The following is a 922,746-nucleotide window of genomic DNA, read 5'->3' as shown; positions in this document are numbered from 1 at the left end:
AAAGCCACAAGACGAAACCGCCTAAGAAGCCAGAAGTGAAGATGAGCGTTGTCCAAAACCCGAACGAGATATATCCCAGAGAGAGAACCGTTACTGTAAAAAGAAATGCCAGTATGATAGTTAAAACTGATTTTTTCATTTTGATTTTTAATTTAATTGTTATTGAAATGTAAATCTCTAAATGTTGTTTAATGTGCGTGTGCTTCGCCTTTGTTGTTCATCTTAGCTAAAATGAAAAATGCCCCGTTCACCACTACTTTGCTGTTGACGGGAATTTCTTTCAGTAAAGTAATTTCGCTGTAACCTATATCGGTTGTGCCTTTGCGGATTGGAATTTTCTCAAAAGTTGTTCCTTCTTCATTGGGTTCGGGTTTTTCCTTTTCGCTGTGTTGGTGTCCGCCTTCATCGTGCTTGTGTTCGGTAGTTTCTTTTTCCGAATGATGTTCTTCTTCCTTATGAGCATCGGTAACAATAAAAATGTAGTCCTGCCCTTCGTGGTTTACAATGGCGTTGGTGGGCACTGCATCAACGGTAGCGTTTTCTAAACTTACCAATGCCGTAATGCTCATGCCGTCAATCAATCCCTGCTTGTTTCCTTTCACCATTGCATGAACGGCAACGGCTTTTGTGTTTTGCTCAAAAGTGTTTGAAATAGCAAAAACATCTGCATCGTATTCTTTGCCCGGATTGTTGGTGAGTGTGAAATGGATAGTTTGACCAACTTTAAGTTTGTGCAAATCTTTTTCATACACATATAAATCCAAATGCAGTTGGCTGTTATCAACTATTTCGGCAATGGGGTTGTTGGCATCCACATAGGTGCCGATGTTTACCATTACGTTGCTGATTGCACCGCTGATTGGGCTTGTAATGCTTACAGCCGATTGAATATTATCAGATGAAAGTGTTGTTGCATTGATGCCGATTAACTCCAACTGTTTTTGCAAACTTGCTTTTCGGGCTTGCAATGTTTTTAACTCCGCTTCGGTTGCTTGCAAATTTTTCAATGCTGTGGCGTTGCCCTGCTGCAATTCTTTTTGCCGGGCAAATTCCAGTTGCGCCAACTCCGCTTTGGAAGAAACGCTTAAATATTCTTCCTGTAACGTGATGAATGAATTGTTGGCAATGGTTGCAATTACCTGTCCTTTGCTGACGGTATTGCCTGTTTGCACTAAAATGGATTTGATAACCCCACCCGACAAAGCCGTTGCATTCGCCTTGTTATGGTTAGGCACTTTTAAAATTCCGTTGGCTTTGAGCGAAGCGGTAAGTTGCTTTTTCTCAATACCGCCTAACTCAATTTTTATGGATTTTATCTGTTCGGCTGTTAGCGTGGCTGTATTGGTGTTTTCGTGTTCGTCATGGTGTGCTGTTTCTTCACCATGCGAATGCCCGTCTTTTTCAGAATGAGAATGACAAGACGAAAGCAACATGAAAGTTGCGATTACTGCTATACTGAATTTTATCTTTTTCATTTCTGTGAAATTTTATTTGTTGATTAAGAAATTAATGTTGATGACTGACTGATTGAGTTGGTTAACACTTTGCAGATAATTCAACTGCACATCGGTAGCGGTTTGCAATGCCTGTAAGTATTCTATGTAGCCAATGTCGCCACTTTTGAAACCAAGCGTTGCGGTGCTGATAATTATTTCGGCATTAGGCAAGGCAGTTGATTGGTAGAAATTGTATTGCGACAAATTCTGGTTGTATTGCTGAAAAGCATTTTTCAGTTGGTTTTGTAAAATGAGTTTTCCGTTGTCGGCTTCTGCTTGCAATGCCTGTTGCTTGTAGTTCAGCGATTTTATTCTTGATGCGTTGCTGAAAAAAGTAAGCGGAACACTGATACCTACATTAAAACCTTGAAAGCGTTTGCTACCGTCAAAATTTACATCTGCTCCATTTATGTTTTGCACTCCAATTAACGACTGGTTGAAATAACCCACATTAAAATCGGGCAAGGTAGATGCAGTTTCTAACTTTTTATTTTGTTCTGCAATTATAGCTTGCTGATACAACACTTTCAAAGAAGGATTATTTGCAACAAGCGTGGTGTCAAACGAATTGCTTAACACAAGCGGTTGCAAATTTTCATTTACGCTAATTGTAAAATCTTCGCTTGTATTCATCAGTGTTTTCAGCGAATTGTAAGCGGTTGCAAACTCGGTTTCGTTTTGTTTGAGTAAAAGCAAAAGCTGTCCCCGTTTGGTTTCGGCTGTGGTTTTTTCCAACAGATTTGTTTCACCTGTTTTGTAACGCAAAGCGGCAGCACTTACAAAATCCTTATACAAACTGTCTAACGATTGCAGTTGTTTTTTTGCAGTTTGCAAATACTGTAACTGATAAAACCAGTATTGCACCTGTGCTTTTATTTCGTTGGCTGTGGCTTGCTGTTGCAATTCACTGTTTTGCAATTCGGCTTTATACAAACCTGATTTTGCTGTGTAATAAGTAGGGAAGGGAATACTTTGTGAAACCTGAAATGCCTTGTCCTGATTGATGCTGTTGTATTGCCCAAATTGTAAATTAAAATTTGTTTTAGGTAATTCAAATACCGATTTTTTCAAAGTGGTAGATGATTGCACATTGAGTTGTTGTGATTGGATTTTCAAATTGTTTTTCAGTGCGGTGCTTATTGCATCATCAACAAAAAGTGCTTTTGTTGTTGGCGTTTGAGCATTGGCAACATTGAATGAAAGCAATGCAAAAACTAAAATGCTTACTGCTGAAATGTTGATTTTGCTTTTTCTCTTTCCCGAAAAAATCACATATAACAAAGGCAAAACAAACAGGGTTAAAAAAGTTGCTGTAATCAGTCCGCCTATTACAACGGTTGCCAATGGTTTTTGAACTTCTGCCCCTGCACCGTGCGATAATGCCATTGGTAAAAATCCCAATGATGCAACAGTGGCGGTCATCAGCACGGGTCGCAAACGGATTTTAGTTCCTTCTCTAATTCTTTGCAGAATGTCGGTCATTCCGTCTTTTTCCAATTGGTTGAAAGTTCCAATCAGCACAATGCCATTTAATACGGCTACACCAAACAAGGCAATAAAACCTATACCTGCTGAAATGCTGAAAGGCATATCACGTATGAGCAAAGCGAATACGCCTCCTATGGCACTCATAGGAATTGCGGTATAAATAAGCGTTGCTTGTTTTACTGAACTAAACGTAAAATAGAGTAACATAAAAATGAGTGCCAATGCCACAGGCAAGGCAATCATCAGGCGTTTGGATGCTGCTTGCAGGTTTTCAAATGTGCCTCCGTAGGTATAGTAATATCCTTCGGGCAATTTTACTTTTTCATTCAGTTGTTTTTGAATGTCCTCTACCACACTTTCTACATCCCTGCCTTTGATGTTAAAGCCAACAACTATTCTGCGTTTGCCATCTTCACGGCTAATTTGTGCGGGTCCCAATTCCATTTTTATTTCGGCTACTTGCGAAAGAGGAATTTGTGTTCCGTTGGTTGTAGGAATATACAAGTGGCTTACATCATCAATGTTGTTGCGGTGGGTGCTGTCGAGGCGAACAACCAAATCAAATTTGCGTTCGTTTTCATACACAACTCCTGCACTGCCACCCGCAAATGAAGTAGAAACAATATGGTTAATGTCCTCAATGTTCAAACCATAGTTTGCAATTTGCGAACGGTTGTATTTGATAACGATTTGCGGCAAACCTGCAACCCTTTCAACGCTTGGTTCGGTTGCACCGTCCACACTTTGCACAACTGCATTTACCTTATTGGCGTAGTTTAAAAGTGTGTCTATGTTTTCACCAAATATTTTTACTGCAACATCTTGGCGAATGCCTGTCATCAATTCGTTAAACCTCATTTGAATGGGTTGGTTTTTTTCAAAGAAAACCCCAGGGATTGTATTTAGTTTTTCTTCAAATTCCTCTGCCAATTCATCATAAGAAATCTCTCGTTTCCATTCGCTTTGAGGTTTCAGAATTATCATCATATCCGTTGCTTCGGGTGGCATTGGGTCGGTTGGAACTTCGGCTGCACCCGTTTTTCCAACTACCATTTTCACCTCGTCAAATTCTTTAATCAGCCTTGATGCTTGCATGGATGTTTCTAAACTTTGTGAGAGTGAAGTTCCTTGCGGAAGGATGCAGTGAAAAGCAAAATCGCCTTCCTGTAAAGTGGGTATAAACTCTCCGCCCATTTTTGAAAACAGAAAAACAGAAACAACAAATACTACAACAGTTACACCTACAATTACTTTTTTGAAACGAATGGCTTTTTCTAATAACGGTGCATAGATGCGTTGGAAAAAATTCATCATTTTATCACTAATGGTTTGCTTGTGCGAAATGGTTTTGGATAAAAACATTGCACACATCATCGGAATATAGGTAAGCGATAAAATCAATGCTCCGAAAATGGCGAAACCAACGGTTTGAGCCATCGGGCGGAACATTTTGCCTTCAATGCCAATGAGGGTAAGAATAGGAATGTAAACAATCAGAATAATGATTTCGCCAAAGGCAGCACTGCTACGAATTTTAGAAGCAGATTGAAAAACTTCTTCGTCCATTTCGGTTTGCGATAGCTTGCCGATTGTTTTTCGCAAACCCAAATGGTGCAAGGTAGCTTCTACAATAATTACTGCACCGTCCACAATCAAACCAAAGTCAATTGCACCCAAACTCATCAGATTTGCACTTACTCCGAAAACATTCATCATTCCCAATGCAAACAACATGGATAAAGGAATGGCAGAAGCTACAATCAGCCCTGCCCGAAGATTTCCAAGAAACAGAACCAAAACGAAGATTACAATCAATGCACCTTCAATAAGGTTTTTTTCTACTGTGCTGATAGCACGGTTTACCAAATCTGTTCTGTCTAAGTAGGGTTCAATCACTACATCGGATGGCAATGACTTTTGAATGGTTTGCATTTTGTTTTTGATGCGGCTAACCACATCGGCACTGTTCGCACCTTTCAACATCATTACCACTCCACCAACCGCATCTACTTCACCGTTGTAAGTCATAGCACCATAACGCACAGCACTACCAAAATGCACTTCGGCAACATCTTTAATAAGTATGGGAATGCCGTTGGGATTTGTTTTTACTACTATGTTTTTGATGTCGTCAAACGAGCCAATCAAACCAACCCCACGAATGAAATAGGCGTTTGGTTTTTTGTCAATGTATGCACCGCCTGTATTTTCATTGTTCTTTTCTAATGCGGTAAAGATTTCGGGAATGGTAATTCCCATTGCCACTAATCGGTCGGGGTTTACAGCAACTTCGTATTGTTTAAGTTGTCCGCCAAAGCTGTTTACTTCCGCTATTCCTGCCGTTCCGTAAAGTTGTCGGGCAACAATCCAGTCTTGCATTGTCCGCAAATCCATAGCGGTGTATTTGCTTTCGCTTCCTTTCTTCGGATGAATGATGTATTGATACACTTCGCCCAAACCTGTGCTAACAGGAGCTAATTCGGGTGTGCCAACACCTTTTGGGATTTTGGTTTCGGCTTCTTTTAATCTTTCGTTTATGAGTTGTCGGGCAAAGTAGATGTCCACTTTGTCGTCAAACACAACGGTAATTACCGAAAGTCCGAAACGTGAAATGCTTCGCAACTCTTCCAAGTCGGGAAGGTTGGCAATGCTTTGTTCAATCGGGTAAGTTACCAACTGTTCAACCTCTTGTCCTGCAAGGGTTGGGCAAACCGTAATGATTTGCACTTGGTTGTTGGTAATGTCGGGAACTGCGTCAATAGGCAGTTTTGTCGCACTCCACACTCCCCAAACAATGAGTGCAAGTGTCATCAATCCAATGATGAACTTATTTTTTATGCTGAACGCAATTATTTTGTCTAACATTATTTAATCAGTTTAATGAATGAATACACGACTACTTGCGGTGCGTTAGCACCGTAAGTAATTTTGTTTGTTCTGCGTTAGCAGAACATCATAAATTCATTAACTGATTTTGGGCGGTTGCCAAATGGACAAATACACCTCTGAAACAAAAGAGGCGTTGTAAACAGGAAAGTCCTGTGATGCAATAGGTGTCAGGTTGTATAATGCAGTCGGGTAAAAAATGTTGGTTATAGATTGTCCGCAGCAAGCACACATACAAAAAGGTGAGCAATGCTCTGTATCGCCTTCATGGTCTGAATGGTCGGTGGTGGAAGATTGCTCAACAGTCATATAATTACAGTCGTCTTTGTCGCTGCATGGCATAACTGCCAAAGCCAAAAGGTAGAAACTGAATATGAGTGTAAAGAATTTCACGGAGCAAATGTATGGAAAAAATTGTCGGTATAGAAGAAATTTGTCGGGTGGTTGTGGTGCGGTTGGGCAAAATTAAATGTGGTGTTTTTGTGTCGGCTTGTGGGTGGCAAAACACCTCTTTTAATTTTGCGAAGGGATAGCCAAACGGCTTTGCCGAAAATTGTATTGTCGGTCAGTTTAAAGTGTTCGTTTGATGGTCGCACGGTCGCTGAATAGGGTTGCACATAACGTTTTGCGGCTTGGCGTAGTGGCGGATTTTTAGCACAAAAGTTCAATCGAAGAACTGCACTTGAACCTACCACAAAACTGTCATACGAAGCACTGAACCCGCCATTACGCCAAACCGCTGTTAGGTGCTGGCGTTTTTGTCTTTCGTATATTTTTGTCCTTGTCACGCTGTTGTTTTTTTAGTCTTTTTTTGTTTCTCTTTTGTAAATAAGTCTGCTGTATATTTTTCGTAAAGTTCAAATAAAAATACCATTCTGTTTGCTTCACTTGTAAATGCTTGTGGTCTGTAAGCCAAATCAACTGCTTTGTCCAATTCGTTGTGTGCTTTTACTAATGCAGGTGGCATTGTCAACGGGTCGTAAAGGTCGGCAAGAGAACTGTTAGGAAATTGCAGTCTTGCATCTAATATTTTTTGTGCTGCGGTTTCAATGGCTTTTACTTGTTTCTCGTTTGGGTTGTCTGGGAAAGGGTAGTTGTTATATACCAATTCATTTGAGTAACGATAATCACTTTTAATACGACCACACATATTTTTTACCCAAGCCATATGAATACTTGACATTAAAATTCCAAAATGATACAGTTTTGCATTTGGGATAAATGAGCAACTATTATTTGCAATAGAATTTTTGTCAAAAAAACCAATCGGAATATATTTTCTATTTTCAGAAGAATGAAGAGGAATTAATACATAATCACTTTCAGGTTGTCTATCTTCTCCAAATAATGTTGGGAAAGCTGCAAGTTTTTGAGTGGCTTGTCTTGTGCTTTCGGCTCTTAGTTTTCTAACGTTTTCAACTCGTTCAGTTACAAGTTTTGCTACTTTTAAGTCAGTCGGATTGGCATTTTTAAGCCACAAACACCAACGCTTATGACCATTAAGAAACTCGTGTGCAGAAATAAGTGGTCTAAAAAACTTTTCTGAATTTGGTTCTTTCGCTACAAATTCATTTTTTTCTTCGTCTGTAAATAAGAAGTTACCGCCATCATTTGGCATACTACCAAAAGATATTTCAGGCACATTGCAAATTGGCTTTCTGCGTTTGCCAATGAAAATATCTTTTGCATCAACCAAATACGGATTGATATTTTTTGCTTTCAGTTCGTGGGCTTCTCCTTTAATGTCTTCATATTCAAAAATACTCTTGTTTGCAGTGTCGTAGTTGGCGAAGCCAACTATCACACAATAAACGGCTGCATTTCCTTTGGCTTCGTTGCTCCATTTAAAAGTTCGGTGAGCAAAATGAATTTTGATATTGTATTTATTGAGCATTTGTCCCCAAAGAATACTCGTTTGCTCGCCTTGAACTATTGAATTTGTAGAAACGAATGCCGCCTTAATTTTTGTGTCTTGAATGTATTTGGCTGCTTTTATATACCAACCTGTTACATAGTCTAAAACTCCGCTTCCGTCTGCATTGTCAAATTCTTTTACAATTTGGTCACGCTGATTTTGCTTCATTATTTTAGAACCAATGAAAGGTGGATTTCCAATGATAAAAGAAAGTTCGTTTTTAGAAACTACATTTTCCCAATCGGTTTCTAATGCATCAGCGTGAACAATGTTTGCGGATTTTTTTAATGGTAAACGAATAAAGTATTGTCCAAACTCGCTACTCACCAACATATTCATTTGGTGGTCAATCAGCCACATTGCAACTTCGGCAATTCGGGCAGGAAATTCTTCGTATTCAATTCCGCTAAATTGGTCAACGTTTATCCAAAGAATTTGGCTAACGTCCAAAAATGTTTGTCCCGATTTGTTGAGTGCTTTCAACACTTCAAATTCTAACAAACGTAATTCTCTGTATGTAATTACAAGGAAGTTTCCGCAACCGCAAGCAGGGTCAAGAAATTTGATTGTGCTTAGTTTTTTATGAAATTCGGGAAGTTTGTTTTTGTTGTCTTTTATGCTTTCAAACTCTTTCCAAAGTTCGTCAAGAAAAAGCGGTTTAATGAGTTTTAAAATGTTGGTTTCGCTGGTGTAATGTGCTCCTAAATTTCTGCGTTCTTTCGGGTTCATTACGCTTTGAAACATAGAGCCGAAAATGGCAGGCGAAATTTTGCTCCAATCAATATACGAACAGTCTAAAAGTGCTTGTCGCATTTTGCTGTCGAAACTTGCCGTAGGCAAGATTTCTTCAAACAGTTTTCCGTTTACATACGGAAAGTCTGCAAGTTGTTCGTCAAGGTTTTTAAATCGGTTTTCTTTGGGTGTGTTCAACACTTGAAACAGTTCTTGCAATTTGGCTGCAAGGTCGCTTCCGTCAATGTTGGTGCGTTGTTCAATGTATTCTTGAAATTGTTGTTTGTTGAAAATGGTCGTGTCTTCAGCAAATAAGCAAAACAGAATACGAACCAAGTAAACTTCTAACGGGTGTCCGGTGTAGCCGATTTCTTCCAATCTGTCGTGAAGTTTCCCCATCAACTCGGCTGCTTTAATGTTTGCCGGGTCTTGTTCTTTGTAAACTTTCTTTTGGTAGCCCAATAAGTAACCAAAATGCTGAACGTTGTTTACAAGGTCGTTGAGTTTAAAGTCAACCGTTTTATTTTCATCAAGGTCGTAAAGTCGAAAATTTTCAAAATCCGAAATGAGAATGTATTTGGGAAGTTCGTGTTCTTTTAGTCCGTGAGTGTATTCAATGGCTTGTGAATAGGCTTTGTCAAGGTTTTTGCCCCGACTTTTCATTTCAATTAAGATTGTTCCTTTCCAAAGCAAGTCAATGTAACCGTCTTTGTCGTCCAATTTTTTTACTCTATGCTCAAAAGTCGAAACTCGTTTGCTCGTAATGCCGAACACGTTAAAAAACTCAACTAAAAATGGTTTTGCATCTGCTTCTTCGTTTGAAGTGTCAGCCCATTCTTTTGAGAATTTTAATGCTCGGTCTTTTATTTCGTTCCAACTTAAAGTCATTCTTTTTTCTGTTTGTTATCGGTCGTTTTCTTGTCGGTTGTGTGTCGTCCTACGCTTGCACCTAACATCTGTATAAACGCAACTGTAGTGTTTGTATGTTCAAAACTTGCGTTTATTTCCGCCTTATCCGTAGAGTTTGTTAACTCCCCAAAACGATAAATTGTCATTTTAGAAAGAGCAAACTTTGGTTTTAATATTCTGATAAACAGGACATTCTAAAACACAGACAAAGTTAAACATTGAACATTATATATCCAAACTATCTAACGGACTTTTTATTTGGTCGAAACCTTTGGTGGTTACGTGAGTATATACTTCTGTGGTTTTAGAGCTTTCGTGTCCCAACAATACCTGTATGTAGCGCAAATCTGTCCCGTTTTCCAATAGATGAGTTGCAAAACTATGGCGCAAAGTATGAACGCTTACTTTCTTTTTTATCCCTGCTTTTTTACAAACTTCTTGAAAAAATGTCTGTATGCTTCTTGTCGAATACGGCCCACCTTCTTGCCCTTCAAATAACCACTCTTTGGGTTTGTATTCTTTAAAATAAGATCTCAATAAGTCAAGGGTTTTGATAGAGAGCAATGTATAGCGGTCTTTTTTCCCTTTACCTTGCTCTATTCTGATTTGTTTTCTTTCAGAGTCAATATCTTTAATTTTTAAGTTGATGAGTTCGCTAATTCGCAGTCCTGCCGAATATATTGTCGTCAGGATTGCTTTGTGTTTGAGGTTCTCTGCTGTCTTTAAAATGCATTTAATTTCTTCTGTATTTAACACTGTGGGTAAAGCCTTTTCTTTGTCGGGTCTTTGCAAAAAATAAAACTTGCGTTGCCCTCCAAGCACCCTTTCGTAATAAAATTTAATGGCATTAATTGCCTGATTTTGATAGGAAGCGGATACTTTACGGTCAATGACCAAATATTGACAAAATGCAATGATTTTTTGCTCGTCAATTTTGTCTATTTCAAACGTTGGATAATGGTTGATCAATTCCTCAAAGAGGCTTTTGTAGGTCTTAATGGTTTTTTCGCTATATCGCAACTCTTTAAGTTTTAGTATCATTTTTTCAGGACAAGGGCGATAGTTGGGTATGTCGAATTGTGTTTTTCGGGCAACCTTGTTTGAGTCTGCTTTTTCTTCTTCAAAACTAAAATTCAAGCCTTCGCTTTTTGCAACTTCTTGTATTTGAACCAACAAGTTATCTGTAAATGGTATCGTCCACCACTTATTTTTGCTATCCCAACTCCAAAAAGGCATTTTTTTGATGGCAATAGTGAGCACTTTATTAAAACCAAAGATGAGTTTGAGCCTACCGGTTGATGTTTTGATACATAAAACATCTTTAGCTTCTACTAAATGAACCGTTTCCTTATTTGTTTTAATTTCTATTTCTTTGTGTACTATAATTTTTGAAATTCTGTCTTTAAAATACTCTTTAATGAGTTCTAAGTTGTTCGAATAATTCGGAATTATCCAAACTTTTTGCACTTTGTCCCATTTTGAAAAACGCAAAGCCAAAATAAATTTTGTGTCTAACTCATTTTTAGGGAGTTTTATTATAATTTTTCGTCCGGCTACTTCCACCAAAACGGAGGAAATATAGGGTGAACTCACTTTTTCTTTTTGGCAGATTGCAGAAGCGACTTTCGTTTTTTCTGCCTTTTCAGATTTCTCTATTAGTATTTTTGGAAAGAGCGATTGTAGCTTTTCATATGCTTCTTTGGAATATGGAATGTGCCATGCCCTGTGGGTTTGGCTATATTTTGCTCCTTCTATTTGGCGAAGTAGGGCAATAAATTCTAGATTGTAAGGACAATCTATTTTAATTCTTGGTTCTTCTTTATGAAGAATTTTGCTTGCTTTTATCATAAAACCTGCGTTTATTTCTTTATTGCGAGTGATAAACGCAATAAGTTTAGAAAAAGACAGAAGCCACTGCGTTTTAAAACTATTTTTAGTAAATTTTATATGTTTTGTCAAGGTTGCAGGTTACAAATTGCCTGCAAAGCACAATTTTTTCATATAGTTCTCTCGTAAACTATCAGTATGAAGAGCCAGTGGCTCAGTCTGAACGGGGGCGTTGCTTGTTTCAACTATTTGGAGGGTTGAAAATTGTTGTTTCAGTTGGTTAAAAACTGCTTTTTCGTAAAGTAAATACCAGGATTTATAGGTTTTACTATATTTTAAAGTGCCGCACTCCCGCAATACTGCTTTTGCAGTTGCATTGGGGTAGGTTTTTATGCCTATCTTTTTACCCTCGTTTTTGTATTGAAGCGGAAAAATGGTAAGCAGCATCCTATAAATGTGGGGTAATTTATTATTGGTTCAAATGTACCATATCTGTTTTAATAAACAAACTTATTCTGCTTTTTTTTGTGTATTCTTTTACTTTGATTATTGCATTTTTATATCCCCGATTTGGGTTTATTTTTGAGTAATTGTGCAACAGTTACCTTTGTTTTAAGACATTTCAGTAAAAAGTATTTTCTATTTGACCAACAAAAAGCGGTAAGTTCAGGAGGATTAAAACAAACAAAACAGATTTAATTGACTTTTGAAGGAATAAAATTGACATTCCAGGCATTTTTGAAACAGGTTTTGATCCGTTTCCTGTTTCAATGATCATTATTGAAATAAGAATTGGACTGTTTCTTATTTCATTGGTGGGTTTTGAAATTAGAAACAGGCTGTTTCTTGTTTTGTGGATGATTTTTAAAATAAGAAATGAACCGTTTCTTGTTTCACTTCTTAAAAAGGAAGTTGGAAATGAACCGTTTCTTGTTTCATTTTCTTTTTGGGAAACAAGAAATCAGCCAATTCTTATTCCTTTATTCACTATTAAATTGATTTTGACGGCTACTGTTTCTTAATTTCTTTCTTTTTTCAGTTTCTCCGGGATAAAATTGTTTATATAACTCGAAGAAAAGATAATCGAAGCTATCCGGATTGAGATATAAACCCGTTCAATTGTACTAAACGTTTTGAATAAATAATCCTCCATCATTTTTATACAAAGACAAGCGGGTTTTATGGTTGCTTTGATAGCCGGTTTGATATTTTTGGTTTGTTGATTTCAATTCAACCCCGATAAATCAGCCGTCTAATTTTGTATAAAAATGCAAAATATGGTCTGCCTTCGTGTCATAAGTATGGATGAATTAATGGTTTGATTTCCAATGATTTATCTGTTGCATTTTCCAAAATTTTAGCAACTTTTTGATGCATATCCCGATTCAATATTCACAAATTTGTGGGGTGAATTCTATTAAAAGTTTAAAAACCAAAAGGCTTGTTAGGGTCAATCACAAGAAACAGGTACAAAAAGCAGAAATAACCCGACCCTTATACTTTTGTGAGTAAATTGGGATAGGAGAAACTACAAATCCGAGAAAGCGTGAGTTTCTTAATAATATCTTTAGCTGCGGATTGCCCTCAAAATATCCTGTTTCAGGGCTTCTGCTTCTTCCGGTAAAAAACTGACCTCTACCGAAAGGCAGTAAACAGGCAGGTTGAGTTGTCGCAGTTCTTGTTGAAACGGCAACAGGCGCATGGAATCTTTTTCGGTGGTAATGATGATTTTATTGGGTTCGGTTATTTGGTGGAATTTTTGATTGATCAGTTTCAGATCCTTCGGAGTAAACACATGGTGGTCTTTAAAAACCATAGTTTTAACCTGATTAGCGTTTGAGCGCAAAAAATCGGTCAGGTAACCTGGGTTGGCAATTCCACAGACAAGCAATACCACAAATTCAGGGAGGGTTGATAAGTCTATTTTTTGCGCCTCATCTGTCAATGAGTGCAGATAATTGCCATATTGGAGATATGAAAAATAAAGGCTTTGGTGCTTTTTCGGATTGATTTCTTTGCGAATGTCGGATTTTTCTTTTGGAGATAGACTTTCGGGACATTTCGATACGATGATGATATCAGCCCGCCGGTATCCCGAAAAACATTCGCGGAGTCTGCCCGAAGGAAGTGGCAAATCTCGGGTAAACAAATTTTGGTAATCGGTCAATAATACCGATAGTTTGGGCTTAACTCTCCTGTGCTGAAACGCATCGTCTAATAAAACGACCTCTATTTGGGGTTTTTGCTGCAATAACGCATGGAGGGCGGAAGTCCTGTTTTCGCCGACAGCTACTGTAATTTCGGGGAACTTCATTTTTATCTGCAAGGGTTCGTCGCCTATCAAATCAGCATCTGAATGGCGGTCTGCGGTTAAAAAACCGGTAGTTTTGCGTTTATATCCCCTGCTTAGGGTAGCAAGTCGGAACTGCGGGTGCAGCAATTTGATTAAATATTCAATATGGGGTGTTTTACCGGTTCCGCCCACACTCAAATTGCCTATCGAGATAAGAGGTACCGGAAAAGATTGGGAAGTCAGCCATCCGGAATCATAAAAAAAGTTGCGCAAACCGGTCAGACCGGCATAAATTGCCGTTATGGGCAACAAAATAAATTTTAAGAGGCGTTTAGCTTTTAGTTTCACCCAATTACTGATTTAATTGCGGGGCGATCCGGCTGTAAGTGCGTCCGTCTATCGTAATTTGATTGTCTTTACGGTCAATACTGACTTCGAGATGTTGCGGATGCTGATAGGTGAACGATTCCGATTTTATGTCGTAAAACTCAATCAGCAAAAGGTTTTCCAACTCCTTGACTACTTTGTATTTACCTTTTATTGGCAGAGGCGGTTGGGCGTGAATTTCAAAATCAGTTTCCGAAAAAAGGTAATTGATATGCCAGGGTTCGCGATTGCTGCCAACCCCTTTGTACTGCCAGTTTCCTTTTAAAAATTGTTGGTGCAATAAAAACTGTTTTTCTTTGCCGGGTCCCATCAGATAATAAGCCAAAACGACAATCGTAAACAACACATACATAGAGATTAAAGTATAAAAAGCAGCATCACTCATGCACCGATGAATTTAGAGAGGTAAAAATCACACAAATATATCCATAACTTCAAACCTGACCTTGTTTGTTTGAAATACCTTGTAAGAGTTGGTGATTGAAAAACAAACTATTGCCTGAAAAGTTAATTTGCGTTAAACTTCAGGGGGTGTGGAATAAACCGGTGTTGAATTTCGTCAAAGAAACTGAAAGAAAATTCCTAAATCTAAAACTAAAAGAAAATTCTATGAAGTATTTAAAGTTAATGAGTTGGAAAAGGTTGCTTTTGTTCGCCCTGATTTTTGCAAGTGGGGCAGTATTTGCACAACCGCCCCAAGGAAAATTAAACCCTGAACAACGCGCCCAAAAAATGACAGAGAAAATGACCGAAAGCCTCAAACTAAACGAAAAACAGGCAAATGCGGTCAGCGAAATCAACAATCGCTTTGCAAAACAAGTATCGGAAATTTGGCAAAACAAAGAACTCACTCAACCCGATAAAAAGGCTAAAATGCAGGCTTTGAAAGCTCAAAAAGAAAAAGAATTGCAATCGGCACTTACCAAAGAACAGTTTGACCGGTTCAATCAAATCAAAGCCGAAAACCATAACCGGATGAAAGGTAAGATGAAGGAACATGGCAACAAAAAGATGGCCAATCCTGAAGAACGGGCAAAACATCAGACAGAAAGGTTGCAAAACCACTTGAATCTAAGCCCTCAACAGGCTGAAAAAGCCAATCAGATTAACCTGAAATATGCCAAAGAAGCAGAAGTTCTGCATCAGGAAAGGGAGGCTGCCAGAACAGAAATGCAAAACAAACATCGAACAATGAGGGAAACGCACCGGCAGGAAATCAGAAATATTTTGACAGAAGAACAGAAAAATCTGTACGACCAAAAGAAACAAGAAATGAAAGAGAAACACAAAAACGGCAAACAACCCCGTATGTGGTAGAATTTAAAATGGGTAGAACCGGTTAAAAACTCCGGTTTTTTATCTGAGGATAAACCGGTTTAAAACAAAAACGCTGCAACTCTTGAAATAAAGTGTTGCAGCGTTTTTTTTGGGTAGCCCGTAGGGGAATCGAACCCCTGTTGCAAGAATGAAAATCTTGTGTCCTAACCCCTAGACGAACGGGCCAAGGTTGCTTTTTTTCAAAAGCGGTGCAAAGATATGACCTGTTTTTGTTTTTACAAGCAAATGTTTAAATTTTTGTGAAAATTAAAATAGAATCTTTTCGATTGCGGTCTTTATAACTAAATTTGCACAGATTTTGTTCCTAAAATAATTAAAATTTAAAAATTATGTCCAATTTCAAAATTGCAATAAACGGCTTCGGGCGAATTGGTCGTTTGGTGTTGCGTACCTTTTTGCAGCGTCAAATTCCGGGTGTATCTATCGTTGCTGTCAACGATTTGACCGACAATCCAACCTTAGCGCATTTGTTCAAATATGATACTGCTCATGGTATATTTAATGGTACGGTCAGTGCAGATGACGAATTTATCCATGTAAATGGAATTGCCATTGATGCTTTGGCAGAAAGAGACCCGACTAAACTTCCATGGAAAGACATGGGCGTTGATTTAGTACTTGAATGTACGGGTATTTTCACCGCTAAAGAAAAAGCGACATGGCATCTTGATGCCGGAGCTAAAAAAGTGTTGCTATCTGCACCCAGTAAAGATGATGTAAAAACCATTGTGTTGGGCATTAACGAGCATGATTTAAGCCCCGATGATTTGATTATTTCAAACGCATCCTGTACCACCAATTGCCTTGCACCGATGGTCAAAGTGTTGGACGATAATTTTGGAGTTGTCGAAGGTTTGTTTACCACAGTTCATGCCTATACAGCAGACCAAAACCTTCAGGACGGACCCCATAAAGATCTTCGCCGTGCCCGTGCTGCAGCGTTAAATATAGTTCCGACTTCTACCGGTGCTGCCGATGCCATTGTGAAAGCAATTCCTAAATTGAACGGAAAATTAACGGGAGTTGCCACCCGTGTTCCGGTCATTACCGGTTCGCTGACCGATTTTAATTGTATTCTCGAAAAACAACCTAAGAAAGAAGAGATCAATGAGGCCTTTAGAATTGCCGCTGAAACCAATTTAAAAGGTATTTTGGAATATAGCACAGCTCCTTTGGTTTCGAGCGATATTGTCAGCAACCCGTACTCTTGCATTTTCGATTCCAAACTGACTTACCGGATTGGAAACATGACCAAAATAGTCGGATGGTATGACAATGAAACCGGTTATGCAAACAGGCTTTTAGAACTTGCCATTAAGATGGCGGCACTTAAAAACTAAAAACCTATTTTTTCTTGACCTGTATTTGGTTTAAAAACCGGTTTTTTGCCGGCTATTAAGAACTGTACAATATATATGGTATCAACAACGGTGAAGGTAAAATACCATTGAGGAGTTTTGCTTTCACCGTTTTTTGCGTTCTTGTGATGTTGTTTGATGAACAATTACTGCCTTAACCCCTCGTTTATCCACCAAAACAGCCTATTTAATATCGTATGAAAACAATAGCCGATTATCAGTTCTCCGGTACAAAAACCCTAATGAGGGTAGATTTCAATGTGCCGCTCGATGATGAACTACAAGTAACCGACAATACCCGGATTAAAGGTGCTTTGCCAAGCATCAGAAAAATCTTGTCAGATGGCGGCAGTGTTGTCTTAATGTCGCATTTGGGAAGACCTAAAAACGGGCCGGAACATAAATTTTCCCTGAGTCATGTTGTTTCCGAACTGTCCGGACTTTTGGGCAGTGAGGTCAAAGTTAAATTTGTGGATGATTGTATTGGCAGCAAAGTCAGAGAAGCGGTTGCTGATTTGCAATCCAACGAAGTCTTGTTGCTCGAAAACGTGCGTTTTTATCCCGAAGAGCAAAAAGGGGATGAAAATTTTGCCAAAGCATTGGCAGGATTGGGATGTTCGGTGTATGTAAATGATGCTTTTGGAACTGCTCATCGTCCCGATGCCTCCGTTTTTACCGTTGCACAATTTTTTACCCCCGACAAACGGATGTTTGGATTTTTGATGGCCAAAGAAGTGGCAACTGCCCAAAAAATCATCCATCAACCCGAGCACCCATTTACGGCAATTCTTGGCGGGGCCAAAGTATCGGATAAAATTTTACTCATTGACAATCTGCTGGACAAAGTGGACAACCTGTTGATTGGCGGGGGGATGGCCTATACTTTTCATCAGGCAAGGGGCGGAACGATTGGAAAATCGTTGGTTGAGCCCGACAAAATTGAATTGGCCACCCAGTTATTGAAAAAAGCAGCTTCCAATGGCGTGCAGTTGTTGCTGCCCGAAGATTCTTTAATAGCCGATGCTTTTTCTAACGAGGCGAAAACTCAAATATCTTCCAGCATGGTTATTCCCTCCGACTGGATGGGATTAGATATCGGACCCAAAGCCCGCGAACAGTTTGCAGCGGTTATCAGAAATTCAAAGACAATTTTCTGGAACGGGCCAATGGGCGTTTTTGAGATGGAAACGTTTAGCAATGGTACCCGAAGCATTGCCGAAGCCGTTGCTTATGCTACTCAGCACAACGGGGCATTTTCTTTGATTGGCGGCGGCGATTCAGTAGCAGCCATCAACCAAATGGAACTTCAGGACAAAGTCAGCTATGTTTCTACCGGAGGAGGGGCAATGCTGGAACTGTTGGAAGGGAAAGATTTGCCCGGAATATCGGCGATTGATTAGTATTTCAGATATTGGAATAAAATAGTCTGATTTTTTCCAGACCCGCTTCTGTTATATCCTGATGCCGGATTTCGATTGCTAATCACTTTGCGCTTTTAGGTTGTCGCCATAAACAGATGGGCGAACAAAGTTAAATTTAGTTATTTTTGTAGCTTTGCGACATAGTTTACGTTAAATAACGCATCTGTTATTGTAATTGAAGCGTATCGGCAAATCCGTTACCAATCTATGGTATAAAAAACAAGTATCGTCATGTTAAATATCAGCGACCAGGAAATATTAGAGAAGTTCAGAGTACCGGCCACTAAGGAAGCAGCATTTGGTCTGCTCATGAAAAAATATCAGGAGAAAATCTATTGGATTATCAGACGGATTGTGTTAGACCACGATGATGCAAATGATGTTTGCCAGAATGTATTTGTTAAAGTTTGGAAAAGTTTGGATGCCTTTAAAGAAAACTCACAACTTTATACCTGGCTGTACCGGATTGCGACCAATGAATCAATTACCTTTTTAAATCAAAAAAAGAAACGGGCTTCCATTCAAATCAGTACAGAAGATTACGACCTGACCAAACAATTAGAAGCAGACCCGTTTTTTGAAGGGGATAAACTTCAGATAGAACTTCAAAATGCCATTGCCTCACTGCCCGAGAAGCAACGCGCCGTATTTTTATTGCGCTACTACGATGAAATGAAATACGACGACATGTCTGAAGTGCTCGATACTTCAGTTGGCGCACTCAAAGCTTCTTATCATCACGCGGTTAAGAAAATTGAAAAATATCTTACAAGGCTTTAAACCGTTTCCCGTTCTGCCTATCTAAAGGGGGTTAATTCGGAAAAATTGAGCAATGAACTTCACAAATGCCATATCATCAGAACTGCTAACCTTAGCGCCATTCCTCTCAACCATAGAAAAAGGAAACCCGTTTCGCGTGCCTTATGCCTACTTTAATCAGTTTGCACAAAACACCTTAGACGTTATCCTTGAAAATGAAGAGTTGAGCAAAGAAGCCGCTACCGCGTTAGCACTGAAAAATGGCAAAGCCATGACCATCCCTCAAAACTATTTTGAAACATTGTGGCATGAGGTAATGGCTAAAACTTATGAAGATGATGGAGTAGAACAATTGCCCGAAACAGCATCAGAAATATTCTCAACTCCTGCCGGCTTTTTTGAATCTATGCAGGCCAATGTTTTTGCCGCCATCAAAGATGCCGAGGAAGATGAAGAGTGTAGAAACGAACTGAATTTCCTATCCGGAATTGAAGAAACAGGATTAACCGTTCCGCCAAACTATTTCAGACAATTGCAGTCTGCGGTTATGGAGCGCATTTTAAATCTTGAAGACGAAGAAGAAAATACCGATACTTCCATTATAGATCAGGCAGCTTTACAAAATCCGTTTGCCTTACCCGCAGAATATTTTGAAAATGCCTCCGAAGTTGTTTTATACGCTGTTTCCGAAAAGGAGTATGAATCTGAAATAGTCAACGAAATCGCCGGTAAGCAGGATTTTGAAGTGCCTCATGGTTATTTTGAACAACTGCAAAACAGCGTATTTCAGTCCATAAAATCGGATGAAACCGCAGCAGAACCCGAAAAAGGAAAAACGGTTTCCATGCCTGCCGGGCAAAGACAAACCTCATCCTTTGTCAAATATGCCATGCGCATTGCTGCCATGTTAACCATCTTGTTTGTTGGATGGCAATTGTTAGACCGTCAGGAAACCGGTAATAATGAATTGGCAATGTTAGGCCCAAGCCCTCAGTTGCTAATGAAAATGGAACTGATGATGAAAGAATCGGGATTGACCAGTCAGGACTTGAAATCGTATATCAGCAATAATGCCGAAGAATTTGAAAACATAGAACTGGAAGAACTGGGAATTGATGCCTCCAGTTTGGCTATGAAAAACCAAAATGCAAAAGACATTCTGTTAACCAACGAAGCAATGGATTTGCTCGATATATCAGCCGATGAAATTGAAGACTTTTTAAACGAATAACTCAAATCACTTGATACATTTATGAAAACCTTACTCAGACATAATGCCACGGTTTTGTTCTTTATGGTTTTGTCCATTTGGTGCTTGTCATTACAAGCAAGGGCTCAGGATAACTCTGAAAATCAGGAAAAAATCAAGTCTATGCAGGCTATGTTTTTTAACGAACAGTTGAACCTGACTCCCGAAGAAGCCAAAAATTTCTGGCCTTTGTACTATCAATACAGGGAAGAGATTAAAAGCATCAACCAGAAATTGCGCAACTTAGAATCAGAGAATTTATCTCCCGAACAAAAACTGGCTAAGAAAAACCAGTTAGAAGAGCAAAAACTCGCTATTTCTAAAAAATATCAGGATCAGTTTAAAAAAGTGCTTCCGGTGGCAAAAGTGGCACAAATAGATAAAGTAGAGCGCGATTTTAAGATGTGGTTATTGGAACAATTTAAACAAAGACCTTAATTCGCCGTTATTGATCCCTTTTTACTATAAGCGTTCATAGTTTCGTATATAGCACAGTTTAGAGTGGTGAACACCCCGGTTGTCCTTTTGGGCATCCGGGGTTTTTTATTCGCCAATCTATTGTGTATTATAAAAGGCTTCTTGAGTTGATAGACTTTTTGAAATCGCCAACCTATTCGAAAGTAAGGTTAGTCCTTCGATTTTATCAGAACTACTCCGGATGCTATCATCCAACCCAAACCAACCGGTAAAATAGTAAAGCTCAAAAAGTAAGCGTCAGGAACTAATATGCCATAAATTGCCAATAAGCCCATCAGTCCGGCAAAAAACCCCCAAACCCGAAGCCATGCAGGTATCCAGATGTTATGTCCTGATATTGAAAGGAATAAAGGCGCAAAGCCAATAATTGATAAAGTTGCAATATCGTCTAATCTTGCGCCTATCCAACCAATATTTGTGGCAAATAAAAGGCTGTTTTGAATATTGTCCGATGAAATAGTAATCGCCAGAGACACCATCAAAACAAAGGAAACAATAGCAACAGGAACAGCAGCATTGACAACAACCCTTGCAAGGGTTGCAGGGATGATGTTTTCCCGGCTTAGTTTTGACATCAGTTGAATGGCAACACCCATCAACAACACACCGAGTACCCAAAAACAGGTATTCAGCACCAGGAAAGTCTTGGCTTCGGGAAGTTTGGTTAAATAGTTTTTCATGTCATTGGTTGCCAGTGTTGCCCATAAATCGGTTCCTGTAGATCCCCACAAAACTGCACCAATGATCATGGATAAAGTTCCGGCAATCGCAAACATGCCGGCAGAAGATTTGAAGTTGTTTTTCATTTGTTCCATAGTGTTTTTTTAGGAACAAAGGTAAAGCGCAGATTTTTGCCTGAATTGTACCCATGTAACATGGGTTATAGGATGCCCTTTAAATTAACAGGGAAATTGTCCAATCAGATTTGATTTTTGTTGAAGATACTGACCCGGTGTCATTTCAGCATATTGCCTGAATATTCTGATAAAATGGGAGGAATCATAAAACCCATGATCAAAGGCCAAATGAGTTAAAGATTCGTGCTGAGTGTGAATGGCGTTGACCGAACTGATAAATTGTTGAAGAGAAATGCTGTAAGACGGTGAAAGTCCGAACCAATCTTTGAACAAACGGTAAGTGTGCATTCTCGAATATCCGGTAAAATCTTCCAGTTTAACCGGAGTGCCGATTTTTCGGTAATCAGCCACCTGTTTCAACAATTTCGATATTTTCAACGCTAAATACAACTCCGGGTTTTCGCAAATCAAAGCATACAAATACTGTTCAAGCCATTTTGCCCGTAACTGAAAATCGGAAAATGACCGGATAGCATCCTCTACATACGCTTTATTGTGAAAGATTTCTTCTCCTTTTAATGCCCAGTCTTTTAGCTCGAAACAGGGTATTTTAAATAATGATTTAGCTGCAACCGGTTCCAATCGAACGCCCATCACATGAAACTGTGAATAAGTCATACAAAGCGGTTGTGTATGCAAACCTGAAAGAAAGCAAAAGTTTTCGGTAGGGTTAAAACTTTGGCCTACCTTTTTCCCGCTCAGGTCTTCCATTTTTTCGCCAAGATTGAAAATCAACTCAATATACCCGCTGGGAAGAATTTTCCAACGCTGTGAACTATTGCTTTTTTGCTCCCAAATCATAGAAGCAATTCCTTTGAGTTGTAGCGGGATATAAATGTTTGCCTCCACCAGATTGATTTGATTTTTGTTTAAAGCTAAATATATTTTAGCATTCTCACAAATTTTCAAAGAAGATTTCTAACCAATGCTATTGGAAGGTAAAAAAGGCATATCCTGTTTTATGCCTCACAATGAGCGACAAACATAGTGGAGATGTAGTCAGTTATCAGTTCAGCTTTCTGCCCATCAGAAAAAAAACAGGGTTAAATACTCTCCCCGATAAACAACAAAGTTTTGGTTTCGGGAATTTCAATATGAATCTCCCTCATTTTATACTCACGGTCAAATGGCGCTTTGACTCTTAACCCCTGAACCTTGTCTTTGATGTTGTTCCAAAGTTCGTCAACATGGTCAACTTCGAGGTAAAATTCCATTTGTCCAATATCCTCTCCGGCAGGTAACAAATGAATGGACAGGTTATCCTTCAGATAGATTGCATAACCGGTGGTGTCCATAAAAGTCGAAAATCCCAAAACATTTTTAAAAAACTCGCCGGTTGTTTTAAGGTTATATGATGGAATCATCGGGCTTAAATACAATGCTTTGTACATGCGATGTATGGTTAAAGGTAAGTTACGAAAAAAAGCAACAGCGTTTGGGCTTTAAAGATTATTGGTGGAAGGCAGAGTTTTCGGGGAATCTTCTATTTTAAGAGTTGCGATAAACAAAACCACGACCACCGCACCCGCTAATTTCCAGAACTCTGAAATACCGGATGTTGTATTCAAAGTGTTTAAAAAATTTACCAAAATAAAAAAGCCGGTCATTGAAAAAATCAGTTTCAGAACCTGTTTGACGCTAAATCGGATTTGTTTCATAAACATAGATTGGGTTTGTTAAGTAAATTTTTTTCAGCACAGTTAAATCAAGCTGTAATATATGTTGAAAAGCTTCCAAAGTAAATTACAATATGACTTCTTTTAACCAAAAAAAAGTGTGCAATTCGTAAAAAGTTCAGGCTATCTGTTAAAAATCAGAAACACAATTTGGAATATCAGGAAAGCAAAAATTCCGATAAAACCGCTTTTTAACCAGGATAACTTGTGTACTGTTTTTACGGCAATTGGAAACAGAACAAGGAATGCGATAAAGTAAATGGAATAGGCTATCCAAAGCAGGGTTCTGAAAATTGTCGGTGAATTCATATCAATTTCATGCTGTCGCGCATCAATTACTCCAACCGCACTTAAAAAACTCATAGGAAGGTCGTGTAACAATCCTCCCCACATAGCGATACTGATGCTCAATGCAATGGCAGACAATGTTTGTTCATATTCGCCAACTCCATTAAAAAACCGGGCAAAGACTTGAATAAACGAAGAGGTAACGAACCAACATAATATCATGCTTGGAGCTAACATAAACCGGTTAACAGCATAATAACTTTCTTTAGAAATATTGAGCCATGGTGTAAATACTGAGGGCGCTCCGTTGCCAATGGTCAGAAAAATATACATCAAAGTATAGGCAATAATTGGAATGGAAATATAACCAAATCCAAGCTGAAAGTAATTTTCTTTAGCCAACAACTTATTAAACGATTGCTGGGGTTGAATAATGGTTAATAGATAATCTGACCAAAATGTGCCCATTGTTTTTAGTTCAAAAAGGTGAAACAAGTAGATGGTAACAGAGTTGTGAAGTTTTATTCACTAAAGCTAAAAGGATGCTGTTGTAATCCCTCTGCAAGTTAGTTTAAACAGATTTAGTTCTGTTCCTTTGAGTCGCTATTTAAAAAAGATGATTTAGTTAATCGCTTTGTCCATGAATAATTTCGTTGGGCAATCCAACCTGATTTTTAAGATGTAAATAATTACCTTTGCAAAGCACCCCTGATTTTCAAACAGGAACTAAGTAGAAGCTAAATACGTTATATACTACAAATCAAATCAAAAACATAAATTACAATCATGCGAACATCAAATCCTGTTTTATCTGATAAGGCTTTCCAAAAAGTAGCCAGAACTACTGTTTCACAAAGTGACGGGCAGTTAATGACTGTAAACGGAACCGTTAACAAAAGCCTGATGCTATTGGCCTTGCTGGTATTAACGGCCGCTTTTTCGTGGTCAATGCCATTACCCCAGTTTATCTTGGGCGGAGCAGTTGGCGGGCTTATTGTGGCTTTAATTACCATATTCAAAAAAGAATGGTCGCCTTACACCGCACCTGTCTATGCTATTTTAGAAGGGTTATGTCTTGGCGCTATTTCTGCTCTGTTTGAAGCCGAATTTGCAGGCATTGTCTTTCAGGCTATTTTGTTAACTATTGGTGTATTTGCTACGATGCTGTTTATTTACAAATCAGGATGGATCGAAGTAACCCAAAATTTTAGAATGGGCATTGCAGCAGCAACCGGAGGCATTGCCTTGATTTATATTGCTACGCTGATTTTGGGCTTTTTTGGCATTGATATTCCATACATTCACGAATCCGGATTGATCGGAATCGGATTTAGTATGTTTGTAGTTGTCATTGCTGCGCTAAACTTAGTGTTGGATTTTGACTTTATTGAACAAGGTGCTTCACACAATCTTCCGAAATATATGGAATGGTTTGCTGCGTTTGGGTTGATGGTAACTTTGGTTTGGTTGTATCTCGAAATTTTAAGGCTACTCGCAAAATTGAATAAGCGATAGGATTTTTTAGTGGCAAGTGATGAATGATAAGTTGTGAATGGTGAATGGTCATAGGTGAATTGCTATTGCCTATTGCATTTTGCCTCTTGTTTAATGAAAAAACCCCCTGCATTTCAACTTGCAGGGGGTTTTTGTTTTGAATTTTCTGATTAAGATAAAACCGATTACTCAACAATTAGCTTTCCATGTCCGATGACATTCCCTTCATTAGAACTTAAAGTGTAAAAATAAACACCTTTGCTAAAGCGGCTGATATCTAATTGTACCTTTCCGTTCAGGTTATTCCAGATGCCTGCATTTTGGCCTAACAAATTAGTTAAGGTCAAAGTACAATTATTGAAATTATTGGTAAGGTCAAAGTTAACAGTACCGGTTGTTGGGTTAGGGTAAATTATGATGGAGTTTGCCGCAACTTCGTCAATATCTAAACAGAAATCAACGGTTACCTCTTTGGTTACCACGGCACTGATACCATCAATACCGAGTGCGGTTAGAGAAACCTCGTAAGTTCCGGGTTCGGGGAAAGTATAAATCGGGTCTTCCAATGTACTTACATCTCCTGTTCCAAAATCCCAATCATAAGCAAGAGCGTTGGCACTTGCATTAGAAAAGGCAACGGTCAGGCAGTTTACAGTAAAGTTGTATTCAGCTTGAAGTGGTCCGGGTTGTGCCAAATATTCGATACTTGCAGGAGTAGAAGTGCCTGAAATAGGGTTTAACAACATAGTAACTGAAGCAGCGGGATAACCTTGGTTTTTAGAAATAAACCGGTAGCTGTTGGTGGTTACTGTGGTATCCAAAAAGCTAAGGTCAAAGGGGATTTCTACTCCTAACAAATCGCCAAGAGTAGCAGGGTCAACCGGAATAAATATCCCCGGAAACGGAACTAATCCCAATTCTACACCAACCGTGTTACTTTCGTTATAACGCAATACTTCGAGGTTGTAATCAGGTAATTGTAAAGTTCCGAAAGCATCTACATTGATAACTTTATCAACATTAAAGCGCAGACCAAAATTAAATCCCATCAGGCTGATTTCCATAATATACCCTCCGTCATTTTCAATTACATCGCCAAAATCGGCCGGAGTTAAGTATAAATCGTTAGGTTGGGCATTAATGTCTGTTGGTCCCAAATCAACCAATCCGGGAATGGAAACATTCATGTTAAATCCGTCTATAAGGACTTTTCCCTGTGAGTTTTTGACATAATAGGCAGTAGCCTCCGGTAATCCTCCGCCACCAATGGGTAAAATATCACCCAAAGAAATTCCTAAAATGGAATTAATCGGACCGGTTCTTGCAATTGTTGATTGTGGGAAAGTACCTTCGCTGGGTAATCCGTCAGTGCTTGTAAACACAGCAGAACTATAATTTCCGGGTTCTAAAGAGGTAAAATCCCAAACCTGAGCAGTTGAAGACGCAGCACCCAAATCAATATCAGGAGTATTGGTTACTGCCACATATTTTTGAGTGCCGACTGCGGGCAAATCACTACCTGCTATGTTAACCTGTGCTTGTAAAGGTTCAATTGTAAAAGCAAATAAACATGCAAAAAGAAATAAGTACAAACTTTTCATGATTTAAATATTGTTTTTTCAAATTTAGTATAAAGGTACGATTTTAAGTTGTATCAATAAACAACAAATCTTTTTTTTACAATTCTGTGCAGGAATAGGCTTTAATCCCAACCGAAAAGCGTACTTAGTTCGAGAGATGGTTAAAACCCCGATGAATTGGTTAATTTTGCATCCTGAATTTTATAAAACCATTTATTTCTTAGTTTGCTTATGCTATCCCGAATTGATACTGCTTTAACTCAACTGCTTCCTATTCAATATCCCATTATTATGGCACCTATGTTTTTGGTGTCAAACATAAAGATGACCATTGCAGCAATTAAAAGCGGAATTACCGGAGCTATTCCCGCACTGAACTACAGAACAGATAAAGAGTTTAGAGCAGCTATGCAGGAAATCAGAAATCAGGTCAATGGACCGTTTGGCATTAATCTGATTACCAACAAATCGAACATCAAACTGGAAGAGCAACTTAAAGCCTGCCTCGATTTTCATGTGGATTTTATTATTACCTCCTTAGGCAGTCCTGAAAAGGTAATAAAAGCTTGCAAAAATGAAGGGATGCTGGTGTTTTGTGATGTGATTGATGCTTTTTACGCTAAAAAAGTAGAAGATATGGGTTGTGATGCATTGATTGCAGTGAATGCTGAGGCGGGAGGTCATGCCGGTAAAATTTCTTACAAAGAGTTAATTCCAATGTTGACAACTGTTTCTAAATTGCCTGTAATTTCAGCAGGAGGTGTAGGAACCGGTGCCGGTATTCTCGATAAACTCAGTTTAGGAGCCTGTGGGGTTTCAATGGGCAGCATTTTTATTGCCACCGATGAAGCAGGCGTTTCTCAGGAGTATAAGAATGCGATAGTTCAGTATGGAGCAAAGGATATTGTAACGACAACCAAACTATCGGGAACCCCTTGTACCATCATTAACACCCCTTATGTGCAAAACATCGGCACCAGTCAAAACTGGCTGGAAGCGTTGTTAAATAAGAACCGCACATTAAAAAAGTACGCTAAAATGCTGACTTTTTATAAGGGAATGAAATCACTCGAAAAAGCTGCTTTTAGTGCTACCTATCAAACACTTTGGTGTGCAGGCCCATCAATTGAATACGTACACCAAATTCGACCGGTTCATCAGATAGTTCAGACTTTGGTGGAGGAATACGAAAAGGCTTTACTAAGCCCTCAGACTATTTAAGAAAAGAGAAGGATAGCATCGCAGTAGGAGAGATTAACAAATCTAACCTTTAAATTAGTTGATGTAGAAATGTTCTTTGCTTTGTGCATAAACGGGGAGTATCCATCCTAAACGCAATCCAAAAAGCAAATCGGTTCGTCTTCCTGTTTCAGAGGTTTTGGTGTCAAAGTTAAAACTTCGTTGGTTTTTGGTAAAGGCTTGTACCATTTCAAATGCAACCCAAAAGTTTACCCTCCTGTTTTTGTTCAAATGAATATAACCGATATTTTGTTGAATGGCGGGTCCGTTAGTTAAACGGTCGTACCCTTTTTTGTAATCTCCTTGTAATTGGGGAACAGCCTGGCTTTTTTCATCTATATGGATCTTGTGTTGCATATATCCGACACCTCCTAAAACAAATAAACCCGAACCGGGATTTTTTGCTTTTCCAAACTCAAAAATCTTCCCCATCTTTACCGTTGCTAAATATCCCCTCAAGAAAAAGTTTACATCAGCCGGTAAACCGTCTGTACCTGTAATATATCCATCGGAGTTGATGAGGTTAATAGCTAAAGAATCTTCGGCAATCAAATTGCCAAACAGAAAATATCCATCTACGCCATACAGAAAATTTTTGGTTGTTTTGTGCAGTACATTGCCCCCCACTTTAGAACTCATGCCAAATCGTTTGGCCATATCGCCTGCAGGAAGAATCAATCCATAGTCAATTGTAACCAAGGTAGCAGGAACATTGACTGCCTTTGTACTGCTATTCGCGGGTTGACCGGTTTGTGCAGTCAGAAAATTTGGAGACAACAAACAGGTTATTAAACTAAGGAAGGTAAAGCAGGATTTCATATTTAAAAAGTTCGAGGTGTTTTGAAGCAAATTTAAAACAGATAGGGTCAATCTCAAATTGGTAAAAAGGGTAGCCCTTTAAAAATAAGAGACTAAGATAATGGCTTACTATTTCTTGCATTTGTCCAAACAAAAAGGCGTTGCAACTTGTTTTGCAACGCCTTTTTAATGATTAAATTTTTCAGGACAGAAATCCTGTTCGCAAATTCAATTAATTATAATTGATCACGGGTATTTGAGCCGGTTTTTTAGATTTAAAGGTATAGCCGATTGAGATACTGCCTTCCAATTTTGGATTTGCTCCTTCAACTTTAGAATATGCAGTTACAGTAGGAGTAATACCTGCCCGGAAAAACAAACCACCGTTAGAATTTTGATAGCGGTATCCAATTCTTGTAAAAGCATATAAAGAAGTGTATTCTTGCCCCGATTGATACTGAATGACTTTTGTACCGTTTTCAGTAATTTGGATGGTAGCAGGAGGAGTCTCGTCAAAACCAAAAGCTGCAACTACTCCCATGCCGGTTTCAAAATGATGTTTGTTTTTACCAAACCAAATATTGCCTTCAATAGGAATAATTGGATCAATATCTTTTTCGAAAACAGAAGATGACAATCCCATTCCAATACGGGTGCTAATCTTAAAGTTGTGTCCGGCCAACAAAACCTGATCTATATTAACAGAGTATAAAGTACCATTTCCGCCAACTTCGGCAAAAAATGTATTTTTTTGGATTTCAACAGTTTGAAATATTGTCTCTTCCTGATCGGGGGCAGTGGCAAGGTTTGAATTTTCCTGTGCCTGAATTGATAAGCCTGCCAAAACTAATACTAAAACTACAAAAGCTTTTTTCATGATGAAAAAATTATTTTATGTTGGTTAAATTAAAATTTGCTTTGTGTAGTAATAGGCTATAGGCAGTGTTTTTTTTGGAGTTAAAATTAAAATTTTTCTAACCTTGTTCAATTCGTGCCGCAAAGGTACGTTTTATTTTTAACAAACAAATAAATTTATTGGTTTTTTCTGTGTTTTTAAAAAAATCTACAGGCTTACATTTCTGATACGATATGCTTTTTTAATGTTTTTTCCTAAGAAACTAAAACCTGAATCATTAATTATAGCCTACCTTTGCAGGCTTAACATCATCACTATTATTCAATCCTGTTCAATTTTTTTATGAGTAATACAGATTCAGAGTATATCTATTCCGTGTTTAACAATCAAAGAGAAGCTTCTTACAGGATTGCCCTTACAACAGCAAAAGAAAGAGTTGAGAAACTGAAGCGAGTGGCCAACTATTTAAAAACACAGGTTGCCATATTTCAGGAAGCTATGTATCGTGATTTGCGAAGAGCACCAATAGATACCTTAGCTGAAATGTTGCTGATAAAATCGGAAGCAGATTTTGCAATTCAACATCTTTCTTCCTGGATGAAACCTCAAAAGGTCAAAACGGGATTGATGAGTAAAGGAACCAAACCGTATATTATATACGAGCCAAAGGGAGTTACGCTGATTATTGGTCCTTGGAATGCGCCGCTTGCCTGCAATTTAGTTCCTATGATAGGCAGCATTGCTGCCGGCAATACGGTAATCATCAAACCCTCAGAATTCAGTCCGAATACGACTGCTGTTTTAAAAAAGATGATCACTGATTTGTTCCCTCAGAATGAAGTGGCCTTTTTAGAGGGTGATGTTGAAACCGCAAAGGAATTATTGAAACTACCCTTTGACCATATCTATTTTACCGGAAGTCCTCAGGTAGGAAAATTGGTCATGCAGGCTGCTTCGGTTAATCTTACCCCTGTTACTTTGGAATTGGGTGGTAAGTCTCCGGTAATTGTTGACCAAACAGCCGATTTAGATGGAGCTGCGTTAAAAATTACCTGGGGGAAATGTGCCAATAGTGGGCAGGCTTGTGTTGCTCCTGATTATGTATTGGTAGAGCAAACAATATTTGATGTTTTTGTGGAGAAGGCAAAACAAGCCATTGAAACCATGTACAATCCGGAAGGTAAAGGGATTGAACACTCAGAAGCGATTTGCCGCATCATCAATCAACGACATTTTATGCGGGTAGTTTCATTGCTGAATGATGCTTTGGAAAAAGGGGCTTCCGTCGCTGCAGGAGGAGTATATAATGAAGAGGATCTCTATTTTTCACCCACAATATTAACCGGAGTTACTCACGAGATGCGGGTAATGCAAGAAGAAATATTTGCCCCGATTATGCCTGTAAGTGTTTACACTTCGAAAGAAGATGCTGTAACCAAAATCAGAGAATTGCCTAAACCTTTAGCGTTGTATATTTACAGCAGCAACAGGGCAAACATTGATTATTTTTTAAAACATACATCGGCAGGCAGTACCGTTATAAACCACAATATGATTCAGGCAGGGGTAAATCCTTATTTGCCCTTTGGTGGAATTCAAAACAGTGGAATGGGGCGTAGTGTGGGTAAGGCAACGTTTACAAGTTTTTCAAATCAACGTTCTGTAGTTGAAAATCCAACGGGATGGCTCGACTTTTCAACCATAAGCCTGCCTCCTTATTCAGGCTTATACCGGAAGATGATTAGCTATCTGTTCAATCGTTGATTAAATTTCAACATAAAGCAAACATAAGTTTAAACTATGATAGTTCGACTATGAGTACTAAATCGGTTTTTATTACGGGAGCAGCCACCGGTATCGGTTTGGTTACGGCTAAGAAACTTGATTCAATGGGCTGGGAAGTGTTTGCCGGTGTCTTGCCAAACCAAGATACGGAAACATTGACACAAAACGCATCGGGTCGGTTGAAGGTAGTTAATATAGACATTACCAATGATGGACTAGTCGCCGAAGCTGTTGAATTTGTTCGGCATACTGTAGGAGACAAGGGACTTTACGCTTTGATTAACAATGCAGGGGTAGCCAATATTGCAACCGGGGTATTAGAGGGAGTGTCTTTGGATGAAGTCAAAAGGTTGTTCGAAATCAATGTTTTTGGTACTTTAAGGGTAACTCAGGCTTTTTTGCCATTGTTGCATCAATACGGGAAAGCCCGGATTATCAACCTGTCTTCAGGAGCTGTCAGAGTACCTGTGCCCGGAGCCGGAATTTATATGATGACTAAAAGCGCTATTGAGGCATTTACCAAAACACTTCGAATGGAACTTTTGCCTTTGGGTATTACTGCTACTGCCATTGAACCCGGAGCAGTCAGAACACCGATGACTGACAATGCGGAAGAAAACCTGAAAAATGACTGGGCTAAAATGTCAGACTATATCCGTCAACGCTATGAAGCAGTTATGAAGCCGGCAAGTAAAAACTTAGTGAAACAAATCAAATCTGCCAATGAGCCGGAACTGATAGCCAATGGCATCATTTATGTCCTTACGGTTGCAAAACCAAAGCCCCGATATATGGTAGGAAAGGAGGTGCGATTATTGCCGGCAGTTCAAACATTGTTGACAGAATCGGCATTTGAAAATATCTTACTCAAACAGTTTGGTTTAAAGCGAAAGGTATAGTGAAACGAAAAGCAGGGCTTATTCCCTTTTTGGCAATTTGCAATGGGCATTTTGCAATAGGCAATTTGCAATTAGCAATTTGCAATAGGCAATAGGCAATTTGCAATGGGCAATGGTCAATTTTGCAATAGGCAATTTGCAATGGGCAATGGTCAATTTTGCAATGGGCAATTTGCACTCATAACTCATAACTACTTTCACTGTCCCATTTTCTTCAAAACCACAACTTCCTGATAGGCATTGTTGAGCTTTTCAATCATCGCGTTCCAGTCGGTAAATCTTTTTTGTTTGAGCATGAGGTGGTTGATGTAAACGCGTAGGTTCAAGGCTACGCTTCCGGCATCTTGGGTGTAGTTTGCCGTAAACCCAAACTCCTCGTCTTTAAATTCCATGGCAGTAGGGAGGTAGAAAACTTCGTATCCGTCAGGAATGTTTAGGCGGTAGGTAAAGTCTTCGATGTATTGATACTCTACTTCTTTATCTAATTTGCGCTCTTTGAGGTCTATGGCCGATTGTTGGTATTTCCGGTTGAGGTTCAGATTGACATAGATTTTATCTCCGCTGATGGTTACATAGTCGGGAATTGAAAAATCGTATTGAATGGCAATTTCCGGATTATTGTTGTCATTAAATCCGGTCGAGGTGATGTTTTTACTTTCAAATTTATTGCTGCCTTTTCTCAGGAAATCGTTAAAAAAACGCGCAGATCTTCCTGCTGCATCTGCTTTCAGCTTTTCATATTGGGTAAAAACTTTTTTATACCCATTAAACTTCAAAATACCCGTTCCATTTAAGTTTCGACCTGAAAGTGTGAGGGTAAGGTTTTCAGTTTCCGTGCTGTTTTCCATTAACGATGTCGGAACCACAACAATTTCGTAATGTTCTTTATCAATTCCTATCAATGCTTCTTTGCCTTGAATCATAGAAGTTGGTAAACCGAATGGCTGATATTCACCGGTAGCATCTAAAAAAACATACTCATTATTAACTTTTACTGAAGCAATCATGTGATTATCGGCTATAGGTGTCGGCACTTCATTATAAGTATAGGGTTTGTCTCGTGTACCAATCCATGTGTAATAAGCAGGAACACCGGCCAACTTAAGCATTTGAAACAAAATGCTTGACATGTCTTTACAATCGCCGTATTTTTTTGCATATATATCGTTGGCATCTCGCGGAATAAACCCACCTAATCCATCTTCAAAGGCAATGTATTTGATATTGCTTTGCACCCACTGAAAAATACGTTTTGTTTTTTCATAATCGCTGCCTGCATCTTTTGTCAGAGATTTTACCAATAGTTTCAGCTCTTCACCGGCTTCAGGGTTGATGTTTTCAACCAAAGAATAGTACCAGTTATACAGTCCTGAAACATCTTCCAGGATTTTTACCTCATTTTTTCCCTCATTTACTTTATTGATGTAAATAACTAAATGAGGTTCGTAATAACTACTGCTTGGAGCGTTTTCTTCGGGTTTTAGTCGGCTGATATTTTCTGCAGTCCATGTATAAGTAATCAGATTATTTTCTTCTTTTTTTTCAAAACTAACCATATCTGTGTTTTCTCCCATTAGCTTATAAGCTATTTCAATTTTTTTCGGAAAACTGACGCTAAAAACAGACGATATAACCGGAGCTGAATAGTTTCCAAAATAAAAAGCATCTAAAAGCCGGGGTTCTTTGCTAATCTGCGTATAAGTCAGAAGGGTGGTTGCCCCTTCCTGCAAAGCAGGGAAGCTGAATTTCTTTTCCTTAAAATCGGAATAGAATATACTACCCATCATCACATCTTTGGTTTCCACCTTTTCCACTTTAAACTCCTGCATTTCGTTTTTCTTTCCTTTTTTTACAGGTACAAGCGTTTTTGCCTCAAGGTTGGTAATTTCATCAAACCCACTGAGGAAAATTGATTTTTGAGCATATAGCTGCTGGTCGCTCAGGTAAAGGGTCTTTTCGTTGATTTTGCTCCAAATGTCCCATTCCCCATCACGGTAGTTGATGTTTAAATGTTCTTGTTTTTCAAGCAAAACCTGTTTGCTGTCCGGAAATTTCAGACGGGTGGCTTCCAGAAATGTAAGGTTGTTTTGTGCTTCTGAAATCAGAAAAGCGAATAGCGGAGACATGAAAAGCAAACATAGTCTAAACATGTGGCATGAATTTTAGGGCTTAAATCGGATATTTAACAAAAGCTAAAGATGGAAACGTTTGTAAACAAACGTGATTTTATACAAGATTGTTGTAAAGATTGGTTTTATTACTTGTATATGTAAAATACCATTCCTTATCAAAATAAGGAATTATGGCAATGCAAGAAGCTAATGCTATTAAGGCTAAAATTGGTTACCTGTTGAAAATACTGATTTTTTGTTCGCTCCTTTTAATATTGGAAGTCTGTTCGATAAGTTGTAAGATATAATTACCGGAAACCAGGTTAGCAATATCTATAAGAACAGACGGGGAATTGGGGGCAATTGACATGCGTCTCAACAACTTACCCTCTAAGTTGTAAAGTTCGAGCAAATGTGAGGTTTCCAATGTTTCGGTAAAAACAATCGTAATCTTACCTGAGCCCGGATTTGGGAAAGCACTAAAAATGCTGTTGGGTTTGGAATGTATTGGAAAATCTGATATGCCTACGGCAATGCAATCTGGTTGATGGGTGGTTAAAGTATCTGTACGGGTGGGGTCAATAAACCCAAGCGCATATTCTCCGAATTGCAGATTATTGATTCTAATAGAGCCGCGCCGGTCTGTATTGCTCGCTCCTGCAAGTAATGTTGCCGAAGTAAGTATTTGCCAGTCAACTGCCGATGAAGGCCGGTACAATAACCGAAGGTTGGTTTCAGACCCACTAATCAGATTATGGTCTAAATAACCGCCGTTTGTGCTGCTTGTTCCATTATAGGTAAATTCAGCAGATCCATTGAGCAGCCCTCCTGTATTATAGCCTTCTATAGTCCAGTATCGGTTGGGGTGCAAAATGAGGTTTGTTATCGGGGTTTGAAGCCTGTCGGGCATGACCATATTATTGGTGGCACGAATAAATGTTTGTCCTGCTTGCGCTGCTATATCCAGGGTAACTCCCGCTTCCACAAAATTAACAATACCCGGGGTGTCAATTATCTCATACCGGTCAACAGTTGCATCTGAAAGGCGTTCCTCCAAATCAGCAACAGCAAGTACCGGATAAAAGGGGAGTGAAAACTGCTGTGTACTACAATCACCATTGACCTGCATCGTTACGGTTTGTTGATTGAGCGCATAGTCAAAAAAAGTGATTTCTAAAGGAACTTGTGTGAAGAACTCAGGAGCAGCGTATAAGCGTTGGCGCACAAAAACATTAGTCAGGTAATTAACACCGGTACCATCCACCTGCACTTGCAGGGAGTCTATCGAAAAATGAGGAAAACCGGGCGAAAAAATCCAGTTTTGAAAAAACGGAACAAGGTCTATGCCTGAGCAGGAACTTAAAAAATCACGCAATTCGTTGCTGTTGACATGGGTAAAAGCATGGGTATTGAGGAACTCTTTTGAACAATGAAAAAACAAAGAGTCGCCCATATAAGCTCTTAGCGTATGTACCATATCTCCGCCTTTGCTGTAAACGTGTGAACCATAAGTGGCATCAAAAGGAACACCGGAAACAGGAAGGTATGCTCCGTCGCGTATATTGGCATAAAGCAACACATCGTTGTGAGTAGTTCGGATATCAGTCTTGTATTGTTCTTTGCCATAAATATATTCTGAAAACAGACTTTCATTATAGCTTGCCCACCCTTCGTTGATCCACATATCTGAGGCGGTTTCGCAAGTTACCAGATTTCCCCACCAGTTGTGGGCAAATTCGTGTGCCATCAGAGATTCCCATTGAAGATTTCCATTTACGGCAAATAGGGGATAGGCAATATTGGTGGCATGTTCCATTGCACCTCCGTTAAAAGGAACAACGACATAACCGGCACGGTCAAACCGGTAAGGTCCCCATGCATCTTCAAAGGCTGAAATACAATCGGGCAGATGTATAAATGAGTTTTTCAGGTTGGTCGTATCGCTTGCCCTCGCACCGAGTTGTACCAATATATCGCCGTTGCTACCCGGATGGTTAAAGGAAAGGGTTTGATAATCGCTGACAGCAACCGAAGCGAGGTAAGTTGGGATAGTTTGAGAAAGCTCCCAATGCCAGGTTTTAGTACCTCCGGGGTTGTCTGTAACATTTTCCAGCAAACCTCCGCAAAATGCTTTATGGTTGCCCGCAGTCGTAATATGGCAGGAAAAGGTGGCACGCTCAACAAAATTGTCAAAACAAGGGAACCAAACTCTGCCAAAATTGGGTGGATCTACCCCTATTCCTACACCTAAGTTATAGGCATAGGTTGCTGTGAAATAAAACCCGCCAAAAGAAGCAGTTATGGGGTTGCCATTGTAAAAAACACTGAGTTGAAGGGTATCAAGGGGTGAAACAGGTTCAGGCAGAAAGACGCGCAAAAGGGGGGAAGTATAGTCAAAAGCAATATCTGCATCATCAAGCATAACATTGCTGACATTCATGTTTTGAAGATCCAACAAAACTTGAGTCAGGTCTGAAATTTTAGGAGTAAGGGTAATATTGGCATGTCCATTGATGGCTTGGGCAGCAAAATTAGTTACGGTAAGGTGAATATCGTAATGCAATATGTCTAAAGTATCGCTTCGGCTGTTGGCAGCCTGCATCTTAGCGGTTTCTCCATGCTTAAAGCAAGGAGTATTAGATCTGTGGGAACAAAAATTTGCAGAGGTTGAAAAATTTTGTGCCGTCAGGAATTGGATAGTGTTTATCAGTAAAAAAGCTAATAACAATCGCATAACGTTGTTAAGTGGTTGGTTTAGGAAGGTAAAGTTAAGGATAAAACCGATACCTTGTGAATGGTCAATTGTCAATTTATAATGCAGTCTTTCTTCTTATTCCACCGGCAGTAATTGAGATAGCAAAAAATATCTCGTAGGGATAAAATATTGGTAGCAAAACATCAAAGGAAAACGTTCTATACCTACGGCATTGATGCACGTTGGTTTGGGGGGCTACCTATATATAATGCCTACGGCATTGGGGATCTTCAACAATTTCTTATTGCCGTTATAAATGAGCAAATCCAAACCCTCAAACCCTTATTGCCTTAGTAACAGACCAATTCCAAAGCATCGAGACCTTATTGTCTTATGCTTTTTTTGATAAGGTAATAAGGTTTTTTAGGGAGTGTAATTAATTGGTTACTAAGGGAATAATGTTTTTCCCTCTCGGGCTGCAAATTTCAAACTACCGTATCTAACAGCCTAAAGGGAATAGGAACAGGGAATCCTATTCGCAAGAATACTCCAATTAAAGAAGCTGACAAGTTCTTTAAAGGTATTAATCCGGTATTTTATGATTATAGAAATAAAGCTGTTAATTCCGGCATATACCTTTGTTCCTTTTAAAGTGCTAATACAAAGCGGGCTACCGATGTTTGATGCCTGTCGGCAGTGAAACAAGTATCTTGATACGGCATTTTGTCAAGGAAGCCCTCGCTTTTAGGGAAGGCTTCCATTTTCCCCCGAACCCCAAAAAATCATCGAACTATTGTAGTAATAAATACATGAAAAAATGCAAAAACTCTGAAAACATGATTTACTTTGTAGGGAATATTACCCTAATAAAAAGGTAATAGGAATTTTTGAGCAGCTTCTATCGCACAACAGCACATTTTCAAAAGAATGTATTTCGTTTTCCGAAAAAACATTTGTGCTGATTAGCCCGCCCATCACAAATCTAAAAACCGTTATCGGCAACTTTATGAAACGACAAAGCTACCTGCTAAAAATTGACAATCCCTGTGGACAGGATTGGAATTCAATGACTCAAAACGACATCGGAAAGTTTTGTTCGAATTGCTCAAAGACAGTTGTGGACTTCACCAACTTAACGGACGCTGAAATAATTCAACTCATTGAACAGTCATCGGGTAAACTCTGTGGACGTTTGACAAAGCAACAGTTAAACCGAAGTATTGAAACCGGTCAACCCAAAAATAACTCCCGGCTTTACAAATTGCTTGCGGGACTTATGTTGGTTGGGACAACCGAAAGCGCAATTGCAATAGAAAAACAAGCCTCACAAATTGAAATTGTATCTCCTACTCAAAGCGAAGAGTTATCTAAGGAACCGGTAAATGCAGAAGCAAATCTATTGCCCGACAGCCTAAAAAATGTTGTGCAAGGAATAGTTTATGATGCAGAAACAAAAGACCCTTTCCCATTTGCAAACGTTTGGCTAAAAAACACCCAAATTGGAGCAGTAACAGACTTTGACGGAAAATTCAAATTTGTCATACCTGACAGTTTGATACAAATAAATATGGCGTTAATAATTTCGTATGTTGGTTATGAAAGTTTAGAAATCTTAATAGACAAAGAATACCTGCCAATCACCCAAGAACTTGTAATTAAGCCTGGTCAGTTTTATAATATTGAATTTTTAACTGCAGTGGTAGGAGGTGTAATCGTTATAAGAAAGAAAAAATGGTGGCAATTTTGGAAGTAACACTGCCTTTCGATAGCCTTTATTGTTTAAAGAGGGTGTAAAAGAAACATTTGCGGCAAAAACTCATAACTTCACTCCTATAAGGCAGCATTTTGTACTTGCTTGTTGCTCTGATTGTAAAATCAATTAAAAGCAAAGGCAAGTAATTTTGAGTTTCACAAAAGCCTTTGAAACGACCGAAGGCTTTTGTATTTTTACAGTAATTATCTGGAAATGGCAAAAAAGTTAGTTCGTTTCGATTGGGCGATGAAAAAAATGCTTTGCCACAAGACAAACTTCGATATTTTCGAAGGTTTCCTGTCCGAGTTGTTGAGCGAGGATGTGAAAATCAAGCAAATCCTTGACAGCGAGAGTAATAAGGAAACAGAAGACGACAAACACAATTGGGTGGATATTCTCGTGGAAAACTCAAAGGATGAGTTGGTGATAGTAGAAGTGCAGAACAGCAAGGAATACGACTACTTCCACCGTATGCTGTATGGCACATCCAAGGCAATAACCGAACATATCAAAGAAGGTCAACCCTATGCAGAAGTGAAAAAGGTTATTTCCATCACCATTGCCTATTTTGACTTGGGGCAGGGAGCGGATTACGTTTACCATGGCACGACTGAGTTCAGGGGCTTGCACAAGAACGATATATTGACCCTCGCCGACAAACAGATTGAACTCTATAAAAAGAACTCAATCCATGAAATATATCCCGAATACTGGGTTATCAAAGTCGGCAAGTTCCACAACCGAGTCAAGGACAAATTGGACGAGTGGATATATTTCTTCAAGAACGCCGAAATAAAGAGTGGCTCGACCGCCAAGGGCTTAAAAGAAGTGGCTGAGAGGTTGGATGAAATGAAACTGAATGAAAAAGATGCAAAGGATTATAAAAGGTATTTGAAGCTGTTGCGAGATGTTGCGAGCGACCAGCATACTAAAATGGCGGATGCACAAGATTTAATCAAAAAAGGAGAAGAGAATAAAGAAATTGAGGTTTTATTAGAAATGCACAAGGATAACGTCCCGATAAATATAATTGCTAAGTACTTAAAAATTTCAGAGGAACACGTCTTGAAAATCATTGAAAGCCGGAAGGGTAAATAAATCGCCGTAACTATTTAGGTACAGGGAATCCCAGCATCAGTTATGAGTTATGAGTGAGATTGCCTTCACTCCCCCGCCTCCACATCCAACACAAACGACTTCACCCGCCCATTATACCGCGCTATTTTTTCTTTGTTTTTGCGAATAGTGGCGGATTCTGCGTTCTCTATGCCTCCGAAATAAAACGCCTGTAATAACGCCAGACCGCTGGCAAAACCGGTTATATAATAGCCTTGCCAGATTTGAAAAGCGCCAAAACCTAATAATCCCAATTGCAACCCAAGACTTACCAATCCCTGACCAATATTACCCCCGTAAATTTGCCCGGTTCCGGGTATAAATGTGGATAATGTCCTTGCTTTTTGTGGATTTTTCAGTTTCGGATTTTTTAAAAATGCGTAGTATTCGTCTGACAAAGCAGTTGGTAACGCATGCAATTCCAGAAACTTTTCAAAACTTTGTTTTGCGCTCTCCCATTGCTGCAACTCGTTAAGGACGAGAATTTTTATGAACAAGAAGTCATTTAGCCGGACAGTATCTTTCGCGTTTAGATGTTCAATTTGCAAAAGCTCTCTTTCGGCTTCTTTCATCATTCCGGAAAGATAGGCATTGAGGATGGTTTCATAGACCACTATCCATCTGACTGAATCGGAAAGCAGGAGTACATCTGTGCGTTGAAGGGTGAGAAATGCTTTGGAAAACTGCCCCGTAGCTTTATAAGCAAAAGCTTTTTTTAAAAGAGCTTCATGATAATAGGTTCTGTTTGTATCGGCAGCATAAATAGAACGTTCATAGGCAATAGCTGCTTCTGCATATAGTTCCATTTTAAACAAACTGTCAGCATGTTGTAAATATATTTCTTCCTTGTTTTGCGCTTTAGTTGCCAAACACATTGCGCAAAGGAATATGCAGGTCGAACAAAATGTGATGATCAATCTCATGGTATCGCTCTTGTTGTTTGATTTGTACGCTTAAGGCACTGCCCCAAATATTGCCAATATAAAAAACAGAAAAAAGCCCGGTATAAAAGATACTGAACCCGTTTTTAATACCTCGTTTGTGAATGTTCTCAAATGCCTGAACTCCGAGTAATGCGACCGGAAAAAAGGAAGCTATCCCCTGCTTGGGTTTACCGGCATAAACTTTGCCCAAACCCGGAACAACAGCCGATAACAACCCGGCAACAAATGGAGAACGATGTTTGACTTTCAGCAACTGCCGGTAGGCTTTTTGGAGGTTTTCCTGTTCTTTTTGCAACTGATAATAAGAATAAGAGAAAGATTGGGAATATTGCTCAAACTGATTAAAGTTTCGACTTAACAGGGCGTTACCTGAAAGTTGAAGTGCGCGAAGTTCGAGAAGAAGGCTGTCGTCTTCTAAGTATAAATCATTCAAAACACCGGCTGCCTGGGGATAAAATTCTTTATAGGTCAGTTGATATGCTGCAAAAAAACGGGAAGAATAAAATTTAGAGGAAGCACCGGACACCTGAAGCAGTTGTTCTGTCGAGGGGAGTAGTTGTTTAAGGTTGTATTTTGCCCAGCCGTTCAGATAATGCAACGAATCGGCTTGTGTCTTTGATAATTTCCCAACTGTTACTGTGTCTAATTGTGAAAACACAATAGTAGCTTCTTCATATTCCTGACGGTCGAGCAGATATAGACCAAAATCTGTCTCCTGCCTGAATATTGAGTCTATTGGCGAGTTTTGAGCTTTTACAGAAAAGAGCAATAAACATAAAGCGCATCCGGTTAAAATTTGACCCGATGTCCTGTAAATACCCGACCAAATACTATCTATGCTCATGGTAATGAAGTCGGTATTGCCTTGGTTCGTCTTTAAATCGCAGGGTTTTAGTATCTAAAGTCAGAGGGTTTAAATCTAATGCGCTGATGCGGTTGCAGCGCAAAAGCCGGTCGGCAGTCAGGAAAACCCCTTTAACCAATCCAAATTCAAGGATTGCATGTTTGCTGAAATTGGAACAGGATATTCCATACAAACATTGCCTTCCCAATTGAGAAGATAATACATTTTGATAGAAATACATGCTTCCGGTTAAAGTAAGTGTTAAAGGATTGTATTTGGCCAATACCGATTGGTTTTTCACCTTTAGTGGTTTTTTATTATTGGGGTTAGTAGCCGGGGAATAGGATTGACCGGGTTTTACAATTTGCAACAAAACTAAATCGGTGTTGCGGTTTTGGGCAGTACTCTTTCCGGGAGTAAGAACAGACAAGCAACCTACAAGCAGAACCCAAATAATAACCGGGCGATATATTTTCATGAATCTGGGATAAAAGTTAGCATAAAGCCAATCCTCAAGCTATTTCAATTTGGCGTTTGCAGGAATCTGAAAGTCGAAATAACTTCCTTTTGCCTGCTCATTTACCAGAATATTGGAATAATTGGTGCGGCTCACGATTGAATCGTTGTTTTCAAGGTAATTTATATCAGTTATTGTTGCAGGGAGATTGACATGCTGGATTTTTTGGTAGTTGTAGAAAAACACTTTTCGCAAATATTTACCTCCCCATTCTTTGTAGCCAATAAAAATGGGAATGCTGTTTTCGTGAACTAATTCTACAAAAACCGGTGTATTTCGATCTACGAGCTGAGGTTGCCATTCTGTAACAGTAGCATTGGTCTCAAACCGCGTATTGTATAAAGTAAAACCAAGATTGCGCAACCCCATATCTGTAGTCCGGTTGTTCAGAAAATGCCCAAAATAAGTGATGTCGGTACTGAATGCTTCACTTTGGTTTTGTTCTACTGTATTCTTATTAGGGTCATAAATTTTGTATTCACCCTTGTTATTGGTTACCAACACATATTCACGGGGTTGGGTGAAATGAGTGATTAATTTTCCACCTGAAGTATAGTAAAGTTCTGCCTTGACAGTTGAAGATTTACCACTCCTTACCTGTTTGGTCGTAATATCTGCTTTCAGTTTTTGAATGGGAGGGGTTAGCTTATTGGTAAAAGAAAATAAAGCCAATTGGAAAATCAGAAACAAAACGGACTTTAGGGTGAATTGCATTTTGTAGTTGATCGGGTTAAAATTATTAAGTGTTAACGCTCTTGTTTAAAAAACAGATTATACCATGATTAAGTACAATTGCAGCGTGTCTGAACCTCAAAAAAAGTCAGAAAATTTTTTGACAGAAATGAAAATAAAAATTCATTAAGCACAGAAAGACACAAAACTAACTGCTTGGGTTATACTGAAAGTGGATTACCGGCTTTTATTAAGTCTTCCTTTTCTTTAGGAGCTAAAAACTCGAGGGCTTTATTAACCATGTTTTCTGACCCGATAAAAATAGGGCATCGCTCGTGAAGTTTGGTTGGTACAATATCCAAAATTCGCTGCGTTCCGTCGGTAGCCTTACCGCCGGCTACTTCGGCAATTAGTGCCATCGGGTTACATTCAAACAAAATCCTCAGCTTGCCTCTCGGATGTCCTTTGAGTGCGGGATACATAAAAATTCCCCCTTTGATGAGGTTGCGGTGAAAATCGGCCACCATAGATCCCACATATCTCGAACTATAGGGTCTGTTTGTCGCTTTGTCCGGTTGTTTGCAATATTCTATATAATCGTTCACTCCTTTCGAAAACTTATACTTATTGCTCTCGTTGACGGAATAAATATTGCCGTCTTTTGGCGTTTTGATGTCGGGATGTGAAAGGCAAAATTCGCCGATAGTGGGGTCTAAAGTAAACCCGTTGACCGACTCGCCGGTAGTATAAACAAACATGGTCGAAGAACCATAGATAATATAACCGGCAGCGACCAGTTTGTTTCCGGGCTGTAAAAAATCGGCTTCTGTACAAGGGCCATTCGCAGAAACCCGTTGATAAATTCCAAAGATAGTTCCTATGGAAACATTTACATCAATATTGGATGAGCCGTCTAAAGGGTCAATACAAACCACATACTTTTGCGAACTTTTGGGCTGTTTGGGGAATGGAACAAAATCGTCGTTTTCTTCTGAAGCCACTCCCGCACATTCTCCGTTGTTTTGGAGTGAATACAAAAACTGACGGTTTGCAAATACATCGAGTTTTTTTACCTCTTCGCCTTGTATATTATTTTCGCCGGTTGCACCAAGAATATCCACCAATCCGGCTTTGTTGACATCCCGGTTAATAATCTTGGCCGAAAAACCCATGTCTCTCAACAATCCCGACAACTCTCCGGTTGCCCAGGGATATGCCCGTTGTTCTTCTAAAATAAACCCACCTAACGTGGTTACTTTGTGTTTAATGGTATGGTGTATGGATTGCATAAATAAAAGCAGGGAGATTGTAAGTGAAAAAAATCTGCACCTTAAAGGCACTTAAAGTTTATAGATGATTTGTCCGTTCAAATTCTGTTTTTTTTGCTTTTCGTGTATAGATTATAAAGCCGGAATCACAATAAACTGATAAAATTCTGGCACACACTGTTATAAGCCAAGTCGAAAAAAAAATATTAGAGGTTGTCTAAGTGTTTGTACAAAAGTAGATAAGTTAAATGCAATTACCAAATGCTTTTTTCTTTTCTTTGTCCGGTTCAGTTAACTTGCTCGTTTTTAATTTAGTTTTTAAAGGATTGGGCAATCTGTTCAGGACATTTTGTATAAAATTCACCTTTTAAAAATCTGCTTGAATATGGAAATCACGATTCGAAAAGCTGTAAAATCAGACCTTGCTCAAGCGTACAGGTTGATTTGTGAACTTGCCTTGTTTGAAAAAGCGCCTGATGAAGTAACATTAACTCTGGAACAGTTTGAAAAAGACGGATTTGGAGAAAATCCTTTGTATTTTTTAGAGGTGGCAGAGTTGGTTGTACCAAATGGTGAAAAAGAAATTGCAGGAATGGCGTTGTTTTTTTATAGTTATTCGACCTGGAAAGGAAAAATCCTTTACTTAGATGATGTCATTGTAACCGAAAAACACCGCGGCAAAGGCATAGGGAAGTTGTTGATAGACAAAGTTTTCAAATTTGCAAAAGAGCATGAGGTTAAACAGGTCAGATGGCATGTTTTGGATTGGAATACGCCGGCTATCAACTTTTACCGGCAATTAGGAATGAGCCTTGAACCGGAATGGATTACCTGTAAATATTCCCAAAGTCAGATTGAGCAATATTAGTATAAGGGTTAATTTTTATCCTTGCTTTCTTTTTACCCCACCGGTTAAAATTATCCCCCGTTAAAGCGAAAAAATAGCTTTTTTTGCTGAAAAAATTGACTTTTTAAAAAAGCTTTAAGAAAGATTACGATTATAATTTTGAAGAGTAAAGAAAAAAGAAACGGTTCATTTCTTATTTCATTTTTGGTAAAGTTTGATTTAAAAACAGCTTTTTTGGGGCAAATACCTTAAAATGATCATCAATGCTCGGGTAAGTTTCCATTAAAATTCTGTGCAAATTATTTTGTTAATGTTTTGGATTCCAACTGTAGGGTTATTCCTATTTTACTAAAAGATACTAACCATAAAACCTCCGGAACATCTATATTTCCCGAGTTTGTTGTTCATTGAATAATTGGGATATTGTACTTTTTAGTTATCGGAATATCGGATTATTCCCTGCTAAAAATGAGCATAAATCTAAAAAAATGGTGCAGAATACGTGCTTCAATCATTGAACAACAATCTACGCAACTGAAATCAAGTTTTTAAGTTCAGCGCATAAACTTAATGCAGAGATTTAATCATTTGTCTGCAAAAGATTGATCATTTCTTTTAGATTACGCTGATTTCGCTGATTAAACAACGCATTTTTTATATCGTGTTTTTCCTTCGTGGTCAGATGCAGGCTCATTGCTGCCTTTTGACTTTTGACAGAGGGTTCGTACTCGAAATTGATGACCTGTAGCTTGCCATATAAGGTTTCATCGGTAATCGTAGCCATGTAATCTGCATAGTTGTCCTGAATTTCGTTGGTCATAAAAACCGTTGCCGGCTTCACCACTTTGGCAATCAGACTTTCTGTTAGCGGCTTTACTCCCCTGTCTTTAACATCCGAACGGATAAAAACTACAATGACTTTTCCGACATTTTGGTTAATCCAGTCTTTGAAAACATTCAAGAACCGAAAAGTTGTTTCAAAACCGGTATTATCTCTGAATCCTGCGTCCATCACTTCAACTGAAGGGTTACTTGGCAAGAAGGTGGAAGGTAAAATATAAGGGAAAGTTGCACTCATTCGCATAGCAGAGCTGAGCAACAGGTTATGCCCGTCCTGATCGGCAAAAAATTGTGCACAGTCAATGCCGTCAGCCTCATACGAATCATGGTTAAAGCCATACTTGTTATACGATCGCGTAAGATAAGTTACCGGTTGTGAAGATATAAAGAGTTTTCGCCTATCGGTTACGATGGTGGGAGTTAATACCAACATGGGAATAACTGCATTTTTTTCTGCTTCGTAATAGTCTGAAATCTTCCTGTTATCCATATTGATCACCCCTTTTGTGTTGTAGGACAGTTGTTTTTCAAAAATATATGCCCTGTTTTTGCGGTAAGTATGTCCGGCAGTAGTAAAAGATTGAAATGGGTAAAACAAATCGTTAGTGGCAATTGAAAAGATAAGAGCATTAAGATAATCTTCTGCCATATTGTCTGCAAAAGAAGGGTGGTGTAAAGAAATGCTGCTGTCTTTGGTTTTTTGCAGGTAATGTAATTCGTGTAAATAAGAGCCTGCCAACATTCCGCCCGAAGCTCCTGCTATCAACATAGTACGGTCAAATAAGGTGCTTTGCAAAAGGCTGTCAAGCATTTGAAGAACGGTCATACTCCAAAGAGCAGATCTTAACCCTCCACCGCTCAGATTGAGTAAAATCATATCGGGTTGATGACTTTCCGGGGTTAATGGCATGTTTTTTTCTTTCCACTTTTCAAGTGTAATCAGAGTCTGATCAAAGTCATGTTGAATCCGTGTGGTGTCGGACATTTCTAAAATGGATTCAGAGTTATAGGTTGCCGGCTCACAAGTATAGTTTAAGCCATAGGCCTTTGTGTCGTAATTAAAGATATCATAACGGGTAAAGAAATTCAGGATAATCAGCGCAATCAATAAACCAAGAGTTCTCCAGCTTTGCAGCCAGTAACTAAAAGCACCAAGCAAACCCGTTAGCACCGAAAAAATAAGAAACATACTTGCTGCTGCCGGAATTTGAAAGGCAGGTTTATCCATCAGCAACCCCAACTGCATTAATAAAGCAAGGGCAACCCCCTGTACGATTAACGCATTGCTGTGATTTTGTTGAAAAACTGCCAGCAAACTCTGTCTTGTGTAGTGTTCTGTCAAACGAACCCGTCGGATACTGAGTCTTTGATTGATAAAATAAAGCACCGGCCATTCATTGGGCTTTGCAGCCTTTGTTTGTTTTTTATAACTGCTGCTAATGCTGCTTCGTCGGGTTTGACGACTAAGTGGCTGAGATTTGTTTAACGGTAGTTCCAGCTTTTCTATGCGCTGTATAGCATCCAATATCTTATCAATATTGGTATTCGTCAGGAAAAAATAGACGGAAAATAGCAACAACATGAGTAAACTACCGGTCAAAAATCCTCCAAAATATTCTAAAGTAGCTATCAGAGGTTTGAACTCAAAGGCTTCCTGAAACCGGGCAACAGAAATGAAATAGGTAATTATAAAAGCAATTGGAATGATGCAGTTATTGATACAGAAATGGTAAAAAGGGCTATGTAAGGTTCCCAAAAACGGAAACCTGAAACTGTTGCTCATATAAGCAGCAATGTTCCAGGAAATCAGGAAAAAACCGAAAGCCAAACCTACCCAAAAAAAACCCCAGAAATTTACTTCTCCTAAATATTCGGGGTCCAGAAACAAATAAGCTCCGCCCACTTGTCGCAAAAAGGAATTTGTAACGATGGCAAATAAAAGGAACCAAAAAGAAAGTAAAAGTTTATTCCTTTTAATATGAAGCATCAATAACTGAACAGGGAAGGAATAATATATGCCGTTAAGTATTTTTTGCATTTTATTTAGTTAGTTTCCCTAAAACTGATTTATTAAACCAAATTATTGATGTTCATGTTGGGAGTATTGTCGCCTGATGGTTTAAGATGGACGAACATATTTGGTAAAAAGTTGAAAGGCGGCCATAAAAAAGCGTACCTTTGCGAAAATTTCATTTTAGATAGTTCTTATGCTTTCCCGAAGACACCTGCGAGTTAAAGTCATGCAAATTATTTATGGTTGTGAACAGAAAGAAAATCATGTTTTCGACTCTGCAAAACGCCAACTATTACAGAATATTGATAAAACCCATCACCTATACCATTATTCATTATATTTTTTGCGGGAAGTTGGCAGTTATGTAAAGACCGACAAAATGCGCCGCGAGCAAAAATTCCTGCCTACCGAAGAAGACAAAAACCTGAGTTTGCAACTTTATTACAATCCTTTGATTCAAAAGTTGCAGACCGACTCTGCCTTTACAAATTTTCTAAAAAAGGAAAAGCTCAACCCTCTGTTAGATAATGAAGTGGTTAAAAAACTTTATCAGATATTTAGCAAAGATAGCCGATACCTGCAATATGCACAAATCGCACAGCCTACAACTGCTCAACATGCTTCTATTATCCTCCATTTATTTAATTTTCTGTTCAAAGACGAACTATTTGTTTCACATGTAGAGGAGCATTTCAGCAATTGGGAAGATGACAATATAATTGTTGCCGATACTATCAAAACTTTGATTTATCAATTTGGTAAAAAAGACAATCTCGGGTCCTTACATATTTTTTCCCAACCCGAAGATTGGGAAGAAAAATTAGAATTTAGTCAGGATTTACTTCAGAAAGCTTTGTTGTATGACAAAGAACTAAAAACACTTATCGAACCTCAACTGCAACATTGGGATATTGACCGGTTGACACAAGTTGATATTATCCTGATCAAAATGGCTTTGTGCGAATTTTTATATTTCCCTACTATTCCCACAAAAGTTACTATTAATGAATATATTGAGGTGGCCAAGATGTATAGTACACCCGGTAGCAAAAACTTTATCAACGGAGTACTGGACAAAATAATGAAAACCTTAAAGTCTGAAAACAGGATTCTAAAAACCGGAAGAGGTTTGATTGATTTTGATTAACCAAATTCCTGTCTGTGTTTTTTATAAAAGAATTGCATTGAAGTTAAAATGGCTACTATTCCCGTAAGAGATATTACATAAGCTGAGGAAATAAAGAAACTGAGCCAGCTCAAATCTGCCTGTCCGAAGTTTTTATAAAGTACAACCCCCACACTGCCAAGATAACCAAAAGCATCGGCAACATAAATCATAAATCCTGATGTGCCGCTAAATTTAAATGCAGCAATCAGCCGGTCGAAAAATACACAACCAAACGGGACATAACCTACATATAACCCTAACCCGGTTAATATCATCCATAAAGCCGGATGAACTATTCCGGCTTGGTAAAGCCAAGTGCTGATACCAATCATTATAGCACCACCTAATATCAACCAATGATAGACCATAAGCGCTTTGATATTGCTTTTTATGTACATGGTTGCTCCCAATATTATCAATACAAATATAGCGATTGGTGTTTCTGATGCAGTGAAGATAAAAGGCATGTTTCCGAATCCTAATGCGCCCCAGAGTTCTGCTGCAAAATTGTCTCTGAAATCACGAAAAGCGGTCAGGAGAACATAAAACAAGGTCAGTATTATGAATCCAAAAGCAAAATTTTTGAAAAATCGTTTTCGCTCTGTAGCATCCATAGGCAGTCTTTTAGTGCGAAGTTCCTCATCTTGTTGTGTAGGTGGTGGCAGTTCATTAAGCAAAAAAGTAAATACCACCATCGGGATTAAAAAGATTAAGCCTGTAACAAATGGCATCATAAACTCAGATACCCCCCAATATGTCATCACCATTTTACCTACAGTTTTGACCGCTCCGGATGCAACTATAAAACTGGCACTCAGTCCGGCACCTAATATTTCAGAAAACCGCCTTCCTTCCAGATACGAAAACACAATCCCCCATATCATTCCTAATGGTATTCCGTTTAAAAACAGACATATTATATTATAAGGTACCGGTACAACGGCAAACAGCAACAACGCCAACTCGGCAATACCAATCAGCAGCAATAACAGTTTTGCCCTGCCGTTGCGGCCAAGCTCGGAAATCACTTTTATTCCTGTAAATTTTGAAAAAGTGTATCCAATGACTTGTGCTACTATCAGCCATATTTTGTAATCTACATAAGCAAAACTCAGATTTTCGTAAGTAGCGACCGAAAAAGGTTTGCGAAACGCATACATACAAAAGTAAGTGCCGAAAGCAGCAAAAATGGCATAGCATGCAAATACAAAGTCGTTTTGACGTTGCAGCCATTTTGTAATTGAAAATCGAGTCATAAAATGATGATTATGGCTGCGGGATACTTGACTGACATATAAAATCAGGCTAACAAGATGTTACTTTGAAGGCTTTTCTTCTTCTTCCCATAATTTGGTGAATTCTTTGTAAAACCAGGGGATTGTTTCAATACCTTTATAAAAATTGAACAACCCGAAATGCTCGTTTGGAGAGTGAATGGCATCTGTATCCAATCCAAATCCAAGCAATACGGTTTTTACTTTAAGCGTTTCTTCAAACAAAGCAACAATAGGTATGCTTCCTCCTTCACGGGTTGGAATAGGTGATTTTCCAAAGGTAGTTTCAAGGGCTTTTGCAGCAGCTCTGTAACCAATCGAATCTGTAGGCGTTACAGCAGCCTCGCCACCATGAAGAGGGGTAACTTTAACTTTTACACATGCGGGAGCTATGTTCAGAAAATGATCAGTAAAAAGTTCAGCTATTTTATCCCATTTTTGATTGGGAACCAATCTCATTGATATTTTAGCATAAGCCTTTGATGGCAGCACTGTTTTTGCCCCTTCACCGGTATAACCACCCCAAATCCCATTAACATCTAAGGTCGGACGAATACTAATTCTATCAATGGTTGAATAACCTGCCTCTCCCTGAACATCATTAATTTCTAAATATTTTTTATATTCATCAAGATTAAAAGGACGTTTGTTCATGGCAATTTGTTCTTCATGATTGATGACTACTGCATCGTCATAAAAACCCGGAATTGTGATATGCCGGTTTTCGTCATGCAGTGAAGCAATCATTTGGCATAGAACATTGATAGGATTGCCAACTGCTCCCCCAAAAGTGCCTGAATGTAAATCGCGGTTAGGACCTGTAACTTCTACTTCCATATAAGTCAATCCTCTCAAACCAACAGTGATACTCGGAGTATCGTTGGCAATCATAGAGGTGTCTGAAATGAGAATAACATCGCAGCGAAGTTTACCGGTATTTTCCTTTACAAAAGGAGCCAGGTTTTCAGAACCAACTTCTTCCTCTCCTTCTATCATAAATTTTACATTACAAGGCAAAGTACCGGTTTGCATCATAGCTTCAAATGCCTTTAGGTGCATATACATTTGCCCTTTGTCGTCACAAGCTCCTCTTGCGTAAATTTTTCCGTCTTTAACTACCGGATCAAACGGAGGAGAACTCCATAATTCGAGCGGGTCAGGAGGCTGAACATCGTAATGTCCATAAACTAAAACCGTAGGCAAATCCGGATGTATCATTTTTTCCCCGTAAACAATAGGATTCCCACCGGTTTCACATAACTCAACATGGTCAGCTCCTGCAACTTTTAGTTGATCAGCTACAAATTGTGCGGTTTTAAGAATATCAGGTTTATACTTGCTATCAGCACTAACCGATGGTATTTTTAACAATTCGATTAATTCGGTTAAAAATCGTTCTTTATTTTCCTGACTATACTTCAGTGTATTTTGCATATTTTGGATTTTGGTTTTCTAAAGTCGCAAAATTACAATTTTTACCCTATAATTAATATATGGAATTATCTACACTCAAATCTAGACATATCTTTCAGGTTTTGAACTTATAGTATTAAACTGTTGCCAAATCAATGGCGAATTATTATATTTCTTTAGAGCCATTAAAACGAAGTTGACCAAAATTCAACCTGGGATTTAGTAAATGATTGAATGGGGAAAATCACATTTAACAAAGATTATTTACTGAGTTTTTAAAACTGCAAACAATTAGAAAAAGGGGAGTTTAGCCTGAATTTTAGATTATTAAGGAGGAGCCGTTGATTACATTACTGTCCATAAAATAAAGTAACAGATCTATAAATTCGAAATTGGTTTGATTTTTGGGAGCATATAAATGGCAGCTATTGACGGGTTTTTACCTAACAGTACCTATCTGATAAAGTATAGTTTAGACAGATGTGAAGCAGACAGCGTATTTTTTTTACTTTTTCTTGAAATATATTAAGGAGCATGGTATTTTTACGCCAAAATATCTCTTTGTAAATAGAAAATTATTTATTTGAAAGTTGCCGACAAATATTTTACTAAAAAAATGTTGTGGTTTATTACAAAGTAGCTAATTTTAGGCCAACGTTTGAATTAAATCATATTCAATACGCATTATTTGTCGAATATTTACAGATTTATTTAACAAAGAGAATTAACTTTGTTTAAAACCGCATAATGTTTATACATTGTGCCGTAATTGTAGGAATTTAAAACAGATAGGAAGAAAACAGGAATTAAAATCAACAAAATCAATAAAACTTAAAATCATAGCTATGAAGTTTAAGGCAACTTTAATTAATCGTTTAACCTGGATCGCTTGCATGATATTGGTTTTTGCAAGTACAAATCAGGTAAATGCAGGTGTAGTGAATGTACAGTTTGCTAATCCGGTGGTAAACTGTGTTTCAGGAACCCCAACTACCTTTTGTATTACCTTGCAGGTTCGTGCCCAAACCGGCACCTTTAAAATAGGTAATAGTACCGCGTTTTTTCAATACAATGCCAATGTGATCAACAATCCGGTGAAAACAGCAGGAAGTGATGCACTTTTTAGTACAGGAAGCGGCTATGGTTTTGCCCCACAGTTTTCTTCTTTGGAACAAGGTAATATTGGAGAAGGAAATTTTAATGTACTTTTAGGAGCAGGTGCCGGAACTCCAACAACTGATGTTACAAGTACAGCTTGGACAAATATGGCCCAGTTTTGTTTTACTATCGTAAATAGTGCCGGAACTGCTAACATTTCCTTTAATACTACTTATACCGGTTTTAACGATCAAACAAATAACCCCGCAAATTCTCACACACTTGGAACAAGTAGTCCGTTTAGTGGTGGAGTATCGGCTTGTTCAGTGGTAGGTACTATAGTACAACTTAAAGCTCATTTAGAAGGACCTTATAATACTACTACAGGTATTATGAACAAATCATTAAATACCTCTAATTTGGTTCCCCTGCTTCAACCCTACAACCAAACTCCCTGGAACTATACAGGTACAGAATCTCTCGCTGCAATTCCTACGGATATGGTGGATTGGGTATTGGTTTCTGTTGCTACTTTGAGCGGAACCACCTGGACAATTGTCGAACGAAAAGCAGCCATAGTTTTACAAAACGGAACGGTTACCGATCCTACAGGCGGCAGTACGACGGGCGTAACCTTTAACTCTTTAACTCCGGGAGGCAGCTATTATATTATTGTACGTCACAGAACTCATATTCCGACTGCTTCAAGTTCAACGATTGTTTTGCCTAACGTTTCTCCTTATGATTTTGGTCTTACCAACCAAAGTATTACAATTGGTGCGACAACATACACCCAACAAAAAACAGTTGGAACCGGTGGAACCCAAAAATGGGTAATGCGTACCGGTAATGCCAATGGCGATAACAATGTCAATACGTCTGACCGTAACTCCTGGAACGCCAACAACCCCAGTACTAATGTATATAAAAATCAGGACTTTAACATGGACGGTCAAGTCAATACGGCAGACCGAAACCGATGGAATGCCAATAATCCATATACCGGATTTGTAGTTCCACAACAGTAAAAAGGTTATTCAAAAATCAGATAACTTCATGTTTCTGAAATCTCAGATAAACAATAAAACAACCGACAGTTTTTTGTCTATCCGCAATTAAAAATAAAAAATTTAAATATTATGCAATTAAAAAACTTTACAATTGCCTTGAGTTGCATGGTGCTCGCCTTTTTATTCTCAAATAATGCGTTTGCGCAAAACTTTGGGATTGTAGTCGGCGCTCCTACAGTAGATTGCTCCGGAGGAACACCAACTGTAACATTCACCCTATCGGCAACTTCCACTTCTGCTTATTTAGTAGATAACTGGAATGCCTTTTTGTATTTTAACCAAAATGCAATTACCAACCCGCAAATTACGTTTGCTCCCGGATTTACCGGCAACTATGGTAACGGTGTGGATGTCCTTGTTGGTATTACACAATTTAATGCCTTTTGGAATGGAGCAGCAAACGGACAAACCCAAAGTTTCAGTACCACACCAACACTGTTGGTAACTGTAACATTTGATATTGTTAACAATGCCTTGCCTACCGGGTTATTATTTGAAATTGCTCAAACCTTTGGAACTGACAACAGCTTTAACGAATATTATCTTGCTGATGGTAGTTTGTTTGGAGGTATTACATTGGCTTGTCCGGCAGGGCCATGTTCTATCAACAGTTTGGTTGCCGGTGCTCAAAGCGCATGTGTTCCTGCTTCAAATACTTATACTCAGGTAGTAACTGTTAACTACAGCAACCCGCCTGCAGGTGGAAACTTAATTGTTAATGGTCAAAGCTTTCCTGTTACTTCCAGCCCTCAGGCTGTAATTTTAACAGGTCTGACCGCAAATGGTAATGCAGTTAACGTAACTGCATCCTTCAGCGCAGAACCGGGATGTACTTTAACTACCAACAGTTTGTTTACTGCCCCAGCAAGTTGTGCACCGGTTTGTAATATCAGTGGCATAACTGCAGGTACTCAAACTGCTTGTGTTCCTGCTTCTAATACTTACACACAACAGGTTACAGTAACTTATAGCAACCAGCCTGCAAGTGGTCAGTTAACGGTAAATGGCCAAAACTTTGCCATTACAAGCAGCCCACAAACTGTAACCCTGACCGGTTTGACTGCAAATGGCAACAGTGTCAGTGTAACTGCATCTTTTACAGCTGACCCCGGTTGTACTTTAACTGCCAATGATTTATTTACCGCCCCTGCAAGTTGTGCACCGGTTTGTAATATCAGCAGCATAACTGCAGGAACTCAAACTGCCTGCGATCCTGCAACCAATACTTATACACAACAGGTAACCATTACTTTTAGCAACCCACCTCCGGTAGGGAACTTAGTGGTAAGTGGTCAATCTTTTACTATTGGCACCAGCCCACGCACAGTAACGATAACCGGACTTGCTGCTGACGGAAACCCTGTTAACGTTACAGCCAGTTTTTCGGTGAATCCCGGTTGCGCGCTAACAGTAAATGGTTTGTTTACTGCACCTGCTAACTGTACTCCGGTTTGTAATATTACCGGACTATCTGCAGGAGTTCAAACTGCATGTGTTCCGGCAACCAATACATATACCCAACAGGTTACTGTTCTTTATGTGAACCCACCTGCTTCCGGTCAATTAACTGTTAATGGTCAAAATTTTGCCATCACCGGCAGTCCTCAAACAGTAACCCTTACCGGATTGAACGCAAACGGAGCCGGGGTAAATGTTACCGCCTCTTTTACTGCTAATCCAAGTTGCTCATTGACAAATACGAATGTTTTTGTTGCTCCTGAAAGTTGTGCAATAGTAGATCCATGTTTGGGCGTTATTGTAAATGGTACCGCAACTTATAATTGCACCACTAACTTACAACTCTCATCAACCGGTGGTTCAGGCTCTTATACCTTCACTGCCAACGGCAATCCCGTTAATAATGGCGATGCTTTAGCAAATGGTACCTATACGATTGTTGCAACCGACTCAAACGGTTGTTCAGATTCTACTCCATTCACTTTAGTTGTCAATAGTCTAACCGCATTATCAGTTTCATATAGCTGTGTAAACGGACTAACATTTAATACAACAGGTGGTGTCGGCCCATTCTTATTCACCGCAGATGGAACACCGGTAACTAATGGAAGTTTCTTAATTGATGGCACCTATACCATTAATGGTTCTGATTCCAATGGTTGTGTTGCTACCACTACTCTAAGCGTTGGATGTGACCTGTGTACAGGCGTAGTGATTGATGTGGATGCTTCTTATGACTGCGACCTCGGCTTGGACGTTTTAGTTAATGGTGGCACTTGCGGTGGATGTAGCTTTAACATCACGGCCAATGGTATTGCGGTTACGAGCGGTTCTTTCCTGCCTAATGGTACCTATACAATTGTAGCTACTGATGTAAATGGTTGCACAGGCACACAATCCGGATTAGTAGTTGATTGTATTTCAACCGGTTGTACCGGTGTAGATATTGAGGTAACGGCTACGTATAATTGTGCTACCGGCTTAGTGGTATCTGCCACAGGTGGAGATGGTGAATATACTTTTAATTTAGAAAGTGGTGCTGTTTTGGCAAATGGTTCTTATACTATAGTAGCAACAGACGAAAATGGTTGTACTGGAAGTGTTGGATTAGATGTAGATTGTATTTCTTGTGTTGGAGTTACTATAGATGTTACTGCATCTTATGACTGCAATTCAGGATTATCAGTCAGTGCCTCTGGCGGAACGGGTTCGTTTACTTTTATGACCAATGGATTTTCAGTAGGCAATGGATCTTTCCTTCCCGATGGTGCATACATTATTACAGCTTTTGATGATAATGGTTGTGCAGGTAGTGCAACTATTACTGTATCAAGCATAAATTTAACCGTATCTTACAACTGCCTTACAGGACTTAGCATCAGTGCTACCGGTGGAACAGGCTCTTATAGTTTCTCGACTACCCAAGGTAGCTCAGTAGGTAATGGAACGATTTTAGCAAACGGCTTCTATCAGTTTAATGCTGTTGACGGAAACGGTTGTTCCGGAAACATTGCCGGCTTAACTGTTAACTGTGGTGGTACAGGCGGACCTTGCGATGGAGTTGATTTCCTTGTTGCTGCAACCTACGATTGTGAAAACGGTCTGTCTTTTACTTCTATAGGTAATGGCACTTCTCCTTACACTATTATAGCAGATGGTACAACACCGGTTACTGATGGTTCTTTCTTAGCTGATGGCACCCATACTTTTTCAGTTACAGATGCTAATGGTTGCTCTGGTTCATTCCCGGGTACAGTTACTGTTGATTGCGGCATTACACCCGGCCCATGCGATGGAGTAACTATCAGTGTTTCAGCTACATATAGCTGTGCTACCGGTTTATCAGTAAGTGCAAGTGGCGGAACAGGTCCATATAGCTTCGGGCCTTTAAATGGCACTTTCCTTCCCGAAGGAGTGTATATTATTTCTGCAACCGATGCCAATGGATGTTCAGGCACGACCGTATTAACAGTTGGAAATTGCAATCAAGCACCTGTTGCTAATCCGGATGCAATTGTTGCTTTAGAAGGAACTGCAACTGTAACTATAAATGTACTACCCAATGATAGTGATCCCGATGGCGATCCGATTTCATTAGTAAGTATTGATGGTGTTTCTCCTTCCGGAGCAGGTAGTGTAACAAACTTTACAGCAGGTGGTCAGGTAACATTTGCAATTACCCCCGGATTTACAGGTAATGTTGTCATATCATATACTATTCAGGATTCTAATGGCGCATCTGCTTCATCAACTATTACTGTGACGGTACAAAGTTGTGATGCGAACGCAGGTATCTTAAACAATTCATTTAATTTGTCTTGCGCCGATAGTTTGGGATTAGGAGGTTTTGACATAGCTGCAACAGGGTTTAACAATTCTGCAGGTTATTCGCAAAGCTATTTCATCGTTGATGGTGCCGGTAATATTTTAGCCATTTCTGCATCCGGCGATTTGACAAATATTCCTTCAGGAACTTATTCTGTCTATGCTGTTAACTATGCTGATGCAAGCGCACCAACTTTTGGTGTTGGCACAAATATAGCAGACCTTTTAGCCCAAAGCGGAGATGCTTGTTTTGATGTTTCAACTCCTGCAGAAGCTGTTGTTTTAACCCAGGTTACTTTAGATTGGGAAACATTCTGTGACCCAACTGTGGATGGTGGTTTCTTTGTTAGACTTATTGCAAACGGAGGTTTCCCTGCTTACGCTAATGTCGGTGGATATGGTACAAACTTGCCGCCTTACTTCATACCTTGGGATCCTATTCTTGGAGCAGGTGTATTGGTTTCAGGTCCTTTCCCCAACGGATTACCATGTTTCAAAGTAGATATCGTGAGCGATGGTTTCTTGTGTACTGTCGGAGATATTTTGGTTTGTCCTCCTGAACCTTGTGTAATTGAATGTACACCTGAGGCCGGTGATATGTCAGACGAATTACAACCTGTTTGTGATGGAGCTTCTGCTTCCGTTCTTTCAGTTGGTATAGAAATAGATGTTGAAGAAGTAGGATTTTATGTAGTACATACAGCCCCCGATCTTGGAGATGGCGATGTATTGGCTGTTTTTGCTGTTCCATTCAATGTTACCGATGCAGTTTCTATTGCATTAGCTGATGTTCCGGGAGCAACAACTAACACCGTATATTATGTAAGTGCTATTGTAGGTCAAAATGACTTTGACGGAGATGGACTTCCCGATTTAGGCGACATTTGTACAGATGTTTCTGACAGCACTCCCATCGTATTCTTAAATCCATTATTAGTAGATATTCAACCCATCTGTAATGATGATACACAGGAATACACTTTGGTGATAGCAGTGTCCGGTTCTTATCCCGAATTTGACCCCAGCGCACTTTATACAGTATTTGGCGATTTCAACGGTCAGATTTCAGAGTCTGTATTGGTAGCAGGTTATGCTTCAGGAAGTGAATATTTTATTGGTGTTACAGACGATGCAGGATGTTCTTATACCGAAAACAATTTGGTTACCTGTAAACCTACTCCAATTACCTTGCTCACTTTTGATGGTAAAGTTTTAGCAGAAGGAAATATGCTTAACTGGACAACAGCTACTGAAACTGATAATGATTTCTTTACTCTCAAACGTTCAGTAGATGGGGTTAACTTTAATGCTATTGGTACGGTTAAAGGTGTTGGTAACAGCATTATAGCAAATAGCTATGAATTCTTAGACAAAAATGCACCAAATGGACTTAGCTATTATGTCTTAGAGCAAACCGACTTCGATGGAACAACAACTATTGCTTCAGAAGTAATTACGCTTCGTCGCGATGCTGCTCCTTTTGGATTTGTAGATGTAGCTCCAATTCCAACTGCAAATACTTTGACTGTAAGCTATAACACAAGCCTGGGTGGTGAAGTGAAATTCGTAATCCATGATGTTGCAGGTCGTTTAATTTCAAGCCATATTGTTTTGGCTCAAAATGGGTTGAACAATGTTAGTTTTGATGTTTCAAACTATTCTGCAGGTGTTTACTTTATCACTATCAACAACGGTCTGAACGTTCAAACTACCAGATTCGTAAAAGAATAACAGATTTCATTAGTTAAAATCTGAAAATTAGCCCTGCTTCAATAATTGAAGCAGGGCTTTTTTATATTATCAGGTATAGAACTGGACTCCTGGCAAAATGCATTTGGAAATTCATGAAATGTCAGGAAATTGTAGTATAGTATAATGATTATTGTAAAATATTGACTCTGATAGCAAAAAATAACCTGCCAAGTTGTAAGTTTGCATTTGAATATTTAAAAACTCCTGATTTTGTTTATGTTAATAAATAAACGAATCTATGGAAGGAGATTGGTTTTACAAAATGAATTACTCTGATTTAAAATTAAATTAAGTATTATGCAGTTGAGAAATTTTACATTTTTTCTTTGCTTATTTGCTCTAGTGCTGCTTGGCTCAATCAACGTGAAAGCTCAAAGTTTTAATGTGACAGTAGATAATGTAACATTAAACTGCACTTCTGCGCCTCCACAACTTACTCTAACTCTGTACGCTAATTCTGATGTGGAATATCTTGTGGACAATTGGAATTTGTTTTTGTATTTTAATTCACTTGCATTGTCGAACCTTCAGGTAACAATTGCACCAGGATTTAGCGGTAACTATGGAAACGGAGTACAAGTATTAGACGGAATAACCCAGTTTAATGCCTTTTGGAATGGAGCCGCCAATTCGCAAACCGAATCTTTTAGTAATCTTCCCAACGAGTTGGCAACCCTGACTTTTGATGTTTTGGATGGTAATTTGCCTTCTGGATTATTGTTTGAAGCAACTCAAACATTTGGTTCTGATAATAATTTTCAGGAATTTTATACTTCTAATCCGGATATTTTTGGAGGAATTTCTTTGCTTTGTGCCGTTCCGGTATGCCAAATTACAGACTTACAAACGGGAGTTCAAGGAATTTGTAACCCGAACACCAATACATACACTCAGGAGATTGTTGTAACATATCAGGACAGTCCGGCAAGCGGGCAGTTATCAGTTAACGGTCAGGTTTTTGATATTACTGCAAGTCCGCAAACTGTAACTTTGACCGGTTTAAATGCTGATGGAGCTTTGGTCAGTGTGAATGCCTTTTTTACTGATGATAACGCTTGTTCATTATCATCTTCAGATTTATTTACCGCACCTGCTAACTGCATAGTAGTACCGGTTTGTGCTATTACAAGTATTACAGCCGGTGCTCAAAGTACATGTGACCCTATAACAAACACCTACTCTCAGGAAATAACCGTTACTTATGAAAATGCACCTCTTGGAGGCAGCTTAATGATTAATGGTCAATCCTTTGCAATTACAGGAAGCCCCCAAACAGAAACACTAAACGGTTTGGTTGCTGATGGTGGAAATGTAACAGTGATGGCTGCTTTTACCGATGACACAGCTTGTAATAGTGTAGTAAATGACCTTTTTACAGCTCCAGCTAATTGTGAGGTGATTCCTTTTTGTGCTATTACCAGTTTAACAGCCGGTGCTCAAAGTACATGTGATCCTATTACAAACACCTACTCTCAGGAAATAACCGTTACTTATGAAAATGCACCTCTTGGAGGCAACTTAATGATTAATGGTCAATCATTTGCAATTACAGGAAGCCCTCAAACAGAAACACTTAATGGTTTGGTTGCTGATGGAGGAAATGTAACAGTTATGGCTGCTTTTACCGATGACACGGCTTGTAATAGTGTAGTAAATGACCTATTTACAGCACCGGCAAATTGCGAAGTTGTATTGAATTGTGCAATTACAGATATTACAGCCGGTACACAAAGCATTTGCGATCCATTAACTAACACTTATACTCAGGAAATTACGGTTTCTTATACAGATGCCCCCAATACCGGAGATTTAGTAGTAAATGGACAATCTTTTGCTGTTACAGGAAGTCCGCAAACAGTAACGTTAAACGGATTAACTGCTGATGGCTTGATGGTAAGTGTTACAGCATCATTTTCTGACGATGCAGGTTGTAATTTTGCAGTGGATGATTTATTTACAGCACCGGCAAATTGCGAAGTTGTATTGAATTGTGCAATTACAGATATTACAGCCGGTACACAAAGCGCTTGTGATCCATTAACCAATACCTATACTCAAGAAATAACGATTACATACGAAGATGCCCCTGCTTCCGGTGATTTAATGGTAAATGGCCAGGCTTATGCTATTGCTACAAGTCCCCAAACCGTTATACTTACCAATTTAATAGCCGACGGTGCAACTTTTAGTGTATCGGTATTCTTTTCAGATAATGTGGGATGTGCAATAGTTGCCGATGATTTCATAACTGCACCTGAAAGTTGTGCTTTGCCCGACCCCTGCGAAGGAGTTGTTATTGAAGTTGCTTCAGCATATACTTGTTTGACCGGATTGTTTGTTTCCTCATCCGGAGGTGTTGAGCCTTATTCATTTACAGCTAACGGTACCCCTGTTGAAAATGATGATATACTAACTAACGGAACTTACACAATTGTTGCCACTGATGCAAACGGTTGTTCCAATGCGGTAGATAATGTTTTAACAGTGAATAACCTGACCACACTTTTGGTTGACTATAATTGTGAATCGGGAATTCTTTTAAATACAGTTGATGGAGTAGCACCATTTTCATTTAGCTTAAATGGTGATCCGATTTCGGATGGAGAATTGTTGGATGATGGCACATATTTAATTGAAGCTTCTGATGATAATGGTTGTAATGCAAGCTTAGTATTGGTAGTATCATGTGCTTGTGCTCCTGATGCAGGAAATATGTCAACGTTATTGCAAACTGTTTGTGATGGTAATTTAGCCTCTGCGCTATCTGAAGGATTGATAGTAGATACTGATAGTGGTGAGTTTGGTGTTTATTTAGTTCATACAACTGCCGACGTTAATGATGGAGGTATAATTGGTGTATTTGCAACCCCATCTGATCCTGCCGAATCCATCACGTTTGCTGCTTCTGACTTGAACGGAGCAGTTAATAATACCTTATATTATATTACTACTGTTGTAGGTAGGACTGATGAGGATAGTGATGGAATTCCTGATCTTGGTGATGCCTGTACAGATATTTCAGAAAGTCAGCCTGTTGTGTTTTTAGACCCACTTATTGTGGACATTCAACCAATATGCGATCCGTTCACTTTTGAATATACGTTGACGATTTCAGCAAGTGGTGGATATCCTGCTTTTGACAATGGTGCTTTATATACTGTTTTCGGAGATATGGATGACCAATTTTCCTCAACAATTCAATCGGCACCTTACCCCTCAGATGCTGCTTATCTAATAGGTGTAAGCGATGGTGGTGGTTGTGCTTACAGTGAAAGCAGAATAATTGATTGTAACCCAACTCCTGTTTCGATGCTCCGTTTTGATGGCATTGTTTTGCCACAAGGAAACCTTCTTTCATGGACAACAGCCACTGAAACTAATAACGATTACTTTACCTTAACCCGTTCGGCAGATGGCATTAATTTTACCACTGTCGGGATAGTTAAAGGTGCAGGAACTGTGAGCACTTCACGTAGTTATGAACTTCTTGATAAAAATGCACCCTCAGGTATCAGCTATTACAGACTTGTTCAAACTGATTTTGACGGTACAACTTCACTTGCTTCCGGAATAATTGTTTTGCAACGCAATGTGGCAAATTTAGGTTTTGTAGAAGTATCGCCAATTCCGGCATTTAATCTGTTGAATATTACTTTTAACACAGGATTGTCTGGTGAAGTCGAATTTGCGATTTATGATTTAACAGGCCGTAAAATAGAAGCACTCAGCAAAATAGCTCAACAAGGGGTAAACAATTTAAGCATTGATGTGAAAAATTATGCTTCCGGAATTTATTTCCTGTCAATGAATAACGGACTTGATGTTCAAACCATCCGGTTTGTCAAAGAATAAGAGTTAAATTTACTCTTAAAACCCCCGTTTGGTAACCCCAAACGGGGGTTTTCTTTGTTCGCCAGCCAATTATTTTGAGTTTTTAAATATTTTTGTTTGAACATCGAAATATTTTTAAAATAGCTTCGTTTAATATTAAAACTTAAACATGCCACTGATTTTCAGAACATCCGGGCTATTTGTTACATTCCTCTTACTTGTTTTATTATTCGAATCGTGTAAGCACGAACCTATTTTGCCAGATGAAAATCCATTAGATACAATTACAAACCCTATAGATACCACTACATTGCCACCACCGGATACTACCGATATCAACGATAACCCTTGTTTGCCAAATGTAATCTATTTTGAAAGAGACGTACTTCCAATTTTATTATCAAATTGTGCAAAATCAGGTTGTCATGATGCTTCTTCACATCAAGATGGTGTCATATTAGATAGCTATATAAATGTTATGAATACTGCTGATGTTGAACCTAATGATTTAGACGGAAGCGATATTTATGAAGTTATAACTGAAGACGATCCTGACAAAATTATGCCCCGGCCTCCGAATTCGCCGTTAAGCAGTGCTCAAATTTCCATTATTGGACAATGGATCTCACAAGGAGCTCAAAATTTAACTTGTGATGAAACAAATGGATGTAATACAGAGAACGTAAGTTTTAGTGCAACTGTTTTTCCCATCATTCAGAACTACTGTATGGGATGTCATAGTGGAAGCAGCCCGCAGGGAGGACAATTATTAACGAATTATGCTCAAATATCGGCAACTGCAAATTCAGGTAAATTAATAGGAGTTCTGAACGGTACAAGTTATACTCCAATGCCATATTTACAACCACCACTGAATGCCTGTTTTATTGATAAAATTGAAGCCTGGGTAAACTCAGGTTCTCCTAACAATTAAAAAGAAAATTGTTATAAAAAAATTAGATGCAGAAATGTCTGACATTGAGTCTATCAGTTTTTTTTCATCCATTACTATTGAATGTTAAACCTAATGTCAGTTTATTTATCTAATTGAGAGGGAATTGTATATGGTTAGGCGAGTTTAAACAATTTTTAATACTGATTTTTAACATTTCAAGTTAAATTCAAAACACCTAAGAATGTCAGTCTGATTTCATCTTGTTAGGATTAGTGAATAATAAGCAATATTGTAATCATGGTTTAGTGTAACTTACAGCGCTTCAATTAATTAACAGTTTAAGTCTGATATTTTAACCGTATAGCCACCATTTCAAGTTCTTAAAGTTCAACCTGTGCTAAACTGAAACAACATGTATCGAAAACTTTTTTTTCCTTTTATCATATTGTTTATACTTGCATTTCATGCAGCTTGTTATTATGACAATGAAGAAGAACTTTATCCGGATAACGGGCAACCCAATAACTGCGATACCATAACTGTAACATATTCGGGCACTATTCTCCCTTTACTGCAATCGAAATGTTATGTATGCCATAGTTCTGCGGCAGCTTTAGGCGGAATTATTTTGGAGGATTATGCAAATGCAAGACAATATTCGCTGAATGGTAAAATGTACGGTGCAGTCAGCCATAGTACAGGATTTTCACCAATGCCTCAAGGTGGGGCAAAATTACCTGTTTGCGACATTGCGGCAATTAAAAAATGGACCGATGATGGTGCGCCCAACAACTAAAATTTGATTGTTTTTTTTTACTAACCAACAATTATCATTTATGAAAACGAAAGCCTTATTCGTATTGTTGATTGTAGCAGCTTTAGGTGGCTACATTGGATGGAATATGTACAACAAACCTGTATCCCAGACAACAGATTTGAAAACAGATTTACAAGTAGATGCTCAGGCATTATTTGCCGAATTTGAGCAAGATGAAAATGCGGCAAACCAAAAATACAACGACAAAGCCATTGAAGTAAGTGGAGTTATAACCGGAATTGAAGCGCAAGACGGTAAAACAACAGTTGCCCTTAAAGGGGGAGATATGGGTGGTGTTAGTTGTGAAATGCAGGATGCTTCGGGAACCGAAAACCTTAAACCGGGAGATGCCGTAGTTATTAAGGGTGTTTGTACCGGGGTTTTAATGGATGTAGTTTTAGTCCGTTGTGTACTTAAAAAATAATAAATCCAATAGTTTATAGCAATTCTAAACAACTTTTATTTCTAAACAAATTTGAACTTATGAAAAATCAAGTAATTCTCGTTGCATTCTTATTAGTGTCAAGTGCTTCAATTTTTGCTCAAAGCAAATATTTTACCAAGAACGGGCACATTGATTTTTTCTCATCCACTCCGGTTGAGGATATTTCTGCGGTTAATGATAAAGTAACCAGCATATTGGATATTGAAACTGGAAAATTGGATTTTGCCGTTCTAATCAAGGCATTTGAATTTGAAAAAGCCTTGATGCAAGAACATTTCAACGAAAACTATATGGAGTCTGATCAATATCCCAAGTCAACTTTTAAAGGTCAGATTGATAATATCGCTGATGTAAATTTCAGCAATGATGGTTCTTATTCTGTAACTGTTTCGGGCGACTTAACCATTCATGGTGTAACAAAACCGGTATCAACTAGGGGAACTATTGATATTGTTGCCGGAAAAATTGCTGCCAATTCAAAATTTACCGTAGCAGTGGCTGATTATAATATCGAAATCCCAAAACTGGTCAAAGACAATATCGCAAAAAACATTGACATTACGGTTGCTATAAAATATCAACCCTATAATCAATAAATCAGCCGATTTTTTTTTAAAACGGGTATGCAGAGCCTACAATTCAGTGTAACTTCGCATACCCGTTTTTGTGTTTTTAGATATTCAAACAAGTTCCTATGAAAGTTTTGCGATTTGCTGCAGCAGTTATATTTCTACTTTTTACACAATTTCATGCAGTTGCTCAGGACGATTTGCTCGACTTATTGTCGGATGATGAAGAACCTGTAACTGAATATGTCAAAGCCAGTTTTAAAACCAATAAAGTAATCAATTCTCATTCACTCGAAAATACAGCCGCAGGAGTATTGGATGTAAAGATTTCCCACCGATTTGGGTATCTGAACAGCGGCTGGGAGAATTTTTTTGGAATAGACAATGCTACTGTAAGACTTGGGGTAGATTATGGGATTACCGATTGGCTGGCAACAGGTTTTGGGCGCAGTAGTTTTGAAAAAATTTACGATGGGTTTATTAAGGCAAAACTATTGAGACAAAGTACCGGCAAACGCAAAATGCCGATTAGTGCTATTTATGTAGGAACTATGGCAGTTAAAACTTTAGAATGGAGCAATCCGGAAAGAAAAAACTATTTCACCTCTCGCTTATTTTTTACACACCAGGTCATTGTAGGCCGCAAATTCTCGGAGGGCTTTTCACTACAAATCATGCCTACTTTGGTACATAGAAACCTGGTTGCTACTAAGGATGAAAAAAATGATGTATTTTCAATTGGCGTTGCTGCTCGTCAAAAACTTACCAAACGGGTTGCGATCAATGCGGAATACTATTATGTATTACCAAATCAGGTACAAGAAGACATAAAAAATTCTTTGTCTGTTGGAATTGACATAGAAACCGGAGGGCATGTATTTCAACTGCATTTTACCAATTCCAATGCAATGGTTGAAAAAGGGTTTATTGCCGAAACAACAGGCGACTTTTTTAAAGGAGACATCCATTTTGGATTTAACATTTCAAGGGTATTTACCCTATATAAGCCTAAACAAAAATCGAAATAGACGAATTACCTCTTTCTTATAGGTTGATACTCAATGTGTTTTAGCGGTTCGACTTTCTTCTAAGTTTCCAATTGCTGTTTTTTGCCGTTGTTTGTCCGGAATTCAGGCTATTTTCAGGATGTTTGTTTTTTGTTTGGTGATTAGCCTCTAATAATTTGGTTGCTATGATGGCAGCAAACAGCGCCTCTTTTTCATTGGTTTGAGGATTAAGAAATTCAGGTTTAAAATACCTGCTGACAAAATTTGTATCAAAATTGCCGGAAACAAAGGCTTCATGGTTCATTACAAACTTTCCGAAAGAAAGTGTATTTTCAATCCCAATAATTTGGTAGCCTTGAATTGCACGTTTCATCTTTTCTATTGCTTCAGTACGATTTGACGCATGAACCGTAAGCTTGGCAATCATAGGGTCATAATAAATCGGAATAGCCATTCCCTGTTCAAATCCATCGTCCACCCGAATACCCGGACCTTGTGGTGGTATATAGGTTTGTAAAGCACCAATATCGGGCAGAAAGTTATTGACCGGATCTTCAGCATAAACTCTTAGTTCGATTGCGTGCCCGTTTATTTTCAGGTCTTCCTGACTAAAACTTAATGGCTCGCCTCTTGCTATTTTAACCTGTTCTTTTACCAAATCAATACCAGTTATCATTTCCGTAACCGGATGTTCAACCTGAAGGCGGGTGTTCATTTCCAGAAAATAATAATTCATTTGATCATCCACCAAAAACTCAACGGTACCGGCACCAATGTAATTACAGGAACGGGCAACATTAACTGCGCTGATACCCATTCGAGCCCTTAGTTCAGGGGTCATTATTGCAGATGGCGCTTCTTCGATCACTTTTTGATGTCGCCGCTGAATGGAACATTCACGTTCAAATAAATAAACAATATTGCCATGGGTATCGCCCAATACCTGGACTTCAATATGTCGGGGAGAGGTTACAAACTTTTCAATAAACACAGAACCATCTCCAAATGCTGCCAATGCTTCACTGACCGCTCTTTGCATTTGTTCTTCCAATTCCTCCTGATTTTGAACTACCCGCATCCCTTTTCCACCACCACCTGCTGCCGCTTTGATTAAAATAGGGAAGCCGGTTATTTCTGCAATTTTATGAGCTTCGGCAATATCGGTTATCGCCGTATCTGCTCCCGGAACCATCGGGATTTTATACTTAGAGGCGGCTGCTTTTGCAGCCAGTTTGTTGCCCATCATATCTATTGCCTGTGGAGTAGGGCCGATAAAAATAATTCCTGCATCGGTAACAGCCTGAGCAAATGTTGCATTTTCAGACAAAAAACCATACCCCGGATGAATACCGTCTACTCCTAATTTTTTGGCAACTTCAATAATGGTATGACCTTTTAGGTAAGATTGGTTGGAAGGAGGCGGCCCAATACAAACAGATTCGTCTGCGTATCTGACATGAGGGGCATAACGGTCTGCTTCAGAATATACGGCAACGGTTCTTATGTCCATTTCTTTCAATGACCGCATAATGCGCAAGGCAATCTCGCCTCTGTTTGCAACCAACACTTTCTTCATAACCTGTTAATAGTTGTTTAGCTTGCAAAGATGATGCAATTAATTGACAAAGTGAAACCATGTTAATTAAACGATGTTTAATATAAAGGGTCAAATCAACAGGTGAAGTATTTAACACCATTAAAAACAAATTTTATGAGAACCGGTCTTGTTGTAGTTTTAACCATTTTCCTGCTTTCCTGCTTAAATATTAAAGCACAGGAGTCTGTTTTGCATCTGCAAATGCACGATAAATCTCCTTTTAGCTTAGTGCTGAACGATGTGCATTTTAAAGACATTCGCACTTCATATACCATTAGAAATGTGCCGCCCGGCGTACATTTGTTGAAAATAGTAAAGCCCCGGGCTAACCGGAAAACAGGGCGCATCATTTTTGCCGATTATATCAGGATACCCGAAGGTAAAGAAATTTTTGCTTATCTTGATTCTGACAAAATCTTCCGGGTACATGATGCAAAAGATTTATATGCAGAGCGAAAATCTTCACAGCGTCCGGATGATCCCTATATTTCTGACAATCGCAATCAGACTATTACCCCTGAAAACAAACAGCCTTCAAACCAAACAAAAGTTGAAACTGAAACCTCAGCAAATACACCGGCACCCGGAATGAACAGTGCGGTGTTTAACCAACTTAAATCAGAGGTTAAGGAGCAATCTTATGATGACACCCGCCTCAGCATGTCAAAAAATGCGATTTCAGGTGAAAATAAAATCAATTGTGCTCAGTTGGGAGAATTGATAGATGTTTTTAGTTTTGAAGCAGGAAAACTGGAGCTGACAAAATACGCTTATCCCTATTTGACGGATAAAGACTCGTTTACCGGGCTGTTTAATCGCTTTAAATTTGAAAGCAGTAAAGCGGAACTTTCAAAATTAGGCAGTAACAAATAATGGTGTGAGTTAAATATGGTATATGGGTTAAGGGTTTTTTAGATAGAACTCAACGATACTGTGCCATCTCCATCTTTATTGGAAATCATTGTGATTTTGTTTTAACCGAATAAAATTAAGGCAAAAAAAAAGAGCGATGCTGCATAATTATTGCGCATCGCTCTTTTTTTATTTGACCGGTAAATATCCGGACATTTCTTATCTTGTTTTTTTGGTGGTGTCGGGGGTTGAAATTGTTTTTTGGAGTTGAGCAGGTTGTGCTGTTGTTCCTCTTGGTGAACTTTGGTTGGGAACTAAATCCGAGATTTCCATTTCATATAATAAAACGGAGTTTGCCGGAATGGTTCCACGTTGACGATCGCCAAAAGCAAGGGTCGAAGGTATGATAAATGTGCCTTTTCCACCTTTTTTCAACAACGAGATGGCTTCTCTGACACCTTTAGACTGCCTGTTCATAGGCATTTCCTGAATATTACCTTTACTTGATTCGACTTCAGTTCCGTCTAATAATTTAATGCTATATTTCATTTTAGCTATTAAATCATCCTCAGGAGTGATTTCTCCCGAACCTTGCTTTGCAATATTATAGTGAAGACCGGAGGCTGAAGTTTTCATGTTAAGGTTTTTGGCTGCCCTATAATCTTCAATCAATTTTTTGTCGGTTTCATCCTGTGCCATTCTTTGTTCATCCCGCTCTTTGGTGTATTCTTCCTGAGTTTGCACCTTGAGTAAGGTAATGGTGTATTTTAACATATCCCCTTTTTTGGTGAAATTTGGAATTCGGTCACCATAAATGGAATCAACCGGAACAAGCATGGTCGCACTATCACCGGCTACCATTTGGGTTATTCCGTCGTTTAATGCACCTTTGAAAAGGGTTTCCTGAAATTTGAATGAAAGGGGGCGGTTGTTTTTATAAGAAGAAAAGATTACTGAATCTTTTGACGTGGCATATTGCATGTGTAGTGTTACAAAGTCGCCGAGTTTTGCTTTGGTTCCTTCGTTTTTTGTATGAACAATATATTTCATTCCTGATGAGGAAGAAGTATATCCACCCCCTCCCTTACTACATCCAATAACCACAGCCGACAAGATTATAAATGTAAGGACAACGTTTTTCATGAAAAATGTAATTTGAAGCTATGAGAAGAAAATATTCCTGTAAATTCTAAAAAACAGCCTTGACAATTCAAAAAAAGCTGAAAGTACAAGGCTGTTTTTTTAAATATGGTGAATTTTGCTGTAAATTATTTTACTTCCAACAATTCGATATCAAATACTAACACCGAATTAGGGGGAATACTTGGGCCAACTTGCTGAGGTCCGTAAGCCAAACCTGAAGGAATGATAATTTTACCTTTTCCGCCCGGTTTAAACAAAGGAATACCTTCCTGCCATCCTCGAATAACCCCTCTCAAAGGAAATTCAGTCGGTTCACCACGGTCATAAGAAGAATCAAATTTTGTCCCATTTAAAAGGGTGCCGGAATAATGAACTTTTACAGTGCTTTCTAAGGTAGGGTTTTTGCCGCTACCGGGTTTATCAACCACATAATAAATACCGGACTCGGTAGTTTGAGCCTTGAGATTGTTGGTGGCAACAAATTTTTGAATCAATTCAGCATCAATACGGGCTTGTTCCTGTGGGTCAACCGGGGTGGTTTGATGTTTCGGTTGAGGAGGTGTTTGGGTTTGTTGTTGTTGTTCTGTTTTTGCGTCCGTAGTTTCAGTTTCTTTAGTTGAGTTTTGATTGCAAGCGACCCCTAAAAAAAGGATAATGCCAAGCATTAAAAGCATCTTTTTCATTGTGTAAGTAGTTTTTATGTTGATGATTAAATCGGCCGCAAAGGTAATAACAATAACAACGTCAATGAATAACGTCAACATAAATTTATCATGAATCAACCTGTGGATAGGGTTAATTTTTGGTAAAAATAAACTTAGGTGGGTCGAAAAGGCAGAATTCAAATCCGGAAACTGAATGTTACCATGATAACCCATAGATTTGCCGGTCATGGATGTTTTGTTGTTCAATATTTATGATTCTGCTTATAATTTGTGTTGTTTTTGAACTAACAATTAAAGAATTTGCCATAAATCCTGTGTATAAACCGTGAAATAGGTCAAACTACCAAATACCGTACTCCAACCATCCTCGCATTTTTATCCGAGATTTTGCTTTGACATCATTCAGATGATTGATATCTCAACATACTATTCGGTCTTCTGAGTGGGTATAAAAAGAAAGAGGGGGAAAATCTCACGTTCGATATATCTTAATGTTTGATTATCATGGTAGGGATACCTCTCCTCTTTCCGGGTTTAACCCTCACAAAATAGCACTTCTATCTGAAAAAGTACTACTAATGTGTTTCTGGGGCAAACATACGAGGTTGGATATAGAATCCTTATTTTATCGGGTTTTTGGTATTGTTAAGCCGCAAATCGGAAGGCGTAAGAAATTGAAACCTTATGACCTCAGACTGTCTAAAAACTATCCGGCAAAACATATCAATAAAACGATATGTGGCATATAAAATGAACTAAAAAATTCTTTTAATAGTATTAGTTTTCGTAAATTTGTGTATGAATTATATACAAGGTAAAAACAGAGATCAGAGCATTCTCTTTCCTGAAACACTCGAACAAATCATTGATCGGGACAACGAAGTTCGGCTTATAGATTTGTTTGTGGAAAGCATTGACATTTCGGATTTTGATTTCAAGATCAAAACAGGTACTACCGAAGGCAGACCTCCTTATGATCCGAAAGATTTGTTGAAACTTTATATTTACGGCTACTTAAATTCTATTCGCTCATCAAGAGCATTAGAAAAGGAGTGTCGCAGAAACATTGAAGTGATGTGGCTCATGAAAGAATTGACCCCCGACCATAATACTATTTCCAACTTTCGGCGGGATAATGAAAAAGCCATACGCAAAGTATTTAAATTTACGGTATCCGTTGCTAAACAATTTGACCTCATCGGGGGGAAACTCATTGCCGGAGATGGCACCAAACTTCGCGCTCAAAACTCAAGGAAGAATAATTTTAGCGATAAAAAAATAGAGAAACGCCTCGAATACATAGACCGGAAATTAGATGAATACAATACGGCGCTTTCTACTGCCGATGAAGATAACAAACAAATTATACAGAAAGCTATCGACAAACAAAACCGGCAAAAAGATAGTTATCATAAGCTTCTGAAACAATTAGAAGAAACAGGAGAAAGCTAAATATCTACCTCCGACCCCGATAGCCGCCTACTCGTTACCCGAACCGGTGTTACCGAAGTTGGCTACAATGTTCAAACAGTTGCAGATGCCGGGCACAACCTGATTCTGGACTATCAAGTAACCAACCAAACCGACAGTAAAGCGATGGGCGGTATGTTGAAACGAACAAGCGGCATCATAGATATAAAAGGCGTTATCGGTCTTTTCGACAAAGGCTACCATACAGGCTCGGAAATCAAAACGGCGATTGACCTTGGCGTTAACATCATGGTTGCCATTCCCGAACATGCCTCTCATACTCCCGACCCGAATTACGATATAACACATTTTACTTACAACAAAGAAAACGATACTTATGCCTGCCCGCAAAATGAAACGCTGACTACGAATGGAACTTGGTATAGCAAGCAACGGAACAACGGAGCTGCTACTAAAATGAAACACTATCTATCAGAAGCCTGCCTTACCTGCCCGATGCAGGGTAATTGCACCAAGAACCCAAAAGGCAGGCTCGTTGAACGAGCGAATATGCTGAATACATCGAACAAAACAAGGCCAATATCGAAGCCGATAAAGAGACCTGCAAAAGACGGCAATGCATCATAGAGCATCCTTTCGGCACCATCAAACGGCAGTGGGGATTTAACTACATCATGACCAAACGTACTAAAGAAAGAGCAAGCGCCGATGTCGGGCTGATGTTCATTGCCTACAATTTGCGAAGATTGATGAACATTAAAGATAAAAAAGCATTCAAAGAGTTCCTCATGGAACTTTGTTTTGCTTTTCCTTCAAATATGATCTTATCAAACCTCAAAACTTCCAATTTAAGCCTATCTATTTTTGGATTTGCTAAAAATGAACTATTTAACAACGCCGCTTAAATTGCTTCTATTTGCCTCTATTTAATCCCAATTGCCTGATATTTGAGAACTGTAGGTAGTTTTTAGACAGTCTGACCTCAGTAACTACACGGCCGCAGGCAGTTTTAAAAACCTTATTACCTTATTTTTGATTACGTTTTTAAGGTCACCCTTTCAGGGTTCTTTGCCGATTGGTGTTTGTTACAATCATTTCACCTCTTTGAGTTTGTATTTTTGACGGGCTTGCCGACCATTCATCACTCCAAAAGCCCACTCTTTTCTTATAGAACGCCCAATAATTACCCCAATTTAATTCCTGCCTCACATTAGAATAAATGAACTTTTGCACCTCATTTATGGACACAAAGCCGAACGTTTTATTGCTGCTTCTCAAACCCCACCAACCGAGCAACTACAGCTTGGATCTGGAGAAATAGCCCAGGTAGATATCAATGCCGCTGAAGCAAGTACATCGCGGAAGAAGAAAAGATAACCTATACCCGCTAAAAACAACAACATCCCGGTAGGCGTTCCATTCCCAGGCATTTGCCGGTAGAGGAAATCGTTATGTATAGCTTCTTTGGTGCTTGCAAAAAGCAAAACATCAATCTGTTAAAATGGTCAACAGCAGTGCTGAAGGTATTTGCCGGCTATTCCATCAACAAACTCGAAGAACTGCTGCCCGGAAATTTGGAAATAGACAAAGACCCCTAAAATCTAACGCTATTCTTTTCTGACAAAGCCCACCCCTTGCCCCCTATTTGCCAATATGGGGGTAGTAAAGGGGGGGCGGCTATATCTGACAATGTTGGTCGAATGGATACTTCTAAATCCCACATGGTTTTCAAACATTTTTTGCAAATATTTGAGCAACACCGAAAGAACCGGACTAAAAATGGTTGATTGCCGAAAATTCCTTGTAGGAAAAAATAGTTTTCCTCTAAGAAAAAAATATTTTCTTCTATGAAAAATTTGTTTTCCTCTAAGAAAAATTAGTTTTCCTTTAGGAAAAGAGCTTTTCCTCTAAGAAAAATTAGTTTTCCTGTAAGAAAAATCGCAAACCCTCTAAGAAAATTTTTTTTTATTCCAGACAAAATTTTTTTTCCTCCAAGAAAAATTAGTTTTCCTGTAAGAAAAACTTCTAAACCTCTAAGAAAAATAAGTTTTCCTTTAGGAAAAGAGCTTTCCCTTCAAGAAAAATTATTTATCCTCAAGGAAAAAAGTTTTTTCCTCTAAGAAAAAATATTTTTCTTACTTGGAATCTGCACAATTTAAAAGTTAGCAGGGGATTGTTGGCAGTACCTATGAAAAAACCAATGTTGTGGGGGTCAATTTCAGAAGACAAGACCCCCTTTTGTATTTTATTGCCGATTTTTATTGCCATCAGGCAGGTTTGGTTGTTGAAATTGACGGTTCCATCCACCAAATTAAAGAACAGTACCAATACGATGTTGCTCGTACTGCAGAACTGGAACAACTCGGAATTGAAGTCATACGTTTTACAAATGAAGCGGTTATAGCAGATACAAAAGCAGTGTTTGAATCAATAAAACAGACTGTACAAAACCGTTTATTGTTTACCCGTTAACCCACAACTTCCCCTACGAAGCAAGTAAAAAGTCCCCTGCAGGGGATTTAGGGGTAACAAGACTTGCCCATCCAAAAACTAAGCCCTAACTTTGAAGCATCGGTTGGGGTAGAGGCGAATAACTATCAGTATAATGGCAAAGAACTGAACGAGGATTTCGGGTTGCATTGGTCGCATCATGAATACCGATGGTTAGATTTGCAAACAAACAAATGGACAAGTATAGACCCCTTGGCAGATAAAAATAACAGCGTAAGCAGTTACAGTTTTGTACATAACAACCCCATACGTTACCGTGACCCTTATGGATTAGACACATTGCCAACCTTCACAATAACCGCTACAAAAATAAACAAAACTCATTCGGAGCATATATGGTGGCACATGAAACAGGGGAATCAAAGAATGGTAAAAAGTACCAAAGGTAATTACAAACCCATTTTGTTCGGACCTCGAAATACCTCCGGAATAGGTGATTATGCTTACCAAGAGGGTTTAGGCACATTAAGTTATCCAATTATGGCAACGCTATCGGGAGCAGGTTTGGCTATTTTCATGCCTGCTTTGCTAAATTCACCGCCATTATTAGCCAAATCAAATCTAAGCATTTATGCGGTAAAGGCAATTGCAAGCGGTAGTGCGCAAGGAATAATTACAGGGCAAATAGATATACCCGATTTACTTGGTGATACATTCCTGACACCTATTTATAGTGGGTTGTTGGGAGGGTTTGCTGACGCAACTTATTCATTGAAAACAGGTAACATAGAAATCGACTATTTTGGCCCTGGAGGCACAAAATCCGGTTCAAATTTTTTAATTGATTTCGGTTTTAGTACAGGGGTAGGTTTATACCATAGTGCATCTGAAAACATGTTTAAATCCTTTGTTACTACTGAAGCAAAAACTACACCTTTGTTGCTCTATCATCTACCTACTTCGCCAATCATGTCGGGTGTCAATTATGGAGGAGGAGTATTAACAAAATCAGAAAACAAGTAATAATATTATGGAAGTTAAGAAAGTAGTTGGTTGGATAGGGTTAATTTTATTATTAGCATCGCCAATAATATTTGAACTTTACGGTTGGCTAGTATCCTATAAACAGCGATATACAATTGGCTTTTTAATTGACCTAAAAGGTTCAAGAGGGGGTTATCAACCAGTATACAATTACGAAATATTAGGAGAAAAGATTCAAGTGAAGAGTGGTAGTAAAGGGATGATTGATGCAAAAGATAGACACAAGTATATTGGGAAGAGATATTATGTAATGGTTGATGAGGTAAAAAAAAATAGGAGTAGAATTCTATTTGACTATCCTGTACCAGATAGTATTAAAGTAGTACCTCCAAACGGTTGGGACAGCATACCGGGAGTAGGAGAATTAGAAAACCCATTTATTTGGTGGGCTAGTAAATCTCCTCCTATAAAGAAAAAATAAGGAAGTTTCTGCCTAAACAACAACAATTGTTCTCGGTTTGGAATACCTTAACGAAGAAAAAGAAGGCTATTACCACGAAGAAGGGCGCATCAACCTCCTCGAAGGCGGGCGGAAAGAATACACCCTGAAAGACCACTTGGGCAACGGCCGCGTCTATTGCTACCACGACAGTGCCGAAAACGAAGCCAAAACCATACAAGAAGCACATTATTATCCGTTCGGCTTGCCCATCCAAAAACTATCTCCTAACTTTGAAGCACCATTAGGGGTGGAAGCCAACAACTACCAGTACAATGGTAAAGAACTGAACGAGGATTTCGGGTTGCATTGGTCGCATCATGAATACCGATGGTTAGATTTGCAAACAAACAAATGGACAAGTATAGACCCCTTGGCAGATAAAAATAACAGCGTAAGCAGTTACAGTTTTGTACATAACAACCCCATACGTTACCGTGACCCTTATGGATTAGACACATTGCCAACCTTCACAAAAACCGCTACTAAAATAAACAAAACTCATTCGGAGCATATATGGTGGCACATGAAACAGGGGCATCAAAGAATGGTAAAAAGTACCAAAGGTAATTACAAACCCATTTTGTTCGGACCTCGAAATGCCTCCGGAATAGGTGATTATGCTTACCAAGAGGGTTTAGGCACATTAAGTTATCCAATTATGGCAACGCTATCGGGAGCAGGTTTGGCTATTTTCATGCCTGCTTTGCTAAATTCACCGCCATTATTAGCCAAATCAAATCTAAGCATTTATGCGGTAAAGGCAATTGCAAGCGGTGGAGCGCAAGGAATAATTACAGGGCAAATAGATATACCCGATTTGCTTGGTGATACATTTCTCACGCCTTTATATAGTGGGTTGTTGGGAGGTGAAGTGGATTATACTATTTCGCTAGAAACAGGACGAAGAAGATTTCAATACTACGGACCTGGAGGGACAAAATCAGGATCAAGTTTTTTAATAGATTTTGGGTTTAGTGCTGGTACAGGTTTATATGGGAATGCAAGTGAGAGTATGTTTAAATCATTTGCTGCACAAGAAGCAAAGGCAGCACCATTAGCTTTCCCTGTGCTTATCTCACCTGTTTTTTCGGGCATTAACTACTTTGGCAGTAAAACTGCAAATGACCAAAATAAATAGAACTACTATGAAAAATAAAGAAAAACTCGGGTGGGTTGGATTATTTCTACTTATAATGTCCCCACTTTTTTTTGGAATTTTTGTGTGGTTAACTAAGGGTGAAGAGCGTTACACGATTGGAGAAGTAATAGATGTAAGAGGTACTAGGGGTGGGCTAGAACCCATATATAAATATGAGATCAATGGCAAAATAATTAGAATTGGAGGAGGTGCCAATTCAATCATTGAAATAAAAAAGACGCATGAGTATATTGGGAAAAGGTATTACATAATGTTTGATGAAACTAAACCTAAGCATAGTGACATACTTTTAGACTATCCAGTCCCAGATAGTATTCAATCAGCCCCACCCAAAGGATGGGATAGCATTCCAGGAGTAGGACAATTAGAAAACCCCTTTGTTTGGAGTACAGGTAAATCACCACCCATAAAAAAGAAGTAGCCATTATTTCTGTTAGTTACAATCGAAGCAAGTAAAATTCCCTTTTTGGTTTGTCCAGATAGCTCGTGGGGATTTAGGGGTAACAAGGTTTGCCCATTCAAAAACTATCTCCTAATTTTGAAGCACCGGTAGGGGTAGAGACTAACAACTACCAATACAACGGCAAAGAACTGAACGACGATTTCGGTCTGCATTGGTCACATCATGAATACAGATTTTTAGATTTGCAAACAAACAGATGGATGAGCATTGACCCATTAGCAGATAAAAACAACAGCGTAAGCGGATACAGTTTTGTACATAACAACCCCATACGTTACCGCGACCCTTTTGGCTTAGACACCCTACCAAATAATCCTGATGGCATACCTGAGAAAATGTTGGAAGAAGTTGTAATTAAAGCCACCAAAATAAACAATACCCATTCAGAAAATATACGATGGCACATGAAACAGGGGCATCAAAGAATGGTAAAAAGTACCAAAGGTAAATATAAACCCATCTTGTTCGGACCTCGAAATACCACCGGAATAGGTGATTATGCCTATCAAGAGGGGTTAGGTAAGCTAAGTTACCCTATTATGGCAACACTATCGGGGGCAGGCTTGGCGTTATTTGCCCCTGCGATGCCACCATTATTAGAGCAACAATCAATAGGCATTTTATCAACAAAATTCGTGGCAAGTGGCTTAATGCAAGGGTTAGTGAACAACGAGATAGATGCTGTTGATTTGCTTGGTGATACCTTCTTCACTCCTTTTTATAGTGGACTTGCTGGTGGATTGGGAGATTTTGGGTATAACCTTAGCTCTGGTTCTTATTTTGGCAGGCACTTCGGTATTAATGGTACAAAGTCAGGCACAAATTTTCTTTTAGATTTTAGCTTTAGCTTTGGTGTAGGATTAAAGCATACTGCTTCTGAAAGCATGTTTCGTTCTTTTGTGGGTTTAAGTAAAAAAGCCGAAACACCTTTGTACTATTTTTTACTAACATCTCCTTCTATGTCAGGTTTAAACTATGGAGGAAACTTGATAAGCAAACAAACCGTTGAGGAAAATAAATAAAGGCAAAAATGAAATTACAAGATAAAATTGGATTGACAATAATAATTTTGGGACTTATTTTTTTATTAGTAGTTCCTTATTATAATTGGAAAAATGCCGGTTTAATGCGATATACAATTGGTAAATTGTTAAAAATGACAATATCAAGAAATGGCTATCAGCCAACGTATGAGTATATTGTATTAGGCAAAAAATACAATATCGAAAGAGGAGGGTCAAGAAACATATTGCCGGGTACAGAAATAGATAGTATGGCTGGAAAATATTTTTATATTATTTATCGCGCCAATAATCCAAGCTATGCCGAAATTCTCCTTGATTACCCAGTTCCCGATAGCATACAATCAGCCCCGCTCAACGGTTGGGATAGTATTCCCGGAGTTGGTCAGTTAGAAAACCCATTTGTTTGGCATGCTGGCAAATCACCTCCAGTTAAAAAGAAGTAGGCATAATTTTAGTACGATTTCTGTCGAAGCACGAAAAAAGGAGGCTGTCTAAAAAGTCTTTATTTTGCACACATATAATTCAGAAGCAAGTGTATAATAGCTTTATTTAGACACATACACATATTGAAGGTCTATATGTGAGTAGATTCTCGACTTTTTAGACAGCCTCTTTAGGGGTAAAACGGCTTGCCCATCCAAAAACTAAGCCCTAACTTTGAAGAATCGGTTGGGGTAGAGGCGTACAACTATCAATACAATGGCATTGAGTTGGTAGAAGATTTTGGGTTGCAGGTCAATCATGCGGAGTTTCGCACGCTTAACCCGCAAACGGGGCGGTGGTGGCAAATAGACCCGAAGGCGGAGGAGTTTTATGCTTGGTCGCCGTATAATAGTAATTTGGGTAATCCGGTACGGTTTGAAGATAAGAAGGGGGATACACCGGGTGGAGGCACAGAAAAAGAACCACAAAACAAAACCTATACATGGGAAGTCGGTGGGGGGGTTGGTGGTGGATTTGGAGGCAGTTATGAGGTTGTAACAGGTGAAGATGGGAAACCGGTGGGAAGCGGTTGGTCGTTTAGTAAGTTTGCAACAGCATGGAATGGTAAGAGTTATGGTTCTTCCCAAGTGACGAAAAACAGAGTTGCCGGCACTTCTGCCGAAAAAGCAGGTGCAAAAGCTATAGAAGAAGCAGGTTTTACCGTAGCATCAAAACAAACTACAACAAAAGTTGAAGGAGTAAGCAGTAAAAATGATTTGTTAGCCAGAAATACTGAAGGAGATTTAGGCATTGTAGAACAGAAATTGGTTCCCGATATTAGTAAGGTAGATGCAGGTAATGCGCATAAACTGCTAACTCCCAACCAAAAAGCCACCGCCAAAGCAGTGCAACAAGGTAAACCTTTGGAAAATAGAAGCGGGGAAGCCAATGCACCAAAGGGAGCCCGACGAGGAGACAATATTACCCCGCAATTTTATCAAATGCAGGTGATGGATGCCAAGGGATGGAAAATTATTAACGTAGACATACCTCAGTAAATTGAAAGCAAATGAAAAAAAATGAGCTTTATATGTACTTGTATGAAAACCTAACCCCATTTATGGACAGTTGGGGTTATAAGCTGATAAAAAGTCGTTATCAGTACATTCAAAAGTTTAAAAACGGTTTTTTAGCCGTTCATTTTGGCACAGTAAATTATTTTCCAGAATATCAGTTGAATGTGCGTTCAGAAGTACGTATTGACGAGGTGATGGAAATAGTGTCAATGTTTAGCGGTGGGAATATGAAATATGCCAAGGAATGGGTTTGTATGGGTCGGGATATCCATGACCTAAAAAACTCCCCAAACAACAATCCTGATTTTACCGACATCTACACCCCCGAAGACGTTGCCGAGGTTAGCCTGCATATAAAAAGTTACCTTGCCACAGAGGGGTTTGAATTTTTAGAAAACTGTAAAGACCTCATTTTTTTAGACAGCTACTTCAACGACAATATTTTCAATTTGCACCCCTCTATTTTAGAAGATTTGCATGCTTTAAGAGGTGTTACCATAGCCAAATTGTCTGCCCGCCCAGACTATGAAAATTTAATAGTTGACTATGAAAAACTCATTTATAAAGCATATAAAAAACGTCCTGAAAGATATTGGCAACCAATTTCTCAACTGATAGAATATTTAAAAGATGTAGAACCACTTCAGGGTATGACAGAACGTAGGCAGCAAACGTTATAGGTGATTCTCTTCCCACGAAGCAAGCAAAAAGTCCCCTGCAGGGGATTTAGGGGTAACAAGACTTGCCCATCCAAAAACTAAGCCCTAACTTTGAAGCACCGGTAGGGGTAGAGGTGAATAATTATCAGTACAACGGCATCGAGTTGGTAGAAGATTTTGGGTTGCAGGTCAATCATGCCCTGTTTCGCACGCTCGACCCACAAACAGGGAGGTGGTGGCAGATAGACCCTAAACCCACTTATAATATCAGCAATTATGCTGCAATGGCAAACAATCCAATACGGTACAGTGATGTTCTGGGTGATACGATTAGAACACATTTTGGCAATAACTCGCATACCGTCCATGCTTATAACTTATGGATGAGTACTGAGGAAGGAGCGAAATTTGCAAAACAATACAAAGAAGGTGGAAAATATGGACATATTTTAGTAGAGTTTACCGACAATAGAATGTTTGAGAATGGCACAACTCAAATGTACTATGTAGATAAAAGGAATAAATCCACAATGGTAGTGCCATACGGTAAACTTCCAAATGATTTTATCAATGCTGGGAATGGTGAAACTGAAGATGGCTTCATAAAATTTATAGTCAATGTTGATTTTCCTTATAGCCCCACTGGTTATGAAAACTTTGGTACACAATTGGCGAGTTTTGCAATCACGGTACAACACGAATCTCAACATGTCAATATTTTTGTGAAAGACCTTTTAACACAAGGTGTTAGAAACACAAAAGACAATCATCATACCAGAATGAGAAGTGGAAAATTATTTGCTGAACGGGAAAGGATGTTACGACAATTCAAGCCATTTTGGCAAGAAACTTTTGAAAAAAGAAAAAGAGAAAATGGAAAATCTGAAAGAGACTTTATTGATGATATTATAAATGAGTTTAAATAAAATGAAATCAAACGTGGCATTTTTTTTATCATTTCTATGGGTTATTATGCTAACCCAATGCAATCCTTCAAAGGAGGAGATCGGAATATATAGAAAAAATAGAAGTGTAACATACGAAATCTACCATCCAGCTTGGAAGGATACATTTTACTTTGGTACAAAAGACTACGATACGGGCTTCCCTTTAATACATGATTCCCGTAGAAACATTTTGTTTCTGTTTGACAATTACGTCGATATTTATAAAATCAATGGGTTAGATGGTTCTTTGATAGATAAAGTTAATATTGTTGGCAAATACGGTAAATATAGTCCATACGAAAAAAAACAAACTCATATACGCATATCCAGCTTTGTTTTACTATTATGATGAGCTAATCGTTCACTACGACATTTCAGGAGCATTTATTGAAAAGGCATACTATTTTGATTCTTTGAGCAATGAAATTGACAAAAGATATCCCGAAGGTGGATACACGGCAAGTTTTTACATTGACTCCGTTCGGCTTGTACCACCCGATAAAATATGGGTTAGAATGTCTAATGCTATTGATTTAACAGAAGACATGATTTTTAAAGTCAATGCAGAGATGTCAGATACAGTTATTTACTCAACTTATATTGTAAGGTAAGTAAGGTTGGATTTACGCTGCCACCGGCCGTAAACTCCAAAAACGAACATGTGAACGGCGAGTAGGTGGCAGCACCCCCATCAACATATCCGACATAAAACGCCCCGAATTTATAGACACCGTCCGCCACCAAAGCGAGCGCATCAAACACATCAGCACCAACCGCACCCCCTCAGAAAGTACCTTAGACATTATAGACTACTACGCCGCTACCAACATCAAAATACAAACCGCCATACAGCAGGTCTATACCCAAGTAGGCGAGCCTACCGTCCGCACGAACCCGCCCGAAGTAGTGCCTGAAAGAGAAAGTCGCACCATTCGCGACTACGTACTCGGCTTAGAATATCTGAACGAAGAAAAGGAAGGCTACTACCACGAAGAAGGGCGCATCAACCTGCTGGAAGGCGGGCGCATAGAATACACCCTCAAAGACCACTTGGGCAACGGGCGGGTATATTGCTACCACGATGCCGCAGAAAACGAAGCCAAAACCTTGCAGGAGACGCATTATTATCCGTTCGGCTTGCCTATTCAAAAACTTTCTCCTAACTTTGAAGCGGCAGTTGGGGTGGAGGTGAACAACTATCAATACAATGGTATTGAGTTGGTAGAAGATTTTGGGTTGCAGGTCAGTCATGCCCTGTTTCGCACACTTGACCCTCAAACTGGGCGGTGGTGGCAGATAGACCCGAAGGCGGAGGAGTTTTATGCATGGTCGCCGTATAATAGTAATTTGGATAATCCGATATTACTTAACGACCCGAAAGGTGATTGTCCGCTTTGTCCTCTTGTTATTGGGCCTTTGTTGGATTTAGTGTTGATTTGGCTTTTCAAGTTGGCGCAAACATACATGAAGGAGGAGTGGAAAATGCTTTCTCAAGGATTGATGGGACTAGCCTTGCTATGTCAACTGCCGCTGGTGCGTTAGGCGGATTTGCAGCAATGAATATTAAAACTTTAGGCGTAACAGCTACCGAAGTTGTTGCTTTAGGTGTGCCAGCGAATACCGGAATTGGCATGGTAGAAAGTACCACTAAGCAGATTTTATCTGATAATACACTTGATGCTTCTAAAGTAATCAGAGATGGCATTATTTCGGGTGTAACAGGTGGGTATGGTGATTCTGCAAGTCACCTTGCTAAAGAATTTGCAGGCGAAAGCATGGAAAAGTATTGCCATCAATTAGTATCAATGGATCAAGTGAAATAATGGAAAATACATTTCAAAATATAGGAGATAATATGCAGGGCGGTAACTGCGAAAATGGTAATAATGCACCTAAAAACGTAGCTGCATCACCCTATAAAAATCAAGAAAGAAATGTACCACAAATGTTAGAGAACATGCCAAATCAGTAATCAAAGTAAATTCATTTATTTATGGCTAAATTAAGCTATTATTTATTGCTACTCATTGTTGGGATAGGGTTTGTATTAGTAGTTAGAGATACTTATGTTGATATTGCTGTTTATAAAAAAGGGGATATAGTTAAAGCAAAAATAGAAAAGGTTGTTTGCAATAAAAGAAACAGCAACCTTGATTTAAGTTTTATGAACGCAAATCACTTCATTATTGTTCCTTATTCAAATTGCATAAAGGGGAAATATCAGGTCGGAGATTCAATTACCGTAAGAGTGCTTCCTGAATACAGACGAACACAATTTCCGAACTCTAATGCTTTTGGAGTTGGAGCTTTTTTAATTGTAATTGTTTTTATAATGTTAATAACCTGGGTTGTTAAAAGAAAAGCAATAATACTGCAATTATCTGGAAAGGAGAATTAAAAAGCAGTTAGACTTTAGTTTTTGCGATTATTCAACTTGAAACAAATGTTCATTCAGGTAACTTTGCAATAAACACAATTTTCTCATTATTTATACCACCTCAACTTGCCTCGAACTGTTACCTTTGCAGACGGCAAAACCATCACCTGGATTTACGATGCCACCGGCCGCAAACTCCAAAAACGAACCTGCGAACTGCGAAGCGGCACTACCCCCATCGTCATATCCGATGTAAAACGCCCCGACTATATAGACGAACGCCGCCACCAAAGCGAGCGCATCAAACACATCAGCACCAACCGAACCCCGGCAGAAGCCACCTTGGACATTATAGACTACTACGTCGCCACCAACATTAAAATACAAACTGCCATACAGCAAACCTATATACAAACCGGCACCCCACCCATACGCACCAACCCACCGGTGGTAGAACCCGACAGAGAAAGCTGCAACATTCGCGATTATGTACTCGGTTTAGAATATCTGAACGAAGAAAAAGAAGGCTACTACCACGAAGAAGGACGCATCAACCTGCTTGAAGGCGGGCGGGTGGAATACACCCTGAAAGACCACTTGGGCAACGGACGGGTCTTTTGTTACTACGATGCCAACCTGCACCAAGCCAAAACCATACAGGAAGCACATTATTATCCATTCGGCTTACCCATCCAAAAACTAAGCCCTAACTTTGAAGCATCGGTTGGAGTAGAGGCGAACAACTATCAATACAATGGCATTGAGTTAGTAGAAGATTTTGGCTACACGTCAATCATGCGGCTTTTCGAACACTTGACCCACAAATAGGGCGATGGTGGCAGATAGATCCTTTGGCAGAACTTGCTCCCCGGATGGACACCATACAGGTTTGGATTAGATAATCCTTTGTTGTTTAAAGATGACAATGGACTTCTTGAAACATATGGTGTAACCCCTGATGGTGTAATAACTAAAATAGACGACAAAAAGTATTATGACGAAAATGGCAATGAAGTCGATATGTTGGTAGTTGGAGAAAAAGTAAAACTTGATAAAAAAGGAGAAATTAAAAATCAAAAGACTGAAGTTAAAAAAACTGTATTAAAACAGGCAAGTGTTAAATCAGCTAAAGTATCTGTAGGAAATAAGGAGGAGATTACTGAATATACCAATATTGATTTTGGCGGAAATGATGAGGATAGAATAAATTGTTTAAATTTTTAGCAGACAACACAGATGTCGAATGGTCAATTTTCCAAACAGATGAAGGCTACGAAAACTTTAAGAATACTAAAATTTATACATCCCATACTTATGATAGTGAACCTGTTGGTAGTATGCATTTAGAAAGAAATCCATTCGGATTAATTTATCACAAGCATAGTCATCCCAGAACCAATGTGATGTTTGATACTTCAAGGTTAATACCGTCTCAAGAGGATGAAAAATTTGCAGAGAAAATGCGCCAATATGCACCTTTAGCCAAATTCATCCTTTATTTTAATAATAATACCAAACCATATTAAGGCATGATTTTCAAATATAGGTTGTTGTTTTTTATGTCCATGCTTATCCATATAGGCATTATTTCATCTTGCTCAAAACACTTGAAATTGCGTGAGGTTGTGGACGATAATTATCATTTTTATTTGCAAAATATTTTACTAAGTCAAGTAGCAATTTCTGACTCTACAATATTACCAATATTAACTGAAATTGAACATTCACTAAGAAGTATTTGAACAATACGTAAATATAGGCAGAAAATATGCTGTAAATTATAGCGTAATAATAAATAGCTTTTGTAGAAATGATAGTTCTTTCTTTGCTTTTAAAATTATAGGTGGCAGCTTTACTCTTTTTAATGATTCAAATTTTTTAGACAAAAGACTTTTAGAAAAATTTAGAATTATTAAGGGCTTGGATAGACAATTTTTAATTGATACACGCGTTTATAATAATTGCCCTTCAATTGTAAGTTTGTTTTTTGAAGAAGCGAGCAAGATTGATACCTTTAAATTAGAATGGTATAAAAACAACAATAATGACTGGATGATTGATTTTCATCCATATTTTATTGAAATATATTACTTCAATGGTGTAGAATTGAAATTTTTAAAGAGAGAGTTTTCTGAAATAAAATAAATTAAGTATTTTTTGTTGCTAAATTTTGCTGCAGAAAAAAAAAAGCAAAGATTGTAGCATTATTCAAAAACTAACTTTTCAAGTAATACAACCATCTCAACATATGTAGATAGAAAAACCATCACTTAGATTTACGATGCTACCGGCCGTAAACTCCAAAAACGAACCTGTGAACGGCGAATAAGTGATACTACCACAATCGTCATATCTGATGTAAAACGCCCCGAATATATAGACGAACGCCGCCACCAAAGCGAGCGCATCAAACACATCAGCACCAACCGAACCCCAGCAGAAGCCACCTTGGACATTATAGACTACTACGTCGCCACCAACATTAAAATACAAACTGCCATACAGCAAACCTATATACAAACCGGCACCCCACCCATACGCACCAACCCACCGGTGGTAGAACCCGACAGAGAAAGCTGCAACATTCGCGATTATGTACTCGGCTTAGAATATCTGAACGAAGAAATGGAAGGCTATTACCACGAAGAAGGGCGCATCAACCTGCTTGAAGGTGGGCGTGTTGAATACACCCTGAAAGACCACTTGGGCAACGGACGGGTCTATTGCTACCACGATGCCGCCCTGAACCAAGCCAAAACTATACAGGAGGCGCATTATTATCCATTCGGCTTGCCAATACAAAAACTAAGCCCTAACTTTGAAGCATCGGTTGGGGTGGAGGTGAATTTGTATCAGTATAATGGTATTGAGGTAGTAGATGATTTTGGGCTACACGTTAATCATGCGCTATATCGAACCCTTGATCCACAAACAGGGCGATGGTGGCAGATAGACCCGATGGCGGAGAAGTTTTATCCTTGGTCGCCGTATAATAGTAATTTGGATAATCCGGTTCGGTATAATGATCCGAAGGGGGATTGTCCTCCTTGGGTTTGTGGCGCATTAGCTGGAGCAGCAGTTGAATATGGATTTCAAGTTGCTGAGAACTATTATAATGGAAAAAGTGGCTTGGAAATGGTTACACCGCAGTTAGATAAAATTGGAACAGCATTTATTGCCGGTGCTTTAACAGGGGGCTTTAGCACTTTAAACAAAATTAGTAACATATATCTAAAGGTTACCGTAAACCGGATAGCAGATGCTACAGTTGGTACTGGAGAATCTATTGTAAAACAAAACATTGATGTACAAAGTGGTAAAGAGGAAGCGATATCTATCACTGAAGCAGTAATAGATGGGGGTATTTCCGCAGTAACCGGTGGCTGGGGAGAGGGTTCAGAAATGGCGGCAAAAAATTATTTACAAAAAGAGTTTTCAAACACCACCCAAGCAACCATTTCTGGAGCTACAGAATTTCAGGAGAATAGTTATCAAAGAATTGTAACGGCAACTATAAATGAAAATAACACGCCCAAAAATCCATCAACAACTTCGCAACCAACCAACACCTATTCAAATATGCCTGCCACAGGCAATAAAATGGTAAATCCACAACCCATTTCACAACCCGATATTTTTTAGTATATGCTAAGGACCTTATGGAGATTAATTAAAAAATTGGGTTACACATATTTTGTTTTGTTTTTAGTAGCGATGTCTATAATTTCGGGCTACCGGGACTATTGCATATACATGTATGGTGATATTATATATGCCACTATTGTAGATGACCCATACATATCAAAAAAGGATTGTGTAGCATTATTACAGTATCAAGAATTCAAATCAGTACATACATTAGGGCATCGGAATTTATGTGGCAAAGAAAAATTTAAAAAGGGTAATACCTATCCTGTAATGTATTTAAAAGGCATACCAAGATATGTCGAAGTAAGTGCTTCTCGATATTGGTTTGCACTTCCTTTTGCACTATTCTGCATGTACTTTGTTTTCTTCACCATTAAAGAACACATCAAGTTTTTTAGAGAAGAAAAGGAGAAAAAATTAGAAGGGACATAAATATAGTAGCAATTAAGTACAAGTCAGTTAGTGCTTCTCTACACTTAACCATCAACCATGTAGCAGGGAAAAAGTCCCCTTTAGGGGATTTAGGGGTAAAACAGCTTGCCCATCCAAAAACTAAGCCCTAACTTTGAAGCACCATTAGGTGTGGAGGCTAACAACTATCAGTATAATGGTATTGAGGTAGTAGAAGATTTTGGGCTACACGTTAATCATGCTCAGTTTCGAACTCTTGACCCATAAACTGGGCGATGGTGGCAGATAGACCCAAAACCAGTTTATACGAATAGCAACTATACTGCAATGGCAAATAATCCAATACGGTACAGTGATGTTCTGGGTGATACGATTAGAACACATTTTGGCAATAACTCGCATACCGTCCATGCTTATAACTTATGGATGAGTACTGAGGAAGGAGCGAAATTTGCAAAACAATACAAAGAAGGTGGAAAATATGGACATATTTTAGTAGAGTTTACCGACAATAGAATGTATGAGAATGGCACAACTCAAATGTACTATGTAGATAAAAGGAATAAATCCACAATGGTAGTGCCATACGGTAAACTTCCAAATGATTTTATCAATGCTGGGAATGGTGAAACTGAAGACGGCTTCATAAAATATATAGTCAATGTTGATTTTCCTTATAGCCCCACTGGTTATGAAAACTTTGGTACACAATTGGCGAGTTTTGCAATCACGTTCCTACACGAATCTCAACATGTCAATATTTCTGTGAAAGACCTTTTAACACAAGGTGTTAGAAACACAAAAGACCATCATCATACCAGAATGAGAAGTGGAATATTATTTGCTGAACGGGAAAGGATGTTACGACAATTCAAGCTATTTTGGCAAGAAAATTTTGAAAAAAGAAAAAGAGAAAATGGAAAAACTGAAAGAGACTTTATTGATGATATTATAAATAATTTTAACTAAAATGAAATCAATCGTGGCATTTTTTTTATCATTTCTATGGGTTATTATGCTAACCCAATGCAATCCTTCAAAGGAGGAGATCGGAATATATAGAAAAAACAGAAGTGTAACATACGAAATCTACCATCCGGCTTGGAAGGATACATTTTACTTTGGTACAAAAGACTACGATACGGGCTTCCCTTTAATACATGATTCCCGTAGAAACATTTTGTTTCTGTTTGACAATTACGTCGATATTTATAAAATCAATGGGTTAGACGGTTCTTTGATAGATAAAGTTAATATTGTTGGCAAATACGGTAAATATAGTCCATACGAAAAAAACAAACTCATATACGCATATCCAGCTTTGTTTTACTATTATGATGAGCTAATCGTTCACTACGACATTTCAGGAGCATTTATTGAAAAGGCATACTATTTTGATTCTTTGAGCAATGAAATTGACAAAAGATATCCCGGAAGGTGGATACACGGCAAGTTTTTACATTGACTCCGTTCGGCTTGTACCACCCGATAAAATATGGGTTAGAATGTCTAATGCTATTGATTTAACAGAAGACATGATTTTTAAAGTCAATGCAGAGATGTCAGATACAGTTATTTACTCAACTTATATTGTAAGGTAAGTAAGGTTGGATTTACGCTGCCACCGGTAACAAACTCCAAAAACGAACATGTGAACGGCGAGTAGGTGGCAGCACCCCCATCAACATATCCGACATAAAACGCCCTGAATTTATAGACACCGTCCGCCACCAAAGCGAGCGCATCAAACACATCAGCACCAACCGCACCCCCTCAGAAAGTACCTTAGACATTATAGACTACTACGCCGCTACCAACATCAAAATACAAACCGCCATACAGCAGGTCTATACCCAAGTAGGCGAGCCTACCGTCCGCACGAACCCGCCCGAAGTAGTGCCTGAAAGAGAAAGCTGCACCATTCGCGACTACGTACTCGGCTTAGAATATCTGAACGAAGAAAAGGAAGGCTACTACCACGAAGAAGGGCGCATCAACCTGCTGGAAGGCGGGCGCATAGAATACACCCTCAAAGACCACTTGGGCAACGGGCGGGTATATTGCTACCACGATGCCGCAGAAAACGAAGCCAAAACCTTGCAGGAGACGCATTATTATCCGTTCGGCTTGCCTATTCAAAAACTTTCTCCTAACTTTGAAGCGGCAGTTGGGGTGGAGGTGAACAACTATCAATACAATGGTATTGAGTTGGTAGAAGATTTTGGGTTGCAGGTCAGTCATGCCCTGTTTCGCACACTTGACCCTCAAACTGGGCGGTGGTGGCAGATAGACCCGAAGGCGGAGGAGTTTTATGCATGGTCGCCGTATAATAGTAATTTGGATAATCCGATATTACTTAACGACCCGAAAGGTGATTGTCCGCTTTGTCCTCTTGTTATTGGGGCCTTTGTTGGATTTAGTGTTGATTTGGCTTTTCAAGTTGGCGCAAACATACATGAAGGAGGAGTGGAAAATGCTTTCTCAAGGATTGATGGGACTAGCCTTGCTATGTCAACTGCCGCTGGTGCGTTAGGCGGATTTGCAGCAATGAATATTAAAACTTTAGGCGTAACAGCTACCGAAGTTGTTGCTTTAGGTGTGCCAGCGAATACCGGAATTGGCATGGTAGAAAGTACCACTAAGCAGATTTTATCTGATAATACACTTGATGCTTCTAAAGTAATCAGAGATGGCATTATTTCGGGTGTAACAGGTGGGTATGGTGATTCTGCAAGTCACCTTGCTAAAGAATTTGCAGGCGAAAGCATGGAAAAAGTATTGCCATCAATTAGTATCAATGGATCAAGTGAAATAATGGAAAATACATTTCAAAATATAGGAGATAATATGCAGGGCGGTAACTGCGAAAATGGTAATAATGCACCTAAAAACGTAGCTGCATCACCCTATAAAAATCAAGAAAGAAATGTACCACAAATGTTAGAGAACATGCCAAATCAGTAATCAAAGTAAATTCATTTATTTATGGCTAAATTAAGCTATTATTTATTGCTACTCATTGTTGGGATAGGGTTTGTATTAGTAGTTAGAGATACTTATGTTGATATTGCTGTTTATAAAAAGGGGATATAGTTAAAGCAAAAATAGAAAAGGTTGTTTGCAATAAAAGAAACAGCAACCTTGATTTAAGTTTTATGAACGCAAATCACTTCATTATTGTTCCTTATTCAAATTGCATAAAGGGGAAATATCAGGTCGGAGATTCAATTACCGTAAGAGTGCTTCCTGAATACAGACGAACACAATTTCCGAACTCTAATGCTTTTGGAGTTGGAGCTTTTTTAATTGTAATTGTTTTTATAATGTTAATAACCTGGGTTGTTAAAAGAAAAGCAATAATACTGCAATTATCTGGAAAGGAGAATTAAAAAGCAGTTAGACTTTAGTTTTTGCGATTATTCAACTTGAAACAAATGTTCATTCAGGTAACTTTGCAATAAACACAATTTTCTCATTATTTATACCACCTCAACCCGCCCAGAACCGTTACCTTTGCCGACGGCAAAACTATCACCTGGATTTACGATGCCACCGGTCGCAAACTCCAAAAACGCACTTGTGAACTGCGACATGGTAGCACCCCCATCACCATATCCGACATAAAACGCCCCGACTTTATAGACGAACACCGCCATAAAAGCGAGCGCATCAAACACATCAGCACCAACCGAACCCCCGCCGAAACCTCTTTAAACGAAATAGAATATTACACCGCCACCAACATCAAAATACAAACTGCCATACAGCAAGTTTACATACAAACAGGCACCCCTCCCATTCGTACCAACCCGCCCGTAGTAGAGCCGGATAGAGAAAGTTGCAACATTCGTGACTACGTACTCGGTTTGGAATATCTGAACGAAGAAAAGGAAGGCTACTACCACGAAGAAGGACGCATCAACCTGTTAGAAGGCGGGCGGATAGAATACACTCTAAAAGACCACTTGGGCAACGGGCGGGTTTATTGCTACCACGACACCCCCTTAAACCAAGCCAAAACCATACAAGAAGCACATTATTACCCGTTTGGCTTGCCCATCCAAAAACTAAGCCCTAACTTTGAAGCATCGGTTGGGGTAGAGGCGAATAACTATCAGTACAATGGCATTGAGTTGGTAGAAGATTTTGGGTTGCATGTAAATCATGCCCTGTTTCGCACGCTTGACCCTCAAACAGGGCGGTGGTGGCAGATAGACCCTTTGGTGGAAGAGTTTTATGCTTGGTCGCCGTATAATAGTAATTTGGATAATCCTATATGGTATAATGACCCGAAAGGGGATTGCCCGCTTTGTCCGGTTGCCCCGATACTTATTGGTGCAGCAGTTGGTTTCATTGCTGATTTATCTTTTCAAGTAGGAGCAAACATATATGAAGGAGGAGTAGAAAATGCTTTTTCAGATATAAAGGTGAATAGCCTCATTGCATCAACTTCTGCTGGTGCTTTAGGCGGCTTTGCGGTAATGAATATTGCAACTTTAGGCGTTGCTACTTCTGAAGCCATAACATTAGGCGTAGCGGCAAATACAGGAATTGGTATGGTAGAAAGTACTTCTAAACAAATATTATCAACCAATACAGTTGATGGCTCAAAAGTAGTGCGAGATGGCATTATTTCTGGTGGAACAGCTGGTTATGGCGATTCAGCAGGATATCTATTTAAAGAATTTACAAGTGAAAGTGCTGAAAAAGTATTACCATCAATTAGTATCAATGGAGCAAGTGAAATAATGGAAAATACCTTTCAAAATATGGGCGATAGTTATGGGGCACAGAATAAAAGCACAAACTTAAACAATAATTTACGGAGCAACAAAGGTACTAAAGAAAACAATACGACTCAAAAAGTCACTCCATCGCCCTACAAAAACCAAGACAGAAATGTTCCTCAAATGTTAGAGAACATGCCAATTCAATAATTAAAAATTATATTTTATGGCTAAACTAAGTTATTATTTACTACTGTTTATGCTTGGAGGTGGATTTGTATTAGTAGTTAATCTAACATACATTGATATAGCTGTTTATAAAAGTGGAGAGATTGTAAAAGCGAAAATAGAAAAGGTTAATTGTAAACGAAAAAACAGCCATCTTGACCTGAATTATTTAAACAGCAAACATTCTATTTTGGTTCCTTATGAATCTTGTATAAATGGTGTGTACCAAGTAGGTGATTCTATTATGGTAAAAGCACTCCCTGAATACAGACGAACGCAATTTTCCAAATCATATGAATTTGTGTGGGGAATAATAATGTTGATAGTTCTTACTTTTATTATGGTTTATTGGATTGTAGCTAAAAAAGAAGTAGTAAAATATTTATCAGGGAAAAGTAACTTCAAAAGCAGTTAGGCGGGCGGAAAGAATACACCTTAAAAGACCACTTAGGCAACGGGCGGGTCTATTGCTACTACGATGCCGCCGAAAACGAAGCCAAAACCATACAGGAAGCGCATTATTATCCCTTCGGCTTGCCCATCCAAAAACTTTCCCCTAATTTTGAAGCACCGGTTGGGGTGGAAGCCAACAACTACCAGTACAACGGCAAAGAACTGAACGACGATTTTGGCTTGCAATGGATGGATTACGGGGCAAGGTGGTACAATGTGCAAATCGGCAGATGGGGGCAGATAGATCCTTTGGCGGAGAAATTTTATGCTTGGAGCGGGTATAACTATGTTTTGGGAAATCCTGTGAAGTTGATAGACCCAGATGGAAGGGAAGGAGTTGCTGCCATAGATCAAAAAAACAAAACAATTACGATAAAAGCAATTTATTATACACAAACCATTCCATCAAACAATATTGCAAGCACTGCATATACATCTGAACAAGTAACTTCGATGCAAAGTGATATCAATTCGACTTTGAACGGATTAGGTTTATCAGTTTCAGAAGGACAATATGAAGGATTTTCAGTGCAATTTGATTTACAATTTAAAGAAGGTGGGCATTCATTTGAATTGTCATCTAAAGCCATCAATGAACAATTTGAAGGAGTACCAATTGGAAATACTTTTCAAAGAGGCAACGAACAGACCCATCCAAATTTATTTACAGAAAGAGAAAATGGTGGTGTAATTAAAGTTACGGGTGGAGTAACTCAGGATCATAAACTGATACTAATGAATGAAAAGTATGACTCCGAGCGAAACCAAATACATGAAATATTTCACACACTATTTTTTGATAATGATGATGCGAAAAAAGGAATTGGCTCATATTCTCGTAATGACCTTCCTAACCAGAGCGACATAAACAAGTTGATAAATAATAAAGCCCTTCCAAAAATTGATATTGAAAATGAATAAATTTATCTCAATCATTCTTATTCTTTTACTGAACTTTAATTGTAAAGTTCAAAATGTTATAGAAGGTGTTGTTTGCTCCAAAGAAACAGGTGCCCCTTTGGGATTTGTAAATGTAATTGCGAAGTCAAAAACCAAAGTTATTGGAGGGGCAAACACAAACGACAAAGGACAGTTTAAATTTGAATTGCCAACAAGTCACGACAGCCTGATAATTGAAATATCAAAAGTAGGTTATGCTCCTTTTGATACAATATTAAAATTAAAAGGTAGAACTTTAGGAAAAAAAATCAGACTTTTGTTGGGTGGTGTTAATGCTGCTGAACTAATTTTCGATAACACAAATGCAAAAGAAGATATTGAGAACGGCATTATTCAAATTTATCATTTAGGATTGCCCGCATACAGTTCTGAGGAGATGAACAAGATTGCTTCACAATATGGCTTTCAATACAACTTTTTAAATTGTGAAATCAATGAAGCAGTCATTGAGAGTGTCAATCGTTATAATGAAGTAGTTGAAAAATATTTATCAAAAATAAATTCACAAGGTTGGCAAGACAGCCTGTCTAAAAGAATAAAGAATCTTTAAATATGTAGAATCTAAATCGTCATATCAAATGCTAAACATTTCGACTGAATATACGAACACCGCCACCAAAGCGAGCGCATCAAACATGTCAGCACCAACCGCACCCCCGCCGAAACCACTTTAGACATCATAGACTACTACAACGCTACCAACACCAAAATACAAACCGCCATACAGCAACCCTATACCCAAGTAGGCGAGCCTACCGTCCGCACCAACCCGCCTACAGTAGAACCGGACAGGGAAAGTTGCAACATTCGCGACTACGTTCTCGGCTTAGAATATCTGAACAAAGAAAAAGAAGGCTACTACCACGAAGAAGGGCGCATCAACCTGTTAGAAGGCGGGCGGATAGAATACAACTTAAAAGACCACTTGGGCAACGGACGGGTCTTTTGTTACTACGATGCCAACCTGCACCAAGCCAAAACCATACAGGAAGCACATTATTATCCATTCGGCTTACCCATCCAAAAACTAAGCCCTAACTTTGAAGCATCGGTTGGAGTAGAGGCGAACAACTATCAATACAATGGCATTGAGTTAGTAGAAGATTTTGGCCTACACGTCAATCATGCGGCTTTTCGAACACTTGACCCACAAATAGGGCGATGGTGGCAGATAGATCCTTTGGCAGAACTTGCTCCCGGATGGACACCATACAGGTTTGGATTAGATAATCCTTTGTTGTTTAAAGATGACAATGGACTTCTTGAAACATATGGTGTAACCCCTGATGGTGTAATAACTAAAATAGACGACAAAAAGTATTATGACGAAAATGGCAATGAAGTCGATATGTTGGTAGTTGGAGAAAAAGTAAAACTTGATAAAAAAGGAGAAATTAAAAATCAAAAGACTGAAGTTAAAAAAAATGTATTAAAACAGGCAAGTGTTAAATCAGCTAAAGTATCTGTAGGAAATAAGGAGGAGATTACTGAATATACCAATATTGATTTTGGCGGAAATGATGAGGATGCGAATAAATTGTTTAAATTTTTAGCAGACAACACAGATGTCGAATGGTCAATTTTCCAAACAGATGAAGGCTACGAAAACTTTAAGAATACTAAAATTTATACATCCCATACTTATGATAGTGAACCTGTTGGTAGTATGCATTTAGAAAGAAATCCATTCGGATTAATTTATCACAAGCATAGTCATCCCAGAACCAATGTGATGTTTGATACTTCAAGGTTAATACCGTCTCAAGAGGATGAAAAATTTGCAGAGAAAATGCGCCAATATGCACCTTTAGCCAAATTCATCCTTTATTTTAATAATAATACCAAACCATATTAAGGCATGATTTTCAAATATAGGTTGTTGTTTTTATGTCCATGCTTATCCATATAGGCATTATTTCATCTTGCTCAAAACACTTGAAATTGCGTGAGGTTGTGGACGATAATTATCATTTTTATTTGCAAAATATTTTACTAAGTCAAGTAGCAATTTCTGACTCTACAATATTACCAATATTAACTGAAATTGAACATTCACTAGAAGTATTTGAACAATACGTAAATATAGGCAGAAAATATGCTGTAAATTATAGCGTAATAATAAATAGCTTTTGTAGAAATGATAGTTCTTTCTTTGCTTTTAAAATTATAGGTGGCAGCTTTACTCTTTTTAATGATTCAAATTTTTTAGACAAAAGACTTTTAGAAAAATTTAGAATTATTAAGGGCTTGGATAGACAATTTTTAATTGATACACGCGTTTATAATAATTGCCCTTCAATTGTAAGTTTGTTTTTTGAAGAAGCGAGCAAGATTGATACCTTTAAATTAGAATGGTATAAAAACAACAATAATGACTGGATGATTGATTTTCATCCATATTTTATTGAAATATATTACTTCAATGGTGTAGAATTGAAATTTTTAAAGAGAGAGTTTTCTGAAATAAAATAAATTAAGTATTTTTTGTTGCTAAATTTTGCTGCAGAAAAAAAAAGCAAAGATTGTAGCATTATTCAAAAACTAACTTTTCAAGTAATACAACCATCTCAACATATGTAGATAGAAAAACCATCACTTAGATTTACGATGCTACCGGCCGTAAACTCCAAAAACGAACCTGTGAACGGCGAATAAGTGATACTACCACAATCGTCATATCTGATGTAAAACGCCCCGAATATATAGACGAACGCCGCCACCAAAGCGAGCGCATCAAACACATCAGCACCAACCGAACCCCAGCAGAAGCCACCTTGACATTATAGACTACTACGTCGCCACCAACATTAAAATACAAACTGCCATACAGCAAACCTATATACAAACCGGCACCCCACCCATACGCACCAACCCACCGGTGGTAGAACCCGACAGAGAAAGCTGCAAAGATTCGCGATTATGTACTCGGCTTAGAATATCTGAACGAAGAAATGGAAGGCTATTACCACGAAGAAGGGCGCATCAACCTGCTTGAAGGTGGGCGTGTTGAATACACCCTGAAAGACCACTTGGGCAACGGACGGGTCTATTGCTACCACGATGCCGCCCTGAACCAAGCCAAAACTATACAGGAAGCGCATTATTATCCTTTCGGCTTGCCCATCCAAAAACTAAGCCCTAACTTTGAAGCACCGGTTGGGGTGGAAGCCAACAACTACCAATACAATGGCATTGAGTTGGTAGAAGATTTTGGGTTGCAGGTCAATCATGCCCTGTTTCGCACGCTTGACCCTTTTCTACCCCTAAATCCCCTGAAGGGGACTTAAATATGTTTATACTATCAAGTGTTAGTAAATACAGACAATGTTTAGGCAACAATACAATTCATTATTTTATTTACCAACTTCACCAAAATTAAAATCATATACTGAACCCATGGAACCCGAAAACAAACCTGATAACCAATTTGCAAATGCCCCACCATAGTTGTTTCAATATGCAAAAACACTACGTACAAACCCTACTCCTGCAGAAGCGATGCTTTGGCAGTACCTATGCAAAAACCAATGTTGTGGGGTCAAATTCAGAAGACAACACCCCCTTTTATATTTTATCGCCGACTTTTATTGCCATCAGGCAGGTTTGGTTGTTGAAATTGACGGTTCCATCCACCAAATTAAAGAACAGTACCAATACGATGTTGCTCGTACTGCAGAACTGGAACAACTCGGAATTAAAGTCATACGTTTTACGAATGAAGCGGTTATAGCAGATACAAAAGCAGTGTTTGAATCAATAAAACAGACTGTACAAAACCGTTTATTGTTTACCCCTTAACCCACAGCTTCCCCTACGAAGCAAGCAAAAAGTCCCCTGCAGGGGATTTAGGGGTAACAAGGCTTGCCCATCCAAAAACTATCTCCTAACTTTGAAGCATCGGTTGGGGTAGAGGCGAACAATTATCAATATAACGGCATTGAGTTGGTAGAAGATTTTGGGCTGCATGTCAATCATGCACAGTTTCGCTCGCTTTACCTATTCTACTCCTAAATTCTCTGAATGGGGTTTTTATGGTTCGCATATCCATTTTTCATGTGATTTAACGAAACAAGACTAAACTTACTAAATTGTAAACCAACATGAGTACAAAAGGCGTTTTATCAGTACAATAATTTAAATTAGAAAACTTGATATTACCTGGGGTTTTATCTTGCTTACATCGCAACAAAAAATACTCAATCCTTAAACGGCAAAAAGGGTGGGAGAGAGTTCATCGGTATAGAAGGGTAGTTTTTCAATAATTTTATTGACCGTTTCTTCGACCGAAAGGGTTGAAGATCCTCCTGCCGCATTTTTATGCCCACCACCGTTAAAAAATTTTGCTGCAAACTCGTTGACCGGAAAATCACCTTTTGAGCGGAGGGACAAACGTGTTACATCTTTGTCTTCTTTGACCAAAGCGCTAAATCTGACCGAACTAATACTAAGCGGATAGTTTACAATGCCCTCCATGTCTCCGGATTTATACTGAAAAAGCTCCATGTCCTCATTGGTAACTGATATAATTGCAGTACTGAATTCGGGAAAAACTTTTAGTTTTTGGGTGATGCAATACCCCAAAAATCTCAGTCTGTTTTCAGTAAAACTGTCAAAAATTTGTTCATTAATGAATTCGATATCTGCTCCTTGTTCCATTAAAAAAGCGGCAATCTTAAAAGCCTCCGGAGTGATATTGTACTTAAACCTGCCTGTGTCGGCACAAATTCCGGTATATAAACCATCAGCAATAGATTTGCCAATGAAATCTCTCTTGCCCAACAACGAAATGAACCGGTACACAAGCTCGGCGGTAGAGCTTGCCTTGGAATCACAAATTGAGAAATCGGCAGGAAAGTCTGGCAGCAGATGATGATCAATCATCAATTTGACTGCTGCAGAATTGGTCAATAATGTATCCATTCCCTTAGCGCGCGATGCAGTGTTAAAATCCAACACAAATAACAAGTCCGCGCTACTTATCAGATTAGCACCAGCTTCTTCATTTTCCTCAAAATTCAAAACAGCATCTGCTTGGGTCAAAAAAGATAAAAAAGAAGGAGGAGCATTAGGTACGATAACTTTAACCTGATGACCAAAGTTGTTCAAAAAGTGATACATCCCCATTGAAGAACCTATGGCATCGCCATCAGGGCCGGTATGTGTTACGATGACAATATTTTTAGGGGAGTTTAATAAATCATTTATCTGTTGTATTTCGATCATGTCAGTAAGTTAGGATTGATTTATAAAAAGGGATACAACCGGATAAATAAGATAAAGGGTTGTAAAGATGGAGGTTTCAAAGGCAAAGTTCTGATTTTTTAATAAACTCTTAAAAAAAATGAAAAAATATCTGATTAACAGAACGGATTCTTTTATACCTTTGCAGCCCTGTTCGGAGAAAAACTTCCAATTTTTTCTTCAATTAAAAAGTAAAACGAATAAAAAAAGCTGAAATGACGGGCAACAGAACATTTTCAATGATTAAGCCGGATGCAGTTAAAAGCAATCATGCAGGTGCAATTTTAGCACAAATGAATGCTGCAGGATTTCGAATTGTCGCAATGAAATACACGAAGCTAACCAATGAAAAAGCCGGTGAATTTTATGCTGTTCATAAAGAACGCCCTTTTTATGGTGAATTAGTGTCTTTTATGTCTTCAGGACCTATTGTAGCTTTGGTTTTAGAAAAAAACAATGCCGTTGAATCATTCAGAACATTGATAGGAAGTACTGACCCGTCAAAAGCAGAAGCAGGAACTATCAGAAACCTTTATGGTACCAATGTTGGTGAAAATGCAGTACACGGTTCTGATTCAGATGAAAATGCGGTGATTGAATCCAACTTCTTTTTCAGTTCATTAGAGTGTTTTTAAAACACGCTATATATATAATAAGGTATTCGGTGAACATGCTAAGTTAAACCATGAAAACTGAATGTCTGAGGAGATTGAGAATATGTTTGTGCAACTGAGTTTATAGTTTTAAAATGCCAACCAAAATTTTGTATTTTTTTACAAAAAAAGTTGGAATAGCACATTTTAAATGCGTATCTTTGCACTCGCTTTTCTTGAAGGCATCTTTCTTAACTTTTTTTCACTTTTAAGTGGTGAAAACCTGAGAACAGATGCCATTTAATTGGGCGAAAAAAACAGAAACAGAATTTATATACTAAAACGTCGCGAAGGTGTTAGAGCTTTCGCAAAATTGAACGACTTTAAAATTAAGGGTTACACATGCCTACAATACAACAGTTGATTAGAAACGGAAGGGAGCCGATTGTTTCGGTAAGTAAATCCAGAGCTTTGGATAAATGCCCACAAAGAAGGGGTGTTTGTACGAGAGTATATACGACCACTCCTAAAAAGCCGAATTCAGCACTTCGCAAAGTTGCCAAAGTTCGTCTTACCAATCAAATTGAGGTGATTGCATATATTCCCGGCGAAGGACATAATTTGCAGGAACACTCGATTGTCCTTATCCGCGGAGGCAGGGTAAAAGACCTTCCCGGAGTTCGTTATCATATTGTAAGGGGCACCTTAGATACCGGAGGAGTGGACAAAAGAAGACAAGGTCGTTCAAAGTATGGCGCTAAACGTCCTAAAAAAGGAGCAGTTGCAGCAGCACCGGCTAAAGGCGGAAAGAAAAAATAAAACAGGTTTAAGTAAATCCATCAATAAACAGAGATAGAAACGATATGCGCAAGGCAAAACCAAAAAAGAGAATACTTCTGCCGGATCCTAAGTTCAACGATACTCAGGTAACGCGGTTCGTAAATATGATGATGTGGGAAGGCAAAAAAAGTGTCTCTTATAAAATTTTTTACGATGCAGTAGAAATGGCTGAAGGGATGTCTCAGGAAAACGGTTACGAATTGTGGAAGAAAGCATTAAACAATATTATGCCTTCTGTCGAGGTTCGAAGCCGCCGTATAGGTGGAGCAACATTCCAGATTCCCAGCGAAATCAGGCCTGAAAGACGAGTATCTGTAGGTATGAAATGGTTGATTACCTATTCCAGAAAACGCACCGGCAAATCTATGGCTCACAAATTAGCCTCTGAAATTGTCGCTGCATCTAAAAACGAAGGCGCATCTGTTAAAAAGAAAGATGAAACACATCGTATGGCTGAGGCAAACAAAGCTTTTGCGCACTTCAGAGTTTAACAGAAATAATAATAGTTATAAATATTTTTTGATTTTTGACTAACAGATTAGTAAAATGGCACGAGATTTAAGATATACGAGAAACATCGGAATTGCAGCGCATATTGATGCAGGTAAAACGACCACAACGGAAAGAATACTCTATTACACGGGTATTATTCACAAAATGGGAGAAGTGCATGAAGGTGGTGCTACAATGGACTGGATGGAGCAAGAGCAGGAACGCGGTATTACGATTACCTCGGCTGCTACTCGTACAGCATGGAAATTTCAAGATCAGGACTATCAAATCAATATTATTGATACACCCGGCCACGTAGATTTTACTGTTGAAGTAGAGCGATCTTTGCGTGTACTGGATGGGGTGGTTGCTTTGTTTTGCGCCGTTGGTGGTGTTGAACCTCAGTCTGAAACAGTTTGGCGTCAGGCCAACCGATATAATGTACCTAGAATTGGCTTTGTAAACAAAATGGACAGAACCGGAGCAGACTTCCTCGAAGTGGTCAAACAGGTTCGTGAAGTATTGGGTGCTAATCCGATTCCCATTCAAATTCCGATTGGTGCAGAAGAAACTTTCAGAGGGGTGGTTAACCTTATTCGCAACGAAGCCATTATTTGGGATGATGATACCCAGGGAATGACGTATAAAGTAATCCCTATTCCGGAAGACCTCGAAGAGGTGGTTGCCGATTACCGTCAAAAGATGTTGGAAGCTGTTGCTGACTATGATGATGGGATTCTCGAAAAGTTTTTCGATGATCCGGATTCAATTACTGAAGACGAAATCAACAATGCCATTCGCAAGGCGACTATTGATATGTCTATCATTCCAATGATGTGTGGTTCGTCTTTCAAAAACAAAGGTGTTCAGGCTATGTTGGATGGTGTTATCAAGTTTTTGCCTTCGCCATTAGACAAACCTGCTATCGAAGGCATGAACCCTGATACAGACGAACCAACTACCCGCAAAGTTGATGTAAAAGAGCCTTTCGCAGCCTTAGCATTCAAAATTGCAACCGATCCTTATGTGGGTCGTTTGACATTCTTCCGGGTCTATTCCGGACGTTTGGAAGCTGGTGGACAGGTTTTAAATACAAGAACCGGAAAAAAAGACCGTGTTTCCCGAATTTATCAGATGCATGCCAATAAGCAAAATCCGATTGAAGCCGTAGAATGTGGCGATATTGGAGCAGGGGTCGGTTTTAAAGACGTGAAAACAGGAGATACAATTTGCAGCCCTGAGCATCCGATTGTGCTCGAAAGCATGAATTTCCCTGAGCCCGTAATTTCATTGGCAATTGAGCCAAAAACTCAAAAAGATATTGATAAACTTGGGAACGGACTTTCAAAACTTGCTGAAGAAGATCCCACCTTTAAAGTGCGGTATGACGAAGAAACCGGACAGACCGTTATCAGCGGAATGGGTGAATTGCACCTTGAAATCATTGTTGACCGCCTCAGACGCGAATTTAAAGTAGAATGTAATCAGGGCGCACCTCAGGTAAACTATAAAGAAGCGATTACCCGCAGTTATGACCATACAGAAGTGTATAAAAAACAAACCGGTGGTAGAGGTAAATACGCAAAAATATCTTTGGAAGTAATGCCTGCAAAACCGGATGCTGAAACCGGTGAAATTAAACCCGGACTTCAGTTCCTTAACGAAATTGTCGGAGGATCTATTCCTCGTGAGTTTATCCCTTCCGTACAGAAAGGATTTGAACTCGCAATGAAGAACGGACCTTTGGCAGGGTATCAGATGGAATCGCTTTGTGTTCGTTTATATGACGGAGGTTTCCATGCGGTTGACTCTGATGCTTTTTCATTCGAAATGGCGGCGAAACTGGCTTTCAGAACGGCTACTAAGCAAGCCGGAGCACAGATATTGGAGCCAATTATGAAATTAGAAGTAGTAACTCCAGATGAATATACCGGTGATGTGATGGGGGACCTGAACCGTCGTCGTGGTATTATGGAGGGTATTGACATGAAAAACAATGCACAGGTAATCAAAGCTAAAGTTCCGTTGTCGGAAATGTTTGGCTATGTAACTTCGTTGCGTACAATAACATCGGGACGTGCGACTTCGAGTATGGAGTTTTCGCATTTCGCCCCTGCACCGGCATCTATCGCCGAAGAAGTAATTGCAAAGGCTAAAGGTAATGTAAAAGTTGAATTAGAATGACAACACAAAGAATCAGGATTAAGTTGAAATCTTATGACCACAACTTAATAGACAAGTCTTCGGCAAAAATTGTTAAAACCGTGCGTTCTACCGGTGCTGCGGTATCGGGACCAATTCCTCTGCCCACAGAGAAAAAGATATTTACGGTTCTACGATCCCCTCACGTTGATAAGAAAGCGCGTGAGCAGTTTGAGTTGTGTACTTACAAGCGATTGCTTGATATTTACAGTTCAACTCCTAAAACTATTGATGCGCTGATGAAATTAGAATTGCCTAGCGGCGTTGACGTTGAAATTAAAGTGTAAAATACCATGAAAGGTCTGATTGGCAAAAAAATAGGGATGACCAGCTTTTTTGATGATTCAGGAAAGCAGGTTCAATGTACGGTTCTCGAAGTAGGGCCCTGCTATGTTACTCAGGTAAAAACTGTTGAAACAGACGGTTATAATTCTGTGCAACTTGGTTTTGACGATAAAAAAGAGAAAAACACCTCAGCCCCATTAAAGGGACACTTCAAAAAAGCAGGTGTTACTCCGAAGCGTTTGGTAAAAGAATTCAGAAACTTTGATGTTCCGGCCAATTTAGGCGACACATTTGATGTCAGTATGCTCAATGGCGTTAAAAAAATAACTGTTGTTGGCACCTCTAAAGGTAAAGGATTTCAGGGTGTTGTAAAACGACATGGTTTCAGTGGAGTTGGCGGACAGACACATGGTCAGCATAACCGGTTAAGAGCTGCAGGTTCTATTGGTTCAGCTTCATATCCTTCCCGCGTATTCAAGGGAATAAGAATGGCAGGAAGAATGGGATCTGACCGCGTAAAAGTCAATAATTTGAAGCTGGTTAAAATTTTAGAAGATAAAAACTTAGTGTTAGTGGGCGGTGCTGTACCCGGCGCTAAAGGTTCATACATAATCATTGAAGTGAAATAGGACTATATGGTACGCAATATTTTAAATATAAACGGACAAGATACCGGTAGAACGGTCGAATTGCCGGATGAGGTTTTTGGCTTAGAGCCAAACGAGCATGTTATGTACCTTTCGGTAAAACAATATTTGGCAGCTCAACGTCAGGGAACGCACAAAACCAAAGAAAAATGGGAAGTTTCCCGTTCTACCCGCAAAATCAAACGCCAGAAAGGTACCGGAGGTGCTCGAGCAGGAAGTTTAAAAAATCCGATGTTTAAAGGAGGAGGAACAATTTTCGGACCTCGTCCCCGGGACTATAGCTTTAAATTGAATAAAAAGGTTAAATCCTTAGCCAGAAATTCTGCACTGTCAGTTCTTGCACAAGACAATAGAATTGTGATTGTTGAAGACTTTGATTTTGCGCAACCACGGACAAAAGAGTATGTAAAAGTTCTTGATTCTTTAGGGCTTGGCAGTAAAAAAACATTGTTAGTGTTGAACAATGTAGCTAAAAATGTTCACCTGTCTTTGCGCAATATTCCAAACGCCAAGATTGCTACAGCTAAATTACTCAATACTTATTCTATTTTGAATACCAACACATTAATCTTAACCGAAAGTGCGGCTAAGTCATTTACCGGTTCTGAAAATTAACATCCTGATAAAGGGCTAAACTATTTAAGTCATGTCGCGAGATATATTGATTAAACCTTTGGTTACAGAAAAAACGGCAAAACTCACCGACAAACAAAACAAATATTGCTTTGTCGTTGATAAAAAGGCCAACAAAATAGAAATACGTAAAGCAATTGAAGCTATGTATGGAGTTACAGTGGTAGAAGTCAATACCGTCATTTCTCCAACCAGGGTTCGCTCGCGCTTTACCAAAAAAGGGGTCGTTGAAGGAAGAACCAAATCTGTCAAAAAAGCTTTTATCACCCTTGCTTCTTCAGACACAATTGATTTTTACGCTGAAATTTAAGCTACTAAAATAACAAGCTAAAAAATAAGGTTTCAGGATAACCGATAACTATCCTATTTGTACTATGGCAACTAAAAAATTAAATCCCATTACCCCCGGCTCTCGTTTCAGAATAGCCAATACTTTTACCGAGCTGACGGTTGATAAACCGGAAAAAAGTTTGGTAACCGGTATTTCTAAATCGGGAGGAAGAAACAATCAAGGGCGGATGTCGGTAAGACAAAAAGGAGGGGGACACAAAAAACGTTACCGCTTTATTGATTTTAAGCGCGATAAAAACAACGTGCCTGCAAAAGTAAATTCCATCGAATACGATCCGAACAGAAGTGCATTTATTGCCTTGTTGTTTTATGTTGATGGAGAAAAAAGATATATATTGGCTCCCGAAGGTTTAAAAGTTGGGCAAACTGTTGTCTCCGGCGATGGAGCCGATATTTCACCCGATGTTGGAAACTCTCTCAAATTGCGGTACATACCTTTGGGAACTGTTATCCATAATGTTGAGTTAACACCCGGTAGAGGTGGTGTTATGGCAAGAAGTGCCGGAACTTATGCACAATTGGCAGCTAAAGACGGAAGATATGCCATTTTGAAATTGCCTTCAGGCGAAACCCGCATGGTATTGCTTGAATGTGTTGCGACTATAGGAACTGTTTCAAATTCAGACCACAACCTTGAAAGACTTGGTAAAGCCGGCCGCAAAAGATGGCTTGGTATTCGTCCAAGAGTACGGGGAGTTGCCATGAACCCGGTAGATCACCCAATGGGTGGTGGAGAAGGTCGTGCTTCAGGAGGTCACCCCCGCTCACGCACAGGCTTGTATGCCAAAGGGCAAAAAACCAGAAACAGAAACAAACCGTCTTCCAGACTAATTATTAACAATAGAAAGAAAAGTAAATAGTTATGGCTCGCTCCTTAAAAAAAGGACCTTATATTCACCATAAACTGCTCAAAAAAATTGAAGCAGCAAATGTTGGCAAGAAAAAGTCGGTCATTAAGACCTGGTCTCGTGCATCAATGATTATTCCTGATTGCGTAGGTCTGACATTTACCGTACACAATGGAAACAAATTTATCCCTGTGTATGTAACGGAAAATATGGTAGGGCATAAATTGGGTGAGTTTGCCCCGACCCGTAACTTTAAAGGACATGCTGCCAAAAAGAAATAGGCAAATTGTTTAAAATTATTTAAGTAAAAGCGAATAAACTATAGCTGGCACATGGAAACGAATGCAAGTTTGAAAAATTATCCTACCTCTCCCCGGAAGATGAGACTTCTGGCTGATGTGATCAGGGGTAAAAAAGTGGAAGATGCGTTGAAATTGCTTAAATTTTCTAAGCAAGTTGCCTCAAAACCTCTGACACAGTTGTTGCTATCGGCAATTGCTAACCGACAAAACAATTCCGACGCAGGCCTTGAGGAAGGCTCGCTGTATGTAAAACGAATTATGGTTGACAGTGGCCGAATGATAAAAAGATTTCGACCGGCTCCGCATGGTCGTGCACACCGAATTCGCAAACGTTCCAACCATATTACTATCGTTTTGGACGCAGAAACCGTTAAAAATTAATTCAGGCTTAAACCGGCATCTAAGAAATAAACAAATTTATGGGACAGAAAGTAAACCCAATATCACATAGGTTAGGATACATCAGAGGTTGGGATTCCAATTGGTTTTCACCCCCCTCTACTTTTCCGGAAAAACTACGCGAAGACGAGCAAATCAGACAATATCTGAATGCGCGTATCGCTAAAGGCGGTATTGCAAGAATTGTAATCGAGCGCACTCTTAAAAGAGTAACCATTTACATTCACACATCAAGACCGGGTATTATCATTGGAAAAGGTGGTGGAGAGGTTGACCGTGTAAAAGATGAATTAAAAAGGCTGACCAAAAAAGATGTTCAGATAAACATCTCCGAAATCCGGACACCGGATTTAGATGCCAGCATAGTTGCAGAAAATATAGCCAAACAAATTGAGTCCAGGGTCAATTATCGCCGTGCAATTAAAACAGCAACCGGTGCAACTATGAGAGCAGGTGCAGAGGGAATAAAAGTTAGAATTTCCGGTCGTTTAGGTGGTGCAGAGATGGCTCGTAGCGAAGAGATAAAAGACGGCAAAACGCCGCTCCATACTTTTCGTTCAGATATAGATTATGCTTTGAAAGAAGCCCAAACGGTTTATGGTAAAATTGGCATTAAAGTGTGGATTTGCCGGGGAGAAATTTTAGTGAAACGCGATTTAGCTCCTGAACAATCGTCAAAAGACAAAAAACGAGGACCCAGAAGCGGCGGAATGGGAAATAATAATAACAATCGTCGCAAAGGACAGAATAGTTAAGAAGAAATTTATTGTAGTATAATTTTTCAGAGTGCCGGCCTTTAAAGAGAGGCCATTAAAAAGAACAAACGATGTTACAGCCCAAAAGGACAAAATACAGGAAAATGCAGAAGGGCAGAATGAAAGGAGATGCTCACAGAGGCGCTTCTCTTGCTTTCGGCTCTTTCGGATTAAAGTCTTTGGACAGTTATTGGATAACCAACAGACAGATTGAGTCTGCACGGGTAGCGTTGACGCGTTACATGAAAAGAGAGGGAAAGGTATGGATCAGAATTTTTCCTGATAAAACCATTACCAAAAAACCTTTAGAAGTGCGGATGGGTAAAGGTAAAGGTGCGCACGATCAATGGGTGGCAGTTGTAAAAGCCGGCAGAATTATGTTTGAAATCGAAGGTGTGTCCTTGGAAATAGCTCAGGAAGCTTTGCGTTTGGCTTCTCAAAAGCTTCCCATCAAGACCAAATTTATTGTTAGAAGAGATTTTCAGGAATAATAACTTTTTGTAGAAGTCATGGCGAAAAAAGTAAAAATCAATTTTAAAGATCTTTCCACCGACGAACTATTGGATAAGGAAAGAGAAGAAGTAATGCGGTTGCAAAAACTCCGGTTTAACCATGCCGTATCTCCTATTGAAAACACCAACGTGCTGTTGAAGCTCAGAAGAGATATTGCCCGCATTAAAACCGAGTTACGCGCCAGAGAAATTAAAAACCAAGCGTAACGCATAGCATATCATAAAAGTAAAATCTGCATAAGATGACAATGACAGAAAGGAATTTGCGAAAGCAGCGTACAGGTGTGGTAGCCAGCAATAAAATGCAAAAAACCATTACCGTTTTGGTAGAAAGGAAGGTAAAACATCCTATCTATGGAAAATTTATTAAAAAGAGTAAAAAATATGCCGCACACGACGAGAAAAACGAGTGTAACATTGGAGATGTAGTGCGCATTATGGAGACCCGTCCGCTAAGTAAAACCAAAAGCTGGCGATTAGTGGAAATTATTGAAAGAGCAAAATAATAAGTGCCATGATTCAACAAGAAAGCCGACTCAGAGTAGCAGACAATAGCGGTGCCAAAGAGGTGCTATGTATTAGGGTTTTAGGAGGAACAAGAAAACGATATGCTTCTTTGGGAGATGAAATTGTCGTTAGTGTAAAAGACGCACTTCCATCTGGAAACGTTAAAGCAGGAATTGTTTCCAAAGCAGTTGTTATCAGAACTAAGAAGCAGGTTCGTCGCAAAGATGGAAGCTATATCAGGTTTGATGATAACGCGGTTGTTTTGTTAAACAATGCCGGTGATTTGCGTGGAACACGTATCTTTGGACCTGTTGCCCGTGAATTGCGTGACAGGGGATTTACCAGGATTGCTTCGTTAGCCCCTGAAGTCATTTAAGTAATAGTTGGTGTTTTTATAAAAAGACAGAAATTTTGATCTATGAAAAGTCAAAACAGGCCTAAACTGCAAAAGCGCTTTAAGCCAAAATTTAAAATAAAAAAAGGTGATAACGTCATCGTTATTGCAGGGGACAGCAAAGGAGTTTCCGGTAGAGTGTTGTCTATTGATACTGAGAAAGGGAAGGCTATTGTTGAAGGAGTGAATATGGTGGTTAAACATGCCAAACCTTCTGCAAAACACCCTAATGGTGGAATTATTGAAATGGAAGCCCCCATTACTTTATCTAATCTGATGTTGGTTGACCCAAAATCAGGAAAACCAACCAGAGTTGGGCGAAAAGTTAATGAAGGGAAAATTATCCGTTACGCTAAAAAAAGTGGGGAGGAACTAAACTAATGACTTACACACCAAGACTTAAAGAAACATATAGAAAAACTGTTGTCAGCAAATTAAAAGAACAGTTTAATTACACTTCAGTGATGCAAGTACCGAAGCTTTTGAAGATTTGCATCAATCAGGGTGTAGGCGCAGCAGTAGCTGATAAAAAACTGATAGATACAGCTATTAAAGAGCTTACAACAATCGCCGGGCAAAAAGCTGTACCTACCAAAGCGCGTTTGTCAATTTCAAATTTTAAATTGCGCGAGGAAATGCCCATCGGTGTCAGAACGACTCTTAGAGGAGATATTATGTGGGAATTTTTAGACCGTTTGGTTACCATAGCTTTACCGCGGGTTCGCGATTTTCGGGGCATCAATGATAAAAGTTTTGATGGACGTGGAAACTATACTATGGGAGTTACTGAACAAATTATTTTCCCTGAAATAGAAATTGATAAAATCAGCCGAATTTGTGGGTATGACGTAACTTTTGTTACCTCTGCCAAAAGCGATAAAGAAGCGTATGCTTTGCTTTCAGAATTGGGAATGCCATTCAAAAACAAAAAAACCGAACAAGCCGATGTCTAAGATTTCCATTATAGCCAGACAACTTAAACGTGAGCAACTTGTTGCTAAATATGCCGAGAAAAGGGCAAAACTCAAAGCAGAAGGCAACTACGATGAGTTAGACAAACTGCCCCGAAATGCTTCACCTGTTCGCTTGCGAAACAGATGCAGCTTGACAGGACGACCAAGGGCATTTATCCGGCACTTTGGAATTTCACGTTTGAAGTTCAGAGAATTGGCCTCTTATGGTAAAATTCCGGGAGTAAGAAAAGCGAGTTGGTAAATTTATTAAACCTGTTCATTCGCGCTTTGGCGCATTTAATATTCAGTTATCAGATATGTCAGCAGTAACAGACAGCATAGGTGATTTTTTAACGCGTATCCGCAATGCCATTATGGCCCGGCATCGGGTGGTCGAAATTCCGTCTTCTAATTTGAAAAAGAGAATGACAGAGATTTTGTATGAGCAAGGCTATATTCACCGTTATAAGTTTGAAGAAACAGAAAATGGACAAGGCGCTATTAAAATAGCGTTAAAATATGATCCATATACCAAAGAATCTGCCATTACTAAACTCATACGTTTTAGCCGTCCGGGATTAAGACAATATAAAGGTTCGGATGATTTACCAAGGGTGATGAATGGATTAGGAATTGCTATTGTTTCCACTTCCAAAGGAGTAATGACTGATAAGGAAGCTCGTAACCTGAATGTTGGCGGCGAGGTATTGTGTTTTGTTTACTAATTTTTTAAAGTTTACTAGAATGTCTCGTATAGGAAAAATGCCGATTACCCTCCCCAAAGGAGTAGATTTTAAATATGATAAATCGGCAAGTAAAGTGATAGTCAAAGGTCCTAAGGGCGAATTGCATCAGGCAATTGATCCGGATATAGAGATTAAGATGGAAGACGGAGTAGTTACTGTCAATCGCCCAACTAACCAAAAACGCCATCGTGAATTGCACGGGCTTTACCGGTCGTTATTAAACAATATGGTAAGTGGTGTTTCTGAAGGCTTTAAAAAACAATTGGAATTAGTTGGTGTAGGGTATAGGGCAAGCAATAAAGGCCAGGTATTAGAATTGGCATTAGGCTTTTCTCATCCAATTTATTTTGTAGTGCCTCGCGAGATCAAAGTATCTACACTTTCTGAAAAAGGACAAAACCCAACGGTTATTTTGGAAAGCAATGATAAACAGTTGTTAGGCCAAGTTGCCGCCAAAATCCGCGGCTTGCGCAAACCAGAACCTTATAAAGGTAAAGGTGTCCGGTTTACAGGAGAGCTTGTCAGGCGTAAAGCCGGTAAATCTGCCGGTAAAGGTGGAGGTAAAGGTAAAAAATAGTTTCGTTGATTGCTTTTTAAGCATATTTCATATATTAAATTAAAGGTTCCCTGATTATATGGCGTTCAATAAAACACTGAGGAGGCAAAAAATTCGATACAGAATCCGGAAAAAAGTTTCCGGCACATCAGAATTGCCCAGATTATCGGTATTTAGAAGCAATAAGTTCATTTATTGTCAGTTGATTGACGATTTGAATGGCATTACATTAGCTTCATCATCATCTAAAGAGCCGGCTATTTCATCTCAGCAAATGTGCAAGGTGGATTCGTCTAAGTTGGTTGGAAAATTAATTGCAGAGCGCGCATTAGCCGCAGGAATTGAGGGAGTTGTGTTTGATCGCGGAGGCTATTTATATCACGGACGAGTCAAAGCAATCGCTGAAGGCGCTCGTGAAGGCGGGTTAAAATTTTAAAAAACATTGCAAATCATGCAGAACGATAAAAAAATAAAAGCTACCGAAACAACTGAGGTTAAACACAAAGTCGTAGGTATCAACCGCGTAGCTAAAGTAACTAAAGGTGGTAGAACATTCAGTTTTTCTGCTATCGTTGTTGTAGGCGACGGTTCTGGTGTTGTCGGTCAAGGTTTAGGTAAAGCAAGAGAAGTTACAGAAGCGATTGATAAAGGCAAAGACGATGCAACAAAAAGTATGGTGAAGGTGCCAATTAAAAATGGTTCCATTCCTCACCCGCAATTTGCTAAATACGGAGCTGCCAAAGTCATTATTAAACCTGCGGCTAAAGGTACCGGTGTAATTGCCGGTGGAGCTATGCGTGCCGTTTTGGAAAGCGCCGGTGTAACAGACGTAATTGCCAAATCGCTCGGTTCATCCAATCCACATAACGTGGTCAAAGCAACTATTAGAGCGCTAACATTGTTGCGGAGTCCAATTGAAGTTGCTAAACGCCGCTCGTTGTCTGTTGAAAAAGTATTTAACGGTTAATTGTAGCGATTGAAAGCTATATACATAAAAAAACCTTTACAATGACCAAACTAAAAATAACCCAAAAGAAAAGTGTAATTGACCAAACAAAAAGGCAAAAACGAACGATGATTGCCTTGGGTTTGCGAAAAATAAACCACTCGGTTGAACATACAGCCACACCTCAAATTAAAGGGATGGTTAATAAAGTATTGCATTTAGTAAACGTTGAACAAATAGACTGAAATGATAACACTAAGTAATTTAAAGCCTGCATCTGGCGCAATTCATAAGGAAAAACGAGTTGGAAGAGGGCAAGGATCTGGCCGGGGCGGAACCAGTACTCGTGGTCACAAAGGAGGTCAATCCCGTTCAGGCTATTCGAGAAAACGTGCCTTTGAAGGTGGACAAACGCCTATTCAAATGCGTGTGCCCAAAAGAGGATTCAAAAACGTCAACCGTATTTCTTATACCGTAATAGATTTGGCAAAATTGGAAATGGTTGCTGAAAAGCATGGAATTTCTACAATTGATTATGAGACAATGCGTAAACTTCGCCTCCTTCGTCAGGATGATAAAGTTAAAATTTTAGCCAATGGAGAATTGACTAAAGCCTTAACGGTTCATGCTCACGCTTTTAGCGCAACTGCCCAAAAAGCTATTGAAGATGCCGGGGGAACTGTTAGTATTATTGGGGAAACTGTTAATGTTATAGATTGATTTTAAAAAGTTACTACGGCTGTAACTTTTACAGCAAGGCAGTTAAAACACAAAAGCGAGCATGAAAAATTTAATCAATACACTTCGCAATATCTATAAAATAGAAGATTTGCGCGGGCGCATTTTTCTCACTTTAGCGTTGATTTTTATTTACCGCATTGGTTCTTATGTAGTTTTACCAGGTGTAGATCCTAACGGGTTGAGCGATCTTGCAACTTCCGGAAACTCAGGACTCTTAGGTTTAGTAAATATTTTTGTGGGCGGGTCTTTCGGACGTGCTTCTATCTTTGCTTTAGGCATTATGCCTTACATTTCAGCTTCAATTGCCATGCAATTGCTGACTTTGGCTGTTCCGTATTTTCAGAAATTGCAAAAAGAAGGTGAAAGCGGAAGAAGAAAAATTAACCAAACCACCAGAATTTTAACAATTGCCGTTACCGGATTTCAAGCTATCGGTTACGTCACTTTTTTACATTCAATAGCTGCCAGTGCCATAGTTATCAGTTCATTTTTATTCACACTTTCTACCGTGGTAGTTTTAACTGCAGGAACAATTTTTTGTATGTGGTTAGGTGAAAAAATAACAGACAAAGGTATTGGTAATGGTATTTCCTTGTTGATTTCAGTGGGAATTATGGCAAGGCTGCCTTTTGCTCTTGTTGCAGAATTAGAAGCCAAATTAGCAACCGGTTCGGGCGGAGGATTGGTTTTCTTCGTAATTGAAATGGCGATGTTGGTTGCAATTGTGTTTGGTACTATTATGCTTGTTCAGGGAACAAGGAGAATACCCGTACAATATGCAAAAAGAATAGTCGGTAATCGCCAATATGGTGGAGTTAGGCAATTTATCCCTTTAAAAATTAATGCTGCCGGCGTAATGCCTATCATCTTTGCCCAAGCACTGATGTTTATCCCATCGTTTTTTGCTACATTTTTTCCGGAGTCACAGTTTATGCAAAATCTTCAATCCGGAAACGTTGCAAACTCGTTTTGGTATAACTTCGTCTTCTTCTTCATGATTATCATTTTTACCTATTTTTATACTGCACTTGTCATCAATCCGTCTCAGATGGCAGACGATATGAAGCGCAATAACGGGTTTATACCGGGAGTAAAACCAGGAAGAAAAACCGCAGAATTTATTGATGATATTCTTTCCCGGATTACATTACCGGGATCGATTTTTCTTGCTTTAATTGCCATTTTACCTGCTTTTGCTACCCGTGCAGGCATTAACAGCCAATTTGCAAATTTCTTTGGAGGTACGTCACTTTTAATCTTGGTAGCAGTAATGCTCGATACTTTACAACAAATTGAAAGTCACTTGCTGATGCGTCATTATGACGGGTTATTAAAAGGAAATGCCCGTATAAAAGGAAGACAAGCAGCAGGAGCTTATCAGTAAGCATATTACAAATGTCAGATTTAATCTGCGACCTATAAAGTTTCCCGGTTTAGATAACTTGGGAAACTTTATTGTTCTAATAAAGAAGGAAATTTCAACAGGTTCAATATTCTCCATTATATTAAAACACAGATAATAAATTTTCTGCCTTGTCGAAATCGAAAAAAATATATTACAAAACTGAGGAAGAGATTGAGCTAATCCGACATAGTTGCCTATTAGTTGCTAAAACCCATGCAGAAGTGGCAAAAAAAATTCGACCCGGTATCAAAACTATTTTACTCGATAAAATAGCTGAGGAATATATTTTTGACAATAAAGCAAAACCGGCTTTTAAAGGATATCAAGGCTTTCCGTTTACGCTATGTATATCGGTAAATGAACAGGTGGTTCATGGCTTTCCCGGAAATTATGAATTGCAAAATGGAGATATAGTTTCAATTGATTGTGGTGTTGAAGCAAATGGCTTTTTTGGAGATTCAGCATATACTTATTGTGTGGGAGAAGTTAAGCCCGATGTTTTTCAATTGCTTAAAATAACCAAAGAATCATTATACAAAGGGATTGAACAAGCGATTGAAGGTAACAGATTAGGAGATATTTCCTTTGCAATTCAACAACATAATGAATCAAATGGCTTTTCTGTTGTCAGAGAATTAGTTGGACATGGAATAGGAAGGCAACTTCACGAAGCACCGGAAGTTCCTAATTATGGACGAAGAGGGCAAGGTGTTAAGTTGATTGAAGGATTAGTTTTGGCAATCGAACCAATGGTCAATATGGGTAAACGCAATATCACTCATTTGGACGACGGTTGGACGGTCATTACAAGTGATAAAAAACCATCCGCTCATTTTGAACATACGATTACAATCAGAAAAAAACAGGCAGATATTTTATCTTCGTTTGAACTAATTGAGGAGTGTGTAAAAAATAATGCAGAATTAACGGCACTTAATTAGTAAAAGTAAAATAAAAGTGCGAAATTTGCAGGCGCATTTTGAATATTGATTGATTTTATTGCATATACGTGAGTTTTTCCGGCAAAAGTTGCGAAATACTCTAAAAAAAATTATGGCAAAACAAGATTTAATTAAACAAGACGGAATAGTAACTGAATCACTCGGTAATGCAAAATTCAGAGTGAGATTGGAAAATGGACATGAAATTATAACTCATATTGCTGGTAAAATGCGGATGCACTATATAAGGATTTTACCGGGCGATAAAGTTGCAGTTGAAATGTCACCTTACGATTTGACAAAAGGTAGAATTACCTATCGCTATAAATAAGGTTTAAAACAAAACCAAACCTGAAAATAACATCATCATGAAAGTGAGAGCATCTATTAAGAAGCGGACTGCAGATTGCAAAATTGTGAGAAGAAAAGGCCGCTTATACATTATTAACAAGAAGAATCCTAAATTCAAACAAAGACAAGGATAATTTATGGCACGTATAGCTGGAATTGACTTACCCCGATTTAAGAAAAGCAGTATCGCATTGACTTATATCTACGGAATTGGAAGAAGTAGGGCTAAAGAAATACTTGAAAAATCTGAAATTTCTTTGGATAAAAAGGTCAAAGATTTAAGTGATGACGATATTATCCGATTAAGAGCAGTCATAACCGAATATCAGTTAGAAGGGGAGTTGCGCTCAGAAGTTCAGTTAAGTATTAAACGCTTGATGGATATAGGGTGTTACAGAGGTATTCGCCATCGTAAGGGTTTGCCTCTACGTGGACAACGTACCCGGACAAATGCTCGTACACGCAAAGGCAGAAAGAAAACAGTTGCCGGAAAGAAAAAAGCAACTAAAAAATAGAAGAACACTTTTCTGTTTGGAACTTATTCTGGCAGAATATTTAAGTCAATTCCGTATTGACTCTAAATTAATGTTCGAACGTTTTAGGTTATACAAAATTTCGCAAATAAATTTTTAAGTTACTCTACATAATTTGAGATATGGCAAAGGCGACTAAAAAGAAAATAGTTAAAAAAAGGGTAGTCAAAGTTGAGGCTGACGGGAAGGCATTTATAAAAGCGAGCTTTAACAACCTTTTGATATCATTTACAAATCAATCTGGTCAAGTCATTTCCTGGTCTTCGGCAGGAAAATCCGGTTTCAGAGGGTCTAAGAAAAACACACCTTACGCTGCACAAATTGCTGCTACCGATGCTGCAAAAACAGCGATTGATGCAGGACTTAAAAGAGTGGAGGTTTTTGTAAAAGGTCCGGGCTCTGGAAGAGAAGCCGCTATCAGGTCTATCAGTTCTTCAGGTATTGAAGTAACATTTATCAGAGATGTTACTCCCCTTCCACATAATGGTTGCCGCCCTCCGAAAAGACGTAGAGTGTAGAAATTTCATCATTTTACGCGAAATCAGAAAAAGCAGAATTGAGTTAGTTTTGATTATTAAAATTCCATTCGAAATATATGGCAAGGTATAGAGGACCACAGACAAAGATTGCAAGAAAATTTGGAGAAGCAATTTTCGGATACGATAAAGCTTTTGAAAAACGCAACCATCCACCCGGCCAACACGGGTTGGCAAAAAAACGCAAAGGTGCTACCAAAGAATATGCAATCCAGTTAAGGGAGAAACAAAAAGCAAAATATACTTACGGTTTATTGGAAAGGCAGTTTAGAAAAACATTTGAACATGCCAATCGCAAAGAAGGTGTAACCGGACAAGTTTTGCTTCAATTACTCGAAAGAAGATTGGATAATGTTATTTATCGTCTTGGCTTAAGCCCTTCAAGAAGAGGTGCCCGACAATTAGTTGGTCATGGGCATATTCTGGTAAACGGACAAAGTGTGAACATCCCTTCATTTTGTTTGTCACCGGGTGATAAGATTACTATCCGCCCCAAATCTAAAACTATGCAAAACTTTAGCTCTTTATCCGGGACAACAAATAAATATCCTTGGTTAGATTGGAATGGAAGTACTTTAGAAGGCACCTTTATTGCTATTCCAGAACGTGAACAAATACCCGAGAATATTAATGAACAGTTAATCGTTGAGCTATACTCTAAATAGTTTGTCCGTTTTTTTGTGTTACTACTTGTTTGTTTTAACTCGATTTAATTTCATAAACATCGAATTTTCAAGTTCTAACTATCTATTATTTAGGTTAAAACAGTAAGTACGTATAACCGATTTAGTCAGTTCTGTTCACTTTTTAAATAACGAACCTTATATATGGCACTTCTTGTTTTTCAAAAGCCAGAGAAAATACACGCCCATAAAACTACCGAGTTTGAAGGGTTATTTGAGTTTCGCCCGTTAGAACCGGGTTTCGGTGCAACTATTGGAAACGCACTTAGAAGAGTATTGCTTTCCTCATTAGAAGGGTATGCCATCAATAGTATAAAAATAAGTGGCGTAGATCATGAATTTTCAACCATTGAAGGCATCATCGAAGATGTTCCAGAAATTATCCTTAATCTGAAGCAGATCAGATTTAAAAAAGTCATTAAAGACGAGGACAATAAAGAAGAAAAAATATTTATTTCTATTGGAAATAAAGAAAAATTTATTGCCGGAGATATTGAAAAGCATACAAATACTTTCAAAGTTACTAATCCCGATCTGATTATTTGCAATATGGATACTTCGGTATCACTTGATATTGAATTAACCGTCGGAAAAGGACGTGGATATGTTGCAGCTGACGATAACAAAAAAAGCACAATGGTGCATGGAGAAATCCCAATAGATTCTATCTATACTCCGATAAGAAACGTTCGTTATACAGTTGAGAATACCAGGGTTGAACAAAAAACTGATTTTGAGAAGCTAATTGTTGAAATAAAAACAGACGGCACTGTACACCCTGAAGAAGCAATCAAAGAATCTGCCAGAATATTAATTCAACATCTGATGCTTATATCTGATGAGCATATTACTTTTGACAATATCAAAGACAGTAATGATGATGTGGTGGATGAACATATCTTACACATGCGAAAATTATTAAAAACTCCTTTGGAAGATATTGATTTATCTGTTCGCGCTTACAATTGTTTAAAAGCAGCAAAAATCAACACCTTAGCAGAATTGGTTCATTATGATACCAATTCTTTAATTAAGTTCCGCAATTTTGGTAAGAAATCACTTAACGAAATAGAAGCGGTAATAACTGAAAGGGGACTTTCTTTCGGTATGGACCTATCTAAATACAAACTAGACGAAGAGTAAAATTTTTTTTTCAACTTTTTACTTCCATCCTGAAAAGCATAGTAACAATATTCATGCAAGAAAAAATTGACTAAACTTTAATTAATACAGACGATGAGACACGGCAAAAAAGTAAATCATTTAGGAAGAACATCTGCTCATAGAAAAGCAATGTTATCTAATATGGCTACATCACTCATTAAGCATAAGAGAATTAAAACAACTTTGGCTAAAGCCAAGGCACTTCGGACATATGTTGAACCTTTGTTGACCAAAGCTAAAACAAATGAAACACATTCTCGTCGTGTAGTTTTCAGCTATTTACAAGACAAAGAAGCCGTTGGGATTTTGTTTGACGAAATAGCAGAAAAAATTGCTACTCGCCCCGGAGGATATACCCGTATTTTGAAAACTGATTTCAGATTAGGAGATAATGCCGAAATGTGTATTATTGAACTTGTAGATTATAATGAGCATTTATTGAAAAAACAAGCTGAAGCAAGTGAAGCTGAAGGAGCTAAAAAAAGGCGCACCCGAAGAAGCACAACCAAAGGTAAAAAAGAACAATCTGCAGTTAGTGCAAGTTAATTACTACTACATTAGAACGCGAAGAAATAAATTTAAGAACTACAGCAACATTAAAATTACTTGCATTCACAAATTTTATCTAAATTTGCACCACAAGAAAGAGGGGACCTTAAGTCCCCTCTTTCTTTTACATCAAAAATTAATACCAAAAGGCTTTTTTTCAGAGAACTAAAAATATCTTTCTCTAACATAATAGTTCCGTATAAAAACATTTACGTTGTTAATTGAAAAAATAAATCAGTGGGTAGAAAAGGAATTTGAGCAGTCAAATTGTTTCTTAGTTGATGTTAAAGTTGCCGGACAAAATTCAAAGATTCAAGTTTTAGTGGATTGTGATACTGGTGTTAGTATTGAAATGTGTGCAAAATTGAGCAGGATTTTAGAACATAAACTAGAGTTGGAAAAATTAGTTCCCGAACATTATATACTTGAAGTATCATCACCAGGCATTGGAACCCCCTTTAAAGTCAGAAGGCAATATTTAAAAAGTTTGAACCGTTGTCTTGAATTGACACTACAAAATGGTAAATTAATTGAAGGTGTATTAGTTCAAACTACCGAAACGGGAATTAGGCTTAAAAAGTCAACGGAAAAAAAAGTGAAAGGAAGGCTTATTAAAACAGAAGCTAACAATGATGAGGGAGAAAAAATCATTGAAATCGCTTTTGAAGAAATTAAAACAGCAACAGAAAAAATCATATTTTAGTACTATAAAATAGTAGTATTATGGCTGCAAACTCAGGTTTAGTTATTTCATTTTCGGAGTTTAAAGATCTAAAAAATATAGATCGTCCAACCTTAATGAAGGTGTTAGAAGATGTGTTTAAAACACTGCTAAGGAAAAAATATGGCTCTGATGAAAATTTTGATATAATTGTTAATACTGACAAGGGAGATTTGGAAATCTGGCGCAAACGAATTATTGTTCCGGATGGAGAAGTAAGCGATATTAACAAAGAAATCGTGTATTCAGAAGCCATTAAGATTGAAAGTGATTTTGAAGTTGGAGAAGAAGTTTATGACCAGATAAATATACTTGACTTTGGAAGAAGAGCTATTTTATCGGCCAGGCAAACTTTGATGTCTAGAATTGTGGAATTGCAAAAAGACGATTTATTTAAAAAGTATTCTGAACGTGAAGGAGAAATTGTAAACGGAGAAGTATATCAGGTTTGGAAACGGGAGATTTTAGTGCTTGATGATGAAGAAAATGAATTGATTCTTCCTCAAAACGAAATGATTCCGAGAGAGTTTTATAAAAAAGGAGATTCTATCAAAGCACTCGTTAAAAAGGTGGAATTGAGGAATGGTATTACTCCACGGATAATTTTGTCCCGAACAGCAAATAAATTTTTAGAAAAGCTACTCGAATTGGAAGTACCTGAAATTTTTGACAACGTTATTGTAGTTAAACGTGTTGCCAGAGAGCCAGGAGAAAGAGCAAAAGTTGCAGTTGAATCAAATGACGACAGAATAGATCCGGTAGGTGCATGTGTTGGTATGAAGGGTTCAAGAATTCATGGAATAGTGCGTGAACTTAGAAACGAAAACATTGACATTATTAATTATACAAATAATGTCAGACTTTTTATTCAAAGAGCACTAACACCCGCAAAAGTCGTTTCAATTGAACTTGATGAAGGAGTAAAGCGAGCCTCAGTTTATTTAAAACCTGATCAAGTTTCGTTAGCAATTGGAAAAGGTGGAGTAAATATCAAATTAGCAAGCAAGCTAACCGGATATGAAATAGACGTATATCGTGATACAGAAGAAGAAGAGGAAGAATACGATATCGAATTGGATGAATTTGCCGATGAAATTGATGCATGGATTATTGAAGAGCTGAAAAAAATAGGTTGTGACACAGCTCGCAATGTTCTGGAAATGAGTGTAGAAGATTTAATGCGTCGAGCAGATTTAGAGGAAGAAACTGCCAAAGAAGTTTTAAAAATTTTGAGATCAGAGTTTGAAGAGGATGAATAATTAACAAAGATTCATCTAAAATTTACCGAATAAAAAGGACAAACTTTACGCATTGTTTTGATGAAAAAAATGTGTTATTGATATAGAATAGGAACTTTTTTTAAGTTTAATAAATTACTTAGTGAACTAAATACCGTTTTAAAACGAGTATATGCGTCTAAAAAGTGGTAACTTGCATCAAATTATGCTACTACTTAAATTTATTTTTGATTAGCTCTAGTAAAGTTGCTGCTTTAAGTAGCTTGCTTTTTGATTATTAGTTTAATTTTATTTTTAAAAGAATTTTAGCCTTACATGTCTGAAAACCCAAAGGCAAATTATAGATTAGCAAGAGTAGCCTCTGAAATCAATGTTGGAATTGATATTGTCATTGAGCACCTTAAAAAGAAAAACATTGAGATTGAAAAAAGTCCCAATGCTAAAATAAGCGAAGAGGTGTATCAATTACTGCTCAAAGACTTTAAGTCAGATCTGGCATTGAAAGAGAAAGCTGAACATATTCATCTACGTACATCCAGACCTGATGTTGAACCTGAAATTGAAGAAAAAAAGTTAGTTCATCCTAAAGAAGAAACTAAAGAATTAGTTGTTGAACCCATTAAAGAAACACCTCTGCCTTCTATTATAGAAGTTGTACCAAGTAATAAGGAGGAAAGTAAAGTTGAAACATCAGTTAAAAAGATTGAAAAAACTGAAATTATATCCTCACCTATTGATGAAGTCAAGAAAGATATATCTGTAATTACCAAAGATGAAGATATAACACGAAAAAGTGGGGAAAAAGAAGAAATTCAGGAAATTGCTGCTTTAGTTGAAGCTAAAGAATCCTTACAGACCAAAGATATACAAAAGTCTGAGACCGCGGATTCTGAAATTAGCAAAACAGAAAACAATGGAGATTTCTTACAAAAGGACAGCAAAATTATTAAGCCAGATATTGAAGAGCAAGTTGTAGATAAATCAGTACTTCCGGAAATTCAACCTGAGGAAAAACCAAAAAGCGCAAAAGAGGAGAAGACAAAGAAAACCGAAAAAAAGAAACTTGAAATTGGAAAAAAACAAGATGACGTTCAAGTTTCTGATAGTTTGTCTGAAAAAGGAAAATCAAAAAAAGCACAAAACAAGGAAATTGATTCTAATATTGAAAAGGAACCAATTAATATCCCTTCAGAGTCAGAGGATGAGGATATCATTGATATAGAGTCTAATAAAATTGTGTTATCCGGTCCTAAAGTTGTAGGCAAGATTAATTTAGAAGATTTAAATCATAAGACACGGCCAGAAAAAAAGTTGATTAAATCAAAGAAAGAATCAAAAGAAAATGGCCGTCCTGAGAAAAAAGCTGTAGATACAAAGCCAAAACAAACCGAAAAAGTTGCTAATGAAAACCCTGATTTTTCTAATAAAGAAGACACAGACTCAGCAATAAAACGCAAAAGAAAAAGAATTATAAAGAAAATTGTTGATGGCAAGCTTCAAAAAATAGAATCGCCGACAATAACCAAAAAGGAAAAAGATAAATCTCCGGCAAAAGATCGCCTTAGGCCTAAACCGTTATTGAAAAAGCCTGGGTTAGATAGTGAAGTTTCTGAAAAAGAAATTCAAGAAAAGATCAAAGCTACTATGGCTCGCCTTGGAACAGGTGGGATTAGTAATCAGGCAAAAAATAGCCGTGCAAAACTGAGAAAACTGAAAAAAGAAACGGATGCTCTTAAAAGAGAAGCAGAAGAACTTGAAGAAAGCAAAACCTTACACGTTACAGAATTCATTACTGCTAATGAATTGGCGCAATTGATGGGTATTCAGGTAAATAAAATAATCACCACCTGTTTTAACTTAGGTTTAGTAGTATCAATAAATCAACGTTTAGATGCAGAAGTGATTGAATTGCTTTCTGAAGAATTTGGATATAAAGTTGAGTTTGCAGGAGTATCCGAAGAAGATGAAGTGATTGAAGAAACCGAAGAAATAGAAGAAAATCTTCTTACAAGACCGCCTATTGTTACTATTATGGGACATGTTGATCATGGGAAAACATCGTTGCTTGATTATATTAGAACAGCAAATGTAGTAGCCGGAGAGATGGGGGGTATTACGCAACATATTGGAGCTTACGAAGTAACTACTGAAGATGGGAAACATATCACATTTTTAGACACGCCCGGTCACGAAGCTTTTACAGCAATGAGAGCAAGGGGAGCAAAGGTAACCGATATCGCCGTTATCGTAATAGCTGCGGATGATGATGTTATGCCCCAAACAAAAGAAGCAATCAGTCACGCTCAGGCAGCAAGTGTGCCTATGATATTTGCAATAAACAAAATTGATAAACCCGACTCAAATCCCGAAAGAATAAAAGAGCAATTAGCTCAAATGAATATTTTGGTTGAAGATTGGGGAGGCAAGTATCAATGCCAGGAAATTTCAGCAAAACAGGGGTTAAACGTAGATTTGTTACTTGAAAAGATATTGTTTGAAGCCGAATTACTGGACCTGAAAGCAAATCCCAATCGCAATGCAGTAGGTACAGTTGTCGAGGCTTCGTTAGACAAAGGGCGTGGTTATGTTGCTACAATTCTTGTACAAACCGGAACTCTAAATGTTGGAGATATGGTTTTGGCAGGACAATATTTTGGCAAAGTCAGAGCTATGTTTAATGAAAGAGGCGGAAGAGTTAAAGAAGCCCCACCATCAACTCCTGTGATTGTTTTAGGGTTAAATGGTGCTCCACAAGCCGGCGATAAAATAAGAGTTTTAGACTCTGAGCAAGAGGTCAAAGAAATTGCCTATAAACGACAACAGATTTACCGCGAACAGATCCAACGAACCAATAAGCATATTACTCTTGAAGAAATTGGAAGACGATTGGCATTAGGAAGTTTTAAAGAGCTTAATTTGATTGTAAAAGGAGATGTTGATGGTTCAGTAGAAGCTCTTTGCGATTCGTTGCAAAGGCTTTCAACAGAGGAAATACAGGTTCGAATCATTCATCGTGGTGTAGGGGCTATTACCGAATCTGATGTTTTGTTAGCCAGTGCTTCTGATGCTATTATAGTAGGTTTCCAGGTTCGACCAACAGCAAATGCAAGAAAACAAGCCGATAACGAAAATATTGACATTCGAATGTACTCCATCATTTATACAGCTATCAATGAAATTAAATCGGCGATGGAAGGGCTAATGGAGCCGACTGTTGAAGAGCGATTTGTTTGTAATGTTATCGTTAGGGAAGTGTTTAAAATTACCAAAGTTGGTGTTGTAGCAGGTTGTTATGTAACCGAAGGAAAAATTAATCGCGAAACCAAAATCAGAGTTATTCGAAATAGCATTGTTGTGCATACCGGTGAAATTTCATCCCTAAAAAGATTTAAGGATGACGTTAAAGAAGTGATCCCCGGAATGGAGTGCGGTATTTCAATAAAAAATTACGACAAAATTGAAGTTGGGGATATTATTGAAGGTTATGAAGAAATCCAAGTGAAACGAACCTTGTAAAAGTTTTTAAACACTATCAATGATTAATGGCAATAAGCACAATTAGCTTGTTGCCATTTTTTGTTTACAGTATGGGATAAACACTTATCAAGAACAGGATACTTTTCTGTAACAGAATTAGAATAATGACTACTTTGGAATAATATATCCCCGTATTTATCTTGTAATCAGGTATGTTCGTCTTCGTAAAAAACATGGCAGTTTATTGATTATTCAAAAAAATATTTGTTTTTTTTGAAGAAGAAATCTATTTTTGCGCCTTAATTCTTCAAAATAAAACAAAAAAATATGCCAAACAATCGTTTTAAAGCTATTGAGCGGTCACAAAATCGTGAAATTATTGACATTAAGCTACCTTCTGTTAAAATTTCCGATTATTTTGCATCAAATGTCTTCAATATAGATACCATGCGCAGGTATCTTTCTCACGAAGCATTTGAAAGTATGACGGGTTCAATCACATCAGGGCAGAAAATAGACAGAAATATAGCCGATCAGATTGCCGTTGCTATGAAAGAGTGGGCTATGAGCAAAGGGGCTACTTCATATTGTCATTGGTTTCAACCATTAACGGGTGCCACTGCCGAAAAGCATGATACATTCTTTACACCACTTGATGCCAATAAAGGGATAGAAACCTTTAACGGTGATGCCCTTGTTCAACAAGAGCCTGATGGGTCAAGTTTTCCATCTGGGGGATTAAGAGTAACTTTTGAAGCAAGGGGATATACAGCCTGGGATCCTTCTTCGCCTGCATTTATTATGTCAGTCGGTACTTCAGGTAAAACTTTATGCATCCCGACCATTTTTGTTTCTTTTACCGGTGAATCTTTAGATTACAAAGCTCCTTTGCTCAAATCTCAACATTTTCTTGAAACCGCAGCAGTAGATGTTTGTAACTACTTTGATAGAAATATCACCAAGGTTTACCCCACTTTGGGTTGGGAGCAGGAATATTTTTTAATTGACGAAGCACTTTATTACGCCCGCCCTGATATCGCCACATCCGGCAGAACCTTAATAGGAAGCCCTTCTGTGAAAGGGCAACAACTGGAAGATCATTATTTCGGATCTATTCCGGAAAGAGTTTATGCTTACATGTTAGATTTTGAAACAGAAGCTCACAAACTTGGCATTACAATCAGAACTCGTCATAATGAGGTTGCTCCCGGGCAGTATGAATGTGCGCCTGTTTTTTCAGAAGCTAATATTGCAGTTGATCACAATCAACTCTTAATGGATTTAATGGACAGAGTTGCCAGACGACATAAATTGCGAGTTTTATTTCACGAAAAGCCTTTTGCTGGAGTGAATGGATCTGGCAAACATAATAATTGGTCATTGGCTACAAACACTGGAAAAAACTTGCTGTCTCCCGGTAAAACGCCCAAAAACAACCTTCGGTTTCTGACCTTTTTTATTAATACTATTAAAGCAGTAAATGATAATGCAGATTTATTAAGGGCGGCGATAGCTTCTGCTGGCAATGACCACAGACTTGGAGCTAATGAAGCCCCCCCTGCTATAATTTCAGTTTTTATCGGTACAACCTTAACTAAGGTATTGGATGAACTGGAAGATAAAATCAAAAAGGGCAGTAAAATGGACGAATTTGAAAAATCAGAGCTTAAATTAGATATACATAATAAGATACCTGATTTGATGCTGGACAATACAGATAGGAATCGAACCTCTCCATTTGCCTTTACCGGAAACAAATTTGAGTTCAGAGCTGTGGGTTCTTCCGCAAATTGTGGATTGGCTATGACAATTCTTAATGCAATTGTCGGCAGTCAATTGATTGAGTTTAAAAAAGATGTGGAAGATTTGGTTAAAGAGGGCGAAAAAAGAGATGGTGCAATTTTAAGAGTATTGCGCCGATATGTAACTGACAGTCGCCGCATTTTATTTGAAGGTGATAATTATAGTAAAGAATGGGAAGAAGAAGCTAACAAAAGGGGATTGTCAAATGTGAAAACCACACCACATGCACTTGGATTTTTCAAATCAAAAGCAGCCCATAAAGTACTTGTTGAAACAGGTCTTTACTCCCATAGAGAACTGCACGCACGTTATGATGTATGGCTTGAACAATATCAACGCAAAATTGATATAGAAGCCGGAGTATTAACAGATATGATTTTAAGTCAAGTTATACCTGCTGCGGTAAAGTATCAGCAAATAGTTGCCTCATCAGTACGAGCTTCAATGGATATAGGTTATACTGCTTTGGATTTTCCGCAGGAAATTGGGTTGGTCAAAACATTAGCCAATCATGTTAACAATCTGAAAAAAACGGTTGATACAATGAATGCAGAGCGAAAAACTGCATCTGAGTTGCCAAATGCTGAGGCTAAGGCTGTAGCTTTTTGTGAGAAAGTTAAACCATTCTTTGAAAAAATCAGGGAATCTGCAGATGCTTTGGAAGATATAGTGGATGATGAGTTATGGCCTTTACCAAAGTACAGAGAGTTGTTTTTTATGAAATAAATCTATGGCATTTATTGCATAAAGCCCCATCAATAGATTATTTGTTCTTTTGATGGGGCATTTTTATTTACTGTTTTTTTGTATAATCAACGCAACCTATACAATCTTTCGAGAAACAACTCGCAAGGTTTAGGGTCTGTGCCGTCCATTCTCAACTTGTTTAAATAAATTGCATTTTGAGCTGCCAGAATAGCTTTATCAATATGGCTAAGCGGTAAAGTAATTGTGAACAAGTGAAATGATTGTAATATTCATGGTCAATTTTGATAGACAGTTCGATCCATTCCAATGCCTTGTAAAGCATTTTTTTGTCATTAATGTTGCGAAGAAATTTAACTGCAATTTCATTTAATAGTTTTGGGTCGGATACTGAGAATTTGTCCAGGTATTGAACCACAATCTTTGAATAGGTATCCCAATCTTCAATGCCTTGGTAAAACAAACTTCTCATTTCGAAAAGAAATTCTTCCTTTTCTGGGAGATATGTTTTATAGATAGTTTCTTCGGCTTTACTGAATAAGTAAAGGTCTTTGCTCTTGATTGCATTCAAAACTGTATATTCAATGGCATTTTGAGTTTTTTCGTTGACCTTTTGTCCTCCTTTCATCCTTTTATAATAATGAATATTACTGACAAAGTAATCAATCGCTTTGTTTTCAAGATTTAGTGTGAAGTCATAGATAAAATCAAGGTTGACCTGTTTACTTAAGTTCTTGCTTTCTAAATTTAAATAATAGTTCACAACCTGATTATAGGGTTGGTGTAACTTTAAAAGCAAATAGGCATATTCTCTGACCTTTTCAGGCACCATTGTAGTGTCTTTATTGAAATAAACACTTAGTTCATTCAACCGGTCATTATCTGACTTGAGCTGTTGTGATGGGGGAGAGGTATAACTTGAACTTTGACGGAGTTCTGTATTTGTGTTTATTTGTGGCGATGATTTAGGTTGATTTTTTGGTTTTTCTATTTGAACCGGCGTTTCTGCCTTTTCTTTTCCAAAATGTGGGGTATAGACCCCCTCCTTTTTTTCAGATGTATTTGATTTTTCCGGAATGGCAGGTGTTGTTTTTTTTATATTAGGTTCTGTATAAATCAATTGTTCTTCTTCTTTTGATTCTATTGGCTTAGCAATAATTCCTTTACCCTTGGGACGAGCTAAAACTTCATCTGCTATGGCTTTCATTTCAGCGGTTGTTTTTCCTCCGGTTTCTTTTCTCAATACATTTCCTTCAGAATCAAAATATAGCAATATAGGCAGATACCTATCTGTTAAATCCACACTATAAGATTGCGCCATATCGTAATAATTAAAGTCACCTTCCGAGTAGTTGATTTTAAAACTAACAAAACGTTGGTTGTAAAGTGGAAAAACATGAGGACTGGTAAAAACAGCCGTATCCATGTGTGTGCAATAAAGACAATGTTTGCCGTAAAGCTCAATAAAAATATATTTTCGCTCTTCTTTTGCTTTTTCCAAAACTTCAGCCCATGAACCAACAAAAAATTTAATGCCTACAGTTTGTGACTGTAGGATATGCTGAGATATTAAAAACAAAAGGAGTATAAAAGCACAGAATTGTATGGAGCGCAGCATATAAACCATCTATTATTTTAAGTGAAGCAGGTTTGTGTTTTGGAAAATATCAAAAACCGTGCTAAAGATGGAATTAGCAACTAAGGATAAATATTTTAACAACTCGCGGATCTTGCTTCTGCTTAAAAAAGCAACTCCCAAAAATGGGTTAAAGAGCTTGTCTAACCAAGACCAATACTGTGAGAATTGTAGCAATCTTAGAACTCAGACTATCAAAGGCATCGTTCCAATTCCGGTTTTTGCGGCGTTCTTTTCGTTCTGCTTCAAAACGTTTTCGGTCGGTTATATCTACAAACAAGGTTGCTCCGTTTTCCACTCTTGGGTATCTTTTAATTCCTAAGAAAGATCGGGCTTTGTCAATTCTGCCATTAGGTTGTTGGACATAGGTTCTTGACTTTTTGGCATCTCTTCCAAAGCCGCCACCATAATTATTAATGTAGTACTTAGCCCGTTTCTTTTTCCCCTCAAAAGGTGCGCTGATTTTGAGTACAACACTGTCAACATCAAAATGGCTGATTGCACCCTGAAGAGAAACAATGTTTTTTATCTGAGGGACAAAGATAGAATCGCCATCTGCAAGGATATAGTTGAATTTTGACTTATTGGGCTTGGCAATGGCTTTGTTTATATCAAGCAGTACATAACCAATACTATCCTGAAGCCGGAACAATTTAGCCCCTTCGCTAAAAGCATAAGGGGTGATACCGCCGCTTCTTTCGATGATACTGGTCAAACGCTCTTCTTTGCTCATCAAACTATATTCACCGGGGTAAGTTATTTCTCCATAAATTTTAATAATCTGAGGAGGCTCAAAATCGGGAGATAAGCGGACAAATACATGGTCATACGGCCGCAGAGGATAAGAAGCTGCAACCGTATCAATCGTCAAATCGGGGTTCACTTTTATTCTTTTTACTACAATCCGGTCTTTGGCCGATTGTTTGGTATCTCTGTCAGTATAAGAAATGAGCCGGGAAACTTCTATGCGGTCGGTTGAGGCTTCAGCCCGCATCCCGCCCGCCAGATAAAGCAGGTCTTTTAATGTAAGCCCTTCTGCATATTCGTATTCACCTTCCTGCCTGACTGCTCCAAATATTTTTACCGAAAAATCCTGCCTGAAAGCTTTACGAGAGACGACTTGTATGGTATCAAGGTCTTGAAGGGTGAAATTTTCAGGAGATTTGGGGTCATCTAAAACTTCGCCGAGTTTAAAAGGCAGGATTAACTTGGATTGGTCTTCCTTTAGGCGGATGACATAGGCCCTGCTTAAATCGGCTTCGTCTAATACACCTTCTGTTTTCAGCAATATATCGGATATTTTGTTCCCTGGAATTACTTCGTATTTACCGGGAACTTTAACTGCGCCAACCACCTCAACATAATTGCGTAATCCGCGAGGCAGTCTGTACACAAAAATACTATCTCCATTTATCAGAGGGAAATCTGTATTATTTAATTTCAGGCTGTCAAGGTCTAAGTCAATCAGCACTTCTTTATTTCCCTGATAACGTTTGATATTGACATTTTTAGTGTAAGCATCGGCATTTAATCCACCGGCATAACTAATTACTTTCTGAAGACCTTCTCCGGGTGAAAGTTCGTAATTATAGGGCCGTCTGACTTGCCCTGAAACATTGACAACTGCTCCCATAGGTGGCACTACGATATAATCGTTGTTTTGAAGAAAGTAATCCTGACGGCTGTCGGGGTTTGTGAGATATTCGTAGATGTCAAGTTTTTTAACTGTTTGGCCATTGCGCCTGATAAATATCTCTCTAAGTGATCCTATTTGATTAGGCCCGTTTATTGCAACTAAGGCGTTAAACACAGAAGTATTGGAAGGAAAGCGATAGGTTCCGGGATGAAGGAGCTCTCCAACAAAATTGACACTGATTTTTTGCATGAATGTGATGCTTACTTCAATTTTTGAGGGATCAAATTCATACGTTTTGGCAAACTTGTTTTTTATTATCTCTTTTGCATTAGAAAGGGTCGAGCCTTTGAGATAAACTCGGCCCACCAAAGGCGGATTGATATTTCCTAAACTGTCAATGATAAATTTGCTGTTGTAGTCTATGCTTCCCCACATAGAAATGGTTATTTCATCTCCAATTCCTAACGGGTAATGATCGGGGGGGCGCTCGTTCAGCTCATTGTAAAAAACAACATCGAGCAAGTTTCGTCTGAAAAATTCCTGACCAAAAACAAGGGGTTCCGGAAGTTCAAGTGCTTTTTCAATGAGTGTACGCTTTTGCATTTCTATCAGTTTGATTACATCTTCAATACTGATACTGTCTTTTTTGTTTTTGTTTAGTTTTTCGAATTCACTTCGTTTGACCTCGTCTTTAATCATTTTCAAAGTATCCTGTGCCAGGGTCAATTCCATTAACTCTTCAATGGTTTCTTCCGGAATACCAAGTTTGCGCAGTTCTTCAGGTGTCACCATGATGCGGTTAATCAGAGATGTATCCTCTGCATTTGCACGATTGCGCATTTCTTCATCTTGCTGTTGAATGAATCGGTCTAAATCATATCTGTTATAATAGGAGTCGGGTTTGTTTCTGTTTTTATCATATATGTTTAACGTGCGAACTTGAGCTTGGACGGGTTGTGTAATTTGTAATATCTGAAAAATGATAAAACAATATATCAGGTATTTCATGAATACTAAGTTGAAAGATAACCCTATATGCAGTTGCTGTACCTTCAGAGCATTAAGTTTGGAGTAACGTTGCATTAAACAAACAATATGATTATTTGGAAGTAAAGGGTATTTAAAGAAAATGCTCCCAAAGATAGATAAACATTTTGTCCTGTAATGAGCTTTTTTATTTTAAACTAAAGAGACAAGCATCTTTGTCAGAGACAAGAAAATCATTTATGCAGTAAAATTAGTCTCCAAATATTTAAACATTAAAAGCCGCTATCAAATAAAGATAGCGGCTTTTATTATCGCATCAATTTAATACTATGTTCTTAATACGTCTTAACGGTTAAGCACATAAGATGCAACTATTCCGGCAGCAGCTAAAACTACCACCCTGTAAACTCCGTCAACAAGGGCCATAGTGATGGTAAATCCTTCGGTTGTAGCTAACCAAATTAAATTTAACCCAATACCTGACATTAAACCAACTACTGCGCCAAACATAGCACCGCTTTCTATCTTGCTTCCACCAAAACCAGATTTTGAAAAAAGGTAAGTGAACGCAAATGAGTAAATTATAAGCCCGATAATTAAATAAATCATGTCGGGCTCAGGATTCTGACACGGTACGTTTGCGAAGAAGTCTTTCATTAAAAACCCGTAGAATACGGAATCTACAATAAATACGAAAACCAAAACTGATACAACTGCCAAAAGAAATTTTGTGTTCATAAATGTTGATTTAGAGGTTAGTATTCAAAACTTGCGGGGAATTTAAGAGTATTTTTTCATTTACCCGCCAAAATTTATTAAAAACTAATAAAAGACTCTGAAAAATTGTTCCTTTTTCAACTTTTATGTTAAAGTAGAGGGCGAAATAACCTTGTTATCAGTAATTTCTGCCATAAGGATTACTTCAAGCTAACCAATCTTGTCTTTGGTTTAAAGAACATTGAAAATGATTATTTGAGGATAATATAATAAAAAATGCTCTGCCGGTTTAGGACAGAGCATTAATTTTTTTCTAACAAACACTTAACACTAAGCGACTAACAACAAAGATTTACCAAGGCAAACTCAAATCAGGTTTATTGCTGAAATCGGGTTGCAGAGGGGGATTTGTTTTAAGCTCTTGTATAATTTCTGCAATTGCCCTGTCCAATTGTGGGTCAATACCTTGCGCATAATCTTGGGGGGCAATGTCTATTTCAATATCAGGTTCTGCTCCATAGTTTTCGACTTTCCAACCCACATCTTTGAACCAGAAAGAAAACTCAGGTTGAGTAGTATAGGAGCCATCCACCAATCCGTTTCGAGGCCAGATTCCAATAACTCCTCCCCATGTTCTCATTCCGATAAGTTTGCCAAGTTGAAGCATTTTAAAAGAATGGCTGAAGATATCCCCATCTGACCCGGCTTGTTCGTTGGTAATGGCAACAATTGGGCCGGCCGGAGATGCAGAAGGATAAGGTTCATGTCCTACCCAACGGGTCAGGTCAAAACCAAGGCGTTTTCTGGAAAGTTTTTCGAGTATTAATTGAGAAACATGCCCTCCTCCGTTAAATCTGACATCAACAATTAACCCACCCCGATCGTATTCGGACAAATAATAACGGTGAAATTCACCATAACCATTAGGTCCCATATCAGGTATATGTACATAACCAACTTTGCCTCCGGTTGCTTCGTGAACATATTTCCGGTTGTTTTCAACCCATTCGCGATAGCGAAGCATGGCTTCATTGCCGATGGTTTTAACATTAACATTTCTTCGATTGCTGCCATCATGGTTTGAAACTGTAAGCTGCACTTCACTTGCTATATAGTTTACCAAAAGTTTTTGTGGAGGGTCGTTTTCGCTCAATTGTTGCCCATTAATTGCGAGCAATAACATCCCTTCAGAAATATTGACACCCGGGCGTTTGAGTGGTGGAGGGCTATGCAGATGCCAGGTATCAGCGCTTAAAATCCGCTCAAAACGATAGGCTTGGTGTCTATGGTCATAGCTTAAATCAGCACCTAAAAACCCGACATAATAAGGAGGGTGAGGTCTGTAATCTCCCCCTACTTCATAGGCATGAGAGGTTCCAAGTTCACCGTGAATTTCCCAAATAAGGTCAGAAATTTCGCTTCGTGTGTTTGTCCGATCTACTAATGGGGCATACAGGTCGAACACTTTCTGCCATTGAATATTGCTCATTTCCGGCGACCAGAAAAACTCTTTTTGCAGTCGCCATGCTTCAGCGAACATTTGTTTCCATTCTGCACCCGGCTCAATTGACAATTTAATTCGCGAAAAATCTACCCAACCACTTTTTCGGGTAAATCCATCGCTGTCTTTTGAAGTACAGGTTTCAATATCGGTACTAACCACTCTCAATTGGTTGTTTGACCAATAAGCTAAGGCTTTTCCGTCGGATGAAAGTGTAAAAGAGTTTATGCCGGCAGCAAAAACAGTTTCTTCCAGTTTATCAATGTTATAGGACATTAATTTAGCTTTTGCAGTCGGTTCTGCATAACGTGCACCTTCAACCTGATAGGAAGTATAAAAAATTTTGTTTTTACAAACATCCATCTGCACATAATTGCCCTCTGCAATTGGAACAGCAACAATACGGTCTTCTATTCCTTCAAGGTCTATGATGATTTTCTCCGGTTTTTTTTCTTTTGGCTTTTCAGTTTTTTCTGTTTGTTCAAGGTCAGTGTGGTGATGGTGTATATGGGCTTCTTCGTCTTCGTCAACGCTTTTCGGAACCGGCACAAACGGAGAAGGAACATCTTTGCGAAGGGTAATCAAATAGGGAAGAATACCTTTAGGAAAATTTAAATCGAAATGCAGATTATCATAAACAGGGTTAAAAATTCTGGCTGAAAGAAACAGCAGATATTTACCGCTTGGGTGAAAAACGGGCTCAAAATCGTACAAAACCGGTCGGGTAACTTGATGGGATTGCCCGGTTTCGAAACTAAAGAGTTTGATGGCTGTAGTTTGATGGTTAATTGGAAAAGCGTATGCAATCCAATTGCCATCGGGCGACCAACTGAATGGAAGCCCAAAAGGAGTTCCGGTTTCTGCGCGGTCTATAATGATGTGGTCGCCGGTTTCCAGATTTACCCAAATGAGTTCCTGACGGTGATTGGTAATAACGGCTTCATCTTTACAGCAAGAAACTTTAATGGAATAAGGGATGCCAATGTCGAGATGCTCAAAGTGTTTGGTCTGTTCGTTAGTTTCTACAGAAAATACACAGAGACGATATTGTCCGCTTTGGTCGGTAGCAGCAACAATTCGTTTACCATCTGACAGCCATTGGCTGTGTTTATAACGTGTCATTCCACTTCTGTCACCAAACTGGGAAACGGACCCTTCCCAATTACCAAAAGCAAATATTTTTCCTCTTGTATTGATACAAAGGTGGCTGCCTGCCGGATTTAGTGCATAATTATCGGCAAATTGGGCAGCATTGGCAAACTTCCGGTTGCGTTGTACGCGAGGAGAAAGATAATTAATAGATAGTTTTTTTGCAGAATTTGTACTGAGTGAAAAAAGATAGATATCTCCTCCGGCATGGTAAACTATATGGTTGCCGTCTGTTTGTGCGTTTCTTGCATAAAATCCTTTATGTTGAGTATGTTGAACAAAATCGGAACCATCAGGCTTACAAGAACAGATATTTCCTACGCCACTATTGTCAGCGATAAAATAGACCCTATCATTGATAAACATCGGGCAATTGTAATTGGCAGTTACGGGTTGAAGTTTGGTAAATTCACCTTTACCATCTTTATCAATCCATAAAACTCCTGCTGTTCCGCCCCTGTAACGTTTCCAATAGGAAGAGTCGCGGGTATGTCGCCCCAAAACAACCCCTCCTGTATGGTTAAAACTAATGCTCCGGGCAGGACCGTACTTATTCAGTCTTACCGGAAGATTTCCATGGATATCTACTTCATATAAAGCAGGTGCATGACCGTGTGGTTGACCGTAATTGGTTGCAAATACTATTTTATCTTGGTTCCAACCTGCCATAATGATGCCGCTCCCCAAAAAAGTTAATCTTTTGGCGGTACCTCCGGTAGAAGGCATTACATATATTTCCTGCGGACCTTCGTCAGAGCCAACAAATGCAATATATTGACCGTCCGGTGAAAAACAGGGTTGAGAGATTATTCCTAAATTTGCAGTAAGCCGGTGAGCGGCTCCGCCTTTAATCGAGGTTAACCATAGATCATCTTCTGAAACAAAAACCAGATGGTCCTGATAAACAGAGGGAAATCTGTAATATCCTTGCATTGGGGAGTTCATTTGCGCTACAATTTTTGTGGGGTAAAAAGAAAGAAGCGCAAAGATAGCAAAAAGGACTAAGGACAGAAGAGCAAATAGCCCTTAACTATTGTTTTTTACCGTTAAACTCTTTATCGGTTTGTGTAAATTCCTGTGGACTTATGCCATCATAATCATAAGTTTGTATCAAAAGACTGTCAACGTCGGCTTTAATATGGGCAAAATAAGAATATTGTGTACCTGTGTTGTTAAAATACTGTTGTATATCATTGTATAAAAAGCGATTTGTGCCAATCATAATGCTATCTTCACCTATATACTTCACTTCAATGGTTTCGGAATATGTCGTATCAGAATTTCCATATCCATCTACCGGATCTGCCCAAATTAAATTTAAGTGCGTTTCGCCAACATACAACCCTTCAATATCTGGTTTGGAATCTTCTTTGCAGGCAGAAATACCAACAATTATCGTCAATAGGCACATTGTAAACAAGCTGTATTTTGTCATGACCGGACAGAATTATGAAAGTGAAAAATTGCTTATGGCAAAAGTGAATTAATTTTTGTGGAAATAAGGCATTACTCTTTCAAAGAATCAACCCCATTAATTGAACTTCAGGTCAGTGTTTAGATTTTTTGGGGCAGTCTTTGCAACGTTTGTGTTTCTTGTATTTCTTGCAACATTTCTTTTTTTTGTCACATTCAAAAGGAACAACCAACAGAGAATATTTCTCTTCAAAATCCGAAATATTTAATTTGGCTACATGGATAGTATAGCAACTTTGAGTAAAAGACATCCTTAAATTTCTTAAAGAAAAATTGAAACTCAATAAAGATGCAAAGATACAATAAAGAATAGACAAAGATGAAACGGGATATAAGTAACCGGATAATATTGTGGGGAACTTGTGTCTGACTGATAACATTTCGACCGAATAATTTTGCAGTTATCCGTATTTCCAATCGCAATAAAACCTCTACCTTTACTACCTGACCTATTTAAAAGTTAATATTCTGCAAAACTTCAAAATATGATAAGATGTGCCTGGGTAAAACCCACCGAGCCTTTAGAAATAAATTACCACGATACAGAATGGGGTGTTCCGGTGCACGACGACCGAAAATTGTTTGAGTTTTTGGTCTTAGATGCTTTTCAGGCAGGATTAAGCTGGAACACCATTTTAAAAAAAAGGGAAAACTTCAGAGCGGCCTTCAATAATTTTGAAGCAGAAGTCATCTCACAATATGATGAAGAAAAAGTTGCTGATTTGCTGAATGATGCCGGCATTATTCGTAATAAATTGAAAATCAGAGCGACGATTGCCAACGCCCAACTTTTTCTGAAAATTCAAAAAGAGGAAGGTAGTTTTGACCGTTATATCTGGCAGTTTACCAACCACAAAACTTTGGTCAACCAATGGAAACATCACCGCGAAATCCCGGCAAAAACCATTGAGTCTGATGCTATGAGTAAAGATTTAAACAAACGCGGGTTCAAATTTGTAGGAAGCACTATTTGTTATGCTTTCATGCAGGCTGCAGGAATGGTAAACGACCATACTACCGACTGTTTCCGTTACAATTCATTTGGTTAATTAACAGATGCTCTGTTTTTATTAATTTAGATCTTGAATTTTGGTTTAAATCTTGTTTCATCTACAAATAAAATTGACATTTTATTGAAAATTGAAGTTGGTTTTGAATCAATTCTGGTTTCAAAAATTTAAAAATTTAAAATTTTAAAGTGCAAAATGTCAATTTAAAGGAAGAAAATTACAATTGAAAGGGCTAAAATTATAATTGAAAGGACTAAAACTACAATTTGCCTCTATAAAATGTTAATATTTGGGAGTAAAATTGACTTTTTATAAGAAAAAGAAACAAGAAATGGTTCGTTTCTTATTTCATTTTTGTTTTTGTTTGACTTTTTTCTCCGGTAAAAACGGACTTTAATGGATAAAAAATTTTTCTTTTTTTTAGGCATATAGATTTCAGCCTTATTAAAGTACGATCCTAACTGTACCCCGACCTTTTTGTCAACTCCCCTTTGTTTTGTTTTCACCCTACCCAAAATACTCTTTCAACCGGATTCTAAAGAAAGCTACCGGAACTAAACGAAAGCGCTTTCACCAAAGTTTTTGGGTGATCCGGTAAAAACATTGTTCGTTTTTAGGAATAAGTTGTAAGGCATGATACTTTAGTAAAACCAATCAGATATTATTTGTCCTACATGGGCAATAAATCTTCGGTTTGCACCTGATATTTCAACTGATCCAATACCATTCTGACCGAATCGGCATACATAATAAATGGTTGCCGGTTTTGTTTTGATACCGGCTCTGAGCGGGGTAGTTTTTCTTTGTAAGGATCAACTTGTTTGCCGTTTTTCCAAAACCGGTAACAGAGATGCGGCCCTGTAGCCAATCCGGTACTGCCAACATAACCTATCACTTGTCCTTGACTTACACGCGCCCCTTTTTTAATTCCTTTTGCAAATTTTGACATGTGCAGATATTGGGTCGTGTAAGTATTGTTATGCCTGATTTTTACATACTTCCCATTTCCACGGGTAAAACTGGCTTCAGTAACAGTACCATCCCCAACAGACATAATTGGAGTGCCTTTGGGGGCTGCATAATCAGTACCTAAATGGGGTTTGTGATATTTTAAAACCGGATGAAGCCTTTTTTTACTGTACTTGGATGAAATCCGTGTAAACTTTAAAGGGGATTTCAGAAAAGCCTTTTTTAATGAATTGCCCTCTTCGTTAAAATATTCAGTGTTACCTTTTTGCTCATAAGCAAATGCGTAGAAAGGCTCATTATGATGTTCAAAATAAGCTGCTTTAATTTGTCCGATTGCCAAAGGTTGTCCGTCAACAGAAATTTCTTCATAAATAGCCTTAAACTTATCGCCTTTTTGCAGCTTGAAAAAGTCAATCGTATAAGCAAAAATATCTGCAAGTTCAGTTGCTAAAGAAGGGTTAAGCTGGTTGTTGCTGAGAGTGGCATGTAATGAGCCATAAATTACACCTGAGGCAATTTTCAGGCTTCGTTCTATTTCTTTTTGACAAGTGTAAATATGAGGCATTCCCCTGAAATCAATCACAACATATTTGTGCACGGATTCTTCGTAAATCCAGAATTTAGCGGTTTGTTCTTCATCGCACAATACCCAATATGTTTGATCGGGCCTTATATTTTTATGATTGAAAGTGTTTTTTGAACCGGAAATGGCGGTTTCAATCAGGGGATAAGGCACATTACATCCGGTTAATATTTCACCCAAACGCTCATTTCTTTTAATGATGTCCTGATGAATACTAAACCCGTTTTCAGGGAGTCCGAGATAGTTAAATAAAGCTTTTTCCGGGTTTAATCTGATAAGGGATATATCTTCCGTTTCAGATTCTGTGGGAGGCAGAGGCTCTGTTTCTTCTATTATCTGAAAGGTATCTTCATCATTAAAAAAGGTATCGGAAACAGAACCGGATAATACATCATTTGGGGTAAAAAACTGGAATAATAAGGTTCCTGCTAACATGCCAAATAAAAGCCCCGCTATTGCTAAATACTGCTTCAAAACTTTGACTTAATTTTATTTATCTGATTTCGGGCAGCAAAATAGGACTTTTTTCTAAAATTTACCCCATCAATAAAACACTTAATCGGTTGTATAGCTGATTATTCTAAGATCCGCCTGACTGCCAAATACCTTTTTTCGTAGTTTACTTCTTGTGTAGAACTGATTTTCACACCTCCTGATTTAGCAGATGATGAAGCATGAATAAATGAAATTACACAATCTTTGTTTTCAAGTACAATGCCCACATGTCCGGGAACACGGTTTGTCATATCGGTTCCGGTAAATACGATAATATCACCTTTTGCAGCCTGGCATTTATCAACCGGTTTTCCGGCTTTGATTTGCTCTTTTGAACTTTGGGGAATTATAATACCGTGTTTTTTATAAACATACCCCGTAAAACCGGAACAGTCAAAACCCTTCGGGGTTTTGCCTGCAACAGCATAAGGCGTTCCCATTAAATTTTTGGCAGTTACTATAATACTGTCAATCTTCAGAGAAGATCCGGTTTCTGAATAATCCTTGTTGACCGGTAAAGTCTTGCTATTACGCATCGCACAATTGCCAAACAATAAAACCTGAATAACAAGTACTAACCCAATTCTGGAAGCTAATTTCATGAGGCAGTGATTTGAAAATCAATCTGAAACGGTTGATTTAGCCGATAACTGGCAAATCCAACCAATGTAAGACAATAAGTTAACGCCTTCGATTAATTCATATTGCCTGAGGCTCAAACCATCATGGTTATCTTCACTACCTGTTTAAGCCTAAGCCATCCCTTTCAACATCAAATTCCAGTACATAAATGGAAGGGCATATTTTTTCATTAGCCACATCGCATACTGTTCTTTAGTTTGATCAATAAAAGGGGCAAAAGTAGGCTGAGGATGGTTGTCGTAGTCAAATTCGGCAAGCACCAATTTACCATAGCCCGTAACAATCGGACAAGACGAATAACCATTGTAAGACATGGGGTTAACGATGTTGCCATTTTTGATTAAGCTAAGCAAATTATGAACCAATACAGGTGCTTGTTTTCTAACGGCAGCTCCTGTTTTTGCATTAGGAGTATTCGTGGCATCTCCAATGCCAAAAACGTTGGAAAACTTAGTGCTTTGAAGGCTATGTTTATCTACCTCTATCCAACCGGGCGCATTGGCAAGTGGGCTTTCTTTGATAAATGCAGGCGCACTCATGGGTGGAGTAATATGTATCATCTCATAATGCATGGTTTCCTCTCCAACCGGCTGCCCGTCTTTTAAAATATCATACACCGCTTCGTGTTTTTCTGCTCTGATTTCTTTGAGATTATAGTGAAAATCTGTTTTGATTCCATAACGGGCTATCACCTTATTCAAAGTTTCTGCATAGGATTTGATGCCGAAAATGACACCTCCTGCCGAAGTATAACGCACTTCACTTTTATTTAAAAGATTGTGTTTTCGTAAATAATCTGCTGCCAGATACATGATTTTATGTGGAGCACCGCCACATTTTATCGGAGTATTGGGATTGGTAAACAACATCACTCCGCCTTTAAAATTTTTAATACATTCCCAGGTATAGGGAGCGAGTCTGAATTCATAATTTGAGCATACTCCCTGAGTTCCTAACGACTCTTTCAATCCCTTTATGATATCCCAATCAATTTGAATGCCGGGGCAAAGAACCAGATAATCATAACTCAAAGTATTACCATTCGACAAACTAACGCTATTTGTGTTTGGTTGAAGTTGAGTGGCACTTGCTTTAATCCAGCTTGCCTTTGTGGGAATATAGTCTGCTTCGGGACGTACTGTGTCGTTAATATCGTAAGTTCCTCCTCCAACCAACGTCCATGCAGCCTGATAATAATGATTTTCAGAAGGTTCGACAATTGCAATGTCCAGATTTTTGTTTTTTCTTAATAATTGAGCTGCTACTGTGATGCCGGCAGTGCCTCCTCCGACAATTACAATCTGATGATGTAAGTTAGCCATAAAAATTTTGTAAATTTGGTTTTAAAAGAAAATGGTTCTGATGCCAAAGTTATGACAATTCTTTCATCTTTTCATGTTATTGATACTTTTGTTACTGTGTGCAACCGGTCAAAAGATAACTTCTGAATGGAAGTTAAAGAATTTTATCTAATCAAACTGAAATGCAGGAATTTTGGATGTTTAAGTTATACAGTTCTTGATTGACTTTGAATGATATTTTTTTCAACTTAACTGACCTTCAAAATTTTATGTTTAGGTTTGAATCTAAAAAAAGTAAATTCCGGACTTGCAGATAGCCAATCTGAAAATTAAGTTAGTAAATTTACCCCACACATAAATCGAACAGCCATGTCTGCAACAAACATCTTTGGTTTACTTATCGGGATAGATTTATATCCTCAAAACGCGAGGTTAAACGGCTGTGTTGCCGACAGTTTTGACATGGAGGACTATCTTCGTGCCGCAGTTCCCACTGACAGATTACACCTGATTACGTTGAGAAACCACGAAGCTACCAAAGAAAATATTACTTCTGCTTTTCTTCAACATTTATCAAAGGCCAAAGAAAACGATACAGTTGTTCTGCATTATGCAGGTCATGGATCCCGGGAACAGGCAGATCCTGCTTTTTGGTCTGTTACTCCCGACCGCATGAATGAGGTGCTTGTTCCTGTTGATGCAATCACTCCTGCAATGACTATGAACAATCCCCTTGCTGATAAGGAGTTGAAATGGCTGATCCGGCAGATTTCCAAAAACAATCCACACATTGCAATCATACTGGACTGTTGTAATTCGGGAGACGGTACCAGGCTGATTCATAGTTTCAAAAACCGGTTCACCTCAGCAAAACAAGATAGCATCCGAAGTTTTGAACAATATGTGTTTAAAGATGACATCGAACTGACTCAGGCATTTGAACTTCAACAACCGGTTGAGTTCAAATCGGGCAAACATATTTTGCTTGCTGCCTGCAGAAATAGTCAAACAGCCAAAGAACTCAAAGTCAATGGCAGTCAACGGGGTATTTTTACCCACAGCCTTACAGAAGCCCTGAGAAATAACAATGGTAATATCAGTTACAAAGACCTGATGCGTCTTGCCTCCATCAAAGTATTGAATACCGTACAAGATCAGGTTCCTCAATTAGAGGCTGTTATTGATACCAATCAAAGCAATATGTTGTTTTTAGGTGGTTATACAGCAAAGCGGAACTATTATATCGCAACTAAAAATCCCAATACCGGAGTCTGGGAGTTAGATGCCGGTCAAATCAACGGCATTACTGTTTCAGAGTCTGAACCTACGAGTTTTACCCTGTATAATCAAAACACCGACCTGGATACCGACTTTCCGGATGTAATTACAGAAGCGACTGTGGAGCAACTTGACCTGAACCGGAGTGTGTTAAATATAGCAGACCAAACCCAACTACAGGCAGTTTCCTACAAAGCTCTGCCCAAACACATTCCCCGCCCTAAACTCAAAGTCCGTTTTGAACCCGAAACCCCGATACCTCGACTTTTTTCGGCAATCTCTCTGCTTCGGGCTGTTTTATATACTTCAGGGCACGGTGCAAAACCTTCAGTTTATGTTGAAGAAGTAACCAATAATTCGGAACCCGATTACCGGGTTATCTCATATTTACACAATGGGCAGGGTAAATATAAAATATGTAGTCCGACAGATGACCGCCCGCTTGTAGAACATACGGTGGGATTTGGATGGCGGGAAGCTATGGATTTGGTCAGACAATTAGAGCATATAGCACAATGGGAGCAGATTAACCGTTTGCAAAATGTAGCAAGCAATATTAAAGCAGGCGATGTTGGGTTGGAAATTTTTGTTTCAGAACGAGACAGAACAACAGGAAATTGGTCGGATTTTAAAACGGTTGCAGCAGAAAACGGCATTTTAGACATCCGTTATTACGAATATGAAGAGGAAATAACGGATAGTAACGGGAAAAAAGTAAAACAAAAATTCAGTTCACCCGAAATTAAAATCAAGGTCAATAACAATAGCGATAAAAGCTTTTTTACCTCTTTATATTATCTGGGCTCAGATTTTTCATGCACAAATGAACTGCTCCAAAAGAGGCAAATTGCCCCACAACAAAAAGGAATAGCAGCGTTGGAAGACCAAGCCATCACACCGCAGGTTCCGGCTGAACTTCAAAACCTGGGAATTAGTCAGGATAAATCTGTTCTGAAACTATTGGTCAGCACTGATGATTTTAATGCAGATACTTATAATTTAAAAGGGCTGCAATATGCTCAAAATATGCGGTCGTTGGTTAAAAGTAACAGACAGACACCGGCTAAAGATTGGCAAACCTTTACCATAATCATCAATGCCATTAAATCATTTGACGAAAACGGAAGAGATTTACTGGAAAAAAGCGGCATTAAGGTTACAATGCCGGATGGACTTAATGCAAATTTAACCATATCATCCCATTTACAGCCAGAAAATACCAGAGATTTACATCGTCAGTCACTCCCTCTTATTCCGGATATTTTTTTGGAAGATACAGATACTTCAGAAGTTTTACCTTTAATCAGTACCAGAGGCACTGCTCCGGTTTTGAATGTTGTGGAATTGAATAACGTGCAAAATCCCGAAATTGTAACAGAGAGCAATCCAATTAAAATTTCACTTCCTCATTCGCTCGAAGACGGAGAAACTATCTTGCCATTTGCAAATGACGGTGAATTTTACTATCCCCTTGGTTTTGTAGAAAAAGATTCCGATGGTAATACTACTGTTACGATTGAACGGCTTGTAATAGAAGACCCCTCCAAAACTGAACGTGCTGTTAGAGGTTTGTTTAACACGGCAAAAATAGTTTTTCATAAAATTATCGGGCAAAAGTTGGGCTTTGGATATGAATATCCCAATCTTGCAGTGGTAAGCGTAGATGAAAATGGAAAACTTGAATATGAAAACAACAAACTTGCGGTTGCGGAAAAAGTAAAACAAGCCGGGCGTATTCTGCTCATTATTCACGGGTTTACCGGTGAAACCAGGGCCTTTTTGCAACCCGAACGCAAAAAGCCGGTAAACCCCTTATTATTAAACATACAACAACATTATGATTTGGTTCTTGCTTTCGACTATGACAGCTATAGCACAGGAATCAGACAAACAGCACTTGATTTCAAAAAACGGTTGACGGATGTAGGTTTAGCCGAAGGGCATCAAAAAACACTCCATATCATGGCACATTCCATGGGAGGGTTGGTCAGCAGGTGGATGATAGAAAAAGAGGGGGCATCAGGCATGGTACAACATCTGATGATGCTCGGTACTCCAAACAACGGAAGCCCCTGGCCAAAAATGAAAGACTGGGCTGCCTGGGCAGTTACTATTGGTTTGAGCAAAATCACTTTAGTCGGATGGCCACTTTTAGCTTTAAACTACCTGATGGAGGGTACAAAAAAGGCTGCTTCGTTAGATAAAGTAACAGATGATATGAAACCGGGCTCTGAATTGATTCAATCTTTAGATGGCAGCAATGATCCCGGGGTGCCATATACTATTATTGCCGGAAACACTTCCATTCTGCTGAAAACACAAACGGATGGAGAGGGCAAGGTTAAAAAAATTCTGACGAACCTTGGAATTGACAAAGCGCATTATCAATTACTCACGCAGTTTTTATTTCGGGAGGAAAACGACATTGCAGCAAGTAAAAGTAGTATGACCAATGTTTCAGCCAACAGAAATCCAATTCCGAAATTAGTCATTGCACCTTGCGACCATATCAGTTATTTTACGACCGATGCCGGAAGAATGGTTATCACAAAGGTTTTGGATGAGTTGGGATAACACCCCGAATTTTTGCAGTATGGTTATTTAGTAATTCCAATTGTCTTTGTTAAAGACCTGCAATCAGTTCTTTTTCGTCATCCAAACTAATCCCTGTTTTAGGAATTGGCCAGTTTAACTGCTCATAGTAAGCAGCACTTTCGATAAAAGTATCTATCAAAGGCGTAAAAGTTAGTGGGAAATCGGCAAGCAGGCGGCTGTTATCCATCATTAGAAAACTACCATTGAGCCAAAGTGGAAGGTCAGTCCAAACCTGTACTTTTTCATGGTCTAAATAATCGGTAGAGGCCAAACAAAACTCTGGCTGAGTCTTGACTGCCAAAGCCATCGTTTTTACTAAATCAAACAGGTTGGTCAGAGGATGAGTATTGACATTATATACTTTTCGGTGTTGAGGCAGGTCTATAGCCGAGATAATGATTTTAGCGAGGTCTTTAACATAAGTAAAGGTGTCTTTTGATTCGTAACCACTTTCTGGAAACAAAATACTTTTTGAATTTTTTACCCGATATAACCAATAATAATGCCGATCGAATGGGTCAAAAGGTCCGTAAATTACCGAAGGTCTTAAAATTATAGAATCCAAGCCTTCACATTGCAACAGCGCTTCTTCACAGGCCACTTTGCGCTGTCCGTAAGTGGCCATTGTAGTATCTGTACGCTGTTCCAGGGAACAGGTCAATAGCTCAAAATCTTCCTCTATTAATTTGTTTTCAGAAGCTTCAAGGTTGTAAACCGAAGCAGTCGAAACAAATATATAACGCTTGCATCTGGTTTGTATCTTGGAAGCATATTCCTTTATAGTATTCGGGTAATAGCCCGATATATCAATGACGGCATCCCAGTTTTCATTACAAGTTTGGAGAAGATCGTCCGATTCGCGGTTGCCTTGAATTTTTCTGAGACCTGGAAACAGATTAGCATTGGTTTTTCCTCTGTTGAAAAGAACAACTTCATAGTCCCTCTTTTTTAATAATTCTTCTACTAAAACACGACCGACAAAAGAGGTGCCACCCAGTACCAATATTTTTTTCATGTTAAAATGGTTGTCCGTAATTGCAAAATAGCAATATAAATAAACCTCACCCGATTTAGGGCTACGGACAATTAGTGTATTAAGTCAGCAGAATATTTCAAAAACGGTCTCTTAGTTTAATATTTTAAGTCCGACCAATTTTTTAGTTAAAAGTAATTAGAACTTCCCTTAATCAGGGCGAGTATAAATACTACTAAAAACATCAGGGTAGAAAGACCTGCCATCCACTTGTTTCGGCGTTTAAATCCGATAAATCCCAAAGGCAATGCCAGTATAACTAAGGTCAGTTTTACATGAAACCAGCCATTGACTTTCATCCAGGCACCTCCATAAGTTGTAAGGATATAAATACCCGTAATTAAAAAAACCAAGGAAATTACACCTTCAGTTGCGATGGTTTTTTTCTTGTAATTTTCAAGTGCCCGGGTTTCATCTAAAAAAAGCAATACTGTTTTTGCCAGATAGGAAAGCAAAAATAAAATAACCGTAGCAAGATGCAAATGCTTTACAAAATCGGGGCCAAATGTTCCCATAATTGAATATTTTTTAAGGTTTGCACAAAACTACCAATTTACCTGACACTGCCAACCACACTCAATAAAAAAATGCGACTTTTGCTTTTATTTCTGATTTGTTAGCCGTAAATGATTGAAAATCCTTACATTTTGGCTTCATTATTTTTAAACTGGAAGTATCCGATTTTTATCATCTCATTTTCAAAGCCAATGTCATTATGCTACGTTATATTTTATCTGGTTTAATGTTTTTTCATGCACTTATTCATTTATTAGGTTTTGTCAAGGGATATAAATTGGCCGATATTAGCCAGTTGATGCTCCCTGTTTCAAAGATTGGGGGTACTATATGGATGTTAGCTTTTCTGTTATTGATAAGCTCAACTTTCCTTTTTGTTGGTAAAATTAATGGTTGGTGGTGGTTTGCTTTTTCCGGAGTAATTTTATCTCAGGTGCTTATAATAGGGGCGTGGCAGGATGCCAAATTTGGTTCAATACTCAATTTGATTATTCTGATAGTAGCCATAACAGCTTTTGCAAAAAGCCGGTTTAATAATATGGTTCAAACTGAAATCAATCAAATGTTTCAATCAACACCGGTTTCTGAAGCCGCTATTTTAACTCAGGAGAATATTCAGCATTTGCCTGTACCGGTACAACAATGGCTACAACAATCCGGTGCAATTGGAAAAGAAATCATACACAATGTATGGTTAAAACAGAAAGTATGGATGAAAACAAAGCCGGGCCAAAAAGAATGGATAGAGGCAGAGGCGGATCAATTTTTTACTGTAGCCCGGCCTGCTTTTGTTTGGAAGGTGTCTATGCAAATGATGCCGATGTTGGAAGTGGTCGGCAGAGATAAGTATATGGATGGGAAGGGAAGCATGATTATTAAAGCGCTTGGCTTGATAAATATGGTCAATGCCGCCGATGAAAAAATTGATCAGGGTACTTTACAACGATATTTAGCCGAAATCATTTGGTTCCCTTCGGCTGCGGTAAGTCCATATATTCATTGGGAATCTATTGATTCGGTTTCAGCAAAAGCAACCATGAACTTTGAAGGAATTAGCGGCTCAGGAATTTTCCATTTTAACGGACAAGGACAATTTAAAAAATTTACCACACAAAGATATATGGGTAGCGGAGAAGAAGCTGTTTTGCGTGAATGGGAAATAACGTCTCAAGCCTATCGGGAAATAAATGGTTTTGAAATTCCGGTCAAACTGGAAGTTGTCTGGAAATTAGAGGAGGGCGATTTTAATTGGTTGAACCTTGAAATTATAGATATAAAATACAACCAACAACAAACTCAGTAATCAAAGGCTTCCTGAATGTTGGGAAAGTAAGCTTATTGACGGTTCTCAATTATTAGGCATTGTGGTTTTGCGATATGATTTTAGCTAAGTCTTTTTCGCTGAAAGCAATAACCGGCAAAACCCCCATTCGCTTGCCAAACAACAATTCAGATACTACTTTAGGTATTTCGCTTTTAATTATCGGTATGTCAGGCATATCTGAAGTTGAAGTGCCTATTTTTTTAATTAAAATTAGTCCACATACCGGGGCTTCATCTCTTAGTCTAGTTCCTGCATAAGTTCCTGCAATCCAATCAAAATCATCCAAATGGCGGTTAAAACCAACATAAAGGCAGATCAGTGAAATATGTTCTGGTTTGCTGTTGGGGAGTTCCAAAAATAAAGTAGAGCCTGTCCTCCACACTCGCCCTCTGCCGGATTGGTAGATAGGAGTGCCGTCTGAGTCATAATAGGTCAGTTGCGCTTTACTATGGTGGTTTAAGAAACTAATTACGGCACAATTTACTGATTCATTCCAGTGACTGTAATAATAATAGTAATAATGTGTGAAATTGGTCTGTTCGGGGGCATCTTTTACCATACCCGTATCAAAAGCATAATCATTCTTTTCTGAATCTCTGAAAATTGTAATCTTGTAATATGCCATTAAAATTGCCAGTATATCCGTCAGTTTATGACGGGAAAGCCTTTTCATTCGGTAAAGATCAAACCGGCGAGCTTTGCTTAAACTGGTAACGCCGGTTTCATTTTCAACTGTGCGGGAACTAATATCAAATTCATCTTTCAAAAAATGCAGTAAACGGTCAATCAGTTGAGAGGCTTGTTCAATACTTAGCTGGTCCGGAAGTATTTGTTCCTTCATTGTTAATCACTTTGTTTTTTTCTTAATTATTTCATTGGTAGTATTGATTCTTTCCCCGTTAAAATTTTATCAGATACTGATAAATGCAAAAATAAGAATAGTCTAAGATGGTAAGGTGAAAATATTAGAAATTAAATTTTATTTCTGAAAATTTCAATAGTTTTCAATTAACAGGGATTTATTTTTGCTGGAACTTATTAAAAGAGCTATCCTAATTTTTGAAACTCGTATCTTAAAGTTAGAAATTGCTGTGGGTTAACTTTTTTTTAAGGATCTCAAAAGAGGAGTTTTAGGTTGTATTGTGTCCCCATGCGGTTTACATTAAACAGTGTTAAAAACGTATGACATTATAGGAAATAGTAGAGGTTAATCACCAATGCTGTTTCCTTTTTTTATGTACTCATTTGAACTTAACTTTGAGCTAAACTCGCAGAAGTCGGTGAGAATGTTAGGGAAATTTGATAAAAAAGTAAAAATTTCTAAAAAAAGTCGGACTAATTTTAAATTTTTCACAAGAAATTATGTATTTTCACTATTTTGGAGTTTTCAAAGGACATTAGCCTGAATTGAATGAGATTACCTTATGAAACGTACTCAAATTTGGATAAGTGGTTCCACTTTATATAGGTCAGGTAGATACTTTACATTACACATCATCTTATTTATGACAAACTCCATCAAAACTCACCACTTTGTTTTTATTCCCGGTTCATTCCATGCTGCCTGGTGCTGGTTTAAAATGCAACCCTTATTAAGCAAAAACGGGAATACTTCGGAATCAATTGACTTGCCCGGTCATGGTCATGATACAACACTCCCGGGACAGATTACTTTAGAGCATTATGTTGATGCTGTTTGTAAGTCAATTGAAAAATATGATAGGCCGGTAGTATTAATCGGACATAGCCGTGCGGGTATAGTCATTTCAGAAGTTGCCGAAAAAATTCCCGAAAAAATTGATAAACTGGTTTACCTCTGCGCATTCCTGATACCCAATGGAGAACCCTTGGTTGCGACAGCTTTGACAGACACCGAATCTGCCTTAGTGTCAAACCTGATATTTAACGAACCTGAAGGTTGGCATTTTCCCCGCCTGAGATGTTTAAGGAAATCTTTTATCATGATTGTTCTGACGAAGATGTCGCATTATGCAGTTTCCTGTTGTCCAAAGAGCCTAATATACCGGTTGGTACCCCATTAAGTATTTCTAACGAACGTTACGGGAAAGTGAAAAAAGTGTACATATTCACTTCTGTTGATCGAGCTGTAACCACACGTTTGCAAAAGTTCATGGTGAATAGGATGCCGGTGGATCAAACTTTTGAGTTAAATGCGGCTCATTCTCCGTTTTTATCTCAACCTCACGAACTTGCTGACATTTTACTCGGATTATAGAACATTTGCCAAGCTATCTCAGGAAAGTTGATGAAGTGCTATCTGCCGGTTTCAAAACACTCTAACTTTAAAAAAGAAGTCGGGTTTGCGATACAAATTAATATTCAAAACCCAAAAAACAGAATGTCCCTTTTGATGAAGGCATATTTTGGAGTGATATGTTTTATGAGTTTAGAAAATCAGAACAATAAACTGTACCTTAGCGTTTTATTTATCGAAAATGAGTTATGAAAACCTACTGATGTGGTGCATAACTTAGAAATACTACCATTTTGATTAAAAATATTTTCAAATGAAGAAAAGTCATATAGCTGCGTTATTGGCTATTGGAGTGCTTATAGCTTATATAATTGGAACATCTTCTAATTACAGCACTTATGAGACTTTTGCAACGGCAAATTCAAATGCAGGGAAAGAGTTTCAGGTTGTAGGAATCTTAGCTCCTGATAAAGAGATGCACTATAGCCCCGAAGAGGATGCCAACCGATTTACTTTTTACATGATGGACGAGAACAACGAAACCAGAAAGGTGGTCTATTATGGCGCTAAACCTACTGATTTTGAGCGTTCTGAAAAAATAGTGTTAACGGGCAAAATGCAGGGTGAAGAATTTCACGCCACAAAAATTTTACTCAAATGTCCTTCAAAATATATCGAAGACCAGTTAGATGACAAAGGCTATTATTCTCCACAAGCAGCCGCCACAGTCAACTGATTTTAAACAGTTAAGTCAATATATGGCGGGGGAAATAGCTGCCGGAGTATTCTGCACAATGGCAGTAAAATACGTGAAAAGTTAATTATGGAGAAAGCATTAGATATACAGTATATCGGCGAATGGTTGCTGCCGGGGAACTTAGGGCATTTGTTTACCCTCATCAGTATGGTTGCTGCTTTGCTTGCCGCAATCGGATTTTACAAAGCAGCAAGTACAGAGCGGGTCAATTTGACCGAAAGCAGTTCCTGGCAAAAACTGGCGCGAACTGGATTTATACTCCATGCCTTTTCAGTTGTAGCTATCATTCTTATTTTGTTTTTTCTGATACTCAATCACCGGTTTGAATATAAATATGTGTGGCAACATTCTTCGCGAAGTTTGCCGGTATATTATATGATCTCCTGTTTTTGGGAAGGACAGGAGGGCAGTTTTTTGCTGTGGCAGTTCTGGACTGCTTTTCTGGGACTGATTTTACTCAAATTTGCACGAGGATGGGAAAACAGGGTGATGAGTGTGGTGAGTTTATTGCAGATATTTTTGGCTGCCATGCTAATCGGGATTTACTTTTTTGGCTATAAAATAGGGAGCAGCCCTTTTGTGTTGTTGCGGGATGAAATGAAAGATTCCCCCATTTTTATGCGTGCCAACTACCTTGAGTTTGTTACGGATGGTCGTGGGTTAAATCCGCTTCTTCAAAATTATTGGATGGTCATTCACCCGCCAACCTTGTTTTTGGGCTTTGCTTTAACGGTTATTCCTTTTGCGTATGTATTGGCTGCCCTGTGGAAGCGCAATTTCGACGATTGGGTCAGACCTGCTTTAGTTTGGTCTTTGATAACCGGAGGAGTTTTAGGAGTTGGGATTTTAATGGGTGGGGCTTGGGCTTATGAAGCCTTGAGTTTTGGAGGTTTTTGGGCTTGGGACCCTGTTGAAAATGCATCTTTGGTTCCTTGGATCGTTTTAATAGGAGGGATTCATACTTTGCTTGCCTACAAACATACCGGTCATGCACTAAGGGCAACTTCGACAATGTTAATCTTGTCTTTTTTGCTTATCTTGTACTCAACCTTTCTTACCCGTAGCGGGATTTTAGGCGATTCCTCGGTTCATTCATTTACCGATTTAGGCATGTCGGGACAGTTATTGGTCTTTATGCTTGCTTTTATAATTTTATCTGCCGGCTTATTGGTATATGGTTGGAAGGCAATGCCGGCTCCCGTCAAAGAGGAAGCCACAGACTCACGCGAGTTTTGGATGTTTGTGGGTTCTTTGGTATTGTTGTTGGTTTCTGTCTTGATTACTTTGGACACTTCTTGGCCGGTGGTCAACAAATTGTTTGGAACAAAGATTACAATTACAGAGCCAATCACTCATTACAACCGCTATACTGTGTGGTTTGCCATTGTTGTGTCTTTGCTAAGTGCAATTATTCAGTACCTGAGGTATAAAAAAACCGGCAATTCTACGGCGGTTAAAAAAATTGTAGCTCCAACTTTGGTGGCTTTGGCACTTACCTTGATTATAGGGTTTGCGCTGCAAATCACTCATTTTGCCTATGGATTGCTTTTATTTGCCACTTTGTTTACCATCACTGCAAATGCCAATTATCTGTTTACAGTTTTATCAGGGAAGATAAAAGTGGCAGGTGGTTCTGTTGCACATTTAGGATTTGGAATCCTGTTGTTAGGAGCTTTGATTTCAGCCGGCAAACAGGAAACGATTTCCATCAATACCGCAGGAATTGATTATGGTGAAGCCTTTAACGAAAAAAACAAACGGGAGAATATTCTGCTATACAAAGACCGTCCCATACAAATGGGGCCATATTGGGTAACTTATATCGGTGATTCACTGGTTCCACCAAATACATTATATAAAGTGCGATACGAAAAAAAGGTAAACGAAGAGGACAAACCCAGTGAAGTGTTTACACTATATCCCAATGCTCAGATTAACCCGAATATGGGATTGATAGCAAATCCGGATACCCGCCACTATCTCACCAAAGATATTTTTACTCATGTCAGTTCAGTAGCCGATAAGTCGAAAGATAATGAATCTGAACAACTCAAAGAGATAGAATTAGCGCCGGGAGATACCGCTATTACTTCCGGAAGTTTTGTGGTGCTCAAAAGAATTAATCCAAATCCTGTCGCCATTAACTATGTGCCTGCCGAAGGAGATATTGCTGCCTCTGCTCAGTTGGAGGTAATTGATATGCAGGGTAAGAAATACACAGCCGAACCGATTTACTATATTCGGAATAGTGTTGAAAACAATGTAGTTGCTGAGATAGAGGGGATGAACATGACCATCAAATTTGAAAAAATATTGCCGGATAAAGGAAAAATTAAACTGGCAATCGTTGAACGCAACCGGCCTGTTGATTTTATCATACTCAAGGCAATTATTTTTCCGTATATCAACCTGCTTTGGTTAGGGTGTTTGATTATGACTGTTGGTTTTATTATCAGTGTAGTTCACAGATATCAACAAGGGCGTTCTCAAAAAACAAAACTCGCCACAGGCGGCGTTAACGATATTTCAGGTGGAGGCGCTCTTATACAACCAGTTACTGCAATCAGGGATAAAGAAGGGTAGGGCACTTTATTTGAAAACTTAGCTCTTAATTTAGCCGTATATCATAGAATTATGCCAATTTTACCCAAAATAGCGTAAAAATAATCTACTCATTAGATATTATCGTATAATCGTTTTATCTTGGCACGCTAACAGGTCCTTGCAAAGCATTTCCAAACAATAAGGAGGTTTTTGTAAACTTCTTTGACGATAGCAGAGTGAGACTACTTCAATGATTGAATATTGAAATTATGTCATTGCTTTCTTTAGCATACGATTTAATGCCAGGGTGGTTAAAAAACAGATATGTCCTGACTACCTTGTTATTTCTGATATGGATGTTGTTTTTTGATGGCAATACGTTTCTTTCGCAAATTAAAATGCGAATGGAAATTAAAGAGATGAAAGGCATTCAGGATTTCTACCGAGCCGAAATCCTCAAATCAAACTCCGAGTTGAAAGAACTGCTGACTAACAACGCTACTTTGGAAAAATTTGCCCGGGAACATTATTTGATGAAACGACCGGAAGAAGATGTGTTCATCATCGTTAAAGAATAACACACAGATTTTTTAGTGGATTTATCCAAACTTTCAAGGACAAATGGTTGGCAGCTATTGCTTTTCAGTTGTTTACTAAAGGGTTTAAATAAATTTGGGTTTTAGTATAAATTTGTCAGGCTTCGGAATCTGTTATTCTTCTTTTACCCTCAATAGTTACAAATTTTTCAGGAAAATTTGCTTCAAAAAGTGCAGATCTGAAAAGAAAGTTTTACTTTGCCCTCATTGTTTGAACAACAAATTTAATTGCCTTAAGCAATTCAGGTACTTACAGATTGTAAACTCTTTTTTTTATAACCAACAAAATACAAACTTTTATGAACAACATTCCATTGACGAGAATTGGGCAGATTTTATACACCGTACCCTTTTTTGTGTTCGGGTTATTTCATTTAATGGGGGCTGATGCTATGGCCGGAATGGTACCGATACCCGGAGGAGCGATTTGGATTTACATAACCGGGCTTTCAATGATTGCAGCCGGAGTTAGTATTATACTCAGAAAAAAAACCAGATTGGCTTGCTTGCTGCTGGCTTTGTTATTGCTTATTTATGTATTAAGTATTCACCTTCCCGGTGTAATTGCAGGGGGAGACGGTGCTCAGGCTGCAATGGGAAATTTTTTGAAAGATATTGGCTTAATGGGGGCAGCGTTAGTGATTGCCAATCAATTTGGTAACGACTAAGTTGTTGCACATTTTTACAGACATATTTTAGCTGATTAGGGAACTGTCATTTTAGAGAATGTAACATTTAATAAAATGACAGTTTCCTTTTTTCAGATTTACTGTTCTCAAATCTTGGGAGCTACACCTTAATGATTAGCAAAATAGCCTGACAGTTCGTAGTCAAAGTATTGCAGTGCGTTTTTTACGGGAAGAGGCAATCCACCGCCAAGCGCACATAGCGAACCGAGTTCCAATGTTTCTATCAAATCGTTAAATAAAGCACGGTCAATTTTATAACCTTCCGACTGTGCTTTTTGCAACATTTCTGCGCCCCGCGTAGAGCCTAAACGGCAGGGGAAACATTTTCCACAACTTTCGTGGGCAGTAAACTGGAACAAATGCTGTAAATAGGCAATGATTGGGAATTGCTTGGGGATACAGACAATAGATGCATGGCCGAGAAGGAAGCCATTTTCGGCAAAAGATTCAAAATCAATGGTCAGTTCATCAATTTTCTGAACCGGTACCAATCCTCCTAAAGGGCCGCCAATATGCATGGCTTTAACCTGAGTTTTAAACCCCTGCCCAAGTTCATGAACAACTAAAGATAAGGGCGTACCCATGTCAGTTTCATATAAACCGGGGCGGTTGAAATGACTGTCTAAAGATAGAAGTTTAGTACCGGTAGATTTTCCTCTGCCAATCGCTGCAAATTGTGACCCGCCATGTTCCAAAATGTAAGGAATGCAAGCAAGTGTTTCAACATTGTTAACCACAGTAGGACGATTGAATAACCCTTGTTGTGTTGGATATGGCGGGCGTACCCGAACTTCGGGACGTTGCCCCTCGATGGAAGAAAGGAGGGCTGTTTCTTCACCGCAGATATAAGCTCCTTGTGCTTTGATAATTTTGAAATGAAATGTAAAACCTGAATTTTGGATATTTTCTCCAACTAACTGATGTTCATACAACCAAACTACTGCTTTCTCTATAATGGTGATTGAATGTGGATATTCTGCCCTGATGTACAAAACGCCCCAATCGGCTCCCGTTATATATCCGGCAAGCATCATGCCTAATAATACTTTTTCAGGTTGTTGTTCTAAAAGATACCGGTCTGAATATGCGCCCGGATCTCCTTCGTCAGCATTACAAACGATAAATTTATGATCGCCGGGCGTATTCCTGCAAGATTCCAATTTAAAAGCAATCGGAAAACCGGCACCACCTCTGCCTCTTAAACCCGAAATTTTAAGCTCTTCCAGCAATTCGGAAGGCGGGCGTTGTAAAGCTTTGTTCCAAAGCCGGAAATAGTTGACGATGTCAGTAACAGGTTGAGTAAGAACCGGAGTACCGTAACTTCCGGTATAATATTGATCATCCGGCAACACTTTGCCCTGGACAATCTCAGCAAGATGGTCAATGTCATTACCTGAGTAATTAACACCCTTATAATGAAAAGCACTGTTTTCATGACACCGTCCAAGACAACACATTTCCCCAATTTTCTCTTCAGAAAAGCAGGTCGAGAGTACCTGGGTTACTTTATCCTGAGTTTCGGCGGTTAAACAGGCACTGCCATTGCAGACATATACTTGCTTCTCTTTGTTTTCAGGCTTTAGAAAGTCGTAAAATGTAGTTGCCCCGTACACATTTGCTTTACCCATTAAAAATTCTGCGGCAAGTTTTTCAATATCTTCCTTAGAAGGAGTGCCCTTGCCTTCTGCTGTTTTTGCCAGTATCTCAAACAAATTATGGTCGAGACCCTGCCGGCCTGAAAGAAAGGATAGGTTTTTGGACATGATGCATTAAAATGATGAAATGGGGTTTCAAGATACGATATTTTTAAGAAGCATATTGAAAGGTTGGGATTTTTATTCATCACTTTTAGATGTTCTTAGTATTTGGTTGAAGTAATTATTCAGGAGAATTGCCTTACAAGAATTGGATTCCAATATAACCTGAAAATTATCAGGCATAAGTTAACGCACCTCGGGCAGTTTGATTTTACACGGTATGGAAGCAAAACGGATAGTTTGTTTATTATGCGTTAAGAAAAAATTAAAAATAGAACAAAAATTTGGGTGAACAAAAGGTTAATACAGGTTGACAATAACCTTTTGCAGGGGCACATAAAGTCATAGCAGGTTGACAATAGTTTATTGCAGAGGGTTTTTGATATATTGCAGGGGAACAAAAACATTTTTCAAAGATTCATTTACAATTCGCAGGTACACTTTAAGTTCATGCAGGGGGGAAAAGGCCTTTTGCAAGGGCACATTAAGTTAATGCAGGGGGACAAGAGTTCCTTGCAGGGGGACTTTGAATTAATGCAGAGGCACAAAGTGACATTGCAGGTTGACAACAGTTAATGGCAGAGATTCAAAATTGAAATTTAAAAACCTTAAAGAAAAGAAATAGATAACAGGAGGATGAAAATTAGGATGTGAAAACCTCGTCAGATATTTTAAAAAAAATAGCCTAGAATAAAGCGGTTAAATTGAATGTATTTTAGTATTAACGCAATTTTTTTATTTAATTTGTAATTAAAATTAATTTAAATTCCTATCCAAAAGTATTCACAATATTTGAAGAATCGGGCTTAAATGCTAATTTAAGGTGTATGATTGTACAGCTGCTAAAATGTTATTATTTGTTAAAAAATAATGACAAATTTTTGACAGAAAAGGGGGGTAAAAAAGATAAAAAAATGTAGCTTTACCCCAAAATGTTCTTTATACTTTAAATTTCCGACGTCATATTTAATTTAAATTGGCTACATAGGAGCTTTTTTAATGCAATTCAGACTTAAAGTTTCATAATAAGACGCATTTTTTTTCATTTGTCTTTATTTTTAAAGAAAAGCATAACAACAACCGCCCTTCGTCTTTAAATTTTTAAGAGTAGAAGAACAGACCCTAAGCAAATCAAAAAACTTCGATTGAATTATTAATACTCAAATTCCATTATCTATGTTACCCAACATGCTACCCAACCAAATACGATGGTTTTTAAGCTATCGTTTTCAAGCAAACCAATACCGACATGTAACTTATCAGGCAATAGCCTATATGTTGATAGGGTTAATGATTAATGTATTTTCGTTAAATGCACAGGATGTAACGAATAAGATTACTCCTTTTCCTGCTTCACAATATCAGGATTTTGGTTCAGCAACCGCTATCAGCAGTCAGGTCGCTGTAGTAGGAGCTCCCGGAGATATCGGGAATAAAGGTGCAGTTTATATTTACGATTTAGTGGGGACTAACTGGCAGGTCCGCCCTAAGTTGATGGCTTTGGATGGCAACTCTAACCATTATTTCGGAGCATCAGTTGCTATACATAATGGAGTAATGGTTGTAGGTGCCCCCGGGGTCAGTAATAATACCGGAGCAGCCTATGTATTTATTAAAAGTGGGAGTAACTGGGTTTTTGCACAAAAGCTAATTCCTGCCGGAGGTATTATCGGAGATCAGTTTGGGGCATCGGTAGCGGTTAGTAATGGAATAATTGCTATTGGTGCATATAGTGATAATGCAGTTGGGAATGATGGAGGAGCAGTATATATTTTTACAAGTTCCAACTTGTCGAGTTGGACACAAGTGCAGAAGTTAGTGGCATTTGATGGAATTCTTCAGGATGAGTTTGGGATTAGCGTTAGTTTGGAAAATACCACATTAGCGGTTGGCTCCCGTTACAGTGATGTGCCGGGTACTCCCCCTGTTATGTTTGCCAATGCCGGTGCTGTATATATATATGAACAGGTGATTACCCCGCCGGCAATTACTCCGGCGTTTGTCAATGTTGGTAAGGTAACTGCAGCCGACAGACAAATGAATGATTATTTAGGCAATTCTGTTGCAATCAACAACGGGATGATTATTGCCGGAGCTTACGGGGATGATGATTACGGAATCAATTCAGGCTCTGCTTATATATTCAGTGGAACGAATTTCATCACTCAGACGAAGATCAATTCTTCAGATGCAGCAGCCAATCATAATTTTGGTTGGAGTGTGAGTATCAGTCAAAACACCGCCATAGTCGGAGCGAGATTTAAAAACAGTGCTGCAGGTTCTGCCTATGTTTATACCAAAAGCGGGGCAACCTGGACACAATTTGCCAATATTTTAAATCCCATAGCTCCCGGTGCAGCAACAGGGCAGTTTGGACATGCAGTTGCTATCAATAATAATGCGGCTGTAATTGGAGCATTTAGAGACACTCAAAACGGAACAAATGCAGGGGCGGCCTATTTTTACCAATTCTTAGCACAGCCTTCTGTAGTTACTGCCACCGATGGCGTTTTTGAACAGTTTGTACGCATTTCCTGGGTACCTCATCCCAGTACTTCTGCCTCAAGCTATACCATCTATAAATACAAAAACGGCAATTTGATCAGCACCTTTGCCAATGCCAGTTTGCCTTACGACGATACTGTTGTTGATTTGGATACCTTATATAATTACTGTGTTGTTGCCAACCACCCAACCTGGGGACAATCTCAGCCCTTATGTGATCTGGGGTATAAAGGCACTATTGCTGCCCCTGCAAATTTCACAGCAACAGACGATTTGTATGAAGACCATATTACGCTGATGTGGCAAAACGTGAGCACCCTTAGTGGATTGCCAAACCCGAAATGTATCAACGGCATCATTCAGGACAGCATCATTATTTACAAAAACGGAGGTATCATAGATACTATTCCGGTCTCTACTACTACGTATGAGGATTATGCAGTCTATTCACTGATTCAATACGATTATTGCTTGCGTCAGTTTTATGCGGAGTATGATACAGTATTCAATGTGTTGCAGACAATTTATGATTTTGACACCATTCCCGCTGTTATTACTTCACTAAACGATGCTAACCAACCCTATTTGAGAGTACTGGATACTATCACCGGAAACCCGACTACCTATAATGTAGAAACATTGGATACAATTTGGGCAAATACCACTTATGTTTATGATACGGTGGTTACACGCATAGAAGTGATGTCTTCTAATTCATGTGATGTTGGATCTGCATCCATCCGCAAACCATTGGCGTTTTCGGCAACTTATCCGTTCAACGGCTCAACATTCAATGTAGATTATTACGAAGACCGGACTGCCCTGAGTTGGGTGCGCGATTTAACAAGTATGAATACGGGTTACAGAATATACCGTAACAATGACGTATTGGTAACTATTAATGATCCGACAGTTACAACTTTTAGTGACTATAATGCTGTTTCAAATGAAATCTATGAATATTGCCTTGTTGCCATTATACCGACTATCGGTGAATCTCTCCCGCTATGTGAGTTTGGTGGAAACCGGATCCGTCCACCTGCAACGGTATCAGCCACAGACGGCACATTTGAAAACAAAATAGAGGTGTCATGGACTCTTGAACCCGGTTCTGTTGCTGAAGGCGTGAGGATTTACAGGGGAGATGTGTTGATTGCAGATTTGCCGGTATTTCTTTCTCCACATGTTGACTTTGATGTAGTGGGTTTGGTGGAGTATAATTATTGTATCGAAGCCTATCATGGCAGTTGGGGGACTTCCTTCCTTGCCTGCGATAAAGGCAAGATCAATATTGTGAAGCCGAACTTTACCAGTATCACCAACGGAACGCCCAACCACGAAGACAAGATTGTTTTGAATTGGTCTAATACTTCTGCGGTTGCTACAGGATTCAGGCTGTATCGAGATGGCGGTTTGCTGGCAACAATTACCAATCCCGCAACCTTATCCTATACCGATCAAACAGGAATTGAGTCGCTTCAAAACTATGATTATGAAATCGAATCTTTCAGTCCATTATTGGGCAACTCTGAACGTTCAACCGGAACAGGGATGGCCAAGATTAAATCTCCAACAGGTGTGCAGGCAACTGACGGCACTTATGCCAACAAGGTAACCATTACATGGGCAGATGGTTCGGCTTTGGCCGGCCGGTCGTTCCGGATTTACAGGAATGGATTTTTAATTGCGACCAGACCGTTGGGAACCACTTCTTATGATGATTTTACGGTCAATTCTCAGTCTATATATCAATATTGCGTAGTAACATACAAACCCGGTCTCGGAGAATCTGATCCTAATACTTCTTGTAATGAGGGCAGCACTCAAACTGCAGCACCTACCGGCATCAACATGTCTTCATCAGGCAGGAAACTGATACCAAGTGTGTCGGGTGCATACCAAAGAGCAGGAAGTGCAGTGGATATATCAGGCACTAATGTAGTTATGGGTGCTCCCGGCAACCCTGGTAATACTTTTGTGTTTAAAGTAGAAAGCGGTGAATGGACGGAGGTAGCAGTATTGCCTAAACCGAGTGAAGCTGTAACAACATCTTACACGTTAGGTGCATGGTGTCCCACATGCCCCATCTATAATAGTTCATATACCATTAATTATAGTAATTCACGACATGGTGCAGCTGTTGCAATTGACGGAAGCAGGATAGTGGTTGGAATACCGGATGCAGATTTTCAGGGCACAGCTGTAAATCAGGCATTAAGCTATGATAACGGAGCGGTGATGGTCTATGAATTCAGCACGACAACCAATGAGTGGGTACACGATCATACCAAAAAACCCAGCGACTACCATGGAGTAAATACAAACGGCTACGAACGTTTTGGCACATCGGTTGACTTATTAGGAGACTGGGCAGCCATTGGTTCGCCAGACCGTGCAGGAGGAGGATTTGCTTATCGCTATAATGCCAATACCAACGGGTCATTATCAGCAGCTTTGTCGCCTTATGCAGCCACAAAACAAGGAACTTCGGTTGCTCTGTTTAATGGAGGCAGCAATGTATTATTAGGTGATCCGACAAGTAACAATGGGGGAAGTAATGGAGGTATGGTATGGCAATCGGGCATCAACGGTTGGCTTTGGTCTTCAAATACAGGAGAAAGATTTGGTGCCTCGCTGGCTTTAATTACCGGCACTGAAGCGTTTATTGGTGCGCCATTTAACAATGATGCAGCAACTGAATCCGGAGCGGTATATCTGTTTAATTACAGCAATACCGGCAGCCAAAACAAAATTCAAACGATTAAAGCACCGACTCCAAGCAATTACGATCATTTTGGAAACAGTGTTGCTGTTGTAGGTGACCGGGCAGTGATTGGAGCACCGTTGAATGACAGCAACGGACCTAATGCAGGTGCTGTATTTGTGTACCAAAAAATCAGAAATGTATGGCAGGCAGTTGCTAGATTAGTAGCACCGGATCCCGGTGCGGGGTATGATGAGTTTGGAAGTTCTGTTGCCATGCAAAACAATACTGTTGTAATTGGAGCGCCCGGGGACGACAGTGACTTAACACCAAGCAGTTATGATCATGGTTCGGCCTATATCTTCGTTTTACCGCCTATTACGCTTCTTGCTTCAGACGGAACGTTCTCGAATCGCGTCAAAGTGCAATGGGAGAATACAGGTTATGCTAACGTTGCAGATGGGTTCCGTATTTACCGGGACGATGAGTTGATTACCGAAACCGGCTTGTCAACAAGTATCTATTACGATTATGATGCCTTCCCCGGTCAATTGTCCCGCTATTGTCTGGAAGTATATAGCAATGTCTGGGGCAGTAGTTACCGGGTTTGCGATGAAGGTTTTGTCAAACCCGTTGGGCGTATCAGTGGCGAAGTGAAATCTACACTTCAGGCAGGTGTTCCGGATATTGAAATTCAGGCCAATGGCAACAAACACCAACATGCCTTATATTTCAATGCTTCACAAAGCAACTTTGCCAGCGTAGCGACAGATGTAAACTTGTCTAATTCGGACTTTACCATTGAATATTGGGCAAAACTACCTACAACAGGAAGCGAAAGAGCGGTATTATCATTAGGCACAACCTCTAATAATATTATATCCGGTTTGAATGCCTCTGGTAAGTTTGGATTAAACTTTAACAATACAGCCAATTCATTAGGTGCAGACACGACAACCTGGAACAATGGCTGGAATCACTATGCCATTGCATTCAATAACACAACCAAAATAGCTTTCTTATATAGAAACGGGGTGCTGGTAAAACAAGGAAGCATGCCGGCCGGCTTTAATACCACAGTCTCTGAATTGTATATCGGTTCTTACTTCGGCACAAACAATTTCTTCAACGGAATGATAGACGAAGTTCGTATATGGAACATATTGTTAGATCCTTCGACGATTCTGGAGAATAAAAACCGCTATTTGAGAGGAGACGAAACCGGTTTAGTAGGGTATTATGCCTTTAGTGAAGGTAAAGGAGATAAAACTGCGGACTTTGCTTTAGACAGAGGCGCTCATGCTACTATAAAAGGAGCTTTCTGGACTTATGATACTCCGCCTGTTAAATATGCGGCAACTACGAATGCGGCAGGTTATTATGAAATCAATAACATATTCTTTGGCGAAGAAGCAGAGTTTAACATACGTCCGGTAAAAGAAGGACATGGATTTGCTCCAGAATTCCAAAACAGAACCTTGACAACTTACAACAATTTGGCAAACAATGTGAACTTTACCGACAATACCGTATTCTCTGTAACCGGTGAGGTGGTGTATAATACGCTAAACCAATGTCCGCAAGACAGTGTACAGATTTGGGTGAACGGTCTGTTCTATGGCAACTTTACTGAATTGGACGGTACTTATGCCCTGGCCCTGAATGAACCCGGCACTTATATCATAGAACCGAGAAACGGGGATCATGTATTTAATCCTTCTCAGATTAATCTTGGGTATGTAAGTGATAACATAACAGATATTAACTTTACCAATACAACCTTGCGCACCATCAGCGGTACGGTGAAAGGGGCTTGCAATGCCCTGATTGGAGATGTCAGCCTTCGTGTTACATCCGACCCGCCATGTATGAACTACTTAATTACACCTACTTCAACACCTTATAGCTTTAATCCGGTAAACGGGTACTTCCAGTTTCAGGGTCCCCCGCTGAAATACAATGTAATGGTTGAAACTGTCATGTTTAACGGTCAGAAGAATATTCAGGCAGAGAATTACTTCCTTTCACGAAGTCAGAATACAAATCTGAAAACCGAAGAAGCAGACACTTTGACCTTTGTTTATAACAAACCATTCCAACTCACATTGAGTGATTTGCCGACTACCAAAACCTGTGACGGATTGCATTATCTGATGAAAGTAGATGATCAGCAAGCCATCAGCATTGAGGTTTTCCAAAACTATAACGGTACAATCTGCCCTGCAGACTCAGGTACTTTGTACATCACCGATAATGTGTCTGACTTAGGCAGTATCAGTGTTCCGTTCTACGAAGGCGTTGGGTTCCATACTCTGAAACCGGTATTTCCCGAAACTTCGGCACCTTATTTGAAATCTTTCAGTGTAACTGCAGAGGTTGCAGGCGCATTGACACCTGCCAAACAATTTACAGTTTTGGTAACGGGTCAAAAACCAAGAGAGAGCACGTTTATTACGAAGTTTCCCGAAAAACCCTTCCTCATTCTCCGCGACCCTCCGGGTGACGGCAGTAGCAGTTCATTTGCCGAAGACAGCACGACCTGCAACAGCAACAAGTTTGAATATGAAACGATTAATACGATTGGTGGTCAAGGGCAGTTTACTGCAGGGGTAAAATTCTTTGCCGGATTTGGCTACTATACCGGAGGAGAGGTTGCAGTGATTACTCAATATAACCTCGAATTGGGAATAGCTGCAAATGGATCTACCGAATGGAACAACTGCACGACAGCCTTAAATCAAGACTTTAAAACCGCAGACGGAAACCCTGTATTGATTGGTAAACCCGGAAATCTTTATGCAGGAGCGGGTACAAATATGATTTATGCACTGACAGATATTGTCTTGTACAATAATTGTGAAGTGTTCACCGATAATGGTATTGCAATAGATCCGGTTGAATTTGCAACTACCTTTGTTTATACCCAATGGCATATTGAAAACACACTGACTACACAATATAACGAAATTATAGGTGTGTATGAAGGCGATTCTGTAGCCGCAGCCCTTGCAGGAAATGCAGTATTGGCTAAAGCAAAAGGAGACAGTGCCCAACAATTCAGGAACTCTTTAATTGAATGGCAAAATATTCTTAAATTAGAACAAACTGAAACTACAAAAGCGTTGAACAACAATTTTGTAGCTAATTATTCTTTCAGTGCAGGAGCTGATTTTTCATCTGCTTCAACAATAACTGCAACTACTACCGGTAGTTATGACTTTTTTGCAGTGATCAAATTCGGTATCGCACTCATCGCTAAAGTGGATGTTGGTGGTACCGGTTACGAAGACAATATTTTCTTTAAAACAGAAAATAAGATAGGAGGGGGATCCGGTTTTGAAAATTCAGGCACTACTACCTCTTCCTATACTTTCTCAGACGATGATGTCGGTGACTTCTTCAGCGTAGATGTGGCCAATGATAAAACCTTTGGGGTGCCGGTGTTTAAACTCAAATCGGGAAGAAGTGGTTGTCCTTATGAACCGGGAACTCAAACTCGCTTTTCTTCTGATCTTATTTTGAATGATGCACCTATCAAAGACAACATTCCGCCTGACGAAGCCGCTAACTTCCTGGTAACCCTACAGAATACCAGTCAAAGCAACGAGTTATTTGATTATACCGTGCGTTTGGTAGCAGCAAGTAACCCGGACGGAGCTATAGTAGATATAGCCGGTGAGACACTTTCTGCAGGTATTGATTTTACATTAGCAGGCGGGCAATCATTGCCAATTGTGGTCAGTGTTTATAGAGGACCGATTGCGTATGATTATATGAATTTGCAAATTTTCACCTATGCTTCTTGTGAGATTGAAACCTGGAACGCCGGTGGTAATTTGTGGAATGCCGATACAATGACAATGTCTGTTCGGTTTGTAAATCCCTGCTCAGACATTACGATAGCTTCACCAATAGACAATTGGTTAGTACATGCCAATAGTGGAAATCTTCTGCCGATAACCATAGCCAATTACGATACAACTGCATTAGATGAAGTCCACTTACAGTATAGAAGTAAAATACCCGGCTCGCCTTGGTTGCCGATAACTGCACCAATTACACGAGCTTTCCTTACTACATTTCTGGATGGCTACTATACTCATAACTTTAATGTGGCAGCACTGGACGATGGGGCGTATGAAATCAGAGCGAGAACAATCTGTCAGACTGCGACCGGAACTGCAATAGGTTCATCTGAAAACTTAAGTGGTGTTATTGACCGGTCATTTAACGGTTTATTCGGCACTCCTCAGCCTGCAGACGGAGTACTTGCGCAAGGGGATCAAATTTATGTGGATTTCAGCGAGGTCATAAACTGTCTCATACCAACTGCCTTCAACCCAACACCGGATATTGTTACACCATTCGGCACCATTCCGAAATCCATACATGTGGTCAATATTACTACGGGAGACACCTTGCAATATGGTTCAAACTTTGATTTTACATTGGATTGTGGTGGCAATGCCGGAGTTCGCTTGTTATTTAATATCAAGTCTGAAGTACTGGATCAAATAGAAGGACATTTGTTACAAATAACCGTAACAGATGCACAGGACATTTTCGGAAACCATATAGCAGCACCTGTTTCCTGGAGTTTTGTTGTTCAGCGTCGTCAGGTTTATTGGAATCCACCGACTGTAAACATCACCATGTATCAGGGCACAATACAAGATGTTCCTATACAACTTATCAATGTTGGAGCAGCAACACGGACCTTTACTACATCGGTCAACAATCCGGCAACTTTAAGCCATACAGTACAGGGTAATGCGACAAGTATAGCAGGAACGAGTACTTTGTCGGCTAATATCACGATTAACTCTACACAGTTGCCATTTGGGGTAACTTATCAGGATACTTTAAGAGTAGATGTAAACAGCCTTCTTAATCCAAACACCGTAGAGTTTACTTCATACTGTATTGTCAGGACAACAGTACTGGCAAAACCACCGGTTTGGGTAGTCAATCCGTTCGACTATGAATATAGCATGAACTTAGTCTGCGAATTGGATATGAACCCCAGTCCGTTTATACAGAATGAAATATCTGTTGATATTTTTGACCGTGTAGCAGCATTTGTAGATGGCCAAATCAGAGGAGTTGCTAACATCGAAAAAGTCTTTACCAACAGTGGTTGGAAATATATTGCATTCTTAGACATATACAGCAACAATGCAATCGGGGACATTATAGAGTTCAGGATATGGGATGCTGATCTTGGCTTGCAATATGGAGAGGAAGGTCCTGCACATAAACTCTCTACCGGAGCACAACCACCGGGTGTTTTCTATTCTACAGCAACCTTCACGGACGGTACAGTTGCCGGAACCAATAATAATCCGGTCCGGTTACACGCAAAAGGCAGGGTACAATGTATAGATTTGCATCAGGGATGGAACTGGGTATCGTTTAACATACTGGGCAATAACATGTCGGTCAATAAAGTGCTTGAAGGTTTAGTAAATCCAACTACAGGCGACATTATCAAGTCTCAAGATGGATTTGCCCAATACACGCAAGGTTTAGGTTGGATCGGTTCTTTGCAAACGATTGAAAATGAGAAAGCTTATCTCATTAAAATAGCTGCAACTTCTGATGTTGTTTGTTTGGTAGGAGAACCTGTTGATGCACCTTTGAATGCCATATCACTTACTCCCGGGTGGAATTGGATCGGATACACATCACAAACTGAAGACGAAGTGGTTGATGCTCTTAACAACCTCAACTTTGCACAAAATGACCTGATTCGCAGTCAGGTTGACGGATTTGCCCAATACGATGGAGCAGCTTGGTCAAGTGGAAACCTACAAATGTTAGAACCCGGAAAAGGCTATAAACTATATGTTCAAAATCCCTTCGATCTAACCTATCCCGAGTTTGCACCTCCGGCTTGGTCGGTCAATTCCCGATGTTATCAATATAGTATGACAATTGTTGGGGTATTAAGTGTGAACCTGATAGAGTCTACCGATGTAAACGATATCATCACAGCCACCGTTGAAAATGGTGCAGTAGTTTGTCAGCCTATAAGTGCTACTCAGGGAGTACAAATGGTACAAAATGAAACTTCGGTCAACCGACATTTGGTATATTTGAATGTATATGGTGATGAAACCTCTATTGGTAAACCTATACAATTCGAAATGTATGATGCCAGTGAAGACGAGGTTTATGTGTTAACTGCACCTGAAGACCCGGAAAGCTTAGATACACTTCGTTTCCAACCTGATGCGGTATTGGGTCGGCTTCAAGATCCCTATATCTTCCCATTCTCTACCTGTAATCAGGTGGACATCACTTCAACAACCGATGTTTCATGTGCAGGAAATGATGGATCTGCTACTGTTACAGTCCAAATGGAATGTGGAACAAGAGGCAGACCTTGTGTCAATCCAAGTTTCATCAGCACACCTGCTGATGGCGGCACATCCGACCAGCTCACACCTTATGCCACAGATTGGGAAGACGTTCGCTTCCAGTTCCTATATACAGCCGATGAGTTAAGGGCGGCCGGACTGACCGAAGGCACAATCAGCTATATAGGTTTTAACGTCATACAAAAACTTAGCGTACTGCCCATCAATGGCTTTACTATCAAGTTGCAATGCACCAGTATGGACGCATTGGTACCGGGCACATTTGTACCAAGTGGTACTACTGTTTTTGAAGGCCCTGTTACCACTGTTGCCGGCTGGAATATGCATAAACTGAGATATACTTATGAGTGGGACGGAGTATCGAACATTATTATTGATGTTTGTTATCAACAGACAAATGCCGAGTTTTACAATGATGCCATAGCAGTATCCGAAACTCCGTACTTATCAACCTTAGGCATGTACGATGATGACGGCTTTGGAGGTTGTGATTTAACCCAGGCTTACTACAACTACACAAAACGACCGGATATCCGGTTCGGAATTTGTAATGTTCAATATCAATGGGATGATGCTCTTCTGCAAACTACGCCTGTTGCATCCAACTTAACTCCGGGTACTTATAACTTAGTGGTATCTTTTGGAAATGGATGTGTAATTACGCATACCGTTGATATCAACCTCATTCCGCCATTAACATTGAATATTCCTGCACCTGCAATGCTCAATTGCTTTGGCGATACCAATGGTACGGCAAATGTTATTGCCTCACTTGGTACTCCTCCTTATACCTATTTGTGGAGCAATGGACAAACAGGAACAAATGCTACCGGCTTAAATGCGGGATTACATACGGTTACTGTAACTGATGCCAATAACTGTGATGAAGTAATATCGGTAACAATTACGCAGCCTACCGAGATAGCATTTAACAATATTGTTGTAACAAATGCTCTGTGTAACGGAAGTGCAAATGGTGCAATAGCATTAGTTGCAGGGGGTGGAACACCTCCGTACAGCTATCTGTGGAGCAATGGTCAAACGACTGTTTCTATCAGCAACCTGACAGCAGGAAGTTATACGCTGACCATTACGGATGCAAACAATTGTGCTAAAACTCAGACAATAGCTGTTACTGAACCCAACCCATTACTTGCAGCAAACAACACGGTTAACTTGCTTTGTAACGGAGATGGAAACGGAACAATTGCTTTGACACCACAAGGTGGAACACCACCATACAGTTACTTATGGAATAATGGTCAAACCGGAATTACAGCAACAGGACTAAGCGGTGGAACCTATAGTGTTACAGTAACAGATTCACATAACTGTACATTCGTCTTACCCAATTTAGCTGTTTTAGAACCGGCAGCCATTACTTCAACCAATCTCCAAGTTCCTATACTTTGTAATGGGGATGCTAATGGAAGTATTATTTTAACACCCGCCGGCGGAACTCCTCCATTCAGTTACTTATGGAGCAACGGTCAAACTGGAAATACAGCTACCGGACTTAGTGGAGGAACTCATAGTGTAACTGTAACAGATGCAAACAATTGTGAAGAGGTTTTCAACATTCCGTTTGCCGAACCAACAGTACTAAATGCTTTGAGCACCAATTCAAATCTGTTGTGTTTTGGTGATAACGATGCATCTGCTACTGCAACAGGAGTAGGAGGAACGCCTCCGTACAGCTACTTATGGAGCAATGGACAAACTACAGCTACGGCTACTCAATTGTCTTCCGGCAACTATACCTATACCGTAACTGACGCTAACAACTGTACATTTACAGGAAGTGTGACAGTAACCGAACCGCCTCAGTTCCAGGTATTGTCAAATGGTGAAGTCAACGAAGGTAATAACGGGGTTATTCCTACATTCTACAATGTAGCCACCATCATATTCAATGGAGGAACATTGCCCTACAATTATCAGTGGAACAACATTGGATATGTAACTTATCAGGTAACTTCGCCCGGTGTTATTACAGTAATTTATTCAGAGGGTGCGCAATGGAACCTGACAGTAACAGATGCAAACGGTTGTGGAAGCAGTGAACTGACCTTTACGAGCAATACAACTCCGAATGCCAATGAATTGGTCAATATCTTCGATTATACGATTAGTTCAGACAACGGTAATGGAACAGGTGCTATTCAATTGTTTGTCATTGGAGGTACCGGCCCATATACTTATGAATGGAGTGGTCCTACAGGCTATACCGGACCTACCTCCGGAGTGGGCTTAAGTACAATCACCGGTTTGGTTTCTGGATGGTATATTGTAACGATAACCGATTCAAGTAATCCTTCACAAGGAACTATTGGCTGGTTCTGGGTGCCGTTGCAACAACGTGGACGTGGAAAGATTGCAGAAGATGAATGTAGTATGTTTATCTATCCCAATCCTTTCAAGGAAGAAACGAATATTGAAATGCAATCCGGTAGTAACGGACTTGCCCGATTGGATGTTTACAGTATCAAAGGCGAGTGGATAGGTCAGATATTTAACGGCGAACTGGTCGCTGCAACTCCTGCAACCCTGAAGTTCAATGCAGGATTATTGCCCGACGGGGTGTATATTTGTCGAATGACCATGAACAACGGAACTGTAATCACTGAAAAAATGGTACTGTCGAGATAGTCCATTGTTCATTTGATTAATATTAAAGCCGCTCATTCTCTAAAAAGAATGGGCGGCTTTTTTATTTAAAATTCAAAAAGAAAAAATCTTCTAAAATTGATGGGTACTAACTTATCGGTTTAGACAGTACAAAACATATCAACAGCATAGGATTTTTAAACAAAAAAGCGCCGGACATAGCCCCGACGCTTTTAATTTACAAAAGTTTGCTGTAGGAGAAGGATTCGAACCTTCAAGGAGCGATTAGTTCCAATAGTAACCTTAAAGATAATTATTGGAATTTTTGCCGAACTCTCCACCCCCGAGACAGGAGGGTACGTCTGCCAATTTCGTCACCCTACATTGTTCAACCTAAGATTATTTAAACTTAGTTGTTGATGCAAAGTTAAAGCAACTCCTGATTTTGTGCAAATTTATCAATAAAAATTTATAAAATTTACAGATTGTTTAATAAAATGGGCTTATTTTTGCAATTTATCTAAATAGCCCATAAAAATAAGTTTATGAATTACGAATTTGATAATCAGGAACATTTAAAACTGGACAAGCTTGATTTACAAATCTTATCAATTTTGGTTGAAGATGCTAAAATAGCATATACTAAAATTGGTGAGATGCTTTATGTATCGGCGGGCACAATACATGTACGAGTAAAAAAATGGAACAAATGGGAATTGTCAAAAGCCAACAATTAATTGTTGATCCTGTAAAATTAGGCTTTGATATATCAGCTTTTATTGGAATCTACCTGCAGCAAAGTTCTATGTATGAGGATGTAGTAGCAAAATTAAAGTCTGTCCCTGAAATTGTAGGGTTAAATTATACAACAGGAAATTACAGCATCTTTTTAAAGGTGATATGCCGGGATACAAAACATCTTAAGGATTTATTGCACGACAAAATTCAAAATATCACAGGAATACAAAGAACAGAAACTTTTATTTCACTGGAAGAGAGAATCAACAGACAGGTTAAGCTTTTAGCCGTAGATGAGGAAAAATGAGCCAATAAAGAACAAGGTTCCACTGGCCGAAGTGAAAAATGTTTTACAATAAAAATCGTTACTAAAATTGACAGTTAGAAGACAATATACGTATAGCAAGCAGACTTTTACCTGAATTGGCACAAAAAAAACAGATTTTTGTACGAATTCAAGCAATTTGCTAAACAATATTTCCGTTAGGGTTTAAGAAGCGCAAAAAATCATTAAGGAAAGACGTGATTTATAGAAGTAAAGTTGCAGAGGTTAAAAAAAATTTTTCGATCGACTCAATAAATATAAATGCCTTGTCGTTTAACCATCTGTATGAAATTGATAAAGCTTGTCCCTTTATACTTAATGTTTTTTTTAATCAGTAAATCTGATATACAGGCGCAACAGTTTACTCAGTTTACTCAGTATAATTTAGTAGGATTAGTAAACAATCCTGCATATTGTGGCAGTAATGAAGGTATAAATATAGAAGGAGCATTTAGAGCACAGTGGTTAGGATTAAGCGAACGACCGATAACTCAGACCTTGGGAGTGCATGTGCCAATGCCGGTTTGGAATAGTGGAGTAGGATTGAACATATTAAATGACGCTTTAGGATTAGAACGCAAGACCTCAGTTTATCTGAACTATGCTTATTCAAAAGCAATTGGAAAATCTTCAATAATTTCCGGAGGTATTCAGATAGGATTTATTCAAAAGGGATGGCGAGGTGATAGATTTATTTCACCGGATGGAAATTATGAAAATGGAAGTATTAATCATAACGACAACTTAATACCGGTAGGAACACAAGCTTCCATTGCTCCGGATATAAATTTAGGACTTCTTTTTACAAACAGATTTTTTAGAATAGGATTATCGGTACAACAATTAATAGAGCCTCGAAATACATTCACTTGGGCTGACAATAAAGTATCTGTAAAAAATAATAGAAACTATTTAACCACTATTGCATACGATATTGATTTAAACAGAATATTAAGACTAACTCCTTCGTTGTTAATGAAAACCGACCTGATAAAATACCAGTTAGACCTTGGCGCAATGATAACCTATGACCGGATGTTTCATGGTGGGGTGTCATTCAGGGGATTTGAACAAAAATCTTTCGATGCAGTAGCAATAGCTGCCGGAATAAGTTTAGGTAAAAAATGGTTGATTTCTTATGCTTACGACATTGGAATCTCAAAATTGCGAAGTTTCAATTCGGGATCTCATGAGTTAGTTGTTCATTATAAAATCTTAGATTTTGTGCCAGAAAGTAGAGGTAAAACTATTTACAATCCCAGATTTTTGTAAAAAAAGTGCGATTTACCCTTGAAATTTTCTAAATAAACCTAAAAGTTTGGTTGAAATATTAAAAAGACCTATTTTTACGAGCCGGAAAACAATTATTAACAAAAATAAGTATAAAATAAAACAAAACTTGTCCCATGAAAAAATTAGCATTAATTTGCATTGTCATCACTGCGTTAATGGCTTCGGCAGGCTGCCAAAAATCTGGCACGCAAAGTAATGGCCAATTAGTAGGGGTGCAAGACCGTCCGAAATGGGATCATATAAATCCATTCGGCATGGTTTACATTCCATCAGGTACTTTTCATTCCGGCCCGAGCGATGAAGATGTAAATAACTCGCTCATTCAAAGAACCCGTGCAAAATCAATTCAGGGTTTTTATATGGACGATACTGAAATTACCAATAATGAGTATCGCCAATTCGTACATTATGTACGGGATTCCATGGCCCATACTTTATTAGATCATTTTACCGAAGATGAAGACGGAAATAAAAAACTTGACTGGACATATCCGATTGATTGGTCAGGCACAGGTGACGGACCTGCTTTAGAATCTATGTTTTACACAGGTGGTGATCAGTTTTGGGGAAGAAAAGAATTAAATACCGGTTCGTTGGTGTTTAATTATGAATGGTACGATTGGAAAGCTGCTGCTCGTAAAGACATGCGTGAAAATGCAAGAAGTTCGTTTATCCGCAAAGAAGAAGTAAAAATTTACCCTGATACTTTGGTTTGGATTCATGATTTCTCCTACTCCTACAATGAGCCGATGACCAGAAACTATTTCTGGCACCCATCATTTGATGATTATCCTGCTGTAGGTGTAAGTTGGGTACAAGCAAATGCATTTTGTGCTTGGAGAACAAAAGTGTGGAGAGATTATGCTGCTGAAAACGGAGAAACGATGGGTGAAGAGTTTCGTCTTCCCTTTGAACATGAATGGGAATATGCTGCACGCGGAGGCATGGAAAGTGCTCCATATCCTTGGGGAGGACCTTATGTTCGTAACAGCAAAGGCTGCTTGTTAGCAAACTTTAAACCAGGTCGTGGGAATTATCCTGAAGATGGTGGATTCTATACTGTAAGAGCAGATTCATACCACCCTAATGATTACGGTTTGTACAATATGGCGGGCAACGTATCAGAATGGACTTCTACAGCTTTCTATGAAAATGCTGACGCTTTCGGACATGACATGAATACAGATATCCGATATGATGCAAGCAAAGAAGACACAGAAACCATGAAAAGAAAAGTTATTCGCGGAGGATCTTGGAAAGATATCGCTTATTATATTCAAACAGGTTCCCGTCATTGGGAATATCAGGATACTTCTAAATCCTATGTAGGTTTCCGTTCAACGCTTACTTTCTTGGGACGTTCTATAGACGACAAATATTAATTCTTCCCAATTCGGTATGCCATTGCTTTTTTGTAATGGCATACCGAAAAATCACCTGAAATCACAAAAATTTTTTAAAATTTACTCATTTAAACTAAACTACAAGAAACTATGGCTATTTACGAAAGGAAAGGATTTGCCTACATCAGAAATCTATTCATTGGTTTGGGTGCAGGTTTTATCATCATCGGTGCATTAGGGAAAATCATGCACTACGAATGGGGTAATATCGTACTACCCCTCGCAATGGTTTGGGAAGCATCTATTTTCATTATCCAGGCGCTTATCCCACCTCACCGCGAATATCATTGGGAAAAATTGTATCCCGGTTTAGATGATGTCGCTTCTAAAATCGAACCCCTTACAGCTGAACCAAGTGGTGATGTTACTTCACGCTTAGATAAAGCACTTTCTAAAGCAGGTGTAAACAACGAGTTAATCGGTCGTTTGGGAACACATTTGAATTCTTTAGGAGATAATTTATCAAAAATGTCTGATGTAACCAGTACTGCAAAAGCCACAGGAGACTATGCAAAAAGTGCAGGTGAAGCTGCAGAAGCATTATCAAAAGTAAAAGTAGCTTATGAAAACGCTGCTATCGTAGCAAACGATTTGAAGTCTGCTGCTGACAATACTAAAAAATACCAAGAGCAAGTTCAGGCAGTTTCTAAAAATTTAGCAGCTTTGAATGCTGTTTACGAATTGGAATTGCAAGACACGAACAACCATTTGAAAGCGATGAACAAGTTTTACAGCAATTTGACCAATGCTATTCAAAACCTCAACGATTCTGTAGCCGATACTCAAAAGTACAGAGAACAAATGTCAAATTTGGCTAAAAACCTGGGTACACTTAACAATGTATATGGCAATATGTTGAGCGCAATGGCAATTGGCGCAAAAGGTTAATTTAATTTATAGCAGATATTGCTTAAAACAAAATTTGTTCACTTCTTTTAAATTTAAAGTTAATATATGTCAATTCCAAAGGAACCTCGGCAGCAGATGATTAACATCATGTATTTGGTGTTAACTGCTCTGCTTGCATTAAATGTATCCGCGGAAATTCTTAACGCTTTCAGATTAATACGCAAGGGTATTGATAACTCGAATGTTTCAATTACTCAGAAAGTAAATAATACGATGGCAGCCTTTGCGGCTAAAGTCGAAAAAGAAAAACGCGGAGAAGAATATTTAGCAGCAGCAGAAGAAGCCAGAAAACTTTCGGCTGATTTTAATACCTATGTTTCTGGCTTAGACCAAAAATTGGTGGATGCAATAGGTATTGACCCTGAAAAAGGGGATCTTAAGCGGGCGGATGACCAGGACACTCCTACAAGAATATTTGTTGTAGAAAAAACCGGCGAAGAACTACAAAGTAAAATACTTGAATATCGCAAAAAGTTTTCTGAACTTTTAACTGATCCGGCAGAACAAAAAGTTATTTTAGAAGCGTTGCCTCTTAATGTTGAGGAAGTTCCTGCCAATAGTACCAAGAAAAACTGGTCTGAGTATATGTTTTACCAAATGCCTGCACAGGCTGTTCGAACATTGCTTACCAAATTTCAAAACGATGCTATTTCAAGCGAAGCTATTGTTGTAGATAAATTGTTTGAAAAAGTAGGTGAAACCACCATCTTATTTGATAAGTTTCAACCTGCGGTTATTCCCAACGCTACTTATTTATTACAAGGCGAAAAATTTGAAGCTCAAATATACCTCGCTGCTTCAAGTTCAATGTCCCGACCCTCAATTTCTCTTGGTGGTCGTGCATTGCCCTTAGATGCAAACGGAATGGCAACCTATTCTGAAACAGCAAGTGGTGTGGGTGAACGTTCGATTACCGGTAATATTACCACTAAAGACAGTTATGGAAATACAAAATCTTATCCTTTTACAACAAAATATACAGTAGCTACTCGACCTGACCATGCTCCTGTTGTATCTGCCGATAAAATGAATGTGTTTTATATAGGTGTTGATAACCCTATCACAGCGTCTATTACAGGTATTCGTGACGATCAGATTAATGTTAGTATCAATGGTGGTGGCGGCTCTCTTACCAAAGCAAGTGGCCCCGGACAATACACAGTAAGAGTTACCTCTCCCGGTAAAGCTTCAATCAACTTAAGCGGAAAATCTAAAGACGGATCACCTGTTAACGGATCAAAAGAGTTTCGTGCTAAATACATACCGGACCCCATTCCGGAGTTAGGTGGTAAGGCCGGTGGCGCTTTGAAAACCGGAGAATTAAAAGCTCAGTTGGGTATTGCTGCTGTACTTAAAGATTTTGATTTTGATGCTAAGTTTTCAGTTGAAGGCTTTGAAATTACCCTTGCAGAAAGAGGACAAGACCTTCTTACTTGTAATAACTCCGGCTCAAAGTTCGGTAGTCAATGTCAAGGTCTGATTGATCGTGCAAAAGTTGGAAGTATCTATTACATAGACAATATCAGAGCTAAAGGTCCTGATGGAAGATCTAGAAAACTGCCGACTATTTCTTTTAAAATTATCTAATTCTGTTTAATTGGGCTGCGCCTGAAAACGCAGCCCAATTTACAAAATTTTAATGGTTACGATTTATTTGTTCGATGATTTATAATACTGAAAGGCTTTCTCCGATTATTTAGAAAATACAATAGCTAATAAATACTAAACTACTATCGTCTCCGTTTAATAATCAAATAGCAAATCACAATTAAAACTGGATATTTACCATGAAAAGGTTATTTTGGATAGCAAGTTTTCTTTGCTTCACCCTGTTGTTGACCGTTACCTCCTTTGCACAAACCAAAGAAGGTTATGAAGAAGGTGGTGCTCAGGGAGGTCAACCTCAAGAGTCGCCAAGTTCTGAAACAGAAGGGTCAGTTGTAAGAGATGGTGCTTATGACAAAAACTCAATTAAAGAGAAAAAAATCCTTCAGTATGATCACATTCGCGAAGCAGATGTGTTTTGGGAAAAAAGAGTTTGGAGAGTAATTGACACTCGACAAAAAATGAATCTTCCTTTTGTTTATCCTAAACATCCATTCATTCAGGTGTTGTTAGATATCATCAATCAACATCCCAATGATGCTAAAATTTTTATGGATGACGAATTTAAACAACAAGTATCATTAAAAGAAATCCAAAGCCAATTGGGTTCGGTTGATACTGTACAGGTATTTGATCCTGATAAAGATGAATATATCCAAAAAATTGTAACCAACGACTTCAACTGGATGAATGTTAGTTTGTTCCGATTAAAAGAAGATTGGATATTTGATGAAGAATCTGCTTCAATGGTTGCCCGTATTATGGGTATTGGTCCAATTATGGATGTAATTGACGATAATGGAAATTATCGCGGACAAAAAGCAATGTTTTGGGCATACTACCCCTCTTTCCGCCCATTCTTTATCAACAACGAAGTTTTTAGCCCGACTAATGATGCCATGAAACTTACGTGGGATGACATTTTTGAAATGCGATTGTTTGGAAGTTATATCATGAAAGCCTCAAATATTCAGGACAGAAGAATTCAAGAATATGCTGCAGGTCGTGATGCCCTATTAGAATCAGAAAAAATCAAAAAAGAGATTTTCGAAAAAGAACACAATATGTGGACTTACTAATAACAATTTTTTCTTTTTGACGTTAAAAAGGCTAATCTGGGTAAACCATTTTAGCCTTTTTTGTTTTTATAATTTTGACCTTTTTTTAGTTAGCACATAAATTTCAATTGTTAAATCAATAAAAAACTATTAATGGTTTGAGAGGAGTTCTACTTTAATTTAACGTGAGGTTGGAAATTGGAGCCTTATTTTACAAGGGATTAAGTGATATTAAGCAACAAATTGGATGGTGTTTGTGTAATTATTTTCGTTGGGGATAAAAACAGATGGTTTTTTATCTAAGTGTTGATAGGCAATTAGCGCAGCCATAAAATGTGTAGCAGCGTTTTCCGGTTTGCGATGTCTTGTGTGTTCTAAATTGCAAACTGTTTTCAGAATATCATTTACCGATTCAATCAATGCTCTTTTTTACTGAGAGAGACATCTTTAGGCAAAGCGGGATATTGATTTTTACGGTTCTTCTTTGGTTTTAGGATAAGTTGTAAACCTTGTTTAACAAATTCGTCAAAGAGTTTGGTGTAATAGCCTTTGTCTGCTGCACATTTGCCCTGCAAGTTGCCCAACAGATAGCGCAGCAAGTTGTGGTTATTGTCTGCCACATTTCCAGCAGTAAACGCAAACTTAACAATTTCTCCGAATTGGTTGATGACTAAATGCAACTTCAAGCCAAAGAACCAACCTGTGGAGGTCTTACCTTTGGCAGCGATGTCTTTAAACACCCGATTTTGGCTTTGACGATGTATATGGCATACCGGTAATTTGGTTGCGTCTATGAAGTAACAGCCTGTTTTGAGGGCTTTTTCACATGAACGTAACATCCAAAGCACTAATACCGGCAAGCATTTGTGTATCAATGATAAAAAGTGCTTATAGCCGGGCTTTCGGAAAATAATGGTTAAATTCGCCCAAAATGAGTTGTTCATAGTAGTATTGAAAAGTTTTGTAACCGGATAATTGGTAAAATACAAGAATTGTGGCTATTTCCGATGGACTTAAACCAAGCTTTCGTCCCTGAGGTTTATGACCCAAAATACAGTGTGATTGATTGCAGTTAGTATAGTCAAGCAATAAATCGTCAATCTCTATGTACAACGATACCAGTTTGTTTGTTATAACAAGAAGCATAAAGAATAGAGGGGTTGTTGGTTGGTGATTTTTTTTCCAAACTCAAAATTATATCAACCACAACCTCTTTTTTCTATTCCCCACTATTATTTATCTAAATTTAATTCCAACCTCACGTTAATTTAGTTTCATCACATCAATATTTTTTAACCTTAAAACAATTGGTCTATGAAGCAGACATTAAAGTTCACAGCATTGCAACTTTTGTTGATTTTACAAACCTTTGTCCTAAATGCACAAATTGAGCATTACGACAAAGATACCGTATCCCATCATTCAAATTCTGAAGTAAATAGCGATCAAAATGACCTGTCGCAAATTAGGGATGGAGCTTATGACAGAAATATTTCCAAAGAAAGAAAAGCATTGCCATATCCTCCTCTAAGAGAAGCCGATATTTTTTGGCAAAAAAGAGTTTGGAGGGTAATAGATACCAGGCAAAAAATGAACCAACCGTTTGTTTATCCACCTCAACCTTTTGTACAAATCTTATTAGACATTGTAAAAAAGCATAAAAACGAAGTGCCGCTTTTTATAGATGATGAGTTTACTCAACGTCTGAGTATTGAAGATTTGGAACGCAGGTTAGGCTCAGTGGATACCATTAACGTTTATAATCCGGAAACTGACGATTACGAGATTAGAGTAGTTAAAAATGATTTTAACTGGTCAACTGTCAATCTTTTTAGGATAAAAGAGGATTGGATGTTTGACGAGCAAACCTCAACAATGATTGTTCGGATATTAGGAATAGCTCCAATTAGGGATGTAATTGATGACAATGGAAATTTTAGAGGACAGGAAGCTATGTTTTGGGCATATTATCCTAATTTAAGACAATACCTGGTTAAATATGACATTTTTAACCCGGCAAATAATGCCATGAATCTAAGTTGGGAAGATTTGTTTGAAATGAGAAGATTTTCAAGCTACATCATAAAAGCATCCAATATATTTGATAGACGAATAAGTGATTATGCTTCGGGAAGAGATGCTTTGTTAGAAGCTGAAAATATCAAAAAAGAAATCATGGAGTTTGAACACAATCTTTGGTCATACTAACTATAATATACGTTTTATTTTAGGGGTAGTATTGCATATTAATTTATTTCAGGAGAACACAAATATTCCTATCCAACTTAAAAAAGGTGCTTGTAAAACAAGTCAAAAAAATATTTAAAAATCAAGCAAGTTCAGATTCAGACAAATAGCACATTTTGAATATCCCTCACTTTCAAACTTCAGATAAGTTTTTGCTTAAATGTGGCAAATATTTTGATGAATGAAAAAAGTGAGGGATTACTGTTTCAAACCTAAGAAGTTTAGCTTTAAAAATCACTTAACAAGTTTTAAAACAACGGTTTGATCTGGAGTATGAAACTGTACGAAATAGATACCTTTACTAAATGAGGGGATGTAAACGGGTAATATATTTTGTCCGGTTTGTAGTTTCAAATTTTGTAGCCAGATTTTTTGTCCCTGAATGTTAAATATTTCTAGTTTGCAGTCCTGAATTTGTTTTGGATTAAAAATAAACAGTGAAAATTTATCTTCTATTACCGGATTTGGAAAGAGCTTGACAATTATCTCACCAATCCCTAATTCGTCGGGTGAATAAACCGGAAACTCTGTTCCGGTTACTCGAATATTGTCAATCATTAACCAGTTACCCCCTGCTGTAGTATTTCTAAAAACTAAATGAACACTTTGACCTGCATAAGCTGTCAAGTCAATGGTTTCCGTTCTCCAATCAGTAGCAGATTGAGGTGTAGGTGCTGTTCTTGTACTTAAAGTAGCGCCTGATTTATTAAACAGCTCTTCATAGGGAGGGCTACAAAAAGGGCTCGCAAGAACACTTAATGCATCTGCTTTATCGTCTGTAAAACGATAGCTGACATCAAAACTGAGTTGGGCATCTGAAAAATTTCGCAAATCAATATTCGGTGAAAAGAAATCATCAATAGAACCTTCTACTTCGAAATAGTCGCTGAAATCGTTTTTTACACTCATTACTCCGCCAATTTGACCATCTGAAGAGACTACTTCGAAAATCTGTTGCCAAGGAACAGCATTTGCTTCATCGTATAAACTCCAACCGTTATCGGGATAAGGTGTAGTAAAAGTTTCTGTGTAAGGTGCGGGAATACCGGCTCCAATGGTGATCATTTTTGCCAAAGTGTCTGTTTTTGGATAAGAATCGGGTTGTTCATTGGGCAGATAAGTGAATACTTTCAGAAGATGAAGGCCATTCGGTATTTCCGGTATTCCTAAAAAGATTCCGGATGCCGATTCTCCAACTTGCAAAGAACCCGTCCATTCAGTTACTTCAGACGATACTTGTTCATTAACAGAGTATCCTATTTTTAAAGAGTTGACCTCATTTAATCCGTTGTTTTTAATGCTTATAAAGATGGGAACGTAGTTTGAAAAACAATAACTGCTGAACGGTTCATCTATAGAACTGAGCTTGATATCATTATCGGCGATTGGTTGACAAGCAGTTGAGTTTAAGATAGAAGATCGCATAATATGTACTGCAGCATGAGAACGAGCTGTTTGACCAATGGTGAACATATTAGTACAATCATCACCAGGGTAGTCCATATAATTCATATACATGTCACTTACATTATCACAGGTTGAATGTGGAAAGGTATAACAAGTAAAATTTGCCTGTAATTGGGGAGGAGTATCTTCAACAAAATCATCACTACAAAAAGAACCTTCACTATCATTAAAAGTATGGTAAAGGTTTAGCCAATGACCGACTTCATGGGTCATAGTTCGCCCCAGACCATAAGGAGGATCCGCCAATCCGGGTTTGCCAAAATATTCATAATCACACACAATTCCATCAACCGCAGGATCAGCACCCGGTAAATATGCAAAAGCCAGAACTCCGCTGCTATTATTCAGATTGATAACCCAAACATTCAAATATTCATCGCGGTTCCAGATATTTTTTCCTCCTTTACTGTCAAAATGCATTCTGGTTATAACCTCATAATTTCCGCTGTTATAAGCAAACTGGGTTACATCAGTATAGGTGCGAGTAATTCCGTTTGTAGGATTGCCCTCCGGATCATGGGTAGCCAGACAAAACTCAAACCGCATATCAGAAGCTACAGGTTTAAAATAGTCCGGAGTGTTAATAGTATCAGCATTTAAGCGCCTGAAATCTTCATTTAATACATCCATTTGGCTGTAAATGATAGAATCGGGCAGATTTTCCTCGTCATTATGATAAATAATATGAATAACTGTAGGAATTGTGATAATTTCATTTTCCCAACTTCTGTGATTATTGTTAATATAATCTTGAATTTTACGTTCAGAGTTTTTTCGAAATGCTGAAATTTCGGGGTTTGTTTGTTGGGCCAAACTCATAATCTCATCTGTTCCACAAGGCTCCGGTTGACCAAATACTTCAAAAGTTATTGGACAGAATAAAACCAAAAAAACAATAAGTTGTTTTATCATTGAGTTATTGATGGTTATTAAGTTAGGTATTTGTTGATAAAGGTAGCAATTATCAATCGTTATAGTATAGTTTTCAATTTTAAAGGTTAAATATTGTAGTTTGCCGCAACTTATTATCCAGGAATTCCTACCATGTAATAAAGGGTAAACATAAAAATACTAACTTTGCGGTCGTTTTTTTAATTTTAAGAACAAACAATCTGAAGAGCAAAATTCAGACTAATTTTCTAAACCGGAAGTATAGCTTTTGGGATTTCAAATAGACTTGAGCATAAAACTAAACATTTAAATTTACTGATGCAGCAATTCAAATCTGATGTAGAAGCCATTGACTCAATGGCAGTAACTTATAAAAATCTGAAGCAGGAAGTTGGAAAAGTAATTATAGGACAAGATGACGTAGTAAAAAAGGTATTGCTTTGTATTTTTTGTGATGCACATGCTTTATTAGTAGGTGTGCCTGGTTTGGCAAAAACCCTGTTGGTTAAAACAATAGCTGATGTTCTAAATCTCAGTTTCAAACGCATTCAGTTTACACCTGACCTTATGCCATCCGATATTACAGGAGCTGAAATTTTAGATGAACAACGTCAATTCAGATTTACGCGCGGACCTTTGTTTGCCAATATTTTATTGGCAGATGAAATTAACCGTACCCCTCCCAAAACACAATCGGCATTATTGGAAGCTATGCAGGAAAGATCTATTACAGTTGGTGGGCATCTCCATCAACTCGATTTGCCCTTTTTTGTTTTAGCAACACAAAACCCAATTGAACAAGAAGGTACTTATCCACTGCCTGAAGCACAGTTAGACCGATTTATGCTCAACATTAAGGTAGATTATCCAAGTTTTGAGGAAGAAGTTAATGTGGTGAAAAGCACAACGGCAGTCCGAGATGTAGTTCTAAAAAAGTCGCTTTCTGCTGATGAAATTCGATTTTTCCAACATTTAGTTCGCAAAGTACCTATTGCAGATAATGTGTTACAATATGCTGTAAAGCTTGCCAGTAAGACAAGACCCGGTACTACCCTGGCTACAAAAGAAATTAACGAATACATTTCCTGGGGTGCCGGTCCGCGAGCTTCGCAATTTTTAGTAATCGGAGCAAAAGCCAATGCAGCATTGAACGGAAAATATTCTCCTGATATGGAAGATGTTCAGGCTGTTGCTGAAGATGTTCTTCGCCACCGTTTAGTGAAGAATTATAAAGCGGAGGCAGAAGGAATTGCCATTGAAGATATTATCCGCAGATTGTTATAGAAGCTCAATATTAATCAAAGATATTTAATTGCGTTTTACAGGTTCTTAAGTTAAAACAATTTAAGGTACTTGAAAAATGCAAAGTTGTTATGGCAATAATGAGATAACTTAAAGTTGCAAGCACTTACTTTTTTCAGTCCAATTTCATTCTGAAATCATTTGCAGTCTCACTGATTTTAAAATTGAATGGATAAATGTCAAATTTTTCCATGCAAATGAACGTTTACTATATGTAACGGGTTATTTTATAGTTAGTTGGAAGAATATGGTTTGACTGCTTTTTCAGAAAGGTTGTTAACTTCGCCTAACATCCAAAAATTAAACAAAAAGAATGTTCAAAGACAATTTTGACGACAAACTCAACAGCCAGGATGAGATGCTTGAAATCGTAAGACAATACGAAAATATGCAAAAGAACAGGCAGTCTCATTTTTTTGAACACGAAACATTAGAGGATATAGTTGCTTATTACGAAGAAAACTCAGAATGGGAAAAAGCTTATGATGCAGCTTTATATGCTCTTGAACAATTTCCAAACTCTTCGACATTTCTCTCTAAAAAGGCTCAATTTCTTTTTGAATTTAAGCAATATGATGAAGCTCTTGTGCTGGTAGAAAAAGCCCTTTTTCTTGCGCCAAACGATTTAGATACTCTTATATTACAGGCAGACATTTTAAACTCCAAAGGAGAGTTTAAAAAAACGCTTGAGATTCTTAAAAGGTGTCTGACTTTTGCTGATAAAGAAGAACAGTCAGATATTTATATAGCTGCATCAGATGTCTATGAAGCAAATGGGCACATGGATAAGGCTTACCGATATGCAAAAAAGGCACTTTTTTTAAGTCCAAACAGTGAGATGGCTCAAATTAGATATGACTATTTAGCTATTGAAACTAATCGCTTCAGAGAAAGTATAAAAATACAAAGAAAACTAATCAATGCTGAACCATATTCACATTTGGCATGGTATCATTTAGGTAATGCATGGTTTAGTATGGAGCGATATAAAAAAGCAATTTATGCCTATGAGTATGCTTTTATCATTAATGATGATTTTTCTGCTGCTTACAGAGACAGTGGGGAAGCTTATTTTGAATTGGGCAATTATATCAAGGCGAAAGAGATGTATATAGAGGCTCAAAAAAGAGGTGATAATGATGATGACATTTTCTATTGCATCGGATTATGCGCCCTTCATCTACAGTCATTCGAAGAAAGCACTAACTATTTTAATAAAGCCTTGCAAATTAATCCAAACAATGCAGATGCATATTTTCAGTTAGGGGAGTGCAGCCGCGAAAAAGGCAACTTTGATGAAGCTATAAGATTATACAACAAAGCTTTGAAAATTGATCCTAATTGTGATACCTACTTTTATGCAATAGCTTTGGTTTATGAATTAACTGAAAAATTTGAATTAGCGCTGCTTTATTACTTAGAGGCTATTGATGCAGACAAAGAGGAAACGGCTTATTATATAAAAGCCGCTTCTATGTATTTTCAGCTTGACTTAACAGAAGACAGTATTGAATTGTTAGAGTTTGCAATGAACAAATTTCCTGACCGTCATGAGTTGCTGTATATACTTGCAGCCTCTCTTATTACAATTGGCAGGAAACAAAAAGGGTATGTTTATCTAACACGCGCATTACAATTATATAGCGAAGGAATTGACTTATTCTTTACTGCATTGCCACATCTTAAAGATAACCCCGACATATTGATGCTGATTGAACTAAACCGCATAGGGAAGTAATGGGTTTTCATTTAGCATAGGATTTTAAATAAAAACTCCCGAATTGCTGATTTCGCGATTCGGGAGTTTTTTTTGTCTTTTTTAGTCTTTAGAATAAAGACATTAAATCAATATATATAAATATTACTCTACAGTTACCGATTTGGCTAAATTTCTGGGTTGATCAACATTACAATTGCGCAGCAATGCGATATGATAGGCTAACAATTGTAAAGGCACAACGGAAATCATTGGGGTAAATGGTTCAGAGGTACGTGGTATTTTAATTACAAATTCAGCCAGATTGCTAATCTGAGTATCGTTTTCTGTGGTTATTGCAATAATTCTACCCTTACGTGCTTTTACCTCCATAATATTGGATATTATTTTTTCGTAAGCACTTTCGTTTGTTGCAAGAACGACTACGGGCATTTCTTCATCAATTAGTGCAATTGGTCCATGTTTCATTTCTGCAGCCGGATAGCCTTCAGCATGAATATAGGAGATTTCTTTTAATTTTAAAGCCCCTTCCAATGCAACGGGAAAATTGTATCCACGTCCAAGATACAGAAAATTGCCTGCATGTTGAAACTCATTGGCTATGAACTTAATTTGTGGCTCCAGTTCGAGGGTTTTCTTAATTCTATTCGGAATTTGTTCGAGGTCGGTTAATAATTGACGGTAGCGCGATTCGGAAATAGTGCCTCTTAGGTGGGCAATCCTTAATGCCATAAGTGAAAGAATAGTGAGTTGTGCAGTAAATGCTTTGGTAGAAGCTACTCCGATTTCAGGTCCTGCATGGGTATAAGCACCTGCATGAGTAGTGCGGGCTATTGAGGAACCTACAACATTGCAAATTCCCAGAATAGTTGCCCCTTTTGATTTTGCCAGATCAATGGCAGCCAACGTATCTGCGGTTTCACCTGATTGTGAAATAGCAATGACTATATCACTTTCGTAAATCACCGGATTTCTGTATCTGAACTCTGATGCATATTCTACTTCAACAGGGATACGGGCCAGGTCTTCAATTAAATATTCTCCGACCAAACCGGCATGCCAACTCGTTCCGCAAGCAACAACAATGATTCTTCTTGCACTTCGCAGTTTTTGTTCGTATTCTTTGATACCGCCAAGAAGAATAACACCCAAATCAGCATGAAGCCTGCCTCTCATACTATCGGTTACAGAGTTTGGCTGTTCATGTATTTCTTTGAGCATAAAATGTTCATAACCGCCCTTTTCGAGCATTTCCAAACTCCATTCCAACTCTTCAACAAACGGAGTTTTGATTTGATTTTTGATGGTGCGTATAGCAAGTTCTTTATTCAGGTCAACTACTGCAATTTCTTCATCGTTCAAATAAACCACATTACGGGTATGTTCAATGATTGGCGTAGCATCTGAGGCAATAAAATATTCACCTTCACCAATTCCAATAACTAAAGGACTGCTTTTACGGGCGGCTACCAAACGTTCCGGGTCGTCTTTGGAAATCACTACAATGGCATAAGCTCCAACTACATGCTGAAGTGCTATTCTCACAGCTTCTTCCAAAGGAACTTGTTCGCGTTGTTGAACTTCTTCAATAAAATGTGCCAGAACCTCAGTATCAGTTTCTGATAAAAAAGTATGTCCGCGAGAAATGAGCATTTCTTTTAACACGGCATAGTTTTCAATAATTCCGTTGTGAATTAAAGCCAGCCTGCCATCTCCCGACAAATGAGGGTGTGCATTGACATCATTGGGTTCACCGTGTGTTGCCCAACGGGTATGTCCTATTCCAATAGTGCCGTGTGTATTTTTATCTGCCGCGTGTGATATCAGGTCGCTGACTTTACCTTTGCATTTGTAAATTCGCAAATCGCCGTTAATTAGCGCAACTCCTGCACTGTCATAACCACGGTATTCTAATCTTTGAAGCCCTTTAATCAAAATAGGGAAGGCATCTTTATGGCCTACATATCCTACGATTCCGCACATTTAATTTTGAAATTTTATGGTTGATAAATGGATGATTGCCTGTTAAATTTTTTTAAAAAAGGCAATGCAATATTAACCCTGAACATGACATTTAGGTTGGATTTTAAAGAAGGATGTTGGTTTTTTTGAACTTTTTACCTGCTTCAAATATTTTGCAAGCAATTGACAGATAGTAGCTTTTTAAAAGTCAAAAGTTGCAGAGGATTAAAAAGACTGCTTTAAATAGCCGTTAATTTAACGAAAACTGAGGCGCTACCTGTTCGAAATGGTTGTGAAAAGCTAATTCTGACACAACTGATTTTATATAAGTGTAAATTGGAAATCCGGCAATCAGGTCATAGACTTCTCGACGGTCTTCAGCATTTACAATGACCCATAGTTTAGATCGGTTGGCGGCAAGAGAATAGCTTAATACCTTTCCTTCGGCTAAAAGTTGGTCTATATGAGCGCGTTGATCAGGTATCAGTTCCAGAAAATTTTGGTTGAATGTATCAGGCAGTTGGATATCTATCATGTATAAACTCATAAAAAATGGATTAAAATGAGTAATGAGTGCAAAGTTAGTTATTTTGTCGGTTAACCTGTTTAAGTCTCAGGTTTGTTTTGTTTTATTGAATTTTGATATTGACCTCTTTTCCTTTTTTTTACAAGTGATTTTGGTTATAACGTTGACTGCTAATTCAGAATTGTTTTTGTTCAAAACTAAGCTGAACCGAGTTGGTTAAATTTGTGATTTGTAAAGTATAAATTGGCTGATAATTTTTAAGGGATTGAATTATAGTTTCCCTTTTTTAACATACATGCAGTCTGTTCAATTAGATATAAATTTTGCCGGATAGTTAAAGTTATACCGTTAACAATACAGGAGACCATAGTTTTTATGTCATAGTTGGTAATTACGATGTTTGTCCAGGTTAATTTTTATTTTTATGCCGAAATTCATAAGACCCAAAGAAACTTAGCTGATGATTCATAAATTTAAGTTTCCATTCTCCGGAAAATTGAAAACAACATCTAAACCGTTTTGTTTCTAATATGCTCATGAACAAGATGATTAAAAGCCCATTGAGATACCCCGGAGGAAAAAGCAGAGCAGTTTCTTTAATTGATTCGCTCATTCCCCCATATAAAGAATACAGAGAGCCTTTTGTTGGAGGGGGGTCTGTTTATATTCACCAACAGCAATTGCACCCGGCGGCTAAATTTTGGATTAACGATTTATACCCACCTCTTTTATGTTTTTGGAAACAGTGTAAAGAAAACCCTACTGAGCTGATTGAGGCTATATGGAGATTTAAAACCTTTTTTCCTGAAGGGAAAAAATTGTTTTTCTTCTTAAAGGAGCATTACCATACTTTTACCGAACCGGAAAAAGCAGCAGCTTTTTTTATCTTCAACCGGATTACTTTTTCCGGAACAAGTGACTCGGGAGGTTTTTCTGAAGCCGCTTTTCAAGGCAGATTTACCACTTCTTCTGTTGAAAGGGTGAAGGCACTTGCAATCAGACTTGAAACTGTCAAAATTACCAATTTAGATTACGCAGAAGTTGTAATGCAACAGGGTAATGAAGTATTCTTGTTTTTGGACCCCCCGTATTATTCGGCAGCCAAATCTGCGCTTTATGGTAAAAACGGACATTTACACAAAGATTTTGATCATATCCGGTTCGCAGAAACCATGAAAAAATGTCCCCACCAATGGTTAATTACTTATGATGATTCGGAATATATTTGCAAATTGTTCAGCTTTGCAAAAATCTTCAGTTGGGATCTGACTTATGGGATGAGAAATGTTGCTGCCAATTCTGACAAAACCGGAAAAGAAATATTTATCTCAAACTACCTGACCTCAATGAAACCTGCGAACTATTATAAGAACAATGAGAATCTAACTGAACTGCCAACTCTATAAAATCCTGATTTATTAAAATAATTTGAATTTAACGTAAATTCTTCTTTAAATTTGCCCTCAAATACTTGTGATACTGATATTAGAATTGAGTTTTAATTTCATTTTTGATGAGTGTTTCAAGTAAGACAGATTTACCAAAACCCAGTAAATAAATTGCAAACATTCATATTAATCGGACTTTTTTTCTGCCATTTTTTAGGAGATTTTACCTTCTTGTCAACAACTTCTATGCTAAGTGCCAAGCAAACCGGAAAGCAGGTTTTACCTGTTTTAGCTCATGCCGGAGTTCATGGTTTGCTGATGCTTATTTTCTTGTTTTGTTTTATACCAATTGATACCCTGCTCATTCTGAAACTCATAGGTTTTCAGGTTGTCACACATTTTTTAATAGATATTTCCAAGGGTAGGATGAATGGTTGGTTCCCTATACTAATAGACCCGGCAAACAAGTGGTTTTGGTTGTTATTTGGTTTCGATCAATTTCTTCATGCTTTGGTGATTATCGGGATGTCATATTATGCAGTAGCGTAATTGTTTTAGTTTTTTGTTGCCTTTTTATGAAGTTTGGATATGCTACCAATAGTTTAGGATATAGTTTTGTGTTTTTTAAATAAAATCATACATTCTTTACCCCTTTCCAAGCTTTAACAATCGTTCAAGTCTGTTCTGTTCGTTGGCTTTTAACCATTCATCTTTTGACAGCAATTCATAGGCCAACCAAAAATAGGTTTTTGCTTCCTCAATTTTACCTTGAAGTAGTAAACATTCTGCCAGCTCTTCATAAACATATCCATCAGGGTTTACATTTTTGTCCTCAATTTCTTTTGCTAATTGTTTTTGAATTTGCAGGGCTTCGTCTATTCGATTTAAGGACCTGTTGACCCTTCCGAGACACCATTTTGCAATAAAAATACCTTGCTCGTCCTTGTGTTCAATTCTCCAGGCTAAAGATTTTTCAAACATTACCAATGCTTTGGAATAATCCTGCATGTCATGGTATGTCCAACCGATATTATTATATAAAGGGCCTAACCAACCGGTTGCTTTTCTATTGTTTGATTTTTCAGCCAACTCCATTGCCAATAAATTCCAGGTCAACTGTTCCTGAGGTTTATCTGCTATTCCCAACATGTGAAGGGCATCTATGGCATAGAAATCTTCGTTGTTGATAACTGCTTTTTCAAAAGCTGCTTTAAACAAAGGTATTGCCTTTTCCTGTTCATTATTGGAATTGTAAGTACGTCCACGTTCGAGAAGATATCGAATTTCGGGAACCGGCATTTCCTGTGTGGAAAGCATTTTTTGAACAGAATCCAAAATTAAATGGGCTTCGGTAAATGCGCGTTGCAAACTTTGGGTTCTCGCTAACTGGGTCAGGAGTTCTGCCCGATAAAATTGATTGCCCGATTTTTCGGCATCATGCAATAATTCTTTAAATTTTAGTGCAGTTTCTTTTGGGTTACTATAATCCCAAAGTTTGTCTATCTCAGGAAGGTTTGTTTGAGAGGTTTTATCTTCTTCTTTCATATTCTTGGTATTGATTAGAATGAGGACTATGCAAGATGGAAATCATGCTTTTTGTAGATTTGCCGGTAATTTACAACTTTAGTCCAACTTCTCAGACTGATTGTAAAGTGAGCCTTGTTTGGAGATTTAAATTTTTAAACACTCCTGGAATTTTATTTATGAGTGGAGTTTATGTACACATTCCTTTTTGCAAACAAGCTTGTCATTATTGCAATTTTCATTTTTCAACCTCTTTGCGAAGTAAAAATGAAATGTTGATTGCTTTAAAACAGGAAATTGATTTGCGAAAAGATTATTTAGGCGATACAACGTTGATGAGTATCTATTTCGGAGGAGGCACTCCTTCCTTGTTAGAACCAGATGAGATTAATTCGCTCATTGAGCATCTCTCTGCCTATTTTACAATTTCTCCAGACGCTGAAATTACCCTGGAAGCCAATCCCGATGACCTTACCCCCGAAAAATTAAAAGGACTTCGACAAACGCCTGTGAACAGGTTGAGCATTGGGGTTCAGTCTTTTTCTGATGCCGATTTAAAATTTATGAACCGCGCTCATAATGCTCATGATGCTGTTGCTTGTTTAAAAAATGCCCTCGAGGCCGGATTTTCGAACCTTAGCATTGACCTGATTTATGGTACTCCCACATTGAGCAAAGAACAATGGCAAGCTAACCTATCAACTGTTATTGAGTTAAATATTCCCCATATTTCGGCATATTGTCTGACCGTTGAGCCTAAAACAGCATTACAACATTTTATTGAGATTGGTAAAGTTGCTCCTGTTGACGAACTATTATCGGAGAAACAATTTCAAATCCTGACCCAAACATTGGCAAAATACAACTACCAGCACTACGAGATATCTAATTTCTGTTTGCCCGGATATGTTGCCGGCCATAACAGCAGTTACTGGACCGGCAAACCCTATCTTGGGATTGGACCTTCAGCTCATTCTTTTAACGGAATATCGCGCCAATGGAATGTATCTAACAATGCACAATATCTCAAATCAATTGCGCAAAGCATCATTCCTTTCGAAATAGAAGTGTTGAGTGTGGATGACCGGTTTAATGAATACCTGATGACAACCTTAAGAACTTCCTGGGGTTGTAAGTTTGAGTATATCCTGCTCAATTTTGGCAGGAATTATTTGGAGCACCTAAGAAAGGGAGTTGAAAAATATATCATCAGCGGTAAAATGAGCATAGAAACGGAAACGCTGTATTTATTGCCTCATGCCCGTTTTACCGCCGATGCAGTGATTGCCGATCTGTTTATCTGAAATTTGCGATGTCCGTGCGCATAAAATTTCAGAGCATTGATACTGGTTGCCAAAAACTTAAATACCAAACTATTCTGAAAGAACAGTCATGGTCATTTTTACATCTTTTACCGGGCGATCTCCGGCTTGCGTGGGCACGACAATTATTTTTTCCAACACTTCCAATCCTTCGACTATTTCACCAAACACGGTATATTGAGCATCTAAAAAAGCAGTTCCACCAATGGTTTTATAAGTTTCAATTTGCTGGGGGGTAAGAACAAATCCATTTCGCGTCAATTGTTCAATATCGGCATCGCTGAGTACCTTTCCATGTACTAAATAAAATTGGCTGCCGGAAGATCGTCTTTGAGGATTTCCCTGATCGCCGGTTCTTGCAGCAGAAAGTGCTCCTTTTTTGTGAAACAAATTGGGGTTAATTTCTGCCGGCAGAGTATATCCCGGACTGCCCATGCCCAATTGTTGTCCGGGTTCTGCATTTCTGGAATTTGGGTCGCCTCCTTGAATCATAAAGTCTTTAATGATGCGGTGGAACAACAAATCGTTGTAAAAGCCTTCTTTTACCAATTTCAGAAAATTGTCGCGGTGGTAGGGCGTTTCATTATAGAGTTTAACGATGATATTGCCAAAATCGGTTGTGATTAAAACGCGGGGCTCTTTGACTTTGGTTTCGTTTTGAGCAGTCAAGGTGATAAAGTTTACGGTTAAAAGAAATAGAAAAAACAGGTTTTTGAACATTTTTTATGATTTTCAAAAAGTTAGAGAATAAAAAAAACTGCTTCAATTCAAATTGGAGCAGTTTTATGAATTAACGGACTAAAAAACAAATTTTAGCTGACATGGTTCGATATTATTTCTTGTCTAAAACAAAAAGGTTAATCGTTTCGCCGTTTTCGATAGTTGCTTTTGGGGTTTGCTGACCGTTTGTGATCACTTTAACCACTTTAGAAATATAGTCGTTCAGTTCGCTGGTATTGATAAATCCATCGCCGTTCAGGTCTGCAATGATGGGTTGGCCATTGAAAGTAGTATAGGGTTTTTGGTTAAAACAATTGAGTACGGCTTCGGTAAAGGCACCATTTTCCCATTCTTTGCGTTCCTGCGACATTTGCATACGGCTACTTGAAGCAAAGAAGTAGAGGGCTTTTGACTGCAAGGCATCCTTGAGTTCTCTGACTGCAATATCTGTGCTTTCACTGCCTTTTAGCGCTAATCCGTCATTAACTAAATCAGAACTTCCGGATCCACTATGGCAGGCATCGAATAACTGGACAACTGTGCAATCAAATTGACGGATTTGTTCGGCAAGCCATTTGTTTGAAAGTGCTGAAATAGACAAATAGTCCAACCCTGCATCAGCATCATAAGTTCGGATATAAAAATCTCCCTGTGTGTCAATTTCTCCGTGCGAAGAGATATGCAAAACAAACAAATCGCCTTTAACCGCCATTTTGCGCATACTGTAAATTGCTTTTTTGATGTTTTGCGTGGTGGCATCTTCGTTAATCAGTTTTTCGATAACGATGTTTTTATACAGGCGTTCATATTCGGGCATTTTGCTTTGCAGATAAAACGCATTGGCAAAATCATTGGCATCGGCATCGGCATAGTTAATATTGTATTGGCTTTGCTGATATTTGGCAATTCCTACAGTCAGGATATAGAGGTTTGGTTTTTCGGCCATTTCGCTGCTGTAATACAACACTTTTTTGGTTTCCGAGTTTGTACTGCCGTTGTTGTTCACAGCGCGCAGATAAAATTCATTGAGGCCGGGTTGAAGGTTTATGGTAGTTTCGACCAATACATCGTGATTTTCCGTATCTGATTTGCTGATTTTTTTAATGCTTGTTCCTTTAATACCGGGTTGAAGGTCTTGCAACTGGTTGTTGATGACCAACAGGTAATCTGCTAACTGAGTAGAGGACGATATGAGCGCTTTAACGGTAATTTCAGGCTGTTCAACGGTTGTAACAGCATCCAAAGGAGCTTCTATGGTTATTTGAGGTTTATTGGTAGAGTTAATTATCTGCACTTTTTTGAACGAACCGGCTTCTTCAAACTGTGGTTCGATGATTGTCCAACCCAACGAGCTGATATAACCAAAATTTCCGTTCCATTCAACGGAAGCCAAACCTTCTGAAAAATCGTTCGCCCACTTGTATTCAGGTGCTACAACAAATTCGCCCCGGTTATTGATAAAACCATAACGACCTTCAAAGCGCACTTTTGCCAATCCTTCTGCAAAAGGTTTGGCATCTTCAAACTGAGGCACAATGACAAATGTGCCTGCCGTATTGATATAGCCATAATAGCCGTTAAACCGGACGGCGGCTAATCTTTCCGTAAAATAATCGGCATCTTCAAAAACGGGGTTGATGCCAAAATTGCCGTTAGAGTCAATATATCCGTATTTTCTGTTTTTTGCGACTGCCGCAAGACTTTCTGAAAAATGTCGGGCATCTTCGAATTGCGGAGCAATGGCAAATTGACCTTTGGTGTTCAGGTAACCATATTTTCCGTTGGATCTGACCACTGCCATGCCTTCTGAAATGAAGTTGGAAAGGTCTTCGCTTGGGGGTAATTCAACAAAATTGCCTGACATATCAATATAGCCCCATTGGCCGTTCAGGGAAACCAAAGCTACTCCTTCCGAAAAATCATAGGCATCGTCAAACTGAGGTTCGAGTACATACTCTCCTTTGGAATTGATATATCCAAATTTTCCTCCCAACAAAACCGGTGCAAGTCCATCTGAAAAATCGCCGGCTAATTCGTAATTGTGTTGAGTCAAATAACGTCCTTGTTTATCAATATATCCCCATTGCCCGTTTTGTTTTACCCGTGCAATATTTTCCGAATAATTATAGGCATCGTCAAATTTGGGCTCAATGACATATTTACCATTGCCATTGATAAATCCCCAAAGGCCATTGACTTTCACAGCAGCCAATCCTTCTGTAAATTCATTGGCAAACTCAAATTTCGGGAATACGATAAATTTACCGCTATCGTTGATATATCCCCATTTGCCGTTGTCTTTTACCGGAGCAAGTAGGATGGTTTGCTCATTTTGAGCAACCGAGGTCAGGTAAAATGTGAGCAGGGAGGCTATCAAAATTCGTTTAAACATAGCTTTTGATATAGTTAGTATGTTGTTCATATTGGTTTGGATTAGGAGTTAAATCAGGGTTTTTTAGCAAAATGGTTCATATCAATAATCACCGGAACTATCCGGCTATCTTCTAAATTGGCTTCAAATCCAATTCTTGAACTTTCGTAAATAATTTGAGACCTTTCGGCAATCCTTCCGGTAAAAATGGTTTGCAACCTGTCGTACAAATTCCCTGTTGTTTTGACAAGCTGTTCTTGTAACGATGGCATGTCAATAGGTTCTTTTGAAAACAGAAAACAGTTCAAAGTTCCGGTGCTGTTGTCCAACTGCATACAAAAATCTTCATGTGGCAAAGCCAATGTACCTTTATGGTAAGGAATAATGGCTGATATGCTGTTGGGTTTTGTTTGTTCAGAACCGTACAAACTCATCACCTCCGGCTGAAATGGATATAGCAGATCGAATTGGTTGTTGTCATCAATACTGAAGGCATAAACATTCATGTTTTTCGATCCAAGCGTTAAAAATACCTGAAAACCGGTATAGGGTGCATGGATATTATGCATCGAATATACAGCGCCGTTTTGAGTGGCACGCATCGAGCCAATCACTTCAGAAGTACAGTTCATGTCCATTCCTTCTGCTTGAAGTGCCAGTTCTTTATAGTCAATATTTGCTGCAAAATTGTTTTCAGGAACAATTGTGGGCAGGTCATAAATGACCTGATAGGCTTCTTTGACGTAAATGTTAAAGTCTTCATACCTGACATAAAGAAAGCCGCCGTTTCCCCATTCACTGCCCCATGAATTCATGATTTCAAAAGTTTGGGTTTCGTCGTCATATCCCACCACCAACATGGCATGAATACTGGCCTGACCTTTGTCCCCTTTGTTGGGATTCCAGGTATTGTCTTCGTGCTGAATGTCTTTAAAATTCTCGTATATCTGCATTCCGATAACAACAGGCAGATTATTGGCTATGCTATGACGGACTTTACTGACTTTGGCATTGTCCTGTTTGACAAAGGTGATGCGCTGAAAATCTTTAATGCGGAAATTAACGGCATCTTTAACCTGAGACTCAGAAGGGGTGAAGCTGCAATTTTCGTCAAAAGGATATTGGTTGATTTTTACGTTTCCCACCCTTTTCATTACGTTAAGTGCATCAGAAATATGCACGCCGATATAACAATCATAATCCTGACCTTCGTAGGCAAGTACCTGACGATAGACGAAAGAAGGTGAAAAAGCATTGGTATTGACCACTGATTTTTTCTGTTCGTTGTCCCAACCCTGAGAAACAGCTTCAATAATTGTTCGGGCACCATAAGCAGCAGCCCATCCCACACAGGTTCCGGTTCCTAACTGGTCGCCGGGTATGGGGCAATATTTTTTAAGGTTATGACGATAGGGAATATTATCGTAACTTTTGTTGGTGAGCGGTGTTGCCAAAGGAACTTCGCTGTATTTTACGTCATCTATGACAACGCCTCCCCCAAACCGATCGGGTTGTGCGGCTACATATACCGGCATCAATACTATCAAAACCGGAAGCAACCAATAAAAAACAGGGTTCGGGTATTTGAAGGACATAAATACCATATTTAATTGAATGAAAAGCTAATGTTTTTGTGTTTTATTACACTGCTATGATAAAAAATAGCGGGTAAAACAACACGAAGATACATACATTTGTAATAATTGTACAAATATTTTACCCATTTTAACAAATCCTGCGAACGTTTTAATATGTTTACCGCTATCTGAAAACGCTTTTTAAAACCTTTTCGTTGCTTTTTATGGTAATTTTTTTAAAATAAAATCAGGAACCGGTCTTGTAAACCTTGTTATTTCAAATTTAACCGAAACCAAATTATTATTGTTTTTTAATATGAACTTACTAATCAAAAATATTGCCGGTTTAGTTCAGGTCGAATCAAATCACCCTGCCAAATGGATAGCGGGTTCTGATATGAAAACCTTGCCGGTTTTGAACGATGCTTTTTTATGGATTAAAAACGGGATTATATTCGATTTTGGACTGATGCCCGATTGCCCGGCGGTTGAAGGTGAAACCGGGATTATTGATGCTAAAGGTAAAATGGTTTTTCCTTGTTGGTGCGATTCTCATACACATATTGTATATGCCGGAAGTCGTGAACAGGAATTTGTTTACCGCATTCAGGGCAAAACCTACGAAGAAATAGCTAAACAAGGAGGTGGAATATTAAACTCAGCGTTGAGGCTTCAACATGCTGATGAAGATGAACTGTACGAATCAGCCCTTAACAGATTGAATGAAGTTATCGGGTACGGTACCGGAGCGATAGAAATTAAAAGTGGATACGGACTGAATCTTGACGCAGAAATGAAAATGCTCAGAGTCATTCGCCGTCTGAAAGAAAACAGCCCAGCAACTATAAAAGCTACTTTTTTAGGCGCTCATGCCATCCCTTTGGAATATAAAAACAACCGTCAGGGCTATATTGATGAAATCATAGAAAGAATGTTACCGGCAATTTCCAACGAAGGTTTGGCCGACTATATTGATGTGTTTTGCGATAAAGGTTTTTTTACTGTTTCTGAAACAGCACAGATTTTAAAGGCGGGAAACCGTTATGGACTAAAACCAAAAATCCATGCCAATGAACTGGCCATCAGCGGGGGGGTACAGGTTGGTGTTGAACATCACGCTTTATCCGTTGACCATTTGGAAAGAATGGGTCAAGAGGAAATTGATTGCCTGATGGGAACCAACACCATGCCGACCCTTTTACCCGGCACTGCCTTTTTTCTCAATATCCCCTTCGGCCCGGCCAGAAACATGATAGATGCAGGTCTTCCTGTTGCTTTAGCAACTGACTACAACCCGGGTTCAACGCCTTCCGGCCGAATGTCTTTTGTGTTGTCTTTGGCATGTCTCAAAATGGGTATGTTGCCCGAAGAAGCCATCAACGCAGCAACCATTAACGGAGCTTATGCGATGGAACTTTCCAATACGCATGGCAGCATCTACAGGGGTAAAGTTGCCAACGTGTTTATTACCCAACCCATTCCTTCCATCACATTTGTGCCTTATGCCTATGGAAGCAATGTAGTGGAAACAGTGATTTTGAATGGGAAAGTTGTTTTTTAGTGGATAATGGATAATGTCTTGTGCTTTGCCTTCTTGAAATACATTTGCACAATTTGAATTGAATTTAAACTCCTGTTAGTTTTTATCCTTTTGGGATGTTCCATTAACAGATTTCTATCGGTTAAAGCCAGGCACTTTTCACTTTTAGTTTTTCACTTTTCACTTACCAAAATCTTCCCGCTTGCCACCACCTGTCCCGATAAGGGCAACAACACCCGATAGTAGTAAATGCCCGCCGGAAGATGTGCTACCGAAATCTCCTCAATGCCGTTGTTGCCGGTTAAGGTGGTTTCGGCTACCTGCCTGCCGGTCATGTCGTACAAATACCATCCGGCATTGCCCGAAGAAAGGATACCGGCAGGAATTTGGTAGCGGATGTTGAGATAGGTAGAAGCAGGAACGGGATAGACCATTGCCGATATTTCAGGGCTTGAATTGGAGGTGATGCCGGGTAGTACTTCTACCACTACGGTGCTGTCGCAACCCACATAACTGCATGTATTGCCAAGGCTGTCTATTTTTAAAACCCATGCGGTTTGGGGGCTGCTGTATTGGTAGCCTGCCAGCACATAGCCGCCATCGGGGGTGGGTTGGAGGTCTTTTATGTAGCAAGGATTATCGGAGTCTAATGTAATGGGTTTTGACCATTCAATGGAGCCATTTGCTCTATAGCTTACAATCACAGGTGTCCAGTTACCAAACACATCATAATATACAGAGGCTCCAATTATGCGTTTCCCCGATTGAATAATAGGAAATGTTTGAAGCGATGAAAAGGTGGAATAAGTGCCATGTATTTTCTCCCAAATAGTATTGCCTACGCTATCTATTTTGGCAATATAATTTTTGCTTTGCCACGGGTCATTGGAGTTGTGCCAACAACTCGTCATAATATACTCAATGGGTTCTCCATTTAGATACTCATCATGCGATATCAAAGGGGTTACTAATGCAGCACAATTGCTATAAGCGTTTCCATACTTTTTCGTCCAGAGGGTATCGCCGTTGGCGGCGGTTTTGACCACAAACATATCGTAACCGGTGGTAGTAGAGTAGCCCATTCCGCCAAATATGTAGCCGCCATCCCAAGGGGTGTATTGTACGGTGAAAAAACGGGCATCGTTGCCCATCAGATAGCGTTTGTCCCATTCAAAGTTGCCCTCACTGTCTATTTTGAGAGCGTAGGCTTTTACGGTGTCATTGGTTATAACTCCTTCCATGCCGGCTATCATGTAGCCATCATCAGGAGTTTTTATTATTTGCTTTGGTGTTTGACGGGCTTCTATATTAAATTTTTTATGAAGCATTATTTCGCCATCATAGTTAAATTTAGTCAAACAAATGTCTTGTGTTTTTTTATAAGTTGCCGTTAATATGTTTGGTTCGTGTAAAACTTGTCCCCCCCATTCGATAATTCCCAAATCGGCCAAGTTTTCTATAATTTCGAAGGGTTTTATCCACTCCGTCTCACCCGTCAAATTTAACTTTCGTATGTATAAGACATAGTTTTCGGAAGTAGCATAGCCACCCAAAGTCAAATATCCGTCTTCTATAGGTTGTATCGCCTGTGCCAATATATTCATGGTGTCGCTGGATAAAACCTTGTTAAAATAAACAAACTGGGCAACTTGAGCTTTTGAATGAAAGACACATAGAATCAATATGATGAAAAAGAATTGTTTTTTCATAATGAGGGGTTTAAAAAAAACTAAAGGCGCAGATGAAAACATCCATCTGCGCCTTTAAGAAAAAATGCTACCGCACAATGACTAATTTTACAACGTCTGCTTCCTCAGACAAACGACAGAAATATATACCGGTTGGCAACTTGGCAACATTTACAAGGGTGTTTTGTGCAATATTTTTTTGTATCAGTACTAATCTACCTTGCAAATCAAATATTTCCAGTATTTGGTTGGGTTTGACATATCTGGTAAACATAACAGTAACTTGGTCTTGCGCCGGATTGGGCACTAATTTATAATTCGGAATTTTTACAACATTATTTGCAAGCAAATTAATAGTAGCCCCATGCCTTAAGTAATCAGTACTTTTATAAACAGCCAAAACACTTTGAGCTAAAGCACTGTTTTTAGAAAACTCATTTTCTGCAATATTATTTACCGTTGTCGCAGCTATATTTGCTTTACCACTCCCTTCCAAACCGCCCTCTATAATGGCTTGGTATAGGGCTATAAACTCGGCGTTTTCGGGTGTGTTGGGCAAGTTTTGCAGTTCCTCCAAGGCTTGTTCATAAAGGTGTTCATCTACATAAGTGCCTACTAGGAGGCGTATTGCCCATTCGGTGTCTAAACAGTGTAGCAGTGCAAGCAGGCTATCGCGTTGGTTGGAGCGCAAGAAGTTGTAAATACGTCGTTCTATATCGTTTTCGTTATTGCAATCTGCCATACCTACTTCTTCTATGGGAATACTAACAGTGCAAGTTGAATTCTCGAAGCTCTCTAATGTTGAGCAGAATATAACATCAACATCACCTACAACATAAACAGAAGGAACACTACCGACAAAGGGGTCTGAATATGCGTAGTTGTCAACATTTAGGTACAGTGTAGAGGAACTTTCGTTGTAGATGTGCAAATTCGAGTAGCTTAGAGGAGTATCTACTTCTTCAACATAATGCCAATGGGTGTGATGGGCGAGATCTGAACCATTTGGATCAATCAAATCACATTCTCCTTGCGGAGGCAGAGTAGCATCAGGTGCAGCAAGGTGCCAGTCAATATCACAGTCGTCGTAGGCGTTGCAGTTGGTGTAGAGGCGGTTATTGTTGCCAATAAATTGGGTGGCGGGGTTTAGCCGTCCGTCGAAAAGGTTGTTTAGCACATGCGACACAAAGCCGGTATATTCGGTGTTGTCAAAAACTGCGCCGAATGTAAAGGGGTTGTATTGGGCCTCTGCCGCCAAAAAACTATTGCCTTCTACGGTTAACCCTATGCTGCCGTAGGTTAGCAGCCCGTAGGTATCGTCTGCTTGCGAACTGCCGGGAGGAACGGAAAACGTGTTGTAGGTAACCTTGCTGCCTACCGTTCCGTTTAGGGTAATTTGTTTTTTGGTGGTTTGGAAGTTTTGGTTGGAGATGTTTACGTTTTTCATAACCGTCTGAGTATTATAGACATCTATACCCTTGCTCAGTCCGCTAAACTCAAAGATTTCCGGATTGTCGGGGTCGGTAATGATATGGGTTTCGGTCAGCATGTCGTTTTGAAAGAGGCATAAGAGGAACAAACCTATTATCTGAACCATAACATGCAGGGTTTAATGATGAACAACAGGATAAAAGTAACGTTTTTGTAAAACGAAAACAACGAAATCTGATTTAGTTAAACGGTAAAATTGTTTGGTGCCATGCCTATCGGCATTATCCGGTAGAGACAAGGCATGCCTTGTCTCTACTACCTGCCCACCACCACCTTCCCACTCGCCACCACCTGTCCCGATAAGGGCAACAACACCTGATAGTAGTAAATACCAGCCGGCAAATGTTCTACCGAAATCTCCTCAATGCAGTTGTTGCCGGTTAAGGTGGTTTCGGCTACCTGCCTGCCGGTTATGTCGTACAAATACCATCCGGCATTGCCCGAAGGAAGGATGCCGGATGGTATTTGGTAGCGGATGTTGAGATAGGTAGAAGCAGGAACGGGATAGACCATTGCCGATATTTCAGGGCTTGAATTGGAGGTGATGCCAGGCAGCACTTCTACCACTACCGTGCTGTCGCAACCCACATAACTGCATGTATTGCCAAGGCTGTCTATCTTTAAAACCCATGCAGTTTGGGGGCTGCTGTATTGGTAGCCTGCTAATACATAGCCGCCGTCGGGGGTGGGTTGGAGGTCTTTGAGGTAGCAATCCTTTTGCGGGTCAATAGTAAAAGTTTTTGACCATTCTATCGTTCCATTAGATTTAAAACTGAAAACGACTGCCTCTTTTCGACCATTTGAGTTGGTAAAACCAGTAGCTCCTATTATACCTTTATCACTTTTTACAATTGGAAAAGTTTGAAGCCCCGGCATTGCCTCATAGGTATTGTATTTGTTACTCCAAATAATATTGCCGGTTTCATTTAGTTTGGCTATATAAAAACGCCGGTCAAACATTAAGGAACTTTCTTTCCAACAAGCCGTAAGCACATACTCTATAGGCATACCTGCTTCAAACTCCTCTAAAGTGGTAATAGGTACTACCAATGCTGCACAATCATCATAAATCCCTCCATACCTTTTTGTCCAGAGGGTATCTCCATTGGCGAGGGTTTTAACCACAAACATATCGTAGCCGTTGGTGGTGGAATAGCCCCACCCTCCAATAATATATCCTCCGTCCCAAGGGGTTTGCTGTACGCTGAATGCGCGAGAATCATGGTCCAACATATAGGTTCTTGACCACTCATAATTGCCTTCTGCATCGGTTTTTAACAAAACAAAACGAGCCGTATCTTGTACATACCTATAACCCGCCATAGCAAATCCGTTATCTGAAGTTTGAATAAGAGAACGGGTAAACTGCGAGTACTCATTAGGGTATGATTGATGCCAAATAGTATCGCCATCTGAACTGAACTTAAATAGATGTGGTATAAGCCTGAGTGCAGGTGTGTAAGTGATTTCTGCTATGGTACAAACAAAATTGCCATCAGAAGTGGGTTTCACAAAACTTCCATCTTCTACTACGCCCCACTCAGTTCCTATTACTAAGCTCTTAAACGATAAAGTATCGCCTTGTTCATCAATATTCATGACATATATGGCATAGTTAATGTCCGAATTTTTATAATTTCCTATTACCATGTACCCCCCAGAAACAGGTTGAATAACTTGAGACAGCATATAAGAAGTATCGCCGCCAAATACTTTATTGAAATAAGTGAATTGGGTTTGAGCATCCACTTTAACCGTACATAAACAACCAAGCAGTATGATTACAAGAATTTTCATGTAATTATTTTTTAAATTGGGGTGTTGCCCGAAAGATATCAGGCAACACCTAACTTATAATTATTTACTATTTTACAATAGCTAATTTTTGTACCGATCCTATGCCCTCTAAACGGCAAAAATATATGCCGGTATTTAGTTGACTTATTACTAAATCCATCTCCACACTTGCCCTTGGTACGAATATACTAATTACTTCTCTTCCACTAAAATCAAATACCTGAAAACGACCGTTTTGCTTTAATGGGTGTAAAAATTTACAGACAACATTTGTAGAGGCCGGATTAGGAATAAGGCGGAATATGTTAGTATTCTTTAGGAGTGGTGATAGATTCAACTGAACAGGCTGCCCATGCCTTATGTAATCTTGATTACTATATACTGCCAATACACTTTCAGCCAAAGCACTATGTACCGAATTGCTGTTTGCCGCAATGGCACTAATCGTGCTTAATGCCGCATTAGTTTTTCCACTACCTTCCTGTTCTTCCAATCCTCCCTCAATAATAGCTTGATACAGAGCTATAAACTCTGCATTTTCGGGTGTATTGGGCAGGTTTTGCAGTTCCTCCAAGGCTTGTTCATAAAGGTGTTCATCTACATAAGTGCCTACTAGGAGGCGAATAGCCCATTCGGTATCTAAACAGTGTAGCAGTGGGGACAGGCAAAACGTCCGAACCATGATTTACGGGATTTTGAAGATGAACTCGGTTTATCTGTTTTTCCAACCGAAAGATAGGTAATATTTTTCAATTAAATATCTGCCTTGCAAACCCTGTCGGCGTTGGCAACACCAACAGGGTTGAAAACAAAGCAGTTTCTATCGGTTAAAGCCAGCCACTTTTCACATTTAGTTTTTCACTTTTCACTTACCAAAATCTTCCCGCTTGCCACTGCCTGTCCCGATAAGGGCAACAACACCCGATAGTAGTAAATGCCCGCCGGAAGATGTGCTACCGAAATCTCCTCAATGCCGTTGTTGCCGGTTAAGGTGGTTGAAGCTACCTGCCTGCCGGTTATGTCGTACAAATACCATCCGGCATTGCCCGAAGGAAGGATGCCGGATGGTATTTGGTAGCGGATGTTGAGATAGGTAGAAGCAGGAACGGGATAGACCATTGCTGATATTTCAGGGCTTGAATTGGAGGTGATGCCGGGCATAACTTCTACCACTATCGTGCTGTCGCAACCCACATAACTGCATGTATTTCCAAGGCTGTCTATCTTTAAAACCCAGGCGGTTTGGGGGCTGCTGTATTGGTAGCCTGCCAGCACGTAGCCGCCATCGGGGGTGGGTTGGAGGTCTTTGAGGTAGCAATCCTTTTGCGGGTCAATAGTAAAAGTTTTTGACCATTCTATCGTTCCATTAGATTTAAAACTGAAAACGACTGCCTCTTTTCGACCATTTGAGTTGGTAAAACCAGTAGCTCCTATTATACCTTTATCACTTTTTACAATTGGAAAAGTTTGAAGCCCCGGCATTGCCTCATAGGTATTGTATTTCTTACTCCAAATAATATTGCCGGTTTCATTTAGTTTGGCTATATAAAAACGCCGGTCAAAAATTAAGGAACTTTCTTTCCAACAAGCCGTAAGCACATACTCTATAGACATACCTGTTTCAAACTCTTCTAAAGTAGTAATAGGAACTACCAATGCTGCACAATCATTATATTCTCCTCCATATCTTTTCGTCCAAAGGGTATCGCCATTGGCGAGAGTTTTAACCACAAACATATCGTAGCCGGTGGTGGTGGAGTAGCCCATGCCGCCAAAGATGTAACCACCATCCCAAGGGGTGTGCTGTACGGTGAAAAAACGGGCATCATTGCCCATCAAGTAGCGTTTGTCCCATTCAAAGTTGCCCTCACTGTCTATTTTTAGGGCGTAGGCTTTTACGGTGTCGGCGGTTACTACTAACTCTCTTCCTGCTATAATATAACCGCCGTCATTAGTATGTATTATCTGTTGAGGAGTTTGTTTACCAATTTGACCGAATGTTTGGGTAAAAATCACATTGCCTTCGTAGTTTAATTTTGTCAAACAAATATCATCTCCTTTGCGATATGTTACAGCTAATCCAGTAACTTCTCTTAAAGCCAAAGCCCCCCATTCTATTACACCAAGATTAGCTATACTACCAACTTCACCAATTTCAAACTCTTTAATCCATTTCACCTCACCTATATTGTCAATTAGCTGTACGTAAAATGCTCGATGAGTTGACAATGTATAACTTCCTAAAACATAGTACATTTCTCCTACCGGCTGCACCACTTGTGCCAATATATTTATAGTGTCATTGCCTCCGTATATTTTGTTGAAATAAGTAAACTCTATGTTTTGCCCTTGTAATTCAAGGAAAAGTGTCAAAAAATAGCATATAATTATTGCCTTTTTCATTTTCAGCATGATTAAAAAATGAAAATGCGCAGGTGTTTGTTTTGACCTGCGCATTTGAGAAAAAATGCTACCGCACAACGGCTAATTTTACGACATCCGCCTCATCAGATAAACGGCAGAAATACACGCCGGTTTGCAAATTGGCAATATTTACAAGGGTGTTTTGTGCAACATTTTTTTGTATCAGAACTAATCTGCCTTGCAAATCAAATATTTCCAGTGTTTGGTTGGGTTTGACATATCTGGTAAACATAACAGTAACTTGGTCTTGCGCCGGATTGGGCACTAATTTATAATTCGGAATTTTTACAACATTATTTGCAAGCAAATTAATAGTAGCCCCATGCCTTACGTAATCAGTACTTTTATAAACTGCTAAAACGCTTTGAGCTAAAGCACTGTTTTTAGAAAACTCATTTTCTGCAATATTATTTATCGTTGCCGCAGCTACATCAGATTTACCACTTCCTTCTATACCACCTTGTATTATAGCTTGGTACAAAGCTATAAATTCAGCATTTTCCGGTGTTTCCGGCAAGTTTTGCAGTTCGTGTAATGCTTGTTCAAAAAGACCCTCATCAACATAAGTACCAACCAACAAGCGTATTGCCCATTCAGTGTCTAAACAGTGTAACAACGCAAGCAAGCTATCCTGTCATTATCCCCTATTTATAGTCGCTTTTCATATATGCACGAACAAAGCTAACTTTTTATGAATACCCTTGTATCTTTTATGCTAATTTTTTTAAAATTAATTGAGCTTACTCAAAACAATTCTCTCGTAATGGGTTTAAATAGGCATTTAATAATGACTGTACATTGAATGAAGGAACAAAGTCTTATTTACGTAGAGATTGACTATCGGCAGGTTTTATCCATCCTCATTCGTCAAAAGTTGTTTGTGGGTTGCCTCGAAATATGGAGATAGATGCACCAACTTTTTTCAGACATGTATGTCCCCAAAACATCCGATGTCTGAACGCCCAACCTTTAGATGTAAAAAAATACTGTTTACAAACCTCCTAAAGCAAAAGTGTATAGGAAAATCCAAAAAGTGTATAGGAAAATTGAAAAAGAGGATTGGAAAGGGGAGAAAGTGTCTATTGTTTACACTTTTTAGTGTCAACTTTAGGGGTTTTAGTCAGTTGCTCATTCGGTTTAACGGATAGATTCATACGGGTTATATTGGTTTTGCAATGATTGTAGGTGATGATTGCTGAAATGTTTTTCTGTTCTACTTAGTTTCCTGTTTTAAACCAATCGGAAGATAAAACCTGCTTTGGTACAATATGCTGTATTTTAGGTTTGTTGTAGCGTGGGTAAAAGGGTTGGGTCAAAAATTATTTTCTCAAAAGATGGGTTTAAGATGTAGCACATTTGCAATGTGATGTATTTATGGCTCATGTTTTATGTGCATTAGAGGTATTAAGTAATTGTTTCCGTCATTTGCTTCTATCAGTAAGTTACCCTATCTTTAGACCCTAATAATCACCCTGTTTGTCTTATGAACAACCGCCGTGTTTCGAATGATACCTGGATGAATGGAATTATTGCAGGTATTTCAGCCCCAATCTTGATGTTTGCCATTTTGAAAGGTATAGAATGGTTGTTGATAAAATTTTATATGCCGGACACCTGGAGTGGTTTTACCCTTCGATTTATGTTAATAGTCAGTTTGCTGGCAAATATTCTTCCGGCAAAGGTGTTTGAACGACAAGAGCGCGACTATTCAATGCGGGGAACAATAGGGGTTACTATTTTATTGGCATTAGTGCTCACTTTTTATTATTATTCCCCTTTTAAATAAAACTTTCATTCAACGAATTACCCATCCGTCAGATTTTGAGGGCTCGGGTCATTTCGCGTTTTCCAATTGGCCCCTGAAGCGACTCAACTTTAAACCCCACCTCTTTTAAGGTTCTTTTTACGATGCCTTTGGCACAATAGGTGGTTAAAATTCCTCCCTTTTTTAAGGAATCAAACATTTTGGAAAAAACATCGGCAGTCCATAATTCCGGCTGTGCGGTTGGAGCAAAAGCATCAAAATAAATCAAATGAAATTTGTTTGAAGGGTGATAGGCCTGAATAGTGGTTTCTAATTTTGTAATTGTAAAATGGGATGAAATGCTAACAGCCTGATTCCATTCAGATTGGTGAAGAAGGTTAAAAACCTCAGTTGCCGCTTCTGAATTCAACAGTTCCGGGTAGTTGAGTTGGGAGGCAATTGCTGTTTCAAGCGGAAAAGCCTCAATAGCAGTATAGTTTATGGTTCTTTCCGGATTTTTTTGATGGTTCAGGTAAGTTAATAATGCGTTTAATCCGGTTCCAAACCCTATTTCGAGCAGGTTAAGCGGGTTCTGCCCGGAGCTTACAAAATCAAAACCTGCGCGGATAAAAACATGTTCAGATTCTTGAATTGCGCCATGAACGGAATGGTAATGCTCGTCAAATTCAGATAAATATATAGAATGAGAACCATCAGCAGTGGTTATCAATTGCCTGTTCATATCGTTTATCGTTAATTTCAGAATGATATTTAACAGAAATCGCCCAAAAAAATGTCAATGGAAATAAATTTAATTGATATATTGCCCGTTTTAATTGACTTTTTTGAAGTTTTAATTGCAATTTAAGCCTCTAAAATTGCAATTTAAGCTTCTAAAATTATAATTTAAGCCTCTAAAATTGTAATTTTATTCTTTCCAATCTCTTTTTTGCTTTATAAAATTGAGATTTTCTTTAGGGAAATTTCAATTTTTGCCTTTAAAATTTCAATTTTGGTTTTTAAAATTGCAATTTTAAACAAGGAAATTACAATTTCTAATTTGAAAATTGCAATTTTTATCTTTAAAATGTCAATTTTTACCTTTAAAATTGAAATATTTTTAGCCCTTTTTAGGGAAGTTATTTTTACAATATAGGGTAGGGGGGGGCGAAATATGCATTAGGGGCATTGTTTTTTGATACAACCCCCCTGTGGTTTTTGATTAAAGGGTGCGTTTTTTTTCCAGAGGCTTTGATTTTAATTTAACAAAAGCCATAGTTTCGTATGCAAATACCCCCCCCAATTTTTTATATCAATCATAAGAGTTCAGATAGTTTGATTCCATAGTTCTAATTAATCAGGAAAAAACCGAAAACTAAATTGCTGACACACGAATATTTCATGCGACAAGCTTTGAAGGAAGCAACAAACGCGTTTGAAAATGATGAGGTTCCGGTAGGAGCAGTTGTTGTTTGCCGGAATGTGATAATAGCACGGGCACATAATCAGACTGAGTTGTTGAATGATGTTACAGCTCATGCCGAAATTTTGGCTTTAACTGCTGCCGTCAATCATTTGGGGAGCAAGTATTTAAACGAATGTATTTTGTATGTAACGCTCGAACCCTGTGCAATGTGTGCCGGGGCGATGTATTGGGCACAATTGGATACTTTAGTGTTTGGAGCTTTCGATCTTAAACGGGGATATTCTAAACTTACACCACCTGTTTTGCACCCCAAGACAAAGATAATAAATGGAGTTTTGGATATAGAATGTGCACAGTTATTGACCGGTTTTTTTAAACGCAAACGATAAAAGGTATTTTTTAAGTTATCCTGAACCATAGCTTGATAACCAATGTTGTAAATAAAATCTCAGACAATTAACACTGAGCTGCAAATCAATAATTTTACTTAATCATTAAAATATCTGTTATGCCATTTCAACTACCTGATCTGCCCTATGCTTACGATGCTTTAGAGCCGCATATTGATGCGCGAACCATGGAAATTCACCACAGCAAACACCACGCAGCTTATACTACCAACCTCAATAATGCAATTGCCGGTACTGAGCTGGAAGGTAAAACCATCGAAGAATTATTGCTGGTTGCAGGAAGTAATCCTGCTGTCCGAAATAATGGAGGTGGATTTTGGAATCATAATTTGTTTTGGAAAATCATGTCTCCGGCCGGTGGGGGACAACCCCAAGGCGCATTGGCTGCTGCCATTCAGGCTCAGTTTGGTTCTTTTGATGCATTTAAAGAAGCCTTTTCAAAAGCCGGAGTTACCCGGTTTGGTTCAGGTTGGGCCTGGCTTGGTGTAAAAGAGAACGGATCTCTTTGTGTTTGTTCAAGTCCCAATCAGGATAACCCTTTGATGGATGTGGCTGAAAACAAATGTACCCCTATTTTGGGTATGGATGTTTGGGAACATGCTTACTACTTAAAATACCAAAACCGCCGCCCCGACTACATCAATGCCTTTTTTGAAGTTATCAATTGGGCTGAAGTCAGTGCTGCTTACCATGCAGCAGGTGGAAAATAAGCCCCTGATGTGTGAAACAAAACTCCCTTTTTGAATCTTCGATCAGGGAGTTTTGTATTTAGACCCGTTTTATGGTTATCGCTTTTTCAGGTCTCAAATTCTGTTTTGTATTTGTTTAGAAGTGCGGTTTAATTTTTTATGAAATCAAGTACTTTCATTGTCCATTTATTTGTGGTTTATTCAGCCCGAAACGAAACACAGTTTCAAAGGTTGGTTAAAATCATCAGTTCATTCAGAAGATTGATGATGGATGAAAATGTATCCTTGGTTTTAAATGGCTCTGTTCAGGTTGAACAGTCAGGAGAATTGGAAACAAAAAAAAGAACCGGATTTCAAATAAGAAAAGCCGATATTGTTTTGATGTTAATTGGGGATGAATTTTTACCTGCTTCAACCGCTCATTTGCCGGAAATATTTGACGGTAACAAAGCTGAGGACGTTTTGATCGGCGCAATCACCTTATCAGACCTTGATTTTACTAAATCAAATCTTTACCAAAAGGTCGTTCAAAATTTTACAGTTTTTTTACTCGATAAATTACCCGAACAGGTTTTGCCGTTGCAGTACAACAACTTGTTTGAAAAATCATTTTTAAAACTAATCAGGTTGGCAATCAGAAATCAGAGCGGAAAGCTATTTCAAAACATGTTAAAGGAAGCCAATCAAAAGTTTAAGAACGGGAAATGGGAAATGGCCGGACAACTATATTCACAAATGCTCAAAACGCTTCCTGATTCTGTTTCGGACGATAGGTTTAACGAAATCAATGACAAATTGTTGATTTGCTTTCGCGAACTACATTTCGAACAGTTGGTTAAAAACGGCGAGCGGGCATTTCAACAAAAAGATTATCCCGTGGCAGCAAATTTTTTTGAAAAAGCCCTGCAAATAAAACCTGCCCCTAAAGTTGTCCTATTGCGGGAAAAGAGTTTGGTTACACCGGTTCCCGCATATAAAATTTTGAAACAACAAAATGAAGAGGACTGGTTTTTTGAAAGTCTGCAGGAAGCCGAAAGATTGTTTAAACTGAAAAAATGGAACGCTGCGCTTGAACAGTATGAAGAAGCCGCCGCTGTTTTTCATATAGATTTCGGATACAACATTTCCAATATTTACCGTCAGATGAAAGCCTGTAAAACCGAGTGTTGTTTCGAAGAAGTTTTCAACCTTGGGCGGGAAGCCTATAAAGCCAAAAACCATCATGAAGCTATGAGTTTTTTTGAAGAAGCCTATTCCATCAAACCTGAGGATTCAACTGCCAAAAGGCTGTACGAAAAATCGAAGCGCATTGTTCACCTGAAAAAATTATTGCCGGTCGCTCAGATCCTAAGTATTTCATTGCTTGCACTGCTTCTGATCTATATGCTCGTTTTTTTCACCAACTCTATTTAACGGTTTTTTGCCCATATTTTCACAGAAAGACTTAATTTTACATCGTTGTAACTTTAAAGCAGGATTTTTTAATCTTGTTGGTTTGCAAAATTCAATTTTTCAATAAATCAAATTCACCATGAAACAATTTGCTTTTATCTTGTTCTTTGTTGTAATTTCTGTGTTTACCTCCACGCTGTTTGCACAGGAACGCGGTAAAGACAATTCTACCCCCGGAACTACCACCAAACTGACCGAAAACCCCCAGTTTCAGAGTAAAGTCAATTCCCGGGATGCTCAGCCCGGAAGAGGTGATGGCGCAGAAAAACCCAAAACTCCGGTGGTTCCTTTGACAAAAGGGGAGAAAGAACATGCAATTAGAAATTACCGCATAGATTTCAAAGCCAACCCCATGGCAAATCCGGATCAATTAGTGGCATCCATGTTGTTGTTTAATGCTCAGGACGAGCAAGTAGGGTTGCTTAACTTCTATTCTCCTACTTCAAAAGTGCTTACTACCAAAGAAACTATCAGTGAAAAAGGAATGGTTACACTTTCTTATCCCATTGATTTGATGGATAAGGTCGTTGAGTTTGTAACCCGAACTCCTCAGTCGGTAATTGTTTACAACACTGAAACCAAAACTGCCTATCTTACCATGAGTGTGATACCCACCCGATCGCGTTAAGAAACCAACAAATATTTTTTTAAAAAAACCGGATCTTGCATAATCAATAGGCATAATCCGGTTTTTTTTATGCTATTGAATCAAACTCCGTATTTCTTTCCCGATTTTACATCTTTTCAATACTGTCTAAATATTCCTGTTATGCAACCTGTTCTCACTTTGCTTAATATTGAATGTCTCGAAACCAACGACATTGATCAGGCCGATGAACTGCAATGCCGCATAGTTACAGATGAACTGCATATTGCACAATTTAAACAAATCATGCACTCCGGGCAGCAGTGGACTTTAAACGAAAGTGTAAGGTTCAGCTCAATGGTAAGTATTCAGCTTTGGGAAGAAGGTAAATACAAACCTTTTTATATTGGACAAACCGATATAATCGCAGACAACATCAGGTTAGGCGAGTTTTCCGATGAATTTCATAACGGAGCTGCGCGATATGTTATTCGATATAAAGTAGATTCTCAGGTTCCCGAATCTGATACCAATCCTGAAAATTCAGAAACATCAGTAAATTATAATGAAAGCGGTACCGTTCAGGATTCCTTATTGTCAAACAGTCAATCCAAAAGGGAGATTAGAAATTTTAGTACCGCTCCTTTCGGAACTCCCGTGAAAACGGTACATACCGGTTTTTTACCCGATAAAAACGGATTCCGTTTTGCCAACTATTTTGCAGCAAAACTCCCTTTTGTTTCGAAATTTGATTCTACTTATGGGTTATGTGGGGGGATGGTAAAAGCTGCTGCCGATTTTTTTGAACACAATCTGACTTTACCCGATGTTGCAAATGTTCCGAAACCGGGCTCAGCTTTATACCGGTATTTATTAAAGCGGCAATTTCAGAGTTTTGGAACAGGATATTTCTATTTAGTTAAGTTTTTTAACTGGTGGTTTACAAGAACTACTCCCAAAACTCAGGAACTGACAGCACTGGAATGGAAAAAAATTAAGCCACAATTAGACCAAAAAAGGTTAGTACAGTTTGGAATGGTTTATGTTGACCGGCATGAAGGTAAAATGTGGGAAAACCATCAGGTACTTGCTTATGCCTATGAAGAATATAGCGGTAACTTTTACCGGATTTATATCTATGATCCGAATTATCCAAAACGAAATGATATTTATATATCCGCACAGTTAGTGTCAGTCCCCGATAAACACACAAGCATAGAACGGCTGATTTGCGAAGAGCAGGTACCCGGTTGGATGGTTAAACCCATCAGAGGTTTTTTTGAAATACCGCTAAATTCAAAAAGACCTCCTGCTTTGTAGGACAAACCTGAAGGTTGTTCAGGCAATTTATCATCCGCAATTCAACTTAATTGTTGTCCTGAACAATAAATGTAACCCGTTTTAGAGGACAACAAAAAAAAAACTCCCCCTACATCATGATGATGACAAGGGAGAGCTACATGTACGTATGAAAAAGAGTCAATTTGACAAAAGAATGGGAATGGTATGAGTCAATACATACCGGTTACTTCACCGTATTTTGATTTTTTAAAACAGGGGTCGTTTAAACTGCCAGAAAGAAAATAGCCGATAAAATTCCCATCAAAAGCGCTAAAAGTAGAATGATCATAGTTTTAAGATTTTAAAGTTAGAGTGGTGCGTTTTTTTAAAAATTAACTTTCGTTTAAGAACCTTGTTTTGATTTACTACCATGTAACGCAAGGTACTTGGTAAAAGTTCAATGATCTTCGAATTTTTTCAGTTTTTTTTTGATTTTTTATTATTTGGTTAGGCAGGTAGTCAACATCCAATTTGCGCGGGAACAAATACTAATCGAATCTGATACCCAAAAAGTTACAGGGCACCCCGATAATTCTTGGTTTTTTAAGAATAATTAACGTCTGAAAGACAATCTACTCGCTCAAAAACTAAAAAGTACGAGTTGAAGGAGTGCCCTGATAAAAGTGCGGAAATCCTGGCAACAATAAGTCATTGGGAATTGATGGTAAACAGCGTTAAGATTTGCCAATAATTTTATTGGGTTCATGCCTGCCGGAATTATTCCCGATTAGTTCTGTAAAGGGGATTACCGGTTCAACAGTTCGGATGGTTGAGATTTACCGATTCAGGATAACGCTTTGTGAAATGTCCTGTTTTTCAACAGTCCAAAGCAATTGATTTATACCACTATATTGATGATTCTTCCTTTGAGGTAGATAAATTTACGCACTTCTTTCCCACCAATCCATTCATCGAGTTTTTCATCTCCAAGAACTGCATTTTTAACTTCTTCTTCCATCAAATTTAAGGGCAGAGTGAGTTTATGCCTTAACTTACCATTGACTTGAACCGGATATTCAAAATTATCTTCCCGGATGAATTCGGGATTGTAAACAGGGTACGAGGTAAAATGAATAGATTCGGTATTACCAAGCAATTGCCAAAGTTCATCACAAAGATGAGGTGAAAAGGGAGCCATCAAAACGGCAAGTTCCTGTAAAATCTGCCTGTTGTTGCACTTGAGCGTGTAAAGGTCGTTGACACACTCCATAAACGCACTGACTGCTGTATTGAAAGAAAGCCGTTCGATGTCGTCGTTAACCTTTTTAATGGTTTTGTGTAATGCTTTTAACTCGTCAGCAGTTGGCGGAACATCTGTAAGCTGAGGTTGTTCGTTAACTATATTAAACAATCGCCAGAATTTTCTCAAAAACCTCGAAACGCCCTCAATTCCTTCGGTACTCCAGGGTTTTGCATCGGTCAGCGGGCCTAAAAACATTTCATACATCCGGAAACAGTCTGCACCGTATTTGGCGACCACATCATCGGGGTTGACGACATTGTATTTGGATTTTGACATTTTTTCTATCGCCCAACCACAGATATACTTGTCATTTTCTAGGATAAAATCAGCCTCTGCAAAGTCAGGTCGCCATTGTTTAAACGCTTCAATATCCAATATGTCCCCATTTTCGACAAAATTTACATTGACATGAATAGGGGTTGTTTCGTATTGATCTTTTAATCCTGCCGAAACAAAAGTATTAGTATTGGCAATACGGTAAACAAAATTGGAGCGACCCTGAATCATGCCCTGGTTCACCAATTTCTGAAAAGGTTCCCGGGTACTTACCAATCCAAGGTCGTGCAAAAAGAAATGCCAGACCCGGGCATAAAACAAATGTCCGGTTGCGTGTTCAGCTCCGCCAAGGTAAAAATCCACGTTTTTCCAATATTGTTCTGCTTCCTTTGATACAAACTCGTTGTTGTTATGAGGATCCATATACCTGAGATAATACCAGCTACTGCCTGCATATCCGGGCATGGTATCTGTTTCTCTTTCGCCTTCGGGGCTATTGACCCATTCGGTCAGGTTTGATAAAGGCGACTTTCCGTTTTTGGTAGGTTCATAACTTTTTACTGAAGGCAGTTCAAGCGGCAAATCGTCTTCTGAAAGCGGGAAGGCAATTCCGTTTCGATAAACTATGGGAAAGGGTTCACCCCAGTAACGTTGACGGCTAAATCCGGCATCCCGCATTTTGTAATTGACTTTGGCCTTGCCAAATCCGTTTTGCTCCGCATAGTTTGTGGCTTTTGAAATAGCTTCCTGCCAATCCAACCCGTTGAGCATTCCGGAGTTAATCATATTGCCCTGTTTTACAGAACAGGGGTTGTCTAAGTTCTCGGTGCCCTCAATCACACAAATAACGGGCAGGTTATAGTGATTGGCAAATCTGAAATCCCGATCATCAGAAGAAGGTACCGCCATTACAATTCCGGTTCCGTAGCCTGCAAGTACATAATCGGCCACCCAAACCGGTACTTTTTCACCATTAAAAGGGTTGATGACATAACTTCCGGTAAACTCGCCCGATATCGTTTTTACATCCGCCATTCTCTCCCGTTCAGACCGGTTATTGACAGCCTCCAGGTATTGTTTGACAGCTACTTTTCTGTCGGGAGTTGTTAACTGGTCTAAAAGTTCATGTTCGGGGGCAACAGATAAAAAGGTTACCCCGTAAACCGTGTCAATTCTTGTGGTAAATACGGTCAAAGCCAAATCGGATTGATCTACCTGAAAGCTAAGTTCAGCTCCCAAAGATTTGCCAATCCAGTTTCGCTGTATTTCTTTGGTAGATTCAGACCAGTCAATTTCATCCAATCCAGATAAAAGTCTTTCGGCAAAGGCTGTTGTCCGTAAAAACCATTGTCGCATCGGAACGCGCAAAACAGGATGCCCTCCGCGTTCGGAAACTCCGTCTTTCACCTCATCATTGGCCAGGACAGTGCCTAATTCGGGACACCAGTTTACAATGGCATACGATTGAAAACATAACCTGTAATCCATGAGTATTTTGCTGCGTTCGCTGCTGTCCATATTTGCCCATTCTGCCGCGGTAAACTGTGGGGTATTTTCAGAACAGGCAGCCTCCACATCTTTTGTGCCGCTATCTTCAAAAAGAGTCAACAGTGTAAGGATTCGCTCCGCTCGATTGGTTGCTTTGTTATACCAGCAGTCAAAAAGTTGTAAAAAGATCCATTGAGTCCATTTATAAAACTTTGGATCACAGGTAGAAACCTCCCTGCTCCAGTCGTAGCTAAGTCCGAGCAACTGTAGTTGTTCTTTGAATCTTTGAATATTGCGTTTAGTAGTGATTTCAGGATGTTGCCCGGTAAGAACGGCATATTGTTCTGCCGGAAGGCCAAAAGCATCAAAACCCATGGGGTGCAAAACATAAAAGCCTTTCATGCGTTTAAACCGCGAATATATGTCTGAAGCAATATAACCTAAAGGATGTCCGACATGCAAACCATCACCGGAAGGGTAGGGGAACATGTCTAATACATAATATTTTGGCTTATCAGACTGATTGGAGGTGATATATACTTCATTTTCCTGCCAGTATTGCTGCCATTTTTTTTCTATGTCCGTGAAATTGTAATCCATAACTGAATAAAAACTATTTTGGGGGCAAATATACACATTGTAACATGAATTAGTTTATTCTGTTGATTTGGCAGACTTCTGCCTCATTCTGAACAGTATCTGAAATTATTGAAAAAGGAACTTCTTTCACAAGCAGGATCCAATCTATAAATGCAATTTCGCATAGTTACAAACAGCAATTTTTCGGCTTTGTACTCCGCAGCGCAGTTTCATGGTCAGCACCTAAGTAAAAAACCTGTAAAGTTTTTGATTTTCAAAAAAACAGGGTAAATTTGTAGTAACCGTCAATTCCCGCCGATAAAGCAAAACTGTTATGATAATTGACATGGTTTGCACAGGCTGCCACAGCGAAGGCAACGAAACCGGTGCCTATAAAACGGGGGTACTTAGCGATGTAAACCGCAACCTGTTTCTCGGCTGCACGGGGGAGGGCATCATAAAACTCGAAACCCCCACTCAATGGATAGTGGGCAGTTCGGAACAGACACCCAACTACGACCCCGATGGTGATTGGCGGAACGGAGCATCCATTCTTCAACAAGGGGGTATTTTTCCGTTATACAATCAGGTGGTCAGGTTCAGAAACTCGACCGGCATAGACCCCGACCCGGAAGACGGAGTATGGGGCGGTGCAGGCGTGTTTTTCGAGGCAGGACCAAAGAATCCTGTTAATATCTTCGGATTTGGACATACCAACTCCCGAGAATGGGCTTTGTCGGTAAAAGAATTGCTAAATAAAGATACCGATACTGGAGAAAGCAAATATTATGTATTCAACGAAGCCAATGCTGATGCCGGCAGGGCTTTATCGCTTTCCGGTTTTCTGACCAAAGGTGAGATACCGCCCGGAATGCCCTACTTCTTCAACCCCATCCTGTTGAGCAAAAATGATGAAGAAGGGGAAAAGAAAATCAGAATAACGGTGGGGCCTGGCGCACCTACAGTAGAGTTGGTTCATCATGATGGAAGTGCAGTTACTTATTATGATCCAATTGAAGAAGAAGATGTTTTTTTAAAAAAAATAATTGGCAATGTTGGTGATGTACATTTTAATAGTTTGCCAAAAAGTGAAACCGGTTTAGACAATGTAGCTTGGATATGTACAGAGACATTCAATTTCAACTCCGAAATTCCAGAAGACTCAATTGATGCCGTATGGAAACCTATTTGGTTCATAAACCCATAATAACAATACCATGAAAAAAATTTCAATCTCTTTGTTGGCTGTTCTGATCTGCCCTCAATTTGTATTTTCACAAGGGTGGGTGAGCTATTTCAAATCAAATGCTTCATCCTATTACGATACAAAAGTTTTTGATTTATTCGAAATGGATGACGGGAACTTTTTGAGTTCTGGCAGATATCCGGGCATTGTCATCTTAAATTCTGAAACAGGAGATACGGTATTAACAAGTAATCATGCAGGAGGTCATGGTGTACGGACAACAGACGGAGGGTATATGTTTGGGGTAAAGAAATTAAACCTCAATCTTGAATTAGAATGGGAAATTCCCGAATCAGTTTTATCCTCTCTTTTCTTTGGTATTTGTGAATCCATAAATGGTACCGGCGACAATGTCGTTTATTCTGGTTTAACTTTTCAACTTCTGGGCGATGCTGATATTCCTATGAATTATAATTGTACATGGTCTGTAAACAGTTTCACCGGAACATACTCAAGTTTTCTTAATTATCTAATACTTCCGGTACAAACCCTTGATGACTGGGCAGCAGGTGAAAATAACGACATGGTGCCTTTATTGGACGAAAACGGCTGGATGGTTTTTGCACAATGTAATGATTGCCATTCCTGTTTTATCAAATACACTGGCAGCTCTTTAAGTCAGACCTGTATTGATGAATTTTCTCCAGAAACCCGAAGCATTATTCACGCCAACGAGGGAGACGGCTATATCGTTACCACGGGAAATCGCGTTATAATAAAAGTTGACCTGAACGGCAATATCATTTGGGGTAAAGAGTATCAAACTACTATTCCACCAGTGAATCCATACGAGTATGGTTTTAATAACATCATCAGCACGGGTACAGACGGCTATATTACAGTAGGAAGAACTTATTTATTCGAGAAGCTTTGGGTTGTCAAAACAGACAACAACGGCAACCTGCAATGGCAGTCTGACTATATTGGGATACAAAATTACCAGACAGTAGGTAGAACCATCATGAAAACATCTGATGGGGGTTATCTAGTAGGTGGCGTGGCAGTACACATTACCTCCCCTAATTATGAGGCCTACCCCTTCTTCGTAAAAATGGATTCCACCGGCAATTGCCGTCCGCAGGCAGCTTTTACCCATTCCTTAGACAATTACACCCTGAACATAGAAACCAACACCTCCACAGGTGCCCATGAATATACCTGGCTGTTCGGAAATTCGGATACTGCCCAAACTGCAATGCCCGTTTACACCTATCCCAATCCCGGCACCTACAACCTTTGCCTCGTCGCCACCAACCCCTGCGGAAACGATACCCTTTGCACACTAATTGATGTCGCCACCGGCATACATACACCTAAGTCCAACCTGCCCACTTTGTCGCTTTATCCAAACCCTGTTTCGGCAAACCAAAACTTTTTTTGGCAGGCAGACGGTATTTCACAGGGTGCTGCCTTAGAGTTGCGGGTGTTTAACCTTACCGGCAGTATCCTCTACCTGGAACAACCCAACCAACCATCCGGCATCCTGCCTTCGCATACCTGGCCGCCCGGTCTTTACTTTTTGCAACTCATCACCCCTAACTACCAATCTACCGTCAGATTGGTGGTTTCGGGGGAATGATTTTAAAACTTGTATAAATCCAATTTTTAAGTAAGCCTGATTGCCGTTCAAAACTTTAAAAATGGTAATGATTCAAAAACATTTTCAAAAAAAATAAAAAAATCTTACCAAAAATTTTGTTTTCAAAAATAAAAGGTATATTTGCAGAGTTGTAACATATTACCCTAAATAAATCTGCCTCCTTATGTTTGTTGATATCACCACAATGCCCGGCGCACCCAATACGTCAAACGGCGACTGGCTGCCGGCTTTTTATGAAGCACAATTGTCTCTGAAAAACAACATATATGGGGGGGGGTAATATATATTCCGCCCGGATACTACCATTTCAGCAACACACTTCAGATTTTCGGTGCTCCCATCATCAGAGGGGCAGGTCCTAACAACACCTTTCTGATTGTGAATGCCCCGTTTGCTCCCCACCCCTTTGACAGTAATCTGTTATTGCCGGCAGACGGATTGATTGTTCATGCAAATTATGAAGGTGGTAACTTAGGTACCGGTTTGTTTCTAAACCACCCAACATTGCCCATATCGCCCGACATCAATTTTGTCTTGTCTTCTGGTTTTGATGTTGCCGATTTTTTGGATGCGCCATTCACCACCAATGCCGAACCTACTTTAGAGGATTTCTCTTTGATTTATGCCAACACCTCCCAAAGCTACGAAAACCCATATAATCCCGATTTTGGTTTCGGACACGGAATGATGTTTCATAAGCGGGCAGCAGTCAATAACTGTACAATCAGCGGATTTCCGGGCGATGGCATCAGAGTGGTGGGCACTAATTCCAAAAAAATCTTTTAGAAGGTCAAAGAATATGGGGGTTGTTCTACCAGATTGACGGAATTTTCATTGCCAACCCGCCCGATATTCAACATGAAGAAAATCAACACACCCCCGCCCCCGAAGATCTATTGCCGGTCAACTACATTGATTTCCGGTTTTTAAACTATTTTGAATTAGACCCTATCCCATATATCTCAAAGAACCTGAAAACCGATCTTGACGTTAATTTTTTAAGAACTACCAACAATACTTTACTTCCCGATGGAACCGTATTAGAAAACCTGCAAATTGAAATACTGATCGGGGGAGAGGATTTTGCAGCATTGCTGCTTCCGTTTTTGCAGGTAGATTTCGCAGACCCTCCTCCTGCACCGACTACCGCAGGTTCGGTCGAATTTCATTTGTTTGCAGATACCGCCTCTTTCCCCTACGGAGAAATACCGGTCCGGATAAAAGCTACTTATGATAGCGGCGCTCATGCCGTTTCAGAGGTGTTTTATATTTATGCTTGCGACAATATCCACAATGCCTACCCCAGACATGTTTATACCAATGCCAATGTCAGTCAGATTTACAATACCCGGATTTTCAAATGCAAAAGAAACGGGCTTTATATTGCCGGTATCGATTCCAATGCTTCTACCATAGTGGGGCTGACTACCAACCGAAACAGAGGGATGGGGCATATATGACAACAGTGCATTGGGGAACACCTATATCGGCTGCCACAGCGAAGGCAACGAAACCGGTGCCTATACGGCGGGGGTACTTAGCGATGTAAACCGCAACCTGTTTCTCGGCTGCACGGGGGAGGGCATCGTAAAACTCGAAACTCCCACTCAATGGATAGGGGGCAGTTCGGAACAGACACCCAACTACGACCCCGATGGTGATTGGCGGAACGGGGCATCCATTCTCCAACAAGGGGGTATTTTTCCGTTATACAATCAGGTGGTCAGGTTCAGAAACTCGACCGGCATAGACCCCGACCCGGAAGACGGAGTATGGGGCGGTGCAGGCGTGTTTTTCGAGGCAGGACCAAAAGACCCTGTTGATATCTTCGGATTTGGACATACCAACTCCCGAGAATGGGCTTTGTCGGTAAAAGAATTGCTAAATAAAGTTACCGGTACGGGCAACAGCCCTTATTACGTTTTCTCCGAAAAAAATTCAGATTTAGGCAGGGGTTTATCCTTATCCGGTTTTCTGACAGGTGGTGAGATGCCTCCCGGAATGCCTTATTTTTACAACCCTATAATGTTGAGCAAAAATGACGAAGTTGGGGAAAAGAAAATTAGAGTAACGGTGGGTGAGGGAGAACCCACTTTAGAGGATGTGTATCATGAAGGGTTACCAATCTATGAAACGGGGAATACGCCATTAAAAAAAATAGTCGGTAATGTAGGCGATATTCATTTTAATAGCAATCCTACTATAGATGAAAACCCAGAAACCAATGATAATCTAAGATATGTGGCTTGGATTTGTACAGTGGCATTTCAGTATGACGAGGAATACCCATCCGAATCAGTAAATGCCGTTTGGAAACCTTTTTGGAACATTAACCCTTAACTGAAATGCCATGAAAAAATTAAAATATTATGTATTATCAACTCTTTTCTACTTACAATTTGCCTATGCGCAAAATTGGGTAAATTATTTTAAATCAAACACCACATCTTTTTCCAATGTATCTGTTATTGATTTATTTGAAATGGATGACGGAAACTTTTTGAGTTCTGGCAGGAAACCGGGTATGGTACTTTTAAATTCAGAAACCGGCGATACTCTTTGGACATCTGATATTGCTCAAGGCCATGCCTTACGTACAACTGACGGTGGTTTCATGTTCAATAAAACCAAATTAAATGCAAATTTTGAGATAGAATGGTCTATTACTGAAAGCATATACGGTTTGGGTGGCATTTGGGAAATAATTCAAGGTTCCGGAGATTTAGTTATATATTCAGGCACATCAACAACATTACTGTTGGGAGATGCGTATTATCCGTTTGAATATAATTTTATCTGGTCTTTAAACAGTACTACCGGCTTGTATCCAAATTCAGTTAATTTTCTTGCCCTTCCCGTACAAACTTTTGATGACTGGTCTTCAGGACCTATTATTAACGATATGGTCCCTCTATTAGACGGAAACGGTTGGATGGTTTTTGCACATTGTAATTATTGCGATGGTTGCTTTATTAAGGTTCCTTCTCTTGGTTCTATTAGCCAAAGTTGCGTTAGTTTGTGGGAAGTTGATACCCGAACTATTATCCATGCCAATGAAGGAGACGGTTATATCGTTACCGATGGTTATCGTATTATTGTAAAGGTTGACCTGAATGGCAATCATGTTTGGACCAAGTATTATGAAACCACGGTTCCGCCTGTTGTACCCGGTGTCTATGGTTTTCACGACATCATCAGCACAGGGGCAGAGGACGGGTATATTGCTGTAGGAAGAACCAAAAATAATCAAAATCTTTGGGTAGTCAAAACAGACAACAACGGCAACCTGCAATGGCAGTCTGACCATATCCGTATAAAAAACTACAATACAGTTGGCAAAACCATCATGAAAACATCAGACGGAGGTTATCTTATTGGCGGAGTTGCAACCATAGGCTATCCTCTTTATGAGGCCTACCCCTTCTTCGTAAAAATGGATTCCACAGGCAAATGCAGTCCACAGGCAGCTTTTACCCATTCCTTAAACAATTACACCCTAAACATAGAAAGCAACACTTCGACAGGTGCGCATAACTATACCTGGTTGTTCGGAAATTCGGATACGGCCCAAACCGCCACGCCCGTTTACACCTATCCCAACCCCGGCACCTACAACCTTTGCCTCGTCGCCACCAACCCCTGCGGGAACGATACCCTTTGCACACAAATTGATGTCGCCACCGGCACACATACACCTAAGTCCAACGTTCCCACTTTGTCGCTATATCCAAACCCTGTTTCAGCAAACCAAAACATCTTTTGGCAGGCAGACGGCATTTCTACGGGTGCTGCTTTAGAGTTGCGGGTGTTCAACCTTACCGGCAATATCCTTTACCGGGAACAACCCAACCAACCGTCCGGCATCCTGCCTTCGCATACCTGGCCGCCCGGTCTTTACTTTTTGCAACTCATCACCCCTAACTCCCAAACTACCGTCAGGTTGGTGGTTTCGGGGGAATGATTTAAAAACTTGTATAAATCCAATTTTTAAGTAAGCCTGATTGCCGTTAAAAACTTTAAAAATGGTAATGATTCAAAAACATTTTTTAAAAAAAAATAAAAAAATCTTACCAAAAATTTTGTTTTCAAAAATAAAAGGTATCCTGACTTTGACAGTTAAATGAGATAACCCGTTAATAATCAATGATAATAAGAAATAAGAAACCGCAATTGTAGTGGCAACTTTTTTTCTTAGGCTATTGTTTTTAAGACAATATGCTTACATTTGCGGTATGTTTGTAAAAGCCACTAAATCTAAAAACCATACGTATATTCAGTTAGTGGAATCTTTTCGTGAAGGAAAGACTACCAAGCACAAGGTAATTGCCAACTTTGGTCGCCTTGACCAGTTGCGTGATTCAGGATTCCTACTATCAGTTGGGCAGAAATTGCTGTCATTGAATAACACGCCTTGCATTGGGGCAGAGAATTTGCAGGAAACTGCACGCTTCTGTTATGGTCATTTGGTCTATAAAAAAGTATGGGAGCAACTTGGCATCGGAGAAATTATCAAAAAATGTGCTAAGGGAACAAGGATAAAGTTCGATATAGAAGAGGTGATTTTCTATTGTGTGATTCATCGTCTGTTGAAAAGCAAATCAAAACATCAAGCATTTAAAGATCAGAAATTGTTTTATGGGCAGGAAACATAATTGGGTTGCAAGAAATTTACCGAAGTTTAGATTTTTTGTGTGATAAAAAGCAGGCAATTGAGACACAACTGTTTTACCATAAAAAAGGCGTTTATGCTAAGCCCATCGAAGTTGCTTTTTATGATGTAACGAATTATCACTTTGAGACAAACAGAGCAGATGCTTTACGCGAATTTGGGTTTAGCAAAGCTGGAAAGTTTAATGAAGTACAAGTGGTGATGGGCTTATTTATAGATAGCACAGGCAGACCGATAGGCTACGATCTTTTTCCGGGTAATACTTTTGATGGTCAGACGATGGTAGATGCGCTGAAAATGTTAGAAAAGCAGTTTAATATAAGAAAAGTCATTGTAGTAGCCGACAAAGGTCTCAACTCGAAAGAAAATTTTAATTTAATACGTCAAGCGGGCTATGACTACATTGTTAGTGCCCGCTTAAAATCGATGCCCCAAAAGTTGGTACAAAAGATTTTGGCAACCAATGATATGGAGACAAAGACTGTGTGCGAGGATACGGGTGAAGTAACATTTAGCTGGAAAGTGTTGGATTACGAAACAACCTACAGCGATGCCAATACAAAGAAACAAAAATTGCAAGATAAACTCCTAATTACTTGGAGTGCCAAAAGGGCAGCCAAAGACGCAAGAGACAGGGAAAGACAAATACAAAAAGCAAAAGTCAAATTAGACAACGGAGCGGACTTGCAAAACAAAAAGGGGGCTAACCGATTCCTGAAAATGGCGGAGAGTACCAATACAAAAGCTGCTGAAATAGACCAAGAACGAATAGATGAAGATGCAAAATGGGATGGTTACTACGGCATACAGTATAGTAAAACGGATATGACGAACGAAGAAGTCTTGGCAAACTACCATCAATTATGGAAAATAGAAGAAAGTTTCCGGGTATTGAAGACCACCCTATCCACTCGACCAATTTTTCATTGGACACCCAAAAGGATAAAAAGGACATTTCATGACCTGTTTTTTAGCATTCATGCTCGAACGGACGGTGGAACTAACCCTAAAGTTTGCAAACATCAACTTAAGTCCATGCAGTATTAAAGAAGAACTCAATCAAATGCAATTGTCTGAACTAACAATTGATGATAAAAAGTACTTGCTGAAAGGTGCTGACACAGCATTAACCAACAAAATCCTTTCGGCATTTCGTATCCCTCCGTTCAAAGACTTAGCTCCAGCGAACTAAATAACCCGTTTTGTAGTGGCAACTATGCCATTTTGAGGAAACTTAACTCGCTGATTATCAATGGTTTGTGAAATTTAACTGTCAAAGTCAGGAAAAAAAATAAAAAAATCTTACCAAAAATTTTGTTTTCAAAAATAAAAGGTATATTTGCAGAGTTGTAACATATTACCCTAAATAAATCTGCCTCCTTATGTTTGTTGATATCACCACAATGCCCGGCGCACCCAATACGTCAAACGGCGACTGGCTGCCGGCTTTTTATGAAGCACAATTGTCTCTGAAAAACAACATATATGGGGGGGGGTAATATATATTCCGCCCGGATACTACCATTTCAGCAATACACTTCAGATTTTCGGTGCTCCCATCATCAGAGGGGCAGGTCCTAACAACACCTTTCTGATTGTGAATGCCCCGTTTGCTCCCCACCCCTTTGACAGTAATCTGTTATTGCCGGCAGACGGATTGATTGTTCATGCAAATTATGAAGGTGGTAACTTAGGTACCGGTTTGTTTCTAAACCACCCAACATTGCCCATATCGCCCGACATCAATCTTGACTTGTCTCAAGGCTTTGACGTTGCCGATTTTTTGGATGCGCCATTCACCACCAATGCCGAACCTACTTTAGAGGATTTCTCTTTGATTTATGCCAACACCTCCCAAAGCTACGAAAACCCATATAATCCCGATTTTGGTTTCGGACACGGAATGATGTTTCATAAGCGGGCAGCAGTCAATAACTGTACAATCAGCGGATTTCCGGGCGATGGCATCAGAGTGGTGGGTACTAATTCCAAAAAAATCTTTTTAGAAGGTCAAAGAATATGGGGGTTGTTCTACCAGATTGACGGAATTTTCATTGCCAATCCGCCCGATATTCAACATGAAGAAAATCAACACACCCCCGCCCCCGAAGATCTATTGCCGGTCAACTACATTGATTTCAGGTTTTTAAACTATTTTGAATTAGACCCTATCCCATATATCTCAAAGAACCTGAAAACCGATCTTGATGTTAATTTTTTAAGAACTACCAACAATACTTTACTTTCCGACGAAACCGTATTAGAAAACCTCGAAATTGAAATACTGATCGGGGGAGAGGATTTTGCAGCATTGCTGCTTCCGTTTTTGCAGGTAGATTTCGGAGACCCTCCTCCTGACCCGACTACCGCAGATTCGGTCGAATTTCATCTGTTTGCAGATACCGCCTCTTTCCCCTACGGAGAAATACCGATCCGGATAAAAGCTACTTATGATAGCGGCGCTCATGCCGTTTCAGAGGTGTTTTATATTTATGCTTGCGACAATATCCACAATGCCTACCCCAGACATGTTTATACCAATGCTAATGTCAGTCAGATTTACAATACCCGGATTTTCAAATGCAAAAGAAACGGGCTTTATATTGCCGGTATCGATTCCAATGCTTCTACCATAGTGGGGCTGACTACCAACCGAAACAGAGGATGGGGCATATATGACAACAGTGCATTGGGGAACACCTATATCGGCTGCCACAGCGAAGGCAACGAAACCGGTGCCTATACAACGGGGGTACTTAGCGATGTAAACCGAAACCTGTTTCTCGGCTGCACGGGGGAGGGCATCGTAAAACTCGAAACCCCCACTCAATGGATAGGGGGCAGTTCGGAACAGACACCCAACTACTACCCCGATGGTGATTGGCGGAACGGGGCATCCATTCTTCAACAAGGGGGTATTTTTCCGTTATACAATCAGGTGGTCAGGTTCAGAAACTCGACCGGCATAGACCCCGACCCGGAAGATGGAGTATGGGGCGGTGCAGGCGTGTTTTTCGAGGCAGGACCAAAAGACCCTGTTGATATCTTCGGATTTGGACATACCAACTCCCGAGAATGGGCTTTGTCGGTAAAAGAATTGCTAAATAAAGTTACCGGTACGGGCAACAGCCCCTATTATGTTTTCTCCGAAGCCAATGCTGATGCCGGCAGGGCATTATCCCTTTCCGGTTTTTTTACTGGAAATGAAATACCGCCCGGAATGCCCTACTTTTTCAACCCCATCCTGATGAGCAAAAATGATGAAGAAGGGGAAAAGAAAATTAGAATAACGGTGGGAATTGGTAAACCCCCTTTGGAGGATGTTTATCATGATGGCTTACCTGTTTATACTCCGGGGGTAATTCCACTTACAACAATAAAAAAAATAGTTGGCGATATCGGAGATATTCATTTTAACAGTTCGCCTAAAAATGAATCGGGCTTAGATTACGTAGCTTGGATTTGTACTGAGCCTTTCCAGTTTGATATAGAAAACCCTACTGCATCTATTGAAGCTGTCTGGAAACCATTTTGGCTCATTGCTTTTTAAATCTCAATGCCATGAAAACTATATTAAATTATATACTAGCACTTACGTTTTCTACTCAATACCTGTTCGCACATGGATGGGTGAGTTATTTCCTACCAGAGTATTTTTTAGGTCCCGCTTATACCAGTGTTTTTGATCTCTTTGAGTTAGAAAATGGAAACTATTTATGTACGGGAATGGATCCAGGTATGGTGATGCTAAATTCGGAAACCGGCGACACAATTTCGACAAGCAACATCGTAATGGGACATGCTGTAAGAACAACAGACGGTGGATATTTTATCGGTGTCAGTAAACTCAACAATAACTTTGATATTGAGTGGGTTGCAACAGATGTAAGTTCATATACTTATATTCAAGAAGCCATACTAAGTTCAAATAACAATGTTTATTTCTCCGGCATCTCTTACCTGTTATATGGCGATGCTCCAATTCCTTATGAATACAATTCAATATCGCAAATAAGTTTAATTTCAGAAAGCTTTTCCGAACCAACAATTCTTGCCCTTCCCGTACAAACCCTTGATAACTGGGCAGCAGATGAAAATAACGACATGGTACCTTTGTTGGACGGAAACGGCTGGATGGTTTTTGCGCATTGTAATAATTGTGGTTGCTGTTTTATCAAGGTTACTTATCCCTTTACATTTAGCCAAAATTGCCTCGGTTCTCCTGCTGATACTCGAAGTATTATTCATGCCAACGAGGGAGACGGCTATATCGTTACCATGGGAAATCGTGTTGTAATAAAAGTTGACCTGAATGGCAATATCATTTGGAGTAAGATATATCAAACCACGGTTCCGCCTCCTGTTCCTTATGTCTATGGTTTTCACGACATTATCAGCACAGGGGCAGACGGCTATATTGCTGTCGGAAGAACTAACTATGACGAAAAACTCTGGGTCATCAAAATAGACAACAACGGCAATGAACAATGGCAATCCGACCATATCAGAATAAAAAACTATAGAACTGTCGGAAGAACCGTCATGAAAACTTCGGACGGGGGTTATCTTATTGGCGGTGTTGCTGTTGTATCTTTTGCAGATTATACGGCCTACCCCTTCTTCGTAAAAATGGATTCCACCGGCAATTGCCGGCCGCAGGCAGCTTTTACCCATTCCTTAGACAATTACACCCTGAACATAGAAACCAACACCTCCTCAGGTGCCCATGAATATACCTGGCTGTTCGGAAATTCGGATACTGCCCAAACTGCAATGCCCGTTTACACCTATCCCAATCCCGGAACCTACAACCTTTGCCTCGTTGCCACCAACCCCTGCGGGAACGATACCCTTTGCACACAAATTGATGTCGCCACCGGCACACATACACCTAAGTCCAACGTTCCCACTTTGTCGCTATATCCAAACCCTGTTTCAGCAAACCAAAACATCTTTTGGCAGGCAGACGGCATTTCTTCGGGTGCTTCCTTAGAATTGCGGGTGTTTAACCTTACAGGCAATATCCTCTACCGGGAGCAACCCAACCAACCTTCCGGAATCCTGCCATCGCATACATGGCCGCCCGGGCTTTACTTTCTGCAACTCATCACCCCTAACTACCAATCTACCGTCAGATTGGTGGTTTCGGGGGAATGATTTTAAAACTTGTATAAATCCAATTTTTAAGTAAGCCTGATTGCCGTTCAAAACTTTAAAAATGGTAATGATTCCAACAAGGCTGCCACAAATATAAGATAAGACGGTCGTGTTTTTTCTTCTATATTATAGATATTTAAGCGACATTGACCAAATCTGTTGGCATAAACCCGTCTGCGAATTGAGTATTAAAAATTGAATCGGGCGATTTTCGTACCAATTTAATAACTGTTTTGACCGTAAAACGCGTATTACAGAGTATTTTGAGGTCTAAAATGCTAAAGTTAGGGTTATTGTATTTAACCTGATATTGTGCCTGCAAAATTTTAGCCGTCAAGGTAGCGGTAAAGCATAGATTAACAAAATTGGTCAGATTTTTCGAGGTGTAGTTTTTGAAATCGGATAGTCCGAAAAATTGTTTGGCATCCCGAAAGTCAAACTCAATCTGAAAACGCAAACTATAATAATCTATCATAGTTTGCCAGTCGAGGTTAGGGTCGGTGGTGCAAAATTTAGAGAAGGCTACTTTTTGGGTTTTCAAATTGGTTATTTTTACTATCCCCACATTTAACAGGTTTTTGCTTAAGGATTTGTTGTAACAGGGCAGTTGCCATATCTGAGTAAGGAGACCATTTTCGGTTTTGGTGTCTTTCAGTTCTTGGTTATCAAGGTTGTTCAAATCTACTTTTTCTCCGTATTTTTTGGGTCTTCCCCGATGTTTTGGGGCTACTGGGTCTGAGTAGGCATAGACGAGGGCGGCATTTACAGGCAAACGGGTAATCAGGTGAAGTCCGGTCTTTGTTACCGCAGAGAAATAATCTGCTGAGGCATAAGCACAGTCTGCTACCATATAGGTCAGGTTGATGCCCGGTAAGCACGAAAGCAACTTGTTTAACAAGGCGGTGAATGCCCGAAAGGATGCCGTAGGATTGGGCTGCTTGGGTCGGTTTTTGCTGCCTTGCTTCCTGCCACGAACCAAACATCTGCCTTCGGCACTGCGCTGCTTGCCAGCTAATGCCTTCTTTTTCTGTTCCGCTATCCGCTTCCTGTCCCCCTCTGTCTGTACGACTTGCTCTACCACCATCGGATATGATTTCCGTTTCCCCACAGCTATCAGAGAAGCACAAAAAAAACAAATCCCGAATATGGGGCATTTCTGAATGCTGCTCCAAAACTTCGACAAACCATAGGTCTTGTCCCGACTTTTCCCTTCTACCACTTCGTCTATGGCTATAATATAATTCTCCTCCGGTTGATACACCCACTTCAAAAAACAACTTCATACGAATGCGCTCCCACAGGTAGTCCTCTGACATAAAACGAAACCAAGTGCGAACAGAGTAGTTACTATAGCGGCATAAACTCCGTACACTTACTCCATATCGAATACACATAAAACAGTACAGAAAATCCCTTAATTGTAATATCTTTGCTACTGACAGGATGTCTTTATATAACTCTAAAGGCAGAATGTTGGGAGGCATATACTTTGATTTTGGGTTTGCAATTCGCAAAATTACAAAGATATCGCCTCCCTTCTTTTTTTTAATGTGTGGCAGCCATGTTGGATTCAAAAACATTTTCAAAAAAAATAAAAAAATCTTACCAAAAATTTTGTTTTCAAAAATAAAAGGTATATTTGCAGAGTTGTAACATATTACCCTAAATAAATCTGCCTCCTTATGTTTGTTGATATCACCACAATGCCCGGCGCACCCAATACGTCAAACGGCGACTGGCTGCCGGCTTTTATGAAGCACAATTGTCTCTGAAAAACAACATATATGGGGGGGGGGGTAATATATATTCCGCCTGGATACTACCATTTCAGCAACACACTTCAGATTTTCGGTGCTCCCATCATCAGAGGGGCAGGTCCTAACAACACCTTTCTGATTGTGAATGCCCCGTTTGCTCCCCACCCCTTTGACAGTAATCTGTTATTGCCGGCAGACGGATTGATTGTTCATGCAAATTATGAAGGTGGTAACTTAGGTACCGGTTTGTTTCTAAACCACCCAACATTGCCCATATCGCCCGACATCAATTTTGTCTTGTCTTCCGGTTTTGATGTTGCCGATTTTTTGGATGCGCCATTCACCACCAATGCCGAACCTACTTTAGAGGATTTCTCTTTGATTTATGCCAACACCTCCCAAAGCTACGAAAACCCATATAATCCCGATTTTGGTTTCGGACACGGAATGATGTTTCATAAGCGGGCAGCAGTCAATAACTGTACAATCAGCGGATTTCCGGGCGATGGCATCAGAGTGGTGGGCACTAATTCCAAAAAAATCTTTTTAGAAGGTCAAAGAATATGGGGGTTGTTCTACCAGATTGACGGAATTTTCATTGCCAACCCGCCCGATATTCAACATGAAGAAAATCAACACACCCCGCCCCCGAAGATCTATTGCCGGTCAACTACATTGATTTCCGGTTTTTAAACTATTTTGAATTAGACCCTATCCCATATATCTCAAAGAACCTGAAAACCGATCTTGACGTTAATTTTTTAAGAACTACCAACAATACTTTACTTCCCGATGGAACCGTATTAGAAAACCTGCAAATTGAAATACTGATCGGGGGAGAGGATTTTGCAGCATTGCTGCTTCCGTTTTTGCAGGTAGATTTCGGAGACCCTCCTCCTGACCCGACTACCGCAGGTTCGGTCGAATTTCATCTGTTTGCAGATACCGCCTCTTTCCCCTACGGAGAAATACCGATCCGGATAAAAGCTACTTATGATAGCGGCGCTCATGCCGTTTCAGAGGTGTTTTATATTTATGCTTGCGACAATATCCACAATGCCTACCCCAGACATGTTTATACCAATGCCAATGTCAGTCAGTTTTACAATACCCGGATTTTCAAATGCAAAAGAAACGGGCTTTATATTGCCGGTATCGATTCCAATGCTTCTACCATAGTGGGGCTGACTACCAACCGAAACAGAGGATGGGGCATATATGACAACAGTGCATTGGGGAACACCTATATCGGCTGCCACAGCGAAGGCAACGAAACCGGTGCCTATACGGCGGGGGTACTTAGCGATGTAAACCGCAACCTGTTTCTCGGCTGCACGGGGGAGGGCATCATAAAACTCGAAACCCCCACTCAATGGATAGGGGGCAGTTCGGAACAGACACCCAACTACTACCCCGATGGTGATTGGCGGAACGGGGCATCCATTCTCCAACAAGGGGGTATTTTTCCGTTATACAATCAGGTGGTCAGGTTCAGAAACTCGACCGGCATAGACCCCGACCCGGAAGATGGAGTATGGGGCGGTGCAGGCGTGTTTTTCGAGGCAGGACCAAAAGACCCTGTTGATATCTTCGGATTTGGACATACCAACTCCCGACAATGGGCTTTGTCGGTAAAAGAATTGCTAAATAAAGTTACCGGAACGGGCAACAGCCCCTATTATGTTTTCTCCGAAGCCAATGCTGATGCCGGCAGGGCTTTATCGCTTTCCGGTTTTTTTACTGGAAATGAAATACCGCCCGGAATGCCCTACTTTTTTAACCCCATCCTGTTGAGCAAAAATGATGAAGAAGGGGAAAAGAAAATCAGAGTAACGGTGGGGCCTGGTAAGCCCGTAGAAGAAGATGTACATGTAAATGGGACTGTTTATGGTTCTCCTCCATATTTACAAAAAATTATCGGCAATATAGGCGATATACATTTTAATAGGAGCCCTCTTTATTTAGGTGAAACAGCTAATAACTTAGAACGCGACAATGTAGCATGGATATGTACAGAGGCGTTCATATTCGACCCCGAAACTCCTTCTGCCTCAATAAATGCCGTATGGAAACCTTTTTGGTTCATAAACCCATAATAACAATACCATGAAAAAAATTTCAATCTCTTTGTTGGCTGTTCTGATCTGCCCGCAATTTGTATTTTCACAAGGGTGGGTGAGCTATTTCAAATCAAATGCTTCGTCCTATTACGATACAAAAGTTTTTGATTTATTCGAAATGGATGACGGGAACTTTTTGAGTTCTGGCAGATATCCGGGCATTGTCATCTTAAATTCTGAAACCGGAGATACGCTTTTAACAAGTAATCATGCAGGAGGTCATGGTGTACGGACAACAGACGGAGGGTATATGTTTGGGGTAAAGAAACTAAACCTCAATCTTGAATTAGAATGGGAAATTCCCGAATCAGTTTTGTCCTCTCTTTTCTTTGGTATTTGTGAATCCATAAATGGTACCGGCGACAATGTCGTTTATTCTGGTTTAACTTTTCAACTTCTGGGCGATGCTGATATTCCTATGAATTATAATTGTACATGGTCTGTAAACAGTTTCACCGGAACATACTCAAGTTTTCTTAATTATCTAATACTTCCGGTACAAACCCTTGATGACTGGGCAGCAGGTGAAAATAACGATATAGTTCCTTTATTGGACGGAAACGGCTGGATGGTTTTTGCTCAATGTAATGATTGTCATTCATGCTTTATCAAAGTTCACAACAGTGGCTCAATAAGCCAAACTTGTCTTGGTTATTATCCGGAAACCCGAAGCATTATTCACGCCAACGAGGGAGACGGCTATATCGTTACCACGGGAAATCGCGTTGTAATAAAAGTTGACCTGAACGGCAATATGATTTGGAGTAAAGCGTATCAAACTACTATTCCACCAGTGAATCCATACGAGTATGGTTTTAATAACATCATCAGCACAGGTACGGACGGCTATATTACAGTAGGAAGAACTTATTTATTCGAGAAGCTTTGGGTTGTCAAAACAGACAACAATGGCAACCTGCAATGGCAGTCTGACTATATTGGGATACAAAATTACCAGACAGTAGGTAGAACCATCATGAAAACATCTGATGGGGGTTATCTAGTAGGTGGCGTGGCAGTACACATTACCTCCCCTAATTATGAGGCCTACCCCTTCTTCGTAAAAATGGATTCCACCGGCAATTGCCGTCCGCAGGCAGCTTTTACCCATTCCTTAGACAATTACACCCTGAACATAGAAAGCAACACCTCCACAGGTGCCCATGAATATACCTGGCTGTTCGGAAATTCGGATACTGCCCAAACTGCAATGCCCGTTTACACCTATCCCAATCCCGGAACCTACAACCTTTGCCTCGTCGCCACCAACCCCTGCGGAAACGATACCCTTTGCACACTAATTGATGTCGCCACCGGCATAGATACACCTAAGTCCAACCTGCCCACTTTGTCGCTCTATCCAAATCCTGTTTCGGCAAACCAAAACATATTCTGGCAGGCAGACCGTATTTCATCGGGTGCTGCCTTAGAGTTGCGGGTGTTTAACCTTACCGGCAGTATCCTCTACCGGGAACAACCCAACCAACCGTCCGGAATTCTGCCTTCGCATACCTGGCCGCCCGGTCTTTACTTTTTGCAACTCATCACCCCTAACTCCCAAACTACCATCAGGTTGGTGGTTTCGGGGGAATGATTTTAAAACTTGTTAAACTCAAAGACTAAATAATATGATAAATATAGTTGAATTTGCTCTTAATATTTATCCCATCTATGCCTCGGCAAACAGCAATCCAATTTCAGATCCAGACCATTTATTAGATACCTTAGCAGGAGAACCAACACTTGAAACAGGTGATCATACTTGGGATAGAGTTTTCCAAATCATACTTAATTTAGGAAATACACCTAAACGGATATATTTCCCGGCAAGCTATACATGTACCACTGCTTTAGATCCTGCTCCTGATCCGGCTACCTACACTAAATATCCAATTCTCAATACTTTAAATATTGACCGTCCGGTCATAATCAGCGGAGACGGTGGACGCTCAACCATAATAGAATATGCAAATGAAACCGTACTTAGCCCGGCAATCAGAGTTTTAGCAACCGGTGTAACCATGGAGCACTTTAAAGTAAGAAGAAGTAACACCGGACAAATGGAACACGGAATATTGTTGTCGGAGCCCGCCTCAATTAAACAACTATATGTAGAACTTGCGTTATCTGACGGAATTCACATTGAAGAAACCGCCAATGGATGTCATTTGTATTATGTGAAATTGTATAACAATGCCCGATACGGATTTTTTACGGCGGCCTCTAATGGGGTAAGTATAGCGTTAGATGTCAATGCAAATTTGGAAGGGGCTGTTATAGATCAAAGCAAATCGGGTAACAATTATTATGGATGCCATACCGCAGGAATTGAAAGCGGTCCTCAACCTATTAGTTATCAGGCTAAAAATGGTCTGTTTTTGGGATGTTATGCAGAATTTAATCAGTTGTCGCCTAAAATAGATAAACCGGGAATCTGGATTGGAGCGGAATCGGAAATACCGGTTGGAAGCGGTACGATATGGAAAGACCAGACTTTTTATATACAGGATAAGAACCGGGGCATCCGTTTTGAAAACAGAACGGGCGGAAGTATTGTGGATTTTACCGCAGGTGGGGCATTGAAAGGCATCATATTTGAATTTGGGGCTAACGAAGATTTCCAAACCGGCTTATTTCCTTTTGAAAGATTAGACAATGCAGATCTCGACGAAAGACAAATCTCTACCGTGCGTTCCAGATTTGACCTTTACCGCCAACTCGAAGAGTTGATTGACCAACGCCAACAATTGATAGAACGATTGGAACAAACAAGTGATGAAGAAGAGTTGGCCGAAATTAAAATTTTATTGGGCAATAATCAAAGCCGGAAAAATTCAGTCAATTTTGAGATAAGTACGGTTGAAGAAAGCATTAAAGATATCCCTATCGGCTCGCTTGATGATGTTTTATTCGGGCGATGGCGACTTGAATATACACCCGACCAAGCGGGCGCATACAGCAATTGGTACCGGTTGAGATACTATGCCCAACCAATGCTTAATGACCCTGAAAGCGTATTAGTACCGGCAGAAGTTAGCACAGGTATGGCCTTTTCCAGCACGGTGGCCAATACGACGGATAATGGAAGCGGACATCGTTTATTGGGCTATGTCGCATTTCCAAGAGGATTTTTTATAGGTAGTGGCGTTAACAGAATAAAAATAGGCATATCGGATATTGCCCCTGAAAATCCGACCAAAATTGGCGATATTATATTCAACTCTAATCCTGCTGTGGGTTCTCCGGCAGGGTGGGTATGTGCCGATGTAGGTTCAGGAACTGCCTGGCGTACGTTTGGAATTGTAGAAGAGTAAGTCAGAAAAAAATTAACAATTCAATGATTTTGAAATGTTTAGTTGAAATTTTTTGTGGTTAGTTTTGTGGTTATAAGCTCTGGGTTTGCCCTTGTTTTTTTGACGCTCGCCTGTATAGGCGAAACGCAATTAAATATTACATTGGAACTGCCTTATACCACTTCACTATCTAAAAGAACCCACCCCTAACCTGACACCCCCCTGCCCCTCAAATGGGGAAAGGAGGGGTATTTAAAGACGTATGTCAGTAATTGATGGTTCAAAGTTAAATCATAGTTGGTATTACCATCTAAATTCCTATTTCGCAGAGGCTGTCCACAAAGGCTTTTAGAGAAAAACGCATCTAAATTTAACACTTTTGACAGTTTTTGCAATTCTTGAGCTTGTTTACTGATGATCGGGGCGTAATAAACTCTCTGGCTTTCTTTTCTCTTCACATTTTAGGTTTGTTAAGCGTGATGGTGCAGGGCTGTATGATTTTCTACGTCCCCAACAGCTAAACCGGCAATCTCTAATCTCCAAAACCGGAACAGCCAGAAAAAACGACCGGTTCCCGGTGAGTGCTACCCACTATTACTAATATACCTGGGGGCTAATTCACCCATGAACTCCTTCCTCCGGTTTTCTAAAATCACCTTGTTGAACCCTTTGAAATCAAAGCTCTTTTCAAAACGCTGACGATACGTCTGCTCGCCGTACTTCCCATATCGAGACATCATCAGACAGTTCTACCGTCCACGCACACATAAAAATAAAATTATTAGGTGAACTATAAATTTCAATTTACATTTGCCAATACAGGACTTCTTAGATAATATTGCTCTTGTGATGTTACGATTTTCATAAGGAAAAGCGGGGTTTCGTTTGGGATAAAATCAAAACTATGGCTTTACCTTCCTTTTTATGCAACTTTATCGAACTGTCCTTTCAAATCGTTAAAAAAAAAATGTCTTTACCGGGGTCGGGAAATGAAAAGAATAGAGTATAATTGTCAGTAAAATGTCTAAATTTAACTTTATTTTCAAAAAAATGATTTTTCTTTAAACCAATTCACCTTTTTCAAAAAAATCGAAAGTAAAAAAATCAAGGATTGATTTTGAAATATTAAGTGTAAAGCATATAGACTTAAACAAAAAAACATGCGCTAAAACATTACAGGCAACAGCCAACAACCTCCTTTCTTCACAAAAAAACTTGTGGTTTTATGAAAACTCATGCTTCAGAAATTTTGGTGTATTACAATCCCCAATCTGCTCGTGCACGCAAAGTATTGGCTATTGCCCGAAGCATTACTCCGGCAGTCAGAGAGGTAGAATATCACAAAACACCATTTACTCAAATGATGTGGCATCAATTGTTGGCTATGTTAGAACTTCGACCCAAAGACTTGCTCAACAAATCGGATTCGTATTATCAGGAAAATATTAAAGGTCGCGATTTTGATGCCGAAGGCTGGTTAAATATATTGATCAATAACCCCGATTTGATTAAAGCTCCTATTGCAGTCAGAGGCAATAAGGCTATTTTATGCAACAGTCCTAATGATGTGTTGCAATTACAATAAGGGGAGATTTTGAATAATAAGACTTAATGCAAGACTATTGGCCGGTCGAATTATCATTTTCGAACTTGGTTTATCCTGAATTTTGGTATTTTTCCAAGCCCATTTAAGCAGTTGTTATCAAAATTTTAAAGATTGTATATCAGAGATTTTTTAAACCTAATGGTCTGATTTTTTTTGTCTTATTTCGAAAGTCCAACGTTTTATTAAAAATGGAATCCAAATTCTTACCGCTATTTCCATTAAACATTGTAGCATATCCGGGCGAACAAATCAAGTTACATATTTTTGAACCCCGGTACCGGCAACTCATTACTGAAGCAGTGGTCAAACAAACGACTTTTGGCATTCCCACTCATATCCATAAAAAAGTCGGAAACTTCGGTACTGAAGTGTGGGTTTCATCTGTGTCCAATTATTTCCCTGAAGGCGAAATGGACATTGTGGCAGAGGGGTTGAATGTGTTTGAATTGAAACAATTTAACCCCTTGGTAGAAGGTAAGTTATATTCGGGGGGAGAGGTTGTTTTACCGGATAATCCGGACAACGGGCAAATTATAGACGAACTTAAAATCCAAAACCTGATTGAGCAACTGTATAAAGCCCTGAACATAAAAAAGACATTCGACAACTACAAATCCTACAATATAGCCCATCATATTGGCTTCAGTATGGATCAGGAGTACGCTTTACTGCAGATTTTGAACGAATACGAAAGGCAACAATTTATCTTAGCCCATCTTCAGGAATTAGTGCCAAGAGTAATAGAAATTGAGCGGTTAAAATTAAAGGTGCAAATGAACGGGTATTTTAAAAATTTTAAGCCCTTAGATTTGTAATCACTTCACAATTTACCAAATTCTGATTGGCCGGTTATTGATCTAATTTATAGGAACCATATACTTGTGTGGCATACAACCCGTTTTTATTTTTATTGAATCCAATCGAGGTGCCTACTAATTTGAATTCCTTTCGGATCAGGTTTTCATAGTGTGATTTTGAGGTTACCCAGTTTTTTACCATTCCTTCGGCTGCTTCCTTGTAAGTGGTATATTCAATTGTTGAATTTCTGCCCTGAGTAATGACCATAAACCCCCATAGCTGAAGATTTTCACCAATCATTTCGTAATGACCTCCATAATATGCCACCCGTTTGCCAACAGTTTGTTTTTCGCTGCCGGCGCTTTGCTCGTGCGAAAGTTTGCCACGTCTGGTAACAAAAAGGTTTTGGTCTGATGCTGCTTTTGCCAATAGTTCGTCAGGCTTTAGCGGTCCCAACTTTTTTTTGGCTCTCAATTGATTGATGCCTTCCAACAGCAGTTTGGCAAGTAGTTCTTCGTCAAAATTATCGGGATTGATCATGCTGTTGGCTGTATTGCCGCTTGCTATGGTTTTTGGTTCGTTGGTGGTGATTGGATTCATGAGCGGTTCTTTGTGATTATGCTGCCCGGTACAGGCTATGGCGATAAAAATACTTAAAGAACACAGAAAAAAGTATAACATTTTAATCATGGTTCACGACTTTTGAGAAATGGGCTAAACGCTAAACACAATAAAGAGAATTAACCATTTTTTTATGGGAAATAGTATATTTGCCACAGGATAAATTATGATACTAACAATGCAGCGATGGAAAGTTACATATTAGGGATTGATATTGGCGGTACCGGAGTAAAAGGAGCGGTGGTTGACACAATTACCGGCGAAATGACCACTCCCCGGTTCCGGCTCGATACTCCCAAACCTGCCACTCCTGCTGCCCTGGCTAAGACCGTTTCTGAAGTGGTTGCTAATTTTGAATGGCGGGGAAAAATTGGTTGCGGGTATCCGGGAGTAGTACAGCATGGGGTGGTGTTGACGGCTGCTAATGTAGATAAAAAATGTATAGGGGTCAATTTTGAAGTTTTGATGACCGAAGCCACCCGTTGTCCTGTAACGGTGTTGAACGATGCTGATGCTGCGGGAATGGCAGAAATGCACTTCGGAAATGGCAGAGATATAAAAGGAACAGTAGTGATAGTTACGGTCGGTACCGGAATAGGTACGGCCTTATTTCTGAATGGCGAATTAGTGCCCAATACTGAATTTGGACATATCATATTGGATAACGGTAAAATTGGCGAAAAATATGCGGCCGATGCCGTCAGACAAAGGCAAAGGCTTTCGTGGAAAGACTGGGGCGTTCGTTTCAATCATTACCTCCTTAAATTAGCCTCGCTATTTTACCCCGATTTAATTATCATTGGTGGAGGGGCAAGCAAATCGTTCAACCGTTTTCAAGACCAATTGACCGTTAAAACCAAAGTTTTGCCTGCCGCTCTCCTCAACCGCGCCGGCATTATCGGTGCTGCTATGGCTGCCAACAAAGATTATGGCTTGGGAGTTTAACGCTTTTAGATATATCTGTTAGCAGGAACTATAACGATGCGCACCGGCATATTTTACGGTACTATTTCTTCGACCGATACTGTTCCCAATGTGCCCGAGTTCCATTGAACGGTAATTGAGGATGTTCCCTGACCCTGAATGATATCTCCGCCACTGCTTACCTGCCAATTATAGGTTGCATAGGGCAATGAGGCGACACTATAGGTATATTGGTTATTTCCGGAGCAGACAACCGCCTCTCCTTCAATCAGAATGTTTTCGTTACAACCGAGATAAATGCGGTAGGTTTGCATTTGTTGTTGCCCAAGGTTGGCAGTTAGATTGCCATTGACCAAATCGGCAGGCAAAAGGTCTGTTTCGATATGGGTGGCTCGAGTGGCAGAGTTGGCGGTTCGGGTAAAATCTACTGTGCAAACTGAGGGCGTTGTGGAGAGATTCCATAGACGGGCGATAATTCCGCCATCCTCCACGCCCTCTTCCGAAGGTTTTAGTGTCCAGAGAACAACGTTTGGATCGGAAACCGACAGGTAGGAAAACATGGTTTCGGGAAAGGTTGTTCCTCCGCCGACTATGCCACAGATAAGCGGGTTTTGATGCTCTAAAGCCCATTTCATGGCGGTTGCCTGATTGAAACTGTTGTTGTGGATGTGCAGGGCGAAACGGTTCAGAAACTGTGTATCGCCGTGTTGGTTAAAAATACCGGGTCCCGAACCCGCCATCCGTCCTCCTGCAAGCACATTGATTTGTGAGGAGGTTTCGTCGAGGAAGTTGGTGGTGCTGCTGCCTATTTTCATAAACCCTGCATCGGCATTTGACAAGGTGATGCCTCTTCCGGCAATGCCGACATCGGCAAAATGATTGAGTGTTTGCCAAGCATGTCTTCGGGCGTTCATGGCATAATGCCCTCCCGATGAAGTGTTTTTTACCTTTAGTATTGCTCCCAACTCCTCATGATGAGTGGTTGGGTTGGTCAGGTTAAACGAAAAGGAATAGGTGCGGATATTGTCGCCGAAACTTGCATTGATGGTGTTTTGTAAATCAATGCGGTTGATGTCTTTGTATAAAGTTATCAGGGTGGTATGTTGTATAGGGTTTGTCGAAGTACACATAAACGTTGCTGACACCGCCCCATTGTTGACAAGGGAAAGCGTACCGGTATTGCTGTTGCCAGAACCCAAATCGTTGATATACTTGCTGTTAATAGCCTGACAATATTCTGTGTTTCCATTCAACTTATCCTGTAATGAGGTAATTACCCCGGCATTGGTAACGGTTAAACGGTAGAACTCGTTTTCCATAAGATTACCCGTTACAGTGATTGCATTGGGGAAACTGATGCCTGCACCGGCTTGAACTTCGTAGGTTTTATATCCTATCGAGGGAATGTTTTGAGCTAAAATGCGAAGTTTAGAACTTCCGTTGACCGTTACCATCTGAAAAGGGGTTTCCTGTCCGGTTTGCAAGTCTATAACCTTGATATTGGAAGAGCCGGTATAGTCAAAATCGGCTACATCGGTGCGCGTCCAGTTCAGCGGGTTCAGCACAAAGAAGCGCAGATTGGTTCCTGTTTTTTGAATACGCGAACCAAGTGCAGCTAATGATTGGGCGTATAATTGATTTACATATCCTGCTACATCATCGGCCAATTCGCGCTGCCAGTTTGCGCGTTCGTCATCTCCACAGCATCCGCCCAATCCAAAGTTGTGTTCCCAGTATTGCCCTAAAGCTACCCAACATTTTTCGCGCAATTCATCAACTGCCGGATAGGCAGCGGGGTTTTGTGTGGCAACCAGGGTGGCCATTACCTCGGCACTTCGCAGTTTTTCGACCATTCTCTTCACATTTGCCGTTACCTCTGCCAACGAAGCGCAATCGGTATCCCAATCGTTGCCGTAGGTGACACATTCCGTTGGAAGATTGTTGCCATACAAGCTGTTGAAATGCTCGAAAAAATCGGTTTCGTTGGAAACATATACCTGTTGTGTGGCATTGCTGTTGCTTTGCGCCACAGTTGGAAAAGTGCTGTCGAAGGTGGTAAGGTTATCCCAACCCCTGCCAAAACCTCCGGCTACCCAATAAGGATATTTGACGGTGTTGCATTTATCGGCACAATCGCCGACTGCATTATTGGGATTCCATGCTTCGGCATAACCTCCTAATCCCTGATTGTAATCCAAAGAATACCATTTCATCAAAACGCCGGTACTGTCGGGGCCTTTGTATTGGTAAATTTCATGGGTTCGATTTCCAAGTTCCGGGTAACTAACCGGCGAAGCACATCCACAAACTCCTTTCCACGAATAGTTTGCGCCGGAGCCTGCCCATAAAGAGGCCAATCCCAACGGGTGGGTTTGGTTTTCCATCGAAATGGCAATGTTCAGGTCTAAATTGTATTCCCGTTCTAATTTTCCCTGCCAATACATGCCCCTGATAATGGATTCTGCCGATTGACCGCCATAAGTAGCAACCATCATGTTGAGCGGCACTGTAACATGCCCCGATTGTATTTGGTCAATCAATCGCTGAAACTCGGTTGGGGTTTTGTATTTTTTATAAGTATATACCCAAAAGGCGGCATCGCAGTTGTAGCGGTTTTGGTAGGGAACAGGGTTGGTTGCGGTGGCCTCGTTCAGGTCAAGGTAATAATCCAACACATCCAGAAATGCTTGCTGATAGGTTGCTACATCGGCACTCCACAGATAATCGGTATGATCGTCGTTGGCAATGTAAATATGTTTTTGTTGTGCGGCGATATGGGCAAAACATCCCGAAAACGTCAGGTAAACTAAAAAGGTAAAGACACGCATAGAAAGGGCTTTTATGCTTTGGCAGATTTTTCCTAAATCAAGTAAGAGGAGCGCGAGAAACAAGCTGTAAAAATACATTTAACCGGTGATATTAGGGCTTCTGTTTGATTTGATTTATTGAGGTGGAAAAGTGCTTATTGTTGGCGAGTTCCTTAAAAATGTCAGATTGGTTGAGCGGTTATAACATTTTCTTTTTTAACCACTTCCACCCCACTCGCTATTCAGCACCACCCACCTGCTATTTAGCACCGCCCTCTGTCTGTTTAGCAAAGGGAGTACTATAATTGTTTAAAAATGACTTTATTTAGGTTAATTTGATCGCTGACAGGTCTGTCAGAGCATCCCCAGAATTATTTTCATGCCCCTTCCGATCGGCCAAACCATCCCCAGAATTATTTTCATGCCCCGTATGATTGTATAGACCATCCCCAGCATCGCAGGTATGCCCTGGCAGATCGGCCAGACCGTCCCTAAATTCCAAAATACTCCTGTACAATTGTGCGGAGGTCTGCCGGCACCGGCTTCTTAGTTATTTGTATTTAATGCTACAGTCATTTTACCCACCGAACGACCGGTTAAAGTCTTTAAATTGGGTGGATTATTTTTGACAACCTAATGGTATAACCTAATTACCTTAGTAAAATATATAACAAGTAAACTCACAAACCTTATTACGTTATAAAAATGAAAGCATAAAAAAGGGATGTATGCACTTCGGACAATAAGTTAATAAGGTTTTTTTTGAGTGTGTAATTAGTTGGTTACTAAGGTAATAAGGTGGTGGTGAAAACAAACTACTCGGTTTGTTACCTAAAGGAGGGCAGACTTTTTCAATTATTCTTAACAGCCTAAGTCAACTCTTTAAGTCATCCACAGACATTTAATACCAACTCTGATTTAATTTTGCACCACACATGATTGGTTAAAGTCTTTAAATTGGGTGGGTTCTTTTAGAAAGTGAAGTGATATAACCTTATTACCTTAGTAAAATATATAACAAGTAAACTCACAAACCTTATTACCTTATAAAATGAAAGCATAAAAAAGGGATGTATGCACTTCGAACAATAAGGTAATAAGGTGGTGGTGAAAACAAACTACTCGGTTTGTTACCTAAAGGAGGGCAGACTTTTTCAATTATTCTTAACAGCCTAAGTCAACTCTTTAAGTCATTCACAGACATTTAATACCAACTCCAATTTAATTTTGCACTACGCATGATTGGTTAAAGTCTTTAATTTGGGTGGGTTATTTTTGACTATGTAATGGAATTAGAGCCAAAATCTTTGGGCTGTATTGCCGGTAAATTTTTGACGCACTATTAACAAACAATTGTTGGTAAAACAGTAGCGAATACCCCCGAAAAACAAGACTTTTGCGGCTGTTATACCACTACCACACAATGCCTGATATTTTTTATGGGGATTTTAACGCCTTTTAAAGGGCTTACTCACCGGATTTGGTTGTTGGCTATCGTCAATTTTATCAACCGAAGCGGGGGAATGTTGATGTGTTTTCTGTCGCTTTACATCACCGAATCGCTGAATTACAGCATCCTGTATGCCGGTTATGCCATGTCCATATATGGGGTAGGGGCTATTTTGGGACAACAATTGGGCGGGTATTTTACCGACAAAATAGGCTATCAACGGGTGCAGTTAATTTCGTTGATTGCTACGGGGGGAATGATGTTGTGGTTGATGGAGGTTCGAAATTTCTACCTGCTTTGCTTTGTGCTGTTTTTTCTCAACGCTGCTTCGGAGGCTTTCCGACCTGCAAATACGGTGGCCATCAGTTTTAACAGCGACGATTCCAACCGAACCCGTTCCTTTTCGCTGATGCGCATTGCTTTTAATCTTGCCATTACCTTTGCGCTCACGGTTGGTGGATGGTTGATCACCAAAAGCTGGTCGTATATTTTTGTGGCCGATGCGATGACTTGTTTTGCTTCTGCGTTGGCATTGTTTCTGTTTGTTCCCGAAGTTCATCGCAAGGCGAAGCCCGATAAATCTGCCCCGCCTCCGGAAGCTGTTGTTAAAATCTCGCCTTACAGCGATATGGTTTACATGCGGTTTATTCTGGGTACTTTTTTGGGAGCATTGGTGTTTATGCAAATCATGTGGACGATCCCTCCGTTTTTTAAACAGGTGTATCATTGGGATGAGTTTACCATCGGGCTGGTTTCGGCGGTAAACGGGGCAGTGGTGATGTTGGTAGAAATGCCTTTGGTTCACCGCATCGAGAAAAAACGACCTGCTCTTTGGATTGTCCGATTGGGGGTGGTGGTTTATGGATTGAGTTATTTGATACTGACCCTTCCCACTGCTTTTATGTGGATAGCGGCTATCGGGTTTATGGTCATTATTTCGTTTGGAGAAATATTTGTCATGCCATTCAGCACCACCTGGGCAACCAAACGCTCGCCCAAAGCACAGGAAGGTCAATACATGTCGGTCTATGGAATTGCTTATGCGGCAGCCAATATCTTAGCTCCGCTAATGGGCACACAAATTATTTATTACTTTGGGTTCAGAGCGCTTTGGGGGATAATTGCGGCGATTGCATTTATCGCATATTTTGTTTTTAACGGCATATACCGGCAAAGCATCCAAGACCAATGATTTCGGTGAATAAGTTTTATCTTTGAAAAAAAAATCCGATGGCATCGTTCTCTTTTTCCACACGCTTCCATTTCACTTTGTTGGTGATGGCTTTTTTGGTGATAACCTCCTCATCCCTGTTTGCTCAAAAGGTCATCCGCCCCACTTATTCTTCCAGCGAGGTGCTTCCGCAATGGGTGCAATTGCTTTATTCCGACAATCCCAACGCATGGCAGGTGGATAGCGCATTCACGGCTTATTACCGTACCCATCCTTTCGTAAAAACCTCGCATACACAATATTACAAAAAATGGCGGAGAGCTAACCAACGGTATATCAATGCACAAGGATTTGTGGTCAAGCCCACTCCTGACGAAGCGCTCGCCTATCAGATTGCGCGGCAAAATACCATTGCCTCGCAACATGCGGCAAGAAGTGGCGGAAGCCTTTCGGAATGGACATGTGTTGGCCCTTACGAAACGTTCGAAGTCAGCTATAACGGGGTGCAACGCCCTAAGTCGGAACAAGCCAATGTTTATTGTTTCGATCAGTTTACCGTTAACCCCAACATCCTGTATTGCGGAACGGAAGGGGGGGAGATTTACAAATCGATCAACAAAGGACTCAACTGGACGTGTATGTCGAGAAACTATCCGATGAATGCCCCTACTGCCATAAAAATTCATCCCACCAACCCCGACATCGTGTTTGCAGGTGCCGGCAACCGGATTTTCAGAACCCAAAACGGAGGAGTAAGTTGGGAAGAAGTGTATTCGGCAAGCGGGCTGGATGTGAATGATTTTTCTATCAATCCGGGTAACCCGCTGTTAATTTTAGCCGCTTCATGGAATGGGCTTTACCGCAGCACCAATGGCGGGAATAGCTGGACACCTTTATACACACAGCCTTGTTACGATATTGAGGTGAAGCCCGATAACCCGGCCATTGTGTACCTCCTCAAAGGAAACCCAAGCCAGGATCGTTGCGAGTTTTTTAAATCAACCGATTTCGGGGCTTCTTTTAACATCGTTACCAACGGTTGGTACAACAGCACCGACCCCGACCGCGAAGACGGCGGCGCAAGAATGACCGTTACGCCTGCCGACCCTAACCGCATATATGTTGCCCTTATCGGGCAGGCAAAAAACAATGACAACGGGTTTATCGGAATTTATCGCAGCAACAACGCCGGCGATAGTTGGACACTTCCCAACCCGCCCACCGGAGGGCCTTATACAGCAAGCCATCCCAATTTAGCCAGTTTTCAACCCGATGGCAGCGGATTTCATCAGGGGTTTTACAATTTTGGAATTGCTGCTTCCCATACCAATGCCGACCAACTGCTGCTCGGATTTTTGAGCCTTTGGAAATCAACCGATGGCGCAACCACCTTTCTGCCTCTTGGCGGATATGTCGGCTCGCCCAACAACTATATCCATCCCGATATTCAGGAATTGGAAATTAACGGCACCGATATATGGATAACCTCCGATGGAGGCATCAATTACAGCACCGATTTTGTGGCCAACCACGAAGCGCGCAACAATGGGATTAACAGTTCCGATTTCTGGGGTTTCTCGTCCGGCTGGAACGAGGATATTCTGGTGGGAGGTCGTTATCACAACGGCAATACGGCTTGGTATCAAAACTACCCTTCCGGCAATTTTCTTGGACTTGGCGGCGGTGAAGCACCTACCGGTTATGTAAATCCGGGTCAAAACCGGAACACTTATTTTTCTGACATTGGCGGCAAGCGTATTCCTGTCAGTTTTGATGGGGTTGTCAGCAATATCCCCTTTGGTATTTATCCCAATGAAAGCTATTGGTCGGCCGAATCGGGCGAGGTGGAGTTCGACCCCCGTTGCTATAATACCGTTTTTGTTACCAATCAAAACAAAATCTGGAAATCGGAAGATGGCGGCACTACTTTTACCCTTCTCTATAGTTTTGGAACCAACACAGATGCCCAAGCACTTTATCTCGAAATTTCGCGAAGCAATCCAAATATCATGTATTGCACCCAGCGAAATGCCGACTATTGGAGTGACGGATATTTATGGAAATCGGTGAACGGAGGAAATACATGGACAGCAGTTACCCTGCCTCCGGGCTATGCAAGAAGATTGTTAATTTCTTTGAGTGCAACCAATGCCAACGTACTTTGGCTCGCCTTTCCCGATGGCGCAAACGGGCAAAAAATTTATCGCACCGACAACGGCGGAGGTTCGTGGCAAAATCTGACCACCACTACCCTTAACGATGAATCTATTCAGGCGTTATTGCATCAGGGCGGAACTGATGGAGGCGTATATCTCGGCACCAACCGAAGCGTTTTTTACCGCAACAACAATCTCCCCGACTGGCAATTTTTTGTGGACGGACTTCCTGCCGAAATCGCTTCCAATATATTGCGCCCTTTTTACAAAGACGGTAAAATCAGAATGGGGGCTTACGGAAAAGGGATTTGGGAATGTGAGTTGTACGAACCTTCAGTGCCCGTAGCTCAACCGATGGTGAACAAGCGATTCACCGATTGTCCCGGCGATACCCTTCAGTTTGAGGACTACTCTGTTTTGCACCATGCGGGGGCAAACTGGTATTGGGAATTTCCGGGCGGCAATCCTGTCACTTCGACACTGCGAAACCCAAAGGTGAGTTATCCCATTGGCGGAACATACAGCGTGATACTCACCGTTACCAACCCTTATGGCAGCGATACAAAAATTTTAACCGACCTCATCACCGTGAGCAGCAACACCAACAACCTGCCCGCCGAAACCAATTTTGAAAGCGGAACAGGTGTGATACAGGTAGTTAATCCTGATAATAGTTCCGGCTGGCAACCACATACCGGAACAAACTGTGCCGAAAATGGCAGCACCTCCTACACCGTTCAATGCTACGAATATCCCAATCCGGGACAAATAGACGAGTTGGTATTTCCTATTAATATGGATCTTACAGAAATAGAATCACCTGCTATCACTTTTCGTGTTGCGTATGCCCCCTATATTGACGGCGGTGGGGCATGGATCGATTCGCTCAAAGTGTTGGTATCTAATAATTGCGGAAACAACTTCTACACCCTATTTTCCGATGGCGGTGAAAACCTGAGCACCACCACATCGGGCACCGGCCCCAACAATAAATATGAGTACGATTCCTTTTCTCCGCAAAACTGCAACGAGTGGCGGAACGTCTGTCTCGACCTCAGGCCTTATTCCGGGAATTATGTAACGGTAAAAATCCAATGCCTGAACGGATACGGCAATAATATGTATATTGACAACCTGTCGTTCGACAACAAACCGTTGGTAGCCCCCGTCATAGGAGGGAACAACGCAGGTTGCAACACGCAAACTGCCGTTTACACCGCTCCCGGCGGGGGCAACACCTATCAATGGACAGTAACAAACGGGACTATTCTTAGCGGACAAGGAACCGCCACTATCGAAGTGGAATGGGCTGTAGGGGCAGGCAGTGTGTCGGTGGTGATAGAATAGAGGGGGATTTACAGGGCATAGTGATTTTTTCTTGCGCTGAGCTTTTAAAGCATTAATATGCTTCGAAAAGCAATGCAATTCCCCATAATAATCATTGCAGAAAAACAAAATTTGGTGTTTAGAATAGGGTCAGCAATAAAGTATTGCAGGGGGGCTTTGAGGTAATGCAACTGTGATTTAAAACATTGCGGAGGTTCATTAAAGTAAAGCAGGGGTGCAATAGGCCTTTGTAAAGGTGATTCAAAGAAAAGCAGAGGTGCAATAGGCCTTTGCAAAGGTGCATCAAAGTAATGCAGAGGTGCAATAAGTCAATGCAAAGGCGATTTGACGTGTTGCAGGGGTGCATTAAACCAAAGCAAAGGCGATTCAATGTGTTGTAGGGGTGCAATAAGTCATTGCGGAGGTACTAAAAAGTTTTGTCAGGGTTAAATTCCCCCGAATCCAATTTCTCTATAAAAAATTGAATGATTACAGGTTTATAAAAATTGTCGGATGATTTTCCTACGCCAATATTGAGAAAAACATCTGATATAAAGACTGTACCCCGAAATTTGAAAGACTTGTTCAGCCATGCAGTTGGCATAAATACCCAAACGGCATTTTTGCCCTGCCAATTTTTAAGAGTTTGTTGCCGGTTAATTCTATCTGAATATCAGACCATTAAGTTCAGCTATTCAGTAAAAAGTGATTACCGGTTATTCCCCCGACCTTTAAATTCGTGCAAAATATCCCTGATTCCGGAATCGTAATCTTTGTATATCGTGGCAGTTGAGTCCATAATTTCGGTTAGTCCTTTCACCAAAGTTTCTACCTCACTCTGAAACTCAAACTGAACCCGTTCATTCACCACCGATTTATAGCGGCATAAATAATACATCACCGGAAATTGGTTAATTTCTAACCGCTCTTTATAGGTTAGGTTTTCGAAATGCCGCCAATAGTATATTCCTGAAAATTCGTAAATTTGGTCATCCATATCCTGCCAAAAGGAATCGTTCGACAACAAGTCCGTTTTGCCACAACGGGATTCTAACTCTTTCATCAAATTGCGGTAGTTCTTTAAATACACATCCTTGTTGTCGCCACCTGAACGGCAGGCAGGCAAAATAACAAGCATCAGGAAGATGAATAAACCGGAGTAATATAAAAGTAAACTTCGCATTGTTTTTGTTTAAATAGGCATGAGTACCCAAAAATCAGATATGAAACCTCAGAAACAAAGATATAAAACTAAAACAATCTTCTATAATTTGTTTCAGTATAACCGGTGTTGACTTAAAATCACCGTTCTACTTTCGGCAATTATAGAAAAAACTATTTATTATGCTTACCTTTGCATCCCGAAACCGGATATTACTGCAATTTACACTATAATTATATGCAAAATCAACAGATTCGCAACATTGCCATTATTGCCCACGTTGACCATGGTAAAACAACTTTGGTAGATAAAATCCTGCATCAGTGCAAGTTATTTGCCGAACATCAGAAAACCGGAGAGCTGATTTTGGACAATAATGAATTGGAGCGCGAGCGCGGGATTACCATCTTGGCCAAAAATGTATCCGTGGTTTATAAAGGTATTAAAATCAACATTATTGATACACCGGGGCACGCAGATTTTGGTGGGGAAGTAGAGCGCGTACTAAATATGGCAGACGGCGTTTTGTTGTTGGTAGATGCTTTTGAAGGAGCAATGCCCCAAACCCGGTATGTGCTGCAAAAAGCTTTGGAAAAAGGGCTCAAGCCAATTTTAGTCATCAACAAAGTGGACAAAGAAAACTGCCGCCCTGACGAGGTTCACGAGGAAATTTTCGATCTTATGTTTCATCTCGATGCAACAGAGGAACAACTCAACTTTGCGACCGTATATGGTTCAGCCAAACAAGGATGGATGAGCGATGACTGGCAAAAACCGCCAACAAGTGATGTAACCCATTTGCTGGATGTTTTGATTGAAGAAATTCCTGCGCCTCCTTTGGTGGAAGGTACCGTACAAATGCAGGTTACCAATATAGACTATTCATCTTATATAGGACGAATCGCAGTAGGGCGGGTTGCTCGTGGAACTATACAGGAAAATCAGCCTATTTCGCTGGTTAAACGAGATGGAAAAATAGTTAAATCCAGGGTCAAAGAGGTCTATGCATTTGAAGGGTTGGGAAAAATCAAAACGAACAGTGTGCAATGTGGCGATTTATGTGCCCTGACCGGTATTGAAGGATTTGAAATCGGGGATACGATTGCAGATTTTGAAAATCCGGAAGCATTGCCTGCCATCAGCATTGATGAACCTACAATGAGCATGTTGTTTACCATCAATAATTCCCCGTTTTTTGGCAAAGAGGGGAAATTTGTAACCTCCCGCCACCTTCGCGACAGGTTGTACAAAGAAACTGAAAAAAATCTGGCACTCAGAGTTGAGGAAGCCGGCTCCCCCGATTCTTATACCGTTTATGGACGGGGAGTCTTGCACTTATCCGTTTTAATAGAAACGATGCGCCGTGAGGGGTATGAGTTACAGGTTGGAAAACCAAGGGTCATCATTAAAACCATAGAAGGTCAAAAATGTGAACCTTTTGAAACATTGACCATTGACACCCCTGAAGGTAAAGCCGGTAAAGTGATAGAAATTGTTACTCAAAGGGGAGGAGAACTGGCAATTATGACCCCAAAAAGTGACGTGATGCACCTTGAATTTAATATTCCTTCTCGCGGTTTGATAGGATTGCGCACGATTGTGCTCAACCTTACTGCCGGTGAGGTCATTATGGCTCATCGGTTTACCGGATTTTTGCCATGGAAAGGCGATTTGCCCGGCCGTATCAACGGAACCCTGATCTCAATGGAAACAGGTACGGCAATTGCTTATGCTTTAGACAAACTTCAGGACAGAGGGATATTTTTTGTCGAACCCGGAGACCCTATTTACGAAGGACAGATTGTCGGTGAAAATACCCGTTCATCTGATTTGGCCATTAACCTGACTAAAACCAAGAAACTGACAAACGTAAGGGCATCCGGATCGGACGATAAAGTTAAACTCGCTCCTGCGGTTAAGTTTTCGCTCGAAGAAGCTATGGAGTACATAGAAGAAGATGAATATGTGGAAATTACACCACAAAACATTCGTCTCCGCAAAATATATTTAGACGAAAACGACCGCAAAAGATTGGAAAAGCAGCAAAGTGCTGTGCTGGGGTAGTTTTAATACCAACTATGATTTAATTTTGAACCAGCAAATACTGACAAACGTCTTTAAATTCCCTTACTCGGAGGGGTTAGGGGCAGGTTCTTTAAGATAATGAAGTGGTAAAACCTTATTATATTGGACAGGGCTTACAAATCGTAAGACGGATGATGAGCAATCTGACCCTTTTAATTTCATCTATAAAAGCGGTTAAATTCAGTTGAAAGCCATGATTTTTGCTGCGGGTTTAGGAACCCGTATGCGACCTCTGACAGACCATTTACCCAAAGCTCTAATACCCATTCTTGGCAGACCTTTGTTGGGAATAGTCATTCAACGGCTTATTTCATTCGGGTACAATGAGATTGTGGTGAATGTTCATTACCGCGCACCAATGATTGTTGAGTATTTGAATTCTCAAAACAATTTCGGCATCAAGATCCATATTTCTGATGAAAGCGAAATGTTGCTCGACACAGGGGGCGGGTTGCTAAAGGCAGCCCCTTTATTAGCGGGTAAAGAACCAATTTTAGTTTGCAATGTAGATATATTATCAGATATTGATTTTACGGAGATAAGACAAGCACATTCTTTAAACTCAAAAAAGCCCATAGCAACTTTGGCGGTCAGAAAACGCCCTTCAGAACGCTTTTTTTTATTTAACGAAGAGAACTTGCTTTGTGGATGGCAAAATTCCAAAACCGGTCAGATACGACATGCCAATCCATGTTTCCGGGCTGTTCCATTTGCATTTAGCGGGATTCAGCTCATTGAACCTGTATTCTTTGAAAAAATAGCATTTACCGGAAAATTTTCATTGGTGGATGCTTATTTAGAATTGTCCAAAAAATTTCCGGTTGCTATGTTTGATCATAGCCATACACATTGGGTTGACGTTGGAAAACCGGAATCTATAAAGGAGGCAGAAAAAATCTTACCCTGTTTGTTCGCATAAACCGGCTAAGTTTTTAATGGCAAAACTTCAATGAACTTTTTTACAAAAAATGTTATTATCTTGTTACGCAAATTATAATTGTTAAAATCAAAACCTAATACCTATGTACATCGCAATGTTTGGAATACTAATGTTACTCAGTTTAGCTGCAAGTAGCATGTTGAAATCGCGATTTAACCAGTATTCTAAAATGCCAATTCGATTAAGCGGTAAAGAAGTTGCCGAAAAAATGCTGCGGGATAATGGAATATATGATGTGGAGGTTATTTCCGTTCAAGGCCAGTTAACAGACCACTATAACCCCCAAAACAAAACGGTTAACCTGAGCGAAACAGTGTATAATCAGCATAATGTTGCTGCTGCTGCTGTTGCTGCTCACGAATGTGGACATGCAGTGCAACATGCTACTGCTTATGGTTTTTTGACCATGCGTTCTCAGATGGTACCTCTTGTAAATATCAGTTCAAAACTGTCTCAGTTTATTTTGTTGGGAGGATTGGCCTTGTTTTTTGCCACACAAAATACGATTGTCCTGTTAATCGGGGTCTTGTTACTGGCAGTTACCACTGCTTTTACCCTGATCACCTTGCCCGTTGAATTTGATGCAAGCAACCGCGCCTTAGCCTGGCTCAACACTTCCGGAATTGTAGGTGGGGAAGAGCATGAAAAGGCTAAAAACGCACTTTGGTGGGCAGCTATGACTTATGTAGTTGCAGCTTTAGCCGCTGTTGCCAATCTCTTATATTACGCTTCTTTCTTGTTTCGCAGAGATTAATACCGGTTCAATAAATAAAATTCATCTAACCATTCAGCCGCAGGATAGTTGTTTCTGCGGCTGTTTTGTTTTTTTAAGTACCGGTTTAGGCAGCCGAATACTGTAAATTTTGAAAAACAATTGAAAATAGCAATCTACCAAAAGGGGTTATTCAAAATAATTGCTTCTTATCGGTTTAGGAAGTATAAACCAACATAAGAACGAGGTGCAGAATAATGAGCAGCAAAAAGAACACGAAAAGGGCTACCCGTTTGCGTTCAGCCATACTTGAAAAGTTTATATTAGTTCCAAAGGTAAAAATTTTACTTTTCTATGACAAATATTCCGTAAAATAGAGAAAGTATTTAAAATCGCCCGGATAAACTACTGAATTAGGGAAGAATAAAGCGGCAAAAACCATGCTAAATAGGCTTCAGAATTTGGAAGATATAAAATTAACTGCCCAAAATTCGTTAAAATGAAACAAGTGTAAGTCCGAATGACGTAAATTTGCAACCTTATGAGTAAAGTAAGCATATTCTTTTTTTTAATTCTTTTGACCGGAACAACGCTGTTTGCACAGCGATTCGATGATTTTAAAGCCTTTAGCAGTGGTAAAGGAGCAATTACGGCGGTATGTTATAACCCTTCAGGTACAGCCTTTGCCAGTGGAAACAATCAGGGCATGTTGTTGATTCGAGATGCTGTTACCGGAGACATACTACATATTTTGCGGAATGAAGGGCATACCGGAGAAATCACCCATCTTTCATTCCACCCCGACGGAAGTCATTTAGTAAGTGTTGCAACCGATGGGCTACTTAAAGTCTGGGAATTAAGTTCCAATACTGTCATTCATGAAATCAACGCCCGTACAACCGGAGGCACCGCATTTTATAATTTTGCCTATTTCAGTCCTGACGGCAATGTCATCTTGTATGGAGGTTCAGATGGTACAATCAGTGCTACCCGCCCTTTTATTCCGAACAGTAAACCCGGCGTTATTTTAAACAACAACGGCATCCCATTTACCTGTGCAGATTACGCCGAAACAGGCAATTATTTAGTAGCAGGAAGTAAACAAACTATCAGAGTTGTTGATTTTTTGACTAAAAAAGTGGTTCAGACCATTAATGCCTGCAGTGATGAGGTAATAGATGTTAAATATACGCCCGATAACCTGCATATAGGAAGTCTTTGTAAAAACGGCACTTTTTCGATGTGGGACGCTTCAACCGGACAACTGGTTAAATCTTTTCAGGTTACGACACCCGGGCCAAGCACGGAAATTGACTTTTCGCCGGATGGACAATATTTGGTTACCGGGGATACCAAAAATCATGTAAAGGTTTGGAATATCGCAGGCATGGATATCAATTCAGACCTTACGGGACATCAGGCTTCTGTTCGCAGCGTTCAGTTTGCTCCAAACAGTAAAAATATCATTACCGGAGGAAACGACGATCAGATAAAAATGTGGCAATGGCGAAAGTTAATCCCCAACGAAGAAATACCTGTTCCGCCAACTCCGCCCACACCTCCTCCTGTTCAACCGGTTGAAAAGAAAGAAGAACCGGTTGTCTTAGCTCCACCGGTGAACAAACCTGCTGAACTTGAAAACGTCAAGTTAACCTATACAACCCGCAATATTCCCGATTCTTTGGGCGATCGAAAGGTTGTTCCGGGCAGACGCATGATTGTTGATTCTGAATATCTCGAGTTTTGGGTTTGGGATGAAGAGTATGAAGATGGAGACACAATTTCTCTTTATTTCAACGACCAATGGATTCTTAAAGAGTATCTGCTAACCAAGCGCAAGTTGAAAATTAAAGTAAATATAAACCGCAATGCCGATAATTATCTGATACTTTATGCCCACAATGAAGGTACTCGTCCTCCAAATACGGCAGCCCTGACTATTGTTGACGGGAAAAAAACCAATAAAATCGCTTTGGCTTCAAATATGCGAAAATGCGATGCCATCAATTTTAAGTTTAGAGAACAAAGGTAGCATCGGTAAACATTTGCCGGCCTTGAAAATGCAACGAAAACACAAAGGCCTTCGACTAAGGTTGAAATCTATTATTCCCGGCTCTGCTAAACAGTAGAGTTAACCATTTTAAGTGTTAAAATTTTTCGAATGATTCAGCGCATCGCTTTTTTGATTTGTATAATCGTAATTGCTCTTTTTTCTTATACAGGATGTACAGAGGAAACAGAAACCTATGACCTTAAATATGGTTACGAATACTTTCCTATCGACTCAGGACATTGGGTGATTTATCAGGTCGATTCTATCCTGTACAGCACCTTTCTTTCACAAGGAGTAGATACTATACAATTGCAGATAAAAGAAGTGTTTGCCCAGCCATTTACTGACAACGAGAGCCGACCGGCAATAACAATTGAGCGGTATGCCCGTTACAGCGATACGATTGCCTGGGATAAGATAATTCCTACGGTTTGGTATGCTGTAAAAGACAGTACAAAAGCAGAGCGAAAAGAAGGCGAACTGAGGTTTTTGAATATGGTGTTTCCTGTTCAGGATGGAGTGAAATGGTGGGGCAATTCATATATCAACACCAATCAGGAAACAACGGCAGTATATGCTAACTGGCATTATCAATACGAACAAATGAATACCCAGCATTCCATAAACGGGCTGACATTTGAGAATACGGTAACCGTTTTGCAACACGACTATGAAGATTTGGTTAATAAGGTCTATAGCCGCGAAGTATATGCTGAAGGAGTGGGTATGATTGAAAAAGAACGATGGTTGTTGCAACTTGGCAGCAATGATATTACAAGTCCGCTACCTTGGCCCCAACGGGCACAAAGAGGAAGTTTAGTTAAAATGCGCGTGATTGACTATAAACATTAATCGTTCGTCCTATTTAAGTTGCATTAAAGGCAAGAGCAAATCCTCTATTTTCTTTTTGATATAAGTATTGGTACAGGTATAATTATTGACCATCACGGTAAAGGCCAGCAGTCTGCCCGATTGGGTTTTAATATATCCGCAATATGCACGGGTATTACTCAGATAACCGCTTTTAACACTGAGTTTTGCTGTTTTACTTTTACTATTCATAAAACTCTTCAAAAACCCATCGTCAGAAGCATCACCTGCAACAGGTAAGGATTGGTAAAACTCATTAAAATTGGGAGCACCGGCATAGTTTGAGAGAATTTCTGTCAGTTGTTTTGCAGAAATCGCATTTGAAGGCGACAACCCGCTTCCATCATAAAGAATTGCTTCGTTGAGGTCTATTCCGCGGTTTTGGTAAAACTGCTTAACTGCTTTTATTCCATTCTCAATGGTTCCGGTTCCAAATTGTTTTTTTCCCATTTCGCGCAAAAGTGCTTCTGCAAACAGGTTCACACTGCGTTTGTTGCACCAGTACACTATTTTTTTTATTGGAGGTGATGTACTGATATGGAGCATATATTTTTGTTGGCTTTTATAGTTTTCAAGCTCTGAAAGCTGTCGAACAGTAGCTGCCGGTTCTGTTACCTGAATACCCATTTGTTCCAGCGTTTGTTTCAGGCAGGAGGCTGCATAAAGAGCAGGGTCAGGAACAGCCCCTCTGATAACAAAACTGCTGCGATTTGGAGGAATCGTTCCTCTTACAACAATGGATAGATTAAAGGGGGATCCATAAATATAAGCCTGATCGCCGCTGCCTGCCGCTCCGGCAGTAGTCAGATTGGTTAATTGCAATCCCGGAACTTCGGGTTGTATTTTCAAAATATTAGTAGGACTGCCGGTTTTTCCCGAAGAAAGCACCAAATCGTAACGGTTTTCGTGAAAGTTTAACCCGCTGACCCCGGCTCCATAATAGTTTCCGATATCTTCCCAAATCCAGGTTGTTGGAATCATATCATCCGGGAAATATCCGGCATCTCCAATAACTCTCCCCTCAATTTTTTTTATTCCCAACTGTTGGATGGACTTAACCCATTGTTGCAATACAACATTGTAAGGAGTAGCTATATCTGAACGATTGGTAGCCAAAGTGGGGTCGCCTCCTCCGGTGATGTATAGGTTACCCTTTAATATGCCAATTTCGTCAATTCTGCCGTCGTATTCCAGTTTAGTGGAAAAAGTATGGTCAGGACCTAAAATTGAAAGCGCAGCAGCAGTAGTCATTACTTTTAAGGCAGAAGCCGGTCGCAATAATTTCATGGAATTAAAGGCAGCGATTACCTCTCCGTCTGAAACATTTTTAACATAGTAACTCCAGCTTGCCGGTTGCAAATCCACATCATTGTCCATACTGATTAGGGCATCCTGAACAGCCGGATATTTATTTGGCTTTGGCTGTGCTTTTAAAAGCAGAGCTCCTAAAAAAAGCATTGGAAAAAATACCAAACGGAACATCAATAAATATCTAAACAAGAACTGCATCGCAAAAAACAGTATGGGGGTTTAAGGTTAATATTGTGGGAAAAATATCAAAAATTAATTACAGTTTGTTGTTGGGGAGTAATCTTTCGTCCTTTTAGTACCATATAAGTGCTAATTTCGGGTATGAGATGCGAAATGATTATGATTAGTTGATTTCTTATTTCAGCCAAAAAACGGTTTATAAATGATTTACCCCTGTTTCAGAATAATACAAAGACAGACAACAATGAAATTTGTTCTTTGTGGTCTGAAACTATCAACAAAGTGCGTTTGTCAACCTTACAAGGTTAGATAAATAGCGATCATTTTATTTTTGCTCTTTGTATTATATCTATTGTCTGTATAATTAGTAGTTGCAAAAAAACTATTTTAGCGGGCAGTTTTTCATATTGATGTTTAACCAAATCAACTATGTATCCCACCTATAAATCAATAGGCTTAGTTTTAGCACCTGCATTGTTTTTCGTCTTTTTATTGATTCCTGCACCGATTGACCCAATGGCATGGAAGGTGATAGCCTGTATGGTTTGGATCATGATTTGGTGGTTTACAGAAGCAGTACCCATTCCGGTAACCTCTTTGCTTCCTCTTATTTTGTTCCCTTTATTAGAGATCGGGTCAATGAAAGACGTGGCTGCTCCTTATGCAAACCCAATCGTCTATTTGTTTATGGGAGGTTTTTTTATTGCACTGGCAATGGAAAAAAGCGGACTTCATCGCCGGATAGCCCTAACCATCCTTCACCTGACAGGGTCAACTGCCGATGGCATTATTCTGGGTTTTATTATTGCAACCGGGTTTATCAGCATGTGGGTCAGTAATACGGCTACTACGGTAATGATGTTGCCTATTGCAGCTTCGGTAATCACTGTTATGGAACATAACAGACAAATCAGTTCACAACAGTTTCAAAGATTTTCTCTGTCGTTAATGTTGTCAATTGCTTATGCTGCCAATATAGGAGGGATGGCTACCCTAATCGGAACACCTCCCAATCTTGTTTTTGCCGGATTTATGCAAAAAACTTTTCAAATGCAAATAGGTTTTGTGCAATGGATGATAGTAGGAACACCCATCGCTTTGCTTCTTTTAGTTGTTACATACCTGCTCCTGACCAAATTTTTTTATCCGAACGGTATCGGTAAAATTACTGCCTCGGGTGAATTTATCAATCAACAACTTGAAGAATTGGGGAAAATATCAAAATCAGAAAAAATGGTTACCGCTATATTTCTGATTACCGCCACTTCATGGATTTTAAGACCTCAGTTTGAACAGTTGTTGCAGTTATCAGTTCCCGGTGCTACGCTATCAGATACTACCATTGCTATGATTGGTGGGTTACTCACCTTTGTCGTTCCCCGAAACTTAAAAAAAGGTAAATTTTTGTTGACCTGGGAAGATAGCAAAAAACTGCCCTGGGGCATATTGCTGTTATTTGGGGGCGGGTTAGCCTTAGCTGATTCGATGGAAAAAACGGGGATTGTAGAAATGATAGGTAATATGATTCAGGCAGGCAATTTTTCGACTATCGTTTTAATATTTGTCCTGGTGGCAGCCATTGTTTTTATCAGTGAGTTGATGAGCAATGTAGCGTTGGTAAGCATATTTTTACCGGTAGTTGCCGGTATTGCTGCCGGTGCAGATATTCATGCCTTGTTGCTGACTGTTCCTGTAACATTGGCAGCAAGTGCTGCGTTTATGCTGCCTATGGGAACTCCTCCCAATGCCATCGTGTTTTCGAGCGGACATATAACGATGCCTCAAATGGCCAGAACCGGTTTTGTCCTGAATATAGTTTCAGTCATTGTCAATGCCGCTTTAGGCTATGTTTTAGTGAAATTTGTTTTTGGAGTTTAATTACCATTCAGTTACTTAATGATCAGTAAAAATGGTTATTCAGAAAGTCAAAGTCCGCAATATTACTTCTAATCGAAAGTTACGGATGGCTTCTAAATCTTTTTTTTGCGGTATATTTGTGAGATGAGAGAAAACAAACGTTTTAGTTTCTTTAAAAAAGGTGCTTCAGGGTTGTTGTCGTTTTTAGAGAATAGTTTGGACAAACTGAAAAGCAATCAGGGTGCTTCCCCTCCGTTCGAAATAGTGGCTTACAGGGGATATGGTACATCAGACTACCTTTATTGCAGAGGGCGAATACTCGAAAACAAAGGGATTGTTGCATCTGGAAGGGATAGTCATTGGCGCAACCTTCTCAATTCATATCACAGATTTGAAAGTGATGAAGTACCCAATCAATCTTTACAATTGAGCTATATGGGGCATAAATTTATCCAGACCTCAGACGAAGAAGGTTATTTTAAAATAGATACTCCCTTATCAATTCCTTTTAAGCCCAATAATAGCATTTTTCAGGACATTTTTTTTGAACTGCTGTTTCCGGATGGTATCCGGCCGAAAAAGATAAAGGTAATTAAAGGTCAGATATTAGTTCCCAATAGTATGGCTGAATATGGAGTTATCAGCGACCTGGATGATACTTTGCTAAAGTCAAATGTGGTTTCAAAAATCAAGATGATTTACCTGGCGGTTTTTAAAAATGCTTATACCCGTTTGGCTTTCAGAGGCGCACCGGCTTTATACTGGTCGTTTAGAAAAGGAAGTAGCGGCAGCCAGAAAAACCCGATATTTTATGTTTCCAACAGCCCCTGGAATTTGTATGACCTGATTGATGAGTTTATGGATGTGAATCACATACCAAAGGGCCCGGTATTGTTGAGAGATTTCGGACATGCCAACAACAGTACATTGTCAGAAGCCTATAAAAACCATAAGTACAATGAAACGGTTAAAATTTTAGAAACCTACCCCAACTTACCATTTATTTTGATTGGCGACAGTGGTGAAAAAGATGCCGATATATATTTAGATATTGCAAAAAAGCACCCCGGACGTATTTTATGCATTTACATCAGGGCAGTTAAAGACAAAAAAAGAACAGACAGGGTAAAAAAGCTTATTAAAAGCGAACCTATAGTTCCGGCTTTATTGATTGAAGATAGCCTCGAACTTGCCAAACATGCGGTAAGTATGGGATATATAACCAGACAGTCTATGTACCGCGTTAATCAAAGCCTTTATAATGACCGCAGCAGTGTGGTTGATTATTGGTTGGAAGATGAATAAAGCGATTAAAATTGGTGCCGGCTAAGGCCAACAAGTTTTACGGCTTATATTTGATGTTCAATTGAGGCAGAAATGAAATACAATCAGGTTTTACTACTTTTGCACGCTTTTTAGGCATAAAATTCTTTATGGCCTGTAATTATTAACTTACATAGACTTTATTTGTACAGTATCTCATGTATCAATACAGAAAAACCCTTTACAACAAGTATTATCAAACACAATCCGGCCGGCGAAGCGAAAGGGAAATAAATGATAAATTAAAGCAAGACTCCTGGCATTTTCAACAAGAAATCATCCCGTTGCTTCCAAAAGTTGTTAGTCAACCCAACATCATAGATATTGGCTGTGGATTCGGCTCATTGGTACATGCGCTCCAACAACATGGTTATCAGAAAGTAAGGGGTATTGATTTAAGTCCGGATCAGGTAGCCGAAGCAGAAAAAATTGGCATTAAAGGAGTTGAACAGGCCGATTTAATTGAATATTTAAAAAAACATCCCAACACATTTGATGTCATCATCGGAATTGATATCATCGAGCATTTCAGCAAAGATGAGTTGGTTGAAATTTTGGAAATTATCCAGCTTGGGCTTTGCAGCAAAGGCATTGCTGTTTTCAGAACGCCTAATGCCGATGCCCTTTTCTCTTCTTTATATATGTTTGGAGATTTTACTCATGAAACTATTCTCAACAATTCTTCAGCAGAGCAGCTTTTTCACAGCACCGGATTTTCAAAAGTAACAGTTACCGGCTCGTGTATGAAAATTAAGAATCCTATTAAAGAATTTCTTAGAATTATCTTATGGAAATTAACCGTAGTATTTAGCAAAACATTCATTTTTGCATCCGGTAGGTCTTCAAAAGGGCTGATTTTTTCACCCAATATCATAATATCGGCTCAAAAAAATTAGGGGCGGAATAGGGGAGACTTTAATATTTTCGAATTACCTGTTTTTACCAAGGGGCATTTGCATACCCAATGTCAATCCGATATAACTAAAATTCATCCGGGTTTTGTTGAATTGATAGGGTTCATATAGTCCGGAAGTAGTGTTAAAATCGTTGATCAAATCTTTATCAATCTTGGTTACGGGGTTAAAAAATTGATAGTCAAATTGGAGATAATTGGATTTTCTGACTATTCCAAACCCCAGTGAATAAGACAACCCACCACCTTTCATAACAGTTATTGAATTGCCTGCAAATCCGGGTCTGGGACTGACATAATTGTTGATCCGGTTGTATCTTACAGAAACAGAAGGATAAAAATTCCAGATGCCTTTGTTGCGGTCAAGTAAGTAATAATTGGATTTAGCCCCAAATCCCCACCATATCAAATTGTCCTGAGTATCTATATCGTAATAGTTGTTCAGAAAATTAAGGTGAAAAACAGGAGCAACTGACAATTTATTGTTAGACAAAAGATTGAATGAGAATCCAAGTTCCAGTCCATTACCATATTCAAAAACTTCCCGCAATTCATAACCAACAGAAAAACCGGCCCCTAAACTTGCTTCAAACATCATGAGGGGGAAGTTGCGGGTAGATTCGTTTGGATTGACGGTTGTTTGATTTTGTTCATTCGGCATTGGTTGCCCGGTAGAGTAGTCATATTCTTTATTATCCTGACTAAAAGCAGAGTTAGATTTTACCAAAAAAAGAAGACATAATAAAAGTTTAAACAGGCAGGTACCGAAAACAGGTGTAGTCCATGTAAACCTTTTAAATTGATTTTTTTGATTTTCGGGCTTATTCATTGGCGGGGTTGATTGAACATTAACAGAAATAAGAAAAGGGCGTTTGTTCAAAGCAATACTACAAACAATAAAGGTATAGGTTATAGTTTAGATTACAAAGTAAATCCCTTGTTGTTGTTATTTTTAACATGAAATAAGTTTCAACTGAATCTGTTTTGTGTAAGGCAGTCCGGATAAATTGAATTTTTTATATGATCCAAATTGTATCTAATATAGGTGCTAAAAAGGTTGCTCCTTTTGAACTTTTTTGAAGGTGATTGCTGAAGATTAAACCGATTACCTTCCATTAACTTTCCTCTTAGAAGGATAAAAGTGCTTTCAAGGATGAGTTTGGAGCATATTTAGAAGTGACCAATTTTATCGGTAAAGGTCAAGAACCCATAAAGCAGAAATTTACGTAACTTCAACTGCCTTGTTTAACCTGCTATAAATAACCTATCCTTATTGACTGTTTTTTCAAATTTTTTAAAATTATTTGTATGAAAACGGCACACCCCCCCCTAATAGTTTTATTGTTTTCAGGCATGTTTTTATTTAGTGCTTGCTCTATTACTCAGCAGCATGTGGTAAACTACCAAAACTATTATCGAAATGATGTTAAAACACCTGCGCAACTTAACCCCATTACCCCTGCTTTTACCCCTGTTTTAGAAAACAAAGGCGATTTAGTTATATCCGGTACATATACCACTTCTGGAAGCAATATAGACGACCCCAAAGAGAGTTTTACAGATAACGATGGCATTGCAGAATTTGAAAACATCAACTACGTCAGCGGTTCAATGGCTTATTCGGTAACCGATAAATGGTCGGTTACGGCACAATATTCTGGAGGCAAGGGTCAAAACTCTGTTGAAATTGATGCCATGCAGGCTACTGTTTACGATGTTGATATCTATTGGACCTGGTTTTTGCTGATTCCTCAACATGATTACCTGCCTCCAATAGAATTTGATGCCAATACCGACTTAAATTTAGGCAATTTAGACCAAGTAGAAAGGAGTTATCAGTACCGTAATGCCTCATTGGGAGCAGGTTATAAATTACATACCGGCGATGCAGGAGGAGTTTTTGCAGTATTTGGAGGGGTTGGAATGGGAACATCAAACATCACCGGAACAACTCATGCTAACAACCGCAAGGTGTATTCTGACGATAAAAATGCCGTTCCCGCTACTTATGGCCACCATGAAAACCGCTACATAAGCGCATATTTACAGCCAAGTGCAGGAATAAATCTTAAAAATTGGGTAGAAATTGGAGGAGCAGCAAATTTCATTTTTTTCCACAACCGTTTAAAATCCAATATCCCTTATTTGGAATTGAACTACGATGAGAAACTGAACAACATCATTTGTCAACCCTCGGTCTTTTTAAATATGGGACCAAAAAATGTTAAATTTACTGCACAATACGCTTTAGGTCTTCCGCTCTTAAATTCATCAAAACAACATTTTAATACAGGCTATTTAAGTGCAGGAGTTCAACTGTTTTTACCTACGGTCAATAAACCGGTTACTCCAGAAATCTAAATTAAATATCCGAAAATTAACTTGCCTTTTGTTTTTAAGTCTAAAATTCAGGCTTTTTAATTTATAAATTTAACCCAAAAAACATCATGAGAAACTTAATTTTTTGTTTAGTGTTAAGCATGGTTTTTGCTTATCTACCGCTAACTGCACAAAAAACGATAGTGCCCGATACTTCGCCCTATTTGAGTGCTTTTAAAGTAGCGCCTCTTGGTCCAATGGTAGGGAACTATGGGCTTACTTATGAAAGAGGTGCTGTTTTTAAAGACAATATTTCTTTGGAAATGAATGTCGGCTACCGCACAAGTCCGTTGTTATTCAGAGGATGGATCAGAGATTCAGATACTAAAGTGAACGGGTTTTATGGCAGTGCAGGTCCTAAAATTTATTTTGGGAAACAGGAATTTACTATGGAAGGGATGCGGCGTACTCATCCCATGTTTGGCTGGTATTTCAAACCCGAATTGGGTTTCAGATATACTGTTTTCAGCAATCCTGATAATGACGACGTAACTGCTACTGTGGTAAAACTGCTGTTAAATATTGGCAAGCAGTGGATTAGCGACAAATTTGTATTTGAAATTTATACCGGAATAGGTTATGCCTATAGAAATTACAATAGAACTAACAACTCTTTGTTTGATGATATTTCGGATGATATCAGAGAGAATTTTCCAATAGCTGCTCAATCAGGCATCAGGTTGGGATTATTGACCAGATAATAATCTTTTTTTTAGAACTCCAATCTACAAACGGCGGTGGCGAAATGTACTTTAAGTGCAAATCGCTGCCGTTTTTTTTTGTTAGAAATCACATGAGCGAACACTTTATTCTTTTTCCTGTAAGGGATTTTGTGTTTGCTCTAATTCAGATGAATAATATTTTAACAGAAATATCAATTTCATTTCACTGTATCTTTTTTCCGGAGAAAAACGATTAACAGAGTAAAAATGAAGACATTCAGCAAACCTATTATGAAGTAATAGCTGCCGATATCACTATTGCTCAAACCGAAAATACGGTCTATTGTATTGGGCAGGTCTAACATTTTCAGGGCAGATTTAGCCTGATAGTCCATCAATTCGGGGTCGTCGGCAGTAGGTTGAGGTAAATAAGCCATCACGTCGCCTTGCATCAGTGCAAATCCCTCAGTTCCCCAACGGGCTAAAATAAATGAACTGACAAATTCGGTTAAACTGTTTTTTTCTATGGAGGCAATAATGCCTGCCAACATGATTTGGGGCATTAACACGATGGGAAGTAAAGTCATTGCTTTTTCAGTGGTGTTGACAATTGCAGATAAAAACAAGCCGATGAGGGTTGCCGAAAAAGACAAATACACCATGAACTTTAAATAGGGCATAAACTGCCCGGCAAGGGAAACTTCATTTCCGTCAAACTTTAAGTACAAAATGGCCATAAATACCAAGGCCTGTAATCCGGCAAAGGTAGTCAGGACAATAATTTTAGACAGAACATAGGGCAAAACTTGCAGGTTAAACATGCGCTCCCTTTTGTAAATTGGCAGTTCTCCGACGATTTCTCTGGTCGCATTGCTGGTACCAAACCATACTGCGGCAATGGTGATGAGGAACAATACGGCAATTGTCAGTTCTTTAAAGATAAAGCAGATAAGCAGCGCAATGATTGGTGCTTGCGACAATAGTATTAAGGTATTGGTCCGGTCGTTGGTTTTTATGTTAAAATAGCGAAGGGTGAGCCAAAGAAGCTGTTTTAAAAAAGGATATTTTCTGGTACTCTGTGGCTTTATTGCCGGACGGCGAATTTGAGAAGGCGGATTGTCTCCATACCACTTGTTATACCAAATCTGCCCTTGTTTGGTTGTTTTTAGCAGTGAATACACTTCTATGGTTGTAGTTTTACCGAAATAGGATAAATACTTATCCGTAGTGTCGAAATAGCAAAGATATCCGCCCTTTGACAAAAACAGCACCTTATCGGCATAGTGCAGGTCGTCGGGTTTATGAGTTACCATCAGGATGGTAGTGCCCTGTGCTGCCAGTTGTTTCAAACAGTTCAGGAAATCTTCAATTGTTTCGGGGTCAAGTGGAGAGGTGGGTTCATCTAAAAACAAAAAATTGGGCTCGGTGAGCAATTCCATAGCGATAGAGATGCGCTTGCGTTGTCCGCCGGAGAGTTTACCCACTAAGTTTTGTCTGACATCCGGGGTGTTGATGTTAAGCGATGTCAGAACTTTACTTATTTTTTCTTCTATTTCTGCATCACTGATATCGGTTGCAAATCGAAGTTTGCAGGCATAGTAAAGTGAGTTTTGAACGGTCAGCTCTCTATGCACAATATCTTCCTGCGGAACATATCCAATTTGATATTTGAGGGATTCATAGTGTTCAAAAAAGTTGATGTCATTTAGAAAAACAGTTCCTCCGGTTGCCGGATTTTCACCGTTGATTGCTTTGAGCAAAGTAGATTTGCCGCAACCCGAAGGTCCCATAATGGCAATAAATTCTCCTTTTTTTACTTTTAACGATACCGGAAACAGTCCTACATGACCATTTTCGAAAGTCTTTTCGACATTATCCAATCTAATAGCAAAAGATTCGGGTGCCACTTTATTTCCATCCGACTTCTGATTGGGAGGCAACAGGCTGAATTGCGTATTTCCGATGCTGATGATATCGGTTGCAACAACCACTTTATCTGTACTTTTCTCTCCGTTTATAAAAACCCCGTTTGTCGAAGCGAGATCCTGCACTCTGTATTGCCCGGGTTCTTTGATTGAAATGCGGCAATGTAGCCGGCTCACATTTCCATCGGTCAAAACAATATCGCAATCGTGATTGCGACCAATGGTAATTGTACTTTTCTCTTGTAAAATTTGGTAAAGGTTTATCATATTGTTAGTTAATGTTTTAAGGTCAAGTACAATTAGTTTAAAGGTTAGCAGATAAGTCTGTTTCTTTTACTTGAAGCGGGAGTTTAGTAATTAAAGCAACCCTATTCGTTTTCCAAAGTAAATAGTTTTAAATCTCAAAAGGAAAATTTGCTTCAGATATTAACTTTCAAGGGATTTCCTGTTCAATGTTAAGCGAGCCTAAAGTCCCGTTATCCCATAAAACAGCAATCTGATAGGTGCCTTGTCCTGAAAGAATGGTTCCTCCGGAAATAGTCCAGATATAGCTGCTTCCGGTAATTTCGGGTACAGAATAGGTTTGAGGCACTCCGGCACAAACTGTAGTATTTCCGGAAATAACCGGATTAAATGTACATGGCTGATTGCAAACCACCTGATTGAATAATTCCCAAATATCGTTGTTGTAAAAGTTGGGGATGAATGCACCATCCGGAACATTCCCCATCCGGATCATCACTAAATTCTGACTGGGTACAATATTGATGATTTGTCCGTTTTTACCCATAGCCGAAAACATATCGTCAGGGGCGGCAGTATGCAAAGAGCCGGGAAACACAATCTGAAATCCGGGAAGCATAAAAGAGGATTTACCATTTAACCACCACAAATAACCATAGGACAGGTTGAGACTTTGTGAGCTGTTGACCATCGCATTAAAGTAAGTGGCATCTGTCATAATAGGGGTGGTGTTCCAAGTTCCGTTGTTGAGAACGAGCAGCCCGAAACGTGCCATACTTCTTGCGTTTGTAAAGAGCACGTTGTTGTAATCTAAAGGCAAAAATAATCCGTTCATCCCTATTGGATTGCGCAATCTATTAATGTAGAACTGATTAAGGGTACTTCCGGTAGCATTGGCAATTACTCCATCTAATAATGTGTAAGGTGCATTATGATAAGCCCAACGGGAACCGGCATTTGCCAAATACTGAAGGCAGGAAGGGAGGGTGCAATCGGGATTTGAGACAGCATCATCTAACCCCGAAGTCATGGTAAGTTGATGCAGAATGGTAATTTCAGCCTCCTGAGCCGGTGTGCAACTCGTCCATCCTGTACCCAGATAATCAGAACTTGGATCGTTTATGGAAAGACTGCCGTCCTGATGAGCAAGCCCTACCATGAATGCGGTTAAACTTTTTCCTGCAGAAGCCCAATACCATAGGCTATCTTGCGTAAAAGTGCCAAAATAATGTTCCATCACAATTTTACCATCTTTCAGCACGATAAATGCTTTGGTATTGCTGTCCGATAAAAAATCAACCAATGCCGGGATTTCTTCTTCGCACCAACCCAATGAGGATGGAGTCATCGTTTGCCATGTATTACCAATAGTAGGAGGGAAATAAAGTGGTTGTCCAATCAAATTCATGTTGAACATCAATCCGACTAAATAAACAAAATAACGACACATTGATGTTTGGTTTTACTTTAAGATGTTGGTCAGGTTTTAATAATTCCTTACTTAGTCGAGTTGAGGTGGGGGCTTTTAGCTAAAGTACCGGCAAATAAATTTCAACTCCGGATTAAATATCCGCAAATTTACCAAACCAAGCCGGATATTACCACTTCACTATCTAAAATAACCCACCTCCGAGGAAGGGAACTTAAAGACGATTGTCAGTAATTGATGATTCAAAATTAAATCATAGTTGGTATAAAAGCCCCAATCCCTAAATCTGTCAAAAAAAAAAACGCCTCCCAACTGAATGTTGGCAGACGTTATTAAAGAACATAACCTAAATGTCTGTATTATGTGAACTGGATTTTAATTAGAAACTAATGTCAATTCCCGCAGTAATAAACCTTGGAAGTCCGACTTTTATACCTTGCGGACGGCGGGAAACGATATAACGCTCATCGGTGATGTTTTTTGCGCTAAGATTAATAACGGCGTTTATCTTCGGTATCTGATAGAAAATATTGGCATCAAAAACCCGGTAGGAGTCCAGTTTTCCTGTCCGGCCATCTGCTGAAGGGTTAACAGTATTTAGTTCGTTGGTAAACTGACTGCCGATAAACAAAGCGTTAAATTGTAAACCCAATCCGAAAGGGGCTTCGGCATGAAGGCCGCCCGATAAAATATATTCTGGCGAATAGGGCGTTCTGTTGCCTTTAATGTTGACATTATCTGAGCTGCCGGCAATAAAACGGTCGGCATTATAGGACGCTTCTGTATAAGTAGCATTAGCAAATATCGCCAAGGTATAATCCGGGTTAAACAAAGGGGCAAAATCTATGCGTCCTCCTGCTTCAAACCCTGCATGAAGTGTTTCACCACCATTGACCAAGCCGACCCCTGTGCCTCCTGAAGATTCAGAAACAGGTATAATTTGGTTGTCAAACTGCATGTAAAAAGCGGTCAGTTCATAAGTCAGTATATGGTTCGTTGTGCTGCCTCTGAAACCAAATTCTGAGTTCCAGCTTTTTTCGGCTTCCAATTGATAAGCCTCTCCAACGTTGGAAATTGCATCTTTGATACGCGGAGGGGCAAATCCGCGGTGTACTCCGGCGAACACAGTATGCCCGGGCAGAAAGTTAAAGTTAATGCCTGCGCCTGGAATAAATCCGGTTACCTTGTTTCCCGCTACAATATTAGTATCACGAACTGCCGTAACTCCGTTTATGTTAAAACTGTTTCTCAAAATATTCCTCGTATAGTCGTAGTGTTCAATACGGATACCTGCTGTAAATGTCCATTTTTCGGTCAGATTCGTTTGGTTTTGTACGTAAGCACTGAAAGCATTTCCCCAACGCACTTCATCTTCGACCATATCACCTGCCGAAGCGTCGTATTTTTTCCCGTTTACCCGTTGTTCATAAGCTTTTTCGTACAAGAACCTAACTCCTGTTTGTAATTCATTTGATGTTTGCAGTACATGGTAGTTATAGGTCAAACGCGGCTCAATGCCCAATACTTCAAACTGCCGGTTTCTGTTTCCGGTAGTATTGCGCATATACACCGCGCCTCCCGCCACTTCAGGATCTCCCCAAACAACGCCTGTTTGGTTGCTTGCCGTAGCACTCGAAGAAAAGTCTTGTCTTCTCCAGTTTCGGGTGGTTGTATATCCGAAAGCGGTTGTTTGGAGTTTTAGATGGCTTTTAATCCGGAAATTGTGGGTAAGACTTGCCGAATAACGGCGAATGCCGAGCAAATCATCCGGAGCCATAAGGGTAAAATCCTGCCCACCCTCGTCATACATAGATTGGGTTAATCCGATATAGGTGGAGTTTGAAGTTTCGTCATACATGCCCAATTTAATACCTAATTGGGAACGTTCGCTGAAAACCAAACGCATTTTTGCCGATAAGTCGTTAATTCTGAAAGCAGCATAACCCAATTGGTCGGCTTGTTTGCGCAAATAGTTTACCTGTATGCCCATATTGCCAATCGTTGTTCCATATCCTGCCAATCCGCTGAAAAATCCTTTTTCCCCTCCGGTCAGTTTAACACGGATGGTTTGCTCGTCAGGTGGGTTTGGTGTTTTGTAGTTGATAACTCCACCAATGGTTTGGGGGCCAAACAAAATCTGACCGCTGCCTTTTACAATTTCAATCCCGCTCATACGGTCAATCACCGGTGAATAATACATCTCCGGTTCACCGTAAGGATTTAACGACACCGGCACTCCATCTTCCAAAATTAATACTGTTCGGCTACGGTCGGGGTCTAAACCCCTGATGCCGATGTTTACCCGAAGACCTGCGCCTTCTTCGTCAACCACCTGAATGCCCGGAACTTGTTTTAAAATTTCATTGGCCGACAAAGGTGCTGTTTGGCGCAGCAATGCCGAAGTCAGGGTAGCGGTGCTGCCGGGGATGTTTTTTAATATGCCCCCACGAACACCAATCAACTGAATTTCGGGAAGTTCTGCGGAGATTATGGAATCTTTAACTGCCAAAACTGTATATCCGCTCTTGGTCATCTGTGCAAACAGGTTTGTACAAATTCCCCAATACAATACCAAAAGTAAAATTCTATAAGTACCCATAAGTTAAAAAGATTGAAGAGTAATTTCTGAACAAATAATTTAGACTAAATCTAAATAGCCGCACAAAGGTAAATCTTGGTTTCAATTTTTTTGCTTTTGGAAGAATTATTTTTTAGGTAAATAACGCTGTTTTAGGAGAGGGTAAATGATGACCGATGCCAGAATAACGATAGCGCCAAGGTAAAAACCTCCGTCCATGCGTTCTGATTCGCCAAAGATAAAATAAGCAAACAGGATGCCATAGACAGGTTCTAAGTTGATGGCTAAAGCAACCGTATAGGCCGACAAATGACGGAGTAAATAAACAATACCTACAAAGGCATAAGTGGTACAAACCCAGGCAAGCAACATTAACCATAACCAATCCATGCCCGAAACTTGCCAGATAGTTTGCTGATACCCGCTGCCGGTAAATATGTATAAGTTAATGATTAAGGCACCTGCCGCCATTTCGTAGAGTGAAATCAGGATAAAATCGTGTTTGCGGGTGAGTTGTTTGTTTAACACACCAAACAGACTCGCTAAAAATGCAGAAATAAGCGCTAAGATGATGCCCAACCAATAGTCGAATGCAAAGCGGCTCATGATGTACAACCCTGTAATGATGATGATGCCTAGAAAAATCTCTACTGACCATACTTTTCGCCGTTCGATAAGCGGCTCTAAAAGCGAGGTGAAAAGAGTAACGCTTGCAAAACATCCCAAAGTAACCGCTACATTAGAAACTTTGATGGCCGCAAAAAAAGTTATCCAATGCAAGGCAACCAATGCCCCTACTCCAAAAATAGCGGACATGGTTTTAAAGGGTAAATGCCATGATTTACCAACTACCAACTGAACTCCTACCATCCCTATTGCCGCCAAAAACATCCGATAACCCACCAATTCCACTGCATCTAAACTAATCAGTTTGCCGAGAATGGCGGTAAAACCAAACAGCAAAACAATGAAATGCAGTTGTAGCTGTTCTTTGAACATTTGTTTTTATTGGTTAGTGGTTGGTAATCAGTGGTAAGCCGGAGGATACAAGACAAGAGGCAAGAGGCAATAGGCAAGAGGCAAGAGGCAATAGGCAATAGGCAATAGGCAATGGGCAATAGGCAATAGGCAATAGGCAAGAGGCAATAGGCAATAGGCAATAGGCAATAGGCAATAGGCAATAGGCAAGAGGCAAGAGGCAAGAGGCAACAGGCAATAGGCAATAGGCAATAGGCAAGAGGCAATAGGCAATAGGCAAGAGGCAAGAGGCAAGAGGCAAGAGGCAAGAGGCAACAGGCAACAGGCAATAGGCAATAGGCAATAGGCAAGAGGCAAGAGGCAAGAGGCAACAGGCAATAGGCAATAGGCAATAGGCAAGAGGCAATAGGCAATAGGCAATAGGCAATAGGCAATGGGCAATAGACAATGGTAAAATATTATTTCGGTGCTTTAATCAACAGATAGACACTAATGATGGCAAACAACAGGTTGGGTAGCCAAACGCTTAACAAAGGAGAGAGGTTGCCGTTTGTGGCAAAAGTAGTGGCAAACTGTAGGAGCAGAATATAGGTGCTGCTGATGGCAATTCCTATAAAGAGATGTAAACCTACGCCGCCGCGAACTTTTCTCGAAGAAATGGCAAAGGCTATGATGGTGAGGATAAAGGTGGCAAACGGCACGGCAGTTCTGCGATACCGCTCTACCTGATAAAACTCAATATACGGAGCTCCTTTTACCTTTTCCTCCTCTATAAATACAGACAGTTCGGGGGTGGTCATTGCTTCTTTGAGATTTACTTTTTTCTGAAAATCGGAAGGTTTGAGGTTAAAGGAAGTATCTAAATTCTCACCTGTCCGGATGGTTTCGCGAAGTTCGTTGAAAGAATGGGCTAAGTAATTCCCCAATCTCCATTGCCGTGTACTGTCAATCCATTCTAATGTTTTAGCACTTAATTTATAAGTCAGTTGCTTGTTCCTGATGTTTTCTAAGGTAAAGTTCCGGCCCATTGAGTCGCGGGTGGTAAAGGTTTCGGTATAGATATAGGTATCGGGCGCTATTTGCATGTGGACGTTTCGGTTGCTGGTACCGGTTTTTTTCTTTACATATTTATCTTCAAAGTCAAACCTGATTTTGTTTGCATTTGGCACGAAATAGTGATTGGCATACAACTGAACTCCGACCAAGATAACCGCCGAGATAAAATAGGGCACAAAAAGCAACCGGTAAAAACTGACTCCGCCGGCTAAAATGGCGATGATTTCTGAACGGGAAGCAAGACGGGAAGTAAAAAAAATCGCAGCAATGAATATAAATAAAGGGCTGAGGAAAAAGATGATATAAGGAACAAAATTCAGGTAGTATTTCAGCAGAATACCGCTAAGCGGCGCGCTGTTTTCCAAAAAATCGTCTATCCGTTCCGAAATATCTATGGATACGGCAACGGCTGCAAAGAGGAGAACGGTAAAAACAAAGGCTCCCAGAAACTTAACAATAATATACCGGTCAATGATTTTTAGCAACATGTCTTAATAGATGGGGGTAATTCCTCCGAGGTTAAAGTTTTTGCATGAGTTTGTTTACCATCTCCGATTTCCATGTTGCAAACGTGCCTGCTTGAATTTGCCGTCTTGCTTCGGATGTCAGCCAAAGGTAAAACGACAAATTGTGTATGGATGCAATTTGCATTGCTAAAATTTCCTGAGATACAAACAAATGCCGGAGATAGGCTTTGGTGTGTATCCTGCTTGTCGGAGCCGGACTTTTTTCATCTATGGGGCTGAAATCGTTTTTCCATTTGCTGTTTTTGATGTGGATGATGCCATTTGCGGTAAACAACAATCCATGCCGCGCATTCCGGGTGGGCATTACACAATCGAACATATCCACCCCAAGGGCAATGGCTTCGAGAATGTTTACCGGTGTCCCAACGCCCATCAGATAACGGGGTTTATCTGCCGGCAGTATGCTGCAGACAAGGTCGGTCATTTCATACATGATTTCGGCAGGTTCGCCCACCGCAAGCCCACCTATGGCGTTGCCTTCCCGCTCGTGTGCCGCAATGGTTTCCGCCGATTTTATTCGCAAATCCCTGTAAACACTTCCCTGAACTATGGGGAAAAGGGATTGCGTGTAACCATAGTTTGGGGGAGTGTTGTCGAAACGGTCAATGCACCGCCCCAACCATTGATGGGTTAGATTCAGCGATTTGGAAGCGTAGTTATACTCGCAAGGGTAGGGGGTACATTCGTCAAAGGCCATGATGATGTCTGCGCCAATGCCCCGTTGAATGTCCATCACGCTTTCGGGAGTAAAAAGATGGGACGACCCGTCTATATGGGATTGGAATTTCACCCCTTCCGGCGTGATTTTTCGTTTATGTGCCAAAGAATAGACCTGATACCCGCCGCTATCGGTCAGTATGGGGTTATCCCATCCATTGAACCGGTGTAAACCTCCGGCTTTCTGTAATACCTCCAAGCCCGGGCGCAGGTACAAATGGTAAGTGTTCCCAAGGATGATTTGTGCCTGAACAGGGTCGGATAATTCGTGGATATGTACTGCTTTGACCGTTCCGAGTGTTCCGACCGCCATAAAAACAGGGGTTTCAATTTCCCCGTGACCGGTTTGGAGTGTTCCCGCCCGTGCTTTGCTGTTTGGGTCGGTATTTGTGAGGGTGAACTTCAATGGTTAATTGTTAATTGTTAATGGTTAATGGTTAAAACGCAACTAACCTTATTCCGCAGAAACTTGTTGCAAAGCTACGGCTTAATTTGTTTTAGCCCTGAATATTGGGGGGAGAATTGTGATGTATCAGCATTGTCCGGCAGGGCAGGGGGTGAATCTTGCGGTTCGATACGGTCTATAGCCTGTTGAATGACTTTCCATACCGTTTGTATATGGTGTTTTAAGGTAAAATTTTCTTTCATCCTTTCAGCGGCGGCTATTCCCATACCGGCAGCCAATTGCGGATGTTTGGCAAGTTCAACTATAAAAGCTGCCATTCCCTGAAGATCTCCTTCTTCAACCAAAAGCCCTGTTTCATTGTGTAAAACAACATCGGGAATACCGGCATGTTTGGTAGCAATTACCGGTAATCCCGAAGCACAGGCTTCTAAGATGGCAACCGGTGTGCCTTCGGTATCGTTGGAATGTGTGGTAACGGAATGTTGTACAAAAGCGCGCGCTTGTTGCAGATGCTGCGCAACCTGTTCATGTGTTAAACTTCCGGTAAAAGTAACAGCATCAGAAACCTTTAGGAATTTAGCCAACATTTTACAGGATTCCAACAAATGACCATCCCCAATCATGGTTAGTCGGGCTTCCGGCTGTTGTTCCAACACTTTGGCAAATGCCAATATGAGTAAGTGGGGAGCCTTTGTTTCATCAAACCGCCCTACTGATACAAACAGGGGTGGGTTTTGTGAAGGGTTGCAAGGGGTAAACAGCGTGTCGTCATAACCGCAAGCCGTATGGGTGATTTTTTCCGGCGGACAACCCAAATCCAATAACCTTTGGCGCATGTGTTTTGATACAACAATAATGGCAGCAGCCTCTTTAAATAGCTGCGGATAATTTTTACCATAAGTCTGCATCATATCATCGCGATAGGCATCATATCCGTGAAAATGAACGATTAAAGGTACTCCAGCCTCACGACATACCGGCATCATTTCCACCCCCGAAGGGCCATATTCGGCAAGCACTGCTTTGATGGCATGCTTTTTTAAATATCCAACCAACGTTTTTTGCAAGCGTTTTTTTTCGCTAACTCCTGCAAGCCGCTGAAAAAAATTACCCGTTTGAAAACTACATGCAGTGCCATTTACCCCCTCAGTGCTGTATTGTTGCGGGAGGTAACCGTTAAATAGATAATGTACTTTGGCAGGTAAAAGCCGCACATGATTGTGGATAAAGGTTTCGGAGTATTTATGTTGATTCACCGATACAACAGCAATAGGATACATGAGTGTCTAATTCCGAAGGTTTCTGAATGGGCGGTAATTGATGAGGGAGGTTTATTATAAAGGCCAATGCTACACAATAGTTCGTTAATCATCAGTTAACAATAGTCATCATCTACTTTTACAAAATCGAGATAAAGTTTGAAATCAATTTTCTGTCGAAACATTATTACCTTAGTAACCGAGGACTTTTTGATTAAAAGACCTTATTACTTTATTCCTATGATAATGAGGTAATAATGTTTGGATATTACTTGATGCCATGTTATTACTAAGGTAATAAGGGTTTGATCTATTCTATGAATGACCGTAATTTTGACCCCTCTGATGATGCCGGTGAGTTATCAATAAATCAACCAACCTCTTTGATCGCTTATCTTTGGGAGGTATTGCCGCTTAATTTTTAACGAACTAATGCTACAAAAGTAGTCAAATATCGGGTTGGTTGTTCGTTGGGATAAAGTTCTTGCGTTACCTTAGATTTCTCTAACTTTGCGGTATGAATTATATACTGGCAGAAAATATAACCAAGGTTTACGGCATCAAAGTGCTGTTCGAGCAGATAGATTTCAGCATCAACAAAGGACAAAAAATTGCGCTCATTGCCCGGAACGGTGCCGGAAAATCTTCGCTCATTCGCATCCTGGTTGGGTTGGATTCGTCTGATATGGGCGGAACGGTGCGTTTGCAAAAGGGGGTAAAGCTGGGATATATTGAGCAGGAACCGCAGTTAAATCCTCAAGATACCGTACTCAGTTCCGTGTTTAACTCCGATAATCCGGTCATAGCGGTCATACAACGCTACGAACTTGCACTATTGCGCCACGAGCAACAACCATCTGCCCAAACCCAAAAAGATTTGGAAACCTGCATCGAAGCCATGCAACTGAACGATGCCTGGGACTATGAAACCAAAATCAAACAGATTTTAACCCGCTTTAAAATTACCAAACTCAACCAATCTATCGGCGAAATGTCGGGTGGCGAAAAAAAACGCGTAGCCATGGCCAGTGTGTTGATACAAGAACCTGATCTGGTCATCATGGACGAACCCACCAACCATCTCGACTTAGAAATGATTGAGTGGTTAGAAGAATATCTGCGACAAAGCAACCTTACCCTGTTGTTGGTTACCCACGACCGCTATTTTCTGAACCGCGTTACCAACGAAATCGTGGAACTCGAAGGGGGGAAACTGCAACGATTTAGAGGAAATTACGAGTATTATCTCGAAAAAAAGTCGGAACTGCAAGCCAATCTGAAAGCAGAAACCGAAAAGGCACAAAAGCTGATGCGCAAAGAATTGGAATGGATGCGCACCCAACCTAAAGCAAGAACCACCAAAGCCAAATCGAGGATTGATGCCTTTGACCATATTGAAGAGAAGGCTGCCAAAAAACTAAAAGAAGATGAATTGACCTTCGACGGCATCAATGCCGCAAGAATTGGCAACCGCACCATCGAGCTGTATCATATTGACAAGCGTTTTGGTGAGCAAATTATTTTAGACGATTTTACCTACCTCTTTAAACGCCGCGACCGCGCCGGTATAGTGGGAAAAAACGGCGCAGGAAAAACCACGTTCCTCAATATTCTTGCCGGGTTGGAAAAACCGGATGCCGGCAAACTGCAAATCGGACAGACTTTGGTAATGGGATACTATACTCAGGACGGTTTGCAACTGAAAGAAGACCGGAAGGTAATTGATGTGGTCAGGGATGTGGCAGAGATTTTACCCCTCAAAAAAGGGAAGTTCTATACCGCCGCGCAACTCTTAGACCATTTTATGCTCGGCTACGACATGCACCAAAACTATGTTTCCACCCTTAGCGGTGGCGAGCGCCGACGGCTATACCTGCTGACCATCTTGATGAAAAACCCCAATTTCCTGATCCTCGACGAGCCTACCAACGACCTCGACCTGCTTACCCTCAATTTGCTCGAAGATTTTCTGTTGCAGTTTGAAGGCTGTTTGGTCATCGTTTCGCACGACCGCTATTTTATGGACAAATTAGTGGAACACCTGTTTGTGTTTGAAGGCGAGGGTAAAGTCCGCGATTTCCCCGGCAATTACAGCCGGTACCGCGAGGCGAAAGAAGATGAAGAGCAGGCTGAACGCGAATTGCAAAAACAAAGCAAAGACAAAACACCGGCTGAGGTTAAAACCAACGCTGAAAAACAACCGGAAACAAGCCAAAAACCAAAAACAAAATTGTCGTTTAAAGAGCAGCGCGAGTTTGAACAATTAGAAATTGAGCTGGAACAATTAGAAAACGAAAAAGAACAACTCGGCCAACGCATGAACAACAACGAACAAAGCTCGCACGCAGAACTGATGCAATGGGCAAATCGCCTGAACGAGGTGATACAGACCATAGAAACCAAAACCGATCGGTGGCTGGAGTTGAGCGAGTATGCGTAAGGGGGAAGATTGGATTGAGGGCTTTAAAGTTGCACCTTTCTAATAGATAGAGTATGTTATTTCTCTTGATCTAATTTTTAATGCCCCACATTTGATTCCGTAACTGTTCCTTTGAAATCAAGTTGAGTTGTCCACGATTTATTTGACCTGAGTAACTGTTTGAATAAATCATGTGGTCTTCTATCTCTAATTTAAAGCGACGTTGAGTATTAAAATCTCCTTTAAAAATTGGTGTTGCAAAAATTTGAAACTCGTTTGGTGCAACTGGCACTTCATAATTATAGTTACCACAAAAATTATGAACGAAGTGTTCAATATCTTTCCATTCGCCTTTTTCATTTTTTGCTTGTTGGATAATCTTCATTAGCCCGTTTTCAGTATGAATATTGACAATGTTATTTGATGCGTTAATTAAGAACAGTTTGTAGGCATAAAAATTACCTAAGTATATGGTAATATCAGTCGTATCTACTTGTAATGTTAATTCTTTTGTTGAGCCTAATTCAAAATTTATTGCTCTTGGTTGATTAGACTTGCCGCCATTTTTTCTTAAATAGAAAGGTTTTAACACTTCTAAGGTGTCAAGTTCAAATTTAGACAGGTCAGGCTTTTGGTATTCAAATCCATTTTGCTCTTTCCAGACATATTCTCCGTCGTAATTAATGTAGCCAAATTGAGCATTTTGAACTACAAAGCAAAGCCCATTTTTAAACCCGAAAAAACCATGAGTACCAACAAAGTCAAATTGAGGTTTGATGACCACTTCTCCTTTTTTATTGATAAAACCCCATAAATCGTTTTCTATGAAAGCAGCGTATCCTTCTTTAAAATCATTCACTCCATCAAAAATTAATGGAATTGCCAAATTACCTTTCACATCAATGAAACCACACTTATAGTCACGATTTGTATGACAAACTACCATTGCCATTCCATCTGAAAACTCTGAGTATTTAAAATTTGGATTGTTAAGTTTTATTTTGGGTTGCCCATTTCTGCCAATATAAAAGAAAGTGTCATTTTTTTCGACAAGAGCAAGTCCATCTGAAAAGACATTTCCTCTTACATTTCCATAAAATTCGCAAATAACATTCCCTTCCACATCAATATATCTTAACCTATTACAGGGGCGATTTTGACAATAAATATTTTGGTCTTGTAGATTTCGCTCAGATATTGAAATAATACCCTCACTAATTTCAGAGACATCATAATGGTCCTTATGAGTGTTGTGAACTATCTGCCCATTTTTATCAATGAAACAGACTTCATTATTTACTACAATTTTACATAGTCCGGATTTAAAGTTGCCCCAGACTTCGAAAGAAGTTTCGAAAGCAATATTGCCGTCAGGTCTGATAAAAGTTTTTAGATAATTTTTACCCTTATGTAAACTAACCTTACAAAGCCCATCACTAAAATCTGAAACCTCAAAATATTTCGGCTCTATCACAACTTTACCAGTCATATCTATAAAGCCATAAAGAGAGTCTCTTAGAAAAGCCGCAAGGCCATTAGAAAATTCCCCCACCTCATCAAATTGGCATTTAATGACTGTTTGTCCTTTAGTATTGATAAACCCCCACTTGCCAAATTCTTTAATAGAAAATAGGTCATTTTGTTGATTACGGTCGGTAGTTTGTCCGCAAACAAAAAAAAGAAATAAAATTGAATAATTCAGTAGTTTTTTCATAGTTGTTCGGACGCTAGATTCGGATTGCCAAAATTGTAAGTCTGATAAAAACTAACATCAACTCCTCTGAAAAACATCTTGAAACTTGGCAGCTATTGCACTTTTCATGGTTGTTGTAGTTTTAAAGGTTGGTTAAATGGTGTTTGTTTAAAATCTCTGTCCCATAGGTAAGTCTTACCTTCCCATACAAATCCTCTATCCATAGGTTTGTAATTGCCTTTTGTGAATCTGGTTGCCCACTCGCTATCTTTTACTGGTAGGGTGTAAACAATTCGTTTGTCAGTATCAAATTTTGTCAGCACTCTGGTATCCTTACCGCCTCCTAAACTAACCACAAATATATTCCCATATACTCCAAATGGCATAACCTGCCCTAAGTCCTGTTTAAAGATAGTAGTTAGGGTAGCGGTTTCAACAATCTGAATGCCTACCGGCCAGAAATAATCGCCTGCATAGTCTTCGGCTATACTGCCATAAGCAATACCTAAATACTCTCCATTATCGGTTAGTTGGAGGTTTGCATAGTTGTAGTAATCATGCCATCGCCAGATTATCTCTCCTTTGTTGTTGAGGGCAATAAAGGTGTTTTTATGTGCCGACAGCAGTTCTTCGCCACAGTGGTGTTCTTGACCGGGGCTGCACCAGCCATAAAATTTGACTTTCAACTGCACTATGACAATGTTGGATTTGGCTACAGCCAAACTCAACAAGCGTACCATGCCAAATTTAAAATCTGCCGGTACGGGTGCAGGCGTATTTTGCAAACCAAACAAAGCGACAACTTCTTTTTGCGTTAATTTGCCAAGGTCGTATTGCTCAAATCCACCCTCATCAAAAGGCAAACCTGAAGTGCTGAACTTTGGCAATTGCGGTTTATAATACGGATTGTGTTTTTTAAAACGGAATACCGCGCAGGTGTCTTTGCCGGTTCTATCAACAAAAGCAACCCTGTCTTTCAAAATCACGATTTCATTATCCTCCTCCCTGCTACTGAGTTTGTCGGGAGGGGTGATAATGATGTTTCGGTTGCTGTATTGTGCCATAAGCGTTTGCACACACGGCAGGGCTGCAAGCAAAGCCCATAATAACCCAAGTTTGAGGGATTTTACAAAGTAATAGGTTTTCATAAAAAAGGATTTTTACAATGATAAAATATAAATCTGATGCTTCTTGTCTGTGTAAGGCAAAAAGCAAACTATAATCTGTTGTTAAAACAGTAGTATAAAACAAACGTATGGCACTAAGGAGGGCGCAGGATGGTGTGGCTTACAACTGCCTGTAAGCGAACATATATGGGGGGGGTATATGTGTTTGTTGTGCCATCATTTCAGGAATTGTTTTTTTAATAACCGGAACAATGATACTTATTTTTGTTGATGTTTGTGCCAATATGGGGTAGTTTTTTTATTGGATACCTGCTTCCATGCAAGAGGCTGCTCAATAAAACAACCGCTCGTTCGACTTTTTAGCCTTTTTTTAACACACCTGAACGTAATCTTGGAATTAAAAATCATTATTTTCAAGAGTTAACTGTGTGCTTCAATGTTAACAACTCATCACTCACAACCTTTAATCAATCTTTATCGCCACCCTCGTAATATACTGCTCGCACACATACAGCACATAATAATAAACCCCCTGCGGCAAACCGGAAGGAGGGGAATGGGTCATGCTGTACTGCCCTTCGGCACGGAACTCCTGTTGAATGGGCGAGTCCACTAAAATACCCTGACCATTGAACATGGAAATGCTTACTTGTGCATCATACCCCACCCGATAGGTAAGGGTGGTGCTGCCGCTGAAAACCGTAGGGCTGACACTAAACTCATTGTCGGATAAAACCCCGGCGTTGGGCGGGTAGTATAGATTCACATTGGCAGTATAAACTGTTTCGCAATCGGTCAGGTCGTCTGCTACGGTAACGGTATAGCTTCCGCTGCAAAGGTGATTGCGCAAAGGGCTGTTGCAGGGCAACATCATTTCGCCGGGTGGCGGAATGCAATCGCTCCAATGGTAGGTATAGTTGCCGCTTCCTCCCGAAACGGACAAAGAAATCTGCCCGTTGCACTGGTCGCTGCTGCAGGCGGCAAGGCTGGGTTGGGTGGTGTGGGTAATTTGCAGGTTGCCGTCGTCCATATAAATGCCCGAAACCGTAATCGCGTCTTCAATCAGATAGGTTTGGTTGTTGAACGAAAGGGTGAGGTCGTAAACCCCTTCTCCGAGATGGCCGAGGGTGTGGTCGGCACTTCCGTTCAGGGTAAAGTCGAGGTTGCAGCCGTTGGTCAGGGCCATAACGGTTGCTTCTGCGGGCTGGTAAAGGTTGCCGTCGCAGTCGTAAACGGCGGTTAGCTCCTGCGGATAGTCGAAGCCGGTGGGACAGCAGAGGGTATTGACTAATATATAAGCTAATCCGGTTTCTTGGCACCAAGAAGCTGTAATATCGGAAGCTGAAAGAGTAATTACTTGCAACCCGATTTGTTCTATATCCGGGGTAAAACAGAATGTACCGGATTGCCAATAATAGGCATCGTCATAATTTGGGGCATCCGGATGATTGTAAAACCCCGACTGATAGGTATGTGTGGCATTTTCCACAGAACATACGGCAGGATAGATTCCTGTACTGGTAGCATCTCTAACGTAGTAGTTCAAACATATTTCTTCGCCTGCACAAATATTGATTTGTTCAATCGTTTCCGGTAGAAGAAATACCGGGGTATCGTTTTGACATTCATCATTAACTACGGTGCATTGTATTAAAACCGTATTTGATTGCCCTTGAGATTCTGTAACAACCATTAAAAGTTCACCACCTGTTAATTCATCAAGTACACTATGGCTAGATGTCGAAGTTGTTATTAATTCCCCACCTACAAAAAAGGAATAAGGAGGTGTACCACAATAAAAATTGAGATTAAAACTTGCAAAACCATTCCCCCAACAATCTAAATTATTCGCAGTTATATAGAAGCTTTCAACTTTTTGTCCTGTTACTTCTGTTGAACACCCAACGGCATCTGTGATAGTAATAAAATATGTGTCGCCTATGGGTATGTTTTCAGTATTTAATTGAAAAGTGTTGGTTGCAAAATTAGTTTGTTGCCCTAACATTGAAACTGTAAACGGTTGAACACCATTAAGCATAATAATAGTCAATATATTACAGGCTTCGCCGATAGAACCTACAACCATCCCGTTACCCACACAGCCTGTTTCTGAAACCGTAATAGTTTGGGAGTAGTTATCGATACCGTTTTCGTTAAAAGCTTCACTACCCCATAACGAGAGGGAAACGGTATAAGTGCCGGGGGTATCCCAAGAAACGCTGTAATAGTCCGGATCAGCGTCCACCAAAACGGCTGTTCCGCCATCAAAATTCCACTCTGCCGTTTCGGCACAGGCGGCACACGAGAAATCGTAAACTTGTAAAGTAGCCCCCGCGCAAAGCTGTTCGTTTTCGGAGTTAAACGCATTACCGCAAGAGTTGAATAATCCGACACCGGCATCCAGGATGCAGGGTCCGCTTTCCCCCTCACCCGGAAAACAATTGGAAAGATAGAAAAAATGTGCCCGATCGGTAGTATTGCTAAAAGGTATGCTCCATGAAGAGGAAGTAGCGCCGGTACGATGAGGGAGTTGGGCAGCAGTGTAATCCGGCGGGCTTGAGGGAGGTGGACTTGAGGGGAAACCGGTTAAATAATTAAGCGTTAAATCCTGCCCGGTTATATTGAGGGTATGGTAGTCATTGACAATAAGAGTTTCTAAAAACGATGAAGATATTTCAAACCAAGATGTGTTTTCACTGTAGTCAATAGCTGTATGAATATCTGTTGTGCCTTCTATAGTGAAAGAAATTTCGTCCATGGGTTCTGATGCAATAATTTGGACAGCTAAGTCTTCACCCGAAGTTAATACGGATGTAATTGTAATCCTGTTATATTCTAACCGTCCCGGCGGATTGCCGGAGCCATTATTAAATTCGGCATCCCATTCCCAAACAGCATGATAACGCGGTAATCCGCCCTGTGTAATCAGCACCTCCTTAATGTAAGGTCGGAAGTTGTCAATGACTATAGGGGAAGGGTCGCTGTCAAATAAATCTCCGTTTACGGTGGTGGCGCTTGCAAGCAGGAAGTAGTTGCCGTCGGGATAGCGGGCATCTTCGTTTATGTAGGCGTATTGTATTAAGGCATCAGAATATTCATCGTCTTTATGAATACGCAACTTCAGGTCTGAAAAAAAATAATCGTCGTAGGGGTTAGTATTGTAGGCGTATGAACGCACTCCCGTTCTTGTTGCACTTCCTAATCCTATATCGTCATCATAATGCGCTATATCAACTCTGTTAAAAGGGAAATTAGTAGTTAGGTAGGGGCAGGAGTATTATGTGGAGGAAAACCCGGTGCCGGATATCTGTCGCTATTTGCGTTAACAAAGCGACCTCCTTTGGCAGATTTTACTTTCTAACCAAACCCCTTTCATAAGCACATACTCATTGTTGGTTTGGTAGCTTTTCTTTATCAACAATTGTACCTCATCTATATCCATAGCTGTATCATGCCTATTGGGCGTTGGGTCTGGAACGGGTTCTCCATTAATAGCACAACGTACTTTTATGTGAGAGTATTGGCTGGGTGTATAAACAAGCGATGGAGTGATATTTAGCGCGTACTGTGCAGGCATATAATCTAAAAAATCAAGCGGGTTTTTGAAATTGAAGAAATAATCGCCTGCATTATACAGTGCTTGGTCTCCACCAGGATTAGGCTGATTGGGTATGGTAAAATTATATAGATGCACATGCCCTGCTCCTACAAAACCGCCCGAATTGCCTAATGGCGCAATACTTTGCCCGGCGGTTACTTGGTTGGTAACGGGGTATAAATTTCCATTATACAATACTTGACCGTCATCTCCCATAAAAGTCGAAATAGCATGTACTAAATAGCCAGCCTCATCTTTAAAAATAATTACAGGAAAATCTTGATTTGGAGGATACATATTATGAAATTCAAAATTGCCACAACTGCTACCTGTATCAGTAAAGATATGCCCGTAACCATAAATAATAGCCGGCTGTGTGGGTGTAGCGGGGCTTTGTACTGTTATGTATTTGTAACCCGATACAACTAAATCAGTTATGGTGCCGGTTTGCAATGCCAATAATTCGTAACCCACATCGCCATCGCCTGCTGCCGGGCTAAAATCTAATCCTTTATGCCAACGGCTGCCCGTAGGTCTTCTACCAAAATCATCAGAAACCAAGTTTTCCTGAAAATTACTTGTCGGGCAGGTATAACACGTTTTGTACTGCAAAACAAATTGTGCTAATGTATTTTGCGTTATTGCAAATGCTAATAAAATAAACAGACTGTATTTTGTGTTTTTCATGGTTTAAAAATTTTCTTTGGTGAAAGATTCTTCAAACAAATAGTAAATGCTATCGGGCTTTTTCCAGTCTTTAGGTAAGTTGCCCGATGTTTTAGGGTAAAACTTTATTAAGCTATACCAAAACTTGTTAAAAGTTGGTTTTTGCCCTCTTTCAAAAGATTTGGTATATGCTACTCTTTCGTGCAGCATATAAAAGCTATATGTAGTTTCAGTAGAAACGAATCGACGGTTATTGTATGAGCAGCGACAATAATCCATTTCAAAAATACAACCTTGAACAAATGCAACCTTTTTATCTACAATCAGTTGTTGTTCACCCAAGTCATAAATTTTGTATCCGTCTTCTACGTTTACAAAATCTTCCATAGCATTACCATAAGAGAAAGCTATGTGCCTGCCGGTATTGTCTATTTCTACCCTGTTGCAGTTAGTTCTGTGGCTAATGATTTTTGCTATTACCTCCCCTTTGTTGTTGAGTGCAAGTATGGTTGTTTGAAACAACACATCGCGGTAATCATCGCCTCCCATAGCTGAAAACGGACACTTATTGTGGTCTAATTTTGCAATTAATGTGTATGCAATAGCTACATAATTTTTATCCTTTTCCAGATAACTAAGCTGGTGCAATGGCTCAACCTGAGTTGCCATTAAGCTAAAGCAGCCTTTTTCTTGGACAATTCTTTCTGCTTCGGGAAAATAATTTTGTATTATTTTTTTTGGGTTTTCCTTAGACAGGTCGTAGGTCTTAAAATCTGTCAGATAGTAATACAAGGGTGTTTTGCTTTCCTTGTAAGGCAGATTTTGGTATGGATTATTCTGAGGGTCTTTTAAATTAAAAGAAGCACAAGTATCTCTACTCGATTTACTCACAAAGTGGACCTTGTAAGCGAATGAGGAGGCAGTTTTTCTTCCGCTTTGCGAGGTGTTGTATTCGTACTCATACACTATCTCATTATCTTCCTCTCCCTCGCTGAGTTTTTGGGGTGGGGTGATAATGATGTTTCGGTTGCTGTATTGTGCCATAAGCGTTTGCACACACGGCAGGGCTGCAAGCAAAGCCCATAATAACCCAAGTTTGAGGGATTTTACAAAATAATAGGTTTTCATAAAAAAGGATTTTTACTATGATAAAATATAAATCTGATGCTTCTTGTCTGTGTAAGGCAAAAAGCAAACCATAAACTGTTGTTAAAACAGCGCTATAAACAAACGTATGGCACTAAGGAGGGAGCAGGGCGGTGTGGCTTACAACTGCCTGTAAGCGAACATATATGGGGGGGGTATATGTGTTTGTTGTGCCATCATTATCAGGAATTGTTTTTTGATAACCGGAACAATGATACTTATTTTTGTTGAAGTTTGTGCCAATTGCGGCAGTATTTTGATAAAACAACAAAATCTGTGGCGTTTTTTCCGGTCAAAAGAAACCGCCGGACAGCATGTTTAGACAGGGCTAATCAATCTTTATCGCCACCCTCGTAATATACTGTTCGCACACATACAGAACATAATAATAAACCCCCTGCGGCAAACCGGAAGGAGGGGAATGGGTCATGTTGTACTGCCCTTCGGCACGGAACTCCTGTTGAATGGGCGAGTCCACTAAAATACCCTGACCATTGAACATGGAAATGCTTACTTGTGCATCATACCCCACCCGATAGGTCAGGGTGGTGCTGCCGCTGAATATCGTAGGGCTGACACTAAATTCATTGTCGGACAAAACGCCGGCGTTGGGCGGGTAGTAAAGACTCACGCCGGCAGTATAAACCGTTTGGCAGCCGGTCAGGTCGTCTGCAACGGTAACGGTATAGCTTCCGGTGCAAAGCTGATTGCGCAAAGGGCTGTTGCAAGGCAACATCATTTCGCCGGGTGGTGGAATGCAATCGCTCCAATGGTAGGTATAGTTGCCACTTCCTCCGGCAACGGAGAGGGTAATCTGCCCGTTGCACTGGTCGCTACTACAGGCACCGAGGCTGGGTTGAGCGGTATGGGTAATTTGCAGGTTGCCGTCTTCCAAATAAATGCCTTCGACAGAAATCGCGTCTTCAATCAGATAGGTTTGGTTGTTGAACGACAGGGTGAGGTCATAAACACCTTCTCCGAGATGGCTCAGGGTATGGTTGGAACTTCCGTTCACGGTAAAATCGAGGTTGCAGCCGTTGGTCAGAGCCATAACGGTTGCTTCTGCGGGTTGGTACAGGTCGCCGTTGCAGTCGTAAACTGCTTCCAATTCCTGCGGATAGTCGAAGCCGGTGGGGCAGCAGAGGTTAGTAACAATACAAGCAGCATGCCCTGTTTGTTGGCACCAAACAGCCGTCATGTCTGTTGCCGAAAGGAAAACAAACATGTCGCCCTGTGCCGCATCTGTAGCGGTTGGTGTAAAACAGAAAGTGCCGGATTGCCAATAATAGGCATCATCATAATTTGGGGCAGCCGGATTATGGTGATACCCCGACTGGTAGGCGTGCGTTGCATCGGCTGCCGAACAGGTTACGTTTTCAATAGGACTAAAATCGGTAACATAATATGAGATGCAGACAGATTCTCCCAAACAATAATGAGGATTTTGAGAGAAAGTGGTATCATCAAAATCGGGAGAGACATTTTCACAATCATCAGAAACAGGAATATCATTGCAATAGGCATTTAACACCAACTGCTCACCCGTTACGGTGTTCGTAAGGGTAAGTTGTGCTTGCCCATTGCTTGTCGAATTGTAAACTATTGTAGTTCCCATAGCATCTCCAATGGTTGACTGGTCAAAATTGCCATCTCCATCCCAATCCATCTGAGCAAACCAAGTTACTTCATCTTCAGCACACGAAGTAATATTTATATTGAAATACACGGAAGATGTCGTACTTGTATAATTACATACTATGAGAAGCTCGGCGGATAAGTTGCATCTATAAGTAAATCCAAAGGATTTGTCAAACCCTGATATATAATTCATCCAATTTTCATTGGAATCTTTGTAAGGCAAGGCATTTGTAGCAATACAAGGAGGGGTAGAATTAGCACCCTCATATTCATGCATACTTATCAGGTCATTGCCCGCCAAATCTTGTCCGCTAAATCGCAGCTTATAATCAGTGTTGCTGTCAAACCCCGCTAAATTAAAGGACGATAGTGTAAAAAACCAATTAGTTCCACTACCGGAAACCTGATTGATACCTGAGTAATAGATAATTCCGGTTGGAGCAACAGCACCAGCAAATGCTAAATTACTCATTGGCTCGGAAGTAACGACGGTTAAAAACAGCCCCTGTGTTAAATCTGTTGTTTGTTCGGGTTCAATATTGTTGACAAGGCATAGATGGGTTTGGCTTTCGGTTAGCTCCCAACTTTGGTGGGCTATGATGTAGCCGGTTGCAATATCGTTAATCTGCACCGATTGGATGTAGGGGAGGTGGTTGTCGCAGATGTCGGAATCGGGCAAATCGAGGGAGCAGGCATACAGGTTCATTTTATGAATTTCATCGGTTCCTTGCGGTGCGGTAGTTGGCATCCAAGGTGCTGTGGGAGAAAATCGCTGTGGGAGATCGTTATAATTTAGACAAGGAGGTGTGCCGGTAATCATATTATGCATTGACAACAATTCGTTACCTGCCATATCATGTCCGCTGAAAACAAAGGCTACCTCCCCTCCTGGAAGTTCTAAAGAAGCATCTGTGGTTATAGTGGCTGTCCAAATGGTGGCGTTAGAAGAAGTGACGGCAGACGTAAAGCCAGTACTAAGAAGACCTGCTCCGCTTGGTTTAAAGCCCAAAAAAGAAAAATCGGACAAAGGTTCACTGCTTGTAACTTCAAGCTGAAATGTGTTTCCTGTTTGAACAATTAAACTTTGAGAGGTGGCAGTAACATCTGTCAAGCATAATTTACCATTAACGGGGTTTATTTGCCAGTGTTTATGATATTTAATTGCGCCGCTACTGTTGGTAACTTTTAGCTCTTTAATGTAGGGTTTGGTTATATCGCAGGTTACCGATTCTGCTTGCCACGCATCTATACCCACTGCTCGCCATGCTTCACGCACAGCAAGTACTTCGGCAGAGCAAGTGCCATACAGTTGCCCCGCCACAGTAAGCGTTGCCTTTGCTATGCCAAGATAGTTCTGATTTATTGTATTATTAAGCCCCCATGAATTAGAAATGGTGTTTGTGGTAAAAACTTCAAGCAGTATTTTAGCTGCTTTTTCTGCGCCTATGGCCGGCACATTAAATGCAGTAGCCGAAGGCACATTTCTGCCCGAAATATTATTTGGATAGGGCGCGCTAAAGCCATCATCTACTGTGCCGCTCTGCCCTGATGCTAACAAATAGAACCAATAGCTGAATACGCCAGAATTGGTGTAACGCATCCCGTCGCTTGATGTTGTGGCGGCATTCCAATATTGTCCGCCATAAGTAGTAGGGTTGTTGTATAATTTGGGGGTGTTTAAAGCCCGCAATGTACCCACCGATTCGCCTATATTCCAGTCTAATTGTCTTATGGTACTCTGCACCATAATACCCATAATATCGCAAAAACTTTCTACAAGTGCGCCACCCTCAACTGGTTGGTTATCACATTGCACATTTACCCCTTTTGCATTGATGGCATGGGCATATTCGTGCGCCAGTATATCTAAATCTACCATGGGTGCAGATCCGTTGCCATTGCTCACCCTTATTCGGATTTTATTATCGAATACCAGACTTGTAAGATTGGTAGCGGCATTAAGTTCCCAGCTGTTTAAGAGGCATAACTCAATGAGCGGGTTGCCGGCGGTAAACTGGTTAATGCCGGAGGTGAGCGATAGGTTTACGGTAGTGGGGGCAGCCGGTGGTGCAGAGGTAAAGTAGCAATTTAACGAAGCGGGATTTTGAAAAAAAGAATGAACGCGTTCAATAGCCCAATAGGCAGTACTAAGCATGGATATTTCATTGGGGCAATTGGGGTAATCGAGGCGCAAATTAAGGGCGGTGTATTTGCCATCTTTTTGCACTAATATAGCGTAATTGCCCGGCGGTAATAAACTGCCTGCATTTAACTGCTCTGCCACATCAAAACTGTTGGAGCCTGCCGGAAAGGAAGAATAAACAATTCCGTTAAATTGGGGAGTGGCAATGGGTCCGGTAATCATGACCTCCGCACCTGCGGCATTGCTCATGTTAATCACAATATTGCCGTATTGGTAACAGGTAACGGGTACTAAGGTAGGTGTAACGATAAAGCCATCTTGTGTGCCTATGGCAATTGCCTGTGGATAATTGCAGCCGATTGTATTATGAACAATGTTTACAGTATGTATGCCTGCGCTTAATCCGGTTAGAAGTGTATTGTTGGTTCCCGAAAAAGTGCCACCCATAGTATAATCGTTGACAATACCGCTGGGTGGGGTAAAAGCAATTACCGCCTGCCCGTCGGCAATGCCCCAAGCACTGGGCAACGCACTAAAATTGAGCGAAATGCCCGGAGGCGCATCTGCTCCGTCGTCTGACCACCAATGATAACGCTTCGAATCACTGGTGGCGGTAAAGTCGTCCGGATTGGTATAGGATTCCATGCGATGGGAGGTGTTATCTTGTTTTAAATGATATAGCTTGCAACTTCCAAAATCGCAGGAACTCAGCCAAATTTGTTTTTCATCGGGATATTGCGTAAAATAAGGCAAATCGTTGCCATACCAGAGCGTTACAGGATAATCCGGTTCATCGTCAACGGGGTTGAATGGGGTGGTGATAAACACATCATTATTGGCGCTTCCACTACCTCTTATGGTGCCGGTAATGGCATCTATATATATGTATTGATCGCCTAAATTAATTTTATGGCAGAGGTAAATATAACTGTTTGTACCCGGACGTATGTAATAGGCTAATTTAGTAGCAGGAACTTCTACTCGGGGAACGCGCTTGTAGCATTTAATATAATATTTGGTTGCAGAATCAATGGCTACCTCTGGGCTTACCTGAATATTTTCGGGTTCGCCTTTAGGGTAAAAGTAATTTACTCTCGCCCCTATACTACAACCGGTACTATTTTTATCAATCCCGACGGGACTGTGGCAATCAATTCTAATGCCTTTGTAGTACATCCAATAATGATGGTCACCCTGTATGGCTATCCAGTGTTCTACTGTAAAATCGGGGGGTATGTTAAAAAATTGTTTAAACTCGGGTTTCGTAAAGGCTGTTTCAAAGGTAAAATCGGGTCTAAGTCTGCATTTGTTAGCGCTCGTATCAAAATGATAAATGCAAAAACTAAGCGTATCACCCTTAAAGGGCAATCTTCTAAGCGGATCCATAGTGTAACACTCTTTATTAATAAGTAAAGAATCTAAGGGAACAAGATTTACGGTTGCAGTATTCGTCTTTTCTGATGAATCTTCCTGTTTTTTTGCAAACCAACTACCGCAGCCCGACAATGTGCCGGAGACAATAATCAATACTAAAAACTGTATATGGTTTGATGTTAATAGTGTTTTCATTATAAGTGGTTTTTGTAGTTTATAAATAATTGAAATTTTTGAATAGTAATCGCAATAAAATTAGGGAAGATGTCCTAACTGTAATCAGGCAAATATAAATTGAGGGGGTATTGTGTATTTAATATTGCCCTAACCAAGTTCATTAATGGGCAGAGTAGATGTAATAACCGGCGTAATAATAAACGTGAGGTTGGAAATTGGAGCCTTATTTTACAAGGGATTAAGTGATATTAAGCAACAAATTGGATGGTGTTTGTGTAATTATTTTCGTTGGGGATAAAAACAGATGGTTTTTTATCTAAGTGTTGATAGGCAATTAGCGCAGCCATAAAATGTGTAGCAGCGTTTTCCGGTTTGCGATGTCTTGTGTGTTCTAAATTGCAAACTGTTTTCAGAATATCATTTACCGATTCAATCAATGCTCTTTTTTTACTGAGAGAGACATCTTTAGGCAAAGCGGGATATTGATTTTTACGGTTCTTCTTTGGTTTTAGGATAAGTTGTAAACCTTGTTTAACAAATTCGTCAAAGAGTTTGGTGTAATAGCCTTTGTCTGTCGCACATTTGCCCTGCAAGTTGCCCAACAGATAGCGCAGCAAGTTGTGGTTATTGTCTGCCACATTTCCAGCAGTAAACGCAAACTTAACAATTTCTCCGAATTGGTTGATGACTAAATGCAACTTCAAGCCAAAGAACCAACCTGTGGAGGTCTTACCTTTGGCAGCGATGTCTTTAAACACCCGATTTTGGCTTTGACGATGTATATGGCATACCGGTAATTTGGTTGCGTCTATGAAGTAACAGCCTGTTTTGAGGGCTTTTTCACATGAACGTAACATCCAAAGCACTAATACCGGCAAGCATTTGTGTATCAATGATAAAAAGTGCTTATAGCCGGGTGCTTTCGGAAAATAATGGTTAAATTCGCCCAAAATGAGTTGTTCATAGTAGTATTGAAAAGTTTTGTAACCGGATAATTGGTAAAATACAAGAATTGTGGCTATTTCCGATGGACTTAAACCAAGCTTTCGTCCCTGAGGTTTATGACCCAAAATACAGTGTGATTGATTGCAGTTAGTATAGTCAAGCAATAAATCGTCAATCTCTATGTACAACGATACCAGTTTGTTTGTTATAACAAGAAGCATAAAGAATAGAGGGGTTGTTGGTTGGTGATTTTTTTTCCAAACTCAAAATTATATCAACCACAACCTCTTTTTTCTATTCCCCACTATTATTTATCTAAATTTAATTCCAACCTCACGTTAATAAGTAATTTTGTTGATGTTGTTCAGGTTTCGGAATGTTGTTTTCATAAAAAACAATATCCGGAACTTCTTTTTTGTCAAAAGAAATCCCGGATACAGAATTGAGCAATAATTTACCTTGCTTTAACCTATTTTAATCGCCACCCTCGTAATATACTGCTCGCACACATACAGCACATAATAATAAACCCCCTGCGGCAAACCGGAAGGAGGGGAATGGGTCATGTTGTACTGCCCTTCGGCGCGGAACTCCTGCTGAATGGGCGAGTCCACCAAAATACCTTGACCATTGAACATAGAAATGCTCACCTGCGCATCGTATCCTACCCGATAAGTAAGGGTGGTGCTGCCGCTGAAAACCGTAGGGCTGACACTAAACTCATTGTCGGATAAAACCCCGGCGTTGGGCGGGTAGTATAGATTCACATTGACGGAGTAAACTGATTCGCAACCGGTCAGGTCGTCTGCTACGGTAACGGTGTAGCTTCCGCTGCAAAGGTGATTGCGCAAGGGACTGTTACAAGGCAACATCATTTCGCCGGGCGGCGGAATGCAATCGCTCCAATGGTAAGTATAGTTGCCGCTTCCTTCCGAAACGGACAAAGAAATCTGCCCGTTGCATTGGTCGCTGCTACAGGCGGCAAGGCTGGGTTGGATGGTGTGGGTAATTTGCAGGTTGCCGTCGTCCATATAAATGCCCGAAACCGTAATCGCGTCTTCAATCAGATAGGTTTGGTTGTTGAACGACAGGGTGAGGTCGTAAACGCCTTCTCCGAGATGACCGAGGGTGTGGTTGGCGCTTCCGTTCACGGTAAAGTCGAGGTTGCATCCGTTGGTCAGAGCCGTAACGGTTGCTTCTGCGGGTTGGTAAAGGTCGCCGTTGCAGTCATAAACTGCTTCCAATTCTTGCGGGTAGTCGAAGCCGGTCGGGCAGCAGAGGACATCTACCGTTATATGATGATAACTGTACCAAGGCGTAATTTCATGTCCGTCTATGGCAAGAATGGATATGTGTTGAATACCCGTCTGTGACGGTTGGGGAGTAAAGCATAACAAGCCGCTTCTGATTGGATAATCTAAATTTATATCGCGTTCTTCGATTTCAAAATTTGAAGGATTATCGGCAATCAAAACCGAAACAGGCAAGTACCAATGCGGGTCCGATACGCTATAGGGTATGCATAACTCCACGCCGGGGCATACCGAATAAGAATCGGGAAAACTATTGGAAAATATGGGCGGTGTTTGGGTTGGATTGCCATTTTCATCCACAATTATATCGTTTCCTGCCACCCACGCTCCGTCGCAATTGAAAGTATATACAAATATACAGCCGGCGGGGTCGGTTATTTGCAAGCGAAAATATTCTTCGTCCATTCCCTGCGGTATAAGTGCGCTAATCTGATCTTGCCCCAGAGAATAGGCATCCCAAGTTTGAGTGTGAAAAGGCACGGGATTTTCTAACAAATAAAGATTTTTTGTGTATATTCCCGGTATAGGGTCCGTAGCCGTTAAAAACACACGAGCCCACCAATGGAATATATTTGGCGGCTCAAAAGTACTAAGACAAAAGGAACTTGTAACCAATATCTCTCCATCCGGCATACCGCAACAATCATGCGTACCCGAAAATTCGCCTCCTCCCCCACAATCATTATCAAAATGGACGGTGTAGTTATTCGGCAAATGGGTTATTGTCAAAGTATTTGCCAATATGGGTTCGATTGGTTGGGAATTGCCCGTATCGTTATCGGTAACCCAATAGACCGGATTGTAATCCAAATTGGTTATGGAATATTTAAGCTCGTAATAGTCTTCGACAGGCCGGCAAACTGCATTGGTTTGTAATACCTGCATGGTCACCCCCGGCGGAACTTCCACCTCCCATGTGCCGGTACAATTATCAGTGGTGTTCTCCAATATAAAAGTATAAGTACCGGCGGTAGCTTGTTGCAGGTTTTGTTCCGTACCGATGCTTTGCCCGCCGGCATTGAGCCATGAATAGGTATAAGAACCTGACGGCGAAACAGATACGCTGACCGAACCTTCCGAAGAACCGATACAAGTAGGGGTAATGGTAAAACCGACAGTTATATCTTCCATACCGTTACCCGTACACCCTGTTTCCGAAACCGTTATGGTTTGCGAGTAGGTATCCATACCGTCTTCGTTAAAAGCCTCACTGCCCCATAACGAAAGGGAAACGGTGTAAGTGCCGGGGGTATCCCAAGAAACGAGGTAATAGTCCGGATCAGCGTCAATCAATTCGGCTGTTCCGCCATCAAAATTCCACTCTGCCGTTTCGGCACAGGCGGCACACGAGAAATCGTAAACTTCTAAAGCAGCCCCCGCGCAGAGATTATTGCCGACGGGGTTAAACACGTTGCCGCAAGAATTGAACAATCCGATACCGGCATCCAGGATGCAAGGTCCGCTTTCCCCCTCACCCGGAAAACAATTGGAAAGATAGAAAAAATGTGCCCAATCGGTGGTATTGCTAAAAGGCGTACTCCAAGAAGAGGCACCGGTACGATGAGGGAGTTGGGCAGCGGTGTAATCCGGTGGACTTGAGGGGAAGCCGGTTAAAAAATTAAGCGTTAAATCCTGTCCGGTTATATTGAGAGTATGGTATTCGTTGACTATCAGCGATTCCAAAAAGGAGGATGAAATTTCAAACCACGCAATGGTAGAGTTTTCGGTGTAGTCGAGAGCGGTATGAATTGCTAATGTGCTTCCTACGGTGAAATAAATTTCGTCCATGGGTTCTGACGCAGTAATTTGGACATCCAAGTCTTCGCCCGAAGTTAATACGGACGTAATGGAATACCTATTATATTCTAATCGTCCCGGCGGATTGCCGGTGCCATTATCAAATTCGGCATCCCATTCCCAAACGGCGTGATAACGCGGCAAGCCGCCCTGCGTAATCAACACCTCCTTGATGTAGGGACGGAAGTTGTCGATAACTATGGGAGTAGGGTCGCTGTCGAAAATGTCTCCGTTTACGGTGGTGGCACTTGCAAGCAGGAAGTAATTACCGTCGGGGTAGCGGGAATCTTCGTTTATGTAGGCGTATTGTATTAAGGCATCAGAATATTCATCGTCTTTATGAATACGCAACTTCAGGTCTGAAAAAAAATAATCGTCGTAGGGGTTAGTATTGTAGGCGTATGAACGCACTCCCGTTCTTGTTGCACTTCCTAATCCTATATCGTCATCATAATGCGCTATATCAACTCTGTTAAAAGGGAAATTAGTAGTTAGGGTAGGGGCAGGAGTATTATGTGGAGGAAAACCCGGTGCCGGATATCTGTCGCTATTTGCGTTAACAAAGCGACCTCCTTGGCAGATTTTACTTTCTAACCAAACCCCTTTCATAAGCACATACTCATTGTTGGTTTGGTAGCTTTTCTTTATCAACAATTGTACCTCATCTATATCCATAGCTGTATCATGCCTATTGGGCGTTGGGTCTGGAACGGGTTCTCCATTAATAGCACAACGTACTTTTATATGAGAGAATTGGCTGGGTGTATAAACAAGCGATGGAGTGATATTTAGCGCGTACTGTGCAGGCATATAATCTAAAAAATCAAGCGGGTTTTTGAAATTGAAGAAATAATCGCCTGCATTATACAGTGCTTGGTCTCCACCAGGATTAGGCTGATTGGGTATGGTAAAATTATATAGATGCACATGCCCTGCTCCTACAAAACCGCCCGAATTGCCTAATGGCGCAATACTTTGCCCGGCTATTACTTGGTTGGAAACGGGGTATATGTTGCCCATATACGATACTTGACCTTCTATTCTGGATATTGCATGGACAAAATTATTAGCATTATCTTTAAAAATAATTGCAGGAACGCCAGCATTCGGATCTTGCATATTATGAAACTCAAAATTACCGCAATTGCTACCTGTATCGGTAAAGATGTGCCCGTAACCATAGATAATAGCCGGCTGTGTGGGTGTAGCGGGGCTTTGTACTGTTATGTATTTGTAACCCGATACATCTAAATCAGTTATGATGCCGGTTTGCAATGCCAATAATTCGTAACCCACATCGCCATCGCCTGCTGCCGGGCTAAAATCTAATCCTTTATGCCAACGGCTGCCCGTAGGTCTTCTACCAAAATCATCAGAAACCAAGTTTTCCTGAAAATTACTTGTCGGGCAGGTATAACACGTTTTGTACTGCAAAACAAATTGTGCTAATGTATTTTGCGTTATTGCAAATGCTAATAAAATAAACAGAATGTATTTTGTGTTTTTCATGGTTTAAAATTTTTCTTTGGTAAAAGATTCTTCAAACAAATAGTAAATGCTATCAGGCTTTTTCCAGTCTTTAGGCAAGTTGCCCGAAGTCTTAGGGTAAAACTGTATTAATCTATCCCAAAACTCTTTGAGAGTAGGTGTTTGCCCTCTTTCAAATGATTTTGTATATACCACCCGTTCGGGTAACATATAATAATTATATATGGTTGCCGTAGGAACATATTGATGGTTTGTATAGGAACAGTATAAAAAGTCCCACCTAAAAACACAACCATCAATATGCGGCACCCTATTGTTTACTAGCAAGATTTGTTCGCTTAGGTCATAAATTTTGTAACCGTCTTCTACGTTTACAAAGTCTTCCATTGCACTACCATAAGAGAAAGCTATGTATCTGCCGGTATTATCAATTTCTACTCTGTTGCAATTTGTACGGTTACTGATAATTTTGGCAATGATTTCGCCTTTATTGTTAATTGCAAGTATGGTAGTTTGAAACAACACATCGCGGTAGTCATCTCCTCCCATAGCTGAAAACGGACACTTATCATGGTCCAATTTTGCAATTAATGTGTATGCAATAGCTACATAATTTTTATCCTTTTCCAGATAACTAAGCTGGTGCAATGGCTCAACCTGAGTTGCCATTAAGCTAAAGCAGCCTTTTTCTTGGACAATTCTTTCTGCTTCGGGAAAATAATTTTGTATTATTTTTTTTGGGTTTTCCTTAGACAGGTCGTAGGTCTTAAAATCTGTCAGATAGTAATACAAGGGTGTTTTGCTTTCCTTGTAAGGCAGATTTTGGTATGGATTATTCTGAGGGTCTTTTAAATTAAAAGAAGCACAAGTATCTCTACTCGATTTACTCACAAAGTGGACCTTGTAAGCGAATGAGGAGGCGGTTTTTCTTCCGCTTGGCGAGGTGTTGTATTCGTACTCATACACTATCTCATTATCTTCCTCTCCCTCGCTGAGTTTTTGGGGTGGGGTGATAATGATGTTTCGGTTGCTGTATTGTGCCATAAGCGTTTGCACACACGGCAGGGCTGCAAGCAAAGCCCATAATAACCCAAGTTTGAGGGATTTTACAAAGTAATAGGTTTTCATAGAAAGGATTTTTACAATGATAAAATATAAATCTGATGCTTCCTGTCTGTGTAAGGCAAAAAGCAAACCATAAACTGTTGTTAAAACAGCGGCATAAACAAACGTATGGCACTAAGGAGGGCGCAGGATGGTGTAGCTTACAACTGCCTGTAAGCGAACATATATGGGGGGGGGGTTATATGTGTTTGTTGTGCCATCATTTCAGGAATTGTTTTTTTAATAACCGGAACAATGATACTTATTTTTGTTGATGTTTGTGCCAATATGGGGTAGTTTTTTTATTGGATACCTGCTTCCATGCAAGAGGCTGCTCAATAAAACAACCGCTCGTTCGACTTTTTAGCCTTTTTTTAACACACCTGAACGTAATCTTGGAATTACAGTTCTTTATTTTCAAGGTTTAGCTGCATCCTTCAACATTAACAGCTCATCACTCTCAACCTTCAACCTATTTTTATCGCCACCCTCGTAATATACTGTTCGCACACATACAGCACGTAATAATAAACCCCTTGCGGCAAACCGGAAGGCGGGGAATGGGTCATGTTGTACTGCCCTTTGGCGCGAAACTCCTGCTGAAGGGGCGCATCCACCAAAATGCCCTGACTGCTGAACATGGAAATGCTCACCTGTGCATCATACCCCACCCGATAGGTCAGGGTGGTGCTGCCGCTGAATACCGTAGGGCTGACACTGAACTCATTGTCGGACAAAACGCCGGCGTTGGGTGGATAGTATAGATTCACATTGGCAGTATAAACCGTTTCGCAGCCGGTCAGGTCGTCTGCAACGGTAACGGTGTAGCTTCCGGTACAAAGGTAATTGCGCAAAGGGCTGTTGCAAGGCAACATCATTTCGCCGGGCGGCGGGATGCAATCGCTCCAATGGTAGGTATAGTTGCCACTTCCTCCGGCAACGGATAGGGTAATTTGTCCGTTGCATTGGTCGCTGCTACAGGCGGCAAGGCTGGGTTGAGTGGTGTGGGTAATTTGCAGGTTGCCGTCGTCCATATAAATGCCCGAAACCGTAATCGCGTCTTCAATCAGATAGGTTTGGTTGTTGAACGACAGGGTGAGGTCGTAAACGCCTTCTCCGAGATGGCTCAGGGTATGGTTGGAACTTCCATTCAGGGTAAAGTCGAGGTTGCATCCGTTGGTGAGGGCGGTAACGGTTGCTTCTGCGGGTTGGTAAAGGTCGCCGTTGCAGTCATAAACTGCTTCCAATTCTTGCGGATAGTCGAAGCCGGTGGGGCAGCAGAGGTTGGTAACAATACAAGCAGCATGCCCTATTAGTTGGCACGAAGAAGCCACTAAATCTGTTGCCGAAAGGAAAACAACTATGTCGCCCTGTGCTGCATCCGAGGCGGTCGGTGTAAAACAGAAAGTGCCGGATTGCCAATAATAGGCATCATCATAATTTGGGGCATCGGGATTATGGTGATACCCCGACTGGTAGGTGTGCGTTGCGTCTGCAACCGAACAAGCTACGTTTTCAATAGGATTAAGATCGGTAACATAGTAGGTGATGCAGACAGATTCTCCCAAACAATAATGAGGATTTTGGGAGAAAGTGGAATCATCAAAATCGGGAGGGGCATTTTCACATTCATCGGAAACGGGAATATCATTGCAATAGGCATTCAACACCAACTGCTCACCCGTTATAGTGTTCGTAAAGGTAAGTTGTGCTTGCCCATTGCTTGTCGAATTGTAAAGTATTGAAGTTCCCATATTGACTGAATTGTTTACAAAGCTTTCTTGGTCAAAATTGCCATCTCCATCCCAATCCATCTGAGCTAACCAAGTTACTTCATCTTCAGCACACGAAGTAATATTTATATCGAAATACACGGAAGATGTCGTACTTGTATAATTACATACTATGAGAAGCTCGACGGATAAGTTGCATCTATAAGTAAATCCAAAGGATTTGTCATACCCGGATATATAATTCACCCAATTTTCATTGGTATCTTTGTAAGGCAAGGCATTTGTAGCAATACAAGGAGGGGTAGAATTAGCACCCTCATATTCATGCATACTTATCAGGCCATTGCCCGCCAAATCTTGTCCGCTAAATCGCAGCTTATAATCAGTGTTGCTGTCAAACCCCGCTAAATTAAAGGACGATAATGTAAAAAACCAGTTAGTTCCACTACCGGAAACCTGATTGATACCTGAGTAATAGATAATTCCGGTTGGAGCAACAGCACCTGCAAATGCTAAATTACTCATTGGCTCGGAAGTAACGACGGTTAAAAACAGCCCCTGTGTTAAATCTGTTGTTTGTTCGGGTTCAATATTGTTGACAAGGCATAGATGGGTTTGGCTTTCGGTTAGCTCCCAACTTTGGTGGGCTATGATGTAGCCGGTGGCAATATCGTTAATCTGCACCGATTGGATGTAGGGGAGGTGGTTGTCGCAAATAGCATTTTCGGGTTCAACTTCTGAGCATAAAGTACAAATGATACCCGTCGGCATTGGGCAGTTAACGCCTACCGCTTTCCATGCTGCATATACTTGCTTCAACTGCGAGCTGCAATTGCCCTCGCTATCAGCAGGAAACAGGGCATCGGCAGCTTTTATGGTGGCGGCGCAAAGACCATGGTAGTTTTGGTTTGCAGGGATACTAAGATCAAAACTTTCATCTACAAAAGCGGCTAAGATTATTTTTGCCGCATTTTCCATACCTATTGCCTCTACTGTATAAGAAATGCCATTTACGGTTTGAGAACCGCCGGTTGCCAACAAATAAAACCAATAAGCAAATACGCTTGACCTGATGTATTGAAGACCATATATAGCCTCATCGTCCGGTGTTGGGTTCCAATACTGACCTTCATATATGGCAGGAAAGTGGTTTGTGTTCGGGTTGGCAATATTTCGTTTGGGAAAAGATGTTGGAAACGCATCGCCTATAATCCATATATTCGGGTCAGTAGAAGGTTTACAGGTTGACTCCACAATGCATGCGATTATATCGCTAAACCCTTCATTAATGGCTTCGGCTTCGGAATCCGTTGTGCTTGCAGATACGCTTACTCCATATCGGTTAAGGGCATGTCCGTATTCGTGTGCCATTACATCCAAACTTACAGTAGGATATGTTGCTGAAATTCCTCGGGTTACTTTAAACAGCGTTTTACCGTTGTTTGCCATTTCGGGCCCAACAATGGTATTGGGTATAAATTTTGCGTTATAATTGGCATCGTTAACCAAACCAACACAAATGGGGTGGGGCGAATTGGTTAACTGACAATAACCATCAGTATATACAGTTGCCCCATATTGTATTTGAATACTTGACGGGAACTGCAAATTTATGCCCGTACCTCCATTTATTGCGCTGTTGTCTCCCTTAAATATGTTTTGGGTTCTATCAATAGCCCAATGGGCGGTTTCCAATATCCTGCGTTCTGTTTCGCAGCCTCCGGCCGGATAGTTAATTCGTATATTGAAACCTCCAACCGTGTTGTTGTAGGGATTGAGTACTAATATGGCGTAATTGCCCGGAGGCAGCGGATAATGATCTTCAGTACCGCTAATCGGATCATTAAATTGTTTCAAATCAAATTCGTAGTTATTGTCAGTTATGCCAAAAATAGGAGGAACAACAAATCCGGCAGTATTAAACGGTCCCTTAATCCATATTTGCGGCAGTTGCCCGCCAAAGCTGGCTACATTTGCAACAGATAAATGAATATTGCCTGTATTATTATAGCAATCTGCCGCTTCGGTTACGTTGCCCGTTACGTCAGGGCCGCCTTGCATGCCTAACGCCGCATATTCAGTATATACGCAGCCATTATCATCGGTTAGGGTAAGTTCATAAATGCCCGCAGTCAAGTTGTTTGCAATCTGACCGCTTATTGTTATAGGAATACTGCTGCTAACCAAACCGATGGTTGTAAGTATTTGCGTGCCGGAATAAGTAAAAGTAGTGCTGCCCGACCCCGCCACTATGCCAAAAGTAGCCGCTCCGTCTCCGTTGTCAATTGTGCTTGGCAAAGTTATATTACTAATGTTTATAGCCGGCGAATAATGTTTGTTTTCAATATCTGGTCCGTTTAATGTCCAATCTATAAATGACTGGCGGGGGTTAGCTACCCAACCGTTAAAAAATCCGCTTTGGCAAAAAACTTGCAAATTGTCAGTAGATAACCGATATTCTGTGCATGAACCAAAATTACAAACAGAAACAGGAATAACTGGCATTGGGCTTGTACTGTTATAATAATATAAATAATCAGCAGTATAGTTCTAGGGTACTATGGGGTCGCAGGTAAAATGATCATCTTGCCTGTATTTAATCAATACTTTTCCTGTAACGGCATCTATATATACTTCCCATGAATTTCGTAGCGTTTGCAATTCAGCTCTGTAAACAAGCGGGCTTTCCGGTGTTGCCGAAGCTAAATATATTAATTTGGGTTTTGGATAAGCATAGTGTTTAGATACATCTACTTTATCCGAATTTTTTGTTTCCCATGGGAACATAGCATTTGGTAAATAGTCTTTTGTAAAATCATAAGGATATTCCCTGAGTATAGAATCCATACGAGCCGGAATGTACCCCAACGAATCTAAATATCTGGTGCGATATTCTTCTTTCCTTGTTGGATAATCTTGCGCCAGCATGATTTCTATGGCTTGCTCGGGGCTGATTTTTATATCGGAGGGGTCGGCCAAAGGTATGAATTTTATGCCATTTGCAGTGATTAGCTTGCCATTTCTTTCATGTGCCGAACATGTAAAACGATAATAATGAATGCCTTTGTAATATAGCCAGGTAGATTTTACGGTATAATCGTCTCCCCACCCAAACAAGGCCTTCTTATACTCCGGATTAGTGTATATAGTTTGTGCATTCAAATCGGGGAAATACTTTAGCTTAGTGGTGTCAAAGTAATATCTTATATACCCGCTTGCCCCTCCGGTTACGTCTGTTTCGGTTCTCAAGATTATAGAGTCAAGGGGAATTGCTGCCGTTTTGTTGTTCAGTAGTGTTGCAGGATCTTTTTCTTGTTCTTTTTGCTTGTTGCCTTGTGCGTTCTTATGAGTAAACCAACTGCCGCAGCCCGACAATGTGCCAGCAGCAATACAAAATACTAATAAATAAATGCAGGCCGATGTTGATGGTGTTTTCATTTTTAACTGTGTTTGCGTGAAATTAACAATTAAATTTTTTTGTTTGGCAGCACTAAATTTTTATGCCGGACGCACTGCCTGTTTATGGACGATAAATTCGGTGTAATATTAAGTATTTTAATAGGTATTGTTCCAATCGGGTAGAACATAACTGTGAAACTGCCCTGTTACCGCATTTACAATCCAAGTACCTTTATCCGAACCCACGTAAAACCGGAAAGCATAAAATATTTTATTGTAACTCGGCAATACACCTATGTTCGAAAGTCTAAGCATTGAGGGTAGGACTTTGTTGTACAGACTGTCTGGAATATTGCGCTGTTTCAACACCACTCTTGCTGCCTCTTCCTTACTTATCATGCCCGTTGTGTCTATGTCGAGATTGGGGAAATACGTGCCTACCAAGCGTATTATTTTATCGTTTTTAAAATTCAGCATAACTCGTGAATTTTCAACCGGAATACCTTTGTAGTACTGTTTATATGTATAATTTTCGTCCCATTGTTTGTTCCAAACCATGTTGTCTTTTCGTTCAAATGCAAGGCTATCTTCTTTCCTAAATGGAAACAGTTTGCCTTCTCCAAATAAATCCTGCCATTTAGTGGCTATACAGTTGATATCGCTTGTATCTAAAACATACAAAAAATTGTTAGTCGAAGTGCTTCGGCTTCCCGCCAATAATTTTGGGCATAGGTAAGTTGGTTGATTTTGTACAGTAATCGGCACATCAACAATCATCTTTTGCGCCGATTTACCTTTTTCTTCTGCCTGCCGTTTGGCAAACCAACTGCCGCAGCCCGACAATGTGCCGGCGACAATACACAAAACTAATAAATAAACGCAGGCTGATGTTGATGGTGTTTTCAATTTTACCGGTGTTTGCGTGTAAGAAATGGTTAAAGTTTTTTGTTTGGCGGCACGAAATTTTTATGGCGAATGTCAAAACTGTCCGTTAACAAAAAAAACTTTGTGAAAATAAGTGTTTTTGTTGATGTTTGTTCCAATTGCGGCAGTATTTTGATAGAACAACAAAATCTGTGGCTTTTTTCCGGTCAAAAGAAACCGCCGGACTGCATGTTTAGACAGGGCTAATCAATCTTTATCGCCACCCTCGTAATATACTGTTCGCACACATACAGCACATAATAATAAACCCCCTGCGGCAAACCGGAAGGCGGGGAATGGGTCATGTTGTACTGCCCTTCGGCACGGAACTCCTGTTGAATGGGCGAGTCCACTAAAATACCCTGACCATTGAACATGGAAATGCTTACTTGTGCATCATACCCCACCCGATAGGTAAGGGTGGTGCTGCCGCTAAATATCGTACCGAAGGGAAGGTTGAGGTGGAAAAGCTATGATTTGAAAGGAATGTCATTTACAAAAAGCCCTCTCCCAAAATGGCGAGGGCTTTTTTGTGTTGGGGAGGTAAATAGATTGAAATTTATGTAACCTTTGGCGGTTTAACTGGAATTGGTTTTATTTGTGGGTTGATACACACGGCCGTGTTGATACACACGGCCGTGTGTATCAACTAAGAAGAAATGTTAGAAAAAAATGTTTTTTAATGGATAAATACAGAAATAAATACCGGATACAATCGCACCGAAAACCCAATTGGGATTATTCGGCCGATGGTCTATATTTTCTAACCATTGTAACACAAAACAGGGAATGTAATTTGGGCATTATCGAAAACAACGAAATGATATTATCAGATTTTGGGAAAATCGTGGAACAGGAATGGTTTAAATCATTTGAAATTCGGAATGAATTAATATTGCACCAATTTATTTTAATGCCCAACCATTTACACACCATTATTGAAATTTGCAATGAAAATCGTGATGGTTTGGCGGGGGATGATGTTGATACACACGAAACGGGAAATGAATTGGTAATTGAAACGGGAAATGAATTGACACACGTAGAGACACACGGCCGTGTGTCTCTACCCATCGAATCCATCGAATCCATCGAATCCATCGAATCCATCGAATCCATCGAATCCATCGAATCCATCGAATCCGTACAGACACACGGCCGTGTGTCTCTACCCATCGAACCCCCCGATTTATCATCCATCAAACGCAACCCACCCGTTCGGTTACCCAAATCCATTTCATCATTCATTGCGGGTTTTAAATCTGCCGTAAATACAAAAATTGATGATAATATTGACGAACGTCAATTGAAAATTCCAAAATACAATCGTCATAATCATTTTTTTCAACCCAATTATCACGACCATATCATCAGGAATGATTTGGAATACCACACCATTTCATATTATATTGAAAACAACCCTTTAAATTGGAATAAAGATAAAATGAATGGCTAAGCAAAACCATATCCACCACCAAACATCCCTCAAACATTCAACACCTCAATATTTCCCATGAATCGCCTACTCTTAACTTCTTGCTTATTTCTGTTCAGATTCTTTGCAGTTGATGCACAAACGCTATTGGTCAAACCATATCTTCAGGATGCGGAACCTAATTCTATCTATATTTTATGGGAAACCTCAATTAATACAGAAAGTATTGTGGAGTGGGGGTTAACCGTCGAACTTGGGAATACTACTAACGGAACTGCTCAAACAGGATTGCTGCTCACACAAATACATACCGTTCAACTGACGGGATTGGATGCCAATAAGCGGTATTATTACAGGGTAAAAACCGGTAGCATGGTCAGCGAAATCTACCACTTCATTACCCCGCCCCTTCAAAGCGCCGAACAGTCTTTTAACATCGTATTGATGAGCGATATGCAGCAAGACGGCGGAAACCCCAATAAGTTTTACGAAATCTGTAACGATGGGGTCATAGACTATGTGATTGACCTGAGCAGCAATGATTTGCCTGCCGAAATTGCTTGTTTAATGTTACCGGGTGATTTGGTGGACAACGGACTGGACTACAACCAATGGAAAAACACGTTTTTCAATATGGCCGAAAACCTGCTCAAGTACATCCCTGTTTACCCCGTATTGGGCAATCACGAGGTCAATACCGCTACCTACTTCAAATATTTTCAACTGCCACAAAACGGCACATCCGGTTATGAAGAACACTGGTGGTATAAAGATTACTCTAACGTGCGCATCATCGGCTTGGATTCAAACACCGGTTATCGGATACAAACTCAGTTAGACTGGCTTCAAACAGTGTTGAACGATGCCTGTGCCGATACGGATATTGATTTTGTTTTTGCCCAAATGCACCATCCCCATCATTCCGAACTTTGGCCGGCGGGCAATCTCGATTACACCGGCCAAATCATCTCTATCATGGAAAACTTCTCTACCTCATGCGGCAAACCCAGTGTTCACTTTTACGGGCATACCCATGCCTACTCAAGGGGGCATAGCCAAAACCACAATCATGTGATGGTAAATGTGGCTACTGCCGGAGGGAATATTGATTATTGGGACGAGTTTGCTCAAACAGACTACCCCGAACATGTGGTGAGTCAGGACGATTATGGTTTTGTCTGGGCTTCTGTTCATGCAGGAGATAACCCCCGGTTTGTGCTGAAACGCATCAGTCGGGGCAACGAAAATGCCGTTCTCGATAATGTGCTGCGCGACAGTGTATATATAAAACGCTACAACAATGCGCCAACTCGGCCAGTTGCCTGGTTCCCTGCTCAGGATGACCTCATTTCTCCCGATTGTACGGTGTTGTTTACCGCAAGTGCATACAACGACCCTGACGAAGACTTACAAGGTGCTGCTCAATGGCAGATTGCTACCGATGCCGGGTTTACCAACCTTCAAACCGACCAATGGAGGCAATACAAAAACGAATACCGCAACATAGATACCCAAGCCGGCGATGACCTGCAAAATGAACATATCAACACCCTTCAGCCCAACACTACCTACTACTGGAGGGTTCGCTACCGCGACCGAAGCCTTGCCTGGAGCGAGTGGAGTGAGCCTGTCAGTTTTCAAACCGGCAGTTCCAGCCAATCGCCCAATTTGTTGCTAAATAATGGTGCCGAAATCAGTACGAACAACTGGACGGAAATAGCAGGTTCGTTTGAATCTATCACAAGCGGGCAATGTGCCGGCAACAATGCACATTCCGGCTCCCGTTTGTTTGCCGTTGGTGGTGTTTGTGAAGACAATCCTTATGGGGAGGGCTGGCAGGAGGTGAATGTTAATGAATATGCATCCGCCATAAGTACCGGCAATGCTTTTGTTAAGTTTGGAGGATATTTGAGCGACTACAACGGGACAGATTTCCCACAATTCAGGCTCGACTTTTTGACCGTAGGAGGGGTTGTTATTTCCAGTACCCCTACTTATGGTTCACACTCCGGCACCTGGGAATATTTTAATCAATCGGATACGATTCCTGCAGACTGTGGTAAAATCAGGTTTGTCCTCATGGGCACAAGAGAGGCCGGCAGCGACAACGATTCCTATTTTGATGATATGTTTCTGCAGATTGACCAAAACAATTGCGGTATTCTCTATCCGCCCTGTATCAGCCAACCCACAATTACCTCATCCATCCCCCAGGCCTGCACCTCCGAAACGGTGATTTACACCTGTTCTCCCAACCTTGCAGGAGCAACTTACCAATGGTCTTTGACCGGAGATGGTGTTATTTTATCGGGACAAGGCACTTACCAGATTACCGTTCAATGGAACGAAGGGGGAGCAGGAGCAGTAAGCGTTGTGCAGACCATACCTTAAAATGTAAGTCGGTATGCCCGTCAAAAATACAACCTCGAAGAGGTGAAATCATTGTAACCACTAAGGCATATACCTTTCAATAATCATGGCATGACCATGAGCGCCGGCGGCACAGGCTGCGATTAAGGCACGATGTCCGTTTTCGGCTATCAGGCGGTTGGCGGCGGTGGTGAGTAAACGCGCACCGGTTGCGCCAAAGGGATGCCCGATAGAAAGTGAGCCACCCCACAGGTTCAGTTTATCCATAGGGATAGTACCAACAGCATTGGAAAGACCTAACTTTTGTTGTGCAAACTCATCGGAAGCTAAGCAATTGAGGTTGGCTAACACTTGTCCGGCAAAAGCCTCGTGCAATTCAAATACATCTATGCCGGATAAAGGTAATTTTGCACGTTGAAGCAGTTTGGCAATAGAGTAAGTAGGGCCAAGCAGGAGTTCTTCTTCCAGATCCTGTCCGGTAAAGGTAAAATCGGTAATGACGGCTTTGGGAGTCAATCCAAGTTCTGCGGCTTTTTCTTCGGTAGTCAGTAAAACTGCGGCAGCACCATCGGTCAGAAACGAAGCATTGGCGGCGGTGATGGTTCCAAACTGACGGTCAAAAGCAGGCGCTAATTTAGCGACACCTTCATAAGTAGTTTCCGGTCTGATGCCGTTGTCTTTATTGATTGGCATAAAAGAAGGAGGGATTGCTACGGGGGTCATTTCTGCACCAAGACTTCCGTTTTGAACAGCTTTACCGGCTAACTGATGAGAGCGAACGGCAAATTCGTCCTGTTGTTGCCGGCTGACTCCGTATTTTGCAGCCAAAATCTCACAATCCTGACCCATAGTACGGTTGGTACTAAATTCGGCAATGGCCGGTTTATCGGGCATAAAATCGGTAGGACGCAAAGTCGTGGCAAACTTTACAAAGTCCATCGTACTTTTTAGTTTTTGGGCTTTGAAGAGTTTTTTGCGCATGGTTTTTGAAAAACCGATTGGGGTGTCAGAGGTAGTATCAACCCCTCCGGCAACAACAACCTGAGCATGTCCGGCCATCAGAGCATAAACGCCATCTGCAATAGCTCTGTTTGCCGAAATACAAGCCATAGTTACGGTATGACAGGGGGCAGTATAGGGAATTCCGGCAGTTAGGGCTGCTTCACGCGCAACATTGCTGGTTCTTATATTTGAAATGACCGTTCCCATAATGACAGCATCTACAAGGTTTGGGTCAAGTCCTGTTTTATGCAACAAGCCTTTAATGGCAAACTGTCCAAGTTCATAAGACATCATGTCCATATAATCGGTGCCGGAGCGCAAAAAAGGAGTTCGGCAGCCATCAATCAAAACAATCCGGTTTTTTTTCATTTTTTAAGAGCATTTTTTAGCAATAGCTAATATATTAAGGTTAACAGACGGGCAAAGGTACAAAAAACAGAGGGTTATGTCAGTTTTCTATTTAATTAAGGGTAATTTTGCATCCCGAAGAGACGCACGACCGTGCGTCTCTTATAAATCGCAAATCGTAAAAGAAAATCATGCTCAACAAAACAATCGCTCATTCACTGTTTACCGATTTTGATATTCATCTGTTTCAAGCGGGAAACCATTTCAGATTATACGAAAAAATGGGGGCACACCCTGTTCAGTTAGATGGTACGGATGGAGTTTACTTTGCCGTATGGGCACCGGCAGCACAAAAGGTCGGCGTTGTCGGTAATTTTAACGGTTGGAACGATGCGGAACATCAACTATATGTCAGATGGGACACATCCGGAATTTGGGAAGGTTTTATACCCCATGTAAAAACCGGAGATATTTATAAATACCGGATTTACTCCTACAACTACGATTTATCCTTCGACAAATCAGACCCGTTTGCCTTTTACAGTGAAACGCCCCCTAACACTGCATCCGTTGTGCGTGAACTGAACTTCGAATGGAAAGACCAAGACTGGATGCAAAAACGCCACGAACACAACGCCCTCAACAAACCCTATTCCGTGTATGAGGTACATCTTGCATCGTGGAAACGCAAATCGAAAGAAGAAAGCAGTTCTCTGTCGTATCGGGAAATGGCAGACGAACTGGTAGCCTATGTCAAACAGATGGGCTTTACCCATGTCGAGTTGATGCCGGTCATGGAGCATCCTTATTCCCCTTCATGGGGTTATCAGATAACGGGTTATTTTGCTCCAACTTCCCGTTTTGGAACTCCTCAGGACTTTATGTACTTAGTCGGGCAATTTCACCAAAACAATATCGGGGTAATATTAGATTGGGTGCCCTCTCATTTCCCTACCGATGCCCACGGCTTGGCCAATTTTGACGGTTCTTGTGTTTACGAACATCCCAACCCTCAGTTGGGCTATCATCCCGACTGGTCGAGTTTGATTTTTAATTATGGACGAAACGAAGTCCGCTCTTTTCTGATCAGCAATGCCTTGTTTTGGTTTGATAAATATCATGCCGATGGTTTCAGAATTGATGCCGTAGCCTCCATGCTGTATTTAGATTATTCACGAAACGAAGGCGAGTGGCAGCCCAACCATAAAGGCGGTAATGAAAATCTGGAAGCTGTTCATTTTCTCAAAGTACTCAATGAAGCTATTTATAAACATTACCCAGATGTGCAGACAATTGCCGAAGAATCGACCGCATTTCCTTTGGTATCACGTCCGACTTATTTAGGGGGACTGGGATTTGGAATGAAATGGATGATGGGCTGGATGCACGACACCTTGAAATACTTCAGCATTGACCCCTTTTTCAGGCAGTTTAACCATAACACCATCACGTTCAGCATTATGTATGCCTTTACCGAAAACTTCATGTTGCCCTTTTCACACGATGAAGTGGTACATGGTAAGGGTTCGTTAATCCGGCGGATGCCGGGTGATGAATGGCAAAGGTTTGCCAACCTCAGACTCCTGATGTCTTATATGTTTACCCATCCGGGAGCAAAGTTGCTGTTTATGGGTGGTGAGTTTGGCCAATATAACGAATGGAATTTTGGAGGCAGCCTCGACTGGCACTTGTTAAATTACGACCCACATAAAGGGATTCAACAATTGATTGCCGATTTAAACCAATTATTGCGCAATGAACCTGCCATGTACGAATATAATTTCGATACAAGAGGATTCGACTGGATAGAGGTTGGCGATTACAAAGGCTCTACTTTAGTTTTTATGCGAAAAGGAGAAAATCCGGACAACGATTTAATCATAGCACTGAACTGCACGCCAATGGTTCGCGAAAACTACCGGATTGGCACTAATCTGGACACAGGCGAATGGAAAGAAATTTTTAACACAGACGATCCGAAATATTGGGGAAGCGGAGTGTTAAACACAAAACCGATGCCTGTTGTCAATACCCCCTGGAACTACCGCACCCATTCTTTTACAGCCACCCTTCCACCCCTTGGCATGTCTGTTTTCAAATACGTGGTTCCTAAAAAATCAAAGCCCAAAACAAAACCGAAAGCCGAAGCGGACAAACAACCCGCGAAAAAGACGGAGATTCCTGAAAAAAAACCCGCACCCGCTAAAGCAAAAACTCCTGTCAGAAAAAACCCTCCAAAGAAATAAACGGAATACCGGCTCTTTCAAAATCATAGCTGACAATTAGATTAAACAACCTACTGATTTTAATAATGAGACTTTTTAGAAATTTTCACGCCACACATATTTGCTGTTATTGTTTCCTGTTTCTTGGTTGGGCCTATCCAAATTCCTTTCAAGCTGATTTGTTGGCACAAAAGTCAGGAAATAACAAAGATTTGGAGCTGCTTGTCAGTTGGATGCAAGGCTCCTATAACAGCTATCAGCAATCGCTCTCCGATACAAATTATCTGAACATTGTTTTGGAAATGCACCCTGTGTGGCAACACCGGACAGATGGCAAATGGTTGTATGTTGAACAATCTGTTGCTGAAAATACTTCCCGGCCTTACAGGCAACGCATCTATCAAATTGTTGCGAAAGGTAAAAATAGTTTTGAAAGCAGAATTTACACACTACCACAACCTGAGCGATACGTAGGGCAATGGAGTAATCAAACTTTATTCAATCAGATCAACCCTCAGGTACTTACACAATTAAAAGGTTGTGCTGTAACACTCAAAAAAAACAACCAAACTTTTACGGGACAAACCGGCATAAAATCCTGCCCAAGTGAATTGAAAAGCGCGGCTTATGCCACCTCTAAAGTAACCATCACCGAAAACAGTTTATCGAGCTGGGATCAGGGTTTTGACCAAACCGGAAAACAGGTTTGGGGAGCAGAAAATGGCCCTTACCAATTTATCAAAACACCCAATCAGTTACCTATGAAATATCCCGATGCCCGGGTTGACAATCAGACCGATAATTACTTCGGAACTATTGTTGCCGACCCTTACAGATGGATGGAAGACGAGAACAGTGCCGAAACTCAGCAATGGATAAATCAACAAAACAACCTGACAAATCAATATCTTGAATCAACCGGCTTTCAAAATGTTTTGTCTGAACAATTGACCCGGCTCATTAACTACCCAAAGGTTTCGGCACCACGAAAGCAGGGGGATTATTACTATTTTTTCAAAAACAACGGGCTGCAGAACCATAGTGTTTTTTACCGGCAAAAAGGACTGACGGCCGCTCCTGAAAAATTTCTCGACCCCAATACTTTTTCTGAAGATGGCTCTGTTGCACTGACTACCACCTCTTTTTCGAAAGACTATAAATATATGGTCTATGGCACTTCTTTAGGAGGGTCAGACTGGCAAACATTTCAGGTTTTAGAAGTAGAAAGCGGTAAACCAATGTCCGATACCCTCCATAACATCAAGTTTTCGGGCGCAGCCTGGTATAAAAACGGGTTCTTTTACACCCGTTTTGACCAACCTGAAAAAGGGAAGGAATTGTCGGCAAAAAATGAAGCGGCAAGAGTGTTTTACCACAAAATAGGCACGCCTCAGTCAGAAGATATATTGGTCTATGAAAACAAACAAAATCCGAGATTGAGTTTCTGGGTTTCGGTTACTGAAGACGAACAATTTATTTTGTTGTCTGTATCAAGCGGTTCTTCATCGGGCAATGCATTGTATTACGCATATTCAGAAAAATGGAAATCCGGCTTTTATCCCATCATGAGCAGCACAGACCAGTCTTTGGCGGTGGTTGATAACCTGAATGACAAATTGCTGGTAAAAACTAATTACAAAGCCCCCAATTACCGCCTCGTGTTGATTGACCCCCGAAAACCGGAAGAACAATTCTGGAAAACTGTGTTGGCCGAACAAACGGATGCCGTACTTGACAACGTGTATTCCGCAAACGGAAACCTGTTGGTCGAATATATGAAAGATGTGAACAGTCATCTTAGGATATATACAACCGATGGCGTGTTTTTAAGAGATATCCCCCTTCCGGGAATCGGAATTGCCGGCGGAATTTCTGCCGATAAAAAAGAACCGGTTTGTTTTTACAGTTTCGAATCTTTTCTCTATCCGCCCACAATTTTTAAATACGATTTAACTACTCATCAAAACGAGGTGTTTTACCAACCCGAAATAGATTTCGACTTTAGCGATTTTGAAACAAAGCAGGTGTTTTACCGGTCAAAAGATGGCACTAAAGTTCCGATGTTTATTACTCATAAAAAGGGAATCTCGCTCAACAGTCAGCACCCTTGTCTGCTCTACTCGTATGGCGGATTTAACATTTCCCGCATTCCGGAATTTAAAATCGAAAACCTGCCGTTTTATCAAAGTGGCGGGATTTATGCCGTAGCAAATTTGCGTGGAGGCAGTGAGTATGGTGAAGAATGGCACAAAGCGGGTATGCTGGAGAAAAAGCAAAATGTATTTGACGATTATATCGCCGCAGCAGAGTATTTGATTAAAGAGGGCTATACAAGACCACAGAAATTAGCTGCAACCGGCCGTTCAAATGGGGGGTTGCTGATTGGGGCAGTCATGAATCAAAGGCCGGAACTGTTTGCAGTTGCACTACCGGTTGTCGGGGTAATGGATATGCTTCGTTTTCACAAATTCACCATCGGTTGGGCATGGGTCAGCGAATATGGAAGCAGTGATAACGCCGAACAGTTTAAGTTTTTATATCCCTATTCTCCATATCACAATATCAGACCCGGGCTTCCTTATCCGGCAACTATGGTGATGACTGCTCAAAGAGACGACCGCGTAGTTCCGGCTCATTCCTATAAATATACTGCCCGTCTCCAACATGATAATACGGGAAATCAACCACAGCTAATCAGAATAGAATCTATGTCGGGACATGGAGGCGGAGGGCAAGGTAAAACAGTCAAACAAATTATTGATACTTATACCGATGTCTGGTCGTTTGTTTTTAAACATTTAGGGATGTTCCCGGTAATCCGTTAAACCATTAACTATTAATAATTAACCATTAATAACGATATGCGCTCAGATATTTTTCGAATTCTGTTTTTAACCCTTTTAGTTGTTGCAGGATTGCATCATTTACATGCTCAGGATCCGGCAGTTAAAAAACTGCTCAGTCAGGCAGATAAACTATACAATGCCTACGCCTATCATCAGGCGATACCACTATACCGCGATGTGTTGTTAAAAGACAACCTTGAAGAGGTAAAATTAAAGTTAGCCGTCTGCTATCATTTGACCAAAGATTTTGAAAACGCCGAATATTGGTACAGAAAATCAATGGAGAATCTACCTCCGCACGAGTTTACCCGTAAACTGCATTTTGCACAGGTTCTTCAGACAAACGGCAAATGCGACGAAGCCCGTATATGGTTTATGGAGTACGGCAAACACAACGAAATGGGAAACAAATTGGCAAAGGGTTGTGATATGATTGACAAACTGACCGAACATAATTACGACTTTAACACATGGTTACTGCCTGTTAACTCGGCGCAATCAGACTTTGGACCTGTGATTTACAATGAAGGGATTGTGTTTTGCAGCAACCGGCAACAACTGATGGGCGGCAAAAGCAGCAAAAGCAAAAAAAGTGCAGACAATCTGTATCTTAAACTGTATTTCAGCCAACAGTCAGACAAACAAACCTATCTGCCTCCCCAATATTTGAGAGGAAGTGTGAACAGCCAATACAATGATGGGCCGATAACCTTTTCTGCTTCTGGCGATACAGCTATTTTTACGCGGAACGCACTCTTTCGCGGGCAAAAGGTGAAAAATGCCGAAGGTGCCTTGGTCTTGGGACTTTATACCGCAGTAAAAGACAATAACCAAAAATGGAGCAATATCAACCGGTTTAGATTTAATAACAGTGAAGACCTGAACGACGGAACCCGTACTTATTCTATGACCCATCCTTTTATTGCTCCCGATGGACAAACCCTGTATCTGGTCTCTGATATGGAAGGAGGGTACGGGGGAACTGATATTTATATGTGTGCAAAGATTGATTCTACCTGGAGTCGTCCCATCAACTTAGGTCCCGAAATCAATACAGCAGGAAATGAACTGTTCCCTTACATACATTTCGATGGAAACCTGTTTTTCGCTTCAAACGGACATCCCGGATTGGGAGGATTAGACTTGTTTTATACCCGATATACACGGGGAGGCTGGTTAGCCCCTGTCAATATCGGAGCGCCATTTAATTCGGCTTATGATGACTTCAGCCTTGCTTTGAGTGAAGACAAAAACTGGGGTTATTTTGCCTCAAACAGACCGGGAGGATTTGGAGAAGATGATATTTATTTTTTCGAAAAAGTGCCGGATGATGCTTTTACCGATGCCATGCCCAACACCAAAAAAGTAACCACCGAAGTAGAGCAGCCTATCACGACAAATGCCTTGTTGAACGAAGCATTAGGCATGAATAAAATCAGGTTTAAGCCCGGCGACTGGTATATTGATTCGGCAGCCGACAAAGAGTTGGACAAATTGGTGAACTATCTGAAAGAGTGGATGGAAGTTGGGGTCGAAATCAGTGCATATACCGACTCAAGGGGGAATGATTTTGTCAACCTCGAAATCAGTCAGAAAAGAGCCGCTGCTGTTCGCGAAAATCTGATATTGAAAGGAATTGCTCCCGGAAGAATTACCACAAAGGGATATGGAGAATCAATGCTGCTCAATCATTGTGTCAGCGGTGCGGAATGTCCCGAAGAACTTCATGAACAAAATAACCGCATCGAAATTAAAGCAAACATTATTCAGGGAATTACTAACCTGACCCCCTCTTCAACAACCCCGGCTGAAGAAGAGATGGAGGTATTGAAACCAAGAGGCAAGAAAAACAAAGAGGTTTCCGCTCCGCAAGAGGAAACCCCTGAACTGCTTGAAGCCATCGAAGGCACTACCGGAGTATTGCAATTCAAAGTTTTTATCGGGCCTTTTAAATCTGTGGACAACAACACCTATTACAACTTTGCAGAACTGAACACCCCTATCAACTTAGAATATGTGAACAACGACATGATGATTGTCTTAGGTCCCTATACCACAATTTCGGAAGCTGAAGAATTTGAAAAACAGGCAAAAGGAAAAGGTGCCAAAAAAACCAAACTTGCCGTGTTCAAAGGCAATGAACCCAGCAGCCTGACTATCAAACAACTGAAGAAAATGGGAGTGCAGTGATTTCTGAAATACTTTAATTCCGGTCTAAAATTGTTGATAATATTAATTTGCGTTATCAACCTCACATTTATTTCCTAATACCTGACAGCATTATATCCGATAAGGCTGGCATTGGGAAGATAGAGATTGAAATCGGCAACCGTTACAAACTTATCCAAATTAATATCGGCAGCCAAATATTGATTAACAGAAGACGACTGTTGCGTATAGAGGTTAAAGTCGGACACTGTAATCACTCCATCTGCGTTCAAATCGCCTGCATAGAGGGCAAACTTACCGAATGCAACCTGAATTAGCTGATTAGCTCCTAATGCTTGTGCCGCAGAAGTCGTAAAATCGTAAACAGGGTTGTTGTTGAATACAATAGTACTGCTGCTGATAACGGCAAGATGATTGCGATGGCGGACGACAATATAATAGGGAGTAGTGGTTGTGATTCCGCAAACATACAAACCGGCGGTATGGGTTTCTGCCCAGGTATTGGTTATGTTGCCGTTGTTCCAAATCATGGCTGACATTTGTACGGCAACTGTTTCGGGAGTAGTGCGAAACTCGACCAATACCCAGTCTGTAACATCGGGTGGCAGCGAATTTGGCAACGTTTCGGTGCCGGCATAATTCCAGGGCGATTGGTTAAAAGGTTGGTTGGCGGGAAGCAAACCAAAATCATTCAAATCGGTGCGCATCAATTGGGTATCATAGTTAAAACCACCTTCTAACAATACGGTCAATTGCAGTTTTGCAGGATGTTGTACCTGAACTGAGGAAATAAACTGACAATTTTCTGAATCGGTAACCGTATAAGAATAAGTACCGGGCAACAAACCGGTTTCCAACGAATCGGCTGCTCCGTTTTGCCATAGGTAAACATAAGGAGGAACACCGCCGGAAGGGAGCAATGCGGATTCTCCGTCCGGACAACTGCAACAGGTAGCATCGGTTGTGATTTCATCTACCCATAAAGAGATGGGGTTGGCAATCTGGAATGTATCTCTGACTATACAGCCGTTGGCATCTTCAATAGCAATTGGAAATATTCCGGGGGGTAAATCATCTAATGGAATACTAAAATTGTTGCTAACAGCAAAACAACCGTTAAAACTATACAACGTATAGGGCGGGTCTCCTCCCGAAACTAACAGGTTTAAGGAGGCATCGTCGGCACCGGGGCAGGAGGGGTCGGTTGCGGTTACCTGATCAATCGAAAGCGTATCGCCGTTAAAACAACCGCCCATGTAAACGGTTATAGAATCGACTGCATACCAACAAAGTACCGGATTCCAAACGGTTAGGGTATAAGTGATGGCAGGAATATTTCCATCGGTATCGAAAAACAAAAACTGTGGGATGTTTGGGACTTCCAAGAAGACTTCCGGATACCACTGATACCTTATTCCACTGCTCGGACTTCCGCTACCCGGACAAAAAACCTGCGCCATGGCAGTAGTTCCGCCAAAATGAGGAATATTGACAAAATCGGACAACATCGTGTTAGGACATTGCTGACAACAATCGGTACATCCGGGTTGCTGAACAGTTACATAACAAGTGTTGGTGGGAATAGGCAGGTTGCAATCAAAAATGATTTCTGCCTGATTGGGGATGACGCTGCAAGGGTCTAAAGGCAAGGCCGGCATGATACAGAATTTAACATATCCTTTTGTGTCTTTGTCGGTAAATGTAGTTCCATATCCGGCCTGCTGTGTGCCGGGCAGGTTAATGTCTATAAACTGCCACGTAACAAGCCTGTTAGGGCTTGGAGGCGTTACAGAAACCAGAGCATCAGGATGGCTGCTTTCGACAGGTAGAAACGTAGCGGCATTTAGGAAAACGCTTAAATAATCTCTGATTTGAATGGTTTCGGCAGGCCCGCTACCAAAATTTTGAAATTCAATGGTATAGCACAATGGCTCCGCACTTCCGGGGCATAAAACATCGGGAAATACGGATTTGCGGTTGGGGTCGTGAGATTTAACCGCCGTTTTTAGCAATGAAAAGGTATCAGTCGAACAGGTGCTTTGTATCACCAAATGTGTCAGAATGGTATCAGAAGGATGGACGGTGGTATCAGTAGCCATACTGATAAAAATGTTTCGTTGATGACCTACTGCCAAACTGTCAAAAGTCCAGATGATTTGACCATCGGAAGTAGCAGATAATTCAGATTTGAAAGATTCGGAGTATTTTAAGTTCAATTGGTCAGCGTTGAACAAAAAAATTAGAGAGCCGCTATCCTCAAAAGGACAGGTGTTTTGATAGGTGATGATATAGGTGATAGAATCGCCAGAACGGGGCGATCTGTTGGTCAACAACCTGATATTGCTCCCTTCCAGATTTGCCAGATCATTGTTAGGGCGTTTTGAAACAAAGCCGGTGTTAAAATTGATATTGACAGGTGCAGATGCTCTGTCAATTGCTGAATCATCAATATCATCATCGCTGTAAATACGGGTGCTTTCCATCACTGCCGTATATTGACCGGCTTCGCGGTAGGTATGGATAGGAGATTGCTCGAAACTGAAACCTCCGTCTCCAAACTTCCAAAAGAAAGTGCGCCGGCTTTGTCTTCGGTAATCGTGAGGATTGACAGGCGTGAGAGGAGGTAAATTATCGGCTTCAAATCTCAACAAATTGGAAGAGCCATATAGTTTTGATTGCTGTATTGCAGGGGTTTGCGCCTCTGTTCTTTCAAAGATTACAAAGCAAACAAACAGGAGGTAAAAATATATTTGCTTTTGCATAGTTTATTTTATGGCTAAGGGTAATGGTGGTTTATTTAAACCTGATTCTTTAGTAAATCATATTTGGCAGAAAAGGTGAATAAATTAAGACCAATTTACCGCTTTTTTGTACTTCCTGTAAGCGATTTTGATTTTTTTGTATAGAATTGTTTAAAATCCTGCTTTCTAACTAAAAATTTTGAACTATTGGCTTTCATTGAGGAACAATTCTTAGAGGCTGCTTTTTAAGCAAAACCTCCAACCGAAAACGGCTCATTATCAACCGAAAACGGCTCATTATCAACCGAAAACGGCTCATTATCAACCGAAAACGGCTCATTATCAACCGAAAATAGCTCATTATCAACCGAAAACGGCTCATTATCAACCGAAAACGGGTCATTATCAACTGAAAATGGATCATTTCCACCTGGAAATGGATCATTATCAACTGGAAACGGTTCATTTTCAACCGAAAACGGCTCATTATCAACCGAAAACGGGTCATTATCAACTGGAAACGGTCCAATATCAACTGGAAACGGTCCAATATCAACTGGAAATGGGTCATTATCAACCGAAAATGGATCATTATCAACTGGAAATGGGTCATTATCAACTGGAAATGGGTCATTATCAACTGGAAACGGGTCATTATCAACTGGAAACGGTTCATTATCAACTGGAAACGGTTCATTTCCACCTGGAAACGGGTCATTATCAACTGGAAACGGTTCATTATCAACCGAAAATGGTACATTTCCACCCGGAAAAAGGCCTTTCTAAAGGTATAATCAACTTTATAGTGCCTTAAAGTTTAAGACAAAATCTTAAGGAGTTAGTTAAATAGTTTGACTTTTCGAAGTTTTGAAAAGTACATAACAGGAATGAAAAGGTTTTAAAAAATTTAGTAGTGGTAAAAGACAGCAGTACAATGACTATTAAAAGTTTTCACCAAAATGAAATATAAGACTAAACCTACTAAATTTGCCGACAAAAAAGTTCCTTCCCGTTAATAATGTCAGGCATGTCAAAGTATATTTTAGGGCTGATACTTTTAGTATTTGTGGGGTCGTATTTGTTTTATGCTCCGTGGAAAAACGGACATATTCTTGGTGGAGGCGATAGTTGGGGATATTACGCCTACCTGCCTGCAAAATTTATCTATAACGATTTGGACAGCCTGCATCGCACGGTTGCCAAACGATATGAATATGCGGTCAATCATGGTCCTGCTCCGGATAATCCGTTAGGTGTTCACGAAGCACATCCCGTTGGGGATGGTCGTCAGGTTTTCAAATATACAATGGGAGTCGCCATTCTGCAATTGCCATTTTTTGCCTTAGCACATTTTATTGCACATGTTTTAGGGTATGCTCCTGATGGGTATTCGTTGCCCTATCTGTTTCTGATTTTATTTGCCGGTGCCTGTTATTCTTTTGTAGGGTTGGTGTTTTTGAGAAAAGTGCTGCTTCATTATTTTTCAGATAATATCACCACCGTAGTTTTGCTGACGGTTGCTTTAGGCACTAATCTTTATTATTTTTCGGTATTCAACCCCGGAATGTCCCACGCCTATTTGTTCGCCCTCTATGCAATGTTGCTCTATGCAACGATACGTTTTTACGATGACCCGAAAATAAAATGGGGATTTCTGATAGGGTTATGTTGCGGGTTTATTACCGTTATCCGGCCGGTAGAATTGATTTGTGTGTTGATTCCTGTTTTGTATGGAGTTACCTCCTTAAAACTCTTGCATCAAAGGGTGGGATTTGTGGCCGGAAATTTCCGGCAAGTTGGTGCAGCGGTAATCGGTGCAATATTGGCAGGGCTGCCCCAATTGATTTACTGGAAAGTTCAGACCGGTCATTGGCTGCATTACAGTTATAAAAACGAAACCTTTGATTTTTTACATCCACATCTGAAAGGAGGGTTGATCGGGTTTTCAAATGGTTGGCTAAGCTATACCCCTTTGATGATTTTCGGCGTGATAGGATTTTGGTGGTTATATAAACGCAAAAACCCTTTCAGCACCGGTATTCTGTTGTTTATGCCCATTCATATTTATGTTGCTTATAGCTGGTGGTGTTGGTATTATATCAATGGTTTTGGTTCCCGCCCAATGGTCGAAACTTATGCACTGATGGCCATTCCGATGGGTTATGTTTTTACTTCCCTAAGTTTGTCTTTGGTAAAAAGAGTGGGTTTGACACTTGTTCTGCTTTTCTTCGGATTGCTCAACCTGTTTCAGACCTATCAGTTCAGTTTGGGTGTTCTTTGGACGGAAGTCGCAAATTTTGCATATTACAGAGGTGTTTTTGGAAAGACAGAATTAGAGTATCGCGATTTGGTGATGTTCGATTCCGGCGAATGGCAACCTAAAGATTTAGTGTTTGACCGGACTTTGGTATTTCACAATTTTGAAGACACTACCTTGACTCAGGTAAATGACACAATCGTTTATGACGGAAAGCAGAGTTTTGTTTTGACTAAAGAGATAGAATTTAGCCCCGGAATTGCAGGCACCTTAGACAGCTTACAGTTAAATGGCGGAGAATATGTTAAAGTTTCGGCACAATGTTACAGCAATGAAAGGGTGTTTTCATGGTGGGATATGAGCAGGTTAGTGGTTGAAATGAGAAATGAAACTCCAAAATTTAAAAAATGGAGGGGAGTTCGCATACAAAGCAAACCCGGCAATGACGACTTTTCGCTTTGGGGAGGTAAAGGCAAGGTGTGGGGCGAAGTCAGCATGTTTGTCAAAGTGCCTAATAATGCACCCCGGTCAACCATGTTAAAAGCCTATGCCCTAAACAATAGCAATTTTCCGGTGTACTTAGATAATCTTAAATTAGAAGTTTGGGTAAAAAAGTGAAGCAGCGCAAAAATTGAACTAAAAGACACCAGTTGTATTAATCAACTTTTTTGAGCTTGTCGAAGTTTTGTAACAACTTTGAACAATACTTAGGCTTTTTTTTAGTTTGAGCATCCGACACAAGCAATAACCGATGAAAATTTACACCAAAACCGGAGATGACGGAACTACCATGCTTTTTGGAGGCGGCAGGGTTTCTAAAGCACATATCCGCATCGAAACATACGGAACTGTTGATGAACTCAATTCTTATATTGGGTTGGTGCGGGATGTTTCAGACAAAGAAGAACACCGTGTTTTTTTATCAGAGATTCAAAATACGCTTTTTGTAGTAGGGGCTAATCTGGCAACTAACCCTGACAAAGTAAAAGCGCAACCACCTCCGTTGTATGAAGATGATATAAAAAAAATAGAAGCAGAAATTGACCGTTTAGATTCAGGATTGCCCGCCCTGAAAAATTTTGTGCTGCCCGGCGGACATACTGCTGTTTCTTTTTGTCATATTGCCCGATGTGTTTGCCGCAGAGCGGAAAGAATGGCTGTACTGTTGTCGGGCAGAGAATTTGTTGATGTCATGGTCATTCATTACTTAAACCGGCTTTCCGACTATTTGTTTGTTCTTGGCCGCAAAATTGCTGTTGAAATGAATGTCGAAGAAATAATTTGGAACCCCCGCAAGCCTGGATAACTGCCCTATTGTAATTTTTTTTTCGTCATGCAGACTTACCTCTTGCAATTTACGATAAAACTTCTACTTTTGCGAAAAATTTCAAAATTTTATTAAACTAAACCTTAATCTAATTAGTAAATATGTATTGGACCTTAGAATTAGCCTCTTATTTGGAAGACGCACCCTGGCCTGCAACCAAAGATGAATTGATTGACTTTGCAATCCGTTCGGGCGCACCTATTGAAGTGATTGAAAACCTGCAAGAATTGGAAGACGAAGGGGATTATTACGAAAGTATCGAGGAAATTTGGCCTGATTATCCCACCCGTTCCGACTTCTTCTTTAACGAAGACGAGTATTAGTACTTTGGTTGCTGAGGCTTTGATTTAAGAAGCATTCATGGATGTGCTTTTGAAGATACTTTCTAAGCAAAGGGTATTTTGAATACGGTTAAGATACGGGCAAAGAGTATATTTAAAAATTTAACCGTTTATTTATGGCTGAATGAAACTATGCTACATGCAAGTCATCTTTTGTCTGCTGCTTCTTTTAAGTTCTTACTTCGGATATGCACAACCCGGTACTCAGTTTTATTCCCCCGATAACAGTAACTTTCCAAATCCCGAACGCGGATTTTATCGTTATACCGAAACTTCCGGAGATGATGTTATTCCGCTTACTGTTGAAGAATTAAACGAAATACGGAATACTACCCAACAATCTCTGATATTCCGGTATATCATACTCAACACTTTTACCGGCTCCCCAATCAGCAATAGCTTTTTAACCTCGCTTCATAACGATTTTAATATAATCAGACAGGCAGGTTTTAAAGTAATTCCTCGATTCACCTATATCAACGAGGTGCTTAATACAGATGCCTGGAATAATCCAATTCCACCTTTCGGTGATGCGCCTAAAAGCATCGTGATGCAACATATCGCTCAGTTAAAGCCAATTCTGCAACAACACGCGGATGTGATACTCACTCTTCAAAATGGCTTTTGGGGCATCTGGGGCGAAAACTATTACAGCGATTATTTTGGAGCTGTCAGCAATGCACCTCTGACCCCACAAAATTGGGCTGACAGAAAAGAAGTAACTGATAGCCTCCTCAGTGCTTTACCCACATTCCGGACAGTTTCTTTGCGGTACCCCGAATTGAAAGCCACCTATTATAACCTCAGTTTGCCTGCCGACAGCATTACATTAGTAGAGGCATATAACGAAACAACTTTGAGCCGGCTTGCTGCGCATAACGATTGTTTTTTAGTAGCCTATAACGACTATACTTTTTCCGACACGCTCACCGAAAAGCCTTTTTGGGCAGCCGAAAGCCGTTATCTGGTAATGGGTGGAGAAACCTGCGGAGATACCCCCGAATATACGAATTGTTCCAATACCCTGTCAGAAATGGAACGATTCCACTGGACCTACTGCAACGACTATTATCATCCCGAGGTGATTGTAAGATGGGAAAACGAAAACTGCCTTGAAAACATCAAAAGGAAGTTGGGGTACCGGTTTCAGTTGATCAACTCTGCAATTCCGCAGGTCGTTTCTCATGGTGGAACTCTGTCATTTAACTTTCAAATACAAAACACGGGATTTGCTGCACCGGTCAACCCAAGAATAGTAAAGTTGGTGTTGCGCAACTTAGACGATAACAGCGAATATGCTTTAGACCTGACAGGCATTAACCCCCGGTTTTGGTTTGCCGGCACAGTCCAAACTGTTTTTGCCAACGTTCTTTTACCGGCTAACCTTCCTTGCGGTTCTTACGACCTGTTTCTGCATTTGCCTGATCCTTTAAGTTCATTAAGCAATAACCCTGATTATGCCATTAGATTAGCCAATTTGGGTTTGTGGGAAAGCAATACCGGTTATAACGCATTGCAACAAACTATTCAGGTAGTGCTTCCGGTAAACATCTCAGGTCCGGCAGTTGCTTGCGCCAACCAAACACAACAATATTCTGTCGCCTCAATACCCGGCTCTGTTTACAATTGGACAATAACCGGTGGCATTATTCTTTCCGGTCAAGGGACTTACCAAATAGAGGTGCAATGGCAAACAGGTATCTCCGGCTCGGTTCAGATTTCAGTAGAAAATCCTTAAATCCAGTTTGCTTAAATTCAACTGAATTTTTAAAGTGGTATGTTATTCACTATTTGCCTGCCCAACCTTCGTAAAAATTGGGCAGGAGGAGACTTTAATTTTTTGAATCAGTAAGCAACCTAAACTGATATAAACCAGACCATTTATTGCAGCTTTTTTTGTTGCGTTGATAAACTTAGACATTTACCTCTCTGAAATGGACTTAAGCTATATAAATAGTTCATTGACAGTCATTAGAGTAGGTTTTTTGAATCTCTTCTTAACTGAAGAATCTGAGGTCTAATTCAGGATGTATTCAGCTCAAAAAGAACATAGATTGTCATGGTTTGAAATTCAATCGTTGAACTTATACTATGAAAATTCGCGCAAATCAATTGAAACGTTTTTGTGAGCTGGATAACATTAATTTGCTGGTCCCAAAAAACACACAAGTCATTTCTTCACCTGCTAAAAAGTAAAACATATATTATTCAAAAAAAAAAAAAGACGTTTTAAAATTGTATTTTTGCAGCAAAAATGAAGTTTGGAAAATCATTCAACGATTACCGAGCACCGCTTACCGCTGTTACCCGCGCAGTATAGTTTCAAAGGTTTTTTTGCATGATCGAAAAATAAAAAACGGTAATCAGTATCAATAGTTCGGTAAAATTCTAAGCGGCAATACGCCCTAATTGGTATAGTTTTTTGATTTCGGGTTTATTTTTTTCCACAGATGGGTCTTTGCCATACAAGGAAATTAATCGGTCGAGTAGCAATTCGTTGATATATTGCGTTTTAATGTCTGCCATTGAGAAAGGTCCTCTTTCATTTTTGGGAATGTTGAGCCAGTGAGCTGCTTTGGCCACATTGATTGTAGAAAGGCTTATATTGAAATGAAAATTAAGGGCATCTTTCTGTCTGCTTTGTGAGTGTTCCAACCCCAGGTGGGTCTTGGCATCTCTGAATAGAAACTCTATTTGATAGCGCATTTTGTAACATTGGTAAACGACTAAGCCTTCCATATCCTTATCGGTTGAAAAATAGGCGGCTACTTTGCTTACTGCTCCATTGCGCAGTACATGAACAACGACTAATTTACACCAACGTTTCAAACTGCGCACATGGGCAATGCCTTCATAAACAATTTCATGATCCACCTTTTTGAGTATGGTAAAATGTGCTACATCCAGGTTTCTGAGGTCAATTTTCCCGCCATACTCTTTGCGCCGTCCCCTACCCGGTTTTTGTTCGCCTGTATATGCATAGCGCAGGTAGCTATTGTGTTGTAAGCGACTAACGAAGGTAAAGCCGGCAGCGCAAACCATATCCACAAAAGGTTTTTTGGAGAAAAAGGCATCTGCCGTCAATATTTTGGTCATCTGCTGCAATTCCAACGCCCGACTGCAAAGCAGCTTCGCATACCATATTCGCAAACTTTCCGTCCCTTTTTGCCACTCGGTCTGCCAGGCATGGTAATGCAGTGCTGTCTGGTTTTCTATATCCCCTATCGCTAAGGCACTTAACTCCAAACCCCATTTCACTGAACTGGCACAGCCCGACCAAAAATAGCCCACACCCGGCGTATGCTTCCCGCTTTTGGCAATATGGCTCGGATCAAATATCCACAGCAGGGAGTTGCTACAATTTGAAAGAATTAACTCTCTGTTAAAGGTCTCAAAATCAAAGTCTTTTTCAAAATTCAAGCGGTAGCTTTTTTCGCTATATTTCCCATAACGTGACAGCATCAGGTAATTTATCCGGCTGCGAATACTCAATAATAAAACAACAATGTGTATTATAAATTTCTTTTGGCTCATACCAATATCGCTCATTTTTCGTAATATTGCCACTGTGAAGGTTTCTGCTTTCATAGGTAAAACGGTTTGTTTTTTTTCTGTCAATTAAAAATAATCGTTTTACCTTTCTTTTGTACAATGTAAACACTTTTTTACCGAACTATTGAGTATGAAATCTGTTTTATTTTGGATTATTCTATGCCTGTTCATCATTGCAGAATCGAAACTTTTGGCTAATCCTATATTTACCTTGGGCGGTCACATAAACAATATCGTTTTCTTCGCAAGTTCTTTGGCAATTGCAATGATTGCCATGTTAAATGGGGTGTTGGGGATAACGCGGAATTACCCGAAGTCGGAGATTGGTGAATCAAAACCTAAAACCGATTGGACAACCCTGCTATTCGGTTCATCTGTTATGGCGGCTTTGGTTTTGTTTGCAAAACAGCAATTTTATGTCTATCCTCTTGAACTCGATTTGTCTGATATCTATCCTCAGGTTTTGAATGCCGCAAAACTGTTTTTGCAAGGGGAGTACCCGTATCAGCCGGTTACTTTGTCAAACTATCAGATGAACAACACCTACCTGCCAATGCAATGGCTTCCTTTTTGTGTCAGCGAATTTTTTGGAAAAGATCCAAGGTGGATGCCGATTTTATCTTGGAGTTTCGGGATAATTGCTTTGCTATATACTTTATCAATCCGCTTTTTACAAATCAAACCCAATGTCATCACCATTCTTACCACCTTGTTTTCTGTGAGTTTAGCCGGGTGGATGATCTACAAATTTATTTACCATAATGCTTTGGAGTATTTCATAACCTTAGAGTTGTTGCCGTCTTCCTATTATATATGGTTGTGTATCGGCTTACTATCAGGTTCTGTTTGGATAAGTGGATTGTCTTTGGGGGCTTGCTTGTTGTCGCGTTTTTCCGTTTTGTTTTTTGTTCCGTTTATTGTTTTTTACCTCATTAAAACCGTTGGTTTGCGCAAAGCAACAATTGCTTTTGGCATCACTGCGATTTTTATTTTACTTGTATTTGTTTTGCCGTTTTTAACAAAAGACCCGCAACTGCTTTCAAAAATCATCGGCAATTACGAAAACGGAGCTTTATCCGAATGGAAAGTACAGCAATGGCAAGAAGCCGGAAGCGAACCGCATCAATTGTCAAGAGGAGTGGGTTTGGCTATATATTTCAAAAAATTGTTTGAACCTGATATTTTAAAGGGTATATTATGGTTAAAACGCATCGAAATATCGCTATGTATTCTAAGCATGTTGTTTACAAGTTTAATCTACCATAAGTATGCAAAAACCGAACATGCTTCCAACTGGATATTATTGGGAGGGATGAAGCTCTATTTTGCGTTTTTTTACCACTTTTCACTCATACCCTATCCTTACTTATTCCTGTTGCCCTTGACCATTTCAGTTGTTTTGTTTTTGTATTCGGCCAAAGAGTCCAACTTGTTTTTGTATCCGTTTCCCAAAACAAGGCCCGGATAGTTGTGTTTCATCGAGATATACCCCCCCGTTTCCGATAGAAGGGAACTGTTCTCTGCGTCGTTTTTAAAATTCAGGCGGGTAAATCAATTTCAAGTTTTTACATTTGCGCTCAAATTGAAACAAATCATGCTCTCCATTCCGGAAGAACTGTTAGAGTCTGTAGAAAGAGAAGTGCGCATACATCAGGATTATCTGATCAAAATAGCCCAAATGGTTATCAGTCAAAATATTTCTGAATACCCCATTTTTATATTGCATAAAGAACCCGGAATACAACTCGGACGGCCGGTAATTGAAGCAGAGAGCGCTCAATCAGACTGGAACATTAATGCTTCTTTAATTGAAGAATTAGTAAAAAAAGGACTGATCAGCCCTTCAAAACTGGAAGAGTTTAAGAAAATATACAAAAACCCGCTTACCCACCTTTGTCTGTTTGTTATTTCGGGACAAAGCGATGCAGGATTTGCCTTTTGTCCGTATAGCGACTAAACACTCCTTATCAGACCTCGCTTTTCTTTATAAGAAATAAATTGGTGGGGGTTTCGTTGATAATCAGCAATGAGATCAGTAAGCAGTTTCCTTTTGTATATGAATTTAGGGTTATCGCGAGCAGAACATCGGCATTTTTTTAACATCTGTATCTTATATTTTGTAAAATAGACTACTAAGCGTACAAGATTTAGATATTTTTTTTTGCTTCAACTACTTTTTTATAGCGAAAGAACTATTTTTGTATGGTCAATTACTAAAGTTGGGAACAATTGTTGTATTTTGGCACGACTAAACAGAATTTTTGAATCAATTAAATAGCGCGAATGATGAAGATTTTTACCCGCTTGTTACTTGTTGTAGCTTTGTTTACAACCCTGCGTGCTGTTCAGGCACAAGACATCCACTTTTCGCAGTTTTATTCTGCCCCTTTGTTGCTCAATCCGGCTATGACCGGTAATGTAAGCGAACACTACCGTGTTGCCTTAACCTATCGAAATCAATGGGCATCTATTCCTGCTCCTTATTCTACGGTTGCTGCATCAATTGATGCGTCTTTATTAGGTTGCCAGTTAGGTCAGGATCATGTAGGCGTAGGTTTTGCATTTTATAATGACCGTTCCGGTGATGGCATCTTAAACGATATGAGTGCCATGCTTTCTGCAGCTTATCACAAAGGGCTAACATCTGACAGGCGTTTTATGTTGTCAGCAGGTATTCAGGCTGCGATTAAACAAAAATCTATCAATATCCAAAATCTGTTTTTCGAAAACCAGATTAATTCAAATTTAGTTTTTGATAACACGTTGCCTAATGGCGAACCTTTCCAAAGCAATAAATTCAGTTATTTTGACCTTGCAGGAGGAGCTGTTCTTTCCGGTTCTCCAAACGATAAAGCCAATTTTTATGTTGGTGGTTCTTATTATCACTTTACAAAACCCAAAGAATCTTTCTTAGTCGAAGAAGTTCTCAATGTAGAACCTAATTTATTAGACGGAAGAATGGTGCTTCACGGGGGAGGTAATGTATTTTTGGGCGACCAGTTCAGTCTTTCTCCCAGTGCTTTATATATGAACCAAAGCGCAAGCCGCGAAATCATGTTTGGTACTGCTTTTGGTTTCCATTTTGCACAAGGCAACCGATATCGTCGCAATGACTCTGACAACACATCTATTTATGTAGGAAGCTGGTATAGATGGGAAGATGCCATTGTTTTTATGCTTGGAGTTGACTTTAAAGGATTCCGGTTCGGTTTCTCCTACGACATCAACATCTCTCCGCTTAAACAAGCATCCAATAGCCAGGGAGGTATTGAATTAGCCTTGAGTTTTGCAGGAAGAATGGCAGAATGTAAAAAACGAGCCCCCGTTTACTGTCCGAGATTCTAATCTCAACAGATTGCCTGTCAAAACGACATTCGCGCAACATCACAAAAGCCACGCAAAAATTTTGCGTGGCTTTTTGCTTGTTTTAAACAATCAACATCCCGACCGGCATCCTTGTTTTTTTAGTAATTCTTTTTCATTGTTTGGTAAAACAAAGAAAAAACATGTACCTTTGCAGGCCTTTTATTATTAAACATGTAATTTTTTCAACAATTCCATCTTAACATGCTAAAATCGTACGAATGCGTGCTGATTTTTACCCCTGTCCTGACTAAGGAAGAGGTAGAAAAAGTGGTAGGCGATTATCAGGAGTTGATTAAATCCCAGGGTGGTGAAATCGTACATACCGATTTCTGGGGGATTAAATCACTCGCTTACCCTATTAAGAAAAAAACCACCGGATTTTATTTGGTTATAGAGTATTCCGCTCCGGGAGAATCTACTGCTAAATTAGAGATTTTTTACAAACGCGATGAGCGTATTTTGCGTTTCTTAACTACTCAATTAGACAAATTTGCGGTAGAGTATAACGAAAGAAAACGCAAAGGGCTGATAGGCAAAGGGGTGAAAAACAAAGTAACCGGAAAAAGTGCCAATAAAGCAGAAGAAGATTTTGAAGACTTGGTTATTTCAGATGACTTTCAAAACATGGAGGACTAAACAATGAGCGCAAATAAAGAAATCAGATTCCTTACTGCCCCCAAGTTGGGTCGCAATGTTAAAAAATACTGTCGTTTCAAACGTTCAGGTATCCGTTATATTGACTACAAAAACCCCGATTTTTTGTTGAAATTCATCAACGATCAGGGTAAAATCCTACCTCGCCGTCTTACCGGAAATTCATTAAAATTCCAACGTAGAATTGCACAAGCTGTTAAGCGTGCCCGCCACATAGCTTTGTTGCCTTATGTTGCTGACAATTTAAAATAATAACCAACATGGAAATAATACTCATTCAGGATGTAGCCGGATTGGGAGAACAATACCAAACCGTTAAAGTCAAAGATGGCTACGGGAGAAACTATCTGATACCTCAAAAACTTGGCTTGATTGCCAACCGATCCAACAAAGCAATAATTGCTGAGCGTATTCGTCAATCGCGCTCAAAAGAGGATAAACTGATACAGAGCATTGAAGCTATGGTTGAGCGAATTAAAATGAATCCTATTAAAGTAGGTGCTAAAGTAGGAACAACCGAAAAAATCTTCGGTAGTGTTACTAACGTTCAGCTTGCCGAGGCCATCAAACAACAAACCGGTATCGAAGTTGATCGCCGCAAACTGACGATTGACGAAGATGTCAAAATGTTGGGTTCTTATCAGGCAGTTTTGTACTTCCGCGAAGATCTTAAGTATCTGATTGATTTTGAAGTAGTGGCAGAATAATTTGCCGCCATTCAGCCTGCTTTTAACAAACAACAGCCTTGGTTTACAAGTTATACTACTGTAAATCAAGGCTGTTTGCATTTAGCAAATTCCCAAACAGTCAATATTCATTTTAAACGCATCAGAAAATGAGCATATTACCGGAAAATATCTATCCCATTTTTCATCAATTGGTGCAAAGAGAGGAAAAAGAAAAACTGTTGAATCAAACCGGAGTTGCAGTTTGGCTTACCGGTCTTTCAGGCTCCGGAAAAAGTACAATTGCCAAAGGGTTGGAAGAGTTGTTTTACCGGCAAAATATATTGACAATGGTATTGGATGGCGATAATGTCAGAACAGGAATCAATAAAAACCTTGGATTTTCTGACACAGACCGGCATGAAAATATCAGACGAATTGCAGAGGTTGCCAAATTGTTTGTCCATTGCGGAATTGTTACTATTTGTTCTTTTGTCAGTCCTACATTGGATAACCGGAGCTTGGCCAAAGAAATAATCGGACAATCAGATTTTGTTGAAGTTTATATCAATGCCCCTTTGTCGGTTTGTGAAGCCCGTGATGTGAAAGGGTTGTACAAAAAAGCAAGAGCCGGTCAAATTCCTGATTTTACAGGTATCAGTGCTCCTTTTGAACCTCCTGTAAAACCGGATTTTGAAATATTGACAGATCAAACCACCCCCGAAGAAGCGGTTAGTCAGCTTTTTGATTTCCTGCTTCCAAAAATCAGGGTAAACCAACAATAACCCCCGACATCAATCAGGGTTTGCAAAAGCACAGAACTCTTTTACAGGATAAACCACATGATTACAAATTTTCGTACAACTCTAAGAGTTTTGCGTTGGTCTCCTTACTTTTAATGCTTTGCAACGTATCGTTCGATAAATTAACCAAAGGTGCAATTTTAGAATTTCCGGGGTTTTCATTCATTTTATCGGTGAATACGTCTTTAATATAGGCGATTTGCTGCGTTGCAATTAATTTTATCCACCAGTCTTGTTTTGACAATGCAATGTTTTTAAGGGTTAAAACACCTTTCTGAACAACACTCATAGTTTCCATCCGACTTAAAAAATGCCCGTAAGAATCGATAAAATTGTATAGAACATCACCGGTAGCTTTAGGCAACCAGGTTTCAAAATAGGGTTGGTCGTTTTCATCGCCGGCCTCGGCAAAAACAGAGGCTATTGAGAATGCAAGTTTGGGATTTTCAGTATCGCTCAGTTTATGAGCTTCCGATAAAGCAATCTCCTGATCTAAAACAATTAGATAGTAAAGCACTGATTGAAATATATCTTCATGAGCATTTGTCAGAAATCCTTTGTAAGTGTTGATTAAGTCTTTTTCTTCACCAAAAAATTCCATCAGTTTTTCCAATGCCATGATTTTCAAATCAGTGTTACCGGTACTATTGATCAAATCTACCATTGCATTTTTGAGTTGATGTCCTTGTCCGGAATAAACGGACGGAATAAGAAGATACAAAGCTTCTTGTTGAACCATCCAAAAATCATTTTTTAGAGCATCGGCAAACAATTTCTGTACAACCGGTTCGCTTTGCAAATCATCAAGTTGGTAAAGTGTTTCTATTTGATCCAAATAGTGGTTGCCGTTATAAAACTGATGGATGAATTCATCTGTGTTTTGGTGGGTGTATATTTCACCGAGAATGATACGGTCAGGATCAAAAATTAGATTAACAGGTTTTTGTTTCAGATTAAACTCAAAAACTTGGGTCGTCTGATTTAGCAGGATATTTTTCCGTTCTTTGGTTCCATTTTTGAAAAAAATATCAACATGAGTTGGAATTCTGTAAACAGTAGATTCGGGCTGTTTTTGTAAAACTTCTATCAACAGTTTTCCTGCTAAAGAATCGTATTGATGCGTAATGTCAAGAACAGGATGCCCGTTGGTTAAAAACCATTGATTAAAAAACCAGTTCAGATCTTCACCGGTAACTTCTTCAAAAGCCAGTCTGAGATTGTGGATTTCTACGCTTTGATAAGCATTTTGACGCAAATAGAGGTTAAGTGCAGTAAAAAAAGCTTCATCGCCCACATAATTTCTAAGGATATGTAAAACTCTTCCCCCTTTTTGGTAAGAATGCCGGTCGAACATGTCTTCACTGCTACTATAATAAAAGCGGATTAGGGGTTCTTTTTTTGTAAAAGATTCGTCTAAATAATCTAATAGGTCATTTTGCAGGTGAAGATCGGCTTCTTTTTTACCATACTTAAATTCAAACCAAAGATATTCGCCATAAGTTGCAAATGATTCATTGAGCGGTAAATTTGCCCACGACTCACAGGTTACTAAATCACCAAACCAGTGATGGAAAAGTTCATGTGCAATGATGTCATCACTTTTTCCTTTTTGATGCCCATAATAATACAAATCGTCATAGAACAAGGTTGCTCCGGTATTTTCCATCGCTCCGGCAACAAAGTTATAGACGATTGCCTGTGAGTATTTATCCCAGGGATAAGGGTAGTTGAGTTTGTTGGAAAAGAACTCCAGCATTTCAGGCGTATTTCCAAAAATATTATCGGCAAGGTGTGCATAAAGACTGTCGAGATAATAATTGACCTCAATGTTTCTCCATTTGTCTTTAATCAGAACATATTCGTCAATAGCCATTGCGAAAAGATAGGGGGCATGGGGGGAGGTTTGTTTCCAGTAGTCAGTTCGGGTACCGTCTGGATTATTGGTAGAACTCATCAGTTTCCCGTTTGAAAGCGTTAAGAAGTTTTCAGGAACGGTAATGCTGATTTCCTGTGTCGTTCTTTCGTTGGGGTGGTCAATTGTTGGAAACCAGCATGAAGAGGATTCTGTTTCCCCTTGTGTCCAAATTTGCCTTGGAGTTCCTGATGAATCTTCATGTTCATGACTGATAAAATACAGTCCTTTATTTTGGTAGGTTATTTCCTCATTTTTTTGATCGAGTTCATCCGGCTTTGCAGTATAATGAATGTAGATAATAAAGGTATCAGTTTTGGTATAGGTTTTATCGAGCGCAATTTCTAATTTCATGGAATCATAGTCATATTTCAGGTCTTTGTTGCCCGATTTGGATACAAGAGCAACCTGATGAATATCGAAGCCTTTGGCATCTAAAATCAGGGTATTTGAAGGATAAAAATAGGGCTTAAAGGTCAATGTGGCTTTTCCAAACAAATAATGATTTTCCCAGTCAAAACTGACTTCCAACTTTGTGTGTAACAAGTCGTTAACCCGTTTTGCGGTTTCATGATAAGGAATGGAATCTTTATTGGTTTCTTCATAAGCTTCATTCAAAGGGTTGTACAATCCTTCCCAATCCTGATTTTCAACTGTTTCGATGTTTGTTTCCACCTGTTTTCTGGTTTCTTTGACCATAGCACAGGCATTAATCATAAAAACCGACAATAAGTAAATGATAAAGGGTAAATGTCGTTTCATAAAAAAGTTTTGATTGGGAGAAGGGGTTTGAATGGAGAGATCTTATAGACAAAACAAGTATCCTGATTAGTGTGTAAAGGTAAGAATAAGATTACTTTTCAGTACGGTTGATGATAAACAACAACAGGAGTAAAAATGATGAACAGGTTTGAAAAAATCATGCTTGATGCAGATGATTTGCTCATTTTCTTTCTCTATTTAAGATTTTTCGATAAGTCAGGTTAATTCTGACACCGGTTGCCTTCGATGTTTTAGGCAAAGCATGTTGCCAGAAGTGTTGGGTGGTTCCTTTCATCAGCAATAAAGAACCATGTTGAAGAAAAATTTCTTGTTTGAGTTGTTTTTGCTTGGTGTTGCGGAAAATAAAACGCCTTGCAGCTCCAAAACTGACAGATGCAATGATTGGATTTTTCCCCAACTCAGGTTCATCATCTGAGTGCCAACCCATGGAATCCTGACCATCGCGGTAAAGGTTGAGTAAAACACTGTTAAAGTGACAGATTGGGTTAATCTTCTCTAACTTATGTTTGATATACTTTAACTCAGGTGTAAAGGGTATGGGTTTCATAGTCAGGCCGGAATAGGTATATTCAGTTCCTTCTTCTCCATACCATGCACTGAGTCTCGGTGTCAATACTTTTTTACCAAACAGTTGAATACTTTCCTGCTTCCATTCAATTAGACCCGGTGCCAGCATTTTTATCAATATATCGTCCGCTTCATTTTCTTGAAAAAAATGAGGGTAATAATATATTTCAGAATCAGGCAGGCTGACAACGGACGATTGTAACATAAGTAGTAAAGGTATGGTTTTATTTTTCATTAAATTCTTATGATAACTTTAAAACATAGTCGGGGTTTTTAAAAAAATGCTAATTTTGATTAAAAGTGATTCTAACTTATGAGTAAACTTGCATTTTTATTATTTTTTAATTTAGTGAGTATTAAAGTGATGTTTCCTCAGGCTTCAGTTTTAAACGGTTGGAGTCAGTTTACCCCTTCTGTCGATTCACGTTTAATTTATGTAAGTGCCGATTCGGGAAACGATGCCACTGCAATTATATACTCACCGGATATGCCTGAAATTGGCTCCGACCCTTTTCACCCTGTCGGCTTCATCCTTGCTTTTGAGTCTATTGCTGCTGCTAAAACACAGTTGAGAGCAGGGTTTCCCGATTGGATTTTGTTTAAAAAGGGAGATGTTTGGGTCAATGAGTCATTTGGTACTGTATCTTTATTCGGACGCAATATCAACGAACCTCTCTTAATTGGAAGCTATGGATATGATATACAAAGACCTCAGATTTTAACAGGTAACAATGGGTTGATAGATTTTTTTGGAAGTTCCGCAGCCTTTGTGAGCATGGTTGGTTTATATGCAAAACCGCATACCCGTAGTGGAACAGATGAACCGGTTGGTGTCAATCTCACTAATGCTGCTTTTAATCATTTTTTAATTGAAGATTGTCATTTCGATGCATTCCATACCCAGCTTGTAGCACAAGATCCTGTTTCGGCAGGTGATTTTTCCAGAATAAACTTAAAAGTAAGAAGATCAGTATTTACAGATGCTTATGAAACAGGAGGCGGGGGCGGTGGAATTTTCATCAACCGGGTAGATTCGATTTTATTTGAAGAAAATCTGATTGACCACAATGGATGGAATGAAGAGATTGCAGGTGCGGTAGCTACCGGTTTTAGCCATAACACTTATTTTCAGGTTGGTTGCCGGAATTTAGTTTTTAAACGCAATATAGTTTCGAGAGCTTCTGCGGTTGGTGGCGGACACAGATGCGGCGGTTTTATTTTTGACAACCTTTATTTGTCCAACCCCCGCAATATCCTGATAGGAACTTTTGACGGCACAGCATTAAATTGGCCGACAGAATCAGTGAGTGCTGAAGTTGCTTATAATGTTGTTCTGGATGCAAGAGTAGAGCCTTTTGATCAGGGAAACGGAATTTCGGTGGAAAGAGTAACAGGAGCAATCGTTCACCACAACATAGTTGCACATTTTACGCCGGTATCCGAATACAACCTCGGCATTAGTTTTAACCGCGTACAAGATGTCAGTTTTGAAAACAACATTGTCTATAACTGGGGTAACAATACCCCTTCAGGTATTGCTTATTCATCAGGTATCAATGCAGGAAGTATTTTAGCCGGCAATAATCAGATCATTGCCAACGACATTCAAATGGGAAATCTTAAAGGGTATTGTGTTGTGCAAAACGGATCTTTCGGTAATCTTTCCTTTAGCAATAACCGATATTTCAATACTGTCAGCGCCGGAAACTGGTTTATACCATCAGGTACTTTTACCAATTGGGTTGCACAAAGCGGAGAAATCGGAGCATCAAACGCAGAAGTTGCTTACCCTGACCCTAACCGGAATATTTCAACTTACCTAACTCATATTGGCGAAACAGGTGGGCTCATTGAATTTTTGACCATTTGCCGTCAAATGTCAAAAGATAACTGGAATCCCGATTTTACCGCTTCATCGGTCAACAATTATATCCGGGAAGGTTTTGACCTGAATATCTGTAATTACTATTTTCCCGGCAGTTTAGCAATTTCCGGTCAGCAGGTTGCCTGTAACAGTGATACCTATTTGTACAGTGTGCCATTCATTTATGGAAGCAGTTATGAATGGACAGTTACCGAAGGCACAATTCTGTCAGGACAAGGTACTAATCAGATAATGGTACAATGGAATTCGGCACCATCCGGCAACATTTCGGTTGAACTGGTAATTGATTAACTATGCAGTTAAACTATGCGAACTTTGGCATCGTTTAACAAAGCCGTAAGCTGAATCATCTAAAACAAAACACGCTTCTTATTATTTGTTTTCCGGGCAAAGCATATTTATGCTGATTTTTCATCATTGAACAACGATAGATGCCAATATTTATTTTTCCCAATGTAAATCTACCCTCCGGTCGTAAGAACTGGCTCCGGGCATGGCATTGGCATCCCCAAACCCCTTCAATATAACCTGTGCAGGGTTTACTTTATAGCCGTTAATCAAACGGTCTAAAACTGCATTTGCCCGTTTTTCGGAAAGCTTTTTATTATATTCGGCACTGCCCGTACTATCAGTATATCCGTTGATAGTGATGCGGGCTTCCGGATAACGGCGGATAATATCCACAACCCGTTGCAGTTTAGTCAGTTCGGGGTCGGAAATAACAGCAGAATTTACCTCAAAAAACAGACTGACACTCCCCATTTTATCCACTTCTGTTTTATAGGCGGCTGTTACTTCCGGGCGAGACGATGTAGTGGGTAATGGGACAACAGGTTCAACGGTCTTAACCGGCGGAGGTGTTGGAGGAGCCACTACAGCTTTTGGTTCCGTTATAGGTGGATTATTTGTTACAGGAGTTGGAACAACCGGAGATTTTTGAATGACAGGTTGCTTTTCCAGTTCAAGAACTTTGTTATTGAGCAGATGTAATTGTTTTTGTAAGTCTTCGATCGTTTTTATCAAGCTTTGGTGATTTGTAGAATCTGCAGGAATAGAGTTGGCAGATTGCTGATTTGTTGCCGGAGCAGCTATGATTGTAGTGGCGGGTGGGCGTTGCTCCAAAGAACTAATTCTGGAATTGAGTAAAAACAATTGGTTGTTAATAGCATTAAGTGAACTTTCCCATTGTTGATTAGAACTTTCACCGATAGGTGAAGGCTGTTGAATTATTACCTGTGGCTGAGTAACAGGAGGCATTGCAGTTGCTTGTCTTGATAACGCCAAAGTTTGGGCATTGACAGCATTGGTTAACATTGCAATCTGCATTTTCAGCCCGTCCATCTCTGTTTCAATTTTCAACATTGCCTGATTATCAGGCGATGTTAGGGAGGGTGTTTGTTTGATGTTTTTTTCAGATGGCATCTGAGACACTGCAGGCATATTGGCCAAAGGGGGTACAGTAGCTTGAACAGGAAATCCTGATGGGTTTAATGAGGGTCTTTTGTCGGCAAATTGCCCGGCTTTTAGTCGGTCAATTTCATCTTTTAACTGCTTTAACTCGGCTGTATATTTTGCATCTGTAGCAGTACTGTCTTGTGGCAATGCTTTCTGATCCGAGACGGCTGAAACTATATAAAGATTAGTAACGGATTTTTGAAGAGAGTCCATTTTGTTCAGGATAACATCTTGTTTTGCGATCAGTAAAGTATCCTGAGAGTTTTGGGCATCCGTTAGTGTTTGTTGTAATTGAGAAAACTCTGTTTGTGCTTGTTGTAGTTGAGATTCCAACTGTTGATTGTTGAGCTGTACCTGTTTCAAAGAGTCGAGCAAGGCTTTGGTTTGTCCAATTCCGGAACTGTCATAAGTTGCAGTATATCCTTTTTCTATAACCTTGATAGTGTCATAAACTACAATGGTTTCAGAGCCAACTTTTAGTTCGGTTGGTAATAGTTGAACTGTTTCAGTTCCTGTGTTTTCAACTTGCCGGGCATAAAAAACAGGAGGGAGGAAAGTTTCCTTTTTTTGTCCGAAACTGATGCGAAACGAGGCTGAACTGATTGCATAAATATCATTCAGGTTATTTTCCTTTCCGCGTATTCCGTCATATTGAGGATTGGGTTTTCCTGCAAATGCCTGAGTTTCATTAATGTAAGAGCTCCTGAAAACTGTGCTGCTCACATCATCGAGATAGTCACTGAAGACATACCTGAAATCACTCTGAACATGAAGGCTGAAATGATCCGATAGTCTAAAACGGAGCCCGACACCTGCGTTTAAATGAGGGACAACAGTCGCATAATTGTCTGTTTTTTCAGTACCAATATTGGTGATATCAGTTTCATAAGTGCCATCATTGATTACAGCTTGTGAGTAGTTGTAATAAGAACCATCTTTGTCTTTCAAATCGGCAAAGACCTGAAAGTGAGTTATTCCGGCACCTAAAACTAAATAGGGGGCGAGAAAAACTTTTTTTCCGAGAATTTTATCATTATCTGCTTTAAAGATAAAAGACAGGTTCCCTTCGTTGATTTCGCTTCTGAAATTAAGTGCACGATCATAAAAAGCATCAGATGTTGCTCGATTGCGATCACTTTCTGTTAAAAAACCTTTATTACCACTAAGCTGAATACCAATTCCCGGGGAAATCCTCCGCTCGAGAAAAATGCTATAAGACAAATCGCGGTTCTTGTTAATTTTATAGTGTTGTTTAAAAGCCTTTCCTATGCTGTTGCTGCTCAAGTCGCCATAATAACTCATCACACCAACGCCGGCACCTAAACGCCATCCGTAATCGTCATTTTGAGCTAAAACTTCCGAAGTGAAATGAAGCAAGGAAATCAGAAAAGCCAAAATTATGGTTAGAATATGATTTGAAGTTTTCATGGTTGCCGATTTAAAAGTAAAATAATCTTTGAAAATGGTAATCTCCATTTTGGTTTAATGGCAAAGATGGTTACTTGCTTTTACTTCCCAGTCCCAGCCAAAGATTAACTTCTGCACTTACACCAATGAACGGTCGAACTTTAACATCCTTGATGTCAAATCCAAACTGACTTCGCTTTTGTTCTAAAAAAGTTGCACCCGCATTTATCCGTATAAACTGAAACACCTTATAGCCTAAGCCAGCATAATAAGGTCGGCCAAAAATGGGGCCTGTTACAATGTTTCCGTCTTCATCTTCAAAATTGTTGATAAAAGCGCCTAATGAAAATGAGGCATTGCTCCAGAAAGGCGAGGAAAATGCAGATTTGCCAAATGGAAAAGACATACCGATATACGGCGCACTATCGTAGGACAGGTTGTTTACATCGCCATCAAAATAAACTCCCCCATACCCTGCGTTGATGGAAATAACATTGCGGGTTTTTTCAGTTGGATAATCGTTTACTTGTGTCCAATCATGTAAAACCATCAAATTTGTATTGACATATTGTTCAATTTCTGTGTGTAGGGCGGTTTTAAGTTCGCCAATCATTTTCTCAGAATAAAGTCGTTTGTTTTCGTTTCGCGTATTTTTCTTTTCGGCATTTGCAAAAACGATTGAACCCCTGTTCAGTTTTGTTTTGTTGAGTTGTTCTATTTTTATTTTGATGATGTCTGAAAAGCCCGGAAATTCAAAGTTGATCTTGTTTTCATAAAAAACAGTCCCCTGTTGCACGATATCGTTGAGATCTTTGATGATAGCACCGGCCGGTTTAGCAATACTTAATCTTCGTCTTTCTACCGATATGATGCCATCTACATACGCATCTAAGGTGCTGTTGATGATTTCCCGCAGGTTATTTTTTTCTATATCCGATGCACTGCGATAGTTTTTTATGACCACGTCGTACTGATCTCCTCCCCGCAATTTATAGTTTAGCGGCAAATCAAACTTTTCTCCCGTGTTGCTGAAAGAACGCTTCCAGCTTCCAATGTATAATGGCTTTTTATGTTTGCTTCCGCCTTTATAGATTTCTACTGCAACAAGGTCAATCCCTTGTTCTACCTGTCCGCTGAACATGATATAACTTTCTGCCGGCAGAGGATTTCCCTGGTTAAAATAGCTTTTTTCGTATTCAAAAACAACCATCTCATATTGTGCAAATACAACTTTTGTAGCACAAAAAAACAGAAAGAGGGGAAATAGTTTTTTCATTATACTGGGGTTTTAGATTTCACGATATAAACAAAGGTAAAGAATTTAACCTGTTTTTACCTTGTAATCTTTAAAAAAATCGGTTTTTTTCGTATTTCTTTTATTGGAATAACGTTTGCCCTGACACGAATGTGCTTTAGTCAATAGTTACTCAAATATAATATAGATAAAAAACCGGCGGACCCGATTATTCCCAATTATTCTTTAGGAAACTTAGAATTTTTCTGATAAAAACCCCCAATTGAACCATAACTTCACAATCAATGAAGTCTTTTAAACAAACCTGAAAATTTCATCATTTCAGATAAGTTGGTCAGTTTAATTTTTCCCATCATGACCGCCATTTGAGGATTAGCGCGGCCAAGTTCAATGTCTTCATAATCCCGGTCTTTGGCTGTTAACAGACATTTCGGCACACCGATATGGCCTTCTTGAACTGTACATACCCCTTGCTCGATATTAACGGTAAACTTACCTCCGTTTTCACCGAGAAGTTCAAAATGCACGGTGGTGGTATAATCAGGTTCGACTTTATAGGTTTTTAATCGTTCAGAAAGGGACAATACAATTTCACGGGCTGTTTGAGGATTGCTGCTCATTTTCTTGTTATTTTCGGTTTGATGTTGAATTTGAGTATTTTGCTGTGTTTCAATTTGCTCTGTTACGATGTCGGTTACTTTGTCTGAACTATCTGATTTTTCATCAGACTGTATAGAACCCGTATATACAGGACGGTAGGAAACTTCATCTATCAATATCTTTGAAATAATTTCACGCATAATCTGTGACGTTCCTCCTGCAATAGTCCCTACACGCGCATCTCTATATAATCGGGCAATTGGAAATTCTTCCATGTATCCATATCCGCCGAAGCACTGAAGGCAAACATCTGCGGCCTTTTTTGCCAGTTCACTGGTCAGTAGTTTGAGCATTGAACACTCTTTAACCGCAAACTCTCCCTGATCAAACAACCAGGAAGTGTAATAGGTAAATTGTTTGGCAGCTTCAATTTCGGTGGCAATATCGGCCAGACTATGTCGGATAGCTTGAAACTTATTAATCTTTTTGCCAAAAGCTTCCCGTTCTTCGATGTATTTCAGGGTTAAGTCTAAACCGATGTCTGCTGCCGATATTGAGCCGATTGAGGCAATCAACCGTTCTAACTGAAAACTGTCCATAATATAGTAAAACCCATTCCCTTCCATTCCTACCAGATTTTCGACAGGAACACATACATTGTCAAAAAACAATTCACCGGTATCGGAACTGTTCCAGCCCATCTTTTTTAGTTTTGACGCTGTAAAACCGGGAGTATCTCGATCAACCACAATCAGACTGATACCCGACACTCCTTCGGATAGGTTCGTTTTGCAGGCTACTACTACAAAATCAGAATAAACACCATTGGTGATAAAGGTTTTTGAGCCGTTGATTACATATTGCTCGCCTATTCGTTTGGCAGTAGTTCGAATATTGGCCACATCAGACCCGGCTCCGGGTTCAGAAATTGCAAGTGCTCCGATTTTTTCGCCCGAAATGGCAGGCACCAAATATTTTTGTTTTAAACTCTCACTTCCTGCATTAGCTATATGGGCAGTTGCCATATAAGAATGAACTCCGACAGCAGCACAAAATCCACCCATAAGGCTTCGGCTGAGTTCTTCTGTAAAAATGACAGAGTAAAAAAAACCGGACTCTGCTCCTCCATATTGTTCGGGATAATGTAGCCCTAATAAACCAAGTTCGCCCATTCTTTTCCAGATATATCGGGGGATGGCTTCATTAGCCTCCCATTCCTGAGCATGGGGAGCTACTTCATTTTCAATAAACTGCCGTACACTTTGGCGGAACAAGTCATGTTCTGAGGTAAAATAGGGCGACTTCATTTAGCTGCCGGTTAATTTTGATAAAATAAAATAGTCGGAATTATCATTTTTCCTGACAAAAACTGATTAAGTCAATTGCCTCGGTACTTTTTAAAGCACAAAGATGCGGATTGTTGTCCAAACAAAAAGCAATGCGTGCATTATTTATTTTTAAACCTCAAACTTTTCATACTAAAGCTACTTCCAAATCACCTGAGTATGAAAGGCAAATTTATCAAGACCGGTTTAATCCCGAAAGCTGTTGTTAAAAATAGGGATTAAATGAAAGAAGTGGCTTACCTCATCAGATACATTTTACCGATTCCGTTTTTGAACAAGTCATCTGCATCTTTGCCGAGTTTGTACTGTTCCATTTTTTGATCACCTAAACGGGTAACCACTTTGTAGAGATATAACCCATTGGCAAGTTGGTTGCCATATTGGTCGGTTCCATCCCATGCAAATTCGGTCAGGTTGTTGCCGATGCGAATAGGGCCGAGTTCGTTTTTGGTAATTTCGCGGACTACTTTTCCGGAGATGGTCATGATTTGTATTTTCATAAACTCCGGTATCTCAGAGCCTGAAAGAGTAAATACAAATCTTGTAGAGGTTGTAAAAGGATTTGGGTAGTTAAACACATTTGAAATCATGGGTTTTGTTTCTACCTTAAAACTTGTCCGGTATTGTTTATCGGCTGCAAAGTTATTGCTGCTCCGGTCTTTAGCCCTGACCTGTAACTCGTAAAACCCGCTTTGGGTAAAGGCAGGGCGATACTCTATGGTTGCAGCATTATTACCCGAACCGGCCTGTTCGGCTGTTGCAGGCAAAAAGGTGATTTCGGGGTTATTGAAAAAAACAGGGGTTTCAATATTGGAAAGTTGCCCTGAAACCGGATCGGGATGTTTCAGAAAAAGTTTAAATCCGGTGGTATCGTTCAGGGCTAAGTATTTGTTTTCATCCTTTGCTTTAATGGTGATAAACGGTTTTGCCGAAACCAACTCGCCGTCCACTATATGTCTGCCATCAAAGGTAACATCCAGAACAGGATTGATTTTGTCTTTTATTACGAAGAATGAAAGAATCAGGAGGTTGTTGAATCTGAATTTTTCGGGTTGATCGTTATTAGGATTTAACTCCACAATCAGAATATTGTTCCCACCCAAACCTTCTGTACTTTGATTAAAGGTTATAATTCCGGTTTGGCGCGCAGCAATTGGAGCCTGACGGGAATTGAAAATATGTGATTGGTTATTGTTGTCAATAATGGTAAATCCAACGAGAACACTATCCATATTTGTTCCGCTTGCATTAGTAACGGCAATTTCAAAATGAACAGGTTCGCCTTCGTTCAAGGTATCGCTCAGGAAAATAAAATGCTCCTTTTTATCCAATGCAAGCTCTCCGGCAAGATCGTAGTGAACCCTCCAGTAGTCGAGTTGAGGCATGGTAAATGCCACAGTATCTGAGGTTACCGCTTCTAATTTCAGGAAAGGATAATCTTCGGCGCTGATACTACTGATGTCCAGGTTGTAATCATTTCCGGAATTCATAAGCAGGATAGGTGCTGAACCATTAGACGGAAGCCCGTAAATATTGATGCTGATTGAGTCGGCAGAAGTCAGAGGGTTATCTAAAGGATGTTGTTTCCAATCAAGATTATCCCATTCGATGGAAGGGCCAATCACCGTTGAAGTAATTACCCCTTCAGGATGTTTACCTTCGACCGGAATATCAATTTCAAAAATTTCTGTTGGAATTTCAGGGGATACAAATGTAGGCGTATAAGTTCCACCCGAACCTTTTTTGCCAAAAGCAATAAAGGGTTGGTCTGTGCTAAGTCCGGCAATTTCTGAAATGCCCATATCGGCAAAAAACTGGTAAATATCGTCTTGATATGGATAGATTACATCATCGGGATTGGTTGATCCCAAACCGTGATTCCTGACACTATAAGCCAAAACATAGTAGCCGTCAGGGATTACGTTCTGCATAAAATCCAGCATGAAATCCAATTGTGAGGCAGATCCGGTATGATATTCAAAACCTGTTTTAACACCCGGGGAACATTGTATGTTGCCGTAAGAACCAATTCCGTTACAGTTGGCTTCTGAATTTTGCCTGACGGTAGTCATTGGTTCCAGAATAAGTGCAGGCTTAAAAACTATAAAAGAAAGACCTCCGTTGCAGACCCCTTTTAAGCAGGAGTTCTGAACAAGGGTAGTCGTAAAATTGAGGGTAAAGTCTATATCTGCGTAACTATCGCGTGCGTTTTTTGCGCTGATTACATTTCCTACTCCGGTATATTCAAACTGCCTGTTGTCGGGGTTGATTTTTACCTGATCGAGTTTATCTTGCAAAAACTGATAATAGTGAGATTGATTCCATCCCGAAGCACAACTGTCGGCACGGTAAATAAATGAATTGGTTTGCCAGTTATAAGCATCTCCTGCAGGACTAAGCTGACTTGCACGCCAGTAATACACCTTATCGTGCTGTAAAGGAATGCCGGGTTGCCATTTTATAACACCAGACTCGCTGTTTAGCAGAATTTGAGATAACGGGTTATTGAACAAGTTGGTAGTATCAATTTCCATTTTATACGGCAATGCTGCAAGCATAGGGTATCCGGTTGAAGCAAACAGGGTGGGATTGCTGTTGCAAACAATCGTGAAATTACAGGGAGATATTGGCACTAAAAGATCTGAAAAAATAAAGGCATTTTTTGTAGCAGTATTGTTGTTTTCGCAATCTTCATCAATTTCATTGTTGTAGTCAATATTCACAACAAAGGTATTATCGCCTGTAATACTGCTCGTATCATTAGCTGTTTGAACATACATAACAAGGGTATCCTGAAAAACAGGAGCAAGGAATTTTTTAACAGCAGCGATTTCTGTATTTCCATCCGGATAGGTTCGACTAACCTGAATAGAAAGAGAGTCATGTATTGCTTTCCCAAGGTTTGATACCACCACATTCACCGCAAAGGAATCCAAATTGGCGGTTATCTCAGCCGGGGTAAAAAACACGTCAGATTCCTCAATGATATATTCTGGCTTTTCAAATGATTGGATGACAACTGCCGGGTCGCCTGCTAAGGTGTATTCCTGTACGGTCATTTTAACCCCATCACTTGTCGGATAAACCGCAGATATATCTGTAATTGCCCGTTGCATACAATACCCGACAGGTTCGTTATAATGTGTCAGACTGAAATTCCGGTACAATCTTTCTACAACAATATCCATAAAACTCGGGAAGCCAAAAGAAACAGTTGCCAGGAATCCGATAGCACCAAGTTGATCGGCTAATATATAGTCTTCGGCCATCGTAACAAGCCCGGTAGTTGCGTTTACCGGATCATGAATATTGCCGACAAAGCAGGAACTCGATATCATAAATGGATATTTTCCAACATTGTTATAGTCAGTTGGCGGGCCTAAATCTACATTCCAATATATTCCGGAAGAGTGTCCCAAAAATGAAATTAAGGCTAAACCGTTGTTAATTTTTTCATCAATATCCGGAAATTCGACAATTACCGAAGCGTCTGTTGCACGGGTGTAGGTAAAATCAACTTTACCTCCCATCAGCGTGTCTTCATAGATGGTTTTATATTTGTTGAGGTAGCTTAAAAATGAATTGGCTTCACTCAGATTGTTTCCTCCTGCTATGTGTATAGCTTTTTTTCGCCACAACCTATCTTCTTTGGTACATGGGCTAAAGTCTTCATATTGTATCAACTTGTCCAGATAAGCGGCGACTTCATCCGGTGATTTTGCCGGTATTCTTCCCACACTGATTTGTGTCTGAAATCCGGTTATCCCTCTTCTTGTCAGCATATTATCGGAAGGGTGATGCCCATAACTCGGCACTAAACAATTGTGAAACCAGGACGGATTTAAACCAAACCGATGATAACCGATTGATTTGCCCATAAGCAGCAAGTATTCAGGCGGAGTATTCCAGTGGTCTAATGCATAGTTGATGAAACTGACTATTGCCAGAGGATTTTTTTCTATCCCATAGGAAAACTGTTCATAGAGTTGGTTAATATCAATCACTGTTGCAGCGTAATTTCCCCCCTGAGGGCTGCTGCGGTAAAGCCGGTATCGGTCAATTTGATTGATATCACCCTGCATCAGCGAAGGGTGTGAAATAATCAGGTAATTACCTTCTGAAGCTGAACTTGTAAAATCAACAAAATTTACCGGATTTAATGCAGACACATTAAAAATCCCACAATTTGCAGGATTACAAGCCGGCATATTGCATATAATATCACAAACGGTGCTGGTATTGCTTAAATATAATTTGCGGGTTGGCAGACCACCTGCAACAGCAGGAAGGTAAAACTTATAAACTCCGCCTTCTACAACCGGAATAAATCGGAGCCGGTTGGTCAGGTCATAAAGTACGGGAGCAGTTCCACCGTTGAAATTGGTGATTTCCAGATATTTGTTGGTATTGTTCGTGATGGTGAACAGAAATTTCCGTGAGTTTGAGAAGTCAAAAGTTCTTGGATAGGTAATATTTGCATAAACCACCGAACTTTTATCAGCCACTGCTATATCGGCAACATTGGTGTATTCGATATCTGTTAAAGGATCGGTCAGTTGGCTTACCGGAACATTTAAGTTAAAGGTAAAATTGTCATAACCTTCATAAACAGTATCTACATGAAGATTATTATTCACTTCTATTAAAAGGTGATGGTCGGGAATATTGGTCAGGTCATCTGATTGGCCGATCACTTTAGTAGAAATCTGTGCATTTAAGACAGGATTTGCAGTATATATTTTATCGGTATTGAGTTTATACAAACGCGTCTGCCCTTCAGTAAACAACAATCCGGTGAATCCTTCCCCTTTTCCGAAATCCGCATGATAATTGTTAACCCCACCCAGATTTCTGAACGGGTCTCCTCCGGTAAAAACATTTCGATGCCATCGGTAACTGGTATGCCAGAAATATTCTTCTTTTGGGGGTAATGCGCCACTAACATTGTTAGCAGTGTTTTGAAAGCGGGATACAACTGTGCCGGGATTGACAGAAGTGAGATAATAGACCGCAGTATCGGTAAACAAACTCTGAAAAGGATTTAATTGCCATTGTGGGTTGCTGTAAAGTCTGGTGTCAAAGGAACCGTCGTTTGGAGCACCATAAAATTCTACGTAATCGGTTTCGGTTAAGGTGCCTTCGTTCGACACATAGAGCGGCACTTCCTGACCCATACAAACCATTTTTAACTGCGACCCCACTAATGGCAAGCCATTGGCTTCCAATACCGAATATGGGATGCGGTATAATGATTGATTGACAACTTTTACCTTAAAATGTGGCTTTGAGTAGTCAATCCACTCGTTGTTGTAGGTGGTTGTTTGTGCTTGTAAGAAAATGGTAAAAAAGCTGAAGCACAGAAAAAGAATGTATCTATAAATATGGTTACCGTTCAATCGCATGATAAGAAAAAATTAGAAGCAGTTTAATCAAGAAAAATCAGTCAGTTGTCGTTGTGCTGGTTTTGTTGTGTTTCCCAAAGTCAATCATCAGGGAAATAATATGCGAATAGATGCCATCTGATACTCGGTTTAGCCCTGTAAAAGCGTAGTCTATTCGGACTTCTTTAATTTTTATGCCTAAACCCACATTGGGTTGCAAGCTTGTAAAGGTTTCGCCATTGGTATCATTTCTAAACTCCTGTATATTGTTAATACCACCCCGCAGGAAAATCAGGTTGTTATATTCTAACTCTATACCGGCATGAGGGTCAATACTGACAGGATCGCTTTTTATCAGGGTATTGCGTTTGCCATCAAAAGTTATATCAAAATTCAATTCGGTCAGTAACGATATTTTGCTCTGACCGAAAGGTTGCCTGTAAGCACCTCCCAGAATTAAGCGCTGTCCGGTCAGTTCAACCGAGTTAACCGGGATGACGTTGTCGGTTAGTTCTAATTTTTGTTTTTCTTCCGGGGTAAAGTTAAATCCCCAGGTATTTACTGTCGTAGTGGCATCTTTGAGCATAACGCCTAAAGTAAAGCGATTGTTAATGGAGTACTTTAAGCCAAGATCTAACCCAAACCCCCAGGCAGTTGCAAAACTACCTACGCGGCGATGAATAACTTTTACACTACCGCCAATGCTGATTTTTTTGACTTGTTGGGCATAAGACATTAGCAGGGCATAGTCGGCTGCCGAAAAAGTAGTAATATTGTCATAATTGATATTCCCATCCGGTTCAATAAGAAACAAAGTATTGGGGATATCGTCAACGCCAAATCGGATGGCTGTAAAACCTAAAAAACGTTTCCGGTCATTGATTGGAAAAGCAGCACCGGCATAGTCGTATTTTGCGATGCCGGCAAACCATTCTGCGTGCATTGCCGCCACTTGTGTTCCGGTAAGCTGTGCCAAACCTGAGGGATTCCAAAAACCGGAAGTAACATCACTAACCGATGCGGCTTGTGCGTTACCCATTCCTAATCCCCGTGCACCGACACCTAAAGATAAAAATTCGTTACTGTAGGTGCGAATAGTTTGAGACTGTAATGTATTATGGGAAAAAACGATCAGCAAGAAAGCAGAAAGAAGCAGACTTTTGAAAAAGGTCATAAGAAAATTGAATCTTTTACCAATGAATGAAAATACAACCTATCAGGCAATATTAGTATTTTCGGAAGATGTTAGTTTGAGAATATTGGTTGCGTGGATTTAGTTTTTAATCAGTATTGACCGGTCAGTAAATATAAATTCTTGGTTGTCAATAGTGAAATAAAGGTCAAAATAACGGAATTTTACGCACTTTTAATAATACAGCAACTCAATGGTTCTCAATCTCACTAAAAAACGGGTTTTGTTTATTGTCAATCCCATTGCCGGAATTAGTAAAAAAATAAGGATCCCGGAACTGATTGGAGCACATATTGACACAGGATTGTATGACTATCGAATTGCCTACACTCAGTTTGCCGGTCATGCTGTGTTTTTAGCTCAGGAAGCCGTTGCGGATGGATTTGATATGGTCGTTGCCGTGGGAGGAGATGGGTCCGTCAATGAAGTGGGTTCGCAGTTAGTGAATACATCGGTGGCTTTGGGTATCATTCCTTTAGGTTCAGGAAATGGGTTGGCAACAAAACTGAAAATCCCTCTTCAGCAAATAGAAGCCATAAAATTGCTCAATAAAGGACAAATTTCTGCAATTGATGTGGGTTTAATCAATCAACGATGCTTTTTCAGTTGTGCCGGAATCGGATATTCTGCCAATGTCGCTGCCCGGTTTGCAGGACGAAGAAACAGAGGTGTTGTAGGGTATGCGCTGACAATCGCATCAGGCCTGCCAGCATATCATCCAACTAATTGCCGGTTAGTTTGTAATGACACGACTTATTCTCCTTCGGCTTTTGATATTACCTTCAACAATTCGGGACAATTCGGATACGGGTTGGGATTGACCCCATCTTCAAAGTTAAATGACGGATTGCTGGAATTAACGGTTGTGCGTACTTTCCCCTTATATCTGATACTATGGGTCGTATTTTTATTCCTAATCGGAAGGTTACACAAAAGCCGGCTTTTCCAGGCTATTGAAACCAATCATGCATTTATAAAATGTCCACACGCTGTTCAGGCTCAGATAGACGGTGACCCTGCCATGATTGACCAAAATTTTGAAATCACAGTCCAAAAACAGGCCTTGCAAGTGATGATGCCTTAAGAACTTTATGGTTTATGAAACAGCAGTGTCCATAAAGTTTCTCACGAATAAAATCCTTTGTCCTTTTTTCTGACAATAAGCTCACACAATTATAGATTGTTGCTATAAAATGCCTCCGCTCCAATCAAAAGGAGGGGATATGGGGATTATGCTATAGCCTGTTTTATGGGAGTTTTTGCAAAAACAAGTTTTTTCACAGCCTGACATCAGTCTGTCTAAAAACCGCAAACAAAAATACACTAATATTTTAGGTTTTGGCATACTTACAAGGAACTCCCCGGCGGCAGATGCAATAATCTGTTTGGAAAGAAGCATCAGTGCAGAAAACCCTGTGCGGTTTATTGATGCTTTTGTGGAGCATCTCGATTTGTCTAAATCGGGTTAACCACAAATAATTAAAAGCCCTTAATTTGAAGGTAACGTTTTTTTTAAATTGGGTATTTAGTGGTTTTTGAGTAGTAGTACAACAGTTACGCCTTTTATCAGTAGGTTTTCAGTCTTTCAACCATGTAAACCTTTGTCAATATTAAGTTTTAAAGTCTTTGTCTGTGTCGAGTTGGTCTGTGCGGTTTCGTGTTTTTTTATTTTTAAGAAGGGGAGGAGATTTTCTTTTTTTCAATTTTTCTAAGAGCGGTAAGGTGGAAGCTCTTTTGCAAGTATTGGCCTGAGTTTGGACTCTTGGGGGCTTGCAAATGGGCTTAAACCTCTGCAAGGGTTTTCAATGCTCATGCTGTTGACTCGCTCCGCTTTTTAAGATAAACTCGCTGCTGATTAAATATGCGCCTTCTGTAACTACTATCTCACCTTCTTTTATGCCTGACTCAATTTCAATCCAGTAGTTATTTTCATTGCCTGTTTTTACCATTCGCTGCTCAAAAGTGTTGTCGTGCGCCAACATCCAAATGGTTTGCATTTTTTCTAACAGCAGGGCTGATTTTGGAACTGCCAAAACATCAGAAGATGATTTTTGGGGAATAACAGAAACCAAAGTTCCGGGGATGAGTTTGCCACCCGAATTATTCACCCTTATTTTGAGCAGATAAATTCTTTTACCGTCTTCAATTACCGGATTGCTATAAGCTAATTTTCCCGTGAAAACTACTTTGGGATTGCTTTCGCTGAATACCTGAAAGTATTTATTTTCTGCTAATTTTGAAACTTCATTGGAATAGATTTGCGCTTCTACCCAAACTTGATTGAGCGAAGTGATTTTTAATAGCGGGCTGCCTTCCTCTACATACATTCCTTCGGTTATGCTTACTTCTGTAACATATCCTTCTACGGGCGAAAAAAAAGTTATCAGGGGACTTGTGTTGCCCGATTTTTCTAAATCTGAAATTTGTTCTTCGGTTAAGCCCCAAAGTAGTAATTTATTTTTTGCTGCTTCTGCCAACTCTTTAGTGAGTTGTGTTGTTACACCAAGAGTTTTAGATTTTTCAAATAACGTCAGATATTCTTTTTCATCGGCTTGCAGTTGTTCGCTGTAAATACTGTATAGCGGTATGCCACTTTTGGTATATACTCCTGTATTTTTTACAAACAACTTTTCAATGCGGCCCTTTGCACGACTGCTGATAGTTTTTACTTGTTCTTCATCAATGGCAACTGTTCCTATAATGGTTGATAGGTTTGTGATTGTTCTCAACCTGACGGTATCGGTTTTTATTCCTGCTAATTTTTGTTTGCGTAGGTCAATGGTGATAAAGTTGCCCTGATGCCCTACATGTTCGTTTTCGTTTTTTTCAACTTTGATTAATGACATATTGCAAACAGGGCATGAACCCGGAGTGCTGCTCTTTACGGTTGGGTGCATGGGGCATGTGTAGTAAGTGCCGGATGTTTCCTGATGATTTTCGTGGCTGTTGTTACAACCCGAAACAATAAGAATTGAGAACAAGATGGTTGAAATTAATATTTGCTTCATGTTAATCCTCGCTTAAAAATGTTTCGCTGTCTATCATCAAACCCGCCTCTTTTGCAATTTCCTCTTCAGATGAAAGTCCGCTTGAAATACTTATCATTCCATTATTACTTGTTCCAATAATTATTTTCCGTGCCTGAAAAATTCCGGTGCCGCTTTTTGTGGTATCAGTCTTTACCCACACATACGCATGTAAACCTGTTTTGTAAACTGCTGATGCAGGAACTTGTAAGTTTTTGCTATCAGATAAATAAAACTGTGCGGTAACAAGCGAATTTATTTTCAGCGAATTATTTGAATTGGGCAACGCAATTCTAACTCTTGCAAAACGCTGATTGGCTTCCTCGAAGGTATGTTCTTTCAATACAACCTTGCCTTTCAGTGAAATCGAAAGATTGTTCTCAGCTATTAATTCAACAGTTTGATTTTCGTATATTTGATTTACATATTGATTGGCAACAGATACAATTGCCCAAACTTCCTGTAAATCGTTTACGATGAAAAGTGTTTGTCCTTCGTTGACATATACACCTTCACGAAATTGTGAAATAGACGCAGCAAAGGAATTTTGATTACCTGTGCTTTGCTGCATTCCCATATTGTTCATGGATACAGCATTTTTAGTTTCTGAGTTTTGTTGTGGTAATTGCTCTTCAAAAAATACATAGCCGTTAGCAGGACAGTAAACAGCAATGGTTAAATCCACTGTCCCGTTTTTTTCTAACTGCTCAATTTGATTTTCGGTAATTCCCAGCAAACGAAGTTTCTCTCTTGATTTTTCCAGTAAGTAACTTTCAGCTTTTAATTTCATTAGAAATAAATGTTCCTCCTTAAAAGTGCGTAGCGATGGGCTGTATATGTCCATGATTTTGTCGCCTTGCTTTACATATTGATTGCTGAACTTGATATAAAGTTTTTCAATTCTTCCTCCAAAACGTGCCGCAACAGATTGGTTACGGTTTTGAGCAGGTATGATATACCCCTCTGCTTTTAATTTACTTCCTTTGTTGTTCGCTTGGAGTTTTACAGTTGACTGATTAGACAAAACCTGCTTGTTAGGTGAAATGGTTTGCACCAATTCTTCTTCTACCGGTTCTAATTTCATTTTGCAAATGGGACAATTGCCCGGTTTATCACTTACAATTTCAGGATGCATTGGGCAGGAATAAACTGTATCGCCATGCTGTGAATGTTCGTTTTGGTGCTGATGTTGTTCTTCATCGTTTTTGCAGGAAGATACTATTGAAAAAAGGAACAACAAAGCCATGAAACAGATACTATTTAATTTCTTTCTCGAATTCATATTCGGCTTCTAATTTTAAGATGTTAAACAGTTTGTCATACGCTTCTAATTTTTTCATCAAGAGCATTTCCCAAGCATCGAGCAAGACAAAAAAGTCACCTGTTTTATGCTTGTAAGCAAGCAAGTTGGCTTGCAGGTTGTTTTCATAAGCCGGGATAATATTTTTGGTATAGCTCTGATATTGTGCGCTTTCATAACTGAGCATGGCAAGTTTTTCCGATAACATTCTTTTTGCCATCAGTTCCATTGTTTGCTTTTCCTGTTCCATAGACCGGATTTGAAAGTCAATGGATTTTGTTTCGGAGCGATACATTTTTGAAGCCCAAGGAACAATCGGAAGTGTCAACATTCCCATAACAGACCATTGACTGGGCATTCCGAACATTTGCATGTGCTCAGCACGAACACCGAAATCAGGGCGCACACCTAATTTCATTACATGCTGTTCCAGTTTCATAGATTGTATGTATTTGTTGAGAGCGTTAATGTCACTTCGGTTGGAAATGCTTCCGGTATCTGAAAGACTAACTGAATAATTTTGGGGAGTAATAAGCGTATCAATTTGGAAAGCGGTGTTTACATCGCGCACCATAAGAATATTTAAGCCGATGTTGCTTTCTGAAATGGAGCCGTCAAGCATCAATAACATGTTGTTGAGTTCGGCTAAACGGGCTTTTGCTTTGTAAATGGTTTGCAATTGTGATTGATTGTAGCTGAATTTTTCTTCGGAAGTTGTGATAAGTAGTTTTAATATTTCTTCGCTTTCTTTCAGGATAAGTTGTTTTTTCTCGGCAACAAAACGGTTGTAATAAAGAATTTTTGCTTCGCGTCTTAACTCGTTTTTTGTCCATTCACTTTTTGATTTTTCAATTTCAGCTAATGAGTTGATGTAACTTTTATTTGCATTTAGTTTGCTTGAATTGGGTATCATTTGTTCAAAAGAGAATGTAACACCTGCCTGGTTCATAGGGTCGTTCTTCTCACTTATCATAGACAAGTTGTAAGGGAAACGCATGATGCCTGTGGATAAGGTGGGCGGCATCCAAGATTTTGCACCGTCAGCTTTTGCCTGAATAGATTGAATGTTGTATTGATACTGAATGATGGACGGGTAGTTGGCTTCTACCTGTTGAAGTAATTTGTCTAATGAAATGCGGGTGGTGTCCTGTGCTCGAATTTGGAGCAGGCAGAATGAAAGAATAAGAGTAGTAAGCAGTGAATATTTCATAACTCAGTCTTTTATATCAAGGTATTGCACTTTACCGTGTTTTTTCAATTCGTATTCTTTCACTAACTGATAGACCACTGGCAAAACGATTAAAACGAAAAGGGTAGAGCTAATCAGCCCGAATACAAAAGGAATGGTGATGGGCTTCATTACATCGCTTCCTACTCCTGTTGCCAGAAGAATGGGCAGCAGCCCAATCATGTCAGCCATTACGGTCATGAGTTTTGGGCGGACACGCATTACTGCACCTGAAAAAACTGCCGCCCGTATTTCGTCTTGTGTAAGCGCTGCACTGTTCTTTTTTAATGTACTGTCTCTTATTGCTTCGTTCGTGTAAACGAGCATTAACACGCCTGTTTCTACCGCAATGCCGAATAGTGCGATGAAACCAACGGCAACGGCAACGGAAAAATTCACTTCAAAAAAATACATGGAATACACACCACCGATTAAAGCAATGGGAATACTGGAAAGCACAATGAGCATTTCTTTGGCAGAACGAAAAGTGAAGTAGAGAACGAAGGCAATAATCAAGAGCGTAATGGGAATAATAATTTTCAAACGGTTTTCGGCACGGACTTTACTTTCATATTGTCCGCTCCAGTTGATGTAATAACCTTTGGGTAGTTGATTGAAATCTTCTTCAATCTTCCTTTTGGCATCGCCCACCACGCTGCCCATATCTCTGCCACGCACATTAAACAGAACTGTGCCGCGCAACATGGCGTTTTCGGAACTAATCATGGGCGGACCTTCGGTAATCTCTATTTCGGCAACGGCTGATAGTGGAATAACTCCGTAGTTTGCTGTTTGTATGGGTGTTCGTTTTATTTCGGAAATGTCTTTCCTGAAATCCTGTGCAAAACGCATGGACACGTTGAAACGCTGCCTGCCTTCTACTGTGTTGGTTACAGGCATTCCTCCCAAAGCCATTTCAATAATCATATTTACTTCCTCAACCGAAAGATTATAGCGGGCAATTTCTTCCCGTTTAATTTTTATATCTAAATATTTTCCTCCGGTAAGTTGCTCTACATACAAATCGGTTAATCCTTCAATGCCTTGTAAAGACTTTTCTACCTGACGAGCTATTACATAAATAGTATCTAATTCCTGTCCGTAAATTTTAATACCGATGTCTGTCCGCACTCCGGTAGAAAGCATATTGATGCGGTTAATGATAGGTTGTGTCCATCCGTTTGTAATGCCCGGTATCTGCACTTTCTCATTCAGTTCGGTAATGAGTTTTTCGGTAGTCATGCCTTCGCGCCATTCTGATTTTGGTTTTAATAGAATAATGCTTTCAATCATGCTCATAGGCGCGTTGTCTGTGGCGGTGTAAGCGCGACCTGCTTTGCCTAAGACATTTTCTACTTCAGGAACAGTCATTATTATTTTGTCCTGCACTTGTAAAATTCGCTTGGCTTCGTTATTGGAAACATCAGGTAAAGTAACTGGCATAAACAACAAAGAGCCTTCATCTAAAGGAGGCATAAATTCTGAACCCAATCGCAGCACAAAAGGAATACTGCCTAACACAATGATTATTGCTATTGCAATAGTGGTTTTTTTCCAGCGTTGGCAAAGTTGTAAAACAGGCGTGTAAATTTTTATAAAGAAATTGGAAACAGGATTTCGACTTTCAGGAACAAGTTTGCCTTTCATTACCGATCGCAATAGCATAGGCACAATTAAAAGAGCCACAATGGCAGAGCCAATCATGGTGAAGGTTTTTGTGGACACTAATGGAGAAAACAATTTCTTTTCCTGCCCTTCGAGAAACAGGATGGGCGCGAATGAAATGAGCGTTACCAGAATGGAAAAGAAAACAGCTCTTCCAACAGTGCGCGATGAGCGTTCAATAATTTTGATGCGCTCTTCTTCGCTGAGTTCATTAGTATGTCCTATTCTTAACTTTTCCATCAGTCGGCATTTTGAATTACTTCTTTCACTAAATTTTTGTAGGCATTTTCGGTCATTACAATTCCGGCATCTACCAAATCGCCAATGGCAAGAGCAATTCCGCCCAAAGACATAATATTTAGCGAAATGCCGAACAGCTTGATTAAAATAAAGCCGATGAGGACAGATAAAGGAATTGTAACAATGGCAACAACTGCACTGCGCACATGGAAAAGAAAAAGCAGCACGACTAATGAAACCACTGCAATCTCCTCCCAAAGGGCTTCTTTGAGTGTGGCAATAGCGGCTTCAATCAAATCGCTGCGGTCGTAAGCAACTTTAATTTTTACTCCTGGGGGCAAACCTTTTTCTACATCACCTAAGCGTTCTTTTACGCGGTCAATAACTTCTTTGGCGTTTTCACCATAGCGGGCAACTACCACACCGCCTACTACTTCACCTTCCCCGTTTTCGTCCACAATGCCTAAACGGATGTCGCTGCTCATTTGCACATCAGCCACATCTTTGAGTTTGATAGGAATAGATTTGTAAGAGCCAACGGAAATTTCTTCTATATCCTGAATGTCTTTTATGTATCCCAAACCCCTGATCATGTAACCCATTCGGTTCATTTCGTAAATGCTGCCGCCCACATCGCGGTTGTTCGCTTTAAGCGCGTTGGCAACATCCATAGCCGATACGTCGTAGTAAATGAGTTTGTTAGGATTGATGCTGACCTGATATTGTTTTTGAAATCCTCCAAAGGATGCTACTTCGCTTACGCCCTGCACATTTTGCAAGGCAAATTTTACATACCAGTCCTGCACGGCACGGAGTTCGCCTAAATCATATCCATTGCCTTTAAGGGTGTACCAAAACACATGACCAACCCCTGTTCCATCAGGACCAAGAGTTGGTGTTACGCCCTGAGGTAATGCTTTCTGAGCGAAATTCAGTCGCTCTAATACACGGGTTCTTGCCCAGTAGATTTCTGCATCGTCATTAAAAATGACGAAGATGAAACTCATACCGAACATGGAAGCCGCACGAATATCTTTTACATTGGGGATGCCCTGCAAGTTGGAAACCAACGGGTAAGTTATCTGGTCTTCCATGATTTGCGGGTTGCGCCCCATCCATTCGGTGTAAACAATCACCTGATTTTCGGAAAGGTCGGGAATGGCATCAACCGGTGTATTCATTACTGAAAACACGCCACCCGCTATAATGAGCAAAATGCCCACCCAAACAAAGAAGCGGTTATGTGTTGACCATGAAATTATTTTTTCAATCATGAGTTGCCGGTTAAAATTGATTTTTAGTGATGCTGGTGTGTGCTGTCTTGTCCGTGATGCTCATGGTTTTCCTCCACTTTTTTCAGGTCCATATTACATACAGGACAGGAGCCGGGCTTGTCGTAAGTTTTTCCGCCCTCGCATTTCATAGGGCATTGATACTTTGCGTTGGAGGTTTGTTCGGTGGTAGTGTTTTCTTTTTTGTTTTCAGATGTTTTATTTCCGCAAGAAACGAAGAACATTACTGCTGTGAGTAACAACACTGCGATTGTGATTTGTTTTTTCATTTTCTAATTTGATTTTGATAGTTTATTAATTTTTTACTGCTGTGTAATAACTGTATGTTCCGATGTTAGTATTGATAAAATCCACTTCCGAAACTTGCTGAAAACCCGCATCGGAAATGAATTGAGGCATTAAGCCGTTTACATTGTCGTTGGTAGTTTTGAAACCATCTAATAACTGTACGGCATAAAATGAAAAGCGCATCCACTTATTTTTAGCACCGCCCCAATCGCCAATCAGGAGTTTGCCGTTCGGTTTGAGAACACGATGCAGTTCTATAAGGCAATGCAGTTTTGTTTTTGCATCTAACTGGTGAAAGACCAACGAACTGAAAACTTTATCAAATGAGTTGTCAGTAAAAGGCAGGGTTTTTCCATCGTAAAGATGAAGCGGCACTTCTAAGTTGTGCTTCCGCAATTTGTATTCAGCAATGGATTTTATTTTGGGGTCTATGTCCACACCCTGCACGAATGCTTCGGGTTTTAGTTGCTTTAACAGGATTAGATTTTGTGCAGTGCCAAAACCGAACTCTAAAATGCTTTCGCCTGAAAGCTGATTGACGAAATCAATCAGCTTGCCGCGGATTTTTTTTTCAGGCATGGTGAGTTTAACGGTGAGGTCGTAATACTCACTCAGAAAATTGTAGCCAAGTGCGGGGATGAATTTTTGTTCGGTCATTGGTTCATTTTTCTTTTTAACAGTTGAGCATTAATGGCTACTATGATGGTGCTTGCACTCATCAACACTGCACCAAATGCAGGACTAAGCATAATATTCCATTTGTATAAAACGCCTGCTGCCAGTGGGATTACAATAATATTGTAGCCCACTGCCCACCACAGGTTTTGTATCATTTTGTTGTAAGTGGCTTTTCCAAATAATATCAGATTGGCAATGTCTTTCGGGTCGGAGTTCACCAAAATAATATCTGCTGTTTCTGCCGCCACATCTGTGCCAGAGCCAACAGCAATGCCAACATCCGCCTGAGCTAATGCGGGTGCATCATTTACGCCATCGCCTGTCATGGCAACATATTCTCCTTTTACCTGAAGTTCTTTTACTTTTTCTAATTTATCATGCGGCAATACATTGGCTAAATAGCCATCCATTTTCAATTCTTCGCTTACTTTCTTTGCAACTTTTTCGTTGTCGCCAGTAAGCAATAAATTTTTTATTCCAGCTTTGTTCAATATCTCAATAGCTTCAAGAGAACTATCTCTGATATGGTCAGCGAAAACAAAATATCCTGTAACTTCATTTTCAATCAATAGGTAAACTACAGTGCCTGTTAAATTATCTGCCGAAGAAATTGCCTTAATGTTATGTTCTTTTAAATAATTCGGGCCTACAACTTTTACTTCTTTACCATCTACAATTCCTTCGGAACCTATGCCGGGCAAATAGTTGAATTTTTCTGATTTTGGAATTTCAAGATTTAGTTCATTGGCTTTTCTCAGAATACCTGTGGCGATATAATGTTCCGAATGTTGTTCAATGCCCGAAGCAAGCCGAAGCAGTTCCTTTTCGTCAAAATTAGAGTTCAGGACTTTTATTTCTTGTAATTCATGCGAACCTTTAGTAAGTGTTCCGGTTTTGTCAAAAATGATGGTAGTAATCAGTCGCGCATTTTCAAAAGCCGTTCTGTTGCGAATAAGTAAACCTTTTTGTGCCGAAACTGAAGTTGAAATAGCTACTACCAAAGGCACTGCCAATCCTAAAGCATGAGGACATGAGATAACCATTACAGTAACCATTCTTTCCAATGCAAACACAAACGGATAATCTAACAGCAGCCAAACCGCAAGCGTTATTATGCCACCACCTAAGGCAACGAAGGTTAAGACCTTTGCGGCACGGTCGGCAAAATTTTGTGTTTTGGATTTTACTTTTTGAGCATCCTCTACCAGTTTCACCACCTTATTGAGATAGCTGTCTTTGCCTGTGCTTATTACTTTCACCGTGAGAGAACCATTACTATTTAAAGCACCGCCAATGACTTTGCAGCCTGTTTCTTTTTTTACGGGTTTACTCTCACCAGTAAGCATACTTTCATCCACATAGCTTTCTCCTTCAGTTACAATTCCATCAACCGGAATTTTTTCGCCCGGCTTAATCATTATCATATCTCCGATTTTTAAATGGCTTACCGGCATATCGTGTATTTGACCGTTTACCAAATGATGTGCGGTTGAGGGCATCATTTTAACGAGTAGTTCCAAAGAGCGGGAAGCACCCATCACAGACTTCATTTCAAGGTAATGACCTATGAGCATAATGTCTATCAGGGTTACCATTTCCCAGTAAAAATCCATCCCCTGCAAACCGAAAGTAACAGCCATACTGTAAGCCCATGCAACGGAAATAGCTACACCGATAAGTGTCATCATTCCAATGGCATTTTCTTTTACCTCATCATACAATCCCTTTAGAAAAGGATAGCCGCCATAGATGAAAATAAAAGTGGAGAGGGCAGCCAATACATATTTGTCGCCCGTAAAACTGAATTCAAATCCCAACCACAGTTGTATCATGTGAGACAGGGCGAGCACCGGAACAGACACAACGGAACATACAATAAACCGCTTCCAAAAATCAGAAACATTATGTCCCGCGTGTTTATCATGTTCAGCCGAATGAGAATAGTGCGAATAAGTGCTTGCTACTTGAAGGGTTTCGTGTTGCTGATGCTCTGGCTGATGATGTTTGTGATGTTGTTCCATATTTTAATTATTAACGATGGTTATTCTATATCATTTGTAAAAGCATAATGCCACTCATGGCAATCATCAAAGCATCTTCAATGATGGTAACGGTGCTCATAGGCAAATTGAACACTGCACCCAAGCAAGCGCACTGAATTTTCTTTTTGTTCAACACAGTTTGCAAAACACCAATGATGCTTACCGACATTAAAATGAACGTAGCTGCATTTGTGATAAGCGGATTGAAATTGATAAGGTAAGCAATGCCTAAAACCAATTCGGTAAAAGCATATACATAGCCCCAAGCGGGAATAAGTTTTGCGATTACATCATACATGGCATAGCTTTCGACAAAGCCTGAAAGGTTGAGCAACTTGAAGAATGAAAAAGTAAGAAAGAAGCCCGCCATGAAATGCTGCATCAATTGCATGGGCATAAAATGGTGATTGGTAATTTGAATAAGCAAACTAATGGTGGTAATGTAAGCAAAGATGAGCAGAACGGGCTTGTAGGTTTCAAGCCAACTCTTTACTTGTTCTGCTGTTTCGCTGTGATGTGCTACTGTGATTTTGTAATTGCCCTTTTCACTGATTGCTTTTTGCAGTTCGCTTAAAGCAATGTGTTTACTCATAGTGATGGTGGCAGTTGTTCTTGTTATTTCTGCACTGGTTACATCGGGCAAAGTGAGCAAGGCACTTTTTACTTTGGCTTCACAACTGCCGCAAGTCATTCCCGAAACGTTGTAGGTATGTGTCATCTTTTAAAAATTTTGATGGGACAAAATTAGGATTGAACACGGCAATGAACGTTACAGAATTTTTGAAATTATTTATAAGTTTTACAGTTCTTCAAGCGGCCTGCGCCTTTTCTCTTTCAGTTGTTTGTAATGAGAAGGAGTAAGTCCTGTTACTTTTTTGAATTGTGTGCTTAAATGTGCTACACTGCTGTAATTGAGTTGAAATGCGATTTCGCTTAAACTCATTTCATCATACACCAGCAACTCTTTTACTCTTTCAATTTTTTGTGCAATGAAATATTGCTCTATGGTTGTGCCTTCTACCTGCGTAAATAGGTTTGTGATATAGGAGTAGTCGTGGTTTAACTCCCTGCTTAGGTAATCGGAAAGATTTGTATTGAGTTGGTTGTTTTTGTTCTGCACTAAATCAACAATCAGGTTTTTCACCCGCTCAATGACTACGCTCTTTTTATCATCCAACAATGCAAAGCCGAATTTTTGAAGGGCGGTGTGAATGTCCTGCCGTTGAAAACCTTCTAACTCTTCATTAATATCCACTTCTCCCAAGTCAACCGAAACGGGGTGAAGCCCGAGTTTTTCCAACTCGGACCTCACTACCATTTTACAGCGGGTACACACCATATTTTTGATGTAGAGTTTCATTGTTTTAGTGCAATGCCATTTGGTTTTGTTCCTACCGAGATGGTTTTAGTAACGGCATGAGTAGCTACATCAATAACTGAAACAGTATTTGCGCCCTGATTGGTAACATACGCTGTGCTGCCGTTGGATGTAAAGGCAATTGCATGGGCATCTGCTCCGGTCGCAATGCTACCCACAGAACCCCACGAACCGCTCATGAACGTGTAATACTCCACCTTGCCGTTGGTTGCATCAGATACCCATAGCTCACCATTTGAAGAATTGTAAGCCGCATAGCCGGGCTTGAAACCAAGATTGATAGTTGCTGTAACGCTCATAGATGAAACGGTGATTTCGGAAATGGTCTGGCTTGTTTCATTGTCCACATACATTTTGCCGTTGCTTGCCATCCATGCGCCTACAGGGTCTTGCCCGACTGTGAGTGTTTCGTGTATCATTTTATTGTTCGCATCAATAAGAGTAACCGTGCCGTCCATTGTGTTACAGGCAAAAGCCATTGTGCCGTCTGATGAAAATGTAACTTCTGAAAGCCCCGCGCCTACGTTAATGGTGTTTTTCAAAGTCCAATCTGAAGTATTGTAAACCAACACCTGACTTTGTATAGTGTCCGTTTGCCCAAACCAAAGTTCAGTTCCCGAAGGATTGAAAATTGCATTGTGAGGCATTTTATTCAAAGCAATTTCTTTGTCAATCATCCCTGTAACGGCATCAATGATCTGAACTTTTAAACCCGTAAGTGTGCCGCTATGTCCGCCATGGCCACCACTCAAATCGGTGCTTGTAATGGCTAAGGCTAATTTTGTGTTACCGGGGTTCAGATAGATATGATGCGGATAAGTAGCGCCATTGAGAGAAATTGTTTCTGTAACTGTATTGTCGGAAAGTTTGACTACTGAAATGTTATTGGAGTTGCCGTTCACGATGTAAGCAGCCGGATAGTCAATGTTGAGCATGTCATGGTCATCGCCGTGGTCTTTCATACAGGAAGAAATACTGACTGTAAGAGCAAGAGCAGCTATAGCTGCTGTTGCAAAAATTGATTTTGAGATTTTCATTTTTACTGTTTTTAATTTTTAATAATGAGATAAACTGTCGTGCTGATTAAAGCACAACAAGCCGATACACTATTAGAGTGTCGGCTCAAAAACAAAAACAGTTAATCAAATAAGGAACACGCGATGACGGATGTAAAGCGGGTGCTTCAGGTCATCGGGTGGGTGTGCGCTATGGTCAAACTCTGTAAAGAGAAGCGGAGAGCGATAGTTAAAAGTCAGGTTGGAAGTAAGTGCAGGTTGAAAGTCCGAAATTTTAATTTTTATAAAGTTGCAGAAAACCTGTTGTGTTTTTCGCTGCTCGTCTTCTAACTTGAAGGTGGTGGTTTCGTCTTTGCAGCAGTTTTTTTTCATTTTCTTACTGCCGCAGGGACACTTGTGTTTTGTATCGAAGGGATTAAATGAGACTGAAGTAACCTTGCCCCCGCAATAATGAGTTGATATCGTTACCCCGATAGCGGGTATCAGGTAAAGAAACATTAAGAGTATGACGGCAATTTTTTTCATTCAGTCGCTTTAACGCTTCGCCAAAGATAATATTATTTATGATTGAAAGTTTATGACTCTCAGCAAAAGGTTATTTAAAGCACTGCCCTAAACAAAGCGTTGGCGGTTTAGCTCTTTTGACTTTGCCTCCGGGATGGCTTGTGCATTTGCAGCAAAAGTAAATGTGCCAAATGAGATAAGCAATAGAAATTCAATTTTTTTTGTGCGGTTGGGGTGTTTTAAATTTTTATTGTGCAGGCATGAGTTTTGGTCTGTCTGCCCGAACAGTCCCGATTTTATGTTTCCCGTATGTCGTTGTCCACCTGTCAAAATTTGTTGTTTTTAAGTTTACAGTCAGCCCATCTGTTTAATGGTTGCACTGTCGTCATAGATATTGCCACTAAGTCAGTCTATGAAAAAACCGCAAACAAAAATACACTAATATTTTAGGTTTTGGCATACTTACAAGGAACACCCCGGCAGCAGATGCCAATAATCTGTTTGGAGATCAGCATCGGAACTGATAACCCTGTTCGGTTTATTGATGCTTTTGTGGAGCGTCTCGATTTGTCAAAATTGGGTTAACCACCAATCATCATAAGCCTTTAAATTGAAGGCGCCTTTTTTAAAAATCGGGTAATTAGTGGTTTTTAGAGTAGTAGTGCAACAGTTACCGCTGTTATGGGTTGGTGTTCTGTCTTTCGTTCATTTCACTTTCGTAAAGTTTTTGACAATACTACTGTGTCTTCATAGTCAGGGACAAAGTTGTCAGGCAGATTTTTAGTTTCAATAAAACCTGCTTTTTTATATGCTTTAATTGCGATAATATTTCGTTTTGAGGGTGCTATGTAAATGGTCTCACATTGAAGTTTATAATACAGATATTCGCATAAAGTCTTTATGGCTTCTGTTCCAAACCCTTTGCCGGTGTATTTTCGGTCTGCTAACCAAATGTCAATTTCTGTTGATTTTGTAGTGATGTCTATTTCGTTGTAATTTATCTGTCCGATTGGTTGACCATTATGGATTAAAATAAAGCATTGTCCTTTTAAAGGTTGTGAGCCGTCAAAATAATGGTCTAAATAGTCTTGGTTAAACTCGTCCCAAGTCGGAATAGGATGGTCATAAAAATTTGGTGGACCAAGCATTGCCTTTGTCAAATTGGAATGAGCCAGCCAATTATATACACTTTTCTTGTCGTCCAAAGTTGCAGGCCTAAGTGTTAATAATTTGGTTTTAAATAGTTCCATTTCGATTAAATACAGTTGGTTATGTTTGTCGTCTGTTTCACCTTTACACAACGGCTACTTATTGGCGATGATAGGGCATTTGAAAAACGTGATCTCAACATTCGCACAAATGCCCAATAGAATTACAAATGTTGAGTTTACAACTGTCAGATCCGCTATTGCCAAAATGATGTTAGCGGTTTGTTGTGCCTTTTTCCATTGTTAAGTCGGTTTATAAATATATTCTTCTATTTCTGAGAGTCGTACATTCGCAAAGACTTTGTCAGTGCCGACTTTTTCAAAACCACAGTTTTCTAATACTTTCTGTGAACCAAAATTATCAAACGCAACTCTTCCATAAATTGGTTTGATTGTTTCAATTGTTAGAAATTCTTTTAGTGCTTTTCTCGCTTTACCTTGTCCCCAGTATTTTCTGTCAATCCAATAAGTAATTTCTGCGTCTCCTGCCATTATGAATTTCGCAATAATACCAACAATCAGATTTTAAATAATGATTGTTTGATTATCACAGCAGGGTTCCTTAACAACTTTTGGTATTTGTCCAAATACGCAGATTTGTCTGCGTGGTTATTTATTAGGTATAAAAGCAGCTAAAAGTAGCCACCTTCTTTGTCAATTTGATATTGAAATAAAGTATCCAGGTCTTCAATTACTGTTGGTCTAAGTTTTATGTCAAAGTTGCTGATAGTCATTTTCGTTGTTTTTCAGTCCACGGTTACTTTCCTGTCATTTTTTTAAATTTTTCTATGTCAAGAAACATTATTCCCCAGTTATGTCCGTCTAAATCTTCAATATTTCTAATTTGCATAAATCCTTCATCAATGAATTTTATTGGTTCTGTCCCACCTGCTTTTAAACCTTTCTCCATAATTTCGTTAACTCTATCAAGACTTTCAACTGGAAGTGTAAACGTAGCAATTCTGTTTTTTTTAGGGTCAGCTATGTTTTTCTTCTCTCCTTTTTTTGACATTTCAAGTGTCTGAAGCATAACATAAATTTGGTCTGTCCAAACCATACATTTTTGGTCGTCAAACGTAAAAAGAGGATTAACTGTAAATCCTATTTGTAAGTAAAAGTTCATTGAAGCATCAACGTCTTTTACTGGTAAATTGATAAAAATTTGTTTCATAGTCAGCTAAGTAGGTTTGACTAATCAATAGTCATATTATGGAAACTATATTTTTGTGGTGCTATTTTACAATACCGCTAACGTAAGTCTGATATAAAACCGTTAACAAAAATACACTAATATTTTAGGTTTTGGCATACTTACAAGGAACACCCCGCCGGCAGATGCAAATAATCTGTTTGGAGAACAGTATCGGAACTGAAAACCCTGTGCGGTTTATTGATGCTTTTGTTGAGCGTCTCGATTTGTCAAAATCGGGTTAACCACAAATCATTAAAAGCCTTTAATTTGAAGGTATTGTTTTTTTAATTGGGTATTTAGTGGTTTTTGAGTAGTTGCGGAACAGATACCCGTGTTGTGGGTTTGCAATCCTCATTGCTTAACGATCAACTTTCTGGTTACAGTGCTCCTTCCTGTCTGAAAAGTCAAGAAGTAAACACCATCAAGCAAATTGTCTGTTGAGATTTGTGTTTGATTGTCTGTGATGGAAACACTATCAACAAATTGTCCGAGGTTATTTGTAATTGTAAGTGTTCCTCTTTCAGATGTTGTGAAGGTGATTTTGTGCGAAGTCGGATTAGGATGATAATTTAAGAGTTCTTGCAAGTGTAAGTCGTCAGAGATTAACCATGTTTGACAGTTTAAACTTTTAATAGGAAAGTCAACAAGGTAATCGTCATAGTTGTAACTAGTCAGGCAGTTATTTAAGTAGTAACAATAAGGTGAACCAGAAATAAATCCCAAAACTGTGTTATTTACTACTCTAAGTCTATAGGCATCACACTGAAAGCCCGGTGTTCTATAATCTCCAACTACATCCCAAGCGTTTTCTACTGTGCCAATTTTTGGCAAAGCAAGAATTAATGTGTCACCAATGCCTCCCAAACTAGCGGCACTTGCAAAAGTTAAAGAGTCATTGCACATGTAGTAAGGTCCGCCCAAGTCCCATATCGTTATAGTGTCTCTGTTCTCACTGCCATAAAATACGTTTATTACTTTTAATGAAATTCCATGAGGAAAGGCATCAATTACAACGCAACTTGCAGTCAAGTCGTAACTCGTATGAGTGTAGCAGAATGATTGTCCACCACTACAACTGCAAGCGAAAGAACTATTGAATAGAAATAACAACGATGAAATCAAGATGATGAGTCTCATGATAGTTTTAGTTTATTGTCAGTCATCCTAAAGATAGTTTTAAACAAACAACCTCCACAAATGCATTGCTGTTAACGTCAGTCTGTGAAAAAACCGTTAACAAAAATACAATAATATTTTAAGCTTTGGCATACTTACAAGGAACACCCCGCCGGCAGATGCAAATAATCTGTTTGGAAAGAAGCATCAGGGCAGAAAACCCTGTGTGGTTTATTGATGCTTTTGTGTGGCATCTCGATTTGTAAAAATTGGGATAACCACAAATCATTAAATGCCTTTAATTTGAAGGTATTGTTTTTTTAATTGGGTATTTAGTGGTTTTTGAGTAGTTGCGGAACAGATACCCGTGTTGTGTGCTGCTCTTGTCCATGTGTTTAAAGGCTGAATTGTGTCAAGTGGTGATTGATGTGCCGCCACATGAGCCTTGCCCATTCATTGTTATTGAGTTTTCCAAATGTCGGCTGAATAGGGAATGGTTTTGAATTTTGATGTTCCGAAAAACGATGAATGGCTAAAATCAATTCTTGTTTGTCTCTTTCAAATTCGTTGAGCTGGGAACCCTTCACGCCCTGAATAAACTCAGGAGCAGTTGGTGCCCCTTTTGGCCATGGCAGATACTGTGAAAACAGTTTGTTTACAGGCCACTTTGAAAAAATGCTTGGGTTCAATGGCACAGGTCGGTCTCCTATGGCACAACGCAGTGGGTCGGTCATGTGAACGATAACCTGATGTGCGTTCATTTTACCCCATTTAGGTAAATGATTGGGCGATAAATTTGATAGGCGATTGATTAACTCGTCTTTGTCTTGCTGATTAAATAAATTTTTCATTGCTATTGCAGTTTAAGTTTACTGCAAAATTGAAACAACCGTCCTGGTTATGATGTGCAGAAACGGAATAATTTTACGCCGTGAAAGAATTCTTACGAACCATCATCGGCAAAGTATTGAATACTCTTTTAAAAGCCCTTATAAAAGCAGAAGCATCCTCATAACCGACAAGCAAGGCTATTTCCGATACCTGCATGTGAGTGGTTAATAACAAGTCCATCGCTTTCTCCATTCGTTTTTGCAAAAGATACTGATATACCGGTTTCCCGAAAACTTCTCTGAAACCTTTTTTGAGAACAAACTCATTTGTTCCTGCAAGTCTGGCAAGCTGTTCATGTGTGAAGCATGAAGATAAGTCAGACAGAATCCTTCCCTGAACAAAGTAAATTTTATCAATGTCAGATTTGGTAATAGTAATGTTTGAATAATAATCACAGTGCTCGGTCTCAAGCAAAATGGCAATTAATTCAAGCATTTTGCTTTCCATAAACAGCTTTGAAGAAGTTGTTTGGTCATTAACATTCAACAGTTGACTTACAGCATAATAAGCACGAGGTGTCCATTTGAAATTATTGCAACTACATACGTTCTTATATATCGCTCTCTGAAATTTTTCAGGGAGTGCCTCAATAGCTATGTCAAGGAGAGAAATAAAACGACTTAATTCAATATAAAACGAAGCCATAAGAACATCCCCTTTTGCAGTAAGTTTTTGAACTGTTGGGTTTGGCTGGATAATCATTAAGTTGCATTTGTCGCCACCAAAATTTGCAGGCGGAACACTATCACCTTGTGTAAAGGAAGTTTGTCCGTTAAAAATGAAGTGAAGAGCCGCTTTACGCATATCCGAGTGAAAACTGTGTTCTAATATGACTTTTTCATAAGAGCAGGACTTTGTAAGCGTAATGGAAGCACTACTACCTATCTGAAAGTTTTCATGTCTGACCCGAAGTCCATTACGGTCAATATTTGTATTGTCTCTGAGTTGAATGATCATGATTGGTGTCATTTAGATTAGAACACAACGATGAAGGGATTAAAAAGTAAAAATAAGGGTTAAGAACTACTACTGTTCGTTTTCCTCCAGGATTTGTTACTTGCACAACTGTTTGTTTACCTTTCAAAGTTCTTCTTTTTTCTATTTCTTGCAATTTTTATGTTAGCGGCATGTGCTACAGTTTGCCCGAAGAACATCAGCCCGAAGTCTGCAGAGAAGTTTGTTAGAAGGCTCATTTGATTTCATTTGTGTTAAACTTGTTCTCTTGATAAACTCTTAACAATACATAAATGCAAGCAGCAGAAATTAAAACGATTCCAAGTTGATTATGATATGCAGGATGTTCAGGTGGTTTTATCTTACCCAAAAAAGTTTTAACAATGAAACTACTGATATTAAGTAAAAAAAGAATTATGACAATGTAGAGGGGGTTGTTTAAATTTTTATACTTCCAAAGAATAACTGGAACTAAAACAATAGAAGTGAAAGTAATTATTCCATGTATTGTTCCTCCGATTTCTACTGGTCCATTTAGAGCAAGTGATTCTCCATGACTTATGAAACGAAGAATAACAAACAATAAATGGATTAAGTGATTACAAGTAAATAGGGTTATCAAAATCAGAAAAGATACCTTTAGCTTTTCATTACCATAAATATTTTTAAGTCCGTAAAACCCTACCGTTAATAATATAGAAAGTATAATGAATGATGATACTCTGCCTGCTAAACGGGCGCACTTATCAAAAATAAATTCTGGTTGAATTGCAAAAAAGTTATTCCTATCTAAAGTGCTTGTCCAAGTTGCCCACAAGTAAATTGATAATTCTAAGCAACAAATAAGTGTAATTAAAAGTGGTAATCTTTTCTTCGTCAGCATAAGTAGTTTCAATTTAATTAGAGCTGTTACGAAAATTATTAACTTTTAATTCTTGCAATCAGTTCAGAGTTGTGATGTCGCCAAAGCTTTGTTGTTAACGTCAGTCTGACTATAAACCGTTAACAAAAATACAAGAATATTTTAAGCTTTGGCATACTTACAAGGAACACCCCGCCGGCAGATGCAAATAATCTGTTTGCAGAGCAGTATCGGAACTGAAAAACCTGAGGGGTTTATTGATACTTATTTTGAGTGTCTTAGATTATTCGAAAACTCAGGCAAGTTACAAATCAGCAGAAACTTTTAATTTGAAGGTAACTTTTTTAAAAATCGGGTATTTAGTGGTTTTTGAGTAGTTGTGCAACGGTTGCTTGTGTTGGCAGTATTCATTGTTATTCATCTTTTTTCTTCTTGTCCTTTTTGTTTCGCTTTTCTTGGTCTTTATTGTTTTTGTCAAATATGTCTCTTGGAATTACAGTAAGTTGGTCGGTCTTACAACTCCAAATATTCATATACTTTTCAGAAACTACAATATGCTGTTCCCATTTTGCAAATTTTTCATATAGCATCAGTGTGCAAATGTCTGTGGCTGTCATAAATTCTCCTGTCTCAGGCAAATGGCTGTGCATAGCTCCAACACTTTTATTGTCTTCATCTTCATTTTCATCATAGTAAACTGGAATGATATTTTTATGAAGTTGCTTTTTGACCATTAATTTGTTGTTGTTATCAAAAGTCAGCAAATAGTCGTTGCCAAAAATTACTACGCCATAATTTCGAGGTCCTGTCAAAACATAAACCTTTTTGTCATTACCATTGATTAGTGGAATTAAATTTAGATTGGTGTTCATGTAGGTTTTAAACAAAGTATCAGAGTTAATTTCTGTCAATGCAATTTTTCTAATTTCATATAAGTCATTCTCTGTCTTTGTAAATTCTCTTTCAGTCAAACTTACATTTGCTGTCTTTATGTTGTATGTACTGTCAAACGAAATAGTTCCAATTACTATTGGTTTTTCTGCTTTTGAAAAGAAAATACATATAGCAACCTCTTTGTCTGAATATGAAAAGTAACCACCAATATTTTCTCTGTCTTGATAGTTTTCTAAAAACAAGTCTGTTCCATACCAAGAAGCCATTTCTGATTTATATAAAAGTTTTCCTTCTGCAACAATTGGTTGCGCCTCTTCTGTTGGATTTTTTTGTCCAAATACACTTAAAGTTAAAAGTGTCAATAAAAATGTTAATGCTTTATTCATTGTAGTTTGTCGCTTTATGGTTACTGCCAACACCAGTCTGTGAAAAACCGGTAACAAAAATACAAGAATATTTTAAGCTTTGGCATACTTACAAGGAACAATCTGCCGGTAGATGCAAATAATCTGTTTGGAGAGCAGCATTTGTGCCGATATCCCTTTACGATTTATTGGTGTTTTTGTTGAGAGAATGGAGTTATCGAAAATCTCAGCGTAAGTTATACCAACTATGATTTGATTTTGCACCACACATGATTAGTTAAAGTCTTTAAATTGGGTGGGGTATTTTTGACAACATAATGGTATAACCTTATTACCTTAGTAAAATATATAACAAGTAAACTCACAAACCTTATTACCTTATAAAAATGAAAGCATAAAAAAGGGATGTATGCACTTCGGACAATAAGGTAATAAGGTTTTTTTTGAGTGTGTAATTAGTTGGTTACTAAGGTCATAAGGTGGTGGTGAAAACAAACTACTCGGTTTGTTACCTAAAGGAGGGCAGACTTTTTCAATTATTCTTAACCGCCTAAGTCAACTCTTTAAGTCATCCACAGACATTTAAAACCAACTCTAATTTAATTTTGCACTACGCATGATTGGTTAAAGTCTTTAAATTGGGTGGGTTATTTTTGACTACGTAATGGTATTACAAATCAGCAAAAGCCATTAAATTGAAAGCAACGTATTTTTAAAATCGGGTATTTAGTGGTTTTTGAGTAGTTGTTCAACAATTACCCATGTCATAGCCAGCCCTTCTTCGGTCAATTTGCTTGTCATTTTCAAATTAGTCCTGAACCAAGTGCAAGCGAAATAGTTATCAGCATCACCGCAACTGTTACTTGCAAAAATCTTAGTGTTACTTTCTTTAAAAGTTTGTTGCCGATGTATGCTCCAATGATTGCTGAAAGCGTGGCACAAATAACCAGAGTCAGGTTTTCATCTAAACCCGCTTTTGTAAATCGGGTGGCATAAACGCTTAATCTTGTAAAGTCCACAAAGGTTGATACTACAACAGCAGTTCCAATGAATGCATCTTTTGAAAGTCCCGCTTTGATTAAAAATGCACTCCGCAAAGCACCTTGATTTCCCGAAAGTCCGCCAAAGAAACCGCTCAATGCACCGCCAATGGGTAGCTTATCTTTACCGAATTGCAGTTTCTTGAAATAGGGAATAAGGTCAATGCTTGCGAAAATGATTAATAGAATGGAGATAATAAACTTTACAGGAAACACTTCAAAAGTTTTTCCAAACATTTCGTATGAAAACAATGGCTTTGCATCAGGAATGTTTAAAAGCAACCATGAACCTACTATTGCTGCAATAACGGCAGGAACTCCAAATCGAAACAAAACAGCTTTATCTGCATTTTTCCCTACTAAAATCAATTTGAAAACATTGTTAAAAAAATGCACAATTCCGGTTAATCCAATAGCTAAATCAACGGGAAAGAAAATCATAAAAACAGGAGTCAGAATTGTGCTAAGTCCGAAGCCCGAAAAAAATGTAAGAATGGCAACTATAAACGCTGCTAATGATATGATTATGATCTCCATTTAGTTTTGCGTATGATTAAGTTTATGGTCAACCGACCAATATCCACCGCCTTTAATGAACAGGAAAATACTTCCGAGCAACATTGACCAATCTGTTCTACTTCCGTGCAACATTTCCCAAAAACCTTTATCGGCTAAAACTTCTGCTTTTGTGGTTGCCATGGCAACAAGCATAATGATTATAAGCGGAATACTTGCCAAGCGAGTAAGCATACCAATTAAAATCAATGCTCCGCAAAGGATTTCAAACGTGCCGACAAAACTTCCTAAAAATTCAGGGGACGGCAGACCAATTTTTTCAAATCGTCCTGCTCCTAATGTGTCGGGAAAAAGAAATTTCTGAATGCCTTCAGAAAGAAATACAGCACCAACCATCAAGCGAATGATTATTGTCGTTTTTGAGTTGTCAGTATGAATGATTTTTTTAAACATCTTATTTTCTAATTGGAGATAGTCTTACTGTTGGTATTTGAACATTGAAAAACGACACTTTTTCCAGTACGTGGCAATTGTTACAGTTAATGATCAATGTTTGGAAGCCTTTATTAAAAATAACAGTGTCTTTACTTTGAATGGATTTTTTCATTTCGGGCAAAACATAATTCAAAAAATGCTCTGCCGATTTTGCCCTATTAGGTCTGCGTTCCAATCCGTTTTCAATGGCAATTTTGATTTTCTCTAATTGATAGTCGGCATATTCCCAGTTTTCGTCTTGTCCTGCCCAGTATAATTCCTGGTAACGATACCCTGTTTCCACCATTGCATTATCAAAGCCACGAAATTGTTTTTCTATGGTTTTTATTTTCTCTTGCTCTGTTCCTGTAATCCATTCTCCCTGTGAGGTGTCAGATTTATGGTTGCAAGCAAACAATACCGCAACGGCAACCAAAAGAATTAAATACCTTGTCTGACGCAATAATTTTTTCACGTTGCAAATTTGATACTATACAACGGTTAAAACGTGGTATATTTGAAAAATGTCTGGTATCAGGAGTTTACTCTGAATTGCTGAGGAGTTTGACCTGTCGCTTTTTTGAAATACTTTACAAAATGTGATGCGTCAGAAAAGTCAAGTTCATACGATATTTCGGAAATAGTTTTTGTAGTGTAAATCAACAACCGTTTAGCTTCGCTTAAAATAAATTCTCCCAATACTTCGGCTGCCGATTGATTGGAAACTTTTCTGCAAATCGCATTTAAATTTTGTGAGGAAGTGTTCAACATTCCGGCATAATAAGCAACCTTATTTTTCAAAGTCTCTCCCGAACTTAGCATTTCAGAAAATGAATTGTAAAGGTCTAATTTTGTCGAAGGGGTTTTTAATGTTGGTCTTGCGATTTCCAGTATTTTAGAAAGTAGTGCTTTTAGCAGTCCTTCTGTAATCGTAAATGTGTGTTCTGCAACTATTTTATTTTCTTCCGTCAATAACTCTAAGAGTTTTTCAATCGTTTCATTGTTCTTTACACTTATACAGCTTAGCTTGCTAACCTTTGAAAAAAGTGATTTTAGTTCGCTGTCCAGTGTTTTCTCAATGAATGATTTTTTAATAATTACAACATAACCCTTTGGCTCGTTGGTCAATTCCCAATGATGTACTTGTTCTTTTCTCACAAAAAATAAAACGGGGGGATTTACTTTGTGTTGAAAATTATCTATGAAATGGAAGCCACTTCCTTTTGATAAGTAAATAATTTCAAAATAATTATCGTGCTTGTGCGGTGTCGTTTTTCGGATGTCTTTCTTAAAAGGAGCAGCTTTTATATTCCTGTCCTGTTCAATTTTATTTTTAATCTGAACATTCTCTTTTAGCTGGGTTTCCTTTTTTTTCATCTCTGCAAAGTTATTATTTTTTTGGCGCGGTTTTTTTGAGGGTTGGCTTGTCTTTTCTTCAAAAGTGCGGTGGACAAAAATTAAATCTTTCTTAAGTCAGCCTGCCTGTCGCCCGTTTTTTTGTCAATCATAAAGCTGTTAAATGGTCTGAAGTTAAAATTTTTCTGTCATTGTCAAGAGATAAACAATGCTCCTTCATCAGGAACGTGGCTGGCAAATGCTCCCATTCCTGTAAGTCCTGTTAATGGAAATCCATCTAATCCACCCATTTTAAAAGGGACTGTAAACTCTTGCGTTCGTGCAGGATATTGAATACTGTTCACATCATCACTTCAACTACTGTCGGCAAGCATTACTTGTTTAGGGTCTAAGTCTTATTCGTATTCTACAAAATCTATGATTTTGTTTACACGGTCAATGGTGGTTATTGCTCTTGGATACCATTTGTGAAGAATGGCTAATTTTTCTCATTTCTTCATTTTTGCTGATTACTTTAAAATTACATTAGGATGTTGTTTGTTGATGCAATTGGGTTGGGCAGTTGGTTTTCGTCAAGCATATCTCTCAAATCAATTTCAATGGTGCGACTTAGAGCAGCCATCGGAATATCATTTGCACCGCCTTCAAAAGGGTTTTCGGTTGCTTCACCAACTTTTTCCATTGAAGTAAAAACCCAAGAAACGATAACTGTAAATGGAATGGTTAGCCAAACAAAATGTTCGCCCAATTTTTGAAATTCGTTGAGCATACCGAAAGGCAACATCACAACCATAAGCCACACAAAAAACAAATTAATGCTTGCAAATTGTCGTGGATAGGGGAAGTTCTTAATGCGTTCACATTTGCCTTGATGGTCATATAAATCGGCTAATCTTCTTTCCAATTCTACATATTCATAATGTTCAATTTTTCCTTCGGCTCTTAATTGTTTTATGTGCTTTGATTGTAAAGCAATCAATTGAGTCGCTCGGTTTTTCTTGACAACTATATAATTGTGTTCATCATCTGAAAGGTATTTTTTTAATTCTTCTTCTATCGTGCTCTCCCATTCAGGAACAGAATAAAAATTACGATACTCGATGTTATGTTTCTTGTTTGAGTTTTCCCAAGATTGTGGTTTACGCAATTGAAAACGCAAAGCAGTGAGCCAGGCACAATGTCTGTAAATCAATTGTTCAATTTCTGATTTGTCGGCATTTACAAAATCTTTGCTCATCATACCCCAAGTGCGACTTGTGTTTACAATTGCTCCCCAAATCTGTCTTGCTTCCCAAAGTCGGTTATACGTTTGTGTATTTTTGAAACCAACGATAAAAGCGGCTGCCGTGCCAACTAATGCCACAGGAACCCAAGGAATAGCAATCCATTTCAAATCAAAAACTTGAAATAGAACCGTTGGTATGGTTGCCAAAATAACCAGGACATAAATATCACGTCTTGTCCAAAGTAAGAATTCTGATATTTTGTAATGACTTCCTGTGTGCATATTATTTTGAGTTTGAATGATTGGTGAACTTGCTTATCAAAATACCAATTAAAACAACTGAATAGAATTGACCTGCAATTCCGATTAATGATGCTGCCAATTTGGTGTAGGGGGCATTGGGTGTAATGTCGCCATAACCGATTGTTGTTAAAGTGATAGAGCAATAATAAACCAAGTCTATAAATGTGTGTGCCGGACTACTGTGGTCTATACCTTTAAATGAATTCGTGTCCGTATAAACCCAAATTTGAAAAAGAAAAACAAATATTTCTATCAAAAGAAAAAGACCGCAAGCTGCTGCTGAAATAATGTCTGTGTTTATGTAACCCGGTTTGATTAAAAACTTGAATACTTCTAAAAATATAAACGAGAAGAAAATAACATAGCACACGTTCAGTAAAAACATAAATTCTGGAACACCTTTGAAAAATGGAAGCAGCACCGGAAACGCAATGACAATAATTGCCAATATGTTTTTAACGATGTTTTTTAGTTTTCCTTTTTCAATAAACACACCCACACTTGCCAACCCAAGAAATACCATATTAACAGGCCAAAGTATTTCTGTATAGAATGGGATATCACGTACAACAATACCAATATAAAGGTGTTGGATGAGGGCAATTAGCAACAGCTCATATTTTCTTTTAAGCAAGAAGTTCTTGATGTTCATTTTACTTTCTTCGACCGATTTCCAATCTTGTTTTTTTACCTTATTTGTTAACTGTGAATTTAAAGAATACAATAAATGTTCCCCATTGTCCTGCACAGAAATTGCCAAAAATATTTTTTCCATCATTTTCAACTATGTCAATGGTTAGGAATTTCTCTTTCTTGTTGAATGTGTTGTCAAAGAAGGAATTGAACCCCAAAGTTATACCATCATCAGTAAAAACGTTATCTTAGGTAACATGAGAATTCTAAGCATTAAACTCGTTTGCTTGTAGTGCTTCAATGGCACTTTTTGCGTTTGGGTTTGTAAGTTTTGAAAAGTCCATATTGCTCTCTGTTTTTTTGTCTGAAGAAGTTTCAATTTTGTATTGTGCTGTTTGTTGCAAGCAGTTAATGAAAGCGAACAAGCACAAATAATTGCGAATAATCTTGCCCACACAAAAAAATTGTTTTTAGCGGGAGTTGGAGATAGATGATGATTATATTGAGCAATAGAAAAGGGATGTCTATTGCAGCACCTTTAAGTCTTTGTCTAAAAGATGCAGGCATATAATCATTAAAATTCCTGCTGCCATTGTGAAGTTGCTCCATACAAATGATTTTGGAAACAAAATCAATAGGGCAGCAATCATTGTAATTGCACCATTTATCATAATGGCTGTTTTTGAAAAGTTCCATTTGCTGAACATTGCCAACATTTCGGGTTTTCCTGTAAGCATAGCAAAACTTTGTTTTAGACCCATAAATACTGCTACAAGAATTAAAATTGAGTTGATAATTTTGATTGTCTTAGTGCCTTACGTTTATATCTGTGTCGTTTTTTTAGGGTTGCAAATAACGTAAGCCTATGAAAAAAACGGTAACAAAAATACACTAATATTTTAAGTTTTATCATACTTACAAGGAACACCCCGCCGACAGATGCATGTAATCTGTTTGGAGAGCAGCATCGGAACTGAAAACCCTGTGCGGATTATTGATGCTTTTATTGAGCATCTTGATTTGTCAAATTGGGGTAGCCCACCAATCAGCAGAAGCTTTTAATTTGAAGGTAACAATTTTCTAAAATATCGGGTATTTAGTGGTTTTTGAGTAGTTGTGAAACGGTTGCCGCGGTAAGGTGTCGGCATTCTTTTCTTTCGTATGTTTTCGTCTTTGTCACGCTGTTGATTTTTTAGTCTTTTTTGGTTTCTCTTTTGTAAATAAATCAGCCGTGTACTTTTCATAAAGCTCAAATAAAAACACCATTCTGTTGGCCTCACTTGTAAATGGTTGTGGTCTGTAAGCCAGGTCAACGGCTTTGTCTAACTCGTTATGTGCTTTTATTAAAGATGGAGGCATTGTTAAAGGATCATAAAGGTCGGCAAGGGATGAATTAGGAAATTCTGTTCTTGCATCTAACACTTTCTGTGCGGCTGTTTCAATCGCTTTGATTTGTTTGTCGGTTGGGTTTTCTGGCCAAGGGTAGTTGTTGTAAACAATACTAGAAGAAAATCTAAAATCACTTTTCAATCGTCCGCAAGTATATTTTACCCAAGCAATATGCATAGAAGAACTTAATATCCCAAAATGAAGTAATGTTGCATTTGGTAATGCAGTACAACTATCATTTACAATAAAATCTTTCGAATAAAAACCCAATGGCAAATACTTTCTATTTTCAGATGAAGTTCTTGGTATTAACAGGAAATCACTTTTAGGTTGCCTTGGTTCAGCAAATAAGGTTGGAGTTTTTGCAGTTTCTCTTGTTTGTGCCTTTGTACTTGATGCTCTGTAATTGGCAACACTTTCAATTCTATCTTTTACCAATGGTAAGCTTCTTATTTCTTTAGGGTCGCTATCTTCTAAATATAATACCCATCTGTTTTTCCCATTTATGAATTCATCTCCTGAAAGAATTGCTTTAAATAAATTTTTTGCCTGTGGTTCTTTCTTAATAAATTCATCCTTTTCAATGTCTGTAAAAAGATAAAATCCACCATCAACAATTTTATTTCCATACAACATTTCTGGAACTTTGCAAATAGGCTTAGTTCTCGACAATAAAGCAAAATCTTTACCTTCCACTAAATAAGGATTAATATTTTTAACTCTCATTTCGTGGGGTTTGCCTTTTAGGCCTTCGTATTCATAAATGGTTTTGTAGTTTGTATCGTAAGCAGCGAAACCAATAATTACAACATGCACCGCAGCATTTCCTCTCGCCTCATTATTCCAGCTAAAAGTTCTATGAGCAAAATGAATTTTGATTTTAAAATGGTTAAATAACAAATTCCATAAAATACCAACTTGCTCACCTTGCACTATGGAATTGGTAGAAACAAAAGCAACTTTGGTTTTAGTATTTTGAATAAGTTGAGCCGCTTTTAAATACCATGCAGTTACATAATCTAAAACGCCAGCACCTTTTACTCCAGCAAACACTTTCTCCATATCTGCCTTTTGAGCACTATTTTGGTTTGATTTTCCAATAAACGGCGGATTACCAATGATGTAATCAAAGGTGTTTTTAATGGTTAGTTTTTCTACATAATGGCTTCTCTCATCTATAATAGTAAGGTTCTTGGTTTTGATGTTTACTGTTTGGTATTCAACTGAATGCTCGCTTACAATCACGGTTGTATTGTCTGCTTCAATATCTATGGTTTGTTTTTTTATCAAATCGCCCCATTCTATTTGAAGCGCATTTCCATGAACAATCTTTGCAGCCTTCTTCAAAGGCAAACGAACAAAGTATTGCCCAAACTCATTGCTAATTTGCATATTCATTTGGTGGTCAATTAGCCACATTGCTACTTCGGCAATTCGGGCAGGAAATTCTTCATATTCAATACCGCACATCATATCCACGTCAAGCAAAATAATACTGCTTACGTCCATTACTTGCTGACCCCTTTTATAAGTAGCTCTTAATATCTCTAATTCCAACAATCGCAGTTCTCTGTATGTAATAATAAGGAAGTTCCCGCATCCGCAAGCAGGGTCGAGGAATTTAAGCGTGCTTAGTTTTTTATGAAATTCGGGGAGTTTGTTTTTGTTGCCTTTGATGCTCTCAAATTCTTTCCAAAGTTCGTCCAAGAAAAGCGGTTTGATCAGCTTTAAAATATTGGTTTCGCTGGTGTAATGTGCGCCCAAGTTTCTGCGCTCTTTCGGATTCATGACGCTTTGAAACATAGAGCCAAAAATCGCAGGAGATATTTTGCTCCAATCAATGTAACAGCAGTTTAACAAGGCTTGTCGCATTTTGCTGTCGAAACTTGCTGTGGGCAAGAGTTCTTCAAATAATTTTCCGTTTATGTATGGAAAGTCGGCAAGTTGTTCATCAAGATTTTTAAAACGGTTTTCTTTGGGTGTGTTCAGCACCTGAAAGAGTTCTTGCAGTTTTGCTGCAAGGTCGCTTCCGTCTTCAGCAGTCCGCTGTTCTAAATAGTCTTGAAATTGTTGTTTATTGAAAATGGTGGTGTCTTCGGCAAATAAACAAAACAGAATACGAACCAAGTAAACTTCTAATGGGTGTCCGGTATAGCCGATTTCTTCCAATCTGTCGTGAAGTTTACCCATCAACTCGGCTGCTTTAATGTTTGCAGGGTCTTGTTCTTTGTAAACCTTTTTTTGATAACCTAATAAGTATCCGAAATGCTGAACATTATTTACAAGGTCATTCAACATAAACTCTACGATCTTGTCTTCTTCAAGGTCGTAAAGTCGAAAGTTTTCAAAATCCGAAACAAGAATGTATTTCGGCAATTCGTGCTCTTTTAGTCCGTGGGTATAGTCTTTGGCTTGTTGATAGGCTTTGTCAAGGTTTTTGCCCCGACTTTTCATTTCTATTAAAATCATTCCTTTCCAAAGCAGGTCAATGTAACCGTCTTTGTCGTCCAATTTTTTTACTCTATGTTCAAAAGTCGAAACCCGTTTGCTTGTAATTCCAAACACATTAAAGAACTCAACCAAAAAAGGTTTTGCGTCTGCTTCTTCGTTCAACGTGTCGGCCCATTCTTTTGAGAATTTTAATGCCCGGTCTTTTATTTCGTTCCAACTTAAAGTCATTCTTTTTCCTGTTTGTTATTGATTGTTTTCCTGTCTGTTGTGTGTCTTCCTATGCTTGCACCTAACGGCAGCCTGTGAAAAAACTGCCAACAAATATACAATAATATTCTAAAAAGTAACAAAAAATGCGTAATTTTATGCTATGGCATACTTACAAGGAACACCCCGCCTGCAGATGCAAATAGTCTGTTTGGAGAGCAGCATCAGAGCTGATAACCCGGTTCGGTTTATTGACGCATTTGTTGAACATCTGGATTTATTAAAATTGGGTTTTGACCTAACTACCACAGCATTGCCGATTTTCGCAAAGACAATCCGGATGCGTTGCGCAAAACCTTTAAGTTGTTTTTGCTTTTTTGAAAGATGCCGAATTGGTGAGTGGTGAAACAATTGCTATAGACGGCACAAAGATTAGGGCGAACAACAGCAAAAAAAAATAACTACAACCCGAAGAAGATAGAGCGTCACTTAGCCTACATTTCACGTCAAACGGAGCAATACATAGCAGAATTAGAGCAAAACGACCAAAGCGACCGTCAAGCTGAGATAAAGCAGATACAAGAGAAAATCAATCGCCTGCAAGCCGGCAAGCTGAAATACGAAGCGTTGGCATCCCAAATAGAGAAAACAGGCGCTACACAAGTGAGTACGACTGATACAGATGCCCGTTCCTTGCTCATTCATGGTCAGGTGGTAGAGGTAGCCTATAATATACAAACAGCAGTGGATAGTAAACATAGCCTTGTGGTGGCAACCCATACGATCAACCAAAACGACAGAAATGCCCTTAGTGGCATAGCCACCGAAGCAAAAGAAAACTTACAATTGGAAAACACGACCATTTTAGCCGACAAAGGCTACCACAATGCCCGGCAACTAAGCGAGTGCAAAGAAGCCGGCATCACCACCATCGTTGCCCAACAGGAAACGGTAAACAGCAACGCACACGGCACCACTGAAGCCTACTTGGTCACTCAGTTCACCTACAACCAGGAAACAGACACCTACACTTGTCCGCAAGGCGAAACGCTTTCGACCAAAGGCAGATGGCACAACAAAGCAAGAGATTACACCCCTACAAGTTTAAAAAAAAATAGAACCTCTGCTTGCAAAAACTGCCTGGTAAAACACCTCTGTACCGGCAGGCAAAAAGGGGGTAGGGAAATAGAACGCAGCGAATTTGCCGAAGTAGTAGCCCAAAACAGCGAACGCTATCAAACCCAAAAAGCACAATACCGCAAACGGCAGGAAATCAACGAACATATTTTTGGAACTATCAAACGGCAATGGAACTACTACTACACCAACCTCCGGGGGTTATCAAAAGTAAACGGAGAACACAGTTTGATTTTGTTGGTCTATAACATCAAACGCACTATCAACATACTTGGGATGGAAGAACTATTGATAAAGCTCAAAAATTGGCAGCCCGACTATCCAAAGTAGTCTTGTTTGCTCAAAAAAACGACTTTTATATTGCCTCTCAGCACTCTTTTTCATTTTGAACAAAAGTTGTAACCTCAAAAACATCTCCGCTCCAATCAAAAGTATAGGCTTTGGGGATTATTCTATAGCCAGTTTTTATGAGAGTTTTTGCAAAAAAACAAGTTTTTTCACAGCCTGACGGTTTGCGGCTTGGCGTAATGGCGGATTTTTAGCACAAAAGTTCAATCGAAGAACTGCACTTAAACCTACCACAAAACTGTCATACGAACCACTTCACCCGCCATTGAGCCAAACGCCTATTATGCGGTAGCTTTTCTCTTATGTCTTTATATTTTGTTCTCATTGCTTAGTGAAGGCTTCCAAAATTTTGGGTCCATATTCAATGCCAAATTCAATTAGCTTTTTTATCAATTGCTTCTTTGCTTCAGTTACAATCTCCTTAGCAAGCGATTTGCTAGTCTTGTATAATTTTCCAAAAACCTTTGTAACACTTTTCATTACCTGGCTTTTCGTTGTTGTCGCCAAGTTTTCTTGAATTAATTTAATGTCGTTAAGAAGTTCATTTTTTGTCGTATCGGCTAATTTGTCACCTGAATTTTCAATTGCAGTTGAAAGAGAAAGCAAATATACTTCTACCAAATCTTGTTGGTTTGGGTCAAAAGGTGAAGTATCTGCATCCTCGTCAACAATTTTGAATTCATTATAATAAAATTCGGCGTACTGTTTTACAAAATTGTCATCATGAACACTTGGAGTTTCATGAATATCTCGAATGAGGTTTATCCAATTTTTAAGTTGTCCTCCAAGGTCGTTTATAGTTGTCTGTGTAATTGTTTGTTTTGCACTTGAAGTGCTACCTGGTTTGAATTCGAAAGCATATTTTGATATATCATAGTTGCCAATACGTTTTGAACCATCAATAAAAATTCTAAAGAAGTTCTTAGAGTTGCTGTCCGATTCTACAAAGCAATAATAAGTGTTGTCCTCTCTCTTAAACTGAATAAGGTCAAGGTTTGCTTGTGCAATCGGTTCAATTGTCTTTAGGAGGTCAAGTGGTATGTCTTTCTTAGTAATCATTTTATTCCAATGTCGGTTCTAAAGTGCGCATAAGAAAAATGTTTGCGAAGGGCGGGTTAAATAGCACTTTCCTTGCCCTACGCACAAAGTTTATAGAAAGTACAAAAGCCAAAATTACGCACATTAGCCCGCCTTTTCGCAAACATAATGTTGTGTGATGTTTTTGCTTTTTCATCTTGTTGGCTTTACGTTTACTGCATTCTCTGTCTTTTGGTTCTTTTTTGTGTCAAAACCTTCTTCTAAAAAGAAGGTTACTTTTTGTCCAACTTTTGCAAGTTCGGGCTTTGCTTTGAAACTTCGTAACTGAAAGTAATATGATTTTTTATTTTCAGTTTCAACAAAACCTGCTTTTCCGTTTGGAAGTATAGATTTTATAGTTCCTGTTAATTGCGTTTGGTTGCTAAATTTTAGTTTTTCCCAAAGTTGCTTTAACTCTCTTTCAAAATCTCTCAGATTAACTGTTTTTGTAGTGTCAATTTGAAATTTATTGATAAGGTTTTGCAAATCATTGTCTATTCGCCACTCGTGAGCCTTACGAATTTGATACATAAATTCAACGTGCTTTTTGGCTTCTTCGTTTTGATTATTGCTAATTAAAATTTCAGATATAAGTTTATACAAGTTTAACTTTTTATCCGCATCTCCAAAACTCAAAGCACTATCAATGGCAAATTTTAAGGCTTGCTCGTTGTTGCCTTGCTCAAAATAAATCTCTGCTATTTCCTTATGAATAAACCATTCATTTTTACGTTTTAGCAAAGATTTTAGTTGTTCTAAGGCTGTTTCAGGCTGTCCCAAACCTTTGTAGGACAAGGAAATACGCCTTGCAAACCAAATTTCATTACTGTAATGGAAGTTTTCAAATGTGTCTAATGCTTTTTGACTTAATTCTATACACTCATCAAACAAACCTTTTTCAAGCAATGCCTTTGTACGCCACATAAAATATTGCTCTTTTTTAGGTGCTAACTCCCTTGTTTTTCCTTCGTTATCCTTAAATGAAAACGGTGTATTGTCTAAAATTTCATAATTTAGTTTATTAGTCCATTCCAAAATTTTCTCTGTTGGATAAATGGCTTTGTCGTTTAGATACTCTAAAATTTTGAAAACGGTTTGCGTGTATGGCGAATATTGGTCATCTTGTTTTGATAACTTCAAAATTCCTTCTCCTGCCTTAAAAAATTTAGGCTCATCATTTATTACTTTCAACGCAATTTCTGTGTAGTAAATGCACCACGCATAAACGCCTTTAATATTCTCAAAATCAGGTTTCAGTTTATACACTTCTCTGCAAATTTCTAAGGACTGTTTATAATCCTTTTGCTGTTTTAGACAAAAAGCATACGCCCAACCTTCCCATTCATTACAATTTTCTCGGTGTTCTTCCCAAAGTTGCTTGTAAAGAGGTAAAGCATCAGCATATTTTTTGCCTCTGCGAAATTCGTCTGCCTGTTTTTTTATGGTTTGAATGTCTTGCATTATTTCAAATTTCCAATTAGTGAAATAATTTCATTTAGCAATTCAATGGAAGTGCTTTTTTGTGGTTGAGGAACAAAACGATTAAACTGTTTTTTTCCATTATAGTAAAAATCAATTTCTGCAACAAAACTTCCTTTTTTGAAAGTGTATTTTTGTAGCCATTGATTTTGTTTGATGTCAAAAATGCTAATGTTTTGACTGCCAACTTTTGACAAAATAAAATCGTGGAAATCTTGTAAAAAAGGCTCTGCAAAATCAAATACTTTACTGCTTGGTTCTAACAATACTTCTTCTTGATAGTCAAGTATAATTGTCTTTTTTTCAAGTGTTTGTAGGTTTTGAGAAAGTGAATTTATAAACTCACTTGTTCCAATTGGCTTTTGAATATTACTTATTTTTTGCTGATTATTGTAGTAAATTTTGAAAATACTTTTTTCTGTATCCTTAGAAAAAGTATAATCTTCGCAATATTGGTGGTGTTTTATGCTGTCAATATTTACCCCTTCATCTTTTATCAAATCAAAAACAGCATAAAATATATTTTGCAAAAACGGTTGTTCTTGTGGTAAATCAAAAGATAATTCTGTTTCCAAAACTTCGGGTTTCAGAACTATTAAATCTTGTCTTGGTGTAATATTCTCTATTTTAGGCGGTTTTAGGTTACTGCCAATTTTAAAATGTGGTTCATCAAGGGTATATAAAACTTCTTTTGCTCTTGTAAGTGCTGTGTAAATCCAACGAAAATAGGAAGCATTAAAATAGCCCATTGCAGTTTTGCAATTTACAAAAGCACGTTTCCATTCTCCACCTTGCGACTTGTGGCAAGTTACAGCATAACCAAATTTAATACGCAAAGCATTAAAATACTTGTCTGTTCGCAATGCGTCTTTTAGTTCTTTCGTGCCTGCTTTTAGGAATGGATTACGAATTTTAAAGTCAAGGTATAAAGCCTTTAATTCGTCTGAACTCAAATCACGTTCTTTGGAATACAAAATATTTTCAATGATTTTGCACTCAATATTATAAGGCTTTTCGTCTGTATCTTTGAATTGAATAGTAACATTTCGGAAATGTAAAGGGACTTTTATTTCTACTACGTTTCCTAACTTATTTTTGCGTTTTAGGATGATATTGCGTGTTTCGCTTGTAGGGCTTACTTCTTGTATAAAGCCAAAATCTCCATTCAATAATTCAATTTGGTAATTGTAGTTATTGCTTACCAAAATTATCTTATCGTCTTTTGTAATTGTGCTTTGGTTTGGGAAAAAATGACTTCTCACAAAGTCGTTGTATTCTTTGACTGACGAATTAGAATAGGCAATGATTATAGTTTCGTCATCAATTTGGTTTCCGCAGGCTTGCAAATAAGTTTTTAGTAAATCTTGGTGTTGAACAGGCTTTGTGTCTGCAAAATTGGTTTCAATGTCAATTTGATTGAAAATATTGCTTTTCAAAGAAGCACGAATTTTGGTTGCATTATACAAAATACCGCTATCTTTTTGCTGTCTTACAACTTCTGTTAATTCGTAACTGTTTACGGAAACTTGGCATTTTTCACGCAAATACTGTTCGTTGAGTGCAGGGGAAAAGTTCATATTTACAGGTGGTAACTGTGCGTTATCGCCTATAAAAATGATTTTCTTTTTGTGGTCGTTATTGTCAAAATTGATATATTTTAACAAATCTTTGAGTAAAAAGCCCGAACCAAACCGAAAAAACTCACCTTCCGAATACATATCGGAAAGCATAGAGGCTTCGTCTATGATATAAACCGTATTGGCTTGGTCTTCGTTGTTTTTAAGGTCGTAATAAAATTTAAAGGTTTCAGTGCCGTCTGTGTTTTCGGTTTTGAACTCCTTGATGTCTTTGTTTGAATAAATGGTTTTGTGGATAGTATAAGCCTTTGATTTTGTTCTTTGTGAAATGACTTTTGCAGCACGCCCTGTTGGTGCAGCCAAAACAAAAGGTCTATTAACAGATTTGAGAAAATCCGTTAAACCTTTCATCATAAAAGTTTTTCCTGTACCCGCATAACCTTTCAACAAAAAGCAAGATGTTTTACTTTCTAAAAACTCGTTTAAGTTTTTAAGTAGTTCTTGTTGTCCGTTGGTTAGACTGTAATCCTTAAAAATTTCAAATATCGTCAAGGCTTTAAAGGTTTGGGGTTTTAAAATAGCACACAACATCTGTATAAACGCAACTTTAGTTTAAACAATTCCAAACTTGCGTTTATTTCCGCCTTATCCGTAGAGTTTGTCAACTCCCCAAAACGATAAATTGTCATTTTAGAAAGAGCAAACTTTGGTTTTAAAATTCTGATAAACAGGACATTCTAAAACACAGACAAAGTTAAACATTCAACATTATATATCCAAATTATCTAACAGGCTTTTAATTTGGTTAAACCCTTTGGTGGTTACTTGTGTATAAACCTCTGTGGTTTTAGAACTTTCGTGTTCCAACAATACCTGAATGTAGTGTAAATCTGTCCCGTTTTCCAAGAGATGAGTTACAAAACTGTGGTGCAAAGTATGAACACTTACTTTCTTTTTATCCCTGCTTTTTTGCAAATTTCCTGAAAAAATGCTTGTATGCTTCTTGTCGAATACAGCCCGCCTTCTTGTCCTTCAAACAACCACTCCTTAGGCTTGTATTCCTTAAAATAAGTTCGCAATAGGTCAAGGGTTTTGATAGAGAGCAACGTATAGCGGCCTTTTCTTCCTTTACCCAAGCAGTTGAGTATAAAATATTCAATGCCTGTATAGTCAATTCTCCTGAAATTGTTTAGAAAAGGGGGTTAAATGGTGAAGATGGTCATGGAAAAGCTAAAGATGGTCATGGAAAGGTTAAAGATGGTCATGGAAAAGTTAAAGATGGTCATGGAAAGGTTAAAGATGGTCATGGAAAAGTTAAAGATGGTCATGGAAAGGTAAAGATGGTCATGGAAAGGTTAAAGATGGGCATGGAAAGGTTAAACATGGGCATGGAAAGGTTAAACATGGGCATGGAAAGGTTAAACATGGGCATGGAAAGGTTGAAGATGGGCATGGAAAGGTTGAAGATGGGCATGGAAAGGTTGAAGATGGTCATGGAAAGGTTGAAGATGGTCATGGAAAGGTTGAAGATGGGCATGGAAAGGTCAAAGATGGGCATGGAAAGGTCAAAGATGGGCATGGAAAGGTTAAACATGGTCATGGAAAGGTCAAAGATGGTCATGGAAAGGTTAAACATGGGCATTGTTAGGTTTTTTAAGAGGAAATGCACTAATTGGCTATTTTATAGTGATTTTAATCTTTATAATATTAAGTTCCGTAGGTTTCGTATTCTTTTTCTGTGTCTGTACGGTTTACCGCATAAGGGGGAAGGTTATTCACAAAGACCGCAAAGTTTTGTGTTTTGACGGCAAACTCAATTCCAAAGACTACCATAGGTGTAGAACGTTTGACAGACCTTCTGTGTCTTGTCTATTAAGGATTGTAACAGAATAAATTAAAAATGCCTGCTTGAATACTCATTCAGCAGGCATTTAATGGGGTATATATCAGGGGATACTTCCCTTTTTTTAAGGTGTTGGTGCCGAAATCACAACTTCAGGCAGTGGGTTTTGTGTACAGAGGAATGGGGTAATATCGGTACTTTTTCCTGCAAAAAAGTTTTCGGCATCTATGTCAACAAATGCAGCACCGGTATTATTCATAATACAAATCCGGTCTTCTTCGATACCTGCCGATTCGGGATTTTCGATACCATCATAAATAATATCGGGGATGTCGCCGTTCGGATATTGGATAGTTAGAATAGTTCCAATGTCGTTCAGTTCGGAAGGGTAAGTTGTGGAACGGGTAAATGTATTGTCGTGGATATAAATGTTTTTAACATAAGGCACATAAGCAGGGTCGTCATAGCTGAGGTTGGAATCGAAATATTCCAATACCAGATAACTGACAATTCCTAACCCCATTACATTGTTGTTGGTAATCGTGTTGTTGAAAACCTCCACTTCTTTGGAAGTCATAATCATAATTCCGGTGCCGGGAGGTACATTTCCCACCACATTCCCTTCGGGAGCAAAGTTACGGTAGTTGTTTTCGGTTACTTCATTGTTAAACACACGGCATTGACGACCATTTTTAAGCGTTAGTCCTGGCATATCAAAGACTAAGATCCCGCCTGTATTGTTTCTTGCCGTGTTTTCGTAAACATCTGCAAAGTTGCAGTTTTCAATTTCGATACCTGCCACATTATATTCGACAGTCGAATTTCGGACGATGATATATTCGCTTTGACCTACGTAAATTCCGGCATCTGAAGCGCCTTTAACATAACATTCGTCAATCAGGATATTGGAGCAGGTAACCGGATACAGCCCATAAGCTCCGTTAGACTCATCAGCTTCTCCGTTCCAAAGTGCGCCAACACTTACAAAACTCAGACCATCTGTATCTTTCACTTTAATGCCATCGCCTTTTGTGTCCATAACGGTAAAGCTGAAAAGCAACAACTGTTCGCAATTCGAGATTTTCAACCCTTCTGAACCGCTGACCTGATTTTCAAATGACAGTAAAGTTTTGTTTGCGCCTTCGCCGCGGATGATAATGTTTTTCTTGTCGTCAACCGATAAAGTAGCTGTAAAATTGTAAGTGCCCTCACGAAGGTGAATGATATCTCCATCGTTCATGGTAATAAGTGTTTCCTGCAATTTTGTCTGAACATCGGATGAGGGTTCAAAGTAGTGAATATGATCTTCAGAATCGTCTTTTTTGCAATTGGAAAAAGTTGCAGTGAGTAGTACTGCAAAAATCAGGACAATCAAACGTGGAAATTTGGAAAACATAGTTTATTATTAAAAAGGGTGAGTGAGTAAGCTTATATCGGCTACAAGATAAGCGAAAGTTTGTATTTCATTTTAAAAACAAACCGGCTTTTTTAGGAATTGGCAGTTTGAATTACTTACTGATGTTACATAAAATTATGTTTTTAACTCACTCTTACTCTCCTCCCCGAAACAAACCGGACTTATTTAAATTATGGCAAGGCTATTTTCATTGGGTTTTGTTTAACCTTATTACCGTAGTAATAACATGATAATTAGTAGTGCTGCCAACCTTATTACCTTATTGAAAAACTTGAAATCATCCGCTAAATAAGATACTATGTTAGTTTCAAAGGGAATTGATAAATTTTTTTAGGATTTTTTAAAAAAGTTTTAATTTTGCTGTTGGAAGTTGTGACTATTCGTTTAGGACATAGCTATCCTGTGTAGCAAGAGTTAATTCTCTTGCTACTTTTGTTTTGTATGAACACTTACAATATATACGCTAAATCTGTTTACCCGTTGGTAATTTTAGATAGCGTTATTATTATGCAAACGTATTTGCATTTTTAGAACTTGCACTGTTTTCTTTTTTTACAGGCAATGTGCAAGCTTATTCGATTTGGCAGTAGTAGCTTCTACCCGTTTTTGATGGTAATGACTATCAAAATCTTTTTTGTTTTTTTCCATGGAACACATTAAACAGAGCAGTTTCCTGCTTGCAGCCGTGATGCCTTTCATTTTTATGCCACTCTTGTCAGTTATTCGGTCAAACAAGTCTTTGATAGGCATATTATACCTTACTGCTGATAGTGCCGGCATATAGAGTCTTGCTCTCAAAAAACTATTTCCGTGCTTTGAGATGCGTTGTTTGCCTTTAAAAGTGCCGGACTCTCTTTGTACTATATCAAGTCCTGTGTACTTGGTAACTTGCTTGGCATTGTTAAAATTCTTAAACAAATTAGTTTCAGCCAGCACAATCGTAGCCGTGATGCGCCCAATACCCGGAATGCTGACGGCACGCTTAACTGCCTCTAACAATGGCTTGTGTTTACTAACCAATAGTGCCATTTCTTTTTCTACCGCCTCTATCTGTTTTTGTAGGAGATTGACAGACTCTTGATTTCGTCCAAGCGTTGATTTAGAGGGCATGGAAGACCTTAGCATGGCATGTGTACGATTTTTCACGACTGTTTTATCCGCTATTAACCGACCATGTTCTCTGCAAAGTTGTTTGAGTTCGTACACCTCTGCTGATGGCGGCTCCCAACGGGCTAAGGTCTTCTCAAGCCCATTTTAACAAGTAAGCGGGCATCTATACCATCGGTTTTTGACAATACATTTTCCGATTTTTGTATGCCATCGCTCTACTGGGCAATACAACAGTTACAAAAGCTCCTGACTTGTCCAAATAATAAGCCAGATCCTCATGGTAAATGCCCGTAGCTTCCATCACAAAAACACGGTTAGTACAGTCTGGGTGGGTGAATTTAGTAACATACGCTAACAAGGCTTCATGACCCTGATCATCATTGGCAAAGGTCTTTTCCTCTCCAATATGTACCGTTTCCTCTATAGGCAGTTTGTATCCAATACGAACCGAATGGCTCTTAGAAGATACATCTATGCCAATAACTTCTTTTTGTGGCACTATTCTTTTAGCACCCAAGTTCTCAGTTCCTTTTTTCTTCATCTTATGCAAGATTTAAAGTGAAAAAAATGGGTTAAACTACCTAATACCTCACTCCAACCATCCTCGCATTTCTATCCGAGATTATGCTTTTTCATCCTTTAGATGATCGATATCTCAAAATACTATTCGGTCTTCTGAACAGGTATAAAAAGAAAGAGGGGGGAATTCTTATTTGCGATATATCTTTGTGTTTGATTATCAAGGTAATAATGCCTCTCCTCTTTCCGAGCTTAACCCACACATAATAGCACTTCTATCTTAAAAAGCACTACTTTGCATCTATCGGGCAAACATACGAGGTAATAAGGTTTCTTTCACTTTTAGTTTTTCACTTTTAGTTTTTCACTTTTAGTTTTTCACTTTTTAGTTCTTGCCCGATTATTAAGGTAATAAGGTTGGTCAAACCCTGCGAGTTAAGATTTGCAGGGGTTTGGAATATATCAAAAAAAGAGATTGCCGGAGAGGATATGAAACGACTGCGTAACATCAATTACTTATTTTCCGATACTTGTTTTTTGAGTTCCACGATTTCTTTTTTTAACTCCTCAATCATTACCTGCTGTTCCTGTACGGCTTTTACCAAGGGCACCACAAACTCGGCATACCGCAGTCCATACAGGTCGCGTTCATTTTGGGGTTTGTCCACTCCGCTAAACTCAAACCCTACGGCTTGGGCGGCCTGCTCTACTTCCTGAGCAAGAAAGCCGGTATAGGTGATGGATGCTTTTTGAGCCAGTGCATTTTGGTTTATTAGTTCAGCTTGTTCGTCTTTTTCGCGGGGAGTATAGCCGCTATGCAAAAAACGGTCTAACCCCGTGGCGTTGATTTGGTAGGTTACCGGGCGAAGTTTGAGTATAAAATCCAGTCCACTTACATTGGTTTGCACGTTGGTTTTGTAGCGTTGGTCGGAGTAGGTGGTAAAACTAACCTGCCCTTTAATAGAACTAATTGACGTATTCCCGATATTGACCTGATTGTTGCCGGTGATAGGAGCATTGTAACCTAAGGCAGTGCTGTTGGTAAATCCATCTGCATCAGTTCCCGCCAGATAACCAATCATTGTGCAGTTTGATGCGCCGTTGCTGAGTTCACCGGCTGCATACCCAATTGCAGTGTTTCGGTTGGTTGTAGTATTTTGAGATAAAGCATACCGTCCAACAGCCGTATTGAAATACCCTGTGGTGTTGTCATAAAGAGCATGACTTCCATACGCGGTATTAAAATATCCAGTAGTGTTGGAAAATAGTGCATTACTTCCGGTAGCTGTATTTTCATCACCGATAGTATTGTTAAATAAGGATTTACTTCCTACAGCAGTGTTTTGCGTTGCGTGGTAAGAAATGGTAGCCCCAATCCCATTGTAAAACAATGCACTGTCACCTACAGCTACCAAATTGCTTCTTGTGCTATTATTGTACAAAGCAAGTACGCCAATTGCCACGTTAGAGTAACCTGTTGAATTGAAATATAGAGCACCTCTTCCATTCGCAGTATTAAAGTGTCCTGTAGTGTTGGAATAGAGCGCACTTCTTCCATTTGCGGTATTATATTCTCCTGTAGTGTTGGAATAAAGAGTGTTAAATCCATTTGCAGTATTGCTGATTCCAGTGGTATTTAAAAATAGAGCTTGCATTCCAATCGCCGTATTATAATTTCCTGTGGTGTTGGAAAAAAGAGCACTTCTTCCATTTCCTGTATTATAGTATCCCGTGGTGTTAGTATAGAGCGTATTTTTTCCAGTAGCAGTATTCCCATCACCTATTGTATTGTTAAATAAGGCTTTGCTGCCTATGGCCGTATTATAAGTAGCGTGAAAATTCAAGGTAGCCCCAAACCCATTGTAAAACAATGCACTGTCACCTATAGCTACCAGATTGCTTTGTGTGGTATTATTGTACAAAGTTCGAACACCAATTGCAACATTTGCGTAACCAGTGGTATTGGAATAAAGAGCACTTTTTCCATTACAAGTATTACCGTAACCAGTGGTATTGGAATAAAGAGCAAAATTTCCATTAGCCGCATTGGCAAATCCTGTAGTGTTGGAAGAAAGAGCATAACTACCATTCGCAACATTTGTGATACCTGAGGTGTTGGAATATAGTGCATTGTACCCATAAGCAGTATTGCTGTTTCCAGTAGTATTGTTAGCTAAGGCATTAATACCTGTAGTAGTATTTACATTACCGGTTAAATTATAATTCGTAGGACCTATAGCGAGGTTATTGCTGTTTGTTCTAATAAGGTTTGTGTTATTGCTATACATTGCATAAGGAACGCTTACCAATTGTTGGGTGCCCATATTGATATAAGGTTGCGCGCCGGAACCATCGGGATCTAATTCAATTTGCAGAAATTTATTTTCTCCATCAGGCCACGTAATGGCAGAAAAAGTGCCGGTGTTGGCTGTCCCGGCTCCAATTTGCAGGTTGAATAAACCTAACGAAGTGGTGGTAAGATTGTGTGTTTCCTGATACTGTACCGTTCCTACTGAAGTGCTTTGGTGAATAGAAAGCCGGACTGCAATGTTTTGATTAGCTAAAACCAGCCCCGAAGAATTGCGGGCAACAGCCTGATAATTGATGAGTTGTGGTGCCTGACCATAACCCCGAATGCCTAAGCCAATAAGAAACAAAAAGGCAATAACAAAAGATTGAATTCGCATACTATAAATTTACACATTTAAGAAACAAAATCTGTCAATTAAATGTAGTATTATTTTGAAGTATAGAAATTGACTTCAATCATCTTGTTCAATGATTTTTATCAATACTAATTATGCTAAATATAATACTGACTTATTCTGATTGGCTTATTGGAAATTAAGCTACAAAGCAAATATGCCTGAAGGTTATTTGTTTTGCAACAACAAGGATTTTATTTGCTGTAACTCATTATGCAACTGCGCTATGGTTTTGTTCTGCTGCTCAATCATTTCCTGCTGTTCTTGTACGGCTTTTACCAAGGGCACTACAAACTCGGCATAACGAAGCCCATAGAGGTCGCGTTCGTTTTGTGGTTTGTCCACCCCGCTAAAATCAAATCCTACCGATTGGGCGGCTTGTTCTACTTCCTGAGCAAGGAAACCGGAATAGGTGATGGATGCTTTTTTCGCTAAAGCCTGTTGGTTCATTAATTCACTTTGTTCGTCTTTTTCACGGGGAGTATAGCCGCTATGCAAAAAACGGTCTAACCCCGTGGCGTTGATTTGGTAAGTAACGGGGCGAAGTTTAAGTATAAAATCCAATCCTTTTACATTGATTTGCACGTTGGTTTTGTAGCGTTGGTCGGAGTAGGTGGTAAAGCTGACCTGCCCTTTAATTGAACTAATTGACGTATTCCCGATATTGACCTGATTGTTGCCGGTGATAGGAGCATCGTAGCCTAAGGCAGTGCTGTTGCTAAAATCAATTCCATCCCTTCCTGCTTGAAACCCAATCATTGTGCAGTTTGATACGTTGTTGAGGTATTCACCTGCCTTATACCCAATAGCTGTGTTGTTGCTGGAAGTCGAAATTTCAAATAATGCATATTGTCCAATAGCTGTATTGAAGTTTCCTGTTTCGTTTAAAAAGAGCGCGGCAAATCCATTCGCCGTATTTCTACTTCCTGTAGTGTTGGAAGCTAGCGCACTTTTTCCACATGCGGTATTATGGTATCCTTCGGTGTTGTTCTGGAGCGCATAGTGTCCATTCGCTGTATTATTGTATCCTTCGGTGTTATTCCAGAGCGCATTGTGTCCATTCGCTGTATTATTGTATCCTACGGTGTTGGACCAGAGCGCATTGTGTCCATTCGCTGTATTTTGGTATCCTTCGGTGTTGGCCCAAAGCGCATAGTGTCCATTCGCAGTATTATGGTATCCTGTTGTGTTTGAATAGAGCGCATTGCTTCCTGTGGCAGTATTAGAATCGCCAATGGTGTTGGAGTATAAAGCTTTAGAGCCAAGTGCAGTATTTTTTGTTGCATGTGCCATAGTAGTAGCTCCTGTTCCGTTATTGAACAAAGCACTGTCGCCAACAGCTACCAAATTGCTCCGGGTAGTGTTTTGTTGGAGTGCTCTCACCCCCAGGGCTACATTGGAAAAGCCGGTAGTATTAGAGCGTAGTGCTGCCATACCAATGGCGGTATTACCACTGCCTGATATTGAATTGTATAATGCTTCGGAACCTGTAGCGGTGTTTTTCACCCCAATTGTGTTATACCGAAGCGCAATATCGCCCATAGCGGTATTATCTGCCCCGGTGGTATTACTATACATTGCTTCCCTTCCAAGCGCATTGTTCCAGTTGCCACCCAAAGTACTTAATAAAGCATTGTAACCTACAGAAGTATTGCCTGAACCGATTACTGCAAAACCACTGTTCCCTACTTTGGTAGAAGAACCGTTTACCTTTACCCATTTTGTTTCAGCTCCAAACAGCGCATAAGGTACACTGACCAATTGTTGTGTTCCCATATCAGTATAGGGTTCTACACCTGCACCATCGGGATCTAACTCTATTTGAAGAAATTTGTTTTCTCCATCAGTCCAGGTAATGGCAGAAAAAGTACCGGCATTTATCGTTCCATTGCCGATTTGTACATTAAATAAACCTTGTGCATTGGTGGTAACATTATGCGTTTCCTGATACTGCACCGTTCCCGCAGCAGTACTTTGGTGTATGGAAAGCCGAATCCCAATGTTTTGACTGACCAAAGGCTGCCCAGATGAATTGCGTGCAATCGCCTGATAGTTAATGAGTTGTGGTGATTGGGCAAAAAGAAAATTGCTAAATGCAAATAGAAAAAAACAAGCAGATAGTATGTTGTTAAAATGATTCATGAAAAAGTGTTGTGGTTAAAAAATAAATTTGTTTTGCAAGTTAGCATTTTTATTAGATAACAAGCAAGCTTATCAAATAAATTTATACCACCAGATATTATATGAATTGCTTATTCAGCAAATCAATCAAGCACTTTATTCTATTTTTTCAACAACAAGGATTTGATTTGTTGCAACTCGGCTTTTAATGCATCTACTACTTCAGCCTTTTGTTGGAGTTGTTCAATGGTTTTGCTTTGGGTTTCAATCATTTCCTGCTGTTCCTGTATGGCTTTTACCAAGGGCACTACAAATTGAGAGTAACTAATACTGTAATTATCGCATTTGGAAGAAGGAGGACGGATACCACTAAACGGATAATTGCTGGCTAGGGCTGCTTCAGCTACTTCTTGTGCTATGAAACCTGTTTGAAGAATGGCAGTACCTGGGGTATAATCTTGTTGGGTTAATCTATTTGTTTTAATGCTATCAGGCATATTTTGCATTAAAAACTCATCGAATTTTCGGGTATCGAATTGATATGTTACCGGACGAAGCTTGTTTATAAAGTCTAAACCGACAACATTTTCAGAAATATTAAATTTAAAACGGGCATCGCTGGGTGCCCAAATGCCTGTTTGGCATTCAACCGATGTAACTGCAGCATTACCTATTCGAACTTTGTTGCCGGCATTAACTATGGCATTATATCCTATAGCGGTGGCATTGGTTAAATTGTTGTTTGAAACATCTGCACTATAACCAACGGCGGTATTGCTACTACCGGTAATATTGGTAAATAAAGCTCTCCACCCTAACGCCGTATTGTTGATACCGGAAGTATTTGAATAAAGCGCATCTTTACCGGCTGCGGTGTTATCGGAGCCGTTTTCGTTAAAAAAAAGTGAGGATGCACCTATGGCAGTGTTATCTTCACCTGTTTCATTTCTGTAAAGGGAAGAAAAACCTGTTGCGGTGTTGTTATCGCCTGTAGTATTGCTGAATATTGCCAAAGCTCCTAAACCGGTATTGTTGTCGCCCGATGTATTTAAATAAAGGGTACTTCTTCCAAGGGCAACATTATATGCACCTCCAATATTATTTAAAAGGGCATTACTGCCTTGAGCAGTATTTGAAAATCCGGTTGTGTTTGCAAACATAGCTTTTGAGCCAACGGCTGTATTTGCTGTGGCTTCAAAACTTTCCATTGCACCTATACCATTATTATACAATGCACTATCGCCTATGGCTACTAAATTGCTTTGAGTGGTGTTTGAATTTAAAGCTCTTGTTCCTACCGCTACATTAGAATTGCCGGTGCTATTGGCAGAAAGTGTTCCACTACCAAAAGCTGTATTATAATTACCATTAGTATTACTGTTGAGGGCGTTGCGACCATTGGCAGTATTTGCATTACCGCTTAAGGTATAAGCACTATCACCTACTTTAGTATTATTGCTACCTACCTTTACCCATTTTGTTTCAGCTCCAAACAGCGCATAAGGTACACTGACCAATTGTTGTGTTCCCATATCAGTATAGGGTTCTACACCTGCACCATCAGGATCTAACTCTATTTGAAGAAATTTGTTTTCTCCATCAGTCCAGGTAATGGCAGAAAAAGTACCGGCATTTATCGTTCCATTGCCGATTTGTACATTAAATAAACCTTGTGCATTGGTGGTAACATTATGCGTTTCCTGATACTGCACCGTTCCCGCAGTACTTTGGTGTATGGAAAGCCGAATCCCAATGTTTTGACTGACCAAAGGCTGCCCAGATGAATTGCGTGCAATCGCCTGATAGTTAATGAGTTGTGTTGATTGGGCAAAAAGAAAATTGCTAAATGCAAATAGAATAAAACAAGCAGATAGTATGTTGTTAAAATGATTCATGAAAAAGTGTTGTGGTTAAATAATATATTTGTTTTGCAAGTTAGCATTTTTATTAGATAACAAGCAAGCTTAACAAATAAATTTATACCACCATGTATTATATGAATTGCTTATTCAGTAAATCAATCAAGCACTTTATTCTATTTTTTCAACAACAAGGATTTGATTTGTTGCAACTCGGCTTTTAGAAAAGTATTGTCTTGCTGCAACTGCTCAATGGTTTTGCTTTGGGTTTCAATCATTACCTGCTGTTCCTGTACGGCTTTTACCAAGGGCACCACAAACTCGGCATACCGCAGTCCATACAGGTCGCGTTCATTTTGGGGTTTATCCACTCCGCTAAACTCAAACCCTACGGCTTGGGCGGCCTGCTCTACCTCCTGTGCAAGGAAACCGGAATAGGTGATGGATGCTTTTTGTGCCAGTGCCTGTTGGTTTATTAGTTCAGCTTGTTCGTCTTTTTTTTCGCGGGGGGTATAGCCGCTATGCAAAAAACGGTCTAACCCCGTGGCGTTGATTTGGTAAGTAACGGGGCGAAGTTTAAGTATAAAATCCAATCCTTTTACATTGGTTTGCACGTTGGTTTTGTAGCGTTGGTCGGAGTAGGTGGTAAAGCTGACCTGCCCTTTAATTGAACTAATTGACGTATTCCCGATATTGACCTGATTGTTGCCGGTGATAGGAGCATCGTAGCCTAAGGCAGTGCTGTTGCTAAAATTAATTCCATCCCTTCCTGCTTGAAACCCAATCATTGTGCAGTTTGATGCGTTGTTGCTGTGTTCACCTGCCCTATACCCAATAGCTGTGTTGTTGCTGGAAGTCGAAATTTCAAATAATGCATATTGTCCAATAGCTGTATTGAAGTTTCCTGTTTCGTTATAAAAGAGCGCGGCAAATCCATTCGCCGTATTTGCGGCTCCAGTAGTGTTGGAAGCTAGCGCACTTTTTCCACATGCGGTATTATGGTATCCTTCGGTGTTGGACAAGAGCGCAATGTGTCCATTCGCTGTATTATTGTATCCTTCGGTGTTGAACCAGAGCGCATAGTGTCCATTCGCAGTATTATAGTATCCTGTTGTGTTTGAATAGAGCGCATTGCTTCCATTCGCTGTATTATGGTATCCTGTTGTGTTTGAATAGAGCGCACCACTTCCTGTGGCAGTATTAGAATCGCCAATGGTGTTGGAGTATAAAGCTTTAGAGCCAAGTGCAGTATTTTTTGTTGCATGTGCCATAGTAGTAGCTCCTGTTCCGTTATTGAACAAAGCACTGTCGCCAACAGCTACCAAATTGCTCCGGGTAGTGTTTTGTTGGAGTGCTCTCACCCCCAGGGCTACATTGGAAAAGCCGGTAGTATTAGAGCGTAGTGCTGCCATACCAATGGCGGTATTACCACTGCCTGATATTGAATTGTATAATGCTTCGGAACCTATAGCGGTGTTTTTCACCCCAATTGTGTTATACCGAAGCGCAATATCGCCCATAGCGGTATTATCTGCCCCGGTGGTATTACTATACATTGCTTCCCTTCCAAGCGCATTGTTCCAGTTGCCACCCAAAGTACTTAATAAAGCATTGTAACCTACAGAAGTATTGCCTGAACCGATTACTGCAAAACCACTGTTCCCTACTTTGGTAGAAGAACCGTTTACCTTTACCCATTTTGTTTCAGCTCCAAACAGCGCATAAGGTACACTGACCAATTGTTGTGTTCCCATATCAGTATAGGGTTCTACACCTGCACCATCGGGATCTAACTCTATTTGAAGAAATTTGTTTTCTCCATCAGTCCAGGTAATGGCAGAAAAAGTACCGGCATTTATCGTTCCATTGCCGATTTGTACATTAAATAAACCTTGTGTATTGGTGGTAACATTATGCGTTTCCTGATACTGCACCGTTCCCGCAGCAGTACTTTGGTGTATGGAAAGCCGAATCCCAATGTTTTGACTGACCAAAGGCTGTCCAGATGAATTGCGTGCAATCGCCTGATAGTTAATGAGTTGTGGTGATTGGGCAAAAAGAAAATTGCTAAATGCAAATAGAAAAAAACAAGCAGATAGTATGTTGTTAAAATGATTCATGAAAAAGTGTTGTGGTTAAAAAATAAATTTGTTTTGCAAGTTAGCATTTTTATTAGATAACAAGCAAGCTTATCAAATAAATTTATACCACCAGATATTATATGAATTGCTTATTCAGCAAATCAATCAAGCACTTTATTCTATTTTTTCAACAACAAGGATTTGATTTGTTGCAACTCGGCTTTTAATGCATCTACTACTTCAGCCTTTTGTTGGAGTTGTTCAATGGTTTTGCTTTGGGTTTCAATCATTACCTGCTGTTCCTGTACGGCTTTTACCAAGGGCACTACAAACTCGGCATAGCGCAGTCCATACAGGTCGCGTTCATTTTGGGGTTTGTCCACTCCGCTAAACTCAAACCCTACGGCTTGGGCGGCCTGCTCTACTTCCTGAGCAAGAAAGCCGGTATAGGTGATGGATGCTTTTTGTGCCAGTGCCTGTTGGTTTATTAGTTCAGCTTGTTCGTCTTTTTTTTCGCGGGGGGTATATCCGCTATGCAAAAAACGGTCTAACCCCGTGGCATTGATTTGGTAAGTAACGGGGCGAAGTTTAAGTATAAAATCCAGTCCGCTTACATTGGTTTGAACATTGGTTTTGTAGCGTTGATCGGAGTAGGTGGTAAAGCTGACCTGCCCTTTAATTGAAGTAATTGTCGTATTCCCGATATTGACCTGATTGTTGGCGGTGATCGGAGCATTGTAGCCTAAGGCAATGCTGTTGGTAATATTATTTGCAGACAAACCTGCTTCATAACCAATCATGGTGCAGTTTGATACATTGTCGCTGTAATCGCCTGCTGAAAAACCAATTGCAGTATTATTGCCGGAAATCGTATTTTCATACAATGCCCAACGTCCGATAGCTGTATTATAACTACCTGTGGTGTTGGAATAAAGCGCACTACTTCCATTAGCCGTATTTCTACCTCCTGTTGTGTTGGAATAAAGGGAGTTAAATCCAATAGCAGTATTTAGTTCACCTGTCGTGTTGGAATAGAGGGCATGGCCACCCTGGGCAATATTGTTGCTTCCGGTAGTATTGTAATATAGGGTGTTGAATCCAATAGCAGTATTGTAAGACCCTGTTGTGTTGTTTAATAATGCCTTACTGCCTAACGCAGAGTTTTGTATGGCATGGATTGAAAGTGAAACACCTATCCCATTGTTATACAAAGCACTGTCGCCTATAGCTACCAGAAAATTTCTTGAAGTATTATTAAACAAAGTATAAGCACCAATTGCTACATTACCGCTGCCGGTGGTGTTTGAGAAGAGGGCATTAGAACCATTCGCCGTATTTCTAATCCCTGTGTTGTTATAATAGAGCGTATATAATCCAATGGCAGTGTTATTATTACCTGTAGTATTCGAATATAGGGAAGAGTTTCCAATAGCCGTATTGTTGTTTCCGGTAGTGTTGGAATAAATCGCATTATTACCATTTGCTGTATTGTAATCTCCACTGGAATTGGAATATAGCGCATATCTTCCTGTGGCTGTATTGTTAGTTCCGGAGGAGTTGGAGTAGAGAGCGTGTCCTCCTATAGCTGTATTGCTATAGCCATCTGTATTGAAGTAGAGCGAGTTTATACCAATGGCAGTATTGTTATCTCCGATCGTGTTGGAATACAGCGATCTTCTTCCTGTTGCCGTATTACTGTAGCCTGTAGTATTGTTAAACAATGATTTACTTCCAATAGCAGTGTTATCTGTGGCTTGACTAAGAAAGGTAGTCCCGGTGCCGTTTTTATACAAAGCACTGTCGCCTATGGCTACGAGGTTGCTACGGGTGGTATTGGTGTACAAAGCACGGGCACCAATTGCCACATTAGCATTTCCAGTCGTATTGAAGTAGAGGGCATAATTTCCCATAGCCAGGTTGTTGTTGCCGGAGGTGTTTTTGTTGAGGGCATAACTCCCGTTAGCTGTATTATTGCTTCCGGTTGTATTGGAAGATAGGGTATAGCTGCCTTCAGCAGTGTTATTGCCTCCGGTGGTATTATCGTAAAGGGCATAAGTTCCGATAGCCGTATTAGAATATCCATCTGTATTGTAATAGAGTGCATTGCTGCCAATTGCTGTATTTAAGTACCCGACTGTATTTGAATAAAGTGCATAGCTTCCATTCGCCGAATTTCCATCTCCTGTAGTATTGTTAAACAATGCTTTACTTCCTGTCGCAGTGTTTTGTGTGGCATGATAAGAAAGTGAAGCACCTGTCCCGTTTTTATACAAAGCACTATCACCAATAGCTACTAAGTTGCTTCGGGTGGTATTATTATACAAAGCATTTACACCAACCGCTACATTAGAATTCCCTGTAGTGTTTGAAAATAGCGCATTTCTTCCATGAACTGAGTTATTGTTACCGGTGGTATTACTGTTGAGAACATTAGTGCCTGAAACAATATTGCCTGCCCCTGAAAGACTATAATTTGTTAATCCAATGGCAAGGTTGTCGTTATTTGTCCTGACAAGTCTGGTATTTTGGCTGTAAAAAGCATAAGGAACGCTAACCAATTCCTGGGTGCCTGTATTGGTAAAAGGTTGTGCTCCCGGGCCATCGGGATCGAGTTCTACTTGTAAAAATTTAGGCTGTCCGTCTGTCCAGGTGATGCTGGCAAAGGTGCCGGTGTTGGCTGTTCCGGCTCCAATCTGGAGGTTGAATAAACCTAACGAAGTGGTGGTAAGATTATGCGTTTCCTGATACTGCACCGTTCCCGCAGGGGTGGTTTGATGGATAGAAAGTCGGACTGCAATGTTTTGATTAGCTAAAACCAATCCCGAAGAATTACGGGCTACAGCCTGATAGTTGATGAGTTGTGGTGTTTGGGCAACAACAACCAACCAATTTACTCCGCAAAGTAAAACCAGGATACCTAAAAGTTTAAACTTTTTCATAGTATTTAAATTAAATAATAAAAGGAGGTTTGCTTAACAAAAATACCAATTATATAGCAAGAAAATCTTTCTGGGGTATATATTTTTGTAGCATGTATTGCTTTAATAAATTTAATCAGTAGATTTGAGACTTAAATCTTGCTCTAAGGCTAACAGACGTATAATTTCTGTTTGAATAAAGGGGAATCACGTTCAATTCGTGAGCTGTTGCGCAACTGTAAATGGCTGTTTAAAGCCATAAGCCAGATTACCTTCCTTAGCAGTAAGCCATTTGCTTTCGCATTAAAAGCAACTGTCTGAACAAGCAACAAGGAGTGTCGTCTTACGCGGTAACTTAGTCTTTGGAATTGTTTTGGTCACATTGCTTTTAAAAAGAAAAGATGACCAAAATGAGATTAAGTTTTCGTTTAGCAATTATTCTGTTATATTCCCTGTCGGGGCAAGCGATAAAGGTCTATGCTCAATCAACAGGGCAGGACTCATCCTATATTCTTCCCACAACGCACATTACTTCCTCAAAAATTCGTCAGTCGGTAGCAGGCGGTATCAACAAAGAATGGCATATTGCACAACTGGAAAAATTACCTGCCGGTAATCTCGCAGAATTATTAAACACCGAAGCCGGAACATATATTAAGAGTTACGGACAAGGAAGCTTAGCGACCTCTTCGGTTCGGGGCGGAAGCGCAGGACATACGTTGGTACTTTGGAACGGGCTACCCATTCAAAGTCCGATGCTGGGTCTATTGGATTTAGCATTATTGCCGGTAAATGCAGTTGAAACCATCAACTTTAACCCGGGCGGGAATACGGCAATGTGGGGTAGCGGAGCCATCGGTGGAGTCGTCAATATGGATAACGAAGCCGATTTTTCACAAAAAGTAAGCCTAAAAAGCAGTACAGAGTCCGGCAGTTTCGGGCAGTTTCAGCAACAGTTAAAATTAGGTCTGGGCAATCAGAAACTCCAAAGTGTTACTAAGTTTTCCCACCAACAAGCCAAAAACGATTTTTACTACTTTTTAGCCAATGGCATACCTGAACGCAAACAAACTAATGCCCGATTATCTCAACAATTTCTGGGTCAGGATTTATATTGGAAGATGAATGACCGAAACCAGTTGACCTTGCATTTATGGTGGCAACAATCCGACAGGCAAATCCCCCCTACCAATGTTCAAAACCGCAGCGAAGCCCATCAGGATGACTTGACTACCCGCCTGCTTGTGGAATATAAACACATCGGGAACAAAGGGATCTGGAATGTAAAAACGGCTTTTTTTAAGGAGCATCTCAACTATTTTGATGACCAGATATTATTGGAATCCCGAAACCGGTTCCGCACTTTTTTGGCTGAAATAACCGGACAATGGTTCTGGAATAAACATGAAATGTTAGCCGGAATATTTAACGCTCATACCCGTGCCTGGTCGGCAGGTTATAAAGAAACCATTCCCGTAGAATACAAAACTGCATTATTCGGCTCGTGGAAGTATAAGGGGGAAAAATGGCAATCTCAAGTAAGTTTGCGGCAAGAATTGGTGGATGAACAATTGGTGCCCATCGTTCCTGCTTTTAGGGTTGATTGGTATCTAATCCCAATGTTGACTTTAAAAGGGAAAATCAGCCGCAATTATCGTCTCCCCACCCTTAACGACCGCTTTTGGATTCCGGGCGGAAATCCTGATTTGTTGCCCGAATCAGGATGGAGTCAGGAGTTGACTTTATTACACGAATCAAAAAAGAACAACTTTCAATTCGAGGTTTCCCTGACAGCTTTTAACAGAAATATTGACAATTGGATATTATGGAGTTTAAAGCAGGGGCAAACTTTTTGGTCGGCTAATAATATGACCAAAGTTTGGAGCAGGGGACTGGAACCCCGCCTCTCAGTCAGCTACCGGTTCAAAAATTTAACCTTTCAATGGCGGGGAGGCTATGATTATATCCGTTCCACAAACCAGGTGGCATTGAATAACCCACAAATGGCAGTTGGCGACCAATTGATTTATACGCCTGTTCATCAGGCATCTGGTTCTTTTTCAATTGAGTGGAATCAACTCTATTTAGGTTATCAACACCATTTTACAGGCAAAGCCGAAGGCATTAACGACCCATTAAATTCATTTCAAACCGGCAATGTCCGAGGTCAATACACGTATATTTTTAAGCAATACAAAGGAATAATTTATCTGAACATCAACAATATCTGGGATGCTGATTATCTGGTAATCGAGCGCCGCCCGATGCCCGGCATTCATTTTGAAACGGGTATCCACTTTTTTTTCACACAAAACAAATAATTGATGAAACTCTCATTTACGTGTCTTTTGATGCTTTTTATTGGCTTTTTAAACGCACAGACTGTAGCGGATTTTGAAGAATATAATCTGCTGCCCGAATCTTTTCTAAATGGCGAGGATGGCAGTGGAGGGTTTTCAAGCGGCGATATTTTTCTGCCTAACAATTATACTCAGGAATGGATGACTTGGTCGGGCTGGGCAATATCTAATACTACAGATATAACCACGCCGGGTTTTTTAAACCAATACAGCGCTATTGCCGGAGGTGGATTCGACGGCTCTGCGCATTATGCAGTAACTTATGCCTATGGAAATAATAACATCATTCTACAGGGAGATGCAGCAGGTCAACCTGTTTCGGGGCTGTATATCACCAATAGCACGTATGCTTATTTAAGCATGTTGGATGGTGATGCTATTTCCAAAAAATTTGGAGGAATTACCGGTAATGATCCGGACTATTTTCTTCTTACTATTAAAGCCTATTTTAATGGTAACCTGTCTTCAGATAGTGTAAACTTTTACCTTGCAGATTATCGCTATTCAAATAATAGTCAGGATTATATCATAGATGAATGGACTTGGGTCGGGTTGTCATCTTTGGGAGCGGTAGATAGTTTAACTTTTACATTGACATCAAGCGATGTCGGGCAGTTTGGCATCAATACTCCAACCTACTTTTGCATTGACAATATTATTTCAACTAATCCTAACACCGCCACTTCCACATTAAGCACTCCCGGGTTGTTTGAAATTTGTCCTAATCCTACCACAGAGTTAATACAAATCTCTCATTCGGAAAATGAAATTCTGGATTGCTTGATATTTGACTTCAAAGGAAACCTGATGCACCGCCAAAAGATGAAACAAGGTGGTGGACTTGTTTGTATGCAATCACTTCCATCCGGAAATTATGTCGTCAGGCTGCAAGGAAAGCTGTTTCTTTCTTCACAAGTTGTGGTAAAACACTAATCAGGTCAACTTAAAGTTATTTGCAATCCTGTATATTTTCCTAATGGCCAAAAGATAACAGACGGCTTGAAATTTTTTTCATTTCGACCCTCTGCCTGATGGCTTCATAGATAAAGACAGCAGCCGAAACAGAAACATTGAGGGAGTTTACATGTCCATACATTGGGATAATGGCATGATGGTCGGAGGTTTCCAGCCATTCTTTTGAAAGTCCTTCAGCCTCCGAACCGAAGGCAATGGCGCAAGGCATATCTAACCTTTGTTCATGATATGGTTTGGCTGAGGGCGTAATGGCTGCGGCAATTATGGGCAAGCTATTGGTACGGAAAAACGAAATGGCTTCATCGGTCGTACAAACAGCAACAGGACAGGTAAAAACAGCACCTAAACTTGAGCGAATGACATTGGGGTTAAATACATCAGTTTGGGGATGACAAAGCACTAAAGCATCAACACCTGCTGCGTCAGCAGTTCGGAGTATTGCACCAAGATTACCGGGTTTTTCAACGGCTTCTACAACTACCATCAATGGATTTGCGCTTAAAGTCAGGTTTTGCAGCAAAAGAGGGCGGCTATGACAAAGCGCTATGGCATTGGGCACATATTTGCGATAGGCTATTTTTTCAAAAACGTCCTTAGTTACTTCAACAAATTCTAAATTTTTTGACTGAGACAGAATTTGCCGAAGGTGTTCATGTCCGGTATATTCCGGGCAGTAAATCAAGGTTTGAATAAAATAGTTTGCTTGTTGTGCCAGATTAATTTCGCGAAGCCCCTCAACTGCAAAAAGTCCGGTTTTATCTCGCTCACGGGCAGTTTCGAGCGAAAGTACTTGTTTGATTAAGGGGTTTGACAGGCTGGTAATTTGTTTAATCATAGCGAATGTCCGGTTTTTTGTGCTACAATAACCCAATAATTAAAGATAAGTGATTGCTTGAGGCAGTGGGTTTTGAGAATGGTAAATGGATATTGTCCGATCATTTGTAAATATCCGCTCAAATTATGTTGATGCGGATGAAGAACATCGCCGGGAAACAAACGAAACAAATATTTGAGAAAATTATACCGGTGGGCATCTATACTTAATACCAAATAACCGCCAGTCTTAACCGAATCTGCAAGCCTGTACATTGCCTTTTGAATATCGGCAACATGGTTGATTGCGTTGAGACAAAACACAATGTCATATTCGTTTTTTGCTTGGAGTTGTTCTATTGGAATTGAAAAGAAAGAAACCTGTGGATAATTTAAGGGGTTAAAGTGCGCAATTCCGTGCTGATATTTATCTAATAATGGGTCAATGGCAGTAACCTGATGGTTTGCAAGTATGGTAAAGATACCTGCAGGTCCGCAACCGGCATCCAGAATGTTTGAGTAATTATGAATAGGGAGGACATCCGAAATACAGTTGAGAAAATTTTTCCAGTATTCTCGTTTCCAATTCAGATAATCAGATTCAGGTTTGTCGGACAGGTATTTTTTCCACCATAAGAGTTCGAGAAACTGAGCGAGCCGCCATTTAACAGGGTAGGGGTTGTTCATTATCCTGATTTCCAAATTATAGTAACCGACAACCAAAGGCATCAAAATTTTTCAAAACAACAGATGTCTTTTGTTTTGAAAAAACATCCCGGTGTTTTTAACTAACCCAACTCAATTATTGAGAAGCGCTGCTGTTGCGAAGATATTCTATATAGGCTTTGCGCAATTCTGCTTCATCTGCAGGTTTAATATAGTTCTCCCCCATTTTTGCCAGAATCACGATACCTTCTGCAATTGACCGGCTTTTGAAAAAATAATTATTGGTATTGACTAATCTTTGGACAACGGCGTATTCTGCGCCCTGATGAATCCATTTTTTGCCGTAAAAATATTTATTAGAAATAGCATATACTCCACCGATCAGGGTTTCACCATTGATAATTATATCCTTTATATTGCTGCTGCTCAATAATCTGAAATCAATACCATCGTGGAAATGCACATAAGCAGAAGTGGATTCAATGTATTCATTTCTCAGGTCTAAGGGTTGTAAATACCCTTTGCCGGATATTAATTGGCGGTTTTTCATTACAATGGTCATTTCGTCCCATTTAAGGGCGCGCATCGGGTCTGGATCGTTATACAAGTCCACCAAATAAACGATAACTCTAAAATCCTGTGTTTCGTACCGGTTGGTGTTTTTGGCGGACTCCATAAAATAGGGTCTGTCGGCCATTAGGGTTTCCATATCCGATAATTTGCGGACTAATTTATATCCTAACTCCTTTTTTCCGGCTATAAAAATATAATCCGTCAGATATTCATACTTTTCATTGACCACTCTTGAATTGTCGTATAGTTCAATATTACCCGTTCTGACCTTTCGGTATAAGTCGCGATATTTGTCAATCCAAATAAACTCAGTGGAATCAACTCTGGAGGTAATGCCTTTTTCTGCACCTTCCAAAGTTAACTTTTCGAGCATGGATAAAGCAACCGTTTTCTTGGTTTTAGTGCCGTTTTCGACAAAGGTAAAAAGAGGCACTTCAACAGAACCGGGCTGAGTATATTTAAATTTACCGTGAATGATAAGTCCGCTTTTGAGTATGGCGGTGCCCTGATGATATTGGTATTTTATTTTTGCAGGTTTTACCGTCTTATTTTTGGGTTTCACAACACCTGATACCCCGACATCCGGTACAGGTTGCGCATAACTTAAAACCGGAATTAGTAAAATCAAACAGAGGTAATATAAAATGGAACGCATGGTTCGGAATGTTTTTAAATCAAATCAACGATAACAGCCTGCAAAGTTATTGTTTTTATGCCGTATAATTTGGTTTTTTAAGCCATTTCCCTTGCTGAAAGGACTCAAATCTCGATAATGGCAATAGAAGGAATTGCAAATCTTCGTTGATTTTGGTTCTGATAAGTATGAAATTGTCAAACGACAGTTGTTTGTTTCAAGACAATTTTACTTCCATTCACAAATTGGGGATAAGAAAAAATCCCCTGTAAAACTATAATATGGTTTACAGGGGATTTAAAAAACAGAGTGTTAACAGAATATTAAGCCTTCTTGGCCTGTTCGATTACATTTTCCCATCGTTTAAATTGTATGCCTAATTTATCGGCTTTTTGATAAGTGTCTGATTCTGTAATCAACAATTCAATGAAATTATTTCTCGCTTCTTTCGCCATAGCTTCTCTGTATGAGCCATATACTTCAAGAAAATACCGGTTTATTTCGTCTAATAAAATTTTGAGCAGTTTTTCCCCCTGAATATTCAGATTAGCATCCCCAGGGTTTCCGTCCGGATACCTCAAAATCAAATCGAGGATATTAATGGCTTTTTCGCTTGAAGCGGCAGCATAGTAAATATTTCTTGATTTCTTATAGAAAGTATGCTGTTCGATTTTATCTAAAAATTCTGTTCGGTCAGATTGCATTTGTTCTTTGCTGCGGGACAGGGTTTTGTCAACAATAATCGGGTTATGCAACAAAGCATTACGAAGTGAATGAACATAGCGGTCGGTTGGTGTTTCTCCGATATTGATCATTCTGTTGCCGCCTATATCTGAAAACAACCAGGTAATTTTACCATATTGGTTGATATTTTGAAGATAACCCATCGCCAATCCCCGGATTAAAGTCAGATTAATTTTGTTTTCATCTTCAACTATCTGGCTTTGTCCGATTGGAGAAAGGTATGCCAGTAAATGCCATCTTTTGTCCAAATGAGGAGTTACCGTATTTCCTTGTTGAGTAAGTCTGTTTATTCTCGACTTATAGGCTTTATCATATTCACCGGGTTGTGCACCTTTGTCATCCCCATAATAAAACTTGGGAAACTGCTCAATAATCAACCCGTAAACCGTTCGGTTTCTGATAATTTCATAAGGTGAAAAGGCTTCATCATTCACTAAATCTGTGCCGACAAAAACATCTGCTTTAGCCCCATCGGATAGTTCTTTAATAGAGTCAGGATGTGCTCCCCAGGCATTAATTTCAGTAGAACCGGTACCGGAAGGCACAAAGGGCCGGGCAAGGTTATTTAAAATACTGATACGGTCTTTGATGTACCGGTCTATTTGATCGTCCGGAGTTGCTTGTAACTGTGCTTCTTTTCTCAAAGCTTTAATGCAGTTTAGATTGAGACTGTCTTCTTTGAGCAATTGATTTTTACACCAGATCACCACATCAGTACGGTACATTTCTTCAACCTTTTCGACACTGATTTCACTGATATAATCACCTCGCCGGGTTTTTCCAAATCGGTTATATTGACCTTTATAGATTTCGGCGGCGATTTCAGATGGAAGTTCATCAGCACTGACTCGCATTCGCAGATTTTCCCAGAACAGTTCTTTGTATTTCTGAGTAGCCAAAACGAATTTGACAGTCGGGTCGCTTGAGTTTTCGTGTTTCGTTGCCAATAGGTTTAGTTCATTAGTCAGGCTGGTTCTGGTATCGCGCAGGTTTCTGAAATATTTTTCCCAATCTGCCTCCATTTCCTGAATAGCTTTTTGCAATTCTTTCAACACTAATTCAGTGAGCCGCACTTTGCAAAAATGATTGAGGTTGTTCAGTTGCTTTAAGGATTTATCAACATATTCATTGATAAATTCTTTAAACTGATTGTTGAATACTTTGCCTAAAACTGACTGCTTCATGGCTTTTACAATGCGGTCATCGGCAGTTTCAACATATTCGTCCGTTTCGTCAACATCGTAGATTCTTTTATAATTATCAACAACTTTATCCAAACGGTCATTCACCGGAGTCATTTCCTGTAGTTGTTGGTTCAACAGATAGTCTAAATGGTATAATAAGTGTCGAACTGCAACCGGATGGAGTGGGTCAGTTTGTTTGAGCATCCAGGTATTGAGTTTATATTCATCTCCGCTAACTCGTTGTGGATGATCATAGTCCTGAAGTGTAATTTCGTTGACCAACTGGTTTTTTGTATTATGTACAAATTTCCTGATCTCCTGTTCGTAAAAAGAGAGTGCCTGTTCGAAACCGTTGACTTCGTTTCTGGCGGTGATTTTATCTTTTAAGCGATTTTCATCCAAAACGCATTGCCCCTTGATTTCTTTCAACTTGTCGTTGGAATTGATGGTGGTATCAATTCTTTTCAAGACTGCTTCCAAAAACAACTCTGCTTTAGGACGGCCGATTTCGTTGAATTTATCAATCAGGTGTAAGGAGCGAAAAACCAATTTATAAAAAGGACGTGGGTTATCCTGTTCGGCTAAGGATTTCAAGATTTCTCGGTAACGGTCGCGCAACAGAGGTTTTGGTCTTGAAATTCCGTTTTTGAGGTCTAATTCATATTGCCTGAAGTCGGCATCAAATTGTTCGTCTATTTTGAGCCATTCATTAGATAGGCTGTCCGTGCTCCATCGGAGGGCGCAGTAATAAACAATGTCTTCATAAGGATATTGGAGTGATGAAACGCCGGCTCCGCAATACCGGTTCATTCCCCCTTTTTCAATAACAGAAAGTATCTGATTGTCTTGTTTTGAAAAGCGGTCATTGCTCATAGGGCTGAACAAATCGAGGTAGGTGGACCTTGCAACTTGGTTCAGATAATTTCCAAGATATTTGAGGTTATTTTTCTCTGTATTTTCAAAATCAAACATAAACCCAAAATTATAGGGCAGGTTTCGGGAGGTTATCACATGAGCCAGCCTACCTTCGGAGTCAACCTGATTGGGTTTATATTCCAACTCAATAGCAACGTGTTGTTCGTTGTTTTGTCCGCTTGCATTGCGAGTGATGGCATTTAGTTCTTTTATAGATGCGTACGCATTGGCGCGAATGTTTTCGATTTCATCCCCTTTAATCACATTGGACAACACAAAAACATCGGGCAGAATAAAGGCCCCTCGTATCAGTACGTTTCTGCGTTGAAAATCTATTTCCAACACATCTCTCATGTACATGGCTGTTTGAAGGAAAATGCCAGAACCGGTTCCTCCGACCAACGAGGTAACAATCATAACACGGGCGCTGCTCGAAGCATCAGAGCCTGTTTCACGAAAAATATGGTTAATACTGTTGTGAAGGTTATGCAGTTTATTGTGTCCCATCGCAGCTCTGTAAGCCAGCCGAGAAACGGCACGTATCTGACCGGCTCCGTCAGTAAGGGCTTTTCTGAGAATTTCGCTTTGTTCAAAAGGGAACCAATCTTTAACCGTTTCATCGGTCATTCGCAGGTATTCTTCAACTGTCCAGTTGGTGCTTGTTTGCGTGATATTTTCTTTGTTCAGATGTTTTAGTTTGGCTATATCGTTCACGTTTGTATCAAAAGCATGGACAGCAACAAAATTTCTGCGGTGTGGAGGTATCCAATTGTAAACCTGATCTACAATCTGACAGCCTATCCCTCCTAAGCCGATGAGAATGGTTGGGACGTTACTCATAATAAATGGATTGTTTAATCTTGATATTGATGAACTTAACTATTAGTTGCAATTGATGATAAAGAAGATTTACTCTTAATCAGTAGATATTTGATTAACAGTTAAACGCAAATATAAGGGGTTTTTTGAAAGAACCCATTGAATGATAATTTTTTACTGACTTTAGTTTTTATTTTACCGGTAAACGGTTATAACAGGGGTGTTAATGGTATTACTGATATTGCCCGCACGGTCGGTAATATATACTTCAAACCATACTTGTTCGGTGTCGGTATTGCCAAGTATGAAGAGATTTTTGAGGGGGATACTGAGTTGTCCTTTCACATAAACCTGTGCATCCAAAGGCGCAACGGGAGGCAAATGGTAACCATCCGGTTGTTGGAGGCGGCTGTCTTTAACAAAAACTACAGGCACATCCGGATCAGGCTGACCTATATCGGCATTGCCGTCTTCATAAGCTATGACAATTTCGACGGTTTCTGTGTATTCCTCTACCTGTTCGGGATTTATTTCGACAAAGCTAATCACAGGTGTGAGACTAATATTGATTTCTTCCTCACCACAGCCATAGGTTGTCAAAACTTGTACTGTTAACATCAATACAAGGAGCAGGTATGAAGACAGGTTATATTTACCGTTTTTATTATGGTGTAACATTAGGTGCGCCAATTAGAATCCATGTACGAATTTTTTGAAGATATAGCTCGCGGTTTTCATCCCAATCAGAATCATTGGCATTTGGAGGCATCATTCCGGTTGTGTTAGGGAGAATTTGAGTTAACCGGAAATATAACATTGAGCTGTCCGGTTTGAAAGGAACGACACGTATGGTAGCATTGGTTGCAGATAAGTCTGTCTTAATTGCCGGTTGATTTACTAAGGTGTGATAAGTGCTGTTAATAGTTCGGTAGTCCGGTTCAAAGGTTCCATCATGGCATCCCGAATTTGCACAAGTAGGAAAGAAGACCTTGGCATGTAGCCATGCAAGGGAAGAATCGGGCAACACTACAGTAGTAACTACCTGATTAGTGTCGGGAGGAGCTAAATTGTCAAACGGATTATTTTCAGGTTCTTCTGCATCTTTATCACAGGAAGCAATAACACCTAAAAGCAGGCAACACAATAGTAAACTGTAGAAAGGTTTCATAGACAAATCCCTAAAAATCAATTGGAAAAGTATTTGGAAAATTTACCCGATTAGGTCAAAAAGACTTTGGTAGTCGGCAAAGCCTTCATTAATGACAGATTGCTTGATACCCAGAATTTCGGCAATTGTCAATGGAATCTGAGTATTGCGGGCTGCCGGAATGGGTATATTGCCATTCATGCCGGGGCTTTGAACGAGCAGGTTTTGCGGAACATTAGGCCCAGACAGGGTTATCCATGTTCTGGCAGCGTTCCAGTCCGAATGGTCATAGGCGTACCAGTCATTGTTATCCTTTAAAACATTAGGCTGCTCATTGCGACCACATTCGGGTGCTACAATCATGATGGTATTACCTCCTAACTTGGGGTGATTTTTGATAAAGTTCCACAAATAACCGACTGCATAGTCCTGCCGGTGAAGTGCCTGCAGATAGGAGGTAAAATTGCTATGGCAAGAATCTGCCCCATCTAAATTAAGTGCGAGAATTGTAGGTTCGAAATAATCTAAAATCTCGGTAGCATAGACCAAAGCACTGACATCGCGGTTAATAACGGGTATGTTTTCAGGATTACCTATTTGTCCCGGATTTTCGGGAACATATTGCATGATGGTTTCGAAATCGGCTTCAAACATCTTTTTCATAAATTGTTTGATGTCGTACTTTTCTTCCGGGGTATTGCCCAAACTCTCTAATACGCCTCCGGTTGTAATAAAACTGTTGTTAAGAAAATCGCGCATTTCATACATCCTTCCAAAGTCTTCCGTAGGGTGGTAGTTTTTAGCAGCAGCCAAAAATCTGCGGCCATGCTCGCCAAAAGTGGTGGTCGGGGCAAAAAAATTAGCTCCGAATTTAGCGCCATATTTTGCTTCTAATCCATAATTGAGTAAAGGAACGGAATTTCCGATAGTGTTTCCCACAAACCAAACTTTAGTGGCTTTGCCGTCTGTTTCAGGATTCATAAACCGGCGTACATATTCAAAAATAGTTGGGGTAAGCGGTTTCATTTTCAATCCCTGTTGAGCCAACAGGTTGCCGGTCAACATTTGACTAAGACCAATATAATGGCTTGCGCTTCCGGCGGTTGCTTCTTCAAAAACAGTTCCTGCAGATTGAATAGACTGACTAAGTATGGGTGCTATGGGAGTTTGACCGTTTGCTCCTGTTCCATAAACTATCTTATCAATAGGAGCTTGTCCGTTAAACAGGTTAGGCATTATGTTTCCTGTTAAATCAACTAAATCGGGGTCGAAAGTATAAGGATATTGTGCTTCAAACAAATATTTTTTACCTATCGACTCCTGATGTCTGATCCCACCTGCACACATTACCAACACAACATGCTTGGCTAACTGACTGCCTGTTTGGGCAAACATGCGTCCGGTTGGCAGAATATAGGGGGCAGCAATACTTCCGGCAGCAGCTAAAGCAGCGGTTTTAATAAACTGTCTTCTTTTCATGAGGAGTCAATTTTTTTATGGACTTAAAAGTGCAACATGTTAATTCAAAAATCAATTCTGATAGTGGATAAAACCAAAATGCTTATACGTTAATAATATTGATATTCATTTGAAATAGCAAAGGAAAAGAACACCATTTCTGGGGTGATATTAGTATAGGCATTCAGGTATTGTGTCCACCATTCTAATTCTGCTTCAGTGGGATAGCGCAAATAAAAGCGGTTATAGGTATCTGTAATAAAGGCATTCATGTTACTTCGCATTTCCGAATCAGTAGGTTTAACTACCTGATAACCCTTTTGAAAAGCGTAGGAATCGGGATGGTTGTCATTCATAAAATTGCTCAGTATTTGTTCCTGCGCTACTTCTTTATCTCCGATGGACTGATATACCTGAGATAAACGGTACATATCATTGCTCGACATCGGAATATTGAAAAGGTTGACGTGTAATATGGCAATATATTGTTCCGGAGTTTTGAGTTTGCCTTTTTGAGCGCCGAGATTGGTTGCAGATAATTCTTCAACCTCATACCTGTAAATGTAATCTTTGGTACAGGAAGACGTTAACAGTATAAAGCAGCCAAACAGGAAGGAAAGTAGCGGTTTCATAGAATCGGGTTAACGCAAATTGAAGGATAATTGCAGGTGTTGGTAAAGGTTGAAATTACTTCACGAAATTACCAATACTACAAAGTTAGCAGGCTTTTGTAAAATGTAGCTCATTGAATCGAACTTTTCGTAAAAATGCAAAAAGCAGGCAAATTTTGATGTGCCTGCTTTTTGCATTTTAACCGTTTGATTCTTGTTATTTTAAAACCCTACCTGATTAGACTATATATCGAATGATTAATGATTAGTACGGATAGCTTTCAACACGCTGTGTTTATCTTTGTTTTTTACATGCAAAAGGTAAGTTCCTTTTGGCAGTTCGCTCCAGTCATCAAAACGGATTCGATAGGGCAAATCTGAACGAACTTCTATTTTGTATGATGAGATAAGTTGTCCACTTAGATTAAAAAGTTCCAATTGAATTACTTCGTTAGTCGTAGAATAATAGAATAAGTTCGTAACATTATCGAAAGGATTGGGGTAAAGCATAGGTGATGAGTCAGGAGGCATTTGTAATACCGGATCGTTAGAAACCATTAATATGGCAGTATAGAAATTCGGCAAACCATAGCCCATCAATGAATCAGGAGATTCGGCCTGACTTGCACTCTGTTGAATTGCTTCAATAATTTCCATATTAGTTTTACTTCGGTTGGATTGCCACAGACAGGCAGCTAAACCCGCAATGATAGGTGAAGAATAAGATGTGCCATTTCCTTTTTCGACTATTCCTGCAGGATTGACATAAGCTGTTTTAGTACCCTGAGCAGAAACATTGGGTTTAATTTGCCCGTCAGAACTTGGACCTTTAGAACTAAACCCTGAGTATTGACCTAAAGAATCTACAGCACCTATGGTCAACACACTATCAGCATCTGCCGGTGCTGTAATATATTGCCAGGGTTTATTGCCCTGATTTCCCGCACTGCAAACTACCAACATGCCTTTTGAGGCTGCTATATCTGCTCCTTTTGAAATAACCGCAGTATTGCCATCCATTTGTTCGTAAGAATAGTTCATGGCAGGGTCGTCAAATATGCTGTAACCCAACGAAGTATTCAATACATCAACCCCCACACTGTCTGCAAATTCTGCAGCAGCCACCCAGTTATATTCCTCAATAGAGGTTTCTGTTGGTGCATCTTCGGTACGAAATAGCCAAAACGAGGCTTCAGGGGCAGCTCCGACATAAGTGCCGGGCAGGTTTCCACCGGAAATTGAGAAAACATGGGTTCCATGAGAGCTGTAATTGAATACACTATCGCCCCCCGCAACAAAGTCTTTATGTCCTAAAATTCTGCCGTTTTGAAAATGCGATTCAAACACTTCCATTTGATTTGCATTGGTAAATCCTGCATCCATGATTCCAATCACCATACCTTCACCTTTATAGCCCTGGGTATGTAAATAATCACCGTTCAACATGTGCAACTGGTGAAAAGCTTCTCCATAATATTCATCGCTGCCCGTGATTTGCTCGGTTTCGTTTTTACCCGCCGTAAAACTATTGTTGTATTTGGGAGTGATTTTTGCTCCTTTAGGCATAGTCCTGGCAACTCCTCTCGAATTAATGACAAAAGGCAAAGCCTGAACTGAAAGCAGGGTGGCAGAATCAGGAACGGTAATTACAACACCATTCATCCATTTTGAAGAGTAAAGAACAGTTGCCCCAAGGTCTTTTACTTGCTGAACATAAACCGGATCAACAGGCAGGTCGTTGGCGACCACAGGAATACTGTACATCGTGCGTCGCTCAATGGCTTTTGCAGAAAGAAAAGTTTCAGGCTGACTAATCGAAAAAGGAGTTGAAGATTTATCACTAAAACCAATCCAGAATTTAGTGTATGGCATTTGAGCTTTAACAGATGAAAAACCACTAACAGCAAACACTATCAAAAAGGACATCAATTGTAATCGCATGACGTAAGATTTAACGGACTAAAATATACTTTACCATTAACTCCAAAACCAAAGAATGGTTTTCAGACTTGGCTTCATTCATCAGTTTGCGCCCTTTGACCGGGTCGTGAGCGCCGCCACACTTTCCGTTATAATACATAAATCCGAGAAAAAACTTGGCTTCTGTATCAAATTCCGGGTTGAAGCGGTATTTGTCTAAAATTTTAAAGCTTTCGACGTAGTTATGCAGTTTAAACAAATCCTTTCCAACTTTTATCTCGTTTTTTATAAAATTTGGGTTGCCCTTTACCGGTTCCCGTTTATCGGGCTTGGGCTCTTCAGGAGTTTTAATGATGTCATTAACCCCTTCGAAAAGTTGAGTAGATTTTTCATTGATAAGTTTGGCCACATCTTCGCTGTTGTCCACATTTTTATTCAAATCGGGATTTACAGGAAGAATAGTTGTTTTGGTGCCATCTCCTTGTATTGCTTTTTCTCCTGATTTTTCTTCAGGCAATGTTTGTTTTCCCGACAATATGTCGAGCAAAAACTGGGCACTTGGCGCTCTTTTGGAGGCATGTTTAAGCAAACAAACTTTAATCATAGACCTGTAAGGTTCCGGCACTAATTCGTAATCAATGCTTAAATCCTGAAACAGAATATTGTTTAAAATTTGTTCGTAGGTAATACCTTTGGTTCTGCTGCCAAACGGAAGTTTTCCGGCAAATAGTTCGTAGAGGATAATGCCAAAAGACCAAAGATCTGCGTTCGTGTCAATTTTGCCATTTATACCGTAAACGACAGGTGCAAACTGCTCCGGGGCCATATACTCAACACTTCCCAATAGTTGAGAGGAAGCTCCTCCATCTTCAATGTCTATTTTTTTGCTGATGCCGAAGTCCGCTATTTTAGCGGTAATTACTTCGTTTGCCGAAGAGAGCAGAATATTTTTGGGTTTTAAATCGCGGTGAACGATATTGTGATCATGGAGGTATTGAAGCCCTTTTAATATGCCTTCTATAATGGTATGGGTTGTTTCTTTGCTTCTTCGCTCTTTAAAAAAAGTCCCAATATCGCCGGCATTGGCATATTCGATAATACCTACCTGAATTTGCTCGGTTTCTCCCAATGCATTGACCGATTGAATGATGTCTGCATCGTAATACCTGATAAGGTTGGGATGCACAATATCTTCCATGCGGTTGATTTCATTAATGATATCGTATTTGTCAGATGCAATACCCGAATAGAATTTCAGGGCTACTGTCCTGTTTCGCACCGTATCTTCGGCTCGAAAAACTTTTGAAAAGCCTCCTTTTCCGATAAAATCTTTAGTCGCATCAAATTTATATCTGTCTCTAAACTTCATTTTAATATTGCTTTCGTTTCTGCTGTTTATGTCTGCGATTGCTGAATAACACTGAAGCAGTTTACGTGGATTGGTTTAAACAAATGTCAGAAATAAAAACGTAAAGTTAGGTGATTTCTGTAAATAGTAGTGAATTGAAAAAAAAGTGTCTGCAATCTGATACTTCTATCAACAGCTATTCTTATTTCATTAAGCTGTCAATATTTTTAAATTGCCACTGACAAAAAAGTACCTTAAATGTTAGCTTTAAATAATTCCTTCGCTTTTGAAATAGAGATATAAACATAAGCCGGTCAATAAGATCAACCACAAAGCAAAAGCGTTTTTTATGATTTGCAAGGATTGCTGCGCTCTCTTTTTTGGGTGATTAAGCCATAATCCATAAATCAAAAGACCGGCAAGAGGAGTTAGTATGAGATTTAAAGCAAAAAACAAACATTTAACTGCTATATTAAGTTCGCGTTCCATTAGTGTGTTTATGGAGGGCGTTGGAGGCAAATCTGATTTAACTGCCTTGTTTCCTTGTAAAATATCTATCAACTCTCTGGCAGATGCCGCTCTTTGTCCTGCTTTTTTAACCAAACATCTTCTGACGATTGTGCGGTAGGGTTCTTCGATGGAATCTATTTCATCCGAGACCTCTTTTTTCATGATGTTGAACATGACTTGCTCATGTGTTGCTCCGGTACTTCGCCCGCCAAATGCAAGTTCTCCGGTAAACATTTCGTAAACAATAATGCCGAATGACCATAAATCTACATTAGTTCCAATGTCGCCATTGATGCCGTATTTGTTAGAATCGAACTGTTCAGGAGCCATATATTCCATGGTTCCCAATAGTTTTGACGATTGGTCGCCTAAAGTATTCAGACGTTTGGCTAATCCAAAATCGGCAATTTTTGGAATCCATTCTCCATTATCCTGATGCAGTAAGATGTTTTGGGGTTTGATGTCGCGGTGAACAATTCCTTTATTGTGCAAATAATCCAACCCTTCTAAAATGCCGCTCACGACTTTCCCCAACTGTTCAATGGAAGGAAAAGTTTTTAAAAAATCATTCAGGTCTCCGCTGTTAACATATTCTATCACTCCAATCTGTGCTTTTGCATTTTCATCAAACATCGTTGGAGCATCTAAAATGACAGCATCGTAATAGCGAACTAAGTTGGGGTGTTTAAAGGCCATCACTTTTTTTAGTTCTTCCATGACCCCGTATCGTTCACTGATGTCGCCAAAGTAAAATTTTAAGGCAACTTGCCTTTGCAACAGCATATCGTAGGCTTTATAAACCTTTGAAAATCCACCCTCGCCCAATTTATCTTTGGTTACATCGTATTGATAGCGCTTTCTAAATTCTGCTAAAGTCATTGGGCTTGTTAAAAATCAGTGAGGGTGCAAAGTTAAGATAAAAAAGTGCAGAATTATTCAAAGGATTATTCGGGTTTATATTCAAGGGTTATGGCTTCCGACCCTTCAAAGTCTGAAGAAAGCGTAATCCGCCGGGTTTGTTTACCGTCATTGATAGAAATGGCAGCAGTATTAGGAGGCTGCTCTCCTAAATTGTGGGCAAACAAAACCAAGGTATTGACCCGGTTGATGCCTAATACAAGTTTGATTGTTTTTACCTTGTTTTCCAGAGTATATTCCTCCAATACGGGTTGGCCATTAAAAAATAAGGAGATTATATCGCCATCTTCCCGACGATCGTCCCATATATTGATGGAAACATTGGGCGATTGGACGGTAAAATTAGCTTTAGATATGATTTGCCTGTCGGCAAAGGTTTGAACTGTATCTGCTTCAACAACAGGAGGTTGATCCGGTTCTTCCTGAGGGGGAGATATTTGTGTTTGAGGAGGCTCTTTTTCACCAATTTTCCAAAGGCAGATTGTGCGGTCATAACTGCCGGTGGCTAATTGTTCCGGATGAACAGGGTTAAAAGCAAAGGAGTTTACCTTAGTGCTATGGCCGCTCACTTCTTTAAAGCTGCCGTTTTTCACATCCCAAATCCGAAAAACCGGTCCCAGATTTCCACTGGCCAATTGGTTGTTATCGTCCGAAAAACTTAGATGACTATATCCTTTGTTTCCGGCATCAATCGTTTTAATAAAATTGCCATGTGGATAATCCCAAATCAGTATCAACCCTTTTTCGCACCAGGCTGCCAGATATTTACCATCATTCGAGAAAGCAAGGTCGTTGATATAGTCTGTAATTTTTTGTTCGATAGTACGGACAACTTCATGGGTTTGAAGGTTCAGAAATGATATGGCATACCCGTTAGCAAATGCCATAAACTTGCCGTCTTTTGAAATGCGCCCGATTGTCAGGTCAAAATTGCCTTCAAAAACAGCAACTGTTTCTATGCTCTGACCGGACGTAATACCTCGTCTGATTTTTTTGTTTTTACCGCCAAAGTAAACGTATTGTTCATCTGTGCTGAATTCAACAAAATATGCTTCTTTAAATAAAGCATTCGGCGGAGCATTTTCCCATGTTTTTACCAACTGACCGGTACTTGCCTCCCATAGTTTTATTGTACCATCGTTTGAAGCAGTAGCCATCCATTTTCCGCCCGGGCTAAAGACGAGGTGGTTGATGATGCCATGATGAGCACCGGTGATGATAGTAGGAGGTTCGGCAGTGTTAAAGTTCCAGATAGCAATATCTCCGTTGTGCAGAGCGGCTCCGATTTTTGTACCATCCGGATTAAAACTCAAAAATTCCACCTTGCTGTTCAGGGTAATGCTCTTATCTTTTTCGACAGTCAACTCCTGTCCGGATAACAAGTTGAAGAATGTTCCAAATATGCAAAAGAGCAGGGCAGTGAAACAGTTTTTCATCTGTATTGTAATTGAGGGGTAGCTGCAAAGTTAGTTAAAACTGAGTGTTACGCCCGTAAAAAATAAAAAGTTGCCCTAAAACAGGGCAACTTCAGGCAATATTTATAAGGTTTAGAGTGGCGAAATAATATCGTCGGGCAAATATAGCGGATTGCTATTAAATTGGACTTTGTTATTTGTCTTTATTTTGTAAAATCTGCGCTAAACTTGGTTTATTCTGATGCATAACTGCTCACCGGAGTTTTATCCTCTTAACGGGTTTTTTTCAAACTGCTATAAATGGATGACTTCGCCATAGGCAGCGGCAGCGGCTTCCATAACTGCTTCCGACATAGTGGGGTGGGGGTGAACAGTTTTGATGAGTTCGTGTCCGGTGGTTTCCAGTTTCCGGATGGCTACGATTTCTGCAATCATCTCTGTAACATTAGCGCCTATCATGTGTGCGCCTAAGAGTTCACCATATTTGGCATCAAAAATCAGTTTGACAAAACCCTCACTATGTCCTGCTGCTTTGGCTTTTCCCGAAGCGGTAAAAGGGAATTTCCCGACTTTTATTTCAAACCCTGCTTCTTTGGCTTTTTGCTCTGTCAATCCAACGGAGGCAATTTCGGGCTGACAATAAGTACAGCCGGGCAGGTTGCCATAGTCTAAAGGTTCCGGGTTCAACCCTGCGATGTGTTCAACACAAATGATTCCTTCTGCTGAGGCAACATGTGCCAGTGCAGGGCCTTTGATGATATCACCAATGGCGAAAATGCCTTTCACGTTGGTTTGGTAAAATTCATTCACGGTTACCGTTCCTTTGTCGGTGGCCACGCCAAGCGCTTCAAGCCCTATGTTTTCGATATTGGTGGATAAACCTACGGCAGAAAGCACCACATCACAGGTAATCTGCCGGCTTTCTTTTCCTTTGACGGTCAATGAAACGACACATTTATCGCCTTTTGTATCCACCGAATCGGCTGTGGTCCCGGTCAGTACTTCAATTCCGCTTTTTTTGAACTGACGTTCTAATTCTTTCGAAACTTCTTCGTCTTCGATTGGGGTAAGACGAGGCATAAATTCAACTAAAGTTACTTTAGTTCCAATGCTGTTATAGAAATAGGCAAACTCTACGCCTATAGCACCGGCACCAACTATGAGGATACTTTCGGGTTGTTTGGGCAGGTTCATAGCTTCGCGGTAGCCGATAATTTTTTTACCGTCCTGCGGCAAATTCGAAAGTTGACGGGAACGGGCACCGGTTGCCAGAATCACATTTTTGGCAATATGTTCGGCTTTAGTTCCGTCTGCAGCGGTTACGCTTACTTTGCCGGCAGCTACCAATTTTCCGGTTCCTGAAAGCACGGTGATTTTGTTCTTATTGAACAGAAAGTTAATTCCTTTACTCATGCCTTGGGCAACATCACGGCTTCGGGTAATCATTTTTTTGAAATCGGGAGTTGCACCGGACAATGAGATGCCAAAACTGTCGGCATGTTTGATGTATTCGAATACCTGAGCGCTTTTCAACAAGGCTTTTGTTGGGATACATCCCCAGTTAAGGCATATTCCGCCCAGAGATTCGCGTTCAACTACTGCCACGTTCATTCCCAATTGTGCTGCCCTGATTGCAGCAACATAGCCTCCCGGGCCGCTGCCAATTACAATTAAATCGTAGGTTGCCATTATATTTGGTTTTGTGTGTAAATTACTTGTTAAGGTATTTTTATTGGTTCTGAATTCCCTGCAAAAGTAACCATATTTACCCAATCACCAAGCAATGCAAACCCGATACTTCTTTAATCTGACCGCTTTTTAGGGAAATGTAGATAAATACAGAAGGTAAAAAACCGGCACTTCTGCCTCTTAGCGGTGTCCCAAAAATAGTGCGCAAACTGCTTAGTTACAATCGAAGAAGGATTAATAAGAGCGGTTAATTATGACAGCGCATATTGCAAATTAAATTTGCATGAGGCAGGAGAAAATTGGTTTTGTTGTTGCTATAGTGGGGGATTTCAGAGAACAAAGTTTCAATTTACCACTAATACCTTTATAGAGTAAAGTTTTTGTCGGGCAATATTATTCTTTTTTTAGTTAAAAAGGAAAGGCACAATTATTTTTATTGCAATACAATTGCCATTAAATCTTGCAGAGTTTCATTTTTTTCTCATTTTTTACTCCAACCTGATAACTGCCTTCCCCTTTAACATTTTCTGTTTATGACCAGCCACAAAGTTGCATTCATGAATTGAATCTAAGTATTCTAAAAACCAATTATTTAATATTATGCTTTTTGTATTGTTATATCGTCAATACAAGTTTTTCACTTCAGCAGTTGCAGAACAATGAAGACCTCACCGGAATATGATATCATGTCATTCAGCTTAGAAGAGAGTAACTAATAAGAAATTTACCTTCTTCTCTCCATTTGATCCAGCCAAGTCCTTTTTTATTAAAATCATCATCTAACAGCAGAACATACATCCAATCCTCCCGGACTTTCAGTGGTCGCATAAAACTGTAAGACAGGTTAACTGTTGCTGCATGCTCTAAAGGTTTGATGTAAATTTCTTGATACTCCGGATTAATAAATTCTACACTATTAACACTTAGGAAAAACTCAGGCCAATATTTAAATGTGCCTGCACGTTTGTTGACAAAAGTAGTATGTTGTGTTGATGTATTCACTATTACTTCAAGAAAATCATCTGTAACAGAAACTACTTTAAAGTATAAGATGTCATAATCCAATTTTAAGTGTTCAGGAACTAAATAGGGCGGGGCAGTAGCTATATCAAAACTTCCATGTGAGCCCTCTTTAAAGGTTATACTATCTGTAGGAGTGTGTTCTATCAAAGGCTTTTCCATATTCAAATTACCATAAAAGTAAAGAACTTTGTTTTCAAACATATTAGGCGAAAACATGCCTAATCCCATTAGATTAACAATCGGCCGGTTTTGTTCTGCGAGATAATAAATAGGTATTACTTCAGCAGCCGAGCTAACAAATTGATTAGGTGGTACCATTGTGTGCCTATCTTGCTTTTTTTCATTTGTTCTGTCCCTATATTGTTTATAGAAATATGTCCAAAGTACAGCAATAGAAATTAACAAAACAAAATTGCTTGTGATGATGAATTTACTGTTGGTTTTGTAAGCTAGGAATAATGTAAGGATCAGCCCAATTCCTGCACTTATTACACCATAACTTAATACTATTGCGCCGGCAGCGAGCATTTGCCCTTTACCTGCGTTCACTAAGCCGGCTATCAGTATGCCAACAAAAAAAGAAAAAGTAAGCGACAGAAGATAAAACAGAAAACTATATGGTTTAAGCATACGATTTGCCATAATTAATAGGTCATTATTTTTTCAACAGTTTCTCCTTCTTTTACTGTAATTGAAAATGTATCTGAATTGCCTTTATGAGCACCTAGCGTCACAATTTTTACAGTATATGTACCCGGACTTAAAATAAATTTTTTCGGATTGCTGCTTTTGGATGTATAGGTTCTGGCACCTGCCACATTTTTGCCGGTAGTTTTTTCGAAGAAATTTACTGTAGCATCTATAAGCTCTCCACTTTTAGATTTGACACCAATCATAGCAATGCCACTTTTGAAATCATGCGATACAGAATTTATTGCGTTGCCTTTTATTTCCACATTGTCAACCTCCGTGTATATTTCTATGCCCTCCATATTCAACGCTTGGTAAGTTATTTTATACTTTCCTGCAGGGACTTCCATTTGCTTTGTTTTGCCATAGGTTCTAGTATTGGCAGCTACTTTGCCGGTATTTTTTTCATACATACTAACCATCGCATCCCATGGTTCGCCATTATTTGTTGTGGAAACTTCTAGGGTTCCGCCATCAAAACTTACATCCTGATGTTTGGATTCCCCCTCTTTTATGGTGACTACAATTGTGATAGCCGGGATGTCAGAATGCTCCAATGGTTTTATTTCTGCTTCATAGTCTCCCGGAGGAAGATATACTCTGGCTGTATCCCTGTATGTCCTGGAGCCCATGACTTCTTTTTTGGAAGCCATATTTTTCAATTTAACCCAGGCATCGACCGGTTGACTGTTTTTAATGGCGTACACTGTAAAGTTGGGATCAGGCTTATCTACCGTTTGAACCGTTGCTTCGGTTAGCACATCGCCTAAGCCTGTCGCATCAGTTGCATCGTAGTAGTTGCCTTTGCCTTCTTTTGCAGCACACTTAATTTGATCTTTTTCGCCATCTTTTAATCCAAAGCCTACAATATGCAGTTTAAAATTGATGCCTTCGGCTATTGCATCTGTGACTACTTTACAAATATCGCCATCGCAGGATTCTATTCCATCGGTGATCAATATAATGGTGGCTTTGGTATTGTTGTCTTTAAGAAAATTGATCGCCATGGAAGCACTTCGTGACAAAGGTGTTTTACCAGTCGGGTTAATGCCTTTTACAGCGCTGACAACTTTAGTTTTTGAACTGTTTGATAGATCCACTATAAATTCTATATCATCACAATCGCTCTTTTTTCTGTGGCCATATGCAATCAAGCCGATATTTTGATTTTCGGGTAAATTACCAATCGTAGAAGCTAATACGTCGGAGGCGATTTCTTTTTTTGTTTTCCCATCCATTTGTCCCCACATAGAACCACTGGCATCGTAAATAAACAGAATAGGAGAAGTCTGTTCTTGTGCGTTGGTGCTAACTATAAGAAATAAAAATAAAATAAAAAATAATAACTTTTGCATGACAGTAACTTTAGTTCTTGTTATCAAAATGAAGTAAAACGTGAATGCATTGGTTGTATAGGAATATAATAAATTCCATCTGAATAGTGCCGCTAATTTGTAAAGTTACGAAACTTCCTGAATTTATTGATGTTGGTTGGGGTTTTGTTGCATTGTGGTTTTCCCGAACAACGTCTGTTTCCCTGACTTATGTGCAAGCCAGAGACTTATTTTTATACGTCTTTATGTACCTGATTTGGAAAAGCCCTTTACTTCCTCATGCATATCTCAGTGTCCCATGTCTGTGATGTAGTTGCAAAGTAGGATTTACTCCTTCTGCATTCATCTCTATGTTAGCCGGTGTCAAAACTTTTTTAAAGAAGTTGAACATAGACTGTTGAAAATCAAAAATTGTCAACATCTGGCACAGCGGTAGTCTGCGATTGTGGCATGTCGGGCTTTTGCCAGACTTGAACACATACAATTTGTTGTAGGGTGTATTATCTTTTACTATAACCGAAAATGTAATATCCCGCTTTTTTCCCATTCTTTTTATTTACCTTCCTAACTTCCCAGATATATGATTCATCATTGCATTGCCCAATCATACTTTCTATGTCTTTAATCGTGTAAGTTCTCATGAGAGAAGCCTGACCATCCCAAGCATACACCAAAGGGATAAGTGGAATTATATACGTGAAAATTATTTGAATGTAGGTTAATGGCCTAACTAATGTAGTCATAAATAGGGACATTAACACCAATATAATCAAAGAAATTGGAAGCATGAGACACCATAGGATAAATGGGATATTATTCTCTGCTATTTCATAAATTAAAATCGGTTCTCTATTTTTTTCCGCTGATTTAAGTATTTGTTTGGCAACTTTTGGTTTCATGTGATGGAAGCTTGCAATCATTGTTTTTAGCCCATTTGGTATATTCTCTATCTTTGACGCGTCAACTGAATTACTTAAATAATTCACATTCGGCAAATTCAAATTGTTTATTCTCTCGACCGTATTTTCATTTGGATACTTATCTGATAACAACAACTCAATTGGGTCGTTTTGAGTATTTCTTTTATTAATTTTCTCTATTACATCAATCATTGGGCCTCCTGAGCCAGAGCCTAAATCAACGATTTGGGTAAAGTTTATTTTTTTCTGGCATTCTTCAATTAAGTCGGCTAAAACATCCGATGTTCCGATTAAACGATGAAAAACTTTTATTAGGTTCGTTACCCCTGTTCGGATGTATTTAGGCAACCAACTAAAGTCTTCAAATTCGAACAATTCTACTCTTTTCATTTTTCTTTTTTATGTCCTACAACATTAGTCTGTGAAAAACTCACTCCACAAAAATACACTAATATATTAAGTCGTGATAAAAATCACTTAATTTTATGCTATGGCATACTTACAAGAAATACCCCGCCGGCAGATGCAAGAAATCTGTTTGGAGAGCAGCATCGGAGCTGATAACCCTGTGGGATTTATGGGTGCTTTTATAGATCATCTTGATTTATCAAAATTGGGTGTTGACATACAAACGTTAAAAAGCACACTTTTCAGATGCCTGAATTTGAACACAAAACACCCAATTTTAAAACATAAGCCATTCAAGCAACGATGAATAATCCTGCTTATGCCGGTAAAACTTGTTTTTTGTCAGTATATGCCAAGCCTTATCTGCAAACAACCCTTTTAAAGCTATTTCTGCTCCAAACTGATTGATCAAGACCAATTAGGCAACAAATCAGCTAAAACCATTAATATTAAAAGCAACTTTTTAAATATCGGGTATTTAGTGGTTTTCGAGTAGTTGTGCAACGGGTTACGTTGTTATAGGCTGCCCTTATAGTCCGCTTATTTTATTTTATTGAACATATAACGAGCAATTTTCCATTGTCCACCTACCTTTTGAAGAACAAATAATTCTCTGTTTTCCTCGGGAACTGTTTGTCCGTTTTCGCGAATTAAAGTTGTGCCTTTTGATGTAGTTCTTGCAAAAGCAAAGTCCCCGTTAACCACTATTTCGTCAATGAAAAATTCAATGTTGAGTTGAATTGTTTTGAACACAAACTCGTAAGATGCTTTTACTTGTTCCTGTCCAATTGCCGAGGGTGCATTGGAGGGCATAAATACACCGTCATTAGTGTAGAGTGGTAACACTTTGTTTGCGTCCGACGCATTTAAGGCATCACGGTATAAGAAAAGTAATTTCTCAATTGCTTGTTTTTCGGTTGTCTGTTCCATTTCTGTTCTATTTGTTTTGACTGAATTAGTTTCAGATTGATTTTGGCAGGCTGCTAACGATAACAGAACTATTGCTGATAGAATTAGTTGTTTCATTTTTTAAATTTTAGATTTTGCTTCTGAAATTGTAACTGTTTTACCCAAAGCTCCAAATTGATGCAGGTCGCCAAAAACTTCAATGCGTATGGCATTGCCCAAACCACCAATGTGAAGCGGTTCAAATCCGCTGTCAGTAATCAATTCTTCCACTTTGTTGTTGATGTTGGTGCTGTCCGAAGCATAGAATAATACTTTTCTTTCAGTCTGTGCAAAGGCTTCTCCTGACAATGCCTCCGCTCCTAATGTGCCGAATGCCTTAACTAGTTTTGCGTTTTTAGGAATTAATTCTGAAAGAATTTTCGCAGAAGATTCATTTTCTCCAATAATCTTTTTGAAGCTACCATTTCCGTCAGGTGCAATGGGGTTGGATACATCCACAATTATTTTTCCGTCTAATTCCTTTGCGTAGGTTTTGAAAAAATCTTTCATAGTGTTAAAGTAAAAGGCAGGAATAACAACATCTGCTTCTTTGATGGCATCTGTAGTTGATTTTGCTGTTGCCAAATTACCCAGTTCGTTCGCCAGTTCTTCGGCTTTGCTTTCCTCTCTTGATGCGAGTATTACACTGTGGTTTCCTTTCACCAGATTTGTTGCAATGGCTTTGCCAATGTTGCCAAGCCCGATAATGGCTACTGTTGTTTTTGAAGTTTTCAAATCTTTTGTATTGAGTTTATTTTGCGCCAAAATTGACAATACAAAGATGCGGGGAATGAAAAGCCTGTGCTTATAAGGTTGTTTAAGAAATAGTCTTAATGTAGATTAAGGGTAGCCTATTTGGGAACCCGTTCATTACGAATTTTACTTAGAAACTCGGGGGTAATTCCGAGATATGAAGCAATTTGAGTGTTGGGTAATCGGTTGGCTAAATTGGGGTATTGCTCTAAAAAACTTTCATATCGCTCATAAGCAGAATTGCTGAAAGTTTGAAGCAGCCTGTTTTGAAGTTCAATAAATTTGTCTTCAATAATCACACGGAAATTGCGGTCAAATTTTGGGTAGTTGGTATATAAATACCAAAGGTCTCCTTTGGAAAGTTGCAGTATAGTTGAAGGTTCAATAGCCTCAATATATAGTTTGGATGGTCGTTCCTTATGCAAACTATCAATGTCTGTCAGCCAGTCATCCTCAACTGTAAAAGCAAGGTTGTGTTCCGTTCCGGAGTTGTCCACCCCATAAGTTTTAAAACAACCCTCAACAACATAATTAAAGTGTTTGCAAATGTCGCCCTCCTGTAAAATGTATTGCTTGCGTTTTACTTTGCGTTCTGTCAAACGACTCATTAATGCTTGTTTTTCGTTGTCGTCCAACGGAAGGTATTTGTCAAAATGTTGAATTGCTCTTTCCATTCTCTGTTGTCTGTTTCGGTCTTTTAGGGTTGCCTATAGCGGCAGTTTATGAAAAAACCGGCAACAAAAATACAAGAATATTTTATGCTATGCCATTCTTACAAGGAACACCCTGCCTGCAGATGCAAAAGATTAAAAGCCCAATCAGTTTAAAAAATACAGAACCTCTGCTTGCAAAAACTGTCCGGTAAATCACCTCTGTACCGTAAGGCAAAAAAGGGGTAGGGAAATAGAACGAAGCGAATTTGCCGAAGTAGCAGCACAAAACAGCGAACGCTATCAAACCCTAATAGCAAGATACCGAAAACGGCAGGAAATCAACGAACATAATTTTGGAACTATCAGGCGCAATGGAACTACAATTACATCAACCTTAGGGGGTTAAAAAAAGTAAACGGAGAACATAGTTTGATTTTGTTGGTCTATAATATCAAACGCACCATCAACATACTTGGGATGGAAGAACTATTGATAAAGCTCAAAAATTGGCAGCCTGACTACCCAAAGTAGTCTTGTTTGCAGAAAAAATGGCTTTGATATTGACCTTATGCACCATTTTTTATTTTGGGCAATAGTTGTCATACCAAAAATACATCCCCTTCATTCAAAAGTATGGGCTTTGAGGGTGATGTGCTCTCTTGCTTTTATGGGGATTTTTTCAAAAAACAAGTTTTTTCGCAGTCAGACTGTTTCGGCTTGCCGCAGTGGCATTACTTAGCCGATATGACCGTTGTATGCGTTGTTTCACAAAGGCTTTATTTTTTTCCTGCTATTTTTTTAATTTCCGTTTCTAATTCAGGAAGGTTGTTTTTTATGATTTGCCATACTTCTTCTGCGTCAACTCCAAAATAATCATGTGCTACAATATTTCTGAACCCTTTAATTATTGTCCAGGGAATTTGAGTTTCTTTTTCTTTCAATTCTTGGGACAATCTTCCTACAGCTTCTCCGATTATTACAAAATTCATCAAAACTGCATCAAACGTTTTTTCATCTGCAAAAAAAGCATCTGCATCCCAAATATCTTCAACGAATTTTTCGATTTTCTGGCAACTGTCAACAATTGCCAACAAGTTGCCTTTATCCTTTTCAGACATAAATAGCAGATTGAAGTATTTGGTTTTTGAAATATGGTTTGATATATTTTTCTCTGCACAAATCAACTTCTCTGTCAAACTTTTTTGAAACCATACTTTTTATTTTTGATTTCTTTTCCGACAGGTTTTGGGTATTTGGCTGAAATTCAATGATCAAATCAATATCACTATCTTCTGTCCCTTCATTTCTTGAGAATGACCCGAACAACCCAATCTTGACCAATTGGCATTCAGAAAACAACAGTTCTTTGTTCTCTTTCAGAAAGGATAATATTTCGTCTCTTTTTATCATTAGTTTTTCTTCAAAGATAAGGGTTATATCTCTTTTTCTTGCCTTTGTAAAAAGGCAGTCTGTGAAAAAAACCGGCAACAAATATACACTAATGTTTTAAGTTTTGGCATACTTTCAAGCAACACCCCGACAGCAGATGTAAAAGATTATACCCCCTATGAGTTTAAAAAATGAAGAACCTCTGCTGTAATAACTATTGGATTAAACACATGTGTACCGGAAGACAAAAAGGGGGCAGGGAATAGAACGAAGCGAATTTACCGAAGTAGCAGCACAAAAAAGCGAACGCTATCAAACCCAAAAAGCAAGATACCGAAAACGGCAGGAAATCAACGAACATATTATTGGAACTATCAGGCAGCAATGGAACTACAATTACATCAACCTTAGGGGGTTAAAAAAAGTAAACGGAGAACATTGTTTGATTTTGTTGGTGTATAACATCAAACGCACCATAAATATACCTGGGGTTGAAGAATTGCTATAATTATGGTAAAACAATCAAAGGGGTTTGCCCTTCATACACTAATTCGTTTATTAAAAATCGTCTGAAAAGTTGGTCGGTCAAAAGGCGTGAACCTTTTTGAACAATCAATAATTCATCAAGATTGTTATTAATAATCTTTTTGATGTCGTTAAAAGGATTGTTGCCTTCGTAAATGGCGATAGATGTTTTGTATTTCTCTGAAAACATTTCTTTTAACTCATTTAGGAGCTTTTCTATTCCTGTAGTTTTTTCATTGGGTTTTGCCAAATAGAAAAAGGTAATACTCATATTTTTAGTGTCAATGAAATTCAAAAACTTATTCAATTCCAAAATATTCAAGGGGTGTTTTTCTGTTACTCCCACATAAATTTTATCGTGAGAAAATGTCTTAATTTCTTTGGGCATTGCAACAATAATATTTTTTGTGCTATCAATAATTCGAAGTGCCGTGCTTCCAAGAAATATTTTTTTGAGTAAGCCTGTGCCTTTAATTCCTGTAAAAATTAAATTGTCAAATGGTTCAGATAAAAGTTTTGGTAAGGTAATTTGCAAATTGCTTTCAGAAACATTGAACGAAACTTTAACAGTTGGAGGGATGATTTCTTTAGCTAATTCCTTTAATTTTTGGATGGCATCTTCATTGGTGTGTTGTGTAATCTGCTGTCTGCTTTCGTTGTCGGTGAGTGCAGGAACTAATACAATGGACTGATGAACTAAAAGTATTTCAGCATTTGCCTGTTTGCTCCAATCGCAAGCATACATAATCAAGTTGTTCGAATACTCTGAAAAGTCAATGAGTATAATAAATCGTTTGTTCATTGTTTATGTTTTTGATGGATTGTTTGATTTTTGCAAACATTCATTAACCTTCGTAAAGTCTTCTATGGTGTCAGCAAGAACCATTAAAATGTCTTTTGCTTCAATAATCGTAGAACCACCGGGTCGGATATATTCTCCGTTTCTTTTTATCATTATGATAAATGCAGATTTCGGAAAATTTAAATCCACTATTCTTTTGTTTACTGCGTGAAAATCGGGTAAAATCTCAAACTCCTGTAAAGATGATTTTGGAAGGTCCGAAATGAGTTTATCTATTTCTGAAATAGGTTTTGCTTTTTCAGGCAAAGCCACATTGAGCCATTTTGCAACTATTGATAAAGTCGTTCCTTGAATGAGGACCGAAGTAACTGAAATGAAAAAAACGATATTGAAAATCATATTGGCTTTTTCAATTCCTTCTAAAAGGGGATAAGTAGCAAACACAATTGGAACCGCCCCACGCAAACCTACCCAAGAAATATAAAATCTCCTTCTCAACTTCATTTTAAAAAATACCAAGCTGAGAAAAACACTGACAGGACGAGCAACAATAATCAGGAACAAAGAAATGAGAAGCCCGATGCCCATTAATGGAAAAACTTGTGATGGAAAAACCAGTAACCCCAAGGTTAAGAACAACACAATTTGCATCAACCAAGCCAAACCGTCATACATTTTCAGAATGGTTTTCTTGTGTATTAAGTCTTGATTACCTAAGTAAACTGCACAAATGTATATAGCAAGAAAACCGTTTCCACCCACAAAATCAGTTGCGGAAAACGTAACAAACATTAAAGCAATAACCAACACAGGATAAAGTCCTTCAAAGTCAAGTTTAATATTGTTGATGATAAGTTTGCTTAGTTTCCCAAAAGCAAAACCTGCAATACCGCCCAAAATCATTTGTTTAAAAAACAAGGGAATAACTGAAGCGACACCTTGGTCTTGATTTATAACCAAAGTCAAAAAAGCAATAGTCAACACATACGCCATTGGGTCATTGCTACCGCTTTCTAATTCTAAAGTCGGGCGTAAATTGGTCTTTAAAGCAAGACTTTTTGAACGTAAAATGGAAAATACGGCTGCTGCGTCTGTAGATGAAACAATAGAACCCAATAGCATACTTTCATAAATCGTAAAGTCGGTTACATACCACACAAATGTTCCAAGTGAAAGGGCAGTCAGCAAAACTCCTAATGTGGATAAAACAAGACCTTCTCTTAAAATTGGCTTGACAGAAGTCCAATCGGTGTCAAGACCGCCTGAAAACAAAATGAAATTCAACGAAACAATACCAATAAATTGAGCTATTTGAGGATTGTCAAAATGAATACCGCCAATACCATCAGAGCCTGCCAACATTCCGATTGCCAGAAAGAGTAATAAAGTCGGAACACCAAATTTGTAGGATGTCTTGCCTACAATAATGCTTACAAAAAGTAAAATAGAGCCAACTAACAGTATATTTTCAATTGTTAAATTCATCCTTTTTTATCTCGTATTTCAGTCTGTTCAAAGTTGCCTTTTCTGCCCGGTTAATGTGTCAAAAAGTCCTGTTGTTTTTATTTCTATCGAACCGAAAAAGTTCGTTTGCCCGATGATGTTTTTGGGTCAGTTAGCATTTCAGCCAACATCAGTCTGTGAAAAAACCGGCAACAAATATACACTAATGTTTTAAGTTTTGGCATACTTTCAAGGAACACCCAGCCGACAGATGTAAATAATCTGTTTGTTGAGTAGCATCGGAACAGATAGCCCTGTGCGGTTGATTGATGCTTTTGTAGATCATCTTGATTTGTCAAAATCGGGTTAACAAAAAATCATCAAAAGCCTTTAATTTGAAGGCAACTTTCTAAAATATTGGGTATTTAGCGGTTTTTGAGTAGTTGAGCAACAGTTACCTGTGTTATCGGCAGCTTTTCTATCGTTTGTCATAAAGTGAATTTTTCAAACGTTTGTCCGTTAAATTTATATGCTCCGTTTTCGTGAGTGCCAAGCCAAATGTCGCCCTTGTTGTCTTTGAACAGGCAAAAAACAGGAATGTTTTTATCATCAACTTGAATAGGGTAGTGTGTAATGTTTTCGCCTTCAATGTTCCATACACCGTTTAAGTAAATGGCAATCCATAGGCTGTTATTTTTATCTTTTATGATTGATAAATACTCATTCAAATCACCGTCGTTTTTGCTGTCTAAACAACCAATGCTTTTTATCCGGTTATAAAATTTTGTGCTGTTCTTATCATATTTTGTTGAAGATGGTTTGTTGTAAATGTCATACTTATATTCTGTGTTGAACCAAAAATATCCGTCTTTGTCTTCAATAATTGAACGAACACCATTTGAGGGGCCATAATGAAGTTCGTTCACATCACTTTCAGTAATCCAGTCAAACTTAGAACCATCGTAACGGAAAGCACCTAATGCTGCTGTGCCAAACCAGATATTCCCCTTGCTGTCTTTATAAGTGCAGTAAATAGAATATGGTCGTGAAGAGTTTGGATTTTTCTGAATCCATTCTTCACCAAGTTTATGTTTAGGTAGTTTTAGTTTATGCAGAATAGCTCCATCAAATCTGTAAACAAACTGAGCCTCTGTAAAATTTTTAAACCATATATCGTTTGCTGTTAAACCCCACTTTTCTATATCTCCAATAGTTTCTTGCAAAATTGAAAAATTATATCCGTTGTATTTGATAATCCCTTTACTTGAATTGAAATAGATGTTTCCCTGTTTATCTTCTTTAATCTCTTCAATTCTGTTGGAAGACAAACCGTCTTTCGTGGTAAAATGTATGATTGATTTTCCGTCATACTTATACAGTCCGTCCTGCCAACTGCCAAACCAATAATTGTCTTTCTTATCCTGATAAATAACCATTATGTTATTGCTCAATTCTCTTACTGTGTCTCCTGTTGCAAAAGATTCATTTAGTTTGTCTGAATTGTGTAGATGAGTATTTGTCTGACCTTTACACGATGTCAAAACTGTCAGTAAGCTTATGAAGATAATTAAGTTCAATTTCATTGATTGTCTGAAAGATTGTTGTATCATCATAGAGTTACCGACACCGAACAAAACTAAGAAATTACTTTTAATACCTACACTGAACCCCACCATTACCTAAACATTTTGATGGTAGCTGTAGGGCCTCGTCCGTTCTTCATTCAAAGCTGTCCCGCGTTCAAAGTAATTGCTCCGAATTATTTTCTGTCAGGTTTAAAGTAATAGGATGCAATTTGATTTGCCATCTCCATTTGTCCTGAGTCGAGTTCAGTGTTTATGAACAGAACAACACTTATTTTATCATCAATAAAGCGTGTAAACGCACTTTCAAACCCCAGTATTCTTCCAATGTGTCCAACGCGTCTGTGTTTTTGAAATGGTGTTGTTCCGAACCCAAGACCATAAGGAGCAAATCCCTCTTTGACCTTAACCGAGGTGAACATCAATTCAAGAGTTTCTTTTTTTAACAGCTTCTCAGAATATAAAGCCTCGTCCCACTTGGACATGTCAATAACTGTCGAGATAAGTCCACCGTCTGAAAATTCAACAATAGGATCTTGGGGTAAAAATTGGTTAATCAGTTGATTGTTCTTTTTCTGATAACCGGCAGCTCTGTTTGGGATGATCGCCCTGTAGTCCATCATTCTTGTATCGGTCATCTTCAACGGGTCAAAAATGGTTTCCTTCAAAAACTGTTCGAATGTCTTTCCTGTAACTGACTCGATGAGCATACCTAATACATAATATCCTCTACCGCTATATTCCCATTTTTCACCTGGCGTAAAACTTAGGGGCAAACAAGCTGTTTCATTTATGACATCAGCACGGGTGTAATTATAGTTGTCATATTTTAATTCTACTTTACATGGAGGTGGCCAGTCAACGTTTCCTTTTATTCCGGAAGTGTGACTCAATAGCTGATAGATGGTAGCCACTTTCCAATGCGGTGGAATGTCGGCTACATATTTTCCGATTGTATCGTTCAGGGAAATCATACCTTGTTCCACCAGCATCATGGTTGCCACTGCGACAAAAGTCTTTGTTACAGATGCCATGAGGTAAACTGTACTACTTGATGCCGGGATTTTGTGCTCCAGATTTGCATATCCGAATCCTTTGGAATGAACTGTTTTTCCTTCATACATAACCGCTATTGAAAGACCGGCAATATTCTTTTTTGTCATCTCCAGATTGATAAATGAGTCCACCTTTGCATTAATCTCCGAATACTGTTTAGACTGTCCTGAACACGGCATTGCTATGATAAGAGAAAAAATGATAAAATGTATAATCATGATATGTTTCATAGTACTGCCGGTTTTAATCTTTTCATAGTCCGATCTTTCAATATTCAAGTTGTCTGCGAAGTCGGTCACCTGTCCCCAAGGAAAATCTTTATTAAAAAATTGTCGTCCGCATTTTGGGTGCACAAATTTGCCCGGGACCTATTGCTGCCAATGTCAGCTTGTGAAAAAACTGCCAACAAAAATACAATAATATTCTAAAAAGTAACAAATAAGGCGTAATTTTAAGCTATGGCATACTTACAAGCAACACCCCACCGGCAGATGCAAATAATCTGTTTTGAGAGCAGTATCGTAGCTGATAATACGGTGCGGTTTATGGATGCTTTTTTGAAAGACTGAAGTTGTCGAAAACACAGGGAAAGTTACCACTCAGCAAAAGCCTTTAATTTGTAGGCAAGGTTTTTTTAAATCGGGTATTTAGTTGTTTTTGAGTAGTTGTTCATCAGTTGCCCGTGTTATACACAGGTTTTTTCTTCATTATTCTGTCAGCCTTTCGCGAATAAAGTCTGGTAGTGTCTTTGTTGCTGTTGCTAACTTGTCGTTATTTTCTTTTCTTACTGTTTCGTCTTCTATATAGTAGTTGTAATTTATGAATAGGAAATAAAATAAAAGTCTGTTATAGGTGTCCAATCGGCTGTCAGAAATGATTGAAAGCATTGCATTTTCAATTTCATTTCTATTTTTGGTTTCTGATAATGCACGTCCAACTCGTCCAATGCTACCATAATAATGATTGCTTGCAGGATTTTCAATGCGGAATGATATACCTAAGATAAGGTCAGGAACATTTATGTTTAGTTCTTCAAGTTCTTTAATGTAAGTATTTCTTTGCCCCCAGGCATAACTTCCGTCAGAAACTCTTTCAAACCGGTCATTCATAATATCTAAATGCGATTTTAGAAAAACTTCCCAATTGTATGTTTCTGCTGAAAGTAAAGCAATATGTATGGCGTGTTCTCTTGGACTGCTGTCATGACTACAACTGCCAATTACTCTTGTGCTTCTCATTTCGTCAAGAAGTTGGGCTTTCTTTTTTTCAGATAGTGAAGTCCAATTTTCGGGAAGTCCCACCCAACCGTTTTTTAGGTTATCCTTAAATTTTGTAGTTGTTGTGTCTATTAAACAGTCAGAATACCCAATCATTTGAGAATATTTTTGTGGGATAGAAACTGAACTAAAATTTGTTGGAAAATAAAAGGCTGATATGGATTCTTCGGAATACTCTGTTTTTTCATTGTGTTCAAATAACCATTTGTTGGAGAAGTCTTTTTGATAAAGCGAAATATCTTCTGATGTGATGCTGAAACCATAATCACTTTTTAAGTCAAATTCTTCAAATTCTACAACATCTTGTTTATTGTAGTTTTTGTATTTATGCTTTGTGATTAAAACATTTCTTTCAATAGTTGCTTTCGGATATTTTTTAAGAAAGTCGTCTAAGGGAAGTTGATTTTCCATATCTTTTTTTGCTTCCTTAATGTTTTCTTTTTCCATTTTTACTATGTTTCCAATAGTCTGGCTTTTGGAAAAAAAAACTGTGTTGAAATTACAAGTCTTGAATTTCAAGTTTAGTGAGTCCACGATGTGGCTTAATTTGCCCATCGTCTGTTCGCTATAAATTAAGCCGTTCGGATAAACATTAAATTCTCCGTATTGGCAGTATGCCGAGATTGTGCAGAACAATCCAATTATTAGTGTCGTGATAGTTTTCATTGTCGTTGTCTATTTAAACTTGTGAATAACATTTTTCGGGCTTTGCGTTCGGGCGGATTTCGGAGCAATTCACTGTCAGCCAAGCACAAATGTTGATAGAAGCACTGCACTTGAATGAACCAAGTCACCCCTCATTGAACCAAACGCCTGTTATCGGTTCGTTATTTTCTATCTGTTCCATTTTGGTAATTTTCCGGTTTGGTCAACAAAGTCTTTTAGCATTTCAACTTGTTCTTTCTTTTGGTCGTCTTTGCCATTTGTTACATACCAATAAACGTCAAGTGCATCTGTTTTGTCTTTAATTGTTTGATAAGTCCATCCAATTTTTCTCGGATTTTTGTCGTAGTGAAGTCCGTTTACTATTTCGTTGTAAAGACCACCCGAACTTGAGAAACCGATATAAACTAAATTTATTTTTCCATTTCTTAGTTCAATAACTTTAAAAACACCGTCTTTATCTTTCGGTGCGTTACAAACCTTTACCAAGTCGTCGTCAGGTTTAAAAAAGAAATGGTCGTTGTCTGTATATTTTTTAGGTTCTTGAAACATTGTTTAATTCTTGTTTTGTACTGTAAAGGTTGAAACTTAATAATTCATTTTTGTAGCCCCAAACTTGTCCGTGTTTTGGATTGCCATTTTAAGAAAGTTTGTCCAAGTAAAAAACGTTGTTTTTGTTTGTTCTTAACTTGTCAAAAGTTGTTTGTTTGAGTTGTTCATATTCTTTGTAAAGTCCTTTTGGATGGTCGCCCCATGCAACATTTGTGTTTTTTAGTTTTGAAGTCAAGCCGGAAATCGTGTCTTGGTTTTGTTTGTCAATTATTTTTACTCCTAATGTCCCAAGTTAGTCTGCGTATGTTTCGTCAAAAGGAATAAGATTTACAATGATAACTGTCTCAATTTTTTTAAATTCGGAATACTTTTGTCTGTTTCTGTGAACTTAGTTCGTTACGGTAAAAACCGTTTTGTCTGAAATGTCTTTTGTCGTCCGACTTGGATTTTTCAATACAACCTACAAACTTTCTGTTGCAATTTAGACAAAATCTTCATACTCCTTGCTGTTTCTGTTTCTGAAAAATACTTCGGTAAAGTAAATCGCCAAAATCTGATAATAGCGAAGCGTAACTTTGTTTTGCTTCTGTGCCTCCAGATAAGTGTTGTATGCTTTCAGATACTTTTTTGCCGTATCTAAAATTCTCTCGTCCAAGCCGATTGACGCATCAAAGGCTTCAATTTTTTCCTGTGTGGATTTATCGAATAAATCTATCGTCTCCTTCAGGAAATGCTTGCGTATATGCTGATATAGCTTTAATTCCATTATCCTTATATGATTGCTTTAGGCAGCATGAGTGTAAAGGGTAATGACTTACTGTAATCAAGTTCTTCATATTCTAATCCAATAGCTCTGATATTTCTATAGTAGGTTTGATGTGCCTGATAATACATTTTTTCACTTTGTATAAACCAGGCTTTTTCACCTAACTTCTCTGCCATAAACCATTTTTCAATCAATCTGGCACTTCTTCCATTCCCATCATTCCACGGGTGAATTTTTACAAAAACTAAATGTATCATCGCAGCATAGTAAAAAACCTGTTCTATGGACAAAGGACGGTTAAGCAAAATGGAAATATCTTCAAAAAACTTGCTCATTTCACTTTCTACTATTTGCGGGATGGCCGCTACATACTCTATTCTGCCATCATCCGTAGCCATATACATATTTTGATGACGATATTTTCCTTGCCAACCTTTGGCAACAATATGCTTACTCATTAATTTATGTGCTTCTTTGACGTTACTTTCCGTGAGTCGGTTGTTTTGAGCAAATACATAAGATCCATACAGATCATCTATCTTTTTTGTGTAATCTGGCTCAAAAGCTAAACCGTCTCGTTTGTGTTTGATATAACTGTCCAACTCTATAGCTTCTCCTTCTATTTTACTGCTAAAAACGGATGCAACTGAAGTGTAAAAACTAAAATTCGGGGTTGACAATTCGGCATCTTGTAAAGCATCAAATGCCCTTTGCAAGCCTTTAGGAACTTCTGCAAGGTAGGAATCAAGCAGGCTGTTTGGTATTATCTGTAACTCCATTTGATTACTGATTAAAAATGTCTGCTTGAATAACAGTGAGCCCTAATACCCTTTTGCTCACTTCTAATTGCTTGTCTTTTAGCGTTGCCAATATGTTGAAATCATAATTGACTTCTACTTGTGTGGCTTCGGGGTATTTCTTTGCAATTTCTTTAATGGCTTTGCTGTCATCTTCACCTAGCGCCATATCACGCCAAATAACCAAGTTGTCTGCGGTTTCCACCACTTTGTAATACTTATTGCTAACGGCAGCCTGTGAATAACCGGTAACAAAAGTACAATAATATTTTAAGCTATGGCATACTTACAAGCAACACCCCACCGGCAGATGCAAATAATCTGTTTGAGAGCAGCTTCATAGCTGATAACCGTGTGCGGTTGATTGATGCTTTAGTTGAACATCTTGATTTGTCGAAATCGGGTTAATAACAAATCAACAAAATCCTTTAATTTGAAGGCAACTTTTTTTTTAAAATCGGGTATTTATTGGTTTTTGAGTAGTTGTGAAATAGTTACCCGTGTTGGGGGTTCGGTTGTCTTTTCTGTCAAGCGAGTTTGACAAAGTTGATTTCAAGTTTTACGTTAAAGTTGATTTCTGCTTTCAAAGCCCTGAACACTCTAATAATAGTGTCAATTTTCGCACTGTTAGCACTGCTTTTAAGTTTTGAAATTTGGGCTTTCAGAACTCCTACAAGTCGTCCGAGTTCTTCTTGTGTCAAATTTCTTTCTTGTCTGGCTGCTTTAATCATCTTTCCCAAAACGTCCATACGAAGTTCATATTCGTATTCGTCCCGTTCCTGTGCCCCAACTTTGCCGATATACTTGTCTTTCATCTCGGCAAGGGTGTAAGTCTTTAATTCTTTAGTTGCCAAAGAGTTAATTTTTTGTTTGTTGTTAAAATATTTGTCTCTAAGTCCTACTGCTCGGTCAATTTCGTTTGCCGGAACTTTGACGACTTTCTTTATGAAACCGTGTATCGCTATTACAAAGTTTATTTGTTATCTGTCTTGTTTCAATATGCAAGAAGTCTGATTTGACAGGGGTGGTTAACAGGAACGTGCTATTTGTGGCCGCTTCTATTTCTCTTCTATCTCATTTATTATCGCTACTATTTTTTCTTTTAAATTTGGAATCTCAGAGGTAGCAACCCTCCATACCATTCCAATCGTTACTCCAAAATATTGGTGGATGACAACATCTCTCATCCCCGCAATTTCCCTCCAACGAATATCCGGATATTTATTCCTTGTTTCAGTTGAAATGTTTTTGGCCGCTTCACCAATTATCTCAATCCGCCGAATGACAGCATCTTGTTTTACTGAATTTTCCTCAAACTCTTTTTCTGTTAGGTCTTCAATATATTCTTCTATCTTCTCAATACATTCCAAAATGTCTTCAAGGAAAACCAGTTCGTTCCGTATTTTCTTCTTAGCCATAAATCCTGATTTCTTCTGACATGATGCGATTTTTCAACCTTGGTTTGACCGCTTGGTATTCGACCAAATCCACCTTTCTTCCCAGCAAATCCTCCAGTTCGTATTTTATTCCGACGAATTCCAGCAAACTTATTTTGTTCCCCAGTTCAACCAAAATATCAATATCGCTTTTGGAAGTCGCTTTCCCTTTTGCAATCGAACCGAATATCCCAACCCGTTTTATTTGGTGCCGAATTATAATAGGCATTACTTTATCTTTTAATTCTTCTATTTTCACTTTTTTATTTTTAAAATAGCTACGAATGGTAGTCTGTGAAAAAACCTATCACAAAAATACAAAGATATTTTAAGCCGTAACAAAAAATGCTTAATTTTAAGCTATGGCATACTTACAAGCAAGACCCCACCGGCAGATGTAAATAATCTGTTTGGAGAGCAGCTTCATAGCTGATAACCCTGTGTGGTTGATTGATGCTTTAGTTGAACATCTTGATTTGTCAAAATCGGGTTAATAACAAATCAACAAAATCCTTTAATTTGATGGTAACGTTTTTTTTAAATCGGGTATTTAGTGGTTTTTGAGTAGTTGTGTAATGGTTATCCGTGTTATGCCTTTGTGCATCTTTCATTAAGGTTTTTTGTTAAATTGGATAACCGTTTTTTCTTCACTCTTGTTTTATTACCCAAGGAACCTCTCCATACTTTTGCATATTCTCAAATGCTTTCTTTGCTACCATTTGCAGAAGTTGATTTCTCAAACTTTCCCAAAGTTCTGTCGTGAAATAGCCGATTTTAATTTTTGAACTGTCGGTGTTATTTAAGAAGTCGAATTTTTTCTGGTCTTCGTTTAAGTCAAATGAAAAAATGAGCATATACTCATTGAGAACAAGTTGATACGGATTTTTAATTGAAGGATTAATAAATAATGTGTTACTTGTCTTGTCATTAAAACTGTCTGCGGTAAAAAACAGAAATGGAAGTGTTGGAAATGATTTTGTGAATTGTCCAATGTTATTTAGCAAATCTTGTTGCTTGTCATACTTATATGAGAAAAGTGTTGTCCGAAGAATTTCGGATTCGTCAGTGTTTAACGCAAAATCTTTACAGAGGTCTGTTGCTGAAATATGACAACGCCAAATAATGGAATAAATAAAAAGTCGAAAAATTAGTGGGTGAATTTGTTCACAAACTTTCCAAGTAATACCTCCCTGATTTTGATAAGTGCTGAATTGTTGAATATGTCTAATATCCCAAAGGCGATTGTGTAACCTTGTTGCAATGTATGTTTCTAAAACACAAAAATACTGTTCGCAACTGTCGCAAAGAATAAAATCTTCTTTAGGGGTGTCTTGCGAAAATTCGGGAGCTTTATGTGCTCTGTCTGAACCAATTATATAACCTCTTTTAACCTTATTTTCACCCAAAAGAGATTTGGTCATGAACTTAGGAATAATGTGAGAGTTTTCCTTTGTCGAATTGTTCTGCTGGCAAAGTAAACATATAGAAGTTTCAGTTCTCATTCGGTTAAATATATTTCAATATTATCTTTCACCTCGTCCAAACATTGAAAAAGGAATTGCCAAAATTAAATGTGCTAATGCAATGTATGCGTAAGTGTCATTTTCGCCAAACATTTTGAACATCCAATAGAGTTCACCCAAAACAGGAAGGAATAAAGTTAATATTCCTCCAAAGAAACCGCCTTCAGTAAAGGCGATAATAACAGTCCAAATGTGCGTGATGATTGCTGTAACTGCGAACACACCGTAAAGAGAAACGAAGATTGCTTTCATATTTATTTTTGTTTAAGAGGAAATGATTTTATTACGAATAATGCTCCGCAAATTAGGTCTATTACCATCCATGCGGCTTTGTCATTTAGATAAACAGAAATTAAAGGATTTAAAAGTATTGCAATGATACCAAATGAAATCGTCCAAAAGTTTAATCCGTTTTCAAACTCTGCTACTACCACACTAACTGCACCGATTGTCACCAATATTCTTAAGAAAGTGTAATAACCAATAGGAAGGTCTGCCATTCCTAAAAAGAGTAGTCTTGCACAATGAAGTAATAGTCCTTTACTGATGTCGTCACTTTAATAGTTTCGTTTTTTGCACTCATTTTTGATGTTATCAAAGTTGACATAACATAAGGCATAACGTTTCGCAGATTTGAGATGGGCGGGATTTTTGCCTCCAATGTTGATGCGGAGTGCAAAACTTTCGGCTACCACTAAACTGTCTGCGAAGCACGAAACCCCTCCTATTGCAAATGTGCTGTTACCTGCTGGGCATTTCATTTGTATGGGTTCAAAGTTGATTTGTTAGTAAATACTATCAGACGTTTAGATGCGCGAGTCATGGCAACATATAAATGTTTTGGGCATTCAAATTTATGCGCATTTAATATTGCTACTGTGTCAAATTCCAATCCCTTTGTTAATAAAGTTGTTCCTATGCATCTTCCATAAATTTTCCTTCCAATCCTCCTAGTTTGGTTTCTTTTGTTATTCATAGATTCAAAAACAGATATTTGCTGTAACTCCGCTTCTTCTATAGCTTTGCACAATGTTTTAAATAACTCTTTTCTGTAACATTTAATCTCCGATAGATTTTTTACGTCTCTTAATAATTGAGCGAATTTAAAAAATGAGAATTCCTTTTCGAACGAGTTAATTTGAGTTTCAATAGATGTCAGTTGAGCTTTATCTTCTGGTCTATTTTTCTTTTTTAATCCCTTCTCATTAAACCAATTGTCGACTCCAGTTTTATTGAATATTTTTTTGCACAAAGCAACTAGATTTATGCGGATGTTCTCTTTTGTAATCAAATCGGCTTCCTTAGCCAAAGTATAGAATTCCTTATCATCAATAGATTCCACCAATGTAAATCCATTATTGAATGTTTTAATTATCTTTAATCTAGGGTAAACACTAGTTGAATCTGGATGTAATAAAAGCACACTTTTCTCTTTCAATAGCTTTCTTATTTGTTGACAATAGTTGGTCATTGGGTTATACAAATCCTGTTCAGTGATCAATTTCAATTCTATTGAAGAATATTTAGTTAAATCAACTTCTTTCTTGCCAATAATATCTTCTCTTATGCTTTTCAAATCAGCACCTAACGCAGCATTATTCCCATTCAACCAACGTTGCGGTTTATCTAACTCATATTTTGCGTCAATAAATCCTTTCATTGCTAATGGATCATTCAAATCAACAAGTTGCTCTTCATTAAAGCCAAATATTCCTTGAAGGAAATCACCTAGAATATGAGTTGGGAGTATTTCTGCAAGCGAAAGAACTAAGTTATGTTGGCTAACAATACAATCTTGATATTCATCAACAAACAAACCTTTATAGGTGTTAAAAATAATTTGTCGTATTGGTTTGAGTTTAAAAAGAGTAATCGCCTTTTCAATAATAAATGGGTAATATAATTTACTATCTTCTTGATTTGGCAAATCATTTCCAGTATAAAAGGCTAAGACATACTTTTGTGCAAAACTTGTAATTGTTTCTACTTCAAAAATGGAATTTGGTATTCCTTCCTTTTTAATTTTTTCTTTGATTGAAGCGACACCAGCATGTGTATGAGTCAGAATAAGTTGTTTCTCTTTATTTTCAATATTCTTAAGACATTCCGCAATAGTATGTGTTTTGCCAAAACCTGCTGGAGCTATTAACATACTTTTTTCCTTGGAGATAAATTCAATATAGTTAATCATTGTCTATCCATTTAGATAGTTCTTCAATCTGCATTTCAATTCTTTTCCCTTTGGATTCAGCCAGATATTTGCAACATATTTTTCCGAGAAATTCGCCATGATCTGTTCTTTTAAACCATGATTTTTTCTTTGCAGTATCCCCTAAAACTTGTCTGATTTCTTTTGTATCAGTTTCAATCCAATTGCTAGGTAATTCACCATGTTTTTTGAAACCAGATTTAACACTATCTTCTATTGATTCTTGTAGTTGTGAAATTTGGTAATTAATTAACTCTTTAATTCCATCCCATGGTAGATCAAGAAATATTTGATTTTCTGTTGAGTTGTCGACTTCACAATCAACTACAACAATTCCGCTATTTCTAAGGCCTTCTTTTTGTAGATTGATTTCGGGAACATCAGAATCGCAAAAAAGGCAAACGCCATAACCTGCCTTTAAGAAACCATTTGCATATCCAATTTGAGTCGAGCCATTCCCATTAGCAAAACGAACACCTAAAAATGCAACGTTATTTTTCCCTTTTGAAACCCTATGCTCATTTAAACTCCTGCAGATTCCAATTTCCGTGGGCCCTTCACATATTAAAACACGGTCAGAAAAAAAAGCCTCTGGATTACCTCTCAAGCAAGCTTGAAGGGATGAGTCAAAAGAATAAAGATTTGAGTTATCCTTTTTTACTCTGAATATGTCTTGTGCTGCTAATTCTACTATCACATCCCGTGAATGGGTTGTAATGAATATTTGTCCTTTATTTTGACTTTTTAGAGTTTTTGCTAAATGTTGGGCTCTATCTGGTTCAAGGCCTTGTTCAATTTCGTCAATCAGTAATATGCCTCCTGTTTTTGCAAGTTCGGTCTGTATTGCGATTGAAATTAGCCTTTTTGAACCTTTGCCTTTTTGTCTAAAAGGAACTGTGTTTTCATGCAAACAAATCCTTCCATCTTTTATTGATATGTCTTTGAAATCAATTGTTGTATTTATATCACTGATATCAACACCCAAGGTGGATGCTGAAAGCTTAATTTTCTCCACAACGCTGTCAAGATGACTAAACGCAGTTGAATCTATTTTTTCTTTTGCTTCTCTAAATGCATCAATAATAACATTAGTTTTTTCAGTAGTCGTATCTTCTTCTTTTAGCAATGAGTATAGTGGATTTCCTTTACTCCATGAAAAATGGCGATCAATATAATCAGAAACTAAAAAAACATTAAGGCTAGCCCTATCATTTGCTCTAATTTCTATTGTTTGCTGGGTTTCTCGACCATTTATTACAAACCACTTGGGTTCTAGATTTTTGTCGACTATTAGTTTAATTGTAAGAATAGTCTCATGACTATCTTCAATTTCATCATGAATCAAATCTGTAGCTGTGTCAAGTCCACGAATAAAAAGTCCGAATTTAGACTCTTGAATGAGTGTGTTAGGTAAATCGCATAATGAAACTTCTATCTCAATTGGATTGGTTATATCACCATTGAAAAAATCTGTGTCATAAAAAGTTAAATTCCAGCTAGGTGAAAGAACTGCTGAAATTGCTTCTAGTATTGAAGTTTTACCCGAATCACCGCGACCAATAAGACAAACAAAATCTGTCTTACCAAATACCTGCTCAAAACTTTTTAGTCCTTTGAAATTTGAAATTTTGAGAGTGTGAATTTTTGCCATGTTGTTAGTTCTTTGTGTTGTCTTTGCCTTTCAGGTAACATCTACTTATACGCAAAAACCTGCGCAATTTTTAGTTTTTTACTTTAGCAAATTATCCAAAGGGCTTAGCACCCTTTGGATAGTTCGATTGCATATATGGGTATATCGTTCGGTAGTTTTAGAGCTATTATGCCCCAAAAGTTCCTGAATGAAACGTATATCTGTACCTGCTTTATGTTTTGCTGCTTGAAATATAGCTTGAATACACTTTGTACTATACTGGTCGTCAAACTGCCTTTCAAACAGCCTTTTTAGGTTAGTGTATGAAGTAGCAGGAACATACTCGTTTTTGTACAAAACCGGAAAAATCTGCAAGGACATCCTACTTTGGATTTATTTGTTAGTACAATATTGCAAAATTATACTTTTTAATTTAAATCTGCAATACTTCAAACTTTTAATTTAAACCTTTTTTTACAGGTGTAACATGTATTGTTTACCTTCCTGTTACCACAGTCGGAATACGGAAAAGAATTTAATCTAATGAAGGTTTGCAGCGTTAATCTTGCAAACCCTTCTAACACAGATGAATAAACAAAGGGGGATTCTGCTGTTATAACGCCTGTTTTTTTTCCATACCAAACTTTAAACCACTCTTCAATAACTTTTTATATCCCAAGCTATTTTTCTAATCAGTATGGACACCAATCAGCAAAAGCCTTTTATTGGAAAGCTACGGTTTTTTAAAATCGGGTATATAGTGTTTTTTGAGTAGTTGGGTAACAGTTACCGGTGTTATCGGCTGCCCTTCTGTTCGTCCTTAGAGGGTCAGCCCAATTATTGAATACACTAGGTTCTAGGATATTTAAACATAGTCAGTAAAGTTAAACATTGTCGGATTACTTCGGAACATAAACTGAAAGGGTGTTGCTAATTCTTTTTAAGTCGCAAGTTGCGATGAGTTTATTTTTTTCTGCTTCATCCGATACAGGATAAAATGTGTCAAGCCGCCTATAAGAAACATTGCCTCGTCCTTTTACGGATTTTATTTTTTCACTTGTCCAAATCAAGTAGTCAGTTCCGTTTTGATGAAAGCCGATTTTGTCAATGCCTTTGCCTTGTAACAACTTTGAATTATCAATGTCGTGAAGTATCTCTTTGAGTTGAACGCTAAGTATTCTTGGCTTGAAGTCCTCGTTGTGAAAAGTTTTTCCTGTATTGTATTGCTTCATAATTTGAGCATAGTGTCTGTTCAAAATATGTATCAAACTGTATTCATTGAACTCAATTTGAATTGAATTGATTTCTAAAACCAAGTCCTCAGGTTTTAATGTCTTAAAAATTTCAAGGGCAATGCAGTAAATATATTTTGAGTGCAGAAGAATTGCTCTTTCCTTAAAAATGTAAACGAAAGAACCCTTACACAAATAACCAATAAGAACCTCGGGAAGTTTATATAGGTTTTTCAATTCTTTTCTTGACTCTGTTGAAATTTGTTGGAGCAATTGGTCACTGTGATTTGTCTTTAGAATTATCAATTTCCACTCGTCTGATTTATTATATAGATATTGAAGGTCTGTTTGTGCTTCGTTAGGTTCAACCTTGTAAAATGACATACCTTTTACTTTTTGATACAAGCTTACTCCAGTCAAGTCGTGGAAATAAGTTAAGTAAAGAGATTTGAACTTATAATTGTCGCAACAAGAATAATCCTCCCAAGTACCATCGTCAAGGTGGGAAATCTTTACTGCCATACAAAAGAATTCCTTTTCGTGTTCTGTCAGACTTTCTTGTTTAATAGCTTTCTCTTTAAGAACCTCAAAAATTTTTCGTAACCTGATTTGCTCTTCTACACTATCGTTTTTTAATTGTAGTTCGTCAATTTCAAAAGCCATTATAGTCTCTTTTTTTTTGCAGTCAGTAACAAATTTGCGTTATCGTATTAGGGTTGCACCTAACATCTGTTTAAACGTAACTTTAGTGTAAACAACCCCAAACATGCGTTTATTTCTGCCTTATCCGTAGGGTTTGTCAACTCCCAAAAACAATATAATGTCATTTTCGAAAGAGCAAACTTTGGATTTACCTAACTGATAAATTGGACTTTATATAATGCAAGCAAAGTTAAACATTCAACATTAAATATCCAAACTATCTAACTGATTATTAATTTGGTCAAACCCTTTAGTGGTTAAGTAGGTATAAATTGCTGTGATTTTAGAACTTTCGTGTCCCAATATGACCTGAATGAAGCGCAAATCTGTTCCGTTTTCCAAGAGATGAGGCGCAAACCATTGGCACCAAGTATGAATGTTTACTTTCTTTTATCCCTGCTTTTTTCAATTTTCCTGAAAAAAAGCCATTCCTTAGGCTCGCATTCCTTAAATTAAGTTCGCAACAGGTCAAGGGTTTTGATAGAGAGCAACTTTTAGCGGTCTTTTCTTACTTTACCCAAGCAGTTGAGCATAAAATATTCAATGCCTGTATAGTCATTTCTCCTGAAATTGTTTAAAAAAGAGGGGTAAAAAGTGAAGATGGTCATGGAAAAGTTAAAGATGGTCATGGAAAGGTTAAAGATGGGCATGGATAGGTCAAAGATGAGCATGGAAAGGTCAAAGATGGGCATGGAAAGGTCAAAGATGAGCATGGAAAGGTCAAAGATGGGCATGGAAAGGTTAAAGATGGGCATGGAAGGGTCAAAGATGGTCATGGAAAGGTTAAAGATGGTCATGGAAAGGTCAAAGATGGGCATGGAAAGGTCAAAGGTGGTCATGGAAAGGTCAAAGATGGGCATGGAAAGGTTAAAGATGGGCATTGTTAGTTTTTTTAGGAGGAAATGCCCTAAATGGCTATTTTATAGTGATTTTAATCTTTATAATATTCAGTTCCGAAGGCGGTTCAGCATTTTCTGTTTCCGCACGATTTACCGCATAAAGGGCATAGTAATTCGCAGCGTTTTTTAAAAATCCCCTTTGATTTAGCCTGATTTGTTCTATCCTCACGTTATTTTAAAATTGAATACAGTGTCAAACAGGGTTGGAAAAGCAATTTTAGCCTCGCATTTTAACAGCGTTAAACTGACATTGGCCGGCAGGATAAAACACAAAGTCAAAACAGGGGGCAGTTCGTTATCTATAAAGACATCACAGCTACGCTTCCTTTTTCAGCCTTAGCCTATTTTCTCTTTATAGGGTAAAGAAGAATGACCGGTTTTTAACAAATTCCCTGATCGCGGCATTTTTTCGCGATATGCCCAAAAAAACAGATTATTTTTGCCGGATTGAATGAATTATAGTTTGGTTGAAGCCCCCGGCACCACTTTATTTAAGGTTAAATTATGACTTTTGAAGAAATCAAGCGCGAACTGCGTGCGAAAAATTATCGTCCGGTGTATTTGTTGCAGGGAGAGGAGACGTTTTTTATTGAGCGTTTAATCCGGCTTTTTGAGCACGATGTTCTGAGCGATTCAGAAAAGGAATTTAATCTGATGGTGGTGTATGGAAAAGATACAGATGCCGACAATATTGCGTCTATGTCCCGTCGTTATCCGATGATGTCGCCTTTTCAGGTGGTGATTGTAAAAGAAGCTCAACAGTTGGCAGATATTGAAAAGCTTGAAAAATATGCCAGAAGTCCAATGCCGACTACCTTGTTGGTGTTGGCTTATAAAGGTAAAACCATCAGGAGCAACAGTAAACTGGCAAAAGCTATTCTGCATACCAACGGGGTAATTTTTGAATCCAAAAAATATTACGAGAATCAAATACCGGCATGGATTCAAAAATATATGCAGGCCAACCGGTTTCAAATCAATCCGGAGGCATGTGCCATGTTGGTAGAATATATGGGAAATGATTTGGGGCATATTGCCAACGAATTAGACAAGCTGATGCTTAACCTGCCCCCAAACACGACGGTCAGTCAACAACATATTGCCGATAATATCGGGGTAAATAAAGAGTATAATGTTTTTGAGCTTCAGGATGCCGTTGCAAACCGTCAAACCACCAAAGTTTTCAGAATTGTGGATTATTTTACCGCAAACCCTAAAGCAGGACCTTTGGTGTTGCTGATTGGCAGCCTGTACCGTTTTTTCAGCAAACTCTATGTTTATCACCATGTTCACCGGCAACCGGAAGCGGCGGTGCTGAAAGCTATGGGACTCAACAGTGCCTGGGCATTGAAGGATTTCAAAGCCGCAATTCCCAATTTTCCGGTGGATAAAACCCGGAAAATTTTAGAACTGCTATATACTTATGACCTTAAATCGAAGGGTGTTGATCATGTTGGCGGACAGGATGGGGAATTGATGAAAGAACTCATGATTCAGATTCTTTACGGATAAACCCTGTTCAAAAAATCTTGTAGTTATCCCGATTTCAACTTATACATCCCTCTTCCAAAATCCACTTAAAAGATGACAGAACAAATTGACCTAAATTATCTGCTTGAATTGGTAAAAGAAGCCGGACGGGCGATTATGGAAGTTTATTCCCAAACATTTGAAGTAATTCAAAAATCGGACGATTCACCCTTAACCCTTGCCGATACCCGCTCTAACCAAATTTTGGTAGCAGGATTGATTCAGAAATATCCGCATATACCTGTTATTTCGGAAGAAACAAAGCTCACCGGTTATTCAGACCGAAAGAATTGGGAAACCTATTGGCTGATTGACCCTTTAGACGGCACTAAGGAATTTGTCAAACGCAACGGGGAATTTACCATCAACTTAGCGTTGATCAGTCATCAAACACCCGTTACCGGAATAGTCTATGTTCCGGCACAAGAACTGACTTATTATGCCATCAAAGGGAAGGGGAGTTTTAAACTTGAAAAAGGGAAGCCGCCTGTAAAACTCAAAAGCTCTCCGGCTGAACTTGGGAAACCGGTATTGACTTTTGCCAGCCGTTCACACCGAAATCAGGCAACCGATGATTTTATTCAGGGGCTTGTTAAAAAATATGGTGAAGTTACCGTAATAGGTGCCGGCAGTGCTTTGAAGTTTTGTTTTGTGGCAGAAGGCAAGGCTCATTTTTACCCCCGCTTTTCACCTTGTATGGAATGGGATACCGCTGCCGGTCATATCGTGGCGACAGAATCCGGAGCTACAGTAGTGCAACCCGATGGCAGTCCTTTGATCTACAACAAGGAAAATTTGTTAAGCCCCAGTTTTATTGTCAGTGCCTAACCTGCCAAACCGGTTTCTTCCAAAAAACTGTTTTTAACAGCAATATCTTTTATTTCGTTTGACATATCTATTGAAAGTTGCCGGTAGGCGTGAGCTTCATCGGGTTGGTTGCCGGTTTCATAAGCTGTTCCTAAGGCATCAAAAATATAAGCAAAAGCGGCAGGTTGGGACAAAACAGCTTCTCCGCAAAGCCCGCGTCCCTTTTCGGCATAGTGTTCTGTGTTTTCCTGTTGACCGAGAACTGCATAAGTTTTGGTCAATAACCATAGACCACGCACAAGATTAGTTAAATTATCTGTTTTTTGGCTGTGATAATAAGCAGCATGGGTGCAATGTTTCAGTTCTTCTCTTTGTTCTGAACTCAGGTCTGTATGTTTGAGCAACAGCAATGCTTCAGAAAGGCAAGAATTGGCAAAAAACTCATGGATATTTGGTTGGTTCAACTCGGAACCGAAGTGGTTGGTCATTGCAAAATCTTTATCGTGGGTCAATTGGCCGCAAATTTCACTTTTTTCTGTCAGTAATGCAAGTTACTTTTTCCGGTATTTAAAAATACAGTTTGAAATGCTCCTTAGCTTGTTCTGTTCTAAAAAAAACCAGCCCTAACCGGAAAAGGTCTATGGTCAGTGTTACTTTAGGATGATGTTGAATCTGGTTCCAAACCAAAGTCATATCCTCAGACCAGTAAATATCGTCAAAAATGAAAACCGAACCGGTATGGGCTTTGTCCAGACACCAGTTAAAGTATTGAAGGGTAGGGGCGGCACGATGATTGCCATCAAAAAAAACAAGGTCTAATTGTGAGATTTGGGAGAGTAATTCGGGAATTTTATCTTCAAATCTGCCTGTTATCTGTTGAATGTTGCCGGCTTTCATCAGTTCAAAATTTTTTCCTGCGAGTTTAGCGGTCTGCGGGCATCCTTCAATGGTAAGTATTGTAGCATGATGATTAGCAGATGCCAGATACATCGTGCTGATGCCCAAAGAAGTTCCAAGTTCCAGAATGGTTTTTGGTTGCAGATGATTGACTAACCGGAACAACATTTGCCCTGCTTTTGGTGAAACAGAAGCATTTTTTGCGATTTCCCTGATTTCCCGGAGCTTGCTCATCACCTTCGACCCTGAACCAAAGTCGGTTACTTCAACTACCTTTTCAGAGGACAATAACCGGCTTCTCAGGGTTTCAATTGCTTCAAAGGCATAGAACTGCCTCCGGTCATATATCACCTTTTCGCATAACTCATACACAAAAGGAGAGTGGATATAGTACTTGGTTCGGGCGGTTAATAAATGTTTCAGATATTGCAACACCTGATGCCGTCTGCCTTTCACTTATGCTTGTTTTTTGTCAGTAGAGGAGAATGTCTGCAAGATAGAAAGGATAGCGGTAATTTGCCAAAGTGAATCAAAACAAAAAATCAACCCTTGAGAACCCGTGATTACCGGCAGAGCTATCGTTTCGGTCAGATGAATCGAAATTCCGGAAAATTCAGGCAATGGCTTCCTACAAAATCTTAAGGATGCAGCAATATTTGTACCATTGAAACTATTTCCCATCTGCTTCCAGTACAGGAACTATCAAAGCAGCCACTTTTCACTTTTAGTTTTTCACTTTTCACTTTCAGGCTTTTCACTTTCAGTTTTTCACTTTCAGTTTTTATCTTCGCACTGCTAAAGATAAAGTGTATGATCAGTTTTTGGGAGCGCGAGAGTTTTATCCGTTATGATTTTATAGTTATCGGTAGCGGGATTACCGGTCTTTCTGCTGCAATATCTTATTCCGAAAAGTTTCCTGCTTCGAAAATATTAGTATTGGAAAGAGGTATTTTTCCTACCGGTGCCAGTACCAAGAATGCGGGGTTTGCCTGTATTGGAAGTCCGACCGAACTGATTGCAGACCTTCAAACCATGTCCGAACCGGAGGTGGTAAATTTGGTGAAGCTCAGGTTTGACGGATTAAATCTGTTGCGCAGCCGTTTGGGAGACAAAGCCATAGATTATCAGGCTTTGGGAAGTTACGAGATTTTGAGCGAAAAGGAGTTATATTGTTTAGACAAAATTGACGACCTGAACCGGATGTTGTTTCCTGTTTTACAGAAAAATGCGTTCAGCGTTGCCGGTACAGAAACTGTCAAAAGGTTTGGATTTAACCCCGGGTTTGCCCGTTCGTTGGTCATCAATCATTGTGAAGGTCAGTTAGATACCGGAAAAATGATGAAATCGCTATTGTTACTCGCCCAACAGAAAGGGATAACCATCATCAACGGGGCTGAGGTTGTTGCATTTTTTGACGACCTCTCAGAAACCGGCGGGGGAGTCAGAGTGCTGGTAAATCACAATTTTTTAGATACTACGGTTACCTTCTATGCAAAAAAAATAGCAATATGCACCAATGCCTTTGCCCGACAGTTGATTCCCGATTTGTTGGTTGAACCCGGCAGAGGGCAGGTATTGGTAACAGACCCAATACCCAATCTTCCGTTTCAGGGCATCTTTCATTTTGACTGCGGGTATTTTTATTTCCGCAATTTTAACCAACGAATCATTTTTGGAGGAGGGCGAAACCTGAATTTTGCCGCCGAAACTTCAACAGAAATGAAAACCACTTCTCAGATAATCACCGCCTTAGCGCAAAAACTAAAACAGGACATCCTGCCCGGAATACCATTTTCAATAGACACAACCTGGGCAGGCATTATGGCCTTTGGGCCGGACAAAGTTCCGATTCTAAAAAAGATTAGCCCCAATGTAGCTATCGGGGTCAAACTCAGCGGCATGGGAGTGGCGATCGGAAGTCTTTTAGGAAAACAAATGGTGGACTTGTTTTCCGGTTCAACACTTTGATTTATTAATATGCTAAAAAGTTTACGGTACCTTTGATGATGACAACTGACCTGTTAAGCGACCGGCAATATATGCGGCGTTGTCTTGATTTAGCGGCTTTGGGAATGGGAAAAACAGCACCCAATCCGATGGTAGGTGCTGTTTTGGTCTATGATAACCGGATAATCGGGGAAGGATACCATCAACAATACGGGAAAGCACATGCCGAAGTAAACGCCATTCAATCTGTACCCATCAGCCAACGGCATCTGATGGAGCACTCTACCCTATATGTCAGTTTAGAGCCATGTTCGCATTTCGGAAAAACTCCTCCGTGTACCAATTTGATTATTCAACACAAAATTCCCCGCGTGGTTATTGCCTGCGCTGACCCTTTTCCCAAAGTTTCAGGCAGTGGAATAAAACAGTTGCAGGAGGCAGGTGTACAGGTAACTGTCGGGATATTGGAGGAGGAAGCAAAACATCTGAACCGAAAATTTATGACCTTTCATACCCAACAATCCCCCCGGGTCATTTTGAAATGGGCGCAGACTTCGGATTTGTTTTTTGCCAAAACTTCGGACAGACAAACCTGGATCAGCAATGAGTTTTCTAAAACATTGGTACATAAATGGCGAAGCGAGGAGCAGTCTATAATGGTTGGATATAATACAGCCCTGACCGATAACCCGCAATTGAATGTCCGCAACTGGTTTGGCAGTTCACCCATGCGCATTGTTTTGGACGAACATTTAACTTTGCCCAAACATCTCTGCCTTTTTGACCAAAGTATTCCGACCCTGGTAATTACAGGAAGCAGTCAGCCTGTCCAAACATCATCCGGTAATTTAAGTTTTTTCCAAACCCCGTTTGACGAAACACTCCTGCCGGAAATTATAAGTTATTTATACCGGCATGGGATTCAGTCGCTCATGGTCGAAGGAGGAAAATATCTATTGGACACATTGATTTCTCAAAACCTATGGCATGAAGCCAGGATTTTTACCGCGCCTCAAAGATGGGGAACCGGAATTCCTGCACCCCGGCTGCCTGAATCCGCTGTTCTGCTTGATGATACCATGATACATACAGACCGGTTACAAGTTTGGGAAAATTGAGTTCAGGCTATATGAAAAACCATTAAAGTTCTTCAAATCAAAACTTCCCAAACCGAAGGAAATACCCTGTTTTCCAAACAAATCCGGGATTCGTGTGTTTTCTTTAAAAAAAAATAACAGAATGGGCATGTTGAATAAATTATTTGTAGGTGCTTTTGCTTTGCTTTCCATTGTCGGATGTTCAAAAGCCACAAAACCCGGTAACGCAAGGTCATCGTCGGGCAACTCAACGGACAACGATTTAATGGCACAAAATGGAACCGGATCGGGGATTGCTAAAGTGTCTTTTTACGATTTTAAACTGAACGGAATAGATGGTACGCCGGTAAGTTTTGAAAAATTCAGAGGTAAAAAAGTCTTATTGGTCAACACGGCTTCAAAATGCGGATTAACCCCTCAATACAAGGAGTTGGAAGAACTTAACCAAACTATGGGAGATAAAGTGGTGATTTTAGGATTTCCATCTAATGATTTTATGTGGCAGGAACCGGGAAGCAATGAAGAAATTGCAGCATTTTGCGAAAAAAACTATGGGGTAACCTTTCAAATGTTTGAAAAAATATCAGTGAAAGGAAAAAATCAACATCCCCTGTATCGCTTTTTATCCGACAAATCGTTGAATGGATGGAATGATGAAGTGCCAACGTGGAACTTTAGCAAGTATCTGGTAGATGAGAACGGCAACTTGGTTAAATTTTTCAAGCATAGTGTAACGCCAATGAGCGCAGAAATTGTCCGGGCTATTGAAGAATAAACTATCTTTTCCGCCATGTTTGATATGATGACCTGTTCAGGGTGCTTGTGTGGTTATTCATCCGGTAAGGTGTGATTAGCCTGACCGGCTTAATACAAACACCGGCATCTTTATACCGGATAGGTTTTTTTCCTGTTTTGTGCGTTGGGACACCCAAGTTGGAAATGGGTTAAATTTTGAGGTTGAAGAGGTTGATAATGTCTTCTTGCTGTTGTGTTTTAATGAGCAGTCTTGTATAAGTAGTGTTTGAATAAGGTGTTTGTATTCCTACTTTGTAGATTGTTTTAATAATATCAATTGCTTTTTCAGCAGAGTAGTTTGCTTTTTTTTCAACCAATAATCTTTATAGTTCCTTGTATACTTTGCAAGCAGCAAAGGATATGCAGATGTGGGCTTCTATTCTTCGTTTCAATCTGTGAAATATTGGGCGGATTTGCAAATCGGACTTTGAAATTCTAAACGTTTTTTCTACATGCCATAGTTGGCTGTATTGATAGATTACTTCTTCTTTTGAGAAATCGGTATTCGTAACATACCCCTTTAATCCATCCCACTTCCCATCATCGGCATATTTCTCGTAATTGATTGTAACATTAATGTTTCCGTCCACTTGCAAGTATTTGTTATAGCCACGATTGTTGATATGCTGTTTGCTTAATTTTCCGGACTTGATGGACTTTTCTAACTTTTCCAATCCCCGCTTTCTGTTTTTAGCATCCTTGTGTGCTCTTGCCCTTTTATACCCCACTATTAATCTTTCATTATCTGTCATGGGGATCACAAGACTTTCATGATCTTGTAAGGTCAGGCTTAATATTTGTTCAGTAACTTGGTTATTCATATTCTTGATCCGGGCACCAAGTATATACTGGTATTGGTGTTTTTTTAACAAAGCAATATTGTTTTTAGACAATAACCCCGAGTCTGCCACCACAACCAATTTATCAGCGGTGTATTTGGCTTTAAAGTGATTGACAACAACAAGCAAGGTATCTCCTTCGTATTTATTGCCTTCAAAAATCTCATAATCCAAAGGATATCCATTTTGGCTGACTAATAAACCCAAAACAATCTGTGGGTGTTGATGTTTGCCGTCTTTGCTGAACCCTGTTTTGCGCAAATCATCTTCATTGGATATTTCAAAATAAAGCGTAGTAACGTCATAAAAAACAACAGATAACTTACCCCCTACAAGTGAAAGAGTATGTTGCAGGCTTATGTTTTTAATCAATGCCATTTGATTGGTATGCATCTTGTCCAAATACCTGTATATGCTGTAAACACTACACGACATCCCTTTATATTTGAATAAATAATCGGTCGTTTTGAGCTTGCTGACAGGATATACAATCCTTGTAATAACTAAATGTCTAAACCATTCGTCTTGTATAGCATTAAAGCCAATTTGGTCAAAAATTTTGCCCAACAGTAACTCCGGACCAACCAGACTCATAGAATCTAATGACTGCAAAAAAGTATCTACAAAAGTTAATTCTCTAGACTTATCAAAAGGAATCAAACTCTGACCTCCAACTGTTGCTATAATTTTTTTAGCTTTTGATATTAAGAATTCAACTTCTATTGGATCATCAGAACAGCCAACCGTTTGATACAAAACATACTTTCCCGTAGATTTGGAGATAATTTGTATACTCTTAGAGCCACTTTTGTTCTTTTTACACCTGACAAACATAGCTCCAAAAGTACAAAAACACCGCTAAAAAAACAACGGGACACCCAAATCGCAATCTCAGATCCAACAATAGCAAGGCTTCCAGAGGATTGTTGAGAAGAACCGCACAAAACAGGAGAACGGCAACTTGGTTAAATTTTTCAAGCATAGTGTAACGCCAATGAGCGCAGAAATTGTCCGGGCTATTGAAGAATAAACTATCTTTTCCGCCATGTTTGATATGATGACCTGTTCAGGGTGCTTGTGTGGTTATTCATCCGGTAAGGTGTGATTAGCCTGACCGGCTTAATACAAACACCGGCATCTTTATACCGGACAGGTTTTTTTGAAGGCAACATTACAAAAACCCTGCTAATGGCAGCTTGAAACTTTAACAGGTTTTAAACTATCTGACACGTTTCCGGCGGTTTCGCTCGTAATCCTGAAATATAAACTCGCCCAACTGATCGAGGTTTGAATAAAAAGCCTTGCCCTGATTGACTTCGGTAAACTCCTGCACAAATTTTTGGAGGTAAGTGTCGGAGGCTATCATGAAAGTAGTTACGGGTATGTGTAGTTTGCGGCATTGAGCGGCAAGGTTCAACGTGCGGTTAATGATTTTCTTGTCTAACCCCCAACTGTTTTTATAATACTGCATTCCGATTTTCAGGCAGGTAGGTTTTCCGTCTGTAATCATGAAAATTTGCTTGTTTTTGGTTTTGCGCCGGCGAAGTAAGTCCATCGCCAGCTCTAAACCCGCTACGGTGTTGGTATGATAGGGTCCGACCGTAAGGTAAGGCAAATCTTTGATATTGATTTGCCAGGCATCGTTTCCAAAAACAATAATGTCGAGGGTGTCTTTAGGATATTTGGTGGTGATCAGTTCGGCAAGTGCCATTGCTACCTTTTTGGCAGGGGTAATCCGGTCTTCGCCGTATAGTATCATCGAGTGAGAAATATCAATCATCAGCACCGTTGAGGTTTGGGTTCTGAACAAATTTTCCTGAACCTCTAAATCGTCTTCGGTGAGCGAAAAGTTTTGGATGCCGTTTCTGATTTGTGCGTTTTTGATAGAGTCGGTCATAGAAATCTGGTCGAAACTGTCGCCAAACTGAAACTGCCGTTTTTCGGCGGTTTGTTCATCGCCTAAGCCACTAAAACTGGTGGAATGGTTTCCCCGGTTGCTTTTTTTCAACTTTCCAAAAATTTCATCCAAAGCCCGTCTTCGAATGGTTTGTTCTGATTTGGGAGTTAGTGAAAATCTTCCATCGGCAGGGTTTTCCTGAATATACCCGTTCTTTTTCAGGTCTTCAATAAAATCTGCCATTCCATATTCGTCGTTTGTCAGGTTGTGTTTGCGGTCTAACTGGTGCATCCAGTCTAAAGCTTCTGCCACATCACCGGAGGTGTAATTGAGGAGTTGCAAAAACAAATCGAGCAGGCGTTCAAAATCACTACGCCCGTCTTCTTGAGGTGTATATTTGAAAAAATGGTAACCGCTCATGGCAAGAGATAAGTTTTGTGAAGCACTTCATGACAAAGTTAGCATTAAAAAAACAGAATAGGAAACAATATGTTTTACCCGTTTCTGTCACCTGTCAGGATAAAGTATTGATATTTCAGGGCATTTTCTGAAAAAGTGGAAGCGCATACAACATGAAAAAAAGGGATTCCAATCTGAGAAAGGGTCAGTTGTAAAAATTCCGGATCTTCTTTTCCGTTCAGTTGGTTGATGAAATGTTCCTGCATGAGTAAATAGGCATTGGGCATTCCATTTTCTTTACAATGAGGACATTCGACTTCATCGGCATAAATGAACCCCCTTCGCCTGATAAGGGGAAGTTTAAAATCATGTTCCGGACAATAGAAATAGGTAATCAGGTCATAATCTAACTGGATAGTGGCATCATGGGCTAAGTTTTGTTTCACTGCCTGGAGCAGTTCGCCAACGGTGGTAGTGTCTGAGCGTAATGGTAAATTCACTAACTCACTTTTGTTGATGAGTTCATACATATTGTGAGTGGGGCAGTTGGGATTAGGACTCAGTTTAGTTACGTGCATGTCGTCAATATAGCCCAAAACTGAAATTCTGCAATCTAAGGGGATCGGTGCCTGGTGTAGATATTTGATGGCAATCTGAACCTGAAAACCTGCCATTATCGAAGAAATAGTCGGTGAAGTGGGAATACTCAACGTATCTGTCCGAGACCTCAATTTAAGGCAGGAATAACGTCTCCAGGCCTCGTCCCGCATTTGTCTCGTTACTAAACAATCAAAACAAACTTTGTATGATTCGCCAAACACTTTTACGTCTCCATCCAGTTTCCTCATGCCGGCATCTATAAACAAGACCCCGGCCTGATAGCAATACCGGTTGATGTCAATTCTTGCCTGAACATTATCAACACAGCCAAAAACAACATCCATTTCCATAAAAAAACCGATTCCCAGAGATTCCTGTATGCTCCTGACAATTGGAATTATCTGAATTGCAGGATTAATTTCCCTGATTCTTTGGGCAGCAACCTCTGCCTTACTAAACCCGATATCCGATTCACGAAACAAAACTGTTCGGGTCAGGTTATGGCTTTCAATATGATCCATATCCACTACCCATATATTTCCTACCCCTAATAAAGCCAAGTTTTTCAACACTTCGTTGCCTAAAGCCCCTGCCCCCACCACAAGTACTTTGGCTTTTTGAAGCCTGTTGGTGTCCCATCCCAATTCGCGAATTCTTAAATATCTGTCTGCCATTTAGTATTTCACTATTTTAAGCAAATGGTCATTTTTTATTCCGGACTTTATAATTTTTACCGCATCGTTTGAAAAGTTCAGCGTATAAGGTTGAATACAGTTTTTCAAATCTTCAATGGTGTTTGCAAAATCAGGTTCATAGTAACCATAACCAACCAATCGTCTTTTTTCGATTTGTATGGCCGATTTCTCCCCATTTTTTCGGCCTTCACCGATAATAAAAAAGTTGGGAGCCGGCAGATCCAACGTTTTGATTGCCTGATTGAGTCTTCGGTTATAGTTTTCAGGGGTTTCTAAGCCAATGCAGGCTCCTTTACAAACTTGCAGCGTATAATTTACACATGGTGTTCCTTGAACAGTTGATTTCCCCTCCAAACCACAAAGTTGAGAACAAAGTTGATGTTCGTTTACTAATTTTGCCAATGATTTATAGGCATGATCTTCTTTTTGAAAAGCTAAAACCGGCATTACCTTGCTGTTAACCGGAGCTAAGTTGAGTTTGTAGTAGCCATTAGAATCTAAATTTTTATAAATTCCGAAGGTCAGTTTTTTAGAAGCTGCTTCGCGGTTATAGGCGGGTTTTAATCGCGCTATTTCGGCAAGTTTCATGAGTTCAGCAATCAAATCGCTGCCTGTTTCTTCAAAAGAAATATGCCTTGTGTTCTGAACTAATTTACTTTTTTTACCACGAGGGCTGTTGTTTGGATTTAGATAGTGAATAATACGCCGTTTAATATCTGAACTTTTGTCAATAAAAATTACCTTGCCGTTTTGATCGTGAAAATAAAATACTCCGGTTTCTTCGGGCAAATGATCAATGGTTTCAGGTGGCAAGCCCGGCGGGAGCATTTTATAAAGGTTGGTTTTGTCTAAATCGTGATGGATATGACCGCCTAAATCTGATTGAATAAGCAGTTTAAAAAGTTCGGTAGTTGCAAGTGCATCGCCTGCAGCCCGATGCCTGTTTTCAATAGTTATTCCGAGTTCAGAACATAGCTTTCCCAGACTATAGGAAGTAAAACCGGGAATAATGCGCCTTGCTAATTTAACGGTGCAGAGTTTTCGCCTTTCAAACACATGCCCCAACTTTTTAAATTCCATTCTGACATAAGCATAATCAAAGTCAACATTATGTGCGACAAATACGGCCTCCCGGGTGATTTGGTTCACCCTTTCTGCCAAATCTTCAAAGGCAGGGGCATCAGCTACCATATCGTTGTTGATGCCGGTTAATTTCGTAATAAAAGGCGGAATAAGTATGCCCGGATTGACTAAAGAAGTGAACGAATCTACAATCCGGTTGCCGTCAAAACGGTAAATAGCTATTTCTATGATTCTATCGGTTTTTGCACTGCCTCCGGTAGTTTCAACATCTACTATGGCATATATCGTATTTTCATTCATTTTGGAATAGAATTTCTATGCAGTCTTATCATTTTCCCGACTTAATATCTGAAAATTAAAATTACCCCCTTTTGCGGCAAAACTTACCTTGCCTCCTATGGGATAGGTAAACATAGGTGTAGTATGCCCAAAATCGAGATTGGCGACAACCGGAATCCCCTGAAGTTGTTTTTTGGAGGCAATAATTTTTTCGAGCAAAGGCCGCCTCATACCGCTTGCTTTTTCAAACCGCCCAATCAGCAAGCCTTTTATTCCTTTCGAATCAGGGAGGTGGAGCAAAGATTGCAAGTTGCGGTCAAAGGTAAAAGGATTGGTCTCATGATCATCTTCAATCATTAAAACGGACCCTTCCAAAGAAGGCATAAACTGAGTTCCCTGAAGCAGATTAAGGGTACATAAATTGCCTCCGATACTGATTCCTTCGGCGCTTCCTTCTTTTAAAATCCATGCGCCGTCGTTGGGATAAAACTGACGGTTGATTTGGTCGGCAAACCATGCATCATTGCTCCAAAATCCGGAAGGTTGAACGCTAAAGGGTTCGGTCGAAAACAAACACCGCTGCATATAATCAGCGATATATTCAATGCCTTTTATCATTCCAAAAGTCGAAAAATGGGGGCCGGAATAACCGACTAAACCGGTTTTGGCATAGATGCTGCACGATAAAGCAGTGATATCACTAAAGCCGCAAAGAATTTTGGGGTTTTTGGCAATTAAATCAAAATCGAGGTATTCAAGTAACTGATTGCTGTTAAAACCACCAAGCGTGGTAAACAGCGCCTTTACTCGTTGGTCGGAAAATGCTTCATGCAAATCGTTGACTCTGCTTTCTATGGAGGAGGAGGAAAATTCGTCCACCTCCTTAGCAAATTTAGAAAACGAAACCTTCAGTCCCATTTGTGTCAGTTTTGCAACTGCGGTTTGTATTTGGTCGTATGGAATGGCAGATAAACTGATTGCAGGAGAGACTACCCGGATTTCGTCTCCGGGCATTAGTTTATCCGGATAAACAGGTTGTTTCATAGTTCAGGTTTAAGGCTTGGGTAGGAAAATTTCGCAAAGCATACAACGGACGCTCCCTCCGCCAATGGTTTCGATGATATGGATAGGTATCGGCAGTATTATATCATTATGGCGTTGAAGCGATTTTATCTGACGGAAATCGAGACTGTCATAAGCCTGTTGGGAAAGTACGAGTATGTTTTCTCCGTTTTGATTATGTAATTGAAGCATATTTCCTGCATAATGCTGTAACAATTGCTCGTTAGAAACTTCGATGACTTCGTGACCGGTGTTTTCCAGTTCGTGAATCACTCTTTTCCTTTCGCGGTCATCCGCAATGCTTTGGCTGCCTAAAACTGCAAAACTGTTACCGATACACATCACTACATTCGTATGGTAAATTTCTCCTTTCAAATCATAAGCCGTAAAAAGTACAGCATGTTTGTATTGCATCCTTTGAACCCATTCCATCACTAATTTAGGGTGGGTTCTTTCCGACACGGCAGCATAGGCAACACGGTGAACGCGATCCAACACCAAACTTCCGGTGCCTTCCAGTATTGTCTCCGTAATTTCAGAGTCTTCAAAATGTTCCCTTTTATTGATGTTAAACTGATGGGTATCGCTGAGAAAACGGATAATGTCTTCATTTCTTTCTGCCCGTCTGTTTGCTGTTTTCATGGGATAAGTAGCCACAGTACCATTTTGATGGGTACTGATCCAGTTATTGGGAAAAATTGAATCGGGCGTATGAGGATAGGGGGTATCTTCCCAAACAACGACATTGATTTGATGTTCTTTCAACAATCGTACAAAATTGTCAAATTCTAAAAGGGCTAAATCCTGCACCTGATTGGCACTAAGATTCGATATTGAACTCTGAAAACTATTTGTCAATGCAGTTTGGGGGTTAAAACCAAACCTCACAGGACGAACCATTAGCACAGAATCAGTTGTTTGTTGTCGGTTCATTTTTCTAAAAATTGACGAATGACATAACCTGAAGGCACAAGCCTTTTGAAGGGTTACTAAAAAATGATGATTATTTTTGAGCAAAAGTAGCGAACATGCCCCAATATTTATACCATAACGGCAGCTATTGTCTGTCAGATAGTTTATTGTTTTCCGAAGCTAACCGCTCATTCAGGTATGGGGATAATATTTTTGAAAGCATGGTGATGTTTCACAAAAAAATACCCTTTTTACCACTTCACTGGCAAAGGATGACCCAATCTCTTCAACTGCTGAATATGCAAATGCCGGAAGGAATTTCTCAAAACACCCTGGCCGAAATCTGTCTTCGGTTGTCCGGGTTAAACGGTCAATCATCGTCGGGTAGAATCAGAGTTGTGGTTTATCGTCAAAACGGAGGATTATTTTTACCCGGAACAGATGCCTGTAATGTGGTGGTTACTTTTAATTCTGTTGAAAACTCAGAGTTTTTGTTTAACCAACACGGATTAACAATTGTATTGTATCCAAAACCTTTGGTTGCACCGGTTTGGATCAGCAGCCTTAAAACCGGAAATGCTTTGCCCTATATCATAGCCGCTCAATTTGCCAAATCAATTGGGGCAGATCTTTGCCTGATGCTCAACACAAACAACCAAGTCGCAGAAGCTGATAATGCCAATATATTTTGTGTGCATGAAAACCGCGTATTTACCCCACCGGTTGAAAGCGGGTGTATTGATGGAGTAATGAGGAAAGTAGTCATACAAACTCTGGCAGAATTAAACATGGAAGTAAATGAAGTGCCTGTTACCCGTGAATTTTTAGAACAGGCAGATGAGTTGTTTTTAACCAATGCTACGCAGGGCATCAGGTGGGCAGAACAATTTGAATCCCATCGCTATTCCAATCAGGTTTCTTATAAAATATCGAAGGTCATCAATTCAACTTTGAAAATTTGAATTGGGTTCATAGAATTTAACAGACATTTAACAGTATCATTGCAATTTGAAAGCCTATCTATGGAACTGATACAAAAATTTTTCCCGAAACTGAGTGCGGAACAATTAGATAAATATGCCAGAATGGAAGCATTTTACGGCGATTGGAACAGCAAAATCAACCTCATTTCACGCAAGGACTTTGAGCATTTCTACCTGCATCATGTTTTACATTCTTTGTCTATTGCCAAAGTGATAAAGTTTAAACCCTATACCCATATCATTGACATCGGAACGGGTGGGGGATTTCCGGGAATTCCTTTAGCCATCATGTTTCATCAAACTCAGTTTTATCTCATCGACTCGATAGGTAAAAAAATCAAAGTAGTACAAGCCGCTATTGATGAGTTTGACTTAAAAAATGTGAAAACAGAACAAAAGCGCGCCGAACAGGTTGCCGGCAAAGTTTACGATTTTGCCATCAGCAGGGGAGTAACTAAACTGAAAGAACTTTATTCCTGGAGCAAAAATCTGGTAATACATACCGATGAGCAATACAACACTTTGTATAATGGTCTGTTAGTGCTTAAAGGGGGAGACTTAACACAGGAAATTAAAGAACTGAACCGGAAAGTACAACATTATTATATCGGAGAAATATTTGATGGCATTGACTATTTCAACGAAAAGTATGTAATTTATCTCAGGATGTAATTGTAAGATTTTTGCTCATTCAGGGTGGATTGTTTTTTTGGTTTTGCGCTTGTCAGGAACAGGAACAACCCTTAAATCATTTTCCATATTCAACAACTGTGCGTTATTTTTCAAAATAATCGTACTGGTTTTTTTAGCCCGATGTTCAATTTCAATTCCTTTCCATTTTTGCCCGCATTGATTGGTAATTATACCCCCGTCCACTACTAAAGTTCCACCCGAATATACTTTTATCTTTGCACCTTCCGCCAAATTTACGGTACAATGAAGGGTTAATACTGCGTCAGGATGTATTTCGATATTTCCTGAAAAATCTTTAGCCCCTTTCCAAACAATCGAGTCTCCGGATTTAATATGAATTATTTCCTCAGGATTAAAAGAACACCATACCGGCTTTAACAAACGTCTTTGCAAAGTAGAAGAGGTAGAAGTATTGAGTTGAATTTTACCGATTTGGCAGGGCGACCAGGCGTTTTGAAAAGCATTATAGTCCATCACATTGTTGGAAACTTTGTCGTGTTCCTCCGGGGGCACTTCCGGGAAATTCCAGTGATTGGGGTTCATGGGCGTATCATCGCAACCGTCATTGGCGTTCCAGGTATGCGCTAAGCCGAGTGAATGACCTAATTCATGATTAAACAGTCCTACCCAGTGTTGAGCTGTAAATAAGACCGGATCAGGTCGGTCGCGGTGTAAAACCCGGATATGATGTGCTGCGCCGACCATTTTTGCCCAATCCGGTTTGCCAACACCATTGGAAGTAAATTTATAGGTTGATGACCCAAGACTGTCCGGCGGATGCTCTAAAAAAAATACGTTGATGACTTCCCCTTTGCGGATGCCATAGCGGTGATATTGCTGCCCATAAAACAAGCTGTAAGGGCTTCCTGATTTTCTTTCTTTTTTATTACAGATAAATAAGGAGTCATTATAATGAAAATAAACCCCGTTATCTGAAGGATCATCGGGGTTTCCTTCCAGCACAAACCTGTATTGGGTTGGAAGTACAGGAGTGTTGTTTCCAATTGGCAAAAACATTTGCCGGTTGTTTGACAACACATAGTTAGTATGCCTGATTAACTCTTCAATAAACCGAGTGGCTTCTTCCTTCTTAAGATTTTGAGTGCTGTCTTTACTGTTGATAAAATGTGCATTTAACCGAATATACCGCATGGGAGTATATTCGGGATGCAATGTATCGGGGATATAGTTTTTATAATCATTACAAGGATTTGGTCTTGAAACCGGTTTGGACTTGGCAGGGTCTTCTCTTTCTACGGTAACATGTTGATAGGTTGCAAAGCCTTTGTAATACAAAGAAGAACAAGAACTCCAAAGCATACAAAAGGTTAAGAAAACCGGAATAAAAGGAAGTTGAAACAATTTATGAAGAACTTCATTTTGCATAGATCGCTATTGTGGTTAAGTATCTTTTAAATTTTAAGCTTGTTCTGAATAAAGCCAATAATAAATTTTGAATATTTAAGCCTCTTTTTTGCATTAACCCATTTGTTTGACAAACGCATCAGACAGGAGGGGTGTTTTGCCACAATCTATAAAATTTACCCTTTAATCCGATATTTGCAACAAAGAGTTGTAATTTTGCGAAAATTCAATACTTTCTTTCGAAAACTTTCAATTTATGAAAAAGCTTTTATTTTTAACCGCAATAGTTGGTTTACTTTTTTCTGCCTGTAGTTCAGGTGGAAGTGGCAGTGCTGCAGATTTATCTAAAAAAGTAACCGAAGCCGAAAATGCTTTTGCCAAAAACAGTTCAAAAATCTTAGACCCCAGTCTCGCCAAAACAGCGATTGAAGCCTACGAAGCTTATGCAACTGCACTTCCCAATGACGACAAAACTCCGATGTATTTGTTTAAATCTGCGGAGATGCACCGTTCTATCCGGGAATATGACAAGGCAATTGCTATTTATGATGAAATACAGACGAAATACAAAAATTTTGAAAAAGCCCCCCATAGTTTGTTCTTAACCGCTTTTACTTACGAAAATGATTTAAAAGAACTCGATAAAGCTAAAGCGGCATACGAACTTTTTTTATCAACCTACCCCGAACATGAATTGGCCGATGATGTTCAGTTTTCTCTGGCTAATTTGGGTAAAAGTCCGGATGATATCATTAAAGCCTTTACTTCTAAAAATAATCCAAATACTCCGGCAGATTCTACTGCAAAAAAATAACCCTGTTCTTCTATTTTCATTTAATGCTTTTGTAGAGTTTCGTCTATAATTGTTTGAGAAAGCATATTACATTTATAGGGTTTTCGTAATTTCGTTTCATCGTTTTATTCATCACTAAAATATGAACTAACATGAAACGGAGTTTTATCATTTTTGCTTTGTTGATAGCAGACTTGTGTGTTGCATCTACTGTCTTTGCACAAGTATCCGGAAATGCAAATTATGCACAACAGCAATCATACTGGAATAATCGCTCGGGATATGACCGGGCAAACCAGTTTTCGGAAGCTTCGTTTGTGAATGACAACACCATACTGATAGAAACCAATGCGTTAATGAATCTGAAGGCTGATGCCTATATTGCCATTTTTAATCTTTCTCAATTGGGTGAAACCGCAGCGGCTGCCGATGAACTGCTAAACACGCGGCTCGAAAATATTGCCAAAGGGGTGAAGAACTTGGGCATACCCGAACAAGATATATTTGTGGACATGCTTTCTTTGGTGCCGGTATATGAAATTGAAGTTGAGAAAAAATTGTTCAGTAAAACTTATAACGAAGTTCCCAAAGGGTTTGAAATGCAAAAGAACCTGCACATAAAATATACAGATAGTGGGTTATTAGACAAAATCATCACTATAGCGGCAAAGTACGAAACCTATGATTTGGTTAAAGTAGATTATGTGGTGGAAAACCCTGATTTGGCCTATAAAACACTCCGGGAAGCTTCTATCAGTTTAGTCAATGAGCGGATTTCTGATTTTAAAAAATTGGGAATTGCTTTAGAAGGTGAATATCATATTCTTGCTGAAAATACAGGGGCATTTTTTCCTGCCGATCAATACAGCTCATATCAGGCATTCAGCAGCAATTCTTTTGATGCGATTAAGAAAAAATCAGGTGTGGTACAGGCACAAAAGCCGGTCTCTATGTATTACAAACCATTGCCAAACCGTGATTTTCAGATTGTCATTAATCCTGTAATTGTCGAGCCTGTCGTTCAATATACCTATAGTCTGAAAGTAAAATACCAACTTAAACGCCCCCCTGTAAAAGAAACCTGGCTGATTACTCCAAACGGCGATTTGAAACAGGTTAAAACAGAATGACATTTCTGTTTATTTAGATTTTTAGAACAGAGATAGCAAGGAGTGTCTGTTTTTACGATAATGTTGCTTTGATTTAGGTTTTTATCTATGTTATTTGATGGTTAAGTTCGTAACTTGCGCCAAAAAAAACCAATGAACAATCACTACAAACTCAATTTTAAAAATCACAGAAAAAACAGTTTAACTTTCCTTAAGATTTGGGCAGCGACTTTAGTAATTACATGGTTAATTTTACCGGTCAAATCCCCTGCACAATGTGGTACTTATAGTCAGGTTGTTGCCACAACTCCCGATGTATGTACTTCTGCTTATAATTTGTCTTCGGCTGTCAATCAATGCCGTCAGGTATGTATTGATATGACTCCTGCAACAGGAGGAACACCCGTTCCTCCTTGTGGTTCAGGAGTCTTGACAGATGATATCTGGCTGACTTTTTCCAACCCATATACCAATATCCCCAACTATGATGGTTCTTTGGTGATGGCATGGAAAAACTATCCGGGCTTTCCAAACAACAATCCTACTTTGGCCTTACATGTTGATGTTCAAGGCACCGTTTTTTTTGGTTTTATTCCAGTTGCATTGTCTATTAACTGTAGCGATGGTTATTTGGGTGAAAGTCTGACTTGTTCAGATTATACAGACCCTGATTACGGCGGACAGGTCGTGCTTACTGCAGGCAGCGTTCCGACAAACGACCAAATTGAAGACTTAATAATGAATGCAGACTTAGGTGCTACTGCTGCCACAGTAACAGGGGCACAGTATTGGATGCAGTTAGAAACCTTTAATAATGTTCCGGGTATTATTTGTTTTGAAATCTCTACCTATAAACCCGGCTTCATGTGTGGCGACCCTAACTCCTTAACTTTTCCAAATACCGGAACGTCTCAAACACAAAATGTAAGCGGTTGCCTTTGCGAATCAGCACAAAATAGCGGTTATTATACTTTTGAGAATCTGCCGTGCGGCGGAACTCCCGGAACTTATCCCGGTACAACTGCCTATTATCAGGTTACTTTGCCATACACTTGCAACCAGATTGAAACCCGTTTACTGACCTGGGCCGGAACAGGCAATGTAAATGTCAGTATCTTAAGCGATTTAACCTGTCCGGATGTTGAAATTACGGATGATCAAGGCGCTGTTATTGCGACCGGCCCCGGCATTTTAGTAGAAAGTGCGACTTCACTTGCATCCGGTTGTCTCAATACAACAAACAACAATTCACTGAATACACCATTTACGACCTGCCTGCCTGCCGGCACCTATTGGATTTTAGTCTCCGGTGCTATCAGCAAAAGCAATTACAGCCTTTCAGTAACTGTTAATGATAATACTCCGGTTACAGTTAGGGCAACTGCATTTTTAGAAGGAGCTTATTCAGGTGGGAGCATGACTACCAATTTAAGTACCAATCAACAAATCCCACTGTCTCAACCTTTTAACAACCCGCCCTGGAATTATTTTGGCACAGAGAGCGTGCAAAATTACAATGCACTTCCTGCCAATACGGTTGATTGGGTATTGGTGGAAGTCAGAGATGCAGTTGATAAAACATTTATCATCGAACGAAAAGCTGCCTTTTTACTGAGCAATGGCAATGTAGTGGATGTTAACGGAACTTCAAATGGAGTGAACTTTTATGCACTAACTGCAGGAACCAACTATCATGTATCCATAAAACACCGAAACCATTTAGGTGTCATCACTGCCAATGCTGTTCAATTGCCAAACGCTATAGCAGTCAATTTTACCAATTCAACTATAGCTCAGGCTGCGACTACTCAAATGGCAAATGTGGGGCCGGGTGTTTATGCTCTTCGGGCCGGTGATTTGAATGCAGACGGCATTATTTCTTATTCCGACTTAAATACGTACCTCACCCAATTGCTCGGTTTAAATCCTTACCGGAATGCAGATTGTAACTTGAGCGGAACAGTTTCATTGTCAGATTTTAATCTGACAAGGCCAAATATCGGAACTATTGGTCTTAGCCCAATCCGTCCATAACAGTCTTTTTTTTAAAAAACGCTTTCCTGTCAAACAACGAATAAAGTCAACAAAAAAGGGCATCGCAATTGTTTGCGATGCCCTAATCATTTCAAATCACTACACTCAACTCGGCACTTAGGACGAACATCTAAAATAAGGTCACACATTTTTTTAAAAAAAAGTAACCGGATTTGTTTTTTCACCGAAGAGGAACAAAAAGCAAGATAAACCAACTCACGGTGATTGGGAAAAGGATGCAACCCTTTAACACCCAAATCGGTCTGATTGCCGTAATGACCGAAAATATTGCTTTTACCCCGCCTTTCCTGCACACCATTATACAATTTTATGTTTACCTTTGTCCGCTATAACAAACAAATAGTGTTAGAACTGCTATTTATTAAAAATAATCTTTCATTCAACGACTAACCTCAAGTTGTTAACTGAACTTCAAACAAAATATCCCAACAACGTACTTGTTTTAAATGCCTATGTAAAAAGTATTACACGTTGTTTATTTTTTTACCAAACTCGTAATAGTATTATTTATATGAGAAATTTGATTTGCTTAGTAGTCTTAATGTTTGTCCTGATTACAGGGTTAGCACAATCGGCTTATGCACAAGTAACCACTCCCGGACAATTGGACGGAAGAGTAAATACGGTTTTCACTTCCATTCCTTTTTTGCGCATTAACCCCGACGGAAGAGCCGGAGGAATGGGTGATGTGGGTATTGCTACGGATGCAGATGCCGCTTCGCTCTATCATAATGTATCTAAACTGGCATTTGCACCAAATATGGTAGGAGTTAGCCTGACCTATACTCCATGGCTTCGACAGTTGGTGGACGATATATTTATTGCATACCTGACCGGATATTACAAAATAGATGACCTTCAGGCATTGGGTTTTTCTATGCGCTATTTTTCACTTGGCAATATAAATTTTACCGATATTACAGGCAATGACGCAGGTCAGTACAATCCCAACGAATTTGCTTTCGACCTTGGATATTCGCGAAGACTTTCTGAAAAATTTTCTACCGGAATTACCCTTAAATATGTCAGATCAGACCTTGCAAGAGGTCAGGAAGTCGGTAGTGGAAATATTGTTAAAGCGGCTCAGGCTGTTGCAGCCGACATAGGATTTTACTACAAAACGCCTGTCAATTTTGCACCGGGCGGAAGTACCCTTTCTTTGGGTGCCGCTTTTTCAAATATCGGAAACAAAGTTTCTTATCTGAACGATGATACCCGGGATTTCATACCTATTAACATGGGTATCGGTGCCGGATTAAAAATGCGATTAGATGACCATAACACCATCATGGTTACTGCCGATATCAACAAGTTAATGGTTCCTACCCCTGATACCTTAGACACCAACAACAACTTAGTGCCTGATACTCGCGAAAAACCATTGCTTAGTGGTATGTTCGGTTCTTTTGGAGACGCTCCCGGAGGTGCAAAAGAAGAATTTCAGGAGCTAATGTATTCTATTGGTGCAGAATATTGGTATAACGAGCAATTTGCAGTAAGGGTTGGACATTTTAATGAACATAGATACAAAGGCAACCGCAAATTTTTAACGGTTGGACTTGGCTTGAGATATAGCGTATTTGGTTTTAATTTCTCTTATTTAATTCCGGTCAGCGGTCAGCGCAATCCTTTGGACAACACGCTCCGTTTTTCTTTGACCTTCGACTTTAATGGAAAAGACAAAGAACTGGAAACAGAATAAATATTCTAAAGTTTAGGGTTGTTTAATACTACTTATTCATAAAAAACACCTGACAGAATTGGTTGCAATTTTGCACTATATCTGTCAGGTGTTTTTTTATTTTCCACTCTTTTTGTGCGCTTAAATGAGCACTCTAATACCAACTATGATTTAATTTTAAACCATCAATTACTGACATACTTCTTTAAATTCCCTTCCTTGGAGGGGTTAGGGGTGGGTTTTTTTAGATATTGAAGTGGTATAATTATTCCAAAACAACCGGTTTGCCTTGATAAAAGTCGAGAATTTTTAGTCTGAAATAATATTCATATTTCGCCGATTCCAGATTTAGTTGGGCAACGGTAAGGTTGTTTTTTATATTCAGATATTCCAGCGAAGTAGCAGTTCCTGCATTCATGCGCTTTTCAGTTTGATTGACCGATTGTTCCAATGCTGCAACGTTGGTTTGCGAGGCCTCATAGCGCAAAGCTGCCGAGCGGCCGTTGAGATAAGCCTGCTCAATTTGTTGTCTCAGGGTGTTTCTGGCATTTTCCTGATTGAGTCTTGCATTAGATACGCCAATCCGCGAAAGTTTTATGGAGTTTTTAACCTGATATTGATTAAAAATAGGCACTGAAACATTGATGCCGACAAAACCACCCAAATTGTTCCAAAGTTGCTTGGGGTAGTTGGTTTTCTTTAACGTGTATTCAGGAGTAAGGCTGACAATGGGAGTTCCGGTCAGCGTAAAATAATTGGTCAGGAGGGTATCAAAAGAACTGCCAATAATCAACTCCTCTGCACGGCTTGAATACAGAGAACTCAAATTTGCCGATAAGGTTACGGTGGGATACTTACCACCTTCTGCCACTTTCAGAGTTTGCTCGGCAACCCGCGTTCGAAGCAGCGCACTTTGAAGTTGAGGTTGAGAGCTTAACGCCGCTTCATAGACCTGTTCGGCCGATATTTGTTCGATCGCAGTCAAAGCCAAAGCTGCAATATTTGGCTTTTTCACTTCAAAAGGTTGGTAATAATTGAGGATTTGTGACAGTCCGAGATAAGCAGTGGCAATGGCATTACGGGCATTGACCGTATTTAGCCGGTCGTTGGCAATCTGTGCTTCTATATCTAACAGATTGCCGGCGGGCAGCGCTCCTGCTTTCACAAAACTTTCAGTTTGTTTGTATTGTCGTTGGGTTACCTCGGCCTGTTGTTCCAATATTCGAAATTGTTCCTGAGCAAGCAGTATTTGCAAATAAGCCGATAAAACATTCAGTTCAAGGTTGTTATGCAGGTCTTTTAAATCCCAGTTTGCTGCTTCAAGTTCAAGTTTTCTCTGTTCAATCGTGTTTTTCTGGCGCAAGCCATTAAATAAAACTACGTTACTTCCCACTTGAATTTGAGAGGCTTGAATGGCTTCAGTATTAAAAGTGTTGGTAAAAGGGTCAATACTTCGCCCATAGTTTAACCCATGCGAAAAATTGGCATTGGCATTTGGCAAACGGTTGTATTTACTTTGCTGAAGATTGATTTCGGCCGATTCTGTTTGCAGTTGCAGTTGCATCGCCTGCACATTATGTTGTTGTGCATAATCCGTACATTGTTCAAATGTCCACACCTCGGTCTGAGGATTATTTTGTGCTTGCAGCTCTGTTTTGCAAAAAGCAGATAAGAGCAGCAGTAATAAGATAAATCCGGTTCTCATATTTTATTGCGATTGCTTTTTATTGGTTTGTCGCAGTTATCGGGGTTAACTTTACACTTAGGGCAAATAAAACACGCTGGACTGTTTCACTTTTTAGGTATTAAATCCTTTGGTGGTCTATGGGAATGTAAACAACGGTGCAAATGCTATGACAGACAGGGTAGGGTAGAGGTATCATCAACAAAAAAACGTTATCTTTAACCAAAATCTGCTCATGCCTCAAATTCGAGCTATATTCGACAATATTCAACACCATCTCAGTATAGAAATTCAGGGTGCAAAACAATACATTCGCCTTGCAATGGCCTGGCTTACCGACCAAAACCTATACGAGCAGCTATGCCAAATGGCCAATGCCGGTGCTAAAGTAGAATTGTTACTGCTCAACGACGACATTAACAACAATGCACGAAATATAGACTTGGAGCGGTTGATACAGACAAACAATGCCGAAGTTGTTTTTATGAAACCGGAAGACTACCGGAAAATGCACAACAAGTATTGCATAATTGATACACATACCGTGATTACCGGTTCCTATAACTGGACGTATCAAGCACAACAAAACGATGAAAACATTATCATTATAAGCAATGACCTTGATATTATTGCAGATTATGTGAATAATTTCAACCGGCTGAAACAAAAATACGGAGGTAAAATAAGCGACAAGGCCGATTCAAGTATTTTGTGCAAACGCCTCGAAATGCTGCGCAATGCCCTTGCCTTGTCCGACACAGATGATATTTTGCTGCAACGCAATAAAACCGCACAACTCCTAATAGAAATGCCCTCCGAGTGGCTTAAAATTGAAGAATGTCTGCACCAAAACATGCATCAGGAGGCAGAAACACTCATAGGAAATTGGCTGCAACACCTCATCGCACTTGCCAAGTACCAAGACTACGAATTAGAAGAACTGCAATTTGAACTAAAAACGCTCGAAATGCAGCTAAACGCTTTGCGCGACGAAAAAACCGAATTAGAAGCCCTGATTAAAGCCTTTAACCAACGCTATCAGCTTGAATTGGGCGAACTGATCCTGCAAATCATGGAACTCCAAACCGAACAGGCGGAACAGGCTGCCAAACATGCCCCTGAAAACGAAAAAAAACAACAGGCTTACGAAGACCTGAAAAACCAATTCCGACAGGCGCATCAGGAATATGCGCAGGCGCGGGGAAAAGAAACACCCTACCTAAACCCCGAAGACGAAAACCTGCTGAAAGCACTCTACAAAAAAGCAGTTAAGCTTTGCCATCCCGATACCGTTCAAGATGATGCTTTGAAGGCAAAAGCGCATCATATTTTTGTCGAACTGCAAGCCGCTTACGAAGCCAAAGATATTGAACAGGTCAAAAAGATTTTGGACTATCTCGAAAAAGGCAAACCCTTTACCCCAACCGACAACAGCAAACTCCAAAAAGACCAACTCCGGGCAAGAATAGCCTATCTGAAACAAGCATTGCAAAAACTTATACAAGAAATTGCGGAACTCACAAACTCCGAAACCTATAAAACGATTATACATATCGGCAACGATTGGGATGCCTATTTTGCCAATGCCAAACAACAATTGGAAAACCAATTACATCACCTTAGAAAATCGAAACAAATATGAGTCAACATCCTGTCAATACCGAAATAATTTTTATAGTAGAAGAAACACCCGAAAATGCCTTCACGGCAAGGGCATTAGGGTATGGTATTTATACCGAAGCCGATACCTTACCCGAACTCAGAGAAATGGTGCGCGATGCCGTTTTATGCCATTTTGAGGAAAACAATAAACCGGCTTTGATAAGATTGCACTTTGTTAAACAAGAGCTGATAATAGTATGAAACTGCCTCGTAATGTAAATGGCAAAGAACTTGCACAAGTTCTCGTTGTATTAGGCTATACTGTAACCAGACAAACCGGCAGTCATTTAAGGCTGACTACCCATTTAAACGGACAACATCATATAACTATACCAATGCACAACCCTATAAGCATAGGCACATTATCTAATATTTTAACCGAAATTTCAAATCACCACCAAATGACAAAAAAAGAATTGTTAACATTATTGTTTTAAATGTAATGCACAACTTACTTTTCAGTAATAAAAAGCACTTACATTAAGATTCGCGATTACTCTAAATAAAATTAAATTGCACCATCTTTAAAAAACAAAAAAAACATGAGCCAACATCCTATTGTTCCAACTCCGGGCAACAACCTGACTACCGGGAATAATCTGATTAAAACAGGAAACCAATTGTTGAAAAAAGGAAAATACAATGCAGAAATAAGACGCGACCGGCCTACTGCAATCGTGTTTTTGATTGACCAATCGGGGTCAATGAGTGCCGGTGGATTGCAGTATAGGGGCAGTACTTTAAATAAAGCAACAGCAGTTGCGCGAATTTTAAACCAAACTTTGGAGGAAATAATCAGTAAATCAAAAAAAGATTACGGTTTAGGCAACTACATTGACATTGCCGTTATCGGATACGGACAAAACAGCAAAAGTGCCGATTTTATTTCTAAAAGCATCAATGGTACAGTATGGCTTAGCCTCTCCGAACTTGAACAAAAAGCAATTATCAAGACATTTAAGGTTATTAAGAAAGTTCGTGGCGGGGGTGAAAAAGAACAGGAAGAAACTCAGCATTGGTGGTTTGAAGCGATTGCGGCAAATCAAACCCCCATGTGCGATGCGCTTAAAAAGGCAACCAATTTATTGAAGGAGTGGGTCGGCAAAAATCAAGACAGTTATCCTCCTACGGTTATTAATATTACAGACGGTGCGGCTACAGATGCTACAAACGAAAAGTTGTTAGATGCGGCAAATTCACTGAAAGATTTGTCAACCAATGACGGAAATGTGCTGCTGTTTAACTGCCATATTGAAGATCACGATGGGGATGCTCTCTGTTTTCCGACTACAGAAAGCGATCTACCCGATGATAAATACGCCCAGTTATTATTCCGAATGTCCAGTATTTTGCCGGAGAAATACCAACAGGAAATCAAAAAACAAAGAAGTATTAGTTCAGATATTAACTTTGTCGGAATGAGTTTTAAATCGGGAGTCGGAGAGTTGATAAAAATGATAGACGTAGGTACAATAACCGTACAAAATCAAATTAAACATTCCTGATGTGCGATGTATTTGCCGGTCATAAGATAGTTTGGCAAACTGCGGTAAAACCCCACAATGATATAGCCGATAACGGACAGGAACGCCCCAATGAGGACTACGCCCGTTATAAGCAGTCGTCTGATGGAAACGCTTATATTTTAGGTCTATCTGACGGAGCAGGCGGATATGGGGTTTTTACTTCGGAATGGGCTAAGGCTTTGGTGCAACAGCTACCTGAAAAGCCTTTAATCTCGGCAACAGATATTGACGACTGGCTAAATGGATGGTGGGAAAGCTTTTATAATAAAGCGGAAGGGAACCTTCCGTCGAATGAAACTTTCCTGAAAAATAAATTTTACAATGAAGGGTCTGCCGCTACGCTTTGTGCCTTATGGTTGTTTGAAAACAAAGAGGGCGGCAGCCCATGTTGGAATTATCTATGTGTCGGGGACAGTGTTATTTTTAGGTATAACGTATCAAATGGTCAATTGGAAACACCCAAACATTTTCAAACCCCCGAACAGTGGGAGGCTTTGCCCAACTTGCTGAACTGGGCAAACCAGGAAACAATTGATTTACAAATCTCGGCAGATTCGGGCAGTTTACTGCCGGATGACTGCTGGATATTGGCTTCCGATGCCTTAGCCCAGTGGATTTGGGTGCAGTATTTGCTCTCTGAAGCAAATGAAAAAAACCGAATTTGGCTGGAAAATGCAAGGCAATGCGGCGGCAGATTAGGGAGAATTATTGAAACCGTTTCGCAAACCGAAAGCCGACCGCGATTTTCAGAATGGTTTGGAATATTGATGCAGGCTGCCCGTGACCCCAAAAACTTTGAACGGTTATTGTATGACGCTTACGAGCAAAGATGTTTGTTGCGCGATGATTATACCTTACTTGTATTATACCCTTCAACAATGGTCATAACCAAAAAAACCAACTAAGAAATTCCTTTATGTGCCGAGAACTATGGTTGATATATCCTTTAGACAAGTCATGGTATTTTGTAGAGACAAGGCATTGTATATTTTGTAGAGACAAGGCATGCCTTGTCTCTACAATAAAACCTGTTGCCCCGAAACAAACCATGCGAAACAATTAAAAAGGGTTTTTAAAATATATGCTTTTTCATTCAATGACATTTAATAGCTCCTATGCCTTTTCCTTCAATTTTAGAATACAAACAAGCTGTTATTGCTGCGGGTGATAATTTTAAAGACCTGCTGCCGTTGGAAATGGTAGAAGAAACACCGGGTCAGCCGAAATTCGCATCGGGCAATTTTGCTGTGGTGTTTAAAATGCGAAACCCCGAAACGGACAAATTGTATGCGGTTAAGTGTTTTCACAGAGATTCACCCGACAGACATGAGCGATTGACCGCCATTGCCGGTTATTTGCAAAACAATTCTTCACCTTACTGGGTACACTACCGTTATCTGCCCAACGAATTATGGGTAGATAGCGAGATTGCAGGAGCAGGCGAATACCCCGTGGTCTTTATGGAATGGGCAGAAGGAGTTACTTTGTTTGAAGCAGTGCGGACACATTGCACAGACAATAATACCGGAGCCCTGCAACAACTCAGCGAAAAATTTTCGAGCTTGGCAGTCTGGTTGCTGTCGCAACCCATTGCACACGGCGACCTGAAACACGACAATATATTGGTAACGCCGCAGGGAGAATTGGTCTTGATAGACTACGACGGCATGTATTTGGAAGTGCTTAATAAGTTTGGCCCTTGCGAACTCGGAGGCACCGATTACCAACATCCACTTAGAGGCAACCAACACTATGACCTGCATATTGACGATTTCAGCATTGCCGTTATCAATGTTTCCTTACAGGGATTGGCCATACAACCAGCTTTGTTTGAAAAATACAACATCGGCAACAACCTGATACTGACACGCTCCGACCTCCAAACCCCAACCTCCTCCCCGCTAATCCAAACCCTAAAAACCCTCGACCACCCCACCATAAACGCCCTCCTTCAAAAGCTACAGGAAAGCATCCAAACCAAGACCCTCCGCCTGCCCGGGCTGACCGATATATTGCAACCCCCGGTAACAAAGCTGATACTGCCACCCACCATAGATGAAACCGTAAAACTAATCGCCCTGAAAAGGCAAGAGTTAGCTCGTTTGGAAACCCATCTGATGGATTTGCAGACAAGACCTGTTGACGAAAAAGACACAATTGTAATCAATACAATACTCGAGAACATTTTTGTAAAGCAATCGGGCATCCTCCTCCCCGCCCACATGAAATTCATAAAAGGAGGTACTTTTATGATGGGCGATGTGATGGGGGATAATGAATTTGAAAGGGAAAAACCGGTACATCAGGTAACCCTGTCCGATTTTTATATGAGTGCGTATTGCGTAACATTTGAGGAGTATGATGCTTTTTGCGAAGCCAAAAGAAGAGAGAAGCCGGATGATAAGGGATGGGGAAGGGGGAACAGACCGGTAATCAACGTAGAGTGGTATTTTGCAGTGGAGTATTGCAACTGGTTAAGCCGCCAACACAAGCTAACCCCTGCTTATGACATCAAGGGTAATGTTAATAATCTTGCTTCCAGCACCATTATTCCTATTTGGAACGCCAACGGCTACCGCCTGCCTACCGAGGCAGAATGGGAGTATGCGGCTCGGGAAGGGGGTAAGAAGGTGCGCTTTGGCAATGGGCAAAATATTTTGCGCGCTACCGAAGCCAATTTTGATGCAAGTGCAAGCTATAAAAAACTTTATTCCGAAGTAGGGGAATACCGCGGCAAAACGGTACCGGTAGATAGTTTTAAGCCTAACGCTTTGGGTTTATACAATATGAGCGGAAATGTATGGGAGTGGTGTTGGGATTGGATGGACTCTGACTATTACAAAAAAAGCCATACCTTGAACCCCAAAGGACCGGATAGCGGCTCGTTTCGCGTGTATCGTGGCGGCAGTTGGGACTCCGATCCGCGGCACTGCCGGGTGGCTTACCGCATCAACTACCACCCCGACAACCGCGACGACGACCTTGGCTTCCGCCTGGTTGCGTCCCGCAGTTCTAACGGTTAGCTTTTCCGGTTTTTTCCTTTAAGCTAAGGTTAGGGCATGAGTTTGCCAACGAAAAAAGCAAAGCGGAACGAAGCGGTAGCGAAGTGGAGGGTGCTTTTTTTGATTGGCAAAAGAACAGAAACAGTCATTCCGCCGAAGGCGGAAAAATTTTTTTTCAAAATCACAACATGGCTGCCACACATTAAAAAAAAGAAGGGAGGCGATATCTTTGTAATTTTGCGAATTGCAAACCCAAAATCAAAGTATATGCCTCCCAACATTCTGCCTTTAGAGTTATATAAAGACATCCTGTCAGTAGCAAAGATATTACAATTAAGGGATTTTCTGTACTGTTTTATGTGTATTCGATATGGAGTAAGTGTACGGAGTTTATGCCGCTATAGTAACTACTCTGTTCGCACTTGGTTTCGTTTTTTATGTCAGAGGACTACCTGTGGGAGCGCATTCGTATGAAGTTGTTTTTGAAGTGGGTGTATCAACCGGAGGAGAATTATATTATAGCCATAGACGAAGTGGTAGAAGGGAAAAGTCGGGACAAGACCTATGGTTTGTCGAAGTTTTGGAGCAGCATTCAGAAATGCCCCATATTCGGGATTTGTTTTTTTGTGCTTCTCTGATAGCTGTGGGGAAACGGAAATCATATCCGATGGTGGTAGAGCAAGTCGTACAGACAGAGGGGGACAGGAAGCGGATAGCGGAACAGAAAAAGAAGGCATTAGCTGGCAAGCGGCGCAGTGCCGAAGGCAGATGTTTGGTTCGTGGCAGGAAGCAAGGCAGCAAAAACCGACCCAAGCAGCCCAATCCTACGGCATCCTTTCGGGCATTCACCGCCTTGTTAAACAAGTTGCTTTCGTGCTTACCGGGCATCAACCTGACCTATATGGTAGCAGACTGTGCTTATGCCTCGGCAGATTATTTCTCTGCGGTAACAAAGACCGGACTTCACCTGATTACCCGTTTGCCTGTAAATGCCGCCCTCGTCTATGCCTACTCAGACCCAGTAGCCCCAAAACATCGGGGAAGACCCAAAAATACGGAGAAAAAGTAGATTTGAACAACCTTGATAACCAAGAACTGAAAGACACCAAAACCGAAAATGGTCTCCTTACTCAGATATGGCAACTGCCCTGTTACAACAAATCCTTAAGCAAAAACCTGTTAAATGTGGGGATAGTAAAAATAACCAATTTGAAAACCCAAAAAAGTAGCCTTCTCTAAATTTTGCACCACCGACCCTAACCTCGACTGGCAAACTATGATAGATTATTATAGTTTGCGTTTTCAGATTGAGTTTGACTTTCGGGATGCCAAACAATTTTTCGGACTATCCGATTTCAAAAACTACACCTCGAAAAATCTGACCAATTTTGTTAATCTATGCTTTACCGCTACCTTGACGGCTAAAATTTTGCAGGCACAATATCAGGTTAAATACAATAACCCTAACTTTAGCATTTTAGACCTCAAAATACTCTGTAATACGCGTTTTACGGTCAAAACAGTTATTAAATTGGTACGAAAATCGCCCGATTCAATTTTTAATACTCAATTCGCAGACGGGTTTATGCCAACAGATTTGGTCAATGTCGCTTAAATATCTATAATATAGAAGAAAAAACACGACCGTCTTATCTTATATTTGTGGCAGCCTTGTTGACAAATATAAACAAAAAATTTTGGACTATCTCAGTTCGTTCAAAGTTGTTTTGCCGAAATTAGGTCGAAAAACCCCAAAATCGGGGAGGCCAGTTTGTCCGTCCATGTTTATATCTGTTGAAAAATAGCCGGTAAAAAAACCGATACTGCTTCGCCACAAATTGAAGTCGTGAAATGTTACTGCACCGTCCTGATTAACGTCTCCGCACGAAAGCGCCCAGAAACCATTGCCTTTGTCTGAAAGAATTAAATTGCCATATAGGGTGTTTTGAGGCAGTCTCAAATCACAGGTACTACCTGATGCACAGGCATTGCCATTGGGTAAGGTGATGGGGTTACTGCTCATTGCCGCCAAATGATTGCGATGTTTTACGGCAATAAAATAACTTCCGGTCGGGAGACCGGTAAAAGTTACTCCCGGTGAACCGTCTGCATCTTGCAAAGTACCATTGTTGAGCAATAACGCAGCTTTACGGGCTTCGACTACTGCGGGATTAGCCGGATTTCGGGCTTCAAGCAGCACCCAATCGGCAATATTAGCATTTGGTTGAACAATCATTTCAGTACCGTAGTACAACCAGGGAGCTGAACCAAAAGGCTGAAATTGAGGCAACAGTCCCTGAGATTGAATGTTTGTATTCATTGCTGTTGCTTCGGCGTTGAGGGCACCTTCTAAAAACAGACGCAAATGAACCGTTGGCTGAGGAATAACTTCGGCAATGGTTACAATTTGAAAATAGATGTAATCGCCTGTAGAGTTGCTGTCGTTATTGGCAGCGTTACCCACAGTGTAAAAGGTAATATCCCCTGTTCCTGTTGTGGATGGGGCTATCCAACTAAAGTTAAAGGTATAAGTATCGGTCATGACAGGGGCATTTTTATGGCCGATATGTGTGCTGCTTGCATAAGCCTTGGAATCTATGTTATTGGGAACCCAGGTGCCAACATTTTCATTTGCAGCATTACGGGCAACCATTGAAAACCCCCATCTTTTTTGACCAATATGGCTGAGGGTTACCGACATTTGGTAAGTTTGCCCGGCTATGTATTGATTGTTTCCGGCATTAAATGTTACTAAAATTGATCCGCTTCCTCCGGTGCCTGGACTATGACAACTCAGGCAGGTTTCGGTGGTTCCCGCACCGGTCATGTTTTGTGGTGGTGTTTCTTCGTTTCCGGATACATAATTGCCATTTTTCCAAAATGAAAACAGCAGGAAACAAATCAACAAGATTAATATCTTAGATTTCATGAGTGCAATCAGAATTATCTTTAAACCTATTCAAATCAACTTAAAAGTAGCAAAGTTAAATCAAAAAAGGGCAACTCTTCCTCTAGTTTTATTTGTTCCACAAAAATCAAAGACGGGATAAAGAATTAATATTCCTTTACCCCGTCCGGTTTATTTAAAAAAATCTGATTATTTTTTCAAAATTGCTTTTTGCATAGAGGGAGTGATTAAAATAATCCTTTGAAAGGGAATATTCATCGCTTTCACCTTTTTAAAGTCAGGCAACTACTTCCTTGATCATCGCAAGGATCCACGGCACCAATCCCCATTTGTTGGGTTAATAATGTTTTTTGAGGCGCATCGAGGTGAGTAGTTGATTTGCCGCAGGTTTGACTGCCATCGCTTTTTACACAACAACAACGCCCGTCTGAGCTGATGATTAACATGCCGTTGGTACAGGTAGGACAATATTCTTTTACAAGTATTTTCTCTGTTGATGAAAATTCTTTAACAGTAGTAGCAAATTGTGCTTTTGATTCCTGGGTATTATAGAACAAGCAGGTGAAAAATGCAGCTAAGAAAATTAAGTTTTTCATGTTTGATTATTTGAATTGTTGTGATAAATTTAACCTAAAGAGGATAAGTAGGTAAAGATTTTTTAACTGATTACAATATTACACATTTTGGAGTTAAGAACAATAGTCTTCAGGAAAGTTTAAATCAATTTGAAGTTTTTTTTTGTTTTAAAATAGAGGATAGGTTATTTGACCTACCCTCTGATTGTAACCCCAAAAAACAAAGCCGGATATTCGAATAAAAAACGCTGTTGCCGGCGTTGTAGGCGCTTGCGCCGGGGCATTGACACTGAAATTGCTGCTGCCGGCGTAGGTAAAGTATCCCCTGACTGCATAAATCCATGCTGCGTTTTACCGAATATCCGCCATAGCTGTCGCCATATCCCGAACTGTATGAACTCATATAGGTCAATCGGGTATCTGACAGTAAATCGCGCCATTGTCTGGCAGTTGCCGAGTTAGAACCTCCATTGTTAGAGGTTTGGGTGTGGTTTTTGATTGCCGGTTGAGTGGTGGCAGTGTTTGTATGTACAGGGGCAGTTCCTCTGTTAAAATTAAGAGTAACATCGCTAGTTTGATACGTTGAGGGATCAACGATGGAAATAGTAAAATCCAAACGGCTTCCACGAACGACTGCATGATAAGCGCTGACATCGCCACTGCTTGTTTCCTGTAATAAACCGTAGGATTCGTTGCCCTGAAGGGTGCCTAAAAATTCGGCAGTTTCATTGCCCATAACTATTTGTCCTACGATGCCATCTTCATAAGGCATAATTTGCATGGAAATGTTTTGATTGTTGGCAGTGGTATAATAGGTGCCTTCAAAACTGTTGCTGACCTGAGCATAAGCACTGCCTACGGATAATAGCAAAAAGAACACTGCGAAGAAGAAAGATGCTGTTTTCATTGTTTTGTTTTTTGGGGTAGTTAATTTTTGTTTTTGAAGTTAATTTTTGTGAGTAGTTATTTCCGTCTCACAATACAAAGATACCTCAACCTGTTTGGGTGCTGCAACCAAGTTTTACAAAAACATAGGTTTCTGATAGACCTTTATAGTTGGAAATGCTTTTAAATAAAGGGTTGGAGAGAGTTTGGACTTTATTACAAATGCTTGTAAACTTCGTTATTTTTTTGGAATAAACGGGAAAAATTGTCTTTAAACATATAGTAGCTGATCCGTTAGAGTATTAAAATTCCTTTTTAAATTGAGATTAAAAGTCAACAAGGCTGCCACAAATATAAGATAAGACGGTCGTGTTTTTTCTTCTATATTATAGATATTTAAGCGACATTGACCAAATCTGTTGGCATAAACCCGTCTGCGAATTGAGTATTAAAAATTGAATCGGGCGATTTTCGTACCAATTTAATAACTGTTTTGACCGTAAAACGCGTATTACAGAGTATTTTGAGGTCTAAAATGCTAAAGTTAGGGTTATTGTATTTAACCTGATATTGTGCCTGCAAAATTTTAGCCGTCAAGGTAGCGGTAAAGCATAGATTAACAAAATTGGTCAGATTTTTCGAGGTGTAGTTTTTGAAATCGGATAGTCCGAAAAATTGTTTGGCATCCCGAAAGTCAAACTCAATCTGAAAACGCAAACTATAATAATCTATCATAGTTTGCCAGTCGAGGTTAGGGTCGGTGGTGCAAAATTTAGAGAAGGCTACTTTTTGGGTTTTCAAATTGGTTATTTTTACTATCCCCACATTTAACAGGTTTTTGCTTAAGGATTTGTTGTAACAGGGCAGTTGCCATATCTGAGTAAGGAGACCATTTTCGGTTTTGGTGTCTTTCAGTTCTTGGTTATCAAGGTTGTTCAAATCTACTTTTTCTCCGTATTTTTTGGGTCTTCCCCGATGTTTTGGGGCTACTGGGTCTGAGTAGGCATAGACGAGGGCGGCATTTACAGGCAAACGGGTAATCAGGTGAAGTCCGGTCTTTGTTACCGCAGAGAAATAATCTGCCGAGGCATAAGCACAGTCTGCTACCATATAGGTCAGGTTGATGCCCGGTAAGCACGAAAGCAACTTGTTTAACAAGGCGGTGAATGCCCGAAAGGATGCCGTAGGATTGGGCTGCTTGGGTCGGTTTTTGCTGCCTTGCTTCCTGCCACGAACCAAACATCTGCCTTCGGCACTGCGCGCTTGCCAGCTAATGCCTTCTTTTTCTGTTCCGCTATCCGCTTCCTGTCCCCCTCTGTCTGTACGACTTGCTCTACCACCATCGGATATGATTTCCGTTTCCCCAGCTATCAGAGAAGCACAAAAAAACAAATCCCGAATATGGGGCATTTCTGAATGCTGCTCCAAAACTTCGACAAACCATAGGTCTTGTCCCGACTTTTCCCTTCTACCACTTCGTCTATGGCTATAATATAATTCTCCTCCGGTTGATACACCCACTTCAAAAACAACTTCATACGAATGCGCTCCCACAGGTAGTCCTCTGACATAAAACGAAACCAAGTGCGAACAGAGTAGTTACTATAGCGGCATAAACTCCGTACACTTACTCCATATCGAATACACATAAAACAGTACAGAAAATCCCTTAATTGTAATATCTTTGCTACTGACAGGATGTCTTTATATAACTCTAAAGGCAGAATGTTGGGAGGCATATACTTTGATTTTGGGTTTGCAATTCGCAAAATTACAAAGATATCGCCTCCCTTCTTTTTTTTAATGTGTGGCAGCCATGTTGAAATCACATAAATAAAAATTTTTTGTGCAAATCAAACTCTTCACTATACCCATTACCGCTGTATCTGATTTTAACGAGGAGATAAATGTTTTTTTGCGCAGCAATAAAATCAACTATGATTTAATTTTGAACCATCAATTACTGACAAATGTCTTCAAATTCCCCTCCTTACCCCACTTGAGGGTGCAGGGGGGTATTAGGTTAGGGGTGGGTTCTTTTAGATATTGAATTGGTATAAAATCCGGATGCAAAATTGATTGCAAAACAAATCAGTTGAAGTCTTTTTCTTTAATGCCGGGAATTTTTAAATATAACAATGAAAAACAAAGGAATTATAGCAGCCGGTCATGCAGAAACCGCAAAAGCCGGAGCTGAAATTCTGAATATGGGCGGTAATGCTTATGATTCGGTAGTCGGAGCTTTTATAGCATCATTTGTTTGCGAACCGACCTATATTTCTGCCGGAGGAGGTGGTTTTATGTTGGCCCGGAATTCTTCCGGTAAAGCGGTTCTGTTTGATTTTTTTGCACAAACCCCTTTACAGAAACGCCCTGAAAATGAAATTGATTTCAGAAAAGTAACCCTTCACTTTGGCGACAACACACAGGATTTTCATATTGGAATGGCCTCAATGGTAGTTCCGGGAAATATTGCCGGTATATTTCATATCCATAAACAATTAGGACGGCTTCCTTTTTCAGAAGTTGTTGCCCCGGCTTTGGCTTTGGCAAAAAAAGGAGTTCTTATTTCTCCGTTTTTGCATTACACCATGCAACTGCTTCATCCAATTTTGACAGCCTCCGAAACTGGTAGAAGCATTTTTACCCATTCAGATGGGACTTTGAAAAAAGTGGGTGAGCCAATCTTAATTCCACACCTTGATGATACTTTGTTTGCCCTTTCCAAAGAAGGTGCCCGATTGTTTTATGAAGGTGAAATCGGACAGCAAATTGTTCAGGACTGTCTGTCGAAAGGAGGATATTTAACGACTCAGGACTTTTCTTCTTATCGGGTAATTGAACGAATACCTCTGAAAACAGAATATCGGGGACATACCATATTCACCAATCCGCCTCCTTCTTCGGGCGGATCACTCATCGCTTTTGCTTTGCAGTTGTTGCAAACCCTGAATGTTCAACACAAATTCAAGCCCGGGTCAAATGAATATTTAAGAGTTCTGAGTGATGTCTTTTCGCTCACTAATCTGGCCCGCAAACATGAGTTTGACCCAAACCTTTATCATCCCGAGGTGATTTCAAAACTTTTGAACGAACAGACTATTGCTAAATACGCCGAACCCATCAGCAGCCGTTTGGGAAATACCACACATATCAGCGTTGCTGATAGTGAAGGCAACACCGCAGCCTTGACCCATTCATCCGGTGCCGGCAGCGATTATTTTGTGCCCGGAACCGGAATGATGCTCAACAATATGTTGGGCGAAGCCGACTTAAATCCACACGGTTTTCACCGTTGGCACAATAACCTGCGTTTGTCATCTATGATGTCCCCTACCTTGCTTGTTAGTCAGGAAGGAAATCAAACGATTCTCGGGTCAAGTGGTTCAAGTCGTATCCGGAGTGCTTTGGTTCAGGTTGTGAGTTTGATGCTCGATTTTGGTTTGACATTACAGGAAGCTGTCAATCATCCGAGAATACACTTAGAAGGGCATCAACTTAACATCGAATATGGATTTTTACCGGAAGAAATTTCAAAATTAACTTTAGCAAAGGGGCAACACAAAACAGAATGGCAAAGCCAAAACATGTATTTTGGAGGAGTAAATGCCGTAAGTCGAAACATTCAGGGACATTTTTCGAGTGCTGCCGATGAAAGAAGGAGTGGAGCGGTTGTTCTGATTTAGCGGGTTTTATTTCAGTTTGTACGAAATCTCACCAACACTTATTGATTTTCTAACTTGTTCAAAAGGGTTTTAGCATTTTTTGAGTCGGAATAAAGTTCGGATAAAAGTTCTTCTCTTTGTCGGATATGGTCTATGGAAAAACTTTGCCCAAACAAGATTTCAATTTGACGTGTGAGTTCTTCCGTATTTTTAAAAACATGACAAAGCGAATCCAACCCTGTACCGGCAATCATATCCGTGTTTACCAAACAAAATCTCCCCTGACACAATGCATTGAGCAATTTCAACTTTATGCCGGTGGGTTGTAATGCCGGCAGAACATGAATATGTGCCTGACGCATCAGTTCATTCATTTGCTCATCCGTTGGATTGGGATATAAGCGGCAGTTAGATTGTCGGGCGACTGCTTTTTGAACAAACTCAGGCGGGTTTTTACCGGCAATTATCAATGGATAAGGTAACTTGTTAAACACTTCGCAGACCAAATACATAGCGGTATGACTGTTTTCATTGACCGATAAATTGCCGTGGTACAAAGCAAAATTTCCATTTCCGGTTTGTGAGGTAAACTCCATATTTCCATGAAATACAGGAAGATGCCAGACTTTATTGCCTAAACCGGTTGTCAAATATTCTTTATCTGCAAATGATATTGCGGCTACTGATGTGGCGTGTTGCAAAACTTTTTCATATTGTCTCAACCGGACAGATTCCAACAGAAAAAAGAGTTTTTTAAACGAAATCTTTTCTCTTAGCCCCAAAAATTTATAATAATCTGCTTCAATATTGTGCATCCTCACAAGTTTAAACCGGTCTTTCAAATCCGGATGATTGAGATAGTAACACGAGTGAAGCCCTTCGAACAAAATTGGCGCATGGTTTTGGGTCAAACGTTCTAAAAGCAGTTCGTTTTGACGGGATGAGGTGATATAAGGCAGTGTAACAGGAAGGCGGAGCGCAAATGGTTTTCGGGGATAATAATAGACCTCTTTGCAGATTTCGGACAAAACCGGTGCAGGCTTGCGATGATAAACAAAACAATGCAAATAAATAGTTACCCCAAGTGCCGATAAAGCCTTAATTTTGTGAAACACATCCATCACTCCTCCATAATCCGGCGGATAAGGCACATCAAAACTAATTACGTGCAAATCAGTTGTCATTGCCCAAAGATACTATTTGAAAATCAAATTTTAATTTCATCATTTTTATGACCTCAGAGCAGATAAAACAGAACTACATGAATTATGTGGTCAAACATCCCAATCAATGGCATACCCTGTTCAGATTTGCAAGTACGATGGGTATAGCCTCTGATATGGTTCAGGAACATTTCAGTAATGCCAAAGAAATTGAGCAAAGTATTTGGGCAGATTTTTTTACAGAAACCCTGACACAGTTAAGTGCTGATCCTGAATTGTATGAGGGTTATACTTCCCGGGAAAAAATGCTCTCCTTTTTTTATACTTTGGAAGAAACACTCCAAAAACACCGGCCTTTTATAGAAGCTTCGTTTTCAAAAAGCTGGTTTAACCTCGGAACACCCGATTGCCTGAAACAATTTGAAACCCTGTTTTTGTCATTTGCCAACCAACTCATCACACAAGGCTTGGATACTCAGGAAATAGAATGGCGATCTGTTTTAACCGGCCGTTATGCCGCTTTAATTTGGTTCGAAGTTCCGGCAATGATTAAATTCTGGCTGAATGATACGAGTGAAAACAAGGAACAAACGGATGTTTTGATTGAGAAAGTAGTCAATTTTTCATTTGATGTAATGGGTAGAACTGTGCTCGATTCGGGATTTGATTTGATTAAATTTCTGTTTGTTTCCAAATAAATTGCCATTTTCCGAACAACCCCTTCACTTATTCCTGAAAATAGGTTTAAAATAGCCTGAAATAGCCTATTTTTGCAGCCGTTTTTGGGCTTGAATTAAAAAAGCCAAAAATATTTATTTAAATTACCCAACAAAAATAATATCCTGTAATGCCTTACGTATTTACCTCGGAATCGGTTTCAGAAGGACATCCCGATAAAGTAGCAGACCAGATATCAGATGCCATCTTAGACGAATTTTTGAAACAAGATCCCGAATCAAAAGTAGCCTGTGAAACATTGGTAACCACCGGATTGGTTGTTATAAGTGGCGAGGTGAAAAGCAATTGTTATGTAGATGTTCAAAAAACGGCGAGAGATGTCATCCGCAGAATTGGCTATACAAAATCAGAATATCAGTTTGATGCAGAATCTTGCGGAGTAATCTCTGCCCTTCACGAACAATCTGCCGATATAAACCGTGGGGTTGAACGTCAGCAAGAAGAAGAACAAGGGGCCGGTGATCAGGGTATGATGTTTGGATATGCAACCAACGAGACGGATAATTACATGCCGCTTCCGCTCGAATTGTCGCATTTGCTTTTGCGTGAATTGGCAGATATCCGAAGAGAAGGTAAAGTTATGACTTATCTAAGGCCCGATGCCAAAAGTCAGGTAACTATTCTTTACAATGATGTGCATCAGCCCATTGCTATTGATACCATTGTTGTTTCTACGCAACACGATGATTTCATCAAAACTTACGATGGCCGGCACCAAAGCGATGCAGATATTGCCATGCAAAAATCTATTTATGAAGATGTTTTGATGCACCTCATTCCAAGAGTGAAAGAAAAACTGCCGGAACGACTCCATCATTTGTTTGCCGGTAATATCCGCTATTATATTAACCCGACCGGAAAGTTTGTAATTGGCGGACCTCATGGAGATACAGGACTTACCGGACGCAAAATTATTGTGGACACTTATGGCGGAAAAGGTGCGCATGGTGGCGGAGCTTTTTCGGGTAAAGATGCCTCAAAAGTTGACCGTTCAGCAGCTTATGCTACTCGCCATATTGCTAAAAACATGGTGGCTGCCGGTATCGCCGATCAGGTTTTGGTACAAGTAGCCTATGCCATTGGGGTTGCCGAACCGGTAGGACTATATATCAATACTTACGGAACAGCCAAGGTTAAAGAAAACGGCAGTATTCTGACAGATGCCCAAATATCAGAAAAAGTGAAAGAGGTGTTTGACCTTAGACCCAGTGCAATTATTAAGCATCTTGGTTTGAAAAAGCCTATTTATTCACCAACTTCTGCCTATGGGCACATGGGACGGTTGCCCTCTTCTCACAATGGCCACGAAACTTTTACCTGGGAAAAATTAGACAAAGTCGAAACCTTGAGAAAACTTTTTAACCTTTAATTCATAACCTCCGGGATTTTAACGTCCTTAACAGGTTTTTTTTCTCCGAACTTCTCCAACTACAAACGAACGCTGATTATGGCTAACAATCTGTTAAATGGTAAAAAGGGCATCATTTTTGGCGCATTAGACGAAAAATCCATCGCCTGGAAAATAGCTTTGCGAGCACACGAAGAGGGAGCAAAATTTACGCTGACCAATGCTCCGGTTGCCATGCGTTTAGGGCAAATCAAAGAGTTGGCAACTGTTTGCGGAGCTGAAATTATTCCGGCTGATGCGACTTTGGAAACCGACCTCGAAAATTTGTTTCAACAGTCTATGGATATATTAGGCGGGAAACTCGATTTTGTATTGCACTCTATCGGAATGTCCCCGAATGTTCGGAAAAAAAAGGCCTATACTGATTTGAATTATCAGTTTTATGCCCAAACCATTGATGTCTCGGCAATGTCTTTGCATAAAACTTTGCAAACTGCCTATAAAAAAGACGCTTTGAATGAATGGGCTTCGGTAGTTGCGCTCAGCTATATTGCCGCACAACGAACATTTCCCGACTATAACGACATGTCTGATGCTAAGGCTATGCTTGAATCAATTGCCCGAACCTTTGGTTATTATTATGGCACAAGCAAAAAGGTCAGGGTAAATACAATTTCACAATCACCAACTATTACCACAGCAGGAACAGGCATCAAGGGATTTGACCATTTTTTTGAATATGCCGATAAAATGTCGCCGTTGGGAAATGCACCTGCAGAAGCCTGCGCCGATTATTGTATCACTTTGTTTTCAGACCTTACCCGTTATGTTACGATGCAAAATCTGTTTCACGATGGCGGATTTTCCAGCATGGGCATGAGCCCGGTATTTATGGAATTGTTGGAAAAGAATAGCCCGGAATAAGTAGCCAAAGGATTCTTTTTGAATATCAGGGTTTGGACTTTCTTTCTAATTTGCCCATTCTTTTAGTAAGTATTGGGATTAAATTTAATCATCACAAACCGAAATCTTTATTTTAGCGGTAATTGCCTGAAACTATGTCCAACTACCCAATTTTGCAAAAGACTATTACCAACGGGTATATCTTTTTGCTGGCAATGTTTGGGTTTATGTTGCTTCATCGCATTTTGGGCTATGTAGGGCATTTTGGCTATGACGATATGATATATTGTGAATATGCCCAACAAATTGCTTCCCACACTTTTTCTTTTAACGACGATCATTTCTCTTACAGGACTGCAATCTCAGGTTTAGTTGGATTGAGTTTTTGGTTGTTTGGGGTCAATGATGCAGCAGCATCAACCATGCCGTTGTTGATTACTTTTTTAACCGCTTGGATGGTGTTATCTGCCCATCCCAATCGCTCTGCGATTGCTGTATGTCTTTCGCTCACTTTGTTTTGTCTGAATAACTGGACATTTTTTTATTCGGACAAAGTGATGCCCGATTCTTTGGTGGCTTTTTCAACAATGGGCGCGTTTACTTCGATTTACCGGTTCAGATATATTTCAACAAATACAGGCTTATCCAATGCCGCCGGGCATGCTTTTGTGTTTTGTGCCTTTTTGTTATTCGGTTTTTTAGCCAAAGAGACGATATGGTTTGTTGTTCCTGCATTGGCTTGGGTGTTTTTTTCTGACATATTACACAAAAGAAACGTTGATTTTTGGCTGTTTAGCTTTACGATTGGTGCTATCTTGCTTTTGATTTATTTTGGTTGGATTTGGAAACTTACCGGGCATCCTTTTTCGAGGTTTCACGCCATAGATGGAAACGGTTATTTTATGCCCGAATGTAGTTTTGACCGGTTACCCTGGAAAAACCTGATAGAAAGAATTACTTACAAACAATTCTTTGTATTTGTTTCGGGGGGTATGATCATAGGTATTGCTTTTGCTGTTCCGTCATTTTTCAGGATAAAATTTAAAGCGTTATATACGTTAGCCGATGGTAACGTATATTGGTTAGTTGTATCCGCATTGTTGTTTCTCTCCGGATATTTTTGGACCACCTCTTTCAGGCATTATATGCCGATGTGTCCCGATCCAAGGCATTATCTGTTTTTCATTCCTCCGGCTGCCATCGTTGCAGGAACTGAACTTCAAAGGTTTTTTAAATTTGCCGAAAACAAATGGTTTTGGGTGATTTTACCACTCGTTTTATCGGCAATTACCTTTTTTCAACAGCAATATGGGATTTTAGTGCTGATATATTTGCCGATGACTTTGTTGTTTGGAGGCAGAAGCCTTTTACCTGCCTTTCGTTCACAACAAAAACAATCATTTAACTCCGAAAACAGCAAGCATGAATCCGGTAATAAATCAAAAGGGTTTGTCTATTGGGCTTTTGCTGCAGGGTTTGTATTTATCATGTCCGGATATCAGGTCTATCATATTTACAGTGCTCAAAACAATGCTTATTCGGTTCAAAAACAACTTATCTACGGTTTTTTTAAACCAATGCCTCATCATGCAGTTATCATAACAAACGAAGTTCAAAAAAACTTTGCCCGTTATTATTATGGTTTTCAAACCGGAAAACATACGTTTATTACTTTCAAAGAAGCTAAAACCTATCCATTTAAAGAAGAGGTAGCGACCTATATTTTGTTAAACGGGCATACTCAATGGATGAGTGGAAAGGGTTGGGAGCATTACCCGGATTTTGTAAAACAGCCCCCTGCTTCATTTGAAAAAGTGGAAGAACAAAAAAATATAACAGTATATCTGGTAAAAGACCTGAACATTTTGAAAGAATGGCAACTTTCAAAATAATCTAAAATTTAAAAAAACAGTCTTCCATCCAAAGAGACAGGAAGAATAGTTTCCATGAATTGTAAAATCACAGATTCATGGACTAAGAAAACAAAGTCGGATTTTCATGTTTTATTGTAAACAGGACAGTTTTGGACTTTTTGAGTGTATGAATAAAAGGCAGGGTTTTCAGTTTTTTGACCAGTTCTTTTTCCGTCATATTCAGTTGAGTTGCCTCAAGAATTTGCGCGGAGGTCATTGCTTGTTTCTCCAGCAGACTAACCACTCTGTTCTTCCAGTCAGTATCGGATTGTTTTATTTTATCAGTTTCTTTTGCTGAAGCAAATATTGGCTCTTCAGAAACAGTCTCTAAAAGATTACCTTCCATATCAACCGGTTTAGCACCTTTTTCAATCAAGGTAAGATTGGCGTTTATTTCATCTTCAGCAGGTTTTCGGACAAAAATAATCCGTCCTTTTTTTAAACCATCCAAAACACCGGACCATGTTCCTCCGGAATCAGAAGATTGGGCTACATATATTTTTGAGGCAAGCGCATAAATGATAGGATTTCTGGCCATTGCCAACCCGGAGCTCCAGGCAGATTTTGGATGAAAAACACTTAATACCAAAACATCACCTGTAACAATGCTTTTATAATACTGTTTTATTCCTGAACCAAACGTCATAACTCCCTGAGGCAAGACAATGATACTTTGCCCCTTGTAATGTAAAGCACTGTCTAATGCTTGTTTGTCAACACCTTTTGCAAAACCACTAACCACCACTTCAAATGCTTTGGAAGCGGATTTTGCGATATTATCTGCAAATTTTAAAGAAATTTCTTCCGCATTGCGGCTGCCTACAATAGCGATGCTTTCTTCAAGCAATATTTTTTTATTTCCTTTTATATATAATACAGTTGGAGCTTTGACTTTTAAATTGTTTTTCAGGGTTTTAGAATATTCATCCGAACTGATTGGAATGACCTCAAATCCCTGTGAGAGCAAATCTTCCGCTAAAAAAGCATTATTAGGCAATTCGGTTTTAGCATTTCGAAGGTCTGATATTTCGTTGGCTGATAGTCCAAACTTATCCTGCCATTCATTTTCTGATTGAAAGAAGTCTTCGAGAGTCATTTGGTAGTCGTGTATAATTTTCACGACTAAACGGTTAATTTTTTCTGCTCCCCATTTTGGCAAATGAGCCAGGGTTATCCAATAGGGTATTTCTGTATATTGTTTCATATATCTCCGCCAACTGTTTTTGCTATCACTAAAGGAGTTATGTTAACCGCTCCCAATTTAGATAAATACTTACCGATTTCTTTAATAGTCGCTCCGCTGTCAAAAATATCATCTACCAGTAAAATGCTTTTTCCGACAATTTCAGCAGGATTGTCAAAGGTAAACGAATCTTTTATGTTGTCAGTTTTTAAAAGTCCGGTTTGAAATATCTTTTGGGATTGTGTGATTCTGTTTTTCTTCAAACCGTGCGAGATTTTTATTTTCAAGGAACCGGCTAATTTGACTGCAAAATTCTGAACCAAATCTCCACTAACTGTAGGAGGAACATAAATCACCAAATCAAAATTTTCTTTTCCAAAATTGCGGTAAAATGCTTTGAGAGTTAATCTGAGCAACCAATCCGGGAAATCGCCTCCGTGTTCATATTTGCTGCGATGTATTGCCTGACCAACATTTGAAATCCCAAAATATGAAGCGGCAACACCGTTTACCAATCGGGTGGTTTTATTTTCAACTTCCAGAACAGGAAAATAATTTTCTCTAAAATCTACCAGTTTTTCTTCCCATTCTTTGGTCATTTTGACACTTTTAACCTTGTTGCGACAGTTATCACAAACTCCACAGTTATTTGAGGGAGAATCGCCCAAAAAATTGCACAAGAAATTCATTCTGCAATCTTTTGTATTCAAATAGTTAAGCATTTCATCAAATTCTTTCAATTTTGATGCTCTCAATGATTCAAAGGGTTGGGTGTTTAATATCGGTGCACCAAACACATACTCATATTTTTTGCTTTTATTGTCTATCACTTCTACCACTATTCCTTGTGCTATCAAATCTGCTAATATTACCTGTACTTGTGTTTGTTTCAAATTTGTTTTCTTAATGATGCCATGCAAGCCCAATCTTTCGGACTGTATTACATCCAGTACTTTTTGATACTTTTTGATTTCCGGTCTTCCGCCTTCTATAAAGGATAAAGGCAGAGCGCTATCATCGTTCTTGTTGTAAAACAGGATAATATAGGATGTCAATCCGTCTCTTCCTGCTCTGCCGATTTCCTGGTAATAGTGAATGGGCGATACAGGAATTTGAGTATGTACGACAAATCGAATATCCGGTTTGTCTATTCCCATACCCAAAGCATTAGTGCTCACAACGCATTTATATTTATTATTCATTAAACCGGATTCAATTTCCTTTTTAGTTTCGGTATCAATTCTTGAATTATAATGAACTGCATGAAGGTTCAGGTATTCAAACCATTTGGCGTATATTTCGGTCATCACAATCGTGCCGGTATAAACCACACCGGTACCCGCCATATTTTCTAAGTTTTGGCCAAGCCATACCATTTTTTCATCTTCCGATTCTACGTGTATAACAAAGAGGTTTAGATTAGGTCTCATCAGTTTATCTCTGACAGAAACCATGTTTTTACCAATTTGTGTTTTTATGTCCTCTTCCACTCTTTTAGTAGCTGTGGCGGTTGTAGCTAATACGGGAAAATTGAGCGGAAGCAAATTGACTAAATTGATGATTTTGCGATAAGAAGGTATAAAATCATGCCCCCATGTAGAAATACAATGAGCTTCGTCAACCACAACCATAGCAATATCAAAGTTAGTACTTTTTACAGATTCCAACCAATTGACATTTTCCATCCTTGCCGGATGGATATACAGGAGTTTTAGTTTTCCATTAAGGGCATCTTCTATGGTTTGATTATTTTCCTCTTCAGAATGTTGGTAAGATATATAGTTTGCAGATATTCCCAGTTCTCTGAGCTTAAGCACCTGATCCCTCATCAAGGCAACGAGCGGTGAAAAAATAATGGTAATTCCTTTAAATTGTGTGGCCGGAAATTGAAAGCAGAGCGATTTTCCAAAACCGGTTTTTGCAATCATCAATACTCTTTGCCCTTTTAAGATTTGTTCAATTACCAACCATTGATTATCGTGAAAACCATCGAACTTAAAGATTGTCTTTAATTTTTGTTCTGCTTCTTGTCTGTTCATCATATCTAACCTGTTTTAGCTAATAAAAATACCCATCAGTATATAGCTGCCCGATCAAAGATTTTTCAGTATTTAACTAATATATCGTGAAAATAAGATTAAATTATCGGATAACAATAATTACAGGTACCAATAAACTCATTTGCGACCTAAAAGAAGAAAAAGTGAAATCCGACCCATAAAAAAAGCCTTCCATCCTAATTTAGTAGATGAAAGGCTTAACCCTTATAAACTCAAACAACAAAAATCGTATTCAGACTTAAATAGCTGATATTAGAATAACAAAACCGGTCATCTTCTGTGTTTAGTGGTTCTGTTCCATTCGGGACTGTGATGGGGAAGGAGTTTTAAAATAAGATTGGACAAATCCCTGCCGGTATGATTAAACCTGAACTCCAATTCTTTTAAATACAGATAAGTGTATTCTTCTTTAACTCCATAGAACTTTAGTAATTTTTGTTTAGCATACATAAAAAAGTGAAAAGCAGGGTCATTAGTTCCGGTTAAATATCCTTTAAAAATTTCTTTACCCGTTGATGTATTAGGTATAGGGTTTTTTCCATTAGAACTTTCAGCAGGGATATTTCCCGATTCGACCAAGGGAAGATGAACTGATTCTGTTGTGTTTTTTGAAAAATTGGCAGGTTCTTGTTTTATGAAAACTTTTCCCGAGTTGGTTATCAAAGAAAACATTTGGGCATCTTCGACCGGCGAATAAACTAAGCCATCGTTTTTGTGCCAACCAAACAGGTACTGTTTATCCGATGTATTCATACTCAGGTTTTTTAACTGTAGCATCTGATATTCTAGCAAAGCCTCTCTGATGATTCGAAAATACTTATTTACCGTATTTCTATTCACTTTTAACTTCTTAGCGGTTTCTGTTGCCGTTATTTCTAAGGCAAAACAGCTTATTATCTTCTTTATGTAGTACTTACTTAATCCGTTCATTTTTAAGGTGAAAGTCTTGTTATATAATTAGCTGAATAGTCAAGGCGAACGAAAACACAAAGACAAAATTCTAATTCATTTTGACAATATTATTACATTTGAACCAAAAAATTTGACTTGTTTTCTATTCAAGTTTTTAGTTTTTAAAATCATGCCTTTTTTCAAATAGATGTTAGGCTTTGAAATATAGCTTGTATGCTTGAATTTTACTTAAAAAAACAATTATTGTGCCATGTTTCCGGTAATTAATTCCAATGACATTACCATGACTATTTTAAAAAAAGCAATATGCCACTTTCTTTATTAAAGTATCTGATAAACAGGCATTGCCGACTTTTTTTTAAATTTTAAATTAATCCGAAGCATTTTGCTGTTATTTGAATAACTTTGTTTAGCAGCTTTTCAATTTAGCCGATTATATGGGGCGAAATCATACATTTTTAACTATTCATTATCCCAAATAGAAAATACCGTACCAAAAAAAACAAATCACATTAGTAAGCTTGGTTGGATTTAATACCTTTTAAAATGGGTCGAAGAACTGATCCCGTTTTAAAGGTCAAAAACCATAATTTTTCAGACATCATTGAGTTCACTAAAATAAGGTTTTGGGTATGTTTGTTATTTAAAGAATATTTTTGTAATTTTATGCTTAAATAGTTATTTCATCTATGTTCAAGAAGAATTTAACCCATAATCAATCTCAACTTTTTGGTTTGTCGTTTTACTTAAATAAAGATAAGCAAAAACGGCTTGAAAATAGTAGTGGCGGTCATTTTTATCGGCTTGTTTTTTGCAATATACAAGAGGAAGACTTTTCGGTACTGTATTCGACCAAACATAGTGCGCCCAATGCTCCTATCAATTGCATGATAGCGGCATTATTGTTGATGCAAAAGCATAGCTGGACGTATGCCCAACTCTTTGAACAGATAGACTTTAATTTGGAAACCCGTTTTGCTTTAGGTCTTCAGGATTTAGAGAAGGTTCCTTTCACCGAACCTACGCTGTTCAACTTCAAAAGTCGCCTCAACACTCACCTTGTTAACACAGGAGAAGATCTGATTGGCAAATTGTTCGACCGCTTAACAAACCAACAACTCAAAGAACTGAAACTAAAGACAACGATACAGCGTATGGATAGCCTTCTACTTAACAGCAATATACGCAGTTATAGTCGCATAGAACTCCTTGTGGAGTTGCTTTTGCGCTTTTACAGCATTCTCACTGCCGAAGAACAGGAGCGTTATACTGCTGACTTGTCGGACTATATCGGGAAAAAAAGCAAACGAATATATCCGCCATATCAAACCGGGAGACCAAAACACTCACCTCCAAAAGTTAGGGCAAGTCTATCACTTGCTATACACACAATTGCAGGATATTTATCGGGAACACGAAGTCTTTCAGGTATTTTCCCGCGTGTATGCCGAACACTTTACCCTGCCTGAAACGGATGAAAAACAAGCGTACCTGCGCCTAAGCCCAATGAAGCGCTGAACAGCAAGTGCCTTCAATCGCCCGATGATACAGAAGCCACCTATCGGAAAAAAAGGGGCAAACAATATCAAGGCTATGTGGCGATGGTGACCGAAACCTGCCATCCTGATAATGACCTGCAGTTGATTACCGATGTACACACCGCTACGAATAATACCGATGATACACAACTGCTTCACGAACGGTTGGACAGCATCAAGGAAAAACACCCGACCTGGAACAATTGCACCACGATGGCGGCTTTGGCAGCGAAGACAACGATATTAAACTCAATGAATTGGGTATCACGCCTATTCAAACCGCCATTAAAGGCTGTTGCGCGTCATCCCCCATCACTATTACCCTCCAATCCGATACCAACACGTATAGGGTACAATGTGCCAATTCACAACACCCCCAAGTGATCGCCACTAAACCTTCAAAAAACTATAAAGCTGAATTTGACCTCCATATCTGTAACGATTGCCCCTTCAGAGACACTTGCCCCACCAAGACAAATCGAAAATATGAAAAAGGAGTGGCTATTTACAAGTTTAAACCCGAAGATTACCTGCGACAGCAACGACATAAAAATATACAAACAATACCCAAAGCGCATCGAAAACTCCGCCCTAATGTGGAAGCCACCATGGCGCAAATGAGAAGGGGGGAAAACCGAAACGGAAAATTAAAAGTAAGAGGCTTGATAAACGCCAGTCTCTATAGCATCGCCATGGCTATTGTTATCAATTTTAGTCGTATTGTAAAACATAAAAAACGGATAACCAACTCAATTACCCTCTTTTCAATGCTTCATGCACTATACAGCAGCATAATACGTATAGCCCCTTTCATAACGCATAAAAAACACTACCAGCACAAAGTATCATATATGTGAAATTATAACCTTTAACCCAAAATCTAAAAGTGCTTTTTTTAGCGTACTCATCATTTAATCGTCAATATTAATAACCCTTAATAAACTCCGTCTGCGATGCTTTGCATCAATGACTTTTTTGAAAATAAACAGAGGCTGTTGCGCTTTTAGCACAGGCTTTTTTTAAAACCCTTATACTCAAACAACATGATAAAGGTAAGAACACACCTGAAGCAGTTAGAAAACTGTTGCCTAAAAGGAATTGCAGACTTACAGATTTCAAATTATTCGTTTGCGTTTGTCAGGCATTTTTGTTCCCCTCCTTTGATGAAGTGCATTGTTTTGCTTTTCATTTTCTTAAATACAATTAACTCTTTCTATCTACATGGTAAAGAGTTAAGTTCAACTGTTTTAACCACACCTTTAGCAAATCCGGATTATCTATCTGTTTGTGGGCCTGCCATAGTTGAAATTGAAGTATTGTCAAACGATATGCCCGGTGATTTTCCAATTCAAAGGATTTATCAAATATTCCAAACCACCGGCAATACAGGAACGCTGTCTGTCGCCCCTGATTCACTTTCTGTAATTTATTCACTTCCCGCATCATTTAGCGGGACGGATATTTTTACCTATCAAATTCAGGATGAAGGGGGTATAGTTTCTGCTCCGGCAAATATTGTGATAACCGGCAGTTGTGCGTCAGGAGGTTTTATTTCAGGAACTGCATTTCTCGACACCAATGGAAACGGAGTTCAAAATGCTGGTGAAAATGGTTTGCCCGGTGTTGCAATATCTTTGTATAATGCCGAAACAGGTCTGTTTATTTCTTATGTATTATCAGATGCTGACGGGAACTATCTGTTCAGCAATTTGTCTGATGGACTATACTCCGTTCAGGTTCCGTCATGGGGTGGGGTGGAAGGATTTAGTCTGAGTACTCCCTCTTTTTATACGGTGAGTATTCTTGATGGAAGCAATTTTGTTTTTGCTGACTTTGGCTACATGCCTCAAACGGGCTCGTTGATTGCCAATGATGATTGTACGGAAACAGCAGTTGGAATTTCTGTTACCATCAATGTTTTAGCAAATGACCTGCCTTACCCCGGTGTCCTGAACATTGTATCTGCTACTATTTCTGCCGGCGGAACTTCTTCTAATCTTGTGATTAATTCGGATCAAACCATTACCTATACTCCTCCAACAGGTTTTACCGGTACTGCGCTGATTAGCTATGTCATTTCTCAATCAGGTTCAGGGTTAACCGATAATGCCATAGTTACCGTTCAGGTCGGTTCTGGCAGCGGAAATAACCCACCCAGTTTGCCCGACATATATCTTTGTTCCAACCCAATTCAACCGATTACAATTTGTCTGAACAGTACTGATGCTGACGGCGACCCTATTCTGATTACTCAGGTTAATTCATTATACGATTGTGGTTTAACTGTGTTGAATGATACTTGCCTGCAGTACATTGCATTGCCTGGTTTCTTTGGCGTTGACCAACTTACAATTACGGTATGCGATCAACCGCAAACTAATAATTGCAATGGTAATGCTTCCGGTTCTTTATGTGCTACGGTTACTGCAGTGATTACAGTTCCTTGTCCGGATGCTCAAAATGATTTTGCTGTTACTCAGGTTGACATACCGGTATCTGTAAATGTTTTGGCAAATGATACAGGAGTTCCGCCACTCGTTGTTTCTGTAATCAGTCAGCCTTCCAATGGGATGGCTTCTGTAACCGGTAATAGCGTTATGTACACTCCTGATCCCGGTTTTGTCGGAACCGATACTTTAATTTATCAGATTACAGATCCAAATGGAAATACAGACGCTGCATTGGTTATCATTTATGTGATACCTTTCGGAGAATTGCCGCCAAATGCGGAAAACGATAATTTTCCCTGCCCTTTTACAATTGCAGCTAACGGCACTATTTCACCGGTAGCCGTAGAGTTAAATGTATTGTCTAACGATTCGGACCCTAATTTCAATCTTAGTGGAATAATTGCTTTAGGCAATCCAATCTATGGGGTTGCTACAATTGCTACAGGAGGCGGGAGTATTATTTATATTCCCGGCAGCGCATATTTGTTAGGAAATATTACCGAGGAGTTCTATTATGTGGTTGCTGATGCTACAGGGCTTACAGATACTGCCTATATCAGTTTTAGCTGCAATCTAACTTCTGAAAATACCTGCCTGATTGCACAAAACGATGCCATTACCATACCTGCCGGTACTTCGGCTATGGTGAATATTTTATCAAACGACACTTATTGTGCTACTTGCAACCCTACCCCAAGTGGATGTATTCCTGTGTCCGTAACACCTCAGATAACTACAATAACAATTCCATCTCCACCCGTAAACGGAACTGTAACTATAAACAACAACGGTACAGAAGATACCGGTATCACTTATCTGCCGCCTCCCGGATTTAATGGAGTGGAAACTTTTACCTACACCGTTTGTACAAATGATGGAAATTGTGCTTCAGCTACCGTTACTATAACGGTGTTACCGCCATCTTCGGGCCAGCAAATAATAGCAAATAACGACTTTGCTACAACCCCCGCGAACAATTCAATTGTTGTCAATATTTTGAACAATGATTTGCTGTGTTTACCACCTTTACCTTGTCTGCCTCCTCTTAGTACCGGTCAAATATTGAACATTACTATTCTAAGTTCGCCATCAAATGGTAACGTGATTGTAAACAGCTTTGGAGGGAGCAGCACTTCAGTAACCTATTCACCAAATACGGATTTTAGCGGAACAGATGATTTTCAATATATAGTTTGTAGTCCTGCACAAGCACTTTGCGATACAGCTACTGTAACAATTACTGTAACCGGAACATCGGGTAATAATCCGCCTGTCGCAGAAAATGATTATAATCTGCTTACCATAAATACACCGATAACCCTTCAGGTACTTCAAAACGATTTCGACCCTGATGGCGATGTTATTACAATTACCACAATCACACAACAACCGGCAAACGGAATAGCAGTAGTTATGCCCGGAAGCACAGCAATAGTTTACACGCCGAATCCGGGGTTCATAGGAAACGATACCTTACAATATCAAATAACTGATGGAGCATTAACTGATGTTGCTTATGTATTTTTGTTTGTTGAGGGTACCGGAACTAATGACAATCCTCCGGTAGCGGTGGATGATTTTGCTTCTACTTCAGTAAACACTGCGGTTAATGTTGAAGTGTTGCTAAACGATTTTGATTTAGATGGCGACGTGTTGTCAATTACTGAAATAGTTTTACCGCCCTTGAATGGAACTGCATCTATAAATACAGATGGTACTATAACTTATACCCCAAATCCGGGATTTTCAGGCATTGATACCTTTACTTATGTCATCTCTGACGGGCTTCTGACAGATGCTGCAATCGTTGTTATTTATGTCGAAGGAACACCTGAAAACCTTCCTCCCATAGCGGTAGATGATTTCACTCAAACTTCGGTCAACTTACCCGTAGTCATTCCGGTATTAACCAACGACACCGACCCGAACGGAGATGTTTTAACTGTTGTGGAAATCAGCGATCCGGCAAATGGAACTGTCCTGTTAAACCCTGACGGAACGGTTACCTATACTCCGGACACCGATTTTGTGGGCACCGATACTTTCACCTATATCATTACCGATGGTGAGTTTTTTGACACCGCAATGGTGGTCATCACCATATTACCCGATACAATCAACCTGCCTCCTGTTGCGGCAGATGATGTTGCTGAAACATTGGTCAATTTACCCGTAACTATACCGGTACTTGACAATGATACTGACCCGAACGGAGATGTTTTAACTGTTGTGGAAATCAGCGATCCGGCAAATGGAACGGCCCTGTTAAACCCTGACGGAACGGTTACCTATACTCCGGACACCGATTTTGTGGGCACCGATACTTTTACCTATATCATCACCGATGGTGAGTTTTTCGACACCGCAATGGTGGTCATCACCATTTTGCCCGATACAATCAACCTGCCTCCAGTTGCGGTAGATGATGTTGCTGAAACATTGGTCAATTTACCCGTAACTATACCGGTACTTGACAACGACACCGACCCGAACGGAGATGTATTAACTGTTGTGGAAATCAGCGATCCGGCAAATGGAACGGCCCTGTTAAACCCTGATGGAACGGTTACCTATACTCCGGACACCGATTTTGTGGGCACCGATACTTTTACCTATATCATCACCGATGGTGAGTTTTTCGACACCGCAATGGTGGTCATCACCATTTTGCCCGATACAATCAACTTGCCGCCTGTAGCGGTAGATGATGTTGCTGAAACTTTGGTCAATTTACCCGTAACTATTCCGGTATTAGACAACGACACCGACCCGAACGGAGATGTTTTAACTGTTGTGGAAATCAGCGATCCGGCAAATGGAACTGTCCTGTTAAACCCTGACGGAACAGTTACCTATACTCCGGACACCGATTTTGTGGGTACCGATACTTTCACCTATATCATCACCGATGGTGAGTTTTTCGACACCGCAATGGTGGTCATCACCATTTTGCCCGATACAATCAACTTGCCTCCTGTTGCGGTTGATGATGTTGCTGAAACTTTGGTCAATTTACCCGTAACTATACCGGTACTTGACAACGACACCGACCCGAACGGGGATGTTTTAACTGTTGTGGAAATCAGCGATCCGGCAAATGGAACGGCCCTGTTAAACCCTGACGGAACGGTTACCTATACTCCGGACACCGATTTTACAGGCACAGATACTTTCACCTATATCATCACCGATGGTGTGTTTTTCGACACCGCAATGGTGGTCATCACCATTTTGCCCGATACAATCAACCTGCCGCCTGTTGCGGTAGATGACGTTGCTGAAACATTGGTCAATTTACCCGTAACTATACCGGTACTTGACAATGATACCGACCCGAACGGAGATGTTTTAACTGTTGTGGAAATCAGCGATCCGGCAAATGGAACGGCCCTGTTAAACCCTGACGGAACGGTTACCTATACTCCGGACACCGATTTTGTGGGCACCGATACATTCACCTATATCATCACCGATGGTGAGTTTTTCGACACCGCAATGGTGGTCATCACCATTTTGCCCGATACAATCAACCTGCCGCCTGTTGCTGTAGATGATGTTGCTGAAACATTGGTCAATTTACCCGTAACTATACCGGTACTTGACAATGATACTGACCCTAACGGAGATGTTTTAACTGTTGTGGAAATCAGCGATCCGGCAAATGGAACGGCCCTATTAAACCCTGATGGAACAGTTACCTATACTCCGGACACCGATTTTGTGGGTACCGATACTTTCACCTATATCATCACCGATGGTGAGTTTTTTGACACCGCAATGGTGGTCATCACCATTTTACCCGATACAATCAATTTGCCCCCTGTTGCGGTAGATGATACTTCTCAAACTCCGGTAAATACTCCTGTTACCATTCCGGTATTAGACAATGACTCCGACCCGAATGGCAATGAATTGACAATTGTGGAAGTTACAGATCCTTCAAATGGAACAGTAATTCTGAATGGGGACAGTACTGTTACATACATACCCAATATTAATTTTGAAGGGATTGATACCTTTACCTACATCATTACAAACGGAGAACTGACCGATACTGCGATGGTTATCGTAACCATCGGAGATCCCAACAATGAGCCGCCTATAGCTGTAGATGATGTTGTTTCAACTCCTTTTGAAACCCTGATTGAAATACCGGTTTTAGACAACGATTCCGACCCCAACGGCGATACCTTAACCATCGTAGTTATCAGCGACTTGCCATTGAACGGAACAGTTGAAATCAATACAGATGGCACTATAACCTACACACCAAACCCGGGTTATATTGGAGTAGATGTATTTAGCTATGTCATTACAGACGGCACACAAACCGACACAGCAATAGTAACCATAACGATACTTCCACCCGATTGCAATGTGGCAGATTTGTTTATTCCGAATGGTTTTTCACCAAACGAAGACGGAATCAACGATTTGTTGATTATAGAAAACCTGTCCATTTGCTTTCCCGATAATGAAATTGTAATATTCAATCGTTGGGGAGACGAGGTATTCAGACAAAAAGGTTACGACAATACTAATGCCTGGAATGGTGAATATCAAAACAGCGGAAAAAGAGTTCCGGACGGCACTTATTTTTATGTACTACTTTTAGATGAGGAAGGAAACCAAAAACGCAATGGCTTTATTGAAGTTTTGCGGTAGTTCATTATTTTTTACAATTGAAAAAATAGAGTTTGAATATCAAATCTATAGCTAAGAAATAAACATTCATCAGAACAAAACAGGTCTCCCGAAAACAACAATTTTCTAATACCCTTTTACCAAATAACATCATCAGGATATGAAACATTTAATCTTCACCATCATCAGCATACTTTTCATTTTTACTTTTAGTACCCGAACAACTTTTGCTCAGCAAGATGCCCGTTATAGTATGTATATGTTTAACGGCATGTATGTTAATCCTGCTTATGCTGGAAGCACAGGCAACGCCGGTTTTGCGGCTTTTTACCGTAAGCAATGGGTAAATATTGAAGGTGCGCCCCAAACCATTTCAGTGAGTGGTCAGGGTCCTTTTGGAAAAAGACAACAATATGGTTTGGGAGGGTTTTTGGAATATGATGAAATAGGAGTACATCAACGAATTACAGGCTATGGTGCTTATGCCTACCGGTTTAAGTTGCCGATAGGAGCAGTTGCGTTGGGCATACAGGGAGGTGTTCAATATCTCCGCTCAAATTTTACAGACATCACCCCTGAAGAGGTTATTACCAATCCTGACCCCGTATTTCAGGAAAACAGTTCTGTTATTTTACCCAATTTCGGTTTAGGGATATGGTTTAATACCCCTGCCTTTTTTGCAGGACTTTCGGCACCTCATCTCATTAACAATAAGTTAAACGATGGACAACCCAATATAACCACAGTCGGCCGGCAATACAGGCATTATCTGCTCAATACAGGAGTTGTACTTAAAGCCGGAAAAAGTGTAAAAGTTGTGCCTTCAATTTTGGTGAAGGCAATTCCACAAAACGCCCCTGTTCAGTTTGACACAAACCTTAGTGTCTTTTTGGTGGATATGCTTTGGATAGGCACTTCATTCAGGTTTGAAAACAAATTCACTCCGGAGTCAATCAATGCCATTCTTGGCTTTCAATTTGGCAATGGATTGAGATTAGGATATGCTTATGATTACACTTTAAGCAGCTTAAACAATTTTACCTCCGGTTCTCATGAAGTAACACTCGGTTATGATTTAAGGAAAAAAGTGGACAGATTGATTACACCGCGATATTTTTGACAGATTATTTTTTTATTTGCGTAAAGCCATACAAACAAGTAGTGCTATTTTAAAAGGGCTGTCATAATCAAATTGTTGTTACCATCCATTTTGCAAAACTTTGCCAGAGAGTAGTTTCCGGGAAAAAAATGATTAAGATATTTGGGATTAGCCAAATAACAAAGGCAATCGTGAATGGATTGATGCGAAAACTTTTCTTTTTAAACCTGTCGTACAGGATGAGTGAAACGAAGGTTATTAAAGTAATTAAAACGACTAACTGAATGGCCATGAATATGTCCATGTTTAACCAGGTCATAAAAATTCTACCTAACCCTGGACCACCAATGATAACACCTGTTGCAATCATGTATCGCATGTGAATGGGCGTTTCTCTCTTGTTTAAAACGGCAAGAATATATAGAATTATAAATGGTATAGCGTCTGTCATAGGAGAAAAGATAAATGACAGTGCAAACTTTTCGGTTTGTCCTTCACTGATAAAGCGAAGATACTGGTTGTGATAAGCCAACAACATTGAAACAAATGCAATTGGTGCAAGTAAGTAGGAAGCTTTACCAAGTGTTTTATGAATGTTTACTTTTCTTTTCGCGATTAGTATTGGCTGAACAATTAAAAGTAGGAGCCATGAAGTCAATAAGATTGCGTGGAAATGGTGAATATTTTTCAGCCCGGGAAAATCAGGTGCCAGCGAAAAATACTTTTTGTAAAATCCAATAAAAGTGATTAAGGCAATCGTTCCAAAGAAGTAAACAAGATTTTTGTATCCTTTTTCCATGATAAGAAATAACGGGTTTTCATTTGTTGCAAACTGTTTCAAATTAGCAGAGCCAGTGAAGCAAGACTATTTAAACCATTAGGCACAAATTTACTGGTAGTTACCCGGGATGTCTTTGGAAATTTCCGACAAAACAAAATCAGTAGGAGATTTACCTGTGAAACGTTTAAAATCGTTTGTAAGATGGGCGTGGTCATAATAACCACATTCTATGGCGATATCAAAAATGCTGTTTTTTTCTCTGCGTTGAATTTTTGAACATGCAACATTGAAACGTTCAATATCTATAAATTCTTTGGGAGTTAATCCTATATGTTGTTTAAACTGTCTTTCTAAGCTCCGCTCCGTAATGAAGTGTTTTTTGGTTATCTGTTCAATTTTCAAGCTACCCTGACTTTTAATGATATCTGCAACAATTGGAAGAAGCGACGTTCTGGTTGCTGAAAACCTGTCAAGGTAAAATTGATCAATATATGCAATAAGATTTGTTACATTTTTTTGGACATCGGGAAAATCTTTTTTAGTAAATTCAAAAAACCGGTTAGTGATTTGGCTTAGAGATTCGTATTTATGAAAACAAGAGAAAGCACCGGGCTTGAATTTTATTCCGAAAAGTAAAGCCTTTCCTGAAATGATTTGAACATCAGACTGCATCATCGGGCCTATTATGTAAATAGTATCATTGTCAATTGATCTTTCAAACCGGGTGGATGTTATTTAGCTTCCAAGATTAATCATCAGGGTTATGCCTCCATCGGGCATTAAAGTAATCTGCTCTTTTTCGTGTGTATAACCAGACAAATGCCAGTACATTTCGATGTATGGCTGTAATGCTTTAGCAGGAATGTAAGAATTATAGATCATTCCCTATTCAGATGATTTGAAGTTTACTAATTCAAGGCATTGCTTTTGGCAGTCTGTGAAAAAACTCACCCAACAAAATTACAATATTCTTTTAATGATGGCAGAAAAGCAGAATCTTAAAATATAAGATACCCCAAAAAGATTTTATTGACTTTTTAAGCAATAAAATTGATATCCGAAACATTCCTGAAACAGGAATTGAACCGTTTCTTACTTCATTTAAAGGTTTTGAAACAGGAATTAACCGGTTTCTTACTTCATTTTAAGTTTTTGAAACAGGATTTGAACCGTTTCTTACTTCATTAAGAGATGTTGGAACAGGAAACGGATGGTTTCTTGTTTCGATGATGAATTTCAAAAAAAGAAATGAACCGTTTCTGGTTTCATTTCTAAAAAACTAAGTTGGAAATGCTCCGTTTCTTGTTTCATTTTCCTTTTTTAAAACAAGAAATGAGGTATTTCTTATTCTATTTTTCTACAAACAATAGAAACTAATCCCTTTAGATGCAATTGAATTTATGAACCTGATAATGTGAATTGTGATTAAGTTGTTATTGGTGATAGTTTTTACTTTTTATCCTGTATTAGTGTGAATTAGAGAACCGGTTTTTTCAAAAAAATGGAATAAAACCAAGGTCCTGCCCCCTGTTTTTTAATCATTAGGATGGTTAATTGAATAAAGAAGGTGGTTAAAACAGCGATTTACCCGTTATCATTAGATAAGCTACAACAACATATCGCAGAAATTTACCTAAAAACATGATGAGGGATACTAAATAGACATTGCTTCGAATAAAGCCTAATCCTACGGCTATAAAGTCACCGATTGAGGGTAGCCAGCACAGAAATGCCAGAAAATATCCGTATTTGCTCAGCCGTACATTCCAATCGTCTAACTTCGCCCGGTCAAAACGGAAATATTTTTCCAGCCATTCCCATTTCCCTAAATACCCCAGGTAGTATCCGCTCATTCCTCCTAACCAATTGCCGGTTGATGCTATTAAAACACATGAAACAGGATGATAATTACCCAACAACATCGCTGCAAGTATTGCTTCTGAACTAAACGGAACTACTGTTGCAGCAAGAAAAGAAGCAAAAAACAAGCCGGCATACTCCCAGATATCCGGATAATTGAGTATAAAAGTTACAAAGCACATATATGCAATATAAGTATTAAACAGCGGTACAAAAACAAAAAGCCTCCGCAATTTGCAACAAATACGGAGGCTTTTGTCATTACCCTAAGCCGGGTATTATCTTTTTTTATTTTTTACCTGTTTGTTCGAATAACCAAATCCATACCTGGTTTAAGAACAGATTTTTTGTTCAACCCGTTTAAATCCAGCAAATGTTCAATTGTTACATCGGGAAACTGTTTGGCAATAGACCAAAAAGAATCGCCTTTTTGAACGGTATATGTTTTAGGGTCATTGCTATGTTCAGTAGCTCCATTTAACAAGGAATCATCAGCCACCGAAGAAGCATATTCAGAAGAGCCTTTACTGACAATCAGGATATCTCCTTCCGGTGTAATAATAACCGCTTCTTCTTCCAATACGTTTTGAATGGTATTGGCAGGAGGTGTTTGGATAGCCGTTAACTTCCCGCCTGAAGCAGTAGCTCTTAAAAAGGTTTCTTCATTGGAGTCTTTACTGACTATCAGAATATCTCCTTCGGGAGTAACGATGACCTCTTCTTCACCCGATTCGTTTTTAATCGGATTAATTTGAGGTGTTTGGTTAGCCATTGACATCCTGCCTGATGCAGTAGCTCTTAAAGAGGTTTCTTCATAAGAGCCTTTACTCACAATCAGAATATCTCCTTCGGGAGTAATGATGACTTCTTCTTCTTCCAGTTCGTTTTGGGTAATGGTAGCAGGAGAATCTTTCAAAACATCCGGAGTTCCCAAATCATTGTTTTGCTGCAAATTGTCGTTGAAAATCAAATAGCCTTCCGGAGTAATTGTTACATTGTCCTGATTGAAGGTTATAGTTTCCGGTTGTTTGGCGGTTAAATCCGGTGAATCTGTCGAATTGGATTTAGAAGAAGCTGACGAGTTAGACACCAACTCCGTCTTAATGGAACTTGTCGTTTCCATGGATAATGAAGCCGGAGATTTTAAACCCACTTTTAATTTAGCTCCAATCTTCAGGGAATTATTTTTTAGGTTGTTCCACTTTTTAAGATCGGCCACTTTGCATTTATACTTGTCCGCAATTCCGCTGAGTGTTTCCCCTTTTTTAACGGTATGCCAGACATCAGCACTGTTAAAACCTGCATTGCCCGATGCGGTCTGATTGCGTGAATCTAAGATGATAGATGCACGTTTTTGTTTAAAAGCGTAAATTTCAGTAACCGGCAGACGAAGGCAATATTGGTTTCTTCCATCAGGTAAAAAACGCTTTTTAAGCGCAGGGTTTATAAAAGAGAGTTTCTCGACATCCAAACTCAAAGATTTGGCTATTGAGTTTAGATGAAGGGGACCGTTTACCATGACAGTATCAGAGCCGGGAAACAAATTGCTGTAAGGATGCGGATAAATCCTAAGGGAATGATCCATGTGATAATGCATCCAATAAACACAGGAGATGAAAGCCGGAACATAGTTGCGGGTTTCTTTCGGAAGGTAGTCATACAACAACCAATAATTAGTAATCCCTCCTGAACGACGCACCGCTTCATCCACTTTTCCCGGGCCACAATTATAAGCAGCAATTACGAGCAACCAATCTTCATATTTATTATAAAGGCTTTTTAAATAACGAATGGCAGCATCCGAGGATTTATAAGGGTCAATACGCTCATCAACATAAGAATCAACGTTTAGTTTCAACCCTTTTGCAGTTGCCGGCATAATTTGCCATAAACCTGTAGCACCGGCACGAGATACAGCAGTGGCATTTAAAGCAGATTCTGTTACCGGCAGGTATTTTAATTCTAAGGGTAACCCATATTGTCTGAGGGTTTTTTCAAAAATCGGGAAATAAATATCGCTTAAACTTAGAATTTTTTCAGAGAGAGCGGGTGAGCGGTTAACATACAATTCAATATAAGAACGTACAGTACCATTATACTCAAGTGGGATTGTTGAAGCAATTTTTGCAAGCTTGCTTTCGTAATCGGATAAATTACTGTTGCCGGTAACAGAAACTAAATTACAGGCATTTTCTTCTAATGATGACATGTCATCTAAATAATAAGGATGCGCATGTGCTGATAAGGCGTTCATTAGCAAAATGATGCCAAGAAATTTTTTTAATTTTACCATAAATTTTTAAAGAACTTTTTAAGAACAAATTGCTATTTTTTCGAGATAGCGGCACAAAGGTACGCATTATACCCATTCCGTCACTCATTTTAGAGGCTCCTTGACCTATCGGTCATTATCTCTCGTTTGAATATCCCAACACGTTATATTTATTATTTCTATTTAAATGCCCTGTTTCTATAAGAGTACGTATGTTTTTGAAAGTCTTTGAATTTTTTGAATGAAAAAAAGAAAAATGTGTTAAATTTTGTTTTTTTTCAAAAAATTCGATTGGATTTTGTAAATAAGCAGCCATTTTTGAAACCTTTTTTTAATTATCAGGTCACCAATAATATAGTGAGTTAGTCATTTTTTTAAATCATAGTTGTTTCACTAATCATGTCCATTTCACCCAAAGTTTCGAGATTTATCAACAGGCTCACAAACCCCGTTTTGTTTAAATTTTTCCTGTTATACAAACTTCCATTAGCTTTTGTAGCGAGGCTGAATATTTCATCTTTAACTGTTGAAGAAGCAAAAGTTACAATTCCTTATGGATGGCTTACCCAAAATCCGTTTAAATCCACCTATTTTGCAGCCCTGAGTATGGCAGCAGAAATGTCAACCGGCGTTCTTGGATTAATGGCAATAGAAGAGGCAGCCAAGCCTGTTTCGTTTTTAGTGGTCGGTTTAAACGGTGCGTTTACCAAAAAAGCGACAGACCTAACCATTTTTACCTGCTCAGATGGTTTAAAATTTTTTGATGCGGTTTCAAAAACATTGGAAACAGGGAATGCCGTTGAAGTTGTAGCTGTTTCTGTGGGCACTAACAAAGCAGGAGAGGAGGTAGCGCGTTTTACAATTACCTGGTCGGTAAAAGCAAAAAATCAGACTTCAAAGCATGGAACTTCCTGAAAACAATTTTAACTATACACCTAAGCAAGCCATCAAATTACAAAACGAACTCAGAGGTCAGATAAAAATTTGCTCATTTCCACCGGAAAAAGTGCGTTTAATTGCAGGAGCAGATCTGTCTTTTAATAAATTTTCCGATACCATTTATGCAGGAATTGTGGTGATGACTTTTCCGGTGCTTGAAGTAGTCGAAGAGGCTCATATAATCATGGAGAGCCGGTTCCCTTATATTCCCGGATTGTTGTCATTCAGGGAAATACCGGCAATCGCTGAGGTTTGGAAAAAACTAAAAATCAGACCGGATGTTGTTGTATTAGACGGACATGGAATTGCTCATCCGAGACGGATGGGCATTGCTTCTCATTTTGGATTGTTGGCCGATTGTCCGGCAATTGGATGTGGTAAAACCGTTTTAACAGGACAGTTTAACGAACCTGAAAAAGAAAAAGGCGCTTTTTCTTATATGTACCATAAAGAGGAGATTGTGGGGTCAGCCTTAAGAACCAAAACCGGAGTAAAACCGGTTTTTATATCTGTTGGCAATAAAATTACTTTAGAAGATGCACTGAGTATAATGATTCAATGTTCAAAATCTTACAGAATCCCCGAACCAACCCGTCAGGCGCATTTGCTGGTAAATCGAATCAGAACTGAACATACAATTTCCAAAGCAAAACAATAATGCTTCAATAATGGAAAACCTCCGTTTTTTTACCTACAAAGAAGCACAAGTCGGAATTGCCCGGATAGATCATTATTCCAATTTTTCTTTCGATGACAATCAGAGGTTTGAAAAAATGTTTAAACTGTTTAAACATGACCGGAGAAAAAACGAATGGATAAGTTCGAGAATACTGGCTGAAAAAGTCGCACATAAGAATTTCGACGAAATCGTTTATTCTGCCGAAGGCAAACCCTATTGTTTAGATGGCAGTAAAATCAGTATCAGTCATTCAAGGCATTTTACCGCTGTAATTTGGCATAAAACCTCCGAAGTAGGAATTGATGTGGATGAATTACGTCCTCAGGTGTTTAAAATCAAAGAAAAGTTTTTGTCAGAATCAGAGCAAAAGTTAATATTGACCGGTTTTTCTCTCGAAACACTGACAGCTTTTTGGTGTGCCAAAGAAGCATTGTATAAACTTTATGGGTTAAAACAACTTCAGTTTAATCAGCATATCCAGATTCGAAAAGCACAGTTAGAAGTTGAAAATGGTTGGTTACAGGGGCTTTTAGATACTAAAGTGGAGAAAGGGGATATTGTGTTTAACACACAGGTTGCAATCATGCAAGTCGCAGAATTTATGTTGGCTTATGCAGTTGCTGATTTATCTAAAGGTCAAAATATTGGGTAAAAGGTAATCCTGAGTTTTTTTAAATAAAAAAATACAGGATTGGCACAAAAAAGTCAAATCTTTTTATTTACCTTAGTGGCAAGTTTAGCTTTGTTAAATGAGCACTTCCTACAAGTAACCATTGATTTGACAGACTAATCCGTAATATTTCAGACAAAGTGGTTTAATTAGGGGTTACATTTTGTTTATCTGATTGACTAAATTTTTAATAAAGCCTTCTAAAATAATTAATTGACTTTTTAAACATACTCCCATGAAGCAGATTTTTTCCTTTTTATTTGTATTGATGTTGGTTTGCCAACTATCTTTTGCCGGTGTGGTGGATGTCAGATTTACAGATGCTACCTTGAATGACAATACTTACTGTGTAACCGTTCAGGTCAAAGCACAAGATATAGGATTTGAAATCGGTAGTGCGACTGTGTTTTTCTCATATAATACAGCAGCATTGTCAAATCCCACGGCAACTCCTTTAAGATTTAGTGAAACCGACTTGTGTGCTGTCGGTGGTTCAACTTCCTTCTACCGCAACAGTTTTAATTATCTGGAAACAGGTCCTGTCGGAGAAGGTAATTATGCCATTTTGCTCTTGGCTGCAAATCAAGGTTGTCCGACTATTAACAATACCGAATGGGTGGACGTTGCACAATATTGTTTTGATGTTGTAAATGCTTCTATTCCGGTAAATTTAGAATTCAATACTGTGTACACAGCATTCAACACAGTGGATAACAGTGGCGATCAGCATACTTTGGGCGACTTGAGCAGTGTTTTGTTTTCCGTTTCCACTCCTTCAGTTAATGCACCTGCTGCAGGCATTGTGATTTATCCCAATTATACCCAAAATAAAGTTGTAGTTGAATACAGCCTTGTTAAACAAGACAACGTAAAGATTAGCATTTACGATATGTTGGGACGTGCAGTTTATGCTTCTCAAAAAAATAATGTTGCTGCCGGTAAACACACTTTAGATGTTGATTTGTCAAAATATGGCAACGGTTATTACCTTGTGGAAATTGACAATGGTACTGAAAAAGTTACCGAAAAGATTTTGTTAGTGAAATAATTCACAGCCTTTGGGCATAAAAAAAGGAGGGCACTTTAAAAGTGCCCTCCTTTTTTTATGGATATTCTATTATGCTAACTATCGTTCTTTAAGTACCTTCCCATTAAAAACTTTACAGTGAATTATTTCCTTTTGTTGATTTCGTCTCTTAACCGCGCTGCTTTTTCGTAGTCTTCATTAGATATGGCTTCCTGAAGCAAGTTGTAAAGTTCATCACTAGACCTTCCTGTAATATCAAAAGATTCCTTTTGGGTTGGTGGAAGTTTTTCCTTTTCTCGTTTTTCGTTTGGAACATCGTTTATTGTAATTCCAGCCTGATCGAGAATTGGCTCATAAGTATAAATCGGGCAATTAAACCTGACCGCTAAAGCCAGTGCATCAGAACTTCTCGAATCAATTTCTATAAATTCTCCGGCAAGTTCACAGACCAGTGTTGCATGAAAAATACCTTCCTGCAATTTGCTGATCACGACTTCGCGAAGGTTAATGCCAAAAGCCTTGCAAATATTATGAGTTAAATCGTGCGTTAGCGGACGTTGAGGTGGTTGATTGTCAATGGCCATGGCTATAGATTGCGCTTCAACAATCCCGATGATAATCGGAAGCCGGCGCGAGCTGTTGATTTCGCCCAATATCACGGCATAAGATTGGCTTTGTGCAACACTATGTGATAAAGCAATGATTTCAAGTTCTATCTTTTTCATAAATAAAAGACCACTTTCGTTGAAAGATTCTAATGTCAGGAAAAGGTTGGATTAAAACTCAAAGATACAAATTTTTAACTTTGAAATATCCTGAGACTATATACTCCGTTTCTCAGTTGTTTTGGGCTTTAAATGCTTTTACGGCTTGGGTTAGTTTAGGAATGATTTCAAAAGCATCTCCGACTATGCCGTAATCGGCAGCCTTAAAAAACGGGGCTTCCGGATCTTTGTTAATCACAACAATCACTTTGCTGTTGTTTACGCCCGCCAAATGTTGGATGGCTCCGGAAATTCCGATGGCAATATATAGGTTTGGACGAATCGTTATTCCGGTTTGCCCGACATGCTCGTGATGAGGTCGCCAATGAACATCGGCAACCGGCCTTGAACAAGCTGTTGCAGCTCCAAGTGCCTGCGCAAGTTCTTCAATCATTCCCCAGTTTTCAGGGCCTTTCATTCCACGTCCGGCAGAAACTACTAATTCTGCTTCCGGTAACGGCACGCTGTCAGAAAGCGATTTTATTTCTTTGACCTTGATTTTAACATCTGAAGCCGTTATGCCGCTGTTAAACTGTTCTACGGCAGCCAATCCCTGACCTTTTACAACAGGATATGAGTTGGGATTCAAGGCAATGATTTTAATGGGAGTTAATATGGAATAATTGGCAAAAGCTTTTCCTGAAAACACAGATTTCTTAACCGTAAATGTGTTGCCATTCACGATCGGTAATTCTATTGCACCCGATACCAATCCAGCTTTCAATCGCATAGATAATCTTGGCGCAATGGCTTTTCCATTGCTGTTTTGAGAAATAATGATAGCAGTAGCACCTGTTTGTTCAACGGCTGAAGCTAATGCTTTTGTATGAACCCCTGCATCAAAATGGTCGAACAATGCCTGATTGTCTGATAAAACTTTAGTTACACCATAGTTTCCCAATAAGGTTAAGGCTTCATCAGATACTTGCCCCAATGATAAGGCAATTACCTCATCGGTTTGCAGCATTTCTGCAACTTTTCGGGCATATAAAGCAGTTTCAAACGTACTTTTTTTAATTTTTCCATTTTGATGATTCACATATATTAATACTGACATGATATTAGTTGACTTTGTGATGAAGGATGTTTATAAAATAATTAAGAAAAATAAAATTAAATTACTTTGGCTTGTTCGTGTAGTAATCTGATCAGTTCTTCGGGATGTTCCGGGTCTATTAGTTTTACTTGTGTACGAGCCGGAGGAAGTTCATAAGAAACTATGGAAGTATAGGGACTGAAATCTTTGGGAGGCAGTACTTTTACCGGTTTTGTTCGCGCTGCCATTATACCGCGCATATTGGGAATTCTTTGTTCAGCCATCCCTTTTTGAGCGCTGATGACAAAAGGGACAGCTACTTCTACTTCTTCTATTCCACCTTCAATTTCACGGGTGGCCGATGCTGTAGTTGCATTGATCAACTGAAGGGAGTTAGCTAAAGAAATATAAGGCAGGTTAAGAAGTTCTGCGACCATCCCTCCGATGGCAGAGCCATTGTAATCTATAGTTTCTTTTCCGGTAAATATAATATCGTAATTTTCCGTTTCAGCATGAGCTGCAATCTGTGCCGCCACAAAATGGGCATCGTCAGGAACTGCATCAATGCGAACCGCATTATCGGCACCAATGGCCAATGCTTTTTGAATGACAATGGACTCGTTTTCTTTCGGTCCAACGTTGATGACTGTTACAGAGCCTGTTCCTGTTTGTTCTTTTATTTCTATGGCTCGCACTAAGGCATACCATTCGTCAGTTGGATTCATAATAAATGTAACACCATTGGTGTCGAACGTGGAATTATTGTTTGTAAAAGCAATTTTTGCGGTTGTATCAGGTGTTTTACTGATACAGACTAACATCTTCATAAAGATTTAAAATTTTACTGTGGATAAAAGAGGCGCAAATTTATTTAAAAATCCGATGGCAAACAAGACGATACTTTTCCTTAATTTGAAAAGCACTATCAAGACTTGCCCGAAGTTATTCAATTTGATGGTATAGCTTCAAAACAGTTCAGCCTTTGAAAAGTTGTATCAGCAACATTTTTAGCAATGTCAAAAATTGTACATCAAAAATCCATTTTCTCATTTAATCGGGTTTTATCCAATGAATTTGAGTTTTTTGAAGGCTATGTCAATTTAGTAAAGTGATAAAAGTCATTTTGTTAAAAAGGACAAATCATTTTCAATATTTTTCTGCAGCCGTAATTTTGCGACATATACCATGTTTTTTATTGCCATTTTCTAACTGACAACAATCTGGGGTATGTTTAAATGTAAACGACTAATGGTGGGGCTGGACTTTACTTTGCTGGATAAAACGCTTATTGCTTATACGGGTTATTTAAGCAGATTATTGAGTGCTGAAAAAGTCTATTTCATCAATGTTCAAAAAACATTTGACGTACCCTCGGTTGTTTTGTCTGATTTTCCCGAATTGAAAGCACCACAGGATGAACAATTGCGATATAAAATGAAAGAAGAGGTGGAAGCTCATTTCGGGAACTTAGAACAAACAGAACTGGACTATTTAATTGTAGAAGGCTCTCCGGTTAAGGAAATCAATCATTGGGTACAGTTGAAAAATATAGACTTATTGGTTATTGGCCGTAAAAAAGAGTTGAAAGGAAGGGGAATTTTACCCAACCAATTACTGCGTAGTGTGAATAGTTGTGTTTTATTTGTTCCTGAAGATGTGAGATACCGTTTAACAGAAATCATGACTCTGACAGATTTTTCAGATGCTTCAAAAATAGCCATGGAAGTGGCGGCCTCTTTAGGTTTTGAAAACCCCGATGTTACGGTTCATTGTCAGCATATTTACCAACTTCCTGTTGGGTATTATTTTACCGAAAAAGGGAAGGAAGAAGTTAACAGGGTCATTCGGGCTTACCATGTTATGCAGTACAATCAGTTTATTGAATCAATCTCTTTGGAATCTGTACATGTAAATCCTATTTTTACGCTGGACGAAGATGGTGATTGGTCTAATACGGCATTTCATACTGCCCAAAAAAAAGATGTGGATCTGATTGTGCTTGGTGCAACCGGAAAAACCTATTTTGATCATTTAATTCTGGGTAGTTTTACCGAAAAAATGGTTCAGGTAAATGCTCAGATTCCGATGTTGGTCGTTAAACAACACCAATTGTAATCTCAGAAAAGTTCGGCGTTTTATTTCCTTGCCTTACTTTTATGTCTTTTTATTATGTACAATATCATTGTCCCTATAGATTTTTCTTATGCCGCAGAATGTGCATTGCAATATGCGTACAGGTTAGCCCTGTTCATGAAAACGGCAAAAATTGAATTGTTTCATGCTTATCAGACACCTTTAGTCGAATCGGTGGGCAGTTTTGAAGAATTGGAATTACTTGCAGCATCAGTCAGGGAAGAAAAAATTGTGCAATTAAAAGTCTTTGTGCAAAAAAGTTTCAAACGGATGCATGTCAAAAATCAGGTAGAAATCGAATACATTGCCGCCGAAGGAGAAATAGCAGGACTATTGGCACAATATACCGAGAGCCGGCATTTGATTGTTATGGGAACAGAAGGGCAAAGTCATTCCGAAACATTTACTCATGGAAGTCTGACCTCAGAAGTACTGTTACATGTATCAGTGCCTGTGTTGGTAGTACCGGTTGGAGCTGAGTTTACAAAGCCTAAATCTTTGCTTTTTGCAATTGATTATGAAAACTATGACCGCAGTGCTTTATATTCTTTAGCTTCATTTGCAAATGCTGCGAATGCTTCGGTTACACTTTTACATATTCATCCGGATACAGGCTATTTTGACCATAAAAAAATGACAAACTATCGCAAAACACTTCGCGATATTCTCCCAAACGAAAATATGAAACTGGTTTTTTTGACCGGTGAAAACCTGGAGCAATCTATTTTTAACTATTTGGAAGAAAAAAAAATTAGACTTACCGGTATTACTCAGCAGGAAAGGAACTATATTGAATAATCAATACACAGACAGTTTTAGTCGGCTGATGACCATGAGAACACAGACTCCGCTTTTAATTTTTCATGCCTCAGAAGACTCATCTCTCTCCAATAAACCTTAGCTTTGCAATTCGAACAACAGTTATTACTTTTTATCGGATAAGTTCAAATGAAACAAATATTAGTTCCTACTGATTTTTCTGAAAATGCGTTGAACGCATATACCTATGCTTTGCATATTGCCGACAAGCTCAATATCGGCGTAACCACATTGCATACTTATACGGTTCATTATTTTAATCCTGCCGATACTGACTTGTCTGCGCTTCAGGATATGATAGACAACGAAGTGGATGCTGAATTTGAAGTCTATAAAAAAGCAGCTACAGCTTTTCATCAACATGCCGAAAAAATCGGACTGGGGCATATCAGCATTAATCATTTGCTAAGAAAAGGTTTTGTTTCAGATGAGGTGGAAGATGTAGTCAATAATCAAGGTATAGATTTAGTGGTAATGGGGACCAAAGGCATCAATAGTTTAAAAGATGTTTTATTTGGCAGCAATACCGCAGATGTGGTCAAGCGGGTAAAGTGTCCTGTGTTAACAGTTCCCGCAGCTTGTGTATTTAAAGGAATTACCAAAATTGTGTACGCTACAAATTGTGACGAACACGATGAAAAAATTATTGACAAAGTTTACGGGTTTGCGCAGGCTTTTAATGCACCGCTCAAATGCGTTCATGTTAGCTTTTTGGAAGAAGCCTGGAATAAAGAAAAATTGATTGAATTTGAAAGACTTAGTCAAAAGGCCAAAGAAATGCCTATGCTCGATTTTGAAGTAGTAGAAAGCGAAAGCGTTTTGGATGGACTAAAGGAATATATGACGCAAAACGAGGTTTCAATAGTGGCAATGCATACACATAAAAGAACATTTTTTGAAAAAATATTCCTGTCAAGTTATACCGAACAAATGGCTTATCATTCTCATCTGCCTTTGTTATCTTTTGGTACTGAAACATCACATTAACAAGGAATAGATAGCGCTATACTTGTTTAACAAAGAAAGCCTGTTTTTTTGAACAGGCTTTCTTATTAGGTAAACTACTTGGTTGCCGGTTCAGTTTTTTTATGACCACTAATAATGTATCTCACAGTCAATGCTCCATATCCCGAACGGAACCTGTTTATATTTTTGTAAATTTCATCGAAACTTGAAAGAACAACAATCGTAGGTGCCCAATCCAGACTTAAATTCAAAGGGAAATCGTTGAACGAGTAATCCAACCCTGCGTTTCCGGCAATACCCAGTTCGATATATCTGCCTAATCCGGTTCCATAAATCGTACCGTAAGCATACGAGAAAAATGAAGCTCCACCGCCAAAATACACTTTTAACCGCTCAACTTTGGGAATTGGCAAATGGTGTTGGTAAAAAGCACCTACTGCCAAACCGCCGTTCCAGGTGATGCCTCCAAAAAAATCTACAGCACCTTTCTCAGATAAAAAGGTTTTATAAGACGCAATCAGGCCATAGCCAAGTTTACCGCCAATTGCCGATTTGTAATCCTGAGCTTGTGTATTATTGAAAAAGAACAAGCTAAAAAATAAGGACAAAATCAAAGATGCTTTTTTCATAACTTTAAGTATTAAGGTGAAAAAAATTAAGCAAGCAAATTAAAGAAAAAAAAGTGTTGCCTGTATCTCTTTTGTGAACCCTCAAGGAAATCTCATCAGTTTTTTCGTAAAAACCTTGATTTTTATTTAAGGAGTTTGTTTCAGCTAACCCTCTCAAAATTTATGCGATCAGGTTTTTTATCTGATTAAAACCAGTTTTTTAAGAACAATATTTTGATTGAGAGATTTTAAATGCTTTTTCCCTCCAATACAAGATTTAAGGTAGGATAATTAGATTTTTATGCCGTTAATTTTAGAAAATATTTATTTTTGTGGTCAGAATATACTCAAATACCACACATTACCATGCACACACCCACACAATTACCGGATTGCGAGCATTGTAAAAGCCGCAAAAATTCTTTGTTTCATTTTTGCCATTTAGATGAAATCAGCAGTTTAAGCAAACACAAGACATGTTCTATTTATAAGCGCGGGCAGATAATTTTTCAGGAAGGAGCCAATCCAATTGGGTTGTTTTGTGTTAATTCAGGTAAAATCAAGTTATATAAGTATGCTTCAGATGGAAGGGAGCAAATTGTAAGAATAGCCAAACCCGGCGATTTTTTGGGTTACTCTTCTTTACTCGGAGGAGGACATTATCCCATTTCAGCAGCAGCATTGGAAGATTGTACTGTTTGTTTAGTACCTAAACCACTTATTTTAACTTTATTTAAAGATAATAGCCGTTTTGCTGAAAACTATATCAAGTTATTGTGTGATACAGTTGAAGAGGGGTACTCAAAAATGGCTGAATTGGCATATAAACCAGTTCGGGGAAGATTGGCTGAAGCATTGCTTTTATTACATAATGCTTACAAAGATGATGATGAAAACCCTATGGGCATCATTACCGTTTCACGCGAAGATCTCGCTGCCTTAATAGGAACTGTGAAAGAAACAGTTATACGTATGCTCAAAGAATTTAAAGAAGACGAGTATATTACCACAAGGCGCACTGATATTATCGTAAAAAATATCAATGGACTGATGAAAGTCAGCGAATTGTACGATTAGTATGTGCTTACCTAAATTAAGGCGTAATTTAAATTTTATAAAATCTTTCCTTTCAGGATAAGGTCAGCTATTTTATGTCAGTTCATAACCCGTTTACCTTAATAACGTAAATTTGCTCCGTATTTAAATCACTTTATTCCAAATTTTACTATGCAGCAAAACGATTCCATTGTAGAAAGCAGTCACAAGAGATATGATGATGTAGTCCGGCGACATTTTCCGGGGAAATTGATTTTTTTTGAACAGACCGGCTCATTTAGTTTCAGTCTCAGATGTGAAAACCGGGTAACAATGCTCATTGATGTAGAAACTGATAGCATTATCCGGTTCCGTTATTCAATGGATGGTGAGTTTGACCCTGATTTTTCCTATGCCATCAGCCCTGATTACATTCCTGTTCCCCCCTCTGAATTAAGTTATTTGGAATCTGAAACAGCAATAGAAATCAGAACTGCCAAACTTAGATGTACCATTTCAAAACACCGGCTTTTGTTGCGGATATATGATCTGGAAGGGAATGTTTTGTGTGAAGATGATACTGGGTTTTACCTTCGGGAAAGTATCTTGTTAGGCATAACAGAGGTAAAAGTTACGAAAAAAGCACCATTAGGCAAACAGTTTTTCGGACTTGGCGACAAACCTGTTCTTGATCTCGACCTTAGAGGTAAGGCTTTTGAAAATTGGTGTACCGACACGTTTGGTTATCAAACAGATACAGACCCTATTTACCGCGCTATTCCTTTTTATTATGCGCTTCTGAACAATCGTGCTTACGGGATATTTCTCGATAATACTTATAGAACAAGGTTCAGTTTTGATAGACAAGGCAATGGAATCAGCAGTTTTTCTGCCGCAGGAGGTGATATCAACTATTATTTTATTTACGGACCTGACCTTAATGATGTTGCTGCTCAATATACACTGATGACCGGAACTCCTCAACTGCCACCTCTCTGGGCTTTGGGTTACCACCAATGCCGGTGGAGCTACTATCCCGAAAGTCATGTAAGGCAGGTAACCGAGACTTTTCGCCAAAAACAAATTCCTTGCGATGTAATTTATCTCGATATAGATTATATGGACGGATACAGATGCTTTACATGGGACAACTCCCGTTTCCCAAACCCTAAAGAACTGATTGATGACCTCAAAGAACAGGGCTTTAAGATGGTTGTCATTATTGACCCGGGGATACTGATAGATAAAGAATACGAAGTTTATCAAACCGGAACCAAAGCTGATGTTTGGTGTAAAAGAGAAAACGGAAAATTGATGAGAGCATCTGTTTGGCCACCTGAATGTGTTTTTCCGGATTTTACAGATCCAAAAGTGAGGACTTGGTGGGGAAAACAATACGAAAACTTTTACAATATTCTTGGCATCAGTGGATTTTGGAACGACATGAACGAGCCGGCAATTTTTGAGGTAAAGCGAAAAACTTTCCCCGACCCTGTCAGACATCATTATGATGGACATGGATGCAGCCACCAAAAAGCACATAATATTTATGGAATGCAAATGTCGCGCGCTACCAAAGAAGGGCTGGAGCAACTTCAAAATGAAAAAAGACCTTTTGTAATTACTCGTGCCACCTATTCCGGAGGGCAGCGTTATGCTTCTTGTTGGACGGGCGACAATCATGCTACCTGGGAGCATCTACAGGTTGCCAATCTTCAGTGTCAGCGTATGAGTGTATCCGGTTTTTCATTTGTCGGCTCAGACATTGGTGGTTTTGCCGGTATTTCCAACGGCGAATTGTTTGTCAGATGGCTTCAGCTTGGTGCTTTCCATTTGTTTTACCGAACACATTCAATGGGAGCAAATGCAGACACTTCCGCCTATGAAACAAACCGAAAACCAATTACCGACCGTGAACCCTGGGTTTTTGGCGAACCTTTTACCTCTTATGCCAAAGCAGCTATTGAAATGAGATACAGAATACTGCCTTATTTATACACAGCCTTTTGGCAATATATCAAGAGTGGTATTCCGGTTATAAAACCCCTTAGTTTTTATGACCAGTCGGACCCGACGGCTTGTAAAAGACTCATAGAGTTTGTGGTTGGCGATCATATTTTAGTTCGTCCGGTTATAAAACCCGGTAAAAACACAGCCCGAACTTATTTGCCGGAAGGAAATTGGTATCATTTCTGGACTGACAAACTGTTTGCAGGCAAACAAAAATACAAAGTTGATGCCCCTATTCACCAAATTCCCTTTTTTGTGAAAGAAGGTGCAGTTATTCCTCATTTTCCTGTCATGCAATACACCGGACAAGTGCCGGTTGAAGAACTTACTTTGCATGTGTATTACAAAGGAGGGGTTGAAAACAGCAAATACTATGAAGATGAAGGAGAAAATCTGAGTTATCAGCAAGGTAATTACACGCTACATACCTACAAAACAGAAGGATCAACCAATAGTTTTTCACTTAAACACAGCAAAGAAGGAGGCTACAGCCCATCTTACTCAACTTGTAAAATCATTTTACATGGGCTGCCTTTTACTCCTGCAAAATGTGAGGTTGACGGACAGAAAGTTTCGATTAACAGAGCTGCTTCTGCCGAACGTCCTGTTTATGAAGTTGTTACTCCATCTCATTTCGAACTAATCGAAATTAAGTAAATGATGGCCAAACGATAGCTTTCCATGCCAAAACCGGCAATGATTCCTTTTGCCTTTCCTGCGGTAAAAGAACGATGCCGGTATTCTTCGCGGCTGAAAGTGTTGGAAATATGTACCTCAACAACTGGGGTATTTATAGATGCAACGGCATCAGCCAAAGCAACAGAAGTGTGGGCATATCCACCCGGATTGAACACAATTCCGTCTGCCACATTGCCCATTTCGTGCAATTTATCTATCAAAACACCTTCGTGATTACTTTGAAACAAAGAGATTTTTGCTTCATGGTAAAATTCCTGTTGAAGCGAAGGAATAAAGTTGTCAAACGACATACTTCCGTAAATATCCGGTTCGCGTTTTCCAATTAAATTGAGATTTGGTCCATTGATGATTATAATTTGTTTCATTACCTTGAACTTTTGTGATTGGAAAGCTTAAGTTGGGGTAAATATAAGTTTTTCAATCATTTATGGTGAAATGTTTGGTAATTTTGCATGAGTCATCAGAAAACTAACAATGCAGATAACTGCTGAAATCAAAGGCTTTGAGGCTTATTTGCGCCTTGAAAGGGCTTTTTCAGACAATTCAATTGAAGCATATCTCAGAGATATCGAAAAATTTGCTCAATTCATCAACAGTGAATTTCCTGAAACCATGTTGAGCGAAATCACTTTAACCCATTTTTCAGTCTATTTAAATCACCTTAACTCATTAGATATTGCCAAAAGTTCGCAAGCCAGAAACATTTCTGGGTTAAAGGCTTTTTTTAAATACCTGATTGAGGAGGATATAATTTCACAAAATCCTACAGAACTCCTGGAAGCTCCTAAAAATGACAGAAAAATACCGGAAGTATTGACTATTGATGAAATTGAAGCTATGATTTCAGCAATAGATCTGAGCAGACCTGATGGGATTAGGAATAAAGCTATTATAGAAATCCTTTACGGTTGTGGATTAAGAGTATCTGAGCTTACCGACTTAAAACTGACGAATTATTTCCAATCAGAGGGAATTTTGAGAGTAACAGGTAAAGGGTCTAAAATGAGATTGGTACCGATAAACACCACAGCTATCCATCACTTGAATATATATATCACTCAAGTTCGGAAAATTCAGGAAATTAAAAAAAAATATGAGGATATTATATTTCTGAATAGAAGAGGAAGTGCGCTCAGCAGAGTGTGGGTTTTTAATATTGTTAAAGATTTGGCGAAAAATGCCGGAATAACCAAAAACATCAGTCCACACACTTTTCGACATTCTTTTGCAACCCATTTATATGACGGTGGTGCTGATTTGCGTATAATACAGGAAATGTTAGGGCATGAATCCATTACTACGACAGAAATTTATGCCTCAGTTTCAGGTCAGTATTTAAGAGACACATTAATTCAGTTTCACCCACGTTTTTGATAAAACATCTGCCAATTGTTGTTCGTTATCTGATATCTTTGCCTCTGAAAAAACTTCAACGGAATAAACAAATTTTGAAACTTGAAAAATCTAACTGCCCTTCTGTTTTTTTTAGCCCTGCTTTTAATGCTCGGTTCTTGTGCGTCGCTGAAACATCCCCAATTTAAACAACTGACCAATGTTAAATTCAATTCCTGGAACAAAGGGAAACTCACACTTCGTGCTGATGCCGAGTTTGACAACCCTAACCCATACAAATTTCATCTGACTGCAACCGATATAAACCTGTTGCTCAACGGTAAAAAAGCAGCTCATGTTGAACAGGAAATGAATATCAAATTGCCGGCTTCAAAGCCGTTTACCGTACCTATCAATATCGAAATTTCAACAGACGATTTGACAGCCGATTTTCTGTTAGACGGTGCAATGGCCGTATTAACCAATAAAAAAATTCCAATGCAACTCAATGGAACAGTTACAGTCAAGTTTTTTTTGGTAAAAATGAAGATTCCTGTCAAACACGAGCAACAAATTTCGGTTAAGGATTTGATGTGAAAGTTAATATAAAAATAAATTTCGAAAATCTGTTGTTATGTTGGTATAATTGTATTTTTTTAATTTAATTTGCCTATTGAAATAATTCTTCAACTTTCCACTAATAATCTATTAACTTTATGAAAAGATTTACAGTTGCTTTTATTTTTTGAGTTCACTAAAATAAGGTTTTGGGTATGTTTGTTATTTAAAGAATATTTTTGTAATTTTATGCTTAAATAGTTATTTCATCTATGTTCAAGAAGAATTTAACCCATAATCAATCTCAACTTTTTGGTTTGTCGTTTTACTTAAATAAAGATAAGCAAAAACGGCTTGAAAATAGTAGTGGCGGTCATTTTTATCGGCTTGTTTTTTGCAATATACAAGAGGAAGACTTTTCGGTACTGTATTCGACCAAACATAGTGCGCCCAATGCTCCTATCAATTGCATGATAGCGGCATTATTGTTGATGCAAAAGCATAGCTGGACGTATGCCCAACTCTTTGAACAGATAGACTTTAATTTGGAAACCCGTTTTGCTTTAGGTCTTCAGGATTTAGAGAAGGTTCCTTTCACCGAACCTACGCTGTTCAACTTCAAAAGTCGCCTCAACACTCACCTTGTTAACACAGGAGAAGATCTGATTGGCAAATTGTTCGACCGCTTAACAAACCAACAACTCAAAGAACTGAAACTAAAGACAACGATACAGCGTACGGATAGCCCTCTACTTAACAGCAATATACGCAGTTATAGTCGCATAGAACTCCTTGTGGAGTTGCTTTTGCGCTTTTACAGCATTCTCACTGCCGAAGAACAGGAGCGTTATACTGCTGACTTGTCGGACTATATCGGGAAAAAAGCAAACGAATATATTCGCCATATCAAACCGGGAGACCAAAACACTCACCTCCAAAAGTTAGGGCAAGTCTATCACTTGCTATACACACAATTGCAGGATATTTATCGGGAACACGAAGTCTTTCAGGTATTTTCCCGCGTGTATGCCGAACACTTTACCCTGCCTGAAACGGATGAAAAAACAAGCGTACCTGCGCCTAAGCCCAATGAAGCGCTGAACAGCAAGTGCCTTCAATCGCCCGATGATACAGAAGCCACCTATCGGAAAAAAAGGGCAAACAATATCAAGGCTATGTGGCGATGGTGACCGAAACCTGCCATCCTGATAATGACCTGCAGTTGATTACCGATGTACACACCGCTACGAATAATACCGATGATACACAACTGCTTCACGAACGGTTGGACAGCATCAAGGAAAAAACACCCGACCTGGAACAATTGCACCACGATGGCGGCTTTGGCAGCGAAGACAACGATATTAAGCTCAATGAATTGGGTATCACGCCTATTCAAACCGCCATTAAAGGCTGTTGCGCGTCATCCCCCATCACTATTACCCTCCAATCCGATACCAACACGTATAGGGTACAATGTGCCAATTCACAACACCCCCAAGTGATCGCCACTAAACCTTCAAAAAACTATAAAGCTGAATTTGACCTCCATATCTGTAACGATTGCCCCTTCAGAGACACTTGCCCCACCAAGACAAATCGAAAATATGAAAAAGGAGTGGCTATTTACAAGTTTAAACCCGAAGATTACCTGCGACAGCAACGACATAAAAATATACAAACAATACCCAAAGCGCATCGAAAACTCCGCCCTAATGTGGAAGCCACCATGGCGCAAATGAGAAGGGGGGAAAACCGAAACGGAAAATTAAAAGTAAGAGGCTTGATAAACGCCAGTCTCTATAGCATCGCCATGGCTATTGTTATCAATTTTAGTCGTATTGTAAAACATAAAAAACGGATAACCAACTCAATTACCCTCTTTTCAATGCTGCATGCACTATACAGCAGCATAATACGTATAGCCCCTTTCATAACGCCTATAAAACACTGCCAGCACAAAGTATCATATATGTGAAATTATAACCTTTAACCCAAAATCTAAAAGTGCTTTTTTTAGCTTACTCATAATTTGTATAATGTTGATCTTTTTTTGCCATGTTTTGTTTCTAAATTCTTCCAATATTTCACATTCTATTACTAACCCATCAGATTGAGTTACAAAACAAAACGAAATACTATTGGTTTTCAATTTTAATAATAATTAAACGAACGACATGTTAAAAATTAAATCGTACTTAATGTTTTTGTGCCTTAGCATTGTTGCAATTTTTGTTTCATCATGTGCTAAAATTTACTATAGTCCAGATGCTAAATCTTTAGCTTCTAAACATCAAACAATTGCGTTAGTTCCACCAACTGTTTCAATAGCAGCTAATAAAAAAGTAGATGGAGAAGCTATGAAAGAACAACAAAAGACTGAATCTTTGAATTTTCAAAAAGAAATGCATTCATGGTTGCTCAGGAGAAAAATGCAGGGTAAAATAAATCAAGAAATTTTGGATATAGAAACAACAAATGCAAAGTTAAAAAAATCAGGTTATCCTGAGATACCACTAACTTCAGCAGAGATATGTGAAGTTTTAGGAGTTGATGGGATTCTGACTTCAAATTTTGGTTTATCAAAACCAATGTCTGACGGAGCCGCTGTTGCTGTTGGTATATTGTTTGGAGCTTGGGGAGCAACGAACGAGGCAAGAGTTTCTTTAGGTATTTATGACTGCGACAACAAAAAACTAATTTGGAATTATGATCACAAATATTCTGGTAGTGTCGGAAGTAGTCCAGCTAGGTTAGTAGATCAGTTAATGAGACATGCCAGCAAAAACATGCCATACATTCGTTAATAATTATCCCCTGTGACCATAAAAATGCCCGCCTCCTTATAGAAGCGGGCATTTTAAGTTTAAGAGAATAAATTTACAGTGCACTAAAAGGTATTACTCAGCCACTTGTAAATGTCGTTTCCAAAGGCAAATACCATCAGACAAAGGAGCAGAATCATTCCAAACATTTGTGCTTTTTCGAGTACAGAATCGCTAATTTTTCGACCGGTAATGGTTTCGATAAAAATAAACATCACATGCCCTCCATCGAGTGCCGGTATCGGCAAAATATTCATAAAAGCGAGAACAAACGACAGCAAACCTGTTATTCTCCAAAAACGCTTCCAATCCCATTCACCACCGTAAATTCGGGCAATTGCTATCGGGCTTGCCAGATTTTCTCTTACACTCAGGCGACCCGTAAACATGAGTTTAAAGGCGACCACTTGAGAAGCAATCAAGTCATACCCATCTTTGAAACTGTAATGAAACGCACTTCCCCATGTATAGGGGGTAAAAGTATAAGGCAGCTCTAATTTAGGAACAAAACCAATGCGACCGAGGGAATCGACCTCAGAAACTAAGGTCAGGTTTTGGCCGTTGCGTTCAACTGTTACCTGTACTTGCCCTTTGCTTTTGGGTTTAAGAACTTCACTGATTTGCAAAAATCGGTCAATTTTTACCGAATCAATACTCACAATCCGATCGTCTTTTTGTAATCCTGCTTGCTCAGCCCCGGAACCGGGTTGCAACATTTCGACAAACACTTTTTCATACATCGGACTGACAAAAGGCTGCCGAATTTGTTCGTAAAAATTATCGGGAGTGTTTATTTTAATTTCAGTACCGTTGCGGTCAATTGTCAGTTCACTTCCGAAATATACTTTGGTTGAACTGAGTTCTTTAAATCGCTCAAATGGTTTGCCATTAATCGCAACAATTTTATCACCGGTTTGAATACCGATTTTAGTTGCCGATTCGTGTGCATATACTCCTTCTTTGTTTACTTCGCTTGTTGGCAGGTATTCTTTTTCGTAACGTGCCAGAAACATCGTGAAAATAAAGATACCCGCAATTACATTCATCACTACTCCGCCTATCATGACGATAAAACGCTGCCATGCGGGTTTTGCTCTGAATTCCCAAGGTTCCGGCTCTCCTAAAAGTGCCGATTTATCCTGTGTTTCATCAATCATACCTGATATTTGGACATATCCGCCTAAAGGCAACCAACCGATTCCATATTCAGTTTCTCCTATTTTTTTGCTGTATATTTTTTTGCCCCAGGCATCAAAGAAAATAAAGAATTTGGGAACGCGCATCCCAAAGGCTTTGGCGGCCATAAAGTGCCCTAATTCGTGTACAAATACCAATAATGAAAGCCCCAGAATGAGCTGTAAAACCATGATTAATGTTTCCATCAAGACTATTAAGTGAAAAGTGAAAAACTAAAAGTGAAAAAATATATTTAAGAGTTTGGCACTCTACATTTCAACGGTATGTAAACTTTTCAAGGAGTTAATTAGTTGAGCGCTTGTATCATTCTATGCTTTATTCTAAAAATGGATACTCTTTTTGATGTTCGATCAACTTTTGAGATATACCTTTTTTTTAGAAAAAATGGGCAATACGATTAACATTGCTAACCGAAACAATTTACTATTTCAGGTTCATAATACTAATTGACTTAACCTTTAACTACTACCACTTTCTTTTTTTTGGTAGCTAACAAACCCCAGCCCCCGCTGCCGAGTAAAAAGCCCAAAGCATACCAGATGCCATTATTATTTGGGGCATACATTTCTACATCTTCCCAAAAAATCATACCGACCAATCCGAATGGGGCAATAATACCGTGTAATAATCCGCCAAAAAAACCGTAGGTATGTCCAAACATACAAGGCTCGACCGGTTCAGTTTTGGCGCAACTGCTCATAAACATTGCGAGTAGCAGTAAAAAAGTTACAAATAAAGTTAGGATAAGCGGGCTTTTAGTTTTCATATAATTGAAGTATTAATTGTAAAGGAGGCAGGTAAATCAATTTTTCGACAGGTTAGTTATCAGTTGGTTTAGTTTGTTTTATAAGGCATCAAAGCTTCGGCTATTAACCGGTTATTGCTCAGACGGGGTACTTTGTTTTGTCCGCCGAGCTTTCCAACTGATTTCATATAATCTCTGAATGCACCGTTTTGAAGTGGTATAATCTCCAAAGGACGAAGAATGTTCCCTTTTATCAGGTCTGAATAGTAAACATTCTTTTGCTGTAAGGCTAAATCTACCAGTTCCGCTAATTTCGAAAGCTCTGCCGGTACTTCATCAAACTCCACAAACCACTGATGGCAGGATTTCTCGAATTCATGTTGTCCGATAAAAGGGGCTACTGTAAACTCCGTAATCCGTATTCCCAGTTCATGCGCTACAGATAATAAAGCGTGTTCTACCTCTTCGGCTATAACATGTTCACCAAAGGCAGAGATGTAGTGCTTAACCCTGCCTGTAACGGTCAACAGGGGTGGGTTTAAGGAACTAAACCTGACAGTATCGCCCAAGTTATAACCCCATAATCCGGCATTGCTGTTGATGATTATAGCATAATTTACCCCGGTTTCTACTTCGGCAAGTGAATACCGTTTAGGGTTGGGCGAACTGATTTCACTCAACGGAACAAATTCAAAAAAAATGCCTGAATTGACATTCAGCAGCATCCCGGGCAAATTTGGACGATATTGATAGGCAATGAATCCCTCTGAGGCCGGAAAGGTCTCTACAGTATCTACCATATCACCAATAGTCTGAAACAATTTCGCTTTATAGGGTTCAAAGTTTACCCCCCCATGTACCAAAACACTAAAATTTGGAAATAACTGACGGATGTTTTTACCTGTTTTTTCAATCAGCTTGTCAAAATACATTTGTACCCAAGGCGGAATACCGCTCACCAACCTGATGTCCTGACCTATTGATTCCGCAGCAATTCTATCTACTTTCTCTTCCCAATCTTCTATACAGTTGATTTCGTAAGAGGGCATCTGATTGCTTCGCCACCAGGATGGAATATGATGATTGACAATGCCGGACAACCTTCCGGTAAAAATTCCATTGGTTTTTTCTAAAACCGGACTGCCCGACAGGTAAACAAGTTTCCCATCGGCATATTTAAAGTTACCGCTCTGCCGGCTGTAAAGCATCATCGCATCACGCGCACTGTTAAAATGATTGCTGATCGAATCTTTACTTATTGGGATGTACTTAGTGCCTGAAGTGGTTCCGGAGGTTTTGGCAAAATAAAGGGGTTTGCCCGGCCATAGAACATTTTCTTCTCCGGTATATACCTTTTTAATATAGGGTTGTAATTGCTCATAGTCCCGAACAGGGATTCGTGACTGAAAATCTGTGTAATTTTTTATTTCTGAAAATCCATGTTCCTGACCAAACAGGGTATTTTGGGCTTTTTGAATGAGTTTATTCCGCCAATAGTTTTGGCAATTAATGGCAGTTTGTGCATTTTTTTCTACCATTGAGCTTAACAAAAAAGACAAAGGGGCGGTAAGTGTTGATTTTATTCCCATTTTATAAAAAAGCAGTGTTTAATCCGTTTTTGGTTTAAATCAGAAACTTGTAAATCTGGAATATCAGGACATTCAAGTTATAACCATTGCCCGATATAGGCCATACATAAATCAATGGTGGCTTCAACCCCTTTTTTGTGGGTGCGTTCCATGCCATGTGAAGCGGCAACACCCGGTCCGATGAGTGCAACCCTGAAATCGTTGCCCGCCCTCAATGCAGCCGAACCATCAGAACCATAGAACGGGTAAATATCAATCCGGTAAGGAATGTTTTCTTTGTCGGCTATCTGTACCAATTTTTTGCGGAATTCGTAATCATAAGGGCCGCTGCTGTCTTTGGCACAGATGGAGCAATGCTGTTCGCTGCCCTGACAGCCGGCACCGACTACGCCCATATCAATCACTAATAACTCTTCAATAGTGGCAGCGTATCCTCCGGCACCCCCGTGCCCGACTTCTTCGTAATTTGAAAAAAACAATTCGACCGGGGCTGTCTGTTTCGCTTCCGAAAAACGGCGGGCAATTTCAAACAAAACAAAGCAACCCGCTTTGTTATCCATAAACCGCGATTTGATATATCCCGAAGGCAACTCCTGATAACGGGTATCAAAACTGACAATATCGCCGGTCTGAATACCTAATTGCCGCACCTCATCGGCATTGTTTACCGGTTCATCGAGCCGGATATGCATCGTCTCAATGTTGCGTTTTGAATTTGCAGCTTCGGCATTTACATGGGTTGAAGGATTGTTGAGCAACAAAGTACCTGTAAAAACCCGTTCAGAAAGGGTATAAATTCGACAATATTCACCTTCAAAACTATTTAACAATGGGCCGCCGAGCAAGGATATGCCCAACGTGCCATCCGGGTTGATTCGTGAAACAATAGCCCCAAGTGTATCGGTATGTGCAGCTATCGCAAGTTTTGGAGTTTGTCCCAGGCTACATTTTACCGCTTGTTTGTTGGTTTTTTCAGGTTTCCAACCGTAAGAACTCAACAGATTGAAAATATAATCTCCGGCTTGCTGAGTAAATCCGGTTGGTGAATCAATTTCTACCAATGTTTTTAGCGTGTTGTAAGAAATCATTTGTCGAGCGTTAATACGTTAAAATGAACACACAAAGGTATAAAAAACCTGATTAGGTATTTATAGCAGATATGTTTAATCGGACAAGAACCCAGCCGGTTTGATATTTCGGGTTAAGTTCCTCCGCATAGCGTCAAAGCCACCCTGCATTAGCCTATTGTCCCCCTGCAGCACTATAAATTGCCTCTGCAATAACTGATTGCATCCCTGCAATACATTAAAGTACCTCTGCAATGCCTCAATGTACCGCTGCATAAACCTGATGTGTCCCTACAATGCTTTAAATTGCCTCTGCATTAACTTATTGCACCCCTGCATTGAGTCAGAATCCCTGTGCAATGACCTAATGTCCCCCTGCAACACTTTTAATCGCCTCTGCAATAACTCATTGCGCCCCTGTTTTAACTAATTGTCAACCTTAATTTTTGCGTAAAATCTTGTTTTTTTACAATTTTTGATCCGTAGGTTTTGTCTGTTTTTGATGAAAGGGCAGGAGTAATTTAAATTTTATCCTCGTGAGTGATTGGAGGGGATTTTTAAATATACTATAAATCAAATAGCCCGAGGCTTAACAAATTTATACAGGTTTAAAACTAACAACCGCGATTCGGAACAGCTTTTAGGTTTCACATAAACTGATTGGAATACAGGGCGCTAATATTTATTAAAATTGCAGAGTGTGCAAAATTTTCCAAATTAGATTTGATGGTTATCGAAAAGAAAGGAAAGAGAAGGTGTGGTACTTTTTCGCGAGTTCAAAAATTAACACGTTGGTAATCAATTGATTATACAGTTTCAATTTCGATGGTTCAAGTTCGTAAAATTTAATTCCATAAAACGCGGGTTGTCTGTGCTAAATACAGATTGCCCTTGTAAATAAATATAAACTTGATGAGTTTGAATTTTTTGTCAAAGATTTAGACTTTCACGGAAATGTGCCGTATAAAAATGATATGAATTAAATATTTCATTATCAATGAAAACATAAGGATGCCTGTTTAATACAATTTCTTATATTCATTTTTACGTATAAGATAACGTAATAGGGTAAAAATTGAGGTAATCATTAACTTTTTTAAATTTTGTTTTGCAAATTCAAGGCAAAGATTATTATATTGCAGCGCAGAAAAAATTTCTGAAAGATTCACTACATTTCACTTATTAACACATGCCTAATAAAGGGTATAGTCTTTCATACATACTCAGTATGCCAACCGGTGTACAGTATCATTCACTTTTCATTTTAAAATTAGCCTTGTATTTTACAACATAGTAAAATATGAAGTGCTATGTTAATGCGCTCAACCCTTATTAATAATACACTCAAACAATATTCTAATTTTTAAATCTTGATTTTATATGAAAGAATGTTACTCAATAAATATAGAAAAACAACTAAACAAGGGGTTAAAAGTTGATAAGTTAGGCGGTACTATATTATTAGTACTGACTTTTTTAATTTTCAACTTTATTCCGAGAGAGGTTATGGCGCAATGCTCTTGTTCAGCTTCTGATTATGCCAGTATAAATGTATCGGGCTGGATTGTTGGACAAAGTGGTACTATCACAGGATGCCAATGGGGAGGTGAACGCTCTACTGTTTTCAATACTGTTGCCGGTGCAGTTTATAGAATTTCAACTTGTGGTGCAAGCTATGATACACAGCTTTCTATATATACAACGGGTTGTTCTTACATAGCTTATAATGATGATAATGGGCCTGCCTGTTCAGGTGTTGCTGCATCTGTTCAGTTTACCTCTCCGGGAGGTAATTTGTATTCTGTGATGAATAGATATTTTTGTACTACCCAAAGTACTTGTGTTACAGTATCTATTACTTTGGTGAGTTTGCCTGTAGCTTACAACCCCTGCTCTTCTATACCAAATATCTCCGGATGTGGGGTGAGTGTTAGCGGTTCTAATTCAGCAGCAGCAGGCGCATGGAACTCTTACGGTGGTCCTTTTGGTGTTCCGGGTCAGGAAAAACTATGGACATTTACTCCTCCCACATCGGGTTCACATACTATCAATGTGACTTCATTAAGCGGAGGATATTATATTGACTTTTTCTATAAAACTGCTTCGATTGGCTGTAATGCAACCGGATGGACATATATTGATGATTTTAATACAACAGGAGCATCAGTTTCATTTACACTTACAGCGGGAGTACAATATTATATCATGTTTGATGATGAAGATCAAATTGCAAGTAGTGTTACCTTTAATATTACTTGTCCCGTTTATAATCCTTGTGCTTCCATACCAACATTAGCCTGTGCTACCTCTACTACCGCAACTTTTGCCTCCGGTAGTGGTGCGGGATGGAGCCCAGGGAGTTGTGGTTTCACAACAGGTGGGCAGGAAAAAGTATTTCTTTTCACAGCCACGAATACAGGAACTTATACCCTCAATCAAACTTCTTCATCCGGTTTTGTGGATTACTTTTATAAAGCTACCTCCGGAGGTTGCAGTTCAACAGGGTGGACATGTATTGATGATTTATCTGGTGCTGTTTCAGCATCCTTTTCTTTAACCGGAGGTACTCAATACTATATTTTGGCTGACCCTGAGTTTACTGGAGGCGGGTCTTCAACTTTTAGCATTACATGTCCGGGTCCGCCCTCCAACGATTTGGTATGCAGTGCAACAAGTATTTCTTGCGGTCAGACATTAGCAGGAACAACAGTGTTAGCGACTAACTCAGGCACCGGGGAGAACCAAACCTGTGGAATCTCACAAACTCAACCCGGCGTTTGGTATGTTGTAACGGGTAATGGTCAATATATGACAGCAAGTTTATGTAGCACGGCATGGGACAGTAAAATATCGGTTTATTCAGGTAATTGCAGTTCATTAACCTGTATCGGAGGTGTTGATGACAACGGACCTTCCTGTAGTGGCACAAGTGCTTCTTTTGGTTGGGCATCTACCAATGGGGTTACCTATTACATTAAAGTGCATGGATTTAGTTCAACCAGTGCTTTTAACCTATCTTTATCTTGTGCCGCAATTGCTTATTGTAATCAGGCTCAAGGCACTGCCGGATTTCCTCAAAACTTAACCTGCCAAAATGCAATTTGTGCTTTGGACTCTTATTGTTGTAGTACGCTATGGGATAGTATTTGTGCGACTGCTGCAGCCTCCAATCCGAGTTGTACCAGTTGTGTGAATTTGCCTTTATATCGTGCCACTATTCAATCTATCAATACAGGTGCGGCAAGTTGGTGCGCCGGAGAAACCCGTACCGTACAGGTAACCATTCAAAATACAGGTTCTGCAACCTGGAACAGTGGAGGTCCTACCATTAATGTTGGGGTGAAATGGAATACAAATGGAGGTTTTTGGACAGATTATCATGTTCGTACTTCTACCGGCGTGGTGAGTTACCTCGGAACGACTACTTTAAACTTAACTATTACCGCATCCAATGCCACATCCGGGCCTTCTTATGGCGCACCTTTATCGGTTGGCAGCAACAACCTTTCTTTCGATATAGTTGCCGAAGGAGTATGTTGGTTTGGTTCAAATGGCGGAGGCTGCGGGCCAGGCAACTCGGTTTTAACATCTCCTACTATAACTATCAGTTCACCTCCGGTTGCCAATGCCGGCCCTGATGTATCTATTTGCTCCGGTTCAAGCACTACTCTTAATGGCAGTGCGTCAGGCGCAACTTCGTTTTCTTGGTCTCCAACAACAGGGTTAAGCAACCCAAACATTGCTAATCCGGTAGCTACTCCCACTTCAACAACTACATATACACTAACTGCTTCAAGCGGAAGCAGTGGTCAAATCAGCTACAATCAATCATTTACTCAAGGTGTTGCCCCCACAACTCAGGCAACAGCATGGTGCACATTCCGCAGCCAGTTGCTATCTTCTTACTCTTATAGTAGTGTTACCATAAGAGGGTCAAATAATCCGACAGGAATTACACTAACCGACCCTACAATCGTGTTAAATTTAGCCAATGCTTTGCGTACTTCAACTAATTATTCAGGATCATTTGGTGGAAATACATGGAACGTTACTACAGGCTGCGTTGCCGGGTCATCGCCATGTAGTGGTTCTGTCGGAGTAGTTTTACATGTTAATAATTCGTCTTGTAGCTGTGATGGTGCAAACTCGACTTTTTATACGTTAAGACCCGAAATAAACAATGACGCATGGGGAGGAATAAATACAGCAAATTGCAGCTCTCCATCCCAAACGATGGAAGTTATATTTACCTATGGAGGAGGCGCGTGCTCTTCAACGGATCAGGTTGTTGTAAATGTTGCAACAAGTTTGCCAACAGCTCCCACCTCTATTTCCGGAACCACCTCTGTTTGTCCGGGGAATGCTACTGCACTAACCTCCAATGGTGGCAGTTTGGGTAGTGATGGGCTTGATGTTTGGTACGAGGGTGGATGTGTCAATGAAGCATTTAACCAGGGATGGCTTAATCAACCATACAGTACGCCCAATACTACGGTCAATGGAGTATCAAGTGGAATTTTGACCGTTACTTCTCTCAACAACGACCCTATGATTGATATGGCCGGTTTGGGCTCATTCAATCCTGTAACTTACCGGTATATTCAAATCAGGTATAGGGTAACAGCAGGAACGGCCGGAAATGCGGAGATATTCTTTTATAATGGCTCACACAACTATGCAGTAGGAGGAGAGTCTGCTACGGGAGCACTCATCAGCAATGGGCAATGGCAAATTTTAAATATTGACATGCACAATGATCCACAATACACAACAGGTGGCAACATTGTAGGCTGGCGTTATGATTGGGCTGCAAATACCGGGGTAACAATGGAGATAGACTTTATAACTTTGGCAGACCGCCCCATTATAGGAACCGGCACAACTTTAAACATTACCCCTCCAACCGGCAGTACTGTTTATGCAACTGCTAAAAAAGGAAGTTGCTCTACTACAAGTTGTGCCTCAACAACCGTAACATCAGTCGACTCCACCCTTCCTGCAATATCATGCCCGTCAAATATCAGTGTAAATACTTCTGCCGGAGTTTGTAATACAGTGGTTAATTATACTCCTCCTGTTGGAACAGATAATTGTTCCGGAGCATCTACGACAAGAACTGCAGGTTTAGCCAGCGGGTCAGCATTTCCGGCAGGTACTACAACAGTTACGCATACAGTAACGGCGGCAAATGGACAAACTGCAGCCTGTAGCTTTACAGTAACGGTAACCGATAATCAACTGCCGGCAATTTCTTGCCCAACAAATATCACACAGAATACTGCAAACGGACTTTGCACACAAACCGTCAATTATATTGCCCCAACCGGTACAGATAACTGTCCGGGAGCTTCGACCGCCCTGATTGGCGGGATGAGCAGCGGAAGCAGTTTTCCGTTTGGCGTAACAACTGTTACCTATAGGGTTACTGCAGCTAATGGTTCAACTGCTACTTGTAATTTTACCGTAACGGTAAATGATGGTCAACAACCGACAGTAACCTGTCAAAATTATTCGGTTTCAATTACATCCGGCGGACAGGTAGTCATTCCTCCTTCGGCTGTTTATAGTTCGGGCAGCGATAACTGCGGAACAGTAAATTTGGTATCCGTAGTACCGAATACTTTTACATGTATAAATCATGGTTCCAATTCGGTTACACTTACCGTGAATGACGGGCATGGGAATACCAATACCTGTTCAGCTACTGTAACGGTAAATGCTTTGCCATTGGACATTGCCCCTGTTGTTCAGAGTAGTCCGATTTGCAGCGGTACCGGAACCAATATACAGATTGCCAACTCTCAGTCGGGTGTCAGCTATCAATTGCGGAGTAATTTAGATAACTCACCGGTCGGTTCCCCTGTCATTGGAAATGGTGGAACAATCAATCTTCCAACCGGTAATATCACGATTGGTGTATCTACAGCTACATTCAACTACAATGTGCTGGGAACTCAAACCAATGGGTGCTTTCGACAAATGTCAACTATTGTTTCTGTTCAGGTGATTGCAAATCCTTCCGGTGGAAGTATTGCATCTTCTGCCTTTTGTTCCGGCGAATCGGTGACTTTATTTGTAAATGGTGTGAGCAATGCTTCTTCAAACGAGTATGTATGGACGTTGCCTGCCGGACTGACAGGAAGTTCTTCGTCGAGCAGTATCTCTGTTTCAGGGAATATTGCCGGCAACTATACAGTTACAGTTACACCCCGAAATGTGTCGTTGCCTGCAATTTGTCCCGGTACACCGGTTACAGGGGTAGTAAATGTTAAGCCTAATCCGGAGTTAACCATCACAAACAACACACCCACTATTTGTTCCGGGTTAAATACCAATATTGAGATAACTGCTGATGTGATAGGAACAAGTTTTAACTGGACCCGCAATAATACCGGTAACGTCAGTGGTACAACTGCCGGTACAGGCAGTCCTATCAATGTAACATTGACCAATCTGACGGGCACGCCACAAACTGTTACTTTTGAAATTACTTCAGTTGCAGGTGGATGTCCGGGGGAAATGGAAAGTGTCAACGTTTTAGTCTTGCCTACACCGACATTTACCATCAATAACCTGACTGCCACCCTTTGCAGCGGCGGTACAACTAATATTGGATTAACACCAACCGTAACCGGAACCACCTTTGATTGGGTGGTAATCAGCAACAACGGTGTAACCAATGCAGTTACTTCACAATCCGGAATAACCGGACCAATTGCCATCGTATTGAGCAATTCTAACCCGACCACAAGGACTATTACGCTTCAGATAACTCCTTATGCAAACGGTTGCCCCGGCTTGTCTTCTAATACTTCTGTTCAGGTATTGCCACAATTAAATATTGCAAATTCTGTTACTGCAATCTCACCGGTTTGTGACGGAGAGCCTGCTTTAGTAACCATTGGCACTCCTCAATCTCAGGTTTATTATCAGGCACGCCGTGCTTCAGACAACAGTTTGGTAGCAAGCAGTGCAGTTGGTTCTGGAAGTATCACGATTCCGGGAACCGCTTTGACCTATGCCGGCTCGCCCCATACCTTTAACATTGTGGCGGTCTCGAATATTTTGAGCACTTGTACCGCTGTGTTAAACAATCAAGCGACTATTACAGTGTTAGAAAAACCGGTTCCACCAACAAGCGTAACTGCCAATGGCCAAACTGCTTTAACAATTTGTCCGGATGCAACCGGTAATATCACCCTTTCGGCATCAGGTGGATACCTTCCTTCCGGGGCCACCATAAAATGGTATTCTCCCGTTTGTGGGGCATTAATAGGGAGTGGTAGTCCTTTTATTGTACCTGTACCTTCGGGCACTACAACCTATTATGTAGCCTATGATAATGGAAGTTTTGAATGTTCTACACCCTGTACCGGAGTAACCGTTACCGTTGAAGATATTATTCCCCCTGTTCCGGTTTGCCAACCGGCAACTATTTCCTTAAATTCCGGAGGTACTGCGACATTAAGCGCCGGTCAAATTAACAATGGTTCTACCGATAATTGTGGAATCCAGTCATTGCTTATCAATCAGACGACATTTACCTGTGCCAATATTGGCCCGAATACAATTACCCTGACGGTTACGGATAACAGCAATAATCAGGCAACCTGTTCGGCAACAGTAACAGTTCAGGATTTGATTGCACCGACATTGTCTTGCCCTGCTTCTTTTGCCTTGATAGGTTGTACCGGTATTATGCCCGATTTGACACAAATGCCGTCCATCGTTTTGGCCAATAGCGGTGCTCAGTTTTCAAATACACAAGGACAAAACAATTGGTTTTACGGGAAATATGCTGCCTTTAACACCAATGGCTTTCAACAGTTGCCTAATTGGACAGGGTTTGTATGGAATAATCCCGGAACCATACTCGATTTCCCACAATTGGATGCTAATGGCGGTCATCCTCAAATAGAAAATATGCATTGGGCGGTTCGTCGCTGGATCAGCAATTATTCGGGAACTGCTAATCTTCAGGTTCAGTTTTATGACAGAAATACAAGCTGTGGGGATGGTGCTCATGTCCGTATCTTCCAAAATACCACAGAAGTTTGGCAATATTTTAATATTCCGGGGGGGCTTCAAACATTTAACATACCACTGACCTTAAACGCCGGTGACCGTATTGATTTAGCAATAGATCCAAAATTTGATTCGGGTTGTGACGATACACATCTTACCGGCATTATCTCTGTTCCAAATCCTCTGATTGTTTCAGATAACTGCTCGGTCAGCAGCATTGTTCAGTCTGTAAGCACAGGAACTTCTTTGACCTTTGGTTCAAACCTTGTTAACCTCACAGCAATTGATCCATCAGGCAATCCTTCAGTTTGTACTATTGATGTAACCTTAGAAGATACTACTGATCCTGTGGCTTTATGTCAGGATATTTCTGTGACCTTAGATAATTCAGGACAGGCTACTGTTACGCCTGCAATGGTAAACGATATGAGTTACGACAACTGCGGCATAGCTTCTATGAGTCTTAATTATACAGATTTTGATTGCGACAGTACCGGAGACCAATACCTTACGTTAACAGTTACCGATGTTTATGGTAATAATTCCAATTGTGATGCTATTGTAACCATTCTTGATGAAACTAACCCTGTAGCTTTATGCAGCAACATTACCTTACAACTTGATGCATCGGGCAATGGAAGCATTACCCCGGCAATGATTGACAATAACAGCACAGACAATTGTACCATATCTTATATAGAGTTAGATCAAACAGATTTTACCATCAGCAACGTAGGAAACAATACAGTAACACTTACAGTGTATGACAACGATGGAAATCAGGATGACTGTACTGCAAATGTATTGGTTCAGGATGTTACCCCTCCGGTGGCTGTATGCCAGAATGTTTCTGTCAATTTAAATGCTTCAGGAACTGCTACAATTACCCCTGCGATGGTAAACAACGGAAGCAATGATGCAAGTGGGATTGGCGGATTAGCTTTGAATATTACGGACTTTGACTGCTCGGATGTTACACCGGTTATAGCTGATTTGTTTATTTCAGAGTATATAGAAGGCAGCAGCAACAATAAATGTATCGAAATATATAACGGGACAGGAGTTTCTGTGAACTTAAGCACCTATACACTTAGGGTTTACAGTAACGGTAATCTTTCTCCAACAAATATCAGTTTAACAGGAACAATCGCTCACGGGCAAGTTCATGTTATCTGCAATCCGGGTGCTGGGGCTGCATTTTTAGCTTTGGCCAATCAGACATCGGGAAGCATCAATTTCAACGGAAATGATGCGGTTGCACTGGCAAAAAGCGGAACAAATATTGATATCTTTGGCTCGATCGGCCAAGATCCGGATCCGGTTGCCACTCCAACTACAGGTTGGTCGCAGGGAGGCAACTCCACGGTTAATAAAACTTTGGTGCGAAATGCATCGGTCTTTTCAGGGAATACTTCAAATACTCTCAATTTCCCGGCACTTGCTACTGAATGGACTCAATATCCGCAAGACCATATCTCACAGCTCGATTACCATATAGTGAACGGGGTTAATTTAGTTTCCTTGACAGTTACCGACAACAATGGCAATACCGCAAGTTGTTCGGCTTATGTTACTGTTATAGACAATGTTGCTCCGGTAGCAGTTTGCCAAAATGTAACGGTTCAGTTGGATGCTACGGGCAATGGCAGCACAACAGCAACTGCGGTGAACAATGGCAGTAGTGATGCCTGTGGAGTTCAGTCGTTGTCGTTAAGTCAGACTGCCTTTACCTGTGCTCAAGTTGGTAACAGCAATACAGTAACCTTAACCGTAACAGATGTCAACGGGAATACATCAGCCTGTGTGTCAACGGTAACGGTTGTTGACAGTGTTAATCCTGTGGCTTTGTGTCAGAATGTTACCGTACAGTTAGACGCAACCGGAAACGGCAGTACAACTGCTGCTGCGGTCAACAACGGTAGCAGCGATGCCTGCGGTATTGCGGGGTTATCGTTGAGTCAAACCGATTTTAACTGTACAAATGTTGGCAACAGCAACCCGGTAACTTTAACGGTAACTGATGTTAACAATAATGAATCTACATGTAATACAACTGTAACAGTTGTGGACAACGTACAACCTTTGGCAATCTGTCAGGATGTTACTGTTTATTTATTTGAAACCGGCTTTGGCTTCACAACGGCATCGGATGTAAACAATGGCAGCAGTGATGCCTGCGGTATTCTAAGTATGGAATTAGATGAAACGACATTTACCTGCAATGATATTGGAAACGTGAATACTGTGACGTTAACAGTTACTGATATTAACGGCAATCAGAATACCTGCACTGCCTCCGTATCAGTAGTAGATAATATTTCGCCCATGGCGTTTTGTGTGAGTAATGTGACGGTTTATTTAGATGCTGGTGGTAATGGCAGCACAAATGAGACAGATGTCAATCAAGGCAGCAGTGATGCTTGTGGTATTCAAAGTATTGTTTTAAGTCAGACGGATTTTAACTGCAGTGAAGTAGGCTCTAATATGGAAACATTGTTTGTTACAGATATTAATGGAAATGTTAGCGCATGCAACCTTAATATTGTGGTAGTAGATAATGTTTCTCCGCAAGCACTTTGTAAGAATGTAACAGTTCAGTTAGATGCTACAGGAAACGTCAGCGTTCCAACGATAGCAGTTGACAATGGAAGTGATGATTCCTGTGGAATTCAAACATTGGCTTTAAGCCAATCAGATTTCACCTGCGCACATGTCGGAAGTGGCAACACTGTAACCTTGACGGTTACGGATAATAATGGAAATGCAAATACTTGTACAGCAACGGTAACAGTAGAAGACAATGTTGCTCCGGTGGCGGTATGTCAGAATGTAACGGTACAGTTGGATGCTACGGGCAATGGCAGCACAACAGCAGCAGCGGTGAACGACGGCAGCAGTGATGCCTGTGGAGTTCAGTCGTTGTCGTTAAGTCAAACCGCGTTCACCTGTGCTCAAGTTGGAGACAATATGGTTACACTTACAGTTACAGATGTCAATGGCAATAATAGCGATTGTACAGCAACTGTAACGGTAGAAGACAATGTTGCTCCGGTGGCAGTTTGTCAGGATGTAACGGTACAGTTGGATGCTACGGGCAACGGCAGTACCACAGCAGCAGCGGTGAACAACGGCAGCAGCGATGCCTGTGGAGTTCAGTCGTTGTCGTTAAGTCAAACGGCATTCACCTGTTCCAATGTCGGGCCAAATACGGTTACACTAACCGTAACAGATGTCAATGGCAACAATAGCGATTGTACGGCAACGGTAACAGTAGAAGACAATGTTGCTCCGGTGGCTGTATGTCAAAATGTAACGGTTCAGTTGGATGCTACGGGCAATGGCAGCACAACGGCAGCATTAGTGGATAATGGCAGTAGCGATGCCTGCGGCATTTTTAGTTTGTCATTAAACAATATGGCGTTTACATGTGCAAATGTAGGCAACGGCAACACAGTTACGCTGACAGTAACCGATAACAACGGAAATCAAAACCAATGTACGGCAACTGTCACTGTGGTGGATGGCGTTAATCCGGTGGCGGTATGTCAGGATGTGACGGTTCAGTTGGATGCTACGGGCAATGGCAGCACCACGGCAGCAGCGGTGAACGATGGCAGCAGCGATGCCTGTGGCATTTTTAGTTTGGCATTAAACAATACAGCGTTTACCTGTGCAAACGTAGGCAACGGCAACACAGTTACGCTGACAGTAACCGATAACAACGGAAATCAAAACCAATGTACGGCAACTGTCACTGTGGTGGATGGCGTTAATCCGGTGGCGGTATGTCAGGATGTAACGGTACAGTTGGATGCTACGGGCAATGGCAGCACCACGGCAGCAGCGGTGAACGATGGCAGCAGCGATGCCTGTGGCATTTTTAGTTTGGCATTAAACAATACAGCGTTTACCTGTGCAAACGTAGGCAACGGCAACACAGTTACGCTGACAGTAACCGATAACAACGGAAATCAAAACCAATGTACGGCAACTGTCACTGTGGTGGATGGCGTTAATCCGGTGGCGGTATGTCAGGATGTAACGGTACAGTTGGATGCTACGGGCAATGGCAGCACCACGGCAGCAGCGGTGAACGATGGCAGCAGCGATGCCTGCGGCATTTTTAGTTTGTCATTAAACAATACAGCGTTTACCTGTGCAAATGTAGGCAGCGGCAACACAGTTACGCTGACAGTAACCGATAACAACGGAAATCAAAACCAATGTACGGCAACTGTCACCGTGGTGGATGGCGTTAATCCGGTAGCAGTATGTCAGGATGTGACGGTTCAGTTAGATGCTACGGGCAATGGCAGCACCACAACAGTAGCGGTAAACGATGACAGCAGCGATGCCTGCGGCATTTTTAGTTTGTCATTAAACAATACAGCGTTTACCTGTGCAAATGTAGGCAGCGGCAACACAGTTACGCTGACAGTAACCGATAACAACGGAAATCAAAACCAATGTACGGCAACTGTCACTGTGGTGGATGGCGTTAATCCGGTAGCGGTATGTCAGGATGTGACGGTTCAGTTAGATGCTACGGGCAATGGCAGCACAACGGCAGCATTAGTGGATAATGGCAGTAGCGATGCCTGTGGCATTTTTAGTTTGTCATTAAACAATACAGCGTTTACCTGTGCAAACGTAGGCAACGGCAACACGGTTACGCTGACAGTAACCGATAACAACGGAAATCAAAACCAATGTACGGCAACTGTCACTGTGGTGGATGGGGTTAATCCGGTGGCGGTATGTCAGGATGTGACGGTTCAGTTAGATGCTACGGGCAATGGCAGCACAACAGCAGCATTAGTGGATAATGGCAGTAGCGATGCCTGCGGCATTTTTAGTTTGTCATTAAACAATATGGCGTTTACCTGTGCAAATGTAGGCAACGGCAACACGGTTACGCTGACAGTAACCGATATCAACGGAAATCAAAACCAATGTACAGCTACTGTCACCGTGGTGGATGGGGTTAATCCGGTAGCGGTATGTCAGGATGTGACGGTTCAGTTAGATGCTACGGGCAATGGCAGCACAACGGCAGCATTAGTGGATAATGGCAGTAGCGATGCCTGTGGCATTTTTAGTTTGTCATTAAACAATACAGCGTTTACCTGTGCAAATGTAGGCAACGGCAACACAGTTACGCTGACAGTAACCGATAACAACGGAAATCAAAACCAATGTACGGCAACTGTCACAGTGGTGGATGGAGTTAATCCGGTAGCGGTATGTCAGGATGTGACGGTTCAGTTAGATCCTACGGGCAATGGCAGTACAACGGCCGCATTAGTGGATAATGGCAGTAACGATGCGTGTGGTATATTTTCTCTTCAACTCAATCAAACGGCTTTCACCTGTGCCGATATAGGCACTAACCCGAATGTCGTTACATTAACGGTCTTTGATAACAATGGCAACAGCAGTTCCTGTTCTGCCAATGTAACGGTTGTGGACAATGTACTGCCTGAAACATTATGTCAAAATGTTACAGTTCTGTTAGATGAATATGGCAACGGCAGCACAACAGCAGCTTCCGTTGACAATGGTAGCAATGATGCCTGTGGAATACAGTCTATTGCACTGAGTCAAACGGTGTTCAACTGTGATGATGTAGGCAACAATTTGGTAATTTTAACAGCCACCGACAATAATAACAATATCAACACTTGCTCTGCAACAATCATTGTATTAGACAATGTTCCTTCTGTCGTTATTTGTCAGCACGTAACTGTTCAGTTAGATGTTTCGGGAAATGGCAATACAACAGCAACAGCAGTCAACAATGGCAGCAATGATGCCTGTGGTATTCAGTCTTTAGTATTAGACCAAACTGTTTTCTCTTGTGATGATGTTGGTAGTGGCAACACAGTTATTCTAACTGTAACAGATGTTAACAATAATACCAGCACATGTAGTACTTCGGTTACCGTTTATGACCATATTGCACCTGTTGCAAATTGTCAGAATGCAGTTGTTCAATTAGACAACTCAGGTCAGGCAACGCTGACTGTTGCTCAGGTTGACAATGGAAGTTCCGATGCTTGTGGTATTCAATCACTCAATTTGAGCCAATCAAACTTTACTTGTATTCATTTAGGAGGCAATACGGTAACTTTGACGGTACAGGATGTCAATGGTAATATAAATTCCTGTTCTACAACAGTTACTGTTGTGGACGCGATTAATCCGTTGGCTGTTTGTAAAGATGCAACGATACAATTAGATCCAAATGGATTTGGTACTGTACAGACATTTCAAATAAATAATGGCAGTACAGACAATTGCGGTACGCCTTTATTGTCGGTTGATCCGAACAGCTTTACTTGTGCACAGTTAGGAACTAATACAATTGTATTGACTGCAACTGATGCAGCAGGAAATACAGGGACTTGTTCAGCAAGTGTTATTGTTCAGGAAAATATCCCACCTGTAGCAAACTGCCAAAATCTCACGATTCAATTGGACTCAAATGGTTCGGCAACTATTGCTAACGATGCAGTTAACAATTTAAGTACAGACAATTGCAATGTCAGTTTCAGCACTAATCAAACTTCTTTTACCTGTGTTCATCTTGGCACAAATACGGTTGTTTTAACCGTTTCCGATTCATCGGGCAACAGCACTACCTGTTCAGCAGTTGTTACAGTTCAGGATTTGATTCCTCCATTGGCAGTTTGTCAGAGTGCGACAATACAACTCAATTCAATGGGTTCTGTTGTATTATCACCTGAATTGATCAACAATAACAGCACTGATAATTGTGCAGTTACAACTTCAAGTATCAGTCCTTCAAACTTCACTTGCAGTCATTTGGGCAGCAATACCGTTACGCTAACCGTTGGTGATGCAGGAGGCAATACCGGCACATGTACTGCTTCGGTAACGGTTCAGGATTTAGTTGCGCCTACAGCAGATTGCCAAAACATTACCATTCAATTGAGTTCTTTAGGCACTGCAAGTATCACCGCAACACAGGTAAACAACAACAGCAGTGACAACTGTGCAATAACGAGTATGAGTGTCAGCCCATTGAACTTTAACTGTTCAAATGTCGGCAACAATACGGTCACACTTACTGTCGGGGATTCATCAGGTAATACCGGCACTTGCCAAGCAACAGTTACAGTACAAGATATAACCATCCCTAATGCCTTATGTCAAGGAGTAACAGTGCAGTTAAATTCCGCCGGAACTGCGAGCATCACCGCCGGACAAATTAATAACGGCAGCAATGATGTTTGTGGAATTGCCTCGGCAACTTTAAACAACAGCAATTTTGATTGTGACGATCTGGGTGCAAATCCAGTCATTTTGACGGTTACGGATGTAAACGGTAACGTCGCTGCTTGTTCGGCAACGGTAACGGTTCAGGACCCGATACTTCCCGTAGCAATATGCCAGTCGGTAACAATCAGTTTAAACAGCTTAGGACAAGCAAACCTGTCTGCTTCATCGGTTAATAATGGCAGCAGCGATAACTGCGCAATTGCGGGGATGGGTGTCAGTCAAATTCTGTTTAATTGTTCACATACCGGTTTGAATACGGTTATTTTAACAGTTAACGATGCAAGCGGTAATACTTCAACCTGCTCAGCTGAAATAACAGTGTTGGAAACAATCACTCCGACTGCATTTTGCCAAAATACCACTGTACAATTAAATTCATCAGGAGTTGCAACAGTCTTGCCATCACAAGTAAATAATAACAGTACTGACAACTGTGGGGTATCGGGTTTGAGTGTCAGCCCTGATACTTTCGGCTGTGTCAATATTGGTGCTAACACGGTTACATTAATGGCAACGGACATCCATGGAAATACCGGTACATGCAGTGCTGTAGTTACGGTTCAGGATAATATTGCACCAATTGCAGTTTGTCAGAATATAGAAGTTTCTTTATCAGGGGGCGTGGCAAGTATAACCGGTTCACAATTAGACGGAGGTAGCAGCGACAATTGTTCAATTACAAGCATGACTGTTTTTCCTTTTACTTTTAGTTGTTCACAGGTGGGCAATAATAATGTTACCTTAACCGTAACTGATTCTTCCGGTCTTACATCAACTTGTTCTGCAACCGTCACCGTCGGCCCGATACCTTCGGCAGTAGCAAGCAGCAACAGTCCGGTTTGCATTAATGGGAATATTGAATTACTGGCAACTGGAGGAGTATCTTATCAGTGGAGTGGGCCGGGAGGATTTGCTTCAAGTGAACAAAACCCGATACGTACAGCAGCAACTTCGGCAATGAGTGGTATTTATATTGTAACAGTTACCAATTCTGCGGGATGTAACGTAGCTGTCAGTACGACAGTAACCGTAAATTCTTTGCCTGTACCTACTATTAGCGGTACGTTAAGTTTATGTCAAGGGTCAACAATTAGTCTGAACGCTAACGGAGGCTCGACTTATGAATGGGAAGGCCCGGAAGGATTTACCGGCAGCGGAATGTCTGTCAATATTCCAAACGCTACCCCGCTTATGTCCGGGATTTACTTTGTTACAACAACCAACATTAATGGATGTAGTAGTGTTGGCAGTGCTTCGGTAACTGTACATGCTCCGCCGGTTGCCAATGTAACAGGAACAAGCAGCGTTTGTACCGGAGGTAGTATTGCCTTATCTGCTACCGGCGGTGCTTTGTATAACTGGAGTGGACCAAACGGATTTACAGGTAATGGTTCAAATGTAGCAGTTAGCATTGCCACTCTTGCAGCAAATGGCATTTATAATGTTACGGTAACGAGCAGTGCCGGATGTACCTCAACAGCAAGCCATTCAGTAACGGTTAACCCGCCTCCGGTTGTCAGTGCCGGAAGCAACAGCCCGGTTTGTGTAGGTGCTACCTTAAACCTTAATGCAACAGGAGGAGTAAATTATCTTTGGTCTGGACCTACAGGTTTTAGTTCGACTTTACAAAGTCCAAGCAGAACGCCTGTTGTATCAGGAACTTATCATGTTACGATCACTGATGCTAACGGTTGCAGCAATACAGCAAGTACAACTGTGAATACTTTGGCATTACCCAACCCGATTGTAACCGGAGCTACTAGTTTATGTGAAGGAAGTACTATTTCATTAACTGCAACCGGTGGTATTGGTTTTGAATGGAACGGTCCCAATGGATATACCGGAACAGGGGCAACTATTTCAATCACCAATGCTCCTTCAGCTATGAGTGGTGTTTATATAGTTACGGTTACCAATGCTGCGGGTTGTACTGCTTCAGCAAGCAGAACAGTAACTGTTCATGCACTTCCTCTTGCGACAGCCACAAGCAACAGCCCTGTCTGTTCAGGGTCAGCAATTAACCTTTTTGCAAGCGGAGGGACGAGTTATCTTTGGAACGGACCGGGTGGATACGCATCATCCTCTCAAAACCCGGTACGAAGCGGTGCCACCTCTCTTATGGCAGGTATTTATACTGTAACTGTAACAAGTACAGGAGGCTGTACTGCTTCATCCAGTACCGAAGTGATGGTCAACAGTTGCGGTTCGCCATTAGTCATCACTTCAGTTATCATCACCAAAAATACGAGTATGACAATTCTCGGTAACGGTGCTATCACACTCAATGTTTCTGGTGGTGTGCCTTGTATCGGATCAGCCTATTATACATATTCTTGGTCACCTGCTACCGGTACCATGAATTCTTCCGCTGACAACCATATCTACAGTGGACTGAGTTCCGGCTTTTACACGGTTACTATAACAGATTGTGGTGGTAACAGTATTACACAGACATTCTATGTGGCAAATGGAATTCGTGGATTTAAAACCGCTGAAGAAGGAAGCGAATTTGAAGCATATCCAAATCCAACTAACGGTCAAACGACAATTTCATTTACCACTCCTCTCGAAGAACTGTTGAAGTTATCTGTTTTTGCAGTTGATGGAAAGGAAGTTGAAACCTTGTTTGAGGGTATAGCTTCAGCAAATACGGGCTATTCTTTCTCTTATGATATGGAAGCACTTCCATCAGGGACCTACTATGCTGTGCTTCGAAAGTCTGACGGATCAAGCCTTCAAATCAGACTGATGTTGGTCAGATAGTTTTGCTTAATCCATTCATAATCTGCTGTTTGCAGTAAGCAGTAAGTTATTACAATGGATAAATTTTAATTTTAACACGCAAAAATTAAGCCCCTCTGTTTTGTATTGTACTTCAAGACAGGGGGCATTTTGTTGAAAAACAGATATGTTTGAATAGGTTGACTTGATTTGGAGATATCAATATCAAAAGGGCATTCATAAACAAGACCAATTCGGCAAGTAAATGCATTTCACGGTTTTGGCATTAGAAAACAGTTAGAATTGCGTAGGGTGTAATTTTACATACTCAGTAGTTACTAACATTGATGAGAAGTAAAAATAAAATGAGTGTTGACAATTAGCAATATTTCCTTTTACTTTGCTCTTTGTGTTCATTCAAATATTCTTTTCTCAATATCTTATTCATTTATTGTCCCATTCATTATGCCGATTGACCTAAACACTATTGACCATCTCGCATCATTAGCTAAACTTGAATTTACTGAAGAAGAGAAGTTAGAATTAAAAGCCGATTTGGAAAACATTACTGCTTTCTTTGACAAAATCACGGAATTGAGTACGGACAACCTTGTTCCGTTGGTCTATATGAACGAAGATGTCAATGTGCTGCGCCCTGATGAAATCGAAAAACTGACTACCTGTGAAGAAGCGTTTGCTAATGCTCCTAAGTCTAATTCCGGATTTTTTATTGTACCTAAAGTCATCAAAGGTAGTTAATCTTTTCACCCTCAAAGAGATATGGATAAAGTCATTGATATTCAAAACGTTACCAAGTTTTATGAAATGGGCGATGTAATCATCAAGGCCCTGAATGGGGTAACTATGGACATCGAACGCAACGAATTAGTTGCACTGATGGGACCATCAGGTTCCGGCAAATCAACGTTAATGAATGTGTTGGGATGTTTAGATACGCCTACCTCCGGCATTTATATTCTCAACGGTTCATTGGTATCCGATATGACCGATAATGAATTGGCTGAAATTAGGAACAAAGAGATCGGATTTGTTTTTCAGACTTTTAACCTTTTGCCCAGATTAAGTGCATGGGAAAATGTCGCCCTCCCATTGGTTTATGCAGGGATGAGCCGTAAAAAAAGATATGAAAGGGCAATGGAAGTACTCGAATCGGTTAGTCTTGCCGACCGCAGCGACCATAAACCTAATGAACTATCAGGAGGGCAGCGTCAAAGGGTGGCTATTGCCCGTGCTTTGGTCAATCATCCTTCTATCATCTTGGCTGATGAGCCTACCGGAAATCTCGACACTAAAACTTCAGAAGAAATTTTGCGCATTTTCCACACCATCCATGAAAAGGGGAATACAGTTATCATGGTCACACATGAGGAAGATGTGGCCCGACATGCGCATCGCATTATTCGATTGAGAGACGGTGTTATTGAAACTGATGGAAGGGCTGAAATGAAAGCAGCTTTCGGAGGCTCGGTTTAGGCAAACCGGTATTCTATTCAACAATTTTGCCAAATTTGATTACCGGCAAAGAAAACGACCTGAACAATATAGACCCAAACCGATAACGGGTTATTTTTAGGAAATCTGCTCTTGTAAAAGAAAAAGTGCATCGCTACAGAAACGGCATACCAGGCTATATAGTTTTGTATAGGTATTGTATTATTTTCCCAATACCAAAATCCAAAGCAGATTGCCACAGGTTCTATTAACCAATCCAACAATACCATTAAAAGTGCGGCAATTCCGATTTTTCCCCACAATGGGATAGGAAGTTTGTTGGCTATATTGCTTGTAGAATAAATCAAAATAAGCCAGTTTAGTCCGATTATCCAAGGCGTTTCCAAAACTTTAGGACCTAAAACTGTTCCATAGTGATAATGTCCAAAGATGATTCCTGTTTTTACTCCTGCTATTTCTATGGCTATACCTGCAATAAAAATCCCAACAGCAAAATACCAAAATGGGCGGTTAAATCTGCCATGAAACAAAAATAAAAGGAAAGCAGTAATCAACAAGTTAAAAGGAGTGAGCAATAAAAACCTGTCACGGTAATCACTCAAATTTATTCCAATCAACCCAATAAAATGCAAAAAAACAATTACGGTAATACTTAAGTGCAATCCGTATTGTTTACAAAAGTTCCGAAAAAACGGAGGCTCTGTTTCTGAAATTCCCGGCATAATCTTAGGGATAAACAAAGGTAATCGCCTGCTCAATATCAGGGTTTAGGCTAAGTGCTACCGGACAGGTTCGGGCGGCGTTTTCGAGCAACACCCTGCTATCTTCATCATAAACGGTATGTAATGGCAAATACAAAGTAACCTCTATTTTTGAAATTTTGCGTGGATTAGACTGCATGATTTTATTTACAGTTGCCCGTGTACCATCTATATTGAGCATATTGCGACCTGCAACAATACCCATTATCGTCAGCATACAACTTGCCAATGCAGTTGCTGCCAAATCAGTTGGTGAAAATGCCTGTCCTTTTCCTTGGTTGTCAACAGGAGCATCAGTTATTAAAGTATTTCCCGATTGAAGATGAACAGCCTCTGTTCTCAGTCCGGAAGTATAAATTACTTCACTTGTCATAATTTCGTGGGTTTAGTTGGTTGTTAATACGGTCTGTATTCTATAAAAGTGATAGTCTTGAAATTGTATGATTAACCGATAAACCTAAACCTTGTTCGCAAAACAAGAGAAATATTTCCCCTTATTGAGTGCTTAGGCAATTTTTACCGAAGTCATGCTGAGCGAACCTGCGAGTAATTTATCGTTAAACAAAGATAAAGTTTCGCCCTTTTGTTGCAACCCAAGTGTATAGATTAAGGGCAGATAATGATCGGGCGAGGGGATGGCCAACTGAAGGGCTTTACCCTGTTTTTCGTATTGAATCAAGGGTTGATAGTTGCCGTTCAATAAATATTCGTTAATGGTTGCCCTTGCTTCAATTGCCCAATCATATCCGTAGTTGTCTTTGTCAAAGTTTGCAAAGTCAACTAATCCGAGATTGTGAACGATGTTTCCGCTTCCAATGATGAGAACGCCTTTGTTTCTAAGTGTGTTCAATTGTTTTGCTAAATCAAAATGATATTGTGGAGATTGGGTATAATCAATACTCATTTGCACAACGGGTACATCTGCATTAGGATACAAATGTTTGATGACACTCCATGCCCCGTGATCAAGCCCCCATTTTTCGTCTAATTCTACAAGAACAGGGTTCAAGAGTTCTTTACTTAAATTGGCAAGTTCCGGAAATCCCGGAGCCGGATATTGAACTTCATACAGTGCTTTAGGAAAACCACCAAAGTCATGAATGGTTCTTGGGTGTTGCATAGCAGTTACTTTCGTTCCTTTGGTAAACCAATGTGCTGAAATACACAGAATGGCATTCGGATGGGGTAAGGTTTTTGCTATGTTTCGAAATCCGGCTACAAACTGATTTTCTTCAATGGCATTCATCGGACTTCCATGTCCTAAAAAAAGAACAGGCATCCGCTCAGTGTTCGGAAATTTTTCCGACCATGCTCCAACGTCTTGTAAACATTTCATACTAAACAAGAAAGGTGATAGTCCTAAGATTTTTATAAAAGTATTGCGCTTCATGGCTCGATCGGCAGGTTTAATGTTTAAACATCTAATAGGCATGATTGGTTTAACCGATGCTTTTTTCAAAGACTTTGTATCTTTTATAGACCTCTCCATTCAAAACAATAGCAGCAGCGCGATTCATCATCACATTACTTTCCAAAATCCAGCTCCCTTCACCAAATTCTATTCCCATTTTGCGACTGTTGACTATGATGGCATGATACATAACAGAATCTATACCCCTATTGCGGTATTCGGGCATCACACCCATAATGATGATTCGTATCCATTTGATGTATTTCCGTTGGGTATAGAGCTTTAAAAAATTGAAGGGAAAAAGGGTCCCATTCATTTGTTTGAATATGAAATTGTAGTCGGGTACAGCAAGGATAAATCCAACGGCTTTACCGTCAATTTCGGCAAACAATGCCAAATCGGGAACAGCCAATGGTTCGAGGTCTTTGGCCATATCGTCTATTTCGGCATCGGTCATGGGTACAAAGCCCCAGTTTTTTTCCCAAGCCTTATTGTAAATGGCTTTGATAATTGTTAGTTCCTCCTTAAGCTTTTTCAGGTTGATGGGACGTAGGGTTACTTTGTAGCGTTCGGCTGCAATTTTAGCTACTCGGGTAAACTTTGGATTGTTTTCAACTGTGTTTGTATCCATTTTATAAGCCAACAGAACATGAACGGTTTGGTAACCGCTGTTTTCTATCAGTTGCTCATAATAAGGAGGGTTATAGGTCATCATTAGACGGGGCGAATCGTCAAAACCTTCAGTAAGCAATCCGTATTCATGATTGCTCGACGGGTTGGCAGGTCCATGTGCTACAGTTAACCCTTTTTCAGATAACCATTTTTCAGCTGTTTTCAACAATTCGTCCGCTACTTCCTGGTCATCAATACACTCGAAATAACCAAAATACCCTTTTTTGTTGTGTTGATATTCGTTTGCAAGTTTATTGTGAATGGCAGCGATTCTTCCTACAATCTCTCCGCCTTTGTACGCCAAAAACAATTGCATTTCGGCAAACTTGAAAAAAGGGTCTTTGTCGGGATTTAACCGCTTTTTCATATCCATCATTAATGGAGGCACCCAATAGGGGTCATTTTTGTAGATTTTCCAGGCAAATTTGATGAAATCGTTAACTTCTTTGGTATGAAAAGCAACAGGATAAATGATAACAGACGACATAAAGGGCAGTTAAACGGGTTAAATGGATGCTTCATTGAGTTGGTTGAAGTGATGGACTTTTGTAAACTTTAAGTTAGTTTATTCAGGCAAATTTAAACAGTTATTGATTAGTGCTGCTAAAAAAAATGGAACATTAGTTAAGATGGACTTTCTGTTTTGTTTGCCTTGCGTTTCATGACAATCAACAGTGGCTGCCCTTCAATTTTACATTCTACCCATGAAATAAAATCGAAAAAAGTGAGAGGCAATTGTTCTTTGGGATCTTGTTTAAGAGTTTGAAGGTTAGTTTGTAAATCTTTAAAGACCGAAAGTGTAGCATATCGCCCTGTAATTGAAATGATTTTTTGGAAAAAACGCAGCATAATTTTTTCAAAACGGAACACCTTTTTGTGTTTTTGCAGAAAACGGGTATAATTTCTTAAAAGGCTTTCAATCAATAGAAAATTGCCCATTTCATAGTGGATCAACAAATTGAATATCCGTGTAAAACATTGAATATCTTCCCGTATCTGTCCGCGCTCATTGAACACTTTTTCTAACCAATGATGCGCCAAATTGTATTGCTCTGTTTTAAAATAAAGAATAGCCACATTAAAGCATAGATCAATTCGCCGAATTTTGTTGATGTTGTTTTTAAATCTTTCGAGACCTGCTTCAATTTCGGTAACAAGTGCTAAAGGTTTATCCGTTTCGGCTAATGCTGCATACACCACTAAAAGAGCATTGAAATAGGTTTGAAACACCGAAGATTGCAAAGCAGGTGAACTCAATTTAAGCATCTTCAACTTCTCAATATAGAAAAGGGTTTCCTCATATCGGTGAAGATGATTGAGCAACACCATGATGTTCGACAGATTGTTGATGTATATATCTACATCTTCCGTGAAATAAGTAGGGATGCTTTCTATTAGCAATAGTGCTTCTTGTTTATGTAGCAGACTTGTTTCGTAATCTGCCATATAATAGGCATATATAAACCGGATATTGTGAAAGATAATTTTTGCTTTTTTACTCAATGCCATACCTGCATCCTGAAGTAAGTGATGATCAATGACTGATTTCATTTCGGTTTGTGCCCCCGATTTACGGGTATTGCCCGATAAAACAATATGATAAAACAGGAGGTCGTACAGGTTTTTGTATTCCATATAATTTTGATATAACTGCATAACCTGAGTTCGTTCTGAAATTAAGGGTAACAGGTCTTTTTCAAAATTTCCAATTGCAAACTTTATAATTAATTGTCCCTTTAAAAGGAGTAAATCTGACAACAAATCAAAGGCTTCGTGTTGATATGCCTTTTCTCTAAGGTTTTCCACTATGCGTTCACATTGTTTGTAAAGTTGTTTTCGCTGTAAGAATTTGGCCTGATATAATGTTTCCCATAGGGATTGTTCTACAAAGTTATCTGTCTGACTATGAACCAAAGCCCGAAGAATTTGCCTGTAAAGGTAGTTTTTGGTGTAGGAGAGATGTTTCGTAAAAGGAGCATCTTGATATTGTTCCAAAATCTTTGATTCATTGTAAATAGTTTGCTGTTCTAAGGCATCAAACAATTCTAAATAGTTTTTAGCACCCTCCTGCAAATTGGCATAGAGATTAAAATACCGTTTCTCATTGGTAGTCAACGATTTTATCAAGTCAAATAATTCGTTAGCTTTTTTCATCGGGATACTAAAAAACAAAGAATAATTTCAAATATTTCAAGGGCATTTACTAATCCTTATTTTTATCTTAGCAATAAGATGACCTAAGTCGTAAGCGTAAAAATCAAACATTTTTGAAAGATTTTTTATTCAGATTTTTTGTTTTAAGAGAATGTAAGTCCTTTAGGTGGATGTTTCCGGTTTTACTTCAGGGAATACAAATATAGCAGTTGTAACAAAGAGTAGATATTTCCAGAACATAAAAGTTTGAAACGGGATACTAAAAAAGTATGTAAAGTTGGTTGGTTTTAAGAAAAAGCAGCCGGTAGTTTTGTTTCATTATTCAAACAAATTTTTAAAACCAAAACAAATCAACTTTATGAAAACCTTTATGAAACAGATGTTCTTTATCGCCTTGGTTTCTTTCCTGACTACACCATTCAGCTATGCCCAATTTAATAAAGCATTGAACGAATTTAAAAGTCTTAAAAAAGAAGTGCAAAAAACCGGAAACGAAGTAAAACAAACTACTTCCTCTTCAGCTAAAACCGGCAGTTCGTCAACTGCAGCAAACAAAGAGGCAACCAATGAAAACACTAATTCAGGACGTGAATGGTATATCAATATTGCCATTGGAAGCGGAAAAGAAGGTACGATAGAAAAACCGGCCAAAGAAATTGCGGCTATTGCTTTGCAACTCAAACCTGGTGATGTAATTTATATAGCTGAAGGTATTTACAAAGGCAAAGCCGATATGAGCAGCGATATTATTACCGTTCCTGTCAGCATTATTGGGGGGTACAATCAGGATTTTACGAAACGCGATCCATGGGGAAATCACAAAACTGTGTTGAGCGGAGTTAACGGATATATGAAAAGTGAGACCACTTCCCGATTGTCCTTACAATGTAGCAAATCTCATAAAGACTATAGCGGTCAGGTGTTGATAGATGGATTGATTATTGACAATGGTTCGCGCAATTTTTACCTCGAAGGCTCAAATGAAGGCTATATCAAACGTAAAGCATCACCTCAGCAAGGGTTTAACCCCACACCTGATTCACCGGGTATAGAAGTGGACATGGGCAGCAATGCCAACGTTGTTATCCGTAATTGTGCACTCATGAATATTGCGGCTTCGCAAGGAGTGATAGATGTACAAGTGGGTAAAAATGGCAAAGTTTTGATTGAAAACAACCTGATAGTCAACAATACCGGAGACGGAATAAATGCAAAAACCTCCTGGCAATCGGCTGACGGGCAACCGGAATACAATATCCGAAACAATACTGTATTATTTTGCTCAAAATACGATGAAGCCGCTTCTAATCATGGGGGTAATTCTCTGAAAGTGGATGAGCGCATCGTCCTCATTGCCGAAAACAATGTATTTGCTTTCAATGACTATGGCGGATTGGATAATATTAAGAAATGCAAAAGTATAACTTTGAACAACAACCTGTTTACCGCCAACAAAAAATACGATTACCGCGAATACAATACTCCAATGGCAGTAGCAGACATGGCAGATTATGCTGATTTTGCAACCGGTGAAGGCAATGAAAACAAAACCATCCAGGTGCCGGTCAGTAAAGAATGGTCGGCGATCTATATGAGCCGTGTTGTTCCGGAACGAGAAGAAATTGACAGTCAGGTTACCGTGCAAAATTCGGGAGCAAATGCATGGAGAAGCATGTTGGGCTTGCCATTACAGGGCACTTCTGTCGGTGCGCTCAGTCAGGTTTGGCTAAATCGAATTCAGACAACCGACGCGCTAAAAGCAGGTATGCAAACATATCATGGGAAGGGCTGTGTAAAACCTGAATAAAACACTAAGTTTGTCATTCGGCTATTTTAAACATTTCAGGCAGGTCATTCAGGCTTTTATTTTTGCTGATATTCTGGCAAAGCAATTACTGCGAATGACCTGCTCTTTTCTTTATAAGATAAGTTCACCTTGCTTAATCTCTGATATATGTACCTCCTAAAACTAACCATTTTCCTATCGTTCTTAATTTCATCAGTACTATATCCGACACCTGTTGAAGCTCAAACTCTGAACAGTGATTTTATGCCCTGTATCTGTTCGGGAGCGGGGGGCATAGGCAACAACCGTCTGATGATTGCCACCTCGAATAATGCAATGAACTGGACAAAGATCAATATGGTGTTGAGCGACCGTGCAAGCGTGGCTGATGCCATTGTACTTTCAAACGGCAGGGTATTGGTCTATTTTATGGCAGGCTGTCAGGTTATTGGCGGTAGTACTCAAAATATCAATCAAATCAAAATGGCAATTTCGTTAAACAACGGAGCGACCTGGGCTTATAAAAATGTATCCTTTACCGGACTGCCTGTAGGTGCAAATTTGCCGGTAGATCCCAATTTGACCGTATTGCCCGATGGTAGCATGAATATGTTGGCAATGATGTCGGTATCGGGCGATTTACAAGTGCATACTTTCAGATCAACAGATGGTGGATTTACTTATCAATACGAAGGGCTGGCGTTTTCGGTGAGTGGGCAAACCCTGTTTGACCCCGAAAACTTCAGATTTGACACCGGCAATTGGCAAATTTACACCGGTAACCTAACTCTAAACAATACCCAAAAAGGTATTTCCACCAATGGAATGCCCTTTTTTGACAATCTCGGAACCTTTTGCTCTGCGGTTTCAGCCATTCCTCCAGATTGCTATGTCGTTGCCGATATTACCGAAATAGGAGGCGGAGTGTATAAAATGTATGCTTTTGGCAACGCCGGGGTAACTGGAGACGCTATCGTTTCTTTACATTCCAGCAATGCAGGGACTTCCTGGTTACTGGAAAGCGGGTTGCGGCTTCAGTTATCTGTTCCCTCTTCCCTGGAAAGCGTAAAAGTGGCAACACCAACAGTTGTCCGTACTTCGGCAGGTCAGTTCATGATGGTATATGAAACTATAATCCCCGCTTCTGTTTGTTCTGAGGTTATGACCGCTCTGAATATCACGCCGCTTTCTTTTACCGGTTCCGCAGCCATAAACGATACTGTCAGGTTTTCGGCCAACGGTACTTTTTCAGATGGTGCAATTCGCAATCTGACAAGTTTTGCTCTATGGCAATCGAGCAATCCATTGGTTGCTACAATACTACCCAATGGTGCTGTTAAAGCACTTTCTGCAGGAACAACCCAGATTACCGCAACCCATAACGGTCAAACAAGCAATATTTTTATCCTAAATGTTACCGGTGGGGGTGGAAGCGGGAATGGTCCATGGAATGGTGATTTGGTAATTTGTGAAAGTGCAGACGGAACCAGTTTTAACAACTGCCGGTTGTTTGTCGATTCGGCAGGGGTTGTCAGTGTAATTCAAAAACCAAACGGAGATTTGATTGCGGCTTTTCAGTGGTTTCCTGCCCCTATTGGTTCGCCTTTTTGGGATAAAGTTGCCATTAGCACTTCTTCCGATCATGGAATAAACTGGACGTATCCGGTTGCTGCACAGTTTCCCGATTTGCCATCCAACTACCAACGCCCGTTTGACCCGACTCTTGCTCTGACCGAAAACGGCAATATACGAATGTACTTTTCGTCGAGCGGAAACGGCACCGGCCCGCTCAATGAAACTGTACATACCTATTCAGCTATTTCAACAGACGGAGGATGGACTTATACCTTTGAACCCGGTATCAGGTTTCAATATCCGGGACAACCCTCTATTGATCCCGCAGTGGTCCGACATAACGGGCTTTGGTATTATTCAAGTCCGGCAGGCGCACCTCAGGACGGGGCGCATCGTGCTGTTTCAGAAGATGGATTAAATTTTACCCAACTTGAAGATATCCCTTCTGATACACAGCACAACTGGACAGGAAATCTAATCAGTCTTCCCGGAGAACTTCGTTTTTATGGTAGTGGTGGCACTCTTTGGTGGTCTTCGTCAACCAATGGGGGGGATAGCTGGAACGGATACATTCACACTAATCTTAAAGGAGGAGACCCGGCCGTTGTAAAAACCGGCGAAAATCAATACCTTATTATTTTTACAGGCTTCAGATGCACTTCTCCACCCATTCTCAGCGGAAACAATACTGCTTGTGGCGGCAATACCCAAACCTATTCTGTCAGTCCTTCCACAGGTGCTCAATATTTTTGGTCTGTCAGTGGAGGGAATATAATCAGTGGGCAGGGAACTTCTGAAATTACGGTGTTATGGTATGCAGGGAGTGGGGTAGGGCAGGTCGGTGTTTTACAGATGAATTAAACAGCAAAGAATGTATAACGTTCCTTCAGGTTGTGACATTTTTGTATAGATCAACTCCTTCTGTTTTTCAGAACAGGGAGCGAAAACAACAAAATTCTGCAATCATCTTTATTTGCTGTCTGAATGGTGTACAGGTATCCTGAAAACTCAGGACAGAAAAGCAAATTTTCTACTACCTTTGCGGTCATTTTTTTAGAATAGACAAAAAGTCAGAAAAATTTGAACATGATAAAGGTGTTGAAATTTGGCGGCACATCTGTTGGAACTGCTGCAAGTATTGAAGAAGTTGGTAAAATTGTGAACAAAACAGCTCAGGAGTGCGACAAAGCGATCATTGTGGTTTCTGCTTTAGGAGGTGTTACTGATGCACTGATTGATACGGCACAAAAAGCAAAAGAAGGCGATGAATCCTACCGCGATCAGTTAGACGAGATTTACTACCGGCATCGTAAAACAGCAGAACAACTGTTACAACCTTTGGTGTTCAGCCGTATTCAGCCGTATTTGAAAGAACAAACCCGAAACCTCGAAAACCTGTTATACGGTGTTTCACTGATTAAAGAATTATCTCCCCGGGTATTAGATACAGTGATGAGTTATGGTGAAACTATGTCCTCTTTTATCATTGCCGAATATCTGATTCAATCTTTAGAGGGGAAAAAGGTAAAGCATCTGGATTCAAAACAGCTCATTAAAACCGATAGTGAGTTTGGTTCGGCAGCAGTCAATTTTGAACAGACCAATGCTAATTTAATAGAAGCTACCACAGAGACCCCCTGCATTTATATCATGGGCGGATTTATTGCTTCAAACCGGCATAACGTAGTAACTACTTTAGGACGGGGTGGGTCAGATTATACAGCCGCTATAGTGGGTGCAGCGGTTCATGCAGATGAAATTGAGATATGGACGGATGTGGATGGGGTGATGACCGCCGACCCCAGAAAGGTTAAAAAGGCTTTTTCTTTGACAAGAATGACTTATGAAGAGGCGATGGAAATGTCTCATTTTGGAGCTAAAGTCATACATCCTCCCACCATTCAACCGGCATTAGACCGGAAGATTCCTTTGCGAATCAGAAATACTTTTCATCCGGAATTTGAAGGCACCTTGATCACTGCTCAATCAGTTCCTGATGAGCATCCCGTGAAAGGAATCACTTCTATCGCAGAAATAGCATTAGTCAGTTTGCAGGGCAGCGGATTGATTGGAGTTACAGGAATAGCCGGCCGGTTATTTAGTGCACTGGCAAAACATCGGGTCAATATTATTCTCATTACACAGGCCTCTTCGGAACATTCTATTTCATTTGCCATCAAACCTCAGGATACCGAACGCGCATATCAGTCCATTGCTCAGGAGTTTGCCCTCGAAATGCGCAGCCATTTAGTCGAAGAACCTTTGATTGAAACCGGGCTATCTGTGGTGGCAGTCATTGGCGCAAACATGAGAAATTCCGTTGGAGTTTCAGGGCGAATGTTCAGGGCTTTGGGAATAAATGGAATCAATATAAGGGCTATTGCTCAGGGATCTTCGGAATTAAACATCTCAACTGTTATTCCGAAAACGGATGTCGGTAAAGCACTCAATGCCTTGCATGAGGCATTTTTTCTTTCGGATACAATCTCACTACATTTATTTTTAGTCGGTACCGGTCTGATTGGAGCTACTTTGCTCGAACAGATTCTAAGGCAGAAGGACTATTTGCTGCATCACCAACAGGTAGAAGTAAAACTAATTGGAATAGCCAATTCCCGCAAGATGCTGTTTGACCCGGAAGGAATAGATCTCTCAAAATGGAGAATTCAGATGGAAGCGAGCAGTGAAAACACGGATCTGTCCGGGTTTGTAGCGGGAATGTTGCAACTCAACCTGCCCAACAGCATTTTTGTAGATTGCACGGCCAATCCTCTGCCGGTTACTTATTATCGCCAAATCCTGTCGGCTAATATCTCTGTCGTTACTCCCAACAAAATTGCCAATTCGGGAAGCTATGCTGACTATCTTGATTATCGGCGTTTATCTTTAAAAAGAGGTGGTAAATTCCGATACGAAACGAATGTTGGAGCCGGACTCCCTATCATCTCTACGCTGACCGACCTGCTCAAAAGCGGGGATGAAGTGTTAAAAATTGAGGCGGTCTTATCGGGTTCACTTTCTTTTATCTTTAACAACTTCACCCCTCAGACCTCTTTCAGCAATATTGTAAAACAGGCACAGGAATTAGGTTTTACCGAGCCTGACCCAAGAGACGACCTGAGCGGTAAAGACATGGCAAGAAAGGTGTTGATTTTGTCTCGCGAAATCGGACACGTACTCGAAATTGAGGATATTCTGATTGAAAACATCTTACCCGAACCCTGTATTAAAGCCAAAACGGTAGATGATTTTTATTTAGCGCTCGAACTCAGCAACCCTCAATTTGCAACCATGCAACAAAAGGCAAATGACGAGGGCAAGAGACTGCGTTTTATCGCCATCATTGACAAAGAACAAACAAGCGTTTCTTTGCAGGCAGTATCCGCCGACAACCCTTTTTACCAACTCTCGGGTTCTGACAACATGATTGTTTTTACCACTGCCCGCTATTTATCGCGGCCTTTGGTGGTCAAAGGCCCCGGTGCCGGGGCAGAAGTTACGGCAGCAGGGGTTTTTGCCGAAATCATCAGTCTGGCCAATTATCTGGGGTAAGCTTTAATTATTTGGAATCTGCAAATGCAAGTCCTATCGCTCCACCAAAGTTCGGTTCGACCGCATCGCTCCTGCAATTGCCTCATTCAATCCGTTGGATGACTGCATAATCAATTCAAAATTGGAAGGAAATCCCATAGGCGGGAACTCGCTCAATCTGATCAGGTCCCGGTCTTTGTCTTTGTCCAAAGCTTTGGGGTCGCCTTGAATGACGGCAAATGAGTGGTCAAAAATTCCACTGGCATTTACCGGCACACTGACCAACCTCTGTTTGGTTTGCCTGTTAAAATAGTCAACGCTCCCCAACAACTGCGCTTCTTTTCGGAGGCTTACCTGTGTAACGCGGCAGGAAATGCGCACGTACTTATCTGTTTTGATTTTATTGCCGAGGCTGTCCAATATATAGTTTCCCTTAACATCCTGTGCATAAACCCATCCGTCAACAATTTCCCGCTCGCGGTCAAACTGTTTTTCTCTGTACGATTCCGGGCTGATATTGATAGCTTGCAGATTGACAATAATATCATAGTCATAATCAATATTTGGTGCAGGAGAAAGATGGTAAACCACCCATTCCTTATCTAAAAACCGCGTATCAAAATTGGCCAACTGCCGCTCCAGTTCAGGAGGTAATGGAATGCCCGAAGTGTTTTTGTTTTGTAGCAATACGAAATTTGTACCCATGTATCTGGCGCGGTTCAATTGTTCATCTGCATCCTTATAGTTTGGGTAAAGCCGTTTTACCTCCGTCAGTTGCTGATATGCCTGACGGGCACGCTGTTTGCTTCCTGATTCGAGCATTTTCAATGAAGAAGCATAAAGATATTCTGCTGCTTTTTGTTTGGCTGCAATCATATCATCAGTATAATCCTCAACCGGAAATTTTGCCTGCCTGTTTTCCGATTTTATCTTTAGCGGCAACAAAGGTTTTACTTTGTCTTGTCTCGAAGATAATCTCGAATATATCAGATAGACCTCCGACCAATTGTCGGGTTTCCCTTCTTTTTTCAAAAAAAGTATTCTTTGCAAATCACTCTCATTGGCTTTTGCGTAAGCCTCTTCCAGAATAAGCACTATCTTATCGTTGTCCTTGTCTTTTCTCAGTTTGCTGACCGATTTATTGATGGCAGCAACATAATTACCGGTATGCAGCATTTTTTTGGGTGTATTGCATGACTGTGAAATGATACCGGTTAATAGAATAATTACCAAAAAGTGGAGGTTTTTCAACATATCAAGGTGTTTCAATTTTTGATATAGAGGCAGTATCTCAATGATGGTTTAAAAATAGGAAAAATATTGGTTTATGTGTTCCGAACAATCTATCAGATTGACAAATCGGGTTTGATTGGGTTTCTCTACTAAATGCCGGACAATTTATTTCTAACAATTAGTCTTATTCAGATCTCCGGATTGCGCCTCAAAACTTTTTTTATTTCACTTAAACTGACCTGTTATATTTTTTTGATGACCGGGTTGCACTTGTATGAATAACATTCAACCCGGAGAGATAAATAGTTTGGTTGCCCCTCTGTATCAGCTATTTGATTCTGACCAAATTCTAATAGGTAGTTTGAAAAACAGACACCCAACATAAAAATACCGTCTAACATTCAACCAAAAGCAAAAGTCAAAGATCAAAAAACACTTGCCCGACATCGAAAAACAAACCCAACCTACCCGGTAATAATTAAAAAAAAACAAGATTTTGGGCGAAAAATACCCTTGGCCTAAGTTTAATGCAGGTTGATATATGGTTATTGCAGATGCACATTGCGTCATTGCAGGGGTACTTTGAGTCTTTGCAGAGGCTCATAAGTCCATTGCAGAGGTGTATTAGTCCAATGAAGGGGTATATTGAGTCATTACATGGGCACATTAGGTCTTTGCAGAGGCACACCAAATTATTTCAGATGCAAATAAGCCTATATCAAGGGTACATAGGGTGATTGCAGGGGTACAATGGGTCAATACAGAGGTACTTTGGGATAGTGCAGACGGGCTTTGAGGTTTTGCAGAGGCTAAAAAAAGGAGTTTCAGGATAATACTAACAAATTAGCGTAACAACAGTTTGGATGTTAACACTTGTGCTAAAAGTACGATACTTTCTCGAAAAAAAGTAAGCACTGCACATTTTTTTTTCAATTTGTTGATACAGGTAATCACACAATTCACTATTTTACAGCATCATCATAAAAAAACACATTGGGGAACACAAACAAACTGACAAAACATTCTTTAAACCGCATTTAAACTCCAATTTATGCGTAATGAAAAGAAATCTTTCCCTGTTTCCAGCTTTAAGTACATGGTTGTCTTCGTATCACTTTCCCTATATATATGGGGGGGGGGTAATGTGTTAATGACACAACCTCTGACTGAACTTGATTTTTGCGGGGTGATTGTCAAACAGCCGCTTGGAGGTGGGCAAACGGCCAAATACTTTGATCGTTTCGGCAATGAATATACCGATGACGATTTCCCTTATCCCGGCGACGGTTCCGGTGCATATAAAGAGATTTGCCAAAGCGGTCATTTTGAACTGACGTTTACGGGCGCTTGGACGAGCGACGAAGAAGCCACGATTTGCCGGGTGTTTAAAGATTTGTCGGATACGATAGCAAACCCTGCCCTGGCAACGGTAAAAATATTGGTCGAAAAAGCATCTTTGGACGGCGGAGTTTTGGGTACGGGGTCTCCCGTTTGGGAAGCCGGATGCGGCATGGCAGACAGCCGGATTTTGCAACGGCTAAACAACGTTTTTGCGATATCCCCCCCTGACGGATATTTGGGGATGATGGAGATTCACCAAACCGCCCTTTGGCATACCATAGCAGACGACGACTCGTTACAAATTGATTTAGGCATAGACTCTTTGCATTACGACCTCTATTCGGTTGCCCTGCACGAAGCATTACACATTTTGGGCTTTGCTTCCTTAATTACGACTCAAGGATACTCCCAAAACGGTTTTTACAGTCGATGGGATAAGTTTTTGTTTTCTGTTGTCGATAGTTCCTATCTTATATATTCTTCCCCTATAAGCGGATGTTGCAGTGAGTATGCGTTTAATTCGACTGATTTTAATAATATGCCTGAAGATTTTGAAGAAGGCTGTTCTCTCGAATTAGCATTTCGCAATGATGCCGATATTATATTAGCACCGGTAAATGTAGCTGACTATATTGATTTTTCGAATGATGATTCCACTTTTCTTTTTTTAAATAAATTGTCGCATTTAGACACTGCTTGTATAGCGGCATTGTTTTTAAATCCCGCAAACTATGTGATGCACCCCTATATCAGTACAGGTGAAATGAGGCGTTCCATAACGGATGCCGAATTGGAAATTCTGTGCACGCTCGGCTATCATGTTACAGATACACTGAGTGGGCAAAATTGTGCGCAAGACTGCATGGCAATTACCAATCCCGATACTTACCAAATTTTTCTGCAAGGCACTTCTGCCAATAACCCTCTGGTCATACCGGTTAACGGCGGAAACGGCATTCTAGCAAACGACGTATTGCCGGAAGGAACAACATTAACATTGAGTATTGATACTGGTTGTTTATTTGCCGGCGATCTAAGCATAACTTATACTTCAGATACCATTACAGTTATTGCTTCTTCAACAGGAATATTTCATATTTGTTATACTGTTGAAAGTTGTGACGATATTTGTGTAACCGAAATAGTAACAATTTTCGTAAACAACCATCCCATAGACACCCAATGTTTCGACCCTTCATGCAATTTGGTCTGTTTTGGAGATTTTGAGGAGTTTGTACCTGGTGAGAATAGCTTTTTTATTCAATTTGACGAAAGTTTAGGTGTGGAATATTACGAATTTGAAAATCCTTTTTTAGAGGTAGAAAATAATACCCCTGATATATGGCAATATGATGGAAACAATGGACTCACCTTAATCAGATGTGCCGATGGAATTTGCCATTGGGAAACAGCAAGTATTCCGCTTTCCAATCCTATACCTCCCGATTGCGAGGTAACAATTGGTTTTAATGCGGTAGCATTTCACAAAGGGGTTAATTCTCCTGTTTCATACAATCCTACCTTGCTGATTACGGCTCTAAATGAATATCCCTGCCCTTCTTTCCCTTTTTTCGGGTGTTCGCCAGATACTTTTTCAATTTGTGAAGGGAACATTCTTGCTGCAAACATGACTTCGCCTTCCGATTGCGGCTTGGAATTAGAAGCAATTTATATGGCTTCACCAGATTCAATAATGCCTTCTTTAGATTTCTCAATGTCACCATATTATACTTTTACATGGACAAACAACACAGACGAAGACATGAGCATTTTGTTATTCAGTGTATTTGATTCTGCCGGAGGTATTGGCTCAGAAGGCACATACAATATTTATCTTGACAACCTCTCCGCCACCTTAGACTGCATGAAAAAGGTAACTTTAGAAGCTTACGACATGGACAGCCTTTGTATGGGCACTTTAGTGAATATACCCTATATCCTTTGCCTCGACAGCCTTGAAGCGGGCGATACTGTTAATGTCATCATGCAAACCAATGTAGGCGGCATACCCGGATTGACCGTGGTTCCCGGCTATAGTGATTTTGATTATACCGGAACGGCTTTTGTAATGCTGACCGATTCCATCCCCTGCGATACCGTTATCCTTAGTTTGCAGATTGGGAACTCGTTTACCAACGGGGAGGAAGTGGTTATTACCTCTCAACTCACCAATATTGATGCCGATTCCAACGAGTTGATATGTACTGACAACGAAAGCGAAGGGTTAGAGATAGTTTTAACCGTCTATGATTGCGAACTACCACCCGTTTATTGTTTGGACATGCTCGAGTTCTTCACCGTAACCCCCTCATCACCAAATGTCTATGCACTAAATGAGTACGACACTTCCCGGTTGAGCTACTCTCCATCTTCAACGCAGGTCTGGCAACCGGGTTCACACCCGTTTACTGCAATTACCGGCAGTTCGCCCGACCTGTCGTTCAACGTGGATTTGGTTATCCCTACCAACATTCAACTGACCATCAAAGACATGAACCTGTTTTTTGCCCCCGACAAACGCATACTTGTGAAGCCTCGAGCAATCCTAACCCTCGATAAAACCATTATTGACGGCGTTTGCGATACGATGTGGACAGGCATTCAGGTCGAAGGCCCCGGTATAGATGTTGTTCCGACAGGTTCAAACGCAGGTACGCTTAATGCCACAGGATCTAAAATCAGCAATGCAATAATCGGCGCTGCCAATATGAACCTGTCTTTGCTCAACAACAACGAAATAGCAAACACTGACCCTCCCGATAATCCCTATATAAATATATCCTCAATAGCCTTACCGTCTTTGTTCTCCGGCATTGCCAAAAGTACAGGAGGCGGAAGAATAAACATCCACAACTCAACAATGAATAACTGTTTTCAGGATACCAATGTCAGTTGGAACAAAGACGCGCACTACTATTTTTCCAACAATCAATATGCCCATGACGGAGCTTTATGGTACCCCTTCGATACCTTATCTATTGGTCCTGAAGTAGGAGTAAGCGGCCTTTGGATTGGCCGGTTGGTGGTAGAAAACTCCTCTGTATCGCAACACAAATACGGCGTAAGGGCAAACGAAGCTGACTATGTAAAAGTAAACGACAATGTTTTTATTGAAAACATAATCGGCGTTTCTTCCCGTATTTATAACAGCCCAAATAATACGGGATGCGATATATTGGACAACGAATTTACCGATTGCCGGCTCAATGTGCAGACTGACGGTGGCGAAATTTGCGAAGTAATTGGAAATATTTCCAACGAAAACGGCAACAGCATGGACTTTTATGGCGGACAAACGACAGCCGGATTTTATTTCAGAGGGTCTAACGTATTAGCGCTCAACAACTTTTTACATCGTTCTCATCTCGGCATCATTGCTAATCAGAGTGAAACAAATGGCAGCCTTATAGCCGGAAATTTAGTGAACAACTCTGTAGTTTCGATAGTGTCGGAAGGCAACAACAATGCTGTAAAATTATTTTGCAACCATCTGCTCGATTATCAGGTGTACGGCTTGGACATCCGCCCTTATGGTACATCCAATGGTATTCTTCCGCCACAAGGAAATTGCACACCCCCTGCTCAATCCCCCGCAGCCAATAACTTTATTCCTGCTTCCGGCGCTGTGTCGGATATTAAATTGGCCGGTCCCATCACCGGCGGCTTTGAAGCGGAGGATTTAGATTACCATGATGTTAATGCAACTTCGCGCACTGATGTCGATAACTCTTCAATAGGTGACTATTTGCCGACAGATTGTCCGCCTACCGACTTAGATGTGTACTGTCACGATTTAGGTTATACTCCCTATTCCGATGTAAGCCAATATGTAGGATGGGAGTTTCTGACCGGAGGCGGCGGTGAACCGACCGATGAACAACTATCTATGAGTTTTTTGCTCCTGCTTGCCGACAGCAGTTTTAACGAAGCCATGGATTTGGCAAGGCAACACGATACGCGGCTCGTCGCCAAACACCGCCTTGTTCCTTATTATATAGAGAACGACAGTTTGGTTAAAGCCCAAAATCTGCTCAACCAAATCAGTGCCGGCGATGCAGAAAACACTCGTTTTAAAGAGTTCAACCAACTATTATTAGACTTGCGAAGCGACAACCGAACAATTTTTGATATAACGGCAGAAGAGGAAGAACAACTCATGGAAATAGCCCAAAGCGATACCAAAACCGGCTATAAAGCCCAATCGGTTTTATATGCCGCAAAGGGAATAGAATTTCCGGTAATCCTGCCGGAACTTCCGGGCGGCGGCGGGGAATGGCAAACCACGTTTAAAAATGCGACTGAAAAAGTATCTGCCCTCTATCCCAACCCTGCCCAAAACGGCGCAAGTTTCAGACACCGTTTGAGAAGTGATGAAACCGGTAGTTTACAAATTTTTTCTTTAATGGGCAATGTTGTAGGAACGTACCACTTTAAAGGTGAAGGCGTTCAAGAGATAGACATCAGCCATTTGCAAACGGGACTGTATTTCTGCAATTTTAAAGTCAACGGAGAAACCGTCCGCATGTCCCGACAGTACATCTTCAAGTAATTTTTCCATTACCCGACAAGCCAAGAATACGTGTGTTTTATTCGAAATATGCGTATCCTTGGCTTGTTCAAATCCTTCATTTATGAAAACATTTATAATAGCTGTGCTTATTATGGCATTGCCTGTATTGCCGTATGCCCAATCTTCCAAATATTTCGACAAAGCCTTAAGTTGGGCGGACAACAATAATGCACACAAGATTATGCAAAACGAGAACGGGGGTTATTTTTTAATCTCCACCGATAAAAATAATTTTACTGAACTTTGGAAACCACATTTTGTCGAATTGGACAGTTACGGAAATATAATATCCGTCACAAATGTTGCGCCGGACAGTTTACAAGGGAGGCTTTACGATGCCTTGTTATTCGAAGACGAAGTTATAGGAGTAGGAGCCTTATTCGAAATCACAACCCCGTCTTGGTTAGCAACCCCATGGTTTATGAATATTACTTATCTAAACTCCCAGGAAAATGAATTTGAAAATACGACAATGACAGGTGAATGTGGCGGTAGCAAAGTAGCAATTGCCTGTGAATTGAGTACCAATAATCGGTTGCTTGTCGGGGGGTATCAAAGGATATGTGGGTATGGTCGAATGTTACAGTTCTTAATTATAGACCCGATTTCCAAAGAGGTCCTTTTAGATACGATATACAGCAACCTGTTTGTGCCAGATAAACTTGACTGGATACAAGACATGGCCGCCACGTCCGATGGAGGTGCCTATTTGTTGGCCTCGATAAACATGGGCGGATTAGAAGGCGATATTGCCCTAGTCAAGATAGACTCTCTCGGTAACTGGCAATGGCACCAAATATACGATATCGGCTCAGATTTCTGGGATTCGGAAGACTATGCAAGTTCTATTATATCTACACAAGACGGAGGTTTGATTTTTACGGGTAGAAATTCGCTCTATGTGTCTGAGTTTTACGGTTCAACTTTTAAGTTGGCCTCAGATTTTACGGTTCAGTGGCATTATCAGGAAAGCTTTTTTAGAGGAGCGGCGGTTGAAATTTTTGAATTAACAGATAGTTCTATAGTTTTAGCGGGGTGCGGTAGTTCCACTCAAGCGCCTAATCTTGTACGAGGCGAGATAGTAAAATTGGATAAAAACGGCAATAAACTTTGGCGGCGGACTTACGGGGGCAACAAAAACGATTATTTTTATGGTGCCATCGTCCAAAACCACGACCAAAGCGGCAAAAGCGGCTATGTACTCTGCGGCAGAACGGAAAGCAACCTGCCCCCCGGCAGGGCCGACGCATGGTTGGTGCGCCTCAACTGCATGGGTCTGCTCACCGAGCCGGAAGCCTTGTTTTCGCATACCGTTCTGGCGGGAGCTCCGCCCAATGTCATCACCTTCATCAACCAAAGCCAATACGTCTATCCCGACAGCATTGACGGAGGTTACTATCGCTGGAACTGGGGCGACGGCACTCCTCCTTTTATTTGCGGTCAAGGATATGAGCCCTGCGGAGGCAGTTTGCCCAATCACACCTATCAGACGCCGGGCATCTACACCGTTACCCTTACCGCCATCGTGTGCAACGACACCTCAACCTACACGCAGTACGTATGTGCGGGCAATTACAGTCCGGGGGCGCAGGCGTCGTTCATTCATGAAGACTTCGGAGGGACGGTCTTTTTTGCCAACACGAGCCAAAACGCCCATTTCGACCAAACAGGCATCAGTGTATGGAATTTCGGCGACGGCAGCTTCCCCTCCTACGAAACCCATCCCCATCACACCTACGCCGAAAACGGCAGCTACACCGTCACCCTGACGGTAGTGGTCTGTGCCGACACTTCGGTTTACGCGCATGAGGTGGTCGTGCAGACGGTCAGTTTACCCCCCGACCCCCTAAAGGGGGAGAATTCCATCCTCGTTTACCCTAACCCCGCTCAAAACACGCTGACCTTTGCTCTTACGGAAGGGTCAAAGTCCCCTTCAGGGGATTTAGGGGTAACAGAAGGCGGCAAAGTAGAAATAAAACTCCTTTCCCTCACCGGTCAAACCGTCCTTCAAACAACTTTTGCCGCAGGCGAAACGCATAAAACCGTTTCTGTGGCGCATCTTCCGGCGGGGTTGTACGTTTATGTGGTTGAGAACGGCGGTGTTGTAGTGGCGAGGGGAAAGGTGGCGGTGGTGCGGTAGTGTGTTTAAAAACCTCATAGTTTTGCCAAAACTATGAGGTTTGGCAAATCGTATTGGCAAAAGAAGGCGACAACCGGCACACTTTTTTTGAAAAGGAACTGGCTGATAATGGCAATTCGTACTATTTTAACAGCAAGACATTTCCTTTGGCAATTCGAACCGGATCACCGACATCTTCTGCAAATTGATATTCTAATTTCCAAACGAATAAACCGATTGGCATTGGTTCGTTGATAATACTTCCATTCCATCCTTCGGCAGGATTTGTAGTATCAAAAATTAGTTCCCCCCAACGATTGAAAATTAGAAGCCGGTACTTGCTCAATTCGCAATTGAATATTGGTTTGAAGACATCGTTCACCCCATCGAGATTTGGTGAAAATGTATTCGGAACAGTTGCGCCGCACCGGAATGGAAGGCACTTCTCAAACAATAAAGAAACAGTATCACTTACTGTTCCACAGGCATTACTCGCCTGAACCCAATATTTGCCGCTTTGAGAGACAGTCAGAGTGGGTTCTGTAGAACCGTCTTGCCATAAAAACTCAACATTGGTGATTCCGGTGTTTAGTGTGATGGCTTCACCATTACATAATGTCAAATCAGGTCCTAAGCTGATTATTGGAGCAGATAAAACTGTAACTGTCGCCATGCCCGATGTTATACCCTGACAGTTAGCATCTTCTACGGCAATCAACGTATATAGCCCGCTTTGTGTGGCCGGCAGTTGAAAGTTATTAGAGGTGGCAGTTAAAACCGGCTGAGGTTGTCCGTCAATCGCATAGTTGATTTGCCAGGGCGATTGGCCGGTTAATGTGATGTTCAGAGGCAAGTTGTTTGGTGTTGCATCTAAACAGATTTCACCACCGCTTCCGGTTAAAGTGGCGATGGGATAACAAAGCTGACAATTAAACGCGCCGGTCAGAACGGTTTCACAATGATAAGAGTCTGAAACCTTAATCGTATAAGGCGAACTGTTTAGAATTATATCGCTGGTAAATAAATTGCCTGTTAGTGTTCCTCCAATCCCTTCAACCTGATAAGTGTTGGGGTCGCCTCCTGTGATGTTGAAGGAAATGGTGAACCCTGTTTTGGCAGGGTTACAGTTTCGGTCAAAATTGGTTATTTGTGGTTTTTCCTGAATGACGGTAACGGTTACTGAAGCAGTAAGATTGCATTGACCGGTGGTTGAAGTTACGGTATAAGTAGTGGTTATTTCAGGAGTTGCTATTGGGTTGGGGCAATCGGTACAACTCAATCCGGTGGTTGGTGTCCAAAGGAGTTCACCTGCTTCAAAACCTCCGGTTGTACAACCTAAAGTTGTAGATTGGCCGGCACAAATACAAATATCATTTCCGGCGCAGATACTATTGATACCCGCCGGAATAAAGGCTGCGTTCAAAAACAGCCGCTGCGCCTGTAAAACGGCATTTGCAGTAGAAGCATCAGAAGGGATAGTGGTAAAAGTAAATTCATCACCGCCACAATAATATAAATTACCTCCCGGAGATACTCCGTTTAAATCGCCACCGGTCAGCACAAAGCGGTTAGCACCAATGGGTGTGTTGATGGTGAGGCAGGGATAGGTAAAAGGTCGCCAACTACTGCCTGACGAAAGGCTGTAAGTTCCAACAGTACCGGTAACTAAACCCGGAAAATTGCCCTGAATTTGCATGACCGGTAAATCGTTGGCCAAATAAATATAAGGAGGACTTATGAGATTGTTAACAGGGGTTATTCCTGCGGTAGTCATTAACAAAGTTTGATTTTCTAAACCAATGGCCATGCCAGACTGCGCCCAGAAATTACCACCCCCGGCTATAAAATTGTTCACGGCATCTGCATAAGCAGCAGTAATATTGTCAGCAGGATTTGCTGCCGGTTGAAGGATGAAGGTAAAACATCCGTTGCCTGACAAAAAATCGGTATTGTTGATGATTGAAACAGGAACATGGGCTGCGTTAAAGGCTTGTTCAAATGCCGGAGCATTGCTGTTGTTGCTGATAATTGCAATTTGTGGCGGGTAATATAGGCAATACCGAACATTCATGTTCATCGTATTATTTAAAGTATATACCGCCACATTTTGCCCAAAGCCGGCAATGATATTTTCGATATCGGGTTGATTGTCAGTATTTAGCGGGTTGCAAACTGCTGCATTGATTTGCCCTATATCTATGACAAATGCGCTGCTGATAAAATCATTGCTGACAGGTGCCTGTATCGAGGGAAATAACCTCGTAATGTTCGCGGTAAAATCGGGAGCATCTTTTGGTTTGGCGTTTCTTATGACCCATTTAACAGGCACTTTGTTTTCCAATAAGCGGTAAACTAACCCGTATGCAGCCAAATTGATGGCGGAATAACTGATTCCTCCGGGCAAATCTGAATAAGAGGCAGATTGTTTGGAAAGGTCAAGCGGAATTAAATAAGAACCGGACTGTATTGATTCGAGGTTTTCTGCTACCGGAGGCAATTCCTGTGCCTGACAAACGAAAAAAGTACTAAAAATTGCAATGAAAAATAAACCATACTTAAAAACCCGCGAAAACTGGAAGACAGATGCTGTTTGAGGCATGATGAACAAGTAGTTGAATATGTTACCGGCAGTCACGGTGACGTGTTGAATTCAGCATTTAAAAAGTTGCCCCTTTATATTGACCTGACAAAAGGTTAAGGTGGGTTCGATGTTAAATGCCGGCACAAAGTTACATATCGTTTTCAAGGATGCCATCCTTTATTGAATTAATGTCAGAGCTTGCACATTTTTTTAGATCGCTTTTACTAAGTATTGCCTTTTTGTTCCACTGATATTGTAAATTAGCACTGACCGTTGCATCTTTACACGCAATATTTGGTCCACATTTAAACTTAGTTGATTCATGTACACTGTAATTACCGGAGCCACGAAGGGAATTGGCAAGGCACTGGCTTTCCAGTTTGCCAAAGAGAAGTTTCATCTGGCAGTTTGTGCCAGAAATAAAACAGACCTTCAGCAACTAAAAAATGAATTAATCAGGCAATTTCCGGAAACCGATGTAGTCTATCAGGTGGCCGATATGGGAGTTAAAAACGAAGCTATAGCTTTTGGCGATTTCGTAAATAAACACTGTAAATATGTTGAAGTACTAATCAACAATGCCGGGTTGTATCAAACAAGCCCCATTTTGCGTGAACCGGATGGTTTGATGGAGCAGATGATGGCTGTTAATGTGTACGGTCCTTATCATTTGACCCGTGCAATTTTACCAGACATGATGTCGCGCAAACGGGGGCATATTTTTAACATCTGTTCGGTAGCTGCTATGAAAGCTTTTGACGGATGTACAGCATATACTACTTCTAAACACGCCTTGTACGGTTTGTCGAGAAGTTTGAGGGAAGAACTGAAAACCTTCAATATCAAAGTAACAAGTGTATTGCCGGGTGCTGTTTATACTGCATCGTGGGAAGACACAGAAGTCAATCAACATCGCATCATGGCACCTGAAGATATTGCAAGAATGATTATTGCCAGCTACCAGTTATCGGATTGTACTGTGGTGGAAGACCTTGTATTAAGGCCTATGATGGGGGATTTTTAACCAATTTTGAACCGATAGAAATCAACCAAAATCGAATGAATATTATAGTAACCGGAGCAAGCTCGGGAATTGGTTTTGAGCTGGTAAAAATTTTTTGTCAAAGCCAGCATCGGGTGCTTGCAATTGCCCGAAATGAGGAAAAACTGAATCACTTGCAAAGTTGTTGTGCCGAAGACAGCCTGATTCCGGTAGTTTGTGACATAACTCAACCCGATAATCCGAAACTAAAAACAGCCATTACCTCCTTATCCGGATCTATAGATGTGGTCATCAACAATGCAGGGTTGCTGATTAACAAGCCGTTTATGACTTTAAATGATGAAGACTGGCAGCAAACATTTGAGGTCAATGTGTTTGGTGTGGTGCGTTTTTTACAATTTCTGCACCCGTTTCTTAACAGGAGGAATGCACATATTGTCAATATTGGAAGTATGGGAGGATTTATGGGCAGCTCCAAATTTTCCGGCTTATCAGCATATAGTGCAGCAAAAGGTGCTTTGGCAATTTTGACAGAATGTCTTGCAGAAGAATGGAAACTGGATAATATCAGGGTAAATTGTCTTGCCTTGGGTGCTGTTCAGACCGATATGCTGTCCGCTGCATTTCCCAACTATCAGGCACCGCTTAAAGCAGACGAGATGGCTGAATGGATCGCTTATTTTGCATTAAACGGATACCGGTTTTTTAATGGTAAGATTTTACCGGTGTCTTTAGATACTCCATAAAAAAAAACAAGGGCAACTCGTTAAAGCGGCCCTTGTTCCTTGGTGTTGAATTAACATTAAATATGGTTGAACATTTGCATTTTCCAACGTGCTTCGCGTTGAGCTCTTTCAATTTCCAGTTGCTGGCGTTCTTTGAAAGATAAATTTAACTCCTCGTTATTTTTCAGGTCGAGTGTCCTGTTCTGGTTTTTATTCTGTAGATTTTTCATAAAAAACATTTTAAAGGTCATCAAATCATGGATGAAACCCTTTATCAAATAGGTTTGTTCACCGAAACAGGTTAATAAAAGTTAAAACACCGACTTTTGCTTATTTTTTGGCAGAAATCTGTTTCTTGGGCACCGGATCATACCCATGCCCGCCCCATGGATGGCAACTCGACAAACGTTTGATTCCCAGATAAACGCCTTTGATTACTCCCCATTCTTCAATAGCTTCTAACATATAGGTCGAACAGGATGGAGTGTATCGGCACGAACCACCTAAAAACGGGGAGAAAAATAGTTGATACAAGCGGATGGGGAAGATAAATATTGCTCTGATGATTTTGTTCATGCCATTCTTTTGTGCCGGTTATCCTTATTTTCTGTTGTCTATGTAAAAAAGCAAGATGTAAAATTATCTAATTTCTGCCAGAATCTTGTTTTGTAACTGTGTTATCCTATCCCTGAACTAAAAAAGGGACTTACTATTTAAACGTAAATTAAACCTGTTGTATATTCCATCTTTAAATCTAACTTTGTTATGAATTAGAAGTTACCGGTAAAAATTTGTGTTGGTTTTGTTTAGATTGAAAACCCGGTTTGCGATTCTTAGCTATAAAACAGATACAACTGCCCTAAGTTTTATTTCATATTTCAGTTTGTATTCCATGAAAAATGCACTGAAAAGATTTTTCACTTATTCCAACCGCGACATGCGCGGAATTTTGGTATTGACGGCAGTTTTGATTCTTGTACTTTTTGTGCCTATGTTGCTTAAGTTGTCAGAGGTCAATCAACCAACAGAGTTAAAAACTTTTGAAGAAGAGATTGAATTGTATCGTGTACAAAATTTGAAACAGGAAAGCGAGAATAAGCGCGAAGCTTATTTCCAAAACAATCAAAAAACAATTAGCGAGTCAGAAACTACTGGAGATTTATTCCAGTTTAATCCTAATGAGTTGAACTTTTCAAAAGCCAAAAAACTCGGTTTATCTGACTTTGTAGCAAAAAATATCGAAAAGTATCTGAACAATGGAGGCAGCTTTAAAATGCCGAACGATTTAAAGATAATATATGGTTTGTCCGCTGATGACTTTGAAAGATTAGAACCTTATATGGTGTTTGAAACTTCTGAGGTAAAAACTGCTTACAGAAAAGATTCTTTAACTGATAAACTTAAACCCTTTAATCCGAATACTATTTCGTTGGAGCAGGCTTTAATGATAGGCATACCACCTAAAGTTGCCAATAGTATGATAGGTTACAGAGAAAAAGTAGGAAGCTTTAAACAACCGGAAGATTTTAAGAAACTTTACGGACTGAGTGAAGAAGACTTTCAAAAGATACGTCTTTTTTTAGTGATTGAAACTCCCGAATCAATTTCTGGAAGTTCTGAGAAATCAAAAAAACCTGAACTTATTGAATTTGACCCCAATACTGTTTCCAAAGAACAGGCTATATCTTTTGGTCTTTCACCCAAAGTGGCTCAAACATTAATCAATTACAGAAATAGTGGCGGTAAGTTTAAACAACCAGAGGATTTTAAAAAAATTTATGGGCTGTCAGAATCTGATTTTCTGATGTTGTTGCCTTTTATTGTGATTATGCCCGATAGTTTACCCCAAAAAGCAAATGCTGTCAAGGGCACACAAATTGATTCTTCTCAAAGAAATTATTCTAAGTTTACCGGAAAAATAGACATCAACGACTCTACAATTGAGGATTGGGATAAACTACCCGGAATTGGAACAACTTATGCAACTATGATCACCAAATACCGGAAAAAATTAGGAGGATTTATACATATTAATCAGGTAAAAGAAACTTATGGGTTGCCGGCAGAAACATACGAAGGAATACTTCCACAGTTGGTGAACGAATCCCCTCATTTAATAGAAAAGATCAACCTGAATACAACGGATGAACAAACTTTGATAAAACATCCATATATAAGCAAAGCCGTTGCTCAGTCTATTGTCAATATGCGTTTGAGACATGGCAAATATAAATCAGTGGAAGGGATCAAGAAATCAAAAGTTATTGACCAAACTTTGTTTGACAAAATCTCCCCATACCTAAGTGTTGAATAATCAGGACATCCTGAAAGAACTGTACTACGCGCTTTGGCTGATAAAGCGCATTGGTTTTTATACCATCTATACTTACAAATTACCAAAACACAGTTTCGCTCATTAAAATCAGTGAAATTCCGGCAACAGCTCCCGATACAAACAAAGTCCAGTCACGCTGTGACAATTTCAACAAACGCATAACCACAGAAGCTAAAATCAGGATAATTGCAACGATTAAAATCTGCCCGACTTCCAATCCAATGTTGAAGGCGAGTAGCGGTTTAACAATACTTTGCTCTGTTCCTAACAAAGCGGTAAAATAATTGGAAAAACCTAATCCATGAATAAGTCCAAAAAACACAACCATTAGATAAGTTCCGGTAATTCGAAACATAGTTCCGGTTGATTTTGGTTGATTTAACACATTGTTGATTGAGGTGAGGAAAATAGTAACAGGAATTAGGAATTCTATAATTTCTGAAGGCAGAACGACAATTTTTAGTGCTGCAAGGGCAAGCGTAATACTATGCCCAACAGTAAAAGCGGTTATTAGAATTAACAGATGTTTCCACTCCTTGACGGTGTAAATGGCACAAAGCGCAGTTATAAAAACAATATGGTCGTAAGCTCCCAAATCGGCTATATGTTGCCATCCGAGTTTTAAGTAAAGGGTAAATTCCTGCATGTTGATGTAAAAAATCTTTTAAAAATTGGGTGATAAGTAATTGGTTTGTTGATTTTCTGAAAAATTCTATATTTTTGAAACAGGGATATTTATACAAGTTTAACTAAGTGTGTAAAATTCATCTTTGTTTTGAGTATGCAGGCGTATATAACCGGCTAAAGTCAATTTTACCAGTATCCTTCTTGCTCTGCGTTCTGAAATATTGACCAATCTGGCAAACTGTTTCAGGGTAATCTTTTCTCTTTTTTTGAGATAGTCGAGTAAGCCGGATTCTTTGGAGTCTAATTTTAGGGAAGCAAGATGGCTTTCGTCCTCCTCATGGTTTTTGTATTCATTTTTGATGACTTTTACCACCAATTTTCCCGCAGGCATGGTTTTATTGCCAACCCTGATATAGGCTTGTTCACTTCCGTTTTTAGTCAGCGCTTTATGTGGTTTAAAGCTACTCTCTTCAATATAAACCGCTACAACAACCAAAAAATCTTCGAGATGTTGCCGGATTGAGATTGAAACAGGGGGCACACAATATAGTGTCGCTGCATCATTCAATTTTTTAATTTCCATTTCCGGTTCAACAACGCCAACAATTTCTCCATCATCAGAAATGCCGGACAACAGATACCCGCCTCGTGTATTTGCAAAAGCACAAATAGCTTTGGCCACTTTATAGGGTTCAGAAATCATGACTTTAAACTCCAGTTGGTCGCCTTCTCCTTTTTTAATCCAATCCCTTACTTTGTTGTGATGTTGAATAATCATAGCCGGTAAAACAAGAGTTACACTAAAAACAAGCCCTAAAGTTAAGCTGCTTACTGAATGGAAGTCTGAATTTTACTTAATTTTGCCCAACGTAACTTATAAAAGTAAAGAAAATGGATCATCAGCAGAGCGGATTTGATATTGACCTTGGTAACCAATGTTCACAAAATGCCTTTTCCTGGGCCAAAAAGACCTTTAAAAACCGAACCGGTAAAGTAGGGCAAGTAGTTATGAAGGTGGATGGTGCTTTTTCGAATATGCTCGACTTTCATGGAGTAAAAATCGGAATTACTTCTGATGGAATTGGCACAAAAATAGAATTGTCGGAAAGAACAGGTATTTACGATTCTTTAGGGTACGATTTAGTTGCAATGGTTGCTGACGATTTGATAGCAGGAGGCTTTGTACCGACTAGTATTTCGAATATTTTAGACGTAGATCATCTCAGTTATCCCATCATAGATGAATTGATGAGAGGGCTACACGATGCATCTAATTTTGCAGGGATTGCAGTAACAGGAGGGGAAATCGCTGAATTGGGTAGTCGCATTTCAGGTTGGGGCAACAAGATGCACTTTAACTGGTGCTCTACAGCAATCGGAGTTTTGCATCCCAAACTTAACGAACCGATTGACGGCTCAGCCATTCACGAAGGAGATGCTATTATTACATTGCGCAGCAGGGGATTTAGAAGCAACGGATTTTCAGCCATTCGCAAGATTATGTCCGGACATTTTGGAGATAACTGGCATACTGAAAATTATTCTGAAGAAAAAACATGGGGGGAGGTTTTACTCACACCGTCTTTAATTTTTGCTCCTACAATAACGCGGGCGTTGGACGCAGATATTCACATCAAAGGGATTGCACACATTACCGGTGGAGGTATCGCCGATAATTTCAGGAGGGTATTGAAAGTCAACCAATTAGGTGCTCATTTTCATAATTTATTTCCTCCCCATGATTTTATGACCCAATTGATGCAGCTTGGAAAATTGACCCTTCAACAAGCCTATCTTTACTGGAATATGGGCAATGGAATGTTGGTAGTAGTGCCCAACTCAATGGCAGAAAAATCTCTCGAAGTTTTACAAACAGGAGAATACAAGGCACAAATTGCAGGTCATATTACCTCCAAAAAGCGGATTCTCATTGAAACAAACTCCGAATCTTTGATTACTGCTTTGGAGCATCAATAAAAAAAGGGAAGGACAAAGGTAAAACCCTGCCTTCCCTCCAACCATTTTCTAACCAAATTTAAACCTCAAAATATCTTTAAAATAAAGAACCGGTCATGTAACATAAACGGCCTCATTTTACATGCCAAAAAATTGGACGAATTTAAAAATAAAATGGGGATGAATTAAAATTTTAAAAGTAGCAGTATAATACATTGCGCTTTTTACCACTCTTTAGTGGCAAAGATAGACATACTTTCAAATCTCTGCAAACTTTTATCCTGCATAACGTATTTTTTTTCCAAAAAATTATTAAGACCACACCAACCATTTCATGGAGGTTATCAATATAGTCTGGTTTAAAAAAGATCTCAGACTGTCAGATCATGCGCCACTTTACTATGCCATTAAAGCAGGTCTTCCTATATTGCTCATTTACTGTTTTGAACCTTCTCAAACTAATCATCCAACTTATGGAGAAGTCCACCGTGCTTTTGCTGCCTCATCTCTTGCCGATTTGCAACAGCAGTTAAATCCTTATGGTCACGTTCTTCATATTTCCAATCTTGAATTTACCCGGGTTTTAGAAGTTTTACTTTCTCATTACAAGATTCACTCCGTATTTACACACCATGAAGTAACAATGCTTCATACCCGAAACAGAATTGAAGCAGTTGCTCAAGTCTGTGCAAACAACAATATAACGTTTAACCAACTAACTTCTGACAGTATTTTGTCCAAATCGCTTGTTGAGCCGCAGAACTGGTTGCAACAAAGAAATGCGTGGATCAACAGTGATTTGTTTGCGATCTCTTTAGACAAGATTCAAAAGGCAAATTTGTCTGAAGAAATTATTCAGCAGATATTCCCACTTAATTTAACTGAAAGAAAAAGCAAGGGACGCAAACAGCTTAAATACGAGAATATTCAAATTATTGCCGGCGAAACCAAGGCGCAACAATTACTCAACGATTTCTTGTTGAACAAAGCAAAAGGGGAATATAGGAAAAATCGCAATATTGCATTTAATGCCGGAACCTGGGGAAGCCGTTTATCTGCTTCGCTGGCCTTTGGCAATATCAATATTCGTCAGATTTACCGGCAACTCAAATCATTACAATTTAATGCAGCCGCAAAATTAGACTTAAAAGCCTTTAAAGCACAATTGTTGCTGCGCGATTTTGCCAAACAGGTTTTTGAGATAAATCCTCAACTCGAACATCAAAACCTGAATTATGTCGTCAATGGCATACGACTGAAATGGAATGAAGAGATGTTCGATGCTTTCACTTCTGCAAAGACTGGATTCCCATTAATAGATGCCTCAGTTTTGTGTTTATCAAAAACAGGTTTTATCAGCCATAGTCTCAGAGCTTTACTCATTTCCTTTGTGGCTCATCATCTTTGGTTGGACTGGCGAAAGGCTACCCCCTATTTTGCCGGTCAAATGATTGATTTTGATCCGGGGATTTATTTTTGGAATACTCAAATCATAGCCGGTTGTACCGGATTAACACCACTTAATATTTTGAACCCGATAAAAGAAGCCGGGCGCACGGACAAGAATGGGCTATTCATTAAACAATGGCTGCCCCGGTTTAAATTAGTTCCCGGTGCTTTATGTGGACAACCACAATCGCTAAAACAGTTAGAACAAGAGATGTACCATCTTAGGCTTGGACGCGAATACCCTTTGCCGATTGTAAATATCAACGAAACGGAACTGTTTGCCAAACAACATTTAGAGAAAATTTACCAAAAACCGGTTGCCATTAAAGAAACTGCCGCTATCCTTGAAAGTCTTTTGCCTGTTCCGGCTATCCTGAACAATGGCAAACTCAATCTATCCAGGAATTAGTGTTGCTTTGTCTCAGTCAAACGGATAATAATAGTTTTTTTCGTTCGGCTTGGGAAGAGAATGTGAATATAAAAGTAAAAGCCGTAGCCGTATTATTTTACCGGCTACGGCTTTATGTTTATGGAATGTTTAGGATAAATATTAGTCTATCGAACTGAATTTACCACTGCATTAAATGAATCAGGACTGTTTAGTGCAAGTTCGGCTAAAGTTTTGCGGCTTAATTGCACATTATTGGTGTGAATTAAGTGCATAAATTTGGAATAACTCAAACCGTGAGGTCTTACTGCGGCATTGATACGAACAATCCAAAGACTTCGGAAACGTCGTTTTTTATTTCGGCGATCGCGATAGGCATACAATAACCCTTTTTCAATGGTGTTTTTAGCAACTGTCCATACATTTTTTCTGCGACCGAAGTAGCCTTTGGCTAACTTCAGATAATTTCTTCGTCTTGCTTTTGAAGCGACATGATTGACTGACCTTGGCATCTTTAAAAAAATTTGCTTGTTAAGAAAGAACCTGTCATAGTACCTCTATGCAGGTAATCACACCTTTTGATTCAGGTTGCGATATTTGTTAAATAAAAAAACGTGAATTTTAAGGCAAAAAGAAAAAGTACACAATTTATTAAATCACTAAAAGCAACTTTACTCTTTGTAAATCGCAGGCTTTTACAAACACTGAACGGTTTAGCCTGCGTTTTCTGCTTTTGCTTTTATGTGTTAAAAGGTGGCTTTTCCATGCCTTGTGACGTTTGATGTTTCCGGCGCCGGTTATGGTAAACCGTTTCTTTGCGCTGGAATGAGTTTTCATTTTTGGCATAATTTTTCAATTTTGAAGCGCAAAAGTATGCTTTTTATTTTTTTTAACCAAACAAGTTTCAGATGTTGGTGATAAAAAAATAAATTCTATGTTGATATCGCCCACAAAACAGGAAAAACTGAGGGGTTAGTGCTCCAGTTTTACGATTTTTTGTGAAAAACTAATTTGTTCTCCCTGTCGAATTTGGAGAATATATAGTCCGGTTGGTATGGTTTCAGTAGAAACTACGGTAATTCCTGATGGCAAGTAGTTTAAACTTTTTTGCCAGACAATTTTACCGCTAATATCCATCAATACAATATCTGAATTACCATTCGATTCCTTACTGTTAAAAATATTAATTTCTTTGTCAAAAGGATTGGGAAAGGCTTGAATGGCAAATTCAATGACCGGATTATTGATGCCGGTGGCAAAAGTACTGAAAGTACTGAGGTCTGAAAATCCGGTAGCACCGGAATCGCAATTGCAACTTACCCGGATTTCATACATACTGAGCGGTATCAGATTAACTAACTGTGTGCTGTTATTGGTACTTAAAACCGTTTGCCAGGCAGGTGTTCCGGCAATATGATACTCTATGGTATAGCTTAAACATCCTGAAAGTTCGCTCCATGAGATAGAAGCACCGGTATCGGTAATGTTTTGAATAACTATGCCGTCAGGTATCTGACTAATACAAGAAGACTCTGTATTAAATGAGAAAGCAGTTGAAAAGTTGCTATCTGAATCGCTGCAATGGCATTGTACCTGAAAATTATAGGCTGTGCTTTCGTTCAAACCAGTAAGCAGGTAAATATTATCATCAATGTCGCCGACAGTATTCCAATCCGTACTTCCTGAAATTTGATATTGTAAGGTATAGGTTTCACAGGAAGCCGAACCTGTCCAGTTTAACTGAGCACTATTTTCGGTCAGGTTAGAAACATTCAAACCCGTTGGAACAAAAGGTGCACAAGCACTGCCTGCTTCAATAACCAGACAATAATCTTCAACTTCTCCATAGTCAAACACACCACAAGGTGGCGGTGGCGTATTATCATCCTCAATCCACTTCATGATTACCCGTATTCGGGTGCTGCCGGGTGTAGCACCCGGTGGTATGGTAATATTGCCATTTACAGTTGTTGATGAAGAGGTTTCAGATTCGAAGGCTAACTCCGTTTGTTCGTCAAATATTCCATCCTGATTATAGTCAATCCAGATTTTCCAGTATTCTTCATAATCTCCGTCAGAAAATCCGGGTGTCAATGCTATAGGATAAGTGTTGCCGGCTGTCAGGCTGAAAGGAGTAAGGGCAACATAAAACATATACCCCCCACTTTCACCACTTGTATTTGTAAAAGTATCAATGGTTATGTTTTGAATATGCTCATAACTGTCGTCATCGCTGTTGGCGCTGCAATAAATCATATCAACGCAGTTACCACATCCGGAAGTGGAAAAAGTGGTTATTGCCGAGGAAGCACTCATTGAGCCGCTGCCGCAAAAAGTCGAAATTCTGACCTCGTATGCCGTACAGGGAATCAGTCCTGTAAGGGGTAAACTATTATTGTCGCCAATTCCGGATTCGGCGAGCCAGGTTGAAGATCCAACTGGGCGATATTCAATCAGGTAGGTAATTGCGCCAAAAATGCTTTGCCAGGTTAAAGTTGCACCGGTTGGGTTTATATCGGAAGTAGTAATATTTCCGGGTGGAATACAACAGCCTTGTGTGCTGAAATTATAGGTAAAAGAGAAGGAACTTGACACTGTATCACAAACAGAAGCTATGCTGATTTGATAGTTGGTGCATGGGGTTAATCCATTGATAGTTACTGCATTTGAAGTGGCAGTCGTAACCATCCAATTGACATCTGCCTGTGCCTTGTATTGAACAATGAAATTGCTGATTTCGACAGAGGTGTTCCAGGTAAATGATGCAGAAACATCGGTGATATTGTTGGATGAGAGGGCAAAAGGAGTGGGGCAACCGGTGTCTGCACAATCGTAACTCATCGCCATTTGAAGGCTGTTATAAAGGTTCAGCCTTCCTCCGGTTACAGTGATTCCGTCCAAACTTGCATTTGGGGTAACGCCGTCCATAATGAACTGTTTGACAAGTATAGCAGCCTCTGCAGGGTTGGTATGTGAAAGCATCGCTAACTGGTAACATGGAGCTGAATAAATCAAACCGATTGCACCGGCAACATGAGGCGTTGCACCGGAAGTTCCCCCAAATCCGGCGTAGTTGTTCGTCTTGGCAGTGGTCCAGGTGTCTTCACCATAAGCCCCTAAATCTACATGCATAACACCATATCCTGCCTGATTGACTTTAATATCGTTTCGCCGAAGGTTGGTTACAGCTATTAAATAATCGCTGGGGCAGGCAGTTGGTAAATCGCCGACTTCGTCAATATTGGCATTGAGATTGGCGGTTGCGCCGGCGCTTAAAATGCCCTGCCAACCCATTTCATCATACATCGCACACCAAAGCGGTGCGTCTGAAGGCTGTCCATAGTCAGTACCCCAGGATGAGTTGGTTGCTACGACAAATGCGCCTTGCGCTCCGTTGGTTTCGTTATATAGGGTACGCATTGTAAGGGGATAAGAATATGCAGCAATATTATCTGCTTCGTTACCACTGCCGCCAACCACTATCATTAGTTTCACATCCCAGTTTACCCCTGCAACACCAATGCCGTTGTTTCCTTTTGCGCCGACAATACCGGCTACGGGAGTGCCATGCCAGCCGCCGAAGAATCCTCCGGTAATATCATCATTATTGTTGTCTGCATTCCATCCCCTATAATCGTCAACATAGCCGTTGCCATCATCGTCAACTCCGTTATTTGGTATTTCGGAATAGTTGAACCACCGGTTGCTTTGGTAATCGAGATGGTTCAGGTCTAATCCGTCATCAACAATACAAACAACAATGCTATCACCAAGCACTGTAACTCCACCTGTTGTAATATCCCAGGCAAGATCTGCGTCTAAATCTGCATTTGGAACTCCGCCGTTTGCGCCTGTATTGATGTACTGCCATTGATCTGTAAATTGCGGGTCATTGGGTATCGTTTCCCTGAGTTTGGTCAGGTGATTGTTTTGGATGATATTGACCGCAGGATTTTTAAACATGGCATCGAGCAATTTTTGTTGTGTGATGCGTTTAAAATCAAAACGAAGCAGGTAAATGCGCAAACCCGGAACTAAGGTTTGCTTTACCATCAGTTTTGTTGCTTTTCCTTCAAATGTTTGAAAATCTCTTACTACTCGATCTATACTTTCATCGTTTTTAAGCTGAACTATCAGTTCACCGGGCACATATAATGCCTGTGCCTGAGCGAATTGCAAGTAGAAAGTAAATATGACAATCAGGACTGCTAACTTCTTCATAACGGGAGTTTATAGATGAACGGGTGTTGAAGTTGATATAAATGGTAAAGTTTTTTAAGTAGGGTTTAATAAACACAAAATCTATTTGCCGGATGCCGGTTTTTCTGCTGTACTGAGTTCAGCAGCCTGAACAATTTCCATTTCGCGAATTATTTCGACGAGCGCATATCCGTTGTCCACCTTGGCACTGACTAACCACATATTGTCTTTGTCCGAAAGGTTTTGAATCGGTTGCAACTCATACTTGGCAAATGACCGAAGCAGTGAGTCGATAGATTCTCCCTTTTTCAGCTTAACAATTATTTGCGCACTTGGTTGTTTCTTTTTTGAAGAAGAATCTGAATGATTTCCGGTTTGGCAGGAAGTTGCAACTGAAAAGAAAAACATCAGGAGTATGAGGCAATATACTTTATTGAGTAAAGGCATATCAGGAAGAATATTTCAACAAAGGTAATGAATTTATAAATCGGGACATCCTAAGTTTTAAGTAATGTCTTGTGATTGATAGAAAGCCTGCTTTAACTGCGACCAGTAAAAACTCAAATCTGACCTTTCATTTTCTTTTATTTCACAAGGCGGAAACAAATGTGAGGGCGATTTCCGATGAAGTCTTCCGGGATAGTTTGCCGGGTAATGTCAGTGATTTCAGAGGCTTTTAATGCCTGGCTATCGAGTTTAAACCGCCGGTAATTGTTTGAAAAATAAATGACCCCTTTTTTGCTCATTTTGTTAAAGGTTTGATTGATCAACCATACATGATCGCGCTGAATGTCAAAGATGCCTTTCATCCGTTTGCTGTTTGAAAAAGTAGGCGGATCAATAACCGCTAAAGTGTAAAGCGGATCAGGAGGAGGGGATTGCCGCAACCATTGAAGGACATCATTTTGCAGGTATTGGTGGCTGTTTTGAATAAAACTGTTTAGTCGCATATTGTCTTGTGCCCATTGCAGATAGGTTGCCGACATATCTACGGAAGTAGTTGAAGCAGCACCCCCTGCTGCGGCATAGACGCTAAATGATCCGGTATAAGCAAACAAATTTAGAAAACGGGAGTTTTGCGCCTCAGCAGCCACCATACTTCGGGTAATTCGATGATCTAAAAACAAACCGGCATCTAAATAATCGGTCAGATTAACCATAAACCTAAGTCCGTTTTCTTCCACAATCCGCCGACGATGACGAGTTTCAATTTTTTCATATTGCAAACTTCCCTTTTGTTGTTGTCTGTGTCGGACAAACAAATTTTCGAGCGGTAAACCCAGCGTTTTTGCAACTATTTCTTTGCAGGCTTCTATCCAAACTTCCTGTTCTTCAGCGTTTCTGGGAGTTGTCCGTTCGTATTCTGCAAAATAAATCAGGTCTTCGTACAAGTCAATGCTGAATGGAAATTCGGGAATGTCGCGGTCATAAATGCGGTAACAGGTTATTTGCTCGCGTTTAGCCCATTTTTTCAAATGTTTCAGACGTTTTGAAAGCCTGTTTTCAAACATAATCAATTTCTCCATCAGGGAAGTGGCAATTGGTTGATTTTGTAAAGGTAGGATTTGAATTCCTTATTCAAAGCAAGAATCATCCTTATTTAAAAAAGGGTTAAACAGGGTGGGGCACTGATTACAAATAACCTTTTGCCTGTAAGTTGAAAAGTTCGGCATAAAGGCCGTTATTGCTCAATAATTCTTCGTGTGAGCCTATTTCTTCCATTTTTCCGTTTCGGAGAACCAGAATCCGGTCGGCCATTCTTACCGTAGAAAAACGGTGTGAAATCAAAACGGCGGTTTTTCCTTTGGTTAAATCGGCAAATCTCACAAAGACTTCGTATTCTGCGCGAGCGTCCAAAGCAGCAGTAGGCTCATCTAAAATCAGGAGTTGAGCATTTCGCATATATGCACGGCTAAGTGCGACTTTTTGCCATTCTCCACCGGACAGTTCGATGCCGTTGGCAAACCTTTTTCCGAGCATCTGATGATATTGCATTGGCAAAGCTTCAATCACCTCATCGGCAAGACTTTGATGAGCGGCATGTTTGATTTTGTTTTCATTGCCAATTTCTTCTATTTTCCCGATGGCAATATTGTCTTTAACGGGCATTTGAAAACGAACAAAATCCTGAAATATAACCCCGATTGCGTTTCGGAGTTCGTGAATATCATATTCTTTCAGGTCATAACCATCGAGCAGGATACGACCTTCGGTGGGGTCGTATAAACGGCCAAGCAGTTTAACCAAAGTGGTTTTTCCTGCTCCGTTTTCTCCGACCAAGGCCAGCTTTTCACCGGCTTTGAGGGTAAATGTCAGGTTGCGGTTTGCCCATTTTTTTGCATTCTGATATTTAAATCCGACATTTTCAAACCTAAAGCCTTCTTTAATCGGGTTTGGAAAAGGACGGGGATTTGCAGGCGAAGTGATGTTGGGAAGTATTTCAAAAAAATCAAAAAAATCTTTGAGATACATGGCTTGTTGGGCAATTTGGGAAAAACGGGTGAGAATTCCTTGAAGCAACATGCGCATCCGATTGAATGAGCCGGCTAAAAAGGTGAGATCGCCCACAGAAATCAAGCCTTTTACCGTTTGAGACAAGATGACAACATACGCTGCATAATAACCGGCATCTCCAAGTCCGTTAAAAAAATATCCCCAGGCTGCCCGTTTCATGGCCAATCGCCGGTTGGCTTCATAATACAGGTTGGCCAAATTGCTGAAACGTTCTTTCAGAAAATTGGTCAGCCCGAAAATTTTAATTTCTTTGGCGGTTTCGTCGCTTGCACCTATGAAGCGGAGATAATCTAATTCCCGGCGTTCGGCAGTCCAGTTCATCACTAAAGAATAGCTTCTTTGATTAAAATAGGTTTCGCTCAAAAACACAGGGATGACGGCAACTATCAGCAACAGAATTAACCAGGGATTAAATACCACCAACCCTGCGGCTAAGAAAAACAAAGTAATGATGTCCTGAAACTGATTTAATATATCTGACATGAGCGAAACTCTGCCGATTGTTTGTCTTCTTGCGCGGTCTAACTTGTCATAAAATTCGGCATCTTCAAACTGGGGTAAATCCAATTCTGCGGCATGTTCAATCAGCATCACCGATGTTTTGTTGGCAAACTTATCGCCAAGCATTGAATCTATTAAATTGATTAAACGGTTGACTAAACTTGCTGCCAACACAATTCCAAGTTCGATTCCAACTAACTGCCATAACCGAGTGTGGTCGGCTAAATCCGGAGTTTTTGTTAAAAGGATAACCTCATCTATAATTAGTTTTGCAATATAAAGGGTCAGCAATGGCGTTACCGAAGTTAAGACCCTCAACAGGATATTGATAAGGGTGAATTCTTTGCTCGTTGCCCAAATTAACCTGAAAAACTTTGGCAGAATGGCGAGGGCTTTTATGCTATCAGAAAAAGAAACTTCAAGAGTAGGGGAGTTGCGCCGGGTTGTATTGCTTTTTACTATGCCGAAAAGTTTACTCCAAAATGACATTTGGGTGTGTTAAGATTTTTGAAAAATAGAGTTAAACAGTAAATCACTTCCAGATTGATATTACATTTTCGTAAAACAATATTTTCAGTCAATCTGTTCGGAACCCTTCTTTATTAAAACCTATTTAGCAAATAGGTTGGACTTTATCAATCGCGGAGATTTAATCTTATACAGATACAACAACTGTAAAAAAGAGAACGACATGATAAATACAACTTTTCAGTTTAAAGCCTGTCAATTAGAACCAACAAGAGCGAGACTGAAATGCTGTTATACGGATTGTAAATTCATTTTTAGTCCAATCCAATTGTGCTGTAACCCCCGAAAATTTGGAGTTTTGGCATAAGCCCAATCCCGTAGGCATGTAATTTACATGGAATAAATTCTTTTACAACCTTTGTAATATTCCTAAGGAATGATGATGACGGTTTTTTTTTGTAGCTACCAATATATTATCCCTACGGGATAAGGATAATAAGATTGCTTCAGATCCAAAAAATATCAACTGTCATTATCTTGACCGGGCTATTTTAATATTACAATCCGTATTACTTGAAAACCACACAAACCGGCTCTTTCAGAAATCATAAGATGGTTTAGCTACCGCACCACTGTCACCTTGCCCCGCACCAAAACAGCACCGCCATCCTCAACCACATAAACATACACCCCCTCCGGAAGATGAGCCACCGAAATAGTTTTACTCTTTTCGCCCGCCGCAAGGGTGATTTGCAAAACCAACTGACCCGTGAGGTTGTAGAGTTTTACCCCTAAATCCCCTGTTACCCCCCAGCCCCCTGAAGGGGGAGTTTGGCCTTCTGTAAAGGCAAAGGTTAGGGTGTTTTGGGCGGGGTTGGGATAAACCTGCAACATGCTCTGTAATTCCCCTCCTTGGAGGGGTTGGGGTGGGTTTCCTACCGTTTGCACGACAACATCCTGCGAATACACCGAAGTATCTCCGCAAACGACGAGGGTGAGGGTAACGGTGTAGCTGCCGTTTTCTTCGTAACTGTAAATGGGGTTGGTTTGGTTGGATGGCGGGCTGCCGTCGCCAAAATCCCAAACATAGTAGCCGCCTTGCTCGGTGTAGCTGTTTTGGCTTAGGTTGGTAAAGATGATAGCACCGCCGAAATCTTGATAACTAAATTCTGCCTGCGGATTGGGAGCGAAGCCGAAACAAACGGCTTGGATTTGTGTGGAGGTGTCGTTGCAAACAATGACTTGGAGGGTAACGCCGTAGATGCCCTCTGTCTGGTAGGTGTGAATGAGCGTATCTTGGGTGCAGGGGGCGTAGCCTTGCCCGCAGAGGTAGGGCGGGCTGCCATCGCCCCAGTTCAAAACATAGTAGCCGCCGTCTATGCTGTCGGGGTAGGCGTATTGGCTTTGGTTGGTAAACTGAAAACGGCTTGGTACATCGGGGTCTTGCTCTGTGGTAAATGCAGCTTCCGGCATAGTTAGCAAGCCCATGCAGTTGGTTTTGACCAACCATGCATAAGCATACCCCTCGCTTTCCGACAACATACTGTCTTTTCTGCCTGCCATCATGTACCCGCCGTCCAAAGTGGGCGTAAAATCGTAGGCGTAATCGTGGGCATAGCCTCCAAAACTGTTTATGGGATTGCCGTAATGCCGATACCATAACGGGTTACCATTGGTATCGGTCCGCAACAGATACGTTTCTATTTGCGGACCTGTATCACCTATAGTTCCATAACTACCACAGCTTATATAACCGCCGTCACTTAATTGTATTACACCGGAGTTGGATCCCTGCCCCCGTCGTAAAATACTGCTTTCCCCAAACAAAATTGCCTGCGCTATCGGTTTTTAGTAAATAGGGACGGAATATTTGATTTCCGGCGAGAGCGCTTGCTCCTCCTATAATAAACCCATTATCGGCAGTTTGCTGAAAACTCAAACCCTGATCCATAGATCCGACATCGTGTACTTTGCTCCACTCGGCATTGCCTGTCGAATCGATTTTCATCAGCAATATATTGCCTTGGTCAATTGGAAAATCATTCCAGTTCATATTAACGCTGCCGGTCAGGTAATAGCCGCCATCGGGGGCTGCCATGACATCTCTGAAAGTGCAATGACTATTGAATATTGGATATATTTTTTGCCACTCTTTGCTGCCGTCAGGGCCTAATTTCACTGCATACAGCGTATAGTGCGAATAACCCCCGTTTACTAAATAACCTGCTGCTAAGTAACCTCCGTCGGCAGATCGGGTGATGCGGTAGGCGCGTGAGTCGGATGTTGTTACGCCGTAATTGCTTAAACTCTGCAAATATCCGGCATTATTGACAAAATAACTGCACATGCCACTTTGACTATTTTGTATGTAATCTTCTGCAAGGGTGCCGGCAGTGACGTAATGTCCATAATTGCCTTTAATTATATCTAATATTCCATTTTCTCCTGCACTATCAAAAAGAGTATGCCATAAGACAATTGCATTTTTATCTATTTTAGCTATATATGCCGTAGATTTTAAAGGAGTGTAATAGGTATAGTTTCCTGCTATAACAAAATTTGAGTCAGTTAAAGCGATAATAGTTTGAATCTCATGCAAATCTGCCCACAGGGGTAGTACTTTTTCGTAGTATTTGTTTTGCGAAAATAATCCTGTGCCTATAAGAACGCATAATAGGGGACACAACTTTTTCATGTCAGTAGTTTTTAAGAGAATGAAAAAAGCGTTGCGGAATGTAAAACAATCCGCAACGCTTCATTAAAAACAATTACTTAACCAAAACAAATTTACTATATCGCAACGGCTTTCCGTTTAAAGTAATCTGATAAAAGTAAATACCCTGCGAAAGTCCATGGGTTTGAAAACGCATCAAGCCGTTGCCGGTAAGTTGGCGGGATTGTAATAACATTCCGGAAAAATCGTAGAGGACAAACTCTGCTTGCCGGTTGCCGGAAAGCCGGTAGGTCATACAAACCTCATCGGAGGCGGGGTTGGGATAAACTGTAACTGATGACACATTGCTGTTGCCTTGATTTTTAAAATGTACATTCCAGTTTCCTATACTTTCGGCTATTATGGAAGGAAGTTGAGGCAAGGCAAGTATTATTTCTTCACCGAATGCTGTATATAGAATTACTCGTGCATCCATTGCAGCAAGGGTATTTGTAGCTGCTATTTCTCTTACCAAAGCTTCTTCTTCGGAGGTGATACCGAGGTAAGTTCGGTTGTTTTGAGTATCCATAATTTTTTACAATTTGGTTCGTACAAATATAGTTGTTTTGAAAATTGCCTGTATTTACCAAACCTCATGGTTTTGGCAAAACCATGAGGTTTTAAACACCCTGCCTTTCAGGTTTTTTACTTTTCACTTTTAGTTTTTCACTTTTCACTACCGCACCACCGCCACCTTCCCCCTTGCGACCACCAGACCGCCTTGCTCTGCGGCGTAGAGATACACGCCGGGCGGCAGGGGCGGAGTTTGGAGGGGGGTAAAGATGTCGTAGGGCGGAAGGGGTTGATTAGTGATAGGTCTGCCTTGTATATCGTATAGATGAAGGGTGGCAGCAGGGGTAGAGGGCAGGTTGTAAAATACTGCCAACTCGCCGTAGCCCAACCATGTTACTTTTACGGGAGAAACCGCAACGCTGCTACCTGCCTGCGGCGGCGGGGTATCCATGCCCGTAACCACCGAGTGGACAATGGCGGTATCGGTACAGCCGCCCTCGCCAAAACAACCTATGGCGTTTACTTTCAGCAAGACCGCCTGACCTTTCCAAAAACCGGTTTCGGGGTCGGGGCGGTTGGCATAGCCCGTGGCCACTATATCGCCGTAGGGGTCTTCGGTAACGGCGTATAGCAGCATAAACTGCGCCAGCGACTCCCAATAGATGTACTCCCGCATCCAAATCAACTCGCCCTGCGGACTTAGGCGGAATATCCAGCAGGTCGGATTGCCGGTAAGACTGAAATTGCCCGTGTAGCCACAGCCTATTATGTCGCCGTTGGCGCATACATATAGATCTTGGATATTGCGACCGTAATCATTACTTACAAAAGTGTATTGCCAGTCTATATTGCCATCTGTATCATAGCTTCTTACAAAGTAACTGCCTCTGTTCTCTGTTGCACCCCCTAAGAGATCTGCAACTTGCTACAAAATGACCATTTTGTAGCAGTGCCAAGTGAATAGGTGGAAGTGCTAAACCAACATTATTTATAGCCTGCTCCCAGATGGTGTTACCAATTGTATCTGTTTTTCGGAGGTAGCCGTAGATTTTGTCGGGTTCGTTTTGCGCGCCTATGCCTAATATGTACTCTTGCGTGGGGAGGAGGAGGAGGTCGGCAGGCATACTAAAATTAAAGTCGCCGACATTTTCAAGTTCATAAGAAGCTGTGATTTGTAAACTTGTGTCTAATTTTAACAAAACGCTGTGTGTGTACTGGTTTACAATACCGTAACTTGTCGCCGCTACAATTTTGCCTTGTTCATATATCATAGAAGTTGCTCCATTGCGTAAAGTATCGCCATGATAAAGGGTGTTCAAAAAACAGTTCCGTTTTCATTTAGCTTTCTGAAAGCATCTTGCCAATTAGAACCCGGCAGATAATCATAACTTGAAACTATATACGCATTTGGTATTGGAAGCAATCCCCAACCATGTATGTCGTACGGGAAATTGCTTATCTGACTATCCCAAACTTTCTCGCCTGAAATAGTTGATTTAAACACTCCTATACCCGAATTTGAACCTCCGCCAAAAATAGAACCACACGCTACCACATATCCGTCTGCCTCCGAAATAATTCGGGACCCGTTATCGGAACTGGTTCCGGAGATGCCGATAGTTTTGATGTAGTACTCCTGTGCCGGCAAAGGCGTGAAAGACCAAAACAATATAAATAATATACGTCCGAGGTTTACTACTTTCATATTGAGGGGGTATTTGCTCAGTTAATATAATAATACCTCCCACGGCAACCTTCATATAGCAGGCTGACATGGGAGGCTCAGTGGAGATGTTAGTGTTGGATAACAAATTTGGTATATTCTATACGGATTCCATCAGCGATTAGGCTCAGGAAATATACACCGTTTGGAAGGTGGTGGGTGGACAAGCCCACAGTGTATTCACTGTGGGAAATAACTAATTGCTGAACAATTTTACCTTGTGTGTTAAACAGGTAGAGGTGGTTTGAGATTCGGTAAGGAAAGGCGGTATGCCGATGTTTATATATTGGCTGGCGGGATTGGGCTGCACCCCACAGCCGGTTTGTAGTTTTAAGGTCTTTAATGGTTACTTTCGGGTAGGATATCGGAGTAGTTTTTCGCTACCGGTGGGCATCCACCACTCAAACTGCTCGCCCGTCAGCAGGTTGAGCAGGGCTTGGGCGGCAGGGGCCTGGGTGCCGTAGGCATCGGCTATGCAGTGCAGGGTTTCATATTGCGCTTCGCTTAATTCAAAGCCATTGATTGCCGACAGGCGTAGCAGGTTGATTTGCTGTACGGTTTTGTAGTCTTGCTCATCTTGTGTTTCGGCAGGCAAACTGTTTAAAGGGTTTGGGCATCGGCATAATTGCCATGGCGGGCTTTCTGACCGATTAAACTGCGAAGGGCAAAGGGGGTGTTTTCGGATAGCAGGAAGTTGTAAAGGACAAATAGTATCATTGCTTTATATTTTTTGTGTGAAGATAGAAAAAATGATACGGTTTGTAAAATCTGTTTGGACATTAGTGCTTGCCAGTCACCCCTAAATCCCCTGTTACCCCTAAATCCCCTGAAGGGGACTTTGAAACCCATTGAAAAGTTAGGGTGTTTTGGTACGGTAACGCAGTCTGCGTTTCCAACGCAAACAGCGTTTATAAGCACCCCCTACCGCATCACCGCCACCTTCCCCCTTGCCACTATCATACCCCCTTGCTCTGCGGCGTAGAGATACACGCCGGGCGGCAGGGGCGGAGTTTGGAGGGGGGTAAAGATGTCGTAGGGCGGAAGGGGTTGATTAGTGATAGGTCTGCCTTGTATATCGTATAGATGAAGGGTGGCAGCAGGGGTAGCAGGAAGGTTGTAAAATACTGCCAACTCGCCGTAGCCCAACCATGTTACTTTTACGGGAGAAACAGCAACGCTGCTACCTGCCTGCGGCGGCGGGGTATCCATGCCAGTAACAACCGAGTGGACAATGGCGGTATCGGTACAACCGCCCTCGCCAAAACAACCCATGGCGTTTACTTTCAGCAAGACCGCCTGACCTTTCCAAAAACCGGTTTCGGGGTCGGGGCGGTTGGCATAGCCGGTGGCCACTATATCGCCGTAGGGGTCTTCGGTGACCGCATATAAAGGCATATAATGTCCCAATGCTTCCCAATACACAAACTCCCGGGACCAGAACAACTCGCCTTGCGGACTAAGTCTGAATATCCAACCCGTTAAATATTCGGGATATGCTTCCAAGGTGTAACCGCAGCCTATTATATCTCCGTTGGCACACACATACAGGTCTTGTATGTTTCTAATGTAATCGACACTGGCAAACGTATATTGCCAAAGGCTGTCCCCCTCTGCATTATAGCACCTGACAAAAAAGGATCCCCGGTCTTGTGTTGCTCCTCCAAGTTTTACGCCCCAAGAAACTACAAAGTTGCCGTTTTTAAGGGTTGCCAAGTGCATATTAGCCACACCCATATAAACATTATTAATAGCCTGCTCCCAGATAGTGTTGCCAATGGTATCTGTTTTTCGGAGGTAGCCGTAGATTTTGTTGGGCTCGTTTTGTGCGCCTATGCCTAAGATGTATTCTTGGGTGGGGAGGAGGAGGATGGATTCAGATCCGTTGTTAACATAACCTCCTGCATTTAAGAGCGTATCTTTTTTTAAGATGGCACCCATGCTATCTAATTTGATTAGAAGTGGTTGGTTTTGATATGGCTCTGTCTTGCCAACACTGGTAAAAGCAACTATATTATTTCCAAATATAACACTTGAAGGAGAACGGTTATTTACGCTATCTCCATGTATTACTGTTCTGTAAATCAAGCCGGTTTGCGTAACAAATAAAAATAAATCTTGAAATCCCAGTACCTCTTCCACTTTTCCTCCACTAATCAAATAACTACTGCTTGGCAATCTTATTAAATTTTTGGGACCTGAGTCATATGGGTAATAATTTACTGCATTTCCCCATATCTCTTCTCCCCACAAATTGGTTTTAAAGATGCCAATCCCCCCAATTGCACTAAAAGCCATGGATCCTGTCATTACCACATAACCTGTCTCATCAGCCAGTATATCTAACCCATTATCAGAACTGGTGCCAGTGATGCTAATGGTTTTGATGTAGTAATCCTGTGCATGGAGTTGTAAGCAAGACCAAAACAGGGTAAGTAAGATATAGACAAGGTTTGTTGTTTTCATATTGTGAATAGATTTGCCATTTTAAATAATAATCCTACGGTCGTTTGTACAGTTTTTACTATACAAACGTCCGTAGAGATTGGATAATATTAATGTTGAATAAGCAATTTGGTTTGCGCTACGCGAATACCATCAGCCATAAGATTTAGGATATAAACGCCGTTTGGCAAATCTTGGGTGTGTATGCTGAGTTCGTACTCGCCATAAGCAACAGGTATCTGCTGCACTGCTATCCCTTGGGTATTATACAGGTATAGTTCGGTTTGTTTTTCGGCAAAAAAGAGGGGTATGCTAATGCTTACCTGCTCTTTTGCCGGGTTGGGGCGTACCCATAATCTGTTTTCGGTTTTCAGATTGATGAGCGGTACTTGTGGGTAAGGGGGCGGGGTGGTTTTGCCGGTATATAGTGGTATCTGCCACTCAAACTGTTCGCCCGACAGCAGGTTTAGCAGGGCTTGGGCAGCGGGTGCTTGGGTTTGGTAGCTTTCAGCTATATTGCTCAGGGCTTGGTACTGGGGTTCGCTCAAGCTAAAAGTATCGGTTGCCGTCAGGCGTTGAAGATTGATTTGTTGCACGGTTTTATAGTCCTGCTCATCAGGCGCATCGGCAGGCAGACTGTATAGCAGGGCTTGAGCACCGGTAATATTGCCATAGCGGGCTTTCTGACCGATTAAACTGCGAAGGGCAAAGGGGGTGTTTTCGGAGAGCAGGAAATTGTAAAGGATAAATAGTATCATAGCATTATATTTTTTGTGTGAAGATAGAAAAATAATACTGTTTGAACAAAAGTTAGGAGGCGGATGTCTGCGGGGTAGCAGTCAAAGGCAGGGATAAATCCTTATAGGATTGGCAAACCTATAAGGATTGCCCTTCCGAACATTAAATGAACCCTACCGCAACACCGCCACTTTCCCTCTCGCCACAACCAGACCGCCTTGCTCGGCGGCGTAGAGATAGATGCCCGGCGGGAGGGGCGGAGTTTGGAGGGGGGTAAAGATGTCGTAAGGCGGAAGGGTTTGGGTGGCGATATGCCTGCCCTGTATGTCGTATAAATGTAACTGCGCCGCAGGCGCGGCGGGCAGGTTGTAAAATACTGCCATTTCGCCATAGCCCAACCATGTTACTTTTACGGGAGAAACCGCAACGTCGCTACCTGCCTGTGGCGGCGGGGTATCCATGCCCGTTACTACCGAGTGGACAATGGCGGTATCGGTACAGCCGCCCTCGCCAAAACAACCCATGGCATTTACTTTCAGCAAGACCGCCTGACCTTTCCAAAAACCCGTTTCGGGGTCGGGGCGGTTGGCATAGCCCGTGGCCACTATGTCGCCGTAGGGGTCTTCGGTAACGGCGTATAGCAGCATAAACTGAGCCAGTGACTCCCAATAAACATACTCCCGCATCCAAATCAACTCTCCTTGCGGACTTAGTCGGAATATCCAGCAGGTGGGATTGCCGGTAATATCAAAATTGCCCGTATAGCCGCAGCCTATTATATCGCCGTTGGCGCATACATGCAAGTCTTGAATGTTGCGACCGTAGCCTGCCAAGGTAATAGAAAAAGTATATTGCCAAATACTGTCACCTGCAGCATTGTAACAACGTACAAAAGTTCCATACTCTTGATTAACACTCTCTTCTTGTCCCCATGAAACTACAAAGTTGCCATTTTGAAGCGCAGCTAAATGAAGTGGGGCGGTGATGCTTTTATAATCATTTATTTTTTGCTCCCAAATAGTGTTACCAATTGTATCTGTTTTTCGGAGGTAGCCGTAGATTTTGTTGGGCTCGTTTTGCGCGCCTATACCTAATATGTACTCCTGCGTGGGGAGGAGGAGGAGGTCTGCCGAGCCACATCTCGGAAATCCTTCTATATTTATTATGGTATCCCTTCGATGTACTGTTCCAATGGTATCCATAGTTAACAACAATGTATAATTGTATTGCTCTAACCCAATGCCGGGTGGCGTAATGCTTGTATAAGAAACAATTTGGTTGTCGCGACTAATACTATATGGTGCCCTGTTATCCATAGTATCGCCATGTAAAACATGCCTGTATATTTCACCATTTTTGTTTACAAAAGTAAAAAGATCTTGATAAAGCATACCGCTTTGAACTACTGCTCCGCTTAATAAGTAGTTTTCATTAGGCAGTTGAAGAAGTCCGAGACACCGGGTTCGTATGGCGGGAAATTAAAATAGTTTTGCCATATTTCTACTCCGTCAAAATCAACTTTAAAAAAACCGGTACCTCCAACTGAACCACATAAAACAACATACCCTTCTTCGTCTGCAATTATATCCAAACCATTATCTGAAACAGTATTTTCAACAGAAACGGTCTTTATATAATACTCTTGTGCTTTCAAACTGAAGAGATTAAGAAATATTATTAAGTACAGCGCATTTTTTTTCATACAGGCATTTTTTAAAAAGTTTTTACGATAAGTGTAATTTAATTACGTCTATTGTAAATTGATAAAAATACTAATGCTGTACCATTAGTTTAGTTTGAGCTAAACGCACATTTCCACTCTGCAAAGTTAACATATATAAACCATTAGCCCATTTTTCAGTATCAAGCATAATAACTGTTTGTCCTTTATCAAGAGCTATTTGTTGTAACAACAGACCATTGATATCAAAGACTTGTAAACAGGTATTTTCTTCAAACAAAAAAGCCGGAATAAATACATTTGTTTGAATTTTGATCGGGTTCGGTTGAACCCAAAGTTTGTTAGCTGTTTTGAGGTCGGACAGAGTAACTTTTGGATAGGGAGAAGTACCAACTTTACCGCTTTCAAAATCATCGGGTACAAGAAACTCGCAATACTCTCCAGTTAGTAAGCTTAGCAAAGAACAAGCACTCGGGGACTGGAAACCTTGGGCATCGGCTATGTTGCGCAGGTTTTGGTATTGGGATTCAGATAGACTAAATGCTTCCGTAGTTGCAGATTGAAACTGTAGGTTTATTTGTTGTACGATTTTGTAATCCTGTTCGTCCGATGTATTGGCAGGCAAACTGTTTAACAAGGTTTGTGCTTCTGAATAATTACCATTGCCGCATTTCTGACCGATTAAACAACGAAGAGTATAAGGTGTGTTTTCGGACAGCAGGAAGCTATACAGGTTAGTCGTGTCCTTGTCGTTTAAATACTTTGAAAATAGTTTGTTAAACAAGGTCTCCTTCTTTTGTACTTCGGTGCCGATGCGCATATCCAACCGGTCTCGGTCAGAAATTTTAAGGTAATGCTTAATGGCATACAGCATTTGGTAAACTGTGGTACTTACATGTTGATAAGCAATATTCATCATATCGTTGCTAAGGGGGGCATTAGCCAGCAGGATATTGGCTTTTCGGGTAGGACTGAGAAGGGGATGTTCGGCCACTTCGGCCAGTACCTCATCTGTCAGATAAGGCCCCGCATCCATATATCTTTGGTAGGTTTCTAATGCTTCGGGGCTGTAGTAGAGTTCGTTCAACAGTTCTTCTTTGTTGCCCCCGTCTTTTTGGGTTTCCAAAACAGCAATGCGGAGTTTGAGGCTATCTAAGCAAGCGCGGGTTTTGCATTCTTCATCGGGGGGCAAGATACCTGGAAAGCCATCGCCGTTTAAATCTAAACAACCGTTGTAAGTATAACCTGTTGGTAAGTCGGTAATATTAATCGCACTATAATTATACGCGATAGCGCATCCTGGGAAGGGGGGTGTTTCGCCAGCGAAGCAGTGTGGCACGAGGCGGTTGTTGGCATCGGACGTAAAGATGTTTGGGTCGGTATGGTAGTAGTAAAAGAAAGGGGAGGTGGTTCCGGTGGTGGTAATGCGGGTGGTGGGGTTGCCTTGAGAATCCACAATTTTCTGCAATTTAGTTTGGACAAATATAGTTGTTTTGATAATTGCCGGTATATGTCAAACCTCATAGTTTTGCCAAAACTATGAGGTTTTTAAACAAACTACCGCATCACCGCCACCTTCCCCCTCGCCACTATCATACCCCCTTGCTCGGCGGCGTAGAGATAGATGCCGGGCGGGAGGGGTGGAGTTTGGAGAGGGGTAAAGATGTCGTAGGGCGGAAGGGTTTGGGTGGCGATATGCCTGCCTTGTATGTCGTATAAATGTAACTGCGCCGCAGGGTAGGCGGGCAGGTTGTAAAATACCGCCAACTCTCCATAGCCCAACCATGCTACCTTAACGGGCGGGGGCGAAGCAGCAACACTACCGTTATTAGGAGTTTCCATGCCCGTAACTACCGAGTGGACAATGGCGGTATCGGTACAGCCGCCCTCGCCAAAACAACCCATGGCGTTTACTTTCAGCAAGACCGCCTGACCTTTCCAAAAACCGGTTTCGGGATCGGGGCGGTTGGCGTAGCCCGTGGCCACTATATCGCCGTAGGGGTCTTCGGTAACGGCGTACAGCAGCATAAACTGCGCCAGCGACTCCCAATAAACATACTCCCGCATCCAAATCAACTCACCCTGCGGACTTAAACGGAATATCCAACTTGTGGGGTTGCCCGTTATGTCAAAATTGCCGGTATAGCCGCAGCCTATTATGTCGCCGTTGGCGCATACATGCAGGTCTTGAATGTTGCGACCGTAGCCAATGGCTTCAAAAGTATATTGCCATTGTATCTCTCCCAATGTATTGTAGCTGCGAACAAAATAAGATGCTTTAATACCTGTATCACCTCCAAGTAATTCCATCCAAGAAACTGCAAAGTTTCCATTTTGCATTGAAACTAAGTGCAAAAGCGGAATAGGTGGAGTTGCTTCACTTAGTTTTTGCTCCCAAATAGTGTTACCAATAGTATCGGTTTTTCGGAGGTAGCCGTAGATTTTGTTCGGTTCGTTTTGCGCGCCTATACCTAATATATACTCTTGTGTGGGGAGGAGGAGGAGGTCGGCAGGCATACTAAAATTAAAGTCGCCGACATTTTCAAGTTCATAAGAAGCTGTGATTTGTAAACTTGTGTCTAATTTTAACAAAACGCTGTGTGTGTACTGGTTTACAATACCGTAACTTGTCGCCGCTACAATTTTGCCTTGTTCATATATCATAGAAGCTGCTCCATTGCGTAAAGTATCGCCATGATAAAGGGTGTTCGAAACAGTTCCGTTTTCATTTAGCTTTCTGAAAGCATCTTGCCAATTAGAACCCGGCAGATAATCATAACTTGAAACTATATACGCATTTGGTATTGGAAGCAATCCCCAACCATGTATGTCGTACGGGAAATTGCTTATCTGACTATCCCAAACTTTCTCGCCTGAAATAGTTGATTTAAACACTCCTATACCCGAATTTGAACCTCCGCCAAAAATAGAACCACACGCTACCACATATCCGTCTGCCTCCGAAATAATTCGGGACCCGTTATCGGAACTGGTTCCGGGATGCCGATAGTTTTGATGTAGTACTCCTGTGCCGGCAAAGGCGTGAAAGACCAAAACAATATAAATAATATACGTCCGAGGTTTACTACTTTCATATTGAGGGGTATTTGCTCAGTTAATATAATAATACCTCCCACGGCAACCTTCATATAGCAGGCTGACATGGGAGGCTCAGTGGAGATGTTAGTGTTGGATAACAAATTTGGTATATTCTATACGGATTCCATCAGCGATTAGGCTCAGGAAATATACACCGTTTGGAAGGTGGTGGGTGGACAAGCCCACAGTGTATTCACCGTGGGAAATAACTAATTGCTGAACAATTTTACCTTGTGTGTTAAACAGGTAGAGGGTGGTTTGAGATTCGGTAAGGAAAGGCGGTATGCCGATGTTTATATATTGGCTGGCGGGATTGGGCTGCACCCACAGCCGGTTTGTAGTTTTAAGGTCTTTAATGGTTACTTTCGGGTAGGATATCGGAGTAGTTTTTTCGCTACCGGTGGGCATCCACCACTCAAACTGCTCGCCCGTCAGCAGGTTGAGCAGGGCTTGGGCGGCAGGGGCCTGGGTGCCGTAGGCATCGGCTATGCAGTGCAGGGTTTCATATTGCGCTTCGCTTAATTCAAAGCCATTGATTGCCGACAGGCGTAGCAGGTTGATTTGCTGTACGGTTTTGTAGTCTTGCTCATCTTGTGTTTCGGCAGGCAAACTGTTTAAAAGGGTTTGGGCATCGGCATAATTGCCATGGCGGGCTTTCTGACCGATTAAACTGCGAAGGGCAAAGGGGGTGTTTTCGGATAGCAGGAAGTTGTAAAGGACAAATAGTATCATTGCTTTATGTTTTTTGTGTGAAGATAGAAAAAATGATACGGTTTGTAAAATCTGTTTGGACATAAGTGCTTGCCAGTCACCCCTAAATCCCCTGTTACCCCTAAATCCCCTGAAGGGGACTTTGAAACCCATTGAAAAGTTAGGGTGTTTTGGTACGGTTACGCAGTCTGCGTTTCCAACGCAAACAGCGTTTATAAGCCCACCCTACCGCACCACCGCCGCCTTCCCCCTCGCCACTATCATACCGCCTTGCTCTGCGGCGTAGAGATACACGCCGGGCGGGAGGGGCGGAGTTTGGAGGGGGGTAAAGATGTCGTAGGGCGGAAGGGTTTGGGTGGCGATATGCCTGCCCTGTATGTCGTATAAATGTAACTGCGCCGCAGGCGCGGCGGGCAGGTTGTAAAATACTGCCATTTCGCCATAGCCCAACCAGGCTACCTTAACGGGCGGGGGTGAAGCAGCAACACTACCGTTATTAGGAGTTTCCATGCCCGTAACTACCGAGTGTACTATCGTGGTATCGGTACAGCCGCCCTCGCCAAAACAACCCATGGCGTTTACTTTCAGCAAGACCGCCTGACCTTTCCAAAAACCGGTTTCGGGGTCGGGGCGGTTGGCATAGCCCGTGGCTATGATGTCGCCATAGGGGTCTTCGGTAACGGCGTACAGCAGCATAAACTGCGCCAGCGACTCCCAATAGATATACTCGCGCATCCAAATCAACTCTCCTTGCGGACTTAGGCGGAATATCCAGCAGGTCGGATTGCCGGTAATCTCAAAATTGCCGGTATAGCCGCAGCCTATGATATCGCCATTGGCGCATACATATAGATCTTGGATATTGCGACCGTAATCATTACTTACAAAAGTGTATTGCCAGTCTATATTGCCATCTGTATCATAGCTTCTTACAAAGTAACTGCCTCTGTTCTCTGTTGCACCCCCTAAGAGATCTACCCAACTTGCTACAAAATGACCATTTTGTAGCAGTGCCAAGTGAATAGGTGGAAGTGCTAAACCAACATTATTTATAGCCTGCTCCCAGATGGTGTTACCAATTGTATCTGTTTTTCGGAGGTAGCCGTAGATTTTGTCGGGTTCGTTTTGCGCACCTATGCCTAATATGTACTCTTGCGTGGGAAGGAGGAGGAGGTCTACCGAGCCACATCTCGGAAATCCTTCTATATTTATTATGGTATCCCTTCGATGTACTGTTCCAATGGTATCCATAGTTAACAACAATGTATAATTGTATTGCTCTAACCCAATGCCGGGTGGCGTAATGCTTGTATAAGAAACAATTTGGTTGTCGCGACTAATACTATATGGTGCCCTGTTATCCATAGTATCGCCATGTAAAACATGCCTGTATATTTCACCATTTTTGTTTACAAAAGTAAAAAGATCTTGATAAAGCATACCGCTTTGAACTACTGCTCCGCTTAATAAGTAGTTTTCATTAGGCAGTTGAAGAAGTCCGGTGACACCGGGTTCGTATGGCGGGAAATTAAAATAGTTTTGCCATATTTCTACTCCGTCAAAATCAACTTTAAAAAAACCGGTACCTCCAACTGAACCACATAAAACAACATACCCTTCTTCGTCTGCAATTATATCCAAACCATTATCTGAAACAGTATTTTCAACAGAAACGGTCTTTATATAATACTCTTGTGCTTTCAAACTGAAGAGATTAAGAAATATTATTAAGTACAGCGCATTTGTTTTTCATACAGGCATTTTTTAAAAAGTTTTTACGATAAGTGTAATTTAATTACGTCTATTGTAAATTGATAAAAATACTAATGCTGTACCATTAGTTTAGTTTGAGCTAAACGCACATTTCCACTCTGCAAAGTTAACATATATAAACCATTAGCCCATTTTTCAGTATCAAGCATAATGACTGTTTGTCCTTTATCAAGAGCTATTTGTTGTAACAACAGACCATTGATATCAAAGACTTGTAAACAGGTATTTTCTTCAAACAAAAAAGCCGGAATAAATATATTGGTTTGGCTTTTGATCGGGTTCGGTTGTACCCAAAGTTTGTTAGCTGTTTTGAGGTCTACCAGAGAAACCTTTGGATAGGGCGGAGAACCGGTTTTACCGTTTTCAAAATCATCGGGTACAAGAAACTCGCAATGCTCTCCAGTTAGTAAGCTTAACAAAGCGCAAGCACTCGGGGATTGAAAACTTTGGGCGTCGGCAATGTTGCGCAGGTTTTGGTATTGGGATTCGGATAGACTAAATGCTTCCGTAGTTGCAGATTGAAACTGTAGGTTTATTTGTTGTACAATTTTGTAATCCTGTTCGTCCGATGTATTGGCAGGCAGACTGTTTAACAAGGTTTGGGCTTCTGAATAATTACCATTGCTGCATTTCTGACCGATTAAACAACGAAGGGTATAAGGTGTGTTTTCGGACATCAGGAAACTATACAGGTTTGTTGTGTCCTTGTCGGCTAAATACTTTGAAAATAGTTTGTTAAACAAGCCCTCCTTCTTTTGTACTTCGGTGCCGATGCGCATATCTAACCGGTCGCGGTCAGAAATTTTAAGGTAATGCTTAATGGCATACAGCATTTGGTAAACTGTGGTACTTACGTGCTGATAGGCAATATTCATCATATTGTTGCTAAGGGGTGCATTAGCCAGCAGGATATTGGCTTTTCGTGTAGGGCTGAGGAGGGGATGTTCGGCAACTTCGGTCAGTACCTCATCTGTCAGATAGGGACCTGCGTCCATATATCTTTGGTAAGTTTCTAATGCTTCGGGGCTGTAGTAGAGTTCGTTCAACAGTTCTTCTTTGTTGCCTCCGTCTTTCTGGTTTTCCAATTCGGTAATCAATAGTTTTTGGCTTTCATAGCAGGCTTGAGTTTCACATTCGTCTGGGGGCAGTATTCCGGGATTTCCATCGCCATTTAGATCGAGGCAGCCGAGATAGATAAAAGAGCCAGGTACGGTAGTTTCTATAGCATTGTAATTATATGTTGCTGTACATCCCGTGAAAGGCGGGGTTTCACCGGTGAAGCAGTGGGGCAAGAGGCGGTCGTTGGCTTCTGCCGTAAAATTATTGGGGTCGGTATGGTAGTAGTAAAAGAACGGATTGGTCGTACCCGTAGTGGTGATTCGGGTGGTGGGGTTGTCGAGGGTGAAGAAGTTAAAATAGGGGAGGAATTGTACTAATGAAGGGTCCCAAGTACCTTGGTTCGGCAGTGTTCCGTTGTTGTCGAGCTGCACGTCGGCGTTGAGCGTGGTGAAGTCGTTATTGTAGAAATGGAGTCCGCTGTTGTCTTCGTTGGCATAGATGCCGGTTCCACATTCTTGGTAGGTGTTGCAGTCAATGATGTTGTTACCCGGGCTCAGGTTGCCGGTAAAGAAGGCGGCAACAGCGGTGCTTCCTCCGACAAAGGCGTTGTTGGTGATTTGGTATCCGCATTTTCCTGCCAGGGTGATGTGTTGGGTAATGGTGGCTGAGGTGGTAAAGGTATTGTTTCGGGCATCCATTTCTCTGGTCTGCATGTTTTGGATGCCTAACCGGCAGTTTTGGAAAACATTGGCATCGGTATAATCGTTGCCTATAACCGCGCTACCAAGTGAAACATTTGTTGCCTGAAGGATAATTCCTTTAACTACATTTTCGAACCTACAGCCATTGTTGATTTCGAGATCTTCGGCATCGTGGGTGGTCATGGCGGTGCAGTTGCCGTAAATGGCGGAGTTACTGTTGCTGAAGGTGCAGTTATTGACGATGATGCCCTTGCAAGCCCAAATGGTAATGCCTTCAAAAGGTATGGAATGGTTGCTGTCGGCGGTGATGGTACAGTCGCGGAAATGGCTGAAATTGAAGGGTTTGTATTGCATCATTTCGACAGCTTTCCGGTTGTTGTGAAAGTTGCTGTTTTCGGTATATACAATCCCCCCGTAGTATTCGGGGAAGTCTCCGCCCCGTCTTTGTGTGGTGATGGCTGCGGAACGCGAGTATTCTATGCGTGCGTTGTTTTTGAGGATGACCATGCCCGGGTCTTCGGCATTTAAGGTAACGTCTTCGTCGTAGTCGGTAGCACTGAGGTCTGCTGGGTTTGCCCCTGTGGGAAACAATGATTCATGGTGGACGGCGGGGTTGCCCCATACTTCAATGCCGAGGTGTCTGTCGCCGCAACCATTGGTCAGTAGCCCATTGTCGCTGCCGGGGTTGCCGTCTCCTTCCATCACCAATTTCGCGCCTCTTTGGACAATCACCCTTTTGTTTTCTGCCAGATTAAGCTTACCTCTCAGCGTGAGTTTTGCGCCGGGCATGATTTCTATATCGGTACTGCTGTTGGTAACGATATTGGCTTCCCAAGTTGTGTTTTGGGTGATTTGCCAGGTATTGGTAAGGGGTGCCAATGGGGACTCCCAAATACCGCGGCCGAACGTACCAATGTGCAGGAGTTGCTTGCAATAGTCTATTTCGATTCCCTTGACCACGCAAACGGGAAGCCCGTTGTTGTAACATTCCCAAATTTCGGTATCGGGGTTGTACCGGTACACTCCCACGTCTGTGGCGGCATAAATGACATCGTTCGAGCCGACATGATAGACTAATTTGTTAACGGGTACTCCGGGCAGCCCCGAACCGAATTCACCCCATGTTTCACCGCCGTCCGAGGAGTGCTTAACACGCGCTCCCTGATTAAAGTTGCTTAGACTTATCCATATTTTTTCGGGATTTTGCGGATGTATGGCAATATCGGTGATAACGAAATTCCCTGTAATGCCGCCGATATCGGGAGAAAATGATGCCACATCTATAAAGTCAACACCATTCTCAGACTTAAAAAATCTGTTAGCAACCGCAAAATCTTTAAATGCAATAAAAACTGTTTTAGGATCTGATGGAGCAACAGCCAAAGCACTAACACCGCCAACTCCAGTAAATAGAACACTTAAGACTTCGTCGAGAGGGTTTAAGCTTAAATCTATTTTATGGAACCAATGCCCTTTTGCATAGTAAACAATATTGGAATTTTTTGGATCTTGAACCATTTTAGGATCAAAAAAGGATTCAACTCCAGAAACGGGTGCTATGGACTCAAGAAACTGATTGCCACCATCAGTTGAAAGATATAAAAGTCCATTTGTTCTTGTAAGGACTATATCGGGATTTGCCCAACTGATAATGGTTTGTCCGCCATCGCCTTTTAAAGCTGTGGTTGCTACAGGGTCATCACACCCTCCTTTGACATAACAGACCAATTGACCGTTTTCGTACTTAAAAAAGCTGTTGTCTTGTGTGCCTCCGGCTACAACACCCGGTCTTAAAGAGGAGTTGGCAATATCGTAATACTGTGTGATATTAAGGCTGCTGCCGGCAGTGCTGCTTTCGCGGTTGAGATTTAGATATTGATTAGGTGCTCCTCCAAATGAGTTTCGACTAACTCCGCCATCATTGCCAATCAATAGTACATCGCTATTCCCACCGATAGAGGCCGATTGAATTTGCAATGCCCTTATGTCGCAATGAAACGAGTTTGGCCCCGTTCCTTGAACGTTTGAATTAGTGACTGTTTTTTGAATAAAGTTGTATCCCCCATCAGTTGATTTATATAAATCAACCTTGCCAAAGTACATTACGTTTTCATCAATTGGGTTTACTTTAAAGGTTACAAGGGCATGGTTTATTCCTTCATTTTGAATACCGACAGGATCATTATCTGTCCATGAATTGCCCAAATCGTTGCTTCGGCTTATTGTATTAACGTAATTGGTTCCGTTATAGGTTGTCCTATACATTGTGAAAATATTGTTTCCGGAAGTTTCTAATAAAATTTGTTGTTTCGGATTGCTTGGATTGGGCGTTAAATTTACCCATGTTGCTGTATGAGTTACGGGGTCAATGCTGTCTATGCGATATAATTGGGCATCACCGCCTCTAGTGCTTAAAAATATGATGTCTGGATTGCCGGATAAAAATTCCATATCAGAAAAATGGAGACCGTTTACACTAACGGCAGGTAAATTTTCGATGGCTTCCCAAGTTGCCCCTCTGTCATTGCTTTTCCAAAGGCTTTCGGTTCCTAAACACCAAACGGTATTCGGGTCCGTCGGGTCTTGCATCAGTTTTACGCTTACTTCTCCCCAGCTTGCCGACCAAGGATTGCTTTCTTCCCAAGTTGCACCCCCGTCACAAGATTTCAAAACTCCAATACCGTAATGATTAGCTACCTGAGAAGTAAGTCCCGAAGCTATTAACAATTCTTCAGTACAATCTTCCGATTCCTCAAGTAACAATATAGAATTAATTCCAAGTCCAGGCATACGGATTTGGTCCGTTATACACACCCAGTTAAAACCGTCGTCGGTTGTTTTCCACAACCCGGCTGTATTGCTTCCTGCATAAATGGTACTTGGAGTACTTGGAGGGGAATATACACTAATCACAATTCCTCTTGCCTGAATATCAGGACATAGTTTTGAAGAAAGCGTATGCCAGTTTCCTTGTTCGTTGCAAACAGGCTCGTTTTCTGTCCAATTGGCCATGGCATTTCTGGCATCAAAAATGCTGCCGTTCGGGCCAACTCTATTACTCCAAAACATATTCCATCTTGCATAATGCTTGGCAAAACGGTTTGCATTGGGATGGCTTTGGAGGTAGTTATCTGCCATATTGCAAATAGCCATAAATGAGGTATCGGAAACCGACATCATGTAAAGCAGATTGTAAGCTTCATCATCCATTTCGTCAAATGTTGATTCCTGTGCTTTTATATACACATTACCCCCCCCCATATATATAAGGAAAGAGATACGAAGAAAACCAGGTACTTAAAGCATGAAACTGGGAAAGAACTTTTTTCATTACGCATAAATTGGTGTTTTAATGCGGTTTAAAGAATGTTTTGTTAGTTAGTTTGTGTTCCCCAATGTGTTTTTTTATGATGGTGTAAGATAGTGAATTGTGAGATTACTTGTATTAAACATTCAAAAAAATGTTGAAAACTTAATTATGCTTGTATCAGAAAAAGTAGTAAAAAATCGAACCTTGCAATAATAAAGGGGGTTTGTTGGTTAGTAAACGCTTAGATCTTTGAAAGGAAACCTAAACCCTGAATGGTGGTTTCCTGATTTTAAAATTCAACACATAATAATCAATATGTCAAAAAACATCAAAATTCTTTGGGCAGACGATGAAATAGACAACCTGAAACCTCAGATTTTATTTCTTCAGAAAAAGGGATATGAAATAACGGCAGTAACAAACGGCTACGATGCCATCGAAAAAAGTAAAGACGAATCCTTTGATGTTGTTTTTTTAGACGAATCAATGCCGGGCATTTCCGGTCTTGAAACCTTGTCTGAAATAAAGCTCGCCAACACCAATTTGCCGGTGGTGATGATTACCAAAAACGAAGCCGAGCATATTATGGAAGAAGCCATCGGTTCGCAGATTTCCGATTATCTGATTAAACCGGTCAATCCCAATCAGATTTTACTGACCCTTAAAAAGATTATAGACAACAAAAGGTTGGTGAGCGAAGGGACAACCTCTCGCTATCAACGCGCTTTTTCGGGAATATTCAGCAATATTCAGATGAGTGATGATTACCACACCTGGGTAGAGGTATATAAAAATCTGATTTATTGGGAATTGGAATTAGACAAATCGAAAACCGAAGAAATGCAGGAGGTTTTCCAGATGCAAAAAACGGAAGCCAACAATGGTTTTTGCAAGTTTGTGGTTCGCAATTATTTCAATTGGATTCAAAACCGCCCGTCAAAAGAAGAAATGCCCACGATGTCGCATACTTTGATGCGTGACAAAATCTTTCCTCATATTGACCCCGAGATTCCCAATTTTATGATCTTGATTGACAATCTGCGCTTCGATCAATGGAAAGAGATTCAGCCTATTTTGTCAGAGGTGTTTAAGTTTGTGGAAGAAGATGCCTATTACAGTATTCTGCCAACATCCACCCATTATGCCCGCAATGCGATTTTTGCAGGGATGTTGCCGTTTGATATTGCCCGCCGGTTTCCAAGCCAATGGAAAAACGATGCAGACGAAGGGGGTAAAAACTTGTTTGAAGAGATGTTTCTGGCAGATCAGTTGGACAGGTTGAATCTGTTCTATAAAACCAGTTATACCAAGATTACCAGCAATCAGGATGCTAAGGTGATGACGGAAAACATTCACAATATGCTGGGCAATCAGTTGAATGTTATTGTGTATAATTTTATGGATATGCTTTCACATGCCCGAACCGAAATGGAGATGTTGAAAGAGCTGGCAAACGACGAAGCGGCATACCGCTCAATTACCCGTTCCTGGTTTATACATTCGCCGCTGTGGCAGGCTTTGCGCAGATTGGAAGGCAAAAAAATCAACCTGTTTATTACCACCGACCATGGAAGTATTCGGGTTCGCCGCCCCAGTAAGGTTATTGGCGACCGCAACACGACCACCAATCTCAGGTATAAACACGGTAAAAACCTGAATTATGACCCCAAAGATGTGTTTGAAGTAGTCAATCCCCGACAGGCTATGTTGCCACAGCCAAATGTCAGTTCGTCTTTTATTTTTGCCAAAGAAGATATGTTCTTTGTTTATCCGAACAATTACAATCACTTTGTCAATTACTATAAAGACACCTTTCAGCACGGGGGTTTATCGCTCGAAGAAGTCATTATCCCCATTGCCAGGTTTACTTCTAAATAACTCGCGCCGGAAATAACATGACCCTGACGGTTAAAACTATATCCGAATTGCCGGTTACTGCCGAACAGCTATTGGGTAGTTTCGGTAATTATCGTATTTTTGCATTTAGCGGAGAAATGGGAGTTGGTAAAACCACCTTTATCAAAGAGATTTGCAGGAAGCTGGGCAGTTCCGATTTGGTGAACAGTCCTACTTATTCTCTGGCAAATGAATATAAGGGGAAAACAGTGATTTATCACCTCGATCTTTACCGTTTAAAGAATCTGGAAGAGGCCTTAGACATCGGTATTCTCGATTACCTGAACAGCGGGGCTTATTGCCTGATTGAATGGCCGGAAATCATCGAACCCCTTTTGGACAATTCTTGTGTTTGGGTTCAGCTCGAAAAGGACGAACAAAATTACAGAACAATCACTATTCGGCAACATGAATGAGCAAAATCCGGTTTATTCTTCCTTTGGAACACAATATGGTGTTATTCCGCAAGAAGCATTGCTCACTACTCAGGTAAAAAAAAGCAAACTGTTTATCGGAATTCCAAGAGAGCGTTCTTTTCAGGAAAACCGAGTTCCGTTAACTCCCGAAGCGGTGGAGTTGTTGGTCAACCGGGGACACCGTGTTTTGATTGAGGCTGGGGCAGGTGAAAAATCTTTTTTTTATGACCGTGAATTTTCGGAAGCGGGGGCAGAGATAGCCTACGATGTCAGACAGGTCTTTGAGGCAGACATTATTCTCAAATCGGCACCTATTACCGAAGATCAGATTGATCTGCTACAAGTTCAGCAAACGGTTTTTTCACCCATTCACTTGCCCACATTAAAAGACGAGATCCTTTACCGACTGATTCACAAAAAAGTTACTGCCCTTGCTTATGAATACATCAAAGACGAGAGCGGCAGCTTTCCGATTGTCAGAGCTCTCAGTGAAATTGCGGGTAATGCTGCAATTCTGATAGGAGCTGAATATTTAAGTAATTTAAACAACGGCCCCGGTATTTTAATGGGAGGGATATCGGGGGTTCCTCCTGCACGGGTGGTGATCCTTGGTGCCGGCGTTGTCGGCGAATTTGCGGTTCGTGCTGCCTTGGGTCTCGGTGCCGAAGTCCGGGTTTTTGACAACAATATTTATAAACTGATGAGACTGCAAAACAACGTCAATGTCCGGGTATATACCTCCGTAATCAACCCTTTGACGCTGCAACAGGAACTGTCGAAAGCCGACCTTGCGGTGGGTGCCATACATTCGGAAAAAGGGGAAACGCCGATTATCGTTACCGAGAGTATGGTTCAAAAAATGAAACCCGGTTCAGTGATAGTGGATGTCAGTATTGACCAGGGCGGATGTTTTGAAACCTCTGAGATTACCTCACATGACAAACCGGTATTTCTGAAACACGATGTGATACATTATTGCGTACCGAACATTGCTTCGAGGGTGTCTAAAACCTCCTCATTAGCCCTCAGCCATGTTCTGACCCCGATGTTGCTCAAAACCCATGAGTTTGGAGGGTTTGAAAACCTGATGCGCAACAGCAGCGGTGTCAGAAACGGGGCTTATATTTATAAAGGACATCTCACAAATCAGCACATGAGCGAGCGTTTTAACATCCGATATACCGATTTGAACCTATTGATAGCCTCTACTTTGTAACAGTGGGTTGGCTTATTCTGCCGGTATTTTATTCGGGCTAAAATCGCTGATGGTCAGAAACTGTTGGCAAAAGCTATATTCGACCGGTTGGTTTGATGCAATAACGACTAATTTATCTTTGGCAAATTGTTCAATGATGGACAGATACCAATCAACTGCCCGGCTGTCGAGGTTTGTGGTTGGCTCGTCCAATAAAAGCAAGGGGCAGTCTGCCAAAACAGCCAAACCTAATTTTACCCTTTGTTTCATTCCCGAAGAAAAGAAAGAGATGCGTTTATGCCGGGCATGACTAAGCTGCAACAGTTCGATGAGGTCGGTTTCTTTAAATCCGCTGACAAAAGGTTTGAACTGAAGCTGAAACCTGATTAATTCGACCAATGAAAACTCTTCAATCAGTTCGAGATAGGGGGCTGCCAAACTCAGATAGCGGTAAGTTTCTGTGTTTTCGATGGTTTTGCCTTCAGATTGATACAGAACGGTTCCTTTTGTGGGCATGAGGCTTCCGCAAATTATTTGGAGCAATGTGGATTTGCCGGTTCCGTTTCCTCCTAAAACAGCATAGGCTGTGCCGCTTTCAAACGAATAGCTGACGTTTTGGAAGATCCATTCGAGGCGATACCGTTTTCCGACATTTTGCAAATCTAATTTAAACATCTTCGGTTTCGTTTGGCTGTGCTGTTTTTTCCAGTCCTTTGATGATTCCTTTGGTTGAATTTCTTATGAAGTTCAGGATCTGTTGTGTTTCAGGGGTGTTTTCAACATGATTTTCTACCATATTCAAAGCGTTATGTAACGAATATCCCATCACAAAGATATACCGGTAGATGTTTTGAATGTGCCGGATGGTTAATGCGCTGTACCCCCGCCTTGTCAGCCCTACCGAATTTACTCCTGCATAGGATAAAGGCTCTCTTGCTGCTTTTACGAATGGGGGTACGTTTTTCCGTACAAAAGAGGTTGCAGCTACAAAACTATGTGCGCCGATATGGACAAACTGCTGAACACCTACAAAGCCTTCTAAGATGGCAAATTCGTCAATCATTACATGCCCTGCGAGATTGGTGCTGTTTGCTAAAATCACATTATCGCCCAACAAACAATCGTGAGCGATATGAACATAGGCCATCAGGAGGCAGTTGTTGCCGACTACTGTTTTTCCGGCATAGGCTGTTCCGCGGTTAATGGTAACACATTCGCGGATGGTGGTGTTGTTGCCGATTTCGGCAGTGGTATATTCTCCAACGAATTTCAGGTCTTGGGGAATTGCGCCAAGGACTGCTCCGGGAAAAACCTGACAATTGTCGCCAAGTCGGGTACCATTCAAAATGGTAGCGTTAGGTCCTATTTTGCAGTTGTTGCCAATCTCAACGTCAGCCTCGATGTAGGAAAATGGTAAGATAATGGTGTTGCTTCCGATTTTAGCTCCCGGATGAACATGAGCTAAGGGGGAAACATCAGGTTGAGTGCCGGTTTTGTCCATTGATTGTTAGTTTATGGTAGAAATGGTGATGGTCAATTAGTTACGGATGGATATATCTTTGCGAAAAGTCTATCAGAAGGGATAGTCAGCAGCCACGAAATTCGGGGAAATGTTGGGAAGGTCTTTTTGGAAAACAGTTGATGAAATTTGAGGAGTGCTTGATAATGTTCCGGCTAATCAAAGTTATGAGTTAAGATTCAATAACAGACTTATATGGTTAGAGTTCAAGCATTTTTGCGTTTTGAGATTTGAGCTACCAACCGGGCTTCGGTAACCAATTTATTGCCTACATAAGCAAATCCGTCCATTTCGGCAATGCCTCTTCGGATATCGGCAAGTAATTTTAATTCAAAGATAAGTGTATCGCCCGGAACAACCGGTTTTCTGAAACGAACATTATCTATTTTCAGGAAAAAAGTCAGATAGTTTTCGGGGTCGGGTACGGACTGCATCACCAAAGCACCGCCCGCCTGTGCCATAGCTTCGACAATCAGCACGCCGGGCATAACGGGTTGTCCGGGAAAATGTCCGGTAAAAAAAGGCTCGTTGATGGTTACATTTTTCACCCCGATTACCCGTTCTTTGGTCAGGAGCATAATTTTGTCAATCAGCAAAAACGGGGGGCGATGTGGCAGTAACTTTTGTACGGCAGTTACATCATACAACGGGGTTTGATTGGGGTCGTAAGCCGGGGCTGTTTCCTGAGATTTTTTTCTGAAATATTTTTTTAATTCTTTGACGAATGCAATATTGGCGGCATGACCGGGTTTTGTGTTGAAAACACGGGCTTTAAGAGGCGAACCCAACAAAGCCAAATCACCCACAACATCTAACAGTTTATGACGTGCGGCTTCATTGTTAAAGTTCAGTTCCACATTGTTCAGATACCCTTCTTTTTGAACTTTAAGGTTGTCGAAACCTGTCAGAACGGCTAATTTTTGAAGCATCTCATCCGAGGGAGTGAGGTCGGCATATACAATGGCGTTATCTAAACTGCCGCCTTTAATCAGGTTGTTTTGCATCAGAGTTTCCACTTCGCTCAGGAAACAAAAAGTACGCGCGGGGGCAATTTGCGATGCAAATTCTCCGATACTATTCATCGCAGCGTATTGTTTACCGATGACCGGTTGGTTAAAATCAATCAGGGTGGTCATCTGCAGTTCGGTAGATGGAAGTGCGACATATTCGCTGCCGGTGGGGGGGTAGGTGAAATGGAAAGGCTCATCCAACATAAGAAACCTGCGCTCTGTCTCCTGAACCACCGTGCCTGCCTCGGTCAAGGCATTTATGAACGGTTGTGCGCTGCCGTCTAAAATGGGTACTTCTTCGTTGTTAATTTCAATCAATACATTGTCAATCTGCAAGCCCATCAGGGCAGACAAGGCGTGTTCTGTGGTGATTACGGTTGCCCCGTTATTGCTGAGTGTTGTACTTCTGAGGGTGTTGATGACAAAATCGGCATCTGCTTTGATGGTTGGACTTTCGGCCAAGTCTGTTCTGCAAAATTGAATGCCGAAATCGGGTTCGGCAGGGCGAAACGTGAGTGTGGCCTGTTTACCGGTATGCAGTCCTTTTCCACTGAGTGAAACCGGTTTGCCGATGGTTTGCTGATAAAGATTCATTTTCGATACTGTTGTCTTAATTATACTTTTTCGCTCTGAAAACAGAAGCAAGGTTTAGGTTTGTCGGTTATCCTGCTGAATTAACCCGGTTTTCAAGTGCCTTAAACCGGCTTTCTAATTCGGGTAGTTGTTTAAAAATGCTGTAAGCCCGCATCTGATTTCTAAATTCAAAGGCAGGGGAGCCGCTTAAAAACTGTCCTTCTTTTTCGACCGATTTGGTAACTCCGCTTTGCGCATTGATTTTGGTGCGGTTGGCCACGGTGAGATGCCCTACCAAACCTGCCTGCCCGCCAATCATACAAAATCTGCCGACTTTTGTGCTGCCGGAAATGCCTGCCTGAGCGGCAATGACGGTATGTTCGTCTATCTCTACATTGTGGGCAATCTGAATGAGGTTATCTAATTTTACCCCGTTTCTAATTACGGTTGCTCCCATCGTTGCGCGGTCTATACAAGTATTGGCTCCGATTTCAACGGCATCTTCTACAATGACAATGCCCGTCTGAGGAATTTTTTTGTAAGAGCCGTCCGGTTGAGGGGCAAACCCGAACCCGTCGCTGCCAATGACCGCCCCGCTATGTATGATGCAGCGGTTTCCAATCTGACATCCTTCATAAATTTTGACCCCTGCACAAATCAGGGTATTCGCTCCGATTTGCACGTTGTCGCCGATATAGGTTTGCGGGTAAATCAGGCTTTGGTGGCCAATCACCGCATTTTTTCCGATATAGGCAAATGCACCGACATACACATCTTCGCCAATCTGAGCTTCGGAATGTATAAAACAAGGCTGTTCAATACCTTTCGGGCGATTAAGGCGGCTATGCAATTCCAATAAACGGGTAAATGAAGCATAGGCATCTTCGACCCGTATGAGGACTATGTTTTGCGACAATTCGGCTTCAAAATCCCGGTTGACTATCAAAACAGATGCGCCTGTGGTTTTGACAAACCGTTCGTATTTTGGATTTGCAATAAAACTGACATCTCCCGGCAGGGCTTCTTCAATTTTTGCTAAACGACTAACCCGGACCTCCGGATTGCCTTCTAACTGACCGTTTAACAACAGGCTTAATTCAAGTGCGCTTAATTGCATGGTGCAAATTTACAAACCCTGAACGAATTTAAGAAGTCAAGCAACGATTATCGGCCAATTATGCACTTTATTGCTGCTATCTTTGCAGCAACTTTTTTCCCGAAATGGAGTATATCACCACCGGTTTTTATCTTTTACTGTTCATTTGGTTAGTGCTGAAACTGCCTTTTTTCCGCGATAACTTCGTGAGTAAACCGTATATAGTGGGGGCTTTTATCTTAAAAGTTGCAGGAGGATGGTTCTTTATCTGGTTGAACAATGTCTATTATTTTAACAGTGGGGATGCTGTTACTTATTTCAAAGCGGGAAAGCTGATTTACAATACTTTGTTTGAAGACCCGCTGTTTTTTCTCGAACTGACTTTTTTCCCGAATGCGCGCATACCGCCCCAGCATCTCAACGAAATCATAGATACCATCCCTTCGTGGAGCGATGTGCGGTCTTATACGGCCATTCGCTTCAATGCTTTGGCACATCTTGTTTCTTTTCATGTTTACCCAACCCATGCCTTGTTCGGCACTTTTATGAGTTTTACGGGGTTGATGGCCTTGTACAAAACCTTTACCGCTTACTTTCCCAAACGGGCGATTTGGGTGTTTGGATGTTGTTTTTGTGTTCCATCGGTCGTTTTCTGGACTTCCGGTTTGCACAAAGACGGCATTTCTATGCTGTTTACCGGACTCATGGTTTGGAACGCTTATCTGCTGATTGAAAAAGGGTTTAAGACCCGTAGAATTGCCGCTTTGCTGATGAACGGGTTGCTGTTGTTACTCATTCGTCCTTATACACTGGGTTTGTTGGTGCCGGCATTGATGTTGTGGTATATTGCAAAAAAAATACGCCCTGTGCGCCCGTTGCTGTTTTATTCGGGGGCTTATGTTTTTGGATATGCAGCGTTGTCCTTGCTGAGTTTAGTATCGCAAAAACTGAATGTGTTTGCCAAATTAGCGGAGGTGCGATATTATTTTGTGATTTACAAACTGGGAGGCTCAGACATACCACTCAGTTTGCTCGACCCCACCTGGCAGGCGTTTTTAACAGAACTGCCCCGCGCTTTGGTCAATGCCCTGATGCGCCCCGAACCCTGGGGAAATATTGATTTGATGCAGAAAATTGCTTCGGCAGAAACCCTGGTTTTTTCGATGTTTGCCCTGTTTTGTCTGGTGTTTAACAATTTAAGGCAACTACCCTACCGCTATTTTTTATACGCCTGTTTGTTTTTTGTGCTTACTTCGTTGATGTTGATAGGGCTGACGACCGACAATCTTGGAGCTATTGTGCGTTATAGAAGCAATCTGCTTCCGTTTTGGCTAAGTTTCTGGGGCATCGTGCTTCAATTGCCGGATAAATGGATGCCTTTTGGAAAAAAAACTCCAAAAAACGAACTTCAACCCAATCCAACAGACTATAGTTCCTGAAAAAACCTGCCCGATTTGCGGGTTGTTGTGTTGAAAATCCTCAATTTTAACCCCGTATTCCCATCATTTAAGCATTAAACTATGATTATTGTTACCGGCGCAGGAGGGTTTATCGGCAGTTGTTTAACCATCAGCCTGAACGAACTCGGACGAACAGATTTAATTTTGGTGGATGATTTTGATTTGTTGGGCAAGAAAAAAAATCTGACCAATTGCAAATATCTGGGGTGGGTACAACGCGAAGCTTTTTTGAGCTGGATTCGTTCCAACTATCAGCAAATTGAAATGGTCTTCCATCTCGGTGCCCGAACCGATACCACAGACTTTAATACGGAGGTGTTCGACCGGCTCAACCTCAACTATTCCAAAAGAGTTTGGCAGTTTTGCACCGAATATCAAATTCCGTTGCTCTATGCCTCGTCTGCGGCAACTTATGGTGCCGGTGAATATGGATATGAAGACCGCCACGACCTCGTTGCTTCGTTTAAACCACTCAATCCTTATGCCCATTCGAAAAACGATTTTGATTTATGGGCAATTGCTCAAACCCAAACTCCGCCTGTTTGGTACGGAATGAAGTTTTTTAACGTTTATGGTCCCAACGAATATCACAAACAACGCATGGCATCTGTTGTTTTTCATGCTTTTAATCAAATTCAGGCAACCGGTAAGGTCAAACTGTTTCGCTCGCACAAACCCGGGGTGGAAGACGGAAAACAACTTCGCGATTTTGTGTATGTCAAAGACGTGGTTTCGGTTTGCCTTTGGATGATGAAACATCAAATTGCCCAAAACGGATTGTATAATCTCGGAACAGGGGTTGCCCGTTCTTTTGTTGATTTGGCAAATGCCGTTTTTAACGCCATGCAGCTCAACCCGGTTATTGAATTTATTGACATGCCCGCCGATATCCGGGAAACCTATCAGTATTTTACCGAAGCCAATATCCAAAAACTCATCTCCGCCGGCTATTACACCCCTTTTCAAACGCTGGAAGAAGGGGTAAACGATTATGTGGTCAATTATCTGATTCCCGGTAAATATCGTTAATCTTTTTTCGGGATAGGCAGAAGCCAATTTTTCAACAAATTCCTTGACCGGATTTATTCAAACTCCCTTTTTTCAGAAGTTGCAGAATGCTTCAAAAATGTGAAAATCCTTATTTTAAAAGGCTTATCAGAAATTCTGACCCATAGTTCCGGAATCTTAAAATTGAAAAACAACTTTTCAACAGGTACCATCCAACTTCTAAAGTGTACCAATCAAAAGTCAAATGTTACCAACCGGAAGTTGATTTCTACCGGTTACAAAAATGAATAGTCGCAATCAACAGTTAAATGGTAGCAACTGAAAATTGAATGGCAGCATTTACAAGATGAATGGCTACATTCGAAAGTTGAATGACAGCATTTGAAATGTAGAAGATAGCAGATACAAAAATGAATGGTACCAACTGAAAGTCAGATTGTACCATTTACAAGTCAGATGGTAGCAATCAAAAGTTAAATGCTATCAAATTTTACCCCTTTTATGCAAAAATAGCAGTATTTGTTGCCTGATTTTTCGCAGCTTTTTCCTGTGAGCCGGTAAGTTTCAACGGTGATTATTTCAAGCAGAGTTTTGGGTAAACAAGTATAGGATTCCTTGGGTTTTAAAGGGCAAATATTTGCTGTTTGCAAAAATGGAAAGCGAAGCAATGGACTGTTTGTAAAAGAAATCCAATTTTTGTGAAACACCACAGAATTAGCCGGTTAGTTAGGCTATAAGTACGAATATCCTTACCTTTGCCCCCGATTTGAAAGCCGGCATAATTTGCACAATATCCTAACCTGACTGACCAATAACCTGAATTGTCCATGAAAAAATCATTAAAAGAAGTCGCGCATTTGCGAAAGAACTATTCAACAGCCGGACTCAACGAAGAATCGGTCAAATCCAACCCTTTCGAACAGTTTGAAATCTGGTTTGAAGAAGCGTTGCAGGAAGATTTCATCGAACACAACGCCATGTTTTTGGCTACTGCAACGCCAAACGGTATTCCTTCCATCCGAACCGTGTTGTTAAAAGGTTTTTCGGAGCAAGGGCTGATTTTCTTTACCAACTACCATAGCCGTAAGGGCAACGAACTGACCCAAAATCCGGAGGCGGCCATTCTTTTCTATTGGGACAAACTCGAACGACAGGTTCGGATAGAAGGGAAGGCAGAACGACTGTCTGAATCTGAATCTGAAGAATATTTTAACACCCGTCCGTATGGCAGCCGCATCGGTGCGTTGGCTTCCCCTCAAAGTCAGGTGATTGCTTCGCGTCAACAGTTAGAAGAAAAGGTAAAAGCCCTGACGGAGCAGTACGATGAAAATGCGGTGATCCCCCGTCCGGAATATTGGGGAGGCTATCGCATCATTCCGCAGGTATTTGAATTTTGGCAGGGGCAAACCAACCGTTTGCATGACCGAATCCGCTACACCCTGCAACCTTCCGGCAACTGGCTGATAGAAAGATTGGCTCCCTGATGAACCCCAGTTTTTCAAAGAGCAGAATTTTGTTCCCCCCAAAGTGATGCCGGTATTTAAAGAAGTAAAACGAATAAGACAAACTTGTTTTTATGAAAAAGATTTTGGTTTTAGGCGCAGGAAAATCTGCCACCGATTTAATACACTATCTCTTACAACATGCACCCGCCAACGATTGGGAAGTTACCGTTGGAGACTATGACCTCCACACCGCCCTTCAGAAAGTGGGCAACCATCCCAACGGCAGGGCTGTTTTTTTCGATGTTCACGATGTCGTTACACGGGTAAACTATATCAGCGATTGTGATATTGTCGCTTCCGTTTTGCCCGCCAATTTTCATATTCTGGTGGCAAATGATTGCCTCCGTTTTGGAAAACACCTGATTACACCGTCCTATATTTCTCCTCAGGAACGGATGTTGGACGAACAGTTCCGGCAGGCGGGGTTGTTGTTTATGGGTGAAATAGGGTTAGACCCGGGCATTGACCATCTAAGTCTGATGAAACTCATTCACCACCTCCGGGCGCAAAATGCTCAAATTACGGAGGTGCGCTCTTTTTGCGGTGCGCTCATCGCCCCCGAATCCGACAACAACCCCTGGCACTATAAGTTTACCTGGGCACCGATGAACGTAGTCCTTGCCGGACAAGGCGGAACGGCACAATTTTTTCAAAACGGCAAACCTCGCTACATCCCCTACAACCGCTTGTTTTCGCAGTTTGAAACCTACGAAGTAGAACATCACGGGAATTTTGAAGCCTACGCCAACCGCGACTCGCTACCCTACCGCAAAACCTACCAAATCGAAGACGTACCCACCCTTTTGCGGGGAACATTGCGAAAACAAGGGTATTGTATGGCATGGCAGGCCCTGATTCAAATAGGGCTGACAGACAACCAACTGCTACTGCCCAAAAACAGCCCGATGACTTTTGCCGACCTGACCGAATCGTTTATCCCCGAACACTATACCGGAACCACGGAACAGCGAACCGCCGCTTTGCTCGGCAATCTCGCAACTGAACGGGTGATGTCCAACCTCCGTTGGCTCGGAATTTTTGACCAAATCCCCATCAGCCCCAACGCAGCCACTCCCGCACAAGCCCTGTTGGAACTGTTGTCCGACAAGTGGCAGTTGTCGCCGGACGATAAAGACATGATTGTCATGCTCCACAAGGTAAACTACCGCCTGAACGGGAAAAACTACGCCCATACTTCGACAATGGTGGTCAAAGGCAAGGATGCAGACAATACCGCCATAGCCGCAACCGTAGGTTTGCCGATGGCAATGATGGTTAAATTAGTGTTGAGCGGCAACTTGCAGCTAACCGGAGTCCATATTCCTACCATGCCGGAGGTCTATGAACCCATCCTTGCCGAACTTGCCGGATACGGAATTTCATTTACCGATGTAAACCTCGAAGAGTAGGAGAGGGGGGAGGGAAGCCCCGTCCGTCTTATTATTGTGTCATTTTAAACCGATTGGCGCGTAAAAACGTCCCCAAATCGTTGAACCGTACCCCGTATTTTTTCAATACCCGATGGGCTGCCCTCGCGGTCATTTGCCGGATGTAAAAAGTTTCCTGCACCATAAAATGATGGATGGTATGGGTGCTGCCAAAATTAAAACAAAACAACTGAAACGGAAATAACCACCAAACGTTCAGAACCTGCGTTTGCTGCATGATGTTGCCGCGCTCCACATCGCCGTAATAGTGCATGTTGGAGGTGATGAAATGAAGGCAAAACTGCCGGATTAAATTAGGAGCAACAAAAAGAACGATAACAGGCGAAATCCAGCCGATATAAGTCTGTGCCCAATCGGGCATCACCGACAAAGGAGATACAACCTTCATCACGGCAAGGGTAAAATAGTAAATCAAAAAGGAATACCACAACAAATGAAACGGAATACCAAAAGGCCAAAACCCGTAAATGCTCGTTTTTCGAAGGTTTTCCACATCATCTTTGGTAAATTTGCCTTCATAATACAGTTGTCTGACTTCTTTGCGCATATTACGTGAACGCAAAATACCGGCAAAAATCAAATCGGGGGTCATAACCAACCGAAGCAACCCCCAGGGCTGACCGTTGGTAACACCGCGCTCTTCCATATCGGTCGCAGTGCCCGAATATTTATGATGATGCAGATGTAATTGCCTGCGAAGCCAGGGATTTAAGGTCAAAGGCCGGAACAACCAAACGCCGGTCATCATCAGGTTGTGCATCAACGGATTATCTTTAAAATAAAGCCGGTGAATCAGGTCATGTTCCAGTTCGTGAAGGATGGAAGTCCAGAAAGCAATCCAGAAAACCACCGCCCAAACATTCCATTGCGAAGTAAAATACCCATAAAACGACCATAAAATCATGGCAATGGTGAACCCAAAAATACCAAAACCGATGGCGTTCTGATGTTTCAAAAAAGGATATTTTTCCCGGATGCTTTTGCTCGTCTCGCTGATTTCTTTGTAAACCGCAGCGGTTTTTTGTTTGTCATTCATAGCAATTTTAATTTAATGACCGTTACCTACATTAACAAACCGGACTACTGAACGGTTGGAGCAAAATACACCTCTCTGAAATTCCGGTATTCCATGGCGTTTTGCGGAAAATTTTTCACATAAGGTTGTAATAAACGTTGGTCGCGGTCGTAATACAAAGGTAGAATCGGCGCATCGTTCATCGCAGTCTGATCAGCTTTGAAATAAAGTTCGTTGCGTTGTTGTTCGTCTGGAGTGCTGAGGGCTTCTTCCAAAAAACGGTCGTATTCGGGGTTTCGGTATCTGACCGTGTTGAGGTAAGTTTTTTCAGTATCGTCTTTTGGTAAAGTTCGACTCGAAAACAAGGCGAGGAAATTTTCCGGGTCGGGGTAATCGGCAATCCACGCAAAACGCCAAAAGTCAACTTTTGCGCTTTCAACGGTTTCGAGATGTTGAGGCCAAGGCATCTGTACAATCCTGACCTTAACGCCAAGGTTGTCGGTAATCATTTTTTGGATGACTTCTGCCACCTGTTCGTTGCGTTTACCGCCGCTGTTGAGTTGCAGTGTAATTTCGGGAAGGCCTTTTCCTTCCGGATATCCTGCTTCGCTCAACAAAGTCTTAGCTTTTTGAGGGTCGAAATTATAGCCTTTGATTTTACTGCTGGGGTAGTTGGTAAAAGCAGGAGGCACGATGCCGTAAATAGCAGGAAGCCCGGCACCTTTCAGGGTATAATCCACTAATTTTTGACGATCAACGGCATAACAAAAGGCTTGTCGCAGTTTTTTGTTGTTAAATATTTTTCCGGTATTCAAAAATCCGTAATACTGAATATTGAGTGAGGGTTTTGCCTGATAGGTATATTGTTTGTAGTTTTCTTTCAGGGTACCTTTATCGTCCACCACCTCATCGGCAATTTCGAGCGGAAGGCGATATTTCAAATCAAATTTTCCGTCCCTGAACTCGCGAAGCCAGGTCATTTCATCCTTAATAAACATCACTTTTATCCCCGACAAATAGGGGAGTTGGTTGCCGTGTTGGTCTTTTCCCCAATAGCCTGTGTTTTTCAACATCACCACTGTTTCGTTTTCCCGCACGGTTTTGAGGAAAAAAGGGCCGGTACCGACCGTATGCTGACGCATTTCCGCACCGTATTTGTCGAATGCTTCTTTGGGATAAATGAACCCGAATGGCATGGCTAAGATATATAGAAAACTGCTGAACGGTTTTTCGAGTCGGACCTGAATGGTGCTGTCATTTAAAATACGAACTCCCTCCACGCCGTTTTCCGGAAATGTTTTGTTTCGGGTAGCTTCATAATGAGCATCTGCACCCAGAATTCTTCCGGTAACAAACTCAAAACCCTTGTTACTTGGGTCATACGTACAAAGCCGGTCGAAACAATATTTCACATCCTGAACAGTCAATTCACGGCCTTTACCACTTTCAAAACAGGGGTCATCGTGAAACATCACGTTTTTGCGGATGGTAAAAGTATAGGTCATAGCCTTGTCGTCAGTTTCCCAACTGGTTGCCAGACAAGGTTTAAGACTGAGCGTTTCCTGGTCAAGGGTAACCAATCCCTCATAAGTTTGGTTGGTGATGCGGTGTCCTACTACCTCCCCAACATTCAGCGGATAAAGTGACTGGAAGTATTCGGTTTCATTGACATTAAAAATGCCGCCATAATAAACGCCGCCCGGGGCTTCTTTTAGTTCGGTGGTTTGTTTCGCACTTTCGCTGTTGCAAGCACCAAACAACATCAGCCCGGCAACCAATAAAAAAAGAACAGAGGTAAAATTACGCATGTAGTAGTGTTTTAAGTCGTGATTTGAGGGGAGTTGTTTTGCCGGTGTTGGCAATCAAAATTTAAAGGTTAAACCTAATAAAACCAATGATAACAGGTAAACGATGCTAAGGTAAGGGGAATTTAGCTATTTTTACCCGACCGAAGTTTTTATGGCGATTTCAAAAGCAGTAATCGCTTGTCTTAAACCCGCCCTGTCTATTTGTATGCCAACCCGAAGAAAACGAACCATTGCCATCCTTGATTTAGGAACCAACACGTTCAGGCTGCTCATTGCTGTTCCCGACGAAAACACGATGTTCAAATCTGTTTTTGAAGAAAAAATCTATGTAAAATTAGCTAAAACAGGGATTGATTACATTGGGAACGAGGCCTATAGCCGTGCCATTGCAGCAATGGAAAGGTTTAAACAAAAAATCATCCGGCATCATGCAACAGAAGTATTTGCATTTGCCACCGAAGGCATGAGACGGGCTAATAACAGCGAGCAACTCATACAGGAAGTAAAAGACCGTTTTGATATTTCAATCCGCAGAATTTCGGGCGATATGGAGGCAACTTTTATCTACCACGGAGTTTTACAAGTTGCCGATTTATCTCTAAAACCCCATTTATTGATGGATATTGGCGGAGGCAGCACCGAAATCATCATTGCCAACCACGAAAAAATCTTCTGGAAACAAAGTTTCCCCTTAGGTGGAACCATACTTTCGCAAATGTTCCATCAACAGGAACCTATTAGCCAAGACTCTTTAACCGAACTTTACCGGTATCTTTCCGACCGGCTTCAGCCCCTCTGGGATGCAGCCAGACAATTTAAACAGTTAGATACCTTAATCGGCACTTCCGGCACATTCAGCAGTTTTAACAAAATGAAATCAGCCCTTAGAGGAGAAAAATTAAATATCAACGATCATCTTTTCAGATTAGATATCCCGACTGTCAAAGCTATCGGAGCACATCTGACAAACTGCAACCTAAAAGAACGCATGGCGGTAAAAGGTTTGGAGCCCGAACGGGCCCAACTGATTGTCGTAGGCTGGCAATTGGCCGAAATTATTCTCGATCGGTTGAATATCAGACACCTTTTCTATTCAAGCTATGCCATCAAAGAAGGGGTACTTTGGTATGTGTTCAATCAACCTGAAATTATGCAGGAAGAAGGGCAGGCACTGCATATTGATTAATACCAACGATGATTTATTTTTGAACCATCAGTTACTGACATACGACTTTAAATTCCTCAACTCGGTGGGGTAAGGGGTGGTTTTTTTTAAAAAGTGAAGTGGTATAAGCAGTATTCACCAATTGGAAACGCAAAAAAGGCGCAACTATTTTCAAGTAAATGGTTGCGCCTTTTTATCAGGTATGTCGTTTGAAAAATTATTTAAACGAATAAGAAACTCCGAGTTGAAGTGAGGCAGAATAAAGCCGTTGTCCGCCCTGTGGCTGCAACTGAACGGGAAGTTTGGTATCGAAACGATGTTTCATCAGGGTGCCCTTCATTTGGGTTTCCGCCATGATACCCCAACTCCGGTTAATCTGATAATTCATTCCCAGCGAAAGGTGAACTACATCCCAAATTGGGCGATTGATGCCCGGAGCATCCTCAATTTGTACAAACTGATTAGCGGTCAGATTGGTTTGGTAGTCGGGCAGGCTGTTGATCCAGTAATTTTGTAACGGATTGTTAAGACCAAAAGGGTTGGGTAGGTCTGTGTTTTCGATGTCCTGAATGATGGGTTGTTGCAATAAAGGATCCACATTATTACCCGGATTGACTGTTTGGTGACTTGGTATATAAGGGAAATCGGATAAAATGGTTTGCACGGCTCCGGATTGTACAAAAACACCATTGCTGCTTCGATTGTAGTTAACCATATTTTTAAATGGCAGATAAGCCGAAACACCGGCACGAATATAAGGGCTGAACTTCTTGTTGGGCAACAAAAGGTATTGTACGGACAACGGGATTTCAACCATGTTTAATTTTACCACACTTTGTTGAGGCGGAATGTTTTCGGGCATGTTAGAATAGTCGGTGATAACGATTGTATTTTCCAACATGTTTTTGGGTGGTTGGTAATTTGTTTTCAGATTTTTATGGCTAAACATAGCTCCGGCACTCAGACGGAAATGTTTGTTTAGACGATAAGAAACCATCAACCCCGAAGAAATTCCTGCTGTAACCGGGTCGTTGTTGCCAAAGCTGTTTGCATCGGCTGCTGAATGTGCGCTCAAAGTGATGAGCGGTAAACGTGCAGGCAATTGCGGAGCAGGTGCTGAGGTTTCAGTTTCTTCTTCAGTGGATAGTTCCGGCACAATATCGTTTTGCAATGATTTTATGGCATCGGGCATCGGAAGCATAACCGGTTTACCTGAAATAGAGTGAATAGCCGGCACAAATTGGAATGGATTAACGACCGGCAGAGGTTGATTGTCAACAGGTTTGGAAACAAAAGTTTGAGCCGGAATGGCAGAAGAAGTTACCCGCATGTTTTCAGGAAGGGCCGATTTAAAATTGTCAGTACTTTCAAAAGTAGCTACGCCATTTGAAACAGGTACAATCGGGTCAAAGGAGGCTGTTTCAAAAACAGTTGGAATAACGGTTGTTTTGTCTGTTTCGATTACTGTTTCATTTACATGCTCAGTTGCAGTCAAAGGCATTTCTTTGGACATTTCGGTTTTCGAGGAGGCCTTTTTACCCGCAGTTAACGGTTCCGAACTTTGATTCCAATGTTGAAAACCTATACCTGCTGTTCCTATAACCACAGCAAAGAAAACACTCAGCAAACCAAGCGTGGTTTTATATGGGAAAATGAAAAACTTAGGCCGTTCTTTCTCATTTTGCCGGTCTAATTTTTCCTGCATCAGCAACCAATCGTCAGGCTGATAGGGAACCTGGTAATTTTCCAGGGCCTGTTTGATGCGTTTCTCAAATTGATTATCGGGGTTATTCATGAATTTATACTTTTCGATGGTTTGTTAAATTGACTCTAATTCTTTTCGGTTCTTTGATAAATAACAAATAAAACTTGAAACTGTCTTTAGTCGTTAAAATAGGGCTGATGTTCGGGCAACTTGTTGCGAATCATGTCGCGCAATTGTTGTCTTGCTTTTGCGAGATTAGATTTGGTAGTGCCTTGACTGATGCCCAGCATTTCAGAGATTTCGCGGTGACTGTAACCTTCAATAACAAAAAGATTGAACACCGTCCGGTAGGCTGACGACAGCTTTTGAACTAACTTCAGAATATCTTCAGAAGAAAATTCATCTAAAATGGAATTATAGGATTCTTCATCCGCTTCTCCAACCGCGTAGTCAATGCTTACCTGATTTTGTGTTTTTTTATTTCGGCGGTAATGATCAATCGCAGTGTTAATCATGATACGCTTTACCCAATGTTCGATACTCGCTGTTGGGGTAAATTGTCCGATGTTTTGGAAAACTTTCATAAACCCTTCGTGAAGAATGTCTTTTGCCTCTTCAGAGCCGTTGGTATAGCGCAAACATATTCCCATCATCTTGCCATAAAAAAATTCATAGAATTTTTTCTGGCTAAGCCTGTCGTTTCTCTGACACCCTTCTATGATGTGCAAATCAGGTTCAGGGGATGTGTTGGGCTTTTTCTGCACTTTTACGGCAACTTGTTCCATTAAATTGTTTTCCGTTCTGCTTTTCGTAGCCGATAGCTGTATTTCTAAACGAATCAAAGACAAAAAGCGTTGCCTTTGAGTTTCAGTATTTTTAACTAAGTTTGGGCATTATCCAATGCTCGCTATTTCTATTTTAAAGGAATCTATCTGATTAAAGTTACATTTCCCTTTCTTTCAAATGCCTCTCCATTGGTTAGTAGCCCTTTTGCATAAAAAACATACACCCCGATTTCACATTCTTTGTCTTTAAACTGACCATTCCAGGTGGTATTCAGATTTTCTGTTTCAAAGACTTTTTCTCCCCACCTGTTGTAAACAGCGAGATAAAGCGAAACAATATCGTTGCTTCTGACAAAAAACGAGTCATTTAACCCATCCTGATTTGGTGAAAACGCATTTGGGATGGCGATTTGATACTCCTCACAGCCAATATCCAATGAGGTAATGGTAATAACGGTACTATCGCAACCGTTTTGCGCCTGAAATATTTCAGTAACACTTCCTAATAATGTTTCATCACAAGTGAACAGGTTAATGGTAGATTCTGAACCTGACAATAATTCGGTTATAATTGTGATGGTACTGTCGCAGCCATATTGGTTGGAAAGGGCAAAAGTTTCAATTCCTTCTTCTTCAGGCAAACAGGTGGTCTGATAAATGGTGTCTATATTGGACGGCAATAAACTAACTAAACGATAGATTAAACTGTCGCATCCTGTCTGATTGGGAAGGGTATCGGTAAAAAAGCCGGCTTCAGAAATCAGGCAGGTAGTTTGGAATATAGTATCGGCAGAAACAGGATAATACCCGATATAAGCAGAAAATGTTTGAATGGCAGAACAACCAAAGCTATTAGAAACGGTAAGCGTATAGGTAGCACTTGCATTGATGGTCAGTAATGGGTTAGGGCAATCGGTGCAACTGAGACCGCCGGAAGGACTCCATGCGTAAGTGTAGTCAGAGATAGGGCTGCCATTCCAGATTTGATAGATTAAAGTGTCGGAATCACACAAAATTGTATCGAGTTCTGCAGGCAACAATACAGGAGGAGGGGCGATCCACACCTGAACGCTGTCGGTCGTTACACATCCGGCAGCATTGATGATGGTAACAAAATAAGTTCTCGACGAATCAGGGGTCAAAACAGGATTAGCAATAGCCGGATTGCTCAATCCGATAGAAGGATACCAGATGTAACCCGTACCGCCTGACGCTTCCAATTGTCCTTGTTCGCCCGGACAAAGAATCAGGTCTGTTCCGGCATCTCCCGTAGCACCTGCCACAGAAATATTGCCTTCCGCCAATACGGTACATTCGTTGTTGCTTGCATAGAGTTGTATATCAAAATCTCCGGCATGATCAAATAAATAGGTAATTACGCTATCAGAACCTGCAATATTACCATTGATATACCAAAGATAGGAATCGGCGGAGCAGTCTGCACTTAGCAATTGAGAACTTCCGGCACAAAAACCGGAAACAGGGAGGTTAATCTCACAAGTAAGGGTGCAGTTGCTCTGAATACAGTCGAGGCAATCACTTTGGCGGTTGATGGTTTCGTCAACCGTGGTTGCAATCAAGGGTTGAGGAATTAAAGAAACAGGTGTTTCGGTCATGGTTAGCGGGAGATAATTCCATGCTTCGTCAACAACATTCAATGGGTAATCGGCAAGCATACACTCATCCAGGTCCCCGGTCGTTCTGACTATACAAATATCTGTTCCGCCAAAAGGGCCACCTAAAGGGTATGAACCTAAAATAAAAGGAGCAAAAGCAGAATTTGGGTTATATTTAATGGTGCCGTATCTTGCGTTGGCGGCAATGCCGGCTGCATCAGCAGTTACTTTCGAAAGCAAAAGCGTGCCTGTTGGTGAAAATTTGGCAAAAAAAGCGCGAAAAGAAGAGAGGGTTAAGGCAATATCACCCGCTACATAAATATTGCCATCTGCATCTTCCATTAAATCATTTGAATAACAGTGTATATAAGTAACTGTTGGAGAAAAACGTTTCACCCATTCAATATTATAAGAAGCATTAAGTTTCATCAAGGCCGCATATTGGGAAGAGCCGCTTGTGTTTTGGTAAATCGTAAGTGCATATCCTCCATCTGAGGTTCGGATAACTGATCTGCCTTCTGAATAATAAGGAGCAGCGGCAATATATTGATGGGTTTGCAAAACAGAAAGATTTTGGTCCAGGTGAATGAAGGTAATGGTTTGGTCATGTTCTACTTCGCCAATCATGTACAACCCACCCGAACCGTCGGGGGTAATTTGCCCCATTTGGTCATCACCTTTGTTTAAGGCTAAGGAAGCAATCACATTTCCATTCCCGTCAATCTTAATCACGCCAAAATCGTCCGAAGAGCCGCCGGTGTTGTTATACCAGCCTGCTATAAAATAATTATCTCCCAAAGAAGGAATGATATTGGGGACTTGTTGCCTGCCTGAGCCTTCATATCTGACCGCCCAAATCAAATTTCCGGCTGCATCTATTCGGTTTGCAAACCATTTTGAGTTAGGACCCCAGGTATCGCTTCGAATACCGATTAAATCACCATTGGGGGCATTGGTATAGTTTACCCCCGGCCAGGTTAAACCTGAATATGTTTTAGCGTCAACAACATCACCGCTTGCTGTGTTTATGATGCTTATATGAGGTGTTCCGGTTCCGATATGAACCGTTTCTGTAACGGGGTTATAGGAAGTCAAACGGTTAAGACTATTATCTCCGGCATTGCCATATACATTTCCGAATTTACAAACCTGCTCATTTCCCGACACAGACAATACATTCACTTGTGCCATCCCGCTTAAGTTAGCCGTACAATTAGCATTATTGGCACTCACCAAAGTATAAGTTGTAGTATCAGAAGGAGAAACACTGAAAAAGTAAGGATTTTCATTGATACCGTTCAGGGCATAGTTGTTTGTTCCGTCTGTATAAACGACATCGTAAGGCAAGGAACCATTATAAGTAAGTTGTAAACTTAAAATCGAGCCTTCAACTATATTACCACCCCCACCAAGAGTTACAGTTGGCGAGCCGACAAGTATGGATTGAGAAACCGTATTGCTGCCGTAAACATTGGTAACGGTCAATGAAATATTATAAGTGCCGGACGGAAAATTGACAGTGGGGTTTTGCGCTGTGGATGTTGCAGGAGATCCACCCGGAAAACTCCATTGCCAACCCGATATCTGACAACTTACACTTTCATCGGTCAGTTGAACCATTTCTCCGGGACAATAAACATCATATAAAAAGGAAAAGCCTGCAACAGGCACATTTTCAAGACACTGAAACACTCCCTCAACATTGACAACCCCTGCACCCATCAATCCTATATAATCCGGATTTTGAGCACTGACATCTGTGGCTGTACTTTGAAGACAACTCAACACATCATCCGGACTCAGAACCGGATTTAAATACAACATCATCGCACAAACACTACTCACAAAAGGACATGCCATTGAAGTGCCGCTCATTTGTCCATAAGCACTGTTATTATCTGCAAGGCAACTCATGATATCAACCCCGGGAGCGGCAATGTCAATGGTTGAACCAAAATTGGAAAAATCGGCCAACTGATTTGCGCTGTTAGTAGCAGCCACCGAGATCACATGGTTATAGGATGCCGGATACATCGGAATATCAACATGATCGTTGCCTGCAGCAGCAACACAAACTATTCCTTTGTCGTGTGCCACCTCAAAAAGAGTTTGGTAAGTATTGGAAAAACCGCCTCCTCCCCACGACATACTGATAACATCAGCACCGGCAGCAATAGCATATTGTACACCTTGATAAGGTGCGGTCAGCGTGCCAAACGAAGCAATTTTAACCGGCATCAATTGAACAAAATTTCCTGCAGGAGAGGCAACACCAATACCATTATTAGTTTGTGCCGCCGCAATTCCCGCACAATGTGTGCCATGAGTATCGGTCAAAACATCGGGGTAGGGGTTGTTGTCATTAAAGGCGGCATCCCATCCATTGATATCGTCAATATATCCATTCTCATCATCATCAATTCCATTGCCTGCTATTTCACCCGGATTTACCCACAACATCTGGGCTAAATCTTCATGTGTAGTCAAAACGGCATCGTCCACCATGGCAAGAACTACCCCTTCATTGCAAACCGGAACATTGTTAAAATTACACGATCCGCCATTGACCAACAATTCAAAAGCTGCCGGCATATTTGTATTGGTCATGCTCCATTGCTGGGCAAACAAAGCATCATCAGGTGTACAATCAAACAGATGATAATTAGGAACTTTTTCTGCATATCTGACATAGTTCAACTCGCGCAATTTTTCTAAAAGCCGGTCTTCCAAAAGAACTTCAGCCTGATAAGTCAACAGGTAAATATACTGCAATCGTCTGTCTGAGAGACTAAAGGCACGGCTTATTTCGCGGGCTTTATAAGTCAATAACAGATAGTGCAAATCAGGGAAATCATTTTTTAATTGTTGAACACGTTGTTTGTCATTGTGCTCCCACTCAAATGAACATTCATTGTCAAACTTAACAAACAATTGTCCGGTTTGGTAAAGCTTGTGTTGTGCATGGGCATTAAACCCAATCAAATCAAATAGGAACACAAAAAGAAGGCAGTATAAGTTGTGTTTCATAGGTAGTCTTGTCTTATAGTAAGTAAATGTGTAGTAGAGCAAAATTAAAAAGCTAGACAACGTATTGTCTCTAAAAAAACCAAATTTGGTTAAATTGTAAAAATAATTACACTACAAAAATACAGGCGTTATCCATTGATTACAATTACAAAATAAGGGGTTTGTAGCAATAGCTTTAGGTTTTCGGATTTTTGAATTCAAAAATCCAATACAATGTAAGACAAATATGGTATTTAATAACTGAAAATCATTCCGGCAAAGATTGATAAAACAAAAAAGATTATCTTTATGAGGTCGTTGATTGACTAACCTTTTTAATTCTTCTAAAATGAATTTAGTAATTTCCTGGTTTGAGATTCCAACCTATAGTTTAGACCGTGCTGCTGCTTTTTATTCTCATGTTTTAAACACACCGGTCGAACCGACTTTGTTTGGTGGGATGAGAATGGCTTTTTTTCCCAACGAGCCTGATATTGTTAGCGGTGCATTAATCGAACATCCGGATGCGGTGCCCTCTCCTTATGGAACAACGGTTTACTTTTACCGCCCGGATGATTTTGATGAAACACTATACCGGGTCGTTGAAGCCGGCGGTCAAATTTTAATGCCACGAACCAAAGTTTCTGAAGATGTCGGTTCCGTGGCCTATTTTTTAGACACTGAGGGAAACAAAGTTGCACTTCACACATCAGACTAAAGAAACAAATTGTCAAATTAACGGGATTATCACGATGTCATTTACCGATACCTCCTTTGTCTTTTCCTGAAAAATAACGGTAAAACCTGTACCTTTGCCAAAACCGTTTACATGAAAGACAACGGCATTTACCGGCGTTTATGTGAAACTCAGGAAAATCGCAAAAAGCAAATTGCGATTCTGATAGACCCCGATAAAGTCAATTCGGAAAAGGTATCTTCGCTCGTCAATCTGGCCGCAACTTCAGGTGTGGACTTTGTTTTTGTGGGAGGAAGTTTGGTGATGAACAATCAAACGGATGCTTTGGTGAACCTCATTAAAGACAAAACCGAAATTCCTGTAGTACTTTTTCCCGGCAGTGTTTTTCAGATTTCACATTCAGCAGATGCTCTATTTTTTCTTTCCTTAGTTTCCGGACGAAACCCAGATTTGCTGATCGGGCAACATGTTGTGTCTGCTCCTCAGCTTTTTTACTCCAATCTGGAAATCTTACCAACGGGTTATCTGTTGATTGACGGAGGAAAACCAACAACGGTTTCCTATATCAGCAATAGTACCCCTATTCCGGCCGATAAACCCCAGATTGCGGTTTGTACAGCTATGGCTGCACAATTGTTGGGGATGAAAATCATCTATTTAGATTCCGGAAGCGGTGCACTTCACCACGTTTCTGAAGAAATGATCAGTGAGGTAAAACGCCATATTCAATTACCTCTGATAGTTGGCGGAGGTATTCGTACTCCTGAACAGGCAACATCAGTTTGTCGTGCAGGTGCAGACCTGATTGTTGTGGGAAATATTCTGGAAAAATCGCCTAATCTGGTGAACGAACTTGCTCTTGCTGTTCATTCTGTATAAGACAGCTAATCGGTGGCAATTTTCCTGATATGTAGCTCGCGGTATTGTTTTTCTTCAATGGGTGAAGGAGCATCAATCATCATATCCCGTCCGCTGTTATTTTTGGGGAAAGCTATAAAATCGCGGATGGATTCCTGTCCACCTAAAATGGCACATAAACGGTCAAATCCAAATGCAATTCCGCCATGAGGAGGCGCACCATATTCAAAAGCGCCCATCAAAAACCCAAATTTATGTTGTGCTTCTTCTTTTGTCATGCCTAACAAATCGAACATTTTTTCCTGTAATTCACGTTCATGGATTCTGATTGAGCCTCCGGCAATTTCATTTCCATTTAAACAGAGGTCATACGCTTCTGCTCTTAAATCTCCCCAATCAGCTTCGTTAATTTGTTCGAGATTTTCTGTACGTGGCCGGGTAAAAGGGTGATGACAAGCTATCCACCTTTTATCTTCTTCCTCCCATTCCAACAAAGGAAAATCAAGCACCCATAATGCTTTAAATTCTTTGGGGTTCCTCAAACCAAGGCGTTTCGCCATTTCCATCCGCAATTCCCCTAATTGTTTTCTGGTTTTATCAATCGTTCCTGATAAAATCAGGAGTAAATCACCGGGTTTTGCTTTCATTTCCGAAGCAATGAGTTGCAATTGTTCAGTAGAATAAAATTTATCCACAGAAGATTTTAACGTACCGTCTGAATTGTATCGGATATAAACCAATCCTTTAGCGCCAATTTGAGGCCTTTTTACCCAATCTGTCAACTCATCAATTTGTTTGCGGGTATATTCTGCACAACCTTCAACACTGATGCCGGCTATCAGTTCGGCTTCGTCAAAAACCGGAAACCCATGTCCTTTGACCAATTGGGTTAGTTCAGTAAACGCCATTCCGAACCGAATATCAGGTTTGTCGCTCCCGTATAATCGCATGGCATCGTCATAACTCATTCTTTCGACTTTTCCTAAATCGTACCCTTTGGTTTCTTTAAGCAAAAAACGGAGCAGCCCTTCAAAGGTTTGCAGTACATCTTCGCGGGTAACAAAAGCCATTTCACAGTCTATTTGAGTAAATTCAGGCTGACGGTCTGCTCTTAAATCCTCATCCCTGAAACAACGGACAATTTGGTAATAGCGGTCAAAACCGGAAACCATCAATAGCTGCTTGAAAGTTTGGGGTGATTGTGGCAAAGCATAAAACTGTCCTGGATTGAGTCTTGAAGGTACGACAAAATCACGGGCTCCTTCCGGAGTGCTTTTAATTAAAACAGGGGTTTCAACCTCCAGAAATCCAAGGTTATTTAAATACCTGCGTGTGGCCTGAGCCATTTCATGACGGGCAATCATGTTTTGTTGTACTATAGGTCTGCGTAAATCCAAATATCGGTATTTCATTCTCAAATCATCCCCTCCATCAGTTTCCGCTTCTATTGTAAATGGGGGCACCTTTGATGCATTTAAAACTTTCAATTGTTTGGTATCTATTTCTATATCCCCGGTAGGCATATTTGAGTTCTTACTGCTACGTTCTCTAACAATACCGACTACCTGAATCACAAATTCTCTTCCAAGTTTATTGGCAGAAGCAAATAAATCAGGCTCAATACTCATATCAAAGACAAGTTGGGTAATGCCATATCGGTCACGCAAGTCAATAAAAGTCATGCCTCCTAATTGTCTGACTCTTTGAACCCAACCACTTAGTGTAACTTGTTGGCCAATATGGGATATTCTCAACTCTCCGCAAGTATGTGATCTGTACATATTGATGGTTTAAAATGCAAAGTTGTGTTTTGGATGTTTCAATTATTCCACTTTTTTAAAAAAGCCTGCAAAGTTAGTTTTTTTGGCTAAGAAAATATAACAATTAAATTTTGATAAGACTTATGTTACAAGAGTAATGCTTTACTGCCCAATTAGAAAATCCTTTTTGGCAAAAGCATCATAGTGAGTTTTCCGTTTACAATTGAAAAACTCACAAAATAAAAAAAGAGACAGCCGTTTTTTAAATTAACGGTGTCTCTTTCCAAAAAAGAATTGAATTGAGTATTTTATTTGCTTCCGTATTTCTTTAATACTTCTTCCACAGAAATACTTTGTCTTTGGTTGTTGACATAAGGAACTATAAACGCCTTATTGTAGCCTTTTTTATGAAATTTTGTTTCTTCTTCTTTAGCTTTCGCGATGTCTTTAAAGCTGCCAACCATATATCTTATATAACCGCTGGTAGTATTTTCTATTTCAAACTTAAAATCATCGGATACATTGGTATAGAAGGGAGATTTCGTACTCATCGGCTGCCTGAATGCACCCAATTGAATCTTAAAGACAATATTATGGTTTGCTGTTGAGGTTGGATTGCTTTTTTCAATTTTGTATTCAGCTACAACAGGATCAGATTTAACTTCAGGAACTGTAATCTGTAGAACGGCTCTCAAAATTTCTGATTTTCGCTTATTGTCAGTCGAAATAATTTTATTGTCTTCTCTCTCGCCGTTTTTATTGATAGCAGAAAGTTTGTATTCTTTGTCGCTTTCTAATTTAAAATAGAAATTGCCGTCTTGTTTGGTATTAAACCATTGTCTGGATCCGCTATTGTTTTCTTCAACTTCTACCCTTATCCCTTCGACCGGCAAAAGTGTTTTCTTATCTACAACAATTCCGATCAGAACGAGATTAACAGTTTGTACACTGTTATTAAATGATAGATTAGCCTTGGCCGGTTGTGGGTTTTGAAGGATGGTGTTTTCATCAATAGCCAACAAAGAAGCTGCGTTCAAAATTCCGGTAGTTAAACCAAGTCTGAACAGCAAGGCTACTGTTAACAAGACAAGTTGATTTTTCATGGTGTTTAGTTTTTCCCCTTGATTGTATGATTGACTAATCAATATTCGTGCCATATCATCAAAACAATAGCAGTTTGACTAAGATGATAAGTTTTTACCAGTACAATCTGATGTAATGATTAGTAACAAAATATACAACTTTTGGTTGGGTGGTTAATTAAATTCTGTTTTGTTTGGTTTTATTCACAACTTATTGAGCAGGGTTCAACTTTTGTACTTTTTCAGCCATAATCATTCATGTTACAGGGTTCATGAAACATCACTTTTTTCAATCAGTACAGTTTGTTCTCTTCAATAACCTTTGATGGTGCAAATTAAAACAAAGGTTTTCGTATTCGCAAATATATTTAGCAAATATTTTCAAAAAATTTTTTATTGCTCACATTTTTGGCTTTTTAGGCGGATTGTTTAATGGAATGTTTCGTTTTTGTTTTAGGCAAATCATGAAAAAAGTGAACTTAACGCAGCATTTAACTCACCAAACTAAAAAAACTGATGTTTAAAAATGGTAAGTACAAATTTATAAAATACAGAATCTAAACAACCGATTATTGTTACTCAATAATTTGTTTTTGCTTAAACAGTATGTTCCAATAATCACAGACATACTTAAAAAAAAGTTTGAATCGGTATTATAGGTTTAAATGTTGTAGCTTTATACCAATATTTTGAAGACTTTAACAATTTGAATGTATGCGTAATAATCCATCAGTTATTGCCATTTTTTTTATGGGTGTTTTTCTCGGAATACTGGCTTGTTACCTTTATTTCAAACCTCAATTGATTGAGTTGAAATTTAAAAATTCAACATTGGAAAAACAGGTGCAGGAAAACGCTGAAATGCTTTCATTGACGAATCAACAAAGTCCGGATAATCCCAAAGAAAAAGATAATCGTCTGATTTTTAAAGATACGTTTGATGATAACGTAAACAGATGGGATACCCAGTTAAGAAAACATGGGATGAAAATAATCTACGATGGAAAATTTATAATTGACTACAAAGAAAAAGGGTATTTTTGGTGGTCATGGCTTCCTATAAAGAGAGAGGCCACCAATTATAATGTCGTTCTCAAATCAAAACAAAAATCTGGCAGGTCTGACAAATATTATGGGCTGATACTCAGTATGGATAGTATGAATTATCATCGTTTTAGTTTGACCAACAACGGGTATGCATCCATAAATTTAAAAAAGAATGGGGAATGGCAAAACGATTTAGTTAATTATATCGGAGGACATAAATCAACATCAGAAGATGGATCAGATATTTTTGAGGTTAGAGTTCGCGGAATAAGATTTACCTATCTGGCAAATGGTAAAAAGGTTTATGAAGGCACTTTGGATACCGACAAGTCCTGGAAAAACATAGGAATATTTGTTGAAGATATTCAGACCGTTGAATTTGACGAAATTTCAATAACAGAAACCGATTAGCATCATCGGAGAATGAAAAAGAAAGATAATCTTTTCAGATTGATAAAAAGTTTGAGCAAATCTGAAAAAAGGTTTTTTAAAATTTACTCTTCCCGCCATGTAATTGGGGAACAGAATAACTATGTAGAATTATTTGATGCGATTGATAATCAACTCGTTTACAATGAGGAGGCACTTTTAAAAAAGTTTGCCGGTAAGAAATTTGCGAACAGACTTCCCGTTGCAAAGTCATATCTGTATGAACTGATACTCAGAAGTATGAATGTATATCATGCCCAAAATTCTGTGGATGCTCAGTTGCGGGAAATGATGGGTACTATCGCTTTTCTTTACCACAAAGGGATGTTTGATCAGGCTTTAAAAATGGTAATTAAAGCCAAAAAGCTTTCGGCTGAAGTTGAGAAAAAAGACATCACCCTGCAGATCATTAACTGGGAAAAACTTTTAATCGAAGCCGATTCTTTTAATAACCAAAGTGATACAATATTAGCTCAACTACAACTTGACAGCCAGAATTTATTAAATCAATTGATTGAAATCAACCAATATTGGCTGCTTCATGCACACTTACAATATTATCAAACCAAGCATGGAATAACTGGCAACAGGGAAGATTTAGATCAGATTGCCAGATTGTTGAATAATCCATTGCTTCAGGATGAAATACAACCCTCCAGTTTTGAAGCAAAACTTCTGCGATTTAAAACATTGGCGAATTGTAATTTTATTATCAGAAACCTGCCTTCTTGCTATGAATACAGTAAAAAATTAGTCTCGTTATTGGAAGAGCGACCTGAATTGCTTCAGTTCGAACCTGTAACCTATATCAATGCGATCAATAATCTGCTCAATACTACCGCTGCATTGAACAAGCAGCCTGAACGAGAATTCTATTTGTTAAAACTGCAAGCCATGTTGCTTGATGAAAACAGGCAATCTGAAGCGTCAATCCAACTGAAGTTGTTTGAAGCCTATTATTATCACCGAATGACTTTATACATTTCGCAAGGCGATTATTATGGCGGGCTTTCCTGTATCAATGATCTGGAAGAAGGATTGATCCGTTTTTCTGAACAAATTGACGGTATGGGTGTGGTAATGCTTTGTTTTTATGCGTTTCATCTGTGTTTTGGTGCCGAACAGTTTGAACGGGCACATTCCTGGCTACAGCGGGTTTTGGAATATCAGCATACCAATATTAGGAAAGACGTTGTTGGATTTGCCAAAATCCTAACTTTATTGACCGCTTATGAACTGGACGATCATTTGCAACGGAAACAAACCATTATTTCTGTTTACCGCTTTTTGCTGAAAAAAGAAATGCAATATAAATTGGAAAATATTATTTTACAATTACTTAGAAAATTGTCTCACTCAACCTCCGAAACTGACTTTGCAGGTTATCTTTCTGAAATGCAGGTTGTTTTAGATCAGCTTGCTGAAGATAATTTTGAAAGGCGGGTCTTTGCTTATTTTGATTTCCGCGCTTGGGTTGCAGCTAAAACAGAAGCAAAAAGTCTGGCTAATCCCAATGAATACTAATTACAGACCTTGTTTATGTCTTTTTAAACATCAAGCTCTTCCTTCTCCACTTCCTGATCATTCAAATTTGACGGTGGATTTTTTCTCATTATCAGAGCAATGATTGATGCTACAACAAATCCAAAAATGGCAAACATAGCAAAACCCATGAACGTACTGCTTAATGTAACACTGTAATCTTGTTCTTCAACTTTAGTGATGGCTTTTTCAATTTCTTCCTCCGGAGTGCCAAACATATTGAGCATATTATAGGTCGACTCAATGGTAAAGTTTCGAAGGGTGTCGGTTAGTGTGGGATCTATAAAATTATAGAGGATATAGTTAAATAAACTGCTGAATAACTGAGCGAAGACCATCACGGCAAATGCCGGAGAAACTAATTGTGTAAATGTCGCATATCCTCCCAGATCTTTTTTTGTCTGACGGGCAGCAAGTACCATAACAACAATTATTATTGGAAAAATGGAAAGTCCCAACCATGTGTTGTACATATAAACCGGGTTGACGGCATACAAGACTCCAAACAATAAAACGAACCCTAACCCTAAATACATTCCGTATTTAACACCAATATTTTCGGATAACATAAGCTATTGATTGTAAAAGTTACTAAATAAAACTGTATCAGTTAAGTTCGCCAAAATCTGAGCAACAAAATCTCAAAAAGCAAACACATCAAAGCTAATAACAGACACCATTTCCACAAAGTAATGCCCCTGTCAATTTGACCAACCAATACAGAAAGTTCTGTGTTGTCTTCTAAAAATTTAATGTTGGAAGCATTATACATTTTTCGAAGTTCAGACACATTAAAGTATTCCAAATCAGATTCTAACCGGTTATAGTTAAACCCATAAGTAGCCAATGGTTGTGAGATTGTTTTAAACAGGGTATAAATCCCTGATTGCTTCACCTGATTCGATACACTTAAATATAACTTTGAACCAATCGTTTTTTGCTGAGGGATAAATTCCTCTGCAGTGCCTTTTAACTTGAAAACTTCGTCAGCAACAGAAGTCATATTAGCGATATCGGTTTCAAAATTGTTGTTTTTACCTATTATATATGCAATCATATTCCCTTTGCTGCCCAAAATGGCGATTTTATAGATCATAGGCAGAAAAATGGCATGTGAAACTAAATTTGAAGAGGCGGTTTCCAACGGAACTGCACAAAGATAGACTCTTCCGCTCCCCACATTATATTTGCTTAAAAGAGAAGCCCCGCCCCTGAAACGCAATAATACTTCCTCGCCTGTATTGGAGTAAGAGGTTAAATCAAAACTGCTGTTCGCATAAGGGAGGTCCAAATTTTGAGGGATACGCTCAAACACATCTTTAAAAACGTCTTCTTGAGTGTTGATAAAATCGGTTTCGCGCCGGGTTCTGTTCAAAGAAATGTAGGTATTTACCCTTAGCACTTTCATCAAATTATTGAAACTATTGAGGTCAACATTTGCAGAAGGAAAAATCAGCAAGCTACCGCCATTGTTAACATATTGTTGCAAAGCAGCACTCAATCCTGAAGAAAGACTTCTGAGTTGATTCAATATAATCAATTGATTAGCCGGCAGTTTACCATAATCAATTTGATTTTCAGGTTGGTTTTGAACCGAAAATCCGGACAACTGCTTAAAAACTTCATTCAGATAAGCGTTAGCTCCTGTCGTCGAATTGATCACCAGTACATTGATTTGTTCGGCTACTTCAAAAGTAAAATAATAGGTGTTGTCAAATTCAATGGTCGAAGATTCGGTAATCTGAACAACTGCGTTTTGCCAACCGGCTTCTGAAATGGTAAAGCTTAAAGTGTCAATTGTTTTATCATTTGCCTGGATGGTAAAATCGCGGATTGATTTAACCTGATCATTGATACGTAGTTCAACTTTCCCGTTTTGAACATCATTACTGCCGTTATTTTTAATCCGGACTAACAGTTGAGCTTGTTCGTTGAGGGTGCGGGCCGGATTTTCAAACCAAACGGAATCTATATAAACATTTTGACCTTCTGCTGCTTGAAGGGGGATTAGAAACAGGTTATAAGCAGTATCATTTTCAAAATTGACGATGTTTTTTTGAAAGTCGGACAGGATAAACAGATTTTTCTGCTCGGAATCAGATTCCGATATGATTTCTTGTTGGTGAAGTACAATATCATTTAGAGTTTTAACCGAAGGACTAATTTGAATTTCTTCTAAATAGGTTAAAAACTCATCTTTATTGACTAATCTTTGATGTTTGCCTTCAAAATCGTTGGTTAATAACTGAAATTTATCCTCCGGACCATAAGCACCGACAATTTCTTCAGCTTTGCGTTTTGCGCGATCAAAAAGCATGACCCCGCTACCTGCATTCATACTGAAAGAGTTATCCACATAAATGCTGACCGCTTTGTTGCCCTGAACAATTTTTGTGTCTTTTTTGGGAATATATGGTTGAGCAAATGCAAATACCAAAAAGGAAACTGCTAAAATCCGGCTTAACAAAACCAAAAGGTGTTTTAACTTATTCCGGGACGAACGCTCATCTTTGAGTTCCCTCAAAAACCGGACATTTGTAAAATAAACACGTTTAAAGCGCCTGAAATAAAAAAGATGAACAATAATAGGAATGGCAATGGCACTTAGGGCAAATAAAAAAGAGGGATATAAAAAACTCATGGATGCAAAATTACGATAAGAAACCATTTTTTTATCTGCTTTGTTGCAGGGCAAAACGATTTATCAAACATCAGTTCAGTTTTACTTCGTTACCGGTTTTAAAAATAAGAGTTAAAAAAGATACTTGATAAAACGGGGAGCAAAAATGGACATAATGGTATTTAAAAGCAAGAGATGAATTTTACTAAGTATATTGTGCGCAAAATTTAAGTATCAATATGAAAAGGGTCAGACAAAGCAACAGACAAATTTGGTGGGTTTTTTTAATTTTTAGCCACGTTTTTTTACATCCGGTTAAGGCCCAGATGTCTCCTGACCCCTACCGTTTGAAGTGGCATACGGAAGTGCCTTTATCTGTTTTTGGAGTTGGAGGTACGGGATTATCTGAATGGATGAAAAAAAACAAACCAAGACTGACACCTGAAGAAATTGCTCAACTTGATGTAAAATCCATTCCAGCCTTTGACCGTTTTGCTACACGCTTTTGGTCTATTCCTGCTCAGACAGGCAGTGATGTTTTAATGTACACTTCTATGGCTTCGCCTTTGATTTTATTAATAGATAACAACATGCGCAAACACACATCAAAGTTAGCCCTTATTGGTTTGGAAACATATCTTGTAAATGCAGCGCTTACAAGTCTGACTAAGGAGTTGTTTAAACGAAAGCGCCCTTTTGTTTTTAATCCCAATGCCCCAATGCATAAAAAATTAGGCAGGGATGCCACCTCTTCTTATTTTTCCGGCCATGCTTCTGCCAGCGCAGCAGCCTCTTTTATGACAGCAAAGATGTTTGCCGATTATTACCCAAACTCCAAATACAAACCATATATTTGGACAGGTGCTGCTTTACTGCCGGCAATAACCGGATTTTTAAGGGTGAGAGGCGGAAAACACTATTTATCAGATGTTTTAACAGGCTATGCAGTAGGTGCGTTGGTTGGAGTTATGGTTCCGCAACTCCATAAAAAAAAATAAAAAAGACCCGGCATTAAACCGGGTCTGCCTACAATCAAGACAGCCTGTTATTTACGCTTCATGTTAAAAATTAACATGCAACGATAGCAGGAAATTTTTTTGGCTTAATCTTCAACGAATTGCTGAGTCAGCTTTTTATTACTCAGAATAGTTTCGATCAGGTAAAGCGTAGAAGAATAATCAAGTCCATGTTTTTGAGCTAATAATTTTGCAGTTTCCGCTTCTTTCAAAGCCTTTGTTGTTTTATTCAGCCTATACAATAAAGCTGCATAAGTTTCTCTGTACTTATAGTTTGTCGGGTATTCGTTAACTAATCCCTTAGACCATATCAGCGCTTTTTCAAGTTTAAGCTCGTTTATAGAGTTTACCGCAAATTTTCTTGAAAACATGTCCAGTAATTGATGGTCAATACTATTTGGATTTTTAAAATAATCTAAAACTAAAGTGCTGAACTCTCTCCAATTACCGGTTTTTTCATAAAAAGTAGCCCTCATACAAAATATATATTCCTCAGAATCGCGAAAATTAACCAACTTCAAATAGGATAATGCTTGCTCCATTTCTTTCACATTTCTGTTCATAGCCGCTAAAATTACAGACATTTTTACCGACTCTTTTATCCGCAAATTTATCCGTTCTTCATCGAGGAATTTGATATAGTAGTTATAGTTTTTAAGTAAAACCTGAAAAGCATTGGTTTGAGTATTGTCTGAAAAGTCAAAAATAAACTGAATATTTTTGGACATTGAAAATCCGCTGTGTAATAACTGGGATACATATTGGTCTGCAATATGTTGGTTTGGTTGGTTGAATTTTTTCAGCAAATAAGCATAATTGTATAAAAAATCCTTTTCTGTATATCCGTTTTCATACAAGATATTATATTCAATCAGGCTTTTGAATTGTTGATCAAAATTATTAGAAACTTCATCTCCTTCAATAGGCTGACTTACCTGAATGAAATGAGTATTATCCTGTGATTGAAATTTGTATAAAGCTTGTTTGCCGAATTTTAGAAATTCAGTAGCTTCTATATATCCGTAAGATTGGTCTATCACTTCTCCAAACCGGTTTAAAAACAAATAAGCCGGAAAATTTTTCAGTGAATAATCATTGTAAAGTTTAAAACCATCTTCTGAATGAAGATTAATCTTGACATTCAAAAAGTTTTTATTGAAAAATTCGCCTACTTCTTTTTTGTCAAATACATTATTTTGCATACGGCGACAATCAGGTTTATAACCGGCATAAACATATACAAAAACAGGCAGGTAAATGAGATTGTTATTCCCTATAATCTTTTCCATACTACCTGTAAAAAAAGAAACCCCGTCTTTTTTGGGATGGCAAAATGAATCAGGGGAATATTCTGAACCCTGATTGGTGGGTTGACTTTGAAAACTAACAGAACAAGCAACCGCAAGTTGTAATCCACAAACGGTAAACAAAATAAATGCTACAAGTGCAATTATTCTAAAAAATATTAGATGTTTAGAAGTGGTTAATGTTGTCATTGCAGTGTGTTTTTGGTTGTTAAAACAAGCAGAGAACAATCAAACCGGTTTTGTTTATCGTTAAAAAGATTTCTGTTTACCATTTGCTATTTTACTACTTCTATCAACCTTTCCTTTTTTTATGGATATACATTTAAAACAGAAAAAAAGACCGTTGTTTATTAGTCATAATTATGGTTTTTAGAGCATCCCCAAAACAGCCTACAAAGCTTGGATGCAAAGTTAAAGTGCTCTGAATACTGTATTTGGAAAAAAAAACCAAAAAAGGCTAAAAAAAACTTTTAAAAAAAGGACATCCTTGATTGCCCTCAGGTAATTTTAAACTTTTTTTCAAACTATTTGACCTGCTATACCCTTTAATATTTACCGATTTAGATAAAATTATCCCAACTGCATATTGTTATGTATTCTTTCTAATGTTTCATTTGTTAGGAATTTCAGGGCTGTTTGTGGAACAATTTCTGTTTATTATAGGCCGGTTTTCAGGAAGAACAATTCATTGAATTTTAAGATTAGAACTAATTCTTTTTGTTGATCTAAGTTTTGGCTTTTTAACGAAGGTAAACTCAATTACCCATTATCCATATTTATCAACTTTTATTGTAAAAAAGCCGCAACTTTTTTTCATTAAATTTTAAATTGATAAGCGAAATGCAAATGTAAAAATAAAAAGCAAAAAAAATCTTTTCAAAAAAACTTTTTATTTTTATTTTTTTAGAAAGCTATTTAAACACTTTTCATCACACTGAAAATAGTCCAGAAATATATATTTTTATTAAAGAACCAGACACGATGATCTTAAATACAAGACTCAAAGTATTTAATAATCGTTTGTTGAACAAGGAATGACTGAAGCATTAGGGTAGCTTTCAACTAAATTTTGGAGAAAAAAACCCTAAACTAATCGGTTTTAAAATATGTTTTAATTGACATTTTCCAGGGTTTTATTTTGATTTTAAACTTTCATATAGTTTTTTTTGCTTTAAAAATGTCAATTTTCTCTGTTTCAAAATATAATTTAGCGGGTTTAATTGAGGATATAAAGATGTATTTTATCACAAAATCAGATAACAAATCTTAAATATGCAAAATCACAAATTATTTGTGCTTCTTAATAGTCTATCTCCTAAAGAAATGAGGCAATTGCGAAAATTGGTGATTTCGCCCTATTTTAAGAAACATGGCAAATGCATAGAGTTTTTTGATTTGTTACATTCGTTACATCCGGATTTTACCGATGAGAATCTAAATCTTGCTGTATTATACAAGATATTGTACCCAAACGAGCCTTTTAACAGTCAGCGTTTGAGAGATATCATGTCTTATTTGGTGGAAATCGTTGAGCACTTTTTAGCCCTTTCTTATCTGAAGCAAGAGCCTTTGGAAAAATCCCGAATCTTAATAAACAAGCTTTATAGAAACAATATGTTAGACAGCTTGTCTTACGAAATCCGGATTGCTGAAAAATATCTGAAAGACAAGTCAAAAAAGAATGAAAATGCTCTTTGGTTGGAATATTATATTAGTTTTATCACCTTTCAAATCAAAGAGAAGAACGAAGTGTTTTACGGAATAGAAGTTAACAGCGCAAATCAGGTTTTGGAAAATTGGTTGAGATGGCTTTATGTATCAACGCTCAATATGGCAAGTGAATTGGAAGAAAATCGCAGTTTGCCCAAATCAAGTTCAGTATTCACACAAATACTTACTACCATCCGGAATCTTCAATTTCAGAAAACCGATTTGATTGTGGTTGCAATGGAAATGATTTACAAATTGCAATGGAGTAAAAAATTGGAAGATTATATGGAATTAAAAAACTTTTTCCTGGAAAAACGCAATGAACTGCATTATCAGGTCCAATACAAATGTATTCAGGCTTTGTTTCATTACCTGTTAGTTGAGGGCTTTAAGAATGAGGCGTTAATGAAGTTGGATGACTATAGCCTTTGGAAATCTATCGGACTGGAAATTGAGCTTAACTTTACCGGCAATATCTCATCAGCTTCTTTTTACAATGGTGCTGTTGAACTTATGAAAAAAAGACAAATAGAACAGGCAGAAGAATTTATTCATAAATACTCCGGGTTTCTCACTAATGATGTTAAAAAAACAATTTTAAACTTTACATTAGCAAATCTTTACTTTTTAAAAAAAGACTTCAACCTGTCTTTTGACTATTTAATCAAAACAGATCTTGCACGTTTGGGCGTTTTGAAAATGACCTACAAACAGTTGCAACTCATGTTGTTTTACGAAAGAGGAGAGTACAGCCTCATCTTGTCATATCTTGACAGTTTCAGGCATTATATAAAAAATAAGGGCTTGGGAGAGAAATTGTACAACTCTTTATTTTCCTCTTACAAGGTTTTTATCAGGTTGGTTAGTATCAGAGAAAAACCATACGATAAAAAAAGTTTGGAAAAACTGAAAACTTATTTGGAAACCTTAGAAAACAGACCAAACTTGTCAGGGTGGTTGAAACAGAAAATAAAGGAGATGGAACGATAAACGATTTGTAACTTAACTTAAAGGTTCTTTTGCGTTATGTTAAAATAAGGGCTATTGACCTTCTGTTTTTTGGCGTTTTTAACGTTTTTGGCATATTTTTGGAAGAATCTAAAAAAAATCAGGATTGACTTCATCATTTTTTGGCAGCATTAAAACTACAATTAAACAGTAAAAAGATAATTTGGCAGTTAAACCTGTCTTCCAAATATGATTGCCGGTTAATTTTTTCTTAATTTATTTTACAGATATGAAAACTGCTATCCAAGGTATTGTCGTTGTATTGTGTATGTTACTGCTTTTAAGTCAGGCAGGTTGCAAAAGTAGTAAGAAAGCCCAACGGAAAAAGGCAGAAGCAAAAACAAAAACAGAAATGGTGCCCAATGAAACTGCGACACTTTCAGGATATACCCGTAGTCAGATATATTTCAAGTTGCAAATAGGAGCTTTTACCACTCCATTATCTGAAAACGACATTCTTTTTCATCAGGTAGCCGGGGAGGAAGTAAAAATAGACATCTCGCCCTCAGGATTATATCGCTATTCTGTTGGGAAGTTTTCACATTACGATCAGGCAGTTAATGCCGAAAAAGAATTAAAATCCCGTGGATATAAGGACACTTTTATTGTGGCTTACGGGGACGATGACAAAAGGATTGAATTGCACATGTCAGATATTTGGAATTTCCTTTACGAAAAGCAGTAAAGGGCTAAGCTCCGTGCAATTACTTTAAAATAGACCAGTCATAATGACGTAAATTGTTAAAACTACTTTCCGAGAATAATATGAATAAAACCGCTCAGCGTTTTACTGATGATTTCTCCTCCTTCGGCAGTTTGTTCATACACTTCGCAGGTAAAATAATAAACCCCTTCTGAAAGTTGTTTGCCGGATTTCTGATCCGTTCCATTCCATTCAATATTGGTATTTGAAGTTTCAAACACCAGATTACCCCATCTGTTGTACACTTTGAAGTCAATGCTGCTGACAAACCTTGATTTGCGGGGCACAAACAAATCGTTTGCTCCGTCTTCGTTAGGTGTAAACACGTTTGGCAGTTCAAATTCGACACAATTTTTCAGACAAACTATATTGCTGAAAGGGCTTTGGTTGTTGAAAGAATCGATTGCCGCAACTGCATAACATCCGGCTAGGGAGTTGGTCAGTACATGTTCAAAAAAGGTTTGGTCAAAGCCGTCTATGGTGGCTATCAGCTCAAAATCTGGACTTAAAGGGGGAGAAAAATAGACCTGATAGCCAATGATGTCATCATCACATTGAACCTGAGTTGCGTTGGTCCATTCGAGTAAGTTTGAAAGTATTTCAGGGATATCAGGCTCTCCGGATTCGCAGTAGTTCGTAACTGTCAACAGCGGAGGGCAGGGAGGTATTGTATCAACAGGAACTCCACATGCAATTTGAGACAGGTTAATCAAAGGCTCCGGCATGGTGGGATTAGCATAAGTTCCAATTGCCTCAATATAATAGCAGTATTCTTTGCCGTTTTGGAGTTGAGAATCTACAAACTCTTTGGTGGTGGAACTGCCAATATTTTCAAAAGTCCCTGTTTCTGTTTGTCGGAAAATATTGTAGAGAACGTTTAACCAAGGCACATTAAAATCCCAGCTCAATAATAATTCGTTATCCGATGCGGTGGTAGTTAAAAAAACCGATGAAGCAGCAGCCGATTCATCAACCGGTTGATTATTGGCATAAAAAGCCACTTTGTAGTGGTAAGGATTGGACAGGGTATTTAATTCTGCAATCTGATCATAGAAAGTTGTATCATTGGCTTGTGCAAAAGTATCATAAGTCCAGGATTGTACCAGGGTATAATTTTCACCGGTAAATCCTTGTGAGCGATAAAGTTCGTAGCGATAGGGCGGTAAATTGACCAATGTGTCTAAAACCTCAGCAACCGGTTTTGTCCATGCAATAAAGATTTGTCCGTTAGCAGGCAGGGTTTGTTCAACACTGACATTGGTAATAATTGGGGCATTCTTCGGCAATTCGACACAAATATTTTCTGAAGCCCGTCCGGAAGCCACATTTAACGGATTTGGTGGCGTTGAGTTGGTAAATGCATCAGCAAACTCAGCTACTATGCGGTAAGAATATAACACACCTTTAACGGCGGTTTCGTCGGTATAGGTGTTTACCGTAATTCCCTCTGCAATTTTTTGGTAAGAAGTACCGCCAAGTCCTCTCGAACATCTGTCCGGTGATAATGAATCGCAGCCAATACTTCGCCAAACCGAGAATCCTCTGAATTTCGGGCTTAACTGACACTGATAAAAATCCCAGTCAAGTTTAATATTGCTTCCTATGATTTGTGCTGTGAGATTTAATGGGGGAGGGGCAACCACTGTGATAAGCCAGGTTTCCAAATCTGCAAGCGGCAGGGGAATACCTGATGAAGTAAAGTTGTCTTCTGCTTTAATGACAACTGTATAGGCTTGGCTGTATATATGATCACAGGTGGTTTGCCAAAAGAACGTGCCGTTTACAGTACCTAACCCCGGTGAAGTGATGAGTTGTGCCGGACTTACAGTAGCCTGAAATGGGCCTCCGTATCCCGTCATTGTAATCAACTGTGCCGGAATATCGGGGTCTGTTGCAGTGATGTTGAATTGAAGTAATTCACCAACCACCACACAGGTATCTTTTATTTCAGGTAAAACAGGAGGTTGGTTGGGTTTGTCATCCACAATGATTTGCATATCCCTGACCATTGTTCCCATTTTAACTCCGTTGCGAAACTCGGTTATCAGGATGGCGATATTGTAAATCCCTGCCCTTTGCGGTGAATTCCAAATCAGTTCTCCGGAATTAGGGTTCAGAATAAAACTGTTATTTGCTCCCGGATTGATTTCATTAGGATATTGGTAAAAAGGAACATCATTAAACGGGTTTTGTTTGGGCGGGATTAACTGAAAATGAAGGCTGTCACCGTCAGGGTCAAAAGCATTTGGGTTATGAATAAAAATATATCCGACATTGGCAAAATCTATAGGCGGTTGTAACAAAATGGGAGAACTGTTGAACCCAAAAAACTGAGGGTCGCGAAAAAAAATGGTATCTTCAATAAAAAAAGGAATGTCAACAGAGTTGCCTAATTGTATATTGATGATTTCATCAATGCGGTTGGGGTCTTGCATTGAAACAACATAGTTAAATGGTGCGGCATAACTATGAGTAACTTCGTAGATATTGTGTTTGATATTATTGCCAATTGGCACACCGTTACCACCTCCGTTTATTCTTGGAGCTTTTCCGGTATTGCCGTCTCCAAAACTCACATCTAAGGTATCCCGGTCTGCATTGCTTGCACCTCCGCCTGAAATTTTGGTATAGGTCGTTACCGTAAATATATATCGGTAGGGTTGGCCCGGAAGCGGTGCACTGACAAAAGAAATTTCACCCGCGCGATTATGGGTAGCAAAGAGCGGAATAGTAAAAAGTAAAGAGAAAATAATTAAACAAACTGAGCGCAAGGAAAATTTATTCATAAGTCAATTAACGCCTTTGGCAGATTGGTTAGTATGATGTTGCTGCTTATGACAAATACAGGGTAAGCTATTATTAAAGAGTTATTTATTTTAGGATTCTCTGATTTAACTACAACGAATTGATGTCTTGGATAGTTGGCTATTGTGTTTTTTTTAATTGAAGGGGTTTAAAACAAATTAATCCACTATCAGAGCATTGCCTTAATCATTTGGTTGTATTTCATAAAAATTAAGTGTTCGATTTATATTTAAACCAAGTTTACCCATAAATTGTAATAGCCTGACCCATTTTCGGAACGGACTAAGATATAATAGGTTCCGGGTTGGGGATTGGCAATTTCAACTTTTTCGTCTGCACCTTCTTTTATACCACGTCCATCAAAATCGTTCCATTTAGGACGTGCGCCTTTTTTAACATAAAGGTCAATATTTGTTCCGTCTTCTCCTTTTAGGGTAAAGGTCAGTTTTTTATTGGTACTGACTCTGAAAGCTATTTCAGGCATAACCGATTTGCGCAGAATTCCTCCGGTCAGGGCTTCTAATTGAATCAACCGCACACCTGTTTCTGCAGTTGGTTTTGCAAATCCAACTCCCAAATTATAAGCACCGCTGCCCTGATAGGCTCTGATCAAAACCAAATAAAGTCCTGAAACATTTGATAAGGCAATATGTTCGTTGCTTCCTTCTGTTACACTGCTATCGTCATATAATCGCCGGGAGGGTTCGGGCAATTCGTTTTTTCGGACATACAGATCAAAATCAGCGTTGGCATCTCCCATCGGGGAGTCCAGTTTTATGTCGAGAGTATCAGAAATCAATACTTTGTAAATATGTTCTTCGTTTGTTCCTGTCATCATGGCACCTGTCAGACTTTCAAACGGAAGGTCAAACTTTTCGACCGGTTTTGACGGAGGGGAAGTATCCGGAGGTGTTGGTGTTGGGGTGGGCGTTGTATTAGGTGCTGGAGGAGGCGGAGGAGGAATAGGCGCAGGGGTGATATCTTCAACCTGACCGGTTTTTGCCATTTGAACGGCTTTAAACGAGTTAATTCTTCCATAACCAAAATAGATGGAATGTCCTTTGCTGTTATAGTCGTTTGAGTTTCCGATTTTGTCGGTTGTTTTTTCGAGGATTGACTTTACCTGTGCCGCCGTAAGATTTGGATTTGCCGATAAAATAAGCGCACAAACTCCTGCAACCAATGGGCAAGCACTGGAAGTTCCGCCAAAACCGGGGGTATAATCACCGGCATCGTAGCCCCTGTCAATCACAGTACCACTTGGCAAAACCATAGTTCCTCCAACATCGGCAGTCAAAATACCGGCTCCTCCCGAACCGTTAGAGGGCGCACAAACCGAAATTTGATTCCCATAATTGGAATAGGATGATCGTTCATCTCTGCTGTTCGAAGCTGAAACCGCTATTACATTGGGATGAGTGGCAAATCCCATAATAGCATCCGGATTGGCAGAATTGCTGATACTGACATTGCTGTTTCCGGCTGCAAATACAATCACACAACCTTTCCCGTTCCTTCCCTGGGTTGCTGCTTTTCGAATGGCTTCCAACATTCTGGTCGAAAGGGTAAATCCCGGAGAAGCTGCTCCCCAACTGTTGCTGATAACATCTGCACCATTCAGCATGGCATGGTTAAACATTTTTTCGACATAAGTATCTGAAATTGCAACCGAGCGCATCGGCATCAGTTTTGAATTTGGAGCAGCTCCCACTATACCAATTCCATTGGCTGCACCTACTGCCACTCCCGCACAAGGTGTCCCGTGCCAGTCGCCTGTTCTTGGGGAAACATCAGGGGTTTCAGTATCAAAATCCCAGGGGGCAACTATTTTATTGCCGTTTCCTTTTAAATCGGGATGGTTTAAGTCAAAACCGCTGTCAATCACTGCAACGGTTATTTGGTCTGTTCCCATGCTTTTTAACCAGTTCCATGCCTCTACGACCTTGGCATCGGCTCCAGCTTTAAAGGCGGTGGATGTCCAGTTACCATGTTGTCCTTTGTTTTGAAGATGCCATTGTTCCTTTAACAAGGAATCTGAAGGCAGGATAAACGATTCAAAATTCATTGGGGCTTGCAATTCGGGTTCTGCCACTTCGACAAGCCCCGAGTTCTGAAGGGCAACAGTTACTTTAATCGGGTTGGGTGAATTTTGGGTTACTTCGACCAAAATTTTACCGCCTCCGCGGGTATCAATGGTTTTTAATGCAAGACTGTTAAGCAGGTTTTCCTGTTCTGTTTTTGTAGCTTTGTTATTGAAAACAACGTATAATTGTCCGGTTGGGATAAGGGGCATATCATCACGCATCGAAGTATTGTGGTAAACATGAGTACCCATATTTACCGTTGGAAGGCTGCGCAATTCATCCAAAGCGTCGTTGACTGCATCTGGTCGTTGGTCTTGTGATTCTACCAATTCAAAAAAACCCAAAGGAACAGTTGTTTCTTTAAAGGTATTTTTGGATAAACGCCTGGTAAGGGGCATGGCTGCAATCAGGCTTCGATCTTCGCTGGTTTGAATGGCGACATATTTTTTGCTTTTTGTGATAGTGATTACCGTATTCCCATATCTGAAAGTAGCCTCTCCCATTTCGGGATCAAGATGTGCCTGAGTTCCATCTCCTTCGTTTTCCTGATTGTCATATTCTTCGATGTTTTCTTTTGTATTGTCATCCGGTTTCGGAGGATTGGGAGTATCCTTGTTTTTATCTTTATCTTCAGGAAACATGCCCGAAAAAAGAGTTTTAAAAAACTCAATGATGGTTTCGATAAATGATTTCTGGTCTTTTCCGGTACTCATATTTGTTGTTAGTTAGGGTGAGAATATTAAAAGGAATGTTAAAGGTAGTAACTAATTGGATTTAACCAAATCAAAGGGTAGTTCATCTCAATACTATTTAAACAAATAGAAGAAAGGTTACTTTTTTATTTAACTTTCTTCAGGCATGGATTGGGTTCTGAAAAAAAGTAAAGTCCCCACCTGATGCAGTCATTTTTGCATGGATGGGGACTTTTCTGTGGCGGAGCGATTGCTCTTAAATTTGCATTTTACTTTTAATCCTGCAATTTAAAAACTCTTTTTAACAGGTCGGTAACCCTTGCCAAAGGGTCTTTTCTGATTTTTGCTTCTTCTTTTGCGACCATATAAAACAAACCATCCAATGCTTTTTCGGTAACAAAGGCACTGAGATCCGGATTAACCTTTTGAACCAAAGGGATTTGGTTGTATTTTTTGATAATATCGTCCCAATATTTTGTCGCAGCAACCTTGTCAAGCGATTTGTTGATTACGGGCTTAAATGCCGACCGGAGATCATTGGAGGTGGTTTTCTTTAAGTATTCAGTGGCTGCATTGTCCGTTCCTTTTAAGATGTTCATGGCATCTTTTATGGTCATTTGTTTGATGGCACTGATAAAAATAGGTTTAGCGCCTTTTGCTGCATCTTCGGCAGCGCGGTTAAGGCTCAAAATCACTTTATCCACCTCACTGCCCAATCCTATATCCCGAAGGGTGTTTTCTACCTTTTTGGCTTCAGGTGGAAAGGGTATTTTGATAAAGCTGTTCTTAAAATAACCATCTGTTTTTGAAACTAAGTCTGATCCGTTTCCGATTCCAAATTCAAGGGCTTGTTTTAAACCCATGATGATTTCGCTTTCGGTAACCTGTTTGCCGCCTGTATTTTTTTCGATTTCTGATATGATTTGTTTAGCAGCCGTACATCCTCCAACAGTGAGGATGGCTGCCATTGAAATCAAAAATACTAATTGTTTCATTGATCTGTTTGTTTTTATGGTTCGTTAAATTTTTTTAATGATGATTTGAGTGGCGGTAAAAAAACTTTAACCTTTATTGACGACTGTTTGTGCGAAAAGGTAAAAACAATTTACTGAAATTATGGTGTAAGTTGCTCTTTTCTCATCTATCCTAAGATTTTAACTCTGATTGAATGAACCCCTTTACAGTTTCAATGCAACCCGGATACTCTCCGAATAATCATTACCTTTGCGCTTTCTTTTAAATTAAAAACGGGAACATTTAAACTTTTTTCTAAAGTGGAATATTGTTTACCGTTAATATTCATACCGTTTTAACCTGACTTAAATTACCCTCATTCTTTTCTTTCATCCTACCCGCAATCAAAATATGACAACACAAATCAACATCCAAATGGTGGACCTTTTGGGTCAGTATCTTAAAATAAAAGAAGAAATTGATGAAAAAATGGCCCGAATCATCGAAACCTGTGCTTTTGTCGGAGGACCTGCAGTCCATGAATTTAACTTGTCTTTGGCTGAGTATCTCGGGGTAAAACATGTTACAGGATGTGGAAACGGAACCGATGCTATTATGATAGCGCTTATGGCTTTGGATTTAAAACCCGGAGACGAAGTAATTACCGTTTCCCATACTTTTGTAGCAACTGCCGAAGCCATCGCGCTTTTAGGGCTTAAACCTGTATTTGTGGATGTATTGCCCGATACTTATACCATTGACCCCAAAGCCATAGAAAATGCAATAACTCCACGCACCCGTTGCATTATGCCGGTTCATTTATACGGTCAAAGTGCAGATATGGAAGCAGTTATGAAAATTGCCCTGACACACGATTTGTATGTCATTGAAGACAACGCACAAGCTATCGGGGCAGACTATATTTTTAAAGATGGCAGCAGACAAAAAACAGGAACTATCGGACATATTGGATGCACTTCTTTTTACCCGTCTAAAAACCTGGGTTGCTACGGAGATGGCGGGGCAATTTTTACCAACGATGACCTGCTTGCCGAAAAGATCCGTCTTATCGCCAACCATGGTCAACAAACAAAATACGACTCGACTATGATTGGGGTAAATTCCCGTTTGGATGCCTTACAGGCAGTAGTGCTCAGCACTAAGTTAAAATCGTTGAACCGGTACAATGAATCCCGGCTAAGGGTAGCCGATTTTTACGATGAAGCGTTTAAAAATGCAGAAAACATAACCGTACCCTTCAGGGCAAGCTATTCTACCCATGTTTTTCACCAATATACCCTTTGTATTAATGGCGACAGGGATGCTTTGAAACAAGCCCTTCAAGAACAAGGCATTCCAACGATGATATATTACCCCATACCTATTCACTTACAAAAGGCCTATCTGCCTTTGGGGTATGCCAAAGGAAGTTTGCCGGTTACGGAACATCTGGCGAAACAAGTCATTTCATTGCCCATACATACAGAAATGACCCTTGAGCAGTTACAATATATCGCTCAGACAGTTTTAAATCTGACTGCTTAATAGAAGGCATGATTTTTGACCACTTTTTAACTTTATAAAAACAAAAAGCAACAAACATTTATGAATATTGCAGTAATCGGTTCAGGATATGTAGGCTTGGTAAGCGGTACATGTTTTGCCGAAATGGGAAATCAGGTGATTTGTGTGGACAATGATGAAAATAAAATCAAGAAACTTCAGTCAGGAGAAATTACCATTTACGAACCCGGATTAGAAATAATGTTTGACCGGAATATCCAACAAGGGCGATTGCATTTTACCGGTAATCTGCAAAAGGCAGTCGAATCTTCTCAAATTATTTTCCTTGCTTTACCAACTCCTCCGGGAGAAGACGGGTCGGCCGATTTGAAATATGTTTTGGGAGTTGCGGCTCAACTCGGCAGTTTGCTCAACGAATATAAAGTAATTGTCAATAAAAGCACTGTACCGATAGGAACAGCCGAAAAAGTAAGAACTGAAATTCAAAAGCAAGCTAAGTTTCCTTTTGATGTTGTGTCTAACCCTGAGTTTTTGAGAGAGGGGATGGCAGTTGCAGATTTTATGAAGCCCGACCGCATTGTTATAGGAACTTCTTCTAACGAAGCAAAATATTTGATGACCCAATTGTATGAACCTTTTGTCAGACAGGGTAATCCTATCTTTTTTATGAACGAGCGGTCCTCTGAAATGACTAAATATGCTGCAAATTCATATTTGGCTACTCGCATCAGTTTTATGAACGAAATAGCCAACTTGTGCGAATCGGTTGGCGCAGATGTGGACATGGTTCGTTTGGGAATTGGTTCAGACAGCAGAATTGGCAAACGTTTTTTATTCCCCGGCATTGGATATGGAGGAAGCTGTTTCCCGAAAGATGTTTCTGCTTTAGTGCAGATAGCTCGGCAAAATGCCTACGATTTTAAAATTCTGAATGCTGTTTTGAATGTAAATGACCAACAGCGGATTAGCCTTTTGCCCAAAATTAAGACCTATTACAACGGAAATTTAAACGGCAAACATTTTGCTGTTTGGGGGTTGGCGTTTAAACCCAATACTGATGATGTCAGGGAAGCACCTGCTCTTTTTACCATTTCTCAATTGTTGGCAGAAGGAGCTACCGTAACTGCTTATGACCCCGAAGCAATTGACACTACCCGTCAGGTTTTAGGAAATACCATTGCTTATGCTTCCGACCAATACAGTGCTTTGCGAAAGGCCGATGCACTGATTATCGCTACCGAATGGCAGATTTTCCGAACACCCGATTTTGCTCAAATGAAAAGCCTGTTAAATCATCCGGTTATTTTTGACGGACGCAACCTTTACAACCTTGAACATATCAGGGAAGAAGGCTTTTACTACCAAAGCATTGGACGCAAAACCATTCAACCCTAAATCATCCTGTTTTCACCTGCGTTTTAAAACCAACTACTATCCTTTATGGCCAGAGTACTTATTACCGGTGCCGCCGGATTTTTAGGCTCCCATCTTTGCGACAAATTTATTGAACAGGGAGACGAAGTAATCGCAATGGATAACCTTCTGACCGGAAAAATCAGGAATATCGAACACCTGTTTCCGCTCAAAAATTTTCAGTTTTACCACCACGATGTTACTAAGTTTGTTCATGTTCCGGGTAAATTAGATTTTATCCTGCATTTTGCTTCTCCTGCAAGCCCGATTGATTACCTCAAAATGCCCATTCAAACCATGAAAGTGGGTTCGCTCGGTACACATAATCTGCTTGGTTTGGCATTGGCCAAAAAAGCCCGGATTTTAGTGGCCTCTACTTCCGAAATTTATGGCGACCCGACCGTTCACCCGCAACCCGAAGAATATTGGGGAAACGTTAATCCCATCGGACCTCGTGGAGTTTATGATGAAGCCAAACGTTTTCAGGAAGCTTTGACGATGGCCTACCACAATTTTCATGGATTAGAAACCCGGATTGTTCGTATTTTTAACACTTACGGCCCAAGAATGCGCCTGAACGACGGCAGGGCTTTGCCTACTTTTTTCAGGCAGGCTATTGACGGTCAGGATATTACTGTGTTTGGAGACGGAACTCAAACCCGCTCTTTTTGCTATGTCAGCGACCTTGTTGAAGGCATTTACCGCTTGCTAAACTCAGATTACCACCTCCCTGTCAATATCGGAAATCCCGAAGAAATACCTATCCTACAGTTAGCAAACGAAATTGTCAAATTTACCGGGGCTTCCTCCAACATTATTTACCACCCCCTTCCCACAGACGACCCCAAACAACGTCAACCCGACATTACCAAAGCCCGAAACCTCCTTAATTGGAACCCAACCGTGTCGAGGCAGGAAGGGATGAAAGTTACTTACGATTACTTTAAAGAAATTATCAGTAATGCGGTGTCGTTGGATGAGCTTTTGTGAGATTGCTTGTTAAATTAGGTCAAAACCGCTCTATTCTTTTTAGGGAACGCGGATAAAACGGATGCATGCAAATCTAATCAACACAACTATAAAGTTTACGTGAGGTGGATGATAAATCGGATTTTCATTCCGGTCTGTCACATTTTGATGATAACGAAACAACCCAATTATTCCGAAGATAAAAAACATTAATAGAGTTTAGCAGTTTAAAAACCCTTTCGACCCCGAAGGAGTCGTATCTGCTGCTCATAATGGGGGGTGTTTTTTCCAATTATTGGTTGGTAAAGATATGGTGTTTGGGTTGTAAAACATCCCAATAAATACTAAAAAGCCCTCACCATTTCCGGCAAGGGCTTTTTTGTCATACAGTTCACCGTTGTCTGATTTCTACCGAACTTTAAATAGGAAAGGATCAGACCATTCACTTAGCCCTTTCATACTAAGGGTTCGGGTTTGAAAATGAAAACGGTTCGGGGCTTTGCGAAGGTGGCGAATACGAAGCAAAAAACTGTCAATACACCACAAAAGTTGATGAGGGGAGAATGTTCAATTAACCACGTCCCCCGCCATTACGCCAAACTGCTGTTGTGTGCTGTGCTTCTTTTCTGTCAATAATTTATAGTCCGATTTTGAAATAAATAAATCCCCTTCAACGGTGTCAAGTTTTGTTGTTATTGCTTTTATGGCTTCATCCGATTGGTCAATACCAATCCAATGTCTGCCATTTGTCTGTGCAGCTTTTAGTGTCGTTCCTGACCCTGCAAAACAGTCAAGCACGATACTGTTTTCATTAGAAGAAGTTTTTACAATCAAGTCCAACAAGTCAGGATTTTTCTCTGTCGGATAAACAGGATATTGTGGGTCTTTAAACTCCCATATATCTTGAACTCGCTTTCCTTCTTGTTGGTCAAAATAAATTTTCTTTCTTGGATTGCCATTGTCGCTCCATTCAATTAAACCGTCTTTGTCCCACTGCTCCAAAATGGCTACATCACTTCTCCAATGTCTGCCGGGTGGAGGTAGAATGCCTTTAAATGCTTGTGAAGTTTTGCCGTTTTGAGTTTCTCCGGGTGCATGAAGTGGAATAGTTGTATATCGTCTGCCGTCCTTTTCTGTTTTAGGAAAAAGTTTGATTTTGTCTTCTTCGGTGTATGGTGTTTTCGGCTCGTTCCAAATTAAATTGTCAGATTTTGAATAAAATAATATCAAGTCTTTAATGTTGCCGTAACCTTTACGAGCAAAGTTTTTTGGATTACATTTTACTCGTGTAATGTCGTTGCGAAAATTTTCAATGCCGAAAATTTCGTCCATTACCACTTTTACATAATGACCGATTTTGTAGTCTATGTGTAAATAAATCGAACCTTTGTCAGAGAGTAACATTTTTAAAAGCACTAACCGCTCACGAATAAACTCAATGAAATCAAAACCTTTCAATGTGTCAGTATAAGCAACTGTTCCACTTGAACTGTTGCTAATCGTGCTTGCTCTGCCGTCAGTAATTGTAAAAGTGTTGTTTGTAGCAAAAGGCGGGTCTATATAAATAAGGTCAATTTTACCTTTGAGATTGTGTTTAGTGATTAACTGTTTTAACGCAATCAGATTATTTGCTTGTATAAGTAAATTGGGATTGTCGCTTGAATTGATTTGTTCCAATTCAATGTCAGGAATGCTATTGAAAATTTCCTGCTCTGTTTTTTTATTTGGATATTGTAGCTGCATAGTTTTATAGTTGGTATAAAAATTCACGTAGCACCAAACTGCTCATAATATTCAGGTCTTTGTATTTCGTGGTTATATCCTTATACATTTTGTTTTTACCCTTTATGTATAGAACACCGTCAAGAATTGCAATTTTTACTGCCTTTACATTTTTTGCTTGAACCGTGCTGATTGCATCATTAAACTGTGCATTTTGGTGTCCGCCAAAGTCTGTCAAAAATTTTGCTTCTCCTATAACATACTTGCCATTGAAACGACCAATAAAGTCAAGTCCTTTGCTGTGTTTGTAATTTAACTCATCATAAGCAAAATCCATCAACTGTTTGTCGCTTCCATTTAGAATAGCATCCTTTTTATTTTTTGTAAAGTCGTCAAGTGTAACAGGTTGAATACCTAACGATTTAGCGTTTAGCCAACGTCTGAAAAACGGTCCGATTTGTCTGTTGGTTTCTTTAGGTTCGCTGCAACGTTCAAAGATTTTTTCAAGTCCCATTTCATAAAGCCGACCGCAAATACGGTTGACTGTTTTCGGATTTCTCTCAATTGAAGAAGGGTCTCGTTTAAGATATGCAATGTAACTGTCTTTGATTGGAAACAAGTCAAGTTTCAAAAGCTCTTTGATTAAAGCATCATTATTTTTCTTTTTAAATGCTTTTTCAATGTTTGCCCAACGCTCATTATTTATTTCTCTAATTCCTTCGGGAATAGTCGGATATACTTGAAAAAGGTCGTCAAGATATGACCTTTGATTTGCGTATTCTATACTTAATTCTGTCCAATAATTCATATTTCAAATGTAGTCAAAAAAGTCGTTTGTTCTCTCGTTAGTTTAATGTTGCACTGTCGGTCAAAAAGCATTGTACACAACATCTGTATAAACGCAACTTTAGTGTAAATAATTCCAAACTTGAGTTTATTTCCGCCTTATCCGTAGGTTTGTTATAGCCCCCAAACTATTAGTTGTTATTTCGTAAGAGCAAATTTACTGAAAAACGGGATATTCAAAATATGCAGTCAAAGTTAAGTATTTGATTCTAAATATCCAAACTAAATAAAGGACTTTGAATTTAGTCAAACCCTTTGGTGGTTATGTGTGTATAAACCTCTGTGGTTTTGGAGCTTTCGTGTCCCAACAATATCTGTATGTAGCGCAATTCTGTCCCGTTTTCCAAGAGATGAGTCGCAAAACTGTGGCGCAAAGTATGAAAAATCACTTTCTTTTTTATACTTCCGAAAATGCCACTCCTTAGGCTCGTATTCCTTAAATTATGTTCGCAATAAGTTAAGGGTTTAGATAGAGAGCAACGCATAGGGAACTTTCTTCCTTTACCTTAGTAGTTGAGCATAAGCTATTCTTTGGCTTTAAAGTCGTTTGAGATGCTCCGATATTTAATAACAGGTTGGTCAATTGAATTGCCAAATTCTCCGAAAATGTTAAAGATGGTCATGGAAAAACTTTAGTAAAGAAATTGGTAGTAATATGACAATTATTTATTTACCCTCATTTTTTAGAAATAATGATTCTGTCACATTCAATAAAAAAAGCCCTCACCATTTCCGGCAAGGGCTTTTTGAGTAATACAGTTCACCGTTGTCTGATTTCTACCGAACTCTAAATTGGAAAGGATCAGACCATTCGCTTAGTCCTTTCATACTAAGGGTTCGGGTTTGAAAATGATAACGGTTTGCGGCTTTGCGAGGGAGCGGATTTTAGCACTAACGCTCAATCGAAGAACCGAACTTCAAATTTAGCAAAAATGTTGTTACGAAGCACTTCGCCCGCTCTCTTGCAAAACCGATGTTATATGCCGTTTTTCTTTTCACGCCTATTATCAGCTCCAAAAGTCCAACAAGTTTTTTATTGCTTCTTGAAATATTTTTGGAGATTTTATGCTTAAAATGAGTTGTCCGTTTTGGTTGAGTAAAAACCCAACTTCGATTTCTACGATTGATGTTTCTTCACTACCAAAAAGCACAACTGTCCTAATGATTTTATAGTTCGGATAATGTTTTTTGATGTACACTTTTTCTATAAAATCAAAAGTTTTGATTTGTAAAATTCCTGCATTTCGGTTGATGTATGTTTCGCCTTCAATGTTGATAATTTCATTTCCTTTTGGGTCAAGTAAAATTAGGTCAGGAATTTCGATGATTTGTTTTTTATTTCCTTCTTTGTATAAAGCTCGGTCTTTATATTTTTTCAATGGAATTGGCTCTCCATTTAACGGAAAAAAATATCCTTTTTCTGAACCTGCGTGATTTTCAAAAATGGAATAACCTTGTGTAAATTCCTCTACGACCAAATGAATAAAGATTGTTCCTAATTTTTCTCCGTTTTTATCATACTTCCAATAATCTTTATTCATTTCGGCTTTTGGAATTTCCAAACCGTGTAATTGAATACCTATTTTATTGGCAATTTGAATAAACTTGTTGGTTTTCCCAACGTGTTTTTGCTCTAATCCGTGTTGTGTTACTACAATATTTTGCTTCCAACCTAACTTTCGCAAAACAGCACTTATAATACTCAATGCTCCAATATTCGGGTCGTGCGAAAGTCCTTTGCTTTTGAAAAGTCGTCCCGAAACTTCAATTTTGTCTTTTGATTTTGTGAGCAAAATTGGAACGTTTCCTTTTGGAGGTTTTCGCATTTTATCTTTTAAAGAAATCAATTCGTCAATACTTTCAAAAGGAGTGAAAATTTTGTTGTCTAATTTTTTGCCCAAAATTTCAACTCCCAAAGTGAGCAACAATTTTGTTCCAAAAATATAGGTTTCTGTTGGAGTTTCTTTTTGCTCAATTTGCAAATTGTAAAGCATTATCTTTTTTGTATTTGGATAATAACTTTCTATGAAAACAAATTTACTACAACGCTGATAAACGCCTGTGTTTCGACTTTCTTTATCGTCTGTTTTGGTTTCTTCTATAGCATAAATTGGTGTGTCTTGTAAAGTTGGTTCATCTTTCTGATAAAAAATCAAAAAGTCTGTAAAACTTGAATTTCCCGAAACAGTTTTTATGTAAATTTTTTCAACTTTGTTGCAACGAAAACCCGTTACTTCATAAGTAAAAGTAAATTTATTGTCTTTTAAAATCGGTAAAATTCGGATTGTATCTACAAAAACAGCAAAACCATAATCTTGTGCGAATTTTTGAAAAATCGTTTTTAGAACTTCTTTTTTCGGACGTTCTTCCGTTAAAAACCAAAGATTTTTAGGCATTTTTCCGCAATTTATTAATAATTGAAGTTGTTTCAGAAAGCTCTTTATCATACAAAACATAATTATTTAAGTAACCTTGATTTTCGATTCTATTTATTCGTAAAAAATCTTCTTTTTTAGCGTATCCAATTATTTCAACGGAAAAAGGACTTGTCTCATACAGTCTTACAGAAAAATAAATATCTTTTGGTTTCCTTTTCATTTGTTCAACCATTTCCAAAGTTCGAATATGAAAGTTTTTTGTTCTTGTTTTTACATCAACTTTCAATGGATTATTTTCTAAGTCGTACACAATAAAATCATATAAATCAGCATCTTCGTGTGAAGATTTATCTTCTTCAAATTTAATGTCATTATCTATGAAAAATTGTTTGATTGCTTTTTCTCCAAGTTTTCCTTCAAACATTTTTCGCTGCTTTGCATCTAATCCTCCTTCGTGGAAATCGTGTCTATTAGAGGTAAAAGATTTTGACAAGACAGCATAATCCATTGCCTCTTTTTCTAAAATTTCATTGATAATTATTTTCATTTTTGAAGTATGTATAATTGTTCTTTAATCATTTTCTTGTGCTTACTTTCTCCGTTGTTATTGCTTTTGAAACGTGTATAATCAAATTCAACTAATTCCACTTTTCCGTGCTTTTGCAACGTTGAAATAATTTGTTCTTGTGGCATAATTCCCTCGTTGTTGTAACTTAAAATCATCGTTTTGAATTTGCCTTTTTCCGCAATTACCGAAAGTTCCCGTAACGCAGTTACAGCGTTGCAAAATTTTGATTTTTCGTTGTCGTAATTTCGCAAACCTGCAACGCCTTTTATTTCGGGATTGTCATATTTTGCAATCGTTTCCAATAAGTGATAATTCGGTGCGTATTGTCGTTGGTTGTATGGTGGGTCGAGATAAAAAATGTCTGCCTCAACTTCATTTAATAACTCAACGGAATTTTTGTTGAACACAAAATTTTCTTTGTTGTTTACAACAAATTCAATCGCTCGCAAAATCATTTTTTTAATTGCTCGTGCATCCCACTTTTTTTGAAATGCCGCATAAACACCCGAAATGTTTGCGTAAAACGGAACTGTTTCAATCAAACAAGCCAACAAAACAAAATATTCATTTTCATGGATTAAACTCTCCGTTTTCCAATCTTCGATTTGCTGACGAATAGCATCAATTATTTTTCCGTTTTCATCGGAATAATACATTCGTGGAATGTCTAAATGTTGCGTTTCGCTTGGTGTATAATTTTGAGAAACAAAGCCAATTTTTGGTTCAATTTGATTTAGATATTCAACGACAATATGTAAAGGCGAAGCGAATAAACTTGTGCTTTGAAAATTGAGTTTTTGCAAGACTTTTTCAAAATGCAGTTCTTCATTATTTGCAATATACGCACGTTGCAAAACGTAAGAAAAATAAAGTAAATCAGAAGAATAAATTTGGTAATTTAGTTTTTTGAAAAACTTGCCAACGTTTGCTGTACCCGAAAAAAAATCAAAAAACGAATTACCTTTTATGTTTTTTGATTGCATTACTTGATGAATGGTGTCAAGTAAATTCTCTTTGTTCCCGATATACCGCATACTAAAATAAATCGTCAAAGAGTGTTGGCTCTTTCATCGGTTTTTCGGGTTCGTAATTTGTTATTAGAACTTCAACACTTGCGTTTTTATCACGAATAATAGTTTGATAGTTGGAATTTGAATAATTGTAATCAATGAAATTGATTTTGTAATTCGGATTTTTTGCAACCCAATTTTTCAAAATATCGTTTGATTTTCTTTTGTGTTCCAAAACATTTGACAACGCAAATTTTATGTTTTGATTATCCAAACTGTCAAGCAAATTCAGCAGTTCTTTTTCTTCTTTTGTCGTCCAACCTTTGAAACCACGTTTGCCGTCATTGTAAGTTCCTGTCGTTATCAAATAAGGTGGGTCGCAATACACAAAGTCGTTCACACCAAAATTGGAAAAATCAAAATGATTAAAACAAACATTGGCGAAGCTAATGTTTGTTTCTTTTATTCTGATGATAAATTTTTCCAAGTTTTGTTTCATCGTTGCGTTGAAACTACTGCGTTCACGCCCAAACGGATTATTAAATTCGTGGCTGTTATTAAACCGAATTTGATGATTAAACGTGAAAGCAATTAAAACCAATAAGTCTAACGGATTTTTTTGTTCGTTGTAAAGCGAACGCATTTGTTTGTATCCGTTTTCGTTTGTCAAAGACAAATCAAATTGTCTAACTCGATTTTCTATGTGCCCGATTGTTGTGTCAAGGTCATTTTCTTGAAACGCTTTGTACATTTCAATTAAGTAAGTCAGAATGTCGTTGCAGTAAATTTTATTGGCGTTTACGTTAAGTCCAACATTGCAACCACCTGCAAAAAGGTCAATAAAGTTGTCAATTTCGTTTGGAAACAAAGGTAAAATTTGGTCAAGCAACTTCGCTTTACCGCCAATATAGTTCAGCGGCGATTTGATTTGTTTGAGTTTGTATGTCTGCAAAACTGCCATTTGATTACTTTATTTTCATTATATCGCAAAGATACATTTTTGATTGGTTTTAGGATAAACAAATCTTCAATTTTTTGTCGGAAATTTTTAAGAGTTACGGTTGTTCTAAAAATGGCATATAACATCTGTAGAAACGCAACTTTTGCGTACATAACTAAAACTTGCGTCTATCTCCCCTTATTATGCGTTTTTACGAATCTACCTGTTGCAAATATACAAGAATATCAAATCACAAATATTATTCTACAACAATTTCTGCCTCACTTGTTACTCTTTTTCTCAATAAACCTAAAAAGGGCTACCAACTTTCTACACCGCTCAACAACAAAAAAGCCCTCACTATTTCGGGCAAGGGCTTTTTGAGTAATACAGTTCACCGTTGTCTGATTTCTACCGAACTCTAAATTGGAAAGGATCAGACCATTCGCTGTAACCTTTCGTACTGTAGGTGCGGGTTTGAAACCAATATAATTTGCCGGGGGTTAGTCCGGTTAGATAGAACGTGGCTTTTGTTTGAGGGGGAAGTTCAGTCCACGTAGTTTCGGGTAATAAAGGATCGGGTGCGAAACGAATTTGATTTTGGATAGCGTTTGCCATTTTTTTCGATCTGATTTTGGCTTCTCCAATATGTGATCCGTCTTTTCCTGACAAAATTATCGGTTTTTCCGATTCTTCGGCTTCGCCGGTATCGGTTGTGTACAATTCGAATCCCGAAGTTAACAAAATTGCTTCGGAATCCAGACCATTCAAATCTACATAAATACCCAATCTTTGCAAAATGCCAATGACTATCGCTCTTTTTTCTTTTCTGATGGCAATTAAATGCGTTCCTCCGAATGAGGCATTAGAAATGGATACTTCATACTCGTCGAGCGCAGTTGTAAGATCTAACACTGCAGGAACAGGTGTCGGAAAATTAGGATTGGCAGTCAAGTCATGAGCTACCTTTCTTCCTCTTGCTAATATTTGTGCATCGGTTTTATCTTTAAAACCTTTTGCTGTTCTGTAGGTTTCCATAAACGATGGTTTTAGGGGGGGTAAAAAAAGTGAAAAAATATGGTGAACTGTATTACCTTAGTTTTACGGGGTTTGAACTTTCGGTTTTACCGGTTAATCCAACCCTCTTTTTGAAAATTATTAAATCGCTATTGTCTGAGTTGTTTAAAAAAAACTATTTTCAAATGTTGCTCTATAAACGTAAAACGGTAGATATTTAGTAACCAAATAAGTTTATAAACCTAATTTTTTAACAATATTTAACACAAAAATTGCTATTGTCATAAAAATGGGGGGCAATTACCTCCAAATAGGCATTTTAGGTTCTATTTTGAACCGTTTATCGGGATGAATGAACCGTTTATCGGGATGAATGAACCGTTTATCTAGATAAATGAAACGTTTATCGGGATAAATGAAACGTTTAACGGGATAAATGAAACGTTTAACGGGATAAATGAAACGTTTAACGGGATAAATGAAACGTTTAACGGGATAAATGAAACGTTTAACGGGATAAATGAAACGTTTAACGGGATAAATGAAACGTTTAACGGGATAAATGAAACGTTTAACGGGATAAATGAAACGTTTAACGGGATAAATGAAACGTTTAACGGGATAAATGAAACGTTTAACGGGATAAATGAAACGTTTAACGGGATAAATGAAACGTTTAACGGGATAAATGAAACGTTTAACGGGATAAATGAAACGTTTAACGGGATAAATGAAACGTTTATCGGGATAAATGAAACGTTTATCGGGATAAATGAAACGTTTAACGGGATAAATGAAACGTTTAACGGGATAAATGAACCGTTTATCGGGATGAAGGGAACGTTTTTACTTAGGGGAATTCCAAACTTTCAGGTATGGAGGTTGAATGAGTAATGTATTAATATTTTAACTCACCCCCCAGGTCCCCTCTCTTCCCAAAATGCAATCAACTATCCGGATCTAAGGTTTTTTGTCGAGGCGCAAGGCAAAGAGGGGTAGTAAGAGCGAACATGATTATAGGTTCTTGGTAAGAAGCAGGAGTTCTTGCCCCTCTCTTTGAAACTGACAAGACGGTAAAAGACAGTTTGTACCAATCTGTTTGAATCGGATTTTAAATAATTTCATTAGAAACAAGTTTGCCCCTAATTTGGGATTTAAGGTCATGGCTCCTGCTATTCTTTAACTGCTCATTCGAATTGTTTTATCATAAATGGTTGAAAAAAAAGGAATTTCGGGCAGAGAAAATTACGGATAATCTCTGATATTCGCAGAAAAGGGTAAATTTGCCCGAACACATTCTTTTTAGTGTGTTTGTGGAGATTTGGGAATAAGGATGCCCATATTTTTTCTGTTTTGAGGGGTGGTAAATTCGGATTTGCTTTTTTTCTAACAAACAACCTAACTTATGAATATAGACAACAAACTACCCTTGCTTGTAGAAGCGGCATGGGAAGTATGCAATCAGGTGGGAGGAATTTATACCGTGTTGAGGAGTAAAGTTCCGGCAGCAGTTGAAAAATGGGGGAGCAGGTATTTGCTGATGGGTCCTTATGTTCGTCAACATGCGATGTCGGAATTTGAGCCGACCAATGATTTTAACGACCCTATTGGACGGACCGTACAATTGATGCAACAAGCTGGATTTGAAGTTCATTACGGTCATTGGCTGATTACAGGTCGCCCCAAAGTTGTTTTGTTCAACCTCGCATCAATTGGTCATAAATTACCTCAGATACGCTATGAGTTTTGGAAAGCACATCGTATCCCTTTGCCTGAACACAGCGATTTAGTCAATGGGGTGATGGCATTCGGACATGCTATGCTGGAATTTTTAAAGCGATTAGTGATGCAGGTTGATGCCAATCAAAACCCCATCATCGCTCATTTTCACGAATGGATGGCAGCAACCCCAATACCGGATATGCGCCGTATGAAAATGCCGGCAAAAATTGTGTTCACCACTCATGCCACGCAATTGGGGCGTTATCTTTGCGGGGGCGATACCCATTTTTACCAAAACCTCCCCCTGTATAACTGGCAGCGCGAAGCAGCAAAATTTGGCGTTGAAGGACCGGCCGGTATAGAAAGAATTGCCGCTTTATATTCCGATGCTTTTACCACGGTCAGCGATATTACCGGCCGTGAATGTCTGTATTTTCTCGGCAGAAAACCGGATGTCGTAACACCAAACGGTTTAAACATTGAGCGATATGAAGCCCTGCACGAGTTTCAGGTTTTGCACAAAGAGTATAAGGAAAAAATTAACCAGTTTATCATGGGGCATTTTTTCCACAATTATAAGTTTGACCTCAACGAAACCCTTTATTTCTTTACTTCCGGCAGGTTTGAGTTTGTCAACAAAGGCTATGACCTGACATTGGAAGCCATCAAACGACTCAACTATTTGATGAAGAGGTACAGGGTCAATAAAACCGTGGTCATGTTTATGGTTACCAAACAGCCTTTTCATACCATCAATCCTTTGGTGCTTCAGTTAAGAGCTTCATTGGAAGAAATCAAACAAACTTGTGAAGCCATCACCAAACAGGTTGGAGAACGATTGTTTTTTGAAGTAGCTGCGGGCACCAATCCAAAATTGCCCGCCATGAATGAGTTTATTGATGAATATTGGCGGCTTAGACTTCGCCGCAGTGTTCAGGCCTGGAAATCTGACCAATTGCCCATAGTTGTTACGCATACCCTGACAAACGATAATGCGGACCCCATTATTCAGTTTATCCGCCGCGAAGGGTTGTTTAACAAGCCGGACGATCCGGTAAAAATTGTTTACCATCCCGACTTTATAACTTCAACCAGTCCTTTATTTGGTATGGATTATACGCAGTTTGTACGCGGATGTCATTTGGGGGTTTTCCCAAGCTATTACGAACCCTGGGGCTATACACCCTTGGAAGCTTTGGCAAGCGGAGTTCCCGCAGTAACGAGCGATTTGGCCGGGTTTGGTGATTTTGTGGAAAAAAATATAGAAAATTATCACCAAAAAGGAATCTATGTGGTCAATCGGTTTAATAAGCGTTTTGACGATTCGGCAAATGACCTTGCTTTTAAAATGTTCACCTTTGTTCAAAAATCGCGGCGCGAACGCATCGCACAGCGCAATCAGGCCGAAAATGTTGCCGCCGAATTTGACTGGAACATCCTTTACCGGTTTTATGAAAAAGCCTATCAATGGGCAATGTACAATAAAAGGTAAATCCTAACCCATAAAGTATCAGTTGTTCAGTTATTCCAATCCCAGATAACGATACTCCATTCGGTTTGGTCGGGTGCGAAGTAACGGTGAAGCTCTTTAAAGCCAATTCGTTGATGTGCCTTTTGTGAACGCAGGTTTGTAGCCGCGATTTCGGTAATGGCAAAATCGTATTTAGATTGAAACCTGTTTTTATAAGCAGTATAAATTTGGTCAAAAATGCCTTTGCCCCGGTACTCCTTATCTATACAAACCTGACCTACAACAAGATACCGGTAATTTGACACAGGTTTGTTTTGGTAATTTATTTGGTCAAATACCACAAACATCGGTTCAAGAACAGGTAAGGCAGTAGCAGAAGCTTTGGTCATTGCCAAAACATAGCCGATCACTTTGTCTCCCTCTTTAGCTATGATATGATTTTCTAACTCGTTCAGTGCAGACAACTCGTCGTATTTATGAGTAACGGTTACAAATCCCTGCGATTGGATTTCGAAAGGAGTCAGGGATGCAGCTAAATTGGCTTTTTGCAAATCAAGAATTGCAACTAAATCGTTCGAGGTTTCAGCTATGGAGAACTGTATCATAAGGGAAAAACGTGTGATTTCAATTAACGGTTGGAGGTAAGATCCAGGTAAATTTGAATGACCTCGTCTGTGGTTAATTTTCTAAAATCTGCAAAACGATACTGCGGGTAAAATGCGCGAAGATGGAGAATATAATCAGATCGTTTCGGGTCTTGGGGTAAATTTGCAGGAATACTACTCAAAGGAAGGATATAATATCCTTGTTTAGATATATCATTGAGCATTTCGTCAGAGGGCTGTTCAATATGACATAACTGACACAGACCGGAATTCAGTTTGCCATATTCAAATACATCAATGCTGTTTAAATAAGTATTCCCGAACTGATAAACCTGAGCAGATGGGGTCTTTTCGGGAACAATAATATCAAAATGTAAAACATCTCCTTGTTTATCCGGAATATATGTATCCCAAACTTCAACTTTCATATCCTGTACTATTTTGAAAGTATAAACTTCAGTCATAACAACATGAAAGACTAAAAAGATTTGGCAAAATGAAAATTCAAACAACGCATCTGCCAATGTTTTGATAACAGGCATTATTTGTGAGTATGAAATGCACTATTAAAAACTTGTTTGTTTCGGGTAAGCTGTTAAAAGAGAACCCCAAGTTTTATTCTAACAGGCAGCCACAATATTTACAATAAACAGCATCTTCATCGTGTCCGTATTTGCCACAGTTATTGCAGTTGATGGTCGTATATGTTTTTTTTGCCTGAATAAGGGCAGAAGTTACGATGCCTGTTGGTACGGCAATTATTGAATAACCAAGTATCATAATGACAGATGCCAGAAACTTTCCCAAACCTGTGTCAGGGCTGATGTCCCCATATCCCACTGTAGTTAGGGTTACAATTGCCCAGTAAATACTGATAGGGATACTTTCGAACTCCGGATTGACAGTATGCTCAATCAGGTAAAGTACGGAACCAAAGATACAAACACAAACCAAGATAAAGAACAGGAAAACGGTCATTTTGGGCAAACTTTCTTTCAAAGCGGTTACAATAATATTGCCTTGATTTAAAAAGATGTCCAACTTAAAAATCCGGAAAATACGCAGCAGGCGCAAGCCTCTGATAACCAACAAAGAATGAGCGCCGGGAAAAAACAAATCGAGATAAACCGGCAGGATGGAAACAATATCTATGATCCCGAAAAAGCTTTTGGCATAAGCAACAGGTTTATACACACAATACAAGCGGCAAATATATTCTATGGTAAAAAAAATGGTGATGACCCATTCCATTTTATAAAATACATCACCCCATTTTGCTGCTAAAGAAGGGACAGTTTCGAGCATTAACACGATGATGCTCAGCAATATCATGAGCAACAAAACCACATCAAAAAATTTACCGGCTGGTGTTTCAGCTTCAAAAATGATTTCATGCATTTTTTCTCTTAACGGGCTGAAATTCTCCGGTTTATGAGTGTTTTTCTGGTTGTCGAAATTAAGTATCTTCATAGGATAGGCATTCAACTTTTGCGGTGCGAGGTCGAATTAGAAAAAAACATTTACACTGAAAAGGCAAAAAAGAAAAATGCAAATCCCTTTTTTCGGTTATACCCGTTTTTTTTCGGCTTGCAGGTGTTGCAACAGGTTATCTAATTCGTATAGATCGCTCACTAAAACTTCTCTTGCCTTGCTGCCCGCATTAGGGCCAACAATTCCGGCTGCTTCCAATTGGTCCATAATCCGACCTGCACGATTATAGCCGAGTTTTAAACGCCGTTGTATTAAAGAAGTAGAACCTTGCTGATGCTGTACTACAACATAGGCAGCTTCGTCAAACATATCGTCAAACTCCATATTGCTGCTGTTGCTGCCCAAAGTTTCGTCTTCGTCGCGGTATTCCGGCAAAAGAAAAGCATCTGCATAGCCTTGTTGTTCTCCGATAAATTCGGCAACCCGCTCAACTTCATGGGTGTCCACAAATGCGCCCTGCAATCTTATGATATCTCCGCCAATAGATAAAAGCATATCTCCGCTTCCAATCAGTTGATTTGCACCACCTTGGTCAAGAATGGTTCGGGAGTCGACCTTAGCCGTAACTCTGAAAGCCACGCGGACAGGGAAGTTCGCTTTAATGGTACCGGTAATAATGTTTACGGTAGGTCTTTGAGTAGCGATAACTAAATGCAGCCCGACCGCTCGCGAGAGTTGTGCCAGCCTTGCCAAAGGCATTTCTACCTCTTTCCCGGCAGTCATTATCAAATCGGCAAATTCATCTATTACCAACACGATATAGGGTAAAAACCTATGACCTTTTTCGGGGTTTAGTTTCCGTTGTTTAAACTTGCGGTTATATTCGGCAATATTGCGCACATAAGCTTTTTTTAACAGGTTGTAGCGCTCGTCCATTTCGATACAAAGGGCGTTGAGGGTGTGAATCACCTTTTGGGTATCGGTAATTATCGGTTCATCGCTGCCGGGAAGTTTGGCCAAAAAATGCTTTTCAATTACATTGTACAATGAAAGTTCCACCTTTTTAGGGTCTATCATTACAAACTTCAATTCGGCCGGATGTTTTTTATAAACCAAGGATATAAGAATGCTGTTCAGGCAGACAGATTTTCCTTGACCTGTTGAGCCCGCCAAAAGCAGGTGCGGCATTTTTGACAAATCCGCAATAAAGTTTTCGTCCGAGATTGTTTTACCGAGTGCTATGGGCAGCACCATTTTTGTTTGCTGGAATTTTTCAGAGGCAATCAACGAGCGAAGCGAAACAGTTTCTTTGTTTTGATTGGGTACTTCAATTCCAATGGTGCCTTTACCCGGCATCGGAGCTATGATTCGGATGCCCAAAGCAGCAAGGCTAAGGGCAATATCGTCTTCGAGATTGCGAATGCGGGAAATACGGACACCCGGAGCGGGAACAATTTCGTAAAGGGTTACAGTAGGTCCCGGAGTGGCAACAATGCTGGTAATTTCAATATTGTAGTTCAGCAAAGTTTCAATAATCTGCTCTTTGTTGCGTTCCAGTTCTTCACGACTGACGGCAAGCATCTCAACGGGGTGTAAATCCCGCCCATACTTATCCAAAAGGTCAATTTCGGGTTTTGTATATTTACTGAGTTCTAAAGTTGGGTCGTATTCTTCCGTTTCTGTTTCTGTGGTGTGGTCTTCTTTTTCGATGTCTGTTTCGGCTCTGTCAGGTGGAACTGTTTCTATCAGCAATTCACCCGGGTTGGGAGGAGGCAGTTTCTTTTTTCGGTTAATTCGTGCTTGTAACTGCTGATCAAAATCGAGTTGGATTTGCTTGCCTCTTTCAAATTCTGCCACTTCTTCGTCTTCATCCATTAAATCATTGTCTTCTTCTTCATCTGAGATAGATTCCTGAAGATTTCGCCTTCTTCGTTCTTTAAGATTTGAAGGAGCCGATGTATTGAACACGGCAGATAGTTTTTGCAACCAGGGAAATTTAGCTGAAAAACCGGTAAAGGCAGGCACTTGAATACTCAGCTTAAACATAAATATCAACACTAAAGCAACACAAAAAACCAGAAAGAAAAAGGTGCCCGGAAAACCCATAAAAGAGGTGAGCCATTGGGAAAAATAATTACCCAACCAACCACCAAAAGGAAAAGTAAAATATGAAAACAGAAAACTAAGCAAAGTACTTCCCAATACCAACAGGATAAAACTGTTTCGATAGAGTTTAGCAAGCGAGTATTGTTGAAGATTATAAATCAGTTTTCTTCCGGTCATAAACAATACTCCGACTAAAATGAAAGAAGAAAGCCCGAAAAGGCGGTAGAAAAACAAATGTGAAAGATAGCTGCCCAATCTTCCGAGCCAGTTTTCAGTATGGACTTCGGCATCAAACACCGTGTCTAAAAAACCAATGTTTTGAACATAACTGTAATCGCTTCCCCAGCTTTTTACTATAAATGAAATCAGGGCAATGCCTAAAAAAGCAGCCATCAACCAAAAGAAGAATCCGGTTGCTTTTTGAAATCCTTCGGTTTTTAGAAATTTGACGATATTTATACGCAACTTTCGCAAAGCTACCGATGAGGTAGAGGTTTTTCTGCTACCTGACGTACCTGTATTGCCGGTTGTTGTTTTTTTACTCGTAGTAGATGTGGTTTTTTTGGTGGCCATAATTTGTTGGGCTATTAACCGGAAACGCTGATATAACGGTTGTGATTTATTGCAAAGTTATTGTTTGTCTGGCAAAAGTAGCATTTTTTTAAATTAAGTTTGCTAATATTTTTCGCACTTTATTGCAATTCTATGCGAATTCTATGGTTAATTTTTAGTGTTTTATTGCTTTCTGTAAATATGATATTGAGCAATAAAGCTGATATGAAGCAACATCCAATAAATACAAAATCAGTTTCTGCAGACAGTTTGGTTTTAGTAGCTGCTGAACTATACAAACAAAATCAACCGGATTCGGCCTTGATTATATATAATCAAGCGATAAAATATTTTCAACTTTCTAAACAATGGGATAAATGGGAACAAAGTGTGTTAGAGATAAGGGGGATTTATCGCAAAGAAAACGAACATCATAAAGCTGCCCAATTTCTAAAGGCACAAACCGACACTGCTGAAAAATATCTGCCGCCAAAACATAAAACAATCGGCAAATTAAAAGCTTTTTTAGGCATTTCATTCAGCAAAACCGGGGATTATACACAAGCGCTTTTTGCTTATGAAAATGCGCTTAAAAACTTTGAAGACAATGAAAGAAAAGACGCTCTTTGTGCTCAGATTTATAAAAACGCAGGCAATATCTATACCCGCCGCCTGGATTATTACAAAGCCATAGATTACCTGCAAAAAGCACTTCAGCTAAATATTCAGTTAGACGAAAATGCCGCAGCAGCCAATGTTCATAGTGATCTGGCCATTGTTTACAGATACCTTGAAGACTATGACCGCGAGTTGTTTCATTACCGTCAGGCAATTTCATTGCCGGGAATTGATACGCTGCAAATTGCAATTTTTACAACCAATCAGGCAGATACTTATCTTCACCAAAAGCAATACGATTATACTTTGCAAAATTGCAGGGAAGCGCTCCGCCTGTTTAAAACACAAGCTAAAACTCAACCCGACTATATTGCATCGGTATATAATATCATGGGAGAAGTTTTTGCAGCACAAAATCAATTTGCACCTGCATTGGAAAACTATCGCCAAGCACTGAATTATGCCGGGCAAGCTTATGGAAGTCATCATCGGGAATTGGCTCGAATTCAGGTCAGTATCGGTAATTTGTACTTTTCACAACCCACAGAAACCAAACTTGCAGTTGAACATTATCAGGATGCCCTGATTGCACTTATTCCGGAATTTTCTCCGGACAATGCTCTTGAAAACCCAACTATCTCAACCTATTACCCCGAGCCATTCATATTTACAGCACTCACTCAAAAGGCAAGGTCTTTTTACCGGCTATATCAAAACGACAATCAGCTTCAGCATCTCAATTTGGCTTTAGCAACATACGAACTGGCAGTGCAGCAGTCTTCACTCATGCGCCTTGCTTACAGTGCACAGGAAGCAAAACTATATCTGGGAAATTATGCTTACGAAACCTTGACTGAGACCGTTAAAACTGCCGCCGTTTTATATCAGATTACACAAAAACCGGAGGATTTTGATAAAACCCTGACGCTAATGGAATATGGCAAAGCAGCAACATTATTAGAATCGCTCAGAGAAACAGAGACCCTGCAATTTGCTAATTTGCCCGATAGTATCTTAGAGCAAAAGAGAACTTTAGAACTGGATATTTACAGACTTGCAAACACTTATCAACCTGATGCTGCTCAACAGGACAGTCTTTTTATGTTTAAACGAAATCTGGAAAAATTTAATTCACAGGTTCAGCAACAGTATAAAAACTATCGAAATCTAAATTCTGCGATACAGGCTTCTGATATTCAATTACTCCGACAACAAATTCTTACCGATACCACCGCCCTGATAGCATATTTCATGATGCCTGATGAGTTAATAGCAGTAGGACTGACACAATCAAAAACTGCCTTTTACAGATTTCACACGGATACTTTGTTAAGTCTGTTGCTGGACCAATTGATCAGCCAAATCGCGATGCCTTCCCAAAGCACAAATGCTAACGAAAACTACCGCCAATTTGCCCGGACAGGCAATCAGCTTTATCGTTTACTGTTAGAGCCATTGTTAAAACAATTGCCGGATAATATCTCCCGTTTGACTTTTATACCGGATGGGCAGTTAAACTATCTGCCATTTGAAACTTTGCTGACCGAGTTGCCCGACACACTTAAAACCGATTACCGGCCCACTCATACCCCTTATTTGATTAACCGGTTTGCTATTGGCTATGCTCCTTCTGCCGCTTTACTTGCAGAAACGACGCTTCGCAATGCTAAAGCCAATCAAACCGGCAATTGGATAGGCTTTGCTCCCGATTTTAATGAACATTCTAAGGAAAACAGGTTGGAAATAAGAAACGATTGTGATTCAGAAGACTTATTACCGCTGCAATGCAATCAAAAAGAAATTACCGACATTCAACGATTTACAGGTGGTAAAACAGTGCAAGCTAAAAAAGCCACCAAAAATCAGTTTTTGTCAGACGCTAATGACTTCGAGGTGATACATCTCGCCACTCACGCCTGTATTGATAATGATCAGCCCATGCAAAGTAAAATATATTTTACAGACCGGCCATTGATGGCTTATGAATTATACACCTTACCGGTAAATGCTCAGCTAACTGTGCTCAGTGCTTGCAATACCGGCATTGGGAAATGGGAACGAGGTGAAGGGGTCATGAGTTTGAGCAGAGGATTCTTATATGCCGGCTGTTCCAGTTTAATCACCACTTTATGGTCTGTCAACGATTGTGCAACTGCAGATATTATGACCAAATTCTACCAATATTCAACAAAGAACCATCTCGGTTTGCCCGAAGCACTAAGGCAAGCCAAATTAAGCTATCTCCAAAATCCCTCTTTAAATATGCTTTCAGCCCATCCCTTTTTTTGGGCGGCATCCATTCAAACAGGTAGTCCGAGAGGGTTTGACAATCAGATTGGTAAAATTCAATTGCTTCCTTTTATCGGAGCCATTGTTCTGACAATCGGTGGTTTAGCGTTTTTTGTTTTGATTTGGTGGAAGTTTGGTAAAAACAAGAACAACAGGAAACCAAGGGTTCAAAAATTTTAGAATTTTGGAAATATCAGGTTGCTCAGGTAGTAAAAAAGGGCATAAAATTGAATAAAAACTGCCTTTTCAAAAGTTCTATGTACCCCTGCAATGACTTAGATTGCCTCTGCATTGGGTTAATGCACCCCTGCAATGACTTAGATTGCCTCTGCATTGGGTTAATGCATCCCTGCAAAGGCTTAAATTGCCTCTGCATTGGGTCAATGCACCCCTGCAATAACTTAAATCGCCTCTGCATAGGGTCAATGCACCCCTGCAATGACTTAAATTGCCTCTGCATAGGATGAATGTACCCTTGCAATGACCTAAATTGCCTGTGCAAAGGGTCAATGCACCCCTGCAATAAACTTTTGTCAACCTCATTTAATGCCCCAAATCGTAGTTTTTCTGGATTGATTGATATTGAGGCATGAGCAAAGTTTCAATTTGAAGAGAACTGAGCAAAAGCAAATTTATGCCTCCTGAAACCGGATCAACGAATAAGTTTTTTAGAATAACTCCTTTTCAAAATTAAACCTAACTCCATCAACCAAACAATAAGGGGGTTTAAAGGGTGGAAAATAAGTTGCTCTGATATGACGGGCAATTTTTTCTGCATCCCAGTTCAAATCAATTTGTTTGATCTCTTCAATTTCATGGCGATAATGGTATGAAGTTCCCCGAACAGGAATAAGATGTTCCTGTAAAACAGGAGTGTAGTTACCGGTTACTATATCGGAAAGGTGGGAACAGAACAATTCATTTGAAGCATTTTCGGTAAGTTCATAGAGTTCAGAGATCCAACAATTATCAGGTATTGGAAATCTTTTTTCAAATAAAATTGCACCGTTGTCTATTCCTTCTTCTAACCTGTGCAAAGTCGTTCCAAATACTTTTGCCTTATCTAAAATGGCAAAAGAAAATTGATTACATCCTCTGTATTCCGGCAAAGGGGCCATGTGTAGATTAACCGCAATTTGTCTTGCCTTTTGAATATGCCGGGGCTTTAATATGCGATGATATTGTACAGAAATCAGGATATCACAATCAGGAATTTCTTCTAAAGAAGGCAGGAGGGCAATACGATTTTGAAGGCTCAAATATTCAATGTCCGTATTAAATTTTTCATTGTTTGATTTAGTTCCGACTGCAATGACTTTTGCGTGTAGAGAGCCGGCTACTTTCAAGAGATATTGCAAACAAGTAAGACCTATTGATTTTGTGCCTAAATAAACAATTGTTTTCATTTGGAGATAATTTGATAAGCAAAATAACAGCTTTTCAGAGATAAATAGCAAAGAAAAATCAAAATTCAACACTTAATTTGCCCAAATATCGTGTTGCAAATCTACAAAGCCTTATATTTGCACGCTCATTTCAAAAATGAGTATTTTTTATCACAGTTTTATTCCAAAACAAACGTTTATATATCATGCAGGCAAAAGGACTGGTGAAGTTTTTCGGTATTGCGCTTGCGTTGGTTTGCATTTATCAGTTATCGTTTACTGTTTTTACAAACAGGGTAGAAAGCAAAGCAACACAATATGCAAAAGAGGCTGCTGCAAAATTGACAGATGCTACCGAAGAGCAGAAGTATTTAGAAGAGCGCAATGCGAAGCGCCGTTATTTAGATTCGGTTTCATTGAAGCCGGTTGTAAACCTGGGTATTGCCAAGTTTACTTATCAGCAAATCAAAGAACGACAAATCAATTTAGGCCTCGACCTTCAGGGAGGAATGAGTGTTGTACTGCAGGTTTCATTGCAGGAATTTATCAAGGCCATGTCTAACAATAATCCTGATCCTGTATTGGCTCAAGCCATGAAAAAAGCAGACGAGTTATTGCTAAATTCACAGGAAGATTATATCACCTTGTTTGGCAGATCATTTGCACAAATTGATCCAAATGCAAGATTAGCCCCTCTTTTTGCCAGCAGCGAATTTCAAACAAAAATAACTCTTAATTCCTCAAACGACGAAGTACTGAATGTTATCAGAGAGGAAGCACAAGCATCAGTTAAGCGCACATACGAAATTATCCGAAGCCGTATAGATAAGTTTGGGGTTGCTCAACCCAATATCAGTCTCCAGGAATCAACCGGTCGTATAGTAGTAGAGCTTCCAGGAGTTGATGACCCAGACAGGGTTAGAAAATTACTTCAGGCAACTGCAAAATTAGAATTTTGGGAAACTTACGAAGTGAGTCAGGACTTGTTCAATATGTTTAATGAGGCGAATAACATCCTGAAACTCGAATTGGGAATTGATACCGCAAAAACAGATACTCCAAAATCAGATACAGGTCAGACCGAAGAGGAAAAAGATACTACAGGTACCACCCAAACAGAAACACCAAAATCTGATTCTGATACTACTTCTACCGGCAGCCCAACAGATACTTCATCTAATAAGAGCAGTAGTGATACATCCGCTACGTCTTCTTTATTAGATGATAAAACGGAAAGCACAGATACCGACTCATTGAGTTTGGAGGAACAAAGACGACAAAATCCATTTTTTGCTATTTTCAGCCCATCCCAAAACTCCGGTAGTATGATTGGGTTTGTCAATGGAACCGATACTGCCAAATTTCATGAATACTTAAACAAACCTTTGGTAAAAGCATCGTTTCCGCCCGACCTGAAGTTTTTGTTAAGCGCAAAACCGATTGATAGCCCTGAAAGCCCCAACGTTTTTGCTGTTTATGCTATTAAAAGCAGATTTGGCAGCAATTTTAAAGCACCATTGGAAGGGGATGCAATTGTAGATGCCCGCCCCGATTTTGATATGAACCAGTCAGTAGTCGTAACCATGCAGATGAACTCAGAAGGTGCGAGTATGTGGCGAAAACTAACTGCTGAAAATATTCAAAAAAGTATTGCCGTAGTATTAGATAATATGGTCTATTCTGCTCCTGTAGTACAGGGTGAAATAGCCGGTGGTAATTCACAAATTACGGGGAACTTCAGCATCACAGAAGCAGAAGACCTTTCCAATATTCTGAAATCGGGAAAACTTCCGGCACCGGCACGAATCATTGAAGAAGAAGTAGTAGGTCCTACATTAGGGAAAGAATCCATCAGAAGCGGTTTGCTTTCTTTGCTCTTAGGCTTGTTGGTAGTAGTTGTATTTATGGTTTTTTACTACAACAAAGGCGGTGTCATGGCAAATTTAGCCCTGTTTGCAAACTTGTTTTTTATTATGGGGATACTGGCTTCTATGGGTGCAGTACTGACCTTACCGGGTATGGCAGGTATCGTATTGACAATGGGTATGGCAGTAGATGCCAACGTAATTATCTTTGAACGGATAAGAGAAGAACTCGCAAAAGGAGCAAGTGTTAAAAAAGCAATTAGCGACGGTTACAGTAAATCTTATTCAGCTATTATAGATGGTAACCTAACCACACTTATCACCGGAATTATTTTGTTCTATTACGGATTAGGTCCGGTTATGGGATTTGCTACCGTTTTGATCATTGGTATTCTGACTTCTATGTTTACCGCAATTCTTCTGTCCCGGTTGGTTATTGACTGGTATATCGGACGCGGAGGAGTCATGAAATATGGTACAGAATTAACTCAAAATGCTTTCAAAAATGTCAATTTTGAATTTTTGGGTAAACGCAAAATATTCTACATAATCAGTGGAATCCTTATTGGTGCAGGACTTATTTCAATTGTAACAAAAGGTTTTGATTATGGAGTTGACTTTGAAGGAGGCCGAACTTATGTGGTACGGTTTACCAACAACGTTTCAGCACCTGAACTTAGACAGGCACTAACACCTGTTTTTGAGGGGAAAGAACCATTAGTCAGAACTTATGGCGCTTCCAATCAATTTAAAATAACAACCAGCTACCTGATTGATGATATCAATCCCGAAATTGATAAACAAGTCATGTTAAAATTGCATGAAGGGATTGGAAAATTTGAAAACAACATCAGTTTTGAAGATTTTACTTCCAAAACTGTGGTTAGCTCCCAAAAAGTTGGACCTTCAATTGCAGATGATATTAAGAATGGTGCTATTTGGGCTTCAATATTTGCTTTATTGGGTATCTTCCTCTATATCTTTATCCGTTTCAGGAAGTGGCAATACGGTGCCGGAGCCATCATTTCGACTGCTCACGATGCTATAGCGGTAGTTGGTTTGTTTTCAATTTTTTCCGGAATTTTACCCTTTTCAATGGAAATAGATCAAGCATTTATTGCTGCTATATTGACCATCATCGGATATTCAGTCAATGATACTGTGGTAGTTTTTGACCGTATTCGGGAATATTTAGGGTTAAATCCTAAAGCAAAAATGGATGAAACTGTGAATGCTGCAATCAATGACACATTGAGCAGAACAGTGATGACCTCTTTTACAACGTTACTAACCGTTTTTGTCTTGTTTATTTTTGGTGGCGACACTATTCGCGGTTTCTCTTTTGCTTTATTGATTGGTATTGCTATTGCTACTTATTCTTCTATTTTTGTTGCAGCCCCCGTCATGTATGACCTTAGTAAACTGGAACAGGATAGAAGAGAACGAGCTGCAAAAGAAGCTGAAACAAAACAAGCACAAACAACTAAAAAAACCGGACAAAAAACATAGTTAATTATCTATAATCATATTTGTAACCCGCAACATACTTTATTTATGTTGCGGGTTTTTCTTTTACTTTTTTAGGATGATTTATCTAAACTTAGGTCTTGAACATTTCTTTAATAAGGATATCCGTTTCCTTTGTTTCTTGATATATATCTGTTTTTAAAAATTGATAAAGGGTATTTTTAAAAATCATCCCAAATGCTTGCAGCCTTTCAATATTTATTTGCGTCTGTCTTAGTCTTGCTTTCAGATTCTTCACTTTTTAGATAAGCCTGTCAGTGGTTTTTGAATTATTGGCATATTTTTAGCTCGATATTCAGAATGGGGTCTCTTAAAAATTCCATTAATTACCTACCGAAAAATTGCTTGAAACGACACCTGAAAACATGTACGCATTAAATAAATACGATACTCAAACATTTGTATTTACTCAAATTTGTGTACCTTTACATCGCTTAATGAAAAATATTTTTTTGAATTTTTTAACCTATATCAGTATTTCTATGAAAAGGTTATCGTTACTTTTCGCTCTTCTTTGGGGATTTAGTTCTATGTTGTCTGCACAACCCTATGGCAACGAATGGATAGACTACTCCAAAAATTATTACAAATTTAAAGTTAAAGATGATGGAATCATTCGAATTCCATACTCTACATTAGCCGGTGCCGGATTTGCGGGATCTGCCGGATCTGGTTTTAAAGTCTTTTACAAAGGTCAGGAACTCCCTATTTTTGTAACCACCAACAATGCTATAGGAGTTGCAGATTACATTGAATTTTATGGAAAAGGAAATGACGGCGAGCTTGATACACAATTGTTTGAGCAATCAAGTTGGCAATTGCATAACTATAAAAGCAGTTTTTCAGACACCATCTCCTATTTTTTGGTTTGGGACAATGTTAATCCCGGACAGCGTATTCAGCAGACTAACAATGATTTGACAGGCGCTCCTGCTGCTGAACCTTATTTTATGCATGTTGCCCGAAATATTCATTGGAATATTTTTAACTCCGGAACTCCTTTCCGGTTAGGTGGGGCGAATAATAATTACCCTGATTTTGAAAACGGAGAAGGTTTTTTAAGTCAGGAAATCAATACCGGGGCTAATTATACAACCGGTCTCAGCACACCTTCTAAATATACTGGTCCGGGCGCTCCAACAGCCACGCTAAGAAGTAAATTGGTTGGACGTAATAATGAATTTATCGCCTTACCGGATCACCACACGACCATTCAAGTAGGCGGAACGGAATATGCTAACACAACTTATGAAGGATACGAATCGCAAAGCATTACCCGTTTAGTGTTTTTGAGCAATATCGGTTCTCCACAAACTCAGGTTACTTATACTTCCATAGCAGATTTAGCTGCTGTTGATAAATTTTCTGTGGCTTTTACTGAGCTAACTTATCCTCGATTATTTGATTTTGGTGGATCAACTAAATTTTATTTTTCTCTCAACGACAATGACCTGACTTACCTTGAAATTGGCAACTTTAACGGGGGTTCGAATCCTGTACTATACGATTTGACCAACAATCGCCGGGTTTTCCCAATTTTTGAAGGTGGCGTGTATAAAGTTTTGCTTCAGCCCGGAACTAATCCTGCTGTAGCAAGAAGGATGTACTTGAGTAATATGGACAATGTTTGTTTGCTCAATTCCTGTACGACTCCGGCGTGTGTCAATTCCTGTGATGTTTGGACAGTTTCACAACTTATTCCGGCCAATTTTACAAATCTAACTCTGCTTGTATCACAAGGGAATTACCTGCTCATTACACATCCCTCGCTCAGAGCAGGTACTACCGATTGGGTAGCGGCTTATGCTGCCCATCGCAATTCTGCTGCCGGAGGAAGCCATGTTGCCAGGATAGTGAACGTTGAAGAACTTTATGATCAATTTGCATGGGGCGTTCCTAAACATCCTCTGTCCATCCGGAATTTTATCAACTACGCAAAAGACAACTGGATAGTAAATCTGCAATATGTTTTTCTCGTTGGAAAATCGGTCAGTTATGAAGGCGTAACCAACAATCCCTCGGCATTCCCCACTTGTTTAGTACCTACATGGGGACATCACCCATCTGATAATATGTTGGCAGTCCGTGATTTCTCAACCTATATCCCTCAGGTTCCGGTAGGACGTTTAAGTGCTAAAAATCCGGCAGAAGTTGAAGCCTATTATGAGAAAATGGTTGCCTATGATTCAAATCTGAACTGTACTTTAGCAGACAGACAATGGACCAAAAATGTGATCCATGTAGCCAATGGCCATAATGTAGCTGAAATGAATCAATATCTTGGCTATGTCAACAGTTATAAAGCAACCGTTGAAGCCCCCTTGTATGCTGGAACTGTGGTAGGTACCTATACTCAATCCGGATTTACAGCCCCGCCACAACCCGGCTTTACTGCGGCCATGAATAACGGAGCTTCTGTTGTTACGTTAATGGGACACTCTGTTAATGCCAACACTTATAATTTTGACTTAAAACAACCGGAAGAATACACGAATAACTTTAAAAACCCATTGATGATTGCCGGTTCCTGTTTCGTAGGTGATATCCATAGTTACGGAGCATCTAATCAGTCTTTGGCAGAAAAATTTGTTCTCATTCCGGAAAAAGGGGCGATTGGTTTCTTAGCAACGGTTTCTTTTGGCTTCCCTGAATTTTTACAGGAATTTGGCGATTCTTTGTATCGCGAGTTTTCTTATCTGACTTATAACCAACCCATTGGCAGAAGTATCAACAATGCCATGAACCATATTTACATCAGCGACCCTGCCAATTCAAGATATCAGGGTATAAAAATTACTCTTCAGGAATATACCCTTGAAGGAGACCCGGCTTTTGTTTTGGTGGGGGCTTACAATAATCCTGAATATCTTATAAACACACCGGTTTCAAACAATATTAAAGTTTTTGACACAGCATCCGGAACAGAACTCACCGGATCTCCGATTGTTATTGTTAATCCTGCTGTAAATGTTCAGGTAACTGTTTCAAATGTAGGACAGGGATATTCCGGTAATCTTCAGATTACGGTACAACAACAATTGCCGGGGGGAGGAACTGTTCCTGTCGGACAGGCAATTGTTCCGGCTCCCTTGACCAGCCAAACTTTTACGATTCCTGCCGTTTTAAACGGAGCTATTTCAGGTGTTGGCAGTTTAATAATTACATTAAATCCGACCGGTGAAATTATAGAAGATTGTAGTTTTAACAATCAGGGGACAGTTCCCATTCAAATTCAATCTACCTCTTGCGTTGGATTGCCATTGCCTACTATAACCGGTCTTAGCAGTGTTTATTGCGGGGATGCAGGTGCCATTGCACTATCAGCAAATCCAACAGGGGGAACGTTTACTATCAATGGAACACCGGCCACCTCCTTTAACCCTACTTTACTTGGTCCCGGTGCTCATGTAGTTCAGTATGAATATACAGATACGCCCACAGGTTGTTTGTTAAATGCTGCACAAACCGTTACGGTGAATGCTGTACCAAGTTCTGCATTTACAGTTTCTGCAAGTAATATCTGTTTAACAGATGGACAGGTAACTATATCAGCTAATAATGTAATGACCGGTGCTACTTATTCCTGGGGATTTTCTGATGGGAATATAGTTTCTTTAGGTAACCAAACTTATGAAGTCAGTTGGTCAACCGCCGGCACAAAAGTTATTACATTAACAGCTACCGCAAATGGTTGTGTCTCTTCTCAGGAAACATTTACCGTAACTGTTGAATCTCCATTAGCTCAACCAATAGTAACCTGTGGGGCATCCACAACTGAAAGCGTCAGTTTTGTTTGGCCTCCTGTTGCAGGCTCTACCGGTTATCAGGTCGTAATCAATGGAATACCTTCAACGATTGCCGGAACTACTTACACTCAATCGGGATTAGCTTTTGGCGAGTCTATTTCAATTCAGGTAACTGCATTGGGAACAGGGATTTGTGGTAACAGTTTACCCTCTTCACCGGTTGCTTGTACCGCTCAAAACTGCCCTCCATTAACTCTGACTGTGGAAAATGTGCTTAGTTCTTATTGTGTAAATGGATCTTCTACCACGTTTAACGGTATTCCAACGGGAGGTTCATTTTTACTGAACGGTTCTCCCGCACCAGCAACCTTTGACCCATCTGAATCAGGTGTAGGTTCATATACCTTAGAATATATTACAACAATTGGAGGATGTGATTACAGCTCACAGATTTATACTTTTAACGTAGTAGCTGCACCTTCTCCAACCATTACCGGAGATGCAATTATTTGCCCGGGTACAGGTACTACCATATCGGCAAATACCGGTTTTGCCACTTATCTATGGTCAACCGGTGCCACGAATGCAGCGATTAGTGTAACACCTACTGTTGAAACGACTTATACTGTTACAGTTACAAATGCCGATGGATGTATTGGTACAGCTCAATTTACGGTTACACCGGCACCAACACAATCTTTGGACATTACAACCGGAACGGGCAACACAACTATTTGCAATGGAGAGATATTAAGTTTAACAGCTTCGAATGGTTTCGCCGAATATCAATGGGGCGGTTTGGGCTTTGGTCAGTCGGTTACTATTGCTTCTTCAGGAACTTACAGTGTAACTGCTACCGATGATTTCGGTTGTAATTATACTGCCAGCATTGTCATCACACCCATTAGCATCACAACTCCAACCATTTTGGCAAACAATAGCTCACAAACCGATTTTTGCAGTGATATTCCAATAACCCTTTCGGCAGGAACCGGATATAGTAGTTATATGTGGTCAACAGGAGCTACTACGCCAACTATTAGTGCAACTGGAAGCGGCTTGTATTCTGTTACCGTTTCAAACGCTGAAGGTTGTGAGGCCAATGCTTCTTTGAATATTAATGTTACAGAAATCCAGGCACCTGTAATTGAGGCAAGTACTTTGGAAATATGTGATGGAGAGACAGCCATCCTCAATGCAAGCGGGGGCTTTACTTCTTATGAATGGTCAAATGGTGCATTTGGCTCTACAATTATGGTGGACGAAGTCGGAACATATTCCGTAACCGTTACACTGAATGATTGTCAGGCAAGTTCCGAAATTACCATTTCTTATTCTGAAGGAGCAATTCCTGAAGCCGGCTTCAGTGTTTTAGATACTCCATCTGTATGTGTTGGCAGTACCATCAGATTGGTCAATGAATCCTCAAATGCTTCATCCTATCTTTGGACTTTTACCAACACCGAAACCGGAGAGACTTCAACGACTGCCGAAATTGAACCTATTGTTACTTTAGAGCCGGGTACATATACGGTTTCATTGGTGGCTACTGCCGAATGTGGAACAGCAACAGACGAATCTGTTTTGACAAATTATCTTTCTGTTTATAACTCGCCAAGTGTTGAAGTGATAACCCTCCCAACTACCGTTTGCCCGGGAGACGATGTATTGCTCGAAGGTCAAAGCAGTGCTAATTCAGTACAATGGTTTGCCGGGGAAGCGCCTATCAGCAGCAATCTGACCGTGAATGTTAATCCTAACTTCGAAACAGTTTATACTTTAATTGCTACGAATACTGCAGGTTGCAGTGCTGCCGATTCTGTTTTAATCAGTATCAACGAAGTTTGTGAACTTTCAAATGCGATTACTCCTAACAATGACGGATTTAACGATACCTGGATGATCCCACAGGCACAATCCAATCCGAATATTATTGTTACCATTTTTAACAGATGGGGACAGGAAGTCTATAGCAACAGTGCATACGACAATGGCAATGGTTGGAATGGTACAAACAATGATGGTACCGAATTGCCAAGTGGAACTTATTACTATGTCATAGACCTGAACGATGGAACAGAACCTTTGAGCGGTCATATCACCTTGTTACTTTAACCTTTAACAAAATGTGCGGGTACAGAGGTCTTTTACTTCTGTATCCGCCCATTTCACAACGCAATTCTTTTTTAGTTTTTAAAACAATTCAATTTATCAACAATGAAAAAAATCAGCATACTCCTCATAGTGGTATTTTGCTTGTTCAGTGCATCCACACAAGCTCAGCAAATTCATCAACTTACCCAATACATGGTGAACGATTTTGCTTTTAATCCGGCAGTTGCAGGTAGTCAGGATAAATTTATCAGCAAATTTGGCTTTCGAAAACAGTGGGCAGGAATTGAAGGCGCTCCCACGACAGGACTTTTAAGTATTCATGGAAATCTAAGCGAAAAACGGTCGGTTGGGCTGGGGCTATTACTTTATGGCGACGCTACAGGACCTACCAGACGCAACGGACTACAATTGGCTTATGCCTATCAGTTGCCATTGAATTTGGAGTTTGAAAATGAAACTTTTTTAGGTTTCGGAATTGCCGGAGCATTGACACAATATAGCCTTCGGTTTGATGAACTGATTTTACATGATGCAGGCGACCCACAAATTGGCACCGGCAATCAAAGCAAATTGGGCGGAGATGCTCATTTAGGCATTTACCTGAGCAACCCTAAATATTGGGTCGGATTGTCTTTAAATCAATTGTTTGCCAGTAAATTTACTTTTGAAGGAGCAGTTGAAAACATCAAAAACGCAAGACACTTTTATGTTACCGGTGGTTACAATTTTGCAGTTAGCGAAAAATTTGGACTTTCACCCGGAGCAATCCTGAAAATGGTAAAAGGTACAAGACCACAAGCCGAACTAAATTTGAGAGCTATTTATGACAAACAGTATTGGCTTGGATTGGCTTACAGAACTGAAGATGCGGTCAGTGTTTTATTGGGTATAGATCTGAAACAAGGTTTTAATTTTACCTATGCTTACGATATTACTACATCCAACCTCAATCAGGTTTCAAATGGCTCACACGAGATTACGATAGGATACAACTTTAATGTTCCAAAAGTAATTAAATAATTGAGTTTAGTTTCTTAAACTAATAAACCCGCAATCTGTTTTTCGGTTTGCGGGTTTTTTAATCAGTTAGCGTGGTTAATTTGAAATTGTAATTCCCTGTTCTTTGGTAAATTCCTTTTATTTCCATTTATTGTGCAGGATAAATGCCCTAAGTACACAATAGTTGTTATTTTACCTCCTTACTCATACCATATAGTATTATGCTTATGGGAAAATATCCACTTGTATTCTTTTCATACGATAGTCCCGATTCATGCGATTGTTTTTTTTTCTAAGAAGTTTTTGTCTATTCAGTTGGATGTTTTGGTTGCCAATAGCAGCTCAGCCCGACACAGAAAAGGCTGAACCGGTTTGGGCAGAAGAATATTATGTTCCTGATAGGTTGGAGTTTGCAGATGCTGTTTATCAGGCAAATATAAAAACGGTTATTTTTTCTCCTAAAAACCGTTTTTTGGCTATGCCTGTAATTGCATTATACGGAAAAGAACAAATAGAGTTGATATTTGATGCCTTAGATGAAGACATTCAGAACTATAGCTACACCTTAACTCATTGTACTTGGGATTGGCAAAAAAGCGCACTTGACCCCTTTGATTTTATCAACGGATTTACCCGCGATGACATAACATATTACAGGAACTCTTTCAATACTTCACAATCTTACGTTCAATACCGGTTGTCTGTTCCTAACAGTAGTATGCAAATCACCAAATCTGGAAACTATTTGCTCAAAGTATATGCAAACGACGATCCGGAAAATCTGGTTTTAACGCGCAGGTTTATGGTGATAGAAAACCTGTTGACCGTTCAACCTAATTTACTGACAAGCGCTATCCCTCAATATTTTAACACCCATCACCGGCTTAGTTTTAACATCGGGTATTCAGGATTTCAGATTAACAACCCGATAGAGGAAGTTTATGTAAATATTTTACAAAACGGACGTTGGGACAATGCCATTACCGGGCTAAAACCTTTGTTTTTGCGCAACAACGAATTGGTGTATGACTATATAGATCAAACCTTGTTTCCTTCGGGTAGTGAATTCAGATTTTTTGATACCCGTACATTGAGAATTCAAACCGAACGGGTGCAAAACATTACCAAGAAAAAAAACATAAGCCATGTATATCTTTCACCCGACCTGATTCGTAGCAATGAGCAAGCGCAAGGGCGGTGGCGTATGAGACTGAATTTAGCCGATATGAATGGAAAATTTCAAATTGGAGTAGCTGATTGGGGGTTCACCTTTCTCGATGCCGATTATACTTATGTGCATTTTAACCTTCCGATGGAAACTCCGGTTTCTAACGGAAATATTTATATTTTTGGTGGTTTAACCGATTGGACTGTTTCTCCGGTAAATCAAATGCGCTATAACCTTTCCACCAAGTCCTATGAAGGGGTTTTGTATTTAAAACAAGGACTTTACGATTATCAGTATGTGGTGAAATACGATGGGGGAGGAGCTTTGGATACTTCTTTTATTGAAGGTAATGACATTACCACCGAAAATGATTATGCAATACTCGTCTATTTTCGCTCTTTTAATAACAGATACGACCGGTTAGTTGCATTTTCTACAACAAATAGCAGACGTTAGATGTTAGACCTCGACAAAAACAAAATTCCAATTAATTAACATCAACCATAAACCAATGGTATGCAAGATATAACAGTAACAGAATTGAAACACAGACTTGATAGCGGTGAAAAAATAATTATCATTGATGTCCGTGAACCTCATGAATTTGCAGACTTTAATATTGGTGGGCAACTGATACCTTTAGGCAAATTTGCCGACCATCTTGATGAATTTGAAGAACACAAGGAAGATGAAATCATTCTATATTGTCGTTCCGGAAAAAGAAGTCATACAGCAAAAGAAATTATGATTGCTCAAGGATTTACCAAACCTCGTAATTTGCTCGGAGGGATGTTGGAATGGCGGGATAAGTTTGGGGGTTGAGTTTCAATGATTAATTTAGTGTCTGATTGACTAAGTGGCGCTCAACATTTCCGGCAAAGAGCTATGAAAAAATACTTACTGTATCTCCTTTTTGCATTAGCCGTTGTGGTTTGGATGTTTTCCTATTGCCGGAATACAGGCTCGGATAAAAAGCCGGTCGAAGCATCGGCCTATCTAAATTTGAACGATACGGTAGAATATGTCGGATCGGAAACCTGCAGGGGCTGTCATTCCAATATCTACGAATCGTTTATGCGAACAGGCATGGGGGAATCTTTTTACCATGCAACTCCTCAAAAAAGCGCCGCAACTTTTGGTCAACACGTTGCGGTGTATGACAGCATCAACAATTTCTATTACCATCCCTTTTGGAAAAACGATTCATTGTTTATTCGCGAGTTTCGGCTTTCGGGAAGGGATACGGTTTTTCAACGTGCGCAATACATTAAATACATCATTGGGTCGGGACAACATACCAACTCGCATATTTATGACGACAATGGTTATTTGTTTCAGGCCCCCGTTACTTTTTATACGCAAAAAGGAATTTGGGATTTGGCTCCCGGATTTGAAGGCGGGTTTAGTTCGCGATTTAACCGTATCATCGGGTTGGAATGTATGACCTGCCACAATAGTTTGCCCGAATTTGTGAGTCAATCGGAAAACAAGTTTAACCAAGTTCCTTTGGGCATTGGGTGCGAACGATGTCATGGGCCGGGAGAGGTGCATGTGAAACAAAAGATGGCAGGTATCTTGGTAGATACTTCTTTGCATACCGATTTTTCGATTGTTAATCCCCGCAACTTGCCGACCCGCGAATTACAGATGAATGTTTGTCAACGTTGTCATTTACAGGGGGTGAGTGTGTTGAAAGCCGGCAAAACTTTCGAGGATTTTAAACCCGGGATGCCCTTAACTGATATAATGGATATTTTCTTGCCGGAGTATGACGGGGCACAAACCAAATTTATCATGGCATCGCAGGCGCATCGGTTGACCAAAAGCGAGTGTTACCAAAAAAGCGAAATGACCTGTTTGAGTTGTCATAACCCACATGTCAGTGTGAAGGAAACACCGCGAAGTGCTTTTAATAATGCCTGCATCAACTGTCATCGGGAACTGCAACACCAAACGGTTTGCACCCTTCCCGAACAGCGACGGATGGAGACCAATCAAAACGATTGTTCGGGTTGCCACATGCGCATTTCGGGCAGCATTGATATTCCGCATGTAACCATTCACGACCACTTTATCAGAAAACCTCTTGATCCTGAAAGCATCAACCAAATTGAAAACTTTATCGGATTGGTGGCAGCAACAGGGGGCAATCCCGATGCGTTGACCCGTGCAAAAGGGTATCTGCATTATTTTGAAAGTTATACTCAAACACCGGCTTTGCTCGATTCAGCAATATTTTACTTGCAAAGTTCCGATGCAAAGCAAGCCAAAAAACTTGAAGTTCAAATACATGCTCTTTATCTTAAAAGCAGGTTTGACGAAATCATACAGTTAGTAAAACTAACCAAACCACAAGAACTAACCGATGCCTGGACTGCTTATCGTGTGGGGGAGGCATATCTTCAACTGGAACAAACAGAACAAGCCTTGTCTTTTTTTGAAAAAGCCGTGATTCTGTTGCCGCTTCAACCCGATTTTAATGTTAAACTCGGTGTAAGTTTACTAAAACTGAACCGGTTTGATGAGGCTAAAATTGTTTTTTTGAAACTGCTAAAGGAAGATGGCCAGCATATCTCAGCCCTTACGAATATGGGATTTATTGAGGTAAATTATGGAAATTTGTTGCAGGCAGAAAACTATTATCTCAAAGCTCTAAGCCTTAATCCCGACTATGAGCAGGCTTTGTTAAACTTGGCGGGTTTGAAAATATTGCAACGCAAATTGCCCGAAGCCAAGCAACTCATCGCACAAGTGCTTGCCAAAAACCCGAACAACGAGCAGGCTAAAGCAATTTGGCAGCAATTGATTAGATAACCTGTTTTTATATTGATGGATAGTGCTGCAATCGTTTTGCTTTATCTTTTTAAACTGATAAAACTTATGGAAATACTAAATAGTATCAAAGGCAACATCGTAGATGTTTTGAACCGGCGGATTTATCCTGCCATATTGGAGATTGAAAATGGAATCATTACCCGCATTTCCCCCACCGATGAACCTTGTTCGGGCTATATTTTGCCCGGATTTATTGATGCGCATGTGCATATTGAAAGCTCGATGCTAACTCCCTGCGAGTTTGCACGGTTGGCTGTGGTGCATGGAACGGTGGCTACGGTGAGCGACCCTCACGAAATTGCCAATGTTTTGGGGGTTTCGGGAGTGGAATACATGATTGAAAACGCCGCCAAAACGCCTTTTAAATGTTATTTCGGCGTGCCCTCTTGTGTGCCGGCTACGAGCTTTGAAACGGCAGGCGCAACCATCACGCCACAACAAACAGACGAACTTTTTACCCGTTTCCCTCAGATAAAATACCTGTCGGAAATGATGAATTTCCCCGGCGTACTTTTTGCCGACAAAGAGGTGATGGAGAAAATAAGCATTGCCCAAAAACACCGAAAGCCTGTTGACGGACATGCCCCAGGACTTGTGGGCGAAGAGGCGAAACGGTATATTGCTGTCGGTATCAGCACCGACCACGAGTGTTTTACCCTCGCCGAGGCATTGGATAAGCTCGCCTTTGGCATGAAAATTATTATTCGCGAAGGCTCGGCTGCCAAAAACTTTGATGCCCTCCAACTCCCTTTTTTCTACGCATACAAATATGGTAATGCTTTGCAGCGACGACAAACATCCCAACGATTTGGTGCACGGGCATATTAACGAGGCGGTTGTGCGCGCTTTGGCAAACGGGCATCAATTGATGGATGTGTTGCAATGTGCTTGCGTGAACCCTGTTTTGCATTATGGGTTAGAGGTGGGGCTTTTACAGGAAGGACACCCGGCAGATTTTATTGTCGTCAATAATTTATCGGAACTGAATGTTGAGGAAACCTATATTAATGGCATTCGCGTGGCCAAAAATGGTAAAACAAACCTGCCTTATCTGCCCGCCGAAAGCCCGAATTTGTTCGCCGCATTGCCCAAGCAACCCAAAGATTTTACCATAAAAGCCGCTTCCAACCAAATAAAAGTCATCGAAGCATTGGAAGGGCAACTCATCACCAACGCTCTGACTTGCGAAACCCTTACCGACGAAAACGGAAACGCCATGTCAAACCCCCAATCCGATGTGTTGAAACTTGTCGTGGTCAATCGTTACCAAAACATGCCGCCTGCTATTGCTTTTATCAAAAATTTCGGGCTGACAAGGGGTGCAATCGCTTCCTCGGTTGCCCACGACTCGCACAACATCATTGCCGTTGGCGTATCGGATGAAGACATTTGCAAGGCAGTAAATCTGATTATAGAATCAAAAGGAGGGCTTTCAATATCGGCTGTTGAGAAAAACATTAGCCGGGTTTTACCGCTACCTTTGGCAGGCATCATGACCACAGAAAATGGCTACGAAGTTGCAAGGCAATACACAGAGATTGATAGTTTGGTAAAACAGCTTGGCTCAAAACTTAATGCACCTTATATGACCTTGTCTTTCATGGCGTTGTTGGTAATTCCTTATTTGAAGCTTAGTGATCTCGGTTTATTTGATGGCAAACAGTTCAGATTTACTCCGCTATTTGTGTCATAACTGATAATCAGACATATCATATACATCAAATTTTGAGTTGAAAACGGGTTTGAAACGGAAAATAAAGCTGATTATGTTCAATTCTATGGGTTTTTCCAAAGCACTTCAATTTCCTCAAGTTCCTCTAAGTATTTTAACAATGAGGCTGATTGCCCTTTAGCCATTCTAATCTTTATCTGACATTGATTATCAAACGATTGGTATAAAATTTTTAAAGGATATCGCTTTACCAAGCTCATTACCTCGTTCATATTCAGATAAGCAAATTGAATCTCAAAGGTAATTTCAACCTCTTTTTCAACAATCAGAGATTCGGTAAGCACCATTCGGGCAGACGTTTTGTAAGCCCCAATTAAACCGGAAACCCCCAATTTTGTGCCGCCGAAATAACGCACCACTATCACCATCACATTGCTCAACCCCTTTGAGTCAATTTGCCCCAAAATGGGCTTCCCAGCTGTTCCCGAAGGTTCGCCGTCATCGTTGCTCCGATAATTGAGTTCTTTGTCAGTTCCCAAACGATATGCGTAACAATGATGGGTAGCTTTTGGATGTTCGGACTTCACCTCGTCCAAAAATGCAGATACAGCTTCCATAGAAAATACAGGTTTGGCATAAGCTATAAACTTACTTCCTTTATCCCGGTATTCCGAAACAGTCAATCCCTCGATGGTTAAATAATTATCGTTCAAGTGGTTCAATTAAACTTGGGATATACAAACCGATTTAACAAGAAACAAATGTGGTTATCATAGAGTTACCTGTTTAAGATGGAGCAGATTCAACGGATTAATGCCGAGATTTTTAACCCTTGGATGAACGAAACGCAACACTTCGTCATAATACAAAGGGACAACAGGAGCTTCTTCTAATATAATTTTATCGAGATTCCTGTAAATATCATATCGGCTATTGTCATCGTTAACGGTTAATGATTGCAGATAAAGTTGGTTAAATTCAGCATGGTTAAACCGAGTATAATTTGGAGGAGCAGGATTTTTGCCGTAAAAAAAAGTAAAATAGCTTTCGGCATCGGGATAATCTGCAATCCATGAGCCGCGAAACATTACAGCTTCTCCCTTAGCGGCCTTTTCCCTCAAAAAAGAGGCGGGGTTTAGTGAAACAGCTACTTGGATGCCGACTTCTTTCAACTGATTTTGAATGGCAGTACTGATGTCCTGATAAGCATCTGTCGTTTCAAAAGGAATAACAGGCAGCCCTTTTCCATTTTCAAAACCGGCTTCTTTCAGCAACTGACGTGCTTTTTCCGGTTGGTAAGTAAAACCTCTTACGGCTGATTCATCAAACGAGGGAAGACCTTTTGGAACAAAGCCCGAAAATGCCGGATTACCGATATTGTTTCTCAGATACTGAACAATTTGTTCGCGATGAATGGCGTAGTTAATGGCCTGCCTGACCTTTTTGTTTTGAAGTTCGCTTAATCCGGTTTTGCCCAACATGATTCCTAAATATTCGGTATTGAGATAGGGCGAACGCAAAAGCTGAATTTTAGTGTTCAACTCCGGCCTTAACTCCCCATCAGAAGTCAAAAGGTCGTCTTTGTAAGTCGCATCAATTCCTGAAAGCAGGTCAATTTTCCCTTCTATAAAAGACAAATAAGCATTTCGCTTATTCTCCATAAAGGTTATTTTAACACCATCTATAAAAGGCATTCTTTTACCTGACTCATTCGTTTCAAAATAATTTGGATTAGCGGTTAAAACTAAGGTTTCGTTTTCTTTCCACACCGAAAACTTAAAAGGTCCTGTTCCGACAGGATTACTTCTGAAAGTTTTGCCGAAATGTTCAACTATTTTTTTGGGTACAACACTGCAATATTGCATGGTTAGTATTCCCAACATAGGCCGGAAAGGTTGTTTCAGTTTTAGTTGAAAGGTCGAGTCGTTTATTGCAGTAAAAGGTTCGGAAACACTAACCCTGTCGTTAAACAACCAAGCACCTGCCGAAGCCACATCTTTATCGATAATGCGACCGAAACTGTAAGCAACATCGGCAGCAGTTACTTTTGTCCCTTTCCCTCCTTCAAAAACAGGATGGTCGTGAAAATAGACATCGTTGCGAAGGTGAAAAGTATAAGTAAGCCCATCCGGACTGATTTCCCAGCTTTTTGCAATTGCGGGGATAACTTCCAAACGGTCGTTCATTTGAACCAAACCGTTAAATAATTGATTAATTGCCCAGATATTTGCCTGATCTTTGGCAAATGCAGGGTCTAATGAAGTGATACCAGAAGATTGGTTGTACCTGAATATTTTAGCATCCTTAATATCTTTGTTGCCGGTTGAATCGCCGCAGCAGATAAAAAGAGTGAAACAACAAAACGGTATTATCAAACGTTTGAGGAAGAAAAACATGGGTAGTATCATTGAATGAAGAACATTTTTTTTAAGGCTGTTTTTTTTCAGGCACTATCAATGTGCAAAAGTAGGGTTTACCAATTTCAGTACCAAATCAATTCTTTTCATTCATCAATCAGCTTCGCATTAAACTTGTTTGTACCTCAATTATCTAACTCCAAATAATATTCAATACGTTTTAAACGATAAGCCTTTTAACTTCCAAAATTTTATGAAAAAAACAATTGCCTTGTTTATTGCCTTAGTACTAATCTCCGGAACTATTGCTTCTCCAGTTTTTGCACAAAGTGATGCTTTTGACCCCGAAGCAAAAGTAATTTTAGATAAAGTGGCTAAGAACTTCAAATCCCTTAAATCCTTTAAAGCAGATTTTTTATTGAAAATGGAAAACACAGATTCCAAAATCAATGAAACACAAAAAGGAAAACTCTATTTAAAAGGTAATAGCTATAAAATAGAAACTTCCGAATTAGACCGATATTGCGATGGAAGTTCAATCTGGACATATCTGAAACAAGATAAAGAAGTTCAGATCACCTCTGTAGATCCCGAATCCGGCGAAATTTCACCGGCTCAGTTATTGAATATCAACCCAAAGGATTTTAAATACCTTCTCCGCACTCCTGCAAACAGTGCAGGTCTTGCCGAGGTAGATATAACCCCACTAAATAGCAATTCGCCTTTTTTTAAAACCAGACTGACCATCAATACCAAAACAAATATGGTAACCAAGGCCATTGTTTTTGAAAGAAACGGCAGTCGTTATACCTATACTATTCAAGACCCTCAAACCGGTCAGACTATTGACAATAGTTTTTTTGTTTTCGACAAATCAAAACATCCCGGAGCAGAAATAGTTGATTTGCGTTAATTCCTTTAAAGGCTCAAAAAAAATAAACCGCTGCTTGATAAAACAAGTGGCGGTTTTTTTGTTTTATGAATCATAGACTTATAATTCATCATAGACTTTTACCAAAATCGAACCATTAATAATGAAGTAAGGTCGAAATTGAACGATAAAGACTATTTTTGCAATTATTATGATTTTGAAAATTTCTGACAGTATATTATAAAATGAAGCATCCTTATTTCCATACCGAAAACCTGAAGAAAATAGACATGGACGTTGCTTTTAGCAAACGCTCAAAAAACATGCGCATAACAATTAATTCAATCGGTCAGGTGAAAGTAATTGTCCCTTTCGGTGTCGCAAAGGAACAGATAAAGGCATTAATAGTCAACAAAGAAAAATGGATTTTAGATACTTTAGAAAAAGTCCAACACAATCAGATAAAAACTTCACTTCCCAATCTTTATACTGAAACCACCACTTTTACCACCCGTAACCATAAACTGCAAATTGCTAAAGCCCATATAGCAAATGCAAGAATAGAAATCCGAAACGGGGTAATCAACGTACAATATCCGATGGGAGAAAATATTTCAAATCCACTTTTACAGGATTTTATTAAAAAAGGAATTGTAGAAGCCCTCCGTATAGAAGCGCATCAATATTTACCAAAGCGATTGGCTCAATTGGCACTACAACACAAGTTTACTTACTCGGGTGTTTCTATTAAAAATATTAAAAGCAGATGGGGAAGTTGTTCGCATACCAACAATATCAATCTGAATGTCCATTTGATGCGATTGCCCGATAAATTGATTGATTATGTATTGGTACATGAATTAGCACATACCGTAGTTAAAAACCACAGTTCGCAATTTTGGAGCTTGCTGGCACAAAAATTGCCCGATGCACTTGTTCTTGATAAAGAAATCAATAAGTACAGTACATTATTGTAAAAGAAAAAAAATGATAGTCTGCTGAATAGTTAAAAAAGAAGACAGGTTATGTCCAATAATAAATATGAATACATTAACCGCGAATTGAGTTGGTTAAGTTTTAATGAACGCGTATTACAGGAAGCCGAGGATGAAGAAACTCCGCTACTAACCAGAATTAAATTTCTTGGAATATTTTCTAACAATTTGGATGAGTTTTTCAGAGTACGTGTAGCTACGCTTAAAAGGGTATTGAGTGTCAACAAAGAAGCAAGGCTTGCGTTAGGATTTAGCCCTAAAAAAACGCTGAATCAAATTCAGGAAATAGTAGTTATTCAACAAGATAAGTTTGAAAAAATCTACAAAGACATAAAGCGTCAGCTATCTAAAAACAATATTTTTATCATAGACGAAAAGAAATTGACAAAGGCTCAGGGGAAGGCCGTAAAAGCATATTTTCACGACAAAGTCAGACCTGCTTTGATTCCTTTAATGATTAGCGATATTGATGAATTTCCACATCTTAAAGACGGTTCAATTTATCTGGCAGTCAGCCTTGATAAAGCAGATAAAAGCAAAAAGAAAAGGTATGCCTTAATTGAAGTGCCCACTCATAAACTTTCGAGATTTTATGTTTTGCCAACCTCTAACAACAAGACTCATGTTATTTTGCTTGACGATGTAATCCGGTTTTGTCTGGAAGATATTTTTGCCATCTTTGGTTATGACCAATACGATGCTTATACTATCAAAATTACCAAGGATGCTGAAATAGATATTGATACCGATGTTTCAAAAAGTTTTTTAGAATTGATTGATACGAGCATTAAGCGACGAAGTTTTGGATTACCCGTGCGGTTTATTTATGACGATGAACTTTTGACGGCACATCAGGATATGTTGAACTTCATTTTGGATAAACTGCACATTACTGAAGCTGACAATATAATTGGTGCCGGGCGATATCATAACTTCAAAGATTTTATGAAGTTCCCACGTTTGGGAGCGCTTCAGTTTACCGGAGACGTTTACCCCCCCCTGCAACATCCTGCGATAAACCCCAATCACCGTTTGTTTTTATTACTCGACAATCAGGATATAATGTTGCATTTCCCGTATCAATCCTATCATCCGGTGATTGATTTTTTGAGGGAGGCTGCCATTGATCCTCATGTCAGGTTTATAAAAATCACGCTTTACAGATTGGCAAACAATTCCAATATTGTCGAAGCTCTGATCAATGCGCGCAAAAACGGAAAAGAAGTAACGGCTGTTTTAGAATTACAGGCACGTTTTGACGAAGAAGCCAATATTAAATGGGCGAAACAAATGCAGGAAAGCGGGATAAAGGTGTTGCATGGGATTCAGGATATGAAAATTCATGCAAAATTATGTTTGGTCGGCAGAAGAAACCCGGATTTGAGCATATCACACTATGCCTATATTTCAACAGGCAATTTTAACGAAGACACCGCCAACGTTTATGCTGACGATAGTTTGTTTACTGCCCATGATGGCATAACCAAAGACATCAAACAACTTTTTGACCTTGTTGAAATGAAAACATTTGTGCAGCCGTTTCAACATTTATTGGTGTCCCCATATTTTATGCAAGACCAGTTATGCAGTTTAATAGATGTGGAGATTGCCAATGCGAAAGCCGGTAAAAAGGCTTACCTGATAGCCAAATTAAATAGTTTGAATGATATGGCTATGATTGATAAGCTTTATGAGGCAGCAGAAGCCGGAGTTAAGCTCCATTTAATTGTCAGAGGCATCTGTTGTTTGGCAACACATATTCCGGAACTTAAAAACAATATAAACGCCATCAGCATTGTTGACCAATATCTCGAACATTCCAGAATTCTTATTTTTGCAAACGGAGGTGATGAAAAATACTTTATTGCGTCGGCCGATTGGATGGAAAGAAACCTGCGACACAGGATTGAAGTGGCCTGCCCCGTTTACGACAAAAAACTACAGAATGAATTGCGAAAAATGATAGACATTCAATTGAACGACAATCAAAAAGCCCGTTACCTGAACCACCACAAAGGCAATGTGTTTAAGAAAAACAAAAAGCCTAAACTGAATGCTCAAATCGCTATTTATCAGTTTTTGTCCGGCAAAAAATAATAGCCCTGCCATGTTTTTAATTCAAATCTCAAAGAATAATAATGGTCAACTTTTCGGAGATTCCTTCTCCAGCTTATGTGTTGGATGAATCACTTTTGCGCAAAAATCTTGAATTGATACATTCTGTTCAACAAGAATCCGGGTGCAGCATCATTCTGGCATTGAAGGGTTTTGCCATGTTTCCGGTGTTTGGAATGGTCAAACAGTATCTCAGTGGTGCAACTGCAAGTTCTTTGAACGAGGCCAGGTTAATTGTGGAAGAAATGGGCTGCAAAGCACATACTTATGCTCCGGCATATCTTGACCGTGAATTTGAGCAAATGTTGCAATACAGCAGCCACCTGACTTTTAATTCCCTGGCTCAATGGGAACGTTTTAAAGACCGTGTCAAACAACATACTCATCCTGTATCATGCGGGTTGCGTATTAACCCGCAGTATTCTGAAGTAACTACTGAAATGTATAACCCTTGTATTGCAGGTTCAAGGCTTGGGATTACACGCGACCAAATTCCTGACGGCCTTCCTGAAGAAATTGAGGGATTACATTTTCACACTCTTTGCGAAAACGATTCATTTACACTTGAAAGAACCTTAGAGGCGGTCGAACTGCGGTTTGGCGATTTACTGCATCAGATTAAATGGCTAAACATGGGTGGCGGACATTTAATGACCCGGAAAGGTTATGATACGCAACACTTGATAGGGTTAATTAAAAAAATAAGGAGCAAGTACAATATTGACGTTATACTCGAACCCGGTTCGGCAATAGCATGGCAAACAGGCTATTTGCGCAGCACAGTTTTAGATATTATTGACAGTCAGGGCATTGAGGTGGCTTTGTTGGATGTTTCTTTTGCCGCTCACATGCCGGATACCTTAGAAATGCCGTATAAACCCCGGATTTTAGGAGCTACGGACCCAACAAAAGGGAAACCCACCTACAGAATGGGCGGAATGACTTGTCTTGCCGGTGATTTTATGGGGGATTATTCCTTTGAACAACCCTTATCAGTTGGCGATACTATCGTTTTTGACGATATGATTCATTATACAATGGTCAAAACAACCACTTTTAACGGGGTAAACCTTCCTGATATCGGAATTTGGCAGGAAAACAATCGTTACCGTTTAATCCGGAATTTTGGGTACGAAAGCTATAAAGACAGGTTGGGATAAATAGCGATTGGACTATGCAATGTGTTTAAGTAAAATTATATTCTATAATTGACTTAAATGCAGTTTGATTTTTGTTCGATTAAATGCAGGGTTTCAACTTCAAAAAGTCAGTTGCATAATAAAAAAGCAAACTAAGAGGCCGTAAAAAAACAATTAAGAACATTTTATTTACTTTTTTTCTCTTTCAAATTACAATTTTAAAAACCTCAATTGCAATTGAAAGCTATTAAATTTCTTTTTTTCCAAAGGGAATTGTAATTTTTACTTTTTCAATTTCAATTTTTGTTTTTCCGATTTCGATTTTTCTCCTTTTAATTTCAAATTTAAAAATTTTGACTAACTTTTTATTGAGTTTAAATGACGTTTTGGAACCCAAAATTGCATTTTTATTCAAGAAAAAATCAATTTTTTTGTTTAAAATTGAGATATTTTAAACCAATTTCAGACCTGATTTTAAATAAAAAATGTTCTTGGTGGCACAAAAAGAGGATTTCACCTCACTTTTTTTGATACAACCTTCATTGTTTTTGATGCAGGGTTATCCATTTTTGATGGAGGGTTGTTGCTAAATAATCGTATTTTTAAGAACAGAACTTACATAGAATTAAATTTGAACTTACCCTTTCTTACAAAAAACGAGTACCTGAAGCAACCCCTTTTTCCCCCTCATAAAGCTATAACATTTAGTTCTAAAACGACATTTTAATACCTTTTAGTCGTTAAGTCAGAAAAGAATTAGAACAGTAAGATGCTGTTATTGCGTTTTACCTTATCTTCATGCTTTAATATTGCGCAAAATGGCTAATACAATCTGCCCGGTTTTTAAAAACAGCGTTTTAGGTTGCCTTTTTCTGTTTTTACTCCTATCGTTTTTTTCAAATTGCAACAATGAACCTGAAAATATTGAAACCGACCTCAATGTTTTATGTTATAATGTTGCCGGACTTCCGGCTTTTATATCCTCTTCCAAGCCCGATTTATACACTTCATCCATAAGCCCTCTTTTGAACGCTTACGATGTAGTGCATGTACAAGAAGACTTTTGCTATCACGATTCCTTGCGCTTATACAATAACCATCCTTATATTACCGAAACCACCGGTTGTGTTCCTGGTGGAGACGGATTGAATACTTTTTCGAGGTTTAAAATAGAAAATCTGGACAGGGTTTCCTGGGAAAACTGCACCTTTGCAGATTGTCTTACTCCGAAGGGTTTTTCGTATTCGCGAATAATATTAAACGGCAATACCGGTATAGATTTTTATAATGTTCACTGCAATGCCGGTTCAGGCGAAACATCCATAGTAGCAAGAAGGCAAAATATTGCGCAACTTTTAAACTACATCACACAACATTCCGAAGGACAAGCAGTTATCCTGATGGGCGATTTTAACTCTCGCTATACGAGAGCGGGAGACACTATTCGCGCTATGTTTAACCACGATTTTAAAGATATTTGGATTGAACTGACACGTTCTGGCAGCATTCCTGAATTTTTGGAGGATGGATTGAGGGAGTGTTCCCCTATTAGAACTAATCAAAACTGTGAGGTTGTTGATAAGTTTTTTTACCGAAGCAATCAACATATAAAAATTACACCCACCTATTATCAATTGGATGCGCCGCAGTTTTATTTTCAAAACGACACGCTGAAACCCCTTTCAGACCATTGGCCAATTATGGCCGGTTTTAGAATCAGTATGCCTGTTCAATAAACAGATATTTATTTGTCTAAATCAGGCAACAAAACGGTGTCTTCTTTAATCATAAAAGAGATTCGGTAATAATCAATATTTAGTGCTATCCAGGGATCCAGCAATTTCCAGTCTCGAAAAACATCATTGCTTATCAGCAGACAATGTTCTTTTTTACTAACTGTAATATAAAAATATCGGCCTGATTTTCGGCAGGAGCTTCTATAAAATTAACCAATTTTTTCAATTCTTGTAATCTGTCTTTATCTTCAATTCTGTAACGCAATGAGGCATCAGCTATCACTGTGATAGCTGTGAATCCTCTTTTTTTTAGTTCATTTACAACCAAAATCACATTTTCAATTTTGGCTTTAGCCTCTTTTTTTGAGATAGAATTAAAAGCCACATTGCTGCCGTCTATGATAACAGTTCTGCTTTGAATAACTTTTGTTTCAAAGTACTCACCATCGTTGTCATAATGCCCATACTTTTTAACTGCATTGTTAAAGGTCAGAAATTTAACGATGCTTTCTTTTCCGTCAAATCCTAAGGTAAACCATTTGGGCATTTCTCCGGTATCCGGATAGATATAGTTTTCCAATTCTTTGGTGTAGTATTCAATCAATTTATTAATTGAAACTTTTCTGCCATCGGGCAATTTGCTCAAAATGATTTGAAGGACTCGCTGATCGTGTGTGGTGTCTTCAGTTTTTATCAACTCAAGATCTAAATAGTTGTGATAGTCATTGATGTCCCGAATATTGTTACTGCGAATTTTATTCAGCTCATTAAAACTTTGAACGCCAAATTTTTCAGCCTCTGCATAGTCGGCAAAATTGCTAAATCCTTTTGCTGTTGCTATTCGAAATATACCGCCATTTTTAAATCCTTTTTCAAATCCACTTTTCAGTTCCGTATAATTTTCAAAATTATTTTCAAGGGCAAATCTTAATAGCTCAAATGGATTGGCAAAAACGGGTTCAAAGGATTTGTTTTTGTTCCATTCAGCATATCCTTCTATAAATCCTTTAGATTTCATAAGTATAAAATCTTCAATATTTTCTATCCCCGATTCAAGTGCTATCTTATATTCTTGGTAGTTTTTATACCCCAATTTTTTTGAAATATAAAAAGATTCTGAAGTTGGAAAATTTTCTCTTCTTGAAACTAAATAATCTTCAATATTTTCAAATCCTTCTGAATCTTGTCTCATCAAGCCTCCTTTATAACTGACTGCAAAATGGGAAACTTCATTAGTTTCGTTTAACAATTTAAATATGGTCGAAATTCGATGAGTTTGCAAAAAACGCACAAAATCTTCCAATAGGACAAACTCGAGTAATAACTCACTGTGTAAAATTTTTACAGAAAAATACTTAAATCTATCTTCTCTCATATGGTTTGATTTTATAATCCATTAAAATTGTGCAGACTTAGTTTAAGAAGTCAATACAGCATTTTTTTTTATGCTTTGATTTGGTCGAATTGCTTGTATCAAATTTAATGGTACAGTTAAATTGAATAATTGCGTTGATTTGTTGTTAGACCAACATTCTGCCTAAAGTATAAAAAGTTGTTTTTAAACCAAGTTGCAAGTTAGCAATTTTCAATTTTTTGATAGGATTGTATCACTAAAAAGTCTTAAATACGTGTAATTGAAAAACAAAAACAGATTCAATCTATGTTTAAAGTTTTGCGTGAGGGCGGAACAATAGATTCATTTTCAATTTCTTCAGATATTTTATCTACTTGAAGTATATTTGTTATGTCCACTAAGTTGGCAATAAATGGGATGCGTTTGTTTTTGTAAAGGTCATTATTTCTGAATGTATTCAACTCTTCTTTAGTTTCATCCGGAATTATTCCCAGTTTGTCGTAAAAAGCCCAAATAGTTTGAAGTGGTATTTCGCCCATTACAACCTCGTATTTAATTTCTATTGGCGAATTATGATAATGGCGTTTAAAAAAAGAACTATCATTCAGTTTTTCGTTTAAATTTTTGGTCAATGGAAAAACTTCATCGTAAAAGATTTGCTTTGACTTGTCAGTTTGCTCTTCACCACAAGCATCATACCATACACCAAATTTATCCCAAAAGGGTAAAGCTTCATTCAAGCAGCTTAATTTTAGAGATTTTAACTCGTCCGCTTCAAATCCAATAATATTTGGAAATGAAAAAACAGGTTCGTAATATAAAGGTAGTTCTTCGGGTAAAAATTGACCAAAATATTCATCTTCAAAAAAAATACTCGGCAAAAAGAAGAAGTGTTTCATCTCTAAATCTTCAAAATCCAACATTAATATTTTACTGGTTGGAACGTATACGTCTTTATCAGATTCCGGATTTTCAACTGAAACACTCATTACTTTAATTTCGTTGGATGCTAAAAAAACTTCTAACTGAGATAAACCGAACTTGGCAAACTTCTTCAAATTTGCTTCCATGTATTCTTTCCAAAATAAGTCAACAGTTTTCTCAATTTTTTTTAAAAATAAAATATCCCGAGGGGTGGGATGTTTTATTTTCCTGTGCATTTTAATTGTTTCTGAAATCCTTGAGAAAAGGGAGTTAAGTTCATCGTTTTCATGCTTTGCCTCTCCCTGTAAAACCTTTAACTTCAATTCTAATTTCGCGTTCTCAAATATTTTTTCAAAGCAAATATATAAATAAGAATTTCCGGTAATTGTTATATATTTGCTTAAAACGTAAGCGCATCTCAGACTAAATGCTTCTGAAAAGGGAAGTAATTTAATTTTGTTTTCAACTCGGTTATAATAAATAGCGTTCATCGAAAAGATTTTTTATATTAGAAAATGAGTGAAATGACAAATCAGGTTGGTGATAAAGATAAAGTAAAATTCACCGGAGAATTGTTTATTCAATCAGGATTTTTGGTTTTAGGTTCTAAAATTTGCGGTTTTGGCAAAATGTTAAATTTAACTTTGCTTCATGAATAATTTTAACAGAACCCCTTCTTTTTTTATTGCAGGTGCGCCTAAATGCGGAACCACGGCAATGTATGAGTACTTAAAGCAGCATCCCCAAATTTTTTTGCCTGACAAAGAGTTATATTTCTTTGGCAGTGATTTTACTTTTCGAGAGCCTCGTCCAAAATTAGAATATTACTTGTCTTTGTTTGCTGATGCTGCACCGGATTTGATTTGTGGAGAAGCATCGGTTTGGTACTTGTATTCTAAAAATGCAGCCAAAGAAATCAAACAATTTAATCCAGGATCGAAAATAATTATTATGTTGAGAAATCCGGTTCAGATGTTGTATTCCTTACATAGTCAACAGGTTTATGAGGGCAATGAAAATATTCCGGTGTTTGAAGATGCACTGATGGCAGAAGGAGCAAGGCGAAAAGGGGTGCAAATTCCTCCACTTATTGGTTGTCCTGTTGAGGGATTGTATTATTCAGAAGTAGTTAGATTTACACCTCAGTTAAAAAGATATTTTGAGGTTTTTGGCAGGGAGCAGGTAAAGGTGATTATTTATGATGATTTTGCAAAAGATGCGGCTTTGATTTACAAACAAACACTCCAGTTTCTTGGTGTTGATGATACATTTACCGTGAATGCAAAACGTATTAATCCAAATAAAAAGATAAAATACCCCTTTTTGAGAAATTTTCTTAAAAAAAGAGACCAACGACTTATCAGGTTAGTTAAAGTGTTACTTCCTTCAAAATCATTGAGATCGTGGATTCAAAAAAAGCTATGGTCAGTCAATACCAGATATGTCGAACGACAGCCTATCAATCCGGAAACAAAGCAGTTATTACAACAAGCCTTTAAAAAAGATATTGAAGAGTTAAGTCAGTTGCTTGACCGCAATTTGATGCATTGGGTTGAAAGTTAAGCAGCTATAAAATCAGAAAAAATCCGGTTTCGGGACTTAATTAGGTGTGGTTGCCTTTGATGTTTGTAAAACTAAAGGACAATAATAAAAAAAAGCAAAGTAATCGGCACATCAGTATTTGGAGTTTTTGGGGTTCTCAGTGTCTATTTCACTTCAAACGACAACATAATTTGCCCAATTTTGTTACATTTACTAGGAACTCTTTAAATTATACAGCTATGAAATGGGCTTACAACATATCGCAACAAACAAAATTTGCATTGTTTCTTGCTTTGGTTTTTGTAGTTATTTTTGTCATTAACCGGATGGACAACAGCAATGTTGAAGAGTTAGGAACTTCATTTTCTGAAGTGTATGAAGACCGGTTGTTGGTCGAAAGTTATATTTATCACATATCGGACAACCTGTACCGAAAGAAAATGGCGATAGATAATTGTTACAATTCAAACAATTTTGGCCGTTTAGACACCCTGACCGTTCAATATAATACCATCATTGGTGGTTATATTGCGGCTTATGATAAAACCAAACTAACCGTTTTGGAAAATGAAATATTTAACCAGTTCAAAGCCCAGATAATTGACCTGAATGAGTTAGAAAGGCAGTATATACATTCGGCAGCGACGACTTTTTCCGAAGAATCATCGCAGATTAAATCCCGATTGGATGAATCGTTTAATAAAATTTTAGAGCAATTGCAAAAACTATCCGGAATTCAAATTGCTATCGGAAAAGACCTGAACGACAATTCACAAAAAATCATAGCCGGCAACAACATTCTCACCCGTTTTGAATTAGCAATACTAATGATTATAGCCATAGTGATGCAGATATTTATATTTGCTTCTAAAACGCTCAGATCTGCATCGAACCAAAATTCCCAATGGAATTAATCCGGTAGAATACACTTCTCATCGTAATTTTACCAAATATTAAGCAGGATAGTTTACTCTTTTGTAGCATATCTGTCTTGTGCTTCGTTCCGGGCTTTTTCCTCGTTGACAAAGTAAAACAAAATAGCACCTGCAATAAACAACAGGGAAATCGAAGTTATACCTATCCGGGTTGCTGTATCTGCCGATGCACCTAAACCTTTGACTACGACCCCGGTCATCCCAATCAAAACAGGACCAATTACGGCTGCAAACTTGCCCACCATATTGTAAAACCCAAAAAACTCGGCTGATTTATTAACCGGAATGATACGGGCAAAAAACGAACGACTTAATGCCTGAATACCTCCCTGAACCAAGCCTATTGTTCCGGCAAGTATGTAAAATTCGTGCTTTTCTTTCATAAATGCACCCCAAACGGAGATGAAAAGATAAACCCCAATAGCTATAAAAATAGCATTTCTGGCACCAATCCGGTCGCCCAGATAACCAAAACCAAGGGCAGCAGGTGCGCCGATAAACTGAACCATTAACAATGCCGTAATCAAATCAGTAGATTCAAACCCGATAGATCGTCCATAATTTACCGCCATAACGACGATCGTATCAACTCCGTCAATATAAAGCCAATAGGCAGCTAAAAACAAAAAGATGCCTTTTAACTTGCGGATTTCATGAAATGTGTCTAAAAACTGTTTAAAACCTGATTTAACAAAAGATAGGCCTGGTTTAATACTGCCCTCGCTTTGTGGCTCTTTGACAAACAACAGAATTGGGAGTGAAAAAACAGCCCACCAAAGCGCAACACTTAAAAAAGAAAACCGAACTGCATCGGCTGCAGAAGTAAAGCCAAAAGTTTCGGGACTTAAAGCAGTCCATACGTTAAAGGCAAACAATAAACCACCTCCCAGATAACCCAAAGAAAAACCCATAGCAGAGATGCGGTGCATACTTTTTGGCGAAGCTACGGCTGTAATCAGGGAGTCATAAAAAATGTTACCGCCTGTAAAACCAATAGCTGCCATGACATAAGTAAAAATAGCGACCTGCCAGTTGCCTTGCTGAACCATATAAAGGCTACCGGTCATCACCATTCCCATAAAAGCGAAAAAGCTCAGAAATTTCTTTTTAACCGATCCTTGATCGGCAATTGATCCCAAAATAGGAGCCATGAGCGCTACTGTAATTCCTGCTAAAGAATGTGCCATGCCCAAACGGGCTGTAGTAGTTACAGAATCAGAGCCGGCGCTCCAGTAATCGTTGAAAAAAATAGGAAAAAAGCCGGCCATGACGGTTGTTGCAAATGCAGAATTTGCCCAATCATACAAACTCCAGGAAACAGTTGCTTTGCGGGAATCGAGTTGAGAGTCCATATATTTGTTGGTTGGATTTGTCAATTCAGATATTCATTCAAATCTAAATCAGCTTAAAAACTTTTTTAAACCAATTTAAAGTTTCACGAACCCTACAAATGTAAAAACATTTTTCAACTCGCAGCTAAAGTAATTAAATCTTAGTCATCTCTGCAATGTGCTTTAGCCAAAACATTAAAAGATACACATTTTTGCTGAGATAGATAAGTTGTAAGTTTTGCTCAATTTTGTTTCCTTTTTTTTCAAAGGAAAACCTAAAAATGAAATCTTGAAAATTTTTTTCCGGTTAGCCATTCATGATACCTATTAAGAGCCGCTCAATCTTCAATAAAATACATATCAATCTCGCCTTTGTTTTTTGCCTCGATCTTTCCTCTGTAACTACATTTGAATTTATCTTTCACCAACTCATAAGTTGTTCCGCTGATATTGATTTTTCCGGCCACTGAATTTTGTTCCATTCGTGCAGCGGTGTTCACAGTGTCGCCCCAAATATCGTATTGAAATTTTTTTACGCCAACAATACCTGCAACTACGGGACCTGTGTGGACACCGATTCTTATTTCAAAGTATGGAAGTCCGGCTGCAACTTTCTTTTCCTTTCCTTTGGCTATAAAGTTGCGCATTTCCAAAGCTACTTTTATGGCATCAGTAGCATGAGTACTGTTTGGAGTTGGCAATCCGCCTGCTGCCATATAGCTGTCCCCAGTGGTTTTTATTTTTTCCAACCCGTATTTTTCCATCATCAGGTCAAATGCAGAGAAACATTCGTTCAGGTCTTTTACCAATGCATGTGGACTCAATTTTTCTGACAATACTGTAAAGTCTTTAAAATCGGAAAAAATTACGGTTACTTCTTCAATAAGTTTTGCATCTGCACTTCCCTTCATTTTCAATTCTTCGGCTACTTCTTCAGGTAAAATATTCAAGAGTAATTCATCGCTTCTTTTTTTACCTTCTTTAATTTTATTGCGTTGTGTAAAAAATACGAAAGCAAATAATAATACCACGGCAAAGCCTCCTGCAAAACCATAGCTGTAAAATTTTTGTCGGGTAATCTCTGCCTTGGCAAGGGCATCTTTTTTCTCTTGTTCGTTTTTCAGGGTTGCTTCTTTTTTTTCGTACTCATAGCGAAACTGTGTTTTGATAGCAATTCTGCGATTATTGTCATTTTCAACACTATCATGCATCTGAACAAAAAGGTCATACATTTCAACAGCCTGTTTCCAATTTTTTTTTGCCCGGTAAAGTTTTTGCAAGCCGTCTGCTGCATTGCGTATGTCCGCAGGATAGCCGAGTTGACGGGCAAGTTGAAGTGAACGGGTTAAATATGTTTCGGCAGCGGGCAGATTATTTTCTGTAACTAACAAAGAACCATAGTTATAGCAGGTTTTTGTTTCACCCCACTTCTCCCCCAAATTTTCAAATAAAATCAGACTTTTTTCATAAGCCGCTTTTGCATCTTCAATCTTATTAAGTTTTTCATAAATATTTCCTTTGTTTTTCAGGGAATAAGCTTGCCCTTGTTTGTCATCTATTTCTATTCGCAAATCAAGCGCTTTTTGGTAGTAAAACAGTGCAGAATCGGAATTTTCCAGTTCTTCAAATATACCCCCTAGAGAATTCAGCATATACCCTGCTCCATATTTATCGTTATTTTTTAAAGAGATAGCCAACGCCTTTCGAGTGTAGTTCAAGGCTGCATCGTATTCTTTTTGCTCTTTGTAAAGAGCACCAATATTCTGTACGGCTGTTGCTATTCCTTCCTCATCATGAAGTGTTTCATAAATGGTCAGAGCTTTTGAAAAATTTGCAAAGGCCTCTTCAATTTTTCCTTGCCCTTGAAAAAGCAATCCAAGATTATTATAGCTATTAGCAATGCCCTGAGTGTTGCCCGTTTCTTTTTGAAGCTTCAAACTCTGCAAGTTCAAATCAAGCGATTTTTCAAGGTTGCCTTGGTCTTTATAAATAGCTGCTAGATTATTGAGCAATATTGCCTGGCCTATTTTATTGCCCGTTTTTTTGATCAGTTCCAGTGCTTCATAGTTATAATAAAGGGCTTTTGGAATTTCCCCTTGTTGTTCGTGGATAAAGGCTAACCATCCAAGTGAATTGGAAAGTCCATTTTCATAATTTATTTTTTCCGAGAGGGCGTGCGCTTCTTTACAATAAACTATTGCTTTTACAGGAGAATGATTGACATATTTACCTGCTAAAGTCAGGAATACATCAACTTTTATTGTGTCGTGAAAATTACCTGAAATAATTCTATTCAAAGAATCGATATCTGCTTCATTCTGTGCAATAAGAGCGAGCGGTAACCCCCAAAATATTAATAAAATAAGTCTGCCCATTCGCCAAAGATATGCTTTTTCGTATTCTCATTACCAATCTTCAAAGTCTAGATCATAAACGTCTTCTTTCGGATAATTGTAATCTTTAACTAATTTGCTTTTTGGTATAGCTCTACCTAATGGGTCAATGGTTAAAGATAAAAAATTGTCTATGGCGTTAGTGTTTATTTTTTCTGAAATTTCATCAGTCATAATAACGGCATAAAAATAGGGTTGCCGGATATTTATATTCAATAAAAAGCCCACTGAGTAAATTTTGAACTTAGGCGGTCAAAATTTTTTCTCAATGGGCTTAGTTTCTAAAGGAAGCATATCTTATCAATAATCACATACATATTTTTTTGCTTCCTACTGTAATCCAAATTTACTGTTTATATACTTTTTTCACCACGGTTTCTCCTGACTTTGACAGTTAAATTTCACAAACCATTGATAATCAGCGAGTTAAGTTTCCTCAAAATGGCATAGTTGCCACTACAAAACGGGTTATTTAGTTCGCTGGAGCTAAGTCTTTGAACGGAGGGATACGAAATGCCGAAAGGATTTTGTTGGTTAATGCTGTGTCAGCACCTTTCAGCAAGTACTTTTTATCATCAATTGTTAGTTCAGACAATTGCATTTGATTGAGTTCTTCTTTAATACTGCATGGACTTAAGTTGATGTTTGCAAACTTTAGGGTTAGTTCCACCGTCCGTTCGAGCATGAATGCTAAAAAACAGGTCATGAAATGTCCTTTTATCCTTTTGGGTGTCCAATGAAAAATTGGTCGAGTGGATAGGGTGGTCTTCAATACCCGGAAACTTTCTTCTATTTTCCATAATTGATGGTAGTTTGCCAAGACTTCTTCGTTCGTCATATCCGTTTTACTATACTGTATGCCGTAGTAACCATCCCATTTTGCATCTTCATCTATTCGTTCTTGGTCTATTTCAGCAGCTTTTGTATTGGTACTCTCCGCCATTTTCAGGAATCAGTTAGCCCCCTTTTTTGTTTTGCAAGTCCGCTCCGTTGTCTAATTTGACTTTTGCTTTTTGTATTTGTCTTTCCCTGTCTCTTGCGTCTTTGGCTGCCCTTTTGGCACTCCAAGTAATTAGGAGTTTATCTTGCAATTTTTGTTTCTTTGTATTGGCATCGCTGTAGGTTGTTTCGTAATCCAACACTTTCCAGCTAAATGTTACTTCACCCGTATCCTCGCACACAGTCTTTGTCTCCATATCATTGGTTGCCAAAATCTTTTGTACCAACTTTTGGGGCATCGATTTTAAGCGGGCACTAACAATGTAGTCATAGCCCGCTTGACGTATTAAATTAAAATTTTCTTTCGAGTTGAGACCTTTGTCGGCTACTACAATGACTTTTCTTATATTAAACTGCTTTTCTAACATTTTCAGCGCATCTACCATCGTCTGACCATCAAAAGTATTACCCGAAAAAGATCGTAGCCTATCGGTCTGCCTGTGCTATCTATAAATAAGCCCATCACCACTTGTACTTCATTAAACTTTCCAGCTTTGCTAAACCCAAATTCGCGTAAAGCATCTGCTCTGTTTGTCTCAAAGTGATAATTCGTTACATCATAAAAAGCAACTTCGATGGGCTTAGCATAAACGCCTTTTTTATGGTAAAACAGTTGTGTCTCAATTGCCTGCTTTTTATCACACAAAAAATCTAAACTTCGGTAAATTTCTTGCAACCCAATTATGTTTCTAGCCCATAAAACAATTTCTGATCTTTAAATGCTTGATGTTTTGATTTGCTTTTCAACAGACGATGAATCACACAATAGAAAATCACCTCTTCTATATCGAACTTTATCCTTGTTCCCTTAGCACATTTTTTGATAATTTCTCCGATGCCAAGTTGCTCCCATACTTTTTTATAGACCAAATGACCATAACAGAAGCGTGCAGTTTCCTGCAAATTCTCTGCCCCAATGCAAGGCGTGTTATTCAATGACAGCAATTTCTGCCCAACTGATAGTAGGAATCCTGAATCACGCAACTGGTCAAGGCGACCAAAGTTGGCAATTACCTTTGTGCTTGGTAGTCTTTCCTTCACGAAAAGATTCCACTAACTGAATATACGTATGGTTTTTTAGATTTAGTGGCTTTTACAAACATACCGCAAATGTAAGCATATTGTCTTAAAAACAATAGCCTAAGAAAAAAAGTTGCCACTACAATTGCGGTTTCTTATTTCTTATTATCATTGATTATTAACGGGTTATCTCATTTAACTGTCAAAGTCAGGAAAATAGGGTTGCCGGATATTTATATTCAATAAAAAGCCCACTGAGTAAATTTTGAACTTAGGCGGTCAAAATTTTTTCTCAATGGGCTTAGTTTCTAAAGGAAGCATATCTTATCAATAATCACATACATATTTTTTTGCTTCCTACTGTAATCCAAATTTACTGTTTATATACTTTTTTCACCACGGTTTCTTTTTCATTCTTCAATTCCAAAAGATAAATACCTTGGTTCAAATTGCTCAAATCAACTTTTTTGGCATTGTTTGTTAAATGAAGTGATTTCAAAAGCCGGCCTTGTAAATCCAATAAATTCAGGGTTGTTTTTTCGTGAACTTCAATAGTGATAAAGTCAGATGCAGGATTTGGATAGATCAGGATGTCATTATTTGAAGTTGGCAAATTGTCTTCAACTCCGGTAAAATCTGTAATCGGGCATACTAACGTTGATTGAGTGAGGGTATTTCTTTGCAAAAATGTTCCATCACCCAATTGGCCGCTTGCATTTCTGCCACAACCCCAAAATGTGCCGTCATATTTGTAAACCAACGAAAAATTAGTTCCCGCTGCCATACCTTCAACATCAGAAATGTCAAGCATAAGTACAGGAGTTGACTGGTGATCAAGTGTGCCGTCTCCGAGATTGCCATACGTGTTTCTACCCCAAGCCCAAACTGTGTTATCATTTTTAACTGCCATGCAGTGAAAGGCACCGGTTGCTGCAACAGCAGAAGTAACTCCACTTAACCCAACTACCTGAACAGGCAGGGTTTTGTCTGTGGTTGTTCCATCCCCAAGTTGCCCGTAAAGATTTTCACCCCAGGCCCAAACAGTTCCATCACTTTTTACAGCAAGCGAAAAAAATCGTCCGGCTGCGATTTTAACCACATCGGTCAATCCCACAACCTGAACAGGAATGGTTCTGTCAATATTTGTGCCGTCACCAATTTGACCGCTTATATTGTCACCCCATGCCCAAACAGTTCCATCTACTTTTAAGGCTAAAACATGATAAGTGCCTGCAGAAATAGCAGTTATATCTGAAAGTCCATTTACCATACCCGGAAGAATCCGATCGTTTAATGTTCCATCACCCAACTGACCGTCAATATTCCAGCCCCAGGTCCAGACAGTGCCGTCGTCTTTCAAAGCAACCGAATGCCAACCACCTGCCGAAATAGCAATTATGTTATTAAGTAATAGCGTTTGCACAGGTACATTTGTGTTGATGGTACTACCATTGCCAAGTCCTCCGTAGAGATTACTCCCCCAAGCCCAAACAGTGCCATCATTTTTTAATGCCATTGAATGTGCTTCAAGTTGATCGCCTCCTGCTGAAACGGCAATAATATCTGAAAGTCCTGTTACAGTAACAGGTTCACTTTGGTCGTTATTTGTACCATCACCCAGCTCACCGGTTGCGTTCTCGCCAAATGCTTTAACCGTTTTATCACTACAAACCACAACAGAATGCCACCCTCCGGCTGCAATCCGTTGTGCATAGGAAAATTGGATGTATGTAGTTAAAGCAAACAAAGTCAATATGATTGTTTTTAAATGTTTTTTATTCATGTCGTTTAATTTTAAAATTTTACTCTTAATGAAGCAATTAAATTTCTGCCCGGCGCATTGATGCCGGAAGCATAAGGACGATACATCTTATCGTTGATGTTTTCAAGGCCTAAACTCAGGGTAATAAACCGGCTCGGGTAATAAGCTGCTTTAAAATTGAGGGTATGCCATTTGTCCACATAAGCGCGTCCAAATTCATCACGGGCATAAGATGCATTGACTCTCTCAGTAAGTGCCAGATTTTCATAATCCATTTTGGCGTTATAAATCACATAAAAGTCAACTTTGAACTTTCTATGTTCATAAGTAACATGTGTACTGCCAAAGGTTGGTGCGGCATGGCGAAGAGGATAGTAAATCAAACTATCGGAACTTTGTTCTCTTCCGCTTTGAAAAGAGATATTGCTACGTATTCCAAATCCTTTGAAATAAAAATCTACGCCTGCCTGAATACCGTACACTTGTATTTTAGTAACATTTTGAACTGCCTGAATTCGGCTCTTATTTCCCAAATATCTGATAGTAGTGTCTCCATTTAGTTCAAAATTTTGTCTGACCATTGCATCTACCAACCAGGTATAATAGGCCGTAGCGTCAAGTTTTAGAACACTTCCAAATGTTTTTACCGTGCCAATCTCAGCATTAAAAACCTGCTCCGGTCGCAAATTTGGGTTGGGAACAACCAAATATCCGGGTACAGATTCAAACACTTTGCCCATATCATCAATGTTTGGTGCTCTGAAACCTGTTGCTCCATTCATATATACCTGCCATGTTTTGACAGGAGTATATACAAAACCCAAACTTCCACTAACTGAACCATTTTTCATTTTTGCAGTCGTGAACGGAAATGGGAAAAAAGTGGTGTCAAACACTGCATCAATGAAGAAATGGTTATATCGCAAACCTGAGCTAAACATCCATTTAGGATGAGGTTTGAGTTTTGCACTGATATAAGCACCATAAGATTGCCAGGTCGAACCATCAGGATAGCGGGTAACTGTAGAATCGACGTGATTAGTAACAACATGGGTTAGTTTAGCTTCAGAATTTACTTGATTATAAATACTCTCAAGCCCATAAGAGATAGATAGGGAGGCTGTAATTTCCTTCTCCAAATCAAAATTGACAGAACTGGCATCTACAGTTTCTTTTTGAGTCATCAATTCTCTGAACATAAACTCTCGGTCATTGCGACTTTCTTCAAAAAACTGATAAGCAGCCACTAAACGAAATTTGTCAAAAAACAAATTCCTGCCTGAGTAGGTAAAACCTAATCGGTGCATTTGCCATTTCTGAGGGCCGTAATACCATTCAGCCCATCTCAATTTGTTTTTATAAGGCCCTGAGGTTTGCATCACATAAAGCCTGTCGTAACGATTGAATGAGGAAGTTTCGGAGAAATGAAAACCATACTCTAAATCCAAATACTTATTGGGCTGATACCGCACTTTTTGCATCAGGTTAATCTGATTGTATTTTGAACCAACCTGCAACGTAGAATCGTTGTTTGGTACCATATAGTCCTTATCATCAATGGTCATGACATAATGAGGGCGATAGAAATAAGGCACTCCACCTTTTGAGCCGGAGCGAAGATCGCCATAGTCGGAATAGGTACAACTTGTTGTAAATGCAAACTTTTTCAGACCGATATTCAAATCCAAATGAGCGGTTAATTCTTTATTGGCCGATGAAAAACGGGTCATGGCATTTCCTTTAACCTGTGGACTTTTATGATCGGCAACTGCAAATTCAGGTTCAAGCGTATTGAAACTCATCACCCCGCCAATCGCATCACTGCCATACATCACTGACCCGGGCCCAAAAAGTATTTCTGAACTTTCAATGGCATTGGCATCTAACGATATGACATTTTGCAGGTTACCCGCTCTGAAAATTGCAGTATTCATCCGAACTCCGTCAATCACCAACAAAACCCTGTTGGTTGCCATTCCTCGCAACATAGGCGAACCGCCGCCCAACTGACTTTTCTGAATGAAAGCATAACCACTCATGCCAAGTAAATCAGCCGTGGTTTGCGGATTTTGAAAAGCCGCTTCTTTCATATTAATGGCTTCTATTCTGTTTGGAGTCTTTATTCTCACCTGTTCCCAACGATTGGAAGAAATAGTTATTTCCTCTAAAGCAATGTTGGTCTCTTTTAACTCAACCAGAAAATTCATGGATTCGAGTTGGCGAAAACTCAATATCATTTCCTCATATCGCACATGGCGAATGTAAATACTATCTGCATCCTGAAATGCAGCTAACTCAGTTTGACCTTTTGTGTTGGTGGTAGCAAAAGCTTGCGGATTTTCACTCATCAGGGTTACACTTTCAAGGGGATCTCTCGTAAGGTAATCTCTGATGGTTACTGTCTGAGTTTTTGCAACAAAAGACAAACTAAGTAAAACCCAAATAATCAATAGTTTATTCATTGAGAATATTTATAGGCTAAACAAAATATGTCCCTTATGCTTCTAATCGTTAGAGGCAATCAAATTGGTGATACAACTTTAAATGTATTTGTTTAACCTAATTCAGGAGGGGGAACAGGTGGAGGCACTGCTATTGAAGTAAAAGAAATGTTTTCTAAAAAATACCGGCATTTAATTCCTTGGAAAACTAATGCATTATTTTCAATAGACTCTGTATAATAAAAGCCATTAAAAAACTTGAAGAAGAAGATAATGTTTTCTTTGTTTTTGGAATCCTTGCCAAGTAGAATTGAAAACAGGTGGTCAAGTTGATTGTTAATTTTAGTCTCTGCATGATCTAACCAACAATGGTAATATGTGGTATCGCCTTTCACCTGAATTCTGACGATATCGTACATGTTCCCGTCGAACTCAAACTCTTTAGCATGTTTCCAGTTTAACAGGTTTTTTTTCTCTTTTTCTGTAAACTTTAACAATACGAGTTCTTCATTGTCTATCCCCTCCACAATTCTTCTTCTCACTTCATTTATAACCTGAATCTTTTGGGATTTAAGTATAAAAAAAGTGATGGTTACAGGTGCTACCAAACAAAAAAGTAAAAATATGGCTATTTTGCTTTTCAATCAAGTGTTTTTGGAAGAGTTAAATTCATAACAAGATAAACACCGCAAATCTAACTCGTTTTACTGAATTTAGTTTGTGAATATAAGTAAAATATTTTGGTGTTTGTAATTGAATATAAATCAAAATGTCCGCACTACGCTGAAATTGTTATGATTGGTCGTGATACAACTTGAGTGCAGAATATACCTGACTTTGTTCATTTGCTTCAGACAGTTAATATGATAAACTTATGTCAACTTATTCTTAATCTCAAATACTAAATCAAATTGATGTTAATGTTATTGCTTTGTTAACTTTCAGTTTATAGTATAAAATTCTTTTGGGATTAAAATACAAGCTATTTGACCTTTACTTGTAAGCACAAATTAAACTTATACTTTTGAATTGACAATTCCTCTCTTTTTTATTGATATTTTGCAGCAATTTTCATGGTCGTGTTTTACATCTCTTCTATTCAAACAGACAAAGTACAGGGCTTATAATCATAGCGCGAACAAGTAACTGACAGAAATGTTTTATTGCAAATATGAACTACCCTCAAAGGATAATAACCGATATTGAAATTCATTCAGTCGAAGGCATAAAAGAATGTTTTGAAAATGGCGTTAGTCCTAACGATATTTATAAAGGCAAGCCACTCATTTATGAGTTATTGAGCGGGTATCTGCGTTCTCCGAATTTTCAGGCTTGTGTCAGGACTTTTGTGGAATATGGGTTAGAGTTTTCCGATAAAATGCTGCTTGCAGTACTGTTGAATGATGCTGTTGAATTGGATTTCAGGATAAAACAAAACCCCGAAGCAGTTTTTAACAATTATACCTTTGATGCTGCTTTTACTCCGATATATAAAGCCTCATTGTTACATATATGCACAGAATTTAATCACCTTAATTGCGCTAAGGTATTGGTTGAAAATGGCTTAGATGTAAATATAAAAGCTGGAATAGATGAATATGGTTTTGGTGGTCAAGCTCCGGTTTTTCATACCGTTAATCAACATAACAATGAATGTTTAAGTACACTGGAATTTCTTATTTCACAAAATGTTGACCTGAATTATACAATAAAGGGTTTGATTTGGGGCAAAGCCTATCCTTGGGAAACTTTTATACCTGCTATTAACCCTATCAGTTATGCTATGATGGGTTTATTACCGCAATTTCAACGAAAGGAAAATGATATTTACCAAGTAGTGCAGCTAATGATGCGCTCAGCTTTTGATATAGATTACAAACCAGAAAATATTCCCAATAAATATTTATATAAATAACGACTCTTTATTCAACTGTTTTATACTTCGTCATGAATTTTTCAGATCTGAACCAATACCAATTCTTCTTTTCTAATGTGAATGAAGCTATGACTGTATCAGGATTTTGGTAAAATGATTCTGAAAGTAGTGCCTTTGCCTAATACGGAATCTTGCACGAAAATTTTACCTGAATGATAGTTTTCGGTAATTCGTTTTGATAGAGATAAGCCTAAACCCCAACCTCTTTTTTTTGTGCTAAATCCGGGTTCAAAAACTGTTTGAAACTTTGACTTGGCAATTCCTTTTCCGGTATCGGAAATGTCAATGATGATGTTGTTGTTATGATCGTCTTCAATGACCACTTTAATACTGCCGGTGCTTTCCATAGCATCTAAAGCATTTTTGAGCAGATTTTCAATGACCCAATCAAACAAAGTGGGATTGATATCGCAAATACTGCTTTCAGGGGCAATAAATTCAAAATTGATACGGGATGATGCTCGGCGCTTAACATAATCCAAAGTATGACGAACTAAATCCACAACATCATGAGGTTGTAATGAAGGCTCTGAGCCTATTTTTGAAAACCGCTCAGTAATGAGTTGCAGCCTGGCGATATCTTTTCCCATTTCCCTTCCCACCATTTTTGCGGTGCCTTCCGGGTCATCAGTTTCGTTCAGTATTTCCATCCATGCTACTAACGAAGAGAGAGGGGTGCCGAGTTGATGAGCAGTTTCTTTTGCCATTCCCAACCATACTTTATTTTGTTCAGATCTGCGGGCAACGTCAAAAGTGATATAAGCCGCTAAAAGAAATGCACCAATTATCAGTAACTGAACATAAGGGTATAATTTTAACTGGGCAAGCAGATAAGAATCAGTATAATATACATATTGAATAATATCGGCAGGCTCTGTTTCTCCCGGCATGCGGATACTTGACATATCGCTGATGACCTTAACCGGTTCATATTGTCCTTTCATCTTGGATAATTTCCGGTAAAAAAAAGCAGAGTCTGCTTTCAAGGTTTTGGTAGAATCAATGTTTTTAGATGCGCGAATTCTTCCTTTATCATCAGTTAATATGACAGGAATGGTGAGATTACCGGTAATAATACTGGTTAAAAAGTCAATCTGCAAAGTACTTGAGCTGTCACTGAACGGCAATTTGCTCAGTTCGGCATAAGCATTGGCAAAAGTCTCTACCCTTCGTCTTTCCTGCTCTTCAAGTTTTCCTGCCAAACGGCTGTTATATAACAAAGTTACCGTAACAATTAGGAGGCCGGCAAGAAACAAACCAATTTTCCATTGAGATTTGTTTTCGTAAACATTGAGTTTGGAAGTTGTAAATTGCTTTGCCTGTCCGATAATTTCTGAAGTGCGCATTGTTGGTTATTTGAGATTCAATATGGTCGTATCTTGCCAGGTCAAAATGTTAATCTCCATCAAATCGGAACTAACACCGGATTCAAAACTGAACTCTTGTTCCAATATTTTCTGTAAATCAGTTTTAGGTTGATTTTTATCTTTATCAAAGCGGTTTTTTACCTGATTCTTTTTCATATACCTGACCTCAGTTTTATCAGAAGTTCCGCTCATTGTAAGGTACAGGTTAATTCCTCCTTTGGGGTTTACTTCTGATTCAATGTTTTTGTTTTCCTTTCTGAATTTATTGGTCAATAAATCAGAAAGGTTAAGTTGTATATAATATAACAGGCGGTCATCAAATGTGTGAATACCTGAGAAGTTTAGTTTCACTGCATTTGAGTGAATATACATGGCAGGAATTCGCAATTTGCGATTAATTATTTCTACCTGATTTTCCAGTTTTCCAAATTTTACATGTGCTAATTCTGATAATTTGACATATTTTGACAAAGCCATCATTGGTTCAAAATTTAAGAGCTCCCCGTTTTCTATACTTACATCTGCTATAAGTTTAAAAGCTTGTTGGTTGACCCTGAGTTTTTTGTCAAGCGGAATAGTCAGATAGGCTTTACTGTTTAAAAATCCTTTAATGTTATTTTCCGTAAAAGTTTCTTGTCCAAAATTGCCGGTTTGAGACATCAGTTTCTGTAAATCTAAGTGAGTGGCGGTTAAAAAGATTTTGATGCTGACATTGTTGCTATCATCTATTTCAAAACTACCTTTGATTTCGGCTTTCCCACCTAAAAGTTGCATGTTAATTTGCTGAATGTTAAAAGCAGCATTTTGGATTGAAAGAATGCCTTTTACATTGTCTATGCTCAAGTGGTCCCTTATTACTTTAGCAATTTCTACTTCTACCCCACCAATTACATAATGCTGTTTATTAAAAACAGATTCTGTAGAAGTAGGACTTTGATTTGTTTCCTGCTTATTTTGTTCAAAATAGATCATCAAATCTGTCAGGTCAATCTGTTCTGACAGCGCTTTTAATTGCAAATTGACTGGTTGGGTGAGCGTTACAGTGTCTTGAGTAAGAGTCTGATATATTAAAGGCGTAATATTGAGTGCATTTCCAATAAGTTTCAGATCGCTGTTGCCAAAATTCAGTTGAGAATCTTTTATCTGAATATGTTGACCATTAAGTCCTGCACTCAAAGTAAAATTTTGAACTTCCTTGCCATTAACATGAAAGTTCATGTTTGAAACCAGCACTTCTCCGGTAAGTTCAGGATATATTAAAGAAGTAGCATTTTTTAAATCTTCTATTTTGCCGTTCAAAACAACATGATTAAATGTGAAAAGGCCGGTGAGTTTATCTAAACCATAAGATTTGCTCATTTTAGAAAAAGCAGACAATTCAATCGCCCCGTCTAATTTAAGTTGAGTGATTGGATGTTCGAAATCAGTTATTTTGCCGGAAGCTGAAACCTCTTTCCCTTTTAGGGTAAAAGACAGGTTTTCAAGAAAAAGAGCGGATGTGCTGAACTGATGCAAATGACCATTGGTAAAATTGCCGGTGAGACGGAGGTTTTGCAGGGTACCATCAAGAGTAGGGTGGGTGAGGGTTCCGTTTTCAAGGGCAAACTGTATATCAACTGCCGGTTGTTCAAATTTAGAATATATCCCTTTAATATTGACATTCAGGTTAAGTATGCCGGTACTTTTCAGTTCTTTAGTTTTTGACAAATAAGAGTACGACAATAAGTCTTTGCACTCCGATAGATTCAGATTTTGCCCATTTATGGTCAAATTAAAATCGGTCATATTATTGGTAAAACCAATTTTTCCATTTAGGCCAAATAGGTTTTGTTCAATTTGGAGGGAACTTTTTTCAAATATAAAAGTGTTATCAGCAAAGTCTGTTTTGATGTTCAGGTCTATTTTTGCATTTTTGCCGGGCAAATAATTTGTGTTGTAGAGGTAAAAATGTTTTACTTGTATATCACTATTCAATAACATCTGATATCTTAAACTGCCAAAATTTCCCGACATTGTGCCATTAGAAATAGTGAACTCAGTTTCCATTTGATAGTCTTCATCCAAATAACTGAATGTTATGTTTTTTAACAACACTTGTTTTAGTTTCAAACTCACGTCTTCATTTTCAGATTCTACATTTGATGCAAAAATATTATAATTATAAGTTCCGTCATTGAACCGGCGTAAATTCAGGTTGCCGTTTTTGATACTGATTTGCTCCACCGTATAACTTCCCCTAAATAGATCCCACCAACTGAATAAAAAGGTTAACTGTTGAACTTCTAAAAGATTACGGTGGCTGTTAACAATACTTTCCTGTAATTCAACATTGTTGAGAGAAAGAGAGGCATAAGGAAAATTGCGGATCAATGAAAGTTCAATCTCATCTTTTATCTTCAAATCCGTTCTAACATAATTGTTAACCCTTTTTATAAAAGCATTTTCAACTTGTTGGCTGAAAAATAAAGGCACAGCAATTACAATAACAACTAAAACCAAGAACAAAAAGAAAAAAAATTTCAAACTGCGTTTTAACATAATCTTTTAATTCTGACAGGAATGGCAGTTGATGCTGATTTATTCAGCTGTAAAATTAGTATCTTAGTACAATGCAATGCTGTGAATTTTAAAAACAATGTTATTTTTTAGAAAAAGATTTGCAGATTTAAAAGCGACATGTATCTTTGCACCCTGATAAAAAAGGGCGATTAGCTCAGCCGGTTCAGAGCACCTGCCTTACAAGCAGGGGGTCACTAGTTCGAATCTAGTATCGCCCACACTTTTTTATCAGGATTCTCAAAAGGGCGATTAGCTCAGCTGGTTCAGAGCACCTGCCTTACAAGCAGGGGGTCACTAGTTCGAATCTAGTATCGCCCACCTTATTAAAGCTTCACTTCCGAACGGTGGTGAAGTTTTTTTTTATTTTTTTTAATAAAAAGTTTGTTTTTTTAAACCAAACTTTTGTACCTTTATGCCGTTTATACACTGATGGTCTTTTCAATTAATTTTTCAGTTTTAAATTCATACTAGCAAGCAAAGTTTTCGTGTGTTTTAGCCATTATTAGTTGAGTTGTCATTGGTTTTATTTATTTGTTTTTTTCCCTTTTTTCACTTTAATTTTTTTGTTTAGTATGAATCTTTATGTAGGCAACTTAGACTACGGTATTACAGACGAAGACTTGCGCGAAGTATTTCAAGAATACGGCGAAGTTACATCAGTAAAAGTAATTTTTGACCGTGAAACCAACCGATCCAAAGGTTTTGCTTTTGTTGAAATGGCAAACAACGAGGAAGGCCAAAAAGCTATTGACGAATTAAACGGAGCACTTCTTGAAGACCGCCCATTGCGTGTAAATGAAGCCCGTGAACGTGAACAACGTCCTAACCGCAACTTCGGTGGTGGCGGTGGTTTCAAACCAAGAAACAACAACTACAACCGGGACGATCGTCAAAAACGTTACGACAGAGACTAATTCTTCTGATCAATACCGAATTAAATTTATAGCCCTACTGCGACAAGCAATAGGGCTATTTTTATTATAAAAATCTTGAATTAAGGGTCTAAACTAAATCATTCCCAAAAATGGTTAAATGTCGTCACCTACCCTTGTTTCTATGTAATATGAGATGTGGTTTTTATAGTTCTTGCTCAAAATGCCTGTTAATAAGGCTTAGGTATTTCCATGGAGTTATAAAAGTGATTGAGTAAGGAAATAAATGAATCTCCTTAAAAATCTGGTGCATATTTAAAAGTACGGGTAATAACTCGGTAAATTTTTCTAAAAAAACAATAAGAAAGGTTGCTAATCGTATAGAAAACAATTAAAAATTCAGAAGCAATTTTAGTTGCTCTTTATACTAATCCTCTTCTTCCAAATCGTCTTCATAACTTTCCCGCCATTCATAGACCCATGTTGATTGAATCATTTCAAGGTGACCTTCATTACATTCTTCTTTCGTTCCGGTAAAATTTTCAATTTGAAGCACCCAATCCAACAAATCTGTAAAACGGATACGATAAATTTGCGATTCTCCAAACTTTGGGCCGAATCGTTCATATAGTTTAATGGCGATGTCTTCGTAATCAGACCAGGTAATTGGCGGCTCTTCTAACTTGATTGGCATAATATATTTGAATTGAATGGTTAAAACGGGAAGAACTTAAAATTAATGTTTGTGACCGATAATATTCCGTTGGTCGGGAATTGTAATTTCTATATTACCGCTTCCTTCTAACATAAGACATTGACAAGCAAGCCGGGATTCCAATCTTGGGTTGATGGCTCTGTCCACAAAATCTTCTTCCCTATCGGTCATTTCTTCTAAAAACTCATCCCCTGAATGAACATAAATATGACAGGTAGTACAGGCACATACTCCCCCGCAATTATGGTTCAGGTGAATATCATTGACTAAAGCGGCCTCAAGCAGGGTGAAATCGGGTTTTGAATCTATTTCTAATGGCGGCAAATCAGGCTCTTCAAAATTTACTTTTATATGATACATGGAAGGTTGAATTGAGAAAAATCAGGTTTATATCATCCTGATATAACCTGTAATTATGAAAATGGTTCATACCGAGGATACAATATTCGGTTGTAGTAGCTGCTATGAATAGTTTCTTTTGGCTTTTTCAGTCGGATTTTGAGGAATGCATTTGAATAATATTGTCCGATAACATTTGGTATATTTTGCGAAATTCAGGCTGTTCTTCCAATAGGCGAAGATGTGTTTGGATAGTATTCAAATCTTTGCGTTTTGCAGGTCCTGTCTGTACAAGGTCGGGTGATTGAGTTTGAATTTTGTGAATAGTTTCTGCAATAAGCGGTTTTAATATATCAAATGGGATTTTGTTTTCCCGACAGATTTCTGCTGCTATGGCAAAAAGGTGATTTGTAAAATTATTTGCAAACACTGCTGCTACATGCAAAATGCTTCTTTGACGATCGTTTAGCCTATATATCAATTTACTTAAACTCTGCGCGATTTTTTCGATTCGATAAATAGTAGATTCTGTGTCGCCATCTATGCAGATAGGAATTCGAGAAAAATCCACTTCATGTCCTGCTGTGAATGTTTGAAGGGGATAAAAAACGCCATAATTTGGATGGGTATTTAAAACTTTGATCGAAGTAGCCCCCGAAGTATGTGCGACCACACCACCAACATTAACAGTTGGCAAATTTTCGGAAATGATTTGGATGGCATTGTCAGAAACTGCAATTAAATATAGGTCTGAATCTAAACTTAATGAGTGGAGATTTTCTACAAACCGTGTTTTCGGGAATAGGGCTACGAATGGTTGGACATGTAGAAAAGTGCGGTTATACACTTGTATAATTTGATGACCGGCCTTGTTAAATGCGTAAAACAAATGTTGTCCTACGTTGCCAAAGCCCAAAAGTGTTATTCTTGCCATTCTGAAAAATAGAAACCAAATATTAATATTTTGTTTTGTCAGTTTTATTGACCCAATCTGTAAATACTTTTAATGCTTCAGGATTGGGCAAATGAACAAACGGTATTTTTCTTTGTTCGGGCGATTGACTGATTTCCTGATAAATGAAATAATCGTCAAAATCAATATCGGCAGCATCAATCCTGGTATTGGCATAATATACTTTATCGGGTCGAGCCCAATAAATTGCTCCGAGGCACATAGGACAGGGTTCACAACTGGTATATATTTCACAACCGGTTAATTGAAAAGTTCCCAATGCAGAGCAAGCGTTTCGGATTGCTACTACTTCAGCATGAGCAGTTGGGTCATTTGTTGAAGTAACCCTGTTGTTACCTCTCGCAATTATTTTTCCATCTTTCACTACAACAGCACCAAAGGGGCCGCCTTCCCCTTTTTTCAATCCCTCGGCAGATAACCTAATTGCTTCAGTCATAAATGTGTTTTGCATCTTGTTGATAACTTAAGTTTTGGAAGAAAAAGGAGTTATATACAGCAACGGGTTTTTCCCTATGTGATTGTTTAATTTTATAGACTTAACTCACCCGAATATTTTTATGAATTGCCACATCTTCTCGAATAGCTCCTTTTATTTCCAATATCAAGTCGGGACCATAAGCTAACGAAGGGGTTTGAAAACCAATAGGAGCATTACCTTTGAGAACTTTTTCTACAATATTCATGGCCGTTAAAGCAGTTAGAGTATAGCCTTCAGGGGTTTTTAGCCGGGCAGTCACCGAATTACCTTTTTCATCAGTAACTTGTCCCCAAACTAAACTTCGCCCTTTTGCCCTTTGCTGTGCAGATGGGCCTTCGGATAAATTGTCTATTCTTGCCTGAAGAAATCGTTTCACCATTTTTCTTTGCAGCAGCCATTTCATTGATTGCAGAAGTTGAGTTCCTCTCAGTATCATATTGCTAACACCGGTATAAACTTCGATGTTAGGGATACCGGTACTATAAAATGCTGTTGACACATCACCCCAAGGTATTGTCATAGTTTGAATGGTTTTACCGCCAAAATCAATAAATTTTACTTTGAAGGCATCAGGTACCGGAGTTATTTTACCATCTAACCTTACGGCACCCCCCTTTCCTATATTAAGCAATAGAGTTGAAGCTGTTCCGTGAGAAATTCCACCTCCTAAACCGGCAAATGCAAGAGTTAAATGTGTTGCAGAAGGGAGTTGTTTTTTAAGATATGCCGCCAAACAATCTGTAGGAACCACATCAAATCCAACTCCGGGCATTGCCATAATTTTTGCTTGTTTGATGGCTTCGTTTTTAGCTGCTATCATTTCAAATACCGGTATTTCACCGGTAATATCCAGATAATGTGTGCCGAATTTCATGCAAGCTTCCAACATTGGCTTAGCCGTGTTGACAAAAGGTCCTGCACAATGCAACACCACATCTGCCATTAGAGCAGCATCCCCTAAAGCTTCTTTATTGTCTAAGTCAACAATCATATAAGGTAGCCCAAATTTTGCTGCAAGTTCCGGGATTTCAACTTTGTTTCTGCCGGCAACAATTGGTTTCATACCTCTGATTACTGCTAACTCAGTGATTAATTTTCCGGTATAACCATTAGCCCCGTAAATCATCAAATTAGTTCGCTTGTTTTCAGCCATTCTTTTTTGTTAATTTAGTCGTTTTCAATTCATGTTACTTACGTTTCAGATGGCTTTAAGGTTCAAACAATTGTCTGAAAGCAGGAGGAACAGGCATCATTTTATGTTTTTGGTAATCATAAAATACCATTGCTGTTTTAGCTCTGACTACTTCTTTCTTAGTATTTTGGCTTAGAAATTGATAAAATAAATCGAATCCAGTTCGGCCAAATTCCCCCATTCCAACTAAAGCTGTCAGGTTGTCGGGATAAAAAACTTCACTTTTGTACTGAATGGCAACATCGGCCATAATTGTACCTAACCCCTCGATATTAAACTCATCATAGCTATATTGTGCCAGAAACTGTAACCGGACTTCATGGATAATAGATAGAAAAGAATCATTGCCAAGATGCCCTCCATAGTTTATGTCTGTAACTCTGACCGGAATAGTAGTTTGAAACTGTAAAACAGACGGCAATAGCAATTTAATTCTTTCCATAATTATCAATTTTTTTGCAAAAATGATAATTTTGAGGGGAATTTCATCTATTTATTTGAAGTTATCCGATTTAGCCTTCAAGTCAAATTGTAATTATTTAAACAAATTTGCCTACCTTCTAAAATTACCAATATGAAACTACACCTTACCCTAATTATTTTCTTGTTTTCTTTTTACAACAACTTTAAATTGGCTGCACAATTCGACCCTTGTATAAATTTTGCTGCCAATTTTGGTTTTACCACCGGAGAAACAGGCTTAAACGTCCAGTTTACTAATCAGTCAACCGGAGAATTTACCAATGTTCTCTGGCTGTTTGGAGATGAATCTGAATCCATCATTTCTTCTCCTAATCATACTTACGAAGAACCGGGAGTCTATTATATTTGTCTCATAATTGAAAATGAACTTTGTAATAGTCAAACCTGTAAAACTGTGGAACTTACTGCCGGAGGAAGTTCTTGTGAAGCGCATTTTAATTCAGAAACTGAGGGGCTTACTAGCTGGTTTAATGGCAATCCTTCTGTTCCTGGAGGAGGAATTGTTAGTTGGGTTTGGGGGTTTGGAGATGGTACCGGGTCTGATAGTGGTGCTCAGGTTAATCATACCTATTCCTCTGCAGGAACTTATACAGTTTGTTTGACAATCACAACTGAAAGCGGTTGTTCTGATGAATATTGTCATACCATAACAGTGTCTGGCGGTTCTTCACCTGAGTGTGCCGCACATTTTAATTTTGAAACCGAAGGATTGACTGCATGGTTTAATGGGAACCCGTCAGAAGCTAATGCAGACATTACCGGATGGATCTGGAACTTTGGCGATGGCACAAATTCTGACAATGGAGCAATGGTAAATCATGTTTATGCCGAAGCAGGTATCTATATTGTTTGTCTGACAATATATACCGGAAATGGATGTGTAGATGATATTTGTACGCCAATTACAGTTTCAGGAGGTGGTGTTACACCGGTTTGTGAAGCTTTTTTTAATTATGAAACAACCGGTTTAGTTGGATTTTTTAATGGTAATCCGTCAAGCGGAAATAGTGATATAGTTGGTTGGCAATGGAACTTTGGTGATTCATCCAGTATTGAAGACGGTTCTCAAAATAGCCATACTTTCACCGAAGCCGGTACTTATAATGTCTGCCTTACAATTACCACTGCAAATGGTTGTATTGATGAATATTGCCACCCAGTAACTGTTTCCGGAACTTCAGCTCCGCTTTGTTCAGCACATTTTAATTTTGAAACCGAAGGATTGACTGCATGGTTTAATGGCAACACCTCAGAAGCCAATAGCGACATAATCAGTTATGTATGGAATTTTGGAGATGGTACAGGATCTGATGACGGTGTACAAGTTAATCATACATATTCTGAAGCAGGGACTTACACCGTTTGTCTGACAATTACGACAGGCAACGGATGTGTTGATGATGTTTGTCAGACAGTTACAGTCATGGGAGGAACAACCCCATTATGTGCGGCACATTTTAATTTTGAAACCGAAGGATTGACTGCTTGGTTTAACGGCAACACCTCAGAAGCCAATAGCGACATAATCAGTTATGTATGGAATTTTGGAGACGGTACAGGATCTGATGATGGTGTACAAGTTAATCATACATATTCTGAAGCAGGAACTTACACCGTTTGTCTGACAATTACGACAGGCAACGGATGTGTGGACGATATTTGTCAGACAGTTACAGTTATGGGAGGTACAACGCCATTATGTGCGGCACATTTTAATTTTGAAACCGAAGGATTGACTGCTTGGTTTAACGGCAACACCTCAGAAGCCAATAGCGACATAATCAGTTATGTATGGAATTTTGGAGATGGTACAGGATCAGATGATGGTGTACAAGTTAATCATACATATTCTGAAGCAGGGACTTACACCGTTTGTCTGACAATTACGACAGGCAACGGATGTGTGGACGATATTTGTCAGACAGTTACAGTTATGGGAGGTACAACGCCATTATGTGCTGCACATTTTAATTTTGAAACCGAAGGATTGACTGCTTGGTTTAACGGCAACACCTCAGAAGCCAATAGCGACATAATCAGTTATGTATGGAATTTTGGAGATGGTACAAGTTCAGATAATGGGGCACAAGTTAATCATACATATTCTGAAGCAGGGACTTATACTGTTTGTCTGACTATAACGACAGGCAATGGATGTGTGGATGATATTTGTCAGACTGTTACTATTTCCGGTCCACCTACACCGGTATGTGAAGCTCATTTTAACTTTGAAACCGAAGGTTTGACTGCTTGGTTTAACGGCAATCCTTCGGAAGCAAATGGCGATATTACAGGATGGCAATGGAGTTTTGGAGATGGTACCAATACATCGGGTTCTGCACAAGTCAATCACTCTTATTCAGAAGCAGGAACTTATACTGTTTGTCTGACTATAACGACCGGCAACGGTTGTGTGGATGATTACTGTCAAACAATTACCGTTACCGGCCCTGTTACTCCTGTTTGTGAGGCTTATTTTAATTTTGAAACCGAAGGTCTGACAGCTTGGTTTAACGGAAGTCCCTCTGCCGGCAACGGCACAATTGTGGGTTGGTTGTGGAGTTTTGGAGATGAGAGTGGTTCTGACGATGGTGCTCAGGTGAACCATACCTATACAGAATCCGGTACTTATAATGTTTGCCTGACCATTACAACTTCTAATGGCTGTGTAGATGATTATTGCCATATAATCACAGTTTCTGGTGGAACTGCCCCAGCTTGTGAAGCTTATTTCAATTCTGAAAACGATGAGCTGACTGTATTCTTTAACGGAAATCCATCTACTGCAAATAGTACGATTACAAATTGGCAGTGGTCTTTTGGTGATGGTACCGGAAGTTCAAGCGGAGCTCAAGTCAACCATACCTATTCTGAAGAAGGTACTTATGTGGTTTGTTTGATTATTACAGCAAGCAACGGCTGTACTGATGACTATTGTAAAGAAATTACTGTAGTAACAGAAACTTCAGTTCCTGCTTGTGCTGCTCATTTTAACTTTGAAACTGAAGGTTTGAACGCATGGTTTAATGGCAATCCTTCTGAAGCTAACGGCGATATTACCGGCTGGCAATGGGATTTTGGAGACGGAACAAGCAGCACTGCAGGCGCAGAGGTAAGCCATGCTTATGAAACAGCAGGTACTTATACTGTATGTTTAGTTATTTCGACCAACAATGAATGTGAGGATGACTATTGTTTCGAAGTGATTGTTGAAAATCCGGCTTCTGGAAATAAACTAAATATCCCATACAACATAGCTACCGATGAAAACGTCAATGCCGTTATTACGTTGGAAAAAGCCCAGATTGTCAGGGTTTTAATTTCGGATTTAACAGGGAGAAGGGCTAATCTTTCAGAGCTAAGCCTGATTGAAGGTGAAAACCAAGTTGTGCTCAATATTGGCAATCAAATGCCCGGAACTTATTTTGTGGCTATTGAATTAGCTAATGGACATATTTTAAAACAAAGGGTTTTTAAATTGGATTAAAATCATTAGTAAATTTTTAGACGACTCGTTATTAAATTCATTAAGTGACAATAGATTGTTTTGTTGTTAAAAAAAAATGATCAACCACCCATATCAACGCAGTTTTAAATATGGACTTTGAAGTTGTTAAACCAGATGAAGAATGGCGCAAAATACTGACCGATGAACAATATCGTGTTTTACGGAATAAAGGAACAGAACGCCCTTTTACCGGTGAGTATAATGACAATAAACAAAGCGGTACTTACAAATGCGGTGCTTGCGGGAATGTTTTGTTTCATTCTGATTCAAAGTACAATTCAGGTTGTGGCTGGCCAAGTTTTTTTACTCCCTTAGCTAAGGACAATATTCTTTTAGCAGAAGATTATAGCCATGGAATGATTCGAACTGAGGTGATGTGCAAAAAATGTGGAGGGCATTTGGGCCATGTTTTTGACGACGGACCTGAACCTACCGGATTAAGATACTGTATCAACTCGATTTCATTGATTTTTGATAAGGATTAATGTGAGTTTTAATCGGGTATTTGATTTCTATAAATTAGCTGCCAAGATTTTATCCTATAAAAGCGCAATACTGAGTGTTGCGCTTTTTTTATTTAGATTTGCACCTTATCGCTTTAATAATATTTAAAATGAAAATAGTTTTTATGGGCACACCGGAATTTGCCGTGCCCTCTTTAGATATTTTATTCAGTTCAGGCTATGAAATTGTAGGGGTTGTAACAGCTCCTGACAAACCTGCTGGCAGAGGTCAGCATCTTTCTCAATCTGCTGTAAAGAAGTTTGCCTTGGAGAATGATTTGAAATTGCTACAACCAGAAAAGCTTCGTAATGAAAATTTCCTTTCAGAGTTGTCTGCTTTGAAAGCGGATTTACAAGTAGTAGTTGCATTCAGAATGTTGCCGGCAGCCGTTTTTACTCTGCCGCCTTTGGGTTGTATCAATGTTCATGCCTCTCTTTTACCAAATTATAAAGGAGCTGCACCTATCAATTGGGCTATTATAAATGGGGAAAAAGAAACCGGTGTTACAACTTTTTTTATTGAGCAAGAAATTGATGCCGGGAATATCATTTTTCAGGATAAAGTAAAAATAGAAAATGAAGAAACTGCCGGAGAATTGCACGACAAGCTCAAAATGGCTGGTGCTCAATTATTGCTCAAAACCGTTCAAGGTATTGAATCAGGTATTTATCCCAAAATCAGACAGCCTGAAGGCAAGTTTCCGCTTGCCCCAAAAATTTTTACCGAAACATGCATGATTAACTGGGAACAATCTTCACTTAATATCCATAATCTTGTAAGGGGGTTAAGCCCTTATCCAACTGCTTTTACTCTTCTAAATAATCAGACTTATAAAATTTTCAATACCCGGTTAACCAATATCAACTCTTCATCTCATCCTGCCGGTAGTGTTCAAACCGACCAAAAAAACTTTTTAAGGGTTGCTACTTCAGACTTTTTTATCGAAATATCCGATCTTCAACCGGCCGGGAAAAAGCGTTTGCCGGTCAAAGATTTTTTAAGGGGATATGGAAGTTTGTTCCAACAGCAACTAATATTTGGAAATCAACAAACGATTTAACACAGGTTAAAAAGTAAAAAACCGCTTCCCGGAACAGGAAGCGGTTTTTTGTATATCGAAAAAGTCAGACTTAACGCATTATTGCCAGTTTTTGAGTAGCAGTTAGCTGATTTTCCTGAACAAGATGAATCAAGTAAATTCCTTCGGCGAAATCTTGAACATTAAGAGACAATTGATTGAACCCTGTAATAAGGTTGGTTTCTTGAACAAGCAGTGTTTTACCGCTTAAATCAGTCATCGAAATGACCGCTGATCCAGCATGTTCTGCCTGGAAAACCAATAATGCTTCAGAAGAAGCCGGGTTGGGGTAAATCAGCAGTTGAGATTCATTTTTTACCGCCATCTCTTCAATGCCGACTACTCCATCTCTGATTAAGAAATTATCTATGTAAAGATTGTTGCCGGCACCGCGGATCTGTTTGAATCTTATAATTACGTTGCGAAAAGCTTGATAGGGCAGAAGTTCAATGTACTCAGTACGCCATTGTCCTTGATTTGGAACAAAAGAACTTGAAACAGGCGGAGCAGTAACCAGGTTATCACCTGCCTTGGTATAGATATTTGTAAAAGTTTCGCCGCAATCTGTTGAGATTAAAACCTGTAAAACATCAGAAGCATCACCGGCAGTTTTAAGAGCATAAGCCACATCAAAATATAAATAGGGATCACTAATGTCACTTAAATCAAAATATGGGGTACTGATCTCATCGTTTGCTCCGGGTGCGTTGTAAATGAAATTGTTCATATAAACCGAAGCTGAACTTGATGAACCCACTGAATTGTTTAAGGCAAAACCCATCAACCCGTCAGGATTGTTGTTTGACCATGAATTGAAGTTGGTGCCGGCTTCAAAATCTTCGCTTGCAGGGGTTTGCGCACCGGAAGAAATTACTGCAAATGAATAGACCCCTGAATTATCGTCCGGACTATAATCTGTCTGGCCATTTGGCTGAGTGATATTTATGTTTATGGTTTGAATAATTCCGGTAGTTATGGTTGTAATTGCGGGTAGGGTAATTTCGGCAGATTGAATGGTAGGTATCAAACCTGTCCATTCATAAGTATGAACAGGTCCTGTTGGAAAACCGTATTCAACAATAAAATAAAACAAATCAGCAGTGCCGTAATTCTGTACGTTAATAACAGGAGATACTGTCGTACAATTACCGGTACCTGTTGGTGAAACCAAAGATGTGAGTACAGCATCATTCAAACCCTGTTCCACAGGCAAACAACCCTCAGAAGATGTAATTGAAAATCTGGCTCCTCCGGGCATAAATAAAGCCTGCATTCTTTGTTTTTGACCTAATGTATAGATATTCATGCAAGCATCATCGGTGTAATCCATATAATTTTGGAACATATCGTTAAAGTTTACCGGCGAGTCAACACAGGAATTTGAATTGACTGGAGGGCACCCATACCATGCATCGGCTGAACGAGGAGTGTCAGACACTGCATCGTCCTGAGAACAGCTTCCAAAATCATCTCCCCAGATATGAAATAGATTTAACCAATGGCCAACTTCATGGGTAGCAGTCCTCCCTTTGTTGAATGGGGATACAACCGCGCCAACTCGGCCAAAAAACTGGTAAGCAATCACTACTCCGTCTGTTGTTGCTGATCCACCCGGAAACTGAGCATATCCTAATGTTTCTCCCCCATCAATATTATTACATACCCAAATATTCAGATATTTAGAACTATTCCAACCGGAAGCACCACCTGTAGCAGGGCTTTTAACATCATTGGCACTTGTCGAAAATGATGTTTTTACGGTTGGTGTTCGTACAATGCCGGTAGAAGGCAGATTGTTGGGATCTCTTTGCGCCAAACAAAATTCAATTTCTGTATCGGCAGCTACCGGTAAAAATTCAGCAGGAGTCAGAGAAGCATCGGCATTTAATCGTCTGAAATCTTCATTCAAAACGTCAATCTGACTTTGAATTTGTGCTTCGCTGATATTTGAAACCGGATTGGAAATAGTATGAACAACATGTACCACAACTGGGATGGTGATAACAACTTGGCCTTGCTTGGGTAAGGCATCTTTTTCAATACATTTTTGGGTAAAGTCTTCAATTTTCAAGATTTCCTGTTCCATTTCAGGATGATTTTCCAACAAAGCAGCATGAGATTCCATGGTACTGCATCGTCTTAAATTTTGCGCGTAAAGCGAAGAACCAAAATAGGTAAGGGTTAAAAGAAGTAGAATCTTTTTCATGATTGTACAATTAAACATGATCAAACAAAATGTCAAAATTTCGTATAAAGATAGACTTTTTACCGTACATTGTGCCAATGAATTTGATAATAGGCGAAATCTGCAAATTAGGTTACAACAAGTCTATTCAAAAAGTTTTAGTGGTTAATAATTGTGAATATTGAAATTTTATTTGAAGACAACCATTTGATTGCCATCAACAAACCTGCCGGGGTTTTAGTACAAGGAGATGAGACCGGCGACGTTTGTCTGGCAGATATGGTAAAATCCTATTTAAAGGAAAGATACGGCAAACCCGGAAATGTATTTACCGGAGTTATTCACCGTATTGACCGTCCTGTATCCGGAGTTGTATTGTTTGCTAAAACCGGTAAGGCATTGACAAGACTGAACGAGCAATTTAAAATCAGAGCTATCCGTAAAACTTATTGGGCAGTCGTAAAAAACTTACCTGTTCCTGCAGAAGGCAATTTGTTGCATTACCTTATTAAAGATCAGGGTACTAATAAATCCAGGGCTTTTAACTCTGAAAAACACAATGCTAAAAAAGCAGAAATGTATTATCGGCTCGTTGGTCAGAGTCAATCCTATGCTTTATTGGAAGTAAAGCCAGTAACCGGACGACATCATCAGATAAGAGTTCAATTGGCTGCCATAGGCTGCTCTATAAAAGGCGATTTGAAATATGGTTTTGACCGACCTAACAACGACAGCTCCATTCATCTTCATGCAAGAAGTATTACTTTGATACATCCAACTTTGAAAACAGAATTAACTATTACCGCTCCGGTACCTAATGAACCTTTATGGCAAATTTTTGAATCTTTAGTTCAGGCATCATGAGTTATCAAAATACCGTTTTAGTAACCGGTTCAAACGGGCAATTAGGACATTCTTTACAAACATTGGTTTTGGGTAAACCTGAATTGTCCCTCCGATTTATTTTTTTGGATATCAATAAACTTAATATCTGCAATATTCAGGAAGTGAGCGATGTATTCGAAACATATTGTCCGGATATAGTGATTAATTGTGCGGCATATACTCAGGTGGATAAGGCTGAACAAGAAAGTGAAAAAGCATTTGAAATCAATGCGTCCGGAGCCGGCAACTTAGCAAAGGCTTGTGCCTTAACCAATGCTTTGCTCATTCAGATTTCAACGGATTTTGTGTTTGATGGAAAACAAAACCTGCCTTATGATGAGCTTGATACAACCAATCCTTTGGGAGTTTATGGCCAAAGTAAAAATATGGGAGAGCAATTAACCTTGCTCTACCATGCCAAAACAATCATTATCCGCACTTCCTGGCTTTATTCTCCATTTGGGCATAATTTTGTAAAAACCATGTTGCGCTTAGGAAAAGAACGCAGTAGTATTCAGGTGGTTTATGACCAAATAGGCTCGCCTACTTATGCACCCGATCTGGCAGAGGTAATTTTGCACATTATAAACCAAAGAGATCTGCCGGAAACCGGCAACTTATACCATTTTTCAAATACAGGGATAGCTTCCTGGTTTGATCTCGCAGTTGAAACCATGAGTCTTTCTGGAATGCCCTGCGAAGTGAAGCCCATTTTAAGCCATCAATATCCTTCTTTAGCTCAAAGACCTGCTTACAGTGTTTTAGATACATCAAAAATCTGCACTGAACTGGGATTGCATATCCCTTATTGGAGAGACAGCCTGAATAAATGCCTGAATCTGCTGCAGGAATAGGTAATAACTTTTTGGGCATCCATACACAATTGTTATTATTACCTCTTAGCCTCAGCCATCCGAATTCTGACCGGTAAGCTATGATCAATCCTTTTTTCAGGCAGTCATTTCTTCTTTATTTTCATCAGTTGTTTCTTTTGCCCTTTTATGGGGTAGCCATGGCAAGATTAAGGCAGCCGCAACAAATAAAAGCAATATGGAAGAAGCAGCCAAACTGATTTTGTTTCCGGAAAAATAAGAATGGGGTTCGAACTTAAACTCTACGATATGTTCTCCCTGAGGTATTTTAAGTGCTCTTAGCACATAGTTCACTCTTGCATGAGGCGTTTCATTGCCGTCAATATATGCTTTCCACCCTTTTCCATCATTATAATAAATCTCAGAAAAAACAGCTAAAGAGGTTGGCACACTTGTTTTGCTGCTGTATTTGAGGTAGTTGGGTTGGTATTCGATGAGTTTAATGGTATCCAAAATGTTTTTTTCGATAGTTACATTTTCGAAGTAATTTCCAAAAAGAGTTTTATCAACTATTGCAGTTTTGCGGGGGTTGAAATTAGTAAGTGAGTCCATTTCAGCTTGTGCTCCCGATACTTCTACGACTTCATCAACAAACCATGAGTTACCAAGGGCAGCGGGGTTCATTTGGGCAAAAGGTTTTTTGGTTTTATTGTCTTCACCAATCAGATAACGGGTGTTTAGCATGTTCAACACATTTACATTGTTGTTGGCTATTTGATGGTTAATCAAATCCTCATAGCGGCTAAGTTTTGCTCCATGATATCCACCGACCGATTTATGATAATAGGAAGTAAGTCCGTCTAAAGAGGGAGATTGTGTGGCATTAAACACTCTGAAATTGGGGTCTTTATCGGCTAAAATAACTTTGTCGGCTTCAGAAGGTGCCAAAAATTGTTCTAATTCTCTTTCGCGGATATAATCATTTTCTTTTAGATAGTCTCGGTTAATCATCCATAAATCGCCCAAAACTAAAATTCCAATGATGCAATAGACCGGAATAGCATTAATTTTTTCTTTTAAAAACACCCATATTAATGCTGCCGAAATCAAAATTAAAAATAAAGACCTGATACAATCCATGCGCATCATTGAAATTCGGTCGTTTTGAAGCGCAGATTGCAAGGCTTCGGGATAACTGTCGTCTCTTGGACCGATAAAATCGAATAAAGCGCTGCCAAACAGTGTAAAGAACAAAAGAATACCGCCTAATACACTGACACTTATTTTTAGTGCTCTCAAAACTTCTTCTTTACCCGATTCTTTAGAGAGTATTTTATGTAATCCAAGTATCCCTAACATTGGCACTGTTAATTGTGCCACTATTAACATCATACTCACCACCCGGAATTTATTATACATCGGAAAGTAATGAAAAAACAAGTCGGTCAAAGGGGTGAAGTTCCTGCCCCAGCTCAATAAAATTGAGAAAATGGTTCCGGCTATCAGCCAGGTTCTTAGCGATCCTTTTACCAAAAAAGCACCCAATAAAAATAAAAAGCAGACTATGGCCCCTAAATAAACAGGTCCGCCGGTAAAAGGCTGATCTCCCCAATAGGTAGGTGCTTCTTCCGATCTGATGCCTCTTTGTTTAAAAATCTGCATGGTTTCAGAATCCTTGGAAATTACCTGACTCGAAGCACCCCCAAAGAATTTGGGAACTAACAAAGTCATAGTTTCCAATTTGCCATAGCTCCATTCCAGTGCATAATCTTTATTCAACCCTGTGCTGCCTTCTTCCAATGGGGAACCGCCTCTCATAGTTTCTTTAGAATATTCGTAAGTTGTCCAGATACGGGTGGCATCTGAAGCAAAAGCCAAAACAAATACAATACCTAATATGCCGGATGCTTTGGCAAAGTTTGAGAGGGTTTTTTGCCGGATAGCCTGATACAGTTCAAGGCCAAAGTGAATTGCAAGTAACATAAACAGGTAATAAGTAACTTGATAATGGTTAGAACCCACATTAAATGCCATTGCTAAACCTGCAATGGCAGCTCCGGTCAGATATTTTCCTCTGTAAGCCATCAGAACTCCCGCAACAATAGCAGGCATATAGGCCATTGCCGAAAACTTTGTGATATGCCCCCCATCTATGATTAGAATATTATAGGTGCTAAATCCAAAAGCAAGTGCTCCAATTACAGCAAGCCAACTACCCACCCCCAATACACAAAACAACAAATACGCACTGAGCGTGGCGATAAACATCAGATTAGCAGGTTCTGGCAGTACTTTTTGCATTGCTCCTCTCAATCTATTGGTCAGATTATCCAAAGTCCACATTGAAATCTGATAGGCCGGCATACCACTAAACATGGCATTTGTCCAAAGGGCTTCCTTTCCGGTTTTTTCACGGTACTCACGTATCTCTTTCGACATTCCTTTCCATTGAATAACATCTGATTGTTGGATGATTTTACCATCAAACAAAGGATTGAAATTTGCGATGACGACCACTAACAAAATGATAATACTGATAAGATGAGGTAAAGCAGGTTTTAGCAATTGTTGAAAATTCATGAATATATGTTTAGATGGCGTTTTACGTATGTTTTGACACCTGTTATAAGTAGTTAAATTTTATTTAAGGAGTAAAGCAACAACAATTTAACTAAAGTTCGCTCGATGCAGACATACAGTAAATAGCTGTTTCTTTTTGGTCTGCAAGATATAAATAATTGCCGAAATCCTGATACAAGACCATTTCTCCAAAGTCTTGCCTATTTGGTGGCACTTTAAACGTTATATATTTAGGTAATTATTTGGCACTAAAGGCAGTATCAATTTAATATAGAAGAGGCAAATACTAAGCAAATGGTTTTAATGTGGGAAATCTGTTTTTTGCAACAAAACACCGCCGGCTAATTTTGCTCCTTTTAATTTCAGTTTTTCTTTATCCGGCATTATTAGCCCTTGAATATCAGGTTTACCGGAAATAAACAGCGCATTTTCGAGGTTTAACACCCCTTTATATTCTGATTTCACCCAACGCACAGTACCATAGAAGGTAGATTGTTCAAAATCGGCCTGATTTTCAAACACGGTATTGTTCCAGTCGGAACGGCCATGAAGATGTGAGTTGCTGAAAATAGCCTGGTTTGAAAATTTGGCATAGTTAAACATCAGGTTTCCGTGTATATTGAGGTTGCCGAAATCAGCATATCGCAAATACTGTGTATTGCTGAAATTAGCATCGGTAAAAAACACAGCGTTTTGAAAACTACAGATACCTTCGAAGCCGGCATCCATAAATGTTGCCTGATTTTCAAATATTGATAGTTGAAATCTTGCTTCGTCATAAAAAACAGTTTTGTTAAACATGGCACGACTTTTCCAAACTGCTCCTTCAAAACTGACGGGTTTGTCAAAAATAGCTCCTGTAAAATCGGTCATTCCCTGAAACTGAGCCTCTTTCAGCATCACTTCACCTTCAAATCTTGTACCCGGACAACTAAAGTTTTTATGGAAAACCACCGTTTTGATAACCTCCTTTGAATACAGGTATCCTGTTACTTTGCCTTTTACCGTACAATTGACAAGGGTCAATGAGCCATTGACTTCTGCTTGTTCAATCGTAACAGATGTCCGGTATGATGAGCTAAGGGTTGTAAAATCTATGTCTCCGGTGATAGTTGCATTTTGCAGTAAAACATGTTCCCCTTTTGACAACATTCGGATAATATCTTTTCCCGAAACTGGACTCTTTAACACCGCGGTTCCCGTGGGAGATTTAGAAGAACATTGAATTTGCAAGACAACAACCAGAGTAGAAAGCAACAACTTAAAAACGGGATATTTCATAGATTTCTTAACTTTTTTTAATGTATAGATTAATACGGTCGGTAAATTAACAGACATGGGATCTATTCTTTTCGTTCAAATGCTCCAAAGTTAGGATTTAGTTTTTGTAGGGCAAATTATATCCACCATCTCTATCACCTTTAAACGATTCATACCCTGCGACTTAGATAAATAATATAACAGTCATGTTTAATGTCGTTTTTCACATCAATACAGATAGTAAATTGTTATCCAGTTATTTCGGAAGGATAAGAAGATTTTATACCTCTGGGCAAATTTTTACACTTGATATTTTAGGGGTTTAATTCGTTTTCGGTTTATCGGAATATCAGACCTTTAGGTTAGCCCTTTTTTACCTCAAATTAATGATTGATTCTGTTTCTTTAATATATTTTCAACCACTACAACTGCCTTTTGCAACCGGGCTTTTTCATTGCCATCTATCATGGTAAATCCTACCCCTGTTTTTTGAACTTCTGTTTTAAATAGCTCAAAAAAATATTGACGTAAATGAGGATGTTCACGTTGACCATCAGGTATCCAAGGCAGGTCAATAGCTGTCAGAAAATAGTGTTTATATTGATTCTGATTAATGGCAGATAGAATCCAATCAGGACATGAGCCATAAAAATGCTGATACCAAATTTTAATTACAATCATTTCTGTATCTGAAAACAGCAAAGCAGGGGTTTGCGCGGCAACTTCCTCTTCAAGTTGGAGTTGTCTTTTGGCAATAAGCAAAATATCGTCCTTTACATAAGGCCGGTTTAAAAACGTTAAATATGTCCGGGCATATTCGGGAACCCAATGCGTGTTAAAATGATTGGCTAACTGTTCAGCAAGCGTGGATTTACCGCTGCTTTCAGGTCCTGTAATCGCAAATCGAAGTGGAATCAATTTGGTATCGGTTTGCATAGATTGTACTAAAATGCAGGCTTCACTTTTTTTAGTTTAAGCCAGTAAAAATAACCCTGAATGGCCACAATGATATAAATGAAAAACAGGATAACCAGCAGGTAATACTCTTTGTAATAGTAAAGTCCGATATATAGAATGTCGGCAACTATCCACACTAACCAGTTTTCAATTTTTTTATGCGCCACCATCCACGTAGCTATCAGACTTAGGGCTGTTACAACAGCATCCCAAACTGGCACATCTGTATCGGTATATCGTCCGGTAATTAACGATAAAAAGACGGTACTTACTACAAAAACGATAGCAATATAAATCCATTGCTGTTTGTTAGTGTCAGTGATCATTAATGTGTTGTCTTTGTTTTCCGGCTTCTCCATCCATTTGTACCACCCGTATAGGGTCAGAAACAGATAGACTACCTGCAAAGCGGTATCTGCATACAATTTAGCCTCGTAATTGATAAACAGAAATGCCCCTACATTAACTAACCCCACCGGCCAACACCAAATTATGGCACGCGCAGCTAAAATTACATAAACAATGCCCGAAAGCAACCCGATAATCTCCAACAAACTCAGCCCTGCCAATATTTGATAATTAGTTAAATCTAAGATATACCCTACACTAAATTAAAAGATGAGAGGCAATGTAATGGAAACTATTTTTTTTAATAGTGAATGATGCTAAGTAAAAAGGTTGATTGATTAAAACTCAGGAAATCAGACACATTGATTTACTCTTCCCTTCTTAACTGCACCAGAGATTTGTCATTATTGCGGTAAAATACGTAAATAATTGCGGTGTCATTCAGAAAGTTGATAGATTCAATTCCAATCTGAGTTACTTCAATTCCCAACCGTTCTTTTAAATCGGCGAACAATTCCTGTCTTCTTTCCGGATTGATAAGTTCTAACTTTTCATAAACAATGTGCTGCATGAACATGGGATGTCGCAGCCAAACAATGTCGAGGATAAATGCTGCTAATAAAATGCTGCTGTTAGCGATAGCAGTTAAAGCCCAATTTTCAACGTGGATGCTCAGCGCATTAATTACAGCAAGTGCAATGACAGCAAATAAATACGTCATTTCTTTAATTAAAACTGTTGCAGTCCGGTAGCGCAGAATTGAGAAAAGAGCGAACAGTCCGAATCCAAAACCGACCCCCAATTCAATATTGACCATGAAATAGCAAATAAAGAAAATCAGTACATTAAACATGAAAAAAGTAAACACATAGTCAGTGTTTCGCTGTTTTCGGTAATAAATCAAAGCAATAATTAACACCGCCAACAAATTGATGCCAAACTGCATCAGCAACAAGTTGATATTTGCAGAATTAAGAATTTGTGCAAAGTTCTGTAATATGAGGATGGGTATGTAAGCGCTCAATTTTTTTGATTTTTAGTAATTGTTTTTTAAATTGGTTGTATTTAACATGATGAAAGGTGGCAGCCACACCCACACAATATTTACTTAGCGATTGTGGGAATAGATGCAACTGTTTTAATGCTTCAGAAATAGGAGAATGTCTGTTTGCACTATCTTGTTTTACTTCTAATATACATAAACTGTCCCAATGAACATTTGTTTCAGACGTATGAAAGTGGAGACCAATGTCTATGGTAACTCGCTCCGAAAAGTTAAGTGATACAAGGGTGATTCGGGAGTAGGCTATCCAAATAACCGGAATTAGTTTTTTAGGTGCGGGAGGCTGTGCTTGATCTAATAATTGCTTAGCTTGCTCTACTAAGTCTGAATATATGCCTTCAACAGGGATTCTGGTTTTGATGGTTCTACCTTTATTGGTTTTCAGTTTTATTTCAAAAAAACTTCTGTCGGTATTGACATACCTTCTGTACCGCATTTTATAGCGGTTTTGTTTTCTGTTATGATGTTGAAGGTAAAGGTCAAAACCGGGGGTGTCAAAATAAAGCGACTCATAAGGAATACAGCGCAACCCATCCATATCAAGTGCATAATATTCGCCCTTAATATCGTTCAGCAATTTGGTCAGTTGCTCGACATCAAAATAATATTTGGTATCTATACGATTCATCAAACTTGCCTGCGTCAATTCAGTTAAATTAACAGAAGGCAAATCGTATAAGACCGAAGTAAATCCGGTATTTAACACTATGGATGGTAAGGCATGGTCATCATTCTGTAACCTTGCAATTTGTTCATTTAAAAACACCTGCGCTGTTCAAATTTTTGCGGCAATTTAACACTTACTTCAATTTTTAACTGCATTTTTAAAAAATATTGAAGTCATTTCTTACGCTTCTATTTCTATTTGTCGGGCTATATACCAGTTTTTTAAGAATTTAGTGCTTGTTTGACTAAATTCTTTCATTTTATTGTCGTTTTTGTTTCTTCATATTTTGATTAAGCCTGTGTTGGGGGGCCACCAAAATTAACGGGTGGATAATCTTCAGACTGAGGATTGTCTTGAATTATTCCATTCACCGCTTCAAATTTTAAAATATTTTCGCCCAAAGCTCTCAACAGCCTTTTAGCATGTTGTGGGGTCAGTACAATGCGAGATTTTACCTTTGCCTTTGGTACTCCGGGCATCATGCGAACAAAATCAATGATAAACTCTGAATTGGAATGGGTTATAATTGCCAGATTTGAATAAATACCTTCGGCAATTTCGTCTGTCAGTTCTATATTGATCTGATTATTTTTGTTTTTTGGATTTTCCATAATTAAAGATATTGGTAGTCTTATGATTAGTATTGTTTTTAACGGTTTAACAACCGGCTTCATGAAGCCTTGAGTTTAAAACGGCGTTAAAAGTAGCTACAAAAAACCAATTTTACAGCATGATTGTTTGATAATATGGATTTAAATCTAACAAGTCTCTCAAACATAAAACTAAGATGAATCTGGTTTCCGAAATTAAACGGGTTGGCATCGAAGGAATGGATTGCAATAACTGTGCTTTAGGTATTCAAAAGTTTTTGGAAAAAAAAGGACTACAGCAAGTTTCTGTCAGTTTTTCTAATGCTGAAGCAAGTTTTGAGCTGAATGAAAATATTACTTATGAAGAAGTCGTGTCCGGTATCGAAAAATTGGGTTACCACGTAGTTAGTTCCGGTTTTGAAACAGAGGAGCAGGAACCTGAACAAAAAGGGTGGACAAAATTGGAATGGAAACTCTTAATTTGTTCAATATTAACTGTTCCGTTGCTTTTGTCCATGTTTTTACCTATACCCATATTGCATAACACCGTTGTACAGCTCTTACTTTGTATTCCGGTGTTTATCATAGGAGCGGATCATTTTGGATCAAGTGCCTTCAAATCTTTGCGTACCGGTGTTCCCAATATGGATGTTTTGATCATCGTAGGCACAACAGCCGCCTTTATATACAGCCTGATCGGGCTGACTTTTGGTTTAGGGCATCAATTTATGTTTTGGGAAACTGCCGCCACCATCATCACTTTAGTTCTGACTGGTAATGTGATCGAGCATCGCTCAGTAAGAAAAACCGGTTCTGCCATCCGCGAGTTAAGTAAATTACAACCACTTTTTGCCAAACGGATTAAAATTGACTCCCAAACCGGAGAGGAAATGATTGAGGAGGTCAACTCAAACAACATTATAGTTGGACAAGTATTTTTGGTCAACACAGGTGATCGCATTCCTACCGATGGTATGGTGGTTTGGGGCAGCGGAGGAGCCAATGAAGCTATGATGACCGGCGAAAGTATGTTGTCAGAGAAAGGGGAAGGTTCATCGCTCATAGGTGGCTCTGTTTTGGAAACCGGTAGTATTAAAATGAAAGCAACAAAAGTGGGGAAAGAAACGGCCTTGGCTCAAATCATAGAACTTGTCAGGCGGGCACAAGCCAATCAACCACCTATTCACAAATTAGCCGATAAAATCAGCGCTATTTTTGTCCCCCTTGTTTTACTGATTGCCCTCGCTACATTTTTATTTGCTTTTTACTATTTTCAAATTGGGTTTAAACAAGCCATTCTCAACAGCATTGCTGTTTTAGTCATTTCCTGTCCTTGCGCCATGGGATTGGCTACACCTACTGCACTTACCGTAGGTTTGGGAAGAGCTGCTAAAAATGGCATTTTGATCAAAAGCGGTATAGTATTGGAAACCCTCTCTAAGGCAAAAACCGTAGTGTTCGATAAAACAGGCACTTTAACAACCGGTTCGTTTATTGTGAAAAATATCCAATCAAATATTGATATCCAAGAGTTTATAAGCATTTTGTTAGGTTTAGAGCGTCACTCTACCCACCCCCTGGCAAAGGCTATCTCTGAAGCCCTTGAAAAAGAAAGCAAACCCATGCTTATGAAAGAGGTTAAAGAAATCAAAGGAACGGGAATCATGGGTAAAGATGAACAAGGCAATGTTTATATGGCCGGCTCTTTCAATATAGCTGATGAGTTTACTGATGACAATACACACAATATCTATGTTTTAAAAAACGGGCAGCTGATAGGATGGGTAGATTTAGCAGATGAATTACGACCCGAAGCTAAAGAAGCTGTAAACGGGCTGATAAAAAACGGATTTCAAACCTTAATGATCAGCGGAGATAACAGACAAAAAACCGAAGATGTAGCCCAAGCGGTGGGTATTCCTACCTATTATGCCAATAAATTGCCCAATGAAAAATTAGATATGATTGAAAACCTCACCAAAGAAGGTATTATTGTAATGGTGGGAGACGGAATAAATGATTCCCCGGCATTGGCAAAGGCTTCGGTAGGAATAGCACTAAGTAATGCCAGTCAGGTAGCCATTGATTCAGCCGATGTTGTCTTGTTAAACAATAACCTAAAATCGCTGAACACTGCTATAGCACTTTGTAAGCACACCTTGCTCACAGTCAAACAAAATCTTTTCTGGGCATTTTTTTATAATGTCCTTGCCATTCCTTTGGCGGCGGCAGGCTTACTTAATCCCATGATCGCTGCATTTACCATGGCTTTTTCAGATGTGATTGTAATTGGAAATTCTCTTAGGTTGAGAACTAAGAAAATAGAAGAGTAACAGAAAAAAGTATTAGAGGTAAACTCAGACTCGGGAATTTCTAAAAAATTTACCTGTTCAACGCTTTTTCATAAGTGTTTATCCATTCTGTTACCGTTACTTTTTTACATAGCTCTCCAATAAGGTTATAGGGTATGTGTTCCATTTTCTTAAAGCGGATACAACTCTTACCCATATCTAATTTTAATTTGGAATGTTTGGGATACTCTTTGGTAAACCATTCCAACAACTCAGGATTTGAGTAAATTCCAAAATGATAAACCGCCACAAAGTTTTTTTGAGAAGCGATACTGATAAAAGGCAGTGGTTGTTTGGGGTCGCAATGATAACCTGCGGGGTATAGGGAATGTGGGACTGAATAGCTGATCCCACCGGCACCAATACTCTCTGAAAATTCTTGAGGCAGGTTGTCCAAAATAGTTTGTCTTAATTTAGATATCGCAGTTTTTCTGTCATCAGGCAGCATGTTTACGTATTCTTGAAATGTAATTGCCATGTTTGTATAGGGTTGTTATTATTAAGATAAAATGATAAAAAGTATGGAAACAGTATAGTCGTACTTTAAAAATCAGGTCGGCTATGCCAGGTATTAAATAATCCGAATTTATCCCGACTGCTTCTTACTTTGTCCAATTTAAGCAAATGTTCGTTGCTTACAAATTTTGCAGTACGATGGTGCAGATTTTCATCTGCCAGTTGGATGCCGGACGATAAATATTCCATGTTTTTCATACAGTTAGTTGCCCAATTTCCGTACCTGGCATTATCTTTTGCTTGCCTCCATGCGCTGTATAATGATATATAAATATTGTCTTCCATCGAAAAAGCCATGTCTGTTTGCCGCTCAGGAGGAAACCAGTTCAACCATAACACATGAGAAGGGGGAGGAGGAAGGGTTTCAGCTATTTGTTTTAGGTGAGGCATTAATTCGGAAATGTGTGCCTTTGTCCACATATTATCTACGCCCCAGCAATGGTTTTCAGGGTAATGTCCCATGGCAAAACTATACATTAACCGAATGCCCGGATTGAAAAAAGGGCTGCGAAAAAAAGCTTTGTGCTTAACAGGGCTATTATACATAAAAGACAAAGCCTCATGAAGTTCATCTTTACTATCAGCAAAAACAGGGGCAGCAGCTTCAATCCCTGAAGGCCCAAAAGATTGAAGGGTTTTCCGGCACATCAGCATTTGAAATTCAACAGCAGGCTGAATATCCGGACCAACTTCATAAGCCCAATTATATACAGATTCTAAATGTTTAAGGTGAAACACCTGCATCATCATCCCTCTGTATTTAGGTAGCGGATAGACTTTAAGATAAAAATTCACCACAACTCCAAAAAAACCGGAACCTGAACCTCTTGCTGCCCAGAACAAATCGGCGTTTTCTGTTTCGTTGGCATGAACCAACTCGCCATCTGCTGTAACAATATCCATTCCCGAAATGCTTTCACAAGCCATCCCCAATTTACGGCCATTCCATCCAAACCCCCCTTGTAGCAAATACCCTCCCAGACAAACCCCTTTGCAATGTCCGGCAGGGAAAAACAGATTTTGCTGATAAAGGGCAGTTAGTAAAATACTGCCTCCTACACCCGGGCCAGCTTTGGCAGTCATCTGCTCTTTGTTCACCTCAAAACGGTTAAAATGGCACATGTCCATCAAAATACTCTCATTTCTCAAATGATTGGCCGACCAACTGTGCCCCCCTGAACATATACTTATCTTTTTCCCCCAGGATTTTGCTTCTTTAAGAACGACCATAATGTCTTCAACAGTTTTTGGGAGAACCAAAACATCCGGTCTTCTTTGAGGATCTATTTTATTAAAAAGCCTATCCAGAATCGCTTGTTCAAAACCAGGTTCTCCCTTTTTTAGTATCGTTCCTTGAATGTTCATGTTGTAGTACGGTTAACTAACGATTGCTAAACTCCCGATAAAGTTCAGGCAAAAAGCCTGCTAGATGATTCATCTCTTCCCAACAATGTAACAAAAGTGCTGCTGCCTGATTGGGTGCAGGTTTTTTTAGGTATCTGATTAAATCAGACAAAATGCGGCAAAACAGATTGTTACCTTGCAATTGGAGATATTGACCACCTAACCAGAAACGGGATCTCATTTCAGAACCCCCTTCAGTAACCCTAATCTGATGTAATAAATAACCGATGTCTAATGGAAATTGAGAAAAACTAATTCTTGCACAAATAAAAACATCCTGATTTTCAGTACTTTCTGAAGCAACCTGAAGCCCAAAAGTAGTGGGTGATACAAACCTGATGGCAGCCTTTTCCAACTTGCCCCCGATAAACTCTTCAATCAAAGATATCCTGTTCAGATAACTTGTATCAACCGACCCATCTTTCCATTTTGCAGACAGATGTGCTTTAGGATGCCAAAGTTTATATCTGTCGGAACTACAACCATGCCATCCAAACCACCAATTCCACATAACCGGTAAAACATGGGGCATTTTAGTCAAAATAGATACCCTTATAGCACCATCTTTTTCCAGGCAATAGCCTGTTTCTATATCCTGATACCCGGGGTTTGCCATCATTCCAGCTTCTTCAGGACCCGGAATTGAACCGATAGGCAAAGGTGATTTTTTTAGTGCTTCCAACACATAACCGGGAGTATCAGCCATTGTTTCCTGATAAAATTTGGCATAAGGCAGCAAATGATCGGAGGGTGAATATCCTAAATAGTTCTTCATTAAAATCTAATTTATAAGAATAGGCAGGTTAATTTAGATTTAATATTCAATTTTAATCAATTCTGATTGACCTATTGATTTTTCGGTTTGATTTCAGTTGGAAATTTATTACAAAAATTTGATTCCTTATGTTTGTTTAGGTCAAATCCCTTCAAAATATAATTACCTTGGCTGCATAAAAGTATCAGAAGCCAATATTAAATCATGTCTGATTCTATAAAGCGAATTTGTTTGTGGAGCAGCCCACGCAATGTCTCTACTGCTTTTATGTACAGTTGGGCACAACGACCGGATACTTTAGTGGTTGACGAACCCTTGTACGGATATTATTTACATAAAACTCAGGCAAAACATCCGGGCAAAAAAGAGATTTTAAAAACAATGGATCTTGATGCAAACTCAGTCATCAAAAACATGTGCAGCGGACAGTTTGAACGTCCCGTCGTTTTTTTTAAACACATGACACATCATACTGTTTTGATAGACCTTACCTTTATGCAGCATCTTTACAACCTGTTTTTCATAAGAAATCCCATGCAAATCATACATTCTTACAGCAAAGTAATCAGTAACCCAACAATGGAAGATATTGGAATGAAAATGCAATGGGAATTTTACCAGTTTGCTATTCAAAAAGGATATAAATCAATAGTATTGGATTCGGGAGAATTGTTGAAAGACCCCGAATCTGTGCTGAAAAACTTATGTTTCAAAATAGGAATCCCTTTTTATGCCACTATGTTGGATTGGTCTCCGGGACCAAGACCTGAAGACGGAATATGGGCTAAATTTTGGTATCACAATGTTCACCAATCTGCAGGATTTGAAAAGACTCAAGAGGTTAAACAGGAATTACCTGCTCACTTAATTCCTTTATATCTTGAAGCCAAACCTTTCTACGATCAACTTTATCAATATTCACTAAAAGCATAAATTTTGCAACAACAATTTAATCCTCAAAACAACAATCTAAAGGTATTTGTAGGCGGTAAAATATTGCCCCGACTGGAAGCAAAAGTTTCTGTATTTGACAGTTCGGTTCAGGGGGGTGATGCTGTTTGGGAAGGTTTGCGTGTTTATAACGGACGTATTTTTTGCCTGAGTCAACATCTTCAACGTTTGTTTGAATCGGCTAAAGCTCTTGATTTTTCACATATTCCCTCATTCGATTACATCAAACAAGCAATCGCTGACACGTTAAAAGCCAATAACATGTCGGATGGTGTTCATATTCGGTTAACACTGACAAGAGGCGAAAAAATTACTTCCGGCATGGACCCCCGGCTTAATCAAAGCGGCTCAATGCTGATAGTTTTGGCTGAATGGAAGCCTCCGGTTTATGACAATTTCAAAGGAATTAGCTTAGTAACAGCTCAAATCAGAAGAAATTCCCCTCAAACTTTGGATTCAAAAATCCACCATAATAACCTGCTCAATAATATTTTGGCAAAAATTGAAGCCAATCATGCAGGAGCTGATGATGCTTTAATGCTTGATTTATACGGGTTTGTGGCTGAAACCAATGCTACTAATATTTTTATGGTAAAGAATAAGGTATTACACACGCCTTTACCGGATGCTTGTTTACCCGGAATTACAAGAAGCGTAGTGCTGAAAATTGCGGATGAACTCCAAATTCCAACCCGCGAACGCAACCTGACGGTCAGTGAATTGTACAATGCAGATGAAGTTTTTACCACCGGCACTATGGGAGAATTAACGCCGGTAACCATGATTGACAAAAGAGTAATTACTCCTGTTCAACACTTCCAAATCCTGACTAAACTGCAAGAAGCCTACCGCTTTATAACCCTGACAGAAGGGGAGGAGATACTTTTTTAAAGGATTTTTTCTACATATAAAGGGGGGTGTAACTCAAAAAAGGAACCTCAATCGTTAATTTGAACAGTCTTGCTCTGATTTTTGAAAAAAAAGAGTAAATTTTAGAAGAGAAAATTATTTTTTTAACGAAAAAAATTGACATTTTTTCGAAGAATGAAGTTGGTTTTGAAACAAATCTTGCTTCAAAAATAAAAAAATTAACAATTTAAAAGAACAAAATAATATTATAAAAGAATAAAATTAAAATTGAAAGAGCAAAAATTGCAATTGAACTCCTTAAAATCTTAATCTAATAGAGAAAAATTGACTTTTTGAAGGTAATGAAAACCGGAAATGGTTCATTTCTTACTTCAATTTTGTTTTAGTTTATCTTTTTTTCGGGGTTAGTTTAGGATAAAGTATAAACAAATAGAATATAAGGTTAAATGTTTCGCTTGATTCCGGTAGGTTTTTCAGTAAACCTGAAAGAAACAATTTAATTAAATCTCAAATCCGGTTAATCTTTCGGTATTTATTGTTTGTTATTTTACAGGATCAACAACGAATTAATCTTGTATGTCAAACAAATTTCAACAACTCAATTATCCGACCATAGTTGTAATAGGTGGCGGATTTGCAGGATTACAAATTGCAAAACGCCTGAATAATCAGCCTTACAAAGTATTGGTATTAGACAAGAATAATTTTCACACATTTCAACCGCTGTTATATCAGGTAGCTACCGGAGGACTTGGTTCAGATGCTATTGCTTATCCACTTAGAAAAATAATAGGGCCAATGCGCAATGTGGCCTTTAGAATGGCAACTGTAATTGGAATCAATGCTGCCAAAAATGAAGTGATAACCAATGTAGGTAATTTTGGTTATGATTATCTGATTATTGCAACCGGTGCAGCGACCAATTTTTTCGGCAAACCCAATGTCGAAAAATATGCCATGTCGCTGAAAGAAATTTCTGAGTCCTTAGACCTGAGAAGTAACATCCTTCAGGAATTTGAACGGGTCCTCCTGACTAAAACCATTACCAATGTTCAACCGACATTAAATTTTGTAATAGTTGGAGGTGGTCCGACAGGAGTTGAACTGGCAGGGGCTATAGCAGAAATTAAAAACAATGTAATTCCTTATGATTTTACAGAGTTAGATACCGATTTAATTCATATTTACCTGATTGAAGCTGCTCCCAGATTGCTTTCGGCAATGCCTGAGAAACTTTCTGAGACAGCGAATCACGACCTGCGTAAAATGGGGGTTCAAACAATGCTGAACACCATTGTTACTGATTACGATGGTCAAACCCTGTATTTGAATAATGGAGATAGTATCCAGACCGGAACAGTAGTATGGGCTGCCGGAGTAAAGGGCAATACCGTTGATGGGTTGAAGACTGCTAAAATTGTAAAAGGTAATCGTTTTAAAACGGATGAGTTTTTTTTAGTAGAAGGTTATTCCAATATTTATGCAATTGGTGATGCCGGAGCTATAATTTCAGAAGAATATCCAAACGGACATCCAATGATGGCATCAGTAGCAGTTCAGCAAGGAGTTCATATCAGCAAAAACTTTATCTGCCTCGCGAGAAAAAAACCATTGTTGCCATTTGTTTATCGCGAAAAGGGAACAATGGCCACGATTGGTAGAAACAAGGCAGTTGTTCATACAAAACTGATGGACATGAAAGGCATATTTGCATGGTTGGTCTGGATGTTTGTTCACCTGATGTTATTGGTCGGATTTAGAAACCGGTTCATTACCCTGTTAAATTGGGCATGGAGCTACTTTTCATACAAAGGTGCAATCAGGTTAATCATTCGTCCGTTTACTACAAAATATCAACTGACAAAAAGATCGGCACATAACGAATATACATCCAAAACTACACTTATTGAACTTTAGATTTGGTAGTCAATTTCTCTGTATCTTAATTTTCATAAACTTTTTGGAAACAACTAAATCCATGCTACTGATTTTGGCATTCATATCAGTACTTAAACTCACTGTTTAAAATTAAAAATCGGATGTTTTGCGGAGGAGTTGTCCGATTTAAAATAAAAATACACAAACCCCTCAAAAAAGATTAGCAAGTCTTTTCAAAGATGGTATATTTGCGCTTCAAGGAAACACTTAAATACACTTTGCCAAAAAGGTTCACCAATAAAAAATCTAGTTCAAATGATTAACCTGAAAAACCTGAAATCTTTGTTTATTGTTGACGAAAACGAACAGCAAAAAAAGAGCGAAAATCAGGAAAACAATAACACCAACCAAGAGGAAAATAAAAATATTCAACTCCCCCCACCTATACCCAATAATGAAAATAACGTGAAGGAAAATTCGCCCAAAATGGATCAAAGGGTCTATGATATGCTCCTTACCGTTATTGAAAGCAATAACATGGAAGGATTTGATTATTTAGAATTTAAAGCCTCTTTACAAGCACTAAGCAACCTGCCATTAGATGAAGCTACAAAATTCAAATCTGCTTTTGCAACTGCATCAACGATGGGTTTAACGGTGGACAAACTCATTAGTTCGGCAGAGTATTACAAAAACATTCTTAACCGCGAAAGAGACAAATTTAACACCGAACTGGAAAACAAAATGCAGCAATCGGTAATGTCAAAAGACAAAGAACGCCAAACCTTGGAAGATACAATTCACAAAAAGGAACAACAAATTACTACACTCACTAACGAAATCAGTCAGCACAAACAAAATCTGTCGCAACTTCAAAATCAATTAGCCGAAATACAATCAAAAATTCAACAAACTCAAAGAGCATTTTTTAGTACACATCAGTATTTGCTTACTCAGTTTGAGGATGACATTCAACGCATTAAAAAACTATTGTCTTAATCAACAGCTATATTCAAAGGGTTATCATTGCTTCAGATTGCAATTTTAACATTTGACAGTATATTTGTAACTTTCAAACTTTAACGGCTACTTACTTTTAAAATTAACACTAAAAACAAAGTTAAAGCTACTTAACCAGGAAATCATGGAAGAAATCAAAACCAAATCATTTTTTAACAGACCCGAAGGAAAAACAGGAACCATCTTTGGCATTGCTATTGTTGGCGGTTTAGCCTATCTGCTTTATACTTTTTTGCCAATGCTGATTGTATTGGCACAAAACACCCTTTATTTGGTATTGATGCTTGCAGCACTTGCCGCAGTGGTGTACATATTGGTTGACCCCAAGTTTCGCAACCTGATATGGTATCTCTATAAAAGCATTATGCGGTTTATAACCGGAATTTTTGTACAAATTGATCCGATTGGGATTATTGAATCGTATATAGACGATTTGAAAGATAATCTGAAAAAAATGGGCAGGCAAATCAGCAATTTAAGGGGACAGATGCGAAACCTTAAAACTCAGATTGAGCAGAACGAGCAAATGATGAAGCAAAACATGTCACTTGCCAATCGGGCTAAAGAAAAAGGCATTGACAACATTATGATCTTAAAAGCCCGGAAAGCCGGTCGTCTTCAGGAATCAAACATTAAACTTCAGGATTTATACAAAAAGATGGAAGTTTTGTACAAGGTACTATGCCGAATGTATGAAAATTCTGAAATTTTACTGGAAGATATTCAGGACGAAGTATCAGTTCGCAAAAGAGAACGGGAAGCAATCAGGGCGAGTCATTCTGCTATGCGTTCGGCAATGAACATAATATCGGGTGATAAAGACAAAAGGATGATGTTTGATCAGGCTATGGAAGCTATCGCAGAAGATATCGGACGCAAAGTGGGTGAAATGGAGCATTTCATGGAAATATCCGAAAACTTTATGACCTCAATTGACCTTCAAAACGGAATTTTTGAAGAAAAAGGGTTGGAGATGCTTGAAAAATGGGAAAAAGAAGGAGTTTCGTTTTTGCTTGGTGAAGACAAAAAGAGAATTATTGACGAAACCAATGCTACCAATACTACTATTGATTTGGATGCCCCTATCAGTTCAGGAAAGCATAAAGGAGAAAAAGGGCAATACACCGATTTGTTTGATTTTTAACACATCAAAAAATACATATTCAGATGTCTGTTCTGTTTATGGATAATACATAGTTGCTGGCTTTTTGTAAAATGCCACGAAAGGTGCCGAATTGAAAATTTCAATTTTTTTTAACAATTGGCACTTTTAGTGGCATTTTTGCATTAAGTTTGATTAAAAAAGTCTAATTTAAGCCCTGATTAGACTTAAACTAAAATTAAAGAACAAAAACACTATATCTACTTATTCAATAATTACTAACACATATCATTATGGCTGCACGTTTAACAGGCTTCTCAAAGTTCTTAATCACCCTGCTCATAGTTGGAGGGATAGGCGGAGGATTATATTATATTGCCAACAACACCAATTTAGGAAAAGATGATGGCAATGATTCTGGCAATACAAACACCGGTACAAAAACCAATGGAAATACAGGCAATAATAATGACGATGTCATTAAAATTGGGGTAGTAACCTGGGGTGGTTATGCGGGAGGTCAGTATTTTAACGAAGGTTTTAAAGCCTCAACCAATTCAAGATATTATAAAGAGTATGGGTTGAAAGTCGAATTTAAAGTCCTGGACGATTTTGCTGCTTCACGCGAAGCGTTTAAAGCCGATGAAGTTAATCTGCTTTGGGCAACAGTAGATGCTTTTCCGACAGAAGTAACGAGTTTAAAAGAATTTGAACCTCAAATCGTGTTTCAAGCTGACTGGTCAAGAGGAGGGGATGCCATTGTGGTCAGACGCGGAATTAACTCAGTTGCAGACCTGAAAGGTAAAAAAATATCGGTTGCTTTAATGACCCCATCTCATTCATTTCTTTTATGGCTTTTGGAAGCAGGCGACCTGAAAGCCTCCGATGTAGAAATAGTAGAAGCTCCCAGTGCCATTGATGCTGCTGCTTATTTTAAAGCAGGCAGGGTAGATGCTGCGGTTGTATGGAGTCCTGACGATGAGGATTGTGTCAATAGCGTAAAAGGTTCAAAAGTATTACGAAGTACTAAATCTGCATCGCACATTATAGCAGATGTGTTTATAGCCAAAAAAGCGTATGCAGAAGAAAATAAAGAAGACCTTCAAAAACTTTTTGAAGGTTGGATGAGAGGTGCAGCCGAAATTAACAGCAACGATGCCAATAAACGCAAGGCTGCAAAAATACTTTCAGAAGGGTTAAATATGCCCGAAGACTATTGTTATAACGCAATCAATAATGTTCGTCTTTGCACTTATGGCGATAATGTAAACTTCTTTAACCTTGACGGAAATTACAGTGGAGTTAAAGGGGAAGATTTGTACAACAAAATGACAAAAGTCTATCAGGGTTTAGGGTATGCTGAAAAAAATGTTCCTGCTTGGCGCTTAGTTGCAAACCCTACTTTTATCAGAAACACCTCAACATTGACTTCAAAAGAACATTTAGCCGAAGGAGCAGCAACTTTTAAACCACCAACTACGGAATTGGAAAACGCACCTGCTTTTTCAAGCAAAAAAATCACCATCGGATTTGAGTCGGGCTCTTACACGCTGTCAGAAAACGCAAAGCAACTCATTGACCTCCAGTTTTCTGAAATAGCTAAAGCCTTCGGCAATGCAAGAATTCGGATTGAAGGAAACACAGATGCCGTAGGTAGCCGGGAACAAAATATTATACTTTCTAAGAAACGAGCACAAGCAGTTGCCGATTATTTGGCTAAAGAGTATAAAATGGATGCTAACCGTTTTGTTGTTGTAGGTAATGGTCCGGATAAACCGATTGCCGACAACAACACTCCCGAAGGAAAGGCTAAAAACAGAAGAACAGATTTTGACCTTATTGCCGATGAAGGGAGTAACTAATTTCATTTTGTAAACTTTTTACCGGTGAAGTGGTTGATTAAAGGCCATTCCATCAGGATAACAGCGCTATTCGTATGAAATTCAAATGGTCAGACCTATTCAGTTTAAGAGCACAATTACCGAAAAGAACTCATTTAATTATCGAAATATTGGGGGTAATTTTATTGCTGTTATTATGGCAATTAATTGCAAGTTTGAGTACTACCCGAAATCAGGATTATTCTACCTCAGAACTCAATATTTACCTGAATACAAAATCGGCCGATCAGGTTCAGACACCCCGAATACTGATTTATGATCAGCCTGTTTTTAATGCATCTGATTTGCAACCAATTATGCGCGATTTGTCAGCAAACGGAAATCCTATTGTTTTGGTAACTTCCGAACCCAATCGCCGTTTGGTTCAAACACTTGCTGATTCTATTCCCGGAATCAACCTGATAGCAGCTATGCCTCAGGGTGAAAATAAAAAAGAGGTAATTCGAAGGTTATCTGAGTTTTCGGGAAGTACTGTAATAGACGAACAATATTTTACCAACAGTGAAACACCCGAAATCACCCCAAATTCTTTGGGTTCTGTTGATGTAATGTTGCTTGGTTCTGACAATATCAATTTAACAGTTCGACAGGAATGGATTAGCAATTCCTTGCTTCCTTCGCCAATAGATGTGATAAAATCTTACAAAGAACTGTACACGAAAGACAATTTAATGTCGAATACTGCTTTTTCAGTCTATTTAAACTTGTCGGGATACTTGATTGCCATTTTGGTATCAATTCCTCTTGGGTTTGCTATCGGACTTTTTCCTTTATTCAGATCTTTGTTTAGCCGAAGTATTGATGCTTTGAGGTTTGTACCTTTAACCGCAGTAACCGGTTTGTTTATTGCCTGGTTTGGGATTGGCACAACGATGAAAGTACAATTTCTGGCATTTGGTATTTTTGTTTATCTGTTACCAGTGATTGTTCAAAGAATTGATGAAGTAGATGGTGTCTATGAACAAACCGCTTATACTTTGGGTGCTAATAAATGGCAACAAATCCGAACTGTTTTTATTCCTTCAGTCATATCGAGAGTTTCAGACGATATCAGGGTATTAGTTGCTATTTCATGGACTTATATCATAGTAGCCGAATTGGTCAATGCCAATTCCGGAGGAATAGGAGCTATTGCTTTTAAGTCGGCTAGGATGAGCCGAATTGATAAAGTATTTGCTATTTTATTGATTATCGTACTGATAGGGTTTATTCAGGACAAGTTATTTCTTCTATTAGACCGCCTGTTGTTACCCCATAAACACCAAACCAAATAACCCCATTTTCCAATAATATGTCATTCTTTTTTTCAGATACCCATCGGGAAGATATTGTAAGATTAAAAGATATTCACCAATCTTATGATAACGGCAAATTTGTTGTGCTTCAAGATTTTAATCTTTTAATTGAAGACAAACCAAATCAGGGTCAGTTTGTGGTGATTTTGGGAGCTTCCGGTTGTGGAAAATCAACCATACTCAGGTATATTTCGGGCTTACAACGACCAACCTCTGGTGAGGTTAATTTGTATGGAAACCCCAGAAAAGAATCAGACAGAGTTGGAATGGTTTTTCAGAAATATTCTTCTTTGCCTTGGCTTACTGTTTTGGACAATGTTGCTTTAGGACTATATTATCAGGGCATTCCAAAAAAAGAAAGAGAAGAAAAAGCCCGAGAAATGATTAAAAAGGTAGGGCTTGAAGGGCACGAAAACAAATATGCACAGTACCCTATACTTTCGGGAGGTCAATTGCAGAGGGTGGCAATAGCCCGAAGTCTGCTGGCAAATCCGCGCATCTTGTTGATGGATGAACCTTTCGGTGCATTAGATGTCAATACCCGATTACAAATGCAGGATATGCTGCTCAATATCTGGTATGAAGTTCATCCCACAATCATATTTGTTACCCACGATATTTCGGAAGCCGTTTACCTTGGCGATGATATCTATATCATGCGTGCTAACCCCGGGCAAATTGTAGAACATATTTATGTGGACTTACCTTACAGGCGAGACCGTTTTATTAAAAGAACACCCCGGTTTGAGGAATTGGTTCATTATACGGAAGATTTGATGGTCAGAGTAGATGCTATGTCTAAAAAGTAATCTTTTTTAAGTTAGCCGACTTTTTATAAGCACACTGTAAAAAGGGGGGTTTGTGTAGCCCAATCTAAATAAGTACCTTTGTTGCTTATGAAAGCACAAAAACTTCAACAAATATTATTTGTCTTCATATTTGGGTTGTTGTTGCTTGGTTTCAACCTGTTTCCGGCATTTGCACAAAAAGAAACCAATTTTTGGTATTTTGGTGCTTATGCGGGTGTAAGTTTTGACTCAGGTTCTCCGGTTGCTGTAACTGATGGCATTCTTAGTACTAACGAAGGCTGTGCGACGATTAGCGATTCAGATGGTCAATTGCTTTTTTACACTAGTGGCAACCGCGTATTTAACCGCAACCATATTCAAATGCCCAATGGTTTCGGATTGGCAGGAGACGCTTCCTCCTCTCAGGCAGCTGTTATAGCCCCTTTACCCGGAAGCAATACAATTTATTATATTTTTACGGTGGACGAAGAAGGCAATTCTCTGGGTTTTAGATATACGATTATAGACTTAAGCCTTGCCGGAGGTTTGGGTGATGTGGTGATGAAAAATGTACTGCTCCTGACACCTGTTTCAGAAAAAGGTAACTGCCGTCAAACACAACAACAATTTTGATATTTGGATTATCACCCACGAATGGGATTCGGATGCTTTTTATGCTTATTTGCTCAATGCTGCAGGTATTAGTGCGTCTCCTGTTATCAGCAATACGGGATTAGTTCATACAGGAGGCAGTCTTGCAACCAATGGAAATTCTGCGGGATATATGAAAGCCTCTCCATTGGGAAACAAGTTGGCTTTAGCAATCAAAGAAATGAATCTATACCAGATTTTTGATTTAAACACTTCAAACGGAATCGTATCGAACCCAATAACAACCCCCGCTACTTACTCCAATGCTTATGGGGTCGAGTTTTCGGCCGACGGAACAAAATTTTATGGCTCAAAATACGGATTTGGGAATCCTCAGATATATCAATTTAACTTAGAAGCCGCAACACCTGCTGCAATCCTTGCATCTGCGACATTGGTCGGAACATCTTCAAGTCTTTTTGGCGGAGCAATACAGTTGGGGTTAGATGAAAAAATTTATTTTGCCAGACATCAATCAGATTGGCTTGGGGTTATACAAAATCCTAATGCACTTGGTCTTGCTTGCGGATATATTGATGACGGTGTATTTTTGAACGGCCCGACTTCCAATTTTGGATTGCCCAATTTTGTTCAGAGTTATCTGAAACCAATGCCATTTACCTACACCAATACATGTTTCGGCGATGCTACCGAATTTGAATTGGTCAGCACAGCTTTTATAGCATCAGTATCATGGAATTTTGGTGATTCAGCTTCCGGTTCTAACAATACTTCAACACAATTCAGCCCGTCTCATATCTTCTCTGCACCTGATGTTTACACCGTTTCACTGACCATAACCCTGACTAATGGAGTATCAGAAACGGTTAGCCAAAACGTTATGATCCATCATGTACTAACAGGAGTAGATCTCGGTACCGACCAGATACTTTGTCCATCTGAAACTATTACACTAACACCTATAGCACCCGGAGTGGTAACTTATCTTTGGCAGAATGGAAGCACTTCTCCGACATTTACCGTAACTCAGGAAGGATTGTACAGTGTAACAGTCAGCAACGTTTGTGGTTCTGTTTCTGATTTAGTCTCTGTATCTTACAATTCTATTCCCGAATTTGATTTAGGGATCAATCAATCGCTTTGCGAAGGGCAAACTCTTGTTTTAAATGCAGCTCCAACCAACGGTGCTTTGTTTAATTCTTATCAATGGGGAACAGGTGAAACAACATCTTCTTATACCGTTTCAACTGAAGGTCTTTATACAGTTACAGTAGCTAATCCCTGTGGATACGATACCGGAAGTGTCAATATAGATTTTATTCAACCTCCAGATATTGAAATAGGCAATGATGTATTGGTGTGTCAGGGAATTGCTGTAACTTTAGATGCAACACCTCTGAACCAATCATCGGCAGGAACTCTTACATATATTTGGCAAAACGGAAGCATCACGCCTTTGTTAAATACTTCTGTTGCCGGTACCTATAGTGTAACAGTCAGCAATGTTTGTGGAACAGCGACCGACCAAATGACTCTCGACAACTTATACCCGCCAAACATCAATTTTGGACCGGATGCAGACCTTTGTCCTGGTGAAAGTCTTTTATTGGATGCCACAACTCCTGACGGAAGCTATTTATGGCAGGATGGCAGCACATTAGCTGTATTTACCGTAACTCAATCCGGGAATTATTGGGTAGAAGTTACAAATTCCTGTGGCACACAAACAGAAGACATCAATGTTAACTATCAAGCGCTATCTTCTCCTGATCTTGGACCTGATTTCACACTTTGCAGTGGGCAAACCTTAGTACTTGATGCAACCACAGCAGGAGTTAATTATATTTGGCAAGATGGCACCACAACTCCTGTTTATACAGTGTCAGTTCCCGGAGAATATTGGGTTCAAATCAACAACGGTTGCAGTTCTGCTTCCGATACCGTTGTTGTTAGTTATGAGTTGAACCCCACAATTGATTTAGGTCCTGACATTCAAATTTGTGAAGGAGAGAGTATAACCCTTGACATAACATTTTCAGATATACAAGCCACATATTTGTGGAATGACGGAAGCACCAATCCTGTTAAAACCTTTTCTCAATCGGGACTATATACTGCAACCATTACCAATCCATGTGGAAGTGTTACTGATGGGGTGAATATTTTTGTTATTCCACTTCCTGTGGTTGAATTGGGAAACGATGCCATCCTTTGCCCCGGCGAGTCTTTGGTTATTGAAGCCGCGAATCCTAATACCAACGCTTATCTTTGGAATACAGGGAGTGTAGATTCTGAAATTACTGTATCCGATTCCGGTCAATATTCAGTAACAGTCTTTAATGCCTGTGGAACGGCTAATGACTTTATCAATGTAGATGTGGGAACAAACCTAAACATAAATTTAGGACCTGATATGACACTTTGTAACAATGAGACAATTACCCTTTCAGCGACCACACCCGGAGTTAGCTATTTATGGCAGGATAACAGTACAAACTCAACATTTTCAGTTTCTGTACCCGGAACATATTGGGTTCAAATCAGCAACAACTGCAGTTCAGCTTCAGATACAATTGCTTTATCTTATCTCTATTCCCCGTCAATCAATTTGTTGCAGGACACTGTATTGTGTCAGGGTCAGATGTTAACGATAGATGCAACTCAATCAGACAATTCGTTAAATTATGTATGGCAGGATGGAAGCATAAATCCTATTTTTACCGCAACTCAAACAGGAATATATGCTGTAACTGTCAGTAATGTATGTGGAGCAGCTAACGATCAGATCGCTTTAGATTATATTCATTTGCCGGTAGTCAGTATTTCGGGGGCAAATACAATATGTATTGGGGATACTATTACCCTATTTGCCGTATCAACAAACAGCGATATGTATTTATGGCAAGATGGAAGTAGTTTGCCGACTTTAATCGTTACCGGAGGAGGGTTTTATGAAGTAAGCGTGCAAAACCAATGCGGAACTGCTCAGGATATGGTTACAATAACATCTAACGACTGTACACCTCCGGATCCTCCTGATCCTTTGCCTTGTACTTTTTTAGTTCCGAATGCCTATAGTCCGAACAATGACGGGATTAATGATGTTTTCAGACCTGTTTACAATTGCCTGACAGAATATGTAAAAATGGAAGTTTATAACCGTTGGGGACAGCTTGTTTTTGAATCGGAAAACCTCGATACAGGTTGGAACGGCAAATTTCACGACGAAAACTGTCCTGTAGGTGTTTATGTATGGATATTGGAATATCAAAATCAACTTCAAGAAATCGAAACCCTGAAAGGCAACATTACCTTAATCAGGTAGGTGTTAGTAAATTTCAGTTCGGTACAATGCACCCATCTAAAAAAAATTAACTAAAACAATTCATGCGCATTATTTTGTTTACCGGCAAAGGAGGAGTAGGAAAAACCACCATTGCTGCCGCAACTGCTTTAGATGCAGCTCAAAAAGGATACAAAACCTTAGTGATTTCTACTGACCCTGCACATAGTCTTTCCGATGCTCTGAACATTCCTCTTTCACCCGAACCGGTCGAAGTCGCTCCTAATTTGTACGGACAAGAATTTGATGTTTATTACTCTATGAAAAAATATTGGGGCAATATGCGTCAATTGATGTTGAGTTTGTTCAAATGGAGAGGGGTTGAAAATGTAGTTGCCGAAGAACTTTCGGTACTTCCCGGTATGGAAGAAGCCTCTGCTTTTTTATGGCTGGAAAAATACTACTCTGAAAACAACTATGACCTTATAGTAATTGACAGCGCACCAACCGGAGAAACCCTTACCTTACTTACATTACCGCAAGTAACCCAATCATGGTTGGTAAAGGCATTTCCCGGGCAAAGCACAGCGGTAAAAACGATGGGATTTGTGGTTCGGAAAACAACTGGGATACCCCTTGACAAAGGCTATGCTGAATTGGAAAATTTGTTTGCCAAATTGGAAAAGGTTCAGAAGATTTTTTTAAATCCGGATATCTGTTCCATTCGTATTGTGGCAAACCCTGAAAGAATGGTTATTCAGGAAGCTAAACGGGCTTATACTTACCTCCAAATGTATGGCTATAATGTTGATGCATTGGTCGTCAACCGGATTTTACCTACTGTTGAAGCAGGGTCTCTTTTTGAAAAATACCTGATTACACAACAACAGTATCTTTCAGAAATAGAAGAAGCATTTTCACCGCTACCGATATTTAAAGTGCTGCATCGCGGACAGGAAGTTTTTGGTCTCGACTTGCTAAAAACAATAGGACACGATATTTATGCCAAAATAAATCCGGCAGAAGTGCTTCACCGCGAAAGTCCTTTTGAAGTACATGAAGATGAACAATATTACGAAATCCGCATTAAACTTCCATTCATCAAACAACCCGATTTTACCCTGCAGAAGTTTGGCGACGAATTGATTATAACATTGGCAAACCGCCGTAAAAGTATCATTTTGCCAAGATTTGCCAATTTCCTGACTCTTAGCGGATATGAATTTAAGGAACCATGGTTATTGGTCCGGCTGTCAAAGGGGGGCAATGAACAATAGCCGTCGTTTAATGGAAAGATTTAAACCGGCATAATTTTAAGGATAAGCATCCCCTTAACACTATGATAATCTATTATTACTTTCCTTTTTTAGTAGGTACCGCTTTAATTTTTATTCCTTGTTTTACAGCCTTTAAATATTCCTGATGTACATGTTTATACGTTATCGGCAAATCAAAATCTGCAATCAAAGCTTCAATATAGGGTTGCGGGTTAAAGCCCGAATTGTGGCAGTATAATAGAAATAAAAAACAACTGTGAAACAAGCGGTTACAAACCTTTTCAAGAAGTTTGCCTTCTAATTTTATTTCATTTTCAGTTCGTTCAAATTCTTCATCAGAGGTCATAATATCTCCCAAAAGGATATAGCCGCGGGCATCCGGGTCCTGAATGAAAAAGATTGAGCAAGGTAGTTGCTGCATTAAACTGAACCATTTCATGGGATAAGATACTCCTTTCCAGTCTTCATCCTTCATTGGAATATCATCGTGATTAAGAAACTGAATATTAATAGAAAAAACAAACTTCTCAATCAGTTTAGGGAAATGTTGTAAACAGAGGATAAATTCCTGAATCATGTAAATATCTTCTGATTTTACTGTTTCCATATCAACTGAAATAGTCAAACTGTTTTTGGTCGGATTGGCAAGTAACCCATAATTGGTTTTAAACTCTTCAATTTGAGGGCTGCCCGGAGGAATCATGTAGATTGGACGTTTTTTGGGATCGCCGGTTCCGTTTGCATAGCTGAGAGATTGGCTGCAATCTAACAAATTATTAGAATCATAAGCCTCCGACATGATTTTTCGGGTTGTTTGCCAATTTGAATAAGCGGTATTTACTGTCTGTACAAATTCTTCATAGTCAGATTTGATTTTTCGGTGAAAAGGTAAAAACTTTTCAAGTCTTGAAATAGAACCTAACATTTTCTGCTCGTCTCTGTCATAAGAAACTAAATCTAAACTCCATTGTGGATCAGTTACATACAAAGGGTTGCGAAACTTCGAGTACTCATCGTAATCATTGGTTAATTTTTCATCCAGCTCAATTAATTTCAAATACTCGTCCCAGTTTTCATCATAGTCATTCCTGATTTGCTGTAAGATATTATCGTGAAAATCAGATATGTTTACATGGTAATTTTGCATACTTTCATCAAGTTCCCTCAAAAAAAACAGATTGTCGCTAACTTCTGCAATAGCTTCTGCTTTTTTCAAGAATTGACTGATGGTCTCATCTATGAGTTTGAATTTCCTGCTACCTTCATGAATAAGATCGGCAAGTTCTGAATGCAAAAAAGTAATACGGGCACTTTCCTTATTGTATTCTTCAATTTTTGTATGCATTTCCAAATATCTTTCTATTAATTCCCGTTCAAAATCTGATTCCGGAATAGAATCATCGTATTTCAAAGTAATGGTTCGCAATGAATGTTGAAAGGTTTTTTCTGTCATGGTTAGGTTAATTTTAGGAAGATGAATAGTAAGGTTTAAATTTTAACTGCTATTAAAACTTTCAGGTTAAACAAATCAAATTGTTGAAATGAAACACTCAAATTTTTTTGAGGGTTTGTTACAAAAACCATATTGAGATTACACAAATCTGGAAATATCAGCTGGTTGAAAACTGATTTGAGCGTTTTCTTTTGATGCAACAATTTTGTTGAACTAATATAACAGCTAACCTATGTTTGCGGTTTATTTATTCAACGCTTGAATCCACATCAATATTTCTTTTAAGGCATCTGGTGATATTGTTTGTTCAATTGAGCCATATTCATCTGGAGCACCGGTTACACATTCCTGAAACAGATGGTTTAAGCCGGGCATTACTTTGATTGAAAAATTGTTGTTTTTACCTTTTATCAGTGCACTTTCAATTCCTGCCAGATTTTCTTTTGGTGCAACCTGTAAATCTTTTTCACCATTGAGTGCTAATACCGGACACTGAACCTGCTCTAAGACATTCGAAGGGTTGTAATTGATAAAATATAACATCCAGGGGTTTATGAGTTGCTTAACCTGTGCGTTAATCATTTCATCTTCAGTCATACCTTCCGGTATAAGTGTCTGGGGGTTGTTTTTAACCGCTTCTTTTAGAAATTTGGTCAGTTCGTTTTTCACTTTATCAGGGTTATTGTTGTTTTTAACTATATCAAATATTTCTTTGTTAATTGCCAAAGAAATTTCGATATCTGATTCACTTAGACCCTGAGCTTTGCCAATCAAACCTTGTTGCTGCAACATCAGTTCATCACAGGGAATACCCGGAGCGCCTAATAAAACCATAAATGCAATGTCTTTGGTTTGGGCTGCAATCAGTGGCGCAATTATCCCCCCTTCGCTGTGCCCGATTAATCCGATGTTGTGAGTGTCAATTTCTGTTTTACTTTTCAAAAAGTCCACTCCTGCCATCACATCCTCAGCAAAATCTATGCTTGTAGCGTTTCCAAAATCGCCGGTTGATTTACCAATCCCCCTTTCGTCAAATCTCAATACGGCAATACCGTTTCGGGTAAGATAGTCTGCAATTACCCAAAATAACTTATGTCCTAATATTTCAGAATCTCTGTTTTGAGGGCCACTGCCACTTATCAAAACTACTGCCGGAAACTTACCTTCTTGTTGAGGCATTGTTAAAGTCCCCACCAAAGTGATCCCCGCTTGTTTGTTTTCAAAAGCAATGTCTTCAGAATGATATGGGAAAGGACCTTTCGGTTCTTGTGGACGCACTAATTCTTTTTGATTTTCATCACTTTTAGTCAAGTTTAATGCAATAGACTGCCCGGCTTGTTTAAAAGTGCCTGAAATATTTTGTTCGTTCTCTAATTTGCCTTCATATTCGATTCCTGCAGCAGGTAAAGCAAGTTTTAGAGTAGGTTCTTCAAAATTAGTCGAACTGATTGCAATACCCAAGACTCCCTGATCAGGACTGTCCATTGTAGTTTGATACCCGTTGTCCGTACTTGTAATGTGAAACACAATTCTAAGTTGAACTCCTTGTATTTTTAATAATCCGTTCCAGGTTCCGGTAATACTATTTTGAGCTAAAGTTGAAAAAGTTAGTAACATACTGAAAAAGATTAAACAAAAGACAGATCTTACGACTGAATTCATAATTTTGAGCTTTTGGAATTGATGTTAAAGCTATTAATCGGAAAAAGTGCTTCCTATTTTTAATCAACTAATTGGTAATTGAAATTTCTTTTTAGCTAAATAGTTAACCCTTAAAAACCATGTTTTTCTTATTTTGGGTTTTAAACAAGAACGAGAGAATTGAGATAATAATGGAAACAAGATTTTGAAAAAAGGGCAAAAGAGATGATTTCCATTTGTTCATCATCCTTTTAAAGTTAAATGCTGCTGCACTTAACAATAAATTGATATTATCTCCAAATACCCCTTTATAGAAATTACGACCCAATCTGTGATCTGATTTGAGATGTCCTATTACCGGTTCTATGGCGGCTCTTCTGGAAAAGGATTTATTCCTCTTCTTTTTCTCTTGCCGCGTGATTTTTTTTGGAAATGGTTCTGGAATAAGGATATGTGTTCCATTGATGAGTTTAGCTCCTTTGCATCCTCTATCTACAGTTGCGGTTTTAATTTTTTTCCCGGTGAGTTTTTCTACTTGTTCTAAAGTAGGTTCCAATGTATGTCCGTCATAAGGATTTCTAAACCCTTTTGCACCTACAATCACTCCGGTTGTTTGTGTTAGTGAGATACTTACCTTATTGCCAAACTCATATTTCTTGTGTTCTTTCCCTTTGGAGATACACTGCACTTGGGGTTCATGAATTGAATATATCTTATTCTTATCACTCCTTTTTTGATTTAATATGGTATTGAATAAAATCAACAAATCGCAATACTTGGTATCGGTGGGTAGCTTTCTTACTAACTCTCTGACTAAGCGACCGGCGATTGTTTTCACTTTATTATCCGCTTTTTGGGACTTCCCTTTGTTTTTGGGATGATTTCTGAATCGCTGATCATAACTAAGCTTCTTGAGAACTCTCACATAGGTTTGACGTAGTTTCAGCCCCTCTTTCTCAGCTATTTTTACGCATTTGTTGATTATCTTCTTCCTTAGCTTGTCATCGGTTGGATAGGTGATATTCTTTTCTTGAACCATAGTGTCTTAACTGATATTTGTTTCGTCTTTATCAACCCCATTTATCCTTATGCTTTCTTTGAAAATCAGCTCTATTCCTGCCTCTCCAATCCTATGACGAAAATGAACTAATTCTGATGCCTCACAAGGAGGACCGGGTACAAAATCCTTCATCCCACAAAAATATTGATAGTAAAGGTTTTCAGCCCATTATTCTACTACGGATTCGTCTGACAAATTCCGTGTGTTTAAGTATCAATAGTCCGACAATCAGACGAATTGGTTTGGCAGGGCGACCGGTATCTTTTGAATATAAAGGGATAAACTCCCGTTCAAATACCTCCCAATCTATAACAGAGGATAAATTATACAAAGGGTGTCGGTCATTGAGCATATCTCTCAATGAAAAGTATAGGCTACCCTGAGCAAAATTAACTTTTTTGGACAACATAAATTGCAAGTTTTTACCCCTAAATTTACGCAATCATGCAATTATTTCACAACTTCTTAGACACTTTTTGCCTTGTTTTTAAGGCATTAATATGTTTTTAAGGGACAACTAAGTACTGATTTTTGTCATTACTAAAATAGGCAATAGTCTTAACAACTTAGATTTAAACTTTGCTGTTTTTCCTTTCGAAAATTACTGTTTCAGCCAAGTTCCTGCATTTGAAAACTTGGATTAACACTCTTGGTTTACACTGTAGTATTCTGCATTGTAATACGCAGGATTCTCTGCAATTGGCTCCGCAGGGTTGAAGACTGTTTTAGTTTTTTGAATATTTTGTTACAAATAAATTCATTCCCTGCTGATTGATATAAAGACCGGATAAATATAAATTACCCTTCTCATCAATACATATTTTATGCAGCCCTCCCGGCATTGGTTTGCCTTCCGGAGATTTAATGATTGTTTCCCAAACTATTTTTCCATCCGGGTCAAGCCGTCTTGCATAAGGCTCACCAAGTGTGGGTCCAACACCGGCTACAAGAATGTGGTCTTCCTGGTCAATAACCATCGCAGAGGGAACTGTCTTTCCAGGAACCATTTCCCACCATGCAGTGGTCCACAAGGTGTCTCCATAAGCATTGTACTTTATAATACAATAATCTTCTTTGGTTTTTATATTATTTACATAACCGGTAACGATTACATTTCCTTTACTGTCAAGCCCAATACCAATTGGTTCGTCTCTGGTATTGGCAGTGCCATTCATTGTACGCACCCATTTTTGAGTTCCTTTACTATCATATTTTATTGTTACAATGTCCTGCTTCCCCTCATTTGAAAAAGCATTTCCGGTTACATATATATCACCGTAGAGATTGGTGACTACGAATTGCGCTTCATCAATATGGTTACCCGGGCCGTTATACCAGCGTTCCCAGTCAAACACAAGTTCGATCTTCAAACTGTCTGCCGGGTTTTTAGGAGGAATGGTGTCCCACTTGTAACGGATAATGCCATAATCATATCCAGGTTGCTCACTGCTGCCCACTACCACGAGGTTGTTTTCATTGTCAAGAGTCATATCGGTGGTGTAGTTGCGCCAGTCGTCGCCAGGGCCGTTCCAGGAATGTGACCAGACCTCTTTGCCGGTGTTGGCATTGTAAATCTTGCTGTGATAGTCTTCTGCGGTTGATTGTCCTGCTGTATGAACACTTTTGCCGGAAACAAATACCATCCCATTCCTGACCTCTATTCCACAGGGTATTTCTCCATGCTCTCTCGTTCCCCAACGTTGTATCCAGTTCTGAGTTCCATCCTGCGCATATTTAATGGTACAAAAATCAACAGCAGTGGAAAGCCCCTCACCGGCGCTGGCAATGACAACATATACATTTCCGCTGTTATCAATATCCATATCAATAGGGTCGTCGTTGAAGTTACCCGGTACGGTATAATTTTTTTCCCAAACGATCTTGCCGTCGCTGTCAAACTTTACCAGTGCCATATCTTCATCATTCATCACTGCTCCCTGTATTTTGGCAAGCAGGTAAAGATGGTCTCCGGCGGCCATTAGTTTTACTGCCTCGGGCTGCAAAATGGCGGTAGGTTTTACATAAATGCTGAACCATTCCTGGTTATACTGTGCATTGGAGATTACTGAAATGCTTATTGCAAGATAGATGAAGGTTATTTTCTTTTTCATATCTGACATTTTTGGTTAAATAAAAGAGGTTAATACTTAGATTCCATTCAGTAATCGGAACTACTTGAATAACAGGCACTTTTTTATTTTACACATCATTTGAAACTATTACGCAAGATCTAATTTTTCCTGTCTCTGAACCCTTAATAGGATTAAGGTCAACGGTTATGATCATTCCTTTTTTTAGTTCCATGTTTTTATTCCCAATCTTTTATCGCTGATGCAGTCCAATCTTTTGTTTCTTCATCTGCTTCATACATGTCTGCATACAAATCGGCTGATTGTGCTAGTACAATTTCCATCTCCAGTTGTTGTTTCAATAACTCTAAAGCACGCACAATCATTTCATCCATATTATGAAATCCATAATCTGAATAATTCTCAATGAATTTAATCTGTTCTTCTTCAATTTTGATTTTTCTTTCAATTGTCATCTGGATATTTTTTTAAATTTAAATTGTCACCAATAGCAGTCTGTCAAAAAAAACTGTCCTATATATTCAAAAAGGCACAAACTGATGACAAATATAAACATATTACACGTCATTTACCAACGTAGTGTTTCAATTAAAGAGAAAAAAGTGCTAAATTTTGCAAATATGATGATCTGAAGAGCTCCAAGTGGTCTTGGTCAATAATTTGGTCAAGCGTTTGCGGAAAAAAAACGCTTTGTTCCCTGTTTTTTCCTTGTATGTATAACATACAAAAAGTACTTTGTAATATGAGATATAACTGTCATTGTTTGGAGAATATTTTTTGTGGTTGAATAGGTGGAAATTAGGGGCTTTTAGGCAACCTCAACGTTTTTTAAAATCGGGTATTTAGCGGTTTTTAAGTAGTTGTGCAATAGTTACCCGTGTTAGTGGTACGGGCTTCTTGTTTCTAAAGTTTCTTATCCCATCTTTTCCACTTCAGATACTGCTCAAATGTCATTGCTTCGGGAAGTAGCTCCCGGGTCTGCTTCACTGCTCGCAATATTTCTTCAGGATAGGGTTCCCTGCCCCATCGTTCAAAATGTTTTCTTAAAGGAATCCATTCTCTGGCAAACAGATACATCAGAAGTAGGGGAACAGGTTTATGCTTGTAAGTCTTGGTATCCGATAATTTTGTTGCTATTTCTGCGAGTTCGTTTCCTGAAATAAAATCACCGATAAGATTTAGTTTTTTGCCTTTGAAATTGTCTGGATCTGCAAACGCTAAAGCCGCCACTTTGCCAATATCACGGCAAGCTATATGTGGTAGCTTCGCATCATTGGCAGCTGTACCCGTAATCACATTTTTTTTAACCGGCAAATACTCGCCACCAAAATCGTCCATAAATGACCCGGGACAGAGAAAGGTGTATGGTATCTCCTTTTCCTTTACCAGGTTTTCAATATCTACTTTTCGCTTCACGTAAGTAAGTGTTTTTTCCTGTCCTTCTTCAACATATAGCACCGTACTCAGAACAAGGTGCTGAATGTTATTAGCAACGCATGCTTCCACAATGTTCTGTCCTTGTAGCCATTCATACTCTGTGTCGATCTTGCCTTTTGGATTCAATGGCATGGTAACGCCATATACGGCATAGGCTCCTTTAAAGGCGTTTACCAACGATGATCTGTCAGCAAGGTCGGCTTGTATAACCGCAACTCCCTTTTTCTTAATCTCTTCTGCCTTATCATTGGTAGTCTCTCTTGAAATGGCTACTACTCTCCATGCACCGCTTTCCACCAAAGCGTCAAGCACCGCTCCCCCTTGCTTACCAGTAGCTCCACATACTATTATTGTTTTAAGTTCGCTCATAATAATTGTTTTTTAAGTCAATTGTAATAATTATTTTCCATTTTTCTTGTCATAAAACACTTGTCTTCAGGGTGTTATGGATGAGGAGTTCGTATTTTCTTGGCCTGACCGCTAACGTCAGCCTGTGAAAAAACCGCTAACAAATATACACTAATATTTTAAGAAGTGATTAAAAAAACTTTGCACTAAGCTATGGCATACTTACAAGTATCACCCAGCAGTCAGATGTAAATAATCTGTTTTGAAAGCAGCATCGGAGCTGATAACCCTGTGTGGTTTATTGAAACTTATGTTGAGGATCTTAGATTTATCGAAAACTCAAGGTAAGTTACAAAACAATAAAAAGCCTTTAACTAAATTCGTTAAAGCTTAAATTTGGTTATTGGTGTTTTTTGAATAGTGGTGTAACAGTTACTTTTGTTATGTGCAGTTTATTGGCTGGACTTTATTCCTATCCTGCATGTTGAGATGTAGTTTGAATTGCCATCATTTTGTACAGAAAGCAACAAACCACTTTGCTCACCATTTACCATTGCAAGAGTGCCATCGTTTTTAAAGTCTATAGGGCATTTACCCATTTTATTATACGGTTCTACTGTTGTAAACAGATTGTCGCAAAAGTCTTTATCAAAAAAAAGCTGGGAGATGATTTGTTCTTTGTCATTTAAAAACACTTTGAAGTGAATATGTGGAACTCTACCAATGTACCAACAAGGAATGATGGTATTAAAGGTTACCCAACCATTTTCATCAGTTCTTTGAATTCCCCTTAGGTATCTACTATCTGTTATCGGCTTAACAGTGTATTCACCGTTCTCTCTTTTTTCTCCATGTTTGCCAAAAAGCATAAATGTTTTCCACTCATCCTGACTGATTTGTTCAGGATAACCGCTATAGTTTCCTTCTGCATCCGCCTGCCAAACATCTACAATTGCATTTCTAATTGGTGTACAGTCAGGATAATTTATGACTTGCATTTTCAATTTTAATAACGCACCTTTTCGATCTTCAACAATGTTGCTCCTTTCCGGTGATGGAAAATAGAATGGACCCTCAATTTGTTTGGCAGTAAGTACGCATACCTCGTTTTCACTTGGGGCTGAAGATACGGTTACAGATAAATTGTCAGGAAACGTAAATAGAAATTTTCTCACAAGTTGACGCCTGAAAAACCAGGCTGTCAAAACACCGCTTCCCAAAATACCTAATGAGTATAGAATGAACTTACGTCTGTTTTGTTTTTTCATAAATTCTGATATTGGTTTGAAATCTATGGCTAAAATATTATTTCTGCTTTAAATTGTAGGTATTCAATTTAAGCGGTTTTGATAGTTCAGGATGTATAAAATTGCACACAATGGTTTATGAATTGGTGTAGAAGTGGCTTAGTATTTCGTGAGTTCAAATTTATTACTAAAGTTTAATCGAAATACAAAACTCCAAGTTTACAAGTCAGACCGCCAAACTCAAAACCAGTGTGTTTGTTACACAACTCAAAGTTAACGAAAGCATCAATATTCACAAATGGGTAAAGAGAATATTATTACTGTATTTGATGCGCTATATTGCAACAGAAATCACATTGCAGCACTGCAAGCACAAGAAATGCGCTTCATTATTGCTACCAAAGGGCAAACCTTTGTAATATACAGGCAGACCGTTTGCACAGGGAAGGTCAATTGCAGCAAGTAAGGTGGACCGAGGCGAGTTTAAGTCAAACGCTTGTTTTCAGTTTTATCTATGCCAATAACTTGATACTAAGCGGGCAGCACCCTGCCTTCAAAGTCAATTATTTTGGACTGACGGTAACCGATTAAAAAACAGGAGAACAGTTATACTACGGCACTTTTTTGACAGACTTGCTGATTACTGATACCTTGGTCAAAGAGTTTGGGAAGCTGTCCGGAGTCGGTGGAAAATTGAAAATGAAATGTTCAACACCCTAAAAAACCAAGGGCATCATTTAGAACACAATTACGGACACGGCAAGAAATGTTTGGCCACAAATTTAATTTTTCTCACCTTTTTAGCTTTCCTCATTGACCAAATGGCTCAATATCTGGCCCAAGACTATAAAGCTGTAAAAAATGCAGCCAAAACTTTCAAGACCTAAAGGGAAGTAACAAAAGGCATTATTTATTTAGTGCCGGTTATGTCTATGGGTGCTATTTATGGCTTTATTGCCAAAAAACAAAAATTAAACATTCCAGCATTAGAGTAATTTTGTATGTGTATTGTCTTAAACCGAGAATCATTTTGCTGAAGTGCTCCGTTCATAAGTATTAAGTTTTGTGATATCGAAATTATTTTGTCGCCACTTCCAATAAACACGATTTATTCAATGTGATAAGGATAATGAGCAAGTTGTCTTTTAATAGCTTGAGTAGGTGATGATAACTCGTTGCACAAACAAATCTATAAACTGTATTTCGTTGACCTGTCCAAGTTTATCGGGTTTTTACGGATTGATTTGCTCTATCCATACATTGCCTGTAATACCATTGTTCCAAATAACTTGTATGCTATTGGTGCCCTGCCCCGATACAATAGTGCCGCCTGTAACCGTCCACATATAGGTAGCGCCTGCCACATTTGGCACCGAATACATTTCGGCACCGTTTATACAAACACTATTACTGCCGGAAATGACAATGTTTTCACAAGGACAGCCATTGGGAAAATAGGTATCAATTATGTTTTGCATGGCAACTACCGCTGAGTCGCCGTGTAAATTATTATATTGAGTAAGCCATACATTGTACCAGCCATTTTCATAATCGGGATTGCCACCGGGGGGAACAGGCCCATTAAAATATTCTATAGCGTGCTCATTAAACTGCTCGTTGTCCATCGGGATAATGTATTTATAATGCTCCAGACGCTCACAAATCAAAGGAGATGCCGGCAAATTATTGTCTGTTATTGCCTGAGCAAGGGATTCGGCATCCTGCGGATGTACCCCCCAGAAATGAATCAGGGGACGCAAATCTGCGCCGGCTGCCAGTGATAACTTCAATATGCGATCATCTATATTACTCTCCGGCTCCGGTATAATGCCATTGTTGTAATCTATATTTACCTGAGTGTAAGAATTCTCGAGTGCTTCCCATCCGAATAAGGCCGCTATTTCAACATATTTGCCATACCCACGATGTTGATACCTGACCTCATCTAAAGTGGTATTGGAAATATCCATGGGATTCCCCATTCGGAAATTATGAGTAACCATCCAGTTTGTTGCCGACTGATCTCGACCACGCCAATATTGGTTATCAAATGACCAGCCAAATGCACTGTCAATATCTATATTATATAATTGATTAAAGATGGCAGCGGAGAGCAGATTTACAATGGCTTCTGCTTCTCCCGGAAATTTTGTCATTAACTGCGCATGTCCAAGTTCGTGAAATTCAGATTCCCACATATTGGCAGCTCCGGGCGTTAAAAACCAATGTGTACTATTTCCATTTTGAATTGCATTAGGGTTATAAAGCGTATTGATTTGCGGGTAGCCAATACCATAATAGCCCGGGTGCAGAATTCGGACATCTTGCATGACATAGAGGATGTGGTTATTGCGAATATGCGGATACCCCATCAAATCTGATACGACATCCATACGGGCATCCCAGTCGGCCATTAACGTTACCGGGTCGTTGTAGTTGTATATAAAACTCGTTGGCACCTGCATCATGAATTTTTCGGATTCAAAATCTGCCCATGGAGCAGGATTGTGCCTTTGAACATTTTGCCATTGGCTTAAAGTGGTAGCGTCCCAACTTTTTGCCGAAAAGAACGGCACCGGTACTACATTGGTTAATTGTATCTGTTGTAAACCGGCAGAGGCCTGGTAAGGGGTAATGATATAAATTCCGCCTCCGAATGGATTTGCTATTAGGGTTACAGTATCTGTTATTTCAAAAGTATTCGAAATTCTGAAAAACCTTTTAAGTTCATTGATGGAAGTATTCGAGAACGGATGTGCGCCCACAAGAATTTTGAACCCTGCATTTACCATGATTTCAGGAACTTTTACCTTTCCTATCGAACCGGGCGACAAATAATAACCGGTTGGTTTTCTGGAGGGAGTTTGTGAATAGGCCGTAGGTTCACCCCAATCTGTGGGCATAGAGGCATTTACTGTTGCTGTGTACATCTGATTGGAGTCGACAGGTAAGGGACAAGTTCCGGGGAAATAGTCGGAAGTCAAATATTTTTTACCACTTAAAAAGGCGCTGTATTGCGCAATTTTCTCCTTGGTAAATAAATCATCAAAAAGCTCCTGCTGCAAGGTGAATATTGCCCTGTCGTATTCTAAACCATCGAGCGATCCCGGTGCGTTGGGGAATCCCCCTGTTGTATTGCTATTGATAAAAAGTGGACCCGAACCGGCATCATAACAAGCTATCAGTTCAAAGGCAGCTGAAATTTCCGGAAACGAATCTGCCAGGTAAAAATGGTATGTAGTAATGGTGTCGGCTAATGCATTGATTTGAACTGCAGAAAGTGTGGATGTACTATTACAATGATCAAGCAACTGCTGATAGGTATTCAGAAGAATTGTGCTGATTGTGCCGGGAGGGTAATTGATAGATATGGTTTCAGAATAATCAAAATTACCACCCGTTGCAACCAAGTTGCCATCAACATAAATATTGTATGACCCATTTCCGTAGCCGCAACAAATTCCGTCACCATAGCTGTCATAAATGGTAAAATGAAGGAGGTTGCCGGTGGGGTAGCAAATCGTGTCATTGTTAATGGTACCGCCCGCAACAATGCTATTTGCTGCATCTCTTATATCCCAACTTGTTTCATTCGGGTAGGTATCAGCATTGATAATAACAATAATTTCAGAGTTTCCGGGTAAACATTGGGCCTGTGAGTTTACTGTTCCGCACATCATGATCAATGAACAGGCAAGTAAAATGTACTTAGTTAGGTTCATGTACTTTATTGACTACTTTTTCTTATTAAGTTTGGTGTTCACCTAACTTCTTCTTTGGGTGAGTTTCTAGGACTGACAGGTTGCGTTTTTTATAGATTTGCTACGGTCAGGGAATTTTACCACCGAAATTCATTCGGAGAACGGAACTTCCACCTCGCATAAATGTATCTGCGAAACACGGAACCCCGGCTACATAAAACCCCTTGAGCATGTTGCAAAACTCAAAGCTAAACAAAAGCAACAAGATACATAAAACGGTTCAATTTTTTCAATAATTGTTGAAAAACACATAAAACATTGCGTCTTTATGTATGCACGGACATCAAAAACTACACGCCAAATGATACTATCAAGTCAATATAAATGATTTGGTTTCATCCGACAATTTCTCTAATACAGGAGTGCTACCGTAGAACCCGTATTGGGCACCTCAATCAATTATCATAGCATGAAACGGGTAAACACCCGGGGAATGGAACAAGCAAACAAACATGTTTCGACAAGCTCAACTCAGGTATTCTGATGGCGGCCCTGACCTACAACCTCAAAAAATACCTGAAATTTGGGCGTAAAACACCCAATATCCTAACTCAAGCCCTTCAAGCACCGATGAATATTCCGGCTTATACCAAAAAAACTTGTTTTTTGTCTGCAAATACCTATCCTAATCTACAAACAACCTTTCTAAAGCTATTTCTGCTCCAAGCTGCATGATCAAGACTAATAAGTACACAAATCAGCAGAAGCTTTTAATTTGAAAGCAACTTTCTAAAATATCAGGTATTTAGTGGTTTTTGAGTAGTTGTGCAACAGTTACCCTTGTTATAGGCAGGGCTTCTCTTGCAGTTTTCCATAAATTGTTCCGTCATAGTCGTTTTGGTCTTCTCCGTATTCAAGTCTAATTATTTTGTTGCAATGAACCTGTAAAACAAAGCCGAAGTTTTCCATTGTCGCTGACATATTACCACTTCCATTGTCTATATGGTCAAGATAGCCTGGCAGAGAATTTTTTAACGGCTCAAAGTTGTCACCAACTTTGTATTTGGGGATTGTCCGAGAAACAATCTTATATCTAATTTCATCAGGCATATACCGAAAGACCAATGAAGGTGCAATTGTCGGCAATAACCATAAAAAGAAGAATAGAATAATGGCTGGCGATAAAAAGAAAATAGACTTTGCTAATGGTCGCCTAACGAGGAAGTCGACTAATTTGTCTGACCTTATAAGTTGTGAATATGCAACACCGAAAATAAAACCTGTCAACAAAGCTAATGGCATAAACATAACTACCAAGTCAAGGCTGCGAAACAGTCCACCGACAATGATTGAATATGTCAAAGCTCCGTAAAGTCCCGTAATGAATGGAAAGAATAGAGGTTTGAAAATCTGTGTCGAATGGTCAAGCTTGTTTAAAGGAAAGATTATAAAAACTGCCCAAGAGATTGTTATAAATAGTCCTGACCAAAAAATGATTACACCGCTATCATCCGCTTTCCCGTCTGTCCAAGCGAGATAAATGGAATGAAATAAGTTCATCAATGTCCACGCAATGGTCATTGAGAAAAACCCAAGTGTCTGCTTTACTTTATTTAGTTGCTGTGTCGTCATTTAGCCTTGCCTATAAAGGACAGGCATATGCGGCGTTTTCAAAAAGTTGGGCTTGTGTTGCGCCTGCGGCAAGCCCAACTTTTTGAAAATGACCGCTATATGCCATGTTAGGGGGATAATGTTTTTTCAAGATAATAATATGTTTCATCTTCGTTCTTTAAGATATAGCCATTAGATTTATGCAATCTTATTATTGCTTTGGCTTTATAGTGAGTTTTAAGTATCTTAGTTAAAGAAATTTTATATTTTTTTTCGTTAAGTCTATTTTCGATGAATTGAGAACCGACTTTCAGAAGTGGCAATCCTTGATAATTTTCGGCTACAATACCACCTGATATTTCTGCAATATTTTCTGATAAAAATTCAGCAGAGATTATAGCAACTGGTTTTATATAATCATCTACAAAGATGACAAAATCAATCCTGTTTTCATCAATTATAACATTCTTCAAAAAATCTTCAACCATATGAATGCTTACATTATGATTAAATTCATATCTATTAAACCACGATAAAACTCCATGTTTTACTGAGGAAATATGTTCTTCTTTTAGTTTTTCAAATTTTATCATTCGCTATTCATTTAGAAATTTAGCAAATTTTTTAGCAAGACCAAACTCTCCATTAATGTCACAAAATAAAAATTGACCATTTGGATTACATTCTAAAAAATAGTAAAAATCTCCATTATAAATAAAATCAAATGCACCGTATTTTAAATTTAACCTATTCGCAAAAGTTATACATTCTTTAATAAAAGGAAAGTCTTTAAAATAAGTGAATGATATTTTAGAAGGATCTATTTGTCTCCAATCAACATTGTAATTTCCTTTTATCATAAAAGGGTAAAGTTTATTATCAAAGAAAGTTGCTCTTACTTCAAATTCTGGTTTAATCTTTTCTTGAAAATAATGAATTGATAACTTTAATTCCTTCGATACAATTTTATTTAACAAGTCATCATTAAGTTCTTTTGTATAACTCACATACTCATTTCCATTTTCGTCAATTATATCATTTGTTGAATCAATAGGTTTTACAATCGCATTATTTTTCCAATTTTGCTCTGTGAAAAATGCATTGGAATTAGTAATGATTTGACTTGGCGTAAGAAGTGATAATTCAGATGCTAATATTTGTTGTCTGATTTTATCTTTTGCTCTAATAATATCAATTGGATGCGATACAATTTTTACGTTAATATCTGTTTCTAAAATTGCAATCAGACCTTTTAGAACCATATAATACTCGTCATCAGTAAACGAATGTAAATGTTTTGGGATATCTGAATTTTCAAAGTTTAAATCTTCTGGTCTTCTCCACCACACTGTTTTTATCTCCTTTGAGCAAATAGAAAATCCGTTGATTTTGTTTTTTATTAAAAATGAATGATTATTGAATTCAATTTTAAATTCATAATTCATATGAAAATAATCCGTATTTAATCTGAAAAATAGATTTTCACCCAATTGATTGATTTCCTTGATTATTGCATCAGCATGATAATCAATCGTGTTAGTTATAATTAATATCTTATTTTGCATATTATTTATTTTAAATAGGAAACTCAATTTTGTTGAGTTTCCTATAAATTGAAATTTAGTCTTTCCCCCCTTTATCATCTTTATCGTTATCTTTCCCCTTTGAAGTTGAAGCACTCCATGTGTCAAGATTAGTAGTGGCAACTGGGGTTGTCCACGAACGCGTGTCTGCTTGATGGTCATAACTACCCAAACGGTTTTCATCAAGATTGTTTAGAACTTCAATTTCAACTGCCTTTTCAATAATGGCTTCTGCTAAGTAACTCATATTAAAAAATATTAAAATAATACCTACTCCCGTTTAAAGTGTTTTTTCGGCATATTCCCACTTGTTTTGATACTCCTTAAAAAATATTTAGATTATGCTCTCTGTAAAAATATAACTTTACAGAAATTCGATTATAAATTCCCCCTAACATCTACTTATACGCAAAAACCTGCGCATTTTTCAGTTTTTTACTTTAGCAAAGTATCCAAAGGGCTTAGCACCCGTTGGATAGTTCTATTGCTTACATGGGTATATCGTTCGGTCGTTTTAGAACTATTATGCCCCAAAAGTTCTTGAATGATTCGTATATCTGTACCGGCTTCATGCAGATGTGTCGCAAAACTATGTCTGAGGCTATGAAAACTCACATCTTTGCGAATACCTGCTTTATGTTTTGCTGCTTGAAATATAGCTTGAATACTCCTCGTACTATAATGGTCGTCGAACTGTCCTTCAAATAGCCATGTTTTGGGTTGATAGGCTTTGTAGTATAAGCGCAACACGTCTAATAAAGTTCCTGAAAGCATCACACATCGGTCTTTTTTTCCTTTTGCTGCTTTTATATTGATAACCATACGTTGTGAGTCTATATTTTTTATTTGCAAACTCGCCACTTCACTTACCCGCAAACCCGCAGCATAACCGAACAAAAGCATGGTTTTGTGTTTCAGATTATCTACCGCATCAAAAAGCGATTTTACTTCTTTAGAGCTTAATACTTGTGGCAGTTTTTCTGACTTTCGGGGAAAGGGTAAATAAAACTCCCAATCTTTGCGCCGTTGAATCTGTATATAATAAAATCGCAAGGCGCAAATCATGGTTACCATTACAGATTCGCCCCACCCTTCTTTAACTTTTCTTGTGAGCCATGCCTGTGCTTGAGCCGGCGCAATAGCATCGGGGTGTTGTTCTGCGAAAGCATCACAGTATTCTTTAAAAGCCAAACGGTAGTTTTTTACCGTATTCCAGCTATATTGCCGTAACATCAGGGCATCTGTATATTGCATAAAAACCGTTTGAAGGGTGGCAGATAGACTTTCTATCCAATCTTCGTTTTGTTTTATGTGTTGGTATTTCCCTTCTTTTACTGTATTTGCATATACTTCTTCCGGAATTTCTACAGTGATACCCGCGGCTTTGAATTTTTCTGCCAAACCTTCCCGAATAGAATATTGGTTGATTATGCGCCAACACTTTTTGCCCTTATCATAATAGCGGCTTTTAGTACTTTTGATGATTTGGTAAGCAATTGCATGATAAGGTAGCTGAACTAATACAAATTCTTTCTTCTCCGGATGGACTGACATCTTTACCGTTTCGTTTCGGGGTATGTGCTGATCAAAGGATAGTAACGGAACCTCCCAGCCCGTGATTGATTTAAGTTTTGCAAAATATCCCTTTCGGGCAGGTACAAACCAACGTTGTTTATCTTTTAGCCATACTACTTTGGTAAGCTCCTGTTTGAGTTTCTTCCCTACATCATAACTGCAATGTACCAACCAACCTCGGTTTTCATAAGCAACTATACGCAAGTATGGGGTAGCCTCTTCGTCTGTTTTTATCGTTTTAACAGTTGCAGAGGTGCTTGCTATATCAGTATGATGAGCCAAAGGCTCAGTCTGAACAAGGGCGTTGCTTGTTTCAACTATTTGGAGGGTTGTAAATTGTTGTTTTAGTTGGTTAAAAACTGCTTTTTCGTAAGGTAAATACCAGCATTTATAGGTTTTGCTATATTTTAATGTGCCGCACTCCCGTAACACTGCTTTTACAGTTGCATCGGGGTAGGTTTTTAAGCCTATCTTTTTACCCTCGTTTTTGTAAAAGAGCGGAAAAATCTGCAAGGACATCCTACTCGGAGTTATTTGTTAGTACAATAGTGCAAGATTAAACTTTTTTATTCAAATCTTCAATACTTTAACCTTATAATTTTAAACTTTTTTTTTGCAGGTGTAATATGTATTGTTTACCGTACTGTTAGCACAGCCGGAATATGGGTAAGAATTTTATCTAATGGTGGTTTGCAGGGTTAGTTTTGCAAACCCTTCTAACACAGATGAATAAACAGAGGGGGATTATGCTGATATAACGCCTGTTTTTCCCATATTAAACTTCAATCGACTCTCCAATAACTTTTTATATCCCAAGCTATTTTTCTAATCAGTTAGTCCACCAATCTGCATAAGCCTTTAATTTGATAGTAACTTTATTAAAAATCGGGTATTTAGCGGTTTTTGAGTAGTTGTGCAATAGTTACCCGTGTTAACGGTTGGTTTGCTGTCCGATCATAGCGGTCCCAGTGTCATGGTTTTGAATTGCTGTCGTAAAGTTTGTATCCTAACACTCTTGCATATGGTCTTAGTATCTTTTTAATTGTCTTTTGAGCGTTTACAGGTGCGTCAACCACATAGCTGTCGAACAGGTCGCCAAACATTGACATTTTGAAAAAGAAATGAACCATTTTTAGTTTTGAATTACTGTCCATAAGCGGATAAAACTGTGCAAGAGAATATGCAAAACTTACAGGAACATAATCGGTGTCTTTGTCGCAAGTGATTACAACTTCTGAATCAGTCTTGTTAGAAAAAGTATGATACTGTCCTTTCTGGAAACTTATTCTGCTACCTGCTCCCAATTCACTTGTTTCGCCATTCAGCTTTACTGTTAAAGTTCCTTTTGTAACGGTTGCGTTTTCGTCAAAGCCAAGGTGAAGATGTTCCGGTGGACTTGCTGACCCTGAAACAAGTGTAAGTTCGCTGTAAACTTTGTCACCGATTTGTTTAATAATGGTCTGCGTAACGCCTTCCATTTTGCTGCTGAACACCTGTCCCGTTTGAAAGTAATTGCCAAATCGTGGTGGTTTTAAAGGAAATAATATGTTGTATAGAACAGGAAGCAGAATGATTGTCAAAATGATTAAAACTGTTGTCTTTGTTTGTAGGTTTTGGTTTGTTGTTATTTCTTGTTGTTGTCTTGGTTGTGGTATCTGTTAAACTTGCCACCAACATTTATATAAATCCAACTTTTCGCTTATAAACTCCAAACATGCGTTTATTTCAGCTTAATCTGCAGGTTTGTTAAGTCAAGGGAGTTATTTTAAGTTTTTAATCGAAATAGGTTTTGGATTTACTGTCGGGATAAAAGAGTTCTCTAATTTGGTAAAGTTAATCATTCGATGTTATATATCCAAACTATCTAATGGACTTTTAATTTGGTCGAATCCTTTGGTGGTTACAGGTGTGTAAACCTCTGTAGTTTTAGAACTTTCGTGTCCCAATATTACCTGTAAATAGCGCAAATCTGTTCCGTTTTCTAAGAGATGAGTTGCAAAACTGTGGCGCAAAGTATGAACGCTTACTTTCTTTTTTTATCCCTGCTTATTTGCAAATTTTCTGAAAAAATGCCTGTATGCTTCTTGTCGAATACTGTCCGCCTTCTTGTCCTTCAAACAACCATTCATTGGGTATGTATTCTATAAAAAAAGTTCGCAATAGGTCAAGCGTTTTGATAGAGAGCAACGTATAGAGGTCTTTTTCCCATTTACCTTGTTCTATTCTGATTTGTTTTCTTTCAGAATCCATATCTTTGATTTTCAAGTGGTTGAGTTCGCTAATTCGCAAACCTGCCGATTATTTACCATCAGGATTGCTTTATGTTTTAGATTTTTAACCTGCTACTATCTAAAATTTCCCCCTATATTTATTGCTTAATAGCCACTTTTTAATACAATATTCAGTCAGTTTACATGGGAACTATGAAGAATGAACTTAGATATTTTCTAAGGTGTTTGATAACAGGTGTCGTTGTTGGGCTGATTGGTTCGAAATTGGTCATCCCTTTTCTATCTTATGCCTCCATCACTTGTTTGTTTGCAATTCCGGTAGTCCTGGGAGTTGTTCCTTTAACCGGGGGACTTGCTTTCAAACAGATTTCAAACAGACGGGTATTAACGGGTGCTTTGCTTACGGTGTCTCTTTTTTTCCTGACCCTGTTTCTGTTATTTTTCATTGATCTGATAGGTTTTATTATTCTTTCAGTTCCTTATTTTTTGATTGGGACAATTTCCGCTTTGATCTTCAGAAATTTTATTCCGGAACATGGAAACAGTTATTTGAAGTTGTTGATTGTTCTGTTATCAGCTATAACAATGTCCTGGATTGAGCTTGGCATAAAAAGACCTTCGGAAGTTTATACCATTACGAATGAGGTTGTAGTAACAGCAACTGCCCAAACCATCTGGGATAATATTGTGGAAGTCGGAGCCATAGAATCACATGAATATCATTCCGGTTTTTTTAACCGCATAGGCATTCCAAGGCCCGTTAAAGCAACCGTCAACAAAAAAGAAGTAGGAGGGCAAAGAGTTGGAAACTTTGAAGGCGGGTTAAAGTTTTTGGAAAATATTACCCAATACGAAGCCTTTAAAACAGTATCTTTTGACATTAAAATTGATCCTCGCTCAATCAGCCCCAAAGTGTTCGACTTACAGATTTTTACCGGCAACTACTTCAATTTTATTGATGCAACTTATCAACTGACCGATTTGCAGAACGGACAAATCCGTTTATCCCTCTCTTCGAGTTATCGCCTGACTTCTACAGTTAATTTTTATGGTAAAATTTGGGGCAATCTGATTCTGTCTGACTTTCAGAGCAGATTGCTGAACGTCATTAAAAACCGGTGTTAAACCCTTGATTTAATCCTCATAGAATTAGCCCAAGACAAAATTAACGGATGATGTAAAACCTCAATAAACAGGCAGCTTTTTAACCAAAATAACAAGTCTGTTTTTTTTGCCAACCATTAAATTTGCAGACCTTTATGATGAAAACAGGGGGTTTTTAATCAAAAAACAACGGCCTTCAACCTGTTTTTACACTACCTTGGTTTAAAAGTTGCTAAAATTGTCTCAGGAACCGCTGAAAAAGGTTTCAATTAAAACTTTAAAAATTGCAATTTAAAAGAAGAAAATTACAATTTAAAAGAAGAAAATTACAATTTAAAAGCCGGGAATTATAATTTTAACGAAGAAAATTGCAATTTAAGAGAAGAAAATTACAATTTAAAACATGAAAATCTCAATTTAAGAGAGAGAAATTGCAATTTTAAAACTAAAAATTTCAATTTTAAAGTCCAAAATTTCAATTTTAAGGCTAAATATTGCAATTTTAAAGCCCAAAATGTCAATTTAAATCTTTAAAATTTCAATAAAAATGTCCTTTAAATCCAGATGATTTTTGCAAAAATCCCATATCATCAGGAATAAATGAACACATTTTTAATATCATTCCCATAAAATGACCGGAAAATTCAAAAGAGGTTGGGGATCATTGAAGTACAATCAGAAAAGCTGATTTTACCAGATTTCAAAAATTACGGTTGCCCAGTTATCCTTCATGATAGCGTTGTTTCTGCGAATGGCATTGGCTTCAATTTGCAAAATTATCTGATCGAGTTCTTCTTTTTTTTGGGCGGATAACAATGCCACGGCATCATTCCAAACTTTTTCACGCCATTTTGTAAGTAGTTTGGAAATAAGCCATTCGTCAGCCCGCCACATCAGTTTATCTAACAGTTGCATTTCGGGCATAGCCGGTGCTAAAATTTCATCCTGAACAGCATCTATCGTTAGACTGATAATATCGTTGACCCTTGTATAGTCTTGGTAATACAACTCTTTTTCTTCTTGAGAAAGGATGCCCCAGTTTTCGTGAAACAAGTCGTACAGGGTCAATGAAAGGTCATAATTTATATGGGCATTTACACCCATTAACAATTTTTGAAGGGCGGAGGTCATTTTTTCCTTTGCCGTATTATGTGCAAAGACCCAAATCAATGGGGTAGTGGTGATGTTTTTTTCATAAGCATCCAATGCCACAAAATAATAGCCTGCAAAGTGATGAAGCAACGTATTGACCCATTCAGGATGGTGAAACTTGTTCCCCTGAGTTGCTTCAAGAACATTGGAGGTCATCCGCATATAGCAACTTAAAAAAACAACCCGGTCATCAGAATTCTCAGTCCATTGATTGACCAAACCATTCATTTGACTTAAAATAGGAAACTCGTTGTGCGTCATGCGTGTTTTTTAGAAGGGGTAGCAAAATTTTCAATCTAAGGTAATAAAAGTCCTTGATAGAAACAAATAAAACATCACCAACTAAACCATATATAAACGATTAAAAAGAAGAAAATAACAAGGAATTTTAGTATAAAAAATGCTAACCAAACAGGAAAAAATGGGGATAGTGATTATAGGGTTCCTGTTTCAAAAAGTCATAGGCAATAATTGTAAGTTGGTTAAAATCCGGTCCGGCTTCTTTTGTTTGAGTTAATAACAGACCGATATGATAGCTTTTTGAAAACAGTTTTTTGTGCAGGTCGTAAAAAAGATAAGGCAACTCAGCCCTGCCATTTGATACAAAAACCCATCCTATAAATTTCTTTGTATTTGATGCAAGCACCTTCAGTTTTTTCTCTAACTGATCAATCATTGTTTCGCTGTCATTGGGTTGAGTTGGCATGATGTCGAAAATAGCTTCGTTTATAAAAACAAAGTAAGTTTCTTTTTCGCTGTCATACCCTAATTTTCCGTTCAGAACACCGGCAACAGGAAGGTCGTTTTTAAGATATGCAGAGATTTCGTGTTTAATGTTTTTCGACAAAAAAATCATGTAAGGAAACTCGTGCCGGTTTGTATTTTTCAGAGATTTAAAATAACGCAACAATTGAACCGATTCATTGTTACAGGTCAAATCATATAGAGGACATTTCATCACAACACAGTCTTGCGTATAGTTCAGTTCGTTTTTAATAACTGGTTTTTGGATTTCAACAGAATCCTTTTTTTCTTCGGATAAAAAGGAATTTACAGGTTGAAGTTCACGATGATGAAGAGTTTTTCCGAGCCCGGACGTGTCGGGTAATGTTCCGGTAAATTGTACCAACGGATTTGCGGTTGCAAAATATACCTCATTACTTTCGGTTTTATGAGGACAATAAGACGGATTAGAAGAATGGAATAAATAGTAATGGGAAGTAGCTGAAATATCGTTTTCGTCTGTTGCGTTCTCTTTTGACCAAAAATAAAGCCCGTCTTCTTGTCTGACCGGATCAAAAATCATGGCAATCTGATAGCTCAATGTTATCGTTCTTTTGAAATCCAAAGCATCTGTTTTTGACATATACACCCCATAGTTGGGGTGGGAGTGAAACAAACCCAACCGGACGACCGAAGGGAAATTTTGCTTGATTTGAGCTAAGCTGTTTTCTAATTCATCATAAAAGCGATTGGTAAATTTTATCATCACAGGCGAAGCAAAATATTCAACAGGCTGGATGAAAACGTCTGTAATAATTAAAAACTTTTGTTGTTTCCATTCAGCATAGTAACCTAATAAAGCTCCTCCTAACTCGAGTGATGTGTCTGAACTGATATGATGCCATATCATTTCATGCACCTGACGGTTCATAAAAACCTGTAATCGTTGCGGAACAAGCGAGGGATTTATTTTATTAGTGGGTGGGCTATGAATATCTGTAAAATCGGAATTTGAAAAAGGATTTTGAACAGATACGGGCTCATTTTTTTGCTCTTTAATTATTCTGATTTTCATGGGCATTTTATTTTATCAGGTTAAAAAGCAAAGGCATTTTTATGGGGTTAATCCATGAAATTTGTACAAATCCGGTACTGCCTGTTATTTTCCTTTTTCAATCCTCACTTTTAAGGTATCGGCATTTTGAGGAAAATGGCTTTTATTGGTTTGCTCCTGTTGATAAAGATTGCGGATGGCTTTGATTTTTATTTTAGAAATCTGCAAATCTGTTTCGGGGGATTCAACTTCGGGGTTATGTTGGTTAGATTCTAAATGTTTTGATTCCAACTGACCAAACAACACAAAACTATCTTGTAAGGGTATCGGGTCAATGGGAATTTGATGGGTTGCAATCCATTCTGAATCGCATAAAAAATTAGCAGGACTTTTCAGGTTGTATGAATCGGGTTTAAAACAAATCATTTTGGCAATATCGAGCAGTAAGTCTTCGATATGAATACCGGGATGCCAGTTGTTCAGATACCATCCATGACAAACATCGCCGTTTTTGTAAACGTTAGGATGAAAAAGACTTTTGGTAAATGAAAATTTTGGAGGTGCAGAAAAGGGATATTGTTCGGGAAACATCAGTTTTACCTCATGATGGGTAACCACTTGCCCCGAAATATTGATATATCCGGACAATTGAAATGCCAGTAAATATTCAACCGGAGGCATCCCTTCCACTTTAACGATAGAGATAAAGGGGTGCTTTTCGATAAAATGCGAAATTTTCTGATAATCACTTAATAAACGGATATCCCTTGCTCTTCCCATTACAGGTGATTTATGGCGCTATTCCTTGGATGGTTTCGTATTTAAGAATACATAAGTCGTATTCTTGAGTTTCGCGCGATTTTAAGGTGTCAATTTCAAGATAATCGAAAGACTGGGTTTTGTTTTGCAACTGCCTTTGTTCTGCATAATCTATTCCAAGAGCATGTGTAATGGCAGGCAACAATTCTTTAATAATCACATTATCCGGCAATTCGATTTCTACTTCTTTTCCAGTGGTACTGTCTTTAAGTAAAATGGTGATTGAAGACATTTGTCTGAATTTTTCCTGAAAGAAATTTTGCTATTTGTTACAAATATAGGAACAAATATGTTGTAAACTTTTTTTTAAAATGAATAATGACCCCAAAACCACTCTTTATTTTCTTTTTAAAAATTTAAAAGTCGGGCTAAAAAAAACAACGTAAGGAGAAGAATTAAAGGATTAGTGCGTGTTTAATGTCATTTGACTTCAATTAAACAACATTTAAACAGTCTGAAAAAAATTTTTAAAGACAGACAAAATGCAAAAAAAACAAAAAAGGAATAATGACCTGAATTTAGGATTCGGATTTACGGTTACTCTGTTTTATTTTGTTTCAATTTTTTTATTGTATGTTTTTCCATCCTGATTAATTTTAAGGATAAAGTTCTCAGAAAAAGAAGCTTTACCAACAGAAATTGTTTTCGAAAAATTTCCTTTAAAGTTGTTTACCTCTTCCTCAAAAATTTTATTACCCTTGCTGTCATAGAGTTTAACTACGATTGGAGATTTGTTTTCGAGTGAAAAGTAGATCTCAATTTGTTTGTCTGAAGGGTTAAAGGCCAAGCTAAGATTGTCAACTTTAAGGGTGTTAACTTCATTTTTGGGATAAGCAGAATTGTTGTCGTTGTAATCTTCATATTGATTCGGGTTGAAATCTTTCCATTGTTCCTGCATTTCACCTTCTTGTGGTTGTATTTGGCTAAACATCTCTTCCATTTTTCGCATTAATTCTTCCATTTGTTGTTGAAAATCGTTCATACCGGGATTGTCTTTCCAGAAATCCTGATTAAAGAAATCATCCATATTCATGTCCGGTTGATGGGGGGTATAGGCCTGTTTATTTTCGGCTTCCTGCAAAATTGCTGTTGTAGTTTTCCGGTTTGAGTTTCGCATATATTCAATGGTAATCATGTCGCCGGGCGAAAAATTGCCTACCTCTTCAATCAGTTCTTGAGCCGAGTAAAGTTCTTTTTCATTGATAGTCAAAATCAAATCACTTGCCTGTAGCCCTGCAGATTCCGCAGCACTTCCTTGAATTACCGTTTGAATTTTAACACCTTCTTCATCATCATCTGTCTCATCAGAACTGATGATAACTCCTAATGCTGCGTTTTTAGATACAGCTTGTTTGTTGCTACGATCGTTTTTGTTATACCTCTGTGATCTTTGATGTGACTTGTCAGCAAATTTTCCTTGTTCATCCAAAGGAAATTCATCCGAATACCTGTCAGGGGCTTCCTGAACATCAGGAATACTAAATTCCTGAAACAAATCCTGATATTCATTGCTGTTGTTTAAAACAGTATCAATAATAGTTTCTTGTCCGTTGATGTTGGATTTGATTTTAACCCTGATTTGAGAATCGGAATTCTGACTAAAGGCAGTGCCACGGAAAGTTAAAAGGACGGAAATTATCAGAAAGATCCAGATTAAAAAATACCGGAATATTGATTTCATAGTTTATAAGATTAAATTTTGATGATTTAGCAAACAAATATAGAAAGTGCTGCAAACTTAATTTGTTAAAGGAGGGTTAATTATAGTTAAAGTTTGTTAAGTGCCTAAACCTAAACGCAATTTCAGGTATTTTTGTTGGCATTGTTTAGGTTTAATATAATGTAAGTTGAGATTAGACAAATACTTAGCGGCAAGAATTGGGAATATGCAAAACATTCAAATAAGGTTGTTGATTTCTGTGATGGCCATATCTTTATTAGGTCTCATAATTCTTCAATACAAATGGATCAAAGAAGCGATAGCCGCAAAAGAGGCATTTTTTAGTTATACGGTCAATGAGGCATTGGAGAAAGTGGCTCATAAAATGGAGAAATTAGAAGCCGCACAGATAATGTGGTCAAGATACGGACCAATATCTGAACAGGATCCTAAAAATCTGCCCCCGCCGTTTACGCCACAAATTACCAAAACTGAAAAAATTACAATTGATTCAATCAATTCGGATAATACAGTTATAGTCAAAAAATCAGTTACCTCAAAAACCGGAGGTGCATTTTTAGGCGTATTGTTAGACATGGCTCCAGAAGAATTAGGGCCCGGAGTATTGGTAGCAAAAGTGATTGAAAACAGCCCTGCAGAAGCAGCCGGTTTGAAAGAGGGAGATATTATTACTGCTATTGATTCAATCAAAGTTTATGCCGCTTTGGATGTCCAACAAGTAGTTGGCAATCATACTGCCGGTGATAAGGTTGCAATCAGGTATAAACGTCCTCGCATTTTACAACCACAAACCTTAATTGCAGAAGCCACAATTGTCAAACCTAATGATGGGCTTAATCTGACGGACAATGATGTGGTGTACCAAAAGATGTTATCTGTTCAGCAGTTACAGCCTGATTCAAACATGTTATGGTTTGAAAATATTGACACTACCGCATTGGCTACCTTGGCTGTCAAGATGGAGCAAAGTTATCAACATATTCAAAGTATAGCAACAGAAATGTTGTTGATAAAAAAGCCCATTAAAGATCGTTTTGACCGAAAAGCTTTGGAAGCAACCTTGAAAGCAAATTTAAACAATGCAGGTATCAATATCCCCTATGAATATTGTTTGCGTTCCGGTGAAGAATGTACAACAAATAGTAATGTTGTGTATGCGAATTGTAAAGTTGCTGATTTGAGTAACGAAATTCTCTCCACGCCTTACCGGAAAACAATAGGTCAAAGTGCTCTTTTCGCCCCAACTGCAGAATTGTTGTTATATTTCCCGAACAAACAACAACTCATTTGGAACTCATCCGTTTTTATGTTGGGGTCTTCATTTTTGTTCAATTTGCTTATTCTGGGAATTTTTACCTATACCATGCTGACAATTATCCGTCAGAAAAAACTGTCGGATATGAAAACCGATTTTATCAATAATATGACACACGAGTTGAAAACTCCGATTTCAACCATCCAATTGGCTTGTGAAATTTTGACAGATAAATCGGTTCCTAAAACAGAAGCAAAAATTGACCGTTATGCTTCCATGATTCAGGAGGAAAACTACAGGTTACAAGACCATGTAGAAAAAGTGTTGCAATTTGCACGCCTCGAAAAAGGGAATCTGAAACTTAACTTAAGCGATATTGACCTGCATGTTGTTTTAGATGAAATAGTCCAAAAAACCATGTTACAGGTAACAAAACTAAATGGCAACCTGCATACTCATTTTGATGCAAAACATACTATAATCAACGGCGATTTGATGCATCTTACCAATGTCATTTATAATCTGATTGACAATGCTATCAAATATGCAAAACCGGATGTGCCGCCAGATATTACCATATCAACTTACAATAACGACAATCAATTAGTAATTGCCGTAACCGACAATGGTATTGGCATGACCAAAGAAACCCAACACAAAATATTTGAACAATTTTACCGCGTTCCAACCGGTAATATTCACAATGTAAAAGGATTTGGGTTGGGTTTAAGCTACGCAAAACTAATGACCGAACAGCATGGAGGTTATATTAGGGTAAACAGCAAACTTGGAAAAGGAAGCACTTTTGAAGTCCATCTTCCATTTGTTGTTTAAATTTTTTTCTTTCAATCTTGCCATTTATTTTAAGCAATTTTAGTACGGTGTCATTTTGTTCGTCAATTTGTTTAACTGTCAAAACAACTCAACACGTTTTTTTTTCGTTTCCTGAATATGAAAGCATTAGCAAATGCTGAAGTACAATTTCTCCCAATTTTTTTACAGCCAATTTTTTATTGTTTATTTATTAGTTAACCCACGACCTTAAAATCTTTATGAAAAATCCAAAATTGTTACTTGTAGAAGATGACCCCAATTTAGGAGATATTTTACGGGAATATCTGACTGAAAAAGGTTATGATACAACACTTTGCGAAAACGGGGCAGAAGGCTTTACCGCCTATAATAAACATAGTTATGACATTTGTGTGTTAGATATTATGATGCCGGTAATGGACGGCTTTACACTTGCCAAAAAAATCAGAGAGAAAAATGAATTTATACCCATCATTTTTTTGACGGCAAAGTCAATGAAAGAGGATAAACTGGAAGGTTTTAAAGTTGGTGGGGACGATTATCTGACCAAACCATTTAGCATGGAAGAGTTAAAACTCAGACTTGATGCGATTTGGAAGCGTTGTCAGCAACAAAATACGGTAATAATAAATACCGATATACCTGATCAGTTCACAATCGGAACCTATGTTTTTAAACCTACTCAACAGGTTTTAGAATTAGAAGGTGAAGTAACCAGACTGACCACCAAGGAAAATGCCCTGCTTACCATGCTCTGTCAAAATAAGAACAATATTACCGAGCGTGATATCACCTTAAAATCTATTTGGGGGCAGGACAATTATTTTACCGCCCGTAGTATGGATGTTTTTATTACCAAACTGCGCAAATACCTTAAAAACGACCCTCAAATAAACATTATCAACGTTCATGGAAAGGGTTATAAACTCATTGACGTTGTATAAATGACGGCTGCCGGTACTGTTTCAAAGAAACAGAAAGTCTTGTCAATGGTTAGTATTTATATTTGAGGACTTTTTTATCTGACAATCATCAGTTTGGTTACCGCGTTGTCCGACCCATCAGAATTGCTGCTAAAAACGAGGTAAACACCTGTGGCGGCTTTTTTGCCGGTATAATCCCGTCCGTTCCAAACAGCAGTTCCGCCATTGGCAGTGATTTCAAAAACTAAGTTTCCGGCAATATCGGTAATTTTTACATTGGCATTTTGTGCCAATCCTTTAATTGCAATGTCTCCTTCATATTCAGGCCTGACCGGATTGGGGTAAACCATGAGCTCACCGTTGTTAAATCCACCTTCAGTAGCATCAGTACGGTACGAGACTAACCCACGGTCTGTTCCGATATATAATTCTCCGCTTTCTCCGTCTAAAGACAAGCCGGTAATAAAATTGGACAAGAGGGGGCTGTTTTTGGTGGTGAAATATTCGAGCGGTTGAGTTCCATCCGGTGAAATCAGCCAAAGCCCGTTTTCAGTTCCTATCCATTTCCGGTTAGCACCATCTACTACAATAGCCCTTATAATCTCCGTTTCCAACAGATATGCACCAAAACCGGTAACATCAACATAGGGTCTTACCGCATCACAACCGTTTTGAAACACCATGAACGGGCAATAATAAACACCGATACCCTCCGTTGTTCCTACCCAAATAGCCCCGTTTTTGTCTTTGGCAAGGCAGGTAACTTCGACTATAGGCAAATTGCCTTGTCCTGTTCCTGTTTTAAGCAGTTTGTACAAATCATCGGTGGTATTTTCTAAGTCAGCACCATGATTAAAAACCAAAAGGCCGTTTTTGTGTGCTGCTACCCATTTTTGACCGTAATCATCCACAATGATTTGTGTGTAGGGATTGGGAGGGCTTCCCGGAATAAAAGGAGTGGTAAAAGATTTCCATTCACCTTCTGGGGTCATCACAGAAATGGCATTTGGGGTGCCATAATTTGCGACCCAAAGATTGCCGGAAGAATCAAATGTCATCCCCCCAATCCGGCAAGTACTTGGGTCACCAACTGTATATTGCAGAGAGCTGTTACCTGGATCTATTCTTCCATAATCCGACCCGTTAAAACTGATAATTCCTTTATTGTATGAACTGATATAGTAAGTACTTTGGGTAGGAAAATTAACGATATTTAAAACATCATCCACCCCTTCAAATGCTTGGTTATTGCGTGAGCCATAACTTTCCCAAAATCCCTGTCGCAAAATACTGACTCCTTCTTTATTTGTTTTTCCGTTCCAGGACGAATAAGTAATTCCTCCATGAGCCACCCAAATATCTTTGTTCAAAACAGCACAGCTAAATACATTGGAACTATAAGGCCCTTGTGGTATGATTGTTTCTGAATAATCAAGACCCATCTTAATTAAGCTGCGCCAAAAATCAGCAGCCCAAACGTTTCCGCTCTCGTCCGTAAAAGATTTAACCGGGCGAAGCAAATTCCATTTTTCGTATTGAATAATGCTTTGATCGGGTTGAATAACAACAACACGGGCAGACTGTGCATTATTGGCATTGCAACTGTTTTGCCATTCACAAATTACCACCTGATTGTAACTCACTTCAACCGATTGAATACACCAGTTGGCATTGCCATAAACGAGATCCCATTCTGTTAAATCGGAAGACTGATAAATCAGCCCGTCTGCTTCGGCATAAAATTTTGAATTGGAATACACTATATTTTTGGTTTCCAGGCCTTCAGGCATAAACTCTCCGATATGTTGCCAGTTGCTGAAAAATGCAAGATTAGGATGATTGATATTTGCGCGATACAATCCATTTTCTGTCGCAGCTACAATATTTGTGTCATCAGTTGCTACCTGATAAACTTTGATATAAGCACCATTAGCTCCGATGATATAAGTATCTTCAAATTGTCCGGTTATTATATTGAACAATACGATGCCAAAACTACAAGAGAAATAAACTTTGTCGCCATAAGGCAAGATATGGTTAATCGTTTTTTCACCTGCAATATTCGAACGACTGATGTCGGGATAATTCTTAATCGTACCATTGATGTAAATATCAAAGTTAGAACTGTTATAGGCAATGATTAAGGCATTAACATTACTGTTGTAGGCTAATTGAGCGATTCCAAGCTCACTAAGTCCATTCAAGCCGGTTATCGGATAAATAGAGCCGTCTGTTTTATTGTACTCGTAAAGGTAATACTTCGTGCCCACATAAATTTTTTCCGGAGTCTGGGCTAAAGAAGTGGCATCAGTTTGAGGCAGATAAACCCTCCAACTTCCCAAGGCCGCCGGTTGTGCAAATAATGTAATACAGGCAAACAAAAGGAACAATAAGACCGATAACATGAAATTTTTACTCATGATGGCTTTTTAGACACAATTAGATGGATTGTGAAGATTGCTGATGCTGCGAAGATGAAGGATTTTGGCAAATGGTTGTCAGCGTTTTAAAATTGCAAAGCTTAGGCCGGTTAAAGAACTGGTTTATCGGGGGCCGGTGCAGAAGCGTGAAAATCCGAATAAATTCTTTTGGCGTAATTGTCTAATAATTCGAGTATTCGGTTTCTTGATTCAGATTTGACGATAAACCCGATATGGTAATCGTTATTTTTAAGCCTCCAACATATTTCAGGATCTGTAAACATAGAATCGTCAGGTTGTTCCTGTTTGGTCAGTGAGATGATTATTCCGGAATAATCTTTTTTAACAGCAGGCAGTGTATATGGTTCACCCTTTGCCATGCAGGTTTCAATAATTGCCCATTCTTTCCATAAATTAATTCCAGAAGAAGCTTCGACCAGTTCAGCAATATGCGCACCACCAACCCTCGATGAAGTTTCCAGAAAGTAAAGTTTTCCGGTTTCATGATTCTTAATTACTTCAGTATGTGATGCACTGAAACGCATACCAAAAGCTTTTAGAACCTCCTGATTGAGATTCAAAAAATCTGTTTTTTCAGCAGACTCATGTTCGACCGAAACAGACATGAAAATTCCGCCGCTGTGCGCTACTTCAAAAGGAGTATTTAGATATTGTGATACCCTTGCAAAAATTACATTTCCATCCACAGAAAGTGAGTCAATATGATAAACGTCACCGGGGGCAAATTTTTCGATTAAAAAATTATGCCGGTCGTTTCCGAGTTTTTTGTTTAGGTGCGACCAAAGTTCTTCGGATGAGTATATTTTTTTAATGCCAGTTGCTGAAGCAGCGCTTCGCGGTTTTACTAACCACGGAGGTGAGACTTGTTGTGTAAAATCGTGTATTTGAGCATCGTTGAACAAAGGGCTGAAAGGAGGTACGCTAATTCCGGCTTCTGAGGCTTTGATTCGCATAGCCAGTTTATCTCTGAAATGACGGGCTGTAGATTGTCCCATACCCGGAATTCTGAAATGTTCGCGTAAATGGGCAGCTTTTTCTACATCAAAATCGTCCAATGCAACAATTCTGTCCACTGTCATACTACGCATAACATGGGCAAGCCCTGCAACTAAATCGTTTAAATTCCATTCACCCTCTTCGTTTTGATTCATGTAATAAACTTCATCCAAAAAAGCTCTTGGCCAAGGTTTGTTCTCTAATTTTTTAGAGGTAACCAACAAAACTTTGCAGCCCATATTTTTGACTGAAATCATAAAATCATTTCCTTTGAAAAAAGAAGCAATACAAAGAATGGTAATTGGTTCAGCTTGTTTGGACATGGTTAATTTGTGAAGATTTTTGAGTATAACAGGGCGCAATTTAAGAACTATTTAATTCAAAGTTCAAAATCAGATAAATACTTGGCGCTTACTCCATTAACTTAAAAATTTTATAAGACATATAAATTTTGTTTTCTGATTAAAATGGTTAGTTCTTATATGAATAAATAGTTGTGAGATTGGTTAAATTTGCATGTATTTGATTTTCTTTTATTGATTAACCAATGAAGTTTTAATACTTGACTTATCAATTTAATTCCCATTTGGTTAGACTAATTTGAGCCAAAAAAACATCAGGTTTTTATACCTCCATAAAGCAGTCAAATGTAAAGCTTTGTAAAATTGGGATTGGATTTATTTGTTTTTTCAAGGACTAATAATTTATAATTTCTGAATGAATCTGATAAATTGGGACGAACTACCCGTAGTTAGAATATTGCTGCCATTTATTATTGGCATCCTATTGGGTATTCGTTTCAATCTACCTGCAACAGGCACACTGTTGATGTTGGCGGGTTTATGGCTGGTAATTTTAATGCTTTTTAACTGGAAAAAATGGAAAAGCGACTTTGTGTACCAATGGGTTTATGGTTTTTTGTTATTTTTTTTGATCCTATTCATTAGTTTTGAACGTACAAATCAAAAAAAGGATATAAACCATCCCCGTCATTTCGCTCATTTTTTGACAGATACTTCTTATGTAATGTTGAGATTAAATGAGCCGCTAATCGAAAAATTCAAAGTTTTAAAGCAGAAGTCAGTGTTTTGGAAATCAGAAATGGAACCGACCAAAGATCGGTTTTTGGTAAAGCATTGGTTTATTTTGAAAAAGATAGTTTGGTTCAAAATCTAAAATATGGCGATTGGATTTGGTGTAAATCATCGCTCAAAACAATTAAACCTCCCCAAAATCCGGGAGAATTTGATTATAAAACCTATTTGTCGCACCGTCAGATTTACCACCAGGCTTATCTGGAAGCTAAAGATTTACTGGAATTAAATATTAATACCGGTAACTACATATTTACTTTTGTTTATCGCTTGCGCGCTTATTTTATAGAGGTTATTAAAACCTTTTTAAAGGGAAATGATGAAAAAAGCGTTGCAATGGCGCTATTTTTAGGCTATACTCATTTTCTGCCTGATGATATTGAAGAAACTTATTCTCATACCGGAACCATTCATGTATTGGCAGTTTCCGGGCTGCATGTCGGAATTATATATTTGACTGCAAACTGGATACTTTCTCTTTTTTTTAAAAGAGGACGCTGGACAATTAGGGTAAAAGCGGCTTTAGTGTTATTGATCATCTGGTTCTATGCAATGTTGGCCGGATTACCTCCTTCTGTTACGCGTGCAGCAGGAATGTTTACCATTTTTACGATTGCCAAAGTGTTTTACCGGCAAACCAATTCCTACAATATTATTGGTTTTGCTGCGCTCATTACTTTGTTTTTAAACCCTTTCACACTTACAAATATTGGTTTTCAATTGTCTTATATCGCCGTTTCAGGAATAATATTCTTTCAACCTAAGTTCTATCAAGCCTTAAAAATAAAAAACCAAATATTAGATAAAATCTGGCAGATTAGTTCGGTTACACTGGCAGCACAAGTGGTCGTAACACCTCTCACAATGTATTATTTTCATCAGTTTCCAACTTACTTTCTATTGGCCAATTTGTTGGTAGTACCCGTTACAGGATATTTATTGCCTTTGGGTTTTTTGTTATTTTTAATTTCACCTGTTGAACCGGTCGCTAAGGTTTTAGGCGCAATTTTAGATTGGACCTTAAAACTCATTAACTCCTATTTATATGAAGTTCAACATCTTCCCTTCGCAGTGATTCAGGGATTTTCAATCTCAATGGAAGAAACGGTTGCTTTATATGTAATTATTGGAATGATTACCTGCACTGTTTTAATGAGACAAATCCAAATTGTTAAACTAATTTTATTCCTGTTTCTGGTTTTAGGACTTGGTTGGGCTTACCAGAATTACCAAATGCAGAAAAACAAAGAAATTATCGTTTATCAGTATAAAGGTGCCTCAGCTTTGGAACTGGTTTATGGTAATCATTCTGTTGTTATTTCGGATAGTTTGGGCTTAGACGAATTGTTTGCTTCATCAAAGCGAAGCCATATCATTCGGGAAAGGAAATTTTTACCCATCCTGAGACAAAATAATCAACCGGAGATTCAATACGCTCAACCTTTCCCGCAAAACCTGTTGATAGATCCTCCTTTTCTTAAGTTTTTTGACAAACGATTTCTCCTGCTTTCCGATTCTACAGATCATTGTAATTTTTCAACCGGCTCTTTGCCTTTGAAAATAGACTATTTAATATTGACCCATAATTGCCGGGCGGAATTAAATGAATTAAAAAACTGTTTCGAGATTGATATGATCATCATTGATGGTTCAAACAAGGGCTGGGTTGCAAAAAAATGGATGTCAGCGGCTGATAGTCTTTCCTTAGATATATACAATACATTTGAAAAGGGAGCGTTTGTTTACAAATTTCCATAAACTTAACTATGCATCTTTTGACATTCTGAAATACACGTTAACACGTCCATGAAAAGACCTGAGCCTTATTATTGTTAGCATACTTACCATTTTTATGACCTATAAATTTTTAACACCAAATATAAGTTGAAATGAAATTAGCCATTACTGTATTATGCATGATTCCTCTGTTAGTTTTGTCAGAAGGATGTGAAAATTTAAACGCAGATAAAATGAAAACGATAGGCGAGATGAAAACTGCCAAAAGTGAGGATTATATTGAAAAAGCAAAAGAAGCCAAAAAATTTTGTGACAATAGAAATTATAACAACCGTTTTTTTATTTTAATAGATTTAGGACAACATTCGGGGGTTGAACGTTTTTTTGTATGGGATTTTAATCAAAACAAAATTGCTCATAGTTTTTTAGTAAGTCATGGGTGTTGCGATAATCCTTGGGGTGGAGATAATTCAAAAAACAATGTCGAAACAAGTAATGTTTCCGGTAGTCATTGTTCTTCTGAAGGCAAGTATTTAATTGGACAAAGAGGATATAGTAACTGGGGTATAAACGTCAAATATTTAATGCATGGATTGGAAGCTTCCAATCAAAATGCTTTAGACCGTCAGATAGTCTTTCACGGATGGGATAGAGTAACCGATTATCCGGTTTATCCAAGAGGAACAGTGGAAGGTTGGGGTTGCCCTGCTATTTCAAATTCAGCAATGAAACTGATGGACAACAAAATAAAAAATGAAAAAAATAAAAAAATTTTGATGTGGATAATTAAATAGCATTTATCACATCCTTTTTTTATAAAGGCTTTAGAATATCATTCAAATTTGTTCCTCAGTTATATAATTAGAGCATAGTTAAACTTTGATGAGTCAAAAAATAGAAAATGAGATTTTGAAGATTATGAACATTTCATTTGTAATGAAACAATCAGTTGTTAATGCTTATGGATTTTAAAACCCAATGCGATAAACATTGTTGCCCTTAGTTAGATAAGTTTATATTTGAGTGTATCAACAGAGAAATTGAACTTTAAAAACGCGCTGTTTAAAATCAAAGTATAACCGGTTAAATTAGAAGCTCACCGTTTCTTGCATTTTAAAATTCAGTTCAATTCCCTAATACAGCAATTGCCTTATAAGTTTGAGAATCTGACAATAACCATGATTACTCACGAATAATTGTCAAATGCCTTGTTCAAGCACTTTTTTTAGATTATCTTGCAACGCCTTTGAATAATTTCGACGTGTTTCTGATTTTCAGGCTTCCTGTTTTAGAAACTAATCTTCAACCCATTTCAACAAACAGTATTATTCTGATTAGATATGAGTTCAACCACCTTAAACCGCATTTCACAAAAAGAAATACAGTCCTTAACCGGCAAGAAGCTAAGCGTCGAAGATTTTACAAAAGAAGTATTGGATGACTACAGATTAGGCCGTTTGAGCAGAGAAGCCAGTATATTAGGTCGTAAAGAAGTATTAAGCGGAAAAGCCAAATTCGGCATTTTGGGAGATGGTAAGGAGTTGCCTCAGATTGCAATGAGCAAAGTCTTTGAAAAGGGTGATTTCCGCTCAGGATACTACCGCGACCAAACACTTATGATGGCTTTGGGAAACGTAACCGTACCTCAACTATTTGCTCAGTTGTATGCTCATCCTGATTTGGAAGAAGAACCCCATTCTGCCGGCAGGCAAATGAATGCTCATTTTGCAACCCGAAGTTTAAACGAACAAGGAGAATGGAATGACCTGATGCAAATTAAAAACACTTCAGCGGATATTTCAAGTACAGCAGGTCAAATGCCCCGAGCTGTTGGTTTAGCTTTAGCTTCAAAAAAATATCGCGAAATTGATACCTTACAGGAGTTTAATAAATTTTCTGATAACGGCAACGAAGTCGTTTTTGTTACGATTGGAGATGCAAGTACATCGGAAGGTATTTTTTGGGAGGCAATGAACGCAGCTGGGGTAATGAAAATACCAATGATAGTTTCAGTTTGGGATGATGGTTATGGAATTTCTGTACCTATTGAATTTCAAACAACAAAGGGCTCTATATCAGAATTGATGAGCGGTTTTAAAACTGATGAAAAGGCAAGTGGTTTTGAGATTTATACAGTTTTTGCCTGGGATTACCCCTCTTTGATTAAAACCTATCAGACTGCTGTTGCCAATGCAAGGAAAACACATACACCGGTGCTAATTCATGTTAAGGAAGTAACCCAACCGCAAGGACATTCAACATCTGGTTCACACGAAAGATACAAATCGAAAGAGAGATTGCAATGGGAAATTGACAAGGATTGTTTACTTGGTTTTCGCAATTGGATTTTGGATACAGGATTAGCCGATGTTCAAACCTTAGATATAATTGACGATGATGCTAAAGCTGAAGCCAAAGAAGCTCAAAGAACAGCATGGAAACAATTTAACTTGCCTATTCAGAATGACCTGAAACATACCCTTGAAATTTTTGACAGACTTTTAAAGGTAGTTGACCAACCCGAAATTTTGACAAATGCCAAACTTGCTTTACAATCTGAGCTTAATCCTACCAGAAGAGAGGTTGCTCATCACATCAGAAAAACTTTAGCGGAACTCAGGTTTGAACATCCTCAAAATATAAAGGAACTGAGGGATTGGAATAACAGCTTTCAAAAGAATAACCTGCAATTATATACCACTTACTTACACAGCCATTCCAAACTGAATGCTTTGTTAGTTGAAGAGATTCCTCCGGTTTACAGCCCTTCATCTAAAATGGTTAATGGATTCGAAGTGCTGAATGGTTGTTTTGATGCCATATTTGATCGCGACCCTCGTGTTTTAGCGTTTGGAGAAGATTTAGGACAAATTGGCGATGTCAATCAGGGTTTTGCCGGATTACAATCTAAATATGGAATCGAAAGGGTTTTTGACACGGGTATTCGGGAAGCAACCATTATTGGCCAAGGAATAGGATTGGCGATGCGTGGGCTTAGACCTATTGCTGAAATCCAGTACTTAGATTATTTTATTTATGGGCTTCAACCTATTGCGGATGATTTGGCAACTTTGCATTACAGAACTTACGGGGGCCAAAAAGCGCCAATGATAATTCGCACAAGGGGGCATCGTTTGGAGGGTATTTGGCATACAGGTTCTCCTATAGGTATGATTCTAAATTCAGTCAGAGGTGTTTATCTCTTAACACCAAGGAACATGGTACAAGCCGCAGGATTTTATAACACCATGATGCAAAGTGATGAGCCTGCTATTATTATTGAGTGTTTGAACGGTTACAGGCTAAAAGAAATGATGCCGGATAATCTTTCAACTTTTACCGTTCCACTTGGAGTTCCGGATGTGTTAAAAGAAGGTAAGGACATCACATTAATAACTTATGGTTCAAGTTGTAGAATTGCATTGGAAGCTGCCAATCGTTTGGAGCAGGCAGGTATATCGTTAGAGGTAATTGATGCCCAAACGTTACTCCCTTTTGATATTCACCATAAAACAGTTTCATCGCTTAAAAAAACCAACCGCCTGATTGTTTTGGATGAAGATGTGCCCGGAGGTGCATCTGCTTATATCATGCAACAGATTTTAGAAACTCAGGGCGGATATTATTATTTAGATTCTGCTCCTGTTACACTAACCGCAAAGGCAAATCGAGGTGCTTATGGTTCGGATGGTGATTATTTTTGTAAGCCCAATGCCGAAGATGTTTTTGAAACTGCTTATGCCATCATGAACGAAGCAGATCCATCAAGTTATCCAATGTTTTTATAGTGGAGAAAAATCAAACCTGAAGTTTTCCAGAATGAATTCCAAATATTGACATGCATTCCTACCGCCTCAGTGTTAATTTTGAAAGACTGATTTGTCATCGTGCAGGCAGTAAAATCACAAGTGTAGCATTACCTTATTTATGGTGTGTATTTTTCAAAGTTGACGGTGAAAGTGTGGTTATTACTGACCAATTCAAATTAGCAGGTCAGGCAGGCGTTCATTTTTCGCATGGCAGTCATAATAATTTAGGGAAGGTGCTGGTTGAAGCAGGTTCAATTATTCAAATTCCTCAACCGGTTGGTCTGTGGAATACTGATTTGTTTCCTTTAAAACTTCCATTTTTTGAGTCAGACTTCCCGGCTACCATCGGATTAACCTGTATTTTGCTGAAACAAGGGAATGTTAGCCCCAAAGGTATTGAGGCCGGTCATAGAAAACTCAACGAATTTGTCTTGAAAACCATCGAAAATTCAATTTCAGCATTTGACCCACGCCAAATTGATGTCTATCATTTGGAAGCCTCTGTAAAGGCTTATTTTGAACGCAGTGTGTCTAATGTGTCCGAAGGATTGGACAGAGTTATACTAAAGGCTGTTATCAGTAATCAGAATCTGATTCAAAATTTACGGTCCTTAATCAAACGGGATTCTTTAGTTGGATTTAAAATCTGGAATTTTAATCACACTGATATTGCAGTCAACCATGGATTAATCAGTTTTTCTGAACGATGGACAAATTCCAAATCAGGCGATTGGGAAATTCAGGGGTCAGTTAAGGCAGAAATTATTCAGAATGCACGTTAAGGCTAACTATTAGATCTGTTAAATGATTGCATGAGTTTTAATTTTTTTAGGATATCATTTCGTCACATCTCAAAAGCTCTTTAAATGAAACTTTACTTTTTACTTTTTTGCTTTATAATATCTTCAGCATTTACAGGATTTATACCAGATGATTTGGAGAACACAGGAATAGCATCCTACTATGCTCAAAAATTTCATGGCAGACGAACATCATCAGGCGAAATTTTTGATCAAAATAAACTTACCGCCGCTCATCGCACATTGCCAATGGGTTCCAGGGTTAAAGTAACTCGTTTGGACAATGATAAGGCTGTCGTAGTCAAAATAAACGACCGGGGGCCTTTTGTTAAAAACCGGATTATTGATTTGTCAAAAGCAGCAGCACAGAAAATAGATTTGACAAAAATTGGAATGGCTAAGGTAAAACTTGAGGTAATTGGTAAAAATGGAACTGGAGCCGGAGTAAGTCTGACAGAAGAAAACCTCAAAGAATTGTTCCTTATTATTGACGAAGAGGAATGGTAGCCAAATAGTCATTCTTATTACCCATCTTAACAGCCTTACTCAGTCTGCATAGCCTTTTTTATAGTAAGGTTTAAAAAGGCTTTTCGCTTATTTTCTAAGGTACGAAATTTTTTTTACAAAATTATTAACAGAGTTGTAAGTTTTTAAAAGTCCTGTTTACATATTTAGTACCTTGCAAAACATAGTACCATGCAAAAATAAATTTCAAGGCATTGTAACTTTTTGCAAGCACTAAACGATTAACTAACAGAAACAGAAATTAACCACTTAAACTTTATTAATTATGACACGCATCCTTCAAAACTGGCTGAGAAACGCAACGCTTTACTCTTTTGCTTTAGTGTTATCCTTAAACTTACAACTTACCCCGGCGCAAGCTTCCAACACGAATGGTGACGAAATGTTACACTATTCCGGCGACATAGCAGTCCTCAACGATATAATTCATGCAAATGGTTTAACAGAACTTGAAGAACAGCCTTTGAATTTAGGTATTCAGGTTTGGGAAGAAGGTCGTTTGACATTTTTATTGGTTGATGAAAGGTATATAATATCTCAATTACCTCAGAGTATTGGCAATTTAACCGAATTAAAAGGTTTGTTTTTATCTAATCAAAACATCACGCAAGTACCTGAAAGTATTGGTGATTTAAAAAGTCTTGAAAAATTGCACTTAGACAATAACCGTCTGACAATTTTACCTGCTACTATCGGAAATCTGACTAAACTCAATAGTCTGTATTTACAAAACAACCGCCTAACAAATTTACCGATGTCAATCAGTAAATTATCAGGTTTAAAAACCTTGAATGTTGCCGGTAATCCTTTTGATATTACAGCTTTTGATACCTTACCCTTAGAAGATTTAACCCGTTTTCATCAATAAAAATTGATTGCCCTGACAATGAATTAACCTAAGCTAAAATAACCTAACGTTTTAACCCGACTACTTTTAAAAAGAGTAGTCGGGTTTTTTTATGCATATTCTGCGCGTTAAACAAACTGAATCTTTCAAATGAAAAAAGTAATCTTTTCAACAACCAAATACTATAAGGAAACACGATACGGTTTCTTAATAATATCAGCATTCAATTTGATATCGAATCCTATGCTGTTTGTACTTTAAGAATGAAAAAAGATAGCTGTTTTATCAACCATCAGCAATAATTTTCAGCGAAATAAATTCTGGAAGCTAAGGCTGTTTAAAAAGCAAATAAAAAAGTTATGGATAAAACTTTTTACCGGCTGCCATATATTCTAATAGGATAGGAGCAGGGTTGAAACGGCTTCCATGATCAGTTTGAAGATTTTGCATCACTTTTACTACGTGATCAACCCCAAAATTATCTACAAACCTGAACGGCCCACCACGAAAAGGTGGAAACCCTAACCCAAACACTGCACCAACATCCCCATCCAAAGCTGATTCAATAATACCCTCCTGCAAACAGAGAGCGGCTTCATTCACCATGGCCATCGCCATTCTTTGTTGTATGTCGGCCGGTTTAAAGGGGCGGCGGCTTTGTATTCCTCCAAAAAAGTCATACACATTCGGGTCAATCTTGCCTCTTACTTTGCGGCCGGTTTTTTGGTCGTAGAGGTAAAATCCTTTATTGTTTTTCCGGCCGCTGTATCCGGCTTTATGCAAATGGAGCAATGCCTCGCTCACTTTCAGTCCTTCGCGTTGGCTGATAAAAGATTTCATCAAATCGCCGCTCATGATATGAGCGCCTACGTCAATGCCCACTTCGTCCATGAGGGCAATGGGGCCGACCGGATATCCGAATTGTTTCAGTTCGCGGTCAATAGCGGGTATTTCGGCTCCTTCTTCCAACAGCAGCAGGGCTTCGTTTAAAAATGGGGCTAAAATGCGGGTGGTGTAAAAACCGGGGCCGTCTTTTACCACTATGCAGGTTTTACCCTGATTGATGCCGAGTTGCAAACAAGTAGCAACGACCCAATCGGCGGTTTGCGGGGTTTTGACAATTTCGAGCAGAGGCATTTTGGGAACCGGCGAGAAATAGTGCATACCGATTACCAACTCGGGACGTTTGGCGTTTTGGGCAATAGCCGAAATGGGCAGGGCAGAGGTATTGCTGGCAAAAATGGCATCTTCGCGGGCATATTGCTCACATTCGGCCAATACTTTTTGTTTGATGCCGATGTTTTCGAACACGGCTTCGATAATGACATCTGCCTGATGGAAATTGTTGTAATCAAGTTGTCCGGTCATGCGGTTAAAAATTTGCATTGCCTCCACCTTGTTCATCGCTTTGCGTTTTACCTTTCGATAGAGGGTTTCCCAAATACTTTTCTGAGCCGAGGTAATGGTTTCGGTTTTGATGTCTTTTAGCAGCACGTTGATGTGGTTGTTGATGCTGACTTCGGTAATGCCGGCGCCCATAAAACCGGCTCCGAGCATGGCAATGGTATTAACCGGCCGGACAAGCCCGGCCATCGGATTTTTCTTTTTTTCCGACATGATAAAAAAGATGTTAATCAACTGTTTGCTTTCCGGACTAAGAATGAGTTGTTCAAACCGCTCTGCTTCGGCCGAATAACCGGCTTCCAAACCTTTCGACATGCCTGTTTCGACACAATTTATAATTTCAAACGGAGCCGGGTAGTTGCCCTGTGTCAGTTTTTGAACCATTTTTCGTGCCTGGCTAAAAATCAACTGTCGTCCCAAAGGATTGCTTTCTAATAATTTTTCAGTCAAAGTCCTTTTGTCTTTTCTTGAGATAGGTTGATGGGTCAGTTTTAGAGCTAACTGACAAGCTGCCTGATGTAATTTGTTTTTGTTAACCACAGCATCGGCAAGGCCCATTTTATAAGCAGGATAGGGGTAAATGTTTTTACCGGTCAACATCATGTCTAATGCTTTTTGGATTCCAATTAATCTTGGAAGTCTTTGTGTTCCTCCACCACCGGGTAATAGTCCTAATTTTACTTCGGGCAGCGCCAACTTTGTGCTTCTGTCGTCAGAAACAATCCGGGCATGACAGGCCAATGAAAGTTCGACCCCCAGCCCATAACAAGTGCCGTTGATGGCAGCAACGACCGGTTTTTTCGAATGTTGGATGCGGTTCATGATTTCGTGTCCTTTGCGGGAGATGGGCTGAAAATCGCCGGGTTTTTCGGCTTTAAATGCTTTGATGTCGGCGCCGGCAATAAAGTCTTTTTTCCGGCTGATCACCACAATTGCTTTTACGTCCGAATCGGCATCTAATTCGGCAAATATTTCATCAAACAACCCGATCAGTTCGGGCGAAATGATGTTTTGTTTATCGTCTTTTTTGTCTAACCAAAGGGTGGCCACCCCGTTTTGTTTTTCAATGGTCATGTAGTTGCTGCGTTCCATGTATGATGGTTTGATTGTTTTTCGTGATTTGAAATAAGCAATTGACCGAACTCTTTGAAGTCCAACCTCACTGCTGATATATTGAGTTTATTTTGCAAAAAATTGTTTTATCAAATTGATGATTGGTTCACCCACCATTTCAGATAAACCGGCCAAAATGGCTATTATTCCTGCAATTCCACCGCCAATGTATTTTAGAATTCTGGTTATTTTATAGGTTTCTATCATTTTTTCAGCAGGTTTTTGATTTCCTTTGTCTGTAAATGAGTCTTCGCGGCGGGTGTTATCTATATCATAAGAACGGTTGTTTTGATGGTTTTCTGTCAATTCTTTTTCAGGCTCAATGCCACTAAGAAGGAGTTTAACCGGTAGTTTTGTTTTCAACTCCTTTATAACTATATATTTTTCATTGATTTGTTCATGCAGCAGTAAAGAATCCAGGTCAATAGGAACTGACTGATGTTCGTGTTCATAAACAATATATTTTTTGACTACAATGCCTGAAAACCTTTTGTGCAACACTTCAAACTGTGAACGAATAAAAGCAAGGAAATCTCGTTTGTTGCCGTTGCCGCTAACTTCAATACAGATTTTTCTTTCCTGTGGGTCCGCAATAACCAAAGCTTCACAACTCTCTTTTTTTATAATAACGCCATTGCGCCAATAGTCGTGGTGACGAATAAAATCGTGTACGCGGACTATAAATAATGACATAATTCCAGAAGGCAATACTTCATAAAGGTATTGAAATCTTAAAAGCTGATTGGGTTTATATTCCCATTCAAAATCAGGACGGTCTTTGGTGAAAGCACCGGGAATAAAAAAACTTTCATCAGTACCTGATAACTGGTAACAAAGCTCAAACCTTTGCATGATATCCATGATATAATATCGCTCTTTATCGGTAGGATAGCTTTTACTGTCGAGAATGTTCCGGATTTCCTGTGCTTTAATAATTCCTTTTTTTCCGATGAGTTTTGGGGAAGCAATAATTTGATAAACGCCTTTAGTAACCCATTCGGGATTTAAAACCTGAGTGTCTTTTAGCAAACGGTCTTCACTAAAATTAAGCATCACACCGAGGTCGTGAAGCAATTTGACCAAAGTTGTCATGCTTTGTTCTGTAAAATCCGGATTAACTTCCAAACAAACTTTTTTATATCCATCGTAAGTGATGTAGTTTTCGTTGCTTTGCTCTAAATGCTGTTTGATTTCAAAATAGCTTTTAGGCAAAAGGTCGTCAATATGTTTAAGTCTGGAAATGGCTTGCGTTATCGAGGATTCTAATTTATCAATGTTTTTGTTTTCCTTGCAGGAAGTTTCGACAAATCCAATAATATTCGGGTATTTGTCATGCATGGTTCCTTTGGCAAGATCAATTTTATGAGTTTCACATTTATTTACTACAACCACAATAGGCACTGCAGTTCCTGCAAAAGACCGGATGAGTTTCAGCCAGTATTCCAATTCTGAATCGCCATATCTGTCTTCCGTGCGCGGATTGATGACCAAAACATAAACTGTCCGGTCAGTCATAAAAAACTTATGAGTAGCGTGCAGAATTTCTTGTCCTCCAAAATCCCAAATATGAACTTTAACATGATCGGCACCGCGTTTTACTTCCCAATCTTTAATTTGAATTCCATCGGTAATAGGTTCGGCAGCATTGAAGCTGCCTGTTGTCAACATATTTATCAGTGAGGTTTTACCGACTTCGCCCGACCCGATAAAGATGATTTTTGCTTCGAGCAGAGGTTTGGTATTTTTAGACAACTGCAAGTCAGTCAGATATTGAATAATTTCGGCAGGTTCGCGTTGGAATATTTCATCAGGCACATTAAACCTGTTTTTGTTCAGATTTAAGCCGGGTTGGTCAGGCGTATTTGTAAGTTTTTTGAGAGATGTTATTTGAAGAGGGATATTTGACAGCATATTGTCTGACAAATTCAGTCGTTGCAGTTGACGCAAAAGGCTGATTTCGGAGGGAAGAGAATTTAATAAATTACCGGCAACATTTAAAACCTGAAGATTATTTAATTGCCCAATGGAAGGGGGGATATTGCTCAGTTTATTACCGGCAAGGTTCAGTATTTTAAGATATTGAAGTTGTCCGATTGAATCGGGCAATTTGTCTATTTCATTTCCTTCAAAACACAATTCCACCAATTCACTCATTTGAGAAATGGTATTGGGCAAACGGTTAATCCGGTTATAATTAAATATCAGATAGGCGAGTTTAGGCAGTTGTTTGATTGCTTTAGGAATATCGGTAAAATTATTGTTACTTAAATTAAGTGTCAACAGGTTTTTTAGTTGTGCGAACTCATAAGGCAAGCTATTTAGTTTATTGCCCGACAAATCTAAATGATTCAGGTTGCCGAGTTTTCTGACAGATTTGGCAATCTGACCGATGTGATTATTGGAAGCATTGATTACTTGAAGAGAGGGCAGGTTACCTATTTCAGAGGAAAGGACAGTTAACTGATTGTTTTGTAAATTCAGCTCCTTAAGGTTTCGCAGGGTTTCGATTTCTACAGGAATAAAAGTAAGCTCCAGATTGCTAAGGTCTAAGACATATCCGTCCACTCCCTTTTTTTGCAGACTGCGTATTCTTGCCAAAGCAGTTAATGTTGCATTATTTTCCATAGCTATCAAGTAGGCAAAGATAGAAAAGTGTTTGCAACTTAACCCTATTTAATGTCAACAACTTATAGCCATCAGTTTGATTGTATCAACTTGAAATTGACCAAAATTCTCCTGTTTATGCCAGAATAACCGGATAGGTTTTATGTCTTTAACTGCTTTTTTCTTTTGACATAAAGTTCTAAGCGACAATTCATTTTTGGGGTTTTCTCTCCTAAAACTTCATTTTGCGGTTGAGTCTAATTGTTCTATCTTAGCGCACTTGTTTTAAGTAAAATTTCATCTTGAACTTTTCTCTTTAAGAAATTTTCTTTTTTTAATCGTATGGTATGAAGCAGTTTCGCAGCTTTATATTTCAAAACTTAGGTCATGCCTTATACTATTGCCGAAATAACCGTGAACAATTCCGAGGTCGTGGATACTATTATCGCAGAACTTGCAGGAATTGGTTATGAAGGATTTGAAGAAACCGAACAGGGGCTTACTGCTTACATTCAGACAGACTATTTTGACAATGATGCATTACATCAAACTATAGCCCGATACAACAAAAAAGGCAAAGCATCCGTTAGTGCCATCAGAGCATTAGAAGAAAAGAATTGGAATCAAGAATGGGAGCAAAATTTTAAACCGATCTATATTGAGGACAAGATACTTGTCAGAGCCCCTTTTCATTCTGTTACCGGTAATTTTCAATATATCATCATCATTGAACCTAAAATGGCTTTTGGAACCGGTCATCACGAAACAACCTACCTGATGCTTGCAGAAATGCTGAATTATCAAATAAAAAACAAACAAGTTCTTGATTTTGGCTGCGGAACCGGCATATTGGCTATTTTAGCAGCTATGCAAGGTGCAGCATCTATAATTGCGATTGACAACGATGAATGGGCGTACCACAACACACTCGAAAATATTCAGGTCAATCAGCTTGTTCCTTTTCAAGTCAGGTTGGGCGATCATCATCAAATAAAAGCTGACGAACAATTTGATCTTGTTTTGGCGAACATTACCCGTAATGTAATTTTAGAAACATTACCAACCCTGGCTCAAGCCATTCAACCCGATGGAACGCTTTTAATCAGCGGCATTCTGCACGAGGATATTCCATCTATTCAACAAGCTGCCACTAACCAGGAATTGACTTTTACCAAACAGCAACTGCGTGGTAACTGGGCTATGCTTGCTTTTCAAAAAAAGCCAAACTAATTCATCTCAAACCTTTTATCTATTATTCCCCCTATTCTTTCAATCAACACTTTTCAATACCATTTAATCATGATAAGAAGAACTTTTGCCATAGCTATTATATTGATGGCAACACTTGCATTCGTAACTGCATCAGAAAATTGGATCAAGTTTTCCGCAAATCCTCCCGGCGAGTTTTCAAATGATCCTAATGTTTTTTATGGTCAACTACGCGAGATGTTTGGTAAAATCAAAAGTTCCGAAACACAAAAAACAGTCGAAACTTTTATTGCCGGCGCACAAGCCGGTAAAATCTCAGCACCCGATATTCAGGAGCTTATCTCGCTGTGTAACCTGATGTCAGACCGAAAAATGCGCATAACTCCACATTACAACAGCTATTTTCAGGCTATCAACAGTATGATGACTGCTGAAAAATCGAACAAGTTTGGAGATTGGCATTCAATCGTTAAAGACCTTTTGCTCAAATCTGAAAAAGGGCAGTACAATAACCTGATGACTTTTTTAAGTTTTTCGGAAAACTTTTTTGCGGCTGATCTTCTCGATAAAACTTCGGGTAAAAGATGGGTGGTACAAACCAGCGACTACAAATTCAAATACGACAACAATATTCCTACAATCAGTTTTGACGAAGCAAGTTTGTATTGTGCGACTGCAAAAGATACCATGTATATTATTGACACCAAAGGCGATTTTTTTCCTTTAGAAAACAAATGGTCGGGTAAAACCGGTCGGGTAACCTGGGAAAGAACCGGATTTGATCCAAACTCTGTGTATTGCGAAATTGCAGGTTATCAAATTGATTTCCAAAAAACAGAGTATAAAGTGGAGGATGCTGTTTTTTACCATAAAAAATATTTTAACCGCCCCCTGAAGGGCACTTTGGAAGATATGATATGGGGCAAGGTGAACAATGAATACATCTATCCCAAGTTTACCTCTTATGAGTTGGATATTTTTATGAAAAACTTTGCCCCGCAAACAGAGTTTCGCGGTGGATTTGGAATGAGCGGCTCACAAATTATTGGCTATGGCAAAGAATCTCAGTTGGCCGAATTAACATTTTTTTCTAAAGATAACCGGGAAGTGCTTTTAGCCAAATCAACCATGTTCGGGCTAAAGGAAGATAAAGAAGTCAGTTCAACCAAAACCTCTGTTTCTTTATATTTTGCGAACGACTCCATCTATCACCCTCAGTTGAACATGCGATATTTAATGGGAAGCGACCCGGAATTGCGTTTGGTTCGGGATGGAAAAGCAAGTTCCAAAATTGCTTTTATGTCTTCGTACCATCATATAGAGGCCAACCTCGATGCTGTTTTTTGGAAAATGAATACACCGGTAGTAAACATGCAAATGGTTTCTCAACTCAAAGAACTTCCGGTTATGTTTGAGTCATTCAACCTATATGAGGCATCCCGTTTGGAAAGATACCGCAGAGGAACATCAGATATTGATCCGGTTGCAGCTTTATATGCATTTTCTAACGGAGGTCAGTTTAAAATAACTGCGCTTGAATTTGCCAAATTCATGAACGCCAACTATACTGCCGAAACGGTACATGGGGTAATTTTTGATTTGGTCGAAGATGGTTTCATTTACTACGACCCGGATACCGACATTATTACCATCCGCGAAAAAACAGATAATTACATGCGTTCAAAAAAACAAGAAATTGACTACGACCGCATTTTGGTAGTATCGAGAAGTAAAGTGGAAAATGCACAATTAGATTTAGAATCTAAAGAACTGCTCATTACAGGCGTAAATCAGGTAACACTCAGCGACTCTCAACAGGTTCGCTTGTTTCCGGACAAAGGGTTTTTAAGAGTCCGCAAGGATAGAAATATGCAAATGGATGGAACCATAGTAGCGGGCAGTGTAGATTTTGTCGGAAAGGATTTTGACTTCGACTATAACCCGTTTTTGGTCAATCTCGATTCCATTGATCAGATGAAAATCTATCTGCTGGAAGACAACGATAAAGAAAAAAATAAACTCATCCCAATCAATACCCTGATTCGTTCTGTTACCGGAACTTTGTTTATTGATGAAGCTAACAACAAATCGGGGTTAACCAAATACCCCTCTTATCCCCGATTTGAAAGCAAAGGAAATTCATATCTTTATTATGACGACAAAAGTCTGTACAATGGGGCTTATAAACGGGATATATTTCACTTTAAATTAGACCCCTTTAAGTTTCCCGACCTTGATGAAATTACCCCTGACCTGCTCACTTTTCCGGGAACCATGATAACCGGCGATATTTTCCCGCCATTTAAACAGGTAACAAGCCTGCAACCCGACAACTCTCTCGGTTTTGTCAATACGACAGATGCAGCTGGGATGCTTACCTATAAAAAAGGTAAATTTTTCGGAGTTTTAGACATGAGTAATAAGGGTTTGATAGGTAAAGGAAGGATTGAATATCTTTCCAGTACTTCCTTATCTGAAAACTTTATTTTCCTTCCCGATTCCATGATGGCAGCCTGCGATTCCTTTTATATGGTTCGTAAAAAAATTGGAAATGCGGAGTTTCCCTCCGCCCACAATGGAAAAGTCAACATCAGATGGCGCCCAAACACAACGGGCATGAATATTTATATGACAGATGCTCCATTTTCGATGTTTGAAGATAAAGTAACACTGAAAGGAAGCCTTGCGCTTGCCGAAAGCGGACTAACCGGTAAAGGAACCATCAATTGGCCGGATGCAGCTATGCGGGCAGATGCTTTAGCCTTTACTTCCGGAACTTTTCAATCAGATTCAGCAGATGTGCAGATTAAAAACAAGGATGCGGCAAGGGTTTCATTCAATTCTTATAATGTAAAAGCACGGGTTGACATGGATCAATATCTCGGAGAATTTCTTGCCAATGGGCCGAGTATTCCGATTGATTTGCCCTTTAACCGCTTTAAAACCAACGCCAAAGAGTTTTATTGGCTGATGAAAGACAAGCTAATCAACCTTCGAATGCCCGAAGACCCAAAACTGAGCTATTTTGAATCGACGGACCCTAAACAGGAAGGGCTAAAGTTTCAGGCATCCGGTGGAGTTGTCAACCTGGAAGACAATACTGTAAAAGCAGACGGAATTGCATATATCGAAATTGGTGATGCAAGAATCAGACCTCCCGATACACAAATTTTTATAGAACCGGATGCGAATATCCGACCGCTTGAAAATGCACTGATCGTGGCAGACAGCATCAAGGAATATCATAAACTCTACAAAGCCAAAGTAAAAATTTTGGGTAAAAACCAAATGGATGCCAATGGGGAATATCGTTACCGGGGAAAAAACCTGAAACGACAAGATTTGTTTTTTGAAAAGATAACCACCGAAAAAGATGCCAAAGATCCCAACCGATATTATACTTACGGTACTACCAATATTCCAGAAAATACCGAGTTTAAAATAAGTCCTAACATTAGTTACAAAGGCAATGCCATCTTAGACTCGCGTGAGCCATTCCTCGTCTTTGACGGATTTGCTAAAATAGAACTCAAAACCAAGGAAATACTTTCTCAATGGTTTACCTTCCGCGATGTCATTAACCCCGACAGCATCAGTATTGATGTGAGCGCACCAATCGGCGAGTTTAAAGATTCTCTGACTTTTGGGTTTTTACAGGATATGCAGTTGTTAGACCTGTATCCCGCATTCTTAACCAAAAAACGTTCATCGGTTGATCCTTACCTTTTTGTTGCCGGAGGTGAAATGGATTATAACGCCGATAAAAATATATTTATAGTGGGCAGCAAAGAGCGACTGAGCGGCAAAGAATCACAGGGCAATATTTTTACTCTTAAAGACAACATCGGTGAAATTGTAGCCGAAGGCATGTTTGATTTGGGCAAAGATTGGGGCATGACACGGTTGGATGCTGCCGGACAATTGACTCACAAAGTCGGTGCAACAGGTTTTAACTTCAAAGATATGCTTATCGGTTTCGATTTTTATTTTGACGAAGCGTTGTTGACCAATTTGGGAGAAGCTGTCCGTTATTTTAATGCTGCTGCTCCTGAGGTTGATTACTCCAAAGAGAGTTTCTATAATGCCGCTGTGGCAATGGTTGATAAAAAAGAAGTTGGCGAGTTAAAAAGGATGTTGGGAACTTACAACTATTTGGCAGAGCGCAAAAAGGGAATCGATCATCGTTTGATTTTTACTAATGTTCAAATGGTTTTTGATACCATTACCCGCACTTTTATCAGCAACGGAAAACTTGGGCTTAGCTTTTCGGGCGAAAAATATGTCAACCGGATGGTGGATGGATGGATTGAAATCGGGTTAAGGCAAAGCGGAAACTTTGTCAACATTTACATTGAAACTGCGCAGGACGACCAAAAAAATTATAAATGGTATTTCTTCCATTATAAAAAAGGGGTCTTACAGGCCATTAGTTCCGATCCGTTGTTTAACGATGCTATTGCCGCAGCCAAAGACAAAAAAAGGATAAAAGAAAACAAATCAACCGGCGAAATCTACCAATACAGTGTGGCCCCTATGGAAAGACGAAATGTTTTTGTCTATACCATGAGAGGAGGACCTCCTGAACCACCACCTCCACCGCCTCCGTCAACAGACAACCCGGCACCAACCGAAAACACACCTGTTGAACCGGTAAATGAAGGTGATCAGAACCAGGAACAAACCAAACCGGTAGATGAAGGAAACCAACAAACAGATGACAAAGGCACTACCCCTGAGGGTGAAGTTCCTAAAAAACAAGATGAGAGATAATCATTCAACAACAACGATTAACCATTTTTAATGGTAGTTGTTCGAAAGGAGATAAGCCGGCTTCTGAAACTCACTATCCAACAAAAAACGGACAGGTTGGAAAAAAGAATCATAAACATGAACTTTGCTTTTACCAAATTCATGAACTTTGAACAGGTAAATTTTTAGGAAATACAACCCTAAGGTTCATTTTGCACATTTAGTTTGATTTTTCAAAAAAAAACACCGGGTGTTATCGAGACATCCGGTGTTTTTTTTGAGCGGTGTCTATTTTGTAAAGTTTCACATTTGTTCTGTTCTGTCAAAGGCCGGATGTGCAAAATGATTGGACTATGTCTATCATTATTTATATCAATATTCTTATTTTATTACAGGAAAATGACGCTACTTATTAATTATAAAGTATCGGAGTAAACACCCTTTTTGCTAAATTATAACAAAATAGTGTGATAATAACCCCGAATTGTTGAAATTGAAGCAATTTTAACTGATTTTTTACTCAATAAAATTGCAGTTTTAAAAGAAATCAAAGCAATTAAATTTTCAAAAATTGTAATTAAAACTTTTAAAAAGTCAATTTAAAAGTTTAGCAAGTCAATTAAAAAGATTAAAAAGTCAATTAAAAAAACCAATATTTCAATTTACTTGAACACAATGTCAATTGAAGTCCTAAAAAATGCTTTTTTGGCGTAAAAAATGATAATTTAAAAGAGTAAAAAGTCAATTTTTTTCTTTTCAATTGACACTTTTTTGGTTGATAGTTACCGGGTATTTTTACTAAAATCCGCTATAAGATCAGAAACCCGTATTGAGGACCCTTTATTTTGAGACTTCGCCCCTTGTTTATAGCAGAAGGCTATGCCAAAATCGTTGAAGGGGCTTTTTTTTAATTTTTGCTAGGTTGAGTATCGGTATTGCCAATCCATTGAGCAAAAAAACAATGCTTTTCATTAATAGATGTACTAAAGCAATCTTTGTTATACCCGAATTTGCTTTATTTGATGGTTTAAAAAAAATAAAATGCTGAATTAACACTACAAAAATAGCTAAGTTTTCAAATTACTCGTACATTGCTCTACAATACAAAAAAAACTTATTTAGAACTTTTAAAAGAATTCAATCATCAACCAAAATGTATGCCTATGCAAAAGTTTTTTACTTACTTCGCAATCTTATTTTTTGCGATGTTGCTAACCGGATATTCGGTTATGGCACAAGTAACGGTATCGGGAACCGTTACTGACGAATCGGGAGAGCCGATTATTGGTGTAACCATCAGGGTTAAAAACACCACAATCGGAACTATATCTGATTTAGACGGCAAATACTCCCTGAACGTACCCAGTTCTTCAGCCACCCTTGTTTTTTCATTTGTTGGCTATGAAGTAACAGAACAAGATGTAACATCCAGTTCAGGTAACATGGATGTTGTGTTGCAAGAAAGTGTTACCCGTTTAGAAGAAGTGGTAATCTCAGGTTTGGCAACTTCAGTAGCCAGACGAAACCTCGCTAATGCGGTTTCTACTATTTCATCTAAAGAACTGACCGGAGTTACTTCTCCACAAACCATGGATGCTGCACTTTACGGAAAGTTTACCGGTGTGGTCATCAACGCCAATTCAGGCGCACCGGGAGGAGGTATAGGGGTCAGGCTTCGCGGCATAACCTCCATCAACGGAAATGCACAGCCATTATACATTATTGACGGAGTATATATGGATAACTCCTCTACTCCTGCAGGTCTTAATCTGGTATCGCAGGCCGCAGCAGGCGGAAGTGCTTCCAATCAGGATAACCCTTCCAATCGTTTGGCGGACCTAAACCCCGATGATATTGAGAGCATAGAAATTCTCAAAGGAGCATCGGCGGCAGCCCTTTATGGTTCAAGAGCTGCAACAGGGGTTGTTTTGATTACCACTAAACGGGGTAAACCGGGACAAAACAACATCAATTTTTCGCAAACGATGGGTGTCGCCATGCAGTTGAGAAAACTTGGCGTTCGGGATTTTGACGATGCTAAAGTTCAGGCTTCTTTTGGCGCAGCCGAAGTAGCTAATTTTCAGGCTGCCCAAGCCGCCGGAAAAATCTTCAATTACGAAGATGAACTGTACGGCAACAAGGGTTTGTTGTCAACTACTAATTTGAGTTTGTCGGGCGGCAATCAGGCAACTCAATATTATTTTGGAACTACTTATAAAAACGAAGAAGGAATTGTTAAAAATACCGGTTATGAAAAACTGTCTCTACGCCTGAATGTAGATCACAGGTTAAATGACAGGATAAACATTGCGTTCAACAATATGTATATTTTATCTTCTGCAGACAGAGGGTTTTTTAACAACGATAATACAGGTACTACAATGGGGGTATCATTTGCCTCAACACCTTCCTGGGCTAATTTGCTTGCTGATGCAAACGGCAACTTTCCCAATAACCCCTATTCTGCATCCAATTTTCTTCAAACCAGAGATCTGATTACCAACAACGAGTCAATCAGCAGGTATATCGGTGGAGCAAACCTGACCGTAAAAATCTATCAGACACCAAAAGCAACCTTGCAATTTGTAGGCCGCGGAGGAATTGACCGTTATACATTAAACACCAAAGCTATTTTCCCAAGAACACTACAGTTCCAAAAAGAAGGCAATGGTACAAACGGGGCATCCTTACAGGGAACGGCGGTTAACAACAACGCAAACTTTGCCGGTTTCTTTGTTCATTCCTATATTTTACCTTCCGGTTTGAATTTCAGAACTCAGTTTGGAGGAACCCGTGAAGAATTCAGATTTAATAATATTTTGGTAACTGCCACTGAGTTAATCGGTTCACAAGAAAATGTAGATCAAAGCGGATCAGTTGCTGTAGATCAAACCCGACGCAATCAAACAGATATGGGTTTCTTTGTTCAGGAAGAGGTTAACTGGAGCGATAAAATCCTCGCATCTTTAGGCGTAAGGGGTGATAAATCTTCTAACAATGGCGATCCAAACAAACTCTATTATTATCCCAAAGCTTCTTTGGCTTTGAATTTACACGAGTTTGGATTCTTACCGGAGATGATGAATCAACTAAAACTCCGAGTTGCCTACGGACAAGCCGGTAGCTTTGCGCGGTTTGGCTCTGCTTTCACCTCGTTGACCAACACCTTGATTGATGGTAGTGCCGGTAGTTTAATTAATACTTTACGCGGTAATGAAGGCGTTGGACCCGAACGGCAATCGGAAATTGAAACCGGATTTGACCTCGGTTTTGATCGTGGAAGGTATGCACTCGATTTTACCTACTATATTAAAAGCACTGAAGACCTGCTCATTAACGTAAATGTTCCGACTTCAACAGGATTTACCTCCCAGGTTACCAATGCTGCAGACGTAGAAAATAAAGGTATTGAAATCGGATTAACACTTCAGCCGATTAAAAACAGAGATCTGAACTGGTACAGCAGAACCGCCTTTTGGTTAAACCGTACAAAAGTAACCCGTTTGGATGTTCCTGCATTTAATGTCGGAGCTTTTGGCGCTACTTTGGGAACTTACAGAATAGAAGAAGGTCAAAGTGTTACCCAATTGGTCGGAATCAGTCCAAACGGAGTTGTCGTTTTTGGGGATGCTGAACCAGATTTTCAGATGTCATTCCAAAATACATTGAACTACAAGAACTTTGAATTAGGTTTCCTAATTCATTGGAAACAAGGCGGTGATAATGTCAACTTATCAACTTTGCTCACTGACATTTATGGAACAAGCCCTGATTATGATGATACTGATTTAGATCCGGAAGGAGAATTGACTAACGGCGATTACAGGTTGAACGCATTGGGTGCTACTGCAGAGCCCTGGATTGAAGATGCCTCTTATGTCCGGTTGAGGGAAGTTGGGTTGTATTACAATTTCCCGTCTATTTGTAAAGGGAAAATTCAAAACCTGAAAATCGGTGTGTCCGGCAATAATATCCTGAACTTCTTCAAATATAACAGTTACGATCCTGAAGTTTCAAACTTTGGTTCTGATGGATTTTCTAGCAATGTTGAGGTATTGCCTTTCCCTTCTGCCAAACGGTTTTTTGGTCATTTAGCCATTTCACTTTAATCCAGCAACCCAATTTTCTTTCACTCAAAACGAAAAATTGACATGAAAATATACAAATTTTTAACCAATGTTTTGCCGTTTTTAATTTTAGCCGGTACTTTGGTTGCTTTCAATGCCTGTACTATTGATGATCAGGTTGATCCTAACGGCCCAAGTATGGAAGGTATTGAGACTGATGCTACCATTGGCGATTTGAACAATGTTGTATCAGGTATCGAATCGGGTATGAGAAACAGATTAGGCACCTATTATGATGGTGTCGGTGTGTTAGGTCGTGAATGGTTCAGGTTTTCCGGATCTGACCCGCGATTTACTTCTGACTTGCTTGGCAAAGGTGCGGCTATATTAGACAACAATACTTTTTACACCACAAATACTTACTCTGAGCGTTACAGGGTAATCAGAAATTGCAATATCCTGATCAATGCTACGAATAATACCAAAGAATCGCTGACACAAGCCGAAATAAACGGTTATCTGGGTTTTGCCAAAACGATAATGGCTTATCAGATGCTGATGGTGCTCAATCAGCAGTATTCATGCGGAATCAGAGTAGATGTGGCCGATGCTGGTAACCTTGGTCCATTTTTGTCATATTCAGAAGCGCTCAATGCCATTAACAATATGCTCACCGATGGAGAGGAATTATTGTCAAATGCAGGTGATGAATTCAAATTTGAGCTATCTTCAGGATTCACCGGTTTTGACACCCCTGTTTCTTTTAACCAATTCAACCGCGCTATTGCAGCCCGAGTAAACCTCTATCGTTCAGATGCAGAAGCAACTTTACAAAATCTTGCAGATTCTTTCTTTGAACTTGCAGGTGACAGTGCAACCATGCACAAAGGTGTTTATCATGTTTTCTCTACAAGCGGCGGTGATATTTCAAATGAAATGTTTTATCCCTTGAATTCTCCCGCAGGCGGAAATCTTAGGGCAGCACATCCATCTTTTATAACAGAAGCAGAAGCCGGGGATAAAAGATTGTGGAAAGTTGAAGAAAGAACTGATACTGCATTTCAGGATGGATTACAAAGCAAGTTCGACTTTATGCGTTACAAATCTTTATTAGACCCCATTCCTATGATTAGAAACGAAGAGTTGATACTGATTTATGCCGAAGCCCAAAACATGAATGGTAACGCCTCCGCTTCTGTGTTTGCAATTAACTTGATCAGAACAGTTGCCGGTCTTCCGGAATATACCGGCGGAACAAGCCAAACAGAGCTGAGAGATGAAATTTTGAAACAACGTCGCTATTCTCTTTATGGTGAAGGGCATAGATGGATAGATATGCGCCGAAACAACATGTTGAATCAACTGCCTGTTGATCGTGCTGATGATGATATTTGGGAAAACTTCCCCCGTCCGGCTACTGAAAATGAACCCTGTTCTGCAGTAAGTGCAAATGGATAAGACATATCCTTTTTGGGTTAGTTTTAAAACTAAACAGACTAACTCCATTTAAATTTGTCTTCAAATAGAGAATATAAAGGGCCCGATAAATTAAATATTTATCGGGCTTTTTATGTTTTTGTATCAAATTTTGTTTTTTGGAATAGCAGGAAGGGAAAAGGGAGTATCCCAACCAATTTTTTAGTTGATAAACCTTATAGGCTTGTAATTAATATTGCTTTATGACTTTAAAACACAACTCAAAATTGTTCCTCAAATTGCAAGCAAAAAGATTGGATGATGTCTTTGTTTTAATTTGAGTTAAACTTTCAATTTCAGCCAACTTTATCGTTTGTAATTGCGTTACGTATTAGAAAATAAAAGTTAAAGGAGCGTTAAGTAACTTTAACAAAATTTTTGTAAAATTTTTATCGGAGACTTAAACTTCTATAAACTACAATTGTCAAACCGTAGCACTTAAAATCTACAATCATGAAAAATAAACTTTTCTCTCTCGTTTTATTGCTTGTAGCTATGTTGTATGCTACTTTTGTCTGGGCACAGGATGATGTTTACTATTATCCTTCAAATGACAACAACACAAGTACTACCCAACAACAAACCGATCAGAATGGTAATACTTATATTACCAACAATTATTACAATAACGACGAGTATGTAAATTATGAAGATGAAGAGTACGACTACTATTATTCTTCAAGAATCCGGCGTTTTCATAGCCCTAATGTAGGATACAACTATTTTGGAGGCTTTTATACTGACCGTTATTGGTACGGTGTTCAGGATCCTTTTTGGTGGGGCTACAGCATTTATGACAATCCTTGGGCTTGGCAACCTGTTGCTTTTTACCCTCGTCCTTGGTTTCGTCCTCGTGTAGTGGTGATGTGGGGTTGGGGATGGAATGCAAATCCCTGGTATAATTCCTGGTCAAACCCGTGGGGGCATAATTCATGGTGCGGCTACAATGGCGGAGGTTGGTACAATAATGCCTGGAACAACGGTTGGTATGCCAACAACTGGTATAACGGATGGGGTTGGGGTTATAGTCCCTTTAGTCCGGTTACCTATGTTCATAATGACGTTACCATTATTAACAATAACAACAACAATTCTACCGGAAATTATTATGGCCCAAGAGGCGACAGGTCCGGTATTGGAGCTCCTTATGGCGACAGAGGAAATCCTCCGGTTAACAACGGAATTGATAGCGGTAAAAACAATCCAAACGATAACAATACCTGGTCTGATTATGATAATAACCAAAACCGGCTGGATAAAAACAACACCAATCCTTATACTCCAAAGGACAATAATATCGGACGTGATACTGAAGTAAAACCCGAAAAGAATTTGCCTAAAAACGAATACGAGTCAAAACCAAAGGATTTGCCTAAATACGAATACGATTCTAAGCCAAAAGATCAACCCAAATATGAATACGAATCAAAGCCTAAAGATCAACCCAAATATGAGTATGAATCAAAGCCGAAAGATCAGCCAAAAATAGACGACAACCGTTCTAACCCAGCCCCAAAACCAAAAAATCAACCCAAAGATAATAAGTCAGGTGGATACTCTTCGGGAGGCAGTAAAAATTCGGGTAATAGTGGGTTTAAATCAAGTTCAGGCAGCAATTCAGGATCTAAAAGCAGCAATTCTGACAAAAATAAGTCGAGTACCCCTTCAAAATCCGATTCAAAAAGCAAAAATCCGCGATAATTATTGCGATTGCTTGATTAAAGGTATTTTTTTGGCTTAACCAATAAGCTGTTCTATTAAAATGTTTATTCAGACCTCTCGTTGGATTTTTTACCATAGAGAGGTCTGTTTTTTTTAAACATTTTCAACATCTAAAATAAGGCACATTAAAAATAACAAACCGTTAAACATGAAAAAAATACTGTTCATTCTTCCTGCTTTATTATGCTTTCTCAGTATTCATGCGCAAACCCCGGATGATGCTCTCCGTTATTCGCAAACTCAAATAGGAGGGACTGCCCGTGCTGTTGGAACAGGGGGAGCTTTTGGTGCTTTGGGCGCAGATTTTACTTCATTGTCAATCAATCCTGCAGGGATAGGTTTATACCGCAAATCAGAGTTTACGATTACACCTTCGTTATATTTTACCAATACAGAGTCAGAATATTGGGGTAATACAGAAACAGACAATAAAAATAATTTCAACATCAATAATATTGGATTGGTTTTCAAAGGTGGCGGAAGACGACCGGATTCAGATTGGCGGGCAGTTAATTTCGGTTTTGGCCTAAATCGCATCAATAATTATAACCGAAAAACCCTGCTTATCGGAACGAACACTAAAAATTCTTTATTGGATTATTACGCAAATCAAGCATCAGGAACACCCGGAAACGAAGTAAGGGATAATTTTCCTTTTGGTGCCGGATTAGCATATTTCGCATTTCTCATCAATCCGGATGCTGAGGGCAGTTCTGATTATTTGGGAGTAACCAATGGTTTTGCTGTGGAACAAGAGGAATATATTACCGAAAAAAATGCCTCAGACGAATTTGTTATTTCATTAGGTACCAACTATAAAGAAAAGCTTTTTTTGGGAGGAACACTTGGAATACCTTTTGTAAGATATACATCAGAAAAGTTTTACTCTGAAACTGACAAACTTGGCATTATTCAAGGTGAAGCTGTTGATTTGGGCACCTATGATTTTAATACTTTTGAATTGTCGGAATCGCTTAAAACCAGAGGTTTTGGAATCAATGGTAAATTAGGGCTAATTTATCGTCCTGTTGAGATGTTGCGAGTTGGTGCTTCCGTTCATACACCAACACTGATTTCTTTAAATGAGCAGTTTTCCAGCAATTTATATGCAGAGTTTACTCATTACGACACTCTATTGTACTCGCCCGAAGGCGAATACGATTATCAGCTAACCACGCCTTGGCGATTGGTTGGTAGTGCTGCATTTTTGTTTAAAACCCATGGATTTATTTCAGTGGATTATGAATGGGCTGATTACAGTCAAATGGAATTTACGTTTGACGATGTACCTGAAGACAGGCGTTTGGCAAGTGAAATCAATCGCGATATTGACAAGCGGTTTACTTCTGCTTCCAATTTGCGCATTGGTTCCGAAGTGGCTTTAGACATTTTCCGTTTAAGATTAGGATATGTTTATCAGGGCAGTCCTTATAAAGATGCGTCTGATCTAAAGCGTCAGAGCATTACAGCAGGGTTAGGATTCAGAGAAAAGGTAGTTTTTTGTGATGTTGCTTATGCTTATAGTTTTGGAGATAATAAATATTACCCTTACTCAATCAATACTGAATCGGACGTTCCTGCCTTTTTAAAAAACAATTCCAGTAATTTCCTGTTGACTCTCGGGCTTCGGTTTTAAAATGTTGAAAGCCCGCACATGTATATTAACAGCCCTTCTGCTTGTAATTTAACGAATACGTGCAGAAGGGCTAAACCGGTTATTTATGAACATGGTCCTTATTTTGATGTTAAGCTTTTGGGGTTTAGGGCAGGGCAATTTTAGCAATGGAGATCTTAACAATGGGGAATTGATTGTAAATGTAAAACGGCTTAAGGATAATAAATCGGCTGTTTACCTGGCACTTTACAACAAATCTCAGGGATTTGGAAAAACAGAAGGCATGTTTAAAGGTGCAAAAGCAATTCCCAACGGTAAATCTGAGGTTCAGATTTATTTGTCCGGATTAGAACCCGGCACTTATGCTATTGCTGTTTATCAGGACATCAACAATAACGAACAATTAGATACAGGGTGGTTGGGCATTCCAAAAGAACCTTACGGATTTTCCAATAATTTTAAGCCCTCGTTTTCCGCACCTACATTTGAAAAATGCAGTTTTATTTTTTCGGGGAAGATAACCCAAATGATAATTGAGTTAATACATTAATCAGTAAAAGAACTTTGTAGAACAGGAATTGTTTTATCAATGTCTTTAAAACCAATTAGCTTTTATGTCAATTACCAAAGACGCTGTTATTAACGCGCTGAGTTATGTGGATGACCCCGATTTAGGAAAAGATTTAGTTACCCTGAATATGGTGGACAATATCAATATCGAGGGTAATCGAGTCAGTTTCAGGTTAATTTTGACGACACCTGCATGTCCTTTAAAAGAACAGATTAAAAATGCCTGTATAACGGCAATTAAGCATTTTGTTAGTAAAGAAGCAACCGTTGAAGTTGAGATAACTTCGAGAGTTACAACAATGAGACAAGAAGGGAGTTCAGTTTTACCAGAGGTTAAAAACATTATTGCAGTGGCCTCCGGAAAAGGCGGAGTAGGTAAATCTACGGTTGCTGTCAACTTGTCTCTTGCGCTTTCACATTCAGGGGCAAAAGTCGGTTTGATTGATGCAGACATTTATGGGCCTTCTATACCGGTCATGATGAATTTAAGAAAACGAAGACCCCATGTTGTGCAGGTGAATGGTCAAAACAAAATCGAACCTATTGAACAGTATGGAATCAAAACTATTTCAATTGGATTTCTTGCTGACGAAACTCAGGCAATCGTATGGAGAGGGCCTATGGTTTCATCGGCATTGAGACAGTTTATTACAGATGCTTTTTGGGGGGAATTGGATTATTTAGTGATAGACATGCCTCCGGGAACAGGAGATATTCATCTGACATTGGCCCAATTGGTGCCGATTACCGCTGCAATTGTTGTTACAACGCCACAGGAAGTAGCAAAAGCGGATGTTGTCCGGTCTATTGGCATGTTTCAGCTTCCTCAGATTAATGTTCCTGTTTTAGGAATAATCGAAAATATGTCTTATTTTTCTCCCCCTGAGATGCCGGATAAACGATATTATTTATTTGGTCAGGGAGGTGGAAGTTCACTTGCCGGTGAATTCAATGTACCTTTACTTGGTGAAATTCCTATTGTAGAAGAAATCAGGAGTGGAGGTGATTTAGGTATGCCTGCGGTTTTACAACCCAATAGCAATGCCGGAAAAGAATTTGTAAAATTGGCTTATACAGTTGCACAAAATATTGCCATTAAAAATGCCGGAAGAATTTCTGCAAATCAGCTAATCAGATAAACTATATCTGATTGCGATAAAAAGCGTAATTTTATAGCCTTATTTAAGTTGCCTGCTATGTATCACAAGGAATTATTAGAAAAGGTTCAACAATCGCTCAACAGTATCCGGCCTCATTTGCAAACTGACGGAGGCGATATTGAAGTAGTGGACATTACCGAAGATTTTGTGTTAAAAGTAAAACTTTTAGGCTCTTGCGGTGATTGCCCTATGAGTTTTATGACTATGAAGGCCGGAGTAGAATACTCTGTTAAAACCGCAGTGCCTCAGATTGTAGCAGTGGAAGCTGTTTGAAAGAATATGTTAAAAACCATTCTGAAATGACAATAGAGTATCTAAACAGTGCCATCAAACAGTTTGAATATTATAAACTGTTGGGTGAAAAGACCATGGCACAGATATCTGAACAAGGACTATTCTGGCAATATAATCCCGAAAGCAACAGCATAGCCATCATTGTAAAACATTTGAGAGGTAATATGTTGTCGAGATGGACCGATTTTTTAAATTCAGATGGTGAAAAAGAATGGAGAAATCGAGATTCCGAATTTGAAACTGACCTAAAAAGCAGAGATGAAGTCATGCAGTACTGGAACGAAGGCTGGAGTTGCCTGTTGACTACCTTACAATCCTTACAAGAATCAGACTTCGATAAAATTGTATTTATCAGGAACCAGGGGCACTCCGTTGTGGAAGCAATTAACAGACAACTGGCACATTATGCTTATCATGTCGGACAAATTGTGTTTATCGGAAAAATGATTTGCAACGATAATTGGATTTCCTTGTCTATCCCAAAAGGGGCTTCTCAACAGTATAACGGTGAAAAGTTTTCTCAGGAAAAGCATCGGGAACATTTTACCAATGAATTTTTGGAAGACCGTAAATAGTTTGCCAAAATCATGAGTTGTAGAAGCCGTGAACAACTTCTTTTATTCTAACAGGCCATATCAAAACAATATACTTGTTCGGGATTGCTTCCGATTTTGAGACAGGAATTTTTTTTTGCTTAATTGTGTTAAAATTAAGTGTATCTTTGCACAAGTTAAGGCTCCATAGCTCAACTGGATAGAGCATCAGACTTCGGATCTGAGGGTTGAGGGTTCGAATCCTTCTGGGGTCACCTTTATTTTGAAGCGCATGTCCTTAATTATTAGGATATGCGCTTTTTAATGTTTTACCCATGCACCAAATAGAAGTTGATTTGCAACTAAGCAAAGAAGAAAAATACCGACAACTGTTGCCACAAATTGAGGCACTTTTAGAAGATGAAACTGATTTGATTGCAAATCTCGCCAATCTTTGTGCGGTGATTAAGGAAACTTTTCAGTTTTTTTGGGTAGGTTTTTATCGCAATATTGAAAATGAATTGGTTTTAGGACCCTTTCAAGGGGCTATTGCCTGTACCCGTATTAAAATAGGAAAAGGCGTTTGCGGTACTTGTGCTTTAACTGGTAAAACGATTATTGTTCCGGATGTGGATGCTTTTCCCGGACATATTGCCTGCTCTTCACTTTCACGCTCTGAAATTACGGTGCCCTTAACTGACAAAGAGGGAGCTACCCGATTGGTATTGGATATTGACAGTACAGAACTGAATCAGTTTGACATAGTAGATCAACAGTATCTTGAAAATATAGTAGCTTTGCTTTCCCGGCTTTTTTAACCTCTTTGATTTATACAGTACTCCCTTTATGTTTGCAACAATTTTTTTTCAGGGGAAGCAACATGTTTTCGACCTCTCTGAGCCTTTTGATATCAGTATTCCTTTGACAGAAGGCATCAGTAGTGTTAATGCTTTTTACGCTCCCTTTTTAACAATTGAACCGGTAAGAGCCGGTAATTTTATCGGAGATGTACGTTTGGGTGGTCCGGTCAATTTTAAAAATGTCATGCTCAATCCTCATGGAAACGGAACACATACCGAATGTGTCGGGCATATATCCCCCAATGGTGAAACATTAAATCAGGAGTTGAAAAGTTTTTTTTTCGTTACTACTTTGATCAGCATTTACCCTCAAATAATGCCTGAAGGAGATCGGGTGATTACCAAACAACAGATTGAAGAAGCGCTTTGGGGGATTCAAACTCAAGCCCTGATTATTCGAACCCTGCCTAACAATAGTCATAAAATACACAGAAATTATTCGGGTACTAATCCGCCTTATCTGGATCATGAAGCTGCTGCCCTTATTGCACAAAGAGAAATAGACCATTTGTTAATTGATCTTCCATCGGTGGACAGGGAAGAAGATGAAGGTAAATTATTGGCACATAAAGCCTATTGGCAATATCCTGAAAATCCAAGAAAAGGGGCAACAATTACCGAATTGATTTATGTGCCTGATGAAATCAAAGACGGTGTGTATTTGCTGAACCTGATGATTACTTCTCTCGAATTAGATGCAAGCCCGAGCAAACCGGTTTTGTATGCTGTGGAAAAAGGATAATTTGTTTGAAATACATCTTCTGATAGTCAACCAAGCCGATTGATTTATATCTTGAACAAATTATCGCGGATGTCTGATGTCCTTATTCAGAACCTCTTATATAAATTGAATCTTCCGCTATTTTTTAAGTTGGAAAATCTGAATTTATCATCAGATTCCAAAAATCAAGTTCATTCTGAGAATACTTTACCCGCAGATTGGCAAGGTTTTTGAAAGTTAAAATAGTCAAGCCTTACACTAATTTAACTTTGTCCAAACTTGTATATGAAACACACTCAACTACACTTGCTGTATGTATGTTTGTTCATGATTTTTAACAATTGTTCAACACATTTACAAGCTTCCTCTGCGTGGGATATCTTAGACAATCCAATCGCCAATAATGATGTAGCAAATACCTTGCAGGATACCTGGGTAACGATTCCGGCAATTTCTAATGATATTGGCAGTGCGATTTTTTTGCACAACCTTACTTCAGCACCAACTAACGGAACCGCAATCATAATGCCGGGTAAAACCAATATTGTCTATACACCCAATGCGGGATTTTTAGGGGTGGATGTTTTTACTTATACCATCAAAGACTTTTTTGGGAATTTTGCGACTGCTGAAGTAAGTATAACTGTTATCCCTGCTTCAGGGCTTGGCAGTGTGAATGTTGCTCCTACTCCTGTTTTTGATCTTGAATTTTGCACGCAACCCATGACTCCGTTGACTATCTGTCATTCGTGGACAGACCCAAACGGTGATGATTGGAGTATTAATATTCCGATGTCATCTACTACGTTCCATTGTAGTTTAGTGGCTTTGAACGATTCCTGTTTGCGTTATACCCCTCTGCCCGGTTTCTTAGGAACCGATACTGTAAGCATCGTGGTTTGTGATGATCAGACTCCCAATCTTTGCTCAACTTCTATAGCTTTGGTGCATGTGGGATGTATTACACCGGTTGCCAACCCGGATGTTGTTTTTTTGAGCAATACTTCTGTTGTTGTAAATGGAGTTAATTATGGAGGAAACGGGTTGACCGGAGCTATATTACCGGTTGCAATCAATGATGAAGAACTTTGCAACGGGGTTTTAACCCTTTCTCAAATCAACACTGCCCCGGCACATGGTACGGCAGTTATCAGCAGCGGCCAGATATTATATGTACCTGCAACAGATTATAGCGGTACTGATGTTTTGGAATATACTATTTGTAATGGATGTGGTTTATGTGAAACGACTATGGTGAACCTGACTATAACCGGTGCCGGAAACTGCCCCATTGCAGAAGCAACTTGTATCCCTCCTTTCAGCAACTTTCAGGTTTGTCCTCAATTTTGCGGAGTTAATCCTGCTACTTTAGGCATTATAACGGCAACCATTAATGGTTCCGGTTCAATAATTCCAGCCGGAGCCGGGTGTTTTACCTATACCACTTCAACCGTTTTTTCAGGAACAGATATTATTACTTTTCAGGTATGTGACGGGGTTGGAAATTGCAGCACCAATACCACGACCATTACCATTGACCAAGCCTGCGGAGGTAACAATCCTCCTGTTGCTGTTGACGATACTTTTACTGCAACTGCCGGAGAAACTTTAATCTTAAATGTGTTAAACAACGACAGCGACCCGGAGGGGCAGCCTTTAACCATCAGTCAAACTATAACAGAAAACACCTGTGGCATAGTCAATCTAATCGGAAATCAAGTCTTTTATTCAGCAACAAGTTCCTGTACCGACACCGATTCCTTTCAATACGTCATTTGCGACAATGGTAGCCCTGCCTTGTGTGATACAGCATTGGTTTCAATAAACATTACACCCGCACCGGTCAATTGTGAATTTGAGACGGATTATTGTACCATGCCTATTGTTCCTATTCAGATTTGTGTCCAGTTTTGCAATATATCAGATGCTCAAATCACAGATGCTGTTACTACATTTAATTGCAGTATCAGTTTTTTGAACGACACTTGCTTACAATACATCGCCCTGCCCGGTTTTTTTGGTACTGACATCGTGGATATCACAGGTTGTAATTCTGAAGGGGAATGTGAAACCGTAAGCGTTTTTGTTCATGTTGGATGTATCGCACCGGAAGCTAATGATGATGCCGCTTCGTTGTTTAATAATGGAGTTCCGGTTCCGGTCAATGTTTTAACCAATGACATACATGATTGCAATGCCCCAATGAATGTACAGATAGTAACCAATCCTTCGAATGGAACGGTTACGGTTAATGCAAACGGTACCATCAATTATTTGCCCCAACCGGGATTTGCAGGAACTGATCAGTTAACCTATGCTGCTTGTGTAACTTGCTCTGATGGTTCTTTGCTTTGTGACAATGCAACGGTAGTTTTAACCGTCATGAATCCCGAATTACCGCCTTTAATTGCTGAACCCGATTCTGTTACTACTTCTCAGGGCATACCCGTAACGATTAATGTTTTGAACAATGACAGCGGAAGCGGTTTGGATGTTACAACAATCACCCAACCGTCTAACGGAACTGCTGTTCTGAACCCTGATAACACAGTTACTTACTCGCCAAACGGAGGGTATCAGGGAACAGATACATTTACCTATACGGTATGCGATTCCGGGGGCAACTGTGCAAATACAACCGTAACCATCACTGTTGTCCCTTCAGCAATCAATCTTCCCCCTGTTGCTAACGATGATCTTGCAAATACTTCGGAAGGAATTCCGGTTCAAATTGCAGCCATTCTCAACGATTTTGATCCGGATAATACCTTAGCTCAATTAACAATCACCCTGATGACATTACCCGAAAACGGGTTGGCAGTGGTCAATGCAGGCGGTTCTATCACTTATACTCCCAATTCAGGTTTTACCGGTACGGACACTTTTGTTTATACCCTTTGTGATCCTTCAGGATTGTGTGACGAAGCAACTATCACCATTTATGTATTGGGAGAAGTGTTGATTGATGCCGAACCTGATTTGGTTTTTACTTTTTTAAATACTCCGGTTGCATTTAATGTGCTGGATAATGATTTTGGCGACAATATTGAAGTAACTCAGGTCTTGATTTTGCCGCAACATGGAAGCATTTTATCCTTTGACCCCATTACCGGAGTGGTCAACTATCTTCCCGAAACCGGTTATGTCGGAACAGACTATTTCATTTATGAAATCTGCAATCCTGAAGGTATTTGTGATGCAACTATTGTAGCAATAACCATTCAGATACCTTTGTTGAATCAACCGCCTACTCCTAACAACGATATTGCACAGACTCCGGTCAATACGCCGGTTATTATTCCTGTATTGACCAACGATTCTGACCCCGACAATGACCCTTTGACGGTAACACAAATTATAACGCCTCCTCAAAACGGGGAGGTGGTAATTAACCCTGACGGAACTGTTACTTATACTCCGAATACCGGTTATACCGGTTGTGAAATATTTATCTATTCGGTTTGCGACCCTTCAGGAGCTTGTGCTCAGGCTATTGTAAGTGTACAGGTCGGTGATATCGGTTGTTTAAATCAACCTCCTGTTGCCATTGATGATGTTGCAGTTGCTACCGAAGGTATTCCTGTTGCAATTTTTGTGTTAGACAATGACTTTGATCCGGATGGCAACATCGCTTCGCTAACAGCATCCTCCGACCCGTATAATGGTTTGATTACAATGTTACCCAATGAAACAGGGTTTATTTACACTTCAAATACTGATTTTATTGGTACAGACTATTTTACCTATATTATTTGCGACAACGGAAGCCCTGTACTTTGTGATACTGCTTACGTTACTATTACCATTCAACCGGCAAACATAGACGCTCAACCCGATATTGTCTTTACCTCAATCAATACGGCAGTTACCTTTAACGTTTTATCTAACGATTTTGGAACAGCTATCCAACTGAGTCAGTTATTTGGCGGCCCCGATTTTGGCAATATTTCTGTCATTCCCGGCACGGGAAACATTGTTTATACACCCGATCCGGGTTTTACCGGTACCGATTATTTTGAATATCAGATTTGTGATATAGCGGGGAATTGCGATATTACTTTAGTTACCCTCATTGTTCAACCAATTTCGATTACTAATCTGCCTCCTGTTGCAGTGTCTGATTTGGACACAACATCTGTGAACGTTCCGGTTACCATTACAGTCCTGCAAAATGATTATGACCCGTTTGGAGGAACATCAATTGCCGTACAATCTTCCCTTCCTTCATTGCCTACGAATGGAATTGCTGTTGTGAACAGCAATGGAACAATAACTTATACACCTAACAACGGTTTTTCCGGAACAGATACTTTTGAATACATCATTTGCGACAACGGAACTCCTGTTTTATGTGATACAGCTTATGTTTCAATTACCGTAGGTGATGACATGCTGAACAATAATCCGCCTGTGGCATTGGATGATATGGCCGAAACGCCTTTAAATACTCCGGTAAATATTCCGGTTTTGGATAACGATACAGACCCTGATGGCGATGCAGTTGCTCCGGAATGGTTGAGTTTTCCTGCTTATGGAGTTGCCGGATTAAATCCCGACAATACGGTAACTTACACCCCTGATGAAAACTTTATCGGCAACGATTACTTTTCCTATATTATATGCGATACCGGCAGTCCGGTTTTATGCGATACTGCTTATGTAAGTGTCTTTGTCAGTGCCGATACTTTGAACTTTTGCGAACAAACTCTGGAAAATACACCGGTTACGCTGTGCTTAGACGACTATTTGACCAATATTACCATCGAAACAATAACGATTACCGAACTTCCTCCTAATGGCGGATTGGTTTTATCGGATAATTGCATTCAGTACCTGCCAAACCCCGGATTTGTTCAGACAGATACTTTTAGTGTACAGGTATGCACACCAAACGACAACTGCCTGATAGTTTCTTTTTGCATCAATGTAACCGATGTGAACGAACCGCCGGTTACAGTCAATGATATGGTTGCTACTGATATGAATATGCCGGTCATAATCTACGTGTTGTCAAATGATTTCGACCCTGATGGCGATGAGATAACTGCTATTGTACTGAACTCAGATGTCAGTGTTTCAGGAGCAGAGCTCAATTTCGATTTTGTTACTATGGAGTTTACTTATGTGCCTGCTCCCGATTTTACCGGTATCGATTCGTTCAGTTATGAAATAACAGATGCTTCAGGTTTGTCGAGCAATATTGCCTGGGTATATATCACGGTTGAAGGGGATGATATTCCGGTTGAAATAGTTGTCATAGCAGTCAATGACTCCAGTTCTACCGAAATGAATACCTCGGTTCTTATCCCTGTTTTGCAAAACGATACCATTCCTTCAGGCAGCTTACCCGATGTTTCTTTGCTGGATTTTCCGGAAAACGGGTCGGTGATTGTCAACAACAGCGATCAAACATTCACCTATATTCCCAATATTGGTTTTAGCGGAACAGATATGTTTAATTATATCGTTTGTGTATATAATGAACAAAGCCAGTTAGTATGTGATACGGCTTTAGTAGTTGTGGTCATTTTGCCGGATGAGCAGAATTGCAATGTATCTCTGGCTCAGGGATTTTCACCAAACGGAGACGGGGTCAATGATACCTTTATTATTTCAGGAATCGAATGTTTTGCAGACAACCAACCGGAACTTCAGATTTTTAACAGATGGGGAGATGAGGTATATTCGGTCAGCAATTATACGAACGAACAGGCCTGGAACGGAAACTGGAAAGGTACCGGAAAAAATGTACCGGATGGTACGTATTTTTACCGCTTAGACCTGAGAACAGGTCTTAAATCAGACTTAAAAAGCGGATTTATTGAAGTCAACAGATAAGTAAGGCTTATTAGTGTGTTTTTCCTCTCAGGGCAGCCGGTTTTTTAATCTTGCTGCCCTTACTTTTGTATTTTAAACCCAAATTTTAAAATCCTCAATTTTGTTTGTATGAACTCCATCTTGGTTTTCCCCTGTCTATTTTTATTATATACCCCATTTATTCCAAATGAACTCAAAAATTCTAAATCTTTTTGGTTATTAATAGCTGCCACTTTTATTCTGACCATACTCTATCACAATATCAAATTAACGCTGAGGAATAATCCGGATTTTTTCAAATTCTTTCGTTCAAATTCAAAAGGCACTCCGACTATATCCTACAAAAACGAAGGAAGAAGCGGTTATGTACAATACCAAAGCGTTCATTCAAGATTTGCTTTATACTATGAATTTGGCGGTGGGAACTGTGTCGTTTGTATAGACCTGCCTTCACCCCAAAACTGGGAGAAACATACCGGAATACCAATTGCAAAAAGAGAGGAAACGATTCAGTTTATCGGCAATAAGGTAGTTGCTGACCAAACAACGGGCGGAAAGGGGTATTTTAAAATTGAGGGAAACAGCCTAAATATTTATGTGTAACTGATGGAACCTTATGTAGATTAACAAATAAGTGATACGTGTAGAATTTTTATGCTAACTCAGGTTATGAAAAAGTAATCAAGATAAAATTCAGGGAATTGAAGATAATATTTACAAATTACTTCAAATATAAAGCGTTAAACCGTTTTGATTTTTGGAAATGCCTCCGCGTAACACTTTGAGGTGTTTTGATTTTTGGAAATGCCTCCGCGTAACACTTTGAGGCGTTTTGATTTTTGGAAATGCCTCCGCGTAACACTTTGAGGTGTTTTGATTTTTGGAAATGCCTCCGCGTAACACTTTGAGGTGTTTTGATTTTTGGAAATGCCTCCGCGTAACACTTTGAGGCGTTTTGATTTTTGGAAATGCCTCCGCGTAACACTTTGAGGCGTTTTGATTTTTTCAAAAACGACTAACGGACAAAAAAGTACCCGCAATCGGATAACTTCTATGTTTTGTGTTTACATATCGCCACAAAAGAATGATGGAAGAGAGGAGGATTGTCAGGCTGAACAGAAAAAAAACCAAAAACATAAAATTATTTTGCTTCAGGGCATTAAAGAAAGAGACCGTATGTTTCAAAATATGCCAACCTAAAATAGTACCTGACAGTAAAGAAATAATCAGCAAATAAAACGGAAGTTTAGTATATCCCGACAAAATTCCGAAAGCATGAACTATCAAACGGCACAAATTATAAGTGCTTCCCCTTTCGAGATTAGGGAGCTGATGTTCGACCAAACAACTCCCTGTTTTTGCATTGAGTTTGGCAAAATGTCCGTCAACAAAAGGATAAGGCGTTTGCATCAAAGCAGCATGACGTGCAAAAACAGACTTAACCAATCTGAAAGAGGTGATATGCGGATGAAGATGGGGAATAAAAATCGAAATAAGTTTAGCAAAAACTTGTGCGGCTATATTCCTGAAAAAATGGTGCTGTCTGTTTTGGTAAAGGCCATACACCAAATCGAAATTACCGGACTTTTGTGTTTCAATCAAGCGGGCTATTTGATGAGGCGGATGTTGTAAATCTTCATCCATGGTGATGATGAACTTTCCTTGTGCAACGGTAAATCCGCATAAAGTTGCGGTGTGTTGTCCGGTGTTTCGGGAAAGTCGCACCAGATTGACTACTTCAGGAAAACGGGCTTTTATCTCTTTCAGAATATTCCAGGAGTTATCATTTCCACAGTCATAGACAAAAATGATTTCAAAACTTAACCCATCATTCTGAAAAAAAGCTACCAGTTGCCGCGTCAGTACAGCAAGCGTGGCAACTCCGCGATAAACCGGAACTACAACAGAATATTGAGGGATTGAAGGTTTCAAATGGAGGCGGCTTACTTTTCTATATGAGGCATCTCCGGCATTTGTCCTTCTTTTGACGAATGATAGTCGCGGTTTACCATCTGACCGTTTTTGTATTGGTATTCTTTGGTTAGTTTTCCCAATGAATCCCAAACTATAACTTTCCCGTTTAACAGGTCATTATCAAAATCACGAGTGGTTTGTTTCGCCCCGTTTTCATACCATGCTTCCCAGGTGCCATGTTTTTTGCCATTTTTAAAAGGCTGTTTGTTTTTCTGATTTCCGTTTTCCCACCATTCGTAAACAATGCCTTCTTTAACACCATTGACAATATTTCCGGTTTTCATCTTATTGCCGTTTGGGTAAAAAATATCCCATTTCCCCTCTTCAAGTCCTTTGACAAATGATTTTTGAACAAAACGTTTGCCGTCCGGATATTCAGTATAGATGATACCGGTAAAAGGCTTATCGCCATAATAAGCCAGATTGATTCCCTCATCATTTTTTTTGAAACTGATTTCACTGCTAATGACCTCTAATTCAGGGACAGTTTCGGCAGGTTTGCAGTTTTGAAGCAACAATAAAACCTGAAACACCGATATTAATATCATTACCTTCATGGAAAATGCCGGATATGTTAAACATGAAAACAGATAAGATGAATAAGAACAGTTAGGGGTTGTACAGACATACTCAAAGACAAACAGATTAAGATTACTTGTTGTAATTTTCCTTTTTGTTTTTAGCGTCTTTGCTGTTTGGATTAGAAGTGCCGTTATTTTGTGCAGGTAGAGAGACAGGGTTTGAAGGAGTTTGCGAAGGGTTCTTATCTTTTAGCTTGTATAATAAAGTATCTAAATTCCTGATGTCTTTACTTTCTTTGATTTTTACAAAATAAGCACTGTCAGCCTTCAGTTCATCTAATTTGCTTTTGGAAACGTTGGTGTTTATTGAATCTATCAACGTTTGTAATTTAATAGCATTTTCCTGTTCAAAACGGGCCAATTCTTCATTTTTTGCAATTTCGAGCAGGATAGCTTCAATTTCGTTCTTTTTATTCGGATAATCAATTTCCAAATCCAACAATATGCGTTTGGCAATTTCAACGCTGTCCGGCGTAAGAAGCATCTGTTTTGCTTGATTCAAAGAATCCTGATATTCTATATCTGCTTTTGTTTTGTGGTTTCCGAAAGTAAAAAGTAACAACAAGGCCAATACAGCTACTCCTGCAAAGATGAACACTATTTTTCGGGTTTTTTCGTCCAAAAATTGATTGGTGGCAGCAGGTGATTTGGTCGTTTTACTGCTGTTGTGAGTCAATATTTTGGTGATACCCGATTTGCGTGCAGCTTTTGTAACTTCCTGTACCTGAATTAAATACATTGAAAAATTATCCCGTGAGTTTTCCAGACAAAGGGTATAAATATGTTCACGTACCTTGTTGATGTCAGCATTTGAATTGTTTAACAAAGTAAGCAACAATCGTTGGTCAACTCCTTCTAATATTCCATCACTGCAAAGCAGGAAATAATCATTTGCCTGAACATCGGTAATTTCCACAACATCTGCTTTGGTTGGGGCATCTGTGCCGGAAATAGCCCGGAGAATGATGTTTTTTTGAGGGTGGGTTTGTGCTTCTTCCATCGTCAGTTCTCCGCGCTTCACCAACTCTTGCACCAATGAATGGTCTTCGGATACAAAAATCACCTCCCCGTTTCTGATATGATAAATCCGGCTGTCTCCACACCACGAAACAAGTGCTTTGTTTTGGATATCGTCAAAATACAACAAGGTTAAAGTGGTTGACATATTGTTAGCCTCTTCGTCTGCCGAAGTATATTCGGTCAGTTTTTCTTCGGCAAATTTCAAAGCATTGGCAATAAATTTTTCGTCCACATGACTTGTTCCATGCTCGTTAAAATATGCGTGAAACAAATCACAAACCATCCGGGAGGCAACTTCACCTTTACTTGCCCCTCCAACACCATCACAAACCATGAATAAACGGTCGAGTGCTGTTGCTGCTTCTGCTACAGGATAAATAGCATCTTGATTGTTTTTACGTTTACCTTTTTCGTGCAAAAAAACAGGAGGATGAAGAATTATAGACATGCGCTCTTATGTAAACTATTGAATAATCGAAACAAACTATTTCGGGTTAGTAAAATTTGCAAGGGCAATATAAGTACAGAATATTTATTTTTAATCGTCGGCAAAGCAACAAATTTAGGTCAAATACTCTATACTTTTTATCATTGCAAAATTTACCTGTTCAAACTCCGTTGTAAGAACGGTAAAAACATCAATTTCTGCATCTTAACCTCTTAAATCGGGTTATTTTTTACAAATGTTTGTCAAAAATTGTTCCCGTTATTGGCCGATGTACTAATATTGCGGTGAGATAGGCTTCATCTTGTTCATCAATTTAAATAATTCCCCAATCATCCTTCATGGCTCGCAAAGAAGTAAATGTATTTAATCTTTCCATGCTCGACCTCCTTTCAGGAGCTTTAGGTGCCATCCTTATCATTTTTGTGATCATCCCCAAACTAAGCGGAGATATTAAAATCGCTCTGAAGGAATTGGAACAAATCAAAGAATTAAAGGTAGATGCAAAAGAAATTCAGGATATGATTCAGGAACTGAAACGTTCTGTACCTACGGCTGAACTTGTAAAATATCAGGCTAAGTTTGAACAATTGGAAGCACAGTCTCAAAAATTAAATCAGACGATTATTGATTTACAGGAAGAGGTAAAGTTATTACAAGATAAATTGATAACCTGTGACAAGCAACGGACTGATTTGCAGGAAAAGGTGACCAAATTGCAAAAAGAAGTAGAAGACCTGAAAAACAGATTAGAAAATCACGATTCCATTGTTAAACAGTTAGAAAAGCAGATTGAAGATCTTCGAAATCAGTTGGCTAAATGTGAGGTAGAAAAAACGCAGGTAACAAACGAACTGACCCAAAAAACCTCCGAAGTAGAAACACTTAAAGTTGAAATTGAAAAGCTGAAAGAGCAGCTCAAAAACGCCAAAGAAACGATTGAAAAACAACAAAAAGAAATCACGGAATATAAAGAAAGGGTAGGGGTTGAATATAACGACAAAAACATCGTGTTTGTCATTGACCGTTCGGGCAGTATGGATGATAACCCTGAGCCTCAGAAATTAGATGAGGTAAAGGCCGGAATTAAAATGATGATTGCAAATCTCGACAATACCTACAAGGTTGATGTTGTCGTTTTTCCGAACACTAAGGAAGAACATTATTACTTCAAATATGGAAAACTCACTCCAATAAGCACCAACAGCAAATACGACATCTATAAGTTTATTAATGAAATTAAGGCTTATGGTTGTACGCCAAGCAGGCAGGCATTGGAATTTGTTTTGACCGCTTCTAATTACTCGGAAGCCGGAACCATAGTTTTTGTTTCAGACGGCGCTCCCACAAAAATTATCGGCAACGAATGTATTGATGAAGACATCAATGATGTATTGAGCTTTGTGAAAAGTACCAATACCGGAAAAAAGACAATCAACTGTTTAGGGGTGGGTGCTGAATTTAGAAATCAGTCTTCTACAAACGCTGCCGTTGTTTTTATGAAAGAACTTTCCAAGCAAAATTCGGGGTTTTATATCGGATTTTAAGAAATTTTTTCTTTTGTAATTTATATCAAGCACTATTTCTTTTTTGTTAAGCAAAAAAATCCTTACTTTTGCGGGCATTTTTCATTTATTCACAATAATTAATTGGTAAAAGCTTTATGGGATACACTTATCTTTCAAGTGAAGAACAGCAAAAGCTATTTAAAGAGTTCGGTGGTGCAGAAAACAACACCGGTTCGGCTGATGGTCAAGTCGCGTTATTTACCAGACGCATTGCGCATCTTTCCAAACACCTTCAAACCAACAAAAAAGACCATTCAACCCGAAGGGCTTTGTTGCGTTTGGTAGGTCAAAGACGCAAGTTGCTGGCATATATCAAGAAAAAAGACATTAACCGATACAGAGCGCTTATCCAAAGCCTCGACCTTCGTAAATAGCTTTTTCAAAAACATAAAGAGAGGAGCGTTATCGTTTCTCTCTTTATTTGTTTTATCCCCGGGCTTTCCAAAGCATAATCACTTGAATAATTCTTATTTCACCAATTCCATGGCAAGACAAGTTGATATGCCTTTCTTTTATCAAATCAGACTAAAAAGCAAACATCTTATATGAGTTGGAACACATTTACAACATCTATTAAATTAGATGACGGACGCGAAATAACACTCGAAACCGGAACTTTAGCCAGACAAGCCGATGGGGCCGTACTTGTTCGTCAAGGGAACACCGTATTGTTAGCCACCGTTGTTTCTAATAAAGAAAAATCTCCGACCGCCAATTTTTTCCCGCTATCGGTGGATTATCAGGAAAAATTCGCCTCTTCCGGACGCATTCCCGGCGGGTTTCTCAAAAGAGAAGCAAGACTTTCCGATTACGAAATTCTAATCAGCAGGCTAATTGACCGCGCATTAAGACCCTTATTTCCGGACAATTATTATTACGAAACTCAGGTAATTGTTTGGTTAATTTCAGGAGATAAAGAAGTGATGGCCGATAGCCTTGCGGGATTAGCAGCTTCTACAGCGATTACCATATCCGACATTCCCTTTGCAGGACCTCTATCAGAAGTAAGGGTTGCCAGAATTGACGGTAATTTTGTCATAAATCCTTCTGTTTCCGAAATGGCTCTTGCCGATATGGATATTATGGTTGCCGCCACAGAACAAAATATTGTGATGGTTGAAGGCGAAGCCATTGAATGTAGTGAGGACGATTTAGTCCAAGCCATTGAGCTTGCCCACGAAGCTATAAAAAAACAATGTAAGGCACAGTTGGAATTAGCCGCACTTTGCGGTAAACCTAAACGGGAAATACCCTCTATGCCGGAAGTGGACGAGAACCTGAAACAACAGGTTATTCAGTTTGCAGAAGCTAAAATCAAAGATATAGTAAAATCCGGTTCAGGAAAACATGAAAGAAAAGAGCAGTTTAAACTTGTTGAAGCTTCTTTCTTGGAATCATTAGGCGAAGAAGCCGAAGCAGAAACTATAAATAAGGCGGAAGAATATCTGGAAGAACTGCATAGAGATATTGTTCGCAATATGATTTTGGATGAAGGGTTACGTTTAGATGGGCGCAAAACTCACGAAATTCGTCCCTTAATGATAAAGGTAGATTATCTCCCCGCCCCTCATGGCTCTGCTTTGTTTTGTCGTGGTGAAACACAATCACTGACTACCGTTACGCTGGGTACTAAACAAGACGAACAAATGCTGGATAAAGCTGCCGGATTGGAATATTCCAAGTTTTTACTGCACTATAATTTCCCGGCTTTTTCAACCGGAGAGGTTAAACCAATGAGAGGCCCCGGACGGAGAGAGGTTGGACATGGCAATCTTGCTATGCGCTCCTTAAAACAAGTATTGCCCAATCAGGACGAAAATCTATATACCATCAGGATTGTATCAGATATTTTAGAGTCAAACGGTTCAAGTTCAATGGCTACTGTTTGTGCTGGTTCGTTAGCTTTGATGGATGCTGGTATTCAAATTAAAAGTGGAGTGTCTGGAATTGCGATGGGACTTATCAGCGATGGAAATCGCTTTGCAGTATTGTCAGATATTTTAGGCGATGAAGACCATCTTGGAGATATGGACTTCAAAGTAACCGGTACTGTCAATGGAATTTGTGGCGTACAAATGGACATAAAGATTGACGGTCTTTCTTCTGATGTTTTAAGAAAAGCATTGTATCAGGCAAGAGACGGACGATTACATATACTTCAGGCCATGAACGAAGTTATGTCTCAGCCCAGACCGGATTTAAAGCCTCATGCACCTCGTATTGTGAAACTAATGATAGACAAAGAATTTATTGGTGCTGTAATTGGTCCTGGCGGAAAAGTAATTCAGGAGATGCAGCGTGAAACCAAAACGACTATCAATATTGAGGAGAAAGAAAACGGAAAAGGCGAAGTGTTGATTTACGGTTCTGACAAAGCCTCTTTAGATGCAGCAGTGATGAGAATTAGGGCGATTGCTTCTACTCCGGAAGTTGGAGAAGTCTATGAAGCAAAAGTTAAAAGCATAATGCCTTATGGCGCATTTGTTGAGTTTATGCCCGGCAAAGAGGGATTGCTCCATATTTCAGAAGTAGCTCATACCCGTTTGGAAAACCTGGATGGTGTTATGAAAGAAGGAGATATTATTCAGGTTAAACTGATTGGTGTTGACGACAGAACCGGCAAGTTTAAACTCAGCATGAAAGTGTTATTACCAAAACCTGAAGGTACAAACACAGATGGTAGAGAACCCCGCGAAAAACGTCAAGACCCACCGAGGTTTAACAAGCGATAGACACTGCTTATTGCATATAAAACATAATAAAACCCCCGCTAAGAAATTCTTATCGGGGGTTTTTTGTGTCGGAAATTCTTTATCAATTTAGGGAATGAGCAATAGGTACAACAATATTATATAGTAAAAAATAACCCACCCAATTTAAAGACTTTAACCCTGCATGCGTGGTGCAAAATTAAATTATAGTTGGTATAAGCATCTACTGCCAAATAATTGCTGATGCTTTTCAGATAATCCAAATTCCAAAGAACAACATCCACATAATGCGAAAATAAACTAATGTCTTGTGCCTGCTGTTCCTCGGTGTTGGGAGTCAACACAGCATCAATATGAAAGGCAGTGTGATTATCTACGTTTATCGCCCTAAATGTTGAAAATTAGCCTTACCTCGAAAAACTAAAAAAACAAAGTTCAGGAGTCAAAAAATCTCGTTTAGCTTTGTTTATTCCATGCATTTTCCCTAATATTTCGGTGATAGTTTTCTGTAAAACTTTCATAGAGTATTATGTTTTTGGTTTGCAACATCAAAACTAATACGCTTTTTCTGTTTCTAATATATTCAGCATTGCAAAACAACAAAAATCACCGAACTATTGGATATAATTGAAAGGTATCTAATTCAAGTCAGACCTCACGTTAAATAATATTTTGACCTCTTGAACAGCATAGGAAACATCGAGAAGATTTTAAAAGTTGGTTTATCGTATTTACTCAGACACCCAACTTGTTGTCTAAAGCATCTCAAAAATTGAAATGCTTAAGTATTTTGACTTACTGAACATGAAAAATGAATTTTGAAGAAATAACGCATAGTATTTTAAGTCCTTTTATTGATTTTATCATAATACAGTTACAATTTCTTGAGTTCACTAAAATAAGGTTTTGGGTATGTTTGTTATTTAAAGAATATTTTTGTAATTTTATGCTTAAATAGTTATTTCATCTATGTTCAAGAAGAATTTAACCCATAATCAATCTCAACTTTTTGGTTTGTCGTTTTACTTAAATAAAGATAAGCAAAAACGGCTTGAAAATAGTAGTGGCGGTCATTTTTATCGGCTTGTTTTTTGCAATATACAAGAGGAAGACTTTTCGGTACTGTATTCGACCAAACATAGTGCGCCCAATGCTCCTATCAATTGCATGATAGCGGCATTATTGTTGATGCAAAAGCATAGCTGGACGTATGCCCAACTCTTTGAACAGATAGACTTTAATTTGGAAACCCGTTTTGCTTTAGGTCTTCAGGATTTAGAGAAGGTTCCTTTCACCGAACCTACGCTGTTCAACTTCAAAAGTCGCCTCAACACTCACTTTGTTAACACAGGAGAAGATCTGATTGGCAAATTGTTCGACCGCTTAACAAACCAACAACTCAAAGAACTGAAACTAAAGACAACGATACAGCGTACGGATAGCCTTCTACTTAACAGCAATATACGCAGTTATAGTCGCATAGAACTCCTTGTGGAATTGCTTTTGCGCTTTTACAGCATTCTCACTGCCGAAGAACAGGAGCGTTATACTGCTGACTTGTCGGACTATATCGGGAAAAAAGCAAACGAATATATCCGCCATATCAAACCGGGAGACCAAAACACTCACCTCCAAAAGTTAGGGCAAGTCTATCACTTGCTATACACACAATTGCAGGATATTTATCGGGAACACGAAGCCTTTCAGGTATTTTCCCGCGTGTATGCCGAACACTTTACCCTGCCTGAAACGGATGAAAAAACAAGTGTACCTGCGCCTAAGCCCAATGAAGCGCTGAACAGCAAGTGCCTTCAATCGCCCGATGATACAGAAGCCACCTATCGGAAAAAAAAGGGCAAACAATATCAAGGCTATGTGGCGATGGTGACCGAAACCTGCCATCCTGATAATGACCTGCAGTTGATTACCGATGTACACACCGCTACGAATAATACCGATGATACACAACTGCTTCACGAACGGTTGGACAGCATCAAGGAAAAAACACCCGACCTGGAACAATTGCACCACGATGGCGGCTTTGGCAGCGAAGACAACGATATTAAGCTCAATGAATTGGGTATCACGCCTATTCAAACCGCCATTAAAGGCTGTTGTGCGTCATCCCCATCACTATTACCCTCCAATCCGATACCAACACGTATAGGGTACAATGTGCCAATTCACAACACCCCCAAGTGATCGCCACTAAACCTTCAAAAAACTATAAAGCTGAATTTGACCTCCATATCTGTAACGATTGCCCCTTCAGAGACACTTGCCCCACCAAGACAAATCGAAAATATGAAAAAGGAGTGGCTATTTACAAGTTTAAACCCGAAGATTACCTGCGACAGCAACGACATAAAAATATACAAACAATACCCAAAGCGCATCGAAAACTCCGCCCTAATGTGGAAGCCACCATGGCGCAAATGAGAAGGGGGGAAAACCGAAACGGAAAATTATACGGAAATGACATTTTAAACAGCCCAAAAGGTATTTAAGCAGATATATTGGTAACTACAGATAGATTTTACCATATCCGGTGTAATGTTATTTATTGTTTCAGTAAAGAAGTTGCTGATTAGTTCAAGGCTTGTGAAGTGTTTGTTGGTGAACTTTCTTTTGATGTGGTGCCATATTTTTTCAGCTGGATTGAGTTCGGGACTGTAAGGAGGCAGAAAGACAAGAAAAATATTTTCGGGTATTTTGAGCTTTTTTGCCTTGTGGAAAGCCCCGTTGTCTAAAACAATGATTTTGTATTCAGCAGGAGTTTGAAGGGAAAATTCATGGAGAAACACCTGAAAGGTATTTGCACTGCAACAAGGCATTTCCAACTGAAACTGATCCCCGGTTACGGGAGAAAATGCTCCGAAAAGATAAGTGTATTGAAACACCTGCTGGAAATTGCAAACCGGCTGTATGCCTTTGGCGGTCAATCCCCTCCCGTGCCTGGTATGCAGACCAAAGCGGCTCTCGTCCTGAAAGTATAAATTTATGCTGTCATAGCATGGCGGAACAGACAACGCTATTTCCGCTATTTTTGAACTAAAGTTTTTTAAAAAAAACTACAGCCTCCGCATCCTTTTTCACATGACTTTTGCGTGCTGCCTTCACTTTGCTGCCAAATTTCCTGCCCGCATATTTTAGTAGCGTGTTATACTTAACTTCCTTTTTAAATTCCTGCTCTACCCATTGCTGCAACTCTATATACCCCGCCAAACCATTATTGGGATCCTTTAACTTCTCTTCTATTCTATCTTGTTCTTCTTGCGTAAACACCGAGTGTCTGCCTGTTTTTCCTTTTCTGCCATTGTGAAGCAAGGCTTCTATTCCCCCTGTTCTATAATTTTTACGCCATGTGTTAATACTTTGACCCCATACCCCTACTCGTTCCATTAACTGCTGCTTCGTAATACCTTTTTCTCCGACCTTCTTCATCTCTATCAACATCAACAGCCGTAAACGAATCATCGCAGGTGACTGACGAAGTAGTTTCCTTATTTCCTCAAAACTCTCTTTTACAGGTATATATAGTGCCTTTGACATAACTATGACTCGGTTTTAAAATGACAAAGATAAAATTAATAACACAATTACTAAATCAAGGCTAAATTGTTTTTCATTTCCGTATTAAAAGTAAGAGGCTTGATAAACGCCAGTCTCTATAGCATCGCCATGGCTATTGTTATCAATTTTAGTCGTATTGTAAAACATAAAAAACGGATAACCAACTCAATTACCCTCTTTTCAATGCTTCATGCACTATACAGCAGCATAATACGTATAGCCCCTTTCATAACGCCTAAAAAACACTGCCAGCACAAAGTATCATATATGTGAAATTATAACCTTTAACCCAAAATCTAAAAGTGCTTTTTTAGCGTACTCATTTAATCTAAAATAACTACTTTTGCCTAACAGCATTTTTAATCTAACACAAAACCGGATATTTCCAACATTTTGCTATGTATTGATAGCACATTTACAAACAAATTCTTTCCTCAATACTAAATAAATCATGAACAGAAAACTATTAGCTCTCGGTTTTTTTGGCTGTCTTGCCATTCTTTTATACCTTACTTATATTAATGAAGGGTTTCTTAATCCTAAAAAAGAAGATAAGCAACCTACCCCAATTGATAGCTCACGTAATATTATACCGCCACAGCCGGATAACAGAGCTACACTTGCCGGAGAAATTACGCTTATTTCTTCTGATCGCACTAATTTGTCTATTTCCAACGGGTTGGTTAGAAACATATATGTAGATGACTATAAACCTACACGCAAAGACGAAAAGAATATCCCAAAACCTAAACCCGTTCCCAAACCTAATCCGTCCCCTAAACCGGCTCCTGCTAATCCTTTTGAACCCGATTCAAGCGACAAAACCATGTATTTCGAATATGAAATTGACAAGTCCCTGAAAAGCGGCGATCAGTTTAGAACTTTGTTTAAAAACGGGCAGCCTTGTTATGTTTACGCCTTTTCTATTGATCTTACCCAAAAAACAGTTGTCTGTTATCCTTACGGCAATAACAACGCGAATTTTGACAAAAACGGCTCTCAAGCCATTCCTGCCGATACTACCCAATTCTTTACCCTGGACAAAACCAAAGGTACCGACTATTTCTGTTGGCTTTATGCAACCAAAGAACTTGATATTAATGCCATTGCAAAAGCAATGGAAACTCAAAAAGGAACGGTTTTTCAACGCCTTTATAAAATACTCCAAAACGATATAGTCCCTGTTACCGATATTGAATATGCCGCTAACCGAATCGGCTTTAAAACCAAAAAAACAAACAAAGCTATTGTTCCTATTGTCATCCAAATCAACCACGAGTAGCCATGCCATACAAATTTGTACATCCTTTTTTGATTTATTGTTTGATTGCCTTGTTATTTGGATGTCAAAATCCGACGACAAACAATCCAAATAATATCGGGGAACTAAACAAGGATCAATTTGCAACCGGATTTATCTTTGACGAAGAATCTGAAAAGCAAATACCCGTAGAAGCTGATTTAATCCGCAGCATCTATAAGAATAACTCCCCTGCCGAATCGGTCAAACAATGGGCACCCGTGCCCCAAAACCAAAACCCATACGGTACTTGTGTTTCTTTTAGTACAGCTTTTGCTGCCCGTACCATCTTATATGCCAGAGACAGCAGGCTGAACGACCAAGCTTCTATTACCCGTATCGCCTTCTCTCCATATTTTGTGCACGGCTTAATCAATGAAACAGATTGCAACGGAGCTGATATTTACCCTGCGCTAAATGTTTTGAAAGATATTGGAGTAACTCAATTTAAAGACTACCCTAATTGTATCAGAAGCTACTCAAAAGAAACCTATAATAAAGCGGCACCCTATCGAATCAATGATTTTGTACGGCTTTATGACCGATATGGGGAGGATCTATTTGTCAATAAAATAGATAAAGTAAAAAACGCTATTCAAAACCACTTTCCTGTTGTCATCGGCATGGCAGTGCCTCTTTCTTTTCAGCTTACTCCTTCTGATTTGTGGCAACCTTTGCCCAACGAATTTCCACCTTTTAGTTTTTCATCAGGAACCAACCTGCACGCCATGTGTATTGTGAGCTATGACGACAACAAATATGGAGGGGCTTTTGAAATTATGAACAGTTGGGGAACCCAATGGGCTAACAAAGGCTTTGTTTGGGTAAAATATTCTGATTTTGACAAATGGAGCTTTGCCGCCTACAAACTCATTACCAATATCAAACCACCTCAGCCCACACCGACCCCCAAACCCCAAGAACTTAAATTGGCAGGCAGTTTTAATATCCTGCTATCCGACAACCAAGGCAATATGCCCACTACACTTAATAGTAGCGACCAATATCCCATCTACCAAACATCAAAAGCTTATAGCAGCGGAACCCAATTTAAACTCCAAATCAATAACCAACAACCCGCCTATGTGTATGCCTTCTCCATAGACCAATCCAACCATAGTGTGGTCTGTTTTCCCTATAACAGCAATATCAGCCCTATCCTCAATAACCTAATTAATACAGTTGAAATACCTTACGCACAAAAGTACTTTACCCTCGATAACCAAACAGGTACCGACTATTTTTGCCTGCTCTATTCCAACAAATCGCTCAATATTGAAGATATTGCCCGGCAAGTGGCAAACAACCCATCCGGCAGCTTACCCCAACGCTTAAATGCCGTTTTGGGCAACGACCTCTTTAAACCTGCTAATATCAATTACCAAACAGACCGAATCGCTTTTCGTGCCGCTTCTCCCGACAACAAATCGGTTGTGCCTCTTATTATTGCCGTAAAGCATCAATAGGTGCGACTTTTATTTGCATTGTAAAACAAAAGACATGATAAAAAAAAAACAAACCGCTTAGTTCGACAGGCCAACTAACCACAAACCACTTAAAAATCTGCGTATGTTTACAAGACTACTAATTTCTTCAATATTCATTGTGTTAGTGAGTATAATGTTGGGATGCAACACCAACGGGAAAGATCCTGCGGACTCCAACGATCAAACGATAGCTCCTCCCGCACCGGATGAGCCTGTTGTTGAAAAGCGGATAGCATTGGTCATCGCTAACGCCGACTATACGGGCGAAATAAACCCCCTTCGAAACCCATTAAACGATGCGGACTCGGTAGCATCTACACTTAAAGCACTTAATTTTAGTGTTACCAAACTCACCAATCTCAAGAGAGAGCAGATGGGAAAAGCAATACAAAATTTTACCAAGAGCATAAACCAAAAGAATGTTGTTTCGTTGTTTTATTATGCAGGTCACGGTTTTGAAAAAGACGGAAAAAATTACCTAGTACCTATAGATGCCACCGACCCCGAAGACGTAAAATTTACAGGTTACGACCTTTCCCTTTTTACGGATGAAATACGTGGGGTTGAAAATTTGATCAACTTGGTTTTTTTAGATGCCTGTCGGGAAGAACTGAGCCGAGGGATTGACGGACGCGGTAGTGGCGGCGGACGTGGCTTTGGAGATCTTAATGCTACGGGCAATTTATTTATAGGATATGCGACAGCCAAAGGAGATGTTGCTGCGGATGCCACAGGCAATCAAGGAAACAGTCCTTTTACGAAAGCCTTTATCAGCAACATGCGGATTCGCGGTAGCGACATTGATGCTATATTCAAGCAGATAGTTACCCAAACTATGGAATTATCGCCCAATAGACAACGCCCTTATTCCTACAACTCTACCACCTATACCTTTGTGCCGATACCGGGTGAGCGGAACATAAGACCCCCTACATCATCAAACAAAAACAATTGCGACGAACTGATAGACGAAGCAGGGAAATTATTTACTAATGCCGAATATGGAGAAGCTAAGTCAAAATATGCGGAAGCAATGCGCAAATGTCCCGAAAAGACCTATTTGGCCGAATATATTACAATCTGCGAGCGTAATTTGAGAAATCCAACACCTTCCCCAGCCGATGCTCCAACGGTGCCTGTGCCCAGTTCCGAAGCGACTACGAAACCAGCTAAAGAAGAAAGTGTTCCATCACCCAAATCGGAAACTAAAACCAAGCCGGCCCAAAAAGAAACTGTGCCGCCCAATGGTTCCGACCCATTTTCAAAGAATATGGTCTATGTAGAAGGCGGCACTTTTAGAATGGGATGCACCCAAGAGCAAGGGGGTGTCTGTGATGATGATGAGAAACCTCCTCATGAGGTAAGGTTAAATAGTTTTTATATCAGCCGATACGAAGTAACGCAAGCCGAATGGCGGAGTATTATGGGCGCTAATCCGAGCTATAATACCGGTTGTGACAACTGCCCGGTAGAAAAAGTATCGTGGAAAATGATACAGGATTTTTTGAGCAAGCTGAATGCCCGCACGGGACAAACTTATGAGTTACCAACCGAAGCGGAATGGGAGTATGCCGCTCGCGGCGGAGGGAAAAGCCGGGGTTATAAATATTCGGGCAGCAATAATTTAGATGATGTGGCATGGTATGATGGCAACTACAAGGAAAGCAAACACGGGTCTGAAGGTACGACTCATCCAATAGGGAAAAAAGATGCGAACGAATTGGGTCTGTACGACATGAGCGGGAATGTATGGGAGTGGTGTGCCGACCGCTATGGTTCATATAGTGCCGGAACCTCTGCCAACCCCAAGGGTCCCGCTACCGGGAACACCCGAGTTGTTCGTGGCGGGTCTTGGGGTGGCAACGACTGGTACTGCCGTGTGTCCAACCGCTACGACTACAATCCTGATAATGACTACAACGTCGTTATCGGCGTTCGGGTTGTCCGGCGCTTATAGCTTTAGCACTTTTACTCTTTTACCCTGTTTTATCTTTATAGGTTTTAGCCCTTTGGGGGCTTGGGGGCGAAGCCCCCAAAATTTTTTTTTCATTCATGTTTATTTTAACGTGAGGTTGGAAATTGGAGTCTTATTTTACAAGGGATTAAGTGATATTAAGCAACAAATTGGATGGTGTTTGTGTAATTATTTTCGTTGGGGATAAAAACAGATGGTTTTTTATCTAAGTGTTGATAGGCAATTAGAGCAGCCATAAAATGTGTAGCAGCGTTTTCCGGTTTGCGATGTCTTGTGTGTTCTAAATTGCAAACTGTTTTCAGAATATCATTTACCGATTCAATCAATGCTCTTTTTTTACTGAGAGAGACATCTTTAGGCAAAGCGGGATATTGATTTTTACGGTTCTTCTTTGGTTTTAGGATAAGCTGTAAACCTTGTTTAACAAATTCGTCAAAGAGTTTGGTGTAATAGCCTTTGTCTGCTGCACATTTGCCCTGCAAGTTGCCCAACAGATAGCGCAGCAAGTTGTGGTTATTGTCTGCCACATTTCCAGCAGTAAGCGCAAACTTAACAATTTCTCCGAATTGGTTGATGACTAAATGCAACTTCAAGCCAAAGAACCAACCTGTGGAGGTCTTACCTTTGGCAGCGATGTCTTTAAACACCCGATTTTGGCTTTGACGATGTATATGGCATACCGGTAATTTGGTTGCGTCTATGAAGTAACAGCCTGTTTTGAGGGCTTTTTCACATGAACGTAACATCCAAAGCACTAATACCGGCAAGCATTTGTGTATCAATGATAAAAAGTGCTTATAGCCAGGTGCTTTCGGAAAATAATGGTTAAATTCGCCCAAAATGAGTTGTTCATAGTAGTATTGAAAAGTTTTGTAACCGGATAATTGGTAAAATACAAGAATTGTGGCTATTTCCGATGGACTTAAACCAAGCTTTCGTCCCTGAGGTTTATGACCCAAAATACAGTGTGATTGATTGCAGTTAGTATAGTCAAGCAATAAATCGTCAATCTCTATGTACAACGATACCAGTTTGTTTGTTATAACAAGAAGCATAAAGAATAGAGGGGTTGTTGGTTGGTGATTTTTTTTCCAAACTCAAAATTATATCAACCACAACCTCTTTTTTCTATTCCCCCCTATTATTTATCTAAATTTAATTCCAACCTCACGTTATTTTAGGCTTTTAATCCATCCACCGTTCATTCTGCCTATTTCTAATAATCGCTTGCTGAGTTCTCTGTAAATTCCCGAACTAAAAAGCCCCAGGTCATGTCCAAGCCTTACAAAATAGCGTGTTTTTTCCAATTGCAAGTTTATCCGATGCAGGATAGGCAGTTTGTTATTTCCGGCAGCATAATACGCATCTATCATCATTTCCAGCAAATCGCTAAGTTGGTTTTGTATTCGGTCGGCAAACACAAATTTTTGGCTTCTCGGCAATCTGTTCAAAATAGGTACAACATACTTGAGCAGGTCATATACTTTTAATACAATTGTTTCTTTATTATTCTCCATAGATGAAAACGCATAAAAATTTGTTTAATAATATTGTGTCGCATGATAATTTGCTTTTGGCAGTACACAAAGCGCAAAGACACAAGAGGTACAAGTCTGCTGTATCGCGCTTTTTGTTTAACATGGAAGCAAATATAGCTCAATTGCAAACTGAGTTAACTACAAAAACATATAGTTCGGGCAATTACACGGTTTTTTATGTACACGAGCCAAAAAAGCGGCTAATCAGTGCTTCTCCTTTTCGCGACAGGGTAGTTCATCATGCCCTTTGCAATATTATGGAACCGCTGTTTGAACGCAGTTTTATTTACGACAGTTATGCCAATCGCAAGGGCAAAGGCACACACGCTGCCATAGAGCGGTGTCAAGAATTTACACGCAGGTACAAGTATGTGTTGAAGTGTGACATTCGCAAGTTTTTCCCCAGTATAGACCATTCGTTGTTAAAGCAAGAAATAAGGCATAAAATAGCTTGTGCCAAAACCTTATGGCTGATAGACAACATCATAGACCACAGCAATGCACAAGAAGAACACATCGTTTATTTTGAAGGCGATGATTTATTTACGCCACACCTGCGAAGAAGAGGCCTGCCTATAGGAAATCTCACAAGTCAATTTTGGGCAAACGTCTATTTGAACCGTTTTGACCATTTTGTTAAACAAACGCTTCATGCGCCTGCATATATTCGCTATGTTGATGATTTTGTCATTTTTAGCAATCACAAAAATCAATTGCAACAGTTTAAACATCAAATATCCGTTTTTTTGGCAGGCTTGCGTTTGATCCTGCATCCCAACAAAACGCATATTCATAAAACAGATAGTGGCTTTCCTTTTTTGGGGTTTCGTATTTTTCCCTATTTCAGGCATGTTTTAAAAGCAAACTCAAAGCGCTACAAACGTCACTTAAGGCGAAAAATTGAAAACTATCAAGCCGGCATGTTTAGCCCTACTCAGTTAGAAAGTGCCCTAAACAGTTGGCTGGGGCATATTAGGTTTGGGCAAAGCAAACGTTTAGAATATGAAGTGTATTGGTATATCAAAGAAAAAGAGGTAACGCTATATAGACACCCGAGTTGTTCGTGGCGGGTCTTGGAATAACAACAACAGGAACTGCCGTGTGTCCAACCGCAACAACAACAATCCTGATAATGACAACAACAATATCGGATTTCGGGTTGTCCGGGGCTTATGCCGGTCAGAGTAACGGTATTTTTTTTAAACCAAAATGCCGTTAGCGTAGCCTATAAGCGCGAGCGTATATCTTGCCTGATTGTCAATTGAGCAATACAGGCAAATACATCGGCAACAAAGGCGGTTAGTAGTCGTTTGTTCGGTCGAAAGCCGCCTTTTGTTTCGTTTTGTTGCCTTCATTGGTGAAAAATCTCCAATTATTAACTTTAGATTGGGATGTGCGCAGTCCTAAATCCTATATTTTCAAAAATTTCAATTGCTTGCATCCGTCTTGCCTGCCAATTGAATGGGGCATTTATCACATAGCAGGCATAGCCAAATGAAATAGCAGGATATTGCCTACAATTTTTTAGGCATCCAAAGCTACAATACTACCAAATTTGAATAGCATGATGTTGTGGGTAGCGGTATTTGTATAGCTATGCTATCCAAATACGATCTTAAATATCGAGGTCTTTGCAAATAATCGGGATGCCTAAAACCCCGAAACTTATAAGTATGTTGTTGTCACTATCTAAGATATAGCTGAAAAGAACACAATTATGGTATTCGCAACTAAACTTGGAATAAAGCGCGCACCCTCCGATTGCACCCGCAATAGGATTAATTTCTTTGCATTTGCGGTTAATACTATCCTTATGTTTTTGCATACTTGGGTTTGTAATGAAAAGCACAAAGAGTACTGCTGCCGTAATAATACCTGTTTTCATAGCATTGTTTGATTTATGAGGTTGATGGAATTAAAGTAGGGAATGTGTCAAATGTTGTGATTAAAAACTAACCTTTCTCTATATAAAAGTCGTGAAAGTCTAACCCACCTATACAGATGAAATTTCCACCGATAACGGTGTCTTAGCCTCCTCCAAAAACCAGTTTTATTTTATCTTTAGCCGGATATAGATTAGAGGCTTCTGCAAGCCTTATGTAGCAAGGGTTTAAGAAGTAAATATGTAAGTTTTAGTGTTTTTTGGATGAAGATAGCAGCAATCAGAAGTATCGGGATACTTAGAAACAAGAAGGGTTAGCATATTTATAGCCGGTATAACATGTAGAATTTGCTCTTCGTTGAACAGGTTTTAAACCAATAAGTTCTATAAATATTTTTTCCCCTACGGGAAAATAGGACTGTTTCATTGTTATCTCTGTCTGATTTTCTTGAAAAAGTAATCATCGTTTTTAGTTCGTCTGAATTGAGTGAAGAATGGTAGAACGGTAGTTGTTTGCATTGCTGTCAGATATTTTTATAAAAGCAGACATCTGATCGAAATCGTCTGCCATAGTGAGTCGAAAAGTGATAATTTAATGCAGGTTGTCCTTTAGTATGTCACTTTAGATGTATTTTGCAGCGACAAAAGCCGAAACAATCAAGCAGCCCTAATCAATCTGCAAATTAACATGATTACCACTTCTTTTTTTGAATTGTTTAAGATAGGCCCCGGTCCTTCCAGTTCGCATACTGTCGGACCGATGAGGGCTGCCAACTCTTTCAGAAATTGGTGTTTGCAGTATTTCGAACATCAAGAAACAGACAAGTCGCATTTCAAAATAAGGGTTGAACTTTACGGAGCATTAGCAGCAACAGGGCATGGACATGGCACTCATAGAGCTGTTTTAGCCGGCTTATTTGGTCAAATTCCTCAAACAATAAACACTGACTGGTTGAGTGGTTTGCTTGAAGTACCAAACCAACTATATGAAATTGACTTTGGCGAACTAAAGATTCCGTTTTCTGAACACGATATTTATTTTGACTACACTCAAAATCCTTATCGCCATCCAAATACTCTGAAATTTGTTTTGCTAAAAAATTATTACCCTTGCAAAGAAGAAATTTACTACTCAGTAGGAGGGGGCTTTATTGAGAAAGAAGGCATAAATGAGGAGGAGAAAATGAGGCAGTCATTGCCTTATACCTACCATAATATGGACAGTTTGTTATGGGTTATGGAGCAACACAATTGCACTGTGGAGGAAGTGCTGTTTCAAAACGAAATGGCTTTGACCGGTTTGTCTAAACAAGAGGTTTTAGATCGGATTGGTCAAATAATGGACGTGATGAGAAAGAGTGTAGAAAGAGGAATAAAAAAGGAAGGCATCCTACCCGGCGGTTTAAACGTACACCGACGAGCAAAAGGGATGTTTGAAAAAGCCCTGTACCATGAAAAACATCAACATTGGGCAGAAGCACTTTTTGCCCGTCTCAATGCATACGCTCTTGCCACATCCGAAGAAAACGCAGCCGGACAAATGGTGGTTACCGCCCCAACAAACGGGGCTGCCGGTATTCTTCCCGCTTGCCTCGAATACTTGCGCCATGACTGCCAAATTCCCGAAACTGTGTTGCAACAAGGATTGCTTATTGCAGCTATGATAGGCTTCATCATCAAAGAGAATGCCTCTATTTCAGGGGCAGAATTGGGCTGTATGGCAGAAGTAGGCTCTGCTTCTTCAATGGCTGCTGCGTTGTTCAGTTATTGCAATGGAGGTGATATTCATCAAATCGGCACAGCTGCTGAAATTGCTTTAGAACATCATCTCGGAATGACCTGCGACCCGATAAAGGGCTTGGTGCAGATACCCTGCATAGAAAGAAACGCAAACGGAGCCATTAAAGCATATAATGCCTACCTCCTGGCTGCAGGTCGAACAGGCATTGGTAAACCTGTTATTTCATTTGACCAGGTTGTCGAGGTTATGCGCCAAACCGGACAAGACTTATCCCATAAGTATAAGGAAACAGCCACCGGTGGTTTAGCTACCTCTTTCGGTTGGGGCAATATGCCCGGTAGTTAGCCTTCCAAAATATACTCAACTCCAACCTATAGTAAACTTACAAACACTATCTTATCTACCCTTTCATTTGTTTGTAATGATTGATGCCCAAAAAGTGGAACAGTGGACACCAACCTAAAATAGCAAACAAAAAGAAAGGAAATCCTAACAACATCAGTTCGGGAGATTTAAATATCCCACCCATAATTACCAGCAACATCATAAGCAGGTAACGAACAGCAATATCCGCAAAATTCATATTATGCTCCATTGGAAACAAAGTTTGTGATGACTTAATCTTTTTATCTTCACAAATTTCGGTCTGTTTCCCCTGTTCATAAATGACTTGAATGGGGTGTCTTTAGTGATTTTCATCAATCGGTAAACTGACCAAAGTCATTTTACCGACTTAACAGAATTGGAGTAGTAAAACAGCAACAAAGAAGCTATAAAAATTCAGGCAGCTAATTATTTTTGATAAAATACAGGTGTGGTTAAAGCGTGCCTCTCAAGGCTTGTTCGCGCTCAATGGATTCGAACAATGCTTTAAAATTTCCTTTTCCAAAAGATTTCGCACCGCATCGTTGAATGATTTCAAAGAAAACGGTGGGGCGGTCCTGAACAGGTTTTGTAAAAAGTTGAAGCAGGTAACCTTCCTCGTCCCGGTCAACCAAAATGTTGAGTTTTTTAAGCGTTTCCATGTCTTCATTAATATGACCTACGCGCTCGACAAGATCATCATAGTAATTGTCGGGAACATACAAAAACTCAACACCACGCCGGCGCAATTCAGCAACGGTATAAATTATATTGTCTGTTGCCAAAGCAATATGCTGAACCCCCGCGCCATGGTAAAAATCAATATACTCTTCAATTTGTGATTTTTTTCTTCCATTTGCGGGTTCGTTGATCGGAAATTTGATATAACCATTACCACTGCTGACAACCTTGCTCATTAAAGCGGTATATTCTGTTGAAATATCTTTGTCATCAAAAGTTACCAGCAATTTAAAGCCCATGACATCTTCATAAAACTTCACCCATTTATTCATTTCTCCCAGTTCAACATTGCCCACACAATGATCAATATATTTTAGTCCGACAGGTTGAACAGCGAAATTTGAGCTTTTAGCCATATAGCCGGGCAAAAAAGCTCCGTGATAGTTTTTTCGTTCAATAAATTTGTGAATAGTATGCCCATAGGTGTGAATGGCAGATATCACCACTTCGCCATATTCGTCTTTAAAAACAGTGGGTTCCATGGCAGGTTTTGCGCCTCGGTTAACGGTCTGATTAAAAGAATTACGCGCATCATCCACCCATAAGGCAAGTACTTTTACACCATCTCCATGTTGCACCAAATGTTGGTTCAATGGGGACTCGGGATTTAAAGGAGTGGTCAATACCAACCTGATTTTTCCTTGTTGAAGTACATAAGAAGCCTGATCTTTAGAGCCGGTTTCCAAGCCGGAATAGGCAACCAATTCATAACCGAATGCTGCCTGATAATAATAAGCAGATTGTTTTGCGTTGCCAACATATAGTTCAATATGATCGGTGCCGTTAATAGGTAAAAAGTCGGCGACTGCCGGATGATTCTGTTCTAAACTTGTTGCTAAATTAGACATATTGATTTGGTTTAAGGTATAGAAATAGGTTTTTCATGAAAATTTTTACCCGGCATAATCTAACCAGGAAAGAAAATACTCGGGATCTTCAATCTGCAGAGCCTGTCGGGTGAGTTGAAGGGGTTTAAAGGTATCAACCATTACCGCAAGTTCCTGAGTTTCTTTTGCGCCTATACTTTTCTCGACCGTTCCCGGATGAGGGCCATGGGGAATTCCACCCGGATGAAGTGTGATTTGTCCTTTTTTTACATTTTTCCGGCTCATAAAATCCCCATCAACATAATACAGCACTTCATCAGAATCGATATTGCTGTGGTGGTAAGGTGCAGGGATGGCTAAGGGGTGATAATCGTAAAGTCGAGGAACAAAAGAACAAACTACAAAACCGCGAGACGCAAAAGTTTGGTGAATTGGTGGCGGAAGATGGACCCTTCCGGTCAATGGTTCGAAATTGTGAATAGAAAACCCAAAGGGATAACAATATCCATCCCAACCAATTACATCAAAAGGATGGAATGCATATTGATAAGGGTACATTATCCCTTCTTTTTTAATGTAAAGCTTGAAATCACCTTTTATGTCATGAGTTTCTAAATTTTGGGGCAGTTTAATATCCCTTTCACAAAAAGGTGAGTGTTCCATCAGTTGACCGAAATCGGACAAATAGCGTTTGGGGAAAACAATCGGACTAAAAGATTCTACGATAAACAACCGATTATCAGGACTATCAAAGTAAAGTTGGTAAACAGTTCCTCTTGGGATTACCAGATAATCTCCATATTCAAAATCAATATTTCCATAGCAAGTTTTTAACGTTCCAGATCCCTGATGAATAAATATCATTTCATCAGCATCTGCGTTTTTTACAAAATAACCGGCCGTTGATTCTTTTGGTGCTGCCAAACTGATATGACAATCATTATTGACCAATACCGGTATTCTACTTTTGAGATAATCATCTATTGGGGTAATATTAAATCCCTGCAGGCTTCGAGGCTGCAACTGTTTGCTCATCACTACATCAGGTGCAACCGGGACAGGTTTCCCTACATTTCTGATTACCGTTGGAGGATGACAATGATACAACAAAGAATAAGCATCTGAAAACCCTTCTGTACTAAACAATTCTTCGGCATACAAACTTCCATTTGGTTTGCGGAATTGGGTATGTCGTTTTGGGGGTATTTGGCCTAATCTGTGGTAATGAGGCATATTATTTGTTTTTGGTCAGTTGTATAAAAATGGTAAAGTTTTTCTGTAGCAGAGAATAAGGTGAAACCATATTGATAAACAGGCTTACAAAGATACAAAAATGTGGAAAATGATAGAAAATCTATTAGTATTCTATTCTTTTTAAATCTCTTATGGGATAAAGTAAAGAAGCCCTCAAAGCAAATGACTCCTTGAGGGCTTGAAAAACTTACGACGAAAAACAATGGCTCTAATCAGGAGCTATGTTTTAATAAACATCAATTGCCAAGATATTGTTGGCAGGATGATCATAATCTTAACAAGAACAGTTTTTTATTTTTGAAATTCGATATTTGCCTGAGGTTTTGACTTATAAGGAGCAATTGCCTTTACCAGGCTTTCTAACTCCCAGGCATCTTTCAGGTTAAAATTCCCGATTTTTGTCCTGCAAAGTGCTGACAAGTATGCACCATTTTGCAGCAATTTTCCAAAGTCTGAGGCTATTGAGCGGATATAAGTTCCTTTACTGCATTTAATCCTTACCTCAATCAATGGCAAATTGATATTGGTCAGTTCCAGTTCGTGTACAGTAATCGGACGTTTTTCCACAGCAATCTCTTGTCCCTTGCGCGCTTTGAGATACAAGGGGGAGCCATTAACTTTCACTGCCGAAAACATAGGCGGAGTTTGCAAATAGCTTCCGGTCAATGCCTGAGCTGTTTTAAACAAATCCTCTTCTTTGATATGACTTATATCATAAAAACGGTCGGGTTCATGTTCAGTATCGAAGGATGGTGTTGTCGCCCCAAGAAAAAAAGTGCCGGTATATTCTTTATCCATCCCCATAAATTCTTCAATTCTACGGGTGGCATTTCTGCCGATACAAATAATTAACAAGCCGGTAGCCATTGGATCGAGGGTACCTGCATGGCCAATTTTTTTTACTCCGCAAGCATATCTCAATTTATTCACCACATCAAATGAAGTCCATTTCAAAGGCTTATTCACTAAGACGACTTCTCCATCCTCAAAATTAAAATCTTGTTTTTTTTCTGAAATCATTTCAACTAATATGGGTTTGTAAAATTGCCGATTTTTTAATTAAGAGTTTGTAATTTGCAATCGGTAATTAAAAGATGCAAAAAACAATTCAACTTTAACAAAGCTATATGGGCATCAGGTTTTTTAGAATTGCTTATTTGCTTTCTATGTTTTTCTTTACCGGTTTAACCATTGCCATTACGGTATTTCTATGGTCTTATAATTATGACAATTTTACCCTTTTAATTGTAAAAAGTGCCAACAAGCCGGAAATTTTAGAATTGGTGAAAAACCGTTTTTTTTCGCTAAATAAATTCCTTTTTACTCGTTACTTGTTTGTTTTATTGTCTATTTTTTGGATTCTGCTGTTGCCCTTTTTGATAAAAAAGTCCAAAGATGTTTCAGTGTGTTTAAACAGAATATTCGAAGAATTCCTGCAGTTATTAAAACTTTGGTGGTTTTTGATAAAGGGAGAAACAAAAATTCAGCAAGTTTTTAGCAGTTTTTTGTTTTTGTCTCTATTAATTAAAACAAGTTATTATTTACAATATCCGGTGCAATACGATGAAGCATGGACCTATAATTACTTTGTTTCTAATAACCTGTTGGTTGCTTTCTCGGTTTACAACAATCACCCTTTATTTGTTGTATTGGCTAATCTGTTTAGTTTTCTTCCTTTTCCGGTCAGTGTAAATCTCAGGTTGCCTGTTATCATATTTGGCTTTTTAGCGGTATTCGCATTTTTTGCTTTCTTGCGCAGGTTGTTTTCTTTTTGGATGTCAATCAGCGGGGCATATTTTTTCGCTTTTTCAGGACCTGTTACTTTTTATATGTTGTATGCGAGAGGATATATCCTACTTACCTTTTTTGTCATAGTGTCCTCTTATTCGCTATTCAGGTGGTTGATAAATTCTGATCCAACAACAATAACCAACCCTAAAAAGTGGCGGATTATCTTAATTCTTTCCTGTATCGCCGGATTTTATGCTATGCCTACTTTTATTTATCATTTCGCGGTGATATTTTTGTTTGGATCGGCAGTTTTGATTTTCAATAAGCACTTTAAACTTTTTTGGGAACTCTGTAAATCAACCGGTTTAATTTTTTTGGGAGTAGTGCTCGTTTATACACCTATGTTATTAGGTACAGGAATAGGTTTGGGGTTTCAGGTGGCAACAGAATTCAATTCTATTGATTGGGTTTGGAAACATTTCCCAAAATACATCAACCGTTCTTGGTATTTTTTAACCGGAACCGCTATTCATTCAGGGATACTCCTTTTTTTTTCCTTATTGATATTTTGGGTATATCGCAATGCCAACAAGTATCAACGTCAATGGACCTGGTTTTCTTTGATGTCCATTTCAACCATTATTATTGCTTTTTTACTACAGAGAGTTTATGTTCCTGAGCGTATATGGACTTACAATTTTGTGTTTATCTCTTTTTTGTTCGTCTTAGTAATACAAAATGTATATGAAAAATTGTCCTGGGTTAAGTTTCGACAATTTGTTGTTGGAGGGTTTGTTTTTTTGGCTGTAAGTACAAATCTATATTTAGCCCACCAAAATGATTTTATAAACTGGAGCTATCAACGGGACTCCAATAGTGAGAAAATAGCACGGCTATTTATGAACCACAACGTTGAGCTTTATTATTTTAACTTAGACTACTATAAACCACTGATCGAATTCCATTATAAATCTAATGGCAGATTGGTAAAACAGATAAGCGGAAATCCTCAAAGTGTTGATTATCAGCCTTTTGATATACATCAAAACTATGACGCAATTTTATGGGACAATTGCTTTGCCCTACCTGAAGGGTTGAATGATTTATATCTCCTGCAATTTTCTGACGATGAAATAACGGTTTGGCTCAGAAAAGAACAGAAAGTCAAAGATTAAAACAGTTAATTATTTGGGTAAATAATAACGGGATTCAACCATGAGTTTGTCATTCAGAATGTTCAATCTTTTTGCAGCACTATGTGTCATGCTCAGTAAAACATTGTCGTTTTGAGGCAAATCCGGCAACTTTTCAACAACCATCAAATAAGCCGATCTTCGGTTAATCGGGTTCGTTACTTTTACAATTGTTTTAGGAGGTGCGTTTTTATGCAGACAATACATATTGTCAGTACCTGAAGTTGTACCACTGTCATCAAACCAAACTGCAGCACCAATATCCTTTTTTAACTGATAAAGGTTCATGGTGTCGAGTTCGTAAGAAAGATAGGTTTTTTGAAAAGCCGTCATATTAGCCGCATCGGCATTAGATTTGCCTATTTCCGCTAATTCAAGCATAGAAAGCGCTTCGTTGGTGGGCATTATCCATTCAATAATAATTTCCTGTCCGGTCTTTATGCTATTATCAGGCAGGTTGTTCCAGTTAACGATGGTTGTAATTTCCTGATTATATTGTTTTGCAATGCTATACAGGGTTTCTTTTTCCTTTACTTTATGTTTAACCGGTTTAAGCTTAGAATATATACCAGATTTAGCAGTTCCTGTTGTGACTTTTGATTCTTTAGTGCTTTTGTCAACGGTTTTTGTTGTTTTTACATTATTGCCATTAGAAGAAGTAGAAGTGTTCGTATTCGCTTCTGTAATGGTAGCAGAATAGGTATCAATTAGTTGAACCGGTTCTTCAACTCCTCTGAAAATAGGGTCTTCTTTTACAAACAAAGGTTGAACCGGAATGGTAACTTCGCTATCTGCAAAATTTAAAGGAGTGGCATAAACGATGGGTTCAGATGATGACAAATTTTCGGAGGGTTTGGAGATAATTTCTGAAACCACATCTGAAATAGGGTCTTCGTGCAAAACAGGTTTATTCATAGGCAATAAATTTTCGCCTGCATTGGCAACCACATCATCATTCAGATAAACCACTGTTTGAGTGTTTGATTTTGAGGGATCACCGGTATCTACCCATTTTTTCATGGGTAGAATAATGACTTCCCCCACATTCAGTTGTTCGTTCTTAATTCTGGGGTTATGTTGTTTGATAGACTCAATATTAACTCCGTAAACAGAAGACAATTTGTATAAACTATCTCCGGGTTTTACCGTATATTGTATGTAAGAAACAGGTTGAGCAGAAAGCATCAAACTTGTACTGCATAAAACAACAAATATCAAGATAAGATTTCTCATTTTTTATAGGCTTTAATTGTAAAATTTAGGATGATAAAAACAAACTCCGTAGAAATTAGTTTAATGAATAACAAAATTAAAAAACAATTTACTTATTAGTATCTAATTTGCTAAAAAAAATGTTTTTATTGCTCAATTTCGTAGCTTTTTTATAAAAACAGCAAATTTATTTTTCAAATTTACTTAGATAATACTATATTACTATCTAAGTCAGAGATACTGATCGAAAAGAGTAGTTTTGTGTTTCGTCATGCGCATTGATCACTGTACTCATCAGCAAAGGGTGCGAAACTGCGCATGATTGACTTGTAACCTTCCAATTCTTCTGCCAACTCAATGTCGTTGTTTTGGATATAGTTCTAATGGCAGTGAAGATAAATCTTAGTATTGGCGCAGGCAAACCAAAGCCAATAAATTATTATATCTCGTTGATAATTCTGCTCACCTCTACTTCTGATAAACCGGTTAGTTTTGCCAATGTTTTTATGTCAACACCGGCAACTGAACCATTTTTAATGACCTCTCTTAAACCTTCTACCTTTCCTTCCTCAAATGCGGTGTCCAACGAGTTCTTTAAATCGCGGTAATACTTCAGACTGTCTTCATACGATAGCAACTCCTCTCTGCTGAACTTTGCTACTTCCGCAACCTCAAACAGGCGTTCAAATATCCGCTCCCGCAAACGATCAGGTATCCGCTCCAACCGGTTCAGGTTTTTCAGCACATATAGCCACTTTTCAAACCGGGTGCTTAATTCTTCTACTCCCTTTGTGAACTTTGGCATCTCTAAGTAGATAAAAGTCAACTTGTCGTAGAATACTTTGCAGGTGTCTATGTCGGTCAGCTTTACATCGTATCTGTATTTGTTTTGCTCTGCCTTGTCTTCATCAAAGACAAAATCAAGGATGGCTACCGTGTAAACTGCTTTCAGTTCATAGTTCCAGTCTGCCCGCTTTGCCTGCTCTTGAATAGGAAAAGTAGCATAATACAAAGTGCGGTCTTTGAAAAAGTTTTGCTTGGATTTTTGCAACTCAACGATGAATTTTTCGCCTCGCTCATTTTCGCAATAGAGGTCAAAAATAGCTCTGCGGTCTGTATCACCTGCACCGAGGTGTTCGGTTTTTAGGTAGATGAGTTCCTTAATTTCGCCTTCCTGTTCGCGCAGTAATTCATTGAGAAAATCCAATAACAAGTCTTTGTTGGGTTCTTCCCCAAACAATTTCTTGAAACCGAAGTCGGTAAAAGGGTTGACGTATTTTTCTCTGATCACACTCTATGAGTTTTAGTTGCCTGACAAAGGTACATTATTTTGAAACAGAGGGTGCGAAACTGGGTATGATTGACGTTTAGCCCCCCATTCTTCTGCCAACTCAATGAGGTTTTTTTGGCAGTTATTTTTCTCCACCCTGTATGCTTCTTCAAAGTAAGGGCTTTGTTTTTGGATGGGCAAGCCTTGGATACCCTAAATCCCCTGCATTGACTCTTTCCTGGATTCGTGTTGGAATAATGGGATTGCCATAGACAAGGTTCATCAATCCAAAATAAGAGAATGGTCTGAATAAAATAGACCAACCTTTAACATTGGCTTCCTTTCGTCAAAAAAGCAGGGGGGTATTTAGAACAAAGACTGACCTTGTTTTCATTTTGCACCGCTACACTCAAAAAACCACCAAAACCCTTAATTTTTTTAAACAAAAAAATTGCAACTTTATAAGAGAAAAAAGCAATTTAAAAAGAGGAAAATTATAATTTCAAAGAAGAATGAAGTAAGAAATGAACCATTTCTTGTTTGTTTTACTTTCAAAAAGTCAATTTTCCTTTTTAAGATTAACATTTAAAGGAGTTCAATTGCAATTTTTATCCTTTCAATTGCAATTTTTATCCTTTCAATTGCAATTTTTGCCTTCTAAATTATTAATTTGTTCCATGAAATTGCAATTTTTTTCATTTCTGAAATAAGATTTGGTTCAAATCCAACTTCATTTTTTGATAAAATGTCAATTTTATTCGGTTTTGAAACTAATTTTACCCTCAAATTCAACACAATTTTCAGCAAAATTTAAGCAAGGCTGTTAAAATTGCTGTTCGTGGTAGCCCAATTTTGATTTACGCCCCCCCTTAAGTTGAAGTTGGGAGGGTTAATATTAGAGGAAGGCTATTTTAGTTAAATGGTTTTGCTCCCATCATGAATCAACCTTTTCAGATACTGTAAAAGAAAGCATCTTACCTCTGCTTCTTATTTCAGCAAATCGTCTCCGATAGTCTTTAAAGTATTTTTTTTCGGTTCAACCGGGACCGAAGCAGTATCAGGACGGGTTAATCCTGTTTTAGTGTCAATAATATATTTAATAGTATCCGGAAGGTTTGCTTCGGCAGTATCCACAGTTAATATATTAGTGGTATCAGGTTCAAAGGTAATGCTTTCTATTCCCGGAGGGAGGGTTGTTTGAGGTGGAATAAACTGCATACCGGCACGGAGATAGGGAAGATACAATAGGCCTGCAAGCATCACCAACTTGACAATTTTGCTGATATGCGAAAAATCATGTTTCTGTGAGGCTTTATACAGTTTGTATGTAATATAGATTAAAGGCAACTGAATCAGAATAAGGGTTGCTATTGCTACCGGTATTTGACCGGCGAGCATTTGACTTATTTGAAACTTGGCGATGAAATTGACGGTAATCAAAGTTAATCCTGCGGCAAGCAATTTGGTAAAAGCTACTCCTGCGACCAAAGGCAGGGTTCTGTATCCTGCTTCTTCATCCCCCTCTAAATCTTCCATGACTTTAGCAAGCTCACGGATTAAGTTCAGAATAAAAGCAAACCCGGCATAACCCGCCACATAAGTTAAAATGGTGTCTAAAAGTTCGCGATTAGTATAATTGTTCAGTTCGGGGGCTGTTACTAAAAATCCGGTGACAGATTCAAACAAAGATTTAAAAATCACCTTGATTTTAATGCCCGTATAGGTAAGCAATTCCAAATCAAAAAGCGCAACACAAAAAATACTAAGTGCAACTAAAGCCGAGATAATCAGATTGCCGATAAATGGTTTTCGTTTTAAGGAGGTTGCGTAAAACCAGAGAAGAGCTGCCGTAATCAAATGCACAAATATTAACCGTATGTTGCCGACTTGCCAGGCTAAAACACCACCTAAAATTATTCCTGCAGAATTGCAAACATGGTAATAAAGCATTGCCTTGTCCGGACTGATTGCCTTACCGATTAAAGCCTTCTCCGGTTTATTGATTCTGTCTGCTTCAATATCAAAATAATCATTGATGATATATCCGGCAGCAGCAATCAGCATGACAGAAAGGATTAGGAGCAAAAACCCGACGGTATGGAGGCTGGGCGTATATCCTGCCATGACAAACAGGGGGTCAATCAATAAAAACCTGAGTGCGCAAAGGGTTAAAAAGATATAGATCAGGTTTGATGTCCTGATTAGTGCAAAAAAAGTATTCATAAGCTAAATTCCGGTTAGTTCACCGGACTTATTGGGTAAAAAAAATACAGTTGGAAAAAAGGATAACGATTAAGAGGGCAAAATTACTTTTTTTGCTTTTTAAACAACTCTTTAAATTTGCCGAATTTTTTTTTGTATGAAATACCGATGCCGGTAGTTGGGCGATATAATTGGGAAAGTTGGTGATAGCGGTCTTTTCTAAATACCCTTCCTTTAACTTTACCGTCTTTGGTGATTTTATATTCTATTGCAACATCCGGTGCAAGACCGGAGTTATTCTGCTGTTGGTCATCAAGTGCTACTGTTCCTCCAATCTGAACAGTAATTCGTTCATTAAACAGGCTTTGAGATACGCCATATTGAAGCTCCCTGTTCCGGTCATCGCCCGTACCATCAGCTTCAACATTGACCATAATTTCCATTCCTTTTACGTATTTACCGGCCATGTTGTTGAGTTGGTCAGAAACCATTTTGCTCAAACTGGAATAAATCATGCTTTCTGCATCAGGAGTTGCCAGAGTTGGCGCACCTCCTGCAGGTATAAAACGGTTAAACATAATTAACCCAAAGCTTTGTTTGTTGAGTTCAGTTTCATTTTCTCTGATTTGAGCCAATTTGCGCTCTAAAAGCGGGTTAGGTTCATCCTGCAGTTTTGGCAGCAAAATATTAAATGTCAGTTTAGGAGCAGCAATTGTCCCTTTGATATTTAGTGCAACCTGTACCGGTTGCCGCCGTTTTAGTTTACTGATTTCCTCTTCGGACAATTGGTCTGAAAACTCAGATACCATTTCATAAACAGAAGTTTGTGGTTCATAAATTGCAGTGATGTTAAATCTCGAATCCATTGGGTCTCCGGCAAAGTTGAGTGTGCTGCCCTTTTCGATCTCAAACCTGCGTTTTATCACATCCTGAAGAGTCATCTGATAGGAGCCATTTTGAATGGTATAATCTCCTGCTACTACCAAATTTCCTGTTTCATTGGTATCTACTGTGATATCTCCATCTCCGGAACACGTTATTTGATCGCCTGCAGCCGGATCCATGATAATATTTATCCGGGCTTCATTTGTAGCAGTTAGTTTCAGGGTCAGGTCGTACTTAAAAGGTGGTTTTAATGAAACCGGTTGAGCCGTTTGCGCTTCTTCTGCTGATTTTTGCATTTCAGCATCAATTTCTGGATCCTGACTTCCGAAAACCACCAATTCTGATTTTTTAATTTCAGTAGTTGATTCGGGCACGGTCATATACAAGTCCGTATGATTTCCGGTTTCAAAAAACACTTTGATATCCGGTTGCTTTTCTGTTCCGCTAACTTTAACTTCGAGATTTCCGTTTAACACTCCATAAACAGGCATGCCCTCAACTGCTGATTTTGTGTTCATTAATTGAAGGTTTTTGCCGTTGGCCTGAAAGTTAATCCCAATGTCTTCAAAATTTTTATGCAAAAACTGCCCATGAAGGGAAAGCTTTCCGCCTGCCTGATCTGTAATGACGGCAGGTTTGAGGGTGATGGCGTTTTGTTCGAATTCTAATTTTAATGCTTCCAAACTATAGGAAGAATTGGTCATGTCCACTTTTACCGTACTATTGTTTAACTCAAGACCACCTTTTAATTCCGGTGCATCAGTGCTGCCTTTTATTTGTAAGTTTCCTGATAAATACCCTTTCAAATCAGAGGCTGTTCCCTGAACAAATTGTTCTAAAGAACTCAAATCAAAACTTTTAACAAAAAGGTTAAAATCAAGTGCTTTTTCAGGTTGGTTGAGATTATAATTGCCTCGAACGCTTCCTTCCAACATGCCGTCAGATACAGCAAAATCAACCGGAATTTTTCCACTTTGATTATAAGCAGTGGTTAATTCAGCTTTATTCAACTGAATACCTGAAAATAAGAGATCAGTGAATTGAAAACCTGCGGTTGCACTCAAATTTCCCATCGGTTCTGCAATTTCAATATCCCCGGTCAAACGTCCTGACAAATTTAAGGAATCAAGGGAAGCTAATTGTGCCAGATCATTTATTTCAAAATCGGTGATTTTGATTAGTAAAGGCGACATCACATCTCCCGCTTCCTTGTTGCTGATAGTGATTTGACCATTTCCGTAACCAAGTTTGAACCGGTTGACTAAAATTCCTTTGGGTTGAATACGGACTAAATTCCCTTTTTGTATTTCCCAAAGGTGGTTATTTAAAATTAACGCTTCGTCTAACAATTCAATAACGAACTCGTCTTTTTCCAAAGCCACCAAAAAATCTGAAAGCGACAAAGCAGTTGTAGTTTCATCGGACATAACCCTGACCCCCAACAACAAACTATCATTGGCAATATTTGTAGCCAAAGTTATTTCGGGCAATATAGTAGTTGTTGTATCAGATTTTATGTGAAGATTGTTTAAAATTAATTGTGAAGTAATTCTATTGTTTTGGTTGTTTAAATCCAGATTTACTTGCTCAATCTTATAGTTTTCATATTCAACATAGTCAATGTCTGTGGTCAACGAAATTTTATTGTCCACTTCGTCAAAATTGCCTTTTATCAAACAAGAATCTAATCTTTTTAATCCGGGCACAAACATATTTTGTAACAAATCTACTTGTTTGGTTTTCAGGCTGAATTCGATTTGTTGCAGGGGTATTAGCTTTGAAACGGTATCGGGGAAAATCTGATAATACCGGTTCAAACAACGGAAAAGTCCGGAAGCAACTTGCGTGGGTTTAAAATTGCCCTGAACCTGTAAATCGGCAATATCGCTGATCAGGTTTATGAATGTATTGGCTTCATTTGACTGGTCAATGTCAATTTTCAGGGAGTTTAAAACTTCTATGGTTTCATTTTTTATAAACCCGGCATCTGAAACAGACAGGGTTCCGGATATGTTGTCCGTATGATTTCCGGAAAGTTTTGCATTCAGATTACCACGAAAAGCATAGTCCCACTGGTACAACCCAAGTGCAGAAGTATTCAGGTGTTTGATGTTTGCGGAGGTATTCAGTTCTGGCATATCTGTCCGAAGGTTGACGAATGTTTTTATTTCAGCCGCAGCGTTTTTATCGCCAAGAAAAAGGGAGGTCTCTATGATGTTTTGATTGAAAACAAAATCAGCATTTGTTTTTTGGTAATTGTATCCCATCAGGCTTGCCTCATCAATATTTAGGTTGGCAGTTCCAAACAAAGTTGCTAATTCCGTACCCTCAAGGTCAAAAATCGTTTGTAGTGTCAGTTTGCCAATGATTGAGTCGAATCCTGCTATTTTTCCTGCTTCAAATTCTTTCAAAGAAATCTGTCCTTTATATCGTGGAATATTTTCCATCCATAAGGTCGTTTCTGTATCAGCCTGACCGGCTTCTGAACTCAGATGCAGATTTGCAGCGATTTTGGTCATGCCGCCCTGAATGTTTCCGCTCAAAGAAAACTCCCCCAAAGGGTTAAGTTGTTCAGGAATCAAAGAAGGGTCAACCAAGGTTTGCAAATCAGCCGCAGAGCTGATTACTTTTAATCCCTTTGCAAAAAAATTGAGTTGTGCTGTGTTTGTAGGATGTTTCAAATGCAGTTGGTCTATATCCATTCGATTGTTACCGCATTGAAATGCAAACTCATTCAACATCAAGTCGTCTAAGGTTCCGTGGAGAATAAGCGATGTATTAAATGTTTGGTTATGAGATTGGATATAGCTGATTTTGTCAATTTCCGGATAAAAGAAACGCAAGTCATTTGTGTTCAGTGTTAACTGAGGCAAATCAAGGCTGATGTCAACCAAATCAGGGGAGGAAGTAAAAGCTTCTGTATCAGGATAAACAAGTGTTAAACCAGCTCTGATTTCGGACTGGGGAGTTTCAAAATAAAAATCATTCAATCCCAAACCTGTTGGTTGATATTGAACCTGAGCAGACAGGTTTTTGCAAACAAACCCCGAATGTTCTGAAAAAGCAAAGTTGTTCATCGCAAAACTTAGAGTATCTGCTGTAAAGTAAAGGTCTTTTACATTTCCGTTAAAATCGTTTAGGTGAATTCTTGCAAAATCAATCCCTTCATGGTCGGAAGCGTTTTGGGTATTATCTTCATAAGATAAACAAATAGATTCCAGATCCGTATTTTTGACGAATAACTGAATTTCGGCTTTGTTTTCTGAAGCATCAGTTGCCGGTTGAGTTCTTGCGGGCAATTTTGCAAGGGTAAGGCTGTCCGGCTGATGAATCGCTACCTGAATTTCGGCATCATCCAACAAAAGATTTTTCAGTGCGAAATGCGACTGGTTAAGGTCTATATCTTCGAATGCAACTGACAGCCGTTTTAAGGTCGTGCTAAGCTGTTGGCCTCCGGGAATATCGTTATAACTGACCCTTGTATTGGTAAGGTTAAGTTTGTTCAGATGAAGCCAAACAGGAAGTGTATCGTTGTAGGTTTGAGAACTTGATGTTGATTCACCGGACAAAAAGAAATCATAGTTAAATGCTGTTTCCGATTTATTCCGGTAAATATTCAGATAGCTGTCGCTTAAACTCAATTCGTCAATAACGATTTGTTTTTTCAACAAACTCCACAAAGGAATATGCAAATCGAGATGCCTGATATAAACTAAAGTATCTGACTGCTGATCGGACAGGTATAGTTGATCTATCTCGATACGGTTAAAGAAACGAATATTTATTTTACCAACGGTGGCTTCGATACCGTAAGTCTCACCAATGGCGGTTAAAGCTTTTCTGATTAAAAAGGTTTGTGTTGCAGGACGGTTGATTTGCCATAGAAATACCACAACTGCAAGCACTAAGGCAACCAAAATGCTGATGGTAATTTTTTTCAATGGCAATCAAGTTGAGGCAAACTGAAATCAACAGAATACCGGAATTTTTAATCTGAATCTAACCGCAAAAAAATATTCTAAGGGAAGTTACATTTTATTGACCTCTATATAATACAGGTCTTCTGCAAATTTAAATTCGTTAGGTTTCACATTTTTGAGGGTTGTGGTTTGCCAATTTTCTGTTTTCGGGAACAGGAAATGTTTGACACCTTTGGAGTCTGTATATTGCACCGGCATTTCAAAATCCGGAACATCGGCTACCCATTTATAAGAAATCTGTGTATCCTTTCCTTTTTGACGATCAACTTTGTATAAAAGAGTTGGAATAGTATTATGAAACAGGTATTGTTTAAAAAAGGCGGTAAAGTCTTTTCCGGTTTTATGGTTAAAGTATTGCAAAATCATGTCCTGATCAACAATTCGATGCTTAAAATCCTTTTGCATACTTTTCAAGGTCGAAAACCAAAGCTCATCATTGTTCACGATGCTGCGCATAGTATTCAGAATGAGCATCCCTTTATTATACATATCGCCGCTGCCCTCGCGGTTTACTCCATAATGTCCGATGATTGGGATATCATTGGAAATAGTTGGTTTTTTGGCATTGATATATTTCATGGCTGTTTCATACCCATACAAACACTCAACGTACAGAGATTCGGAATAAGTGCAAAAACCTTCATGTATCCACATGTCCGCAATATCAGAAGAAGTAATGCTGTTGCCCCACCATTCATGACCGGCTTCGTGAATAATGATATAATCAAAATTCAGGCCGATTCGTGAAAAATCGTAACCGTTATAACCGGTTTTGTAGTTGTTGCCATAAGCAATTCCGCTTTGGTGCTCCATGCCTAAATATGGGGTTTCAACCAAAGCAAAACCATCCCGCAAAAACGGGTAAGGACCCAAATATTGTTCAAAACAGGACATCATTGGTTTTACCTGCTCAAAATGAGTTTTGGCGATTTCATAATTATAGGCTAAAACATAATAATTGAGCGAAAGGGTGTCTTTACCACTGACATAAGAATCAGAAAAATGTTTGAAATTTCCGATGGTAACAGACACCGCGTAATTGTTGATCGGATAAGTTACCAACCAATGATAACGGGTATAATTGCCTTCATCGGTCGTTCCCATGTTTTGGCCATTTGAAATACATTGCAAAGGCTTGGGAACAGCACAACTAATTCGCATACTATCCGGTTCTTCGCTTTGATGATCTTTGTTCGGCCACCAAAGGCTTGCACCATCTCCCTGACAGGCAACACCTATAAACGGATTGCCTTCTTTATCTTTAGACCAAACAAAACCACCATCCCAGGGCGGACGTGCAGCTACAGTGGGTTTTCCTGAATAAAAAAACCTGATTTTTTGAATGCCTTCCGAAACTGCAAGCATTTGTGGGAACACGATCATCACAGCATTGTGCAGCCTTCTGAAAGGTAAAATTTGTCCGTTATATATAATGCTGTCCACCTGCATATTTTCATACAAATCTATTTGCATGATATTTTGCGAACGCAGCACTTTGAAATAAATATCATTAAAACCAGAAAGACTTTTTTCCTGCGGATTTACGGCAATGTTTAAGTCATAATAAGTAACATCAAACCAGGTGCGTTCAGGTAGTAAAGTGCCTCTCAAAGTATCGGCATAGGTAAAGGCTTCCTTTTCTCCGGAAAGCGGTTGTGCCATCAACCTGAACGATAAGATCAAAATAAACGAAGTAAAAATTAAGTGTCGCATGAATATAGATTTGGTGGAGCCGGGTAGGGCAGGAGTTAAGTTTGAATAATATGCTGATTTAAAATTTCATTTAATCGAATGTCCAATAAAACAAGGTGTTATCCTTTTTTTGTTTTCTAAAGACATACAAAACAGGATAAAGGTTTTACCTGTACTTAGATTCGATGCAATTAAATCATTTTTTTACATTGAATTTATTCATAGCGCGGTCTAATCCTTCTAAAACGAAGCAAACGATTGCTTCAGAAGCAGTTTCAATATATTTGGGCAGTTCTTCTTTTTCCTGTTCCGTCCATTTACCTAAGACATAATCAGATTGCCTTCCTTTGGGATAGTCATTGCCAATGCCAATTCTCAAGCGAGCATATTCATTGGTATTCAAATGTTCATCTAAGCTTTTCAGTCCGTTATGTCCGCCGTTGCTTCCTTGTTTTCGTATTCGTAGTTTTCCAAAGGGTAAACTTACATCATCTGTGATGACTAAAAAATTGCTCAGATCTGTATTAGTCATTTGCAACCAATATTTTACCGCTCTCCCGCTTAAATTCATATAAGTAGAAGGTTGAATTAAATGCAGGGTTCGTCCTTTTATCCGGATTTGAGTTTTGGCGGCCAATCTCGAAGAACTGAACACAGCCTGATGTTGTGCAGCTAAAAAAGAGACAACATCAAAGCCTATATTATGCCGTGTATGTTCATAGTCGGTACCGATATTGCCTAAGCCGGCTATCAGATAGTTCACAAACTAATATTAAGGAGATAAAAAAAACTTGCCAAGGGGTAAAAAACAAATTGCAAACCAATTCCCGAATTTAAGCGAGGAGGTTTGCAATTTGACAAAACATAAAACAGAAAATATTCTGTATAGGTTATTTCCGTAAAATCGTTTAAGTCAAGTTTTCGATAAAACAGATCATCAACTTGCCTTATAGACAACAGGAAAGTCAGACTTATTTTTTCGTAGCAGCAGCGGCAGCAGCCTGAGCAGAACGGATAGCTCTTGTGATTTCTACAGAAGCAATGGGCAATGAGGGGGGATTCAGAATCTGAACACCCGGCAATTGAATATCCCGTACCCGGATAGATTTGCCAACGTCAAGATGATCAACACTGACCACAATTTCGGAAACTAAGCTTTCGGGCACTGCTTTTACCAATACTTTGCGTACTTTTTGCAACAAACGTCCACCTGCTTTTACTCCGACTGCCATACCTGTTAAACGGATGGGCAATTCTGTGTTGACAACATGGCCGGGCACAAGCTCCTGAAAGTCGAGATGAAGGGGTTTGTCTTTAATCGGGTCAAATTGAGAATCTTTTAAAATAGCCCGATAAATTTTTCCTCCAATTTCAATTTCTGCCACTACCAAATCAGGAGTGGTTAAAATTGGTTTAAAAGCCCGCTCCAATGCACTGAAATGAATATTTTCCTGACCTCCGTATAATATACAGGGAACGTGGTTCTTATTGCGCAAATCTTTGGTATTTCTCTTACCTGTTGAGGCTCTTGCTTCCCCAATAATGCTAATCGTTTTCATAATAAGCGTATTGTTTATTTTGTTTTGTATTAAATTTTGTGTTAAAGCAGTTTGCCCTATTTAACTGAATAGTGAACTAATAGACCGGTGTTCAAAAGTGCGTTTGATGGCAGTTGCAAACAACGGAGCTACCGATAAAACCCGTATTTTCTTAGATGTTTGTTTTAAAGGTAAAGTGTTGCAAACAACCAATTCTGTCAATAAAGAACTTTCTATCCTTTCGTAAGCTGCTCCCGAAAGAACAGGATGTGTACAGATAGCGCGCACACTGTTTGCACCTTTTGCCAACAAAGCCTGAGCTGCATTGCAGAGTGTACCTGCAGTATCAACGATGTCATCTACCAATACTACATCTCTTCCTTCCACATCACCAATCACAGTCATTCCTGCTATTTCGTTGGCTTTTTCGCGATATTTGTCGCAAATAACCATATCTGTTTTAAAGTATTTGGCAAAAGATCTCGCCCTTTTTGTTCCTCCTACATCCGGAGAGGCAAACAACAAATCTGCGGTACTTCCGATTTCCCGGATATAGGGAATAAAAACAGCAGAACTGTCTAAGTGATCTACCGGTATGTCAAAAAAACCCTGAATTTGCGGGGCATGTAAATCCATCGTCATCACTCTGTTTGCGCCGGCTGTAGTCAGCAAATTTGCGATCAGTTTGGCGGCTATCGGCACTCTCGGTTTGTCTTTTCTATCCTGACGGGCATATCCAAAATAGGGAATGACCGCTGTTATATATTTCGCTGATGCTCTTCGGGCTGCATCTATCAACAGCATGAGTTCCATTATATTTTCCGAAGGCGGATTGGTAGATTGTATGAAAAAAACATACTCCCCACGTACAGAGTCTTTAATCACCGGCTGTATTTCACCATCGCTGAACTGTTGAATTTGTACATTGATCAATGGCAAATCATAATGCTGAGCGATTTCTTCGGATAACGTTTTTGACGTTCTACCGCCAAAAAGCATAATTTGAGAACTCATTGGTAGCCTGTTTGGGGCGCAAAGTTAACAAATTGATTGATCAATTTTGTGTTATCACCATTTTTTTGTTTTTAAATAGAAGTTTTATAAACCACAAAACAAGTTTTCCCGGTTTTAAGAAGAATATCCTTGCAGAAAAAAAGGATAAAATGGGAAAGTACTGAACTTAAATTGCCTTGAAACAAAAGTTCTTTTGATGATAATAGTCTAAAATTCTCGGTAAAACTTCTCTGAGATTATAAAGCGCTTTTTGACTGTCATGAAAAACGATAACCGGACTAAAGGGCTTTGAATTCAGGCTTACATTGCTGACTACATGCTTGAAACAAGTTTGCCAGGGAAGTTGATTCATCCAATCTGCACTGACAATTGACCACATGACTATTTTGGTGGATTGATTAGTGCCGAATACTTCGGGGTTTTGTAAAAGATAATTTGTTTGAGCGCGGGTAATTTTTCCGTAAGGAGGTCTGAACAAAGAAGAGGGTACATGCTCAGCACATTGACGGATATCGTCAATATATTCATTCAGTGGTGTTTTCCAACCGTGAAGATGATGGTGGGTATGATTGCCAACACTATGACCGGCCTTGATGACCTGTTCCAGAATTTCAGGATGTTGTTTTGCTTTGCTCCCGATACAAAAAAAAGAAGATTTTGCCCCGTAATCGTCCAGCTTTTCTAATACCCATTCGGTTACTTCGGGGGTTGGTCCGTCATCAAATGTCAGATACAAACTTGGTTCGGGATCTGGTATTTCCCAGATTAATTTGGGATATAGTCCGGTTAAAAATTTGGGTGGTGCTACCCAATACGGCATCAACAATCGTTCAAACAAATTCATAATATTGGGTTGTTTTCCGGAACAGGTTAAAATATTTGCTTAATTTTCCTCCGAAATTTGCTAAATTTTTATTCAATTAAAACTACCTGAAATGTCCAGTATTTTTTCAAAAATTGTCTCGGGACAAATTCCTTGTCATAAAGTGGCTGAAACTGAACTTTATCTCGCATTTCTCGACATTAACCCTTTATCGAAAGGTCATACATTGGTCATCCCAAAACAGGAAACTGATTATATATTTGATTTGGAAGACCCGTTATTGTCCGGTTTAATGTTGTTTGCCAAAAAAGTGGCAAAAGCCATTGAACAAACTGTGCCGTGTCAAAGAATTGGAGTTGCTGTTATAGGTTTGGAAGTTCCTCATGCCCATATTCATTTGGTGCCCATTAACCATATTCATGATCTCGATTTCTCAAAAACCAGAGTTACAATGAGTCGGGAAGAATATGCTGATCTTGCTCAGGCAATCGGTGATTTAGTGGCGGTTTTAGGTTCGGGTTAAGTAAATTTGAATCTTATATGCTTTGCGTAGAACGTTAATGTTTTAATCTTACTCGTGGGCAGTCATTCCCCAGGCAGCCCATTCTTCTTTTGCAGGTCCGTATATTCCCGGAACTTTCAAACCGGCCAAACGCATGATGATAGTCATTTGTGCACGGTGGTGAATTTGGTGATTGACAAGTACACTGAGTACTGTTCCTTTTCTCCATTCTTGTCCATACATATTTACCCGTTGTTCCAACTCGCTATCTGTCCATTGACGGTTCACTTCCTCAGAAACCCGATTTGCATATTTCTGATAATTTGCAATTAACTCAGTAACAGCAACCGGAATAGGCGTATCTTCCAATTCATCCTCAGTTAGTAATCCGGCCTTGGAAGTCATTTCCGTCAGGGTTTGGGTAATATGCCAGGCCAATCTTCCTAAAGTTCTCACATCGGGATGAACTTTTTTGAGCAGAGATTCTTCTGTGAGAGCAGAAAATATTTTTAAAGTCATTTTTGTTTCCTGTTCCCAGTCAGAGGTAAAGTCTTTAATGTTTCGGTACATGGTTTATCGTAGTAATGGTGTTAAAAAAACTAATTTGTGGAATTAATATTTGGCTGTAGGATAGTTTTAACAACTGCCCTTCGATTTTTCTTTCGTTCATCTTCCGTAGCATTTGAAAAAACAGGTTGTAACTCGCCCATACTTTGTGTAATTATTCTTTTTTCAGGCAAGCCCAGTTCGGTCATATATTTTTTGAGGAGTTCACTTCTTTTTTTGCCTAATATCAGGTTAAATTCATCGGTATCTGAATTGTCTGTATGACCGGTAATCAAAACAGAAATTTGATGATTCTGTTGTAAATAGTGTTTCAGGTTTTCAAAATAAATTAATGTTTCCGTTAAACACTCAAAGTCTGTAGAATTGTCTTTAAAGAAAACGGTAATTGAATCGGTTTGAAGCATTTTTTCGATACTGACCGGCAACAGGTTGTTTGAGGTAAATTCAAAATTAACTCCGTTTAACAGATAATCCCGGATAAAAAGTGGATTGGAAACTTTGCTGGAATTGGTTTCTATCCGGTTTTGAGGGATATTGAGTAACAACAGTTTTTGTTTTAACAATTCGGCACGGGCTAACCCTAAATTGGGGAATATTGTGCGATTTTTTTCTTTATTGCCGTAAAAGCAGGTAATTTTTAAATTCCGTTGATTATTGTCGTGTAAATAACCTGCAATTTTCTGAAATGAATCTTCGAGTTCTTTTGGAATGACCGGTTCGGGTTTTGAATGGGCAAACCTGATAAAGCTATCCGGAGCAGCAGCAGCATATAAAACTGAATCCCCATCTGCAATGGTAAATGATTTTGGCTTTTCCGGGCTACTAAAGCAACTGCAATCATTTTCATTTAATTCACAAACATACCAATAACCACCGCTCAGGATTAGCAAGGGGATTAATCGGGGAAGTATAAACATCAGTATTTGCATAAACCAATGTTTGATAGCGAATTACAGGTATGGATGATGTTGGCTGTAATCAGCGTTTAAGAATCCATGCACCGGTATAAGTATTTTTTAAATCAGATTGAGCAGATTGAGCCTCTGATAGTTTTTCATAATGATATCCTATTCTGTATTTGCCGTTTTCTGCTTCCATAAAATATACATTTTCAGCGCTTTTACTCAACTTAGACGACATTTTTTGTGCTTTGGCTTTTGAATCGAGCGAAGCAATGACCACATAATATCCGGATGGTGGATTTTGTGTGTCGGCAGTTGCATTTCCTCTGTTATTATTGGTTGTTCCGGTTGTTGCAGCAGGGGGAGTTTTGGGTTCTTCGGCTGCGCCTCCTCTTGCCGAAGAGGTGGATGTAGCGGTGTTAGTGGTTTGGGTAGCCGCAGTATTTCCACTGTTATTTTCTGTTGAACCATTAGATTCCCCGTTGCCACTATCTGAGATATCATTGTTGATTTGATTGCCGGATGTTTCGTCATTGAATTGATCATCCTCATAGGCTTCGTCTCTTTCAGGATTTGAACCTAAATCGTTTTCCGAACTAACCAAATCATTAGTATCGGTTTGTAATTCCGAAATACTGTCGGCAACTGCAAGATCTGTTTCGTCTTTTTTTCCGGTTGGCATTTGTGTCAGTACTACAATAAAAACTACCAACAAAACAACCGGAATCAGCCACCACCAGTAATTTGGTTTTTTGGGTGAAGGTTCAATCGGTTCTTCATTGGCAGATGTTGTTGTAGTAACCATATTTCCTCCGCTTCCGGCAGCTAAAACTTCGTGTAAAGAGCGTTTTTCTGAATTTGGAGCATCGTTTGACGGATAAATTGAAGTTTCGTTCCCGTCTTCATCTTCATTGATTTCATCGTTTGCGTGAAAATTAAATTCAGTTCCTAAGGGAGGAGGCGGGATTTCTGAAGGAACTGTACCTTCTTCAGTTTCAATTATCGGGAGTTCAACAGAACTAAGACCAAATGTTTCTGTGGAAAAATTGATATCGTGGGCAGGCGTAAAGTTGACAATTTCCGATTGTGGTAATTTGTTGAATGTGCCAAGTCCTTCAATAAATACGGGTTGGCCATAGTTTAACTGATCGTTGATATTGTTGACAAAATTAGAGATATAATTTTCAGCTTCTGAGTCGTTAATTCTTTCATGCCGGGCAATATGACTGATAAGCAATCCATCATTCAGGTTTAGTTTTTCATTAAACTGTATTGTCTTTACCGGAGGACTGACCATCCCCGTTTCTGTATCAACTTTTGATGGAATATACTGGGTAATAAATGCTCCAAATCCGGGAACAACTACGGAACTGTAATCATACAACAAGGAACTGATATAATAAGTTATGTTTACTTTTTTTGCCATAATTCTTGAAGTGTAGTTTAAAGGGTTTATTCTGATAAAGTCTAAAATTTCAACAAAATTCCTCCCAGAGCATTTAGTCCATATCCCGGGTAATACAGAAAACGCTCTGCTTTAACCGACAAGATATTGTTGACATTGGCAAATACTCCTATGTTTTTGGTAAAATTATATCTTGCAGAAAAGTTAAGATCCAAAATTCCTTTCAGATTTTCGGCATCACCATTGGCTAATCTTCCTTTTGCCCTGTTCAACACAAATAAATTAGATTGAAGGGTTAGTTTTTCAAGGGGCGAATAGGTGGCATTTACCATAATGTCTAAAGGGAACAAATGCCAGGCTTCGGCAATAGTATCAGTTTTAAAACTATTGTAGCGGGCGGCAAGTCCAACACTTCCTTGTTTTAAGGTTACACCTGCCTCAGCAGCTCCAAACCAGGTGGTTAGTTTATCATAAACCACGTCAAAAGTTCGTAAATCAGTGCTGTCATTGACAAAAAAGGGCTGATTGGCAGTAATATCCTGCCCACCTTTTACATCAAACGAAAAAATTCCGGCATTTCCTTTTACCCCGAGATTTCTCTCTTCTCTCCGCGCATTTTTGTAATCCTGAATTTGTTCGACAAAAGGATTTGCCGCAGTCAGGCTCATGTAATTGGTCTTAACAAGTTCTTTTTTCCAAATCAGGTAAATCTCTAATTTATCCGGTATTGCGAAAGCAGAAGCGTTTATATAAGGATATGGGTAAAACTTTTTGTGGTCTAACATGGCATTAGCTCCAAGATGAATAGTACCCCAAAATGCCCGGTAAGTGAAACTTGGAATGACATTAAGCATCAGGTTGTTGACACTTATGCTGTCTTTATAGTTTGAGTAATGGGTATGTAGGGTTATACCTGCCCCTATATTCTCATTAAACAAACGGTTGATTGTTCCACTTACAATTACATTGTTCTCCTTTGCATCATAATGATCACCAAACCAATGATAGGTGGTTTTTAAATTGTAGTCGGTGATGGACTTATTTTCCGTGCTGTTGCCAAATTCAACCGAACCCGAAATTGTTTGAAACAACTGCTTTGCGGCATCAGCATCAGAAGGAGGAGGCATCAGCAAAGTATCTGCATGGAAACCATAGTAATAATTCTTCTGACGTTTATAACCAATATCTAATCCAAAAAAATTGGATTTGGTGAAATACTTTCCGTAAGCACCAACCCCGGATTGCGCATAATCCTGAAGGTCTTTGCGTCCTTGTGAGGAAATATGTGAACCGGTCGCACCTGCTACCAACTTTTTAGACCTTCCCGAACTAACCGAGGCTTCAATAAAAGGAGTATTTAAATTTCCATAACCGGCCTGAAGCCATATATTGTGCAAGTCCTCCAAATCCTTGGCTCCTTTGGTTTGAGTTTTATATGCCATTGGTTTTAAAGGAAGCGGGTCATACCCAAGGGTTAAATACCGGTTGGGAACAAAGTAATCAGAAAAAACAGGTTTTGATTTCTCCAATTCTTCTTTTGTAGGCAGATCAGGCCCAAAATCAATTTTAACAGCATCTGCTAAAACCGGCTCATAAGGTTTGACGATATCCACATTTTCAGGGGCAATTTCCTGACTTCCATCAGTTGGAGGCTGTGCCTCGAGTAAGTTAAAATGCAGGAACCCTAAACATAGCATTAAAAGAATCAGCCGGAAATTCATAGACATACTTTATCAGTTTTGTTGAAGCGATACTCGCTCAGTTTAACGGGCTAAAATTCGTATTTTTTTGCAAGTTAAACGCTTATTAGTTGCTTTTATTTGTTAAACATGACAAAGCTAATGTTTTTTTCATTCCGAATGAATACCTCTGATGAAATAGAACTCAAACAGGAAACAGATTTTACCGGACTTAAAAATAAGTTCCGGACAGAATAGAAATAAAGTTTTTTATTGTTCTACTTCGCCTGGACAGGCGTTTTGGGTTGATCTGACTTTTTGCTGCGAAACTTAAAAATTAAGTGCAACCATTTCCCCTTATTTTTTCCTTAACAGCTTCAATTGAGGCGGATAGTTGGTATTTAAGGAACTAACCAAGCAGACTACCGCCTTAAAGTCCTGTCCTAAAACATCCCATCAGGCACCCTGAAGATTTCAGTCTATTCTAAAGGAATCAATCCCAACTCTGCTGCTTTTTGGAGCATGAATTGGTAGGCCGCCTCATAATTATTTTCAATAACACCGTCTAAAATAGCTTCGCGGATAGCTGTTTTAATCTCGCCAACCTGAGTACCCGGTTTTAATCCGAATGTGGTCATGATCAGTTCGCCGTCTATGGGGGGTTGCCAGTTTCGCAAATGGTCTTTTTGTTCTACTTCCTGTAATTTCTGGAGGAGGGTATTGTAATTTTCTAAAAAACGTTGTACCCGTTCTTCATTTTTAGAGGTGATGTCAGCACGGCATAAGGTCATTAAATCGTCAAGGTCATCACCTGCATCAAAAAGAAGCCTTCTTAAAGCAGAGTCGCTGATTTCACCTTTGGTTAAAAAAACAGGGCGCTGATGCAGGGCAACTAATTTTTTAACATAACGGAGATGTTCATTAAGGGGTAGTTTTAATCTTTTAAAAATCTGAACTGTCATTGCTGCTCCAACTATTTCATGTCCATGAAAAGTCCAGCCTTCCATGGAGTTAAATTTTTTGGTGGCAGGTTTGCCTATATCGTGGAGTAAAGCTGCCCATCTTAACCAAAGGTTATTGCTTACCGTACAAAGATTGTCTAACACCTGAAGGGTGTGGTAAAAATTGTCTTTATGTCCTATTCCTTCAATTACTTCAACGCCATGCATGGCTGCCAGTTCGGGAAAAAAAATCGGCAAAAGCCCGGTATCAAACAAAAGTTTGAATCCAATCGAAGGTTTAGCGCAAAGCATGATTTTATTCAGTTCGTCAACAATCCTTTCCTGCGATATAATGTTTAGCCTGTAGTTATTTTGTTCAATTGCTTTTAAGGTTATGGGTTCAATGGTAAAATTAAGTTGTGTTGCAAACCTGATAGCTCTTATCATTCTGAGCGGATCGTCTGAAAAGGTATTTTCAGGATTATTCAGAGGAGTTTTAATGATTCCATTTGCGATATCTTCTAATCCGCCAAAAGGGTCAATCAATGTTCCGAAATTACTTTTGTTAATACAGATAGCCAATGTATTCATAGTAAAATCACGGCGATTTTGATCGTCCTCCAAAGTTCCGTCTTCAACGATTGGTTTTCGCGAATGATGCTGATAAGATTCTTTTCGAGCGCCCACAAACTCCAGTTCAACTTCTCCAACCCTGAAAACAGCGGTGCCAAAGTTTTTGAAGACTACAATTTGTCCGGCATTTGGAATTTTTTGAGCGGCTAAATTTGCCAAAGCACTACCACTTCCCTGACAAACAATATCAATGTCTTTTCCGGGACGTTTAAGAATTAAATCGCGAACATATCCTCCAATTAAAAAAGCAGGGTAGCCAAGTTCATCTGCAGCAAGGCTTACTGCCAAAATGAGTTCGCGGTGTTGTTCAGGTAAAGATAGCTCAGGCATAATATGAGGCAAAATACTAAAGAGGGCAAAACGGATCTGAACTATCGGTAAATTGCGGAAACGATTTGCATTAGATAACCGTTTCTTATAGTGTTTTTAAAAAACATTTATTTCAAACGGTTTGCAAAGGTAAGTCAAACAAAGCGTTAGTCCAAAGGTTTATCCGTCATTTTAAAAGTAAGCAACCCATGCAGTTGCAATTGGTTAATGTTGAACTGACAACACCGGATGTTTAAGTAAAAACTAACAGGTTCATTCGATTAAATGCACTCCGTTTTCTGCCTGAGTAGGAATAATCTGAAGTGAAAGACCGGTGGCTTTATCGTAGGCGGGTTTTACCTTTTCAATAAACTGCCAAACCATGTTTGAATCAACTAAGGCGATGGCACACCCTCCAAAACCGGCTCCTGTCATTCTTGCTCCTATACAGCCGGGAGATTGTTTGGATAAATCAACCAGAGTGTCTAATTCAAAGCCCGACACTTCATAGTTGTTCTTTAATGAAATATGAGACTGAAACAACAATTCGCCAAAGTTAAACCAATCGCCGTTTTGAATTTCATTTACCGCCGCATGTACGCGGTAGTTTTCTGTGATAACATGCTTTGCCCGTTTTTGTAAAAGCCCGTCTTTGATGTATCCAAGCCACTTAAAATCTGCCTGACTTAGATTTGAAATGGGATGATTGTTCCGGTGCCGGTTAATTTCGATTAAGGCAAGTTCACATTCCTCTTTTCGCTCATTGTATTTTGAATCTGTCAGATTGCGTGATTTATTGGTATTCATCACCAACAAAGTATGACTTTTGGGTAAAAAAGGAATATACTGATGGCTAAGGTCATCGCAATCCAATAACAAGGCATGTTCTGCTTTGCCCATTGCAACGACAAACTGATCCATAATGCCGCTGTTTACTCCGATATATTCGTTTTCTACTTTCTTACAGAGCTGAGCGACAAATTTACCGTCTGCTTTAGATTGGGTTTGGTCTAATTTTAATAAAATATTGGCTATCAATACTTCGATGGCAGCAGAAGAAGATAAACCCGAACCTGCCGGCAAATCTGAAGTGATAAAAGCTGAAAAACCGCAATGTTCAGGATTAATATAAGGCAACAAATATTGAATCATCCCCAAAGGATAATTCATCCACTGAACATCTCGTTTTGAGAAATTTTCAGTTTGCAAATCAACCACTAACTCCCCGGTAAAATCTTCAGAACGGATTTTGATAACTGAGTTGCCGGAAAATACAACTTTTGCTTTCAAACCCTGTGAAATGGCGATAGGCAAGACTTTACCACCATTATAATCCAAATGTTCGCCAATAAGGTTAACCCTTCCGGGTGCAAAATACAATTGCTCTGACATTCTGGAATTGTTGTCTGAAGAGGATGTCTAAACAACAATAAAACAGTTCATTAAGTTTCCCTTTTTTTATTATATTTTCTTGGAAACCCGGACTTGTCAGCTAATTGCTATTCTTTAATATTATATTCCTTTATTTTCCGGTATAGGGTTCGTTCAGAAATGCCAAGTTCAAATGCAGCATCTCTTCTTTTGTTTTTGTGTTTTTTAAGTGCTCGTTGTATCAGTTCGCGCTCATGATCGGCGATTGAAAGCGTTTCGTCCACTACAATCGCAGCAGGAAACTCATTAGCATAACCTTCATTAGTGCGATTGACAACAATAGGGCCAATACCGGATTTGTTGTCAACGCCTAAAGGTGTTTTGTGTAAAGGCTGCAAATTCGGAGGATATTCGGGCGACAGGGAAAAATTTTGAGGTGTTGTTGTATGTGTTGTTACAGGCATTATAGGGGAATTAAACCCTGTTGCCGGCAATACCCCGCTTGCTAATTGGAGGAGTAGTTGTTTGACTTCGCTCATTTCCTGACGCATGTCAAAAAGCAGTTTATACAAAATTTCCCGCTCAGAAAAATTGAAATCCTGACCTTGTTTGCTGGAACTATGAGAACTTAAAACAGGAAAACGGTTTTCGTAACCCGCCGCATTGGTCAGAAAAGGTCGCAAGTCTTCGGCAGGGAGCGGGCGTTTGACGGATAAGACAGAAGCTTGTTCTGCGACATTTTTTAATTCCCGGATATTACCCGGCCAAGGATAATTGAGTAAAAGTTCCTGAGCGTCTGGCTCAAGCGTTATGGTAGTAGTACGGTAGCGCTCTGAAAAATCGGCACTGAATTTTCTGAATAACAAAAGCAGATCTTCTTTTCGTTCGCGCAAAGGGGGTATATAAATGGGAACGGTACTAAGACGGTAGTAGAGATCTTCTCTGAACTTACCAATTTTGACGGCCTCCAATAAGTTTACATTAGTTGCAGCAATAACACGGACATCCGTTTTTTGAGTTTTTGACGAACCAACGCGGATAAACTCTCCGCTTTCGAGAATACGCAACAAACGGGCCTGAGTACCTAATGGCATTTCACCGATTTCGTCCAAAAATATAGTTCCGCCGTTAACCACTTCAAAATACCCCTTCCTGCTGTCGGAAGCACCGGTAAAAGAGCCTTTTTCGTGCCCGAACAATTCGGAATCAATCGTGCCTTCCGGAATAGCGCCACAGTTAACCGCAATCAGATTGTTATGTTTGCGTGGACTCAAGGCATGAATAATTTGAGAGAACACTTCTTTACCCACACCGCTTTCGCCCAATATCAGGACGGTCAGGTCAGTAGGAGCAACTCTTTCAGCAACACTAAGGGCATTATTAAGCCCGGAAGAGTTGCCGATAATTCCGAAACGAGATTTGATGGACTGAAAATCCATGAAAGAAGTTGAAGTTTTAATCAGGGGTTAAACAATAAATCTGATAATTGATTAGGTAGCTTAAAAGCGAATGATAATTCTCAACAGAGGTTTTGAAGTTTTTTAGTTACCCGACAACTCTTCCTTTGAGAGAAGCAGAGGTGCAACTTTCAATCAAAACCTGTACATAGTCGCCCGGTTGGTGATTTTCACGGGGAAACACAACCATTTTGTTTTGGTCGGTTCTGCCGCAAAGGTCTTTGTCGGAGCGTTTTGAGTTTTTTTCGACAAGGACGGTAAAAATCTTACCGACATCTTTTCGGTTTTTAATCAAAGAATGTTGATTCTGAAGGGCAATGATTTCCTGCAATCTTTTGTTTTTGACTTCTGCGGGTACATCGTCTGCATACCTTCGGGCAGCTAAAGTACCCGGTCTTTCTGAGTAGGCAAACATATAAGCCATGTCATATTGCACGTAACTCATCATACTTAATGTTTCTGCATGGTCTTCATCCGTTTCGGTACAAAAACCTGAGATAATATCTGTAGAAATTCCACAGTCAGGTATAATTTTTTTGATAGCTTCGATTCGGTCTATATACCAGTCGCGATCATAAGTACGGTTCATGGTTTGCAAAATCCGGCTGCTACCCGACTGAACGGGAAGATGAATATAATTGCAAATATTGGCATATTTTGCCATGGTGTATAACACATCATCGGTCATATCTTTGGGATGAGAGGTAGAAAACCGAACCCTTAACAATGGGGAGATTTGAGCTACCATTTCGAGCAGATTCGCAAAGGTTGTAGTTTGATTAGTTTCAGGATTTAACCATTTGTAGGAATCAACGTTTTGACCTAACAAGGTAACTTCCCTGTATCCTTTGTCGAATAATTCGGTCGCTTCTGCAATGATTGAAAAGGCATTGCGGCTTCGTTCGCGTCCTCTGGTAAAAGGTACTACACAAAAAGAACACATATTGTCGCAACCTCGCATGATGGAAACAAAAGCACTGACCCCATTACTGTCTAATCTGACCGGACTAACATCGGCATAAGTTTCTTCTCTCGAAAGCAAGACATTGACCGCTTTTTGGCCTCCTTCAGCTTCTGCGATTAATGAGGGCAAACTTCGGTAAGCATCAGGCCCAATTACTAAATCAACGATTTGTTCTTGTTCGAGCAGGCTTTGTTTTAATCGCTCTGCCATACATCCCAATATGCCAATCAAAGTACCGGAACGACGGCGTTTTAATTGAACAAAAGTTTTTAGACGGGTACGAACCCTTTCTTCTGCCTTTTCTCTGATGGAACAGGTATTGAGTAAAATGAGGTCGGCAGTTTCGTAATCAGGGGTCAACCGGTAGCCTTCTGCGTTTAGAATGGAAGCCACGATTTCGCTGTCATTAAAATTCATCTGACAGCCATAGCTTTCTATATAAAAATGTTTGCCATTGTAGGTTACATTTTGCTCTTCGATAACGGCAAGAACTTCCCCTTGTCTTGTTTCGTCAAGTGGTTTGTTGTGATTCAATAAAGTTTCAATTTCAGTATGTAGGGTAGGATGCATGGAATAAACTATTTTCAGGCTGCAAAATTAAACAAATTTTGCTAAACAATGACAATTTGGCAGACAAGTGTTTGTAAAAAAACTGCTCAGAATTGGATAAATAACAGTTGTGTTTTATGAAAAGATGGAGAGTAAACCTGTTAAAGCACTTATTTAAGTAAAGCTATTTTAAAAATCAAGTTAAATGTTCGGGGTTTTACTAACTCAATAATTTATTATAGAATTAGTAATTGCCAACATGTAAGGCTTAGAACAAATCAAATCTGCCTCATCTTTTAATGTTTTTTGGATTCTTGCCCCCATAATTAAGAGAAAATTTACTAAAGTTCTTTTTACAGTAAATTTTAATTCAACATGATTAGGAAGTAAGCATCAAATTGAACTTTTGTAATATAATATTCTGATGGAACAAACCAATCCGCAAGCGGAATAAACCAATCCGGAAGCGGAATAAATTATTCCGGAAGCGGAATGAACCAATCTGTAAGCGGAATGAACTAATCCGGAAGCGGAATAAATCAATCCGCAAGCGGAACGAACCAATCTGTAAGCGGAATGAACTAATCCGGAAGCGGAATAAATCAATCTGCAAGCGGAACAAATCAATCTGCAAACGGAATGAACTAATCCGGAAGCAGAATGAAATAATCTGCAAGCGGAATGAAATAATCCGCAAGCGGAACAAATCAATCCGCAAGCGGAATGAACTAATCCGCAAGCGGAATGGATTCTTTTTTTGTTAAAAAGTAATTTTCAGATTTTAGAGCACAACTTTACAATAGCGTTCTTTTTTACTTTATTTAAGTGTTCAGCAATCTAATTAATTCAGGTAAACTAAATCAGAGGTTAATCATAAATTACCGGGCAAGAAAAAATGGGGTTAGGTGTAAAATCTACAAAATCATCTAAAAATCAGGAGAAATAATAGCTGTTAAACGTAAACAGAGTGGTTGCTAAATATTAAATCTTTTTAAATTTTTTTTGAAAGGTTCATCTAACAGAGAAATTGCGAGCGTAAAATCAATTTGCGTTTTGGTAAAGATAAAATCCCTGTCAGGAGATTAAATCGAGGTTAGATTTCCCGGTTATACTATTAGCACATCAATAAAAGCAGGATAATCAATCTGATAAAAAACAAAAACCCCGTTTCTGTTAAGAAACGAGGTTTGATTGAAGTACCCAGAGCCGGGATCGAACCGGCATGGGTTTTACCCCACTGGTGTTTGAGACCAGCGCGTCTACCAATTCCGCCATCTGGGCATTTAACGGTGCGCAAAGTTAGATAAACTTTCTTTGATGCGCAATATGTAGCGATTTTTGTAGTAAAAATCTTTTACTGTTTGCAAAAGTTCAACTTGTTGAGGATTTTGGTCGAAGTTATGTAAGACCGGGGAAATTTCGTTTTTCATGTTTTCTTCCAGATTTGCAATTTGTTGATTTAAACGAATCAACTCTTGTTCAGGATCTTCCGAAAACGAAACTTCCATGATTTGTTCGTTTATGTCCATCATTTCTAAGAGAAAGGACTGCGGCAACTGGTATTTCTCATCTTCGTCAAGCAACCCATAAATTTGCAAGATATGTTTTATTCTCAATTCCGGATTGGAAAGAGTTTGGTAGGCTTTATTGTTGATGGATGTCAATTCCAATGCTTTTTCCTGAGTAAGGGCATCTGATTGAGTAAAGTAATCGGGGTGATATTCTCGGTTGATTTTAAAAAAAAGGTTTCTAAGTTCGGTTTCATCGGGGAAAAATGCAACCGGAATTTGGTAAAAATCAAAGTAATTGATGAACACGTTAGTTAATTAAATTTGGTTTGGATTTTGAAACAGAAATTGACCTAACTGAAAACATTATATAACACAATCAAATCAGGTTTCCTTAGTTGAAATTGCATTTTCATGTTCGAACCTGCCTTTAAAACGATTTCCTACAACGTACATCGCAAGTAAAACTGCACCCATGCCAAGAAAAGCCAATGCTCGTGTTAAGGTTCCGGTTTGTGCCAGATCAAACAGTACAAGCCTGAATAAACAAATCAAAACTCCGGTGAATGCTATGTAACGGAAGTAATTTTCTCGCGCCCAAAAAGCAAGACTGAAAATGACAAAACATTCGATAACCCACCAAAGAGTTAGCACCGATTTTGAGAAAGAATAATACAGGAAAACAGCTACTGAGATAAAGATGGGGTAAAAAATCCACCACATGCTTCGTCTCCTGATTAGTTGAACAAAAGCGGATAAAACTCCATGCAATAAAGCGGGAAAACTTAGATTGTCCAACTGTCTGTATGGGTAGTAAAAAGCAACAAAAACAAACAGCAAAATAATTGAGGCAACACCCGCCAACCAGGGTTGTGCTGTCCAGTACATCGTGTTTGTTATATAAAAATGGCTGATATAGACGATAAAACCTGCGGAAATCCAGCTCAGCATCAGCGCATAAAGCCTTAACCGGGATATACTGTCTTGTTGTCTGACCGTGATTACAAGTGCTGAAAGTGCCAGAATTACAAAAAGTAAGGAATGCCAGATTTCGGGCACTTCGACAATAGTAATGCCAATGGTAAATCCAAGAAGTATTTCTGGCATTAAGGGTTGAATAAACTTCCAGACCGGATAATTTTTTTCTCCTGATTGGGCAGGTTGTTGGAAGGCCCAATACAATAAAGCAATAAATGCGGTCAGTTCTACTATCCATCGTGTTTTGAAAAAACCTATGCTTTCTTCTATTGTAATATATTCCGTAAAATGTCTGACCACAAAAACCAACAGCAAGATATAACCTAATTGAAGTAAATACCTGTCAGGTTCATCTTCTTCATGTTGCTTTCCGCCATAGTTGTTTCTAAACCATTTTGCCATTTCGAGCAAGATGACCGAACCCGCTATCCAGAATAATGGAGGGGCAAAGACCCAAATCGGTTCGAGGAAATGATAAGCTGTAAATGATACGCCTAATACAAACAGATACATTCCCGGCCATCGAAGATAAGTTCCGCTCGATGCAACAAAACACCATAAAGCTGCCACAAAGGAAACTGCTAACAGGGGTATCGTAAATACAAAACTGAAAATCTGAGTCCAACTTTCCTGGTAAAATACCGTTTGCCATACAATATAATGCCAAAGCACCAAACCGGCCAGCAAACCAATTCCAAATCCGTTAATCTGCAATTTGTTTCTAAGGTATAATAAGACAATAAACAGGACTCCTGTGGTATATACTGCCCAAAGTTGATCATAAAAATAGGTGAATATTACCAAAGGCATAATGCCAGACAATAAACCCAGCACCGAAAAACGATGGTCTTTGCCGGTTGAACCTAAAGGCAAAAACCAGGAATCCGAAGTATCAAAGGGAGATGTTTCTGTTTGAAAGATTGCCGGATAGATCTGAAAAGCAAGAGAAGCTGCCAAAGCGATGGCAATAAAGCCGGCGTGTAAATAATTACCGATAAAGTTTTCTGAAAAAATCTCTGTTCCTGCAAGTACAATCAATCCAACTCCTAAAAGGTGAACCGCCGCCAATCCTGTTCGATAGAGCCATTGTTCTTTTACCAGCATCATCACAAAACTAAACAATAAGGCTTCCAGAAACATAAGAGATAAAACGGTGATTTCATTGTCGTTTGTCCAACTCCAATCGGTCAGTGTGAGTAAAGCCACCAACATAGCGACCTGCGCCAAAAGGGTGTCTGTATAGTAAAGCCACTTAATTCCGATTTTTTTGGCACGCAAAGCCAACACAAAGGCCGCAACAGCACCAATCAGGATAAAAATAGTTTTATAGGGAGTTCCTGCAGCATGCATTGCCAATCCGGTTGCCATGAACAACCAATTGAACAAATGACCGAGAAAAGGTAATACCTCAAATTTATTGGAGGTATAAGCCGATCTATAATGTACAATAGCGCCGACAATTCCAAGGGTTAACCAAATTAATATTGACAATATTGGTTGTGCGTACATCACCATTAAACTTAGTTTCCCGATTGTAAAATACCAATAGAGGTGGAATGTAAAAAATGCAACAACGATTATAAGTAAATGTGCATCCCATCGTTCACGGTAAACCGGTGCAATTCCAAACAGGGTTACGATGGCTGCCAGAATAAGTGTTTGATTAGTTGCAGGAGCTAATGCTAAAGCTGTCAAACTCAATAAAACATGAAGAGAAGCAAATACTTGAGTTCCTCCTAAAAATCCCAGCAGCAAATTGACAGATATCCCTAAGCTCAAAACAGCGAGCGAAGTGGCAGGGTTTTCAATCCATTGCAAACCGGGAATATAACCTGAACCTAAACTTCCAAACAAAAACAAAGCCCCTCCTACACTTCTTAACCAGGAACCAAAAGTTGACCATTCCGGATTTGTTCGCAATGCAAATCCAATACCTCCGGTGATTAGAGAAAAGGCGGTGATGATGGCAAACCGGTAAACAGGTTCTACTTGTAAGGCGGCATAGGTAATCAGAAAAATTGCCCCTATGACCAACAATACAGATCCTACAACTCCGATCCAGTTTTCACCGCTAAGCCGTTCCCAAAAAGTTGAGGTTGTTTTGATATTTTGTTCGGTAGCAGTTAAAACAACCGCTTCTTTTTGCTCTGAATGTTCTTGCAAGTGTTCGGAAATGCCAACCACCACAATACTCTCTTCTTGTGGAGTTTGCAGGTCTTTATTGCTTTCTTCGGTCAATAACTCAGGTTCCTGTTCGATTACAGCAGGAAGTTCCGGCAATTTAGCTGTATTTCTATCCGGCAAGTTGATAGCCGGCTGTGTTTCTGATTTGGATTTTTCAGATTGCCCAAAGTTTTTGAGCTTTTGTTCTAATTTGCTGAGACGATTGCTCAAATCTTCATTGATCTGTTCAGATTGATATAGTTTACCGGACAGGCTGCCTACTTTAAATAACAGATAAATTACTGCTAAAGGGGTTATTAAAAGAACAATAGCGACTATGGCAATTAAGGCTTCCATACTTTGTAATTATTTGGACAAAAGTAGGAATAAACCTGAAGTATCTACCCAAAGAAAGAAACAGGAAGATGGTTGTTTTACAAAAGCTGTTTTAATTGCCGTCCGTGAGGAAATAAGAAAAATCAACTGCCATCGAAAAATTAGGCCAAAATATGAGATTTTGAACCTCTGCCTAAAACAAATGAATAGGTTTTGGCTTCCTTTTTGGCTAAATCAAGATGAAGTTCAATATCTTTTACAAACAGGCGTAAATTATTGATAATAGCCTTGATTTCGGTGTCGCTGAGTTTTGTGCGATATCTCAGGCTGTCATAAATACGGAAATAGTTGAGTGAAGTATTTTCAGCCGATTTGGTTAACAACTGTTTTACGTTCAGCATCGGGAGATGAAGCAAATTGACGGGTAAGATATTTTTTTTGGGATTTTCATCTTTGGTCAGAAGTTCGAGTTTATCGGCCGTTTTGTTAATTTTTGAACCAAACTGGGTAAATATTTTAGTCAGTTGTTTATACTCTTCTTCTTTGAACCGGTGTCTTCCTATAGCTCTGCTTCGCAAACGGGCATAATAGGCAGGAGTTTTTTGTTCGTAAAGTACCTCTGCCACATTGTTTAAGACTATGAAAGGATGATTGAGCAAGTATCGTACACTTTCCATACTTTAAATTTTATATTGAGTATCTGAATCCTTAGTGTGAATGGTCAATTTAGGGTTGTTTGGATAAATGATACCCAAACCTTTGCTTGCACCTTTTCCTATGCCTATCTGAGGAGGAATAAACATGTTGGTTTTAAAATTAACATCGAAAACTGAAATCGGTACTTTTTTGAATTGAAGCGATCGTGGTTCAGATAAATTGGTGATGCTTACTTCAAATCGTTGATCTAAAATCCAACCGACACCTTTGGCAAACCACAAAAGTTGGGCGGCCAATATGTTTTCAAGAAATACAATTCGCTTAGCCATTGAGTCAATCGCTTTGTATTCATGATAGTTATTTTGATTGAGTGCCTGCCAACCATTTAACTTAAAGGGTCTCATCTGATTTTGAACATTTAAAGTGTATTGTTCCATTTTTAAATGCCCGATTTTAAGACTGACCGGCTCATTGTGAAAAGAAATTTCCCAACTTTTTTTTTCAAAAAGGTGATAGATATTGTCCACACCCTCTTGCAAACATAACATTCCCGGCTGATGATCCCTGAATAATTTGTATTGTATTAGGGGATAACGATAATGAAAACCGTTATTTTTATCGTGATTATGAAACAAATCGTGTTCATACCCTACTTTTTCTGCCACTGCACCGCGAAAAGCAGGAATTTGATTTCTGAAAATAGAAGGAATACTAAAAGATACAGAGAGATATCTCAATAAATGGGACATTTTTGTAGAGCAGCTTTTTATTAAATTCTTTTTAACTCCACAAAAATAAGTATTTCTGCAAGTTTGCAACTATTCGTACCTGATTTTTTTAATAAAAAATTATCTCAGATGTTTAGTTCTTTGGATTTAGTGGCACAAAAGTCTGCCCTTAAGAAAAATAGAAGCCATGAACTGACCCTGTTTTCCCTTTAAATGGCAAGCTAAACCAAAAAACACAGAACAGGCAGGTTGTAAGATTATCCCTCAAACTGGAGAGACAGAAATACTCCTCTCGAGCGAAGTTTCCCCAAAACATCGGAGTATTGCAGCCCTTCGGTGGGAACATGCAGATTGGGAATTCCGGTAGAAAATTTTATTTCAGGAGAAAATATAAAAAGCGGGAAATAGAACTCCAAACCAACGCCATATTCTACGGATACATCAAAACGGTCAATTTTAACAATATCTGTTGCGCGTCTTGCCTTTGAGTTTGAACCTAAGTCCCAATCGAATCTTCCGCCTAAGAGGCCGTAAAACCGGAAATTATCGAAAAAACGGTCTGATTTATATTTCAGGGCCAAAGGGAATCCTAAAATGATGGATTCTATGGTTTTTTGACTGGTAAAATCTACCTCTCCGTCGGTTTCAGTATATCGCAGGTTTTTTTCGATAAAAATCAACGAAGGGATAAAACGCAATTCGGTATGACGACTCAGGTGTAAATCTGAAATGATACCCACATTGAAGCCTGTTGCGCGAGGAGCATCAACTACTTTAATGGTATCATGAAAAGTAAAGGCATCTGAATGAGTAATAACAAATTTTGAACTATTAAAACCCAACGAAATGCCAAAGTGCAGCCGTTTGTTGTCGTGATTAGGCATGTTTTTTTGAGCCTGAGCAAACAAAGGGATGGTTAAAAACAGGAAAATGGCTACTTGATTCCTGTATAAATTGAGGAGATTCCTAAAGTTAATGCTGAACATATTGTTTGTTTAAAACCGGTTTGTTGTAAAATAGAGACAAATTCATTGCCTTCGGGGAAAGCTTGTACAGATTCTGGCAAATAGGTGTAGGCTTTGTTATCTTTTGAAACCAATTTGCCTATAAACGGCAAAATATACTTAAAGTATATACCAAACAGTTGTTTTACAGGAAATATTTTAGGTTTTGAAAATTCTAACACTACTAATTTGCCCGAAGGTTTTAAAACCCGGTGTAATTCAGACAGCCCTTTTTGAAGATTTTCAAAGTTGCGCACGCCAAAAGCAACGGTGATGGCATCAAAAGTATTATCTTCAAAAGGCAGATTTTCGGCATCAGCCTGTTGAAGAGTGATGATGTTTTCCTGTTTGCAGGCTTTCACTTTTTCTTTCCCAATGGCCAGCATTTGTTCAGAAATATCTATTCCTATCACTTTTTCCGGTTTTAACCTTAAAGAGGCTAATGCCAAATCGGCAGTTCCGGTAGCTACATCTAAAATGGTTTTTGGTTGAACGGGTTTTAGTTTGTTTATAGCCACATATCTCCACCATTTGTCAATGCCTAAAGACAACAAACGATTTAAAAAATCATATTTTGGGGCGATATTGTCGAACATTTTCTCAACTTGTTCTTTTTTGCCAAGTTGTGATTCAGAATCGGGAACTACGGGTTTGTTTTTCAAAACAAGAAGATATTAAATGGGAAGTTGTGTAAAAATCGGGAAAATTTGGCTAATCTCAATAAAATGAAAACAATCTTTCTGAATTAAAAGTAATCCAAAGTGTAACATAACAGAATGTACTCTGACAGGTTCATCTTGTATTGGAAATATTGTTGAATTTGCAGATGAAAGCGCAAAAACAGATTGTTAACGCAACAACAAATCTAACAAATCAATGCCTATTTTATCAATCCGGTTATCAGAATTTGACAATACGACAACTGCTACCTCTCTTTCTTTTTCAAAAGCTAAATAATTACTATATCCCGAAGTTTTACCGCTATGGGTGTAAATAACCGGTTGGCGTTTACCATTTAAAATAACATACCAACCCCATCCCACCTTTACATCCGGCATTTGTGTATTGAATAATGGTTGCAAAGCGGGAGTAAATACAGATTTGCTCATACAAGCACGAACGAATGTCAACATATCGGGTAAACTGCTGTAAACTCCTTCAGAACCATACATAGAAGCAAAACTGTTTGAAAAAGCTTGTTTTCCACTGAAAAGATGACCGGGTAGCAGACGATTTTTTTGGTTTGAACTTAACCTGATGCCGGTATTGGTTAAAGGGTTAGACAGTAAAGGGGGAGATAAATAACGTTGAATAAGTTTATCGAAATTTAAACCCGAAGCATTTTCCAATAGGTGTGCCAGTAATCCGATTCCTGTGTGTGAGTAAACAAAAAGTTTTTTGCTCTTATTTTTCTTGAATATGCCGGAAACAGGCCGGTAGTTTTTTAAAAACAGGTATAGGTCAGAAACTTGATAGTTACCATAGGTATTTTCCGGTTCAATCAGGGTTGCAGGAAGGTTATAGGGTGTTCTTGGCAGTAAAGCAGTATGGGTGGCCAACTTTTGAAAGGTAATGGAAGATAAAAATGGATTATTCGAATAAACGGAATCGGGTAAAAATTTAGTGATACTGTCAGAAGGTTGAATAATTTGTTCTTCTGCCATAGCAGCCATAACTGATGTTGTAATAATCTTGCTTAATGAACCAAGTAAAAAAATACTGCTGCTGTCAGGCGGATTGAGGTTTGATTCGGAAATATTACCATAATAAAATTGATAAGTGTATGGCCCGTCTATAATGCCTATCGCTATACTATGATTGAGTTCGGTAGTTCCAAGATAACTGGCGACTACCTTATCGGATAAATTTTTTAATGCTTTTGATGGTTGCGCTAATATTGCCTGTTTCAACAAAGTTCCACTAAGAATGATGAAAATAAGGGCATATTTAGTTAGAAAATGGCTCCTGTTACTGTTCATTTTCACTTTTAGTCTTTAAAAAAGTTGTAATCACTGAATCCATTCCTTCTCAAAGGTTTTTTAATCTGTAAAAATCCTAAAATTTTTGCAACCCCAAAGAAGCAGGATGGCATCTTGGTATTCTATGTCCGTAAAACTAAGAAATCAATTGGTTGGATAAAGGTAAGATTTATCCGGCTATATCATTGAAAATGAATTTGTTTTAAAAAATGCCATTTTGTTTAACAATATTTTAAAAAACTAAAACAAAATCGAGCGATTCTATGTTAAACTTGCTTAAAAAAAATAACCGGAACTGAATATCTCTATTTTGTTTTGAAAATCGTTTGTAGAACTAAAACTTATACGATATGCAACATAAAACAGCTTCAAAATAGCAATAGTCATTACCTTGTCATAACTTTGCAAATTTATTAATCGAATTTTTTATCAACATTCAGTTAAATAATTCTGAAACTATACCATGAAAACAAAGGAAAAAATGATTGACGGCTTTTCAAAGTTTTCCAAAAGAGAAAAGCTGGCATGGATGGTTCGCCATTTTTTTACTTCAAATCCTTTAGATGTTGCTCGTGAGTTTGCCAGTTTTTGGCATTCAAATGTCGAAGCTCAGAAATTATTTGATGGAATCAGTGAGAATACGGTCAGCAATTTTTATATGCCTTATGGAGTTGCTCCCAATTTCCTGATAAACGACAAGTTATATTGCGTGCCGATGGTTATTGAAGAAAGTTCGGTAGTGGCTGCTGCATCCAGCGGAGCAAAATTCTGGTCTGAAAGGGGAGGATTTAAAGCAGAGGTTATTTCAACAACCAAAATAGGGCATGTTCATTTTATCTGGAAGGGAGATCATGAAGTCTTTGTCGGATTTTTTGATGAGTTTAAGCCCCGGTTGCTGGAAAGTGTCCGTCATATTACCGCCAATATGGAAAGCAGGGGAGGAGGAGTTTCTGGTATAGATTTGCTCTATCTGCCTGAAATAGAAGAAGGTTATTACCAAATTAAAGTGGGATTTGAAACCTGCGATGCAATGGGCGCTAATTTTATCAACTCCGTTTTGGAGACATTTGCACTTACTCTTTCTGAAGAAGTACAACAAAATCCCAGATTTGCAATGGAGGAACATTCCTTGCAGATTATTATGGCAATCTTGTCCAATTACACTCCCGAATGTCTTGTCAGGTGTTCTGTTTCCTGTCATGTTTCGGAGTTGGGAAATTTTGGGAATATGCCATCTAATGAGTTTGCACAGAAATTTGTGAGGGCTGTCAATATTGCCAGAAACGATACTTATCGCGCTGCAACACATAACAAAGGAATTTATAACGGTATTGATGCCGTGGTCATAGCTACAGGCAACGATTTTAGGGCTATTGAAGCCTGTGGACATGCCTATGCTGCACGAAGCGGCAAATATGTTTCTTTAAGTGAGGCAGGTATTACAGATGGTAAACTTTGGTTTAAATTAGAAGTGCCTTTAGCACTCGGCACCATTGGAGGATTGACAAAAATTCACCCCCTTGCCAAATTATCTCTCGAACTTTTAGGCAGCCCCACTGCAGAAGAGCTGATGCAAATCATTGCATCTGTAGGGTTAGCTCAAAACTTTGCTGCCATTCGATCTTTAGTTACTACGGGAATTCAGAAAGGGCACATGAAAATGCACTTTGGCAACATACTTTCTCATTTCAACGCTTCTGAAAACGAACGAAATCTTGCCGAGATACATTTTAAAGACAAAACTGTATCATTTGCTTCGGTCCGATCATTTCTTGAATCTATCCGGCATACGTCCCTGGCTTAGAAGTCTGTTTGCTACTTTCCTTTTTGTTTTCCGTAGTTGTTAACTGCTTCCGGCATATCCATTTGTATGAAAGAGAAGTTAGTCGAAAATTTTCGCTCAAACGGAAAACTGTTGCTTACAGGAGAGTACCTTGTTTTAGATGGCGCAATTGCTTTGGCAGTACCAACCCGTTTCGGTCAAAAAATGGCTGTTACTACCTCTATGAATACGGATACCGTCAGCCGGTTAGAATGGGAAAGCTATGATGAAAAAGGAAATTTGTGGTTTAAGGCAGCTTTTTCTATTCCCGGATTTGATATTATCGCAAGTAGTGGAGGAGCGGAAAGCGTTGTTGAAACTCTTAGAAATTTGTTTTTACAAATCAAACAACAATCACCCGGTTTCTTAATGCAACCTGTGTCGGTACATATTAAAACCGAACTGGAATTTGCCCGAAACTGGGGCTTGGGAAGCAGTTCTACTTTGATTGCTAATTTGGCTTTGTGGTCGAAAACGGATCCTTACCAACTTTTGTTTTCAACTTTTGGCGGCTCAGGGTATGACATAGCCTGTGCATTGCACAATCAACCCATTTTATACCGAAACCGGTTGAACGAAATTTGGACTCAACCGGTTGAGTTTCAACCTCCATTCGCAGATCAGTTGTATTTTGTTTATTCAGGAAAAAAGCAAAACTCCAGAGAGGCTATCAATTATTACCGCGACAACGAATCAGACAAATATTCTTTAATCAAGGAATTCAACAACATTACCATAGCAGTTTCCAAAACACAATCGCTTCGCAATTTTGAAGGCTTGTTGGATTATCATGAAGCACTGCTTTCGGCGTTATTGCATTTTAAGACTGCTAAAACACTTTATTTTCCGGACTATTGGGGAAGCATTAAATCTTTGGGAGCCTGGGGAGGCGATTTTGTTTTAGCTACATCTTCAAAAAGCAAAAATGAAACATACTCTTACTTTAAAAGTAAGGGATATGAAATCATTATACCTTATGCCGAAATGGTTTTGGGAGGATAAGTGCAGCTTACTGCCTGAATTAGAAGCAGGAATTATTTCTTTTTGAATTGCCAACGGCTATAAACATCCCTTCGGGCATTTAACGAAACTGTACGTTGACAATTGGTAATTGTATCTGTCAATGTGTAAAGAGTGTAAGGGTTAAAAGAGCTGTTAACTCCGGTGATTTCGAGAGTTTGATATTCAAACTGAAGCCGGTCTTTGTCTAATTCTCTTAAGTCAAAAGTTTGGCGGTCAACATATTTTAAAGGAATATCGTCCTGTTCAATAGTGCTGCCGTCAATTGTAGGAAAATTGATGAAAGTAATGGCCCATTTGGTTTTTTCACTGTTTTCCCAATACCAGCTATTGGTAATTGAAGAAAAGGTGCCGCTGACCTGGGAATTTAACTGCGGATTAAAATAGGAAAAGCTTCCATTGCAGTTATAGGTTCCATTGTCTTTGATTGTAAGCAGATAGGTAAACTGAATGTCGTAAATACGGGTAATGCTTACTAAACCATTGACATAATTGGTGATTGAATTTAGCAATGTGTCTTTCAGTTCTTCTTTCCGAATGACATTGGAAATATAAGTGCCTCCGATATTGCCTGTATCACAGGCTGTTGAATTAAAGGTAGTTACTGTTTCAAGTTTATCCACATCGTTTATGCTGTAAGTTTCCAATTCCCAGTTAACTGTAAGCCGGTTATCGCGGCTCATAAATATCAGCCATGGGTCATCTTCTCCGCGTTTGCAGTTACTTAATAAAATAGTTACGAAGGCTATTGTAGTGAAAGCCAATAACTTAACAGACGTTTTACGCATAAAATATTCGGAAAATTGATAAAAACAGGACAATATGGAGTGATAAACCCGACAAAAGTAAGGGTTAATTTGGTATTTAATCTCATTTTGTTGAGTTTTACCTTTTCCGTTTGTATTTTTGCAGTAAAGTTTATACATAGATAAACTTTCAACCCTCCTTAATAAGACAATAGCTTCATTTCCACTTATTCAATCTTTCAACCACTTCCGATTTTCTCATGTACAAACTTCTTGCTTTAGCTTTTTTGTTATTGACAATTACATACTTTACACAAGCACAAACCCATCAACGATGCGCAACAACAGAATATACTAAGCATATTGATGAACAGTATTTTCAAAACAACTACAAAAACAAACGCGCAGCTCTTGAAACCTACATACAGCAATGGATAGCCCAACATGGAAATCAAAAACAGATGGGAGAAATTTTAACCATTCCTGTAGTTGTTCATGTAGTTCATACAACATCTAATCCCGCTTCTAATATTTCTGAAGCACAGATTAATTCACAGATTGAAGTTTTAAATGAAGATTTCAGAAGGCTGAATGCAGATGCGGTGCAAACACCTGCCGCTTTCTTGCCTGTTGCAGCCGATTTTGAAGTGGAGTTTTGTATTGCCCATAAAGACCCCGATGGATATCCGACTACCGGAATAACCCGAACAGCAACTACGGAGACAATTTTTAATGTAAATACTAATAATGTAAAGTCGGTTACTACAGGTGGTGCCAATGCTTGGCCTTCTAACCGTTACCTGAATATTTGGGTATGTAATGATTTGGAAAATAACGATGGCGACCCGATTTTGGGTTATGCTCAGTTTCCTGCGGGCGGACCTCCACAGTTTGACGGAATAGTGGTGGCTTATTTTTCATTTGGCCGGGTTGGTGCTGTAACTCCACCTTATAATAAAGGACGGACAGCAACCCACGAAGTCGGACATTGGCTCAATCTTATCCATACCTGGGGAGATAAAGACCTGCCAATGGGTGTTGACCCATCTTGCGAAACGGATGATTTGGTTAACGATACCCCCCGAACCATTGAACCGCATTTTGGATGCTCTTTAACACTAAACAGTTGTTCCAATGAAACTCCCGATTTGAACGATATGATCCAAAACTATATGGATTATGCGAGTGAAAGTTGTCAGAATATTTTTACCCTCGGCCAAAAGCAACGCATTCGTGCGATTTTAGAACCGGGAGGCGTTAGAAATAATCTGGTTGCTCAACCCGATTTGTGTTCGGTTGGTGAAAACGATGTTTCTGCTTTGAAAGTGATAAGTCCTGCCGGTACAGGGGGATGTACTACTTTTGAACCTGTTGTTGAGTTAGTCAATTCGGGCAGCAGTACTTTATATTATGTCGAAATCAATTATTCGGTGGACAATGGACCGGTAAACAATACCTATTGGGTAGGTGAACTGCTACCGTATCAATGGATTAATATCACCTTACCTGTGATGAATACCATTCTTCCGGGCATCATCCATACTTTTACAGTTTCCTTTAGCAGTCCGAACGGAGTAAACGATTTTAACCTCAACGATAATGAATTTGTACAGAGTTTTGCAACAGTTTCAAAAGGTGCAAATCTTCCGTTTGTTGCCGACCTGGAGACCGGAACTTTTCCTGCTGCTAACTGGCAGGTAATCAATGAAGACAACAGCATTACTTTTGCACTATATGACGGTGCGGGTTTTTCAGGCAACCGCTCGGTGTATATGGCGAATGTTAACTACAATGCAACTGGTACTATAGATGAATTTAACATGGCACCGGTTGATTTGAACGAAGTTAATCCTAAACTGGAGTTTTATCAGGCTTATGCCCAAAAAACTGCCGGAGATATATCAGACACCTTAGAAGTTTTGGTTTCGACCAATTGCGGGCAAAGTTTCACTTCTGCCTACAAAATCAGCGGTACGGAATTGATAACCGCCCTTAGTCCAACAGCTTCTTCTTTTGTTCCTACGGCCATTAACTGGAGACGACATGTAGTTTCTCTCTGGGATTTCAGGGGGACGAGGAGTGCGGTGATTAAGTTTCGCCAAATCAGAGGTACGGGTAACAATTTGTTTATTGACGATATGCACGTTTATGCCGGTGATGTGGGAATTGAACCGGATGCTGCTGACCCGAACATCGAATTGATGGTATTTCCAAACCCGGTTTACCATACGGCTAATTTGAGGATTAAGACAAATCCGTTAACAAAACCGGAAGTTTCGGTGTTTAATACCACCGGACAATTGGTTTACCACAATTCGGGCGAGTTGCAAACAGAAGGAACTCTACAACTCCCTGTAGAAAACTGGCAGCCGGGTATTTATTATATTCATCTCAATAACGGAAAGGAAACAATTACCCGAAAATTAGTAGTTGCTCATTAACCCAAACCCAAAAGTAATTTCCGGTATGTTTTGGGATGCAGAATGTTCTATTTTTTTTTGTAAAAAGCCCCGATTGTCTAAAATCAAGTGTTGATTCCCGGAGTTTCTGATAATTAAATGTTCACTATTCACACTTCAATAATACAGAAAACTAAAAATGATGCTTAAACATCTCATATTTATCTCCTTGCTCGTGGTGTTTACCTCAGCATCCGCTCAATTGCCTGAACCTTGCGGAACAATGCACAACCATGAAATGCTGTTGCAGAAAGATCCGGCAATGGCTGAAAGAATGGCGGAAATCGAAGACTTTACCCAAAAATGGATTGCCAAAAATCCCGACGTAAAAGAAATGGGAACGGTTATTACTATTCCCGTTGTTTTCCATGTTTTGTATAATACCGGTGTGCCTGCAACTAATGTGAGTGAGGCAAAGATTTTGTCTCAGTTGGCGATTTTAAATGATGATTATCGCCGCTTAAACTGGAATGCTTCTGCGACTCCCGAAGTTTTTTTACCCGTTGCTGCCGATGCAGAATTGGAGTTTTGCCTTGCTCAACGAGGGCCGGATGGGTTTCCTTCGAGTGGAATTACAAGAACCCCGACGACTAAAACGTCTTTTACTACCAATGTTAACGATGCTAAATCAGATGCAACCGGAGGAAAAACAGGCTGGCCTGCAACCGACTACCTCAATGTATGGGTTGTTCCGGGCATTAATGGAGGAAATGTGTTGGGTTATGCACAGTTTCCGGGGGGCGATTTAAGTACAGATGGCGTAGTGATTGCCTATAATTGTTTTGGCGATGTTCCTCCTCTGATGGCACCTTATCTCTATGGCAGAACAACAATTCATGAAGTAGGGCATTGGCTCAATTTAAGGCATATCTGGGGCGATGGCCCCTGCGATCAGGACGATTTTGTTGCCGATACACCACGCTCGGACGGTGCCAACTATGGTTGTCCCAATACGAACAGTTGTAGTAACGAATCTCCCGACTACAACGACATGGTTCAAAACTATATGGATTATAGCAACGACAATTGTCAGAACCTTTTTACCCTTGGCCAAAAACAAAGAATGAGGGTTTTGTTTGAGCCGGGTGGATTCCGTTTTTCACTTACTCAATCAGATGGATGTACGCCTGTGTTGCTTGGTGCAAGCGATGCTAATTTGCAATCTATTGTCCAACCTTTCAGTGCCGGACAATGTACCGTGCTTGAACCCGTTATTCAGTTCCAAAACTTTGGTACTGAAACTCTTTATTACCTCGAAATCATCTATTCGGTTGACGGTGGTGAACCTTATACCTATCAATGGACGGGGGAATTGGCCAGTACTGCTTCTACTACTTTTACTCTTCCGCCGGTTACCATCAACAACGGCGAATTGCTGCATAACCTTGAAGTAATTCTTGCAAATCCCAATGGTGTGCCCGATTTTAACCCTGACAACGATATGCTCACTACCTTTTTTACGACCACTTTGCCGGGAGATGAAATTCCTTTTACCGAAAATTTTGTCGGATCTCCTTTCCCTTTTGGTATCTGGAGCTTTACTTCGGCCGATGGCGTGTTCTTTTCACTGAACAACAGCGTTGGGCATAATGACAACTATTCTGCTTTTATGAACAATTTCAGTTATGATGCTGTAGGACAGATTGATGAGTTTAAATTGCCGGATTTGGACTTTTTTGAAACCTCTCCGGTGCTTGAGTTTTGGGTGGCTTATGCCCGTAAATCCGATACGGACGAAACGGACGTTTTAGAAGTCATGATTTCGGCAGATTGCGGCGATACCTTTACCACCATGTTTATCAAAGGGGGTGAAGAACTCGCCACGACTACCGACTTTGTTACCGATGCCTTTGTGCCTAATGGCAACCAATGGAGAAAAGAAGGTGTTGACCTTTCTGCTTTCAGCAATCTTCGCAATGTGGT

Annotated in this window: 704 protein-coding genes, 5 tRNA genes, 12 pseudogenes and 1 riboswitch (2 of these 722 cut by a window edge); of the genes and pseudogenes, 336 read left to right on the top strand and 385 right to left on the bottom strand. The window is 39.4% G+C overall.

Translation table 11 applies throughout. From position 1 onward, the window contains the following. The 10 genes from IPM47_20815 to IPM47_20770 all read right to left on the bottom strand — a co-directional run. A protein-coding gene (locus IPM47_20815) for an HXXEE domain-containing protein (protein QQS29240.1) crosses the window boundary here: on the bottom strand, positions 1-139 show its start. The gene continues 413 nt to the left of window position 1, outside the view; only the first 139 of its 552 coding nucleotides appear in the window; its start codon is at positions 137-139; the stop codon falls past the left edge of the window. A gap of 49 nt (positions 140-188) precedes the next feature. Next, a complete protein-coding gene (locus IPM47_20810) occupies positions 189-1,475 on the bottom strand; it encodes an efflux RND transporter periplasmic adaptor subunit (protein QQS29239.1) in 1,287 nt (428 codons plus the stop codon). Positions 1,476-1,487: 12 nt separating this feature from the next. Beyond that, complete coding sequence (locus IPM47_20805; GenBank protein ID QQS29238.1) at positions 1,488-5,849, bottom strand: CusA/CzcA family heavy metal efflux RND transporter; 4,362 nt, start codon at positions 5,847-5,849, stop codon at positions 1,488-1,490. Positions 5,850-5,948: 99 nt separating this feature from the next. Next, positions 5,949-6,263: a hypothetical protein gene (locus tag IPM47_20800; protein QQS29237.1), complete on the bottom strand. Its 315-nt coding sequence runs from the start codon at positions 6,261-6,263 to the stop codon at positions 5,949-5,951. Further along, on the bottom strand, positions 6,260-6,658 hold the full coding sequence (locus IPM47_20795) for a hypothetical protein (GenBank protein QQS31555.1): 399 nt from the start codon (positions 6,656-6,658) through the stop codon (positions 6,260-6,262). The genes IPM47_20800 and IPM47_20795 overlap by 4 nt, the downstream gene beginning before the upstream one ends. Then, the gene (locus IPM47_20790; protein ID QQS29236.1) at positions 6,655-9,405 is read right to left on the bottom strand and encodes a class I SAM-dependent DNA methyltransferase; all 2,751 of its coding nucleotides are present in this window, start codon (positions 9,403-9,405) and stop codon (positions 6,655-6,657) included. The genes IPM47_20795 and IPM47_20790 overlap by 4 nt, the downstream gene beginning before the upstream one ends. A gap of 246 nt (positions 9,406-9,651) precedes the next feature. Continuing rightward, complete coding sequence (locus IPM47_20785; GenBank protein QQS29235.1) at positions 9,652-11,274, bottom strand: tyrosine-type recombinase/integrase; 1,623 nt, start codon at positions 11,272-11,274, stop codon at positions 9,652-9,654. A 120-nt stretch (positions 11,275-11,394) separates the two neighbouring features. Beyond that, positions 11,395-11,700 (bottom strand): hypothetical protein, encoded by a 306-nt coding sequence (locus IPM47_20780; protein QQS29234.1) that lies wholly within the window; start codon positions 11,698-11,700, stop codon positions 11,395-11,397. A 1,120-nt stretch (positions 11,701-12,820) separates the two neighbouring features. Further along, entirely contained in the window at positions 12,821-13,894 is a 1,074-nt protein-coding gene (gene lpxK / locus IPM47_20775) for a tetraacyldisaccharide 4'-kinase (GenBank protein ID QQS29233.1), read from the bottom strand. 4 nt (positions 13,895-13,898) lie between these two features. Continuing rightward, positions 13,899-14,318 (bottom strand): hypothetical protein, encoded by a 420-nt coding sequence (locus IPM47_20770; protein ID QQS29232.1) that lies wholly within the window; start codon positions 14,316-14,318, stop codon positions 13,899-13,901. Positions 14,319-14,542: 224 nt separating this feature from the next. Here IPM47_20770 and IPM47_20765 point away from each other — a divergent pair, with 224 nt between their 5' ends. Further along, positions 14,543-15,250, top strand: coding sequence for a hypothetical protein (locus IPM47_20765; GenBank protein ID QQS29231.1), 708 nt, complete (start codon positions 14,543-14,545; stop codon positions 15,248-15,250). Between the two features lie 114 nt (positions 15,251-15,364). Here the strand turns inward: IPM47_20765 and IPM47_20760 are convergent. After that, positions 15,365-15,436: transfer RNA gene (locus tag IPM47_20760), tRNA-Glu, on the bottom strand. A 164-nt stretch (positions 15,437-15,600) separates the two neighbouring features. On the opposite strand from IPM47_20760, the gene gap reads away from it, so the two are divergent. From gap to IPM47_20735, 5 genes are all read left to right on the top strand, one after another. After that, the gene (gene gap / locus IPM47_20755) at positions 15,601-16,611 is read left to right on the top strand and encodes a type I glyceraldehyde-3-phosphate dehydrogenase (protein QQS29230.1); all 1,011 of its coding nucleotides are present in this window, start codon (positions 15,601-15,603) and stop codon (positions 16,609-16,611) included. A 215-nt stretch (positions 16,612-16,826) separates the two neighbouring features. Continuing rightward, positions 16,827-18,029: a phosphoglycerate kinase gene (locus tag IPM47_20750; GenBank protein QQS29229.1), complete on the top strand. Its 1,203-nt coding sequence runs from the start codon at positions 16,827-16,829 to the stop codon at positions 18,027-18,029. Between the two features lie 252 nt (positions 18,030-18,281). Next, positions 18,282-18,830 (top strand): sigma-70 family RNA polymerase sigma factor, encoded by a 549-nt coding sequence (locus IPM47_20745; GenBank protein ID QQS29228.1) that lies wholly within the window; start codon positions 18,282-18,284, stop codon positions 18,828-18,830. A 52-nt stretch (positions 18,831-18,882) separates the two neighbouring features. Continuing rightward, entirely contained in the window at positions 18,883-20,040 is a 1,158-nt protein-coding gene (locus tag IPM47_20740) for a hypothetical protein (GenBank protein ID QQS29227.1), read from the top strand. Between the two features lie 21 nt (positions 20,041-20,061). Continuing rightward, complete coding sequence (locus IPM47_20735; GenBank protein ID QQS29226.1) at positions 20,062-20,496, top strand: hypothetical protein; 435 nt, start codon at positions 20,062-20,064, stop codon at positions 20,494-20,496. A 188-nt stretch (positions 20,497-20,684) separates the two neighbouring features. On the opposite strand, the gene IPM47_20730 is transcribed toward IPM47_20735, so the two are convergent. The 5 genes from IPM47_20730 to IPM47_20710 form a co-directional block, all read right to left on the bottom strand. Continuing rightward, positions 20,685-21,341, bottom strand: a complete 657-nt coding sequence (locus IPM47_20730) for a hypothetical protein (protein QQS29225.1) — start codon at positions 21,339-21,341, stop codon at positions 20,685-20,687. A 93-nt stretch (positions 21,342-21,434) separates the two neighbouring features. Continuing rightward, positions 21,435-22,241, bottom strand: coding sequence for an AraC family transcriptional regulator (locus IPM47_20725; protein QQS29224.1), 807 nt, complete (start codon positions 22,239-22,241; stop codon positions 21,435-21,437). Positions 22,242-22,435: 194 nt separating this feature from the next. Beyond that, complete coding sequence (locus IPM47_20720) at positions 22,436-22,783, bottom strand: hypothetical protein (protein QQS29223.1); 348 nt, start codon at positions 22,781-22,783, stop codon at positions 22,436-22,438. Positions 22,784-22,834: 51 nt separating this feature from the next. Beyond that, positions 22,835-23,050: a hypothetical protein gene (locus IPM47_20715; protein ID QQS29222.1), complete on the bottom strand. Its 216-nt coding sequence runs from the start codon at positions 23,048-23,050 to the stop codon at positions 22,835-22,837. Between the two features lie 141 nt (positions 23,051-23,191). Further along, complete coding sequence (locus tag IPM47_20710; GenBank protein ID QQS29221.1) at positions 23,192-23,824, bottom strand: YIP1 family protein; 633 nt, start codon at positions 23,822-23,824, stop codon at positions 23,192-23,194. Positions 23,825-24,142: 318 nt separating this feature from the next. Here IPM47_20710 and IPM47_20705 point away from each other — a divergent pair, with 318 nt between their 5' ends. After that, the gene (locus tag IPM47_20705) at positions 24,143-24,871 is read left to right on the top strand and encodes a Bax inhibitor-1/YccA family protein (protein ID QQS29220.1); all 729 of its coding nucleotides are present in this window, start codon (positions 24,143-24,145) and stop codon (positions 24,869-24,871) included. A 164-nt stretch (positions 24,872-25,035) separates the two neighbouring features. Here the strand turns inward: IPM47_20705 and IPM47_20700 are convergent, their stop codons facing one another. Next, entirely contained in the window at positions 25,036-26,451 is a 1,416-nt protein-coding gene (locus IPM47_20700) for a T9SS type A sorting domain-containing protein (protein ID QQS29219.1), read from the bottom strand. 210 nt (positions 26,452-26,661) lie between these two features. Here IPM47_20700 and IPM47_20695 point away from each other — a divergent pair, with 210 nt between their 5' ends. After that, positions 26,662-27,651, top strand: coding sequence for a nitronate monooxygenase (locus tag IPM47_20695; GenBank protein QQS31545.1), 990 nt, complete (start codon positions 26,662-26,664; stop codon positions 27,649-27,651). 541 nt (positions 27,652-28,192) lie between these two features. On the opposite strand, the pseudogene IPM47_20690 reads toward IPM47_20695, so the two are convergent. Both IPM47_20690 and IPM47_20685 read right to left on the bottom strand, forming a co-directional pair. Then, positions 28,193-28,291: pseudogene (locus IPM47_20690) on the bottom strand (benzylsuccinate synthase beta subunit family protein). A gap of 408 nt (positions 28,292-28,699) precedes the next feature. Continuing rightward, positions 28,700-29,344, bottom strand: coding sequence for a hypothetical protein (locus IPM47_20685; GenBank protein ID QQS29218.1), 645 nt, complete (start codon positions 29,342-29,344; stop codon positions 28,700-28,702). A 321-nt stretch (positions 29,345-29,665) separates the two neighbouring features. On the opposite strand from IPM47_20685, the gene IPM47_20680 reads away from it, so the two are divergent. Together IPM47_20680 and IPM47_20675 are read left to right on the top strand one after the other, a co-directional pair. Then, on the top strand, positions 29,666-31,087 hold the full coding sequence (locus IPM47_20680; protein ID QQS29217.1) for an aldehyde dehydrogenase family protein: 1,422 nt from the start codon (positions 29,666-29,668) through the stop codon (positions 31,085-31,087). 50 nt (positions 31,088-31,137) lie between these two features. Continuing rightward, entirely contained in the window at positions 31,138-32,007 is an 870-nt protein-coding gene (locus IPM47_20675) for an SDR family NAD(P)-dependent oxidoreductase (protein QQS29216.1), read from the top strand. A gap of 197 nt (positions 32,008-32,204) precedes the next feature. On the opposite strand, the gene IPM47_20670 is transcribed toward IPM47_20675, so the two are convergent. Both IPM47_20670 and IPM47_20665 read right to left on the bottom strand, forming a co-directional pair. Further along, positions 32,205-34,133, bottom strand: coding sequence for a DUF3857 domain-containing protein (locus IPM47_20670; GenBank protein ID QQS29215.1), 1,929 nt, complete (start codon positions 34,131-34,133; stop codon positions 32,205-32,207). A gap of 217 nt (positions 34,134-34,350) precedes the next feature. Beyond that, the gene (locus IPM47_20665) at positions 34,351-36,852 is read right to left on the bottom strand and encodes a T9SS type A sorting domain-containing protein (protein ID QQS29214.1); all 2,502 of its coding nucleotides are present in this window, start codon (positions 36,850-36,852) and stop codon (positions 34,351-34,353) included. Positions 36,853-37,819: 967 nt separating this feature from the next. On the opposite strand from IPM47_20665, the gene IPM47_20660 reads away from it, so the two are divergent. Further along, on the top strand, positions 37,820-38,566 hold the full coding sequence (locus IPM47_20660; GenBank protein ID QQS29213.1) for a carboxypeptidase-like regulatory domain-containing protein: 747 nt from the start codon (positions 37,820-37,822) through the stop codon (positions 38,564-38,566). 213 nt (positions 38,567-38,779) lie between these two features. Continuing rightward, on the top strand, positions 38,780-39,664 hold the full coding sequence (locus IPM47_20655) for an Rpn family recombination-promoting nuclease/putative transposase (protein ID QQS29212.1): 885 nt from the start codon (positions 38,780-38,782) through the stop codon (positions 39,662-39,664). Positions 39,665-39,729: 65 nt separating this feature from the next. On the opposite strand, the gene IPM47_20650 is transcribed toward IPM47_20655, so the two are convergent. The 5 genes from IPM47_20650 to fbp form a co-directional block, all read right to left on the bottom strand. Further along, the gene (locus tag IPM47_20650; GenBank protein ID QQS29211.1) at positions 39,730-40,551 is read right to left on the bottom strand and encodes a hypothetical protein; all 822 of its coding nucleotides are present in this window, start codon (positions 40,549-40,551) and stop codon (positions 39,730-39,732) included. Beyond that, entirely contained in the window at positions 40,541-41,470 is a 930-nt protein-coding gene (locus IPM47_20645; protein QQS29210.1) for a hypothetical protein, read from the bottom strand. Before IPM47_20645 ends, IPM47_20650 begins: the two co-directional genes overlap by 11 nt. Beyond that, positions 41,457-41,948 (bottom strand): membrane protein insertion efficiency factor YidD, encoded by a 492-nt coding sequence (locus IPM47_20640; GenBank protein QQS29209.1) that lies wholly within the window; start codon positions 41,946-41,948, stop codon positions 41,457-41,459. Before IPM47_20640 ends, IPM47_20645 begins: the two co-directional genes overlap by 14 nt. Positions 41,949-41,987: 39 nt before the next feature. Further along, positions 41,988-42,701, bottom strand: coding sequence for a hypothetical protein (locus IPM47_20635; protein QQS29208.1), 714 nt, complete (start codon positions 42,699-42,701; stop codon positions 41,988-41,990). Positions 42,702-42,880: 179 nt separating this feature from the next. Continuing rightward, on the bottom strand, positions 42,881-43,948 hold the full coding sequence (gene fbp / locus IPM47_20630) for a class 1 fructose-bisphosphatase (protein QQS29207.1): 1,068 nt from the start codon (positions 43,946-43,948) through the stop codon (positions 42,881-42,883). Positions 43,949-44,312: 364 nt separating this feature from the next. On the opposite strand from fbp, the gene IPM47_20625 reads away from it, so the two are divergent. Continuing rightward, complete coding sequence (locus IPM47_20625; GenBank protein QQS29206.1) at positions 44,313-44,795, top strand: GNAT family N-acetyltransferase; 483 nt, start codon at positions 44,313-44,315, stop codon at positions 44,793-44,795. A gap of 559 nt (positions 44,796-45,354) precedes the next feature. Here the strand turns inward: IPM47_20625 and IPM47_20620 are convergent. Further along, positions 45,355-47,652 carry a patatin-like phospholipase family protein gene (locus tag IPM47_20620; GenBank protein ID QQS29205.1) on the bottom strand — a complete coding sequence of 766 codons (2,298 nt, stop codon included), beginning with the start codon at positions 47,650-47,652 and terminating at the stop codon, positions 45,355-45,357. Positions 47,653-47,854: 202 nt separating this feature from the next. Here IPM47_20620 and nusB point away from each other — a divergent pair, with 202 nt between their 5' ends. After that, positions 47,855-48,775, top strand: a complete 921-nt coding sequence (gene nusB, locus IPM47_20615; GenBank protein QQS29204.1) for a transcription antitermination factor NusB — start codon at positions 47,855-47,857, stop codon at positions 48,773-48,775. Here nusB and IPM47_20610 read toward each other — a convergent pair. Then, a complete protein-coding gene (locus IPM47_20610) occupies positions 48,772-49,956 on the bottom strand; it encodes a hypothetical protein (GenBank protein ID QQS31544.1) in 1,185 nt (394 codons plus the stop codon). The two genes, nusB and IPM47_20610, sit on opposite strands and share 4 nt — an antisense overlap. Before the next feature lie 156 nt (positions 49,957-50,112). After that, the gene (locus tag IPM47_20605) at positions 50,113-51,504 is read right to left on the bottom strand and encodes a dipeptidase (protein QQS29203.1); all 1,392 of its coding nucleotides are present in this window, start codon (positions 51,502-51,504) and stop codon (positions 50,113-50,115) included. An 824-nt stretch (positions 51,505-52,328) separates the two neighbouring features. Between IPM47_20605 and IPM47_20600 the strand changes: the two genes are divergently transcribed. From IPM47_20600 to IPM47_20565, 8 genes are all read left to right on the top strand, one after another. Continuing rightward, complete coding sequence (locus IPM47_20600; protein QQS29202.1) at positions 52,329-53,609, top strand: hypothetical protein; 1,281 nt, start codon at positions 52,329-52,331, stop codon at positions 53,607-53,609. 111 nt (positions 53,610-53,720) lie between these two features. Continuing rightward, positions 53,721-59,165 carry a cadherin-like domain-containing protein gene (locus tag IPM47_20595; GenBank protein ID QQS29201.1) on the top strand — a complete coding sequence of 1,815 codons (5,445 nt, stop codon included), beginning with the start codon at positions 53,721-53,723 and terminating at the stop codon, positions 59,163-59,165. Positions 59,166-59,549: 384 nt separating this feature from the next. Beyond that, positions 59,550-63,038 (top strand): T9SS type A sorting domain-containing protein, encoded by a 3,489-nt coding sequence (locus tag IPM47_20590; GenBank protein ID QQS29200.1) that lies wholly within the window; start codon positions 59,550-59,552, stop codon positions 63,036-63,038. A gap of 148 nt (positions 63,039-63,186) precedes the next feature. Next, complete coding sequence (locus tag IPM47_20585; GenBank protein ID QQS29199.1) at positions 63,187-63,951, top strand: hypothetical protein; 765 nt, start codon at positions 63,187-63,189, stop codon at positions 63,949-63,951. Positions 63,952-64,324: 373 nt separating this feature from the next. Further along, the gene (locus IPM47_20580; GenBank protein QQS29198.1) at positions 64,325-64,708 is read left to right on the top strand and encodes a hypothetical protein; all 384 of its coding nucleotides are present in this window, start codon (positions 64,325-64,327) and stop codon (positions 64,706-64,708) included. A gap of 40 nt (positions 64,709-64,748) precedes the next feature. After that, positions 64,749-65,153: a hypothetical protein gene (locus IPM47_20575; protein QQS29197.1), complete on the top strand. Its 405-nt coding sequence runs from the start codon at positions 64,749-64,751 to the stop codon at positions 65,151-65,153. 59 nt (positions 65,154-65,212) lie between these two features. Then, positions 65,213-65,770: a YceI family protein gene (locus IPM47_20570; protein QQS29196.1), complete on the top strand. Its 558-nt coding sequence runs from the start codon at positions 65,213-65,215 to the stop codon at positions 65,768-65,770. A 98-nt stretch (positions 65,771-65,868) separates the two neighbouring features. Next, a complete protein-coding gene (locus IPM47_20565) occupies positions 65,869-66,771 on the top strand; it encodes a hypothetical protein (protein QQS29195.1) in 903 nt (300 codons plus the stop codon). 40 nt (positions 66,772-66,811) lie between these two features. On the opposite strand, the gene accC is transcribed toward IPM47_20565, so the two are convergent. Beyond that, positions 66,812-68,326, bottom strand: a complete 1,515-nt coding sequence (gene accC, locus IPM47_20560; GenBank protein ID QQS29194.1) for an acetyl-CoA carboxylase biotin carboxylase subunit — start codon at positions 68,324-68,326, stop codon at positions 66,812-66,814. 135 nt (positions 68,327-68,461) lie between these two features. Between accC and IPM47_20555 the strand changes: the two genes are divergently transcribed. Next, positions 68,462-69,220, top strand: coding sequence for a DUF4476 domain-containing protein (locus IPM47_20555; protein QQS29193.1), 759 nt, complete (start codon positions 68,462-68,464; stop codon positions 69,218-69,220). Between the two features lie 198 nt (positions 69,221-69,418). Here the strand turns inward: IPM47_20555 and IPM47_20550 are convergent, their stop codons facing one another. Then, positions 69,419-70,342 carry an FKBP-type peptidyl-prolyl cis-trans isomerase gene (locus IPM47_20550; protein QQS29192.1) on the bottom strand — a complete coding sequence of 308 codons (924 nt, stop codon included), beginning with the start codon at positions 70,340-70,342 and terminating at the stop codon, positions 69,419-69,421. A gap of 125 nt (positions 70,343-70,467) precedes the next feature. Beyond that, the gene (locus tag IPM47_20545; GenBank protein QQS31543.1) at positions 70,468-71,007 is read right to left on the bottom strand and encodes an FKBP-type peptidyl-prolyl cis-trans isomerase; all 540 of its coding nucleotides are present in this window, start codon (positions 71,005-71,007) and stop codon (positions 70,468-70,470) included. 798 nt (positions 71,008-71,805) lie between these two features. Between IPM47_20545 and IPM47_20540 the strand changes: the two genes are divergently transcribed. The 3 genes from IPM47_20540 (at position 71,806) to IPM47_20530 (ending at position 73,343) form a co-directional block, all read left to right on the top strand. Continuing rightward, positions 71,806-72,459 carry a transposase gene (locus IPM47_20540; protein ID QQS29191.1) on the top strand — a complete coding sequence of 218 codons (654 nt, stop codon included), beginning with the start codon at positions 71,806-71,808 and terminating at the stop codon, positions 72,457-72,459. Between the two features lie 153 nt (positions 72,460-72,612). Continuing rightward, on the top strand, positions 72,613-73,065 hold the full coding sequence (locus IPM47_20535; protein ID QQS29190.1) for a transposase: 453 nt from the start codon (positions 72,613-72,615) through the stop codon (positions 73,063-73,065). Further along, positions 72,999-73,343: a transposase gene (locus IPM47_20530; protein ID QQS31542.1), complete on the top strand. Its 345-nt coding sequence runs from the start codon at positions 72,999-73,001 to the stop codon at positions 73,341-73,343. The genes IPM47_20535 and IPM47_20530 overlap by 67 nt, the downstream gene beginning before the upstream one ends. 145 nt (positions 73,344-73,488) lie before the next feature. Here IPM47_20530 and IPM47_20525 read toward each other — a convergent pair whose 3' ends face one another. Then, complete coding sequence (locus tag IPM47_20525; protein ID QQS29189.1) at positions 73,489-73,686, bottom strand: hypothetical protein; 198 nt, start codon at positions 73,684-73,686, stop codon at positions 73,489-73,491. 203 nt (positions 73,687-73,889) lie between these two features. Here IPM47_20525 and IPM47_20520 point away from each other — a divergent pair, with 203 nt between their 5' ends. The 12 genes from IPM47_20520 to IPM47_20465 all read left to right on the top strand — a co-directional run bounded on the left by IPM47_20520 (position 73,890) and on the right by IPM47_20465 (position 82,738). After that, positions 73,890-74,036, top strand: coding sequence for a hypothetical protein (locus IPM47_20520; GenBank protein QQS29188.1), 147 nt, complete (start codon positions 73,890-73,892; stop codon positions 74,034-74,036). A gap of 607 nt (positions 74,037-74,643) precedes the next feature. Beyond that, positions 74,644-74,910, top strand: coding sequence for a DUF559 domain-containing protein (locus IPM47_20515; GenBank protein ID QQS29187.1), 267 nt, complete (start codon positions 74,644-74,646; stop codon positions 74,908-74,910). A gap of 63 nt (positions 74,911-74,973) precedes the next feature. Beyond that, the gene (locus tag IPM47_20510) at positions 74,974-75,912 is read left to right on the top strand and encodes a hypothetical protein (protein ID QQS29186.1); all 939 of its coding nucleotides are present in this window, start codon (positions 74,974-74,976) and stop codon (positions 75,910-75,912) included. A gap of 7 nt (positions 75,913-75,919) precedes the next feature. Further along, on the top strand, positions 75,920-76,354 hold the full coding sequence (locus tag IPM47_20505; protein QQS29185.1) for a hypothetical protein: 435 nt from the start codon (positions 75,920-75,922) through the stop codon (positions 76,352-76,354). 37 nt (positions 76,355-76,391) lie between these two features. Beyond that, positions 76,392-77,513, top strand: coding sequence for a hypothetical protein (locus IPM47_20500; protein QQS29184.1), 1,122 nt, complete (start codon positions 76,392-76,394; stop codon positions 77,511-77,513). Positions 77,514-77,520: 7 nt separating this feature from the next. Further along, positions 77,521-77,955 carry a hypothetical protein gene (locus IPM47_20495; protein ID QQS29183.1) on the top strand — a complete coding sequence of 145 codons (435 nt, stop codon included), beginning with the start codon at positions 77,521-77,523 and terminating at the stop codon, positions 77,953-77,955. 89 nt (positions 77,956-78,044) lie between these two features. Then, positions 78,045-79,019, top strand: a complete 975-nt coding sequence (locus IPM47_20490; GenBank protein QQS29182.1) for a hypothetical protein — start codon at positions 78,045-78,047, stop codon at positions 79,017-79,019. An 8-nt stretch (positions 79,020-79,027) separates the two neighbouring features. Next, the gene (locus tag IPM47_20485) at positions 79,028-79,465 is read left to right on the top strand and encodes a hypothetical protein (protein QQS29181.1); all 438 of its coding nucleotides are present in this window, start codon (positions 79,028-79,030) and stop codon (positions 79,463-79,465) included. 186 nt (positions 79,466-79,651) lie between these two features. Continuing rightward, positions 79,652-80,503: a hypothetical protein gene (locus IPM47_20480; GenBank protein QQS29180.1), complete on the top strand. Its 852-nt coding sequence runs from the start codon at positions 79,652-79,654 to the stop codon at positions 80,501-80,503. Positions 80,504-80,514: 11 nt separating this feature from the next. Further along, complete coding sequence (locus tag IPM47_20475; GenBank protein ID QQS29179.1) at positions 80,515-81,201, top strand: hypothetical protein; 687 nt, start codon at positions 80,515-80,517, stop codon at positions 81,199-81,201. Between the two features lie 62 nt (positions 81,202-81,263). Next, entirely contained in the window at positions 81,264-82,106 is an 843-nt protein-coding gene (locus tag IPM47_20470; GenBank protein QQS29178.1) for a hypothetical protein, read from the top strand. 290 nt (positions 82,107-82,396) lie between these two features. Then, positions 82,397-82,738, top strand: a complete 342-nt coding sequence (locus IPM47_20465; protein QQS29177.1) for a hypothetical protein — start codon at positions 82,397-82,399, stop codon at positions 82,736-82,738. A gap of 12 nt (positions 82,739-82,750) precedes the next feature. Here the strand turns inward: IPM47_20465 and IPM47_20460 are convergent, their stop codons facing one another. Beyond that, positions 82,751-82,930, bottom strand: coding sequence for a hypothetical protein (locus tag IPM47_20460; protein ID QQS29176.1), 180 nt, complete (start codon positions 82,928-82,930; stop codon positions 82,751-82,753). 103 nt (positions 82,931-83,033) lie between these two features. On the opposite strand from IPM47_20460, the gene IPM47_20455 reads away from it, so the two are divergent. The 13 genes from IPM47_20455 (at position 83,034) to IPM47_20395 (ending at position 90,028) form a co-directional block, all read left to right on the top strand. Further along, positions 83,034-83,669, top strand: a complete 636-nt coding sequence (locus tag IPM47_20455) for a hypothetical protein (GenBank protein QQS29175.1) — start codon at positions 83,034-83,036, stop codon at positions 83,667-83,669. Then, complete coding sequence (locus tag IPM47_20450; GenBank protein ID QQS29174.1) at positions 83,645-83,950, top strand: hypothetical protein; 306 nt, start codon at positions 83,645-83,647, stop codon at positions 83,948-83,950. Before IPM47_20455 ends, IPM47_20450 begins: the two co-directional genes overlap by 25 nt. Beyond that, on the top strand, positions 83,950-84,099 hold the full coding sequence (locus tag IPM47_20445) for a hypothetical protein (GenBank protein ID QQS29173.1): 150 nt from the start codon (positions 83,950-83,952) through the stop codon (positions 84,097-84,099). Before IPM47_20450 ends, IPM47_20445 begins: the two co-directional genes overlap by 1 nt. A 21-nt stretch (positions 84,100-84,120) precedes the next feature. Next, positions 84,121-84,525, top strand: coding sequence for a hypothetical protein (locus IPM47_20440; protein QQS29172.1), 405 nt, complete (start codon positions 84,121-84,123; stop codon positions 84,523-84,525). Between the two features lie 105 nt (positions 84,526-84,630). After that, positions 84,631-85,332, top strand: coding sequence for a hypothetical protein (locus tag IPM47_20435; GenBank protein QQS29171.1), 702 nt, complete (start codon positions 84,631-84,633; stop codon positions 85,330-85,332). 33 nt (positions 85,333-85,365) lie between these two features. Next, positions 85,366-85,728 (top strand): hypothetical protein, encoded by a 363-nt coding sequence (locus IPM47_20430; GenBank protein QQS29170.1) that lies wholly within the window; start codon positions 85,366-85,368, stop codon positions 85,726-85,728. After that, entirely contained in the window at positions 85,713-86,030 is a 318-nt protein-coding gene (locus IPM47_20425; GenBank protein QQS29169.1) for a hypothetical protein, read from the top strand. Before IPM47_20430 ends, IPM47_20425 begins: the two co-directional genes overlap by 16 nt. A gap of 394 nt (positions 86,031-86,424) precedes the next feature. Further along, positions 86,425-86,649, top strand: coding sequence for a hypothetical protein (locus tag IPM47_20420; GenBank protein QQS29168.1), 225 nt, complete (start codon positions 86,425-86,427; stop codon positions 86,647-86,649). Between the two features lie 303 nt (positions 86,650-86,952). Further along, positions 86,953-88,146, top strand: coding sequence for a hypothetical protein (locus IPM47_20415; protein QQS29167.1), 1,194 nt, complete (start codon positions 86,953-86,955; stop codon positions 88,144-88,146). A 111-nt stretch (positions 88,147-88,257) separates the two neighbouring features. Next, positions 88,258-88,584 (top strand): hypothetical protein, encoded by a 327-nt coding sequence (locus tag IPM47_20410; GenBank protein ID QQS29166.1) that lies wholly within the window; start codon positions 88,258-88,260, stop codon positions 88,582-88,584. 105 nt (positions 88,585-88,689) lie between these two features. After that, positions 88,690-88,830, top strand: coding sequence for a hypothetical protein (locus tag IPM47_20405; protein ID QQS29165.1), 141 nt, complete (start codon positions 88,690-88,692; stop codon positions 88,828-88,830). 60 nt (positions 88,831-88,890) lie between these two features. After that, entirely contained in the window at positions 88,891-89,532 is a 642-nt protein-coding gene (locus IPM47_20400; GenBank protein QQS29164.1) for a hypothetical protein, read from the top strand. 46 nt (positions 89,533-89,578) lie between these two features. Next, a complete protein-coding gene (locus IPM47_20395) occupies positions 89,579-90,028 on the top strand; it encodes a hypothetical protein (GenBank protein ID QQS29163.1) in 450 nt (149 codons plus the stop codon). Between the two features lie 148 nt (positions 90,029-90,176). Here the strand turns inward: IPM47_20395 and IPM47_20390 are convergent, their stop codons facing one another. Beyond that, on the bottom strand, positions 90,177-90,356 hold the full coding sequence (locus IPM47_20390) for a hypothetical protein (protein QQS29162.1): 180 nt from the start codon (positions 90,354-90,356) through the stop codon (positions 90,177-90,179). Positions 90,357-90,459: 103 nt separating this feature from the next. Here IPM47_20390 and IPM47_20385 point away from each other — a divergent pair, with 103 nt between their 5' ends. The 7 genes from IPM47_20385 to IPM47_20355 all read left to right on the top strand — a co-directional run bounded on the left by IPM47_20385 (position 90,460) and on the right by IPM47_20355 (position 97,403). After that, positions 90,460-91,527, top strand: a complete 1,068-nt coding sequence (locus IPM47_20385; GenBank protein ID QQS29161.1) for a hypothetical protein — start codon at positions 90,460-90,462, stop codon at positions 91,525-91,527. A 902-nt stretch (positions 91,528-92,429) separates the two neighbouring features. Beyond that, entirely contained in the window at positions 92,430-93,500 is a 1,071-nt protein-coding gene (locus IPM47_20380; protein ID QQS29160.1) for a hypothetical protein, read from the top strand. 16 nt (positions 93,501-93,516) lie between these two features. Then, positions 93,517-93,933, top strand: a complete 417-nt coding sequence (locus IPM47_20375; GenBank protein QQS29159.1) for a hypothetical protein — start codon at positions 93,517-93,519, stop codon at positions 93,931-93,933. An 89-nt stretch (positions 93,934-94,022) separates the two neighbouring features. After that, on the top strand, positions 94,023-94,892 hold the full coding sequence (locus IPM47_20370) for an RHS repeat-associated core domain-containing protein (protein ID QQS31541.1): 870 nt from the start codon (positions 94,023-94,025) through the stop codon (positions 94,890-94,892). Beyond that, positions 94,885-95,481 carry a carboxypeptidase-like regulatory domain-containing protein gene (locus IPM47_20365; GenBank protein QQS29158.1) on the top strand — a complete coding sequence of 199 codons (597 nt, stop codon included), beginning with the start codon at positions 94,885-94,887 and terminating at the stop codon, positions 95,479-95,481. The genes IPM47_20370 and IPM47_20365 overlap by 8 nt, the downstream gene beginning before the upstream one ends. 375 nt (positions 95,482-95,856) lie before the next feature. Continuing rightward, a complete protein-coding gene (locus IPM47_20360) occupies positions 95,857-96,786 on the top strand; it encodes a hypothetical protein (protein ID QQS29157.1) in 930 nt (309 codons plus the stop codon). Positions 96,787-96,818: 32 nt separating this feature from the next. After that, positions 96,819-97,403 carry a hypothetical protein gene (locus tag IPM47_20355; protein ID QQS29156.1) on the top strand — a complete coding sequence of 195 codons (585 nt, stop codon included), beginning with the start codon at positions 96,819-96,821 and terminating at the stop codon, positions 97,401-97,403. A gap of 130 nt (positions 97,404-97,533) precedes the next feature. Here the strand turns inward: IPM47_20355 and IPM47_20350 are convergent, their stop codons facing one another. Further along, complete coding sequence (locus tag IPM47_20350; protein ID QQS29155.1) at positions 97,534-97,764, bottom strand: hypothetical protein; 231 nt, start codon at positions 97,762-97,764, stop codon at positions 97,534-97,536. Positions 97,765-97,882: 118 nt separating this feature from the next. On the opposite strand from IPM47_20350, the gene IPM47_20345 reads away from it, so the two are divergent. The 3 genes from IPM47_20345 (at position 97,883) to IPM47_20335 (ending at position 98,942) form a co-directional block, all read left to right on the top strand. Beyond that, complete coding sequence (locus IPM47_20345; protein QQS29154.1) at positions 97,883-98,218, top strand: hypothetical protein; 336 nt, start codon at positions 97,883-97,885, stop codon at positions 98,216-98,218. 211 nt (positions 98,219-98,429) lie between these two features. After that, positions 98,430-98,729, top strand: coding sequence for a DUF559 domain-containing protein (locus tag IPM47_20340; GenBank protein ID QQS29153.1), 300 nt, complete (start codon positions 98,430-98,432; stop codon positions 98,727-98,729). A 63-nt stretch (positions 98,730-98,792) separates the two neighbouring features. Further along, complete coding sequence (locus IPM47_20335; GenBank protein ID QQS29152.1) at positions 98,793-98,942, top strand: hypothetical protein; 150 nt, start codon at positions 98,793-98,795, stop codon at positions 98,940-98,942. Positions 98,943-99,134: 192 nt separating this feature from the next. On the opposite strand, the gene IPM47_20330 is transcribed toward IPM47_20335, so the two are convergent. Next, positions 99,135-100,154, bottom strand: a complete 1,020-nt coding sequence (locus IPM47_20330) for a bifunctional oligoribonuclease/PAP phosphatase NrnA (GenBank protein ID QQS29151.1) — start codon at positions 100,152-100,154, stop codon at positions 99,135-99,137. A gap of 233 nt (positions 100,155-100,387) precedes the next feature. Here IPM47_20330 and IPM47_20325 point away from each other — a divergent pair, with 233 nt between their 5' ends. The 38 genes from IPM47_20325 to IPM47_20140 all read left to right on the top strand — a co-directional run bounded on the left by IPM47_20325 (position 100,388) and on the right by IPM47_20140 (position 128,001). Then, positions 100,388-100,807, top strand: a complete 420-nt coding sequence (locus IPM47_20325; GenBank protein ID QQS29150.1) for a nucleoside-diphosphate kinase — start codon at positions 100,388-100,390, stop codon at positions 100,805-100,807. A 360-nt stretch (positions 100,808-101,167) separates the two neighbouring features. After that, on the top strand, positions 101,168-101,584 hold the full coding sequence (locus tag IPM47_20320) for a 30S ribosomal protein S12 (GenBank protein QQS29149.1): 417 nt from the start codon (positions 101,168-101,170) through the stop codon (positions 101,582-101,584). Positions 101,585-101,628: 44 nt separating this feature from the next. After that, positions 101,629-102,096, top strand: coding sequence for a 30S ribosomal protein S7 (gene rpsG / locus IPM47_20315; GenBank protein ID QQS29148.1), 468 nt, complete (start codon positions 101,629-101,631; stop codon positions 102,094-102,096). Positions 102,097-102,151: 55 nt separating this feature from the next. Further along, a complete protein-coding gene (gene fusA, locus IPM47_20310; protein QQS29147.1) occupies positions 102,152-104,281 on the top strand; it encodes an elongation factor G in 2,130 nt (709 codons plus the stop codon). Next, positions 104,278-104,586, top strand: a complete 309-nt coding sequence (gene rpsJ / locus IPM47_20305; GenBank protein QQS29146.1) for a 30S ribosomal protein S10 — start codon at positions 104,278-104,280, stop codon at positions 104,584-104,586. Before fusA ends, rpsJ begins: the two co-directional genes overlap by 4 nt. Before the next feature lie 6 nt (positions 104,587-104,592). Further along, positions 104,593-105,213 (top strand): 50S ribosomal protein L3, encoded by a 621-nt coding sequence (rplC, locus tag IPM47_20300; protein ID QQS29145.1) that lies wholly within the window; start codon positions 104,593-104,595, stop codon positions 105,211-105,213. Between the two features lie 6 nt (positions 105,214-105,219). Continuing rightward, positions 105,220-105,846 (top strand): 50S ribosomal protein L4, encoded by a 627-nt coding sequence (gene rplD / locus IPM47_20295; GenBank protein QQS29144.1) that lies wholly within the window; start codon positions 105,220-105,222, stop codon positions 105,844-105,846. Between the two features lie 31 nt (positions 105,847-105,877). Next, positions 105,878-106,174: a 50S ribosomal protein L23 gene (gene rplW / locus IPM47_20290; GenBank protein ID QQS29143.1), complete on the top strand. Its 297-nt coding sequence runs from the start codon at positions 105,878-105,880 to the stop codon at positions 106,172-106,174. 64 nt (positions 106,175-106,238) lie between these two features. Then, positions 106,239-107,075 carry a 50S ribosomal protein L2 gene (rplB, locus tag IPM47_20285; protein ID QQS29142.1) on the top strand — a complete coding sequence of 279 codons (837 nt, stop codon included), beginning with the start codon at positions 106,239-106,241 and terminating at the stop codon, positions 107,073-107,075. Between the two features lie 2 nt (positions 107,076-107,077). Further along, complete coding sequence (rpsS, locus tag IPM47_20280; protein ID QQS29141.1) at positions 107,078-107,344, top strand: 30S ribosomal protein S19; 267 nt, start codon at positions 107,078-107,080, stop codon at positions 107,342-107,344. Positions 107,345-107,395: 51 nt separating this feature from the next. After that, complete coding sequence (gene rplV / locus IPM47_20275) at positions 107,396-107,746, top strand: 50S ribosomal protein L22 (GenBank protein QQS29140.1); 351 nt, start codon at positions 107,396-107,398, stop codon at positions 107,744-107,746. A 38-nt stretch (positions 107,747-107,784) separates the two neighbouring features. Then, positions 107,785-108,519, top strand: a complete 735-nt coding sequence (rpsC, locus tag IPM47_20270; GenBank protein ID QQS29139.1) for a 30S ribosomal protein S3 — start codon at positions 107,785-107,787, stop codon at positions 108,517-108,519. 71 nt (positions 108,520-108,590) lie between these two features. Further along, positions 108,591-109,010, top strand: coding sequence for a 50S ribosomal protein L16 (gene rplP / locus IPM47_20265; GenBank protein QQS29138.1), 420 nt, complete (start codon positions 108,591-108,593; stop codon positions 109,008-109,010). 18 nt (positions 109,011-109,028) lie between these two features. Next, positions 109,029-109,238 (top strand): 50S ribosomal protein L29, encoded by a 210-nt coding sequence (gene rpmC / locus IPM47_20260; protein ID QQS29137.1) that lies wholly within the window; start codon positions 109,029-109,031, stop codon positions 109,236-109,238. Between the two features lie 41 nt (positions 109,239-109,279). After that, on the top strand, positions 109,280-109,537 hold the full coding sequence (rpsQ, locus tag IPM47_20255) for a 30S ribosomal protein S17 (protein QQS29136.1): 258 nt from the start codon (positions 109,280-109,282) through the stop codon (positions 109,535-109,537). Between the two features lie 8 nt (positions 109,538-109,545). Then, complete coding sequence (gene rplN / locus IPM47_20250) at positions 109,546-109,914, top strand: 50S ribosomal protein L14 (protein QQS29135.1); 369 nt, start codon at positions 109,546-109,548, stop codon at positions 109,912-109,914. 42 nt (positions 109,915-109,956) lie between these two features. Further along, positions 109,957-110,313, top strand: a complete 357-nt coding sequence (gene rplX / locus IPM47_20245) for a 50S ribosomal protein L24 (GenBank protein ID QQS29134.1) — start codon at positions 109,957-109,959, stop codon at positions 110,311-110,313. Then, positions 110,313-110,885 (top strand): 50S ribosomal protein L5, encoded by a 573-nt coding sequence (gene rplE / locus IPM47_20240; protein ID QQS29133.1) that lies wholly within the window; start codon positions 110,313-110,315, stop codon positions 110,883-110,885. Before rplX ends, rplE begins: the two co-directional genes overlap by 1 nt. Further along, positions 110,878-111,147 (top strand): 30S ribosomal protein S14, encoded by a 270-nt coding sequence (gene rpsN, locus IPM47_20235; protein QQS29132.1) that lies wholly within the window; start codon positions 110,878-110,880, stop codon positions 111,145-111,147. Before rplE ends, rpsN begins: the two co-directional genes overlap by 8 nt. Before the next feature lie 55 nt (positions 111,148-111,202). Continuing rightward, positions 111,203-111,610 (top strand): 30S ribosomal protein S8, encoded by a 408-nt coding sequence (rpsH, locus tag IPM47_20230; protein ID QQS29131.1) that lies wholly within the window; start codon positions 111,203-111,205, stop codon positions 111,608-111,610. A gap of 19 nt (positions 111,611-111,629) precedes the next feature. Continuing rightward, entirely contained in the window at positions 111,630-112,208 is a 579-nt protein-coding gene (gene rplF, locus IPM47_20225) for a 50S ribosomal protein L6 (GenBank protein QQS29130.1), read from the top strand. Positions 112,209-112,266: 58 nt separating this feature from the next. Then, positions 112,267-112,623, top strand: coding sequence for a 50S ribosomal protein L18 (rplR, locus tag IPM47_20220; GenBank protein QQS29129.1), 357 nt, complete (start codon positions 112,267-112,269; stop codon positions 112,621-112,623). 15 nt (positions 112,624-112,638) lie between these two features. Then, entirely contained in the window at positions 112,639-113,154 is a 516-nt protein-coding gene (gene rpsE, locus IPM47_20215) for a 30S ribosomal protein S5 (GenBank protein QQS29128.1), read from the top strand. Positions 113,155-113,195: 41 nt separating this feature from the next. Next, positions 113,196-113,378, top strand: a complete 183-nt coding sequence (rpmD, locus tag IPM47_20210; protein QQS29127.1) for a 50S ribosomal protein L30 — start codon at positions 113,196-113,198, stop codon at positions 113,376-113,378. Positions 113,379-113,382: 4 nt separating this feature from the next. After that, a complete protein-coding gene (gene rplO / locus IPM47_20205) occupies positions 113,383-113,853 on the top strand; it encodes a 50S ribosomal protein L15 (protein QQS31540.1) in 471 nt (156 codons plus the stop codon). A gap of 61 nt (positions 113,854-113,914) precedes the next feature. Next, on the top strand, positions 113,915-115,258 hold the full coding sequence (secY, locus tag IPM47_20200) for a preprotein translocase subunit SecY (GenBank protein ID QQS29126.1): 1,344 nt from the start codon (positions 113,915-113,917) through the stop codon (positions 115,256-115,258). Positions 115,259-115,425: 167 nt separating this feature from the next. After that, positions 115,426-116,220: a type I methionyl aminopeptidase gene (gene map / locus IPM47_20195; GenBank protein ID QQS31539.1), complete on the top strand. Its 795-nt coding sequence runs from the start codon at positions 115,426-115,428 to the stop codon at positions 116,218-116,220. 112 nt (positions 116,221-116,332) lie between these two features. Next, on the top strand, positions 116,333-116,551 hold the full coding sequence (gene infA, locus IPM47_20190; GenBank protein QQS29125.1) for a translation initiation factor IF-1: 219 nt from the start codon (positions 116,333-116,335) through the stop codon (positions 116,549-116,551). A 37-nt stretch (positions 116,552-116,588) separates the two neighbouring features. Then, positions 116,589-116,705, top strand: coding sequence for a 50S ribosomal protein L36 (gene rpmJ, locus IPM47_20185; GenBank protein ID QQS29124.1), 117 nt, complete (start codon positions 116,589-116,591; stop codon positions 116,703-116,705). A 3-nt stretch (positions 116,706-116,708) separates the two neighbouring features. After that, positions 116,709-117,086 (top strand): 30S ribosomal protein S13, encoded by a 378-nt coding sequence (gene rpsM, locus IPM47_20180; protein QQS29123.1) that lies wholly within the window; start codon positions 116,709-116,711, stop codon positions 117,084-117,086. Between the two features lie 140 nt (positions 117,087-117,226). Beyond that, on the top strand, positions 117,227-117,622 hold the full coding sequence (gene rpsK / locus IPM47_20175) for a 30S ribosomal protein S11 (protein QQS29122.1): 396 nt from the start codon (positions 117,227-117,229) through the stop codon (positions 117,620-117,622). A 77-nt stretch (positions 117,623-117,699) separates the two neighbouring features. Further along, positions 117,700-118,305: a 30S ribosomal protein S4 gene (gene rpsD, locus IPM47_20170; GenBank protein ID QQS29121.1), complete on the top strand. Its 606-nt coding sequence runs from the start codon at positions 117,700-117,702 to the stop codon at positions 118,303-118,305. A gap of 162 nt (positions 118,306-118,467) precedes the next feature. Then, the gene (locus IPM47_20165; GenBank protein QQS29120.1) at positions 118,468-119,466 is read left to right on the top strand and encodes a DNA-directed RNA polymerase subunit alpha; all 999 of its coding nucleotides are present in this window, start codon (positions 118,468-118,470) and stop codon (positions 119,464-119,466) included. A 93-nt stretch (positions 119,467-119,559) separates the two neighbouring features. Then, entirely contained in the window at positions 119,560-120,033 is a 474-nt protein-coding gene (gene rplQ, locus IPM47_20160) for a 50S ribosomal protein L17 (GenBank protein ID QQS29119.1), read from the top strand. Positions 120,034-120,250: 217 nt separating this feature from the next. Further along, on the top strand, positions 120,251-120,739 hold the full coding sequence (locus IPM47_20155; protein QQS29118.1) for a hypothetical protein: 489 nt from the start codon (positions 120,251-120,253) through the stop codon (positions 120,737-120,739). Between the two features lie 20 nt (positions 120,740-120,759). Further along, the gene (nusA, locus tag IPM47_20150) at positions 120,760-122,016 is read left to right on the top strand and encodes a transcription termination/antitermination protein NusA (protein ID QQS29117.1); all 1,257 of its coding nucleotides are present in this window, start codon (positions 120,760-120,762) and stop codon (positions 122,014-122,016) included. A 294-nt stretch (positions 122,017-122,310) separates the two neighbouring features. Beyond that, positions 122,311-125,511 carry a translation initiation factor IF-2 gene (gene infB, locus IPM47_20145; protein ID QQS29116.1) on the top strand — a complete coding sequence of 1,067 codons (3,201 nt, stop codon included), beginning with the start codon at positions 122,311-122,313 and terminating at the stop codon, positions 125,509-125,511. Positions 125,512-125,799: 288 nt separating this feature from the next. Continuing rightward, a complete protein-coding gene (locus IPM47_20140; protein QQS29115.1) occupies positions 125,800-128,001 on the top strand; it encodes a glutamine synthetase III in 2,202 nt (733 codons plus the stop codon). Positions 128,002-128,161: 160 nt separating this feature from the next. On the opposite strand, the gene IPM47_20135 is transcribed toward IPM47_20140, so the two are convergent. The 5 genes from IPM47_20135 to IPM47_20115 form a co-directional block, all read right to left on the bottom strand. Continuing rightward, positions 128,162-129,598, bottom strand: a complete 1,437-nt coding sequence (locus IPM47_20135; protein ID QQS29114.1) for a thioredoxin family protein — start codon at positions 129,596-129,598, stop codon at positions 128,162-128,164. 148 nt (positions 129,599-129,746) lie between these two features. Further along, positions 129,747-132,260: an SLBB domain-containing protein gene (locus tag IPM47_20130; protein ID QQS29113.1), complete on the bottom strand. Its 2,514-nt coding sequence runs from the start codon at positions 132,258-132,260 to the stop codon at positions 129,747-129,749. A gap of 324 nt (positions 132,261-132,584) precedes the next feature. Further along, positions 132,585-132,977 (bottom strand): DUF2177 family protein, encoded by a 393-nt coding sequence (locus tag IPM47_20125; protein ID QQS29112.1) that lies wholly within the window; start codon positions 132,975-132,977, stop codon positions 132,585-132,587. Between the two features lie 331 nt (positions 132,978-133,308). After that, positions 133,309-136,551: a PDZ domain-containing protein gene (locus IPM47_20120; protein ID QQS29111.1), complete on the bottom strand. Its 3,243-nt coding sequence runs from the start codon at positions 136,549-136,551 to the stop codon at positions 133,309-133,311. A gap of 85 nt (positions 136,552-136,636) precedes the next feature. Then, on the bottom strand, positions 136,637-137,041 hold the full coding sequence (locus IPM47_20115) for a hypothetical protein (protein ID QQS29110.1): 405 nt from the start codon (positions 137,039-137,041) through the stop codon (positions 136,637-136,639). Between the two features lie 523 nt (positions 137,042-137,564). Here IPM47_20115 and IPM47_20110 point away from each other — a divergent pair. Next, positions 137,565-138,128 carry a DNA-3-methyladenine glycosylase I gene (locus tag IPM47_20110; protein ID QQS29109.1) on the top strand — a complete coding sequence of 188 codons (564 nt, stop codon included), beginning with the start codon at positions 137,565-137,567 and terminating at the stop codon, positions 138,126-138,128. A 631-nt stretch (positions 138,129-138,759) separates the two neighbouring features. On the opposite strand, the gene IPM47_20105 is transcribed toward IPM47_20110, so the two are convergent. The 3 genes from IPM47_20105 to IPM47_20095 form a co-directional block, all read right to left on the bottom strand. Beyond that, entirely contained in the window at positions 138,760-140,115 is a 1,356-nt protein-coding gene (locus IPM47_20105) for a peptidoglycan DD-metalloendopeptidase family protein (protein QQS29108.1), read from the bottom strand. 101 nt (positions 140,116-140,216) lie between these two features. Next, positions 140,217-140,738, bottom strand: a complete 522-nt coding sequence (locus IPM47_20100; protein QQS29107.1) for a C40 family peptidase — start codon at positions 140,736-140,738, stop codon at positions 140,217-140,219. A 150-nt stretch (positions 140,739-140,888) separates the two neighbouring features. Beyond that, positions 140,889-142,100, bottom strand: coding sequence for an NAD(P)/FAD-dependent oxidoreductase (locus tag IPM47_20095; GenBank protein QQS29106.1), 1,212 nt, complete (start codon positions 142,098-142,100; stop codon positions 140,889-140,891). A 348-nt stretch (positions 142,101-142,448) separates the two neighbouring features. Here IPM47_20095 and IPM47_20090 point away from each other — a divergent pair, with 348 nt between their 5' ends. Continuing rightward, the gene (locus IPM47_20090; GenBank protein ID QQS29105.1) at positions 142,449-145,931 is read left to right on the top strand and encodes a caspase family protein; all 3,483 of its coding nucleotides are present in this window, start codon (positions 142,449-142,451) and stop codon (positions 145,929-145,931) included. 49 nt (positions 145,932-145,980) lie between these two features. Here the strand turns inward: IPM47_20090 and IPM47_20085 are convergent, their stop codons facing one another. After that, entirely contained in the window at positions 145,981-146,967 is a 987-nt protein-coding gene (locus IPM47_20085; GenBank protein QQS29104.1) for an NAD-dependent epimerase/dehydratase family protein, read from the bottom strand. Positions 146,968-147,113: 146 nt separating this feature from the next. Then, positions 147,114-147,500: a SirB2 family protein gene (locus IPM47_20080; protein ID QQS29103.1), complete on the bottom strand. Its 387-nt coding sequence runs from the start codon at positions 147,498-147,500 to the stop codon at positions 147,114-147,116. A gap of 200 nt (positions 147,501-147,700) precedes the next feature. Between IPM47_20080 and IPM47_20075 the strand changes: the two genes are divergently transcribed. Beyond that, on the top strand, positions 147,701-148,804 hold the full coding sequence (locus IPM47_20075; GenBank protein ID QQS29102.1) for a hypothetical protein: 1,104 nt from the start codon (positions 147,701-147,703) through the stop codon (positions 148,802-148,804). Between the two features lie 52 nt (positions 148,805-148,856). On the opposite strand, the gene IPM47_20070 is transcribed toward IPM47_20075, so the two are convergent. Continuing rightward, positions 148,857-149,666 carry a hypothetical protein gene (locus tag IPM47_20070; GenBank protein ID QQS29101.1) on the bottom strand — a complete coding sequence of 270 codons (810 nt, stop codon included), beginning with the start codon at positions 149,664-149,666 and terminating at the stop codon, positions 148,857-148,859. A gap of 664 nt (positions 149,667-150,330) precedes the next feature. Here IPM47_20070 and IPM47_20065 point away from each other — a divergent pair. From IPM47_20065 to IPM47_20045, 5 genes are all read left to right on the top strand, one after another. Continuing rightward, a complete protein-coding gene (locus IPM47_20065; GenBank protein QQS29100.1) occupies positions 150,331-150,867 on the top strand; it encodes an alpha/beta fold hydrolase in 537 nt (178 codons plus the stop codon). A gap of 486 nt (positions 150,868-151,353) precedes the next feature. Next, positions 151,354-151,776 carry a cytochrome c maturation protein CcmE gene (locus IPM47_20060; protein QQS29099.1) on the top strand — a complete coding sequence of 141 codons (423 nt, stop codon included), beginning with the start codon at positions 151,354-151,356 and terminating at the stop codon, positions 151,774-151,776. Positions 151,777-151,863: 87 nt separating this feature from the next. Then, on the top strand, positions 151,864-154,380 hold the full coding sequence (gene ccsA, locus IPM47_20055; GenBank protein QQS29098.1) for a cytochrome c biogenesis protein CcsA: 2,517 nt from the start codon (positions 151,864-151,866) through the stop codon (positions 154,378-154,380). Between the two features lie 260 nt (positions 154,381-154,640). Then, positions 154,641-154,919, top strand: coding sequence for a septum formation initiator family protein (locus IPM47_20050; GenBank protein QQS31538.1), 279 nt, complete (start codon positions 154,641-154,643; stop codon positions 154,917-154,919). Between the two features lie 332 nt (positions 154,920-155,251). After that, positions 155,252-155,605 carry a DoxX family membrane protein gene (locus IPM47_20045; protein ID QQS31537.1) on the top strand — a complete coding sequence of 118 codons (354 nt, stop codon included), beginning with the start codon at positions 155,252-155,254 and terminating at the stop codon, positions 155,603-155,605. A gap of 128 nt (positions 155,606-155,733) precedes the next feature. Here IPM47_20045 and IPM47_20040 read toward each other — a convergent pair whose 3' ends face one another. Beyond that, on the bottom strand, positions 155,734-157,389 hold the full coding sequence (locus IPM47_20040) for an NAD(P)H-dependent oxidoreductase subunit E (GenBank protein QQS29097.1): 1,656 nt from the start codon (positions 157,387-157,389) through the stop codon (positions 155,734-155,736). A 1,170-nt stretch (positions 157,390-158,559) separates the two neighbouring features. On the opposite strand from IPM47_20040, the gene IPM47_20035 reads away from it, so the two are divergent. From IPM47_20035 to gldN (IPM47_20005), 7 genes and pseudogenes are all read left to right on the top strand, one after another. Further along, positions 158,560-171,621 (top strand): T9SS type A sorting domain-containing protein, encoded by a 13,062-nt coding sequence (locus tag IPM47_20035; protein ID QQS29096.1) that lies wholly within the window; start codon positions 158,560-158,562, stop codon positions 171,619-171,621. Between the two features lie 503 nt (positions 171,622-172,124). Further along, positions 172,125-172,624, top strand: a pseudogene (locus IPM47_20030) (Lrp/AsnC ligand binding domain-containing protein). A 303-nt stretch (positions 172,625-172,927) separates the two neighbouring features. Further along, complete coding sequence (locus IPM47_20025) at positions 172,928-173,914, top strand: PorP/SprF family type IX secretion system membrane protein (protein ID QQS29095.1); 987 nt, start codon at positions 172,928-172,930, stop codon at positions 173,912-173,914. A 134-nt stretch (positions 173,915-174,048) separates the two neighbouring features. Beyond that, positions 174,049-175,317, top strand: coding sequence for an SUMF1/EgtB/PvdO family nonheme iron enzyme (locus IPM47_20020; GenBank protein ID QQS29094.1), 1,269 nt, complete (start codon positions 174,049-174,051; stop codon positions 175,315-175,317). 111 nt (positions 175,318-175,428) lie between these two features. Further along, positions 175,429-176,226 (top strand): gliding motility protein GldL, encoded by a 798-nt coding sequence (gene gldL, locus IPM47_20015; protein ID QQS29093.1) that lies wholly within the window; start codon positions 175,429-175,431, stop codon positions 176,224-176,226. A 66-nt stretch (positions 176,227-176,292) separates the two neighbouring features. Then, entirely contained in the window at positions 176,293-177,834 is a 1,542-nt protein-coding gene (gldM, locus tag IPM47_20010; protein QQS29092.1) for a gliding motility protein GldM, read from the top strand. 200 nt (positions 177,835-178,034) lie between these two features. Further along, positions 178,035-178,931, top strand: coding sequence for a gliding motility protein GldN (gene gldN, locus IPM47_20005; protein ID QQS29091.1), 897 nt, complete (start codon positions 178,035-178,037; stop codon positions 178,929-178,931). Positions 178,932-179,141: 210 nt separating this feature from the next. On the opposite strand, the gene IPM47_20000 is transcribed toward gldN (IPM47_20005), so the two are convergent. From IPM47_20000 to IPM47_19990, 3 genes are read right to left on the bottom strand one after another with little or no spacing between them, the layout of a single operon-like run. Then, a complete protein-coding gene (locus IPM47_20000) occupies positions 179,142-179,330 on the bottom strand; it encodes a hypothetical protein (protein QQS29090.1) in 189 nt (62 codons plus the stop codon). Then, positions 179,327-179,854: a transposase gene (locus tag IPM47_19995; protein ID QQS29089.1), complete on the bottom strand. Its 528-nt coding sequence runs from the start codon at positions 179,852-179,854 to the stop codon at positions 179,327-179,329. The genes IPM47_20000 and IPM47_19995 overlap by 4 nt, the downstream gene beginning before the upstream one ends. Further along, positions 179,799-180,056, bottom strand: coding sequence for a hypothetical protein (locus IPM47_19990; GenBank protein ID QQS29088.1), 258 nt, complete (start codon positions 180,054-180,056; stop codon positions 179,799-179,801). The genes IPM47_19995 and IPM47_19990 overlap by 56 nt, the downstream gene beginning before the upstream one ends. Positions 180,057-180,224: 168 nt before the next feature. Between IPM47_19990 and gldN (IPM47_19985) the strand changes: the two genes are divergently transcribed. Then, positions 180,225-181,118, top strand: coding sequence for a gliding motility protein GldN (gene gldN / locus IPM47_19985; protein QQS29087.1), 894 nt, complete (start codon positions 180,225-180,227; stop codon positions 181,116-181,118). Positions 181,119-181,391: 273 nt separating this feature from the next. Here gldN (IPM47_19985) and IPM47_19980 read toward each other — a convergent pair whose 3' ends face one another. Continuing rightward, positions 181,392-183,536 carry a T9SS type A sorting domain-containing protein gene (locus IPM47_19980; GenBank protein ID QQS29086.1) on the bottom strand — a complete coding sequence of 715 codons (2,145 nt, stop codon included), beginning with the start codon at positions 183,534-183,536 and terminating at the stop codon, positions 181,392-181,394. A 297-nt stretch (positions 183,537-183,833) separates the two neighbouring features. Between IPM47_19980 and IPM47_19975 the strand changes: the two genes are divergently transcribed. Beyond that, a complete protein-coding gene (locus IPM47_19975) occupies positions 183,834-184,799 on the top strand; it encodes a MoxR family ATPase (protein ID QQS29085.1) in 966 nt (321 codons plus the stop codon). 331 nt (positions 184,800-185,130) lie between these two features. After that, complete coding sequence (locus IPM47_19970) at positions 185,131-186,555, top strand: tetratricopeptide repeat protein (protein QQS29084.1); 1,425 nt, start codon at positions 185,131-185,133, stop codon at positions 186,553-186,555. 123 nt (positions 186,556-186,678) lie between these two features. Here the strand turns inward: IPM47_19970 and glmS are convergent, their stop codons facing one another. Both glmS and IPM47_19960 read right to left on the bottom strand, forming a co-directional pair. Beyond that, positions 186,679-188,517: a glutamine--fructose-6-phosphate transaminase (isomerizing) gene (gene glmS, locus IPM47_19965; protein QQS29083.1), complete on the bottom strand. Its 1,839-nt coding sequence runs from the start codon at positions 188,515-188,517 to the stop codon at positions 186,679-186,681. Positions 188,518-188,746: 229 nt separating this feature from the next. Beyond that, a complete protein-coding gene (locus IPM47_19960) occupies positions 188,747-189,043 on the bottom strand; it encodes a hypothetical protein (GenBank protein QQS29082.1) in 297 nt (98 codons plus the stop codon). 524 nt (positions 189,044-189,567) lie between these two features. Here IPM47_19960 and IPM47_19955 point away from each other — a divergent pair. Both IPM47_19955 and IPM47_19950 read left to right on the top strand, forming a co-directional pair. Next, positions 189,568-190,428 (top strand): DNA adenine methylase, encoded by an 861-nt coding sequence (locus IPM47_19955; GenBank protein QQS31536.1) that lies wholly within the window; start codon positions 189,568-189,570, stop codon positions 190,426-190,428. Between the two features lie 153 nt (positions 190,429-190,581). After that, the gene (locus tag IPM47_19950; GenBank protein QQS29081.1) at positions 190,582-190,959 is read left to right on the top strand and encodes a DUF3307 domain-containing protein; all 378 of its coding nucleotides are present in this window, start codon (positions 190,582-190,584) and stop codon (positions 190,957-190,959) included. A 96-nt stretch (positions 190,960-191,055) separates the two neighbouring features. On the opposite strand, the gene IPM47_19945 is transcribed toward IPM47_19950, so the two are convergent. After that, positions 191,056-191,955 carry a tetratricopeptide repeat protein gene (locus IPM47_19945; GenBank protein ID QQS29080.1) on the bottom strand — a complete coding sequence of 300 codons (900 nt, stop codon included), beginning with the start codon at positions 191,953-191,955 and terminating at the stop codon, positions 191,056-191,058. 158 nt (positions 191,956-192,113) lie between these two features. On the opposite strand from IPM47_19945, the gene hemW reads away from it, so the two are divergent. Then, complete coding sequence (gene hemW / locus IPM47_19940) at positions 192,114-193,238, top strand: radical SAM family heme chaperone HemW (GenBank protein QQS31535.1); 1,125 nt, start codon at positions 192,114-192,116, stop codon at positions 193,236-193,238. Positions 193,239-193,307: 69 nt separating this feature from the next. On the opposite strand, the gene IPM47_19935 is transcribed toward hemW, so the two are convergent. The 3 genes from IPM47_19935 to IPM47_19925 all read right to left on the bottom strand — a co-directional run bounded on the left by IPM47_19935 (position 193,308) and on the right by IPM47_19925 (position 197,942). Next, a complete protein-coding gene (locus tag IPM47_19935; protein QQS29079.1) occupies positions 193,308-193,976 on the bottom strand; it encodes a peptidylprolyl isomerase in 669 nt (222 codons plus the stop codon). 112 nt (positions 193,977-194,088) lie between these two features. Continuing rightward, positions 194,089-196,398, bottom strand: a complete 2,310-nt coding sequence (locus tag IPM47_19930) for a WG repeat-containing protein (protein QQS29078.1) — start codon at positions 196,396-196,398, stop codon at positions 194,089-194,091. Between the two features lie 23 nt (positions 196,399-196,421). Continuing rightward, entirely contained in the window at positions 196,422-197,942 is a 1,521-nt protein-coding gene (locus IPM47_19925) for a C1 family peptidase (protein QQS29077.1), read from the bottom strand. A 298-nt stretch (positions 197,943-198,240) separates the two neighbouring features. Here IPM47_19925 and IPM47_19920 point away from each other — a divergent pair, with 298 nt between their 5' ends. Continuing rightward, positions 198,241-199,485 carry an imidazolonepropionase gene (locus IPM47_19920; protein QQS29076.1) on the top strand — a complete coding sequence of 415 codons (1,245 nt, stop codon included), beginning with the start codon at positions 198,241-198,243 and terminating at the stop codon, positions 199,483-199,485. Between the two features lie 152 nt (positions 199,486-199,637). Here the strand turns inward: IPM47_19920 and IPM47_19915 are convergent, their stop codons facing one another. The 6 genes from IPM47_19915 to IPM47_19890 all read right to left on the bottom strand — a co-directional run bounded on the left by IPM47_19915 (position 199,638) and on the right by IPM47_19890 (position 207,480). Further along, positions 199,638-201,173, bottom strand: coding sequence for a T9SS type A sorting domain-containing protein (locus IPM47_19915; GenBank protein ID QQS29075.1), 1,536 nt, complete (start codon positions 201,171-201,173; stop codon positions 199,638-199,640). Between the two features lie 67 nt (positions 201,174-201,240). After that, positions 201,241-202,749: a T9SS type A sorting domain-containing protein gene (locus IPM47_19910; GenBank protein QQS29074.1), complete on the bottom strand. Its 1,509-nt coding sequence runs from the start codon at positions 202,747-202,749 to the stop codon at positions 201,241-201,243. A 149-nt stretch (positions 202,750-202,898) separates the two neighbouring features. Continuing rightward, on the bottom strand, positions 202,899-204,440 hold the full coding sequence (locus tag IPM47_19905; GenBank protein ID QQS29073.1) for a T9SS type A sorting domain-containing protein: 1,542 nt from the start codon (positions 204,438-204,440) through the stop codon (positions 202,899-202,901). A 67-nt stretch (positions 204,441-204,507) separates the two neighbouring features. Next, positions 204,508-205,122 carry a T9SS type A sorting domain-containing protein gene (locus IPM47_19900; protein ID QQS29072.1) on the bottom strand — a complete coding sequence of 205 codons (615 nt, stop codon included), beginning with the start codon at positions 205,120-205,122 and terminating at the stop codon, positions 204,508-204,510. Positions 205,123-205,298: 176 nt separating this feature from the next. Next, the gene (locus tag IPM47_19895) at positions 205,299-206,843 is read right to left on the bottom strand and encodes a T9SS type A sorting domain-containing protein (protein QQS29071.1); all 1,545 of its coding nucleotides are present in this window, start codon (positions 206,841-206,843) and stop codon (positions 205,299-205,301) included. Positions 206,844-206,910: 67 nt separating this feature from the next. Beyond that, positions 206,911-207,480 (bottom strand): T9SS type A sorting domain-containing protein, encoded by a 570-nt coding sequence (locus IPM47_19890; GenBank protein QQS29070.1) that lies wholly within the window; start codon positions 207,478-207,480, stop codon positions 206,911-206,913. Between the two features lie 867 nt (positions 207,481-208,347). Here IPM47_19890 and IPM47_19885 point away from each other — a divergent pair. Continuing rightward, positions 208,348-208,650 carry a hypothetical protein gene (locus IPM47_19885; protein ID QQS29069.1) on the top strand — a complete coding sequence of 101 codons (303 nt, stop codon included), beginning with the start codon at positions 208,348-208,350 and terminating at the stop codon, positions 208,648-208,650. 28 nt (positions 208,651-208,678) lie between these two features. On the opposite strand, the gene mnmD is transcribed toward IPM47_19885, so the two are convergent. Further along, entirely contained in the window at positions 208,679-209,350 is a 672-nt protein-coding gene (gene mnmD / locus IPM47_19880; GenBank protein QQS29068.1) for a tRNA (5-methylaminomethyl-2-thiouridine)(34)-methyltransferase MnmD, read from the bottom strand. A gap of 659 nt (positions 209,351-210,009) precedes the next feature. On the opposite strand from mnmD, the gene IPM47_19875 reads away from it, so the two are divergent. The 5 genes from IPM47_19875 (at position 210,010) to IPM47_19855 (ending at position 214,491) form a co-directional block, all read left to right on the top strand. Then, positions 210,010-210,423 carry a nucleoside deaminase gene (locus IPM47_19875; GenBank protein ID QQS29067.1) on the top strand — a complete coding sequence of 138 codons (414 nt, stop codon included), beginning with the start codon at positions 210,010-210,012 and terminating at the stop codon, positions 210,421-210,423. A 119-nt stretch (positions 210,424-210,542) separates the two neighbouring features. Next, positions 210,543-211,154 (top strand): superoxide dismutase, encoded by a 612-nt coding sequence (locus IPM47_19870; GenBank protein ID QQS29066.1) that lies wholly within the window; start codon positions 210,543-210,545, stop codon positions 211,152-211,154. A gap of 138 nt (positions 211,155-211,292) precedes the next feature. Continuing rightward, positions 211,293-212,546 (top strand): tetratricopeptide repeat protein, encoded by a 1,254-nt coding sequence (locus IPM47_19865; protein ID QQS29065.1) that lies wholly within the window; start codon positions 211,293-211,295, stop codon positions 212,544-212,546. Between the two features lie 118 nt (positions 212,547-212,664). Continuing rightward, entirely contained in the window at positions 212,665-213,213 is a 549-nt protein-coding gene (locus IPM47_19860) for a hypothetical protein (protein ID QQS29064.1), read from the top strand. Between the two features lie 141 nt (positions 213,214-213,354). Next, positions 213,355-214,491: a hypothetical protein gene (locus IPM47_19855; GenBank protein ID QQS29063.1), complete on the top strand. Its 1,137-nt coding sequence runs from the start codon at positions 213,355-213,357 to the stop codon at positions 214,489-214,491. An 859-nt stretch (positions 214,492-215,350) separates the two neighbouring features. Here the strand turns inward: IPM47_19855 and IPM47_19850 are convergent. Then, a complete protein-coding gene (locus IPM47_19850; protein ID QQS29062.1) occupies positions 215,351-218,119 on the bottom strand; it encodes a leucine--tRNA ligase in 2,769 nt (922 codons plus the stop codon). Between the two features lie 313 nt (positions 218,120-218,432). Between IPM47_19850 and IPM47_19845 the strand changes: the two genes are divergently transcribed. From IPM47_19845 to IPM47_19800, 10 genes are all read left to right on the top strand, one after another. Further along, complete coding sequence (locus IPM47_19845; protein ID QQS29061.1) at positions 218,433-219,305, top strand: hypothetical protein; 873 nt, start codon at positions 218,433-218,435, stop codon at positions 219,303-219,305. Between the two features lie 10 nt (positions 219,306-219,315). Further along, entirely contained in the window at positions 219,316-220,923 is a 1,608-nt protein-coding gene (locus tag IPM47_19840) for a T9SS type A sorting domain-containing protein (protein QQS29060.1), read from the top strand. A gap of 399 nt (positions 220,924-221,322) precedes the next feature. Then, complete coding sequence (locus IPM47_19835; GenBank protein QQS29059.1) at positions 221,323-221,730, top strand: hypothetical protein; 408 nt, start codon at positions 221,323-221,325, stop codon at positions 221,728-221,730. A gap of 20 nt (positions 221,731-221,750) precedes the next feature. Beyond that, positions 221,751-222,404, top strand: coding sequence for a hypothetical protein (locus IPM47_19830; GenBank protein QQS29058.1), 654 nt, complete (start codon positions 221,751-221,753; stop codon positions 222,402-222,404). A gap of 10 nt (positions 222,405-222,414) precedes the next feature. After that, the gene (locus IPM47_19825) at positions 222,415-223,284 is read left to right on the top strand and encodes a hypothetical protein (protein ID QQS29057.1); all 870 of its coding nucleotides are present in this window, start codon (positions 222,415-222,417) and stop codon (positions 223,282-223,284) included. Positions 223,285-223,294: 10 nt separating this feature from the next. Further along, complete coding sequence (locus IPM47_19820; GenBank protein QQS29056.1) at positions 223,295-224,905, top strand: T9SS type A sorting domain-containing protein; 1,611 nt, start codon at positions 223,295-223,297, stop codon at positions 224,903-224,905. Between the two features lie 214 nt (positions 224,906-225,119). Then, entirely contained in the window at positions 225,120-225,596 is a 477-nt protein-coding gene (locus IPM47_19815) for a hypothetical protein (GenBank protein QQS29055.1), read from the top strand. A gap of 5 nt (positions 225,597-225,601) precedes the next feature. Further along, positions 225,602-226,660, top strand: coding sequence for an IS1634 family transposase (locus tag IPM47_19810; protein QQS29054.1), 1,059 nt, complete (start codon positions 225,602-225,604; stop codon positions 226,658-226,660). A 550-nt stretch (positions 226,661-227,210) separates the two neighbouring features. Next, positions 227,211-229,163 (top strand): right-handed parallel beta-helix repeat-containing protein, encoded by a 1,953-nt coding sequence (locus IPM47_19805; GenBank protein ID QQS29053.1) that lies wholly within the window; start codon positions 227,211-227,213, stop codon positions 229,161-229,163. 11 nt (positions 229,164-229,174) lie between these two features. Further along, complete coding sequence (locus tag IPM47_19800) at positions 229,175-230,770, top strand: T9SS type A sorting domain-containing protein (protein QQS29052.1); 1,596 nt, start codon at positions 229,175-229,177, stop codon at positions 230,768-230,770. Between the two features lie 136 nt (positions 230,771-230,906). Here IPM47_19800 and IPM47_19795 read toward each other — a convergent pair whose 3' ends face one another. Further along, positions 230,907-232,040 (bottom strand): transposase, encoded by a 1,134-nt coding sequence (locus IPM47_19795; protein QQS29051.1) that lies wholly within the window; start codon positions 232,038-232,040, stop codon positions 230,907-230,909. Positions 232,041-232,554: 514 nt separating this feature from the next. Between IPM47_19795 and IPM47_19790 the strand changes: the two genes are divergently transcribed. From IPM47_19790 to IPM47_19765, 6 genes are all read left to right on the top strand, one after another. After that, entirely contained in the window at positions 232,555-233,220 is a 666-nt protein-coding gene (locus tag IPM47_19790; protein QQS29050.1) for a hypothetical protein, read from the top strand. Then, the gene (locus tag IPM47_19785) at positions 233,187-234,623 is read left to right on the top strand and encodes a hypothetical protein (protein QQS29049.1); all 1,437 of its coding nucleotides are present in this window, start codon (positions 233,187-233,189) and stop codon (positions 234,621-234,623) included. The genes IPM47_19790 and IPM47_19785 overlap by 34 nt, the downstream gene beginning before the upstream one ends. A gap of 10 nt (positions 234,624-234,633) precedes the next feature. Further along, positions 234,634-236,241, top strand: coding sequence for a T9SS type A sorting domain-containing protein (locus tag IPM47_19780; GenBank protein ID QQS29048.1), 1,608 nt, complete (start codon positions 234,634-234,636; stop codon positions 236,239-236,241). Between the two features lie 34 nt (positions 236,242-236,275). Beyond that, positions 236,276-237,961: a hypothetical protein gene (locus tag IPM47_19775; protein ID QQS29047.1), complete on the top strand. Its 1,686-nt coding sequence runs from the start codon at positions 236,276-236,278 to the stop codon at positions 237,959-237,961. A 1,204-nt stretch (positions 237,962-239,165) separates the two neighbouring features. Continuing rightward, positions 239,166-239,525 (top strand): glutaredoxin, encoded by a 360-nt coding sequence (locus IPM47_19770; protein QQS29046.1) that lies wholly within the window; start codon positions 239,166-239,168, stop codon positions 239,523-239,525. 209 nt (positions 239,526-239,734) lie between these two features. Continuing rightward, positions 239,735-240,361: an LON peptidase substrate-binding domain-containing protein gene (locus tag IPM47_19765; GenBank protein ID QQS29045.1), complete on the top strand. Its 627-nt coding sequence runs from the start codon at positions 239,735-239,737 to the stop codon at positions 240,359-240,361. A gap of 34 nt (positions 240,362-240,395) precedes the next feature. On the opposite strand, the gene IPM47_19760 is transcribed toward IPM47_19765, so the two are convergent. After that, positions 240,396-241,025 (bottom strand): CAP domain-containing protein, encoded by a 630-nt coding sequence (locus tag IPM47_19760; GenBank protein QQS29044.1) that lies wholly within the window; start codon positions 241,023-241,025, stop codon positions 240,396-240,398. Positions 241,026-241,151: 126 nt separating this feature from the next. Between IPM47_19760 and IPM47_19755 the strand changes: the two genes are divergently transcribed. After that, entirely contained in the window at positions 241,152-241,910 is a 759-nt protein-coding gene (locus IPM47_19755) for an ROK family protein (protein ID QQS29043.1), read from the top strand. A gap of 53 nt (positions 241,911-241,963) precedes the next feature. Here the strand turns inward: IPM47_19755 and IPM47_19750 are convergent, their stop codons facing one another. Then, positions 241,964-244,717: a glycoside hydrolase gene (locus IPM47_19750; GenBank protein ID QQS29042.1), complete on the bottom strand. Its 2,754-nt coding sequence runs from the start codon at positions 244,715-244,717 to the stop codon at positions 241,964-241,966. Positions 244,718-246,135: 1,418 nt separating this feature from the next. Between IPM47_19750 and IPM47_19745 the strand changes: the two genes are divergently transcribed. Then, on the top strand, positions 246,136-247,338 hold the full coding sequence (locus tag IPM47_19745) for an MFS transporter (protein QQS29041.1): 1,203 nt from the start codon (positions 246,136-246,138) through the stop codon (positions 247,336-247,338). A 38-nt stretch (positions 247,339-247,376) separates the two neighbouring features. Further along, positions 247,377-250,820 carry a PKD domain-containing protein gene (locus IPM47_19740; protein ID QQS29040.1) on the top strand — a complete coding sequence of 1,148 codons (3,444 nt, stop codon included), beginning with the start codon at positions 247,377-247,379 and terminating at the stop codon, positions 250,818-250,820. Positions 250,821-251,508: 688 nt separating this feature from the next. Here IPM47_19740 and IPM47_19735 read toward each other — a convergent pair. Beyond that, complete coding sequence (locus IPM47_19735; protein QQS29039.1) at positions 251,509-251,982, bottom strand: hypothetical protein; 474 nt, start codon at positions 251,980-251,982, stop codon at positions 251,509-251,511. Positions 251,983-252,198: 216 nt separating this feature from the next. On the opposite strand from IPM47_19735, the gene typA reads away from it, so the two are divergent. The 5 genes from typA (at position 252,199) to IPM47_19710 (ending at position 258,603) form a co-directional block, all read left to right on the top strand. Continuing rightward, complete coding sequence (gene typA, locus IPM47_19730) at positions 252,199-254,025, top strand: translational GTPase TypA (protein ID QQS29038.1); 1,827 nt, start codon at positions 252,199-252,201, stop codon at positions 254,023-254,025. 214 nt (positions 254,026-254,239) lie between these two features. After that, the gene (locus tag IPM47_19725; protein ID QQS29037.1) at positions 254,240-254,965 is read left to right on the top strand and encodes a nucleotidyltransferase family protein; all 726 of its coding nucleotides are present in this window, start codon (positions 254,240-254,242) and stop codon (positions 254,963-254,965) included. Positions 254,966-255,068: 103 nt separating this feature from the next. Beyond that, positions 255,069-255,740, top strand: coding sequence for a zinc metallopeptidase (locus IPM47_19720; GenBank protein QQS29036.1), 672 nt, complete (start codon positions 255,069-255,071; stop codon positions 255,738-255,740). A gap of 499 nt (positions 255,741-256,239) precedes the next feature. Continuing rightward, a complete protein-coding gene (locus tag IPM47_19715; protein ID QQS29035.1) occupies positions 256,240-257,730 on the top strand; it encodes a WD40 repeat domain-containing protein in 1,491 nt (496 codons plus the stop codon). Positions 257,731-257,859: 129 nt separating this feature from the next. Next, on the top strand, positions 257,860-258,603 hold the full coding sequence (locus tag IPM47_19710; GenBank protein QQS29034.1) for a hypothetical protein: 744 nt from the start codon (positions 257,860-257,862) through the stop codon (positions 258,601-258,603). A gap of 9 nt (positions 258,604-258,612) precedes the next feature. On the opposite strand, the gene dacB is transcribed toward IPM47_19710, so the two are convergent. Further along, positions 258,613-260,130, bottom strand: coding sequence for a D-alanyl-D-alanine carboxypeptidase/D-alanyl-D-alanine-endopeptidase (gene dacB / locus IPM47_19705; GenBank protein ID QQS29033.1), 1,518 nt, complete (start codon positions 260,128-260,130; stop codon positions 258,613-258,615). A 411-nt stretch (positions 260,131-260,541) separates the two neighbouring features. Between dacB and IPM47_19700 the strand changes: the two genes are divergently transcribed. The 3 genes from IPM47_19700 (at position 260,542) to IPM47_19690 (ending at position 264,188) form a co-directional block, all read left to right on the top strand. Next, positions 260,542-261,990 carry a DASS family sodium-coupled anion symporter gene (locus IPM47_19700; GenBank protein QQS29032.1) on the top strand — a complete coding sequence of 483 codons (1,449 nt, stop codon included), beginning with the start codon at positions 260,542-260,544 and terminating at the stop codon, positions 261,988-261,990. A gap of 123 nt (positions 261,991-262,113) precedes the next feature. Continuing rightward, the gene (locus IPM47_19695; GenBank protein ID QQS29031.1) at positions 262,114-263,274 is read left to right on the top strand and encodes a DUF2183 domain-containing protein; all 1,161 of its coding nucleotides are present in this window, start codon (positions 262,114-262,116) and stop codon (positions 263,272-263,274) included. A gap of 176 nt (positions 263,275-263,450) precedes the next feature. After that, complete coding sequence (locus IPM47_19690) at positions 263,451-264,188, top strand: class I SAM-dependent methyltransferase (protein ID QQS29030.1); 738 nt, start codon at positions 263,451-263,453, stop codon at positions 264,186-264,188. Positions 264,189-264,221: 33 nt separating this feature from the next. On the opposite strand, the gene IPM47_19685 is transcribed toward IPM47_19690, so the two are convergent. Continuing rightward, positions 264,222-265,034, bottom strand: coding sequence for a hypothetical protein (locus tag IPM47_19685; GenBank protein ID QQS29029.1), 813 nt, complete (start codon positions 265,032-265,034; stop codon positions 264,222-264,224). A gap of 479 nt (positions 265,035-265,513) precedes the next feature. Between IPM47_19685 and IPM47_19680 the strand changes: the two genes are divergently transcribed. Continuing rightward, on the top strand, positions 265,514-266,566 hold the full coding sequence (locus IPM47_19680) for a hypothetical protein (GenBank protein QQS29028.1): 1,053 nt from the start codon (positions 265,514-265,516) through the stop codon (positions 266,564-266,566). Positions 266,567-266,652: 86 nt separating this feature from the next. Further along, a complete protein-coding gene (locus IPM47_19675; GenBank protein ID QQS29027.1) occupies positions 266,653-267,285 on the top strand; it encodes a hypothetical protein in 633 nt (210 codons plus the stop codon). A gap of 179 nt (positions 267,286-267,464) precedes the next feature. Here the strand turns inward: IPM47_19675 and IPM47_19670 are convergent, their stop codons facing one another. The 7 genes from IPM47_19670 to IPM47_19640 all read right to left on the bottom strand — a co-directional run bounded on the left by IPM47_19670 (position 267,465) and on the right by IPM47_19640 (position 278,385). Further along, positions 267,465-269,438, bottom strand: a complete 1,974-nt coding sequence (locus IPM47_19670) for an ATP-binding cassette domain-containing protein (GenBank protein QQS29026.1) — start codon at positions 269,436-269,438, stop codon at positions 267,465-267,467. Positions 269,439-269,604: 166 nt separating this feature from the next. Next, the gene (locus IPM47_19665; protein QQS31534.1) at positions 269,605-270,831 is read right to left on the bottom strand and encodes a beta-lactamase family protein; all 1,227 of its coding nucleotides are present in this window, start codon (positions 270,829-270,831) and stop codon (positions 269,605-269,607) included. Between the two features lie 391 nt (positions 270,832-271,222). Beyond that, positions 271,223-273,376 (bottom strand): TonB-dependent receptor, encoded by a 2,154-nt coding sequence (locus IPM47_19660; protein QQS29025.1) that lies wholly within the window; start codon positions 273,374-273,376, stop codon positions 271,223-271,225. A 171-nt stretch (positions 273,377-273,547) separates the two neighbouring features. Then, positions 273,548-274,420, bottom strand: coding sequence for a DMT family transporter (locus IPM47_19655; GenBank protein ID QQS29024.1), 873 nt, complete (start codon positions 274,418-274,420; stop codon positions 273,548-273,550). 437 nt (positions 274,421-274,857) lie between these two features. Beyond that, positions 274,858-275,943 carry an LptF/LptG family permease gene (locus tag IPM47_19650; GenBank protein QQS29023.1) on the bottom strand — a complete coding sequence of 362 codons (1,086 nt, stop codon included), beginning with the start codon at positions 275,941-275,943 and terminating at the stop codon, positions 274,858-274,860. Positions 275,944-275,974: 31 nt separating this feature from the next. Then, entirely contained in the window at positions 275,975-277,105 is a 1,131-nt protein-coding gene (gene tgt / locus IPM47_19645) for a tRNA guanosine(34) transglycosylase Tgt (protein ID QQS29022.1), read from the bottom strand. 74 nt (positions 277,106-277,179) lie between these two features. After that, positions 277,180-278,385, bottom strand: a complete 1,206-nt coding sequence (locus IPM47_19640) for a glycosyltransferase (GenBank protein ID QQS29021.1) — start codon at positions 278,383-278,385, stop codon at positions 277,180-277,182. 496 nt (positions 278,386-278,881) lie between these two features. Between IPM47_19640 and IPM47_19635 the strand changes: the two genes are divergently transcribed. After that, positions 278,882-280,804, top strand: a complete 1,923-nt coding sequence (locus tag IPM47_19635) for an ABC-F family ATP-binding cassette domain-containing protein (GenBank protein QQS29020.1) — start codon at positions 278,882-278,884, stop codon at positions 280,802-280,804. A gap of 70 nt (positions 280,805-280,874) precedes the next feature. On the opposite strand, the gene IPM47_19630 is transcribed toward IPM47_19635, so the two are convergent. The 14 genes from IPM47_19630 to IPM47_19565 form a co-directional block, all read right to left on the bottom strand. Next, the gene (locus IPM47_19630; protein QQS29019.1) at positions 280,875-282,497 is read right to left on the bottom strand and encodes a WG repeat-containing protein; all 1,623 of its coding nucleotides are present in this window, start codon (positions 282,495-282,497) and stop codon (positions 280,875-280,877) included. Between the two features lie 104 nt (positions 282,498-282,601). After that, entirely contained in the window at positions 282,602-283,624 is a 1,023-nt protein-coding gene (locus IPM47_19625) for a hypothetical protein (protein ID QQS29018.1), read from the bottom strand. A 442-nt stretch (positions 283,625-284,066) separates the two neighbouring features. After that, complete coding sequence (locus IPM47_19620; GenBank protein QQS29017.1) at positions 284,067-286,781, bottom strand: SprB repeat-containing protein; 2,715 nt, start codon at positions 286,779-286,781, stop codon at positions 284,067-284,069. A gap of 144 nt (positions 286,782-286,925) precedes the next feature. Next, the gene (locus IPM47_19615) at positions 286,926-287,888 is read right to left on the bottom strand and encodes a hypothetical protein (protein ID QQS29016.1); all 963 of its coding nucleotides are present in this window, start codon (positions 287,886-287,888) and stop codon (positions 286,926-286,928) included. Positions 287,889-287,891: 3 nt separating this feature from the next. Next, entirely contained in the window at positions 287,892-288,995 is a 1,104-nt protein-coding gene (locus IPM47_19610) for a hypothetical protein (protein QQS29015.1), read from the bottom strand. Positions 288,996-289,107: 112 nt separating this feature from the next. Continuing rightward, entirely contained in the window at positions 289,108-289,284 is a 177-nt protein-coding gene (locus IPM47_19605; GenBank protein ID QQS29014.1) for a hypothetical protein, read from the bottom strand. Positions 289,285-289,341: 57 nt separating this feature from the next. Beyond that, positions 289,342-294,363 carry a M4 family metallopeptidase gene (locus tag IPM47_19600; protein ID QQS29013.1) on the bottom strand — a complete coding sequence of 1,674 codons (5,022 nt, stop codon included), beginning with the start codon at positions 294,361-294,363 and terminating at the stop codon, positions 289,342-289,344. A gap of 230 nt (positions 294,364-294,593) precedes the next feature. Beyond that, complete coding sequence (locus tag IPM47_19595) at positions 294,594-295,511, bottom strand: IS982 family transposase (GenBank protein QQS29012.1); 918 nt, start codon at positions 295,509-295,511, stop codon at positions 294,594-294,596. Between the two features lie 243 nt (positions 295,512-295,754). Next, positions 295,755-299,909, bottom strand: a complete 4,155-nt coding sequence (locus IPM47_19590; protein QQS29011.1) for a SprB repeat-containing protein — start codon at positions 299,907-299,909, stop codon at positions 295,755-295,757. A gap of 3 nt (positions 299,910-299,912) precedes the next feature. Beyond that, a complete protein-coding gene (locus IPM47_19585) occupies positions 299,913-301,016 on the bottom strand; it encodes a hypothetical protein (protein ID QQS29010.1) in 1,104 nt (367 codons plus the stop codon). A gap of 443 nt (positions 301,017-301,459) precedes the next feature. Beyond that, complete coding sequence (locus IPM47_19580) at positions 301,460-305,230, bottom strand: M4 family metallopeptidase (GenBank protein QQS29009.1); 3,771 nt, start codon at positions 305,228-305,230, stop codon at positions 301,460-301,462. A gap of 45 nt (positions 305,231-305,275) precedes the next feature. After that, the gene (locus IPM47_19575) at positions 305,276-306,163 is read right to left on the bottom strand and encodes a PepSY domain-containing protein (protein QQS29008.1); all 888 of its coding nucleotides are present in this window, start codon (positions 306,161-306,163) and stop codon (positions 305,276-305,278) included. A gap of 117 nt (positions 306,164-306,280) precedes the next feature. Then, positions 306,281-307,030 (bottom strand): hypothetical protein, encoded by a 750-nt coding sequence (locus tag IPM47_19570; GenBank protein QQS29007.1) that lies wholly within the window; start codon positions 307,028-307,030, stop codon positions 306,281-306,283. Between the two features lie 221 nt (positions 307,031-307,251). Next, positions 307,252-307,455 carry a hypothetical protein gene (locus IPM47_19565; protein ID QQS29006.1) on the bottom strand — a complete coding sequence of 68 codons (204 nt, stop codon included), beginning with the start codon at positions 307,453-307,455 and terminating at the stop codon, positions 307,252-307,254. Between the two features lie 275 nt (positions 307,456-307,730). Between IPM47_19565 and IPM47_19560 the strand changes: the two genes are divergently transcribed. Both IPM47_19560 and IPM47_19555 read left to right on the top strand, forming a co-directional pair. Next, positions 307,731-308,504 carry a hypothetical protein gene (locus IPM47_19560; protein ID QQS29005.1) on the top strand — a complete coding sequence of 258 codons (774 nt, stop codon included), beginning with the start codon at positions 307,731-307,733 and terminating at the stop codon, positions 308,502-308,504. Positions 308,505-308,561: 57 nt separating this feature from the next. Continuing rightward, positions 308,562-310,874: a fibronectin type III domain-containing protein gene (locus IPM47_19555; protein QQS29004.1), complete on the top strand. Its 2,313-nt coding sequence runs from the start codon at positions 308,562-308,564 to the stop codon at positions 310,872-310,874. Positions 310,875-310,934: 60 nt separating this feature from the next. Here IPM47_19555 and IPM47_19550 read toward each other — a convergent pair whose 3' ends face one another. Beyond that, the gene (locus IPM47_19550) at positions 310,935-312,224 is read right to left on the bottom strand and encodes an acetyl-CoA C-acyltransferase (GenBank protein ID QQS29003.1); all 1,290 of its coding nucleotides are present in this window, start codon (positions 312,222-312,224) and stop codon (positions 310,935-310,937) included. A 170-nt stretch (positions 312,225-312,394) separates the two neighbouring features. Here IPM47_19550 and glgB point away from each other — a divergent pair, with 170 nt between their 5' ends. The 3 genes from glgB to IPM47_19535 all read left to right on the top strand — a co-directional run bounded on the left by glgB (position 312,395) and on the right by IPM47_19535 (position 319,464). After that, positions 312,395-314,449, top strand: a complete 2,055-nt coding sequence (gene glgB / locus IPM47_19545; GenBank protein QQS29002.1) for a 1,4-alpha-glucan branching protein GlgB — start codon at positions 312,395-312,397, stop codon at positions 314,447-314,449. Positions 314,450-314,610: 161 nt separating this feature from the next. After that, complete coding sequence (locus IPM47_19540; protein ID QQS29001.1) at positions 314,611-317,253, top strand: prolyl oligopeptidase family serine peptidase; 2,643 nt, start codon at positions 314,611-314,613, stop codon at positions 317,251-317,253. 36 nt (positions 317,254-317,289) lie between these two features. Continuing rightward, positions 317,290-319,464, top strand: a complete 2,175-nt coding sequence (locus IPM47_19535; protein QQS29000.1) for an OmpA family protein — start codon at positions 317,290-317,292, stop codon at positions 319,462-319,464. Positions 319,465-319,538: 74 nt separating this feature from the next. Here the strand turns inward: IPM47_19535 and IPM47_19530 are convergent, their stop codons facing one another. Further along, positions 319,539-322,205 (bottom strand): hypothetical protein, encoded by a 2,667-nt coding sequence (locus tag IPM47_19530; GenBank protein ID QQS28999.1) that lies wholly within the window; start codon positions 322,203-322,205, stop codon positions 319,539-319,541. A gap of 394 nt (positions 322,206-322,599) precedes the next feature. Between IPM47_19530 and IPM47_19525 the strand changes: the two genes are divergently transcribed. The 5 genes from IPM47_19525 to IPM47_19505 all read left to right on the top strand — a co-directional run bounded on the left by IPM47_19525 (position 322,600) and on the right by IPM47_19505 (position 327,847). Then, a complete protein-coding gene (locus IPM47_19525; protein ID QQS28998.1) occupies positions 322,600-322,998 on the top strand; it encodes a hypothetical protein in 399 nt (132 codons plus the stop codon). Positions 322,999-323,211: 213 nt separating this feature from the next. Further along, positions 323,212-325,059 (top strand): hypothetical protein, encoded by a 1,848-nt coding sequence (locus IPM47_19520; GenBank protein QQS28997.1) that lies wholly within the window; start codon positions 323,212-323,214, stop codon positions 325,057-325,059. Positions 325,060-325,192: 133 nt separating this feature from the next. Next, complete coding sequence (locus IPM47_19515; protein ID QQS28996.1) at positions 325,193-325,747, top strand: cob(I)yrinic acid a,c-diamide adenosyltransferase; 555 nt, start codon at positions 325,193-325,195, stop codon at positions 325,745-325,747. Between the two features lie 122 nt (positions 325,748-325,869). Then, entirely contained in the window at positions 325,870-326,091 is a 222-nt protein-coding gene (locus IPM47_19510; GenBank protein ID QQS28995.1) for a DUF2795 domain-containing protein, read from the top strand. Between the two features lie 157 nt (positions 326,092-326,248). Then, the gene (locus IPM47_19505; GenBank protein QQS28994.1) at positions 326,249-327,847 is read left to right on the top strand and encodes a DUF4832 domain-containing protein; all 1,599 of its coding nucleotides are present in this window, start codon (positions 326,249-326,251) and stop codon (positions 327,845-327,847) included. Between the two features lie 650 nt (positions 327,848-328,497). Here IPM47_19505 and IPM47_19500 read toward each other — a convergent pair. After that, positions 328,498-329,697 carry a transposase gene (locus IPM47_19500; GenBank protein QQS28993.1) on the bottom strand — a complete coding sequence of 400 codons (1,200 nt, stop codon included), beginning with the start codon at positions 329,695-329,697 and terminating at the stop codon, positions 328,498-328,500. 94 nt (positions 329,698-329,791) lie between these two features. Between IPM47_19500 and IPM47_19495 the strand changes: the two genes are divergently transcribed. The 7 genes from IPM47_19495 (at position 329,792) to cysC (ending at position 335,131) form a co-directional block, all read left to right on the top strand. After that, complete coding sequence (locus IPM47_19495) at positions 329,792-331,129, top strand: hypothetical protein (GenBank protein ID QQS28992.1); 1,338 nt, start codon at positions 329,792-329,794, stop codon at positions 331,127-331,129. 126 nt (positions 331,130-331,255) lie between these two features. Next, positions 331,256-331,618, top strand: coding sequence for a hypothetical protein (locus IPM47_19490; GenBank protein ID QQS28991.1), 363 nt, complete (start codon positions 331,256-331,258; stop codon positions 331,616-331,618). 326 nt (positions 331,619-331,944) lie between these two features. Continuing rightward, the gene (locus IPM47_19485) at positions 331,945-333,006 is read left to right on the top strand and encodes a PorP/SprF family type IX secretion system membrane protein (GenBank protein ID QQS28990.1); all 1,062 of its coding nucleotides are present in this window, start codon (positions 331,945-331,947) and stop codon (positions 333,004-333,006) included. A 222-nt stretch (positions 333,007-333,228) separates the two neighbouring features. After that, positions 333,229-333,663, top strand: a complete 435-nt coding sequence (gene rpsF / locus IPM47_19480) for a 30S ribosomal protein S6 (GenBank protein QQS28989.1) — start codon at positions 333,229-333,231, stop codon at positions 333,661-333,663. Positions 333,664-333,666: 3 nt separating this feature from the next. Continuing rightward, positions 333,667-333,933: a 30S ribosomal protein S18 gene (locus IPM47_19475; GenBank protein QQS28988.1), complete on the top strand. Its 267-nt coding sequence runs from the start codon at positions 333,667-333,669 to the stop codon at positions 333,931-333,933. Between the two features lie 8 nt (positions 333,934-333,941). Continuing rightward, positions 333,942-334,388 carry a 50S ribosomal protein L9 gene (gene rplI / locus IPM47_19470; GenBank protein QQS28987.1) on the top strand — a complete coding sequence of 149 codons (447 nt, stop codon included), beginning with the start codon at positions 333,942-333,944 and terminating at the stop codon, positions 334,386-334,388. Positions 334,389-334,516: 128 nt separating this feature from the next. After that, positions 334,517-335,131 carry an adenylyl-sulfate kinase gene (cysC, locus tag IPM47_19465; GenBank protein ID QQS28986.1) on the top strand — a complete coding sequence of 205 codons (615 nt, stop codon included), beginning with the start codon at positions 334,517-334,519 and terminating at the stop codon, positions 335,129-335,131. A gap of 61 nt (positions 335,132-335,192) precedes the next feature. Here the strand turns inward: cysC and IPM47_19460 are convergent, their stop codons facing one another. Both IPM47_19460 and IPM47_19455 read right to left on the bottom strand, forming a co-directional pair. Continuing rightward, complete coding sequence (locus IPM47_19460) at positions 335,193-337,823, bottom strand: M1 family metallopeptidase (GenBank protein ID QQS28985.1); 2,631 nt, start codon at positions 337,821-337,823, stop codon at positions 335,193-335,195. 181 nt (positions 337,824-338,004) lie between these two features. Then, positions 338,005-338,646, bottom strand: coding sequence for an alpha-ketoglutarate-dependent dioxygenase AlkB (locus IPM47_19455; GenBank protein QQS28984.1), 642 nt, complete (start codon positions 338,644-338,646; stop codon positions 338,005-338,007). Positions 338,647-338,724: 78 nt separating this feature from the next. On the opposite strand from IPM47_19455, the gene IPM47_19450 reads away from it, so the two are divergent. Continuing rightward, on the top strand, positions 338,725-340,587 hold the full coding sequence (locus IPM47_19450) for a hypothetical protein (protein QQS28983.1): 1,863 nt from the start codon (positions 338,725-338,727) through the stop codon (positions 340,585-340,587). Positions 340,588-340,737: 150 nt separating this feature from the next. Here IPM47_19450 and IPM47_19445 read toward each other — a convergent pair whose 3' ends face one another. From IPM47_19445 to IPM47_19425, 5 genes are all read right to left on the bottom strand, one after another. After that, a complete protein-coding gene (locus tag IPM47_19445) occupies positions 340,738-343,227 on the bottom strand; it encodes an OmpA family protein (protein ID QQS28982.1) in 2,490 nt (829 codons plus the stop codon). Between the two features lie 22 nt (positions 343,228-343,249). Next, positions 343,250-344,434, bottom strand: coding sequence for a hypothetical protein (locus IPM47_19440; protein ID QQS28981.1), 1,185 nt, complete (start codon positions 344,432-344,434; stop codon positions 343,250-343,252). A gap of 260 nt (positions 344,435-344,694) precedes the next feature. Further along, the gene (locus IPM47_19435; GenBank protein QQS28980.1) at positions 344,695-346,320 is read right to left on the bottom strand and encodes an acyl-CoA dehydrogenase family protein; all 1,626 of its coding nucleotides are present in this window, start codon (positions 346,318-346,320) and stop codon (positions 344,695-344,697) included. A 275-nt stretch (positions 346,321-346,595) separates the two neighbouring features. Further along, complete coding sequence (locus tag IPM47_19430; protein ID QQS28979.1) at positions 346,596-351,761, bottom strand: hypothetical protein; 5,166 nt, start codon at positions 351,759-351,761, stop codon at positions 346,596-346,598. 37 nt (positions 351,762-351,798) lie between these two features. Continuing rightward, positions 351,799-352,914 carry a PorV/PorQ family protein gene (locus IPM47_19425; GenBank protein QQS28978.1) on the bottom strand — a complete coding sequence of 372 codons (1,116 nt, stop codon included), beginning with the start codon at positions 352,912-352,914 and terminating at the stop codon, positions 351,799-351,801. Between the two features lie 211 nt (positions 352,915-353,125). On the opposite strand from IPM47_19425, the gene IPM47_19420 reads away from it, so the two are divergent. Further along, entirely contained in the window at positions 353,126-354,016 is an 891-nt protein-coding gene (locus IPM47_19420) for a diacylglycerol kinase family lipid kinase (GenBank protein QQS28977.1), read from the top strand. Between the two features lie 175 nt (positions 354,017-354,191). Beyond that, positions 354,192-354,401: a hypothetical protein gene (locus IPM47_19415; protein ID QQS28976.1), complete on the top strand. Its 210-nt coding sequence runs from the start codon at positions 354,192-354,194 to the stop codon at positions 354,399-354,401. Positions 354,402-354,734: 333 nt separating this feature from the next. Here the strand turns inward: IPM47_19415 and IPM47_19410 are convergent, their stop codons facing one another. From IPM47_19410 to IPM47_19270, 29 genes and pseudogenes are all read right to left on the bottom strand, one after another. Next, entirely contained in the window at positions 354,735-355,940 is a 1,206-nt protein-coding gene (locus tag IPM47_19410; protein QQS28975.1) for an efflux RND transporter periplasmic adaptor subunit, read from the bottom strand. Position 355,941: 1 nt separating this feature from the next. After that, entirely contained in the window at positions 355,942-357,204 is a 1,263-nt protein-coding gene (locus IPM47_19405; GenBank protein ID QQS28974.1) for an efflux RND transporter periplasmic adaptor subunit, read from the bottom strand. 10 nt (positions 357,205-357,214) lie between these two features. After that, entirely contained in the window at positions 357,215-358,468 is a 1,254-nt protein-coding gene (locus IPM47_19400) for a TolC family protein (protein ID QQS28973.1), read from the bottom strand. A gap of 3 nt (positions 358,469-358,471) precedes the next feature. Then, positions 358,472-360,391 carry an efflux RND transporter permease subunit gene (locus tag IPM47_19395; GenBank protein ID QQS28972.1) on the bottom strand — a complete coding sequence of 640 codons (1,920 nt, stop codon included), beginning with the start codon at positions 360,389-360,391 and terminating at the stop codon, positions 358,472-358,474. Then, complete coding sequence (locus tag IPM47_19390) at positions 360,391-361,665, bottom strand: efflux RND transporter permease subunit (GenBank protein ID QQS28971.1); 1,275 nt, start codon at positions 361,663-361,665, stop codon at positions 360,391-360,393. The genes IPM47_19395 and IPM47_19390 overlap by 1 nt, the downstream gene beginning before the upstream one ends. Before the next feature lie 23 nt (positions 361,666-361,688). After that, on the bottom strand, positions 361,689-361,952 hold the full coding sequence (locus IPM47_19385; protein ID QQS28970.1) for a hypothetical protein: 264 nt from the start codon (positions 361,950-361,952) through the stop codon (positions 361,689-361,691). Positions 361,953-361,977: 25 nt separating this feature from the next. Further along, entirely contained in the window at positions 361,978-362,628 is a 651-nt protein-coding gene (locus IPM47_19380; protein ID QQS28969.1) for a class I SAM-dependent methyltransferase, read from the bottom strand. Further along, positions 362,625-364,670, bottom strand: a complete 2,046-nt coding sequence (gene cadA / locus IPM47_19375; GenBank protein ID QQS28968.1) for a cadmium-translocating P-type ATPase — start codon at positions 364,668-364,670, stop codon at positions 362,625-362,627. Before cadA (IPM47_19375) ends, IPM47_19380 begins: the two co-directional genes overlap by 4 nt. Positions 364,671-364,695: 25 nt before the next feature. Continuing rightward, entirely contained in the window at positions 364,696-365,409 is a 714-nt protein-coding gene (locus tag IPM47_19370; GenBank protein ID QQS28967.1) for a cation transporter, read from the bottom strand. Positions 365,410-365,490: 81 nt separating this feature from the next. Beyond that, positions 365,491-366,051: a helix-turn-helix transcriptional regulator gene (locus IPM47_19365; GenBank protein ID QQS28966.1), complete on the bottom strand. Its 561-nt coding sequence runs from the start codon at positions 366,049-366,051 to the stop codon at positions 365,491-365,493. Then, positions 366,048-367,106 carry a YncE family protein gene (locus IPM47_19360; protein QQS28965.1) on the bottom strand — a complete coding sequence of 353 codons (1,059 nt, stop codon included), beginning with the start codon at positions 367,104-367,106 and terminating at the stop codon, positions 366,048-366,050. Before IPM47_19360 ends, IPM47_19365 begins: the two co-directional genes overlap by 4 nt. A 105-nt stretch (positions 367,107-367,211) precedes the next feature. Beyond that, complete coding sequence (locus IPM47_19355; GenBank protein ID QQS28964.1) at positions 367,212-367,610, bottom strand: hypothetical protein; 399 nt, start codon at positions 367,608-367,610, stop codon at positions 367,212-367,214. Positions 367,611-368,299: 689 nt separating this feature from the next. After that, a complete protein-coding gene (locus IPM47_19350) occupies positions 368,300-368,839 on the bottom strand; it encodes a GNAT family N-acetyltransferase (protein QQS28963.1) in 540 nt (179 codons plus the stop codon). Between the two features lie 201 nt (positions 368,840-369,040). Then, positions 369,041-369,531, bottom strand: a pseudogene (locus IPM47_19345) (GNAT family N-acetyltransferase). 23 nt (positions 369,532-369,554) lie between these two features. Beyond that, complete coding sequence (locus IPM47_19340) at positions 369,555-369,968, bottom strand: glyoxalase/bleomycin resistance/extradiol dioxygenase family protein (GenBank protein QQS28962.1); 414 nt, start codon at positions 369,966-369,968, stop codon at positions 369,555-369,557. A gap of 372 nt (positions 369,969-370,340) precedes the next feature. Continuing rightward, positions 370,341-371,126, bottom strand: a complete 786-nt coding sequence (locus IPM47_19335) for a T9SS type A sorting domain-containing protein (protein ID QQS28961.1) — start codon at positions 371,124-371,126, stop codon at positions 370,341-370,343. 374 nt (positions 371,127-371,500) lie between these two features. Continuing rightward, entirely contained in the window at positions 371,501-371,956 is a 456-nt protein-coding gene (locus IPM47_19330) for a DUF1569 domain-containing protein (protein QQS28960.1), read from the bottom strand. Positions 371,957-372,029: 73 nt separating this feature from the next. Further along, a complete protein-coding gene (locus IPM47_19325) occupies positions 372,030-372,953 on the bottom strand; it encodes a helix-turn-helix transcriptional regulator (protein QQS28959.1) in 924 nt (307 codons plus the stop codon). A 232-nt stretch (positions 372,954-373,185) separates the two neighbouring features. Further along, positions 373,186-373,833: a hypothetical protein gene (locus tag IPM47_19320; GenBank protein ID QQS28958.1), complete on the bottom strand. Its 648-nt coding sequence runs from the start codon at positions 373,831-373,833 to the stop codon at positions 373,186-373,188. A gap of 392 nt (positions 373,834-374,225) precedes the next feature. Then, the gene (locus IPM47_19315; protein ID QQS28957.1) at positions 374,226-375,092 is read right to left on the bottom strand and encodes a hypothetical protein; all 867 of its coding nucleotides are present in this window, start codon (positions 375,090-375,092) and stop codon (positions 374,226-374,228) included. Positions 375,093-375,874: 782 nt separating this feature from the next. After that, positions 375,875-376,648, bottom strand: a complete 774-nt coding sequence (locus tag IPM47_19310; GenBank protein QQS28956.1) for a sulfite exporter TauE/SafE family protein — start codon at positions 376,646-376,648, stop codon at positions 375,875-375,877. After that, positions 376,649-377,080, bottom strand: a complete 432-nt coding sequence (locus tag IPM47_19305) for a DoxX family protein (protein ID QQS28955.1) — start codon at positions 377,078-377,080, stop codon at positions 376,649-376,651. A 1-nt stretch (position 377,081) separates the two neighbouring features. Beyond that, entirely contained in the window at positions 377,082-377,543 is a 462-nt protein-coding gene (locus IPM47_19300) for a hypothetical protein (GenBank protein ID QQS31533.1), read from the bottom strand. Between the two features lie 92 nt (positions 377,544-377,635). Continuing rightward, positions 377,636-378,478: a helix-turn-helix domain-containing protein gene (locus IPM47_19295; protein ID QQS28954.1), complete on the bottom strand. Its 843-nt coding sequence runs from the start codon at positions 378,476-378,478 to the stop codon at positions 377,636-377,638. Between the two features lie 173 nt (positions 378,479-378,651). Continuing rightward, positions 378,652-378,957 (bottom strand): annotated as a pseudogene (locus IPM47_19290) (hypothetical protein). 20 nt (positions 378,958-378,977) lie between these two features. Continuing rightward, on the bottom strand, positions 378,978-379,964 hold the full coding sequence (locus tag IPM47_19285) for a multidrug transporter (protein ID QQS28953.1): 987 nt from the start codon (positions 379,962-379,964) through the stop codon (positions 378,978-378,980). 1 nt (position 379,965) lies between these two features. Further along, the gene (locus tag IPM47_19280; GenBank protein QQS31532.1) at positions 379,966-380,637 is read right to left on the bottom strand and encodes a two pore domain potassium channel family protein; all 672 of its coding nucleotides are present in this window, start codon (positions 380,635-380,637) and stop codon (positions 379,966-379,968) included. Positions 380,638-381,026: 389 nt separating this feature from the next. Then, a pseudogene (locus IPM47_19275) lies at positions 381,027-381,379 on the bottom strand (hypothetical protein). A 415-nt stretch (positions 381,380-381,794) separates the two neighbouring features. Next, a complete protein-coding gene (locus IPM47_19270; protein ID QQS28952.1) occupies positions 381,795-384,686 on the bottom strand; it encodes a class I SAM-dependent DNA methyltransferase in 2,892 nt (963 codons plus the stop codon). Between the two features lie 142 nt (positions 384,687-384,828). Between IPM47_19270 and IPM47_19265 the strand changes: the two are divergent. After that, positions 384,829-386,132, top strand: a pseudogene (locus IPM47_19265) (transposase). A 339-nt stretch (positions 386,133-386,471) separates the two neighbouring features. On the opposite strand, the gene IPM47_19260 reads toward IPM47_19265, so the two are convergent. The 13 genes and pseudogenes from IPM47_19260 to IPM47_19200 all read right to left on the bottom strand — a co-directional run bounded on the left by IPM47_19260 (position 386,472) and on the right by IPM47_19200 (position 406,877). Beyond that, a complete protein-coding gene (locus IPM47_19260; protein ID QQS28951.1) occupies positions 386,472-387,209 on the bottom strand; it encodes a hypothetical protein in 738 nt (245 codons plus the stop codon). 171 nt (positions 387,210-387,380) lie between these two features. Further along, positions 387,381-388,688, bottom strand: coding sequence for a tetratricopeptide repeat protein (locus IPM47_19255; protein ID QQS28950.1), 1,308 nt, complete (start codon positions 388,686-388,688; stop codon positions 387,381-387,383). Next, entirely contained in the window at positions 388,688-390,835 is a 2,148-nt protein-coding gene (locus IPM47_19250; GenBank protein ID QQS28949.1) for an AAA family ATPase, read from the bottom strand. The genes IPM47_19255 and IPM47_19250 overlap by 1 nt, the downstream gene beginning before the upstream one ends. 216 nt (positions 390,836-391,051) lie before the next feature. Next, positions 391,052-391,458: pseudogene (locus tag IPM47_19245) on the bottom strand (tyrosine-type recombinase/integrase). Between the two features lie 149 nt (positions 391,459-391,607). Continuing rightward, positions 391,608-391,925 carry a hypothetical protein gene (locus IPM47_19240; protein QQS28948.1) on the bottom strand — a complete coding sequence of 106 codons (318 nt, stop codon included), beginning with the start codon at positions 391,923-391,925 and terminating at the stop codon, positions 391,608-391,610. Between the two features lie 325 nt (positions 391,926-392,250). Beyond that, on the bottom strand, positions 392,251-393,522 hold the full coding sequence (locus IPM47_19235) for a right-handed parallel beta-helix repeat-containing protein (GenBank protein QQS28947.1): 1,272 nt from the start codon (positions 393,520-393,522) through the stop codon (positions 392,251-392,253). 573 nt (positions 393,523-394,095) lie between these two features. Continuing rightward, positions 394,096-394,689 (bottom strand): IS110 family transposase, encoded by a 594-nt coding sequence (locus IPM47_19230; GenBank protein QQS28946.1) that lies wholly within the window; start codon positions 394,687-394,689, stop codon positions 394,096-394,098. A 127-nt stretch (positions 394,690-394,816) separates the two neighbouring features. Next, positions 394,817-395,194, bottom strand: coding sequence for a transposase (locus tag IPM47_19225; GenBank protein QQS28945.1), 378 nt, complete (start codon positions 395,192-395,194; stop codon positions 394,817-394,819). Between the two features lie 490 nt (positions 395,195-395,684). Beyond that, on the bottom strand, positions 395,685-397,859 hold the full coding sequence (locus IPM47_19220) for a tail fiber domain-containing protein (protein ID QQS28944.1): 2,175 nt from the start codon (positions 397,857-397,859) through the stop codon (positions 395,685-395,687). A gap of 186 nt (positions 397,860-398,045) precedes the next feature. Continuing rightward, positions 398,046-400,019 (bottom strand): tail fiber domain-containing protein, encoded by a 1,974-nt coding sequence (locus tag IPM47_19215; GenBank protein QQS28943.1) that lies wholly within the window; start codon positions 400,017-400,019, stop codon positions 398,046-398,048. Between the two features lie 140 nt (positions 400,020-400,159). Next, on the bottom strand, positions 400,160-401,893 hold the full coding sequence (locus IPM47_19210) for a tail fiber domain-containing protein (GenBank protein ID QQS28942.1): 1,734 nt from the start codon (positions 401,891-401,893) through the stop codon (positions 400,160-400,162). 140 nt (positions 401,894-402,033) lie between these two features. Next, positions 402,034-403,977, bottom strand: coding sequence for a tail fiber domain-containing protein (locus tag IPM47_19205; protein QQS28941.1), 1,944 nt, complete (start codon positions 403,975-403,977; stop codon positions 402,034-402,036). A gap of 140 nt (positions 403,978-404,117) precedes the next feature. Next, positions 404,118-406,877 carry a tail fiber domain-containing protein gene (locus IPM47_19200; GenBank protein ID QQS28940.1) on the bottom strand — a complete coding sequence of 920 codons (2,760 nt, stop codon included), beginning with the start codon at positions 406,875-406,877 and terminating at the stop codon, positions 404,118-404,120. A 129-nt stretch (positions 406,878-407,006) separates the two neighbouring features. Next, positions 407,007-407,151: riboswitch (cobalamin riboswitch) on the top strand. 115 nt (positions 407,152-407,266) lie between these two features. Between IPM47_19200 and IPM47_19195 the strand changes: the two genes are divergently transcribed. Next, positions 407,267-409,177 (top strand): TonB-dependent receptor, encoded by a 1,911-nt coding sequence (locus IPM47_19195; protein QQS28939.1) that lies wholly within the window; start codon positions 407,267-407,269, stop codon positions 409,175-409,177. A gap of 3 nt (positions 409,178-409,180) precedes the next feature. Next, positions 409,181-410,149 carry a DUF4465 domain-containing protein gene (locus IPM47_19190; GenBank protein ID QQS28938.1) on the top strand — a complete coding sequence of 323 codons (969 nt, stop codon included), beginning with the start codon at positions 409,181-409,183 and terminating at the stop codon, positions 410,147-410,149. Between the two features lie 40 nt (positions 410,150-410,189). Here the strand turns inward: IPM47_19190 and IPM47_19185 are convergent, their stop codons facing one another. From IPM47_19185 to IPM47_19110, 16 genes are all read right to left on the bottom strand, one after another. Next, positions 410,190-411,026 (bottom strand): RNA methyltransferase, encoded by an 837-nt coding sequence (locus IPM47_19185; protein QQS28937.1) that lies wholly within the window; start codon positions 411,024-411,026, stop codon positions 410,190-410,192. Continuing rightward, complete coding sequence (locus tag IPM47_19180) at positions 411,023-411,691, bottom strand: class I SAM-dependent methyltransferase (GenBank protein ID QQS28936.1); 669 nt, start codon at positions 411,689-411,691, stop codon at positions 411,023-411,025. Before IPM47_19180 ends, IPM47_19185 begins: the two co-directional genes overlap by 4 nt. A gap of 115 nt (positions 411,692-411,806) precedes the next feature. Next, the gene (locus IPM47_19175) at positions 411,807-412,898 is read right to left on the bottom strand and encodes a hypothetical protein (GenBank protein ID QQS28935.1); all 1,092 of its coding nucleotides are present in this window, start codon (positions 412,896-412,898) and stop codon (positions 411,807-411,809) included. Positions 412,899-413,200: 302 nt separating this feature from the next. After that, the gene (locus IPM47_19170) at positions 413,201-416,560 is read right to left on the bottom strand and encodes a hypothetical protein (GenBank protein ID QQS28934.1); all 3,360 of its coding nucleotides are present in this window, start codon (positions 416,558-416,560) and stop codon (positions 413,201-413,203) included. Between the two features lie 174 nt (positions 416,561-416,734). Then, the gene (locus IPM47_19165; GenBank protein ID QQS28933.1) at positions 416,735-417,157 is read right to left on the bottom strand and encodes a hypothetical protein; all 423 of its coding nucleotides are present in this window, start codon (positions 417,155-417,157) and stop codon (positions 416,735-416,737) included. A gap of 46 nt (positions 417,158-417,203) precedes the next feature. Then, complete coding sequence (locus tag IPM47_19160; GenBank protein QQS28932.1) at positions 417,204-417,707, bottom strand: hypothetical protein; 504 nt, start codon at positions 417,705-417,707, stop codon at positions 417,204-417,206. A gap of 42 nt (positions 417,708-417,749) precedes the next feature. Further along, positions 417,750-419,165, bottom strand: coding sequence for a hypothetical protein (locus IPM47_19155; GenBank protein ID QQS28931.1), 1,416 nt, complete (start codon positions 419,163-419,165; stop codon positions 417,750-417,752). An 89-nt stretch (positions 419,166-419,254) separates the two neighbouring features. Then, complete coding sequence (locus IPM47_19150) at positions 419,255-419,776, bottom strand: hypothetical protein (protein QQS28930.1); 522 nt, start codon at positions 419,774-419,776, stop codon at positions 419,255-419,257. Positions 419,777-420,013: 237 nt separating this feature from the next. Then, positions 420,014-421,696, bottom strand: a complete 1,683-nt coding sequence (locus tag IPM47_19145) for a S8 family serine peptidase (GenBank protein QQS28929.1) — start codon at positions 421,694-421,696, stop codon at positions 420,014-420,016. Positions 421,697-421,706: 10 nt separating this feature from the next. Continuing rightward, entirely contained in the window at positions 421,707-423,044 is a 1,338-nt protein-coding gene (locus IPM47_19140; protein ID QQS28928.1) for a serine/threonine-protein kinase, read from the bottom strand. Between the two features lie 246 nt (positions 423,045-423,290). Next, on the bottom strand, positions 423,291-424,412 hold the full coding sequence (locus tag IPM47_19135) for a serine/threonine protein kinase (protein ID QQS28927.1): 1,122 nt from the start codon (positions 424,410-424,412) through the stop codon (positions 423,291-423,293). Between the two features lie 65 nt (positions 424,413-424,477). Beyond that, the gene (locus tag IPM47_19130) at positions 424,478-425,887 is read right to left on the bottom strand and encodes a hypothetical protein (GenBank protein QQS28926.1); all 1,410 of its coding nucleotides are present in this window, start codon (positions 425,885-425,887) and stop codon (positions 424,478-424,480) included. Between the two features lie 273 nt (positions 425,888-426,160). Then, positions 426,161-427,555, bottom strand: a complete 1,395-nt coding sequence (gene lpdA, locus IPM47_19125) for a dihydrolipoyl dehydrogenase (GenBank protein ID QQS28925.1) — start codon at positions 427,553-427,555, stop codon at positions 426,161-426,163. Between the two features lie 693 nt (positions 427,556-428,248). Continuing rightward, the gene (locus tag IPM47_19120; GenBank protein ID QQS28924.1) at positions 428,249-429,220 is read right to left on the bottom strand and encodes a hypothetical protein; all 972 of its coding nucleotides are present in this window, start codon (positions 429,218-429,220) and stop codon (positions 428,249-428,251) included. A 2-nt stretch (positions 429,221-429,222) separates the two neighbouring features. Next, positions 429,223-430,623, bottom strand: a complete 1,401-nt coding sequence (locus tag IPM47_19115) for a VWA domain-containing protein (GenBank protein QQS28923.1) — start codon at positions 430,621-430,623, stop codon at positions 429,223-429,225. A gap of 479 nt (positions 430,624-431,102) precedes the next feature. Continuing rightward, positions 431,103-431,912, bottom strand: a complete 810-nt coding sequence (locus tag IPM47_19110; protein ID QQS28922.1) for a hypothetical protein — start codon at positions 431,910-431,912, stop codon at positions 431,103-431,105. 100 nt (positions 431,913-432,012) lie between these two features. On the opposite strand from IPM47_19110, the gene IPM47_19105 reads away from it, so the two are divergent. Further along, complete coding sequence (locus IPM47_19105; GenBank protein ID QQS28921.1) at positions 432,013-432,237, top strand: hypothetical protein; 225 nt, start codon at positions 432,013-432,015, stop codon at positions 432,235-432,237. A 233-nt stretch (positions 432,238-432,470) separates the two neighbouring features. Here the strand turns inward: IPM47_19105 and IPM47_19100 are convergent, their stop codons facing one another. The 3 genes from IPM47_19100 to IPM47_19090 form a co-directional block, all read right to left on the bottom strand. Beyond that, the gene (locus IPM47_19100; protein QQS31531.1) at positions 432,471-432,860 is read right to left on the bottom strand and encodes an SgcJ/EcaC family oxidoreductase; all 390 of its coding nucleotides are present in this window, start codon (positions 432,858-432,860) and stop codon (positions 432,471-432,473) included. A gap of 99 nt (positions 432,861-432,959) precedes the next feature. Further along, positions 432,960-433,643 carry an NAD(P)-binding domain-containing protein gene (locus IPM47_19095; GenBank protein QQS28920.1) on the bottom strand — a complete coding sequence of 228 codons (684 nt, stop codon included), beginning with the start codon at positions 433,641-433,643 and terminating at the stop codon, positions 432,960-432,962. Positions 433,644-433,729: 86 nt separating this feature from the next. After that, positions 433,730-434,305, bottom strand: a complete 576-nt coding sequence (locus tag IPM47_19090) for a Crp/Fnr family transcriptional regulator (GenBank protein QQS28919.1) — start codon at positions 434,303-434,305, stop codon at positions 433,730-433,732. A gap of 145 nt (positions 434,306-434,450) precedes the next feature. Here IPM47_19090 and IPM47_19085 point away from each other — a divergent pair. Further along, positions 434,451-434,690 (top strand): annotated as a pseudogene (locus IPM47_19085) (transposase). A 370-nt stretch (positions 434,691-435,060) separates the two neighbouring features. On the opposite strand, the gene IPM47_19080 reads toward IPM47_19085, so the two are convergent. Together IPM47_19080 and IPM47_19075 are read right to left on the bottom strand one after the other, a co-directional pair. Further along, positions 435,061-435,402 (bottom strand): DUF86 domain-containing protein, encoded by a 342-nt coding sequence (locus IPM47_19080; protein QQS28918.1) that lies wholly within the window; start codon positions 435,400-435,402, stop codon positions 435,061-435,063. Then, positions 435,395-435,694, bottom strand: a complete 300-nt coding sequence (locus IPM47_19075; GenBank protein ID QQS28917.1) for a nucleotidyltransferase domain-containing protein — start codon at positions 435,692-435,694, stop codon at positions 435,395-435,397. The genes IPM47_19080 and IPM47_19075 overlap by 8 nt, the downstream gene beginning before the upstream one ends. A 211-nt stretch (positions 435,695-435,905) precedes the next feature. On the opposite strand from IPM47_19075, the gene IPM47_19070 reads away from it, so the two are divergent. Then, a complete protein-coding gene (locus tag IPM47_19070) occupies positions 435,906-436,181 on the top strand; it encodes a transposase (protein ID QQS28916.1) in 276 nt (91 codons plus the stop codon). On the opposite strand, the gene IPM47_19065 is transcribed toward IPM47_19070, so the two are convergent. The 22 genes from IPM47_19065 to IPM47_18960 all read right to left on the bottom strand — a co-directional run bounded on the left by IPM47_19065 (position 436,182) and on the right by IPM47_18960 (position 454,750). Then, positions 436,182-437,000 (bottom strand): universal stress protein, encoded by an 819-nt coding sequence (locus tag IPM47_19065; protein ID QQS28915.1) that lies wholly within the window; start codon positions 436,998-437,000, stop codon positions 436,182-436,184. Positions 437,001-437,003: 3 nt separating this feature from the next. After that, positions 437,004-438,485, bottom strand: a complete 1,482-nt coding sequence (locus tag IPM47_19060) for a potassium/proton antiporter (GenBank protein QQS28914.1) — start codon at positions 438,483-438,485, stop codon at positions 437,004-437,006. Between the two features lie 446 nt (positions 438,486-438,931). Next, the gene (locus tag IPM47_19055; protein ID QQS28913.1) at positions 438,932-439,984 is read right to left on the bottom strand and encodes a hypothetical protein; all 1,053 of its coding nucleotides are present in this window, start codon (positions 439,982-439,984) and stop codon (positions 438,932-438,934) included. A gap of 218 nt (positions 439,985-440,202) precedes the next feature. Continuing rightward, complete coding sequence (locus IPM47_19050; GenBank protein ID QQS28912.1) at positions 440,203-441,312, bottom strand: beta-lactamase family protein; 1,110 nt, start codon at positions 441,310-441,312, stop codon at positions 440,203-440,205. Positions 441,313-441,789: 477 nt separating this feature from the next. Next, a complete protein-coding gene (locus IPM47_19045; protein ID QQS28911.1) occupies positions 441,790-442,806 on the bottom strand; it encodes a hypothetical protein in 1,017 nt (338 codons plus the stop codon). Positions 442,807-443,193: 387 nt separating this feature from the next. After that, on the bottom strand, positions 443,194-443,574 hold the full coding sequence (locus IPM47_19040; GenBank protein QQS28910.1) for a hypothetical protein: 381 nt from the start codon (positions 443,572-443,574) through the stop codon (positions 443,194-443,196). A gap of 481 nt (positions 443,575-444,055) precedes the next feature. Then, entirely contained in the window at positions 444,056-444,340 is a 285-nt protein-coding gene (locus IPM47_19035) for a hypothetical protein (protein ID QQS28909.1), read from the bottom strand. Positions 444,341-444,345: 5 nt separating this feature from the next. Next, entirely contained in the window at positions 444,346-445,119 is a 774-nt protein-coding gene (locus IPM47_19030; protein QQS28908.1) for a Fic family protein, read from the bottom strand. A gap of 4 nt (positions 445,120-445,123) precedes the next feature. Beyond that, on the bottom strand, positions 445,124-445,342 hold the full coding sequence (locus IPM47_19025) for a hypothetical protein (GenBank protein ID QQS28907.1): 219 nt from the start codon (positions 445,340-445,342) through the stop codon (positions 445,124-445,126). A gap of 322 nt (positions 445,343-445,664) precedes the next feature. Further along, positions 445,665-445,991 carry a helix-turn-helix transcriptional regulator gene (locus tag IPM47_19020; GenBank protein QQS28906.1) on the bottom strand — a complete coding sequence of 109 codons (327 nt, stop codon included), beginning with the start codon at positions 445,989-445,991 and terminating at the stop codon, positions 445,665-445,667. 204 nt (positions 445,992-446,195) lie between these two features. Next, entirely contained in the window at positions 446,196-446,555 is a 360-nt protein-coding gene (locus IPM47_19015; GenBank protein ID QQS28905.1) for a DUF86 domain-containing protein, read from the bottom strand. Beyond that, a complete protein-coding gene (locus IPM47_19010) occupies positions 446,548-446,832 on the bottom strand; it encodes a nucleotidyltransferase family protein (GenBank protein ID QQS28904.1) in 285 nt (94 codons plus the stop codon). Before IPM47_19010 ends, IPM47_19015 begins: the two co-directional genes overlap by 8 nt. Positions 446,833-447,220: 388 nt before the next feature. Beyond that, the gene (locus IPM47_19005) at positions 447,221-447,994 is read right to left on the bottom strand and encodes a hypothetical protein (GenBank protein ID QQS28903.1); all 774 of its coding nucleotides are present in this window, start codon (positions 447,992-447,994) and stop codon (positions 447,221-447,223) included. A gap of 102 nt (positions 447,995-448,096) precedes the next feature. Then, on the bottom strand, positions 448,097-448,348 hold the full coding sequence (locus IPM47_19000; GenBank protein ID QQS28902.1) for a hypothetical protein: 252 nt from the start codon (positions 448,346-448,348) through the stop codon (positions 448,097-448,099). Between the two features lie 2 nt (positions 448,349-448,350). Beyond that, positions 448,351-448,596: a hypothetical protein gene (locus IPM47_18995; protein ID QQS28901.1), complete on the bottom strand. Its 246-nt coding sequence runs from the start codon at positions 448,594-448,596 to the stop codon at positions 448,351-448,353. Between the two features lie 57 nt (positions 448,597-448,653). Then, positions 448,654-448,857, bottom strand: a complete 204-nt coding sequence (locus IPM47_18990; GenBank protein ID QQS28900.1) for a hypothetical protein — start codon at positions 448,855-448,857, stop codon at positions 448,654-448,656. Further along, positions 448,854-450,287, bottom strand: a complete 1,434-nt coding sequence (locus IPM47_18985) for an AAA family ATPase (protein ID QQS28899.1) — start codon at positions 450,285-450,287, stop codon at positions 448,854-448,856. Before IPM47_18985 ends, IPM47_18990 begins: the two co-directional genes overlap by 4 nt. Continuing rightward, a complete protein-coding gene (locus IPM47_18980) occupies positions 450,280-451,956 on the bottom strand; it encodes an AAA family ATPase (protein ID QQS28898.1) in 1,677 nt (558 codons plus the stop codon). The genes IPM47_18985 and IPM47_18980 overlap by 8 nt, the downstream gene beginning before the upstream one ends. A 78-nt stretch (positions 451,957-452,034) precedes the next feature. Further along, on the bottom strand, positions 452,035-452,316 hold the full coding sequence (locus tag IPM47_18975; protein QQS28897.1) for a tyrosine-type recombinase/integrase: 282 nt from the start codon (positions 452,314-452,316) through the stop codon (positions 452,035-452,037). 518 nt (positions 452,317-452,834) lie between these two features. Next, complete coding sequence (locus IPM47_18970) at positions 452,835-453,830, bottom strand: hypothetical protein (protein ID QQS28896.1); 996 nt, start codon at positions 453,828-453,830, stop codon at positions 452,835-452,837. Between the two features lie 243 nt (positions 453,831-454,073). Next, positions 454,074-454,211, bottom strand: coding sequence for a hypothetical protein (locus tag IPM47_18965; GenBank protein QQS28895.1), 138 nt, complete (start codon positions 454,209-454,211; stop codon positions 454,074-454,076). A 152-nt stretch (positions 454,212-454,363) separates the two neighbouring features. Next, positions 454,364-454,750, bottom strand: a complete 387-nt coding sequence (locus tag IPM47_18960; protein QQS28894.1) for a hypothetical protein — start codon at positions 454,748-454,750, stop codon at positions 454,364-454,366. A 522-nt stretch (positions 454,751-455,272) separates the two neighbouring features. On the opposite strand from IPM47_18960, the gene holA reads away from it, so the two are divergent. Beyond that, on the top strand, positions 455,273-456,280 hold the full coding sequence (gene holA, locus IPM47_18955; protein ID QQS28893.1) for a DNA polymerase III subunit delta: 1,008 nt from the start codon (positions 455,273-455,275) through the stop codon (positions 456,278-456,280). A 72-nt stretch (positions 456,281-456,352) separates the two neighbouring features. Beyond that, positions 456,353-457,126, top strand: coding sequence for a 3'(2'),5'-bisphosphate nucleotidase CysQ (gene cysQ / locus IPM47_18950; protein QQS28892.1), 774 nt, complete (start codon positions 456,353-456,355; stop codon positions 457,124-457,126). Here cysQ and IPM47_18945 read toward each other — a convergent pair. Both IPM47_18945 and IPM47_18940 read right to left on the bottom strand, forming a co-directional pair. Continuing rightward, on the bottom strand, positions 457,123-457,617 hold the full coding sequence (locus tag IPM47_18945; protein ID QQS28891.1) for a hypothetical protein: 495 nt from the start codon (positions 457,615-457,617) through the stop codon (positions 457,123-457,125). The genes cysQ and IPM47_18945 overlap by 4 nt on opposite strands. 55 nt (positions 457,618-457,672) lie before the next feature. Beyond that, positions 457,673-458,458, bottom strand: coding sequence for a class I SAM-dependent methyltransferase (locus tag IPM47_18940; GenBank protein ID QQS28890.1), 786 nt, complete (start codon positions 458,456-458,458; stop codon positions 457,673-457,675). A 354-nt stretch (positions 458,459-458,812) separates the two neighbouring features. Between IPM47_18940 and IPM47_18935 the strand changes: the two genes are divergently transcribed. The 3 genes from IPM47_18935 to IPM47_18925 all read left to right on the top strand — a co-directional run bounded on the left by IPM47_18935 (position 458,813) and on the right by IPM47_18925 (position 461,821). Then, positions 458,813-459,970, top strand: a complete 1,158-nt coding sequence (locus IPM47_18935) for an FAD-binding oxidoreductase (GenBank protein QQS28889.1) — start codon at positions 458,813-458,815, stop codon at positions 459,968-459,970. Positions 459,971-460,041: 71 nt separating this feature from the next. Next, a complete protein-coding gene (ribD, locus tag IPM47_18930; GenBank protein ID QQS31530.1) occupies positions 460,042-461,067 on the top strand; it encodes a bifunctional diaminohydroxyphosphoribosylaminopyrimidine deaminase/5-amino-6-(5-phosphoribosylamino)uracil reductase RibD in 1,026 nt (341 codons plus the stop codon). A 244-nt stretch (positions 461,068-461,311) separates the two neighbouring features. Further along, positions 461,312-461,821 carry a glutathione peroxidase gene (locus tag IPM47_18925; protein QQS31529.1) on the top strand — a complete coding sequence of 170 codons (510 nt, stop codon included), beginning with the start codon at positions 461,312-461,314 and terminating at the stop codon, positions 461,819-461,821. 169 nt (positions 461,822-461,990) lie between these two features. Here IPM47_18925 and IPM47_18920 read toward each other — a convergent pair. The 6 genes and pseudogenes from IPM47_18920 to IPM47_18895 form a co-directional block, all read right to left on the bottom strand. Next, positions 461,991-463,514, bottom strand: a pseudogene (locus tag IPM47_18920) (IS1634 family transposase). Between the two features lie 385 nt (positions 463,515-463,899). Then, positions 463,900-464,997 carry a hypothetical protein gene (locus IPM47_18915; GenBank protein QQS28888.1) on the bottom strand — a complete coding sequence of 366 codons (1,098 nt, stop codon included), beginning with the start codon at positions 464,995-464,997 and terminating at the stop codon, positions 463,900-463,902. Positions 464,998-465,071: 74 nt separating this feature from the next. Next, entirely contained in the window at positions 465,072-466,250 is a 1,179-nt protein-coding gene (locus IPM47_18910; protein ID QQS28887.1) for a ThiF family adenylyltransferase, read from the bottom strand. Then, complete coding sequence (locus IPM47_18905) at positions 466,251-467,654, bottom strand: hypothetical protein (GenBank protein ID QQS28886.1); 1,404 nt, start codon at positions 467,652-467,654, stop codon at positions 466,251-466,253. Positions 467,655-467,669: 15 nt separating this feature from the next. Then, a complete protein-coding gene (locus tag IPM47_18900) occupies positions 467,670-468,677 on the bottom strand; it encodes an LD-carboxypeptidase (protein ID QQS28885.1) in 1,008 nt (335 codons plus the stop codon). A 9-nt stretch (positions 468,678-468,686) separates the two neighbouring features. Next, complete coding sequence (locus IPM47_18895) at positions 468,687-469,628, bottom strand: hypothetical protein (GenBank protein ID QQS28884.1); 942 nt, start codon at positions 469,626-469,628, stop codon at positions 468,687-468,689. Positions 469,629-469,723: 95 nt separating this feature from the next. On the opposite strand from IPM47_18895, the gene IPM47_18890 reads away from it, so the two are divergent. Then, positions 469,724-470,569 carry an aminotransferase class IV gene (locus tag IPM47_18890; GenBank protein ID QQS28883.1) on the top strand — a complete coding sequence of 282 codons (846 nt, stop codon included), beginning with the start codon at positions 469,724-469,726 and terminating at the stop codon, positions 470,567-470,569. Between the two features lie 60 nt (positions 470,570-470,629). Next, positions 470,630-471,262: a 16S rRNA (guanine(527)-N(7))-methyltransferase RsmG gene (gene rsmG, locus IPM47_18885; protein ID QQS28882.1), complete on the top strand. Its 633-nt coding sequence runs from the start codon at positions 470,630-470,632 to the stop codon at positions 471,260-471,262. A 15-nt stretch (positions 471,263-471,277) separates the two neighbouring features. Here rsmG and IPM47_18880 read toward each other — a convergent pair whose 3' ends face one another. Further along, a complete protein-coding gene (locus tag IPM47_18880) occupies positions 471,278-472,669 on the bottom strand; it encodes a hypothetical protein (GenBank protein ID QQS28881.1) in 1,392 nt (463 codons plus the stop codon). A gap of 235 nt (positions 472,670-472,904) precedes the next feature. Here IPM47_18880 and IPM47_18875 point away from each other — a divergent pair, with 235 nt between their 5' ends. The 4 genes from IPM47_18875 (at position 472,905) to porV (ending at position 478,307) form a co-directional block, all read left to right on the top strand. After that, positions 472,905-473,462 carry a tetratricopeptide repeat protein gene (locus IPM47_18875; GenBank protein QQS28880.1) on the top strand — a complete coding sequence of 186 codons (558 nt, stop codon included), beginning with the start codon at positions 472,905-472,907 and terminating at the stop codon, positions 473,460-473,462. 131 nt (positions 473,463-473,593) lie between these two features. Next, entirely contained in the window at positions 473,594-474,571 is a 978-nt protein-coding gene (locus IPM47_18870; protein ID QQS28879.1) for an SIMPL domain-containing protein, read from the top strand. A 132-nt stretch (positions 474,572-474,703) separates the two neighbouring features. Then, on the top strand, positions 474,704-476,584 hold the full coding sequence (locus IPM47_18865; protein ID QQS28878.1) for a hypothetical protein: 1,881 nt from the start codon (positions 474,704-474,706) through the stop codon (positions 476,582-476,584). A 532-nt stretch (positions 476,585-477,116) separates the two neighbouring features. Then, a complete protein-coding gene (gene porV / locus IPM47_18860; protein QQS28877.1) occupies positions 477,117-478,307 on the top strand; it encodes a type IX secretion system outer membrane channel protein PorV in 1,191 nt (396 codons plus the stop codon). A 244-nt stretch (positions 478,308-478,551) separates the two neighbouring features. On the opposite strand, the gene IPM47_18855 is transcribed toward porV, so the two are convergent. Then, positions 478,552-479,991: a TolC family protein gene (locus IPM47_18855; protein ID QQS28876.1), complete on the bottom strand. Its 1,440-nt coding sequence runs from the start codon at positions 479,989-479,991 to the stop codon at positions 478,552-478,554. 214 nt (positions 479,992-480,205) lie between these two features. Here IPM47_18855 and IPM47_18850 point away from each other — a divergent pair, with 214 nt between their 5' ends. The 8 genes from IPM47_18850 to IPM47_18815 all read left to right on the top strand — a co-directional run bounded on the left by IPM47_18850 (position 480,206) and on the right by IPM47_18815 (position 487,775). Further along, entirely contained in the window at positions 480,206-481,612 is a 1,407-nt protein-coding gene (locus IPM47_18850) for a DUF1669 domain-containing protein (protein QQS28875.1), read from the top strand. After that, complete coding sequence (locus IPM47_18845) at positions 481,609-481,833, top strand: 2-oxoisovalerate dehydrogenase (protein ID QQS28874.1); 225 nt, start codon at positions 481,609-481,611, stop codon at positions 481,831-481,833. Before IPM47_18850 ends, IPM47_18845 begins: the two co-directional genes overlap by 4 nt. Continuing rightward, a complete protein-coding gene (locus IPM47_18840) occupies positions 481,830-482,069 on the top strand; it encodes a type II toxin-antitoxin system HicA family toxin (GenBank protein ID QQS28873.1) in 240 nt (79 codons plus the stop codon). Before IPM47_18845 ends, IPM47_18840 begins: the two co-directional genes overlap by 4 nt. A gap of 105 nt (positions 482,070-482,174) precedes the next feature. After that, complete coding sequence (locus IPM47_18835; protein QQS28872.1) at positions 482,175-483,137, top strand: VWA domain-containing protein; 963 nt, start codon at positions 482,175-482,177, stop codon at positions 483,135-483,137. Then, positions 483,137-484,063, top strand: coding sequence for a hypothetical protein (locus IPM47_18830; GenBank protein QQS28871.1), 927 nt, complete (start codon positions 483,137-483,139; stop codon positions 484,061-484,063). The genes IPM47_18835 and IPM47_18830 overlap by 1 nt, the downstream gene beginning before the upstream one ends. 210 nt (positions 484,064-484,273) lie before the next feature. Next, on the top strand, positions 484,274-486,181 hold the full coding sequence (locus IPM47_18825; protein ID QQS28870.1) for an SUMF1/EgtB/PvdO family nonheme iron enzyme: 1,908 nt from the start codon (positions 484,274-484,276) through the stop codon (positions 486,179-486,181). A 358-nt stretch (positions 486,182-486,539) separates the two neighbouring features. Then, complete coding sequence (locus tag IPM47_18820; protein ID QQS28869.1) at positions 486,540-487,229, top strand: transposase; 690 nt, start codon at positions 486,540-486,542, stop codon at positions 487,227-487,229. 207 nt (positions 487,230-487,436) lie between these two features. Beyond that, entirely contained in the window at positions 487,437-487,775 is a 339-nt protein-coding gene (locus IPM47_18815) for a hypothetical protein (GenBank protein ID QQS28868.1), read from the top strand. A gap of 87 nt (positions 487,776-487,862) precedes the next feature. Here the strand turns inward: IPM47_18815 and IPM47_18810 are convergent, their stop codons facing one another. The 5 genes from IPM47_18810 to IPM47_18790 all read right to left on the bottom strand — a co-directional run bounded on the left by IPM47_18810 (position 487,863) and on the right by IPM47_18790 (position 492,267). Further along, positions 487,863-489,089, bottom strand: coding sequence for a hypothetical protein (locus tag IPM47_18810; GenBank protein QQS28867.1), 1,227 nt, complete (start codon positions 489,087-489,089; stop codon positions 487,863-487,865). Positions 489,090-489,331: 242 nt separating this feature from the next. Next, positions 489,332-489,664, bottom strand: a complete 333-nt coding sequence (locus IPM47_18805; protein QQS28866.1) for a hypothetical protein — start codon at positions 489,662-489,664, stop codon at positions 489,332-489,334. Positions 489,665-489,788: 124 nt separating this feature from the next. Next, entirely contained in the window at positions 489,789-490,550 is a 762-nt protein-coding gene (locus IPM47_18800) for a hypothetical protein (GenBank protein ID QQS28865.1), read from the bottom strand. A gap of 374 nt (positions 490,551-490,924) precedes the next feature. Beyond that, positions 490,925-491,938: a transposase gene (locus tag IPM47_18795; protein ID QQS28864.1), complete on the bottom strand. Its 1,014-nt coding sequence runs from the start codon at positions 491,936-491,938 to the stop codon at positions 490,925-490,927. Continuing rightward, the gene (locus IPM47_18790) at positions 491,899-492,267 is read right to left on the bottom strand and encodes a hypothetical protein (protein QQS28863.1); all 369 of its coding nucleotides are present in this window, start codon (positions 492,265-492,267) and stop codon (positions 491,899-491,901) included. The genes IPM47_18795 and IPM47_18790 overlap by 40 nt, the downstream gene beginning before the upstream one ends. A 399-nt stretch (positions 492,268-492,666) precedes the next feature. Between IPM47_18790 and ggt the strand changes: the two genes are divergently transcribed. Continuing rightward, positions 492,667-494,214, top strand: coding sequence for a gamma-glutamyltransferase (gene ggt / locus IPM47_18785; GenBank protein ID QQS28862.1), 1,548 nt, complete (start codon positions 492,667-492,669; stop codon positions 494,212-494,214). 38 nt (positions 494,215-494,252) lie between these two features. On the opposite strand, the gene IPM47_18780 is transcribed toward ggt, so the two are convergent. After that, positions 494,253-495,377, bottom strand: a complete 1,125-nt coding sequence (locus IPM47_18780) for a glycosyltransferase (GenBank protein ID QQS28861.1) — start codon at positions 495,375-495,377, stop codon at positions 494,253-494,255. Positions 495,378-495,454: 77 nt separating this feature from the next. On the opposite strand from IPM47_18780, the gene IPM47_18775 reads away from it, so the two are divergent. The 4 genes from IPM47_18775 to IPM47_18760 all read left to right on the top strand — a co-directional run bounded on the left by IPM47_18775 (position 495,455) and on the right by IPM47_18760 (position 500,237). Beyond that, entirely contained in the window at positions 495,455-496,054 is a 600-nt protein-coding gene (locus IPM47_18775) for a hypothetical protein (GenBank protein QQS28860.1), read from the top strand. Positions 496,055-496,203: 149 nt separating this feature from the next. Beyond that, positions 496,204-497,463, top strand: coding sequence for a methionine adenosyltransferase (locus IPM47_18770; GenBank protein QQS28859.1), 1,260 nt, complete (start codon positions 496,204-496,206; stop codon positions 497,461-497,463). 78 nt (positions 497,464-497,541) lie between these two features. After that, positions 497,542-498,366 carry an SDR family oxidoreductase gene (locus IPM47_18765; protein ID QQS28858.1) on the top strand — a complete coding sequence of 275 codons (825 nt, stop codon included), beginning with the start codon at positions 497,542-497,544 and terminating at the stop codon, positions 498,364-498,366. A 134-nt stretch (positions 498,367-498,500) separates the two neighbouring features. After that, on the top strand, positions 498,501-500,237 hold the full coding sequence (locus tag IPM47_18760) for a hypothetical protein (protein ID QQS28857.1): 1,737 nt from the start codon (positions 498,501-498,503) through the stop codon (positions 500,235-500,237). Positions 500,238-500,319: 82 nt separating this feature from the next. Here the strand turns inward: IPM47_18760 and IPM47_18755 are convergent, their stop codons facing one another. From IPM47_18755 to IPM47_18745, 3 genes are all read right to left on the bottom strand, one after another. Next, on the bottom strand, positions 500,320-501,462 hold the full coding sequence (locus tag IPM47_18755) for a DNA-protecting protein DprA (protein QQS28856.1): 1,143 nt from the start codon (positions 501,460-501,462) through the stop codon (positions 500,320-500,322). Then, positions 501,459-503,480, bottom strand: a complete 2,022-nt coding sequence (locus IPM47_18750; GenBank protein ID QQS31528.1) for a RecQ family ATP-dependent DNA helicase — start codon at positions 503,478-503,480, stop codon at positions 501,459-501,461. Before IPM47_18750 ends, IPM47_18755 begins: the two co-directional genes overlap by 4 nt. Positions 503,481-503,771: 291 nt before the next feature. Then, entirely contained in the window at positions 503,772-504,254 is a 483-nt protein-coding gene (locus IPM47_18745) for a hypothetical protein (protein QQS28855.1), read from the bottom strand. Between the two features lie 848 nt (positions 504,255-505,102). Here IPM47_18745 and IPM47_18740 point away from each other — a divergent pair. The 5 genes from IPM47_18740 (at position 505,103) to IPM47_18720 (ending at position 514,165) form a co-directional block, all read left to right on the top strand. Beyond that, positions 505,103-505,882 (top strand): transposase, encoded by a 780-nt coding sequence (locus IPM47_18740; protein QQS28854.1) that lies wholly within the window; start codon positions 505,103-505,105, stop codon positions 505,880-505,882. A 132-nt stretch (positions 505,883-506,014) separates the two neighbouring features. Then, positions 506,015-506,335 carry a hypothetical protein gene (locus IPM47_18735; protein ID QQS28853.1) on the top strand — a complete coding sequence of 107 codons (321 nt, stop codon included), beginning with the start codon at positions 506,015-506,017 and terminating at the stop codon, positions 506,333-506,335. Then, positions 506,332-506,808, top strand: coding sequence for a transposase (locus tag IPM47_18730; GenBank protein ID QQS28852.1), 477 nt, complete (start codon positions 506,332-506,334; stop codon positions 506,806-506,808). Before IPM47_18735 ends, IPM47_18730 begins: the two co-directional genes overlap by 4 nt. A gap of 186 nt (positions 506,809-506,994) precedes the next feature. Beyond that, on the top strand, positions 506,995-513,066 hold the full coding sequence (locus IPM47_18725) for a tandem-95 repeat protein (GenBank protein ID QQS28851.1): 6,072 nt from the start codon (positions 506,995-506,997) through the stop codon (positions 513,064-513,066). A gap of 139 nt (positions 513,067-513,205) precedes the next feature. Next, a complete protein-coding gene (locus IPM47_18720; GenBank protein ID QQS28850.1) occupies positions 513,206-514,165 on the top strand; it encodes a type IX secretion system membrane protein PorP/SprF in 960 nt (319 codons plus the stop codon). A 67-nt stretch (positions 514,166-514,232) separates the two neighbouring features. Here the strand turns inward: IPM47_18720 and IPM47_18715 are convergent, their stop codons facing one another. The 5 genes from IPM47_18715 to IPM47_18695 all read right to left on the bottom strand — a co-directional run bounded on the left by IPM47_18715 (position 514,233) and on the right by IPM47_18695 (position 519,078). Next, on the bottom strand, positions 514,233-514,943 hold the full coding sequence (locus IPM47_18715; protein ID QQS28849.1) for a hypothetical protein: 711 nt from the start codon (positions 514,941-514,943) through the stop codon (positions 514,233-514,235). 90 nt (positions 514,944-515,033) lie between these two features. Further along, on the bottom strand, positions 515,034-515,600 hold the full coding sequence (locus IPM47_18710; GenBank protein QQS28848.1) for an AraC family transcriptional regulator: 567 nt from the start codon (positions 515,598-515,600) through the stop codon (positions 515,034-515,036). A gap of 60 nt (positions 515,601-515,660) precedes the next feature. After that, positions 515,661-515,807, bottom strand: coding sequence for a hypothetical protein (locus IPM47_18705; GenBank protein ID QQS28847.1), 147 nt, complete (start codon positions 515,805-515,807; stop codon positions 515,661-515,663). A 689-nt stretch (positions 515,808-516,496) separates the two neighbouring features. Next, positions 516,497-516,967 carry a DedA family protein gene (locus IPM47_18700; GenBank protein QQS28846.1) on the bottom strand — a complete coding sequence of 157 codons (471 nt, stop codon included), beginning with the start codon at positions 516,965-516,967 and terminating at the stop codon, positions 516,497-516,499. Positions 516,968-517,080: 113 nt separating this feature from the next. After that, positions 517,081-519,078, bottom strand: coding sequence for a transglycosylase SLT domain-containing protein (locus IPM47_18695; GenBank protein QQS28845.1), 1,998 nt, complete (start codon positions 519,076-519,078; stop codon positions 517,081-517,083). 447 nt (positions 519,079-519,525) lie between these two features. Here IPM47_18695 and IPM47_18690 point away from each other — a divergent pair, with 447 nt between their 5' ends. The 4 genes from IPM47_18690 to IPM47_18675 all read left to right on the top strand — a co-directional run bounded on the left by IPM47_18690 (position 519,526) and on the right by IPM47_18675 (position 522,393). Beyond that, on the top strand, positions 519,526-519,972 hold the full coding sequence (locus IPM47_18690; GenBank protein QQS31527.1) for a DUF4442 domain-containing protein: 447 nt from the start codon (positions 519,526-519,528) through the stop codon (positions 519,970-519,972). Then, entirely contained in the window at positions 519,959-520,654 is a 696-nt protein-coding gene (gene nfi, locus IPM47_18685; protein ID QQS28844.1) for a deoxyribonuclease V, read from the top strand. Before IPM47_18690 ends, nfi begins: the two co-directional genes overlap by 14 nt. 10 nt (positions 520,655-520,664) lie before the next feature. Beyond that, the gene (locus tag IPM47_18680; GenBank protein QQS28843.1) at positions 520,665-521,327 is read left to right on the top strand and encodes a 4'-phosphopantetheinyl transferase superfamily protein; all 663 of its coding nucleotides are present in this window, start codon (positions 520,665-520,667) and stop codon (positions 521,325-521,327) included. Positions 521,328-521,580: 253 nt separating this feature from the next. Further along, positions 521,581-522,393 carry a T9SS type A sorting domain-containing protein gene (locus IPM47_18675; GenBank protein ID QQS28842.1) on the top strand — a complete coding sequence of 271 codons (813 nt, stop codon included), beginning with the start codon at positions 521,581-521,583 and terminating at the stop codon, positions 522,391-522,393. A 122-nt stretch (positions 522,394-522,515) separates the two neighbouring features. On the opposite strand, the gene IPM47_18670 is transcribed toward IPM47_18675, so the two are convergent. The 3 genes from IPM47_18670 to IPM47_18660 form a co-directional block, all read right to left on the bottom strand. Then, the gene (locus tag IPM47_18670; GenBank protein ID QQS28841.1) at positions 522,516-523,097 is read right to left on the bottom strand and encodes a bifunctional nuclease family protein; all 582 of its coding nucleotides are present in this window, start codon (positions 523,095-523,097) and stop codon (positions 522,516-522,518) included. 112 nt (positions 523,098-523,209) lie between these two features. Then, the gene (locus tag IPM47_18665; GenBank protein ID QQS28840.1) at positions 523,210-524,193 is read right to left on the bottom strand and encodes an electron transfer flavoprotein subunit alpha/FixB family protein; all 984 of its coding nucleotides are present in this window, start codon (positions 524,191-524,193) and stop codon (positions 523,210-523,212) included. A gap of 56 nt (positions 524,194-524,249) precedes the next feature. After that, positions 524,250-524,999 (bottom strand): electron transfer flavoprotein subunit beta/FixA family protein, encoded by a 750-nt coding sequence (locus IPM47_18660; protein QQS28839.1) that lies wholly within the window; start codon positions 524,997-524,999, stop codon positions 524,250-524,252. A 400-nt stretch (positions 525,000-525,399) separates the two neighbouring features. On the opposite strand from IPM47_18660, the gene IPM47_18655 reads away from it, so the two are divergent. The 3 genes from IPM47_18655 (at position 525,400) to IPM47_18645 (ending at position 528,111) form a co-directional block, all read left to right on the top strand. Beyond that, complete coding sequence (locus tag IPM47_18655; protein QQS28838.1) at positions 525,400-526,287, top strand: universal stress protein; 888 nt, start codon at positions 525,400-525,402, stop codon at positions 526,285-526,287. A gap of 54 nt (positions 526,288-526,341) precedes the next feature. Beyond that, positions 526,342-527,103 (top strand): universal stress protein, encoded by a 762-nt coding sequence (locus IPM47_18650; GenBank protein ID QQS28837.1) that lies wholly within the window; start codon positions 526,342-526,344, stop codon positions 527,101-527,103. A gap of 150 nt (positions 527,104-527,253) precedes the next feature. After that, positions 527,254-528,111, top strand: a complete 858-nt coding sequence (locus tag IPM47_18645) for a universal stress protein (GenBank protein ID QQS28836.1) — start codon at positions 527,254-527,256, stop codon at positions 528,109-528,111. A 74-nt stretch (positions 528,112-528,185) separates the two neighbouring features. On the opposite strand, the gene IPM47_18640 is transcribed toward IPM47_18645, so the two are convergent. Beyond that, positions 528,186-528,719 (bottom strand): hypothetical protein, encoded by a 534-nt coding sequence (locus IPM47_18640; GenBank protein QQS28835.1) that lies wholly within the window; start codon positions 528,717-528,719, stop codon positions 528,186-528,188. Positions 528,720-529,064: 345 nt separating this feature from the next. Between IPM47_18640 and IPM47_18635 the strand changes: the two genes are divergently transcribed. Both IPM47_18635 and IPM47_18630 read left to right on the top strand, forming a co-directional pair. Then, complete coding sequence (locus IPM47_18635) at positions 529,065-529,775, top strand: Crp/Fnr family transcriptional regulator (protein QQS28834.1); 711 nt, start codon at positions 529,065-529,067, stop codon at positions 529,773-529,775. 150 nt (positions 529,776-529,925) lie between these two features. Continuing rightward, the gene (locus IPM47_18630; protein ID QQS28833.1) at positions 529,926-532,400 is read left to right on the top strand and encodes a glycoside hydrolase family 31 protein; all 2,475 of its coding nucleotides are present in this window, start codon (positions 529,926-529,928) and stop codon (positions 532,398-532,400) included. Here IPM47_18630 and aroQ read toward each other — a convergent pair. Beyond that, positions 532,373-532,807, bottom strand: a complete 435-nt coding sequence (gene aroQ / locus IPM47_18625) for a type II 3-dehydroquinate dehydratase (protein ID QQS28832.1) — start codon at positions 532,805-532,807, stop codon at positions 532,373-532,375. The two genes, IPM47_18630 and aroQ, sit on opposite strands and share 28 nt — an antisense overlap. A 109-nt stretch (positions 532,808-532,916) precedes the next feature. Here aroQ and xerD point away from each other — a divergent pair, with 109 nt between their 5' ends. The 5 genes from xerD (at position 532,917) to IPM47_18600 (ending at position 537,139) form a co-directional block, all read left to right on the top strand. After that, positions 532,917-533,816 (top strand): site-specific tyrosine recombinase XerD, encoded by a 900-nt coding sequence (gene xerD / locus IPM47_18620; GenBank protein QQS28831.1) that lies wholly within the window; start codon positions 532,917-532,919, stop codon positions 533,814-533,816. Between the two features lie 81 nt (positions 533,817-533,897). After that, entirely contained in the window at positions 533,898-534,371 is a 474-nt protein-coding gene (locus IPM47_18615) for an LEA type 2 family protein (GenBank protein ID QQS28830.1), read from the top strand. 233 nt (positions 534,372-534,604) lie between these two features. Further along, positions 534,605-535,522 (top strand): transposase, encoded by a 918-nt coding sequence (locus IPM47_18610; protein QQS28829.1) that lies wholly within the window; start codon positions 534,605-534,607, stop codon positions 535,520-535,522. Further along, the gene (locus IPM47_18605) at positions 535,516-536,310 is read left to right on the top strand and encodes a transposase (GenBank protein ID QQS28828.1); all 795 of its coding nucleotides are present in this window, start codon (positions 535,516-535,518) and stop codon (positions 536,308-536,310) included. The genes IPM47_18610 and IPM47_18605 overlap by 7 nt, the downstream gene beginning before the upstream one ends. Positions 536,311-536,509: 199 nt before the next feature. After that, positions 536,510-537,139, top strand: a complete 630-nt coding sequence (locus IPM47_18600) for a hypothetical protein (GenBank protein QQS28827.1) — start codon at positions 536,510-536,512, stop codon at positions 537,137-537,139. Between the two features lie 83 nt (positions 537,140-537,222). Here IPM47_18600 and rseP read toward each other — a convergent pair whose 3' ends face one another. From rseP to IPM47_18580, 4 genes are all read right to left on the bottom strand, one after another. Beyond that, complete coding sequence (rseP, locus tag IPM47_18595; protein QQS31526.1) at positions 537,223-538,524, bottom strand: RIP metalloprotease RseP; 1,302 nt, start codon at positions 538,522-538,524, stop codon at positions 537,223-537,225. 281 nt (positions 538,525-538,805) lie between these two features. Continuing rightward, complete coding sequence (locus tag IPM47_18590; protein QQS28826.1) at positions 538,806-539,120, bottom strand: LPXTG cell wall anchor domain-containing protein; 315 nt, start codon at positions 539,118-539,120, stop codon at positions 538,806-538,808. A 68-nt stretch (positions 539,121-539,188) separates the two neighbouring features. After that, the gene (locus IPM47_18585; GenBank protein ID QQS28825.1) at positions 539,189-540,688 is read right to left on the bottom strand and encodes a GH3 auxin-responsive promoter family protein; all 1,500 of its coding nucleotides are present in this window, start codon (positions 540,686-540,688) and stop codon (positions 539,189-539,191) included. A gap of 77 nt (positions 540,689-540,765) precedes the next feature. After that, positions 540,766-541,776, bottom strand: coding sequence for a M42 family metallopeptidase (locus IPM47_18580; GenBank protein ID QQS28824.1), 1,011 nt, complete (start codon positions 541,774-541,776; stop codon positions 540,766-540,768). A 1,359-nt stretch (positions 541,777-543,135) separates the two neighbouring features. Between IPM47_18580 and IPM47_18575 the strand changes: the two genes are divergently transcribed. The 3 genes from IPM47_18575 (at position 543,136) to IPM47_18565 (ending at position 561,297) form a co-directional block, all read left to right on the top strand. Further along, positions 543,136-559,845: an HYR domain-containing protein gene (locus tag IPM47_18575; protein QQS28823.1), complete on the top strand. Its 16,710-nt coding sequence runs from the start codon at positions 543,136-543,138 to the stop codon at positions 559,843-559,845. A 423-nt stretch (positions 559,846-560,268) separates the two neighbouring features. Further along, entirely contained in the window at positions 560,269-560,562 is a 294-nt protein-coding gene (gatC, locus tag IPM47_18570) for an Asp-tRNA(Asn)/Glu-tRNA(Gln) amidotransferase subunit GatC (protein QQS28822.1), read from the top strand. 21 nt (positions 560,563-560,583) lie between these two features. After that, positions 560,584-561,297: an ABC transporter ATP-binding protein gene (locus tag IPM47_18565; protein QQS28821.1), complete on the top strand. Its 714-nt coding sequence runs from the start codon at positions 560,584-560,586 to the stop codon at positions 561,295-561,297. Positions 561,298-561,314: 17 nt separating this feature from the next. On the opposite strand, the gene IPM47_18560 is transcribed toward IPM47_18565, so the two are convergent. The 5 genes from IPM47_18560 to IPM47_18540 form a co-directional block, all read right to left on the bottom strand. After that, a complete protein-coding gene (locus IPM47_18560) occupies positions 561,315-561,998 on the bottom strand; it encodes a carotenoid biosynthesis protein (protein QQS28820.1) in 684 nt (227 codons plus the stop codon). Between the two features lie 4 nt (positions 561,999-562,002). Beyond that, complete coding sequence (locus IPM47_18555; GenBank protein ID QQS28819.1) at positions 562,003-562,410, bottom strand: OsmC family protein; 408 nt, start codon at positions 562,408-562,410, stop codon at positions 562,003-562,005. A 132-nt stretch (positions 562,411-562,542) separates the two neighbouring features. Continuing rightward, positions 562,543-563,427, bottom strand: a complete 885-nt coding sequence (ygiD, locus tag IPM47_18550) for a 4,5-DOPA dioxygenase extradiol (protein ID QQS31525.1) — start codon at positions 563,425-563,427, stop codon at positions 562,543-562,545. 49 nt (positions 563,428-563,476) lie between these two features. Beyond that, positions 563,477-564,607 (bottom strand): hypothetical protein, encoded by a 1,131-nt coding sequence (locus tag IPM47_18545; protein ID QQS28818.1) that lies wholly within the window; start codon positions 564,605-564,607, stop codon positions 563,477-563,479. Positions 564,608-564,744: 137 nt separating this feature from the next. Further along, on the bottom strand, positions 564,745-566,274 hold the full coding sequence (locus IPM47_18540) for a hypothetical protein (protein QQS28817.1): 1,530 nt from the start codon (positions 566,272-566,274) through the stop codon (positions 564,745-564,747). A gap of 358 nt (positions 566,275-566,632) precedes the next feature. On the opposite strand from IPM47_18540, the gene IPM47_18535 reads away from it, so the two are divergent. The 3 genes from IPM47_18535 (at position 566,633) to thrA (ending at position 573,187) form a co-directional block, all read left to right on the top strand. Continuing rightward, complete coding sequence (locus IPM47_18535) at positions 566,633-568,081, top strand: right-handed parallel beta-helix repeat-containing protein (GenBank protein QQS28816.1); 1,449 nt, start codon at positions 566,633-566,635, stop codon at positions 568,079-568,081. Positions 568,082-568,228: 147 nt separating this feature from the next. Next, on the top strand, positions 568,229-570,496 hold the full coding sequence (locus IPM47_18530; protein ID QQS28815.1) for an Ig-like domain-containing protein: 2,268 nt from the start codon (positions 568,229-568,231) through the stop codon (positions 570,494-570,496). Between the two features lie 228 nt (positions 570,497-570,724). Further along, complete coding sequence (thrA, locus tag IPM47_18525; protein QQS31524.1) at positions 570,725-573,187, top strand: bifunctional aspartate kinase/homoserine dehydrogenase I; 2,463 nt, start codon at positions 570,725-570,727, stop codon at positions 573,185-573,187. Positions 573,188-573,220: 33 nt separating this feature from the next. Here thrA and IPM47_18520 read toward each other — a convergent pair whose 3' ends face one another. Continuing rightward, the gene (locus tag IPM47_18520) at positions 573,221-574,399 is read right to left on the bottom strand and encodes a hypothetical protein (protein ID QQS28814.1); all 1,179 of its coding nucleotides are present in this window, start codon (positions 574,397-574,399) and stop codon (positions 573,221-573,223) included. A gap of 1,051 nt (positions 574,400-575,450) precedes the next feature. On the opposite strand from IPM47_18520, the gene IPM47_18515 reads away from it, so the two are divergent. Next, positions 575,451-580,289 (top strand): T9SS type A sorting domain-containing protein, encoded by a 4,839-nt coding sequence (locus IPM47_18515; GenBank protein QQS28813.1) that lies wholly within the window; start codon positions 575,451-575,453, stop codon positions 580,287-580,289. Positions 580,290-580,371: 82 nt separating this feature from the next. Continuing rightward, a complete protein-coding gene (locus IPM47_18510; protein QQS28812.1) occupies positions 580,372-582,450 on the top strand; it encodes a PKD domain-containing protein in 2,079 nt (692 codons plus the stop codon). Positions 582,451-582,571: 121 nt separating this feature from the next. Here the strand turns inward: IPM47_18510 and IPM47_18505 are convergent, their stop codons facing one another. Further along, positions 582,572-585,028, bottom strand: a complete 2,457-nt coding sequence (locus IPM47_18505) for a gliding motility-associated C-terminal domain-containing protein (GenBank protein QQS28811.1) — start codon at positions 585,026-585,028, stop codon at positions 582,572-582,574. A 304-nt stretch (positions 585,029-585,332) separates the two neighbouring features. Between IPM47_18505 and IPM47_18500 the strand changes: the two genes are divergently transcribed. Further along, the gene (locus IPM47_18500) at positions 585,333-586,034 is read left to right on the top strand and encodes an SDR family NAD(P)-dependent oxidoreductase (protein ID QQS28810.1); all 702 of its coding nucleotides are present in this window, start codon (positions 585,333-585,335) and stop codon (positions 586,032-586,034) included. A 35-nt stretch (positions 586,035-586,069) separates the two neighbouring features. After that, complete coding sequence (locus tag IPM47_18495) at positions 586,070-586,759, top strand: SDR family oxidoreductase (protein ID QQS28809.1); 690 nt, start codon at positions 586,070-586,072, stop codon at positions 586,757-586,759. A 56-nt stretch (positions 586,760-586,815) separates the two neighbouring features. Here the strand turns inward: IPM47_18495 and IPM47_18490 are convergent, their stop codons facing one another. After that, the gene (locus IPM47_18490) at positions 586,816-586,968 is read right to left on the bottom strand and encodes a hypothetical protein (protein ID QQS28808.1); all 153 of its coding nucleotides are present in this window, start codon (positions 586,966-586,968) and stop codon (positions 586,816-586,818) included. Positions 586,969-587,068: 100 nt separating this feature from the next. Continuing rightward, positions 587,069-587,314, bottom strand: a complete 246-nt coding sequence (gene yidD, locus IPM47_18485; GenBank protein ID QQS28807.1) for a membrane protein insertion efficiency factor YidD — start codon at positions 587,312-587,314, stop codon at positions 587,069-587,071. A gap of 316 nt (positions 587,315-587,630) precedes the next feature. Here yidD and IPM47_18480 point away from each other — a divergent pair, with 316 nt between their 5' ends. Continuing rightward, entirely contained in the window at positions 587,631-589,052 is a 1,422-nt protein-coding gene (locus IPM47_18480) for a helix-hairpin-helix domain-containing protein (protein QQS28806.1), read from the top strand. 79 nt (positions 589,053-589,131) lie between these two features. Here the strand turns inward: IPM47_18480 and IPM47_18475 are convergent, their stop codons facing one another. Further along, positions 589,132-589,719 carry a HupE/UreJ family protein gene (locus IPM47_18475; protein ID QQS28805.1) on the bottom strand — a complete coding sequence of 196 codons (588 nt, stop codon included), beginning with the start codon at positions 589,717-589,719 and terminating at the stop codon, positions 589,132-589,134. A gap of 99 nt (positions 589,720-589,818) precedes the next feature. Next, on the bottom strand, positions 589,819-590,478 hold the full coding sequence (locus IPM47_18470; protein QQS28804.1) for a putative DNA binding domain-containing protein: 660 nt from the start codon (positions 590,476-590,478) through the stop codon (positions 589,819-589,821). A gap of 113 nt (positions 590,479-590,591) precedes the next feature. Between IPM47_18470 and IPM47_18465 the strand changes: the two genes are divergently transcribed. Continuing rightward, entirely contained in the window at positions 590,592-591,677 is a 1,086-nt protein-coding gene (locus IPM47_18465) for a phosphoribosylformylglycinamidine cyclo-ligase (protein QQS28803.1), read from the top strand. Positions 591,678-591,990: 313 nt separating this feature from the next. After that, positions 591,991-593,514 (top strand): deoxyribodipyrimidine photo-lyase, encoded by a 1,524-nt coding sequence (locus IPM47_18460; protein QQS28802.1) that lies wholly within the window; start codon positions 591,991-591,993, stop codon positions 593,512-593,514. 146 nt (positions 593,515-593,660) lie between these two features. On the opposite strand, the gene rplT is transcribed toward IPM47_18460, so the two are convergent. The 23 genes from rplT to IPM47_18345 form a co-directional block, all read right to left on the bottom strand. Beyond that, on the bottom strand, positions 593,661-594,005 hold the full coding sequence (gene rplT, locus IPM47_18455; protein QQS28801.1) for a 50S ribosomal protein L20: 345 nt from the start codon (positions 594,003-594,005) through the stop codon (positions 593,661-593,663). A gap of 139 nt (positions 594,006-594,144) precedes the next feature. Then, positions 594,145-594,339 (bottom strand): 50S ribosomal protein L35, encoded by a 195-nt coding sequence (gene rpmI, locus IPM47_18450; protein ID QQS28800.1) that lies wholly within the window; start codon positions 594,337-594,339, stop codon positions 594,145-594,147. A gap of 126 nt (positions 594,340-594,465) precedes the next feature. Next, positions 594,466-597,714: a fibronectin type III domain-containing protein gene (locus tag IPM47_18445; GenBank protein ID QQS28799.1), complete on the bottom strand. Its 3,249-nt coding sequence runs from the start codon at positions 597,712-597,714 to the stop codon at positions 594,466-594,468. 81 nt (positions 597,715-597,795) lie between these two features. Beyond that, positions 597,796-598,140 (bottom strand): hypothetical protein, encoded by a 345-nt coding sequence (locus IPM47_18440; GenBank protein ID QQS28798.1) that lies wholly within the window; start codon positions 598,138-598,140, stop codon positions 597,796-597,798. A gap of 137 nt (positions 598,141-598,277) precedes the next feature. Beyond that, the gene (locus IPM47_18435) at positions 598,278-599,219 is read right to left on the bottom strand and encodes a class I SAM-dependent methyltransferase (GenBank protein QQS28797.1); all 942 of its coding nucleotides are present in this window, start codon (positions 599,217-599,219) and stop codon (positions 598,278-598,280) included. Between the two features lie 106 nt (positions 599,220-599,325). Further along, complete coding sequence (locus IPM47_18430) at positions 599,326-601,197, bottom strand: ABC transporter ATP-binding protein (GenBank protein QQS28796.1); 1,872 nt, start codon at positions 601,195-601,197, stop codon at positions 599,326-599,328. A gap of 600 nt (positions 601,198-601,797) precedes the next feature. Further along, positions 601,798-603,003, bottom strand: coding sequence for a T9SS type A sorting domain-containing protein (locus IPM47_18425; GenBank protein ID QQS28795.1), 1,206 nt, complete (start codon positions 603,001-603,003; stop codon positions 601,798-601,800). After that, positions 602,936-603,871 (bottom strand): hypothetical protein, encoded by a 936-nt coding sequence (locus IPM47_18420; GenBank protein QQS28794.1) that lies wholly within the window; start codon positions 603,869-603,871, stop codon positions 602,936-602,938. Before IPM47_18420 ends, IPM47_18425 begins: the two co-directional genes overlap by 68 nt. Positions 603,872-603,944: 73 nt before the next feature. Then, positions 603,945-604,418: a T9SS type A sorting domain-containing protein gene (locus tag IPM47_18415; GenBank protein QQS28793.1), complete on the bottom strand. Its 474-nt coding sequence runs from the start codon at positions 604,416-604,418 to the stop codon at positions 603,945-603,947. 147 nt (positions 604,419-604,565) lie between these two features. After that, positions 604,566-605,078 (bottom strand): hypothetical protein, encoded by a 513-nt coding sequence (locus IPM47_18410; GenBank protein ID QQS28792.1) that lies wholly within the window; start codon positions 605,076-605,078, stop codon positions 604,566-604,568. Positions 605,079-605,262: 184 nt separating this feature from the next. Continuing rightward, complete coding sequence (locus tag IPM47_18405) at positions 605,263-605,721, bottom strand: hypothetical protein (GenBank protein ID QQS28791.1); 459 nt, start codon at positions 605,719-605,721, stop codon at positions 605,263-605,265. Further along, positions 605,718-606,107: a hypothetical protein gene (locus IPM47_18400; protein ID QQS28790.1), complete on the bottom strand. Its 390-nt coding sequence runs from the start codon at positions 606,105-606,107 to the stop codon at positions 605,718-605,720. The genes IPM47_18405 and IPM47_18400 overlap by 4 nt, the downstream gene beginning before the upstream one ends. An 89-nt stretch (positions 606,108-606,196) precedes the next feature. Continuing rightward, complete coding sequence (locus IPM47_18395; protein ID QQS31523.1) at positions 606,197-606,490, bottom strand: T9SS type A sorting domain-containing protein; 294 nt, start codon at positions 606,488-606,490, stop codon at positions 606,197-606,199. Beyond that, positions 606,472-606,720, bottom strand: a complete 249-nt coding sequence (locus IPM47_18390; GenBank protein QQS28789.1) for a hypothetical protein — start codon at positions 606,718-606,720, stop codon at positions 606,472-606,474. The genes IPM47_18395 and IPM47_18390 overlap by 19 nt, the downstream gene beginning before the upstream one ends. Before the next feature lie 326 nt (positions 606,721-607,046). Further along, a complete protein-coding gene (locus IPM47_18385) occupies positions 607,047-608,588 on the bottom strand; it encodes a hypothetical protein (protein QQS28788.1) in 1,542 nt (513 codons plus the stop codon). Positions 608,589-608,677: 89 nt separating this feature from the next. After that, positions 608,678-609,325 (bottom strand): T9SS type A sorting domain-containing protein, encoded by a 648-nt coding sequence (locus IPM47_18380; GenBank protein QQS28787.1) that lies wholly within the window; start codon positions 609,323-609,325, stop codon positions 608,678-608,680. Between the two features lie 153 nt (positions 609,326-609,478). Next, positions 609,479-610,696 carry a hypothetical protein gene (locus tag IPM47_18375; GenBank protein QQS28786.1) on the bottom strand — a complete coding sequence of 406 codons (1,218 nt, stop codon included), beginning with the start codon at positions 610,694-610,696 and terminating at the stop codon, positions 609,479-609,481. A 23-nt stretch (positions 610,697-610,719) separates the two neighbouring features. After that, positions 610,720-610,959, bottom strand: a complete 240-nt coding sequence (locus IPM47_18370) for a hypothetical protein (protein ID QQS28785.1) — start codon at positions 610,957-610,959, stop codon at positions 610,720-610,722. A gap of 118 nt (positions 610,960-611,077) precedes the next feature. Further along, positions 611,078-612,442: a T9SS type A sorting domain-containing protein gene (locus IPM47_18365; protein ID QQS28784.1), complete on the bottom strand. Its 1,365-nt coding sequence runs from the start codon at positions 612,440-612,442 to the stop codon at positions 611,078-611,080. A 101-nt stretch (positions 612,443-612,543) separates the two neighbouring features. Then, positions 612,544-614,040, bottom strand: coding sequence for a hypothetical protein (locus IPM47_18360; protein ID QQS28783.1), 1,497 nt, complete (start codon positions 614,038-614,040; stop codon positions 612,544-612,546). 129 nt (positions 614,041-614,169) lie between these two features. Continuing rightward, on the bottom strand, positions 614,170-614,817 hold the full coding sequence (locus tag IPM47_18355) for a T9SS type A sorting domain-containing protein (protein QQS28782.1): 648 nt from the start codon (positions 614,815-614,817) through the stop codon (positions 614,170-614,172). 204 nt (positions 614,818-615,021) lie between these two features. Continuing rightward, positions 615,022-616,500: a hypothetical protein gene (locus IPM47_18350; protein ID QQS28781.1), complete on the bottom strand. Its 1,479-nt coding sequence runs from the start codon at positions 616,498-616,500 to the stop codon at positions 615,022-615,024. A 119-nt stretch (positions 616,501-616,619) separates the two neighbouring features. Next, positions 616,620-621,590, bottom strand: a complete 4,971-nt coding sequence (locus tag IPM47_18345) for a T9SS type A sorting domain-containing protein (protein ID QQS28780.1) — start codon at positions 621,588-621,590, stop codon at positions 616,620-616,622. 364 nt (positions 621,591-621,954) lie between these two features. Here IPM47_18345 and IPM47_18340 point away from each other — a divergent pair, with 364 nt between their 5' ends. From IPM47_18340 to IPM47_18330, 3 genes are read left to right on the top strand one after another with little or no spacing between them, the layout of a single operon-like run. Then, positions 621,955-623,517 (top strand): PglZ domain-containing protein, encoded by a 1,563-nt coding sequence (locus IPM47_18340; protein QQS28779.1) that lies wholly within the window; start codon positions 621,955-621,957, stop codon positions 623,515-623,517. Between the two features lie 17 nt (positions 623,518-623,534). Continuing rightward, positions 623,535-623,951, top strand: coding sequence for a tRNA (adenosine(37)-N6)-threonylcarbamoyltransferase complex ATPase subunit type 1 TsaE (gene tsaE / locus IPM47_18335; GenBank protein ID QQS28778.1), 417 nt, complete (start codon positions 623,535-623,537; stop codon positions 623,949-623,951). Then, on the top strand, positions 623,944-625,167 hold the full coding sequence (locus IPM47_18330; GenBank protein ID QQS28777.1) for an alanine dehydrogenase: 1,224 nt from the start codon (positions 623,944-623,946) through the stop codon (positions 625,165-625,167). Before tsaE ends, IPM47_18330 begins: the two co-directional genes overlap by 8 nt. Positions 625,168-625,179: 12 nt before the next feature. On the opposite strand, the gene IPM47_18325 is transcribed toward IPM47_18330, so the two are convergent. The 4 genes from IPM47_18325 to lpxD all read right to left on the bottom strand — a co-directional run bounded on the left by IPM47_18325 (position 625,180) and on the right by lpxD (position 629,365). Then, positions 625,180-625,821: an ABC transporter ATP-binding protein gene (locus IPM47_18325; GenBank protein ID QQS28776.1), complete on the bottom strand. Its 642-nt coding sequence runs from the start codon at positions 625,819-625,821 to the stop codon at positions 625,180-625,182. Next, positions 625,814-626,647 (bottom strand): acyl-ACP--UDP-N-acetylglucosamine O-acyltransferase, encoded by an 834-nt coding sequence (gene lpxA, locus IPM47_18320; GenBank protein QQS28775.1) that lies wholly within the window; start codon positions 626,645-626,647, stop codon positions 625,814-625,816. Before lpxA ends, IPM47_18325 begins: the two co-directional genes overlap by 8 nt. A 224-nt stretch (positions 626,648-626,871) precedes the next feature. Then, positions 626,872-628,269, bottom strand: a complete 1,398-nt coding sequence (locus tag IPM47_18315) for a bifunctional UDP-3-O-[3-hydroxymyristoyl] N-acetylglucosamine deacetylase/3-hydroxyacyl-ACP dehydratase (GenBank protein ID QQS28774.1) — start codon at positions 628,267-628,269, stop codon at positions 626,872-626,874. A gap of 67 nt (positions 628,270-628,336) precedes the next feature. Further along, entirely contained in the window at positions 628,337-629,365 is a 1,029-nt protein-coding gene (lpxD, locus tag IPM47_18310) for a UDP-3-O-(3-hydroxymyristoyl)glucosamine N-acyltransferase (GenBank protein ID QQS28773.1), read from the bottom strand. Between the two features lie 104 nt (positions 629,366-629,469). Here lpxD and IPM47_18305 point away from each other — a divergent pair, with 104 nt between their 5' ends. The 4 genes from IPM47_18305 to IPM47_18290 all read left to right on the top strand — a co-directional run bounded on the left by IPM47_18305 (position 629,470) and on the right by IPM47_18290 (position 634,726). Further along, positions 629,470-630,783, top strand: a complete 1,314-nt coding sequence (locus IPM47_18305) for a hypothetical protein (GenBank protein QQS28772.1) — start codon at positions 629,470-629,472, stop codon at positions 630,781-630,783. An 81-nt stretch (positions 630,784-630,864) separates the two neighbouring features. Continuing rightward, positions 630,865-631,833 carry an ADP-glyceromanno-heptose 6-epimerase gene (gene rfaD, locus IPM47_18300; GenBank protein QQS28771.1) on the top strand — a complete coding sequence of 323 codons (969 nt, stop codon included), beginning with the start codon at positions 630,865-630,867 and terminating at the stop codon, positions 631,831-631,833. A gap of 806 nt (positions 631,834-632,639) precedes the next feature. Next, positions 632,640-633,296 (top strand): pyridoxamine 5'-phosphate oxidase, encoded by a 657-nt coding sequence (pdxH, locus tag IPM47_18295; GenBank protein QQS28770.1) that lies wholly within the window; start codon positions 632,640-632,642, stop codon positions 633,294-633,296. A 92-nt stretch (positions 633,297-633,388) separates the two neighbouring features. Next, positions 633,389-634,726 (top strand): saccharopine dehydrogenase NADP-binding domain-containing protein, encoded by a 1,338-nt coding sequence (locus IPM47_18290; protein QQS28769.1) that lies wholly within the window; start codon positions 633,389-633,391, stop codon positions 634,724-634,726. A gap of 31 nt (positions 634,727-634,757) precedes the next feature. Here the strand turns inward: IPM47_18290 and IPM47_18285 are convergent, their stop codons facing one another. Together IPM47_18285 and IPM47_18280 are read right to left on the bottom strand one after the other, a co-directional pair. Further along, complete coding sequence (locus IPM47_18285; GenBank protein ID QQS28768.1) at positions 634,758-635,801, bottom strand: fatty acid desaturase; 1,044 nt, start codon at positions 635,799-635,801, stop codon at positions 634,758-634,760. A 44-nt stretch (positions 635,802-635,845) separates the two neighbouring features. Further along, positions 635,846-637,588 carry an ABC transporter substrate-binding protein gene (locus IPM47_18280; protein ID QQS28767.1) on the bottom strand — a complete coding sequence of 581 codons (1,743 nt, stop codon included), beginning with the start codon at positions 637,586-637,588 and terminating at the stop codon, positions 635,846-635,848. A 151-nt stretch (positions 637,589-637,739) separates the two neighbouring features. Between IPM47_18280 and IPM47_18275 the strand changes: the two genes are divergently transcribed. Then, positions 637,740-638,774: a hypothetical protein gene (locus IPM47_18275; protein QQS28766.1), complete on the top strand. Its 1,035-nt coding sequence runs from the start codon at positions 637,740-637,742 to the stop codon at positions 638,772-638,774. 196 nt (positions 638,775-638,970) lie between these two features. Here the strand turns inward: IPM47_18275 and IPM47_18270 are convergent, their stop codons facing one another. The 3 genes from IPM47_18270 to IPM47_18260 form a co-directional block, all read right to left on the bottom strand. Next, positions 638,971-640,548, bottom strand: a complete 1,578-nt coding sequence (locus IPM47_18270; protein ID QQS28765.1) for an outer membrane beta-barrel protein — start codon at positions 640,546-640,548, stop codon at positions 638,971-638,973. A gap of 86 nt (positions 640,549-640,634) precedes the next feature. Next, positions 640,635-641,300, bottom strand: a complete 666-nt coding sequence (locus IPM47_18265) for a sigma-70 family RNA polymerase sigma factor (protein QQS28764.1) — start codon at positions 641,298-641,300, stop codon at positions 640,635-640,637. An 86-nt stretch (positions 641,301-641,386) separates the two neighbouring features. Further along, complete coding sequence (locus IPM47_18260) at positions 641,387-645,886, bottom strand: S8 family serine peptidase (GenBank protein QQS28763.1); 4,500 nt, start codon at positions 645,884-645,886, stop codon at positions 641,387-641,389. Positions 645,887-646,214: 328 nt separating this feature from the next. Here IPM47_18260 and IPM47_18255 point away from each other — a divergent pair, with 328 nt between their 5' ends. Then, positions 646,215-646,583 carry a VOC family protein gene (locus IPM47_18255; protein ID QQS28762.1) on the top strand — a complete coding sequence of 123 codons (369 nt, stop codon included), beginning with the start codon at positions 646,215-646,217 and terminating at the stop codon, positions 646,581-646,583. 111 nt (positions 646,584-646,694) lie between these two features. Continuing rightward, on the top strand, positions 646,695-647,441 hold the full coding sequence (locus IPM47_18250) for a geranylgeranylglyceryl/heptaprenylglyceryl phosphate synthase (protein QQS28761.1): 747 nt from the start codon (positions 646,695-646,697) through the stop codon (positions 647,439-647,441). A 5-nt stretch (positions 647,442-647,446) separates the two neighbouring features. On the opposite strand, the gene aspS is transcribed toward IPM47_18250, so the two are convergent. Next, positions 647,447-649,201 carry an aspartate--tRNA ligase gene (aspS, locus tag IPM47_18245; protein QQS28760.1) on the bottom strand — a complete coding sequence of 585 codons (1,755 nt, stop codon included), beginning with the start codon at positions 649,199-649,201 and terminating at the stop codon, positions 647,447-647,449. Between the two features lie 287 nt (positions 649,202-649,488). Next, the gene (locus IPM47_18240; protein QQS28759.1) at positions 649,489-650,283 is read right to left on the bottom strand and encodes a hypothetical protein; all 795 of its coding nucleotides are present in this window, start codon (positions 650,281-650,283) and stop codon (positions 649,489-649,491) included. Between the two features lie 693 nt (positions 650,284-650,976). Here IPM47_18240 and IPM47_18235 point away from each other — a divergent pair. Beyond that, positions 650,977-651,720, top strand: coding sequence for a hypothetical protein (locus IPM47_18235; protein ID QQS28758.1), 744 nt, complete (start codon positions 650,977-650,979; stop codon positions 651,718-651,720). A gap of 12 nt (positions 651,721-651,732) precedes the next feature. Further along, the gene (locus tag IPM47_18230; protein ID QQS28757.1) at positions 651,733-653,262 is read left to right on the top strand and encodes a hypothetical protein; all 1,530 of its coding nucleotides are present in this window, start codon (positions 651,733-651,735) and stop codon (positions 653,260-653,262) included. A 23-nt stretch (positions 653,263-653,285) separates the two neighbouring features. On the opposite strand, the gene IPM47_18225 is transcribed toward IPM47_18230, so the two are convergent. Next, complete coding sequence (locus IPM47_18225; protein QQS28756.1) at positions 653,286-653,849, bottom strand: DUF4199 domain-containing protein; 564 nt, start codon at positions 653,847-653,849, stop codon at positions 653,286-653,288. A gap of 41 nt (positions 653,850-653,890) precedes the next feature. Further along, entirely contained in the window at positions 653,891-655,948 is a 2,058-nt protein-coding gene (locus tag IPM47_18220; GenBank protein QQS28755.1) for a BatA and WFA domain-containing protein, read from the bottom strand. 278 nt (positions 655,949-656,226) lie between these two features. On the opposite strand from IPM47_18220, the gene IPM47_18215 reads away from it, so the two are divergent. Beyond that, a complete protein-coding gene (locus IPM47_18215) occupies positions 656,227-656,898 on the top strand; it encodes a phosphatase PAP2 family protein (GenBank protein QQS28754.1) in 672 nt (223 codons plus the stop codon). Positions 656,899-657,002: 104 nt separating this feature from the next. On the opposite strand, the gene IPM47_18210 is transcribed toward IPM47_18215, so the two are convergent. Continuing rightward, positions 657,003-658,412, bottom strand: a complete 1,410-nt coding sequence (locus tag IPM47_18210) for a hypothetical protein (GenBank protein QQS28753.1) — start codon at positions 658,410-658,412, stop codon at positions 657,003-657,005. Between the two features lie 1,083 nt (positions 658,413-659,495). On the opposite strand from IPM47_18210, the gene IPM47_18205 reads away from it, so the two are divergent. Continuing rightward, on the top strand, positions 659,496-660,923 hold the full coding sequence (locus IPM47_18205) for a hypothetical protein (GenBank protein QQS28752.1): 1,428 nt from the start codon (positions 659,496-659,498) through the stop codon (positions 660,921-660,923). Between the two features lie 247 nt (positions 660,924-661,170). Continuing rightward, complete coding sequence (locus IPM47_18200) at positions 661,171-661,626, top strand: hypothetical protein (GenBank protein QQS28751.1); 456 nt, start codon at positions 661,171-661,173, stop codon at positions 661,624-661,626. A 62-nt stretch (positions 661,627-661,688) separates the two neighbouring features. On the opposite strand, the gene IPM47_18195 is transcribed toward IPM47_18200, so the two are convergent. The 3 genes from IPM47_18195 to IPM47_18185 form a co-directional block, all read right to left on the bottom strand. Then, positions 661,689-664,430, bottom strand: coding sequence for a gliding motility-associated C-terminal domain-containing protein (locus IPM47_18195; GenBank protein ID QQS28750.1), 2,742 nt, complete (start codon positions 664,428-664,430; stop codon positions 661,689-661,691). A 248-nt stretch (positions 664,431-664,678) separates the two neighbouring features. Continuing rightward, a complete protein-coding gene (locus tag IPM47_18190) occupies positions 664,679-667,246 on the bottom strand; it encodes a S8 family serine peptidase (GenBank protein QQS28749.1) in 2,568 nt (855 codons plus the stop codon). 254 nt (positions 667,247-667,500) lie between these two features. Continuing rightward, positions 667,501-668,220 (bottom strand): DUF4197 domain-containing protein, encoded by a 720-nt coding sequence (locus tag IPM47_18185; GenBank protein QQS28748.1) that lies wholly within the window; start codon positions 668,218-668,220, stop codon positions 667,501-667,503. A gap of 394 nt (positions 668,221-668,614) precedes the next feature. On the opposite strand from IPM47_18185, the gene IPM47_18180 reads away from it, so the two are divergent. From IPM47_18180 to IPM47_18170, 3 genes are read left to right on the top strand one after another with little or no spacing between them, the layout of a single operon-like run. Then, on the top strand, positions 668,615-669,724 hold the full coding sequence (locus IPM47_18180; GenBank protein ID QQS31522.1) for a DegT/DnrJ/EryC1/StrS family aminotransferase: 1,110 nt from the start codon (positions 668,615-668,617) through the stop codon (positions 669,722-669,724). 60 nt (positions 669,725-669,784) lie between these two features. Continuing rightward, positions 669,785-671,098 carry a UDP-glucose/GDP-mannose dehydrogenase family protein gene (locus IPM47_18175; GenBank protein ID QQS28747.1) on the top strand — a complete coding sequence of 438 codons (1,314 nt, stop codon included), beginning with the start codon at positions 669,785-669,787 and terminating at the stop codon, positions 671,096-671,098. Between the two features lie 45 nt (positions 671,099-671,143). Then, positions 671,144-672,106, top strand: coding sequence for an SDR family oxidoreductase (locus IPM47_18170; GenBank protein QQS28746.1), 963 nt, complete (start codon positions 671,144-671,146; stop codon positions 672,104-672,106). Positions 672,107-672,652: 546 nt separating this feature from the next. Here IPM47_18170 and IPM47_18165 read toward each other — a convergent pair. The 8 genes from IPM47_18165 to IPM47_18130 all read right to left on the bottom strand — a co-directional run bounded on the left by IPM47_18165 (position 672,653) and on the right by IPM47_18130 (position 680,587). Then, on the bottom strand, positions 672,653-673,828 hold the full coding sequence (locus tag IPM47_18165) for a site-specific DNA-methyltransferase (protein QQS28745.1): 1,176 nt from the start codon (positions 673,826-673,828) through the stop codon (positions 672,653-672,655). Positions 673,829-673,832: 4 nt separating this feature from the next. After that, complete coding sequence (locus IPM47_18160; protein QQS28744.1) at positions 673,833-674,615, bottom strand: restriction endonuclease; 783 nt, start codon at positions 674,613-674,615, stop codon at positions 673,833-673,835. 280 nt (positions 674,616-674,895) lie between these two features. Beyond that, positions 674,896-675,138 (bottom strand): tyrosine-type recombinase/integrase, encoded by a 243-nt coding sequence (locus IPM47_18155; GenBank protein QQS28743.1) that lies wholly within the window; start codon positions 675,136-675,138, stop codon positions 674,896-674,898. A 522-nt stretch (positions 675,139-675,660) separates the two neighbouring features. Then, positions 675,661-677,049, bottom strand: a complete 1,389-nt coding sequence (locus tag IPM47_18150) for a hypothetical protein (GenBank protein ID QQS28742.1) — start codon at positions 677,047-677,049, stop codon at positions 675,661-675,663. Continuing rightward, positions 677,042-677,578: a hypothetical protein gene (locus IPM47_18145; GenBank protein QQS28741.1), complete on the bottom strand. Its 537-nt coding sequence runs from the start codon at positions 677,576-677,578 to the stop codon at positions 677,042-677,044. The genes IPM47_18150 and IPM47_18145 overlap by 8 nt, the downstream gene beginning before the upstream one ends. After that, positions 677,575-678,633 (bottom strand): DNA adenine methylase, encoded by a 1,059-nt coding sequence (locus IPM47_18140; GenBank protein QQS31521.1) that lies wholly within the window; start codon positions 678,631-678,633, stop codon positions 677,575-677,577. Before IPM47_18140 ends, IPM47_18145 begins: the two co-directional genes overlap by 4 nt. Position 678,634: 1 nt before the next feature. Continuing rightward, positions 678,635-679,570, bottom strand: coding sequence for a DNA adenine methylase (locus IPM47_18135; protein QQS28740.1), 936 nt, complete (start codon positions 679,568-679,570; stop codon positions 678,635-678,637). Positions 679,571-679,960: 390 nt separating this feature from the next. Further along, positions 679,961-680,587: a fibronectin type III domain-containing protein gene (locus IPM47_18130; protein QQS28739.1), complete on the bottom strand. Its 627-nt coding sequence runs from the start codon at positions 680,585-680,587 to the stop codon at positions 679,961-679,963. A 1,384-nt stretch (positions 680,588-681,971) separates the two neighbouring features. Here IPM47_18130 and IPM47_18125 point away from each other — a divergent pair. After that, positions 681,972-683,780: a glycosyltransferase gene (locus IPM47_18125; GenBank protein ID QQS28738.1), complete on the top strand. Its 1,809-nt coding sequence runs from the start codon at positions 681,972-681,974 to the stop codon at positions 683,778-683,780. Between the two features lie 26 nt (positions 683,781-683,806). Here the strand turns inward: IPM47_18125 and IPM47_18120 are convergent, their stop codons facing one another. The 4 genes from IPM47_18120 to IPM47_18105 form a co-directional block, all read right to left on the bottom strand. Next, positions 683,807-684,364: a GNAT family N-acetyltransferase gene (locus IPM47_18120; GenBank protein QQS28737.1), complete on the bottom strand. Its 558-nt coding sequence runs from the start codon at positions 684,362-684,364 to the stop codon at positions 683,807-683,809. A 23-nt stretch (positions 684,365-684,387) separates the two neighbouring features. Next, on the bottom strand, positions 684,388-684,906 hold the full coding sequence (locus IPM47_18115; GenBank protein QQS28736.1) for a DUF2024 family protein: 519 nt from the start codon (positions 684,904-684,906) through the stop codon (positions 684,388-684,390). Positions 684,907-684,979: 73 nt separating this feature from the next. Next, positions 684,980-685,834, bottom strand: coding sequence for an ion transporter (locus IPM47_18110; GenBank protein ID QQS28735.1), 855 nt, complete (start codon positions 685,832-685,834; stop codon positions 684,980-684,982). Positions 685,835-685,930: 96 nt separating this feature from the next. Continuing rightward, complete coding sequence (locus tag IPM47_18105) at positions 685,931-688,474, bottom strand: DNA translocase FtsK 4TM domain-containing protein (protein QQS28734.1); 2,544 nt, start codon at positions 688,472-688,474, stop codon at positions 685,931-685,933. A 204-nt stretch (positions 688,475-688,678) separates the two neighbouring features. On the opposite strand from IPM47_18105, the gene IPM47_18100 reads away from it, so the two are divergent. Further along, positions 688,679-691,540 carry a CHAT domain-containing protein gene (locus IPM47_18100; GenBank protein ID QQS28733.1) on the top strand — a complete coding sequence of 954 codons (2,862 nt, stop codon included), beginning with the start codon at positions 688,679-688,681 and terminating at the stop codon, positions 691,538-691,540. Between the two features lie 488 nt (positions 691,541-692,028). Here the strand turns inward: IPM47_18100 and IPM47_18095 are convergent, their stop codons facing one another. Next, the gene (locus IPM47_18095) at positions 692,029-692,766 is read right to left on the bottom strand and encodes a hypothetical protein (GenBank protein QQS28732.1); all 738 of its coding nucleotides are present in this window, start codon (positions 692,764-692,766) and stop codon (positions 692,029-692,031) included. Positions 692,767-692,951: 185 nt separating this feature from the next. On the opposite strand from IPM47_18095, the gene secDF reads away from it, so the two are divergent. The 7 genes and pseudogenes from secDF (at position 692,952) to ade (ending at position 708,693) form a co-directional block, all read left to right on the top strand. Then, positions 692,952-696,119: a protein translocase subunit SecDF gene (gene secDF / locus IPM47_18090; protein ID QQS28731.1), complete on the top strand. Its 3,168-nt coding sequence runs from the start codon at positions 692,952-692,954 to the stop codon at positions 696,117-696,119. 383 nt (positions 696,120-696,502) lie between these two features. Beyond that, a complete protein-coding gene (locus IPM47_18085; protein ID QQS28730.1) occupies positions 696,503-701,998 on the top strand; it encodes a gliding motility-associated C-terminal domain-containing protein in 5,496 nt (1,831 codons plus the stop codon). A gap of 102 nt (positions 701,999-702,100) precedes the next feature. Next, positions 702,101-703,018, top strand: a complete 918-nt coding sequence (locus tag IPM47_18080) for a type IX secretion system membrane protein PorP/SprF (protein ID QQS28729.1) — start codon at positions 702,101-702,103, stop codon at positions 703,016-703,018. Positions 703,019-703,316: 298 nt separating this feature from the next. Beyond that, the gene (locus tag IPM47_18075) at positions 703,317-704,621 is read left to right on the top strand and encodes a DUF5103 domain-containing protein (GenBank protein QQS28728.1); all 1,305 of its coding nucleotides are present in this window, start codon (positions 703,317-703,319) and stop codon (positions 704,619-704,621) included. Between the two features lie 60 nt (positions 704,622-704,681). After that, the gene (locus IPM47_18070; GenBank protein ID QQS28727.1) at positions 704,682-704,987 is read left to right on the top strand and encodes a rhodanese-like domain-containing protein; all 306 of its coding nucleotides are present in this window, start codon (positions 704,682-704,684) and stop codon (positions 704,985-704,987) included. 63 nt (positions 704,988-705,050) lie between these two features. Further along, the gene (locus tag IPM47_18065; GenBank protein ID QQS28726.1) at positions 705,051-706,979 is read left to right on the top strand and encodes a tetratricopeptide repeat protein; all 1,929 of its coding nucleotides are present in this window, start codon (positions 705,051-705,053) and stop codon (positions 706,977-706,979) included. A 66-nt stretch (positions 706,980-707,045) separates the two neighbouring features. Then, positions 707,046-708,693 (top strand): annotated as a pseudogene (gene ade / locus IPM47_18060) (adenine deaminase). Positions 708,694-708,776: 83 nt separating this feature from the next. On the opposite strand, the gene IPM47_18055 reads toward ade, so the two are convergent. Together IPM47_18055 and IPM47_18050 are read right to left on the bottom strand one after the other, a co-directional pair. Continuing rightward, positions 708,777-709,289: a YigZ family protein gene (locus IPM47_18055; GenBank protein ID QQS31520.1), complete on the bottom strand. Its 513-nt coding sequence runs from the start codon at positions 709,287-709,289 to the stop codon at positions 708,777-708,779. A gap of 153 nt (positions 709,290-709,442) precedes the next feature. Next, a complete protein-coding gene (locus tag IPM47_18050) occupies positions 709,443-711,080 on the bottom strand; it encodes an ABC transporter substrate-binding protein (GenBank protein QQS28725.1) in 1,638 nt (545 codons plus the stop codon). Positions 711,081-711,282: 202 nt separating this feature from the next. Between IPM47_18050 and IPM47_18045 the strand changes: the two genes are divergently transcribed. The 4 genes from IPM47_18045 to nspC all read left to right on the top strand — a co-directional run bounded on the left by IPM47_18045 (position 711,283) and on the right by nspC (position 716,170). Beyond that, entirely contained in the window at positions 711,283-711,942 is a 660-nt protein-coding gene (locus IPM47_18045; GenBank protein QQS28724.1) for an outer membrane lipoprotein carrier protein LolA, read from the top strand. Between the two features lie 203 nt (positions 711,943-712,145). Next, positions 712,146-712,877, top strand: coding sequence for a M48 family metallopeptidase (locus IPM47_18040; protein ID QQS28723.1), 732 nt, complete (start codon positions 712,146-712,148; stop codon positions 712,875-712,877). A 48-nt stretch (positions 712,878-712,925) separates the two neighbouring features. Continuing rightward, positions 712,926-714,992 carry a polyphosphate kinase 1 gene (gene ppk1 / locus IPM47_18035; GenBank protein QQS28722.1) on the top strand — a complete coding sequence of 689 codons (2,067 nt, stop codon included), beginning with the start codon at positions 712,926-712,928 and terminating at the stop codon, positions 714,990-714,992. Between the two features lie 41 nt (positions 714,993-715,033). Further along, on the top strand, positions 715,034-716,170 hold the full coding sequence (nspC, locus tag IPM47_18030) for a carboxynorspermidine decarboxylase (protein QQS28721.1): 1,137 nt from the start codon (positions 715,034-715,036) through the stop codon (positions 716,168-716,170). Positions 716,171-716,396: 226 nt separating this feature from the next. On the opposite strand, the gene IPM47_18025 is transcribed toward nspC, so the two are convergent. Continuing rightward, positions 716,397-716,564 (bottom strand): hypothetical protein, encoded by a 168-nt coding sequence (locus tag IPM47_18025; GenBank protein ID QQS28720.1) that lies wholly within the window; start codon positions 716,562-716,564, stop codon positions 716,397-716,399. A gap of 403 nt (positions 716,565-716,967) precedes the next feature. Between IPM47_18025 and IPM47_18020 the strand changes: the two genes are divergently transcribed. Next, a complete protein-coding gene (locus tag IPM47_18020; GenBank protein ID QQS28719.1) occupies positions 716,968-717,885 on the top strand; it encodes an endonuclease/exonuclease/phosphatase family protein in 918 nt (305 codons plus the stop codon). 8 nt (positions 717,886-717,893) lie between these two features. On the opposite strand, the gene IPM47_18015 is transcribed toward IPM47_18020, so the two are convergent. The 3 genes from IPM47_18015 to IPM47_18005 all read right to left on the bottom strand — a co-directional run bounded on the left by IPM47_18015 (position 717,894) and on the right by IPM47_18005 (position 720,654). Next, entirely contained in the window at positions 717,894-718,052 is a 159-nt protein-coding gene (locus IPM47_18015; protein QQS31519.1) for a hypothetical protein, read from the bottom strand. Continuing rightward, positions 718,019-719,260 (bottom strand): hypothetical protein, encoded by a 1,242-nt coding sequence (locus tag IPM47_18010; protein ID QQS28718.1) that lies wholly within the window; start codon positions 719,258-719,260, stop codon positions 718,019-718,021. Before IPM47_18010 ends, IPM47_18015 begins: the two co-directional genes overlap by 34 nt. A 278-nt stretch (positions 719,261-719,538) precedes the next feature. Next, the gene (locus tag IPM47_18005; protein ID QQS28717.1) at positions 719,539-720,654 is read right to left on the bottom strand and encodes a hypothetical protein; all 1,116 of its coding nucleotides are present in this window, start codon (positions 720,652-720,654) and stop codon (positions 719,539-719,541) included. A gap of 160 nt (positions 720,655-720,814) precedes the next feature. Here IPM47_18005 and IPM47_18000 point away from each other — a divergent pair, with 160 nt between their 5' ends. Together IPM47_18000 and IPM47_17995 are read left to right on the top strand one after the other, a co-directional pair. Beyond that, the gene (locus IPM47_18000; GenBank protein ID QQS28716.1) at positions 720,815-721,726 is read left to right on the top strand and encodes a sulfotransferase domain-containing protein; all 912 of its coding nucleotides are present in this window, start codon (positions 720,815-720,817) and stop codon (positions 721,724-721,726) included. A 218-nt stretch (positions 721,727-721,944) separates the two neighbouring features. Beyond that, the gene (locus IPM47_17995; protein QQS28715.1) at positions 721,945-722,619 is read left to right on the top strand and encodes an MCP four helix bundle domain-containing protein; all 675 of its coding nucleotides are present in this window, start codon (positions 721,945-721,947) and stop codon (positions 722,617-722,619) included. 53 nt (positions 722,620-722,672) lie between these two features. On the opposite strand, the gene IPM47_17990 is transcribed toward IPM47_17995, so the two are convergent. The 10 genes from IPM47_17990 to IPM47_17945 all read right to left on the bottom strand — a co-directional run bounded on the left by IPM47_17990 (position 722,673) and on the right by IPM47_17945 (position 733,230). Then, on the bottom strand, positions 722,673-723,992 hold the full coding sequence (locus IPM47_17990) for an MFS transporter (protein QQS28714.1): 1,320 nt from the start codon (positions 723,990-723,992) through the stop codon (positions 722,673-722,675). 317 nt (positions 723,993-724,309) lie between these two features. Next, positions 724,310-726,346, bottom strand: coding sequence for a tetratricopeptide repeat protein (locus tag IPM47_17985; protein QQS28713.1), 2,037 nt, complete (start codon positions 726,344-726,346; stop codon positions 724,310-724,312). Between the two features lie 30 nt (positions 726,347-726,376). After that, complete coding sequence (locus tag IPM47_17980; protein QQS28712.1) at positions 726,377-726,592, bottom strand: hypothetical protein; 216 nt, start codon at positions 726,590-726,592, stop codon at positions 726,377-726,379. 244 nt (positions 726,593-726,836) lie between these two features. Then, entirely contained in the window at positions 726,837-727,307 is a 471-nt protein-coding gene (locus tag IPM47_17975; protein QQS28711.1) for a transposase, read from the bottom strand. 13 nt (positions 727,308-727,320) lie between these two features. After that, positions 727,321-727,749, bottom strand: a complete 429-nt coding sequence (locus tag IPM47_17970; protein QQS28710.1) for a hypothetical protein — start codon at positions 727,747-727,749, stop codon at positions 727,321-727,323. Next, a complete protein-coding gene (locus tag IPM47_17965) occupies positions 727,743-728,039 on the bottom strand; it encodes a hypothetical protein (protein ID QQS28709.1) in 297 nt (98 codons plus the stop codon). Before IPM47_17965 ends, IPM47_17970 begins: the two co-directional genes overlap by 7 nt. 5 nt (positions 728,040-728,044) lie before the next feature. Next, positions 728,045-728,404 (bottom strand): hypothetical protein, encoded by a 360-nt coding sequence (locus tag IPM47_17960; protein ID QQS28708.1) that lies wholly within the window; start codon positions 728,402-728,404, stop codon positions 728,045-728,047. A 352-nt stretch (positions 728,405-728,756) separates the two neighbouring features. Then, the gene (locus IPM47_17955) at positions 728,757-730,166 is read right to left on the bottom strand and encodes a T9SS type A sorting domain-containing protein (GenBank protein QQS28707.1); all 1,410 of its coding nucleotides are present in this window, start codon (positions 730,164-730,166) and stop codon (positions 728,757-728,759) included. A gap of 11 nt (positions 730,167-730,177) precedes the next feature. Further along, positions 730,178-732,607 carry a TonB-dependent receptor gene (locus tag IPM47_17950; GenBank protein QQS28706.1) on the bottom strand — a complete coding sequence of 810 codons (2,430 nt, stop codon included), beginning with the start codon at positions 732,605-732,607 and terminating at the stop codon, positions 730,178-730,180. Positions 732,608-732,699: 92 nt separating this feature from the next. Further along, positions 732,700-733,230, bottom strand: coding sequence for a hypothetical protein (locus tag IPM47_17945; GenBank protein QQS28705.1), 531 nt, complete (start codon positions 733,228-733,230; stop codon positions 732,700-732,702). A 527-nt stretch (positions 733,231-733,757) separates the two neighbouring features. Between IPM47_17945 and IPM47_17940 the strand changes: the two genes are divergently transcribed. Beyond that, positions 733,758-734,501: an ankyrin repeat domain-containing protein gene (locus tag IPM47_17940; protein ID QQS28704.1), complete on the top strand. Its 744-nt coding sequence runs from the start codon at positions 733,758-733,760 to the stop codon at positions 734,499-734,501. A 98-nt stretch (positions 734,502-734,599) separates the two neighbouring features. Here the strand turns inward: IPM47_17940 and IPM47_17935 are convergent, their stop codons facing one another. Together IPM47_17935 and IPM47_17930 are read right to left on the bottom strand one after the other, a co-directional pair. Beyond that, positions 734,600-735,868 carry a HAMP domain-containing histidine kinase gene (locus IPM47_17935; protein QQS28703.1) on the bottom strand — a complete coding sequence of 423 codons (1,269 nt, stop codon included), beginning with the start codon at positions 735,866-735,868 and terminating at the stop codon, positions 734,600-734,602. Between the two features lie 6 nt (positions 735,869-735,874). After that, positions 735,875-738,394 (bottom strand): AsmA family protein, encoded by a 2,520-nt coding sequence (locus tag IPM47_17930; GenBank protein ID QQS28702.1) that lies wholly within the window; start codon positions 738,392-738,394, stop codon positions 735,875-735,877. Positions 738,395-738,591: 197 nt separating this feature from the next. Here IPM47_17930 and IPM47_17925 point away from each other — a divergent pair. From IPM47_17925 to IPM47_17915, 3 genes are all read left to right on the top strand, one after another. Next, positions 738,592-738,666: transfer RNA gene (locus IPM47_17925), tRNA-Val, on the top strand. A 25-nt stretch (positions 738,667-738,691) separates the two neighbouring features. Further along, positions 738,692-738,766 (top strand) — tRNA-Val (locus IPM47_17920). A gap of 254 nt (positions 738,767-739,020) precedes the next feature. Next, entirely contained in the window at positions 739,021-739,362 is a 342-nt protein-coding gene (locus IPM47_17915) for an RNA-binding protein (protein QQS28701.1), read from the top strand. Positions 739,363-739,747: 385 nt separating this feature from the next. Here IPM47_17915 and iscX read toward each other — a convergent pair whose 3' ends face one another. From iscX to IPM47_17885, 6 genes are all read right to left on the bottom strand, one after another. Continuing rightward, positions 739,748-740,014 (bottom strand): Fe-S cluster assembly protein IscX, encoded by a 267-nt coding sequence (iscX, locus tag IPM47_17910; protein QQS28700.1) that lies wholly within the window; start codon positions 740,012-740,014, stop codon positions 739,748-739,750. 42 nt (positions 740,015-740,056) lie between these two features. Beyond that, positions 740,057-740,395 carry a 2Fe-2S iron-sulfur cluster binding domain-containing protein gene (locus IPM47_17905; GenBank protein ID QQS28699.1) on the bottom strand — a complete coding sequence of 113 codons (339 nt, stop codon included), beginning with the start codon at positions 740,393-740,395 and terminating at the stop codon, positions 740,057-740,059. Positions 740,396-740,522: 127 nt separating this feature from the next. Continuing rightward, positions 740,523-741,308, bottom strand: coding sequence for a DUF2520 domain-containing protein (locus tag IPM47_17900; GenBank protein ID QQS28698.1), 786 nt, complete (start codon positions 741,306-741,308; stop codon positions 740,523-740,525). 22 nt (positions 741,309-741,330) lie between these two features. Beyond that, positions 741,331-741,783, bottom strand: a complete 453-nt coding sequence (locus tag IPM47_17895; GenBank protein QQS28697.1) for a nucleoside deaminase — start codon at positions 741,781-741,783, stop codon at positions 741,331-741,333. 100 nt (positions 741,784-741,883) lie between these two features. After that, positions 741,884-742,978: a saccharopine dehydrogenase NADP-binding domain-containing protein gene (locus IPM47_17890; GenBank protein ID QQS28696.1), complete on the bottom strand. Its 1,095-nt coding sequence runs from the start codon at positions 742,976-742,978 to the stop codon at positions 741,884-741,886. 55 nt (positions 742,979-743,033) lie between these two features. After that, the gene (locus IPM47_17885; GenBank protein ID QQS28695.1) at positions 743,034-743,459 is read right to left on the bottom strand and encodes a thioesterase family protein; all 426 of its coding nucleotides are present in this window, start codon (positions 743,457-743,459) and stop codon (positions 743,034-743,036) included. Positions 743,460-743,591: 132 nt separating this feature from the next. On the opposite strand from IPM47_17885, the gene IPM47_17880 reads away from it, so the two are divergent. The 3 genes from IPM47_17880 (at position 743,592) to IPM47_17870 (ending at position 748,572) form a co-directional block, all read left to right on the top strand. Further along, positions 743,592-746,987: a PKD domain-containing protein gene (locus IPM47_17880; protein QQS28694.1), complete on the top strand. Its 3,396-nt coding sequence runs from the start codon at positions 743,592-743,594 to the stop codon at positions 746,985-746,987. Between the two features lie 110 nt (positions 746,988-747,097). Further along, entirely contained in the window at positions 747,098-747,493 is a 396-nt protein-coding gene (msrB, locus tag IPM47_17875; GenBank protein ID QQS28693.1) for a peptide-methionine (R)-S-oxide reductase MsrB, read from the top strand. A 128-nt stretch (positions 747,494-747,621) separates the two neighbouring features. Next, entirely contained in the window at positions 747,622-748,572 is a 951-nt protein-coding gene (locus IPM47_17870; GenBank protein ID QQS28692.1) for a methionyl-tRNA formyltransferase, read from the top strand. 70 nt (positions 748,573-748,642) lie between these two features. On the opposite strand, the gene IPM47_17865 is transcribed toward IPM47_17870, so the two are convergent. After that, positions 748,643-750,796, bottom strand: coding sequence for a T9SS type A sorting domain-containing protein (locus IPM47_17865; protein QQS28691.1), 2,154 nt, complete (start codon positions 750,794-750,796; stop codon positions 748,643-748,645). Positions 750,797-750,955: 159 nt separating this feature from the next. Here IPM47_17865 and IPM47_17860 point away from each other — a divergent pair, with 159 nt between their 5' ends. Both IPM47_17860 and rfbD read left to right on the top strand, forming a co-directional pair. Beyond that, positions 750,956-751,639, top strand: a complete 684-nt coding sequence (locus tag IPM47_17860; GenBank protein QQS31518.1) for an RluA family pseudouridine synthase — start codon at positions 750,956-750,958, stop codon at positions 751,637-751,639. After that, positions 751,636-752,514 (top strand): dTDP-4-dehydrorhamnose reductase, encoded by an 879-nt coding sequence (gene rfbD, locus IPM47_17855; GenBank protein ID QQS28690.1) that lies wholly within the window; start codon positions 751,636-751,638, stop codon positions 752,512-752,514. The genes IPM47_17860 and rfbD overlap by 4 nt, the downstream gene beginning before the upstream one ends. A gap of 96 nt (positions 752,515-752,610) precedes the next feature. On the opposite strand, the gene IPM47_17850 is transcribed toward rfbD, so the two are convergent. The 7 genes from IPM47_17850 to IPM47_17820 form a co-directional block, all read right to left on the bottom strand. Then, positions 752,611-755,052, bottom strand: coding sequence for a hypothetical protein (locus tag IPM47_17850; protein ID QQS28689.1), 2,442 nt, complete (start codon positions 755,050-755,052; stop codon positions 752,611-752,613). A 300-nt stretch (positions 755,053-755,352) separates the two neighbouring features. Next, positions 755,353-756,333 (bottom strand): pentapeptide repeat-containing protein, encoded by a 981-nt coding sequence (locus tag IPM47_17845; protein ID QQS28688.1) that lies wholly within the window; start codon positions 756,331-756,333, stop codon positions 755,353-755,355. A 357-nt stretch (positions 756,334-756,690) separates the two neighbouring features. Continuing rightward, positions 756,691-757,248, bottom strand: a complete 558-nt coding sequence (locus IPM47_17840) for an ATP-binding protein (protein QQS28687.1) — start codon at positions 757,246-757,248, stop codon at positions 756,691-756,693. Positions 757,249-757,256: 8 nt separating this feature from the next. After that, positions 757,257-757,838, bottom strand: coding sequence for a nicotinamide mononucleotide transporter (locus IPM47_17835; protein ID QQS28686.1), 582 nt, complete (start codon positions 757,836-757,838; stop codon positions 757,257-757,259). Positions 757,839-757,984: 146 nt separating this feature from the next. Further along, positions 757,985-758,641, bottom strand: coding sequence for a DUF4956 domain-containing protein (locus tag IPM47_17830; protein QQS28685.1), 657 nt, complete (start codon positions 758,639-758,641; stop codon positions 757,985-757,987). Next, entirely contained in the window at positions 758,589-759,446 is an 858-nt protein-coding gene (locus IPM47_17825; protein ID QQS28684.1) for a polyphosphate polymerase domain-containing protein, read from the bottom strand. Before IPM47_17825 ends, IPM47_17830 begins: the two co-directional genes overlap by 53 nt. A 191-nt stretch (positions 759,447-759,637) precedes the next feature. Then, positions 759,638-759,958 (bottom strand): DUF3467 domain-containing protein, encoded by a 321-nt coding sequence (locus IPM47_17820; protein ID QQS28683.1) that lies wholly within the window; start codon positions 759,956-759,958, stop codon positions 759,638-759,640. 176 nt (positions 759,959-760,134) lie between these two features. Here IPM47_17820 and cadA (IPM47_17815) point away from each other — a divergent pair, with 176 nt between their 5' ends. Next, positions 760,135-762,270 (top strand): cadmium-translocating P-type ATPase, encoded by a 2,136-nt coding sequence (gene cadA, locus IPM47_17815; GenBank protein ID QQS28682.1) that lies wholly within the window; start codon positions 760,135-760,137, stop codon positions 762,268-762,270. A gap of 49 nt (positions 762,271-762,319) precedes the next feature. On the opposite strand, the gene IPM47_17810 is transcribed toward cadA (IPM47_17815), so the two are convergent. From IPM47_17810 to IPM47_17800, 3 genes are all read right to left on the bottom strand, one after another. Next, positions 762,320-762,766, bottom strand: coding sequence for a DUF1801 domain-containing protein (locus tag IPM47_17810; protein QQS28681.1), 447 nt, complete (start codon positions 762,764-762,766; stop codon positions 762,320-762,322). A gap of 65 nt (positions 762,767-762,831) precedes the next feature. Further along, positions 762,832-764,169 (bottom strand): FAD-binding oxidoreductase, encoded by a 1,338-nt coding sequence (locus IPM47_17805; protein QQS28680.1) that lies wholly within the window; start codon positions 764,167-764,169, stop codon positions 762,832-762,834. Positions 764,170-764,185: 16 nt separating this feature from the next. Further along, positions 764,186-764,983 (bottom strand): hypothetical protein, encoded by a 798-nt coding sequence (locus IPM47_17800; protein ID QQS28679.1) that lies wholly within the window; start codon positions 764,981-764,983, stop codon positions 764,186-764,188. A 204-nt stretch (positions 764,984-765,187) separates the two neighbouring features. On the opposite strand from IPM47_17800, the gene IPM47_17795 reads away from it, so the two are divergent. From IPM47_17795 to IPM47_17745, 11 genes are all read left to right on the top strand, one after another. Beyond that, a complete protein-coding gene (locus IPM47_17795; protein QQS28678.1) occupies positions 765,188-765,916 on the top strand; it encodes a sulfotransferase family protein in 729 nt (242 codons plus the stop codon). Between the two features lie 3 nt (positions 765,917-765,919). Further along, positions 765,920-766,825, top strand: coding sequence for an aminotransferase class IV (locus IPM47_17790; protein ID QQS28677.1), 906 nt, complete (start codon positions 765,920-765,922; stop codon positions 766,823-766,825). Between the two features lie 555 nt (positions 766,826-767,380). Then, positions 767,381-768,721, top strand: coding sequence for an NAD(P)/FAD-dependent oxidoreductase (locus IPM47_17785; GenBank protein QQS28676.1), 1,341 nt, complete (start codon positions 767,381-767,383; stop codon positions 768,719-768,721). A gap of 276 nt (positions 768,722-768,997) precedes the next feature. Continuing rightward, a complete protein-coding gene (locus IPM47_17780) occupies positions 768,998-769,681 on the top strand; it encodes a hypothetical protein (GenBank protein QQS28675.1) in 684 nt (227 codons plus the stop codon). A 145-nt stretch (positions 769,682-769,826) separates the two neighbouring features. Beyond that, positions 769,827-770,846 carry a hypothetical protein gene (locus IPM47_17775; protein QQS28674.1) on the top strand — a complete coding sequence of 340 codons (1,020 nt, stop codon included), beginning with the start codon at positions 769,827-769,829 and terminating at the stop codon, positions 770,844-770,846. A 251-nt stretch (positions 770,847-771,097) separates the two neighbouring features. Beyond that, positions 771,098-772,666, top strand: a complete 1,569-nt coding sequence (locus tag IPM47_17770) for an OmpA family protein (protein QQS28673.1) — start codon at positions 771,098-771,100, stop codon at positions 772,664-772,666. A gap of 74 nt (positions 772,667-772,740) precedes the next feature. After that, complete coding sequence (locus IPM47_17765) at positions 772,741-773,979, top strand: ABC transporter permease subunit (protein QQS28672.1); 1,239 nt, start codon at positions 772,741-772,743, stop codon at positions 773,977-773,979. A 17-nt stretch (positions 773,980-773,996) separates the two neighbouring features. Beyond that, a complete protein-coding gene (locus IPM47_17760) occupies positions 773,997-774,809 on the top strand; it encodes an ABC transporter ATP-binding protein (GenBank protein QQS28671.1) in 813 nt (270 codons plus the stop codon). 87 nt (positions 774,810-774,896) lie between these two features. After that, complete coding sequence (locus IPM47_17755; protein ID QQS28670.1) at positions 774,897-775,421, top strand: hypothetical protein; 525 nt, start codon at positions 774,897-774,899, stop codon at positions 775,419-775,421. Between the two features lie 49 nt (positions 775,422-775,470). Then, positions 775,471-778,725 carry a gliding motility-associated C-terminal domain-containing protein gene (locus tag IPM47_17750; protein QQS28669.1) on the top strand — a complete coding sequence of 1,085 codons (3,255 nt, stop codon included), beginning with the start codon at positions 775,471-775,473 and terminating at the stop codon, positions 778,723-778,725. A 62-nt stretch (positions 778,726-778,787) separates the two neighbouring features. Further along, entirely contained in the window at positions 778,788-779,960 is a 1,173-nt protein-coding gene (locus IPM47_17745; GenBank protein QQS28668.1) for a TRC40/GET3/ArsA family transport-energizing ATPase, read from the top strand. 76 nt (positions 779,961-780,036) lie between these two features. On the opposite strand, the gene IPM47_17740 is transcribed toward IPM47_17745, so the two are convergent. From IPM47_17740 to IPM47_17700, 9 genes and pseudogenes are all read right to left on the bottom strand, one after another. Then, positions 780,037-781,413 carry a hypothetical protein gene (locus tag IPM47_17740; GenBank protein ID QQS28667.1) on the bottom strand — a complete coding sequence of 459 codons (1,377 nt, stop codon included), beginning with the start codon at positions 781,411-781,413 and terminating at the stop codon, positions 780,037-780,039. A 243-nt stretch (positions 781,414-781,656) separates the two neighbouring features. After that, positions 781,657-783,075 (bottom strand): alpha/beta fold hydrolase, encoded by a 1,419-nt coding sequence (locus tag IPM47_17735; protein QQS28666.1) that lies wholly within the window; start codon positions 783,073-783,075, stop codon positions 781,657-781,659. A 178-nt stretch (positions 783,076-783,253) separates the two neighbouring features. Further along, positions 783,254-784,523, bottom strand: a pseudogene (locus tag IPM47_17730) (IS5 family transposase). Between the two features lie 316 nt (positions 784,524-784,839). After that, positions 784,840-786,225 carry a hypothetical protein gene (locus tag IPM47_17725; GenBank protein QQS28665.1) on the bottom strand — a complete coding sequence of 462 codons (1,386 nt, stop codon included), beginning with the start codon at positions 786,223-786,225 and terminating at the stop codon, positions 784,840-784,842. 88 nt (positions 786,226-786,313) lie between these two features. Next, a complete protein-coding gene (locus tag IPM47_17720; protein ID QQS28664.1) occupies positions 786,314-786,418 on the bottom strand; it encodes a type II toxin-antitoxin system PemK/MazF family toxin in 105 nt (34 codons plus the stop codon). 4 nt (positions 786,419-786,422) lie between these two features. Further along, a complete protein-coding gene (locus IPM47_17715; protein QQS28663.1) occupies positions 786,423-786,659 on the bottom strand; it encodes a hypothetical protein in 237 nt (78 codons plus the stop codon). A 448-nt stretch (positions 786,660-787,107) separates the two neighbouring features. After that, positions 787,108-788,010 carry an NmrA/HSCARG family protein gene (locus IPM47_17710; GenBank protein ID QQS28662.1) on the bottom strand — a complete coding sequence of 301 codons (903 nt, stop codon included), beginning with the start codon at positions 788,008-788,010 and terminating at the stop codon, positions 787,108-787,110. A gap of 431 nt (positions 788,011-788,441) precedes the next feature. Then, the gene (locus IPM47_17705; GenBank protein ID QQS28661.1) at positions 788,442-789,257 is read right to left on the bottom strand and encodes a hypothetical protein; all 816 of its coding nucleotides are present in this window, start codon (positions 789,255-789,257) and stop codon (positions 788,442-788,444) included. 1,211 nt (positions 789,258-790,468) lie between these two features. Continuing rightward, on the bottom strand, positions 790,469-792,958 hold the full coding sequence (locus tag IPM47_17700) for a hypothetical protein (protein ID QQS28660.1): 2,490 nt from the start codon (positions 792,956-792,958) through the stop codon (positions 790,469-790,471). 522 nt (positions 792,959-793,480) lie between these two features. Here IPM47_17700 and IPM47_17695 point away from each other — a divergent pair. Then, positions 793,481-793,672: a hypothetical protein gene (locus tag IPM47_17695; GenBank protein ID QQS28659.1), complete on the top strand. Its 192-nt coding sequence runs from the start codon at positions 793,481-793,483 to the stop codon at positions 793,670-793,672. Positions 793,673-793,780: 108 nt separating this feature from the next. Here the strand turns inward: IPM47_17695 and IPM47_17690 are convergent, their stop codons facing one another. From IPM47_17690 to IPM47_17660, 7 genes and pseudogenes are all read right to left on the bottom strand, one after another. Next, complete coding sequence (locus tag IPM47_17690; protein ID QQS28658.1) at positions 793,781-794,569, bottom strand: hypothetical protein; 789 nt, start codon at positions 794,567-794,569, stop codon at positions 793,781-793,783. Between the two features lie 107 nt (positions 794,570-794,676). Continuing rightward, positions 794,677-795,141 carry a hypothetical protein gene (locus IPM47_17685; GenBank protein ID QQS28657.1) on the bottom strand — a complete coding sequence of 155 codons (465 nt, stop codon included), beginning with the start codon at positions 795,139-795,141 and terminating at the stop codon, positions 794,677-794,679. Positions 795,142-795,144: 3 nt separating this feature from the next. Then, positions 795,145-796,113 (bottom strand): hypothetical protein, encoded by a 969-nt coding sequence (locus tag IPM47_17680; protein QQS28656.1) that lies wholly within the window; start codon positions 796,111-796,113, stop codon positions 795,145-795,147. Positions 796,114-796,168: 55 nt separating this feature from the next. Then, entirely contained in the window at positions 796,169-796,378 is a 210-nt protein-coding gene (locus tag IPM47_17675; GenBank protein ID QQS28655.1) for a hypothetical protein, read from the bottom strand. A 188-nt stretch (positions 796,379-796,566) separates the two neighbouring features. Beyond that, positions 796,567-798,225 carry a tyrosine-type recombinase/integrase gene (locus IPM47_17670; protein ID QQS28654.1) on the bottom strand — a complete coding sequence of 553 codons (1,659 nt, stop codon included), beginning with the start codon at positions 798,223-798,225 and terminating at the stop codon, positions 796,567-796,569. 452 nt (positions 798,226-798,677) lie between these two features. Further along, positions 798,678-799,199 (bottom strand): cupin domain-containing protein, encoded by a 522-nt coding sequence (locus tag IPM47_17665; protein ID QQS28653.1) that lies wholly within the window; start codon positions 799,197-799,199, stop codon positions 798,678-798,680. A gap of 354 nt (positions 799,200-799,553) precedes the next feature. Beyond that, positions 799,554-799,956 (bottom strand): annotated as a pseudogene (locus tag IPM47_17660) (tyrosine-type recombinase/integrase). Positions 799,957-800,129: 173 nt separating this feature from the next. Between IPM47_17660 and IPM47_17655 the strand changes: the two are divergent. Beyond that, on the top strand, positions 800,130-801,062 hold the full coding sequence (locus IPM47_17655) for a hypothetical protein (protein QQS28652.1): 933 nt from the start codon (positions 800,130-800,132) through the stop codon (positions 801,060-801,062). A gap of 669 nt (positions 801,063-801,731) precedes the next feature. On the opposite strand, the gene IPM47_17650 is transcribed toward IPM47_17655, so the two are convergent. From IPM47_17650 to IPM47_17630, 5 genes are all read right to left on the bottom strand, one after another. Further along, positions 801,732-802,454, bottom strand: coding sequence for a hypothetical protein (locus IPM47_17650; GenBank protein QQS28651.1), 723 nt, complete (start codon positions 802,452-802,454; stop codon positions 801,732-801,734). 142 nt (positions 802,455-802,596) lie between these two features. After that, complete coding sequence (locus IPM47_17645) at positions 802,597-803,991, bottom strand: hypothetical protein (GenBank protein ID QQS28650.1); 1,395 nt, start codon at positions 803,989-803,991, stop codon at positions 802,597-802,599. Positions 803,992-804,075: 84 nt separating this feature from the next. Next, complete coding sequence (locus IPM47_17640; GenBank protein ID QQS28649.1) at positions 804,076-804,750, bottom strand: hypothetical protein; 675 nt, start codon at positions 804,748-804,750, stop codon at positions 804,076-804,078. A gap of 10 nt (positions 804,751-804,760) precedes the next feature. Then, positions 804,761-805,021, bottom strand: a complete 261-nt coding sequence (locus IPM47_17635) for a hypothetical protein (protein ID QQS28648.1) — start codon at positions 805,019-805,021, stop codon at positions 804,761-804,763. 315 nt (positions 805,022-805,336) lie between these two features. Continuing rightward, entirely contained in the window at positions 805,337-806,470 is a 1,134-nt protein-coding gene (locus IPM47_17630) for a PDZ domain-containing protein (GenBank protein QQS28647.1), read from the bottom strand. Between the two features lie 205 nt (positions 806,471-806,675). Between IPM47_17630 and IPM47_17625 the strand changes: the two genes are divergently transcribed. Both IPM47_17625 and IPM47_17620 read left to right on the top strand, forming a co-directional pair. Next, positions 806,676-808,559 carry a PDZ domain-containing protein gene (locus IPM47_17625; GenBank protein ID QQS28646.1) on the top strand — a complete coding sequence of 628 codons (1,884 nt, stop codon included), beginning with the start codon at positions 806,676-806,678 and terminating at the stop codon, positions 808,557-808,559. Between the two features lie 218 nt (positions 808,560-808,777). Further along, positions 808,778-809,482 (top strand): response regulator transcription factor, encoded by a 705-nt coding sequence (locus IPM47_17620; GenBank protein QQS28645.1) that lies wholly within the window; start codon positions 808,778-808,780, stop codon positions 809,480-809,482. A 74-nt stretch (positions 809,483-809,556) separates the two neighbouring features. Here IPM47_17620 and IPM47_17615 read toward each other — a convergent pair whose 3' ends face one another. Both IPM47_17615 and IPM47_17610 read right to left on the bottom strand, forming a co-directional pair. After that, a complete protein-coding gene (locus IPM47_17615; protein ID QQS28644.1) occupies positions 809,557-811,881 on the bottom strand; it encodes a hypothetical protein in 2,325 nt (774 codons plus the stop codon). Between the two features lie 110 nt (positions 811,882-811,991). After that, positions 811,992-813,221 carry an ATP-grasp domain-containing protein gene (locus IPM47_17610; GenBank protein QQS28643.1) on the bottom strand — a complete coding sequence of 410 codons (1,230 nt, stop codon included), beginning with the start codon at positions 813,219-813,221 and terminating at the stop codon, positions 811,992-811,994. A gap of 765 nt (positions 813,222-813,986) precedes the next feature. Here IPM47_17610 and IPM47_17605 point away from each other — a divergent pair. From IPM47_17605 to IPM47_17580, 6 genes are all read left to right on the top strand, one after another. Next, positions 813,987-815,750 carry a ComEC family competence protein gene (locus tag IPM47_17605; protein ID QQS28642.1) on the top strand — a complete coding sequence of 588 codons (1,764 nt, stop codon included), beginning with the start codon at positions 813,987-813,989 and terminating at the stop codon, positions 815,748-815,750. 131 nt (positions 815,751-815,881) lie between these two features. Next, complete coding sequence (locus IPM47_17600) at positions 815,882-816,523, top strand: murein L,D-transpeptidase catalytic domain family protein (protein QQS28641.1); 642 nt, start codon at positions 815,882-815,884, stop codon at positions 816,521-816,523. Positions 816,524-817,069: 546 nt separating this feature from the next. Continuing rightward, a complete protein-coding gene (locus IPM47_17595; protein QQS28640.1) occupies positions 817,070-819,517 on the top strand; it encodes a transketolase in 2,448 nt (815 codons plus the stop codon). A 50-nt stretch (positions 819,518-819,567) separates the two neighbouring features. Next, entirely contained in the window at positions 819,568-820,320 is a 753-nt protein-coding gene (locus IPM47_17590) for a hypothetical protein (GenBank protein ID QQS28639.1), read from the top strand. A gap of 84 nt (positions 820,321-820,404) precedes the next feature. Then, positions 820,405-820,845, top strand: coding sequence for a septal ring lytic transglycosylase RlpA family protein (locus tag IPM47_17585; protein ID QQS28638.1), 441 nt, complete (start codon positions 820,405-820,407; stop codon positions 820,843-820,845). Positions 820,846-821,128: 283 nt separating this feature from the next. Continuing rightward, positions 821,129-821,731 (top strand): leucine-rich repeat domain-containing protein, encoded by a 603-nt coding sequence (locus tag IPM47_17580; protein QQS28637.1) that lies wholly within the window; start codon positions 821,129-821,131, stop codon positions 821,729-821,731. A gap of 336 nt (positions 821,732-822,067) precedes the next feature. Here the strand turns inward: IPM47_17580 and IPM47_17575 are convergent, their stop codons facing one another. Then, entirely contained in the window at positions 822,068-824,206 is a 2,139-nt protein-coding gene (locus IPM47_17575) for an enoyl-CoA hydratase/isomerase family protein (GenBank protein ID QQS28636.1), read from the bottom strand. Positions 824,207-824,293: 87 nt separating this feature from the next. After that, the gene (locus IPM47_17570) at positions 824,294-826,852 is read right to left on the bottom strand and encodes a leucine-rich repeat domain-containing protein (protein ID QQS28635.1); all 2,559 of its coding nucleotides are present in this window, start codon (positions 826,850-826,852) and stop codon (positions 824,294-824,296) included. Between the two features lie 366 nt (positions 826,853-827,218). Here IPM47_17570 and prmA point away from each other — a divergent pair, with 366 nt between their 5' ends. The 15 genes from prmA (at position 827,219) to IPM47_17495 (ending at position 852,227) form a co-directional block, all read left to right on the top strand. Continuing rightward, the gene (prmA, locus tag IPM47_17565; GenBank protein ID QQS28634.1) at positions 827,219-828,061 is read left to right on the top strand and encodes a 50S ribosomal protein L11 methyltransferase; all 843 of its coding nucleotides are present in this window, start codon (positions 827,219-827,221) and stop codon (positions 828,059-828,061) included. Between the two features lie 69 nt (positions 828,062-828,130). Next, the gene (locus tag IPM47_17560) at positions 828,131-832,810 is read left to right on the top strand and encodes a hypothetical protein (GenBank protein QQS28633.1); all 4,680 of its coding nucleotides are present in this window, start codon (positions 828,131-828,133) and stop codon (positions 832,808-832,810) included. Positions 832,811-833,952: 1,142 nt separating this feature from the next. Then, positions 833,953-836,898: a SusC/RagA family TonB-linked outer membrane protein gene (locus tag IPM47_17555; GenBank protein QQS28632.1), complete on the top strand. Its 2,946-nt coding sequence runs from the start codon at positions 833,953-833,955 to the stop codon at positions 836,896-836,898. Positions 836,899-836,940: 42 nt separating this feature from the next. Beyond that, entirely contained in the window at positions 836,941-838,314 is a 1,374-nt protein-coding gene (locus IPM47_17550) for a RagB/SusD family nutrient uptake outer membrane protein (protein ID QQS28631.1), read from the top strand. Positions 838,315-838,785: 471 nt separating this feature from the next. Further along, positions 838,786-840,033 (top strand): hypothetical protein, encoded by a 1,248-nt coding sequence (locus IPM47_17545; protein ID QQS28630.1) that lies wholly within the window; start codon positions 838,786-838,788, stop codon positions 840,031-840,033. A gap of 169 nt (positions 840,034-840,202) precedes the next feature. Continuing rightward, positions 840,203-841,690 carry a hypothetical protein gene (locus IPM47_17540; protein ID QQS28629.1) on the top strand — a complete coding sequence of 496 codons (1,488 nt, stop codon included), beginning with the start codon at positions 840,203-840,205 and terminating at the stop codon, positions 841,688-841,690. Positions 841,691-841,775: 85 nt separating this feature from the next. Next, a complete protein-coding gene (locus IPM47_17535) occupies positions 841,776-842,219 on the top strand; it encodes a DUF2141 domain-containing protein (protein ID QQS28628.1) in 444 nt (147 codons plus the stop codon). 64 nt (positions 842,220-842,283) lie between these two features. Continuing rightward, on the top strand, positions 842,284-843,378 hold the full coding sequence (locus IPM47_17530; GenBank protein ID QQS28627.1) for an Mrp/NBP35 family ATP-binding protein: 1,095 nt from the start codon (positions 842,284-842,286) through the stop codon (positions 843,376-843,378). A 57-nt stretch (positions 843,379-843,435) separates the two neighbouring features. Next, positions 843,436-843,672, top strand: coding sequence for a NifU family protein (locus IPM47_17525; protein ID QQS28626.1), 237 nt, complete (start codon positions 843,436-843,438; stop codon positions 843,670-843,672). 26 nt (positions 843,673-843,698) lie between these two features. Next, positions 843,699-844,268, top strand: coding sequence for a DUF1572 domain-containing protein (locus IPM47_17520; protein QQS28625.1), 570 nt, complete (start codon positions 843,699-843,701; stop codon positions 844,266-844,268). A gap of 159 nt (positions 844,269-844,427) precedes the next feature. Beyond that, positions 844,428-844,501, top strand: a tRNA-Arg gene (locus IPM47_17515). A 60-nt stretch (positions 844,502-844,561) separates the two neighbouring features. Then, complete coding sequence (locus tag IPM47_17510; protein QQS28624.1) at positions 844,562-845,044, top strand: GAF domain-containing protein; 483 nt, start codon at positions 844,562-844,564, stop codon at positions 845,042-845,044. 28 nt (positions 845,045-845,072) lie between these two features. After that, entirely contained in the window at positions 845,073-845,828 is a 756-nt protein-coding gene (locus IPM47_17505; protein ID QQS28623.1) for a cyclase family protein, read from the top strand. Positions 845,829-846,092: 264 nt separating this feature from the next. Then, positions 846,093-851,645: a tandem-95 repeat protein gene (locus IPM47_17500; protein QQS28622.1), complete on the top strand. Its 5,553-nt coding sequence runs from the start codon at positions 846,093-846,095 to the stop codon at positions 851,643-851,645. Positions 851,646-851,753: 108 nt separating this feature from the next. Then, complete coding sequence (locus IPM47_17495; protein ID QQS28621.1) at positions 851,754-852,227, top strand: hypothetical protein; 474 nt, start codon at positions 851,754-851,756, stop codon at positions 852,225-852,227. 402 nt (positions 852,228-852,629) lie between these two features. Here IPM47_17495 and IPM47_17490 read toward each other — a convergent pair whose 3' ends face one another. The 3 genes from IPM47_17490 to IPM47_17480 form a co-directional block, all read right to left on the bottom strand. Then, positions 852,630-853,556, bottom strand: coding sequence for a glycosyltransferase family 2 protein (locus IPM47_17490; GenBank protein QQS28620.1), 927 nt, complete (start codon positions 853,554-853,556; stop codon positions 852,630-852,632). A gap of 11 nt (positions 853,557-853,567) precedes the next feature. Next, positions 853,568-854,155 carry a toxin-antitoxin system YwqK family antitoxin gene (locus IPM47_17485; protein QQS28619.1) on the bottom strand — a complete coding sequence of 196 codons (588 nt, stop codon included), beginning with the start codon at positions 854,153-854,155 and terminating at the stop codon, positions 853,568-853,570. A gap of 94 nt (positions 854,156-854,249) precedes the next feature. Beyond that, positions 854,250-855,647 (bottom strand): serine/threonine-protein phosphatase, encoded by a 1,398-nt coding sequence (locus tag IPM47_17480; protein ID QQS28618.1) that lies wholly within the window; start codon positions 855,645-855,647, stop codon positions 854,250-854,252. A 338-nt stretch (positions 855,648-855,985) separates the two neighbouring features. Between IPM47_17480 and IPM47_17475 the strand changes: the two genes are divergently transcribed. The 3 genes from IPM47_17475 to IPM47_17465 all read left to right on the top strand — a co-directional run bounded on the left by IPM47_17475 (position 855,986) and on the right by IPM47_17465 (position 859,944). Then, the gene (locus tag IPM47_17475) at positions 855,986-857,191 is read left to right on the top strand and encodes a VWA domain-containing protein (GenBank protein QQS28617.1); all 1,206 of its coding nucleotides are present in this window, start codon (positions 855,986-855,988) and stop codon (positions 857,189-857,191) included. Between the two features lie 116 nt (positions 857,192-857,307). Further along, on the top strand, positions 857,308-857,586 hold the full coding sequence (gene rpsO, locus IPM47_17470; GenBank protein ID QQS28616.1) for a 30S ribosomal protein S15: 279 nt from the start codon (positions 857,308-857,310) through the stop codon (positions 857,584-857,586). A gap of 171 nt (positions 857,587-857,757) precedes the next feature. After that, the gene (locus IPM47_17465; GenBank protein ID QQS28615.1) at positions 857,758-859,944 is read left to right on the top strand and encodes a polyribonucleotide nucleotidyltransferase; all 2,187 of its coding nucleotides are present in this window, start codon (positions 857,758-857,760) and stop codon (positions 859,942-859,944) included. A gap of 116 nt (positions 859,945-860,060) precedes the next feature. Here IPM47_17465 and IPM47_17460 read toward each other — a convergent pair whose 3' ends face one another. Beyond that, on the bottom strand, positions 860,061-860,264 hold the full coding sequence (locus tag IPM47_17460) for a hypothetical protein (GenBank protein ID QQS28614.1): 204 nt from the start codon (positions 860,262-860,264) through the stop codon (positions 860,061-860,063). Between the two features lie 628 nt (positions 860,265-860,892). Here IPM47_17460 and IPM47_17455 point away from each other — a divergent pair. After that, complete coding sequence (locus IPM47_17455) at positions 860,893-862,125, top strand: transposase (protein ID QQS28613.1); 1,233 nt, start codon at positions 860,893-860,895, stop codon at positions 862,123-862,125. Next, positions 862,122-862,430, top strand: coding sequence for a transposase (locus IPM47_17450; protein ID QQS28612.1), 309 nt, complete (start codon positions 862,122-862,124; stop codon positions 862,428-862,430). Before IPM47_17455 ends, IPM47_17450 begins: the two co-directional genes overlap by 4 nt. Here the strand turns inward: IPM47_17450 and IPM47_17445 are convergent. Further along, positions 862,407-862,952, bottom strand: a complete 546-nt coding sequence (locus tag IPM47_17445; GenBank protein ID QQS28611.1) for an IS630 family transposase — start codon at positions 862,950-862,952, stop codon at positions 862,407-862,409. The two genes, IPM47_17450 and IPM47_17445, sit on opposite strands and share 24 nt — an antisense overlap. Before the next feature lie 22 nt (positions 862,953-862,974). Continuing rightward, positions 862,975-863,475: a helix-turn-helix domain-containing protein gene (locus tag IPM47_17440; GenBank protein ID QQS28610.1), complete on the bottom strand. Its 501-nt coding sequence runs from the start codon at positions 863,473-863,475 to the stop codon at positions 862,975-862,977. Positions 863,476-863,947: 472 nt separating this feature from the next. On the opposite strand from IPM47_17440, the gene IPM47_17435 reads away from it, so the two are divergent. The 3 genes from IPM47_17435 to IPM47_17425 all read left to right on the top strand — a co-directional run bounded on the left by IPM47_17435 (position 863,948) and on the right by IPM47_17425 (position 868,240). Beyond that, complete coding sequence (locus IPM47_17435; protein ID QQS28609.1) at positions 863,948-864,778, top strand: DUF4384 domain-containing protein; 831 nt, start codon at positions 863,948-863,950, stop codon at positions 864,776-864,778. 2 nt (positions 864,779-864,780) lie between these two features. Further along, on the top strand, positions 864,781-866,262 hold the full coding sequence (locus tag IPM47_17430) for a DUF4384 domain-containing protein (GenBank protein QQS28608.1): 1,482 nt from the start codon (positions 864,781-864,783) through the stop codon (positions 866,260-866,262). Positions 866,263-866,365: 103 nt separating this feature from the next. Further along, positions 866,366-868,240, top strand: coding sequence for an SUMF1/EgtB/PvdO family nonheme iron enzyme (locus tag IPM47_17425; GenBank protein ID QQS28607.1), 1,875 nt, complete (start codon positions 866,366-866,368; stop codon positions 868,238-868,240). Positions 868,241-868,395: 155 nt separating this feature from the next. Here the strand turns inward: IPM47_17425 and IPM47_17420 are convergent, their stop codons facing one another. Together IPM47_17420 and avd are read right to left on the bottom strand one after the other, a co-directional pair. After that, positions 868,396-869,313, bottom strand: a complete 918-nt coding sequence (locus tag IPM47_17420; protein ID QQS28606.1) for an IS982 family transposase — start codon at positions 869,311-869,313, stop codon at positions 868,396-868,398. Positions 869,314-869,430: 117 nt separating this feature from the next. Then, positions 869,431-869,775: a diversity-generating retroelement protein Avd gene (gene avd, locus IPM47_17415; protein ID QQS28605.1), complete on the bottom strand. Its 345-nt coding sequence runs from the start codon at positions 869,773-869,775 to the stop codon at positions 869,431-869,433. Between the two features lie 2 nt (positions 869,776-869,777). Here avd and IPM47_17410 point away from each other — a divergent pair, with 2 nt between their 5' ends. Continuing rightward, entirely contained in the window at positions 869,778-870,878 is a 1,101-nt protein-coding gene (locus IPM47_17410) for a group II intron reverse transcriptase domain-containing protein (GenBank protein ID QQS28604.1), read from the top strand. Then, on the top strand, positions 870,841-870,984 hold the full coding sequence (locus IPM47_17405; GenBank protein ID QQS31517.1) for an SUMF1/EgtB/PvdO family nonheme iron enzyme: 144 nt from the start codon (positions 870,841-870,843) through the stop codon (positions 870,982-870,984). Before IPM47_17410 ends, IPM47_17405 begins: the two co-directional genes overlap by 38 nt. A gap of 427 nt (positions 870,985-871,411) precedes the next feature. Here the strand turns inward: IPM47_17405 and IPM47_17400 are convergent, their stop codons facing one another. Continuing rightward, positions 871,412-871,681, bottom strand: coding sequence for a hypothetical protein (locus tag IPM47_17400; GenBank protein QQS28603.1), 270 nt, complete (start codon positions 871,679-871,681; stop codon positions 871,412-871,414). Between the two features lie 685 nt (positions 871,682-872,366). Here IPM47_17400 and IPM47_17395 point away from each other — a divergent pair. Next, positions 872,367-873,764 carry an L-serine ammonia-lyase gene (locus IPM47_17395; GenBank protein QQS28602.1) on the top strand — a complete coding sequence of 466 codons (1,398 nt, stop codon included), beginning with the start codon at positions 872,367-872,369 and terminating at the stop codon, positions 873,762-873,764. A 55-nt stretch (positions 873,765-873,819) separates the two neighbouring features. On the opposite strand, the gene IPM47_17390 is transcribed toward IPM47_17395, so the two are convergent. From IPM47_17390 to truB, 4 genes are all read right to left on the bottom strand, one after another. Continuing rightward, a complete protein-coding gene (locus IPM47_17390; GenBank protein QQS28601.1) occupies positions 873,820-874,014 on the bottom strand; it encodes a DUF2892 domain-containing protein in 195 nt (64 codons plus the stop codon). Between the two features lie 223 nt (positions 874,015-874,237). Beyond that, positions 874,238-875,371: a 4-hydroxyphenylpyruvate dioxygenase gene (gene hppD, locus IPM47_17385; GenBank protein ID QQS28600.1), complete on the bottom strand. Its 1,134-nt coding sequence runs from the start codon at positions 875,369-875,371 to the stop codon at positions 874,238-874,240. A 45-nt stretch (positions 875,372-875,416) separates the two neighbouring features. Further along, a complete protein-coding gene (locus IPM47_17380) occupies positions 875,417-876,583 on the bottom strand; it encodes a homogentisate 1,2-dioxygenase (GenBank protein QQS28599.1) in 1,167 nt (388 codons plus the stop codon). 312 nt (positions 876,584-876,895) lie between these two features. Further along, entirely contained in the window at positions 876,896-877,624 is a 729-nt protein-coding gene (truB, locus tag IPM47_17375) for a tRNA pseudouridine(55) synthase TruB (GenBank protein QQS28598.1), read from the bottom strand. Positions 877,625-878,115: 491 nt separating this feature from the next. Between truB and IPM47_17370 the strand changes: the two genes are divergently transcribed. Next, the gene (locus IPM47_17370; GenBank protein QQS28597.1) at positions 878,116-879,510 is read left to right on the top strand and encodes a hypothetical protein; all 1,395 of its coding nucleotides are present in this window, start codon (positions 878,116-878,118) and stop codon (positions 879,508-879,510) included. A 9-nt stretch (positions 879,511-879,519) separates the two neighbouring features. Here the strand turns inward: IPM47_17370 and IPM47_17365 are convergent, their stop codons facing one another. From IPM47_17365 to IPM47_17325, 9 genes are all read right to left on the bottom strand, one after another. Continuing rightward, positions 879,520-880,761 (bottom strand): LysM peptidoglycan-binding domain-containing protein, encoded by a 1,242-nt coding sequence (locus IPM47_17365; protein ID QQS28596.1) that lies wholly within the window; start codon positions 880,759-880,761, stop codon positions 879,520-879,522. Between the two features lie 418 nt (positions 880,762-881,179). Next, positions 881,180-882,028: a PD-(D/E)XK nuclease family transposase gene (locus IPM47_17360; GenBank protein QQS31516.1), complete on the bottom strand. Its 849-nt coding sequence runs from the start codon at positions 882,026-882,028 to the stop codon at positions 881,180-881,182. 969 nt (positions 882,029-882,997) lie between these two features. Further along, positions 882,998-884,233, bottom strand: a complete 1,236-nt coding sequence (locus IPM47_17355; GenBank protein ID QQS28595.1) for a geranylgeranylglycerol-phosphate geranylgeranyltransferase — start codon at positions 884,231-884,233, stop codon at positions 882,998-883,000. Between the two features lie 83 nt (positions 884,234-884,316). After that, a complete protein-coding gene (locus IPM47_17350) occupies positions 884,317-889,038 on the bottom strand; it encodes a translocation/assembly module TamB domain-containing protein (protein QQS28594.1) in 4,722 nt (1,573 codons plus the stop codon). Positions 889,039-889,125: 87 nt separating this feature from the next. Next, positions 889,126-890,790 (bottom strand): M1 family metallopeptidase, encoded by a 1,665-nt coding sequence (locus IPM47_17345; GenBank protein ID QQS28593.1) that lies wholly within the window; start codon positions 890,788-890,790, stop codon positions 889,126-889,128. 175 nt (positions 890,791-890,965) lie between these two features. Further along, positions 890,966-891,532 (bottom strand): aminoacyl-tRNA hydrolase, encoded by a 567-nt coding sequence (locus tag IPM47_17340; GenBank protein ID QQS28592.1) that lies wholly within the window; start codon positions 891,530-891,532, stop codon positions 890,966-890,968. Positions 891,533-891,740: 208 nt separating this feature from the next. Further along, positions 891,741-892,328: a 50S ribosomal protein L25 gene (locus tag IPM47_17335; protein QQS28591.1), complete on the bottom strand. Its 588-nt coding sequence runs from the start codon at positions 892,326-892,328 to the stop codon at positions 891,741-891,743. Positions 892,329-892,388: 60 nt separating this feature from the next. After that, entirely contained in the window at positions 892,389-893,321 is a 933-nt protein-coding gene (locus tag IPM47_17330) for a ribose-phosphate pyrophosphokinase (GenBank protein ID QQS28590.1), read from the bottom strand. Between the two features lie 166 nt (positions 893,322-893,487). Then, positions 893,488-894,165 carry a polysaccharide deacetylase family protein gene (locus IPM47_17325; protein QQS28589.1) on the bottom strand — a complete coding sequence of 226 codons (678 nt, stop codon included), beginning with the start codon at positions 894,163-894,165 and terminating at the stop codon, positions 893,488-893,490. Positions 894,166-894,256: 91 nt separating this feature from the next. Here IPM47_17325 and IPM47_17320 point away from each other — a divergent pair, with 91 nt between their 5' ends. Further along, entirely contained in the window at positions 894,257-894,667 is a 411-nt protein-coding gene (locus tag IPM47_17320) for an HIT family protein (protein ID QQS28588.1), read from the top strand. Between the two features lie 48 nt (positions 894,668-894,715). Here the strand turns inward: IPM47_17320 and IPM47_17315 are convergent, their stop codons facing one another. The 16 genes from IPM47_17315 to IPM47_17240 form a co-directional block, all read right to left on the bottom strand. Then, on the bottom strand, positions 894,716-895,216 hold the full coding sequence (locus IPM47_17315) for a DinB family protein (protein QQS28587.1): 501 nt from the start codon (positions 895,214-895,216) through the stop codon (positions 894,716-894,718). 29 nt (positions 895,217-895,245) lie between these two features. Beyond that, positions 895,246-896,142: an OmpA family protein gene (locus IPM47_17310; GenBank protein QQS28586.1), complete on the bottom strand. Its 897-nt coding sequence runs from the start codon at positions 896,140-896,142 to the stop codon at positions 895,246-895,248. A gap of 49 nt (positions 896,143-896,191) precedes the next feature. Next, positions 896,192-897,541: an SPOR domain-containing protein gene (locus IPM47_17305; GenBank protein QQS28585.1), complete on the bottom strand. Its 1,350-nt coding sequence runs from the start codon at positions 897,539-897,541 to the stop codon at positions 896,192-896,194. A 41-nt stretch (positions 897,542-897,582) separates the two neighbouring features. Next, the gene (locus IPM47_17300; GenBank protein QQS28584.1) at positions 897,583-899,247 is read right to left on the bottom strand and encodes a hypothetical protein; all 1,665 of its coding nucleotides are present in this window, start codon (positions 899,245-899,247) and stop codon (positions 897,583-897,585) included. A 431-nt stretch (positions 899,248-899,678) separates the two neighbouring features. After that, positions 899,679-901,103, bottom strand: a complete 1,425-nt coding sequence (locus tag IPM47_17295; GenBank protein QQS28583.1) for an HD domain-containing protein — start codon at positions 901,101-901,103, stop codon at positions 899,679-899,681. 252 nt (positions 901,104-901,355) lie between these two features. After that, entirely contained in the window at positions 901,356-902,474 is a 1,119-nt protein-coding gene (locus IPM47_17290; GenBank protein ID QQS28582.1) for a galactokinase, read from the bottom strand. A gap of 107 nt (positions 902,475-902,581) precedes the next feature. Then, the gene (locus IPM47_17285; GenBank protein QQS28581.1) at positions 902,582-903,892 is read right to left on the bottom strand and encodes a sigma-54-dependent Fis family transcriptional regulator; all 1,311 of its coding nucleotides are present in this window, start codon (positions 903,890-903,892) and stop codon (positions 902,582-902,584) included. Positions 903,893-903,998: 106 nt separating this feature from the next. Continuing rightward, on the bottom strand, positions 903,999-905,444 hold the full coding sequence (miaB, locus tag IPM47_17280; protein ID QQS28580.1) for a tRNA (N6-isopentenyl adenosine(37)-C2)-methylthiotransferase MiaB: 1,446 nt from the start codon (positions 905,442-905,444) through the stop codon (positions 903,999-904,001). A gap of 1,176 nt (positions 905,445-906,620) precedes the next feature. Continuing rightward, a tRNA-Leu gene (locus IPM47_17275) sits at positions 906,621-906,704 on the bottom strand. Between the two features lie 2 nt (positions 906,705-906,706). Beyond that, positions 906,707-907,240 carry a Fe-S protein assembly co-chaperone HscB gene (locus IPM47_17270; protein ID QQS28579.1) on the bottom strand — a complete coding sequence of 178 codons (534 nt, stop codon included), beginning with the start codon at positions 907,238-907,240 and terminating at the stop codon, positions 906,707-906,709. A 75-nt stretch (positions 907,241-907,315) separates the two neighbouring features. Further along, positions 907,316-910,429 (bottom strand): hypothetical protein, encoded by a 3,114-nt coding sequence (locus IPM47_17265; protein ID QQS28578.1) that lies wholly within the window; start codon positions 910,427-910,429, stop codon positions 907,316-907,318. 140 nt (positions 910,430-910,569) lie between these two features. Further along, positions 910,570-911,085, bottom strand: coding sequence for a hypothetical protein (locus IPM47_17260; GenBank protein QQS28577.1), 516 nt, complete (start codon positions 911,083-911,085; stop codon positions 910,570-910,572). A 3-nt stretch (positions 911,086-911,088) separates the two neighbouring features. Beyond that, positions 911,089-911,814 carry a hypothetical protein gene (locus IPM47_17255; protein ID QQS28576.1) on the bottom strand — a complete coding sequence of 242 codons (726 nt, stop codon included), beginning with the start codon at positions 911,812-911,814 and terminating at the stop codon, positions 911,089-911,091. 236 nt (positions 911,815-912,050) lie between these two features. Further along, entirely contained in the window at positions 912,051-912,677 is a 627-nt protein-coding gene (locus IPM47_17250; GenBank protein ID QQS28575.1) for a PorT family protein, read from the bottom strand. 50 nt (positions 912,678-912,727) lie between these two features. Continuing rightward, the gene (ubiE, locus tag IPM47_17245; GenBank protein QQS31515.1) at positions 912,728-913,393 is read right to left on the bottom strand and encodes a bifunctional demethylmenaquinone methyltransferase/2-methoxy-6-polyprenyl-1,4-benzoquinol methylase UbiE; all 666 of its coding nucleotides are present in this window, start codon (positions 913,391-913,393) and stop codon (positions 912,728-912,730) included. A gap of 252 nt (positions 913,394-913,645) precedes the next feature. Beyond that, positions 913,646-914,776 (bottom strand): beta-lactamase family protein, encoded by a 1,131-nt coding sequence (locus IPM47_17240; GenBank protein QQS28574.1) that lies wholly within the window; start codon positions 914,774-914,776, stop codon positions 913,646-913,648. Positions 914,777-915,239: 463 nt separating this feature from the next. Here IPM47_17240 and IPM47_17235 point away from each other — a divergent pair, with 463 nt between their 5' ends. Together IPM47_17235 and IPM47_17230 are read left to right on the top strand one after the other, a co-directional pair. Beyond that, a complete protein-coding gene (locus IPM47_17235; GenBank protein ID QQS28573.1) occupies positions 915,240-916,580 on the top strand; it encodes a hydroxymethylglutaryl-CoA reductase, degradative in 1,341 nt (446 codons plus the stop codon). Between the two features lie 66 nt (positions 916,581-916,646). After that, a complete protein-coding gene (locus tag IPM47_17230) occupies positions 916,647-917,600 on the top strand; it encodes a GHMP kinase (GenBank protein ID QQS28572.1) in 954 nt (317 codons plus the stop codon). Positions 917,601-917,632: 32 nt separating this feature from the next. On the opposite strand, the gene IPM47_17225 is transcribed toward IPM47_17230, so the two are convergent. Then, positions 917,633-918,406: a hypothetical protein gene (locus IPM47_17225; GenBank protein ID QQS28571.1), complete on the bottom strand. Its 774-nt coding sequence runs from the start codon at positions 918,404-918,406 to the stop codon at positions 917,633-917,635. Between the two features lie 218 nt (positions 918,407-918,624). On the opposite strand from IPM47_17225, the gene IPM47_17220 reads away from it, so the two are divergent. Further along, on the top strand, positions 918,625-920,805 hold the full coding sequence (locus IPM47_17220) for a T9SS type A sorting domain-containing protein (protein QQS28570.1): 2,181 nt from the start codon (positions 918,625-918,627) through the stop codon (positions 920,803-920,805). Between the two features lie 160 nt (positions 920,806-920,965). After that, positions 920,966-922,746, top strand: partial view of a choice-of-anchor J domain-containing protein gene (locus IPM47_17215; protein QQS28569.1) — the 5' portion only. The gene runs 373 nt beyond the window's last position; 1,781 of the gene's 2,154 nt are visible here — the first part of the coding sequence; it begins with the start codon at positions 920,966-920,968; its stop codon lies beyond the right edge, outside the window.

This window comes from Sphingobacteriales bacterium (assembly GCA_016700115.1).
GTDB lineage: Bacteria > Bacteroidota > Bacteroidia > Chitinophagales > UBA2359 > UBA2359.
Note: the sequence above shows the minus strand (reverse complement) of the source record. Positions and strands in the feature narration are given on the sequence as shown.

Excerpts from the sequence above, each read along its gene's own strand:
- IPM47_20810 (QQS29239.1), bottom strand. The coding sequence starts at position 1,475 with ATGAAAAAGATAAAATTCAGTATAGCAGTAATCGCAACTTTCATGTTG.
- IPM47_20805 (QQS29238.1), bottom strand. The coding sequence starts at position 5,849 with ATGTTAGACAAAATAATTGCGTTCAGCATAAAAAATAAGTTCATCATT.
- IPM47_20790 (QQS29236.1), bottom strand. The coding sequence starts at position 9,405 with ATGACTTTAAGTTGGAACGAAATAAAAGACCGAGCATTAAAATTCTCA.
- IPM47_20785 (QQS29235.1), bottom strand. The coding sequence starts at position 11,274 with ATGATAAAAGCAAGCAAAATTCTTCATAAAGAAGAACCAAGAATTAAA.
- IPM47_20780 (QQS29234.1), bottom strand. The coding sequence starts at position 11,700 with ATGCTGCTTACCATTTTTCCGCTTCAATACAAAAACGAGGGTAAAAAG.
- IPM47_20770 (QQS29232.1), bottom strand. The coding sequence starts at position 14,318 with ATGAGTGATGCTGCTTTTTATACTTTAATCTCTATGTATGTGTTGTTT.
- IPM47_20765 (QQS29231.1), top strand. The coding sequence starts at position 14,543 with ATGAAGTATTTAAAGTTAATGAGTTGGAAAAGGTTGCTTTTGTTCGCC.
- gap (QQS29230.1), top strand. The coding sequence starts at position 15,601 with ATGTCCAATTTCAAAATTGCAATAAACGGCTTCGGGCGAATTGGTCGT.
- IPM47_20750 (QQS29229.1), top strand. The coding sequence starts at position 16,827 with ATGAAAACAATAGCCGATTATCAGTTCTCCGGTACAAAAACCCTAATG.
- IPM47_20745 (QQS29228.1), top strand. The coding sequence starts at position 18,282 with ATGTTAAATATCAGCGACCAGGAAATATTAGAGAAGTTCAGAGTACCG.
- IPM47_20740 (QQS29227.1), top strand. The coding sequence starts at position 18,883 with ATGAACTTCACAAATGCCATATCATCAGAACTGCTAACCTTAGCGCCA.
- IPM47_20735 (QQS29226.1), top strand. The coding sequence starts at position 20,062 with ATGAAAACCTTACTCAGACATAATGCCACGGTTTTGTTCTTTATGGTT.
- IPM47_20730 (QQS29225.1), bottom strand. The coding sequence starts at position 21,341 with ATGAAAAACAACTTCAAATCTTCTGCCGGCATGTTTGCGATTGCCGGA.
- IPM47_20720 (QQS29223.1), bottom strand. The coding sequence starts at position 22,783 with ATGTACAAAGCATTGTATTTAAGCCCGATGATTCCATCATATAACCTT.
- IPM47_20715 (QQS29222.1), bottom strand. The coding sequence starts at position 23,050 with ATGAAACAAATCCGATTTAGCGTCAAACAGGTTCTGAAACTGATTTTT.
- IPM47_20710 (QQS29221.1), bottom strand. The coding sequence starts at position 23,824 with ATGGGCACATTTTGGTCAGATTATCTATTAACCATTATTCAACCCCAG.
- IPM47_20705 (QQS29220.1), top strand. The coding sequence starts at position 24,143 with ATGCGAACATCAAATCCTGTTTTATCTGATAAGGCTTTCCAAAAAGTA.
- IPM47_20700 (QQS29219.1), bottom strand. The coding sequence starts at position 26,451 with ATGAAAAGTTTGTACTTATTTCTTTTTGCATGTTTATTTGCTTTTACA.
- IPM47_20695 (QQS31545.1), top strand. The coding sequence starts at position 26,662 with ATGCTATCCCGAATTGATACTGCTTTAACTCAACTGCTTCCTATTCAA.
- IPM47_20685 (QQS29218.1), bottom strand. The coding sequence starts at position 29,344 with ATGAAAAAAGCTTTTGTAGTTTTAGTATTAGTTTTGGCAGGCTTATCA.
- IPM47_20680 (QQS29217.1), top strand. The coding sequence starts at position 29,666 with ATGAGTAATACAGATTCAGAGTATATCTATTCCGTGTTTAACAATCAA.
- IPM47_20675 (QQS29216.1), top strand. The coding sequence starts at position 31,138 with ATGAGTACTAAATCGGTTTTTATTACGGGAGCAGCCACCGGTATCGGT.
- IPM47_20670 (QQS29215.1), bottom strand. The coding sequence starts at position 34,133 with ATGTCTCCGCTATTCGCTTTTCTGATTTCAGAAGCACAAAACAACCTT.
- IPM47_20665 (QQS29214.1), bottom strand. The coding sequence starts at position 36,852 with ATGCGATTGTTATTAGCTTTTTTACTGATAAACACTATCCAATTCCTG.
- IPM47_20660 (QQS29213.1), top strand. The coding sequence starts at position 37,820 with ATGAAACGACAAAGCTACCTGCTAAAAATTGACAATCCCTGTGGACAG.
- IPM47_20655 (QQS29212.1), top strand. The coding sequence starts at position 38,780 with ATGGCAAAAAAGTTAGTTCGTTTCGATTGGGCGATGAAAAAAATGCTT.
- IPM47_20645 (QQS29210.1), bottom strand. The coding sequence starts at position 41,470 with ATGAGCATAGATAGTATTTGGTCGGGTATTTACAGGACATCGGGTCAA.
- IPM47_20640 (QQS29209.1), bottom strand. The coding sequence starts at position 41,948 with ATGAAAATATATCGCCCGGTTATTATTTGGGTTCTGCTTGTAGGTTGC.
- IPM47_20635 (QQS29208.1), bottom strand. The coding sequence starts at position 42,701 with ATGCAATTCACCCTAAAGTCCGTTTTGTTTCTGATTTTCCAATTGGCT.
- fbp (QQS29207.1), bottom strand. The coding sequence starts at position 43,948 with ATGCAATCCATACACCATACCATTAAACACAAAGTAACCACGTTAGGT.
- IPM47_20625 (QQS29206.1), top strand. The coding sequence starts at position 44,313 with ATGGAAATCACGATTCGAAAAGCTGTAAAATCAGACCTTGCTCAAGCG.
- IPM47_20620 (QQS29205.1), bottom strand. The coding sequence starts at position 47,652 with ATGCAAAAAATACTTAACGGCATATATTATTCCTTCCCTGTTCAGTTA.
- nusB (QQS29204.1), top strand. The coding sequence starts at position 47,855 with ATGCAAATTATTTATGGTTGTGAACAGAAAGAAAATCATGTTTTCGAC.
- IPM47_20610 (QQS31544.1), bottom strand. The coding sequence starts at position 49,956 with ATGTATGCGTTTCGCAAACCTTTTTCGGTCGCTACTTACGAAAATCTG.
- IPM47_20605 (QQS29203.1), bottom strand. The coding sequence starts at position 51,504 with ATGCAAAATACACTGAAGTATAGTCAGGAAAATAAAGAACGATTTTTA.
- IPM47_20600 (QQS29202.1), top strand. The coding sequence starts at position 52,329 with ATGAAGTTTAAGGCAACTTTAATTAATCGTTTAACCTGGATCGCTTGC.
- IPM47_20595 (QQS29201.1), top strand. The coding sequence starts at position 53,721 with ATGCAATTAAAAAACTTTACAATTGCCTTGAGTTGCATGGTGCTCGCC.
- IPM47_20585 (QQS29199.1), top strand. The coding sequence starts at position 63,187 with ATGCCACTGATTTTCAGAACATCCGGGCTATTTGTTACATTCCTCTTA.
- IPM47_20580 (QQS29198.1), top strand. The coding sequence starts at position 64,325 with ATGTATCGAAAACTTTTTTTTCCTTTTATCATATTGTTTATACTTGCA.
- IPM47_20575 (QQS29197.1), top strand. The coding sequence starts at position 64,749 with ATGAAAACGAAAGCCTTATTCGTATTGTTGATTGTAGCAGCTTTAGGT.
- IPM47_20570 (QQS29196.1), top strand. The coding sequence starts at position 65,213 with ATGAAAAATCAAGTAATTCTCGTTGCATTCTTATTAGTGTCAAGTGCT.
- IPM47_20565 (QQS29195.1), top strand. The coding sequence starts at position 65,869 with ATGAAAGTTTTGCGATTTGCTGCAGCAGTTATATTTCTACTTTTTACA.
- accC (QQS29194.1), bottom strand. The coding sequence starts at position 68,326 with ATGAAGAAAGTGTTGGTTGCAAACAGAGGCGAGATTGCCTTGCGCATT.
- IPM47_20555 (QQS29193.1), top strand. The coding sequence starts at position 68,462 with ATGAGAACCGGTCTTGTTGTAGTTTTAACCATTTTCCTGCTTTCCTGC.
- IPM47_20550 (QQS29192.1), bottom strand. The coding sequence starts at position 70,342 with ATGAAAAACGTTGTCCTTACATTTATAATCTTGTCGGCTGTGGTTATT.
- IPM47_20545 (QQS31543.1), bottom strand. The coding sequence starts at position 71,007 with ATGCTTGGCATTATCCTTTTTTTAGGGGTCGCTTGCAATCAAAACTCA.
- IPM47_20540 (QQS29191.1), top strand. The coding sequence starts at position 71,806 with ATGAATTATATACAAGGTAAAAACAGAGATCAGAGCATTCTCTTTCCT.
- IPM47_20535 (QQS29190.1), top strand. The coding sequence starts at position 72,613 with ATGTTGAAACGAACAAGCGGCATCATAGATATAAAAGGCGTTATCGGT.
- IPM47_20520 (QQS29188.1), top strand. The coding sequence starts at position 73,890 with ATGTATAGCTTCTTTGGTGCTTGCAAAAAGCAAAACATCAATCTGTTA.
- IPM47_20505 (QQS29185.1), top strand. The coding sequence starts at position 75,920 with ATGGAAGTTAAGAAAGTAGTTGGTTGGATAGGGTTAATTTTATTATTA.
- IPM47_20495 (QQS29183.1), top strand. The coding sequence starts at position 77,521 with ATGAAAAATAAAGAAAAACTCGGGTGGGTTGGATTATTTCTACTTATA.
- IPM47_20485 (QQS29181.1), top strand. The coding sequence starts at position 79,028 with ATGAAATTACAAGATAAAATTGGATTGACAATAATAATTTTGGGACTT.
- IPM47_20475 (QQS29179.1), top strand. The coding sequence starts at position 80,515 with ATGAAAAAAAATGAGCTTTATATGTACTTGTATGAAAACCTAACCCCA.
- IPM47_20460 (QQS29176.1), bottom strand. The coding sequence starts at position 82,930 with ATGTCTAAGGTACTTTCTGAGGGGGTGCGGTTGGTGCTGATGTGTTTG.
- IPM47_20450 (QQS29174.1), top strand. The coding sequence starts at position 83,645 with ATGTCAACTGCCGCTGGTGCGTTAGGCGGATTTGCAGCAATGAATATT.
- IPM47_20445 (QQS29173.1), top strand. The coding sequence starts at position 83,950 with ATGGAAAATACATTTCAAAATATAGGAGATAATATGCAGGGCGGTAAC.
- IPM47_20440 (QQS29172.1), top strand. The coding sequence starts at position 84,121 with ATGGCTAAATTAAGCTATTATTTATTGCTACTCATTGTTGGGATAGGG.
- IPM47_20410 (QQS29166.1), top strand. The coding sequence starts at position 88,258 with ATGTATGGTGATATTATATATGCCACTATTGTAGATGACCCATACATA.
- IPM47_20400 (QQS29164.1), top strand. The coding sequence starts at position 88,891 with ATGGCAAATAATCCAATACGGTACAGTGATGTTCTGGGTGATACGATT.
- IPM47_20395 (QQS29163.1), top strand. The coding sequence starts at position 89,579 with ATGCTAACCCAATGCAATCCTTCAAAGGAGGAGATCGGAATATATAGA.
- IPM47_20390 (QQS29162.1), bottom strand. The coding sequence starts at position 90,356 with ATGTCTAAGGTACTTTCTGAGGGGGTGCGGTTGGTGCTGATGTGTTTG.
- IPM47_20375 (QQS29159.1), top strand. The coding sequence starts at position 93,517 with ATGGCTAAACTAAGTTATTATTTACTACTGTTTATGCTTGGAGGTGGA.
- IPM47_20365 (QQS29158.1), top strand. The coding sequence starts at position 94,885 with ATGAATAAATTTATCTCAATCATTCTTATTCTTTTACTGAACTTTAAT.
- IPM47_20355 (QQS29156.1), top strand. The coding sequence starts at position 96,819 with ATGTCCATGCTTATCCATATAGGCATTATTTCATCTTGCTCAAAACAC.
- IPM47_20345 (QQS29154.1), top strand. The coding sequence starts at position 97,883 with ATGGAAGGCTATTACCACGAAGAAGGGCGCATCAACCTGCTTGAAGGT.
- IPM47_20340 (QQS29153.1), top strand. The coding sequence starts at position 98,430 with ATGCTTTGGCAGTACCTATGCAAAAACCAATGTTGTGGGGTCAAATTC.
- IPM47_20330 (QQS29151.1), bottom strand. The coding sequence starts at position 100,154 with ATGATCGAAATACAACAGATAAATGATTTATTAAACTCCCCTAAAAAT.
- IPM47_20325 (QQS29150.1), top strand. The coding sequence starts at position 100,388 with ATGACGGGCAACAGAACATTTTCAATGATTAAGCCGGATGCAGTTAAA.
- IPM47_20320 (QQS29149.1), top strand. The coding sequence starts at position 101,168 with ATGCCTACAATACAACAGTTGATTAGAAACGGAAGGGAGCCGATTGTT.
- rpsG (QQS29148.1), top strand. The coding sequence starts at position 101,629 with ATGCGCAAGGCAAAACCAAAAAAGAGAATACTTCTGCCGGATCCTAAG.
- fusA (QQS29147.1), top strand. The coding sequence starts at position 102,152 with ATGGCACGAGATTTAAGATATACGAGAAACATCGGAATTGCAGCGCAT.
- rpsJ (QQS29146.1), top strand. The coding sequence starts at position 104,278 with ATGACAACACAAAGAATCAGGATTAAGTTGAAATCTTATGACCACAAC.
- rplC (QQS29145.1), top strand. The coding sequence starts at position 104,593 with ATGAAAGGTCTGATTGGCAAAAAAATAGGGATGACCAGCTTTTTTGAT.
- rplD (QQS29144.1), top strand. The coding sequence starts at position 105,220 with ATGGTACGCAATATTTTAAATATAAACGGACAAGATACCGGTAGAACG.
- rplW (QQS29143.1), top strand. The coding sequence starts at position 105,878 with ATGTCGCGAGATATATTGATTAAACCTTTGGTTACAGAAAAAACGGCA.
- rplB (QQS29142.1), top strand. The coding sequence starts at position 106,239 with ATGGCAACTAAAAAATTAAATCCCATTACCCCCGGCTCTCGTTTCAGA.
- rpsS (QQS29141.1), top strand. The coding sequence starts at position 107,078 with ATGGCTCGCTCCTTAAAAAAAGGACCTTATATTCACCATAAACTGCTC.
- rplV (QQS29140.1), top strand. The coding sequence starts at position 107,396 with ATGGAAACGAATGCAAGTTTGAAAAATTATCCTACCTCTCCCCGGAAG.
- rpsC (QQS29139.1), top strand. The coding sequence starts at position 107,785 with ATGGGACAGAAAGTAAACCCAATATCACATAGGTTAGGATACATCAGA.
- rplP (QQS29138.1), top strand. The coding sequence starts at position 108,591 with ATGTTACAGCCCAAAAGGACAAAATACAGGAAAATGCAGAAGGGCAGA.
- rpmC (QQS29137.1), top strand. The coding sequence starts at position 109,029 with ATGGCGAAAAAAGTAAAAATCAATTTTAAAGATCTTTCCACCGACGAA.
- rpsQ (QQS29136.1), top strand. The coding sequence starts at position 109,280 with ATGACAGAAAGGAATTTGCGAAAGCAGCGTACAGGTGTGGTAGCCAGC.
- rplN (QQS29135.1), top strand. The coding sequence starts at position 109,546 with ATGATTCAACAAGAAAGCCGACTCAGAGTAGCAGACAATAGCGGTGCC.
- rplX (QQS29134.1), top strand. The coding sequence starts at position 109,957 with ATGAAAAGTCAAAACAGGCCTAAACTGCAAAAGCGCTTTAAGCCAAAA.
- rplE (QQS29133.1), top strand. The coding sequence starts at position 110,313 with ATGACTTACACACCAAGACTTAAAGAAACATATAGAAAAACTGTTGTC.
- rpsN (QQS29132.1), top strand. The coding sequence starts at position 110,878 with ATGTCTAAGATTTCCATTATAGCCAGACAACTTAAACGTGAGCAACTT.
- rpsH (QQS29131.1), top strand. The coding sequence starts at position 111,203 with ATGTCAGCAGTAACAGACAGCATAGGTGATTTTTTAACGCGTATCCGC.
- rplF (QQS29130.1), top strand. The coding sequence starts at position 111,630 with ATGTCTCGTATAGGAAAAATGCCGATTACCCTCCCCAAAGGAGTAGAT.
- rplR (QQS29129.1), top strand. The coding sequence starts at position 112,267 with ATGGCGTTCAATAAAACACTGAGGAGGCAAAAAATTCGATACAGAATC.
- rpsE (QQS29128.1), top strand. The coding sequence starts at position 112,639 with ATGCAGAACGATAAAAAAATAAAAGCTACCGAAACAACTGAGGTTAAA.
- rpmD (QQS29127.1), top strand. The coding sequence starts at position 113,196 with ATGACCAAACTAAAAATAACCCAAAAGAAAAGTGTAATTGACCAAACA.
- secY (QQS29126.1), top strand. The coding sequence starts at position 113,915 with ATGAAAAATTTAATCAATACACTTCGCAATATCTATAAAATAGAAGAT.
- infA (QQS29125.1), top strand. The coding sequence starts at position 116,333 with ATGGCAAAACAAGATTTAATTAAACAAGACGGAATAGTAACTGAATCA.
- rpmJ (QQS29124.1), top strand. The coding sequence starts at position 116,589 with ATGAAAGTGAGAGCATCTATTAAGAAGCGGACTGCAGATTGCAAAATT.
- rpsM (QQS29123.1), top strand. The coding sequence starts at position 116,709 with ATGGCACGTATAGCTGGAATTGACTTACCCCGATTTAAGAAAAGCAGT.
- rpsK (QQS29122.1), top strand. The coding sequence starts at position 117,227 with ATGGCAAAGGCGACTAAAAAGAAAATAGTTAAAAAAAGGGTAGTCAAA.
- rpsD (QQS29121.1), top strand. The coding sequence starts at position 117,700 with ATGGCAAGGTATAGAGGACCACAGACAAAGATTGCAAGAAAATTTGGA.
- IPM47_20165 (QQS29120.1), top strand. The coding sequence starts at position 118,468 with ATGGCACTTCTTGTTTTTCAAAAGCCAGAGAAAATACACGCCCATAAA.
- rplQ (QQS29119.1), top strand. The coding sequence starts at position 119,560 with ATGAGACACGGCAAAAAAGTAAATCATTTAGGAAGAACATCTGCTCAT.
- nusA (QQS29117.1), top strand. The coding sequence starts at position 120,760 with ATGGCTGCAAACTCAGGTTTAGTTATTTCATTTTCGGAGTTTAAAGAT.
- infB (QQS29116.1), top strand. The coding sequence starts at position 122,311 with ATGTCTGAAAACCCAAAGGCAAATTATAGATTAGCAAGAGTAGCCTCT.
- IPM47_20140 (QQS29115.1), top strand. The coding sequence starts at position 125,800 with ATGCCAAACAATCGTTTTAAAGCTATTGAGCGGTCACAAAATCGTGAA.
- IPM47_20135 (QQS29114.1), bottom strand. The coding sequence starts at position 129,598 with ATGCTGCGCTCCATACAATTCTGTGCTTTTATACTCCTTTTGTTTTTA.
- IPM47_20130 (QQS29113.1), bottom strand. The coding sequence starts at position 132,260 with ATGAAATACCTGATATATTGTTTTATCATTTTTCAGATATTACAAATT.
- IPM47_20125 (QQS29112.1), bottom strand. The coding sequence starts at position 132,977 with ATGAACACAAAATTTCTTTTGGCAGTTGTATCAGTTTTGGTTTTCGTA.
- IPM47_20120 (QQS29111.1), bottom strand. The coding sequence starts at position 136,551 with ATGAACTCCCCAATGCAAGGATATTACAGATTTCCCTCTGTTTATCAG.
- IPM47_20115 (QQS29110.1), bottom strand. The coding sequence starts at position 137,041 with ATGACAAAATACAGCTTGTTTACAATGTGCCTATTGACGATAATTGTT.
- IPM47_20110 (QQS29109.1), top strand. The coding sequence starts at position 137,565 with ATGATAAGATGTGCCTGGGTAAAACCCACCGAGCCTTTAGAAATAAAT.
- IPM47_20100 (QQS29107.1), bottom strand. The coding sequence starts at position 140,738 with ATGAAATTAGCTTCCAGAATTGGGTTAGTACTTGTTATTCAGGTTTTA.
- IPM47_20095 (QQS29106.1), bottom strand. The coding sequence starts at position 142,100 with ATGGCTAACTTACATCATCAGATTGTAATTGTCGGAGGAGGCACTGCC.
- IPM47_20090 (QQS29105.1), top strand. The coding sequence starts at position 142,449 with ATGTCTGCAACAAACATCTTTGGTTTACTTATCGGGATAGATTTATAT.
- IPM47_20085 (QQS29104.1), bottom strand. The coding sequence starts at position 146,967 with ATGAAAAAAATATTGGTACTGGGTGGCACCTCTTTTGTCGGTCGTGTT.
- IPM47_20080 (QQS29103.1), bottom strand. The coding sequence starts at position 147,500 with ATGGGAACATTTGGCCCCGATTTTGTAAAGCATTTGCATCTTGCTACG.
- IPM47_20075 (QQS29102.1), top strand. The coding sequence starts at position 147,701 with ATGCTACGTTATATTTTATCTGGTTTAATGTTTTTTCATGCACTTATT.
- IPM47_20070 (QQS29101.1), bottom strand. The coding sequence starts at position 149,666 with ATGAAGGAACAAATACTTCCGGACCAGCTAAGTATTGAACAAGCCTCT.
- IPM47_20065 (QQS29100.1), top strand. The coding sequence starts at position 150,331 with ATGACAAACTCCATCAAAACTCACCACTTTGTTTTTATTCCCGGTTCA.
- IPM47_20060 (QQS29099.1), top strand. The coding sequence starts at position 151,354 with ATGAAGAAAAGTCATATAGCTGCGTTATTGGCTATTGGAGTGCTTATA.
- ccsA (QQS29098.1), top strand. The coding sequence starts at position 151,864 with ATGGAGAAAGCATTAGATATACAGTATATCGGCGAATGGTTGCTGCCG.
- IPM47_20050 (QQS31538.1), top strand. The coding sequence starts at position 154,641 with ATGCCAGGGTGGTTAAAAAACAGATATGTCCTGACTACCTTGTTATTT.
- IPM47_20040 (QQS29097.1), bottom strand. The coding sequence starts at position 157,389 with ATGTCCAAAAACCTATCCTTTCTTTCAGGCCGGCAGGGTCTCGACCAT.
- IPM47_20035 (QQS29096.1), top strand. The coding sequence starts at position 158,560 with ATGTTACCCAACATGCTACCCAACCAAATACGATGGTTTTTAAGCTAT.
- IPM47_20025 (QQS29095.1), top strand. The coding sequence starts at position 172,928 with ATGAAATTGATAAAGCTTGTCCCTTTATACTTAATGTTTTTTTTAATC.
- IPM47_20020 (QQS29094.1), top strand. The coding sequence starts at position 174,049 with ATGAAAAAATTAGCATTAATTTGCATTGTCATCACTGCGTTAATGGCT.
- gldL (QQS29093.1), top strand. The coding sequence starts at position 175,429 with ATGGCTATTTACGAAAGGAAAGGATTTGCCTACATCAGAAATCTATTC.
- gldM (QQS29092.1), top strand. The coding sequence starts at position 176,293 with ATGTCAATTCCAAAGGAACCTCGGCAGCAGATGATTAACATCATGTAT.
- gldN (QQS29091.1), top strand. The coding sequence starts at position 178,035 with ATGAAAAGGTTATTTTGGATAGCAAGTTTTCTTTGCTTCACCCTGTTG.
- IPM47_19995 (QQS29089.1), bottom strand. The coding sequence starts at position 179,854 with ATGAACAACTCATTTTGGGCGAATTTAACCATTATTTTCCGAAAGCCC.
- IPM47_19990 (QQS29088.1), bottom strand. The coding sequence starts at position 180,056 with ATGCTTCTTGTTATAACAAACAAACTGGTATCGTTGTACATAGAGATT.
- gldN (QQS29087.1), top strand. The coding sequence starts at position 180,225 with ATGAAGCAGACATTAAAGTTCACAGCATTGCAACTTTTGTTGATTTTA.
- IPM47_19980 (QQS29086.1), bottom strand. The coding sequence starts at position 183,536 with ATGATAAAACAACTTATTGTTTTTTTGGTTTTATTCTGTCCAATAACT.
- IPM47_19975 (QQS29085.1), top strand. The coding sequence starts at position 183,834 with ATGCAGCAATTCAAATCTGATGTAGAAGCCATTGACTCAATGGCAGTA.
- IPM47_19970 (QQS29084.1), top strand. The coding sequence starts at position 185,131 with ATGTTCAAAGACAATTTTGACGACAAACTCAACAGCCAGGATGAGATG.
- glmS (QQS29083.1), bottom strand. The coding sequence starts at position 188,517 with ATGTGCGGAATCGTAGGATATGTAGGCCATAAAGATGCCTTCCCTATT.
- IPM47_19960 (QQS29082.1), bottom strand. The coding sequence starts at position 189,043 with ATGAGTTTATACATGATAGATATCCAACTGCCTGATACATTCAACCAA.
- IPM47_19955 (QQS31536.1), top strand. The coding sequence starts at position 189,568 with ATGATTAAAAGCCCATTGAGATACCCCGGAGGAAAAAGCAGAGCAGTT.
- IPM47_19945 (QQS29080.1), bottom strand. The coding sequence starts at position 191,955 with ATGAAAGAAGAAGATAAAACCTCTCAAACAAACCTTCCTGAGATAGAC.
- hemW (QQS31535.1), top strand. The coding sequence starts at position 192,114 with ATGAGTGGAGTTTATGTACACATTCCTTTTTGCAAACAAGCTTGTCAT.
- IPM47_19935 (QQS29079.1), bottom strand. The coding sequence starts at position 193,976 with ATGTTCAAAAACCTGTTTTTTCTATTTCTTTTAACCGTAAACTTTATC.
- IPM47_19930 (QQS29078.1), bottom strand. The coding sequence starts at position 196,398 with ATGAACAACATACTAACTATATCAAAAGCTATGTTTAAACGAATTTTG.
- IPM47_19925 (QQS29077.1), bottom strand. The coding sequence starts at position 197,942 with ATGTCCTTCAAATACCCGAACCCTGTTTTTTATTGGTTGCTTCCGGTT.
- IPM47_19920 (QQS29076.1), top strand. The coding sequence starts at position 198,241 with ATGAACTTACTAATCAAAAATATTGCCGGTTTAGTTCAGGTCGAATCA.
- IPM47_19915 (QQS29075.1), bottom strand. The coding sequence starts at position 201,173 with ATGAAAAAACAATTCTTTTTCATCATATTGATTCTATGTGTCTTTCAT.
- IPM47_19910 (QQS29074.1), bottom strand. The coding sequence starts at position 202,749 with ATGGTTCAGATAATAGGTTTGTTCCTCTTATGCCTCTTTCAAAACGAC.
- IPM47_19905 (QQS29073.1), bottom strand. The coding sequence starts at position 204,440 with ATGAAAATTCTTGTAATCATACTGCTTGGTTGTTTATGTACGGTTAAA.
- IPM47_19900 (QQS29072.1), bottom strand. The coding sequence starts at position 205,122 with ATGGTTCGGACGTTTTGCCTGTCCCCACTGCTACACTGTTTAGATACC.
- IPM47_19895 (QQS29071.1), bottom strand. The coding sequence starts at position 206,843 with ATGAAAAAGGCAATAATTATATGCTATTTTTTGACACTTTTCCTTGAA.
- IPM47_19885 (QQS29069.1), top strand. The coding sequence starts at position 208,348 with ATGAACAACCGCCGTGTTTCGAATGATACCTGGATGAATGGAATTATT.
- mnmD (QQS29068.1), bottom strand. The coding sequence starts at position 209,350 with ATGAACAGGCAATTGATAACCACTGCTGATGGTTCTCATTCTATATAT.
- IPM47_19875 (QQS29067.1), top strand. The coding sequence starts at position 210,010 with ATGCGACAAGCTTTGAAGGAAGCAACAAACGCGTTTGAAAATGATGAG.
- IPM47_19870 (QQS29066.1), top strand. The coding sequence starts at position 210,543 with ATGCCATTTCAACTACCTGATCTGCCCTATGCTTACGATGCTTTAGAG.
- IPM47_19865 (QQS29065.1), top strand. The coding sequence starts at position 211,293 with ATGAAATCAAGTACTTTCATTGTCCATTTATTTGTGGTTTATTCAGCC.
- IPM47_19860 (QQS29064.1), top strand. The coding sequence starts at position 212,665 with ATGAAACAATTTGCTTTTATCTTGTTCTTTGTTGTAATTTCTGTGTTT.
- IPM47_19855 (QQS29063.1), top strand. The coding sequence starts at position 213,355 with ATGCAACCTGTTCTCACTTTGCTTAATATTGAATGTCTCGAAACCAAC.
- IPM47_19850 (QQS29062.1), bottom strand. The coding sequence starts at position 218,119 with ATGGATTACAATTTCACGGACATAGAAAAAAAATGGCAGCAATACTGG.
- IPM47_19845 (QQS29061.1), top strand. The coding sequence starts at position 218,433 with ATGATAATTGACATGGTTTGCACAGGCTGCCACAGCGAAGGCAACGAA.
- IPM47_19840 (QQS29060.1), top strand. The coding sequence starts at position 219,316 with ATGAAAAAAATTTCAATCTCTTTGTTGGCTGTTCTGATCTGCCCTCAA.
- IPM47_19820 (QQS29056.1), top strand. The coding sequence starts at position 223,295 with ATGAAAAAATTAAAATATTATGTATTATCAACTCTTTTCTACTTACAA.
- IPM47_19800 (QQS29052.1), top strand. The coding sequence starts at position 229,175 with ATGAAAACTATATTAAATTATATACTAGCACTTACGTTTTCTACTCAA.
- IPM47_19790 (QQS29050.1), top strand. The coding sequence starts at position 232,555 with ATGGGGGGGGGGGTAATATATATTCCGCCTGGATACTACCATTTCAGC.
- IPM47_19780 (QQS29048.1), top strand. The coding sequence starts at position 234,634 with ATGAAAAAAATTTCAATCTCTTTGTTGGCTGTTCTGATCTGCCCGCAA.
- IPM47_19775 (QQS29047.1), top strand. The coding sequence starts at position 236,276 with ATGATAAATATAGTTGAATTTGCTCTTAATATTTATCCCATCTATGCC.
- IPM47_19770 (QQS29046.1), top strand. The coding sequence starts at position 239,166 with ATGAAAACTCATGCTTCAGAAATTTTGGTGTATTACAATCCCCAATCT.
- IPM47_19765 (QQS29045.1), top strand. The coding sequence starts at position 239,735 with ATGGAATCCAAATTCTTACCGCTATTTCCATTAAACATTGTAGCATAT.
- IPM47_19760 (QQS29044.1), bottom strand. The coding sequence starts at position 241,025 with ATGTTATACTTTTTTCTGTGTTCTTTAAGTATTTTTATCGCCATAGCC.
- IPM47_19755 (QQS29043.1), top strand. The coding sequence starts at position 241,152 with ATGGAAAGTTACATATTAGGGATTGATATTGGCGGTACCGGAGTAAAA.
- IPM47_19750 (QQS29042.1), bottom strand. The coding sequence starts at position 244,717 with ATGCGTGTCTTTACCTTTTTAGTTTACCTGACGTTTTCGGGATGTTTT.
- IPM47_19745 (QQS29041.1), top strand. The coding sequence starts at position 246,136 with ATGGGGATTTTAACGCCTTTTAAAGGGCTTACTCACCGGATTTGGTTG.
- IPM47_19740 (QQS29040.1), top strand. The coding sequence starts at position 247,377 with ATGGCATCGTTCTCTTTTTCCACACGCTTCCATTTCACTTTGTTGGTG.
- IPM47_19735 (QQS29039.1), bottom strand. The coding sequence starts at position 251,982 with ATGCGAAGTTTACTTTTATATTACTCCGGTTTATTCATCTTCCTGATG.
- typA (QQS29038.1), top strand. The coding sequence starts at position 252,199 with ATGCAAAATCAACAGATTCGCAACATTGCCATTATTGCCCACGTTGAC.
- IPM47_19725 (QQS29037.1), top strand. The coding sequence starts at position 254,240 with ATGATTTTTGCTGCGGGTTTAGGAACCCGTATGCGACCTCTGACAGAC.
- IPM47_19720 (QQS29036.1), top strand. The coding sequence starts at position 255,069 with ATGTACATCGCAATGTTTGGAATACTAATGTTACTCAGTTTAGCTGCA.
- IPM47_19715 (QQS29035.1), top strand. The coding sequence starts at position 256,240 with ATGAGTAAAGTAAGCATATTCTTTTTTTTAATTCTTTTGACCGGAACA.
- IPM47_19710 (QQS29034.1), top strand. The coding sequence starts at position 257,860 with ATGATTCAGCGCATCGCTTTTTTGATTTGTATAATCGTAATTGCTCTT.
- dacB (QQS29033.1), bottom strand. The coding sequence starts at position 260,130 with ATGCAGTTCTTGTTTAGATATTTATTGATGTTCCGTTTGGTATTTTTT.
- IPM47_19700 (QQS29032.1), top strand. The coding sequence starts at position 260,542 with ATGTATCCCACCTATAAATCAATAGGCTTAGTTTTAGCACCTGCATTG.
- IPM47_19695 (QQS29031.1), top strand. The coding sequence starts at position 262,114 with ATGAGAGAAAACAAACGTTTTAGTTTCTTTAAAAAAGGTGCTTCAGGG.
- IPM47_19690 (QQS29030.1), top strand. The coding sequence starts at position 263,451 with ATGTATCAATACAGAAAAACCCTTTACAACAAGTATTATCAAACACAA.
- IPM47_19685 (QQS29029.1), bottom strand. The coding sequence starts at position 265,034 with ATGAATAAGCCCGAAAATCAAAAAAATCAATTTAAAAGGTTTACATGG.
- IPM47_19680 (QQS29028.1), top strand. The coding sequence starts at position 265,514 with ATGAAAACGGCACACCCCCCCCTAATAGTTTTATTGTTTTCAGGCATG.
- IPM47_19675 (QQS29027.1), top strand. The coding sequence starts at position 266,653 with ATGAGAAACTTAATTTTTTGTTTAGTGTTAAGCATGGTTTTTGCTTAT.
- IPM47_19670 (QQS29026.1), bottom strand. The coding sequence starts at position 269,438 with ATGATAAACCTTTACCAAATTTTACAAGAGAAAAGTACAATTACCATT.
- IPM47_19665 (QQS31534.1), bottom strand. The coding sequence starts at position 270,831 with ATGTTCAACATGAATTTGATTGGACAACCACTTTATTTCCCTCCTACT.
- IPM47_19660 (QQS29025.1), bottom strand. The coding sequence starts at position 273,376 with ATGACCAAGAGCGGATATACAGTTTTGGCAGTTAAAGATTCCATAATC.
- IPM47_19655 (QQS29024.1), bottom strand. The coding sequence starts at position 274,420 with ATGTTCAAAGAACAGCTACAACTGCATTTCATTGTTTTGCTGTTTGGT.
- IPM47_19650 (QQS29023.1), bottom strand. The coding sequence starts at position 275,943 with ATGTTGCTAAAAATCATTGACCGGTATATTATTGTTAAGTTTCTGGGA.
- IPM47_19640 (QQS29021.1), bottom strand. The coding sequence starts at position 278,385 with ATGTATCCTATTGCTGTTGTATCGGTGAATCAACATAAATACTCCGAA.
- IPM47_19635 (QQS29020.1), top strand. The coding sequence starts at position 278,882 with ATGAATTATATACTGGCAGAAAATATAACCAAGGTTTACGGCATCAAA.
- IPM47_19630 (QQS29019.1), bottom strand. The coding sequence starts at position 282,497 with ATGAAAAAACTACTGAATTATTCAATTTTATTTCTTTTTTTTGTTTGC.
- IPM47_19625 (QQS29018.1), bottom strand. The coding sequence starts at position 283,624 with ATGAAAACCTATTACTTTGTAAAATCCCTCAAACTTGGGTTATTATGG.
- IPM47_19615 (QQS29016.1), bottom strand. The coding sequence starts at position 287,888 with ATGAAAAACACAAAATACAGTCTGTTTATTTTATTAGCATTTGCAATA.
- IPM47_19610 (QQS29015.1), bottom strand. The coding sequence starts at position 288,995 with ATGAAAACCTATTATTTTGTAAAATCCCTCAAACTTGGGTTATTATGG.
- IPM47_19600 (QQS29013.1), bottom strand. The coding sequence starts at position 294,363 with ATGAAAACACTATTAACATCAAACCATATACAGTTTTTAGTATTGATT.
- IPM47_19595 (QQS29012.1), bottom strand. The coding sequence starts at position 295,511 with ATGCTTCTTGTTATAACAAACAAACTGGTATCGTTGTACATAGAGATT.
- IPM47_19590 (QQS29011.1), bottom strand. The coding sequence starts at position 299,909 with ATGAAAAACACAAAATACATTCTGTTTATTTTATTAGCATTTGCAATA.
- IPM47_19585 (QQS29010.1), bottom strand. The coding sequence starts at position 301,016 with ATGAAAACCTATTACTTTGTAAAATCCCTCAAACTTGGGTTATTATGG.
- IPM47_19580 (QQS29009.1), bottom strand. The coding sequence starts at position 305,230 with ATGCCAGTTATTCCTGTTTCTGTTTGTAATTTTGGTTCATGCACAGAA.
- IPM47_19575 (QQS29008.1), bottom strand. The coding sequence starts at position 306,163 with ATGAAAACACCATCAACATCGGCCTGCATTTATTTATTAGTATTTTGT.
- IPM47_19560 (QQS29005.1), top strand. The coding sequence starts at position 307,731 with ATGGATAAATACAGAAATAAATACCGGATACAATCGCACCGAAAACCC.
- IPM47_19555 (QQS29004.1), top strand. The coding sequence starts at position 308,562 with ATGAATCGCCTACTCTTAACTTCTTGCTTATTTCTGTTCAGATTCTTT.
- IPM47_19550 (QQS29003.1), bottom strand. The coding sequence starts at position 312,224 with ATGAAAAAAAACCGGATTGTTTTGATTGATGGCTGCCGAACTCCTTTT.
- glgB (QQS29002.1), top strand. The coding sequence starts at position 312,395 with ATGCTCAACAAAACAATCGCTCATTCACTGTTTACCGATTTTGATATT.
- IPM47_19535 (QQS29000.1), top strand. The coding sequence starts at position 317,290 with ATGCGCTCAGATATTTTTCGAATTCTGTTTTTAACCCTTTTAGTTGTT.
- IPM47_19530 (QQS28999.1), bottom strand. The coding sequence starts at position 322,205 with ATGCAAAAGCAAATATATTTTTACCTCCTGTTTGTTTGCTTTGTAATC.
- IPM47_19525 (QQS28998.1), top strand. The coding sequence starts at position 322,600 with ATGGATCATTTCCACCTGGAAATGGATCATTATCAACTGGAAACGGTT.
- IPM47_19520 (QQS28997.1), top strand. The coding sequence starts at position 323,212 with ATGTCAAAGTATATTTTAGGGCTGATACTTTTAGTATTTGTGGGGTCG.
- IPM47_19515 (QQS28996.1), top strand. The coding sequence starts at position 325,193 with ATGAAAATTTACACCAAAACCGGAGATGACGGAACTACCATGCTTTTT.
- IPM47_19510 (QQS28995.1), top strand. The coding sequence starts at position 325,870 with ATGTATTGGACCTTAGAATTAGCCTCTTATTTGGAAGACGCACCCTGG.
- IPM47_19505 (QQS28994.1), top strand. The coding sequence starts at position 326,249 with ATGCAAGTCATCTTTTGTCTGCTGCTTCTTTTAAGTTCTTACTTCGGA.
- IPM47_19500 (QQS28993.1), bottom strand. The coding sequence starts at position 329,697 with ATGAAAGCAGAAACCTTCACAGTGGCAATATTACGAAAAATGAGCGAT.
- IPM47_19495 (QQS28992.1), top strand. The coding sequence starts at position 329,792 with ATGAAATCTGTTTTATTTTGGATTATTCTATGCCTGTTCATCATTGCA.
- IPM47_19490 (QQS28991.1), top strand. The coding sequence starts at position 331,256 with ATGCTCTCCATTCCGGAAGAACTGTTAGAGTCTGTAGAAAGAGAAGTG.
- IPM47_19485 (QQS28990.1), top strand. The coding sequence starts at position 331,945 with ATGATGAAGATTTTTACCCGCTTGTTACTTGTTGTAGCTTTGTTTACA.
- rpsF (QQS28989.1), top strand. The coding sequence starts at position 333,229 with ATGCTAAAATCGTACGAATGCGTGCTGATTTTTACCCCTGTCCTGACT.
- IPM47_19475 (QQS28988.1), top strand. The coding sequence starts at position 333,667 with ATGAGCGCAAATAAAGAAATCAGATTCCTTACTGCCCCCAAGTTGGGT.
- rplI (QQS28987.1), top strand. The coding sequence starts at position 333,942 with ATGGAAATAATACTCATTCAGGATGTAGCCGGATTGGGAGAACAATAC.
- cysC (QQS28986.1), top strand. The coding sequence starts at position 334,517 with ATGAGCATATTACCGGAAAATATCTATCCCATTTTTCATCAATTGGTG.
- IPM47_19460 (QQS28985.1), bottom strand. The coding sequence starts at position 337,823 with ATGAAACGACATTTACCCTTTATCATTTACTTATTGTCGGTTTTTATG.
- IPM47_19455 (QQS28984.1), bottom strand. The coding sequence starts at position 338,646 with ATGAAAAATAAAACCATACCTTTACTACTTATGTTACAATCGTCCGTT.
- IPM47_19450 (QQS28983.1), top strand. The coding sequence starts at position 338,725 with ATGAGTAAACTTGCATTTTTATTATTTTTTAATTTAGTGAGTATTAAA.
- IPM47_19445 (QQS28982.1), bottom strand. The coding sequence starts at position 343,227 with ATGGAGATTACCATTTTCAAAGATTATTTTACTTTTAAATCGGCAACC.
- IPM47_19440 (QQS28981.1), bottom strand. The coding sequence starts at position 344,434 with ATGAAAAAACTATTTCCCCTCTTTCTGTTTTTTTGTGCTACAAAAGTT.
- IPM47_19435 (QQS28980.1), bottom strand. The coding sequence starts at position 346,320 with ATGAAGTCGCCCTATTTTACCTCAGAACATGACTTGTTCCGCCAAAGT.
- IPM47_19430 (QQS28979.1), bottom strand. The coding sequence starts at position 351,761 with ATGCGATTGAACGGTAACCATATTTATAGATACATTCTTTTTCTGTGC.
- IPM47_19425 (QQS28978.1), bottom strand. The coding sequence starts at position 352,914 with ATGACCTTTTTCAAAAGTCTGCTTCTTTCTGCTTTCTTGCTGATCGTT.
- IPM47_19420 (QQS28977.1), top strand. The coding sequence starts at position 353,126 with ATGGTTCTCAATCTCACTAAAAAACGGGTTTTGTTTATTGTCAATCCC.
- IPM47_19410 (QQS28975.1), bottom strand. The coding sequence starts at position 355,940 with ATGAAGCAAATATTAATTTCAACCATCTTGTTCTCAATTCTTATTGTT.
- IPM47_19405 (QQS28974.1), bottom strand. The coding sequence starts at position 357,204 with ATGGCTTTGTTGTTCCTTTTTTCAATAGTATCTTCCTGCAAAAACGAT.
- IPM47_19400 (QQS28973.1), bottom strand. The coding sequence starts at position 358,468 with ATGAAATATTCACTGCTTACTACTCTTATTCTTTCATTCTGCCTGCTC.
- IPM47_19395 (QQS28972.1), bottom strand. The coding sequence starts at position 360,391 with ATGGAAAAGTTAAGAATAGGACATACTAATGAACTCAGCGAAGAAGAG.
- IPM47_19390 (QQS28971.1), bottom strand. The coding sequence starts at position 361,665 with ATGATTGAAAAAATAATTTCATGGTCAACACATAACCGCTTCTTTGTT.
- IPM47_19385 (QQS28970.1), bottom strand. The coding sequence starts at position 361,952 with ATGAAAAAACAAATCACAATCGCAGTGTTGTTACTCACAGCAGTAATG.
- IPM47_19380 (QQS28969.1), bottom strand. The coding sequence starts at position 362,628 with ATGACCGAACAAAAATTCATCCCCGCACTTGGCTACAATTTTCTGAGT.
- cadA (QQS28968.1), bottom strand. The coding sequence starts at position 364,670 with ATGGAACAACATCACAAACATCATCAGCCAGAGCATCAGCAACACGAA.
- IPM47_19370 (QQS28967.1), bottom strand. The coding sequence starts at position 365,409 with ATGACACATACCTACAACGTTTCGGGAATGACTTGCGGCAGTTGTGAA.
- IPM47_19365 (QQS28966.1), bottom strand. The coding sequence starts at position 366,051 with ATGAAACTCTACATCAAAAATATGGTGTGTACCCGCTGTAAAATGGTA.
- IPM47_19360 (QQS28965.1), bottom strand. The coding sequence starts at position 367,106 with ATGAAAATCTCAAAATCAATTTTTGCAACAGCAGCTATAGCTGCTCTT.
- IPM47_19355 (QQS28964.1), bottom strand. The coding sequence starts at position 367,610 with ATGAAAAAAATTGCCGTCATACTCTTAATGTTTCTTTACCTGATACCC.
- IPM47_19350 (QQS28963.1), bottom strand. The coding sequence starts at position 368,839 with ATGGAACTATTTAAAACCAAATTATTAACACTTAGGCCTGCAACTTTG.
- IPM47_19340 (QQS28962.1), bottom strand. The coding sequence starts at position 369,968 with ATGAAACAAATTTTTATCAATTTACCAGTAAAAGACGTTGATGCTTCA.
- IPM47_19335 (QQS28961.1), bottom strand. The coding sequence starts at position 371,126 with ATGAGACTCATCATCTTGATTTCATCGTTGTTATTTCTATTCAATAGT.
- IPM47_19330 (QQS28960.1), bottom strand. The coding sequence starts at position 371,956 with ATGAAAAATTTATTTAATCAGCAAGACAAAGACGAGTTAATCAATCGC.
- IPM47_19325 (QQS28959.1), bottom strand. The coding sequence starts at position 372,953 with ATGATCATTCAACTCAGAGACAATACAAATATTGACCGTAATGGACTT.
- IPM47_19320 (QQS28958.1), bottom strand. The coding sequence starts at position 373,833 with ATGCTGACGAAGAAAAGATTACCACTTTTAATTACACTTATTTGTTGC.
- IPM47_19315 (QQS28957.1), bottom strand. The coding sequence starts at position 375,092 with ATGAATAAAGCATTAACATTTTTATTGACACTTTTAACTTTAAGTGTA.
- IPM47_19310 (QQS28956.1), bottom strand. The coding sequence starts at position 376,648 with ATGGAGATCATAATCATATCATTAGCAGCGTTTATAGTTGCCATTCTT.
- IPM47_19305 (QQS28955.1), bottom strand. The coding sequence starts at position 377,080 with ATGTTTAAAAAAATCATTCATACTGACAACTCAAAAACGACAATAATC.
- IPM47_19295 (QQS28954.1), bottom strand. The coding sequence starts at position 378,478 with ATGAAAAAAAAGGAAACCCAGCTAAAAGAGAATGTTCAGATTAAAAAT.
- IPM47_19285 (QQS28953.1), bottom strand. The coding sequence starts at position 379,964 with ATGCACACAGGAAGTCATTACAAAATATCAGAATTCTTACTTTGGACA.
- IPM47_19280 (QQS31532.1), bottom strand. The coding sequence starts at position 380,637 with ATGAACATCAAGAACTTCTTGCTTAAAAGAAAATATGAGCTGTTGCTA.
- IPM47_19270 (QQS28952.1), bottom strand. The coding sequence starts at position 384,686 with ATGACTTTAAGTTGGAACGAAATAAAAGACCGGGCATTAAAATTCTCA.
- IPM47_19260 (QQS28951.1), bottom strand. The coding sequence starts at position 387,209 with ATGATTACTAAGAAAGACATACCACTTGACCTCCTAAAGACAATTGAA.
- IPM47_19255 (QQS28950.1), bottom strand. The coding sequence starts at position 388,688 with ATGCAAGACATTCAAACCATAAAAAAACAGGCAGACGAATTTCGCAGA.
- IPM47_19240 (QQS28948.1), bottom strand. The coding sequence starts at position 391,925 with ATGCCCATGTTTAACCTTTCCATGACCATCTTTGACCTTTCCATGACC.
- IPM47_19235 (QQS28947.1), bottom strand. The coding sequence starts at position 393,522 with ATGTTTTCCAAATTTCCACGTTTGATTGTCCTGATTTTTGCAGTACTA.
- IPM47_19225 (QQS28945.1), bottom strand. The coding sequence starts at position 395,194 with ATGAAGAAAAAAGGAACTGAGAACTTGGGTGCTAAAAGAATAGTGCCA.
- IPM47_19220 (QQS28944.1), bottom strand. The coding sequence starts at position 397,859 with ATGCGAATTCAATCTTTTGTTATTGCCTTTTTGTTTCTTATTGGCTTA.
- IPM47_19215 (QQS28943.1), bottom strand. The coding sequence starts at position 400,019 with ATGAATCATTTTAACAACATACTATCTGCTTGTTTTTTTCTATTTGCA.
- IPM47_19210 (QQS28942.1), bottom strand. The coding sequence starts at position 401,893 with ATGAATCATTTTAACAACATACTATCTGCTTGTTTTATTCTATTTGCA.
- IPM47_19205 (QQS28941.1), bottom strand. The coding sequence starts at position 403,977 with ATGAATCATTTTAACAACATACTATCTGCTTGTTTTTTTCTATTTGCA.
- IPM47_19200 (QQS28940.1), bottom strand. The coding sequence starts at position 406,877 with ATGAAAAAGTTTAAACTTTTAGGTATCCTGGTTTTACTTTGCGGAGTA.
- IPM47_19195 (QQS28939.1), top strand. The coding sequence starts at position 407,267 with ATGAGATTAAGTTTTCGTTTAGCAATTATTCTGTTATATTCCCTGTCG.
- IPM47_19190 (QQS28938.1), top strand. The coding sequence starts at position 409,181 with ATGAAACTCTCATTTACGTGTCTTTTGATGCTTTTTATTGGCTTTTTA.
- IPM47_19185 (QQS28937.1), bottom strand. The coding sequence starts at position 411,026 with ATGATTAAACAAATTACCAGCCTGTCAAACCCCTTAATCAAACAAGTA.
- IPM47_19180 (QQS28936.1), bottom strand. The coding sequence starts at position 411,691 with ATGAACAACCCCTACCCTGTTAAATGGCGGCTCGCTCAGTTTCTCGAA.
- IPM47_19175 (QQS28935.1), bottom strand. The coding sequence starts at position 412,898 with ATGCGTTCCATTTTATATTACCTCTGTTTGATTTTACTAATTCCGGTT.
- IPM47_19170 (QQS28934.1), bottom strand. The coding sequence starts at position 416,560 with ATGAGTAACGTCCCAACCATTCTCATCGGCTTAGGAGGGATAGGCTGT.
- IPM47_19165 (QQS28933.1), bottom strand. The coding sequence starts at position 417,157 with ATGTTAACAGTACAAGTTTTGACAACCTATGGCTGTGGTGAGGAAGAA.
- IPM47_19160 (QQS28932.1), bottom strand. The coding sequence starts at position 417,707 with ATGAAACCTTTCTACAGTTTACTATTGTGTTGCCTGCTTTTAGGTGTT.
- IPM47_19155 (QQS28931.1), bottom strand. The coding sequence starts at position 419,165 with ATGAAAAGAAGACAGTTTATTAAAACCGCTGCTTTAGCTGCTGCCGGA.
- IPM47_19150 (QQS28930.1), bottom strand. The coding sequence starts at position 419,776 with ATGAAACCGCTACTTTCCTTCCTGTTTGGCTGCTTTATACTGTTAACG.
- IPM47_19145 (QQS28929.1), bottom strand. The coding sequence starts at position 421,696 with ATGCGATTACAATTGATGTCCTTTTTGATAGTGTTTGCTGTTAGTGGT.
- IPM47_19140 (QQS28928.1), bottom strand. The coding sequence starts at position 423,044 with ATGAAGTTTAGAGACAGATATAAATTTGATGCGACTAAAGATTTTATC.
- IPM47_19135 (QQS28927.1), bottom strand. The coding sequence starts at position 424,412 with ATGACTTTAGCAGAATTTAGAAAGCGCTATCAATACGATGTAACCAAA.
- IPM47_19130 (QQS28926.1), bottom strand. The coding sequence starts at position 425,887 with ATGAAAAACTGTTTCACTGCCCTGCTCTTTTGCATATTTGGAACATTC.
- lpdA (QQS28925.1), bottom strand. The coding sequence starts at position 427,555 with ATGGCAACCTACGATTTAATTGTAATTGGCAGCGGCCCGGGAGGCTAT.
- IPM47_19120 (QQS28924.1), bottom strand. The coding sequence starts at position 429,220 with ATGGCAAATCGTATGCTTAAACCATATAGTTTTCTGTTTTATCTTCTG.
- IPM47_19115 (QQS28923.1), bottom strand. The coding sequence starts at position 430,623 with ATGCAAAAGTTATTATTTTTTATTTTATTTTTATTTCTTATAGTTAGC.
- IPM47_19110 (QQS28922.1), bottom strand. The coding sequence starts at position 431,912 with ATGAAAAGAGTAGAATTGTTCGAATTTGAAGACTTTAGTTGGTTGCCT.
- IPM47_19105 (QQS28921.1), top strand. The coding sequence starts at position 432,013 with ATGGCATACTTACAAGAAATACCCCGCCGGCAGATGCAAGAAATCTGT.
- IPM47_19100 (QQS31531.1), bottom strand. The coding sequence starts at position 432,860 with ATGGAACAGACAACCGAAAAACAAGCAATTGAGAAATTACTTTTCTTA.
- IPM47_19090 (QQS28919.1), bottom strand. The coding sequence starts at position 434,305 with ATGGAAAGAGCAATTCAACATTTTGACAAATACCTTCCGTTGGACGAC.
- IPM47_19080 (QQS28918.1), bottom strand. The coding sequence starts at position 435,402 with ATGTCTGAAAAGGATAAAGGCAACTTGTTGGCAATTGTTGACAGTTGC.
- IPM47_19075 (QQS28917.1), bottom strand. The coding sequence starts at position 435,694 with ATGATAAAAAGAGACGAAATATTATCCTTTCTGAAAGAGAACAAAGAA.
- IPM47_19065 (QQS28915.1), bottom strand. The coding sequence starts at position 437,000 with ATGAACAAACGATTTATTATACTCATTGACTTTTCAGAGTATTCGAAC.
- IPM47_19060 (QQS28914.1), bottom strand. The coding sequence starts at position 438,485 with ATGAATTTAACAATTGAAAATATACTGTTAGTTGGCTCTATTTTACTT.
- IPM47_19050 (QQS28912.1), bottom strand. The coding sequence starts at position 441,312 with ATGAAACATATCATGATTATACATTTTATCATTTTTTCTCTTATCATA.
- IPM47_19045 (QQS28911.1), bottom strand. The coding sequence starts at position 442,806 with ATGGAAAAAGAAAACATTAAGGAAGCAAAAAAAGATATGGAAAATCAA.
- IPM47_19040 (QQS28910.1), bottom strand. The coding sequence starts at position 443,574 with ATGTTTCAAGAACCTAAAAAATATACAGACAACGACCATTTCTTTTTT.
- IPM47_19035 (QQS28909.1), bottom strand. The coding sequence starts at position 444,340 with ATGGAATTAAAGCTATATCAGCATATACGCAAGCATTTCCTGAAGGAG.
- IPM47_19030 (QQS28908.1), bottom strand. The coding sequence starts at position 445,119 with ATGGAGTTACAGATAATACCAAACAGCCTGCTTGATTCCTACCTTGCA.
- IPM47_19015 (QQS28905.1), bottom strand. The coding sequence starts at position 446,555 with ATGGCTAAGAAGAAAATACGGAACGAACTGGTTTTCCTTGAAGACATT.
- IPM47_19005 (QQS28903.1), bottom strand. The coding sequence starts at position 447,994 with ATGACCAAATCTCTTTTGGGTGAAAATAAGGTTAAAAGAGGTTATATA.
- IPM47_19000 (QQS28902.1), bottom strand. The coding sequence starts at position 448,348 with ATGAAAGCAATCTTCGTTTCTCTTTACGGTGTGTTCGCAGTTACAGCA.
- IPM47_18995 (QQS28901.1), bottom strand. The coding sequence starts at position 448,596 with ATGGCAGACCTTCCTATTGGTTATTACACTTTCTTAAGAATATTGGTG.
- IPM47_18990 (QQS28900.1), bottom strand. The coding sequence starts at position 448,857 with ATGAAATGCCCAGCAGGTAACAGCACATTTGCAATAGGAGGGGTTTCG.
- IPM47_18985 (QQS28899.1), bottom strand. The coding sequence starts at position 450,287 with ATGATTAACTATATTGAATTTATCTCCAAGGAAAAAAGTATGTTAATA.
- IPM47_18980 (QQS28898.1), bottom strand. The coding sequence starts at position 451,956 with ATGGCAAAAATTCACACTCTCAAAATTTCAAATTTCAAAGGACTAAAA.
- IPM47_18975 (QQS28897.1), bottom strand. The coding sequence starts at position 452,316 with ATGTCCTTGCAGATTTTTCCGGTTTTGTACAAAAACGAGTATGTTCCT.
- IPM47_18970 (QQS28896.1), bottom strand. The coding sequence starts at position 453,830 with ATGGCTTTTGAAATTGACGAACTACAATTAAAAAACGATAGTGTAGAA.
- IPM47_18960 (QQS28894.1), bottom strand. The coding sequence starts at position 454,750 with ATGCCCATCTTTAACCTTTCCATGCCCATCTTTGACCTTTCCATGACC.
- holA (QQS28893.1), top strand. The coding sequence starts at position 455,273 with ATGACTTTTGAAGAAATCAAGCGCGAACTGCGTGCGAAAAATTATCGT.
- cysQ (QQS28892.1), top strand. The coding sequence starts at position 456,353 with ATGACAGAACAAATTGACCTAAATTATCTGCTTGAATTGGTAAAAGAA.
- IPM47_18935 (QQS28889.1), top strand. The coding sequence starts at position 458,813 with ATGATCAGTTTTTGGGAGCGCGAGAGTTTTATCCGTTATGATTTTATA.
- ribD (QQS31530.1), top strand. The coding sequence starts at position 460,042 with ATGCGGCGTTGTCTTGATTTAGCGGCTTTGGGAATGGGAAAAACAGCA.
- IPM47_18925 (QQS31529.1), top strand. The coding sequence starts at position 461,312 with ATGGCACAAAATGGAACCGGATCGGGGATTGCTAAAGTGTCTTTTTAC.
- IPM47_18915 (QQS28888.1), bottom strand. The coding sequence starts at position 464,997 with ATGAGCGGTTACCATTTTTTCAAATATACACCTCAAGAAGACGGGCGT.
- IPM47_18910 (QQS28887.1), bottom strand. The coding sequence starts at position 466,250 with ATGGCAGACAGATATTTAAGAATTCGCGAATTGGGATGGGACACCAAC.
- IPM47_18905 (QQS28886.1), bottom strand. The coding sequence starts at position 467,654 with ATGAATGAAAATACGATATATGCCATAGTAGATGTTGAAACTACCGGA.
- IPM47_18900 (QQS28885.1), bottom strand. The coding sequence starts at position 468,677 with ATGAAACAACCTGTTTATCCGGATAAACTAATGCCCGGAGACGAAATC.
- IPM47_18895 (QQS28884.1), bottom strand. The coding sequence starts at position 469,628 with ATGAACCGACAACAAACAACTGATTCTGTGCTAATGGTTCGTCCTGTG.
- IPM47_18890 (QQS28883.1), top strand. The coding sequence starts at position 469,724 with ATGCCCCAATATTTATACCATAACGGCAGCTATTGTCTGTCAGATAGT.
- rsmG (QQS28882.1), top strand. The coding sequence starts at position 470,630 with ATGGAACTGATACAAAAATTTTTCCCGAAACTGAGTGCGGAACAATTA.
- IPM47_18880 (QQS28881.1), bottom strand. The coding sequence starts at position 472,669 with ATGCAAAATGAAGTTCTTCATAAATTGTTTCAACTTCCTTTTATTCCG.
- IPM47_18875 (QQS28880.1), top strand. The coding sequence starts at position 472,905 with ATGAAAAAGCTTTTATTTTTAACCGCAATAGTTGGTTTACTTTTTTCT.
- IPM47_18870 (QQS28879.1), top strand. The coding sequence starts at position 473,594 with ATGAAACGGAGTTTTATCATTTTTGCTTTGTTGATAGCAGACTTGTGT.
- IPM47_18865 (QQS28878.1), top strand. The coding sequence starts at position 474,704 with ATGAACAATCACTACAAACTCAATTTTAAAAATCACAGAAAAAACAGT.
- porV (QQS28877.1), top strand. The coding sequence starts at position 477,117 with ATGAGAAATTTGATTTGCTTAGTAGTCTTAATGTTTGTCCTGATTACA.
- IPM47_18855 (QQS28876.1), bottom strand. The coding sequence starts at position 479,991 with ATGAGAACCGGATTTATCTTATTACTGCTGCTCTTATCTGCTTTTTGC.
- IPM47_18850 (QQS28875.1), top strand. The coding sequence starts at position 480,206 with ATGCCTCAAATTCGAGCTATATTCGACAATATTCAACACCATCTCAGT.
- IPM47_18845 (QQS28874.1), top strand. The coding sequence starts at position 481,609 with ATGAGTCAACATCCTGTCAATACCGAAATAATTTTTATAGTAGAAGAA.
- IPM47_18840 (QQS28873.1), top strand. The coding sequence starts at position 481,830 with ATGAAACTGCCTCGTAATGTAAATGGCAAAGAACTTGCACAAGTTCTC.
- IPM47_18835 (QQS28872.1), top strand. The coding sequence starts at position 482,175 with ATGAGCCAACATCCTATTGTTCCAACTCCGGGCAACAACCTGACTACC.
- IPM47_18830 (QQS28871.1), top strand. The coding sequence starts at position 483,137 with ATGTGCGATGTATTTGCCGGTCATAAGATAGTTTGGCAAACTGCGGTA.
- IPM47_18825 (QQS28870.1), top strand. The coding sequence starts at position 484,274 with ATGCCTTTTCCTTCAATTTTAGAATACAAACAAGCTGTTATTGCTGCG.
- IPM47_18815 (QQS28868.1), top strand. The coding sequence starts at position 487,437 with ATGATAGATTATTATAGTTTGCGTTTTCAGATTGAGTTTGACTTTCGG.
- IPM47_18810 (QQS28867.1), bottom strand. The coding sequence starts at position 489,089 with ATGAAATCTAAGATATTAATCTTGTTGATTTGTTTCCTGCTGTTTTCA.
- IPM47_18805 (QQS28866.1), bottom strand. The coding sequence starts at position 489,664 with ATGAAAAACTTAATTTTCTTAGCTGCATTTTTCACCTGCTTGTTCTAT.
- IPM47_18800 (QQS28865.1), bottom strand. The coding sequence starts at position 490,550 with ATGAAAACAGCATCTTTCTTCTTCGCAGTGTTCTTTTTGCTATTATCC.
- IPM47_18795 (QQS28864.1), bottom strand. The coding sequence starts at position 491,938 with ATGCCCCATATTCGGGATTTGTTTTTTTGTGCTTCTCTGATAGCTGGG.
- IPM47_18790 (QQS28863.1), bottom strand. The coding sequence starts at position 492,267 with ATGCCTCCCAACATTCTGCCTTTAGAGTTATATAAAGACATCCTGTCA.
- ggt (QQS28862.1), top strand. The coding sequence starts at position 492,667 with ATGAAAAACAAAGGAATTATAGCAGCCGGTCATGCAGAAACCGCAAAA.
- IPM47_18780 (QQS28861.1), bottom strand. The coding sequence starts at position 495,377 with ATGACAACTGATTTGCACGTAATTAGTTTTGATGTGCCTTATCCGCCG.
- IPM47_18775 (QQS28860.1), top strand. The coding sequence starts at position 495,455 with ATGAATTATGTGGTCAAACATCCCAATCAATGGCATACCCTGTTCAGA.
- IPM47_18770 (QQS28859.1), top strand. The coding sequence starts at position 496,204 with ATGCCTTACGTATTTACCTCGGAATCGGTTTCAGAAGGACATCCCGAT.
- IPM47_18765 (QQS28858.1), top strand. The coding sequence starts at position 497,542 with ATGGCTAACAATCTGTTAAATGGTAAAAAGGGCATCATTTTTGGCGCA.
- IPM47_18760 (QQS28857.1), top strand. The coding sequence starts at position 498,501 with ATGTCCAACTACCCAATTTTGCAAAAGACTATTACCAACGGGTATATC.
- IPM47_18755 (QQS28856.1), bottom strand. The coding sequence starts at position 501,462 with ATGAAACAATATACAGAAATACCCTATTGGATAACCCTGGCTCATTTG.
- IPM47_18750 (QQS31528.1), bottom strand. The coding sequence starts at position 503,480 with ATGAACAGACAAGAAGCAGAACAAAAATTAAAGACAATCTTTAAGTTC.
- IPM47_18745 (QQS28855.1), bottom strand. The coding sequence starts at position 504,254 with ATGAATACATCGGATAAACAGTACCTGTTTGGTTGGCACAAAAACGAT.
- IPM47_18740 (QQS28854.1), top strand. The coding sequence starts at position 505,103 with ATGTTCAAGAAGAATTTAACCCATAATCAATCTCAACTTTTTGGTTTG.
- IPM47_18735 (QQS28853.1), top strand. The coding sequence starts at position 506,015 with ATGGTGACCGAAACCTGCCATCCTGATAATGACCTGCAGTTGATTACC.
- IPM47_18725 (QQS28851.1), top strand. The coding sequence starts at position 506,995 with ATGATAAAGGTAAGAACACACCTGAAGCAGTTAGAAAACTGTTGCCTA.
- IPM47_18720 (QQS28850.1), top strand. The coding sequence starts at position 513,206 with ATGAAACATTTAATCTTCACCATCATCAGCATACTTTTCATTTTTACT.
- IPM47_18715 (QQS28849.1), bottom strand. The coding sequence starts at position 514,943 with ATGGAAAAAGGATACAAAAATCTTGTTTACTTCTTTGGAACGATTGCC.
- IPM47_18710 (QQS28848.1), bottom strand. The coding sequence starts at position 515,600 with ATGATGCAGTCTGATGTTCAAATCATTTCAGGAAAGGCTTTACTTTTC.
- IPM47_18705 (QQS28847.1), bottom strand. The coding sequence starts at position 515,807 with ATGATCTATAATTCTTACATTCCTGCTAAAGCATTACAGCCATACATC.
- IPM47_18700 (QQS28846.1), bottom strand. The coding sequence starts at position 516,967 with ATGTGCTTTGTAACTTTTATACTCAATTATCCGGATATCTGGGAGTAT.
- IPM47_18695 (QQS28845.1), bottom strand. The coding sequence starts at position 519,078 with ATGGTAAAATTAAAAAAATTTCTTGGCATCATTTTGCTAATGAACGCC.
- nfi (QQS28844.1), top strand. The coding sequence starts at position 519,959 with ATGGAACTTCCTGAAAACAATTTTAACTATACACCTAAGCAAGCCATC.
- IPM47_18680 (QQS28843.1), top strand. The coding sequence starts at position 520,665 with ATGGAAAACCTCCGTTTTTTTACCTACAAAGAAGCACAAGTCGGAATT.
- IPM47_18675 (QQS28842.1), top strand. The coding sequence starts at position 521,581 with ATGAAGCAGATTTTTTCCTTTTTATTTGTATTGATGTTGGTTTGCCAA.
- IPM47_18670 (QQS28841.1), bottom strand. The coding sequence starts at position 523,097 with ATGAAAAAGATAGAACTTGAAATCATTGCTTTATCACATAGTGTTGCA.
- IPM47_18665 (QQS28840.1), bottom strand. The coding sequence starts at position 524,193 with ATGTCAGTATTAATATATGTGAATCATCAAAATGGAAAAATTAAAAAA.
- IPM47_18660 (QQS28839.1), bottom strand. The coding sequence starts at position 524,999 with ATGAAGATGTTAGTCTGTATCAGTAAAACACCTGATACAACCGCAAAA.
- IPM47_18655 (QQS28838.1), top strand. The coding sequence starts at position 525,400 with ATGTTTAAATGTAAACGACTAATGGTGGGGCTGGACTTTACTTTGCTG.
- IPM47_18650 (QQS28837.1), top strand. The coding sequence starts at position 526,342 with ATGTACAATATCATTGTCCCTATAGATTTTTCTTATGCCGCAGAATGT.
- IPM47_18645 (QQS28836.1), top strand. The coding sequence starts at position 527,254 with ATGAAACAAATATTAGTTCCTACTGATTTTTCTGAAAATGCGTTGAAC.
- IPM47_18640 (QQS28835.1), bottom strand. The coding sequence starts at position 528,719 with ATGAAAAAAGCATCTTTGATTTTGTCCTTATTTTTTAGCTTGTTCTTT.
- IPM47_18635 (QQS28834.1), top strand. The coding sequence starts at position 529,065 with ATGCACACACCCACACAATTACCGGATTGCGAGCATTGTAAAAGCCGC.
- IPM47_18630 (QQS28833.1), top strand. The coding sequence starts at position 529,926 with ATGCAGCAAAACGATTCCATTGTAGAAAGCAGTCACAAGAGATATGAT.
- aroQ (QQS28832.1), bottom strand. The coding sequence starts at position 532,807 with ATGAAACAAATTATAATCATCAATGGACCAAATCTCAATTTAATTGGA.
- xerD (QQS28831.1), top strand. The coding sequence starts at position 532,917 with ATGCAGATAACTGCTGAAATCAAAGGCTTTGAGGCTTATTTGCGCCTT.
- IPM47_18610 (QQS28829.1), top strand. The coding sequence starts at position 534,605 with ATGTTCAAGAAGAATTTAACCCATAATCAATCTCAACTTTTTGGTTTG.
- IPM47_18605 (QQS28828.1), top strand. The coding sequence starts at position 535,516 with ATGGTGACCGAAACCTGCCATCCTGATAATGACCTGCAGTTGATTACC.
- IPM47_18600 (QQS28827.1), top strand. The coding sequence starts at position 536,510 with ATGTTAAAAATTAAATCGTACTTAATGTTTTTGTGCCTTAGCATTGTT.
- rseP (QQS31526.1), bottom strand. The coding sequence starts at position 538,524 with ATGGTTTTACAGCTCATTCTGGGGCTTTCATTATTGGTATTTGTACAC.
- IPM47_18590 (QQS28826.1), bottom strand. The coding sequence starts at position 539,120 with ATGAAAACTAAAAGCCCGCTTATCCTAACTTTATTTGTAACTTTTTTA.
- IPM47_18585 (QQS28825.1), bottom strand. The coding sequence starts at position 540,688 with ATGGGAATAAAATCAACACTTACCGCCCCTTTGTCTTTTTTGTTAAGC.
- IPM47_18580 (QQS28824.1), bottom strand. The coding sequence starts at position 541,776 with ATGATTTCTTACAACACGCTAAAAACATTGGTAGAAATTGATTCACCA.
- IPM47_18575 (QQS28823.1), top strand. The coding sequence starts at position 543,136 with ATGAAAGAATGTTACTCAATAAATATAGAAAAACAACTAAACAAGGGG.
- gatC (QQS28822.1), top strand. The coding sequence starts at position 560,269 with ATGCCGATTGACCTAAACACTATTGACCATCTCGCATCATTAGCTAAA.
- IPM47_18565 (QQS28821.1), top strand. The coding sequence starts at position 560,584 with ATGGATAAAGTCATTGATATTCAAAACGTTACCAAGTTTTATGAAATG.
- IPM47_18560 (QQS28820.1), bottom strand. The coding sequence starts at position 561,998 with ATGCCGGGAATTTCAGAAACAGAGCCTCCGTTTTTTCGGAACTTTTGT.
- IPM47_18555 (QQS28819.1), bottom strand. The coding sequence starts at position 562,410 with ATGACAAGTGAAGTAATTTATACTTCCGGACTGAGAACAGAGGCTGTT.
- ygiD (QQS31525.1), bottom strand. The coding sequence starts at position 563,427 with ATGAAGCGCAATACTTTTATAAAAATCTTAGGACTATCACCTTTCTTG.
- IPM47_18545 (QQS28818.1), bottom strand. The coding sequence starts at position 564,607 with ATGTCGTCTGTTATCATTTATCCTGTTGCTTTTCATACCAAAGAAGTT.
- IPM47_18540 (QQS28817.1), bottom strand. The coding sequence starts at position 566,274 with ATGAAAAAAGCTAACGAATTATTTGACTTGATAAAATCGTTGACTACC.
- IPM47_18535 (QQS28816.1), top strand. The coding sequence starts at position 566,633 with ATGAAAACCTTTATGAAACAGATGTTCTTTATCGCCTTGGTTTCTTTC.
- IPM47_18530 (QQS28815.1), top strand. The coding sequence starts at position 568,229 with ATGTACCTCCTAAAACTAACCATTTTCCTATCGTTCTTAATTTCATCA.
- IPM47_18515 (QQS28813.1), top strand. The coding sequence starts at position 575,451 with ATGCGTAATGAAAAGAAATCTTTCCCTGTTTCCAGCTTTAAGTACATG.
- IPM47_18510 (QQS28812.1), top strand. The coding sequence starts at position 580,372 with ATGAAAACATTTATAATAGCTGTGCTTATTATGGCATTGCCTGTATTG.
- IPM47_18505 (QQS28811.1), bottom strand. The coding sequence starts at position 585,028 with ATGCCTCAAACAGCATCTGTCTTCCAGTTTTCGCGGGTTTTTAAGTAT.
- IPM47_18500 (QQS28810.1), top strand. The coding sequence starts at position 585,333 with ATGTACACTGTAATTACCGGAGCCACGAAGGGAATTGGCAAGGCACTG.
- IPM47_18495 (QQS28809.1), top strand. The coding sequence starts at position 586,070 with ATGAATATTATAGTAACCGGAGCAAGCTCGGGAATTGGTTTTGAGCTG.
- IPM47_18490 (QQS28808.1), bottom strand. The coding sequence starts at position 586,968 with ATGAAAAATCTACAGAATAAAAACCAGAACAGGACACTCGACCTGAAA.
- yidD (QQS28807.1), bottom strand. The coding sequence starts at position 587,314 with ATGAACAAAATCATCAGAGCAATATTTATCTTCCCCATCCGCTTGTAT.
- IPM47_18480 (QQS28806.1), top strand. The coding sequence starts at position 587,631 with ATGAAAAATGCACTGAAAAGATTTTTCACTTATTCCAACCGCGACATG.
- IPM47_18475 (QQS28805.1), bottom strand. The coding sequence starts at position 589,719 with ATGCAGGAATTTACCCTTTACTTAAAACTCGGATGGCAACATATAGCC.
- IPM47_18470 (QQS28804.1), bottom strand. The coding sequence starts at position 590,478 with ATGATTATTCAACATCACAACAAAGTAAGGGATTGGATTAAAAAAGGA.
- IPM47_18465 (QQS28803.1), top strand. The coding sequence starts at position 590,592 with ATGGATCATCAGCAGAGCGGATTTGATATTGACCTTGGTAACCAATGT.
- IPM47_18460 (QQS28802.1), top strand. The coding sequence starts at position 591,991 with ATGGAGGTTATCAATATAGTCTGGTTTAAAAAAGATCTCAGACTGTCA.
- rplT (QQS28801.1), bottom strand. The coding sequence starts at position 594,005 with ATGCCAAGGTCAGTCAATCATGTCGCTTCAAAAGCAAGACGAAGAAAT.
- rpmI (QQS28800.1), bottom strand. The coding sequence starts at position 594,339 with ATGCCAAAAATGAAAACTCATTCCAGCGCAAAGAAACGGTTTACCATA.
- IPM47_18445 (QQS28799.1), bottom strand. The coding sequence starts at position 597,714 with ATGAAGAAGTTAGCAGTCCTGATTGTCATATTTACTTTCTACTTGCAA.
- IPM47_18440 (QQS28798.1), bottom strand. The coding sequence starts at position 598,140 with ATGCCTTTACTCAATAAAGTATATTGCCTCATACTCCTGATGTTTTTC.
- IPM47_18435 (QQS28797.1), bottom strand. The coding sequence starts at position 599,219 with ATGGAGAAATTGATTATGTTTGAAAACAGGCTTTCAAAACGTCTGAAA.
- IPM47_18430 (QQS28796.1), bottom strand. The coding sequence starts at position 601,197 with ATGTCATTTTGGAGTAAACTTTTCGGCATAGTAAAAAGCAATACAACC.
- IPM47_18420 (QQS28794.1), bottom strand. The coding sequence starts at position 603,871 with ATGAAAAAGTTGTGTCCCCTATTATGCGTTCTTATAGGCACAGGATTA.
- IPM47_18415 (QQS28793.1), bottom strand. The coding sequence starts at position 604,418 with ATGGATACTCAAAACAACCGAACTTACCTCGGTATCACCTCCGAAGAA.
- IPM47_18410 (QQS28792.1), bottom strand. The coding sequence starts at position 605,078 with ATGCGGGAGTACATCTATTGGGAGTCGCTGGCGCAGTTTATGCTGCTA.
- IPM47_18400 (QQS28790.1), bottom strand. The coding sequence starts at position 606,107 with ATGAAAGTAGTAAACCTCGGACGTATATTATTTATATTGTTTTGGTCT.
- IPM47_18385 (QQS28788.1), bottom strand. The coding sequence starts at position 608,588 with ATGAAAACAACAAACCTTGTCTATATCTTACTTACCCTGTTTTGGTCT.
- IPM47_18380 (QQS28787.1), bottom strand. The coding sequence starts at position 609,325 with ATGATACTATTTATCCTTTACAATTTCCTGCTCTCCGAAAACACCCCC.
- IPM47_18375 (QQS28786.1), bottom strand. The coding sequence starts at position 610,696 with ATGCTTTATCAAGATCTTTTTACTTTTGTAAACAAAAATGGTGAAATA.
- IPM47_18355 (QQS28782.1), bottom strand. The coding sequence starts at position 614,817 with ATGATACTATTTGTCCTTTACAACTTCCTGCTATCCGAAAACACCCCC.
- IPM47_18345 (QQS28780.1), bottom strand. The coding sequence starts at position 621,590 with ATGGGGGGGGGTAATGTGTATATAAAAGCACAGGAATCAACATTTGAC.
- IPM47_18340 (QQS28779.1), top strand. The coding sequence starts at position 621,955 with ATGTCAAAAAACATCAAAATTCTTTGGGCAGACGATGAAATAGACAAC.
- tsaE (QQS28778.1), top strand. The coding sequence starts at position 623,535 with ATGACCCTGACGGTTAAAACTATATCCGAATTGCCGGTTACTGCCGAA.
- IPM47_18330 (QQS28777.1), top strand. The coding sequence starts at position 623,944 with ATGAATGAGCAAAATCCGGTTTATTCTTCCTTTGGAACACAATATGGT.
- IPM47_18325 (QQS28776.1), bottom strand. The coding sequence starts at position 625,821 with ATGTTTAAATTAGATTTGCAAAATGTCGGAAAACGGTATCGCCTCGAA.
- lpxA (QQS28775.1), bottom strand. The coding sequence starts at position 626,647 with ATGGACAAAACCGGCACTCAACCTGATGTTTCCCCCTTAGCTCATGTT.
- IPM47_18315 (QQS28774.1), bottom strand. The coding sequence starts at position 628,269 with ATGAATCTTTATCAGCAAACCATCGGCAAACCGGTTTCACTCAGTGGA.
- lpxD (QQS28773.1), bottom strand. The coding sequence starts at position 629,365 with ATGCAATTAAGCGCACTTGAATTAAGCCTGTTGTTAAACGGTCAGTTA.
- IPM47_18305 (QQS28772.1), top strand. The coding sequence starts at position 629,470 with ATGGAGTATATCACCACCGGTTTTTATCTTTTACTGTTCATTTGGTTA.
- rfaD (QQS28771.1), top strand. The coding sequence starts at position 630,865 with ATGATTATTGTTACCGGCGCAGGAGGGTTTATCGGCAGTTGTTTAACC.
- pdxH (QQS28770.1), top strand. The coding sequence starts at position 632,640 with ATGAAAAAATCATTAAAAGAAGTCGCGCATTTGCGAAAGAACTATTCA.
- IPM47_18290 (QQS28769.1), top strand. The coding sequence starts at position 633,389 with ATGAAAAAGATTTTGGTTTTAGGCGCAGGAAAATCTGCCACCGATTTA.
- IPM47_18285 (QQS28768.1), bottom strand. The coding sequence starts at position 635,801 with ATGAATGACAAACAAAAAACCGCTGCGGTTTACAAAGAAATCAGCGAG.
- IPM47_18280 (QQS28767.1), bottom strand. The coding sequence starts at position 637,588 with ATGCGTAATTTTACCTCTGTTCTTTTTTTATTGGTTGCCGGGCTGATG.
- IPM47_18275 (QQS28766.1), top strand. The coding sequence starts at position 637,740 with ATGGCGATTTCAAAAGCAGTAATCGCTTGTCTTAAACCCGCCCTGTCT.
- IPM47_18270 (QQS28765.1), bottom strand. The coding sequence starts at position 640,548 with ATGAATAACCCCGATAATCAATTTGAGAAACGCATCAAACAGGCCCTG.
- IPM47_18260 (QQS28763.1), bottom strand. The coding sequence starts at position 645,886 with ATGAAACACAACTTATACTGCCTTCTTTTTGTGTTCCTATTTGATTTG.
- IPM47_18255 (QQS28762.1), top strand. The coding sequence starts at position 646,215 with ATGAATTTAGTAATTTCCTGGTTTGAGATTCCAACCTATAGTTTAGAC.
- IPM47_18250 (QQS28761.1), top strand. The coding sequence starts at position 646,695 with ATGAAAGACAACGGCATTTACCGGCGTTTATGTGAAACTCAGGAAAAT.
- aspS (QQS28760.1), bottom strand. The coding sequence starts at position 649,201 with ATGTACAGATCACATACTTGCGGAGAGTTGAGAATATCCCATATTGGC.
- IPM47_18240 (QQS28759.1), bottom strand. The coding sequence starts at position 650,283 with ATGAAAAATCAACTTGTCTTGTTAACAGTAGCCTTGCTGTTCAGACTT.
- IPM47_18235 (QQS28758.1), top strand. The coding sequence starts at position 650,977 with ATGCGTAATAATCCATCAGTTATTGCCATTTTTTTTATGGGTGTTTTT.
- IPM47_18230 (QQS28757.1), top strand. The coding sequence starts at position 651,733 with ATGAAAAAGAAAGATAATCTTTTCAGATTGATAAAAAGTTTGAGCAAA.
- IPM47_18225 (QQS28756.1), bottom strand. The coding sequence starts at position 653,849 with ATGTTATCCGAAAATATTGGTGTTAAATACGGAATGTATTTAGGGTTA.
- IPM47_18220 (QQS28755.1), bottom strand. The coding sequence starts at position 655,948 with ATGGTTTCTTATCGTAATTTTGCATCCATGAGTTTTTTATATCCCTCT.
- IPM47_18215 (QQS28754.1), top strand. The coding sequence starts at position 656,227 with ATGTCTCCTGACCCCTACCGTTTGAAGTGGCATACGGAAGTGCCTTTA.
- IPM47_18210 (QQS28753.1), bottom strand. The coding sequence starts at position 658,412 with ATGACAACATTAACCACTTCTAAACATCTAATATTTTTTAGAATAATT.
- IPM47_18205 (QQS28752.1), top strand. The coding sequence starts at position 659,496 with ATGCAAAATCACAAATTATTTGTGCTTCTTAATAGTCTATCTCCTAAA.
- IPM47_18200 (QQS28751.1), top strand. The coding sequence starts at position 661,171 with ATGAAAACTGCTATCCAAGGTATTGTCGTTGTATTGTGTATGTTACTG.
- IPM47_18195 (QQS28750.1), bottom strand. The coding sequence starts at position 664,430 with ATGAATAAATTTTCCTTGCGCTCAGTTTGTTTAATTATTTTCTCTTTA.
- IPM47_18190 (QQS28749.1), bottom strand. The coding sequence starts at position 667,246 with ATGAGTACCGGAAAAGACCAGAAATCATTTATCGAAACCATCATTGAG.
- IPM47_18185 (QQS28748.1), bottom strand. The coding sequence starts at position 668,220 with ATGAAACAATTAGTATTTTTGATTTCAATGGCAGCCATCCTCACTGTT.
- IPM47_18180 (QQS31522.1), top strand. The coding sequence starts at position 668,615 with ATGGTGGACCTTTTGGGTCAGTATCTTAAAATAAAAGAAGAAATTGAT.
- IPM47_18175 (QQS28747.1), top strand. The coding sequence starts at position 669,785 with ATGAATATTGCAGTAATCGGTTCAGGATATGTAGGCTTGGTAAGCGGT.
- IPM47_18170 (QQS28746.1), top strand. The coding sequence starts at position 671,144 with ATGGCCAGAGTACTTATTACCGGTGCCGCCGGATTTTTAGGCTCCCAT.
- IPM47_18165 (QQS28745.1), bottom strand. The coding sequence starts at position 673,828 with ATGCAGCTACAATATCCAAATAAAAAAACAGAGCAGGAAATTTTCAAT.
- IPM47_18160 (QQS28744.1), bottom strand. The coding sequence starts at position 674,615 with ATGAATTATTGGACAGAATTAAGTATAGAATACGCAAATCAAAGGTCA.
- IPM47_18155 (QQS28743.1), bottom strand. The coding sequence starts at position 675,138 with ATGCGTTGCTCTCTATCTAAACCCTTAACTTATTGCGAACATAATTTA.
- IPM47_18150 (QQS28742.1), bottom strand. The coding sequence starts at position 677,049 with ATGCCTAAAAATCTTTGGTTTTTAACGGAAGAACGTCCGAAAAAAGAA.
- IPM47_18145 (QQS28741.1), bottom strand. The coding sequence starts at position 677,578 with ATGAAAATAATTATCAATGAAATTTTAGAAAAAGAGGCAATGGATTAT.
- IPM47_18140 (QQS31521.1), bottom strand. The coding sequence starts at position 678,633 with ATGCGGTATATCGGGAACAAAGAGAATTTACTTGACACCATTCATCAA.
- IPM47_18135 (QQS28740.1), bottom strand. The coding sequence starts at position 679,570 with ATGGCAGTTTTGCAGACATACAAACTCAAACAAATCAAATCGCCGCTG.
- IPM47_18130 (QQS28739.1), bottom strand. The coding sequence starts at position 680,587 with ATGGAAACCTACAGAACAGCAAAAGGTTTTAAAGATAAAACCGATGCA.
- IPM47_18125 (QQS28738.1), top strand. The coding sequence starts at position 681,972 with ATGAATATAGACAACAAACTACCCTTGCTTGTAGAAGCGGCATGGGAA.
- IPM47_18120 (QQS28737.1), bottom strand. The coding sequence starts at position 684,364 with ATGATACAGTTCTCCATAGCTGAAACCTCGAACGATTTAGTTGCAATT.
- IPM47_18115 (QQS28736.1), bottom strand. The coding sequence starts at position 684,906 with ATGCCTGTTATCAAAACATTGGCAGATGCGTTGTTTGAATTTTCATTT.
- IPM47_18110 (QQS28735.1), bottom strand. The coding sequence starts at position 685,834 with ATGAAGATACTTAATTTCGACAACCAGAAAAACACTCATAAACCGGAG.
- IPM47_18105 (QQS28734.1), bottom strand. The coding sequence starts at position 688,474 with ATGGCCACCAAAAAAACCACATCTACTACGAGTAAAAAAACAACAACC.
- IPM47_18100 (QQS28733.1), top strand. The coding sequence starts at position 688,679 with ATGAAGCAACATCCAATAAATACAAAATCAGTTTCTGCAGACAGTTTG.
- IPM47_18095 (QQS28732.1), bottom strand. The coding sequence starts at position 692,766 with ATGAAAACAATTGTTTATTTAGGCACAAAATCAATAGGTCTTACTTGT.
- secDF (QQS28731.1), top strand. The coding sequence starts at position 692,952 with ATGCAGGCAAAAGGACTGGTGAAGTTTTTCGGTATTGCGCTTGCGTTG.
- IPM47_18085 (QQS28730.1), top strand. The coding sequence starts at position 696,503 with ATGTACGCATTAAATAAATACGATACTCAAACATTTGTATTTACTCAA.
- IPM47_18080 (QQS28729.1), top strand. The coding sequence starts at position 702,101 with ATGAAAAAAATCAGCATACTCCTCATAGTGGTATTTTGCTTGTTCAGT.
- IPM47_18075 (QQS28728.1), top strand. The coding sequence starts at position 703,317 with ATGTTTTGGTTGCCAATAGCAGCTCAGCCCGACACAGAAAAGGCTGAA.
- IPM47_18070 (QQS28727.1), top strand. The coding sequence starts at position 704,682 with ATGCAAGATATAACAGTAACAGAATTGAAACACAGACTTGATAGCGGT.
- IPM47_18065 (QQS28726.1), top strand. The coding sequence starts at position 705,051 with ATGAAAAAATACTTACTGTATCTCCTTTTTGCATTAGCCGTTGTGGTT.
- IPM47_18055 (QQS31520.1), bottom strand. The coding sequence starts at position 709,289 with ATGGAAGCTGTATCTGCATTTTTGGACGAGGTGAAGTCCGAACATCCA.
- IPM47_18050 (QQS28725.1), bottom strand. The coding sequence starts at position 711,080 with ATGATACTACCCATGTTTTTCTTCCTCAAACGTTTGATAATACCGTTT.
- IPM47_18045 (QQS28724.1), top strand. The coding sequence starts at position 711,283 with ATGAAAAAAACAATTGCCTTGTTTATTGCCTTAGTACTAATCTCCGGA.
- IPM47_18040 (QQS28723.1), top strand. The coding sequence starts at position 712,146 with ATGAAGCATCCTTATTTCCATACCGAAAACCTGAAGAAAATAGACATG.
- ppk1 (QQS28722.1), top strand. The coding sequence starts at position 712,926 with ATGTCCAATAATAAATATGAATACATTAACCGCGAATTGAGTTGGTTA.
- nspC (QQS28721.1), top strand. The coding sequence starts at position 715,034 with ATGGTCAACTTTTCGGAGATTCCTTCTCCAGCTTATGTGTTGGATGAA.
- IPM47_18020 (QQS28719.1), top strand. The coding sequence starts at position 716,968 with ATGGCTAATACAATCTGCCCGGTTTTTAAAAACAGCGTTTTAGGTTGC.
- IPM47_18010 (QQS28718.1), bottom strand. The coding sequence starts at position 719,260 with ATGAGAGAAGATAGATTTAAGTATTTTTCTGTAAAAATTTTACACAGT.
- IPM47_18005 (QQS28717.1), bottom strand. The coding sequence starts at position 720,654 with ATGAACGCTATTTATTATAACCGAGTTGAAAACAAAATTAAATTACTT.
- IPM47_18000 (QQS28716.1), top strand. The coding sequence starts at position 720,815 with ATGAATAATTTTAACAGAACCCCTTCTTTTTTTATTGCAGGTGCGCCT.
- IPM47_17995 (QQS28715.1), top strand. The coding sequence starts at position 721,945 with ATGAAATGGGCTTACAACATATCGCAACAAACAAAATTTGCATTGTTT.
- IPM47_17990 (QQS28714.1), bottom strand. The coding sequence starts at position 723,992 with ATGGACTCTCAACTCGATTCCCGCAAAGCAACTGTTTCCTGGAGTTTG.
- IPM47_17985 (QQS28713.1), bottom strand. The coding sequence starts at position 726,346 with ATGGGCAGACTTATTTTATTAATATTTTGGGGGTTACCGCTCGCTCTT.
- IPM47_17975 (QQS28711.1), bottom strand. The coding sequence starts at position 727,307 with ATGGCGGAGAGTACCAATACAAAAGCTGCTGAAATAGACCAAGAACGA.
- IPM47_17970 (QQS28710.1), bottom strand. The coding sequence starts at position 727,749 with ATGGTAGATGCGCTGAAAATGTTAGAAAAGCAGTTTAATATAAGAAAA.
- IPM47_17955 (QQS28707.1), bottom strand. The coding sequence starts at position 730,166 with ATGAATAAAAAACATTTAAAAACAATCATATTGACTTTGTTTGCTTTA.
- IPM47_17950 (QQS28706.1), bottom strand. The coding sequence starts at position 732,607 with ATGAATAAACTATTGATTATTTGGGTTTTACTTAGTTTGTCTTTTGTT.
- IPM47_17940 (QQS28704.1), top strand. The coding sequence starts at position 733,758 with ATGAACTACCCTCAAAGGATAATAACCGATATTGAAATTCATTCAGTC.
- IPM47_17935 (QQS28703.1), bottom strand. The coding sequence starts at position 735,868 with ATGCGCACTTCAGAAATTATCGGACAGGCAAAGCAATTTACAACTTCC.
- IPM47_17915 (QQS28701.1), top strand. The coding sequence starts at position 739,021 with ATGAATCTTTATGTAGGCAACTTAGACTACGGTATTACAGACGAAGAC.
- iscX (QQS28700.1), bottom strand. The coding sequence starts at position 740,014 with ATGCCAATCAAGTTAGAAGAGCCGCCAATTACCTGGTCTGATTACGAA.
- IPM47_17905 (QQS28699.1), bottom strand. The coding sequence starts at position 740,395 with ATGTATCATATAAAAGTAAATTTTGAAGAGCCTGATTTGCCGCCATTA.
- IPM47_17900 (QQS28698.1), bottom strand. The coding sequence starts at position 741,308 with ATGGCAAGAATAACACTTTTGGGCTTTGGCAACGTAGGACAACATTTG.
- IPM47_17895 (QQS28697.1), bottom strand. The coding sequence starts at position 741,783 with ATGACTGAAGCAATTAGGTTATCTGCCGAGGGATTGAAAAAAGGGGAA.
- IPM47_17890 (QQS28696.1), bottom strand. The coding sequence starts at position 742,978 with ATGGCTGAAAACAAGCGAACTAATTTGATGATTTACGGGGCTAATGGT.
- IPM47_17885 (QQS28695.1), bottom strand. The coding sequence starts at position 743,459 with ATGGAAAGAATTAAATTGCTATTGCCGTCTGTTTTACAGTTTCAAACT.
- IPM47_17880 (QQS28694.1), top strand. The coding sequence starts at position 743,592 with ATGAAACTACACCTTACCCTAATTATTTTCTTGTTTTCTTTTTACAAC.
- msrB (QQS28693.1), top strand. The coding sequence starts at position 747,098 with ATGGACTTTGAAGTTGTTAAACCAGATGAAGAATGGCGCAAAATACTG.
- IPM47_17870 (QQS28692.1), top strand. The coding sequence starts at position 747,622 with ATGAAAATAGTTTTTATGGGCACACCGGAATTTGCCGTGCCCTCTTTA.
- IPM47_17865 (QQS28691.1), bottom strand. The coding sequence starts at position 750,796 with ATGAAAAAGATTCTACTTCTTTTAACCCTTACCTATTTTGGTTCTTCG.
- rfbD (QQS28690.1), top strand. The coding sequence starts at position 751,636 with ATGAGTTATCAAAATACCGTTTTAGTAACCGGTTCAAACGGGCAATTA.
- IPM47_17850 (QQS28689.1), bottom strand. The coding sequence starts at position 755,052 with ATGAATTTTCAACAATTGCTAAAACCTGCTTTACCTCATCTTATCAGT.
- IPM47_17845 (QQS28688.1), bottom strand. The coding sequence starts at position 756,333 with ATGAAATATCCCGTTTTTAAGTTGTTGCTTTCTACTCTGGTTGTTGTC.
- IPM47_17840 (QQS28687.1), bottom strand. The coding sequence starts at position 757,248 with ATGCAAACCGATACCAAATTGATTCCACTTCGATTTGCGATTACAGGA.
- IPM47_17820 (QQS28683.1), bottom strand. The coding sequence starts at position 759,958 with ATGGAAAATCCAAAAAACAAAAATAATCAGATCAATATAGAACTGACA.
- cadA (QQS28682.1), top strand. The coding sequence starts at position 760,135 with ATGAATCTGGTTTCCGAAATTAAACGGGTTGGCATCGAAGGAATGGAT.
- IPM47_17810 (QQS28681.1), bottom strand. The coding sequence starts at position 762,766 with ATGGCAATTACATTTCAAGAATACGTAAACATGCTGCCTGATGACAGA.
- IPM47_17805 (QQS28680.1), bottom strand. The coding sequence starts at position 764,169 with ATGAACATTCAAGGAACGATACTAAAAAAGGGAGAACCTGGTTTTGAA.
- IPM47_17800 (QQS28679.1), bottom strand. The coding sequence starts at position 764,983 with ATGAAGAACTATTTAGGATATTCACCCTCCGATCATTTGCTGCCTTAT.
- IPM47_17795 (QQS28678.1), top strand. The coding sequence starts at position 765,188 with ATGTCTGATTCTATAAAGCGAATTTGTTTGTGGAGCAGCCCACGCAAT.
- IPM47_17785 (QQS28676.1), top strand. The coding sequence starts at position 767,381 with ATGTCAAACAAATTTCAACAACTCAATTATCCGACCATAGTTGTAATA.
- IPM47_17780 (QQS28675.1), top strand. The coding sequence starts at position 768,998 with ATGATTAACCTGAAAAACCTGAAATCTTTGTTTATTGTTGACGAAAAC.
- IPM47_17775 (QQS28674.1), top strand. The coding sequence starts at position 769,827 with ATGGAAGAAATCAAAACCAAATCATTTTTTAACAGACCCGAAGGAAAA.
- IPM47_17770 (QQS28673.1), top strand. The coding sequence starts at position 771,098 with ATGGCTGCACGTTTAACAGGCTTCTCAAAGTTCTTAATCACCCTGCTC.
- IPM47_17765 (QQS28672.1), top strand. The coding sequence starts at position 772,741 with ATGAAATTCAAATGGTCAGACCTATTCAGTTTAAGAGCACAATTACCG.
- IPM47_17760 (QQS28671.1), top strand. The coding sequence starts at position 773,997 with ATGTCATTCTTTTTTTCAGATACCCATCGGGAAGATATTGTAAGATTA.
- IPM47_17755 (QQS28670.1), top strand. The coding sequence starts at position 774,897 with ATGAAAGCACAAAAACTTCAACAAATATTATTTGTCTTCATATTTGGG.
- IPM47_17745 (QQS28668.1), top strand. The coding sequence starts at position 778,788 with ATGCGCATTATTTTGTTTACCGGCAAAGGAGGAGTAGGAAAAACCACC.
- IPM47_17740 (QQS28667.1), bottom strand. The coding sequence starts at position 781,413 with ATGACAGAAAAAACCTTTCAACATTCATTGCGAACCATTACTTTGAAA.
- IPM47_17735 (QQS28666.1), bottom strand. The coding sequence starts at position 783,075 with ATGAATTCAGTCGTAAGATCTGTCTTTTGTTTAATCTTTTTCAGTATG.
- IPM47_17725 (QQS28665.1), bottom strand. The coding sequence starts at position 786,225 with ATGAAAAAGAAAATAACCTTCATCTATCTTGCAATAAGCATTTCAGTA.
- IPM47_17720 (QQS28664.1), bottom strand. The coding sequence starts at position 786,418 with ATGGAACTAAAAAAAGGAATGATCATAACCGTTGACCTTAATCCTATT.
- IPM47_17715 (QQS28663.1), bottom strand. The coding sequence starts at position 786,659 with ATGACAATTGAAAGAAAAATCAAAATTGAAGAAGAACAGATTAAATTC.
- IPM47_17710 (QQS28662.1), bottom strand. The coding sequence starts at position 788,010 with ATGAGCGAACTTAAAACAATAATAGTATGTGGAGCTACTGGTAAGCAA.
- IPM47_17705 (QQS28661.1), bottom strand. The coding sequence starts at position 789,257 with ATGAAAAAACAAAACAGACGTAAGTTCATTCTATACTCATTAGGTATT.
- IPM47_17700 (QQS28660.1), bottom strand. The coding sequence starts at position 792,958 with ATGAACCTAACTAAGTACATTTTACTTGCCTGTTCATTGATCATGATG.
- IPM47_17695 (QQS28659.1), top strand. The coding sequence starts at position 793,481 with ATGGCGGCCCTGACCTACAACCTCAAAAAATACCTGAAATTTGGGCGT.
- IPM47_17690 (QQS28658.1), bottom strand. The coding sequence starts at position 794,569 with ATGACGACACAGCAACTAAATAAAGTAAAGCAGACACTTGGGTTTTTC.
- IPM47_17685 (QQS28657.1), bottom strand. The coding sequence starts at position 795,141 with ATGATAAAATTTGAAAAACTAAAAGAAGAACATATTTCCTCAGTAAAA.
- IPM47_17680 (QQS28656.1), bottom strand. The coding sequence starts at position 796,113 with ATGCAAAATAAGATATTAATTATAACTAACACGATTGATTATCATGCT.
- IPM47_17675 (QQS28655.1), bottom strand. The coding sequence starts at position 796,378 with ATGAGTTACTTAGCAGAAGCCATTATTGAAAAGGCAGTTGAAATTGAA.
- IPM47_17670 (QQS28654.1), bottom strand. The coding sequence starts at position 798,225 with ATGTCCTTGCAGATTTTTCCGCTCTTTTACAAAAACGAGGGTAAAAAG.
- IPM47_17655 (QQS28652.1), top strand. The coding sequence starts at position 800,130 with ATGAAGAATGAACTTAGATATTTTCTAAGGTGTTTGATAACAGGTGTC.
- IPM47_17650 (QQS28651.1), bottom strand. The coding sequence starts at position 802,454 with ATGACGCACAACGAGTTTCCTATTTTAAGTCAAATGAATGGTTTGGTC.
- IPM47_17645 (QQS28650.1), bottom strand. The coding sequence starts at position 803,991 with ATGAAAATCAGAATAATTAAAGAGCAAAAAAATGAGCCCGTATCTGTT.
- IPM47_17640 (QQS28649.1), bottom strand. The coding sequence starts at position 804,750 with ATGGGAAGAGCAAGGGATATCCGTTTATTAAGTGATTATCAGAAAATT.
- IPM47_17635 (QQS28648.1), bottom strand. The coding sequence starts at position 805,021 with ATGTCTTCAATCACCATTTTACTTAAAGACAGTACCACTGGAAAAGAA.
- IPM47_17630 (QQS28647.1), bottom strand. The coding sequence starts at position 806,470 with ATGAAATCAATATTCCGGTATTTTTTAATCTGGATCTTTCTGATAATT.
- IPM47_17625 (QQS28646.1), top strand. The coding sequence starts at position 806,676 with ATGCAAAACATTCAAATAAGGTTGTTGATTTCTGTGATGGCCATATCT.
- IPM47_17620 (QQS28645.1), top strand. The coding sequence starts at position 808,778 with ATGAAAAATCCAAAATTGTTACTTGTAGAAGATGACCCCAATTTAGGA.
- IPM47_17615 (QQS28644.1), bottom strand. The coding sequence starts at position 811,881 with ATGAGTAAAAATTTCATGTTATCGGTCTTATTGTTCCTTTTGTTTGCC.
- IPM47_17610 (QQS28643.1), bottom strand. The coding sequence starts at position 813,221 with ATGTCCAAACAAGCTGAACCAATTACCATTCTTTGTATTGCTTCTTTT.
- IPM47_17600 (QQS28641.1), top strand. The coding sequence starts at position 815,882 with ATGAAATTAGCCATTACTGTATTATGCATGATTCCTCTGTTAGTTTTG.
- IPM47_17595 (QQS28640.1), top strand. The coding sequence starts at position 817,070 with ATGAGTTCAACCACCTTAAACCGCATTTCACAAAAAGAAATACAGTCC.
- IPM47_17590 (QQS28639.1), top strand. The coding sequence starts at position 819,568 with ATGCATTCCTACCGCCTCAGTGTTAATTTTGAAAGACTGATTTGTCAT.
- IPM47_17585 (QQS28638.1), top strand. The coding sequence starts at position 820,405 with ATGAAACTTTACTTTTTACTTTTTTGCTTTATAATATCTTCAGCATTT.
- IPM47_17580 (QQS28637.1), top strand. The coding sequence starts at position 821,129 with ATGACACGCATCCTTCAAAACTGGCTGAGAAACGCAACGCTTTACTCT.
- IPM47_17575 (QQS28636.1), bottom strand. The coding sequence starts at position 824,206 with ATGGAACGCAGCAACTACATGACCATTGAAAAACAAAACGGGGTGGCC.
- IPM47_17570 (QQS28635.1), bottom strand. The coding sequence starts at position 826,852 with ATGGAAAATAATGCAACATTAACTGCTTTGGCAAGAATACGCAGTCTG.
- prmA (QQS28634.1), top strand. The coding sequence starts at position 827,219 with ATGCCTTATACTATTGCCGAAATAACCGTGAACAATTCCGAGGTCGTG.
- IPM47_17560 (QQS28633.1), top strand. The coding sequence starts at position 828,131 with ATGATAAGAAGAACTTTTGCCATAGCTATTATATTGATGGCAACACTT.
- IPM47_17555 (QQS28632.1), top strand. The coding sequence starts at position 833,953 with ATGCAAAAGTTTTTTACTTACTTCGCAATCTTATTTTTTGCGATGTTG.
- IPM47_17550 (QQS28631.1), top strand. The coding sequence starts at position 836,941 with ATGAAAATATACAAATTTTTAACCAATGTTTTGCCGTTTTTAATTTTA.
- IPM47_17545 (QQS28630.1), top strand. The coding sequence starts at position 838,786 with ATGAAAAATAAACTTTTCTCTCTCGTTTTATTGCTTGTAGCTATGTTG.
- IPM47_17540 (QQS28629.1), top strand. The coding sequence starts at position 840,203 with ATGAAAAAAATACTGTTCATTCTTCCTGCTTTATTATGCTTTCTCAGT.
- IPM47_17535 (QQS28628.1), top strand. The coding sequence starts at position 841,776 with ATGAACATGGTCCTTATTTTGATGTTAAGCTTTTGGGGTTTAGGGCAG.
- IPM47_17530 (QQS28627.1), top strand. The coding sequence starts at position 842,284 with ATGTCAATTACCAAAGACGCTGTTATTAACGCGCTGAGTTATGTGGAT.
- IPM47_17525 (QQS28626.1), top strand. The coding sequence starts at position 843,436 with ATGTATCACAAGGAATTATTAGAAAAGGTTCAACAATCGCTCAACAGT.
- IPM47_17520 (QQS28625.1), top strand. The coding sequence starts at position 843,699 with ATGACAATAGAGTATCTAAACAGTGCCATCAAACAGTTTGAATATTAT.
- IPM47_17510 (QQS28624.1), top strand. The coding sequence starts at position 844,562 with ATGCACCAAATAGAAGTTGATTTGCAACTAAGCAAAGAAGAAAAATAC.
- IPM47_17505 (QQS28623.1), top strand. The coding sequence starts at position 845,073 with ATGTTTGCAACAATTTTTTTTCAGGGGAAGCAACATGTTTTCGACCTC.
- IPM47_17500 (QQS28622.1), top strand. The coding sequence starts at position 846,093 with ATGAAACACACTCAACTACACTTGCTGTATGTATGTTTGTTCATGATT.
- IPM47_17495 (QQS28621.1), top strand. The coding sequence starts at position 851,754 with ATGAACTCCATCTTGGTTTTCCCCTGTCTATTTTTATTATATACCCCA.
- IPM47_17485 (QQS28619.1), bottom strand. The coding sequence starts at position 854,155 with ATGAAGGTAATGATATTAATATCGGTGTTTCAGGTTTTATTGTTGCTT.
- IPM47_17480 (QQS28618.1), bottom strand. The coding sequence starts at position 855,647 with ATGTCTATAATTCTTCATCCTCCTGTTTTTTTGCACGAAAAAGGTAAA.
- IPM47_17475 (QQS28617.1), top strand. The coding sequence starts at position 855,986 with ATGGCTCGCAAAGAAGTAAATGTATTTAATCTTTCCATGCTCGACCTC.
- rpsO (QQS28616.1), top strand. The coding sequence starts at position 857,308 with ATGGGATACACTTATCTTTCAAGTGAAGAACAGCAAAAGCTATTTAAA.
- IPM47_17465 (QQS28615.1), top strand. The coding sequence starts at position 857,758 with ATGAGTTGGAACACATTTACAACATCTATTAAATTAGATGACGGACGC.
- IPM47_17455 (QQS28613.1), top strand. The coding sequence starts at position 860,893 with ATGTTCAAGAAGAATTTAACCCATAATCAATCTCAACTTTTTGGTTTG.
- IPM47_17440 (QQS28610.1), bottom strand. The coding sequence starts at position 863,475 with ATGTCAAAGGCACTATATATACCTGTAAAAGAGAGTTTTGAGGAAATA.
- IPM47_17435 (QQS28609.1), top strand. The coding sequence starts at position 863,948 with ATGAACAGAAAACTATTAGCTCTCGGTTTTTTTGGCTGTCTTGCCATT.
- IPM47_17430 (QQS28608.1), top strand. The coding sequence starts at position 864,781 with ATGCCATACAAATTTGTACATCCTTTTTTGATTTATTGTTTGATTGCC.
- IPM47_17425 (QQS28607.1), top strand. The coding sequence starts at position 866,366 with ATGTTTACAAGACTACTAATTTCTTCAATATTCATTGTGTTAGTGAGT.
- IPM47_17420 (QQS28606.1), bottom strand. The coding sequence starts at position 869,313 with ATGCTTCTTGTTATAACAAACAAACTGGTATCGTTGTACATAGAGATT.
- avd (QQS28605.1), bottom strand. The coding sequence starts at position 869,775 with ATGGAGAATAATAAAGAAACAATTGTATTAAAAGTATATGACCTGCTC.
- IPM47_17410 (QQS28604.1), top strand. The coding sequence starts at position 869,778 with ATGAAAACGCATAAAAATTTGTTTAATAATATTGTGTCGCATGATAAT.
- IPM47_17400 (QQS28603.1), bottom strand. The coding sequence starts at position 871,681 with ATGAAAACAGGTATTATTACGGCAGCAGTACTCTTTGTGCTTTTCATT.
- IPM47_17395 (QQS28602.1), top strand. The coding sequence starts at position 872,367 with ATGATTACCACTTCTTTTTTTGAATTGTTTAAGATAGGCCCCGGTCCT.
- IPM47_17390 (QQS28601.1), bottom strand. The coding sequence starts at position 874,014 with ATGGAGCATAATATGAATTTTGCGGATATTGCTGTTCGTTACCTGCTT.
- hppD (QQS28600.1), bottom strand. The coding sequence starts at position 875,371 with ATGTCTAATTTAGCAACAAGTTTAGAACAGAATCATCCGGCAGTCGCC.
- IPM47_17380 (QQS28599.1), bottom strand. The coding sequence starts at position 876,583 with ATGCCTCATTACCACAGATTAGGCCAAATACCCCCAAAACGACATACC.
- truB (QQS28598.1), bottom strand. The coding sequence starts at position 877,624 with ATGATTTCAGAAAAAAAACAAGATTTTAATTTTGAGGATGGAGAAGTC.
- IPM47_17365 (QQS28596.1), bottom strand. The coding sequence starts at position 880,761 with ATGAGAAATCTTATCTTGATATTTGTTGTTTTATGCAGTACAAGTTTG.
- IPM47_17355 (QQS28595.1), bottom strand. The coding sequence starts at position 884,233 with ATGAATACTTTTTTTGCACTAATCAGGACATCAAACCTGATCTATATC.
- IPM47_17345 (QQS28593.1), bottom strand. The coding sequence starts at position 890,790 with ATGCGACACTTAATTTTTACTTCGTTTATTTTGATCTTATCGTTCAGG.
- IPM47_17335 (QQS28591.1), bottom strand. The coding sequence starts at position 892,328 with ATGAAAACGATTAGCATTATTGGGGAAGCAAGAGCCTCAACAGGTAAG.
- IPM47_17330 (QQS28590.1), bottom strand. The coding sequence starts at position 893,321 with ATGAGTTCTCAAATTATGCTTTTTGGCGGTAGAACGTCAAAAACGTTA.
- IPM47_17325 (QQS28589.1), bottom strand. The coding sequence starts at position 894,165 with ATGAATTTGTTTGAACGATTGTTGATGCCGTATTGGGTAGCACCACCC.
- IPM47_17320 (QQS28588.1), top strand. The coding sequence starts at position 894,257 with ATGTCCAGTATTTTTTCAAAAATTGTCTCGGGACAAATTCCTTGTCAT.
- IPM47_17315 (QQS28587.1), bottom strand. The coding sequence starts at position 895,216 with ATGTACCGAAACATTAAAGACTTTACCTCTGACTGGGAACAGGAAACA.
- IPM47_17310 (QQS28586.1), bottom strand. The coding sequence starts at position 896,142 with ATGCAAATACTGATGTTTATACTTCCCCGATTAATCCCCTTGCTAATC.
- IPM47_17305 (QQS28585.1), bottom strand. The coding sequence starts at position 897,541 with ATGGCAAAAAAAGTAAACATAACTTATTATATCAGTTCCTTGTTGTAT.
- IPM47_17300 (QQS28584.1), bottom strand. The coding sequence starts at position 899,247 with ATGTCTATGAATTTCCGGCTGATTCTTTTAATGCTATGTTTAGGGTTC.
- IPM47_17295 (QQS28583.1), bottom strand. The coding sequence starts at position 901,103 with ATGCCTGAGCTATCTTTACCTGAACAACACCGCGAACTCATTTTGGCA.
- IPM47_17290 (QQS28582.1), bottom strand. The coding sequence starts at position 902,474 with ATGTCAGAGCAATTGTATTTTGCACCCGGAAGGGTTAACCTTATTGGC.
- IPM47_17285 (QQS28581.1), bottom strand. The coding sequence starts at position 903,892 with ATGGATTTTCAGTCCATCAAATCTCGTTTCGGAATTATCGGCAACTCT.
- miaB (QQS28580.1), bottom strand. The coding sequence starts at position 905,444 with ATGCATCCTACCCTACATACTGAAATTGAAACTTTATTGAATCACAAC.
- IPM47_17265 (QQS28578.1), bottom strand. The coding sequence starts at position 910,429 with ATGGAAGCCTTAATTGCCATAGTCGCTATTGTTCTTTTAATAACCCCT.
- IPM47_17260 (QQS28577.1), bottom strand. The coding sequence starts at position 911,085 with ATGGAAAGTGTACGATACTTGCTCAATCATCCTTTCATAGTCTTAAAC.
- IPM47_17255 (QQS28576.1), bottom strand. The coding sequence starts at position 911,814 with ATGTCCCATTTATTGAGATATCTCTCTGTATCTTTTAGTATTCCTTCT.
- IPM47_17250 (QQS28575.1), bottom strand. The coding sequence starts at position 912,677 with ATGCCTAATCACGACAACAAACGGCTGCACTTTGGCATTTCGTTGGGT.
- ubiE (QQS31515.1), bottom strand. The coding sequence starts at position 913,393 with ATGTTCGACAATATCGCCCCAAAATATGATTTTTTAAATCGTTTGTTG.
- IPM47_17240 (QQS28574.1), bottom strand. The coding sequence starts at position 914,776 with ATGAACAGTAACAGGAGCCATTTTCTAACTAAATATGCCCTTATTTTC.
- IPM47_17235 (QQS28573.1), top strand. The coding sequence starts at position 915,240 with ATGAAAACAAAGGAAAAAATGATTGACGGCTTTTCAAAGTTTTCCAAA.
- IPM47_17230 (QQS28572.1), top strand. The coding sequence starts at position 916,647 with ATGAAAGAGAAGTTAGTCGAAAATTTTCGCTCAAACGGAAAACTGTTG.
- IPM47_17225 (QQS28571.1), bottom strand. The coding sequence starts at position 918,406 with ATGCGTAAAACGTCTGTTAAGTTATTGGCTTTCACTACAATAGCCTTC.
- IPM47_17220 (QQS28570.1), top strand. The coding sequence starts at position 918,625 with ATGTACAAACTTCTTGCTTTAGCTTTTTTGTTATTGACAATTACATAC.